This window comes from Pseudomonas sp. DR48, from assembly GCF_019823085.1.
In the GTDB taxonomy this organism is placed as follows: domain Bacteria; phylum Pseudomonadota; class Gammaproteobacteria; order Pseudomonadales; family Pseudomonadaceae; genus Aquipseudomonas.
In genome coordinates this window covers 994642-1917387 of sequence record NZ_CP081946.1, presented here as the reverse complement: position 1 = coordinate 1917387, position 922746 = coordinate 994642, and the positions used below count along the sequence as shown (strand labels likewise).

Below are 922746 nucleotides of genomic sequence, written 5' to 3'. Positions count from 1 at the left end.
TTTGGCTTCCAGCCCAGTACGCGCTGGGCTTTGGCCGGGTTGCCGAGCAGCACTTCGACCTCGGCCGGGCGGAAGAACGCCGGGTCGATTTTCACGAAGTCGCGGTAGTTGAGGCCAACGTGGTCGAAGGCAATGCGGCACATTTCGCGCACGGTGGTGGTTACGCCCGTGGCGACCACGAAGTCGTCAGGCTTGTCCTGTTGCAGCATCAACCACATGGCTTCGACGTAGTCGCCGGCAAAACCCCAGTCACGTTTGGCGTCGATGTTGCCCAGGCTTAATTCCTGTTGTTTGCCTTGCTTGATGCGGGCAGCGGCGTCGGTCACTTTGCGGGTGACGAACTCGATGCCGCGCAGCGGTGATTCATGGTTGAACAAGATCCCGCTGCTGGCGTGGAGGTTGAAGCTTTCGCGGTAGTTGACGGTGATCCAGTGGCCGTACAACTTGGCCACGCCGTAAGGGCTGCGCGGGTAGAACGGGGTGTTTTCGTCTTGTTGCTCGGCCTGGATCAAGCCGAACATTTCGCTGGTCGAGGCTTGGTAAAAACGCGTGTGCGGGCTGAACTGGCGGATGGCTTCGAGCAAGTGGGTCACGCCCAGCCCGTCGACAATACCGGTGGTGACCGGTTGATCCCAGGAGGCGGCGACAAAGCTTTGTGCGGCCAGGTTGTAGATTTCGTCCGGGGCGGATTTGATCACCGCGCGTTGCACGGAGCAGGCGTCGGCCATGTCACCGTCCAGATAAACGATGTCGCCCTCGACGCCCATTTCTCGCAAGCGCCAGCGCGCATCGCTGCTGCGACGAGCGACTAGACCGTGGACTTTGTAGCCCTTGTCGAGCAGTAGTTTGGCCAGATAGGCGCCGTCTTGGCCGGTGATCCCTGTGATCAGTGCACTTTTAGTCATTCTTGTCGTACTCGCTTCTCCCAGTCGGACAGGATCGCCCGCAGGGATTGTTGTGTTGTGATTTCAGGCGTCCATCCTGTGGTCTGGGTCAGCTTGGCAGAGCTGCCACAAACGCGACGCTGATCCGCGCGGCGAAGACGCGCAGGATCCTGAATCAGTTGCATGTCGACCTGGGCGAGGTCGCCTAGTTGTTCGATCAAACTGCGAATGCTCTGCTCGCGCCCCGAGCAGATGTTGTAGACCTGTCCCGCCACGCCCTTTTCCAGCAACACCAGGTAAGCCGAAATAACGTCGCCCACGTCCAGGAAATCGCGGGTGACATCGATGTCACCGACTTCCAGTTGTGGCGCTTGCAGGCCTAGCTTGATGCGGCTGATCTGCCGCGCGGCGCTAGCGATGACGAAGCTGTCTTTCTGGCCCGTGCCGATGTGATTGAACGGGCGCGCGACCATTACCGGCCAGCCTTCGCTCAAGCCCCATTGCAGGCTCAGGAATTCGGCCGAAAGTTTACTCACGGCATAAGGATTGCGCGGGCAGGGTGGCTGGCGTTCGGTGATCGGCAGCTCTGATTCGGCAACCTGACCGTAGACGTCGCCGGAGCTGACATAGAGAAAGGTGCCATTGAAACCGCGTGCCTTGAGCGCTTGAAGCAGGTTCAAGGTGCCGAGCAGGTTGATGTTCAGCGTGCGTGCCGGATCACGAAAGGCTTCGGGGACAAAGGTCTGGCCGGCCAGGTGAATGACCGCGTCGGGCATCTCGGGCCACAGCCCTTCGAGGCTGTTTGGCTGGCTCAGGTCGTACCGCGATGCAACAGTCAGAAGTTCCCATTCCGAGGCATCAGCCTTCAGGCGAGATTGGAGGTGTTGTCCTACGAATCCACTCAGACCCGTAACGAACAGACGCTTTTTCAAACAGTCGCCCCTTGGTCATAAAACTTCGTCCATTCCCCACAGGCTATGTGGAGATGTCTGACAGACCGGGTGGATTGCTTGGTCGAAAGACAGGCGAAATATGTTGTTGTAGTTGTTTGGTAGCCAATCTGTGCCAATTGCTCGGCAATTTCAACAGGTCCCACCGTGACCGGTCAGTTCTCGTTAGCGTAGCCCGATTTATTCTCGTCGGGCGGTTCACGAATCCTCGATGGATGTGTTTAGAATGCCCCTCGTCACGATTACCCAGGGTTCGGTCGGGTTGTTTTCAAACCCCGCGAAACGGGCCATTAAAACAAGAACGTAGACGGGCAAGAAGACGATGGACGACGACCGGTAAACGCCGGGTCGATCCGTGGTTTTGCCGTCATAGAGTGAGGCTGCCGGGATGGCGGTTTCATCGTGGGGTGCCATGAATTTCATTCTTTACTCGGACGTCAACGACAGCTCGATCAGCCAGAGCCTCGGTCGTCCCGAATACAGTTACTACTTCGTGCTTAAGGCCTATCGCCCTGTGCTGGAAAGCCTTGGGCGGGTGCATGTGGTGTCCTCCACCGCCGAGGTCGATCCCCTCTATCGACAATTGCTGGCCGCCGGCGAAGACAGCCTGTTCCTGTCATTCACCCCACCGCAGAAAACCCCGAACGACCTTGAGTGCCCGACGATCTGCGTGGTGGCCTGGGAGTTTGACTCGATTCCCGATGAGCAATGGGACAACGACCCGCGCCAGGACTGGACGCAAATGCTGGCGCGCCAGGGGCGCGTCATCACGCTTTCCAGCCACACGGCCCGGGCGATTCGTCGGGCCATGGGCGACGATTTCCCTGTGTTGGTTTTGCCGACCCCGTTGTGGGAAAACTTCGCGGGCATTCGTAGCCGTCACACCAGTCATCCGGTGAATGCCGGCTCGACCCTGGACATCAAGGGCTGCATTTTCGACACACGCGCGCTCGCGCTGTCTGCCGATGCGCTGATTCCCGTACCCCCGACCGCCGAGGAACTGGCGGCGCTGGAGGCTTTGAAGCCGCCACCGCTGACGCTCAAACGCCGTTTTGTCATTGCCCGTCACTACTTGCACATGTGGCGCCTGGACAAGGGCAAAACGCTGCCGACCCCGGTGCATCGCACGCAGCTCTTGAGCAATTGGTATTGGGAGGGTATTCGCGACTTGCTGTCGGACGCCGCTCATGCGCGCCTTGCCCAATACCTGCCGGCCATCGCTGGCCCGCAGACAATCGCAGCGCACGAGCCGCAACCACGCCAGTGGCCGGACACGACTTCCCAGGTCGAAACCCGGGTTGATGGCGTGGTCTACGCCACCGTGTTCAACCCTCGTGACGGTCGTAAAAACTGGCATCAATTGATCACCGCTTTCTGCTGGGCCTTCCGCGAAACGGACGACGCCACGCTGGTGCTGAAGATCACCCAAAGCGACCTTTCGTCCTACTACGACGAGCTGATGACCTTGCTCGCGCAACTCTCGCCGTTCGCGTGCCGTGTGGTGGTGATGCACGGTTACCTGGATGATCCGCAATACGCCCGGCTCTATGAAGCCACCAGTTATTACGTCAACGCATCGCGCTGTGAAGGCCTGTGCCTGCCGCTGATGGAATTCATGGCCAGCGGCAAACCGGTGATCGCCCCGGACCACACCGCCATGGAGGATTACATCGATGAGCGCGTGGCGTTTGTGGTCAAGTCCAGCGAGGAGCTGACTATCTGGCCGCAAGACACCCGGATCATTTATCGCACGCTGCGTTATCGACCGGATTGGGGCTCGTTGAAAACGGCTTATGAAGCCAGCTACCGAATAGCCAAGGAGCAACCGCTTGAATACCAGCGGATGTCTCGCGATGCGGTCGAGCGCATGCACGATTACTGCGCCTTCGCCCCGGTGCAGGAACGCCTGGCGAATTTTTTCGGGCTGACGCCGCAGGCTCTGCCGAAAGCGACCGTGACGGATAACGCCTCATGCTGATCATCATTCATTCGGAAACCAACCAGTACACCATTACTCAAAACCTGGGTCGTTCGGAGTACAGCTATTACTTCGTGCTCAAGGAATATCGGCCCGTGCTGGAACGGCTGGGGCGAGTCGTGGAAGTCAGTGACCCGCAGACCGAAGTCGATGCCTTGTACCTCGACGCGCTGTCGCGTGGTGAAGACTGCGTGTTCCTGTCTTTTTCGCCGCCGCATCGCACACCCGTGCACCTCGCCTGTCCGACCTTGCCGGTGTTCGCGTGGGAATTCAGCACCATTCCCAACGAGCCCTTCGTCGGCGAGCCGCGCAATGACTGGCGCACCGTTTTGCGGGCGTGCGGCGCGGCGATTACTCATTCGAGCTACACCGTGAATGCCGTGCACGAGGCGATGGGTGCCGAGTATCCGATCGTCGCGGTGCCGGCACCGGTGTGGGATCGTTTCTCGGCGCGTGGCGCCCAGTTGCAGCGCCAGCCAACGGCGCATCAGGTTCGATTGACGATCAAAGGCCTGGTGGCGGACAGCCGCACCCTCGATTTGCGGGCCTTTGGGCCGGCGCAGCTGCGCGAGGGCGAAGGTATCGATTTTACGGCGCCACCGCTCGAGCATGAGGTGCTGCTCGACGGCGTGATCTACACCTCTGTGTTCAACCCGGGTGACGGGCGCAAGAACTGGGAAGACATGCTTAGCGCGTTCTGCGTGACCTTCCGTGAGGTCGAGGATGCAACGCTGGTGCTCAAACTGACCCACCATGATGCCGAAGAAGCGCTGTCCGACATCCTTCATCACTTGTACAAAAACCAGTCATATCGCTGCCGCATCGTGCTGATTCACGGCTACCTCGCGGATGCGGACTACGAGCAACTGGTGCAGGCGACCAGCTACGTGGTCAACACGTCCTACGGCGAAGGCCAATGCCTGCCGCTGATGGAATTCATGTCGTGTGGCAAACCGGCGGTGGCGCCCCGTACTACGGCAATGATCGACTACCTGGACGCCGACAATGCGTTCCTGATCGACTCGACCGAGGAGCTGACGGCCTGGCCTCACGATCCGCGCCGGGCGTTCCGTACCCTGCGCTACGTCACCGACTGGGCGTCGTTGTGCCGCGCTTATCGGGCGAGCTATGACGTTGCCAAAAACGATGCCGGGCGCTACGCACGGATGTCCGGGCATGCGGTGTCCAGCCTCGAAAAATTCTGCAGCCAGGCGACCGCCGAGCAACGTCTGAAAGGCTTTTTGTCCAAACTGTTCGAAACCCGCGCCGTGGAAACCCCTGAAGCATGATCCGCGCCCTGGCGAGACGTCTGTTTCCAGCGGCGAAACCCGAGCTGGAATCGGTGCCGGTGCCAGTGGAGCAGAGCCGTGTGTCGCCACGGGACGTGGGTTTGCACGACGCGGTGCTCGACGGTTGGTTTTTGGGCGACAGCGGTGAATTGCTCAAAGGTTTTGCCATCACCGCCGACGACACCCTGCTGGATGTCGGTTGCGGCGAAGGGGTTGCGACTTTGTTTGCGGTGCGTCAGGGCGCGTCGGTGATTTTCACCGACAGCGAGCACGACAAGGTCCGCGACCTGGCCCGGCAAGTGGATGCGCAGTCGGACAAGGGCAATCTCGGTCTGGTCAGCAACAGTTTGCCGCTGCCATTGGCCGACGGTTGCGCGAGCAAAGTGGTGTGCATGGAGGTGCTGGAGCACATCGATCAACCCGAGCCGTTCATGGCCGAACTGGTGCGCATGGGCCGACCGGGGGCGTTGTATCTGCTCAGCGTTCCAGCGCCGGTGGGCGAGCATCTGCAGAAGGGCATCGCCCCCGCGAGCTACTTTCAATCGCCCAATCACGTACAGATCTTTACTCCGGAACGCTTTGCCGCACTGGTCGAGGACGCCGGCCTGGTGATTGAGCATCGACAGGCCACCGGGTTTTTCTGGGTGATGGGCATGATTTTCTTCTGGGCCAGTGAACGGGCCGCCGGAAGGGATCTGGGTGGCGCGGTGCGCGACCGGATCCAGGCGCCGTATCCGCCACTGATGGAGAGCTGGGCGAAAACCTGGCAAGACCTGCTGGCGCAACCGAACGGTTTGGCGATCAAGCAGATGCTCGATCAGTTCATGCCCAAGAGCCAGGTGATCATTGCGCGCAAGCCTTTGGATGCCGGGAGGACGTCATGAGCAACGACAGACGGATCATGGACATCGAGTTGTTGCGCGGCATTGCGGTGCTCGGCGTGCTGTTCCATCACTTGCAAGACAGCCTGTTCGCGGCCCCGGTGCCTCTGTTGCAAGCGATCACCGCGCTGGGCCAGCCGTGGTGGGGCGTTGATCTGTTTTTCGCCATCTCCGGGTTCGTCATCGCACGCAGCCTGATCCCAGCGTTGCAAGGGTGCAGCACGCGCCAGGAATACTGGCAGCAAACACGCAATTTCTGGTTGCGACGGGCGTTTCGATTGTTGCCGTCGGCCTGGTTGTGGCTGGCGCTGATGTTGCTGGCCTGTCTGTTTCTCAATCGCTCCGGGGCGTTCGGTACGTTGCACGCCAACCTGCAAGCGACCCTGGCCGGGGTCGCGCAGTACGCCAACTTCCGCTTCGCCGACAGTTTCTTTCACTATGAGTACGGCACCAGTTTCGTCTACTGGAGCCTGTCGCTGGAGGAGCAGTTCTACCTGCTGTTTCCGCTGCTGATTCTGCTGTGCCGCAAGCATCTGGTCTGGGCCTTGCTGGCGCTGGTCGCGGTGCAGATATTCACCTTACGCACGCCGATCCTGATGGTGGTTCGCACCGATGCGCTGGCACTTGGCATCCTGTTGGCGATGTGGAGTGCGCAACCTTCATATCTGCGCTGGGAGCCTACTTTTTTACGCCGTCCCTTGGCCGGTCTTTCGGCGCTTATCGCGTTGTCGTTGGCGCTCAGTTTCATGGCGACGGACCGTTTCACCTTTACTAATTACCGCATCGGCGCGATTGCCTTGCTGTGCGCGGCGCTGGTCTGGATCGCTTCCTACAACCGTGATTATTTGATGCCGCGCGGTGTGTTCAAGAACGTGATGACCTGGGTGGGCAGTCGCTCCTACGGGATTTATCTGATCCACATTCCTGCGTATTTGCTGGTGCGAGAATTCACCTTTCGCTTGCAGGCTGTTGGTCTGCCCAGCCCGGGCGGTCACCCGATCCTGACGTTGCTGGTGGCTGGCGGGCTGATCGCCTTGCTCAGTGAACTCAACTACCGCTTTATCGAAATGCCCATGCGCAACCGCGGCGCGTCGCTGGTCAAACGCCTGGGCACGTCCCGAACAGCCGCCCAAACCTCTGGAGCTACCTCATGCTGAGCCTTTTGAAGAAACTCACGGCGGGTACGCCCGCTCCCGCACCTGCGGCGGACAAGGTCGAGAAGGTCGACCCTTACATGCTCGGCCTGCACGATGCGATGCTCAGCGGCTGGTTCAATCAGGAAACCGGTGAGCTGTTCACCGGGTTCCCGGTGAGGGCTGAGGACACGCTGCTGGACGTTGGCTGCGGTGACGGCGGTAACGTGCATTTCTGTGGCATGCGCGGGGCCAAAATCATCATCGCCGACATCGATGCGGCCAAGGTTGAAGCCACCCGCCAGCGTTTGAGCGACACGCCGGCGCGTGACATCGAATGCCATGTCACCGACTGCAACCCGCTGCCGATTGCCGATGCGACCGCTACCCGCGTGGTGTCCACCGAAGTCATCGAGCATGTCGACGATCCGGCGCAGTTCCTCGCCGAACTGGTCCGCGTTGGCAAACCGGGCGCGTTGTACTTGCTTAGCGTCCCGCACCCAAGCTCCGAAGACCTGCAAAAAGACATCGCCGCCCCGGAGTATTTCCAGAAGCCCAACCACATTCGCATCATCAGCGAAGAGCAGTTCAAGGCGATGGTCAGCGACGCCGGCCTGGAAGTGCTCAGCCATAGCCAGTACGGCTTTTACTGGTCGATGTGGATGCTGTTGTTCTGGGAAGCCAAGGTCGATTTCAGCAATGCCGATCACCCGTTGCTCAACCACTGGGCCGACACCTGGCAGGCTGTTCTGGCATCGCCCCGTGGCGCGCAGATCAAGCAGGCGCTGGACGCGGTCGTGGCGAAAAGTCAGGTGATCATCGCCCGCAAGCCCTAGCCCCCACGGGTTTTGTGTACCCTGCGACTTTGCGTTGGCAGGGACCCGGCATTTCATGTGTTTAATTCGTTTGGCGGTGGTGTTTGCCGCGTTGATGTGGCTCAACGGTTGCGAGCAAAAAACCGCACCGCCGCTCGATCAGCAACTCTACGTCTGGCAACGGCAATGGACGCCGGCCCATGACGCCGCGCTAAAGGACAGTCGCGCGGATTTTTCGACGTTGCGCGTGCTGGCGTTGCAGGCGTTTCCTGGGGCCGGTTGGAGCAGGGCGCGGATCAATCCGGCGCTGCTCAAACGCGATGGCCGACCGCTGATTGCGGTGATTCGCCTCGATGGCCAACTCAAGGCGCTGGATCAGGACGAGGTTACGGCGCAAATCCAGCAAGTGCTCGGCGATTGGCAAGGGCAGGGGCTGATTCTCTCTGGCGTGGAAATCGACCATGACGCGGGTAGCGCTCGGCTGCCGGCTTATCGGGAATTTCTGACGCATTTACGCGCGGTTATACCCGCCTCTGTACCGTTGAGTATTACCGCGCTGCCGGCCTGGATCGACAGCCCTGAGTTGCCGGCACTTCTGGCGACCGTCGACAGCAGCGTGTTGCAGGTGCATGCGGTCAGCGATCCGCGTCGTGGCTTGTTTGACGCGGTTCAGGCCGGGAAATGGGCCAAAGCCTGGAGCCGCATTACTTCGAAACCTTTTTATCTGGCGCTACCGGCCTATGGCGTGGCGTTGTTGCCCGGGGCCAGCGGTGCGCCGGTGGTGGAAAGTGAAGTGCCGGTCGAACGAGTCGGTAAACGCCGGGAATTGCTCGCGGACCCTGTGCAGCTGAGCAAGCTTGCCGCCGAGTTGCGCGCCGATCCACCCGCGCGTCTGGCCGGTTTGATCTGGTTTCGCCTGCCGCTGGCGGGGGATCGTCGTGCCTGGAGCCTGAACACGCTGGGTGCCGTTGCGCGCGGTGATGTGCTCGACAGTCACTTGAGTTTGAAACTCAGCGCACAGGATGGTCTCTATGACATCAGCGTCAGCAATCCAGGCAACCTCGACAGTGCCTGGCCCGAACGTGTGACGCTGGCGGTTCAGGGCTGTGATGGCGCTGATGCGCTGGCCGGTTATGCATTGCAACAAAGCCCGGATCTGCTTACCTTCACCCGCCAGCGCGAGGGCCGGCTACCGGCCGGCGGGCAACGCGGCATCGGTTGGGCACGCTGCACACACATTGATCAAGGAGGTTCGAATGTTCACCCGTAACTGGCCCCGCCATCTGCTTTGCCTGAGCCTCAGTCTGCCGCTGGGTTCGGCGCTGGCCTGTGGGCCGGACTTCCCGATGCGTTTGCTGGACAACCGCGCCCAGTCGCTGGCAGAGCTGCCGGAAGGCAACTTCCAGTTCGAGATCAATCGCCTCGGACATGCGATCGCCGGGCTGAAGAATGTCACGGCCGCCACCAACAATCCGTCCTCCGGCTACGGCGATGAGCCCAACTACGCCGATCAACGGGACCAGGCCGAGCAAGTCGCCTTGACGGTTGAACAGCAGGCGCTGGTCAAACAGTTGCGCACGCTGACCGATGCACATCAAGTCGAGGCTCAAGGCGCGAGCCTGCCGCCTGAGCACATGCTCTACCTGGCGGGCGCTGTGGCGTTTGGCGCGGGTGATCATGGGTTGGCCGCCGAGTACTTCCAGAAGGTGCTGGCATTGCCAGCGGATCAACGCCCGTTGCGCAGCACGTGGGCGGCCTACTCGCTGGGCCGTGCGCTGTTTGCCATGAGCGCCGAGACGGACGCAACGCCTGACCTGCTGGCGCAGTCGCGAAAGGCCTTCGAGCAGACCCGTCAACTGAGCATTGACGGCTTCAGCGACCCGCTGGAACTGGGTGTCGCCAGCCTCGGCGAGGAGGCCCGCGTGGCCCGGACGGCGGGCGACTGGAACAGCGCCGTCGAACTCTACGCCACACAAAACCTCCACGGTTCGGCGGTGGGCTACACCTCGCTCAAATTGTTGATGGCTGATCTGCTGGCATTGCCTGACGATCAACTGACCGAGCTGCTCAAAGGCAAACCGGTGCAGCAGATGGTCACGGCATCACTGATCAGCCGCTTGGGCTGGTCATTCGGTGATCAACCGCCAAATGAACAAAAATTGATCAAACTTCTGCAAAGCAGCACGCGCGGCAGCCTGGATAACGCTGACCGACTGGCGGCGATGAATTATCAACAGGGCGATTACGCCAGCGCCAAAGCGTTCCTTGAGCATGCCGGGGACGGCGGTCTGGCGTGGTGGCTGCGGGCGAAACTGGCGTTGCGCGAGGGCGATAAAAACGCGGCGGCTGCGGCGTATGCCAAGGCGGCCCAAGCCTTCCCGCAGAATGAGTCCTGGGGTGAGCGGCGCACGCCGGACTACGACTTTGAAAGCCTCCAACCCAAATGCCGGGTCGAGGGTGAAAGCGCAATTCTGTCGCTGCAACGCGGCGATTACCTGCAAGCGTTCGATCAGCTCTATCGTAGCCAAAGCATCTACTGGCTCGATGCCGCGACCGTTGCCGAGCGCGTGTTGACCGTCGATGAACTCAAGCACTACGTCGACACCCAGGTGCCAGCACCGCCACCGCTCAGCCAGCAGGACCGTGATAACTACGTGCCGTTGCCGGTGGCGGCGAAACTGCGCAATTTGCTTGGGCGGCGGTTGCTGCGTGAAGAGCGGTATGACGAGGCGCCGAAGTACTTCGACAGCGTGGAGTTACAACAAAAGGCGACGTGGTATGGGCAATTGCGCCACGATGCCGAATCGAAATGGTGGCCAACCAAGCGTGCATTTGCTTATTACTATGCTGCGACAGTGGCCCGTTTTGACGGAATGGAGCTGTTGGGTTACGAAATGTCACCGGATTACGCCACCTTTGGCGGCAATTACAGTCTGGAAACTCCCGAACTCAAGGTCGGCCCGCTGATGGCCCCGGGTGAAGTGCAGCGCCAGCAAGCCTCGTTGGCGCAACCAGATGAGCGTTTTCATTACCGCTTTGTAGCCACGGCCCTGGCGAGCAAAGCCGCTGATCACTTGCCCCATGGCAGCCAGGCGTTTGCTTCGGTGCTGTGCAAGGCTTCGTCGTGGGGCACCAGCCTGCAAGAGCAAAGCGCCTTCTACCGTCGCTATGTTGAGGAGGGCCCTTATGTGGTTTGGGCAGGTGATTTCGGGCATCAATGCCAAGAGCCGGACTTTCAAAGGGCCGATAAACGGTACGTGACCCAGGTTACCGACGCCGCGCGCTCGGCGTTGCGCCCCTACAAAAAGCCATTGCAGATTGGCGGTGTGATAGCGGTAACGGCAGCGGCGCTGGTGGTGATCAGTCGGCGCCGCCGTCGTAAAGCGCAGTAAGGATCAAGCCTGTTGAACAAAGGTCAGCCGCACGGCGAAACCAATCAACAGGCTGCCGAACAACCACTGTTGCAGGCGCTGAGCCGACGGGCTGCGTTGCAGCCAGCGCCCCAGTGCGGCTCCGGCCAAGGCGTAGGCGCTGTCGAACAGCAAACCGACGCTGACCAGGATCACGCCCAACACCGCAAATTGTGCGAGTACCGGCCCGGCACTGGGGTTGATGAACTGCGGCAGCAATACCGAGCAGAACAGCAGCGCTTTAGGGTTGAGCAGGTTGGTCAGCAAACCTCTTTGGATCGCGTCACGCCAACGTGATTTCTCGGTGGTTGTGTCTGCACTGTTCAGGCTCGGCAGCATCGTGGTTCGCAGACATTGGATGCCGATCCACAGTAAATACGCAGCCCCCGCCAGACGCACCACATCGAAGGTCCACGGCGCGGCTTTGAACAACGCCGCCAACCCCAAGGCAGCCAACGCCACATGACAACCACGGGCAATGCCCAGGCCCACCGCCGTCGCCAACGCCGCGCCTTTACCCTGCCGGGCGCCGGTCTGTAGCAGCAGAATCATGTCGGGCCCCGGCAACAAATACACCACCACCAGCGCCATGAAAAACAGCCAGAGCCCCGCCATGTTGCACCCCATTCGTTGTCGATTTGGTAGCGCCAGTCTAGGGCTCAAGGGTGGGGCAGGTGCTTGCGTTGTGCGCTTCTAAAGCCTCGATATTTGGCATAACCTGCCACTTTGAGGTGTGCAAGCCATCAGGATCTGCCAAACAGTGAAACTAGACGCCTACGACCGCAAAATTCTCGCCGCGCTGCAACGGGACGGCCGCTTGAGCAATGTGCAACTGGCGGAGGAGATCGGTTTGTCTGCCTCGCCGTGTTTGCGTCGGGTGCGAATGCTGGAAGAAGCCGGGGTGATTCGCGGCTATCAGGCCAATCTGGATCGTGACGAGGTGGGGCTTGGGCTGACGGTGTTTGTCGGGGTCAAGGTCGAACGCCACAACGATGAGCAGGCAGAAGCCTTTCGCCTGGCGGTGACGGCGCTGCCTGAGGTGATTTCGGCGTTTCTGGTGTCAGGAGAATCGGATTTTCTGCTGCAAGTGGTGGTGCCGGATTTGCGCGGGTATGACCGGTTTCTCACCGAGCGACTGCTGAAGTTGCCGGGGGTGAGTGACATCCGCAGCAACTTTGCGATTCATACGGTGAAGACGCCAGGGGCGTTGCCGTTGGGGCATTTGCCAACTTAAAATTGCGTTGCCGCTATATCCGATCGTTCCCACGCTCTGCGTGGGAATGCAGCCCGTGACGCTCCGCGTCACATCAAGAGCCGAACGCAGAGCGTCCGTAGAGGCATTCCCACGCAGAGCGTGGGAACGATCATCTGCAGGCTTCTTACATCTGCGTCGCCATCCCCTCCACATTCATCGCTGCCTGACGCAACGCCTCGGACCGTGTCGGATGCGGATGGCAGGTCAGCGCAATGTCTTCAGCTGACGCGCTGAACTCCATCGCCACGCAATACTCGCCGATCATTTCACTGACACTCGGTCCCACCAGATGCACGCCGAGAATCTCATCCGTGCGCTCATCGGCCAGCACTTTGGCGAAGCCTTCGGTCTCGTGGTTGATCTTTGCCCGGCTGTTGGCGGTGAAGGGGAACTTGCCGACCTTGTACGCGCGACCTTCAGCCTTGAGCTGCTCTTCCGTCTTGCCGACGCTCGCCAGCTCAGGCCTGGTGTAGATGACGTTGGGAATCAGGTCGTAGTTGACCTCGCCAGCCTTGCCGACGATCTGCTCGACGCAGGCCATGGCTTCATCCTCGGCCTTGTGGGCAAGCATCGGCCCGGAAGTGACATCGCCGATCACCCACACGCCCGCCGCTTCGGTGCGATGGCCCTTGTTGGCCAACATGCCGCGCTTGTCAGTGGTGAGACCGACGTTTTCCAGCCCGAGGCCTTCGGTGTAAGGCCGCCGGCCGATGGCTACCAGCACGTAATCGGCCTCAATCGTTTCGGCTGCACCGCCGGCAGCGGGTTCGACATTGAGTTGAACGCCGCTTGCCGATGGGGTGGCGCGGGTGACTTTCGAGCTCAGCTTGAAACTGATGCCCTGTTTGCTCAGCGAGCGCTGCAGGGTTTTGCCCGCCTCTGCATCCACGCCAGGGCAGATACGATCGAGAAATTCGACTACGGTCACTTGGGCACCCAGGCGCCGCCACACCGAACCCAGTTCCAGGCCAATCACGCCGGCACCGATCACCACCAGGTGCTTCGGCACTTCAGCCAGAGACAGCGCACCGGTGGAATCGAGGATACGCTTGTTATCGATCTCGACGCCGGGCAGGGGAGTGGGCTCGGAACCGGTGGCGATGATGATGTCCTTGGCGCTCAGCTCGGTCTTGGCGCCCTGGTTGTCAGTCACGGTCACTTTGCCTGGCCCGTCGATATGGCCCCAGCCTTTGATCCAGTCAACCTTGTTTTTGCGAAACAGAAATTCGATGCCCTTGGTCAGCCCGGCGACGCTTTCATCCTTCTGCTTCATCATCTGGGCGAGGTTGAGGGTCGGTTTGACCTCAATCCCCAGGTTGGCGAATTCACTGCCCATGGCCGCGTCATAGAGCTCCGAGGCATGCAAAAGCGCCTTGGAGGGCATGCAGCCGACGTTCAGGCAGGTGCCGCCGAGGGTCGCGCGGCCTTCGACGCACGCCGCCTTCAATCCCAACTGACCGGCACGAATCGCTGCGTTATAACCACCGGGACCACCGCCCAGAATCACGACGTCGTAGGTGTTCATGGATGCACTCCTGGAAGGGGAATCGGGCTGGATAAAATAGTCTTTGAATAAAATTACGAGCGTAATATGTGCGTTTCCGGCTATTTCGGTCAAGGCTTCAGGCAAGCGACAGGTCGTGCGTTTTTAGATAAAGCGATTTAGCACATAAATTTCACCACTTTCGTTATATCGTAACGAATTGCGATGTGATCAATGATAAGCAATGGGGTGGTATGCAAGTCGATCTCGAAGTCGATGGGACGCCGGTAGCAGGGCTGCCGCGCTTTCAGCAGGCGGTTTTTCAAGGACGGCGATTGCGCCAGTTCGCCATTGGCCTGAGTGCCTTGGCGGCAGTTGGTTTAGCGTTGGCGTTTTTTGTCGGGCTGTTTGCACCGTTGTCGCTGTGGGCCGCATTGCTGGTCAGTCAGAGCGCTGGCTTGCTGGTGCTGATCGCCGGTCTGCAATCGGCCTGGTGGGTGACGCAGTGGCGGGCGTGGGCCATGAACCCAACATTGCCGGTCGTGGTGGAGGTTGACGACGCCGTTGCCCCTGAAGGCTGGTATGAGCGGCTGCTGGACGGCCTCGGTCAGCGTTCGGCGCGCCTGCTGAGTCAGGTCGGTGCGCCGACACTCTGGCTCGGCGGCTGGGCGTTGTTGACGTTGTACAGCCTCAGCCAGTTCTGGAACCTGGCATTGCCTCCCGGCCCGCTGGATGTATCGGCGAGCATTGGCGCCGCGCTGTCTTTGTTGCTGGCGTTTGGTTTGCTGGTGTTGGAGCGCCAACTGGCTCAGGAAAATGTGGCTGAGTGGCCCGAGGCAGCGCCGTTGGCGCAGATGAGCCGGGTCGCGATCATTTGCCTGGTGCTCGGCGCCTTGTGTTTGTTGTTCGCCAGCGAAGCATCGGTTTGGCCAGTGCGTCTGGCCGTTTTGATCGGCTTGCTGCCGGGACTGGTCGCGGTCGAGTTGCTGCTGCGCGCGGTGCTGTCGTTGTTCAGTCCTCGTCGTGAATCCCTTGAGCCGGGTTTATTGGCGCGAAGTTTTGTCGCCGACCTGCTGCGTTGGCCGCCGCAACCCTTGCTGGCGTTGCAACACGAACTGCACAACCGCTTTGGCATCGACCTGCGGCAGATTTGGGCTTTCACCTACATGCGCCGGGCGTTTCTTCCGGTGTTGGCAGTGGTGGCAATCGTGGGCTGGTTGCTGACCGGTATTCACGAAATTCCCCTCCAAGGACGAGGTATTTACGAGCGCTTCGGCAAACCGGTAGACGTGTTCGGCCCCGGTTTGCACGCCGGTTTACCGTGGCCGTTGGGTCGAGTGCTGAGCGTTGAAAATGGCGTGGTTCACGAACTGGCGACCAGCGTTGGCGATGCCTCGGCACCGCTGGTGACCGATCCTGCTGAAGGTCCGCCGCCAGCAACAGCCAATCGGTTGTGGGACGCCAGCCATGTGAACGATAAATCCCAGGTCATTGCCAGCAGCCGTGGCGACAAGCAGAGCTTTCAGATCGTCAATATGGACGTGCGCTTCGTCTATCGCATCGGCCTGACTGACCAAGCCGCGTTGGCCGCGACCTACAAAAGCACCGATGTGCCGACACTGATCCGCAGTACCGCCAGCCGCATTCTGGTTCATGACTTCGCCTCACGAACCCTCGACGGTTTGCTCGGTGAGGACCGGGTAGGGCTGGCCGAGGAGATTGGTCGGGCGGTACAGGCGGACCTGCAAAAACTCGACAGCGGTGTGGAAATTCTGGCCACCGTAGTCGAAGCGATTCATCCGCCAGCGGGCGCCGCCAACGCCTATCACGGTGTTCAGGCGGCGCAGATTGGCGCTCAGGCATTGATCTCCCGCGAGCGCGGTGCGGCAGCAGAGGCGACCAATCAGGCGCAACTGCAAGCCAGTATCGCTCGCGATCAAGCGACCGCCAGTGCGCGCGAAATCAATTCCACCGCTCAGGCGGCGGATTTGAAATTCACTGCCGAGCAGAAGGCGTATGCCAGTGCGGGCCAGGCTTTTGTGCTGGAGCAGTATTTCAGCCAGCTGACTCAGGGCCTGGCCAATGCCAGGTTGCTGGTGCTCGATCATCGTCTGGGCGGCAGCAGCAATGCGCCGACCATCGACCTACGTACTTTCACGCTGCCGGCTGATCCTGCGTCGCCGCGTTCCAGCGTTCAACCAGGAGCTGCCCATTGAGCCCGTCGCACACCCACGATCACGATGACCACGCCGGCCACGATCAAGGCCATGGCGGGCATCACCACGGCCACCATCATCACCATCACGGTGATCCCGAAGAAGCGGGGCCATTCCCATGGCGGCGCATGGGGTGGGCGGCGTTGCTGGTGGCGTTCGCCATCGCCGCCGCGAGCCTCGTCCAAGTTCGGTCAGGTGAGGCGACGGTGATCACACGCTTCGGCAATCCTTCGCGGGTGTTGCTGGAACCAGGACTCGGCTGGCGCTGGCCTGCACCTTTTGAAGCCGCCATTCCTGTCGATCTGCGGCTGCGCACGACTTCCAGCGGTTTGCAGGATGTCGGCACGCGCGACGGCTTGCGCATCATTGTTCAGGCTTATGTGGCGTGGCAGGTTCAGGGCGATCCCGATAACGTGCAGCGTTTTATGCGCGCAGTGCAAAATCAGCCGGACGAAGCGGCGCGGCAGATTCGTACCTTTGTAGGCTCCGCTCTGGAAACTACAGCGAGCAGTTTCGATCTGGCGAACCTGGTGAATACCGACGCCAACCAGGTCCACATCGCCGATTTCGAGGCGCAGTTGCGTCAACAGATCGATCAACAATTACTCACCACTTATGGCGTTCGGGTGCTGCAAGTGGGTATCGAACGCTTGACCTTGCCGTCGGTGACGCTCACCGCCACCGTTGACCGCATGCGCGCCGAGCGTGAAACAATTGCGACCGAACGGACTGCCATCGGCAAACGTGAAGCGGCGCAAATTCGCTCCGCCGCCGAGCGTGACGCGCGAATCGTACAAGCAGATGCAACGGTGAAAGCGGCTGACATCGAAGCCCAATCCCGCGTCGAAGCGGCGCAGATTTACGGGCGCGCCTACGCCGGCTCACCTCAGCTTTACAACTTGCTGCGCTCGCTCGACACGTTAGGCACGATCGTTACGCCGGGGACCAAACTGATTTTGCGCACCGATGCCGCGCCTTTTCGGGTGTTGGTTGATGGGCCGCCGACCCTCGATATCAAACCCGGGTCGCAGCCATGAAATTAGTTCCACGTGGAACACATGAGTTAAGTAGCCCATGGATTCAGGCTGGACGATTGGCTTTTCTCGCGCTTTATGCGGTGACTGTTCTGGCTGCGTTGGCGTGGGCGTTTTCCAATGTGCGGCAAATCGATCCGCAAAATCGCGCAGCGGTTCTGCATTTTGGCGCCCTGGATCGCATCCAGAACGCCGGCCTGCTGTTGGCTTGGCCGCGACCTTTTGAGCAAGTGATTCTGTTGCCGGCAGCAGATCGGGTGATCGAACGACGGGTGGAAAATCTTCTTCGCAGCGATGCAGCGTTGCAGGGAGATCGAGTGGCGTCGTTCGCGACCCCCTTGAGCGATGCGCTCGCAGGCTCTGGTTATTTGCTGACTGGAGACGCCGGCGTGGTGCAACTCGATGTACGGGTTTTCTACAAGGTCACTGAACCTTACGCCTTTGTGCTTCAAGGTGAGCATGTGCTGCCGGCACTCGATCGACTGGTCACTCGCAGCGCCGTTGCGCTGACGGCTGCCCGGGACCTGGACACGATCCTGGTGGCTCGCCCGGAACTGATCGGCACGGATACTCAATCGGCCGAACGCCGCGAACGTCTGCGGGGTGATTTGGTGCAGGGCATCAATCAACGCCTGGCCGAGCTTAAAGCGACAGGGCAGGGCATCGGCATCGAAGTTGCGCGCGTGGACGTGCAGTCGAGCCTGCCAGGCCCTGCGGTAAACGCCTTCAACGCCGTGCTGACCGCCAGCCAACAGGCCGACAAAGCCGTTGCCAATGCGCGTACCGAAGCCGAGAAGCTGACTCAGACCGCCAATGAGCAAGGTGATCGAACGCTGCAAGTCGCCCATGCCCAAGCGAGCGAACGACTGGCAAAAGCCTCTGCCGATACCGCCACTGTGTTGAGCCTGGCCAAGGCGCAACAACAGGGCACCGACCCGCAAATGTTGCTACGAATTTACCGTGAGCGCATGCCGAAAATTCTCGGCCAGGCCGGCTCGGTGACAACGGTCAATCCGAAAGACGATTCGCGCCTGATCATTCAGGGAGCCGCACAATGACTGCCCAAACCACCGCGCCGAGCCTGTTGTCCTCGGCTGAACAACGCAGCGCCGCGCGTCAATTGACCTTGGCCATGCTTGCACTGGGCTTGCTCAGTCTCGGGCTGATCTGGCGTTGGTTGTCGCCACAGCAGACCGGTGTCAGCCAATTGTTGTTGGGCTTCGCTTCGCTACTGGTGGCTGTGCCGGTGATGCGCTCGGCGTGGTACAGCTTGCGTTATCCAAGCCTGCACGGAATCACCGATCAACTGATCGCTCTCGCCATGTTGGGTGCCTGGGCCACGGGAGATTTGCTGACCGCCGCCTTACTGCCAATCATCATGATCTTTGGCCACGTGTTGGAGGAGCGCAGCGTCATCGGTTCTCAGGAAGCGATCCGTGCCCTCGGCAAACTGACCCGCAGCCATGCCCGCAAGATTCAGGCAGACGGTTCGATACTCGAAGTCGACAACGGCACACTCAAGGCCGGCGACATCGTGGAAGTGCGTGCGGGCGATCGAGTGCCGGCCGACGGTCGAGTGTTGTCGGGACAGGCGAGCCTCGACACCGCATCGATTACCGGTGAGTCCGTTCCGATAGAGGCGGGTGTCGGCATGCAGGTCTTCGGCGGAGCGATCAATCTCGACGGCCTGTTGCGGATCGAAGTGACGCGCACCGGCAACGAATCGACCTTGGGCAAAGTCATCGCGCTGATGCAAAGCGCCGAGCGGTCCAAGCCACCGATCACCCGTCTGCTCGAACGCTATGCCGGCAGCTACATGGTGTTGGTGTTGTTGTTAGCGGCAGTGACCTGGTTTGTCACCAACGATGCCCAGGCGATGCTCGCGGTGTTGGTGGCGGCGTGTCCTTGTGCATTGGTGTTGTCGGCGCCCGCCACGGCGATTGCTGGTGTCGCGGTCGCGGCACGTCACGGGATACTGATCCGCAGTTCGGCGTTCCTTGAGGAGTTGGCTGACCTCACCTCACTGGTGGTCGACAAGACCGGAACGCTGACGTTTGGCACGTTGCGGTTGCAGTCCATCGACAGTCCTTTGGTGGACCGCAGCCATGTCATGAAGCTCGCCGCGAGCCTTGGTTCGGCCAGCAGTCATCCAGTCAGTCGCGCGCTTGCCGGGTTGGTCACGCAGGAACATTTTCTGCTGCTGTCGGACATTCACGAACGTCAGGGTTTGGGCGTAGTGGCGATGACAGAGCAGGGCGAAGCGGCACTCGGTCGCCCGGAGTTGTTTGCGCAATTGGGCATCGTCACGTCGGCGGTTCCCGAACACGATGGCCCGATTGCCGGCTTGGCGCTCAACGGTGAATTCCTTGCCTGGCTGTTGCTCGCCGACAGTGTCAAACCTGAGGCTCGATTTGCCTTGAGCGAGTTGCGAGAGTTGGGCTTGGGTCGTCAGTTGTTGCTCACCGGTGATCGGCAAAGTGTCGCGCACACGCTGGCTCGTGATGTCGGCATCAGCGATGTCGAAGCGCAAGCCTTGCCTGAGGACAAACTCAATCGTGTGCTGACGGAAATCGAAAACGGTTTCCGGCCTATGGTGGTGGGCGATGGCATCAACGACTCGCTGGCACTCAAGGCCGGTGTCGTCGGTGTGGCCATGGGTGCTGGCGGTGCGGACATCGCGCTGGCCTCTGCCGATATCGTGCTGATCGGCAGCGACCTGCGTCGGCTCGGCACTTGTGTGCGGTTGAGTCGCCAGTGTCGGCAGACGTTGCAGGTCAACGTCATCATCGGTCTGGGCTGGACCCTGGCGATTGTTGCCTTCGCGGCATTCGGCTGGCTCGGTGCCGCCGGCGCCATGATCGCCGCATTGCTGCATAACCTCAGCACGTTGCTGGTGCTCGGTAATGCCGGACGATTGCTGCGTTTTCAAGAGCCACTGCTGAAGTTGGAGGAGGCGCCTTAGGCGCCCCGAAAACTTTTTTCGTTCCTCTGTAACGCCGTTGGGGGCACCGCGCTCTAGTGCTGTGTCGGGACTGAACAAACCGTCCAGCCGACCACCCTGACGATTACCGAGGATATAAATATGAACTTCAAAAACGCCACTGCCGGTGCCGCTCTCGCTTTCGCCGCAGCGACTTTGTTTGCCGGTGTGGCCACGCAGGCACAGGCTGCTGACGCTGTTCAGGTGCACTGCTACGGCGTGACGTCGTGCGCAGGCATGAACGATTGCAAGACTGCGGAAAATGCCTGCAAAGGTCAGGGCGTTTGCAAAGGTCACGGCTTCAAGGCAATGACTCAGACGGAATGCATGAAAGCAGGTGGCAAGGTCGGCGAATAACCGACCACCCGTGCCGCCGCAGTGGTGTGCGCCACTGCGGCCACTTTGCGAGGAGCCCGCAAATGTCTGCTTCCCTTCCTTGCCTGGGCTACGGCCTGGGTTTACGCAGTGCCTACTATCAACAGATTCTCGAGCAGTCACCCGCCGTGGACTGGTTCGAGGTCGTCTCCGAAAATTTCATGGTTCAGGGCGGAAAAGCCTTGTACTACCTCGATGCAATTGCCGAGCGTTATCCGGTAGTGATGCATGGCGTTTCGATGTCCATCGGCGGTCCCCATCCCCTGGATCTCGCGTATTTGAATCAACTCAAGCTTCTGGCTGAACGAGTAAAGCCAGCGTGGATTTCAGATCACCTGTGTTGGAGCCGCGGCAACGCTCATCAGCTGCATGACCTGCTGCCGTTGCCCTACACCGAAGAAAGCCTTTACTACGTGGCTGAGCGGGTTCGGCAGGTTCAGGATGTGTTGCAACGGCCGTTGGTGCTGGAGAACGTCTCCAGTTATGTGCGCAGCGCCGACGATGACTTCAGCGAATGGCAATTTCTTGAGGCACTCAGCCGGCTGAGCGGCTGCGAGCTGTTGCTGGACGTTAACAATGTGTACGTGAGCTCGCGCAATCACGGTTTCGATCCGTGGACTTTCATTCAAGGGCTGCCGGCAAACAAAGTTCGGCAGCTTCACCTGGCGGGTCACAGCGATTATGGCGATTACGTGATCGACACCCATGATCATCCCGTGAGCGATTCGGTCTGGGCGCTTTATGAGCGTACGCTTGAGCATCTCGGCCCGGTGGCCACATTGCTGGAACGCGATGACCATCTACCGCCCTTTGAAGAGCTGCTTGGGGAACTGCAAAAGGCTCGAGAGCTGGGCGATAGCGTGCTGGCCCGGAGACTGAAATGCGCCTGATCGATTGGCAACTGGCCTTTGAAAGTTATCTGTTGGGTGAGCAGTCCGCAGCCTGTCCGGCATTGAGCACCGGCCTGATTGGTGGCCCGACGCTGGACGTGAATACGGGTCTGGCGATTTATCACAGCGCCTATCAGGCTCGGCTTTTGGAAGTGTTGCGTGGCGACTATCCGGTTATCTGGCATTGGTTGGGTGACGTTGAATTCGAACAGCTCGCCGCTGCCTACATTCGTCAATCACCCTCGGTGCATTTCAGTTTGAGATGGTTAGGCGAAGGTTTTGAGTATTTCATTCGCCAGCATCTGGTGCCTGAGCAAAGCGCGGCGCTCGCCGAGTTGGCAGCGCTTGAATGGGCATTCACCCTGGCGTTCGATGCACCTGAATGCAAGCCGTTGACGCTGCAAGACATGGCCATTTTGCCGCCGCAGGACTGGTCGACGCTGCAGGTCTGTCCGAGTACCACCGTGCAATGGCGAGAATGTGCGTACAACAGTGTTGCGCTATGGCGCTCGGTAAAAGACGAAAGCGGTTTCCCCGGTAGCGCAGCGTTGAAAGCCCCTCATGTGGTGGTGATCTGGCGCAGCGAGCTGGTTTGTCATTACCGAAGCGTCGAATCTGGTGAGGCGAGGGCTCTAAAAGGCATGTTTCAGGAGCACTGGAATTTTGCTGAACTGTGTTCCGATTTAGCAGTCAGCTATGGTGAGGGCGCGCCACTTCAAGCTGTTACATGGCTGAAACAGTGGATTCAGGACGGTTGGTTGAAGCGCCGCGAACCATAGAAAATGGCTATTCATTCGATAGGCAGCTAATTTTCTAAGATGGTCTACCCTCACATCAGACGTCTGAAACAAGGGGGATTATCCATGCTCGCGCAACTTCCACCGGCCTTACAGAATCTGCAGCTACCGTTACGCCTGCGACTCTGGGACGGCCATGAATTCAATCTGGGGCCGGCGCCCAGCGTCACAATTGTGGTCAAGGACCCACATATGGTTTCCCAGTTCACTCATCCAAGCCTGGACGCGCTCGGAGCGGCGTTTGTCGAAGGCAAACTCGAACTGGAAGGCTCGATCAGCGACGTGATTCGCGTCTGTGATGAATGGAGCCAGGCGTTACTCAGCGAGGACGGGGACAGCCAGCCTGTGCGCACTGTTCACGACAAGGAAACTGACGCCAAGGCCATTTCCTACCATTACGACCTCTCCAATGCGTTTTATCAGTTGTGGCTCGACAGCGACATGGCGTATTCCTGCGCGTACTTCGAGACCGGCAGTGAAAGCCTGGAGCAAGCCCAGCAAGCGAAATTCCGTCATCTGTGCCGCAAGCTACGGCTGCAGCCAGGCGACTACTTGCTGGATGTCGGTTGCGGTTGGGGCGGACTGGCACGGTACGCGGCCCGTGAGTTCGGCGCGAAGGTGTTCGGGATAACCCTCAGTAAAGAGCAACTGGCCCTCGCCCGTGAAAGGGTGACCGCCGAAGGCCTGGACGATCTGGTGGAACTGCAGCTGCTTGATTACCGTGATCTGCCTCAGGATGGTCGCTTCGACAAAGTGGTGAGCGTCGGCATGTTTGAACACGTCGGTCATGCAAACCTGGCCGAGTATTGCAAAACGTTGTTCGGAGCGGTGAAAGAGGGCGGGCTGGTGATGAACCACGGGATCACCGCCAAGCACACTGACGGGCGTCCGGTAGGACGTGGTGCCGGTGAATTCATCGAGAAGTATGTGTTCCCCAACGGCGAGCTGCCGCATTTGGCGATGATCTCCGCAGAGATCAGCGAAGCGGGGCTGGAAATTGTCGATGTCGAGAGTCTGCGTCTGCATTACGCGCGCACCCTGGACCACTGGAGCGAACGTCTGGAAGACAACCTGGAAGCAGCTTCCAAACTGGTCCCTGAACAGGCATTGCGGATCTGGCGGTTGTACTTGGCGGGATGCGCCTATGCGTTCGCCAGGGGCTGGATCAATTTGCACCAGATTCTCGCGGTGAAAGCTCATCCGGATGGCAGTCATGAACTGCCATGGACTCGCGACGACATCTACCTTTAGAGAATCGGTGAAATAAGCCGGGCGATCCGCATGCCAATGTGTTGCAGGCGATGGGTCTCCCGGCTTTCTTCTTTGGCGATTTCATGGGCCTGGGCGAAGTCGTCGTTAAGCATCTGTTCCACTTCGGCGGCAAACGCGCTGTCAACTGTCAGCAGCATCACTTCGAAATTCAGGCGGAACGATCGGTTGTCCAGATTGGCACTGCCGATGGCGCTGATTTCGCTGTCGATCAACACCACCTTCTGATGCAAAAAGCCCGGCTGGTAGCGAAAAACCCGTACACCTGCACGCACGGCTTCGAAGGCATACAGGCTGGAGGCCGCATAGACGATGCGGTGATCCGGCCGAGACGGCAGCAACAATCGCACATCCACACCTCGCAAAACCGCCAGTCTCAAGGCTGCGAACACGGCTTCGTCGGGAATGAAATACGGGCTGGTAATCCATATCCGCTCTGTCGCCGCATGGATGGCTTCGACGAAGAACAATGAACAGGTTTCGTAGGAATCGGCCGGACCACTTGCCAGTAATTGGCAGAGCACGCCGTCGTCCGGGTAGGCGTCCGGCAGGATCAGCTGTGGCAACGAGCGCGCCGCCCAGAACCAATCTTCAGCGAACGACTCCTGCATGCAGGCCACCACCGGCCCGCGCACGCGTACGTGGGTGTCGCGCCAAGGCGCCAGCGGTGGTTTCTCGCCCATGTACTCGTCGCCGACGTTATGCCCGCCAACGAACCCCAGCACACCATCGACCACCACGATCTTGCGATGGTTACGGAAGTTGACCTGGAAGCGGTTGAGCCAGCCACTGCGGGTGGCGAAGGCTTTGACCTCGACGCCCGCATCGCGCAACGGTTGCACGTAACTGTGGGGCAAGGAATGGCTGCCGATGCGGTCGTACAACAGATAAACCGCCACGCCTTCAGCCGCTTTCTTGATCAGCAGATTTTGCAGGCGTTGGCCGAGGCGGTCGTCGTGAATAATGAAGAACTGAATCAGCACCGCTTCCTTTGCGTTCTCGATGGCTGCGAAAATCCCGTCAAAGGTGGCTTGGCCATTGATCAGCAATTGCACTTCGTTGTTTGCCAGGCACGGCATGCGCCCTAATTTCGGCATGGCTCTCAACGATGCGTAGGCACTTGAAGCACGGGCGGTCAGCGCTTCTTCCACCCACGGACGCCAGTTGAGCTCGGAGATGGCTTTGCGCATTTCCTCGTTGGCCTGGCGCCGGGCCTTGATGTAACCATCGAAGGTGCTGCGGCCGAATACCAGATACGGAACCAGCGTGAGGTAAGGAATGAATATCAAAGACAGGGCCCAGGCGATAGATCCCTGGGCGGTCCGGACGGTGAGCACGGCGTGTATGGCAGCGATCAGGCCCAGCGTATGAAGCAGTGCAATCATGTAGCCGAAAATGTGCGGTCCAAAGTAATCCATGGGGCAGCCTTGCTCCTGAAGATTCAGTGCTTAACAGACCATGTTCCGTGCAGAATGTCGCTATTTAATTGGTCCATGAACCGAAGCCAATGGCTGACGTCTAACGGCCACTACTGATCAGGAGTTACTCGATGAACGTTCGTCTGCTGGGCTTGGCCTTGGCTTTTGGTTTAGCACTCCCCGTGGCCGCTCAGGCACAGATGCTGCAGCCAGGTTTGTGGGAGCTGACCACGAGCAACATGAAGGTCGATGACCAGAATCTGCCGGACTTGCAGCTGATCCTCGGCCAATTGCAGGGCCAGATGACCCCGCAACAGCGCGCGCAGTTGGAGAAGCAGGGCATCACCATGGGTGGCAAGGGGATTCGCGCTTGCCTGACGCCAGAGCAGGTGAAATCAGACAATATTCCGTTGACTGATCCCCAATCGGGCTGCAAACAGGAAATCACTGACCGCAACGGCAATCAGTGGAAATTCCGTTTCAGTTGCCCGAAAGCGCAGGGTGCCGGTGTAGCGACTTTCCTCAGTGACCGTGAGTTCACCACCAAGGTCAACGGCACATTCAACGCGACGGGCATCCAGCAAAAGGGCAGTCTCGATACCCGTGCTGTCTGGTTGGGGCAGGACTGCGGAACGGTTAAGCCTAGAGCTTAATAGCATCGCGAGCAGGCTCGCTCCCACAGAGACGGTATGTATCTGAAGGGGGCGAGCCGGTTCATGTGCCCGCAATGCCTGTCGACCTCAGCCAGTCACACACCACCTCAACAGCCATCGTGCCGAAATCTTCCCCCGTTCGGCTGCGCACACTGACAAACCCGCCTGTTTTTTCTTTTTCCCCGATCACCACCAGATACGGCACCTGCTGACTGTGCTCGCGTATCTTGTGGCGGACCTTTTCATTGCGTAAGTCCGCACGAGCGCGCACACCGTTTCGACGCAGGGCCTCGGTCACCGATTGCGCATAATCGGCCTGACGATCATCCATGTTGACGATAATGACGTGTGGCGGCGCCAACCAGTCTTCGAGCTCCTGTTGGCAGGACCAGCAAGTGCCATAGATCCGCTGCGGCGCAGTTCCGCTGATGTGGTCGAGGGCGAATGCCTCCAACACTCGGGTTGCTGGCACATGCGGGCCCACTGACACGCACTCGAAGTCCCCAATAAGGTAGGCGGACAACGTCTGAGTGAGCATACGGCACCGGATTGAATGATTGGTTGCTGCCAGGATCTTCATGCGCGTTTCGATGCACGCCAGGTCAAACAGGTCTAAGGGGCGCTCAAACGTAAACTCATAAAAAAAGCCGTCACCCAGTGCCGCTCCGGTCTGCAATTGCGCCTTTGGATAGAGTTGTCTGATGGACATCGCGAGCATCAGCGCGCACGAGCGCCTCAAGATCTCCAGCCCGTCAGGCTCTTGAGGCGTGACAATGCTCACGCGGGCGTCAGCCTCGATCATGAACCTGCAGTCCACCAACACCCCGTCGACCCGACCGGCCACAGCTGCTTTAGCCAAGCCCGCACCGATGCTCGCGGCGAATTCATACACCGACAAGGGTTGGTCGTACTCACGCAATGAACCGTCGCTCAGGGTGATGTGGATCATGTCGGTGCACTCGAGGACAAAAGAAACGCGTGTTAGCGCATGAACCGTAGGGGATAACCCTGACAGCTGTCATTTAGACGTTTGTCGGGCCAGGCAATTCGTCCCGATACGAACGTGGTGCTGACGCTGTTACGGCAAAACTGTCCGGCGAAGGGTGTCCAGTTGCATTGAGACAGGACCGGTTGTCTGCAAACGGAAAAAGCCGCGTGGCTCTGGTTTGATCAGAATAACGTCGGCCCGGTAGCTTTCTCGAAGATAACCCCGGTCGGAAATGGCGAACAGATCTGCCACGCGGTGACTGGTCTTGGCCACGAGGGTGGTTATCGGATTTCATCTTCCACCAGTTCCAAGAGCGCGGGCAAGGCAAATCCCCCTCAGACTCACAGTCTTCGGGCAACTGACGGCCATCGACCGCCGAGTTGTGTCCACGTGAGCCGACTCGGTAATCAGCGGTAAATCACCCGATGGATTCTTGCGGATCATGGCTTGCTCAACGCGTCGTACAGGGTATTGAGGTTGTATTGGAACAGGCCGGCGAAGGTGCTGGCCGGGCCGGTTGCCGCCAAGGCATCGGAGTACAACGTGCCACCGATGTGCGCACCGCTTTCGTCGGCTATTTGTTTGAGCAGGCGCGCGTCCTTGATGTTCTCCATAAACACGGCTTTGACCTTGGCCTGGCGAATTTGAGTGATCAGCGCAGCGACTTCGGTGGCCGAAGGTTCACGTTCGGTGGACAAACCTTGCGGCGCCATGAAGTCGATGCCGTAAGCCTGACCGAGGTAGCCGAAGGCGTCATGGGAGGTGACGATCTTGCGGTTGCCCGGTGGCAGTGAACCGAGCTTGGCCTTGGCTTGGGCAAGCAGCGCGTAGATCTGTTTCAAGTAAGCCTGGCTGTTGCGCTCGTAGTCGGCTTTGTTCGCCGGGTCAGCCGCGATCAGCGCCTTGGAGATGTTGCTGATATAAAGCTCGGTATTGGCCAGGTTGTGCCAGGCATGAGGGTCCGGCACGGTCTCGCCGTCCTCGTCCAGTGAGCGTGGGATAACGCCGTGGCTTGCGCTGATCACAGGCGCTTTGGTCTCGGTGCTGGTCACCAGCCGGTCCAGCCAGGGCTCGAAACCCAAACCGTTCTTGATGATCAGTCTGGCGTTGAGCAGTGCCTTGGCGTCGTCCGGAGTCGGCTCGTACGTGTGGGCATCGGCATCGGGGCCAACCATGTTGGTGATCTGAATATGGTCGCCGCCGACCTGATGCGTCATGTCGGCGAGGATGCTGAAGCTGGTAACCACCTGTAGTTTTTCCGCCGCCGACAATGACATCGACAGCATCAAACTGAACAGCACGAGTAGAGCGCGCATCGGGAAACACCTCATTGGGATGTGAGCAAAGGCGGGCGCCGCAGCAAGCCGTGTACCGGTCCGAACACCACGCAGAGCACATATAAACTGCCTGCGACCAAGACAATGGCAGGTCCGCTGGGCAGCGAGTAATAGAACGACAGCAGTAATCCGAGCCACACCGAGAGGCAGCCGAGGAGAGCAGCAATCGCCATCAACACCGGCAATCGACGGCTGCAGAAACGCGATGCAGCGGCGGGCAACATCATCAAACCGACGACCATCAGTGCGCCGATGGCTTGGAATCCGATCACCAGGTTGAGCACCACCAAGGTCAGAAATACGCCGTGTGCCAATGGACCGAGACGGCTGACGGTTTGTAGGAAGAGCGGGTCGAGGGTGTCCAGCAACAGGGGTTTGTAGATGCAGGCCATGGCAATCAGGCTGAAGCCGGAGACCCAGAGCATCCCCGTCAGCGTTGGGCCGTCGACCGCCAGTGCCGAGCCAAATAGCAGGTGGAGCAGGTCCAGGCGCTTGCCGGCGATACCAAGTATCAACACGCCGCCGGCGAGGGAAATCGGGTAGATCGCGGCAAGGCTCGCGTCTTCGCGCAAACCTGTACGGCGGGTAATCCACGCCGCGATGCCGGCCATGCTCAGACCTGCACCAAGACCGCCGAGGGTCAGTGCCGGCAGACTCAATCCGGCGAACCAGAAGCCGAGTGCTGCGCCAGGCAGGATGCCGTGAGCGACTGCATCGCCGATTAGGCTCATGCGTCGCAGGATCAGGAATACGCCAAGCGGTGCCGTGCTGCAGGCTAAAACCAATCCCCCGAGCAACGCCCGGCGCATGAACACGAATTCGTGGAACGGTTGCCAGAGTTGAGCGACAGCGAGCATCAGGCCACCTGCGTATGCGGTTGCTGGAGAATCAGCTCAGTGCTCGGACCAAGAACGCAACCGCTGCTTTTGATCAATAACGTCTGGGGAATGTGTTGGCGAACGGCACCGAGGTCATGACACACAACCACCAGCGTTCGCCCTTCGGCGTGCCAAGCGTGGATGTGTTTCCAGAGCAACGACTGACCCAGTTCATCAAGCGCGGCATGGGGCTCATCGAGTAATAGAACTGGCGCTGCGGCGAGGCTCAGACGGGCGAGCAGGGCGCGTTGCAATTCGCCGCCGGAGAGTGCCATCAGCGGGCGTTGCTCCAATCCTGTGAGGCACCAATCCTCCAGTACGGCTTTAAGGCGATCGCGGCGTATCTCTGGCGATTGCTTGCTGCCCCAAAAACCGGCGGCCACCAACGCTTGCAGGCTGATCGGAAATTGCCGGTCCAGATGTTGTTGCTGGGGGAGAAAGGAGAGTGAGCCCTTGCGTGGAACATCGAGGATGACCTTTCCGTTCAGCGGTTTTTGCAGCCCCGCGATGACTTTCAACAAACTGCTTTTACCCGAACCGTTAGCGCCGATCACGGCGGTGAGGCTGCCCTTCGGCAACTCAAAATCCACGGCGGGCGTCAGTGGTTGGCCGGGTGCGCCCCAACGCAGCGCTTGGCAATGGATCATGCTGCCTCCCAGTTCCATCGGCTTTCGGCGACGGCATCGTGCGCATGCAGGCTCTCGGCGTGCACGACGCGCAGGTGGAAAGCATTGAGTCCTGGAGAGCGTTTCATCGCCAGATTCAAACGCCGAACGGCGTCTTCGCAGAACATCAGATTCTGCCCATTCGCCAAGGCAAAGGCCTGCTCGTCGGCGCGTTTCACTGCGGTTTGCACGGCGGTCCCGAGTGCTGCCTCGGCGTCGTTGATGAACGCGATTAGCGGAAATTCATCCAGATAATCATCCAGACGCAAGCACAAATGAGCGGTGCTCCGCTGGCTATGAGGCGTCGCAACGATGCCTTTTGTGGAACCAAGCCAGGCCAATACTTCAGCGTGCTGCAGGGCTTTGTTGGCAAAGTCTTCGACGAATTGTTGCTGAATCAACTGCCGCGACAGGGCTGCGGAACATGGGCAAGTCGAGGAATATGAAACATCGATTTTTAGTTCCACGTGGAACATCGCGTTTTTCAAACGCGCTTCAATGCTCACGGGATAAGTTTTCCAGCCAGCCAATGGGCTGATCAGCGCCGGCCTTTTGAGCAGCAAGTCGGTGTGAATTTTCAGGTACGCGCTGCGCGACAGTCCTTCATGGCTGTCTAGAAAACGTTGCAAGACTCGCCGCAACAAAGCGGGAGTCAGGGTTTCGTGCTCCAGCATTTCCAGTGCCACATACAGGCGCGACATATGGATGCCGCGCGCCTCGCCGTCGTCAAGACTCACGCCAGCGTCAGCTTTTGCACTCAGCCTTTGGCCATCGAACAAAACAGGAAGAGCAATGCCGCACATGCCCACCCAATCGAGCGGCAGGGCTTGGCGTGAGGCCTGCGCGGCGATATCCGGCAGAGTCAGCGCATTCATGAGCAGGTCCATCGTGGAAGTTGAACTTGCATGTTATGTTATTACATTAAATTCCACTACGCCTTTTTCATGAACGAGTCTTCAGCATGCACAGACGTCACTTGCTCAACTGGATTCTGGCCAGTGCGGCCTTCGCCTTGCCGTTTGGCGTTTCGGCCACGCAGATTCGCAACGCGCGACTCTGGCGTTCGGATGACAAACTGCGATTGGTGTTTGATCTGAGTGGGCCGGTGCATTACAAAACGTTTTCCCTGAGTGCGCCTGAGCGGCTGATCATCGACTTGAGCGGGGCCACTCTCAGCGGCGACATCAGTCAGTTAGCGGTCGACAACACGGTAATTCGCTCGATCCGCTCCGGGCATTTTGGCCAAGGAGATACGCGGATCGTGCTCGACCTTGGCGGCCCGGTGCAGCTCGACAGTTTTCTTCTGCCGCCACAGGATGGGCAGGGCCACCGGTTGGTGCTCGATCTGAAGACGGTTGCGCCGTTACAAATCGCCGCGGCGCCACAGCAGATCCTCGACAAGGCTCACCGCAAACGCGACATTATCGTGGTGGTCGATCCTGGCCACGGTGGCAAAGACCCTGGCGCGGTCGGCGCCAAAGGTGAGCGCGAGAAAGACGTGGTGCTGTCCATCGCTCAGCTCCTGGCCAAAAGGCTCAAACGCGAGAAAGGTTTCGACGTGAAGCTGGTGCGCAATGACGATTTCTTCGTTCCGTTGCGCAAACGTGTAGAGATTGCCCGCAAGCACAATGCCGATATGTTTATCTCGGTACACGCGGACGCGGCGCCGCGTCTTACCGCTTCAGGCGCTTCGGTGTATTGCTTATCTGAAGGCGGTGCCACCTCGGCCACTGCACGTTTCATGGCGCAGCGAGAGAACGGCGCAGACCTGCTGGGTGCCACCCGTTTGCTCAATCTCAAGGACAAGGACCCGATGCTGGCCGGGGTGATTCTCGACATGTCGATGAACGCAACCATTGCTGCGAGCTTGCAGCTGGGCAGCACCGTCCTCGACAGTTTGGCGGGCATCACCACGCTGCATCAGAAACGTGTGGAGCAGGCGGGATTCGCCGTATTGAAGTCGCCGGATGTGCCGTCGATCCTGGTGGAGACCGGCTTCATTTCAAACTCTCGCGACAGCCAGCGACTGGTTACCGCACGTCATCAGCAGGCCGTGGCGGACGGCCTGTTCGAAGGCTTGCAGCGCTACTTCCAGAAAAATCCGCCGACCGACAGCTACATCGCCTGGCAACAATCGCAGAAAAAACTGCAGGCCTAACAACCGGCAATCCGGCTACATGTGAATTTGGCGCTGCTGCCGCCGGAACTGGAGAAGCGATTGATCGTGGTCCAGCCAACCCGGCGGTTGTAGCCGACCCAGGCTTCGCCGTCGGAAGCGATACCGGTGAAGAATGTCAGTTGCCCGTAGCGGCTGTTGGTCTGCGCCCAATAGCGTTTACCGGTTTTTTCGAAGCCTCGCAGATAGATCGTGCTGCCAACCGTGTTGACGCTATAAGCGTTGCCATCGGCATCTGCGCAGACGAGCAAGTTGGCGCTTCGGGTGCATTTGGCCAGGCTCGGGATTTGCGCCCAGGCATTCATAGTCAGCAGCGGCACAACGCTCAGCAGCGCCAGTTTCAGGGCGATATGCATGGGATTTCCCTCGGGCCAAACGGGCTTCAGCATCGGTCCCTTTATCGTCGTGAGCAAGAGGAAAGTGGCTAGATTGCGTTGTTATACTATAACATCCAATCAAGCCCGACACTGCGACCGGGCATCCCTTGTGAGGAATCCCTGATGCCCAATCGTCTCCCCGTCACCGTCCTTTCGGGCTTTCTCGGTGCCGGTAAAAGCACGCTGCTCAATTACGTACTGCGTAACCGCGAAAACTTGCGCGTTGCCGTGATCGTCAACGATATGAGCGAGATCAACATCGATGGCAGCGAAGTCCAGCGCGATGTCAGCCTGAACCGCGCCGAGGAAAAACTCGTCGAGATGAGCAATGGCTGTATTTGCTGCACCTTGCGCGAGGACTTGCTCGAAGAAGTCAGCAAGCTCGCCCGGGACGGCCGCTTCGATTACCTGTTGATCGAATCCACCGGCATTTCCGAGCCGCTGCCCGTGGCGGAAACCTTCACGTTTCGGGATGAGGAGGGGCAAAGCCTCGCCGACATCGCGCGCCTGGACACCATGGTCACCGTGGTCGACGGCATGAACTTCCTGCTCGACTATCAGGCCGCTGAAAGCCTCGCTTCCCGTGGTGAAACGTTGGGCGAAGAAGATGACAGGTCGATCACAGACTTGCTGATCGAGCAGATCGAATTTGCCGATGTGATCCTCATCAGCAAGATCGATTTGATCAGCAGCAGCGAGCGTCAGGAGTTGGTCGCAATCCTTGAGCGTCTCAATGCCCAGGCTGAAATCATTCCGATGGTCATGGGTGAGATTCCTCTTGAAAAGATCCTCGACACCGGCCGCTTCGACTTCGACAAGGCTGCTCAGGCACCCGGCTGGCTGCAAGAGTTGCGGGGCGAACATGTACCGGAAACCGAGGAATATGGCATCGCTTCGACGGCCTATCGCGCGCGCCGGCCGTTTCATCCGCAGCGTTTTTTCAGCTTCATCGACCGTCCGTGGGTGAATGGTAAGTTGCTGCGCTCCAAAGGTTTCTTCTGGCTGGCCAGCAAGCACATGGATGCCGGCAGTTGGTCTCAGGCCGGCGGGTTGATGCGCCATGGTTTCGCTGGGCGCTGGTGGCGCTTCGTGCCGAAAAACCAGTGGCCGCAGGACGAAGAAAGCACCGCCGCGATCATGCAAAACTGGACCGGCGTCACCGGCGATTGCCGTCAGGAATTGGTTTTCATCGGCCAGAACATCGACTTCGCACAACTTGCCGTCGAGCTCGATAACTGCCTGCTGACTGACGATGAAATGGCCTTGGGCGTCGAAGGCTGGCGTTTACTGGCCGATCCGTTCGGCCCGTGGCACGAAGAGGCTGCAGCCTGATGTTGGCACCCAGTTCGAAGCGGCAAACGATTGTTCAACAGGTTCAGGGTGAAACGCCGCAAACACTGACCCGAATTCTTGAGGACGGCGTCAATCTCGCCGTCTGGAAACGCCAGCTTCCCGTGCACATTGGCGATTTTGCGCGCTTGCTGCTGTCCTTGAACGAGCCGCTGGCCGAGTCGCTGGTGCTGGAAATGCCCAACGATGACACCGAGCCCAATCTGCTTGGCCTGGCCTCATGTTTCAGCGATCTCGAGGGGTATGAGGGTTTTATTGCCGACGTGTCCTGGCTGGTCAGCGCGTTCTCTTGCCTGTTGGGCGCCAAGCGCGTTGGCTTGCGTGTACGGATTCTGGACAAGGCCATGTGCCCGCGTTTCCACGTCGATCATGTGCTGGTGCGGTTGATCAGCACCTACGCTGGCGTGGGCAGTCAGTGGCTGAAAGAAGGGGTGATGGATCGACGGTTTTTAGGCACACCAGACGCTGAACCCCTTCAAGATTCGCTGATCGAACACATCGGCAGCGGTGAAGTCGCGCTGCTCAAAGGGGAGAAGTGGCATGGCAACGAAGGGTTTGGTTTGATCCACCGCTCGCCGCAACTGCCACCAGGAGCACGGCGGTTGATGCTGACCCTGGATTGGTTAGCCTAGTGCCTCAGGGCTTGATCCAGGTGCCCTGGCTCTGGGCTTCGCAAAACGGCTTCAAATACGCTGTGTCGGTGGCCACGCCGTAATAGTGAATATCCTGCCGGTAAGGCATATTGGCGACTTGGGCGTTGCTGCACACACCAAAAGCGCCGGTGGGGCATTGGTCGACGTACTGCACCTCGACTTTCTGACCCGGGAGATTCGGCTGGCAGAAACCGTCGGCGAAGAGCTTTTCCGGGATGTTGCGGTTCTGCTGGCAGACTTTCACGTCGAGTCGCTCGGCTGTGCTATGTACTACACAAGCCTGCGCCAGTGCCTCGCCGGAACAGAGCACCAAGAGCAACGATAATCCCGTCAACCGCATCCATTACCTCCCAAGAAAATATCGATCATGTTGCAGAACATTCCCACTCACGTCATTGCTGGCCCTTTGGGTGCCGGCAAGACCAGCCTGATCAAGCACCTGCTGCTACAGCGGCCGATCGGCGAGCGCTGGGCAGTGTTGATCAATGAGTTCGGCCAGATCGGCCTCGACGCTGCGCTCCTGACCCAGGACGCCGATGGTATCGCACTGGGTGAAGTGGCCGGCGGCTGTTTGTGTTGCGTGAACGGTGCGCCGTTTCAGATCGGACTCGGGCGGTTGTTGCGCAAGGCTCGGCCGGATCGGCTGTTCATCGAACCCTCAGGCCTGGGCCATCCGGCGCAGTTGCTTCGCCAGTTGAGTGAAGCTCCGTGGGCAGGCGTGTTGGCGGTTCAGCCGAGTGTTCTGGTGCTGGATGCCCAAGCCCTTGCCGTTGGCAAGCCGCTGCCGGAATCACAGCAGGCCGCGCTAAGTAGCGCTGGTTTGCTGTTGCTGAACAAGTCTGAAGGCCTGGACGGCAATGATCGTCAGCGAGTCGCCGAGCAGTTGCCTGATCGCAATTTGTATTGGACGCAATTGGCTCAATTGCCCTTGAACGAATTGCCGGGTTACAGGGTTCAGGCGGTGGCGGGTGTGGATAATTTCATCGTCCCCAAAGGATTGGCGCAGATGCCTGCGATCTGGACCGATCCAACGCTGCCGATATGCTTGAGCCAGCAACAGGAAGGTATCTGGAGCATTGGTTGGCGTTGGCATCCGAGCCAGACGTTCGATGCCTCGCTCGTTGGGAAATGGCTCGACAGCCTTGCCTGGCGGCGCGCCAAGCTGATTATCCACAGCGTCGATGGCTGGGTGTCGGCGAATGCGTTGGATAACTCGCCATTGCAATGGCAGCCCAGCGAATGGCGTCAGGATTCGCGCATCGAATTGATTTTCAGTGAGCAGCAGGACATTGATTCACTGCAAAGCGCCCTGGCCGACTGTCGGTCGGGTTAAGGACGCCATTTGGTGTGTTCCTGGCGCCACTGGCTTAGTTCGATTACTTCAGCGCGCGGCTTCACGACGTCGACCACCGCTGGGGTGTCATCAAAGGGCATCGGGTAGGGCGCCAGTTCGATCTGTGCACTGTGGGCGCCGAATTGGGTGATGGTGCCGTTGTGGCGGGTTTCACCGGTCACGGTGAACTCAAAGTTATACACACGGGCCAGACGTCGACGGCCGTTGGCGTCTTTGATGAACGCGATTTTTTTCAAGGCGACGTTGCCGTCCAGCAGCTCGATACCGAGCTTGGCGCAATGCTGCTTGACCCGCTCCAACGCGCGCTCGCGCAAGCCGTGGTTGTGCCACAGCCAAGCGCCACCGGTGGCGAGCAGCATCAGCACGAAGATATTTCCGAGGGTCAGCATCAACGGGTTGCTCCAACAAGGTAGTGCCAGCTTAACTGTGTCGCCGGTCTGTCGTACAGGCTGCGTTTAGTCGCATACTGCGCAGCTCGAATTTCAATCGTTTGACGGAAAAATCACCGCATGAAACGTACGCCCCATCTGCTCGCCATTCAGTCCCACGTGGTGTTTGGTCACGCTGGCAACAGCGCTGCGGTCTTCCCGATGCAGCGGGTCGGGGTAAACGTCTGGCCGCTCAACACGGTGCAGTTCTCCAACCACACCCAGTATGGGCAATGGACCGGAGAAGTGCTGGCACCGCACCAGATTCCCGATTTGATCGAAGGCATCGCGGCGATTGGCGAGCTGGGCAATTGCGATGCGGTGCTGTCCGGTTACCTCGGCAGTGCCGCCCAGGGCCGGGCAATCCTGACCGGCGTGGCGCGGATCAAGTCGATGAACCCCAAGGCGCTGTATATGTGCGACCCGGTCATGGGCCATCCGGAGAAGGGTTGCAGTGTGCCGGCCGAGGTCAGTGATTTTCTGCTGGAGGAAGCGGCGTCGGTGGCGGACTTCATGTGCCCGAACCAGCTGGAGCTGGACAGCTTCTCGGGACGCAAGCCGCAGTCACTGTTCGATTGCCTGGCAATGGCGCGAGCGCTCCTGGCACGCGGACCGAAAGCTATCTTGGTCAAGCATCTGGACTATCCCGGTAAACCGGCGGATGGCTTTGAGATGTTGCTGGTGACGGCAGAAGGCAGCTGGCACCTACGCCGCCCGCTGCTGGCGTTTCCGCGACAGCCGGTGGGCGTTGGCGATCTGACGTCCGGGCTATTCCTGGCCCGGGTGCTGTTGGGCGACAGTCTGGTGGCGGCCTTCGAATTCACCGCGGCGGCAGTGCATGAAGTGCTGCTGGAAACCCAGGCCTGCGCCAGCTACGAGCTGGAACTGGTGCGAGCGCAGGACCGGATAGCGCATCCACGGGTCAAGTTCGAAGCGACCGCGATCAGCCTTTGATCTGCGTTGACCGCCATCGCGAGCAAGCTCGCTCCCACATTGATCGGGTTGTTCACAAACCCCTGTGGGAGCGAGCTTGCTCGCGATGGCTATCTGATGTTAACCGCAAGCCTCAAGCATCGCCCTTGATTTCCTGATAGCGCTTTTCCAGCTCCTGGCGAATCTGCCGGCGCTGCTGGGCCTGGATGAAGCGGCGCTTGTCTTCGCTATTCTGTGGCTGCAGCGGCGGCACTGAAGCCGGTTTACGGTCGTCATCCACCGCCACCATGGTGAAGAAACAGCTGTTGGTGTGGCGCACCGAACGCTCGCGAATGTTCTCCGTCACCACCTTGATGCCCACTTCCATGGACGTGTTGCCGGTGTAGTTGACCGATGCCAGAAAGGTCACCAATTCGCCGACATGAATCGGCTCGCGGAAAATCACCTGATCCACCGACAAGGTCACCACGTAGCGGCCGGCATAACGGCTGGCGCAGGCGTAGGCCACTTCGTCGAGGTATTTGAGCAGGGTGCCGCCGTGGACATTGCCAGAGAAGTTGGCCATGTCGGGGGTCATCAATACCGTCATCGACAGCTGGGCGTTTCCGGGTTCCATAGCGTTCTCACGATTCAAGGCAGAATTTCGGAAGGGCGGCGCCTCTATGGGGGCCTGGTAGGTTTTTTCAAACCACAGTTATCGGGACGCCGGGCGGGTGATTGCCGTCACGCCGGATCGATCTGTTTCCATATATTGCACCGCCTTTCTGGCGGAAGTCGCGGTGTTACCCTCCAAAAGTCCACCTCAAGGAGCCCACACCATGCATGCCATCAGTTTTATTCAGGATCTGGCAGTGATCATGTTGGTCGCGGGCGTGGTGACCGTGCTGTTCCATCGGTTCAAACAGCCGGTGGTGTTGGGCTACATCGTTGCCGGCTTCATCATAGGCCCGCACACACCGCCGTTTGGCCTGATTCACGACGAAGAAACCATCAAGACCGTCGCCGAACTCGGGGTGATTTTCCTGATGTTTTGCCTGGGCCTGGAGTTCAGTCTGCGAAAGCTGTTCAAGGTCGGCGCCACGGCATTTATCGCAGCGTTCCTGGAAATCGTGCTGATGATCTGGATCGGTTACGAAATCGGCCGTTGGTTCGACTGGAACACCATGGATTCATTGTTCCTTGGCGCGATTCTGGCGATTTCCTCGACCACCATCATCGTCAAGGCGCTCAATGACCTGAAGATGAAAAACGAGCGTTTTGCGCAGTTGATTTTCGGCGTGCTGATCGTCGAGGACATCCTCGGCATTGGCATCATTGCCTTGCTGTCGAGCATCGCCGTCAGCGGCACGGTCAGCTCCGGCGAAGTGTTCTCCACGGTGGGCAAGCTCTCGCTGTTCATGATCGTTGCGCTGGTGATCGGCATCCTGCTGGTGCCTCGGCTGCTGGCTTATGTGGCGAAATTCGACAGTAACGAAATGCTGCTGATCACGGTTCTCGGGCTGTGTTTCGGCTTCTGCCTGCTGGTGGTGAAGCTCGAATACAGCATGGTCCTTGGCGCGTTCCTGATTGGTGCAATCATGGCCGAGTCCCGCCAATTACTGAAGATTGAGCGCTTGATCGAGCCGGTTCGCGACTTGTTCAGCGCGATTTTCTTTGTCGCCATCGGACTGATGCTTGATCCGATGATCTTGCTGCAATACGCCTGGCCGATCGCCGTGATCACTGTGGCGGTGGTACTGGGCAAGATGCTGTCCTGTGGCCTTGGCGCCTTTATCGCCGGCAATGACGGACGCACCTCTCTACGGGTCGGGATGGGTCTTTCGCAGATTGGCGAATTCTCCTTCATCATCGCTGCGCTGGGCATGACCCTGCAGGTCACCAGCAACTTCCTTTACCCGGTCGCCGTGGCGGTGTCGGTGATTACAACGTTGCTGACGCCGTATCTGATCCGCGCGGCGGATCCGCTGTCGATCAGGCTTGCGGCAGTGATGCCGCAGCGCCTGGGCCGAGTGTTGGGAATGTATGGCGAGTGGTTACGCAGCATCCAGCCTCAGGGCGAGGGCGCGCTGCTGGCGTCGATGATTCGGCGGATTCTGTTGCAGGTGGGGGTCAATCTGGCGCTGGTAATTGCGATCTTCTTTTCGGGCGCGTTCTTCGCCGAACGCATGTCCACTTACCTGCAAGACTGGATCAGCGATTCGAGCTGGCAGAAGGCGTTGATCTGGGGTGGGGCGTTGCTGCTGTCGCTGCCGTTCCTGATCGCCGCCTATCGCAAGCTCAAGGCGCTGTCGATGTTGTTGGCGGAGATGGGCGTGAAGCCGGACATGGCTGGCCGCCATACGCAGCGAGTGCGTCGGGTGATCGCCGAAGTGATCCCGATCCTTTCGCTGCTGGTGATCTTCCTGCTGCTGGCAGCCTTGTCGGCCAGTATTCTGCCGACCAACAAGTTGCTGGTATTGATCGCCGTGGTCGCGGCCGCCGTGGCGGCCTTGCTCTGGCGCTGGTTCATTCGCGTGCACACGCGCATGCAGGTGGCCTTGCTCGAAACCCTGGACAACCACAAGGATTCATCCGGGCATTGACCCTGTGCCGCTTGTTACTCAGCTTTCCAGCCAGACGTCCCGCGCCCAGTGCCACACCGATTCCCAGGTTTCTTCGGCGAGCAGCTCTTCTTCGGCGAGCCACAGCACCACGGTGCCGTCTTCTTCGACGAGGTAATAATCGTCACCGTCCTGGCAGATCGGGATCATGCTGCGGTCAACACCTGCGTCCCAGGCGTTGGCGGCAACGTCCGGCAGGTAGGTGTGGGATTGTGGATCGGTGACTGTCACCGGTTCCAGGCTGCCGTAGACCACATCGCTGACGGTCAGCAAGAATTCTCTGAAGACAAACGGGATGTCGATGAACAATTGTTCCTCGATTTCCACGATCTGGTCTTCGTCTGGCAATTCCAAGGGGACCGGTACCGGTTCGTTGGCTTCACGCAGTTGTTCGATGATTTCTTCCACGTCCGGGATCCTCTTGCTTGATGGCGCGGTGTTTATATGGGGCGGTTTATACAGTAGCTCGCTATAGATGCAACTGCGAAATAGAAAACCCCGGACAAGTCCGGGGTTTTTATTACTGCCTGTTTAACGCAGAGGTGATCAGCCGTTCTGGCGGATACCAGCGACCAGCCAAGGCTGGTTCTCGCCTTGCGGACGTTCCATGTTCCAGCTTTCGCTGAACACTTCGCCCTGGTCGAAGCGCGAAGTCTTCGACACACCGCTGAAGGTCAGGGTGGCGATGGTCTTGTCCGCACGGTCATCCACGCCGTCCAGTTGTACATGGAGGTTGTCGATGTAGGTCGACTGGAAACCGTCGCCCAGGTCCGCACGTTCGCGTTTGAGGAACTCCAGCATTTGCGGGGTCACGAACTCGGCGATCTTATCCATTTCGTTGGCGTCCCAGTGCTGTTGCAGGGACTGGAAGTGGTTGCGGGCCGCTTCAATGAAGTTCTGCTCATTGAACCAGGCTGGCGCGTTGATTACCGGACGAGCGGCGGCTGGCGCCGGCGAGCCACCGAAGATCGAACCGCCGGCAGGCTTGTTCTCGAACACTTCACGTTGCATCGGCGCGTGGCCAGCCGGAGCCATGTGCTCCTGTTGCTTGCGACGACGGGCGGCGATGAAGCGGAAGATCAGGAAGGCGATGACCGCCATGATCAGGATGTCGAAGATCTGCATGCCCTGGAAGCCGCCGCCCATGAACATGGAGGCCAGCAGGCCGCCGGCTGCGATACCGGCCAGAGGGCCGAGCCAGCGCGAAGCACCGCCAGCCTTGGCTGCAGCGCCAGCGGCACCGGCAGCACCCGCGGTCGCGGCAGCGCCACCGCCACCGGCAGCAGAAGAAGGCGCCATTTGGCTGGTTTGGTGGGTCGGCGCGGCGCCGACGCTTTTGCCGCCACCAAAGCGCTTGGCGTTGGCGTCGAGGCTCATCGTCAGGCCGATGCACAACGCCATGGCGATGCTAAGAAAACGTTTCATAAAGGGAATTCCCATTTGTGGATGGCACGCGCGCCATGTTGCACAGCGAATGTGTAACTGGCTAGCGGCAGAGTGTTTCGGGCTTTTGCCTGACAGCTTGTGTTCAGCTTCGGTCAGCGCAATAAGGCCTGTTAACTTTAGTTCGTAGGATGAGTGGATAGTTTCTGTAGGACCAATGCCTAGCGTCGCAGCGCCAGCATGACCACACCGGCTGTAATCAAGCCGATACCGCCCCATTGGCGCAGGTCGAGTTTTTCGCCCAGCAGGACCACGCTGAGCACCGCCACCAGCACCACGCTGAGTTTGTCCACCGGGGCGACCAATGAGGCTGGTCCCACTTTCAGTGCGCGGAAATAGCAAATCCACGAGGCGCCGGTGGCCAATCCCGACAGCAGCAGAAAAAGGTAGCTCCTGGCCGAGATCGATCCTAATGATTGATATTGGCCCGTGGCGTACAAAATCAAGGCCAGGCTGATGAGAACTACCACGGTGCGCAGCAGGGTGGCGAAGTCGGAATTGACGTTTTCGATGCCAATCTTGGCGAACAGCGCGGTCATCGCGGCGAATGCCGCCGACAGCAGGGCCCAAAATGTCCAAGAAGAAAAGAAACCTGAGCCCATGTTGTCGCGCCTTTGTAGATAGATCGTTCCCACGCTCTGCGTGGTAACGCCGCCATGGACGCTCTGCGTCCCACTGTGACGCGGAGCGTCACGGGATGCATTCCCACGCAGAGCGTGGGAACGATCAGCTAGTAGAGAACCTTAAATAGCTTCCAGCTTCGCGTAACCCAACATCAGCCACTTGCTGCCTTCACTGAAGTTCACCTGCACCCGAGCCTGAGCCCCTGCGCCTTCGAAATTCAGGATCACGCCGTCGCCAAACACCGAATGCCGTACGGCCTGACCGAGGCTGAACCCGGTGTCCGGGATTTCGCTACCGCCAAACAGGCTGCTGGAACTCTGTTGCTGACCGCCACCGAACGGACGGCTGACGCTGTTGGACAGCCGCACTTCCTGGATCAGGCCCTTGGGCACTTCACGGACGAAACGCGAGACTTTGTTGTAGGTCTCGCTGCCGTACAGGCGTCGGGTTTCAGCATAGGTCATCACCAGGTTCTGCATTGCCCGGGTGATGCCGACGTAGGCCAAACGACGTTCTTCTTCAAGGCGGCCGGGCTCTTCCAGGCTCATCTTGTGCGGGAACAGGCCTTCTTCCATGCCTACCAGGAACACGTAAGGGAATTCCAGCCCTTTGGCACTGTGCAAGGTCATCAGCTGAATACTGTCTTCATGCTCGTCGGCCTGAGTGTCTCCGGCCTCCAGCGACGCATGACCGAGGAACGCCGCCAATGGCGACAAGTCTTCGTCTTCTTCAGCGTTTTCGAAGTTGCGAGCGGCACTGACCAGCTCCTCAAGGTTTTCTACCCGGGCCTGGCCTTTCTCGCCTTTTTCCGCTTCGTGGTAGGCAATCAACCCGGACTGCTCGATGACCGTCTGGGTCATCAAGTGCAGCGGCATGTCCATGCATTTGGCGGCGAGGTTCTCGATCAGCTCGATAAACGCCCCAAGCGCGCCTGCTGCTCGCCCGGTCAGGCCTTTATTGGCGACCAGCAAGCGCATGGCTTCCCACATCGACACATCGCTATGGCGCGCATGATCGCGAATCGCTTCAACGGTTTTCTCACCGATGCCGCGAGCCGGAACGTTAATCACCCGCTCCAGCGCCGCATCGTTGCCACGGCCTTCGAGCAAACGCAGGTAAGCCATGGCGTTCTTGATTTCCGCGCGTTCGAAGAAGCGCTGACCGCCATAGATGCGGTACGGAATGCGCTCGCGCAACAAGGCTTCTTCCAAAACGCGCGATTGGGCGTTGGAGCGGTACAAAATCGCAATATCGCTGCGGGCCAAGCCGGTTTTCAGCGCGCTTTCAATGGTTTCCACCACATAACGTGCTTCGTCATGCTCGTTGAACGCGGCGTACAAATTGATCGCTTCGCCTTCACCGCCATCGGTCCACAGTTCTTTGCCCATGCGCCCGGTGTTATTGGCGATCAGGGCGTTGGCAGCCTTGAGGATGCCGGCGGTGGAGCGGTAGTTCTGCTCCAGACGAATGGTCTCGGCGTCCGGGAAGTCGTCGGAATACTGATAGATATTCTCGATCTTCGCGCCACGCCAGCCGTAGATCGACTGATCATCGTCGCCCACTACCATGAGGCTGTCGCCACCCTTGGCCAGCAGGCGCAACCAGGCGTACTGCACGGCGTTGGTGTCCTGGAACTCGTCCACCAGAATGTGCCGGAAGCGCTTCTGATAATGGGCCAGCAACCCTGGATTATCGCGCCACAGGTCGAGTGCGCGCAGCAGCAGTTCGGAGAAATCGATCACGCCCGCGCGCAGGCACGCGGCCTCATAGGCCTCATAGATGCTGCGCATGGTCGCCAGGAACAGATCGCCGCTGGCTTGAATATGTTGTGGGCGCAGACCTTCGTCTTTCTGCCCGTTGATGAACCACTGGGCCTGGCGGGCCGGCCAGCGTTGTTCGTCCAGGCCCAGCTCGCGGATCACCCGCTTGACCAGCCGTTGCTGGTCGTCGCTGTCCAGAATCTGGAACGTCTGGCTCAGGCCGGCTTCCTGCCAATGCGCCCGCAACAAGCGGTGCGCCAGGCCGTGGAAGGTGCCGACCCACATGCCGGCCGGGTTGATACCCATCAGCTGCTCGATGCGATGACGCATCTCGGCAGCGGCCTTATTGGTGAAGGTCACCGACAGGATCGAGTGGGGCGAGGCGTTCTCGACCTGGATCAACCAGGCGATACGGTGCACCAGCACTCGGGTTTTACCGGAGCCAGCACCGGCCAGGACCAACTGACGACCCACGGAGGCAGCTACGGCCTGGCGTTGGGCATCGTTGAGGGAGTTCAGCAGAAGGGAGAGATCATCGCGCATCGGGGCATTCTAGGGTGCGCCGCCACACGCGGCAAACCGAGCTTTGCATTAGCCGATGAAAGAAGCACGGATGACGACCGGTCGGTCACTCGCTGCAAGCGTTGGCGGGGCTCGCTTCAAGGGTTTTCAGGGGGCGACGGGGGGCTGAAGTTTTGTTGAATTTATGATCTGGAGCAGTTTGGTAAGGGCATTGGCTTGTGTATGCTCCGTCCACGTTTCGGGCTCATGCTCATCATTATAAGAACAAGAACATTGCCTATGACCCTCAGCTCCGACCTGTCGGGCCCTTCTGTGGAGCCCCGGGTTATCCGTAAACAGTACGCCATGGAAATGGCGGTCGAGCGCACACGCCTGCTTTACCAGGGTTCCCTGCTGCCTACGCTGTTCATGCTGATCAACGGTCTGGTCTGCGCCGGCTTGCTCTGGAGTCCGCAGCGCTACTTCCTGGTCAGTGTCTGGTTGGTCTGGCTGTTGTCGCTGGTAGCCTTGCGCGTGATTCAAGTCGCAGCCTTCGATTCGGCCATTCCCAACCGTCAGGCGCATCCGGTCTGGCGTCGCATGTTCCTGCTGGGTTCTGCCATGACTGGTCTGACCCTGGCGGGCGCCGGTATCGCTCTGGTGCCCGCTGACAACTTCATTCAGCAAGCCTGGGTATTCGGCCTGATCGGCGCCGCCGCGCTGTCGGCCAGCGTTGCCTATGCGGTCAGCCTTCCGGCGTTCCTGTCCTTTACCTTGCCTTGTCTGTTGCCGGCCATTGCCTACCTGTTCTGGGGCGGCGATGAGCAGGAGCACGGATGGGGCTGGTTCGGATTGATATTGTTGGGCGCGCTGAGCGTGGTTGCCTGGCAGGTCAATCGACTGATCGACAACGGTTTGCTGCGACGCTTCCAGAATCAAGCCTTGATCGAACACTTGCAGCAGGCCCGGAGCTGCGGAGATCAGCTCAATCACGAATTGGCCAAGGAGATTGATCAGCGCCGGTGTGCCGAGGATAAATTGCGCGAAGCCCAGGTCGAGCTGGAAAACCGCGTTGCCCAGCGCAGCCTTGAGCTGGACGCTGCCAACCAGGCGTTGAGCAAGAGCGAAGCACGACTGGCGCTGGCGCTGAAGGCCAGTGAGTTGGGGTTGTGGGACTGGAACCTGCAAACCGATGAAGTCCATCACACCCAGCTTCAGGAGTTGTTTGGCCTGGCACCGGAATTCGTCACCGCGATGCTCAGCCACCTCAAGCCGCGCCTTCATCCTGAAGACTTGCCGGCGCTTCGACGTGCGCTGGTCGAGCATTTGAAAGGCCGCAGCGAGGATTACCAGATCGAATACCGCGTTCGGCATGGCGACGGCCACTGGGTCTGGATCGAGGACCGTGGCCGTGCGGTTGAGCGCAGCGAAAACGGTCGGGTGATCCGCATGGTCGGCACCCGCCGCGACATCAGCGCGAGCAAGGGCCAGGAAGAACAACGCCAGCTGGCGGCGACGGTGTTCGAGGCAGCCAGCGAAGGCATCGTGATTTTCGACCCCAATTACGCATTGATCGCGATTAACCAGGCTTTCAGCCGTGTCACCGGTTACGACATCGAAGACATGCTGGGGCGTAACGTGGTCGAGTTGCCGTGCAGCCGGGATGCCCGCCGGCACTATGGCGCTATCCATCAGGCGCTGGAGCAGCACGGCACCTGGCAGGGTGAGTTGGTAGAGACGCGCAAGAACGGCGAGCTCTACCCGCAGTGGCTGCAACTGAACGCCGTGCGCGATGCTCGGGGAAATGTGAGTCATATTGTCGGCTTCTTCGCTGATTTGTCTGCTCGGCGTGAATCCGAAGAGCGCATGCGCTACCTGACTCACTACGACGAACTGACCGGCCTGGCCAACCGTTCGCTGTTCCGTGAACGGCTGCGAGACGCTCATCAGCGGGTGCGTCAGGGCGGACGTCGAAGTCTGGCGCTGCTGCACATCAACCTGGATCGTTTCAAACTGCTCAATGCCAGTCTCGGCCATGAAGTCGCCGACCAGCTTCTGCAAAAAATGGCTCGTCGATTGGTCAATGCACTGCCAGAAGCGGACACCATCGCCCGGCTGTCCGGTGACGAGTTTGCGGTGCTATTCGATGCTTACGGCAACCTGTCGAGCCTGGCGCGAGTGGCGACCCGCTTGTGCGCCAAACTGCGTTTGCCGATCACCGTCGATGGTCATGAACTGGTGGTCAGCGCGTCCATGGGCATCAGCATGCTGCCGGACAACGCTCGGGAAATTTCCGCGCTGGTGAGCCAATCCAACATTGCCATGCAACATGCCAAGCACTTGGGCGGCAACAACTTCCAGTTCTATACCGAGAGCCTGCAGGCCAGCACACTTGAACGCCTGCAGCTGGAAAACCAGCTGCGCAAAGCCATCGAGGAAAAGCAGCTGCAAGTCTTTTACCAGCCCAAACTGTGCCTCGCCACAGGCCGCCTGAATGCAGCGGAAGCGTTGGTGCGTTGGGATCACCCGACCATGGGGCGGGTACCGCCGGGGGAATTCATCGGTCTGGCCGAGGAAACCGGTTTGATCGGCCCGATTGGCGAGTTCGTCTTGCGCCAGGCCTGTTGGCAGGCCTGCGAATGGCAGCGCCAGGGGCTTGAGCCGATTCGGGTGTCGGTCAATTTGTCGGTGCATCAGTTGCGCCAGGGCAAGCTGGTCAGCCTGGTGCGGCAGGTGCTGGAAGAGACCGGTCTGGCGCCGCACTGCCTGGAACTCGAACTGACCGAAAGCCAGTTGCTCGACAGCGTCGAACACATCATCGCGACGTTCCAGCAGTTGCGTGACCTGGGCGTGAAATTGGCGATCGACGATTTCGGCACCGGGTATTCGTCCCTGAGCTACCTCAAGCGCATTCCGGTGGATTACGTGAAGATCGATCAGGCGTTCATTCGCGGTCTGGGGCAGGGCAGCGAAGATGCGGCGATCACTCGGGCAATCATCGCCATGGCGCATGGCTTGTCACTGAAGGTCGTGGCCGAGGGCGTGGAGCGGGCAGAGCAGCTGGAATTTTTGAAAGCCGAGCACTGTGATGAAGTGCAGGGCTATTTGATCAGCCGCCCGGTGGAGGCTGATGACTTGGCCGCCCTGTTGCGCCACGACACGGCACTGTAAGAGCTTGCGGCAACTGCCAAAGGGTCCCGGAGGGCTACATGGAGCGCATGTGGCGTGGAATGGGGATATCGAGTTACGCATTGAGCAGGCAAAAAGCCGATTCATGTAGTATAACTACAAGCTTGCTACATCCCCGACACCTGCCAATAACAAAGAGTCCAGCCCTTTGAATCTGCTGCAACACATCGCCCAGTCACGCCACCTCTTACGCAAGTCGGAGCTCAAGGTCGCCGACCACGTGCTGCTTGATCCTGCGGCGGTGATGCACAGCTCCATGGCCGACCTGGCCCACAGCGTGGGCATCAGCGAGCCGACCATCGTGCGCTTCTGCCGTGCCATCGGTTGCTCGGGTTTCCAGGACCTGAAACTGAAGCTGGCGCAAAGCCTTGCGGCGGGCGCGAGCTTCGGTCAGTTCGCCATCCATGAAGACGATTCGGTCGCCGACTACAGCCTGAAAATCTTCGACACCACCCTGCATACCCTGATGGAGGTTCGCGAGAAGCTCGACCCGGTGGAATTGCAACGGGCCGTGTCGCTGATGTCCCAGGCCCAGCGCGTCGAGTTCTATGGCTTTGGCGCTTCGGGTGCGGTGGCGGCGGATGCCCAGCACAAATTCTTCCGCTTGCTGCTGACGGCGGCGGCGTACTCCGATCCGCACATGCAGGCGATGTCGGCCGTGACGTTGAAGCCGACCGACGTGGCGATCTGCATTTCCCAGTCCGGTCGTTCCAAGGATCTGTTAATCACCGCCAACCTGGTGCGCGAAAGCGGCGCCTCGCTGATCACTTTATGCCCAAGCCAGACACCGTTGGCCGAACTGTCTACCGTCAACCTGGCGATCGATGTGCACGAAGACACCGAAATCTACACACCGCTGACGTCGCGCATTGCCCACCTGGTGGTGATCGACGTGTTGGCGATGGGCGTGGCCATGGCGCGCGGGCCGAGCCTGGTCAATCACCTCAAGAGCGTCAAGCGCAGCCTTCGCAGCCTGCGGCTGTCGCCCAAGTCAGTGAAGGCGCTGGACGACTGATGTCGTCGTAAGGTCGTTCCGACCTTAATCGCGAGCGGGCTCACTCCCACATTTGACCGCGTTCTCCTGCCGGACGCTGTTCTCCTGTGGGAGCGAGCCTGCTCGCGATGGCGTCTTCGAGAGCGCCGAAGATTCACATCCCTGTAATCCCTTCGCCGCCAAACCGTCATCCCTCGCGCCTATCTTGAAACTCCCGTAATCGCCTTGGGAGACTCGAAATGGCCCAGCCCTACGAAGAACGCAACAGCGCTGTCAGAACCCGTCGTCAGCAGGAAGATCAGCGCCGCATGGAGTTCCGCCGCGCCATCGAAGATCGCTGCGAGCGCCGCCAATTGCTGGCCGAGATTGGCGATTTTCCTGCCGATCTGGAACTCAACTACTGGCAGGCAGCTCCCGCAACTTCCCGTCGAAGCGCTCAACCAACGCGCTGATCTGCACCCGTTCGCTGCGGATAAACGCAAGGAATGCGTGGGCCACCGGTGACAGCCGTTTGGCCTTGGCCTGCACCAGGCACCAGCTGCGATACAGGGGCAGTTCTTCGACCGGCAGCTCGATCAATCCACCGGTCGCCAACTCAAGGTTCAGGGCGTGGCGCGTCAACAGCGCGACGCCCAGACCCGCCAGCACACATTCACGCTGGGCTTCAGCCGAGGAAACCTCCTGCGTCTGGTTGAAGTGCACGCGTTTTTCCTTGAAATACTCTTCGCACGCCAATCGCGTTCCGGAGCCGGGTTCGCGCAGCAACAACGTGTAAGGCTCAAGGTCCTGCAAGCGCAGAGGTCCCATGTGGCACAGCGGATGATCCGGTGGTGCCACGGCCACGATCGGGTTGTTGAGGAACGGCAGAAACTCCAGCCCCATGTCTTGCGGCACCATGGACATGATCACCAGGTCGTCGCGGTTATCCGACAGTCGACGGATCACCTGTCCTCGATTGACCACCGTCAGTTGCAGATTCACTTCCGGATGCTGGCGCTTGAACGCGGCGAACAGGTGCGGCACGAAATACTTGGCGCTGGATTCGATCGCCAGTTTTAACTGGCCCTGCAGCGAACCCTGCATATCCGAAAGCTGCATGTCGAGGTTTTCCAGGCGTCCGAAAATGTCCCGACTGGCTCGCTGTAGTGCTTCTGCCGCCTCCGTCATGTAGAGTTTTTTGCCAACATAGTCGAACAGAGGCTGGCCAATCAGCTCTTCGAGTTGACGAATCTGTAGGCTGACGGCCGGTTGTGTGAGGGACATTTCGTCGGCCGCACGGCTGTAGGACCTCAAATCACAGACTTCATTGAAAATCTGCAATTGACGCAATGTCATACGCATCAAGGACTTACGCATTTTTTGTAGTCTCTGCTCGCAGGCTGATGACTCAACTATAAGTCTTTACTTATGCCTAACCCAATTATTAATCATTTTTGTTAATCCCTTGTGGGGGCTAGTGTGGGGCTGCGACTAAATTGAAACATTTAGTCACGCGTCGACCTGGTCTAGCAGGTCGTGGGTACCACCGGCTCAAGGGAACCTCCAAGTGATAAAAAAGATCCTGATCGCCAACCGTGGTGAGATTGCCGTACGAATCGTGCGTGCCTGCGCCGAGATGGGCATTCGCTCGGTCGCGATCTATTCCGACGCCGACCGCCATGCCTTGCATGTGAAGCGCGCGGATGAGGCCCACAGCATTGGTGCCGAGCCATTGGCCGGTTACCTGAATGCGCGCAAGCTGGTCAATCTGGCGGTAGAAACCGGTTGCGATGCGCTGCACCCCGGCTACGGATTCCTTTCGGAAAACGCCGAGCTGGCAGACATCTGCGCCGAGCGCGGCATCAAATTCATTGGTCCATCGGCTGAAGTGATTCGCCGCATGGGCGACAAGACCGAAGCACGCCGCAGCATGATCAAGGCGGGCGTACCGGTCACTCCAGGCACCGAAGGCAACGTCGCGGATATCGAGGAGGCCTTGGTCGAAGGCGACCGTATCGGTTACCCGGTGATGCTCAAGGCGACTTCCGGTGGCGGTGGGCGTGGTATCCGTCGCTGCGACAGCCGTGAAGAACTCGAACAAGCCTTCCCGCGAGTCATTTCCGAAGCCACCAAGGCCTTCGGTTCCGCGGAAGTGTTCCTGGAAAAGTGCATCGTCAATCCGAAACACATTGAAGCGCAGATCCTCGGCGACAGCTTTGGCAACGTGGTGCACCTGTTCGAACGTGATTGCTCGATCCAGCGCCGCAACCAGAAGCTCATCGAAATCGCCCCGAGCCCGCAACTGACCCCGGAACAGCGCGCCTATATCGGTGACCTGTCGGTGCGTGCAGCCAAGGCCGTGGGTTATGAGAACGCCGGCACCGTGGAGTTCCTGCTCGCCGAGGGCGAGGTGTACTTCATGGAGATGAACACCCGGGTGCAGGTGGAACACACCATCACCGAAGAAATCACCGGCATCGACATTGTGCGTGAGCAGATCCGCATTGCGTCCGGCCTGCCGCTTTCGGTGAAACAGGAAGACATTCAGCACCGCGGTTTCGCGCTGCAATTCCGGATCAACGCCGAAGACCCGAAAAACAACTTCCTGCCGAGCTTCGGCAAGATCACCCGTTACTACGCCCCCGGCGGCCCCGGCGTACGTACCGACACGGCGATCTACACCGGCTACACCATTCCGCCGTTCTACGATTCGATGTGCCTGAAACTGGTGGTGTGGGCGTTGACCTGGGAAGAAGCGATGGACCGTGGCTTGCGCGCCCTCGACGACATGCGTCTGCAAGGGGTCAAGACCACCGCCGCGTACTACCAGGAAATCCTGCGTAACCCGGAATTCCGTAGCGGCCAGTTCAATACCAGCTTCGTTGAAAGTCACCCTGAACTGACCAACTACTCGATCAAGCGCAAACCCGAAGAGCTGGCCCTGGCCATCGCCGCCGCCATCGCCGCCCACGCAGGCCTGTGAGGAAAAGAACAATGAGCAACTCTCAACCTACAAAGCGTATCCACGTAACCGACACGGTCCTGCGCGACGCCCATCAATCGCTGCTCGCTACCCGCATGCGCACCGAAGACATGCTGCCGATCTGCGACAAGCTCGATAAAGTCGGCTACTGGTCGCTGGAATGCTGGGGCGGCGCGACCTTCGACGCCTGCGTACGCTTCCTGAAAGAAGATCCGTGGGAGCGCCTGCGCCAACTGCGCGCGGCGTTGCCTAACACGCGCTTGCAAATGCTCCTGCGTGGCCAGAACCTGCTGGGCTACCGCCACTACAGCGATGATGTGGTCAGAGCCTTCGTCGCCAAAGCGGCGGTCAACGGCATCGACGTGTTCCGCATCTTCGACGCGATGAACGACGTGCGTAACCTGCGCGTGGCCATCGAAGCCGTGAAAGCTGCTGGCAAACATGCCCAAGGCACCATCGCCTACACCACCAGCCCGGTGCACACCATTGAGGCCTTTGTGGCCCAAGCCAAGCAAATGGAAGCCATGGGTTGCGACTCGGTCGCGATCAAGGACATGGCTGGTTTGCTGACGCCGTATGCCACCGGCGAACTGGTCAAGGCATTGAAGTCCGAGCAATCGCTGCCGGTCTTCATCCACTCCCACGACACTGCTGGCCTGGCCACAATGTGCCAACTCAAGGCCATCGAGAACGGTGCTGATCATATCGACACCGCTATTTCCAGCATGGCCTCGGGCACCAGCCACCCCGGCACCGAGTCGATGGTTGCCGCCCTTAAAGGCACCGAGTTCGACACCGGCCTGAATCTGGAACTGCTCCAGGAGATCGGCCTGTACTTCTACGCCGTGCGTAAGAAATACCACCAGTTCGAAAGCGAATTCACCGCCGTCGACACCCGCGTTCAAGTCAACCAGGTACCGGGCGGGATGATTTCCAACCTGGCCAACCAATTGAAAGAGCAGGGCGCCCTGAACCGTATGGGCGAAGTGCTGGCTGAAATCCCGCGCGTTCGTGAAGACCTCGGCTTCCCGCCGCTGGTGACCCCGACCTCGCAGATCGTCGGCACCCAGGCGTTCTTCAACGTGCTGGCCGGCGAGCGCTACAAGACCATCACCAACGAAGTGAAGCTCTACCTGCAAGGCGGCTACGGTAAAGCGCCGGGCACCGTGAACGAAAAACTGCGTCGCCAGGCAATAGGCAGCGAAGAGGTGATCGACGTCCGTCCAGCTGACCTGCTGAAGCCTGAAATGGCCAAGCTGCGTGCCGAAATCGGTGCCGTGGCCAAGTCTGAAGAAGACGTGCTGACCTACGCCATGTTCCCGGACATCGGCCGCAAGTTCCTTGAAGAACGCGCAGCCGGCACCCTGACTCCAGAAGTGCTGCTGCCGATTCCTGAAGTAGGCGGCGTGGCCTCGGCCGGCGGCGAAGGCGTACCGACCGAGTTCGTCATCGACGTCCACGGCGAAACCTATCGCGTCGACATCACCGGTGTTGGCGTGAAGGCCGAAGGCAAGCGTCACTTCTACCTGTCCATCGACGGCATGCCGGAAGAAGTGGTGTTCGAGCCACTCAACGAATTCGTCAGCGGCGGCAGCAGCAAGCGCAAGCAAGCCACTGCACCGGGCCACGTCAGCACCACCATGCCGGGCAACATCGTCGACGTGCTGGTCAAGGAAGGCGACACCGTGAAAGCCGGGCAAGCCGTGCTGATCACCGAAGCGATGAAGATGGAAACTGAAGTCCAATCGGCCATCGCCGGCAAAGTCACCGCCATCCACGTGGCCAAGGGCGACCGGGTGAATCCGGGCGAAATCCTGATCGAGATCGAAGGCTGAATTAACAGCCTCGATTGACCGCTTTAACCTCGGGGGGGCATGTGCTCCCCTTTTTTTTCGCCCGGGATTTGTGGTTTAGAAATTCATCCGCCATTGACCCGTTACGCCATGGTTTCGGCTGTCGGTGCCGAACTCACCATTAAGGCCGACACCAAGCGTATGGTTCGCCGACAGCCCAAGGTCCAGACCTGCATCGACCAGCAAACTGTCCCGATCCAGCGGTGCACCGTAAACGCGGTAGTTTTTCCCGCCTGTTACCAATCGCTGACGGGTATCGCTGTAGACATCCCCGTAGGTGTGCTTCCAGCCGGCGCTGAATCGTGGGGTCAGTTGCATGCCGTTATCCAGGGTGTTGAGCTTCGCCAGCCGCAAGCCGAATGTGCTGTTCAGGTTGTTTTGAGTCTGGCTCTGGACCTTCAATGCCGCGGCGCCACCTTTTTCGGTGTAGCCGTCACGCTGATAGCGCTGGTAACCCAGGCTGGCGAACGGTTCGATGCTGACGTTGGCACGGCCCAGGTTGTAGCCCACTTCAGCGAAAGCCTGTTGGGTGCTGGCATCGTAGCGACCTTGCGGACGGTCGCTGAAACCGTTGAAGGCAACACGGCGTTTGGTGCTGCCATCGTGATTGCTGTAGATCGCGCCCAAGCGTAGCGCCACAGGACCGCTCTGGCGCTGGGCGTAGGCGCCCACATGCCAGCTGTCGAGATCGCCGTCGAGGTCACGGCTGTCCAGGCGAGTGTCGGATTTGCCGGCCATCACGCCGATACGCCATTGCTCATCGATGCGCCAATCGGCGCCCAGCACCAAGCCATGGGTGGAATGTTTCAGAGGGTCGTAGTCGCGATCCAGCGTTCCGCCGTGACCTAGCGCCTGCAGCCAGACTCTGCTGCTGTGTTCACTGCCTGCTGCTACACGCGGCGAATTCTTCTGACTGCCGAAGCCTGCCGCGCTGTCCATTTGGCGTATGGCCGAGAGCAGGGTTGTGCTGATCGGGCTGTCGCTGTTGAGGGTTGCCTTCGCGAGGTTGGCGTTGTTGCTGCCGGCCAGTTGCTCGATTGCAACAGAGGCGGTTTGTATATCGGCGCCGATCAGCGCGATGACAGCGGCATTGGTGGGCGTGGGCGTGGGAGTGGGATTTGCTGCTGTCGCAGGAACTGAAGCGGTGACAGGCGTATCAGCGACTATGGGTAGCGTCAGCGCATCAGCGACGAGGGGAGCATTCTCAGGTGCAGTCTGGGTTTGCGGTATGTCGATCGGCTCTTCAACACTTTGGGCGAATTCCTCCCCGTTCTCGGTAATTGCGAAAGCCTCGATAGGCACGTCGTTACGGGTAAGGATCAGATCGACTTTCTTCTCTTCGTATTCAACCTTGGGCGTTAAAAACGCAAGGTTATTGAGGACCTTTCCAAATTCCCCTTCGACTCTATTGGCTAAAAGAATGGTGTTTGTGCTGACGTATGGATAGTCGCCCGATGACGCAACAATGTTCAGCGTGGCGTCCCCCAGACTGGCGGTGCCGCCGACTACAACCGTTGCACTTTTGCGGTCGGCGTCGACCTCGTAGGTCAGTTCGGCCGTTTTGGAAAGCCTCAAATCGCCCGACACGGTCGGCGCTCCGTGTACCTTATCGACAGAGAAACGGCCGTTGACCTGCAATGCCCCGACTCGACCATTACCGGCGAATACACTTTTCTCATCAACCAGCACCTCGCCCATGACAATCCCAGAGTTGGTCAGGGTGCCACCTGATTGAACCGTTACGCCGCCGCCGATCTCGCCTGTGTTGACAAGAGAACCCTGGACCAACGCTCCTCCTTCGATACCCCCGTCATTGATGAGTGTTGCCCGGGAGCGCACCCATACACCCGTTTTGAAGTCATTTGGACTGTTGACGGTCCACGTGCTTCGTTTCAGTTCCAGGCCTTCGAAGTTGCGACTCTCGCCCAGCGTGCCGCCACTTGCCGTATCAAGCTGCAGGAAATTGGTCCCGCCACGACCGTCTACCGTGCCGGTGAGGGCTCCCCGGCCAGTGACTATGACAAGGTCATTTCCTTCGCTGAAAGCCCGATTACTTCCATCGACTGCTCTGGTGATGGAGGTCTTGATGGTGTCGGCGTGACTGATAAAAGCCTCGAGCTGCCCGATGAGCTGCTCCGGTGTTTCAGAAGAAGGAGTGCCGGCATCGATGGACGTCTGCTGGGCAAACGAAAAATCAACGCAACCCACCGCCAGCGCGATGGCCAGCGCCAAGTGGTGTGGACGGAATCTGTGTTGAACAAGCATTGAATTAAGCCTCTATTGAGAAGAGGCCAAACTCTAAGGAGAACGCTTCGTTGCCGATGTCAGGCGGTTCTGGCGGGTGTGCAGGTGTTGTCAAATCGTGGTGTCGAAAATGACGACTCGCCGGGTAACAGCGGTTTTTTAGCCAGTCGAATCGGCGACCTTTCTCACAACTCATCGAGACATTGCCGGCTTTCGCAAAATCAGAAACTCATGTCCAGAGTCGAAATCGACGATATCTGCATTATTTTGCGTTTCAGACGAACAATAAGTGCCATAAATGCATTTTATTGCATTTTTTGGTTCGCTAGTGTTGAGAAAAATGCACTATATTGCATCTGAAGACCAAAATAGCTCTTGAATATGCATTCAAATGCAGGTGATGACGGTATGTACACCCTGACGTTACAGATATTCGCCGCAGGGATCTGGCGCGACGCAATGGACTTAAACTTCGACAGCCCGGAAAAAGGTTTCGAAAGTCGATGTAATTTCGGCTACGAAACACCCTATCTCGTCGAAAGCATTGAAGATATTGGGTCACCCTTTGCCAAGGCAGTGAGTGCCAGGTTTCCTTTGGACTTCGAGGGTAAGCGGTCTAACGCGCCAGCCTTTCTGCATGACATTGCTCCTGCCGGTGCAGCCAAGAGGTTTCTTCTGGCACACCTAGGTCGCGACAAACCTGCTGACGTCAGTGCCGACCTTTATTTACTGGCCAGAAGCACTCCGGCACCGATTGGCAATATGCGCATAAAGGAATCCGCCGAGGCAGTAGATCAGCGCGAGCCTATAGGGTTTAAACGCCAGGACGTCATTAGTCGTGATAACCGGTTTCTCGAATATGCCTATGAGCAGGGCGCAGCAATTGGGGGGGCTACGGGGGCTGGTGGCGAGGCTCCAAAACTTTTGTTGGCTCAGGGTAAGGATGGAAATTTATATCCCGACGCAGTATTGGACGACGCAGCGGTCACCCAGCACTGGTTCGTGAAGTTTTCTCGTGGCAAAGGAACCCGCAACGATCAGGACATCCTCAGGAGTGAGTACCACTACTACAAGGCACTACAAAAGCTGGGCATCGAAACGGTGGCAGAACAGGGCTTGGCCTTGGAGGAGGCAACCAAACCTAGCTTGTGGATGCATCGTTTTGATCGACAAGTGACCCCTCAGGGTGTCGAGCGTTTTGCCGTGGAGTCGATCTACTCTCTGGCGCAAATAACCACGCCCGGTAGCCCGATGGACCACATGGAAGTTATCCGGCTGCTTGCGGGGCTATGGCGTGATGCGGGGCAGGCTGACCAAATCCCGAATCTCGTTGCTGACTACCTGCGTCGGGATCTGCTCAATAAAATCCTCGGCAACTCAGATAACCACGGGCGCAATACCGCGATCATCCGCGATACGGCCTCGTTTCGCCTGGCACCGATCTACGACTTGGCGCCAATGGTGATGGACGACGAAGGCGTCACAAGAACCACCAAGTGGCCAAAAGAATTGGAGAGGGCTGGGGATGTAAATTGGCGTGGTGTGTGCCAGGCATTGGCCGACATCGCTGATCCGAATGATCCGCTGGCAGCGCTAATTGATTTACCGGGTTCTTTTGAACGCTTGCGGGAAGATGCCAGACACTTGTTGGCACTCCCGGACATTCTGACTGACAGCGGATTGCCCGACGCCACAATGAATCACCCGCGAATTGCATTGAAAAATCTGGAGCAGCGCTTGAAAGAGTGGGACCTGAAATGAGCATGACGGTAGCCGAGCGCACAGTGCTCATAGAAAGCATTCAAGAGGCGCTGGCCCAAGGCACTCTTGAGATTGGTGAGGCAGTCCGTCGCTTGCGGGTGGAAGTCACAGGCCTGCACCAGACCCAGTTTGCAAAGATGTGCAAAGTCTCGGTGCGCACGCTGGTGCATATCGAACATGGGGAAGGGAATCAGACGCTGAAATCGCTGAATTCGGTGTTCCGACCATTTGGATTAAAGATGGGCGTGGTGCGGGTTCGACGTGATCTCAGTTGAATCGACACTGTTTGCACGCAATGTCGACGGCGCTTGCTCAAGTCGGACCACCCTATACTCCGGAACTTGAGCTTGCCCGGTGACATTCAATACGGCATCTACAGCATTCGACGGCTGCGACATTTTGCTAACTACGACTCAAATACGCCTTCCCGTAATGCCGCTCCATCCTTGCCTGAATCAGCTCCAGCCCAATCGACATCACCCAATAAATCACCGCCGCGGTCGTCAGCATCTCGATGTACCGATAGCTCGACCGTCCATACGATTGCGCCAAAAACATCACTTCCCAGACGCCCATCACCGAGATCAGTGACGAATCCTTGAGCATGGAGATGAATTGGTTGGTGGTCGGCGGAATGATGGTGCGCATGGCCTGGGGGAGGGTAACGCGCCAGAAAATCACGGTTTCGCGCATGCCCAGCGCCAGAGACGCTTCGCGTTGGCCGTGGGGAACGCCGAGGATGCCGGCGCGGAAGATTTCGCTGAGGTAGGCGCCGTAGTTCAGGGACAGGGCGATGATGCCGGCGGCGATGGCACCCGGGACGATGCCGAGTTGCGGCAGGCCCAGGTAGATCAGCAGGATCTGGATCAGCAGCGGCGTGCCGCGAAAGAACGAGGCGTAGAAACTTGCGATCCCGAAGGCCACGGCGCTTTTCGAAAGTCGCGCCAGAGCGGTAATGAAACCCAGTAGCGACGACGTCACGATTGAGCACAGGCACAAAAACAGTGTCAGCGCCGCGCCTTGCAGGAAGCCGTTTGGCGCCAGGTGCAGGCCAATCAGGTTGGGCAGTTTGTCGAGGATGATCGAGAACTTCAGATCGAAGCTCAGGAAGAAACTGGCGAACAAACCGAACATCGCCGCCCACGTCAGGTATAGCCGCGTGCGAAAGCCGAAGATTCGTCGCAGCCTGGATTCAGCCACCGGTTGCGGTGGCTGAGGGGGTGTCGGGAAAGAAGTCATTTGCTGATGTCGGCACCGATCCATTTTTGCGAGAGCTTGCTCAGGGTGCCGTCCTGTTTCAGTTGCGCAAAGACTTCACGCACCTTGGCGTCCCACTGTGCATCGCCCTTTTCGATGGCGACCGAGTTGGGTTCCGAGTACAGCGGCTCACCGGCCAGTTTGAAGCGTTTGTCTTCGGTCAGACGTGGTTGCGCGGTGACGAGATTGGTGAGGATCGCATCGAGCCGCACACCAGCGCCCAGCCCCAAGTCCTGGAACGCTACGTTGTCGGTGTCATAGGGCGCGATCTGCACATCTTCAAACGGATACTGCAATTGGGTGTCTTCGGCGCCTTCGATCACCAGGTTTTTGTTCAGATAGCTTTCGTAGCTGGAGGCGCTGGTGAGGCCGACTTTCTTGCCACTCAGGTCTTTGGCGCTATGGATGCTGTCATCCTTGGCGTTGACCACGATCACCGCTGGCGAGGCGTAATACTCGACCGGGAAATCGAAGACCTCGGCGCGGGCCTTGCTCGGGGTCATCGAGCAGACGCAGATGTCATAGCGCCCGCTCCAGCGGCCGGCGGCGATCACATCCCACGAAGGGGTTTCGAGGCGCAGTTTGACGCCCAGTTTATCCGCCACGGCTTTGGCGACATCAACGTCGAAACCGGCGAGCTGGTTCTGCTCATTCAGAAACGAGAAGGGTGGATAGCTCTCCATCAACACGCCCACCAGTTCCTTCTTTTGCTCGATGCGATCCAGCGTGGCGCCGCCAAAGGCTTGGGTGGAGGCAGCCAGAATTGTCAGGCCCAGGGCCAGTAGTGGTTGGAATTTCACAGTCGATCCCTGATAAAAAAATGGTTGTTATTAACCGGATGGTGCGTATTAAATAGTTATAAGGGTGACTCGGGTAGTGAGTTATTTTCATAAGCATATGAGTAAAAGGCATATGGACGCAGCGAATACGGTAATTCTGGATGGCGGCATGGGGCGTGAGTTGCAACGCCGAGGAGCACCGTTCAGACAGCCGGAATGGTCGGCACTGGCCTTGAGTGAAGCGCCGCAAGCAGTGGAAGCGGTGCATGCGGCTTATATCGAATCTGGCGCGGACGTGATCACCAGCAACAGCTATGCGGTGGTGCCGTTTCACATTGGCGAAGAGCGTTTTGCCGCTGAAGGTCAGGCCCTGGCGGCACTCGCCGGTGAGTTGGCCCGACGTGCCGTGAATGCCGCGGGCAAGCCTGTGCGGGTAGCAGGTTCATTACCGCCGCTGTTCGGTTCTTACCGCCCGGACCTGTTCAACGCTGCCCGGGTGACTGAATTGCTGGCCCCCCTGGTGACCGGGCTGGCACCGCATGTCGACCTGTGGCTGGCTGAAACCCAGAGCTCGATTGTCGAGGCGCGGGCGATTCACGCGGGTCTGCCGAAGGACGGCAAGCCGTTCTGGCTATCGTTTACCTTGAAGGATGAAGACACGGACGAAGTGCCGCGTTTACGTTCCGGAGAACCGGTCGCTGAAGCGGCTGAAGTGGCGGCTGAGTTGGGCGTCGAGACATTGCTGTTCAACTGCAGCCAGCCAGAAGTCATCGGGGCTGCAATTGATGCGGCGAGGAAAACCTTCGAGCGTTTGGGGGTGAAGATTCACATTGGCGCGTACGCCAACGCCTTCCCGCCGCAACCGAAGGAGGCCACGGCCAACGACGGTCTTGATCCGTTGCGCGAAGACCTTGATCCGCCAGGTTATCTGCAATGGGCGGCGGACTGGAAGGAACGCGGCGCCAGCCATTTGGGAGGCTGCTGCGGGATAGGGCCGGAGCACATCGCAGTGTTGGCCCAGAAACTCGCCTGAAAGATCTCCCGCGTCGGCCCCGGAAGGCGACGCGGGATGCATTCCCATGCAGAGCGTGGGAATGCTCGTCAGGCGCGGCACTCCGCCAGGGTTTTCACCTGGCCCGAATCCGTCTGGTTCTCGTCGGATAGCCACCGCTCGAACCCGGCGCCAATCGCCGGCCATTCCGAATCCAGGATCGAGTACCACGCCGTGTCCCGGTTCTGCCCCTTGACCACCATGTGCTGGCGAAACACACCTTCAAAACTGAACCCCAAGCGCTCCGCTGCGTACTTGGAGCGGGCGTTGCCGTTGTTGCACTTCCACTCCAGGCGCCGGTAACCCAGTGCGAACGACTCCTTGGCCAGCAAGTAAATCGCTTCGGTGCTTTTTGGCGAGCGCTGCATCGGCGCGCCGAAGGTTACATGGCCGATTTCGATGCGACCCTGGGCAGGAACAATCGACATCAGACTGAGGATTCCCTGCACGTCACCGCTGGCCCGGTCGATCACGCTGAAGAAATACGGGTCGCTGTTGGCCGCATGATTGTTCAGCCAGTCATTGAACGCGCTGCGCTCAGGAAAAGGCCCGTACGGCAAATAGTCCCAGAGTTTTGGGTCTGAGCCCGGGCCTTGCAGGGCTTTCCACAATCCATCGGCGTGACGCGCCGGGTCGAGTTTCTCCAGACGGATGAAACGCCCTTCGAGGGTTTGAACCGATGGCGCCGGGACGCCTTTCCAGTTGGCGAGTGAAGTCGACATGTTGTTCTCCTTGAACGTTAAAGGGCTTTGCGAAACTGGATGAAACCGGGGCGTTCGGCGATGCGCTCGTAGAGCTGGATCGCGGTGGCGTTGGTTTCGTGGGTCAACCAATGGACTTTGCAGCAGCCATCCTCTTTGGCGGTGGCGTAAACGAATTCGATCAACTTTCGGCCGACGCCAGTGCCGCGGGTTTGCGGCACTACCAACAAGTCTTGAAGGTAGCAGGAATTTTCAATGCTCCAGTTCGAGCGATGGTAGATGAAGTTCACCATGCCGACCGCTTTGCCATCGAGCCAGGCCAAAGCGGAATGAGTCGGCTCGTTGTGGTCGAGCATGCGCTGCCAGGTGCTGTGCGTAACCGCCTCCGGCAACTCGGTGTTGTAGAAGTGCAGGTAGGCTTGCCACAGCGGCAACCAGGCGGCGTGATCGTCGGCGCTGACCTGGCGAATTTCAATCTGACTCATGTTCATTTCCTTAACGCATCAAGTGGGCGAGGGCCTGGTCGTGGACGTCAGGGCTGGCGGCGAGGCCTTCGCGCACGCCGGCGATGTCTGCGGTGCTGCGGTTCTGGCTGAGCTTGCGTTTGCCTTCCAGGCGCTGGATTGGCAGGGCAAACCCGACGATGGCTTTGAGCATGCCGTCGATGTAGTCGGCGGGCGCGTCCGCCACTTTCCACGGCTGAGCGCGGCCGGCCTCGTGGCGATCGGTCAGCGCGCTGACCAGGCCAAGCAGGCGATCGGCATCGCTGAACACTTCGGCCGTGCCGTAAGCGTGGACGGCAACGTAGTTCCAGGTGGGTACGACTTTGCCGTGCTCGGCTTTGCTCGGATAAAACCCCGGGCTGACGTAGGCATCGGCACCGGCAAAAATCACCAGCGCCTCGGCACCCTCCTGCAATTCTTTCCACTGCGGATTGGCACGGGCGAAGTGACCGTAGAGGGTGCCGTTGGGGCCTTCGTCAGAGCGAAAGAGCAACGGCAGATGACTGGCCTGCAAGCCTTGCGCGCCATGCGTAATTACCATGGCGAGGCGGGTGCCGAGGATCTGCTGGTGCAGTTCATCCACATCTTTGATGGCAAAGCCGTTTGGGTTGTACATAGAAAAAATTCCTTGGCGAATGTCTGCATCCTAGGCAGGCTATTGGTCTGTTGTAAGAGCCATTAATGACCAATTTCATAGGTCCATTGCCATGAGTCAGGCGCCGCTTTCTCTTTCATTCAACCCCGCCGGTATCGAACTCGATCGTCGCCAGGGCTTGAGTCGCCAGCTCTATCAGGCGTTGCGCCTGCGGGTGCTGGACGGACGACTGGCCAGCGGCACGCGATTGCCGGCCAGCCGGGATCTGGCGGAGGCGCTGGCGATTTCCCGCAACAGTGTGGTCCGTGCCTACGATCAGCTTTACGCCGAAGGGTTTATCGAAGGGCGTGTCGGCGATGGAACTTACGTGGCGCAATTGCCGCAAACCGCGCTCCCGGTGAAAAAATTATCCACAAAAGTATCCACAGGGTTGTCAACAGGGTTACCCACAGCCTTATCCACAAATTGGCTGGATTTGCCTGTGGTTCCATCCAGTAAAGTTATCCACAGTGGTGCTTTGGGGCGCGTCGAGAAGAACCATTTGGCGCTGCCGCCGAGTGGTCCTCCCCGGGCATTTCGGGTTGGCGTTCCGGCGTTCGATCTGTTTCCTTTCGAGGTCTGGGCCAAGCTGAATGCGGCTTTCTGGCGAAAACCGGATCTGCAGCAGCTGTGTTACGGCGATCCGGCAGGGGATGAGCGTTTGCGCGGCATGATCGCCGCGTACTTGCGCAGTTCCCGGGGCATGCAATGTTCGGCTGAGCAAATAGTGATCACCAGTGGCGCGCAGCAGGGGATTAGCCTTTGTGCACAGCTGCTGGTAGAGCCTGGCGATGGCGTCGCGATTGAAAATCCGGGGTATCGGGCGGCGGGGCATGCGTTCGCGGTGGCAGGGGCGCGTTTGCACGGTGTGGCAGTGGACGCCGAGGGCATCGATTGCACCGAATTGAACGGGCTCAATGATTGTCGTCTGGCCTATGTCACGCCGTCGCATCAATACCCGACCGGTGTGGTGATGAGCCTGGCGCGACGCCTTGAATTGCTGGCGTGGGCCGAACGTACCCAGGGCTGGATCGTCGAGGACGACTACGACGGCGAATACCGTTACAGCGGCGCGCCGCTGGCACCGTTGGCGGCTCTCGATCGGCAGGGGCGGGTGCTGTATGTCGGGACCTTTGGCAAGGTTGCATTCCCGGCGTTGAGACTGGGTTATCTGGTGCTGCCGCCCGGCCTGGTTCAGGCCTTCTCGCAACGCCGGGCGGTGGATGTTCGACATTCGGAAGTGAGCACACAAGCGGTAATGGCCGAGTTCATGGGCGCAGGGCATTTTCAGCGGCACATCCGCCGCATGCGCCGTGCGGCCCTAGGTCGGCGCAATACCTTGTTGGCCGGTTGGCCGCAAAATATCCCCGGCATCGGCAGCCTGCCGAGTGTCGCGGCAGGCTTGCACCTGACGGTGGCGGTCGACTCACAGGCCCGTGAACGCGAACTGATCGAGCAAGCCGCCAGCGTCGATGTCGAGATCAATGCACTGAGCAGCTACTGGCTGCCCGATACACAAATACCGGTGGACCAGCGCGCAGGCCTGGTCCTGGGATTTGCCGCGGTGCCCGAAGCGTCGATCAACGCAGCACTCGCGCGTCTGGAAAAGGTCTGGCGTTAATCACGCGGTACCTCAGGTTTCGGTCTGTGGTTCCAGACTCAGAAACAGTTGGCGCAGGTCGGGATCGAGCAGTTTGCGCAGGACACCATCAATCGGCTCGACGCTGCTCAAGACCTGCTGCTGTTCAGGGGCGAGGTTCTTGAGAAAGTCATCCGAGACTTTCAAGTGTGCCGCGGTGGGGTTATCCGCTGGGCTGTCGAGCGCTTCATAGTGAAAATGCGCCAGCCAAAATACCTGGTTGGTTGCCTTGTCGAGAATCCGGTATTCCTGGAAGACGTCGCCTAAGCCTTTGGTCTGGATGCGTCCTCGTTCGTCGCGACGGATCTCAACCTGTCGGTTCTCATGCAGCCATTTGAAAGCGCTTTGTGTCGGTTTGCGCTTTTGGTACAGGCGCGCTCGCACTTTAATTCCTTCTTGACGCATCCGGCGGGCCGTCTCACGCAATTCCAGGCTGAGCGTGGCGATTGGCGGGGGCGTTCCCCCTGCTTTGCTGATCCGGATCATGGCCTGATCCACCTGGCTGGCACCGTGCTCCAGTTTGACTGCCTGTTGGTCAAACACATCCTGCATGTCGGCGGGGATGCGCCTCGGACGCAGGGCATCTTTACGCGTCTGGGTGATGAACTCACGAGTATTGAGGTTCAGTTCAATGCCGGCCTCGATAACCCCGTTGTCATCGAGGGCCGAGGATGGCAATTGGCGGGTCAATGCGATGGGCTTGATGGGTTCGTCTGTGGTGTTCTCGACGTCAGTGCGGCTGGAGTCGCGTGGTCGGCTCTTGCGCACTTTGGCCGGTTGCCGTGAAGGGCCCTGCTGTCCTCGCTCTGCCGGTTTTCGCACAATCTGCGGCTCTGGCAGCAATGCCTGAAGTCGGTCCTGTGCCAGTTGTTCGAACTCGGCAACAAGCGCTCGCAGATGATTAAGCCGGGGTTGCCTGACCAGGCCAGGGTAGGAGACGGGCAGTTCCTGAATACGCTGATCGGCGTCGGCGAACGCCTCCACCAAACGGCTCATCACTTCGACAGGCGGCTGCAAAGGGTGGGGGGCATCAGCCGCTTTTATCAGGTCCACCAGCTGATTGGCGGCATGGGCGGCACTTACGACGATCTTGCCGACGGCGTCTCGCGCCTGGGACATCATCGGGCTGGCTTGCTCTTGAATGCACAGCTCCTGGGCCATGCCGATTTCATTGGCTTTGAGATCCAGCGCAGTGAACGAAGGCGTGAGCTTCCTTATTTCGACTGATCGCTCGATACCGGCTCGTCCCGCCGCGCGCATACCCTCAAGCGTTGAGCTCGACAGGGCCAGTTTATCGACCATTTCGTGGCTCAAGTCGGTCGCCTGCTGGATCCTGCTGATGTAGCTCTCCAGCGGCAGCGGATCTGCCTGGCCTGAGTTGCTCAGCATATGGGTGGCCTCGGCATACTGGTTTTTTTTGATCACAAACCACAACGCGAGATTCTTTTGCAGCAAGGTGCTCATGCGTAGCAGGTCGTAGACATAGTTCTTCGATCCACCCAACGTGCGCCATTCCTGCAGTTGTTCCAACGCCTTGTGATACCCGCCGATGATCGTGTCCAGTTTTTGCGCATAGGCCATGCATAAGCGGTCGTAGTCTTGGCTATCGGCTTTCTGAATATCGGTATGCATCGCCGTCAGCTCGGTTTCGCTCTGCGCTTCCTGGCTTTTGAAGGTTTCCAGAACCTTGTCCAATTCATGTTTGCGCAGCTCGCCGGCAGCGACCTGGGGTTTACTGAACACATTCCCGGCTCCCCCGCGCAGGCGTAACCGCAGATCGATAAACCATTGCCCTGTGCTGTTATGAACCAGTGGCGGACCGGTTCGGCTGAGGTGGCCGGGGTCAACAATACAAGCCTGTCCGTCCCCGTTGACCAGGACCTGGAACCATCGATCGCCGACCTGGGCAAACTGTTTGTCGTCGAGCTGGTAGAGATGGGGAGGCGCTTCGTTCACCTTCGTCACGTTCTCGGCCGCGATATCGATTGCCGGGACTTTGAATGTATCCAGCCAGGTGCCCAGCGCCGCAGGTGTGCGACGTGGCACTGCACCCGCGACTTCAAGCGAGGTGTAGTGCTCCGGCGCAAGTTCCGAGGGCAGCGGCACGGGGTTGAAGGTGATGGCGCCAGGCTCGATTTTCGGCGGGACTTCCTTCTCCGCCGAACGCCGTGTTTTGCCTGATAGCGTCTTGCGCCGCAGCACGGCGTGATGGCTGAGAATAATGCCCAGGGTCAGGAGAATGTCCGAGACGGAAGTCCACACGATAACGCTGTCGCCCTTGTCACTGGCGTCGAGAGCTTCTTGGATTTCGTTGATGCTCTGCCATACCCAGACGGCCGTTCCAACGGCGCCGCTGAGGACATTCGAAGCTGCGTTGAACAAAGCCCAGCTGCTGTCTTTGAGCAGGCTCCAGCGTCGCTCCGCATTCGATTGCGACTGGCGGTCAGCCAGATCAACCAATGCCTGCGCATTGCTCTTGAACAGCACCGACAGGATGTTGCCGGTGATTTCTTCACTCTCGAACACCACGCGCCCGAAGCGGTCCGCGCGCTGCAATGGATTGACCAACTGTTCGGCCACCAGCCAAGGGGAAGGCAGGCCCACCGGGAAAACAGACTGAGCGTATTCAAAGCTCAGGGTTTTGTCGGGCAGCCATGCCAGTAGCGAGTCCCTGAGTTCGCCGGGTTGGTGCAGCGCGTACAGCAGGTTTTGCCTGGAGGGAAACTGCAACAAGGGCTGATCCAGCATCGGGCGATAAAGCAGACAAGGGCCGCTGCGGGCATTTCGAGGGCTGATGATGAACATGTTTGCGACCGTGTCGCTGGCGCTGATCAAGCGATGTTGCGGTGTCAGCGTGAGTGGGTAGATGGCAATGGACCGGGTTGTTTCGTTGTCGGGATCAAACAACTCCCTGACGTATCGATAGCAGTATTCATCGATCCCTGCCTCTTGTTTGACCTTGCCCTCCAGCGCCAGAAGCGGCAGCAGCAACCGCAACTGATCGCAGTAGAAAGATTCCTGGCGACGGGATTCGACGGGGTCATCGATCAGTTTGCGCTTGATCAGTGTGGGGTACGCTTCGCCGACGTTGACCTGCGCCGCCAGGCTGGAGAGAAACGCAGGCGTCAGCCATTGCGGCAGCGGATGGTCGGGGATGAAAAAAACCGTCGCCATGTAAGGCGCCTCGTTTTCCAGCGCGAAGTCGGCCAGGGTTTCGATGCGCTGATCGAGGGGATTGGGCAGCGTCAGATTATCGGCAGTGAAGCTGCTGGTGACGCGGATTCGCAGGTCATCCAGCGGTAGGCTCGCAGCGCCGATGGCGCGAGGATCAGCGATGATCGCTTCACGCATCAGGCGTTGTGCATAGTCGGTAATGGAAGGTATCTCGGCTCTGGCGGCTTTGTTTTGCGGTTCCCGATAGAGCATGCCCAGCGCGCTGATGTAACGACCATAGTCTTGAATATCGGTGGTCGATGCGTCGCGCAACCAGTCGGGAATGGCCGAATCCAGATGCTGGAAGCGAGCGTATTCGAGGGTGTCCGGTCCGGTCTCGGGCAAAGCGGCGTCACCGACAGGCGCATCAATGGACCTCATCGAGTCTATGGCATCGAGTTGTGACGTCACCAAGGCCCAGGCCATGTGGTCAAAGACGTTGCCGTCAGGCTCGAACAACTGCCACCTGAGGGCCCGCCCTGTGGGTTGATCGTCCAGGCGAGCGGGCAGCGAGTCGCCCAGTTGTTCCATTGAAGCGAAGGACTCATAACCACGCTCGATCGTGTACATCATCAGCAATTCGCGTTTACCGCGGGTGGCCCTGAGCACCAGGGCGCCACCGATCAACAGATGGCTGTCGACATCGTTTTCAACGGTATCGATATCAATCAGGCAGGCCTGGATCGCCGACAGCCCGCTGATTGAATGTTGGCGGGTGGCTCGATCCGGATCGTTGAACACTGCACGCGCCATGGCGCATTCATCGGCGTCCCAGCCTTTGACCGATTGCACGTTCAGTGTTTTGCGCAATGAGTCGGAGAGCTCCAGCCAGCGAGCCATTTTCCTGCCTTTGTGGTTCCAGAATTCCAGTTGCTGACGTTGCAGCTCGATGAACAGCTGCGGCGCGGTGTCGTTCAGTACCTTGGCAATTTCCTCGATGCTGACCGCAAGGTGAACCGGGTTCTTGACGTCGGGTTCCAGTGTCAGGAAATGCTGCCCTTCAAGGAAATTGGCTTTTGTTCCGAACAGGCTATTGCGCAAGAGTGTGAAGGTCAGTGACTGGAATTCGATCGGGCCTGCTTCGACCTGATCGTTCACGACGTTCCATTGTGGTGTAGCGATGGTCGTTTGGTCCGGGTCGATGTTCAGTTGCGGATAGAGCGTTCCCAATGCCTGGCGCAACAGCTGTGAGGCCACATCTTTTGGCAAAGGACCGTGACTGATCTGCCCGATCAGCTCGCTTTTTTCTACTAAAAGCGTGGCGTCATCCAGGGACTCGGATGGAATGATATTGCTCATGACGGCTACCTTGGAGCAGGGAGGAGGACAAGAAGGACCTCTTGATTGCACCAACGGTAATGGGGCGCCAGGAGCCCGGGGTGGTAACTATTTATGCCTTCAAAAAAAGACCCGCTATCGCGCGGGCCTTTGATCTTGAGGGGGAATCAGGTCCCGGACTTGATTTTGGTCCAGGCCCGGGTCCGTGCGCGTTCGGCATCGCGCGGCAGCGGTTGCAGGGTGTAGAGCGTGCCCATCGCTGTTTCGGTCGGGTACAGGTTCGGGTTGTTGCGAATGGCCGGGTCGACCATTTCCGTGGCGTCCTTGTTCGGGTTCGGGTAGCCGACGAAATCGCTGACCGGGGCGATCACCTGCGGTTGCAGCAGGTAGTTGATGAAGGTGTAGGCATCGTCCGGATTCTTCGCGCCTTTAGGGATGGCGAGCATGTCGAACCAGATCGGCGCACCCTCTTTTGGCAGGCGCATGTCGACGATGACGCCGTTCTTGGCTTCCTTGGCGCGGTTGGCGGCCTGGGAGAAGCTGCCGGAATAACCGACCGCGACGCAGATGTCACCGTTGGCGATATCGGCCATGTACTTGGAGGAATGGAAGTAGGTGACGTACGGACGAATCTTCATCAACAGCGCTTCAGCCTTGTCGTAGTCCGCCGGCTTCTTGCTGTTGGGGTCCAGGCCAAGGTGTTGCAGGGCCAGCGGCAGGATCTCCGATGGCGAGTCGAGCAGGGCGACGCCGCACTGCTTGAGTTTGCTGATGTTCTCTTCCTTGAAGATCAGGTCCCAGCTGTCCACTGGCGCGTTGTCACCCAGGGCGGCTTTGACTTTGTCCGGGTTGAAGCCGATCAGGATGGTGCCGTACATGTACGGCACGGCGAATTTGTTGCTCGGGTCGTTGGCTTCGATCAGCTTCATCAGCTTGGGATCGAGGTGGTTCCAGTTCGGCAGTTTGCTGCGGTCCAGTGGCTGGAACACCCCGGCTTCGATCTGCTTGGCGAGGAACACGTTGGACGGCACCACCACGTCGTAGCCGGAGTTGCCGGTCAGCAGCTTGGCTTCCAGCGCTTCGTTGGTGTCAAAGATGTCATAGACCAGTTTGGTCTGGGTGTTCTGCGCCTTGAAATCTTCCAGGGCCTTGGGCGTGATGTAGTCGAACCAGTTGTAGACGCGCAACGTTCGCTCTTCAGCATGGACGGCGCCACTGAGCACTGTGGCGCACAGTGCCGGGGCGATAAAACGCTTGAGTCTGTTCATTGTTTTAATTCCTCATTGGGCGCTTTCAAAACCTTCGAGAACATTCACGGCGTTGATGCCGATTTCTTCCACCGCGTAGCCGCCTTCCATCACAAACAGCGTCGGCTTGCCGAGACCCGCGATGCGCTCGCCCATCGCCAGGTAATCCGGGCTGTCGAGCTTGAATTGGGAGATGGGGTCGTCCTTGAACGTGTCGACGCCCAGGGACACGACGACGATGTCGGCGCCGTATTTTTCGATTTCCTTGCAGGCGTGTTCCAGCGCTGCGCTCCAGCTGTCCCACCCGCTGCCGGCGGGCAAAGGGTAGTTGAAGTTGAAGCCTTCACCGGCGCCTTCGCCCAGTTCGTCTTCATAGCCGAGGAAGAACGGGAACTCGGCTTCGGGATGGCCGTGGATCGAAGTGAAGAGCACATCGCTGCGCTCATAGAAAATCGATTGCGTGCCATTGCCGTGGTGGTAATCGACGTCGAGAATCGCGACCTTTTTATGGCCTTGGTCGAGGAAGGCCTGAGCGGCGATGGCGGCGTTGTTGAGGTAGCAATAACCGCCCATCAAATCGCTGGCGGCATGGTGTCCCGGCGGACGGCACAGGGCGAAGGCACTGCGGGCGCCATTCTGAATGGCGGCTTGTGCGGTGAGGGCGACCTGGGCTGCGCTGTACGCCGCTTGCCAGGTGCCGGCGGTGATCGGAGCACCGCCGTCGAAGCTGTAATAACCGAGCTGGCCGTGCAGGCTGGTCGGCAGAATCCGGCGCAAGGTGCGGGCCGGCCAGGTGTAGGGCAGCAAGTCGCCGTCGGTGTTGAATTCGGTCCAGCGTGCCCAGGCACCTTTGAAGAAATCGAGGTAGTCGCGGCTGTGGATGCGCGCGATCGGATCGAGGCCGAAATCCTGTGGCGCCTGGACCGGGCCCAGGTTCTGGTTTTGCACACGTTGCAATACGTGGTCGGCACGTGAGGGCATCTCGAAGCAGGGCATCAATTGCCCGTCCATCAATTCGCAACGGCCGTGGTGCAGGTGGTGATCGTCCGAGTAGATCGTCAGCATTTTCTTGTTCTCCGCAGGCTGATTCGGTTGAACACAGTCTTGCGGCGCGGCGCGATTCGGAGAACGGCAGGAAAGGCCAAAAGGGGATAAATATGGCCAAAATACATGACCGAAATTCGCCCCTTATTGGCGCGATGGTGCCCCGGTTCAGAGCATGTGCTGTTGAACCTGTGGGAGCGGGCTTGCTCGCGAAGGCGTTCTTTCGGTCAATGGAAATGTGTCGAATGTGCTGGCCTCTTCGCGAGCAAGCCCGCTCCCACAAGGGTTATCCGTGTGGCCTGAACTGACTCGGCGCCACACCGCTCCAGCGCACAAAGGCATGGCGGAAACTGGCGGTCTCGCTGAAGCCCAGCGCCTCGGCGATCCGGTAGATCGGCATCTGGTCTTCACACAGCATATGTTTGGCTTGTTCAAACCGGAGTTCATCAAGCAATTCCTGGTAACTGCAGCCCAGGTCCTTGAGGTGCCGACGCAAGGTTCGCGCTGAACAATTCATCTGCTCGGCCAATCCTTCAAGACCGGGCGCCGCATTGAGTTGGGCGCTGAGCAGTTGGCGAATCCGTCCCAGCCACGCCTGACGCCCGGTGAACTCGGTGTTTTGTTTGCGGCAGCGTTCGGCCATGGCCTGGTGGGTGATGACGTCGGCGAGCGGCAGGGGGAGGTCGAGCCAGCATTTATCGAAGGCAAAGGCGTTGTCCCGTGCCTCAAAGTGCAGCGGACAGTCGAAGTGCTCCGCGTAGGTCGCCTCGTAGTCAGGGGCGGCATGTTCGAAGCGGGCCGCCAGCAATGGCAGCGGATGCCCGATCAAGTCGTCGCAGATGACTTTCAAGGACACCAGGCAAAATTCGGCATTGAATACGGCCATCGCCGGACTTTCCCGGTAATCGGCGGCCACGAACCAGACGCGCTCGCCATCGCTTTCCAGGCTCAACTCGAAAAGTGTTCCCAACAGCGCCGGATAACGCATCGCCAGCCGTAACGCGTCACCGAAGGTGGCACTGGTGAGCAGCGCATAACCGAGCATGCCGTAGGAGGAAACGTGCATGCGCCGCCCCAGTTCCAGGCCGATGTCACGCTTGAGCGCGACCGCATTGGCGCAGACCTGCATCTCCTGGTTGGTGGTGATGCGCGTGTCCGCCCGGCTCAGATCCGCCGCGCTGATGCCGCTTCCCGCGAGCAGCGCTTCGCTGGACAGGCCTTCGGCCTTGAAGGTGTTGAGCACCAGTGAGACAGCGTTGAGGGTGGTGAGGTGGGAGTGGAGCATGGGTGGTTCCAGCCATTGGATGCTGGAACCGCAGCAAGTTATATGCCGAGCGCAAAACCCTGTGGGAGCGGGCTTGCTCGCGAAGGCGGTGTGGCAGTCACGTCGATGCTGAATGTGGCGCCGTCTTCGCGAGCAAGCCCGCTCCCACAGGTTTTGTGGTGTTTCAGATGAGTTCGCCGCAGAGGTCGAGCTCGATGAGTCGGCGTACTTCGGCGGTGTCGAGCCCGGTACCCAGCAACCCATGCAACTTGCCAAACGCTGCCTCACGGGTCATGCCGCCACCCGACAACACGCCAGCACCGCGCAAGCGACTGCCGGCCTCATACACATCCAGCTCAACGCCGCCTTCGTGGCACTGCGTTACCGCGACCACCACAACGCCTTTGTCCCGCGCCCGCTCCAGGCTGGCGAGAAACTCGGGGTTATCGCTCGGCCCCGTGCCACTGCCGTAACACTCCAGCACCAGGCCTTGAATGCCACTGTTCAACACACCGTCCAGCTGTTCGGCACCAATCCCGGGGAACAGCGGCAGCACGGCGACTTTGGCCAGTTGTTTCGGTTGGTTGTAGGTTAATTGCGTCGGCAGCGAAGTGGCCTTCACACCGCCGCCCTGACGCTCAAGACGCTTGAATGGATGGCGCCCGAAACTGCGCACTTTCGCGCAGCGGGTCGGGGCCAGCAGTTCACCGTGGAAGTACAGATGAACGCCCGATGGCAAGCCTTGGCCCAGCGCAACCAGCGCGCCGCTGAGGTTTTCCCAGGCATCGCTGTCGGTCACGCCGGCAGGCAGCATTGAGCCGGTAAACACTACGCGGGCATGCAGGCCGAGCAACTGAAAGCTCATCGCCGCTGCGCTGTAAGCCAAGGTGTCGGTGCCATGCAAAATCAGCACGCTGTCGCAGCCTTGAACATCAACGGCGTCGACCACCGCTTCACGCAGTTGCTGCCAATAGGTGGGAGACATGTTGGCGCTGTCGATCAGCGGCGACATTTCACGAAAGCGCCACTGCGGCACAACCAGGTCAGGCTGGCTGTGCAGGTAGTCACGCATCCGCGCTTCAAAACCGGACGCCGGGGCCAGGCCGTTGGCGCTGGCCTGCATGCCGATGGTGCCACCGGTGTAGAGCACCATGACGTGCTGGGCGGCAGGAAAGGAATTGGCAACCATGGGGAAGTCTCCACAAGAGATGACATGTGGGAGCGAGCAGGCTCGCTCACACAAGTTGTGCACTTTAACTGACGGGCGCAGGGGATGCGCCCGTCATTCACCGATCAGCGTTGCGCTGCGGGTACGCCTTGCGGCTGTGCTGCGGCCTTGGGAGTGGCAGCGGGCGGATTGGCAGGCCAGGCTTTCAAGTCCAGGTCCAGATCCGGGAACTTGCTCGAATCGAACACAGGCGTCTTGATGCCGGCCGAGCGCTGGTCATCGTAGTCACGCAGGATGCGCATGCCGACCTTGAACAGCAGGAACAGCGCGATAAGGTTCACGAACGCCAGCAGGGTCATGGTGATGTCGGCGAAGGCGAACACCGTGCCGAGGTTTTCGATCGCACCCCAGAAGATCAGCACCAGCACCAGTGCGCGATAGCCGATCAACGCCTTGCGGTTTTCACCGATCAGGAAGCGCAGGTTGCTCTCGCCCAGGTAGTAGTTGTAGAGGATCGAGGTGAACACGAACAACGACAAGGCCACGGAGATGAAACTACGGCCCCAGTCACCGACCACGGCGGCCAGCGAGTTCTGGGTCAGGGCAATGCCATCGCCTTCAAAGCCTGGGGTATAGAAACCCGACAAAAGAATCAGCAACGCGGTGCAGGTGCAAATCACGAAGGTGTCGAGGAACACGCTGAAAGCCTGAACCACACCTTGTGCCACCGGGTGTTCTACCGAGGCTACGGCGGCCACGTTCGGCGCACTGCCCAAACCGGCTTCGTTGGCAAACACGCCGCGTTTCACGCCCATGACGATGGCACTGCCGATCAGGCCGCCGAAGGCTTGATCCAGACCGAAGGCGCTTTTGACGATGGTCATCAACATGCCAGGAACGTGATCGAATTGCAGCACGATCACGTAGAGGGTCACGCCGATGTACACCAGGGTTTTCACCGGCACCAGCAGGTCAGCGACCTTGGCGATACGCTTGATCCCGCCCACGAACACCAGGCCCAGCAATACCGCCAGAGCCAGGCCGGTCCAGGTGGTGTCGAGGCCGAACGCGTTGTTCAGCGAGTGCGTCACGGCGTGGGATTGCAGCCCATTGAAGGCAAACCCGAAAGTCACCAGCAACAGGAAGGCCATGATCATGCCCAACCAGCGCTTCTGCAGACCGTGCTGAATGTAGTAGGACGGACCGCCACGGTAGGTGCCATCGGCATCGGCGCGTTTATAGAGCTGACCAAGGGAGCATTCGAAGAAGCTGCTGGACATGCCGACCAGTGCGGTCACCCACATCCAGAAGACTGCACCCGGACCACCCAGGGTTACGGCGATGCCGACACCGGCGATGTTGCCCGCACCAACGCGGCCGGCGAGGCTGAGCATCAAGGCCTGGAACGAACTGAGTTGCCCGGCGCTGCTTTTGAGGCTGTCGCGGAACACCGAGAACATGTGGAAGAAGTGACGCAGTTGAACGAAACGCGAGCGGATCGTGAAGTAGCTACCGAGCCCGACAATGAGCACGATCAGTACTTTCCCTGAGAGGAAGTCGTTAATGACTTCGAGCATGGATTATTCCTCGCTGTTTTTTGTTTAGGCAAATGCTGGACGAGTCGAAACATCGCGTTACACCGGTTTGCACTTGGCAAGACAGGTGAGGCGAACATTCGTCCCGGTTTCATATTGCGGGTTTGTTATTAGTTCGGGTTTCGCATGGGTTTGAGCCTCGTTACCGACGACCGCTCACGCGAAGAGGGGCGGCACTATACCTACCAGAGTGACGTCCGTCTGCACGATTGTGGTGCAAGCGATGAATCGAAGCCTTGAAGCACCTGACGTTACCGGCGCCAGGCTTATGCAGAAGCTGCTCTTACATTTCAGCTTCCAGACATTCTGTCTTACTGCCAAAGAGTTAAAAAAAAGGGCTTGGGGAATAAATCCCCAAGCCCTCAAAAGGTGAGAGGTGTCTAGTCCCTCGACCTGGTGAGCGTGGCTCCCGTTGCTCTTGGTTAAAAGAGCAAGAGCCGGCGTTGCGTTCGGTTAGGCCTTCAGAGGCACCAGACGCGGAGCAATCATGTTTTCCGGGCGCAGGATGTCGGCGAGCATGTCTTCGTCGAGCAAGCCTTCTTCGCGCACAAGTTCCAGCACGCCGCGGCCGCTTTCAAGAGCGATACGGGCGATGCGGGTGGCGTTTTCATAGCCGATGTACGGGTTCAGCGCGGTGACCAGGCCGATCGAGTGCTCGACCAGTTCGCGGCAGCGCTCTTCGTTGGCGGTGATGCCGACGATGCAATGCTCGCGCAGCATGTCCATGGCGCGTTGCAGCAGGCGGATCGAGTCGAAGATCTTGAACGCGATCAGCGGCTCCATCACGTTCAGTTGCAGCTGGCCGCCTTCGGCCGCGATGGTCAGCGCCAGGTCGTTGCCGATGATCTGGAACGCCACTTGGTTCACGGCCTCCGGGATGACCGGGTTGACCTTGCCGGGCATGATCGAGCTGCCTGGCTGACGCGCTGGCAGGTTGATTTCATTGATGCCGGTGCGTGGGCCGCTGGACAACAGGCGCAGGTCGTTACAGATCTTCGACAGCTTGACCGCGGTGCGCTTGAGCATGCCGGAGAACAGCACGAAGGCGCCCATGTCGGAGGTGGCTTCGATCAGGTCGGCGGCTGGAACCAGCGGTTGACCGCTGATCACGGCCAGGCGCTGAACGGCCAGGTGCTGGTAACGCGGGTCGGCGTTGATGCCGGTACCGATTGCGGTGCCGCCCAGGTTCACTTCGGTCAGCAGTTCGGGGGCCAGCGTCTTCAGACGGGCCAAGTCTTCGCCCAGTGTGGTGGCGAAGGCGCGGAATTCCTGGCCGAGGGTCATCGGCACGGCGTCTTGCAGTTGGGTACGGCCCATTTTCAGGACGTGAGCGAATTCCTGACCTTTGGCGGCGAACGCCTGGATCAGGCTGTCGAGGCTGGCCAGCAGCGCGTCATGACCCAGCAGCAAACCCAGACGGATTGCTGTCGGATAGGCGTCGTTGGTCGACTGCGCCATGTTCACGTCGTTGTTCGGGTGCAGGTATTGGTACTCGCCTTTCTGGTGACCCATGGCCTCCAGCGCGATGTTGGCGATCACTTCGTTGGCATTCATGTTGGTCGAAGTGCCGGCGCCGCCTTGAATCATGTCCACCACGAACTCTTCGTGGAAATCGCCGCGGATCAATCGTGCACAGGCTTCGCTGATGGCAGCGTGCTTGGCTTCGCTCAGGTGACCCAACTCGCGGTTGGCGTCAGCGGCGGCCTGTTTGACCATCGCCAGGCCGACAACCAGTTTCGGGTAATGCGAAATCGGAACGCCGGAGAGACGGAAGTTGTTCACCGCTCGCAGGGTCTGGATGCCGTAATACGCTTGAGCCGGTACTTCGAGTACGCCAAGCAAGTCTTTTTCTGTGCGGAAAGATGCAGCGGAGGACATGATAGAAATCATCTCGATATGGACCCGGTCTGTGCCGGAACGCTGCAAATGCTAGGCTTGTGGATAATTTTCGGCCAATGCTGTTAAACACTGGCCTATGCACATTCGGCATAATGCCCATGTGACGCCACGTGTGTGGCGAGCGTGTGACCTAAATTGGTGCGTGTCCGGGAGGGCGTGATGAATCTGGAAAGTAAATGGCTTGAGGACTTCAGTGCCTTGGCCGCCACCCGCAGCTTCTCCCAGGCTGCCGAACGACGTTTTGTGACCCAGCCGGCCTTCAGTCGGCGAATCCGCAGCCTTGAAGCGGCGCTGGGGCTGCAACTGGTCAACCGTTCGCGTACGCCGATCGAACTGACGGCGGCGGGACAGCTCTTTCTGGTCACGGCGCGCACCGTGGTCGAGCAGCTCGGTGAAGTGCTGCGCCATCTCCATCACCTGGAAGGCGGGCAGGGCGAGGTCATGCAGGTGGCCGCCGCTCACTCGCTGGCGTTGGGTTTCTTTCCGCGCTGGATCGCCCAATTACGCAACGAGGGGCTGAACATTGCGACGCGCCTTGTGGCGACCAACGTCGGCGATGCGGTGCATGCCTTGCGCGAAGGCGGTTGCGATTTGATGCTGGCGTTCTATGACCCGGACGCGGCGTTGCAGATGGACTCGGAAATTTTCCCGTCGCTGCACTTGGGCGATACCGAGATGCTGCCGGTTTGCGCCGCCGATGCAGACGGTAAACCGCTGTTCGATCTGGAGGGCGAAGGCAGCGTGCCATTGCTCGCCTACAGTGCCGGCGCGTTTCTTGGACGCTCGGTGAACATGTTGCTGCGCCAACGGGCGCTACGCTTCACCACCATTTACGAGACCGCCATGGCGGACAGCCTGAAAAGCATGGCGCTGGAAGGGCTGGGCATCGCCTGGGTGCCGCAACTCAGCGTACGCGCCGAGCTGGCTCGCGGTGAACTGGTCGTCTGCGGCGGCCCGCAATGGCATGTGCCGCTGGAGATTCGCCTGTATCGCTGCGCATTGGTGCGCAAGGCGAATGTGCGGTTGTTGTGGCGCAAACTGGAAGGTGGCGCGGCAGCGAGCGCATAAAGAGCCACAGGCGCGAGAGTCATCTCGCGCCTCTGGCTAGTTTTAATACCGGCTGTCGACATAGGCCTTGATGCGTTTCCTGTTGCCTTCGCTAAAGACGAAACAATTCGATCGAAGGGGCAAGGGTTCGAACATGAACGTCTCGCACCACCAGCCGTTATAAAGCACTTCTCCTTCTTCATGGATGGCATTGAAAGAATGTCCCAATTCATGCCCAATCGCCTGTTTGAAGTCGAGCGAAGCAATAGCGGCAGATCCGGGCTGATTTGCGATACCACCCACACCGCCAAATATAGGGCCGCCGTTAATGAAGTCGTTGGTGATCAACAGGACTCGGTCATTACTTGAGATTGGGAATTCATTGCTCTCATGCCGTAGCCTTCGATACTCCCACGCCAGCTTTTGCCAACCCTGAAACATATCGCTTTGATTTTCGGATTTATAGTTGAAGTTGGTGTAGGGAGGTCTGTTTCGATCAAAGATAACGTGAATTTTTCGACCGGTAATGTTCTCGAATTCAACGGTGAAAGGGCGAATATGATCAGCGTAGGTCGCGCTTCGTTTCGCTGCCGGGACATCATCGTGGAAAATCGCAAAAAGCCGGATGGGATTCGCAGGGTCATCGTTAAGCTTGTCTGGAGAGTCGACAGCGTGTGCGTTCATGTTAATCATGAGTGCGGCGATAAATGTAAGAATCGGTTTTAATAGTGAGTGCATAAGTTTGTCTCATAGGGGTATCGCTCTCGGTAAAATTTAAGAGGACGATGTCTGTTTGTTGTTAGTGATGCTGAAACAGGCTTGGCATTACTTGGTATTTTTTTTGCGAAGGCTTTATGTGCTTTACCTTCGAATCAATAACTTGATTTATAACAGCGGGCGACCTGTCGTTTCTGCCCATAGTAAAGGGCTGGATCCAGGCGGCCGTCGCTCGTCCCGTCGCGAACTCGAGGGCGACACGGCTGGCCTTGCTACTGAGATGGGTGAAAGGCAAGTCCATCCCTATCACCTGGGATAAATGATTTTGCGGATGTCAGTCGAATTGACTGAGATAGTTGCGAATATTGTCGCGGTTCTTTTCGCTGAAATGGTAGTAATTACCTCGAACGGGAGAATTAGCGTCATATTTCATAATTGTGTCATGCCACCAGCCGTTGTAGACGATATCCGAATCTTCATGGGTGGCACCGAACATATGACCTATTTCGTGAGCAGGCGTCAGGTAGGAATCGATCGTCGCCATTGCGCTCTGACCTCTATTGGAAGCGATTCCCGCGACGCGGCTGTTCATCCCGTTACGAGTGAGTAACAGAAATTTGTCCAGATTAGGATTGAAAGGGAATGTTGTATCCGCTTTCGCTTTCAATTCTTTAACCTTGTTTTCCCAGCCCCGAAGGGCCTCTGCAGCGTTTTCATTTCTGTAGTTGTAATTGGTCATTTTCGGAGTGGTGGATTGAGAGTTGAAAATAACCGTAACTGCGCGACCGGAGATGTCTTCAAGCTCGGTCTCCAGCCAAGAAAAGTAGTTGTCGTAGAGCTTGCCTTTATCGTGGTCATCAAGATCGTCGTGGATAAAAACGAGTAAAAGAATGGGCTTTTTGAGGCGCTCAGGTTGCCCGTCATTTATCGGCGAACGTCTGTGTCGCACGCTGTCATTGTTTTCAATTGTGTTGTCTTTCAGATTGTCGATGATCTGACTTGCTTTGCCTTTGTTCATGTCATAGTCCTTTATGTACTTCCCGCTGGGCGGGATTGGTGTTGTTTGGTGTCGACGATGTTTATAGTTGTGGTGATGCGGGGTGTATAGTTTGTGTGGCGTTTATATTTGAAGTTGTAAGTTAAGTTTGGTTGCTTGCCGTGGCAAGTTTCAAGTTGTTCTGTAATGTGTCTTGGGTGTTAATGGCGTAAGAACTCAGAGCTCAAAATAGTTATGGGCTTTTGCACTATAGAGGCCAGTACGACTGCCACGACAAAGCGCTTTTTTGGTTGACTTTCGAGTCAGTAACCTGGGCTTTTAGTGATCTATGACAGATGGTCGGCCAAGGGGCTGTTTATCTGCTTCATTGAGGTATACTGCGCGGCCTTCGGCCGGTTCGTCCGGCCATTTTTCGTACAATCAAGCCACGCATTTCTGCGTGGCTTGTTGTTTTTGACGCGCCTGCGGGCGCCCAGAGAGAAGAGGCACGACGATGAGTGCACTGGTTGGCGTGATCATGGGCTCCAAGTCCGATTGGTCCACCCTTAGCCACACCGCCGATATGCTGGAAAAGCTCGGCATTCCTTACGAGGTGAAAGTGGTCTCTGCCCACCGCACCCCGGACCTGCTGTTCCAGTACGCCGAAGAGGCTGAAGCGCGGGGCATCGAGGTGATCATCGCCGGTGCCGGTGGCGCGGCCCACTTGCCTGGCATGTGTGCGGCCAAGACCCACCTGCCAGTGCTGGGCGTCCCGGTGCAGTCGTCGATGCTGTCGGGCGTCGATTCGCTGCTCTCTATCGTGCAGATGCCCGCGGGCATTCCGGTTGCGACCCTGGCCATCGGCAAGGCTGGCGCGATCAACGCCGCCCTGCTGTCGGCGAGCATCCTGGGCGCCAAGCACCCGCAGTTCCATGCGGTGCTGAAAACTTTCCGTGCTGAGCAGACAGACAGCGTCCTGGACAATCCAGACCCACGCATCGCCTGAGGTTGTTGACGATGAAGATCGGTGTAATCGGTGGCGGCCAGTTGGGTCGCATGTTGGCACTGGCGGGCACTCCGCTGGGCATGAACTTCGCTTTCCTGGACCCGGCGCCGGATGCTTGCGCAGCCGCATTGGGCGAACACCTGCGAGCCGATTACGGCGATCAGGATCACCTGCGTCAGCTGGCTGATGAAGTCGATCTGGTGACCTTTGAATTCGAAAGCGTCCCGGCCGAAACCGTGGCGTTCCTGTCGCAATTCGTCCCGGTCTACCCGAGTGCCGAAGCGCTGCGCATCGCTCGTGATCGCTGGTTCGAGAAGAGCATGTTCAAGGACCTGGGGATTCCCACCCCGGCGTTCGCCGACATTCAGTCGCAAGCCGACCTCGATGCTGCCGTGGCGTCCATCGGCCTGCCGGCGGTACTGAAAACCCGCACGCTGGGTTACGACGGCAAAGGCCAGAAAGTCCTGCGCACACCGGAAGATGTCGTTGGCACCTTCGCTGAGCTGGGCAGTGTTGCTTGCCTGCTGGAAGGCTTCGTGCCGTTCACCGGCGAAGTTTCGCTGATCGCCGTGCGTGCTCGCGATGGCGAAACCAAGTTTTACCCGTTGGTTCACAACACTCACGAAAACGGCATCCTCAAGCTGTCCGTGGCCAGCACCGACCACCCGCTACAAGCGCTCGCTGAGGATTATTCCAGCCGCGTGCTCAAGCAGTTGAATTACGTCGGCGTGATGGCGTTCGAGTTCTTTGAAGTCGACGGTGGTCTGAAGGCCAACGAAATCGCCCCGCGTGTGCACAACTCCGGGCACTGGACTACCGAAGGCGCTGAGTGCAGCCAGTTCGAAAACCACCTGCGGGCCGTCGCCGGTCTGCCGTTGGGTTCGACGGCCAAGGTTGGCGAGAGCGCGATGCTCAACTTCATCGGCAAAGTGCCTGAGACGGAAAAAGTCCTGGCCATCGCCGATTGCCATCTGCATCACTACGGCAAGGCGTTCAAGGTCGGCCGTAAAGTCGGTCACGCCAACCTGCGTTGTGCAGACCGCGAGACGCTGGCGGCACAGATCCTCAAGGTCGAAGCACTGATCGCCGAATAAATAGTTTCATGTGGCAGCGGCGGAACCATTCAGGGGATGCCGTTCTCTCATGGCAGGATGCGAAAGTCTGACTAGGCTTTCGCAAGGTGTCCAAATCAGAGGGAAATGTCATGGGAATTATCGGAACCATCTTTATCGGCTTGATCGTCGGCCTACTGGCCCGGTTCCTGAAACCGGGCGATGACAGCATGGGCTGGATCATGACCATCCTGCTCGGTATCGGCGGTTCGCTGGCGGCCACGTATGGCGGTCAGGCTCTGGGCATCTACCAGGCCGGTCAAGGCGCAGGCTTCATCGGTGCGCTGGTCGGTGCGGTGGTATTGCTGGTGATCTACGGCTTGATCAGAAAGAACTGATTTAAGCGACAAAGTCCTCTCTGCGCGGCGCGCGGGGAGGGCTAGAATGCCCGGCGTTACACAGTCCTTTCATTACCGAGCACTTCCATGCGCCGTCTTTTGTTGACTCTCCTCTTACTGGGCAGTGGTTTGGCCCACGCTGGCGAACTGCCGGAAACCGACTGGCTCGAACTGATGCCAAAGTCGGATCAGAAAGCTCTTGAGGCCATGCCCGAGATCGATCACAACTCCCCCGAAAGCAATGGCACCTTTACCCAAAAGGGTGGCATGAAGCAGAGCAAAGGCCTGCCGGCGGTGATGTACTCGACCAAAACCGTGCCGTCGATGAACGACAAGAACATCCGCATCGGCGGGTATCCGGTGCCGCTGGAGTCCGATGCCAAGGGCCGCAGCACGCTGTTCTTCCTCGTGCCTTATCCGGGCGCTTGCATCCACGTGCCGCCACCGCCGCCTAACCAGTTGGTGCTGGTGCGGTATCCGAAAGGGTTGAAGCTGAACGATATCTACACCCCGCTGTGGGTCACCGGCACGTTGAAGATCGAGAAGGTCAACAACGATCTGGCTGATGCGGCGTATGCGCTGGATGCGGAGAAGGTCAGAGTGGTGAAAGAGTCGGATTTGTAAACAACGCCAGTGGGCCTGGCATAACAACTGTGGGAGCGAGCTTGCTCGCGATGTGGCCATAACATTCAGCATCTATGTTGACTGTTATACCGCCATCGCGAGCAGGCTCGCTCCCACATTGGTTTTACGGTGTTAGAGCGATTTGCTGGCGATGCTCACGCCAAGGGTGTGGCTGGCACCCGGCGCCAATGTCACCACGTCATCCATCACGTTCGCCGTCTCGATGCACAGCATGCGCTGCCAGCCATCGTTGGCCATGTCGCTGAACGCCGCGGCGCGATCAATCCACGGGTTCCAGATCACCGCCGAGCGCGATCCGCTGCTGGTCAGTTCGATGCGCCGTTCCCAGGCCGGGTCAACGATGCTCAGTGTCGCCGGGACATTTTGATAGATGCGATCGGTCTCGCCGGCAAACCGCAGATCGCCGTGCTGAGTGACGGTTTTCCAGTCGTCCAGCGTCTCGATGTAGCTCAAGCCATCCAGCCCTTCAACGTGCACGTTGCGAACATCGCTGACGGCGAAATAGCTGTGCAGCGCCTGGCTGATGGTGACGCTGTCCGTGCCCTGATTATGGCTGGTCAGGTTGATGTGCAACTGCTCATCCAGGCGGATGCTCAGCTTCAAATCCACTTGATGTGGCCAGCCCGGGAAGCCGCCTTCGGGGTAGGGCAGGATGAATTCCACTTTCAGGCTCTCGCCCTCGGCTTCGATGCCACCCAGCTCCCAATTCATCGCCCGTACAAAACCGTGGGCCGTCGGCGGTTCCTGACTGACGCGCATGGCCTGGACGCTTGGCGGGTTGCGCGAAAAATTGCCGAACCACGGCCAGCACACCGGCACACCGGCGCGGATGCTCTTGCCGTTCTGGAACACCGCCTCGTCATTGAGCCAGATCAGCGGCGGCTGGCCGGCCAACTGATAACTGAGGATGTGCGCGCCTTGCTGGGCGACCAGCAATTCGGCCTGCCCGTGGCGGATGCGCCAGCAGTTCAGTTCATCCAGTTTCACGGCTTCAACGTTGGGCGTGCTCATGGGGGCAACTCTCGATCTCTAACAGGACTGCAATGGACCGCAAAACAGTCGCAGCGTTTAACGCGCTCGTGGTGGAACAGAGCGAGTGCGGCCGCTGCCGTCGATGGCGACGAACACAAACACGGCTTCTGTCACTTTGCGCCACTCGCTGGACAGCGGATCGTCGCTCCACACTTCGACCATCATCTGAATCGAGCTGCGGCCGATTTCCAGGGCCTGTGTATAGAAGGAGAGCTGTGCGCCCACTGCGACAGGGACCAGGAACGCCATGCGATCGATCGCAACGGTCGCAACGCGCCCGCCAGCGACTTTGCTCGCCATTGCGGTGCCGGCCAAATCCATCTGCGCTACCAGCCAGCCGCCGAAAATATCGCCAAAGCCGTTGGTTTCGCGAGGGAGCGCGGTGATTTGCAGGGCGAGGTCGCCTTGCGGAATTGGATCTTCTTGTTCGAGCTCTATCATGCCGGGGGTGCCTCTGACCCGTGACTCTTCATAAGTACTTCAGGTGAATAGCCGTCTCCAGGAAAAACGATTCAACCCCGAACATGCTCTGTTCGTCACGTTTTTCGTAAGGCGCCTAAAGGGAAACTCTGCGAAATCGGCTGACAGTTACCAACGACGTTTTCGCACAGCAACCCCTTACAAGCAGGTCCAGGATTGCGAGTATATCGGTCGGTAGACTCCGAGACGACCGTCCGGTTCTCATTTTGACCGTCAAATACGCTCATCTATGTGCTTTTTCGAACAATTTGCTATCGTGCCGGACCTGCCCAAGCCTCCGCCAGCGTTGTTGGGGTTGCAGATCCGACTATAAGAGAAGCCCTTGCCATGACCACAGCGCCCTCGAGCATCGCGCAGCCAGCTCAACCCGCACGTCCGCTGACCCGCAACGACTACAAGACTTTGTCGCTGTCTGCCCTTGGCGGCGCGCTGGAGTTTTACGACTTCATCATCTTCGTGTTCTTCGCCACGGTGGTGGGCAAGCTGTTCTTCCCCGCCGACATGCCCGAGTGGCTGCGCCTGATGCAGACCTTCGGCATCTTCGCCGCCGGCTATCTCGCCCGCCCGTTGGGGGGCATCGTGATGGCCCACTTCGGCGACTTGCTGGGTCGCAAGAAGATGTTCACGTTGAGTATCTTCATGATGGCGGTGCCGACCCTGATCATGGGTTTGCTGCCGACGTATGCACAAATCGGCATGTGGGCTCCGATCCTGTTGTTGCTGATGCGGGTGATTCAGGGCGCGGCCATTGGCGGTGAAGTGCCGGGTGCGTGGGTATTCGTTTCCGAACACGTTCCGCAGCGGCACATCGGCTATGCCTGCGGCACGCTGACGAGCGGTCTGACTGCGGGCATCCTGCTGGGCTCGCTGGTTGCCACTGCGATCAACAGCATTTATACCCCGGTGGAAGTGGCGGATTACGCTTGGCGGATCCCGTTCCTGCTGGGCGGCGTATTCGGCCTGTTCTCGGTTTACCTGCGCCGCTGGCTCCACGAAACGCCAGTGTTCGCCGAACTGCAACTGCGCAAAGCGCTGGCCGAAGAAGTGCCGCTGCGTGCGGTGTTGCGCGACCATCGTGGGGCGATCCTGATTTCCATGCTGCTGACCTGGCTGCTGTCTGCCGCTATCGTGGTGTTGATCCTGATGACGCCGACCGTGCTGCAGACGGTGTACCACTTCTCACCAACCACGGCGCTGCAAGCCAATAGCCTGGCGATCGTATTCCTGAGTTTTGGCTGCATCATTGCCGGCGCACTGTCGGATCGGTTCGGCGCAGGACGGGTCTTCGTGTTTGGCTGTGCGGCGTTGTTGCTCAGCTCCTGGACCTTCTATCACAGCCTGGCAGCGCATCCCGACTGGCTGTTCCCGCTATATGCCCTGACCGGCCTGCTGGTCGGCACCATCGGCGCCGTGCCGTACGTGATGGTCAAAGCCTTCCCGCCTGTGGTCCGTTTCAGTGGCCTGTCGTTTTCCTACAACGTCGCCTACGCCATCTTCGGCGGCCTGACGCCGATGATCGTCAGCCTGTTGCTTAAGGAAAGTCCGATGGGGCCGTCATATTACGTGGCGGTTCTTTGCGGTGTCGGGATTCTGGTGGGTGGGTATCTTTGGAAGAAGGGCCGCTGATCCCGAAATTGTCTGTAGCTGTATCGGCCCCAATCGCCAGCAGGCTAGCTCCCACATTGAAACGCATTCCAATGTGGGGGCTAGCCTGCTGGCGATTGGGGCGCAGGAATTATTCGGTAAAAACCCGAATGCTGGCCTTTCATCCAATTGTCATATTTCAGCCATAGAGTGTTCACACGGCCTGCTAATACTTGGCCCCGACTTAACACACCCTATCTGCTAGGAGTAAGGCATGAAACTGAAGCGTTTGATGGCGGCAATGACTTTTGTCGCTGCTGGCGTTGCGACCGCCAACGCGTTCGCCGCTGTTGACCCGTCGATCCCGAGCTACACCAAGACCACTGGTGTGTCGGGCAACCTGTCCAGCGTCGGCTCCGATACCCTGGCCAACCTCATGACCCTGTGGGCTGAGAACTACAAAAAAGAATACCCGAACGTAAACATCCAGATTCAGGCCGCTGGCTCCGCCACTGCGCCACCTGCGTTGACTGAAGGCACCTCTAACCTGGGCCCGATGAGCCGCAAAATGAAGGACACCGAACTGGCTGCCTTCGAACAGAAGTACGGCTACAAGCCAACCGCTATCCCGGTTGCCGTGGACGCCTTGGCCGTCTTCGTACACAAAGACAACCCGATCCAGCACCTGACCATGGAACAAGTCGACGCGATCTTCTCGTCCACTCGTCTGTGCGGCGCTAAAACCGAAGTCAAAACCTGGGGTGACCTGGGTGTGACCGGCGACCTGGCCAACAAGCCGGTTCAACTGTTCGGTCGTAACTCGGTATCCGGCACCTATGGCTACTTCAAAGAAGAAGCCCTGTGCAAAGGCGACTACAAGCCAAACGTCAACGAACAACCAGGTTCGGCTTCGGTCGTGCAGTCGATCAGCTCCTCGCTGAACGGCATCGGTTACTCGGGCATCGGCTACAAAACCGCTAGCGTGAAAACCGTTGCTCTGTCGAAGAAAGGCAGCACCGAGTTCATCGAAGACAGCGAAGAAAACGCACTGAACGGCAAATACCCGCTGTCGCGCTTCCTCTACGTTTACGTCAACAAAGCCCCGAACAAGCCTCTGGCCCCGCTGGAAGCCGAGTTCGTGAAACTGGTTCTGTCCAAACAGGGCCAGGAAGTTGTAGTGAAAGACGGCTACATCCCACTGCCAGCCAAGGTTGCTGCAAAAGCACTGGCTGACCTGGGTCTGGCGGAAGGCGGCGCTGAAGTCGCAAAAAAGTAAAGCCCTGAACCCGGGGTAGTCCCCGGGTTCAATGTGGGAGCGGGCTTGCTCGCGAATGCGGTGGTTCAGTCAGCATTAATGTTGAAAGTGACGGCCCCCTTCGCGAGCAAGCCCGCTCCCACACCCCAAATTTCCGATCCTCTGCCAGTTCCCGCTGGCGGCGGATTTGTTGCGTCACTGCACTGTCATCTTTCTGTCATACAGGATCGCTAGGGTGTGCGCATGAATGATCTGGCCAATTCCACCATGACTACGAATCCCCCCAAGCGAATTGACTTCAATACGCCTGAGCTGCAACGCAAGCGCCGCATCCGCGCGCTCAAGGATCGCCTGACCCGCTGGTATGTCCTCGTGGGCGGCCTCGCCGTTCTCGGTGCGATCACGCTGATCTTCTTTTTCCTCGCTTACGTTGTCGCGCCGCTGTTCCAGGGTGCCAGTTTGACCGCCAAAGACGCCATCACGCCCGCCTGGATGCAAGACGCCGGCAAGCCGTTGATGATCTCGCTGGAAGAGCAGAACCAGGTCGCCATGCGGGTTTCCGAAAAGGGCCAGGCCTTATTCTTCGACATCGACAGTGGCGCCGAACTCAAGCGCGTCGATCTGCCGATCCCGGCCGGCACCACGGTCACCTCCATCGCTGAAGACCAGCCAGGTCATCCATTGGTGGCGGTCGGCTTGTCCAACGGCCAGGCCCTGGTGTTCCGCCACACTTATAAAGTCAGCTATCCAGACGGCAAGAAGACTATCTCGCCGGCCATTGAATACCCGTACGGCGAAACCCCGATTGCGTTGAACGAGGCGGGTGGTGCGCTGGAGCACGTCAGCCTCAATGCCACCGATACGACGCTGATGCTGGTCGGTTCCACTGGTGCGCAACTCAATGTGCTGTCGCTGACCAGCGAAGAAAACATGATGACCGGCGAAGTCACCAACGAGCAGAAGCGTATCGATCTGCCGCAGATGACTGAAACGGTGAAAAACATCTTCGTAGACCCGCGCCAGCAGTGGCTGTATGTAATCAACGGTCGCGCCCAAGCCGACGTATTCAGCCTGCGCGACAAGAGCCTCAATGGTCGCTACAAGCTACTCGAAGATGGTGAAGCGCAAATCACCGCCAGTACTCAACTGGTGGGCGGTATCTCGTTGATCCTTGGCGACTCCAAGGGTGGCCTGGCCCAGTGGTTCATGGCCCGCGACCACGACGGCGAATTGCGTTTGAAGCAGATCCGCACCTTCCAGATGGGCACCACACCAATCGTTGAAATCACAGCCGAAGAGCGCCGCAAAGGCTTCATCGCCCTCGATGCGTCCGGCAAGCTCGGCGTATTCCACAGCACCGCTCACCGCACCCTGCTGGTGGATCAGGTGGTCGACGGCCAAGGCATCTTCGGTCTGTCGCCACGGGCCAACCGCGTGATCGTGGAAGCGGGCGGCAAGATTCAACCGCTGTTGCTCGACAACCCGCACCCGGAAGTGTCCTGGAGCGCGTTGTGGAGCAAGGTCTGGTACGAAAACTACGACGAGCCTAAATACGTCTGGCAATCGACCGCCGCCAACACCGACTTCGAACCCAAGCTGAGCCTGTCGCCGCTGACCTTCGGTACGCTGAAAGCCGCGTTCTACGCGATGCTGCTGGCCGCGCCTTTGGCTGTTGCTGCGGCGATCTACACCGCTTACTTCATGGCTCCGGGCATGCGCCGCAAGGTAAAGCCAGTGATCGAGCTGATGGAAGCAATGCCAACAGTGATCCTCGGTTTCTTCGCCGGCCTGTTCCTCGCGCCGTATGTAGAAGGGCATTTGCCGGGCATCTTCAGCCTGTTGATGCTGGTGCCGATCGGCATTCTGGTGGCCGGTTTCATCTTCAGCCGCTTGCCTGAATCCGTCCGTCTGAAGGTGCCGGATGGCTGGGAAAGCGCGATCCTGATCCCGGTGATTCTGTTCGTGGGCTGGCTCTCGCTGTACATGAGCCCGTACATGGAGACCTGGTTCTTCGGTGGCGACATGCGCATGTGGATCTCCCACGACCTGGGCATCACCTACGACCAGCGCAACGCTCTGGTAGTGGGCCTGGCCATGGGCTTCGCGGTGATCCCGAACATCTACTCCATCGCCGAAGACGCCGTGTTCAGCGTGCCTCGTGGCCTGACGCTGGGCTCCCTGGCACTCGGCGCCACGCCGTGGCAGACCATGACTCGCGTGGTGATCCTCACCGCCAGCCCGGGGATCTTCTCGGCACTGATGATCGGCATGGGCCGTGCGGTCGGGGAAACCATGATCGTGCTGATGGCCACCGGTAACACCCCGGTCATGGAAATGAACCTGTTTGAAGGCCTGCGCACCCTGGCGGCCAACGTAGCGGTGGAAATGCCGGAGTCGGAAGTCGGCGGCAGCCATTACCGCGTGCTGTTCCTCTCGGCGCTGGTGCTGCTGTTGTTCACCTTCGTCATGAACACCCTCGCGGAACTGATTCGTCAGCGTCTGCGCAAGAAATACTCGTCGCTTTAAGAAAGGTAGAAGTCTGTGAAACAGAACTCCCTGAAAGGATGGTTCAAGAGCGGCGCCCCCGGCGTCTGGATCAGCGGTGGCGCGGTGTCCATCGCGGTCATCATGACCATTGGCTTGCTGGCGGTGATTGCCGTGCGCGGTCTGGGCCACTTCTGGCCGGCAGACCTGGTGCACGCCAATTACGACGTGCCGGGCCAGGCCAATCACCTGGTGATCGGCGAAGTGGTGCAGAAGGAAGAAGTGCCACGCGAGCGCCTGAAAACCGCTGGCCTGCCGGTGCCCGATCAGGGCCCGGAGTTCATGACCCGCGAGCTGATCAAGGTCGGCAACCGTGACCTGAACGGCAACGACTTCACCTGGATCGTCGGCGAGTGGCTGACGAACCAGAAGACGCCACCCGAGCTGATGACCATCGAGCGTCGCGAGTGGGGCAACTTCTACGGCTACCTGGTCAACGTCAAACAGGACGGCAAGGTCATCGCTGAAGGCGAAGCCGCATGGCCTGAGTTGCAGGCCCGTGTCGATCGCGTGAACAAGCTGGCCGCACAGCTCAAGAGCCTGGAAAAAACCGATATCGGTGCGATCAACGCCGGTCTGGAGCGGGTCCGCCTGCACGGTCGCAAACTGGAACTGGCCGGCCATCTCGACGCCACGGCTCAAGCAGACATGGAGTCCGAGCGCGCCGAGCTGAATGCTCGTTATCAAGACATCGAAGCACGCCTGAATGACCTGCATGCCCAGTTCAACCGCGACAGCCTCACGGCCCGCGATGCGAACGGCAAAGAGATCGAGATCGGCATCGGCAAAGTGGTTCACGCCTACCAGCCGAACGCCATGAGCACCTTCACCAAAGTCGGCTTCTACTTCAGCAAGGTCTGGGAATTCCTCAGCGACGATCCGCGTGAAGCGAACACCGAAGGCGGGATCTTCCCGGCGATTTTCGGCACCGTGATGATGACCCTGATCATGGCGATGATCGTGACCCCGTTCGGCGTGCTGGCGGCGGTTTACCTGCGTGAATACGCCAAGCAGAACGTGCTGACCCGGATCATCCGTATCGCGGTGAACAACCTGGCGGGCGTTCCGGCCATTGTTTACGGCGTGTTCGGCCTGGGCTTCTTCGTCTATGTACTGGGCGGCTCGGTTGACCGGATGTTCTTCCCTGAAGCCTTGCCGGCGCCGACCTTTGGTACGCCGGGCCTGCTCTGGGCGTCCTTGACCCTGGCGCTGCTGGCGGTGCCGGTGGTGATCGTGGCCACTGAAGAAGGCCTGGCGCGAATTCCCCGCACTGTGCGCGAAGGCTCGTTGGCCCTCGGCGCGACCAAGGCTGAAACCTTGTGGAAGATTGTGCTGCCGATGGCCAGCCCGGCGATGATGACCGGCATGATCCTCGCCGTGGCGCGCGCCGCGGGTGAAGTGGCGCCGCTGATGCTGGTCGGTGTGGTGAAACTGGCGCCGTCGCTGCCGGTGGACGGCAACTACCCGTACCTGCACCTGGACCAGAAGATCATGCACTTGGGCTTCCATATTTATGACGTCGGCTTCCAGAGCCCGAACGTCGAAGCCGCGCGACCGCTGGTTTACGCCACGGCGTTGTTGCTGGTGCTGGTGATCGCCACGCTTAACTTGTCGGCCGTCTACATCCGTAACCACCTGCGCGAGAAGTACAAAGCGTTGGATAGCTGATTGATAAGCCACGAGCGGCAAGCTACAAGCGGCAAGAAAATGCTGCTCGCCGCCTTTGCTCAAAACTTGCAGCTTGCAGCTTGAAGCTTGCAGCTACGAACGGAGTGAGACCCCATGCAGCACGAAACACATACCCACGGCATCAACATGTCTGCCCTGGGCCGCGACAAACAGAGCCTGAGCCTTGAACAGGAAACCGTGGCCATCGAAGTGCCGGGCCTGAGCCTGTTCTATGGCGAGAAGCAAGCGCTGTACGACGTCAGCATGAACATCCCGAAGCAGCGCGTGACCGCCTTCATCGGCCCGTCCGGGTGCGGCAAGTCCACGCTGCTGCGCACCTTCAACCGCATGAACGACCTGGTCGACGGCTGCCGTGTCGAAGGCGCGATCAACCTCTACGGCAACAACATCTACCGTAAAGGCGAGGACGTGGCTGAACTGCGTCGTCGCGTCGGCATGGTGTTCCAGAAGCCGAACCCGTTTCCGAAAACCATCTACGAAAACGTGGTGTATGGCCTGCGCATCCAGGGCATCAACAAGAAACGCATCCTCGATGAAGCCGTCGAGTGGGCGTTGAAAGGCGCAGCATTGTGGGACGAGGTCAAAGACCGTCTGCACGAGTCGGCACTGGGCCTGTCCGGTGGTCAGCAGCAACGTCTGGTGATCGCCCGCACCATCGCCGTGGAGCCGGAAGTCTTGCTGCTCGACGAACCGTGCTCGGCACTCGACCCGATCTCCACGCTGAAAGTCGAAGAGCTGATCTACGAATTGAAATCGAAGTTCACCATCGTCATCGTGACCCACAACATGCAACAGGCCGCGCGGGTGTCTGACTACACGGCGTTCATGTACATGGGCAAACTGGTGGAATTCGGCGACACCGACACCCTGTTCACCAATCCGGCGAAGAAGCAGACCGAAGACTACATCACGGGGCGGTACGGCTAGCCGTACAGCTGCAAGCCGCAAGTTTCAAGCGGCAAGAAAGAAGCGGTGCGATATCAGGACTTACATAACTGCTTGAAGCTTGCAGCTTGAAGCTTGCAACTTTCGCGGAGCGAAACAGATGATTAGTAAAGAAGGCCTTACCCATCACATTTCTGCGCAGTTCAACGCCGAGCTTGAGGAAGTGCGCAGCCATCTCCTGGCCATGGGCGGGCTGGTGGAAAAACAAGTCAACGACGCGGTGACCGCGCTGATTGAGGCCGACTCCGGCCTGGCGCAGCAAGTGCGTGATATCGATGACCAGATCAACCAGATGGAACGCAACATCGACGAAGAATGCCTGCGCATTCTGGCCCGTCGTCAGCCTGCGGCGTCTGACTTGCGCCTGATCATCAGCATCTCCAAATCGGTGATCGACCTGGAGCGTATCGGTGACGAAGCGACCAAAATCGCCCGCCGTGCCATCCAGTTGTGCGAAGAAGGCGAAGCGCCGCGCGGTTACGTCGAGGTGCGCCACATCGGCGACCAGGTGCGCAACATGGTGCGCGACGCGCTGGACGCCTTTGCCCGCTTCGACGCCGACCTGGCGTTGTCGGTGGCGCAGTACGACAAAATCATCGACCGCGAATACAAGACCGCGCTGCGCGAGCTCGCCACTTACATGATGGAAGACCCGCGCTCTATCTCGCGGGTCTTGAGCATTATCTGGGTGCTGCGTTCGCTGGAACGCATCGGCGACCACGCGCGCAACATCTCGGAATTGGTGATCTACCTGGTACGCGGCACCGACGTGCGTCACCTGGGCCTCAAGCGCATGAAAGAAGAAGTTGAAGGCACAAGTGGCGAAACCGCTAATGTTCCGGGCAAAGCTGACGATAAGTAAGACTGCCCAAGAAAAACGCCCGGTCCTTTGGCCGGGCGTTTTTGTATGGGGTTGACGACTTTAAACGCAGCACCCGCGAACGAAAAGTCCCGGCGTGACTGAAGGTTTTTGGCAATGTGCCATCAGTAAGACGGTATGCTTGCCGGGATTTTTTCGAGGGGTGGTGGATGAGCAAGATCAGTGTGTTGGTGGTGGACGATGCGGCATTCATTCGCGACCTGGTAAAGAAGTGCCTGCGTAACTACTTCCCCGGTATCCGGACCGAAGATGCCATCAACGGCAAAAAAGCTCAGGCCCTGCTGGCCAAGGAAGCGTTCGACCTGGTCCTGTGCGACTGGGAAATGCCCGAAATGTCTGGCCTGGAACTGCTGACCTGGTGCCGCGAGCAGGACAACCTCAAGACCATGCCTTTCGTGATGGTGACCAGCCGTGGCGACAAGGAGAACGTGGTTCAGGCGATTCAGGCCGGCGTTTCCGGCTACGTCAGCAAGCCGTTCACCAATGAGCAACTGCTGACCAAGGTCAAGCAGGCGCTGAACAAGGTCGGCAAGCTGGACGCCTTGATGAGCGGCGCGCCGACCAAAATGAACTCGGCGTTCGGCAACGATTCCCTGAGCGCGTTGACTGGCGGCAAGGCTGCCGTGGTCGCGCCTGCAGCGGCACCGGCCAACCCGTTCGCCAAACCTGCGGCCGCCGCCGCGCCAGCCCCAGCCCCGGCTGCTGCATCCCGCGGCCTGCTCAACAGCCCGCCGATCAAGCCTGCAGCGTCCTCCGCAGCGCCAGCTAGCGGTCGTGGCCAGGGTCAGTTGCGCCTGCCGAACGGCATTCAACAGTGCGTGATCAAGGCCTTGAGTCTCAAGGAAGCACTGCTGGTCGTGAAGCGCACCGACACCCTGCCGCAAGTGCTCGACAGCGCCGTGCTCGACCTCGAGCAGGGCGATAACGCCGAAACCGCCCGCCTTAACGGCTACTTGCACGCCATCGTCGCTCACGAGCAGAAACCCGACAGCGAATGGCTACAACTGACCTTCCGCTTCGTCGATCAGGATGCGCAGAAGCTCGATTACATCTCCCGCTTGATAGCACGTGGTACGGCACAGAAGCATTTCGTACCGGGCGCGTAATCCGTACCGCTGATCGTTCCCACGCTCTGCGTGGGAATGCCTCCCGGGACGCTCCGCGTCTGCTTCGGTGGGACGCGGAGCGTCCCTTGCTGCATTCCCACGCAGAGCGTGGGAACGATCATTTGAAACATCTGCCGACGACTCGGGTCCATTGCAGCTGCTAGGCTCCTCCCAGGCCTTACTCGACAGACTCTTTGCCCATGCTCGCGCGCCTGCTGTTTTTCTGTGGTCTTTTCATGGCCTCCACCTCGGCTGTGGCCATGACGATCTACAAGTCCAAAGACGCCAATGGCGTGGTCTCCTACAGCGACCGCCCCAGCAAGGGCTCCCAGGTGTTCGTTTTTCGAGATCGGATGGACGAGCACCTCGAGCGCCAGGTGTATCTGGACATCAAAAAGCAGAAGGGCGCGGACAGCGTGTTCGTGCGCAACGATCTGTATGCGCCCGTCGAGATCGAGTTGAGTTTCGCCGGGCTGAGTAATGTCAGTGGCGCACCGAGCCGGCCGATCCGTCGGGTGATGCCGGCCCGCAGCAACCTTCGTCTGGCGCTGCTCACGGCGACGCAGCCTGGAAGACCGCTGGCGTATACCCCAAGGTTCGAATATTCCCTGGGCGATCCCTCAGGCGCCGCCATGGCCTATCGATACCCATTGCCCTGGCGCGGCGGACCGTTTCGCCTGAGCCAGGGCGCGAACGGCCAATACAGCCATTTCGGCGCCAAGAATCGTTACGCCATGGACATCGCCATGCCCGAAGGCACGCCGATCATTGCGGCGCGGGGCGGAGTGGTGGTGAAAACCGAGAATGCCCAGACCGGGCGCGGCACCGATCCATCAGGCAACTTCGTGCGAGTGCTGCACGATGACGGAACCATGGGCGTGTACCTGCACCTCAAGCAAGGTTCGGTCAGCGTTCGCGAAGGGCAACGAGTATCGGTGGGCAGTGCGCTGGCGCTGTCGGGCAATACCGGCAACAGCAGCGGGCCGCACCTGCATTTTGTGGTGCAGCGCAATACGGGACTGGGGCTGGTATCGATTCCGTACCAGTTCAATCAACCGGTCGGGTCGTTGCCCAACTTTGCGTTGGGCAAGCAATGATGGGTTGCCTGTCCTGACGCCATCGCGGGCAAGCCCGCTCCCACAGGGTTTACGTCGTCCTTGTGGGAGCGGGCTTGCTCGCGATGGGATCGACCCGGTTGCGGATCAGCGCATCAATCGAGCATCAACACCTTGGCCAGAATGATCTTCGGCCCTTTCATCTTCTTGATGATGATCCGCAGTCCTTCGACTTCCAGCACTTCTTCCTCTTCCGGCACCCGTTTCAGGGTTTCGTAGACCAGCCCGGCGAGGGTTTCGGCTTCGACGTGGTCCAGGTCGATACCCAGCAGGCGTTCAACCTTGAACAAGGGCGTGTCGCCGCGTACCAGCAATTTGCCCGGCTGGTAGGCGAGGATCCCGCGCTCCGCCTTGCGGTGTTCGTCCTGAATATCGCCGACCAGCACTTCCAGCACGTCTTCCATGGTCAGGTAGCCGATGATGTTGCCATCGGCCTCTTCAACCAGCGCGAAGTGCGAGCCGCCCTTGCGGAACTGCTCCAGCAGCTGCGACAGCGGCATGTGCCGAGACACGCGCTCCAGCGGGCGGGTCAGCTCGGCGAGGTTGAACGATTCGGGAATGTGGTCCAGGGCCGCCAGTTCCAGCAGCAGATCCTTGATGTGCAGCAGGCCGACGAACTCCTGACGGTCGCTGTCGTACACCGGATAACGGCTGAATTTGTGGCGACGGAACATCGCCAGGATTTCCTTGAGCGGTGCGTTGAATTCCAGCGTCACCAGGTCTTCCCGGGAGTTGGCCCAGTCGACCACTTCCAGCTCGCCCATTTCCACGGCGGACGCCAGCACACGCATGCCTTGGTCGCTCGGGTCCTGGCCACGGCTGGAGTGCAGGATCAGTTTCAGTTCTTCACGGCTGTAATGGTGCTCGTGATGGGGCCCGGGTTCACCCTGGCCAGCGATCCGCAGGATGGTGTTGGCGCTGGCGTTGAGCAGGTAAATCGCCGGGTACATGGCCCAGTAGAACAGGTACAGCGGCACGGCAGTCCACAGGGACAGCAACTCGGGTTTGCGGATGGCCCAGGATTTCGGAGCGAGTTCGCCGACGACGATGTGCAGGTACGAGATGACAAAGAACGCCGCAAAGAACGACACGCCTTTGACCACTTCGGCCGACTGCACGCCGACAGCTTCAAGCATCGGTTCCAGAATATGTGCGAACGCGGGTTCACCGACCCAGCCAAGACCCAGCGAGGCGAGGGTAATACCCAGCTGGCACGCCGACAGGTAGGCATCGAGCTGACTGTGAACGGTGCGCAGGATGTGTCCGCGCCAGCCGTTTTTCTCAGCGATGGCCTCGACCCGGGTCGAGCGCAATTTGACCATGGCAAATTCCGCCGCAACGAAAAATCCGTTGAGCAAAACCAGGATCAGAGCAAAAAGAATCATGCCGAAGTCGGCAAAGAGTGTCGCGAGGGTCAAGCCAGGGGAAGGGTCCATGATGGAGTTTTGCGGTTTCCGTGTATTCGAAAGGAAAGAAAAAAGTGCACCTGAAAGGCAGGCACAAGTCAGCCAATGTAGCGGCTGACCGGGCGATTGCCTAGGGGGGAGTGCTGGCCGGTATCAGTCGGCAGCACTGATGACCCGGGATTTGGTGACCTGGGCCGGCGCAAAATGGCAGGTAAACGTGCTGCCATGCCCCGGCACGCTGCTGATTTCCATCCGCGCACGATGTCGTAACAATACGTGTTTGACGATCGCCAGGCCGAGACCGGTGCCGCCGGTATTGGAATTGCGACTGGAATCGACGCGGTAGAAACGTTCGGTCAGGCGCGGCAGGTGCTTACTGTCGATACCGATCCCCGAATCCTGGACGCTCAGGTGCGCACCTTGCTCGTCACCCCACCAGCGAATGCGGATGTTGCCATCGGCCGGCGTGTATTTCACCGCGTTGAACACCAGATTGGAAAACGCGCTGCGCAACTCAGCCTCGCTGCCCTTGAGCAGAATCGTCGGATCGGCTTCCAGGGTGATGCGCTGGTTTTTCTGGCCGGACAACTGCTGGGCGTCTCCCTTGATCGATTGCAGCAAGCCTTCGATGGCCACGGGCTGGTTGTCCGAGGGGTAATCGGTGGCTTCCAGTTTGGCCAATAGCAGCAAGTCGTTGAGCAAGGTCTGCATGCGTCCCCCTTGCTGCTGCATTTGCTGCAGGGCACGGGTCCAGCGCGGGTTCACTTCCTCGACGTTGTCGAGCAAGGTTTCCAGGTAACCGCAGATGACCGTCAATGGCGTACGCAACTCGTGGGAAACGTTGGCGATGAAGTCTTTGCGCATCTGTTCCAGCTGATGGATGCGCGTCACGTCGCGCACCAGCATCAAGTGTTCGTTGTTGCCGTAACGGGTGATGTACAACTGAATGCGCAGGCGATCGTTGGTCGGTGAAGGGATTTCCAGCGGCTCGGCGTAGGTGTCCTGCTCGAAATATTCCTTGAAGCGCGGATGGCGCACCAGGTTGGTGACCGGCTGGCCACTGTCTTGCGGTGTCTTGAGGCCGAGCAGGGTTTCGGCGGCGCGGTTCCACCATTCCAGGTTGCCGTCGCTGTCGAGCATGATCACCGCGTCTTTCAGCGCAGCCGTGGATTCCTGGACGCGGTCGATCACCGCTTGCAGGCGCCCGCGTACCCGTTGGTCACGGCGTTGCAGGTGATAGATGCTGTCGAACACTTCGCCCCACAAGCCATAACCGTCGGGCGGTGCCTCATCGGGTTTGTGCAGGCGCAGCCATTCGTGCAAGCGCAGCAGTTGCTTGAGGGTCCAGCCCAGGTAAATGCCCAATCCTGCCGCCAGGCTCCAGCCGTAGTAGCCGGTCATCAAACCGATGACCAGGCAGCCGGTGACCAGCAACAGCATGTGACGGATCAGGGTGCCATGCCAGTTTTGGTTCACGGGGCGTCCTTAACGCAGCTTCCAGTTTCAAGATGCAAGCCGCAAGTTAGAGCGGCTGTGCTTGCCGCTTATAGCTTAAAGCTTGCCGCTGCTTCTATGCTTTGGTGGAAAAGCGATAACCGGTGCCGCGCACGGTTTGTACCAGATTTTCGTAGGCATCGCCGAGGGCTTTGCGCAGGCGACGGATGTGCACGTCGACGGTGCGTTCTTCGACGTAGACGTTGCCGCCCCAGACCTGATCCAGCAACTGGCCACGGGTGTAGGCGCGTTCCTGGTGAGTCATGAAAAATTGCAGCAAGCGGTATTCGGTCGGGCCCATCTCGGCGGGTTTGCCGTCGATGGTCACGCGGTGGCTGATCGGGTCCAGCAGCAGGCCACCGACTTCGATCGGTGCTTCGCCGTCAGTCGGGCCAGCGCGGCGCAGTACGGCTTTGAGACGCGCTACCAGCTCACGCGGTGAAAACGGTTTGGTGATGTAATCGTCGGCGCCGACTTCCAGGCCCTGAATCTTGTTGTCCTCTTCGCCCTTGGCCGTGAGCATGATGATCGGGATGTCCCCGGTCAGCTCATCGCGCTTGAGGCGGCGGGCCAGTTCGATACCGGACGTGCCCGGCAGCATCCAGTCGAGCAGGATCAGGTCCGGCTTGCGGTCGACGATGATGGCATGGGCCTGCTGCGAGTTTTCCGCCTCCAGGCAGTCATAGCCGGCCATTTCCAACGCAACGGCGATCATTTCGCGGATGGGCGCTTCGTCGTCGACGATCAGAATGCTCCTGCCAACCATGCCTTTAATCCTCTTGTCATTTAACTGTCTTGCGCCGCATTAGATAACGGAATTATTGCAGTCGTGTGACAACAATTTAGCAGCCCGGCGATTGTCATGATCCTGAACTAAGCTCTAAGTCCGAATCCTGACAACCACAAAAGGAAGGTTTCCATGAGTCAATACACGTTCTCCCTTAAGGCTTTGATGTTGGCCGCTGTCCTTGCTTTGCCAACAATGGCCTTCGCTGCCGAACCCGCCATGATGAAAGACGGGATGATGGTGGATCACAAAGGCATGACCGTTTATACGTTCGACAAGGACGCTGGCGGCAAGTCAATGTGTAACGGTGATTGCGCTAAAAACTGGCCGCCAATGATGGCTCCGGCGGGTGCCAAGGCCGAGGGCAAATGGACCGTCATCAAGCGTGATGACGGCACGATGCAATACGCTTACGACGGCAAGCCGCTGTACACCTTTGTGAAGGACGAAAAGCCTGGAGAAATGAAAGGTGATGGCATGAAAGACGTGTGGCATGTGATGCGCGAGCATAAGTAAATGATTCGCTGATGCTATGAAAAGATCGCAGGCTTGGGCAGCGCCCACAATCGCGTAGGAGCCGCCCAAGACTGCGATCTTTTGCAAACGTCAACGCAACCCGTAATCCAGCACAATCCCCACGAAAATCGCCAGCCCGGCCCAATGGTTGTGCAAAAACGCCTTGAAGCAACGCATCCGGTCCTTGCCTCGGGTGTACCAGAACTCCCAGGCAAAACAGCCCGCCGCCGCTAGCAAGCCAAGGTGGAACCAGCCGCCGAGCTGGAATTTCGACCCGGCCAGCAGCAGGCAACCCAGCGCCAACCCTTGCAACGTCAGGATGATCACCCGGTCCGCATCGCCAAAGAGAATCGCGGTGGATTTCACCCCGATCTTCAGGTCATCGTCGCGGTCGGTCATGGCGTAATAAGTGTCATAGCCGACCGTCCACAACAGGTTGGCGATCCACAGCAGCCACGCCGCAGCTGGCAGCTCACCGGTTTCAGCGGTGAACGCCATCGGCATGCCCCAAGAGAACGCCGCGCCCAATACCACTTGCGGGTAATAGGTGTAGCGCTTCATGAACGGGTAAGTGAAGGCCAGCGCCAGGCCACCGAACGACAACCAGACCGTTTTCGCATTGGTGCACAGCACCAGCAGGAAGGCCACGCCCATCAACAACGCGAAGAACACCAAGGCTTCTTTGGAGCTGATCTTGCCACTCACCAGTGGCCGTTGTTCGGTGCGTTTCACGTGGCCGTCGACCTTGCGGTCCGCCCAATCGTTGATCACGCAGCCGCCGGCCCGGGTCAGCACCACGCCCAGCACGAAAATCACGAGGTTGGCCAAGGACGGCGAACCTTTGCCGGCAATCCACAGCGCCCACAATGTCGGCCACAGCAGCAGATAGATGCCGATCGGCTTGTCCATGCGGGTCAGTTGAATGAAATCCCAGGCCCGTGGATTCAAGCGATTCAGGGACTTGAGCAGGCTCTGATACATCAGCAATTCTCCGGATGGGCGCGGGTGGCGAGCCACAAGGTCGGCAAGAAAATCTCGGCTACCAGCACGCTCAAGGCACCGCGGTCGAACCGCGAGCGGCGGCCCCACAGCTCAGGTGCCCGGGCCTCCATCGGCAGCCATTCCTGAGGATAGTGGCAAACCTCGATAGCCCGACGCTGGAACGCTTGATCGCAAAACAGCAACTCACCCAGCGAGCGACTGCCCAATTCGTCCATGTGCAAGCCATCGCCCTGCAGCGCACTGCGCGCCGCCACGCTGCGGGCAAACACCCACGCTTCGCCATGGCCACGCAAATACACCTCGCGCACCCAGCCTTCACTGCCTTCATCAAGTTCCAGCGCGGCACATTCGTCGGCGCGCAGTGGTTGCCAGCCTTCAAACAGCGGCGTGACACTGAAAGCATTATTCGACAAACGGATCAGCCGGCGGGTCAGCGAGCCTTGGTCAAACAACCAGTCGAGGGTAGACGTGTCGGGGCGGGGCGTCAGTTGGCTTTGAGGGAGCCATAACGGGGTCGCGGAGGGGGATTTTGAGTGCGGCACAGTGAGTCATTATTGGCAGCAAATGAGGCGGCGAGCTTAACATGTCAGCCAGCGATTTTGATTGATCCGGGCCGCCGTTGCGCCGAACACGCTTGCATCTGCCGAGCCCGATCAGTACAAAACGCCCCTGAGCCGAACGGCAACGCTGCATCTATCGACCGTTTGCGCCGGCATCAAGCCTGAATCCTGAGGAAGTACCTGAATGAAAAAGTGGCAATGTGTGGTCTGCGGCCTGATTTATAACGAAGCCGACGGCTGGCCGGACGACGGCATTTTGCCGGGCACTCCGTGGCAAGACGTGCCGGAAGACTGGCTTTGCCCGGACTGCGGCGTGGGCAAGATGGATTTCGAAATGATCGAAATCAACTAAGACATTTAAAGGAGTAAGGAATGAACGCACCTGTCGTGATCGTCGGCACCGGGCTGGCCGGCTACAACCTGGCCCGGGAGTTTCGCAAACTCGATGGTGAAACACCGCTGCTGCTGATTACCGCCGATGACGGGCGTTCCTACTCCAAGCCGATGCTCTCCACCGGTTTCGGCAAGAACAAAGACGCCGATGGCCTGAGCATGGCCGAACCTGGCGCGATGGCCGAGCAACTGAAGGCCGAAGTGCGTACCCACACGCGCATCAGCGGTATCGATCCTGGACACAAACGCTTGTGGATCGGCGAGGAATCGGTGATTTACCGCGACTTGATCCTGGCCTGGGGCGCGGAAACCGTGCGAGTGCCGATCGAAGGCGACGCCGCCGACGCCGTTTTCCCGATCAACGATCTGGAAGATTACGCGCGCTTTCGCGCGGCAGCGGCCGGCAAACGTCGGGTGCTGTTGCTGGGCGCCGGGCTGATTGGTTGTGAATTCGCCAATGACTTGATCCTGGGCGGTTACGAGGTGCAACTGGTTGCACCGTGCGAACAAGTCATGCCGACCTTGCTGCACCCGGCGGCGGCCGCAGCGGTGCAGGCCGGGCTGGAAAGCCTGGGCGCGCGCTTCCACCTTGGCCCCGTGCTCAATCGCTTGCAGCGTGTGGATGATGGCTTGGAGGCGCATTTGTCCGATGGTCAGGTGATTCCTTGCGATGTGGTGGTGTCGGCCATTGGCCTGCGTCCGCGTATCGACCTGGCGGCGGCAGCCGGTGTGCAGGTCAACCGTGGTGTGGTGGTCGACCGTCACCTGAAAACGTCCCACGCCAATATCTACGCCCTGGGCGATTGTGCCGAGGTCGATGGGCTGAATCTGCTGTACGTCATGCCCCTGATGAGCTGTGCGAGAGCGCTGGCGCAAACCCTCGCCGGAAACCCTACCGCTGTCACCTATGGCCCAATGCCGATCACGGTGAAAACACCCGTCTGCCCATTGGTGGTTTCGCCGCCGCCACGGGGTATGGAGGGCGTCTGGACAGTCGAAGGGCAGGGTGCTGACGTCAAGGTTTTGTGCCGCGATTCCGGCGGAAAACTGCTCGGTTATGCTCTGACAGGCGCGGCGGTGATGGAAAAACTGGCCCTCAACAAAGAGCTTCCGGCACTGCTGGCGTAAATACCGGTCGTTCTGTCGGAATCACCCCTCTTTTGCCCCTACAAAGGTCGCGCCGAGACTGGCGCGGCTCTTCCGTGCGTGCCATTCTCACTCCCGTCTGCCGCAGAGTAGAGCACCTGCGGCGCTTTGGGCGCTGTTCCAACGAGAACAGCACGGACATAACAACAAAAAACCGTCAAAGGGGCTTCACTAATGCGTAAACCAGAACTCGCCGCTGCAATCGCTGAAAAAGCAGATCTCACCAAAGAGCAGGCAAACCGCGTTCTCAACGCCGTTCTCGAAGAAATCACCGGCGCACTTCACCGCAAAGACAGCGTCACGCTGGTGGGCTTCGGTACCTTCCTGCAACGCCACCGCGGTGCCCGTACCGGCAAAAACCCGCAAACCGGTGAGCCCGTCAAAATCAAGGCCAGCAACACTGTTGCGTTCAAGCCAGGCAAATCGTTGAAAGACAGCGTTAATCCGTAATTGCGGCGAACTCCCTGAATAAAGGGGAGAACCGTATTGAAAAATGGGCATGCCGATTAAATCGGGTGCCCATTTTTTATGGTCGATTGCAATACAACATTAGCCCGCGACCGGGGACCGCCAGTCATCGGAACCCGAGGTGCCGGCGACTTCGTGGGTCCAGGTGATCTTGCGGTAGGTGAATTGCACGTCTTCCAGGTGCGTGAAGTGCGAGTTCGATGGGTCCTGGCAGTTGTGCATTGTGTTGGTGATGGCGACGATGATCGCGTCTTCCAGTTTGGTGGTGTAGTAGTGCTCTTGGGTACCTTGAGCCGAAGTGCGATACCACTGGATAACGATTTCGCTCAAGCGCTCGCCAGAAGTCAGGGCCGCTTGTAGCAGGGGCGAGGACTTATCGTAGACCTTGGTGATCACAACTGGCTTGTGAACGCGCTGACCGGTTGGCTGGCCGGACTGTGGGTCACGCGGGATGATCACGTCGTGGCTGAAGGCCTGAACCATGACCTGGTCTTCGTGACCTTCCTGGTAGGTGTTGCCAACCGAGTCGGCGGTGAAGGCGCCGGCAGTGATCAGACCTTGTTTCTCGCCGGTGACGGACATGTACGCGGGTGTTGCCATGGGTTTGCTCCTTGCTCAATAAGTGAAAGTGCCCGTGAAGCGATGTCGCCTGCCGGGTGCCTTACACATGTCAAGCTTCGTACCATGTCGGGGAAACTACTTATGAATCAAGACTGAGTAATTTTGATCTGTAGGATATTTATCTGGTTATTCGAAGGAGCCGCTTCGAGGGTGCGCAAGAAGTTGCACACTGCTGCGCAACTTCTTGCGCAATGGGTTGCAGGCCTTTAATTTCAGGGCCTCTAGCGTTCTTTGGATCGGCGTTTAAGTATTTGACTGCGCAACTTTTTGCGCATGGTGGCAGCGCCTCAACTAGAGGGCATATGAAAAAAAGGGCACGCCAACGAGGTTGGGTGCCCTTTTTTTTATGGATTGCGGATCAACTGGATCGGGTGTGTTTTCTGGCGAGAAGCGCCGCCATTTCCGGCTCGTCGAGGTCATCCAGCGCTCGTTCTACCAACAAATGCACGCCATCAGCCATGCGGCTAAGCGCCAAGGCTATGGAGCGTTGTGGGCCGCTCACATCGTCGGCGAGTTCGGCGGCGATGGCGCTGATGGACCGTGAGTCTTCCGAAGCGTTGGCAAGCAGTGCATCAGTATTGATGTCCGGGCAGACGCTGAAGAGTTGGCCGTTGCGTTTCGGTGGTTTCTGTTCGGCTGGCGGGAAGTGATGGTCGAGGGCGCGCTCGGCTGCATCGTTGAGTTTTTTTGAATCAGGGTTTTCGTAAGGGGAGACCGGATCGGTGTCCGGTGGATTTGGAGTTACCTTGAACATGATCTTCAATTCCATAAGTGATGCTGACACCACTTCGCCGACTAAACGAAGGGGTGGCGGCTGTACGCAGGTTAGTCGGACCGGGGAATTGAAGAAGCCGGCGCACCCGAAGGTGCCCTGCGCACAGCCACCATCAAATGCAGGTAGGAGATACCTGTCTGACGGAAGCTTGTGCAACTTCAATTACCAGCGGGCGACTAAACCCGTCCACTGACGATCAGTGACAGGAACCAAGTTACCGACCGGCCGAAAGGCGCACAAGCCGGCGGATTCTGGCGTAGCCGTAGGCAACGGCGCAAGGTGTTGTAGCTTGCAGGACGTAACCTTGAGGCGTTTTAAACAAGCGCTGTAGCGCGGTGTTTAACCATCGAAATTGTTGGCATTCCTACCAACTGCCATAGGGAATGCCAAATTTGTCGATGTAGGCTTTTGATTCTTCTGAAAGCGGGCGATGTTTCCCGTTGGATGTGCCCTCGTAGGGGCCTTTGGGATTTATCGTGCCTTGAACGCGGGTGACCTCAGTCGACAATAAGCATTGGCCGCCCAGCCAAACCTTCGCGACTCCTCCAGGCGCCAAGCCTACTATCAGCATGTCTCGGTAATCCGTTATCCATTTACCGTCTGCGCGACAGAAGGTTTTTTCACCCTCAACCATGGTGTGTCGCGCCGATTCGGGGATCTCGATGTACGCCTCATAAGTCTGCGGTTCGGCCATGGACTGCCAGCGTACGTAGACTAAACGTGGTAGATCGGCTCCCCTTACAACTCGACCTTTTCCTTTCGGATGCTCATACCAACCCTTCGCATCGCCCTTGAAGTGAGCCGGCACCCCTTTACTTCCCCCACGGGGATAACCAGTCGAGGGGATTCCGCGACCTGCACCTCGAAACACACGGTCATTGATATCAACGATATCCGCCGTTTCGACCCAGACCTCCATGTAATCGGGCGAAAAAAACCTTAGGTCCCAGCCGTCATAGGGTAATGATCTGCGATGGTCTTTGGCGCATCCACTCAAAAAGAGCGCAAGCGCTACTGCACAGCCTGCTTTAAACAGAGAGGCGGACTTATGGATTGAGAGTTCCTCCGGTCGAGTTTTTTGGTGATTGTTCATGGGTTACCAGGAGCCATAGGGAATGCCGAACTCGTCGATGTAGGCTTTTGCTTCTTCTGAAAGCGGGCGGTGTTTCCCGTTGGATGTGCCCCCGTAGGGGCCTTTGGGGCTGATCGTGCCTTGGACTCGGGTGACTTCGGTCGCCGAGAGGCAAGGGCCCTTCACCCATACTTTGGCGATACCTCCAGGGGCCAAGCCAACCACAAGCAGTTGTCGATAGTCCGTTATGACCTTGCCGTCAAATGCGCAAAATACGTCCTCGCGTTTACGCATTAACTGTCTGACTGATTCAGTAATCTCGATGTAGGCTTCATAGGTCTGTGGTTCGGCCATGGACTGCCAGCGCACATAGACCAAACGAGGCAGGTTAGCCCCCGTTACATATCGACCCTTTCCTGCTGGATGTTTAAACCACCCCTTTGCATCGCCCTTGAAGAGAGCTGGAATGCCTTTACTTAGCCCCCGGGGATAACCAGTCGCCGGGATTCCGCTACCTGCACCTCGAAACACGTGCTCATTTATATCTACGACATCCGCCGTTTCGATCCAGACCTCCATATAGTCGGGGGCAAAAAAATCGAGGCTCCAAGCGTCGTAAGGTAATGATCTGCTCTCGTAAGAGACACATCCTCCCAACAACACAAATAGCAGCGCAAAGCCGGTCTTAAGCAGGGATGAGCGCTTACGCATCGGGATGCACCACGCGCTTATAGTTTTCGGCAGGTCGATTAATAAACACGATGTTCAGATCGCTGTTGTTCCAGCCTTTGGCGGCATTCCAGTTGGCAGACAGATGGATGTAGCGGCGGTAGAGCAACTCCTCTTCGTCGAGGCTCAGGCTCGTCCGGCGAGTGGTGCCTAACGCGTAAGCCATGAGTTTTTCGGCAATCGATTTCAGCTCTGTCGGTAATGCGTACGTTTGATCATCTTCGTCAATAACCTTGAACGGGACTTCGTGCCTGGCCCCTAAATCGCGCATGATTCGCAGGTAAACCAACGCCAGATCGTTGCGCACCGTTCGCTGGCTGCGCACTGCTGCATACACATTTTTCGACTTGGATCTGTCGCCTTTTGCGTTGTTGATTACCTCCACGTCCCAGGTTTTCACCTCCAGTGCAAGCCCATACAGGTTAAGTTGATCCTGAAGGCGACCTAGTTCCTGCTCAGCCCAACGATAGGCGGGCGACGCTGTGGAAGGCATGTGAAGGTCCATGTCGCGGCTGCACCGCGGCTTGCTAAGCAGTACTCGTTCAATGAAGTTGGGTACGTACCCCCCACCCAAGTCGGAGTGGACCCCGGGCAGCTCGATATCAGCAGCGCCGGCGCTGTTGAGTGAGAAGTTATGGCGTCGTTCGTCCCGCGCCACCAGATGCACGACCTTTTTTGCCACTTCGGGCGCCAGATGCAAGTTAACACCGGGGTTGTTGGCGTCGTGCACGCTAAAGTCACCGTCAGTCATGCTGGCTACTGCGGCAGCGGTGTCGAAAATGCCGATAAAGTTGATGGAGACATCGATGTTGGTGCGCCAGGAAAACTCCTCAGTGAACATTGATGAGTTGGCTGGCCATAACGCTGCCAGCGAGCTTTTTTCTCCTTTCAAGACTTCATTGGCAAAATGCCGTGCGGCAGCGGCGCCGCGACTGAAGCCGAAGATATCAAACACGATAGACTCAACTTTTCGGTCGGGGTTTGCCAACTCGAAAAGTCGGACTTCTTTAAGGATATTTGTTGGACTTTGCTTGACCCTTGCCAATACACCCTGTGCACCTACGCCGGTCATTGGTGAATAAAGTGAATCCTCTTTACCACTGCTCGTGCCGATGCCCTCCAGATAAACGGGGATGTACCCGATGGTTTCCTCAGCAGCCAACAGCCGCTCACTGTCATTGGTGTACAGCTCATACAGCTTCGCCACATTACTCGTGTCATTCCCATAACTATCATCCGGCGTATTCCCCAAACCGTCATACCCATACGCCTTACAAAACCGCTGAATATCCTCAGCCTCCTCCAGCAGATTTACATCCCGCGCATAACATCCAGCCGCCATCTCACTGTTGGACCGGTTATTCCCGGTCCCATCGAAGAACACCCCAATCCGCAAAGTAATCCCTTCCTCTTCGACTTCTTCCTCCTCTTCTTCCAGCTCATCGGATTCATTCACTTCCGATGGCGAAGGTTCAGGCGCAACGGACACCAACAAGCCCGCCGCAGCCCCCTGCAGTAATGTATATGCAGCTGTACCCGGCGTTGGAGAACCGCCGACCTCAATCGCGCTACTACTGAAAATACCGTCGGAGTTGAGCACGATGTGTTGATCGCCGACCTTCATGGAAAGGCTCTCACCCGCATCTAACACAAGGTGTGTGCCGGCCTTGATGTGCACGTACTGACCGGCTTCGATAACCAGCGTTTCATCAGATCTTGTGTGGCTGTCGCCAGAGACATGCAGGTAGTCGTTGCCGCTTACCTGGATTTTTCGATCCGACGTGATAGTGAGGTGCTCTTCAGATCCCAGCACCGTAATACGGTTGCCCTTGATGGTGACTCGACTCTCATTGCCCACTTCCAGCCGGCTGTCGTTCCCGACCTTCTGCTCCATATCCCGCTGAGCACGCAGGTGGATCAATTCATCGCCAGCGCGATCTTCCATCGACAGTTCGTTGTAGCCACCCGTAGCGGGGGAGCTGTGGGTTCGAAGCACGGTTTTGGTTTTGTTCTCGGGCAAGGGATAGGGCGCTGGCGTGACCTTGTTGATCAGGCAACCGGTTATCAACGGATTGTCGGGATTGCCTTCGAGGTAGGTGACGAGTACTTCCATCCCGATGCGCGGAATGATCACTGTGCCAAAGTTGTCCCCCGCCGAACTGGACGCTAGTCGCAGCCAGCAACTGCTGTTTTCAGTGTTACGTTCAGATCGGTCCCAGTGAAACTTGACTTTGACGCGACCAAATTCGTCGCAGTAAATCTCTTCACCGGCAGGTCCGGTGACGCGAGCGGTCTGGCAATTCAGCATGGGTCTTGGTTCAGGCATCGGTGGCCGATAAAACACATCCCAGGGAATCACGCTGAAGCTGTTGCGGTAGCCCTGGGTAAAGCCGTCCTCAGGTTCGGTCGCGTTGGTGACTGACTCTTCGAGCACCTGAGGTTGCTTTCCAGAGTGGGTGACACTGAGCAGCAGCCATAGATCGTTGTACGTATCGCGTGGGTGATCCGTCAGACTGAAAAAGTGGCCGCAGCGCAGACTGGGCTGATCGCTTTCGCCCTCGGCCAATTGGTAATCGGCACGGTGTCGTTCCAGCGCGTGCCGGGCGAGTTGCTGGCCGAGTTTTTCACTCTTGAAAAATAGTGGGTAACGATAGTCTTCATGCTCAGGGCTGAACTCAGCAGTGAAGCCACTTTCCAGTAAAAGGCTCGGGCGTTCCGGGTCGTAATGTCGCCGGGTAACCCTGCTGGGGCGGGTGCTGAAACCCATGGATAACTGGCTGACGACGGGATGCTCCGCCACCATTCCGGAGTCTTGCTGATAGGGGGTTTCGCCCAGTTTTGGGAAGAAAGTCTGGTCGTCGGTGAACACCAGCACATGGCCTTCCCGCGAATGCTGGTGATGCCAGGAAATACCGTCCTCGGCGCATAACCGCTGGACGAACTCAAAATCATTTTCGCGGTACTGCGTGCAGTATTCGCGCTCGGGACTCGTTTTGACGTGGAAGGTAAACGCATCAGCCTGGATGCCATGTCCCTTGAGTACCTTTTCGATGATTTGCGGCACTGTCTTGTGCTGGAAAATCCGTTGATCGTGGCTGAACTGCAAGAAGTGCAGGGCCGGTACCAGGTTTATGCGATAGCGGGTCAGGCGCTTACCGACATCGCCTGTGGACACCCCAGCGATATGGCCATGAATGCCTTCGCCTTTGAAGCCGAATTGAAGAAATGCAGGCTGGTTGAGCAGACTTTCCAGATCGAACTCGGGGTACTCACTAACCAGATCGACGCTGATTGAGTACAACGCGCAGATGGTTTCAGTGCCATTGAAGGCCAGCACTTTGAAGTCGTTGCGAACGGTCGGGATCACAAGGGTGAATTGAGGGGCATTAGCCGGTGCGAACATGCGCTGGTCCTTTTGCTTCATGGCTGCTCGTCCTTGAGCACAGAAAACTGAAGATCGCGACGCGGGCCTGCCTTGGCCTTTGCACGCGATGATGCTCTGCACGCTAACAAGGCAAGAAGAAGCTAGATGTAAGACCGAGCCGGAAACTCTGTGAGATATTTCTGGATGTCAGAATGTTGCATCAACATCAGCGAAGTTCATGCAGGCACGCGGCGTATTGCCGAACTTGAGTATTTGTTCAAATGAAAAGTGCCATCACTTCGATGGCACTTTTTTGCGTCTCAATTGTCTTTCCCTTGTTTTTTTAAATTCACGAAACATTTTCGGAGGTTTCCTACATTCTTCCTTGGTAATTATTGGCATGCTGCGCACCTATCGCGGGGGGGTATGGAACCCGATATCCGTGACAGATTAGACAAACCGCTCTGCGTCAATGGTTTCAGGGAGATCTGATGATGAGATGAATATTAATGCGACACCAGGGAATCCCCTTACACATATAGGGAGATCTCCTACGTGCAATAAAGATCACTTCGTCTTGTTGTTTAATCGGATGCTTGCTAGTGGCCATCATAGTGATTACGATGCGCGCACTTGAAAGAGCACGAACTCAATTGGATGAGACTCATCGTAGCTCTTTGATACTGTCCTGGCCCCTTGAAATCTTCATGGGGGCGTATGACCGTAATCCTAAATAAAGGCCATGGATGTCCTACTCAAGCAAACTTTCTGCTCATTACCTTGATCTCGCAAAAGCCTCTGTTTCCAAAGAGAATTTCGCGGGCGAGGACGTTCGTTTTTCGAGCGAATATGAGGCATTGGAAAGCGAGCTGGGCAAAGCCTCCTCGATGCATGAAAGCGGTCAGATTGACTGGCTGAAAATCCGTGAAAACAGCGAAAGCCTGCTGCGTACCCAGTCCAAGGACTTGCGGGTCGGTGCCTGGCTGACTTGGGCGTTGTACCAGCGCGAATCCTTTCAAGGACTGCTGGCGGGCCTTGGTTTGTTGCATTACCTGTGCGAAAGCCACTGGGCCGAAGTCCACCCGAACAAGGCTCGCACCCGCTCCGCTGCGATCAGTTGGCTGGTGCCGCGTCTTGAGCAGGTGTTGACCGAAAACATCGCGATCAAAGAGCAGTTGCCGATGTTCCGGCGCCTGGTCGAACACCTTGAAGGCCTCGACGCCGCCTGCACCGAGCACTTGGGTGACGATGCGCCACTGCTGCTGCCGATCTCTCGCCGCCTGAAAAACATGGTGCAACGCGCTGCTGACAACCAGCCGGAACCCGGTGTGGTCGGCGCCGCAGTCGCCCAGGTCAAGCAAGCCGCCACGCAGTTGTTCACCCCTGGCGCACCGATCGATAACGAAAAAGAAGCCCACAAAGCCCTGCGCGCCCAACAGGAAAGCGCGCGGCCGTTATGTGCCTGGTGGCTCAAGCAGAAAGCCACCGACCTGCGCGCCCTGCGCCTCAATCGCACGCTCCTGTGGCTGCCGATTGATGCGGTTCCCGAGCGCAACGCCGAACAAATCACCGTTCTGCGCGGCTTGCCCGCGGACAAGCTCAAGTCTTATCAGGATCGTTACGACCAGGCCAAGTACGCCGACCTGTTGGTGGAACTGGAGGCGAGCCTGGCGAAGGCGCCGTTCTGGTTTGATGGCCAGCGCATCGTCTGGGAATGCCTGCAGGGCTTGAACGCCGAATTGGCCATGCGCGAAGTGGAAATCCACTTCGCGCTGTTGATTCAGCGCCTGCCCGGCATCATCGAATTACGTTTCCATGACGGCGCACCATTCGCTGATCCGGCCACCCGCGCCTGGATCAGCGCCCACGTCATGCCACACCTGCAAAGCGCCACTGCGCCCCGCAAGGTCGAGGTCGCCGACTCCCAGCCGGCTTGGGAAGTGGCCCTGGAAGAAGTTCTGCCGATTTTGCGCAAGGACGGCCTCAAGGCCGCCGTGCAGATCCTCAAGCAGGGCCTGCAGAGTGCCCACGGCGGACGCGTACGGTTTTTCTGGCAGTTCGCCCTCGCGCGACTGTGCTTCATGGCCAAGAAATACGAACTGGCCAAGACCCAACTCGAAACCCTCGACCAAACATTACAGGACTCAGGCCTGAACGCCTGGGAGCCCGATCTTGCGCTGGAAGTGCTGCATTTACTGCATAGCTGCTGCGAGTTGTTGCCGCAGAACCACGCCGTACGTGAACGCAAGGAAGAGATTTATCGCAGGCTGTGCCACCTCGATCTCGAAGTGGTACTCGAATAGGCCCCCGGGCCACAACCGCAAGGAGAAAAGCCATGGCCAAAGAAGGCTCGGTAGCCCCCAAGGAACGCATCAACGTCACGTTCAAACCTGCCACCGGTGGTGCACAGGAAGAGATCGAACTGCCGTTGAAACTACTGGCAATCGGTGACTACACCCACCGCAAGGACGAACGCAAAGTCGAAGATCGCAAGCCGATCAGCATCGACAAGACGACCTTCGACGAAGTGCTGGCCAAGCAAGAGCTGAGCCTGACGTTGAGCGTGCCTAACCGTCTTCAGGAAGAGGGCAGCACTGAAGAGCTGGGCGTGCAACTGCGCGTCAACTCGATGAAGGACTTCAACCCGGCCAGCCTGGTCGAGCAAGTGCCTGAGCTGAAAAAACTGATGGAACTGCGCGACGCGCTGGTGGCCCTCAAAGGCCCGTTGGGTAACGCGCCTGCGTTCCGCAAAGCCATCGAAGGCGTTCTCGCCGACGACGAATCCCGCGGTCGCGTACTGGGTGAGCTGGGCCTGAACGCCGCAGCCCAGGACGCCTGAGTCTCTATCAGCCAAGGAAGCCAACACCATGAGCACTAGCGCAGCACAGCAAAAGAGCAAAGAGAACGGCGAATACAGCATTCTCGACAGCATCATCGCCGAAACCCGCCTGACGCCGGACGACGAAGCCTACGACATCGCCAAGCGCGGTGTGTCGGCCTTCATCGAAGAGCTGCTCAAGCCGCAGAACAACGGTGAGCCGGTCAAGAAGGCAATGGTTGATCGCATGATCGCCGAGATCGATGCCAAGCTCAGCCGCCAGATGGACGAAATCCTTCACCACCCGGACTTCCAGTCCCTGGAATCGTCGTGGCGCGGCCTGCAGTTGCTGGTCGATCGCACCAACTTCCGCGAAAACATCAAGATCGAAATCCTCAACGTCTCCAAAGACGATCTGTTGGACGACTTCGAAGATTCGCCGGAAGTGATGCAGTCGGGCCTGTACAAGCACATCTACACCGCTGAATACGGTCAGTTCGGTGGTCAGCCTGTGGGCGCGATCATCGCCAACTACTTCATGTCCCCAAGCTCGCCGGACGTGAAACTGATGCAGTACGTGTCCAGCGTCGCCTGCATGTCTCACGCGCCGTTCATCGCGGCTGCCGGTCCGAAGTTCTTCGGCCTGGAAAGCTTCACCGGCCTGCCAGACCTGAAGGATCTGAAAGATCACTTCGAAGGCCCGCAGTTCGCTAAATGGCAGACTTTCCGCCAGTCGGAAGACTCCCGTTACGTTGGCCTGACCGTGCCGCGTTTCCTGCTGCGCAACCCGTACGACCCGGAAGAAAACCCGGTCAAATCGTTCGTGTACAAAGAAACCGTCGCCAACAGCCACGAGCACTACCTGTGGGGCAACACGGCCTACGCGTTCGGCACCAAGCTGACCGACAGCTTCGCCAAATTCCGCTGGTGCCCGAACATCATCGGCCCGCAGAGCGGTGGCGCGGTTGAAGATCTGCCGTTGCACCACTTCGAAAGCATGGGCGAAATCGAAACCAAGATCCCTACCGAGGTTCTGGTCAGCGACCGTCGTGAATACGAACTGGCCGAGGAAGGCTTCATTTCCCTGACCATGCGCAAAGGCTCCGACAACGCGGCGTTCTTCTCCGCGAGCTCGGTGCAGAAGCCGAAGTTCTTCGGTATCAGCGCAGAAGGCAAGGCCGCAGAGCTGAACTACAAGCTCGGCACGCAACTGCCATACATGATGATCGTCAACCGCCTGGCTCACTACTTGAAAGTGCTGCAGCGCGAGCAACTCGGTTCGTGGAAAGAACGTACCGACCTCGAGCTGGAACTGAACAAGTGGATCCGCCAGTACGTGGCCGACCAGGAAAACCCAAGCGCCGAAGTCCGTGGCCGTCGTCCACTGCGCGCTGCCCAGATCATCGTCAGCGATGTCGAAGGCGAGCCTGGCTGGTACCGCGTCAGCCTGAACGTGCGCCCGCACTTCAAGTACATGGGTGCTGATTTCACCCTGTCGCTGGTTGGCAAGCTGGACAAAGAGTAAGAGGAGCCTGAGTCATGACTGGATACGGCAGCCTTTTCGAACGCCTGGGTGGCGACGCGGAAAAACGCGTCGGCTGGAGCCGTGAGGTCTCCGCCATGGCGTCCGTGGCTGCCCATCTGGCCAAGATGCTCAGCACCCGTGCGGGCAGCGTGCAAACGCTGTCCGACTACGGGCTACCCGATCTCAATGACATGCGTCTGAGCCTGCACGACTCCCTGAGTCAGGCCCGTCTGGCCATCGAAAATTTCATCGAAGCCTACGAGCCACGCTTGAGTAATGTGCATGTCATCTCCCTGCCGCGTGATCACGATCAGCTTCGCCTGTCCTTCAGCATCGAAGGTTTGCTGGAAGTTGATGGTTTCAAGCGTCAGGTCAGTTTCGCCGCGCGCCTGGATGGCAGCGGTCAAGTAAAGGTCAACTAAGGAGATTCGTATGTCCGGCAAACCCGCAGCCCGCGTATCCGACCCCACCGCTTGCCCGCTCCCCGGCCACGGCACCAACCCGATCGCCGCCGGTTCCGGCGACGTCTTCTTCGACGGCCTCGCGGCCGCCCGTCAAGGCGATGCCTCGGCGTGTGGTGGTGCGATGTCGGGCGGGTTGGCGACGACGGTTTTGATCAACGGCAAACCGGCGGCAACGGTGGATTCGGTTGGTACTCATGGCAACAAGGTTACGGCGGGTTCCGGGACGGTGATTATCGGGAATTCGCATTCGCCGGCGCCGTTTGTGGCGCCGTTGCCTTTGATTTTTCCTGGATTTGATGAGCAGTTTGCTTTGACAGATGAAGCTGGTATGCCCATTGCCAATCGTAGATATCTGCTCGTTCGCCAAGACGGTACGCAGGAAGAGGGTGTTACTAATGAAAAAGGTTTCACTCACCGACTAGCTCGTCACGAAAGTGCAGAGCAAGTTGAAATCTATGTTGCAAAAGGAGATTGATAGATGGGCGCCGATGTCATCAATACTTCAAGTGGTGCTTTTACAAAAGTCGCTGCGATGCAAAGTACACCGACTAAGGATCTGACGCCTAAACCGATTGTTGTTGAACAAGGGCTGACAGTATTTTTGGGCGGCGCCGGGATGATTGGTGCTTATAACGCAGATATGGTGGCTGCGTTCAAAGAGGCTGAAATTTTAAATGCCGTTTATGGGAACTACTCATCTCTAATAACTGGATGGGATAAGCATGTGCCCGATCTGGTCGACATGCTTAGTGATGCTGCGTCTGTGGTGCTCTACAACCAAGACGAAAGTGATCCAGTCGTATTTGAGTATGGCGAAATTCAGAAGTGCAAATATGGCGGCGAATACATAGAGAAAAAGTATATCTATGGTTTGATCACTATCAAAAGCAATAGCGTAGTGGAATGTACCCCGACAAGCGATATGTTGGCGATCAAGATAGGGCGGGATATTTCAAAAATCAAAACAACGGAGTTTCCGTTGAGCGCATTGGAAATCACCAAGCCAATTCCAAAGATCGGGCAATTCAATATAGTAGGTTACTCTTGGGGCAGCGTAGTCGCGGCCCGTACTGCTATGCACTATGCCCGTTCGGGCACCAAAATAGACCACCTTGTCCTCATTGGTGCTCCGATCAATAAAAGTTTGAAAGAAGCTGTTAGTAATCATCCAAACATCGGTAGCGCAATAATTATCGACTTGAAGGATAAGGGCGACCCTATCTATGCGGGCATGACTGATAAGGAACTTGTCGACTCGGCTCTTGAACTTGGTAGGCAGATGCCAACGGCGGAAGGGCACTTTTACTATTCCGGCGACAGTGCAGAAGGAAAAGCAAGGCGTCGAGAGCTCGCCAAGCTTCTCTATTCAAAGGGGCTACGCTAGATGCTTCGTTATTTTTATTTTTTTGTGGCTGCGGTATTGCTGCTGATGTCGTGCACTGACCCGAAAACCCAATGGTCAATAGACGGATTTGATGTTTATGGGAGCTTGTTTGTTTTTTGTCTGGCTCTTTATATTCCGATGATGGCGCTCTCTTTTTATTATTTTGTAAAAGCGTTAACAAGATTTTTTAAATATAAAAACTCTCGCGATGGTTTTTTGTTATTGGCGTCCACTGTTGTGGGTGTTGTTGCTCTTTACAGTTTTAATCACTGGGTGTTCAGTGAAATTTACTAACGATTCGGCGCAGGGCATTCGGAAAAGTGAAGGCTGCCCTAATCCAAATTTTTTCAGAGTAGCGCTCTGGTCTCCGCTCCTGGTGCTGTTGGCTCTGATACTGGTCGAGCAGGGCAATGGACACGCAGCGATTCTGGACTTGCAACAAATGCTGTTGATCTACGTCCTCACATTCGGCATCCCGGCCTACATCGCCTTTGCCCTGTGGGCAACGCGAGCACTGAACGGAAAAACCGAACAGCAAATTTTGAAAAGCGTGTGGCGCGCACCGCTGACGTTCATCCCTTTTTACGCCGCTCCGTGGGTGATTTATGGGTTGGCCCATGTGCTTTTGGGGAGCCTTGCCGGGTTCCCGATGATGTTTGGCTGGCTGGCTTTTTTACCGTACCTGCTCATCGCCGGTTACGTAGTTGCCGGTCTGACAGTCGCGCTCTACAGGACGTTTTTTTCATGAGTTCCACTACCAGGAAGGTACCCCGTGTCCTTTAACCACTACTACCAAAGCGAACTCACCGCACTTCGCCAGTTAGGTCGCCGATTCGCCGAGCGTAGTCCGGCGTTGGCGCCTTTCCTGGGTCAGGCCGGGCGGGATCCGGACGTGGAGCGGTTGCTGGAAGGTTTTGCATTCCTGACCGGGCGCCTGCGCCAGAAGCTCGACGACGAGTTGCCGGAGCTCAGCCATTCGTTGATGCATCTGCTGTGGCCCAACTACATGCGGCCGCTGCCGGCATTCAGCATTTTGCAGTTCGACCCGCTGAAGCGTTCGGGTCCTGCGTTGATGGTCGAGCGCGACACTCCAGTTGAGAGCGTGCCGATCGATGACGTGCGTTGCCGCTTTCGCACCTGCTACCCGACCGAAGTGTTGCCGCTGGATCTGGCCGCGCTGAATTACTCGGTGAAGGGCGACGGTTCGTTGTTGAGCCTGCGTCTGGAGATGAGTGCTGACGGTCACCTCGGCGAACTGGAACTGAGCCGTTTACGTCTGCACTTCGCCGGTGAGCGCTACATCAGCCAGATGCTCTACCTGAGCCTGTTGCGCAATCTGGAAGGCATCGAACTGATCCCGCTGGATGGCGCCGGCAAACCCATCAACGGCGTCAACGGCACGCCGATGGCGTTCAAGATGCCCGGCGACCGTGTGCAGCCGGTGGGTTTTGCCGAAGAAGAAGCGTTGATTCCCTATCCGCTGAACACCTTCCGTGGCTATCGCTACCTGCAGGAATACTTCGCCTTCCAGGACAAATTCCTGTTCGTCGATATCAACGGCCTGGACCTGCTCAAGGCGCTGCCGGAAGACACGCTCAAGCAGGTGCGCGGCCTCGAATTGCGTTTCGATATTCGCAAGAGCGGCATCCTGCGTATGCGTCCGACGCTGGACAACGTGAAGCTCTACTGCACGCCCATCGTCAACCTGTTCAAGCACGATGCACTGCCGATCCGCCTCGACGGCAAGCAAGACGAATACCTGCTGTTGCCCGCCGAATTCGATCTGCAGAACTGCGGCGTGTTCTCGGTGGAAACCGTCACCGGCTGGAAGCCCGGCGGCCTCGGTTACCAGGAATACGTGCCGTTCGAATCCTTCGAGCACGATCCGAGTTTCGACGTGCCCAACAGCCGTCCGCATTACAGCATCCGCCAGCGTTCGTCTTCGTTGCACAACGGCCTCGACACCTACCTGAGCTTCGGCATCCGCCACACCGAAGCCCACGAAACCCTGTCGATCGAGCTGATGTGCACCAACCAGAACCTGCCCAAAAAACTCAAGCTCGGCGACATCAGCCAGGCGTGCGAAGACACGCCGGAGTTTCTGAGTTTCCGCAACATCACCCCGGCCACTCCAAGTTATGCGCCGCCGCTGAACCGTGACTTCCTCTGGAAGCTGATCAGCAACATGTCGCTCAACTACCTGTCCCTGGCCGACGTCAATGCGTTGAAGGTGATTCTCGAAACCTACGACCTGCCGCGCTACTACGACCAACACGCGGAAAAAGTCAGTAAGCGTTTGCTGGGCGGGCTCAAGTCGATCAAGCACCAGCACGTTGATCGGTTGCACCGAGGGTTGCCGGTTCGCGGGTTGCGCACCGAGCTGACCATCGACCCGGAAGGGTATATCGGCGAGGGCGACCTGTTCGTTTTTGCCTCGGTTCTTAACGAGTTTTTCGCGCTTTACGCCAGTCTCAATTCTTACCACGAGCTGCGGGTAAAAAGCACACAGGGAGAGGTGTACCAATGGACACCACGTATGGGCCTTCAGCCGCTTCTTTAAGCGGACTGACCCGAGGAATACGCGAGTACTCGCTGTTTCAGGCCGTGCTGCTGGTGGTTGACCGGCTGCGCGAGGCCCACCCGCACCTGAGCCAGGACGATTTGTACGATCAGCTGGAATTCCAGGCCAACCCGAGCCTGGGCTTCCCGGGCAGCGACGTCGATCGCGTGGAGTTTTTTCACGAGCACGGGCAGATGCGTGCGCGCCTGCGATTCAACCTGATCGGCCTGGTCGGTTCTGGCTCGCCGCTGCCAGCGTTCTATGGCGAACAGGCCCTGGGCGACAGCGAAGACGGCAACCCGACCCGCAACTTTCTCGACCTGTTTCACCATCGTCTGCAACGGCTGATGCTGCCGATCTGGCGCAAGTACCGCTACCGCGCCAGTTTCGAAAGTGGCGCCCTCGACCCGTTCTCGGCGCAGCTGTTTGCGTTGATCGGCCTGGGCGGCGAAGAGATCCGCAAGGCTCAGGAACTGAATTGGAAACGCCTGCTGCCGTACCTCGGCCTGCTCAGCTTGCGCGCGCACTCGGCGGCGTTGATCGAAGCGGTACTGCGTTACTACTTCAAGCACGCCGAACTGACCATCGAGCAGTGCATCGAGCGTCGCGTGGAGATTCTCGACGAGCAGCGCAATCGTTTGGGGCGCGCCAACAGTCTGCTCGGCGAAGACCTGGTGCTGGGTGAACACGTGCGCGACCGCAGCGGCAAATTCCGCATCCACATCCGCGAACTCGACTGGCAACGCTTCCACGAATTCCTGCCGATCGGTTTCGGCTACCAGCCGTTGTGCGCGCTGGTGCGGTTCACCCTGCGTGACCCGCTCGATTACGACATTCGCCTGGTGTTGCGCCAGGAAGAAATCCGCGAACTGCGCATCGGTGAGCAGAACGCCTGTCGCCTGGGATGGACCAGTTGGCTGGGCCGCGAAAAAGCGGACGGCGTAGTAACCCTGGGCAGCAAAATTCATTAAGGACAGATGACCAATGATCAACGTAGACCTGCAACAACTTATCCAGGCGCTGGACGCCGAAACCCGTCGTGATCTGGAAAGTTCTGCCGAGCGCTGCGTCGCCCGTGGCGGCAGCAAGATCCTTGTCGAAGACTTGCTGCTCGGCCTGCTGGAGCGCCCGCAAGGCTTGCTCGCACGCGCGCTGCAAGATGCCGAAGTGGATGCCGGTGAACTGAGCGCCGCGTTGCAATCGCGGGTCGAGCACAGCGCTTCGCGCAACCCGGTGTTCGCCCCGGAACTGGTGCAGTGGCTGCAAGATGCGTTGCTGGTGGCTAACCTGGAACTGGGCCAGAGCCAGGTCGAGCAAGCCGCGTTGATCCTCGCGCTGCTGCGCAATCCGATGCGTTACGCCGGCAGCCGCTACCAGTCGTTGCTGGCCAAGCTGAACATCGAGCGCCTGAAAGAATTTGCCCTGTCGCAGAAAGAACAACCGGCCACCGGCAAACCGGGCGTGCAGGGCGAGTCGCTGCTGGAGCGCTTCACCCACAACCTCACCCAACAGGCCCGCGACGGCAAACTCGACCCGGTGCTGTGCCGCGATGGCGCAATCCGGCAGATGGTCGACATCCTCGCCCGTCGCCGCAAGAACAACCCGATTGTGGTCGGTGAAGCCGGTGTCGGCAAAACCGCCATCGTCGAAGGCCTGGCCTCGCGCATTGCTGCTGGTGAAGTGCCGCTCGTGTTGAAAGGCGTCGAGTTGTTGTCCCTGGACATGGGCCTGTTGCAGGCCGGTGCCAGCGTCAAAGGTGAATTCGAACGTCGTCTCAAAGGCGTGATCGATGAGGTCAAAGCCTCGCCGAAACCGATCATTCTGTTCATCGACGAAGCTCACACATTGATCGGCGCAGGCGGCAATGCCGGAGGTTCCGACGCGGCCAACCTGCTCAAACCCGCCCTGGCCCGTGGCGAGCTGCGCACCATCGCCGCCACCACCTGGGCCGAGTACAAAAAATACTTCGAAAAAGACCCGGCCCTGGCCCGTCGTTTCCAACCGGTGCAACTGCACGAACCAACCGTCAGCGAAGCAGTGACCATCCTCCGTGGCCTGGCTCAGGTTTACGAGAAGAGCCACGGCATTTACCTGCGCGATGACGCCGTGGTGGCGGCGGCTGAGTTGTCTGCGCGTTACCTTGCTGGTCGCCAGCTGCCGGACAAGGCTGTCGACGTGCTCGACACGGCCTGCGCCCGCGTCCGCATCAGCCTCGCCGCCGCCCCGGAAAGCCTGGAACGCCTGCGCGGTGAACTGGCCGAAGGTGGTCGTCAGCGCCAGGCTCTGCGCCGGGATGCCGAAGCTGGTTTGCTGATCGATCACGAAGCGCTGAGCGCCTTGGAAGATCGCCTGGCCGCCGCCGAAGATGAAAGGGCCGCGCTGGAAGCCCTGTGGACCGAACAGAAAGCATTGGCCGAGCGCCTGCTGGACCTGCGTCAGCAACTGGCCAAGGCTCGCGAAGTGGCTGCCGCCCCGCCAACCCTCACAGTTGAGGAAGACGCCGAAGGCACCGTGATCGAAACGCTGCCCGTAGACGAAGCGCAGAGTGTCGAAACCCTGGAAGCGGCGCTCAACGAAACTCACAAAGCCCTGACCGAGCTGCAAGTCAAAGAGCGTCTGGTGAGCTTCGAAGTCTGCCCGCGTCTGGTCGCCGAGGTGATCAGCGCCTGGACCGGCGTGCCGCTGGCACAACTGGCCCGTGAACACAACGCCAAAGTCGCCAGTTTCGCCACCGACCTGCGTACGCGCATCCGTGGTCAGGAACAAGCCGTTCACGCCCTGGACCGCTCGATGCGCGCCACCGCTGCCGGCCTGAACAAACCGGATGCACCGGTCGGCGTGTTCCTGCTGGTCGGCCCGAGCGGCGTCGGCAAGACCGAAACCGCACTGGCCCTGGCCGACTTGCTGTACGGCGGTGATCGTTTCATCACCACCATCAACATGTCCGAGTTCCAGGAGAAGCACACGGTCTCGCGCCTGATCGGTGCGCCGCCAGGCTATGTCGGTTACGGCGAGGGCGGCATGCTCACCGAGGCCGTGCGCCAGAAGCCGTACTCCGTGGTCCTGCTCGATGAAGTGGAAAAGGCTGACCCGGACGTACTCAACCTGTTCTACCAAATCTTCGACAAAGGTGTGGCCAACGACGGCGAAGGGCGCGAGATCGATTTCCGCAACACGCTGATCCTGATGACCTCGAACCTGGGCAGCGACCGCATCAGCGAACTCTGTGAAAACGGCGCACGTCCATCGGCCGAAATCCTCGAAGAAACCATCCGCCCGGTCCTCAGCAAGCACTTCAAACCAGCGTTGCTGGCGCGGATGCGCGTGGTGCCTTACTACCCGGTCGGCGGCCCGGTGCTGCGCGAGCTGATCGAAATCAAACTCGGTCGTCTGGGCGAACGCCTGAACCGTCGTCAGCTGGACTTCACTTACTCGCAAGACCTCGTCGATCACCTGGCCGAACGCTGCACCCAAAGCGACAGCGGCGCGCGCCTGATCGACCATTTGCTCGACCTGCACGTCCTGCCGCTGGTGGCCGACCGCTTGCTCGATGCGATGGCCACCGGTGAAAGCCTCAAGCGTGTCCACGCGACGCTCGACGGTAACGCCAGCGTGAATTGCGAGTTCGCCTGAGGTGGGTGTGATGTTCACTCAAGTGCCCCAGCCGCTGGTTTATGCCGAAGCCTTGCTGGCGCAATTCGCCAGCCTGTCGCGGGCGGCGGACGGTGCTGCGCTGCTGGGTGACTTCGTGCGCGGGTTGGCCGAACTCAGCGGCTGCGAGTTGACGCAGTTGTACCTGCTGGACGCGACTCACACGTGCCTGGGGATGAACGCCGAGTGCCTGAACGGCATCCTGCAACCCCGGGAAGCGGCGAGCCTGCCGGCGGATTACAACGGTGAGCAACTGCTGCAGTTCGCCCTGTGTCAGAACCGCGTGGTGAGCCTCAGCGAACTGAGCGGCAGCCTGCACGAAACCAGTTTTCTACCGCCTCAGGCCACGCCTTGGCAGTCGCTGCTGTGCGTGCCAATGGTCAATCAGCAGAAGGCCGTCGAAGGCTTGCTGCTGTGCGCCAGTCGCCGGCACATCGACCTGCAAGGCTTCGCCGATTCCCTCGGGCAACTGGGCTCGTTCGTGCTTGGTCAACTGCATTTGCTGCAGCGTTTGCGTCAGCCGACTGGGGAGTCTCGACCGGTGAAGGCCAGCGTTCCGAACGCCAGTGGTTACGGCTTGATCGGCAAGAGCAAGGCCATGCGCGAGACTTACTCGCTGATCAGCAAAGTCCTGCACAGCCCGTACACCGTGCTGCTGCGCGGCGAGACCGGCACTGGCAAGGAAGTGGTCGCGCGCGCCATTCACGACTGCGGCCCGCGCCGTTCCCAGGCGTTCATCGTGCAGAACTGCGCGGCGTTCCCGGAGAACCTGCTGGAAAGCGAGCTGTTCGGGTACCGCAAAGGCGCCTTCACCGGCGCTGACCGCGACCGGGCCGGGCTGTTCGATGCGGCCAATGGCGGCACTTTGTTGCTCGATGAAATCGGCGACATGCCGTTGTCGCTGCAAGCCAAGTTGTTGCGCGTGTTGCAGGAAGGCGAGATCCGCCCGCTGGGTTCCAACGACACGCACAAGATCGACGTGCGCATCATCGCCGCGACTCACCGGGATTTGTCGGTGCTGGTCAGCGAAGGCAAGTTCCGCGAGGACTTGTACTACCGCCTCGCGCAATTCCCGATCGAGTTGCCGGCCTTGCGTCAGCGCGAAGGCGACATCCTCGATCTGGCCCGGCATTTCGCCGACAAGGCGTGCTCGTTTTTGCAGCGCGACGCGGTGCGTTGGTCCGATGCGGCGCTGGATCACCTGTCCGGTTACGCCTTTCCCGGCAACGTGCGCGAACTCAAAGGCCTGGTCGAGCGTGCGGTTCTGCTGTGCGAGGGCGGCGAGTTGCTGGCCGAGCATTTCTCCCTGCGCATGGAAGCCATGCCGGAAGACAACAGCCTCAACCTGCGCGAACGCCTGGAGCAGGTCGAGCGCAGTCTGCTGCTCGATTGCCTGCGCAAAAACGACGGCAACCAGACCCTCGCCGCCCGCGAACTCGGGCTGCCGCGCCGCACGCTGCTGTACCGCCTCGGCCGCTTGAATATCAACCTGGGCGACTTCGATGGGTAGGCAAATGACCGTCGATTTCACCTCAACCGCTTTTAACAGCGCCGCCCAAACGGGTCGGCGCTTTGTGCTTTGTCTATCCCTGGAGACCCTCTGATGCCTGTTCGTCACTGGCAAGCCGTCCTGCTGACCCTCGTCGTTCTATGCGGCCTCGGCGGCTGTAGCGGCAATTACAAATACAACGACAACACCTATCGCCCATTGGGTGATCCGCAGGCGGTCAATCGCGGCAAGTGACCGCAAGGAGTATCACCATGGAACTGGTTTTCGAAATGCTCAACACCAAGCAGTTCGTGCCCACGGATTTGTGCCAGAAGACCTTCAAGCAGGCCGGTGGCGTGATCGGCCGGGGCGAGGATTGCGACTGGATCATTCCCGACCGCAAGCGTCACCTGTCCAACCACCACGCGTTGATCAGCTACCGCGAAGGCACGTTTTTCCTGACCGATACCAGCAGCAACGGTATTTCGGACAGCGAAAGCGGCGCACGCCTGCGCAAGGGCGAAGCGATGCGCATCGAACACGGCAGCGTCTACGTGCTGGGTGATTTCGAGATCCGTGCGCGGCTGGTGCGCGACCCGGCGACCTTCGATGTGGAAGTCGGCCGTCCGCAAGCGGCGGGCAGCATCATTCCGGACGACGCGTTCCTCGATCTCGATCCGCTGAACGCCCTCGATCAGCAAGAGCGCGTGTATTCGGAAATCGACGAGCTGATCTCTCCAAACAACGCGCCACAGGACACCCGTCAGCGCGCCGACTATGCACGCATCGACATGGAAAGCCTGCTGGTCCCGGAGCTGATCAACGCCCCGGCCGAGCCAGCCCCCGCGCCGCCGCCGAAACCGGTCGAGCGTCAGAGCGAAGGTTTCTGGGAGCACTTCGGCGCGGCGCTGGGCGTGGACCTCAAGGGCCTCGACCACGATGCTCGCGAAGCACTGGCGCTAAACGCTGCTCGTTTGCTCAAGCAAAGCGTCGGCGGTTTGCAGCAGAGCCTGCGCACCCGCAGCGAACTGAAAAACGAACTGCGCCTGGCCCAGACCACCGTGCAAGGCACGCAAAAGAACCCGTTGAAATTCGCCGTCGATGCCGGTGAAGCGCTGGGCATCTTGTTGCAGCCGAACAAGCCGGGGCAGTTGCCGGCCGAGCAAGCGATCTCCCGGGCGTTCCGCGATTTGCAGGCGCATCAGGTGGCGTTGCTGACTGCCAGCCGCGCCGCCGTTCGCGGCACGCTGGAACACTTCTCGCCACAGCAATTGACCTTGCGTTTCGAGCGCGACAACAAGCCGTTGCTGGCCACCTCCGGCAGCCGCTGGAGAGCCTACGGTCGTTATCACCAGGCCCTGCGTCAGGACGATGACTGGAGCGAGCGCCTGCTGGCCCGCGACTTTGCTCAGGCTTACGAAGAACAGATCCGCCTGATTTCCACCCTTCACACCGACCACCAAGGATGATGCGCATGTCTCGCTGCTCGACCGCTTTTTTCAAGACGCTGACGGCGTTCGCGGCCCTGGTGCTGCTGGCCGGCTGCTCGTCGCTGTCGCCGTACTCCCACGTCACCAAGCTCAATCTGAAGCTCACCGCCAGCGATCAGTTGAACCCGGACCTCAACGGGCGTCCGTCGCCGATCGTCGTGCGTCTGTTCGAGCTCAAGCACCCGGTGACCTTCGAGAACGCCGATTTCTTCAGCCTGTACGAGCGCGCCAAGGAATCCCTGGCCCCGGACCTGGTGGCCAGCGAAGAAATCGAACTGCGCCCGGGTGAAACCGTGGAAATGAAACTCAGCGTGGAGGAGGGCAGTCGCTACGTCGGCATTCTCGCCGCCTACCGCGACCTGCCGGAAACCAAATGGCGCTACACGGTGCAAGTCACTCCGGTGGAAGTCACCGACGCTGATTTGACCCTCGACCAGGCCGGCATCCGCAACAGCAACGAAAAGCTCGCCAAGGCGGATGACTGATCATGAATTCCCATAAAGTCATTTGGCAGGAAGGCATGCTGCTGCGTCCGCAGCACTTCCAGCATAACGACCGCTATTACGAACACCAGATGAAGACCCTTACCCGGTTGCTGGGCAGCTACACCTGGGGCTTCCTCAATCTGGAAATCGATTTGCAGTTCCTCAACATGGGCAAACTGGTGATCAGCCAGGCCTCGGGGATTCTGCCGGACGGCAGCCTGTTCGAACTCGGCGGCAACACCGAGCCGCTGGCGCTGGATGTGCCGCCGAACACCGGTAACACGCCGATTTACCTGGCGCTGCCACTGGTCACCGGCAACCACATCGAAGCCCGTCGCCCGGAGCAATCCGATGTGCTGGCGCGCTACACCGCTTATGAAGTGGAAGTCGCGGACTCCAATGCCGGCGACGATTCCGCCAGCCAGGTCAGCTGCGGTCGCCCGGACTTCAAATTGTTGCTCGGCGAACAGCAAAGCGATCAGGCCTACGTGAAACTCAAGGTCTGCGAAGTGCTCGACACCACGCCCGATGGCGTGATCAGCCTCGACCCGGATTTTGTGCCGACCTACATTCAGGCGCATGCCTCCAGCTACCTGCTGTCGTGCCTGAAAGAAGTGATCAGCATGCTCGGCCACCGTGGCGACACCATTGCCGAACGGATTCGTTCCAACGGCAAGGTCGGTGGCGCCGAAGTCGGCGACTTCATGATGCTGCAACTGATCAACCGTACCGAAATGCTGCTGCGTCACTACCTCGGTCTGGAACAGGTTCACCCGGAAGAGTTGTACCGCACGCTGCTGACCATGCTGGGCGACTTGGCGACGTTCTCCAGCGACACCAAACGCCCGCGCCTGGACAGCCGTTACCAGCACAGCGACCAGGGCGCGAGTTTCCGCAAACTGATGGAAGCGATTCGTCAGGTGCTGTCGATGGTGCTCGAACAGCACGCCATCGAACTGGTCCTGCAAGCGCGCCAGTACGGGATCATCGTTTCGCCGTTGCACGACCACAAACTGCTGGGTTCGGCCTCGTTCGTGCTCGCCGCCAGTGCCAACTGCGACTCCGAAGAACTGCGCCACCGCTTGCCGGCGCACCTCAAGGTCGGCCCGGTGGAGCGCATCCGCCAACTGGTCAACCTGCACCTGCCGGGCATCAAGGTCAAACCGTTGCCGGTGGCCCCGCGGCAGATCGCGTTCCACTCCAACAAAACCTATTTCATTCTCGAACTCAGTTCCGAAGACCTGGCACAACTGGAGCGCTCCGGCGGCTTCGCGTTCCATGTGTCCGGCGAATTTGCCGAGCTTGAACTGAAATTCTGGGCCATCAGGAACTGACCGACATGATCAAGGACATGGAACATAACCAGGACGACAAAACCGTCCTGCTCGACCGCCAGGGCCACGGCCCGGCGCAGAGTCCGCTGACAGATTTCGCCGCACCGCCGCGTTTCGAACAGCTCGAAGAACGGATGATCTACGCCGCGCGCCTGCGCCCGGCCGAAGCGTTCAACATCAGCCTCAATTCGCTGGTGGCCGCCGCCTCGGACCTGTTGTCGGAAGTGGTACGGCTCAAGCACAGCGACACCCGCGAAGACATGTACGCGCTCAACGAGCGACTGACTTCCGGGCTGAAGCTGTTTGAAGTACGCGCCCTGCACAACGGCGCTGAAAGCAGCCAGGTGATGGCCGCGCGTTACGTGCTCTGCACCGTGGTCGACGAAGCTGTCGTGACCACGCCGTGGGGCAACGAAAGCGAGTGGTCGCAGATGAGCCTGCTCAGCAGCTTCCACAACGAAACCTTCGGCGGCGAGAAGTTTTTCCAGCTGCTGGATCGCCTGTCGAAAAACCCGGTCAAGCACCTGCCGATGCTGGAGCTGATGTACCTGTGCCTGTCCCTCGGTTTCGAAGGCAAGTACCGCGTGCAAGCCCGCGGCATGCTCGAACTCGAAGGCATCCGCGACGCCTTGTATCGCCAGATTCGTCAGCTGCGTGGCGACGTGCCGCGCGAGCTTTCGCCGCATTGGGAAGGCTTGAACGATCAGCGCCGCAGCCTGGTGCGTATTGTGCCGGCGTGGATGGTGGTGCTGTTCACCGTGGTCTGCCTGGTGGTGATGTATTCGGGTTTCGCCTGGGTGTTGGGCGAACAACGCGAAACCGTTCTGCAACCTTTTCAGCAGCTAGATCCGGCCGCGGTCCAGCCGCAGTCGCAGCCGTAAACAGGGACGTGTGATGAAAAAGTTTTTCAAGAAAGTCGGCGCATTCTTGCGCAAGACCTGGGTCTGGACCTTGCTGGTGGTGCTGTTTCTGGCGCTGCTGGTGTGGTTCGTCGGGCCGCTGCTGGCCGTTGATGACTACAAGTTCTGGGAAGGTTCGACCTCCCGCCTGCTGACCATCAGTGTGCTGTTCCTGATCTGGGGCCTGACTATGGTCTTCGTCAGCTGGCGCGCTGGCGTGCGTAAAAAAGCTATCGAAGACACCGAAGATGGTCGGGACCGCATCCGCCGTGAAGAACTGATCGACGAGGAGCAGAAAGAGCTTCGCGTGCGCTTCAAGGATGCGTTGAAGACCCTGAAGACTTCGAGCCTCTATCGCGGTCGCAGCGAGCGCTGGCGCAGTGACCTGCCGTGGTACTTGCTGATCGGCCCACAGGGCAGCGGCAAGACCAGTTTGCTGGACTTCTCGGGCCTTGAGTTTCCGATCAACAAGATCGACCGCAAACTGACCCGCGACACCCTCGGCACCCGGCATTGCGACTGGTATTTCGCCGATCACGGTGTGCTGATCGACACCGCTGGGCGCTACCTGACCCAGCCGGATTCCGAAGTCGATGGCAGTGCCTGGAGCACGTTGCTCGACTTGCTGCGCAAGCGTCGCCGCAACCGTCCATTGAACGGCGTGCTGGTGACCATCCCGGTGGAAATGCTGCTGGGCAACACCGAGCAGGATCTGGACACATTGGCGCGCCAGGTGCGTGCTCGCTTGCAGGACGTGCATCAGAAACTGCACGTCGATGTGCCGGTTTACCTGGTGTTGAGCAAGGCTGACAAGCTGCTCGGTTTCGACGAGTTCTTCGATCAGCTGACCCGCGAAGAAAGCGATCAGGTGCTCGGCACAAGCTTCCGCAAAGAGCAGAGCGGCACCGATGTCGCCGTTCTGCGCACCGAATTCGAAGAGCTGCTGCGTCGCTTGAACAGTCAGGTGATCATGCGCATGCACCAGGAGCGCGATACCCAGCGCCGTGGCCGCATCCTCGACTTCCCGCATCAATTGGGGCAGATCGGCGAGCGCCTGTGCCTGTTCGTCGACATGGCGTTCACCGGCAACCGCTACCAGCGTGTCAGCCAGTTGCGCGGTTTCTACCTGACCAGCGCACCGCACCTGAACCAGGAAATGGACCAGACCACCGCTGGCATCGGCGCCAGCCTGGGCATGAACGCCGGCGTGCTGCCGACCTTGCGCAGCGGCCGTTCGCGATTCATTCACCATTTGCTCAGCCGAGTGATTTTCCCCGAGGCCGATCTGGCCGGTCTGGACAAGCGCGAACGCAGCCGCATCCATTGGGGCCAACGTGCGCTGTACGTGGGCGCGCTGGCGGCATTGGCGCTGTTCGGCATGTTGTGGGCGGGCGGGTTCTCCGCCAACTACGAGCGTCTGGAAAACCTGCGCAACCTGGCCTCCAACTGGAATCAACAACGTTCGGCGCTGACTGCGCGTGATGACTCCATGGCGGTGCTCAAACCCCTCGACAGCAGCTACGCGGCGACCCAGGTTTTCCCGAACAAGGGTGACGTGTCGTATCACGAGCGCGGTGGTTTGTATCAGGGCGAAGAGGTCAATCCGGTGGTCAAGGACGCCTACGAGCGAGAGCTTGAAGCGCAACTGCTGCCGAAGGTCGCAACGCTGCTGGAAGGGCAGATCCGCGCCAACATGAATGACCGCGAACGCCTGCTCAACAGCCTGCGTGCGTACCTGATGCTGAACATGAAGGATCGCCGCGACGGTCCATGGCTCAAGGATTGGGTCGCCACCGAGTGGTCCCAGCGTTACGCCGGCAACACCGCGGTGCAGAACGGTTTGAACACGCACTTCGAACGCTTGTTGAAGCAGCCGTTTATCTACCCGCTGAACGATCAACTGGTGGCCCAAGCACGTCAGGTGCTGCGCAGCGAGTCGCTGGCCAATGTGGTTTACCGGATGCTGCGCGAGCAGGCCCGTAATCTGCCGGAATACCGTTTGAGCCAACACATCGGCCCACAGGCCTCGCTGTTTGTCGGCACCGATTATGTGATCCCGGGCTTCTACACCCAACAGGGTTACCAGCAGTATTTCTCGATCCAGGGCAGTGCGCTGGTCAGTGACATCCTGCGCGACAACTGGGTACTGGGCGAAGGCTCGGGCATCAGCGGCATGGACTTGCGTCGCTTGATGGTCGAACTCGAGCAACTGTACTTCCGCGACTACGCCAACTTCTGGAGTGAAGCGGTCGGCCAGGTGGCCTTGCCACCGATCAACGACGCGGGCGAGGGCGCCGAGCAATTGGCGGGCCTGACCTCAGCCAATTCCCCGGTGCTGCAACTGCTGGTGGAAGTGCGCGAGAACACCCGTTTCCCGGCAGAGGCCGAACCGGTTGATCAAGCGGCTGATGCCGCTGAAGCGCTGGCAGGGCAGAAAGGCAAGTTGGGCAAGCTGGGCAAACTGGCGTCTGCCGCTGCGGGCCAAGCCTCGGAAATGGCGGCGATCAAAAACCTGCCAGACACCGCGAAGAAATCCCTGCAACGTCGCTTCGAACCGCTGCACCGTTTGCTGGATGACAACAACGGCCCGGCCGCTGATTTGACCCCGGCACTCGCAGCGCTCAACGACCTGCAACTGCAACTGGCGAGCCTGGCGCGTGCCAGCTCGCCGGATCAGGCCGCGTTCGAAATGGCCAAGACCCGCATGAGCGGCCAGCGTGATGCGCTGAGCAACTTGCGCAATGCGTCGAACCGTCTGCCGCGTCCGGTCAGCGTCTGGTTCAACGTGCTGGCTGAAGACACCTGGCGTCTGGTGCTCAACGATTCCTACCAGTACCTGAACCAGCGTTACCAGAGCGAGCTGTACAGTTTCTACGGCAAGGCGATCAACAAGCGTTATCCGTTCAGCGCCCACAGCACCAGCGATGTTGCGATCAGCGACTTCCGCGAGTTCTTCAAGGCGCAGGGCATCAACGATCGCTTCTTCGAGACCTACATGCGTCCGTTCGTCAGTGGCGATCCGGGCAACTACCGCCTGCGCAGCATTGACGGTCACAGCATGCCGATCTCCAAGGTCTACCTCGACCAGATGGCCGCGGCCCAAGTGATTCGCCAGAGCTTCTTCTCGGCCAACCCGGCCGAGCCGCAAGTGCAGTTCAAACTGGAGCCGTACACCCTCGACCCCGCTGTCAGCCGCTCCGAGTTCAAGTTTGGCGACAAGACCATCGAATACCGCCACGGCCCGATCGTGCCGGTATCGTTCAAATGGCCGACCGACGCTGAAGACGGTCGCACCAGCCTGGTCCTCGACAAAATGGCCGGCCGCCCGATCGGCATCGAGAAGAACTCCGGCCCTTGGTCGCTGTTCCGCTTGTTCGATCTGATGCAGACCGAGTATCTGAACGGTCGCGACGTGATGGTGCTCAAGGCGGACGTGGGCGGCCTGCGCGCCAACTACCTGCTCAGCAGCCAACGCACGCCGAACCCGTTCGACATGGGCGTGCTGCGTACCTTCCGTATGCCGGTGCAGCTCTGATGCTGGTTGCCAGTCCTTGGCGCAGCGCTGCGCGTACCGATGCCGGCAAGGTTCGGGCGCGCAACGAAGATGCTTTTCTCGACTGTCCACAGCAGGGGCTGTGGGTGGTCGCGGACGGCATGGGCGGTCATCAGGGGGGCGACATCGCCAGCCAGTTGATCGTCGCCAGCCTGGCGGAATTGCCGGTGCAGGACGGCTTCGACGAACGACTCAAAGGCATTCGCCAGTGCCTGCACTGGCTCAACCGCCGTTTGGGTCAGGAGTTGACCGTCACCGCCGGGCGCCACGACAGCATCATGGGCAGCACCGTGGTGGCGCTGTTGGTGGAAGGCAATCGCGCGGCCTGTATCTGGGCCGGCGACAGCCGTTGCTACCTGTGGCGCGGCCAGCGTTTGTATCAGCTGTCCAAGGACCATTCGCTGCAACAGCAACTCATGGACGAGCAACAGATGAGCCTCGAAGACGCCCGTGCGCATCCTTCCGCCCATGCGCTGACCCGTGCGGTCGGCGCGGCTGATGTGTTGACGCTGGACGTGCTCGAACTCGAGGTTTATCCCGGCGATACGTTCCTGTTGTGCAGCGACGGTTTGTACCAAGGGCTCAGCAGCGATGCCCTGGGCAACGCCCTGAGCCTGACCGCGCCACACGTTGCGCTGGAGCGTCTGTTTGACGGCGCTCTACGCGGCTCGGCGCGGGACAACCTGACTGCCGTGGTGATCCGCCAATGACTGAACTCATGCCGCCGCTCGACGACCTGCTGGTGAGCGAAGAGCAAGACAGTAACCTGACTTACTTTGCGTTCGCCAAGTCTCTGAACGACAAGCCGCACAAGGCCGAACCCGCGCTGGCGCCAACCAAGGCCAGCATCGGCGAAATGCCCGACGTGCTTGCGGGCCGTTACCGCATCGAGCGTCTGCTCGGTGCTGGTGGCATGGGTGCGGTTTACCGCGCACGGGACTTGCTGAGCGAACAGTTCGGCGATCCCGACCCTTACATCGCGCTGAAAATCCTCAGCGAAGAATTTGCCGAATCGCCGGATGCCAGCGCCTTGCTCTACAGCGAGTTCGCCCTGATCCGGCGCCTGCGCCACGACAACGTGCTGCGCTTGCACAGCTTTGAAGTGGACACCGATTGCCAGCGCGCCTTCATCACCATGGAACTCATGCGTGGGCTGACCCTGGACAAACTCCTCTGCGAGCGGCCCTTGGGCCTGCCGTGGAAAGAACTGCGCGACATCGCGCTGCCGCTGCTCGACGCGCTGGCCTACGCCCACGCTCGCGGTGTGCTGCACGGTGACATGAAGCCGAGCAACGTGATGCTCAGCGAAGAAGGCGTGCGCCTGTTCGACTTTGGCCTGGGCCAGGCCGAAGAGGGCATCCTGCCCGGCCTGCCACACCTGAGCCGCGACCGTTTCAACGCCTGGACCCCGGGCTACGCCGCCCCGGAACTGCTCGAAGGCCAACCGCTGTCGGCCAGCGCTGACGTGTATGGCGTGGCCTGCGTGCTTTACGAACTGGCGGGTGGCAAACACCCATTCCGCCGCATGTCGTCGGTCGAGGCCCGCGACGGTCAACTCGACCGCGAGCTGCACGCACCGCGCAATCTTCCGAAACACTGCTGGCCAGCCCTGCGAACGGCGCTGGCTTTCGATGCGGCCAAGCGCACCATCACCGCCGCTCAATTGCGTGACGCCATGGGCGCCACTTCGTCTTTGCTGCAACGCCTTCGACTGCGGGCGTAACGGATGACTACCGAACAGGGAGCAAGCAATGTTCAACTCAGCTAACGAAACGCATTTCAGCCTCACAGTCGAAGACTATGCCGGCGACCTGCAAGTGCTGTCGTTCACCGGCACCGAAGGCATCAGCCAGCCGTATCGCTTCGACCTGGAACTGGTCAGCGAAAACCCCGACCTGGACCTGGAAAAGCTCCTGCACAAGCAAGCGTTTCTGGCGTTCGATCCGAAAGGTTCCGGCATCCACGGCCAGATCTACCGCGTCGCTCAAGGCGACGCCGGCAAACGCCTGACCCGCTACAAAATCTCCCTGGTGCCGCAGCTGCAATACCTGCATCACCGCACCAACCAGCGCATCTATCAGCAGATGTCCGCGCCGAAAATCATCGCGCTGATCCTCGATGAGCACGGCATCAAGGGCAACGCCTACAAATTCCAGTTGAGCCAGCCCTGCCCGGACCGTGACTACTGCGTGCAATACGACGAAACCGACCTGCACTTCGTCCAGCGTCTGTGCGAAGAGGAAGGCATTCACTACCACTTCCAGCACAGTTCCAAAGGTCATCTTTTGGTATTCGGCGATGACCAGACAGTGTTTCCAAAACTCGGGCAGCCCACCGCCTACGTCCAAGGCAGTGGCATGGTCGCCGACGAGCCAGTGATCAAAGGCTTCAAACTGCGCCTGGAAACCCGCACCGGCCGCGTCACCCGCCGCGACTACGACTTCGAAAAACCACGCCTGCAACTCGAAGCCGCGTACAAACCCGACGGCGAAAGCACCGAACCCGACCTTGAAGATTACGACTACCCCGGCCGCTTCCTCGACCGCGCGCGCGGCAAATTCCTCAGCCAACGCGCCCTCGAACGCCACCGCGCCGACTACCAGCAAGCCGAAGGCCGTGGCGACCAGACCACCCTCGTCAGCGGCCACTTCCTGGAAATGTCCGACCACCCGCGCACCGAGTGGAACGACCTCTGGCTGCTCACCGAAATCGTCCACGAAGGCAAACAACCGCAAGTCCTCGAAGAGTCCGTGACCAGCGACACCACCGACAACAAAGACGACTTCCACCAGGGCTACCGCAACCGCTTCCTCGCCACCCCGTGGAACGTGTTCTACCGCCCTGCGCTGCAACACCCCAAACCCCGCGTCCTCGGCAGCCAGACCGCCATGGTCACCGGGCCCAAAGGTGAAGAAATCCACTGCGACCAGTACGGCCGCATCAAAGTGCAATTCCACTGGGACCGCGAAGGCCTGGCCGACGACAAAACCAGCTGCTGGATGCGCGTCTCATCGAGCTGGGCCGGCGACCGCTACGGCGCCATCTCCATCCCGCGCATCGGCATGGAAGTCCTCGTCACCTTCCTCGAAGGCGACCCCGATCAGCCACTGGTGACCGGTTGCCTGTACCACAAGGAAAACCAGGTTCCCTACGAACTGCCAGCGAACAAGACTCGCACCGTCTTCAAAACCCTCAGCTCACCGGGGGGCGGCGGGTTCAATGAATTGCGAATTGAAGACAAGAAAGGCGCCGAGCAGATCTTCATCCATGCCCAGCGGGATTGGGATGAAAACATTGAGCATGATCAGAAGATCCGAGTAGGTAACGAACGCCACGACACAGTGGTGAAGAACACCTACACCGAGCTGAAAGCCGAAGAACACCGCACCACCATCGCCGACCGCAAGGTTGAAACGCGGTTAGATGATCACCTGACGATTGGGCAGAACCAGCATGTGAAGCTGGGGACTGCGCAGCTGACCAGCGTGGGGAAAGAGATTCATCTGAAGGCTGGGGCGAAGATTGTTATCGAGGCTGGCAGCGAACTCACCATTTTGGGTGGCGGGAGCTTTATCAAACTGGATGCCGGTGGGGTGACGGTTGTTGGGCCGGTGGTGAAGATCAATGCGGGTGGATCGGCGGGCTCGGGGACTGGGATAGGCATCAAGCCGCCAGTGTTGCCGGGGGCGGCGGATAAGGATAAGGCGGGGAGTTTGATGGATCAGGCGTTGGGGAATGTGGTGCCTGAGAAGGTTAAGCCGAAGGCTTTTTTTGTGTTTTCTGAGTAAGAAAAAATTAAATCAAGGGTTTAGAAATGAAAGCTCAGCAACGTTTCAGTTTTTTTATTTTGGCCATAGTGCTTGGTTTGTTCTCCGTCAGTGTTCAGGCGGCTAACAGTGGTGCAACTTTATGCCCCTCAAGGGAATTCACTCAATTTTTAGCTGCATTTGCTGAGAGCTCTTCAGTTCAGGAAGAGTTTACTAATTTACCGCTTAAGAAAATTATCACTGTAGATGCGGAGCCCGAACCTAAACAAGAAGCCATTCTCATTGAAAAGACAAGAGTGGTATTTCCTGTAATGCCTGACAAGAAACGCCAGGAGGAGAGTGGTCTTGAATTGAAGGTTCTAGATAGTACGAGTGAAGTGGCCACAGTAAAATTAGAAAAGCCTGATACAGACTACCAGATCATTTACGTATTTAAGCTCAGCTCGTGTTGGTTTTTGGACGAAGTCAAAGATTACTCACTTTGATTGCCATTTGAAAAGGAAGTTTTATGTCTTTCGCTGAAGTGATGCTTCGTGTTTTACCACCCGTAAATGGTCAACAGCCACATATCACGGGTCATTATGGTGAACAACGCCCAAGTGGCCCCCATGGTGGTACCGATTTTAATTATATCGGCGGGCAGGCCGGTATAAATTTGCAGTATCCGAAGGTATATGCACCAATAGCTGGTGTAGTCACATTTACAGGCGGAACATACGGCACGATAAAAATCAAGGATGCAGAGGGTAATAGCCACGAGATCCTGCATACAAGCAGCCACATAGTAAGCGTGGGCGCAACTGTTGCTGCGGGGGATGAAATTGGCGCTATGGGTGGGCAAGGACCAAATGGTGCTGCACAGTACCCTCGTCACGTTCATTATCAAATGAAAAGTCCCACCAACGCGTTGATTAGTCCTGAAATATGGTGGAATGAACAGTCGGTCCCACCGACCACCCCCACAACTGCTCCTGGACCAGTTACATTCAGCCTTTTGAATTTTCAGTTTCCAATACGAAAAACAGGCGGCGCTCAGTATAAAGATGTAGACGAAATTTTTACTGCCATCCAAGCTGAAAATTCTGGGCACTATCTACTGGGGAGTCACAAATTTTGGCACGGTGGAATACATATAAGTAATTTAAGTGCTCCCCAATGCATTAGTGATGAACCGGTTCGATGCATGGCTGATGGTGTCGTCGTGGCCTATCGTTTGAATAAAGACTATCTGGAATCGACATTCGAGGGTAGTGGCGGTGCAGAAGTGCTTAAGTATTCAAGCTCTTTTTGCTTGGTGCGACATGACTACAAATCCCCGCCCAATACTCAGGTGACTCCAAATACGAGTAATACACTGACTTTTTATAGTTTATATATGCATTTGCTGCCATTTAATCGCTACCCCCTCGAACCCGGTGGCGGAACGAAAGCTCGGTCAAAGCCTGGCTATTGGCAGGGCAAAGTACGGGCAAAAGTGACTGGTAGTGGATTAACGCTTCGAAATGCTCCAGCGAGTTTGACTCATGGAGCTAATGCAGGAACAAAAAAAGGTAGTTCTATGGTCCTGTGCACCAATAGTATTATCGAGTTCGATAGCGCGAAGGTGATCAACTTAAAGTTAAACGGAAAATTGCTCCGAATGGCGGAGTGTATATTTATTCCGAGTTCTTCAAATCCGCCAACGGGGCTCAAGAACCTAAATACGCCAGTACCATCTTCATTTTGGGCTTGCGTAGAGGATGTGAGCCCTAACCGAGTAGTTGAATGGCAAGAGTTAATACCTGCAAATTTTGATATCGTCGTCCCAATGAACATGAAGATTAAAGCGGGCGACACAGTGGGGTATTTGGGTCTAAACGAAGTCCTGGCTAGCCCCAATGGAGGAGTGGTCCGTAAGCATCAAGTGCATCTAGAGATTTTTACAGCAGATCAAAAAATCAACGAATTCCTGATAAACCATGCTGGCGTAACGAAAGGTAAGCGATATCTCTATTTAGCGAGCGGAACGCTATTGACGAAAAAAGCTCCAGAGACAGGAGAAGTGGCACTGTCGGCAGACCACAGTGTTGAATTAAGCAAAGCTCCAATATTCAAAAACCCTACTGAATGGTATGAGGTCTCTGTAAAGGAAAACAATCAGACAATCACCGGGTTGGTAAAAAAAACGGAATCTAAAATTATCAGTCAGCATGATTGGGAAAAATTGGGTTTTCGTATAGTTAAAGAAGTAAATCCTAACGCCGATGGTTTTTTAGATCCGGATGATATGCCGCCTTTCTTTAAAAAACTATATGATGATTTGGACGCGTTGGGCAACCATGATCAAACAGTAACACCTGAAGATTTTCCAGAGGCTTTGAAGGACGTAGAATTCAGAGAACACTGGTCAAAACTAATTGCGTTTCATCCTACAGAATGGAAGGAAAAATCAAATTCGACTAAATGGAGTCGACTAAGTCAAATTCTTGAGAGCTCTCCGGATGTTCTTAAGCATGAAAAAGATCGAATTGATAAGCTTGTTTTTTGGGAGGATCCTGTAATTCAAGATGCAGGGCTGGGAGACGGCAATATTTGGCACTTTCATCCAGTTGCTATGGTCGGTAATTTTTTGGCCAAGGAGTCGTCGAAAGCGGGACAAATAACTTACGACGCAGAGGGAAATGATATTCCGGGGTCACCTTATTTTAGTCGTCATATCCATTGGCCAGGAAATGACTTATCAGGTGTTACTTTAGGTCGCGGTTACGATATGGGCTCAAGAACCGAAACAGAAATATACAATCATATGATTGCCGCTGGAGTTGACTCGGCTCAGGCAACGAAGATATCCAAAGCGCATGGATTAAAGGGGTCTAGTGCCAGTAACTTTGTAACGCATAATCGTGCCGATATTGGAAATATTACGCTTGACCAGCAAGAGGCGTTATTTGACTTAATTTATCCGGACTATGTTGCTAAAGCGATTGTCAATTACAATCACTGGACAGCTTCTCTTTCTGAACGTCTGGAATGGGATGCCTTGAGTTCTATCGTTAAAGATATTTTGGTGGATTTTGTGTACCAAGGGTTCACAAAAGGCGCAAATCCCATGAAGGCTGGAATGAAGGACGATGTCGATCAGTTGATAAGCTATATCGAAAATACTCCCGCTATAAGCCAATATGAGCAGGGTAGAAAACGGGCTGCATACTTGAGAAAAAATCGCTAGGAGATAAGCATGAAAAAATTTCTATTGCTGGTTGCTCTGTTACTCCCTCTGTCAGTAGTTGCAGCACAAACTGATTGCGGAGACATTTCTACAAGTCGACAGGTGGATGCTTGCGCAAAGCTGGCAAAAGAGTCAGCAGATGCTAACCTTAATGCTAGTTATAAGAAGCTAATAAGTAGAGTGAAATCTCAGTACCAAGCCGATCCAGCTCTTGGCGAAAATTTCATGGCTAAGCTTAAAGACTCTCAGCGTGCTTGGTTGAAGTTGCGTGATGCGAACTGTGCTCTCGAAGCATTTGAGATTGACGTAGGGCAACCCGCCTATTTGACTACAGTGAATAATTGCATCGCGCGAATGAGCTTGGAGCGTTCAGGTTATTTAGATAAGACACTACCAGATCTTTAAAGAAAATGGGGCGGATTTATTTAAGGTGGATTAGGTTTTGGTAAATGAGTCTGTCCCCATTTTCTGCTCGAGTTGAAGAACGATCGCATTGAGCGCAAAGGGATAGATTTATTTATGAGACGGGTGCACTGCCGGTAAATAAATTTATCCCGTTTTACTCGTTGCGGTCCATTTTTCGTGCCGTCAGGGCCGTATTCATAAATAGGGAGGTATGTTGAAAAGACTTTTGTTGGCGACGTTGTTGCTGGTTGCTTTGCCTGCGGCCGCAGAACCGGTGTTCCCGTCACTCAAGTCCTGTAGTCAGGCCGGTAGCGATTGCGCATTGGTGTTGGACGCTAACAACTATCTGGTGGATGCCAATTCCGGTGACAAGCTATCAGACACAGCAGAGTCGGTCGGGGCCATGAATTCCTTCGAACTGTATCGCGATGGTGATCGGTACATTTTGGAGAACGAAAATTTCTCCCAAGCGAAGTCTCGTCGATGGCTGATTTTTGACTATGACAATGGAAGAGTGGCGCTCGAGGGTGCCTATGTTTTCTCGATGGATATCAACCCGAGTACGGGGCCGTACTGGCACGGTTACGACTGCCGTGCCGACACCAAGCTGTTCGCCCGCCCTTCAGATGATTCGTTCAGTGATGCCGCTTTGCGTGCATTATGCGGTGATGCGGAAGGTATGGTTGTCCCGGGGCAGAGCTCCAGCGTGACCGCGCCAGCCAAAGGACTGACCGTCAGTGTCCCCGTTTACAAAGCTCGCATCCGCGCTGGTTCCGCGACTTATCTGTTTGCTGGAAGCGAGGAACCGGATATCTCGACGTTGGCTTGTCTATCGAATTGTGTCTCCGGCACACAATGGCAGGAGCGCGTTGCAGTACAGCCTGCACTATTGACTGACGAGCAGAATGAAACGCTCTGTTCTGCAGACGAAGACATTTATTTCAGCTGCCTGTTGACGGGAGGAAAGACGGTTTCCGTTTGTGCGTGGGGAAATAACAAACCTGCGGCCGGTGCTGTTCAGTACCGTTACGGTATGCCGGGAAAAATAGAAATGCTCTACCCGCAGAACAGCGCGCCTCCCAAGGACAAGTTCTTCGTGGTCAATGCGTCGGAAGGCAGCGTTAACCTGAACATTATCAAGTTCAAAAAGGGGGCTTATAACTACCTCGTTAACCAGGCCTTTGTGAGTTCTTTGACGGTGCTCAAGGGCGACAAGGTTGTATTCCGGCAGTCCTGTGGCGCGGGTGGTCATGCCTTCGTTAGTCGGGCTGCGATGCAGGGTATGGAGTCGCTTCCTAAAAGTGCGGAAGATTTTCGCTAGTTTTGATGGCATGCAAAAGTAGTTGCAGAAAGGGGACTCAACGTCCCCTTTTTTTATCCCGTGGCTCCGCTACACCTTCGCCCGATGCTCCGCCGGATTCTGCGAATCAATGTGATCCAGCGCTCGCTCCACCAACAACCGAACCCCATCCGCCAATCGGCTTAGCGCCAAGGCTAAGGAGCGTCGTGCGCCGTCAACATCATCCGCCAGGTTAACGGCGATGGCGCTGATGAACAGCAGGTCTTCCGAGGCGTTGGCCAGGAGGGCTTCGGTGTCTATGTTGGGGGAGACGGCGAAGAGGTTGCCTTTGCGAGGCTTGGGTTTATCGCTGGATGGGGCGAAGTGGTGGTCGAGGGCGCGTTCGGCGGCTTCGTGGAATTTCTTCGAATCGCTGGATTCGTAGGGGGATGTGTCTTCGTGTTCTGGTGGGTTAGCTTTTGAAGTGGTCATAGGTGTAAATCCTCGGAGTTAATAAATACTCTCCCGGTTACGGACTTGCACATCCGTGTCACCGTTTTGCGGTGACGAACAAAAGGTTATCGGTAAAGCCAAGAATCGCCTAGTTCATGAACAGCCCTTCTTTTTGAAGGAAATGTCCGAGAGGTTTGTGGGTCGCAAGACGGAAGGGTGTAAGGCGCGTTTCGTCGGGAGCATTTGCAGTGGATGGTGTGACGCGGAGCGTCACGGGATGCATTCCCACGCGGAGTGTTGGAACGATCAGGTGAAAGTATTTCGTCAATGACTTGGTAGTCATCAGCGTCAAAAACTACGGCATCTTCCGCTATCAATGCTCAACAGTGGCGTTCTCGCTTGAAGCCGCTACACTGCGCCGGCCGTTCACTTTTCTCTTGAGGCTGTGCGCATGAAATTTCGTTTTCTTCTGTGGATGCTGGGTTTGTTGATGGGTAAGGCCAGTCGGACTAATCCTGCGTTTCAGCAGCAGTTGGGTGACAAGGAATTGGTGTTCCAGCTACAGACCCTGGACGGGAAAGTGGCGCGGCATTTCTTTGTGAAGGATCAGCGCATCACCAGCAAGTCGGGTGTGTATGCCGAGCCGGCGTTTGCGATTGCGTTCAAGGATGCGGCGTATGGCTTTGCCACGATGCAGGCGAAGAACAAGCAATTGGCGTTTATGACGGGGATTCAGGACAAGTCGATTCAGATCAAGGGAAATCCGGCGCTGGTGATCTGGTTTCAGGGGTTGACCAAGTATTTGAAGCCGCGCAAGGCTAAAGCCAAGGTATGAAGTCTTTCAGGTAGACCGGGTTGGATTCATCGCGAGCAGGCTCGCTCCCACAGGGTTTAGGTGATCCCCTGTGGAGCCTCTTCAGCCACTCGACTCAGGAGGCTTGCGGGCGCCAAGTGGCTGGCCTCGGTATGACTTGTAGATTTGCTGGACTTGCGGGTTGTCCAGGTTCTCGTACGTGATGTCTTCCTTGTCCAGGCCATCCAGGCCTCTGATACCACCGATGGTCTCTGGCCACTCGTCACGACTGGATATATCGACTACGAACGGGTTGAGGTAGTTATCGAGATGCCTCTCGCGAGGCTCTCGGATCTCGTCGCTGAGAGCCCGCAGGTAGTCGTCTTTGCTCGTCCTTGACCAGTCGATGGCGAACTCGGCGCGATAACAGAGTTCCATGAAGACTAATAGAATCGTGCGCCCATTGCCGTCCAGGAATGGGTGTGCGAAAGCCAGCTGACCCATCACCCCGCCGGGGTGGTCTCTGAAGCGTTTTTTGTCAGCGGCTAGCTTAAGCGCATAGTCGACAGACATTTTGATGGAGTCCGGGCGCTCGAAAACGGTGCTGCGGGGATCGTCGAGGGAGCCCTTGAAGACTGCCAGATGAGGGACAAGCTCGTTCCGGTCTTTTCCTGCCCAGTGATAGAAGCCGGAGAACAGGATTTCGTGAACTTTGAGTACAGTCTTGTAATCGATGGGCTTTTTCTTGGCTAAATAGGCAAGCGCTTCTTCGATACTCAATTCGAACGAAAGATGCTCTGACTCTTTTACTTCAGTGGGATCTTTCAGTTGCAGCGAGTTTTGAAGATATCCAGCAGCTTCAAAGTCGCCGAACGGATCAAAAGTCATGCGCTACGTTTCTGTGCACGCCTTTCCTGAAGATAACGCCCTTGGAGCGCCAGGATTTCAGCTTTGCTCAGAACGCCTTTTCTCTTGAGATTGACGAGCAACTGCTCGATGCCATCCAGCTCGACGACGTCGCCAGCCAAACGGGTAATGCTCACGGCCATACGACTCATGCCATCACGTTCGGCGGTGACCTTGTTTTCTTTCGCAAGCTTACGGACTTGGCTTGCAACACTGACAGCAGCTGATTGGGTCATCGGAAAGCCCTCTATTTGCCGTCAAATCATAGCAGGGCGCCTGCTTATTGTCCTCGCTGGCTCATAGCCAACGATCAGATGAAAAGTGTGCCTTCCATATCACCGAGCCGGCATTTGCGATTGCGTTCAAGGATGCGGCGTATGGCTTTGCCACGATGCAGGCGAAGAACAAGCAACTGGCGTTTATGACGGGGATTCAGGACAAGTCGATTCAGATCAAGGGGAATCCGGCGCTGGTGATCTGGTTTCAGGGGTTAACCAAGTATTTGAAGCCTAGGAAGGCTGAGGCTTAAGTTTCGTGTGATGGGGTGACGCGGAGCGTCACGGGATGCATTCCGACGCAGAGCGTGGGAACGATCGAGGTGGTCATGTAGACCGTGTTGGCTTCATTGCGGGCGGCATCCGACGATGCTTTTAGGTCTGGCTGAATTGTGAAGCGAGTTCGCGCAGCAACACTTCGTCTTCGGAGACTTTAATGACGACATCGTTGGCTTGTTTGGCTTTAAAAGTCATATTTCTGGCCTGCAAAGACTACAGAACTGTTATTTGTGACAGGTGTTGGTAGCTCTGCTTGCGTGTTCCACTGTGATCGATGTCATAAACATCTTCGCATCATCACAAGGGAGTGCGGTTATGTTACAGGTACAAAATAAATCAAAGCCGGGAACGCTTGATCCTGGCTTTGGCGTAGACGGCACGGTATCGCTGCCGCTAGCCGGTATTGTCGGCAGCATCCCCGCGGCTATTCACGCTCTTCCCGAAAATAAAACGCTTGTCGCAATTCGCGCATTGAGGCCAGAAAATACTCCGGCCCAATTGGTACGGTTGAATGTAGATGGAACGAAAGACAAAACGTTTGGTGATGGAGGCCTCGTTAAAGTGCCTCTTCAAGGCGGCGATTTATTTTTACCAGCCTCAATCCATCCTCTAGCGGATGGCAGATGGCTGCTCGCCGGTTCGGCTCTTCGAGAAACGGAGAAAGGTCAAGTGCGTGATCTGGCCGTCGTAAGGCTGGATCAGAATGGCAAAATGGACGGCACTTTCGGCCGCGGCGGGGTAGTCCAGATTAGCGTTGAAGGCCTTGTAGGGACTCAGGCTGGGAAGGATGCAAGGTTTGTATCTCGCCGCAATGATGAAAAAACAGATGAAAAATTTACAACTACTCCAGACTTTTTAGTATTCCCTGGCAGCGCCCAACTGGATGGCAAGATCGTCCTGGTCAGCACTCTCTACTTTAGTCCCGCGAGTCAGAGAGGGGTTGTATTGCGTCTTGAGATTGATGGCTCTTTCGACTTGAGCTTAGCGGGGAAAGGCTATTTGTTTGTCGATCTGCCTGGTTTCACCGGAGCCTCGAATCAGGCTGCTGGTGTGGCAGTTGAGCCGGACGGCAGCGTGTTGGTCTGTGGCGAGTTCGATCACCCCGAAAGAATGGCGGCTTATGTTATTCGCTACGATCGTTTCGGTGCTGTCGATAAGACGTTTGGCGTTAGCAAGAACGGTCTAGTGATCATTGCCGATGACACTCGTTTGCCGATGTTGTTCGCGATGGCCCTAAAGCCGGACGGTGGGATCGTCGCAGTGGGTGGTACTCTCGGATATCTAGACGTGTCGGGTGTAGGCCTGATTGTTGTTCTAACGACCGACGGAAGATTCAATTCTGACGTTAATGATGGACGGCCAGTTTTCTCTGACGTTCTGGGATATCACCGCTGGCATAGATGTTTGTTGCAGTCGGATGGAAAAATCATAGTGAGTGGACAAGGCTTCTCACCCGTTTTCAATAATACGGCAACAGTGGCTGCACGCTTTTCCCCTGATGGCCGGAAGGATCAGGCATTTGCAAATGATGGCTTGGTCGTGATCGAGGATGAAGGCGGTTATGGAAGCGACCAAGACATTACGCTTAGGGCGGATAACAGGATTGTTTTGGGTTGCACCGCGGGATCTCCCATTCGGGGAGCCGTGATGTGTTTTTTCCGATGAGACTGACTAGTTAGACTGAGATGGATTCATCGCGGGCAACCCTTGCTCCCATGGGAGTAGGGGCTTGCCCGCGATTGCTTTTAGCCCTGGCCGAATTGCGATGCCAGTTCGCGCAGCAGCACTTCAGCCTCAAGCACTTTGCTGACGACGTCGTTGGCTTTGTCGCGGCTCAGGCCGACGCGTTCCAGCAGGGCGTCGGGGATGTCTTCATCCGGCCCGGAGCCAATCCCGCGGCTACGCAACAAACGCACCGCCAGACACACGAGGTTCGGGTACTCGGCGTAGTCGCCGTCGTAGCCCGGGTCGTGCTGGAAGCGCAGCGCGGTGGCCAGTTCTTCGGGCATGTCCCAGTAGCGCATCAGCCACGAGCCGATCTGTTCGCGGCTGATGCCGAGCAGGTGTTGCTCGACGTAGCTGTGGCACAGGTGCGGGTTGACTTCCAGGTGGCGGCAGATCAGCGAGAAGTGCGGCGGGAAGACGTGGGCCAGCAGCAAGTAGCCGAAGTTGTGCAGCAGGCCGGCGAGGTAGGTCAGACCGGCTTCCGGGCGCTGGGCGCGGGGCATGGCGCGGGTCAGGCCTTCGATGACGGCGGCGGTGTAAATCGATTGCTGCCAGTACGGTGTGGTTTGTTGCGGGTGGTCTTTGGGCAGGCTCAGGGTTTTGCCCAAGGCCAGGCCCAGCGCGAGGTTGATCACCAGATCGAAACCCAGCACACGCACGATGGCGTCTTCCACTGAACGAATCTTGCCCGGCGAGGCGTAGTACGGCGACGCGGCCCAGCTGACAACTTGCGCGGCCAGCGCCGGGTCGGTTTCAACGACGCCGGTGATGTCGTCGATAGTGGCGTTGGGGTCGACGCGCAGTTTGATGATTTTCTGCGCGGTCTCGGCCAGCGGCGGAATTTCGATGGTGGCTTCCAGGCGTTGCTGGATGCGTCGTGCGGTGAACGCCTGGACGGCCTGGGTGATTTCCTCGCGGTCATCGTCGGGGCGGTCGAGGTTCGGGCGGATGCTGGTCAGGTTTTCGCCGAAGTTGGCGGCGCTGGCCTTGGTCAGCATGCTCTTGAAATCTTCGCTGGTGATTTCCAGCAGCACGCCTGGCTCGCCCGAGTTGATCAGCAACTTCGGTTCGCGCAGCAGGCTTTCTTCGTACAGGCATGGCGAGCTGGTCAGCGCCGGCAGGCCGGGCAGCATGCTCAGGTTGTGTTTGCCGAGCATTTTGACCAGGCGTTCGGTGGGCACGGCGGTGAGGCGTCGGCCCGTCAGTTCGGCGAGGCGATTGAGGTCCAGCAATTGGCTTTGTGGAAACAGCACCATCAAGGCGCCGACTGCGTCGTCCACCAGCACCGCCTGTACTTTGCGCGAGGCGTTGAGGCCGTGGTGATCGAGGACTTCTTCGTAGGCAATGCCCATCTTGCCCAGCAGCAACCGAATAACAGACGGAGCGTGCAGGGGTTCCGGGGCGAGGGCAGCTTCAGTCATAGTCTGTATCCGTATTCAAACAATTGCAGGAGTATAACCAGCTTGTTTAAAAGCATCGTCTACAAACTGCGACGGTGCTCACACTTGGCCGTATTGCTGCCCATGACGCAGCCAGCGGTCGAGCAGCGGGCTGACGTGATCCGGCCAGCGCTCCAGCAACGCCTGGGCGGCGTCGCGTACGGCGGGTAACAAGTCAGCGTCGCGCATCAGGTCGGCGACCTTGAATTGCAGCAGGCCGGTCTGGCGCGTGCCGAGCATTTCGCCGGGGCCACGCAGTTCGAGGTCTTTTTCGGCGATGACAAAACCGTCGTTGGTTTCGCGCATGATGCCCAGTCGTTGACGACCGATCTGCGACAGCGGCGGATGGTAGAGCAGCACGCAATGGCTGGCGGCGCTGCCTCGACCGACACGGCCGCGTAGCTGGTGCAATTGCGCAAGACCCAGGCGTTCGGGGTTTTCGATGATCATCAGGCTGGCGTTCGGTACATCGACGCCGACTTCGATCACCGTGGTGGCGACCAGCAGTTGCAGGTTGCCGGCCTTGAATTCAGCCATGACGGCGGCTTTTTCGGCGGGCTTCATGCGGCCGTGGATCAGGCCGACCTTCAACTCGCCGAGGGCGGCGGTGAGGTCTTCGTAAGTGGTTTCTGCCGCTTGGCAGGTCAGCTCTTCCGACTCTTCGATCAGCGTGCACACCCAGTAAGCCTGGCGCCCTTCGGCACAGGCACCGCGCACGCGTTCGATGACTTCCACGCGCCGAGTATCGGTGACCAACACAGTGTTGACCGGGGTTCGGCCGGGCGGCAGTTCGTCGAGGATCGACGTGTCGAGGTCGGCGTAGGCGCTCATGGCCAGCGTCCGTGGGATCGGCGTGGCAGTCATGATCAGCTGATGCGGACACATTCGCCCGCCGACGCCTTTCTGCCGCAACGCCAGACGCTGCTGCACGCCGAAGCGGTGTTGTTCGTCGATGATCGCCAGCGCGAGGTTCTTGAACTGCACTTCTTCCTGGAACAGCGCGTGCGTGCCGACCACCATCGGTGCGCCGTTGGCGATCTGTTCCAGCGCGGCCACGCGATTCTTGCCCTTGAGCTTGCCGGCCAGCCACGCGACTTCGATGCCCAACGGTTCGAGCCAGCGCTTGAAGGTGATGAAGTGCTGTTCGGCGAGGATTTCCGTGGGCGCCATCAGCGCCACTTGGTAACCCGCCTCGAGCGCCTGAAGCGCGGCGAGGGCGGCGACCACGGTTTTGCCCGCGCCAACGTCGCCCTGAATCAGGCGCAGCATCGGTTCATGCTGGCTGAGGTCGTAAGCGATTTCATTGCCAACCCGTTGTTGGGCGCCGGTTGGTGTGAAGCCCAGGTTGGCGAGGTATTGCGCCGGCAGCCTGGTGGCTTTCGGCATCGCTGGCGCGCGCAGGGAACGCATGCTCTCGCGCAGGCGTTGCTGGGACAGTTGATGGGTAAGCAGTTCTTCGAAGGCCAAACGGTGCTGCGCCCAGTGATGACCGAGGGCGAGTTCATCGACGTCGGCATCGGCGGGCGGGTGATGCAGGTAGCGGATCGCATCGGCCAGTGGCGCGAGTTGATAGTCGCGGGCCAGTTCTGTCGGCAACCAGTCAGGCAGGCTGGTGGGGCCGAGCAACGTCAGGGTTTGCATGCACAACTGGCGCAAGCGTTGTTGGGTCAGGCCTTCGGTGAGCGGGTAGACCGGGGTCAGGGTTTCATCCACCGGCGGCGGCTCGTCGCCAGTGATTGCGCGGTATTCCGGATGATAGATTTCCAACCCTGACGCGCCTGGCCGTGCTTCGCCGTAGCAGCGAATCCGCGTGCCGCGCTTGAGGCCTTCTTTCTGGGCGTTGCTGAAATGGTAGAAGCGCAGGCTGAGCCCGCCGGTGCCGTCCTGCAAGCGAACGACAAGACTGCGGCGCCGGCCCATGACCACGTCGGCGCCGCTGACGGTGCCTTCGATCACGGCGTCTTGCCCCGGTCGCAAATGGCCGATCGGGACGACACGCGTGCGGTCCTGATAGCGCAGGGGCAGGTGGAACAGCACGTCCTGGAGATTCTCCAGGCCGACCTTGGCCAGTTTCTCGGCCATGGCCTCGCCGACACCCTTGAGTGCCGTTACCGACACTTGCGACAACTCAGTCATCGCGACTTACGCCGCAACCACCGGCGCGGACGGCTTGGCCACCGAGCACAGGCGAATGGAGTCAGCGAGGATTTCAATCGCCTTCGGCCGCGGGAAGCTCGCGCGCCAGGCAATGGCCACGGTGCGGAACGGCACCGGCGGCGACAGTGGGCGCACTTCAATCACGCCCGGGGCGTAGTGATGGCTGTCCACGGCCGACAACGGCAGGATCGAAATGCCGAGGCCGGACGCAACCATGTGGCGGATGGTTTCCAGGGAGCTGGATTCCACCGTGGTGTGCTTGGCGCCGTCGTTGCCTTTGGCCAGGGTCGGGCAGGCTTCGAGCACTTGATCGCGGAAGCAGTGGCCTTCGCCGAGCAGCAGCAAGCTCTTGTCGTTGAGCAGGGCGGCGTCGATGGACTCTTTTTGCGTCCACGGGTGCTGGGCCGGCATCAGGACGTAGAACGGCTCGTCGTAGAGCTGCAATGTCAGGACGTCTGCTTCGTTGAACGGCAGGGCGATGATGATCGCGTCGAGCTCGCCGTTGCGCAGTTTGTCGCGCAGCACGTGGGTGAAGTTTTCTTCGATGTACAACGGCATCTGCGGGGCGACCCGGTGCAGTTGCGGAATCAGGTGCGGGAACAGGTACGGACCAACGGTGTAGATAGCGCCGACTTTCAGCGGGGCGGTCAGCTGGTTCTTGCCGGCCTGGGCCAGTTCGCGGATGCCTTGGGCTTGCTCCAGGACTTTCTGCGCCTGGGCCACGATGCCCTCGCCGACCGGGGTCAGGCGCACGGCACTCTTGCTGCGCTCGAAAATCAGCACACCGAGTTCGTCTTCAAGCTTTTTCACGCCCACCGACAGGGTCGGCTGACTGACGTGGCAACGCTCGGCCGCATGGCCAAAGTGCTGCTCTTGGGCGAGGGTAACGATGTAGCGTAATTCTGTGAGGGTCATAGCAAGCGTCCATGAAGTTGCGGGCCAAGCATACCGGCTGCAATCGATAGACGCACGTTATCAGACTGGGTGTGGTGAGTGACACTGGGTAATGCCGGTTTGCCGCTGGCAGGTATGAAAAAGGCACCTTTCGGTGCCTTTATTGGCTGGAGTCTTCCGCCTGGCAGATAACCTTGTGGGAGCGGGCTTGCCCGCGATGAGGGAAATACATCCAGCAAATTCGTTGAATTTTAACCCGCTATCGCGGGCAAGCCCGCTCCCACAGGGGTCGGTATTGCGTTTAGCGGCGGCGTCTATCCAGCGAATAAACAAACGGTGCAACGATTTCGATGGGGCCGTTTTTCAGCATGTCGGCCGGGGGCTTGGGCAGAGGCTGTGCGCGTCTGATCATTTCCAGGGTGGCCCGGTCCAGATCGGCATTGCCAGAGAGGCCCACCAGTTCGAATGACACCACATTACCTTCACCATCCACGACGAAACGCAGACGGTTCACACCTTCCTTGCCCCGCGACTGTGCGCTGGATGGATACTTTTTGTACTTGCCCAAGTGCGCAAGCAAAGTGCCTTCCCAACTGGCTTTGGCAGCCTGTTGCGCTGGCGATGGACCGGGTGCCGGTTGGGCGGATTTCTCCGTCGGCGCCTGGGTCGGTTGCGCGTCGCTAGGCTTTTCCTCGGACGGTTTCTCCTTCGGCGGCTCCGGCTTTTTCTCCACAGGCTTGGGCGGTTGCGGCTTGGGCTTGGGTTTGACCGGTTTCGGCACGGCGATCTCGGCCTTCGGCACTTCTGCCAGTTTCGGGATCGGCAGCTCTTCCACCGGGGCCGGTGGCTGTGGCGGCGTTTTGACCTTCGGCGGTGCCGGTGGTGGTGGCGCGGGAACCGGTGCCAGCTCGACCATCATCGCCTGCGGAGGCAGCTCGACGGGTGGGCGCGCAGTCCAGTTCATCGCCAGCGCAATGGCCAGCGCATGGACGCCCAGCACCACGGCCAGGCTCGCGCTATAACGCGTCAGCTTATGGCGCGTCGTGATCATTTCTTGACTGCCGTCTCGAGTCCGACCAGGCCCACCTTCAGGTAACCGGCGGAGCGCAGGTTGTCCATCACGCTCATGAGGTCGCCGTAATCCACGCCTTTATCGGCCTGGAAGAAGATCGTCGTGTCTTTCTTGCCCTGAGTCCTGGCGTCGAGAGTGGCGCCGAGTGCTTCGGCCTTCACTTCCTCTTCGCCGAGGTACAGGCGCTGGTCAGCCTTGACGCTGAGGAACACCGGTTTCTCTGGCCGAGGTGCCGGTTTGGCGCTGGAGGCCGGCAGGTCGACCTTGATGTCCACGGTGGCCAATGGCGCCGCCACCATGAAGATGATCAGCAGCACCAGCATCACGTCGATAAACGGCGTGACGTTGATTTCGTGGTTCTCGGCCAGATCGTCGTCTGCGCCTTCTTTCAAATGCAAGCCCATGGCTGATTACCCTACTTTGACCATGTGCGGTTGCGTGGAGCGCTCGGCGGTCGGCAAGTGATCGAGGTCACGGCTGACCATCAGCAGGACTTCAGCCGAGGCATCGGACACTTGCGCCTTGTAACCGGCGATCGAGCGGGCGAAGACGTTGTAGATCACTACCGCAGGAATGGCCGCGACCAGACCCAACGCAGTGGCCAGCAGGGCTTCGGCGATACCGGGGGCGACGACGGCGAGGTTGGTGGTCTGGGTTTTGGCGATGCCGATGAAGCTGTTCATGATGCCCCACACGGTACCGAACAGACCCACGAATGGCGCGGTGGAACCGATGGTGGCGAGGACGCCGGTGCCGCTGCTCATGTTGCGACCGCAGGCTGCAACCAGGCGCTCCAGACGGAAGGCAACACGTTCCTTGATGCCCTCTTTCTCGCGGCTGTTGACCGACAGGCGCATCTCTTCCAGGGCGTCATGGACCAGCAGGTTGGCGAGGGTGCCAGGCTTGGTGGCGGTCGCACTGGCTTCTCTGAGGGTGGTGGCTTTTTTCAGGTGGACGATTTCGCTGCGCAGACGACGCTTGGCGCCTATCAGCTCGAAACCCTTGGCGATCCAGATGGTCCAGGTGATGATCGAAGCGATGGCCAGGCCGATCATCACGATTTTCACAATGATGTCAGCGTTCTGGTACATGCCCCACGGCGAGAGGTCGTGGGCCATGCCCAGGCTGTTGTCGGCTTCAAGGACTTCAGGAGCGTCCTGGGCGACTACTGCCTGCGCCGGGTCGGTCGCGGCAGGCGCTACGGTTGGTGCGGTGTGATCGGCGGGCGCTGGAGCAGCAGCGCTGGTGGCCGGAGTCCCAGGCGCTTGTGCATCAGCGAAAGCGGCGATGGGCGCCAGCATCAGGCTGAGCAGCAGGGCGGCCGCAACGCTCCAGGCGCGAGGTCGTTTGGTTGGCGAAGCGGAGAATTGATTGCATGTCATGCTGGCCGGACCTGAGAGAGAAAATAGGGTAAATGTTCTTCCAGGCCTCGTGAGGCCGAGAACAAAAGTGGCGGGTATTATTGCAATTAATTCTTGTTAACAAAAGTGAAAGCGTCTCTTTTTTCTTTCATCGCTAGCCGCTCGTCCATTGCTGGCGCTAGTCTGTGGCTTTCCAAGAGGAGTTTCTTGATGTCCGCGCCTTCTGTTTTGATTGCCGGCTGTGGTGATGTCGGCAGTCGTCTGGCCACGCAATTGCTGGCCTCCGGGTGGGAGGTTCATGGCTTGAGGCGTGACATCTCGCGCCTGCCCGAGGGGGTCATTGGCGTTGCCGGCGACTTGTTCAATAAGGAATGTCCGGAAACCTGGCCCATTGGGGCGGTGGATTACCTCGTGTATTGCGCGGCCGCTACCGATCACGATGAGGCCGGTTACCGCGCCGCTTATGTCGAGGGTTTACAGCATGTGCTGGAGTGGCTGGACGACTACGGTCAGGTGCCCAATCGCCTGCTGTTCGTTTCCAGCAGCAGTGTGTATGGCCAGCAGGATGGCGAGTGGGTCGACGAAACTTCTGAGACCATCGCAGCAGGCTATTCGGGGCGATTGATGCTGGAGGCTGAACAAATTGCGCTCAACAGCGGTATCCCTGCCAGCATCGTGCGCTTGACCGGCATTTACGGCCCGGGACGCGAATGGCTGCTGACCCAGGTTCGTCGCGGTTATCGCGTGGCTGTTGATCCGCCGCTGTATGGCAATCGCATTCACGCCGATGACGCGGCGGGGCTGATGGCGTTTCTGCTTGAGGCGGATCGACGCGGCGTGGCGCTGGATGACGTCTATATCGGTGTCGACGATGCGCCTGCACCACTGGCGGAAGTGGTGGGCTGGTTGCGCGAGTATTTGGGTGTCACCGAATGGTCTGAAGATGCGAGCGTGCGCCGTACTGGCAGCAAGCAGTGCAGTAATGCCCGGGCGAAGGCCTTGGGGTGGGCTCCGAAATATTCGACTTATCGTGAAGGCTACGCTGCGATTATCGAAGGGCGCTGCTGACCCCAATACACCCTAAAACAACTGTGGGAGCGGGCTTGCCCGCGATGAGGCCATAACATTCAACATCCTGGTTGACTGTTACACCGCCATCGCGGGCAAGCCCGCTCCCACAGGGTTATCTGTTGGCTTCAGGGCCGGGTTACTGCTTTTCCAGCAACCATTTGCGCTCGCCGGGCGTGAACTGAGGCATTTCGTCTGCCTGTGCGGTATTCACCGCCTGCAGAATTTCCAGCTCTTTGCCTTTGCGCGCAAAGATCCAGGTGTTGCCCTGGCCACTGAGTTGCAGCCACATGTTGTCATTGCCACCGCTCATCGAGGCGCAATCGCCCGCCAGGCACAAGGCATAACGATCGGCACCCGGAAGACCGGCAACCTGGCCATCGGCCTGGAATTGCACGGAACTGCCTTCGCCCGGACCGCTGACGATTTTCCAGTTGCCGCCCATGTAGGCGGTGTACAGCGCGCGTTCGAAGCTGGCGCCAATCGGTGCGCCGTCCGGCACCTGAATCAGCGCACGATCAAAGACCTGCTCCGGTTCGTTGTCGTTGGCGGCCTGGTTCAGTCGCTTGCCGTCTCGCTTGAGTTCGCTTGCGGAGCTGCCATAAAAGTCGACTTTCCATCCGCCGGACTCTTCGCCCAGCAGCTTGCCTTCGACATTTTCAAAACCGTTGGTGTAGCGAGCCTGAGCGGCCTTGGTGTTGACGTTCCACTCAAGGTTCGGACCGTAGGCCTGGAGCGCTTCACGCAGGGGACCGCCTTTGGCCGCAGCGTCGATTGCCGCCTGATTGATCCAGGTGCCGCTGATATCACGATCGGCCGGATTGCTGGCACATCCGCCCAGGAACAGGGCAACCAGCGAGAGAGCTAGCGCTTTGCGCATTTTGGAATCCTTTCAGAACCCTTTTTTTACAAGATCGGCAGGCGCAACCTCAAAAGGCTGCGCCGTACGCATTTACTCGATAACCAGAATGGCATCCATCTCGACCTGCGAACCCTTTGGCAGGGCTGCAACGCCGATGGCGGCGCGGGCAGGGTAAGGTTGGTCGAAGTATTTGCCCATGATCTCGTTGACCTTGGCGAAGTGGCTCAGGTCGGTGAGGAAGATGTTCAGTTTGACGATGTCCTTGAACGAACCGCCAGCCGCTTCGGCGACCGCTTTGAGGTTCTCGAACACCTGGACGGTCTGGGCTTCGAAGCCTTCGACCAGTTCCATGGTTTTTGGGTCCAGAGGAATCTGACCCGACATGAAAACGGTGTTGCCAGCCTTGATCGCCTGGGAGTAAGTACCGATAGCGGCCGGGGCCTTGTCGCTGGTGATAACAGTCTTGGTCATGAATGACTCCTTGTAATGGGTTGGCTTACGCGCGCATGCGGGTGATGCGAATCACCCCGGTCAGTGCGCGCAGTTTCTTGATCACGCGGGCCAAGTGCACGCGGTCGTGCACGCTGACCACCAGTTGGACCACGCTGATACGACCATCGCGTTCGTCCATGCTGATTTTTTCGATATTGCCGTCGGCCGCGTTGACGCTGCTGGCCAACAGGGCGATCAGGCCGCGCTGGTGTTCCAGCTCGACACGCAGCTCGACGTTGAATTCGCCGGTGACATCCTTGGCCCACGAGAGCTGGATGCATTTTTCCGGGTTGTGGCGGATCTCGCTGATGTTGCGGCAGTTGTCGAGGTGCACAACCATGCCTTTGCCTGCCGAGAGGTGACCGACAATCGGGTCGCCCGGGATCGGCGTGCAACACTTGGCGTAGCTGAGGACCAGGCCTTCGGTGCCGCGAATCGCCAGCGGGCCTTCCGGACTTGGCAGCTGTTCGCCTTCGCCGAGCAGGCGGCGGGCGACCACATAAGCCATGCGATTGCCCAGGCCGATGTCTTCGAGCAGGTCTTCGATCAGTTCCAGGCGGTATTCGGTGAGCATTGCCTTGACGCGCTCGGCCGGGACTTTTTCCAGCGAGCTGTCGAAGCCATTCAGCACTTTGTTCAACAGGCGTTCGCCCAGGCTGATGGACTCGGAGCGGCGTTGCAGTTTCAGCGCGTGGCGGATGTGCGTGCGCGCCTTGCCGGTGACCACAAAGTTCAGCCACGCCGGGTTCGGCCGTGCGCCGGGTGCGCTGACGATCTCGACCGTGGAGCCGCTTTGCAGCGGTTCGGACAGCGGTGCGAGACGACGGTTGATCCGACAGGCGATGCAGCTGTTGCCCACGTCGGTGTGCACCGCGTAAGCGAAGTCGACCGCCGTGGAGCCCTTTGGCAGCTCCATGATCCGGCCTTTGGGCGTGAACACGTAGACTTCGTCCGGGAACAGGTCGATCTTCACGCTCTCGATGAATTCCAGCGAGTTGCCGGCGCGTTGCTGCATTTCCAGCACGCCCTTGACCCACTGCCGGGCACGAGCGTGAGTGCCTTTGGGCTGCTCGTCGCCGCTTGATTTATACAGCCAATGGGCAGCGATGCCGTTGTTGGCCATCTCTTCCATTTCACGGGTGCGGATCTGGATCTCGATCGGAACACCGTGCATGCCGAACAGCGTGGTATGCAGCGACTGGTAGCCGTTGGCCTTGGGAATCGCGATGTAGTCCTTGAAGCGTCCCGGCAACGGTTTGTACAAATTATGCACAGCACCCAGCACGCGATAGCAGGTGTCGACCTTGTCGACGATGATCCGGAACGCATACACGTCCATGATCTCGTTGAAGGCCCGACGCTTGCCGCGCATTTTCTTGTAGATGCCGTAGAGGTGTTTCTGACGACCGCTGACCTCGCCCTGAATGCCATCGATGGCCAGGCAGTGGCTGAGGGATTCCTCGATCTTGTTGACGATTTCCTTGCGATTGCCCCGGGCGCGTTTGACCGCCTGGTTGATCCGTGCGGAACGCATCGGGTGCATGGCCTTGAAGCCCAGGTCTTCGAATTCTATGCGGATGGCGTGCATGCCCAGCCGGTTGGCGATGGGCGCATAGATTTCCAGGGTTTCCTTGGCGATCCGTCGGCGTTTTTCGCCAGACAGGACTTCTAGCGTGCGCATGTTGTGCAGGCGGTCAGCCAGCTTGACCAGGATCACGCGAATGTCGCGGGCCATGGCCATGGCCATTTTCTGGAAGTTTTCGGCTTGGGCTTCGGCTTTGGTCTCGAAGTTCATCTGGGTCAGTTTGCTGACCCCATCGACCAGTTCGGCCACGGTTTCACCGAACTGCGCTTGCAGCGCTTCTTTGGCGATACCGGTGTCTTCGATCACGTCATGCAGCATCGCAGCCATCAAACTCTGATGGTCCATGTGCATGTCGGCAAGAATATTCGCCACCGCAAGAGGATGCGTGACGTACGCCTCACCGCTACGGCGGCGTTGGCCGTCGTGGGCTTGTTCGGCGTAGAAGTACGCTCGGCGGACCAGATTGACCTGGTCCTTGCCGAGGTAGGTCGATAAGCGATCGGCGAGGGCGTCTATGCTCGGCATGATGAATCCTGCCGTTCGCTGTGACCCCGCGCCGTGCTACGTCGACCAGGCATGGCTTAGACGGCCTCGTTGGACTCGTCCTCGAACGCTGCGAACAGCGGTTCGTCTTCGACGATTTCAGCATTGGCGATGAACTCGTAGCTCATCAGGCCCTCAGCGATTTCACGCAGCGCTACTACGGTAGGCTTGTCGTTTTCCCACTGAACCAGGGGCTCTTTGCCACCGGTGGCCAGTTGACGGGCACGCTTGGTAGAGAGCATGACCAGCTCAAAGCGGTTTTCCACGTGTTCTAGGCAATCTTCAACGGTTACGCGGGCCATGGTATTCCTCGGAGCGAATGCAATATGCGCGCTGCCCGGTTGGGCGAGCGGACTCAACAGTTTAAAAAATCACCAGCGTTTAGGGAAGCGCTGATTTTTTGACCAAGCTCTTCAACGCGCTGCAAGTGCCAATGTAAAGCCCTTGCAACGGTTTTGGGAAGCGCTGTTTCAGCCCAGCAATTCAGCCAGCAACATGCCGAAACGCACCTGTTGGCGCTTCTGTTGCAATTGATTGGCACGGAAAATCGCCTTCAGGTCATCCAGTGCGTGGGAGAAATCGTCATTGATGATCAGGTAGTCGTACTCGACATAGTGGCTCATTTCGTTGACGGCTTCACGCATCCGGCCGGCAATGATCTCGTCGCTGTCCTGGCCACGGTTGGTCAGGCGCTGGTGCAAGGCTTGCAGCGATGGCGGCAGAATGAAGATCGAACGCGCCTGGGGCATCAGCTTGCGCACTTGCTCGGCGCCTTGCCAGTCGATTTCCAGAATCAGGTCGTGACCTTCGTCCAGCGTTTGCTGCAGATGGCTTTGCGAGGTGCCGTAGAAGTTGCCGAATACCTCGGCGCGCTCCAGGAAATCACCGTGCTCGCCCATTTTCACAAACGCTTCGCGGCTCACGAAGTGGTAGTTCACGCCGTCCACTTCACCCGGACGCATGGCGCGGGTGGTGTGGGAAATCGATACGCGAATCTCCGGGTTGGTGTCAGTGAGGGCCTTGACCAGGCTGCTCTTGCCCGCGCCCGAAGGGGCGGAAATGATGTACAGGGTGCCGGTGCTGTGGGTCATGTCTGTTTGCCTTACTCAATATTCTGCACTTGTTCGCGCATCTGCTCGATCAACACTTTGAGGTTGACCGCCGCCTGTGTGCTGCGCGGGTCGAAGGCTTTGGAGCCCAGTGTGTTGGCTTCGCGGTTGAGTTCCTGCATCAGGAAGTCCAGGCGCCGACCGGCAGCGCCACCGGACTTGAGCACCCGGCGAACTTCGATGATGTGAGTGCTCAGGCGATCCAGTTCTTCGGCGACGTCGCTCTTTTGCGCGAGCATGACCATTTCCTGTTCGAGCCGCTGCGGGTCCATCTCGGCCTTCATGTCGGCAAAGCGGTCGAGGACTTTCTGGCGTTGGGTCGCGAGCATTTGCGGCACCAGTTCACGCAAGGTGACAACGTCTGCTTCGATGGCGGTCAACCGATCGCTGATCAGCCGAGCCAGCTCCGCGCCTTCGCGCTCGCGGCCGGCCTTGAGTTCTTTCAAGCCTTCGTTGAACAGTGCCAGTGCCTCGGCGTTCAAGGCTTGCGGGTCTGTCGCATCGCCTACCAGCACGCCAGGCCAGGCCAGGACTTCCAGTGGATTGAGCGCGGCCGCGTTCTTGATCAGGCCGGCGATCGTCTCGGCGGCGGCGACCAATTGGGCGGCGCGCTCGCGGTCCACTTGCAGTGGCTTGTCAGTGTTTTCTTCGGTAAAGCGCAGGGTGCATTCGAGTTTGCCTCGGGATATGCCCTGGCGCAGCGCTTCGCGTACGGCGCCCTCGAGGTCGCGAAACGACTCCGGCAGACGCAAGTGCGGCTCCAGGTAGCGACTGTTGACCGAGCGCAGTTCCCAGCTCAGCGTGCCTTGGGCGCCGGCTTTTTCGACACGGGCGAAGGCGGTCATGCTGTGCACCATGGAGGTACCTCGCAATGCAGGTTCATGCGTTACCAAAGGTTTCGCAGACCCGATCTAAATGAATTTAAGCCCAGAGGCAGCAAAGGCGCAGGATTGTAGCGCAGTGGGGCGGATGCGCCCAAACACACGGCGTGACAAAGGGCTGCAGGCCGTCGGTAAAGCGGTGTCCCAAGCTCTGATCAGGGCCTTCAATCGTCGGGCAGATTTTTTAGACGTGCCCAGTCTTGGCCGGCGGCTCTATAATGCTCGGCAGTTTTCCGTCCCCAGTACAGGTATTCCCTATGAAACGTCCAAGTGGTCGCGCTGCCGATCAGCTCCGCTCGATCCGCATTACCCGCAACTACACCAAACACGCCGAGGGTTCTGTGCTGGTCGAGTTCGGTGATACCAAAGTCATCTGCACCGTCAGCGTTGAAAATGGCGTGCCGCGTTTCCTCAAAGGTCAGGGCCAGGGCTGGTTGACCGCCGAATACGGCATGCTGCCGCGCGCCACCGGCGAGCGTAACCAGCGTGAGGCGAGCCGCGGCAAGCAAGGCGGCCGCACGCTGGAAATCCAGCGTCTGATCGGTCGTTCCCTGCGCGCCTCCCTGGACATGTCCAAGCTGGGCGACGTCACCCTGTACGTCGACTGCGACGTGATCCAGGCAGACGGCGGCACCCGCACTGCGTCCATCACCGGCGCCATGGTTGCGCTGGTCGATGCCTTGAAAGTGATCAAGAAGCGTGGCGGCCTGAAAGGTGGCGACCCGCTCAAGCAAATGATCGCTGCTGTTTCGGTTGGCATGTACCAGGGCGAACCGGTCCTCGACCTCGACTATCTGGAAGACTCGGCTGCCGAGACCGACCTGAACGTGGTGATGACCAGCACCGGCGGCTTCATCGAAGTCCAGGGCACAGCCGAAGGCGCACCGTTCCAGCCCGAAGAGCTGAACGCTATGCTGGAGCTGGCGAAGAAAGGCATGACCGAGATCTTCGAACTGCAAAAGGCCGCACTGGCCGACTGATCGGATGTTCCACGCAAGGAGGACACCATGAGTGACGAGCAGCAGCTACTTCCCATCCCGAGCAAAGACGTTCGGCAGTGGGCGATGTTTTGTCACCTGTCCGCCTTGCTGGGGATCTGGATTCCATTCGGCACATTGATCGGCCCGCTGATTCTCTGGCAGATGAAGCGCGAGATGGACCCGTTTGTCGATGCCCAGGGCAAGGAGGCGCTGAACTTTCAGATCACCGTCGCCATTGCCTCCGCCATCTGCTTCCTGCTGATGGTGGTGATCATCGGGTTCTTCCTGTTTGGTCTGGTGGCGATTGGCGCGTTGGTGCTGACGATCATCGCGGGCGTGAAAGCCAATGAAGGGGTGCCGTATCGGTATCCGTTCACCTGGCGGTTGATCAAATAAGCCACGACACAAATCCCTATGTGGGAGCGGGCTTGCTCGCGAAAGCGGTGGGTCAATCAACTTCAATGTTGAATGTTAAACCGCCTTCGCGAGCAAGCCCGCTCCCACAATAGAAATCAGCGCACACAAAAAAGCCGACACTGCTGTCGGCTTTTTTGTATCTGCGAAACGACGCTTAGATCGTCAGCGTCCAGTCGTAGTCCACGATCAGTGGCGCGTGCTGCGAGAACCGCGGCTGACGTGGCAGGCGTGCGCTGCGAACAAAACGGCGCAGGCCTGGGGTCAGCAGCTGATAGTCGAAACGCCAGCCCAGGTTGAGCATCTCAGCCTGTTCGTTGTCTGGCCACCAGCTGTACTGGTCGCCTTCACGGCTGACTTCGCGCAGGGCATCGACATAACCCATGTTGCCGACAATCTCGTCCATCCAGGCACGTTCAGGCGCCAGGAAGCCCGGGGATTGCTGGCTGTCGCGCCAGTTCTTGATATCCAGCTTCTGTTGCGCGACGTACAGCGAGCCACAGTAAATGTACTCGCGACGTTTGCGCCGCTGTTTATCCAGATAACGGGCGAAGTCGTCCATTAGCTTGAACTTCTGGTTCAAATCTTCATCGCCATTCTGCCCCGAAGGGAGCAGCAAGGTCGCGATGCTGACCTTATCGAAATCGGCTTGCAGGTAGCGCCCGTAGCGGTCGGCCGTCTCGAACCCGAGACCGCTGATGACTGCCTTCGGTTGCAACCGCGAATACAAAGCCACGCCACCCTGGGCGGGAACTTCGGCTTCGCAGGCATAAAGGAAGTAGCCATCCAGTTGGAAGGCTGGATCGTCCAGTTCAAAGGCGGAGGCGCGGGTGTCCTGCAGGCAGATGACGTCGGCATTCTGTGCTTGCAGCCAACTGAGCAACCCTCGCTCCACTGCAGCCTGAATACCATTGACGTTCACACTGATGATCCGCATAAATGGCCCCAAAAATCGCGTGCGTGTATGATACACGGCGTCAACCTAATTAGCTAAATCCGTGGTATTTGGGGTTTTTTTCATGCAAGCGTATCAGCGCGATTTCATTCGTTTTGCCATCGATCGCGGCGTTTTGCGCTTCGGTGAGTTCACCCTGAAGTCCGGACGCACCAGTCCTTACTTCTTCAATGCCGGCCTGTTCAACACAGGCAAGGCCCTTGCACAGCTGGGTCGTTTCTACGCGGCGGCCATCGTCGAAAGCGGTATTTCGTTCGATGTTCTGTTTGGCCCTGCGTACAAAGGCATCCCGTTGGCGGCGACCACCGCGGTGGCGTTGGCCGAGCATCACGACCGTGATTTGCCTTGGTGCTTCAACCGCAAAGAGGCCAAGGCCCACGGCGAAGGTGGCAGTCTGGTTGGCGCGCCATTGACCGGCGATGTGCTGATCATCGATGACGTGATTACTGCCGGCACCGCGATCCGTGAAGTGATGCAGATCATCGCTTCCCAGGACGGCGCCAAGGCGGCGGGCGTGCTGATCGCCCTGAACCGTCAAGAGCGTGGCAATGGCGAGCTGTCCGCGATCCAGGAAGTGGAGCGCGACTTCGGCATTCCGGTGATCAGCATTGTTTCGTTGAACCAGGTACTGGAATTCCTGGCGGACGATCCGCAGCTCAAGCAGCATTTGCCAGCCGTAGAAGCCTACCGGGCGCAGTTCGGCGTCTAAAGAAAAGGCCCTGTGAGAACAGGGCCTTTTTTCATTGGAAAACCAAACTTCGTTTTACCTGTTTGGATATGGGTCTTTCACCGCGTCGCCCTGACCGGTCAGAACTTTCCATCCGTTTCGCGTGTGCGTTGATTTAAGGCGCTGAGGGCAAGGCGGAATCGAGGTCTTTGCCTGATTCGAATACCGATGCCCGCAGTCCACACATTCAAAAGTGCCTGCTGAAACATCACTGCCGTAAGGAACGTAATCTTTTTGCATGGGTAACTCTCCTGTGGATACAGGGAAGATCCTATGCGGATTGATGCTGGCACGATGTCGGATGTTTCGCTGAGTCAGGTAGGACGCTTCCGGCGCGCATAAAAAAGACCGCAGTCTTCGCCAGCGCCTACAGAATATTCGTACTTCTGTAAGTGCCGGCGAAGGCTGCGGTCTTTTGTCGTTCTTGAATCAGGGACGCTTGCGATTGCTGATCAAAGTACCCACACCGGTATCGGTGAAGATTTCCAGCAGAATCGCATTTGGCACCCGGCCATCGATGATCAGCGAGCTGCCCACGCCGCCCTGTACCGCTTCCAGTGCGCAACGGATCTTGGGCAGCATGCCGCCGTAGATCGTACCGTCGGCAATCAGGTCGTCGACTTGCTGGGTGCTCAGGCCGGTCAGGACCGTGCCCGACTTGTCCATCAGGCCGGCGATGTTGGTCAGCAGCATCAGCTTCTCGGCTTTCAGCGCTTCGGCGACCTTGCCGGCCACCAGGTCAGCATTGATGTTGTACGACTCGCCGTTCTCGCCGACGCCGATTGGCGCGATCACCGGGATGAAGTTGCCTTTGACCAGCAAGTTCAGCAGCTCGGTGTTGATCCCGACCACTTCGCCCACCTGGCCGATGTCGATGATTTCCGGTTGGGTCATCTCCGGGGTCTGGCGGGTGACGGTCAGTTTCTTCGCACGAATCAGCCCGGCGTCTTTACCGGTCAGGCCGATGGCGCTGCCGCCGTGACGGTTGATCAGATTGACGATGCTCTTGTTGACCTGGCCGCCGAGGACCATTTCCACCACATCCATGGTTGCGGCGTCGGTGACGCGCATGCCGTCGACGAAGTGGCTTTCGATCGACAGGCGCTTGAGCAGGTCGCCGATTTGCGGGCCGCCGCCATGAACCACCACCGGGTTGATGCCCACGGCTTTCATCAGCACGATGTCACGGGCGAAGCCGGTTTTCAGCTCCTCGCTTTCCATCGCGTTGCCGCCGTATTTGATCACCAGGGTCTTGCCGACATAGCGTCGGATGTAAGGCAACGCTTCGGACAGGACCTGGGCGGTATGGGCGGCGGCTTCGCGTTCGAGGGTCATTCAGGGCTCCGGGTGCTTCGTTAAATCAGAACGGTAATTGGAGATCAGGTGCAACACGCTTCAGCTGGACTTTGAATACGTCCTTGATGCGCTGCAGTTCAGCCTCGTCATCGGCCTCGAAACGCAGCACCAGCACCGGTGTGGTGTTGGATGCGCGCACCAGGCCCCAGCCTTTGGCGTAGTCGACTCGCACGCCGTCAATGGTGGTCAGGTCGGCGCCTTCGCCCCACTTCGCATCGTGCAATGCATCAATGATGCTGAATTTGCTCTCTTCGGTCACATGGATATTGATTTCCGGCGTAGAAATATCGTTCGGGAAGGTCGCAAACAGCTCCTCCGCGGTGGATTTTTCCTTGCTGAGGATCTCCAGCAGACGCGCGGCGCTGTAAATGCCGTCGTCGAAACCGAACCAGCGCTCCTTGAAGAAGATGTGCCCGCTCATTTCGCCGGCCAACAGGGCGCCGGTTTGCTTCATTTTCTTTTTGATCAACGAGTGACCAGTCTTCCACATGAGCGGACGACCACCGTATTCCTTGATCAGCGGCGTCAGGCGGCGGGTGCATTTGACGTCGAAGATGATTTCCGCGTTGGCGTTGCGCGCCAGTACGTCGCGGGCAAACAGCATCAGCAAGCGGTCCGGATAGACGATGCTGCCAGTGTTGGTCACAACACCCACGCGGTCGCCGTCGCCATCGAACGCCAGGCCCAGGTCAGCGTTGGTTTCCTTGACCTTGGCGATCAGGTCGACGAGGTTTTCAGGCTTGCCCGGGTCCGGGTGGTGGTTGGGGAAGTTGCCGTCGACGTCGCAGAACAGCGGGATCACTTCGCAGTTCAGCGCTTCGATCAGTTGCGGGGCGATCACGCCGGCCGCGCCGTTGCCACAGTCGACCACCACTTTGAGGCGGCGAGCGAGTTTGATGTCCTGGACGATTTCGGTGTTGTAGCGATCGAGAATCTCGACCCGGGTAACGCTGCCCATGCCGCTGCTCAGATTGTTGGTCTTGAGACGGTCATGCAGGGCCTGGATCTGTTCGTTGGCCAGGGTATCGCCAGCGATCACGATCTTGAAGCCGTTGTAGTTCGACGGGTTATGGCTGCCGGTGAGCATCACCCCCGATTTGCCGGCCAGCACGTTGGCGGCGTAATACAGCGCAGGCGTTGGCACCAGGCCGACGTCGCTGACGTGACAACCACTGTCGGCCAGGCCCTTGATCAGTTGCTCGACCAGCTCCGGGCCGGACAGGCGACCGTCGCGGCCGACTGAAACGTTCGGTTCGTCCTGGGCCAGACTCTGGGCACCGATGGCGCGACCGAGCCAATAAGCGGTTTCAGCGTTCAAGAATTCCGGGACGGTGCCACGAATATCGTAGGCGCGGAAGATGCTGTCCGGAAACTTGGGTGGGACTTGGGCTGGGTTACTCATCTGTAGGAATGCTCCATCTCGAAAGTGACTGGACAGGCCTGCGAAAAATGCGTCGGCCGGCTCAAACTGAAGGGTATGACGGCGTTTTCCACTGAGAGTTCGTGGTGTGTAAAGGCCATGCCACCTGCGTTTACGAGGTAATGACCGGTCAATGCCTTGATTTTGGGCACTAAACCTTCCAGATGAACTTTGTGCGAATGTTGCCTTGGCAGACCGAAGACAAGGTTCAGGCCGGGCAGCGCGCCCAGCCTGAACACCTGGAATCAGTGGCTACCCGAATGCCCGAAACCGCCCGCACCACGTTCGGTTTCGACGAACTCTTCGACCATCTCGAAGTGTGCTTGAACCACCGGCACCAGCACCAGTTGGGCCAAACGCTCGCCCACCACCATGTTGAAATCGGTCTGGCCACGGTTCCAGCACGACACCATCAGCGGGCCCTGGTAGTCGGAGTCGATCAAGCCGACCAGATTGCCCAGCACGATGCCGTGTTTATGGCCCAGGCCGGAGCGCGGCAGGATCAGCGCCGCCAAACCGGGGTCGCCAATGTAAACGGACAGGCCGGTCGGGATCAGCACGGTTTCGCCCGGCTTGATCACGGTGTCTTTTTCCAGCATGGCGCGCAGGTCCAGGCCGGCGGAGCCTGGAGTGGCGTACTGCGGCAACGGGAATTCGGTACCGATGCGAGGGTCGAGGATCTTGGCTTGCAAAGCGTGCATGTAAATTAAACCTGGTTCAGACGTTCGGCGATAAAGGTGATCAGCTGGCGAGCAATCTTGCTCTTGCTGGTCTGGGCGAAGAGTGTGGCGTGAAGCTCACGGTCGATCACGCTGCAGGCGTTTTCTTCGCTGTTGAAGCCAATGCTCGGGTTGGCGACGTCGTTGGCGACGATCAAATCGAGGTTCTTGTCTTTCAACTTGCGGGCAGCGTAGTCGAGCAGGTGTTCGGTTTCGGCGGCGAAACCGACACTGAACGGACGGTCGGGGCGCGTGGCGATGGTGGCCAGGATGTCCGGGTTACGCACCATCTGTAGCAACAAGCCGTCGCCGTTCGTAGGGTCTTTCTTGAGTTTTTGTGGGGCGACGACTTCCGGGCGGTAGTCCGCAACCGCTGCCGAGGCGATGAACAGGTCGCAAGGGATCGCGGCTTCACAGGCGGCGAGCATGTCGCGAGCACTGACCACGTCGATGCGAGTGACGCGGTCCGGGGTCGGCAGGTGCACGGGACCGGTGATCAACGTCACACGGGCGCCGGCTTCCACCGCGGCTTCGGCCAGGGCAAAACCCATTTTTCCGGAGCTGTGGTTGGTGATGTAGCGCACCGGGTCAATGTTTTCCTGGGTCGGGCCGGCGGTGATCAGCACGTGTTTGCCGGTCAATGCCTGACGCTTGAAGCAGTCCGCCGCGCATTGGGCAAGTTCGACGGCTTCGAGCATGCGGCCAAGACCCACGTCGCCACAGGCCTGGCTGCCGGAGGCTGGGCCGAAGGCTTTGATGTCGCGGCTCTCGAGGGTTTTCAGGTTGGCCTGGGTCGCCGGGTCGCGCCACATGGCCTGGTTCATCGCCGGGGCAATGGCGACCACAGCGTCGGTGGCCAGCACCAGCGTGGTCAGCAGGTCGTCGGCGATGCCTTGGGCAAGGCGGGCGATCAGGTCCGCGGTGGCAGGGGCGATCAGCACCATGTCGGCCCATTTGGCCAGCTCGATGTGGCCCATCGCGGCTTCAGCTGCCGGGTCCAGCAGGTCGAGGTGGACCGGGTGGCCGGACAGCGCCTGCATGGTCAACGGAGTGATGAACTCGCTGCCGCCACGGGTCATGACCACGCGCACTTCGGCGCCCTGGTCGATCAGGCGGCGAACCAGGTCGGCGCTCTTGTAGGCAGCGATGCCGCCGCCGACGCCCAGAACGATGCGTTTCCGATACAGCCGCTGCATAGGTCTGCCTTTCATTTCGATGGTTGCTGCATGGCGATACCCCCTCCCCAGGGATGAAATCGCCCGCAAAAAAGATGGGCTACGATATCACAGCGACCGCTATGGAACAGCGGCGCCCACATTCCAGGGAGGTGCTATGAGTATTCGTGATTGGCCGGCGGCCGAGCGGCCGCGGGAGAGATTGCTCGAGTTGGGCTCGGGGAGCCTATCGGACGCCGAGCTGTTGGCGATTTTTTTACGAACCGGCGTATCGGGCAAAAGCGCGGTGGATCTGGCGCGACACCTGTTGAATCAGTTTGGCAGCCTGCGTTCATTACTCGAGGCCGATCAAGCAGCGTTCAGCAGTCAGTTGGGGCTCGGGCCTGCGAAATTTGCGCAGCTGCAAGCGGCCCAGGAAATGGGTCGGCGGCATTTGGCCGAGCGCGCACGTCAGAAGTCGGCGCTGGAAAATCCACAGGCCGTTCGCGATTACCTGAAATCAATGCTGCGCCACGAGCCCCATGAGGTGTTCGGCTGTCTTTTTCTGGATTCCAGGCATCAAGTCCTGGCCTTTGAGGTGCTGTTTCGCGGCTCCATCGACAACACCAGTGTTTATCCGAGGCAAGTGGTCAAACGCACGCTGGCCCACAACGCCGCGGCGTTGATCCTTTGTCACAACCATCCGTCAGGTAATACCAACCCCAGTCAAGCCGACCGAACGCTGACCAAGCGCCTGCAAGAGGCATTGGAGCTGATTGATGTGCGGGTGCTTGACCATTTCATCATCGGGGACGGGGAGCCGCTGTCGATGGCTGAGTACGGGTGGATGTAAGGGGAGGCAGGGCCAGCACGAAACTAATGTGGGAGCGGGCTTGCTCGCGAAAGCGGTGTGTCAGGCAACAGTGTTGTCGACTGACTCACCCTCTTCGCGAGCAAGCCCGCTCCCACAGGTTTTGTGGCAACCCTTTTACTTGAGGTTGACCTTGGAGTAATCCTGACGGCCAAACGGGCTCACCGAGTAACCCTCGACATCCTTGCGCGTCAGCGCGAAGGCCGTCGGGTGAGCCAACGGCAGCCACAGTGCCTGCTGCTGGATCTGCGCCTGGGCCTGTTCGTAGAGCTTGGTGCGCACACCTTGTTCGCCGGTGGTCTTGCCAGCGCTGATCAGCTTGTCCAGGTCCGGGCTGCAGTAGCGCGCGAAGTTGGTGCCGGACTTGACCGCGGCGCAGGAAAACTGCGGTGTGAGGAAGTTGTCAGGGTCTCCGTTATCGCCGGCCCAGCCCATGAACAGCAGGTCGTGCTCACCCGCCTTGGCGCGGCGAATCAGCTCGCCCCATTCGATCACGCGGATCTCAGCCTGAATGCCGATTTCCGCGAGGTCGGACTGCAGCAATTGGGCGCCCAGGCTCGGGTTCGGATTCAGCAGGCTGCCGGAAGGGCGGGTCCAGATGGTGGTCTGGAAGCCGTCCTTGAGTCCGGCCTTGGCCATCAATGCCTTGGCTTTCTTGACATCATGGGGATAGCCCGGCAAGCCTTTGGCGTAGCTCCAAGTGTTGGGCGGGTACGGGCCATTGGCGGGCTCGGCGGTGTCTTCGAAAACGGCTTTGACGTAGTTGGCCTTGTCGAACGCGAGGTTGATGGCCTGGCGCACTTCAGGTTTATCCAGCGGCGGATGTTGGCTGTTGATGCCGACGAACGCGGTCATGAAGGCGTCAGTCTTTTCGACTTTCAACGTCGGCTCTTTCAGCGCGGCATGTACGTCCAGAGGCTTGGGTGACAAGGCGATCTGGCATTCATTGCGGCGCAGTTTCTGCAGCCGCACGTTGGCATCCGGGGTAATGGCGAAGATCAGCGGGTCCACCGAAGGCTTGCCGCGGAAGTAGTCCGGGTTGGCCTTGTAGCGAATCGAAGCGTCTTTCTGGAAGCGCGTGAATACGAACGGACCGCTGCCGATCGGCTGGCTGTTAAATTTCTCCGGGGTGCCGGCCTTGAGCAGCTTGTCAGCGTATTCAGCTGAATAGATCGAAGCGAAGCCCATGCTCAGGGTCGCGAGGAAGGTCGAGTCCGGATGGTCGAGGGTGAAGCGTATGGTCAGCGGGTCCAGTGCATCGATCTTCTTGATCAACGCCGGCAACTGCATCGACTGGGCGTGCGGGAAGCCGCTTTGAGCCACTTCGTGCCAAGGATGCGCCGGGTCGAGCATGCGGTCGAAACTGAACTTCACGTCTTCGGCGGTCAGCTCACGCGTCGGACTGAAATATTCAGTGCGGTGGAATTTCACCTGCGGGTGCAGTTTGAATACGTAGGTCAGCCCATCGGGCGAGACTTCCCAGCTGTCTGCGAGGCTGGGGACCACTTTGCCGCTGGCGGTATCGAAGTCCACCAGGCGATTCATCAGTACGTCGGCCGAGGCATTGGTGGTGGTCAGCGAGTTGTATTGCACCACGTCAAACCCTTCAGGGCTGGCCTCGGTGCAGACGGTCAGGGCGGCGGCATGGGCCAGTGGGCTCAATAGAAGCGGGGCAAGCAGCAGCGGTAGGGCAGCGAGGCGCATGGTCGGATTCCTTTACAGATCGAAGGCCCATCTGCAAGTGCAGTCTGGAAAAGGCTTACCCTAGAGGGCTCTTTTGCAAATGACTATCCCCTTTTTCATTTTAAGGGGAGTATGTGCGATTGTTTTCGGTGCGTACTGACCGACGAAAACCCTGGATTGGCCTGTTGGCCGATTCTCTGCGACGAGCGGTCTTTATCGACGATAGCCTTTATTCAAGGCGCTTGGAGCCAGAAAAGTCGGGTTTTTATAAAGTCTGTGCGCACGGAAAGTTGTTGCTCTCTAGTCTTTCTGGTATAAAGCAGCGCTCTTTTCTAGGGGCCCGGTTCCTTCACTTGTAGGTGTAGCCGGTAAGACCTCTAAAGAAACGCGGCGCCTGGCGCCAAATGACTGAGAGATTAAGCGGCCAACCCATGCCGGGTTGGGCATGTGGTTTTAGAGGGCTGAGGCATGTCGAGAGTATGTCAAGTTACCGGTAAGGGTCCGGTGACTGGGAATAACATTTCCCACGCAAACAACAAAACCCGTCGTCGTTTCCTGCCGAACCTGCAGCATCACCGCTTCTGGGTTGAAGAAGAGAAACGTTTCGTGCGTCTGCGCGTATCTGCCAAAGGCATGCGTATCATCGACAAGCGCGGCATCACTGTCGTGCTGGCCGAAATCCGCGCCGCTGGCAAGATCTAAGGGAGCTAATCATGCGTGAATTGATTCGTTTGATTTCGAGCGCCGGTACTGGTCACTTCTACACTACCGACAAGAACAAGCGCACTACTCCGGACAAAATCGAGATCAAGAAATTTGATCCGGTTGTTCGTAAGCACGTGATCTACAAAGAAGGCAAAATCAAGTAATTGATTTTTCCCTCTTACGAAAAAGGCCCGTATCGCGAGATACGGGCCTTTTTTGTTGCCTGAATTTTGTCGTGCTGGTCAGGGCCTCATCGCGAGCAAGCTCGCTCCCACAGGTTTTATGATCGACACCGATCCCCTGTGGGAGCGAGCTTGCTCGCGATGAGGTCGGCCAGGGCAACGCAAATCTTCAGGCCTTCTGTTCAAACGCCACATAGATCTTGCGGCACGTTTCCAGCACTTCCCAGGTGCCCCGGAACCCGGCTGGAATCACGAAGCGATCACCCGCGCGCACGGTTTTGCTGTTGCCATCATTGTCGCGCAGCACTGAGACGCCCTGAACGATCTCGCAGTATTCGTGCTCGGTAAAATTCACCAGCCACTGGCCAACCGCACCTTCCCAAACACCCGCGTTCAACTGGCCGCAAGGGCTGTTGTAGTGGTTGTAGACCACTTGTTCCGGGTCGCCTTTGAGGATTTTCGCCTGGTCCGGTTTATAGCGTTCGGGCTCGGTTTTGGCTTGGTTGAAGTCGACGACATCCTGGATATTCATTGTTCTAATCCCCCGTGGTTGCGGCGCTATGGCTGGAAAGCGCAAAGTCTATGTTTATTAAAATGAACATCGCAAGGCCGTTTGCCGGCCTTATGTCAAATATATTGAAACATGAGGGGTGGCTGGTTTAGGGTGGCGGTTGCCTTGGGCCGAAAATGCAGGCTGGCCGGGCAGAATTCCTGAGGACGCCCGCGAAGAGCGCGGGGCGCTCGTATTCAACAAGAGGAGGACACTCGAATGACCACCCTGACTCGTGCCGATTGGGAACAACGGGCTCGCGATCTGAAGATCGAAGGCCGTGCCTACATCAATGGCGAATACACCGATGCCGTCTCCAGCGAGACCTTCGAGTGCATCAGCCCGGTCGATGGCCGTCTGCTGGGCAAGATTGCCAGCTGTGACGCCGCCGACGCCCAGCGCGCTGTTGAAAACGCCCGCGCCACCTTCAATTCCGGCGTCTGGTCGCGCCTGGCGCCGACCAAACGCAAAGCCACCATGATCCGTTTCGCCGGCCTGCTCAAGCAGCACGCCGAAGAGTTGGCGCTGCTTGAAACCCTGGACATGGGCAAGCCGATCAGCGACTCCCTGTACATCGACGTTCCCGGCGCAGCGCAAGCCCTGAGCTGGAGCGGCGAAGCCATCGACAAGATCTACGACGAAGTCGCCGCCACCCCGCACGATCAGCTGGGTCTGGTGACTCGCGAACCGGTCGGCGTGGTTGGCGCCATCGTGCCGTGGAACTTCCCGCTGATGATGGCCTGCTGGAAACTCGGCCCGGCGCTGTCCACCGGTAACTCGGTAATCCTCAAGCCATCCGAAAAATCGCCGCTGACGGCTATTCGCATCGCGGCCCTGGCCGTTGAAGCCGGCATCCCGAAAGGCGTGCTGAACGTGCTGCCGGGATACGGTCACACCGTCGGCAAGGCCCTGGCCCTGCACAACGATGTCGACACCCTGGTGTTCACCGGTTCGACCAAGATCGCCAAGCAACTGCTGATCTACTCCGGCGAATCGAACATGAAGCGCGTCTGGCTTGAAGCCGGCGGCAAGAGCCCGAACATCGTGTTCGCCGATGCCCCGGACCTGCAAGCCGCAGCCGAAGCGGCCGCAGGCGCCATTGCCTTCAACCAGGGCGAAGTCTGCACCGCCGGTTCGCGTCTGCTGGTCGAGCGTTCGATCAAGGACACTTTCCTGCCGCTGGTGATCGAAGCGCTGAAAACCTGGAAGCCGGGCAACCCACTGGACCCGGCGACCAACGTCGGCGCTCTGGTCGATACCCAGCAGATGAACACCGTGCTGTCCTACATTGAGTCCGGCCATGCCGACGGTGCCAAACTGGTGGCGGGCGGCAAGCGCACGCTTCAGGAAACCGGTGGCACTTACGTTGAACCGACGATTTTCGACGGTGTGAGCAACGCGATGAAAATCGCCCAGGAAGAGATTTTTGGTCCGGTACTGTCGGTGATCGCATTCGACACGGCCGAAGAAGCCATCGCGATTGCCAACGACACGCCGTATGGCCTGGCCGCAGCCGTGTGGACCAAGGACATCTCCAAGGCCCACCTGACCGCCCGCGCACTGCGTGCCGGTAGCGTTTGGGTCAACCAGTACGACGGTGGCGACATGACTGCCCCGTTCGGTGGCTTCAAACAGTCGGGCAACGGCCGTGACAAGTCGCTGCATGCGTTCGACAAGTACACCGAGCTGAAGGCGACCTGGATCAAGTTGTAAGTCGGTTTTCTTAACGACGTAGATCCCCTGTGGGAGCGGGCTTGCCCGCGAAGGCGCCGTAACAGCCAACGATGATGTTGGATGTGATGGCCTCTTCGCGAGCAAGCCCGCTCCCACATTTGTTTTGTGGGGGCTGTGAAAAATAATATCCACAGGAGCGTGGAACATGCGTTGGGCGACTTATTTCGCCGTGTTGGCGTCTGTCTTGAGTGTCGGCCTGGCCTTGGGTGTCAGCATGCCGCTGGTGTCGTTTCGCCTGGAAAGCTGGGGCTACGGTTCATTTGCCATTGGTGTGATGGCGGCGATGCCGGCCATTGGCGTGTTGCTGGGCGCGAAGATTTCCAGCCATCTGGCGGCGCGTCTGGGTACGGCCAATCTGATGCGTATGTGCCTGTGGGGCGGGGCGTTGTCCATCGGTTTGCTGGCGCTGTTACCGAGCTATCCGATCTGGTTGCTGTTGCGGTTGATGATCGGGGTGATCCTGACACTCGTCTTTATCCTCGGTGAAAGCTGGATCAATCAACTGGTGGTCGAGCAATGGCGCGGGCGGCTGGTGGCGTTGTACGGCAGCAGTTATGCGTTGAGCCAGTTGGCCGGGCCATTGCTGCTTGGCGTGTTGGGCACGGACCACGATTACGGATTCTGGGTCGGCGTCGGCTTGCTCACGGCCGCGCCGCTTCTGTTGCTGGGTCGTAGCGGCGCGCCCACCAGCGAAGCCTGCAGCGTGACCTTCAGCGACTTGCTGGGCTTCTGCCGTGGCTTGCCGGCGATTGCCTGGGCGGTGTCGTTGTTCGCGGCGTTTGAAGCGATGATCCTGACCTTGTTGCCGGTCTATTGCCTGCGTCAGGGCTTCAGCACGGACATCGCACTGGCGATGGTCAGCACCGTGGTGGTTGGCGATGCCTTGCTGCAATTGCCGATTGGCGCGCTGGCGGATCGCTTGTCCCGTCGCACGCTGTTCACCGGGTGCGCCGTGGTGTTGCTGGTGTCGAGCCTGGCGATTCCGCTGCTCATCGATACGTTGCTGATCTGGCCGCTGTGGGTGTTGTTCGGTGCCAGTGCTGGCGGGCTGTTCACCTTGTCACTGATCCTGATCGGCGAGCGCTATCGTGACGATGCGCTGGTCCGCGCCAATGCCCATATCGCGCAGCTATGGGGGATTGGTTGTCTGGTCGGACCGTTGGCGGCGGGGGCGGGTAGCCAGTGGATCAGCGGGCATGCCTTGCCGTTGCTGATGGCGGCGGGTGCGTTGGGCCTGGTGGTTCTATTGTCGCGACAAGGCGCGTTTGGCGCGGTGACTGAACCGGCTTGACGCTGAACCTTCAGTCAGCCAATCGCCCTGTCAGAGCATCCGCTCCAGGCCTACGGTCGTGCTCATCCAAGATTCGAACCGCCGCCACCAGCTGCCCGGCTCGGTGGTCAGGGTGTGCAGCTTGCCGTTGTCTTCGGTGACCCAGACCACCTTGCCGTTTTCCAGTTTCGCCTGATAACTCAGGGGTGGCGCCATGCCTTGCATCGCCAGTTCGCGAACACGCGCTGCCAGCTCGGGGCTGTCCACCAACACGCCGACCTCGGTGTTCCACAGCACCGAGCGCGGGTCGAAATTGAACGAACCGACAAAGGACTTCTGCTGGTCGAAGATCATCGCCTTGCTGTGCAGGCTGGAATCGGAGCCACGGTAGGCCTTGCTGTGAAACACATGCGGACCGCTGCCTCCGCCCGCCCCAGGCTGGCGCCGCAGTTCGAACAACTGCACGCCGTGTTCCAGCAACGCCTTGCGATACGGTGCATAACCGCCGTGCACAGCCGGCACGTCAGTGGCTTCCAGCGAGTTGGTCAACAGCTTCACCGACACCCCGGCATCTGCGCGGCCTGTCAGGTACACCAGCCCCGGCTGTCCGGGGACGAAGTACGCCGAGATCATGATCAGCTCTTTACTGACACCTTTAAGCTCGGGCGCCAACTGCGTGGTCAGCAGCAAATGCGGATCAGGTTCGCCCTTGGCCAATACCTTGCTCGGCGCGTCCCATAGCGCCTGGTTCCACGCCCAGATCAGCTCCCGACGCCAAATGTCCAGGCGCGGATGGGTGGTGAACCTCATGAGTTGCTGATAGAGCGCGTGATTCTGTTTGCGGGTTTCTTGCAGTGACTCTTCCAGCTGCGTGCGGGTGTTTGCCAGATCCTTTGCGGTGGGTCTGCTTGAGAGAAACTCGTCGATCGGCTTGCTCAGCGCACTGTTCCAGTATTGGTCGAAACTGTGCCCGAGCTGTTCAGCGACCGGCCCGACGCTGAGCATGTCGATGTCGGTGAAATTCAGATTGGGTTCGGCATCGAAATACTCATCCCCCAGATTGCGTCCGCCCACAATGGCCACGCTGTTGTCCGCCAGCCACAGCTTGTTGTGCATGCGTCGGTGCTGCTGCGAGAGGTTGAGCACCCGTCCGGCGGTGCGCGTCACGCCAGTGCTGCGACCAAGGTTCAGCGGGTTGAACAGACGAATCTGGATGTTCGGATGCGCCGCCAGTGTCGCGATGATCCGGTCGAGGCCATCGCTGGTGGTGTCATCGAGCAGGATCCGCACTCGTACGCCACGGTCGGCAGCCTTCAGCAACTCCTCAATCAGCATCCGCGTGCTGATGCCGTCATGAACGATGTAGTACTGCAAATCGAGGCTGCTTTGAGCGTTGCGGATCAACTCGGCGCGGGCGGTGAAGGCTTCGGTGCTGTTGGACAACAGGCGAAAGCCGGACTGCCCTTGATGAGGTGCGGCCTGGGCCTGGATCGAGCGGCCGAATGCCGAGTCGCTGGCGGGCAACGCCTGGCTCGGTTCGCGAGGAACGTCGAGGGTCGCGCAGCCACCAAGAAACGAGGTGAGTAGCAGAAGAGCGGGCAGTGGCTGTCTGAATCTCACGTGAGATCGTTCCGAGTGGCGGCAGTTATCGGCATATGGACGCTGGTTTTGCGAGAAAGGTCAGTCTGGCGTTCAGTCGTTTTGCGCCAGTAGCTTGATGGCGGCCGCGCCGACCTTGCGCACCGCGTCTTCGATCTGCGGTGTGGGCTTGGCAGCGTAGTTCATGCGCAGGCAATTGCGGTACTTGCCTGAGGCGGAAAAGATACTGCCGACTGCAATCTGTACGCCTTGATCGTGCAGGGCACGATTCAGTTTCAGGGTGTCGAAGCTTTCCGGCAGTTCAACCCACAGCATGAAGCTGCCTTGCGGACGGCTGGCGCGGGTGCCGGCGGGGAAGTAGCGGGTGACCCAGTCAATCATCAGGTCGCGATTGCGCTGGTATTGCGTGCGCATCCGCCGCAAATGCGGTTCGAAATGCCCGGCCTTGAGAAATTCGGCGATAGCGATCTGCGGCTGCGGCGCGGTCGAACCGGTGCTGATGTATTTCATGTGCAGCACCCGTTCCAGGTATCGGCCGGGTGCAACCCAGCCAATGCGCAAGCCCGGCGCCAGCGTCTTGGAAAAAGAGCTGCAGAGCAGGACGCGGCCGTCTTCGTCGAAGGATTTGATCGTACGCGGGCGTGGGTAGCTGTAGGAGAGTTCGCCATACACATCGTCTTCGATGATCGCCACGTCGAAACGCTGTGCGAGCGTCAACAATGCACGTTTTCGCGACTCCGGCATGATGTAGCCCAGTGGGTTGTTGCAGTTTGGGGTCAACTGTATGGCCTTGATCGGCCATTGTTCCAGGGCCAGTTCGAGCGCATCGAGGCTGATCCCGGTGATCGGGTCGGTCGGGATTTCCAGCGCCTTCATGCCCAGGCCCTTGAGGGTCTGCATGGCGCCGTGAAAGCTCGGCGAGTCCACCGCCACGATGTCGCCGGGCTCGCAAATGGAGCGAATGCTGGTGGACAGCGCTTCGTGGCAACCCGTGGTAATCACCAGATCGCTGGCAGTCAATTGGCAACCGGAATCGAGCAGCAGGCGGGCGATCTGCTCGCGCAGTTCGAGGGTGCCGTAGATGTTGTCGTAATACAGGCCGGGCATGTCCTGGCGGCGACTGATTCGCGCAAGGTTGCGCAGCAACGGTTTCATGGTTGGCGTGGTGATGTCCGGCATGCCCCGGCCCAATTGCACAACATCCTTGCGCGGCACGGCGCGGATCAGCTCCAGCACCTGATCCCATTGCGAAATATCCACCGGGCGCTGGGCCGGGCGGCCAATCGCCGGCAACTCGGGCAATTCGCGACCTACCGGCACGAAATAGCCGGACTTGGGTTTGGGCGTCGCCAGCCCGCTGTCTTCCAGCATGCGATAGGCCTGCTGGACCGTGCTCAGGCTGACGCCATGTTCAACACTCAATGCCCGCACCGAGGGCAGCCGGTCACCGGGGCGATAGAAGCCCTGTTCGATACGTGTGCCGAGCAATTCGGCGAGATTTACGTAAAGGGTCATGGTGCAGTCTCGGTTTAGGTGATTCGGTTAACCAGTACAGATTGGGCAAAAATACAGGATTCAGTGGTAGAAGCACCTAATCTGTATGGAGTTAATACAGTTGTGTTGAATCTGTAATGCTTTTCGTCGTCCGCGCATCATGAAAGCTCTGGCTACCCAAGTAAACAGGAGCAATCAAAATGAACGGCTTGAGCGATGTGCGGCTGACGTTACACAGTCAGGAACTGGCGGCAGGGCAACACAACGGCGCGCGCGAGGCGGTGATGCGCAACGCACCGTCCGGCCTGAGTCGCTGGGGTCTGTTCTGGCATCGCCTGCACACGCGCAAGACGTTGCTTGAGCTGACGTCGGAGCAACTCAGGGATATCGGCTTGAGTCGCGAGCAGGCGCGGGAGGAGGGCTTGAAGCCTTTCTGGCGGATCTGAGTTTTGTGGCGCTCTTAAGGGCCTCTTCGCGGGCAAGCCCGCTCCCACAGGAGATTTGTGAGCGATCTGAATCCTGTGGGAGCGGGCTTGAACTGGTCAAGTAAATCCGGACACCGGTTACGGTGTTTATGCCGCTTTTTGCTCCATGGCTATTGGCGACAAGTATTTGTTGTAGCTGTGGAGCCTGGTGCGGTTGTAGTACATGAAAAAACGGACCATGTCGGTTTGTGCTTCTTCGCTCGTGCCATAGCCGCCACGCGGCACCCATTCTGACTTCAGAGTGCCGAAAAAGCGTTCTGTTGGAGCGTTGTCCCAGCACTGCCCGCGATGACTCATGCTTTGCAAGATGCCATGACGCGTCAGCTCCTCTTGAAACTTGCGGCTGGTGTACTGACAGCCTTGATCCGAATGGAACATCAGTCCAGGTATGCACACTCGAAGCTCTGTCGCCATCCGTAGCGCTTTGCTAACCAAGTTGGCGTCATTAACCAGGGAAAATGCCCAACCAATGACACGGCGCGCAAACAAGTCGATCACGATGGCCAGGTGAACCCAGCGCTTACCCACCATCAAACTGGTAACGTCGCCACACCAGACTTGGTTGACCGCGGCTGGCTTGAAATTGCGCTTAAGCAGATTGGGCGCGACAAATGCTTCAACTCCTTTGGATCTGAATGGGTGAGGCTGGCGCTGTTTACTGACAATGTTGGCCTCCCTCATCAGTGCTTTAGCCAGGCTTCTGCCTACAGCTATGTTTTGGGCCTGAAGATGCTTGCTGATCGCTCTGGACCCCATGGCTTCCCGGCTTTCGCTGTGTAACTCGACGACTTTGCCTCTTAGTTCTTCGCGTCTGATCCTTGGCTTGGTGCACCGCTGAACCCATTCATAAAAACTACTGCGCTTAACGTCGAAAACGCGACACAAGATGGCGGTCGGGTATGACTCTCTTAGCTCCGCGATCATCGAAAACGATCGGGGTCCGACATCAAGAGAGCGGTAGCCTTTTTTAAGATCTCGGCCTCCATTTCCATGCGTTTGATTTTGGCTTTCAAATCCTGAATCTGGCGCTGATCTTCGGTAATGGCCTTGGTGCCTTGAACCGGTTGCCCCTTGTGTTCCTTGCGAACCTGATCCACCCAACGTCGTAAGGCTGTGGCACTAATGTCCAGCGACGCGCAGACTTCCTGTACCGAACAATTGTCATCAATCACCATGTTGGCCGCACGGTGTTTGAACTCGCGGGAAAAGACTCTTCTTTCTTTCATGGAACCTCCAAATTGGCGAAATCATATCGCCCTTAAGAAGTGTCCGGAATTATTAGGCCAGTTCAGCTTGCCCGCGAAGGCGTCCGCATGGGCGCAGCAAATCTCTCAGACCAACTCTTTAAGCCGATGCCACAACATCCCCAACGCTAACAGCGGCGAACGCAAATGCTTGCCCCCGGGGAAGGTGACATGGGGAACCCGGGCGAACAAATCAAACCCGCCGTTCTGCTGCCCACTGATCGCCTCAGCCAACAACTTGCCCGCCAAGTGCGTGGCATTTAGCCCATGGCCCGAATACGCCTGGGCGTAATACACATTTGGCTGATCCTTGAGCCGACCGATCTGCGGCAATCGATTCGCACCAATGCCGATCATCCCGCCCCATTGATAGTCGATCTTCACCTCGGCCAGTTGCGGGAAAACTTCCAGCATCTTCGGGCGCATGTAGGCACCGATGTCCTTCGGATCGCGACCCGAATAATGACAAGCGCCACCGAACAGCAAGCGCCGATCCGCCGAAAGCCGGTAGTAATCCAGCGCCACTCGCTGATCGCAGACCGCCATGTTCTGTGGCAGCAGCGAGTGCGCCAGTTCCTCACTCAATGGCTCGGTGGCGATGATGTAGCTACCGGCGGGCAGCACCTTGCCGCTGAGTTCGGGATTGAGTTCATTGAGGTAGGCATTGCAGCCGAGCACCAATGTTTTCGCGCGGACCGAGCCTTGGGCGGTATGGACCTTGACCTCGGGGCCGTAATCGATGCGGGTCACGGCCGATTGTTCGAACAGTTTCACCCCCAACTGCTGCGCGGCTGCCGCTTCACCCAGCGCCAGGTTCAGCGGGTGCAGATGGCCGGAGCCCATGTCGATCAAGCCGCCGACGTAGCGGTCGGACCCCACCACCGAGTGCATTTCATTGGCTTGCAACAGACGGGTCTCGTAGCGGTAACCGAGGCTGCGCAGTTCTTCGGCGTCTTCGGCAAAACCTTCAAGATCGCGAGGCTTGTTCGCCAGATCGCAATAGCCCCAGGTCAGGTCGCAGGGGATTTGAAAACTCTCGACCCGTTGTCGGACGATTTCCACTGCTTCCAGGCCCATGAGTTTCATCTGACGCACACCGTCGGCACCGATGACGTTAGTGAACTGATCGAGCCCGTGACCGACGCCGCGAATCAACTGCCCGCCATTGCGTCCGCTGGCGCCCCAGCCAATCTTGTGCGCTTCCAGCAGCACCACGCTGAAGCCGCGTTCGGCCAGTTCCAGCGCCGTGTTCAGCCCCGAAAATCCGCCGCCGACCACGCACACATCGGCCACCTGCTCTCCTTGCAACACCGGATGATCGGGTTGCGGCAGGCTGCTGGCGGCGTAATAAGAGGCAGCGTGCCGGTGGCTTGGAGCAGGTTGCTGGGCACGGGCATTCATGTGCGTCTTCCTGATTCTTGTGTCGAGAAAATTTGACGGAGCATAAGCCGGACCTTCCGGCACGGGCAACATTGGTCAGTTGCTGCTGTCTGGATCGGGGCTTTTGCGTCAGAATCCCGGTCTATCCCGCCATTGGTTAGCGCTTCGATGAGTTGCAACAGTCAGAAAATCCGCACGCTGCGTCAGCAGATTCCCTCGTTCGAGTGCGTGCCCGGCTGTCATGACTGCTGTGGCCCGGTGACCACTTCACCGGAAGAAATGTCGCGCCTGCCGCGCAAGACCCGGGCCGAGCAGGATGCGGCGATGGATGAACTCAATTGCGTGCACCTGGGGCCCGACGGCTGCACGGTGTATGACGAACGGCCGCTGATTTGCCGGCTGTTCGGCACCACAAAGACCTTGCCGTGCCCCAATGGGCGGGGGCCGGTGGAGCTGATTCATCCGCGGGTGGAGAAGCAGATTCATGAGTATATGGCGTCTACCCGACAGGTCCTCGTCTGACGAAAGACCGAGTCGCCTGTAATCGTTAGCAGGCTAGCTCCCACACTGGATCTGTGTCATGCACAGAATGTGTGTCCGCTGAAGATCAACTGTGGGAGCCAGCCTGCTAGCGATGGGGCCAGAACAGGCCGCACAAATCTTCAATCCGGAATCGGCAAGCACAAACTCTCTTTCACCTCTTCCATCACGATATAGCTCTTGGATTCGCGCACATGCGGCAGCTTGAGCAGAATGTCGCCCAGCAGCTTGCGGTACGAGGCCATCTCGGAAATCCGCGCCTTCACCAGATAGTCGAAATCCCCTGACACCAAGTGACATTCCAGCACATGGGGCAGTTTGAGCACCGCGCGGCGGAACTCCTCGAAAGTATCGCCTGATTTGTAATCCAGACTGATCTCGACGAACACCAGGAGACTGCCCTTGAGGTGCTGCGGATTTAGCCGGGCGTTGTAGCCCATGATGATCCCTTCACGTTCCAGGCGCCGCACCCGCTCGGTACACGGTGTGGTCGAGAGCCCGACCTTTTCCCCAAGCTCGGTGAAGGAGATGCGGCCGTCCGCTTGCAGGATCCGCAGGATGTTGCGGTCGATCTTGTCCAGCTCACGTTTGGTTTGAGTGTTGGTACGCATAGGGGATGCGCCTCCGTGAAAAGGGTTTTTGCCGAGAATTCTCGCCAAATATAGGCAGTTATATAGTGAAATGCACTGCCTAATCTTTTTTACACTGCGCACATCAATGCTCTACAACTACGAACGTCAGCGGCAAGCCGCGATGAGGGATATGAAAATGCGCGTTATGGTCTTGGGTAGCGGCGTCATCGGTACCACCAGTGCTTATTATCTGGCCCGTGCCGGGTTCGAAGTGGTGGTGGTGGACCGTCAGCCAGCCGCTGCCATGGAGACCAGTTTCGCCAACGCCGGGCAGGTCTCGCCGGGTTATGCCTCGCCGTGGGCCGCGCCGGGCGTGCCGCTCAAGGCCATCAAGTGGCTGCTGCAGCGCCATGCACCGCTGGCGATCAAGGCGACTGCCGACATCGATCAATACCTGTGGATGGCGCAGATGCTGCGCAACTGCACCGCCAACCGTTATGCGGTGAACAAGGAGCGCATGGTCCGTCTGTCCGAGTACAGCCGTGACTGCCTCGACGAATTGCGCGCTGAAACCGGCATTGCCTATGAAGGCCGCAGCCTGGGGACGACCCAGCTGTTCCGTACTCAGGCCCAGCTCGATGGCGCGGCGAAAGACATCTCCGTGCTGAAAGAGTCCGGCGTACCGTTCGAACTGCTCGACCGCGCCGGCATTGCCCGCGTTGAGCCGGCACTGGCCAACGTTACCGACATCCTCGCCGGTGCCCTGCGTCTGCCGAACGATCAAACGGGCGACTGCCAGATGTTCACCACTCGCCTGGCCGAAATGGCCGTCAAAATGGGCGTGGAATTCCGTTTCGGCCAGGATATCCAGAAACTCGATTTCGCCGGTGACCGCATCAACGGCGTGTGGATCGACGGCAAGCTGGAAACTGCTGACCGTTACGTGCTGGCCCTCGGCAGCTACTCGCCGCAGTTGCTCAAGCCACTGGGGATCAAGGCACCAGTTTATCCGCTCAAGGGTTACTCGCTGACCGTGCCGATCATCAACCCGGCGATGGCCCCGACATCGACCATTCTCGACGAGACCTACAAGGTCGCGATCACTCGTTTCGACAATCGCATCCGCGTCGGCGGCATGGCTGAAATCGCCGGTTTTGACCTGTCGCTGAACCCGCGTCGGCGCGAAACCCTGGAGATGATCGTCAACGACCTCTATCCTCAGGGCGGCGATCTGGCCCAGGCCAGTTTCTGGACCGGTCTGCGCCCGACTACCCCGGACGGCACGCCAATCGTTGGCGCCACACCGTTCAAGAATCTGTTCCTGAACACCGGTCACGGCACACTCGGCTGGACCATGGCTTGTGGCTCCGGTCGCTTGCTGGCTGACCTGATGGCGAAGAAAACGCCGCAGATCAGCGCCGAAGGCCTCGATATTTCCCGTTACGGTAAGAAAACCCAGGAGTCCGCAAAACATGTCAATCCAGCGCCAGCTCACCAATGAGCGCATGAGCCAGATCGTCAACCATAACGGTACCGTATATCTGGCAGGGCAAGTCGGCGACGATATGAGCGCCGGGATTGAACAGCAGACCCGTGAAACCCTCGCCAACATCGAGCGCTTGCTGGATCTGGCCGGGACCGACAAGAACCACTTGCTGTCGGTAACGATTTACTTGAAAGACATTGATGCGCACTTCGAAGGCATGAATGCGGTGTGGGACAAGTGGCTGCCAAAAGGCGTCGCCCCGGCCCGCGCGACTGTCGAGTCGAAGCTGTGTGAACCCGAGATCCTGGTTGAGCTGTCGGTTGTCGCCGCTCTGCCATAAGCCTGCAAGAAAGATCCCTCTTCCGGTGCTGGTGGCGGTTCACGCCGCCAGCCAGCGCCGGTTTTTTATTCCCATGACCGCCTAGAAGTCTGCCGCCATGCGTCCAGCCCGTGCCCTGATCGACCTTCAAGCCCTGCGTCACAACTATCAGATCGCCCGTGAAATCACCGGGGCCAAGGCCCTCGCGGTGATCAAGGCCGATGCCTACGGCCATGGCGCGGTGCGTTGCGCCCAGGCGCTGGAAGCCGAGGCAGACGGGTTCGCCGTGGCGTGTATCGAAGAGGCATTGGAGCTGCGTGCCGCGGGTATCCGTGCGCCGGTACTGTTGCTCGAAGGTTTTTTCGAAGCCGATGAACTGTCGCTGATCGTCGAGCATGATTTCTGGTGCGTGGTGCATTCGTTGTGGCAACTCGAAGCCATCGAGAAAGCCACGCTGAGCAAGCCGATCACGGTCTGGCTCAAGCTCGATTCGGGCATGCACCGTGTGGGGCTGCACCCAAAGGATTATCAGGCGGCCTATCAACGGTTGCTGGCCAGCGGCAAGGTGGCGAAGATTGTGCTGATGAGCCACTTCGCCCGGGCCGACGAGCTGCACGATCAGGCCAGCGACGAGCAAGTCGCGGTGTTTGAAGCAGCGCGTAAAGGTTTGTCGGCCGAGATCAGTCTGCGCAACTCGCCAGCGGTCCTGGGTTGGCCGCAGATTCCGAGCGACTGGGTTCGTCCCGGCATCATGCTCTACGGCGCGACGCCATTCGAGGAAGCCAACGCCGTGGCATCGCGCCTGCAACCGGTGATGACGCTGGAGTCGAAAGTGATCTGCGTGCGGGAACTGCCGGCCGGTGAACCGATTGGTTACGGTGCCAAATTCATTACGCCAAAGCCGATGCGCGTCGGTGTGGTGGCCATGGGTTACGCCGATGGTTATCCGCGCCAGGCGCCGACCGGCACGCCGGTGTTGGTCGCCGGGCAACGCAGTCAGTTGATCGGCCGGGTGTCGATGGACATGCTCTGCATCGATCTGACCGATGTACCGCAGGCCGGTCTGGGCTCGACTGTCGAGTTGTGGGGCAAAAACATCCTCGCCAGTGATGTCGCGGCGGCTGCCGGGACGATTCCTTACCAGATCTTCTGCAACCTGCGCCGGGTGCCAATGCTCTATTCCGAGGGTTAAGGCCAAACGCCGCGAACCGGAAGTCGCCTCGCTGAACAGGATTCAGGTCCAAGTGTTGTAAATACTGAACGCTCTCGCCATGATAACGCTCAATATTCAAACAACCTGAATCCCTGGAGGCGCTAGCATTGGACGTCGGTGAACGACTGCAATCCATCCGTAAGCTCAAAGGACTTTCCCAGCGTGAGCTCGCCAAGCGCGCGGGTGTGACCAACAGCACGATTTCGATGATCGAGAAGAACAGCGTCAGTCCCTCGATCAGTTCGCTGAGGAAAGTCCTGGGCGGGATTCCCATGTCCATGGTCGAGTTCTTTTCCGAAGAAATCCTGCAGGAAAAACCGACGCAGATCGTCTACAAGGCCAACGAACTGATCGATATTTCCGATGGCGCAGTGACCATGAAACTGGTCGGCCGGGCTCATCCGAGCCGGGCTATCGCATTCCTCAATGAAATCTACCCGCCTGGCGCCGACACCGGTGACGAGATGCTCACCCATGAGGGCGAGGAGACCGGGATTTTGGTAGAAGGGCGACTGGAATTGGTGGTCGGGCTCGAAACTTTTGTGCTCGAAGCCGGCGACAGCTACTACTTTGAAAGTACCAAGCCACACCGTTTCCGTAATCCGTTCGATGCGCCGGCGCGACTAATCAGCGCAGCCACGCCAGCCAATTTCTAAGGGAAGAGGCGTCCTGCCAGTATGGCGGCGGCACCCGAAGTGTTTTTCCGCCGCGTCACAAGACCCCTTCGACTTTGGGGTTGTTTCAGTGCGGCGGGCTTACCGTTATACTTGCGCCCGCCTGCGAACCGTGGCCGTGGGCGTGACTAGCCACCATTGAGGGTGAACGCGTGAATCTAATTATGAAAATGCTGGCTGCACCAGCAACCGTATTGGCCCTATGGGCTGTCAGCGCTCAAGCTGCGACGAACGACGATATTGCCAAGCGCCTTGAACCAGTCGGCCAGGTCTGTGTGACGGGTCAAGAGTGCAAAGGGATGGAAGTGGCTGCCTCTGCTGGCGGCGGCGGTGCCAAGACCCCTGATGAAGTGATTGCAAAACATTGCAACGCTTGCCACGGCACCGGCCTGTTGGGCTCGCCGAAAATCGGCGACGCGGCGGACTGGGGCAAACGTGCCAAAGAACAAGGCGGCCTTGACGGTCTGTTGGCCAAAGCCATCACCGGTATCAATTCCATGCCGCCAAAAGGCACCTGTGCCGATTGCTCCGATCCTGAGCTGAAAGGCGCGATCGAGAAGATGTCCGGCCTGAAATAAGCCTGCCTCCTCAACAAAAAGCCGCTTAAGAGCGGCTTTTTTGTGCCCGCGATTTAGCCTCGCAGGCTATTCATTGCAGCAAAGACACGGCAAGCTCGGTCCAACCCCAATTCACGGAATGTAAGGGAAGATCAGATGGTGCAGCTGTGTTCTATCGAGCAAGCGGTCGATGATGTGTTGACTCGGTTGCCGGCGCATATCCATATGGGTCTGCCACTCGGTCTGGGTAAACCCAACCATTTCGTCAATGCGCTGTTCCAGCGCGTCGCGCAATTGCCCGAGCGGCAGCTGACGATCTACACCGCCCTGTGCCTGGGTCGTCCTGCCTTGGGCGACGGTTTGCAAAAGCGCTTTCTCGAACCCTTCATCGAGCGGGTGTTTGGCGACTACCCGGAACTGGATTTTCTCGCGGGACTGCAGCACGACAGCCTGCCGAGCAACATTCATGTGCATCAATTTTTCATGCAACCGGGCAGCCTTCTGCATAGCGCCTCAGCCCAGCAGGATTACGTCAGCAGCAACTACAGTCATGCTGCGCGGGACATCAATGCCGCCGGTTTGAACCTGGTGGCGCAGTTGGTGGCCAGCCATGGCGAGCATCCCGATCGCCTGAGTCTGAGCTGCAACCCGGACATCACCCTCGACCTGTTTCCGATGATCGCCAAACGGCGGGCGGCGGGGGAGACGATCCTGCTGGTCGGCCAGGTGCACAATGATTTGCCCTATATGCCGGGGGATGCGGAAGTCGGCATCGACGCTTTCGACTTGCTGATCGACGAGAAGGACAACAGCACGTTGTTCTCGACGCCGAACATGCCCGTCGGGTTCCAGGATCACTTCATCGGCTTGCACGCCAGCACCCTGGTGCGCGATGGCGGCACGTTGCAGATCGGCATCGGTTCCATGGGCGATGCCCTGACGGCCGCCTTGTTGGCGCGTCAAGCTGACAATGATGGCTACAAGGCCTTGCTGGCAGATATCAATCTCAGCCAGTGGGCGCAATTGATTGACCGCGAAGGCGGTGTCGAGCCATTCGTCAAAGGCCTCTACGGTTGCAGCGAAATGTTCGTCAACGGTTTGCTGGTGCTGGCCGACGCCGGGATTGTGCGGCGCAAGGTTTACCCGGATGTGCCGACCCAGCAACAGGCGAATGCCGGCACCCTGGACGAGGCCGCGCAAAGCGACGGCATTTCGGTGCACGGCGGGTTCTTCCTCGGGCCGCGCAGTTACTACGAGCGCTTGCGCGAACTGCCGCAAAACAAGCGGCTTGAATTCAACATGACCCGCATCAGCTACATCAACGAGCTCTACGGTCAGGAAGAACTCAAACGCTTGCAGCGCCTCGATGCGCGCTTCATCAACTCCGCGTTCACCGTGACCCTGCTCGGCGCTGGCGTTGCCGATCAACTGGAAGACGGGCGGGTGCTCAGCGGGGTTGGCGGACAATACAACTTCGTCGCCCAAGGCCATGCGCTGGAAGGCGCGCGTTCGGTGTTGATCCTGCGCAGCTGGCGCGAGTCGGGGGGTGAAGTCAGTTCGAATATCGTCTGGGAATACGGCCACTGCACGATCCCTCGGCATTTACGCGACATCGTGGTGACCGAGTACGGCATCGCCGATTTACGCGGCAAGACCGACGCGGCGGTGATCGAGGCATTGCTCAACATCAGCGACTCTCGCTTCCAGCCGGGATTGATCGAGCAGGCGCAGAGCGTTGGCAAGTTGCCGAAGAATTTCCGTATCGATCCACGTTTTTCCGACAACAGCCCGCAGCGTTTGCAGGCGATCCAGGCACGGCACCCGAACCTGTTTCCGGAATATCCGCTGGGGTGTGATTTTACGGAGGTGGAGCGGGATCTGTTGCGGGCGCTGAACTGGCTGAAGAGCAAATTCAAGCTGACGGAGATTCTGGAACTGGGCAAGGCAGCGCTGGATGCGCCAGAGCCTGCGGCGTTTCCCGAGCATCTGGAGCGGATGCAGCTGACCAATCCGGAAGGCTTGAAAGAGGACTTGTTTCAGCGACTGTTGCTCACCGGCTTGAAGGCCACCACGCAATAACAGCCAACACAAAACAACTGTGGGAGCGGGCTTGCTCGCGAAGGCGGTGTGTCAGTCGACATCATCGGTGACTGACACGGCCCGTTCGCGAGCAAGCCCGCTCCCACAGGGGGATGTGCGTTGTGGCGGGTTATTCGATGAAGGTGACGACGCCGCCGGCCAGCGACTGAACGCGAGCCAGCGATTCAACGCGATAACCCTGCGCATCCAGTTCCGCACGGCCGCCCTGGAACGATTTCTCGATCACGATCCCCAAACCGGCAACGGTGGCGCCAGCCTGTTTGATGATCGAGATCAGCGCTTGCGATGCCTTACCGTTGGCCAGGAAGTCATCGATGATCAGCACGCGGTCGCTGCTGGTCAGGTGGCGCGGGGAGATGGCCACGGTGCTTTCGGTCTGCTTGGTGAACGAGTAGACGGTCGCCGACAGCAGGTTTTCAGTCAGGGTCAGGGACTGATGCTTGCGCGCAAAAATCACCGGGACGCCCAGGTTCAGGCCGGTCATGATCGCCGGGGCAATGCCCGAGGCTTCGATGGTGACGATCTTGGTGATCCCCGAGTCCTTGAACAGCGTGGCGAATTCGTCGCCGATCAGCTTCATCAGGGCCGGATCAATCTGGTGGTTCAAAAAGGCGTCGACTTTCAGGACCTGGTCGGAAAGCACGATGCCTTCTTCGCGAATTTTCTTGTGCAGTGCTTCCATGAAGCTTTCCTCAAAGGACGGCGGTGCGTCCAAGGCTGGTTAAAAAGTAGTCGATTCTAGCGCTTTAACATCGCGCGTATATCCGCCAATGCGGTATTGCCACGAACGGCCTTGACCTCGACGGGCGTGTCGTCGGTGCCTTCCCAGGCCAGATCGTCCGGCGGCAACTCATCGAGGAAGCGGCTCGGCGCGCAATCGATGATCTCGCCGTATTGCTTGCGCTTGGCGGCGAAGGTGAAGGCCAGGGTCTGACGTGCCCGGGTAATCCCGACGTAGGCCAGCCGGCGTTCCTCTTCGATGGTGTCGGCTTCGATGCTGGAGCGGTGCGGGAGGATTTCCTCTTCCATGCCCATGATGAACACGTACGGGAATTCCAGGCCCTTGGACGCGTGCAAGGTCATCATCTGCACACCTTCGGCGCCGTCTTCCTCTTCCTGCTGACGTTCCAGCATGTCGCGCAGCACCAGTTTGCCGATGGCGTCTTCGACGGTCATCTCGCCTTCTTCGTCCTTCTCCAGCGTGTTCTTCAACGCTTCGATCAGGAACCAGACGTTGCCCATGCGGTAATCGGCGGCCTTGTCGCTGGAGCTGTTGGTGCGCAGCCAGTTCTCGTAGTCGATGTCCATGACCATGCTGCGCAGCGCCGAGATCGGGTCTTCGCCGGCGCACTGTTCGCGCACCTTGTCCATGAAGCGCTTGAAGCGCGACAGGCGATCGGTGAAGCGCGCATCCAGGTGTTCGCCCAGGCCGATTTCGTCGGTGGCGGCGTACATCGAGATCTTGCGTTCGGTGGCGTAGTTGCCCAGTTTTTCCAGCGTGGTCGAACCGATTTCCCGGCGCGGAACGTTGATCACTCGCAGGAAGGCGTTGTCGTCATCCGGGTTCACGATCAGGCGGAAGTAGGCCATCAGGTCTTTTACTTCCTGGCGACCGAAAAAGCTGTTGCCGCCGGACAGTCGATACGGAATCTGGTGGTGTTGCAGCTTCAGCTCGATCAGCTTGGCCTGGTAGTTACCGCGATACAGGATCGCGAAATCGCTGTACGGCCGGTCCGTGCGCAAGTGCAGGGTCAGCAGTTCCACGGCCACGCGCTCGGCTTCGGCGTCTTCGTTGCGGCAGCGGATCACGCGGATCTCGTCGCCGTGGCCCATTTCGCTCCACAGCTGCTTTTCGAATTCGTGCGGGTTGTTGGAGATCAGCACGTTGGCGCAGCGCAGGATGCGGCTGGTGGAGCGATAGTTCTGCTCCAGCATGACCACTTTCAGGGACGGATAGTCGTCCTTGAGCAACATCAGGTTTTCCGGTCGCGCCCCGCGCCAGGCGTAGATCGACTGGTCATCGTCGCCGACCACGGTGAACTGGTTGCGGGTGCCGATCAGCAACTTCACCAGCAAATACTGGCTGGCGTTGGTGTCCTGGTATTCGTCCACCAGCAGGTAGCGGACTTTGTTCTGCCATTTTTCGAGAATGTCGGCGTGTTCCTGGAACAGCTTCACCGGCAGCAGGATCAGGTCGTCGAAGTCCACCGCGTTGAACGCCTTGAGCGTGCGCTGATAGTGGGTGTAGACGATGGCGGCGGTCTGCTCCTTGGGGTTGCGTGCGTTTTCCAGGGCTTCGGCCGGCAGGATCAGGTCGTTTTTCCACGAGCCGATCATGTTCTTGATCTCGTCGACGCCGTCGTCGCCGGCATATTCCTTCTGCATGATGTCGGTCATCAGGGCTTTGACGTCGGTCTCGTCGAAGATCGAGAAGCCCGGTTTATAGCCCAGCCGCACGTGTTCCTTGCGGATGATGTTCAGGCCCAGGTTGTGGAAAGTGCACACGGTCAGGCCACGGCCTTCGCCGCCCTTGAGCAGGGTGCCGACCCGTTCCTTCATCTCGCGCGCGGCCTTGTTGGTGAAGGTCATGGCGACGATGTACTGGGCGCGAATGCCGCAGTTCTGGATCAAGTGCGCAATTTTGCGAGTGATCACGCTGGTCTTGCCGGAGCCAGCACCGGCGAGCACCAAAAGAGGGCCGCCGACGTAGCTCACGGCTTCTTGCTGCCGGGGATTGAGTCGGGACATGCGTAGTCAGGGAGTCATTTGTGAAATGGGCCGGCATTTTAACAGGCTCAGCGAATTGTGCTGCTCTCTCCGACTTGTGACGTACTGCGCTATCTCTATTTGCCGGTTTTGATACTTTCAAGCAGGATGCGCGGTGAATATGCGGCTAATGTTCGTATTCCAGACACAAAGCCTCGCTTGAAAACTGATGTCAGTTGGTCATTGGTTGGCGGCGCGGCATAATGCCTGCCGCCTACATCTTTGCAGAGTCTAGGGAGCTAGCTTGTCTACGCCTGTCGAACCCTTGCGTTTGCTGCTACTGGCCGAAGAGCCAGCGTGGGCAGCGTTGTTGCGCGAGTGTCTGGCTCCGATGGGGAGCTCGGCCGTGCTCATCAGCGCTCCGAGTTGGGACTCGGTCAGCAGTCTGTTCGATGACAACCGCGGTGCGGTGTTGTTGACGGTTCCTGCTCTTCAGCCTGCGCCCGGCCGTTGCAACCTGCCGACGGTGTTGCTGCTCGAGCACGAACCGACGTCGCCGCCCGATGGCGTGAGCGACTGGTTGGTGCGCGATCATCTCGATCCCGGCATGCTGCGCCGTTGCCTGCGCCACGTGCGTGAGCGCGGTGTGCTGGAAAACACCTTGCAGCGTCTGGCCGAGCAAGACCCGCTCACCGGCATCGCCAACCGTCAGGGTTTCCAGACCTTGCTGGCAGCGCGTCTGGCGGAAAACGACGGCCGCGGCCTGGCCCTCGGGCACCTGGATCTCGACAACTTCCGTCACGCCAACGATGCCCTCGGCCATCAGGCCGGCGACCGGTTGATCCTGCAAGTGGTCGCGCGGCTGAAAAGTCAGCTTGAGGCCAGCGATCAACTGGCACGACTGGGCAGCGACGAATTCGCTCTGCTGATCGACACCCGTCGTGCGCCGCAACGCGCCGAATGGATGGCCGAACGCATCACCGAAGCCCTGGCCGAACCTTATTGGGTCGATGGCGAAAGCCTGTTGATCGGTTCCAGCCTGGGCATCGCCCATGCCCGGGCCCAGGCTGGCGCCGACCCTCTGATGTGGCACGCGCACATCGCCATGCAGCAAGCCAAAAGCACTCAGGGCTGCACCTTTCATATCTTCAATGAACGCATCAACCGTAATGCCCGCAGCATGGCCGATCTCGAAAGCGAGCTGCGCCGGGCCTTGCGTCGTGACGAACTGGAGTTGCATTACCAGCCACGCCTGAACCTTGAGGACGGCAAAATCGTCGGCCTCGAAGCCCTGGTGCGCTGGCGCCATGCCGAGCGTGGTTTGTTGGCCCCCAGCGAATTCGTGCCGCTGGCCGAGCAAAGCGGTTTGATCGTGCCGCTCGGTTACTGGGTGATTTCCCGCGCCCTGCGCGACATGCAGGCGCTGCGCGAGCGCGGTTTGCCGGCGTTGCACATGGCGATCAACCTGTCGTTCCGTCAGTTCCAGGACAGCCAATTGTTGTCGACCCTGAGCCGGCTGATTGCCGAGCGCGGCGTCGAGGCGCAATGGCTGGAGTTCGAACTGACCGAAACCGCGGTGATGCGCCGCAGCGACCTGGTGAAGCAGACCATGGATGCCCTCGGGCGGCTGGGCGTGCGCTTTTCTCTGGATGACTTTGGCACCGGGTTCTCGTCCTTCGTGCACCTCAACAGCCTGCCGATTGCCTTGCTCAAGGTCGACAAGAGCTTTGTCGGCGGCATGGAAGAGCGCGAAGAGAATCGCAAACTGGTGCACGCGATGATCAACCTGGCGCACAACCTCAATCTTGAAGTGGTCGCTGAAGGTGTGGAAACCACAGAACAACTGAATTTGCTGCGAGGGTTTGGTTGCGATCAGGTGCAGGGTTACCTGATCAGCAAGCCGCTGCCGCTGACGGAACTGGTTGAGTATTTGACATTTGACAGCGACCAGCAGCCGATGATGGAAGTGATGGTTTAAACACGGTCAAAAAAGTGGGAGCGGGCTTGCTCGCGAAAGCGGTGTGTCAGTTAACATCCCCATTGACTGGCGCACCGCTTTCGCGAGCAAGCCCGCTCCCACAGGGGATCTTCATTCGGTCTGGGGGATCTCGAAACGCTGCGACACAGGCTCGCGCCGAATCATCCGCTTCATCTTCCACTCGAACGCCAGCGTCAGACTTACCGCCGCACACGCCAGGCCCAGCGCCAACCCCCACCAGACGCCCGTTGGCCCCCCGTTCAAGTTGAACGCCATCCACCATGCGGCCGGTGCCCCGATCAGCCAATAGCAACCGAGCCCGACCAGGAAGGTGGTCTTGGCGTCCTTGAGCCCGCGAATGCAGCCCATGGCGATCGTTTGCGTACCGTCGAACAGCTCGAACCATGCGGCGACCGCCAGCAGGCTCACAGCGAGGTTGATGACGTCGCGAAATGCCGGGTCGTTGTGGTCCAGGAACAAGCCGATCAACTGATTGGGGAAGAACCAGAACACCATCGCGAACCCGAGCATCGATGCAGCCCCGAACGCAATCCCGACCCGACCCGCCAGCCGCGCATCCAGCAACTGCCCGGCGCCGTAATGCTGGCCGATGCGCATGGTGATCGCGTAGGAAATCCCCGCCGGTACCATGAACGCCACGGAAACAATCTGCAGGGCGATCTGGTGCGCGGCCAGTTGCGTGCTGCCCATGGTGCCCATGCACAGCGCCGCGAACGCAAACAACCCGACTTCGACCGCGTAGGTGCCACCGATGGGCAGGCCGAGGCGCCACAGCTCTTTCAAGTACTGACGGTTAGGCCGCGACAGGCCCTGGCGCAGCGGATAAGCGTCGTAGGCTGGATGCCGACGGATGTGCAGCGCCAGCGCCACGGCCATCAGGTTGGCGACGATGGCCGTGACCAGACCGATGCCCATCAGGCCCAGTTTTGGCAGGCCGAACATCCCGGTGATCAACGCATAGTTGAGCAGGAAGTTGGCCACGGTGCCGCCCAGGCTGATGACCATCACCGGCGTCGCCCGGCCGATGGCGCTGGTGAATCCGCGCAGGGCCATGAAGCTCAGGTAGCCGGGCAGGGCGAAAGGCAGGATCAGCAGGAACTGGCCGGCAGCGTGGACGTTGGTTTCGGTCTGGCCGAATAGCAGCAGCACTGGTTTGAGGTTCCACAGCAGCAACCCGGCCACCAGCGCCATCAGCCACGCCAGCCACAACCCGGCCTGGGTCAGTCGCGCAGCACCGACGATATCGCCGGCGCCCTGACGGATCGCCACCAGGGTGCCGACGGCGGCGATCACGCCGATGCAGAAGATCGACACAAACGAATACGTCGCCGCACCCAGGCCGCCGCCGGCCAGCGCTTCGGGACTCAGGCGCGCCATCATCAAGGTGTCGGTGAGGACCATCAGCATGTGCGCCAACTGCGAGGCAATCAGCGGCCCCGCCAGCCGCAGGATGGCCCAGAGTTCGGTACGTGCTGGATGCTGCATGATCATCACGCTCGACTATCGAGGAGAAAAAGGAAACCCCAAGGAAATCAGGAGAACGCTGATTCTCGGCGCTTCACGGGGATTGCACAAAGGGATAAAAAGGATGGGTGGCATGAGTCAAACTCATGCTGGCAAGTTTCTGCTAACGTTGTGCAACTGCGCCTCAGGAGCTTTGCCGATGTCCCGTCGTCTTCCACCCTTGTATGCCTTGCGCGCATTTGAAGCGGCGGCACGGCATAGCTCGTTTACCCGTGCGGCGGAAGAACTGTCGATCACCCAAAGTGCGGTCAGTCGGCATATTCGTACGCTCGAAGAGCATTTCGCCTGTCGTCTGTTTCACCGCAGCGGACGCAACCTGCAATTAACCGAGTCGGCGCGGCTGATTCTTCCTGGCATTCGTGAAGGTTTTACCGCCCTGGAACGTGCCTGCAATACCTTGCGCGCCGAAGACGACATCCTGCGCATGAAAGCCCCCTCGACGCTGACCATGCGCTGGCTGCTGGCGCGGCTCAGCCGTTTTCGGCACTTGCAGCCGGGCAACGAGGTGCAACTGACCAGCGCCTGGATGGACATCGACTCGGTGGACTTCAATCAAGAACCGTTCGACTGCGCCGTGATCCTCAGCAACGGGCATTTCCCGCCGGACTGGGAGGCGACGCTGTTGTTTCCCGAGGAGTTGATTCCCGTGGGCGCGCCGAATCTGTTGAAGGATCAGCCGTGGGACGTTGCGCGTCTGGCCACCACCGAACTGCTGCACCCGACGCCGGACCGCCGCGACTGGCGCACATGGCTGGTGCGCATGGGCGTGGATGATCAGGTGTCGCTCAAGGGCGGGCAGGTCTTCGACACACTGGAGCTGGGCATGATCGCCGCAGCCCGGGGTTATGGCGTATCCATGGGCGACTTGCTGATGGTGGCGGAAGATGTCGCGCAGGGTCGTCTGAGTTTGCCGTGGCCGACCGCCGTGGCCAGCGGTGAGAATTATTACCTGGTCTGGCCGAAAACCCGTCCGGGAGGTGAACGTTTGCGCCGCCTCAGCGATTTCCTGCTCGGGGAGGTCCGGGCCATGGATTTACCGGATGTCGATCACCTGAGCTGAATCGATAGAGCCCCAGTGGTAGAGGCCTTGAGCCATATCCTCGTTTTTTACTCAAGTATTAAGGTTTGCCGCCGAATATCTGCAGATGGAACCTTCGTGCAGGTTCGTCGCAATTCCCTTTGAATATTGCCGAGTGTGCATCGTGATCAGGATTATCTGGTCGCTCGGCCAGGAGCTGTCATGTCTCAACCCCGTGCCCGGATCGCCTCACAACTTGGTCTTGCGCTTGCCGTGATTCTGGCGATTGTCATCACTGGCAGTACCGTATTCGCCCTGCGCTCGCTGGACAGCGCCAACCTCGCCACCCGCGAGGAGCACCTGGCCAGCGAAGCCCGGTTGCTGGCCGACCAATTGAGCACCTTTCACGGCACGTTGCGTGAAAGTACCCAGCGCCTGGCCGGCCTGTTCGAGAAACGCTTCAGTGCGGGTCTGAGCGTGCACCCGGATGAGCCGTTGGCCGTCGCGGGTACGCAGGCACCGGGCTTGCACCTGGGCAGCGAAGTGTTGAACAACAACTTCAAGGAAGTCGACGAGTTCAAGCAAATGACGGCGGGCGTCGCGACAGTGTTCGTGCGCAGTGGCGAAGACTTTGTCCGGGTCAGTACCTCCCTGACCAAGCAGGATGGCAACCGGGCCATCGGCACCTTGCTGGATCACGCCAACCCGGCCTATGCGCGGTTGATGGCGGGGCAGAGCTACGTCGGTCGCGCCTTGCTCTTCGATCGCTCCTACATGACTCAGTACACCCCTGTACGCGACAGCAGCGGCAAGGTGATTGCCGTGTTGTTCGTAGGGTTCGATTACACCGATGCACAGAACGCGCAGTTCGAAAACCTCAAACGCTTCCGCATCGGCCAGACCGGTTCCTTGGCGCTACTGGATGAGCAGAACAAGTGGCTGGTGCCGATTGCGGGCGTGCAGGCGCTCGATAAAGCAGTCCCGGCCATCACCGGCCTGGCGAAAAACCCGGGCAAGGGCGATTTCTGGAGCGACAAGTCCGAAGACTTCTACAGCGTGGCCGTGCCGTTCGACGGCGGCCCTTGGTCGGTGGTGGCGAGCATGCCAAAAACCGAAATCAGCGCCGTGACCTGGAGCGTCGGCATTCAACTGGCGATCGGCAGTCTGCTGGCGACGTTGATTGCCGTGGGTTCGGCGGTCTGGTTGCTGCGCAGCAAACTCGCACCACTGGGCGATCTGGTGCGCCAGGCCGAAGCGCTGGGCGCCGGTGATCTGAGCGTTCGCCTGAACGTGTCGAGCAATGACGAGATTGGTCAGCTGGCCCGCGCCTTCAACCAGATGAGCCAAGCGCTGTCGACGATGGTCGAGCACATCCGCAAGGCCTCCGGCGAGGTCAACAGCCGCGCTCAGGCGTTGTCCGGCCTGTCCGGCGGTGCCTATGAAGGGATGGAGCAGCAGTCTGGCGAAATCACCAGCATGGCCGGTGCCGTGGAAGAGTTCAGTGCAACCTCGCTGAACATCGCCGACAACATGGGCAGCACCCAGCGCCTGGCCCAGGAAAACGCCCAACAAACCCAGATCGGTCGCACCTCGATGGACGAAGCGTCCTCGTCTCTGGAGCAAATCGCTGGCGCCCTGAACAGCACCGCCACCGTGATCAACACCCTGGGCCAGCGCTCCCAGGAAATCGGCGGCATCGTCGGCGTGATTACCTCGATCGCCGAACAAACCAACCTGCTGGCGCTGAACGCGGCCATCGAAGCGGCGCGTGCCGGCGAGCAAGGTCGCGGCTTTGCGGTGGTGGCCGATGAGGTGCGCAACCTGGCGTCGCGCACCCGCCAGGCCACCGATGAAATTTCCGTGATGATTCATAGCATCCAGCAGGAAACCGGTAACGCGATCAGCACCATGGAGCAAGGCAATCTGTTAATGCAGGAAGGCCTGTCGCGTAACGCCAACGTGGCCTCGGCCCTGGCGCGCATCGACGAACAAAGCCGCTCGGCCGGCGAGCAATTCGCGGCGATCACCACGGCGACTCAGGAACAGAGCAGCACCGCGACCTTGCTCAGCAGCAACCTGCAAAGCATTGCGCTGGCCAACAGCGAGCAGCGTGAAGTGGTGTCGAACCTGGCCGTTACCGCCAAAGAGCTGGAGAAGCTGGCGGCGGACTTGCGCCAAGAGGTTGACCGGTTTCGTTGAGGCGGCCGAAGCCGCTATCGCGAGCAGGCTCCACACTGGATTTGTGAACAACACATATCCTGTGGGAGCGAGCCTGCTCGCGATTGGCCTCACCTCAATCTTCAAGTCGAGCGATCAATCACACTTGGCATTACTCGACACTTCCTTCGTCGCCTGTTTCAACTGGCTACCCAGCTCAGCCGCATTGGTGCTGCTGTAAACCCGGCCACCGGTATTTTCAGCGATGCAACGTGACGGGCCACCGGTGCCGATTTTCACCACGTTGACCCGCAGGCGTGGCTGTTCCCTGGCGATGCGACGGGATACCGCGCAGGCGTCTTTATTGCAACCGTCCTCGCCGTCGACGAACATCACGATCACTGCATCGTTATTGCGCCCGTCGACCTTGCTGGCGGCGTAGGCCAGGCTGTCAGCCAGTGGTGTGCCATCGTTGGGAACCAGGCCGCGAATCCCGTTGATCAGCCGCGGGCGGTCGCCAAGCTTGAACACGCCCTGGTCCGGTGTTCTTTCGCAACCGGCGAAGGTGATCAGGCGCGTGTCGATCTTCGGGTCCAGCCCATTGATCATGCCCGCCAGCGATTCCTTGGCGACGTCCATGCGGCTGGGCTTGGCGAAGATCTGCATGGTGCGGTTCGGGTCCAGGTACTTGTTCAGCTCGTTGCCGAAGAACCAGTCCTCGTCGGCTTTCACCGACTTGATGTTCAAATCCATCGAACCCGAGGTGTCCAGTACCACGACAAATTGCGGGGGCACGGCATCAGGCGCTTTTTTGCGGCATGCGTAGTTATCCAGCGTCGGGGCTGGAGGTGGAGGTGGTGGTGGCGGTGGCGGCGGCGCGACCGGTTTTGGTGGTAGGACCGGCTTGGGCGGCGGCACTGGTTTTGGTTCGGGCACCGGTTCTGGTTCCGGAGCAGGTTCCGGTTCCACGACAGGCTCGGGAACCGGTTCAGCCGGTTTCTCTACCGGTTTCTCCACAGGCGTCACCACCGGCGCTACCGGTGGAACCACGACAACCGGTTCACGGTGCAGGAACCACCAGAGCCATAGCGCCAGAAGCAACAACAGCAGCGCCAGCAGGGCCGCCGCAATCCACCAGCCACGGCGCGACGGCGGTACGACCGGCACGACAGGAACCACCGGCGGCACGATCGGTTTGGGCGGACGCTGGTTCCAGCGCACCACCAGCGGCTCGCCATTAAGACTGTAAAGCTTGTCCAGTTCGGGCGTGCCGAGCAGGCTGCGCAGGTCTTGCGCTTCCGTCGATTGACCGCGTCTTTGCAGTTCGTCCGCCAGCTGTCCTAGGGACGTTTGACGCACTTCATAGGTTTCCAGCAAACGTCGTTGCGCGTCCTCGTTGAGGTCGGCATAGGGCGTGGGTTGACCACCCAGTTCGGTCCACCATTCCAGCACGTCACCGCTGCCCATTCGCGGAATGGCGAAGAGGCTGGCGACGGTCGGCGGAAAGTGTTTCTGGATGAGGGCGACTTTGGCTTGCAGCGCACTCATCCCCTCCGGTGTGGCTTGCGCATCCCTGATGACCCGCTGCATGACGACGATTCCTGAAAAAGGTACCGGCCTCCCTCGGGAGGCCGGCGGGGTGAAAAGTTACTCTTCGTAACCGAGGCTGAATTGCAGTTGGTTGACCTTTTTCTGCAAGACCTTCAGCTGCTCCTGCTTGGCGGCCAGCGTCGCGGGCGAGGCCTTGGTCACGGGCGCCGCCTGCGAGGCCTTGAGCTGCTGCTCAAGCCCGGCGATCTGCTTCTGCACCTGGCTTTCATTGGCATGCCGGGCTTTCAGGGAGGACAGCAACTGACTCAGCGACTGGTTCAGCGCCGCCTGGGATTTCTGCTGGCTGGCCAGGTCGGTCTTGGTGCTTAGTTGCTGGGCCTGAATGTTCTCGTAGACCTGGCGGAACATGGCGTTTTCCTGGCGAGAGGCTGACAGGGCCTGTTCTTTCTGCTTGACCTGATCGCTGTAGCCACCGGAGTAGTCGCAGTTCATTTTGGTCAGCATGCTGCTGTCGCGATTGGTCGCATCGCATTCGCCGGGCTTGGTCGCGCAACCGCTCAAAGCCAGGACGGCGGTAAGGACCGCCAGTGGTCGTAACGTCATGTGCTTAGCCCAAGGTGATCGCGGAGCGCTGGGAGTACAGACCGTCGACTTCCTTTTGCAGGGTGGCGACTTTCTGGTTCATTTTCTTAATGTTCATGTCCACCTGCTTGATCTCGGCGCCGGTGGCGCCTTGTGCACGCTCGGCGTCTGCCACCTTGGTGTACTCGGTGACTTTGACGCGCATGTTGCCGAGGTCTTTGCGCAGGCGCGCGATGTTGGAATCGATCTCGGCGATTTGCGCCTGGGCCTGGCTCTTGTTGACTTTCTTGTTGGCGATGTCCTTTTTGATCTGGGCAATTTTCGCCTGATCATCATTGATCACTTGCTGAGCAGTCGCGGTACGGGCGATCACGTTCTGGGTGTCTTGTTCGACGTCGCTGTTCATTTTTGCCAAGCGGGTTGAGGTGTCGGCGTATTCGCTGCGACGCTGATCCAGATAGTAGTTCGCGCCCATGGCCACGCCACACGCGGTAATACCGGCGGCGATGGCGCACACACCCTTGTTGTTGCTGTTGGACAGTGCGCAAGCGAGGATGCCGACACCGGCACCGACGGCGCAGGCCTGGTAGCCGGACTTGCTGAAGAACTGAGCGTCCTGGCCCTGGGTCAGGCGGGGGTCGGTTCCGTCGCTGTCGCCGAGCATGGAGCTACCGGTGTTGGCGCAACCAGTCAGCAGCAAGCTGCCGGCGACAACGAAAGCGATCTGTAGCTTGAAGCGAGTCCAAAGGCTGCGCGACATGGTGAGACTCCTTGATGACGGTGTTAACTGTTTTTGTTGAGGTGAGTTATTGAGTGACGGTTTTGCAACTGGTCAGCCAGGCGTCCGTGTCGATTTTCTGCTTTTGCAGAAAGGTCTTCTGATTGGCCCAGTGGGTGCGCAAATAGGGTTTGAGTTCTTGCAGCTGTTTGTTGCGGGTGATGATTTCTTCCATCACCGGGACCTGCGCTTCAAGCAGCGGCTGGCCGTATAAGGTCGCTGATTCCACCAGGCTGCTCGCATAGTAACGGCTGAGTTTGTGCAGGCGATCCTTCTGTTCGTCGAGCTTGCCTTTGCGCATGTCGCAACTGGCGTCCCTTTCCGCCGCTTCGCAATTGAGCTTGTAGTTTTTTTGCAGGAAGTCCAAGTACTGGCCGTCGTCGAGCATCTTGGTGCACAGGAACGCACCGAGGTTGAGGCTGGCGCGGATCGCCTGGTCGCGGGTTTCTTCCTGCTGCTGGTTGCTGGCGCGCAGTTGGTTTTCCAGGGCCTGGAGTTTTTCCTTGAGCGCCTTGTCTTCCACGCCCGAGGCCAGCGAGTTCAGGGATTGCACCGTGCCTTTGTCGGCCGATTCGGTTTCCTTGCTGCCGGTGCCGAGTTTTTTCCAGCTGCTTTCGATGCTGGCGACACGCTCGCGAGAAGTCAGGGTCGGCGAGACCAGCACCAGGCGCAGGCCGGTGGTTTTGTTTTTCACCTGGCCTTCGGCGTTGTAATACGGCTCTTCCTTGCGCAGCGCGGTGCGCAGGTCGGCCTGGGCGGTCAAGTAGTTGCCACCGCGCACCACATAGCCGCCGGCCTGACCGTGCTGGCGATCAAGTTTGTTCAGGCGAAACGGCTCGAACATCATTTCGTCGACGTTGCCGAGCATGTCATGCAGACCCAACGGATTGGGCTTTTGCAGACCGGACAACTGCACTTTGCCGTTGGACGATTGCGCCCCGGCGAACCACTCATAGGCATTGATGCCCTCAGGCATTGGGTAGTGCGTGTCGCGAAACTCTGCAGCACCGACTTCCAGCCCACCGCGCGCGGCGAACTCCCACTCCACTTCAGTCGGCAAGCGCAAGAAGCCCTGCGCGCCGTCTTCCTTGGGCAACTTGTCGGCAGCGTTTTTGCGCAGCCACAGGTTGTATTTGTCGGCGGCTTCGATGGCTTGCACCCAGCTCACGGCCGTCTGGGGCACGCGCAGTTTGGTGGCGGCGGTGGGGCAGGTGGCTTCGGTCAGCGCGGCGTATTGCAGCTGACTCATCTCGTACTTGGCCATCAGGTAATAGCGGGATTTGTCGTTCTTGCCGCCCGTAAAGCTACCGGCGATGAACGTCGGTCGAGTCTGTTCGACGTAGCCGTATTCCGCGCCGTCCTGACCAATGTTGATCGGGTAGTCGTCGAGCGGCCCGGCCACCGGGATGAACACCTTGCGAAACACCATCGAGCCTTCGCAGGGCATCGGCAGCACCACATCGGCAGCGTCCGGCATCGGGTTGTAAAGCTTCTCTTCCCAGCCCGCCGCCGAGGCGTCGAGCAAATAGCCGAGGCTCAGGGGTAACAGCAAGCCAAAACGTTTATAGCTCACGCAGACTCTCCGCAGGTTGGATGTTGATGGCTCGTAGGGCGCCGATCACGGCCACCAATGCAGCGACCAAAAAAGTCAGGAGCAGGGCGGCAAGGCCATGCCAGACAGTGATGTGGCAAACGAAGGTGCCGGTGGCCTGACTGCTGCCGAGCAAATAGTCGAACAGATGACTGCCGACGGCATAAAACCCCAGTCCGCCAACGTAGCCGGCCAGGCTCAGTGCCAGCGCTTGCAGGACCACGAAACCGCCAACAGCACGACGCTTGAAACCTAACAGACGCAGGACCGCGAGACTTTTGCGTTTGCGGTCGATGTTGGCCAGAAACGCGCCGACCATTGACGCCACGCAGCCAATCAGCGCCGCCATGGCGATCACACCGAAGATCAGCCCCAGCACATGGTTGATGGCTTTGACGTTGTCGATGTCGGCCAACCGGCTCGACGTTTCGATGTGTTGTTCGTTGAGCCAATGCTCCAGCGGTGCGACTTGATCGATGTCACGGGCATAGACGCGAGCACGGGCATACAGCGGTTGCAGATCGCCCAGAGGCTTGCCGGTTTCGATGCCGAATGCGCTGACCTGATAACCGTCGCGAAAGCGCTCCAGATCCAGCAGCAGCGGCGGGGCGACAAACCCGGCCGCGCGGCCGAAGCGGGCGCCGTCGAGCACCGCCAGTACCGTCAGGGTCATCTCTCCTCGTTCATTGACACCTTCCAGACGACGCAACGCACGCAGTTGCACACTGTCGCCGGCCTTGGCTTGTAAACGTTGCGCGGCGCTGGCGCTGAGGATCACTTGATTACCGACAGGGATGAGCGACGACAGGTTCAGCTGTGGATCGCCCGGTTCGGTGGCGATGATCTCGGCGCCTTCTACAAACCGTTGCATGCCGATCAGCAGGTCAGCCTGGGTATTGAGCGAGCGCGTCTGGCCGAGGGCAAAACCGGTTTCGGGGCGCAGGCGCAAACGCTCGATCCAGGCCGTGTCGTAGTTGCCGTTGCTGAGCATCTTCACTTCAAGGTTGCGCGGGTCGCGCAGCAGTTCGTCCTGCAACTGGCTGACCACCCCGTGCTTGAGCCCGAACAGCAGCAACAACGGCGCAATCACAGCCACCAGCGACGCGGCGATGCACAGCGAGACCTTGCGGTCGTGCCAGAGGTCTTGCAGGGCCAGTGAGACCAGCAGGCGCAGTCGTTCAGTCCATCGGTTCAAACGATGTCTCTCCCTCACGGCTGATCGCACCGAGTCGCGGCAAGCCGAAATCCTTCAGCAAGGCCCAGTCATGGGACACAACGAGCGCGCTCAAACCCATGCTCGACACCAGGCTCAGCAACAACTCGAACAAGCGCCGGGCGCTGTGGGGGTCGAGCGCAGCGGTGGGTTCGTCGGCCAACAGCAACAACGGTTCATGGGCAATTGCCCGCACGCAGGCAACGCGCTGACGCTCGCCGATCGACAAGGCCTGGGGTTGTTTATCCAGCAATCCTTGCAGGCGCAACACGTCAACCGCATGGTCGATGTGCTCGCTCTTTGCCGGCATCCCGAGCAACCGGCGCGGCAGGCTGATGTTGTCCCGCACGCTCAGGAACGGCAGCAAGCCGCCACTCTGCAAAATGAACCCCAAGTGTCGCGAGCGCACGGTCGCCAGGGCTGGCTGGTCGTCGTTGGCAAGCAGTTGGGCGATATCCTGACCCTGCGCCGCGCCCAACCGAAACCGCTCGAGCTCCATCGGCGCCAGCAATAGGCCGATGGCTTCGAGCAACGTGCTTTTGCCGCTGCCGCTCTCGCCGGTAATGGCGAGGATTTCCCCGGCACCGATCTGCAAGTGGGGCAGGCGCACGTGATGGGCCAGCGCGCCTTCACCACGGCGCACCAGCAGGTTCTTGATATCGAGCATCAGCGTCTCGTTAAGGCATCATTTCCAGTGGCACGGGGTACACGTTATCCCGCGCATCGCTGTCCTTGGCTAAAGCCACCCAACGGTCGACGTCAGCGTTGTAACGCTGGTAATGCCGAAGTTTGGTGTTCAGCGTTCGGATGAATTTCTCTTGCGCCAGACCGTCCCAGCTCTTCCAGGTTTCTTCGTCCAGGTTCAGCACTTCGCTCTGATAGGGCAGGTCCTCCAGGTACTCACCGAGCACTCCCATGTCCGCCAGTTTGGCGTTGCTGTTCTGCTTGAGCTGATTGGGGTCGGCGCCCATGGTCGCGGCTACCGAACGCAGGCGATCGAACATTTCCGTCGGCGAAATCAGGCCTTCGTTGGCAGCGTCGAGAATTTTCTTCATCACGTCGCTCAGGTCGCTGAGCTGGGACTTGGTCAGCAGCACCCGCACGTCGGTGGTGGGGATGTTCTGCTTGATCAGGTCACGGTCGGTGATCCACGCCTTGAACACTGGCGGCGCCTTGCTGTTGGTCTTCTCACCTAGATAGGCCAGTTGCATGGCGTGGCCGATCAGGGCCGCGTCCTCAAGCATTTTCTTCTCGGCCGGGTCCTGCTTGGCGTTCGCGGCGCTGCCGATGGCGTCTTCACCCATGTAGGCGGCTTTCACCTGGGAGGTGATCGCGGTGGCCAAGGCGTCGACCTTGTGCCCGAACTCCTGAACGTCACCGGCGTTCACCGGGTAATACAGCGAGGTGTTGGTGCCTGGGTAGGTCGACAGGTTCCGGTACTGCGCCTCGGCCTTGGCGTGATCCTTGACCCCGGCTGGGGTTTTCAGGTGCAGCGTGTAGATCGCCACGCCCGGATTGGCCGCTTCGAGGCGAACCTGCGAGGCGCTCAAACCGGTCTTCGACAATTTGTCGTCGCCTTCGATGGCGCCTGCGTCGGTGATCAGCACCACGTAGCGTGCGCCGAACTGGCTCCAGTCGACCTTGTCGATGCTCTCCATGACACCGGCAAAGGCGTCTTCATCGAAGCTGCTGCTGGAGACTTTGGCCTGCTTGAGGTCGGCGACCTTGGCGAGGAAGTCGGCGCTGTCTTTCACCTTGGTAGGGTCGGCGTACATCTTGGTGGTGTATTCGAGCCCCGGCACCGCTTGGGTGTTGGAGCGGAAAGCGACCATGCCGAACTTGACCTGCTTGCCGAGGTTCTGCGCTTCGATCTGCTGATAAACCTTGCGGATCGCCTCGCGGGTGCGGTCGATGTACGGGTCCATCGAAATCGTCGAGTCGATGACAAACACCACCGCCGCACTGAATTCTTTCAGTTGGTTGGACGTTTTGTCCGCTGCTGCCTTGCCGCCGGCCGCGATGTTTGCCGCACCGCCTGTGGCATTCTTGTCATCCGGCTTGCTGACTGACGCGACGTTGAGCAGGCGCGTGCGGAAACCGCTTTCGGTCATGACTTCTTCGCCACTGAGCACCGGCAGCAGGTAGAACTGCTTTTGCAGGTCGACAAAGTATTCAGGTTCTTCAGCCAGTACGCCCGGTGCTTTTTGGCCTTTTTTCAGTGTGGCCCGCAGTGGCGCGACTTTGCTGACCGGGTCCGGCGCATCAAGGATGCCTACGACGGTGGCGCGGTCCTTGAAAAACAGCAGCCGGTCGCGGTTGGCCGGGTTCGTGAAGGCCAGCGTCAGCTGCATTTTCCAGTCGGTGGTGCAGCCGGCGGGCAACCAGCCAATGGTTTTGCCATAACTGTCGGGGCCGACTTTCAGCCATTCCGCGTTGTTCGCTTGGGCGCGTTCGTACACATAAAAGCGGCTGAACACCGGCTGTTCGTCACCGGCGGCACCGCCCGCCGTCGGGCTGATCTTGCAGCCGGGGGTGGTCAGCACGCGCTGGAACAAGGTTTTTTTACCAGCCTGGATCAGCGGTTTGTCATCGGCCTGGGACAGCGGGCTGATGCACAGCGCCAACAGGGCGGCGCCGCTCAGCAGGAATCGACTCATGGGAGAGCGCATCACTTCTGCAACTCCTCGAAACGCTGCTTGGCTTCGGTGTTGTTCGGGTCCTGGGTGAGGATGGTTTCGTACCAATAGGCGGCGGTGGCGTTGTCGGCAGTCGGGAAGCACTCGCTGGCCTTCAGGTATTTAGGGTCGTATTCGCGGGCGTAAGCGTTGGCGATCAGCGCGTCACCGGCCTGGGCACGGTTGGCGTACAGCCGTTGGGCGACGCCGCAGTGTTTGCCGGCCTTGGCCTGGTTGATGATCTCCAGCAACTTGGCACTGTCGGGCGCCGCCTTGATGCAGGTCTGGACGAAGGTCAATTCAGGCAGGCTGTTCATGCTCTCCACGGTACAGGCTTGAGCATCAGCGCCGGCCGGTGCGGCGGCAGGGTTGGCGGCCACCGGGGCAGGCGCCGGGGTGCGTTTGTAGAACCAGAATCCGCCACCCGCAGCCAGCAACAACAGCACGACAATCAGCAGGCCGATCAGGCCTTTGTTGCTTTTCTTCACCGGACGGGGAGGTGGTGCGTAGTCGGGCTCGTGGGGCACTGACTCCAGCTCCACTTCGGGCTCGGCGGAGGACAGGACCAGCTCAGGCAGCTCCGGGATTTCCAGGATTTCCGGTGCCGGTGCACTCGGCGCGGTCAGTTCGGCGCCGCCATACGTCGAGCGCGTCTGGCCGCCGGCCGTGGACGGCAACACGCCAACGCCTGGGCGAACCACGCCTTTGTCGGTGTGGCCGTGGCTCTGCTCGCGCAGTTCAATCTGGAATTGCGAGTTGGCGCCACCTTCGAGCAGCGGGTCGACCACGTCCGGGCCGACCTGCGCTTCCAGGCCATCGCCGCTGGCCGTGACGTTGAAACGCGAGACCTTGAACCAGAATGGATTGTTGCTCCAGGCCTTGTGGTCCTGGAGGTAAAAACCGTCCTGGTTACGCTGAATGGAAAACTCCAGCTGTTCCTCGCCACCCTGCCATTTCTTCACAGTGAGGCGGGCCTGGCCAGGCACATTGGGTTCTAAGGCGAGCAGGTCGACACGAATTGGCATTACTTATCTCGCTGCGAAGGCTGTGAGCACTTTGCCCAGCCGTTCGTTCTGTTCAGGGGTGATTTCACGTCCGGCACCATGGCCGGCATTGTCCTGCGTGATATAGGCCAGGCCCGAGAGCCAGTCGCCGAGGTAGCGCTGCGCCTGGTTCGCCGGCTGTGCTGGCAGCACGGGCACTTGTCCCGGACCAACGTCGGTGTAGAACGAGAACAGCGGCGCCTTCGCACCGGCGCGGCTGTTCGGGCGCTCGTTCACCGGTTTCTGCAGGTAGCCGAACCAGGACACGAAATCACGCAGCACACGTTGCACTTCGAATACCTGACGCTCGACCAGTTGATCGCGCCGCGCGCCACTTTGTGCACGCTTGAGGACGGCGCGGCTCAGTTGCCCCGGCAAGTCCTGGCGATAGCCGGCGGTGATCAGTTCGTCGACCACCGCTTCGAGCAAGGCCTTTTCCAGACCGAGCAGATTGAGAAGGCTTTGGCGGGTGGTCAGTTCACGCAAATGCGCGATCCAGGCCTTGAAGGCGGCTTTGGCGAAACGGTGCTCGTTGCTTTGCAGCTCGGGCGCCAGGGCGCCGGCGTTGTTGTTGCTGACCGGTGCTGCAGGGCTTGTGTCATCACCGAAATCGAAATCAAACCCGGCGTCGTTGCCGTACAGGCTCTGGCTCGGTGTCGGGGCGACAGGTTCATCGTTCGCGGCCGGCTCGTCATCGGTTTCATACACACCGCTGAGGTACAGGTCGCGCACCTCTTCGCTCGGCATGTCGAGTTGATCGATCAGCTCGCCGAGCACTGCCGGGCGACGGCCGAGGCCGGTCAGAATCATTTGTGCCTGGGCTTTCTTCGCGGCGGCGGCACCATCGGCGTCGGCGTGGTACCAGGTGCTCAGGCCGTGAGTGGTCAGGCCTTCGAGGCATTCGCTCAATTGCTCGCGGATGCGTTGCAACTTGAATTCAATGTTGGCCACGCCCTTGAAGCTGCTGCTGAAGTGGCTGATGCCACCGTCATCGTTGCGCAGCATTTCTTTCCAGGCATTGGCGGGACTGTTGATGTGTTTGCGCACCAGTTCGTTGTCAGCAAAGCTCGCGCCCAAAGCGTCGACACGATCCTGATAGCTGGCATTGAGGCCGGTTTCGGCGCCGCTTTCATCTTGTACGATGAACGCCGCGTCCATCCGCGGTTTGCGCACCAGGAAGGTATTCTGGAACGGCGTGCCGGCCCAATCGTTCATCCAGCTCAGGCTGCCGAAACGCTCGAGCATGGTCAGCTTGACCATGCCGTTCCAGCTCTCGTCGTACTGATCAGGGGTCAGACTCAGCGAGTTGGTGATGCGCAGGTCGAGCATGGTCAGCGCCCAGATCAGGCCGGTGTCGCGTTTGCTGCGAGCGGCGGCATCGGCGCCTTGAGTCTTCTCGATCCAGCGCGTCAGCACCGGACCGACGTCATTGACGTCGCTCTGCTTGGTCGAGCCGGTGCAGACCACCAGCGCGTTCATTTCCTGATTGTCGGTGTAGCGTTCGAACAGGTAGGCGACCTTGCCACGCAGGATCAGCTGCGAGACGGAGTTGTCCTTGGTGCTGGATTCCGGGTCGCGGGAGTCGGCGATCTCGTGCAGCTTCTTGCGTCCGCGATAACCGGGGAAGTCCAGCAAGTCGACCTGATTGACGATGTCGTCCGCTGGCGCCTCGATCAGGCCGAAGGTCATCTCGGCGGTCAGTGCTGCCAGTTGCGCGACCGGGATGCCCTGACTGTTTTGCAGGCGTCCGTCGACCTGGGGCCGCACGTCGATCGGCAAGTCCTGCGGGCTGCCGAAGCGCTCGAGGATGTCGACGTTCATGATGCTGTCGCGCTGGCTGTAGGTATCGTTTTCGAAACTCACCAAGGCGTGCAGCGGGGCGAACACGGTTTCGGGCAGACCCAGCCTGTGCAGCGCACCGGCCAGTTGCTGGTACACACGCGTCAGCTCGCTTTGCTCACCCCAAAGGATCGAAAACAGCTCGGCGCGTTCCTGGAAGTTCAGGCGCGGCGCCAATTGCAACGCCGTCGGCCAATACAGGTGCTCAAGCTTTTTCACCGAGTTGCGGAAGTTATCCCGCAGGTAATCCCACAGCGACACCAGGTCGTCGGCACTGACGCCCGGTTGCAACGGTCCGGTCTCGCGTCCTTCGAACGGTTTCAGTACGCGCTGGATGCGCTCTTCGTCGATCTCGTAGGAAATCCGTTCAAGGTCGAAATCCTTGAACCAGGAGTTGGCGAGAATCTTCGCCAGCTCAATTTCCTTGAACAGCGTCAGCTCGACCGGGAACTGCGGATCCTGGCTCGGCGTGGCGCGACGACTGAAGCGCGTCACCAGGCCAGTGGCTTCCTTGCCTCCACCCACCGGGTTGATGTGCTTGATGAAGTCCAGGCGCTGGCCCCCGAAATCGGTTTCCAGTTTGCCGTTCTGACCGGCCGCCAGCGCCGAAATCAGGTAGGACTTACCGGCCTGGGACAAGCCGAAAAAGCCGATAGTCATCGGCGTGCAGGCCACGCGACCCAGGCTGTGAGCCAGGTTGCGGGCACGGTGCAGGCGGATGTTCAGGTTGTCGGCTTCGCTGTCCAGCCGCGGCGCGTTGCCGCGCGTCTGGGCAATCCAGTCCAGCGCCTGACCGGCGCCTTCATAAACAGCGGCCCAACTGGCAGAGAGCTGAGTTTGATCGGGGGTCAGGTCATTCATTTGCGTTTCACACTTCCACTGTCGAGCCAGTACTTGGTCTCGCTCAGGCCGGCGTCGAGCATGGTGTTGAGTTCCAGCTCGAGGTCGCTGCGCGGGTTGAAGTTGACGTTGTTACAGTTGGATTCGATGTTGCGAACCGAGAGGCGGTCGCTGACCAGATCCTGCTTGCGGGTGTACTTGTCCGCCGGCTTGACCTCGAACCGTACCTTGAGCAACGGCGCACTGCCGTTTTCACCGATCGCCCGGGAAAACTTCTCCCGACCGGCCTTGGTGAACCGCAAGGTGTACAGCGGTGAGGCGGCCCAGCGGTCAGCGGCCAGTTGGCGGAAACCGAGGCGCAGATCGCCGCGCATTTCCAGTTGTGGCGTGTCGGCGGCTTCACCCACGCCGATTTCCGGCAGCTTGATTTTGTAGTCTTCGGACTGGATGTCGCGGTACAGCACGTCGGCATCCTTGATCACGTTGTTCAGGTCGATCACGCCGATGTTCTTGACCGTCGAATACGGCTTGAGCGCCGACGCACGGAAGTAGAAGTTCGGCACGCTATGGTTGGCGCAGAGCAGGCAGAGCATCGCGCCGACTGACGCGGTGCTTTTCGGGTCGTCGATCCGGCCGTTCTTGTGGAACGGATACCAGCCGCCGGTGCGGTAGTTTTGCAGCGCCAGAATACGGCCCGGTGGCAGCGGCAGCACCTTGCGAATGAACGCCTGGATGCCGGGCAGGCGCGAAGGGCGGCCAGTCAGTAGCAGGACGTCGCACGGGTAATGCGCGACCACTTCACACAGCGCACCGAGAATCTTGGTGATGTTGATCTGGTCGTTGAGGAACGCGGCGTGGAGCTTCTGCAGGTCGAAGCTGATCGGCGCGGCATACAGGTCGAAACCGTTCTGACCACCGACATCGCGGCGCACGGCGGCGTTGACGTAGTCGAGCACGGTCTGGCTGATCGCGTTGTCACCGAGCAACTGGCGATAGCTTTGCGGGGTGACTTCTTGCGGGACCTGCGGATCGTAGTGCTCGTACGCCTTGAGCAGCGCCAGGCCAAGCGGGACGAACACCTGCAGGTTCAATTGCTGGCGCAGGATCATGTCCTGGGCGCTGACCGATTCGTCGCCGCACAGCCGCGACATCAGCGAATCCGGGGCTTTCACGCCGGCGTTCTGCAAGGCTTTTTCGAAGCTCGGCAGGATGAAGTCCTGAATCACGTCCAGCAGGATGTCGTCACCGGCCACTTTGAAGCCATCGCGAAAACGCTGCTCGGGCACGATGTGCACGTTGCTGCCGCTGCCGGTGTTGCCGGCGCGGTCGAGGCGGTAGTCGGTGATCACCAGGTCGGTGGTGCCGCCGCCGATGTCGATGGTCGCCAGGGTGATGCGTTCGCGGTCGGTCTTGTCCGGCCGGGCGATAGTGTCGAAAAACTCCTCCGGGTGACCGGCGAAATTCTCGTTGACCTCGGTGTACAGGTACACCAACTGGCCACACGAGGCCTCGTCCCATTCCACGCGGATGCTCGGGATCGGCGTGCGCGGGCTGACGGCCTGATCCTGATGCGGGTCTTCTTCGCCGACATGCCAGCCGAGGCTTTTCCACACCAGGCCGATGGCTTGCAGCATGCGTTCGTTGAGAATGCTGCGCTCGGCCTGGGGCATGCCCGGCGGCACGGTCAGGGTGATGCTGTTGAGCTGGCGTGGCACGCGGGTGTGACCCTGGCGCGAGCGCTGGGCCGGGCTGTTGATTTGCGACAGCGCCTGGGCCAGCACTTCGGCGAGCATGAAGGTCATCAGCGAGCTGCGTGAATAACGCGGCATGAACACCGGCAGACGATCGTCTTCTTCGAGGCTGTAAAGCGCCTCGCCGGTTTCGTTGATCAGGTGAGAGAACGGCGCGGCGGTGGCGTAGGGCTCGCTGTCGGTCTTGATGTACGAGCAGTTGAACCGCCAGCCGTGGCCGTAGGCGTTTTCATCCCACAAGTAACGTTTCGGACTGGACAGGCCGGTGGAGCCTTCGGTGCCGCGACGACGGCTGGCCAGACGGCTGGCCTCGTTGCCGACCCGGGCGATCGTCGCCCACTGGAAGGCATCGTGCCGACCGCTCTTGACCGAGCAATGGTCCTTGCCGAAATACGCCTGGGCGAATTCGACGCGGCTTTCGAACGGCAGGTTGTAGGTGTGCTCAGGGGTGATCAGGTCGCGCAGTTCCAGCACGTAATTCTGCTTCAGTCCGGAGCCGGCCTGACCATGGTTCTCGATCAGAATGCCGCAGGTGCGCGAGTTGCCGACGTCCAGCACCAGGTCCACCGGAATCGGTTTGACCAAGCCGTTGCTGTCGTTGGCGACCACTTTCAGCTCGGGTATTTCAACTTTTGCACGGACCGTCGATTGCTGGGCGGCTGACGGTGTGCTCAACAGGCTGAGCAAATTGAGGTAGTGCGCCAGGTGATAGTTGGCGCGGATATCGTTGTCCAGTTCTGCGCGCGAACGGTGGGCATTGCCCTCGTTGAAGACTTCCAGCAGCCATTCGTTGACCCACGGCTGGGCCAGGAACCAACGGGTCTCGCTGGCCTTGGTCGCCAGTTTGAAGGACACGCCAGAGCTGATGTCTTCTTCGTTTGGCGCCAAGTAAGCAGTGCCGTCACGCTTGGGCATCACACGGCTGTCGAACGCCATCGTCAGACGGTGGGTGTTGCCGTCAATGTCGGGTGTCGCCAGTTTCACCAGGCGCATGCGCGACCAGTTGGTCGGACCTTCATCGAAGCGATGGGGCGGCATGAAGCGGAAAAACGGGGTCGGCAGCCAGACACCATCGAGCAGCTCGAGGCTGCTTTTCATGTCGACGCTGAACGCAGGTTTGGCCTTCTCGACCTTTTCCGGCTCCGGCTCGTAGAAAAAGAAGTCTTTCTCTTCGTTGTACGACAGGCGGCAGATCAACCCGCTGATCATCGGCGCGAACTCGCCCGCCGGTTCTTTGCGAGGATCCAGGCGCAGGGCGAAATCCATGAACTGGATGCCGGTATCGCTGACCAGCGTGACGGTGTCTTCGAATTGAGTGACTTCAGGCAACATGTCGGGTTATTCCGTTTTTATTCGGCCACGTGCCGCATGGACATGGGGAATTGTTCTTTGCCATAACCGCCGGTGCAGTCTGCGACTGTGGTCGCCCCTTTGCGGCAGTTGACCTTGGGCATGTCGTAAGTGCTGCCGTCGGCGCACACGGCCTGACCCTGGCTGTCGATGGCCAGGCTGCCTCCCTTCATGGTAGCGCTCACTGGCCCGCTGCACTTGGTGCCGTCGGCCTGGTGCACGGTGACTTCGCCCTTGCCGTCCTTGAGCTGGTACTCCAGACGCAGGGGTTTGCCGGTTCGGCGATCCTGAATACCGGCACCGGCGCGGAACTGACCGTCGAGGAACTTGGCGGCACCGTCGGCTGCGTCTGGCGGAATGCTCAGGGGCGGGCCGGGTTTTGTGGCGGTGGATTTTTCTGCCTCGGGCGATGTGATATCCGGCGGCGCGGTTTTGTTTTCGGGTGGCGCGGTTGGCGATTCGGCGGCCGGGTCTGCTGCCGGGTCTTTGGCCGGGTCTTTGCCGGGATCTTGGGTCACGCCGGCGGGCGCTGTGTCAGCCTCGCTACCTTCGACCGCCGGCGCTTCCACGCCATGAGTTCCGGTCACGGCGGTGTCGGTTCCCGTGGTGGAGCCCACCACAGTGCCATTCACCGGAACGCCATTCAACGTCGTGACATTGCCAGTCAGTTTCGGCTCTTCCAGTTGTTTTTCCACCGGCACGATGCCCTCAGGCAGCAGGTCTACCGCCACCGACGGAATCGGCACGCAACCGCGCAGGCCGAGCAGCAGCCACAAAAGCAGCAGCAGGAGTGGCAGCAGTAACAGCCACCACCAGCGACGCCACCATGGACGGGCAACCACCGGCACGACAGGCGCTACAGCAGGCGCGGGTTCGACCTCAGGTGGAAGCGTGAACGCGGGCGGAACCTGATAGAGGCAGTGCAGGGGATCGCGAGTACCGTTACCGGCATGCTCGAAACCCCAAAAGGTTAGCACCGGTTTGCCCTGCACCAGGTAGACGAAATTCTCGTCGGGGAAATGAATGACGCGCTTGAGCAGCTTGCCGAACACGGCTTTGTCGCCTTGCTGCGGTTCGCCGGAATCAGTGACCAGGAAACGCTGGCTCAACTCTTCGAGCGCGGTTTTCAGCGCTTCAAGTTGGCGGCGGGCAGGGGCGCGTTCTTCTTCGGTCGCACTGCTCCACGGAATTACATCGCCGTCGAGGCCGCTGTACCAGTCGATCTGGTTACCGAGCTCATCGCTTTGAGGGATGGCCAGATGATCGACCAACTCAGGATTTTTGCGGCGAATGGCTTCGCGCAATTGCAAGGCAGCCCGGTAGACCGGTTGACCTGTTTCGCCCAGGGCAATGAATGACCCGCTCTTACCGCTGCGTAATAGTGCCCCGCGCATTCAAACTCCATATGTTCCGTTGCGCAAAATTGACAGACAAAGGTGTCTGCGCTTGCTCCTGCAATTAGCTGGCGACCTTAATGTCATAATGATGTCGCCGTCAATTAGCGGAGGTCCAAAACCGTATGAGACTAGCGTAAGTGTGCAGAGGTTGCATGAGGTCAATTTGAATTGACTTGGGAAGGCTCGGAGGGGGGCTTTTTTAAGCTTGCTGAAACGTTTCATCAGCGTTATAAAAAACGCACAACTCCAAGAAAGGCTTTCCCCATGAACCCGCTCAAACTCGCTATCGCCTTCGGGGCGCTCACCGCTGCCTCTCACGCCCTGGCCTGGGATTACGTGCTGCTCGACAGCGACAAGGCTCCCCAGAATTGGCAGATCACCAGCCAACAACTCGGGGTGAAGACCGACCGACCTTTTTCCGTGACCCTTCGCACCTTGCACGGCGGTCGGCAAGAGGGCGTCAGCATCGTCGACATCGATAACGGCACGATGAAACTCTCGGTGGTACCGACTCGCGGGATGAATGTCTTGCAGGCGTCGGTCGGAACTGTGCGCATGGGCTGGGATTCGCCGGTCAAGGACGTGGTCAATCCGTCCTTCATCGAACTCAACGGCCGAGGCGGACTGGGTTGGCTCGAAGGCTTCAACGAACTGGTCGCCCGCTGTGGTTACGAATGGGTCGGCCACCCCGGCATCGACAACGGCGAACTCCTGACCCTGCATGGCCGCGCCGCCAATATCCCCGCCAGCAAAGTCACCCTGCACATCGACGAAAAACCGCCTTACGCCATCAGCCTGCGTGGCGAGCTGAAAGAGCAGGCGTTCAAGAAAGTCGACTTCTCCGTCGCGACCGAGTTGGTCACTGAACCCGGCAGCGTCGCGTTCGCCCTCAGCGACACGCTGACCAACAACGGCGACTATCCGAAGGAATACCAGGCGCTGTACCACAGCAACTTCAGCACTCCTTTCCTGGAACAGGGCGCGCGGTTTGTTGCGCCGGTGAAACAAGTGTCGCCATTCAACGACAAGGCCAAAGGGGATTTGCCGGATTGGCAGACTTACCGAGCGCCGACCAAAGACTACGACGAGACGGTTTACAACGTCGTGCCTTACGGCGACGCCAAGGGCGATACGCTGACCGTGCTGCATAACAAGGCCGGGAGCCTTGGGGTGTCGGTTGGGTTTAATACTCAGCAGTTGCCAGTGTTTTCGCTGTGGAAAAACACCGATACGCAAGGGCAGGGGTATGTCACCGGATTGGAGCCTGGGACGAGCTTTTCCTACAACCGCCGGTATCAGCGGCCGCTTGGTCTGGTGCCGATGATTGGGGTTAAAGAGCAGAAGCAGTTTCAGATCCGGTATAGCTTGCTGGCGGATAAAGGGGCGGTGGATAAGGCTTTGAAGACGGTGAGCGAGATTCAGGGTGGGCGGGAGACTGAGGTAAGGCAGGCGCCGTTGGTTGATCTCTCCAAGGAATGACTTTCGTCAGTTTGTGCTTGGCCGATACTGCAATGCCTCAGCCAGATGCTCGCGGGTGATGCCATCGATCTGTTCAAGGTCTGCCAACGTGCGCGCAACCTTGAGCAGTCGATGGGCTGACCTGAGTGACAAGGTCAAACGCTCGCAAGCAGTTTCCAGCCACGCCTCGTCGGTTGTGGATAACTTGCAGTGTCGACGCAGCCCGGGCAAATCAAGGAATGCGTTGGCACAGCCTTGGCGTTTGTTTTGAAGCTCCCGGGCGTCGGCGACCAGTACCGCAGCAGTGGCGGTGTCATCACCGGGTTTTAGCGCAGGATTTAGAGCCGTGGCTTCTCGGGCGACAGTCAGGTGCAGATCGATCCGATCCAGCAGCGGCCCCGACAATTTGTTGCGATAACGCTGGACCATGTCCGGTGTACAACTGCATTTGCCGCTGGGTTCGCCAAGATATCCACAGGGACACGGGTTCATCGCGGCCACCAGTTGAAAGCGCGCCGGAAACCTCACGCGATCCTTGGCGCGGGAAATCACGATGTGCCCGGACTCCAGCGGCTCCCTTAAAACCTCCAACACCTTTCGATCGAATTCCGGAAATTTGCTGTATGACACGTGCAGTGTGCCAAGTTGTCAGGCGTTCAGATGCTTCTGAGGTTCGCTTCCAGCACTGATACCCAATCAGTATTCGTTCGGACAGGGTGTGCCTCCATGAGCCGTTCATGGGCCAGCAGCGACACTGGATGTGTAAGAGAGCGTCTGAGAGCCTCTCCACATCAGTGATGAACAGCTCCGAGATGAACGCTTGGAGATTGCTTCTCCGTGCCGCTATCGTCTATTGGTAGAGAGGATCATCAATACGAGCGTATGACCAATGAGGCAGCTTGAAGAAACGCGCAAACCTAAGGTACTACCTGCCGAGACGTTTTGGAGAGAGATGGCTTTTTACGAAAGCGGGCCAGGGCTCTGGAAGGCAATTCACGTCGGACTATCAGCCGTATTTTTCTTTCGAATGGCAAACCTTCTAGGGCTTCGGGAAGGCGCATTGGCTGAAATGCTATCGATAAAACTCAGCATGCGTCGTCGGTGGAGCAAATCAGGACAACTGAGCCGTACTGAAAGTGATCTCCTATATCGAATTGCTGAAGTTTTTCGGGACTCTCTTAGCCTTTTCGAGGGCGATGTGAGTTCCGCAATAATGTGGCTCCGTACGCCCGCGACGGCTTTGAATCAAATACAGCCAGCAGCCCTTCTGACTACCCATGTTGGCATCAACCTGGTTAAAGCCCATATCGGTCGCATCGAGCATGGAGTTGTAGGATGAACGAATGCCCTAACGACGATGATAAACGGCGTCAGGAACCGTAGATTGAACGAGGTTCCGTGAGGCGGCGAGCATTAATATCCAGAATAGGTTGCTACTCACAGGTTAATGCTCATCGGGCACTGGTGAGATCCCTTTCCACCAAGGCGAACATCTCGCTCAAACTCTCAATTCCCTCCTTTTTCATGTAGCAGCTCACCATAAGGCTGACGGCATGTACTCCAAGCACAGAAGCTAGCCCGTCCACCTTCTCAAGCGTCGGGGACTTTTTCCCATGCTCCAGCATGCTTACGTACTCACGACTCATTACCGACGCAAACTGGTCCTGAGTCTTTCCCTTGCGTATGCGCAGCTCACGCAAGGCTTCAGCGAAGGCTGGATTTAGCTCCATTACGTCGTCCCGTCAAAAGGGACGATGAAGCCCGGTTGTGATCTGTATTTCTATGAACTATAGTTCACATCCCACGTTAATGGCTGATTAAACATGTTCGAAACCTACGAGGCGGCTCGTATACCAGCGTCTCCCTTCATCCAGCGAGACACCTCTCGCTGGGCGTTTGTGATGCTGTCAGCGAATGACAGGTGGTTCTATGTAACGCTCAACTGCGTACAGAACGGAGAAACAGACGAGATCTGCCAACAACAGTATTTGATCCCCTCCATGCTTTGCCTGTTGGGGCTGATTCGATCTGATACCGCAGACACATACGTGGCGTCTATCCAACTCGTCTCACCTAGCTGGATGAACGGGTCCGATGAGTGGCGGATGCAGCCAATTCAACAGATCATGTGCTTGCCTTCTCATGCTAGTGAGCGGTACTGCTACCAACTAAAAAATGGTGACCTGTATCCCGCAGCGTTCGCACGACTAGCCGCAGAAAAAGGAACAGTGGTTTGGCCCACCAAAGGAGGCGTCAGTGAGTCCTGACCTTGATGAACAATTGTGCAAAGAAAATCCTACCCTCTTTCCTAGCGCAACTCTGATCAATGGCAAAATGTTTTGGGGGTTCGAATGCAATGACGGCTGGTTTAACCTCCTCCGGCATGCCTTTGCACTGGTTACAGTACGAAGTGAAATCTCACCTGGATGTGGCTCCGTGATCATTGAGGAGGTGAAAGAAAAAAATGGAACGCTACGGATATATTATCGTGGAGGAGACGACTTTGTTCATGGTGCAATAAATTTGGCGGAAGCCATATCTGTTCATGTATGCGAGATATGCGGTAGAAACGTAAAAAATCGTCGAATGCACTATCATTTCCCAAGATGCGATGAGCACATAGATCTATGACGTATGTGTCGGCTGATCACCCCTACCTGTTAGATTATTTATATTCTGAGCTTTCTTACGAAAGAAAACTTGGCTTGATCGATTTCGATCTTGTTAGAAACTTCGTTTCATCGCCCCGAATCATGGATATCTATGTCCGCGAAGCCGTGATTGAAACTCCAAGTTTTGTTGGTGACAGCTATCTAGATCAAATAACAATGCTGGCAGATAAGCGTCAAAAAACGGTCGGTATATCTCTAAAAGCATGGGCAGTATTAGAGAAGACAGCTGGCCGAGTCGAAAAATATCATTTCGACGACGCGAGTATTTCAGTGCTTCAGATATGGCCGTTTGATCCGATGAGTTTAAGTGATGAGCACTTAAAAATCGCAATAGCACTGTCTTATACCACCGGAGAACTCCGGGCTGAATCACGCATAGTAGGGGCCCTGAACGAGGTGCTCGAAGGGTTAGGTTTTGGAATTGTCAGCGAACGCTATTAAGTGGACGAACAGCGGCAGGCGACTAGAGAGTAGTGTCTGTACATCGACGGACCAGATCGACTGCTTTGGTCGATTTCCGTCAGTCGTGACAAACGAGTGGGCCCAAAACCAGCGTTAGTGTCAGGCAGAAATCGGCCATAAGAAGACTGTCGCAGAAGAGTGTTTTCGTCCGAAATTTTTCACTCCGTGCGACCGGCGTGGAGGTGTAGGTAGTCTGAAAGTGGTCGGCTTACTGGATTACAAACCGTAAATCCTCTCGCGTCCTATCTGTCATGCGACCGGCTAAGCTGCATTAAATTGCGACCTCAGAACAATAAAATATTTCGACAACGTCTATTCACGCTCTCGTTAATATTGACGAAAGTTTTTCTTTTAATGCTCTCGCTCTGCCTTTAGGTATATATGAAACATTTAATCTTTGACACATCTCTTCGACTTCTGGCTTGTCGTGAACCGAGTAAACTATTATTTTGTTGCCGTTAATCCCTTTAGTTCGAGCTTGCTGCGCTACAAAAAGCCCTCTGAACTCTTGAAACAGTTTGCCCCTCTGCTCCAATACGCTTTCAAACTCAGAAGAGGCCGGCACATTGAGATCAAAAATCAGTGCTGCATAGTCATCTACGCTGGCGTCCAATAGCTTTTTATTTGCTTCATCTATCGAGGTTGAAAAATCCACGCTGAAACCTAGTGACTCGACATAGTCCTCTAGCCAATCCAAAAACATAGGTTCATCATCAAGAATTAGAATTTTTGCGCTCATTTTAAAAACCCATTTGGAATTCTGATTTCAAATTTCGTAACTCCAGAAGATGAATGACTCCCCTCAATCGTCCCCTGAAATGCATTCTCGACGATTAGCTTACAAATATGAAGACCCAAGCCGGACCCTGAAGATGTTCTTTCTTTTGCACTTTTTGCTCTATACCCGATTGCAAAAATATCGTCTTGGTTAGAAAATGGTTCGCTTTGTCCTTCAAATGTAATGATCAGGTTATCAGTTTTTTTCTGTATCCAATTTTTTATTGTCAAAGTCGAGCCGGCCTTGCCGTATTTAACTCCATTATCGATGAGATTCATGAAAACCTGCTTAAGTAAATTCGGATCACCCTTCACGCAGTTTTGAGTGTTTCTATCCTCTAGCTCTACCTTTACCTTACTACTCGTCCCTTGCTCTTGAAAGAATTGCGCAGACTCGATAATGGCCTGCGGTATGACGGTAGTTTTGATAGAGGAGTTCGAAATTGACTCAGTATTTCCCGATGCGTACTCTGCAAAATATGAAAGGTTTCTTATCAACGAAACCGTATACTCTAATTGCGCCCTAGCGCGTGCTAATCGCTGAGCCTTTTTATTGTCTGGGATTACGTCATTTATTAAATTGTCGAGTGTTCCAATTACACCACTCATTGGGTTAATTGCTTGATGAGTAATATTTTGAATAAGGAATAAAGTTTCTTTGTTATCCATTTATACGGCCCTTTTAATTATAGACAACCTAATACTTTCAGTTCCCAACTGAACGCTAAAATTTGACAGGCCTGAAAGCGCTTGGATGTGATTTTCTTCCGACTCAATTAACGCTCTCGGCAACTCAATTGCCAAGTTAAGTTCTTGGCCTTGCGTGATAACTGGAGCTTTCTTAAAAATAAAGAATAAGTACGCAAATAGCGCTCGAATAGAGAACCGATCAAAATATTTAACGCACAACCCTGAATATTCTATCCATTCGAATTGATCTTCAATCTTGTGAGTTCGAAAATAGAATTCATCTGAAACTTTTATGTCTGACATCCTAGTCGATACCAGTTCGCTGACAGAATGAGCTAGCCATAGTTTGACTTCAGGTATCGGTCCGGTGTCCGGCGAAAGAGTATTAGATATTTTAATAAGGAGCAATATGGAAGGGTAAAATAGATCGAGTTTAGATGCCGCTTCTGATCTCAGCCCATACTTCCTCGCAAGCTGGGGATAAAGATTTAATTTCGTAGTAACCTCAACTGCTCCCCAGAATCTAATAATTGGTTTTTTTCTTGATTCATTCCAAGCTCTAACTTGATCCACTGCTTGCGGCGTGAGGGAAGAGCTTGTTACAAATAAAAGCATATCAGCGCTTTGCGCTTCTGCATACGATATTTTATTCCACACTGTAGGCCAGTCAACAGAACCTGTATACCTCTTGCATTCAACATACCACCTTTGGCGTTGATACTGACCGGATAAATCCGAAATAAAATAATCTCCTTCAATGTCTCTTCCGACATCGCTCCCAGGAGTTCTCCATACTGTATTCCTCAACCCAAGAGCATTAACAATATCAAATGTCATACTTTCAAATTGTTCTGGGGAAAGGCTTAATAGATTCAATTTTCCTCCTTGTTGAAAAGTCTAGCAGTTCTTGACAAATGAAGTAATGACAGTGATTTCAGCCACTCCAGATAGGCTGTTAAGGCTCCAAGGATATTGATAGCACTTTAAGACCTATGACAAGACATTTAGTTAAGCATAAAAGGTTATGCTGGCAAATCCATAGTATATTCATCTCCGTTTTTTATCTTCTCAAGTAACTGTCGCAATAAGTTAGAGTATCTATGCGCCTGAACTTCATTGCCGTTCATTACAGCGCAATGATACTTATTGTCGAACGATTTTATATCTACACCAGTAGTATTCTTCAAAATTTCAAGCAGCTTATTCGCGTCGTGCCATCCTTTGAAACCTAAGCTTACTCCTAAAGTGGATGGCGTATGTGGAAAATTGACGTTGAAAGCTAGGCCGTCAGAGGCGTCAGCTATTCCGTAAAGTTTAGCTAATGCCCCCTCTGACTCAGAAACGTTTGCAAGTACAGTGTAATCAACCTGAATGGGATTTTTAGGGATGTCAGAACGCACTAGTTCATAGGTTCTTGCCAGTAGCGCACGCAGCAGCTTTGGGTTGACATTGTCCAATGCTTGGTTAGCACCAAAAGCCTTGTATACCCAGCTATAGTCATGGGCGACGATACTTTTAATACGTATGCTTTTATTCTCTGATACCGATATCAGGCGTTCACGCCTAGGATATTCGGTGACTTCCTTACTTGACCACTCCAAATGATAAATATTTGGAATTAACGCGCCATTTTCGGAAAGAATCTCATCAATGTCTGACAGTATAGCTCTAATGTTTGGATCTTCGGCGCTGTAGCCAACAAAAATAAGAGGATGCTCCGCAAAAAAAGCAAGCATTTTGGCACTTAGATACTTTTTCTTTTTCAGAAAGTTATCATAGTCCTCTCGTGTGATGACTACGCTCCTAGAATCCGAAGCACATCCATGTATCTTGAATATTTCACCTATGCTTGAATGATTCGCATAGAGAATTTGCTGCCCAATGATCGGGGCGTAGTCAGGAAAAATGCTCTCTAGTAAACAATCATAGTTGGTAGTGATTATCGAATGAGGGTGAATCTTTTTCAGGAGTTCAATTTCATCGTTGTCCGTGGCAACTGTTTCACTCAATAAATTCTTAAAAATTTCACATACTGCATGTTTGAAATAAATATCGGACTCATTACCTGAGCCAAATAATTCACCGGGAAACTCGTCTTCGCCGCCACTCCAAGCCCAGTCATTGAATTTTTCTGCGAAGACGGTTCCGATGTCGACGAGATTAGGATAACGCTGCAAATAATATGCAAATTTTTTATCGATCTCGGGACACATTTCACTAAGTGAGTGCAGTAACTCCTCCCAATTAGGGCCGTTAAGGTACCTTTTAGTTAGGCCTGATCCCACGAAAAGTATAGGCTGGCAGCCCATCGCCTCAATACATGTTTTGATATCATCCGTCACATCGTCTTTATACTTATCATAATCGCTCATATGCGCTCCCTAGTGTTTTTATGCCTGCTGAGCGAGGGGCGGGCACATGACGGGTTCGTCAAGGATCTCAGTCTCCCCCAATGAGCAATCTCAGAATAGCCACTAGCCATCTCTGGTGGCTAGTGGATTGACCAAGATTGACGAATTTCATTTCTTTGATAACGATTACAGAGTCCTGGCAAGCAGGATCCGGCGCATCCAGCTCAATGATTCGGATGACAGCTTGTGGCCGATCTCTGACTATGGCCACCGTTTATATTGGGTCGTTTTCTGCCCCGTCATGTACGCGAATCATTCTAGTCAAATCTGATGCAAAAGATTGGTCAGGTCGAATACAAACGGGTGGGCAAATCTGTGCAATTACCCAAGGCTCTCAGGACTGGCACCGCGCCCGTCTAGGTCCGGTTTTGAGCAGGGGTGCCGCATGCTTCTATTGGTAAGGCCACTGATACGTGGCCTCCTTAAATTTACTCATTAGCCGATCAAATTGCTCTCAACCATTCCAAGCAGGCCTTCAGCAACGGCGCCCTCGCCTCAGTTGATGCACCATCAGCACCACGTAGAAAATCCTCTTGTTCAAGAATGGCTTCTTCGCCTTTTTCGTGAATACCGAATACATCCTCGATACAGCCGATAGGCCATACCCACGTAGTTCGGGCCAGAAGCTCTTGGTGAACTGCCTCCGCTAATTTGAGGCCCTCCGCGTCCTGTGCGAAAAGCGCCCAGGTATCCGCCGCTCTCAATCCATCAGCATTAACGGGCAGACCGTTCCCACCCAGCGGCACACCTTGCTCTGCTCCAATTCTGGCCAACACGTTTCTTGCTTTGGCCATATCCTCTCCGTCTTTTGATAACCAAGACTCGGCACCACTCCTGGCGTGTGTGAAAGCAAAATCCAAGTCTGCTATCACTCCACAGGTGATACCCATAGCTGAGAGCACCGAAACGCCTTTAGGGATGCTGGAGCAACTGCCAAGCGCCACAAAGCAGATGCGATCAAGTTCTGGCCTCGATCCATAAAGCCTTTCGTACACTAACGGCAGCAGACGCTGATCGGTTTTACCTTCACAAAGAATTACCTTCTCTGCGAAGTAGATGTCAGCAACGTTGCCTAACTCGAAAAGAGTTCGCGATTGAGCCTGAGCCTCCTCCATTGCAGCAGCTACAGCTTCGCGTAACTGCGCGCGGACGACAGAGCCATCAACGGGATGCCTACGAACGATGACTGTATCTGGAGCGTTATCCCTGCTGAGCATTAGGGGAGAGTGGGTAGTGAACACAACCTGAAAGCCCACCACCGAAAGTTGTTTAAGCGCTTCTCGAAGCTTGCGGACTCCTTGTGGGTGTAAGAACAGTTCCGGCTCATCAATCAGCAGCATCCGCCTAGAAATTCCCTGGGCGGTGGCTTGGCGCAAATCCGCCAGCAACCGGATGAGCGCCATCTGAATTGCTCGTTGTGCGCCACTTCCCACCTGATCAAATCGTCGACGGTCACCGGACGCCTCGTCGGTAACGTGTAGGTCTCCCGATTTAAAGAATTCTTTTACATCGATTGAGGGGACATCTAAATCCAAGCGCAATCCCGGGAAGAACTCTCCGAGGGCAGCGGTAGCGCTACTGTCAAAGCCTGCCAATACAGGAGATCTCTGATCGCCATCAACCGTCAATATGCGTCGAACTGCTTCCAAGGCTTGTGTGACTTCGACATGTGCTGTGAGGATTGGCGTCATGATTTCATCGAGCAGCCCGCGAATAGTGCTGCCAGCTTTTCCTTTTCCTAAATCCTCCGGCACATCGTCCATGGCTTGAATATGAAGAGCTTCAGGAAGCAGAGCAGAAACAACTGACGGCAGTCCTGTCGGGTATGCGCGCCAGGTTGTAGGAATGCCATTGGCATCCTTCTCATCAGGTTGCCAAACCTCCTGAACTGGCTTGGAGGTGCCAGTGCCGGTGGTGCGGATCCATAGCTCTCCATTAACGCAATAGGGTTCAATAGCTAGGCGGTGTCTTGGCTCTGGAATTAACGCGATCAATTCCGGAGTTATTCCAGAAATACAGGCGCTGAGGACTATTGGCAACGCCGGGTCAGAAGCATCATTTTTTGCGAACGCTTTCGGCGCCAGAACTATACGGATTGCGTCTAGTACCGTGGATTTGCCAACGTTATTTTGTCCCACCAGAGGGGTGAAGCTGCCTAGGGATAAAGAAACGTTTTTACACGCCCGAAAATTCTGAATGTGGATCTGGGTCAGTCCATGCATTTCACTTTCTCCTGATTTGCCCTAACTCTGGGGGGGCGGGGCTTAGGAGGTGGAGCGTAGAACCCATTTCTCTCGGCTGCCTTATAGAAGAGGGATTTTCCAGTCGAAAAGTCGTCGATGAACACGGAAGGATCTTGAAATATCATTCACGCGCCAGGGCATGACACTCCGGCGTACCAACCCGTGATGGAAACTCCTAGAGTTCCGGAGGTTCCCAGCCCTCAAAATGCTTGAGCGCGTCCAAGTCACCGATCAGATCCTTCGCTTTTTCCAACCGATCTAAGACGCTTTGCCGCTGCTCCGGACCAAGACGGTCGGCGCTGAGTGCTATGTCGTCGAAGAAAGAACGAATGCTGTTCACCTTCGCCCAGGTCTGAATGACCACTTCAAGACTATCTCGGCTGTCCTGAATCGCCTTCAGCCGACGCTTCTCGGCTTCCTTTCTTCTCCATTCTTCCATCTGCAACTCATGCCGATGGCGTTCCTGTTCGCTCCGCACTCGCTCGATCTCAACCTTACCGGCGAGAATGGGAGCTTCGGCTTTCAGTGACTTCACTACACTTGGAATTTTGCTGACCAAGTCTACAGGCTTGTTCTCAGTCCAGCGTTGAATCCAGTCCACGCCGTAGTACGGTGAATACACCTGCAAGCAAAGTCTGCCCGTCGGCATATCCGCGCTCATCATCCAACCATCTCGGTAATCGGAACGCCGTTTAGTCACCGGCAGATCCGCCACCCTGATGTATTTTTTATCCGGTCGCTTAACGTGAACGTATTCGCTGATCTCATAGATGGACAGGCCAAAGACGACGGTCCCTATGTGAACCACCGTAGGCCGTTGGGGTCGCCATAGGGCAGGGTGCACGTACCTCTTAGACTCTTGCTCTCGATGGTCTACGGAAGCGCGACCCATATGCGAGGTTGGATCGGACAGCGCAACCGCGAAGCCTTTTCCCATGAACGCCAAGTACAGCTGATTAGCAAAGTCGACGGCATGGCTTACTCCAGAGCGGCTTACTATCAGGTCTGCCATGGAGCGTTTCGATGGACGAAGGTAACCTTCATCTGTTTCGTGGGCTTTCTTAAAATGCTCCTCGATGTCTATCAATAGCGGATGCCGACGAGGAAGTAGTTCAAGGCGATCAGCCAGCTTCCCGCGGCTCCTTATAGGGGCTTTTGGAAGAGATCGGGAGATTTGCTCAGGCGCTCCATTCCTGCTCCAGGCAACGAGCGCGCCTGGTTGGGCCTCAGGGAGTGCCGGCGGCGTTTTACGCTTCCCTACAGCCACTTGGGCCCAATATCCCACCGGAGGGCGGGGTATATTAAGGTTTGTAAAAATGCGTGCTAGGTAACTGGAGGAAACGCCATACCGCTCAGCTATTTTGGTCATGGGTGCAGACCAAGCCTGTTCGTAAAGAGACTCCCGAGTAATGGTGTCCTCCAACGAATCAGCAGTGGTGGCTAAGGAGTTTGGAATGTCTTCCATGCATGAGCTTCTTGAGGGTGATTGGCAAATTCAGTAGTGACCACATCAGCCTAGCTCAAGGCTTATGACGATTATGGGATTGAACCCCGCACGCATACCAACACCCATAGCGCCCCCGATGATGAAGCTCCGGTATCGCCGGGGGCCAGGAGCACCTTTTTAGAATAATCCATCATGTCTCCAAGGTGCAGAGTCATACACACCCATGGATCATTCTCCCGAAGTACATCGTTTTGGTCACGTGAGTGGATAAGACTCGGGTTGGCCGTTTTCTGCTCTCATGGCAGGCAAGAACCGGCCGATCCTGTTGAAAAAGTCGGTTTGCCCAAAACGCTCAAATATTGATGGGTACAAACACCTCTTTTGCGTGCTGCTAAGTGAAATCCAAGTCGTGAACCTTCTGCCCAAAGCACAGATTTCATTCTCAGGCGCGAACTTTTCTGCCGTGGAAACCGAAGCCGACTTTTTCAACAGAATCGGCCAAAAGCAGCCACTCATGACCTGTGCCTTTATAGACACGCTGACCTCGCCTGGATCATGCTGACACTGCAACTCGCACCTACAGTACCGCTGAATCAATCACCAAGGCTGCTCCATGACACGTTCGACAAGATCAAAAAAAATCGACGAGGCCACAGATTTAATTTCCTATCTGGATTTAATTTATGGTTTCCCAAACAGCAACTCCGCTTTAAGCTGCTATCGTGGACAAGATGACAAATCTTGGATTGTGAAACCTTCGGTGATGCGTAGTCTAAAGGCGGACGCAGAAAATAATATCTTAAGCGAACTTTTGGTCGAAGCACCGAGCGAGTTTGGCTCTGATAGAAACATGTTCGACAAGCTTGTGCGCGCACAACACTACAGCCTACCTACACGGTTGCTAGATGTAACTTTAAACCCGCTCGTAGGTTTATATTTTGCCTGTAGCGATGAGAAAATGTTTTCTGTCGACGGTGTAGTGCACGTTTTCAACTTTCCTAAGAACAATGTGAAATTTGCCGATAGTGATACTATAAGTATTATCTGCAACCTAGCCAGGTTGTCCGACGAAGAGCGGACAGAAATATCAGACAACTACCGAAAAGTCGGGACAAAAATCTCTGACTGGACAAAGGGAAAGATAAGCGCTTTTCAATCCACCCCGGAAGTTAAACGCCTTATGCAATTCGTCAGAGTCGAAAAGCCTTATTTTCTGGACGCCGTTAGGCCATCTGACTTATTCAGGTATTATTTCGTATATCCATTAAAAAATAATAAGCGCGTCATTGCGCAATCCGGAGCCTTCATTGCTGGAGGGCTTTTGCAGTATCGAGCAATACAGCGCGCCTTGGGTCTGACGCATAACAAAATTATTATTCCAGCCGCAAGCAAACCTAAAATTATTAAGCAGTTAGATACGTTAAATATTAATTCGCGCTCCTTATTTCCAGAAATAGAATTTGCATCTACTTACATTAAGCGCAAATGGTCAGACAAGATATAGCCACTTGCAGGAGGCCTGGTGGATTCCGACCTGACTATAGAGAAAATGCGTTATTCTTTACCCATCCAACAGAATGAAGGCAGTTCACGGGGCCCAACCAGCTTATAATCGCGCTAACGCTTAGCGACCAGGCTGGTACGATGTGATGCCGCAGCATTCGGATTGATACCGGAAATATGCCAACCCACTGTTTAATTCAAGGAAGTATTGTGAGCAAACTCAATCAAGTATGGACACTAGCGCTCGCATGGGCTTCTAAGAGAATTCGAAGCCCATTTTCAAATTTTGCCACAAAATTTGTGCTATTTTTAGGATCTGGAATAGTCGCCACCCCACTTTTAGAGCACCTGATCTTCAATGCTGTGTTAAAACATTTTTTCGGAATAGATCTGGGAATTGAAGTTCCTGACACTCAAGCCTACATCGCGGGAGTGGTGCTGATAGCACTTTCTTTAGCGCATAATCTGCTTTTCAATAAGCTAGATCACAGTTATCAAGTCAATATCAAAAATGTAGAGACTTCAATATATAAGTCCTTATGGAAAAATCTAGATGCGGTCTTGGATGACACTGCTAGACTCAGTAATTTATACTCTACCTACTACTCCGCCCAAGACGATGACTTAGCGCTTAAGGCGGAAGAGTCTATTATTTCCTGCGCGGATCATCTGAGAAAAAACCGACCATTTTATTTTTCGGATGCTTTCTACGAAAAGTGTATATCAATATGTAATGATGCATATGTTGAAGCACGAGCATTTCGAGCTTGTATACAAGCTAAAAAAGAAGAGGAGCTGGCTATCGGTAGGGACGCTTCGTTATCAGAGAAAATTGACTATTACGAGAAGCACTATAATTACGACAAAGCTCGCAAAGAAGCGAAAAAGAACCTGGCTGTCATTAAATCTCAATCGGAGAAAGTTTGCGTAGATATCAGGGCGCATATCGGGTTTATTTAACCACTGGAAGGTGCTCAATGGGTGCCTGAGGATGCTCCAATCACACTCCATATCTTCCGACACTTCGTTAGAGGCGCATTGCTGGGTTGGTGGGATCATATGGCCGAATCTCAGAGTAAGTGAATAGCCCGTCTGTACTGGCCGAAAGCTGCTGGACGTGAACGGCAGCAATTGGCCGTTCAATGCCGGTCATGATTGCTAAGTGCGCTGGTCAATTCCGATTCAAATGGGTGGTCAAGTCAGTGCAAGTACCCAGGTGTCAGCGGATCTGGAAAAGTGGTCCCCAACCAGCGGCGAGATGATCTAGGCTTCCCGCACCATCACTCAAGGACGTTAGCCATGTCAGATAATTCAGAGGCCCACATCGCCACAGCGGACGCACTGACATTGCTCCTGCACAACCAGCACGCCTTAGCTGCTGCCATCGAAGAGGTTACTAAGTGGCTCTCAGAGAGCGGAGTAGGGAGTGTCGCCGATAATGCAATGACTGCCATGGAAACGCTGGACACGAATGCACAAGCGATCACAGATGCCATCATGCGGATACGCAAGTCGTAGGCATATCTAACTTCCCTGCCCCTCCTTGAAGAGCGAATCCCGATTTAATGCGAGAGTAATGGAATTCTGGGCTGCCCAACCGTTTGCATTCGACTTGGCCAACAAGCGCCGTAGTGACGACCGAAAGAGAACGGCCAGATAGAGACAGTCAGCACGTCACTCCACTGACGAGCCCCAAGCGCAGCAGGCATTTATCGTGCCTGCAATACTGGAGGCGCCGTCAATAGACGTACTGATTAATTAGTACTGAATAATCATCTTCCTATAGAAGTGAGGGTCATTTATCGTGGGGCTAAACAGACAGTCAATGAATTCACCGTCAGTCCCTCCAAAACCATCATCCATACCGCTTAGTACAAAGCAGCTTCTATAATTTTCATAGATTTCATAGTGCAGGGTTTGAAAGAAGTCTATAAAGTCCACATCATAAAAACATTCAGAAACTGATTTTGACTCATGGAATCTTTTTCTTTTGGTCGTGCCATCGCTATATCTGTAGCGATCTTCTAAGCGAGCCAATATATCGCTCTCTACCATTTTCAGTTCGCTTATTGATAGGTCATGCCTGCATTTGAATGCACAAAACAAATAATAATTCGGATTGCCTGAGCTGTAGGATCTAGATGATAGATCCCCCATAGTCAGTCCTACTTTCGCGAAAGTAGGATTGCTGGCGTCAGCACCTAAATACAGCCACCCTTCCCTCGACTCCATATCTAGCTTCGTTCTTTCCCAGACATACTCCATCTTGTAGTCGTCAAAAGTTTCAATATCCTCGATGGTTATTTTGTCTTTTCTCAATTTGTCATTCCTTAGCAAAAAAAGATTAGAATTGGAAACATAAGATAAATTGTTTTTGATGGATTCATCCCTGCCCATGAGTATTATGACAGGCATGTTCACCTTGAGGCTAGGTGACACGTTTTCCTGCTTCGTAGTCAGCCGAAATAGTACACACCTGGTAATTGCCGATGATGAACGGCTGCTTCGGGTCGTTTTCAGCCCTTCGCAACGGATAACAATCGGCCAAGCGGACTGTCACGGGCGCTAAGACGGATAGCTGCTCGCCTTGCGGATAGGTTGTGCGTCATACCAATCTGCACTTGCGTACGGGTTGCTCACGGTGTGCTCTCGGCGACCTGGAGCACAGTGCTTGTTCTCTAATGTGCTTCAACTTCGTCTTCACCCTCATCGTAGTAGTCAACCAAGTTCCCCGTCACTTCACCAACCTCAAACTCGCCCAAAGCTTTGGTGCCGAGCAACAAGGTGTTTTTTATTTCGACGCTAAACTCAATATCACGACCGGGTACATCGTGTTCCTTTCGATGATCGCCGCTTGCTGAACCGGCAAAAAGAACCTTTAAGCCATTATCAAACGTAATAGAGTCTAAATCGCCAATCTCGACTTCATCGTATATAGTATCTGATTCTGTGATGGGGCCTGATAGCTCTTCACCTTGCAGTAAGTCATACTTGTGCTTTTCGCAGATGTCTCTGCACACTTCTTCTACTTGATCCTTGGTGATCAATTTATATTCTAAGTTTTCGAAGGCTGAAATGACATGGTCGAATAATAGGTCGGACCCTAATTCCTCGTTGTCTGACCCTTCAGCTTGTACAATATTGTCAAGGCTTGAGGCAAGATCTGTAGGGTCATAGTAAATATATATAACTTGTGATAGTTTTTCGTTATTGAAATTTTCATCGAGTATCAACGACTGGAAGTCTTTATACCCAAATGTCGTTGCTACGACCTCACCTAGTCCGGCCAGGGATAGCTGAATACCGTCTGCTTTCAGGCTTTCTTCGATAGCCAGCATGAAGCTATACGACGAGGGAAAACGATTTGATGCCTGTGCCGACTTTAATCTAGCATTTGCCACAGTAAATCGTTGTCTTTCGATTGTGGCATTCTGCTGTTTTTTCTCTTCTTCTAATTGAGCTTGATTCGCTCGGCTTTTAGCTTCTGTCGCTGCGGCTATCGCCGCTTCCGATGCAGCTGCTGCCGCTTCGGCTTTTTCTTTGAATTTTGCACTCCTTAGCTTTAACTGTTCAGCTATTTCTTTTCGGCGATCAATATCTAATTGGACGTTCTGCTCCAGAAATTTCTTGTCTGGATCCGCAAGCAGCTTTTGTCTATTCAAGGCTTCTTGTTGCTTAGTTTTGCTCAATTCAATTGATATTGCTTGCTGGTGTAGTCGATCATTTGCAAATTTCTGTATCGATTTCAGCAATAATGAAACCCAAGGGAAAGCGAACAAAAAGAGAGTCGTCATTAATAAAGGGATGACAATTATTGTATTGAACGCTACTACGTCGGTTTCTTTTATGTATTTACTGAGCGTGTTAATCCTTTCTGTAGTGGTTCCGTCGCCCCATATTAGTATTGCCAAGTGACTCCAATTACAGACAATCCATGACCCTATGAACGCGCCAATGAAAGGATCGTCGACCTTTGTTTTCGTGTTTCCGGAGATTGACTGCAATATATCGTCAAGAAATTTCATTCCGTATGACCTGCGTTCCCATGTTCAAAATGAGGTATGACTTGCCCTCAAGGCGCTGACGAGTATGGCGATATTGGGGACCTATCGATACCATCTGATGGCTGCGAGGCTTCACAAATTCCATAACGGTCGAGTCCGCACCAGCCATGGTTCGCCCGCCCACCTTGACTCTCCTCGTTAATGAGGGAGTAGTAACCGTCGAGGATGTCGACGCAGCGGTTAAACTTTGGGCCAGGCGTTCGATGGTGCGTGATGAGCCACTGCATGCTTACCAGCGCCACTAGTTGGTTCGCCTACGAGAGGACGGCAAGCTGAAGGCACAGATGCACCCGCGCCATGTCCCTAGCGAGGTGCCTCTCGCTCAGTTCACAAGCGGAGTGACTCGTACCGCCTGGGGCGTACGTTCTTGAGCGTTTTACAAAGCTCTCGGCCGATATGTGTCTATCTGATAACTTTGTACGCTATGGCCAAATTACCTAGAAAACTAAAAGATCAAACAGCTCGCTTTGGAATCGGAGAGTGGTATGGGTACAACCTGACCCAGCTATCGAGTACAGAAAGACAGCTCCTCGCGGCTGAAACACTGAAACCGAAGAAAGCTAGAGCCAAGCAGCTGTGCCCATTTCAAGCGCGCAAGCAAGATGCTCTTTGCTCAAAAGATGGAGGCGTCTGCTCATTACGTCTCTACTCATATGCAGCGCATCCAGGAACTGGGCGGGCCATGGGTGTCCCGGTTGACGGTAAACAGGGCGATCTTAGGGCTACGTGCCCAAATCGCTTCCATGAAGACCTAGAAATTTTTAAGTGGGTAGGTGAAACCATCCTCGGCGACTCTGACCCGAAACTTGTTGCTGAGGTAGGTTTTTTAGAGGCCGGCGCGACAACCGACAATGAAGGCGGTGAAGACGTTGGCCGAATTGATATGGTTCTTGTCAGCACGAAGACACCGCCAGGAGCGCCTATGGAGTGGGCGGCGCTGGAAATTCAAGCGGTGTATTTCTCTGGTGACGCAATGCGAGGCGAGTTCGAGGCTTTTAGCGACACTGCGGTAGATTGGGTAGTATTTCCAGCAGGGCGTCGTCGCCCAGATTACCGAAGTAGCGGGCCGAAACGTCTCATGCCTCAGCTCCAAATCAAAGTTCCAACGCTTCGGCGGTGGGGGAAGAAGATGGCCGTCGTTGTAGATCGCGCCTTCTTTGACTCTATCGGTGAAATGGACAACGTAAAAGACATCTCGAATGCTGATATCGCATGGTTTGTCGTGCGATTCGAGGAAGTCGAAGGCCAAAACCGTACACGAATTGTGCCTGACGAAGTCCGATACACGACCCTTGAGCGCTCAGTAGAAGGTTTAACAGGTGGAAAGGCGGTGCCCCTTTCGACTTTTGAAGGTCGGATCAGTGATAAATTTGTCTGGCCTGTGCCAATAGAGCAGGTCAGTGGATCTGACCTGCTTGCTTTTGGTGATTTCGAAGCACCTTTACCTGAGTCGGATTAAGACCGTCAGGCGCAGATTTCTTCTTGCGCCTGTACTACTTCAATAAACATGTCTTTTTGGTCAGCCAGGTGATTTACCAGTTGATCAGCAATGGCTTTTGCCATCAACACCGGTACTGCATTTCCGACCTGCTCGTACTGTGATACGCGAGAACCTACAAAACGATAGGTGTCAGGAAAAGACTGGAAACGTGCTGCTTCGCGCACTGTCAGAGTTCGGTCTTGATCTGGCAGAAAAACTGTTCCCCAGTGTGGGTCGCACTTGGTCAACATAGTCCCAGACAAACCATCGTTATGGAGTCGACCATAACGTTTTGTATGATCAGACTTGCGGGCGCGCTGCATACCTTTAGGCAGAAGATCGTGGGGGATATCACGCCATGATCCACCGGGCTTTACATGCTTCATACGCTCAGCATTCTGCTTAGAAAGCTTGGCGGCAATGTGGTTAAAAGTTTCTTGCGCACCATTACGCATTGTTTGAGCGTAGGCGCTGTGAGCGGCTGCCTGATATTGGACAATTTCAGCCCCTTCCCCCATCTCTAAGCGTGGGAGATCGCCAATGGCTTCGTTAACGTTCACCCATGGGTTGAGGCGGGAACGGTCACTCTCAGATAGCTGGAATGTCATCGTGCTACCGCCACGGAAATTGGCGCGGCCAACTGCGTAATGTGTAGGTTCAGGATGCTGAACTTCACTGAAGCGGGAGCCGAGAAGAATTAGCCGCCAGCGTTCTTGCGGAACACCGTAATGAGCTGCGAACAGAATCTTGGCCGTTACGTGGTATCCCAGATTGGTAAAAATATCGATGATCTGACGGAACACTTTTCCGTCATCTAGAGATAGCAAGCCAGGAACGTTCTCGAATACGAACGCCTTGGGCAGGAACTCTTCTAGGAAACGCTCATAGTGCCTGAACAAAGCATTCCGGGGATCACTGAGAAAACGCTCTGGGGCGTTAATCGAGAAACCTTGGCAGGGTGGGCCTCCGACTAGAACGTCTAGCTCACCAGGCTCCAGGCCGAGAAGATTTCTAACCTCTGCTGGATCCACCTCTTCGATAGTCCGGCAGTCTGCAATGGCTTCTGGATGATTGAGCTTAAACGTCTCGATGGCCTCTGGCATCACATCGTTGCCATAGAGGCTGACATAACCAGCTTGTCTAAAGCCCTCGGTGATTCCACCTGCACCACAAAACAAATCGATTGTGCGCAGCGGCTTTTTTTTCTTCCGCGATCCACGAGCTTTTTTGGGCACAGGAGTGTCGATGGAGCTGCCGCCTGTACCTACGTAGATTTCGCTGTTTGCTTCGATTGTCATACCATACTCATTAGCCATTGCTTCTACTCCTTTCAGTAGACATTGGTCAGGTGTGGCCAGGGTCGCAATCCCTGGTCGCACCGTTATCTTCTGTTCAGCTCAGCGGCGTGGCGCTGCTGGCCACAACCTATCAAACCTTGTTGGTTTAGCTGCCGTGTATTGCACGGTGTGCTGAATGTTCTTGTGCCCTAAATAGTCCTGGATTAACCGTGTATCTGCACCTTGGTTGGCCAGTTCGTACCCGCAAGCGTGGCGCAGCATGTGCGGATGGGTAGCCAGAGGTAAATGAGCCTTCTCGCCATATCGACGAATGGCATCCCAAGCGGTACGCCGATTCAAAGGATTCAGTCTCTCTGAAATGAAAAAAGCATCATTTTCAGGTTTCATTTGAGCCCTAACCCGAAGCCAGGCTTTTATATACTTCAGCTCATCTGTACGTAGCGGATGCGTTGTAGAAAGGCCTTTTTTCAAGCGAAAAACGTGTAGAACACGAGACTCAAGGTCAACTTGCGCCAATGTCATGCCACAGGCTTCAGAGACGCGTAGGCCATGACGGAACATGAGCAGCAGTAGACAGCGATCACGCATTTCGTGGCGACTCTCTTTGGTCGCCGCAATCAATCGATCGACTTCGATCTGCGTCAGGTGTTTTCGGGGCTCGATCATTTTGTCCAATCTTCGATGCAAAACAAACGGCGCAATCCCGCGCCGTACCGCAAAAGGATAACACCACATTGGACAAAATGAATCTTTTTGTCCTTAGTTATCCAAGCTATTTCGACCGCCCTCGGCGCGTTTTGACTCCCGCGACTCGTGGCGTCACCAGTGATGCTTCTATGGGCTCCACTGCGCTAGGATTGATTAAGCCGGAATAGATGATCTAACTGTGTTTTTATACAGTATGATTCAAGTTTTTGCTATTGCCATCTGCTGCGTCAAAAATTTACGGGAGCAATGATTCAGAGATTCAGAGGGAACTTTACGCAGTTAGCTGCCTGTTGCGAAGGGCCGGAATCGTACAGATATGGCGCAGCATGTGGTGTTCATCGGTGGTCCGGAGCCGGTAGTAGCGCGCCGTATCGGCGACAGGCGCTACCTTGAGTTGAAGACTGGTCTAGGCGGACGGAGGGGCTGCTGTCGATGTTAGCCGAGCTGGAACATTCAGGATGTGGTCAGCGCTCAAGCTGCCTGATTAAAGTACTAACTCCACCGTCACCAGCAGGGCATCACGCCCGGCGATGGGAACCGCAGCCGTACCTGCGTCATGACTCGATCAGGGTTGGTGTGACGTCTCAGGTCGACGCGTAAAAAACATCAATGGCATCGGCAGATCATCAAATGTAGCGCTATTGCGGAGTGCGCCAGGCCTCCGTTTGATAAGCGGGACGTAGTGCTGCCGGTCGCAGCTGACCTAGTCTCGATCATTGAGTCGTTTGTGACTGGCAATCATCGTTTCATCGGTAATGACCACCACCAAAGAGGGATACAGGCGGCTGCTGACCCACTGGCCGACCCGCTCGCAAGGTACCGAGTGACGATTTCGGTCCACGCTGATCAAGCAGGTAGTGGAGGCCCTCACCGTGCATTCGACCTAACCATCAAAGGCGGTCAGCATTGACATCATTTCAGCTCGTTCAAGCTCCGGAGCCACCACCGTTAGCCCGTTGTACTGCGGGTGCACCAGGTCGCTCCGAAGAGCACGGCGGTGTTAGCCTAGGCAGGCATTCAGTTCGTCGAAGGGGTGGAACATGCAGATTTGAGCATCGAGCCAAATGCGCCGTCGGCTGTCGTGGAGATTCTTTACAACGATGCCTTTTCCTAATCCGAGGGCGCGTTGCAAAAATCTGGGTCGAACAGGTAGTGGGCTCAAATTACGGCAAACCGGGTATGACCGTGCGCCCCTAGCCCCTGTTGCCCCTTATCGACAGCGGTCTTCATGTTGTCGTAGATACCGCGACGCGGCATTCCACCTAACGCACCAACTGAGCGGGTATAGGCATCGACCAGCATCTCGTGGCCTTGGCTGGGATATGCAACTGGTGAAACTCATCCACCTGTGGTTAATAACTTGTTTAGAAAAAAATACTTAGATGCCTCATTCATCGGTCGTTACTAATGGGGGTGGCAGAAACGGAAAATTTTTGGATAGTTCTAAGAGGCCGTCAACGATATGCCTTGGACCACCACGTGCTTGTAATTCTGCCGAATAATTTATAATTGCTCGCTTTGCTGCATCAACTTCTTTAAATTTATTTAGAGCATCTAGCGTCTCTTTTAATTTTAAATGCTCTGCGTATGCTAGTTTTATATATGGTTCTATAGATTTTGGAGATTTATGCCCCGTAAAATCTAAAACCTGGACCTTGAAAAACTCTAGATCTAAAAGTTTGTTGCGGAAGTCGGACTCGTTAGCAAATTTGAAACTTTCAATTAAAGCGATCAAGTGCTTGGTGACGTAGCGGTGTCTGAACATGTGTGGATGAGCACGACCTAGAACTCCTGCTAGGTTTCGTAGATAATGTATCTCTTGAGTTATGGTGTTAGGTCTTACCGATTGACCAGTCCGTTCACTTACAAAAACATAATCATGACTAGCTTTTTTAATAGAAAGCAAAGGCTCCAAATTCATCTCAATAAAATCTTTAAGAAAGCGAAGGTCACTGTGCGAAATACGAATTCTCCGCGTCACATAGGTATTACCGCCTTTCTTCAAGTTCCGCATTTCAAGCACCGGTTGCGTCATTGCTAGCGCTTTATAAACTGCGCTACGCTGTAATTCCGCTACCTCTGAACGCCGTCCACCGGTAACTTCTAATACCAGTAACATAGCTAGCCTGCGTTTCATAAGGAAAAAATTGGTGTCGCCGTTCGCTGCTGCTGTCCTCAGTTTATCTATCGCAATAGCAGAAATTGAATCCCTAGTTGTCGTCTCACTCTCAATCGGCATCTCAGAATGATCCCAGTACCACCTAGGCGCTGCATCATGTGAATGGTGGACCTGTTTTGATAGTTCAATTTTCTTTTTGAACCCCTTGATGTCTCCATCAATTGCAACATAGTCTGATCGATGCCGGGATCTACCTACGAAGTCAAGAAACTCTAGAGTTCTGCGCAGAATAGAAACAGAAGTCTTAGTTGTTATAATTTTCCCATTAGGGCGGGGGGTGCTTTGTAGTTTTATAAATTCTATAAAATCTGAATCTACTAGTTGGTCTAGGTTTCGTTTCTTGTCGAAGCAAAACCTTATGATGTGTGACAGTTGCGTGGCGTATTGTTTAAGAGTGCCTCCGTCAGAGTGCGTCGATGCACGATTAAAAAATTTAGAAATTAAGTATTGGTTTGCATCGTAACACCAAACGCCGTTGGGCCAGCGCATCGAAACCAAATTTGGAGCGTTTACCAGTTGAGGCTTTTTGTCGAAGCTGAGAGAATGAAATAGCTGAAATTCAGCGGAAGTCAGGAAATATAACTTTGCCATTTTTATCAATTCCTAATTCTATGTTTTTCAGAGGGGAGAGCATTTGATAAATTTCATGATGATGCTCTCTGCAAAGATCAATTAAGTCAGCGCGGCCAGACTCGGTTATGAGTTTCCAGCTTTTATTCAGTGATAGGGTCAGCGCGTAGCTTAAAACAATGAGGTCTTCACGTTGCGTTTCACTTAAATGCTCGACTTCTTTAAGTCTGACTTCGAGGCCACTTTTCGACTGCTTGCGTGGTCGTTTTTGACTAGGCGTTGTATTGACTTTTTTTTGCGCTGCCTTTCGCAATTTATCGAGGTAGCTGTAACCTCCTTTGAGGTAGAGATCTGCTGAGCGTTTGAGGCTATTTATAGTAGTTTGAATAATTTCTAATTCAGGATTAACGTAGCTCGAAAGCGATTTTTGGCTTGCCAAATAAATGCTTGGTTTTGCTCCTCCCCAATGTATGTAGTTTCCTTCGATTGTATCGAGAAGTAATTGTTTAAGTTTTAAAATCGATGTCTGCTTAATTCTCTCGCTCTCAAGCATGCTTCACCGCCGTAATGATCGTAAAGTTTTCATTGTTATTTGACATACTAAAAACGGGTTCGGTTGTTATCTGGTTTCTGGAAATTAAATAGTTTAAGTATGGCCGCAATTCAGCCTCTTGAATCACCCTGATATTGGACGTGCAAAATCTTTTCTCTATAAGTCTAGCGAGAGGAAGGTATGTTAGGTCTCCGCGTCGTGTAATCTCGGAAAGTACTTCGGCTTTTACGCTATTAATAGTGTCCCCTGATACTGTATCCGTGATGTAGTGAAACAAATGGCGGTAGTTGCTATGGCCTAGGAATTGTCGAAGAGCTTCCATGTCGCCAAAACCTCCCCAAAAAAACATCTGCGCAAAGAACCGCCTGAATTGATGTTCCCGGAAAAGGTAGATTTGTCCTTCGTTGTTGGTGTAATTGAATTTAAGGCAAAGCTTGTCTAGTGCATCATTATAAACAACGCTACCAAAATATTTTTTTATCCCCAGTGTTTTAGTGTATGGAGGGGATAATAATGACCTATTCTTACAACAAAATCCCAACGTCTCAATGTTGGAATGAAATTTTATCAGCTTTGCGAAGATGTCTACGCATATCTTTGGGATTGGGCAGGGAAGAGGTTGTCTTATATCACCCTCTCCAGACTTACCGTTCTGGAAAATAATCTGTCCTGACAAAATATCTATATCTTTGCGAGTTATTCTTATTAATTCTTCTTGGCGTCTTGCTGTAAGCGCCCCAAGAATTAGTTCGAACGATCCATAGAGAATCTTTATATGCCAATATAGCTCGCTTTTTTCCTGCGCATTCTGGGCCTCTCGGGACTCCCAATTAGGTGTCTTCCAGCGTGTAATTCCTAATTCGGATAGAGATGCTGGTATGCAGGTTGGCAATCGCTGCTGGCAAGTCAAATCTATCGGCGTTAAATCGCCGCATTCTTGGTAGTATTCCAAACAGGCTTCAAAGAGGCCGTCGGCGTACCTTGAGACATAACTGATCGCTTCCTTTAGGGCACTTATTACGAGAGGGTACGGAATGCTAGAGAAATTCCCTGTAATTGTTGATTCATCCGAGATGAGTTGTGCTCTATCAGTTTCAAACGTTTCAATTGGCGTAGGTAAATCAAAGCGACCTAGTTCGAGAATATCCTTAAAGCAGGAAAGGTGCCTGGAGATAGTCTGTGTTGAGGGCGTGTTGCGGTTTGTTCTCGTTGGTACTCTATTTATAGACTTCTTTTTTTTGAGCGGTTGTATGTCAATTTCTGGCGGGCAAGAAAATTTCGAACCTTTGAATAGGCAGTTCAGAAATATTGACCGCGACAACTCTCTTGCCGAATAGTTTGGGAAGGACCTTTTTGTACTTGAAAGTTGTCGGCGTTCATGGTGGAAAAAAATTCGAGCCGATCTAGCTTGGCTTTTGGTGAGATCGCAAGTATACGATGCTAGATCGAGGTCGGACTGTTCTACGCAAACAGGATATAGGCCGCCATTATCCAGCTCTTTAGTATTTTCCTCAATTTTGCATTTCACTAATGTCGAGAAACGCTCGGTCCAATTGTAGTAAATGTCATCATCTGAATTGTAATTGTTAACTCTATATACGAGCATGCTATAGAAGCTTTCTGAAATTGCTGCAAACCCGTCTCTGCGAAGGCGCGAAATAGGTATGTGCTGAAGAATAAAGTCAGCCTGTTTTAAGACTAAAGTTAATCTGCGCGTTCTCACATTGGTTTTATAGGGGATATTCGTAGCACAATCCGCACCTTGCATCAAAAGCCATGTTTTAATGCTGCTCAAAATTTTTGAATTACGGTAATCGGTTAATTTTGACCCGTCCGAAAGCAACACATTGAAATCAATTGGCGTTGCTAACCCTTCGATTATCCATAGCGTTGAGCCAACATCAGAGGTCAAGCCTTTCAGTAACGGGTTGGTTTTTGATGGTTCATAGCCATCGTCTAGAAAGCTTAATGACGGGATGGTTGAATTACTTACGCGGCGAGTGTCAATCATGTGCTCACCACTGGTGTTATCAGTCGTGCGGATGCGAGCATCGCCTTAATGTCTGGTCGGTTGAAATTTTCATCTCCAATATGATCAATTAATAGCCTACTTATTCTTATCCAATATGAGTCCGTCGAGTCGTTGTTTTCTCTATTTAAATCGCGATTGCTAAAGTCTAGCAGCAGTCTTAAGGAGCTAATGCCCACCGAAATAATGATCTCAGTATCGTTGTCATTAGCCTGTATAGAACCTGCATTCTCGCATTCAGTATTGAAGTGTTTTCTGAAGTTCACGACATGATTTTTGATGAACTGATTAGCCTGATCAATCGTCATTCCCGTTGCTGGCGATAAGTAATCCGTATCGCTAACCGCTTCGAATATAATTAGGTGTTGTACAATTCGAATCCAGCGTACCGCAAAGAAGCGAATGAGTGCGCTAGGAACGTACCTTTTAAGGAGCTTTATAGAAAACTCATCGTGCCCTAATCGCTTGGAAACCCCAGCAAGATCTCTATCTTCTATATAAAGTTTGATTGCAGAAGTAGCCCTGATCGCCGTGAGTGTTATCCGTTTTGCAAGAGTTCTCGCGTAATTTGAACTTATATTAGTTGATTCAATAAGTTCTTTTTCTAGGGTGGATCTATATTGGCTGCCCATTTCGAATTTGACGGGGCTAGGGTATGAGAAAAGTCGACCGCGACTAAGAAATAAAAGTCTCCAGTTATCATCCCCGTTTCTTCGTAGAAACTCTCTAAGTGGCCGAGCCATTTCAATGAGCTTTTTCACGGCGTCATTAGTTTCAGGCGTTAGAAATACAATCTGTTCAGCTTTCTTTTTTCCTTTTCTACGCTTGTAGCCTTTTAGATAAACTACATTATCCACTTCAATATAGCCGGAGTATCTACCGTGTACATCGTATAGCTCCAGGGTCGATAGAAACGATGGGGTCACCTCCGGATGGACGACAATAAGGTATGCTGCATAAGCGGTCAGGATCTCTCGATTCGGTAGCCCTAAGATTTCAGCCGCCGCTGTGAGGGGGACCCTGAAGTGTTGCGTTCCAGCAAGTGAGTCTGGGTAGGTTTGGTAGCCAAACTCGCGAAATTTATGAACTACATATTGTATCTGCTGTGGCGATAACTCTGCCATGCTGTCTACTTTCTTTACAATGTTCGCTACTGGCGTGATGCTGCCTATTTGGCCGTGTTTAAGTGCCGTGTCGAATGTTTTATAGTGTCTTGCTATTGAATATTTCGCCCAGCTAGTAATTGTGGTAATGTCTTTGCTAACTTGGCCGAATATAAGTTCGATGGCTTCGTCGTCAGTGACTTCCAGCGGAACGTCAAAAGTAAGCTTGCTACTTATATTTTTGCCGTCTTCGTTCTTCCCCATATGTGTTTCAGCCAAGTGTTTTGGCGGGGTGTTTGTAGGCAAGCCACGTCGTGGTTTAGCTATCAGACCTGAAGGAAATAATTTATTCTCCAGAAAGAATGAGATAGGTCCGCGCCAATGTTTGCATAATGTACGAAATCGTGTCGGACTGTTCTCGTCATGATTTTCCAAAAAGTACTTTTTTCGCATATCCGAAAACAGTCTTTCGGTAAAATCTGGGTCGTTAAGTTCCAGTGCCGTAGAGTCTTTATATTCGTTGGTTAGGAGGTTTATAAGAGGCCTAATTGCATAGATGTAGCATGAAGCTCTTGTGGCCAAATAACTTTGGCAAACATTATAAATGCCGATGGTGAACTCTGCGCCATGAGATGCGTATAACTCGTAGAGTTCGATGCTTACGGTTTTACCTTTGGCGTTTCTACATTTCCAGCCATTCAGATATAGTTTTACTTCTGGTCGAATTGATAGTTTTTCAAAGTTATTAACTAAAGCGTTTAGATCTTCGCTATTAAGATAAAATCCGATGTCCGGTAGTTTATAATCCAGGCGATGATGGTCATAGATTAGCTGGATCAAAACTTTACATTGTTCAGTTACTGAATATCGGTGTCGATTGGTCCAGCCTGCAAATTTTTTGGATGCAAGTGCTCCTATGAGTAGATTCATAATTTTCATAAACTCAGGTGAATCTATTTTTTCGCGTGATAGATCTATGCTGGCTATCAGCAAAACACACTCAAGGAGCTTAAAAAATTTCCCTAATGATAAATCATCCTTGCAGACGTACTTATTGGAGTCAGCGATGTACATCACATGAGCGACGAAGCACGGACTCACCCGCGTAAGCGGCATTTTGTTCAAGTAGCTCGTCGGTGATGGGATTAGATGCGGCATGTAGAGTATCTGATAGAGATGAGGTTCTTTCAGATTACATAAGTTTCAGCGGCCTGCAACAGTAAAAAAATATTGCTCATGGTGTCGTGTTCTTTATTTTTTGTTAAATGAAAAAAGTGTATCAATCAAAATTTTGTGCAGGTTTGTATCTCTATGTATTTTAAAAGATTTTATATTTTTGTTTATTATGTGCTTTACAAGTTTTGCAAATAATAAATGATAAAGTTCAATAAGATTTTTTTCTGCTGGTGGTCGTGTTGAGTTCGGTTTTGGGGTGGGCCGCGCCGCAACTGCCTGGGATGTAGCTAGTGTCATACATGAGTAAGGATATTCAAAGGTAGTGATTTCTGAGATTCAACTTTGAGATTCCGTTTGCTTCTGGGGGCTATAAGGTACTGCACCTCACGACCTTCGATGTGGTGCGTAGATACTGTAACGATTGTGATGCAGCCAATTAGCATGCGCCCGTTGGGGTATGGAGGTCTTGAGGTGTTCAGCTGGTTGGTCCGATTTAGAATTGGAAACGGCGAGCTTGGGTGGTGGTCACTCCGTGGGCCGTATCACACGGCTCAACACTGTTTATTTGGTGCGCTGGACTTGGTTTGTCAAGGACTGCGTTGGAGCGATAGTTGTCAGATAATTCGATTGCGAAATATCATAAAAAAACAGATATAAATCAATTAGATATGCATGCTTGACAATATGTGTATCACAGCAAAACTTGAAGTTCGTCGAGGAACAGCACGCCATGATGGGCGAGGGTGATCTCGCCGGGTTGCGGCTTCGAACCGCCGCCCACTAACGCCGGGCCCGAGGCGGAGTGATGGGGTTGGCGGAAGGGTCTTTGCGGCCAGTGGCTCAAGGGCACGCAACTGGTGACGGATTGAATGGCTGCGACTTCCAGCGCCTCATTTTCTGCTAACGGGGGAAGCAGCCCCGGTAACCGACTCGCCAACAGTGTTTTCCCGGTTCCTGGCGGTCCGCTAAACAGCAAGTTGTGAGCCCCAGCCGCCGCAATCAGCAAGGCGCGCTTGGCCGAGATTTGCCCCTGCACTTCATTCAAGTCCGGATAGGGTTTGCTGGCGTAGAGCAAGCCATTGGAAACGTAGGGCTCAACCGGCGTATGTCCGTTGAAGTGCGCAACGGCTTCCAGCAGGTGGTCCACGGCAAACACCTTCAACCCGGACGCCAGGCACGCCTCCTCGGCGTTCGCCCGCGGCACCATCAACGAACGCCCGGCTTTGCGTGCAGCCAGTGCAGCCGGCAACACACCTCTGACGGCACGTACCGCGCCGGACAACGCCAACTCTCCCAGGCATTCAATGTCATCCAGCGTCAACGTCGGCACCTGCACACTGGCTGACAGAATCCCCAAGGCAATCGCCAGATCGAAACGTCCGCCGTCCTTCGGTAAGTCCGCAGGCGCGAGATTCAGCGTGATGCGCCGCGCCGGGAATTGCAGACCCGAGTTGATGATCGCGCTGCGTACCCGATCCTTACTTTCCTTCACCGCCGCTTCGGGCAAACCGACCATCGTCAGCGATGGCAAGCCGTTGGCCAGATGGACTTCGACGGTAACGGCGGGCGCATCCACGCCAATCTGGGCGCGGCTGTGGACGATGGATAGGGACATGGTCGTTCCTTGAGCTTTACGGGAACCGCTTCCTGCGGTTTTTTGAAGGGTAGTCGGGGGCGCGTGATGGCGCAGGTGCCAAATCTTCGCAGGATGTTGCGAGTGTCTTTCTGATGGGTGAAGCGTAAGGGAGTGGGGATTTGCGACGTAATCAGTCGCGGGATGAGGTTGTTGTAGGACGTTGCCTGGATCTATGAAGGACGGCGGCGAAAGCTAAATTGAAGGCGAAAAAAACCGCCTTGAGTAGGCGGTTTTTTATTTGCAGGCTTCGGTGAGGCCGAGGCCTGCGCTTCCTCAACGAAAACACTCACGATGGGAAGCCTATTCAAATTTGATCTTCCAGGCAAGCGTCAATAGCGATCTGCTTATGGTAGGAACCAATAACAGCGAGGAGATGGAAAGGACGTTCGCCACTTCATGATTTGATACAACTCGTTAGCAGATTTGAAAGGTAAGCATTGAAAGAACTGCGATAGCATTCGCCGCGATGAGGCTCGATGAGTGAGTGATTTCGAAGTGTGGCTGGGGGCGTAAAGATTTTCATGTTCCTCAACACGATGTGAGAGTCGTGCCGGCGCAGGTTTTGAGGAACCCACACCCGGCCGCCTCAGCGAACACACTCACATGTATTCCCAAAGGTGTGCGTACACCGGAAAGTGCACTGGAGGTTTGGCCTCACGCAAGGAGGGCCAAAGTATGTCTAAGTTTCTTAAACATATGTGGAGCCTCGTTAGAAACGCGCTATGGGCTTTTCGCCTGTACGAGTTTCTGCGGGACCGCTGGGATGATCCGCGGTAAGGATTGACTCGGCGGAAACCGCTCCAGCTTCGGCTGGGGCGGTTTTTTGATCTGTACGAAATTTAAGAACTTCGCGTTTCGAGTAGGCACCGCTGCTCAACGCTGAGTATTCATTCTCGGGGCAGGAGGCAATGGGGCGTAATGATTAAGAAAGGTATGCGTCCGGTTCACCCCGGCGAGATCCTCAAAGAGGAATACCTGGAGCCTCTGAGCCTTACGGCGGCAGCCCTGGCTAGAGCATTGAGCGTTTCGACACCAACGGTGAACGATATCGTGCTCCAGCGCCGGGGTGTCAGCGCTGATATGGCTTTAAGGCTATCTATCTGTCTGGACACGACCCCGGAATTTTGGCTGAACCTGCAATCGACTTACGATTTGCGCAAAGCTGAGATTGAGCGAGGGGCAGTTATCCGGGATCAGGTTGAGCGGCTTCCGCACTGCGCCTGATCCTCAATTGCTGGACGAACCCCACGCTATAACGTGGGGTTTTTTTATCGTTCAGAATGCCTGGAGTATTCGCGAAGCACGCTTCCACCACGGTGCATTGATCGAGCGCTGCGGCCGTTCACTATCCGCCAGCATCTGCGGAACATCCTGCAGCCGTATCCACGGTTGGTTATTCCAGTGCAGCAAACTCAACGACATCTCGGGCCAGTTCAGCAGGCTCAGGATCGGGCGTTCGGTTGCGGTGGGTTGTTGGGCGTCTCTGAGGGCTGGTACTACGTCGTGGGTCAGCCATTCGCGCAGGCCTCGGTATTCGGGGCAGTAGTGGTAGACGAGCAGGGCGTAGACGCCGGATTCGCTGATCAGCAGGGTGTTTTCGAGGGTGCCGTGGATGAGAACTCGCGCGGATTGATGTTGATCGGGATCGAGTTTTCGGACGGCACGTTCGTCGAGGAAGAGGCGAAGCAGGCGACCCAGGTCTCGGGCGCTGAACCAAGGCTGGTTTTCGATCAAAAGCGCGTGAAGGTGGAGTTTGTGGCGGGTGAAGACGTGAGGGATTAGATAGTTTTCATTCATGGTGCAGCTCCCGGATGCGAATTAAGGAAACTGCCTCTGATCGTCGCCAAACGAAAAGGGTGGCAGCTATGCGCGGGTTGGCGAACCGGTGCATCCGGAAACCGGCAGACCCGAAGGTCTCCCACGCACAGCCGCCATAATTCGAGATGGGAATAATTCCCTGATTCGAACGTGGTCGCGATGCGTTTAGATGCTATCCAGGTCGCCAAACCCAGTGCTGAATATTCAGCTGGGATGAGCTTAGGAACCTGGGCTTCGCGGCGCTATCGGACGGCGGTGTGATCTTTGTAGGACGTTGCCGAGATGGTGGCGGGGCGGAAGATCAAAAGATCGCAGCCTGCGGCAGCTCCTACAGGGTTTGGTCTATCCAGTGTGGGAGGGCTTGTAGACCGAGGTGACGCTATTCGCGGGCAAGCCCGCTCCCACAGGGATTTGCAGTGTTACTCGGCAGGCGGATTAAGCTTCGCTTCAAGCTCCGCCACCTTCGCCTCAAGACTCTCTAACCGTGCCCGGGTCCGCGCCAGCACGACCATCTGGCTATCGAACTCTTCGCGGCTCACCAGATCCAGCTTGCTGAAGCCACTCTGCAACAAAGCCTTGAACTGGCTTTCGATTTCGCTTTTCGGCAATGGGGTTTCGCCGCTGAAAAGGCGTGAGGCGGTGCCGGTCAGGGCGTCGAGGAAGTCTTTGGGTGCGAGCATGGCAAATGTCCTGTCAACAATGGCGGGCAGTGTATCACGCAGTGTCTATAGTCAATTCCAGCGGCAGGGATGCACGCTTTTCGCGCATGCGGACGGACGGCATCGCACCGTTGTTGTGCGTAACGCGTCAGGTGTTGCGGTGATGTGGTGGGTATCTGCGGCCAAAGGCTTGAAAACAGTAGGTTTTGTGGAGATGGCAAGCTTTCTGCTTAGTCAGTAGTAACCCATGCACTGATGCAGTCGCTGTGACGAATGCAGTGCGCCAAGCGGAACGGGGAGTTGTTTCGTGAGGAGCGGTTAGCTGGCGTCGGACGGGCAGGTAAGGTCGACGATGCGTTACAAAGCCAGGCACTGCGCTTAGACTTGAGTCGGGTTTGTTTTCCTGGGGCAAGTCCACCAATTCGGGAGAGAGTTTTCATGAAGCTAGTCACTGCCATCATCAAGCCGTTCAAACTGGACGACGTGCGCGAATCGCTGTCCGAGATCGGCGTGCAGGGCATTACCGTTACTGAAGTCAAAGGCTTCGGTCGGCAGAAGGGTCACACCGAGCTGTACCGCGGCGCGGAGTACGTGGTCGATTTTCTGCCCAAGGTGAAGATCGATGTCGCCATTGACGACAAGGATCTGGACCGGGTTATCGAGGCGATAACCAAGGCTGCCAACACCGGCAAGATCGGTGACGGCAAGATCTTCGTGGTCAATCTGGAACAGGCGATTCGCATCCGTACCGGCGAAACCGATACCGACGCGATTTAAAAGCCGCCACAAACCCAACGCCCCAGGAGAAAACAATATGACTCTGCGTAAATTCGCAGGGCTAGGAGCCCTGTTGTCCCTCGTAATGCCCGGCCTGGCTATGGCGGCAGATCCGGCGGCGCCTCCAGTCCTCAATTCCGGCGATACCGCCTGGATGATGACCTCGACAGCCCTTGTGCTGTTCATGACCATTCCCGGCCTCGCGCTGTTCTACGGCGGCATGGTTCGTTCCAAAAACGTTCTTTCGTTGATGATGCAATGCTTCGCCATTACCGGCCTGGTCACCATCTTGTGGTTCATTTATGGCTACAGCATGGCGTTCGATACCACGGGGATGGAAGCCAACGTCGTCAACCTCAACTCCTTTGTCGGCAGCTTTGCCAAGGCCTTCCTCGCGGGCATCACGCCTGCCAGCATTACTGGCCCGGCGGCGCTGTTTCCTGAGGCGGTGTTTGTCACCTACCAGATGACGTTTGCCATCATCACTCCGGCGCTGATCGTCGGTGCGTTTGCAGAACGGATGAAGTTCTCCGCGATGCTGGTGTTCATGGGGATCTGGTTCACCGTGGTTTACGCGCCGATTGCGCACATGGTCTGGAGCGGTCCGGGTTCGCTGTTGGGCGACTGGGGCGTGCTCGATTTCGCCGGCGGCACCGTGGTGCATATCAACGCCGGTGTGGCCGGCCTGGTTGCCTGCCTGGTGTTGGGCAAGCGTAAAGGTTTCCCGACCACCCCGATGGCTCCGCACAACCTCGGCTATACGCTGATGGGCGCCGCGATGTTGTGGGTCGGCTGGTTCGGTTTCAACGCAGGTTCTGCTGCCGCTGCCAACGGCACTGCCGGCATGGCGATGCTGGTGACTCAGATCGCTACCGCAGCAGCAGCCTTGGGCTGGATGTTTGCCGAGTGGCTGACCCACGGTAAACCTAGCGCACTGGGTATCGCTTCGGGCGTGGTTGCCGGTCTGGTTGCGATCACTCCGGCGGCAGGTACCGTTGGCCCAATGGGCTCGATGATCATCGGTCTGGCAGCGGGCGTGGTGTGCTTCTTCTGCGCCACCACCCTGAAACGCAAACTCGGTTATGACGATTCCCTGGACGCCTTCGGTGTGCACGGTATCGGCGGTATCCTCGGCGCGATCCTGACCGGTGTCTTCGCTGCACCGTCCCTGGGTGGCTTCGGCACCGTGACCGACATCGCCGCACAAGTCTGGATTCAGTGCAAAGGCGTGGGCTTCACGGTGATCTACACCGCGATCGTCACCTTCATCATTCTCAAGGTCCTGGACGCTGTCATGGGCCTGCGTATCACGGAAGAAGAAGAGGCTGTCGGCATCGACCTGGCGCTGCACAACGAACGCGGCTACAACTTGTAAGCACGCGCATAAAAAACTTGCCCGGCTTGCCGGGCATTTTTTTGTCCGGGATTTGTCCATGAAGGAACTGCTGAAAGGTTTTTTCCTACATGTTTAGTGGTGTTTACGGCGGGCGTTTTTCTGCGGCCAATGGCTTACATGATTGAAGGAATATTAGGGCCTTTGTTTTTTCCCAGAGCGCGCTAGAATGCGCCCCGAACGTGCGGAGAACTGTATGTGGCAACAGACTCTGATAACCCTGCGGGCAAGGCCCCGGGGCTTTCATCTGGTAACGGACGAGTTACTCGCCGGCTTGCCTGAAATAAAGGCGTGCCGGGTCGGCCTGTTGCATTTGTGGCTGCAGCATACCTCGGCGTCGTTGACCATCAACGAGAACGCCGATCCGGCGGTACGTCGCGACTTCGAACGATTCTTCAATCGTCTGATCCCACAAGGAACAGACGGCTATGAGCATAACGACGAAGGCCTGGACGACCTCCCGGCGCACTTCAAGGCCAGTGTGCTTGGCTGTCAGCTCAGTTTGCCGATTTCGGCGGGCCGACTGGCGCTGGGGACCTGGCAAGGCGTTTATCTGGGCGAGCACCGTGATTTTGGCGGTGCCCGTAAAGTCCTCGCCACCGTGCACGGTGAAGAGGCATGAGCCGCTGGTCACCAACGGCTATTGAATTTTTCCGGCGGCCTTCGACAGATGGCGAAGCTGGGCTATAACTAATCTGCTTTTCGCAAGTCATGAGGTAGAACATGAGCGACGATGATCTGGAAAACGACGACCTCGAAGTAGGCGACGACGACGAAACCGAAGAAGGTCTGGAAGCAGCGGCCGAAGACGTCGCTGAAGACGACGGCGGTGATACGCCCGTTCCGACCGCCAAAGGCAAAGCCAAGGCAGCGGTCTCGGTCGATGAGCTGCCGAGCGTTGAAGCCAAGAACAAGGAACGCGACGCCCTGGCCAAGGCCATGGAAGAGTTTCTGGCGCGGGGCGGCAAGGTGCAGGAAGTGGAGGCCAATGTGGTCGCCGATCCTCCCAAGAAGCCTGACAACAAGTACGGCAGCCGGCCTATCTAAGCGCCTGCTACCTGCTTGCTGAAAAAGCCCGCCGTCGCTGCGGGCTTTTTCATGACTGAAACAAAATTCTTCGGTTTGGCACTATCCCCTGTGGGAGCGGGCTTGCTCGCGAAGGGGCCGTGTCAGTCAGCATTGATGTGACTGACACTGCGCTTTCGCGAGCAAGCCCGCTCCCACATTGGGTGTGCGTAATCTCAGGATGAGTGTTGGGAATTCCAGTGGGCCAACAACGCCGGCAACTCGGTCAAGCTGCGAATCTCGGCATCCGGTGCCTTCTCGGCTTCCCAGGCCTTGCCCGCCGGGTTGAACCAGATCGCCCGCAATCCCGCCTGCTGTGCTCCGGCAATGTCATCTCCAGGATGATCACCGATATGCACCGCGGTCTCCGGCGTCGCCCCGCCACGCTGCAATGCCTCATGAAACAGTCGCGCATCGGGTTTGGCGATGCCGATGTCTTCGGCGCACAACGCAAACTTGAAGTAGTCCGCCAGCCCGAGCCGGCGCACATCGGCGTTGCCGTTGGTGACCACGCCGAGGGCGTAGTGCTTGGCCAGCGTACCCAGCGTCGGCTCGACGTCGGGGAACACCTCGATCTGGTGCCGTGCGTGCAGAAACACTTCAAAACTTTTGTCGGCCAGATCAGAAGCCTGGTCATGGTCGTAGCCGGCTTCTTCCAGCGCATGGAACAGCACCCGGCGGCGTAGCGCGCTGATGCGGTGTTTGAGGCCCGGTTCGCTCTCCAGGATACGCTCGCGAATCGTCCACAGATGCTCCACCGGCACCGCGCCCAGGTTGGGTGCATGCTCGGTCAGCCATTCACGCAGTACGGCTTCGGCGCTGACGATCACCGGAGCGGTGTCCCAAAGGGTGTCGTCGAGGTCGAAGGTGATCAATTGGATGGTCATGAATCATCGCCCTTAATGCGTTTGGCCCGTGGATGGGCGCTGTCGTAGACCGTTGCCAGGTGCTGGAAGTCCAGGTGGGTATAGATCTGAGTAGTCTTGATGTCCGAGTGGCCCAGCAGTTCCTGCACCGCTCGCAAGTCCTGAGAGGACTCCAGCAAGTGGCTGGCGAAGGAATGTCGCAGCATGTGCGGGTGCAGGTTTTGCCCCAGCTCGCGCTCACCGGCTGCCTTGACCCGTACCTGAATGGCCCGTGGGCCAAGGCGCCGGCCTTGCTGGCTGACAAACACTGCATCATCCGCCGGGTTGGTCATGGCTCGCAACGGCAGCCACAGCTCCAGCGCTTCGCGAGCCTTTTTACCCACCGGAAGCAGTCGGGTCTTGCTGCCCTTGCCGAGCACTTGAACCATGCCGTCGGCCAGATCCAGCTGATCCAGATTGAGTCCGGTCAGTTCCGATAGCCGCAAGCCCGAGGAATAGAACAGCTCCAGAATGGCCTGATCCCGGCGCGCGAGGAAATCATCCTCCACGGCGCCTTCGAGCAGTTGCAGTGCGCGGTCGGTATCGAGGGTTTTAGGCAGCCGGCGTTCGCCTTTGGGCGGTGCCAGGCCATTGGCCGGGTCGTGATCGCACAGGCCTTCGCGGTTCAGATAGTGATAGAGCCCGCGCACTGCCGAGAGCAGGCGCGCAAGGCTGCGGGACGATTGACCCTGTGAATGCAGGCGTGCGATCAGGCTGCGCAAGCGTTGAATGTCCAGGGCGGCCCAACTGCTGATGTTCTGTTTGACGCACCAGCCAAGCACTTTGTCGAGGTCGCGGCGGTAGGCGTACAGCGTGTGGGGCGACACCTGGCGCTCACTGCGCAGGTGTTCGCAGTAAGCGTCCAGTTGCCGTTCCACGATCAGCGTACCGAGCGCAGGGAACTGTTGACCCGTGGCAGCACTCGGCCCATGACTTCGGCGATGTAGCTCAGGAACAGCGTGCCGACCGAGCTTTTATAGTGCTGCGGATCGCGACTGGCGATGGCCAGGACGCCGTGGATGCCTTGATGGCTGATGGCGACGACGGCGGTCGAGCCGATCTGCTTGCGCTGTTCTTCGCCGAACAGGAAGTCCAGTTCGTGATCGCGCAGGCTGCCGCTGACGCTTTTATCTTCCGAGAGCAAACCGCCAATGGCCGTTTGTGCTTCGGCATGGGTCGCCCAGCGGCCGACCGGCATGGGATTGTCACCCAGCAGGATCAGGCTGACAAAGGGCACCTGGAAGTCCTGGCGCAAGCTGTCTTCGACGCTGATCACCACGTCTTCCAGGCTGTTGGCGTCCATCAGCGCGAGAATCAGGCGGCGGGTCTTGTCGAACAGGCGGTCGTTGTCGCGGGCCACGTCCATCAAGTGCGAGAGGCGATGACGCAACTCGATGTTGCGGTCGCGAAGGATCTTCATCTGGCGTTCGACCAGCGAGACGGTATCGCCACGCTGGTGCGGAATGCGCAAGGCCGGGAGCAGTTCTTCGTGCTCGACGAAGAAATCCGGATGAGCCTCCAGGTACGCGGCAACTGCCGCCGCCTCAAGGCTTTCGGAAGGGGATTCGTCGGGCTGTAGGGCGGGAACCTGGGGCTTATCTTTCATGGATTCGACTCTCTCAAAGACGCACTTGTCCTTCATAAACGCGCACTGCCGGGCCGGTCATCATGACCGGTTGGCCTGGGCCTGCCCATTCAATGGACAGACGCCCGCCGGGCAGGTCGATCAATAGCGGCGAATCCATCCACCCCTGGCTGATCGCGGCCACTGCAGCTGCGCAAGCGCCGGTGCCGCAGGCCTGGGTTTCCCCGGCGCCACGTTCCCAGACGCGCAACTGCGCGCGGTTGCGGTCGATGACCTGGAGAAAACCGACATTGACCCGTGCCGGGAAGCGCGGGTGGTGTTCGATTTTCGGCCCCAGTTCATGCACCGGTGCGTTATTGATGTCGCTGACCCGGAGCACGGCATGGGGGTTGCCCATGGACACGGCGGCCAGTTCGACCGTGGTGCCATCGACATCGAGTTTATAACTCAGCGCCTGTTCTGGCGCGTCGAATGGAATCTCGGCCGGCACCAGGCGTGGCGCGCCCATGTTGACACCGATCTGGCCGTCGCTGCGGATATCCAGCTCGATGATGCCGCTTTTGGTCTCGACGCGAATCTGCCGCTTGGCGGTCAGGCGCTTGTCGAGCACGAAGCGGGCAAAACAGCGCGCACCGTTGCCGCACTGTTCCACTTCGGAGCCGTCGGAGTTGAAGATCCGGTAACGGAAATCAACGTCCGGGTTGCTCGGCGCTTCGACGATCAGCAACTGGTCGAAACCGATGCCCGTGTGCCGATCGCCCCAAAGCTTCGCGTGCTTGGGCAGGATATGCGCGTGCTGGCTGACCAGGTCGAGGACCATGAAGTCGTTGCCCAGGCCGTGCATCTTGGTAAAACGCAGCAGCATGGGGTTACTCCGGCAGCAGGCTTTCGCCAGCAAACAACTCGGCTACCGTCTCACGGCGACGCACTTCGATTGCCTGATCACCGTCCACCAACACTTCAGCGGCGCGGCCGCGGGTGTTGTAGTTGGAACTCATGACAAACCCATAGGCGCCGGCCGAATGCACGGCCAACAGGTCGCCTTCTTCCAGGGCCAGTTCACGGTCCTTGGCCAGGAAATCGCCGGTCTCGCAGATCGGGCCGACGATGTCATAGGCACGCGCGGCAGTAGTGCGCGGACGCACGGCGGTGACGTCCATCCAGGCTTGGTACAGCGCCGGGCGGATCAAGTCGTTCATGGCCGCATCGACGATGGCGAAGTCTTTGTGTTCGGTGTGCTTGAGGTACTCGACCTGAGTCAGCAGCACGCCGGCGTTGGCGACGATAAAGCGGCCCGGCTCGAACACCAGTGCCAGGTCGCGACCGTCGAGACGCTCGCGCACGGCTTTGATGTAGTCGGCAGCCAGCGGCGGCTCTTCATCGCGATAACGCACGCCCAAGCCGCCACCGAGATCGATGTGGCGCAGGTAAATGCCGCAATCGCCGAGGCGATCGACCAGGCCCAGCAGGCGGTCGAGGGCATCGATGAACGGAGGCAGGGTGGTCAGTTGCGAACCGATGTGGCAATCGACGCCGACCACTTCCAGGTTCGGCAGCTGCGCGGCGCGGACGTACACGTCTTCGGCGTCGGCGATGGCGATGCCGAACTTGTTCTCTTTGAGACCGGTGGAAATGTACGGGTGGGTACCGGCATCGACGTCCGGATTCACACGCAGCGAGATTGGCGCGCGAACACCCAGCTCGGCGGCGACCACTTGCAGGCGTTCCAACTCGTCGGTGGATTCGACGTTGAAGCAATGCACGCCGACTTCCAGGGCGCGACGCATGTCGTCACGGGTCTTGCCGACGCCGGAGAACACGATCTTGTCGGGGCTGCCGCCAGCGGCCAGGACGCGTTCCAGCTCACCACGGGAGACGATGTCGAAACCGGCGCCCAATCGCGCCAGGACATTCAGCACACCCAGGTTGGAGTTGGCCTTGACCGCGAAGCAGACGAGGTGCGGCATGCCGACCAGCGCATCGGCATACGCCAGGTACTGGGCTTCGATGTGGGCACGGGAGTAGACATAAGTCGGCGTGCCAAAGCGCTCGGCGATGGCCGACAGGGCAACACCTTCCGCGAACAGCTCGCCGTCACGGTAGTTAAAAGCGTCCATGGCGTTCCCTTATTGGTAGACGTCGTGCTTGTGTGCTTTCGACGGGCTCTTTTGCGAGGATTGGGCTTGCTCGGCTGGATCCTGGGAATCGTCAGGCAGGTACAGCGGGCCTTTTTGACCACAGGCCGACACAAGGCAAGCAACCGCGACGAGCGCAGCAAGGGAAGAGATCAGGCGCTTCATGGCGAAATCCTTGAAAATGCGTTAATTGCGCCGGAGTATACCGGCCACCCGTCAGCTTGCCTATGTAACGGAGCTCCCGTCCGGCGGGGCTTGGAAGATGTCCATCAGTTATGTGCAATCCATTGTGGGAGCGAGCCTGCTCGCGATGACGGAGTGTCAGTCAACAAAGATGTTGAAACTGCTGACCCCTTCGCGGGCAAGCCCGCTCCCACATTTACTGTGTTTGATGTACCTATATCGGTGCTTGATCGTTATCCTTTGCAATCGTCGGGGCTCGCCCGTATCTTGCGGCGCTTGAGCGTGAACAGACATTTTTTGAGGTTGCCGCAATGAGTTTGACCGAAGCCCGTTTCCACGATCTGGTCGATACCACCCAGCAAATGCTGGAAGATATTTTCGACGAGAGTGATCTGGATATCGATCTGGAGAGCTCGGCCGGTGTTCTCACCGTCAAGTTCGAAAATGGCAGTCAGTTGATCTTTAGCCGCCAGGAGCCGTTGCGCCAGCTGTGGCTCGCGGCGGTGTCCGGTGGCTTCCACTTCGACTATGACGAAGAGAGCGAGCGTTGGATGTGCGACAAGAGCGAAGAGCAACTGGGCGAGATGCTCGAGCGCATCGTCAAGCAGCAGGCTGATGTCGATCTCGATTTCGAAGGTCTGTGAGATCGTGACCCAGCCCGTTCGTCCGCCCAAGCCGCTTTACAGCAATGTCAGCCCGGCAGTGCCGTCTCCTTGCAGCGGTGTCTGTCGGCTGGACGAGCAAAAGGTCTGCCTCGGCTGTTTTCGCCATGTCGAAGACATCCGCGAATGGCGCTCGGCGGATGACGATCGCCGGCGAGCGATTTGCGCCCAGGCGACCCAGCGCAAATCCTGCGCCTGACCCTGCTGCAGGGCCTCCTTTGACTCAGCTTGCAAAGGACAAATCGGGGCTTGGTCGCCCTGACTTGTATATTTATTGAGCTGTGATAGTGTCCAGAAACGCCTCAACCCATCGAGGCTCGTGAAAACCCCGCCTTTTTCTGGCGGGGTTTTGCTTTTTCTGCGCAGAAGAAAGGAGTCTGCCTTTATCATGACTGAACCTTCCATCACCCTTACTCGTCTGGACGTACAACGTCTGGAGCGCCTGATCGACAGCCTGGATGACACGCTGCCGGGCGTTATCGCGCTGCAAACCGAACTGGACCGTGCCGATAACCTGGTCAGTCACGAAGAAGTGCCTGCCGATGTCGTGACCATGAATTCACGTGTGCATTGCCGTGAAGAAATCAGTGGCAAGGACTATCACCTGACGCTGGTTTATCCCAAGGATGCCAATGCCGATGAAGGCAAGATTTCCATTCTGGCGCCGGTTGGCAGCGCGCTGCTGGGTCTCAAGGTCGGGCAGCACATCGACTGGCCGGCACCGGGGGGCAAAACCCTGAAACTGACCCTGCTGGAAGTTGAATCACAGCCTGCCAATGGCGGCCACTTCCCGGAATGACCCTGTCCTAGACCTGCTCGAGCGCCTCGTTCAGTGCGCGCTCCAGATCAGCCTTGTAGCGCAGATACAAATTGCTTGAGCCATGCCCATCACCGATCAGGCCCGAGAGGTCCAGGTCGGTGATGTAGCAGCGATAGCGCTCGAATTCACGGCGCTGCTCGACGATCTCCTGGGCGACCACGCTGAACAGTTGGTCGCCATATTCAAGCTCCGAAAACTCCCGCTGATTGCAATACAACGTGACCTGCACCTGCCCCGGTGCGGCTTTGCCGACGATGGCCTGTACGTCATAGAACGGCTTGTCGATCGGGGTTTGCGGTGCGGGTCGGGCCTCGACCCGGCGAGCGCGTCCGGGGCCTGACGGCAATAGCTGGTAGTACAGCGTGTCCAGGCTCAGGGGCTGGGTGCTGTTCATGGGTAGCAGCGCATCGCGTCGGTATTGAATCGATTGCAGGAACCGTTGCAGCGGCACCAGCAGGCTTTGTTCGTCGTGATAAGGCAAACGCTGTTGCCACAACGCATTGAACTCATCCAGGACGTAGACATCGGCGTGCTGTTCATAGACGCGGTAGAACACCTGAATGCACTCAGGCTGGCCCATGGGCAGAAGCAACGCCAGGTCGTGATCCTCCAGCGCCATCGGGTCCAGCTGCAGCGGGCTGTAGCTCGCCAGTTCTTCGCCAAGGTAATCCAGCAGCGCTGGCAGCGTGGCGAGGGCAACGTGATTGACCTGGCCGGGTACCAGCTCCAGCACGTGATAATGCTGCTGGACCTGAATCAGGTAGCGATGATTGAGGTTGCTCAGCAGCAGGTTCTGCGCGGTGTCGAGGACCTCTTCGACCCGGCGTGCGATGAATTGCGCGCGGTTGTGGCAAAAGCAGCGAACCCGCAACTTGGGTTGTTGTGCTCCGCCAGGGAGATTGTTGAGGTAGTCGCGCAGGCAGTCGAGCAGCGCATGAGGCCCGTCGTAGCGGCTGACCAGCACTTCGTTCCAGCTATTAAGCGTGACCTGGTCAAGGGTCAGTACCAGATTCTCGCGGACCCCGGCGTAGCTCAAGGAGTCGGTGCGCTCGGTGGTCATCAGGATGTTCAGGTCGCGGTGATGCTTGAGCGGATCGACGCCGACGTTCACCAGAATCAGCACTTCACTTGGCACGCTGGGGCGCAGCAACGGCTCTTCGGCAACCGTTACCAAGGGCAGGGCGATGGTCTGTTGCAGGCTGCCGAGCAGGTTGAACAGTTCAAACTCACTCAAGTCGCTGGTGCCGGGGTGCAAGGCGAGACGGGTGCTGCTGTCGATCACACCGTTACGATGGCACCAGGTCAGCAACTCCAGCAATTGGCGGCTGCGCTTGATCGGCGCGAAATGTTCCCACTCATGGGCGGCCAGGCTGCCGTTGTACAAACACCACTGAACGTTCCCCGGCTCTTTTTTGTTGGGTGCCTGAACCAGCGTCAGGGTGTCTTCGGCCAGATCCGGGGCGATGCCCGGGTTGATGAACTCGACTTTGTCGGCTTTGCGCTCAAAAGCCGCGTACAGCCGTCGACCCAGCACATTGAGGTCGCGTTTGTTGATCAGGCTGACGGTTTGTTCGTTGCGAGCAAACTGGGTCAGGAAGCGGTAGCTGTAGTTCAGCTCGTTGACCAGGGCGCGGCGTTCTGCGCTGACCTGGCGGACCTTCCATTGGCTGCGGCTGTCGAGCAGCGCCAGTTGCCGCTGATCCCAATTCCATTCATGAGCCAGCCGCTCAAGCAGTGAGCGCTGCCAACTCTGGGTGCGACTGCTGCCGGTGAGCTTGCGGTTGACCTTCAGGTACAGCGCGCGGCGCACCAGTTCAAGCCGTTCAGGCTCGCCACGGGCGGTGAGGTATTCCTCGATGCGCCGATAAACCACGATGTAGGGATCAAGCTCATCGAGGTCCAGCTGATTGGCGAACACCGCTTGCTTGAAGCGCAGGCTCAGGCAATGCACTTTAGGATGTTCGCTGGCGTAGACCTCGGTCAGCAACAGCTTGAGCACGGACTTGTACGGCGACTCGATGCCCTTGAACAACTGCCAGAGCCCGGCACCGATGAATTCGCCGGGTGGGATGTAGGCCAGGTGGCCCAGATCCAGTGACTCGTCAGCCCGAATGAAACGCTTGGACAGCAGTGTGTGGGTGTAACGGTCGTAGGCCGCTTCCTCGTAGACCGGCACCAGCCACCAGATGGGCGTGCGTCCGGCCAGCCAGATGGCGGTGCGGTAGAACTCGTCCAGCAACAGGTAGTGCTGAGTGGTGCCGCAGTCTTCCGAGCTCAACTGCGTGTCGCGCTCGCCGAGCACGAAGCGCGCCGGGTCGATCAGAAAGAAATGCGCCTCGGCGCCTTGGCTGGCGGCCCAGACTTCAAGCAACTGGCACTTTTTACGCAGCTCGCCGAGTTCATTTTCGCTCAGGTCCGGCGCGTGACAGACCCACACATCCATGTCGCTCTGATCGGCCTGGGCCAGGGTGCCCAGGCTGCCCATCAGGAACAGGCCGTGAATCGGTCGCGGCGGATTGCTGCCGTGGCGCGGCTTATAGGAAAACGATCGGGTCAGGCGTTGGGCTTCAGCGAGTGCGTTGGCGTCAGGCTCGAAATTCGCCAGTCCCGCCGGCGTGCTGCCCGACACGTAACCTGGCAACAGCGGATGATTGACGTGGAAAAACAGTGGCAGCAGCGTCAGCACTGTTTGTTGGCGCGTCGACAGCCCTTCCATGGCGCGGGCCATGCGACCTTCGTTGAGTTTCAGAAATCGTGCGCGCAGTTGACTCAGAACCTTGCGGTCGATTCCCTCGTCCAGATCGGGGCGGATTTCGTGGGTGCGGGTCATGTCAGCTCAAACCGGCTCGCGTGGCTCGGACGCAGGGTCTGCGGATGAGGGGCAGTTTAGCGCCTCGTGCCCGGGACTTTTAAGCTGATTTTGTGTTTTTGACGTCAGATTTTTATCGTACGGCGACAGCAGGAAGCCAAGTGTGCCCGCGGAAATCCCGTGGCAGGGGTTTCCGTGGGCGATGCGTTGATGTTCAGGCTGTTTCCTGGACGCTCAGAATCGTCAGAACGGTTTGTATGCTTTGTGCGGCGTCACGACCCAGACTGGTCAGATAACCGCCATCGGGCTGGTCGATCAGTTCTTTTTCGTACAGGCGTTGAGCGGCAGCAATGGCTTTCGGGGCAGCGGTCTGATGAATTTTCAAACCTTCCTGGGAACTGTCCAGGTTGAAGAGGGCAAGGATTTCCAGTTCGGCAACCAACTCAGGGGTAAGCGACATAAGGACTCCAGACTTTCTAGGAATTGGACGACAGCGCCCCTAAGGTGAGCCCACTCGTGCGGCATGTCCAGTGCCTGCATCAGGGTTTTTTCGCCTCGGGAAGCATTCCCCGGCGGGTGGTGCGGCAGCGGGGTGCATACCAGTGTAGTCAGGGGCTGGGGGAAGGCAGGAATGTTTCGTGACAATCTGTGTTGGGAGCGCGTTGCACGCTCCCAACGGTGTCCGATTTACTTCTTTTCCGGCGGCAATTCCGGCAGCGCACGCAGCGCTGTTTCGTACCATTCGGTGTTGAACGCGCGGTCTTCTTCCAGGATCGCGTCGATTTCTACCGCTAACACGTGAGCCATCAGGTTGAGGATTTCTTCACGCTCGTAACCCACCAGGGTCAGCTTGTTGAAGGTGGCCTTGGCCGCTGGCGGGTTGTCGCTTTCAATCTGGTTTTCGATGGCTTCGATCAGGGTGTTTTCGGCGAACTCTTCTTCGTCGATCTCGATATCAGTTGGCTCGCTCATGGCAGGCTCCTCAAGTTAAGGCGGCCAGTTTACCTGCATTCAGCGCTGTGATGCTGCTGGCAAGAATCGCCATGGCGTTCTATAAACAGGCACTGCCAACCCCGCACGGCCTGGAGGCTATGTGATGCTCAAGCTTTATGGTTTTCCCGTCAGTAACTACTACAACATGGTGAAGCTGGCGCTGCTGGAGAAGGGACTGCCGTATGAAGAAGTGCCTTTTTATGCCGGCAATAGCCCCGAGGCGCTTGCCATCAGCCCGCGCGGAAAAGTGCCGGTGCTGGGCGTCGAGCAAGGTTTTATCAACGAAACCGCCGTGATTCTTGAATACATCGAGCAAAGCCAGGCCGGCACGCCGCTGTTGCCAAGCGATCCGTTCGAGCGTGCGCAAGTGCTGGCGCTGGCCAAGGAAATCGAGCTGTACATCGAGTTGCCTGCTCGGGCCTGTTTTCCCCAGGCGTTTTTCGGCATGCAGGTGCCGGACGCGATCAAGGACAAGACCAAGGCGGAGCTGTTGCTGGGGTTTGCGGCCTTGGGCAGGCACGGCAAATTCGCTCCTTATGTGGCGGGGGAACGTCTGAGCCTTGCCGATTTGTATTTCGTGTACAGCGTGCCGCTGGCCTGTGCGGTGGGGCAGAAGCTGTTCGATATCGATCTGCTGGCCGATATGCCGGGAGCCAAGGCGCTGCTGGAGCGTCTGGAGCAGAATCCGAACGTGAAGAAAATTGCAGCGGACAAGGAAGCGGCGATGCCAGCGTTTATGGCGATGGTCGCGTCCAAAAAGTGAGTTTTGTAAGCTTCTGAAGTCAGTCATCGCGAGCAGGCTCGCTCCCACAAGGATCACGCTGAACCTGTGGGAGCGAGCCTGCTCGCGATGTTCTTGGCTTTTGCCTTAACGGCTGGCGAGCAGCGCCTGGCCGCGCGCCACCGCCTTCTTGACCTGCGCCGGCGCAGTGCCGCCGATATGGTCACGGGCATTGACCGAGCCTTCCAGGGTCAACACGGCAAATACATCCTGATCGATCTGGTCGCTGAACTTGCGCAGCTCTTCCAGGCTCATTTCCGCCAGGTCTTTACCGCTTTCCACGCCGTACTTCACGGCATGACCAACGATTTCGTGGCAGTCACGGAACGGCAGGCCACGACGCACCAGATAATCGGCCAGGTCGGTGGCGGTGGAGAAACCGCGCAGGGCCGCTTCGCGCATCATCGCGTGCTTGGGCTTGATCGCCGGGATCATGTCGGCAAAGGCCCGCAGCGAGTCGCGCAAGGTGTCGGCGGCGTCGAACAGGGGTTCCTTGTCTTCCTGGTTGTCCTTGTTGTAGGCCAGTGGCTGGCCTTTCATCAAGGTCAAGAGGCCCATCAAGGCGCCGAACACACGGCCGGTCTTGCCGCGAACCAGCTCTGGCACGTCCGGGTTTTTCTTTTGCGGCATGATCGAGCTGCCGGTGCAGAAACGGTCCGGCAGATCGATGAACTGGAATTGCGCGCTGGTCCACAGCACCAGCTCTTCGGAGAAGCGCGACAGGTGCATCATCGCGATGCTCGCGGCCGAGCAGAACTCGATGGCGAAGTCGCGATCGGACACGTTGTCCAGCGAGTTGCCGCCGACGGCGTCGAAGCCCAACAGCTGAGCGGTGTATTCACGGTCGATCGGGTAGGTGGTGCCGGCCAGCGCCGCGCTGCCCAATGGCATGCGATTGGTGCGCTTGCGGCAGTCGACCAGGCGTTCGTAGTCGCGGCTGAGCATTTCGAACCAGGCCAACATGTGGTGCCCGAAGGTCACCGGCTGTGCGGTTTGCAGGTGAGTGAAGCCCGGCATGATGCTGCCCGCTTCGCGCTCGGCCTGTTCCAGCAAGCCTTTTTGCAGGCGGGTGATTTCGCTCAGGATCAGGTCGATCTCGTCACGCAGCCACAGGCGGATGTCGGTGGCCACCTGGTCGTTACGGCTACGGCCGGTGTGCAGCTTTTTACCGGTAACGCCGATGCGGTCGGTCAGGCGCGCCTCGATGTTCATGTGCACGTCTTCGAGGTCGATGCGCCAGTCGAACTGGCCGGCCTCGATTTCACCCTGGATGGTCTTCAGGCCATCGGTGATGCTGTCGCGCTCGGCATCGGTCAGCACGCCGACCTTGGCCAGCATGGTGGCGTGGGCGATCGAACCCATGATGTCGTGGCGATACAGGCGCTGGTCGAAAGTGACGGAGGCGGTGAAGCGGGCGACGAAGGCGTCGACGGGTTCACTGAAGCGGCCGCCCCAGGACTGATTGGTCTTGTCAGTGCTCATGAATTCGCTCGTATCGGCTGGAGAAAAATGTCGTTGGAAGCTGTCGCGGATAATAACAGGGTTGCCAATCCTGTCGCTGACACTGGTCGACACGTTTTTTTCTCATCCCCCGGTCCATACTCAGGACAGGCCTTGTGGGAAATTGCACAACGATATTTTTCAATTGAGCAATATCGTCTCGGCAACCGTCTACAGTTGGACAGTAGGATCAGCGCACTTCTGGGCGCTGCCGCTGACTATAAGAAGAGGGGTGTTCATATTGTGTATCGGCAATCCCTACGGCGATACCTCGCTAACGCGGGCCAGAGCCTCCAATTATTCGGCAGTTGAAAATTTAGCCGCCGGTCTCGCGGCACTTTTTGGCCCTCGCGCCAGTCTTAGCGTGGATCGCGGTGACGGACGTCACTTCCCCTGTCTACGCTATCCTTGTGCGAGACTCACGCAGGAATCCAGCGCAATATGAATGTCCTGATCGTTGATGACGAACCCCTAGCCCGCGAGCGCCTGAGCCGAATGGTTGGCGAACTTGAGGGATACAGTGTCCTGGAGCCCAGCGCCACGAACGGCGAAGAGGCGTTGGCACTGATCGACAGCCACAAGCCGGATATCGTGCTGCTCGATATCCGTATGCCGGGCCTTGATGGCCTGCAAGTGGCTGCCCGGTTGTGCGAACGCGAAACCCCGCCCGCCGTGGTGTTTTGCACCGGGCCCGATGAATTTGCCGTGGAAGCCCTGCAGGCCAGCGCCGTGGGCTATCTGGTGAAGCCTGTGCGAACTGAACATTTGCAAGAAGCATTGAAAAAAGCCGAGCGGCCCAATCGCGTCCAGCTCGCAGCCCTGACCCGTCCCGCCGCCGAAACCGGCAGCGGTCCGCGTAGCCATATCAGTGCCCGTACCCGTAAAGGCATTGAGCTGATCCCCTTGGGTCAGGTGGTGTACTTCATTGCCGACCATAAGTACGTGACCTTGCGCCACGAAGGCGGCGAAGTACTGCTGGATGAGCCGCTCAAGGCCCTTGAAGATGAGTTCGGCGATCGATTCGTGCGAATCCACCGTAATGCACTGGTCGCTCGCGAGCGTATCGAGCGCCTGCAACGCACGCCTCTGGGGCATTTTCAGCTGTTCCTCAAAGGCCTGAACGGTGACGCCCTGATCGTCAGCCGTCGCCATGTGGCCGGCGTGCGAAAAATGATGCAACAGCTTTAATACGCTGTTCGCAGGCGGATTTCATACCCGATTGCTGGACATTTCAGGCCAGGGAGGCCGCGCAGTGTCTGATACAAGTCAAAGTGGATTTGGCTGAGCTGTTATTATCCGCCGTATCTATTCAGTACGGATTGATCCATGTCCTCTCGCGAAATCCGCATCGCCACCCGCAAAAGTGCTCTCGCCCTGTGGCAGGCCGAATACGTCAAAGCCCGTCTGATCGAGGCCCATCCGGGTCTGCTCGTGACGCTGGTGCCCATGGTCAGTCGCGGCGACAAGCTGCTCGACTCGCCGCTGTCGAAAATCGGTGGCAAGGGCCTGTTCGTCAAGGAACTGGAAACCGCGCTGTTGGAAAACGAAGCCGACATCGCGGTGCACTCCATGAAAGACGTGCCGATGGACTTCCCTGAAGGCCTCGGTCTGTTTTGCATCTGCGAGCGCGAAGACCCGCGTGATGCCTTCGTCTCCAACACGTTTGCCAGCCTGGATGCGTTACCACCGGGCAGCATCGTCGGTACGTCGAGCCTGCGTCGCCAGGCCCAATTGTTGACCCGTCGCCCGGACCTGGAAATCCGTTTCCTGCGCGGCAACGTCAACACGCGTCTGGCCAAGCTCGATGCCGGTGAATACGACGCCATCATCCTGGCGGCAGCCGGCCTGATTCGCCTCGGCTTTGAAGATCGCATTACCTCGGCGATCAGCGTCGACGATAGCCTGCCAGCCGGTGGCCAAGGCGCAGTCGGTATTGAATGCCGCAGCGCCGACAGCGAAATCCACGCGTTGCTGGCGCCGCTGCATCACCAGGACACCGCCACTCGGGTGATCGCTGAACGCGCTCTCAACAAACATTTGAATGGCGGCTGCCAAGTGCCGATCGCCTGTTACGCCGTGCTTGAAGGCGAGCAACTCTGGTTGCGCGGCCTGGTGGGCGATCCGAGCGGCGGCCTGCTGCTCAGCGCCGAGGCCCGTGCGCCGCGCGGTGACGCAGAAGCCTTGGGCGTACAAGTCGCCGAAGACTTGCTGAGCCAGGGTGCCAACGACATCCTCAAAGCGGTCTACGGCGAGGCAGGTCACGAGTGACGGGTTGGCGCCTGCTGCTGACACGCCCTGCGGATGAGTCAGCGGCGTTGAGTGGCGCGTTGGCGCAAGTGGGGATTTTCAGCAGCAGCTTGCCGCTTTTGGAAATAGCCCCGATCCCGGTCTCTGACACAATGCGCGACGTCATTCAGGGGCTGAACCGGTTTGACGCGGTGATCGTGGTCAGCAAGCCGGCCGCTCGAATCGGCGTTGACTTGCTGAATCTATATGGGCCGCAGCCACCCCGTCCACGCTGGTTCAGCGTGGGCGCGGCGACCGCGCAGGTCCTCGCGGATAACGGGTTGATTGTGAGTTTTCCTGCCGAGGGCGATGACAGTGAAGCCTTGCTTGAACTTCCCTCGTTGCGCGAGGCTGTCGCTCGAGCCTTTTCACGCGTGTTGATCATGCGCGGGGAGGGTGGTCGTGAGTTGCTGGCTGAGCGTTTGCGCGAGCTTGGTGCTAGTGTCGAGTATCTGGAGTTGTACCGTCGGGGGCTGCCTCAGTACCCGCCGACGGCGTTGCCTGACCGGATTGAAGCGGAACGCTTGAACGGGCTGGTGGTCAGCAGTGGACAGGGTTTTGAGCACCTGCGCCAATTGGCGGGTGATGCCTGGCCTGCGCTGGCGCGGTTGCCGTTGTTTGTTCCAAGCCCCAGGGTCGCCGAGCTGGCACGTGCCGCCGGGGCCCTGACAGTTGTGGATTGTCGTGGCGCCAGTGCCGCGGCTTTGCTGACGGCGTTGCGGGAGCATCCCGAACCCGTTTTTTAATGCAAAGGATGGATACGTGAGCGAAACAGCCTTGCCTAAAGATGACGTCCAGCCGGTGCTTGATACGCCGGTTGATGCACCGGTTCAAACACCACCACCCGCTGCTGTGCAGCGCCGGGGCAATGGGCTGGCAATCGTCGCGCTGCTGTTGGGCGCTGCCGGTGTTGCCGTAGGCGGTTGGGGTGTCTGGCAGGTGCGTCACCTGCAAGCCAATACCCAGCAGCAATTGAGCCAGGTCCAGGCGTTGAGCGATCAGGCGCAAAGTCTGAAACTTAACGAGCAGCGACTGAGTGCGCGCCTTGAGCAACTGCCCGCGGCCGAGGAACTGGACGCTCGCAGCCGTCTGGTGATTCAGCTTCAAGCGGATCAGCAACGCCTGAACCAGCGTCTGGAAACCGTCCTCGGTGCCAGTCGCAAGGATTGGCGTCTGGCCGAAGCGGAACACTTGTTGCGTCTGGCCAGCCTGCGCCTTTCCGCGCTGCAGGACATCAGCAGCGCTCAGGCCCTGGTGCAGGGCGCCGATGAAATTCTTCGTGAACAGAATGACCCGGGTTCCTTTGCCGCTCGCGAGCAAGTGGCCAAAACCCTGGTGGCTCTGCGCAGCACCGAACAACCGGATCGCACCGGACTGTTCCTGCGACTGGGCGCTTTGCGTGATCAGGTCATTAACCTCACTGAGCTGGCGCCCGAGTACAAGGATCGCGGTGAGTCGCTGTTGGGCCTGACAGCCGATGGCGATGGCGCCAGTCGTTGGGCGCAGTGGTGGGATCAGATTTCGCGCTACATCCGTATCGACTTCAATGCCGACAAGAACATCCGTCCGCTACTGGCAGGGCAGAGCCTGAGTCAGGTGCGTCTGGCCTTGAGCCTGGCGCTTGAGCAAGCGCAATGGGCCGCGCTCAACGGTCAGGCTGCGGTTTATACCCAGGCGCTGGCCGAGGCGCGTGACGTACTGAAAGGCAATTTCAACCCGGACAACCCGCAAAGCAAAGTCATGCTTGAGCAGGTGGGCGAGTTGAGCAAGCAGCCGGTCACCGTCATAACGCCAGACCTGACCGCAACGTTGAGCACGGTGCAGGGTTATCTGGAGCGCCGCAATGTGAACGCCGAAGATTCGATCAAGCCAATGGCCAAACCTGCTGCGAACGCTGCGCAGGAGGCCACGCCATGAAGCGTCTCTATGTGATCGTGTTCCTGGTCATCGCGGCGGCCGCCGCGCTGGGCCTGGCGATCGCCGAGCATTCCGGTTACGTGTTGATCGCCTACAAAACCTTTCGCTATGAAGCGAGCCTGTGGGCAACCCTGGCGCTGGTCGCGGTGCTCTGGCTGGTGTTCTGGGGTATCAAGGCGTTGATCGGCCTGGTGACGACGTCCAGCGGCGTGGTCAATCCCTGGTCCCGACGCAATCGCAGTCGTCGGGTGCAAGTGGCGATCGAGCACGGCCAGCTGGACCTGGCCGAGGGGCGCTGGGCCAGTGCGCAGCGTCATCTGCATCGCGCCGCCGAAGCCGAGCGCCAACCGCTGCTCTACTACCTCGGCGCGGCGCGTGCCGCCAATGAACAAGGTCTTTACGAGGAAAGCGACAACTTGCTGGAGCGCGCCCTTGAGCGTCAGCCCCAGGCCGAACTGGCCATCGCGTTGAACCATGCCCAGCTGCAGACCGATCGAGGCGACACCGAAGGCGCCCTGACGACCCTGCAAGCGATGCACGAGCGCCATCCTCATAACGTCCAGACCCTGCGCCAGTTGCAGCGCCTGCACCAGCAGCGCGGCGATTGGTCGGCAGTGATTCGTCTGCTGCCGGAGCTACGCAAGGATAAAGTCTTGCCACCCGCCGAACTGACCGAGCTGGAGCGCCGGGCCTGGGGCGAAAACCTTACGCTGGCGGCGCGTCAGGAAGAGGACGGTACGGTCGGACTGCAATCGCTTAACCGCGCCTGGCAGCAGCTCACTTCCGCTCAGCGCCAGGAGCCACAGCTGGTGCTGGCCTACGCAGAGCAATTGCGGCAACTGGGCGCACAAGTCGAAGCTGAAGAGGTTCTGCGCACGGCCCTCAAGCGTGAGTACAACAGTCACCTGGCGCGTCTCTACGGCCTGGTTCGCGGCAGCGATCCGGCGCGTCAGTTGCACACTGCCGAAGGTTGGCTCAAGGATCACCCGGCAGACCCGAGCCTGTTACTGACACTCGGCCGCTTGTGTCTGCAGAGCAGTCTGTGGGGTAAAGCGCGGGACTATCTGGAAAGCAGTTTGCGGGTGCAGCGCAATCCCGAGGCGTGTGCCGAACTGGCACGGTTGCTCGCGCAACTGGGCGACACGGAACGCAGCAACCAGTTGTTTCAGGAAGGTCTGGGGCTGCTGGATGAGCGTTTGTTGGCGGCACCGCTGCCGGCTCCCGTTTACGCCTGAAGCCGGTGCCCCGTAGCTGTAGCATTGCGCAGCTACTACCGGGACGAGAGCTGATTTTTGAGCCTGTTCTTCGACCTGAAACGGCTTGAATGTTTGGTGCTGTAGTCCCTGATAGGCATCGTCCTACAGGGGACTACACCAAGTCCTCTAGCTCCTGTCGGGAATTCCCTACACTTTTGGTGAAGTGTCCGTGCTGGCCTGCCTTGAAAGGCTGGCGCGCTTTCCTCTACCGTAACAGCCTGTCTCTACTGTTACGGATAAGCCATGTTTTTGGCCTGCTCACGCTCCTTGTTTTTCATGGCTTTCATTGCAGGTGCCCTGGCCTTGGGTGTTTCCTATTACCTGGAATATGCGGTCGGTCTCAAGCCTTGCGGATTGTGCCTTTTGCAGCGACTTTGCCTGGCATTGTTCGCTGGTGTCTGCCTGGTGGGTTCGGTACATGGCCCCGGTCGCTTCGGGAACTTCCTCTATTGGCTACTCGGTCTGTTCTGCAGTCTTGCGGGTACGGTCACCGCGTGGCGACAGGTTTTACTGCAGAGCGATCCGTCGCAGCTCTCGGCTTGTCCGGTCAATCCCGGGGCGTTTTATGAGGACTTACCGTGGTTGTGCCAAGTGACGAAAATGTTCAACGGAGACGCGGATTGCGCAGAAATCTCCTGGACGCTGTTCGATTTGAGCCTGCCGGAATGGAGTCTGCTGCTGTTCATGGCGATGACGATCCTGGGGATCTATCAGCTGCTGCGCATTGTCTGGCTTGCCTGCAAACGACCGCTCAGCGGCACGTCGTCGCACCGGGCGCCGGCGGGAGATTAAACACTTGTATGAACTTTATCTCCTGCGTACCTTGAAGCCATTGTCGCGCGGGCATAATCTGGCCCGCACGTGTCATTGGAATTATGTTGCTCGATGACGCTCTGCCTGATCGTTTCTTGATTTCAAGTCTGCGACAGGTGTAGGGCAGCATGACCCACAAGGGAAGAGAGATCACCATGCTCGAAAGTTGTCAGAATGCTCAGGAACGCTGGGGTGGAGTGCATCTGCTGATCGATCGCTGGTTGCAGGAGCGTCACGAACTGGTTCGAGCCTACGATGCTCTCGGTGCCAAGCCAGAGGCTTTGGGCGAAAATCGAAAACCTTTGCAGGAATTTTGCGGAGTGCTGGTTGACTACGTGTCTGCCGGGCACTTCGAGATCTACGAACAGCTGACCGGGGAGGCCAAAGCCTTCAACGACAAGCGTGGTCTGGAACTCGCAGAGACCATTTACCCGCGCATCGATGTCATTACCGAGAAGCTGCTCGCGTTCAACGATCTGTGTGATGCAGGCAAATGCGTCGCGGAGAAATTCAAGGAGCTGGGTGGGCTGCTGCACGAGCGCTTCGAGCTGGAAGATTGTCTGATCGAAGTGCTGCACACCGCTCACAAGGAAGAGGACTCGGTTCAGGCCTGAGCCTTCCCTGCAAGATCCTCCCTCCCAAAGGGAAGCTGAAAAACGGTGCGCGATGCGCGCCGTTTTTCGTTTCTGGCTATCAGCTCGTGACGCCGCGCAATTCGACTTCAAACACCAGCGGCGTAAACGGCGCGATCAGGTCGCCGGCACCGTCCGCGCCATAGGCTTGAGACGATGGAATCACCAGTCGCCATTTCGCGCCGACCGGCATGTTTTGCAAGGCGCTGCGCCAGCCGCTGATTACGCTGTCGAGACTGAACCATTGCGGCTTGCTGTTCTGGTCGAACACGGTGCCGTCCGGAAGGCGTCCGATATACACCACTTCGACCTTGCCGTTAGGGCCAGCCTTCGCTCCAGTGCCCGGCGCCAACTCCGTCAGTAAAATTCCATCCGCCAGTTCGCGAACACCGGGCCTGGCTTTTTCCTCGGCGAGAAAATGCTGCTCTTTTTCAAGCGCAACTTCACTTTGCGGGACGGAGGACTGCTCGGCGACTTGCGCTTCATGCTGGGCAAGAATCTGTTCAATCTGCTCGTCTTTCAACGCCAGCGGTTTGCCTTGGTAAGCTTGCTGCAAGCCGTCGAGCAGTGCCTGGATTTGCAGGTCCGGAACCTCTTGGCGCAAGCGTTCGCCCAAGCTCGCACCCAGGCTGTAAGCGAGATCGTGAGCGTCATTTGCAGTGGTTTTTTCCGCGGCCTGGGCAACGGAAAAAAACACGCACAGCGATAAAAAAAGGTAGCGCGACATGGGCACTCTCCGACCTGAGATGCGGTGGATTATGCCAGTGTGAAAGCGCTCGAAGGTAAACTGGTTTTGCGCAAGTGCAGAAGATTTTCGATTCGTTGCAACGCAGCGCTTTCGATACTGTCAACATGCCCTAGCGGCGGTGTCTGCAGAGGTCTAGTATGAGCCGCACCCACGTCAGCCAGGAGGTAAACCATGTCGGCCACCAAGAAGCCAGTAAATACCCCGTTGCACTTACTCCAACAACTCTCGGGCAGTCTGCTCGAGCATTTGGAAACCGCTTGTTCGCAAGCCTTGGCTGATGCTGAAAAACTGCTCGCCAAACTGGAAAAGCAGCGCGGAAAAGCGCAGGAGAAATTGCACAAGTCCCGTACCAAATTGCAGGACGCCGCAGCAGCTGGAAAAGCCAAGGCGCAAACCAAAGCCAAGGATGCGGTGAAAGAACTTGAGGACTTGCTCGATGCCCTCAAAGATCGTCAATCCGAAACGCGCAGCTACATTCTGCAACTCAAGCGCGATGCTCAAGAAAGCCTGAAATTGGCCCAGGGCGTCGGTCGTGTACAAGAGGCTGTCGTCAAGGCGTTGTCCCTGCGTTCGGCCAAGCCAGCTGCGGCACCGGCCAAGAAAGCTGCTGCCAAACCGGCTGCTGCAAAAGCACCGGCCAAGCCTGCTGCCAAGGCACCGGTGAAAGCTGCCGCAAAACCGGCGGCGAAAAAACCAGTCGCTGCCAGCGCTGCCAAACCAGCTGCTAAAGCGACGGCTGCCAAACCTGCCGCCAAGCCAGTTGCTGCAAAAACAGCTGCCGCTAAACCTGCTGCAAAAACTGCTGCTGCCAAACCGGCTGTGGCGAAAACCGCAGCGGCAAAACCAGCTGCTAGATCGGCCGCAAAACCAGCCGCGAAAACTGCTGCTGCCAAACCTGCTGCCAAGCCAGCCGTTAAAGCAGCCGCTGCCAAACCGGCTGCTAAAACTGCAGTTGCAAAACCGGCTGCCAGAACTGCTGCTGCCAAACCTGCTGCCAAGCCAGCCGCGGCAAAAACCGCTGCAGCCAAACCGGCTACAAAAGCTGCGGTAAAACCCGCCGCCGCAAAACCAGCTGCAGCTAAACCCGCCGCTGCGAAGCCAGCTGCAAAACCTGCAGCCAAACCAGCCGTGAAAAAGCCGGTCGCTACTGCCAAGCCAGCCACTGCGCCAGTTACAAAGCCAGCGACTTCGACTCCGGCACCTGCTGCATCGGCTGCTCCGGCGCCAGCAACAACCTCGACAACTACGCCTGCGCCAACGCCAGCCGCCGCGTCGAGCACCAGCACCACCCCAACCAGCGCTTCCTAAGTGCCGGTTGCCGCGACGCGCAGCTGATGCAGCGCGTCGCGGTCCAGGTGTGCGGCGCCTGCCGCCACACCTTCCAGCCAGGCCGTTAGATCGGTCGCCTCATACTGCGGCCAACGCAGCGCCAAACGCTCCAGCCGCGACAACAAATGCCGTTCGGCTTCCATCTCCAGTGACTTCACTTTCTCGCGCAATTCATCCAGCCCGGCGTCCTCGCTCGCGGCGGCTTTCCATTGCCGGCGTAAAGCGCGCAACGGTTGCACGACATCCGCGTCCCAAGGCCCCGCTACATCGCGAAGCTGCTGCAAGCGTTGTTCGTTACAGGTCACGCCACGTTCTTCCAGCCACAACCCGCACAGCAGAAGGCACACGTTCACGCCCGCCGACTGCAAGTGCAGGCACGAACGTTCTACCCCAGGACGGGCGTAGGTGGTCAGGGAAAAGCTCCACAGGTCAGAGGACATAGTGCTACTCGCGCCAGTTGCGAGCGAAGCTGGTAGACTCCGCCGCCATTATGATTCGACTTCAGAACCTGACTTTACAGCGTGGCCCTCAACGTCTGCTAGAAGACGCTGAGCTGACCCTGCACGCCGGCCACAAAGCCGGCCTCATCGGTGCCAACGGCGCCGGCAAATCGAGCCTGTTCGCCTTGATCCGGGGCGAACTGCACCCGGACTCGGGTGACTGCTTCCTGCCGGCCGACTGGCGTATCGCCCACATGCGCCAGGAAATCGAGACGCTCGAACGCCTGGCGGTCGACTACGTGCTCGATGGCGACCTGCGCCTGCGTGAGGTGCAACGAGACCTCGCCGCGGCCGAAGCCGCGCATGACGGCGCGGCTCAGGCCCGCCTGCACTCGGAACTCGACAGCGCCGACGGTTACACCGCCGATGCCCGAGCCCGCAAACTGCTGGCAGGCCTCGGGTTCACCAATGAACAGATGGATCGCCCGGTAGGAGATTTCTCTGGTGGCTGGAGGATGCGTCTGAACCTGGCGCAGGCTTTGATGTGCCCATCGGACTTGCTGCTGCTCGACGAACCGACCAACCACTTGGACCTCGACGCCATCATCTGGCTCGAAGAGTGGCTCAAAAGCTACCCCGGCACCTTACTGTTGATTTCCCACGACCGGGATTTCCTCGATGCCGTGGTCGATCACGTCGCCCATGTCGATCAACGCAAAATCACCCTGTATCGCGGTGGTTACAGCGCCTTTGAACGCGCCCGTGCCGAACGTCTGGCGCAGCAACAGCAAGCCTACGAGAAGCAACAGGCGCAACGTGCGCACATGGAAAGCTACATCGCCCGCTTCAAGGCCCAGGCCACCAAGGCCCGTCAGGCGCAGAGCCGGATCAAGGCGCTGGAGCGGATGGAAGAACTGTCCGCCGCCCACGTCGATTCGCCGTTCGACTTCGTCTTCCGCGAATCGCAGAAGATCTCTAGCCCATTGATTGATTTGTCGGATGCTCGTCTGGGTTACGGCGACAAAGCGGTGCTGGAGAAGGTCAAGCTGCAACTGACTCCGGGGGCGCGGATCGGTTTGCTCGGGCCAAACGGCGCCGGTAAGTCGACCTTGATCAAAAACCTCGCCGGTGAACTCGAACCGTTGTCCGGTCGCCTGACGCGCGGCGAGAACACCGTCGTGGGCTACTTTGCCCAGCATCAACTGGATTCTCTGGACTCCAAGGCCAGCCCGTTGCTGCACTTGCAGCGCCTGGCGCCGACCGAACGCGAGCAGACCTTGCGCGACTTCCTCGGTGGTTTCGACTTCCGTGGCGCGCGTATCGATGAACCGGTGCTAAATTTCTCCGGTGGTGAAAAGGCCCGCCTGGCCCTGGCCTTGATTGCCTGGGATCGACCGAACCTGTTGCTGCTCGACGAACCGACCAACCACCTGGACCTGGAAATGCGCCTGGCGCTGACCATGGCCCTGCAGGAATTCAGTGGCGCGGTATTGGTGGTCTCCCACGATCGTCATCTGCTCAAAAGCACCACTGACAATTTCTACCTGGTGGCCGACGGCAAGGTCGAGGAGTTCGACGGTGACCTGGAAGACTACGCCCGTTGGCTGGTCGACTACCGTCAGCGCAATGCCCCGGTCAGCAATACCCCGGTCAATCCGGACAAGACTGACAAGAAAGCCCAGCGCCAGGCCGCTGCTGCGTTGCGTCAGCAACTGGCGCCGCACAAGCGCGAAGCTGACAAGTTTGAAGCCGAGCTGGGCAAGCTGCACGAGAAGCTGGCGAAGATCGACACGAGTCTTGGCGACAGCGACATTTACGAACCGGCACGCAAGAACGATTTGCGTGACCTGCTGGCGGAACAGGCCAAGCTGAAGGTGCGTGAAGCCGAGCTGGAAGAAGCCTGGATGGAAGCCCTGGAACTGCTGGAAAGCATGCAGGCGGAGCTGGAGGCGCTGTCCTGATGGAGGCCTTCAAGCTGCCACTGCCGGCGGTGTGGATCGAGCCGATCTGGCTCGTCGCGCAAATCCTGTTGATCCTGCTGGCCGGCTACTTCGCCCAGCGCTTTGTCGCCAAATGCCTGACCCGTCTTGGCGATCGCTACCCGTTTCCGCCGCAGTTGCTCATGCCGCTGCGCGGCGGGTTGCGCTGGCTGATCATGGGCAGCGCGCTGATTTTCGTGCTGGAACGCCTTGGCGTGTCGGCGACGGTGCTCTGGACGGCGTTGTCCGGGTTTGTGGCCGTCGCGGCGGTGGCGTTCTTCGCCATGTGGAGCGTGCTCTCCAATCTGCTGTGTGCCGTTTTGATCTTCACAGTTGGCCCGTTCCGCCTCGGCGATGTGGTCGAACTGGTGGACACCACCGACAAGCCTGGCGTCAAAGGTCGGGTCGTGGCGATCAATCTGCTTTACACCACGCTGATCGAAGCGCAAGAGCTCGGCACTGGTAGCGCCATGGTGCAAGTGCCCAACAGCCTGTTCTTCCAGCGCTCGGTTCGACGCTGGCGCGGCAGTGATGTGATTCCTTCGAGCGGGTTTGAGAAGTAGGTCTTCTGATAGACCGCATTTGCGAGCCTGAAGCCGTAAACGCTGGTCGGCAGCCGCAACATCCTGCAAAAAATCGGTGGTCATCGGCCCAAAGCCGCATTAGCTTAGACGTCTGATACGAGTCTGAGTCGAGGTGTGCGATGGAGCTTCAAACATGGCTGGCGTTTTTTGCTGCCTGCTGGGTGATCAGTTTGTCTCCCGGTGCCGGCGCCATTGCGTCGATGTCCAGCGGTCTGCAATACGGTTTCTGGCGTGGTTACTGGAATGCCCTGGGCCTGCAAATAGGTCTGGCGGTACAGATCGCGATTGTTGGCGCCGGTGTTGGCGCGATTCTCACGGCGTCTGCTTCAGCTTTTTACGCGATCAAATGGTTTGGCGTGGCGTACCTCGTGTACCTCGCGGTCAAGCAATGGCGCGCGCTGCCCAGCGACATGAGCGACGACGCGGCCGTGCGCCAGATTGGCAAGCCGATGGCGTTGGTGTTCCGGGGATTCCTGGTCAACATCAGCAACCCCAAGGCGCTGGTGTTCATGCTGGCGGTGTTGCCGCAGTTCATTGATCCGCATGCGCCGCTGCTGGCTCAGTACCTGATCATCGGCGTGACCATGGTCTGCGTTGACCTGATCGTCATGGCCGGTTACACCGGGCTGGCGTCGAAGGTATTGCGCTTGTTGCGTACGCCCAAACAGCAAAAACGCATGAACCGCACGTTTGCCGGATTGTTTATCGGCGCTGCGGCGTTTATGGCGACTCTGCGCAAAGCCGCGGTGTAAAACCATCAGCCATACAAAAGGCGACCCGAGAGGTCGCCTTTTTCGTTCCAGGGTTCAGCGCAGAATGACTGGCGCGGTATCCGGCGGCAGGTCATTGCGTGGTTCTGGTTGCCCCGACGGCACATACTTGCCATCCCCGAGCTGTTCGATCAATTGGCGAGCCACGTCCTCGCCCAAGGACCTGGACACGTCCCGCACCACTCGCGGGCGGTTCACCGATACGTGGATATCACGATCATTCACCAGTTTAGTGTCCTGGGCTTCACCCATGGCGGTGAACGCCGAGGTGATCTCGTACGTCCTGGTGTTGATCAGGCTGAAATCCGCGACGAGGGTGAGTGCCAGCACCGCCGAGTAGCTGTCGGTGTTGGCCAGTTCATTCATGTCCTCGGTGAAATCGATGTCCGACAGTGTGCCGAACAACACGTATTCGGCCCCTTCGAATTGGCCAGCCTTGATGCGATTGATCACGTCGTACACATCGCTTTTGGCGCTGGCGGTGTAGGGCGTGCCTTGAATCAACTGGAACCTGCCGGTCTTGAGCATCTGGCCTTTGATGTCGCCACTGAAACGACGGATTTCGGTCTGTTCCAGATAGCTGTTCTGCGTCGTGTACTCGTCATAGCTGGACGAGCCGCTGGCGCCGTAATAATCCTGCTGATGGTTGTCCCGGGCCGAGATCACGTGGACGTATTGATCCACGCTGGCTTCGTAGGCAAGGTCGGTAACGGCGATTTTCGGGGCTGCCTGGGCGCTAACGGCGCAGGCCAGGGCCATGATGCCAATCCATGCACGCATTGCTTAGCGCTCCGTGGTTTTGCGGATTTCTTTCTCGTCCATCCACTCGGCCAGCCCGCTTTCGACGTCGACCAATTGCAGGCTGAATTTGTAGAAGACGTCCTTGTAGTCGTTGCTGCGCTTGATGATCGAACTGATCGAGCCTTCCAGGCGGTAGCGGGCGGCGATCATGTTGCCGGTTTTGGCCACCGTGCTTTTTTTGTACAAACCGCTCTGGTTCTGCAATTTGAGGTGGTCGACCTGGCTCTGCATGTCCGTGTTGTCGCTGGCAAAGCGCGCGGTGCCGGAGCGCATCAGTTGGGTCTTGATCGACGTGGTGATTTCGCGGGTATCGATGTACTCGCTGGTCTTGTTCATCACGTCGTAGACCTGAACCACCGGCCGCCCTTTCAGCACGCCCGACTGCGCGAGCGAGCGGGTCATGCTTTCAGCGATCATCTGCAGGTCAGTCGAGCCGAATTCGTTGGTCACCAGTTCAACAGCTTTCGGGTCGCCGTAGCTGATGTTGCCACTGCCTAGCACAGGCGAGCGATTCTCAGCGCAGCCACCGATCAGCAGCGCGGCCAGGGTCAGCAACGAAACGCGTAAAAACATGGGCAAGGTCTCAAGGGGGCGGTTCACGGCGTATTGATCTCCAGGCGGAAATCCACGGCTTGTGGCACGGGGGCGATAGCCGGCACAAAACTGGTTTGTCCGGCGTACAGGGTCAAGCTTTTCCACGTGTCGGCTTCGGCCACGGGAAAACCTTCCGGTCCCATCCACAAATAGCGGTAATAGAGCGTTCGATTGTGGGTGTCGGTGTTGCTCAGCTGCGCGCTGACTGTCAGGAAACCGTTCTCCCTGGCCATGCGCATGGGACCGATTGCCACGTCCTCAATCGGTCCAGTGGCCAGCACTTTGCTGGCGGCACTGCCCGGCTCCGGTGGCGGTGGGGTAGCGCAACCAGCCAACAGGGCCAGCGCGACAATGGCGAAGCGTTTCAATCCCATGAAATTCTCCGTTCAGGGGCGGGCAGGGCTGGCTGCAGCCTGCGGTGCGGGAAGGGGGGCGAGTTGCAAGGCAACATCAGCGGCGAATCTGCGGCGACCCACCGCGCGCAAGCTGAAGGCTTGATGTGTCTGTTCCACCTTGAAGCTGACCGGTGTTGCGTCCGGCGCATTGGGCACGGTCAGTTGATGCACGCCTTTCTTGAGTCGCAGGCGGGCGACCAGCGTCTTGTCCGGCAGTGTGCGCCAGACGCGGGTGTCGGCATCCTCACGTTGCGTCTGCAGCAGGAGTGTTTCCTCAAGCTTCTCGGGCCTGTGTTTTTTCAGATAAGCCAGGTATTCGACATTGGACCGGGCGCGATGGAGCGTGCGTTGAATAATGCCCGGCATGTCGTCACGCAAGGTGCGCCGTGACATGTCGCCGAAGCTGTTGAGCAGCGTCAGCCTGTGTTTTTTGCCGTCCACCATAACGAAGTCCACGGGGGGCGTGGAGGTGTCGGGGACGATGATCGGGAACGACATGTTAGTGATGTAGGTTTCACCCTCGACATCTACCGAAATTGGCACGCGCACCGAACTGCGAGCCGGCGCCAGCCCGGTTTGCACAATCAGCAGGACATCACTTTCACCCGCCTTCAGCGGGGATTTGGCCAGGTTACGCAATGATTGTTCGAGCAGCGGCGTATCGGGGCGCAGTTCAATGGCTTGGCGATAGCCCGGCGCGGCGAGGTCTTTCTCGTCCAGCGTTTCATAGATGAAACCGGCGAGGTAATGGCTGAACGCACTCTGGTAGCTGTTTTTCAGTGCGATCACTTCTGGGGCATCGAGGGTCGCTACCGGGTAGCCCTGAAGGTCCTGGAATTTCATCGCGACCCCTTGCTCTTTCGCCTGGGTTTCCAGTTCCAGATATTGCTTGTCACGTTTGTCGGCAATGGTTGCTTCGCGCTCGTGGGTTTTCTTGATCATGACGCGCGCCAGTTCCGTTTCGGAGCCGGAGAGCAGCATCAGGGCCATTTGCGTGGTCAGGGCGACTCTCTCGAAATCGTAGCCATCGTATAAGCGCACCTTGTCGTTGGCGCTGTAACTGTTGAACTCGGTGAATTTTTTGAAGGGGACGAACATGGGCGAATTGTCCCACCCTTCGATCAACCGGTCGGCGTAGTCCCAATGTTGATAACTGTCGGGGAAATTACCGCTGAGGCGCAGCAATTCGCCTTTTTCGAAGTGATAAAGCAGGTCGCCCGGAGGAGTGGGGTTGTTGCGGTCGAGTACGGCAACCGCATCGTCGAGCTGACCGGCCTTGAAATAATCGAGGGTCTCGTTCAGTTCGGCGTTGTAGTCACGCATGGTAGGACAGCCACTCAGTAGCAGGCACGCACTGAGTACAAACATGAAGCGCAGGCGGGTGGCCATTTGCGGTGTGTCTTCCTTGAAAATAAGCCGCCATGAGGCGGCAAATTATAGACTTGGATGATGGCACTTTGTTCCTGCACTTCAGCGGCGGCCGCAGACAAAGCTTGAGTGAATGACATTGGGAGTGAACAATGTATTACTTCGTATTTCCAATTGAGATTCATTCATGACTGCCCCGTCCCGATTTCTGGCCTGGCTGGTGTTTCCGCTGTTTGCCTTGTGCAGCTTCAATCTGCTGGCCGACACCGTAGAAGGCGCGCCGCAAGCGCTGCATTTGCTCGATTACATCGGTGCGGATTACCCGGACACGGTGCAAGCGGGCAAGGTCATTGATGAGGGTGAATACCGCGAGCAGCTGGAATTCATCAAAGTGTTGCAAGGCTTGATCGCCGCGATGCCGGCCAAGCCGGAAAAAGACGGGCTGGAGCAGGGCATCAGCACGCTGCGTAACGCCATTTCTGCGCGTCAGGACGGTGCGGACGTCGCCCGCCAGGCCCGCCAGCTCGGTGCGAAACTGGCCGTGGCTTATGAAGTCAGCCAGGCGCCGATCATTACCCCGGATCCGACACGGGGTGCGCCACTGTACGCCCAGCATTGTTCGGTTTGTCATGGTGATACGGGGGGCGGTGATGGCCCGGCCGGTGTCGGCCTGACGCCGCCACCGGCCAATCTGCGTGATGCCTCGCGACTGGATCGCCTGAGCTTGTATGCGATCTACAACACCTTGGGGATGGGCGTCGAAGGCACCGACATGCCCGCCTTCGCCGATCAGCTGGATGATCGGCAGCGCTGGGACCTGGCGACCTACATTGCCAGCTTCAGTGCCGCCCCGGCCGTAACCAAAGCCGAAAAAACCTACAACATTGCCGACCTGGCCCGTCAGACCCCGGCCGAAGTGCTGGCCGCTGACGGCCCACAAGCTGCGGCGACCTTCCGTGCACAGCGCGCACAACCGGCGCAGGTCAAGCGTGGCCCGGCACAATTGCTCGATTACACCGCCGCCACGTTGGACAAGAGCATCGCCGCCTACCGTGCCGGCGATCACGATCAAGCCTATGACCTGTCGGTAGCGGCGTATCTGGAGGGCTTCGAGCTGGTTGAAAGCTCGTTGGACAACGTCGATGCCAACGTGCGCAAGGACACCGAGAAATCGCTGATGGCTTACCGTCAGTCGTTGCAGGACGGTTTGCCGGCGGCCGAGGCGCAGCTGCGTCTGGACGCGGCCAAGGCCAAGTTGAAGCAGTCGGCGGGTTTGTTGGGCAGTGATGGCTTGAGCTGGTCCCTGAGCTATATCTCCGGCTTGCTGATTCTGCTGCGTGAAGGGCTGGAAGCGATTCTGGTGCTGGCGGCGATCCTCGCATTCCTGCGCAATACCGGCCAGCAATCGGCGGTGCGCAGTGTCAACATCGGTTGGGGCCTGGCGCTGTTGGCGGGCCTGGGGACCTGGGCGGTGGCGGCCTATGCGATCGATGTCAGCGGATCGCAACGGGAATTGCTGGAAGGTGCGACAGCGTTGTTTGCCGCCGTCATGGTGCTCTGGCTCGGCGTGTGGATGCACGACCGTCGCCACGCGGCGGCCTGGCAGGATTACATCAAGAGCAGTCTGGTGGGCGGTGGCGGACGTTTCGGGTTTGCGACGCTGGCGTTCTTCTCGGTGTATCGCGAGTTGTTCGAAGTGATTTTGTTCTACGAGACCTTGTGGTTGCAGGCTGGGCCTGCGGGGCATAACGCGGTGCTCGCCGGTGGTGCGACGGCGCTGGTGCTGCTGGTCGGCCTGGCCTGGGTGATCTTGCGGGGTTCGGCGAAGTTGCCGCTGGCGTTGTTCTTCAGCATCAACGCCGGTTTGCTCTGTGCATTGTCGGTGGTGTTTGCCGGACATGGCGTGAAGGCATTGCAGGAAGCCGGCATCTTTGGCACTCGGCCGGTGGCGTTCTTCGACTTCGATTGGCTGGGGATCCACGCGGATGCGTACTCGCTGAGTGCTCAGGCGGTGGCGATCATTGCGATCATCGTGTTGTATGGGCGTAGCTGGATGGCGGAGAAGCGGCGGGTGCCTGCTTCTTAAGAGCATTCGCTGCGCTCATATTCGCGGGCAAGCCCGCTCCCACAGGTTTAGCGTTAACCTTGCGGGAGCGGGCTTGCCCGCGATGCTTTTCAAAAGAGGAAAACACAATGCGTGTCTGGATCGATGCAGACGCCTGTCCACGGGCGGCCAAGGATCTGGTGGTGAAGTTTGCGCTCAAGCGTCAGTTCGAAGTGGTGCTGGTGGCGGGACAGCCGCAGATCAAGCCGGGCCTGGCCCTGGTCAAGCTGATCGTGGTGCCGAGTGGCCCGGATGCAGCGGACGATTATCTGGTGGAGCACGCGGTGCCGGGTGAACTGGTGATTTGCAGCGATGTACCGCTGGCGGATCGGCTGGTGAAGAAGGGCGTCGCAGCGCTGGACCCGCGAGGCAAGGAGTTCGATGCGCAAAACATGGGCGACCGGCTAGCGGTGCGCAACCTGTTCACCGATTTGCGTGAACAAGGTCAAATGAGTGGCGGGCCAGCGCCGTTTGGCGAACGGGAGAAGCAAGCGTTCGCCAATGCGCTGGACCGGATCCTGACACGGCTCACACGCAAAACCTGAGCCTTGCAAAGAGCCCTGTGGGAGCGGGCTTGCTCGCGAATGCGGTGTATCAGTCGACATCAATGCTGAATGACGCACCGCATTCGCGAGCAAGCCCGCTCCCACTTAGTCCGTGTTACACATCATTCTCGTGGGTCAGTTCAAGGACGCGGTCGATCAGTTTGTTGATCCCCGACGCCGCTTCGCTGATCGATTGCGCCAGCATATACGCCGGGGTGCTGACCAGTTTGCGTGCCTTGTCTTCAACAATGTCGGTCACCGCGCAATCAGCGTGGGTCGCGCCCATCTTGTTCATGGCGGCGGCGGTATCGGCGTCATTGCCGATGGTGCAGGTCACGCCCGGCCCATAGATCTTGGCCGCCAGCGCTGGCGAGATGCAGATCAGGCCGACCGGTTTCCCCGCTTCGGCGAACGCTTCGGTCAAGGCCAGGACATCCGGCTGCACCGTGCAGCCAGCGCCTTCGATGGCGAAGTTCGACAGGTTCTTGGCCGCGCCAAAACCGCCAGGCACGATCAGCGCGTCGAAGTCTTCGACGTTGGCCTCACGAATATCCTTGATGTTGCCCCGGGCAATCCGCGCCGACTCCACCAGCACATTACGCGACTCGGGCATTTCGTCGCCGGTCAGGTGATTGATCACATGCAACTGCGAGATATTGGGGGCAAAGCACTGCACCTGAGCGCCGCGCTGGTCCAGGCGCAGCAAGGTAATCACGCTTTCGTGGATCTCGGCGCCGTCGTACACGCCACAGCCGGAAAGGATCACTGCAACTTTTTTGCTCATGGGTTTTTCTCCAGATTCATGGCGTTAAATGTCCACTAATTTGTCACTCGTTGCCATAGGGTTAATTCGCGGCTACACCTAGCATCTGTCCTCAAGATTCCGATCAGGGCGCGTCATGGACTTCATTCTGTATGCGGTGCCGTTCTTCTTTGTGTTGATTGCCGTCGAGCTGCTCGCTGATCGTTGGCGCGGGGTGAGCAACTATCGGGTGGCGGACGCGATCAACAGCATCAGCACCGGCGTGTTGTCGACCACCACCGGCCTGCTGACCAAGGGTGTCGGCCTGGTCACCTACGCTTTTGCCCTCAAGCATCTGGCGCTGTTCGAACTCTCTGCCGACAGCGTCTGGGTCTGGGTGTTTGCCTTTGTTCTCTATGACTTCTGTTACTACTGGCTGCACCGCATGGGCCATGAGCGCAACATCCTCTGGGCCGCGCACTCGGTGCATCACCAGAGCGAGGACTACAACCTCTCCACAGCCTTGCGCCAGACCAGTACCGGTTTCCTGTTGAGTTGGATTTTCTACTTGCCGATGGCGGTGGTCGGGGTGCCGCTGCTGGTGTTTGTCAGCGTTGCGGCGTTGAACCTGCGGTATCAGTTCTGGGTGCATACGCGGCACATTCCCAAGCTTGGCTGGTTCGAGTGGTTCTTCGTGACGCCGTCCAATCATCGGGCCCACCATGCGCAGAACGCTCTCTACATGGATCGCAACTACGGCGGGGTGTTCATTATTTGGGACCGCCTATTTGGCTCGTTCCAGGAAGAGGATGAAAACGAACCGGTCATCTTCGGCGTGACCACGCCCCTGGCGAGCTGGAATCCGTTGTGGGCCAACGTGCAGTTTTACGCGCAGCTCTGGGACGATGCGCGGCGGGCCGAAAGCAAATGGGACAAGGTGCGGATCTGGTTCATGCGCACCGGTTGGCGGCCGGCGGATGTGGCGGCCAGGTACCCGATGAGCAAGCCGGACTTGAGCCAGTTCCGTAAATTCGAGGTGCCAGTGGACGGGCGTCAGCAGCTGTACGTGGCGGTGCAGTTCTGTGTCTACATCGCGCTGGGCAGCTACCTGATGAATCTGGAACCGAGTTTGCCGACCGCGGCGCTGGTGCTCGGCTGGAGTGCCGTGGCGCTGGGTCTGTTTACCTTGGGCATGGCCCTGGAGAATCGCCCGCATGCGCTGAAGCTGGAACTGCTGCGGCTGGCATCGAACGTGCCGCTGGTGTGGCTGGCGCCGCTGGTCGGGTTGTGGCCGGCCAGCGCGGTGGGTTGGGTCGGCTTGCTCAGTTACAGCCTGCTCAGCGGGATCGGTCTCTACTGTTGCAGAAACCGCTTCACTCGACTGGCGTCTTAGTCTCGGCGGCCTTGGCCAGTTTAGCCTGCTCGTCGGCGTAGATCTTCTTCGCCAGGCGGGCATTCTTGAAGCGTCGGCGCAGCCACAGGCACAGCCCCAGCAGGAGCAGGGCACCGAGCACCCACAGCTCGTACTTCTTGACGCTGCCCAGCATGCCTTCAAGCACCGCGCCGAAGTGATAGGCCGCAGCAGCCAGCGCGGCGGCCCAGACTGCAGCACCAATCCCGTTGAGCAGCAAATAACGTCCTGGCGGATAACCCGACAGGCCGATGGCCACCGGCATCACCGTACGCAGGCCATAGACGAAGCGGAAGCTCAGCACCCAGATGTCCGGGTGTTTACGAATATGTTCCAGCGCGCGGTCACCCATCAATTGCCAGCGCGGTTTGCGCGCGAGCAATTTGCGGCCGTGCTTACGCCCGAGGAAATACCACAGCTGATCACCGGCATAACTGCCACAGAACGCCACAATCGTGACGATCTGGATGTCCATGTATCCGCGGAACGCGAGGAAGCCTGCGAGAACCAGAATGGTTTCGCCTTCGAAGAACGTACCGAGAAAAAGGGCGAAGTAGCCGAATTCCTGAAGAAATTGTTGGAGCATTGTCTGGATGCTGGCGAAATGAACGCGCAGCCTAACCCTTCGTGCACATTCATGAAAGTGTCCAAATGTGTCTCGACGTGAACATTTCCTACAAGGACAATGGAATGCGACTACCTGCCACAGGGGTGCACATAACTGTAATACGACGGTCATAATGGTCGCTTATAACTGTCACGCTCGCCCCCAGCGGGCTCAGGAGTCTGCCGTGAGCTTTACCCCCGCCAACCGTTTGTTTCCTGCAACCCGCCTGCGCCGCAACCGTCGTGATGATTTTTCGCGTCGACTGGTTCGTGAAAACGTGTTGACCGTCGATGACCTGATCCTGCCGGTATTTGTGCTGGACGGTGAAAACCGTCGCGAAGCGGTAGCGTCGATGCCGGGCGTCGAACGCCTGACCATTGATCTGTTGCTTGAAGAAGCAGCCAAGTGGGTCGAGCTGGGGATTCCCGCGCTGGCCCTGTTCCCGGTGACGCCGCCGGAACTCAAGTCCCTGGACGCCGCTGAAGCCTGGAACCCCGACGGTATCGCCCAGCGCGCCACTCGCGCCTTGCGTGCGCAGTTCCCTGAGCTCGGTGTGATCACTGACGTCGCTCTGGATCCGTTCACCACCCACGGTCAGGACGGCATTCTCGACGAGGAAGGCTACGTGCAGAACGACATCACCGTCGACGCACTGGTCAAGCAGGCCTTGTCCCATGCCGAAGCCGGTGCTCAGGTGGTGGCCCCATCGGACATGATGGACGGTCGCATCCAGGCGATTCGCGAAGCGCTGGAGCTGGCCGATCACGTTAACGTGCGGATCATGGCTTACTCGGCCAAGTACGCCAGCGCCTATTACGGCCCGTTCCGCGATGCGGTGGGTTCGGCGCTGAACCTGGGCAAGGCCAACAAGGCGTCTTATCAGATGGACCCGGCCAACAGCAATGAAGCCCTGCATGAAGTGGCTGCGGACTTGTCAGAAGGCGCGGACATGGTCATGGTCAAGCCTGGCATGCCGTACCTGGATATCCTTTACCGGGTCAAAGAAGAATTTAAAGTGCCGACCTTTGTTTATCAGGTCAGCGGTGAATACGCCATGCACATGGCGGCGATACAGAATGGCTGGTTGAGTGAAGGGGTTATCCTCGAATCCCTGACCGCTTTTAAACGAGCAGGGGCTGATGGCATCCTGACTTACTTTGCCGTGCGTGCCGCTCAATTGTTACGAGAGCAAAAATAGCCCTCACAGGAACATTCCATGAATACCGAAGGACTCACTGAAGTTGCCGTAAAAGACGCTCAACCCCTGGTGGAGCAAATCACCGAGACCCCGCCGGAGCTGGAACCAGCTCCCGTCGTGGTGGTGGCCGATGGCGCAGCCGCAGCGGCGGCCCCGGCGATTGCCATTCCCGGTCTGGATGACAGTAGCCTGTATATCCACCGCGAGCTGTCGCAACTGCAGTTCAATATCCGCGTGCTGGAACAGGCGCTGGACGAGTCCTATCCCTTGCTGGAACGGCTGAAGTTTTTGCTGATCTTCTCCAGCAACCTGGACGAGTTCTTCGAAATTCGCGTGGCCGGCCTGAAGAAGCAGATCACCTTCGCCCGTGAACAGGCGGGCGCCGATGGCCTGCAACCGCATCAGGCCCTGGCCCGCATCAGCGAGCTGGTACATGGTCACGTCGACCGCCAATACGCGATCCTCAACGACATCCTGTTGCCTGAACTGGAAAAACATCAGGTCCGCTTCATCCGTCGTCGTCACTGGAACACCAAGATCAAAACCTGGGTGCGCCGCTATTTCCGCGACGAGATCGCTCCGATCATCACCCCGATCGGCCTCGACCCGACGCACCCGTTCCCGTTGCTGGTGAACAAGAGCCTGAACTTCATCGTCGAGCTCGAAGGTATCGACGCCTTTGGTCGCGATTCCGGGCTGGCGATCATTCCGGCACCGCGCCTGTTGCCGCGTATTATCAAACTGCCGGAAGAAGTGGGCGGGGCTGGCGACAACTATGTGTTCCTGTCGTCAATGATCCACGCGCACGCCGATGACCTGTTCCAGGGCATGAAGGTCAAGGGCTGCTACCAGTTCCGCCTGACCCGAAACGCCGATCTCGCGGTCGACACCGAAGATGTCGAAGACCTGGCCCGCGCGCTGCGCGGTGAGTTGTTCTCCCGTCGCTACGGTGATGCGGTGCGCCTGGAAGTGGCCGACACGTGCCCGAAACAACTTTCCGACTACTTGCTCAAGCAGTTCAACCTGCACGAAACCGAGCTGTATCAGGTCAACGGTCCGGTCAACCTGACCCGGCTGTTCAGCATTACCGGCCTGGACAGCCAGCGCGCGCTGCAATACATGCCGTTCACGCCGCAGATCCCGAAACTGCTGCAAAACAGCGAGAACATTTTCAGCGTGATCAGCAAGCAGGACATTCTGCTGCTGCACCCGTTCGAGTCGTTTACCCCGGTGGTCGACCTGCTGCGTCAGGCTGCCAAGGACCCGCATGTGTTGGCGGTCCGTCAAACCCTTTACCGTTCCGGTGCCAACTCGGAAATCGTTGATGCGTTGGTGGATGCGGCGCGCAACGGCAAGGAAGTCACCGCGGTGATTGAATTGCGCGCACGGTTCGATGAAGAGTCCAACCTGCAACTGGCCAGCCGTCTGCAAGCGGCCGGTGCGGTGGTGATTTACGGTGTGGTCGGCTTCAAGACTCACGCCAAGATGATGCTGATCCTGCGTCGCGAGGCTGGCGAAATCGTGCGCTACGCCCACTTGGGGACTGGCAACTACCACGCGGCCAACGCCCGTCTGTACACCGACTACAGCCTGCTGACGTCCGATGACGCCTTGTGCGAGGACGTCGGCAAACTGTTCAGCCAGCTGATCGGCATGGGCAAAACCCTGCGCATGAAGAAGCTGTTGCACGCGCCGTTCACGCTGAAGAAGGGCATGCTCGACATGATTGCCCGCGAAACCCAGTTCGCCCTCGACGGCAAACCGGCGCACATCATCGCCAAGTTCAACTCGCTGACCGATCCTAAGATCATCCGCGCGTTGTACAAGGCCAGCCAGTCCGGGGTGCGTATCGATCTGGTGGTGCGCGGCATGTGCTGCCTGCGTCCGGGCATCGCCGGGGTCTCGCACAACATCCACGTACGCTCGATCATCGGTCGTTTCCTGGAGCACACCCGGGTCTTCTACTTCCTCAATGGCGGTGAAGAACAGATGTTCCTCTCCAGCGCCGACTGGATGGAGCGCAACCTCGACAAGCGCGTCGAGACTTGCTTCCCGGTGGAAGGCAAGAAATTGATCATGCGGGTCAAGAAGGAGCTGGAGCTTTACCTGACCGACAACACCCACAGCTGGAGCTTGCAGGCTGACGGTCGTTACATCCGCAACACACCGACCGGCAACCAGAACCCGCGCAGTGCGCAGGCGACATTGCTGGAGCGTCTGGGCAGCCCGATCCTGGCCGTGCGTTAACGCATAAAACCTGTGGGAGCGGGCTTGCTCGCGAAGGCGTCGTTTCAGTCAATATCGTTGTTGCCTGACACACCGCTTTCGCGGGCAAGCCCGCTCTCACATGAGGTTTATGGTGTTTGCTGGACACAAAAAAGGCCTTCCGAAGAAGGCCTTTTTTTATTTCAGCGAACGTTTTTAGCGAACGTTCAGGATGAACCCTACGCGGGTCAGCCATTCCGCTTCCAGGGCGAAGTCGGCCTGGGTCAGCTGGTTTTCGTCCAGCCAGTTTTCCGGGAACAGCACATCGAGGTTCTCGCCGTTGGCTTGCAGCATCACCTGAGGCATTTCCTGGGTGCCGCGGATGTGATGGAACAGGATCGCAAAGCGCAGCAGCACGCACAGGCGAATCAGCTTGATGCCTTCATCGCCGAACTCGGCAAACTTGTCCTTGGGAATATTGCGACGGTGGCCCCGTACCAGTAGCGCGAGCATCAACTGGTCTTCGCGGGAGAACCCGGCCAGGTCCGAGTGCTCGATCAAGTAGGCGCCGTGCTTGTGGTACTGATAGTGGGCGATGTCCAGGCCCACTTCATGCACCTTGGCCGCCCAGCCCAGCAATTCACGCCAGACGCCGTCGTCCAGATCCCAGTCTTCGGCGACCTGATCAAAGGCATGCAGCGCTTTGCGCTCAACGCGTGCCGCTTGTTCCAGATCGACGTGATAACGCTCCATCAAGGAGCTGAGCGTGCGCTCACGGACGTCTTCGTGATGATGACGGCCTAGCAGGTCGTAGAGCACGCCTTCGCGCAGGGCGCCTTCACAGTGGTCCATGCGTTGCAGCTCGAGGGCGTCGAAGATCGCTTCGAGAATCGCCAGACCAGCGGGGAAAATCGCCCGACGGTCGGGCTTGATGCCTTCAAAGTCGATCTTCTCGACGTCGCCGAGTTTGAACAGTTTGCGCTTGAGCCAGGCCAGGCCTTCGGCATTGACCTCGCCGGCACCGTGGCCGCCGGCCTTCAGCGCCAGGCCAATGGCGCGAATGGTGCCCGAGGAGCCGATGGCTTCATCCCAGGTCAGGCGGTGCAGGGCGTGCTCGATGCTCATGATCTCCAGCCGCGCCGCGGTGTACGCCTGGGCGTAACGGGCCGGGGTGATCTTGCCGTCCTTGAAATAACGCTGGGTATAACTGACGCAGCCCATTTGCAGGCTTTCACGCAGCAGCGGTTCGAAGCGCTGGCCGATGATGAACTCGGTACTGCCGCCGCCGATGTCGGCGACCAGGCGTTTGCCCGGGGTGTCGGCAAGGGTGTGGGACACGCCGAGGTAGATCAGGCGCGCTTCTTCACGGCCGGAGATGACTTCCACCGGGTGACCGAGGATTTCTTCGGCGCGGCGGATGAATTCGTTACGGTTACGGGCTTCACGCAGGGCGTTGGTGCCGACGATCCGCACGGCGCCTGGAGGCATACCGTTGATCAGTTGGGCAAAACGCTTGAGGCAATCGAGCCCGCGTTGCATGGATTCTTCGCTGAGCTGACGCTCTTCGTCGATGCCGGCGGCCAGCTGAACCTTCTCCCCGAGACGTTCGAGAATACGGATTTCGCCATTCTGGGCCTTGGCCACGACCATGTGAAAGCTGTTGGAGCCCAGGTCGATCGCGGCGATCAGGGACAGATTCTTGGCTTGGGATTGCGGCATGATCAGGGGGTCTCGGTCGATTACCTCGACATCGTGCCACGATCAAACGCTGGCGCCAACGCGTAGCGTTCAATGCCTTGATCCAGCGCAGTCATACCGGTGACCGCTGGGTGGCCAATCGCGAGCAGGCTCGCTCCCACAGGTTTTCTGTGCAGTCATCCATCTCGCGTACGACACAGAACCAATGTGGGAGCGGGCTTGCTCGCGATGGCGCCCTTCAGACCGCCGCCTCAACCGTTCCGATGAAGTTCGCCAGCTCCGCCGTCTGCGGATTGGCGAACAACACCTTTGGATCCCCCACCTCGTGCACCTTGCCCTGATGCATGAACACCAACTTATCCCCAACCTCGCGGGCAAAACGCATCTCATGGGTGACCATAATCAATGTCATCCCCTCCCTGGCCAGTTGGCGAACCACGCTGAGCACCTCGTTGACCAGTTCCGGGTCCAGCGCCGAGGTGATCTCGTCGCACAGCAACACTTTTGGCGACATCGCCAGGGCCCGGGCAATCGCCACTCGCTGCTGCTGTCCACCTGACAGCCGATCCGGGAAAGCGTCAAACTTCTCCCCCAGCCCGACCCGCTCCAGCATCTCCCGGGCCAGCACGGCCGCTTTGGCTTTAGGCACTTTCTGCACCACTTGCGGCGCGAGCATGACGTTCTCGCCCACGGTCAGGTGCGGGAACAGGTTGAACTGCTGAAACACCATCCCGACTTTCTGCCGCAAGCTGCGCAGGTCGGCGCGAGCGGCATCCAGGTATTCACCGTCGACTTCAATCACGCCATCGTTGATCGACTCCAGGCCATTGAGCGTGCGCAATAACGTCGATTTGCCCGAGCCGCTACGGCCGATGATCGCCACGACCTGGCCTTCCTCGACGCTCAGGTCGATGCCTTTGAGCACATGGTGGTCGCCGTAATATTTATGCAGGGCCGAAATTCTAAGCAGAGGCATGCAGTCTCCTTTCCAGGTAGCGCGCGCTGAGGGACAAGGGGTAGCAGAGCAGGAAATAGCCAAGGGCCACGAGGCCGTAGACCATGAACGGTTCGAAAGTCGCGTTGGCGAGCATGCCGCCGGTCTTGGTCAGTTCTGTGAAGCCGATGATCGAGGTCACGGCGGTGCCTTTGACCACTTGCACCGAAAATCCCACCGTCGGCGCCACGGCCACGCGCAGGGCTTGCGGCAGGATCACGTAGCGCAATTGCTCCAGCGGGTTGAGCGCCAGGCTCGACGAGGCTTCCCATTGGCCGTTGGGAATCGACTCGACGCAGCCGCGCCAGATCTCCGCCAGGTAAGCACTGGTAAACAGCGTCAGGGCCAGCGCCGCCGCCATCCACGGTGAAATCTCCACGCCGGCCAGGGCCACACCGAAGAACACCAGAAACAGCTGCATCAACAACGGCGTGCCCTGAAACAGTTCGATGTAGGTGCGGGCGACGTTGCGTGGCAGGGACTTTTTCGAAATGCGCATGACCATGATCAGCAAACCGATCAAGCCGCCGCCAATAAACGCCACCAGCGACAGTGCCAGCGTCCATTGCAGGCCGGTGAGCAGGTTGCGCACGACGTCCCAGAAGGTGAAATCGCTCATTGGCTGCTCCTTGCGATGTAGCGCCGGCCGATCCAGTTCAGCAGTTGGCGGATCAGCAAGGCCATGCACAGATAAAGCAGCGTGGTCAGGGCGTAGGTTTCAAACGCGCGGAAGTTGCGCGATTGAATGAAGTTGGCGGCGAAGCTCAGTTCTTCGGTGGCGATCTGCGAACAGACCGCCGAGCCGAGCATGACGATGATGATCTGGCTGCTCAGCGCCGGCCAGACCTTGCCCAGCGCCGGCAGCAAGATCACGTGGCGAAAGGCTTCGAAGCGGGTCATCGCCAGCGCGGCAGCAGCTTCGAGCTGTCCACGGGGAATCGCCTGAATGCCCGCGCGAATGATCTCGGTTGAATAAGCCCCCAGGTTGATCACCATCGCCAGCACCGCCGCCTGCCATTCTGAAATCTGCAGGCCCAGCGACGGCAAGCCGAAGAAGATGAAAAACAACTGCACCAGAAACGGCGTGTTGCGGATCAACTCGACGTAAATCCCGAAAATCACCGAGAACGGGCGAATGTTCCACGCCCGCACCAACGCCCCGACGATGCCCAGCCCTACGCCCAGCACCGCGCCGATGGCCGTCAACTCAAGGGTGAACAGCGCACCGCGCAGCAGCAGGTCGGTGTTTTGCACCACCGGTATGAAGTCGAACTGATAGGCCATATCAAATCTCCCGAGCGACGATCAGAGATCGGCCGGCAGCGGCTCTTTGAGCCAGGTTCGGGAGTTTTTCTCCAGCGCACCGTCAGACTTGGCGGTCGCGAGGATCTGGTTGACCTTGCCCAGCAGCGCCGGCTCGTTCTTGTTCACGCCGACATAGACCGGCGAATCCTTGAGCTTCACTTTCAACGCAGGCACACGCTTCGGACTTTTTTCGCTGATCGCGACCATCACCACGTTGCCGCTGGCGATCAGGTCGACTTGCCCGGCGAGGTACGCGGCGATGGTCGAGTTATTGTCTTCGAAGCGCTTGATGGTCACGCCTTCGGGGGCGACTTTGGTCAGTTCGATGTCTTCGATGGCGCCACGGGTGACGCTGATGGTCTTGCCCTTGAGGTCGTCGAGGCTTTTGATGTCGGCGTCTGGCGGGCCGAATACGGCGAGGTAGAACGGCGCGTAGGCACTTGAGAAGTCGATGACTTTCTCGCGCTCCGGGTTTTTACCGAGGCTTGAAATCACCAGGTCGACCTTGCCGGTGGTCAGGAACGGGATGCGGTTGGTGCTGTTGACTGGGGTCAGTTCGAGTTTGACCTTGAGTTGGTCGGCCAGCAGCTTGGCGGTGTCGATATCGAGGCCGCGCGGTTTCATGTCGGGGCCAACCGAGCCGAATGGCGGGAAGTCCTGTGGCACGGCCACCTTGAGGACGCCGCGTTTGACCACGTCCTCCAGTCCGTCGGCATGGGCGGGCACCTGGCTCAGCATCAGGCTGGCAAACAGGGAGGCGAGGAGGGCGCTGTAACGCAGGGTCATGGCAAATCTCCGGATCGGCGAGAAGTAATTTCTGCGGATCGACAGAGCACGGGCCATGCCAAGAATCGGTTTTGGGGGTTGCAGGCCACGGTTTTGCTGGGTTGGTTCGGTCTTACTGGTCTGAACAGTTGCGCCGCGATTCGCACCCCGATGGCGCATCGGCCTGAACCTTCGAACCCCCATGGGGCACGACTTGCCGGGCGTCGCGAATAGCTTTAAAACTAGCGGCACATTCGCCTGGTCCGTCTGAAAAAACATGAACTCGATCTCACGAGCCGTACCTGAAGTGGCGCTGCAAGCCATCCGCAAACTCATCACCGAGCAGGGTTTTGGGCCAGGCGATGCCTTGCCCTCGCAGCGGGACCTGGCGGTGCAGTTGGGGGTCAGCCGTGCGTCGTTGCGCGAGGCGCTGTCGTCATTGAGTGCCTTGGGCGTGATCAGCATTCAGCCCGGTAAAGGCGTGTTCGTGCAGTCGCCGGTGGACCTGTCACGGTCAGAAGCCGCGTTGAGCTGGCCGTTCGCGGCCCAGGCCTCGCCGCTGGATATCTTCCAGCTGCGCTATGCCCTGGAGGGTTTCGCCGCCGGTTTGGCCGCCGGGACCCTGAGTACGCAGGAGCTTGATGCGCTCGAAGACAACGTGGCTGCCATGCGCAACGATTTGAAGGCCGGCGATTTCGAGGCGGCAGCGCGATTGGACTTCGAATTCCACCGGCGGATCCTGCTCGCCAGCGGTAATCAGGCGATGCTGAGCATCCTGACGGCCAGCGCCGAGATCTTTCTGGAGAGCCAGAAGCTACCGTTCATCCGGGCCGAAAGAGCCCTGGAAACCTGGCAGGAGCACCGCAAAATCCTTCGTGCGCTGGCTCGGCGCTCGTCCTCCGCGGCGCAGAAGGCCATGCATGAGCATGTGCGCAACGCAGCACTGCGCACAGGAATTGCCTTCGTCGCTCCCGCCACCTCCTGACTTGAGCTATACCCAAACTCATGCGCCACCATAGCGAGACTCAATCATCTGCACCTTCCTGAACGAGGGAAGGGCGGCTATGATGGGCCACGTTTTTTTGCTTACAACCTGGAGACTTCCATGAGCAGCGATCTTATCAAACACGTTAGCGACGCTAGCTTCGAGGCCGACGTACTCAAGGCCGAAGGCGCTGTACTGGTCGACTACTGGGCTGAATGGTGCGGCCCTTGCAAAATGATCGCTCCTGTTCTGGACGAAATTGCTGAAACCTACAAAGGCAAGCTGACCGTTGCCAAGCTGAACATCGATGAAAACCAGGAAACCCCGGCCAAGCATGGCGTACGTGGCATCCCGACCCTGATGCTGTTCAAGAACGGCAACGTTGAAGCGACCAAGGTCGGCGCACTGTCGAAGTCGCAACTGGCTGCTTTCCTCGACGCCAACATCTAAGCGTCGTTGTAAAGTGTCCGAAAAAAAGGCCCCGCACATTGCGGGGCCTTTTCGTTATTCAGGGCTAGACGCTCTGAAACTCAGGTGGTACATTCGGCCCCGCACTGGTTTCTCCATTGCCCCCTGCTAGCCGTCGCCGACGCACTCCTTTTCGAATAAGTACGCGATCCTGTCGCCTTCTCTGCGGCGCGGCCTCATTAAGCCAAAAGCTTAATTTCCCCCCCTCCATAAATGATTACGTCATTCCTATATGAATCTGACTGAACTCAAGCAAAAGCCGATTACCGAACTGCTCGAATTGGCCGAACAGATGGGCATAGAAAATATGGCCCGTTCGCGCAAGCAGGACGTGATTTTCTCCCTGCTCAAAAAGCACGCGAAAAGCGGCGAGGAAATCTCCGGTGATGGCGTGCTGGAGATTCTCCAGGACGGCTTCGGCTTCCTGCGCTCCGCTGACGCTTCCTATCTCGCCGGCCCAGACGATATTTACGTCTCGCCGAGCCAGATCCGCCGTTTCAACTTGCGCACCGGTGACACCATCGTTGGCAAGATCCGCCCTCCAAAGGAAGGCGAGCGTTATTTCGCACTGCTCAAGGTCGACACGATCAACTACGATCGTCCCGAGAACGCGAAAAACAAGATTCTCTTCGAGAACCTGACCCCGCTGTTCCCGACCGTTCGCATGAAGATGGAAGCCGGCAACGGTTCGACCGAAGACTTGACCGGTCGTGTCATCGACCTGTGCGCCCCGATCGGCAAAGGCCAGCGCGGTCTGATCGTTGCACCGCCCAAAGCGGGCAAGACGATCATGCTGCAGAACATCGCGGCGAACATCGCACGTAACAACCCTGAAGTTCATCTGATCGTGTTGCTGATCGATGAGCGTCCGGAAGAAGTAACCGAAATGCAGCGCACCGTGCGCGGCGAAGTGGTTGCCTCGACGTTCGACGAACCGCCAACCCGCCACGTGCAGGTTGCCGAAATGGTGATCGAGAAGGCCAAGCGCCTGGTCGAACACAAGAAAGACGTGGTGATCCTGCTCGACTCCATCACCCGTCTGGCCCGCGCCTACAACACCGTGATCCCGAGCTCCGGCAAAGTGCTCACCGGTGGTGTCGATGCTCACGCGCTGGAGAAACCGAAACGTTTCTTCGGCGCTGCACGGAACATCGAAGAAGGCGGCTCGCTGACCATCATCGCCACCGCGCTGGTTGAAACCGGCTCGAAGATGGATGAAGTGATCTACGAAGAATTCAAAGGCACCGGCAACATGGAACTGCCTCTGGATCGTCGTATCGCTGAAAAACGCGTCTTCCCGGCCATCAACATCAACCGTTCCGGCACCCGCCGCGAAGAGTTGCTGACCGCCGACGACGAGTTGCAGCGTATGTGGATCCTGCGCAAGCTGCTGCACCCGATGGACGAAATCGCTGCCATCGAGTTCCTGGTCGACAAGCTGAAGACGACCAAGACCAACGACGAGTTCTTCTTGTCGATGAAACGCAAGTAAGACGGTTTTCAGCCGTCAGGAATGGCGCCCTTCGGGGCGCCATTTTTTTTGCCTGAAACATTTGATGACGCAGGACTTTGCCGCGTCGAGCTCGATGTTCACTCGCTGTATACCGATGACAATCAGCTGTCTGAGGTCGGTGCCCGCTTCATCGCGCCGGTGCTTGAGCCCCTGTTCAAGCGCTTGCAAACCCTGGCAGCTCTGAGCAACGGCAACGTGAATGCGGCCAAGTAAGCAGCGATAAGCTGCCAGCGGGCGGCAGAGCAGGTAGGATGTACGCCTATTTTAGGGGTGCCATCGTCAATGAAATTCAAGGACCTTCGGGATTTCGTGCAGCAGCTTGAGCAGCGCGGAGAGTTGAAACGCATCAAGATCCCCGTCTCTCCAGTGCTGGAGATGACCGAAGTCTGTGATCGCACGTTACGGGCAAAAGGCCCGGCGCTGCTGTTCGAAAACCCGACCGGGTACGACATCCCGGTCCTCGGCAACCTGTTCGGCACCCCCGAGCGGGTGGCCATGGGCATGGGCGCCGAGGCGGTCAGCGAGCTGCGCGAAATCGGCAAGTTGCTGGCGTTCCTCAAAGAGCCCGAGCCACCGAAGGGCTTGAAGGATGCCTGGTCCAAATTGCCGATCTTCCGCAAGATCATCGCCATGGCGCCGAAAGTCGTCAAAGACGCGGTGTGCCAGGAAGTGGTGATCGAAGGCGACGACGTCGACCTCGCGATGCTGCCGGTGCAGACCTGCTGGCCAGGCGACGTCGGTCCGCTGATCACTTGGGGCCTGACCGTCACCAAAGGTCCGAACAAGGATCGCCAGAATCTCGGCATTTATCGCCAGCAAGTGATTGGTCGCAACAAGGTGATCATGCGCTGGCTGAGCCACCGTGGCGGCGCGCTGGATTACCGTGAGTGGTGCGAAAAGCATCCCGGCCAGCCATTTCCGGTGTCCGTGGCACTGGGTGCTGACCCTGCGACCATTCTTGGCGCCGTGACGCCGGTGCCGGACAGCCTCTCCGAATATGCATTCGCCGGTCTGCTGCGCGGCAACCGCACCGAACTGGTGAAGTGCCGCGGCAACGACCTGCAAGTGCCGGCCACCGCCGAGATCATCCTGGAAGGCGTGATCCATCCGGGCGAGATGGCTGATGAAGGTCCTTACGGCGATCACACCGGTTACTACAATGAAGTCGACAGCTTCCCGGTGTTCACCGTCGAGCGCATCACCCACCGGATCAAACCGATTTATCACAGCACCTACACTGGCCGTCCGCCGGATGAGCCGGCGATTCTGGGTGTGGCGCTGAACGAAGTGTTCGTGCCGATCCTTCAGAAACAGTTCCCCGAAATCACCGACTTCTACCTGCCGCCCGAAGGCTGCTCCTACCGCATGGCCATCGTGACCATGAAGAAGTCGTATCCGGGTCACGCCAAGCGGGTAATGCTCGGTGTCTGGTCGTTTTTGCGACAGTTCATGTACACCAAGTTCGTTATCGTCACAGACGACGACATTAACGCGCGAGACTGGAACGACGTGGTCTGGGCCATCACTACGCGCATGGACCCCAAGCGCGACACGGTGATGATCGACAACACGCCGATCGACTACCTCGACTTCGCCTCGCCGGTCTCCGGCCTGGGGTCGAAGATGGGGCTCGATGCCACGCATAAATGGCCGGGCGAAACCACTCGCGAGTGGGGCCGGGTCATCGTCAAGGACGAAGCCGTGACCCAACGGATCGATGCCATCTGGAATCAGTTAGGAATAGATTGATGCGTGTAACCTTGCAGCCCTCCGGAGCAGTGCTTGAGATATTGCCCGGCGAGCGGATTCTCGATGGCGCGCGGCGCCTGGGCTATGAATGCCCGCAAAGCTGCCGCAACGGCAATTGCCATGTGTGCGCGGCCTTGCTGGTGGAAGGGCGGGTCGAACAGGCCGGCGGTGTGCGCGATCATGGCGAGTTCTACACTTGCATAGCAGAGCCGCTGGAAGACTGCATCGTGCTGTGGGATGGCGTGCTTGCGCTGGGAGAACTGCCGGTGCGCAGCTTGTCGTGTCAGGTCATTGAATGCAGGGACGTCGGCGGAGATACCTTTCGCGTGCACCTGCGAGCGCCGGCCGGCAAGCCGCCACGCTATCACGCCGGTCAGTATTTGATGATCGAGCGCGAGAACGGCGAGAAATCCGCCTTCTCCCTGGCCTCGGCACCGCACTCGGGGCGCGACCTGGAAATCCATGTGCTGGCGCGCGAAAGCAGTGCGCTGAATCTGATCGAGCAACTTCGGCGCAATCCGATGGTGCGCATCGAGATGCCGTTCGGCGACACCCACCTGGCGGAATTGCCCGACGGTCCGCTGGTGCTGATCGCCGCCGGCACTGGCATGGGACAGATCCACAGCCTGATCGAGCACTGTCGCGCCACCGGCTTCAAGCACCCCGTCCATCTGTATTGGGGCGTGCGTCGACCTGAAGACTTTTATGCCATCGAACATTGGGATGAGTGGCTGAAGCTGCCCAACCTGTTCCTGCATAAAGTTGTCAGCGATCAGTGCGGCTGGCAGGGGCGCTGCGGGATGCTGCATGAGGCGGTGTGTGAAGACTTTACGGACCTGAAAGCCTTGCATGTCTACGCCAGTGGCTCACCGGCCATGGTCTATGGGACGCTGGATGCGCTAGTTGAAGCCGGGATGGATGCTCACCAGATGCGCGCAGACGTTTTTGCATATGCGCCACGATCTTGATCCTCGATCTTGATCCTCGATGTGGATCCGCGATCTGATCCGCGATTTTAAATCGTTATAACTCTCCATATAGCCGATCGGTATTTATAGATTTATATAAATGCCGGTAGGTTATAACTCGTTCAGGTAATTATTCAAAAACAGTGCATGGCACTTAAATTGCCTTAAAACATATGTGCCTTATTGTTACAGCGGTGCGTTCTATTAAGTAATTCTTTATTCGCGGGGAGCTGAACGCTATTCGCCATGAGTGCCATTGAATCTGGGTTTTTGAATCCGGCTTACCCTCCGCGGCTCGATCTGGGGCCGCAGCTTACGCACGAACAATTGCTCAGCTCGATGCAATCGACCATGGCGCGCCACAAGGGCGGGCCGGTCTGGCTGTTTGCTTATGGTTCGCTGATCTGGCGTCCCGAATGCCCGGCGGTTGAACGTGTCCGCGGCCGAGTGCATGGCTACCATCGCGGTTTGTACCTGTGGTCCCACGAACATCGCGGCACCCCCGAAGTGCCAGGGCTGGTGTTTGGTCTGGATCGGGGTGGTTCCTGCAGCGGCTTCGCTTATCGCTTGCCTGAAGAACAACTTGAAGCGTCGCTCTATGCCTTGTGGCAACGCGAAATGCCATTCCCGTCCTATCGCCCACACTGGCTCAACTGCCGTCTCGAAGATGGAAGCCAGGTTCAGGCGTTGGGGTTTGTATTGGAACGACACCTGCCCAGCTATGCCGGCAACTTGCCGGATCACGTGCTGAGTCATGTGTTCGAAAATGCTTGCGGGCGTTACGGCACCACTCGCGATTATGTCGAGCAGACCGCCAACGCCCTGCGTAGCCACGCCATGCCAGACCGGAATCTGGAGGCGCGGCTCAAGCGCTGCAAGTCAAAAGCCGATCAGGCGATCGCTTCGCGAGTCTGACTGGCGACGTTCTGCTACCGTTGGAAATTCCCGGGTTGCTCTGACCCCGGAAAATAAAAAAGCGGCCTGGACCAACCAGACCGCTTTTTTTTTTTGCTCAACGAACCTGAACCACCACTTTGCCGACCGCCTTGCGCTGGCCAAGATCATTGATCGCCTGTGCCGCATTGCTCAGCGGATACACCTGAGACACCAACGGCTTCAACTTGCCTTCGGCAAACCAGTCAAACAGTTGCTGGAAGTTGGCCGCGTTGTCCTGCGGCTGGCGCTGGGCAAACGAGCCCCAGAACACACCGACCACGGCGGCACCCTTGAGCAGCGCCAGATTCACCGGGAATTCCGGGATCCGGCCGCTGGCGAAGCCGACCACCAGCAGGCGGCCGTTCCAGGCGATGGCGCGCACGGCCTGGTCAAACAGATCGCCGCCGACCGGATCGTAAATAACATCGGCGCCTTGGCCGTCGGTCAGGCGTTTGATTTCGTCCTTGAGGCTGGTTTCGCTGTAGTTGATCAGTTCATCGGCGCCGGCAGCCTTGGCCACGGCCAGTTTCTCGGCGCTGCTGGCGGCGGCGATCACGCGGGCGCCCATGGCCTTGCCGATTTCCACCGCGGCCAGGCCGACACCGCCGGAAGCACCGAGCACCAGCAGGGTTTCGCCCGGTTGCAGGTTGGCGCGTTGCTTGAGCGCGTGCATCGACGTGCCGTAGGTCATGCTGAAGGCGGCGGCGGTGTTGAAGTCCATCGACGGTGGAATCGGCAGGACGTTGTAGCCTGGCACCGCGACCTGTTCGGCGAAGCTGCCCCAACCGGTCAGGGCCATGACCCGGTCACCGACCTTGAGGTGGCTGACCTTTTCACCCACCGCACTGACCACGCCCGCCGCCTCGCCACCCGGCGAGAACGGGAAGGGCGGCTTGAACTGGTATTTGCCCTCAATGATCAGCGTGTCCGGGAAATTCACCCCGGCGGCGTGCACGTCCAGCAGGATTTCGTTCTTCTTCGCGACAGGGCTGGCGACCTCTTCCAGCACCAGCGATTCGGCAGGGCCGAAGGCTTTGCACAGCACGGCTTTCATCAGGGCTATTCCTTTGGGAGTGATGGCCGATAAGTGTAGGTGTGTGAGTCGATGGGTCAACGAGCATGCCCGACCCTGATAGTCAGCCATAAGCTTGTGCTTGAGCGGCGGGTCGTTATGCTAGGCCGCAAACCGGATAAGGAGCGAATTGTGAAAGCGTGGATCATGTTGTTGCTGGCCCTGTCTCTGCCTGTGGCAGCGATGGCCGAAGAAGCCAAAGAAGGTGAAGCTCCGAAGGTCAATTACATCACCTTGAGCCCGCCGTTCGTGGGCAATTACGGGTTGGACGGTACGCCGAAGCTTAAGGTCTACAAGGCCGACGTGGCGTTGCGCGTGACCGGTGAGGATGCCACCAAAGCGGTGAAGGCCAACGAGCCGTTGATTCGCAATCAGTTGGTCGCGTTGTTCGCACAGCAGACTACCGAGACGATGAACAACGTTGAGGCCAAGGAGAAGCTGCGTCAGGAAGCCCTGAAGCAGACTCAGCAAGTGATGAACGATGAAACGGGTAAGCCGGTGGTTGAGGATTTGCTGTTCAACAATCTGATCATTCAGTAAGCACCCCCGTTTGCGAGTAGTGCTGGTCACTTAAGATGGTTTTGGGGTTTGGGATTGGGATTGGGATTGGGGGCATATCCGTTTCTGCGGTAACGGCGGCTTAGGGTTCCGCCCTGACGGCGGGTCACTTGGAGAAGCGCCAAGTAACCAAGCGCTCTTGCCCCTGACGTTCGGTGCCTCGCTAAGGCTCGGCATGCCCTCGCTCCGGTCCTGCTCCGTGGGCCCGCCGCCATCGGCCATCCATGGCCGGGGGCGGCTACCGCGGCATCCCTGCCGCGGTGCCCACTGCGCAGAACCTCCACTCGGCCTCACGAGGGGGCGTGCACCGCCAAAGCCAAAGCGAGGCGGCCTGCGGGCCGACCTGGTTCTTCAACGCTTGCGCGTCGTGATCCTGACCCTGATCGTTCCCACGCTCTGCGTGGGAATGCATCCCGTGACGCTCCGCGTCACCCTTGCGCAAGACTCAAGCCTGGTGTCGACAGCGGAACGCAGAGCGTCCCCGGCGGCATTCCCACGCGGAGCGTGGGAACGATCAACAGCATCGCGAGCAGGCTCACTCCCACATAAAGCAGAGCAGGCCGGCGCAGAGCTTTTGCTCCTCACCACTCATCAGGCCGAGCGTTAGCTCGCCTTGCGCTTTTGATCTTGATCTTGATCTGCTCCGTCGGGAGGCCGAACGCAGGTTCTGCGTAGTGGGCAACCCGGCATGGATGCCGGGTTAGCCGCCCCCGGCCATGGATGGCCGATGGCGGCGGGCCCACGGAGCAGGACCGGAGTGAGGGAATGCCGAGCCTAAGCGAGGCACCGTACGTCAGGGGCGCAAGCGCTTGGTTACTTGGCGCTCTTCCAAGTAACCCGCCGTCAGGGCGGAACCAATAGCCGCCGTTACGCCAAAAACGGATATGTACCCACCCTCAACCCCAACCCCAACCCCAAAACCGCCGCCATTCAAGACGCCAGACTCTTGCGAAACCGCATCAACGCAATCGCAAAGAACAGCAGCCCGATGACGGCCAATGCCAACAGATCCGGCCAGACCACGCTCAGCCCTGCGTCGCGAAACAGAATGGCGGCGCCAAGGCTGACAAAATGCGTCGATGGCGAACCCTGCATCACCCATTGCAGCCATTGCGGCATGCTGTCCAGCGGCGTGCTGCCACCGGACAGCAACAACATCGGAATGATCACCGGAATGGCCAACAGGCCAAATTGCGGTGTCGAGCGGGCCAGGGTCGCGAGGAAAATCCCCAGCGCCGTACTGGCGAACAGATAAACCGCGGTGACCATCAAAAACAGACTCATGGAGCCCGCCAAGGGCACGCCCAGTGCGCCTTTGACGATCACTTCCAGCGAAATCCAGGTGCACACCACCACCACCAGCATGTTGCTCCAGATTTTCGCCAGCATGATCTCCAGCGCGGTCAACGGCAGCACCAGCAAGTGATCGAGGGTGCCATGTTCACGCTCGCGCAGCAGTGCCGTGCCGGTCAGGATTATGGCCAGAATGGTGATGTTGTTGACGATCTGTATCACCGCCAGGAACCAGCCACCTTCCAGATTGGTATTGAACAGCGAGCGGGTGGTCAGCAGGACCGGTGCCTGATTGGCCGGATCGTTTTGCCCGCCGTAATTGAGCAGTTCGCGCTGGAAGATCCGCCCGATGTAACCCGCGCCCATGAACGCCTGGCTCATGGCCGTGGCATCCACGTTCACTTGCACCGCCGGTTGGCGACCGGCTAACAGATCCGCCTGGAAATTCACCGGCACATTGATAACGAAGGTGTATTTCCCGCTGTCCATGACCTGATCGAGTTGCCCGTAAGGCAACAGCACCGGTCGCTGGAACTCCGGCGGTTGCAGGGCTTGCGCCAGTTGGCGTGACAGGTGGCTGTGATCTTCGTCCACCATCGCGACGCTGGCGTTGTGCACGCCAATCACCGAGCCGGCGGCCGGCATATAGATCGCCACGGTAAAGGCGTAGAACAGGAACACCAGCAACACGCTGTCGTGCCGCAGGCTGGTCAGCTCCTTGAGGCCCAGCCGAAAAATATGCGCAAGCTTGTGCATCAGGCCTCCTGCTTTTTCAGCATCACCAGGCTCAGCCCGGTAAAGGCGAGAAAGAACCCGAAAAGCGCCAGGCATTGGGGCCATAACTGTCGCAGGTCGAGCGCTTTGGTGAAGGTGCCGACGGCGATATCGAGAAAGTAACCGGCCGGAAATAGCATTCCCATGACTGCAGCGGCGCCTTCCAGGGAAGAGCGCGGCACGATCAGCCCGGAAAACTGGATAGTCGGCAGGCTGGTGATGATCATCGTGCCGAGGATGGCGGCGATCTGGGTGCGAGTGAATGCCGAGATCAACAGGCCCATGCTGGTCGTTGCCAGCACATACAGCAGCCCGCCGAAGGCCAGGGTCAGGCCGCTGCCCTTGAACGGTACGCCGAACAACCAGCGGTTCATGGCCGTCAGCACCGCCAGGTTGATCAGGCTGACCGCCAGGTAGGGCGCTTGTTTACCGAGCAGGAATTCCAGACGTGTCAGCGGTGTGGCGTAGAAGTTGGTGATCGACCCCAGCTCTTTTTCCCGCACGATCCCCAATGCCGTGAGCATGGCCGGAATGAAGGCGAGAATCAGCGCCATCACCCCGGGGCCAATGGCGTTGACGCTGACCACATCCTGGTTGTAGCGGAATCGGGTTTGCAGTGTGGCCGCGGCTTGTCGATTCAGCGCGGGGCTACTCTGTTCGGCCAGCTGTTCAATGTTGGCCTGATGCACCGCCTCCACGTAATTGCGGCTGGTCTCCGCCCGAAACGGCATGCCGCCATCGAGCCAGGCTGCCACGGCCGGTTGACGTCCGGCGTACAAATCCCGGCCGAAACCTGGCGGCACTTCCAGCGCCAATTTGATTTCCGAGCGTTGAAGGCGTCGATGCAGCTCTTTCGTGTCACGAATCGGCGCTTGTTCGGCGAAGTATCGCGAGCTGCGGAACGCTTCCAGATAGGTGCGGCTTTGCGGCGTCTGGTCCTGATCGAACACGGCGAACGCGAGTTTTTCCACGTCCAGGGAAATCCCGTAGCCGAAGATCACCATCATGAAGATCGCCCCGAGCAAGGCGAACGCCATCCGCACTTTATCGCGCAGCAACTCCTTGGCTTCGCGGCTGGCCACTGCCACCAGCCGTGCGAAACTGAAACCACGTTGCTTCATCGGAGGGGGCGGTGCGACGGCTACTTCTGAAGGCGCTGCAGGCGTCGGTGTTTCGCTGGAGCCTTGGGCCTGTTCCAGGCAAGTGACAAAAGCTGCTTCCAGCGTTTCGCCCTTGAACTGTTGTTGCAAGGCCGCCGGGGTGTCACAGGCCAGCACCTTGCCGGCGTGCATGAACGAGATGCGGTCGCAGCGTTGGGCTTCATTCATGAAATGCGTGGAGAGAAAAATGGTCACGCCTTGCTCGCGGGACAGTTCGATCAACAAACGCCAAAAGTCGTCTCGCGCGGACGGATCCACGCCGGAGGTGGGTTCGTCGAGGATCAGCACTTCCGGGCGATGCAACACCGCCAAGGCCAGCGACAGTCGCTGCCGCAAACCCAAGGGCAGGGCGCCGGACGGCTGATCGGCGACGTTGTCCAGATTGAAGCGTTGGATAAGTTCGTCGATACGACGGGCGCTGTCGACCTTGGGCAAATCGAACAGTCGCGCATGCAAGTCCAGGTTCTGTCGCACGCTGAGTTCGCCATACAGCGAGAAACTCTGGGACATGAAACCGACCCGTTTGCGGGTGGCCAGGTCCTTGGCGTTTACCGGATTGCCCAGCAGGGTGGCGCTGCCTTCAGTGGCGGGCATCAATCCGGTGAGGACTTTCATGGTGGTGGTCTTGCCGCAGCCGTTGGAGCCGAGAAAGCCGAAAATCTCACTGCGACCGATGGCGAAGCTGACGTTATCCACCGCAGTAAAATCGCCGAAGCGCAAGGTCAGGCCGTGGGCCTCGATGGCGATGTCCGTGCTGGCGGTGGTTCTGGGTGGTATCACCAGCGGCAGGTTGTCGTGGCCGCTGGCGCCCTGAAAGTGGGTGAACGCTTCGTCGAGTTTGCCGCTGGGCGTCGCGGCAGCCAATTCGCTGGTCAGTCCCGTGGCAATCAGTTTGCCGCCGTCGAGCATCAGGCAGTGTTCGAATTGCTCGGCTTCTTCCATATAGGCGGTGGCGACCAGCAACGTCAGTTGCGGGCGTTGGCGGCGAACGTCGTCGACCAACTCCCAGAAACGTCGGCGGGATAACGGGTCTACGCCGGTCGTTGGTTCATCGAGGATCAGCAGGTCCGGTTCATGGATCAACGCACAACACAGCCCGAGTTTCTGTTTCATGCCACCCGAGAGTTTGCCCGCCGGGCGGTCGGCGAACCGCAGCAGGTCGGTGGCCAGCAACAGGCTGTGCATGCGCTCATCGAATTCGGCTTTCGACAGGCCGAACAGGGTGGCGAAAAAGTGGATGTTCTCGCTGATCGACAAATCAGGGTATAGGTTGCCGCCCAGGCCTTGGGGCATGAAGGCGATTCGGGGATAGAGACTCGTGCGGTGGCGGCGATCCTGGATCGAGCCGCCCAGTACTTCCAGTTGACCGTCCTGCAGGGTTTTCACGCCTGCGATCAGTCCCAGCAAGCTCGACTTGCCGGCACCATCGGGGCCGATCAACCCGCAGCGGGTGCCTGCCGGCAGGCTGAACAGGATGTCACTGAGTGCGTGCTGCTTGCCGTAACGGTGGTTGATGCCGGTCGCTTGCAGCGCCAGGACGGTCATTGCAGGTTGGCCGGCCAGTTGATCGGCGCCGTGCGCACGTAACCGGCGCCCGGCATGCCCGGTTTAGCCTGAGGCAGGGCGCTCGGGTCGGTCAGGCGCAACTTGACGCGGAACACCAGTTTTTGCCGCTCGTCGCGCGTCTCGACTTCCTTGGGGGTGAATTGCGACTTGGCCGCGACGAAGCTGATTTTTGCCGGCAATGGATGGTCGGGCAGGGCGTCGAGGAGGATCCGCGCTTCTTCGCCGACTGCCAGGCGTCCGGTGATGGAGGCCGAGAGGTAAAGGTTCATGTATTGGTCGCTGGGGTCGATCAGTAACAGCACTCGTCCGCCAGCGCCGAGCACTTCGCCGGGTTCGGCCATGCGCAACTGGATCACTCCGTCGATGGGCGCGCGCAGGCTGCTGTCATCGATTTCGCTGGTCAACATGGCGACCTGGGCCTGCGCCGCGCCGATCGCTGCGCCGACTGCCGAGACTTGTGCTCGGGCCGCTGCGACCGCAGCACCGCCGGTGTCCAGGCGGGCTTGCTGCTGATCAATGATCTGGCCGCTCACGAAACCGTGTTTGAACAGTTCCTGAGACCGTTTGAGTTCCTGTTGCGCGAGCAGTTGTTCGCTCTGGCGCAGTTGCACGTTGGCCTGGGCAGCGGAAAGGTTTTCCCGCGCACGCAACACCTCGGCTTGCGCCTGTTCGCGCTGGGCTTCGAGGGTACGCGTGTCCATCCGGGCCAGCAGTTGGCCTTTGCTGACCTTGTCGCCTTCATTGACCAGCACTTCGGCCAGTCGGCCAGGTGTTTTGCTGGCGATCTGCACTTCAGTGGCCTCGAGCCGGCCGTTGCCGACGTACAAGCCTTCGGGCAACCGGTCATGCATCGACTTCCAGTAACCAAAGCCCCCGGCGGCCAGCAGTAAAACCAGCAAGGCGCTGGCGAAAAGTATCGAAGAGCGGCTGTGAGTCGACATGCTGGCATCCTGCGGCTATTGCGTCCTAGTCTGGCAGAGCAAACGCCGGGGCGAGTTGATGCCAGTCAACTGGGACACAGGCTAACCCGGTTCCGCGCGAAAAAGTGATGGCGAAGTGGTTTTGATTTTTTAGCGTAGATCGAGAACGGCCGCCCACTGCTCGGGGGTCACCGGCATGACCGACAATCTCGAGCCTTTCTGCACCAGCGGCATCTGCTCCAACGCCGTCTGCTGCTTCAGATAATCGAGCTTCAACACCTTGGCAAACGTCTCGACATGCGCGACATCAATGGCGCTCCAGGCGTTTTTTTCTGCGTTGGCCTTCGGGTCGTAGTAATGGCTTTCAGGCTCCAGTGCCGTCGGGTCCGGGTACGCGGCTTCGACAATCTTGCCGATTCCGGCAATCCCGGGCTCGGGGCAGCTGGAGTGATAGAAGAAAAACTCGTCGCCCACCGCCATCGCACGCAAAAAGTTGCGCGCCTGATAGTTGCGAACCCCGTCCCAGCGCGCTCGACCCAGCTTCTCGAGGTCTTTGATCGAGAGCTCGTCGGGCTCGGATTTCATCAGCCAGTAGGCCATCGTTTTTGCTCCTTGCGAGGTGGTTGGGCAAGTTGTCGGGCGATTTTATGACAAACCGACGGTCGGTTGACGCCAGCGTTTGCGTGTCAGTTCACGTTGTCGCAAAATGCCGGCCTTCTAAGCTTGACGCTGCTGCACGGCCTACAACGGAAACCGCTGCTGTCATCGTGTTGATGTGCCTTTGGGGGGCAATCGATGAAACGCAAACCGGATTTACTATGGATTTTGGTTATTTTGTTCGGCCTCGGCGTCGTAACCACTGGCTATGCCCAAAGCTTGTGGAGCAACAAGACCGACGCGCCAATCGAAATCGCCCAGCAACAACCCTCGGCTTTCAAACGCTGAACCCGTCTTCGGACGCCGCTGATACCAGTGGCGTCTAGCCTGCGAAATACCACGCCCTGTCTGTCACCGTTCCTTGTAACGGCACATCCCAGCTCGCTTGAGCCAAACGTTCGACTTTCTGACATTCATGGGCCAGTCCCAGCAGCGTTGGCTTGCGCCAGGTTTGGCGGCGCGCCATATAGGCCAGGCTTCGATCATAGAAACCACCGCCCATGCCGAGGCGTCCGCCGACATCGTCAAACCCTACCAATGGCAGCAACACCAGGTCTAGCGCCCATACCTTGCGTTGCCGGGCGATATTGGCCCGGGGTTCGAGAATGCGAAAACGGTTGGGTTTGAGTGTCTCGCCGGGACGGATTCGCTGGAAAACCATTTTGGTCCGCGGCCAGGCACTGAGCACCGGCAGATACGTCGCCTTGCCCCGGCGTTGCGCGGCGCGCAGCAACAGGCGCGGATCGATTTCACCGTCGGTGGGCAGGTACAGGGAGATGTGTTTTGCGCGGCGAAACAATGGCTGCTGGGCCAATTGCTTGTACAACCCGCGAGCTGCCTGGCGCTGCTGACTGGGCGTCAGTGCGCGGCGGGCCTTGCGCAGCATGCGTCGAAGTTGCGGGCGGGGTAGCAGCGCAGGTTCGTTCATGGATTCAGGCTTCGGCAGGACGAGTACATAAAGCGTACCCGTAAAAAAGCCGATGCCGGTAATTAAACCGGCATCGGACACAAATCAGGCTCCCCGGATGAACCGCTGCTGACTTAGCCCTTGAACCCGAAAGTTCAAGGTGGAAGATGCAGTAGGCTTTAAGGCTTTCCGTCTAGCGGACATGCACACCAGCCCAACGTGCAACTTCCAGGGTAGTGCGAATCGGCTCAGGGACGTGGTCAACTGGCAAGCACCCCAGGGAGTGATGCGAGTATAACCCAAGCTGTCCGCCGAATCAGCCCTTGGTGACATCCGGATCAGTGGCGAGCACCAGATCGACGCGATCGAGCAGGTCGCGAACCTGCTCGCGGGTCGAGCCGCTGGCCTGCACATCCGGGCGTTCTTCCTTGTGCAGAAGATCGTGGGTGATGTTCAGTGCGGCCATCACGGCAATACGATCGGCGCCGATGACTTTGCCGCTGCTGCGGATTTCGCGCATCTTGCCGTCCAGGTAACGGGCGGCGCTCACCAGGTTGCTGCGCTCCTCTTGCGGGCAGATGATCGAATATTCTTTATCGAGGATCTGCACGGTAACGCTATTGCTTGAACTCATGAGTCTTGCTCCAGGGCCTTGAGGCGCGAAATCATTGATTCGACCTTACGCCGGGCGATTTCGTTCTTTTCAATGAGGTGAGCGCGTTCCTCGCGCCAGGTTTTTTCCTGAGCTAATAGGAGTCCGTTTTGACTCTTTAGTTGCTCGACCCGATTAATTAGCAGTTCGAGTCTTGCCATCAGCGCTTGCAGGTCGGTGTCTTCCATTGTGTCCACTGAATTCGGTCTGATGGATGGTAGATGGCGGACAGCCTTTAATAGTCTTGGCGAGTCTGTCGATGTAGGATACAAGGCCTTCATTCTAGACATAGCGCCGTCTGGCGCCTAGCTACCATGCCCATTCAGAATTCCCCGTACCAAGCCTTCGCCACCCTGCTGACTTCCAGCGGTCATAACGTCTCGCCTGCCGAACTGCACGGCCTGTTGCTCGGCCGCAGTTGCGCCGGTGCAGGTTTCGACGCCGAAGGCTGGCTGGTCGATGCTGCCGAACTGCTCGAAAACGAGCCACAGGACAATGTCCGCAACGCCCTGATCGGCTTGCAGGAGATGGTCAAGGGCGAGCTCACCGGCGACGACGTGACCGTCGTTCTGTTGCTGCCGACCGATGACGAACCGCTGGCTGACCGTGCCGTGGCACTGGGCCAATGGTGCCAGGGTTTCCTCAGCGGTTTCGGCCTGAACTGCCGTGACAGCAGCATGCTGAGCACCGAGGCCACCGAAGTGTTGCAGGACCTGGCGGCGATTTCCCAGGTGCAAGATGCCCTGGAAGAGTCCGAAGACGGTGAAACCGACTACATGGAAGTGATGGAATACCTGCGGGTCGCGCCATTGCTGCTGTTCTCCGAAACCAAAAAAGCAGATGCGCCGGCCGCGGCCAAACCGTCGCTGCATTAATCGTTTGCCAGGGAAAGCCATCTGCCCATGATTCATATCCCGAAATCGGAATACAGCCGTCGCCGCAAGGCCTTGATGGCGCAGATGGAACCCAACAGCATTGCCATCCTGCCCGCCGCCGCGGTGGCTATCCGCAACCGCGACGTCGAGCATGTCTATCGCCAGGACAGCGACTTCCAGTACCTCAGCGGTTTCCCCGAGCCTCAAGCCGTCATCGTCCTGATGCCGGGCCGAGAGCACGGCGAATACGTGCTGTTCTGCCGTGAGCGCAACGCCGAGCGCGAATTGTGGGATGGTCTGCGTGCCGGCCAGGAAGGCGCGATCCGCGATTTCGGCGCTGACGACGCGTTCCCGATCACCGACATCGACGACATCCTGCCGGGCCTTATCGAAGGCCGTGACAGAGTCTATTCGGCCATGGGCAGCAACCCGGAATTCGACCGTCACCTGATGGACTGGATCAACGTGATCCGCTCCAAGGCGCACCTCGGCGCGCAGCCACCGAACGAATTCGTTGCCCTGGATCATCTGCTTCACGACATGCGCCTGTATAAATCGGCGGCAGAAGTGAAGGTAATGCGCGAAGCCGCGCGGATATCGGCCCAGGCGCACATCCGCGCCATGCAGGCCAGCCGGGCCGGGCTGCACGAGTTCAGCCTCGAAGCGGAACTCGATTACGAGTTCCGCAAGGGCGGGGCGAAGATGCCGGCGTACGGTTCGATCGTCGCGTCGGGGCGCAACAGCTGCATCCTGCATTACCAGGAGAATGACGCGGTGCTCAAGGATGGCGATCTGGTGCTGATCGATGCCGGTTGCGAGATCGACTGCTATGCCAGCGACATCACCCGCACCTGGCCGGTCAATGGCAAGTATTCACCTGAGCAAAAGGCGATCTACGAGTTGGTGCTGGCGTCCCAGGAAGCCGCATTCGCCGAGATCGCCCCGAACAAACACTGGAATCAGGCGCACGAAGCCACGGTCCGGGTGATTACCGCGGGACTGGTGAAGTTGGGCCTGTTGCAAGGCGACGTCGACGAGCTGATCGCCAGCGAAGCCTATAAAGCCTTTTATATGCACCGCGCCGGCCACTGGCTGGGCATGGATGTGCATGACGTCGGCGATTACAAGGTCGGCGGCGAATGGCGCGTGCTGGAAGTCGGCATGGCGCTGACCGTTGAACCGGGGATCTACATCTCCCCTGACAACCAGAACGTAGCGAAGAAATGGCGCGGCATCGGCGTGCGCATCGAGGATGACGTGGTAGTGACCAAAACCGGTTGTGAGATCCTGACCAACGGCGTGCCAAAAACTGTCGCCGAGATCGAGGCCTTGATGGCTGCTGCACGGACACACGCGGCATGAGTCGAGTCAATCTGGCGATTATCGGTGGTGGCCTGGTGGGCGCCAGTCTGGCGTTGGCCCTGCAGGCCGGGGCCAAGGCGCGCGGCTGGAAGATCGTACTGATCGAGCCGTTTGCTCCCGGCCACACTTATCAGCCGAGCTATGACGCCCGTTCTTCGGCGTTGTCCTACGGTGCCAAGCAGATTTATCAACGGTTGGGCGTGTGGCAGGAAATCTCCCGTCGCGCCGAGCCGATCAAGCAGATTCATGTCTCCGACCGTGGGCGTTTTTCCACCGCGCGCTTGTCCGCGATGGAAGAAGGCGTTCCGGCGCTGGGTTATGTAGTGGAAAACGCCTGGCTGGGCCAATGCCTCTGGCAAGGCCTGGACAAGGACGTGGTCACTTGGCGTTGCCCGGCAGAAGTGACACGCATGGAGCCGTTGACCGACGGCTATCGCCTGACCCTCGACGACGAAACCATCCTCGAATGCGACCTTGCGGTGCTGGCCGATGGCGGCCGTTCCGGCCTGCGTGAGCAGCTGGGGATCGGCATCAGGAAGCGCCCGTACAACCAGAGCGCCCTGATCGCCAACATCACCCCGAGTGAAGCCCACAACGGCATGGCATTCGAGCGCTTTACCGACGACGGTCCGATGGCGTTGCTGCCGCTGCCGGAAAACCGCTGCGCCCTGGTCTGGACCCGCCTGGGGATGGACGCGCAACGGTTGGCGGCGCTCGATGAGCGCAGCTTTCTCAGTGAATTGCAGGGCGTGTTCGGTTATCGCCTCGGTACCCTGAAACAGGTGGGCGCGCGGCATCTTTACCCGCTGACATTGATCGAGGCCGAAGAGCAGGTGCGCCCGCACCTGGCAATCCTTGGCAACGCCGCCCACAGCCTGCACCCGATTGCCGGCCAGGGCTTCAACCTGTCCTTGCGTGATGCGCAGGCGTTGGCCGATGCCTTGTTGGCCAGCGAGAAAGGGCCCGGCGACTTTGCGACCTTGCAGGCTTACCGCGAGCGCCAGCGCCTGGATCAGAACCTCACCGTGGGTTTCTCCGATCAGGTCACCCGATTGTTTGGCAGCACCCAGCCGCTGGTTTCACTGGGCCGGAATATCGGCTTGCTCGGCCTCGATCTGCTGCCTCCGGCCAAGCGCTGGTTCGCCCGGCAAGCCATGGGGCTGGGTACGCGTCCCGATGCTTAAGTGGCTGACCGACACGTTCGGCAAAGCGCGGTTGATGCGCTGGTTCATGACCTTTTACCCGCCTTACTTGGGCGCCGGGGTTCGGGTTCAGCACATCAGTGATGACTTTCGGGACATCAAGGTGTCCATGGGCTTGAGCTGGTACAACCGCAATTACGTCGGCACCCAGTTTGGCGGCAGCCTGTATTCGATGGTCGACCCGTTTTTCATGCTGATGCTGATGGAAAACCTCGGTCATCGCTACATCGTCTGGGACAAGGCCGCCGACATCGATTTCATCACGCCGGGCAAAGGCCCGGTGTTCGCCCGTTTCACGATCGACGACACCTTGCTCGACGAGATCCGCCGGCAGACGGCCAATGGCGAAAAATACCTGCCGCAGTTGCAGGTCGATATTCATGACGGCGCCGGTCACTTGGTGGCACGGGTCGGAAAAACCCTTTACGTGCGGCGCAAGCCGCAAGCGAGACAGGCTTAAAGCATGGAAATGCGCGCAGATCTGTTGATTGTCGGGGCCGGAATGGTCGGCAGCGCCTTGGCGCTGGCGTTGCAGGACAGCGGGCTGGAAGTCCTGCTGCTCGACGGCAGCCCGATGAGCGTCAAACCCTTCGACGGGCAAGCGCCGTTCGAGCCACGGGTGAGCGCCTTGTCGGCCGCCAGCCAACGGATTCTCGAACGCCTCGGCGTGTGGGACGGCATCGCCAGCCGGCGCAGCAGCCCTTACACCGACATGCATGTCTGGGATGGCAGCGGCACCGGGCAAATCCACTTCTCGGCCGCCAGCGTGCATGCCGATGTGCTCGGGCATATCGTCGAAAATCGCGTGGTTCAGGACGCCTTGCTCGATCGTTTGCACGACTGCGACCTGGGCATGCTGGCGAATGCCCGCCTTGAGCAGATGCGTCGTTCCGGCGACGACTGGCTGCTGACCCTGGCTGATGGCCGCACCTTGCGTGCGCCGCTGGTCATTGCGGCCGATGGCGCCAACTCAGCCGTGCGGCGCCTGACCGGCGTGGCAACGCGCGAGTGGGATTATCTGCATCACGCGATTGTCACTAGCGTGCGCAGCTCCAGACCGCATCAAATGACTGCGTGGCAGCGCTTCACGGACAACGGTCCGCTGGCGTTTCTACCGTTGGACCGCGACGGACAACAGGATTGGTGTTCGATCGTCTGGTCGACCACGCCGAGCGAAGCCGAGCGCTTGATGGCGCTGGGCGATGATGCGTTCTGCCGTGAGCTGGAGCGAGCCTTCGAAGGCCGGCTCGGCACGGTTCAAAGCGCCGATCCGCGTCTGTGCGTGCCGCTGCGCCAGCGTCATGCCAAGCGATACGTGGCCGAGGGCCTGGCATTGATCGGCGACGCCGCCCACACCATCCATCCGCTGGCCGGGCAGGGCGTCAACCTGGGCTTCCTCGATGCCGCGGTCCTGGCCGAAGTGCTGTTGCAGGCGGCAGAACGTGGCGAGCGGTTGGCGGATGTGAAAGTACTCAGTCGCTATGAGCGTCGGCGCATGCCGCACAACCTGGCCTTGATGGCGGCGATGGAAGGCTTCGAGCGCTTGTTCCAGGCCGATCCGTTGCCGGTGCGCTGGTTGCGTAACGCAGGCTTGAAGATGGTCGATCAGATGCCCGAGGCCAAGGCACTGTTTGTGCGCGAGGCGTTGGGGTTGATCGGGGACCTGCCGGCACTGGCCAAGGCCTGATCACTTCATCGCGGTTGATGGTCCCATCGCGAGCAGGCTCGCTCCCACATTGGTTTTGTGAACACTGAAGATCACTTGTGAGAGCGAGCCTGCTCGCGATGGGGCCGGAACATTCCACCGCCAATTTCCAGCGGTGCAACATCTGGTAACTCCTCCGCGAACTGTTCGATTGAGAAGCTAAATGTGAGTCCTTATCATTTGGCCTCATTTTTTCAATCGTGAGATCGCTCCCATGTTGGCACCGAAGCGTCTACTGACCGCACTCGCCCTGACCCTGATTGGCAGCACTGCCACACAGGCCGCTGACGAGGTGGTGGTTTACTCCTCGCGTATCGACGAGCTGATCAAACCGGTCTTCGATGCCTATACCGCGAAAACCGGTGTGCAGGTGAAGTTCATCACCGACAAGGAAGCGCCGCTGATGCAGCGCATCAAGGCCGAGGGCGAGAACGCCACCGCCGACCTGTTGCTCACCGTCGATGCCGGTAACCTCTGGCAGGCCGAGCAGATGGGCATCCTGCAACCGTTCACCTCCAAGGTGATCGACGCCAACATCCCGCTGCAATACCGCTCTTCCGCCCATGCCTGGACCGGCCTGAGCCTGCGCGCGCGGACCATCGCTTATTCCACTGATCGGGTGAAGCCGGGCGAGCTCGCCACCTATGAAGGTCTGGCCGACAAGAACTGGGAAGGACGCCTGTGCCTGCGCACGGCGAAGAAGGTCTACAACCAGTCCCTGACCGCCACCATGATCGAAGTGCACGGTGCCGACAAAACCGAGAAGATCCTCAAAGGCTGGGTCAACAACCTGTCTACCGACGTCTTCTCCGACGACATCGCGGTACTGGAAGCCATCAACGCGGGCCAGTGCGACGTCGGCATCGTCAACACGTACTACTACGGCCGCCTGCACAAGCAGAAACCTGACCTGGCGGTGAAGCTGTTCTGGCCGAACCAGGGGGATCGTGGTGTGCACGTCAACCTGTCAGGCATCGGCCTGACCAAGCATGCACCGCATCCAGAAGCCGCCAAAGCCTTGGTGGAGTGGATGACCACACCTGAAGCGCAGCGGATCTTCGCTGACGTGAACCAGGAATTCCCGGCCAACCCTGAGGTTCAGCCCTCCGCGGAAGTCGCGAGCTGGGGCAAGTTTGTCGCCGATACCCTGCCAGTGGAAATTGCCGGCAAGCGCCAGGCCGAAGCGATTCGCATGATGGATCGCGCAGGCTGGAACTGACACTACTGCTGATCGTTCCCACGCTCTGCGTGGGAATGCATCCCCCGACGCTCCGCGTCGAAGCGTGACGCAGAGCGTCACAAGATGTGTGCCCACGCAGAGCGTGGGCACAATCATTTAACAATTCTAGAGAACCCCCGTGGCCCACCCCGCCCAACGCCGCTGGTATCCCCTGGTCTTCGCCATCGCCGCGCTGGTCCTGCTGCCACTAAGCGTTCTGCTTTTGTCCTGGCAAACCATCGATCATCAAATCTGGTCCCACCTCTGGGACACCCAGATGCCGCGCTTGCTGGGAAACACGCTGACCCTGGTGCTTGGCGTCGGTGTCGGCGTGACGCTGTTGGGCGTCAGTCTCGCCTGGCTCACAAGTCTCTGCGAATTCCCCGGCCGGCGCTGGCTGGATTGGGCGCTGATGCTGCCCTTTGCCATTCCTGCCTACGTGCTGGCGTTTGTCTTTGTCGGCCTGCTGGATTTCGCCGGCCCCGTGCAAACCCTGATGCGCGAATGGCTCGGCAGCGGCCTGCGGCTACCGCGAGTGCGCTCCACCGGCGGAGTGATCATCGTTTTGGTGCTGGTGTTCTATCCCTACGTTTACCTGTTGGCGCGCAGCGCATTCCTGGCCCAGGGCAAAGGCTTGATGGAAGCGGCGCGGGTCTTGGGACAGTCCCCGTGGCAGGCCTTCTGGCGAGTCGCCTTGCCGATGGCGCGCCCAGCCATCGGTGCCGGTGTAGCACTGGCGTTGATGGAAACCCTGGCGGATTTCGGTGCCGTATCGGTGTTCAACTTCGACACGTTCACGACCGCGATCTACAAAACCTGGTACGGGTTCTTCAGCCTCTCCAGCGCCGCACAACTGGCCAGCCTGTTGCTCTTGGTGGTGATGCTGGTGCTGTATGGCGAGCGCAGGGCGCGCGGGGCGAATCGGGCGAGTAACGAACGGCCACGGGTCAAGGCGCTGTATCACCTGCGCGGTTTTAAAGCTGTGGTTGCCATGAGCTGGTGCGGTCTGGTGTTCGCCTGTGCCTTTGTCATTCCGATGCTGCAACTGATGGTGTGGTTCTGGCAGCGTGGGCGCTTCGATCTGGATGAGCGCTACGCCGCACTGATCGTTCACACCCTGTACCTGGGTGGCATGGCGGCGTTGATCACCGTCAGCGTTGCCTTGGTGCTGGCGTTTGCCCGACGCCTGGCGCCGACCCGGTCGATCCGTATCGGGGTCAGCCTGGCCAATCTCGGCTATGCGCTGCCGGGTTCGGTGCTGGCGGTGTCGATCATGCTGGCGTTCAGTTATCTGGACCGGGAGCTGGTGATTCCTCTATCAGGTTGGCTCGGCGGAGCAGGCAAGCCGCTGTTGCTGGGCAGTCTGTCGGCATTATTGCTGGCCTATCTGGTGCGTTTCATTGCCGTGGCTTATGGGCCGCTGGAAAACAGTCTGGCGCGAATACGGCCATCTTTGCCCGAAGCAGCACGTAGTCTTGGGGTCAGTGGGCCACGACTGTTTTTCAAAGTGTATCTGCCGTTATTGCTGCCCGGCACGTTGAGTGCGGCGCTTCTGGTATTCGTCGATGTGCTCAAGGAAATGCCCGCAACCCTGCTGATGCGCCCGTTTGGCTGGGACACGCTGGCCGTACGGATATTTGAAATGACCAGCGAAGGGGAGTGGGCGAGGGCCTCGCTCCCGGCCTTGACGCTGGTTTTGGTCGGGCTTCTACCGGTCATCGGATTGATTCGACGTTCGGCGCATCGAAACGCCTAGGTGCCAGTCCTACACCTTGAGGCTACAATGCGCGGCATTCGGTGCGGTCCGTCCTTCGGACCCGGTAGCTGAGATCGGCTGGAAGCCTTGTATTTCAAGGCTTTCAATGGTCAAGCACCTGCCCGCACCTTCGCCACGCCCGGAAGGAGAAACCCATGGGACAGCGTACGCCTCTGTATGACCTTCATCTCGCCCTCGGCGCGAAGATGGTCGATTTTGGCGGTTGGGATATGCCTTTGCATTACGGCTCGCAGGTCGAGGAACACCATCAGGTGCGCCGCGATTGCGGGGTATTCGATGTATCCCACATGACCGTGATCGACGTCAGCGGTGCCCAGGCCAAAGCCTGGCTCCAGCATTTGCTGGCCAATGATGTCGCGCGCCTGCACAGCCCCGGCCGTGCCCTGTACAGCACCATGCTCAATGAGCGTGGCGGAATCGTCGACGACATGATCGTCTATCGACTCGAGGACGGTTATCGGTTGGTGGTCAACGCCTCCACCCGCAATCAGGACCTCGCCTGGATGCAGGCTCATCTCGACGGTTTCGATGTGCAGCTCAACGAGCGCTCCGAATTGGCAATGCTGGCCATTCAGGGGCCCCATGCCCGGCATAAAATCTCCGAACTGGTGACTCAGTCCCGCAGCAACCTGATCCAGATGCTCAAGCCCTTCGAAGGGCTGGCCGACGGTGACTGGTTCATTGCGCGCACCGGTTACACCGGCGAAGACGGGCTCGAAATCGTTCTGCCGGCCAATCAGGCACCGGGTTTCTTCAACGATCTGGTGGGCGCCGGGATCTCGCCAATCGGCTTGGGCGCGCGCGACACCTTGCGCGTGGAAGCCGGCATGAACCTGTACGGCCAGGACATTCATCAAGACGTTTCACCACTGGCCTCGAACATGGCGTGGAGCATTGCCTGGGAACCGGCCACGCGCCAGTTCATCGGTCGCACTGCCCTGGAAGCCGAGCGGGCGGGTGGCGTTCAGCACAAACTGGTCGGTCTGGTCCTTGAGGAGCGTGGTGTTTTGCGCGCTCATCAAGTGGTCCGCATCGCCAATGTTGGCGAAGGAGAGATCACCAGTGGTAGTTTCTCTCCTACGCTTAGCAAGTCGATTGCACTGGCGCGCGTGCCGATGGCAACTGCCGACCGCGCAGAAGTGGAAATCCGTGGCAAATGGTACCCGGTCCGAGTGGTCAAACCGACCTTCGTACGCCACGGCAAAACCTTGATCTAACCTTTTTTGGCGGGCAACGACCGCTGACAATTTTCTTGAGGATACAGAACATGAGCGATATCCCTGCCGACCTGCGTTTTGCCGAAAGTCACGAATGGGCCCGTCTGGAAGCCGACGGCACCGTCACCGTGGGCATTAGCGATCACGCTCAGGAAGCCTTGGGCGATGTGGTATTCGTTGAACTGACCGAAGTCGGCAAAGTGTTTGCTGCCGAAGATCAGGCCGGCGTGGTGGAGTCGGTTAAAGCCGCCTCTGACATCTACTCACCGATTGCCGGTGAAGTGATCGCGGTCAACGAAGAACTGAGCGGGTCGCCTGAATTGCTCAACTCCGACCCGTACGGCGCCTGGATCTTCAAACTCAAGCCAAGCAACGCCGCCGATCTGGACAAGCTGCTCGATGCCGCAGGCTATAAAGCCGCCATCGGCGAGTAAGCCCCGGACAAGCAAAAGCCTCGATCACTCGAGGCTTTTTTTTGGGCTTTTTTCAGGCCGCTCGCAAAACCGTCTTCACCGCTGCCACCGATCGCTCGACATCCGCTTTGCTCATGGCCGTAAACATCGGCAGCGAAACAATCAGGCGTCCGACCCGTTCTGCTACCGGGAACATGCCTTCCTTGAATCCGCGCTCGCGGTAAAGGCTCAGCAGATGAATCGGCGGGTAGTGATAGCCAATACCGACACCCAATGCCTGCATCTGCTCCATGAACGTGGCCCGTGCCGCGAGGCCATCCTTGCGTTCCGGCAGCACCAGCTGGAATAAATGCCAATTGCTGTTCTCGAAATCCGCCGGGGGCAGTTGAGCGCCGTATTGGGCTTCGAAGTCCTCGCCAAAGCAGGCGAAATAGTGCTTGGCCAGCTCACGGCGATGAGCCGTAATCGCCTCGATGTGAGCAAATTGCCCCAGGCCAATAGCCGCCGCGACATCGGTCATGTTGAATTTGCCGCCCAACACATCCACGTCCAGCCCATCGAAACCGGTGCGGGTTACACCCTGTAATCGGTACTTTTCCGCCAGTCGGGTTTCTTCGGCCGTGTTCAGCACCAGGCAACCGCCCTCCGAGGAGGTGACGTTTTTGTTGGCCTGAAAACTGAAGGACACGAAGTCGCCGGTTGCGCCGATGCGCTGTCCGTTCCAGCTCGAGCCCAGCGCCTGGGCCGCGTCTTCCACTACCCGTAAACCGTGCTTTTTCGCCAGTGCGTAAAGGCGCGTCATGTCCACCGGCAGCCCGGCGAGGTACACCGGGATAATGGCTTTGGTGCGCGGGGTAATGGCGGCTTCAAGCTGATCCAGGTCGATGTTGCGAGTGACCGGGTCGATGTCGGCAAACACTGGCGTGGCGCCGACCTCCAGAATCACGTTGGCGGTGGCTACCCAGGAGATCGGCGTGGTGATCACTTCATCGCCCGGTCCGATCCCGGCGATGCGCAAGGCGATTTCCATGGTGCAGGTGCCGGAGTTGAAGGTGCGCACTGTGCGCCCTCCGAAATATTCCGAGAGTTGCGCTTCAAAGGCCTGAACCTTGGGACCGCTGGTAATCCAGCCTGAACGCAAGACATCGCCGACAGCGGCGATTGTGGCCTCGTCAATGGTGGGTTTGGAAAAGGGCAGAAAAGGCAGTTGGCTCATAAGTATGGACACCGATCAGCGGACGTAAGGCATACGCCGAACATGATGATGCGAATTGGCCAACCGCGCTACGCCCCTCCGCATGATTATCGACTGCTATGCTGCTTTGACCGTGTTGCATCGACGTTGAGCGCCAGTCAAGAGAGAGCCCGTCATGTCCCAGTTGCCATCCTTGAGCCAGTTACGCGATCCCAATGCCTTTCTTCGCCGCCACCTGGGGCCCGATGCCGCCGAACAGCAGGCGATGCTCGACAGTCTCGGTCTGGGCAGTCGAGTGGAGCTGATCGAGCAAACAGTTCCGCCGGGAATCCGCCTGAACCGGATGCTCGACTTGCCGCCCGCCCTCGACGAAGAAGCCGCGCTGGCCAAGCTGCGCGGCTACGCCGAACAGAACCAGGTCTGGACCAGCCTGATCGGCATGGGCTACCACGGCACGCTCACGCCGAATGTCATTGCGCGCAACGTGCTGGAAAATCCTGGTTGGTACACTGCCTATACGCCTTACCAACCGGAAATCGCGCAAGGCCGGCTTGAAGCGCTGCTCAATTTCCAGCAATTGACCATCGACCTCACGGGCCTCGAACTGGCCAATGCTTCGTTGCTCGATGAGGCCACGGCCGCCGCTGAAGCCATGGCCTTGGCCAAACGTGTCGCCAAGTCCAAGAGCAATGTGTTCTTCGTTGACGAGAATTGCCACCCGCAGACTATTTCCGTGGTGCAGACCCGCGCCGAAGGCTTCGGTTTCGAGTTGATCATCGATGCACTGGATAACCTGAAAGCGCATCAGGTATTCGGCGCGTTGCTGCAATATCCCGACACCCACGGCGAGATTCGCGACCTGCGTCCATTGATCGATCACCTGCATGCCCAGCAAGCCCTGGCGTGCGTCGCCACAGACTTGCTGAGCCTGCTGTTGCTGACGCCTCCGGGAGAACTGGGGGCCGATGTGGTGTTCGGTTCATCCCAGCGTTTCGGCGTGCCCATGGGGTACGGCGGTCCTCACGCGGCTTTTTTCGCCAGTCGCGATGAATACAAACGAGCCATTCCCGGGCGCATCATCGGCGTCTCGAAGGACGCGCGCGGCAACACCGCGTTGCGTATGGCCCTGCAAACCCGCGAGCAGCATATTCGTCGGGAGAAGGCCAATTCGAACATCTGTACCGCGCAAGTGCTGCTGGCCAATATCGCCAGCTTCTACGCGGTTTATCACGGCCCCGAAGGCTTGAAGCGGATTGCCCAGCGGGTGCACCGGCTGACCTGCATCCTCGCGACCGGTCTCGAACGCCACGGCATCACCCGGCTCAACAAACACTTCTTCGACACCTTGACCCTGGAGGTTGGAGGTACGCAGACCGCTATCATCGAAAGCGCCCAGGCCGCGCAGATCAACCTGCGGATTCTGGGGCGCGGGCAATTAGCGCTGAGCCTCGACGAAACCTGCGACGAAACCACGGTCGCCAAGTTGTTCGATGTTTTCCTTGGCTCCGATCATGGACTCAACGTCGACGAACTGGACGCCGAAACCGTGGTTTGCGGCATTCCCGTCGAGCTGCTGCGCACCTCGCCTTATCTGCGCCATCCGGTGTTCAGCACCCATCACAGCGAAACCGAGATGCTGCGCTATCTCAAGCAACTGGAGAACAAAGACCTGGCGTTGAACCAGTCGATGATTCCACTCGGTTCTTGCACCATGAAACTCAATGCCACCAGCGAGATGATTCCCATCACCTGGCCGAAATTTGCCAACCTGCACCCGTTTGCACCGAGGGAGCAAGCGGTGGGTTATGCGCTGATGATCGAAGAACTGGAGCGTTGGTTGTGCGCGATTACCGGTTTCGATGCGATCTGCATGCAGCCCAACTCCGGCGCTCAAGGCGAGTACGCGGGGTTGCTGGCAATTCGCAAATACCACGAGAGTCGTCAACAGGGGGCACGGGATATCTGCCTGATCCCGTCGTCGGCTCACGGCACCAACCCGGCTTCGGCACAAATGGCCGGGATGCGCGTGGTGATCGTCGAGTGCGATGAGGCGGGCAACGTCGATCTGGATGACCTCAAAGGCAAAGCCGCGGAGGCGGGCGACAAACTCGGCTGCCTGATGGCCACCTATCCTTCGACCCATGGCGTGTACGAGGAAGGCATCAGCGAGATATGTGAAGTTATCCACAGTCACGGCGGCCAGGTGTACATGGATGGCGCCAACCTCAATGCCCAGGTCGGCTTGGCGCGTCCGGCGGACATTGGCGCCGACGTGTCGCACATGAACCTGCATAAAACCTTCTGCATTCCCCACGGCGGCGGCGGGCCAGGCATGGGACCGATCGGGGTGCGCGCGCACTTGGCGCCGTTTGTCGCCAATCACCCGGTGGTGCCCATCGATGGACCGCTGGCGCAGAACGGCGCGGTCAGTGCGGCGCCTTGGGGCAGTGCGAGCATTCTGCCGATCAGCTGGATGTACATTGCGATGATGGGGCCGCAACTGGCGGATGCGAGCGAGGTGGCGATCCTTTCCGCAAATTACCTGGCGCAGCATTTGTCCGGCGCGTTTCCAGTGCTCTACACCGGGCGCAACGAACGAGTGGCTCACGAATGCATTCTGGATTTGCGGCCGATGAAGGCGCTGACCGGTATCAGCGAAGAGGACGTCGCCAAGCGTTTGATGGATTACGGCTTCCATGCGCCGACCATGTCGTTCCCGGTACCGGGGACGTTGATGGTCGAGCCGACCGAGAGTGAATCGAAGGCCGAGCTGGACCGGTTTATCGGCGCGATGCTGAGTATCCGCGCCGAGATCACCGAAGTGCAGAATGGCAACTGGTCAGCCGAAGACAACCCGCTCAAGCGTGCGCCGCATACCTTGGCCGATATCACCGGGGTGTGGGAGCGGCCTTACAGCATTGAGCAAGCGGTGACGCCGGATGCACACACCAAGGCGCACAAATATTGGCCGGCGGTGAATCGGGTGGATAACGTTTATGGCGATCGCAATTTGTTCTGTGCCTGCGTGCCGGTAGACGATTACCGCTAACCTCACGGGAGATATAAATCCCATGTGGGAGCGGGCTTGCTCGCTAAAGCGGACTGACAGTCGACATCAATGTTGAATGTTATGGCCCCTTCGCGAGCAAGCCCGCTCCCACATTTGATCGCGCTCAGGCATAAAAAATGCCGCTCATATGAGCGGCATTTTTGTTCAGCTGGAACGCTTACTCGGAAGCAACGGCGTTCTTCGCCAGGATCGCGTTCGCCAGTTCCATGTCCGTGGCCTGCAGGCCTGGGTTGTCGGCGCGGACTTTCTGCATCGCGGCTTCCAGATAAGGACCGCGAATGCCGCCATCACTGGCAACAAAGCTGCCGGCATCGTCCTGGGCTGCGACGATCAGCTTGTGATCCTTGAAAGTCAGGTAGGTCGAACCGGTGGTTGCGCCGGACGAAATGACGTTACGCCAAAAGCTATCGGCCATCGCCGAACCGACTGGAAGGGACAACAAGGCGAGGGTAGCGACAGCAAGTTTGAGACGCATAGGGGTACTCCACTGGGTTAACTACGGGATTTGATTGCCATTCCCTCAATCGAGTTCCGTGACGCCCAGCCTACTTCTGCTCGCTCTGTGGTGTCACCCGTAGAACCTCCTCGACCGTGGTCAATCCTGCCGCCACTTTCTGTGCCCCCGACAAACGCAAACTGCGCATGCCTTCCTTGAACGCCTGTCGCCGCACCGCGAGCAAATCGGTATCGGGATTGATCAGCGCTTTGACGCCGTCAGTCAGTTGCATGATTTCGTAGACCCCGGCGCGACCGCGATAGCCGGTGTCGCGGCATTCCAGGCAACCGATGGCGCGCTGGGCATTGGTGGGCAGTGGCGCTTGCCAGGGTTTGGTCAGGGTTTGCCAGTCTTCTTCGCCCAAGGTCAGCGGGGCCTTGCAATCGGGGCACAAGGTTCGCACCAGTCGCTGGGCCATGACGCCGAGCACCGTGGCCTTGATCAGGTAATGCGGCACGCCGAGTTCGAGCAGGCGACTGATGGCGCTCGGTGCATCGTTGGTGTGCAGCGTCGAGAGCACCAAGTGACCGGTGAGCGCGGCCTGGATCGCCATTTCAGCGGTTTCGAGGTCGCGGATCTCGCCGATCATGATGATGTCCGGGTCCTGTCGCATCAGCGCGCGCACACCGGCGGCGAAGGTCAGGTCGATGTTGTGCTGGACCTGCATCTGATTGAAGGCAGGCTCGACCATCTCGATCGGGTCTTCGATGGTGCAGAGGTTGACCTCCGGTGTCGCCAGTTTCTTGAGCGTGGTGTACAGCGTCGTGGTTTTGCCTGAACCGGTCGGCCCGGTGACCAGAATGATGCCGTTGGGCTGGCGGGTCATGTCCTGCCAGCGGCGCAGGTCTTCGGCGGAAAACCCCAATTGGTCGAAATTCTTGAGCAGCACTTCCGGGTCAAAGATCCGCATGACCATTTTTTCGCCAAACGCGGTCGGCAATGTCGACAGCCGCAACTCGACTTCGCCGCCATCCGGCGTCTTGGTTTTCACCCGTCCGTCCTGGGGTTTGCGCTTTTCCGCGACGTTCATCCGGCCGAGGCTTTTCAGGCGACTGACGATCGCCATCGTTACCTGCGGCGGGAATTGGTAGACGTTGTGCAGCACGCCGTCGATGCGAAAACGCACGGTGCCTTGCTCGCGCCGGGGTTCGATGTGGATATCGCTGGCGCGTTGCTGGAATGCGTATTGGAACAACCAGTCGACGATGTTGACGATGTGCGCGTCGTTGGCGTCCGGTTCCTGGTCGCTGGCACCGAGATTGAGCAGTTGTTCGAAGTTGCCCAGGTTGCTCGTTTTTTGATCGGTGGTGGTCGCGCCGCTGACCGATTTGGCCAGACGGAAAAACTCGACGCTGAAGCGCTGGATGTCCACCGGGTTGGCCACCACGCGTTTGATCGGCAGCTTCAACACGTGGGTCAGGTCGGCTTCCCAGCCGTTGACGTACGGTTGGGCGCTGGCCACGGTCACTGCGTCGCGGTCGACGGACACCGCCAGAATCTTGTGACGCTGGGCGAAGGCATAGGACATCAGTGGTGTGATGGCCGCGACGTTGATCTTCAGCGGGTCGATGCGCAGGTAAGGCTGACCGGCCTGTTGTGACAGCCACAGGGTCAGGCTTTCCAGGTCCAGGTGTTTACCGGGACGGCTGAGGTCGTCCAGGTGCTGGCTGGCGATGAATTCCAGTGGATGCATCTGGCCACTGGTGGCGTGGCGACGGCGGGCATTGAGCGCTTGCTCGGCCGAGTCCTGGCTGATGAAGCCTTGGGCGACCAGTTCGCGCAGCAAATCATTGAGATCCAGCCAGCGGTCCTGAATGGTGAGTTGAACGGACATGCGGGCACCTCATGAACAACGGTGCGCAAAGGATAGTCGCGCAGCCACCTACCGTTGGGCCACTACTCGACGAAGCCGTGTCGAGGTTTGTCAGCCAGCCGCTTGAACCGGTTCATTCCAGGCCGCATCAGCGGTTTGCAGGTCTACCGAAAACACACTGATCAAGTTACGTAGTTTTTCCGCAATCACTTCGGCCCGATGCCAGCTCAGGCCGTCCATGACGATATCGATCGCCAGCCGACCGTCCGTGCGCTGCACATTGACCTGTTGCGGCGTCAGGCACTGCAACGCAAAAAAGTTGAGGGCTCTGCACAGCAGGTCCGGCTCGGCCTCGGCCAGCAATTGATAGTGGACGCGGCAGTGGGCGTTGCTGACGTTCCAGACATCGGCGCGAGTGGGCAGGGTGTTGACGGCTTCCAAAGGGGGCATGGTCGATCTCCAAATTCTCTGGAGGAATTTTTACATTCGTTGCCGGGCATTTCTTATCTATGATTGGTCGTATTGGCGATTTATCGAATCGTTTAATTCAATAATGCGTTGATTGAAGGTTTTATTATGCACAGCGAGCTGGATGGCTACGACCGCAAAATTCTGGCGTTACTGCAGGAGGACGCTTCGCTCTCCAGCGCGCAGATCGCCGAACAGGTGGGGCTCTCGCAGTCGCCGTGCTGGCGGCGGATTCAGCGCATGAAAGAGGAGGGCATCATTCGCGGTCAGGTGACGCTGCTTGATCGCAAGAAGATCGGGCTTAACACGCAGATCTTTGCCGAGATCAAACTCAACGCGCACGGGCGTTCGAACTTCACGGAGTTCACCGAAGCGATTCGCGGTTTTCCCGAAGTGCTGGAGTGTTACGTGCTGATGGGGTCGGTGGATTTCTTGCTGCGGATCGTGACGGCGGACATCGAGGCGTATGAGCGCTTTTTCTTCGAGAAGCTGTCGATGGTGCCGGGGATACAGGAGGTGAACTCGATTGTGGCGTTGTCGGAGATCAAGTCGACGACGAGTTTGCCGGTCTGAAGCTTTGCGGTGGATGGGCCGGCCTCTTCGCGAGCAAGCCCGCTCCCACATGAGATCTTCAGTGGACACAAAATTTGTGTACGACCGAGATCAAATGTGGGAGCGGGCTTGCTCGCGAAGGCGGTATCACATGCGCAGCAGCATCTTCCACGCACGATTCTGATACACCGCAATTGCCTGCTGCTTGCGCGCATCCAGCGATTCATCGGTGATTGGCTCGTTGGCCAGTTGCGCCAACAGTTTCAGCTCACCGTACAGGCGATCCATTTCCGGGATGTCCAGCACGTTACGGGCGTGATGCAGCCAAGCCTGGATGCGCTCGATGCGCGGCAATTGCTCAGCCAGGTCTTCTGGCTGCTGCTGATAACGCTGCAATTGCAGGGACGTGGCTTCTTCACCCAGCAGGCGCGGCAACCAGCTGCCCAGTTGCGCAGCGCCCTGGCGGTTGCCACGCACGTTACGGTCGGCAGTCCAGGTGCGGGCCAGCAACCAGCGCGAGGTGTTCAGCGAGAACAAACCCCAGCGCGGGTCTTCGAGTTCCTCAAGGAACTGCTCCGGCGCGGCTTTGCGCACGTCTTCGTCGTCGATACCGGCTTGCACCAGTGGACGCCAGTCTTCGAGCAAGGCATCCAGCGCGACACGCAGATCGTGAGTCGACTGACGCGGTGCGGCCTGGCCCAGGCTGCTCAACAGTGCACGCAATTCCGCCAGGTTTTCGACCCAGTCCAGCAACAGGCGCCAATGGCCATTGAATCGATACTGTTCGGCCAGGCGCTGGCTGCTGCTCAGCAAGTGCCAGGCCAACGCCGCGAAGGCGTCGTCCAGCGGAGTTTCGGCGGTGATCTGCGGCGCGGGCAGGCTAAGCGAGTAGCTGTTGGCGTCGTACAAGCGATAACCGCGCTCGGCCTTGCTGATGTCACACGGCATCAGGGCCAGGGTTGCAGCCAGTTCCGCGGCCAGTTCCAGCAACGCGGCCGGTTCGCCTTCGCGCAGTTCCAGTTCCAGCTCGCAGATTTCTTCTTTCTGCTTGCCTACCACCACGTGGCCCAGATCCAGCGCGGCTTCGATGACCACTTTGGTCTTGCCACGGCCCCAGGCGATTTCGGCGCGTTCGCGCACGAAGTCGGTGGTGAAAATCGGCTTCAGGGTTTTCTTGTCCAGTTCGGCCAGCTCGACCGGCCAGCATTCGCCGTCGAGTTTCTTCACGTCGAGCTTGGCTTTGGGCAGGTTCCAGTCGTATTCGTTACGCTCGGACAGACCGGCGACGCTCTGGCCACGGGTCTTGAGCGTTTGAATCACTTCATCCCCATCCTTGCGCAGGCGCAGGGCAACCTTGGCGCGGGCCAGGTCGCGCTCAGGCGTGTCGAAGTATTGGTTCATCAACTCACGGCGTTCCCAGCCATTTTTGTTGCGTTTTTTCAGGAGCGGGTGCTCGCGCAGTGCAGCGAGGGTTTCGCGGCTGACGCGGAGTTTGATTTCGGTTTCTTTCTGCATGGCCGGAAAATCCAGGATCGGGAGCGCAGCCGGGGGGAATGTGTGGCTGCCAAGGTCGTGCAGTGTACAGGACTCGATCATCCTCCGCGCCGCGGCGGTTTATTCCTGTCGCCAGATGGCTCTATGATGGACTTCAATTCGGGAGTGGGAGTCAGCGATGCCTTTGCCGTCCATGAAAGATCAGTTCGCTGCGCTGATCGCCGCACCGTCCGTCAGTTGTACACAGCCCAGCCTCGATCAGACCAACCGTCCTGTCATCGATTTGCTGGCCACGTGGCTTGGCGACCTGGGTTTTGCCTGCGACATCCAGCAGGTCAGCCCCGGCAAATTCAACTTGCTCGCCACTTTCGGTTCCGGCCCCGGCGGCCTGGTGCTGGCGGGCCACAGTGACACCGTGCCCTTTGATGGCGCCCTGTGGCAGACCGATCCGCTCAAACTCACCGAAGTCGATGGCCGCTGGGTTGGATTGGGCAGTTGCGACATGAAGGGTTTTTTTGCCCTGGCGATCGAAGCCGTCATTCCGCTGCTCGACCAGCCGTTCAAGCAGCCGCTGCTGATCCTCGCCACTTGCGATGAGGAAAGCTCCATGTCCGGCGCCCGCGCGTTGGCCGAAGCCGGGCGTCCATTGGGGCGCGCAGCGGTGATTGGCGAGCCGACCGGGCTCAAGCCGATCCGCATGCACAAAGGCATCATGATGGAGCGTATCGACATCCTCGGGCAGAGCGGCCATTCCTCGGACCCACGCCTGGGTCACAGCGCCCTCGAAGCCATGCACGATGCCATCGGCGAACTGCGTGGCCTGCGTCTGTTGTGGCAGCGCGAGTTCCGCAATCCGCAGTTCGGGGTGCCGACGCCGACCCTGAATCTCGGCTGCATCCATGGCGGCGACAATCCCAACCGTATTTGCGGCCAGTGCTCGCTGGAGTTCGACCTGCGGCCGTTGCCAGGCATGGACCCCAAAGCGTTACGGGCGGAGATTTTGCAGCGGCTCAAGCCGGTTGCCGAACGCCATCAGGTGAAGATCGACTACGCGCCGCTGTTCCCCGAAGTGCCGCCGTTCGAGCAGGCCGAAGACGCCGAATTGGTCCGGGTCGCGGAAAAGCTCACCGGCCATCGGGCCGAAGCAGTGGCGTTCGGCACCGAAGCGCCTTATCTTCAGCGCCTTGGCTGTGAAACGCTGGTGCTGGGCCCGGGTGATATCGCTTGTGCGCACCAACCGGGGGAATACCTCGAAATGTCACGTTTGCAGCCTACGGTGCATCTATTACGTTCATTGATTGAACATTACTGTCTGATACCGGCCAAAACGCCGATGCCAGTCAGTTGAATGAAACCCCTGTGTCATGGCTGGCAATCCTTGTAAATTGCCAGTGTCCCAACCCGTATTCATGAGGAGAGCGCGCGTGTCGCCAAGCCTGTTCCGACGATAACCATCAGCCCGCTGTGCATGTCAGTTTCACCCATTTTTTGGCTGCTATTTATTACAGGCCCAGGTTCATGCCCGAATACGTTAATTGGCTTCGCCACGCTTCGCCTTACATCAATGCCCACCGGGATTGCACCTTCGTTGTCATGCTGCCCGGCGACGGCGTCGAGCATCCCAACTTCGGCAACATCGTCCACGACCTGGTGCTGCTGCACAGCCTGGGTGTGCGGCTGGTGCTGGTCCACGGCTCACGTCCGCAAATCGAAACCCGTCTTGCCGCACGCGGCCTGATCCCGCATTACCACCACGGCATGCGCATCACCGATGCCGCAACGCTTGAGTGCGTGATCGATGCGGTAGGCCAACTGCGGATCGCCATCGAAGCGCGGCTGTCGATGGACATGGCCTCGTCGCCAATGCAGGGCTCGCGTCTGCGGGTGGCCAGCGGCAACCTGGTGACCGCACGGCCGATCGGTGTGCTCGAAGGCGTCGATTATCATCACACCGGCGAAGTGCGTCGTGTCGACCGCAAGGGCATCAATCGTCTGCTGGACGAGCGCTCCATCGTGCTGCTCTCGCCGTTGGGCTACTCGCCAACCGGTGAGATCTTCAACCTGGCGTGTGAAGACGTCGCCACCCGCGCGGCCATCGATCTGGGGGCGGATAAATTGCTGCTGTTCGGTGCGGACCTGGGGCTGATCGATGAAAACGGTCGTCTGGTTCGCGAATTGCGCCCGCAACAAGTGCCGGCGCATTTGCAGCGCCTGGGTAGCAACTATCAGGCTGAACTGCTGGATGCTGCGGCAGAGGCTTGCCGGGGCGGCGTGGCGCGCAGCCATATCGTCAGCTACGCCGAAGACGGTGCGCTGCTGACCGAACTGTTCACCCGCGACGGTGGCGGTACGCTGGTCGCCCAGGAGCAATTCGAGGTTGTTCGCGAAGCGGCGATTGAAGACGTCGGCGGTTTGCTGGACTTGATCAGTCCGCTCGAAGAGCAAGGCATTCTGGTGCGCCGCTCTCGCGAGGTCCTGGAGCGTGAGATCGAACAGTTCAGCGTGGTCGAGCGCGAAGGCATGATCATCGCGTGTGCGGCGCTGTATCAGATTGCCGATTCGGATGCCGGGGAGTTGGCCTGCCTGGCGGTGAACCCGGAGTATCGCCATGGCGGTCGCGGTGATGAGCTACTGGAACGCATCGAAACCCGTGCCCGGGCCCAGGGGTTGAAAACCTTGTTCGTGTTGACGACCCGCACCGCTCACTGGTTCCGCGAACGTGGTTTCGAGCCGAGCAGCGTCGAGCGCCTGCCATCGGCGCGGGCTTCGCTGTACAACTATCAGCGTAATTCGAAGATCTTCGAAAAGTCCCTGTGACCTGCTCGTTCCCACGTCGACGCCTCGGCGTGGGAACGATCATTACGTGTGTTATTCAGCAACGAACTTCGCGCTGACATACGCCGAATAATCCGGCAGCACCGTCTCGACCTTCCCTTGCTCCTTCAAAAATTTCGCCGTCTCGCCAATGGCCTTGGCTGTTCCACCGTCCAGCAACGCGGTGGTCTGTTGCGCCTTGGCATCCGGGAACGCGGAACCGGCCAGCAGCTCCGGCACATCAGCGGCATTGGCACCGGTCAGTTTGGCGATTTTCTGCACGGGCACCGAGTCCGCCGTCCAGCTGTCTTTATGCGCGGCATAGTCGGCGAAAGAGTCCAGCGTGACCTTGGCGAACTTGGCCACTACGTCTGGATGCTTCTGCGCGTAATCCTTGCGTGCCACCCATACCTCGAACGTCGGTGCACCCCATTGGCCGACTTGTGCTGCGTCGGTCAAGGTCTTGCCAGTCTTGCGGATTTCCCCCAGCGCCGGCGACCAGACAAACGCGCCATCAATGTCGCCTCGCTTCCACGCCGCCGCTATTTCCGCCGGTTGCAGGTTCACCACTTTGACTTTCGAGGCATCCAGCCCCCAATGCTTCAACGCGCCGAGCAAGCTGTAGTGGGAGGTTGAAACGAATGGCGTAGCGATGGTCTTGCCGATCAGATCCTGCGGTTTCTCGATGCCGCTGCCGTTGCGCACCACCAGTGCTTCCGCCGCGTTGATCTGGGCGGAAACGATAAACGCCACGATCGGTAAATTGCGCGAAGCGGCTGCCGCCAGCGGACTTGAACCGAGGTTGCCGATCTGTACGTCACCCGAAGCAATCGCCGTGACCACTTCCGGGCCGCTATTAAACCGGCGCCAGTCGATTTTCTGGCCTATGGTTTGCTCGTAAGTGCCGTCAGCCTGGGCGACTTTGCTGGGGTCGATGCCGGTTTGATAGCCCACGGTGAGGTTCTCCGCGTGAGCGCTCGAAGAAACCACTAGCAATACATAAACTGTAACAATTAAGCTGGATAGTGCGCGTTTGGTCGTCATGGCGCTGCCTTTCGATTGGGTTTGATTACGGGGTTTCATCAAAGCTAATCGATCTAAAAAAAGGCTAATAAATACCATTTAGGAATTAGCTTATGAGCCGGTGCCGCGCCCTGGTTCAAGGGGAAAGCGCGGAGCTAAATTCCTAAAGGGTATTAAAAAGAATTGGGTGATTTCTTTTTGGGCTGACGTCCCGGCAGGAGCGAATTTAATGGGGGTTAGACGATGGTCGTAGACACACATAGTTACGATTGACTTGTGAGTCACGGTCTGGCGCTAATCGCGCATCTTAGGATCCCGGGCATTCGACTCAGGGCCAGGAACACAAGAATTAGAAACGAGAGGAGCTGAACAATGAACAAGTCCACCTTGGCCCTGGCCGTGGCAGTAGGGGTTATGGCGCAGCAGGCAGGCGCCGCGGGTTTCCTGGAAGACAGCAAGGCTTCCGTTAGCTCTCGCACCATGTATTACGACGCTGATATGCGTGAAGGCGCGGGCACAGCTGCTAACAGACAGCGCGAAACCGCTGAAGGGCTCAAGTTCGATTACCTGTCCGGTTTTACCCAAGGTACCGTTGGTTTTGGTATCGACGCCCAGGCGCTGGTTGGTATCCATCTGGATGGTGGCAAGGGGCATCACCCGGTGGGTAACGCCAACTCCTTCTTCCCTAGCGACGGCAATGCTTCGGCGGATGAGTGGAGCCGTTTGGATGGCAACGTCAAGGCGCGCTTCTCGAAGACCGAAGCCCACCTGGGTGGCGCTCTGGCACCTAACTTGCCGATCCTGATCGCGAACGACAGCCGTGTGCTGCCTCAGACCTTTGACGGTGGCACCATCACCTCGAAGGAAATCGACAATGTGACCTTCAACGTCGGTCAACTGGAGCACGCCTCGGGTCGCGCCTCCTCCAACAGAACTGGCTTGGCGGTAGCAGGCGGTACGCAGGACAGCAACCAGTTCCGTTACGCGGGCGCTGACTGGAAAGTGACCAAAGACCTGTTGCTGCAGTACTACTACGCGAACCTGGAAGACTACTACAAGCAGAACTTCCTCGGCCTGGTGCACGTTTACCCGATCGCTCCCAACCAATCCTTCAAGACCGACATTCGCTATTTCGATAGCCGCTCTGACGGTAAGAACGGCGACGTCGGCTACCGCTTCAACAACAACAACGGTTTTGCCAAGACCCCAGGCGAGGTTGATAACAAGACCTGGAGCGCCATGTTCACGTACACCCTGGGCGGTAACGCGTTCCTGCTCGGGCACCAACGTGTCAACGATGACGGCGGCTTCGTTTTCCTGAACCAGGGCAGTCTTGTTGATGACAAGGGTCGTCAAGAAGGTGCCGGCGGCGCCAGCTTCTACTCGTTTACCGATGCCACGGTTGGCAGCTTTATCCGTGCCGGTGAAAACACCACGTTCGGTCAGTACTCCTATGACTTCGCCTCACTGGGCGTGCCAGGTCTGAAAGCTTCGATCGCTTACCTGAATGGCCAGGACATCAAGGCTACCAACGGTATCGGTAAAGACCTGAGTGAGCACGAGACCGACGCGCGTATCGACTACGTGATTCAAACAGGCTTGCTGAAAGGGTTTGGTACAACGCTGCGTCACGGTACCTACCGTGGCAACACCAGCACCCTGGATCAAGACCAGACTCGCTTGATCTTCAACTACACCTACAGCTTCCTGTAAGTACCATCCAAAAAAAGAGCCTCGCCTTCGGGCGAGGCTTTTTTTTGTCCTGGCATATTCCAAATAGATATCACTTAGTAATTTTATATTCTTTTTGGCTTTTAGCGTAAACGCCTAAAGTGGGCGGCAGTCGGGCCGATAGCCTGTGTCACGGCGCCTATCTATATTCCTGAATGGCATGAAAAATAATTAAATAGATATTTTTAGGTTTAACATGCCGGCCCGAATCACGTGGGACAGACCACGACACTAGATACACGCAGTCCGGTGGACGTGCGATCTGGCGCTAAACGCGCACTTCAGGATCCGGGGCATTCGACCCAGGACCTAAAAATTAGAAACGATAGGAGCGAAACAATGAACAAGTCCACCTTGGCCCTGGCTGTGGCCGTAGGGGTTTTGGCGCAGCAGGCGAGCGCCGCCGGTTTCATCGAAGACAGCAAGGCTACTTTGGGGCTGCGCAACTTCTACATCAACACCGATAACCGTGACAGCGCTGCCGGCACTGCGGCCAACAAGGCTGCCGGTGTCCAGAGCAAGAACGAAGAATGGGGCCAGGGTTTCGACCTGCGCTTCATCTCCGGTTACACCCAAGGCACCGTCGGCTTCGGTATCGATGCCATCGGCCTGCTGGGCGTACGTCTGGATTCGGGCGGCGGCACCAACGGCGCCACTGCCACCTCTTACGGCGGCACGGTTTTCCCAAGCAAGTCCAACGGTGAAGCGGTTGATAACTTCTCCAGCCTGGGCCTGACTGCCAAAGCCAAGATCTCCCAGACCGAACTGAAGCTGGGCACCCTGCAGCCAAAACTGCCGGTAATCGTGACCAACGATGGTCGTCTGCTGCCGCAAACCTTTCAGGGTGGCCAGATCACCTCGAACGAGATCAAGGACCTGACACTGGTCGGCGGTCAGATCGAGCACGTCAAGGGTCGTAACTCCAGCAACAACGAAGAGTTGTCGATTGCCGGTGCGAACTCTCCTACCTCTTCTGGCCGTCACAGCAACAAGTTCATCTACGGCGGTGGCGACTATAAACTCACCAAAGACCTGACGGCCCAGTACTACTACGGCAACCTGGAAGACTTCTACAAGCAGCACTTCCTGGGTCTGGTTCACAACTGGGCCATCGGCCCGGGCGTGTTGAAGTCTGACTTGCGTTACTTCAACAGCTCCGATGACGGTGCCAACGGTCACGACTCGGCTTACTTCAGCAGCGGTAACTATCAAAGCTTCCGTGCCGGTAAGGGCAAGGTCGACAACAACCTGTACAGCGGCCTGTTCCTGTACTCCGTTGCCGGTCACACCTTCGGTGGCGGTTACCAGGTCAGCAACGGTAGCAGCGACTTTCCTTGGCTGAACCAGGGCGACGGCTCGTCGGCTTACATCATTACCGACTCGCAGATCGCCAAGTTCGCCCGCGCCGGTGAACGTACCTGGCAAGCTCGCTACTCGTATGACTTCGCCAAGGTTGGCCTGCCAGGCGCGACTGCCGGCATTGTCTACCTGCGTGGTGACAACATCGACACCATCAGCAGCACCAGCACCGCTGTGGCCGGCTCCGGCCGTTCCGAGTGGGAACGCGACCTGACCCTGGCGTACGTCGTCCAGGCTGGTCCACTGAAAAACCTGGGCCTGACGTGGAAAAACGCCATGTGGCGTAACGATGTTCCAGGCCAGCGCGACCAGGACGAAAACCGTCTGATCGTCAGCTACTCGATCCCGCTGTTGTAATAGCGTGTGGGAGCGAGCCTGCTCGCGAAAACGGTATGTCATTCAGCAAAATTTGTGACTGACACGGCGCCTTCGCGAGCAGGCTCGCTCCCACAGTGGATAATCGAGGTAAAAAAAAGCCCCGCCCGGCATCTCGCCGGGCGGGGCTTTTACGTTTCAAGGCGAGCTCACCCCCGTAATCCCGCCTTGAATTTTCCCTCTTTGCAGCAACTCAAGGCCTTCTCGAACCTTGTGAACGATAGTCGTCTCGATGTTCACCAAGGTCCAGTGAACAGATCTTTAATATTCATTTATGATCTAAATAAATTGATATTTATTCTTTTTAATCCATAAAAAACTTAGGCACAGTTGAGCTCAACAAGCACTCACCAGGAGCAGCACCATGAGCCTCAGACTGGGCGACATTGCCCCCGACTTCGAACAGGATTCCAGCGCCGGCACCCTCCGTTTTCACGAATGGCTGGGCGATAGCTGGGGCGTGCTGTTTTCCCATCCGGCGGACTTCACTCCGGTGTGCACCACCGAATTGGGTTTCACTGCAAAGCTCAAGGATGAGTTTGCCAATCGCGGCGTCAAAGCCATTGCCCTGTCCGTGGACCCCGTGGATTCGCACCACAAGTGGATCGAGGACATCAACGAAACCCAGAACACGCTGGTCAATTTCCCGATCCTTGCCGATGCCGATCGCAAGGTCTCGGACCTCTACGACCTGATTCATCCGAATGCCAACGACACCCTGACCGTGCGCTCGCTGTTCGTGATCGACCCGAACAAAAAGGTTCGGCTGACGATTACCTACCCGGCAAGCACCGGGCGCAACTTTCACGAGATCCTGCGGGTGATCGACTCGCTGCAACTCACCGACAACTACAAGGTGGCCACACCGGCCAACTGGCAGGACGGTGATGAAGTGGTGATCGTGCCGTCGCTCAAGGATGAAGACGAAATCAACAAACGCTTTCCCAAGGGGTATCGCGCGGTGAAGCCGTACCTGCGCCTGACGCCACAACCCAATCGATAACTCAGCTAACTATCGTTCCCACGCTCTGCGTGGGAATGCCTCAAGGGACGCTCCGCGTCCAGTGACGCGGAGCGTCACGGGCTGCATTCCCACGCGGAGCGTGGGAACGATCACCATAAAGCAGGGAATTTCGGGCCGTTTTTTACGGCCTTTTTTTTGCCTGGAAAAAGTCTGTCTGCATAGATCTACAACGAATAACCAAATGAATAAATATGATTTATGGATATAACAATCACCTGTTAAGGTCACTTCCATCCAAGCGAGATCGCAAACTGCGAATCGCCACCACCCTTCAAGGAATCGTCTGAATGCTGGTCGTCTCACTCGGTGGCAGTCCGAGCCAACGCTCCCGTTCCGGGGTGCTACTGGAGCGCTCCCAACGCTGGTTGCAGGAGCAAGGTGTGGAAGTGGTGAGTTATCAGGTACGGGACTTCCCGGCCGAAGACTTGCTGCACGCACGCTTCGACAGCCCGAAGGTGATCGACCTGCTGCAACAGATCGAAAACGCGGATGGCCTGCTGATCGCCACGCCGGTTTACAAGGCATCGTTCTCCGGCGCTCTGAAAACCGTGCTGGACCTGCTGCCCGAACGCGCCCTGGCGCACAAGGTGGTCTTGCCGATGGCCACCGGCGGCAGCATCGCCCACATGCTGGCGGTTGATTACGCGCTCAAACCGGTGCTGTCGGCGCTGAAAGCACAGGAAATGCTCCACGGGATTTTCGCCGTAGACAGCCAGATCGCGTATGGCGAAGGCAGCGCCCAGGCGCAGTTGGCGCCAGAGCTGGAACAACGACTGAATGAATCGCTGGAGCTGTTTTTCAGCGCCATGGCCCGACGGCCCAAGCCGCTCGATCCGAACCTGTTGAATGAACGTTTGTTGAGTGCTCGCTGGAGCATTTGACGCTTTTTAATTTTTTAGTTTGAAAAGTCGCCGAGCGAGTGCAGGCACTTTTCGAACAAAAAATCACCTTACTCAGCCGCTAACGGCTTAGCAGGTGCAGCCAAAACCCTACTGCAAAAAGGAGAGCGCTATGCGCACTGTCATTTTGCGTCGTGGTCTGGTCGCTCTGTTTATTGCGGCTGTGTCCTTCGGCGCCATCACTCAAGCTCAAGCCGAGACGTTGCGAATCGGCTATCAGAAATACGGCACGCTGGTGCTGCTCAAAGCCAAAGGCACCCTCGAAAAGCGCCTCGCCGCTCAAGGCGTGGACGTGCAATGGACTGAATTTCCCGGTGGCCCGCAATTGCTCGAAGGCCTGAACGTCGGCTCCATCGACTTCGGTGTGACTGGCGAAACCCCACCGGTATTCGCTCAAGCGGCAGGCGCCGATCTGCTCTACGTCGCCTACGAACCACCCGCACCCCACAGCGAAGCGATCCTGGTGCCAAAGGACTCGCCGATCAAATCGGTGCAGGACCTCAAGGGCAAGAAAGTCGTCCTGAACAAAGGCTCCAACGTTCACTACCTGTTGGTTCGTGCGCTTGAAGACGCCGGCCTCAAATACACCGACATCCAGACCGTTTTCCTGCCGCCGGCCGATGCCCGTGCCGCGTTCGAACGCGGCAGCGTCGACGCCTGGGTGATCTGGGATCCGTACCAGGCGGCCGCCGAAAAACAACTGCAAGCGCGCACCCTGCGCGATGGCCAGGGCATCGTCGACAACCACCAGTTCTACCTGGCAACCAAGCCTTACGCACAGAAAAACCCTGAGGTGATCAAGACCCTCGTGGAAGAAGTGCGCGCGGTCGGCGAGTGGTCCAAGGCCAATCCTGAAGACGTGACCCAACAGGTTTCGCCTCTGCTCGGCCTGCCAGCGGACATCACCCTGACCTCGGTGAAACGCCAGGGCTACGGCGCGCTGTTCCTCACGCCTGAAGTGGTCGCCGCCCAACAGAAAATCGCCGACAGCTTCTACCAGCTCAAGCTGATTCCGAAGCCGCTGAGCATCAAAGACGTGATCTGGACGCCCCCGGCAGCCGTTGCCAAAGCTCAGTAACCAAAAGCCCGGCAACCAAAAGCCCAGTCACTCGATTCCCTAAGGAGACCACTCCATGAGCCTTAATATCTTCTGGTTCCTGCCTACCCACGGCGACGGCCATTACCTTGGCACCGCCGAAGGCGCTCGCGCCGTCGACCACGGTTACCTGCAACAGGTCGCGCAAGCGGCGGATCGCCTGGGCTTCGGCGGGGTGCTGATTCCCACCGGTCGCTCGTGCGAAGACTCGTGGCTGGTGGCCGCGTCGTTGATCCCGGTGACCCAGCGTTTGAAGTTTCTTGTCGCACTGCGCCCCGGGATCATTTCCCCGACGGTGGCCGCGCGTCAGGCTGCGACCCTGGATCGTTTGTCGGGAGGCCGTGCGCTGTTCAACCTGGTTACCGGCGGTGATCCGGAAGAATTGGCCGGCGACGGTTTGTTTCTGACTCACGAAGAACGCTATCAGGCCTCGGTGGAATTCACCCGCATCTGGCGCCGTGTGCTGGAAGGCGAAACCGTTGATTACGACGGTCAGCACATCAGCGTGAAGGGCGCCAAGTTGCTCTATCCGCCGATTCAGCAACCGCGTCCGCCACTGTATTTCGGCGGCTCGTCGGAAGCGGCGCAAGACTTGGCGGCAGAGCAGGTGGAAATGGTCCTGACGTGGGGCGAACCGCCAGCCGCCGTTGCCGAGAAGATCGAACAAGTGCGCGCCAAAGCCGCGAAACTGGGGCGCACCGTGCGCTTCGGCATTCGTCTGCATGTGATCGTGCGCGAAACCAACGCCGAGGCGTGGCAAGCGGCGGATCGTCTGATCTCGCATCTGGACGACGACACCATCGCTCGCGCCCAGGCTTCTCTGGCGCGCTTCGACTCGGTCGGCCAGCAACGCATGGCCGCGCTGCATGGCGGTAGCCGCGACAACCTGGAAGTCAGCCCCAACCTGTGGGCCGGTGTCGGCCTGGTACGTGGCGGGGCGGGTACGGCGCTGGTGGGCGATGGTCCGACCGTGGCCGCTCGCGTGAAGGAATACGCAGACCTGGGCATCGACACCTTCATCTTCTCCGGTTATCCACACCTGGAAGAGTCCTATCGCGTCGCCGAATTGCTGTTCCCGCATTTGGACATCGAACGCCCAGAGCTGCCGAAAAGCGCCGGTTACGTCAGCCCGTTCGGCGAGATGGTCGCCAACGACATTCTTCCCAAAGCCGCGTCCCAGAGCTGAGGCGCACCATGAAGAAAATCATTCATAACCTCGCGCCCTGGGCGTTGCCGGTGTTGCTGCTGGCGGTGTGGCAGTTGTCGGTGTCGGCGGGCTGGTTGTCGACACGGATTCTGCCGGCACCCATCGCGGTCATCGAAGCCGGCGTGAGCCTGGTGCGCAGCGGCGAAATCTGGACGCACCTGGCAATCAGCGGCTGGCGCGCGGCGCTGGGTTTCACCATCGGTGGCAGCATCGGCCTGGCGCTGGGTTTTATCACCGGCCTGTCGAAATGGGGCGAACGCCTGCTCGACAGTTCGGTGCAGATGATCCGCAACGTGCCGCACCTGGCGTTGATACCGCTGGTGATCCTGTGGTTCGGCATCGACGAGTCAGCAAAGATTTTTCTGGTGGCGCTGGGTACGTTGTTTCCGATTTACCTGAACACCTATCACGGCATCCGCAACGTTGATCCGGCGTTGGTGGAAATGTCGCGCAGTTATGGCTTGTCCGGTTTCAGCCTGTTCCGTCAGGTGATTTTGCCGGGTGCGCTGCCGTCGATTCTGGTCGGCGTGCGCTTCGCCCTTGGCTTCATGTGGCTGACGCTGATCGTGGCAGAAACCATCTCCGCCAGCTCTGGCATCGGCTACCTGGCGATGAATGCGCGGGAGTTCTTGCAGACTGATGTGGTGGTGCTGGCGATTCTTTTGTACGCGGTGCTCGGCAAACTCGCCGACCTCGCGGCCCGCGGCCTTGAGCGCGTCTGGCTACGCTGGCATCCGGCTTATCAGGTTGCCAAGGGAGGTGCGGCATGACGGCTCAACAACCTCCACGCCTGCTGCGCGGTATTCCGCTGGTGGTGCGCAAACTGCAGAAGACGTTTGGTTCGCGGCAAGTGCTGCGCGAGATCGATCTGCACATCCCGGCGGGTCAGTTTGTCGCCGTGGTCGGTCGCAGCGGTTGCGGCAAAAGCACCTTGTTGCGCTTGCTCGCCGGTCTGGACAAACCCACCGGCGGCGAACTGCTGGCCGGTTCCGCGCCGCTGAGCGATGCGCGGGAAGACACCCGATTGATGTTCCAGGAAGCACGCCTGCTGCCATGGAAAAAAGTCATCGACAACGTCGGTCTCGGGCTCAAGGGCAACTGGCGGCCACAAGCGCTGGAAGCGTTGGAGTCGGTCGGCCTGGCGGACCGCGCCAACGAGTGGCCGGCGGCCCTGTCCGGTGGCCAGAAGCAACGCGTGGCCCTGGCCCGCGCGCTGATCCATCAACCGCGCTTGCTGTTGCTCGACGAGCCACTAGGCGCACTGGATGCGCTGACCCGAATTGAAATGCAGCAACTGATCGAACGGCTCTGGCAGAAGCACGGCTTCACCGTGTTGCTGGTGACCCATGACGTCAGTGAAGCGGTAGCGATTGCCGATCGGGTGATCCTGATCGAAGAGGGCGAAGTCGGCCTCGACCTGCACGTTGAGCTGCCGCGCCCTCGTGTGCGCGGCTCTCATCGGCTGGCGGCGCTGGAAACCGAAGTACTCAATCGCGTGCTGTCGCTACCCGGACAGCCGCCGGAACCTGAACCTGTTTCACCCTTGCCTACGCAACTGCGATGGGCGCAATAGAAGCAGCGGCAAGTTGCAAGCTTCAAGCGGCAAGAGGAAGCAAAGCGCTTTTACTTGCAGCTTGTCGCTTGGAGCTTGCAGCTCATTTCGACTCGAGGAGAAATCGCATGACTATCAAAGCCATCAACGTTCGTAACCAGTTCAAAGGCTCGATCAAGGAAATCGTGCTGGGTGACGTGCTGTCGGAAATCGACGTGCAGACCGCTTCCGGCATCGTCACTTCGGTGATTACTACCCGCTCGGTCAAAGAGCTGGAACTGGTGGTCGGCAGCGAAGTGATCGCCTTCGTGAAATCCACCGAGGTGTCGATCGCCAAGTTGTAAGTCAGTCAGTGAGGTTGGCGACCAGATCGTTCCCACGCTCTGCGTGGGAATGCCTCTTCGGACGCTCCGCGTTCGGTTTTTGGGACGCAGAGCGTCCCGGGCTGCATTCCCACGCGGAGCGAGGGAACGATCATTACGAGGGGAAGGTGCGCTTGAGCAGATACGGCGGTAGATACAGCCCCAGATAGGCGTCGAACACTCGCATCCCTTCTTCCGCCATGCGCGGCGTGATCTGCCCGTGCTGCTGCACCGAGCGCGCATACACCCGATCACCCAATTCCATCGCCAGTGCAAACACGTCAACCTCGGTCGGCAGCTTCGGCAATTCGAAGTGGTGATCGAACAGCTTGTGCATCAGGTCGCCCAGCTCGATGTCGTGCTGACGGTCGGCCTGGGTGACTTCAGTCAGCCCGTGCTGGGCGAGAATGAGTTGGCGGGCGGCGGCGTCCTGATCGTAGATGTCGAGCATGCGTTGTTCCACGAGACGCGACAGGTCGCGCCAGCCTTTGAGCGCGCTGTGATCGATGGGCGCTTGCAGGCAGGCGCGAAACGCGGCGTGGACGTCGGCGGTCAGTGCTTCGAGCAGAGCCGGGACGCTAGCGAAGAAGTGGTAGACGGAGGAGGGCGGGATCTGCGCGCGTTCGGCGACGCTGTAGATCGACAGACTCGCCACGCCTTCGGCTGCCAGCAGCGTGCGGGCGGCATCGAGTATCGAGTCGATCCGGGCCTGACTGCGTGCGCGGGGTTTGCGAATGGTGGCGGGGCGGGTCATTGAAGTCCTCCTGCGGGGCAGCGGGCATTGTACGAGCAGGCATCCGTGTTGTCTGCCAGGACGCCATCGCTAGCAGGCTAGCTCCCACAGGGATTTGCGGTGTATACAGAATTTATGTTCACTGGAGATCAACTGTGGGAGCTAGCCTGCTAGCGATCCGCCGCAGGCGGCAAAAAAAACGCCGCAAGCTGTAAGGCTTGCGGCGTTGTTTTTACTGCAACCGCTTACACGGTATGCAGGTACCAGTTGTACTCAAGGTCGGAGATGGAGTGTTCGAACTCCTCCAGCTCACTTTCCTTGCAGGCCACGAAGATATCGATGTATTTCGGATCGATGTACTTGGCCATGACTTCGCTGTCGTCCAGCTCACGCAACGCATCGCGCAGGTTGTTCGGCAGGCTTTGCTCGTTCTGCTCGTAGGAGTTGCCTTCCACGGGCGCGCCCGGCTCGATCTTGTTGGTCAGGCCGTGGTGCACGCCTGCCAGGACCGAAGCCATCAGCAGGTACGGGTTGGCGTCGGCGCCGGCCACACGGTGCTCGATGCGCACGGCATCGGAGGAACCGGTCGGCACGCGGATCGCCACGGTGCGGTTGTCCAGGCCCCAGCACGGCGAGTTCGGCACGTAGAACTGTGCGCCGAAACGACGGTAGGAGTTGACGTTCGGGCAGAGGAAAGCCATCTGTGCGGGTAGGGTCTCGAGCACACCGCCGATCGCGTGACGCAGTGCGGCGTTCTGCTCGGGATCCTCGCTGGCAAAAATGTTTTTGCCGTCTTTATCAAGAATCGAGATGTGGACATGCAGACCGTTGCCCGCTTGGCCCGGGTAAGGCTTGGCCATGAACGTGGTGTCCATTTCATGGTCGTAGGCGATGTTCTTGATCAGGCGCTTGAGCAGGACCGCGTAGTCGCAGGCCTTGATCGGGTCAGCCACGTGGTGCAGGTTCACTTCGAACTGCGCCGGGGCACTTTCCTTGACGATGGCGTCGGCCGGGATGCCTTGCTCTTTCGCACCTTCCAGAATGTCCTGGAGGCAGTCGACGTATTCGTCGAGGTCGTCGATCAGGTAGACCTGTGTCGAGTGCGGGCGTTTGCCGGACACTGGCGAGCGTGGTGGTTGCGGGCGACCGTTCACGTTCTCCTGGTCGATCAGGTAGAACTCCAGTTCGAACGCAGCGCAGATGGTCAGGCCCATCTCGTCGAACTTGCGCACGACATTGGCCAGCACTTCTCGCGGGTCGGCAAAGAATGGCTGACCTTCGAGTTCGTGCATGGTCATTAACAGCTGCGCGGTAGGGCGCTTCTGCCAAGGCTCATTGCAGAGGGTGTCAGGGATTGGATAGCAGATTCGGTCAGCATCGCCGATGTCCAGACCCAGACCGGTGCTTTCGACCGTCGAGCCATTGATATCCAGAGCAAATAGAGAGGCCGGCAGGTTGATGCCTTTCTCGTAAACCTTGTGGAGGCTGGTGCGTTCTATGCGCTTGCCGCGCACCACACCATTCATATCCGCAATCAGAAGGTCAACGTACAGAACCTCAGGATGTTCCTTAAGGAACGCGTTCGCTTCGTTAAGCTGAACGGCACGCGGGGGTACCGACATGATGCAACACCTTTGTTGTTAAAAATATCAATCATTGATCTCTTCGGATTCCAGTCAACCCGAACGGCATGCCGAAGTCAAGCGAGGCCTTTTTTGCCCCAAAAAAGCGCTCGTAGGGCTTTTTTGAGGCAGTTTGGGGCGTTTTTATGCTGTTCAGTGCTTTGGCGGCCGCAGGCTTGAGCGGGCCGTGTTGTATTTTTTACGGGGGTGTTGTGTAAAAAAATGAACAAGGCTAAGCTCGAATCAAACCCATAACAGCAATAATACCGGGGTGTTTCATGTCTCGCCTGCCGTTAATCGGCGTCGCCATCTGCTCTAGGCAGATCGGTCTGCATGCTTATCACATCAGTGGCGACACTTGCGCCCATGCCGTGGCCTCAGCGGCCCCGGGCTTTCCGGCAATCCTCCCGATGCTGATCGATGACGTATCCCCGTCCGATATTCTGGACAGGCGCGATGACACCCCCATTACGGTTACTTCATTCAATATAGAACCGATTCACAATAGCGGCTCGGCGATTGCGCAGGGCACCGCTCGTGATTCTGCACGCCTGGCATTTGCCGAGCGGTCCGAAAAAAAACACGATAGCTTGTCGTAGACACCCGATTCAACGCGACGCCCATGCGTCAAACATCGCCTGACTTGCGAGAGTCAGGAAACTCAAAGCCTAGAGGCATTTATGAGTCACAACCTCGACCAGCTCACCGATTGGTTGAAAGACCACAAGATCACAGAAGTCGAATGCATGATCGCCGATCTGACCGGGATCACCCGGGGCAAGATTTCGCCGACCAACAAGTTCATCGCCGAAAAAGGCATGCGTCTGCCCGAGAGCGTTCTGTTGCAGACCGTGACCGGCGACTACGTCGAAGACGACATCTATTACGAACTGCTCGATCCGGCCGACATCGACATGATCTGCCGCCCGGATGCCAACGCCGTGTTCATGGTGCCGTGGGCCATCGAGCCGACCGCCCAGGTGATCCACGACACCTATGACAAGCAAGGCAACCCGATCGAGCTGTCGCCGCGCAACGTGCTCAAAAAGGTGCTCAAGCTCTATGCCGATAGAGGCTGGCAGCCAATCGTGGCGCCGGAAATGGAGTTCTACCTGACCAAGCGCAGTGACGATCCGGACTACCCGCTGCAACCGCCGATTGGCCGTTCCGGTCGCCCGGAAACCGGTCGTCAATCGTTCTCCATTGAAGCGGCGAACGAATTTGATCCGCTGTTCGAAGACGTCTACGACTGGTGCGAATTGCAGGAGCTGGACCTCGATACGCTGATCCACGAGGACGGCACGGCGCAGATGGAAATCAACTTCCGTCACGGCGACGCCCTGTCCCTGGCCGACCAGATCCTGGTGTTCAAGCGCACGATGCGTGAAGCCGCGCTCAAGCACGACGTTGCCGCCACCTTCATGGCCAAGCCCATGACCGGCGAGCCGGGCAGCGCCATGCACTTGCACCAGAGCATCATCGATATCGAGACCGGCAAGAACGTTTTCTCCAATGAAGACGGGACCATGAGCCAACTGTTCCTGCACCACATCGGTGGCCTGCAGAAACTCATCCCCGAGCTGTTGCCGCTGTTCGCACCAAACGTCAATTCGTTCCGCCGCTTCCTGCCGGACACTTCGGCGCCAGTGAACGTGGAATGGGGCGAAGAGAACCGTACCGTGGGCCTGCGGGTTCCGGATGCCGGGCCGCAAAACCGTCGGGTGGAAAACCGCCTGCCGGGCGCCGATGCCAACCCGTACCTGGCGATTGCCGCGAGCCTGCTATGCGGTTACATCGGCATGGTCGAAGGCCTGGAGCCGAGTGCGCCGGTGGTAGGTCGTGGCTATGAACGCCGCAACCTGCGCCTGCCACTGACCATCGAAGACGCGCTGGAACGCATGGAAAACAGCGCGACCGTCGAGAAATACCTGGGCAAGAAATTCATCACTGGCTACGTCGCGGTCAAGCGGGCCGAGCATGAAAACTTCAAGCGCGTGATCAGCTCCTGGGAGCGGGAATTCCTGCTATTCGCCGTCTGATACGCCGGGCGCCGTGCTGTCGACGGCGCTTTCACCTGATTTTTTAAGGAGATTCGTATGACCAGCAACAATCCGCAAACCCGTGAATGGCAGGCCCTGAGCAACGATCACCACCTGGCCCCGTTCAGCGACTTTAAACAGTTGAAAGAGAAAGGCCCGCGCATCATCACCAATGCCAAAGGGGTTTACCTCTGGGACAGCGAAGGCAACAAGATCCTCGACGGCATGGCTGGCCTGTGGTGTGTCGCTATCGGCTACGGTCGCGATGAACTGGCGGACGCTGCCAGCAAACAGATGCGCGAGCTGCCTTACTACAACCTGTTTTTCCAGACCGCTCACCCGCCTGTGCTGGAACTGGCCAAGGCCATCGCCGACATCGCGCCGGAAGGCATGAACCACGTGTTCTTCACCGGTTCCGGCTCCGAAGGCAACGACACCATGCTGCGTATGGTTCGTCACTACTGGGCGATCAAGGGCCAGCCGAAGAAGAAAGTCATCATCAGCCGCAAGAACGGTTATCACGGTTCCACCGTGGCCGGCGCGAGCCTGGGTGGCATGACCTACATGCACGAACAAGGCGACTTGCCGATCCCGGGCATCGTCCATATCGCCCAGCCTTACTGGTTCGCTGAAGGCGGCGACATGACACCGGAAGAGTTCGGTGTGTGGGCAGCCAACCAGTTGGAAGAAAAAATTCTCGAGATCGGCGTCGACAACGTCGGTGCCTTTATTGCCGAGCCGATCCAGGGTGCCGGCGGCGTGATCATTCCGCCTGACACCTACTGGCCGCGCATCAAGGAAATCCTCGCCAAGTACGACATTCTGTTCGTGGCTGACGAAGTGATCTGTGGTTTTGGCCGCACCGGTGAGTGGTTCGGTACCGATTTCTACGACCTCAAGCCCGACATGATGACCATCGCCAAAGGCCTGACGTCCGGCTACATCCCAATGGGTGGCCTGATCGTGCGTGACGAAGTGGTCGCGGTGCTCAATGAAGGCGGCGATTTCAACCACGGTTTCACTTATTCGGGGCACCCGGTGGCCGCTGCGGTCGCACTGGAAAACATCCGCATTCTGCGCGAAGAAAAAATTATCGAGCGCGTTCATGCTGAAACGGCACCCTATTTGCAAAAGCGTCTACGGGAACTGAACGATCACCCGTTGGTGGGAGAAGTGCGTGGAGTGGGCTTGTTGGGGGCCATCGAGCTGGTTCAGGACAAAGCCACGCGCAAGCGTTACGAAGGCAAGGGTGTCGGCATGATTTGCCGTCAGTTCTGCTTCGACAACGGCCTGATCATGCGCGCGGTGGGCGACACCATGATCATTGCTCCGCCGCTGGTGATTACACCGGCAGAAATCGATGAGTTGGTGACCAAGGCACGCAAGTGTCTGGACCTGACCCTGAGTGCGTTGCAGGGCTAAGTGCTAGGCTCTGAGCGGAACACATGAAACTTTCGCTCAGAGCAGTCTTGAAGGGCGGGCTTTCCTTGAAAGACCGCCTCGGATCTTGCCAGACTAGTCGCGGTTCCAGTTGTCCGGGTTCGGCCGCTGAACAAAGTGGTTCAAAAAAGAAAAATTTGGAGCATTACGAATGAAGGCATTAGGCAAAAAGTTTGCTGGCAAGACTCTCCTCGCCATGTCCCTGATGGGCATGATGGCGGGCGCGGTGCAGGCGGACGACAAGGTCCTGCACGTGTACAACTGGTCCGACTATATTGCACCGGACACCATCGCGAACTTTGAAAAAGAGTCCGGGATCAAGGTGGTGTACGACGTTTTTGACAGCAACGAAACTCTGGAAGCCAAGTTGCTGGCAGGCAAGTCCGGTTACGACATCGTCGTACCGTCGAACAACTTCCTGGCCAAGCAGATCAAGGCCGGCGTTTACCAGAAGCTGGACAAGTCCAAACTGCCTAACTGGAAGAACCTGAACCCTGACCTGCTCAAAGCGGTATCGGTGAGCGACCCGGGCAACGAACACGCCTTCCCTTACATGTGGGGTTCGATCGGTATCGGCTTCAACGCCGAGAAGGTCAAGGCTGCATTGGGTGCCGATGCTCCAACCAACTCCTGGGACCTGATCTTCAAGCCTGAAAACGCCGCCAAACTGAAGTCTTGCGGTATCAGCCTGCTGGATTCGCCAACCGAGATGATCCCGGCGGCGCTGCACTACCTGGGCCTGCCAACCGACACCCAGAAGAAAGAAGACATCGACAAGGCTGAAGCGCTGCTGCTGAAAGTCCGTCCTTCGATCGCTTACTTCCACTCCTCCAAGTACATCTCCGACCTGGCCAACGGCAACATTTGCGTCGCAGTCGGTTATTCGGGTGACGTCTATCAGGCCAAATCCCGTGCCGCTGAAGCCGGTGACAAGGTGAAAGTCAGCTACAACATTCCGAAAGAAGGTGCAGGCAGCTTCTACGACATGGTCGCCATCCCTAAAGATGCCGAAAACGTCGAAGGCGCCTACAAGTTCATGACCTACCTGCAGAAGCCGGAAGTCATGGCTGCGATCACCAACGCCGTGCGCTTCCCGAACGGTAACGCCGCCGCCACCGCACTGGTCAATAAAGACATCACCAGCGACCCGGGCATCTACCCGCCGGCGGACGTGCAGGCCAAGCTGTACGCGATTGCCGACTTGCCGGCCGCGACCCAGCGGATCCTGACGCGCAGCTGGACCAAGATCAAATCGGGTAAATAAGCCGGTTTGAGGCAATAACCTGCTGTCTTCGCCTGCGCGGTGACGGCAGCAGGTGTAATTAAATGACAGAAAGTTTTGCTGGAACGGTTTTTCGAGGGTAAGTTGCGCGCCGGTTTTGTTGCTGGGCAGCCATGACTGTCATGTAACGCGGGGCAACTTGGGCCCAACTAATTTTAGAGGACCTCCACTTGCCTGTTTTTTCTTTGTTGCGCAATGCCGTGCTGGTCGGCGCCGGACTGACACTGGCTGTCAGCGTCCAGGCCGCAAGTACCGTGCATATTTATAATTGGTCGGACTACATCGGTTCGACGACCCTGGCCGACTTCCAGAAAGAATCCGGCATCAAGCCGGTTTATGACGTTTTCGACTCTAACGAAACCCTGGAAGGCAAGTTGCTGGCCGGGCGCACTGGTTACGACGTGGTCGTGCCGTCCAATCACTTCCTTGGCAAGCAGATCAAGGCTGGCGCGTTCCAGAAGCTCGACAAGTCGAAGCTGAGCAACTATGCCAATCTCGACCCGGTGCTGCTCAAGCGACTGGAGCAAAACGACCCGGGTAACCAGTACGCCGTGCCATATCTGTGGGGCACCAACGGCATCGGTTACAACGTCGACAAGATCAAGGCGGTATTGGGCGTCGACAAGATCGACTCCTGGAGCGCGGTGTTCGAACCGGAAAACATCAAGAAACTGCAAAGCTGTGGCGTGGCGTTCCTCGACTCGGCCGATGAAATGATGCCCACGGTCCTCAACTACATGGGCCTCAACGCCAACAGCACCAACCCCGAAGACTACAAAAAGGCCGAAGCCAAGTTGCTGGCGGTGCGGCCTTACGTGACGTACTTCCACTCGTCCAAGTACATCGCGGACCTGGCCAATGGCGATATCTGCATCGCGATCGGCTTCTCGGGTGACATGTTTCAGGCCAAGGCCCGGGCGACTGAGGCCGGCAAAGGCATGAACATCGCCTACTCCATTCCCAAAGAGGGCGGCGCGCTCTGGTTCGACATGCTGGCGATCCCCAAGGATGCGGCCAACGTCAAGGAAGCCCACGCCTTCATCAACTACTTGTTGAAACCCGAGGTGATCGCACAGGTCAGTGATTCTGTTGGCTATGCGAACCCCAACCCCGGCTCGGACAAATTGATGGAACAGTCCATCCGCACTGACGAGTCGGTTTATCCACCGCAAGCAATCCTCGACAAGACCTACGTGTCAGTCGAGTTACCACCAAACATTCAACGTTTGATGACCCGCAGCTGGACCAAGGTCAAGTCGGGTAAATAGCTGCAAGGCTCAAATTATCCAAGGTTGGCTCACCTTGAGCGAACTGCAAATTTGTTGGGAGTTTCGTAAATGGCAGTTGCCTCCGGCGCCTATAAGAAAGCCCTCGAGGGCGACCAGACACCTAAACAGGTGTTGGTCAAAATCGACCGGGTCACGAAGAAGTTCGACGAGACGATTGCCGTGGACGATGTGTCCCTGGAAATCAAGAAAGGCGAGATTTTCGCCCTGCTCGGCGGTTCGGGATCGGGCAAATCCACGTTGCTGCGCATGCTCGCAGGCTTCGAACGGCCTACGGAGGGGCGTATTTTCCTCGATGGCGTAGACATCACCGACATGCCGCCCTACGAGCGGCCGATCAACATGATGTTTCAGTCCTATGCGTTGTTCCCGCACATGACCGTGGCGCAGAACATCGCCTTCGGCCTCAAGCAGGACAAAATCCCCGCCGCTGAAGTCGATGCCCGTGTCGCGGACATGCTCAAGCTGGTTCAGATGACGCAATACGCCAAGCGCAAGCCGCACCAGCTTTCCGGTGGCCAGCGTCAGCGTGTCGCCCTGGCGCGCTCCCTGGCCAAGCGTCCGAAGCTGTTGCTGCTCGACGAACCGATGGGTGCACTGGACAAGAAGCTGCGTTCGCAAATGCAGCTCGAACTGGTCGAGATCATCGAGCGCGTCGGCGTAACCTGCGTCATGGTGACCCACGACCAGGAAGAGGCCATGACCATGGCCGAGCGCATCGCGATCATGCACCTGGGCTGGATCGCGCAGATCGGCAGCCCGATCGACATCTACGAAACCCCGACCAGCCGCCTGGTCTGTGAATTCATCGGCAACGTCAACATCTTCGACGGTGAAGTGATTGACGACGCCGAAGGCCACGCGACCATCACTTGCAAGGACCTGGATCGCCAGATCTACGTCGGCCACGGCATCAGCACCTCGGTGCAGGACAAATCCGTGACCTACGCGATCCGTCCGGAAAAACTGCTGGTGACGCCGACCATGCCGACTTGCGAATACAACTGGTCCAGCGGCAAGGTGCATGACATCGCCTACCTCGGTGGCCACTCGGTGTTCTACGTCGAACTGCCGAGCGGCAAGATCGTCCAGTCTTTCGTCGCCAACGCCGAGCGCCGTGGCCAGCGCCCAACCTGGGGTGACCAGGTGTACGTGTATTGGGAAGACGATAGCGGGGTGGTACTTCGCTCATGAACATGCGCAAATTGAAACGCCGTTTCAATCGAATAATTCCCGGTGGCCGTCAGATGGTCATCGGGGTTCCATTCCTGTGGCTGTTCATGTTCTTCATGTTGCCGTTCTTCATCGTTCTGAAGATCAGCTTCGCCGAAGCCGACGTGGCCATTCCGCCGTATACCGAAATCTACAGCTATGCCGAACAGAAGCTGCAGTTGCTGCTCAACCTGAGCAACTACGCGATGCTGGCCGGCGACGAGTTGTACATCGCCGCTTACCTTGGCTCGTTGAAGATGGCGCTGATCAGCACCGTCCTCTGTTTGCTGATCGGCTACCCGATGGCCTACGCCATCGCCAGTGCCCGTAAAGAGCTGCAAACGGTGCTGGTGCTGCTGATCATGATGCCGACCTGGACCGCGATCCTGATCCGCGTCTATGCGTGGATGGGCATCCTCAGCAACAACGGTCTGCTCAATGGTTTCCTGATGAGCATGGGCTGGATCAACGAGCCGCTGCAGATCCTCAACACCAACCTTGCGGTGTACATCGGCGTCGTTTATTCGTACCTGCCATTCATGATCCTGCCGCTCTACGCCAACCTGGTGAAACACGATGCCAGCTTGCTGGAAGCCGCGTCGGACCTGGGTTCGAGTACGTTCAACAGCTTCTGGAAAATCACCATTCCGCTGTCCAAGAACGGCATCGTCGCCGGTTGCATGCTGGTGTTCATTCCGGTCGTGGGTGAGTTCGTGATCCCGGAACTGCTGGGCGGTCCGGAAACCCTGATGATCGGTAAAGTGCTCTGGCAAGAGTTCTTCAACAACCGTGACTGGCCGGTGGCGTCTGCCCTGGCGGTGGTAATGCTGGCGATCCTGATTGTGCCGATCATCCTGTTCAACCGTAGTCAGGCCAAAGAAATGGAGGGCAAAGAATGAAGCGCTTTCGTTTCTCAAGCTTGATGCTGGTGTTGGGTCTGCTGTTCATCTACGCACCGATGCTGATCCTGGTGATCTACTCGTTCAACGCCTCCAAACTGGTAACGGTATGGGGCGGCTGGTCGATCAAGTGGTACGTCGGCTTGATGGACAACACCCAGCTGATGGGCTCGGTGGTGCGCTCGCTGGAAATCGCCTGCTACACGGCGGTAGCAGCGGTGGTGCTGGGTACCTTGGCGGCGTTTGTCCTGACGCGAATCACTCGCTTCAAGGGTCGCACGCTGTTCGGTGGACTGGTGACAGCGCCATTGGTGATGCCCGAAGTGATCACCGGTCTGTCGCTGTTGCTGTTGTTTGTGGCCATGGCGCAGATGATCGGTTGGCCGCAGGAACGCGGCATCGTCACCATCTGGATCGCCCACACCACCTTCTGTGCGGCGTATGTCGCGGTGGTGGTATCGGCGCGCTTGCGTGAGCTGGACCTGTCCATCGAAGAAGCGGCCATGGACCTCGGTGCGCGGCCGTGGAAGGTGTTCTTCCTGATCACCATCCCGATGATCGCGCCATCCCTGGGCGCCGGCGGCATGATGTCTTTTGCCCTGTCGCTGGATGACCTGGTGTTGGCCAGCTTCGTGTCGGGCCCTGGCTCGACGACCTTGCCGATGGAAGTGTTCTCGGCGGTGCGCCTGGGCGTGAAACCCGAGATCAACGCCGTGGCCAGCCTGATTCTGCTGGCGGTTTCGATGATGACGTTCCTGGTCTGGTTCTTCAGCCGCCGTGCCGAAGAAAGTCGCAAGCGTGCAATCCAGCAAGCGATCGAAGAAGGCGCTGCCGACTCCTGGAAACAACCGGACGTGCGCCGCGCCCCGGCACCAGAAGCGGCATAAAGGTTGGCCACAATTACGTGGCCAACCCGATCCAATGTGGGAGCGAGCCTGCTCGCGATAGCGGTCTATCAGTCAACATCTTTGTCGACTGACATGGCCTCATCGCGAGCAAGCTCGCTCCCACATTTGTTTTAGGAAACCCAAGGCGATTTGCGGATGATCTCGACGAAGTTCATCGGCTTGAACCCCGGCTCGCTGTCCACCAGCACGTCGGCATTCACGGTGCCGAACGTGGTGTCCGGTTTGTGCTTGAAGCCGTTGGCGAACGCACACAGGATGCATTCCTTGAAACCCTCTCCCCGTGGATGCGCATGCACCACCGCCTCACGCTGTGCAGTGGGGAACGCCGCGTAGTCGATGCCCAACACATCCATCTCGACGCCGGCAGTCACCAGCGCAACGTTAGGCCGCAAGTGCTGCGGCACGCCCGGTGTCGTGTGCAGCGCGATCGACAGCCACACCTGCTCGATATCGTCGTCGGACAAACCATACGGCTTGAGAAATGCCTTGGCGGCGTTGGCGCTGTCGACTTCGAAACGCTCGTCGTCAGTGCGATGGCCTTCCACCAGGCCCAGGTCATGGAACATCGCGCCGACGTACAACAACTCCGGATCGTAGGCCAATTGCTTGCGCTCGCCGCTCAAGGCGCCGAACAGAAACACCCGGCGTGAATGGTGGTAAAGCAGGTCAGGCTCTGCGTCGCGAATGTATTCAGTGGTGGCCCTGGCTAAGGCGCTGTCGGGGATTTGGATACCGGCGATGGTGCTGCTCATAGGTGCTTTCCTCGTGGGGAACGCCGTGGCGGCGCTGATGGAACAAGTCTGTTCCGGGCCCCCGGACCGGACAATCGATCCATGGCTGCGATCCCGGCCAATGAGCATGCATATCGCGCCAACCTCGCTTGTTGCGCACGGATTGGCTAGGGTTGGAAAGTAATTGCGGTCCCTGTGGGAGCGAGCTTGCTCGCGAAAGCGCTGTATCAGTCGACATCTCTTTCGACTGACGCGGCCTCTTCGCGAGCAGGCTCGCTCCCACAGGTTTTGTGTTTGCCGTCATTGCGGCATCCACCCTTGAGGACGTTTCCTGCCATGAGTAAAACGGTTGCCATCGTGGTGTTCGCGGGCGTCCAGTCGCTGGACGTCACCGGTCCCATGGATGTGTTTAGCGAGGCCAATCGCTTCCTTGAGCCGCAAGACCATTACCGGTTGGAGGTGATCGGTGTCGAGCACGGAGTGATGCCGTGTTCCAACGGTCTGTCGCTCAATGCCCATCGACATTTCAGCGAAGCGCTGCAGGCTTATGACTTGCTGCTGGTGGCCGGCGGCCCGCAGTTACCGTTCACGAATTTCGGCGTGGCGTTCGATGTCTGGTTGCGCGATGCGTGTGGGGCTGCGCGGCGCTTTGGTTCGATCTGCAACGGTGCGTTCTTGCTTGCCCGCGCCGGGTTGCTTGAGGGGCGAACCGTCACCACGCATTGGAATGATGCGCCAGCATTGGCCGCGTTATGCCCGTCGACGCAGGTGGACGCCGATCGGCTGTACGTGCAGGACGGCGAGCTGTACACATCGGCCGGGGTCACGGCCGGGATCGATTTGTCGTTGTATCTGCTGGCTCAAGACTACGGACCGGAAGTGGCCTTGAGCGTGGCCAAGCGCCTGGTGGTGTTTACCCAGCGTTCGGGTGGGCAATCGCAGTTCAGCCCGTTTCTCACGCCGCACGCCGAGCCGACCTCGGCGGTGGCGCTGGTTCAGCTTTATGTGCTGGCCAACCTCACTGGCGACCTGACCATCGCCGATCTGGCGAACGCGGCCAACATGAGCGCCCGCAACTTTTCCAGGGTGTTCGCCAAGGAAGCGAAAGTCACCCCGGCGGAGTTCGTCGAGCGGGCGAGGGTGGATGCGGCGCGGGTGCTGCTTGAAAGCACCCGCTCACCGCTGAAAACCGTGGCGTACCAATGCGGATTTCGCGACGCCCAGCACATGCGCAGCGTGTTCAATCGCAGGCTTGGGGTGACGCCGCAGCAGTTCAGGCAGAACTTTGCGGCGATGGTTTGAGCAGGTATTTGCGTTGTTCTTGAGTCCCTCATCGCGAGCAAGCCCGCTCCCACAGTTGCAACGCAATCCCTGTGGGAGCGGGCTTGCCCGCGATGGGGTCAGCCCAGTCAACAAAAATCTAAGGTGCCGCCCGCGCCGGCAAAAACTTCAACGTACTGCGCGTATTGGCCGTGACTTCTTCTTCATTGAAATGCGCCTGGTAGTAAATCCCTTCGACATACGCCTCGGCCTGATCCTCATAGTGGCTGTCGAACGGTACGCCGCTCTGGCCGACCGGGTTGATGGTCAGGCTGTGGGCCGGATCGGCAAAGTCGACCAGGCGCCGTGTTGACGGTCCGTACGTCACCGGCCATGGCGCCGGTCCGATCTTGGCCGATAGGTTGTTCGGCACTTCGTGGGTGCCGGGCGCCGCGAACGGGCCGACGTTGAAAATCCGCTCCAGCGGCTTTTGCGTCCCCAGCGGGTGACCATGGGTCAGGGTGTGCGCCTTGCCCCATTGCCATTGCGTGAAGTCAGGTCCCAGGACGGTCTTGAGATGGGCAATGCTCGCTTGCCACGCGACCTTGACCGTATCAGCACGGGTTTCCTTGCCGAGGGTGTTGCGGTTGTCCCACCACGGTGAATCGGGGTTGGCCGCCAGCCGCGGCAACGCGGCATCAATCACTCGGGTCGAGAGCAGGGTTTCGAAAAAATCGTTGCCCAGTTCGTCGTGCATCGTCGCATCGGCCAGATTGAACAGGAACTGGTTGAACAGCGTGGCGCTGGTGGACTCCAGCGGGTAATCGCCTTGCCACCGGGCCAGTTGCTCGACCAGTTTGAGTTCGGCCGGATCGCTCACCACTTCACGCAGTACCGGCAACAACGGCGCCAACAAGCGAGGGCCATAGGCGGTGGTGGTGCCCAGTTGCAGTTTCTGGTTGGCGTCGTTGTCCCACTTCACGTTCTTGTCGCCGAGCTGGCGATTGAGTTGCTGGCCGCGATCGGCGAGGTTGTAGTAACCGGGAATCTCCATGCCGGTCGGCGACACAGGCTGGAAGTTGGCCGAAACGATATAGCCACGCGCCGGATTCTCTTCCTGAGGGTTGGCGCTGAACGGGTAGAAACCTTCCTTGTCAGCCTGACTGGTGCTGCCGTCGAGAATGAACCCGGGCTTCACTCCGGCTGCACGTTTGGGCAGCAGCGCCGAGGCCCACCAGCCAATATCGCCCTTGGCGTTGGCATAGACGATGTTCAACCCCGGCGCCTGAACCTTGGCCGCTGCGGCGCGCGCCTTGGCCAGGGTGTCGGCGCGGTTGAGCTGGTAGAAGCCGTCGAGGATCGGATTGGGTGTTTCAAGGAACGCCCACCACATGGCGATCGGTGTCTTGCCAGCGGCAGTGCCGAGCACGTCATTGATGATCGGGCCGTGGGGTGACTGGCGCAGTGTCAGCGTGACCGGTGCCTGGCCTTTCACCGCGATCTGTTGCTCGGTGTTGACCATGTCCACCCAATTGCCGCGATACCAGACCTGGTTCGGGTTGTCCGGGTTGATCTTCTCGGCGATCAGGTCGAGGTCATCGTTCTGGAACATGGTCAGGCTCCAGCCGAAATCCAGGTTGTGGCCGAGAAAAGCGAACGGCACCAGCGCCTGATGATGACCGTATAGCTCAAAGCCCGGCGCCGACAATTGAGCTTCGTACCACACCGACGGCACCGAGAAGCGAATGTGCGGATCCCCGGCCAGCAGCGGTTTGCCGCTTTTGCTGCGATTGCCGGAAATCACCCAGGCGTTGCTGCCTTCGAATTGCGGCAAGCCGTTCTCGGCCAATGCCTGTTCACTCAGGCGGGCGAGGGCGTTCAGGTCTTTCCAGTCATTGGCGGCAAGCGCCGGGGCGGCAGCTGGGCGGGTCTTGGCCAGCACGCCTTTGGGCTGCCAGTCGAGGTCAAAAATGTTCAGGTACTCGGCGCCCAGTTGATCGCGCACGTAGGTCAGCAACGGTTCGGTGCGAAACGCAGCGGCAAAGCTGTACGCCATGTAGCCGGCAACACTGATGCTGTCTTGCGCCGTGAAAGGACGCTTGTGGATGCCCAGCACGTCGAACTCGATGGGCGCCGTGTGAGTGTCCTGATATTGATTGATGCCATCCAGATAGGCTTCCAGCGCCTTCCACGCCGGTGACTGACGATCCAGGGCGGCCACATAGCTTTCGGCGCGTTCACGAATGCGCAGGCTGCGGAACAGTTTGTCGGTGTCCAGCAGTTTCGGGCCGAGCACTTCGGCCAGTTCGCCCCGGGCGAGGCGGCGCATGGCTTCCATCTGGAACAACCGGTCCTGGGCCTGCACGTAGCCGAGGGTGCGGTAAAGATCGGTTTCGTTTTCGGCACGGATGTGCGGCACGCCGCGCTCGTCGTAGCGCACCGTCACCGAACCTTGCAGGCGTTGAAGTTCCACTTGGCCCTGGCGCGTCGGCTGCTTGATGTACACGTACCCGCCAACTCCGATGGCGAGCGTGACGATCAGCAATACAAGTACGGTCAGGACGCGTTTCATGGAGACTCCTTGTTCTTCGGGATTGCCGCCGTCGTGGGCTGCAACATGTAGCACAGACCTCCTGTGCCGGGCATCGCGGTCCTGGAAAAGTCAGGAATGCCTTACTTCACATCCGCTTGCCAAGGGCAGTAGCAGCCGACGGCCAGCGTATGGGTCGCGCCTACCGTGCGACCTTCGCTCAGTGCTTGCAGAATGGGTTCGATAAAGCTGTTGTTCGAATTGCAGGTCAGGCCTTCGCTGTACGGGCCGAAATACGCCAGTTTGCCGCTGCGGTCCCAGATCGCCACCGCAGGGCTTGCGGGGATCTGTTCGGAACCCGGGAGTACGCTGATGGTTTTCAGGCGGCTCAGGGTGCTGGGCAACTGACCATGGCTGCCGGGCTTTTGTACCGAATAAAACTCGACGCCGCGCGACGCATACTGCTCAACCAGTTCGGTCAGGTGTTGCTGGTTGCCGACATTGCACGGGCAGGCAGGATCCCAAAAATGCACCAGGCGGATGGGGCCGGGGCCGGCGAGCTCGTCGGGCAGGCGCAGCGGATCGCCTGAAAACACGGCGGTGTGTGAACTGAACGCGCGCAGGTAGCGACCCTGAAACCAGTCATACGCAGCCCACAACACGCCAGCACACACGAGGGCGAGCAGGCTGGCAAGCAGTGTGGTGCGATAGGCCGGACGCATGGGTTTCAATCCTCGAAGGTCGGCTAGCTTGCCATGCTTGCCGCGACAGATGAATATCGCAGGCCCATAAAGTCTGTTTAGCGTCTGGAATCGTACATGCCTGCCACTTTCGACCCCGATCATCTGCGCGCCAGCTTGCGGCCATTGGCCGAGTGGCAGCCGCTTTCGGCAGAAGCCCTGGCGTACCAGCGGTTTTACGGGCTGGAATTCGCCGGGCGAACGCTGCGTCGCGGGCTTGGGCGTTTCGAGGTCGATGGCTATCAAGTGGTCAGCCAGGTCTGGTGGCCCGAGCAAGCGAAGGCGACGCTGTTTCTGTTCCACGGCTTCTACGATCACACCGGACTCTATCGGCATGTGATCGAGTGGGCACTGGATCAAGGCTTTGCGGTGATTGCCTGCGACTTGCCCGGCCATGGTTTGTCCAGTGGCGAGCGAGCCAGCATCAAGGATTTCGCCGAGTATCAGCACACCCTGCAAGGGTTGTTTACCGACGCCGTGGCCCTCGATTTGCCGCAGCCGTGGCACTTGTGCGGGCAAAGTACCGGCGGGGCGATCGTGATCGATCATGTGCTGAATCAGGGGGCAAGCAGCCCGGCCCAAGGGCAGTTGATTTTGCTCTCGCCGCTGGTTCGGCCGCGCGCCTGGGGCTGGTCGCAGCTCAGCTATTACCTGCTCAAACCCTTCGTCAAAGCGATCGCCCGACGCTTCAGCGAGAACTCCAACGACCCTGACTTCTTGCCGTTCCTGCAAGCCGATCCGTTGCAGCCGTTACGACTGCCGACTGCCTGGGTCGGTGCACTGGCGCGGTGGATCAAACGCATCGAAGCCGCACCAAACAGTCCGCGACGTCCATTGATCGTGCAGGGGCAATCGGACATGACGGTGGACTGGGAGCATAACCTTGAGGTGTTGAAGGCCAAGTTCGATCGGCCGCAGGTGCTGATGCTGCCGCAGGCGCGGCATCATCTGGCGAATGAGACGCTGGCGTTGCGGGAGGAGTATTTCGGGTTTTTGAGCAAGCGGATCAAAGGGCGAAATATTTAGCGACTGTCAGGGCCTCATCGCGAGCAAGCTCGCTCCCACATTAGACCGAGTACGTCTGGATAACTCGGTCAACTGTGGGAGCGGGCTTGCTCGCGATAGCGATCTATCAGGCACCGAAGATTACTGGGAAAGACTCGAAGTCTCCTGTCCCACCGCCAGCCCTGCCCGAATCGCCGCCAACGCTGCCTGATAATAAGCCTTGCCCTCGGCGGACTCGGCAAACGTGGCGAACTCTTCCAGTTCTTCATCCGACAGATCGCGATAGACATACAGCAGCGTGTTGTTCAGGTCTGCGCCGATCTGGTCCATCAAGCGCTGGCGCTGACCATTGAGCATGCCTTGCGCCTGACCATTGCCGAGCAAACCGGGAATCATCGAGCTGAGGCTGTCCGCCGCAACGCCGGCGATCGCCAGGCTGACCTCGGCACCGGCCTCGCGGGCGGGCAGGGCCTGGGCCAGATGGCCGATGATCAGTGTGCGGCTGTCACTGGCTTGAATCTTGGGTAACCCCTTGGCATTTTTCGCCAGCTGATCGCGGCGCGTCGCCAGCAGTTCGGCGGCGACGATTTTTTTGCCCAAGGGGGATTGAAAGAAGGTCAGCGCGGGTTTCGGATCGGTGAGGCTTTTGCGCAATTGTGCTTCGGCGCGTTGATCCACAGCCTGAGGAGCGAAACGCTGATTGCTGTTGTTGACCAGGGCCTGAAACACCGCCGGTGGCAGGCTGTTCTGGTAGCGCTGCTGCGCCGCCGAGAGCGCGTCGTTGAAATGCGCGCGCTGATCTGGCCAACCGGCGACCTTGTACAACTGGTCGTGGCCGTCTGCCCATGCGGGCAAAACACAGAGTATCAGCAGTGAAAAAAGCAAACGGCGCATAGGGACTCCTGTCAGCAGGCGACTATTCTCCGTGCGGCTTTCGTACTTGTCGAGAATTCGTATCAGTAATCCGACAAATCCTCCGCTGCGCGGCTCTGTCGGATTTGCAGGCACAGGAATACTATGCGCGCCATGCAAATATCCTCTGATCACCCGCTGCTGTTACGTATCGTCGACGACCTGGCCGAACGCGGCTGGTCGCAGCAGAATATCTTCCTGCCTCTGGATCTGACCCGAGTGTTGGCGGCTGAGTGCCATAAACGTGCAGCCGAAGGCGAATTGGCCCCGGCGGCCGTCGGGCGCGGGCCGACGTCGGAGATTCGCGAGGGGATTCGCGGCGACCATATTCAGTGGCTTGAACCCGGTGAGAATGAGGCTTGCGACCGTTATCTGAGCTTGATGGACAGTCTGCGCGAGGCGATGAATCGCGGGTTGTTCCTGGGACTGGAAGACTTCGAAAGCCATTTCGCGCTGTACCCGCCCGGCGCCTTCTACCTCAAGCATGTCGACCGTTTCCGCGATGACGATCGGCGCATGGTGTCAGCGGTGATCTACCTTAATGACGCCTGGTTGCCCGAGCACGGTGGCCAGTTGCGCATGTACCTCGAGGGAGGCGTCGAACACGATGTGGTGCCCACCGGCGGATGCCTGGTGGTGTTTCTGTCGGGCGAGGTGCCCCATGAAGTCCTGCCCGCGACCCGGGATCGCCTGTCATTGACGGGCTGGTTCCGGCGCCGTGGTAACGAGCCGTTCTGAGCATGCAGAAAATTCTGGTAAGCCGCTGCCTGTTGGGCCACCGCGTACGTTACGACGGCGGGGCGAGCGGGCCGTTTGATCAGCTTCAACAGTGGCTCGACGAAGGTCGCGTCGTGCCGTTGTGCCCGGAAGTCGCGGGAGGCTTGCCGACCCCCAGAGCGGCAGCGGAAATCCCCGGCGGGCAGGGCGCCGAAGTGCTCGATGGCCATGCGTCGGTGATCACGACCGCGGGCGAGGATGTCAGTGCGGCGTTTCTATCCGGGGCTTATCAGGCGCTGGAGCTGGTGCAAAAGCACGGCATCCGCATCGCGGTGCTCAAGGCCAACAGCCCGTCCTGCGGGAATCTGTTCACGTATGACGGGACGTTCAGCGGCGTGAAAGTCAGTGGCGAAGGGGTGACGGCAGCGTTGCTCAAGCGCAATGGCGTTCAAGTGTTCAGTGAACTGGAGCTGGCCGAAGCGGCGGATGCCCTGGCAGCCCTGACCTGACGTCCTGCATAGAACCCCTGTGGGAGCGGGCTTGCTCGCGAATGCGGTGTGTCAGTCGACATCTCTATCAACTGACACACCGCATTCGCGAGCAAGCCCGCTCCCACATTAGATTTACAGCGTCTTATGGTTTGGACTCCTCGCCCGCCTCGGCTCCAAACCATTTCTGCTCCAGCTTCTGCAGTCGCCCATCCGTCTTGATCCGCTGCAAGGCGTTTTCCAGGCTGGCGTGGAACGCCGGGTTACCCTTCTGAAACGGAATCGCCAGGCTCACGGCCGGGGCGGCTTTGGGCTTTTCTTCCGTCAGCGACTGCACCAGCAGAATTGAACGCGGTGTGTCGTCTTTCTGCGCGATCAATTGCGCATGGGTGCGAATGTAAGGTTCGGTGAAGTCGAAACGATCCTTCAAATCCGGGGTCATTTCTATGTGGTTGATGGCGATGTCGTACTTGCCGGTTTCAACACCGGACAACAGGTCGCTGGAGTCAGTCACGACGAAGTCGGTTCGCACATCGAGCTCGCTGGCCAGTAGTTGGCCCAGTTCGACTTCGAAGCCCGTGAGTTTGCCGTCGTCCTTGAAATTGAACGGCGGTGTATTAGCCTCAAGGGCAATGCGCAGTTCGCCACGGTCGTTTACATCGTCAATCAGTTCGGCATGAGCCAAAGGGCTCAAGAGGGGTAGCAGGCAGATCAGGCCAGGCAAAAAGCGCATGGTCACTCCTTTGAATACATTTATTGCGATGCTCTGAGTCAGGCTCGCTTTGCTATGGTTGTCGAGTGCCTTCGACAACAAATGGCCGTGAAGTTGTCATGGCCACGCCGATTTTACGGAAAAACTGGAGAAGAGAATGAAAACGTTTATGTCACGAGCAGCATTGGCTGGCCTGTTGATGGGTGTGTCGGTGCTGGCCAGCGCTGCGACTCCGGCGCCGAAAGGTGCGGAAGTGTTCATCGTATCTCCCGAAGACGGCGCCACTGTCCCGGAAAACTTCACCGTCAAATTCGGTGTCAAGGATGTCTCGCTGGCTCCGGCCGGTGATGTGACCAAGAACACCGGTCACCACCATCTGCTGATCGATGTCGACAAAATGCCTGCCGCCGGCGCGCCGATTCCGAATGATGCCAACCACATGCACTTCGGCAAGGCGCAGACCCAGGCTGAAATCAAATTGGCCCCGGGCAAGCACACCTTGCAGCTGGAGTTGGGCGACAGCGGCCACATGCCGTTCGATCCGCCAATCGTGTCGAAGCAGATCACCGTCAACGTAAAGTGACAGTGTAGCGCCTATGAAAAAGGAGCCCCGAAGGGCTCCTTTTTTTTTCGCTCAAGTCGCTATCAGAACAACACACGGCAACGGATGGTGCCGTTGATGTGCTGCAGCTTCTCTTGTGCCATTTCCGAGTACTCGGCGTCGACGTCGATTACCACGTAGCCGACTTTCTCGTTGGTCTGCAGAATCCACCAAAGAATTTCTGCCGGAAATCGGATTTTTTGATGTAAGACTTTTTACCATAGATAGTAGTTGTATTGAATTTTACGTAATTTTTAATCACGGAATATGCAGTAAAAATTTTACTGTTGATAGGGTGCCGTTGTTGCGGCATAACTTAGGTGTTTTTACCAAAGGGAATTCAATTTATTGCAAGGGATGCTGCATGCAAAAATCTATCGCTTTTCCTCCGCCTTTGAAATCGTCGAGCGGTCTGCTCAACGAACACAAGAAATATCCAGAATATATTTCAGGTTTAGACAGTGCTCTAAGCTGGGACGGAACTCTCCCTGAAGTCGCTGTGGCTTACCGTATTGAAACTATCGATAGAGAGCGCGACACATACTCAAAGTTGGTAGCCATAGGGCATTCGGTGCAAGATCAGATAGGAAGCGTTTTTTCGAATAGCACGGCGAGTGTGCGAAGTGAAATAGAGGAGCGCTTAAGTTCAGCTGTTGACACCCATCCATTTAATGATCTGGAGGGCACTTTAAAAAAGAAAGTGGTTATTGTCGAGCTTCTGCAACAAATCAAGATGAATAGAAGCTGGTATGAGGCGAATATATTTGCTGGCATAGATTTATTGTCATTGGACAGTATGGAAAATGCCGAGGCATTCGCCGCTAGTTTGGATACGGCAGAAGACGAGGAAGAACGCCGAGGCTATTACGAAAATTTTCTGAGATCGCTGACAGCCGCCTACGTTAAACGAATCCTTGCCGAAGCTGTTTCAATTTTAGAGGACGCTTCGCCAGCAATAGATGCTGCGATCCATTCTGCCTTGGCTAGAGGTGAAACTGCCTACAGCTTCAATTTAACCTTTAGTCAATCCGCACAGGTGGTAACTGTGGCGGGGGCCGCCACTCTCCAAAACGCGGAAGGTTGGACCTTCGAGGCAGCGATCCGTAAAGGCACTCTGTTGTTGACCGGTTTGGGAGAAGCACTTCTCAGTCGAGCGACGGCGATCGGGATCGGCACTTTGCTCTATTCACCCGCTCTGGGTAACGGCGAGCGATATCCTCAAACGGTTCTCAAATTATCGGGTAGTGCAGTCTTGCCAGGTGCACCGACTAACCTGAATGAAATCGCCGCTGTCGAAGGAACCATCGATCTTCCCTATCGGATTTATGGTGACCTTGGCCAATACACGCTCGTTGCAACACCGAAGGGAGGAAGCGTTTCGCCAGCGGTACCAGTTCGTGCGCTGGAGTTCGACCAGAAGACGAACAGCTACAGTTTCACCTCCGCCGACACACCGCCCATCACCCTCAGTTTTCCAATTATCCACTGGGGTAACAGTTCGACAACTTCACCTGCCAGACCCGTGGAAGTGCCGCGTTACAGTGGCGTTGAGCTGTTGCCACTACTCGTGCAGCCCGAACCATTGCCTGCGTCCGAGTTACCGGATTTCAGGGATTGTATTTACTGCTTTCCGATCAGCAGCGGCCTAGCGCCGATTTACATTGTTTTCAATAGCCCTTATGAAGGGGCTACCACTAGAGGGAAGTACAGCGGCCGATTGTTTAATCCTGCCCAGGCTGGAGGCCCAATCCTGGTTCTGGATTGGACCAATACTAGCGTCACGAAAGCGGGTATTGATCTTGTCAAATTGCATACGGGCCGCTTCGAACCTTCTGATGCCAATGCAATCATGGTTGATCGCTTGGAAAGGATACTTGAGGGTAAATTAGTAGTCACGGCTACCGACAAACGTTTCTATACTCATGAGTTGAGAGAGCTTGAGCGTTTCAGAATATTAGGTGTGGTGGATGGCGTAAGGCCGAATGATGAAGGTGCTACTTGGAATAATACCCACGCGGCGACTTTGGAAGACTACAAACTCAAGGATGCTTCTGAATTGCTCTACACACCTGATGCTTTAGAGGCGGATGAAAAGCAGCGGGAAAAAATGTACAAACAACTGGGCGGAGTAAAATAATGGGTGTCATAAAAGAAATTGTGCTCAACGAAGAGCCCGAAGAGGTGATTCTATTTTTCACGAAGCCTGAGTTAGGTATCTCGCTTCCTCAACTGGACAGATTTTACAATATGGCTGGATGGGCGCATGTGGGAGACAATATGGGGCTGTTGAACCTCGTGAGAAATATGCGTGATGCTGGTTATGTAGAATTTAGTGGGGGCGGAATTGTGAGGGGGGCTAATTGGAGAGAACCTATATTCATGGTCGAGGGAAAATATACTTTTGATTGATGTTACTAAACATTATTAACCTTTCGGGGGGCGATAAATAACATCTATTATTTGGGAAATTTCCAGTTTTCTGATGCTGGTGATTAGATTCTGCCTAGTTTAGATAAATTTACGATTGTTCCGAACAAGAACATGAAAAAGGGAGCCCTAAGGCTCCCTTTTTTTGTCGCTCAAGTCGCTATCAGAACAACACACGGCAACGGATGGTGCCGTTGATGTGCTGCAGCTTCTCTTGCGCCATTTCCGAGTACTCGGCGTCGACGTCGATTACCACGTAGCCGACTTTCTCGTTGGTCTGCAGGAACTGACCGGAGATGTTGATACCGTTTTCGGCGAAGACCTTGTTGATCTCGCTCATCACACCCGGGATGTTCTCGTGGATGTGCAGCAGACGGTGCTTGCCAGGGTGAGCCGGCAGGGCCACTTCCGGGAAGTTTACCGACGATACCGAGGTACCGTTGTCGCTGTACTTGACCAGCTTTTCCGCCACTTCCAGACCGATGTTGGCTTGCGCCTCAGCGGTGGAGCCGCCGATGTGCGGGGTCAGGATCACGTTGTCCAGGCCACGCAGCGGGCTTTCGAACTCTTCGTCGTTGGAGCGAGGCTCCACCGGGAACACGTCGATGGCCGCGCCGATCAGGTGCTTGTCCTTGATCGCGTCCGCCAGGGCGTCCAGTTCGACCACGGTGCCGCGCGCGGCGTTGATCAGGATGCCGCCCTTCTTGATGGCGCGGATTTCCTTCTCGCCGATCATCCACTGGGTCGCAGCGGTTTCCGGAACGTGCAGGGTGACGATGTCGGACATGCCCAGCAGTTCGTGCAGGTTGCCGACCTGGGTGGCGTTACCCAGTGGCAGCTTGGTCACGGTGTCGTAGAAATACACCTGCATGCCCAGGCCTTCAGCCAGGACCGACAATTGAGTACCGATCGAACCGTAACCGACGATGCCCAGCTTCTTGCCGCGGATTTCGAAGGAGTTGGCAGCGCTCTTGATCCAGCCGCCACGGTGGCAGGAAGCGTTCTTCTCAGGGATGCCGCGCAGCAACAGGATCGCTTCGGCCAGCACCAGCTCGGCAACGGAGCGAGTGTTGGAGTACGGCGCGTTGAACACCGCGATACCGCGTTCGCGAGCAGCGTTCAGGTCGACCTGGTTGGTGCCGATGCAGAAACAGCCGACAGCGACCAGTTTCTTCGCGTGATCGAAGATTTCTTCGGTCAGTTGAGTGCGGGAGCGAATGCCGATGAAGTGCGCATCAGCGATCTTTTCCTTGAGCTGGGCTTCCGGCAGAGAACCTGTAAGGTACTCGATGCTGGTGTAGCCCGCCGCCTTGAGGACGTCGACAGCCGATTGGTGGACGCCTTCGAGAAGAAGGAACTTGATCTTGCTCTTATCGAGAGAAGTCTTGCTCATCTGCGTAAACCTGTATCCCGGAGAAAAATGGCAGGAAGCCAGCAGACGCTGACCCGGACGGCAAGAATGCCGTCGCCGCAGAAGGCCGTTGGGCACTATGCTGCGGGGTCGGTATGCTAGCATATGCACCCCGCTAAACACTCATTCCTGCGACGTGAAGCGTTCTCAGGATGACCATGAATTGTTCGAGAGTTCTGTCGATGACCAATCCTGCCTTGATTGAAGAGCTGAAGACCCTGGTTGAGCCTGGCAAGGTGCTGACCGATGCCGACTCCCTGAATGCTTACGGTAAGGATTGGACCAAGCATTTCGCCCCGGCCCCGACTGCCATTGTGTTCCCCAAGACCACCGAGCAGGTCCAGGCCATTGTGCGCTGGGCCAATGAACACAAGGTGGCGCTGGTGCCATCCGGTGGTCGCACCGGGCTTTCCGCCGCGGCGGTCGCCGCCAATGGCGAAGTCGTTGTGTCCTTCGACTACATGAACCAGATTCTCGAAGTGAACATGACCGACCGCACCGCGGTCTGCCAGCCAGGCGTGGTCACCGAACACTTGCAGAACGTCGCCGAAGAGAAAGGCCTGTATTACCCGGTGGACTTCGCTTCGGCGGGTTCCAGCCAGATTGGCGGCAATATCGGCACCAATGCCGGCGGGATCAAGGTGATTCGCTACGGCATGACCCGCAACTGGGTGGCAGGCATGAAGGTCGTCACCGGCAAGGGCGATCTGCTCGAACTGAACCGCGACCTGATCAAGAACGCCACCGGCTACGACATGCGTCAGCTGTTCATCGGCGCTGAAGGCACCCTCGGTTTTGTGGTCGAAGCGACCATGCGCCTGGACCGTGCCCCGAAAAATCTCACCGCGATGGTGCTTGGCACCACTGATTTCGACTCGATCATGCCGGTACTGCACGCCTTCCAGAGCAAGCTCGACCTGACCGCCTTCGAATTCTTCTCCGATAAAGCCCTGGCCAAGGTCATGGCGCGCGGTGATGTGCCGGCGCCATTCGAAACCGATTGCCCGTTCTACGCGCTGCTGGAATTCGAAGCGACCACCGAAGAAGTGGCCAACCACGCCCTGGAAACCTTCGAACACTGCGTTGAGCAGGGCTGGGTGCTGGACGGCGTGATGAGCCAGAGCGAAACCCAACTGCAGAACCTGTGGAAGCTGCGCGAATACATCTCCGAAACCATTTCCCATTGGACGCCGTACAAGAACGACATTTCGGTCACCGTATCGAAAGTCCCGGCGTTCCTGAAGGAAATCGACGCGATCGTCGGTGAACACTATCCGGATTTCGAAATCGTCTGGTTCGGTCACATCGGCGACGGCAACCTGCACTTGAACATCCTCAAGCCGGATAACCTGAGCAAGGACGAGTTCTTCGCCAAGTGCGCCACCGTGAACAAGTGGGTGTTCGAAACCGTCGAGAAGTACAACGGTTCGATATCCGCCGAACACGGCGTGGGCATGACCAAGCGGGATTACCTGACCTACAGCCGCTCGCCGGTCGAGATCGAGTACATGAAAGCGGTCAAGGCGGTGTTCGACCCGAATGGCATCATGAACCCGGGCAAGATTTTCGCTGTTTGACTTTCGAACTTAAGCGCTACGAACCAGGAGTCGGTCAATGAGCTATCAGCACCAGTATGTCGACGGCACGCGTATTCATTTCCCGCTAGGGAAAGTGGTTTGTATCGGCCGCAACTACGCCGAACACGCCAAGGAACTGGACAACCCAGTGCCTACCGAGCCGTTGCTGTTCATCAAGCCGGGCAGTTGCGTGGTGCCGCTGGAAGGCAGTTTCAGCATTCCGACCGAGCGCGGTTCGGTGCATTACGAAGCGGAAATTGCCGTGTTGATCGGCAAGCCTCTGTCGACCAAGCCAAGCCGTGAAGAAGTGCTGGATGCGATTTCCGGTTTTGCCCCGGCCCTGGACCTGACCCTGCGCGACAAGCAGGCCGAGCTGAAATCCAAAGGCTTGCCATGGGAAATCGCCAAGTCCTTCGACGGTGCGGCAGTGATTGCGCCGTTCGTGGCCGGCAGCACCTTTGCCGACCTGACCGACATCGGCATCCGCCTGACCATCAATGGTGAAGTGCGCCAGGATGGCAACAGCAAAGACATGCTCAATCCGATCGTTCCGATGATCCAGTACATGGCCGGCTGCTTCTCGCTGCAGGCCGGTGATGTGATCCTGACGGGCACCCCGGTGGGCGTCGGTCCGCTGAATGTTGGTGATGACATCGTGCTGGAATTGCCGGGCGCCAGCCGCTTCACCAGCAGCGTGCGCTAACCGAAACACCGCAAACCCTGTGTGGGAGCGGGCTCGCTCCCACATTGTTTCTTGTGGTCTCAGGTCTGGCAGCGGAAGGGTCATCCGCCATTTGCCGTTTTTTTCACGTCGTCTCTGGATAATTCCGCGGATCCGGGCCTCCCAGCCGGCCCACTTGTGCTATTACCTTTAGCCTGAATTTCTGGAACGGACCCCGAATGGCCACCCAACCGCTGCCCACTTTCAAAACTTCCCGTCGCTCACGGTTCGCCTTGCGTTGGTATATCTGGCTGCTGGTGGCGGCCGTCGCATACGGCGTCGCCTTTGCAATGCATTGGGATGATCGCGGCGTACTCTGGGTTAAAGAGCAATTCAAGAGCCCGGCCGAGCGTCAGGCCAGTGTCTGGCTACCGGATTACCGAGCGGTGATCGACGGCAAATTGCTGCCGGGTATGGAAAAGGACGAAGCCTCGGACCTGGCCTACGACCCACAGACCAAGACACTGTTTTCGGTCATGGGCAAAAATCCGTTCCTCGTCGAGCTGAACTTGCAAGGCGACGTGCTGCGCAAAATGCCCTTGGTGGGCTGGAGCAACCCGGAAGGCGTCACCGTGCTGGGCAATGGCCTGCTGGCGATTGTCGATGAGCGCTCGCACTTGATCACCATCGTCAAGGTCGATGCCGACACCCGTGAATTGAACATCGATAATTTTACGAAGTACGATCTTGGGCCTTCGAAAGACCAGAACAAGGCCTTTGAAGGTGTCACCTGGGATTCGCAAAACCAGCAGCTGCTGCTGGGCGAAGAGCGTCCGCCGGCATTGTTTGCCTGGAAAGGTGACGGCCGAGTCCTTACCGGTGACAAGCTGAAGCTGGCCAGCCATGCGCTGGACATGCGCAACCTGTCGGCCCTGGCCATCGACCCGCGCACCGGCCACATGCTGGTGCTGTCCGCCGACTCTCACTTGTTGATGGAACTGGATAAAAAGGGCGAACAAGTCAGTTTCATCGCCCTGCTGGGTGGCTTCAACGGCCTGAAGAACACCATTCCACGTGCCGAAGGCGTGACCATGGACGAGGCGGGTAACCTGTACATGGTGAGTGAGCCGAACCTGTTCTACCGCTTCGAAAAGAAGAAGTAATCGCCACACACCCGCTGTTGTGGTCGCAAGCCACTGGCCATTAAGCTTGAGTTCATACGGGCGTGATATTTCATCCGCCCGTTTTGTTTTCGAGCTCGCCTGAATGCGTCGACTTGCGCGTCCCAAACTCCTCATTTTGATCCTGTCAGTGATTGCGCTGATCGCTCTGATTGCGGTCGGCCAATACATGCGTCTGTTCGAGCGTGCGTGGTTCAACCTGAATACGCTTTGGCAGCCGCAGAGCAGCGAATCCATCGGTCTGGATCAATTCCGAGTGGACATCGATGCACGGGTGATCGACGGGCTGGACGATAATGTCTCCGCGCTGACGTTTGATCCGGTGCGCAAAAGCCTGTTCACGGTTACCAACAAAAATTCAGAGCTGGTCGAGCTGTCCCTTGAAGGCAAAATCATGAAACGCGTGGCGTTGATTGGTTTTGGCGACCCGGAGGCGGTGGAGTTCATCAGCGCCGACACCTACGTGATCACCGACGAGAGCCAGCAACGGCTGATCAAGATTCACCTTGAGAAAGACACGGCGTTTCTCGATGCCGCGGATGCCGAGCAGATGACCCTCGGCGTGCATATGGGCAGCAACAAGGGCTTCGAAGGCCTGGCTTACGATTCAGTGGGCAAGCGCCTGTTTGTGGCCAAGGAGCGCGACCCGATGCTGATCTACGAGGTGCAGGGCTTCCCGCATTACAACCCGGAGAAATCCTACGCTGTGCACGTGGTCAACAACCCCAAGCGTGATGCAGGAATGTTCGTGCGAGATCTTTCCAGTCTGCAATACGACGAGCGCAGCGGCCATTTGCTGGCGCTATCCGACGAGTCTCGATTGATTCTGGAGCTGGATGTCGATGGGCGACCGCTCAGCACCCTGTCCCTGAGCAAGGGGCGTCAGGGGCTGCAAAAGTCAGTGCCACAAGCGGAAGGCATCGCCATGGATGACGACGGCAACCTGTACCTGGTGAGCGAGCCAAACCTGTTTTACGTCTTCAAAAAACCAGCACAGCCCTGACCTGCACCACAAAACCACTGTGGGAGCGGGCTTGCTCGCGAATGCGGTGTGTCAGTCAATAAAGATGTCGACTGACCCACCGCATTCGCGAGCAAGCCCGCTCCCACAAGTTTTTTTTGCGTTGGGATTACTTGGCGCGCAGGGTTTTGACGCCTTCGCTGGTGCCCAGCAGCAGCAGATCCGCCGGACGTGCCGCGAACAAGCCGTTGGTGACCACGCCAACAATGGCGTTGATCTGCTTTTCCAGCTCTACCGGGTTGGTGATCTGCATGTTGAAGACGTCGAGGATGATGTTGCCGTTGTCGGTCAGCACGCCTTCACGGTAAACCGGGTCGCCGCCGAGCTTCACCAGTTCGCGGGCCACGTGACTGCGGGCCATCGGGATCACTTCGACCGGCAGCGGGAACGCGCCGAGTACCGGCACCAGTTTGCTGGCGTCGGCGATGCAGATGAAGGTCTTGGCCACGGCGGCCACAATCTTTTCGCGGGTCAGGGCTGCGCCGCCGCCCTTGATCAGGTGCAAATGCTCGTCGCTTTCGTCGGCACCGTCGACGTAGAACTCCAGGTCGCTGACGGTGTTCAGTTCATACACCGGAATGCCGTGGCCCTTGAGGCGGGCGGCGGTGGCTTCGGAACTGGCGACGGCGCCATCGAACGCGCCCTTGTGCTGGGCCAGTGCATCGATGAAGCAGTTGGCGGTGGAGCCGGTGCCGACCCCGACGATGCTCTTGTCGTCGAGTTTCGGGAGGATGAAGTCGACGGCGGCCTGAGCCACTGCCTGTTTGAGTTGATCCTGGGTCATGCGGGCTCCGAAGCGGGCAAGGGGAACGGAAAGGCCGGCATTATAGCCCCTTGCCCGGCTAAAACCTCTGGATTCGTGTGGTCGCCCGCCTAAAAGCCGGGTTAGACTCGTTGGCCCTGCCCAACCCGCTCAGTGATGCTTTCCGATGCTCGAACAGTACGTCAAAAAGATCCTCACCTCGCGCGTTTATGACGTTGCCGTAGAAACCCCATTGCAGACTGCCCGTCAGCTCTCCGAGCGGCTGGGCAACAGTGTCTGGCTCAAGCGCGAAGACTTGCAGCCGGTGTTCTCGTTCAAGATTCGCGGCGCCTACAACAAGCTCACCCAGCTGAGCGATGAAGAGCGCGCACGCGGCGTGGTCACCGCCTCGGCGGGCAATCACGCGCAAGGCCTGGCCCTGGCGGCGAAAGTGTTGGGCGTGAAAGCCACCATCGTGATGCCCAAGACCACCCCGGAAATCAAAGTCGAAGGCGTGCGCTCCCGTGGCGGCAAAGTGGTGCTGCACGGGGATTCGTTCCCCGAAGCCCTGGCTTACTCGCTGAAACTGGTCGATGAAAAAGGCTACGTCTACATCCACCCGTATGACGATCCGCACACCATTGCCGGGCAGGGCACGGTGGCGATGGAAATTCTGCGTCAGCACCCGGGGCGTCTCGATGCGATTTTCGTTCCGGTCGGTGGCGGCGGGCTGATCGCCGGCATCGCGGCGTATGTGAAATACCTGCGCCCGGACATCAAGATCATCGGCGTCGAGCCGGACGACTCCAACTGCCTGCAAGCCGCCATGGCGGCCGGCGAGCGCGTGATTTTGCCGACCGTGGGTATCTTCGCCGATGGTGTTGCAGTGGCCCAGATCGGTCAGCACACCTTCGAAATATGCAAAGACTATGTCGACGATGTCATCACCGTCAGCACTGACGAAATTTGCGCGGCAATCAAGGATATCTACGACGATACCCGCTCGATCACCGAACCTGCTGGCGCGTTGGGCGTGGCGGGGATCAAGAAGTACGTCGAACTCAATGGTGTCACCGGGCAGACCTTCGTCGCCATCGACTCGGGCGCCAACGTCAACTTCGACCGCTTGCGCCATGTCGCCGAGCGAGCGGAGCTGGGCGAGGGGCGAGAAGCCATCATCGCCGTGACCATCCCCGAGAAGCCGGGCAGCTTCAAGGCGTTCTGCGAAGCCATCGGCAAGCGCCAGATCACCGAATTCAACTACCGCTACAACACCGGCAGCGAAGCGCACATCTTTGTTGGCGTGCAGACGCACCCGGAAACCGACCCGCGCAGTGCGCTGATCGCCAGCCTCGGCGAGCAGGGTTTCCCGGTGCTGGACCTGACCGACAACGAACTGGCCAAACTGCACATTCGCCATATGGTGGGCGGTCGTGCGGCCCATGTGGTCGATGAAGTGATTCTGCGCTTCGAATTCCCGGAGCGTCCGGGCGCGCTGTTCAACTTCCTCAACAAGCTGGGCGGGCGCTGGAACATCTCGATGTTCCACTACCGCAACCATGGCGCGGCGGATGGCCGTGTGGTCGCGGGTCTGCAAGTGCCGCACGATGAGCGTCACCTGGTGCCGGCAGCGCTTGAGGAAATTGGCTACCCGTACTGGGACGAAAGCGACAACCCGGCCTATCAGCTGTTTCTCGGCTGAGCGGCTACGCTGATGGGCAGCCCATAAGGAAATCGAACAATGGAAACGTTAACCGCCCTGAAAGTGGCTCACGTCGTGTCGACGGTCGTGTTGCTGCTGTGTGCGTTGGGCATGGGGATCTGGGTCTGGCGCACGCGGCGTAATGGCGATCCGACGGCGCCCGCGCGCACATTGCAGCGGCCGCGAGGGCTTGTCTGGCTGCTGATGGGGCTGGCATTGCTGAGCATGCCGGTCACGGGATGGTGGATGGTGCATCTGGTGGGCTGGCCGTTGGGGCAGACCTGGTTGCTGGCGTCCAGCGTGCTCTACACCGTGGCGGCGTTGGCATGGTTCTGGATGCTGGTGCGGCTTAACAAGCTGCGCAAGGCGCAGGGCGGTAATGGCAAGTTCACTTTCGCCCTCGCGCTGCTCAGCTTTGTCTGCTTTATCGCTATTGCCGGGTTGATGGGTGCCAAGCCGGTTTAAGGCTTTAAACCGCATCGACCCAATCTCGAGCAGGCTCGCTCCCACATTGGAATGCGTTCCCCTGTAGGAGTGAGCCTGCTCGCGATAGCAGTTTTAGTCGCGCAACGAAATCACCGGCCAGCCACGTTTCTCGGCTTCGGCACGCAGATTAGGATCAGGATCGACTGCAACCGGATTCGCCACTTCCTCCAGAAGTGACAAATCATTCATCGAGTCGCTGTAGAAGTAGCTGTCTTCCAGCGAATGCCCGGTCTCTTCCAGCCAGCGATTGAGTCGCGTCACCTTGCCTTCGCGAAAGCACGGAACGTCGGTGCTGCGCCCGGTATAACGGCCGTCGATCATTTCGCATTCCGTGGCGATCAAGGTTTCGACCCCGAGTCGCTGGGCAATCGGCCCGGTTACAAAACGGTTGGTGGCCGTGATGATCACCAGTTTGTCGCCGGCCTCACGGTGTTTACCCAGCAGCTCGATAGCTTTGGGCAGCACGATCGGTTCGATGCAATCGCGCATGTAATCCAGGTGCCATTGGTCCAGGGTGGCCATCTCGGTGCGGCCGAGGACCTCCAGGCAGAAGTTCAGGTAAGCGTCGTTGTCCAGCTTGCCGGCCAGGTAATCCTGGTAGAACTCGTCATTGCGAGCCTTGTAGGCCACGGCGTCTAGAAGGCCGCGCTCGCACAGGTAATCGCCCCAGGCGTGGTCGCTGTCGCCGCCCAGGAGGGTGTTGTCCAAGTCGAATAAAGCCAGGCGCATTGCAGTTACTCGCTGAAAAGTCTGTAGAAAGGTGCCCAGAATACGGACTTTTCACAAGAGTGCACATAAGCTCGGTCGGCTCGTTGCTGCCTTCACAACCTTTGTGGAACAATGCGGCGACATGCGTTTGCGAGGTTGTTGCCGTGATCGACCCCGATGGTTTCCGCCCCAATGTCGGGATCATTCTCACGAATGATGCCGGACAGGTGCTATGGGCTCGCCGTATCAATCAAGATGCCTGGCAGTTTCCACAGGGGGGGATCAACCCTCAGGAGACGCCGGAAGACGCCTTGTACCGCGAGTTGAACGAAGAAGTGGGGCTTGAGCGCGAAGATGTTGAAATTCTCGCCTGCACCCGGGGCTGGTTGCGCTATCGTTTGCCGCAACGTCTGGTCAGGACGCACAGCCAACCGCTGTGCATCGGCCAGAAACAGAAATGGTTTCTCCTGCGCCTGATCTCCAACGAGCAGCGGGTGCGGATGGATTTGACCGGTAAACCGGAATTCGATGGCTGGCGCTGGGTCAGCTATTGGTATCCGTTGGGCCAGGTGGTGACATTCAAGCGCGAGGTGTATCGACGCGCTCTCAAAGAGCTTGCCCCGCGCCTTTTAACGCGCGACTGACGACGGAGTTCGACCCCGAGCCATGCTCAATACGCTGCGCAAGATCGTCCAGGAAGTTAACTCCGCCAAGGATCTCAAGGCGGCGTTGGGCATTATTGTATTGCGCGTCAAAGAGGCCATGGGCAGCCAGGTCTGCTCGGTCTACCTGCTTGACCCTGAGACCAACCGCTTCGTGCTGATGGCTACCGAGGGCTTGAACAAGCGCTCGATCGGCAAAGTCAGCATGGCACCCAACGAAGGTCTGGTCGGCCTGGTCGGCACGCGTGAAGAACCCCTGAACCTCGAAAATGCCGCGGATCACCCGCGCTACCGTTACTTCGCCGAGACGGGTGAAGAGCGCTATGCCTCTTTCCTCGGGGCGCCGATCATTCACCACCGCCGCGTCGTCGGCGTGTTGGTCATTCAGCAAAAGGAACGCCGCCAGTTCGATGAAGGTGAAGAAGCCTTCCTCGTGACCATGAGCGCGCAGCTCGCCGGCGTTATCGCCCACGCCGAGGCCACCGGTTCGATCCGTGGCCTGGGCCGTCAGGGCAAAGGCATCCAGGAAGCCAAGTTCATCGGCGTACCGGGTTCGCCGGGTGCGGCGGTCGGTACCGCGGTGGTCATGCTGCCGCCGGCCGATCTGGACGTGGTGCCGGACAAGACCATTTCCGACATCGACGCCGAACTGGCGTTGTTCAAGACCGCCATCGAAGGCGTGCGCGCCGACATGCGAGCGTTGTCGGCCAAATTGGCCTCGCAGCTGCGTCCCGAAGAGCGGGCCTTGTTCGACGTCTATTTGATGATGCTCGACGATGCCGCACTGGGCAACGAAGTCACGACCGTGATCAGGACTGGCCAGTGGGCCCAGGGTGCGTTGCGCCAAGTGGTCACTGAGCACGTCAACCGTTTCGAATTGATGGACGACGCCTACCTGCGTGAGCGCGCCTCGGACGTCAAGGACCTTGGCCGGCGTTTGCTGGCGTATCTGCAGGAAGAGCGTCAGCAGAATCTGGTTTACCCGGAAAAAACCATTCTGGTCAGCGAAGAGCTGACGCCGGCAATGCTCGGCGAGGTGCCGGAAGGCACGCTGGTCGGTCTGGTCTCGGTCCTCGGCTCGGGTAACTCCCACGTCGCGATACTCGCCCGGGCGATGGGCATACCGACGGTGATGGGTCTGGTCGACCTGCCGTACGCCAAGGTCGACGGCATCGAATTGATCGTCGATGGCACCCGCGGCGAGGTCTATACCAACCCAAGCGAAGTGTTGCGCAAGCAATTCGCCGAGGTGGTGGAAGAAGAGAAACAACTGGCGCTCGGTCTCGACACCCTGCGCGACCTGCCGTGCGTGACCCTCGATGGCCACCGCATGCCGCTGTGGGTCAACACCGGCCTGCTGGCGGACGTGGCGCGGGCGCAGAAACGCGGCGCTGAAGGCGTCGGTCTGTACCGCACCGAAGTGCCGTTCATGATCAACCAGAGGTTCCCCAGCGAAAAGGAGCAGTTGGCGATCTACCGCGAGCAACTCGCCGCGTTCCACCCGCAACCGGTAACCATGCGCAGCCTGGACATCGGCGGTGACAAGGCGCTGTCGTATTTCCCGATCAAGGAAGACAACCCGTTCCTCGGCTGGCGCGGCATTCGCGTCACCCTCGACCACCCGGAAATCTTCCTGGTCCAGACCCGCGCCATGCTCAAGGCCAGCGAAGGCCTGAACAACCTGCGGATTCTGCTGCCGATGATCTCCGGTACTCACGAACTCGAAGAAGCCCTGCACCTGATTCACCGGGCCTGGGGCGAAGTCCGCGACGAAGGCACCGACGTGCCGATGCCGCCGATTGGGGTAATGATCGAGATTCCGGCGGCGGTGTACCAGACCAAGGAATTGGCGCGGCAAGTGGACTTCCTGTCCGTGGGTTCGAACGACCTTACCCAGTATCTGCTGGCCGTGGATCGCAACAACCCGCGAGTGGCCGACCTCTACGATTACCTGCACCCGGCAGTGCTTCAAGCCTTGCAGAACGTGGTGCGCGATGCCCACGCCGAAGGCAAGCCGGTGAGTATCTGCGGTGAGATGGCCGGTGACCCGGCGGCTGCCGTGCTGTTGATGGCGATGGGTTTCGACAGCCTGTCGATGAACGCCACCAACTTGCCGAAAGTGAAGTGGATGCTGCGTCAGATCAACCTGAGCAAGGCCAAGGAATTGCTCGCCGAGCTGATGACCATCGACAACCCGCAGGTTATCCACAGCTCGCTGCAACTGGCGCTGAAGAACCTCGGGTTGGCACGGATGATCAATCCGGCTTCGGTCAAAACCCTTTAAACGGCTGATGGCCCCATCGCGAGCAAGCTCGCTCCCACCATTGAAATGCATTCCAATGGTGGGAGCGAGCTTGCTCGCGATGGGGCCAGTCCAGTCAACAATGAACTAAACCCTGATCTCCACTTCCCCCAAGTGCCCGCCATACGGCCCGAAACTTCTTTCGACCATATGCCGCGTCCCGTCCGCGTGAACAATCAACGCCGTACTTGCTCGCGTCCCATAAGTCGGACTGGCAATAAACACGCTCGACAACAATGTCTCAGTCGCCAAACCCACTCCGGTATCTGGCAGCTCGGCAAAGGGCGCTGTCTGCGGATCATTCAGCAAGGCCAGCAAAGCCTGGGGCTGTGGATCTTCCAGCACGGTCTCCAGTGCCGCTCGCGCCTTGAGCAGTTTTGGCCACGGCGTATCCAGCCCGGCGTTCGACAACCCATAGACACCCGGTGGCAGCATCACCGCCTCAGGCTCCCGGGCATTGAAGTGCCACAACTCATTGGCGTTGCCGATCAGCAGGTTAAACCCGGCGTATTCGAGTGAACGTCTGACAACATCGTCTAAGTAGTCGTCAATCGACATCTCGCCCAACAGAAAACCCGCCACCAGCTCACCCCGTGATTTGCGCGAGGGCGGTTGATGCGGATCGCGAATATTGGTCAGCGCCGCGAAGCGTCCATTGGCGCCGATACCGAGCCAAGTACCGCCAGCTTCCAGGTCGCGCCCGGCATAGACGTGGGGCGTGTGCGGCCATTGCGCCAGCGGCTGGCTGGGCCGGGCATAGAATTCGTCGCGGTTGGCCGCGACGATCAGCGGTTGGGCGTGACCCGGCCGCCAGGCGAAAACAATCAGGCACATAAGGTGGTCCTTGTGTGTTTTTTGCTCACTTTACGCAGACATCTTGCTTCTATCCATCGCCATCCAGTGGAGCCTTGGCCCCTGCATCCGTTACCATGCCGCAGCTTTTTTTGAGAAGCACATAGGGAAGGTCATGGAATTTCTGCTCTATCTGGCGCTGGGCGCCTGCGCAGGCGTGCTGGCCGGGCTGTTCGGGGTTGGCGGCGGGATCATTATTGTCCCGGTGCTGGTGTTCAGTTTTACCCTGCAAGGCTTCGATCCATCGATCCTGACCCACCTGGCGGTCGGTACCTCCCTGGCCACGATTATCTTTACGTCGGTCAACGCGGTGCGCGAACACCATCGTCGCGGCGCTGTGCGCTGGCCGATATTTGTCTGGCTGACCGTCGGTATTCTGATCGGTGCCGGTTTCGGCGCGTTGACGGCGGAAGCTATCTCCGGCCCGAACCTGCAAAAGATCATCGGCGTGTTCGCGCTGGTCATCGCCGCGCAACTGGCGCTGGATGTCAAACCCAAGGCCAGCCGAACGGTGCCGGGTAAAGTGGGTCTGACCGTGGCCGGCAGTGTGATTGGCTGGGCTTCGGCGATTTTCGGCATTGGCGGCGGCTCGCTGACCGTGCCGTTCCTGACCTGGCGCAGCGTGCCGATGCAGCAGGCCGTGGCGACATCATCGGCCTGCGGGCTGCCAATTGCCCTGGCCAGTGCGTTAAGTTTCATGATTCTGGGGTGGCACGATCCATTGCTGCCGGCCCATAGTCTCGGTTTCATTTATTTGCCGGCGTTGTTGGGGATTGCCCTGACCAGCATGTTCTTTGCCCGCATTGGCGCGCGACTGGCCCACAGGCTGTCGCCGAAGTTGCTGAAAAGACTGTTCGCCGCTTTGCTGTTCTGCGTGGGCCTGAATTTTCTGCTCTGACCCTTTCCGCAATCCTGGCTTAATCCTGGCGTGACAGCGTCGCCCGGGAATTTTGAAGGTTTCAACTCTAACAAGGAGTCGCAATGCTGCCTTACCCGCAGATCGACCCGGTGGCCCTGGCCATCGGTCCGCTGAAAATCCACTGGTACGGTTTGATGTACCTGATCGGCATTGGCGGTGCGTGGCTGCTGGCATCACGCCGGCTTAACCGCTTCGACCCGACCTGGACCAAGGAAAAGCTTTCCGACATGGTCTTCTGGATGTCGATGGGCGTCATTGTCGGCGGCCGTCTCGGTTATGTGCTGTTCTACGATCTGCACGCTTATCTCGCCAACCCGACGCTGATTTTTGAAGTGTGGAAGGGCGGCATGTCGTTCCACGGCGGGTTTATCGGCGTGATGCTGGCGGCGTTGTGGTTCGGGAGAAAGAACGGCAAGTCCTTCTTCCAGCTGATGGACTTTGTGGCGCCGATGGTGCCGATTGGCCTGGGCGCCGGGCGTATCGGCAACTTCATCAATGCCGAGTTGTGGGGCAAGCCGACCGACGTGCCGTGGGCGATGATCTTCCCGCCGTTCAGCGATCCGGCGCAGTTGCCGCGTCACCCGTCGCAGCTGTATCAATTCGCACTGGAAGGTGTGGCGCTGTTCCTGATTCTCTGGCTGTTCTCGCGCAAGCCGCGGCCAACCATGGCCGTGTCCGGGATGTTCGCGCTGTTTTACGGCATCTTCCGTTTCATCGTCGAATTCGTCCGCGTGCCGGACGCGCAACTGGGCTATCTGGCCTGGAACTGGCTGACCATGGGCCAGGTGCTCTGCGTTCCGATGATCGTCGCCGGGCTGTTCCTGATCTGGCTGGCCTATCACCGCGCCCCGGCGGCCCCAGCGGCGGCAGTATAAATTCGATCCCGGGGCGTTGGCCCCGGGTTCAAGGACACAGGTAACTCATGAAGCAATATCTCGAACTGGTCGCCCACGTCATCAAGAACGGCACCAAGCAGGCCAACCGCACTGGCGTAAACACCATCAGCTTCCCCGGCGCGATGCTGCGCTATGACCTGAAGGAAGGTTTCCCGGCGATCACCACCCGCAAGATGGCCTTCAAGTCGGCCATCGGCGAGATGTGTGGTTTCCTGCGTGGGGTGAACAACGCCGCCGAATTCCGTGCACTGGGCTGCAAGGTCTGGGATCAGAACGCCAACGAAAACGCCCAGTGGCTGGCCAACCCGTTCCGTCAGGGCGAGGATGACCTCGGCGAGATCTACGGCGTGCAATGGCGCAAATGGCCGGCGTACAAACAGATCCCGGTCAGCAATAAAGCCGCCATCGAGCAGACGCTGAGCCAGGGTTATCGGCAGATCGCTGAAGGCGAAGAAAACGGTCAGGCCTATGTGGTGCTGTACAAGGCCATCGACCAGATCCGCCAGTGCGTCGACACCATCATCAAGGACCCGGGCAGCCGGCGCATCCTGTTCCACGGCTGGAACGTTGCGCAGCTCGACGAAATGGCTTTGCCGCCGTGCCACTTGCTCTACCAGTTCCACCCGAATGTGGAGACCAAAGAGATTTCTCTGACGCTCTACATCCGCTCCAACGACCTGGGCCTTGGCACGCCGTTCAACCTCACCGAAGGCGCGGCGCTGTTGAGCCTGATCGGTCGCCTGACCGGTTACACGCCGCGCTGGTTCACCTATTTCATCGGTGATGCCCACGTCTACGAAAACCACCTGGACATGCTCAACGAACAGCTCAAGCGTGAGCCGTTCCCGATGCCGAAACTGGTGATCAGTGATCGTGTGCCGGAATTCGCCAAGACCGGTGTTTATCAGCCGGAGTGGCTGGAGTTGATCGAACCGGGCGATTTCTCGCTTGAGGGTTATCAGCACCACGCCCCAATGACCGCGCCGATGGCGGTCTAAGCCTTAACGCCGACCAAGTGTGGGAGCGGGCTTGCTCGCGAATGCGTCGTGTCAGTCAACGATGATGTCGACTGGCATACCGCTGTCGCGAGCAAGCCCGCTCCCACATTTGATTTTCGGTGGCCTTAATGGCCGTGGCTGCGGCCCACATGGGAATGCTCCACCTCCGTCGCCACAACCCCGCCACTTACCTCCAGCCGCTGCAAAATCCCGCACTGATCAATATCCGGCCCTTCGCTACAGCGTTGGCGCAGGTCGAGCAATTGCGTCTGCAATGCCAACAACCCATCGATCCGCGCCTTCACGTGATGAATGTGTTCGTCGATCAACGCATTGACGTTTTCGCACTGATCCTGCGGGCTGTCGCGCAGGGCCAGCAGGCTGCGGATTTCCTCGAGCGTCATGTCGAGGGTGCGGCAATTGCGGATAAAGGTCAGGCGCTCGGCGTGGGCCTGGGTGTAGACGCGGTAGTTGCCATCGCTGCGGGCGGGCTCCGGCAGCAGGTTTTCGCGCTCGTAATAGCGGATGGTTTCGACAGCGCAATCGGTCAGTTTGGCCAGTTCTCCGATCTTCATTGCGACAATCTCCAAATGGTTGCTTGACCCTATAGTGGCTACAGGGTCTTTACTTGGCAACAGGCACCTTTATGGACGCGACCAATGAGCGATTCCCTTCACACCCACAAACCCGAGGCTGATCACGATCACGATCACGATCACGATCACAGCCACAAGCTGCAGCCAGTGCAAAAGCACGAGCATGGCGGCCACGGGGATTCCTGCTGTTCGGCCAAAGTGGCAGCACCGTCGCGGGTGTTGCTGAGCGAAACTCCGACCGCCGGCGCGCGGCTGAGCAGTTTTCGCATCGACGCGATGGACTGCCCGACCGAGCAGACGCTGATCCAGAACAAACTGGGCAAGCTTGCGGGTGTGCAGCAGCTGGAATTCAACCTGATCAACCGCGTATTGGGCGTCACCCACGACTTGCCGAACACGGCGCCGATCATCGAGGCGATCAAGTCGCTGGGCATGGTCGCCGAGCCGATGGATCAAGGCACCGAAACGCCGGCCCCCGTTCCCGAGAAAAAACACTGGTGGCCCCTGGCGCTGTCCGGTGTCGCTGCGCTTGCCGCTGAAGTCATCCACTTCACCAATGCGGCGCCGACCTGGGTCGTGGCAATCATCGCGCTGGTCTCGATCCTCAGCGGCGGCCTGACCACTTACAAAAAGGGTTGGATCGCGCTCAAGAACCTCAACCTGAACATCAACGCACTGATGAGCATCGCGGTGACGGGTGCGATCCTGATCGGCCAATGGCCGGAAGCGGCGATGGTGATGTTCCTGTTCACGGTTGCCGAGTTGATCGAAGCCAAGTCGCTGGACCGGGCCCGCAACGCCATTGGCGGTCTGATGCAAATGGCGCCGGAGCAGGCCACGGTGCTGCAGGCCGACGGGAATTGGGTCGAGCAAGACGTCAAAACCATCGAACTGGGCGCGCGGGTGCGAGTGCGTCCCGGCGAGCGGGTCGGCCTGGACGGCGAAGTGGTGTCGGGCAGTTCGACCATCGATCAGGCGCCGATCACCGGCGAAAGCCTGCCGGTGGAGAAAACCGTCGGTGACAAAGTCTTCGCCGGCACCATCAACCAGTCGGGCTCATTGGAATACACCGTGACCGCTGCGGCCAATAACTCGACCCTGGCGCGGATCATCCACGCGGTGGAGCAGGCCCAAGGCGCGCGGGCACCGACCCAGCGCTTCGTTGATCAGTTCTCGAAAATCTACACCCCGTCGGTGTTCATCCTGGCCTTGGCTGTCGCGGTCATCCCGCCGTTGTTCATGGGCGCCGTGTGGTTTGACTGGATCTACCGGGCGCTGGTGTTGCTGGTAGTCGCCTGCCCTTGTGCACTGGTGATTTCCACCCCGGTGACCATTGTCAGCGGCCTCGCCGCGGCGGCGCGCAAAGGCATTCTGGTCAAGGGCGGCGTCTATCTGGAGGGCGGTTACAAGCTCGATTACCTGGCTTTGGACAAGACCGGCACGATCACACATGGCAAACCGGTGCAGACCGATTACCTGTCACTCGATCCGACCGCCGAGGAAACCGCCCCGGCGATTGCCGCAGTGTTAGCCGGTCGCTCGGATCACCCGGTGTCGCTGGCCATCGCCAACGCGGCTGTGGATAAACAATCCATGCCGCTCGTTGTGGATAACTTCGAGGCTCTGGCCGGGCGTGGTGTACGGGGCGAGATCAACGGTCAGGTCTACCACCTCGGTAACCACCGCTTGGTAGAAGAGTTGAACCTGTGTTCGCCTGCGCTGGAAGAAAAGCTGTTTGCGCTGGAGAAACAGGGCAAGTCAGTGGTGCTGCTGCTCGACAAGTCTGGCCCGCTGGCGCTGTTCGCCGTGGCCGACACCGTGAAGGAGTCCAGTCGCGAGGCGATTCGGCAGCTGCATGAACTGGGCATCAAAACCCTGATGCTGACCGGCGACAACGTCCACACTGCGCAGGCGATTGCCGAGCAAGTGGGCATCGATGTGGCCAGAGGCGATCTGCTGCCGGCTGAAAAACTGCAAGCCATCGAAGCGCTTTATGCACAAGGTCACCACGTCGGCATGGTCGGCGATGGCATCAACGATGCGCCAGCGTTGGCGCGGGCCGAGATCGGTTTCGCCATGGCTGCAGCCGGCACCGATACCGCCATCGAGACTGCTGATGTCGCCCTGATGGACGATGATCTGCGCAAGATTCCGACGTTCATCCGACTGTCGCGGCAAACCTCGAGCATCCTCAAACAGAACATTGCCCTCGCGTTGATCATCAAGGTGATCTTTCTTGGGGTAACCTTCGCCGGGATCGCCACCATGTGGATGGCGGTGTTCGCCGACATGGGCGTGAGCCTGTTGGTGGTGTTCAACGGTTTGCGCCTGTTGCGCAAATAAACGATGGGGGACGGGTGTGCTGAGTGCCGAGCTGAAGGCGTTTTATATGGTGGCCCGTCTGGGCAGCATCACTTTGGCGGCGAAAAAGCTTGGTCTGAGCCAACCCACCGTGACAACGCAGATCCGTAACCTGGAAAGTCAGTACTCGGTTGAGCTGTTCTACCGGGGCGGACGCCGCCTCAGCGTCAGCGATGAAGGCGCGCGCCTGCTGCCGATGGTCAAGGCGCTGTTGCAACAGGAAGCCGACATCGAGTTTTTCCTGCGCAACAGCGGCCAGGTCCAGGGCACGCTACGCATCGCTGCCACCGCGCCGTATTACATCCTCGATCTGGTGAAAACCTTCCGCGAGCGTTTGCCGCACGTTGAAGTGTCGGTGGAAATCGGCAACTCCCAGCAAGTGCTCGAAGCGCTGGAGGAATACCGGGTGGACGTCGCGGCGTCGTCACAGTTGCTGGACGATGCGCGCTTGATTCGCCGGGTGCTCGGCAGTGATCCGCTGGTGCTGGCGGTGCACCGCAATCATCCGCTGGCGGTGCATGACCATGTGCCACTCAGTGCGTTGGCCGGGCACACGTTGTTGATGAGGGAACCGGGCTCCACCACCCGGCGCCTGACCGAGGAATTGCTGGCCAATGCAGGTGTGAGTTTCGGGCCGCTGCTGGAGATTGGCAGCCGTGAATCGATTCGTGAAGCGGTGCTGCGCAACATCGGCATCAGCATCATTGCCCGGCAGGAAGTGCCACACGACCCACAACTTCGCGTGCTGACCCTCGAGAATGCGCCGCAGATTCCCGAGTATCTGTATTGCCTCAAGGAACGAAAAAGCGCGCGGTTGCCGGCGGCGTTTCTCGGCCTGGCGCAGGAAATGGCCCCTGCCTAAGCATTGTGGTGAATCGGAGGGCCTCATCGCGAGCAGGCTCGCTCCCACAGGGGAATGCGGTCAACTGTGGGAGTGAGCCTGCTCGCGATGGCTCCAGTCCAGGCAATCCCTGCCTTGAAGGCCCAACCCAAATCCTTGAATACCACTATCAGCCGTTTTTGCCTTACTGCCACATGACGGACGCATTACATCCCTAGGATGGCCTTCATCTGCTTGATGAGGCCTGTCCATGAACCATTCGATCGCAACTGCCTTGACCAACCCCGGCGCACCGATGAAGGTGCGTGGCGTGCAGAAACGCTTTGGCGCCTTCACCGCGCTGGATAACGTTTCCCTCGACGTGGCGGCCGGTGAACTGGTGTGCCTGCTCGGCCCGTCGGGCTGCGGCAAAACCACGTTGCTGCGGTGCATCGCCGGTCTGGAAAAACAGGACAGTGGCGAGTTGTACCTCGGTGATCGCGACGTTTCCCACCTGGCGCCGCAAGCCCGGGACTACGGCATTCTGTTCCAGTCCTACGCGCTGTTCCCCAATCTCACCGTCGAAGCGAACATTGCCTACGGCCTTGCCGGCAGTGGTCGCGATGAAGTGCGTCAGCGTGTCGGTCAAATGCTGGAACTGGTCGGCCTGATCGGCAGTGAGAAAAAATACCCGGGCCAATTGTCCGGCGGCCAACAGCAGCGAGTTGCACTGGCCCGCGCCTTGGCGCCGGCACCGTCCTTGTTGCTGCTGGACGAACCGATGTCCGCCCTCGACGCCCGGGTCCGCGAGCACCTGTGCACCGAACTGCGCCAACTGCAACGCAACCTCGGCGTCACCACCCTGATGGTCACGCACAATCAGGACGAGGCCATGCTGATGGCCGACCGCATCGCCGTGATGAACAACGGCAAGGTCGAGCAATACGCTACGCCACAGGAAATCTATGATCGCCCGGCCACTCCGTTTGTGGCTGAGTTCGTCGGGCAGGGCAACTGGCTGCCATTCCAGCGCAGCAGCGACAGCCATGCCCAGGTCGGCGGGATGAACATGCGCCTGGCCGAAGGCAGCGCCAAAACCGCGTCGGGCCGTTTGTTTTGCCGTCCGGAAGCCATCAGCGTCAACCCGCCAGTGCATGAAGAAAACCTGTTCCCGGCCAAGGTTCGCGAAATCACCTTCCTCGGCAACCGCTGCCGCATGAGCTTCGAGCTCGATCAATTGCCAGGCCATGCACTGCTGGCGGAATTGGCACCGCAAGACATGCCACGTCTCGGCGCGCAGCAGATCATGGTCGCCTTGCCGCCACGTAGCCTGCAGGTATTTGCCTGATGAGCGCGAACGTCGCGCTGCCGATACCGCACAAGCAGGTTCGGCAGACTTCCCGTGCCGAGATTGGCGACCGGCTGTTCGTGGTCGGCGGCAAGGTGCTGTTGCTGGTGCTGCTGGGCGTTGCGGTGTTGATGCCATTGCTGGCGATCTTCTGGCGCGGCTTCAGTTCCGAAGCCGGGCAGGGCGGAGGCCTGGTCGCCGCCCGTGAACTGGTGACCAGTGCGAACTTCCACTGGTTGCTCGGCAACAGCCTGAAAGTTTCCCTCAGCGTCGCGGCCATCGTCGTACCGTTGGCTTACCTGTTTGCCTACGCGCTGCAACGCACATTGATCCCCGGCAAGGGCATCTGGCGCGGTATGTCGCTATTGCCGTTGATGGCGCCGTCGATGTTGCCGGGCATTGCGCTGGTGTATCTGTTCGGCAATCAGGGCCTGTTGCGCGGTTTGCTCTCGGACAACATCTACGGGTTCTGGGGCATTGTGCTCGGTGAAGTGATCTACACCTTCCCACACGCCTTGATGATTTTGCTGTCAGCGTTGTCCCTGGCGGATGCGCGGCTGTTCGATGCCGCCTCAAGCATGGGCGCGAGCCCGTCGAAAGCCTTTCGCAGCATCACTTGGCCGGCCACCCGTCAGGCGGTGTTCGCGGCGTTTTGTCTGGTGTTCACCCTGACCATCACCGACTTCGGCGTGCCCGTGGTGGTCGGTGGTGACTATCAAGTCCTGGCGCTGGAAGCCTACAAAGCCGTGGTCGGCCAACAGCAGTTTGGGCGCGGCGCGTTGATCGGCATGGTCTTGTTGCTGCCGGCATTGTTCAGTTTCGGTGTCGACGCCTGGTTGCGCCGGCGTCACGGCGACGCCATGAGCGGCCGGGCGCAAGTCTTCCAGCCGGCACCGTCGAAGCTGCGTGACGGTTGTTACCTGGCCATCGTGCTGCTGATCTGCGCGGTGTTGCTGCTGGTGTTCGGCATGGCGGTGTTTTCATCGCTGGTGAAATTCTGGCCGTACAACCTGTCGCTGTCGCTCAACCATTACCAGTTCAACGACACGGCGGGCGGCGGTTGGCTGGCCTACGGCAACAGCGTGAAGATGGCGATGTGCACGGCGTTGATCGGCAGCGTGCTGATCTTCACCGGCGCCTACCTGATGGAGAAAACCCGTAGCCAGCGCGGGCTGAATCTGACGCTGCGCATGCTCAGTTTCGTACCGATGGCGGTGCCGGGTCTGGTGCTGGGCCTGGGTTACGTCTTCTTCTTCAACCTCAACGGCAACCCACTGCATGTGCTCTACGGGACCATGACCCTGCTGGTGGTCTGCACCATTGCGCATTATTTGACCACCGCGCAAATGACGGCCACCACTGCGCTGCGCCAACTCGATGCCGAGTTCGAAGCTGCCGCGCTGTCGCTCAAGGCGCCTTTGTATCGGCATTACTTGCGCGTCACGGTGCCGATCTGCCTGCCGGCGCTGCTGGACATCGTGCGCTACCTGTTCGTCTCGGCCATGACCACTGTCTCGGCGGCGATCTTCCTCTACAGCCCCGACACCATCCTCGCGGCGGTGGCGGTGCTGAACATGGACGACGCCGGCAACGTCGGCGGCGCGGCGGCGATGTCGACCCTGATTCTCTTCACCTCGGCGGGCGTGTCCCTGCTGCTGGCCTGGGCCTCGCGCGGTTTGCTGCGCCGCTCCCAGGCCTGGCGGCAGACCGCGCCCGGTCATTGATTCCGTACAACCCCTCAACTCAAAAACAGGAAAAGATCATGTTCAAGCCCCTGGCCCTGGCCGCTGCTGTCCTCACCGCTTTCAGCCTGAACGCCTTCGCGGCGAAAACCGAGTTGACGGTGTACACCGCCCTCGAAGCCGAGCAATTGAAGACCTACAAGGATGCCTTCGAAAAGGCCAACCCGGACGTCGAGATCAAGTGGGTACGCGATTCCACAGGGATCATCACCGCCAAGCTGCTGGCCGAAAAAGCCCGCCCGCAGGCTGACGCCGTGTGGGGTCTGGCCGCCTCCAGCCTGGCGATCCTCGACCAGCAAGGCATGCTGCAAAGCTACGCTCCGAAGGACCTCGGCAAGATCGGCGGCAACTACCGCGATGCCGCCAATCCGCCGGCCTGGGTCGGCATGGACGTCTGGGCCGCCACCATCTGCTTCAACACGGTCGAAGCCGAGAAGCAGGGCCTGAGCAAACCGGTGAGTTGGCAGGACCTGACCAAGCCTGAGTACAAAGGCAAGATCGTCATGCCCAACCCGGCCTCGTCCGGCACCGGTTTCCTCGACGTCAGCGCCTGGCTGCAAACCTTCGGCGAGAAGCAGGGCTGGGCGTACATGGATGCTCTGCACCAGAACATCGGCCAGTATGTTCATTCCGGTTCCAAGCCTTGCAAACTGGCAGCGGCGGGTGAATTCCCGATTGGCATTTCCTTCGAATATCCGGCCGTTCAGCTGAAGCGCCAAGGCGCGCCGCTGGACATCATCCTGCCGAAAGAAGGCCTGGGTTGGGAGATCGAAGCGACGGCTGTGATCAAGGGCACTCCCCATGAAGACGCCGCGAAAAAACTCGCTGACTTCTCTGCCAGCCCGGCGGCGATGGAGCTTTACAAAGAGAACTTCGCCGTCCTCGCGCAGCCGGGCATTGCCAAGCCGCAGACCGAATTGCCGGCGGATTATGAGCAGCGCTTGATCAAGAACGACTTTGCCTGGGCCTCGAAAAACCGCGACGAGATCCTGACCGAGTGGCGCAAGCGCTATGACGGCAAGTCCGAGAAAGTGGTCGCCAAGTAAGCTCTCTATTGGCTGACAGGGCCTCTTCGCGAGCAAGCCCGCTCCCACATTTGGAATGCGTTCCCCTGTGGGAGCGGGCTTGCTCGCGAATGCGGTCTGTCATTCAGGACAAAACCCAATGACACAACACAACGACATGCTGATCGTAGGCGCTGGCATCCTCGGCCTGTCCCACGCCTATGCCGCCGCCAGACGCGGCCTCAAGGTCACCGTCTTCGAACGCAGCGAAACGCCTTTGGGCGCCTCGGTGCGCAACTTCGGCCAGGCACTCGTCACCGGCCAACCTCCGGGCGTTATGCTCGAACTGGCCAATGCCAGCCGTGAGATCTGGGGCCAGTGGGCACAACTCGCCGGCCTGCAACTCAAGCGCAACGGCTCATACCTGTTCGCCCGCACCGAAGCCGAAGAACATCTGCTGCAAGCCTTTTGCAACGGCCGCGCAGTGGAACACAACTACAACGTCGAGCTTCTGCGCGGTGCCGCGCTGCGGGATTTGTACGGTGGCCAGTTCAGCCATCACCGCGCCGCGTTGCACGGCATGGACGATCAGCAGCTGTATTCGCGCGAAGCAATTCCTGCACTGATCGATTTCCTGCGCCGCGAACTCGGCGTCGAGTTTCACTTTTCCACACTGGTGCGCGACATCGAGCCCGGCCGTCTGCACAGTACCGCCGGCAGCTTCAGCGCCGAGCAGATCATTGTCTGCTCCGGCCACGATTATCAGACCTTGCTGGCTGAGCCGATCGCCGAACTCAATCCGCAAATCTGCCGCCTGCAAATGCTCCGGGCCCGTCCGCACATCAACCTCAATCTGCAACACGCGTTGCTCACCGGTTTGAGTTGCGTGCACTACGGCGCCTTCGCCGATCTGCCGGAAGCGGCGGCCGTGCAGGCAAACATCTTGCGAGACGAACCGCACCTGCATGAAAACGGCATCCACCTGCTGATCAGTCCGACGCCTTACGGTGAACTGATCATCGGCGATTCCCACCACTACGGCAGCGACCCGTCACCGTTCAATGCCGAGCAAGTGGACAACTGGATGCTTGAACTGGCTGAGCAGACCTTGGGCTGCAAAGTGCAAGTGATCGAGCGCTGGCAGGGCGTCTATGGTTCACGAGGGCCGGGACCGTTCTCGTTCCTGCGTCCGCTGCCGGGTGTGAGCGTGGCGCTGATGCACACCGGCGTCGGCATGAGTGTCGGGCCGGCGATGGCTGATCGCAACATTGCACAGTTGTTGGGGGAAGGTTGATGGAGCGTCATCAGCAAGTGATCGCCGAAGTCTTCGGACTGTATGAGCGCTTTGGCGACAGTGATTACATCGGTGAACCGGTGTCGCAGATCGAGCACATGTCCCAGGCCGCCGAACTGGCGATGGCCGAAGGTTTCGATGATGAAGTGGTGCTGGCCGCTTTTTTCCACGACATCGGGCATATCTGCGCCGAGAACGGGGAGAACATGGAAGGCTTTGGCGTGGTCAGTCACGAGCGTCTGGGCGCCGATTACCTGCGTCGGGCAGGGTTCGGTGAACGCCTGGCGCGACTGGTGGAATATCACGTGCAGGCCAAGCGTTATCTGACACTCAAGGAGCCTGGGTACTACGAGCGCTTGAGTGAAGCCAGTCGCCGCACGCTGGCATATCAGGGTGGAGTGATGACCGAATCCGAGGCCGAGGCGTTCGAGAAAGATCCGTTGTGCGAAGTCAGTCTGCGGATGCGCCAGTGGGATGAACGGGCCAAGGAGATGTGGGTGCCGGTGATTGATCTTGAGATCTTGAAGCGCAAGGCCGTCACGCTGTTGTCTGGCGAGGCGCGCTGAGTTGTCTCACACCGGATAGGGAAACGGTTGATGGAGCCGCCTGCAACAAAGGCTCAGTCTGGACGTTTCGAACAGGAGCGCATGGATGCGTTATTTGAAAGTGATTGCACAGGATGTGAGCGGGAAGGGTCAGGCAGACACGCTTCATTTTCGGTTTCACGAAGATGAACACGGGCTGCGCGAGGCCACGGAGACTGAGCGTCACCGGCTCAAGACCTTCGGCAAAACGTATTTGAAATGTGCCTGGTTCAACGGCGGGGAGAGTGAAGAGCGGCATTTGCGGATCTTTGCTGAAAATACGACCGGCGACGGTTCGCCGGAAGCTGTACGACTGCATTTTCATGAGGGACCGACGATTGCCTACAAGGCAGCGGCTCGTGATCTTGATAACGATGGGAATTTCGAGCTGATGTTGAGCTCGGATGTCGACAATGACGGGCGTGCGAATCGCACCGATCGCAATCGGGTCAGGGCGTTGGCGCGGGAATATCTGAAGCTCGACTGGTAACGTTCCTCTCGATACCGAGTCACGGCCATCGCGAGCAGGCTCGCTCCCACAAGGTCACGGGTGAGGCCGCAAATGTATGAACAACAAAGATCCCTGTGGGAGCGGGCTTGCCCGCGAAGGGGCCAGAGCGGACACCACAGATTGCGGGCCTTTAAAGTTGTTGCGCCAACACCTCGATTTGCTCCTGCCGTTCAGCCTGGCTCAACCTGGGCTGCTTGTTCAGCGAAGACCACTGCGGATGTGCCCGAGCCTTGTTCAGCGCTTCGGGCAACTTGCCTTCGCGCCAGGTCTTGTCCTGGGGCGTGGCGAGCTTGATGCTGTCCATCGCGGCATGGCCGCGCGCGTTCAATGCCTGCAAAAGCTGTCGCTGACGCAACGCCAACAGGCGCAACACGCTGTCGTCAACGGTCAGCTCCCGCTGGCCCTTGATCTTGCCCATCAATCGACTGCCATAACTGCGTGCGGTTTGCAGGGCGCCGCCGGCAATCGCGCCGGCCAAGGCTGCCGCGCCGAGGGTCAGACCACCCACCAGCAAATCGACGCCAGCGCCGGCTGCCGCACCGGCCGCGATGCCGCCGCCGACCCGAACGCCCAGTTGTTTGAGGGTTTCGGGGTTGAACAAGTCATCGCCCCAACGGCCATCGAGCAATGGCAGGTCACTGGCTGCGGCGTCCTGTGGACGAAAGGCGTACAGCTTGAGCAGCGCTTCGACGCAGCGTTGTTCCCGTTGTCGAACGGCTTTGCGCAATTCGCTGATGGCGTGCTGTTCTTGCGCGGCATCGCTGACCACGCTACGCCGGCAGGCTGCGCAATCGATCAATAATTCGGCAATCAGTCGCGCCGCACTTTGCTGCCGGGCCAGGCGCTGGGCCTGTTGGTCGGCGATCAAGCGTTCCAGTTGTTCCCGTGAGCCTTCCAGCAGTAGCGCGAGGCTTTCATAGAGGCGACGTTCGCCATCTTCTGGCGGCGCCACGCTGTCAAAACGCACCAAGGCGTGCAGGCCCAGGCGCGCCAGCGCTTCACGCCAGTCCGGCTCGCGGTGGTTGGCGCTGCTGACGAAATTGAGCACCGGCAGCAGCGGTTTGCCGCAACTGGCTAACACTTCCAATTCGTCGCGGTACTTGGCCAGCACCGGCTCCCGGGCATCGATCACGTAGAGACCGGCGTCGCAGGTGAGCAGTTGTCGCAGCACCTTGGCTTCCTGCTCGAACCGTTGGCGCGCTTCGCTGCCGTCAAGAAATCGCGCCAAACGTGCCGGGCCGTCGAGGCGTTCGCCGGGACGTTCCAGGCGTTCGAGATAGTCGAGCAGGGCGATGGCGTCTTCCAGGCCCGGCGTATCGAAAAGGTCAAGCAACGGCTCGCCGTCCACCGACAACCGTGCGCCTTCGACATGGCGTGTGGTGCTGGGGCGATGGGACACTTCGCCGAAACCGACATCCCGGGTCAACGTCCGCAGCAATGAGGTTTTACCGACATTGGTGTGGCCGACCACGGCGAGCTTCAACGGCGCTTTCCACGGATTAGTCATGGCCGCTCTCCAACCAGTTCATCGGCGCGCAGTCGGCGAAAGGCAGGTTCAGTTGTTGCAGTGCCACGTGCCAGTCGCCCAAACGTTCGGAGTCCAGCGCTTCACCGTTGGGCGCTTGCAATAACCAGACTCGCGTCGCGGCCGCGTTACGCGCCAGCTCGGCAATCAGTGCAAGACTGCCACGGTCCGGCGAACGCCGTGGATCACAGGCGATGGCCAACCGCTCGGGCGGGAAGCGACTCAGCTGTTCGAGGAGTTTGTGGCGAGATTCCCGGCTGTCGAGAATGCCGGCGTTGTTCACGTTCTTGGGCAGTTTCGGCGGCCACGGGCGTTGATCGTCCAGCTCGATGGCCACCAATAGCGCGCCGTCGCTTTGCAATTCGCTGGTGCTGCTTTCGATCTGATGAAGGTTGTCCGGCGCCGCATCACTGATGCCCAGGCGTTCGCTGGTGGGCATCAGGCGTTCACGCAATTGAGCGTAGCCAGGCAGGTTCAGGTCCAGGCGCAAGGCGGCTTGCCCGGTGTTCCAGCGCCACAGGCAAAACAGCGCGAGCAGCAAGCGCGGCAACACACCGTAAACCACCAACACACCGACCAGCCATGTAGCCCAGGCCTGGCGGGCGCTTTCGATATTGAGCGCGGTGTCGCCGCTGGCGCGGATCATTTCCACCGTCGGGACGTTGAAACCGAGTATGGAAGGCAGAGTGCCGAGGGCTTGGGTCATCGCCACGAAGGTGTCGGCGCTGAGCAGGGTAGTTTCCCAGACGAAGCCGTAGCGCCGGGTCGCCATCAACGTCAGCAGAATCGCCAGGGCACTGAGCATCGCCAGCAACCACAGGCTGTTGACCAGCACGCCGATTGCCCAGCGATTGAGTTTCTGACGTTGCAATAACAAGAGCAGGGCCGGCGCCAGTTGCGCTGCTTTGGCGTCGCGGGCGAGTTTCTCGCTGAGCCATAACCACAAGCGCCCAAGGGTGTCGCCGTGTTCGCCGACGAACATCAGGCCCAGCGCCCAGCTCAGTAAAAGAATCAGGTTCAGCACGAGCAGACTGCCCAAGGCCCAGAACACATTGACCGGCGTCTGCCCGTCCCCCAAAGCGGCAAACCCCAGGCCGGCGCCGCTGACCATGGCCAGCACCGCCAGGACGATCAGCGCCAGTCGCGCGCCTTGCAGCCAATGCTTGAGGGCTGCGGCCAGGCCGTCGCGTTCAGCCAGCCACAGGGCCCGATGCTGAATCCGCGTCGGCAGATCGCCACCGGCGCTGCGGGCCAGTCGGTTGGCTTCCAGATCCTCCAGGGGCCCGGCGTGTTCTTCACGCAGGCGCACGGTTTCGGTCAACCAGAGGTTTTGCAGTGGCGTCAGTTCAGTCACGCGACATTCCGTTGCTCAATTGAGCTGTGAGCATAACCGCTGTGGTGCTTATCGGGGTACGGGAGGCTCTGGTATCCTCGCCGACATGACTAAATCACTCCCCCTCAGCCTGATCGCAGCCCTCGGTGAAAACCGTGTGATCGGTGTCGACAACAGCATGCCCTGGCACTTGCCGGGGGACTTCAAATACTTCAAGGCCACCACCCTGGGCAAGCCGATCATCATGGGTCGCAAGACCTGGGATTCCCTCGGTCGTCCGTTGCCGGGCCGATTGAACATCGTGGTCAGCCGTCAGGCCGATCTGGTGCTGGAAGGCGCGGAGGTTTATCCGTCGCTGGAAGCTGCGGTGATTCGCGCCCAAGCATGGGCGAAAGAGCAGGGCGTCGACGAGTTGATGCTCATTGGCGGGGCGCAGTTGTATGCGCAGGGATTGGCTCAGGCGGATCGGCTTTATTTGACGCGCGTCGCGCTCAGCCCTGAGGGGGATGCGTGGTTTCCGGAGTTTGATTTGAAGGAATGGAAGCTGGTGTCGAATGTTCCGAATCCGGCAGAGGGTGATAAGCCGGCATACAACTTTGAGGCGTGGGAACGCACTTGAGATCGTTCCCACGCTCTGCGTGGGAATGCAGCCCGTGACGCTCCGCGTCACTGGACGCGGAGCGTCCCTTGAGGCATTCCCACGCGGGAGCGTGGGAACGATCAGTACCGGTCAAGCGTGAGCCAACTCCGCATGCTCATCCGCATCCAGCAAGTCTTTATCGGTCTGCTGCATGATCTGACTGGTAATCGCCCCGGCCGTGATCGAACCGCTCACGTTCAACGCCGTACGACCCATATCAATCAGCGGCTCTACCGAAATCAGCAACGCCACCAATGACACCGGCAAGCCCATTGCCGGCAGCACGATCAGCGCCGCAAAGGTCGCGCCACCGCCCACGCCCGCCACGCCCGCCGAACTCAGCGTCACAATCGCCACCAGCGTCGCGATCCACAGCGGGTCCAGCGGATTGATGCCCACGGTCGGCGCCACCATCACCGCCAACATGGCCGGGTACAAGCCGGCGCAGCCGTTCTGGCCAATGGTCGCACCAAACGAAGCGGCGAAACTGGCGATGGACTGCGGGATGCCCAAACGACTTGTCTGCGCTTCGATGCTCAGCGGGATCGTCGCCGCACTTGAGCGGCTGGTGAAGGCAAAGGTCAGCACCGGCCAGATCTTGCGGAAGAAGCGCAGCGGATTGATCCCGGCCGCCGACACCAGCAGGCCATGGACCACGAACATCAGGCCCAGGCCGATGTAAGAAACCACCACGAAACTGCCAAGCTTGATGATGTCTTGCAGGTTGGAACCGGCGACCACTTTGGTCATCAGCGCTAATACGCCGTAAGGCGTCAGCTTCATCACCAGACGCACCAGGCGCATCACCCAAGCTTGCAGGGTGTCGATGGCGTTGATCACTTTCTGACCTTTTTTCACGTCATCTTTCAACAGCTGCAAGGCGGCGACACCGAGGAACGCCGCGAAGATCACCACGCTGATGATCGAGGTCGGCTTGGCGCGAGCCAGGTCGGCAAACGGGTTTTGCGGAATGAACGACAGCAGCAGCTGCGGCACATTCAGGTCGGCCACCTTGCCCGCGTAGTCGGTCTGAATGGTTTGCAGGCGGGCCATTTCCTGAGTGCCGGCGACCAGGCCTTCAGCGGTCAGGCCGAACAGGTTGGTCAAGCCGATGCCGATCAGCGCCGCGATGGCGGTGGTGAACAGCAAGGTGCCAATGGTCAGGAAACTGATCTTGCCCAGCGACGACGCGTTGTGCAGCCGCGCCACAGCGCTGAGGATCGAGGCGAACACCAGCGGGATCACGATCATTTGCAGCAACTGCACGTAACCGTTGCCCACCAGATCGAACCAGCCGATCGAGGCTTTCAGCACCGGGTTGCCCGCGCCGTAAACGCCGTGCAGGGCAACGCCGAACACCACACCCAACGCCAGTGCGAGCAGGACTTTTTTCGCCAGGCTCCAGTTCGTGTGACGGGTTTGCGCCAGGCCAAAGAGCAGGGCGAGGAACACCAGCAGATTGAGGATCAGCGGCAGATTCATGGGAAAGCTCCGATAAGGCATGTGCCAGTCACCTTCCGGGGTGACTGCGACCGGCAAGCCTAACAGCTTGATTTCCAATGAATTAATATCAAAAACGTATGGAATCCGTCGTTTTTGGAATAAGCACGCGTCGCTCTCAGGGATGCAGCTGGCGCAATAGGGACGTGAGCAGTCGCTGACAGACGAGGACTGTCACACTTATTTGTTAGCGTCGATGCCTCTACATCAGGATCTTTTATAAGGGAATCATGCCGATGAAGTTCGCACCGAAATTTCTGGCTGCTGCGTTGGGATTGAGTTTTGGCCTTGGCCTGGCCGGTCAGGCCTTCGCTACGGATTTGAAGCATTGGCCTGCCGATCAGGCCAAGGCACTGGACGCGATGATTGCGGCCAACGCCAACAAAGGTAATTTCGCGGTGTTCGACATGGACAACACCAGTTACCGCTACGACCTTGAAGAGTCGTTGTTGCCGTTCATGGAAAACAAGGGCCTGATCACCCGCGAGACACTCGATCCCTCCCTGAAACTGATTCCGTTCAAAGACACCGCCGACCACAAGGAAAGCCTGTTCAGCTACTACTATCGCCTCTGCGAAATCGACGACATGGTCTGCTACCCATGGGTCGCCCAGGTGTTCTCCGGCTTCACCCTCACCGAGCTCAAAGGGTATGTCGATGAGTTGATGGCCTCCGGCAAACCGGTACCGACCACGTACTACGACGGCGATGTGGTCAAGACCCTCGACGTCAACCCGCCGAAAGTCTTTACCGGCCAGGCTGAGCTCTACAACAAGTTGATGGAGAACGGCATCGAGGTCTACGTGATGACCGCCGCCTCCGAAGAACTGGTGCGCATGGTCGCTGCCGATCCGAAGTACGGCTACAACGTCAAACCGCAGAACGTCATCGGCGTGACCACGATGCTCAAGGACCGCAAGACCGGCGAGCTGACCACCGCACGCAAGCAAATCACGGCGGGCAAGTATGACGAGAAGGCCAACCTGGGTCTGGAACTGACGCCGTACTTGTGGACACCGGCTACCTGGATGGCGGGCAAGCAAGCCGCAATCCTGACTTACATCGACGAGTGGAAAAAACCGGTATTGGTTGGCGGCGACACCCCGAGCAGCGACGGTTACATGCTGTTCCACAGCGTTGACGTGGCCAAGGGCGGCATCCACTTGTGGGTCAACCGCAAAGACAAATACATGACCCAGATGAACGGCATGATGGCCAAAAACGCGGCAGCCCAGGCCAAGGAAGGGTTGCCAGTGACGGCGGACAAGAACTGGGTGATCGTCAAGCCGGAAGAGATTCAGTAAAGGCCACGATAATCGCCCCTGCACAGTGTGTGGACGCGACAGGCCCCGCCAATGCGGGGCTTTTTATTGTTCGCAATAACGACGCGCAGTGGCTGTCTGCTGCCTATATTCATTGGTTAGTCACTGGGTGATTGGCGCTGGGGCAGTTGGTTCGGGCGACGACCGAAGGAACGGGGGCATGCGACGATTACATCGGGTCTTTATCGCGTGGGTTATCGCCACGTTGAGCGGATATGGCTGGCTTTGCACTAGTGCAGCGGCTGAGTTGATGCCGGGAAATGATCACGTCATTTCACCAGGCGTGCCTCAAGGGGCCGCGCCCCTGAACTTGAGTAAGCTGGTGGGCAAACTAAAGGCCTCGCGCAATACGTCGATCAGTATCGTGCAACTGGGCGACTCTCACACGGCTGCCGATTTGTTCACCGGCGAAATGCGCCGCCTGTTCCAGCAACAATACGGCGCCGGCGGCATAGGCTTTATCGCGGCGATGCCTGTACCAGGCACTCGTTACGATCAAATTGTTCTGTCGACGGTAGATGGGCAATGGCGTCTGGTTTCCAGTCGCAATCAGTACAGCGGCGAGTTTCCATTGGGGGGGTATCTGTCGCTACCCATGGGCCAGAAGGCAGGGGTACATATCGAATCACGAACGTCGAACGAAGGCGTATATAGAATTTCGGCGCTGTACCGTGCGCTCTCCAATAGCCAACTGATCGCCAGTGCTGGAGGGAGCTCGACCAGTGTCGAGTTGTTGCCGACATCCGGAAAGTGGCGTTTCAGCCCGGCTATCCAACCCGTAAGTCTGCCAGTGGATCTGGTGATAGCCTCGAGTCAGGACGTAGAACTGGGAGGTTGGAACATCGAGTCTTTGACGGAGAATGGGGTCACGTACTCCGCATTAGGTGTCAATGGTGCGATGTTGAAGATTCTCGACAAGTGGCAAGACGGCTGGCTAAGCACACTGCAAGCCTTGCGTCCGGACTTGCTGGTACTCGCGTACGGGGGTAATGAAGCATTTGATGACGATCTGGACCTGACACTTTATGAGGCTGACCTGAGCGAAAAGCTTGCCCTGTTGCGACGCGCCTTGCCTGATACCGTGATCTTGCTGGTCGGGCCAGCAGACTCGATAAAACAACGGTCCGCTGACTCATGCGCCGGGCGCCAACCGGCAAAGCTGGCTCAGATCATTCAAATTCAAAGACAAGCAGCACTGAAGGCCGCGGCCTTGTTCTGGGACTGGCAAGGTTACATGGGCGGCGCCTGTTCAATTGAGCGCTGGCAGGCAGCGCATTTGGCTCAAAATGATCTGATTCATCTGAATGGTGAAGGTTATAAAAAAAGCGCCGGCGAACTTTACGAGTATCTGCAATCCCTGCTGGTGGGGCCTTAAAGCGAGATCTCATCACCATAAAAAAGCCCCGCACTTGGCGGGGCATGATGATCGTTCCCACGCTCCCGCGTGGGAATGCCTCAAGGGACGCTCCGCGTCCAGTGACGCGGAGCGTCACGGGCTGCATGCCCACGCAGAGCGTGGGAACGATCGGCAAAAAAATACCCCGCCAAGTGCGGGGTATTTTTTTGTTCGACGGTTAAGGGTTACAGCCCGTCGAGCATCGCCTTGTTACGCACAGCACCCTTGTCGGCGCTGGTCGCCAGCAGGGCGTAGGCTTTCAGGGCCGTAGTCACTTTACGCGGACGTTTTTCCACTGGCTTCCAGCCTTTCTGATCCTGCTCGGCACGGCGTCCGGCCATCTCTTCGTCGCTGATCAACAGGTTGATCGAGCGGTTCGGAATGTCGATCAGCACTTTATCGCCGTCCTGCACCAGACCAATCGCGCCGCCCGCTGCCGCTTCCGGAGAAGCGTGGCCGATGGACAGGCCCGAGGTGCCGCCGGAGAAACGGCCGTCGGTGAGCAGGGCGCAAGCTTTGCCCAGGCCTTTGGATTTCAGGTAAGACGTCGGGTACAGCATTTCCTGCATGCCCGGGCCGCCTTTCGGGCCTTCGTAACGAATGATCACGATGTCGCCGGCCTTCACTTCGTCAGCGAGGATGCCGCGTACGGCGCTGTCCTGGCTTTCGAAGATCTTCGCGTTGCCTTCGAAGACGTGGATCGACTCGTCGACGCCGGCGGTTTTCACCACGCAGCCGTCCAGCGCGATGTTGCCGTAGAGAACAGCCAGGCCGCCTTCTTTCGAATAAGCATGTTCGACACTGCGGATGCAGCCGTTTTCACGGTCGTCATCCAGGGTTTCCCAACGGGTCGACTGGCTGAACGCGGTCTGCGTCGGAGTGCCCGCAGGACCGGCCTTGAAGAAGTGATGCACGGCTTCGTCGTCGGTCTGGGTGATGTCCCACTTGGCGATGCCTTCAGCCAGAGTCTTGCTGTGTACGGTCGGCAGTTCGGTGTGCAGCAGGCCGCCACGGGCCAGCGAGCCGAGGATGCTGAAGATCCCGCCGGCACGGTGCACGTCTTCCATGTGGTACTTCTGGATGTTCGGCGCGACTTTGCACAGTTGCGGCACGTGACGGGAGAGACGGTCGATGTCGCGCAGGTCGAAATCGATCTCGGCTTCCTGGGCCGCAGCCAGCAAGTGCAGGATGGTGTTGGTGGAACCGCCCATGGCGATGTCCAGGGTCATGGCGTTTTCGAACGCCTTGAAGTTGGCGATGTTGCGCGGCAAGACCGACTCGTCGTTCTCGCCGTAGTAACGCTTGCACAGCTCGACGATGGTGCGGCCGGCCTGCAGGAACAGCTGTTCGCGGTCACTGTGGGTGGCGAGGGTCGAACCGTTGCCCGGCAATGCCAGGCCCAGGGCTTCAACCAGGCAGTTCATCGAGTTGGCGGTGAACATGCCGGAGCACGAGCCGCACGTCGGGCAGGCGCTACGCTCGTACTCGGCGACTTTCTCGTCAGAAGCGCTGGAGTCGGCGGCGATCACCATGGCGTCGACCAGGTCGAGGCCGTGGGAGGCGAGTTTGGTCTTGCCGGCTTCCATCGGGCCGCCGGAAACGAAGATCACCGGGATGTTCAGGCGCAGGGCGGCCATCAGCATGCCGGGGGTGATCTTGTCGCAGTTGGAGATGCAGACGATGGCGTCGGCGCAGTGGGCGTTGACCATGTACTCGACGGAGTCGGCGATGATCTCGCGGCTCGGCAGCGAATACAGCATGCCGTCGTGGCCCATGGCGATGCCGTCATCCACGGCGATGGTGTTGAATTCCTTGGCGACACCGCCCGCGCGTTCGATCTCGCGGGCGACCAGTTGACCGAGGTCCTTGAGGTGGACATGGCCCGGTACGAACTGGGTGAAGGAGTTGGCAATGGCGATGATCGGCTTTTTGAAGTCGTCATCTTTCATCCCCGTGGCGCGCCACAGTGCGCGGGCACCGGCCATGTTGCGGCCGTGGGTGGATGTTTTCGAGCGGTAATCAGGCATGAAGCACTCCGGGCGGCTAATCAGGTATCAAAAGGGAAGTGAGCTTCTATTGACGTCTGGAACACCCAGAAATGGCCGTGTGTCCGGAAGTTGCCGATAACTTTGCGGGATCGCCGCGCGCTTCAGCTTGAGCTCATAAACCCGCCGGGGGATGACTGGCGATGAATGTCGCGATTCTACACGGCTGGCGTCAGGAGGGAATGCCGGGAAGCGTTGATCTGGCGGTGACGGGGCGTGCGGGATGACGACTGGCAGGCATCAGCCGGTACTCATTGCCTGATGCCGTCGGCTGATCAGCGCATTGAGGCCTATTCCCACGGCGCTCAATGCCAGGAAACTGAAGGCAAGCGTCACCGGCAGATGACTGGTGCTCAAGTTGATCAGCGCGCTGACCATTCCACCGAAGACAAATACCAGGGTGTTGCCGGCCGAGGCCGAAGTGCCGGCGTTGCCGGGGAATATGTCCATGGCTTTGGACGTCGCGATCGGACGGGCGATGGTTGTGCCAGCGGTGCAGACGATCATCGGGATCAGTATTGTCTGGATCGAAAGCCCCAACGTTGCCGATAGCCAGAGCATCAAGATGCCCGAAAGGAAGATCAGGCAAAGACCCACAATAATTTGCGTGTTCGGTGCGATCCGGTTGGCAAGCACCCGAGCGACGACTCCGCCGAACAGGTAGGCCACGCCGTAGAACAGCAGGGTCAGGGAGAATTCGTACGGCGAAAGCTGAAGCTGCTCCATGAAGATCAGCGGCGAGATGACAATGAAGGAAAAGTGGCAGGTGAAAGCGATGGCGGCGATCAGCCAATAACCGAGGAAACCTGCGTCGGCACAGATCATTCGGTACGACTGGAGCATGCCGTGGCTGGGTGCGGTAGCGGGGCGCAGGTTTTCAAGAAAGAAACAGGCCTTGAGGAACACCGCCGCGGCCAACGCGATAAAGGCTATAAAGCTCCCCGGCCAGTCCATGGCGTGTTGCAGCACGGTGCCTGCCAGTGGCGAAACTGAAATGAAGATACCGCTGGCGGTGACCATGAGAATCCGTAGTTGATCGCGTTCCTTGCCGTCGAACAGGTCCTGAACCAGCGCCTGCGCGAGAACGAAACAACCGCAGCCGATGGCCTGGACTAACCGGAACATCAGGAACCAGGCGTACTCGTTCGACATCACGCAACCCAGCGCGCCAATGATGGAGACCACCATGCCCGCCAGCAGCAAGCCCTTGCGCCCGATGACATCCGAGAGCGGTCCGATCAGCAGTTGAGACAGCGAGATGCCGATCGCGAACAAGCTGATGGAAAGGGCGATGTCGGATGGCGTGGTCCGGAAATGTTCAGCCAGCGCGGGGAAGGAAGGCAGCAATACGTCGAGGGGAAATACACCGAGCAATACCATCGTCAGCAACAGAATGACCGCCGCTCGACGTTTTTTTATACCAACGGTCCCTTTCGCTTCACTCATCGAAAAGCCCTGCCCTGGAGAACAGCTGGCGATTGGCGGGCAGGTCGAAGAATCCCGCTTTGTTCAATGCGCTCAATGTCGCGCCAGCACCTGATCGAGCACGGCGCTGGCAGGCGGACGGAGACGTCAGCTCGCACAGTATCTCTACGACAAACGCCTCACCAACGCCGGCGCTGCGCAGGCTTTCGCCAAGCCAGCGTTCATCCGCTTCAAAGAAAACCAGCAGGATTTCCAGGAGCAACCTGGCGGTGAACGTGCGTTGACCGCTACTGAGCTGCAACCACAGGAAGTGGAACACCTCAGAAAAATAACGGCTGTGTCGCGCCTCGTCGGTGAGGTGGTCTCTGAGCATTGCCTGAACGCTGCACACCAGTTCGTCGCGACAAACGTCGAGCAATTCCTTGGCAATGATCGTCTCCGAGACGAACCCGACGAGAAACCAGGCCAGCGCTTTGTGTTTGTCCGGCGCGCCATTGATCAAGGCGTTCAGCCGGACTATCCGTTGAGGCATGACCGGACGCTCGGTGATGCCGTAGCAGTCGGCAATCTGTTCGGCGAGTTGATGGGAGAACAGTGCGTGGTAACCCTCGTCCGTGTAGAGCTGAAGCGCGGCCGTTTTCATTTTTGAAGGAATGCAGACGCCGAGCTCATTGTGGATGATGGTTTCAACGGATCGGTTGACGATCCGGTGCTCAAGCAGGGTGGTGTAGTCGAGGAAATACACCAAATGGTTGGCGGACAGGCGATGAGCAAGCGTTTTACCGGCTGCCTTGATCTCCGGGTGGTTCAGGTAAGGCAGAAACGCCGGTGGAAACCAGTGGCGTGTTTCCAGTTGTTGCGCCAGATCCAGAGGTAGCCGGTAGTTGTGCTCGCTGGTTCTTACCGAGGCTCGGGTATTCCAGTCGCCGAGGGTGAAGCGCTGGGCCCACGAGGCGGGGGCGTAGGCGGGCGCGGTATTGGAGCCGGTCATTGTTCCTGCCCCTGAGCGTACAACAGCGCTTTTAACTCCATGCACATCACCTGCCCGTCGCTCTGACCACAGCCAACAAAAAACAGTGGCTGCTCCGCGCTGTCTTCAAGTCCCAGCAGTGCTTCGACCTGATTGTCGGTCAATGCGCCCGTTAACCAGGTGTGCAACCCCAGCACGGTGGCCACCAATTGAAACGTCTGGGAAATATGACCGGCCTCGACGTAGGACATTCGGTAGGCGCGCGAGTGTTCGTATTTCCACCACAGCTTGTCGAAGCGGCTGGTGATGAACAGCCCGACGGGCAAGTTGTTGATGAAATGCTGCCCGCAAAGCAGCTGCCCCAACGGCTGAACAGGCAATGGTCTGATGAAACTCAGCGCATGTTCGGCGGGGCGATAGGCGTAAAGGCCGGGTTCGAGGCCAATGACGTTTTGCACCAGAAGAAAACCTTCGCATGCATTCAGCCCGCCACCCGAGGGGCTGCTTCGACGCGCGCCGAGGCCTTCGACGACGCCGTCGTCGATGCCGTTTTCACGTTCATGTAGATAGCCAAGAGACAGGTATAAAAGCGTGCTGACGGACTCCAGGGAAACGGCTTCACCGGTGAAGGCGCGACAGGTTTTTCGCTTGATCAGAGCCTCTGCCAGCGAGCCTTGCGGCAGCCTGCAAGGTTTTGGCAGGACCGTCAGCGCGTCTGCCGAGCGTTCGCAGGCTCGTGCTTGCGGGGCGGGTGTGGTCAACACCTCGGTGCAATGGTCGAGATACTGTTTCGACCATTCATGAATATCGTGTGGAACATGGTCGCAAGGGATGTTCTTGGTGCCGATATGAAATATCTTCGACAGTTCATCCCAGCCCCATTCAACTGTGACGGGCGTTGTCGTTGATACGATGCCCGCACTTAGAAGTTGTGCGTCAATAGTATGTTGGTTATTGAAGTTGTTCGGATTGTCGATAAGTTCGGCGAGTCGGGTTGAATACTTCAGGTTGAGTTCAAATTGTTTGTGATTCTTGTAATCCCAGACAATTTGACCGGGCGTGCGCGGAAGTATGAATAGATGCGGGTTTATATGCATGTGGATCGCGCTCTCTCTGGACACTGCGTCGGAAACGCTGGGTAGCCGGCACTCCCCAGCGTTTTATCTACTTAGCGGGCTTTTGGAGCAACCAGAAAAGCCAGGTTGGCGATTTTGTTAGCTTCCAGAGTAATTGCTTTCATGTTGGAACTCCTTGTAATTGAAAGTGAGCGCCACCTCGTGGTGACAACTCAATCATAGATAGTAATGGAGGCTTATCAAGGAGATATTAGGTAAGAGGCTTCTAGTAATTGTGTCGGATCGGTCCTACAGAACAATTAATTTTGTAAGTTCTATCCGGTAAAACAAGAAGTACAGGGAAACTTCCTGCAAGCCAGTAGGCTGCCAAGGTAGGACGCCAGGAATTAAATAACAGATAACAGAAGGGGAGCCGATTGGCTCCCCCCTTCAAAACCGGCTTGATCAGCTGTTTGGCAGCAGACGGCAGGTGATGCTTTTGATGTAGCGGGTTTCGGCGATGGCCGGGTGAACCGGATGATCCGGGCCCTGACCGCCACGCTCGAGCATCTGGATGTTGCGATCCAGGTGACGGGCACTGGTCAGCAGGATGTTCTGCAGGTCATCTTCCGGCAAGTGCATCGAGCACGAAGCGCTGACCAGGATGCCGTCCTTGCTCAGCAGGCGCATGGCTTGCTCGTTCAGGCGACGATAAGCGCCTTCACCGTTCTTCATGTCTTTCTTGCGTTTGATGAACGCAGGAGGATCGGCCACGATCACGTCGAAACGTTCTTCGCTGGCTTTCAGCTCTTTCAGGGCTTCGAACACGTCGCCTTCGATGCAGGTCATTTTCTCGGCGAAACCGTTCAGCGCGGCGTTGCGCTCGACGCCGTCGAGGGCGAAGGCGGAGGCGTCGACGCAGAACACTTCACTGGCGCCGAAGGCCGCCGCTTGCACGCCCCAGCCGCCGATGTAGCTGTACAGGTCCAGTACGCGTTTGCCTTTGGCATAAGGGGCCAGGCGCGCGCGGTTCATGCGGTGATCGTAGAACCAACCGGTTTTCTGGCCCTGGATGACCGGCGCTTCGAATTTCACGCCGTTCTCTTCCAGCGCCACCCACTCCGGCACCAGGCCGAACACGGTTTCGACGTAACGGTTGAGGCCTTCGGCGTCACGGGCCGCGGAGTCATTCTTGAACAGAATGCCGCTTGGCTTGAGCACTTGGGTCAGCGCCGCGATCACGTCTTCTTTATGGGCTTCCATGGTCGCCGAAGCGATCTGCACCACCAGGATGTCGCCGAAACGGTCGACTACCAGGCCTGGCAGCAGGTCCGAGTCACCGTAGACCAGACGATAGAACGGCTTGTCGAACAGACGGTCGCGCAGGGACAGGGCGACGTTCAGGCGATGCACCAGCAGCGATTTGTCCAATGGCAGCTTGATGTCGCGCGACAGCAGACGTGCGCAGATCAGGTTGTTCGGGCTCATGGCAACGATGCCCAGCGTCTTGCCGCCGGCCGCTTCGAGGATCGCCTGGTCACCGGCCTTGAAGGCGTGTAACGGGGTGGCGGCTACATCGATTTCATTGCTGTAGACCCACAGGTGGCCGTTTCGCAGGCGACGGTCGGCGTTGGCTTTGAGGCGCAGGCTAGGCAGGGACATGACGTCGCTCCGGAAAAAAGAGCGGGAGTATAGCGTGTTGCGCAAGGCCACGGTTTGGCGGATGGACATGCGGTGAGGCCGCCGGGCATTTGATTAAACTGCGGGCGATGTCGCCGCCAAGGTGTCGGATCCAACTTTATAAGGGTTAGAATCGCCGCCTGACCCAGAGTGTGTACTTATGTCCCAAGAGCTGACGACCGAACAGATCCAACAGTCCCTGCAAGGCATCAGCGTGCCGGCCCAACCGCAGATCATGGTGGATTTGCAGATGGAGCAGTACATGCCCGACCCGGACCTGGAGGTGATCGCCAAGCTGATCTCCCAGGACCCGGGACTCTCTGGGGCTTTGCTGAAGATCATCAACTCGCCGTATTACGGCTTGAGCAACAAGATTGCCTCGATCCAGCGTGCGGTGAATCTGCTGGGTAGCCGCTCGGTCATCAACCTGATCAACGCGCAGTCGATCAAGGGCGAGATGAACGACGACACCATCGTCACCTTGAACCGGTTCTGGGATACGTCCCAGGACGTGGCAATGACGTGCCTGACCCTGGCCAAGCGTATCGGCGCCCAGGCAGGTGACGAGGCGTATGCGTTGGGTCTGTTCCACGACTGCGGCGTGCCGCTGATGTTGCAGCGCTTCCCCAATTACATGAGCGTGGTGGAGGAGGCTTACGCCAACGCCAGTGCCGAGTGCCGAGTGGTCGACACCGAAAATCGGGTGTTCAATACCAACCACGCCGTCGTCGGGTACTACACCGCCAAATCCTGGCGCCTGCCGGAGCATGTGAGTGCGGCCATCGCCAATCACCACAATGCGTTGGCGATTTTCAGCGACGAGTCTTCGCGTAACGCCCAGCTCAAGAACCTGCTGGCGATCTTGAAAATGGCCGAACACATTTGTGCGTCGTACCGGGTGCTGGGTAGTCAGACCGAAGACCATGAATGGAATAGCATCGCACCTCTGGTGCTCGATTATGTCGGTCTCTCGGACTACGACTTCGACACCCTCAAACAAACGATCCGCGACCTTGGCACTCACCGCTGAGGGTCGGACAGCCTGATTCGAGAACAGCATGCCTGAACTGCCAGAAGTCGAAACCACTCGCCGCGGAATTGCACCCCACCTGGAGGGCCAGCGCGTCAGCCGGGTGATCGTGCGTGACCGCCGTTTGCGCTGGCCGATTCCTGAGGACCTCGATGTGCGGTTGTCCGGCCAGCGCATCGTGCTGGTGGAACGACGCGCCAAGTACCTGTTGATCAATGCCGAGGTCGGTACGCTGATCAGCCATTTGGGCATGTCGGGGAATTTGCGGCTGGTGGAAGTCGGCATGCCGGCGGCCAAGCATGAGCATGTGGACATCGAACTGGAGTCGGGCCTGGCCCTGCGTTACACCGATCCGAGACGGTTTGGCGCGATGCTCTGGAGCCTCGATCCGCTCAATCACGAACTGCTGATTCGCCTGGGGCCGGAGCCGTTGACCGACCTGTTCGATGGCGAACGCTTGTTCCAGCAATCGCGCGGACGCTCCATGGCGGTCAAGCCGTTCATCATGGATAACGCGGTAGTGGTCGGGGTCGGCAATATCTATGCGACCGAAGCCTTGTTCGCCGCAGGCATCGATCCGCGCCGCGAGGCCAAGAGCATTTCCCGGGCACGCTATTTGAAGCTGGCGATCGAGATCAAGCGCATTCTGGCCGCCGCTATCGAGCGCGGTGGCACCACGCTGCGCGACTTCATTGGCGGCGACGGGCAGCCGGGTTATTTCCAGCAGGAATTGTTTGTCTACGGCCGTGGCGGCGCACAGTGCAAAGTCTGTGGCACAGAGCTTCGGGAAGTGAAACTGGGGCAGCGCGCCAGCGTCTTTTGCCCGCGTTGCCAGAGCTGATACGTCCCAGGGTCTATAGTCAGTGTTCTCACTGCCTAGCCGAAGGACCGTGCCATGAATTCGTTTCGAACCCTTGTCGTTGCGCTGCTGCTGAGCATCGGTGCACCCGCGCTGGCGGCCAGCAACGGCAGCGGTGACCCGCGCTACACCATCCAGAATCCCCCGGCGTACGCCATGATCGGTGACTTGCTGATCGCCCGACCTTTGCTGGTCGTAGCGACGGTGATCGGTGCCGGGGTGTTTGTCGTGTCGTTGCCGTTCACCGCACTGGGCGGTGGCATCGGCGATGCCGGGCAGGCGCTGGTGGTGGATCCGGCCAAAGCCGCGTTTGTGCGGTGCCTGGGGTGTATCGGGGAGGGGTTTGAGCAGCGGGAGTGAAGTCAGCTGGATTTTTTTTGTGTGGCTGATGGCCTCATCGCGAGCAAGCTCGCTCCCACAGTTGATCGCGGTCTAATGTGGGAGCGGGCTTGCTCGCGAAGAGGCCCGAACAAACGCTACAAAACCATCGGGCTCAAGCCTTGCCGGTAAGCTTGCGATACTTCTCCATCAACTGCTCTTCAGTCTCCGGATGCGCCTCGTCCAGTGGAATGCAATCCACCGGGCAGACCTGCTGGCACTGAGGTTCGTCGTAGTGACCGACGCACTGCGTGCACAGGTTCGGGTCGATCACGTAGATCTCTTCGCCTTGGGAAATGGCGGCGTTCGGGCACTCGGGTTCGCAGACGTCGCAGTTGATGCAATCGTCGGTGATGATCAGGGACATGCTAACTCCAGCCGGGGCGCAGAGCCCTGGCGCAATAAACCAATGCGCGCAATTGTGCCGCATTGGCGCCCGCAGTGCACGCGGGCGCCGCTTGAGCGGTCGTTACTTCTTGAAGCGCTCGGTGAGGGCATCCGCCACCGCAGGGTGGACGAACTTGGTGATATCACCACCCAGCGCGGCGATTTCACGGACCAGCGTCGAGGAAATGAACGAATAACGTTCGGACGGAGTAAGAAACAGACTTTCCACATCCGGCGCCAGTTGACGGTTCATGTTGGCCAGCTGGAATTCGTATTCGAAGTCCGACACCGCGCGCAAACCACGCAGGAACACGTTGGCGTTCTTCTCTTTGGCGAAGTGTGCGAGCAGCGTCGAGAAACCGACGACTTCAACGTTCGGCAAATGTTTAGTGACCTCGCGGGCCAGCTCCACACGCTGTTCCAGGGGAAACAACGGGTTTTTCTTCGGGCTGGCAGCGACGGCGATGATCACATGATCGAACAGGCGCGCGGCGCGTTCGACCAAGTCGCCATGGCCCTTGGTAATAGGGTCGAAGGTACCTGGGTACAACACTCGGTTCATCGCGTCGTCCTGGCGGGAGTCCGTTGGGGAGTCGGATGGTATCGCAGCCTTCCCGGTCGGCCAAGTCGCCTGTTGGGTAACAAAGCACTATAGACGATGGGAATATTCGCTCTTTTCATGGGTTTTTCAAACGTTCGGCGAGGGAAGTCGCCAGTTGCGCCGTCAGTCCGTAGACCGACAATTGCGGGTTTGCGCCAATGCTGGTGGGGAATAGCGAGCCATCGTGGATCGACAGATTGCTCAGTTGATGATGACGACCGAGGCTGTCGGTCACCGCGTTTTTCGGGTCTTCGCCCATCGCGCAACCGCCCATCACATGAGCGCTGCCCAAGCGAGTGCGATACAACTCCAGGCTCAAACCGTCGATCAGCGTGCGCGCTTCGGCCAGGGTTTTAACATAGCGAGCGTCGGCGTGCATCGGCATGACGGCGCTGGCGCCGCCGGCGAACTGGATCTCGGCCATGCTGTGGAAGGCCCGGCGCAAACCGTCCCAGGCATACGCTGAAACCTGATAATCGAGCACCGGCGTGTTGTCACCGCGCAACTCGACGCTGCCGCCGGGGCTGTCTGGGTGGAAACCGTCGCGCAACAACGCCAGCATGGCGTGGGTATGGGGCAGGTTTTCCATGTGCCGGGCGTTTTCCTCGCCGAAACCGCCGAGCAACGTGGTCGCCAGCGCCGGGTGCAGCGGCGGCACTTCAAGTTTGTAGGACATCTTGCCGGTGGTGCCGTCCTGCCATTGGAAATGGTCGGAATAGATCGACTGCGGAGCGCCATAGAACGGGTTGATGACGTCGTCGAACAGCCCGGCGGACATGTTCACCAGGTGCAGGAACGTGCGCTTGCCCAAGCGTTTGTGCGGATCGGGTGCGTCTGAGCGCAGAAGCAGCGCCGGGCTGTTGATTCCGCCGCCTGCCAGTACGTAATGCCGTGCCTTGACCGTGATTGTCTTGCCGGTGGGCGCAACGCAGCGTTCATCCATCGCGACACATTTAAGCCCGGAGACCTTGCCGTCCTTGATCGAGAGCGTTTCAGCACGGGCCAGATAAAGCAGCTCGCCGCCGTTTTCCAGGGTCGCCGGAATGGTCGTGACCATCATGGATTGCTTGGCGTTGGTCGGGCAGCCCATGCCGCAATATCCGAGGTTCCAGCAACCGCGCACGTTGCGCGGAATTACATGCCAGCTGTATCCAAGCTTTTCGCAGCCTTTGCGAATTACGTCATTGTTGGCATTGGGCGGCACCCTCCACGGTGCGACGCCCAGGCGTTGTTCCATTTTTTCGAACCAGGGGGCCATCTCGACGGAGCTGTGGCCTTTGACGTCATGTTCCCTGGCCCAGTGTTCGAGGGTCGGGTCCGGGGTGCGAAAGCTCGATGTCCAATTGATCAGCGTGGTTCCGCCCACCGCGCGGCCCTGGAGGATGGTGATCGCGCCGTCCTTGCTCATGCGCCCGATGCCTTCCTGATAGAGGCTGGTGTAGGCCTGGTCCTCAAGCATCTTGAAGTCGCTGCTGGTCTTGAGCGGGCCTTCTTCGATCAGCAGCACCTTGTAGCCCGCGGCGCTGAGGATTTCCGCGGTGGTCCCGCCACCGGCGCCGCTGCCGATGATCGCCACGTCCGCTTCGAGGGTCAGGTCCTGGGTCAGTTGCGAGCCGTTGTGGGTTTTCCAGCCACGGGCCATGCCTTCGCGGAACGGATCGGGTACGGGCATTCTCAGGTTCTCTTATTGTTTTGGATTCGGTTGTGACGCATCTGACGCCTTCGCGGGCAAGCCACACTCCCACAGGTTTTGAGGTGGGCCACCCTTTTGTGAACGATTCAAACCCTGCGGGAGCGTGGCTTGCCCGCGATGGTGTCGACTCGGTTTCAGACCGTAGGCGGCCCCGGATACCCGCAGTGCACCCACGATTGCGCACGGCTGTACCACGCCATCATCACCAGTTGCAGCAACGAGCTATGCCCCATGCGCAACAGGCTCAACGAACTGTTTTCCCAGCGATCGAGGAAGTGCCGGATCTCATCGGCACTGGCATTTTCCCAACTGCCCCAGATCCCGGTCAGCGGTCCGCGCGTCACGGCCATCCCCAGCACATCGAACAATTGTTGAGTCAGCTTGAGCATTTCCGGCGACAAGTGATTCAGGGAGTTGTCCAGGCTGTGCAGGGTGTCAGCGACGGCATTCGGCATTTTCTCGACGGCCACCGCGCCGTCGAGCATCACCGGCACCAGCGCCCGAAGAAACATCAGGTCGGCGCGGCGCAGGATCGCAAAACCGTCGGCAGGAATACTGGACGAGCAGCCGCTGAGGCTTGCGCCCAATCCAGCCGTAGCCAGAAAAGCGCTCGCACCGAGGCTGAATTTAAGCAGGCCGCGCCGGGACAGCGCGGGTGTTGCAGGCAGGCTGGGGCTCATTATTTTTATTACCCGGCAGTGGTGAGCGTTAGCGGATAAACAGCTTCTGGATCAGTTTCTGAATCGCTTTGCCGTACGGCGGATAAATCAGTTTCGCCGCGTTGAAGCGCTGTTTGATCAGCACACCCTTGGCCTTGCTAAAGGTCAGGAAACCTTCGTGACCGTGGTAATGGCCCATGCCCGAGGCGCCAATGCCGCCGAACGGCATATCGTCCTGGGCGACATGCAGCAGCGTGTCGTTGAGGCAAACACCCCCGGAATGGGTCTCGTGGAGCACACGCTGTTGTTCGCGTTTGTCGTAGCCGAAGTAATACAACGCCAGCGGGCGAGGGCGCTGGTTGATGTAGGCAAATGCCTGATCCAGATCCGCGTACGGCACGATGGGCAGCACCGGGCCGAAGATTTCGTCCTGCATCACAGTCATGTCGTCACTGACATTGAGCAACACGCTGTGGCTCATGCGTCGGCCCTGGCCTTGATCGAACAGCGGAATCAGCAACGCGCCCTTGCTGGTGGCATCGCTGATATAGCCGTTGAGCCGCGTCAGTTGCCGGTCGTTGATGATGGCGGTGTAGTCCGGGTTGTCGGCCAGTATCGGATAAAACCCGCGCACCGCCTGACGATAGGCGTCGACGAATCCGCCGACGCGATCCTCAGGCACCAGCACGTAGTCCGGGGCAACACAGGTTTGCCCGGCGTTCAGGGTTTTGCCGAAAGCGATGCGTTCGGCTGCGTCCTTGAGCGGCACATCGCGCGAAACAATGGCTGGGGATTTGCCGCCGAGTTCGAGGGTCACGGGGGTCAGGTTCTCGGCCGCCGCGCGCATCACGTGTTTACCGACGCTGGTGGCGCCGGTGAACAGCAGGTGATCGAAACGCAATCTGGAGAAGGCCACACCGACATCGGCTTCGCCCAGCACCACGCAAACCAGGTCTTCGGGGAAGATCCGAGCGAATAAATCCTTGAGCAGCAAACCGGTGGCGGGGGTCGACTCGCTGAGTTTGAGCATCACCCGATTGCCTGCCGACAGCGCACCCACCAACGGGCCGATGGCCAGATACAGCGGGTAGTTCCACGGCACAATTACGCCGACCACGCCCAGCGGCTGGTAGACAACTTTGGCCGACGCCGGCTGAAAAGCGATGCCGACCTTGCGCCGCGAAGGTTTCATCCAGCTTTTGAGGTGCTGACTGGCGTAATGAATGCCGTGCAGGCTGGGCATCAGTTCGGCGAGCAGGGTTTCATCGGCACTGCGGTGGCTGAAGTCCTGGCTGATGGCATCGATCAGCACCTCGCGTTCATTGCTCAACATATCCCGTAGGGCCTTGAGCCATTGCTGGCGCTGGGCAGCTGGCGGCATCGGGTTGGCGGCGTAGGCTGCGCGTTGCGCGTCGAACAGGGTTTGGAGAGCCTCCAGGGGCTGCTGCGGATTCTGCAGGTAGGCAATGTCAGCAGTCATGATCGGCTCCGGATTTATTGTAATCAGCACTTTCTAGAGTCTATGCTCTAGAAAGTCAAATGACATCCTGGTGCAGCTTTGTTTATCCACCCGCGGATAGGTCGTAAGATGCCCGTCAACGCACTCTTAATTAAAGCTCAAGCCATGGCCCCTCGGATCAAAACCAGCGAGCGCATCGTGCAGAACAGCCTGGAGCTGTTCAATCAGCAGGGTGAGCGCAGCATCAGCACCAACCACATTGCTGCCCACATGGAAATTTCCCCGGGCAACCTGTACTACCACTTCCCTAACAAGCAGGCGATCATCGCCGTGTTGTTCAGTGAGTACGAAAGCCTTGTGGACAGCTTCCTGCGCCCGCCCCAGGGTCGTGCGGCCACGGTCGAGGACAAGCGCTTCTACCTTCAGGAACTGCTGGCCGCGATGTGGCGCTACCGCTTCCTGCACCGAGACCTTGAGCACCTGCTCGACAGCGATCCGGAACTGGCTGCCCGTTATCGGCGTTTTTCCCAGCGCTGTCTGATCCATGGCACGCATATCTACGCGGGCTTCGTCGAGGCTGGCATCCTGCAAATGGACAAGGTTCAGATCGAATCCCTGACGCTCAATGCCTGGATCATCCTGACGTCCTGGGTGCGTTTCCTGTGCACCACGCGGGAAAACTCCAATCACCTGAGCGAGCAGGCGATCAAGCGTGGCGTTTATCAGGTGCTGGTGCTTGAAGCCGGCTTCGTCACGGACCAGTCTCGTGATGCCGTGAATGCGCTGTATGAAGAGTTTTACGTGCCGTTGGCCCAGGCCCTGGAAGAAGTGCAGTAGGATTTGAAACCGACTTAGTCACAGGAGCCCGTTATGCCCATTGCGCAACTGATCAGCCCGCAAGCACTGGACCTGAAAAAGGACCAGCCTGGGCTGGTGATTCTGGATTGTCGTTTTGCCCTCGAAGACCCGGACTACGGTCAGCGCAGCTATGCCGAAGGGCATATCGCCGGGGCCAGGTTCGCCGATCTGGAGCGTGACTTGAGCGGGGCGGTGGTCAAGGGTGTGACCGGGCGCCATCCGTTACCGAAGCCTGAAGAGTTGATCGAGCGTCTGCAGGCCTGGGGCATCAACGCCGACAGCGAAGTGGTTTTGTACGACGACGGCCCCGGTGCCTTTGCGGCGCGGGCGTGGTGGTTGCTGGCCTGGCTGGGCAAGCGTGAGGGCGTGTTTATCCTCGATGGCGGGCTCAAGGCCTGGCATGCGGCGGGTTTGCCACTGAGTCTGGATGCGTGCGACACCCGGCGCGGCACTTTCACCGGAACGCCGGACAGTGCGCTGGTCTTGAGCGCCGAGCAGCTTCAACAGCGTCTCGGCCAACCCGCGCTGACTTTGCTTGATGCTCGCGCCTTGCCGCGCTTCAAAGGCGAAGTCGAACCGATCGACCCGATTGCCGGGCACATCCCCGGCGCACAATGTGCGGCGTTCACCGACAACCTGGGCAGTGACGGGCGTTTTCTGCCGGCCGAGCAGCTCAAACAACGGTTTGCCGCGAAACTGGGCAATCGATCACCCAGCGATCTGGTGGCGTACTGCGGTTCAGGCGTGACGGCTTGCCACAACCTGTTTGCCCTGTGCCTGGCGGGATATCCGCTGGCCCCGTTGTATGCCGGGTCGTGGAGCGAATGGATCAACGATCCCGCGCACGGCATCGCTACCGGGGAGTAGCCAACAATCAAAATGTGGGAGCGAGCCTGCTCGCGATAGCGGTGGATCAGTCCGCAGATATGCTGAATGTTAAACCGCTATCGCGAGCAGGCTCGCTCCCACAGGAGGCATTGAGGCTTGGGCTATCACCGCAGCCGGGCACTGCGATATGCCCCCGGCCCAACCCCGTAGACCTGCTTGAATTGTCGACTCAAGTGACTCTGGTCGGCAAACCCCAATTGCATCGCCACCTCCAGCGGCAAACAACCACCCTGTAATAACCCCCTCGCCCGGGCGATGCGTTGCTGCATCAGCCAGGTGTGCGGCGGCATGCCCGTGGCGCGGCGAAATACCCGGGCGAAGTGGAACGGCGAGAGGTTGACTGCCGCTGCCAGTTCTTCCAGCGAAGGCGGTGCCGCCAACTGCGCTTGCAGCAGATCCTTGGCCTGCGTCACCGCCCGATGTTCCTTGCCCGGTTTGCCCGCAATCGGTACTGCTGCGTGACGTTGCAGCAGCAACAGCATCATTTCTCGCCAGACCGTCTGCTGTTGCAGCGCTGTGGACGGACTTTCCAGCAAGCGATGCAATTGGCAGAAGCCCTTCACCAAGTCTGGATCGCGGTACAACGTGGCGCCAAAGGCCGGCAGGTTGTTGCTCGGCAATTCCAGCTCATCCAGCAGCGAGAGAATCTGAGTACTGTCGGGATAAAACGCCCGGTACAGCCAGCCGTCCTCTGTGCCTTTGTGGCCGGTGTGCAGTTCGTCGGGGTTGATCAGCACCAGCGTGCCGCTGCCCGCCAGGTGTTCGGCGCCGCGATAGCGATAACGCTGGGCCCCGGCCATGATCATGCCGATCACATAGCCGTCGTGCACATGGGGCGCGAAGCGATGCTCGATGTAGCGCGCGGACAACAGCTCGACCCCGGCCAAAGGCGCCGTTTGCCAGAAGTGGATCGACTCGCCCTGATCGGTTTCCATGACCTACTCGCGGCCCACGGCACTCAGCCACTGCGGGATGCGCCGTTCGAGGTAATAACCCGGATGCCGGAATGAGCCATCGACAAAGCCGACATGTCCGCCCTTGGTCTGCAATTCGAATTGCGTGCAATCGGACAATTCTTGCGGTTGCGGCAGGCTATGTGGAAAGACAAAGGGGTCGTCAGCCGCGTGGATGATCAAGGTCGGCGTGCGAATTTCGCCAAGGAAATAGCGGCTCGAAGCGCGGCGATAGTAATCATGGGCATCGACGAAACCATTCAGCGGAGCCGTGACCCGGCCATCGAAATCCCAGAAGGTGCGCATGTTTTCCAGCGAGCCCAGCGCCTCGAGGGCCGCCAGTCCCTCTTCGTGTCCGTCATGCTGGAACTGGCGCTGCTTGTTCTTGATGTAAGCCACCATCTCGCGCATGAAATGCGCCTGATAGATCTTCGAAAAACCCTGGCCGATCCGATCGGCACATTGATCCAGGCGAAACGGCACCGACACCGCCACTGCGCCAAGCACGCCGCTGTCACTGCCGGTTTCGCCCAGGTGCTTGAGCAGGACGTTGCCGCCCAGGGAATAGCCGACCGCATACAACGGAGCGAGAGGGCGCTTGGCCCGCAGGTGTTTGATGGCTTCGGCCAGGTCTTCGCTGGCGCCGGAATGGTAGCTGCGTGGCAACAGATTGGGTTCGCCGGAGCAGCCACGCCAGTTCAGCGCGACGCTGGCCCAGCCTTGGGCACCGAGCGCTTTCTGCACACCGGCCACGTAAGGCGAATTCGAAGAGCCGGTCAGGCCGTGCAACACCAGCACCAGCGGCGCATTGGCGGTGTGCGGGCCGTGCCAGTCCATATCGAGAAAGTCGCCATCCTCAAGCCACAAGCGTTCGCGCTCGCGTTCGATGTGCGTGGTTTTGCGCCACAGCGGTCCCCACAAGGTTTGCAAGTGCGGATTGCCGAGGCCGAAGGCGGGCGTGAAACGTTCAGGCGGATGGGGCACGTTTATTCTCGATGCAGCGGTGCGCAACCGGTGCGCACCTTTTTCAGGCCGATTGGTTAACCGGCGATCTCTGCCATACGTTGCCACAGCGCGTAATACACCCGCCCGGATTTCTGCTCCCGGTGCAGGCGCCAGTTGCCTGGCAAGCCAAGGCTCGATGGCGCGTTCTCGCTTTCAGTGTAGATCCAGGCCTCGTTGGCCAGCCACTGACGCTCCTCCAGCAGCGCACAAACGCCGGGCAGCAGGTTCTGGTTGAACGGCGGGTCGAGGAACACCAGGTCGTAGGCCGTTGCGGCCTGGGTTTCCAGGTAGCGCAAGGCATCGGCGGTCTGGATCTGGCCGGTGGTGCAGCGCAACGTGCCCAGATGCTCCTTGATGCTGGCGACCGCAATGTTGCTGGCGTCCAGCGCCTGGCCCATGGCCGCGCCACGGGACAAGGCTTCGAGGAACAACGCGCCGCTGCCGGCGAACGGGTCGAACACTTTGGCCCCGGCCACGTACGGCGCGAGCCAGTTGAACAGGGTTTCACGCACCCGGTCCGGGGTCGGGCGCAAGCCCGGTGCATCGGGGAAGCTCAGTTTCCGGCTGCCCCATTCGCCGCCGATGATGCGCAGTTGGTTCACGCCGTTATGTACGTTGTGAACAGGTTTTTTTGGACGAGTGGCCATTAATGCTCCGGAACCCCGAGCGGCTGCTCGGCAGGTTTATCAGATGGGGCCGGTAACGGCTTTTGCGGCACGGTCGGGCCAGCGCTGACGACGACCATTTTGTCCGTGCTCAGGTGTTTGTTCAGTGCGGCTTTGACCTGCTCGACAGTCAGGCTCTGGGACTCGCGCATAAAGTCATCCAGATAGCTCAGCGGCAGGTTGTAGAAACCCATGGCGCCGATTTGGCCGACAATGTCGGCGTTGCTGGCGGTGGACAGCGGGAAGCTGCCGGCCAGTTCACGCTTGGCGTCGTCGAGTTCTTTCTCGGTCGGTCCGGTTTTAAGGTAGTCGGCGAGCACGTCCTGCACCAGCTTGAGCGTACCTTCGCTCATCTCGGCGCGGGTTTGCAGGTTGATCATGAACGGGCCGCGCGCCTGCATCGGAGTGAAACCCGAATACACGCCGTACGCCAAGCCGCGCTTCTCGCGCACTTCACTCATCAATCGCGTGCCGAAACCACCGCCGCCGAGGATCTGGTTGCCCAAGGACAGCGCGGCGTAGTCCGGATCGTCACGGTCGATGCCCAGTTGCGCGAGCATCAGGTTGGTCTGCTTGGACGGGAACTCGATGTGGCTGACGCTGGCTTTCGGTTCTTGCGGTTGTGCGATTTTCGCCAGCGCCGGACCTTTCGGCAGTGCACTGGAGACCTGGGCGGCGATGGTCTCGGCCTCGGCGCGGGACAGGTCACCGACCAACGCAATCACCACGTTGCCAGCGGCGTAGGCTTTTTGGTGGAACGCCTTGAGTTGCGCCACGGTAATCGCCGGAATGGATTTCGCCGTGCCGTCACTGGAATGCGCGTACGGATGGTCGCCGTACAAGCGATTCATCAGTTCCAGGCTCGCCAGTTTGCCCGGGTTCTGCTTCTGGTACTCGAAGCCGGCCAGCATCTGGTTCTTGATGCGCGCGAAGGAGTCGGCGGGGAAGGTCGGTTTGCCGATGACTTCGGAGAACAGCTTCAGCGCAGGCTCGCGTTTGTCGGCGGCGCTGAGGCTGCGCAACGAAGCCAGCGCCATGTCCTTGAATGCGCCGTTGCCGAAGTCGGCACCCAGGCCTTCAAAGCCCTGGGCAATTGCGCCGACATCCTTGCCGGCCACGCCTTCGTTGAGCATGCCGTTAGTCAACACGGCCAAGCCTGGGGCTTCACCGTCCTGGCTGCTGCCGGCGGCAAAGATCAGGCGCAGGTCGAACATTGGCAATTCGCGGGCTTCGACGAACAGCACCTTGGCGCCTTCGGCGGTGTTCCAGGTTTGTACGTCGAGGGAGCGGTGGCTGGGGGCCTTGCCGTCCAGTTCGGCCAGCGATTGCAACTTCTGGCTGGACTTGGCCTTGTCGAGGGCTTCGCTGGCCTTGGGGTCCTGGCTTTTCGAGAAATAAAATGCCGTGGACCCGATCAGGGCGACAGCGATCAGGCCGATCAGGGCCAAACGTGATTTCTTACGCTCACTCATGAGTCGTCTCCGGTGGCAGGACATGGGCGACGCTGAGACGTTCGCGGGTGAAATACAGCTTGGCGGCTTTCTGAATATCTTCCGGGGTCACGCCTTCGAGGTCGGCGAGTTCGGTGTCCATCAGTTTCCAGGACAGGCCGACAGTTTCCAGTTGGCCAATCGAAGTGGCCTGACTGGTGATCGAATCACGCTCGTAAACCAGGCCCGCGATGACTTGAGCCCTTACGCGCTCCAGTTCTTCAGCAGACGGCGCGGTGGTTTTCAGCTGTTCGAGCAGTTTCCACAGGCCCGCTTCGGCCTGAGCCATGGTTTTCTTTTTCTGGGTATTGGGCGTCGCCGACAACGTGAACAGGCTGTCGCCACGGGTGTAGGCGTCGTAACTCGACGAACCGCCGGACACCAGCTCTTCGCCGCGCTCCAGTTGCGTCGGGATGCGTCCGCTGTAGCCGCCGTCGAGCAGGGCCGAGATCAGGCGCAAGGCATTCACCAGGCGTTTGTCTTGAGCGGTGGCGATGCTTGGCACGTTGAAGCCCAGCATCAGGCTCGGCAATTGGGTCTGCACGTGCAGGGTGATCTGGCGCTCACCCGGCTCGGCCAGCTCCACCGGGATTTTCGCAGGGGGCACGTCGCGTTTGGCGATCGGGCCGAAATAGCGCTGGGCCAGGGCTTTGACTTCGTCCGGGGTCACGTCGCCCACGACCACCAGCGTGGCGTTGTTGGGCACATACCAGGATTGATACCAGTGGCGCAGCTCCTCGACCTTCATGCGGTCCAGATCAGCCATCCAGCCGATGGTCGGCGTGTGATAGCCGCTGGCCGGGTACGCCATGGCCTTGAAGCGTTCGTAGGCCTTTGACATCGGCTTGTCGTCAGTGCGCAGACGACGTTCTTCTTTAATGACTTCGATTTCGCGGGCGAACTCGTCGGCCGGCAGGCGCAAATTGGCCATGCGGTCGGCTTCCAGTTCAAAGGCCACGCCCAGGCGGTCGCGGGCCAATACTTGATAGTACGCAGTGAAGTCGTCACTGGTGAAGGCGTTCTCTTCGGCGCCCAGGTCGCGCAGGATCAGCGACGCTTCACCGGGACCGACTTTCTCAGTGCCCTTGAACATCATGTGTTCCAGGGCGTGGGACAGGCCGGTCTGGCCTGGCGTTTCGTAGCTTGAGCCGACCTTGTACCAGACTTGGGAAACCACCACGGGCGCACGATGGTCTTCGCGCACAACCACCTTCAAACCGTTGTCGAGGGTGAATTCATGGGTGGGTTGCGGGTCGGCGGCCAGGGCAGAGAGGGGCAGACAAACTGTGCTGAGCAGCAGGCCTGCAGCGCGGCGGGCTAGAGCATTCATTCGTTTTTAAACCTGTTGGGCTGCCCGCTTGGTCTTAGCGTCGGCGGGCGAGAGGGTGCTAGGATACTGGTCCGTTTTACTGGCGGCCACGCCTATCAGGCCTTTGATCGGCCGGAAGGTTGCATGGGTTACCTGCGGAAGCTTTGAATTTGTCAGCTAAACTCAGCGTTTTCGCCGACGATGCCGTTCCAGTCCTTCGTATTAGTCGACCTTTGAAGTGCCGTGGGCACTTCGACAAAATGTTGCGCGTGAACAAGCTGGGTCAATCGCAGTCTGTTCTGCATCGAATATTTATTTGCCGGGGCGCCCTTTGGCGCGTCGCTACCGTGAGATAGCCGTCCTCCATGTTTGGTTCCAACGACGACAAGAAGACCCCAGCTACGGCTGGCGAGAAGAAAAGCCTGTTCGGATGGCTGCGCAAAAAGCCGCAGGAACCCGTCGTCGAACAGCCACAACCACTTCCTGAGCCAACTCCCGCGCCGGTTCCGGTTATAGAAGAAGAGCTCGCACCAATAGTCCTGCCGATCACCGAGCCTGTGTTGCCGCCGGTGGCCGAGGCCGAGGCCGAGCCTGATCGGGTCGCCGAAGTCGTGACCCAGGCGCCGCTGGCGCCCATCGCCGAGCCATGGCTGACATTGCCTGTGGCCGAAGAGCCGGTGGCGTTGGTTGCAGACGAGTTGGCGCCACACGTTACCCCGCCGATTCCGGCGCCGACTGCTTTTTCTCCCGAACCTGTTCAGGTTCCGGTGGTTGAACCGGTTGAAACGCCGGTCGTGGTGGCTGAGCCCGCGCCGGTTGTGCCGCCGCCTGCTCCGCAGCCTGTTGCGCCTGTATTTGTTGCTCCGGCTCCGGCTCCGGCTTCGGCTCCTGCACCTGTGGTCGTTCCCGCAGTCGCTGCGCCTGTTGCCCCTGTTGAAACGCCGGCCGAAACCAAAGCCGGCTTCTTCGCCCGCCTCAAGCAAGGTCTGTCCAAGACCAGCGCCACCATTGGCGAAGGCATGGCCGCCCTGTTCCTGGGCAAGAAGATCATCGATGACGAGCTGCTCGAAGACATCGAAACCCGCCTGTTGACCGCTGATGTCGGCGTCGAAGCCACCTCGGTGATCATCCAGCGCCTGACCCAGAAAGTCGCGCGCAAAGAACTGGCCGATGCCGATGCGCTGTACAAATCCCTGCAGGCTGAACTCGCGGCGATGCTCAAGCCTGTCGAGCAACCGCTGAAAATCACCTCGCAAAACAAGCCGTTCGTGATTCTGGTGGTTGGCGTCAACGGTGCCGGCAAGACCACCACCATCGGCAAGCTGGCGAAGAAGCTGCAGCTCGAAGGCAAGAAAGTCATGCTGGCGGCCGGCGATACCTTCCGCGCCGCAGCGGTCGAGCAATTGCAGGTCTGGGGCGAGCGCAACAAGATCCCGGTCATCGCCCAGCACACCGGCGCCGACTCGGCTTCGGTTATCTTCGATGCCGTGCAAGCCGCCAAGGCCCGAGGCATTGATGTGCTGATCGCCGACACCGCCGGTCGCCTGCACACTAAAGACAATTTGATGGAAGAGTTGAAGAAGGTTCGCCGGGTCATCAGCAAACTCGACGCCGATGCGCCGCACGAAGTGCTACTGGTGCTCGACGCCGGGACCGGGCAGAACGCGATCAGCCAGGCCAAGCAATTCAACCAGACCGTCGAACTGACCGGCCTGGCGCTGACCAAGCTCGATGGCACGGCCAAGGGTGGGGTGATTTTCGCCCTGGCCAAGCAATTTGGCCTGCCGATTCGCTATATCGGCGTCGGTGAAGGCATCGATGATTTGCGAACTTTTGAAGCAGAACCCTTTGTCCAGGCACTGTTTGCCGAGCGGGAGCGTTCATGATTCGTTTCGAACAGGTCGGTAAACGCTACCCGAACGGTCACGTCGGCTTGCATGAGCTGAGCTTTCGAGTCCGACGGGGCGAATTCTTGTTTGTGACCGGCCATTCCGGTGCCGGTAAAAGCACGTTGTTGCGCCTGCTACTGGCGATGGAGCGTCCGACCACCGGCAAATTGCTTCTGGCCGGCCAGGACCTCGCCACCATCAGTAATGCGCAGATTCCTTACCTGCGCCGGCAGATCGGCGTGGTGTTCCAGAACCACCAATTGCTGTTCGATCGCACGGTGTTCAACAACGTTGCGTTGCCATTGCAGATCCTTGGCCTGTCGAAGGCCGAGATCGTCAAGCGCGTGGATTCGGCGCTTGAGCGCGTGGCGCTGTCGGATAAAACCGATCTGTACCCCGGCGACCTGTCGACCGGCCAGCAGCAGCGCGTCGGCATTGCCCGCGCCATCGTTCACCGCCCGGCCTTGCTGCTGGCGGACGAACCGACCGGTAACCTCGACCCGCGTCTGGCGGCCGAGATCATGGGCGTGTTCGAAGACATCAACCGCTTGGGCACCAGCGTGCTGATCGCCAGTCACGACCTGGCACTTATCGCCCGTATGCGTCATCGCATGTTGACCCTGCAGCGCGGGCGATTGATCGGCGACGGGGAGGCTGGCGTATGAGTGCGACACGCAGCCCCAAGGTTTCCGAACGAGTGGCCCCGAAGGCCGCCGATCCGCAGCCGCAGAAGAAAAAGCGCGACGATGACGACGGCCCGGACTTCGCCACGCTGTTTCGTGCCTGGGTCGAAAGCCATCGCGCCAGTCTTATGGACAGCCTGCGCCGTCTGGGCAAGCAGCCCATTGGCAGCTTTTTCACCTGCATGGTGATGGCGGTTGCCCTGAGCTTGCCGATGGGCCTGTCACTTTTGCTAAGCAACGTCGAGCGCCTGGGCGGATCCTGGCAGCGTGCGGCGCAGATTTCGTTGTACCTGAAAATCGACGCCAGCCCTGCCGAGGGCGAGTCGTTGCGAGAGCAGATCAAAGGCATGCCCGGTGTGGCGGACGCTGAATATGTCGGTCGCGATCAGGCGCTGGAAGAATTCCAGCAACAGTCCGGTCTTGGCGAGGCGCTCAAGGAGCTGCCGGAAAACCCCTTGCCCGGCGTGGTTCTGGTGACCCCTAAAGAGGTCGACAAGCCAGCGCTTGAAGCATTACGACAAAAACTTTCCGAGCTGCCGAAGGTACAACAGGCGCAACTTGATCTAGTCTGGGTCGAGCGTCTGGCGGCAATTCTCAAGCTGGGTGACCGTTTTGTCTTCGGTCTGACCGTGCTTCTGGTTTCTGCATTACTTTTGGTGATAGGCAATACCATTCGTCTTCATATTGAAAACCGCCGCACAGAGATAGAAGTGATTAAACTCGTGGGCGGCACTGACAGCTATGTGCGCAGGCCCTTTCTGTATATGGGTGCGTTGTATGGCTTCGGTGCGGGGATACTTTCCTGGGGCGTATTGGCGTTTGGGCTGAACTGGCTCAACGAGGCGGTAGTCGGGCTGGCCGGTTTGTATGGCAGTAATTTTGCGCTGGCCGGCGTGCCGGTTGCCGACGGTCTGTCTCTCTTGCTTGGCGCGGTGCTGTTGGGGTATATCGGTGCATGGATTGCAGTCGCACGCCACCTGAGGGAGCTTGCGCCTAAGTAGTATCATTTTGCTCGTATTGACCTTTCAGCGTTTATGGGAACTTGTCTTTCGGTTTCCGGTCAATTTTCGCAGTGCTGAACTGCACGAGTTTGTAAGTCGGAGGTTTTTTCGTATGACCAATTCTTTGCAACCTGCATATGCTCTGGTCCCGGGTGCGAACCTGGAGGCCTACGTGCACACCGTCAACAGCATTCCATTGCTGACGCCGGAGCAGGAGCGTGAACTGGCCGAGAGTCTCTATTATGAGCAGGATTTGGGGGCGGCTCGGCAGATGGTGCTCGCCCACCTGCGTTTTGTTGTACATATCGCCCGTAGCTATTCCGGCTACGGCCTGGCTCAGGCTGACCTGATCCAGGAAGGCAACGTCGGCCTGATGAAGGCCGTGAAGCGTTTCAACCCGGAAATGGGTGTGCGCCTGGTGTCGTTCGCTGTGCACTGGATCAAGGCGGAAATTCACGAGTTCATCCTGCGCAACTGGCGCATTGTGAAAGTCGCGACCACCAAGGCCCAGCGCAAGCTGTTCTTCAACCTGCGCAGCCAGAAGAAGCGTCTGGCGTGGCTGAATAACGAGGAAGTCCACCGCGTGGCGGAAAGCCTCGGTGTGGAGCCTCGGGAAGTGCGCGAGATGGAAAGTCGCCTGACCGGCCATGACATGGCCTTCGATCCGGCTGCGGAAGCAGACGATGACAGCGCTTTCCAGTCGCCGGCCAACTATCTGGAAGACCACCGGTACGACCCGGCCCGTCAACTGGAAGATGCCGACTGGAGCGACAACTCCAATCACAACCTGCACGAAGCGCTCGAAGTGCTGGACGACCGCAGCCGTGACATCCTCTACCAGCGCTGGTTAGCTGAAGAGAAAGCCACGCTGCACGACCTGGCGCAGAAGTACAACGTGTCGGCCGAGCGTATTCGTCAGCTTGAGAAAAGCGCGATGAACAAGCTCAAGTTGTCGATCGCGGCCTGACCTGCGAACCAGCAATAAAAAACGCCCCGATCATTGATCGGGGCGTTTTTGTTTCAGCCCGTTTTTCCTGCACCACCACAAAACCAATGTGGGAGCGGGCTTGCTCGCGAATGCGGTGTGTCATTCAGCATTAATGATGCCTAACGCACCGCATTCGCGAGCAAGCCCGCTCCCACTAGGGGATTTTCGGTGTTATTGATCCCAAGGCGCCCGCCGCGAATTGTTGAGCTCCAGCAGATAGCTTTCGCCACCCAACTGACTCATCTGCTGCCGAATCCATCCGGCCCGACGTGCAACATAGTTGGTCGGATGGCTGGCGCTCCACACTCGCGGGTTTGGCAGTACGGCGGCCAGCAAGCTTGATTGTTGACGGCTGAGACCTTTAGCGCTGACACCAAAGTGATGCCGGGCCGCTGCTTCGGCGCCGAACACTCCGTCGTCCCACTCGACGCTGTTCAGATACACCTCAAGAATTCGCTGCTTGGGCCAGAACACTTCGATCAGCCCGGTAAACCAGGCTTCCAGGCCTTTACGCAGCCAGCTGCGTCCGGACCACAGAAACAGGTTCTTCGACACTTGCTGGCTCAAGGTGCTGGCGCCACGAATCGATCCGCCGAGTTCGTTGTGGGCCAGCGCCGCCTGGATCGCGCCGAAGTCAAAACCCCAATGCTCCGGGAATTTCTGATCCTCGCCGGCAATCACCGCGACTTTCAGGTCATCGGAGATTTCATCCCAAGGCTGCCAGGTCCGTTGCAGGTCGATGGGTTCGCCGTCGAACCAGGATTCGACCTTGCGTTCGACCATCAGCGCCGTTCCCGGCGGTGGCACCACGCGAAAAATCAGGACCAGCAATATGCTGCCGCCCGCGAACCACAGCAGGGCTTTGATGAATCGTTGCAAAAATAAACGCAGCATAGAGATGGCTTGGCCGAACCCGTTGAGCGGGCCATTATACAGACCCTGTTGATCGAGTCTGACTGGAGTTCTTCATGCTGCGTGGCTTTTTGATGCTGGCCGCTTTCTTCGGCTTCACCGGCGTTGCCCTTGGCGCGTTCGCCGCCCACGGCCTGAAAAACCGTCTGACCCCTGAATACCTGACGATTTTCCATACAGGCGTCACCTACCAACTGGTGCACACCCTGGCATTGCTGGGCGTCGCGCTGCTGGCCACGCAGATGCCGGGGCGCCTGATCACTTGGGCTGGTGCGTCCTTTGCCATCGGCATCCTGTTGTTCTCCGGCAGCTTGTATCTGCTGACGATCACTGGCGTGAGCAAGCTTGGCATCATCACGCCTTTTGGCGGCCTGGCATTCCTGGTTGGCTGGTTTTGCCTGGGCCTTGCCGCCTGGCGCTTGCAGCTTACCGCTTGACGCTTGTTGCTGACCTTTAGGTCATGATCGGGCTAGAATGCCACCCCCTAAAAATGATGGCGGCATTCGGTATGCGCATTCAGTTGAACGGCGAATCCCTTGAACTGCCCGACGGTGAAACCGTTGCGGCCCTGCTGACCCGTCTGGAACTGACCGGACGCCGGGTGGCGGTCGAACTCAATCTGGATATCGTCCCGCGCAGCCAGCATGCCGACACCGTTCTCAACGACGGCGACAACGTCGAAGTCGTGCACGCCATCGGCGGCGGCTAGTAGCCCGGCCCGCAAGGGCACAGAATTCTGCAAGAACCTCACCCCTACAGAGGATTTCCCATGAGCATCGTTCGTAGCGACAAGCCTTTCGTCCTGGCCGGTCGTACTTACCAGTCGCGTTTGCTGGTGGGTACCGGCAAATACCGCGACATGGAAGAAACCCGCCTGGCCATCGAGGCCTCGGGTGCCGAGATCGTCACATTCGCCGTGCGCCGCACCAACCTTGGCCAGAACGCGGGCGAACCGAATCTGCTTGAAGTCCTGTCGCCGGATCGCTACACCTTCCTGCCGAACACCGCAGGTTGCTTCGACGCTATCGAAGCCGTGCGCACCTGCCGCCTGGCCCGCGAACTGCTCGGCGGCCACAACCTGGTGAAGCTGGAAGTGCTGGCTGACCAGAAAACCCTGTTCCCCAACGTGATCGAAACCCTCAAGGCCGCCGAAGTGCTGGTCAAGGAAGGTTTCGACGTGATGGTTTACACCAGCGATGACCCGATCATTGCCCGTCAACTGGCGGAAATCGGCGTTATCGCGGTGATGCCGCTGGCCGGTCTGATCGGTACAGGCCTGGGGATCTGCAACCCGTACAACCTGCAGATCATCCTTGAAGAAGCCAAGATTCCCGTGCTGGTCGACGCCGGTGTCGGTACAGCTTCCGACGCGACCATCGCCATGGAACTGGGTTGCGAAGCGGTGCTGATGAACTCGGCCATCGCCCACGCCCAGCAGCCAATCATGATGGCCGAAGCCATGAAACACGCCATCGTCGCGGGCCGCCTGGCCTACCTCGCCGGCCGCATGCCGAAAAAACTTTATGCCAGCGCCTCTTCGCCGCTGGATGGTCTGATCAAGTAAGAGCCATTGATGACTGAATCAAACGACACGCCAATCCAGACGGAAGAAGGCGACGAGCGCCAACACCGCCGCATCAAGAGTTTCGTGATGCGCGCCGGGCGCATGACCGAAGGCCAGCAAAAAGGCCTGGAGCAGGGCACGCCGCTGTTTGTCCTGCCATTGGCCGACGCGCCGGTGGACTTCGACCAGGTGTTCGGCCGTTCGGCGCCACGTTCCCTGGAAATCGGTTTCGGCATGGGCCATTCGCTGCTTGAAATGGCCGCGGCTTCGCCGGAACAGGATTTCATTGGTGTTGAAGTCCACCGTCCGGGTGTTGGCGCGCTGCTCAATGGTGTGCTGACCCAGGGCCTGACCAACCTGCGAGTCTACGATTGCGACGCGATCGAAGTGCTCAACCGTTGCATCGCCGACAACAGCCTTGATCGCCTGATGCTGTTTTTCCCGGATCCGTGGCACAAGAGCCGTCACCACAAGCGTCGTATCGTTCAGGCGTCGTTCGCTGAACTGGTGCGCAGCAAGTTGAAAGTGGGCGGCATTCTGCACATGGCCACCGACTGGGAACCGTACGCCGAGTACATGCTGGAAGTGATGAACGTTGCGCCGGGTTATCGCAACCTGGCCGAAGACGGCAAGTGCGTCCCGCGCCCAACCGAACGCCCGATCACCAAGTTCGAACGCCGCGGCGAACGTCTTGGGCATGGCGTGTGGGATTTGAAGTTCGAAAAGCAGTCTTAAGTAGTCCAACGCTGTAAAAACTGTGGGAGCGAGCTTGCTCGCGATGAGGCCATATCATTCAACATCCAAGTTGACTGTCAGGCCGCCATCGCGAGCAAGCTCGCTCCCACATTTGTTTTATGCAGTATTCAAGATCAGCGGTGATCCGCCGAAAACTCTAGGTCCCTACTTGTAAAGGAAGACGGGTTTTGAAAGTCATCTTCGCCTGCACGCTGTTTTTAAGTCTGCTGTTTTCCGCCGCATGCGAACGCGTCGTCACGCCCGATGAATACTTTGCAAGCGCCCAGCGAGTGGCCGACAAAATCAAGCGTGACGCCGATGAACGGTTAAGGCTGGAAGCCGCCGGGGAACCTGCTTTCAAGTACAGTCCAGAGCAGCTGCGCAATGCGGAAGGTGATTTGGAAGCGCTCGTAGACAATCTGAAACGAGCGTCTGATGGCGGACACACTGGAGCAACGTATTTTCTGGCGAACCTGCAGGACAATCCGATGTTCTCCGAGCGGACGCGCAAAGAGACGTGTGGTCTTTACCAAAAAGCCATGGACCAAGGTTTGCTGGCAGCTGCGGTTGGCTATTACCACTTGTGTGATAAGGCATACGAGAGGTTTGATCTGCACAACGCGGATCACCTGAAGTACTTGCAGTCGCTGGAGCAATTGCTGCAAAAGCCTGACGCCCATGGTGACGCCTATCCGTTACCAGCCAAGCATTCCCTATGCTTCGTGGACGAAGCGGCGCCCTTGCCGCAGCAGGGTGTGCTAGCGGCCATGCATGCTCGCGCCGTTGCGCTAGTCCTGACCGAAGATCAATATCGTGCCGAGGCCAAATACATTCTGGCGCTGACGCGGGTAAACGAAAATGACCGGCCTGACCGTCAGAATATTGCCTATCTGGATGAAGCTGAAGCGCTGGGCTGCAACGACTTCCATGGGCTAAGCGCCATGATGCGCAACGCAGTGAAGGTCGCCGACAAGCAATAAAGAGTATTCGTAATACAAAAACTGTGGGAGCGGGCTTGCCCGCGATAGCGGTCTAACACTCAACATCGATGTTGAATGTGATGGCCTCATCGCGGGCAAGCCCGCTCCCACATTTGTTTTGTGTGTGACGCAGATTCAGCGGCGGTCGGCGACTACGCCGATGAGCACCAGTACGACCAACAACACTGGCGCCAGGCTGTAGTTGTTGAACTGGCTCAGGCCTCTGATGATCCATGGCGTGGCGTAGATCAGCGCCAAGCCGCTGCCGACCATGCACACCAGAGCCATCAGCGGGACGCGCAAGGCGCCGGCGATGCTGCCCAGGCGTTGGTCGACCCAGCCTTTGATGTCGGCGCCGAACAGCACTAGCAGGCAGCCCACCAGCGCCAGGGCGATTTCCGACAGGTTGCTACGGCTCCAGCGGGATGCGGTGGCGAGCAGGTCGAGTATCAAATCCATTCGTTTTCCCTTAAGGCTGAAATCAGCTCAGAAATGTCTGCAGCAAGTCATTGAGAAAGAGTTGTCCGCGCATCGTGGCCGCCAGACGTGACGGTTCGACCTGCAACAAGCCACTTTGTTCGGCTTCGCGGCGGCCTTCGGCGAGGCTGTCCAGGCTCAGCCCGGTGCGCTGCGGATACAACTGCGACTCGACGCCCTCGGTCAGGCGCAAGGCGTTCATCAGGAACTCGAACGGCAGTTCGTCATTGGTCAGCGCTTTCTCGCCAGCCTTGAAGCTTTTGGCCGGGTTGAGGTAATCCTTCGGCAGTCGCGTCTTCCAGGTGCGCACAATGCGTCCGTCCGGATGGCTGAGTTTGCCGTGGGCGCCGGCGCCGATGCCGATGAAGTCGCCGAAGCTCCAGTAATTGAGGTTGTGCCGCGCCGCACGACCGGGCAGGGCATAGGCGGAGACTTCGTATTGCGCGTAACCGTGTTCAGCGAGCAGGGCCTGGCCGGCTTCCTGAATGTCCCACAGCGTGTCGTCTTCCGGCAGCGTCGGCGGTTGGTTCCAGAACACCGTGTTCGGCTCCAGCGTCAGCTGATACCAGGATAGGTGCGTCGGCTTCAGGGCGATGGCCTGGCGCAGGTCGCTCAGGGCGTCCTCCAGCGACTGATCGGGCAAGCCGTGCATCAAGTCCAGATTGAAGTTATCGAACCCGGCCTGGCGCGCCATGCCGGCGGCACGCACCGCTTCGTCGCCGTTGTGAATGCGGCCCAGGGCCTTGAGTTTTTCTTCCTGGAAACTCTGGATCCCGATCGACAGGCGATTGATGCCCAGCGCGCGGTAGGCGAGAAACTTCTCTTGCTCGAACGTTCCCGGATTGGCTTCCAGAGTGATTTCGATGTCGCTGGCAAACGGAATGCGCTGCTCGACGCCCTTGAGTAAACGCCCCAAGGCATCGGCGCTGAACAGGCTCGGCGTGCCGCCGCCAAAGAAAATCGAGCTCAGTTCGCGACCGTAAACGGCATGAAGGTCCTGATCGAGGTCGGCCAGCAACGCGTCGACATACTCTTCTTCCGGCAGCACGGGGCTCGCGGTGTGGGAGTTGAAGTCGCAATAAGGGCATTTGCGCACACACCACGGGATGTGGATGTACAACGCCAGGGGCGGCAGCACGGGGAGCGCGGCCCGAGGCGATTGGGCGGCACCGCCGAAGATCAGCGGCGACGCAGAGGAATCGTGGGTCATTTCAAGCCCAGACGCTGGCGCAGCAGATCCATTGCACGGGCGCGGTGGCTGATGAGGTTCTTGTCGCTCGGGCTCAACTCGGCGCTGGAGCAATCGCGCTCAGGCACCCAGAACAGCGGATCGTAACCAAAGCCGTGTTCGCCACTGGCTTGGGTCAGGATGCGCCCGTGCCACAAGCCTTCGCAGAGGATCGGCAGCGGGTCATCGGCGTGACGCACCAGCGCCAGCACACAGACGAACTGCGCGCCGCGCTCGGCTTGCGGGACGTCTTTCAACGCGTCGAGCAATTTGGCGTTGTTCGCCGCATCGCCTTTGCCATCGGCATAACGAGCGGAATAGATGCCCGGCGCACCACCAAGGAAATCCACCGCCAGCCCCGAATCGTCGGCCAATGCCGGCAACCCGGAAATGCGCGCGGCGTTGCGGGCCTTGAGGATGGCGTTCTCGACAAACGACAGGCCGGTTTCTTCAGGCTCGACGCTGCTGAACTCGCCGATCGAGCGCAGTTGCACCGATTCGCCGAGCATGGCCTGGAGTTCCTTGAGTTTGCCGGCGTTGTGGCTGGCCAATACGAGTTGCGTGAAGTTGATCATTCGCCGGGGAAAAGCTCTTGGTTGAAATTGATGGTGTTGATTTTATCGCCGTTCTGCACCTTGATCTCGAAGGTGCGGATTTCCTGCTGATCCACCGGGTATTGAGCGATGTAGTAAATCGCGCCCTGTTCGGTGATCTGTTTGAAGTTCAATGGCACGCTCTGGCTGGTCAGGTCTTTCACCGAACCACTCACCTGCGCCATCTGCGGTTTGCCGTCCTTGATCACCGACACGTTGATCACGCCCTGGTTCTTGCTGCGGATCAGCTCGGCGGCCTTGGCGATGTCCGGTGTCAGATAAGTCGAGTTGAAGGTGTTGTAGTGCACTGTCACATCGCCAAATGTTTCCTGGCGTTCGCTTTTGATGACGTCGGCGGCCATGGCGGTGACGCTCAGGCAGGCAGTGAGTAAAAACAGCGCTAGACGACCCATGTTCGTTCTCCTTGGAATGTCGTGGTTCAGACAGCGACCTTGTGATCCTGCAGCCCGGGGCTGCTGACACGGTAAATACCGATCTCACCTAACAGATTAGGCCATAGCTTACTGGCCCACCCGTGGCGGTGCTGTTGATCCACGGCAAGCCGATCAATGACCTTGGCTTCACGTTCGCGGCATAACGCTTCAAAGTCTTCGAAGGTGCAAAAGTGGATGTTCGGCGTGTTGTACCAGGTGTACGGCAGGAACTCGGACACCGGCATCCGGCCCTTGCTCGCCAGGTACCAGCGGCAGCGCCAGTGACCGAAGTTGGGGAAGGTGATGATGCACTGGCGACCGACGCGCAGCATTTCGTCGAGGATCTTGTCCGGGTAATGCACGGCTTGCAGCGCCTGGGTCATGACCACGATGTCAAAGCTGTTGCTGGCGAAGTTGCCCAGGCCCTTGTCCAGGTCCTGCTCGATCACGTTGATGCCCTTGGCCACGCACTCGGCAATGTTGTCCGGGTCGTTTTCCAGGCCATAGCCGGTGACTTGCTTGTGGTCGCGCAACCAGGTCAGCAACTCGCCGTCACCGCAACCGAGGTCGAGCACGCGGCTGCCGGCGGGGATCCATTCCTGGATGATTTCCAGATCGGCTCTCATGTCTTCCTCAAAGCGAAATTCGGTTCATGTAATTGCTGAAGGCCTGCAAGTAGCGCGGGATCGGAATCAGGAAGGCGTCGTGGCCTTGCGGAGCGTCGATCTCGAGGTAGCAGACGTCTTTCTTGGCCGCCATCAGCGCGTCCACCAGTTCCCGCGAGCGGGCAGGGGAGAAGCGCCAGTCGGTGGTGAAGGACATCACGCAGAACTTGGCCTGGGCGTTGGCGAAGGTTTTCGCCAGGTCGTCGTCGAAATTTGCCGCCGGGTCGAAATAGTCCAGGGCCTTGGTCATCAACAAGTACGTGTTGGCGTCGAAACGCCCGGAGAACTCTTCGCCCTGATAGCGCAGGTAGCTTTCGACCTGGAACTCGACGCTGTGGAAGTCGTAGTTGAGCTTCTCGCTTTTGAGCCCACGGCCGAATTTCTCGCCCATCGAGTCATCCGACAGGTACGTGATGTGGCCGACCATCCGCGCAAGCATCAAGCCGCGCTTGGGGATCACGCCCGCTTCCTGGAACGAACCGCCGTGAAAGTCGGGGTCGGTGAGGATTGCCTGGCGTGCGACTTCGTTGAAGGCGATGTTCTGCGCCGACAACTTGGGTGCCGAGGCAATGGCCAGGCAATGGCGAATGCGATCGGGGTAAGTGATGCTCCATTGCATCGCCTGCATTCCGCCGAGACTGCCGCCAATCACCGCGGCCCATTGTCGGATGCCGATGCGATCGGCCAGGCGCGCCTGGCTGTGCACCCAGTCTTCCACGGTCAGCACCGGGAAATCGGCGCCGAAGGGCTTGCCGGTTTCTGGATTGATGCTGCTCGGGCCAGTGGAACCGTTGCAGCCGCCGAGGTTGTTCAGGCTGACCACGAAGAATTTGTTGGTGTCGATCGGCTTGCCGGGGCCGATGCAGCTGTCCCACCAGCCGGGTTTGCGGTCGTCGGGGCTGTGGAAGCCAGCCGCGTGATGGTGACCCGACAAGGCGTGGCAAATCAGCACGGCGTTGCTCGCCGAGGCGTTCAGCGTGCCGTAGGTCTCGTAAATCAGGTCGTAGGCTGGAAGTGAACGGCCACAGGCCAAGGCCAGGGGCTCGCTGAAGTGCGCCACTTGCGGCGTCACCAGACCAACAGAATCGGCGGGAAAGGCAGTTGGCATCGACCCTGCTCTCGTTGAAATGAGGCGTAAGTCTAAAGACCGCTGCCCCGAGCAGCAAGCAAAGGGCGGGCCTGATTTCATTCAGTCAGATCGTGGTGTTGCAATCGCGAGCAGGCTCACTCCCACATGGACTGAATCAATCCTGTGGGAGCGAGCCTGCTCGCGATGAACGATGACGCGGTGGGCCTGCCGATCAGATCAGGCCGAGCAACCCCTGTGGCATGAAGGCAAAGTAGGCCAGGCGTGGGATCAGCCAGCTTTGCAGCAACTGGATCGCGATGAACGCAAAGATCGGCGAAATATCGAGGCCGCCCAGGTTCGGAATGATCCGACGGAACGGGGCAAGCACCGGTTCAGTAATCTGCGCGACCAGCTCAGCACCCGGATTGTGGCTGCCCGGGGCGACCCAGGACAGGATCACGCTGATGATCATGGCGTAGAAAATAATGTTCAGGAACAGCGAGAACAGCGCGATCAGTGCCCAAGGTATCAGCAGCACCCAGTCGACCAAGAAGCCCTTGAGGAACAGGATGACCGCGATCAACAGCATTTGAATGATCAGCGCCAGCACCAGCGACGACATGTCCAGCCCGAACATGCTCGGGATAACCCGGCGCAGAGGCTTGAGCAGCGGTTGAGTGGCCTTGACGATGAACTGGCAGAGCGGGTTGTAGAAGTTCGCCCGAACCAGTTGCAGGATGAAGCGCATCAGCACGATCAGCAGGTACAGGCTGCCTAAGGTTTTAATGATGAAAACGGCAGCGTCATTGAGTCCGAGCATCTTTGATTCCTTTATAAGAGCTGATTAGCGACCGAGTTGCTCAGCCATTTCGGCCGAACGATGTGCGGCGGCGCCGAGTGCTTTTTCAACCAGCGCTTCGAAGCCGCCGGCCTGGAATGACTTGATTGCAGCTTCCGTGGTGCCTGCTGGCGACGTCACGCGACGGCGCAGTTCGGCTGCATCGACATCGCTGGCGACGGCCATGTGAGCGGCGCCCAGCGCGGTTTGCAGGGTCAGTTGGGCGGCAATGTCCGCTGGCAGACCGAGTTTCACGCCCGCAGCGGTCATGGCTTCGATCAGCAGGAAAAAGTACGCAGGGCCCGAGCCGGACACTGCGGTGACTGCGTCCAGTTGCTGCTCTTCGTCCAGCCACAGGGCAACGCCCACGGCCGACAGCAGCTCTTGAGCCTGCTGGCGTTGTTGCGCGTTGACTTGGGCGGTGGCAAACAAACCGCTCACGCCTTGGCGCAGCAGCGCCGGGGTGTTGGGCATGCAGCGTACGATCGGCTGGGCGCCGAGCCAGGTGTTCATGCTGGCGCAGGTGATGCCCGCGGCAATCGAGACCACCAGTTGATTCGGCTTGAGGTGTGGACGAATCGCTTCGCACACTGCCTTCATTGCCTGCGGTTTGACCGCCAGCACGACCACGTCCGCGCCTTGAATGGCATCGGCGTTGTCGGCGAATACTTCGATGCCGTGTTCGGCGTTCACTTTGGCGCGGGTTTCGGCGCTCGGATCGCTGGCGCGGATCTGCGCGGCGTCCAGACCCTTGGCGCGCAGGCCGCCGATCAGGCTGGCGGCCATGTTGCCGGCACCGATAAAGGCAATACGTGTCTTGCTCATGTCAGGTCCTTATAGAGAAGTGTGTCGGCCATGGTTCAAGGCTGACTGTAGTCGCGGGCGCCAAACAAGGCTGTTCCGATGCGGACCCAGGTGGCGCCCATGGCGATGGCCGACTCAAGGTCGTGGCTCATGCCCATGGAAAGTGTGTCGAGCGGCAGGTTCAGGCTGACTTGCGTGCTTTTCATCAAGTCGCGCACGGCAGCAAACGCGGCATCCTGGGCGGCGCGATCGTCGCTCGGCTCGGGGATTGCCATCAATCCGCGCAACGTGATGCGCGGCAGTTCGCTGATGGCCTTGGCCAGCGCGGGCAGATCGGCCGGCGTGCAGCCGGATTTGCTGGCTTCACCGCTGACGTTGACCTGGATGCAGATGTTCAGTGGTGGCAAATCGGCAGGACGTTGTTCGGACAGGCGTTGTGCGATTTTCAAACGATCCACGGAGTGCACCCAGGCGAAGTGCTCGGCGATAGCACGAGTCTTGTTCGATTGAATGGGGCCGATGAAGTGCCAGATCAAGGGCAGGTCGGCCAGTTCGAGCTGTTTGCCCAAGGCTTCCTGCAGGTAATTCTCGCCAAAGTCGCGCAGGCCGGCGGCATACGCCTCGCGCAGGGCCTCGGCGGGCTTGGTCTTGCTTACGGCCAGCAACTGGACGCTGTGCTCGTCGCGGTGGGCGGCGAGGGCGGCGGCACGGATGCGTGAACTAACCAGGGCTATGTTGTCTGCTATCGTGGACATTCGATCCTGCCTGAAAAGTGCCTGCACTCGATCATGCGGCGTTAAAACTCGACTCAGAATGCTCATTGACTGACGTCAACATCGCTTCTTCGCCGACTTTTGCCTTGCCTGATCATCGCTCGGCGACTTTTCAGACTGGGATCAAGGCGCCAGCGGGTCTGAGGTTGGCGGCATTCTACTGGAATTGAGGAGCGCTATGGATATCACTGAGCTGCTGGCCTTCAGCGCTAAACAGGGCGCGTCCGACTTGCACCTGTCCGCCGGCCTGCCACCGATGATTCGCGTCGACGGCGATGTGCGGCGCATCAACCTGCCGGCCCTGGACCACAAACAGGTGCACGAGCTGATCTACGACATCATGAACGACACCCAGCGGGTGGACTTCGAGAAACACCTGGAAACCGACTTTTCCTTTGAAGTGCCTGGCGTCGCACGGTTTCGGGTTAACGCCTTCAACCAGAATCGCGGTGCCGGCGCAGTGTTCCGGACCATTCCGTCGAAGGTCCTGAGCATGGACGAGCTGGGCATGGGCGAAGTGTTTCGCAAGATTACCGAGGCGCCTCGGGGGCTGGTGCTGGTCACCGGCCCGACCGGCTCAGGCAAATCCACCACCCTGGCGGCGATGATCGATTACCTGAACAACCATCGGCACCACCATATCCTCACCATTGAGGACCCGATCGAGTTCGTCCATGAATCACGCAAATGCCTGATCAACCAGCGCGAAGTTCATCGCGACACCCGCAGCTTCGCCACGGCCCTGCGCTCGGCATTGCGCGAGGATCCGGACGTAATTCTGGTGGGGGAGATGCGTGACCTGGAAACCATCCGCCTGGCGCTGACGGCTGCCGAGACTGGTCACCTGGTGTTCGGTACGCTGCACACCACATCGGCGGCGAAAACCATCGACCGGGTCGTGGATGTATTTCCGGGCGATGAGAAGTCGATGGTGCGTTCGATGCTGTCCGAGTCGTTGCTGGCGGTGGTGTCGCAGACACTGATCAAGAAAATCGGCGGCGGGCGAGTAGCGGCGCACGAAATCATGCTCGGTACGTCGGCGATCCGTAACCTGATCCGCGAAGACAAGGTGGCGCAGATGTATTCGTCGATTCAGACGGGTGGGTCGCTAGGCATGCAAACGCTGGATATGTGCCTGAAGGATCTGGTGACCAAGGGCGTGATCAGCCGCGAGCATGCGCGGGAGAAGGCGCGGTCGCCGGATAATTTTTAGGATGAGAGATTGATCGTTCCCACGCTCTGCGTGGGAATGCAGCCCGGGACGCTCCGCGTCCCTTTCAGAGCCGAACGCGGAGCGTCCGTTGAGGCATTCCCACGCAGAGCGTGGGAACGATCATCCCGGGACAGGCCCGGGATTTCAATTCAGCGCTGAACGACGCGCATCTGATTCGGCTCTTTTGGCAGAACCCGCTTGGCAACCACGTAGTGGCTTTCCCAGTACGGCTTCTTCAAGGTGTCGATAGTGACCGACTTGCCACGACGGGGTGCGTGGATGAAGCGGTCGTTGCCCAGGTAAATGGCGACGTGATTGACCCGACGGCTCTTGATGTTGAAGAAGATCAGGTCGCCCGGCTTCAAATCGTTACGATTGACCTTCTCGCCATGACCACTGGCCATTGCGTTGGATGTACGCGGCAGGTCAAACGTGGCGTCGTTAAACGCGTATTTCACCAAACCACTGCAATCGAACCCTTTACTTGGGGTGCTGCCGCCCCAACGATAAGGTGTGCCGAGGACATTCACGGCGCGGCTCAACACATTGCTGCTTGTCTTGGTCGCCATTGGCGGAACAAGTTTGCCGTTGGCTTTGCTCAACTGCGTTGAGAATTTTGCATTGTGTTTGTTTTTGCTCGAAGGAGCAGAAACGTGTGATTTTGGGGTGTAACCATTAACGTTTGGAAGACGTTGCTCACGATTGGTGGCGTGGGCGGCCAGTGGCATCAAAAGGCAAATGGTTAGCCATGTCTTGAAAAATGGACGCATTAGGCAGGGCTCATATGGGGAAGCGCGCAACTTTATAACAGCTTTTTTGTCCGTTCCGAGGCCGTTGGTCGATTCAACCTAGGGGGTAACGGAACCAAATAAGCGGTAAATGGACGCAATTGTCTGACAGAAGTCAGGTGCTACAAGGCTTTGACGGGAGACACAGTAGCATTTGCCATACGTCGGCAACCTGTAAAAAAGTCACAAAGAATTAAAGAATATTTATCTATCGCGTGATTCGAGGTCCTTCATGAACACCTATCAACAGGCTGGCCCGCATCAAGATACGCACAGCAAGGTGATCGGTTACCTGCTGTGGATTTTCGGTTTCACCGGGGCTCATCGGTTCTACTACGGCAAGCCGGTCACAGGGACAATCTGGTTCTTCACGTTCGGTTTGTTGGGTATCGGCTGGTTGATTGACGTATTTCTGATCCCTGCCATGGACCGCGAAGCGGACCTGCGGTTCACTGCCGGGCCCATCGAATACAACGTGGCGTGGATTCTGCTGACGTTTCTGGGGGTGTTCGGCGTGCATCGGATGTATCAGGGGAAGTGGATCAGCGGTCTGCTGTACCTGGTGACGGGCGGGTTGTTCTTCGTCGGGGTGCTGTATGACTTCTGGACGTTGAATGACCAGGTATCTGTGCGCAACGCGCAGAACAGAGGCACTTTCCAGTAAGCCATCTTGAGCAGGCTCGCTCCCACAGCGATTAGATCCATGTGGGAGCGAGCCTGCTCGCGATTGAGTACAACGCGGTCTTACGCCTGGTGGCTGATCCGCCCATCCACCAGGGTGTAACGCACCACGCCCGGCAGGGTATGGCCAATGAACGGGCAGTTCTCGCCCTTGGACAGCCAGGTTTCACCGGCAATGGTCGACGCCGCAGGGTCGAATAGCACGATGTCCGCCGGCCCACCTACCGCCAACTTGCCCGCAGGCAGGCGCAACGCCTCGGCAGGCCCGGCGCTCAAGCGTGCGAGCAACGTCGGCAAGTCCAGCAAACCATCCTCCACCAACGTCATCGCCAGCGGCAGCAACAGTTCAACACTGCTGATGCCCGGCTCGGTCGCGCCGAACGGGGCCAGCTTGGCATCCCGTTCGTGCGGCTGGTGATGGCTGGATATCGCGGACACAACCCCGGACTTCACGGCTGCACGCAGGCCGTCGCGGTCGGCGCGAGTGCGCAGCGGCGGCTGGACGTGATAGAGGCTGCTGAAGTCGATCAGTGCTTCGTCGGTCAGGATCAGCTGATACAGCGCCACATCGGCAGTCACCGGCAAACCGCGAGCCTGAGCCTGAGCAATCAGCGCCACACCGCGCGCGCTGGTGAGCTGGCTGAAGTGCGCGCGCACGCCGCTTTGCTCGACAAGCAGCAGGTCCCGGGCCAGGGCCACGGTTTCCGCCGTTTCCGGAATGCCCGGCAAACCTAGGAAGCTGGCGGTCGGGCCTTCGTGAGCCAAACCGCCTTCGGCCAGGTCATGGTCCTGCGAATTGAAAATCACCGTGAGGTCAAACGTCGCTGCGTATTCCAGCGCCCGGCATAGCGTGCGGGTATTGCGGAAGCTCTCCAGACCGTTGCCGAAAGCCACGCAACCGGCATCGCGCAAGGCGACCAGCTCGGCCAGTTGCTCGCCGTCCAGGCCTTTGCTCAGTGCGCCAACCGGGAAGACTTTGGTGTTGCCGGCTTCGCGAGCGCGGTCGAGGATCAGTTCGGCCACCGCCGAGGTGTCCAGCACAGGCTTGGTTTTCGGCGGGCAGCACAGGCTGGTCACGCCACCGGCTGCGGCGGCGCGGGTTTCGCTGACAATCGAGCCTTTGCGGCTGTAGCCCGGCTCACGCAGGGCGACGTTCAGGTCAACCAGGCCCGGGGCTGCTACCAGACCTTTGGCATCAATGGTGTCGACGGGGACAAAACCGGCCGGAGCGGCGCCCAGGGCGACAATCTTGCAGGCTTCAACATGGATATCAGTCACTTGATCCAGGCCACTGGCCGGATCGATAACACGGGCGCCGAGAATGCTGAGCTTCACTGGGCGTTCTCCTGCTCGAATTGACGCTGGGCGGTTTGCCCGCTCATGGCCATGGACAGCACGGCCATACGAATGGCGATGCCGTAGGTCACCTGGTTGAGGATCACCGAATGCGGACCGTCGGCCACCGCCGACTCAATCTCCACCCCTCGGTTGATCGGTCCCGGGTGCATGACGATGCAATCCGGCTTGGCCCCGGCCAGGCGTGCGGTAGTGAGGCCGAACAAGCGGTAGAACTCACCTTCGCTCGGCAGCAGGCCGCCGGCCATGCGCTCACGTTGCAGGCGCAACATGATCACCACGTCGACATCTTTCAGGCCTTCGGTCATGTCGGTGTAAACCTTCACGCCGTATTGCTCGATGCCGATCGGCAGCAGGGTTTTTGGCGCGATCACGCGGATGTCCGGGCAACCGAGGGTTTTCAGCGCAAGCATGTTCGAGCGTGCGACGCGTGAGTGCAGGATGTCGCCGACGATGGCCACCGAGAGGTTTTCGAAGCCGCCCTTGTGTCGGCGGATGGTCAGCATGTCGAGCATGCCTTGGGTCGGGTGCGCGTGACGGCCATCGCCGCCGTTGATGATCGCCACTTGCGGGCAGACATGCTCGGCAATGAAGTGCGCCGCGCCGGAGTCACCGTGACGCACGACGAACATGTCGGCAGCCATCGCTTCGAGGTTGCGCAAGGTGTCGAGCAGGGTTTCGCCCTTGCTCGCCGACGATGTCGACACGTTCAGGGTGATCACGTCGGCCGAGAGCCGTTGGGCTGCCAGCTCGAAGGTGGTGCGGGTGCGGGTGGAGTTTTCGAAAAACACGTTGCACACGGTCTTGCCGCGCAGCAAAGGGACCTTCTTCACTGCCCGGGCGCCAACTTCGAGGAACGAGTCGGCAGTGTCGAGGATTTCCGTCAGCAGCTCGCGGCGCAAACCGTCGAGCGAGAGGAAGTGGCGCAGCTGGCCCTGATCATTGAGCTGCAGCGGGCGCTTGGTATGTAGAGGCGTCATCGCGAGGGGGACTCTCAATAGGGCGAATTAAAGGGCGAGGTCTTGCAGTTCGAGCTTCAGTTCCGGGCCGGACAGCTTCACCCGTTCGTGAGCTGCCAGCGACAAACTCGCGCCGACCACGTTGGGACGGATCGGCAGTTCGCCAGCGTCCAGATCCAGCAGGCACACCAGCGTCACGCTGGCCGGGCGGCCGTAGTCAAACAGTTCATTCATCGCGGCGCGGATGGTGCGACCGCTCATCAACACGTCGTCGATCAGCACCAGGTGCTGGCCTTCGATCTCGAACGGCAACGCCGAGGGGCGCACTTGCGGGTGCAGGCCGTTCTGGCTGAAGTCGTCACGATAGAAGGACACGTCCAGGGTGCCGAGCGGCGCATCGCTGCCCAGTTCATCGAGCAATGCCTGGGCGACCCAGACGCCACCGGTGCGAATACCGATGTAACGCGGTGCGCTGATGCCACGGTGTTCCAGGTATGCCTTGAGACGGATCGCCATCTGGCTGATCAGTTCGGCGGGATTGGGCAGGCTCATGGTTGCTCCTTCTTGGGTCCGAGCCGGATGTTGCTTGAGTGATGGCTCGGGTTGTCGCTATAGAGAGTCGCTTGCGGCGGCCCTTCAGAATTAGATGCGGTCAGGACTCGAACAGCGCGCTGTTTTCGTCGAGCCAGCCTTGCAGCAGCAGGGCCGCGGCGATGGCATCGACCGGGTTGTCGCGGTAACTGCCCTTTTGCCCGCCGCGATCACGGCGCTCGCCCTTGGCTTCGAACGTGGTCAGGCGCTCATCGTGGGTATAGAAGGGCAGGTTGTAGCGGCCGTTCAAACGGCGGGCGAACTTCTCGGCGCGCAGGCACATGTCGCTGGACGTGCCGTCCATGTTCAGCGGCAGGCCGACCACCACGGCATCGGGTTTCCATTCCTTGATCAGCGCTTCGACCTGATTCCAGTCGGGAATCCCGTTTTGCGCCTTCAAGGTGCACAGTTCGCGGGCCTGGCCGGTAATCACCTGGCCGACCGCCACGCCGATCTGTTTGGTGCCGTAGTCGAAACCCAGAATCAGGCGCAGGGCCATCAGGCGTGCCCCGCCTGACTGGTGAGCAGGCTGAGGTTGACGCCGAGGCGCTTGGCCGCTGCTTCCAGGCGAAGTTCGCTGCTGGTGTTGAACAGGATGGCGGCATCGAACGGGCAAGTCAGCCAGGCGTTCTGTGCCAGCTCGGCCTCCAGTTGTCCGGCTTCCCAGCCGGCATAACCGAGGGCAATCAGGCTTTTCGGCGGGCCGACGCCATCGGCAATGGCGAACAGCACGTCCTGGGAGGTCGACAAGGAAAGATCGCCCTCCAGATCAACGGTCGCCTGAAACGTCTTGCCAGAGGGGTGCAGGACAAAACCGCGATCGGTCTGCACCGGGCCGCCGATGAAGATCGGCACATGCTGGCAGAGCGTCGGCGGTTCGATATCGGGGCGCAGTTGCTCGAGGATGTCGGCCAGATTCAAGTCTTGCGGACGGTTGACCACCAGCCCCATGGCGCCATTGGCCGTGTGCTCGACGATGTAGGTCAAGGTGTGCGCAAAGTTCGGGTCGGCCATGTGAGGCATGGCGATCAGGAAGTGATGCTTGAGGTAGCTGGGGCTGACGTTCTTCATGTGCGCTAGTGTGGCGTTGGAGGGGCAAACTGACAAGCTGGGGATGGCGCAATTTGGCAGTCGACGCAGATCAAATGTGGGAGCGGGCTTGCTCGCGAAGGCGGTGTGTCATTAGACATTATTGCTCAATGACACACCGCCTTCGCGAGCAAGCCCGCTCCCACAAGGGGTTTTGCGGTGGTCAGTTACTGGAAAGCCTGTCCCCAGGGGCAAACTTCCAGGTGCGGATGATTTCCAGGCGGTCGATATCCGACAAATCCCCGGTAAACGGTGAAAACGGTGCCGCCAGTCGCACAATACGCTGGGCCGCCTGATCCAGCAGCGGTTGCCCGGAGGATTCGAGCACCAACACTTCATACAGCGAGCCGTCGCGGTTGATCGAGACCATCAGTCGCAAATTGCCATAGATCTGCTTGCGCCGCGCCTCGTCGGGGTAGTTCAGGTTGCCGATGCGCTCGACCTTCTTGCGCCATTCGTCTTTATACCAGGCGCCCTTGTCACGCATGGTCGAGGCCGCGCTCAGGCGGTGAATGCGCGGGCGCTTGGCGTATAGCTGCTGTTCGTTGGCCAGTTCCGCTTCCAGGCTGGCGATGTCGCTGGACAGCTGTTCACTGTCGAACGTCGGCGCGGCCACGGCGGGTTTGGTCTGGGGTTTGACCTCTTCGGTCTTGGCAGCGGCTTTTTTCGGCTTCGGCGCGACGGTCGTCACGGCTGCCTTGGGCGGCGCTTCCTGCACTTCAGGCTTGGCGGCTGGCGGTGGGGTGACTTTTTGCACCTTGTTGTCCTGGAAAGGCGCGACCTCGGTGGTCTTGGGAATGGCCTTTTTATCCAGGGTGCCGCTGCCTTCCTGATTTTCCTGGGCAAGGAAATCGGCTTTCGCAGGCTTCTTTTCGCTTTTGAAGGTGGCGAGGGTGATTTCCAGGGTTTTGCTGATCTGCTTGGGTTCGACCATCGTAAAGCCGACGCCCAACAGCAAGGCCAAGTGAATCAGCGCCGCGAGAAAAAGGGTAAATCCGAGGCGATCGGCCGGGCGCACGCCACGATGGGCGAGTTCAACGGGAAGATCGGACGGGAGTGTCATCAGAAAAAAACCAACATCGCGTTTTTACAAGCCCGGCATGATAACGCAATGTTGGTTTTTAGCTTCAAGCTACACGTTTGAAGCGACAAGCTGTATGTCGCGTATTTCAAGTTTGCGGCTTGAGGCTTGCAGCTTGCAGCTTCTTCTCGATCGCATCCATCAGCAGCCCACCGATGTCGGTGCCGAAGGCATTATCAATCTCGCGAATGCAGGTCGGGCTGGTGACGTTGATCTCCGTCAGGTGCTCACCGATCACGTCCAGACCGACGAACAGCAGGCCTTTTTCACGCAGGGTCGGGCCGACTTGCGCGGCGATCCAGCGATCCTTCTCGGTCAGTGGGCGGGCTTCGCCACGGCCACCGGCTGCGAGGTTGCCACGGGTTTCACCCGCCGCCGGAATCCGCGCCAGGCAGTAATCCACCGGCTCGCCGTCGATCATCAGGATGCGTTTGTCGCCGTCGACGATCGCCGGCAGGTAACCCTGGATCATGATCTGCTGCTTGCCATGCAAGGTCAGGGTTTCAAGGATCACCGACAGGTTCGGGTGACCGGCGGTGTGACGGAAGATCGACGAACCGCCCATGCCGTCCAGCGGTTTGAGGATCACATCACCGTGGTGATCGGCGAACTCGCGCAGTACGTCCGGGCGACGGCTGACGATGGTCGGCGGCGTGCACTGCGGGAACAACGTGGCGAACAGCTTTTCGTTGCAGTCGCGCAGGCTCTGCGGCTTGTTGACCACCAGTACGCCTGCGCGCTCTGCTTGTTCGAGCAGATAAGTGGAGTAGACGAATTCCATGTCGAACGGCGGATCCTTGCGCATCAGGATCACGTCCAGATCGCTCAACAGGGCGTCGGTCTCGGCTTCCAGTTCGAACCATTTTTGCGGATCGGCGAACACTTTCAGCGGGCGCATCCGCGCCCGGGCTTCGCCCTCGGCCTGGTACAAATCGGCCTGTTCCATATAGAACAGTTCCCAGCCGCGCTTCTGCGCGGCCAGCAGCATGGCCAGCGAGCTATCCTTTTTATAGGAAATGCTGGCGATAGGGTCCATGACAATCCCGACGCGAACGCTCATGGGTGTTTCCTCGAAATAGGGTGGTCCGAATGGACACGAAAAAGTGGCGTCAGATTGGCGCCCACGGTGTTCCCGGTCAAGGAAAAACCACGGTGCCGGTCCCCCGATAGATTGGAGTGGGAGACTGTGCTAAAAAGGCTGCCATGTCATGCTGGCCCTTGAGTATCAAGGGTTTCGAGCCACCGAAGATCCGTAAACGGACAAATTGATTCGCAAAGGCGACGGTAGAGCATTTATGGAACAGCATTCCAGCGCCTTGAAGGTCATGGTGATCGACGATTCGAAAACGATTCGCCGTACCGCCGAAACGCTGTTGAAGAATGTGGGTTGTGAAGTCATCACGGCCATCGACGGTTTCGATGCCCTGGCCAAGATTGCCGACAATCACCCCGGCATTATCTTTGTCGACATCATGATGCCGCGTCTGGATGGCTATCAGACCTGCGCTTTAATCAAGAACAACAGTGCGTTCAAGTCCACGCCAGTGATTATGCTGTCGTCCAAGGACGGGCTGTTCGACAAGGCCAAGGGGCGCATTGTCGGCTCCGACCAGTTTTTGACCAAGCCTTTCAGCAAGGAAGAACTGCTGAACGCGATCCAGGCCCATGTTCCGGGCTTTGCCGCCGTTTTGCCGCAGTAGGACACTCACAGTGACGTTCGGCCAGCGGGCTCGGCGTCGACAAGAATGGGGAAGACCATGGCACGTATTCTGATCGTCGATGACTCGCCGACCGAAATGTACAAACTGACCGGCATGCTGGAAAAGCACGGTCATGAAGTGTTGAAAGCCGAAAACGGCGCAGACGGCGTGGCCCTGGCTCGTCAGGAAAAACCGGACGCGGTCCTGATGGACATCGTCATGCCTGGCCTCAATGGCTTCCAGGCGACCCGCCAGCTGACCAAAGACCCGGAAACCGGGCATATTCCGGTGATCATCATCACCACCAAGGATCAGGAAACCGACAAGGTCTGGGGCACGCGCCAAGGCGCCAGGGACTACCTGACCAAACCGGTCGACGAAGACACCCTGATCAAAACCCTGAACAACGTATTGCCCGATTGATCGCCCCGTCATGACCGAGTCGCTGACGGCGTTCGAACGGCTGCTGCAGATTGATCAGCGCTGTCGCCTGCTGGCGGCGGATTTGCCGTCGCAGCCGACCCGACAGGACCGCTGGAGCGGTATCGGGTTTCGCCTGGGCGAGGCCTGGTACGTGGCGCCGATGGGCGAAGTCAGCGAGGTCCTGCATGAACCGCGTTTCACTCAGCTTCCTGGGGTGAAACCCTGGGTCAGGGGCGTGGCCAACTTGCGCGGGCGATTACTGCCGATCATGGACTTGTGTGGTTTCTTCGCGGGTAATGACGCCAGCCATGAACTGTCAGCGGTGCGCAAACAACGTCGCGTGTTGGTGGTAGAACATAACGAGGTGTTTGCCGGGTTGCTGGTCGATGAAGTCTTCGGCTTGCAGCACTTTGACCAGGACAGCCTGGCGCCGGCAGCGAACTTGAGCGGCCCGATAGCTCCGTTCATTAAAGGCCGGTTTCAGCGTGAGCAGGATTGGCAGGTGTTCAGCCCGTTTGCGTTGGCGCAATCGCAGAGCTTTATGCATGTGGCGGTGTAACTGGCTCGACACCAACCCAATGTGGGAGCGGGCTTGCTCGCGAAGGTGTCGTGTCAGTCTACTTCAATGCTGAATGACACACCGCTTTCGCGAGCAAGCCCGCTCCCACAGGGGTTCTTTGGTGGGGTCTAAACGTTGGTTAACAGGCGAGGACCGATGATCAAAACAACAACAGGCAAGCCGGAAGCATCGCGCAGCCGCTCGCAGATCATCGTGCTGTTTATCGCGCTGATCATCTTCATCATGCTGCTGTTCGCCAACTTCGCTTACCTCAATACGCAAGCCTCGTACGACAAACAGTACATCGGCCACGCCGGCGAGTTGCGCGTGCTGTCCCAGCGCATTGCCAAGAACGCCACTGAAGCCGCCGCCGGCAAGGCGGCGGCGTTCAAGTTGCTGAGCGATGCGCGCAACGATTTTGCCCAGCGCTGGGGTTACCTGAAGAAGGGCGACCCGGCCACCGGCCTGCCGCCAGCACCGTCCACCGTGCGCCCGGAAATGCGCGCCGTGCAGCAGGACTGGGAGCGCCTGCTGAAAAACACCGATGCGATTCTCTCCAGTGAGCAGACCGTGCTGTCGCTGCATCAGGTCGCCGCGACGCTGGCCGAAACCGTGCCGCAGTTGCAGGTCGAGTACGAAAAAGTCGTCGAAATCCTCCTGCAACGGGGCGCGCCGGCGGCTCAGGTGGCCATGGCCCAGCGTCAGTCGTTGCTCGCCGAACGTATTCTCGGCGCGGTCAACACCGTGCTGTCCGGCGATGAAAACTCGCAGCAAGCCGCTGACGCGTTCGGTCGTGACGCCGCGCGATTCGGTCAAGTGCTAAACGGCATGCTCCAGGGCAATGCGGCATTGCGGGTCAGCCAGGTCGAAGACCGCGATGCGCGCGCTCGCCTGACCGAGATTTCCGAGCTGTTCGAGTTTGTCTCCGGCTCTGTGGATGAAATCCTCGAAACCTCGCCGGAGCTGTTCAAGGTTCGTGAATCGGCGACCAATATCTTCACCCTGTCGCAAACCCTGCTCGACGAAGCCTCGCACCTGGCCACCGGGTTCGAGAACCTGGCCGGCGGGCGCGACACCGATACCCTCGGCGGCTACGTGCTGGGTCTACTGGCGCTGATGTCGATCATCCTCATCGGCCTGGTGATGGTGCGCGAAACCAATCGCCAGCTGCGTGAAACCGCCGAAAAGAACGAGCGCAACCAGACCGCGATCATGCGCCTGCTCGACGAGATCGAGGATCTGGCTGACGGCGACCTGACCGTCACCGCCTCGGTGACCGAAGACTTCACCGGGACCATCGCCGACTCGATCAACTATTCCGTCGATCAACTGCGCGATCTGGTCGCGACCATCAACCTCACCGCCGGCCAGGTGGCCGCCGCCGTGCAGGAAACCCAGGCCACCGCCATGCACCTGGCCCAGGCGTCGGAGCATCAGGCGCAACAGATCAGCGAAGCGTCCACCGCGATCAACGACATGGCCCAGTCCATCGATCAAGTGTCGGCCAACGCCGCCGAATCCTCGGCGGTGGCCGAGCGCTCGGTGGAAATTGCCAACAAGGGTAACGAGGTGGTGCACAACACCATCCACGGCATGGACAACATTCGCGAGCAGATCCAGGACACCGCCAAACGCATCAAGCGCCTTGGCGAGTCTTCTCAGGAAATTGGCGATATTGTCAGCCTGATTGACGACATCGCCGACCAGACCAACATCCTTGCGCTCAACGCGGCCATTCAGGCTTCCATGGCCGGTGACGCCGGGCGCGGTTTTGCGGTAGTGGCCGACGAAGTGCAACGCCTGGCCGAGCGCTCGTCCGCCGCGACCCGGCAGATCGAAACCCTGGTGCGGGCGATTCAGGCTGACACCAACGAAGCGGTCATTTCGATGGAGCAAACCACCACCGAAGTGGTGCGTGGCGCGCGTCTGGCGCACGATGCCGGCGTGGCCCTGGAAGAAATCGAAGGCGTGTCCAAGACCCTGGCGGCGCTGATCCAGAGTATTTCCAACGCCGCGCAGCAGCAGACGTCTTCGGCGGGGCAGATTTCCCTGACGATGAATGTCATCCAGCAGATCACCACGCAGACCTCGTCGGGTTCTACCGCCACCGCCGAAAGCATCGGTAATCTGGCGAAAATGGCCAGCCAGCTGCGGCGTTCGGTGTCCGGTTTCACCTTGCCGGCCGCCAAGGTGCAGGCTGCGGATAAAGTGTGAAGCGCCGCTGGGCGAATGCTTTTTTTTGAGTAGAGCAGTGATTTGGAGTGGTTATGGGTGATCGGCACGACTATGTGGCCCTTGAATGGGTCAAAGGCGAGATTGCCGAAACGCTGAAAGTGGCTCATCAGGCTATCGAAAACCTGCTGGATGACCCTCAGGCGACGCACATGCTGAGCGATTGCCTGGCGTGCATCCACCAGGTTCACGGCAGTTTGCAGATGGTCGAGTTCTACGGCGCGGCCTTGCTCGCCGAAGAGATGGAGCAACTGACGAGCGCCTTGCTGAACAAACGCGTCAGCCATCGCGACGAGGCGATCCATCTGTTGATGCAAGCACTCGGACAACTGCCGATCTACCTCGACCGGGTACAAGGCGCGCGCCGCGATTTGCCCTTGGTCGTGCTGCCGTTGATCAATGACCTGCGCAGCGCCCGGGGCGAAAGCCTGTTATCGGAAACCAGTCTGTTCAGCCCGCAGTTGCCGGACCTGCCGCCGCTCGGCGAAGAATCGCTGGCACTGCTGGAACCGGCGGATTTGCCAAATGTGCTGCGCAAGTTGCGACAAATGTTGCAGATGGCCCTGGTTGGATTGCTGCGTGAGCAGGATGGCGAGACCAACCTCGATTACCTGGCCAAGGTTTTTTCACGCCTGGAAGGGCTGTGCGCCGATGCGCCGCTGAGCCCGTTATGGCACGTTGCCTCGGCGCTGGTCGAAGGCATGCGCGCCGGCGCGATCGCCAACAGTCCGGCCTTGCGCAGCCTGTTCAAGGACGCCGACAAAGAACTCAAGCGCCTGCTTGAACAAGGCATGAGCGCAATCAATCAGCCGGCACCGCCGGAGCTGCTTAAAAGTTTGCTGTTCTACATTGCCAAAGCCGAACACCCCACCGGGCAGATGCTGACCATGAAAGATCGCTACGGACTGGACGACGCGCTGCCTGACAGTGCAATGGTCGACGAAGAACGCGCACGTCTGGCCGGCCCCGACCGCGATGCCATGCGCTCGGTCCTGGCCGCGCTCTGTGAAGAACTGGTGCGGGTCAAGGAACACCTGGACCTGTTCGTGCGCAGCGATCGCCAGCACACCTCCGACCTTGGCAACCTGCTGGCGCCGCTGCGACAAATCGCCGACACCCTGGCGGTGCTGGGCTTCGGCCAGCCGCGCAAAGTGATCATCGATCAACTGGCGGTGGTGCTGAGCCTCGCTCAGGGCCAACGCGAACCCAACGACGCCATCCTCATGGACGTTGCCGGCGCCTTGCTCTACGTCGAAGCAACGCTGGCCGGCATGGTCGGCACCGTCGAGCCGGAAAGCCAGGAAGACAGTCATCTGCCGACCATCGACCTGACGCAGATCCATCAGATCGTGATCAAGGAAGCCCGCATCTGCCTGCAACAGGCCAAGGACATGATCGTCGACTACATCGACGCCGACTGGGACCGCCAGCAGTTGCAGGCATTGCCTGCTTTGCTGACCCAAGTGCGTGGCGCGCTGTCGATGATTCCGCTGGGCCGTGCGGCGAGCCTGATCGAAACCTGCAATCACTTCATCCGCGAGCATCTGCTGCTGGAACCGGGCCAGCCCGGTTGGCAGGAACTGGACAGCCTCGCTGACGTCATCACCAGCATCGAGTATTACCTTGAGCGTCTGAGTGACGACCCCGAAGCACCCGGCGAACAACTGCTCGACGTGGCGGAAAAAAGCCTGGCTTCACTCGGGTTTTTCCCAAGCGAACAGCACGTGCCGATGCTCGAAGATGTACTCAGCCCGAGCGAAGCCCAAGTCATGCAGGACCTGCAGGCGCTGGATGATCCCGACACCGTCAAGTCGCTCGCCGATGTCCTGGCCAGCCCGGTGTCGTCGGTCAATCCGCCCGCCCTGAACATTCCTGGCAGCCTGTTGCCGCCGCCCGCCGGTGAAGAACCGGTGGACGATGAGCTGCGGGAAGTGTTCCTCGAAGAAACCGACGAGGTTCTGGAAGTCCTCCGTGATTATCTGCCGCGCTGGCTGGCCAATCCCGACGATCAGGCCGCCTTGAGTGAATTGCGCCGGGCGTTCCACACCTTGAAAGGCAGTGGCCGGATGGTGCGTGCGCTGGTGCTCGGCGAGCTGGCCTGGGCGATGGAAAACCTGCTCAACCGTGTGCTGGAGCGCAGCGTCGCGCCTGGCCCTGCTGTCCAGCAACTGCTCGGCGATGCATTGAAACTGCTGCCGCAACTAGTGGCCGAATTCGCCGCCAACGCCCAGCGCCAATGCAACGAAGTCGACCATCTGGCTGCTCGCGCCCACGCCCTCGCCAAGGGCGAGACGCCTGCCAGCGATGAAGATACCCAGGACGTTGCAGCCCTCGATCCACTATTGCTGGAGATCTTCCGCAAGGAAGCCGAAACCCATCTCGCCAGCCTCAACCGCTTCCTCGACCAGGCTGCCGAGCATGTGCCGCTGCAGGCCAGCGACGAGTTGCAGCGGGCGTTACACACCTTGAAGGGCAGCGCCTCGATGGCCGGCGTATTGCCGATCGCCGAACTGGCGACCCCGTTGGATCAACTGGCCCGTGAATACAAAGCCCACCTGATCGCCCTCGATCTGGATGAAGTCGAGTTGCTGCTGGAGGCCGAAGGGTTGTTCCGCCTCGGGCTGCGGCAACTCAAGGATGATCCGCTGGCCGAGATTGCGGGTGCTCCTTCGTTGATCGAACGCACCAAATCACTGCTCGCCGAGCGCCTGGACGCGCTACAGAAGGCGCCGACCACGGCACAACGCACCAAGCGTGATCCGCAGTTGATCAATAACTTCCTGGCCCAGGGCATGGACATCCTGCTGGACGCCGAAAGCCTGTTGCAGCGCTGGCAACAGCACCCCGGCGAGCGTCAGGAACTCAGCGCGTTGCTCGACGAATTGACCACCCTGGGCGAAGGCGCGCACCTGGCCGATCTGCATCCGGTGGACGAACTCTGCGAAGCCTTGCTCGACCTCTATGGTGCGGTGGAAGAGAGCAGCCTGGCAGTCAGCGAGCGGTTTTTCCACGAGGCGCAAAGTGCCCATGAAGCGCTGATCAACATGCTCGACGAACTGGCCGCCGGCCAGGAAGTCAGCCCGCAACCGGAACGCATCCGGGCCTTGCGTGGCTTGCTCGATGAAAGCCTTGATCCTTCGTCCATGGGCCTGATCCGCAGTGATGGCAGCCGCAGCCTGAGCATTCGCGAACTCGGCAGTGCCACCGCCGAACTGCAACAGACGGCGACTCAGGTCGAGCTGGACGATGAAATTGTTTCGATCTTCCTCGAAGAAGCGGTGGATATCCTTGAGAGTGCCGGCCAGGCCTTGCAGCGCTGGCTGAGTGATCCGGATAACGCCGCGCCGTTGTCATCCTTGCAGCGTGATTTGCACACCCTCAAGGGCGGCGCGCGGATGGCCGAGGTCGAGCCAGTCGGCGATCTGGCCCATGAGCTGGAAAGTCTTTACGAAGGCCTGGTGGACCGCCGTTACAGCCACAGCGAAACCCTTGCGCAGCTGCTGCAACAGAGCCATGACCGGCTCGCAGTGCAGCTTGATCAACTGCAGAACCAACACACGCTGGATGCCCCGGACGATCTGATCGAGGCGATTCGCAAGTTCCGACAAGGCAATGTCATCGGCGCTGACGCGGCGCATCCAGCGCCCGCCAACGACTCGCCTGGCCATGACCCCGAGCTGCTGGAGATCTTCCTCGAGGAAGGTTTCGACATCATCGAAAACTCCGGTGCGGCACTCGTGCGCTGGCAAGCCGAACCGAATAACCGTCAGGAAGTGGAAACCCTGCTGCGCGACCTGCACACGCTCAAGGGCGGCGCGCGGATGGTGGAAATTGCCCCTATCGGCGACCTGGCCCATGAACTCGAATTTCTTTACGAAGGCCTGTCCGCTGGCGTGCTGCAACCGACCCCGGCGCTGTTTTCCCTCCTGCAAAGCAGTCACGACCGACTGGCACAAATGCTCGATGCCACGCGCGCCGGACAACCTCTGCCACCGGCCGAGCAGTTGATCGATGCGATCAAGAACTTCAGTCATCCCGCTGTTCTCGATACGCCAGTGGTGACGCCCGCCGCCATGCCCAAGGCCGAGACTGCCTCGCCACTGAGCGAGGCGGGCGCGGACATGGTCAAGGTCTCGGCAGAACTGCTCGACGACCTGGTCAACCTGGCGGGTGAAACATCGATCTTCCGTGGCCGTATCGAACAGCAGGTCAACGATGCGCGGGTGGCCCTGAACGAGATGGAAACCACCATCGAGCGCATGCGCGATCAACTGCGCCGGCTCGATACCGAAACCCAGGGACGAATTCTCAGTCGTCAGCAAGTCGATGCCGAACGCCTGGGCTACGAAGAATTCGACCCGCTGGAAATGGACCGTCACTCGCAGTTGCAGCAACTGTCGCGGGCGTTGTTCGAGTCTGCTTCCGACCTGCTCGACCTCAAGGAAACCCTCGATCGACGCAATCAGGACGCGGAAAACCTGTTGCAACAGCAGGGCCGCATCAACACCGAATTGCAGGAAGGCCTGATGCGCACGCGCATGGTGCCGTTCGAACGCATGCTGCCGCGCCTGAAACGCATCGTGCGCCAGGTCTCCAGTGAACTGGGCAAAGACGTCGAGTTTGTGGTCGGCAACGCCGAAGGCGAGATGGACCGCAACGTGCTTGAGCGCATGGCCGCGCCGCTGGAACACATGCTGCGTAACGCAGTGGACCACGGCCTGGAATCGACCGAGGCGCGGATTGCGGCCGGCAAACCGGCTCAGGGCCGCATCACCCTCGACCTGTCCCGAGAAGGCGGCGACATCATTTTCGACATCCGCGACGACGGCGCCGGCGTGCCGCTGGAAGCTGTGCGGCGCAAGGCAATCAAACGCGGGTTGCTGGCGCCGGACGCCGATCTCAGCGACCACGACGTGCTGCAATTCATCCTGCAGCCGGGGTTCTCCACCGCCGAGAAAATCACCCAGATCTCCGGGCGTGGCGTGGGCATGGACGTGGTTCACGAAGAAGTCCGGCAGCTCGGCGGCACCATGAGCATCGATTCGGTGCCTGGCCAGGGCGTGCACTTTCGCATCCGTCTGCCGTTCACCGTCTCGGTCAACCGGGCCCTGATGGTGCAGTGCCTGGATGACCTGTACGCGATTCCACTCAACACCATCGACGGCATTGTTCGCGTGCTGCCCAACGAACTCGAAGGCCATTACCGGCTCGATCCGCCGACCTACCAATACGCCGGGCAAACGTATGAGCTGTGCTACCTGGGTGAATTGCTGAAAACCAGTACGCGCCCGAAATTGCTGGGCCAGAGCCTGCCGCTGCCGGTATTGCTGGTGCAATGCAACGAACGGCACATCGCCGTGCATGTCGACGCCATGGCCGGCACCCGCGAGATCGTGGTGAAAAGTCTCGGTCCGCAGTTTGCCGCGGTACAGGGTTTGTCCGGGGCAACGATTCTGGGGGACGGGCGGGTGGTGCTGATTCTCGACTTGTTGGCGCCAATCCGCGCCATGCAGGCGCGCGTGCCACAACGGCCGATGTCGGAAGATGTCGAGGTAGAACCGCACAAACCGCTGCTGGTGCTGGTGGTCGACGATTCGGTCACGGTGCGCAAGGTCACCAGCCGTCTGCTCGAACGTCACGGCATGAACGTATTGACGGCCAAGGACGGTGTCGACGCCATGCTGCTGCTCCAGGAGCACATGCCCGACGTGATGCTGCTGGACATCGAAATGCCGCGCATGGACGGCTTCGAAGTGGCGACTCAGGTGCGCGCTGATGAACGATTGCAACACCTGCCGATCATCATGATCACCTCGCGCACCGGGCAGAAACACCGCGATCGCGCCATGGCCATCGGCGTCAACGACTACCTCGGCAAGCCGTACCAGGAATCGGTGCTGCTCGAAAGCATTGCCCTATGGAGCAAAACCCATGCATGAACAACGCACCAGCAACCTCACCGGTCTGCTGTTGCCTCTGGCCGACCGCAACCTGATCCTGCCCAACGTTGCGGTGGCGGAGTTGATCGACTATCAGCCGGGGGCGTTCGATCTGGATACGCCGCCGTGGTACCTGGGGCTGGTGCAGTGGCGGGACCGGCAGATTCCGCTGCTCAGTTTCGAGTCGGCATGCGGCCAGAAAATCGTCATCGGCGAACGGGCACGAATCGTCATTCTCAATGCCCTCGGTGGTCGACCAGAGCTGAAATTCATCGCGCTGCTGGTGCAAGGGATTCCGCGCTCCTACAAACTCGACAGCCAATTGAGCTATGTGGACGTGCCGTTGTGTCCACTGGAACAGGCGGCGGTGCAGGTCGGGGAGCAAGTGGCCAAGGTGCCGGATTTGCTGGCGTTGGAGGAATTGCTCGTTAAAGCGGGGTTAGCCCACTGATCGTTCCCACGCTCTGCGTGGGAATGCCTCAACGGACGCTCCGCGTTCGGCTCTGGATGGGACGCAGAGCGTCCCAGGCTGCATTCCCACGCAGAGCGTGGGAACGATCATGAGTTCACCGCAGCCCCGTCTGTTAAGCGCCGGCCTGAACCTTCAGTACGATTCCTCATGGTGGTCCAGCGCCCGTCGCCCATTGCCTTTTTTCAAACAATCGAATCGATATCGAGGGTATGCGGTGCCCCGATGGTATGTCCGTAGATCGACGCCAGTAACGCCTCATCATTCCCGCTGCTTGGCGCCATGGCCAACTGCTCCTTGACTTGATTTTCGGCATGGGCAAGCCAGCGTTGAAGGTTTTCTGCCAGCCGCTCGGGCTGAGTCGAAAGCGATCCGTAGACCTCTTTTTCGCCGATACGCTGGTCCCGCAAGGTTTTCAGTCGAGCGAGCGTGACGTGCACTTTGTCGACCTCAAGACTGAAGGCTTCGACTCCCGGCCTGTAAGTTTCTTGATGTTTCGGGGTGGAGTTCGGCATTTGACTTCGCTTGGCACGCAACTGCTCGGTGATGCGTTTGAGTGCCTGCTCTACCAATCCAAACTCCCCGTCGGTAACGAGGGAGTGTTTTTTCTTTAGAGCCTCCTGTGAACGCTTGAGTGATGCCCAGCACGCGGGAATGTAGCTGCCGACCATCGAGTGGTGTCCGGCGTTAAAGAGTTGGGTCAGTAACGTCGGTCTGTCCGGTAGCCCGTTTTTTTGCTGGATGGCTACCGAGCACGCGGCATGCTGGGTGATGGTGTCGCAGCCGGGCTCCCACAGGATCATGGACACTTCCTTGCGGCTGAACTGCACCGGCATCGCATGACGCAGGGTGCCGTGATGGTCGTAGGGTTCGCCTGTCCAGTTAGTGATGCCGGCAACAAATACCGAGAGGCCAGCCGGCACGTTGACGAAGGTCAGTGCCGCGCCCGTTCCGAAAACACCCGCCTTGGTGTTCATCCAGGTGCCGGGCACGCTCGGCACCGGGTCGTTGTGGTTGACCATTCGGTAATGCACCAGCTGTTTTGCACTTTTTGTGAAATTGGAATCGCCTGCGCGAGGTGCGCCGTAGGTGTAGAGCTGGATGTTGTAGCCTTCCGGTCTGCGGCGCAGCATTTCCGAGAGTAGCAATGCCACCGCTCCACCGAGGCTGTGGCCACAGATCAGCAGTTTTTGACCGGCATAAAACCTGTCGAGGTATTTGACGACAAAGTCGTAGGTTTTCTGCGCTGCCTCGTAAAAACCACGGTGTACTTTGCTGTCAGTGTCTTCAAACGGCACTTGAAGCGCATCGGCATCGCGCAGGCCATCCGCCATGATTTCGAAGGTACCACGCACTGAAATCAGGATCATCTCGTCGTGGTGAGTGATGAAGGCCTGGGTATCGGTGGATTCTGCACCAACCTTCCCGTCGTCGAAAAAATGCACTACAGCGGGATGTTCCTGATCATCTTTCAGTTCAGGGCTGTTTACGGCATAGAGGGCTGGGTCGAAGGGCACGATTTCCAGTCGTTTGGAGTACGGCACGTCCTCATACAGCGGGTAGTAAGCGGTTGGTTGCGCCGAATCGACTTTCCCGAGTTCTTCAAACTTGGCCAGTGCGTCTCCGAACCAGTTGCCCACGCTGGGTTGCAGGGGAAAGCTCACTGTGATGGTCTCGACGGGGTGCGTATCGGGTTTTTGGCCAAAGGGGCAATAACTCAAAGTGGCCATCAGTGCCAGTTGATACAGGTTTAGCGCGCAGAACTCCGTGTCGGTCGACAGCATGGGGCGCAAGGCCCGCAGCGGCCGCACTTCCAGCACGGTGTGCTGCATCGGCAACAGCGTCACGCCAAGCGCGCCATGCTTGCCCATGATTTTCGCCGGTCCGGCACTGTGCGGGTAATGGCGATAAACCTCAGGGGGCAAATGCGAGACATGCCTGACCAGATGACGCACCTCGACCTGAACGTATTGATCCGCGCAGGTTTGTGCGGGGTTGTCTCGGGTGCGGGTGGAGTTTTGGTTCAGAAAGCGGGTTTGCTCGGCGCGTACCTGGAGTTCGGTGATTTCGAGGGGGTAATGGGGTCTGGTTTGTAAGTCTTTATATAGCTCTTCTGACCCTTGGTACTTTTGATCGACGATGAGCGCAATCGGTCCTGCAAAGTGATTAACAACCTTGCCTGTGCCGGTAACATCGAGGCTGCCGTGGTAGGTTTTCCTTCTGAATCGGTTACCACGTAAGCCAACCCTGCGTAGGGTTCGCCAGAGCCGAACTCGTCGACCAGTTGGAAGCTGCTCGATCGACCCTGTGCAGGACATGCCAATACGCGGCTGCTCAGCGGCGATTCCAGTTCCTTTTCCAATGACGTCATGTCGTGAATTCCTTATTCGGTGCAGCCTGGGTAAATGGTGCATTGCCGTCCGTCGGGCATCAGAAAGCCGCTGAAGTCTTTGTAATTGCCGTTGCAGTAAGCACGTTGATCCTCATAGCCTTTGCCCATGCAGCGCTTCCAGCCATTCGGAACTTTGACCCACGTGTCTCCCCAGCCAGGCTTTTCCTCGTCAGCCAACTTGATGTGCATCTTCACGGTTTTGCCCGGCAACTGGTCCGGGGTGAACGCCGCGAAAGGCTGGCCACGTCCCCGCTCGCCTTGGGCATCGATTGTTTTGCAGTTGAGGATTTTCCTGAGGACGCGAGGCTTGCCTGAGGTGCGAAACAGCCATTGGCATTCACCGTAGAAGTTACTTTCGCCTGCCTCGTTAACGACACTTTTGTACTGTTCTTCCACCTCGTCGCGAATGAACACACTGGCGATATCCCCGCCAAAATCTCCCCGGGTTTTGCCGTAGGTCGCGTTGATATCCAGCTTGATGCGGCTGATGACCAGCGGGCAGCCGCTGACCGTCCGGCGAAGGAGGATTTCAGCGGTCGGCTGGTAGTTTTCACGCCATTTCATGTTGTACCCAACTTCGGTATTTCGCCCGCCCGGCACGGTGCAGGTTTCACCTTTTGCGGGCACATAGACGGCAATGGCCTGATATGCAAAGTCAGGCGGTAAATCGGCGGTGAAGGTAAAGGTGTTCGGCTGATTGGCGGCGCAGCCTGCAGTGAAGGCGATGCCCAAACCCATAGCCGCGCTTTTAAACAGCCACTTCACCCGCTGATACAACGTTGTCATTGGTATGTCCTTATTCCGTGCAGCCTGGATAAATGGTGCATTGCCGTCCGTCGGGCATCAGAAAGCCGCTGAAGTCTTCGTAGTTGCCATTGCAGTAAGCACGTTGGTCTTCATAGCCTTTGCCCATGCAGCGCTTCCAGCCATTCGGAACTTTGACCCATGTGTCTCCCCAGCCAGGCTTTTCCTCGTCAGCCAACTTGATGTGCATCTTCACGGTTTTACCCGGCAACTGGTCCGGGGTAAACGCCGCGAAAGGCTGGCCACGTCCCCGCTCGCCTTGGGTATCGATTGTTTTGCAGTTGAGGATTTTCGCGATGCGTCGTTTTGGCCCCACGGTGCGAAACAGCCATTGGCATTCACCACGGAAGGTGGTTTCGCCCAATTCGTTAACGACACTTTTGTACTGTTCTTCCACCTCGTCGCGAATGAACACACTGGCGATATCCCCGTCAAAATCTCCCCGGGTTTTGCCGTAGGTCGCGTTGATATCCAGCTTGATGCGACTGATGACCAGCGGGCAGCCGCTGACCGTCCGGCGAAGGAGGATTTCAGCGGTTGGCTGGTAGTTTTCACGCCACTTCAAGTTGTACCCGACTTCGGTATTTCGCCCGCCCGGTACGGAGCAGGTTTCACCTTTGACGGGCACATACACGGCAATGGCCTGATATACGAAGTCGGGCGGTAAATCGGCGGTAAAGGTGAACGTGTTCGGCTGACTGGTGGCGCAGCCTGCGGTGAAGGCGATGCAACAGCCCAGACTTGCGATTCGTAATGCACCTCTCACAGCGGGGCTTCTCCTTGCCAAAATGCCGTTGCCTGTTGCACCCGTTCGAAGTGCTCGGTCGGGGTTTCATTAGGCCGCACTTGCCAGTGCGGGGCCAGTGTATAGGCTGGCGCCTGCAAGCTTTGGGACAGCAAAAGCTCCAATTGCTCCGGGGCCAGCCAGCCCCATGCCTCGGCCTGCGCCAGCCTGCCGCGCAGCCACGCATCGGGGTCATGTTGCTCGGCAAGTTGGGCGTAGGCCCGGACATGTTCCGCCAGCAGGTAACGATGGGCATTGGTCAGGCGAGTCTGATCAGACTGCTCATTGGTTGAAGGGACTTGGTGCCAGAGCGGCTGATCTGGCACAGGGTACGTGCCGGGGGCTGGATTGCCGGTGCTTTCCCAGCGCTCCCCCTGCCAATGGCACACACTGATCGCCGGCCCGAGATAGGCCGGATAGGCCTCGACAGGTAGATGCGCAAGGGCTCGGTCCAATACCCGATTATCGTGAAAGCGATACAGCGACTGATGAGGGCGTACGCCGACAATCAGCCGCTCCTGCCAATGTTTGACAAGTTCGGGCAGGTCGCCCTGTTGAATGCTGGCGAACCAGCCCCAGTTACGCTCCGGATGCGTGAGCAGTTCGTCGATGTGTACGTCGTCGGCGGGATCAAGGGTGAAGACAAACGGACCAGCGTCAGCCAGATCAGCTAACGGCGTTTTGCCGTACACGCTCAGGTATTGGTCGAATTGGCAGGTCTTCAAAAGAGCCTGGCGTATATCGCGCTCGTTCTGTGAATCCAAAACGATACACAGGGCATGGCCATTGCGTCGTTGCCCGGTTATCCATTGGCGCAGTAATGAATCACTCATGCGGCGACTCCTTGCGTCAGGCAGACACCGTCGCGGCAAGCCTCGCAAATCGGGCAGAAATCCGATCCCATCGCGCTGCTGGCTACCATCAGCGCACGTTGGCTTGGCGCGATGATCGGGGGCAGCTTCGGTGGCGCCACCAACCCGTCCATTGACCCTGGCAGGGATAACGAGGCGGCTGCGCTCGCGACCGGGGCACCTCCGCGCTGTATGTCGCTGCTGCTGAAAATCCCGCCATGGCCAATCACGATGTGCTCACCACCCGCACTCAAACTGATGCTCGCCCCGGCATCCAGAACAAGATGTGCCCCGGCCTTGATGTGGACTTGCTGGCCCGCTTCGACGACCAGTGTTTGCTCTGCCCGGGTTTGGCTGTTGCTGGCGACGTGCAGGTAGTCGTTTGCCTTGAGCTGAACTCTACGGTCGGCGGTGATGGTTCGATGCTCTTCGGCCTCCAGAACGCTGATGCTGTTGCCCTTGATGGTTTCCCTGCGTTCGTTGCCGACCTCCAGACGGCTATCGTTTTCGACCTTCTGCTCCATGTCGCGTTGGGCGCGAAGGTAAATCAACTCCTGGCCGGTGCGGTCTTCAAGGTGCAATTCGTTGAATCCGCTGCTGTCCGGCGAACTGCGGGAGCGAAACACGCTACGGGTTTTGTGTTCGGGCAGTTCGTAAGGCACCGGGTTGGCGCTGTTGACCAGACACGCACTTATCAGAGGTTGATCGGGGTCACCTTCGAGGAAGCTGACCAGCACTTCCATGCCCACTCTCGGGATGGTGACGCTGCCATGGGCGTTGCCGGCCCAATTGGAGGCCACCCGTAACCAGCAACTGCTTTTGTCGTCGTGGCGACCTTCGCGGTCCCAGAAAAACTGGACCTTGACCCGACCATATCGGTCGCAGTGGATTTCCTCGCCTTTGGGGCCGGTGACCATGGCGGTCTGACTGCCCTGCATCCGCGGCTTTTCGTAATCGTGTGGCGGACGGTAGAAAACATCCCACGGCGCGGCGACAAACTGGTTTCGATAACCTTGAACAAAGTCATTCTCATGATCTGAAACACCGCTGGTGGTGGTCTCTTCAAGCACTTGCGGCTGTTTACATTCGTGTCGAACTTCTGTCAGCAGCCAAAGACCGTTCCACTCCGTGCATGGATGTTCCGACATTTGCAGAAAGTGGCCGGATACCAACATCGGCTGATCGCTTTTGCCCTCCACTTGCAGGTAGTCGGCACGATGGCGCTCCAGCGCTCGCTTACTGAGCAGTTTTCCCCGCTCTTGCAGGATAAAACGGCCAGGATAGTCGTAGTCTTCCAAGTCTGGCTGTGCGAGATGGGCGTCAGGTTGGTAGTCAGACTCCAGCAGGATGCGGGACTTTTCAAAATCGTAGTCACGGCGGGTGGTTCGACTGGGACGTGCTTCGAACCGGTCTTGAAAATGCTTGATCACCGGCCCGTGGGCCACCATGCCGCTGTCCTGTTTGTAGGGCGTTGGCCGGTCAAGTTTGAGGAACACTGTTTGGTCATCGCCAAAGACCATCAAATGTTTATCGCGACTGTGCCTGAAGTGGTAATGGATACCTTCCTCTTGGCAGAGGCGTTGAATGAAGTGCAGATCTGACTCGTCGTACTGCACGCAGTATTCACGTTTCGGGTAGGTGGTACCCAACTGAAACAGGTGAAGATCACGATGGATGCCGTGTTCCTCCAGCACCTGCGCAATGATCTGCGGAACGGTCAATTGCTGAAAAATACGTTGATTGATGCGATGAACCAGATACGCCACCCGAGGAACGAGCGTGATGCTGTAACGGGTCAGGCGCCTACCGGCATCGCCTTTGGCAACGCGATGTATTTGCCCGTGAATACCGTTGCCATCGCTGAAGGAAAGAAACGCTTGTTTATGCAGCAGGCTTTCTCGATCAATGTTCGGTCTGTCGCTGACCAGAACCACATCGAAGGCATAAGGCGTGCTAATCGCCTCCCGGCCTGTGAACTCAAGAACTTGAAGATCCTTCTCCATGTCCTGGATTGTCAGATTGAAACGTGCGAGGTGGCTGTGGTTAAACATCCTTTGTTCCTTCGACGGCCGCTGAGGTGCTCACATCCTCATTTGTGAGGCGGATGCGAGTGACCGAAAAACTAACAATCGTGCCGAAGAAAAAATGTAAGACGGTTCTTTGAGCGTCGTAGGACGGGGCTCTGAATGTTTAGTCCATTAAGTTTTTACTTACGCGAGCATAAGCAGATTCGCACCCACACAGAGCCCAGTCATTTACACACATTGTGTTCGCTGAGGCTCAACTGTGAGAGCGAGTCTGCTCGCGAAGGCGGCCTTTAATTCACCACAGACCGGACTGCTAAGCGTCGGCCTGAACCTTCAGCTGCGATACCTCATGGTGATCCAGCGCCCGCTCCACCAACAGGTGCACACCATCCGCCATTCGGCTGAGCGCCAGGGCTACCGACCGGCGTGATCCTTCCACATCGTCCGCCAGATCGGCCGCAATGGCGCTGATGGAGAGCAAATCTTCGGAGGCATTGGCCAGCAAGGCTTCGGTGTCGATATCGGGGGAAACGGTGAATAAGTGGTGTTTGCGGCGCTTGCCCGGTTTTTCGTGAGCGGGCGGGAAGTAGTGAGCGAAGGCGCGGTCGTCGGCTTCCTTGAGTTTTTCGGTTTCGAGGGATGCGTCGGAACCGGTGTCGGTTTCCGGGGGATTGGGAGTGGCTTTGAACATTGTGAATCTCCAGTAATGTGTTTCAGCTGCTCCTTCGGTTCCAGCCGAAGGGGTGGCAGCTGTACGCGGGCTGGAACCCGAGGTGGAGAAAACCCGGTAGACCCGAAGGTCTCCCGCGCACAGCCGCCATAACTGAGCGCACACATTAAAGGTGCGCAAGCATACGTCATGAGGGGGCGCTATTGCGCCTTCTACACCTCGGGATTCCAGACCCGGTCGCTGAGTTGTCAGCGACCCACAAACGATAAAGCTCAACACAAAACCCCACCAGTCAGCGGCTTCCGGCATTGCTGTAGGTGGCGACGTCACGCTGTGTAGCCTCCCACCCTTCCGGCGGACAAACTTTTAAACACAAACCTCCAATCGACCGGCAAAGGTTGATCGTTCCCACGTCGAGGCGTCGAACCGTCCGCGTGGGAACGATCATGACAAAGCCTCAATCCACTGGCGAAAGTTGAAGATTCCCAAAAAGGGACCTATCGTTCCCTTTTTGGGACTCATCGGTTGCCACTGTGAAAAACCTTTCTCTCAGCGAAGCTCTGTTCACCACCACTCAGCAAAAAGTGCTGGGCTTGTTGTTCGGCAAACCCGATCGAAGTTTTTACGCCAACGAAATCGCCCGCTGGGCTCAAGTGGGTAAAGGCAGCCTCATGCGCGAGCTGGACCGGTTGCAACAGGCAGGCGTGTTGACCCTGAGCCGCCAGGGCAACCAGACCCACTATCAGGCCAATCCGCAATGCCCGATCTATGCCGAGCTGTTGGGCATCGCCCGCAAAACTTTTGGCATCGCCGAGCCTCTGCGCCAGGCGCTTCAACCCTTTGCAGAACAGATCACCTGGGCATTTGTGTACGGTTCAATCGCCAAGGATTCGGCAAACGCATCCAGTGACATTGATCTCATGCTGATCGGCGAAGGCCTGCACTACAGTGAAGTGATGGAGCGGCTTATGCCTCTGGAGGAGCAACTAGGCCGCGTCCTCAACCCGACGCTCTACACCCCCGATGACTGGGCCGCAAAACTGGCGGCTGAAAACAGCTTCGTCGTGCGGGTAGCGCAGCAGGACAAGATCAACCTGATGGGGGAAAACCCTTTGGAGTCCAAGGATGGGCAGCAACGAGAATCTGGAGAACCTGTTACGTAGCGGCGGATTGAAAGCCGAGCCATCGGATCGCAAGGAATGTGAAGGGCTGATGCGTTCCGCTGTGGATCGATTGAAAGCATCGCGGACCTGATCGTTCCCACGCTCCGCGTGGGAATGCCTCTACGGACGCTCCGCGTTCGGCTCTGGATGGGACGCAGAGCGTCCCGGGCTGCATTCCCACGCAGAGCGTGGGAACGATCGTTACGGTGATCGTAACGATCCGTCTCTGTGCTTGATTGATGCCGCCGACCCAACGCTCCTAAGGTGACACCCACGACAGCGAACCCGTGGAGTGGTCATGACAACAACAATATCCCCCGACTCGCGATGGACGCGGCGGCGCAGCGAAAAGCAGCGGCGTCTGGCGCTTGTGCGGGATCTGGCCGACGGTGTGGTGTTGCCCACCGACAAAATAGTCGCCGCGCTGGAGGCATTGATCCTGCCCGGCGACCGTGTGGTGCTGGAGGGCAATAACCAGAAGCAGGCGGATTTCCTTTCCCGCTCCCTGGTCAAGGCCGATCCGGCCAAGCTGCATGACCTGCACATGATCATGCCCAGCGTCGGTCGCTCAGAGCACCTTGACCTGTTCGAACGCGGCATTGCCCGCAAGCTCGATTTCTCCTTCGCCGGCACCCAGAGCCTGCGCATCAGCCAGTTGCTGGAAGACGGCCTGCTGGAAATCGGCGCGATTCACACGTACATCGAACTCTATGCGCGGCTGGTGGTGGACCTGATCCCCAACGTCGTGCTTTCGGCCGGTTTCATGGCCGACCGCGCCGGCAACATCTACACAGGCCCCAGCACCGAAGACACCCCGGCATTGATTGAACCGGCGGCCTTCAGCGACGGCATCGTCATCGTTCAGGTCAACCAATTGGTGGACGATGTCAGCGACCTGCCTCGCGTCGACATCCCCGCATCCTGGGTCGATTTCGTGGTGGTGGCCGACAAGCCGTTCTACATCGAGCCGCTGTTCACCCGCGACCCGCGCCACATCAAGCCAGTGCACGTGTTGATGGCGATGATGGCGATCCGTGGGATCTACGAAAAACACAACGTCCAGTCGTTGAACCATGGCATCGGCTTCAACACCGCCGCCATCGAATTGATCCTGCCGACCTACGGCGAATCCCTGGGCCTCAAAGGCAAGATCTGCCGCAACTGGACCCTCAATCCGCACCCGACCCTGATCCCGGCTATCGAAAGCGGCTGGGTCGAAAGTGTGCATTGCTTCGGCACCGAACTGGGGATGGAAAACTACATCGCGGCGCGGCCGGATGTGTTCTTCACCGGGCGCGATGGCTCGCTGCGCTCCAACCGGATGTTCAGTCAGCTCGCCGGGCAATACGCGGTGGACCTGTTCATCGGTGCGACCCTGCAAGTCGATGGCGATGGCCATTCCTCCACCGTGACACGCGGGCGCCTGGCTGGTTTCGGCGGGGCGCCGAACATGGGCCACGACCCGCGCGGTCGCCGTCACAGCACCCCGGCCTGGCTCGACATGCGCCACACCGACGTGGCCGAACCGATGCTCGAGCGCGGTAAAAAACTCGTGGTGCAAATGGTCGAGACCTTTCAGGAGGGCGGCAAACCGACCTTCGTCGAAACCCTCGATGCCATCGACGTGGCGAAAAAAAGCGGCATGCCGCTGGCGCCGATCATGGTCTACGGCGACGACGTCACTCACCTGCTGACCGAAGAAGGCATCGCCTACCTGTACAAGGCGCGTTCGCTGGAAGAGCGCCAGGCGATGATCGCCGCGGTCGCCGGTGTGACGGTCATCGGCCTGCGCCATAACCCCAAAGACACCGCGCGCATGCGCCGCGAAGGCCTGATCGCCTTGCCCGAAGACCTCGGCATCCGCCGTACCGATGCCACCCGCGAACTGCTCGCCGCCAAGAGCGTGGCCGATCTGGTCGAGTGGTCCGGCGGTCTCTACAACCCGCCCGCCAAGTTCAGGAGCTGGTAATGCACGCATTCAACCTGCAACCGAAAACCCTCACCCTGGCTGAACGGCTGGCGGACATGGCCGTGGACGCGCTGATAGACGAAGCAGACCTGTCGCCGAAACCGGCGCTGGTCGACCGTCGCGGCAATGGCGCGCATACCGATTTGCACTTGGGACTGATGCACGCCTCGGCGCTGTCCTTGTGGCCAGCGTTCAAGGAAATGGCCGAAGCAGCCATCGAATTTGGCGAGGTCGGTCTGCCATTGCGCGAAGCCATTGGACAGATCGGTCGTGACGGGGAGCAAGAGATGCTCGCCACCACCCGCGACGTGAACACCCATCGCGGAGCAATCTGGGCGTTGGGTCTTTTGGTCACTGGCGCCGCGCTGGAACCTCAATCCAGTGACGCGAGCGCAGTCGCTTTGCGCGCCGCACGCCTGGCCTTGCTCGACGACCGTTACGCACCACGTCCTTTGAGCCACGGCGCCCAGGTCGCCCAACGTTACGGTGCACGCGGTGCCCGTGAAGAAGCACAACTGGGTTTCCCTGCGGTGATTCAGCGCGCGCTGCCACAACTCAAACGCAGCCGCGCCGCCGGCCACGGCGAACAGAACGCCCGGCTCGATGCCTTGCTGGCGATCATGACCCGACTGGCCGACACCTGCGTGCTCTACCGCGCAGGCGAACTGGGCCTGCACACCATGCAACTCGGTGCTCAAGCCGTGCTCGACGCAGGCGGCAGTGCCAGCCTCGCCGGTCGCCGCCGACTGCATGAGCTGGACCAACAATTAATCGCATTGAATGCCTCGCCCGGCGGCGCTGCCGACTTGCTCGCAGCCTGCCTGTTCATCGACCGTATCGAGTCCTGCGACGGCGTTATCCAGGGAGCTTTTTGATGGAAACCTTATCCTTTGAATTTCCTGCCGGTCAGCCATCACGGGGCCGCACGCTGGTGGGCTGCGTCGGCTCGGGCGATCTGGAAGTGATGATCGAACCGGGTCAGTCCGGCACACTGACGATCAAGGTGCAGACCTCGGTCAATGGCGCCGAACAACGCTGGCAGCAGCTGTTTGCGCGGATGTTCGACGGTCAGACACCGCCGGCGATGGCCATCGATATCCACGATTTCGGCGCGACGCCTGGCGTGGTGCGTTTGCGTCTGGAACAAGGCTTCGAGGAGATCAGCCATGACTGACAATGCAGAACTCCTCAACAAACACAGCTTCGTCGAACTCGGTGCCCGGCAACGGGCCAAGGCCTTGCTCGACGCCGGCACCTACCGCGAGTTGCTCGACCCGTTTCAACGGGTCATGTCGCCGTGGCTGTCACGTCAGGGCGTGGTGCCGCAGGCCGATGACGGCGTGGTAATTGCCAAGGGCAGCATCGATGGTTTGCCGGTGGTCATCGCCGCCATTGAAGGCGCCTTCCAGGGCGGCAGCCTCGGCGAAGTCGGCGGGGCGAAGATGGCCGGCGCCTTGGAACTGGCCGCCGAAGACAACCGCAACGGCATCCCGACCCGCGCCGTGTTGCTGCTGGAAACCGGTGGTGTGCGCTTGCAGGAAGCCAATCTCGGGCTGGCGGCGATTGCCGATATTCATGCGGCGATTGTCGATCTGCGCCAGTACCAACCGGTGGTTGGCGTGGTCGCCGGCAGCGTCGGTTGCTTTGGCGGGATGTCGATTGCTGCCGGGCTGTGCAGCTATTTGCTGGTGACCCAGGAAGCGCGTCTGGGCCTGAACGGTCCGCAAGTGATCGAACAGGAAGCCGGGCTTGAGGAATACGACTCCCGGGATCGTCCTTTCATCTGGAGCCTGACCGGTGGCGAGCAACGTTTCGCCAGCGGTTTGGTGGATGGTTTTGTTGCCGACGATGTGGCGCAGGTTCAGCAACAGGTCAGCCAATTGCTCAAGCGCGGTTTGCCAGCGCAGCAGCGCAGTCGTCAGGCCGAGTTGTACCTGCAACGCCTGGCCCGTCTGGACGCCGCACCGCAAATCGAGCCGTCAGTGGTTCGCGATCTGTATCAAGGAGAGCGCTCATGAGCACGTATTCCCTGAGGGGCCTGAACTGGTTTAACGCCTTGAGTGCGGGCGCGAAACCGGTGGAGGGTTTGCCGGCTTCGTTGAAGGTGGCTGACGGCGTGTTGGGTGACCAGCCTGTTCGCTTCATCGCCGTGGTGGCTGATCCTGACAACCGGTTCGTCCGTGCGCGCAATGGCGAGGTCGGGCTGCTGGAAGGCTGGGGGTTGGCCAAAGCGGTGGATGACGTCATCAGCGCTGATGCTGACAAAGCGCACAAGCGCGCCTTGATCGCCATCGTCGATGTGCCGAGCCAGGCCTACGGTCGGCGCGAAGAAGCACTCGGCATTCATCAGGCATTGGCCGGTGCGGCGGACAGTTATGCCCGCGCCCGACTGGCCGGCCATGCGGTTATCGGTTTGCTGGTGGGCAAGGCGATGTCCGGCGCGTTTCTGGCGCACGGGTATCAGGCCAATCGGTTGATCGCGCTGCGTGATCCGGGCGTGATGGTGCATGCCATGGGCAAGGCGTCGGCGGCGCGGGTGACGCTGCGCAGCGTCGAGGAACTTGAAGTGTTGGCCGCCAGCGTGCCGCCGATGGCCTATGACATCGACAGCTACGCCAGCCTTGGACTGCTGTGGGAAACCTTGTCGGTGGAGCAGATCGAACAACCGACATCAGCCGATCTGGCACGGGTTTCTGAATGCCTGAGCCTGGCGATTGACGATGTTGCCGCCAGCGGTCGCGACTTGAGCAGCCGCTTGGGCGCCACCAATCGTGCAGCGTCAAGCACGGTTCGCCAATTGCTGAGAGCGCAGTGGTGAACACGCTTCTGGCCCACGACCTGCTCTGGGGCATGACTCCGGAGCAGTTGCCTGCGCACGCGCCTTCATGGGTGATCGACTCGCTCGGTGCGGGTCAGCCGGTGGTGGTTCGGCGCGCGTTGAGCGCGCAGGGGCAAGTGGCGGTCGGGGTGCGTGGGCGGTTGCGTGAGCAGCGCCATGCAACGGTGATGTCAGTCGATGTGATTTCCCGCTGCGTGAAACCGGAAGCGCTTTGCCATGTTTTGATTGATCGGGATTTGCCAGCCGTACACGCCCTCCATCAACTGCGGCCGCTGCTCGATGGCTGCGGTTGGGTGTGGGGCGTCAGCGGCAGCGCCGGTTTTGAGCTGGCCAGTGGTATTCAAGCCTTGCACGAGGGCAGTGATCTGGACTTGATCCTGCGCACGCCGCAACCGCTGGCGCGTTCTCAGGCGCAGGACCTGTTGAACATGCTTGAGGCGGCTGTGTGCCCGGTGGACATGCAGTTGCAGACGCCTTTCGGCGCCATTGCGCTGCGGGAATGGGCCGGTTCTGCGCAGCGTGTATTGCTGAAAAAGGCCGGCGAAGCCTGTCTGGTGATCGATCCGTGGAACCCGCAGGAGCAAGCAGCGTGAGCAGTTTGCTGGTGTTCCCCGGCCAAGGCGCGCAGCAGCCGGGCATGCTCCACGGTTTGCCTCGTGAAACGTTGATCGAGGCGAGCGAGGTGCTCGGCGAAGATGCGTTGCTGCTGGATTCTGCCGAAGCGTTGAAGTCGACACGGGCGGTTCAACTCTGCTTGTTGATTGCCGGTGTTGCGGCGTCGCGCCAGTTATCGATGGCGCCGGATTACGTTGCGGGCTTGTCCATCGGCGCCTATCCGGCGGCAGTGGTGGCGGGGGCCTTGAGCTTCAGCGATGCGTTGCTGCTGGTGCGCCTGCGCGGCGAGTTGATGCAGCAGGCGTATCCTCAGGGCTATGGCATGACCGCGATCATCGGCCTGGATCTGGCGACTGTGGAAGGTTTACTGGCGCAGGTTCACAGCGTTGATAAGCCGGTGTACCTGGCCAATATCAACGCCGATAACCAAGTGGTCATTGCCGGCAGCGATGGGGCGATGGCAGCCGTCGCGCAGTTGGCGAAAAGTCGCGGTGCAGGCCTGGCCAAGCGCCTGGCTGTGAGTGTGCCGTCGCACTGCCCTTTGTTGGATGCCCCGGCCAAAACCCTGGCCGAAGCCTTCGCCAACGTGCAGTTGAAAACACCGACTCTGGGTTACCTGAGCGGCAGTCGCGCCCGGCCCGTCATCAACATTGACGCCTTGCGCGACGACCTGGCGTTCAACATGTGCCGCGTGGTGGATTGGCGCGGCACCGTACAGAGCGCCTACGAGCGCGGCGTACGTCTACAGATCGAACTGCCGCCCGGTGCGGTGTTGACCGGGCTGGCGCGCCGGGTGTTCGAGCAGGGCACCGTGATTGCCTTCGACGGTGCGCGCCTCGATACCTTGCAAGCGCTGTTGCGTGAGGAGGGAAGCCGCCAACTTTAAACACCGACTCAGGCCTTCGAACAACAAAAACAACATTCGACGATGCACTTTGAGGACTACAACAATGATTATTTACGGTGTGGCGCTGTTGGCGATCTGTACGCTGGCAGGGGTGATATTGGGTGACCTGCTCGGTGTGTTGCTCGGCGTGAAATCAAACGTCGGTGGCGTCGGGATCGCGATGATCCTGCTGATCTGCGCGCGGTTGTGGATGCAAAAACGCGGCGGCATGACCAAGGATTGCGAGATGGGCGTCGGTTTCTGGGGCGCGATGTACATTCCGGTGGTGGTCGCGATGGCTGCGCAACAGAACGTCGTCGCGGCCCTTCACGGTGGCCCGGTGGCGGTGTTGGCGGCAATCGGCTCGGTCGTGATTTGCGGCTGCACCATTGCCTTGATCAGCCGGACTCACAAAGGTGAACCTTTGCCCGATGAACCGGTGGACATCACGCCGGTCGGCACCCCAGTAGGAGGCCGCTGATATGTGGGAGCTCATCCAGAAGGGCCTGGTCAATAACAGTCTGATCACTGCGTTTGCCTTTGTCGGCGTGATCATGTGGGTGTCGGTGGTGTTGTCCAAGCGCCTGACGTTCGGACGGATTCACGGTTCAGCAATTGCCATTGTGATTGGCCTGGTATTGGCCTGGGTCGGCGGCACCATGAGCGGTGGGCAAAAAGGCCTGGCGGACCTGTCGCTGTTTTCCGGCATCGGCCTGATGGGCGGCGCCATGCTGCGAGACTTTGCCATCGTTGCGACGGCGTTCGAAGTGCAGGCCACCGAAGCGAAAAAGGCTGGTTTGATCGGCGCGATTGCGCTGTTGCTGGGCACGATCCTGCCGTTCATTGTCGGGGCGAGCATTGCCTGGGCCTTCGGTTACCGCGATGCGATCAGCATGACCACCATCGGCGCGGGCGCGGTGACTTACATCGTCGGGCCAGTGACCGGCGCGGCGATTGGCGCGAGCTCGGATGTGGTGGCGTTGTCGATTGCCACCGGGCTGATCAAGGCGATTTTCGTGATGGTCGGCACGCCGATGGCGGCGAAATGGATGGGGCTGGATAACCCGCGCTCGGCGATGGTCTTTGGCGGTCTGGCCGGGACGGTGAGTGGCGTGACAGCCGGGTTGGCGGCAACGGATCGGCGGCTGGTGCCTTATGGCGCGTTGACGGCGACCTTCCACACCGGGCTTGGGTGCCTGCTGGGGCCATCGTTGTTGTACTTCATTGTTCGCGGGATTGTTGGTTAAGCCGGTAGATCATCACTGAGTGTTCCGACGCCTTCGCGAGCAAGCCCGCTCCCACATTGGAATGCATTCTCCTGTGGGAGCGGGCTTGCTCGCGAAGGGGGCGCCGCGGTCTTAAGCATGCCGGTTGGCATACATCCGACACTCCGCCAGCAGCGCCAGCAAGTTCGGATCGCGCTCCTTGGCCTTCAAGAACACCACGCCGATGTGTTGCTGCAATCGATACTTTTCCTGCAACGGAATCAGCTTGACCCGATTCTCGTACACCGCCGCGATCCTCCCCGGCAGCAACGCATAACCGACCCCGGAGCTGACCATGCTCAGCAGGGTAAAGATGTCGTTGACCTGCATCGCCACCTTCGGCTCGAACCCCGCCTGCTTGAACACCCGATTGCCGTCCTGATGCGTGGCAAAACCCTGGGTCAGGGTAATGAACGTCTCGTCGCGGACTTCGGCGAGGTCGACTTCCGTGCGTTGGGCGAATTTCGAATCCGCCGGCGTGGCGAGGAAAATGTCATCGGAAAACAGCTGAATCTGCTCGCAGTCCGGGTCGTTGACGCTGTCGTCCAGGGACACCAGAATCGCATCGACTTCCATGTTCTTGAGCTTGTACAACAGGTCGAAATTCGAGCCGAGGATCAGGTCGATATTGAGCTCGCTGCGACGGATCTTCAGGCCCATGATCAGTTGCGGCACGGTTTTCACGGTCAGCGAATACAGCGAGCCAAGCTTGAAGCGTTCAGCGGAGAACCCGGCGGCTTCGCGGGTCAGGCGCACGGTTTCGACCACGTCCTGAATCAGCTTTTGCGCCCGTTCTTCCAGGACATAGGCGCTTTCCAGCGGTGTGAGGTTGCGCCCTTCGTGTTTGAACAGTGGGCAGCGCAGGGCGCTTTCCAGGGAATGGATGGCTCGGTGCACGCTGACGTTGCTGGTCTGCAACTCGGCGGCGGCCCGGGCCAGATTGCCGGTGCGCATGAAGGCCAGGAACACCTCGAGTTTTTTCAGGGTCAACTCTTCGTCAATCAGCATGGGCATCGCTCTTATTCGAATAGCTCGATTGTGCACGCATGCGGCTTCTTGTAGGAGCTGTCGAGTGAAACGAGGCTGCGATCTTTTGACTTTGATTTTTTAGAAACAAGGTCAAAAGATCGCAGCCTCGTTTCACTCGACAGCTCCTACAGGGGATTTGTGTTTGAAACATTGCGCTTTTACGCTCAAGGCTTGAGCCTTGCGCAATGTTGTAGCGAATTCAGAGGTGAGCAATACATGTATCACGGGGAAAGATTGAATGCCTGGACGCATCTGGTCGGGGCGGTGGCGGCGACGGTCGGAGTGGTGTGGATGCTGGTGATTGCCAGCATGGACGGCAGCCCATGGAAGATCGTCAGCGTGGCGATTTACGGGTTTACCTTGATGGTGCTCTACAGCGCGTCGACCGTGTATCACAGCGTGCGCGGGCGCAAGAAAGCGATCATGCAGAAGGTCGATCACTTTTCGATCTACCTGCTGATTGCCGGCAGCTACACACCTTTCTGCCTGGTCACCCTGCGCGGGCCGTGGGGCTGGACGTTGTTCGGGATTGTCTGGGGCCTGGCGCTGATTGGCATCCTGCAAGAGATCAAGCCGCGCTCGGAAGCGCGGATTCTGTCGATCGTTATTTACGCCGTGATGGGCTGGATCGTGCTGGTGGCGGTCAAGCCGCTGATGGCCGCGCTGGGCACTGCGGGGTTCGCCTGGCTGGCGTCGGGCGGCATCTTGTACACCGTGGGGATTATCTTTTTTGCCCTGGATCATCGCCTGCGGCATGCCCACGGGATCTGGCATCTGTTCGTGATCGCCGGGAGTTTGCTGCACTTTGTGGCGATTCTGTTTTATGTCTTGTAGACCGAGGTGCGGCCATCGCGGGCAAGCCCGCTCCCACAGGTACGGCGGCGTCCTTGTGGGAGCGGGCTTGCCCGCGATAGCGTCTTAGAAGTCGCCCCAAAGCTGCTGGGCAACCGCAAGCGCCACTACTGGCGCAGTCTCAGTGCGCAACACCCGAGGGCCGAGGCGGGCGGCGTGAAAGCCTGCAGACTGAGCCTGATCCACTTCAGCATCCGACAACCCACCCTCGGGGCCAATCAGGAACGCCAAGGTCGCGGGCTTCGCATGACTCACCAACGGCTCAGCCACTGGATGCAGCACCAACTTCAGTTCAGCCTCGGTCTGCTTCAACCAGTCCGCCAGCAGCAGTGGTGGGTGAATGACCGGCACTCTTGAACGCCCGCATTGTTCACATGCGCTGATTGCCACCTGGCGCCAATGCATCAGGCGTTTGTCGGCGCGTTCGTCCTTGAGCCGGACTTCGCAACGGTCGCTGAAGATCGGGGTGATTTCAGTGACGCCCAGTTCGGTCGCCTTCTGAATCGCCCAGTCCATGCGCTCGCCACGGGACAAGCCCTGGCCAAGATGGATCTGCAAGGGCGACTCGACCTGACCGGCAAAGCTTTCATCGATTTGCACCACGACGCGCTTCTTGCCGACCTCCACCAGTGTGGCGCGAAACTCTTGGCCCGAGCCGTCGAACAGCTGCAGCGCATCACCCTCGGCCATGCGCAGCACGCGACTGATGTAATGGGCCTGGGCCTCGGGCAACTCGTGTTCGCCAGTGCTCAAGGGGGCGTCGATAAAGAAGCGGGACAGTCTCATGCGGGTTCTCTTTGAATTGATCGTTCCCACGCTCTGCGTGGGAATGCCTCACCGGACGCTCTGCGTCCGCTTCTGGGACGCAGAGCGTCCCGGGCTGCATTCCCACGCAGAGCGTGGGAACGAGCGTTGCTCAATTAGCCCGGATCGCGGAAGCCCGGGTGAAAGTCTTTCGGCACCGAAACGCTGACGCTGTTACGGGTCGCGATGTCGATGCCTTCGCTGGCCACTTCGGCCAGAAAGTCGATCTGCTCGGGTGTAATCACGTACGGCGGCAGGAAATACACCACGCTGCCCAATGGACGAAGTAAAGCACCGCGCTCCAATGCATGCTGGAACACCTTCAAGCCGCGACGCTCCTGCCACGGATAAGCTTCTTTCGTTGCTTTGTCCTTGACCATCTCGATGGCCAGCACCATGCCGGTCTGGCGCACTTCCGACACGTTCGGGTGATCGACCAGATGCGCGGTGGAGGAGGCCATGCGCTGCGCCAGGGCTTTGTTGTTTTCGATGACGTTGTCTTCTTCGAAGATATCCAGCGTCGCCAGGGCTGCGGCGCACGCCAGCGGATTGCCGGTGTAGCTGTGCGAATGCAGGAAGGCGCGCAGGGTCGGGTAGTCGTCGTAGAAAGCGCTGTAGACATCGTCGGTCGTCACGCACGCCGCCAGCGGAAGATAACCGCCGGTAAGGGCTTTGGACAGGCAGAGGAAGTCCGGACGGATGCCTGCCTGTTCACAGGCGAACATCGTCCCGGTGCGACCGAAGCCAACGGCGATTTCGTCGTGGATCAGGTGCACGCCGTAGAGGTCGCAGGCTTCGCGCAGCAGTTTGAGGTACACCGGGTGATACATGCGCATGCCGCCGGCGCCCTGGATCAGCGGCTCGACGATCACCGCGGCGACGGTGTCGTGATGCTCGGCCAGGGTCTGTTCCATGGCGGCGAACATGTTGCGCGAGTGTTCTTCCCAGCTCATGCCTTCGGGGCGCAGGTAGCAATCGGGGCTCGGCACCTTGATGGTATCGAGCAGCAGCGCCTTGTAAGTCTCGGTGAACAGCGGCACGTCGCCCACCGACATCGCCGCCATGGTTTCACCGTGGTAGCTGTTGGTCAGGGTGACGAAGCGCTTCTTGTTCGGCTGGCCGCGGTTGAGCCAGTAGTGAAAGCTCATTTTCAGCGCGACTTCGATGCAGGACGAACCGTTATCGGCGTAGAAGCATCGGGTCAGGCCTTCCGGGGTCATCTTCACCAGGCGCTCGGACAGCTCAATCACTGGCTGATGGCTGAAACCGGCCAGAATCACGTGTTCCAGTTGGTCGACCTGATCCTTGATGCGCTGGTTGATGCGCGGGTTGGCGTGGCCAAACACGTTGACCCACCAGGAACTGACTGCGTCGAGGTAGCGTTTGCCTTCGAAGTCTTCCAGCCAGACGCCTTCACCGCGCTTGATCGGGATCAGCGGCAGCTGTTCGTGGTCTTTCATCTGGGTGCAGGGATGCCACAACACGGCGAGATCGCGTTGCATCCACTGATTATTCAGGCCCATTTTCAGTCTCCTCGAGGCGGCTCGCGACAGGCGCGGGCAAACAATCGCGCAAGCCTATGCAATGCGTCGCCTGGGGACAACCTATTGTGTGGTTTGAACTACTTTGTATAGGGAGTAAAGACGTCGCTGGCGGCCTTTTGATGGCTGACGTATTCTTCGCGGTTCTTTGAGTCGTCTGGCTCCTAAAACCGCTATTTCCTCGTGTATTTCCGGAGTTCGCTGAATGTCTGCTGGTTGGCTGCGCGCCTGTGCGCTGGTGATGTTGGGGCTGTTCAGCGTGTCTGCGCTGGCCAAGGATAAAACCGCGATCGTGATCGGCGGCGGGCTCTCGGGCCTCACCGCAGCTTACGAACTGCAGAACAAAGGCTGGCAGGTGACCCTGCTGGAAGCCAAGCCGAGCCTGGGCGGTCGCTCCGGCATGGCCACCAGTGAATGGATCGGCAACGACAAGACCCAGCCGGTCCTGAACAAATACGTATCGACCTTCAAGCTGAGCACCACGCCAGCCCCTGAATTCGTGCGGACGCCGGGCTACCTGATCGACGGCGTGTATTACACCGCTGCCGACCTGGCGACCAAGGAACCGGCCACCAGCGATGCGCTCAAGCGCTACGAAAAAACCCTGGATGACTTGGCACGCTCGATTGAAGACCCACAGAATCCGGCGGCCAACAACACCTTGTTCGCTCTGGATCAGATCAACGTGGCCAACTGGCTCGATCGTCTGAGCCTGCCCGCCACTGCACGTCAGCTGGTGAATCAGCAGATCCGTACCCGTTATGACGAGCCTTCGCGCCTGTCGCTGCTGTACTTCGCACAGCAAAACCGTGTCTACCTTGGCGTCTCCGACCGTGACCTGCGCGCTTCGCGCTTGCTCGGTGGTAGCCCGGTGTTGGCCCAGGCCTTCGTCAAGCAGCTGAAAACCATCAAGACCAGTTCCCCGGTGTCGAGCATCACGCAGGACAAGGACGGCGTGACCGTCAAAGTCGGCAGCGTTGGCTATCAGGCGGATTACGTCGTGGTTGCAGTGCCATTGCGTGCCCTGAGCAAGATCCAGATGACCCCGTCCCTGGATGCTCAGCACATGGGCGCCATCAGCGGCACCAACTACGGCTGGCGTGACCAGATCATGCTGAAATTCAAGACGCCAGTTTGGGAAAGCAAGGCGCGCATGTCCGGCGAGATCTACAGCAACACCGGCCTGGGCATGTTGTGGGTCGAGCCGGCCCTGAAGGGCGGCGCCAACGTAGTGATCAACATTTCCGGCGACAACGCGCGGGTGATGCAGGCCTTCGGTGACAAGCAGATGGCCGATCAGGTGCTGATTCGTCTTCACGCGTTTTATCCACAGGCACGCGGTTCGTTCACCGGTTATGAAATCCGCCGCTACAGCACCGACCCGTCGATGGGCGGCGCTTACCTGGCCTTCGGTCCTGGCCAGATCAGCAAATACTGGCGCTTGTGGGAACGTCCGCTGCAACGCGTAGCGTTCGCCGGTGAGCACACCGACACCTTGTACCCGGGCACTCTGGAAGGCGCATTGCGCACCGGTCAGCGTGCAGCCAGCCAGGTTGAAGACCTGGCCGCCGGCAAGTCGTTTGAGCCAGCGAAGGTGGTTCCGGCAGCGACGGCTGTTGCAGCCGGCGCGGTGGCGGCGAAGAAAGGCAACTTCTTCACCAACCTGTTCAGTGGTTCGTCGAGTGATGACAAGAAACCGGAACCGGTCAAGGCGCCAGAGCCTGTAACTCCGCCAGCACCGACGCCTGCTCCAGTGCCAACACCGGCCCCTGCGCCCGTGGAAGCACCGAAGCCTGTGGAGCCGACCAAAGCCGAGCCCGCTAAAAAAGCCGCAACCAAACATGGTGCGAAGAAGCCTGCGGCCAAAACCGAGACTAAAAAGGCAGCGGCTAAACCAGCGGCCAAGAAACCCGCGGCTAAACCTGCTGCGACTGCCCCGGCAGCGACTGAAACCAAAGCGCAGTAAGGCTTTGGGGTGAAGAAAAGCGCGGCACAGATGCCGCGCTTTTTTTATGCCCGAAGAAAACCAGGTTCAAAGAATCGAATAAACCAAGTGACGGAAGTGTTCATTAGGTGGACTTCGATTTTTTCCGCACACTGGGTCTTTAATCTTTCCTTAACAGATGCCTTACAGACTCTTGATCGTATTTCTCGATATTTCAAAGCGAAATTTTCCGCTTTAATTCGATAAGTAAATCGATAGTCTTGGGCCAGCACTTACAGGGACTCGGCAATGCAACTACGAAACTCTACTTCTCGCTACGGCTGGGTCAGCATCTTCATGCACTGGGGCGTAGCGCTGGCAGTCTTCGGTTTGTTCGGCCTGGGTTTGTGGATGGTCGGTCTCGGCTACTACGATCCATGGCGCAAGGCAGGACCTGATCTGCACAAGAGCATCGGTTTGATCCTGCTGGCTGTCATGGTATTGCGCGTATTGTGGCGCTTCATCAGCCCACCGCCGCCTACGCTGAGCAGTTACAGCCGCATGACGCGCCTTGGCGCCAAGTTCGGGCATGCCTTTCTGTATCTCTGTTTGTTCGCTGTGATGATTGCCGGTTACCTGATTTCCACCGCCGAAGGTGTCGGGATTCCGGTGTTTGACTGGTTTGAAGTGCCTGCACTGGTTTCCGGGCTACCGGACCAGGCAGATAACGCCGGTGCGATTCATCTCTACCTGGCCTGGTTGCTGGTGATTTTTTCCGGTCTCCATGCGTTGGCAGCTTTGAAGCACCACTTCATCGATCGTGATGTGACACTGAAACGAATGCTGGGTCGTAAAGCCTGACGTTCAACTTAGCCCCTCAAGGAATACAAGACATGTTGAAAAAGACTCTCGCCGCTCTGGCAATCGGTTCTGCACTGTTGTCCGCCAACGTGATGGCGGCTGACTATGTTGTCGACAAAACCGGGCAGCACGCCTTCGTCGACTTCAAGATCAGCCACCTGGGCTACAGCTACATCACCGGTACCTTCAAGGACATCGACGGCAAGTTCAGCTTCGACGCAGCCAAGCCTGAAGACAGCAAGATCGAGTTCAACGTGAACACCGCCAGCGTGTTTACCAACAACGCTGAACGCGACAAGCACATCTCCAGCAAAGACTTCCTGAAAGTGGCTGATTTCCCTAAAGCCACGTTCGTGTCCACCAGCGTTAAAACCACCGGCAAAAACGCCGACGGTAAAGTCACTGCCGACGTGGCCGGCGACCTGACCATTGCGGGTGTCACCAAGCCAGTCGTGGTCAAGGCCACTTTCCTGGGTGAAGGCAAGGATCCATGGGGCGGCTACCGTGCCGGTTTTGAAGGCACTACCAGCATCAAGCGTTCTGATTTCGGCAAGATGATGGACCTGGGTCCACAGTCCGATGCTGTTGATCTGTACGTCACCTTTGAAGGTGTCAAAGCGAAGTAACTTTCTCGCCTGACACAAAAACGCCCCCGGCCTCACGGTCAGGGGCGTTTTTTATTGCCCACCAAAACCTGTTCAGACAATGCGAAACATTGTGGGAGCGGGCTTGCCCGCGATTGCGGTGGATCAGGCAATATAGGTGTTGGCTGGATTGACGCCTTCGCGGGCAAGCCCGCTCCCACAGGGTTTTTCATCAGGCTAAAAAAATGCCCCGGATCTTGCGATCAGGGGCATTTTTCATTGCGGCGATAACTTAGCGATTGCGGGTCAGCAAGGCTGGTTTTTCACCGCGAGGACGGCCTGGCAGTTGATCAAGTTGCTCAGGGGTCGGGAAACGATCGGTTTTCGACTCCTTGTGAATGATCTTCGGTGCCGGGCCGCGCGGGTTTTGCACGGCTGGTTCCGAACGCGGCTGATCGTCACGAGCCGGACGACGGTTGCGCGACTCTTCGCGACGGGCTTGACCGTCACGTGGAGCGCCGTTGCGTGGGCCGCTGCGCTTGGCCGGCGGAGTGCCGGTGGTCGCGCCATCGCTGCTGCGTGGACCGCTTTGGCGACCCTGAGGCTTGCCGCCGGTGCGTGGAGCACCTGTGCCAGCTGCCGCGCCTTGTGCCGGAGCACCCGGACGGCGGCCACGGCCCTGGGCCGGTTTGGCCTGAGGCACGTAATCAACGCGGTTACCGAAGTTATCCACGTCGTCGTCCAGGAACTCGTCCGGAGCACGGTCAGCGGCAGCGCGAGGCGCTGGACGCTGTTGTTCGCGAGCCGGCGTGCCTTCGCGTGGCTTGTGTTCACGGGCCGGACGATCGCCGCGACCAGTGGCCGCCGGTTTTTCCTTGCCGCCCTTGTCCTTGCCTTTGTCTTTACGACCGCCGCCACCGCCTGTGCCGGTCGGACCGTCGCCGCGCGGGCCACGTGGGTTGCGCGGGTTACGCACATCCGGACGCTCGCGGACTTCAGGTTTCTCGGCTTCTACAGCGCTGGAGTCGAAGCCCATCAGATTGCCGTCGGCAATCTTCTGCTTGGTCATGCGCTCGATGCTTTTGAGCAGCTTTTCTTCGTCGGGAGCGACCAGCGAGATCGCCTCGCCCGAACGACCGGCACGGCCAGTACGGCCGATACGGTGGACGTAATCTTCATCGACGTTCGGCAGTTCGAAGTTGACCACGTGTGGCAACTGGTCGATGTCCAGACCGCGAGCGGCGATGTCGGTGGCAACCAGGATGCGCACTTCGCCAGCCTTGAAGTCGGCCAGGGCTTTGGTGCGCGCGTTCTGGCTCTTGTTGCCGTGGATCGCGACGGCGGAGAGGCCGTGTTTGTCCAGGTACTCGGCCAGGCGGTTGGCGCCGTGCTTGGTGCGGGTGAACACCAGCACCTGTTCCCAGGCGCCTGCGGTGATCAAATGCGCCAGCAGCGAACGCTTGTGGTTGGCCGGCAGACGGAATACGCGCTGTTCGATGCGCTCGACCGTGGTGTTCGGCGGCGTGACTTCGATGCGTTCCGGGTTGTGCAGCAGCTTGCCGGCAAGGTCGGTGATGTCTTTGGAGAACGTCGCCGAGAACAGCAGGTTCTGACGTTTGCTCGGCAGACGGGCCAGGACCTTCTTCACGTCATGGACAAAGCCCATGTCGAGCATGCGGTCGGCTTCGTCCAGCACGAGGATTTCCACGTGGGACAAATCGACGCTGCCTTGACCGGCGAGGTCGAGCAGGCGGCCAGGGCAGGCCACCAGCACGTCGACACCACGGGACATGGCCTGAACCTGTGGGTTCATGCCGACGCCGCCGAAGATGCAGGCGCTGACGAACTTCAGGTCACGGGCATAGACCTTGAAGCTCTCGTGCACTTGAGCCGCGAGTTCGCGGGTAGGGGTCAGGACCAGTACGCGTGGTTGGCGCGGGCCGTGACGCTGGGATTTGTCCGGGTGACCATTGGGGAACAACCGCTCCAGAATCGGAAGGGCGAAGCCGCCGGTTTTACCAGTACCTGTCTGTGCCGCGACCATCAGGTCGCGACCTTGCAACACGGCGGGAATGGCCCGCTGTTGCACCGGAGTAGGCTCGGTATAGCCCGCTGCCTCGATGGCGCGGACTAAAGCCTCGGAGAGACCGAGGGAAGCAAAGGACATGAGTAATCCTGTTTTAGTTAGGGCTTGGCCCAATGGGAGTCTTGCCTGGCGCGAATGGCGTTTAAGAGGAACGCAATCCCGTCCGGTCCTGCTGGGTTTCGAAGGCTCGTCTGGAGCGCTCGCGCGGGCTGAAAAGCTGCGCTGTAGCGGGGTCGAGATGCCTTGAACGATTCCGAGCGTCCGGGCGTGAGCCTGGCGGGAAGGCCGGAGTATAACAGAGCAATCACTGCGCGCCGCTTTCCTGCTGCTCAACGGTTTTTACGAGGGTCGAGGAGGCGCTGGCCGCTTTCACATTGTTGACTGGATCGGCGCCGTAACGGGCGCTCAGCTCGGCATAGGCGGGCTCGCGCTTGAAGCGCTTGAGTTCGGCACCGAAGCGCTGCACCAGCAAATCCATGCCGGCATTGCGGCGTACTGCCAAAAACTGGCTCTGGTGGCTGATGACGGTAGGGTTTTCAGTGATCTTGTCGCGGATGCCCAGCTCATCGAGCAAATGCTGACCGACCCGGCGATCGGTGATCAGCAAGTCGATGCGCCCGCGCACCAGTTTGCCGAAGTTGGCCTCATGAGTCGGCGCCGGTTCCCGTGTGAACAAGGTCGATTCCCTGAAGTCCTGGCTGTACAGATAACCGGGCGAGGTGCCGATGGTCAGGCCTTTGAGGTCGTCCAGGGTGCGGAAGGGGTGAGGGCGCTCGTTGGCGTAGAACATCACGAACTCGACTTCCGACAGCGGTTCGCTGGGGTAGAGCAGCGTCGCGTCGCGTTCGTCGCTGTGGAAAATATCCAGCGCACCGTCCGCTTGACCCGTTTCAAGCATCGAAAGGCAGCGTTTCCATGGCAGGAACTGCCAGTCCACCTCGATCCCCAGGCGTTTGAAGACGATGGCCGTGGTTTCGTAATCCAGGCCCAGGGATTTACCGTTTTCCTCGTACACGTACGGCGCCCACGGTTCCGTGACAATGCGCAGCTTCTCGCCCCGGGCGGCAAAGCTCAGGCAAGTAAAAAGAAACACGGTGAGTAACTGCGCGATCAGAGGCATGGCTTGAGATTACGACGAGAAATCATAAAGAGCCAGAAACTGGATCCAGAAGCTCTGGTTCGGGCGTTAAACGCAAAAGATCGCAGCCTCGTTTCACTCGACAGCTCCTACAGGGATTTGTGCAGGAGCTGTCGAGTGAAACGAGGCTGCGATCTCTTGATCCTGCTTTTAGCGCGGCAACTTCAGGTTGTTCCACACCGCCAGACTCGCTTCAGCCTGATTCAATGTGTAGAAGTGCAGCCCCGGTGCGCCACCTTGCAACAGGCGTTCGCACATTTCGGTGATGACTTGTTCGCCAAAGGCTTGAATGCTCTGGGTGTCGTCGCCGTAGGCTTCCAGTTGCTTGCGGATCCAGCGCGGGATTTCCGCACCGCAGGCGTCGGAGAAGCGCGCGAGCTTGCTGTAGTTGGTGATCGGCATGATGCCTGGCACGATCGGGATGTTCACGCCCTTCGCCCGTACACGCTCGACGAAGTAGAAGTAGCTGTCGGCGTTGAAGAAGTACTGGGTGATGGCGCTGTTGGCGCCAGCGTTGGCCTTGCGCACGAAGTTGTTCAGATCGTCTTCGAAATTGCGCGCTTGCGGATGCATTTCCGGGTAAGCGGCGACTTCGATATGGAAATGATCGCCGGTCTCTTCACGAATGAATTCAACCAGGTCGTTGGCGTGGCGCAATTCGCCGCTGGCCATGCCCATGCCCGACGGCAGGTCACCGCGCAGGGCGACGATACGCTTGATGCCGGCGGTCTTGTATTGAGCCAGCAGGCCGCGCAGGTCGGCCTTGCTGTCGCCAACGCAGGACAGGTGCGGTGCGGCAGGGACTTTGACTTCGCTTTCGAGTTGCAACACGGTATTGAGGGTTCGATCACGGGTCGAACCGCCAGCGCCATAGGTGCAGGAGAAGAAATCGGGGTTGTACGTAGCCAGCTGACGAGCAGTGGCGAGCAGCTTTTCATGCCCAGCGTCGGTCTTCGTAGGGAAGAACTCGAAGCTGTAGCGACGGTCTTGGGACATGGAGGGGGCCTCCAGCTGCAAGTTGCAAGCTTCAAGCTGCAAGAGAACGGCGCACCGACTCTTGTTGTTGAAGCCCGCAACTCACGGCTGCAAAAAAGCGATGAAGAAGCAAGCGCCTGCCTCAAGCCACAAGTAAACGAACCGCTTTTACTTGCAGCTTGAAGCTTGCCACTTGCAGCTGCTGTCAGTACCGGTAAGCGTGCGGCTTGAACGGGCCTTCGACGGTCACGCCGATGTAGTCGGCCTGGGTCTTGGTCAGTCGAGTCACTACGCCGCCGAAACCGCGAACCATTTCCAGGGCCACTTCTTCGTCGAGTTTCTTCGGCAGTACTTCAACGGTCAGGCGCTCGGCTTTCTGGGCTGGCGACAGGTCGGCGTACTTTTGACCGAACAGGAAGATCTGAGCCAGCACCTGGTTGGCGAACGAACCGTCCATGATGCGGCTTGGGTGACCGGTAGCGTTACCCAGGTTAACCAGACGGCCTTCGGCCAGCAGGATCAGGTAGTCGTCGTTCTGGGCGTCGAACGCGCCAGGACCGGTACGGTGGATCTTGTGAACCTGAGGCTTCACTTCTTCCCATGCCCAGTTCTTGCGCATGAAAGCGGTGTCGATTTCGTTGTCGAAGTGGCCGATGTTGCAGACAACAGCGCGCTTCTTCAGGGCTTTGAGCATGTTCGCGTCGCAAACATTGACGTTGCCGGTGGTGGTCACGATCAGGTCGATCTTGCCCAGCAAGGCTTTGTCGATGCTGGCTTCGGTGCCGTCGTTGATGCCGTCGATGAACGGCGAAACCAGCTCGTAGCCGTCCATGCAGGCTTGCATTGCGCAGATAGGGTCGACTTCGGAAACCTTGACGATCATGCCTTCCTGACGCAGGGACTGAGCGGAGCCCTTGCCCACGTCGCCGTAACCGATGACCAGCGCTTGCTTGCCGGACAGCAGGTGGTCGGTGCCGCGCTTGATCGCATCGTTCAGGCTATGACGGCAGCCGTACTTGTTGTCGTTCTTGGACTTGGTCACCGAGTCGTTGACGTTGATGGCCGGGATTTTCAGCTCGCCCTTGGCCAGCATGTCCAGCAGGCGGTGAACGCCGGTGGTGGTTTCTTCGGTCACACCGTGAACGCGATCAAGGATCGCCGGGTATTTCTTGTGCAGCAGCTCGGTCAGGTCGCCGCCGTCGTCGAGGATCATGTTGGCATCCCAAGGCGCGCCATCTTTGAGGATGGTTTGCTCCAGGCACCACTCGTACTCAGCTTCAGTCTCGCCTTTCCAGGCGAAAACCGGGATGCCGGCAGCGGCGATAGCGGCTGCGGCCTGGTCTTGAGTCGAGAAAATGTTGCAGGACGACCAGCGTACTTCGGCACCCAGGGCAACCAGGGTTTCGATCAGCACGGCAGTCTGAATGGTCATGTGGATGCAGCCGAGGATTTTTGCGCCTTTGAGCGGCTGCTCGCTGGCGTACTTGCGACGCAGACCCATCAGGGCAGGCATTTCGGATTCGGCGATGATGGTCTCGCGACGGCCCCAGGCAGCCAGGGACATGTCAGCTACTTTGTAATCGTTAAAATCTGCAGGCGTGATAACAGCGCTCATGAAGAGCCTCCATTCGTAATGTATGCGAATGGGCGCCGTTGTGCGTTTAGTGTCCGGCCGATCATGGCCAGTCAACGCCCCATCCGAGCCTGACAGGTCGAACCTGCTGCAGCGCCCCTCGGACAGGTGGCGGGAAAACGGCAGTAGCCGTTCTAAAACGGTGGCGATTATAGCTTTCTTTATCCGGCTAGTGGCAAGCGACAAGCTACAAGCGGCAAGTAAAAGCGAATCTGCTTTTAACTTGCAGCTTGTCGCTTAAAACTTGAAGCTGGGGGGCATCACCTGTTGCCCAAGCACCTCAAGCCCGGAGCCCCCCATGAATTTCCACACCCGCAAATGGGTAAAACCCGAAGACCTGAACCCCAACGGTACCCTGTTCGGCGGCAGCCTGCTGCGCTGGATCGACGAAGAGGCGGCGATCTACGCCATCGTCCAGTTGGGCAATCAACGCGTGGTGACCAAGTACATTTCCGAAATCAACTTCGTCAGCGCCTCGCGCCAGGGCGACATCATTGAGCTGGGGATCACCGCTACCGAATTTGGCCGCACCTCGATTACCCTGACCTGCGAAGTGCGCAACAAGATCACCCGCAAGAGCATCCTGACCGTCGAGAGGATGGTCTTCGTCAACCTCGGCGAAGACGGACTGCCGGCACCGCACGGGCGCACCGAGATCAAGTACGTCAAAGACCAGTTCAAGGAAGATGAATTGGTCACCAAGTAACCTCGGCGGCGGCTGATCGCTGATCGTTCCCACGCTCTGCGTGGGAATGCAGCCCGGGACGCTCCGCGTCCCAAGAGCGGACGCAGAGCGTCCATTGAGGCATTCCCGCGCAGAGTATGAGAACGATCTGTTGAGGGCAGTGAACAGCTCCGAACCCAGCGTGTCGTACCTTCATGACACACCACTGGTTCCGGAGCTTTATGGACACGCAAAAAGACGGCAAGACCCCGAACCTCTCGCCTGAAGAGCAGAAAGACGTCGACAAGAACCAGCCACCGCGCGCGGCGGTGCTGCACGAGATCATTCGCACCCAGGGCGATCAGGAGCTGGAACGCAGTGTCGCTGCCTTGTGGTGGTCGGCGTTGGCCGCCGGCCTGACCATGGGGTTGTCGTTGATGGCCATGGGGCTGCTCAACTCTCGGTTGCCTGACGGCGAAGCGTTTAAAGTGATCGCCAGTTTCGGCTACTGCGCAGGGTTTCTCGCGGTCATCCTCGCCCGCCAGCAATTGTTCACCGAAAACACCCTGACGGCCGTGCTGCCGATCATGACCAAGCCCACATTGAGCAATGTCGGCCGGTTGCTGCGTTTGTGGAGCGTCGTGCTGGTCGGCAACCTCTGCGGCACCTTGCTGGTGGCCTACGTGATGTTGCATTTGCCGATTTTCGACAGCAAGACCGACCTGGCCTTTCTCGAGATCGGACGCAAGATCATGGAAAACAGCGCCAGCCAGATGTTCGCCAAGGGCATCGTCTCCGGCTGGATGATTGCCACCATGGTCTGGATGATTCCGTCCATGGAAAGCGCAAAGATGTGGATCATCATCCTCATCACCTACCTCATGGCGCTGGGGGATTTCACCCATATCGTGGTCGGGTCCGCCGAGGTTTCTTACCTGGTGTTTGCCGGCGAGTTGCCGTGGAAGGATTTCTGGCTGGTGTTTGCCGGACCGACACTGGCGGGCAACATCATCGGCGGCAGCTTCATCTTCGCGCTGATCAGCCATGCGCAGATCCGCAGCGAAAGCGGACCGCCGAAGAACACTGCGAATCAGGGCGCGGCCCCCGATCCGCAGAAACGCAAAGACTGATCAGTGATGCTCGGCCTGTGCCGCTGGCGCAGGCTCATCCCGGGTCACGAACTTGACCAGTTTGCCAATGCTCAGACCCTGCAACAGGATCGATGACAGCACCACGATGTAGGTGATGCTCAGCAGCAAGTCACGCTCCGGCCCCAGCGGCAGGGCCAGGGCGAGCGCAACCGAAACACCACCGCGCAAGCCACCCCAGGTCAGAATCCGGATCGTTCCGCGCGGCACCGTGCGCCAGCGCCGCAGCAGCAGGATGGCCGGTGCGACTGTCAGCAGGCGCGACAGCAGAATCGCCAGCGCCAGCAATCCCGCCGCCAGCGCATGCAGCCAACTGAACGGCAGCAGCAACAATTCCATGCCGATCAGGGCGAACAGCAGGGCGTTGAGCATGTCGTCGAGCAGTTCCCAGAAACCGTCCAGGTACTTTCGCGTCATGTCGTTCATCGCCAGGTTGCGGCCCAGGTTACCGATGATCAGTCCGGCGACCACCATCGCGATCGGTGCGGACACATGCAGCTCCGACGCCATGGCCGAACCGCCGATCACCAGCGCCAGGGTCAGCATGACTTCGATCTGATGCTGCTCGATGCTGTTGATCATCAGGTACACCAGATAGCCGATCAGCCCACCGAACAGAACGCCGCCAATCGCCTCATGAGCGAACAGCATCGCCGTGGCGCCGACGGTCGGGGTTTCGCCGAGTTGAGCAATGCCCAGCAGCACGGTGAAAACCACCACGGCGGTGCCATCGTTGAACAGCGACTCACCGACGATGGTGGTTTTCAGTGGCTTGGACGCATTGGCGGTCCGTAGCACGCCGAGCACCGCGATCGGGTCGGTGGGAGAAATCAACGCGCCGAACAGCAGGCAATAGAGAAAGCTCACGTGCCAGCCGAACAGGGCAAAAATGTAATAGGCGAGGCTGCCGATCACTGCGGTGGCGATCAATACGCCGAACGTCGCCAGCAAGCCGATGGGCCAGCGATAGTTGCGCAGGTCATTGAGGTTGACGTGCAGGGCGCCGGCGAACAGCAGGAAGGACAGCATCCAGTTCATCAACAGATCGCCAAAGTCGATCTGGCTGATCAACTGCTGGACCCGATCTTCGAGGCCGGGGTAGCCGAGCAGACTCAGGCCTTGCAGCAGCAGGGAAAACATCAGGGCCGTGACCATCACGCCAATGGTCGGGGGCAGGCCGATGAAACGGAAGTTTACGTAGGTGAGGAGCGTGGTGAGGCAAATGAATGCAGCGACAAGTTCAAGCATCCGGGGTCCTTGGATGTGAGGTAGGAAATAGCGATTGCGTAAATCGGCAGGTTTACCGCGTCAGCTTCATCGCGAGCAGGCTCGCTCCCACAGGGATCTACGCTGTCCAAGCGGGAACGAGCTTGCAGGACGCAATGATTCAGCCGGACACATTGACCGCAGCCGCGCTGCGACGTTGCAGGTAAATAAAGAAAAGCGCGGTCAGCACGGTCAAGCCACTCACAAAGGCGCCGGTCCATGGCAGGTCTGCCAGGTCCGCGCCGCTGGCCACCACTAGCCCGCCGATCCACGCACCAGCCGCGTTACCGAGATTGAAGGCGCTTTGGTTCAGCGTTGATCCCAGGTTCGGTGCTTCATGCGCTTGGTCGATGATCAGCAATTGCAGGATCGGGCACAGGGCAAAAGCGAAGATGCCCCACAACACTAGCGTGATCGCCGCCGGAATGACCGAGTGACTGGTCTGGCTGAAAGCAGCCAACACAACCGCTACGGCCAGCGCCATGCCCACCAGGGACGGCAACAATCGGCTGTCCGCCAAGCGACCGCCCAGCATGCTGCCCGCGGTCAGGCCGACGCCAAACAACAGCAGCATGATGGTCACGCCATGCGGGCTGACGCCGGTGATGTCCTGCAGGATCGGCGCGATATAAGTGAACACGCTGAACAGACTGGTCGACGCCAGCACGCTCATGCCCAGTGCCAACAACACATTGACCTTGCCCAGCACTTTGAACTCGCTGGCGAGGTTAGCCTTGTCCATTGCGATGTGCTTTGGCAACCAGGCCCATTGCGCGATGGCGGCAATCACACCGATCACCGAGACCGCCCAGAACGTCGAGCGCCAGCCGGCATATTGACCGAGCGCGGTGCCCAGCGGCACGCCGAGCACATTGGCCAGCGTCAGGCCGGTGAACATCATGGCAATCGCCTGCGCCCGCTTGTTCGGGGCGACCAAGCCCGCCGCAACCACCGAACCGATGCCGAAGAACGCACCGTGGCACAACGCAGTGACCACTCGCGCGGCCATCAGCGTGGCGTAGTTCGGCGCCAGCGCGCACAGCACGTTGCCGAGGATGAACATCAGCGTCATGCCCAGCAGCGTGGCTTTGCGCGGCATGTTGGCGGTGCCGATCGCGAGGATCGGTGCGCCGAATACCACGCCCAGGGCGTAGCCGGTAATCAGCAAGCCTGCATGGGGAATGCTCACGGCGAGGTCGCGGGCGACATCGGGGAGCAAACCCATGATGACGAATTCAGTGGTGCCGATGCCGAAAGCGGCAACAGCGAGGGCAAGCAAAGCGAGTGGCATGCGCAAGGTCTCTGTCGGTAGTCTTGACGCTCTGATCAGGCATACGCATGCCGATGACCGTTCTCGAGGAGAGCGGGCAGTGGCAGAAATTATTGGAATTGGTCTGTGCGCAACTGAGTGCGGCGTGGTCGCTTGCAGTATAAACAGCTGCGAGCCTATGGCGAATCAATAATCCGGGTGCGTCTGGCAGGGAACAACAACAAAATAAGGAGTGTGCCGTGCTTGCGACGGTGTTGGTGTTGGTGGCGGCGCTGTTGCACGCGGCGTGGAATACCCTGATCAAATTCAGCGCCGAACGGTTGCTGGTGGTGGCCTGCATGGACAGCGTGGCGCTGCTGTTCGTCGCTCTGATGCTGCCCTTTGTGGCATTACCGCCGATTGAGATTTGGCCATGGATTCTGGCGTCGGCGGCGTTCGAATTGCTGTATCGCTATTTGCTGATCCAGGCGTACCGGGTCGGCGACCTCGGGTTGGTCTACCCGCTGATGCGCGGTTTGTCACCGCTGGTGGTGCTGGCACTGACACTGATCTTCGCTGGCGAAGTACTGACGAACCAGCAGGTCTTCGGGATTCTGTTGATCCCGTTCGGCATGCTTTGCCTGTTGTGGCAGGGCGGTGGCGGGGCTCGGTTGCCTTGGTCGATGTTGCCGGTGGTGGCGCTGATCGGCCTGTGCATCGGCTGCTACACCTACATCGATGGCCAGGCGCTGCGTCGCTGGTCGCACCCTCTGGATTACCTGGTCTGGGTCACGCTGCTCAGCGCCTGGCCGTTCCCGTTGCTGGCGCTGGTGAGCAAGCGACCGGCGTTCATGCTGTTCTGGCGCGAACAGTGGCGGCTGGGGCTGGCGGTCGGGTTTTGCGTGTTGTTCAGCTACGCTTTGGTGCTGTGGGCGATGCAGCTTGGGTCAATTGCCGAAGCGGCGGCATTGCGCGAGATCAGCGTGATACTGGTGGTGCTGTTCGGCATGCGTTACCTGAAAGAACCTTTCGGCCGGCCACGGCTCTTAGCCTGTGGGCTGGTGCTGATCGGCATGCTGGTCATGAAGTTTTGACGGCCCTCGAATTTTGAAACCTGAAGAAAGGACTGCTTATGACGGCTGCTCTGTGGTGCATTTTGATCGCAATCTTCCTGCCTTATCTCTGCACTGCTATTGCCAAGGTCAGTGGCAGGTACACGTTGAAAGACAACCATGACCCCCGGGACTTTCTCGAATCGCTCAATGGTGTGGGCCGACGCGCGCATGCGGCGCAACTGAACGGCTTTGAGGTGACTCCCGCCTTTGCGGCGGCAGTGATCGTGGCGCATCTGGCCGGCAATGCCGAACTGGTGACGATCAATGTGTTGTCGGTGTTGTTCATCACCAGCCGGTTGCTCTACATCATTTGCTACCTGGCGGACTGGGCGATCTTGCGGTCGCTGATGTGGTTTGTGGGGATGGGGTTGATCGCCAGTTTCTTTGTGGTGTCGATCTGAGAATATTGAGGTGATTTTACTGGCCTCATCGCGGGCAAGCCCGCTCCCACATTGGTCGGCGTTGAACACAAAGTTTGTGTCTGGCACCTATCCCTGTGGGAGCGGGCTTGCCCGCGATTGCTATTGACCAGTCGCCGCAGAATTCAGGGGCTCGTTTTGACCGCATCGGCAACTTGAGGCACTTGCGGCAGCGGCGCACCTTTTGGCCATAGCATCCAGATTTGTCCCTGCTGCTTCATGTCCCCGGCCAGTTGCCCGGCCGCCTCGCCAGTGCCCCAGAACAAGTCCGCACGCACTTCGCCAGCAATCGCGCCACCGGTGTCCTGAGCCGCAACCGGCCTTACCAGTGCGGTGCCATCCGGTTTAGTGGTCGACAACCACAACAGGCTGCCCAGCGGAATCACCTTGCGGTCCACAGCTGCGCTGTAACCGGCAGTCAGTGGAACGTTCAGCGAGCCTCGCGGGCCTTCGTTGCTGTCGGGATTACGGGTGAAAAATACGTAGCTTGGGTTACTGCCCAGCAATTGGGGAATGCGCGACGGGTTGGCCTTGGCCCAGGTGCTGATCGCACCCATGGTCACGTCTTCTTTTTTCAGTTCGCCTTGCTCCACCAGCCAACGGCCGATGGGACGATACGGATGGCCATTCTGGTCGGCATACGCAATGCGCAGTTGGCGCCCGTCGTCGAGCTGAATGCGGCCCGAACCCTGGATTTGCAGGAATTGCAGGTTCATCGGATCGGTCAGCCAGGCCACGACCGGTGCCTTGACCCCTTTGGTTTCAATCGTTGCCGCATCGTCGTAAGGCTTGAGTACGCGACCTTCGAGTCGTCCGCGCAGGCGTTTGCCCTTGAGTTCCGGGTAGATGCTGTCCAGCGAGACGATGATCATGTCGTCAGGTACGCCGTACACCGGAATGTTCGCTGTCTCGGTCTGGGTCAGGCTGCCGGGGTAGACCGGTTCGTAATAGCCAGTGATCAAACCGTTGGCGTTGTCATTGGCGGCGCGCAGGCCGTAGACGTCGAGGTTCTGCTTGAGGAAAGCACGGATGTCATTGGCGGTTTGCGGCACATTGGCGGACGCCGCGCAGGTCGAACCCCAGACCGGATCGGCCTTGAGTCGCGTGCAGGCGCTGCGCCACGAGCCGAAGCCGGCGACGAGGTCGTTGTCGGTCACCGCCGGCAGTGCTTCCCAGGTGGCGCTGGAATAGGTGGCCAGCGCGTGGGTCTTGGGCGCTTTGTTGTCGCCGCCGGTGCAGCCCGCGAGCACGGCCACCATCGGAAGTGTCCAGGCCAGATTGTGACGCCACGCCTTGAAAAGGCTATTCATGGAGTATTTCCTTTGCCGGTTGCCTGAGTGCTCCATGCGCTCAAGCAACCCGTATTGATAATAGGGCTATTGGTCTTTGCCGGCGACGCGAGGATACTGGCGGCCGTTTCCCGTGATCTGAAGCCAACATGACTCTTAAAAGACTTTCTGTTGTATTGCTGGCATGCCTGGCCTTGTCCGCTTGCGGTGGTGTTGACCCGAATTCGCCGCTGGGTCAGCGCAAGGCGATCTTCAAGCAGATGCTCAAGACCGGTGAAGACCTGGGCGGCATGTTGCGTGGTCGCATTCCGTTCGACGGTCCGAAGTTCGCCGACGGCGCCGTGAAACTCGATACGTTGTCCCATGAGCCCTGGAAGCATTTCCCGCAGGTGCGTGAAGAAGATCACACCAGCGCCAAGGACAACGTGTGGCAACAGCAGGCACGTTTCCAGGAAATGGCCCGCACCCTTGAAAGCGCCACCGGTGAGCTGGTGATTGCGAGCAAGGTTCAGCCTTACAAGGCCAGTAACCTGGGCCCGGCCGTGCAAAAAGTCGAAGATGCCTGCAGCGCGTGTCATAAAGAATTTCGGAATCATTGATTCTCGTGTGAGGCTCTGAGTTGATCGTTCCCATGCTCCGCGTGGGAATGCCTCAAGGGACGCTCCGCGTCCAGTGACGCGGAGCGTCACGGGCTGCATTCCCACGCAGAGCGTGGGAACGATCAATCAACACTTTCCTATTTATCCAGTTCATCGAGCGCGTCCTGCAATTCCTTGCGGGACTCGGCGAGTTTGTCTTTACGTTTGTTGATCTTGTCGGGATCGCCATTCTTCATGGCTTTGTCGAGGTCGGCCTGACGCTTGCTGACTTCATGCTTCGCGTCGAGCACCTTGTTTTCCCGTTCCTTCTTCAACGAGGCGTCGGTGCAATGGGCGGTGACTTCGCTCAGGGCCGTCTCGAGGCCGGCCTGCTGATCAGCGTTTCCGTGGGATTTGGCCAGCTCTATCTGATTGATGATCCCCTGTTTCTTGGCCGCGCAACCGGTCAGCTCCGGGGCTTCTTCGGCGGCCATCAGTGGTGCGGCCAACACGCTGCAAAGGGTCAACAAGGCGAGCGGTGAAAGAAATTTCATAAAAGCTCCATGAGCAAAGGCGATCGTGTCGATGTGGCGATGGGCGTTGGAGCCCATTGGCACCTTTGGGTTCCCGGCTGGCGAGACGTCTGCGTTCAGAATCCGTTAATACCGGCCATGTGTAATGTTTCACTCAGTGCCAGAACTTGCGGATCGCGGAAAAAGGCGCTCAATTGCGCCGCGCGTCCCGGGCCGATACCAGGTTCTGCCTGCCATTGTTCGGTATTTCGTTGCGCCAGGTCCTTCCATGAATCGCCAAGCCGTGCCTGACCTGTCGGCGGTAACCCCAAGGCTTTGAGCCAGCGAGTAAATGGACGTTGGCGGGCGCTGCTGAAACTGTCTAAAAGTCGAGCGCTGCTACGCTCACCGAAGCCGTCAATGTTAGCAAGCTCTTGAGCGTCGAGGGTCAACCAATCCAGAAGGCCGTTCAGGTGGCCTGTGTCCAAAAGTTTCTCCCAGGTGCCGCGTCCGACGTGAGGCAACGCCAGCCCCTGCTTGCTGCCGAGCCAGGTCAGGCGCGCGAGGAATTGGCTCTCGCAGCCTGATGTGGGTTGCCAACAACTCAAATGATGAAAGTCTGACGCTGACGGCACATTCAGTTCGGCGCGCTCGGTACTGCGCAGCACAACGCCCTCGAGTCTTGGAATGGTCAGTCCTGCGAGGCTGATGGACACCTGATCGCCGGGGCGAATGTCCATGTCCGTCCAGCGTTGCAGAGAACTGACGCTGACGCGCTTGATCTGTCGGTCATCGAGCTTGACCGGCGTCAGATCCAGCACCGGCGTAATCCGCCCCGTTCGACCAATGTTGAAGTGGACCCTGCGCACTTCGGCCAGCGCCTGGGCGAACGGATACTTCCAGGCAACACTCCAGAAGGACGGCCGCGCCTGCCAGCGTTCGGCCGGTGGACGCTGGCTTTGACGCAACACGATGCCATCGCTGGCGAACGGCAGCGGCGCGCGATACCAGTGATCGCGCCAACGCTCGGCCTCGGCAAATGTCTTGATCGGCTGACTGTAGGGCGCCGTACTCGGGAAACCCAACACATCCAGGGCCGCCACGCGTGCCGGCAACGTGGCCGGGCCCTGCGGCCAGTCCCAGACAAACAACCCGATCCCTTCGGCCTGTTCGGTGTCCAGATGTTTGCGCGCCATCAACCCGGCCACCGTGGAGCGAGCATTGAGGCTGCCGGCCTGGGCTTGAATGTGGTCGGCCAGGCGCCAATAAAGTTCGCCTTGCACCAGCACGTCCAGCGGTTGTGGCAACGTTTGAGGAATCTGCGCGATCTGTCGCGCCGAAGTGGTCCAGTCCTGTCCGTTTACCCCGTCGCCGCGACTGATCGCTTGATGCAGAACACCGTTGCGATAGATCAGCGTCACCGCCACGCCATCGATCTTGGGTTGGGCCCAGATATCGCTTCGATCACGCAGCCAGTGTTCCACCGCCTGAGCATCACGCAACTTGTCCAGCCCTGTGTGGGCGACCGGGTGGGCGATCTTGCCGCCAGCGGTGCGCAACGGTTCCGGCGCCAGTCCCAGGTCAAAACAATCTCGCCATTCGTTCAGTTGTGCGCGGGACTGATCATAGATTTCGTCGGCGACCAATGAGCGCCCGCCCCGGTGATAGTGGTCGTCCCAGAGGTCGATCTGCTTTTGCAGCGCGGTGATTTCGTCCAGGGCACGGGCCGGTGACCAGCCGGGGCAGTCGGCGGCATTAGAGTTCAGGCAAAGCAAGGTCAGGAAGGTAACGGTAAACAGGCGCAGAAGCATCGTGAGCGTCCTTGCTCAAGGGGGAATGCTTGAAGGGTAGTCAGCTTTCGCGTGTTGTTATCGAGGATGTTTTTCGGTGTGTTTCGAGATGGGTAAACCAAAAGATCGCAGCCTCGTTGCACTCGACAGCTCCTACAGAGAATGGTGTAGGAGCTGTCGAGTGCAACGAGGCTGCGATTTCTTGATCTTCGGCCAATAAAAAGCCCCGCACGGCGAACCGTGCAGGGCTTTTGGTACCGCGGGGAAAGTCTTACAGGCCGGCAGCCAGACGCAGGTCGTCGGCGCGGTCGGTTTTTTCCCAGGTGAAAGTGGTGAAAGTGTCTTCGCCCACAGTCTTGGTCGCCGGGGTGCGACCGAAGTGGCCGTACGCAGCGGTTTCCTGGTACATCGGGTGCAGCAGGTCAAGCATGGTGGTGATTGCGTATGGACGCAGGTCGAACACTTCGCGAACCAGTTTGACGATTTTGTCGTCGCTGATTTTGCCGGTGCCGAAGGTGTTCAACGAGATCGATGTAGGCTGGGCAACACCGATAGCGTAGGAAACCTGAATCTCGCATCGCTCGGCCAGGCCGGCAGCGACGATGTTCTTGGCCACGTAACGACCGGCGTAGGCCGCCGAACGGTCAACCTTCGATGGATCCTTGCCGGAGAACGCGCCGCCACCATGGCGAGCCATGCCGCCGTAGCTGTCGACGATGATCTTGCGACCGGTCAGGCCGCAGTCGCCCACCGGGCCGCCGATGATGAACTGGCCGGTCGGGTTGATGTGGAACTGGGTGTCTTTGCTCAGCAGTTCGGCAGGCAGCACGTGCTTGACGATCAGCTCCATCACGCCTTCGCGCAGGTCTTTGTAGGACACGTCAGGGTTGTGCTGGGTCGACAGAACCACGGCGTCGATACCCACAACCTTGCCGCCTTCGTAACGGCAAGTCACTTGCGACTTGGCGTCCGGGCGCAGCCAAGGCAGCAGGCCGGATTTACGGGCTTCGGCCTGGCGCTTGACCAGTTGGTGCGAGAAGGTGATCGGTGCTGGCATCAGCACGTCGGTTTCGTTGCTGGCGTAGCCGAACATCAGGCCCTGGTCGCCAGCGCCCTGATCTTCAGGCTTGGCACGGTCAACGCCCTGGTTGATGTCAGGGGATTGCTTGCCGATGATGTTCATCACGCCGCAAGTAGCGCCGTCGAAGCCGACATCGGAGCTGTTGTAGCCGATGTCCAGAATGACGTTACGCACGATTTCTTCCAGGTCGACCCAGGCCGACGTGGTGACCTCACCTGCGATGATTGCCACACCGGTCTTGACCAGCGTTTCGCACGCCACACGGGCGAACTTGTCTTCAGCAATGATGGCGTCCAGCACCGCATCGGAAATCTGGTCGGCGATTTTATCCGGATGCCCTTCGGACACGGACTCGGAGGTGAAGAGGGAGTATTCGCTCATCTCGATTTTTTCCTGAATTTACCGATGGTGAGTGTCGCCAGCCGGTCGCTGAAAATGGCGGACCTGGATCTGGAAACCATTACGTAAGCCTACATAGAGGCTTTCCCCGGGAACGAGTCCCGCAGCGGTGGCCCAACGGGCCAAATCGTCCTGTTCAAACCCCAACCAGAGATCACCGCAGGCCTCCCTGGCCCAACTCTGGTTGTGGCTACATAACTCTGTCACGAGCAGGCTACCGCCCGGTTGCAGCAAGTCGGCCATGTGCTTGAGCGCATCCGCCGGCGCGGCGAAATGGTGCAGCACCATGTTCAGTACAACGCAATCGGCCTTGAGACTGACGCCATTCAATGCATCGGCCAGTTGCAGGCTGACGTTAGCCAACATTTCACGTTCGCAGACCTGGCGCGCCAGTTCGAGCATCGCCGGGCTGTTGTCCAGCGCGGTGACCTGGCTGAAGCGGCGCGCCAGTTCCGGCAGGAATCCGCCGTCGCCGGGGCCGACTTCGATGGCCGTGGCGCCCTCGCTGAAACTCAACTTGTCGAGCAATGCCACCACGCTTTCGCGGTACTGCGGCAGGCCGGCGATCAAGTCTTGCTGGGCGCGAAACTTCTCCGCCACCCGCGAGAAAAAATCCTGGCTGGCCGCTGCTCGTTGCCCGTGGACTTGAGCGATCCGCGCCTGCACATCGGCGGGAAGGGTCAGGTTGTCCGCTTCTTCCAGCAAGGCAGTGTGCAGCTTGCCGCCCAGCAGATCGGTGTGGGGCAGGGCGCGACGATAGAAAATCGCGTTACCTTCGCGGCGAGTCGCCACCAGGTCGGCCTGGGCCAGGACCTTGAGGTGGTGACTCATGCCGGACTGGCCGATGCCGAAGATCTGCGCCAGTTCCAGCACGCCGAACGAATCGTTGGCCAGCGCGCGCAATACATTCAGGCGCAGAGGATCACCGCCGGCCTTGCACAGGGCCGCCAGCTCATCGCAATCGTCATGTTGAATGGAAGGCGCACGTAAATTCATAAGGCCAGCAGTCTAGTGACGGGCAGAAATCATCGCAAGAGCAATATCAAAAAGTTTTGATATTGCTCGATAGATGGCACTTCTCGGCGTTAGCTTCAGTCAACAAACGGATAGCGGAAAGGTTTCATCAGTCGAAACAGTCGTTATCCTTTGGAAAAACGCCTCTGGATGACTATCTGTCATTGCCCCGAGGCGTGTGGGTGAGGGAAAATGCTCGCCTTTTTTCCGTTTCGTTTTATTCACTCTCGATACAGAACCCGCAGGAGAACAGCGATGCCCAGCCGTCGTGAGCGTGCCAACGCCATTCGTGCCCTCAGCATGGATGCCGTGCAAAAAGCCAACAGCGGCCATCCCGGTGCCCCGATGGGTATGGCGGATATCGCCGAAGTACTTTGGCGTGACTACCTGAAGCACAACCCGAGCAATCCATCGTTCGCCGACCGTGACCGCTTCGTGCTGTCCAACGGTCACGGCTCGATGTTGATCTACTCGCTGCTGCACCTGACCGGCTACGACCTGTCGATCGATGACCTGAAAAACTTCCGCCAGCTGCACAGCCGCACCCCGGGTCACCCGGAATTCGGCTACACCCCGGGCGTTGAAACCACCACCGGTCCACTGGGCCAAGGCCTGGCCAACGCCGTGGGTTTCGCCCTGGCTGAAAAAGTCCTGGCGGCGCAGTTCAACCGTCCTGGCCACAACGTTGTCGATCACCACACCTACGTGTTCCTGGGTGATGGCTGCATGATGGAAGGCATTTCCCACGAAGTCGGCTCCCTGGCCGGTACTTTGGGTCTGGGCAAACTGATCGCCTTCTACGATGACAACGGCATTTCCATCGACGGCGAAGTCGAAGGCTGGTTCACCGATGACACCCCTAAGCGCTTCGAAGCCTACAACTGGCAAGTGATCCGCAACGTCGACGGTCACGATCCGGAAGAGATCAAGATCGCGATCGAAACCGCGCGTAAAAGCGATCAGCCAACCCTGATCTGCTGCAAGACCACCATCGGTTTCGGTTCGCCGAACAAGCAAGGCAAAGAAGACTGCCACGGCGCCCCATTGGGTGACGCGGAAATCGCTCTGACCCGTGCTGCACTGAAATGGAACTACGGCCCGTTCGAAATCCCGGCTGACATTTATGCCGAGTGGGACGCCAAGGAAGCCGGCCGCGCAGCCGAAGCCGAGTGGGACCAGCGTTTCGCTGCCTACTCCGCCGCTTTCCCTGAGCTGGCCAACGAACTGGTTCGTCGCCTGGGTGGCGATCTGCCGGAAGACTTCGCTGAAAAAGCTTCGGCTTACATTGCTGAAGTCGCGGCCAAGGGCGAAACCATCGCCAGCCGTAAAGCCAGCCAGAACGCACTCAATGCCTATGGCCCGCTGTTGCCTGAACTGCTGGGCGGCTCCGCTGACCTGGCCGGTTCCAACCTGACCCTGTGGAAAGGTTGCAAAGGTGTTTCGGCTGAAGACGCCAGCGGCAACTACATGTACTACGGCGTTCGCGAATTCGGCATGAGCGCGATCATGAACGGCGTGGCTTTGCATGGTGGTCTGGTGCCTTACGGCGCGACCTTCCTGATGTTCATGGAATACGCCCGCAACGCTGTGCGCATGGCTTCGCTGATGAAAAAGCGCGTGGTGTTCGTTTACACCCACGACTCCATCGGCCTGGGCGAAGACGGCCCGACTCACCAACCGGTCGAGCAACTGACCAGCCTGCGCAGCACGCCGAACCTCGACACCTGGCGTCCAGCCGATGCCGTTGAATCGGCCGTTTGCTGGAAAGCAGCCATCGAGCGCAAGGACGGCCCTTCGGCGCTGATCTTCTCGCGTCAGAACCTGCAGCATCAGGAACGCAGCGCGCTGCAGATCGCCGACATCGCCCGTGGCGGTTACGTGTTGAAGGACTGCGCAGGCGAGCCTGAGCTGATCCTGATCTCTACCGGTTCGGAAGTGGGCCTGGCGGTTCAGGCTTACGACAAGCTCACCGAGCAAGGCCGCAAGGTTCGCGTCGTTTCGATGCCGTGCACCAGCGTGTTCGATGCCCAGGATGCCGGCTACAAGCAAGCCGTTCTGCCGTTGCAAGTCAGCGCCCGTATCGCCATCGAAGCCGCTCACGCGGACTACTGGTACAAATACGTGGGCCTGGAAGGCCGCGTGATCGGCATGACCACCTACGGCGAGTCGGCGCCAGCGCCAGCCTTGTTCGAAGAGTTCGGCTTCACCCTGGAAAACATCCTGGGTCAGGCTGAAGAGCTGCTGGAAGACTAAGTCCGACAGCTGCGTTGTCCGGGCTGACGCCATCGCGAGCAAGCTCGCTCCCACAGGGGATTTGTTGTGTGACACGAGCAGTGTTCACAACACAAACCCAATGTGGGAGCGGGCTTGCTCGCGATAGCGTTGGTCCAGTCAGCACAACACTGACAGATTCACCACGGTAATCGAGAACCCCATGCCTCAACCGCGTCCCTACAAAGTTGCACTCAACGGCTACGGCCGGATCGGTCGTTGTGTCTTGCGTGCTTTGTTCGAGCGAGGAGCGAAGGCCGGGTTTGAAATTGTCGCGATCAACGATCTGGCTGACATGGCCAGCATCGAATACCTGACACGCTTCGACTCCACTCACGGGCGTTTTCCCGGTGAAGTGAGGGTTGAGGGCGATTGTCTGCATATTAATGGCGACTGCGTGAAGGTCCTGCGCAGTGCCACCCCCGAAGGTATCGATTGGGCGTCTCTGGGCGTCGATCTGGTGCTGGAGTGCTCCGGCGCCTACCACACGCGGGCCGATGGCCAGCGCTTCCTCGATGCCGGTGCGCCACGTGTATTGTTTTCCCAGCCGATGGCCAGCGAGGCGGATGTCGACGCCACCATCGTCTTCGGCGTGAACCAGGATTGCCTGACCGGCGACGAGCTGCTGGTGTCCAACGCGTCCTGCACCACCAACTGCGGCGTGCCGCTGTTGCGCCTGCTGGATCAGGCCATTGGTCTGGAATACGTGTCGATCACCACCATTCACTCGGCAATGAACGATCAGCCGGTCATCGATGCCTATCATCATGAAGACCTGCGCCGCACGCGTTCAGCGTTCCAGTCGGTGATTCCGGTGTCCACTGGTCTGGCGCGAGGCATTGAGCGCCTGCTGCCGGAACTTGCCGGACGAATTCAGGCCAAAGCCGTGCGGGTGCCGACCGTTAACGTGTCTTGCCTCGACATCACGATGCAGACCGTAAGCGACACCGACGCCACCGAGGTCAACCGGATTCTGCGCGAGGCCGCCACCAGCGGCCCGCTCAAAGGCCTTCTGGCCTATACCGAGCTTCCCCATGCAAGCTGTGATTTTAATCATGACCCACATTCGGCGATTGTCGATGCCAGTCAGACCCGAGTTTCCGGCCCACGGCTGGTGAACATCCTGGCCTGGTTCGACAACGAATGGGGTTTTGCCAACCGAATGCTGGACGTAGCAGAACACTATCTGCAAATAGCCTCTCCACTCCCTGTTTCTCAGAAACTGTAACTCAGGAAATGCGACCCATGACCGTGTTGAAGATGTCCGACCTCGATCTGCAAGGTAAGCGCGTACTGATTCGCGAAGACCTCAACGTCCCAGTCAAGGACGGTGTTGTCACCAGCGATGCGCGAATCCTGGCCTCGCTGCCGACCATCAAGCTGGCCCTGGAAAAAGGCGCGGCCGTGATGGTCTGCTCGCACCTTGGCCGTCCGACCGAAGGCGAGTTCTCGGCCGAGAACAGCCTCAAGCCTGTTGCTGACTACCTGAGCAAGGCCCTGGGCCGCGAAGTGCCGCTGGTGGCTGACTACCTGGGCGGCGTCGACGTCAAGGCCGGCGACATCGTGCTGTTCGAAAACGTGCGCTTCAACAAGGGCGAGAAAAAGAACGCCGACGAACTGGCCCAGCAATACGCCGCCCTGTGCGACGTGTTCGTGATGGACGCCTTCGGCACCGCTCACCGCGCCGAGGGTTCGACCCACGGCGTGGCCAAGTTCGCCAAAGTCGCCGCCGCAGGTCCGCTGCTGGCCGCTGAACTGGACGCCTTGGGCAAAGCCCTGGGTTCGCCGGCCCAGCCGATGGCTGCAATCGTTGCCGGTTCCAAGGTGTCGACCAAACTCGACGTGCTGAACAGCCTGAGCCAGATCTGCAACCAGCTGATCGTCGGTGGCGGCATTGCCAACACCTTCCTCGCCGCTGCCGGTCACCCGGTCGGCAAGTCCCTGTACGAACCGGACCTGCTGGACACCGCTCGCGAAATCGCCGCCAAAGTCAGCGTGCCGTTGCCGGTGGACGTGGTGGTTGCCAAGGAATTCGCTGAAAGCGCGACGGCCACCGTCAAGCTGATCGCCGACGTGGCTGCCGACGACATGATCCTGGACATCGGCCCACAGACCGCGGCGAATTTCGCCGAGCTGCTGAAGTCGTCCAAGACCATCCTGTGGAACGGCCCGGTGGGCGTGTTCGAATTCGACCAGTTCGGTAACGGCACCAAAGTCCTGGCCGAGGCCATCGCACAAAGTTCGGCATTCTCCATCGCTGGCGGCGGCGACACCCTGGCGGCCATCGATAAGTATGGCGTTGCTGATCAGATCTCCTACATTTCTACCGGTGGCGGCGCATTCCTCGAATTCGTCGAGGGCAAAGTGTTGCCAGCCGTTGAAGTCCTGGAAAGCCGGGCCAAGGCCTGAGGCCGCCCATTTGACCAGGCAAGGGAGTGTTCACATGGTCAAGACCTTAGCGCTGTTGATCGCTGCGGGTATGCTGGCGGCTTGCGGGAGTAACCCCAAAGCCACGCCGGAACCCGCGCCGCAATCGGTGGAAAAAGGCTGCTACCAGGCTGACTGGCAAGCGGAAACCAACCCGGTGATCAATAAGCGTGCGGGGCCTGATGGCCTGGATAAATACGAGACACAGACACCCTCCAAGGAACATGGTTGCCCTTGACGGGTCTGACTCATTACTCAGGGCTGGCGGCGTGCGCCGTCAGTCGAGGAACATGGATGAAAGGTTTTATCGCCGTTACGGCGTTGGCATTGCTGGCAGGTTGTGCAAATTTCAACCTGTTCAAGCCTGCCGAATCGACGGACAACTGGACCACCTGGACCTGTGACAGCCAGGCCAAAGTGCTCTGGCGCTACACCGACGACAGCCGCAAGGAAGTCGACGTGCGCCTGGGTGGAGCCGATCAGGTCTACCGCTTGAAGCAGGAGCCGGGCGCGTCGGGTTCGCTGTACAGCAACGACATGCTGGCGTTTCACCAAAAAGGTGAGGAAGGCCTGGTTTACTGGGTCGCCACCAATGATTTGATCGGCCGCGGTTGTAAAGCGCAGTAATTGACACACCACAGGCCTAATGTGGAAACAGATCCAAATGTGGGAGCGGGCTTGCTCGCGAAAGCTGTAGGTCAGCTTGCAGCAATATTGAATGTAAGACCGCATTCGCGAGCAAGCCCGCTCCCACAATGGATCTGTGTAGGTACTCAAGATTCAGGCAACACCGAATTCGCAGCCCGGGCCAACCCCCGATCTGCAATAACTTGAATAGCCGCCGCCGCTACGGCAGGCTGGCACGATTAACGACCCAAACCGGGAGAGACATACACAATGGCACTTATCAGCATGCGCCAGATGTTGGACCACGCAGCCGAGTTCGGCTACGGCGTTCCAGCCTTCAACGTCAACAACCTTGAGCAGATGCGCGCCATCATGGAAGCCGCTGACAAGACTGACTCCCCGGTGATCGTCCAGGCCTCGGCCGGTGCTCGCAAATACGCCGGCGCTCCGTTCCTGCGTCACCTGATCCTGGCGGCAATCGAAGAATTCCCGCACATCCCGGTGTGCATGCACCAGGACCACGGCACCAGCCCTGACGTCTGCCAGCGCTCCATCCAACTGGGCTTCAGCTCGGTGATGATGGACGGTTCCCTGGGCGAAGACGGCAAGACCCCGACCGACTACGACTACAACATCCGCGTCACCCAACAAACCGTGGCCATGGCTCACGCCTGCGGCGTATCGGTAGAAGGCGAGCTGGGCTGCCTGGGTTCGCTGGAAACCGGCATGGCCGGTGAAGAAGACGGCATCGGCGCCGAAGGCGTTCTGGACCACAGCCAAATGCTGACCGACCCGGAAGAAGCCGCTGACTTCGTCAAACGCACCCAGGTCGATGCCCTGGCCATCGCCATCGGCACCAGCCACGGCGCCTACAAGTTCACCAAGCCACCTACCGGCGACGTGCTGGCCATCGACCGCATCAAAGAAATCCACAAACGCATCCCGAACACCCACCTGGTGATGCACGGTTCGTCTTCGGTTCCACAAGACTGGCTGGCGATCATCAACCAGTACGGCGGCGACATCAAAGAAACCTACGGCGTGCCGGTTGAAGAAATCGTCGAAGGCATCAAGCACGGTGTGCGTAAGGTCAATATTGACACTGACCTGCGTCTGGCATCCACCGGTGCAATGCGTCGCCTGATGGCCACCAACCCAAGCGAGTTCGATCCGCGTAAGTTCTTCGGCGCGACTGTGACGGCGATGCGTGATGTGTGTATCGCTCGTTATGAAGCGTTTGGTACGGCGGGTAATGCTTCGAAGATCAAACCGATCTCGTTGGAAGGGATGTATCAGCGGTATTTGAAGGGTGAGTTGAACGCTAAGGTTAACTAAGCCCTCCGCGTTTTAGTCGCATAAAAAACCCGCCGTGAGGCGGGTTTTTTATGCCGAAAAACCACGCTGGCCTTAATTAGGTGTCACTTATTTTTATTGGTTTAACTAGAAGATGTAGACTTCCTTTGGGACGCTCCAATAGGAATAGTTTTTATTGTCAATTGTTTCGCGGACTCGAACGCGAATTGTTTGACCTTTAAACTCTCTAAGAATAATTTCTTGCGTGTTTAGTTGGTAGTTTCCCTGCGAGTCAACATCGATATTTCCAAGCATTTCTCCTGTGTCATCCTTGTGTAAGTCTATCCTGTAACCTTCAGTGCCTCGTCCATATACAATAAGAATCCCTGGGCCACTTTTGAGGTGGTCAATATATGCAGCCATGATTTTAATTCCTTTTTAATGAGGATAATTTTTGTGTTGTAAAAAGAGCAGGGTGGGTTATTTGTCCTGTCTATTTTTTTATATTTCATAGGTAAGTTAGCTGTGCGTCGGCATGTGGTCACCTGTAAAAAATGACAGTTTTTAATATTTTTTTGCTATAGGTCGCTACGATTAAGTTCGACTAAGAAGGTGGATGTGTACTGGGTTGCCATTACCTATAGGGAAAGGGGACAGATTTATTTAATTGTCCCCTCGCTTTGGTGCCTCTATTCGGTTTGCTTCGTAGGCCTGCCTCGCGCGCGACGTGATATTCGCGTTCCAGTGATACTTTCTATCTCGTCTGTGAATCGAGGGTTGCCCGTCAATTGTCCGCGCTGAAGGGCGCCTCTGATCAATTGCAACTCCGAGGGAGGAATCGTCTGTTCCATAAAAGAGGTGTAGCGGGCAAGGCGATCGGTATGGGTTACGCCGAGTTCGGTGAAGCAAAGATCCTCATCCAGCCAATGATTTTCAGCCGTTTCATTGAGCCGCAGGTGCAGGCTCGACCAAGGGTAATCCTGTGCATCCTGAACCATTTGCGCTCGCACCGGGTTCAGTTCGATGTATCGACTACAAGCCAGCAAATAGGTGTCGGTTTGAACCACGCTGGATTTGTACCGACTTTCCCACAAGGTGCCGGAGCGTCCCTCCAGCTTGTTGCGATAGCGTGTCATTCGGCCTGCCAGGCCTTTCATCAATTGTCCGAGGCTGCTGCGGAATTTCCTGGTGCGAGCAGTAGATGGACATGATTGGTCATCAAGCAGAATGCATAAACTTTAACGTTGTATAGCGCTTTGAGCTCTCGCAGGTCCTCGAGGTAGCGCTGGAAGTCCCCCGGCTCGGCGAACACAACCTGCTTATTGTGGCCTCGTTGCACGACATGATGCGGATAATTAGGTAACACAACACGTCCCATTCTGGGCATATAGCCTCCTACGTCTTTGTAGTGATGGTTGAAGCATAGCAGCAGACAATCGATTAAATAATAAATCTGTCCCCTTTGTTATTGTTATTGTCCCCTTTGTTATTCCTTTGTTATTCCTTTGTTGTTATCTCTGTTATCGCAAAAACGCATTAAAAACTGTCATTTATTACAGATGATTTAATGCTGGTCGCTGGCTATTCTTTAATGCGTAACCCGAGAGGAAAGGAAGGGGGTTAAACGATCTGTCCCCTTTGTTGCCTTTGTTATTTACTTTTGTATATGGAGATAAATGTTATGGCGACTCCAGACGGAATCTACGCTGGAACGATGACTAGGGAGGGTGTCTCCAAAGAAATCGTCTTGACTATTAAAGGGGCAGATGACAGTTTGCCGGCAAATAATATAGGCCAAACAAAACTGTTACGTGGTGGGACGGAATTCGACGTTTCGGGGACGTTCATCTTTGGAACGTTGGAAGACACCGGCCCAGTTGTGTTCAGGCTAACGGCAAGTCCTGTAATTGGGTTTGAACCAATGTATTTTATTTCGCTTCGTTCAATCGATAGGAGCTACTCGGTCTTGGAAGGGGAACTGGAAATCGATCGGGGGGTCGGTCAAGGTGAACAATATAAGATGGTTTTTAACAAAAATATTGTAGTAAAAATCTAAAGTGTGGAGAGGGGACGCCAATTAACCCGAAGGTCTCCCACACACAGCCACCATAAAGAAGGGGAGCGAGTGTTGACGCGCCCCTTTTTTCGAGGCGCTAGGTTACTACACGTATCGTTAGGGCTGCGAAACCCTGTCGCCAACAATGGTCAGCGACGGGCCAACTTTAGGCAGCGATTCGGGTAGCCGCAACCGGGCTGTAGGACCTGTATGCGGTCATTGTGGCGAGGGAGCTTGCTCCCGTTCGGCGGCGCAGGCGCCGTAAATCGGGGGCGTGGCGTGTCTGTGGGAATCAGGTGGCAGGGTTTGGGGCTGCTTCGCCGCTCAGCGGAAGCAAGCTCCCTCGCCACAGTCGGAGACGTCCTGCGCGTTTTTCGGACGCTGTAGCAGCCGCTCGGCAGCTGCTACAGGGATTGCGAGCTGCGGGGCTTACTTATCGTGATCAATATCCAGCTTGCTGAACGTCACTTGCGCGCCTTCGCTGGTGTAACCGGTGTGGTCCTGCACATAAACCCCAGCCTTGAAATACAGCGGTTTTACGCTCCAGGTCTTGCTGATGTCGGTGTCCCATTGATTGCCCGCAGCGCTGATGCCGAGCGCGCCGCGACGGCTCAAGTGAATGAGGTAGGAGAACTCCTGATCCAGCTTCACGCCGGTAGCGATGGTGATCACCCGGCCTTCGCCGTCATCCGGGTGCATGCGCACTTTGGCGACGATGTTGCCGGTCGAGGTGCTGGTCTTGTACTGATACTCGAGCTTCACCAAAGGCTTCTGGCTTTCATAGGCATGGATCTGGCCGATGACGACTTTGCCTGAACTCGGCACCTGGTTCACCGCCAGGGTGGCGTGCAGTAGGTTGTCGGCGTCCGGGTAGAGCCAGTTTTTCAGGGTGCCATTACTGTAGGTTTCGCGAAGTTCGGTACGGGGGTACTTGGCGTTTTCGGTCTTGGAGCCGGTGACGGGGGCCCAGAAAAACAGTGTGCCGGTGTTCGAGTGGAAGTATTGATCCTTGAAGCCTTTAACCAGTTTCGGCGTGTCAACGGTGTACGGCGGGTTGCCGACAGGAACGCTGAGGTTCCAGGTTGCGAGATCGATCATAGGAAAAGCTTCCACAAATTTTACTGCACGCGCGTACTAGAAGCTCTAGCACAAGCATTGGGGGGGGTCTTTATAATCGTAGAAGTTCAATTTGTTAACAGCGGATCGACAGGTGGCTGACGCCAAAATCCTGTCAAAAGGCCATCTTTCCCGGTTTCAGGGGCTTTTAGCGGTGACCGTTAGTCGGCAAATGAACCTGATGGTTAAATGATGGCGCACTGACAGCTTCTGCTTTTGCGGATCCCGGTCTAGAGTGAAGTCTCAGTATTTGTCCGGTTTTCACGAGAAACCGGCCTGACGCCCCGAACAAGAGAAGCAGCATGGAATGCGCGCACCCCACGCCAGCTGAAGGCAACTCGATCCTTTTAATTGTCGATGACTACCCTGAAAACCTGATCAGCATGCGGGCGTTACTTCAACGCCAGGATTGGCAGGTCATCACCGCGGCTTCTGGCTTTGAAGCCCTGAGTCTTTTACTCGAACATGACGTCGACCTGGTGCTGCTGGATGTGCAGATGCCGGGCATGGACGGTTTTGAAGTCGCGCGTCTGATGCGCGGCAGTCAGCGAACCCGCCTCACTCCGATTATTTTTCTCACCGCCAACGAACAGTCTCAGGACGCCGTGATCAAGGGCTATGCCAGTGGTGCGGTGGATTACCTGTTCAAACCGTTTGACCCGCAAATTCTCAAGCCCAAAGTCCAGGCGTTGCTCGAGCACCAGCGCAACCGCCGTGCGTTGCAGCGCTTGAGCCGCGATCTTGAGGTCGCTCGCGCGTTTAATGCTTCAGTGCTGGACAACGCCGCCGAGGGCATCCTGGTGGTGGGGGAAGACGGTTTGATCCGCTTTGCCAATCCGGCGATGTCGCGGCTGCTTAACGCCACCGTGCAGGATCTGCAAGGCAAGGAATTCCTCGATTTCCTGCAGAAACCACACATCCCGGTGTGGGCCGATTCTGAGCTTTATACCGGTTACAAGCGCGGTGAAACCTTGCGCCTGCACGACGCGCTGTTGCGCACCGCGCCTGGCCAGCAGGTGCCGGTGGCGCTGTCTTGCGCGCCGTTGCCCAGCGAACAGCATGCGATGGTCGTCACGGTGCTGGACATGTCGGTGGTGCGCCATCTGCATCAGCAGCTGGAATTCCAGGCGGTGACCGATCCATTGACCGGGCTGCTCAATCGTCGCGGCTTCTATCAGACCGTCGAAAACCTGCTGTTGCGTGGCGAACGGTCCGACAGCGCATGGGTGCTGTTGTACCTGGACCTCGACGGCTTCAAGCGCGTCAACGACTCCCTCGGCCACGATGCCGGTGACCGGGTGTTGCGCTGGGTGTCCGAGCAATTGAAGGCGTGTCTGCGGCCCTTCGACATTCTGGCGCGCATGGGCGGCGACGAGTTCACCGCGTTGCTGGACCTGGAATTCCCGGAACAAGCGGCGAAGATTGCCGAGAAGCTCATCGAGCGGGTGTCGATCTGTCAGCAGATCGATGGGCTGGATATCGCCTTGGGCGCCAGCATCGGCATCGCTACTTTTCCGGATTGCGGGGCCAATCTCGATGGCTTGTTGCGTGCGTCGGACATCGCGATGTATGAGGCCAAGCGCGCTGGCCGCCAGCAATACCGGTTTTACGATCACGAAATGAATGGACGGGCGCGCTCGCGATTGATGCTTGAAGAGAGTGTGCGCACGGCCATCGAAAACCGTGATTTCAATCTGGTGTATCAGCCGCAAGTGGCCATCGATGGCGGGCAGATTCGCGGGTTTGAGGCCTTGTTGCGCTGGCAGCATCCAAGCGTGGGCGACGTACCGCCGGGGCTGTTTTTGCCGTTGCTGGAAGAGGCGCGCCTTATCAGTCGTCTGGGCAGCTGGATCTATCATCGCGGTGCCGGACAGCGCAAAGCCTGGGAAACCCTGTTTGCCGAGGATCTGGTGCTGGGCGTCAGTTTGAGCAGCACCCAGTTCGGCATGCCCAACCTGGTCACCGAATTGCGCCAGGTGATTGAGCGTCATGGCTTGCAGCCTCGGTGTCTGGAAGTCGAAGTGACGGAAGACGCGTTGATGCAAAATCCCGAGGAAACCCGCAAAACGCTGCGTCTGCTGCGCAATCTTGGGGTGCGGGTGGCACTGGACGACTTCGGCTCCGGGCCGTGCTCGCTGGCTCATCTGCGCGACCTGGAACTGGACACGCTCAAGTTCGACCGGCATTTGATTGCCCGGCTGCCGGAGTCCGAGCGGGACGCGGCGTTGGTGCGCAATGTGATCGACCTGTGTAAGCAATACGGGATGCTGGTGATTGCCGAAGGGGTTGAAACCGTTACGCAATATGAATGGCTGCAAGCCAATGGTTGCCAGTATGTGCAGGGTTTTCTGGTGGGGCGGCCGATGATGGCCGAGGACGCCGGCGACTTTGTGCAGCCGTTTGACTGGAGCGCGCTGCCCCGTTGAATTCGCTACACTGGCGATCTTTTCGTGATCGTGTGTTGCCGACCTCAATGACTGCGTTGAAATACCTCCAGGCCTATCCCGCTGCGTTGCAGGATCAGGTGCGCCAGCTGATCGCCGAAGGTCGGCTGGGCGATTACCTGAGCAATCGCTACCCGGAACAACACGCTGTACAGAGCGACAAGGCGCTGTACACCTATGCGCTGGAGCTCAAGCAGGAATACCTGCGTAACGCGCCGGCCATCGATAAGGTGTTGTTCGACAACCGCCTGGACCTGACCCATCGCGCCCTCGGCTTGCACACCACGATTTCGAGGGTGCAGGGCGGCAAGCTCAAGGCCAAGAAGGAAATCCGGGTGGCCTCGTTGTTCAAGGAAGCGCCCTCCGAATTTCTGAAAATGATCGTGGTGCATGAACTGGCGCACTTCAAAGAGTCGGATCACAACAAGGCGTTCTACAAACTCTGCGAACACATGTTGCCGGGGTATCACCAGGTGGAGTTCGATCTGCGGGTGTACCTGACGTGGCGGGATATGCAGTAAAAGATCAAAAGATCGCAGCCTGGAGTGTTTGAATGGATGTCAGCAAGACCAAGAGCAGCTTCTACCGCCGTTTATACGTGGCGTACCTGATCGACAGCGGGCTGGCGAGCAGCGTCCCGGCGCTGACCGAAGTGACCGGCATGCCCCGGCGCACGGCGCAGGACACCATCGCCGCATTGGCGGACCTGGACATCATTTGCGAATTTGAACAGGAAGAGGGCGCACGCAATCATGCGGGGCGCTATCGGATTCGCGAGTGGGGGGCGATTGATCGCGGATGGATCGAGCGCAATCTTCGGCAGATCAAAGCAGTGCTCGAGTATCCCTGAAATTTTCAGTGTTGCGGCTGACACTATCGCGGGCAAGCCCGCTCCCACAGGGATTTCGCTGTACCTGTGGGAGCGGGCTTGCCCGCGAAGAGGCCCTCAAGGACGGCGCATCCCGATATGCGGAATATCATCCTCAAGAAACTCCTCGCCCGACACCACAAACCCGTACCGCCCGTAATACCCCTGTAAATGCGCCTGGGCCGAGAGATAGATCGGCACGTCAGGCCAATGTTTTTCGGCCTGCTTCAGCGCCTGCTCCATCAATGCATGCCCAAGCCCGGTGCCACGCGCCTGAGGTGCAATGATCACGCGGCCGATCACCACGTCGCCACCCTGGGTTTGCGGATCGAGCAATCGCAGATACCCCACCAGTTGATCCTCGTCCCACGCCATCAAATGGCAGGTGTCACCTTCCAGATCCTGGCCATCGACATCCTGATAAGCGCATCGCTGTTCGACGACGAACACTTGCGCACGCAACTGCAAAATCGCATACAGCTGTTCCTTGCCCAGATCGCTGTGGTGTTTGCAGACACAATCAATTGTCATCTTCACATTCCTTGAACAACGTCGCTTCGATACTAAGCGTCCTGTCGATGGATGTCTTTATGGCGGCTAAATCTGTGATGAAGGCCAAAATGCCATCATTCATTTCGCGCGGCGTTGTCTTCTTTGTGTAATCTGAGATTGAGCGCTGTGCAGTGGCTCCAATGAGCTAACGTAGAGTACCTGGCTTGTCGGTACATGGATCTTGGAGTTTGGCTGAAAAATACGCCGGGCAATCCGCCCGCTAAGGATTTTCAAGCATGCCGCGATTGCATCGAGCGTTTGCTTTGATCGGATTGCTGTTGCTGGCACAGAGCGCGGCAGCGGAAAAATTGCGCCTGGTGGCCGACGCCTGGCCGCCCTTTACCGATGCCACGCTGGTCAATGGCGGCTTGGCCACGGATATCGTCAGCACTGCGCTGGCCCGGGCTGGCTATGCCAGTGATTTCGAGCAGGTGCCCTGGGCGCGAGCCTTGTTGGGCCTTGGTGAAGGACGTTACGACGTGTTGGTCAACGCCTGGTACACCGAGGATCGCACCAAGCTGGGGCAGTTTTCGGGAGAGTACCTGCTCAACCGCGTGCGCTTCCTGAAGCGCAAGGATGCACCGATCGAGTTCAACAACCTGCAGCAACTGCACACCTATCCGATTGCGGTGGTGCGCGGTTATGCCTACTCGGCGGCATTCGATGAAGACGTGTCGCTGCAGAAAGTCCCGGTGCATAACTTCGCTATGGCCGTGCGCATGGTGGCGGCGGACCGGGTCAAGTTGACGCTGGAAGACGAATACGTCGCCCGTTATTACCTGGCTCGGGAATCATCCAAGGTGCGCAATGCCGTGGAATTCCTGCCCAAGCCATTGAGCGAGAACAGCCTGCACATACTGGTCAGCCTGAAAAATCCGCAGCATGAACAGATTGTCGCCAACTTCGACCGCGAGATTGCCGAGATGAAGGCGGATGGGAGTTATGAGCGGTTGATCAAGCAGCACGGGATGTGAGATCTTAGGTTTCGCTGGTGTCCTTGATCAGGTGCGCCGCCAGCGTGCGCAATGGTCCCAACTGTCGGCAAATCAACGCCAACTGCGTCTGCACCAATCGCTGGCCTTCATCGATTTCATCCGGCATCTGTTCCAGTTCATTGGCCAGCGCTTCTTCCGCATCACTCTGAATCGCTATCGGTAGTTTGTTTGTCAGGCCCTGGGCGATCTCGTCGATGCTGGCGGCCAGGCTCACGCCCGCACCGTCGATCAGGTGCTCGCGCACATCTGCCGGCAGTTGGGTTTCGCGGTGTGCACCCAAGCCCGACAAGTAACTGAGCAATGTGTGCGACAGCACCAGGAAGCGAAACCCGACATCCGCTTCCTTACGAAAATGCCCCGGCTCCATCAACATGTTCGCCAGCGTCGTCGACAGCGCCGCGTCTGCGTTGTGCGCGTTGCGTCGGGCCAGGCGATACGCCAGGTCATCGCTCTTGCCGGCGGCGTATTGCTGCATGATCTGGCGCAGGTAAATGCTGTTGCAGGTCAGGGTGTTGGCCAGCACTTTGTTCAGGCGCCGGCCCTGCCAGTCCGGCAGGAACAGGAACACCGAGAGCCCGGCGATCAGGCTGCCGAGCAGGGTGTCGAACAGTCGTGGCAGGAACAGCCCGTAGCCGTCCCCGACCTGGTTGAAGCAGAACAGCACCATCAGGGTGATTGCGGCCGTGGCCAGGGTATAGCGGGTAGTACGGTTGATAAAGAACACCACCCCGGCGGCAATCGCGAAGCACGACTGAATCAACGGGTTGGGGAACAGATCGAACAGTGCCCAGGCCAAGGTCAGGCCAATCGCCGTGCCGATGATCCGCTGCCCGAGCTTGCGTCGGGTCGCGCCGTAGTTCGGCTGACAGACAAACAGCGTGGTGAGGATGATCCAGTAACCCTGCGACGGGTGAATCAAATGCACCATGCCGTAGCCGATGCTCAAGGCCAGGGGCAGGCGCAGTGCATGGCGAAACAGCAGCGACGTTGGCGTCAGCTGCGTGCGCAAGCGAATCCACACATCCTTGAGGTTGCGTGGCGAACGGTCGAGCAGGCTGCTATCGGTGGCGTCGGCCAAGGCGTCGGGGTTGCTGGCATCGCTGAGCAAACGGTCGAGAGTGCCAAGGTTGGCGGCCAGTGCGCGCAATGAACGCAGCAGACCTCGCCAGGCCGGGTTGCTCTGGATGCGCAGGTGTTCGAGCGAGGCGTGCAGGTCGCTCAGGGCTTCGGCGAAGCTGGCGTCATAGATGAAGGGCTGGCGCATCTGGATCGATTCGGCCAAGGCGCGGCAGGCTTTGCCTTGCTGGCGCAGCAGGCGCTGACAGCGGAACAGCACGTCGCTGTGGAAGAACGCCTCGGCCAGCGCGTTGTAAGGATAGTGCGAGGAACTGGCGCGCTCATGGATGTCTTGAGCGAGGAAGTACAGCTTGAGGTAGCGGCTGACCTTCGACCCCGGCCGACCATTGCCGACCCGATGCAGGATGATTTCCTTGGCCGCATTGAGCGCCGCCACCACCCGGCCGTTTTGCTGGGCCAGTTCCAGCCGACGCGCCTCCACGTCCAGTTGCCGGATCGGCTCGAACAATGAAGCCTTGAGCTTCAGGTAATAGCCCAATTCGCGGAACAGCCGCGCCAGGCTTTGCTGCACCGGCTGATTGGAGAACAGCGCCTGCCACAGCACTGACAGCAAACCGTACCAGGCCGCGCCGGCCACCAGCAGCACCGGCTCGTGCCAGAAATCGGTGACCGCGCCGCCGCGTTGGTCCACGCCGATCATGGTGTAGACCGACAGAATCAACGTTGCCGAAGCAATCGCGCCATAACGTTCACCGAGGGCGCCGAGCATGGTCAAGCCGAAACTGGCCAGCGCCAGGGCGATGACGAAAATGATCGGGTAGGGGAACAGCAATTCGACGGAGAGGGCGGCAACGCTGAAACACACCAGCGTCACGGCCAACGCGTTGAGGCGGCCCTGCCAACTGTCGTCGGTCTCGGCAAGGGCGCTGGCGATGATCCCCAGGAACAACGGGATCAGCAGCCCCATTTCATCCTGATACCAACAGACAGCCATGCTGCCGGTCAGGGCGATGAACACCCGCACGCTGTAGCTGAATTTATCCAACGCCCAGAGGCGGCGCAGAGACTGACTAAAAGGGGTCGATGACATGAAGTGCGAGGGCCTTCCGAGGCGATGACGCTAAATTGAGCCAGTAATGACGCTGACGCAATGGCGCCGATCACATCTGACAGCAAAATCTGTTCCTTACCTATCAGTGCATAACAAATGTGGGAGCGAGCCTGCTCGCGATGAGGCCAGCACATGCAGCATCGATGTTGCCTGGCAGACCGCTATCGCGAGCAGGCTCGCTCCCACAGTTTTGTTTTTTGCAGGTCAGACGAATTGCGCGGCGGCGTAGCCCGAGGCCCAGGCCCATTGGAAGTTGAACCCGCCCAGATGCCCGGTGACGTCGAGCACTTCGCCGATGAAATACAGGCCGGGGCTTTTCAGCGATTCCATGGTCTTGGACGAGACTTCGCGGGTATCCACGCCGCCCAGGGTCACTTCGGCCGTGCGATAACCTTCGGTGCCGGCCGGCACCACTTTCCAGCTCGCCAGTTTTTCGCCGATGTCGGCAATTTCCGCGTGGGTGTATTGCTTCATCGGTTTGGACACGAACCAGTTGTCCGCCAGCAGGTTGGCCATTTTCTTGGTGAAGATTTCACCGAGCAAGGTCTTCAACTCGCTGTTCGGGCGTTCGGCTTGCTGCTGTTGCAGCCAGCTCGGCACGTCGTGGTCCGGCATAAGGTTGATTTCGACCGTGTCGCCGGATTCCCAGAACGAGGAAATCTGCAAAATCGCCGGACCGCTGAGGCCGCGGTGGGTGAACAGGATGTTCTCGCGAAAGCTCTGGTCATTGCAGCTGACCAGGCAATCCACTGATGTACCGGACAACTCGGTGCACAGCTCTTTGAGCTGATCGGTGATGGTGAACGGCACCAGGCCAGCGCGGGTCGGCAGCAGATCGTGACCGAACTGCTTGGCCACCTGATAACCGAAACCGGTCGCACCCAGCGTCGGGATCGACAGTCCGCCCGTGGCGATGACCAACGATTCACAGGTGATCTGGCCCAGCGTGGTGTCCAGCAGATAACCGCTTTCGAGCTTCTCGATGGTCTGGATCGAGGTGTCCAGGTGCAAGCTCACGCCGACCTGATCGCACTCATTGAGCAGCATCTCGAGGATGTCGCTGGATTTGTTATCGCAGAACAGCTGGCCGAGTTTTTTCTCGTGGTACGGCACGCCGTGTTTGGCGACCATGCCGATGAAATCCCACTGGGTGTAGCGCGCCAGTGCGGATTTGCAGAAGTGTTCGTTCTGCGAGAGAAAATTGCTGGGTTCGGTGTACATGTTGGTGAAATTGCAGCGGCCACCGCCCGACATCAGGATTTTTTTGCCGGCCTTGTTCGCATGGTCGAGCAACAACACCTTGCGCCCACGCCCGGCGGCGGTCAGCGCGCACATCAACCCTGCGGCGCCAGCGCCAATGATCACGACTTCGGTAGAGCGCAAAACGGTGTCCTCATACAAAATTCAGATTCACCGACAAACCAATGTGGGAGCGGGCTTGCTCGCGAAGAGGCCAGTACATTCAACATAGAGGTTGTCTGTCAGTCCGTCTTCGCGAGCAAGCCCGCTCCCACATGTGATCTCTGTCAGCCAGAAGATCTTTTACAAAATACGCACGCGCAGCGAGCGGCCTTTGATCTTGCCATCGTTCAGGCGCTGCAAGGCCTGCTTGGCGATCCCGCGTTCCACGGCCACATAGGCCTGGAAATCGAAAATCGCGATCTTGCCGACCTGGGCACCGGGAATGCCGGCATCGCCCGTCAATGCACCCAGAATGTCGCCCGGACGCACTTTGTCTTTACGACCTGCGCCAATTACCAGCGTGCTCATCACCGGAAGCAGCGGTGCGCCGCCCTGGGATTTGAGGTTGTCCAGCTGATCCCAGCTCAACGGCGACTTCTGCAGTTGCTCGATGGCCTGGGCGCGGTGTGCTTCGGACGGCGCGACCAGGCTGATCGCAATGCCTTTCTCGCCAGCACGACCGGTACGGCCGACGCGGTGAATGTGGATTTCCGAATCACGCGCCAGCTCAACGTTGATCACCATGTCCAGCGCGTCGATGTCCAGGCCGCGAGCCGCGACATCGGTGGCGACCAGTACCGAGGTGCTGCGGTTGGCGAACATGGCCAATACCTGGTCACGGTCACGCTGTTCCAGATCGCCATGCAGGCCGACGGCAGAAATGCCTTTGGAGGTCAGGTGATCGACGGTTTCCTGAACCTGCTGCTTGGTGAAGCAGAACGCAACGCAGGAGGCCGGACGGTGATGCGCGAGGACTTTGACCACCGCGTCCATGCGCTCATCCGGGGAGATCTCGTAGAAGCGCTGCTCGATCTGCGTGTCGTCGTGGAACGCCTCGGCCTTCACTTGCTGCGGGTTACGCATGAACTTCGACGCCAGCTGCTTGATGCCCACCGGGTAAGTGGCGGAGAACAGCAGGGTCTGGCGGCGCTCCGGGCACTGAGCGATGATTTCTTCGATGGAGTCGTAGAAGCCCATGTCGAGCATGCGGTCGGCTTCGTCGAGGATCAGCGTGTTCAGGCCATGAAGTACCAGTGAACCCTTGCGCAGGTGCTGCTGGATCCGGCCCGGGGTGCCGACGATGATGTGCGCGCCGTGCTCAAGCGAACCGATCTGCGGGCCGAACGACACGCCGCCACACAGGGTCAGGACCTTGATGTTGTCTTCTGAGCGGGCCAGGCGACGGATTTCCTTGGCGACCTGGTCAGCCAGTTCACGGGTCGGGCAAATGACCAGCGCCTGGCAACCGAAGAAGCGCGGATTGATCGGGTTCAGCAGGCCGATACCGAAGGCGGCGGTCTTGCCGCTGCCGGTCTTGGCCTGGGCGATCAGATCCATCCCCTTGAGGATCACCGGCAAGCTTTGCGCCTGGATCGGCGTCATCTGGGTATAACCGAGCGAGTCGAGGTTAGCCAGCATGGCGGCGGACAGCGGCAAAGTATTAAAAGCGGTGGCGATGGTGGTCACGGGACTGGCCTGCAAAACAAAATGTCGCGCAGTGTATCAGTCCCGTGGCCATTGGCCCTAAGGTTCGATGTGTTCTTCCGGACGTTTGACGCGCCGTCCGTCTTCCTTTGACAGCTGGGAGAAGATGGTGGCGGCCAACATTGCCATGATTCCGACGGTCACAAAAGTCAGCTGGAATGCGCCCAGCACGGTGTCGACGCCATCGTTGCCGATTTCTGCGGTGAAGCCACCGAGCAGCGCACCGGCGCAAGCAACCCCCAGGCTTAGGGACAATTGTGCGACCACCGACAGCAGGCTGTTGCCGCTGCTGGCGCTGGCATCGTCGAGGTCGATCAGGGTCACGGTGTTCATCGCGGTGAACTGCAACGAGTTGATCGCGCCGAGAATGGCCAGCATCCCCAGCAATAACCAGTACGGCGTGTGCTCACTGACCAGGCCCATGCTCGCCAGCATCAGCCCCAGTGCCAAAGTGTTGCCGGTCAGCACGATACGATAGCCCAAGCGTTCGATCAGCGGTCGTGCCACCGACTTGGCGAACATCGCCGCAGCGGCCAGCGGCAGCATGCTCATCCCCGCCTGTGACGGCGAGTAACCCAGCGCCACTTGCAGCAACAACGGCACCAGAAACGGCAACGCGCCGCTGCCCAGGCGGGCGAACAGGTTGCCGAGGATGCCCACGGCAAAGGTCCGGGTCTTGAACAGTGACGGCGCGAACAGCGGATTCTCGGTGTGCCCGGCCCGCAGCCAATACGCCGCCAGGCACGCCATGCCGCCGAACAGCAGCAACATCACGCGCAAGTGCGGCAGGTGCAGTTCTCCCAGGCCTTCCATGGCGATGGTGATGAGCACCATTGCCGCGCCAAACAGCAAAAATCCCAGGCTGTCGAAACGCGTACGTTCACTGCCGCGCAGGTCAGGGATGAATTTCCATACGGCGTAGCAGCCGACGGCACCCACTGGCAGGTTGATCAGGAAGATCCAGTGCCAGGTCAGGTATTCCACCATCCAGCCGCCCATGGTCGGGCCGATCAGCGGGCCGAGCAGTCCGGGAATAGTGATGAATCCCATGATCCGCACCAGTTCCGAGCGCGGGTAGGCGCGCAGGACCACCAGTCGCCCGACCGGCAGCATCAGCGCACCGCCCAGACCTTGAATCACCCGGGCGCCGATCAGCGTGCTCAAGGTGCTCGACAATGCGCAGAGCAGTGAGCCGAGGCTGAACAACAGGATGGCGCCGAAGAAGATTTTCTTGGTGCCGAAGCGGTCAGCGATCCAGCCGGAGGCGGGGATCAGCAAGGCGACGGTGAGCATGTAGGCGATGATCACGCCTTGCATGCGCAGCGGATCCTCGGCCAGATCGCGAGCCATGGCGGGTAGGGCGGTGTTGAGAATGGTCCCGTCGAGGGACTGCATGAAGAAAGCAATGGCGACGACCCACGGCACCCAGCGGGCGGTGATAGCGTCGAGAGGTTGGCGGTTGGGCATGGGGCCTCATTTGATTTGAACGTTGATCGTTCCCACGCTCTGTGTGGGAATGCCTCAATGGACGCTCCGCGTCCGCTTCGGCAGGGACGCAAAGCGTCCCGGGCTGCATTCCCACGCGGAGCGTGGGAACGATCGGTATCAGAGGGTCAAGGTCAACCGGCTGACCAGCGCACCCGGCAACAACGACGAGGCCGTGGCTCGCTGGCTGTAAGTACTGGCCGATAACATCAGCTCCCGCTCCTCGGTCAACGCTTCCAGGTGCGAACCGAGCAAGCTGTAGGCACTGTCATCAAAGCGCATCGTGCTCACCGGCGCCTGGATCTCTCCGTTCTCGACCCAGAAGGTCGCAAAACGCGTCATGCCGGTCAGGCGCGCCGCCGGTTGGTCGGAGTAGTTCAGATACCAGAGATTGCTGATGTACAGCCCGGTGCCCAGTTGCTTGAGAATCTCGGCGTCAGGCAATGTGCCGGCCGCCATGTTCAATGCACTCGGCATTTCACCGCCACCGGCGCCATTGGCCGTCAGGCCGTACTCGGCTGCGCTGCGTGAATTGACCATCTGCGCCCCAGCCTTGCCTTCGACAATCAAGCCAAGATCGCTGCGCGGATAACCTTCGCCGGAAAACGCCGGGCTCAACGAGCCGCTGACCTTTTCATCGACCGACACCAGCGGGCTGAACGAACTGTCTCCCGCGTACAGTTTCTGCAGCGGACTGTGTTTGCTGGCAATCGACTGCGCCGAGAAACCGCCCCAGCCGAGCATGTCCATGATTTCTCCCAGGGCAGCGGGCGCCAGGTAGGCGCGATACTGACCGGGCGCGAGGGTGCGTTGCGGCCTGCCCAGAAACGTCAACTGCTCGCGCGCCTGGGCAAAGCGCCTGGCAAACCCTTCGCTGCTCCAGTCGTGCCCGGCGTAGCTGGCTTTCACCGCTTGGCCATTGTCATGGAACAGGCTGAAGTCAAAGTTGAAGCTGTTAGCCTGATGCCAGCCGAACGCACCTGCCGAACTGGCGAAGCCACGACTGATCGGCCCGGCGGCATAGAAACCCACCAGGTCCAGCCCTTCGGCCGCCCGGGTGATTTCAGCGACCACGTGTTCAGTGTCCGGCAGCGGGCGCTCCTGCACGTTCTTGCTCTGCCAGCCGTTGTGATTGAGCAGCAGGTACGGATCCTTCGGCAGCAGCGGCAGTGTTTCACGTAACTGTTGCAACCCTTCCGCCAGTCGCTGACGGTCGACTTCAGCGTCGCCGGCCAGGGTGATGTGGAGGTCGGCATGCCGGCCTTCGTTGATCAGTTTGAAACCGACGCTCGCTTGCTGCACCTGTCCGGCCTGACGCACCTTGGCGTGGTTGAAGCGCACGAAGGCCGAGGATTCGGCGGCGTAGCTGAGGGTGAATTGCTCCGGCTCGCGAATCGCATCGCGCAGCCAGGTCACCAAGGCCTTGAACGAGGCGGCCTGATTATTGGACGTACTCATCAGGCGTCTCCCCCAAACACATCAACGTTGCTGAACACGCAGGCCGGCGAGGCATGACCGACGCGGATCACCTGGTTCGGTTCACCCTTGCCGCAGTTCGGCGTGCCCAGAACCTTGAAGGTGCTGGCGTCGCCGACGGCGCTGAGACTCTTCCAGAATTGCGCGGAAATCGCCCGATAGTTCGGGTTCTTCACCACGCCTTTGAGCTCGCCGTTTTCGATCAACTGCGCCCATTCGCAACCGAACTGGAATTTATTGCGTGCATCGTCGATCGACCATGAGCGGTTGGTCGACATCATGATGCCGTGCTCGATGTTGCCGATCAGTTGCTCCAGCGGTTGATCGCCGGGCTCGATGTTCAGGTTGGCCATGCGGTCGATGGGCGGGCGATTCCACCCGCAGGCGCGGCTGTTGGCGACGCCGTCCATGCCGGCACGGAATTGCGAAAGCGCGCCGCCCAATGGACGCAGCAGCAAGCCTTCCTTGATCAGAAACTGTTTGCTCGCGGCGGTGCCGTCGTCGTCATGGCCGTAGCTGGCGAGCTGTTCGGGAATGTCCGGATCGAAGGTCACATTGAGCAGCTTCGAGCCGTATTGCAGATGACCGAAATCTTCTGCCTTGACGAAACTTGTGCCGGCGTAATTGCGTTCATCGCCGAGGATGCGATCCAACTCCAGCGGATGGCCGATGGATTCGTGGATCTGCAGCATCATCTGGTCGGGCATCAGCAGCAGGTCTCGCGGACCTTGCGGGGTGTTGGGCGCCAGCAGCAATTGCAACGCTTGGTCGGCGACTTTCGGGCCGGCACCGATCAGCCCGCAACGGCTGATCACATCAGCGCTGCCTTGCTGGCCGAAGTTCTCGCGGCCCAGGCTTCGAGTCTGGCTGTCGCTGCCGTCGTAGGCGGTGACATCCAGGCCCGGGTAGACGAACCGTTGCGCCTGGCGCAGCTCGGCGCCAGCGCTGTTGAGGTAGATCTGCTCGACGTGGGTGATGCCGATGCTCACCTGCCAGTTCACCAGTCGCTCGTCCTTGGGCACGGACGCGGATTCGGCGCCGAGCAATTGGTAGCAATCGCTCAGGGACGGGAAGGGCTGGTCGAGGTTCGGCGAGAAATAGTCGGCGCGGTCGCTGGAAACGGTTTGTTCGCGCAAGTCCAGCAAGGCGTGGGGCTTGAGGCGTCGCGCTTGTTGCTCGGCCTTCTCCAGCGCGGCTTGCAGGCCTTGTTGCGACAGGTCGTTGGTCGCGGCGTAGGCTTCGACACCGTTGACGCGTACGGTCAGCATCGCGCCTTCGTCACGGCTCAGGCTCGGAGGTTCGGCGACATTCTTGCGCACCGACAGATACCGGCCGGATTCGCGCACATAACGCAGCGAAAAGAATTCAGCGCCCGTGCGCAAGGCAGCGAAACGCTGCTTGAGCTGGGGGTGGAAATCGAACATTCGGCAACCTCCTTGGTATGGAGTGGCGGTGTAGCGGTGTTGCGAAGGGGGGTGAAACGTTTGCGTGGCGCTAGATTAGGCCTGTGCGGGGAGCGATATCAAGAGTGGAGCGGTGTAGGAAAGGATTACCTGGGGGTGTCGGATGGGGATGTGTTGTTTGGTAGGGCCCCTTCGCGAGCAAGCCCGCTCCCACACTGGATTTTCAGTGAACACAAAATTTGTGCTCACCCGAGATCCAGTGTGGGAGCGGGCTTGCTCGCGAAGGCAGCACAGCGGTGTTACGAATTACTGAGCAGTCGGGCTCACATCACGCAACGGCTTGCCACGCACTGGCGCATCGCCGGCCACGAAGTAAGCTGCCTTGCTACGCGGCAACGGCTTGCGACCACGGATCTTGTCGGCGATTTTCTCGGCGATCATGATCGTTGGCGCGTTCAGGTTGCCGGTGGTGATGATCGGCATGATCGAAGCATCGACCACGCGCAGGGCTTGCATGCCATGCACACGACCTTCGCCATCGACCACAGCCATTTCGTCGGTGCCCATCTTGCACGAGCAGGACGGGTGGAACGCGGTTTCGGCGTGTTCGCGGATGAACTTGTCGAGCTGCTCATCGGTTTGCACGTCGATGCCCGGGCTGATTTCGCGGCCACGGAATGCGTCCAGTGCAGGCTGCTGCATGATTTCACGGGTCAGGCGGATGCCGTCACGGAACTCCTGCCAGTCCTGCTCGGTGGCCATGTAGTTGAACAGGATGCTCGGGTACTCGCGCGGATCCTTGGACTTGGCCTGGATACGACCCCGGCTTGGCGAACGCATGGAGCCCATGTGCGCCTGGAAGCCGTGTTCTTTCACGCCGTTGCTGCCGTTGTAGTTAATTGCGACCGGCAGGAAGTGGTACTGGATGTTCGGCCAATCGAATTCCGGACGGGTGCGGATGAAACCGCCGGCTTCGAACTGGTTGCTGGCGCCGATGCCGGTGCCGTTGAACAGCCACTCGGCACCGATGGCTGGCTGGTTGTACCAGAGCAGCGACGGGTACAGCGAGACCGGTTGGGTGCAGGCGTATTGCAGGTACAGCTCGAGGTGATCCTGCAGGTTTTCGCCGACGCCCGGCAGATCGTGGACCACCGGGATGTCGAGTTTTTTCAGCAGTTCGGCCGGGCCGACACCGGAGCGTTGCAGGATCTGCGGCGAAGCGATGGCGCCGGAGCACAGCAGTACTTCTTTGCGGGCGCGGGCTTCAACACGCTCTTCAGCCGCACCGATCAGGTAACGCACGCCGACGGCACGCTTGCCTTCGAACAGGATCTTGTCGGTCAGGGCGTGGGTGATGATGGTCAGCGTCGAACGCTTTTTGGCGATGTCCAGGTAACCGCGAGCGGTGCTGGCGCGACGGCCGTTCGGCGTCACGGTGCGGTCCATCGGACCGAAGCCTTCCTGCTGGTAACCGTTGAGGTCTTCGGTGCGCGGGTAACCGGCCTGCACCCCTGCTTCAACCATCGCGTGGAACAGCGGGTTGTTGCCGGCTTTTGGTGTGGTCACGCTGACCGGGCCGTCGCCACCGTGGTAGTCGTTCGGACCGATGTCACGGGTCTCAGCCTTGCGGAAATACGGCAGGCAATCGAGGTACGACCAGTCTTCCAGACCCGGCAGTTTCGACCAGTTGTCGTAGTCCATCGCGTTGCCGCGGATGTAGCACATGCCGTTGATCAGCGAAGAGCCACCCAGGCCCTTGCCGCGACCGCATTCCATCCGGCGACCGTCCATGTGTGGCTCTGGATCGGTTTCATAGGCCCAGTTGTAGCGACGGCCTTGCAACGGGAACGCCAGGGCCGCCGGCATTTGCGTGCGAAAATCCATGCGGTAGTCCGGGCCGCCCGCTTCGAGCAGCAGGACGGTGACGCCTTCGTCTTCAGTCAGACGGGTGGCAAGGGTGTTACCCGCAGAACCGGCCCCTATGATGATGTAGTCGTATTCTGTAGTCATGTGTTCTCCTGGGGGAGCTGCAAGCCACAAGCTTCAAGCTGCGAGGAAAAGCAGCGAGCGGTGTCTTTGAAATCGGGTAGTGCGGCAAACCAAACTGCTTTTACTTGCAGCTTGAAGCTTGCCGCTTGTAGCTGGATCAGCTAATCAAAATACCGAAACGTACTCACCCAGTTCGACTTGCACGGACTTGATGCGCGTGAAGTTGTTGAGAGAGCTGATCCCGTTTTCACGGCCCACGCCCGACTGCTTGTAGCCACCGACCGGCATCTTGGCGTCGGATTCGCCCCAGGCGTTGATCCAGCAGATACCGGCTTCCAGTTGATGAATCACGCGGTGGGCGCGGTTCAGGTCCTTGGTGACGATACCGGCGGCCAGACCGAAGTCGGTGTCGTTGGCACGACGGATCACTTCTTCTTCGGTTTCGTAAGTCAGGATGCTCATCACCGGGCCGAAGATTTCTTCGCGAACGATGGTCATCTCATCGGTGCAGTCGGTGAACACGGTCGGTGCCACGAACGCGCCTTTGGCGAACTCGCCTTCGGTCAGACGGTCGCCGCCGCACAGTACGCGAGCGCCTTCTTCCTTACCTTTGGCGATATAACCCAGCACGCTTTCCATGTGGGCGAAGCTCACCAGCGGACCGAAGTTGGTGTTCTCGTCTTCCGGGTTGCCGACGCGGATGCGCGCAACGCGCTCAGCGATCTTGGCTTCGAACGCAGCTTTAAGGTGAGTCGGTACGAACACGCGAGTGCCGTTGGTGCAGACCTGGCCCGAGCTGTAGAAGTTGGCCATCATCGCGGTGTCGGCGGCGCGGTCGAGGTCGGCGTCGTCGAAAATGATCAGCGGGGATTTGCCGCCCAGCTCCATGGTCACGTCTTTGAGCGACGAGGCAGAAGCGCTGGCCATGACTTTCTTGCCGGTGTCGGTGCCGCCGGTGAAGGAGATTTTTTCGATGCGTGGGTGCTCGGTCAGCCAGGTGCCGACTTCACGACCGCTGCCGGTCAAGACGTTGAACACGCCAGCCGGAAGGCCTGCTTCGGTGTAGATCTCGGCCAGTTTCAGCGTGGTCAGCGAGGTGACTTCGCTTGGCTTGAAGATCATTGCGTTACCGGCTGCCAGGGCAGGCGCGGATTTCCACAGGGCGATCTGGATCGGGTAGTTCCACGCGCCGATACCGGCGACGACGCCCAGCGGCTCGCGACGGGTGTAGACGAACGAAGTGGTGCGCAGCGGGATCTGCTCGCCTTCGATGGCGGGCACCAGGCCTGCGTAGTATTCCAGCACGTCGGCACCGGTAACGATGTCGACATACTTGGTTTCGGAGAACGATTTGCCGGTGTCCAGGGTTTCCAGGGCGGCCAGTTCATCGTTGCGCTCGCGCAGGATGTCGACGGCACGGCGCAGGATGCGCGAACGCTCCATGGCGGTCATCGCAGCCCAGATTTTCTGGCCCTTTTCGGCGCTGACCACAGCGCGCTCGACGTCTGCCTTGGTCGCACGCTGAACGATTGCGAGGACTTCACCGTTAGCCGGGTTGATGGCTTCGAAGGTGGCGTCGCTGCTGGCGTCACTGTAGCCGCCATCGATGTAGAGTTTTTGCAGTTCGAAACGGGCCATAAAGTCCTCGCAAGTGCATAAGTGGTTGGCGTTGACCACTGGGCGTGCCGTGTAGCCTGGGCATCGCTGATCAGTGGCGGTTCAGGTGGTTGAGCGTTTTATGTGTGCTCTAACTCACCTGCTTGGCCAATTGGATATCCATGTATTCGTAAGCGATCCGTTGCGCCTGCTCGGTGTCGAAAGCATCTCCCGACAGCGCGCCGCGCAACCACAAACCGTCAATGAGGGCTGCCAGGCCCCGGGCGGCGCCGCGCGCTTGATCAAGCGGCAACGCACGGCGGAACTGGCAGCACAGGTTGGAATACAGACGGTGATCGTTGATCCGCTGCAACCTGTGCAAAGACGGCTGGTGCATGCTGGTGGCCCAGAAGGCCAACCAGGTTTTCATTGCCGGGCCATTGACCTGGCTGGCGTCGAAGTTGCCTTCGATAATCACCTGCAGATGCGCCCGCGGGCTGTCATCTGTCAGCGCCTGACGGCGCGCGGTGACGTTCTCGCTGAGGACACTCATCAGATACCGCATCGTGGCGGCGATCAGGCCATTCTTGTCCTGAAAATAGTGACTGATGATGCCGTTCGAGACACCGGCCAAACGGGCGATCAGCGCAATGCTGGCGTCCCCCATGCCGACCTGATCGACGGCCAGTAGCGTGGCTTCGATCAATTGCTGGCGACGGATGGGTTGCATACCGACCTTGGGCATCTTGCACATCTCCTTAGGCCTCTCGGTGGACGAATACGCCTACCGGATTGAGGGCCAGTCTATTTTGTTTTGATTGAACGTTCAATCAACAAAGAATAAGATCTGCGACAATTCGTCGCTGCCTACAGATTTTTCCTGCTCGTAGTTAGCGGAAAACCGACATCACAAAATGCTCGAAACCCGTGCGCACTGGCGCTCACGGGCTTCGGGCTTTTTTCGGGGTGTCTTTATATCACCCGCCGGTCGGCTGCCAACTAACCGATTGGTCGGGTAACGCGTTGCCTTGTGTTCTTCTCTCGCACTGCCTGGAGCATCTGTGCCATGAGTTCTGCCTCTCTTATAAAGACCCCGCCCGAGAAGGTGACGGTCAACGGTTGGGTGTTCTACACCTCTACCGCGCTGATCCTGTTGTTGACCGCCATTCTGATCATCGCCCCGCAAGAGGCTGGCAGATTGCTCGGTATTGCCCAGGCCTGGTTGTCCCGCAGCTTCGGCTGGTACTACATGGTGGTGATTGCCGCTTATCTGGTATTCGTCGTCGGCCTGGCGTTTTCGTCCTACGGCAAACTCAAACTGGGCAGCAAGGACGACACCCCGGACTTCAGCTACGGCGCCTGGGCGGGGATGCTGTTCTCGTCGGGTATTGGCATCTCGCTGTTGTACTTCGGCGCTTCGGAGCCGCTGGATCACTACTTCAATCCGCCGGAAGGCGTTTCGGCCAGCAACATGGCCGCGCGTCAGGCCGTGCAGCTGACGTTCCTGCACTGGGGCCTGCATGGCTGGGCGATTTACGCCCTGGTCGGTTTGGCCGTGGCGTACTTTGCTTACCGTCACAACCAGCCGCTGGCGTTGCGTTCGGCGCTGTATCCGCTGGTGGGCGAGCGCTGGGTCAAAGGCGCGGCCGGCCATGCCGTGGACGGCTTCGGCATGTTCGTGACCCTGCTGGGGCTGGTGACGAACCTGGGGATTGGTTCGCTGCAAGTGTCCTCGGGCCTGGAAAACCTGTTCGGCATGGCACACAGCAACACCAACCTGCTGATCGTGATCATCGTGATGAGCACCGTGGCGACCATCGCTGCCGTGTCGGGCGTGGAAAACGGCATTCGCCGCCTGTCCAACCTGAACATCGTGCTGTTCAGTGGTTTGCTGATTTTCGTGCTGCTGTTCGGCCCGACCCTGCACCTGCTCAATGGCTTCGTGCAAAACATCGGTGACTACCTGAACGGCGTGGTGCTGAAAACCTTCGATCTCTACGTGTACGAAGGCGACAGTGAGAAGTCCGACCGCTGGTTGGGTCTGTGGACCTTGTTCTACTGGGCCTGGTGGATTTCCTGGGCCCCATTCGTTGGCATGTTCATCGCGCGTATTTCCCGTGGTCGTACGGTGCGTGAGCTGGTGGCTGGCGTACTGCTGATCCCGCTGGGTTTCACCTTGGCGTGGCTGTCGATCTTCGGTAACTCGGCCCTGGACCTGGTGATGAACCATGGGGCGGTGGAGCTCGGGAAGACGGCGCTCGAACAGCCGTCCATGGCGATCTACCAACTGCTTGAGCATTACCCTGCGTCGAAGATTGTGATCGGTGTGTCGATCTTTGTCGGTTTCGTGCTGTTCCTGACCCCGGCGGATTCCGGCGCGGTGATGATGGCCAACCTTTCCTGCAAGGGCGGCAATGTCGATGAAGATGCGCCGCACTGGCTGCGGATTTTCTGGTCGGCGGTAATTACTCTGGTGACCATCGGCCTGTTGTTCGCCGGTAACTTCGAAGCCATGCAAACCATGGTGGTGCTGGCCGGTCTGCCGTTCTCGGTGGTGCTGGTGTTCTTCATGTTCGGCTTGCACAAGGCGATGCGCCAGGACGTGCAGATCGAACAGGAGCAAGCGGAACTGGCTGCACGCGGTCGTCGTGGTTTCAGCGAGCGTTTGACCCAATTGGATCTGCAACCGAACCAGTCGATCGTTCAGCGCTTCATGGATAAGCAGGTCAGCCCGGCGCTGGAAGATGCGGCGGTGCAATTGCGTGCCCAAGGGCTGGATGTGCAAACGCTGTTGGGCAAGTCCAAGCGTTGCATGGGCGTGCGGATCGAGATGGAAGAAGGCAACCCTTTTGTCTACGAAGTAAGCCTGGATGGCTATCTGGCAGCGGCGAGCGACACGGTGTCGGCGGAAAGTGCCGATGAACCGCGTGCGCGCTATTACCGCGCCGAGGTGTACCTGCACAACGGCAGCCAGGACTATGACCTGATGGGCTTTACTGCGGATCAAATCACCCGTGACGTGCTCGATCAGTTTGAAAGCCATCGGCAGCTCCTTGGCCGGGTTTATAGCTGAGTTTCGATAGGGTGCGGTGATTCAGTCTGAAGCACCGCGTCGGCATCATCGCCAGCAGGCTGGCTCCCACATTGGAACGCATTCCCTTGTGGGAGCCAGCCTGCTGGCGATGGCGTCTTCAACTTCAACACGGCATCGCCCGATATCCCATAAACAAAAACGCCGCGATCCTCTCGCGGCGTTTTTGTGTCTGCTGCCTTACCCCAGGTTCTTGCCGAGCAGCGCGTGATACAGCTCGCTGTCGCCGAGAATCCCGACCACTTTGTTGTTGTCGTGCAGCACCAGTTTGTTGCCGGTCTGATAACGAATCTGCAATGCATCACGCATGCCGATGTTGGAGTCCACCAGCGTTGGGCGACGGCCCAGGCCTTCAACTGCTTGCCCTGGAATCCAGTTCTGCAGATCCAGGCTCGCACCGTTCTGGCGGGCGCCTTTGATGGTGTTGCCTTCGGCCAGGTCCAGCCACGAATCGCCGCCCGGATCGAGGCAGACTGAGCCGTTGATGCGTTTGCAGTTGTCCAGGGTGCGCATCAGGCTGCGACCGCACAGAACGTTCAGCGGGTTGGTGTGGGCCACGAAGGTCCGCACGTAGTCGTCCGCCGGGTTCAAGACGATTTCTTCCGGCTTGCTGTACTGGATGATCCGGCCGTCTTTCATGATTGCGATACGGCTGCCCAGCTTCAGGGCTTCATCAAGGTCGTGACTTACGAAAACGATGGTCTTGCTCAGCTTGCGTTGCAGTTCCAGCAGTTCGTCTTGCAGACCTTGGCGAATCAGTGGGTCGAGTGCCGAAAACGGTTCGTCCATCAGCAGGATGTCGGCGTCCATCGCCAGGGCGCGGGCCAGGCCCACACGTTGCTGCATACCACCGGAGAGCTCGTTGGGTTTCTTGTTGCGCCATTGGGTCAGGCCCACCAGCTCAAGCTTGTCATCCACCAGTTTGCGGCGTTCTTTCTCGGGACGGCCCTGCATTTCCAGGCCGAAGCTGATGTTCTCGCGAACGGTCAACCAAGGCATCAGGGCGAACTTCTGAAACACCATCGCAATGCGCTTGGTGCGCATCATTTTCAGTTCTGCCGGGGTGCAGGAGGCAATGTCTATCTGCCTGCCTTCGTGCTCGACGAACAGCTTGCCACGGCTGACCGTGTTGAGGCCGTTGATGCAGCGCAGCAAACTGGACTTGCCGGAGCCGGACAGGCCCATCAGTACGCAGATTTCACCTTTTTCGACATCCAGGCTGGCTTTTTCCACGCCAACGATCTGCCCGGTCTTTTTCAGGATCTCGTTACGGGTCATGCCTTGATCCAGCAGCTTGAGAGCCTCGCGCGGATCCTTGGAGAAGATAACGTCGACGTTATCGAAGCGAATAATGCTCATGCGTCACCCCCTACTTTGGCGTCGGGTTGTTTGCAGATACGGTCGAGCATGATCGCCAGCAGTACGATCGCCAGGCCTGCTTCGAAGCCCAGGGCGATATCAGCAGTGTTCAGTGCGTTGACCACGGGTTTGCCCAGGCCGTCGGCGCCCACCAGTGCCGCGATCACCACCATCGACAACGACAGCATGATGCACTGGGTGATACCGGCCGCGATGCTTGGCATGGCGTGGGGCAGTTCGATTCGCGAGAGCAGCTGACGTCGCGAGCAGCCAAAGGCCTTGCCGGCGTCCATCAGTTCTTCCGGAACATCGCGAATACCCAGGTAAGTCAGGCGGATAGGCGCGGCAATCGCGAACACTACCGTTGAGATCAGGCCCGGGACCACACCCAGACCGAAGAGGGTCAGGGTAGGAATGAGGTACACGAAGGTCGGGACGGTCTGCATGAGATCGAGCACCGGACGCATCAATGTGTAGAACATCGGTTTATGCGCAGCGACGATGCCCAACGGCACGCCGATGACTACGCAGACCAGGGTCGCGAAGAGCACCTGGGCGAGGGTTTCCATGGTTTCCTGCCAGTACCCCAGATTGAGGATCAGCAAGAAGGAGGCGATGACGAAAACAGTCAGCCCCCACTTTCGTTGAATGAAGTGTGCCAGTAGCGCGATGAGGCCGATCAATGCCAGCGGGTTGAACCAGGTCAGCGCAAAAGTCACGCCGTGGATCATCGTTTCCAGTGACACGGCGATTGCGTCGAACGTGCTGGCGCCGTGTTGCGTCAACCATTCAACGAAGCCCGCGATGTACTGGCCTAAAGGGATTTTCTGATCAATCAGCATGGTAGTGAACGTCCGCATGCAAGGAAATAAACAGCCCGGGCGAGCGAACCCGCCCGGCGTAAGCGATTACTGCGCGAGCTTGGCTTTCACGGCCTCCAGGCCTGGTTTACCGTCAATGGTGGTCACGCCAGCGAGCCAGGTATCGAGGACCTGTGGGTTCTTTTTCAGCCAGGCCTTGGCGGCCGCGTCAGGCTTCATTTTGTCATCCAGGATGTTGCCCATCAGCGAGCTCTCCATGTCGACGGTGAATTCCAGGTTTTTCAGCAACTGTCCAACGTTGCTGCATTCCTGGACGTACCCCTTGCGGGTGTTGGTCGCCACGGTGGCGGCACCGAAGTCCGGTCCGAAGAAATCGTCACCACCGGTGAGGTATTGGATTTTGAAACGTTTGTTCATCGGGTGCGGCGCCCAGCCGAGGAACACCACGGCGGTGTCGCGTTTTTGGGCGCGGTCAACCTGCGACAACATGCCGGCTTCACTGGACTCGACCACTTTGAAACCAGCGTCTTTAAGGCCGAAGGCGTTCTTGTCGATCATACTCTGGATCAGGCGGTTACCGTCGTTACCAGGTTCGATGCCATAGATTTTGCCGTCGAGCTCTTTCTTGAATTTGGCGATGTCGGCGAAGTCATGCAGCCCTTTGTCGTACAGCGCTTGCGGCACGGCGAGGGTGTACTTGGCGCCGGTCAGGTTGGTGCGCACGACGTCGACGGTGCCGGCATCACGATAAGCCTTGATGTCGTTTTCCATGGTCGGCATCCAGTTCCCCAGGAATACGTCCATGTTCTTGCCGTCGGCCAGGGACTTATAGGTCACCGGCACGGAAATCATCGTGGTTTTGGTCTTGTAGCCGAGGGCGTCGAGCACGACGCTGGTGGTGGCGGTTGTTGCGGTGATGTCCGTCCAGCCGACATCAGAGAAGTTTACGGTACTGCACTGAGCCGGTTCTGCGGCTTGAGCCAGAAACGGCAGACTCAGCATGGCGGCCAACAACAACGACGGGGAACCTTTCATGGATGGACTCCTTGGTGTTTTTTTTGGCAGTGTTCCGACTGGACCACCGCACTTATAGGTTGCGGTTGGATGGCGTTTTGGAGACAGCTCTACCACGGCGCCTTGCAATCGAGTCGATACGATCATGTACCAGTGAAAATCTGACGCCTACAGGGGGCGTCGTAACCAGTACAGGGATGGTCGCATCCAGTGTCGGTGACGTCGTTTACAGCTTTTTTCAGCCCTTTTTCCCCCTCTGATCCGTTAAAAAACGGCGAAAACATTGCGTCGCCGCCTCGCGGCGTTAGTGGGCATGAGTGCGTCGGTGTGAGACGTCGAACGACATGACAAAAGCCTGATGATGCGGCCATCTCGGCGGATTGCAGCTTGAGCGTAGCAGCTCCGCCACTGGGCGCCTTTGCGTCTGGAGTCGGCACATCCAGGAGTTCGGCAGTAATGGCTATCAGTGTTTTCGACCTGTTCAAAATCGGCATCGGCCCTTCCAGTTCGCACACCGTGGGGCCTATGCGGGCCGCCGCGCTGTTCGTGCAAGGTTTGCGTGAGCAGGGTCTTTTGGAACAAGTACGGCGCGTCGAAGTTCAGCTTTACGGGTCGTTGTCGGCTACCGGCATCGGTCACGGCAGCGACAACGCGGTGATCATGGGCCTGATGGGCGAGTGGCCGGATGCGATCGATCCGTCGCAAATCGGCATTCGTATCGAAACCTTGCGCGAAACCCACACCTTGTTGCTAGACGGTCGCTTGTCGGTCCCGTTCATCTGGGCCCGGGACATGCGCCTGATCGACGAAAACCTGCCATTCCATCCCAACGCCATGACCCTGATTGTCGAAGGCGATGACGGCGAACTGCATCGCGACACCTACTATTCCATCGGCGGCGGTTTTGTTGTCGATGAAGCGCAGGCTTCCAGCGGCGTGGTCGATCTGGACAGCACGGTGTTGCCGTACGATTTCTCCAGCGCCGTCGAACTGCTCAGTCTCTGCAAGCAGCACAACCTGCGCGTGGCTGAATTGATGATGGCCAACGAAAAGGTCTGGCGCAGCGAAGAAGAAATCCGCAGCGGCCTGATGAAACTCTGGCGCGCCATGCAGGATTGCGTCGACCAGGGCCTCAAGCACGAAGGCATCCTGCCCGGCGGATTGAATGTGCGCCGTCGTGCGGCCAAATTGCATCGCAGCCTTCAAGAGTTGGGTAAACCCAATGTCATCGGTTCGACCTTGAGCGCCATGGAGTGGGTCAACCTGTTCGCCCTCGCGGTCAACGAAGAAAACGCCGCTGGCGGACGCATGGTGACAGCACCGACCAACGGCGCGGCGGGGATTATTCCGGCGGTTCTGCATTACTTCATGAAGTTCAGTGAAGCGGTGACGGACGCCAACGTTGTCGACTATTTTCTCAGTGCCGCTGCGGTGGGGATTCTATGCAAGAAAAACGCTTCGATCTCTGGTGCCGAAGTCGGTTGCCAGGGTGAAGTCGGTTCGGCTTGTGCGATGGCGGCGGCGGGGTTGGCGGAGATTCTCGGCGCCACGCCGGAGCAGCTGTGCAACGCGGCGGAAATCGGCCTGGAACATAACCTTGGTTTGACCTGCGATCCGGTGGGCGGGCTGGTTCAGGTGCCGTGCATCGAGCGCAATGCGATTGCGGCCGTAAAAGCGATCAACGCGGCGCAGATGGCGTTGCGCGGTGATGGTCAGCACTTTATCTCGCTGGATCGGGTGATCCGGACCATGCGTGATACCGGTGCGGACATGCATGACAAATACAAAGAGACATCGCGTGGTGGATTGGCGGTCAGCGCGGTTGAGTGTTGAGATTGAGTTGACCCCATCGCGAGCAAGCCCGCTCCCACAGGATTTGTTGTGTGGCCGTGAACTAAGGCACACCAAAAATCCTTGTGGGAGCGGGCTTGCCCGCGATAGCGCCAGACCAGTCAAAACTGCGCGCTAAGTGAACACCGAATTCAAAACGCGCCACGTTTTGGCGCGTCGCTTACAGATAAGTGACTCATCCATGGCCAGGGATCCAAAATGGCCATTACCGCCTGTCACCTGTGCTTGCGGTGACACTCTCCCTCAGGTCGCTGTAGCCCTGTTCCCACAAGTGCTACCGATTTGCTCAAGCCCAACGGGGCAGAGCGCTTCCCGCCGATAATGGCACTTATAACCCCCACTCTGCGCACGGCTTATATAGACACGCCGCGACGTCGTTTTCAGGAGTTATTGAATGCCCATTCAACTTTAGGCATGGCAATTGCTCTGTCATTACAAAGCCCGTCTCCCACGCGAGAACGATGGCAATAACAAGAGCCTCCGCCTGAGGCCATCACCCGCTTTGTGTGAGGAGATACCGCGATGACGACGTTCAACTCAGGGGCCCAACCCCAGAACCGTGCGCCTCAATCCATCGGCTTTCTGCTGCTGGACAATTTCACGCTTATTTCTCTGGCCTCCGCAGTAGAACCACTGCGCATGGCCAACCAATTGTCCGGTCGCGAGTTGTATCGCTGGTCGACGCTCACCGTCGATGGCGGTCAGGTCTGGGCCAGTGACGGTCTGCAGATCACCCCCGATTGCTCCATGCACAAAGCGCCACCCCTGGACACCATCATTGTCTGCGGCGGTATCGGCATTCAGCGCACCGTGACCCGCGAACATGTGTCATGGCTGCAAAGCCAGGCTCGCCAGTCGCGCCGTCTTGGTGCGGTCTGCACCGGCAGCTGGGCCCTGGCCTGCGCCGGCCTGCTGGACGGCTTCGATTGCAGCGTGCACTGGGAATGCCTGGCCTCGATGCAGGAAGCCTTCCCCCGTGTGGCCATGAGCACCCGCTTGTTCACCCTCGACCGTAACCGTTTCACCAGTTCCGGCGGCACCGCGCCACTGGACATGATGCTGCACCTGATCAGCCGCGATCACGGTCGTGAACTGTCCGCCGCGATCTCGGAAATGTTCGTCTACGAGCGCATCCGCAACGAGCAGGATCATCAGCGCGTGCCGCTCAAGCACATGCTGGGCACCAATCAGCCAAAACTGCAGGAAATCGTCGCGCTGATGGAAGCCAATCTGGAAGAGCCGATCGACCTCGATGAACTGGCGGTGTATGTCGCTGTTTCGCGTCGTCAGCTGGAGCGTCTGTTCCAGAAATACCTGCACTGCTCGCCATCGCGCTACTACCTGAAACTGCGCCTGATCCGGGCTCGGCAACTGCTCAAGCAAACGCCGATGTCGATCATCGAAGTGGCGTCGGTCTGTGGCTTCGTGTCAACGCCGCACTTCTCCAAGTGCTACCGCGAATACTTCGGCATTCCGCCACGTGACGAGCGTGTAGGTTCGAACACCACGCAACAGGTGGCGATGATGCCGCTGCCGCAAGCCTTGGTACTGTCGCCGTTGTCCGGGCCGTTGTCGGCGTTGAGTCAGGCGCGCAATGAGTCGACGTTCGCCAGCGTAAGGCTCTAATGCTCTGATCGTTCCCACGCTCTGCGTGGGAATGCCTCAATGGACGCTCTGCGTCCGCTTCGGCAGGGACGCGGAGCGTCCCGGGCTGCATTCCCACGCAGAGCGTGGGAACGATCAGTGGGAGGAAGTATTCAGGCGCTACGGCTCTGCTGGTAGGCCGCCAACGCTGGCAACAACTGCTTGTCGATCGCCTGGCGCACGGCGGGCAGGATGGTCGCGCTGCTGGTGTACATCTGCTTGACCATCGTACGCAGCGTCATCGCCCGTTCATCATTCAAGCCTCGCACTGCGCACTCGCAAGCCTGCTCGGCCGTGGCCCCGCTCGGCACTTGAAAACCCAATGACTTCAGCTGGCCCAACAGGTCTTCCTGGTCTATCAAATCGGCGTGCATCATGACGCAATCCTTCTTTAGGGAACGGTGTCTTGGTTCGATTCTCATAGGGGTGCGAAGTGGCGGCAAGGACGATTTGTCGCAATGGCCGCAATACCTATGAACAGGTCGTTTTCGGCTAACTTGCCAGAGAGGAGAGTGGGCACACTGGATTCAGCTGGCTACACGAAGGTTTGGTCACCCTCGCGCAACGGCTCCTCAACAGTACCCTCCTCAGCTCCGATCTTGTCACGGCTTGATCGGGGTTTTTTTTGCCTGTGAATCAGGGAGATATGGTGTATGGACTAACGCCATCGCGAGCAAGCTCGCTCCCACATTGGAACTGTGTCGTGCACAAATACTGTGTCCGATGCAAATCCCTGTGGGAGCGAGCTTGCTCGCGATGAACGGTGACGCGGTCTAGCGCTGCAACACCAATATCCGCGACAACAACTCGTCACGATCGATGTAGCAACCCTGGAAATGCCGGGCGCCGGTAGCGGGGTCGAAGGCGTTGCGGGCGTGCAGCGTGCGGCGGTTATCGAAGCACCACAATTCGCCGGGGTTGAGCCGCGTCATCACCCGGAAACGCGCTTCGCGGGTCATGGCAATAAAGCGCCGATAAGCGCGATAGAGCTTGGGCATGTCTTCCATCGACGCATCAAACGGCCCGCGCAAAAAGTTCGCCATGCGGATCTCCGAAACCTGCCCCAATGCATCCAGAGCGATGATCGGCGCCAGGCAGCGATAGTCGCTGTGGCGGTCCTTGTTGCGAAACTCCACGGGGATTTCACACAAGGCGTTGAACGACTCGGGATCTTCCTCGCGCAAGGCGTGGGCAATGGCGAAACCGTCGACGAAAATGCTCTCGCCGCCCTCGGCGTCATTGACCAGGCAATGCAGAAATTGCAGCCCCGGTTGCAACTCACGGGTCGGCAAGTCGCTGTGCAATGGCAGGTTGAAAGCGGTGTAGGCGTTACTGTCGGCATCGGCCTTGGATTGCACGTTGAACAGCACGCCGAAATTGCTTTCGCGGATGAAGGAAATCCGCTGGGCGATCAGCTTCAACGAGCCGGGTTCGGTGGGCACGCCGCGCACTTGGGTCAGGCCGATGTCGCGCACCGCCAACAGCCATTGCAGCAAGGCGTCGTTGTCGTTCATCAGCGCCTGGTAGTCGAATACCGGCAGCTTCAGGTTGCTGTTCCACAGCTGGCTTTTGGGCTTGGCGGCGCGACGTTCGGCGCGGGACTCATCGTCATAGGCGTGGGCGCGTAACCAGCCGGGATCGAAGCGGCTGAGGTGGCCGTCTTGCCACTCGAGGTTGAGGCAACCTTCGGCATCGACATCAGCCTTTGAAGGCGTCAGGTCCTGCGCGACGTCGACGATTTCCAGCACCTGCTCGCGCGTCACGGTGTAGACGCACAGCGGGCAAGGGCAGTTGTCGCGCAACCATTGATGATGGAAAGGGCTGAGACGACCATCAGCCCATCGCACGTGAATACGGTCCGCCAGGGTTTGCACGGCGGTCAACGCGCTGATCAACGGGTAAGTACGGAAGTCGGCAAAAGCGGCGGCGGTGTTCAATGGCGATCTCCTTGTTATTTTTTAGGCGGTAACGCGATCACTCGGCCGATGTAGTCGGGGGCGGGAAGGTCGGCTTGCTCGGCGACGATGGCTTGCAGCTTGCTTAATGTCGCTTCGCTGAACGGCGCAGAGCGCGGGCCGGCGAGGTCGACGTGGAGCAGCATTTGCTCGTTGCCGGCCAGTTCCTTGTCATCTCCCACCAGATGCAGGCTGTGATAGAGGTGCAGGCGTTTGCTGTCGTGGCCAATGATCTGTGTTCGTACTTCGACGTCGGCATCGAGCTTCACTTCGTGCAGGTAGTTGAGGTGCAGTTCGAGGGTGAACAGCGAGTTGCCGCTGGCTTCGCGATTGTTGCTGTCCATGCCCAGCCGATCCATCAGGGCATCGGTGGCGTAGCTGAAAATCAGCAGGTAGAAGGCGTCGCGCAGGTGGCCGTTGTAGTCGACCCAGTCGGGGATGATTTTGGTTTGGTAGGTGGTGAGGGTGGGCATGTGTGAGGTTCCGATATTGGTGGTGACTGAGCTGCCGCTTTCGTGAGCAAGCCCGCTCCCACAGGGGGATTTGTGGTGTGAACACTGTCGATGTCACAACGCAGAACCCATGTGGGAGCGGGCTTGCTCGCGAAGAGGCCAGGCTTGCTGACGCGTCACTCGCTAAACGCCATCCCGTGCTTCTCTTTGGTGGTCTTCACCGCTTCGAGCACCGCCAGCAAGCAATCATCACGATAGCGCTCCAGCGCCGAAATGCTGTGTTTGCCTAACTGATCGCTGGTGCCGTCGACCACGTCATCAATCAACTTGTCGGTCAGTTCCGGTGCGGGCAGATACGTCCATGGCAACTGCAATGCCGGACCGAATTGCGCCATGAAGTGCCGCATGCCTGCATCGCCACCGGCCAGGGTGTAGGTCAGGAAGGTGCCCATGAACGACCAGCGCAGGCCCGCGCCAAAGCGGATCGCGTCGTCGATTTCACCGGTGGTCGCGACACCGTCGTTGACCAGGTGCAGCGCCTCGCGCCAGAGCGCTTCGAGCAAGCGGTCGGCGATAAAGCCGGGCACTTCCTTGCGTACATGCAGCGGGCGCATACCTAAGGATTCATAGACTTTCATCGCCGCTTGAACGGCTTCCGGCGCAGTGTTTTTACCGCCGACCACTTCCACCAGCGGCAGCAGGTAAACCGGGTTGAACGGGTGACCGACCACGCAGCGTTCCGGGTGCGTGGAGCTCTCGTAAAACTCGCTCGGCAACAGGCCCGAAGTACTCGAACCGATCAGGGCATTGGGCTTGGCCGCCGCGCTGATTTTGCTGTGCAGTTCCAGTTTCAGGTCCAGACGCTCGGGGGCGCTTTCCTGAATGAAATCCGCATCGCGAACACACTCTTCGATGGTCGCGACAAAGCGCAGACGATCCTGCGAGGCGCCGGGTGCCAGGCCTTGTTTCTCCAGCGCGCCCCACGCATTGGCGACGCGTTTGCGCAGTGCGGCTTCGGCACCGGGCGCCGGGTCCCAAGCCACTACGTCGAGGCCGTGGGCGAGGGCACGGGATACCCAGCCGCTGCCGATGACACCGCTGCCCAAGGCGGCGAAGGTTTTGATTTCGGTGATGAAGGTCATGGCGACGTCCTAAAAAATTCGGTGATCCAATGTGGGAGCGAGCTTGCTCGCGAAAGCGGAGTGTCAGTCGACAGAGATGTCGGATGTAACGGCCTCTTCGCGAGCAAGCCCGCTCCCACAGTTGGAAAGAGTTGTCAGCAGTTAGCCGCGCTTGGTCAGGCCCATTTTTGCCCGGCCTTCAGCCGGTGTCAGAACACGGGCGCCGAGACGGCTGAGGATTTCCGAGGCGCGTTCGACCAGTTGGCCATTGGTCGCCAGTACGCCCTTGTCCAGCCAGATGTTGTCTTCCAGCCCGACTCGCACGTTGCCACCGAGCAGCACCGCTTGCGCCGCCATCGGCATCTGCATGCGGCCAATGCCGAAGCCGGCCCACACCGCGTTGGCGGGCAGGTTGTCGACCATGGCTTTCATGGTGGTGGTGTCGGCCGGCGCGCCCCACGGGATGCCCAGGCAGAGCTGGAACAGCGGGTCGTCGAGCAGGCCTTCCTTGATCAACTGTTTGGCGAACCACAGGTGACCGGTGTCGAAAATTTCCAGCTCGGCTTTCACGCCCAGCTCTTGAATGCGTTTGGCGCCAGCACGCAGCTGGGCAGGGGTGGACACGTAGATGGTGTCGCCGTCGCCGAAGTTCAGGGTGCCGCAGTCCAGGGTGCAGATTTCCGGCAGCAATTCTTCGACGTGCGCCAGACGGGTCAGCGGGCCGACCAGATCGGTGTTCGGGCCGAACTCCATCGGGTTCTCGCCAGCGCCGATTTCCAAGTCGCCGCCCATGCCGGCGGTGAGATTGACGATGATGTCGACGTCCGCCTCGCGGATACGCTCCATCACTTCACGGTACAGCGCCACGTCACGGCTGAATTTGCCGGTTTCGGGGTTGCGTACGTGGCAGTGGACCACCGTGGCGCCGGCCTTGGCCGCTTCAACGGCGGCAGCGGCGATTTGTTTCGGAGTGACCGGCACGTGTGGGCTCTTGCTGGTCGTGTCGCCAGCACCGGTGAGTGCGCAGGTGATGATGACGTCGTGGTTCATTTGATGGTTCCTTGCAGGCGTGGTGGTCCCGTTCGCAGCCCGGTCGGGCTGCGAATCGGTGGTTCGGTTCGGTTTATTTGCTGGTCAGTTGCAGGTTTTCAGCCGCTGGTTTGCCATCGAAGGTGGTCACACCTTCCAGCCAGCGTTGCTTGTCTTGCGGATGATCCTTGAGCCATTGCTTGGCCGATTCGAAGGCGTCCTTGTGATCCAGCAATGGCTGCATCATCCGGCTCTCGTCTTCGGCGGTGTACGTCAGGTTGCTCAGCAACTTGCCGATGTTCGGGCATTGCTGCGCGTAGTTCGGCGAGGTGACGGTCCAGACGGTGGCCATGCCTTCGTTCGGGCCCAGGGCATCTTCGCTGCCGGTGAGGTAGGTCATCTTCACGTTGACGTTCATCGGGTGCGGCGCCCAGCCGAAGAACACAATGGCTTCATTGCGTTTGGTGGCGCGGGTGACCGCCGACAGCATCCCGGCTTCACTGGATTCGACGAGTTGGAACTTGCCGAGGCCGAACTGGTTCTTGGCGATCATTTCCTTGATCTGGGTGTTGGCGCCCGAACCTGGCTCGATACCGTAGATCTTGCCGCCCAGTTCTTTCTCGAACTTGGCGATGTCGGCGAAGGTTTTCAGGCCCTTGTCGGCAAGGTAAGTCGGTACGGCGAGGGTCGCGCGGGCGTCTTTGAGGCTAGGTGCTTCAAGCACTTTGACCTGCTTGCCATCGACGAACGGGGAGATGGTCTGGGTCATCAGCGGGTTCCAGTAGCCCAGGAACAGATCCAGGCGCTGGTCGCGGATCCCGGCGAAGATGATTTGCTGGGAGGCGCTGGTTTGTTTGGTGTTGTAGCCGAGGCCGTCGAGCAGTACCTGGGTCATGGCGCTGGTGGCGATCACATCGGTCCAGTTCACGACGCCCATGCGTACGTTCTGGCATGAAGCAGGTTCGGCCGCCATGACACTGGCGCTCAGGAAAGCGGTACCGCTGAGTGCAAGAACACAGCTGCTGATCAGTCGTTTCATCTCAGGTTTCCTCGGCAGTCGTTATTGTGGGTCCCGGCATCTTCGTGCGCCGGTGATGCCAAGTTACGCAGCTACGCCCCCGTGAAAGCGCACTGCGGCGACCAGCTCTTGCACTGCAGCGACCTGTGCTCTTGATTGCCGCTTGCAAGTGGCGTATCAACGTCAACACGCTACCCGCCCTGACATTACCCGCCTATCGAGTGCGCTCCATGTCCCAGGATTTCTACTTCTTGTTGATGCCGGGTTTCTCGGCGATTGGATTTATCTCGGCCATCGAGCCGCTGCGGGTCGCCAATCGCTTTCGCGGCGAGCTGTATCGCTGGCATGTATTGAGCGCGGACGGCGGGGCGGTGCTGGCCAGCAACGGCATGTCGGTCAACGCCGACGCGGCGCTGGAACCGCTAAAGAAAGGTGCGACGCTCTTGGTGGTCGCCGGTTTCGAACCCTTGAAGTTCGCCACCCCGGCGCTGGAGCACTGGTTGCGTCGGCTGGACAACGAAGGCGTGACGCTTGGCGCCATCGACACCGGCAGTTTCATCCTCGCCGAAGCAGGGCTGCTCGACGGCCATCGCCTGACCCTGCACTGGGAAGCCATCGACGCCTTCAAGGAATCCTATCCACAGCTCAGCGTCACCCAGGAGCTGTTCGAGATCGATCGCCGGCGCATCACCTCGGCGGGCGGCACCGCGTCCATCGACCTGATGCTTGACCTCATCGCCCAGGCCCATGGCCCGCAACTGGCGATCCAGGTCAGCGAACAATTCGTACTCGGGCGCATCCGCCCGCGCAAAGACCACCAGCGCATGGAAGTCGCCACGCGCTATGGCATCAGCAACAAGAAGCTGGTGCATGTGATTGGCGAGATGGAACAGCACAGCGAACCGCCGCTGAGCACGCTTGAGCTGGCCGAATCGATCAAGGTGACGCGCCGGCAACTGGAGCGCCTGTTTCGGCTGCACTTGAACGACACGCCGAGCAATTTCTACCTGCGGTTGAGGCTGGAGAAGGCGCGGCAGTTGCTGCGCCAGACCGACATGAGCGTGCTGGAGGTGAGTATTGCCTGCGGGTTTGAATCGCCGTCGTATTTCACCCGCAGTTATCGGGCGAAGTTTGAACGGTGCCCGCGGGAGGATCGCCGACGGTTGGGGGATGGGCGAGAGCTGGTTTGAGCCAAGCGCAAAACGAAATGTGGGAGCGGGCTTGCTCGCGAAAGCAGTCCGTCATCCAACATTGATGTTGGCTGGTACACCGTCTTCGCGAGCAAGCCCGCTCCCACATTTGATTTGCGTTTATCTTACTTCTTCATTAAGGCCGAACACGCGGCCTTGTAAGCTTCATGCTGATACTTGTTCAGCGTCGCCGGCAGTTCGAAATTGTGTTTTTTTGCCTGCGCATTGATCGTCTGCGGCGACAGCAGCGTCACCTCGCAACTCTCCAGCAACTGGAAAATGCCCTCGATCTTGAACGTGGTCGGCCCACCGGCGAACTCGCCTTTCTTGCTGCGCTTCTTGATCGCAATCCGATCAATGGAATTCTCACGTACAAACGACGCCACCTGAGCGGCAAAGACTTTGACGTTGGCGGCTTCATCATCATCGTCGAGGGCGATTTTCTTGGTAGCCAAGGCGACGTGGCTCAGTGCCTGACCGTCGAGGGAGGCCACGGCGATGATCGCTTCGCTGCCTTTGATTTCGATGCCGCAGATTTTCATTTCAATCCCTTTCACAAATGGTGGTTTGCAGCCTACAGCTCAAGTTGATTGGCCGTAATGCCAAGCGCCACGGCAATCTTCTCGCGGGTGGCCTTGCGCGGCTTCGCAACCGTCTCTTGCTGGGCGAAGGCCGGTTGGGAAATACCCATGCGTTTGGCAACTTCGTCCTGTGTAAGGTTCAGGTGTTCACGCCAGGCGCGAATCGGCGTCGCGCCATCGACGATGCGGCTGACCACTTCATGGGGAATCAGATCGGGCTCAATCTTCTGCGCCACATATTGCGCGTAGGGAATGACCACAAACGCAGGATTCCCCTCTGCGTCATTGATGATTTGAACGTCAGTAGGTGCGTTCATCGCGTTTTTTGACCTCTTGAATACTGACCACTTTGATTGCGCCTTCCCAGTCGAACATGACTCGATAGTTACCCACTCGAAGTCGATAGGCATAGTCATGACCGACCAGTGCTTTCACATTGCCTATATCAGGCATGTCAGTCAGCACCGTGACGGCATCACGAACCTGGATCTGGTGAGCGGAATGCAATTTCAGAAGCTGCTTAACGGCCTTTCGAGTCCAGTGAATGCTGTTCATAGGAGAATATAAGTCTTTTATAAGATTTCCAATCTTTACTTATAATTCTCAATCGGCCAATTAACGAAGCATGTCGGGATGTTGCCCGGGGAACAGGGTCTGCTTCGTGGTGCTGGGAGTGCTGTTGGCCAAATTGGCGATGTTTGTAGGAAGCATCATTCTTGAGTATCGAAAGCCGGCGACGGTGCCAGCTTCCGACGGAAATTCAGGATCACTCCTGCCCAATCGACTCCAAAAATTCCGACCGCTCATCACTCATCCGCGCCACGCAATCATTTTGCGCGATGGTAAATGCCTTGCTACCGCTGGTCGCCGGGAACGCTTCAACTGCGCAGTCTGCGTCCCGGGTCTTGATCCATTGCTGTTGTGCGGTCTTGAGCTTGGCGGTGATGTCGGCCAGTTGCGCCGGGTTCTTGCTGTAGGTCGTTTGCATGCGTTCGTTCAGGCTTTTGTAGTTGTCTTTCAGCAGATCTTCCGCGGTGGTTCTGCTGTAGGCCGAGCATTCCAGGGTCTGGACGTCGTTTTCGACCGCATCGCACGGGTTAATGTCGGACTCTTCAGCCGCCTGTACGCCGGTCGCTATCAGTGCCAAAGCCAGGAAGATTGATTTCATTGCGCCGCCGCCCCTTTTTCCAATGCATATTCAGTGATGCGGCGAATTCTGGCCCATGCGCAGGCCCTTGAACAGGTGCGTGATCATGCCCGGCGACGACCCTTTGTCGCGGATTGACGCTTTCGGCAAACCCCCTGTCGTTTTTGCACCCGGCTGCCCCGTCCCTCAGGCATATGCTGGCCCCAAAGCGCCGGCACACGATTCGGCGCATGAATCGCTAATAGGGGACAGCCTGATGAGCCCAGCCGAATTGCACGCCGACAGCATCGTTATCGACGGGCTGATTATTGCCAAGTGGAACCGCGAGCTGTTTGAAGACATGCGCAAGGGCGGTCTGACTGCTGCCAACTGCACCGTGTCGGTGTGGGAGGGCTTCCAGGCCACCGTCAACAACATCGCCGCCAGCCAGAAGCTGATCCGCGAGAACAGCGACCTGGTGATTCCGGTGCGCACCACCGCCGATATTCGCAAGGCCAAAGAGCAGGGCAAGACCGGCATCCTGTTCGGCTTCCAGAATGCTCACGCCTTCGAAGACCAGATCGGCTATGTCGAGGTGTTCAAGCAGCTGGGCGTCGGCATCGTGCAGATGTGCTACAACACCCAGAACCTGGTCGGCACCGGCTGCTACGAGCGCGATGGCGGCCTGTCGGGCTTCGGTCGTGAGATCGTTGCCGAGATGAACCGCGTTGGCGTCATGTGCGACCTGTCCCACGTCGGTTCGAAAACCTCCGAAGAAGTCATCCTCGAATCCAAGAAGCCGGTCTGCTACTCCCATTGCCTGCCGTCGGGTCTGAAAATCCACCCGCGCAACAAATCCGATGAAGAACTGAAGTTCATCGCCGACCACGGCGGTTTCGTCGGTGTGACCATGTTTGCGCCGTTCCTGGCCAAAGGCATCGATTCGACCATCGACGACTACGCCGAAGCGATCGAATACACCATGAACATCGTCGGCGAAGACGCCATCGGCATCGGCACCGACTTCACCCAGGGCCATGGCCAGGACTTCTTCGAATACCTGACCCATGACAAGGGCTACGCCCGCCGTCTGACCAGTTTCGGCAAGATCATCAACCCGCTGGGCATCCGCACCGTCGGCGAGTTCCCGAACCTGACCGAAACCCTGCTCAAGCGCGGCCATTCCGAGCGCGTGGTCCGCAAGATCATGGGCGAGAACTGGGTCAACGTCTTGAAAGATGTCTGGGGCGAATAAGCCACCGCCCCCCCTCTGAATCCTTTCCCCCGGCCGTCCGCGCCGGGGGCAACACCAAAATTTTTCTGGAGTTAAGTTTCCATGGCCAAGATCGCCCCGCAATTGCCAATCGAAGTCGACAGCGAAACCGGTGTCTGGACCTCCGACGCCCTGCCAATGCTGTACGTACCGCGTCACTTCTTCGTCAACAACCACATGGGCATCGAGGAAGTGCTGGGCGCCGACGCCTACGCCGAAATCCTTTACAAGGCCGGCTACAAGTCCGCCTGGCACTGGTGTGAAAAAGAAGCTGAATGCCACGGCCTGGAAGGCGTCGCGGTGTTCGAGCACTACATGAAGCGCCTGTCGCAACGCGGTTGGGGCCTGTTCAAAATCCAGGACATCGACCTCGACAAAGGCACCGCCAGCGTCAAGCTCGAACACTCGGCATTTGTCTACGTGTACGGCAAGGTCGGACGCAAGGTCGACTACATGTTCACTGGCTGGTTTGCCGGTGCCATGGACCAGATCCTGCAGGCCCGCGGCAGCAAGATCCGCACCGTTGCCGAACAGGTTTACGGTGGCTCCGAAGAAGGCCACGACGACGGCCTGTTCACCGTCAAGCCGTTGTAAGTCGAGGAACCCGCCATGGCTTTCGAAGCAATGTTCCAGCCGATCCAGATCGGCAAACTGACCATCCGCAACCGCGTGCTCAGCACCGCGCACGCCGAGGTTTATGCCACCGACGGCGGCATGACCACCGACCGGTACGTCAAGTATTACGAAGAGAAAGCCAAGGGCGGGATCGGCCTGGCGATTTGCGGCGGTTCTTCCAGTGTGGCCATCGACAGCCCGCAAGGCTGGTGGAAGTCGGTCAACCTGGCCGACGACCGGATCATCCCGCACTTCCAGAACCTGGCCGATGCCATGCACAAGCATGGCGCCAAGATCATGATCCAGATTACCCACATGGGCCGACGCTCGCGTTGGGATGGCGAGCATTGGCCAACCCTGCTGTCGCCGTCGGGCATCCGTGAACCGGTGCACCGTGCGACCTGCAAAACCATCGAGCCGGAAGAAATCTGGCGGGTGATCGGCAACTACGCCAGCGCTGCGGCGCGGGCCAAGGCCGGTGGCCTGGACGGCGTCGAACTGTCTGCTGTGCACCAGCACATGATCGACCAGTTCTGGAGCCCGCGAGTCAACAAGCGTACCGACGAATGGGGCGGCAGCTTCGAGAACCGCATGCGTTTTGGCCTGGAAGTCCTGAAGGCTGTTCGCAAGGAAGTCGGTCCGGATTTCTGTGTCGGCATCCGTCTGTGTGGTGACGAGTTCCACCCGGACGGCTTGTCCCACGAAGACATGAAGCAGATCGCCAAGTATTACGACGACACCGGCATGATCGACTTCATCGGCGTGGTGGGTTCGGGTTGCGACACCCACAACACCCTGGCCAACGTTATTCCGAACATGAGTTATCCGCCGGAGCCGTTCCTGCACTTGGCGGCCGGTATCAAGGAAGTGGTGAAGGCTCCGGTGCTGCACGCGCAGAACATCAAGGACCCGAACCAGGCGACCCGTATTCTGGAAGGCGGTTACGTGGACATGGTCGGCATGACTCGTGCTCACATCGCCGACCCGCACCTGATCGCCAAGATCAAGATGGGTCAGGTCGACCAGATCAAGCAATGTGTCGGCGCCAACTACTGCATCGACCGTCAATACCAGGGCCTGGACGTGCTGTGCATCCAGAACGCCGCGACCTCCCGTGAATACATGGGCGTGCCGCACATCATCGAGAAGTCGACCGGTGTGAAGCGCAAGGTTGTGGTGGTCGGTGCCGGTCCTGCCGGTATGGAAGCGGCGCGCGTCTCCGCTGAACGTGGCCACGACGTGACCCTGTTCGAGAAGAAAGAATTCATCGGCGGGCAGATCACCACTGCCTCGAAAGCCCCGCAACGGGACCAGATCGCCGGCATCACTCGCTGGTTCCAGCTGGAGTTGGCGCGTTTGAAAGTCGACCTGCGCCTGGGCGTAGCCGCCGATGCGGCGACCATTCTCGACCTGCGTCCTGACGTGGTGGTGCTCGCCGTTGGCGGTCATCCATTCCTGGAGCAGAACGAGCATTGGGGCGCGGCCGAAGGCCTGGTGGTCAGCAGCTGGGACATCCTCGATGGCAAGGTTGCACCGGGCAAGAACGTGCTGGTCTACGACACCATTTGCGAGTTCACCGGGATGTCGACTGCCGACTTCCTCGCCGACAAGGGCAGCCAGGTCGAGATCGTCACTGACGACATCAAGCCGGGCGTAGCGATTGGCGGCACCTCGTTCCCGACTTACTACCGCAGCATGTACCCCAAAGAAGTGATCATGACCGGGGACATGATGCTGGAGAAGGTCTACCGCGAAGGCGACAAGCTGGTAGCGGTGCTGGAAAACGAATACACCGGCGCCAAAGAGGAGCGGGTGGTGGACCAGGTTGTCGTCGAAAACGGCGTGCGCCCGGACGAAGAAATCTACTACGCGCTGAAGGAAGGCTCGCGCAACAAAGGCCAGATGGACATCGAAGCCCTGTTCGCGATCAAGCCACAACCTTCGCTGAGCCAGGCGGGCGACGGCTACTTGCTGTTCCGCATCGGCGACTGCGTGGCGCAGCGCAACACTCACGCGGCGATCTATGACGCGCTGCGGTTGTGCAAGGATTTCTAAGCCACGAACTGATCGTTCCCACGCTCTGCGTGGGAATGCCTCAATGGTCGCTCTGCGTCCGCTCTTGGGACGCAGAGCGTCCCGGGCTGCATTCCCACGCAGAGCGTGGGAACGATCATTGACCCTGCGGTCTTTGGGAGCTCCACCATGTTGAACACCCTTCTTCCAATCCTGTTGTTCGCTGCCCTGGGCCTTGCGGTTCTGGGCGCGTTGCGGCGGGTGGCTATGTGGCGCCGAGGCCGGGCTTCGAAAGTCGACCTGATCGGCGGCCTGTTCGCCATGCCCAAGCGCTACATGGTCGACTTGCACCATGTCGTCGCGCGGGACAAATACATCGCCAACACCCACGTCGCCACGGCTGGTGGTGCGGTGGCATCCATCGTGCTGGCGCTTCTGGTGCACGGTTTTGGCCTGCATAACCGCATCCTCGGTTATGCCCTGTTGCTGATGACGGCCGTGATGTTCGTCGGTGCGATCTTCGTCTACCTGCGTCGACGCAACCCGCCGGCCCGCCTGTCCAAAGGCCCGTGGATGCGCCTGCCGAAAAGCCTGCTGGCGTTCTCGGCGAGCTTCTTCCTGTTGACGCTGCCGGTTGCTGGCATCCTCCCGGAAAACTTCGGTGGCTGGGTGCTCGCTGCGATCCTCGGTGTCGGTGTGCTGTGGGGCGTTAGTGAACTGTTCTTCGGCATGACCTGGGGCGGGCCGATGAAGCACGCCTTCGCCGGCGCGCTGCACCTGGCTTGGCACCGTCGCGCTGAACGCTTTGGCGGCGGCCGCTCCACCGGTTTGAGACCGCTGGACCTCAACGATCCGAACGCGCCGCTGGGTGTGGAAAAACCCAAGGATTTCACCTGGAACCAACTGCTCGGCTTCGACGCCTGCGTACAGTGCGGCAAGTGTGAAGCCGCGTGCCCGGCGTTCGCCGCCGGCCAGCCGCTGAACCCGAAAAAACTGATTCAGGACATGGTCGTCGGCCTGGCCGGTGGCACCGACGCCAAGTTCGCTGGCAGTCCGTATCCTGGTAAAGCGATTGGCGAGCACGCCGGCAATCCGCATCAACCGATCGTCAACGGCCTGGTGGACGCTGAAACCCTGTGGTCCTGCACCACCTGCCGCGCTTGCGTCGAGGAATGCCCGATGATGATCGAGCACGTCGATGCCATCGTCGACATGCGCCGCCATCTGACCCTGGAAAAAGGCGCGACCCCGAACAAGGGTGCCGAAGTCCTGGAAAACCTGATCGCCACCGACAACCCGGGCGGTTTCGCTCCGGGCGGGCGGATGAACTGGGCGGCGGACCTGAACCTCAATCTGATGAGCGAGAAGAAATCCGTCGACGTGCTGTTCTGGGTCGGCGACGGTGCGTTCGACATGCGCAACCAGCGCACCCTGCGTGCCTTCGTCAAAGTGCTGAAAGCGGCCAAGGTCGACTTCGCGGTGCTCGGTCTTGAAGAACGCGACAGCGGTGACGTAGCCCGACGTCTGGGCGACGAAGCGACCTTCCAGTTGCTGGCCAAGCGCAACATCCAGACCCTGGCCAAGTACAACTTCAACCGCATCGTCACCTGCGACCCGCACAGCTTCCACGTGCTGAAAAACGAGTACGGCGCCTTCGATGGCAACTACCTCGTGCAGCACCACAGCACCTACATGGCCGAAATCATCGGCGCTGGCGCCCTGAACCTCGGCCAGCACAAAAGCAGCAGCGTCACCTATCACGACCCGTGCTACCTCGGCCGCTACAACGGTGAATACGAGGCGCCGCGTGAAGTGCTGCGCGCCCTCGGGATTGAAGTCAAAGAGATGCAACGCTCCGGTTTCCGTTCGCGCTGCTGCGGCGGTGGCGGCGGTGCGCCGATCACTGACATCCCGGGCAAGCAACGGATCCCCGACATGCGCATGGAAGACATCCGCGAGACGGGCGCTGAGCTGGTGGCCGTGGGTTGCCCACAGTGCACCGCAATGCTTGAAGGTGTGGTCGAACCGCGACCGCTGATCAAGGACATTGCTGAACTGGTCGCCGATGCGCTGCTCGAAGACGCAGCGCCGGGAAAGCCTTCGGCACCGGCCAAACGTGAACCTGCGGAGGTGCATTGATGAGCGACATTATCCGCCGCGATCCTCGCGCTGAATGGATCGCCCGCAACCGTCTGCACCCGCTGCACGCGGCCATGCAACCGGCGCAACACAGCTGGATGGGCCCTAACGGAGTCATCCGTAAAAATCTGCATGGCATCGGGTTTATCGGCCCCAATGGCATCAAGCGCATCGACCGCAGTGGCGCACAACAGGGCGGGGCGACCAAACGCTCGGCCGCCGTTGAGGTGCAACTGCCGCTGCATCAAGTGTCTGCGCCCGCGTTCTACATCAGCGTGGTGCCGGACATGGTCGGTGGTCGCTTGAGCAGCCACGACCGCGACTTGCTCGGCCTGGCGCATCAACTGGCCGGCAAGGACGGCGCGGTGTTGGCCGTGGTCTTCGGTGAACACAAAGAAAGTGCTTTTGCCACGGCTGGCGTCGATCGCTTGCTGGTACTGGAAGGTGACGAATTCAGCGGTTATGCACCGGAACAACGGGTCCAGGGTCTGCGGGCTGTGGATAACCAGTTCAGTCCGCGTCACTGGTTGCTGCCGGACAGCCGCAGCGGTGGTGGTGAGTTGGGCCGACGCTTTGCCGCGGCACTGGGCGAGCGCCCGGCCACGCGGGTCTGGCAGGTCAAGGATCAGGAATGCATCGGCCGCGCCGGTGCTGGCTTGCAGGACCTTGCGCGCCCGGTGGCACGCTTGATTCTGGCGGCTGCCGAATGCGCCGAACCGGTCAGTGAAACCCGTCATGAAGCGTTGCCGGTGGAGTTATCCACAGCCGTCGCACGCAGCCTGTCGCGCATCGAAGATCTGGGCGCGGTGGCGGTGGATCCGGCGGCGATTCCGATGGCCGAAGCCGAGTTCATCTTCTCCGGCGGCAACGGGGTCAAGGACTGGGGACTTTTCCACAGGACTGCCCAAGCCTTGGGCGCCACCGAAGGCGCCTCCCGCGTGGCGGTGGACGATGGCTTCATGGCGCGAGACCGTCAGGTCGGCGCGTCGGGCACCTGGGTGACCGCGCGGGTCTACGTGGCGGTGGGGATTTCCGGGGCGATCCAGCACCTGCAAGGCATCGGTGCCTGCGACAAGGTGGTGGCGATCAACCTCGACCCTGGCTGCGACATGATCAAACGGGCCGACCTGTCGGTGATCGGCGAAAGTGCCGAGATTCTTCAAGCCTTGATCGCGGCGGTAGAGGCTTACCGCAACGAAGCCAAGCGCGATGCGGCTTAAGGAAAGGAAAGGGTTATGAGCACGAAAATCATCAGCCTGGTGTCCATCGGCGCCCACCCGACCTCCGGCCGGCCGCGCCGCGCCGAGCAGGACGCCCGCGCCGTGGAACTGGGTCTGCAACTGGCTGGGGATAACTTGCAAGTGCTGCATGCCGGCGACGTTGCCGAGCCTGCATTGCGTGCGTACCTGGGCATGGGACTGGAGCAGTTGCATGTGCTTGAACAACCTGCTGGCGCCGATGCATTGCCGGCCTTGACCGCGTATTTACGCGACGCCGGGGCGCAGGTGGTGCTGACCGGCAGTCAGGCGGAAACCGGTGAAGGCTCGGGCATGCTGCCGTTCCTGCTCGCGGAAAGCCTCGGCTGGCCGTTGGTGGTGGGGTTGGCGCAAGTGGAATCCATCGACGGCAGTTCGGCCCTGGTGCTGCAAGCCTTGCCCCGTGGTCAGCGCCGTCGCTTGAAAGTGCGCCTGCCGTTTCTGGCCACTGTGGATAACGCCGCGCCGAAGCCTCGGCAGAGCGCCTATGGGCCGGCCCGGCGTGGTGTGTTGCAGGCGGACGAAGTGGAAGTCATCGACGATGAACTGCTCGCGGTCGCAACGCTGCAACCGGCCAAGCCACGGCCAAAGCGCTTGAAGGTGATCAAGGCCAAGAGCGGCGCGGACCGGATGAAAGCGGCAACGGCCAAGGCCAGTGGCGGCGGCGGTCAAGTGCTCAAAGGGTTGAGTGCCGAGGCGGGGGCCGAGGCGATTCTCAAGTTGCTGATCGAAGAAGGCGTGGTTCGCTAGCGGTCTTGTTGGGGGCAGGAAAATGGCAGTTGAGTTTCGTTCGGCGCGGCGCAGCGATGCGCGCGAGATTGCGCGTTTGTTCCAGATTTCATCAGAAGGCGCTGCGGATTACATCTGGAGCCAGATAGCAGAGCCGGGCCAGGATCTGCTTGACGTCGGTGCTCTGCGTTATGCCCGTGACGACGTGGACTTTTCTTATCAGAACTGCCTGATTGCCGAAGCCAACGGGCAGGTCATCGGCATGATGCACAGCTACATCATGCGTCACGATCCGATGGCGGCTCCCGTGACCGATCCGGTCCTGGCGCCCTACGCCACGATGGAGATTCCCGACACCCTCTACATTTCCAGCCTGGCGCTGCATGAAGAGTGGCGCAATCAGGGCCTGGGCAAGCAATTCCTCGCTTACGCTTACGACCGCGCCAACCAGTTGGGGCTCAATGGCTTGAGCCTGATCGACTACGCCGCAAACACCGGCGCCCGACGCTTTTACGAGCGGCATGGCTTTCGTGTCGTTGATACCTGCCAGATCACACCGCATCCGATGATTCGGGTCACGGGTGAGGCCTATCTGATGTATCGGCCGTAGTGAGCTACATTTCACTATGAGCTGCCCGGGTTCGCAGCAGCGCTAATTCATAAAACTCGTTTTCAAGAATGGGTTGACGATGGCAGCGGTCGGTCGGCGTCAGACAGGTCGGATCGGCGGCATCTCCCTAACGTCGTCTCTGCTGCTGTTTGCGTTTTGCCTGTGCGCAGCGCCTTGTTCGATGGCGCAGGCCGGCAAGGCATCGGTAGATTTCTACACCTGGCTGGCGTCTGAGCAGGGAAAAAAAGCTTCGCTGGCGCAAATGAGGCAGCAATGCGACGACGTGTCGGATGCTGGAAAAAACCTCGATTGCTCAGTGTCGGTTTTCGCCCGCATGTTCGAGGCGAAAGCGGCAAACCAGATTCCCGACTACTACCTGGCGATCAAGCGACGTCACGCCCAGACCATCGCTAAAGATCCCGAGCTCAATGCCCTGTTTTCCATGTTTGGTAACGAGTCCATCGCGGCGCTGCGCTCGGTCGGTGATTTTTCGGTGACCAGGTCCAGGCATCGCGAAGAGCTGGCGATTCATCCTTATCCCCGTGACGGTGATGTGACCGATGAGGTGTTTCCCTACATTGATGTCAGCGCGGCCAATGGCGCCTCGTCACGCTTCATTGTGGACACGGGAGCGCCGCAAACCCGCGTCAATATCGACACCGCGAAGCGGATGGGGATCACCTTGTTGGGCGACTCCCATTATGGCTACAGCACCTTTTACGGAGAGCATGGCCTGTCTGCCAAGCTTGGGATCTTCAAGTCCCTGAAGATCGGCGGAAGCGAGTTCAGGAATGTGCTGGTGTTCGTCAGCGACCGGGACAACTTATTAGGGCTCGATTTGATCGGTAAGCTGGGGCGCCTGAAAGTCACGAAAAAGACCTTGGTGCTCAATGCCGAGCCGCCAGAACGCTGTGACTCGAACATTACGTATGAGCGTATGGATATCAACCAGTGGCTGACCATCGCGGCACGCCTGGACCGCAAGGCCACATTGGCAATTATTGACACTGGCAACGTTGATTACCTGACGTCGGCCGCTCCGGGCAACAAGCCCATCAGCGTCGTCAATAACCCGCTCTATCAAACCTACAGGGGCGAATTGAGCCTGTCAGGGCACACCCGGCTGATCACTTACAAATTCTACCCGGACTTCACGATTCCGCCGTCCATGCTGCGCGGCAAGTACGTACCGTCGATTTTGTTCGGGTGGCGCGCATTCGATGACTATGAGTTGAATCTGGATCTCGACGCGGGTCGGTCATGTTTCAACAGGATCTGATCGCGCTTACCCACAATCCCTGTTAGCGCTTCTGTGGATAACATGTTTGCCCCTTGCTGCACCCCAGGTAAATAGGGGCGTGCAAGCCTTCGTACAAAAAATAACCAGGCTAACTTACGGTTTTTACTGGTTTTTTCCTGAGGATAAGTGTGTTCGCGCAAGCATAGTTGCCCCCAAAGTCTGTTGGCGCTTCTGTGGATAAGATGTTCGCTAACCGCTACAGGCCTTACAAACCGGGCCTGTCAGGGTTCTGATTAAAAAACGATCAAATCATCGGTTTGCACCGGTAAACACCACGCAAACCCCGATTTATCGCGGGTTTCAACGGTTTTCCACAGCAATGGTGAAGTTGCCCCCAAAGTCTGTTGGCGCTTCTGTGGATAAGGTGTTCGCCATCCTCTACAAGCCACGTATAACGTGCCTTTCAAGCTTTAGATCAAAAAACAACCAATGGCTGTTGAAAACCCTGCTTCTGGATAAGTCACGGATTTTCTTCGGTTTCTGTGGGAAAAATTTGCGCTGGAAACACACTTGTCCCCAATTGCTGTGGGTGGAGGTGTGGATAAGTTGTTTGCGGAAGGCTGGGAGCCACGTGCGGTATAGGCCTGAACGGAATAGATCATATTTCGTACAGTTCTAAATCAGGAAAGGGGGGGGTTGCAGGAGAGAAGGTGTGACAGGGAAGCCGCCATCGCGAGCAGGCTCGCTCCCACATGGGACTGATGGTGTTCACCTATTTAGTGAACGACATCAAACCTGTGGGAGCGGGCTTGCCCGCGATGCTGTTGAGGTTTTAGCCTTGAACCGGAACGCCTTTGAGGTACGGCGCAGGCTCAGCACCGAGGTTGTTCAGCAGGCGCTCGCTGTACCAGTCCACAAAGTTCACCACGCCAAATTCATAGGTCTTGGAGTAAGGCCCTGGCTGGTAAGCGGTGGAGTTGATGCCGCGCTGGTTCTCTTCGGCCAGGCGACGGTCCTCGTTGTTGGTTTCATCCCAAACCTTACGCATGCGTTCTACATCGTAATCCACGCCTTCGACCGCGTCCTTGTGCACGATCCACTTGGTGGTGACCATGGTTTCCTGCGCACTGATCGGCCACACGGTAAAGACGATGATGTGGTCGCCCATGCAATGGTTCCACGAGTGCGGCAGGTGCAGGATGCGCATCGAGCCCAGGTCAGGGTTCTGGATCCGGCCCATCAGTTTGTTGCAGGCTTGCTTGCCGTCCAGGGTCATCGACACGGTGCCCTTTAGCAGCGGCATGCGCACGATGCGGTTACGCAGGCCGAAGCTGGCGTGAGCGTATGGAATCTTCTCGGCTTCCCAGGCAGCGGCGGAGGCCGCGACGTGGTCCTTGAAGGCCTGATCGGCACGCGGGTCGGTGACGTCGTCCCATTCAAGCAGGGTTTTCAGCAGTGCCGGGTGCGACGCGTTGCAGTGGTAGCACTCGCGGTTGTTTTCCAGCACCAGTTTCCAGTTGGCTTTTTCGAACAAGGTGGTCTGGATGGCCACCTTGGTGTTTTCCATGTCGTACGGTTCCATGTAATGGCTCAGCGTCGACAGGAAGTCATCAATGGCGGGTGGGTTCTCCGACAGGCTGATGAAGATGTAGCCACCGGCAGTCTTTACGTTGACCGGTTTGAGGCCGTACTGCTTCATGTCGAAGTCGTCGCCCATTTCGGTGCCGGCGAACAGCAGGCGACCGTCCAGTTCGTATGTCCACTGGTGGTAGTGGCAAACCAGTTTGGCGACCTTGCCTTTTTCAGTGGTGCACAGCCGCGAACCGCGATGGCGGCAGACGTTGTGGAATGCGTGCACCACGCCGTCGGCGCCACGAATCACGATGATCGGGTTCTTGCCGACTTCCAGGGTCAGGAAGTTGCCCTTGGTCGGGATCTCGCAGGTCATGCCGGCGATCAACCACTCTTTCTGGAAGATTTCCTGCATGTCGATATCAAACAGCCGCTCGTCAGAGTAGAACGGTTGCGGCAGGGAAAAAGTACGCTCGCGCTCTTGCAGCATCTGCGCGGTGGCCTTGCGTGCGGGTTCCAGTGGATCGCCCAGGCTCAGGGTAGTGGTGACGTCCATCGTGTATTTCCTCAAGGCCATCTGCGTGGCCGCGAAAGTGGCTGATCAGGGTTGCTACGCAAGGTGTAAAGGTTGTGTCTTGGTATGGGGCGAGTGTGGGGCCGGCGCCGGGCAGAACCTTATCCACGAGCGACATGGCCCACTCTGTTCCCGACGCGCAACCCCCGGTAGTTGGGGGCTGGTCGCGATAAGTATGTGAATGTCGCAGATAGGTAAATGGGTGATTCGCGCTATACGCAGAATCGCCAACATAAGGCCGACCATCGGCGGTGGAGAACAGCATGTCCAACAGCTTCCTGAATCCGGTAACTACCCAGACCTGGGCCAATGGCCGCCACATTGTCCGTTGCGTCAAAGTCATCCAGGAAACCTGGGATGTGCGCACCTTCTGCTTTATGGCCGACCAACCGATCCTGTTCTTCTTCAAGCCGGGGCAGTTTGTCACCCTGGAGCTGGAAATCGAAGGCGTGCCGATCATGCGCTCCTACACCATTTCCAGTTCGCCATCGGTGCCGTACAGCTTTTCGGTAACGATCAAGCGCGTGCCGGGCGGCAAGGTTTCGAACTGGCTGCACGACACCCTGCATGAAGGCCAGGAGCTGGCCGTGCACGGACCGGTCGGGCTGTTCAACGCCATGGATTTCACCGCGCCGAAGGTTTTGTACCTCAGCGGCGGTGTCGGCATCACGCCGGTCATGTCGATGGCGCGCTGGTTCTATGACACCAACGGCAACGTCGACATGGTGTTTATCCACAGCGCCCGTTCGCCCAAAGACATCATTTATCACCGCGAACTGGAACACATGGCGTCGCGGATCGACAACTTCAGCCTGCACCTGATCTGCGAGAAGCATGGTCTGGGCGAACCGTGGGCCGGTTATCGCGGTTACCTGAACCATAAGATGCTCGAGTTGATGGCGCCGGACTTCATGGAGCGCGAAGTGTTCTGCTGCGGCCCGACGCCGTACATGAACGCGGTCAAGCGCATGCTCGAAGCGGCTGGCTTCGACATGAAGCGCTATCACGAGGAATCTTTCGGCGCGACGCCCCCGGAAGCCCGTGCCGATGCGGTGGAGCAAGCCGAACAAGCGGCGGATGCACCGGAAGTCGATTTGGCGGACCTGCATCAGGTCGAATTTATCTCCTCTGGCAAGAGCATTCGCGTGGCCCCGGGTGAAACCGTGCATGCGGCGGCGGCCAAGCTCGGCCTGCTGATTCCGAAGGCCTGCGGGATGGGTATCTGTGGCACATGCAAGGTGCTGAAGCTGGGGGGCGAGGTCGAAATGGACCACAACGGCGGGATTACCGAGGAAGACGAAGCCGAGGGTTACATCCTGTCGTGCTGCAGCGTGCCGAAGGGCGATGTGCGCATCGAGTTTTAAGCAACACCCTCTATCCTCTTGTGGGAGCGGGCTTGCTCGCGAAGGCGTCATTTCAGTCGACAAATATGTTGAATGAATAACCGCTTTCGCGAGCAAGCCCGCTCCCACAGAGGTGGTGTTTTCAGTCGACAAACAGGTCTGGCATCAGCGTGTCCGTCGAGTCCGGCTCAAACCGATACCCCTCAAACTCCGTCACTCCATGTTCCCGCAAAATCTCTTCATCTATCAGCAACCGCCCGGTAATGCTGCGATTGCTGCTGTCCAGAATGACGTGCGCCGCATCCGCCATGATTGCCGGCGACCGCGCATGCTTGAAGGATTCGCGTGAACCCAGCTGGAATTCGATGGCGGCGGTCGCAATCATCGTTTGCGGCCACAGCGAATTGACGCTGATGCCGTAGTTCTCGAACTCCTCGCTCATGCCTAGCGTCAGCATGCTCATGCCATATTTGGTCACGGTATAAGGGCTGTACTGGGCGAACCATTTGCTGGCCAGGTTCAGCGGCGGGGAGATGCTGAGGATGTGCCCGTGGCTTTTCTTCAAGTAGGGCAGGGCGGCCTGGCTGCACAGCAGCACGGCGCGGGTGTTGATCTGGTGCATCAGGTCGAAACGCTTGAGTTCGATGTGTTGAACTCCGGTCAGCTTGATCGCGCCGGCGTTGTTGATCAGCGCATCAATGCCGCCGAAATGTTCGTTGGCCTTGGCCAGGGCTTCACGCACCGCGATTTCATCGCGTACATCCACTTGCAGGGCCAACGCCTTGCCACCGGCTGCTTCGACTTCCTTGGCCACGCTGAAAATCGTGCCCGGCAATTTCGGATGCGGTTCGGCGCTCTTGGCAGCAATCACAATGTTGGCCCCGTCCCGCGCGGCCCGCAGCGCAATCTCACGACCAATCCCGCGACTGGCGCCGGTAATGAACAGGGTTTTGCCTTTCAATGACATGCGTACGCTCCTGATTATTGTTATCTGAGCGGATTAATGTAGACCAAGGCGTACGCCACGACTGATCGTTCCCACGCTCCGCGTGGGAATGCAGCCCGTGACGCTCTGCGTCACAACGTTATCCGGCATTGCATCAGCGGTGAGGCTGGAACGCGGAGCGTCCCGAGAGGCATTCCCACGCGGAGCGTGGGAACGATCAGGAGGTCTTAATACCACCGTTGAATCTCGATTAACCCTTCCATTCCTGCATAGTTCCTCGCGCTGGAATAACGCCATTGCTCCGGCAAGTCCACATACCCACGCTTCACCGGGTTGTAGTGAATGTAATCCAGCTTTTGTCGCATCACCGTTTCGCTGTACAGCATCTCTGCGTGTGAGCCTTCCTGCCAAAGCTGATAAACGCGATCCTTTTTGTGCGCTCGTTTACTGAAACGCAGGCGCTGCAGCGCACGCTCGGCACCTTTGCTTTGCAAATCATCGAGGATTTGTCGGGCAGTAAAGGACTTGAATTGGCTGAGGCATTTGTTGAGGTCTGGAGCTTCGGCAACGAAGTGGAGATGGTTCTCCAGGACCACATAGCCGTACAGCTTTAGACCTTGATGGGTTTGTTGATAGCGCCAGCAATTGAGCAGGTGGTCGACGATGTAGGGGCGGATGAACAGCGGCAGCCATTCCATTAGGGTGCAGGTGAGGAAGTGGGGTTTGTCGGGTTCGGTGATGGTGTAGCGGCTTCGGCCCATGAGTGCATTCCTTTGCAGGGGGAATGGCTAGGGTGAGCGCCTTGGTGTGATGGGTCTAGCAGACAGCGACGCGAAGCAAGTGGGAAATTGCGACACGCCCGTAATGATCGTTCCCACGCTCTGCGTGGGAATGCAGCCCGTGACGCTCTGCGTCACAACGTTATCCGGCATTGCATCAGCGGTGAGGCTGGAACGCGGAGCGTCCCAAGAGGCATTCCCACGCGGAGCGTGGGAACGATCAGGTGTGGAGTTAGTGGGACATCACTTCCCGGATGTCGGCCGCCAATTCGCGCACGCGTTCTTCTTCGGTGTCCCAGGAGCACATGAAGCGTGCGCCGCCGTTGCCGATGAAGGTGTAGAAGCGCCAGCCCTTGGCGGTCAGTGCGGCGATGGCCGGTTCCGAGAGTTGCAGGAACACGCCGTTGGCCTGCACCGGGAACATCAGTTCCACGCCGGGAATGTCGCTGACCAGTTCCGCCAGCAGTTGCGCGCAATGGTTGGCGTGGCGGGCGTATTTGAGCCAGGCGTCGTTTTCCAGAATCCCGACCCACGGCGCCGAGAGGAAGCGCATCTTCGAGGCCAGTTGCCCGGCCTGTTTGCAGCGGTAGTCAAAGTCTTCGGCCAGTTTGTGGTTGAAGAACAGAATCGCCTCACCCACCGCCATGCCGTTTTTCGTGCCGCCGAAGCACAACACGTCGACGCCGGCCTTCCAGGTCAGGTCCGCTGGCGAACAACCGAGGAAGGCGCAGGCGTTGGAGAAGCGCGCGCCGTCCATGTGCAGGTTCAGGCCCAGTTCTTTGCAGGTCGCGCTGATGGCGCGGATTTCTTCCGGGGTATAGACGCTGCCGACTTCGGTGGCCTGGGTCAGGGTCACTACGCGGGGTTTGGGGTAGTGAATGTCCTGGCGCTTGAGGGCGACCTCGCGGATCGATTCCGGGGTCAGCTTGCCGTTTTCGGTGCGGGCGATAAGCAGCTTGGAGCCGTTGGAGAAGAATTCCGGTGCGCCGCATTCGTCGGTTTCGACGTGGGCGGTTTCCGAGCAGATCACGCTGTGGTAACTCTGGCACAGCGACGACAGGGCCAGGGAGTTGGCGGCGGTGCCGTTGAAGGCGAAGAACACTTCGCAGTCGGTTTCGAACAATTTGCGGAAATCATCGGACGCGCGAGCGGTCCATTCATCGTCGCCGTAAGCGCGCTGGTGGCCGTGGTTGGCCTGTTCCATGGCAGCCCAGGCTTCAGGGCAGATACCGGAATAGTTGTCGCTGGCGAATTGTTGGCTCTTATCGGTCATGGCCCTGCTTTCCGTGATCGAGACGCTTATGGTGAAGCGTGTCGTGGTCAATGATGGTGCGCACTTTACCGAAGATCATCCGGCGAGCACACGGGATGCGTCTGACAGAACAATACAAAGACGACGGGCAATTATGCACATGACGCAAAGGGATAGGGCACTGGATCTTCTCAAGTGGATGGCGCTGTTGTGCATGGTGCTCGATCACCTGCGATATGTCGGTTATTCCGTCGATATCCTGTATGTGCCGGGCAGGTTGGCATTTCCGTGGTTTTGCCTGGCGATGGCGGCCAATCTGTCCCGTGCCCGGAGCCAGGCAACTGAAGGCCAGTGGCGTTATCTGGGTTGGTTGCTGCTGTTTAGTGCTATCAGCGAAATTCCCTACCGGATGTTCATACCTGATCCCGACACGTTGAACGTGATGCCTACCTTGGCGCTTGGTTTGTTAGTGGCACGTGGCTGGCAGGACCGAACCCTGCAAGCGCGTCTGTTTGCGGCAGGTGCGTTACTGCTGGCGGCGCTGTTTTCCGAGCACCTGATGTTTGGTCTGTTCGGCGTGCTGTTGCCGTTGGCGATGTTATGGGTGATCAAGCAGCCCTGGTATTTCAGCCTGTTGCCCGGGCTGGTGTGTCTGGCGGCTAATCAATGGGAGGTGTTGTATCAGGCCGCCCTGTTCGGTAACACGGCCGCCGCTCTCGGGATTGTCGCTTGTCTGATTGCGCCATTGCTGGGATTGGTCGTGTTGCGACATGCCAAGCATCTCAAGCCGCCACCGATGCGTCGTTGGGCGTATGTGCTCTATCCGCTGCATTTTCTACTGCTGTTACTCGTCCGCAATATCGCCGCCTAACCCTTGTGGGAGCGGGCTTGCCCGCGATAGCGGTGGGTCAGCCGACATCAATGGTGGATGTGACGCCGCCATCGCGGGCAAGCCCGTTCCCACAGGGGATCTTCGCTGAATCGAAGATTGAGTCCGGTCAGCCATTTCCTGCCATGTCGTAAACGCACCTTTGCGTGGCGTCCGTAGGCATTTGGCCTGTCTGCGCCGGTCATACCATCGCATTCAAAGGGCACTGTCGAAACACCGGTGCCTTACCGAGACGAATGGCGCATAGATGCCGCTGGGAGAGACGCGATGTTCAGCAAGCAAGACCAGATCCAGGGTTACGACGATGCACTGCTGGCGGCGATGAATGCCGAGGAGCAACGCCAGGAAGATCACATCGAGCTGATCGCGTCAGAGAACTACACCAGCAAACGCGTGATGGAAGCGCAAGGCAGCGGCCTGACCAACAAATATGCCGAAGGTTATCCGGGCAAGCGCTACTACGGTGGCTGCGAGCACGTCGACAAAGTAGAAGCCCTGGCCATCGAACGCGCCAAGCAACTGTTCGGCGCCGACTACGCCAACGTGCAGCCGCACTCCGGCTCTTCGGCCAACAGCGCTGTGTATCTGGCCCTGATCCAGCCAGGCGATACCATTCTCGGCATGAGCCTGGCCCACGGTGGTCACCTGACCCACGGCGCCAAAGTGTCGTCCTCGGGCAAACTGTACAACGCCGTTCAGTACGGCATCGACACCAAGACCGGCTTGATCGATTACGACGAAGTCGAGCGTCTGGCGGTTGAATGCAAGCCGAAGATGATCGTTGCCGGCTTTTCTGCTTACTCCAAGACCCTCGACTTCCCACGTTTCCGTCAGATCGCCGATAAGGTCGGTGCGCTGCTGTTCGTCGACATGGCTCACGTTGCCGGTCTGGTTGCTGCCGGTCTGTACCCGAACCCGCTGCCGTACGCCGATGTGGTCACCACCACTACCCACAAGACCCTGCGCGGTCCACGTGGCGGCCTGATCCTGTGCAAGGCCAACGAAGAAATCGAGAAAAAGCTCAACGCCGCCGTATTCCCGGGTGCCCAGGGTGGCCCGCTGATGCACGTCATCGCTGGTAAAGCGGTGTGCTTCAAGGAAGCGCTGGAGCCGAGCTTCAAGGCTTACCAGCAACAAGTGATCGACAACGCCCAGGCCATGGCCGGCGTGTTTATGAAACGCGGCTACGATGTAGTGTCCGGCGGCACCGATAACCACCTGTTCCTGGTCAGCCTGATCCGTCAGGGCCTCACCGGCAAAGAGGCGGATGCAGCACTCGGTCGCGCCCACATCACTGTGAACAAGAACGCTGTCCCGAACGATCCACAGTCACCGTTCGTGACCTCCGGCCTGCGTATCGGCACCCCGGCTGTGACCACTCGCGGCTTCAAGGTGACCCAGTGCGTTCAACTGGCCGGCTGGATCTGCGACATCCTCGACAACCTCGGCGACGCCGACGTGGAAGCGAATGTCGCGCAGCAAGTGTCGGCCCTGTGCGCAGACTTCCCGGTTTATCGCTGAGCGCGGTTTTGGAGTAAATGACTATGCAACGCTACTCGGGCTTCGGCCTCTTCAAACACTCCCTCAGCCATCACGAAAACTGGCAGAAGATGTGGCGCACGCCGACCCCTAAAAAGGTCTATGACGTGGTCATCGTCGGCGGTGGCGGGCATGGTCTGGCGACCGCCTACTACCTGGCCAAGGAACACGGCATCACCAACGTGGCCGTGGTCGAGAAAGGCTGGCTGGGCGGCGGTAACACCGCGCGCAACACCACCATCGTTCGCTCCAACTACCTGTGGGACGAGTCGGCGCACCTGTACGAACACGCGATGAAACTGTGGGAAGGCCTGTCCCAGGACCTGAACTACAACGTGATGTTCTCCCAGCGTGGCGTTTACAACCTGTGCCACACCCTGCAAGACATTCGTGATTCCGAGCGTCGGGTCAGCGCCAACCGCCTCAACGGCGTTGACGGCGAGCTGCTCGATGCCAAGCAAGTGGCCGACGAGATTCCGTACCTCGACTGCTCCAAGAACACTCGCTACCCGGTGATGGGCGCAACCGTCCAGCGTCGCGGCGGCGTGGCCCGTCACGATGCCGTGGCGTGGGGCTTTGCCCGTGCCGCCGACGCCTTGGGCGTGGACCTGATCCAGCAGACCGAAGTGATCGGTTTCCGTAAGGAAAACGGCGTGTGCATCGGTGTTGAAACCAACAAGGGCTTCATCGGCGCCAAGCGCGTCGGAGTGGTGACTGCCGGTAACTCCGGGCACATGGCCAAACTCGCCGGTTTCCGCCTGCCGATCGAATCCCATCCGCTGCAAGCGCTGGTGTCCGAGCCGATCAAGCCGATTATCGACAGCGTGATCATGTCCAACGCCGTACACGGTTACATCAGCCAGTCCGACAAGGGCGACCTGGTGATCGGCGCCGGTATCGACGGCTACAACGGCTACGGCCAGCGTGGTTCGTACCCGGTGATCGAACACACCATCCAGGCCATCGTCGAGATGTTCCCCGTACTGTCTCGCGTACGCATGAACCGTCAGTGGGGCGGCATCGTCGACACCACGCCGGATGCGTGCCCGATCATTTCGAAAACCCCGGTACCGAACATGTTCTTCAACTGCGGTTGGGGCACCGGTGGCTTCAAGGCAACACCTGGCTCGGGCAACGTATTTGCCGCGAGTCTGGCCAAGGGTGAAATGCACCCATTGGCTGCACCTTTCTCCATCGACCGTTTCCACAACGGTGCGTTGATCGATGAACACGGCGCTGCTGCGGTTGCCCACTAACAGGAGAAATCCCCATGTTGCATATCTTCTGTCCTCACTGCGGCGAGCTGCGCTCCGAAGAGGAATTCCACGCATCCGGCCAGGCGCACATCCCGCGTCCACTGGATCCGAACAGCTGCACCGACGAGGAGTGGGGCAACTACATGTTCTTCCGCGACAACCCTCGCGGTCTGCACCACGAACTGTGGGACCACGTTGCCGGTTGCCGTCAGTACTTCAACGCCACCCGTGACACCGTGACCTACGAGATTCTGGAAACTTACAAAATCGGCGCCAAGCCACAGTTCACCGACAAGACCGATAGCCCGAAAGCGGCCGCCACGGCTCTGGGAGAGAAGGTATGAGCCAGATCAATCGCCTGTCCAATGGCGGACGGATCGACCGCAACAAAGTGCTGAGCTTCACCTTCAACGGCCAGGTCTACAAAGGCTTTGAAGGCGACTCGCTGGCCGCTGCACTGCTGGCCAACGGCGTCGACATTATCGGTCGCAGCTTCAAGTACTCCCGTCCGCGCGGCATTTTCGCTGCAGGCGCCGAAGAGCCGAACGCCGTGTTGCAGATCGGCGCGACCGAAGCCACGCAGATCCCTAACGTACGCGCCACGCAACAAGCGCTGTATCAAGGCCTGGTTGCCACCAGCACCAACGGCTGGCCGAGCGTGAACAACGACATGATGGGGATTCTCGGCAAGGTCGGCGGCAAGCTGATGCCACCGGGCTTCTACTACAAAACCTTCATGTACCCGCAATCGTTCTGGATGACTTACGAGAAGTACATTCGTAAGGCCGCAGGTCTTGGCCGTTCGCCGACCGAAAACGATCCGGACACCTACGACTACATGAACCAGCACTGCGACGTGCTGATCGTCGGCGCTGGCCCTGCGGGTCTGGCGGCTGCACTGGCGGCTGCGCGCAGCGGTGCCCGTGTGATCCTGGCCGATGAGCAGGAAGAGTTCGGCGGCAGCCTGCTCGACTCCCGCGAAAGCCTCGACGGCAAGCCGGCTACCGAATGGGTCGCCAGCGTCATCGCCGAGCTGAAGAACACCCCGGACGTGCTGCTGTTGCCGCGCGCCACGGTCAACGGTTACCACGATCACAACTTCCTGACCATTCACGAGCGCCTGACCGATCACCTCGGCGACCGCGCTCCGATTGGCCAGGTGCGTCAGCGCATCCACCGTGTTCGCGCCAAGCGCGTGGTGCTGGCGACCGGCGCTCACGAGCGTCCACTGGTCTACGGCAACAACGACGTGCCGGGCAACATGCTCGCCGGCGCTGTGTCGACTTATGTGCGTCGTTACGGCGTGGCGCCAGGCAAGAAGCTGGTGCTGTCGACCAACAACGATCACGCCTATCGCGTGGCCCTGGATTGGCTCGACGCCAGCCTGCAAGTCGTGGCCATCGCCGATGCACGCAGCAACCCGCGCGGTGCGCTGGTTGAAGAAGCGCGCGCCAAAGGCATCCGCATCCTGACCGGCAGCGCCGTGATCGAGGCCCGTGGCAGCAAGCACGTGACCGCCGCTCGCGTGGCCGCCATCGATGTCAAAGGACACAAAGTCACCAGCCCCGGCGAATGGCTCGAATGCGACCTGGTGGCCAGCTCCGGCGGCTACAGCCCGGTGGTTCACCTGGCTTCGCACTTGGGTGGCAAGCCGATCTGGCGCGAAGACATCCTCGGTTTCGTACCGGGCGAAGCACCGCAAAAACGCGTGTGCGTCGGTGGCATCAACGGCGTCTATGGTCTGGGCGATTCCCTGGCCGATGGTTTTGAAGGCGGCGCTCGCGCAGCCAGCGAAGCCGGCTTCAGTGTGGTCGAAGGCACCTTGCCAAAAGCCCTGAGCCGTCTGGAAGAGCCGACCCTGGCGCTGTTCCAGGTGCCGCATGAAAAGAACACCGCACGTGCACCGAAGCAATTCGTCGACCTGCAAAACGACGTCACCGCCGCCGCCATCGAACTGGCGACCCGGGAAGGCTTCGAGTCGGTCGAGCACGTTAAGCGCTATACCGCACTGGGCTTCGGTACTGACCAGGGCAAACTCGGCAACGTCAACGGCCTGGCCATCGCCGCCCGTTCGTTGAACGTGACCATCCCGCAGATGGGCACCACCATGTTCCGTCCGAACTACACGCCGGTGACTTTCGGTGCTGTGGCCGGCCGTCACTGTGGGCACATTTTCGAACCCGTCCGTCACACCGCGCTGCATCACTGGCACGTGAAGAACGGCGCCGAGTTCGAAGACGTCGGTCAATGGAAACGTCCTTGGTACTTCCCGAAAAACGGCGAAGACATTCATGCGGCGGTGAAACGCGAATGCAAAGCCGTGCGCGACAGCGTCGGCCTGCTGGACGCTTCGACCCTGGGCAAGATCGACATCCAGGGCCCGGACACCCGCGAGTTCCTCAATCGCATCTACACCAACGCCTGGACCAAGCTCGATGTGGGCAAGGCGCGTTACGGCCTGATGTGTAAAGAAGACGGCATGGTGTTCGACGACGGCGTGACTGCATGTCTTGCCGACAACCATTTCGTGATGACCACCACCACCGGCGGCGCTGCACGCGTGCTGCAATGGCTGGAAATCTACCACCAGACCGAATGGCCGGACCTGAAGGTGTACTTCACTTCCGTGACGGATCACTGGGCAACCATGACCCTGTCCGGGCCGAACAGCCGCAAGCTGCTCAGCGAAGTGACCGACGCCGATCTGAGCAACGAAGCCTTCCCGTTCATGACCTGGAAAGAAGCACTGGTCGGCGGTGTGCCGGCGCGGATTTTCCGGATTTCGTTTACCGGTGAGCTGTCGTACGAAGTCAACGTGCAGGCCGACTACGCCATGGGCGTGCTCGAGAAAATCGTCGAGGCTGGCAAGAAGTACAACCTGACCCCGTACGGCACAGAGACGATGCACATTCTGCGGGCCGAGAAGGGCTTCATCATCGTCGGTCAGGACACTGACGGCTCGATGACCCCGGACGACCTGAACATGGGCTGGTGTGTCGGTCGCACCAAACCGTTCTCGTGGATCGGCCAGCGTGGCATGAACCGCGAAGACTGCGTACGTGATCAGCGCAAACAGTTGGTGGGGCTGAAGCCGATCGATCCGAACGTATGGCTGCCGGAAGGTGCGCAACTGGTGTTCAACGCCAAGCAGGCGATCCCGATGACGATGGTTGGTCACGTGACTTCCAGCTATCTGCACAACTCCCTGGGCTATTCGTTTGCCATGGGCGTGGTCAAGGGCGGCTTGAAGCGCATCGGTGAGCGTGTGTTCGCACCGCTGGCCGACGGCAGCGTGATCGAGGCGGAAATCGTTTCTTCGGTGTTCTTCGATCCAAAAGGTGATCGCCAGAACGTGTAAGTCGATCGTTCCCACGCTCTGCGTGGGAATGCATCCCGGGACGCTCCGCGTCCCAAGAGCGGACGCAGAGCGTCCATGGCGGCATTCCCACGCAGAGCGTGGGAACGATCAACAAAAGAAAGGTGCTTTATGACCGCAGCCAATGTTTACCAACAACGCCCAACCAACGGGGCCAAGGCCGAGTCGTCGCTGCATCACGCAGGCCTGCAAAGCCTGGTGGGCAAGGGCCGCAAGAACGCCGGCGTGATCGTGCGTGAGAAAAAACTCCTCGGCCACCTGACCATTCGTGGCGATGGCCACGATGCGGCTTTTGCAGCAGGCGTGCACAAAGCCCTCGGCATCGAACTGCCCGCTGCGCTGACCGTCGTCGTCAAAGGCGAAACCAGCCTGCAATGGATGGGGCCGGATGAATGGCTGCTGATCGTGCCGACCGGTGAAGAGTTCGCCGCCGAGAAAAAGCTGCGTGAAGCGCTGGGCGACCTGCACATCGCAATCACCAACGTCAGCGGTGGTCAGCAGATCCTCGAACTGAGCGGACCGAACGTGCGCCAGGTGCTGATGAAGTCCACCAGCTACGACGTGCACCCCAACAGTTTCCCGGTCGGCAAGGCTGTGGGCACCGTGTTTGCCAAGTCGCAACTGGTGATCCGCCATACCGCCGAAGACACCTGGGAACTGCTGATTCGTCGCAGCTTCTCGGACTACTGGTGGTTGTGGTTGCAGGACGCTGCCGCCGAATACGGGCTTAGCGTTCAGGCCTGATCAGAGTCAGTCATGGAGGCGATCAACTGTGGGAGCGAGCCTGCTCGCGATGGACTTGAGGGCAACGCGTCGATTCAGGAAGTACGCGTTATCGTTAACCTCCATCGCGAGCAGGCTTGCTCCCACAAGATGCAGCTTTCGTTTATCGATGCCTCAGGAGTCACCGCACTATGAGCCGCGCCCCAGACACATGGATTCTGACCGCCGACTGCCCAAGCGTTCTCGGCACCGTGGACGCGGTGACGCGCTTTCTGTTCGAGCAGGGCTGCTACGTCACCGAGCACCACTCTTTTGATGACCGGCTCTCGGGCCGTTTCTTCATTCGCGTGGAATTCCGCCAGCCCGACGGCTTTGATGAACAGGCATTTCGTCTCGGGTTGGAAGAACGTGGCAAAGCCTTCGGCATGGTCTTCGAACTGACTCCGCCGAATTACCGGCCAAAAGTGGTGATCATGGTCTCCAAGGCCGACCACTGCCTCAACGACTTGCTCTACCGTCAGCGCATCGGCCAGTTGTCGATGGACGTGGCCGCCGTGGTCTCCAACCACCCCGACCTCAAGCCGCTGGCCGACTGGCACCAGATTCCGTATTACCACTTCCCCCTGGACCCGAACGACAAGCCGTCGCAAGAGCGCCAGGTGTGGCAGGTCATCGAAGAGTCCGGCGCGGAACTGGTGATCCTTGCCCGCTACATGCAAGTGCTGTCGCCCGAGCTGTGCCGCAAACTCGACGGCAAGGCGATCAACATCCACCACTCCCTGCTGCCCGGTTTCAAAGGCGCCAAGCCTTATCACCAGGCCTACAACAAGGGCGTGAAACTGGTTGGCGCCACGGCGCATTACATCAATAACGACCTGGACGAAGGCCCGATCATCGCCCAGGGCGTAGAGGCCGTGGACCACAGTCATTACCCGGAAGATCTGATCGCCAAGGGGCGGGATATCGAAGGGCTGACCTTGGCGCGGGCCGTTGGGTATCACATTGAGCGGAGGGTGTTCCTCAACGCCAATCGTACCGTCGTTCTTTAGATTGCCATCGCGAGCAGGCTCGCTCCCACAGGGGGTTGTGACAGTGCACAGATCCCGGGCACAACAAAGATCCACTGTGGGAGCGAGCCTGCTCGCGATGAGGCCCTAAAGGACAACGCAAGACACAGGCAACAAACCAGAGCAATCAACGCGCCGCCGTTTCATGGCGACGCGACCGCTACATAAAAACAACAGCGAGGTGAAAGCATGTCTGGCAATCGTGGTGTGGTGTATCTCGGCAGTGGCAAAGTCGAAGTACAGAAAATCGACTATCCAAAAATGCAGGACCCGCGCGGCAGGAAGATCAACCATGCTGTCGTCCTGCGTGTGGTTTCCACCAACATCTGTGGTTCCGACCAGCACATGGTGCGCGGTCGTACCACCGCTCAGACCGGTCTGGTGCTGGGTCACGAGATCACCGGTGAAGTGATCGAGAAGGGCAGCGACGTCGAGAACCTGCAGATCGGCGACCTGGTTTCCGTACCGTTCAACGTGGCTTGCGGGCGCTGCCGTTCCTGCAAGGAAATGCATACCGGTGTATGCCTCAGCGTTAACCCGGCGCGTCCGGGCGGTGCCTACGGTTATGTCGACATGGGCGACTGGACCGGTGGCCAGGCGGAGTACGCGATGGTGCCGTACGCCGACTTCAACCTGCTGAAACTGCCTGATCGTGATCGCGCGATGGAAAAAATCCGCGACCTGACCTGCCTCTCCGACATCCTGCCGACCGGTTACCACGGCGCAGTGACCGCCGGCGTTGGCCCAGGCAGCACCGTATACATCGCCGGTGCCGGTCCAGTCGGTCTCGCCGCAGCCGCTTCCGCTCGCCTGCTGGGCGCGGCGGTAGTGATCATCGGTGACGTCAATACCGTTCGCCTGGCACACGCCAAGGCGCAGGGTTTCGAAATCGCTGACCTGTCGCTGGACACCCCGCTGCACGAGCAAATCGCTGCACTGTTGGGCGAGCCAGAAGTGGATTGCGCCGTCGACGCCGTAGGCTTCGAAGCGCGCGGTCACGGCCATGACGGCGTGAAACACGAGGCTCCGGCCACCGTGCTCAACTCGTTGATGGGCGTGGTGCGTGTGGCTGGCAAAATCGGTATCCCGGGCCTGTACGTAACCGAAGATCCAGGCGCAGTGGATGCCGCCGCGAAAATGGGCAGCCTGAGCATTCGCTTCGGTCTGGGCTGGGCAAAATCCCACAGCTTCCACACCGGCCAGACGCCTGTGATGAAGTACAACCGTCAGCTGATGCAGGCGATCATGTGGGACCGCATTCACATCGCCGACATCGTTGGCGTGGAAGTCATCAGCCTGGATGACGCGCCACGTGGTTACGGTGAGTTCGATGCGGGCGTGCCGAAGAAGTTTGTGATCGATCCACACAAACTGTTCAGCGCGGCGTAAGACTTCACGCTATACAAAACGGCGACCCTCGGGTCGCCGTTTTTTTGTTCGATAATGATCGTTCCCACGCTCTGCGCGGTAACGCCTCCTGTGACGCTCTGCGTCACGATTTGGGACGCAGAGCGTCCCGGGCTGCATTCCCACGCAGAGCGTGGGAACGATCATTAGAGGACCACCAACGCTCCTTGATATAGAACGGGTCCTGTCGGTTGCCCCGTCGGCGAACCCCCTTTGGGCTCAAGACTCACCGCCAACGTAATCGGCTTGGCGATCAACGCTTTCTGCGCATCGCTGAGCTCTACGCGACCTTTGCCGTCAGCCGGAATCACGCCGAGGGAAACGGGTTTTCCATCCGCAATTGCCCACAGCTCCAGACTGCGCCCCGGTTCGACGGCGGCGAGGGTGAGCGGTTCGACGTTCAGGTAGTTCTTGTGGGCTTCGACCTTCAGCGCAGGCTGTGCGTCGGCTGTCAGCAACGTGGCGCTGTAACGCGCGCTGTCACGGTTGTAGATCACGCCCAGCGTCACGGCAATCACCAGCGAACACACTGTCGCCGTCACCCGCAACCAGTTCCAGAACGGACGCTTTTGCGGCACATGAAGCACCTGCGGTTCGATTCTCGCGGTGATGCCTTTCCAAACGCGATCTGGCACCGGCTGCTCGGGTAACGCGTCGGTCAGACTGGCGAGGCTTTCCTGCCATTGCGCCAGTTCCACGCGCAATGCCGCATCCTCCAGCAATAACTGCTCGAAACGCCGACGAGCGGCGGCAGGCATCAAGCCGATGGCGTAATCGGCGGCGAGGGCGCGGCGCAGGGTCGGGGTTTGATAGTTCATGATTCAAGGCACCTGCGCAGTCGCTCCATACCGCGGCGGATCCAGGATTTCACCGAGCCCAGCGGCGCGGCCAGATGTTCGGCGAGCTCAGAGCAGGACAATCCCTGGAAGTAAGCGACAGTGATCGATTGGCGCTGCATGCCTTCGAGGCTTTCCAGGCAGCGCTTCAAAGCCCCGGCTTCGCGTGCGCTGGCTAACTGTTCGTGGGCCGACGGGCTTTCATCCACCAGCGCTTGTTCTTCGAGTTCGCTCAATGGCCGGTCACGGTGTTTGCGTAACTGGTCGATGGCCTGGTTGCGGGTGATGTTGATCATCCAGGTCAACGGCGCGGACAGGTGCGCCTCATAGCGCGAGGCATTGTTCCAGATGCGCACGAAGCTTTCCTGCAGCACTTCTTCGGCCAGATCCGCACGCCCCATGAAACGCAGGGCAACACCGTGCAAGCGTGGGCCGACGCTACGGTAAAGCGTCTCGAACGCACGGCGGTCACCCAGTGAACACTGGGCCAGGAGTTGCCTGAGTTGATCGGTGTCGGCGGTGGAAATAGTGGTTCTCCGGACAATCGGCGCGGACTGCGCGTGGTTCTTGTTGCAGGCAGAGGTTAGTTGACGGCGCGCAGTTGTTCCATTCACGGCAGACACCTCGGGAAACCGCCGACCCTGATGTTCAGGATCGGCGGCACGGCTCAGCTTTTTGGCATCAGAACTTTGTCGATGACCTGAATCACGCCGTTGGATTGATACACGTCATAGGTGGTGATGTCGGCGACGTCACCTTTTTCATCCTTGATGGTGATGTTGTGCGGACCGTTCATCATCGCCCACAGTTTGCCGCCAGCGACGGTGGTCAGCTCGGCTTTGCCGCCACCGGCCTTGATCTTCTCGGCGAGGGTCATCATGTCCAGTTTTCCGGCGACGACGTGATAGGTGAGAACGTGAGTCAGGGTCGCTTTGTTGGCGGGCTTGAGCAGAGTGTCGACGGTGCCGGCAGGCAGCGCTGCGAACGCCGAGTTGACCGGCGCGAATACGGTGAACGGGCCTTTGCCCTTGAGGGTATCGACCAGGCCTGCGGCTTTGACGGCGGCCACCAGCGTGGTGTGGTCGGCGGAGTTGACGGCATTATCGATGATGTCCTTGCCCGGCATCATGCTCTGGCCACCGACGATGACTGAATCGTGGCTCATGTCTGCGGCTTGCACGGTGTTCAGTGCGAGTGCCCCGCCAAGGGCGAAGGTCAGCAGGCTGGCAATCAGGGGTGTTTTGATCGAAGTGCGTTTCATGGTGATGATCCTTTGTGGGGAGAATCGGCCAGGAGTGTCTGTCCGTGCTTGATATACGTGGGCAGGGTCATACTGGATGCAGCGACGAAACATTCTTTTTTAACGGTTCGTCAGACGCTCGCAAGGACTGGGAACAATCCCCCGGGATGCCAGTCAAACAGGCAGTTTTTCGCCGCCCGCTTGCCGGGCGGTTTTCATGGCACAAGAGGATGTCTGGATGAAGATTTCACGCGGTTTTGCATTGGTTTCGCTGATGACTCTGGCCGCCAGCCCGGTCTTTGCTCAGTTCAACCTAAGTGATGCGGCCAGTGCCATTTCCGGTATGAAGGGTGATAACACCGCAGCCTCAGCCGCGCAGACTCCACAAACGGCTGACCTGCTGAGTGCACTCAGCGAATTGAATGTCACGCCAGAACAAGCCATTGGGGGCGCCGGGGCAATGCTGGGGCTGGCCAAAAATCAACTGAGCTCCACCGATTACTCGCAGCTGGCCAAAAGCGTTCCGGGGATCGACATATTGTCCGGCGGCGGTGAGCTGGGTGCGCTGGCAGGCTTGCTCGGGTCTTCCGGCAACGCGGCCGGTCTGGGCAACGCCTTGGGCGCCGTGAAGAACACCACCGATTTGAGCAGCGCGTTCAGCGCATTGGGAATGGACGCCGGCATGATCGGCCAGTTTGCCCCGGTGCTGTTGCAATACTTCGGTCAGCAGGGCGTTGGCGGTTCGCTGCTGAACAGTCTGGGCGGGATCTGGGGCGCCGGCTCGGGTATCTGATCTAACGGTTTTCGGCGCGCAAGGCGTCGATGCGCCGGTCCTTTTCGATCCAGAGGTGGTTGACCCAATTCTGGATCGTCTGGCGAAACACCGGGTCGTTCTCGTAATCGCCCTGCCACAATGCCGGGTCGAGTTCGCGGGTCTTGATATCGATGATGACCCGCGGCACGTTGCCACTGATCAAGTCCCAGAACCCCGGAATCTTCTGCTGCGGATACACCACCGTCACATCAAGAATGGCGTCCAGCTGTTCGCCCATCGCTGCCAGCACAAACGCCACGCCGCCCGCCTTGGGCTTGAGCAAATGGGTGAACGGTGATTGCTGCTGGGTGCTTTTTGCCGCGGTGTAGCGGGTGCCTTCCAGGTAATTGACCACCGTCACTGGCTGGCGCTTGTACAGCTCGCAGGCTTGTTTGGTGATCTCCAGGTCCTTGCCGGCCAGCTCCGGGTTTTTCGCCAGAAACGCCTTGCTGTAGCGCTTCATGAACGGATAATCCAGCGCCCACCACGCCAGCCCCAGGAACGGTACCCAGATCAACTCTTTCTTGAGGAAGAACTTGAAGAACGGCGTGCGCCGGTTGAGGGTCTGGATCAGCGCCGGGATATCGACCCAGGATTGATGGTTACTGATCACCAGATACGACGTGTCGCGGCGCAGCTCATCGCCGCCCCTGATGTCCCATTGGGTGGGGATGCACAGGCGGAAGATCAGCTTGTCGATTTCGGCCCAGGTCTCGGCGATCCACATCACTGCCCATGAGGCATAGTCGCGAAAGCGCCCGGGCAGGACCAGTTTGAGCAGTGCGAACACCATCAGCGGTCCGAACAGGACCAGGGTGTTGAGCAACAGCAGCAAGGTAACGAAACAGCCGGTGAGCAGGCGGCGCATAAGAGACTCTTGTAAGCATTTGGGCGCGCCATGATATGCAGCTTCGGGCGTCAGGCCAAATCGGCGGTGACGAATGTTTCACCTTTGAACCTTTAGTCTCGCTACACAAATCATTCCCCGCAGCGCGTGGGAACGATCTATCCAATCAAGGTCTAAAATCCCGCTGCCCACTCCTTATGGATGCCCAATACGTGAAATCCCTCCTAGCAATGCTTTCCCTCGTGGCCCTGCCAGTCCTGGCCGCTGAGCCGACCCTGTACGGGCGCTACGAATACATTGCGCTGCCGGAAATCGGTGGCCAGGTCCTCAAGGCCAAGATGGACACCGGCGCCCTGACCGCCTCGCTGTCGGCCAAGGACATCGAAACCTTCACTCGCGACGGCGAAGAGTGGGTGCGTTTTCGCCTCGCCACCAAAGACGCGAGCAACAAGGTCTACGAACACAAGGTCGCGCGGATCAGCAAGATCAAGACCCGCTCCGAAGAAGAAGACGATGACGCGAACGTGAGCGCACCGACCAAGCGTCCAGTGGTCGATCTCGAACTTTGCCTGGGCAACGTCAAGCGCACCGTCGAGGTCAACCTCACCGACCGCAGCAGCTTCAATTATCCGCTGTTGATCGGTGCCAAGGCGTTGCGTGAATTCGGCGCAGCGGTGAATCCGGCACGACGTTTCACGGCCGACAAACCCGACTGCTGAGGCAGGACAGCCAGCAAAGCTCTAGACCTTCGGCATCGTCGCCAACATCGAAGGCCGCTGACTCACCTCAAAATACCAGGCCGCCAACTGCGGATTCGTCTCGCGCCACCTCAGGTCCGGGTGGCGCAAGTCGAGGTAACCCAACGCACACGCCACGCTGATCGCCGCCACATCGAAATGGCTGGTCAGTTCGGCAATCGCATCTTTCTCCAACAATGCCAAGGCACGCCTGATCTTGTCGCGCTGGCCATCGAGCCACGCATCCCAGTGTTTCTCCGGCGGGCGCAGGGCGACTTCGTAACGAACCATCACCGAAGCATCCATGATCCCGTCGGCCAAGGAGGCCAAGGTCAGACGCCGCCAGCGGGCCGATCCGTCGCGAGGAATCAGCGGATTGCCGACGTGTTGATGATCGAGGTAATCGAGAATGACCCGGCTGTCATGGATGACGTTGCCGTCGGCCAGACGCAGGGCCGGAATCTTGCCCAGCGGGTTGTCTTCATTCAGGGCCGGGTCCGGGTTCACCGGTGTCAACACGCAGTCTTGCAACGCCACGCGGTCGGTCTGACCGGTTTCGTGCAGCAGCACCATGACTTTGCGAACGAAGGGCGATAAAGAATTGTGGAACAGGGTCATGCTGGGGGCGGACATGGCAGCATCTCGGTGTGGGGCAGTGCCGGGCAGCATAGCGCGTTGAAGCGATAGCTCAAGATGAGCAGCGAACACAAAATCCCTGTGGGAGTGAGCCTGCTCGCGATGGCGGTATGACAGGCAACAGAAATGTCGACTGATACACCGCTATCGCCAGCAGGCTTGCTCCCACACAGGGTTATGTTCAGGTTGCCGGTTGCAAGGTGGCTTGTGGACCCGAAGCAGTCTGCTGTGGCTTCAGTTCGCGGGCGACGGTCCAGACGATGAACGCGGCCACGATGTCGAAAATCGCCAGCACCACGAACAGCGGGCTGTAACCGATCTTGGTCACCATCACGCCGAACACCATGGTGAAGGCCGCAGCGCCCAGGTAGCCGAACATCCCGCCCATGCCGGTGGCCGTGGCCACTTCATTCTTGCCGAACGAGTCGGAGGTGATCGCATACAGCGCACCGGACAATGTCTGGTGAGCGAAGCCGCCGACGCACAGCAGCGCGATCGCGGTGTAGGGGCTGGCCACCAGGCCGATGCAGGCCGGGCCGATCATGCACGAGGCACCGAACAGCAGGACCATTTTGCGCGAGGTGAACAACGATACTTTGCAGTGCTTGTGGAACAACGGGCTCAGGTAACCGCCCAGGACGCAGCCAAGGTCGGCGGCCAGAAACGGCAGCCAGGCGAACATCGCGATCTCTTTGATGTTCATGTGCCGTTCGGTCATCAGGTACAGCGGGATCCAGGCGTTGAACGTCTGCCAGGCGGGCTCGGAGAGCATCCGCGCACTGGCGATGGCGTAGAAGTTGCGGCTGCCGATGATCTTCTTCCAGCTGCCCTTTTTCGTGGTGGGGTCTTTGAAGTGATCTTCCTGGCCGCTGAGGATGTAATCGCGTTCTTCATCGCTCAGGCGTTTTTGATCGCGTGGATGTTTGTAGAGGATCAGCCAGAGGAAGCTCCAGACAATGCCCAGCCCCCCGACGATCAGGAATGCCAGTTCCCAGCCACTGTGCAGAATCGCCCAGACCACCAGCGGCGGCGCCAGCAGTGCGCCGATCGAGGAGCCGATGTTGAACCAGCCAATCGCGACCGAACGCTCCTTCGCCGGAAACCATTCGGTCGAGGCTTTGACCGCTGCCGGCAAACCGGCCGCTTCCGTCAGGCCCAACAGGCCCCGAACGAACGCCAGCCCTTGCCAGCCTGACGCCATTGCCGCTGCAGCACAGGCAATCGACCAGGCGAAGGCGAAGATCGCAAAGCCCATTTTGGTGCCGATGGCATCGATGATGTAGCCCGCCACCGGTTGCATCAGCGCATAGCAAACCTGCCATGCAACCACGATGTGCGAGTACTGCTCGGTGGAGATGTTCATTTCGCTCATCAGGGTCGGAGCGGCCACTGAGAGGGTATTGCGAGCCAGGTAGTTGACCATCAGGCCGGCTGTCACCAGGCCGACCATCCACCAGCGGATGCCTTTGACTTTCATTGCTTCACCATGATTATTTTTGGATTTTGGTGTTAAACAAGGTTTGTTGTAGGTTGTCGTACAACATGCGCCTTTATAGAAGTGCAAGGGCGAAACTGTCAATAAATATGTCAAAGAATTTGCGGGTTCAGGCGACAGGCGGGGGAATGATGTCGTCGTATGACCGAAGGGTTTATACCGACTGTGGGAGCGAGCTTGCTCGCGATGGCGGACTTCCATTCAACATCGATGCTGAATGTGATGGCCTCATCGCGAGCAAGCTCGCTCCCACAAGGATCAGCGGCGTTGCAGCAAACCGCGCAGGGCGAGGACCGCGGGGACACCCAGGCCAAGCCAGCTCAAGGCGTCCCACACGCCATCCCCCAGCAGCGCGGCGAATAACCCCGCGGCGCTGAGCAGGGCAATGACGGTAGGCGTGGCAAACACCTTCCAGAAGTTCGACTGCCTTGGCCTCATGATTGAGCCTGCGCGTATTTCACCACCGGCTTCGCCGCCTTGCGCCGCACCACCCACAGATAAACCCCGCTGCCCAGGACAATAATTGTCAGTACATCCAGGGTCGCCCAGAGGATTTTCATCGGCATGCCGCCGTAATCACCGAAGTGCAGCGGTTGCGACATGCCCATGGCGTCCATGTACCACGGTCGTTCGGCTACCGCTGTGACTTGCAGGGTACTGGCGTCGATCAGCACTGGTGTCAGCAGGTGCGATGTCAGGTGGGTGCTGCCTTTCATGAACACCGCGTAATGGTGCTCGCTGGAAAATCGGGTGCCGGGGAAGGCGATGAAATCAGGCGTCATGCCCGGTGCGACTTCCTTGGCGATGTCGAGCAAACGGGTCGCGGGGGCCAATTGCGTCAGCGGCGGTGCGTCCCGATACGGCGCGACCATCGCACTCAGGCTGTCGTTGCGCCAGGCGGCGATCAGCAGGTCGGCGCAGGCACTGATCACCCCGGTCACACCCACGACCAACGCCCACGTCAGGGTGACCACGCCGATCAGGTTGTGCAGGTCGAGCCAGCGCAGGCGAGTCGATTTGTCCTGGCGCACGGTGGCGAATTTCAAGCGGCGCATGAACGGCAGGTACAGCACCGTTCCGGAAACAATGGCCGCGACAAACATCAATCCCATGAACGCCAGCAGTAACTTGCCCGGCAGCCCGGCAAACATGTCCACGTGCAGGCGCAACATCACCATCATGAAACCGCCGTTGGCCGACGGCATCTCCAGCGCTTCACCGGTACGGGCGTCGAGCATGAAGGTGTGCGACGAGTTCGGCTCGGTGCCGGCAGTGGCTGCCATGATGGTGATTGCAGCGTTGGGCTCGTCTTCGTCAAAGCCGAAATATTGCAGGACGTCGCCAGGGCGATGTTTTTCAGCCGCCAGCACCAACTGCTGCAAATTCAGCTGCGGCGTGTCTGCCGGCATCTGCTTCAACTCCGCGGCATCGCCCAGCAGGTGGTCGATCTCATGGTGAAAAATCAGCGGCAGGCCGGTCAGCGCCAGCATCAGCAGAAATACCGTGCAGATCAGGCTGGTCCAGGTGTGGACGCAGGACCAGCGTCGAATCGTTTTGCTTTTCATCTCATAGCCTTCAGAAATACCAAAGCCGTCCCTGTTGGACGGCTCGGTCTTGGGCGTGACAAATCAGGCCATTACCACTTGTAAGTCGCACTGGCGACGACACTGCGCTGGTCGCCGTAGTAGCAGTAGAAACTGTCACAGGTGGAGATGTAGTCCTTGTCCAACAGGTTGGTCGCGTTGAGGGCCAGCGATGCGCCTTTCAAGCTGTTGTCCAGACGACCGAGGTCGTAATGCACCGCCGCGTCGAACACGGTGTAGGCGTCGGCCTTGCCCAGAAAGGTGTTGGCCTGGTCGCCATAGGTGTTGCCGGTATAGCGGGCGCCGGCGCCGAGGCCGAAGCCGTCGAGCACGCCGTTGTGCCAGGTGTAATCGGCCCACAGCGAAGCTTGCTGGTTAGGTATCAGTTGCAGGCGATTGCCTTTGAAATCGCCTTTTTGCACTTCGGACTTGGCCAGGGTGTAGGCGGCGATGATTTTCAGGTTGTCGCTGACATCAGACACTGCTTCCAGCTCCAGGCCCTTGACCTTTACTTCACCGGTCTGGCTGGTGATCGGCGTGGAGCCGACGGTGGTGGTGACGGAAACGTTTTGCTGGGTCAGGTCATACACCGCCGCGGTGAGCAGGGTTTTGCTGCCCGGTGGCTGGTATTTCACGCCCAGCTCCCACTGCTTGCCTTCGGTAGGCTTGAACGATTCGGTGGCCGAGGCCAGGGCGCCGGTGGTTGGCTGGAAGGATTCGGCATAGGACAGGTACGGCACGAAGCCCGAATCAAACACATAGCTGATCGCCGCGTTGCCGCTGAAGGCCTTGTCGCGCTCGGTGTTGGTGGCGTCGCCCTTGTTGAAGAATGTTGTGCCGGTGTGCACCCAGTCCTCACGGCCGCCGAGGGTCAGGCGCCATTGATCGAGGGCCATCTGGTCCTGCACGTACACGCCGGTCTGGTGGGTTTTTTGGTCGTAGTCGTAGAACGCGGAGGAGCGCGGTGGACGAACGATGGGCTGGCCATAGATCGGGTTGTTGACGTTGGTGGTCAGCCCGTCACCGAAAATCGAGGTGTAGTTGGTGTTGCTGCGCTGGTGGTCGAGACCGAGCAGCAGGGTGTGGCGCACATCGCCGGTGGCGAAGTCAGCCTGGAAGTTGTTATCCACAGCGAACTGGCTGATGTCTTCGTCGACGGTGGTGCTGGTGCGCCCGACGTTTCCTTGGTTATCCACCTGCGTAAACGGGTAAGAGCCGACCGTGAGAGCCTGGAACGACAGGTCCGATTTGGTGTAACGCAGGTTCTGACTGAATTGCCAGACATCGTTCAGGCGATGCTCAAACGCGTAACCCAGCGCGTAGTAAGTGCGGTCGTAGAATTCCCAATCCGGATCGCCCAGGTTCTTGTGATGGGACACCTTGCCAAACGGCATGTCGATCTTGGTGCCCTGCACCGGCAGGAACTGGCTGGTGATACCGGTATCGTCGCGGGTGAATTGCGTGAGCAGGGTGAACGAGGTGTCGTCGTCGATGTTCCAGGTCAGGCTTGGCGCAATGTTGTAGCGCTTGTTGTCGACGTGGTCGATCTGTGTGCCGCTGTCGCGCACCACACCGTTCAGGCTGTAGAGAAACTGGCCTGCGTCATCGATCTTGCCGGTGCTGGCGAAGTTGATCTGGCGCTGGTTGTCGCTGCCGTATTGCAGCTCGATCTCATGGCTGTCTTGCGCAGTGGGACGGCGACTGACCATGTCCAGCAAGCCGCCCGGCGGGGTCTGGCCGTACACCGACGAAGCCGGGCCGCGCAGCAGGGCGAGGCGCTCGAGGTTCCAGGTTTCCTGTTTCGGGTTGGCATACACGCCTTTGGGCAGCGGCAAGCCGTCCAGGAACTGGGTCGGTTCGAAACCGCGCACGCGCAACCAGTCGGCGCGGGTGTCACTGCCGTAGCTGCTGGCGACGATGCCGGGCATGTAGCGCACGGCATCATCGAGGTTCTGCACGTTGCGATCGTCCATCTGCTGGCGGGTGGCAATCGAAATCGAGCGCGGCGCTTCGACCAGCGCGGTGTCGGTCTTGGTGCCAGCGGCGGTGCGGGTCGCCAGGTAGCCGTCGACCGGCCCCCAGGCACTTTCGGTATTTTCGACGCCGATGACGGCGGTTTCCGGCAGGGCCAGCACACCCTCGGGAATGGCGACCAGACTGAAGGTGCCAGCGCTGCTTTGTTCCAGTTGCAGACCGCTGCCACGCAAGGCTTCACGCAGCGCGCCGGCAGCGTCGAACTGACCCTTCACCGGTGACGAGGTCTTGCCTGCTGCCAATGATGGATTCAATGACAGCGCCAGGCCGGCCTGGCTGGCGATCTGATTCAGGGTGCTGGCCAATGGCGCGGCCGGCAGGTCGTAGGCGCGAACGCTGGACGCCTGTTCTGCGGCGATCAGCGGGCTGCTGGCCAGAGGGGCACAAAAGGCAATGGCGACTGCCAGCAAGCTGGGACGCAACAGGGTGTCGAGCGAACGGGACATACAGCGGCTCCTGAATGGAAATATTTCTCAATTGCCTAGGTGCCGCACGAGATTCCAAAAGTGATAGGGCTGGATGAAAATAATTTTTATTCAGATAGCGAGCCGTTACACATATCGGGATCGTTCCCACGCTCTGCGTGGGAATGCATCCATGGACGCTCTGCGTCCGCTTCGGCATGTGACGCGGAGCGTCACGGGCTGCATTCCCACGCAGAGCGTGGGAACGATCATCAGGGGTTGGTTTGAGCCTTCGCCACCGTCACCCACCACGGCGTGTGCTGTTCGATCTGCACCGGCAAGGTCGGCAGCAGCGCGTTGAGGGCCTTGTCGGTGTCGTGCAGCGGGAAGCTGCCGGTGATGCGCAGGTCGGCGATTTCTGGCGCAACGCCAAGATGCCCGTGTCGATAACGAGCGAGTTCATGCACCAAATCTTCCAGTCGCGCGTTGTCCACCACCAGCATGCCGCGGGTCCAGGCATCGGCGCCGAGGTTGAGCGTGGTGATCGGTCCCAGGCCATTGCCGCGCATCAGCACTTGCTGGCCTTCATGCAGAATCTGTTCTTCAGGACTTGATTGCGGATGCGCGGCCACCGCTGACTGCAACACGCTCAGGCGCGTGCCGTCGTCTTCGCGCCGGACGAGGAAGCGGGTGCCGAGTGCGCGCAGGCTGCCTTCGCGGGTCTCGACGATAAATGGCCGGGCATCGCCATGACCGGTCTCGACGAGAATTTCCCCTTCCTGAAGGACGATCAGCCGCTGCTTTTCATCGAAGCGCACGTCGATGGCGCTGTGGGTGTTGAGGTTGATCAGCGTGCCGTCAATCAGGCGCAGGGTGCGTTGCTCGCCGGTGGCGGTGCGTTGGTCGGCCAGCCAATAGTCGATGGGCAGATAACGATCACCGGCGAATAGCGCCAATCCGATCACTGCAACCAGGCTGGCCACGCCGCTGCCCAGTTTGCGCACCCGGCGGCGAATGCTTTCGCGCGACTGCAACAGTGCCGTGCGGGCCGGGCCGCTGGCGACGCTGAAACGCTGGTCGAGCATGCCCAGTTGGCGCCAGGCACGAGCATGTTCTTCGTGGGCAGCGTGCCACTTGGCGAACTCTTCGCGTTCCACCGGGTTGCCGGAATCGAGGGACAATTGCCAGGCAATCGCCGCGTCCAGCACGTGGGCGGACACCGGTTTGGAACTGGCCGGGCTCATACCGGCTCTCCATACAGCGCGATGTAGCACTGACGAATACCTTGGGCCAGGTACTGGCGAACCCGAGGCACCGACACGCCCAGGCGTTCGGCGATGTCGGCATGGCCAAGGCCGTCGAGACGGCTAAACAGAAACGCTGCCCGCGCCTTGCTCGACAGTTTGCCGAGCAGGCGGTCGATGTTTTTCAGGTCTTCGAGAATCAACAGCTGTTCTTCCACTGACGGTTGTTCGCCTTCGGGGATCAGCATCAATTCGGTGAGGTAGGCCTGTTCCAGCGCTGCACGGCGGAAATAGTCGAACAGCAAACCTTTGGCGATCGCCACCAGAAACGCACGCGGTTCGCGAGGTTCCTTCAGCTCGTCGCGGCCCAGCAACCGCACGAAGGTGTCCTGACTCAGGTCTTCGGCCCGTTGCGGACAGGCCACGTTGCGTCGTAGCCAGGCCAAGAGCCAACCGCGATGGTCGCGATATAACGCACCAACGAGCTCACTCTGAGGGCTTTGGACTGACGACACGCGGCATCACCGATTGGGAAGTATTAACTAACGAGAATTGTTCGCGATTGTGGCAGAGGCGGGGGATGTAAGCAATTGGCCACTGGTCAGGTCAGGTGGGAGAAGCCCGTAGGATTTGTGCAGGAGCTGTGTAGGAGCTGTCGAGTGAAACGAGGCTGCGATCTTTTGACTTTGTTTTTTAAAAGACAAGATCAAAAGATCGCAGCCTCGTTTCACTCGACAGCTCCTACCGGGGGACGGGATATCAGAACGACGGTGCGCGCTGCCGGCGTTTCCACTGATTCACCCGCTGCTGCAAATTCAGCGGGCTATGAATCTGCTGCTGTCGTGCGCGGCTGAACAGAATCAACGCCAGCTCGGCAGTGGCCAGCGCATCGGCACTGGCGTTGTGGCGTTCGAAGACTTCAAGTTTGAACCAGTCGATCCAGTCATCCAGCCCGGCGTCGCGAATGTGCGCCTGAGGACACAGTAGCGGTGCGATGTCCGCCACATCCAGAAACGGATGTTGCAGCTTGTAGCCCAAATGATCTTTGAGCGCGCGCCCGAGCATGTGTTGATCGAACGGTGCATGAAACGCCAGCACCGGACTGTCACCGACAAACTCCATGAATTCGAGCAGCGCCTGCGCCGGATCGCTGCCAGCGGCAATCGCGCTGGGCCCCAGGCCATGAATCAACACGCTGGGGGCCAGTTTCAGATCGGCGCATTGCAGCGTGCGTTCGAACTGCTGGCTGAAATCAATCGCCCCGTCCTCAATCACCACCGCACCGATGGACAGCACTCGATCCTTGTTCAGGTTCAACCCGGTGGTTTCCAGATCCAGCACCACCCAGCGTTGTTCGCGCAGGCTGCATTCACTCAGCTCCGGGACCGAAGGCAGCCGTTGCAGGCGTTGCTGGAGTTCTCCGGGAAGGCTTGGACCCGCCGGACGCAGCCATGAAAACAGGCTCATAGCTGATACCGCAGGGCCAGGCTGCTTTGCAGGCGTTGAGCCTGACGCAGGGATTCACGCAAGATCCGCCGATCCAGATGATTGAGGCTGTCCGGGTCGACCCGGTTGGAGTAGGGCAAGTTCTCCCGGGTTTGCAGCTGATGCTGTTGCATACGGGTTTGCTGGATAAAGTGGTAGGCCTCTTCATAGGCTGCGCCGTCCAGTCGTTCGATGACTTCCCTGGCGACCAATTGGCGAAAACGCTCCAGGGTATTGTTCGCTTCGATTCCGTGGGCCAATGCCAGCAGTCGGGCGGCATCAACGAAGGGCGTCAGCCCCTGGACTTTCAAATCCAGCGTGGCTTTTTCGCCATTCTTGCGCGCCAGCACAAACTCGCGGAAACGTCCTACCGGCGGCCGGTTGCGCAACGCATTCTCGGCCATCATTCGCTGGAACAATCGGTTGTCGCCGACCTGGTCGAGAATCCCTTTGCGCAACTGCTCGCAACCTTGCTCATCGCCCCAGACCACGCGCAGGTCGAAATAAATGCTCGATCCCAGCAGGTTCTCCGGTGTCGCCTCGCGGATAAAGGCTGCAAAACGCCGCGCCCATTCAGCACGCGACAAACACAGCTCGGGGTTGCCGGCCATGATGTTGCCTTTGCACAGCGTGAAGCCACACAGCGCCAGGCTTTGGTTGATCTGCTGGGCGATGGGCAGCAACTTGCCACGAATCTCCGCCGCGTGAGCCGCGTCCTTGGCTTCGAACAGGATGCCGTTGTCCTGGTCGGTGTGTAGCGTTTGTTCGCGGCGGCCTTCACTGCCAAAGCACAGCCAACTGAACGGCACGCCCGGGTCGCCTTTTTCGGCGAGGGTCAGTTCGATCACCCGGCACACGGTGTGGTCGTTGAGCAGGGTAATGATATGGGTGATCTGAGTTGACGAGGCGCCGTGCGCCAGCATGCGCTCGACCAGTTGGCCGATCTCGCCGCGCAGCGCCACCAGGTTTTCCACTTTCTGCGCACTGCGAATGGTCCGCGCCAAGTGCACGAGGTCCACCCGTTGCAGGGAAAACAGGTCCCGCTCGGACACCACGCCGCACAGACGATGGTCCTTCACCAGGCAGACGTGGGCGATGTGCCGTTCGGTCATGGCAATCGCCGCATCGAAGGCGCTGTGGTCCGGCGTCAGAAAAAACGGCGCGCGGGTCATGTGGCGCTCGATGGCTTCGTTGAAATCATTGATGCCGTCGGCCACTACATGACGCAAGTCGCGCAGGGTGAAAATGCCCAACGGCGCTTTATGCTCGTCGACGATCACGATGCTGCCGACCTGTTGCTCGTGCATCAGGCTCACGGCCTCACGCAACGGGGTGGCGCAACTGCAGGTTACCGGGTGACGCATGGCCAATTCGCCAAGGCGTGTGTTCAGCGAGTATTGAGTGCCAAGGGTTTCCACGGCCTTTTGCTGGACTTGCTGGTTGACCTGATCGAGCAGGCTGCTGACGCCGCGCAGGGCAAAGTCGCGGAAGGCGTTGGACAGCGCGAACAGTTTGATGAACGCCAGCTTGTTCAGCTGCAGGCAAAAGGTGTCTTCGGCGGCCAGGTGTTCGGTGCGGGTCGCACGCTCACCCAGCAGCGCCGCGAGGGGGAAGCACTCTCCGGTGGTGATTTCAAACGTAGTCTCAGTCCCACCCTTGGCCGTGTGCGGGCGTTCACCCACGACCCGGCCTTGCTTGACGATGTAGAAATGCTCGACCGGCCCGTCGGCGGGTTTGATGATGCTTTCGCCCGGGGCATAAAAACGTAGCTGACATTGTTCAACCAGGTACGCCAGGTGAGCGTGTTCCATTTGATTGAAGGGCGGGAAGCGCTGGAGAAATTGCAAGGTGCCCTGGATGTTCTGCAACACCGCGGTTTTCCCTGCCTGGGTGAAGGCGTCCGCTTTACTCATAACCTATTACCGCAGTCTTTTTTTTGAATTGTTGTGGTCGGGTGACTCCGTCATGGTCGGCCCCTGCGCGCAGAGTGCCCATTGGACGTAAGTCTAGGTAGGGCGTGCGAGTGTCGGAAGTTAGGAAATGTCTGACGCAAATACGGGAAAAACCCCCTACATTGGCTATAGGAAAAGTTTCCGACGAAGTACACATTGAAGGTCTGCTTAGCGATGTCTGACGATTGTGCTAGGGGATTGAATTGAAACTGTAGAGAAAGCCATGTCCGACCACGATATTTTGAGTGACGCCGAGCGCGAGGCGCTGAGTGCAGTCATGCTCGAACCCGATTTGCCGCCACAGCGAGTGTTGATCGTCGATGACGACAAGGACGCGCGAGAGTTGCTTTCGGAGATTCTCGGACTGGATGGCATCCGCTGCCTGACCGCTGCCAGTGGCGAAACCGCCCTCAAGATGTTGAGCGAGAAACCATCGATTGGTCTGGTCATCACTGACTTGCGCATGGGGCATATCGATGGCCTGGACCTGATCCGCCATGTTCGTGAGTCAGTTCGGGCGGCCATGCCGTTCATCATTGTTTCCGGTGACGCTGACGTCAAAGATGCAATCGCCGCGATGCATTTGAGCGTGGTCGACTTCCTGCTCAAACCTGTCGATACCGGCAAGCTGTTGGCGCTGGTCAAGCATGAGTTGGGATTAGGAATGGATGTGCAGGACCCGATTTGAAATAAAAAAGCCCTGATCTTTCGATCAGGGCTTTTTTTTGTCCGGCGTCAGCGCTCAGTTACAGGCCATTGGCAGCCTTGAACTCGCGACGACGACGGTGCAGGACCGGCTCGGTGTAGCCGTTCGGCTGTTTGGTGCCCTCAACCACCAGTTCGACCGCTGCCTGGAAGGCGATGTTGCTGTCGAAGTTCGGTGCCAGCGGACGGTACAGCGCGTCATTGGCGTTCTGACGGTCAACCACCGGCGCCATGCGCTTGAGGCTTTCCATCACTTGCGCTTCGGTGACGATGCCGTGACGCAGCCAGTTGGCGATGTGCTGGCTGGAAATACGCAGCGTCGCACGGTCTTCCATCAGGCCGACGTCGTTGATGTCTGGCACTTTCGAGCAACCCACGCCCTGATCGATCCAGCGCACCACGTAACCGAGAATGCCCTGGGCGTTGTTGTCCAGTTCGTTCTTGATCTGCTCTGGCGTCCAGTTCGGGTTGACGGCCAGCGGGATGGTCAGGATGTCGTCCACCGAAGCGCGCGCACGTTTGGCCAGTTCGGCCTGACGCGCGAACACGTCGACCTTGTGGTAATGCAGAGCGTGCAACGCAGCGGCGGTTGGCGATGGAACCCATGCAGTGTTGGCGCCGGCCAGCGGGTGAGCGATTTTCTGTTCGAGCATCGCGGCCATCAGGTCGGGCATTGCCCACATGCCTTTACCGATCTGGGCGCGACCTTGCAGGCCGGTGCTCAAGCCGATATCGACGTTCCAGTTCTCGTAGGCACCGATCCACTTCTCGGCCTTCATGTCGGCCTTGCGCACCATCGGGCCGGCTTCCATGGAGGTGTGGATTTCATCGCCCGTGCGGTCGAGGAAACCGGTGTTGATGAACACCACACGCTCGCTCGCTGCCTTGATGCACGCCTTGAGGTTGACCGTGGTGCGGCGCTCCTCGTCCATGATCCCGACTTTCAGCGTGTTGCGTGCCAGGCCCAGGACTTCTTCGATGCGACCGAACAGCTCGTTGGTGAACGCGGCTTCTTCCGGACCGTGCATCTTCGGTTTCACGATGTAGACCGAGCCGGTACGGCTGTTCTTGCGCGAGCTGTTGCCATTGAGGCTGTGAATCGCCGCGAGGCTGGTGATCAGGCCGTCGAGAATGCCTTCCGGCACTTCGTTGCCGTCTTTATCGAGAATCGCGTCGATGGTCATCAGGTGACCGACGTTGCGCACGAACAGCAGCGAACGACCGTGCAGGCTCAGTTCCTTGCCGTCGACACCGGTGTAGGTGCGGTCGGCGTTCATGGTGCGAGTAAAGGTCTGGCCGCCCTTGGAGACTTCTTCCGCCAGGTCGCCCTTCATCAGGCCGAGCCAGTTGCGGTAGATCACCACTTTGTCATCGGCATCGACAGCGGCAACGGAGTCTTCGCAGTCCATGATGGTGGTCAGCGCGGCTTCCATCAGGATGTCTTTGACGCCGGCAGCGTCGGTCTGGCCGACCGGGGTGCTGGCATCGATCTGGATTTCGAAGTGCAGACCATTGTTTTTCAGCAGGATCGCGGTCGGTGCCGAAGCATCGCCGTGGAAACCGATCAGTTGGGCATCGTTGCGCAGGCCACTGTTGCTGCCGCCTTTAAGGGCGACGACCAGTTTGCCGTCAACGATCTTGTAGCCGGTGGAGTCGACATGGGAGCCGGCCGCCAAGGGCGCCGCTTCGTCGAGGAAGGCGCGGGCGAAGGCGATAACCTTGTCGCCGCGAACCTTGTTGTAGCCTTTGCCTTTTTCCGCGCCGTTGGCTTCGCTGATGGCGTCGGTGCCGTAGAGCGCGTCATACAGCGAACCCCAGCGGGCGTTCGAGGCATTGAGTGCGAAACGGGCATTCATGACTGGCACCACGAGTTGCGGGCCGGCCATACGGGCGATTTCGTCGTCGACGTTTTGCGTCGTGACCTGGAAATCGGCCGCTTCTGGCAGCAGATAACCGATGTCTTGCAAGAAGGCTTTATAGGCCACGGCATCATGCGCTTGACCGGCACGCGCTTGGTGCCAGCCATCGATACGAGCCTGGATATCATCGCGTTTGGCGAGTAGGGCTTTGTTCTTCGGTGCCAGGTCATGAATGACCTTGTCGGCACCGGCCCAGAACTTATCGGCGGTGAGGCCGGTACCGGGAATGGCTTCGTTGTTCACGAAGTCGAACAGGACTTTGGCGACCTGCAGGCCACCGACTTGAACGTGTTCAGTCATTGCTTGCCTCACTCTGCTCAGCTATTTCGCTTTTCAGCTCTTCAAATTAACAATGAAGCCTCGGGCTATTTAAACCACAAACCCCTTCCACCAGTACATGCCATTTCGGGCGGCTGGGATGGAACCGATCAACGGCGTTGAGGCCTTGCTGATAGGGCTTTCAGGGATGCGACTGTGCCTGTGGCAGACATCGATCCAACGTTATGTAGTGCGCGCTGCGGCATACTACATGATGAATTGCGGTTGTGAAAATTAGACTAATTACGTCGTTCTGCGACCCCATGACGCATTGCAGTCACGACGGGGCACGGGATGTTCTCAAAAAACTATCGGATTGTTCCAGTTAAATATAAAAACTTGTACACGATTTGTGGTCGGCAGGTTTGTCGGCGGCGCTCCAATCGCGAGCAAGCTCGCTCCCACAGGTACAGCGCAGAACCTGTAGGAGTGAGCCTGCTCGCGATGGCGTCAGTTGATTCAGCGCAGGATCAAGCCTTGCCTATACTTCTGTTTCTATAACAAAAGAGGGCTGCGCCATGGACCACCTCGTACTCACTGTTTTCGCTCCGGACAAGCCTGGGCAGGTCGAGCGCATTGCCCAATGCATTGCCGAGCACGGCGGTAACTGGCTGGAGAGCCGCATGTCGCGCATGGCCGGCCAGTTCGCCGGAATTCTTCGCGTGGGCGTGCCGGCCGAGGCCTACGATGAATTGGTCGATGCCCTGAAGGCGCTGTCAGCTCAAGGCATTCGCGTAATGATCGCCGAAAGCAGCATCGAGCAATCCTGCACCTGGAAACCGATCGCCATGGAACTGGTGGGCAATGATCGTCCGGGGATTGTCCGTGACATTACCCGTCTATTGAGCGAGCAAGGGGTGAACCTGGAGCGTCTGGTGACTGAAGTCCGCCCGGCGCCGATGAGCAGCGAGCCGCTGTTCCACGCCGAAGCGATTCTTGCGGTGCCGCTGACCTTGTCTCTGGACGTATTGCAGTCGCGTCTGGAAACCCTGGCCGACGATCTGATGGTGGAATTGGTGCTACGTAGCGAAGTTTGAGCAGGTTATCCAAGTTATACGTGCACCTGCCTGTGGATAACCTGTAGAGACAGCCCGCCAGGCCACACGGGCCGGGACTCTTCAGGAATTGATCAAAAAACCAGCAGTTTCAATAAGTTGCACACAAACGCCGGGGATCACGTTGTGGATAACCTTGGGAAGGAATGATGCAGGCCACGGACAACGTGGCCTGCAGAGGTTTGTACGTTTTCTGATCAGCTACGGCGGCGCATGCTGATCACGGCATCGACGGTGTAAACCGCCAGGCCGGTCCAGATAAAGATGAACGTCACCAAGGTGCTCGGCGACATTTGTTCACCAAACAGCAAGACGGCCAGCAGCAGCACCAATGTCGGCGCCACATACTGGAGAAATCCCAGCGTGGTGTAGGGCAAATGCCGTGCAGCGGCGTTGAAACACACCAGCGGCACCAGCGTCACGGGACCTGCCGCCACCAGCCACCAGGCTTGGGAGGTAGTCCAGAACTCAGGCTGCGCGCTGGTAGCTGTCTGATTGAACAGCAACCAGGCGATGGCAATCGGCACCAGCATCCAGGTTTCCACCACCAGCCCCGGCAACGCCTTGACCGGTGCTTGCTTGCGGATCAATCCGTAGAAACCAAAGGTCAGAGCCAACACCAGTGACACCCACGGCAGAGTGCCGACCTGCCACACCTGTTGCGCCACGCCAATGGCGGCGAGGGCTACCGCCAGCCACTGCATGCGCCGTAGCCGTTCACCGAGAATCAACATCCCCAGCAGCACGTTCACCAGCGGGTTGATGTAGTAACCGAGGCTGGCTTCGAGCATCCGTCCGTTGTTCACCGACCAGACGTAAGTCAGCCAGTTGGCGGCGATCAGCGTGCCGCTCAGGGCCAGGATCGCCAGGCGTTTCGGGTTCTCGCGCAGCTCGCGCCACCAGCCGGGGTGTTTCCAGACCATCAGCAACAAGGTGCCGAACAGCGCGGACCAGAGTACGCGGTGGATGATGATTTCTACGGCCGGCACCGAGGCGATGGCTTTGAAGTAGATCGGGAAAAGTCCCCAGATGATGTAGGCACTCAGGCCCAGGATGTACCCGCGACGCGGGTTGGCAGCTTGCATGCAGAATCCTTGCTTAGGCAGCTAACAAAGGGGGGATTGTAAGGAGATTTGTCGGCGAATGTCCTGCCTGAATAGGTTGGGCAATTGTGAACACAATACCTGTAGGAGTGAGCCTGCTCGCGATAGCGTCGAGTCAGTCGACATCGATGTTGATTGATCAACCGCTATCGCGAGCAGGCTCGCTCCCACAGGGGGGCAGGGTGAATCAGAAGAGTTTAAGTGGCTCTTCATTCAGTGCAGCGAGTTGCTCGCGCAACGCCAACACCTGATCGCCCCAATACCGTTCACTGCCGAACCACGGGAAACTGTGCGGGAACGCCGGGTCATCCCAGCGGCGGGCGAGCCAGGCGCTGTAATGCATCAGGCGCAACGCCCGCAGCGGCTCGATCAGTGCCAATTCACGCGGGTCGAAGTCATGAAACTCGTTGTAGCCGTCCATCAATTCCGACAACTGACCGAGACATTCCTGACGGTCGCCCGCCAGCATCATCCAGATGTCCTGTACCGCCGGGCCCATGCGGCAGTCATCGAGATCGACGATGTGGAACATCTCGTCGCGGCACATCATGTTGCCGGGATGGCAGTCGCCGTGCATGCGGATGTTCTGGTGCGGCGTGGCCTTGTAGACCTCTTCGACTCGCTTGAGCAGGTCGCGGGCTACGGACTCGTAGGCCGGCAGCAGGCTTTTGGGGATGAAATTGCCTTCGAGCAAGGTGGTCAGGGAATCATGACCGAAGTTTTTTACCCCTAGCGCCTCACGGTGCTCGAACGGCTTGGTCGCACCGACCGCGTGCAGTCGTCCGAGCAATTGACCCAGGCGATACAGCTGATCGAGATTGCCCGGCTCCGGCGCGCGGCCGCCACGGCGAGGGAACAGGGTGAAGCGGAAACCGGCGTGTTCGTGCAGGCTGGCACCGTTGTGAATCATCGGCGCGACCACCGGCACATCGCACTCGGCGAGTTCGAAGGTGAACTGGTGCTCTTCGAGAATCGCTTCGTTGGTCCAGCGTTGCGGACGGTAAAACTTGGCGATCAGCGGCTCGGAGTCTTCGATGCCGACTTGATAGACGCGGTTCTCATAGCTGTTGAGCGCCAAAATGCGCGCGTCGCTGAGAAAGCCGATGCTTTCGACGGCATCGAGCACGAGGTCTGGGGTGAGGGTTGCAAACGGGTGGGCCATGCTGACTCCTGCGCGCAGCAGGCTGCCGCGTCCGGCCAAGCATGGTAGCGCAGACGGGGCTTCTTTAGGGGGTGGGTTGAGATGTGCGGTGTTTGGACTGACGCCATCGCGGGCAAGCCCGCTCCCACATGGGCCTGTGTTGTGCACACGACTTGTGACACAAAGCAGATCCTGTGGGAGCGGGCTTGCCCGCGATGAGGCCTGATCAGGCGCCGACGACTCCGCCATCTTCACGCGTAATCGCCATCACCGACGACCGCGGCTTGCCGTCAGGCAGATGCTCAGGGAATGTCGATCCGCCGTTTTCCCCCGGATGCTGAATCCCGACGAACAGCGTTTTCTGATCCGGCGAAAAACTGATCCCCGTGACCTCGCAGCCGATCGGCCCGACCATGAAGCGACGTATTTCCCCGGTTACCGGGTCGGCACACAGCATCTGATTGTTACCCATGCCGGCAAAGTCACCGGCGTTGCTCGAATCGCCATCGGTGAGAATCCACAAACGTCCGGCCTTGTCGAAGCCCAGCCCGTCCGGGCTGTTGAACATGTTCTGCGGTGTGATATTCGACGAACCGCCCTTCGGCGTACCTGCGTGGACGCTCGGGTTGCCGGCGACCACAAACAGGTCCCAGGCAAAGCTCTTCGAGCCGTGATCGTCCCGGTCAGTGCGCCAGCGCAGAATCTGCCCGTAAACGTTCTTCTCACGAGGGTTCGGCCCGCCCACCGGCTGGCCGTCCTCGCCACGTTTGGCGTTGTTGGTCAGCGTGCAATAGACCTGGCCATCCTTGGGGCTGACGACGATCCATTCCGGGCGATCCATGCGCGTGGCTTTCACCACGCTGGCAGCGAGGCGCGCGTGAATCAGTACTTGAGCCTGATCGGCAAAGCCAGTGGTGGCGTCAATGCCGTTTTTGCCATGGCTCAGTTCAATCCACTCGCCCTGGCCTTTCGGATGGTCGGCGTTGCCGTCGCCCGCGTCGAAGCGCGCAACGTACAAGGTGCCGTGGTCCAGCAGGTCGCGGTTGGCCTTGGGGTTTTTGTGGTTGATCTTGTCGCGGCTGACGAATTTGTAGATGAACTCGCCACGTTCGTCGTCGCCCATGTACACCACGGCACGGCCGTCATGGGTTTCGGCCAGGGCCGCGTTTTCATGTTTGAAGCGACCCAGGGCGGTGCGTTTGACCGGGGTGGATTGCGGATCGAACGGGTCGATTTCCACGACCCAGCCGTGACGGTTGAGTTCGTTGGGATTTTTCGCCAGGTCGAAGCGATCGTCGTGTTGATGCCAGTTGATCTCTTTGCTGGCGGCCACTGCGCCGTAGCGCTTTTGCGCGGCGTCAAATTTCTGCTCGGCATTGCTGCTGCCGAAGCAGTCGGTGAAGTTCTCTTCGCAAGTCAGGTAAGTGCCCCATGGCGTCTTGCCGTTGGCGCAGTTCTGGAACGTGCCGAGGACATTCTTGCCCTGAGGGTCGGCGCTGGTTTTAAGCAGCTCGTGGCCGGCGGCCGGGCCGCTGAGGCTGATCGGCGCGTTGCCGTGAATGCGCCGGTTGAAACGCGAGCCTTGGACGAATTGCCACTGACCGTTCTTGCGCTGCACTTCAATCACCGACACGCCTTCGCAGGCCAGCGCCTTGCGCACTTCTTCGGCCGATTGCGGCATGCCACCGTGCGGGTAGAGGTAGCGGTAGTTGGTGTATTCGTTGTTGATCGCCATTAGCGCCCGGTTTTTATCTTCGGGAAACTCGAACAGGCTCATGCCGTCGTTGTTATCGCCGAACTGGACTTCCTGCTGCTCGGCGGTGCCGTTGCCGCTGGGGTCGAACGCCGGACCGTCTTTTTGTAGCGGCTGGCCCCAACTGATCAGCACCGAAGACTTGTAACCCGGTGGCAGGCTGATGGCGTCGCTGGTGGCGGCGGGGATGCTGTCAAAGCCCAACAGTTTGCTTGTGCCGGCACTGACGCTCGCGGCCAGTACGCTGCGGCTCAGCAGGTTGCCACCCAAAAACATGGCCGCACCGCAGAGGGCGCCGGCGCTGATGAAGCCGCGGCGGCTGAGACCGACCATTTTTTCGAGGTCGGTGGACTGGTCTTCTTCTAATAGGCTCACATCAGGCTCCCTGCTGGTTTTTGCAGCCACCTTAAAGAGCCTTAATGAAGCTTTTGTTTCAGAGCGGTGTCCCGAGCAACACGTTGGAGGGCGCGAACTGCACCAGCACCGGCTTGTCAGCGGCCAGCCCAAGTGCCTTCAAGTGCAGCGGTGCCGCCAGCGCGCAGAGTGTCTGGCCATTGGGCAGGCCGATGCGCACTTCGCTGGGTCCGTCCTGGGCATCGAGAATGGCTTCAATGGTGCCGTGCAGAATATTGTTGCCAGGTGTTGCCTGGTGATCAATAGCCAGCAACTCCAGCCATCCCGCCTTGATCAATGCGACGACTTCGGTGCCGGTTTCCAGCTCCAGACGCACCGTGCTGTCGTGTGTGATCTGCGCATCGAGGGTCAAGCCTTCGGCCAGTTCAAGACGGATACGATCGTTGTGCCCCTGGCTTTCAATCGCCAGGACCTTGCCATGCAACTGATTGCGCGCGCTGGTCCTGAGCATCAGCCGACCGAGGAGATCCAGATCGCTGGCTTCTTCGGCGGCTTCCAGCACCTGAGCCTGCAAGGCTTGGAGCTTTTGATACAGGCGCAATACGCGCTCACCTTCGCTGGAAAGTCTGGCGCCACCGCCGCCCTTGCCGCCGACGCTGCGCTCCACCAGCGGTTTTTGTGCGAGGTTGTTCAGCTCGTCGATGGCATCCCACGCCGCCTTGTAACTCAGCCCCGCGCTTTTCGCCGCGCGGGTGATCGAACCCTGTTCGGCAATGTGTTGCAGCAACGCGATGCGCTGGGGACGGCGGACAATGTGTTGGGACAACAACGTAGGCAGGGACATGGTGAGGTGCTTCGGGTCATGGCGATGAGAGGACGTTCGCCGCTTGGGGGCCGGTAGTCAAGTCAGGCCGCACTCCTTGTGGGAGCGAGCCTGCTCGCGATGGCGTCGATGTAGCCGACATCAATGTTGAGTTTTATGGCCGCATCGTGAGCAGGCTTGCTCCCACAAGCCTCGGTGTTCGTTACTCAAGCTGTGTCACCGGGTTTGGGTGTGCGGGCCAGGCAATAGACATCAACTCGTGCCGCGCCAGCATCCATTAGCAATCGGGCCAGAGCCTGCGCTGTGGCACCGGTGGTCAGCACGTCATCGACCAATGCCAGATGCCGGCCCTTGATTGACGCATCCGGCACCAAGGCAAAGGCATTGCGCAGGTTCTTTTTGCGAGCGTCGGCAGTCAGGTCCTGTTGCGCACTGGTGTCCTGGACTCTCAGCAGCAGCCGTTCGTCACACGGTAGGTCAAGGCGGGTGCCAAGCCAGCGTGCGAGCATCGCCGCTTGATTGAAACCACGCTGGCGCAGGCGCCTGGAGGCCAGCGGCACTGGGACCAGCGCATCTGGCCGGTTCAGGTCCTCATCGAAGCGATGTTGCAGGAATTGGGCAAGAAGTTCGGCCAGCAGGTGGCCAAGTGGCCACTTCGCTGAGTGTTTGAAACGGGTAATCAAGGTGTCCACCGGAAAGCTGTAAGTCCACGGCACGGCGACTTGCTCGAAGGCGGGCGGTTGATTCAGGCACTGGCCACAGGTCAGGCCGGCGGAGGGTAACGGCAGCGCGCAGGTTCGGCACTGATCACCCAGCCAGGGCAACTCGGTTTCACAGGCGATGCAGATGGGCGTTGCCTCATCGGCCTCTTCCGAGCAAAGCAAACAGAATTGTTTGTTTTTTAACCAGATGTAAACCGGTCCTTCGTATCGTGGTTGACAGCGCATCGCTCTTCCTTAAATATGCCGAACATCCGTGTCGCGTCTGTGGGTATTCCATCCCTCAGCCGCTTGCCAAGCATAAAACAAAGGAAGCACCCATGAGCGCCAGCACCACTGCAACCCTGCGTCATGACTGGTCTTTGGCCGAAGTCAAAGCACTCTTCGTCCAGCCATTCAACGACCTGTTGTTCCAGGCGCAGACGGTGCACCGCGCGCACTTCGACGCCAACCGCGTGCAGGTGTCGACGCTGCTGTCGATCAAAACCGGCGCATGCCCGGAAGATTGCAAATATTGCCCACAGTCCGGTCACTACAACACCGGTCTTGAAAAAGAAAAACTGATGGAAGTGCAGAAGGTCCTCGAAGAGGCCGCTCGTGCCAAGGCCATCGGTTCGACCCGTTTCTGCATGGGTGCGGCGTGGAAACACCCGTCGGCCAAAGACATGCCGTACGTGCTGGAGATGGTCAAGGGCGTGAAGGCCATGGGCCTGGAAACCTGCATGACCCTCGGTCGCCTGGATCAGGACCAGACCGCAGCGCTGGCCCAGGCCGGCCTCGACTACTACAACCACAACCTCGACACCTCGCCTGAGTTCTACGGCAGCATCATCACCACCCGCACCTACAGCGAGCGCCTGCAAACCCTGGCCTACGTGCGTGAATCGGGGATGAAGATCTGCTCCGGCGGCATCCTTGGCATGGGCGAGTCGCTTGATGACCGCGCCAACCTGCTGATCCAGCTGGCCAACCTGCCAGAGCATCCGGAGTCGGTGCCGATCAACATGCTGGTGAAAGTCGCGGGTACACCCCTGGAAAATGCCGACGATATCGACCCGTTCGACTTCATCCGCATGCTCGCTGTCGCACGCATCCTGATGCCGCAATCCCACGTGCGCCTGTCCGCCGGCCGCGAAGCGATGAACGAGCAGATGCAAGCCCTGGCTTTCTTTGCTGGCGCCAACTCGATTTTCTACGGCGACAAACTGCTGACCACCGCCAACCCGCAGGCCGACAAGGACATGCAACTGTTCGGTCGCCTGGGCATCCTGCCGGAAGCACGCGAAGAGCACGCAGACGAGGTGCATCAGGCCGCGATCGAACAGGCACTGGTTGAGCAGAAGAGCAGCGAGCAGTTCTATAACGCGGCTGTTTGAAGCTTTCCCGACCTTTCTGAACAAATGCAAAACCCTGTGGGAGCGGGCTTGCCCGCGATGACGGCGTCACTATCACCATAAATATCGGCTGATAGATCGCTATCGCGGGCAAGCCCGCTCCCACATTGAGTTTGTGATCTGACCGCCGAGGCCTGCATGTCATTTGATCTCGCCGCACGCCTTGCTGCCCGTCGTGCCGAAAACCTTTATCGCCAGCGCCCGCTGCTCGAAAGCCCCCAAGGCCCGGAAGTGGTGGTTGACGGCCAGCCGTTGCTGGCGTTCTGCAACAACGATTACCTGGGCCTGGCCAATCACCCGCAAGTGATTGAGGCGTGGCGCGCCGGTGCGTCTCGTTGGGGTGTTGGCGGAGGGGCTTCGCACCTGGTCATCGGTCATAGCAGCCCGCATCACGCGCTGGAAGAAGCCTTGGCCGATCTGACCGGTCGACCGCGTGCGTTGCTGTTCACCACCGGCTACATGGCCAATCTCGGTGCGGTCACTGCGCTGGTCGGGCAGGGCGATACGGTGCTGGAAGACCGTCTCAATCATGCGTCTTTGCTCGATGCCGGTTTGTTGTCGGGTGCGCGTTTCAATCGCTATCTGCACAACGACGCGGCGAGCCTGGCCAAACGTCTTGAGAAAGCGACCGGCAATACGCTGGTGGTCACCGACGGCGTGTTCAGCATGGACGGCGATATCGCCGACCTGCCGGCGCTGGCCCGGGAAGCCAAGGCCAAGGGGGCGTGGCTGATGGTCGATGACGCTCACGGGTTTGGTCCGCTGGGCGCCAATGGCGGCGGGATCGTCGAGCATTTCGGTTTGAGCCAGGAAGACGTGCCGGTGCTGGTCGGGACCCTCGGCAAGGCTTTCGGTACGGCCGGGGCGTTTGTCGCCGGCAGCGAAGAGCTGATCGAAAGCCTGATCCAGTTTGCCCGTCCCTACATCTACACCACCAGCCAACCGCCGGCGCTGGCTTGCGCGACGCTCAAGAGTCTCGAGTTGCTGCGCACAGAGCACTGGCGGCGTGAGCATCTGAAAACGCTGATCCGCCAGTTCCGCCATGGCGCCGAGCAGATTGGCCTGGAACTCATGGACAGCTTCACGCCGATCCAGCCAATCATGATCGGCGACGCCGGGCGTGCGGTTCGGTTGTCGCAGATGCTGCGTGAGCGCGGTCTGATGGTAACGGCGATACGTCCGCCCACCGTGCCTGCCGGCAGCGCCCGTCTTCGTGTGACGCTGACCGCCGCCCACAGCGAGGCGCAGGTACAGCTATTGTTGAATGGACTGGCCGATTGTTTTCAACAACTTGGACCGGAGCCAAGCCATGCGTGATCGACTGATTCTGCTTCCCGGCTGGGGTCTCGGCATTTCGCCGCTGGAGCCTTTGGCGGCAGCGCTGCAAGGGCTGGATGAACACCTGCGGGTCGAGATCGAGCCGTTGCCGGAACTGCAATCAAGCGATCTTGAAGAATGGCTCGATGAACTCGATTCAACGGTGCCGCAGGATACGTGGCTCGGCGGCTGGTCGCTTGGCGGCATGCTCGCGTCCGAGTTGGCGGCGCGGCGTGGTGATCGTTGCTGCGGTTTGCTGACGCTGGCGAGCAACCCTTCTTTTGTCGCCCATGAGCAATGGCCGAGCGCGATGGCCGGCGAGACTTTCGATGCGTTTCTGGCCGGCTGCAAGGCTGATCCGCGCCTGACGTTGAAACGCTTTTCACTGCTTTGCGCTCAGGGTTCGGAAGATCCTCGCGGACTGTCGCGATTGTTGCTCGGTGGTGCGCCGAATACGTCCGCATCGATTCTCATGAGCGGTCTGGAGCTGCTTGCACAACTGGATACGCGCCAGGCGTTGCAGGCGTTCCGCGGCCCACAACTGCATTTGTTCGCCGGCCTCGACGGGCTGGTCCCGGCTGAAGCAGCGGGGGACTTGCTGGCGTTGCTGCCGGATGTCGAAATCGGCCTGATCGAACAGGCCAGCCATGCGTTTCTTCTGGAAGACCCCCACGGCGTGGCCGGGGCGATCCAGGCCTTTTTGCACGAGTCCGGTGATGACTGATTTATCTTTTCCCCATCTGCCCGGCGGCTTGCCCGACAAGCGCCAGGTAGCGGCCTCCTTTTCCCGTGCGGCGGCGAGCTACGACAGCGTGGCGCAATTGCAGCGCGATGTCGGCAACCAATTGTTGAGCCTTTTGCCGGGCGAGTTTGTTCCGCGTGTCTGGCTGGATCTGGGCTGCGGCACCGGGTATTTCAGTCGGGCCCTGGGCGAGCGATTCCCCTCGGGTAACGGCTTGGCGATGGACATTGCCGAAGGCATGCTCAACCACGCCCGACCATTGGGTGGTGCCAGTCATTTCATTGCCGGCGATGCGGAGCGTTTGCCACTGCGGGATTCGACCTGCGACTTGATCTTCTCCAGCCTTGCGGTGCAGTGGTGTGCGGACTTCGAATCGGTGCTGAGCGAGGCGTTCCGGGTACTCAAACCGGGCGGGATTTTCGCGTTTGCTAGTCTTTGTGTAGGGACGTTGTTCGAGTTGCGTGACAGCTGGCGTGTGGTGGATGGCATGGTGCATGTCAATCGCTTCCGCGAGTTGGACGTTTATCAACAGCTGTGTGCGGCCAGTGGCCTGGGCATTACAAGTCTGCAGGCCCTTCCTCACGTGTTGTATTACCCGGACGTGCGCAGCCTGACCCATGAGCTCAAGGCGTTGGGTGCGCACAACCTGAACCCCGGTCGACCGGGTGGTTTGACCGGTCGGGCGCGTATCCTCGGCTTGATCGAGGCTTATGAGCAGTTTCGTGAGGCCAAAGGACTGCCAGCGACTTATCAGGTGGTCTACGCCGTGTTGGAGAAACCCGTATGAGCGCAGCCTATTTCATCACCGGCACTGACACTGATGTCGGCAAGACCACCGTTGCTGCAGGCTTGTTACATGCTGCGCGATCGGCGGGCATGAGTACGGCGGCGGGCAAGCCGGTCGCCTCGGGCTGCGACGTGACGCCCAAGGGATTGCGCAACGCCGATGCGCTGGCGCTGCTGGCCGAGTGCTCATTGCCTTTGACTTATGCACAGGTCAATCCGGTGGCATTCGAGCCAGCGATCGCTCCGCATCTGGCGGCGCGGGAGGCCGGGGTGGCACTGACGGTGCAATCACTGTTGACCCCCATGCTCGAGATTCTCGACATGCAGGCCGATTTCACCTTGATCGAAGGCGCTGGCGGCTGGCGCGTGCCGTTGGCCGATCAGGACAATCTGTCCGACCTTGCGAAGGCGCTGGGCTTGCCGGTGATTCTGGTGGTCGGCGTGCGATTGGGTTGCATCAATCATGCGCTGCTGACGGCCGAAGCGATTGCCCAGGACGGTTTGCAGCTGGCAGGTTGGGTGGCGAATATCATCGATCCGAAGACCTCGCGGCTGGAGGAGAACCTCGCGACCCTCGCCGAGCGGATTCCTGCGCCTTGTCTTGGGCGCGTGCCGAAACTCAAATCGGTGACGGCCGAAGCGGTGGCGGAGCATCTTCAGCTGGATTTGCTCGACTGACGTCGGTTCTCTCTATGACAAGGCACTGTGCCATTAGTGTTTTTGTCGGGTCTTTTGTCAGTGGGTCTGTTTCAATGGCCACTGTTGATCCTTTGCAGGACGAGGTCCTTTATGGAAATCTCAGGAAACAGCGCTTTTTATGCCGGTCTGAACGCTATTCAGGCAGGGCAGAACCGTGTCGATCAGGCCTCGAGCCAGATCGCCGGCAATACCGTCGAACGTTCGGTGACGAGCCAGTCTTCCGAAGCTCAGGTCGATCGTTTGCGTTCGGTAGACCGCAGTCAGCAATCGGACCTGGCCAGCAACATGGTCGAGATGGCACAAGGCAAGTTCCAGGTCGAGGCCGGTGCAAAGGTCGCCAAGGCTTCCGATGAAATGCTGGGAACGTTGATCGATACCTTCGCTTGATCCCTCGCTGAATCCGTCTCTCAAAACGCCGCGACTATTCGCGGCGTTTTTGTGCGTAAGTCCTTCTCTCTCAACTAATCTTCCCTACATAACGTGTTGCTCGTTCAACGGCGGTGCGCGGTCGCGCGCCGAGCATTTGTCTGGCGTGATGACGAACGGCAAAAGATCGGCGCTTGACAAGATTTGGGCGTAAACGTATGTTTCAAACAACTGTTTGACCGTCACAACAAATCAACACGGTCGTTCATTCCCGGTTACATCAGCAGAGGTTTATCGCTATGCCTGACTACAAGGCCCCCTTGCGTGATATTCGCTTCGTTCGTGACGAACTGCTCGGCTACGAAGCGCACTATCAGAGCCTTCCGGCTTGTGCAGACGCAACTCCAGACATGGTTAGCGCCATTCTCGAAGAAGGCGCCAAGTTTTGTGAGCAGGTGCTGGCTCCGCTGAACCGCGTGGGTGACACCGAAGGCTGCACCTGGAGCGAGTCCGGCGTTAAAACCCCGACGGGCTTCAAAGAAGCCTACAAGCAATTCGTTGAAGGCGGCTGGCCAAGCCTGGCTCACGACGTAGAGCACGGCGGCCAAGGCCTGCCGGAATCCCTGGGTCTGGCTGTCAGCGAAATGGTTGGCGAAGCCAACTGGTCGTGGGGCATGTACCCAGGCCTGTCGCATGGCGCGATGAACACCATTTCCGAACACGGCACGCCTGAGCAGCAAGAGGCTTACCTGACCAAGCTGGTGTCCGGCGAATGGACCGGCACCATGTGCCTGACCGAACCGCACTGCGGCACTGACCTGGGCATGCTGCGTACCAAGGCTGAACCTCAAGCCGACGGTTCCTACAAAGTCTCCGGCACCAAGATCTTCATCTCGGCCGGTGAACACGACATGGCCGACAACATCGTCCACATCGTGCTGGCACGTCTGCCGGATGCACCGGCTGGCACCAAAGGCATCTCGCTGTTCATCGTTCCCAAGTTCATGCCAAACGCAGACGGTTCGATCGGCGCTCGCAACGCTGTGACCTGCGGTTCCCTGGAACACAAGATGGGCATCCACGGCAACGCCACCTGCGTGATGAACTTCGACGCGGCTACCGGTTTCCTGATCGGCCCGGCGAACAAAGGCCTGAACTGCATGTTCACCTTTATGAACACCGCACGTCTGGGCACCGCGCTGCAAGGTCTGGCTCACGCCGAGATCGGCTTCCAGGGCGGCCTGAAATACGCTCGCGATCGTCTGCAAATGCGTTCCCTGACTGGCCCGAAAGCGCCGGAAAAAGCCGCTGACCCGATCATCGTGCACCCTGATGTACGTCGCATGCTGTTGACCATGAAGGCGTTCGCCGAAGGCAACCGTGCAATGGTTTACTTCACTGCCAAACAAGTCGATATCGTCAAATACGGCGTGGACGAAGAAGAGAAGAAGAAAGCCGACGCACTGCTGGCCTTCATGACGCCAATCGCCAAAGCCTTCATGACCGAAGTCGGCTTCGAATCCGCCAACCACGGCGTGCAAATCTACGGCGGTCACGGCTTCATCGCCGAGTGGGGCATGGAGCAGAACGTTCGCGACAGCCGCATTTCGATGCTGTACGAAGGCACCACCGGTATCCAGGCACTCGACCTGCTGGGCCGTAAAGTGCTGATGACTCAAGGCGAAGCTCTGAAAGGCTTCACCAAGATCGTCCACAAGTTCTGCCAGACCAACGAAGGCAATGAAGCCGTCAAAGAGTTCGTCGAGCCCTTGGCAGCGCTGAACAAAGAGTGGGGCGAGCTGACCATGAAGGTCGGTATGGCTGCCATGAAAGATCGCGAAGAAGTCGGCGCGGCATCGGTGGATTACCTGATGTACTCCGGTTACGCCTGCCTGGCCTACTTCTGGGCTGACATGGCGCGCCTGGCTGCCGAGAAACTGGCTGCCGGCACTTCCGAAGAGGCGTTCTACACCGCCAAGCTGCAGACTGCGCGCTTCTACTTCCAGCGCATCCTGCCGCGTACCCGCACTCACGTTGCAACCATGCTGTCGGGCGCCAACAACCTGATGGACATGAAAGAAGAAGACTTCGCGCTGGGCTACTAAGCCTTAACGCGGTCCTTCAAAAAAACCGCCGCTTCCTCCGGGAGCGGCGGTTTTTTTTTGCGCCGAGGTCAGGCCTTGATCACCATGGCGTCGGATCCAGCGGGCCGACGCCAGTCGGGGTGCTCACGCCTTCGCCATTACGTATGAACGGCAGATGCCAGAAGTCGTTAGGCACTACAGGATCGCCAGGCTTGACGCCTTCCGGAAAGATGAACTCAAACACCGGTGCCACATACTGTCCGGCAATCAGTCCATTGGCGACGGTCAGCCTGCCCGCATTCTGGAGGCAACTGTCCACGGCGGTCTGGGATAAGCTTTGCTGTGGCACGCAAAGTGATCGTGCAACGACGCGCAAGGTACGTGTCGGCTGGCTAAGAAGCCCGGCTGGCGCTTTGGTCGCACGTAATCTGGCACGTTGTGGCTGAGGGCCCGTGTTCTGTGTGGTAATGCCCCCCGAGGCTCCCAGGCAACCGGTCGCAAGGCCCAGCGCAGGGTTGCATTCACCCGTCATCTCATAGGGTGTAACCCAGCGATTGGTTTGCACACCTGTCGATGGATTGACATCTATCAGATAGATGTCGACCGGGGTCTTGATGTCGGTGGTCGAGGCTTCAAGGAAAATCCGGTCCTGCGTCTCTTGGGCTACCCCGTTGATGGCCGTTGCGGCGGGGTCGGCCGTACCGATGCCAAATTCCCCGATAGCCAGGTAGCTGGGCTGCGAACCAGGCTGAGTGTAGATCCCGACATTCGCCTCGATCGTGTGTGCAGAAATGAAGTCCGGGGCCCCCGATGTTGCGGACTTGAACAGCGTACCGGACCAGCTGATGAAGTCGCCGACTTCAAAGGGTGCCTGTTGTGTCGGGTCGGGGTCCGTCGCCGTGCGTGTAGCATCGCTGAATCTCTTCATGACGTACTGGCTGCAATAGACCTGCCCCACCACTGGCGCCGAGAGTTCCCCACTGGCCGGAGGCGTGACGCCGGCCTGGCTGAAATTGCGGCAGTTGTTGGTCGTGGTCGGGGTGACCACTTTTGGGCGGTTTTTCTGTGGGCAGAGCGCATCGTCTCCGGAAATAGTGCGTGGCACGCACATCGGGTAGCCGGTGGCGGCATGGATGGTCGGGTTGGCATCATCGACGGAGAAGCGTGGGTCGGGGCTTTGGGGGCGACCAAAACGTCCGCTAGGGTCGTTGATCTGAATAATCGTGGGTTGCGTCGGGTTCCCGCTGTCAACTTCAAGGTTGCCGTTGGTGTAGTCGATCCGGGTAATGAAACCGCTTCCCGCGTTGACTGATTGCTGGGAGACAAAGATCAGCCCGGCAATCTGCTTGTTGGAGACGCTATTGCCCACCACATGAATCTCGAACGAGGGGTAGGCCGCCGCAGATTTTCCGAGCGCCAGGGTTCCACCCCTGACGAAGTCGGCCCAGGTCAGGGTGTTGGCCGGCATCTGTATAACGGTGTTGCAAGGAACAGTAATCGTGACGCCGTTTAATTGAACGGTCCCCCCATAGCGGCCCGGGTCGCTGGTATTGGGGCAATTCGCATTAGAGGTGTCCAGCGTCATGTTCTGGATAAAGCCTGTAACGTCAAACCCATGTATCGCAGTCGGGTTTGTAAAAAGCGGGTCTGGCAGTGTGGGAGTCGTGAACGGCGAGGGCGTTCCCGGGGGCTTGGCAGTCCCGCCGCCACCACCGCCGCCAGCTCCGTTTTTGGCAAATGCAACTCCGCCACCACCCATGGTCAGTGCGACAGCGACGGCACTGGCGAGCAATGCTCGGCGACTGAAGATGCCGTTGAGTCGTTTGTTGGGCAGCAGCGGTATGCCGAGCGTTTTTTCGTACAAAGATAAGCTCATGGCTCACTCCAGTATCTTGCAAGACCAATTGCCGGCCAATCGAGCCCTTGGATTTGCTGATGCGCTGAATCCTGCGCAGGAAAAACGCAAAGCCGTGAGTGTCGAATTTTGGCCCGATCCAGCGGTGTAAGTGCCTGCGTGAGGTTGACACTTGCCGTTCGGATGCTTTCACCTGCGTTGCGTCGGCCGGTTATGGACGCAAACGCGAGAGACATTTCCTTGAGCCTGAAACGTACAAAGCAGTTGTCGTGCCTGTTTTGAAACAATTAGACACAAACAACCGCCGACACACTCAAATTGCGGGCTGCGCGGCCAGGGATGATGTTGCGCATGACGCTATCGAATTAATACCCACCAACATAGGGGGGGATATATGCCCAGGATTGGGAGTGTGCGAAGTGAGATTTAGGTATTCGCTGTATCAGTCTGGCACTAAGTAGTGAATGAGAAAGGTTGTCTATATCTACTCCGGGCGGAATGATATTTCAAGAAAAATGTATTGGCGGATTAACCAAAAATTTTTGTCGTGATGTTAAATAAAAGCCATAGCTCGCGCAGTGCAACTAGTGCACGCGCGGAGTGTTTGATTCTTATAAAAGGCTATCCCCCTGATAACCAGGCTTACATACAGTTCGGTAAATTAATTTAGTTTCCATTAAGAGTGATTGAGCATTTGCTATGCCAAACCGTAAAAATAAATCTTAAAAAATATTTTCCTTTAAAATCATATAGTTTTGGTTCCTATGCAATCCGGTGTTTGCTTGCATTGGGGGTTGTTACCCAGTATTGGGGGGAAGTTCACCAAATTTGAGGGGGAGGCGTTTGTAGTTTTTTTGTTATGTGTGTGGGGTGTGTTTGCAAGGCATTTTTATTTGAATCGATTCAGAAAAAAATTTTGATTTTTTTCGGTTGAAATCTTTTGTTACAGCTAAAGTTCGGTTAAGCGCACCGTCGGTGTGACAGAGCAGTGTCTTAATCAAGCCTGAGCCAAGAGAGTACTTTGCCAGTTATGCGTTGCCTTGCCCGAGCCATTTCGAGTGGTGTAACTACTGGTGCAAGCGGCAAGCATTGTGGCGATGAGTTCATCTCGCAACAGGACAATCCCGGAGCCTGGCTACTCCGTACTGAATAGAGAATGTCATGATGTTTAAGTACTTGGACCTCTATCGAATTACCCGTTTAGCCTGTGCGATGGCGGGCGTTCTACTGACCATCGGTCTACCGGCCGCGAGTGCCTGGGCTGCCGACCCGGTAGCGGTCGATCCTCCTGTACCGGACGTGCCCACTCTGCAATCGCTGCGTGGGATGGTACCGCCCGACCCGTCGGGAACCGAAGGCGGGCGCAAAGTCGATCTCATGACCGACTACGTGCTTAATCGCTCTGCGGCGGTTCTCTTGGGCAAAGCACTGTTCTGGGACATGGAGATCGGCAGTGACGGTTCGACGGCTTGCGCCTCCTGCCACTTCCACGCGGGTGTTGATCACCGCACCACCAACCAGATCAATCCAGGTCAGGCGAACACCAACGCGAACGTCTCGTCGATCTTCAACAAGCCGTTCACCGCCTCGGACATTCCAGGCGACGTGCCGAGCTACACCACTAAATCAGGAGGCAAGGGCGGCCCAAACTACCTGCTGAAGAAAGATGACTTTCCGACGCATGTGTTGGCTGATCCGATGGATCGCAATTCGGCGATTGTCTATTCGAGCGACGATGTGATTGGGTCCCAAGGCGTATTCGACGCTAACTTCGTCAAACCTCATCAGGCTCGTTTCGACAAGTGCATTCAGCAACCGGACGGCATCTTCCAGGTCGGTGGCATCAATGTTCGCCGCAGCACCGGGCGCAACGCACCCACGGTGATCAATGCCGCGTTCAACGTGCGTAATTTTTGGGATGGCCGCGCCAATAACGTCTTCAACGGCTTCTCTCCATTTGGTAATCGCGATCCTGACGCCGGGATTTTCGTGACCAGCGATCGCAGTGGCGTGGCGACCAAAGTCAGGTTGGCGCTCAAGGATGCTTCCGCCGCTTCACAAGCGGTAGGGCCTCCCGGGAGTCCGGTGGAAATGTCCTGCGGCGGTCGTACCTTCGCCGACATTGGCCGGCGCATGCTCGACACCTTGATGCTCAAGCAGCAGCGGATTTCGTCTACCGATTCGGTACTGGGCCCAGTGTCCGGCGCCCGCCGGCCGACCTACCGTGAGCTGATCAAGAACGCGTTCCAGCCGCGCTTGTGGAATGCCACGCAGCAGGTCTCGCTGGGTGGTGCGCCCTACACCCAGATGGAAGCGAATTTCCCGCTGTTCTTCGGGCTGGCGATTCAGATGTATGAATCCACGCTGATCTCGGATCAGGCGCCGTTGGATGCCTATTTGCAGGGCGATCATACGGCCATGAACGACCAGCAGGTCAAGGGCATGAATCTGTTCCTGGGCAAGGGCAAGTGCATCAGTTGCCACGGCGGTGCGGAGTTGACCAACGCCGGCAGCCGGTTGCTGTTCCATCCCCGGGAACGGATCGAGCGCATGGTTATGGCCGACAACCTGACCACGCTGTATGACAACGGCTTCTACAACACCGGGGTGCGTCCAACGTCGGAAGACCTGGCCCTCGGTGGCTCGGATGCCTGGGGCAATCCATTGTCCTTCACTCGCGAGTACAACACCCTACTCCAGGGCGGCCAGATCCCTGACCCGCTGGAGGTCGATGTATGCACCTTCGAAGCGCGTTTGAGCTCGGCGATCCCTTGTGATGCGACGCTCAAGCCGAATGTCGGTTTCCGCGACGCGGTCGATGGCGCCTTCAAGACGCCGACCCTGCGTAACATCGCGTTGACCGGACCGTATTTCCACAACGGCAGTCGCGCGACGCTGCGTCAGGTCATGGAGTTCTATAACCGTGGCGGCGACCGGCGTGGTGAAGATGCCAGCAATACCAGTGGCTTTGACCACCCTACGGTTAATCAGCACAACGGCTCAAACCTCGATCCGGACATGACTCGGCTGAACCTCACCCCGGATGAAGTGGATGCACTGGTCAAATTCATGGAAGTCGGACTGACCGATCCACGGGTCGCATGGGAACGGGCACCGTTTGATCATCCTTCGCTGGTGCTGCCACAGGGCGAAAAGGGTGATGAAAACTCCGTCGGGCAAAAGCCGGCGAGTCCGAAGATCACTACCCGGCAAGCGCAGGATGCCGAAATCCAGCTCAAACCGGTCGGTGCTGAAGGTCGCCCAAGTCTGGAGGGGCCACTGCAACCGTTCAACAACGACCTGTAATCCTGATTCCCTTTGCGTCACTGGCGGTTGATGGACGCCAGTGACGCCCTTTGTAAATTCCGCAGTATTTCACTCAGCAAATCGGGGGTTCTGCCGTTACAGTGCGTGGGCACAATGCCATCTATTGCTATGACGGTCGGAGCTTTACCCTTGCCGCGTTCTTCAGCTGTACGTTTCAGCCATTTTTTACCGTCTTTGCTGCTATTGCTTGCGGGGCTGGCGGCTGCCTACGTCAAGGATCTCAACGTCTTCTTCACCTCGCTGTTCAACGTTTTGCCCACGTTGGTGCTGTTGCTTGGCGGTGCGTATTGCGCGGTTTACCGACGTCAGCGAGAGCTGTTTCTGATGGTCACGGTGTACATCGCCTACTTCCTGCTCGATACGCAGACCGACTATTACCGCGACAACGGCAAAGTCCGCGATGACGCCGCCGTGGTGTTTCACCTGTGTTGCCTGTTGTTACCGTTGATGTTCGGTGTGTTCGGTGCCTGGCAGGAACGCACCCACTTGTTTCAGGACATGGTGGCGCGCTTCGCTGTCTTGCTGGCCGTCGGCAGTATCGCGTTGGGCCTGGAGCAAAGTTACCCACAGGCTCTGCTGCTGTGGCTGTCGGAAATTCGCTGGCCAGCCCTGCATGGTGCGTGGATGAGCCTGATCCAGCTGTCCTATCCGGTGTTCATCGCATCGTTCCTGCTGCTGAGCTGGCAATACTGGCGCAACCCGAGACCCTTGCACGCCGCGCAATTGGTGGGTTTGCTGGGTTTGTTCTGGGCGCTGCCGAAAACGTTCATCCTGCCGTTCACCCTGAACATCATGTGCAGTCAGGTGATGCTGATGATTGCGGCAGCGGTCGCCCACGAGGCCTATCAAATGGCCTTTCGCGATGAACTGACCGGTTTGCCGGGGCGTCGAGCCCTGAACGAACGGATGCAGCGGTTGGGACGCAATTATGTGCTGGCCATGAGCGACGTCGATCACTTCAAGAAATTCAACGACACCCACGGTCACGACGTCGGCGACCAGGTATTGCGACTTGTCGCCAGCAAGCTGTCGAAAATCGGCGGGGGCGGTAGGGCATATCGCTATGGCGGTGAGGAATTTGCGCTGGTGTTCGCGGGCAAGACGCTTGAAGAGTGCATGCCGCACCTGGAAGTCATTCGCGAATCCATCGCCACGTACAACATTCAGCTGCGCAACCAGGACAGTCGGCCTCAGGACGATCAGCAAGGTCGTCAGCGGCGCGCGGGCCCGGGTGCTGCCAGTGTTTCGGTCACCGTCAGCATTGGCGTCGCCGAACGAGTGGATCAGCGCACCCCTGAAAAAGTGCTCAAGTCCGCGGATGAAGCGCTCTACAGCGCCAAGGGCGCCGGGCGAAACTGTGTGGTGGCGTTCGGTCAGAGCCGCCGTGGCGCGGTACGCATGGACACCGCTGCGGGTTGAGTGATGATGGCGCATTCAGCGTCTGGACTGTGATTGTGAGGCGTGGTGGGCGGCAGTAGGTTTGAATGATCTGCTGACGGAGAAATGACCATGCCCGAGTACAAAGCCCCCTTGCGCGACATGCGCTTTCTGATCGACCACGTCTTCGACTTCCACACCAACTACGCAGCGCTGGGCGCCACCGACGCCAGTCCGGACATGGTCAATGCGATCCTCGAAGAAGGCGCGAAGTTTTGCGAGAACGTTCTTGCGCCGCTCAATCGCAGCGGCGACGAAGAAGGCTGCCATTTCGACAATGGCGTGGTAACGACGCCTACAGGCTTCAAGCAGGCATTCGCACAATACGTGGAAGGCGGCTGGCATGGACTGGCGGCTGATCCGGCGTATGGCGGTCAGGGTCTGCCGAGTTCGCTGGGGCTGGTTATCAGCGAGATGGTCGGCTCCAGCAACACCTCCTGGGGCATGTACCCCGGCCTGACCCACGGCGCGATGTCAGCCATCCACGCCCACGGCACCGAAGAACAGAAAAACACTTACCTGAGCAAACTCACCGCAGGCCAGTGGACCGGCACCATGTGCCTGACCGAAGCCCACTGCGGCACCGACCTGGGCATCATCAAGACCCGTGCGGTGCCCGCGGCCGACGGCAGCTATGCGATCTCCGGCAGCAAGATTTTCATTTCTGCCGGCGAGCACGACATGAGCGACAACATTATTCATCTGGTGTTGGCGAAACTGCCGGACGCTCCGGCGGGCACCAAGGGTATTTCGTTGTTTATCGTTCCCAAATTCCTGCCCGATGCCGAGGGTGAAGCGGGCGAGCGCAATGGTGTTTCCTGCGGGTCTATCGAGCACAAAATGGGCATCAAGGCGTCGGCCACGTGTGTGCTGAACTTCGATGAGGCCAAGGGCTTCTTGATCGGTGAGCCGAACAAAGGCCTCAACTGCATGTTCACCATGATGAACCATGCGCGGCTTGGCACCGGAATGCAGGGCTTGTGTCTGGGCGAGGCCAGCTTCCAGGGGGCGATCAAGTACGCCAACGATCGCCTGCAAATGCGTTCGCTCACCGGTCCGAAAGCCCCCGAAAAAGCCGCCGACCCGATCATCGTTCATCCCGATGTGCGGCGGATGCTGCTGACCATGAAAGCCTTCAACGAAGGCAACCGCGCGCTGACGTACTTCACCGCGCAGCTGCTGGACGCGGCGCACCTGAGCCCGGATGAATCCGCGCGCCAGTATGCCGAAGACCTGCTGGCGTTCCTCACGCCAATCTGCAAAGCCTTCATGACCGACACTGGGCTGGAGGTGACCAACCACGGCATGCAGGTTTTCGGCGGTCACGGCTTCATTCGCGAATGGGGCATGGAGCAGTTGGTTCGCGACTGCCGGATTGCGCCGATCTATGAAGGCACCAACGGCATTCAGGCGCTGGATTTGCTCGGGCGCAAAGTGCTTGGCAGCCAGGGCAAACTGCTGCGCGGCTTCACCAAAATCGTCCACAAATTCTGCGCAGCGAACGCTGAACATCCGCAGCTGGCCAGCTACGTGGCACAGCTCAACGAGCTGAACCAGCAGTGGGGCGAGTTGACCACCAAGGTCGGCATGGCCGCGATGAAAAATCCGGACGAAGTCGGTGCTGCGTCGGTGGATTACCTGATGTACAGCGGTTACATCATCCTCGGCTATCTGTGGCTGCGCATGGCGCTGGTGGCCCAGACCCAACTCGATGCTGGCAGCGGCGATGCCGATTACTGCGAGGGCAAACTGGCGACCAGCGAGTTTTACTTCAAGCGATTGCTGCCGCGCACCGCCGCTCATCGTGCCGCCATTGAGGCGGGCAGTGATTGCCTGATGAAGCTGCCGGCGGAGTTGTTTGCGCTTTAATCTTTAAAACCAGTGACAAAGGAAGCCCGCGCTAATGCGGGCTTTTTCATGACTGTTTAGTCAGTGACTAAACATTACAAAACGGTCACTGGCTGACCCTATGTGTCGCAAAAGTTGTTGGGGTACACTCCGACCCAACGAAAGCACTATTCCTACGAATCACCTGTAAAGATCTTGCGAGGTTTGCCATGGCTGACTACACAGCGCCCCTGCGCGATATGCGCTTCGTCCTCAATGAAGTATTCGAGGTCGCCAAACTCTGGGCCGAACTGCCTGCGCTGGCCGATACCGTCGATGCGGAAACCGTCGAGGCCATTCTCGAAGAAGCCGGCAAAGTCACCAGCAAAAGCATCGCGCCGCTGAGCCGTGCGGCTGACGAAGAAGGTTGCCATTGGGCGGACGGTGCCGTCACCACGCCGGCAGGTTTCCCACAGGCTTATCAGACTTACGCTGAAGGCGGCTGGGTCGGTGTCGGTGGCGATCCGACCTACGGCGGCATGGGCATGCCCAAGGCGGTTTCGGCGCAAGTCGAAGAGATGGTCAACTCCGCGAGTCTGTCGTTCGGTCTATACCCGATGTTGACCGCCGGCGCCTGCCTGTCGATCAACGCCCACGCCAGCGACGAGCTGAAAGCCGCTTACCTGCCGAACATGTACGCGGGCGTCTGGGCCGGTTCCATGTGCCTGACCGAACCGCACGCCGGCACGGACCTTGGGATCATCCGCACCAAGGCCGAACCTCAGGCCGACGGTTCCTACAAAGTCAGCGGCACCAAGATCTTCATCACCGGTGGTGAACACGACCTCACCGAAAACATCATCCACCTGGTGCTGGCCAAGCTGCCGGATGCACCGGCTGGGCCGAAAGGCATTTCGCTGTTCCTGGTGCCGAAGTTCATGGTCAATGCCGATGGCAGCCTGGGCGCGCGCAACCCGGCGAACTGCGGTTCGATCGAACACAAGATGGGCATCCAGGCGTCTGCGACCTGTGTGATGAACTTCGACGAAGCCGTGGGCTATCTGGTCGGTGAGCCGAACAAAGGCCTGGCGGCCATGTTCACCATGATGAACTACGAGCGTCTGGGCGTCGGTATCCAGGGCCTGGCCACGGGCGAGCGCTCCTACCAGAACGCCATCGAGTACGCCCGCGACCGTCTGCAAAGTCGTTCGCCAACCGGCGCGCAGAACAAGGACAAAGTCGCTGACCCGATCATCGTCCACCCGGACGTGCGTCGCATGTTGCTGACCATGAAAGCCTCGAACGAAGGCGGCCGTGCCTTTTCGACTTACGTGGCGATGCAACTGGACACCGCCAAGTTCAGCGAAGACGCGACCACCCGCAAGCGTGCTGAAGACCTGGTGGCATTGCTGACCCCGGTGGCCAAGGCGTTCCTCACCGATCTGGGCCTGGAAACCACGGTTCATGGCCAACAGATCTTTGGCGGCCACGGTTACATCCGTGAGTGGGGCCAGGAGCAACTGGTGCGCGACGTGCGTATCACCCAGATCTACGAAGGCACCAACGGCATTCAGGCGCTGGACCTCGTCGGACGCAAGATCGTCGGCACCGGCGGTGCGTTCTACAACCTGTTTGCCGACGAGATTCGTCATTTCACCGCCACGGCCAGCGCTGACCTGGCGGAGTTCACCAAGCCGCTGAACGATGCCGTGACCACCCTCGACGAACTGACCGCCTGGCTGCTGGACCGCGCGAAAAGCAACCCGAACGAAATCGGCGCTGCGTCGGTCGAGTACCTGCAAACCTTCGGTTACGTAGCCTACGCCTATATGTGGGCATTGATGGCCAAGGCAGCCTTGGGCAAAGAAGCGCAGGACGATTTCTACGCGAGCAAGTTGGGCACGGCGCGGTTCTATTTCGCCCGCCTGCTGCCGCGCATTCACTCGTTGAGCGCGTCGGTGAAGGCCGGCAGCGAATCGCTGTTCCTGCTGGACGCCGCACAGTTCTGACTATGTAGCGTCATGTAAGCATTCTCTTACATGACGTACTGCTGTTTTCCCATATGCGAAGATTGGATCCAGAGCTAATCTACTTCACATGGACGTCGCGCAGGAAGCGCAAAGCAACAACACGGACACGTAGGATTCTGCCAGGACGGCGGAGTGAAATGGATGTCAGGGAAACAGTCTGCAAAGCCCCGCTTCGGCGGGGTTTTCTTTTGCCTGCAGAAAAGTATTCAGCTCAGTGCGTCGAGAGTTGGCGCGCTGTTCAAGCGGTCATCCGGCCCATTCATGACTTCCTCCAGCAATGTCCGCAATAAGGCCAGCGAAGCTTGTTGCCGTTGCACATCGCGGCACACCAACCCGACCTTCAGCGGCACCCGCGGCTCGGTCAGCGGTTTCCAAAGCAGTTCATTATTGTCGAGGGCCTTTTGCGAGCGCCCCGGCAGGACCGTTGCCAGCCGCGTGTGGGGCAAGCTGTCGAGTATCCCCGCCATGTTGTTCAGCTCCGCCTGCACCTGCGGACGCCGTCCCAGATTGGCCAGCTGTGTCTGCCAGATCTGCCGTACCTGAAACTCTTCCCCCAGCAACAGCATCGGCAATTCGGCGGCCTGACTCATCGAGACTTTCTTGAATTCACGCAACGGGTGGTCCGCCGGGATCACCAGCGTCAGTTCATCTTCGTACAACATCACGCCGTGCAGACCCGGCTGACGAGGCGGCAGGTAGCTGATACCGATATCGAGTGAGCCATTGAGCAGCCGGCGTTCGATCTCCAGCCCGGTCAATTCATAAATCTGCACAACCAGGTGCGGCTGCGCCTTGCGCACGCGTTCAAGCATCTGGGGCACCAGGCTGCTGTGAACCGTTTGCAGCACGCCGATGGCCAAGGTACGTAACGCCTGGCCCTTGAAATTGCCCAACGCCTCGCGCGCCCTTTGCAAGCCATCGAGCAAGGGCAGGGCATGGTTGTACAGCGTGTGTGCGGCCAATGTGGGCAACAGGCGTTTGCTGCTGCGCTCGAACAGGCTCACATCGAGGTTTTGTTCCAGCTGACGGATCTGCTGGGACAGTGCCGGCTGGGAGATGGAAAGTCGCTCGGCGGCCCGGCCCACGTGGCCTTCTTCGTAGACCGCGACGAAATAACGCAGTTGCTTGAAATCCATAAGGTGTACTTATCGAAAATGCTGGGAAATCGAAATGGCTCAACGCCTCGCCTGGGCCTAGTCTAACCGCATTCACAAGGCTTACAGGGCCATAGAACGCGATGAATACCGTTTACCTCGATGGTGTTTGCATAGGTAAGACAAAAAACCTCTCGCGAGGCTTTTTTGCATGAATTTGTTCAGTTTGCGGCGCAATCCGCCGAGTCTTGATGACCTGGCCGTCGATACTTTCCGGCCATCGCGTAGCGACAACCTCTCCAGTGAGTTCCTGATGCCCAGTGTCGAGCGGCCGAGCCAGATTTTCGTCCGGGGCCAGGGCTCATGGTTGTGGGACAGCGATGACCGCGCGTACCTGGATTTCTCACAGGGCGGCGGCGCCAATAGCCTGGGGCACAGCCCGTCGGTGCTGGTCAACGCGATTTCGGAGCAGGCCCGGTCGCTGATCAATCCGGGATTCGGCTTGCATAACCGCGGCATGCTCAGCCTTGCCGAGCAGCTTTGCGCCCATACCGGCAGTGATCAGGCCTACCTGCTCAACAGCGGCAGCGAGGCGTGTGACGCAGCGATTCAACTGGCGCGTAAATGGGGTCAACGTCATCGCGGTGGAGCTTCTCGGATTATTGTGGCCAGTAATGGCCAACGTCCGGGGATGACTTCCGCTGGAGACTTTCACCACGTTCCTTTCAATGACCTTATGGCGATGCACGCGGCGGTCGATGCCCGGACCGTGGCAATCATGCTCGAACCGATCCAGAACGAAGCCGGAGTGATTCCAGCCACCGAGTCTTACCTCAAAGGTGTCGAACACCTGTGCCGGGAACTGGGTATTTTGTTGATCCTCGACGAAGTGCAAACCGGTATCGGTCGCTGTGGCACCTTGCTTGCCGAACAGTCCTACGGCGTTCGGGCAGACATCATCGTCCTCGGTGGCGGGCTCGGTGGTGGCGTGCCATTGGCGGCGTTGCTGGCGCGAGGCAAGGCGTGCTGTTTCGACATCGGCGACCTTGCGGGCACCCATCACGGCAACGCGCTGATGACGGTCGCCGGGCTGGTGGTCCTCGACAGTGTGCAAGACCAGGGCTTTCTCGATCATGTCGGGCAAACCGGCCAGCACCTGCGCGAAGGCTTGCAGCGTTTGTCCCATCGTTATGGTCACGGCGAGTTACGCGGGCAAGGATTACTCTGGGGGCTAAGCCTGTCCGACGATTCTGCTGATGCCGTCGTCAAGTCAGCGTTGTACGAAGGCTTGCTGCTCACCGCCCCGCAACCTGACTGCCTGCGCTTTACCCCGGCGCTCACCGTCAGCAAAGCCAACATCGACGAAATGCTCCTGCGACTGGCCCGTGCCTTCTCCCGAGTACGCACCGCGCAATTGCAGTGCCGCAAAGGTATCGCGGTCTGATCAGACCCGACCTGCACGAATTTCCGAACCGTCTCGCGGTAATAACGCATCGCCCCACGTTGGATCTTTTCGCGTGGGGCGTTTTTTTGTCTCTGCGTTTTGCCAAATGCAATAAGCGGTTGAGCAACCGCTCGATAAATGGCTTTTTGAGACAGTTGGTCGACTTGAGCGAGTTAGCCGAGTCATACGCAGGGCTGACCGAGATGGATATCGGGCGCCTGCTGGATATGAAGGAGTTTGTGGAGATATCTCATGAGTAAAAAATTCAAAAGTGAAGTGTCTGAATCGATACACGAATCGGCCAGTGCCCTGTTTGCTGTCGGAGCAATCAGCAAGGCAACCATGCGCGAATTCGACGAGTCGTGCCTTGCAACGGTGCCAGAGTCAATTGATGCAGAGCAGATTAAAGCGCTGCGCGAGCGCAACAATGTCAGCCAACCCGTGTTCGCTCGTTATTTGAACACCAGTGCTTCGACAGTAAAGAAATGGGAGGCAGGGGATAAACACCCCAGTGGCATGGCGCTGAAGTTGTTGAGCATCGTGCAGAAACACGGTCTTGAGATATTGGCCTGATGGTCCGCACTGAACCCTGACGAATGACGCTGGTCGATTGACTGTGTGGCTCACACGAGCCAACTTCAATCAGGAGCTACCCCATGGACTTTATTCGAATCATCATTGCCATTCTGTTGCCGCCATTGGGTGTGTTTCTGCAAGTCGGTTTCGCCGGCGCGTTCTGGCTGAACATTCTGCTGACGTTGTGCGGTTACATTCCGGGGATCGTGCATGCGGTGTATATCATCGCCAAGCGCTGAGTTTAGCGACCTTAGATAGACCGCTATCGCGAGCAGGCTCACTCCTACAGGGATTTCTGCAACACCGCAGATCCAATGTGGGAGCGAGCCTGCTCGCGATGGCCGCGCCGCTAATCAGGCATTGCCCCCAAGCGCCATCACCCGCCGATAAAACGACCCTTCCTGCTCGAGCGCATGGGCCTGGTTCCGCGCCTTGCGAAAACCGTGGCGTTCATCGGCGTAGTAATGCGCTTCCACCAGAATCCCGTTGTCCTGCAGCGCGGTGACCATGTCACGGGTCTGTTGCGGCACCACCACGGCGTCCAGTTCGCCCTGAAAGAAAATCACGGGTACGCTGATGTTCTGCGCATGCAGCAGCGGCGTTCGCGCAGCGTAGCGTTCGGCATCCAGCAGTGGATCGCCGATCAGCCAATCCAGATAATCGCCTTCGAATTTGTGAGTCGCGCGCCCCAATGCAACCGGATCGCTGACCCCGTAGAGGCTGGCGCCAGCGCGGAAAACCTTGTGAAAGGCCAGTGCGCAAAGAGTGGTGTAGCCGCCGGCACTGCCACCGCGAATAAATGCCTTGTCGCCGTCGATCAATCCGCGTCCGGCGAGATGGGCGACGACAGCGCAGGCGTCCTCTACATCTACCTCACCCCAACTTAAATGCAGGGCCTGGCGATACTCCCGGCCATAGCCGCTGCTGCCACGGTAGTTGAGGTCGGCCACGGCGAAGCCGCGTTGCGTCCAGTACTGGATGCGTGGATCAAGCATCGGGTAGCAGGCCGAAGTCGGGCCGCCGTGGATGAACACCACCAGCGGCGGCTTTGCGTCTGCGGTCATCGCCGGATAGAAGAAACCATGAGCTTCTCCCGCGCCGCTGGGGTAGCGCAGGGTTTGAGGGACGCTGATCTGTTCGGCGGGCAACGGGGCAATGCCTCCGGCCAATACGTTGACCTGCCGGGTAGTGCGGTCGATAGCAATGACCGCTGCAGGGCTGACCGGCGATGCGGCGATGCAGTAAATGAATTGCTCATCCAGGGCGAGATGGCGAAAGCGGCTGTAGTCACCAGTGAAATCCTCACTGACGTCGCCGCATAAACCCAAGCGACCAAACCCGCCTTCCGTCCAGCTTGCCAGGTAGTTGCTGTCGCCCAGCGGCAACCAAGTGCTGCCACCCAACTGCCACGGCGCCGGTCCATGATCGGCGGTGGCGCTCGGCAGTGGGCTCAGGCCGTCCGCCGACTCCACCCAAGGCTGCCAATAACCGCCGCGATCAGTCAGGCAAAACAGACGGCCGTCGCTATCGAAACGGGGTTGTTGCAACGACTCCTGAACGCCATCGCCCGCTACGCAACGCGATTGAGCGAAACCACCCTCGCTTTTACGTTCGGCAACCATCAGGCGGGTCGCGGTCCATGGCTGATCCGGACGGCTCCATTCGATCCACGCCAATCGTTGCGCGTCGGGACTCAGTGTCGGCGCGGCGTAGAAGTCAGCGCTTTCGGCCAGCAGATGTCGCCGGCCGTCTGCCACATCGATCGCCACCAGTCGATGCCGATCGCGATGCTCTTCAACCGCCAGCACCTGACCGCTGGCGAACTGTAGGTCACCATAACGGCACTCCCCCGACGTCAGCACTTCAGGTGCCTCGCCAGCCATTGATTGTAGATACAGCTGCTGGTCGGCCTCGTTGACGAAAACAATCCCGTCATCGGTCAGGCAAAACGCGCCACCGCCGTATTCGTACACGCGACTGCGCACGCTGAAGCCTGTCGGCGTCAGGCACTGCGCCTGGCCATCGCGCCAATGCCAGATCCGGCAGGCGGCATCCTGGGGACGGTACTCGTTCCAGAACAGGCCATGCTTGCCGACCTGCAACTCGGCGAAGTCGATACCGGCCGCGACGGCCCGGGCTGCGCTGAAGGGTTCAGCTCTTGGCGATGAGTCGTGAGTTTCGTTCATTGCGAAAGGCCAGTTGTTCGATGGTCTGAGTCGCGTGCTCGGCTTCTTCGCGGGCCTTGAGGATCACGCCGTGATGTTCGGACTTGCTGCATACCGGGTCGGCATTGCTTGCGTCACCCGTGAGCATGAACGCCTGGCAGCGACAGCCGCCGAAGTCCTTTTCTTTCTCGTCGCAGGAGCGGCACGGCTCGGGCATCCAGTCGTAACCGCGAAAGCGGTTGAAGCCGAACGAGTCGTACCAGATGTGTTGCATGGTGTGGTCGCGCACATTGGGAAACTGCACCGGCATCTGCCGCGCGCCGTGACAGGGCAGTGCGGTGCCATCTGGCGTGACTGTCAGAAAGATGCTGCCCCAGCCGTTCATGCAGGCTTTCGGGCGCTCTTCGTAATAGTCCGGCGTGACGAAAATCAGCTTGCACGGATGCCCTTCGGCTTCGAGTTTGGCGCGGTATTCGTTGGTGATGCGTTCGGCGCGGACCAGCTGTTCTCTGGTGGGCAACAGGCCGACCCGATTGAGCTGTGCCCAACCGTAGAACTGGCACGTGGCGAGTTCGACGAAGTCGGCCTCAAGGGCGATGCACAGCTCGATGATCCGGTCGATCTTGTCGATATTGTGCCGATGGGTCACGAAGTTCAGCACCATCGGATAGCCGTGGGCTTTCACCGCACGGGCAATTTCCAGTTTCTGTGCGAAGGCTTTTTTCGAGCCGGCCAACAAGTTGTTCACTTGTTCGTCGCTGGCCTGGAAGCTGATCTGGATATGGTCCAGGCCGGCCTTCTTGAAGTCGCTGATTTTCTGCTCGGTGAGGCCGATGCCGGAGGTGATCAGGTTGGTGTAGAAACCCAAGTTGCGCGCCTCGGCGATCAGTTCGGCGAGGTCTTGGCGCACCAGCGGTTCGCCGCCGGAAAAGCCCAGTTGCGCGGCGCCCATCTCCCGCGCTTCGCGGAACACCTTGATCCACTGCTCGGTGCTCAACTCTTTGCCTTGCTCGGCGAAGTCCAGCGGATTGGAGCAGTAGGGACATTGCAGCGGGCAACGATATGTCAGTTCGGCGAGCAGCCAGAGCGGCAAGCCGATTTCAGGTTTAGGCGGTAACGTGTCTGACACGGAATCAGACAAGTTCGATCCAGTGCTGAGCACGGGCGACCTCCATGAATTGCTCGATGTCTTCACCGAGTTCGGGCACGCCGGGGAACTGCTCGTCGAGTTTGGCGATGATCGCCGCAACATCGCGTTCACCGTCGATCAAGCCGCCGATCAGCGCGGCGCTCTCGTTGAGTTTGATCATGCCTTCCGGGTAGAGAAGGACATGGCCTTTCTGCGCCGGTTCGTATTGATAGCGGTAACCCTGGCGCCAGGTCGGGATCTTGCTGCGATCGAAACTCATAAGGTGATTCCTTTATGCCAGACCCGCTGGTCGGTCACGCTGTGATACGGCGGACGGTTCAGTTCGTAAGCCATGCTCATGGCATCGAGCATGCTCCAAAGAATGTCCAGTTTGAACTGGAGAATTTCCAGCATGCGTTCCTGGCCTTCGCGCGTGGTGTAGTGCTGCAAGGTGATTGCCAGACCGTGCTCGACATCGCGGCGCGCCTGGCCCAGGCGGGTGCGGAAATACTCGTAGCCGGCCGGATCGATCCACGGGTAGTGCTGCGGCCAGCTGTCCAGACGCGATTGGTGAATCTGCGGGGCGAACAGCTCGGTCAGCGAACTGCTGGCGGCTTCCTGCCAGCAGGCCCGGCGGGCGAAGTTGACGTAGGCGTCCACGGCGAAACGCACGCCGGGCAGGACCAGTTCCTGGGAGCGCAACTGGTCCGGGTCGAGGCCGACGGCCTGGCCCAGGCGCAGCCAGGCTTCGATGCCGCCGTCTTCGCCGGGCGCGCCGTCATGATCGAGCAGACGCTGAATCCACTCGCGACGGATCTCGCGATCCGGGCAATTGGCAAGGATGGCAGCGTCTTTCAGGGGGATGTTCACCTGATAGTAGAACCGGTTGGCGACCCAGCCCTGGATCTGCTCGCGGGTCGCCCGGCCTTCATACATCGCCACGTGATACGGGTGATAGATGTGGTAATACGCGCCCTTGGCGCGCAGGGCCGCTTCGAACTCGGCGGGGGACATCGGGGTGTCAGTCATTTCAGTTCTCCGGGTACGACCGGTGGATTCTTTGGTGTCAGGACCGGCCTTATCGCCAGCAGGCTGGCTCCCACAGTTGATCGCATTCCCCTGTGGGAGCCTGCGCCGCGGTCTTGATGTCCTACAACACAATACTCATGCCGTCATACGCCACTTCAACCTTGCGCCGAGCCAACTCCGCGCGCTCCGGCGAATCCTCATCGAGAATCGGGTTGGTGTTGTTGATGTGGATAAGCACCTTGCGCTGCTTGGGCAATTGCTCCAGCACTTCGAGCATGCCGCCAGGGCCGTTCTGTGCCAGGTGACCCATTTCCCGACCGGTGCGAGTGCCGACGCCACGGCGTTGCATTTCGTCGTCATCCCACATCGTGCCGTCCACCAGCAGGCAATCGCTGGCGGCCATGATCTCCAGCAGTGGCGCGTCGACCTTGCCCAGACCCGGGGCGTAGAACAGTTTGCCGCCGGTGTTCAGGTCTTCGACGATCAGGCCGATGTTGTCGCCCGGGTGCGGATCGAAGCGATGCGGCGAATAGGGTGGCGCAGCACTGCGCAAGGGCAGCGGGGTGAAGCGTAAACTCGGGCAGGCCGGGATGGTGAAACTGTGATCGAGTTCGATGCGGTTCCAGTCCAGCCCGCCATTCCAGTGGGTCAGCATGGTGAACAGCGGGAAACCGGTGCTCAGGTCTTCGTGGACCATGTCGGTGCACCAGACCTGGTGCGGGCAACCTTCGCGCAGGCTGAGCAGGCCGGTGGTGTGGTCGATCTGGCTGTCCATCAGAATGATCGCGCCGATGCCGGTATCGCGCAGGGCGCGGCCCGGTTGCATCGGGGTGAAGCTTTGAAGCTGGGCGCGGATGTCCGGTGATGCGTTGCACAGGATCCAGTTCACGCCGTCATCGGAAATCGCGATGGACGACTGGGTTCGCGCCTTGGCCCTGAGGGTGCCGTTGCGAAAACCTGCACAGTTCACGCAGTTGCAGTTCCACTGCGGGAAACCACCGCCAGCGGCGGAACCTAGAATCTGGACAAACATGGCCGCTCCATCATTTCAACACTGAAAATAAAAACGCCTCGGCAATACCGAGGCGCTGAACCACACGACAATCTTAGCGGCTTGCGAAGTACATGGTGACTTCAAAGCCGATACGCAGGTCGGTGTAAGCAGGTTTGGACCAGGACATGGGAGCGCTCCTCAGGGTGATGGGACGGTTGAGATCTATACATATAGTCCACCTCCAGCTGGAGATGTTCAGATAGTTAGGTGGCTATGTTACTCAAAATTACCGAGTGATTGGCCTGCTATCTCGGAAAAAGCTAATTGCGCCAGCGGTAATGATCATTTTGTCACTTGCCAAGGCGCTTGCGGTTCCGAGCTGCTGGCCAGGCAGCGCCAGCCACCTTCGGCGTTGCTCAGTCGATGCGCGGCGGCGACCAAGGCGTCGCGATCGATGGCCAGAATCGACAAGGGCAGCTGCGTCAGGTAATCCGACGAACGGCCAGCCTGCTTGCCCTGCCAGAGCAGTTCGGCGGCTTGGGTCAAGGGTAATGCAGTCGCCTTGAATTGATCGGACAACGCCTGACGTTGTGCGATGAACGTAGCCTCCTCGATTCCGTCGATCATGGCAGGCAAGTCGCGCAGGAAGCGTTCCATGTGCTCCAGCAACGTCAATGGTGCGGTGCCCGGAGATTGCACACCAAACACAATACCGGTATGCCCATGGATCTGGCGCAGTGCGCTGAACACCGCGTAACCCAGTTGCAGTTCCACGCGCAGGCGCTGATAGATCGGGGTCTGACAGACGAGCGCCAACAAGCGCCAGACGGCTTCTTCGCAGATGTCCTGCGTTGCCGCCGGGCAGAAGAGCAGCAATGCATGTTCGCTGGAACCGGTGTCGAGCGTTGTCCACAGACGCTGCGAGTTGATCGATGGTGGCGTAGGCGGTTGGGTGTCGGCAACGCCGGGTACGCGGCTCAGGGGTAAAGCCAAGGCCGCTTGAGTGTGTGCTGACAAGCCGACCGCCAGGCCTTCCCAGCGCGCACTCGACCACAGTTGTTGCAAGTCGCCAGAGCTTGCCGAAGGTTCGAGGCAAAGATCGGGCAGTGCCTTGAGCAGGTGTTTAATCGGTATGAGTGCAGGGCTTTTCGGCTCTTCCTGTGAGAAATCCCTGTCAGGCGTTGTCAGTGCTTTCAGCGCATGTTCGAGGACAGTCGGCATCGGCGCTTGCAGCCCCGTCATCTTCAGCAACCATTCATTGCCTGAGACGCTGAAAGACACGTCAACGCCAGCCTGACGTGCATCTTCGCGCAACGACTGCAGGCCATTTTCCAGATGGTATTGAAGGCGGGTGTGCGGTTTGGACTCGAGGCGCCAGCGCAGATAAATCGCACCTTGTGCCGTGTTGTCCGGCAAGGCCTGGCTGAACTGCATCGGGGAGTTTTCCCGGCGACTACGCGAGCGGTCCTGGGCAAACGTCCTCAGGCCCCGGTGTTTACTGGTTTGCCCGCGAATCAGCCCGGCATTTTGCGCCGGTGCCTCGACGTGTAAAAACGGGTTGGGCGCTGGCAGTTGCCAGTCGCCGATGAAGTTATCCACAGCGCCGATTTTCTTCAGGATGTCCTTGAGTGCTACAACGCCTTGCTCGGTTAACCCGTCTTCAAGCTGTTCGCTGTCGCGCCGGGCCAATTCCAGAGCACTACTGACTTGTTGCTGGCGCTCAAGCACCGTGGCGTACTCTTCGCGCATACGAGCCCAGTCTTGCTGCGAGGCAAAAAAGCCCAGCCAATCCAGGAGTTTCTCGCGAATCGCGCTCGCCGGCGCAGCCTGTGTCAACTCGATGTGCAGTACGGCTTGTCCGGCAAACTGATACAGCAGTGTGGCGTTCAAATGTTCAGTCAAACCGCGCGAGCGCAATTCAGCCAGCAACCCACCGGGTTTCGCGGCGTTCAACCAATGGCACAGGAACGCCAACGCTTGGGCCGATGAAGGCAGTAGCGATTCGAAAGCAAACAGCAGATCGAGCCTGGGTCCGTTGACCTGTTGATAACTTGTCTGTGAAGACTCCATCAGCCGCACAGGTGCCACTTGCGGGACGTTTGCTCCCCCGGGAATCGCCGCGCCGAAGCTCTGCGCCATTTGCTTGAGCTCTTCAATACTTTGCGGGCCGGCCAAGCTCAACGTCATCTGCCCGGCTCGATAGAACTTCTGATGGAAATCCTTCAGCGCTTGTTGAAAGGTTGATTGCTGCACGGGAAGGCTGTCGCGGTTACCGGCATGAAAACCACGCAACGGGTGACTCGGCGACAATCCGTCGAATAGCGCCAATTGCTGTTGCGCTTTCTCATCCTGCGACCAGGCAACAAACTCTGCATGCAGCACTTCCCGTTCTCGCTGCTGATCGTCCAGATTCATACGCGGGTGAGCGAGCATGTCTGACAGACGCTCAAGGCCAGCGGCAAATGCGTGCGGTGGCAATTCGAAAAAGAAGTCGGTGGTGCGCTCGCTGGTCCGAGCATTCACCTGCCCGCCATGACCCTGGACGTAGGCCATCAGCCCTTGTTCCGCAGGAAAACGCTCGGTGCCAAGAAACAACAGGTGCTCGAGAAAGTGTGCCAGGCCTGGCCATGCCAATGGCACGTCGTGACTGCCCGCAGAAACCCGCAACGCAGCAGCGCAGCGCTTCAAATCTGGAGCATGACGCAGCGTCACCCGCAGGCCGTTGGCCAGGGTTTCAGTGTGGGGGCGAGGGGGATTCAGCGCAGGCATGAGCACTTCCAGAACAGAGAAGCGCTAATGCTAGCGGATAACGCTGACTCAGCGCTTGTTCAGTGCACCGTAAAGCTCCGGACGACGATCGATCAAATAGCGGTTGGCCGCGCGGGAATCGATCATTAACTGCCGGTCCAGCTCGCCGACAATCAGCGCTTCATCCAGGCCCGCCTGGGCGATACGGCTGCCATCCGGCGCGGCGATGCTGCTCTGGCCGCAGTAGTGGATCTCGCCTTCCTGCCCGCAATAGTTGGCATACGCCACATAACACTGGTTTTCGAAGGCGCGGGAACGCACGGTGACGTCGGCCACGAAGTCGAAGGGGATCATGTTCGCCGTCGGCACCAGAATCAGCTCGGCGCCGGCCAGGGCCAGGCGTCGGGCGTTTTCCGGGAACTCCAGGTCGTAGCAGATCAGAAAGCCGAGCTTCCAGCCATTGAGTTCCACCAGCGGAAACTCATCCTGTCCGGCGCTGAACATCGAGTGATCGAGGTCGCCGAACAGGTGAGTCTTGCGGTAGTTGCACAGGCGCTCGCCGTTGGCGTCGATCAGCTGCACGGCGTTGTAGATCTGCCCGTCTTCGGTGCGCTCGGGGTAGCCATACAAAATGGCGATGCCCGCCGTCTTGGCAATGCGCGCGATCTGCTGGGCCGATTCACCGTTGTGCACTTCCGCCAGCACGCTGACCGCATCGAGGCCGATGTTGTAGCCGGTCAGGAACATCTCCGGCAGCACCAGCAAGTCTGCGCCCTTTGCCTCCAGCGCCAGTTGATGCAAACGTTGCAGATTACCGGCGACATCCAGGGGTAACGGTGGACATTGGTACAGGGCTACGCGCATTTCTCGATTCCTTTTACTCGGGCAGGGCGATCGGACCGATCTCGTTGAACACATCACCTGGACCCGGGTTCTCGGCGTGAGTTTCACCGCCGAAGTGTTTCATGATGCCCCACACCGCGTTGAGCGAGGTCTGCACCGCGCCTTCGACCCACGCCGGCGTCCACGAAACATCGTCACCGGCAATGAAAATCCCGCGCTGCTCGGCCGGCATGTCGTCCTGCATGAAGTGCGCATACATGCGCTGGTTGTAGCGGTAGTGACCGGGCAGGGCGCCTTTGAAAGCCCCGAGGAAATGCGGGTCGGCTTCCCACGACACGGTGATCGGATCGCCGATGATGCGCGCGGCGATGTCGACTTTCGGGTAGATCTTCTTCAACGCGTCCAGCGCCAGTTTCACGCGCTTCTCAACCGGGTGCGGGAGCATTTTCAGCGCATCGCTCATCCACGAATACGACAGGCAAATTACCCCCGGCTTGTCGTCGCCGTTGTCAAACAGGTACGTGCCGCGGGTCAGGCGATCGGTCAGGGTCATGCTCATCAGGTCGCGGCCGGTTTCCGGATCCTTGTCCTTCCAGAACGGGCGGTCGACCATGACGAAGGTTTTCGACGATTGCATGTAGCGGGTGCGGTCCAGGGCCATCCACATTTTTTGCGAAAACAGCGTTTCATCGCATTCGATCTGCGTGGTCAGCAGCCAGCTCTGGCAGGTGGTCAGCACCGCTGCGTATTCGCGGGTGTCGCCATAAGTGTCGGTGACGGCAAAACGGCCGCCCGGCGCGTGGGCAATTTTCTTCACCCCGGAACGCGGCGCGCCCCGGTGCAACGAACTGAGGCTGGTGCCTTCAGGCCAGTGCACGCAACGCTCCGGCACATGGCGCCAGATGCCCAGCGGCACTTGTTCCACGCCGCCGACCACCAAGTGCTGGTGATCGTCGCAGTTGGTCATCACCACACGGAAGATTTCCAGCATCGAGTTCGGGAAATCGGAGTCCCAGCCGCCGGTGCCGAAGCCGACCTGACCGAACACTTCGCGGTGATGGAACGACAGCTTGGCAAAGGCTTTGGAGGTGGCGACGAAGTCGTAGAAGGTGCGGTCGTCCCACAGCGGAACCAGGGTGTTCCACAACTCTTTGAGGCGCGGCACATCGCGGTCGCGGATGGCTTGCTGGATATCGGAGAACTGCGAGCCGGCTTCCAGCGCGTCCGCCCAAGCATCAGCCACTTCCTGGAACAGTGCAGGAAGATCCGCCAGTTTCTGCGCGTAATGGGTTTTGCCTTCGATGTCGATCACCGTGCTGCCCGACGCGGGCGTCAGCGGGTTCGGGAAGGGCTTGGTTTGCAGGCCGAGCTTGTCGACATAGTGATAAAATGCGGTGGACGATACCGGGAAACGCATGCCGCCCAGTTCGGCGATGATGCCTTCTGCGCCATTGAATGCCTGCGAGCGCAGGCGGCCGCCCATTTTCGAGGCTTCGTAGACGACGGGTTTGAGACCCAGCTTCATCAACTCGTAAGCCGCTACCAGGCCGGCGATACCGGCGCCGACAATCGCCACTTCGGCGCCGTGGTTGTGCGCAGGAATAGTGCCCAGGCCAGCCGGGTGTTCGATCCAGTCGTCAAAGCCGAACGGAAAGTCCGGGCCGAAAATAGTGACTGGTTTTTTACCGTCTGCAGGATGGCGATTGTTCTTGTTCATGGCTGACCTTGCTGGCGACCCGACGCGGAATGCGCATCTGAGTATAGGAAAAGATGGCAGCCATTCTAGAGAGCGTAGAACACGTTAATAAGACGCAATGTGTCGTCGTTTTGCCAAATAACTGATCAATATGACGATCAACTGCTACACACCGACCAATGTGGGAGCGAGCCTGCTCGCGATGAGGCCCTCAAAGACGCTGCAGATCAAACCGGTTGCCCCCGATCAATCTTGCTGCTCAGGATGATCGAAGTCGTCGTCTTCTCCACCCCGTCCACACTGCCGATCTGATCGAGCAACTGATCAAGCTGCTCTGGCGAATCGGTGCGCAACCACGCCACATAATCAAATTCGCCGCTCACCGCACACAGTTGCTGCACCTGTGCCATGGCGCTGAGCCGGCGCAGCACTTCCTTGCCCGAGCGCGGTTGCACCGTGATCCCGACATACGCCTGCAAGCCGCCATCCACCACCCGCTGACCTAAACGCACGCCATAACCGGTGATGACTCTGGTTTTCTCCAGTCGCGCCAGGCGCGAGGTCACCGTGGTGCGGGCGATGCCCAATTGGCGAGCGAGCATGGCCACGCTTTCGCGAGCGTTGATCTGCAAGGCCGCGATCAATTGGCGGTCGATTTCGTCAAGAACAGGCGGGCGGGTGTCAGGCAAGGGTCGTCTCCAGCAACACAAAACATTGATTTGGCATGTTACAGCACGGCTCGCACAACGCAGGTTTGATCTGGCCTCAGTACCGTTCGGGACATTTTTATCTGCGACAAATTGCCATAAGTAACTAGGTAGTACATCATTTCGCGCTTGTCACAAATGGGGATAATTTCCGACATGAATAATTCTGGGGCTGCCGGCGGCGGCAAATGGTTGCTGTTGGGGCTGGGTATCCTGATCGCGTTGATCGGACTCGGCCTGGCCGGCGGCGGTGTTTATCTGATGTCGCTCGGCGGGAGCGCGTACTTCTTGCTGATGGGCCTGGCGATGCTGGTTTCGGGCCTGATGATCGCCCGTTGCAAGCCGCAAGGCGCGTGGCTGTATGGCGTGGCGTTGATCCTGACAGCGATCTGGGCGGTCTGGGACGGCGGTTTTGAATACTGGCCGCTGGTCTCGCGCGTGCTGACCTTTGCCGTGATCGGCCTGGTCGTGGCGCTGGTCTATCCGACGCTGGTACGTGCTTCGGGCGCGACGGCGGGCCGTGGTGCTTATGGTTTGGCCGGTATCCTCGGCGTCGGCGTTGTTGCAACGATGGCGTACATGTTCGTGCCGACTCACGTCGTCAAAGCCAGCACGGAACCGGCTGTAACGCCGGTCACACCCGGCTCCGAACAGAAGGATTGGGCCCACTGGGGCAACACCACGGCCGGTAACCGTTTTGCCGCGCTGGATCAGATCAACAAAGGCAATATCGACAAGTTGCAGGTCGCATGGACCTTCCGCACCGGCGACATCCCGCAAAGCACCGGGGCCGGTGCCGAAGACCAGAACACGCCGCTGCAAATCGGCGACACGGTCTACACCTGCACTGCCTATGGCAAAGTCTTCGCCCTGGACGCCGACACCGGCACTCAGCGCTGGAAATTCGACCCGCAAGGCACCGCGCCTAACTGGCAACGCTGCCGGGGCCTGGGCTATTCCGAAACCCCTGCATCGTCGGACATCCAGCCCACTGCCTGTACGAAACGTCTGTTTCTGCCGACCGGCGATGCGCGTCTGATCGCGATCAATGCCGACACCGGCAAGCCCTGCGAAGAGTTCGGCAACAAAGGCACGGTCGATCTGACCACCGACATGGGCGAAGTAAAGCCCGGTTACTACCAGCAAACCTCGACCCCATTGGTAGCGGGTGATGTGGTGATTGTCGGCGGTCGTGTTGCCGATAACTATTCCACCGGCGAACCGCCAGGCGTTGTTCGCGCATACGACGTGCGCAGTGGTGAACTGGTGTGGGCGTGGGATCCGGGTAACCCGAACACAACCAAACGTCCGCCAGCCGGTGAGACCTACACCCGTGGCACGCCGAACGTCTGGTCAGCAATGTCCTACGACGCCAAACTTGGTCTCGTGTACCTGCCAACCGGCAACGCCACACCGGACTTTTTCGGCGGCCAGCGCACGGCATTCGATGACAAGTGGAACTCGTCCATCGTTGCCATCGACGTGAAGACCGGTCAGGTGCGTTGGCACTTCCAGACCACTCACCACGATTTGTGGGACTTTGACCTGCCGGCGCAGCCACTGCTGTACGACGTGCCGGACGAAAAAGGCGGCATGCAGCCTGCCTTGGCGCAAGTCACCAAGCAGGGCGAGATTTTCCTGCTCAACCGCGAAACCGGCGTGCCAATCGCCCGTGTCGAGGAGCGTCCGGTGCCACAGGGTAATGTGCCCGGCGAACGCTATTCGCCGACCCAGCCGTTCTCGGTGGACATGCCGTCAATCGGCAACAAAACCCTGACCGAGTCCGACATGTGGGGGGCCACGCCGTTTGACCAGTTGATGTGCCGCATCCAGTTCAAAGGCATGCGCCACGAAGGCGTCTACACCCCGCCGGGCCTTGATCGAGCGTTGCAATTCCCGGGCTCGCTGGGAGGCATGAACTGGGGCAGCGTTTCGGTGGATCCGAACACGAACTACATGTTCGTCAATGACATGCGCCTGGGCCTGGCCAACTACATGATCCCGCGCAACAAGATTGCCGCCGGGGCCAGTGGTATTGAAATGGGCGTGGTGCCGCAGGAAGGCACGCCGTTTGGTGCCATGCGCGAACGCTTTCTGTCGGCGGCCGGCATTCCGTGCCAGAAACCGCCGTTCGGCACGATGTCCGCCATCGACCTCAAGACCCACAAACTGATGTGGCAAGTGCCGGTCGGCACCGTGCAAGACACCGGTCCGTTGGGCATCCGCATGCACCTGCCGATCCCGATCGGCATGCCGACCCTCGGCGCTTCGCTGGCCACCCAGTCGGGCCTGTTGTTCTTCGCCGGTACTCAGGATTTCTACCTGCGTGCTTTCGATACCGGCAACGGTAATGAGATCTGGAAGTCGCGTTTGCCGGTCGGTAGCCAGTCGGGGCCGATGACCTACGTTTCACCTAAAACCGGCAAGCAGTACATCCTGCTCACCGTCGGTGGCGCTCGTCAGTCGCCGGATCGCGGCGACTACGTGATTGCCTACGCGTTGCCCAAGTAAGGTCTGAATCGCAGGTACGAAAAAGCCGCGCCTTTGCGCGGCTTTTTCTATTGTGGAGTTCACCCGGGTGGGGCAAGGATGCCGGGATGGACACGAACAGACAGTCATAGTCGAATGCGACATCGAGGGATGCGAGGTGATGAACATGACGCAGAAAATGCCTTCCGCTGTACGGGATCATGCGATGCAGATTGCCCATCACGAAATGGGGCACTACGTCGTCGCCCGCGCCTTGGGTTTTGAAACGGGCGGCGTGACCCTGACAGTCACCATGGACTTGAGGCATCAAGCAGGCGCGTCCATTACCCTGGCGCGGTCAATGTCGTCGATAGACGCCATCAAGGACTATCTGGAAGCCCGGATGATGGTGCTCTTTGCTGGCGCGATGGGGCAGTCATTGGCGTCGGAACACTCGCACGGCAAACGTGTCGATAAGCGCAAGGCGGCCACAATCCTGAAAGGGGAGCAGGGGGCGGAACAGGATTACGCAAAAATAAGAGAGCTGGGGCACTTACTGCGCAACATCACTTACCCCGATACGAATGCGGCTTCATATGAACGTACAGCGATCGAGCTGAAAGCGATAACGGATCGCCTGTGGTTTCGGACTCAAACCATCGTCGAAGAACTGGCCGATACGATTACCGAATTGGCGCGGATGCTGGTAGACGGCATGGTCATTGTCGAGCAATGGGGCAGGGCGTCGGATACGTATGAGGGGGTGTTGACGAGGGAAGTGCTTGATGGGCTGCGGTTAGTGCATGCAATCCCTGCGTCAGGTGTCAGAACTTATTAACCCCGGCATTTCTGCCGGGGCTGTCAGCAACGTAGTCAGGCTCATGCGCATACTTTCGCCTGATTGTGCCATTCGCCTTCGAACTCCAGATTCAGTTTATAAAGGTCATGGTCCAGTTTGTTGATTGTATTGATAGCAGCCATCAGATCCGCTTCGCCAGTTTTGGCTTCAAGATAAAGACCACGCAAATACCGGTCATTTACCATTGGGATTTTGTCGGTTTTTTCCCAAATCGCTACGGCTTGACTCGTCAAACCGACGATCTCGGCGAGGCTTTCCTGAGACAGCCCAAGCTCTTTTCTTGAAAATCTAAACTCAGCCCCCGTCAGCACTGAAGGCTTCTCAGCGATGGCCTTGCCGATAACGTCATGCAGTCCCTTCACATCCGTGATGGCGACAGACTCGCCATATGCGGTCTGTTTCACCACGAAGCCATTGCTAAGCCATACGTTTGGTAGGCCGCTTTCTACGTAGTGGTACATAAAATCCACCTTTTATCTTGACCCTCGACTTTAGTTTGCTGGCATGTCGAGGTGAACTCGTTTTGGGTAATTCAGATGCTTCTGACGGAAAAAGCGCTTGGAAACTTGAACGCTAGAAACGGAAAAGCCGCGCATTTGCGCGGCGCCGGATAAGCGGGGAACCGTGAAAGGAAGGCAGATATACAGATTTGCTAGAAGCCTCTAGCAGCCATCCCAATCGTGATGACCCGCTCAAATATTGGGGAGCCCCATCAGAGATGGCTCGTTACTGTTCTTCGGATTCCGTTTCGGTCCGGGGAGGCCGAGGTGTCAACACCTTCACCACATCATCAATAACCGCCTTACCCATCGCTGTCAGATAGTGCGCGGCCCATGCGTGGCGGTCGGTGTCTTTTGCGTAGGCTGCGTCCTCGGCAAAAGATTTGGCGAGGAACAGCAAATCGGAGGCTTGTGACAACGCTTCGACGATGGGGACACCAGCGCGGACGTTGAACAACGCCTGATCCGAGCAGTAGATGAGTGGGGTGAAACCGATGGTTTTTAGGTCTGAGGATGTGGACGGATTTGTTTTGCTCATTGTTTCGCTCCTTAAAACGAGGAGCTGCCGCATTCGTTACCACACGAATGGGTGGCAGCTGTACGCAGGGTGGTAAACCGGAGAGCAAAGGAACCGGCAGACCCGAAGGTCTCCCACGCACAGCCGCCATAACGAAGGATTACAGGCGTAAAAACGCATGAAATCGTGATGGGAGCACTGTTGCACTTTGCCTAGCCGGGTTACCACACCCGATCACTGCATTTGCAGCGACGTCCGGAGAGTATCCCGTCGAAGAGAACGCCAACAAGGCGGCAAAGTGCCCAAACGCACCCATTACGCAATTCTCGGAGTTTGCCTACAACCTTAGAGGACGTCATCCGATAACCCGACGATTGCGTAAAATATAACCTAAGGGCAGAAAGGAAAATGACTCACGTTCCGCCGCGGAGCAGCGCACAGGACGCGACCCGAGCCCCGATAGGATGACTGATGTTGCAAAATGACCGCGATAATCTGGAGCTCGATAAGCTTCAAGTCGAAATCCGGAAATTCATGGCCGAAACCCGCAAGTTTATGGCAGAAGAAAGCAAACTTAGGCAGGAGGCTTTTTGGTATCCGTTCGCAGTGGGCGCTGGTCTGGTGACCGCCGTTGTCGCCGCCGTCGGACTGTGGTCCAAACTTTAAAATTCCAACGCATGGAAGCGACCAATCATCGGGGATGCTTGAGTTTTACCGCTTAGCAGCCCACCTTACCTAACAAGGGTTAGCGTATTAGGCGCGACCCGTGATCTCTGCAGGAAGACGCAGTATGTCCACACCTCCAACGACTCAGGCCAGCATTGAACAGTTACACCGTGACGTGGCCGCTTTGGCTGAAGACATGCGTAGCCCAACCCCAACCGCAACCCGAGCGATCCTTCTGCCGTTTGGCCTCGGTGCCGCGTTGGCTCTTGTAACTTTTGTTGCTGTCGCCTTTTTGGCTCGACTGGTCTGATCTCCTAGGCCAATCGTTAATCTCAGAAAAGCAAAAAGCCGCGCATTTGCGCGGCTTTCGTGTTTGGTGGGCCCACACGGACTTGAACCGTGGACCAAAGGATTATGAGTCCTCTGCTCTAACCAACTGAGCTATAGGCCCTCAGTAGGCCGCGGATTATAGCGATGGTTTCTCGGCTGTGCTATCCGAAAAATCCGATACGGCTATACGAAGAAACGTCGCGGCGAATTCATCCGGGGGCAGAGGCAGGCTGACGATGTAGCCCTGGATCTGTTCACAGCCTTCCTCGGCAAGGAATTGCTGTTGCGCGAGGGTTTCGACACCCTCAGCGATGACCGTGAATTGCATGCTGCGCCCCAAGGCAATAATGGCCCGAACAATCGCCGCATCGTGCGGATCGTCAGGCAGGCCGCGGACGAAGGACTGGTCGATCTTGAGGATGTCCAGTGGCAGGCGCTTGAGGTAGCTCAGGGACGAGTAGCCCGTACCGAAGTCATCGATCGCCAATTGCACGCCCAGATGTTTGAGTTGGTGCAGCACTGCCAGCGCTTCTTCGGCCTGGCTCATGATGAAGTTTTCGGTAATCTCCAGTTGCAGAAAACCTGGCGCCAGGCCGTGGTCATTGAGCAGTTGTTCGATTCGTCCAAGCAGGTTCGGCTGACGTAGTTGAGCGCCGGCGAGGTTGACCGACAGTGGCCCGACGCTTTCATACACCTGGTTCCATTCGTACATCTGTCGGCAGGCGGTTTCCAAGACCCAGTCGCCGATTTGCAGGATCATGCCGTTTTCTTCCGCCAACGGAATGAAGTGCTCCGGCGGCACCGCACCGAAGGTCGGGTGATGCCAGCGTATGAGCGCTTCGGCGCCGACCAGTCGATGGTCCTCGAGGCTGATTTTCGGTTGGTAGTAGAGAACCAGCTCATTGCGTTCCATGGCGCGCCGTAATTCATGTTCCAGCGCCACGCGTTCGCTGGCCTGGGCCGTGAGGTCGCGGGTGTAGCTCTCGACCCGGTTACGCCCCTTGGCCTTGGAGCGATACATGGCGGCATCGGCGTTCTTGACCAGCGTGGCGACATCGCAGCCGTCCCTGGGGTACAGGCTGGTGCCAATGCTGGCGCTGATGAAAAATTCGTGTTCGCCGGCCTGGAAAGGGGCGGAGAAGCAATTAAGCAGCTTGGTCGCAATATTGTCTGCGTCGCTGGACTGCTGCAGGCCGGGCAGCAGAATGATGAATTCGTCGCCGCCCAGCCGCGCAACGGTATCGATATCGCGCAACTGCTCCTTGAGGCGAACGGCGATGCCCTTGAGCAACAGGTCGCCGACCGGATGGCCAAGGCTGTCGTTGATGTGTTTGAAACGGTCGAGGTCGAGAAACAGCACTGCGCCCTGACCGCCATTCTCCTGTTGGGTGTTGAGCGCGGTCAGCAGGCGGCTCTCGAACAGCGTGCGGTTAGGCAGGCCGGTCAGCGGATCGTGGTGCGCCTGGTAATCGAGTTTGGCTTGAGCGTGCTTGAGGCTGGAAATGTCCGCAAACACCGCTACGAAGTGGGTGATGAACTTTTCCCGGTTGCGCACGGCGCTGATGGTCAGCCAGCTTGGGTAGAGCTCGCCATTTTTGCGCCGGTTGGAAATCTCGCCTTGCCAGTGACCTTCGGCCGTCAACTGATGCCACATTGCCGCATAGAACGCGCTGTCGTGCAGGCCGGAGGCGAGCAGGCGGGGGGTGTGGCCCAGTGCTTCGCTCTCGCTGTAGCCGGTAATCTCGGTAAAGGCGCGGTTGACCGCGCTGATGTGCTGCTGGGTGTCGGTGATCAACACGCCTTCGGCGGTGCTCTCGAACACCGTGGCCGCCTGCTGCAGTTTTTCCTGCATCAGGTGCCGCTCGGTGATGTCCCGGGCAATGGTCAGCATGCAGTCTTCATCGCCGATGGGCAAGGGACGGCTGGACACTTCGCAGAGACGAATCTGCCCGTCGCTGCGGCGGATGTGGCAGGTGAAGTCGCGAACGAAACCATCGCGATGCAGCAAGTCGAGCATCTGTTTGCGTTCGTTCAGATTGACCCAAATCCCCAATTCCAGGGCTGAGCGGTCCACAGACATGGCGCTGTTGAAGCCTGTGATGCGGCTGAAGCCTTCGTTAACCTCCAGCAGCAACCCGTCGCTCTGCCGGGACAGTAACAATCCGTCCGGGGAGGCGTGGAAGGCCTTGGCGAATTTTTCTTCGGAGGTTTGCAGTTGTTGCTGGGTTTCCTTGAGCTGGCTGATATCGCGCACCACGACGACCAGGGCAGGCGTCGTATCGAGGTCGAAAGGCTCGGCGGAAATCAGGCCGGTAAACACCTGGCCGTTGTTGCGGCGAAAGGGCATTTCCAGGTTGCGGATGCTGCCAGCCTGCAGGCGCTGCAACAAACCCGGGCCGACACCGGGTATGCCCCAGATATTGAGGTCGGTAGCGGTCTGGCCGATGACGTCTTCGGCCTTGAGGCCTATCTGCTCCTCGAACGCTTTGTTGACCTCCAGCAGACAGCCGTCGGACAGCCGTGCAATCACCAGGATGTCCGGGCATTGCTTGAACACGGAAGCAAATTTTTGCTCGGAAAGGCGTAATGCCTCTTCAGTGCGCTTGGCTTCGCTGATGTCGATCATCAAGCCGCGCAACACCGGTTCGTGACCATGCTCGATCAGGCTGACGATATCGCGCACCCAAAGGCACCGGCCATCGGCCGTGATGACCCGGTAATCGACGCTGTAATCGCGTCCGGCCAACACTTCGTGATCGCAGAACGTCTGGGCTCGGGTCAGGTCTGCCGGGTGAATGATGTTGCGCCAGAAGCCTGGAATCAGCCAATGGGAAAGGGGATAACCGAGTAGGGCTTCGGCATGGGGCGACACGTAGCTGTAGGTGTAATCGCTCATCCGTGCTTCCCAGGCGATGGCCGAAAGGCTCTCTACCAGGCCACGATAGTGGTATTCGCTGCTGCGCAGTTCCTGTTCGAGGTCGACTCGCCGGGCAATTTCCGAACTCAGCCGGCGATTAATCCGAATGACGATCGCCAGCATGATGATCAGAAACAGCAGCCCAGGCAGGCCATAAACCAGCAAGTCCGACCAGAAGGTTCGATGATCCAGGACATTACCAACCCAGTGTTCCTGAATGGCATTGACCTCACTGGAGGACATATCTGCCAGGACTTTATCGAGGATGCCGACCAGTAGCTTATTGTCGGGGGGCACGGCCATCGCCAACTGATAGCGATAGGGCGTTTCGCCGCTGACATACAGGCCCTCGAGCTTGAGTTGACGCAGGCTCCAGACGCTGGAGGCGAGATCGCCTACCACGGCGTCCACCTTATCAGTAGCCAGCGCCTGCAAGGCCGAGCTGACATTGGGCATCGCCACCAGATTCAGGTCGGGGTGGTGCGTGCGCAACAGTTCATGGGGCGCATAGTTTTCCACCACGGCGATCTTCAACCCGTAAAGATCTTCGAGTTTGCGCGGTTGCGGGCCGCCGACATGAGCGAGGATGACAATCGGAAAGTCCAGGTAAGGACGGGTGAACGACAGGTAGGACTGGCGCTCCGGGGTCGACATGATGCCCGGAAGTACGTCGAGTTTGCCCTGTTTGGCCTGCTGCAAGACTTCGGTCCAGCTGACTGGCTCGATGGGTGTCAGCTTGATGGCCAGCCGTTGACGGATTGCGTCGATGTAATCGGCTGCCAGGCCTTGGTAGCGGCCTTGGTCGTCACGGAACTCAAACGGCGGCCAGGATGCATCGACACCCAGGCGCAGGTCCGGGTGAGCCTTCAGCCAGCCACGTTCTTCGTCGGTTAGAGTCAGCGCGCCAGCCGTTGCGGTCCAGGTCATTAGCGACAGCAAAAAAAGCACGGACGGCAGTATGGGCATAACCGGTCTCGTTATGGCTCGGGGGTATGTTTCGAGTGTAGACGGGCAATTCGGCGGGGGAGAGGTGCGGGGGATTTAATCTGCATAAAGCAAAACCCCCGGCCTGGGCCGGGGGTTTTGTGATCACTCGTCGAGGAAGGAGCGCAAATGCTCGCTTCTCGTCGGGTGGCGTAGCTTGCGCAACGCCTTGGCTTCGATCTGACGAATCCGTTCACGGGTCACGTCGAACTGTTTACCAACCTCCTCGAGGGTGTGGTCGGTATTCATGTCGATACCGAAGCGCATGCGCAGCACCTTGGCTTCACGGGCAGTGAGGCCGGACAGCACTTCGCGAGTCGCTTCTTTAAGGCTCTCAACGGTGGCGACATCGATTGGCGACTGCATGGTCGAGTCTTCGATGAAGTCACCCAAGTGGGAGTCTTCGTCATCACCGATCGGGGTTTCCATGGAGATCGGCTCTTTAGCGATCTTCAATACCTTGCGGATCTTGTCCTCAGGCATTTCCATCCGTTCGCCCAGCTCTTCCGGGGTCGGTTCGCGACCCATTTCCTGCAACATCTGCCGGGAAATGCGGTTGAGCTTGTTGATCGTCTCGATCATGTGCACCGGAATACGGATGGTGCGGGCCTGGTCGGCGATCGAGCGAGTGATCGCCTGACGGATCCACCAGGTGGCATAAGTCGAGAATTTGTAGCCGCGGCGGTATTCGAACTTGTCTACCGCTTTCATCAAACCAATGTTGCCTTCCTGGATCAGATCGAGGAATTGCAAGCCACGGTTGGTGTACTTCTTGGCGATGGAGATCACCAGACGCAAGTTCGCTTCAACCATCTCTTTCTTCGCGCGGCGGGCCTTGGCCTCACCGATCGACATGCGACGGTTGATGTCCTTGATCTCGGCGATCGTCAAACCGGTTTCGGTTTCCAGTGCTTTCAGCTTCTGCTGGCAACGAATGATGTCCGGTTGCAGGCGACCAATGGCTTCAGCATATTTGCTTTTGCCTTTGGCCAGTGCATCCGTCCAGCTTTCGTCGACTTCGTGGCCCGGGAACTGGCGCAGGAAGTCGGCACGCGGCATGCGGGCATCACGAACACAAAGCTGCATGATCGCGCGCTCTTGCTGACGCAGACGATCAAGGGCACTGCGAACACGCTCGACCAGGCCTTCGAATTGCTTCGGAACCAGTTTGATCGGCATGAACAGCTCAGCCAGAAGCACCAGCTCGGCAATTGCCAGCTTGTTGCCACGACCATGCTTTTTCAGGGCCTTGCGGGTGATTTCCATCTGATCGGAGACAGCGCCAAAGCGCTGGGCTGCGATGATCGGATCCGGACCGCTTTCGGCTTCTTCTTCGTCATCCGTCGCTTCAGCGTCGTCGTCATCGGTGTCGTCGTCCGTTTTCACGGCTTTCGGATCGATTGGCGGCGGCACTTCTGCAGCAGGCGGCGCAATGCCGTCGTCCGGGTCGATATAACCGCTCAGGACGTCGGACAGGCGGCCACCTTCGGTGGTGACGCGAGTGTATTCGGAGAGAATATGGTCAACCGTGCCAGGGAAGTGCGCAATTGCGCCCATCACTTCGCGGATACCCTCTTCAATACGCTTGGCGATTTCGATTTCGCCTTCACGCGTGAGGAGCTCTACCGTACCCATTTCACGCATGTACATGCGCACTGGGTCAGTGGTGCGACCAATGTCGGTCTCGACCGCTGCCAACGCTGCTGCTGCCTCTTCGGCCGCGGCTTCGTCGGTATCGGCGTCGGCCAGCATAAGGGAATCCTTATCTGGCGCAACCTCGAATACGTTGATCCCCATGTCATTGATCATGCGGATGATGTCTTCCACCTGTTCCGGATCTGAAATATCCTCCGGCAGGTGGTCGTTGACCTCCGCGTAAGTCAGGTAGCCCTGCTCACGACCAAGTGTGATCAACTCTTTGATACGAGACTGCTGTTGCGCTTTTCCGGACATAACACCCTATCCACTGAAGGTCTTGGCGGGCAAAAAACAAGCCGAGGATTATACCTGAGCTATGACCTCACGCGCCAGTTGAGGTCGGGGTTGATACAGCCATATTGCGTTTTAATAGGTCGCGCATCTGATTTGCTATCTGATTTGCTTCCTCCGCGGTCAGTCCTGGCTGCCTTGCTTTTCTGATTAGTGCTTCCAGGCTATCCGTGTGTTGAGAGGCCGATAGCCTAGTAATGGTGTCTAAAAACTGTTGTTCAAGGTTGTCGCCTGCAATCAGCCATTCCTTTTCCGCCAATGCCTTGAGCAAACGCCCCTGTTCCGTCCCGTGCCAGCGGGCCATTAACTGGATTGAGTTTAGCTTAGGATTTTTTTGCACCGCCTCGATCAGCGCGACCAGCAGCTGAGCGTAGGTGTTGCTTTCGTTGGCGAAGTGGTTGGCGGTTTCGACCTTGCCAGCCAGGTCCGGATGATGGATCAGGGTGCGTAGTGCAATCAGGGTCGGGGCTTCTACTGCAATCGGCGTGCGTGGGGCGCTCGGTTGATCGCGATCACCGCCGCGCTTGCCATTCTTGTCCCATGGCTTCTTGTCCCACTTCTTGCCGCCGGCACCGGGTTTTTTCGGTGTCCATTCCTGCTGTGGCACATACATCTCTTGTGCCTGCGGCTGATGGTAGTCGCTGTAATCCGGCATGGCGTCGTAATCGACGCCCGGGTCGTAGGTCGGCGGTGCATCCTGAGGCGCGCTTTGCACCAGCTGGCTCACGGCTTCACCGCTGAGCCCGGTAATCTCGGTCAGGCGCTGACGCATGAGGATGCGCAGGTTCGCGCCCGGGACCTTGTCGATAAGCGGTGCGGCTAGGGTGGCCATATGGGCCTTGCCTTCGAGCGAGCGCGGATCGGATTCTTCCGTCAGCTGCTGAAAGAAATAATCCGCCAATGGCTGGGCGTGCTGGTTGATTCGCGCGCGGAAAGCGTCAGTGCCTTCGGAGCGGACCAGCGTGTCCGGGTCTTCGCCTTCGGGCAGGAACAGAAAGCGTGCGCGCCGTCCGTCTTGCAGGCACGGCAGTGTGGCCTCCAGTGCTCGCCATGCGGCGTTGCGGCCCGCCTGGTCGCCATCGAAGCAGAACAGTACGTTGGGCACGACACGAAACAGTCGTTTCATGTGTTCTTCGCTGGTGGCGGTACCCAGGGTCGCGACAGCATTGCGCAGGCCTTGCTGGGCGAGGGCGATGACATCCATATAGCCTTCGACAACGATGATTTCGTCGAGGTTGCGATTATTTTTTCGCGCTTCATACAGGCCGTAGAGCTCCTGGCCTTTATGGAATACCGGCGTTTCCGGCGAGTTCAGGTATTTCGGCTTGTCGTCGCCCAGCACTCGGCCGCCGAAAGCGATGATGCGCCCGCGGCTGTCACGGATCGGGAACATTACCCGATCGCGGAAGCGGTCATAGCGTTTGCCGGTTTCGGCGTTCTCGATCAGCAGGCCGGCATCGACCATGGCTTTCTGTTGCAGGGTGTCACTGCTCAGATGCTTGAACAGATTGTCCCAGCCGGGCGGGGCAAAGCCGAGGCCGAAGTCCCGGGCGATTTCGCCGGTCAATCCGCGACCTTTCAGGTAATCCACGGCGGCTTTGCGCGATGGATGACTTTTCAGCGCTTGACGGTAAAAGTCGGCAGCGGCGGTGAGCAGCGGATACAGCGGCGAATCGGTCGGCTGGCGCGGTTTGTGCGGCCGGCCGCTTTCTTCGCGGGGTATTTCCATGCCGGCGGCTTTGGCCAGTTCTTCGACAGCCTGGACGAAATCCAGGTTGTCGTGGTCCATCATGAAGCCGAGGGCGTTGCCGCCAGCGCCGCAGCCGAAGCAGTAGTAGAACTGCTTGTCGGGGCTGACGCTGAAGGACGGGGTTTTCTCTTTGTGAAACGGGCAGCAGGCGGTGTAGTTCTTGCCGGCCTTTTTCATTTGCAGGCGAGAGCTGACCACATCGACGATGTCGGTGCGGTTCAGAAGGTCGTCAATGAAGCTCTGGGGAATTAGCCCGGCCATGGCGTTCTCGTCAACTGCGCTGAAATGGACCCGAAACGAAGGGCGGCCGAACGCGGGTCGTTGTTTGAGGCGCGCAAAATGTGCGGCTCGACCGGTGTCGTCTGCGTAATCGCTGTCGGGAAGTGTATCTGCCGAAAATCCACTGACGTTAGTACCAATCAGTATTCGACTATGTGAAAGTATTGCGCTGAACTCCGCTGCGGCCAGTCGATAGCCTCGGATAGCTCATAAGCGGGCACACAAGAAGGTGCCTTGGGCTGATCGTCGTGAGAGGAATCAGTGGGTGTGCTCGTCAGTAGCCTTGGAAGGCTCGTCAGAAAAGACGTGCACCGCTGGCAAAAGAGCCAGGTCTGACGCTGTGAAGCAGTTTGTCTCGGTCGCGTCTGCGGCTTTGACGGTGAAGCATCAAGCGTACTCCGCAAATGCCATTAGCCCGGCTGAGGGCCGGGCTTGGCAGAAGCTTGCTACGAACGTCTGTGTATTAGTACAGACGAACGGCGCGGCGCTGTTCGCGCTGTACTTTCTTGGCGTGACGCTTAACAGCGGCTGCTGCTTTACGTTTACGCTCAGAAGTAGGCTTCTCGTAGAATTCGCGGCTACGAACTTCAGCCAGTACACCGGCTTTTTCGCAGGAGCGCTTGAAACGACGCAGAGCTACGTCGAAGGGTTCGTTCTCTTTTACTTTGACGGCTGGCATCCAGAGCTACCTTCATTCATTACCGGGGTCAACATCCTCGTGGCAAAAGAGCACTTGAAGACGTCGGTTTTTAAGGGTTGCGGATGTTAACCCCTCATCGCTCGGAATGCAAAGCCTCTGATCGAAAACCGCTAGTCGGGGCATCACGCGGCGACTATTATGCGCGCCTTCGAATTCAGCCTAAACAAGGCGTAAACCCATGCTAGTACTGGGATTGGAAACCTCTTGCGACGAAACCGGTGTCGCACTTTACGACAGTGAACGTGGCCTGTTGGCCGACGCGCTGTTCAGTCAGATCGACCTGCACCGTGCCTATGGCGGTGTGGTGCCGGAGCTGGCTTCTCGCGACCACGTCAAGCGCATGCTGCCCTTGATCCGTCAGGTGTTGGCCGAGGCCGACTGTGTTCCGACCGAGATCGACGCCATTGCTTATACCGCAGGTCCCGGTCTGGTCGGTGCATTGCTGGTGGGGGCGTCCTGTGCCCAGGCGCTGGCGTTTGCCTGGGGCATTCCGGCCCTCGGCGTCCATCATATGGAGGGTCACTTGCTGGCGCCGATGCTGGAGCCGCAACCGCCCGAATTCCCGTTCGTCGCTTTGTTGGTGTCGGGTGGTCATACACAGCTTGTTCAGGTCGATGGTATCGGCCACTACACGTTGTTGGGCGAGACCCTCGACGATGCCGCCGGTGAAGCGTTCGACAAGACTGCGAAGATGATGGGGCTCAATTATCCGGGTGGTCCGGAGATCGCCAAGCTGGCACAGCAGGGCGTTGCCGGACGTTTCACTTTTCCGCGTCCGATGTGCGACCGTCCGGGGCTGGCGTTCAGCTTCAGCGGCTTGAAAACCTTTGCCCTGAACACCTGGCAGCAGAGCGTCAGCGCCGGGGACGACAGCGAGCAAGCCCGTTGCGACATCTCGCTGGCGTTCCAGGAGGCCGTGGTGGAGACTTTGACCATCAAGTGCAAGCGAGCCCTGAAACAGGCGGGTATGAAGCGTCTGGTGATCGCTGGGGGCGTCAGCGCCAACAAGGCACTGCGCGTGTCCCTGGAGAAAATGCTCGGGGACATGAAGGGCGATGTGTTTTATGCCCGTCCGGAATTCTGTACCGACAATGGCGCAATGATTGCGTTTGCCGGTTGCCAGCGCCTACAGGCCGGTCAGCACGAAAGCCTGGCAATCAGCGTGCAGGCGCGCTGGCCGATGGAGCAGTTGTCGGCGCTGTGATGAGCGGCGCTCACGTGCAGGAGTCAAAAATGCCGTTCGCGCCCGGCAAACAGGTCGCGTAGATTGCCGCGATGGCGCCATACAATCAGCCCCGTAAGTGCGGTCATGGGCAGCAGCGCTGCCGGTTCCTGCCAAGCCAGCAGCGGCAGGGTCAGGGGCGTTGCGATCAGAGCGGCCAGTGAGCTGGTGCGGGTCAGGTAAAACGTCAGCAGCCAGGCACAGACCGCCAGCAGGGCTGCGGGCGGATAGAGTCCCAGCAACATGCCGGCCGCGGTGGCGACACCCTTGCCGCCGCGAAAGCGGAAGTACAGTGGAAACAGGTGGCCGATGACGGCGCAGATGCCGATCCAGGCCTGCTCCTGCAGCGAAAGCCCGGCAAGACCTGCGATCAGCACCGGCAAAAGGCCTTTGAACAGGTCGCCGAGTAAAGTCAGGGCGGCGAGTTTTTTGCCGACCAGGCGCAACATATTGGTGGCGCCGGCATTGCCCGAGCCACTCATTCGCGGATCGGAGTTACCGGTCAGGCGGCTGAGCAAAATGGCGAAGGACAGCGAGCCGAGCAGGTAGGCGAGAGTCGCCAATAACCAAAACATGCTAACTATTCCGGGCGAGGACGCCCTGATTCTAACGGCGCATTGCGCCCTTGTCGTGCAGCGGAGAAAAGTGCTTGGACAGAGTGTTTATCGAGGGCCTGGAAGTCGACACCGTAATTGGTGCCTACGACTGGGAACGAGGCATCCGACAGTGCTTGCGACTTGATCTGAGTTTCGCCTGGGACAATCGCCCGGCCGCCGCCGGTGATGACCTGACTCTGGCGCTCGATTACGCGAGCGTTTCGTCGCGCATCCAGGCCTTTGCCGAGCAGGCACAGTTCCAGTTGGTCGAAACCTTCGCCGAACGACTGGTGGAAGTGTTGATGAGCGAATTCAAGATCACCTGGATGCGCCTCAAACTGACCAAGCCAGGCGCTGTCCCGGCGGCCACCGGTGGTGTGGGCGTGGAGATCGAGCGCGGATGCCGCTGACTCAGGTGTACCTAGGGCTCGGTAGCAATATCGAGCGCGAAACCCATTTACAGGCGGGCCTGGAAGCCTTGGCGGCTTTTTTGGTGGATATACGCTGTTCGGCGGTGTTCGAAAGCCAACCGGTGGGGATCAAGAGCGGACCGTTCTTCAATTTCGTGGTCTCGGCTTACACCGATCTTCCGCTGATGGAGCTGGATCGCCGCCTGAAATTCATTGAGGCGGATAACGGTCGTTATGCCCCTGATCGCAAGGGTTTGCCGCTGGACATCGACGTGCTGCTGTTCGGCGATCTTGTAGGCAATTTCGATGGCCTGACCTTACCGCGAGCGGAGATTCTGAAAAATGCCTTTGTGCTGTGGCCGTTGTCGCTGATTGCGCCGGATCGGGTTCATCCAGGCGTAGGCAAAAGCTTTGCGGCGTTGTGGCGCGAGGCGCAGATCGATCAGGTGTTGGCGCCGGTGGCGTTCGAGTGGCGTGGCCAGCAGTTGACCCCTGCGAATTTACTGAGATCTGGCTGACGCAATCACGGCAAGACCGCTCCCACAGGGATTTACATAGACCCTGTGGGGAGAGGTCTTGCTGCGATGCTTTTCAGGCGGACGCCGCCTCTTTGTAGGCTTTCAGTGCCTTGAGTCGTTCACGTTTGATCGCCTCTCCCAACTCCGGCCCTTTAAATCCCTTCTCAAGCAGCGGCTGAACCGCCACGCTGTGGGCGGCAATCGCTGCGCCGCGCAAGTAATCCGCCTGTGGGTAACTTCGCTGCTCGAGCCCTTTGCGCCCACGCGCATCCATTTCGCAAGCCGCAACGAACTCTTCAAATCGCTGGGGGCGACGGTACACGTCAAAACTCTGCAATAACTCCAGCAAAGTCGAAGGCTTCAGCTCCAGGGCGCGATGGCCATGGGTGTGATATTGGCCCACCAGCAATGCCAGTTCCTGGCAATCCTTGGGCGCCTTGAAGCGTTCATTGACCGCTTTGATCAACTTCAGGCCCGTGTGTTCGTGGGCAATGTGACGTGGCCATTCTTCTTCGGGCGTCAATCCTTTGCCCAGATCATGCAACAGGCACGCCCAGCGCACGGTCAGCGGTTGTTTGTGCAGCGCCGCTTGTTCAAGCACGCTCAGGGTGTGCACGCCGGTATCGATTTCCGGGTGATGGGTTTCGGGCTGTGGCACGCCGAACAGGGCATCCACTTCCGGCATCAGCACCTTGAGCGCGCCACATTCGCGCAACACCTCGATAAATACCTGAGGCTGATCTTCCATCAGCGCCCGGGAAATTTCTTTCCAGCTACGTTCGGCGGTCAAGGCTTGCAGTTCGCCGGATTGGCTAAGTTGGCGCATCAGCTCCAGGGTTTCAGGTGCGACGGTAAATCCCATGCCGTAATAGCGAGCGGCAAAGCGGGCAACGCGCAGGACTCGGAGTGGATCTTCTGCAAATGCGGGGGAAACGTGGCGGAGTATGCGCGCCTCAAGATCACGCTGACCGTGGTAAGGGTCAGTCAGGTTTTGCTGATCGTCTTCGGCCATGGCGTTGATTGTCAGGTCGCGACGGATCAGGTCCTCTTCGAGGGTGACTTCAGGGCTGGCGTGAAAGGTGAAACCGCCATAACCGCGACCGCTTTTGCGTTCGGTGCGGGCGAGGGCGTACTCCTCACCACTTTTGGGGTGAAGAAAGACCGGGAAATCCGCGCCTACCGGGCGATAGCCCTTGGCGAGCATTTCTTCAGTGGTGGCGCCGACCACGACCCAGTCGATATCGGTGACAGGCTTGCCCAGCAGGCGATCGCGTACCGCACCGCCGACTTTATAAATCCGCATAAAAAACCTCCGTTAGCCCGACAGAATAACCGTTGCATCGAGCTTTCGGAGGCACAAAGACGCTTAAAGGTGAATGACAGCCAGGTCCAGCCGGCCGTAATCGCCCTCGCCGTGCTCGCTTCTGGGGGGAACATGATGGGTTTTCATCACCTGATCCCCTTGCAGGGTTTCCAGGTGAATATCGAAACCCCAGAGCCGGTGGAGGTGCTTGAGCACTTCCTCGGTGGACTCGCCCAGCGGTTTGCGGTCGTGTTGCTGGTGGCGCAGGGTCAGTGAGCGATCACCACGCCGGTCGATGCTGTAGATCTGCACATTGGGCTCGCGGTTACCCAGGTTGTACTGCGCGGCCAGGGTTTCGCGGATGATGCGATAGCCACCCTCATCGTGAATCGCCGGAACCAGCAAGTCGTCCTTCTGATCGTCATCGAGAATGCTGAACAGTTTCAGGTCACGAATCACCTTTGGTGACAGGTACTGCAGGATAAAACTTTCATCCTTGAAACTGCTCATCGCGAACTTGATGCTCGATAGCCAGTCGGTGCCTGCTATTTCCGGGAACCAGCGGTAATCCTCCTCGGTAGGGTTTTCACACATGCGGCGGATGTCCCGGTACATGGCAAAGCCCAGGGTGTAGGGGTTGATGCCGTTGTAATAGGGGCTGTCGAAGCCGGGTTGATAGACGACACTGGTGTGGGACGTCAGGAACTCCATCATGAAGCCGTCAGTCACCAGTCCTTCGTCATACAGGTCATTCATCAATGTGTAGTGCCAGAACGTGGCCCAGCCCTCGTTCATCACCTGAGTCTGGCGTTGTGGGTAGAAGTACTGGGCAATCTTGCGCACGATCCGCACGATCTCCCGCTGCCAGGGTTCCAGTAGCGGCGCGTGTTTTTCGATGAAGTACAGGATGTTTTCCTGAGGTTCGGCGGGGAAGCGTGCGTTGTCCTTGTCACTGAACTTGTCCGCACCTTTAGGAATGGTGCGCCACAGATCGTTGATCTGTTTCTGCAGGTGCTCCTCCCGATCTTTCTGACGACGACGTTCCTCTTCCGCCGAGATCGGATATGGACGTTTATACCGGTCGACCCCGTAGTTCATCAGCGCGTGGCAGGAGTCGAGGAGATCCTCCACCGCGTCGATGCCGTGGCGTTCTTCGCACTGCATGATGTACTGCTTGGCGAAGACCAGGTAATCGATGATCGAGCTGGCATCGGTCCAGGTGCGGAACAGGTAATTGCCTTTGAAAAAGCTGTTGTGCCCGTAGCAGGCGTGGGCGACGACCAGAGCCTGCATGCAGATGGTGTTTTCTTCCATCAAATAGGCGATGCACGGGTCAGAGTTGATCACGATCTCATAGGCCAGTCCCATCTGCCCGCGGCTGTAGGATTTTTCGGTGCTGAGAAAGTGTTTGCCGTAGGACCAATGGTGATAACCCAGCGGCATCCCGACGGAGGCGTAGGCATCCATCATTTGCTCGGCAGTAATCACCTCAATCTGGTTGGGGTAGGTATCGAGTGCGTAGCGAGCCGCCAGGCGACTGATTTCTTTGTCGTAGGCCTGGATCAGCTCGAACGTCCATTCGGAGCCGGTGGAAATGGGTTGGCGCTTCTGCTCTTTGGCGGTCATGTCACTAACCTGCGCTGGAAGAGTTCACGAAAGACCGGATAGATATCCCCGGCCGAGACCAGTTGCTGTTGGGCAAAAGTGTCAGAGAAGGCTTCGGCGATGCGTTCGTACTCGAACCACAACGCCTGATGTTCGCGCGGGGTAATCTCAACGTAAGTGTAGTACTGCACGAACGGCATGATCTGATTGATCAGAATGTCGCGGCAGATCGGTGAGTCGTCGTTCCAGTTATCGCCGTCGGAGGCCTGGGCGGCGTAGATGTTCCACTCGTTGCTCGGATAGCGCTCGGCCATGATCTCCTGCATCAGTTTCAGGGCGCTGGAGACGATGGTGCCGCCGGTTTCCCGGGAGTAGAAGAACTCTTCCTCATCCACTTCGCGCGCGCTGGTGTGGTGGCGGATGAACACGACATCAATCTTGTCGTAGTTACGCTTCAAAAACAGATACAGCAGGATGAAGAAGCGCTTGGCGATGTCCTTGGTCGCCTGGGTCATGGAGCCGGACACGTCCATCAGGCAGAACATCACGGCCTTGGAGCTCGGGTTCGGCTGTTTGATGAGCAGGTTGTACTTGAGGTCAAAGGTGTCGAGAAACGGCACGCGATGGATACGCGCACTGAGTTTTTCGATTTCCGCTTCGATTTCCTGAATATCGCCAAAGTTGTCCGGTTCATCGCGCTTGAGTCGCAACAACTCCTCTTTGGCTTCGCGCAATTTTGCCCGGCTGCTGCCAGACAGGGCGATACGCCGGGCATGGGCCGAACGCAGCGTGCGGATGATGTTGATGCGTGACGGGTTGCCTTCGTTGCTGATGCCCGCGCGCACGGTCTTGAAGGTGTCGGTGCCGGTCAGGTTGCGCTTGACCAGGTTTGGCAGCTCAAGGTCCTCGAACATGAACTCGAGAAATTCCTCCTGGGTGATCTGGAAGACAAACTCGTCCATCCCTTCGCCCGAGTTGCCGGCCTTGCCAGGGCCCCTGCCGCCGCCCCCTCCAGGTGGACGGGCAATGTGCTCGCCGCTGGTGAATTCCTTGTTGCCGGGGTGCACGACAGTCTGCTTGCCACCGCGGCCATGGTGAAGCACCGGCTCGTCGATATCACGTCCGGGAATACTGATTTGCTCGCCGTGCTCCATATCGGTAATGGAACGCCGGCTAACGGCCTCTTCGACGGCCTTTTTGATGTGATCACGGTAACGCCGCAGAAACCGCTGGCGGTTCACCGTGCTCTTGTTCTTGCCATTGAGACGTCGGTCGATCACATAGCTCATAGGGCCCTCCGGGCAGCTTCAAGTTGTGAGCTACAAGCTGCAAGTAGAAGCTACCCGGATATCAGGACTACGCGCTTTTTCTTGCCGCTTGTAGCTTATGGCTTGCCGCTGCGTCATTGCGATTTCCGGACCCGTAGGTACCATTCGGAAAGAAGCCGTACCTGTTTGTCGGTGTAACCCCGCTCGACCATCCGTGTGACGAAGTCGTTGTGCTTCTGCTGGTCCTCTTTGCTGGCCTTGGCATTGAAGCTGATGACCGGCAGGAGGTCCTCGGTGTTGGAGAACATTTTCTTCTCGATGACCACCCGTAGTTTTTCGTAGCTGAGCCAGGTCGGGTTCTTGCCATTGTTGTTGGCCCGCGCGCGCAATACGAAGTTGACGATTTCGTTGCGGAAATCCTTCGGATTGCTGATGCCGGCCGGTTTTTCGATTTTCTCCAGCTCTTCGTTCAGGGCGACGCGGTTGAGAATCTCGCCGGTCTCCGGATCGCGGTATTCCTGATCCTGAATCCAGAAGTCGGCGTACAGCACGTAGCGATCGAAGATGTTCTGGCCGTACTCGCTGTAAGACTCGAGGTAGGCAGTCTGGATCTCCTTGCCGATGAATTCGATATAACGCGGTGCCAGGTATTCCTTGAGGAAGCGCAGATACCGTTCACGAGTCTCGGCCTGGAATTGTTCCTGTTCTATCTGTTGTTCCAGCACATAGAGCAAATGCACCGGGTTAGCGGCAATTTCGTGCGGATCAAAGTTGAATACCTTGGACAGGATCTTGAACGCAAACCGGGTCGACAGACCGTTCATGCCCTCGTCTACGCCGGCGTTGTCGCGGTATTCCTGGATCGACTTGGCTTTCGGATCGGTGTCTTTGAGGTTCTCGCCGTCATATACCCGCATCTTGGAGTAGATGTTGGAGTTTTCCGGCTCCTTGAGGCGCGAGAGCACGGTGAACTGGGCGAGCATCTTCAAGGTATCGGGCGCGCAATGAGCCTTGGCCAGGGAGCTGTTGAACAGCAACTTGTCGTAGATCTTCACTTCGTCGCTGACGCGCAGGCAATACGGTACTTTGACGATATAGATCCGGTCGATGAAGGCTTCGTTGTTCTTGTTGTTACGGAAAGTATGCCATTCCGATTCGTTGGAGTGCGCCAGCAGGATCCCGGTGAACGGAATCGCCCCGAGGCCTTCGGTACTGTTGTAGTTGCCTTCCTGAGTGGCGGTCAGCAATGGGTGCAGCACCTTGATTGGCGCCTTGAACATTTCGACGAATTCCATCAGGCCCTGGTTGGCCCGGCACAGCGCGCCCGAGTAGCTGTAAGCGTCGGCGTCGTTCTGTGGGTATTCCTCCAGTTTGCGGATGTCGACCTTGCCCACCAGCGCCGAGATGTCCTGGTTGTTTTCGTCTCCCGGCTCGGTTTTGGCCACCGCGATCTGATTGAGGATCGATGGATAGAGCTTCACCACGCGGAACTGGCTGATGTCGCCGCCGAATTCGGCCAAGCGCTTGGTCGCCCATGGCGACATGATGGTGTTGAGGTAGCGCCGTGGAATGCCGAAATCTTCCTCGAGGATCGCGCCATCTTCGGTGGCGTTGAACAGACCCAGAGGCGACTCGAATACCGGCGAGCCCTTGATCGCGTAGAAGGGCACTTTCTCGATCAGCTGTTTCAGCTTCTCGGCCAGGGACGATTTACCGCCACCGACGGGGCCCAAGAGATAGAGGATTTGTTTCTTCTCTTCCAGTCCCTGAGCGGCATGGCGGAAATACGACACGATCTGGTCAATGCATTCTTCCATCCCGTGGAAGTCTTCAAAGGCCGGATAGCGGCGGATTACCTTGTTGGAGAAGATTCGCGACAGTCTCGAGTTGGTCGAGGTGTCGAGCAGCTCCGGTTCTCCGATGGCCAGCAATAGACGCTCGGCGGCGGAGGCGTAGGCGCTGCGGTCCTGTTTGCACAGTTCAAGATACTCTTGCAGCGTGAGTTCTTCCTGGCGTGTGGACTCGAATCGTTGTTGGAAGTGGCTAAAGATACTCATGACGTCACCTCGCTCGATACGTGGAGCCGACGCCGGATCATTCAGTCGATGCTGGCAGCAACCGGATATGCAGTCGCTGTTTACCCCCCAGAACTCTTTCAGAGCTTACTACCCCGAAAGCTACTCCCGATGACCCGCGCGCCGGTGTACCGGCTCTCCCCTGTTTTGGATGGCCTGCGCTTAAGGATAGTTGGGAATTCGTGAGGTAAAGGCAAGATGCGTAATTAGTTGTGGCAGACCGTTCGTCTGCCACCGCGCTAAGCCACCGGGGCCGGGGCTTACGCGTTACAAAAAAATTATTCTGAGGTGCCTTGCGCCGTTTCCGCTGGATAAGTCGTACGCCACAGCTCAAAACCGCCATCCATGCTGTAGACGTCAGAGAAGCCCTGGCTGATCAGGTAAGCGGCGGCGCCCTGGCTGGAGTTACCGTGGTAGCAAACCACGACCGTCGGTGCATCCAGATCGGCAGCCTGAATAAAGGCGTGCAGAGAATGATTGTCCAGATGCTTCGAGCCGCTGATGTGCAGCGCGGCAAAAGTAGCAGGATCGCGGACATCGACCACCACTGCGCCTTGTTCGCGCAGGGCTTGGGCCTGTTCCGGGGGAATACGTTTGAATTCGCTCATGGCGGGCTCCTGTGGCTCGGCTGAAAGCGCAGTCTAGCGCGGCGCGCTGGCTGGCGTTGGTTCGCTGGTTTGTGGGGCGACTGGTGGCTCGGCGGCATGGCCATGCTCATCGCACTTGCAGGACAGGCGTTCCCCGCTATCGACATCCATTAGGGTCAAGGCTCCGCCCCAGACGCAACCTGTGTCGAGGGCTGAAACGCCCGGCTCGTCGCACTGGCCCTCAAGCGCGGCCCAGTGCCCGAAAATGATTTTCACACCCTTGGTCTTGCGTTCCTTGTGCTGGAACCAGGGTTTGTAGCCAGGTGGTGCAGTGTCCGCGCCTTCCTTGGTCTTGAGATCCAGCTTGCCTTCGGCGGTACAGAAACGCATACGGGTGAAATAGTTGGTGATCACCCGAAGGCGCGTGACACCTTTGAGGTCGCTGTCCCATTTCGCCGGATCATTGCCGTACATACCGTCGAGGTAGGGTGGCAGCAGATTATCGTCGCGCAGGGCCGTCTCGACCTCGGCGGCGCACTTGAGGGCTTTGCGCAGCGACCATTGCGGTGGAATACCGGCATGCACCAGCACGACGTTACGTTGCTCGTCGTAGTGCATGAGCTTTTGCTGGCGCAGCCATTCCAACAGCTCGGCACAATCGGGGGCTTCAATAATCTCGCGAAGGGTGTCGGACTTCTTCAGGCGTTCGATGTTTTTCCCGGCGGCCAACAAGTGCAGGTCATGGTTGCCAAGCACGCATACCAGCGATTCGCGGATGCTATAGAGGAAGCGCAAGGTGGCCAGCGACTGCGGACCACGGTTGACCAGATCTCCCACCAGCCACAGACGATCCTTTGTCGGATCGAAGGCTACTTTTTTGAGCAGGCATTGCAGGGCTTCAAGGCAGCCTTGCAAATCGCCGACCGCATACGTCGCCATCAGTGCAAGGCTCCGGGCACCGCCAGCCGGAAGGGCGCAATGACAGCATCGAAATGCTTACCGTCGTCGGCAAGCATTTGATAAGTGCCTTGCATCGTACCGACCTTGGTGGTCATCACGGTGCCACTGCTGTAGGTGTGTTCTTCACCGGACTGGATCAAAGGTTGCAAACCCACGACGCCGGCACCGCGAACCTCCTCGACATGTCCGTCGCCGTCGGTGATCACCCAGTGCCGTGACAATAGTTTGGCCGGTAGCTCGCCATTGTTGTGCACGGTGATGGTATAGGCGAAGGCAAAGCGGTTGTGCTCGGGTTGCGATTGTTCTGCCAGATAGCGGGTGACGACGCTGACGTCGACCTGATAACGAGGATCGGACATGCAAGAGGCCTTAAATCAAAGCGGGACGCGGGGCGTAGCTGATACAAATCAGTCTAGGCCAAGTACCGGGTAGTAAACCAGACATCGCGTCTGGCGTCCCACCCGATAACGCTCATCGCCTGTCAGTCGGCGGCAGGCGCCAGCGAGACTTGTTCGCTGAGCTTGTCGGCCAGGCGCACGAAAGCGGCGAGGTCGAGCTGCTCCGGGCGCAGGCTGCCGTCGACACCGGCGGCGGTGATCTCGTCGTTGCTCAGCAGCAGCTTGAGGGTGTTGCGCAGGGTCTTGCGGCGCTGGTTGAAGGCTTCGCGCACCACACGCTCCAGCAGTTTGTGATCCTTGGCCGGGTGCGGCAGCACGGTGTGAGGCACAAGGCGCACGATGGCCGAATCGACTTTCGGTGGTGGATTGAACGCACCGGGGCCGACGTTGAACAGGTGCTCGACCCGGCAGTGGTACTGAACCATGATCGACAGGCGACCCCAGTCACCGCCGCCAGGTCCCGCCGCCATGCGCTCGACCACTTCCTTTTGCAGCATGAAGTGCATGTCGCGAATCAGGCTGGCGTTATGCAGCAGGTGAAAAATCAGTGGCGTCGAGATGTTGTATGGCAGGTTGCCGACGACCCGAAGGCTGCCCGGTGCCGCATTCAGGCTGTTGAAGTCGAACTTCAGTGCGTCGCCTTGATGCAGGTTGAAATTGCTCTTGCTGGCGAACTGTTGGTTCAGGATCGGGATCAGGTCCTTGTCCAGCTCGACTACGTCCAGTTGCGCGCCGCTGCCCAGCAGGCCTTGGGTCAACGCACCCTGGCCCGGGCCGATTTCCAGCAGGCGGTCTTCCGGTTTGGCGTGGATGGATCGCAGGATGCGGTCGATAACGCCTGCATCGTGCAGGAAATTCTGGCCGAAACGCTTGCGCGCCCGGTGTTGGTAATGCTCGGTCATAAACGGGTCTCGGCCATCTGGTAGGCGGTTTCCAGGGCGACTTGCAGGCTGCCGGTATCGATTTTACCGCTGCCGGCCAAGTCCAGGGCGGTGCCGTGGTCGACTGACGTGCGGATGATCGGCAAGCCGAGGGTCACGTTGACTGCCGCGCCGAAACCTTTGTATTTCAGTACGGGCAGGCCCTGGTCGTGGTACATCGCCAGCACCGCGTCGCAGTGCTCCAGATATTTGGGGGTAAACAGAGTGTCGGCGGGCAGGGGGCCGCGAAGGTCCATGCCCTCACCGCGCAGGCGCTCTAATGTAGGTTCGATGATATCGATTTCTTCATGGCCCAGGTGTCCGCCTTCACCGGCATGCGGGTTGAGTCCGCAGACCAGGATGCGTGGCTGGGCGATGCCGAACTTTTCTCGCAGGTCGCTGTGCAGGATCCGCGTGACCCGTTCCAGGCGCTCCGGCGTGATCGCATCGGCAATCTCGCGAAGGGGCAGGTGAGTCGTTACCAGCGCTACACGCAAGCCGCGCGTGGCGAGCATCATCACCACTTGTGCGGTATGGGTCAGATCAGCAAGAAACTCGGTGTGCCCGGAAAAGGCTATCCCGGACTCATTGATCACGCCTTTGTGCACTGGGGCAGTAATCATGCCAGCGAAATGCCCATCGAGGCAGCCTTGGCCTGCACGGGTCAAGGTTTCCAGGACGAAAGCGGCATTGGCTTTGTCCAGTTGCCCGGCAGTGACTGGAGCACTGAGCGGGGTATCCCAGACATACAGGCTATTGGCGGGCGCCGGAGCGTCCGGCCAGCTGTCCGGTGTGACGGGGAGCAAGTCGACAACCACGCCCAGCTGCGCGGCCCGCTCAAGGAGCAGGTCACGGCTGGTTATGGCAATCAGGGGGTGGGGCTGGGCTTGCGCGGCGAGCAGCAGGCACAGGTCGGGACCTATGCCGGCCGGTTCGCCGGGCGTCAGCGCGAAACGCTTGGGTTTCACTGCGCTGCCTGGTCTGCACCAGGGAGTTTGATCTCTACATAAGCTTCGTCGCGGATCTGACGCAGCCAGGTTTGCAGCTCTTCGTCGTATTTGCGGTTGCGCAGTACGGTCATTGCTTGCTGCTCACGGGCCTGGGTAGTGCTGTCAGTGGCGCGACGGCCAAGGACTTCCAGAACGTGCCAGCCGTATTGGGTCTGGAACGGCTTGGACAGCTGACCTTGCGGGGTCTTGGCCATTACTTCGCGGAACTCGGGCACCAGCGCGTTCGGGTCGACCCAGTTCAGGTCGCCGCCATTGAGGGCTGAACCCGGATCTTCCGAGAAGCTTTTCGCCAACTCGCCGAAGTCTTCGCCGGCTTCGATACGGGCGTAGAGCGATTGGGCCAGTGCCTTGGTTTTTGCTTCGTCGCGAATCGGACTCGGTTTGACCAGGATATGACGCACGTGCACTTCATCGCGTGTCTGGGTTGCACCGCCACGCTTTTCGAGGATCTTCAGGATGATGAAGCCGCCCGGTGTGCGCATGGGTTTGGTGATATCACCGACTGCCATGGTGCTCAGCATGCGATCGAATGGCGGTGGCAATTGAGCAGCTTTACGCCAGCCCATATCGCCGCCTTCCAGTGCAGTTTCGCTGGCGGATTTGGCAATGGCCAACTGACTGAAGTCAGCGCCTTGCTTAAGCTGCTGGTAGACAGCATCCGCTTGTTTGGCGGCATTCTGAATCGCATCGGAGTTGGCGCTTTCCGGTGTAGGAATCAGGATGTTCGCCAGACGAAATTCTTCGGAGAGCTGCATCTTGCCGAGGTCGGAAGCGAGGAAGTTCTTCACTTCCTGCTCGGACACCTGGATGCGTTCGGCCACACGACGCTGGCGCACACGGCTGATGATCATTTCGCGGCGAATCTGTTCACGGGCGTCGTCGTAAGACAGACCGTCGTGAGTCAGGGCGGCACGGAACTGATCAATCGACATGTTATTGCGCTGGGCAATGGTGCCGACGGCCTGGTTCAGCTCTTCATCGGTAATGCGGATGCCGGAACGTTCGCCAATCTGCAGCTGCAGGTTTTCGACAATAAGGCGTTCCAGCACTTGCTGATCCAGCACGCTGGCAGGCGGTGCCGCAGCACCGCGTTTGGCGATGGTTTGCTGAACTTCGTGGACACGCTGGTCCAGTTGGCTCTGCATGACCACGTCGTTATCGACAATGGCCACCACTTTATCGATGGACTGCACTGCGGCGTTGGCCGCAGTACCCAGGAACATCGCGCCCAGCAATAGCGGGCGCAGACAATCAGAAAGCTTGGTCTTCACGTTCACGATAACCTTGGATGCCTTTGTCGAGGAAGCTCTCTACTTTAGCGCCGGTGAGGCCGCCGAGACCTTTCAGAACGATTTGTAGGAAGACGCCGTGGTCGCCTTTTTGGTTTTGTGGCGCTTGTTGGCTGAACTCGTCGAAATTAATGAAGTAACGGTTGATCACGCGCAGCTTCCAGCAGCAGTTGTCGTATTCGAAACCACCGAAGGCGTCAAGGGTCCGGTTTTGGTTGTAGTCATATTGCCAGCGGCTGATGAGATTCCATTGCGGTACGATCGGCCAGATCACCGAGAAGTCATGCTGTTCGATCTTGTAGTAGTCCTTCACGAAGCCAGGCGTGCCAGGGGTGCCGTAGTCACCGCCGAATTGCCATTGACCGGTGTTCTGGTTGTAGATCACCTGGTCGTTACGATAGCGATAGCCGGCGTTGATGACCTTGTTAGGGTTGTCTTCAGGCTGGTAGTGGAACATCGTGCTGCCCGAGCGAGTGCTGCGGCTGTTCGGGTCCCAGTTGAAGTCGGCGGTGGTATACCAGTCGCGGTTCCAGTGATATTCGTATTCCAGTGCATAAGGCGAATTGCTGGTTTTCGCGTCGGCGCGGGTATTTGGATTGACACCGGGCAACTGGACTGCGCGGTCCTTGAAGTACAAGGCCTGACCTATAGAGAAGCGTTGACGCTCAAAGCCATCTTCTTCGATCCAGCGGTTGGTGATGCCCAGAGACAGTTTGTTCTCGTCGCCGACACGGTCGGAGCCAGAGAAACGGTTGTCCCGGAACAGCGATGCATAGTTGAAGGTGTATTCACTGGTGTCGAACACAGGAATGTCTGTCTGGTCTACCTCTGGTACATAGAGGTAGTACAGGCGCGGCTCCAGTGTCTGGCGGTAGTTCTTGCCAAACCATTGGGTGTTGCGATCGAAGTACAGGCCACTGTCAATGCTGGCAATCGGCACGCCACGGTTCTGGTTGCTGCCGAAATTGCCGTTGAAGTTTTTAGTCCCGGCGGCAGCGGCGGCTTGATCCTGAGCCACGATCTGGCCCTTGCCGATGCTGTCGAGGTCCAGTTGGTACTGGGTGTATTGGTACTTGAGCTTCGGCTTCAAGAAGCCATAAGTCCAGTCCAGCGGCAGGCTGACGGCTGGCGCCAGGTTGAGGCGATCGCCGTTGGCACGTGCCAGGCCTTGAACGTTGGTGTCCAGACGTGGGGATACGTTGCCGTCTTCATCGGTGTACGTACCGTTTAGCAGGTCTCGATCGAACCGCACGATTTCGGTGTCGTAGGTGAAATCCAGACCGCCTGGATGATCCGGCAGCTCACCGTTGAAGGTGATCTGCGGCAAGCGATCATACGGCGTGATGGAGGCAACAGTCGCCAGTTGAAACGCCTGGGCGTTGACGCGAGCGGTGTAGTTGTCACCGCGGTAGCTGACGGAACCCTGCTGGTTCACGAAGTCAGCGCTTTTCACACCAATCTGGTCGGTCTGTAGATCCTGGAAATAGTAAGGGTCGCTGAGCTTGGTGTAGTCGACTTGCGTGAAGACGCGCTCATCGAGACCACCCTTGTGCTGCCAGTTATACATGTAGCGTTCTTTCTGGAAGTCGGACTGCTTGTCGCGCTGGGTGTCCTCATCATTGAGGAACGCCGCACCGAACTGGCCTTCACTTGACTTGGTCAGGTAGCGGAATTCGCCTTCCATCAACAAGCCATGCTTTTCCATGTAACGCGGGTACAACGTGGCATCGTAGTTCGGTGCCAGGTTGAAGTAATACGGTGTGACCAGCATGAAGCCGGTATCGGTGCCCGTGCCGAAGCTCGGCGGCAGGAAGCCGGACTGGCGACGGTCGTCGATCGGGAAATAGATGTAGGGCGTGTACAGGACTGGAATGTCCTTGACGCGCAATGTCACGTTGGTTGCGGTACCGAAGCCGGTCGCCGGGTTCAAGGTGATGTTGTTGCCCTTGAGCTGCCAGGCGTTGCTGTTCGGTTCGCACGTGGTGTACGTACCGTCCTTGAGGCGGATGATCGCGTTTTCTGCCCGTTTGGCGTACAGCGCGTTACCGCGGATGCGGGATTTATGCATCACGTATTCGGCGTTATCGACCTTGGCTTCACCGGTGTCGAGCTGCACGTCAGCATGGTCGCCGACAAGTAGCGCGCCGTTGTCGCGAATACGGACGTTGCCGCTCAGTTCGCCACGGCTCTCGGCCTGGTAGAGGTTCGCTTCGTCGGCTTCGACCTGCATGCTGCCTTGGCGCATGACGACATCACCGGCAAGCGTGCCGACCTGATCTTCGGTGTTATAGCGCGAAGCCTTGGCGCCGATAAAGGTCGGTGCGTCACTTTTATTCGTCTTGTCATTCATGCCAGGACGAATCGGTTCGATATAGGAACCAGAGCAGTAAGGACCGGTCTCGGCCAATTGCGCAGCAGTAAGGTTCTCGCGCGGAACCCAGTCGAGGTGACTGTAGTCTGCACTACGCGACTTCAGGCCACGGCCTTTGGCCTCGGTAACCAGCACAGGCTTGGCGCCGGTGTCTTCACGGGTGCCGCCTTCGGGCGAGGCTTCGCCCGTGGCGGAAACTGCGCTGCCCTCATGGACGGGACGCGGAGGCAAGGCCGCCGCTGGCGATTTTGGCGCACAGGCCCAGGCACCCGAAGCAGAGACTGAGCAGTCATACTGTTCCGCGGCGACCACGAATGAAGTGGCTAGGGGTTGCAGGGCCAGCAGACTGCCGGTAACCAACAACGGAAATTTTTTACGAAACGCGGGGGATTTCAATGCCATCTTATTAGTCCGGGCTTCCTGCGTGCCATCTGCCCGCGGTGTGGGCCGCACGCCTCTCGATGGTCTGAAAAAGATGCTGGATAATAAAGCATGACCCGCTTGACGGCTAGCGCCGTCGGAGACCCTTGCAATGCCTGACCAAGATGTACGTTTGCAACACCTGAAAGTTTGGCTCGATGAGCAGTTGGCAGTCCTTTTTGCAGAACAGGATTGGGGCGCCGTACCCCCGGCCACGTTGACCGCAGCCAGTAGTGATGCGAGTTTTCGGCGCTATTTTCGTTGGGAAGGCGCAGGCAGAAGTTTCGTCGTGATGGACGCGCCACCGCCCCAGGAAAACTGCAAACCCTTCGTGGATATCGCTTTTTTGCTGGCGAAATCCGGAATAAATGTGCCGAAAATTTACGCCGAAGACCTCGAACGCGGTTTTCTTTTGCTCAATGACCTGGGCAACAAGACGTATCTGGACGTGATCGACAGCGAAAACGCCGACGATTTGTTCAAGGATGCCCTGGATGCGTTGCTGGCTTTCCAGCAGTTGCCGATGGTTGCGCCGCTGCCAAGTTATGACGTGGCGCTGTTGCGTCGTGAGCTGGAGTTGTTCCCCGAGTGGTACGTGAAGCGCGAGCTGGGCATCGAATTCGATGCTGCGCAACAAATGCTCTGGCAGAACGTCACCGATCTGTTGATCGACAGCGCCCTGGCTCAGCCTAAAGTGTTGGTGCACCGCGACTACATGCCGCGCAACCTGATGCTCAGCGAGCCGAACCCTGGCGTGCTGGATTTCCAGGACGCGGTCTATGGCCCGGTGACCTACGACGTGACCTGCCTGTTCAAGGATGCCTTCCTGAGCTGGCCCGAAGAACGTGTCCGCGGCTGGCTGGAAAACTACTGGCAGCAAGCGGGCGAGCTCGGAATTCCAGTGCAGCCTGACTTTGAAGACTTCCTGCGGGCCAGCGACCTGATGGGCGTGCAGCGCCACCTGAAAGTGATCGGCATTTTCGCGCGCATCTGTCATCGCGACGGCAAACCCCGCTACCTGGCTGATGTGCCACGCTTCTTTGCCTATATAGATGCAGTGATTGCCCGCCGCCCTGAATTGGCCGAGCTGGATGTGTTGCTATTGAGTCTGCGCGCTGGAGTCCCGGCATGAAGGCGATGATTCTGGCGGCCGGCAAAGGCGAGCGCATGCGCCCGTTGACCCTGTCCACGCCAAAGCCGCTGGTTCGTGCCGGCGGCGTGCCCCTGATCGAGTATCACTTGAAGGCCCTGGCGACTGCCGGGTTCACCGAGGTCGTGATCAATCACGCCTGGCTGGGTCAACAACTCGAAAGCTACCTGGGTGACGGTTCGCAATACGGCATGCGCATTGAGTACTCGCGAGAAGGTGAGCCTCTGGAAACCGGCGGCGGGATTTTCCGCGCGTTGCCATTGTTGGGTGACGAGGCTTTTGTGGTGGTCAACGGTGACATCTGGACCGACTACGACTTCAGCGTGTTGCATCAACCCATTGCCGGGCTCGCCCACCTGGTGTTGGCGGATAACCCGGCCCATCATCCAGCCGGCGACTTCACGCTGGTTGACGGGCAAGTGCACGACGCTCAACCGGGCGCCGCGACCCTGACCTACAGCGGCATTGCCGTGCTGCATCCGCAGTTGTTCAACGGTTGCTCGGCGGGGGCCTTCAAACTCGCACCGCTGCTGCGCAAGGCCATGGCCGAAGGGCAAGTCACGGGCGAACACCTGCGAGGGCATTGGGTGGATGTCGGCACGCACGAGCGTCTGGCCGAAGTTGAAACCTTGATAGAAGCGAGACGCTGAGATGCTGTGGCCAGGGACTCTGATTGGAGCCGGAGCGGGCTTTGCCATAGCCAGTATTCCGGGGGCCATGCTCGGCGCTTTGTTGGGGCAGGCACTGGATCGGCGCCTGCACTTGCAGAGCTGGGGACAGTTGCGTGAAAAGCTCGGCGGTCGTCCGATGCTGCGCAACGATGAGCTGTTATTCGTGTTGCTGGGGCGCTTGGCCAAGAGCGATGGGCGTGTGGTGGACGGCCATATCCAGCAGGCCCGTCAGGAAATGCGTTCGCTGGAGATGACTGAATCGGCGCAGCGACGTGCCATTGCCGCGTTCAATCGTGGCAAGTCGGGCAATGACCGGTTACGCGGGTATCTGCGCCGCTTGAGTGCGCAGCCCCATGCAGCGGAAGGTGTATTGCGTGCCTGTTGGCGGATGGTCTGGGCCGATGGCCGTGCCGGTAGCCGCGAGCGTGAGCTGATTGCGCAGTGGGGGAAATGGCTAGGCTGGACACCCCATCAGGTTCAGGCACTGGCGGCCGACTATGAACAGCACAAGCGGCCGTTAGTCAGCGGCACCCTGACTTATCAGGATGCGCTGCGGCTATTGGGTGTGTCAGCGACCAGTGAGCCGGCGCAGATCAAGCGTGCCTATCGGCGCCTGCTCAGTCGCCATCACCCGGACAAGATTGCCGGCAGCGGTGCCACCGCGTTGCAGGTGCGTGAAGCGACTGACAAGACACGTGAACTGCATAGCGCCTACACGTTGATTCGTCAGCGACGGGATTTTCGGTAGCAGGGTAGAAATGTGTCGCCAGTGATACCGCCATCGCGAGCAAGCCCGCTCCCACAGGTTAAATGTCGATAGCAAATATTGCGTGCGACTCAAATCATGTGGGAGCGGGCTTGCTCGCGATGGCGGCGACGCGGTCTTTCAGTCCGACGCTTTTTGCGGATTCAACCAGCCGCGCACTCGACGCACCAATTGCTCTTGCTCCGCCGCGGCATTACCGGGCAGCGCCTTGAGCGAGACCTGGCTGAACGCCGAAGTTTTCAACCGCTTGCTGGCCTGCATCCGCTCCAGCGCCGCGTTGCGATCCAGTGGTTTATCCACATAAAAAATGTCTGCCGTCGGCAGCTTCAGCGTCGGCGTCAACTCAACCAACTCGGGTTTCGCCGCCACCGGCGTCTGCACCGCGATCATCACGAACTTCTCCACTTGCGCAGGTTGCTTTTCGCTCAGATATCGCGCGGCCCAGTAAGCGCCGGTGCCATGTCCCAACACCACAATGCGTCGAGCACTTTGTTGCTCGGCATAGGCAACGGCGGCATCAATACGGGCGAAGATGCGTTCGGCGTCAGCCTTGGCTTGCTCCTCGGTGGTTTCGGCAATGGCCTTGTCGGCCACCTCCGATTCGCCGCCGGCTGCTTGCTCGATGGGGGCTGCCGTGGTCGAGTCCTTGCTACCGGTTTGCGGCGCCTTGAGCGTTGGCGGCATTTCCACGACGCGTGGCGCAATGGCATCGCTTTGCAGGTCCGGTAGGGTGATACTCAGGCTGCTCCACTGGGCGTCAGGTAATTTGCGCCGCAATGGACCGATTACTTGCGGCCAGTCAACGGTTTCGCCGGCGCCCGGGATGATAATCACCGCACCTTTGGGCTCGGCGGTATTGGCCGGTTTCCACAGTGCCAGGAAAGTGTCGGCACCGGCTTGCAGTTGTTGCTGTTCCTGAGCAGGGATTTTTCGCTCTAGTGCTGTTGCTTCCTCCTGACTACGCTCAAGCAGCGGCTGGCGTTCGACCGGTTTTTCTTCTGCGGGTTTTTCCGCCGCGGCAGGTGCCGGATCGGCCGCTTCGACGGAAAAGGCACAAGGCAGGATCAGCGACAGGCACAATGCTGGCAGTGCCAGGCGGTAGACAGGGGGCATCGGATATTCCAGGCCAGAAGTTATTCCGGCAGCCTAAAGGGTTGGTCAGTATTTGTCAGTGTGTGGAACTTCAATGATGCGTTTTCGCTGCCTGTGGGTTATCGGCTGTTTGTGGTTTCCCTTGATCAGTTGGGCGGCCTCCGCGCCAGCGGCGCACGTCGCGCCTTTGTCGGCCTGGCAACAACAGTGGCTGGCAGAGCATGGCGAATTACGTGTGGGGCTGGTGTTGCAGGCGCCTTATGCGCAATACGATCGCCGTTTGCAGCGGTTGTCCGGGGTTAACGTCGAGTTGATGAAATGGCTGGCCAAGGCCCTAAAGGTCGAGCTGAGCTGGCGCAATTTCCCCGACCTTGAACAATTGGAAGCTGCCGCGCGCGAGGGTGAAATCGACATCGCCCCCGGGTTGACCCAAACCCCCGCCAGCCTGAGGCTTTGGCAATTCACCGATCCCTATATGCGCGTGCCGCAACTGGTGGTCAGTGACCAGAAAAGCGCCGGCGTGGTGGAATTGGAAAAACTCGACAGCCATATCCGCGTTGCCGTACGCATGCCAAGTCCTACGGCGGATTACCTGCGCAGCAACTACCCGCATCTGAACCTGCAAGGCGTACCGATCGAGCGTCAGGCGTTGCAGCTGTTACTGAGTCAGCAGGCCGGTTACGCGATCGTCGATGAAGCGCAGTTGGGGCGTTTGTCCATTGAGCCGGAGTTCGCCGGGCTGGTCGTGGTGGGGGACATCGGTTTGCCGCAATTGCTGCGCGTGGCCACGCGCAGGGACTTGCCGGAGTTGGCCGGCATCGTCGAAAGCGCGCTACGGGCGATTCCGGCCAAAGACCTGGAGCAACTGCATAACCAATGGCTGCAACCCAAGTACCCGCGTCTGACCGAATCACCGGGATTCTGGCAAAACCTCTGCCTGCTGATGGCAGTGTTGATGCTGACCAGCATGGCCATCGTGATCTGGCAGCGTCGCCAGCAGCACAGCCTGGAGCAGCGCCTGTTGGCGGCGCGCGAAGACATTGCCCTGCGCGAGGCCAGTGAAGAAGCGTTGCGCCTGACGCAGTTTTCCATCGACCAGAGCACCGTCGGCATCCTCTGGGTCAATTGGGACAGCCACGTGCGCTACGCCAACCGTGCCGCCGAAACCATGCTCGGCTACCCGGCGGGCGGGATCATTGATCGGCCGCTGATCGACTTCGAACCCGGTTTGCATATGGATCGTTGGCTGAACCTGTGGAAGCGTGCGCGGGCCAGCGAAGAAGGGCCGCAAAGTTTCGAAACCAACTGCGTGCGGGCCGATGGCAGCATTCTGCCGACCGATGTTTCGTTGAGTTTCCTGCGCTTTCGCGACGGCGAATACCTGGTGGTCTACCTCAATGACGTCACCGAGCGGCGTCGCGCCCTGGCCGCCTTGCAGGAAAGCGAGGCACGGTTGCAGGGGATTGCCGCCAACGTTCCGGGACTGGTCTTCCGCCTGGAGCGGGCACCGGTGACAGGGCAGATCGACTTTGCCTACATCAGTGAGGGCAGCGAGAGCCTGGTCGGTTATTCGCCGGCCACCCTGGCGCATCGCGACAAAGGCCTGCGCAGCCTGGTGCATCCGGACGACAAGGCCAGCTACCACCAGACCCAGGATCATGCGCTGGACACTGACAGTGACTGGTCATGGCAGGGGCGGATTCTCACGCGTTCCGGCGAACAGCGTTGGGCCGAGATCAAGGCCATTACGCGCAGGCTTGAGGATGGCGCCTATGTCTGGGACGGGATTGTCTGGGACATCACCGAGAGCAAGCGCATCGAACTGGAACTGGCCAGCTCCCGCGAGCAACTGCGTGAATTGTCGGCTCACCTGGAGAGCGTGCGGGAGGAGGAAAAGGGCCGCATCGCTAGGGAAGTTCACGACGAATTGGGTCAGATGTTGACGGTACTCAAACTGGAAACGTCGATGTGCGAGCTGGCCTACGCGCAGCTCGACCCAGGTCTGAATGAACGATTGAACAGCATGAAACGCTTGATCGCTCAGCTGTTTCAGTTGGTGCGTGATGTGGCGACTGCGCTACGGCCACCGATTCTCGATGCCGGTATCGCTTCGGCCATTGAGTGGCAGGCCCGGCGATTCGAGGCGCGCACACAGATTCCGTGCCTGGTGCAGGTGCCGGAAAACTTGCCGGTGCTCAGTGATGCCAAGGCGATTGGCCTGTTCCGGATCCTTCAGGAAGCGCTGACCAATGTCATGCGCCATGCCCAGGCGCATACTGTTGAGCTGACCCTGACCCTTGAAGGCGATGAGTTGTGCCTGACCGTCAGCGATGATGGCGTAGGATTTGTTCCGGCTACTGGCCGGCCAACGTCCTTTGGCGTGGTAGGCATGCGCGAACGGGTGTTGATCATGGGCGGGCAGTTGTCGCTTGAAAGTGAGCCGGGGGAGGGCACGACGTTGAGCGTGCGTGTTCCGGTGGATAACACCTGATGGTTTTGTGTTGATTGAGCTGACGCGATAGGTCTTGAACCTGGAGAAGAACGTGATCCGTGTACTGGTAGCCGAAGACCACACCATCGTCCGTGAGGGCATCAAGCAGCTGATTGGCCTGGCCAAGGATTTGCTGGTGGTGGGGGAGGCGAGCAATGGTGAACAATTGCTCGAAACCTTGCGTCATGTGCCCTGCGAGGTGGTGTTGCTGGACATCTCGATGCCCGGGGTCAATGGCCTGGAGGCGATTCCACGGATTCGCGCGCTGAACAATCCTCCGGCGATCCTGGTGCTGTCGATGCACGATGAAGCGCAAATGGCCGCCCGGGCGCTGAAGGTCGGCGCTGCGGGTTATGCGACCAAGGACAGCGATCCGGCACTGCTGCTGACCGCGATCCGCAAAGTCGCGGCGGGCGGGCGTTACATCGACCCGGACCTGGCGGACCGGATGGTCTTCGAAGTCGGCCTGACCGATTCGCGACCGTTGCACTCCTTATTGTCGGAGCGCGAGTTTTCAGTATTCGAGCGCCTGGCCCAGGGCGCCAACGTCAACGACATCGCCCAGCAACTGGCCCTGAGCAGCAAGACCATCAGCACCCACAAGGCGCGCCTGATGCAAAAGCTCAACATCACCTCCCTGGCGGAACTGGTGAAATACGCGATGGAACACAAACTTCTCTAAGGTTTCCCTCCGTCCACTGTGGGAGCGGGCTTGCCCGCGATGACGGATGAACATTCAAGGTATGTATCTCTGGCACACCGCAATCGCGAGCAAGCTCGCCCCCCACAGGACAGCGGTGGCATATCCATTTGCGACAGCCTGCAAACCCGCTTTTGCCGGTCCTTGCGGCCTGCAGCTGACCACTTGCCGCTGCGTTTGCCAAAACGCGCCATCCTTGTAGGGCAATCCCTACCCCCAACCTTCCATATGGCTGAGGCGATTCTCTCCTGCGCCCCGATTTGCGTGCTCCCCAGCGTCCACTAGGCTTAGTCCACAGCAGTCATCAATAACAAAGGTGTGGGTATGAGCCAGGTCGATTCAAGTACAGGGGCCAATGACATTCTGGTCAGCTTTCGTGGAGTGCAGAAGAGCTACGACGGCGAGAACCTGATCGTCAAAGACCTCAACCTGGATATTCGCAAAGGCGAATTCCTCACCTTGCTCGGGCCATCCGGTTCCGGCAAGACCACCAGCCTGATGATGCTCGCCGGTTTTGAAACACCGACCGCCGGCGAAATCCTGCTGGCCGGACGCGCCATCAACAATGTGCCGCCGCACAAACGTGATATCGGCATGGTGTTCCAGAACTACGCCTTGTTCCCCCACATGACCGTGGCCGAGAACCTGGCCTTCCCGCTGACCGTGCGCGGCTTGAACAAGAGCGATGTCAGTGACCGGGTCAAGCGTGTCTTGAGCATGGTGCAGCTGGACACCTTCGCCCAGCGTTATCCGGCCCAACTGTCCGGCGGTCAGCAACAGCGTGTGGCGCTGGCCCGTGCGTTGGTGTTCGAACCGCAACTGGTTCTGATGGACGAACCGCTCGGCGCACTCGACAAACAACTGCGCGAACACATGCAGATGGAGATCAAGCACCTGCACCAGCGTCTCGGCGTGACCGTGGTCTACGTGACCCACGACCAGGGTGAAGCCTTGACCATGTCCGACCGTGTGGCGGTGTTTCATCAGGGCGAAATCCAGCAGATCGCTCCGCCGCGCACCCTCTATGAAGAGCCAAAGAACACCTTCGTCGCCAACTTCATCGGCGAGAACAACCGTCTCAACGGGCGCTTGCACAGCCAGACGGGCGACCGTTGCATCGTTGAGCTCGGTCGCGGTGAAAAAGTTGAAGCGCTGGCGGTCAATGTCGGCAAGACCGGCGAACCGGTCACGCTGTCGATCCGCCCGGAACGCGTGAGCCTCAATGGTTCGAGCGAGTCCTGCGTCAATCGCTTCTCCGGGCGGGTGGCGGAATTCATCTATCTGGGCGACCACGTCCGGGTTCGTCTGGAAGTCTGCGGCAAGACCGACTTCTTTGTGAAACAACCGATTGCCGAGCTCGATCCCGCGCTCGCCGTCGGCGACGTGGTACCGCTTGGCTGGCAGGTCGAACACGTTCGCGCGCTCGACCCACTTCTAGAGGCGCATTAATCGCCCCGGCTACACCAACACCAACCTGCACGTGGAGAGAACAATAAATGTTGAGATCCCTGAAATTAACCGCTTTGGTCATGGGCATGATCGGTGCGGCGCACGCGATGGCGGCGGGCCCGGACCTGACCGTGGTGTCCTTTGGCGGGGCGAACAAGGCCGCGCAGGCCAAAGCGTTCTACGCACCGTGGGAAGCGGCAGGCAACGGCAAGATCGTGGCGGGCGAATACAACGGCGAGATGGCCAAGGTCAAAGCCATGGTCGACACCAAGAGCGTGTCCTGGGACCTGGTAGAAGTTGAATCGCCAGAACTGTCCCGTGGTTGCGACGAAGACATGTTCGAGCAGCTCGATCCGAAGCTGTTCGGCAAATCCGAAGACTATGTCAAAGGCGCTATTCAGCCTTGCGGCGTGGGTTTCTTCGTGTGGTCGACCGTGTTGGCCTACAACGCCGACAAACTGGCCTCCGCACCGACCAGCTGGGTAGATTTCTGGGACACCAAGAAATTCCCCGGTAAACGTGGCCTGCGCAAAGGCGCCAAGTACACCCTGGAATTCGCTTTGATGGCCGACGGCGTCGCGCCTAAAGACGTCTACAAAGTGCTGGCTGGCAAAGACGGCCAGGACCGCGCGTTCAAGAAACTCGATGAACTCAAGCCAAACATCCAGTGGTGGGAAGCCGGCGCACAACCGCCGCAATACCTCGCTTCCGGTGACGTGGTCATGAGCTCGGCCTACAACGGCCGGATCGCTGCCGTGCAGAAAGAAAGCAACCTGAAAGTCGTGTGGAATGGCGGCATCTACGACTTCGACGCATGGGCAATCCCGAAAGGTCTGGACAAGGCACGCGCTGAAGCGGCGAAGAAATTCATCGCCTTCTCGGTGGCGCCGCAGCAGCAGAAGACCTACTCGGAAAACATCGCCTACGGCCCGGCCAACACCCAAGCCGTACCGTTGCTGGCCAAGGATGTCCTGAAAGACATGCCGACCACCCCGGAAAACATCGCCAACCAGGTGCAGATCGACGTCAGCTTCTGGGCTGACAACGGCGAGCAACTGGAGCAGCGCTTCAATTCCTGGGCTGCGAAGTAAGCACGACCCACAGGACGACGGTTCACCGGTTGATCGTTCCCACGCTCTGCGTGGGAATGCTGCCCGGGACGCTCCGCGTCCCTGTGACGCAGAGCGTCACTGGATGCGTTCCCACGCAGAGCGTGGGAACGATCAGTACCAAAAGTTCGAGGCGGCGTTTGCTGCCTCAGTAACGATCAAAGATTTCCGGAGTACGCCATGGCCACCGCCATTCCCCTGAACGCGGGCACTGACCCCACCTTGAAGCAGCGGCTCAAGCACGCCGAGCGGATCAACCGCTGGAAGGCACAGGCCTTGATTGCGCCCTTGGTGCTGTTTCTGTTGCTGGTGTTCCTGGTGCCCATCGTGGCGCTGCTCTACAAAAGCGTTGGTAACCCGGAAGTGGTCGGCGGCATGCCGCGCACCGTGGCGGCCATCGCCAGCTGGGACGGCCGCGGCCTGCCCGCTGAACCGGTTTACAAAGCGGCCAGCGAAGACCTCGCTGAAGCCCGCAAGAATCAAACCCTGGGCGATCTGTCCAAGCGCTTGAACATGGAGTTGGCCGGCTACCGCAGCCTGCTGACCAAAACCGCACGCGCCTTGCCGTTCGCTACTGAGCCGGCCTCTTATAAAGAAGCGCTCGAAGGTCTCGACGAGCGTTGGGGTGACCCGGCCTATTGGCAAGCGGTGCGCCGCAACACCAGCAGCATCACGCCGTACTACTTGCTGGCGGCGGTCGATCACCGCATCGACGACCTCGGCGAACTCGCCCCGGCCACGCCGGATCAAGCGATCTACCTCGACATCTTCGCCCGCACTTTCTGGATGGGCCTGGTCATCACTGTGATCTGCCTGTTCCTGGCCTATCCGCTGGCCTACCTGCTGGCGAACCTGCCATCGCGCCAAAGCAACCTGCTGATGATTCTGGTGCTGTTGCCGTTCTGGACTTCGATCCTGGTGCGGGTAGCCGCGTGGATCGTGTTGCTGCAATCGGGGGGCTTGATCAACAGCGGCCTGATGGCGATGGGCATCATCGATAAACCGCTGGAGCTGGTGTTCAACCGCACCGGGGTCTACATCTCCATGGTGCACATCCTGCTGCCGTTCATGATTCTGCCAATCTACAGCGTGATGAAAGGCATCTCGCCGACCTACATGCGCGCCGCGATTTCCCTCGGTTGCCACCCGTTCGCCAGCTTCTGGCGGGTGTACTTCCCGCAGACCTATGCCGGTGTCGGCGCCGGTTGCCTGTTGGTGTTCATCCTCGCGATTGGCTACTACATCACCCCGGCGTTGCTGGGCAGCCCGAACGATCAGATGGTCAGTTACTTCGTCGCCTTCTACACCAACACCAGTATCAACTGGGGCATGGCGACCGCGCTCGGTGGACTGCTGCTGTTGGCGACCGTGGTGCTTTATCTGATTTACAGCTGGCTGGTGGGCGCCAGTCGCCTGCGCCTGAGCTAAGGGGAGAATGAAATGCTGAGTCCTTATATGTCGCCCATCGAACGGGTGTGGTTCTACGGCTTGCGGATTCTCTGCGGCCTGGTTCTGCTGTTCCTGATTCTGCCGGTGTTGGTGATCATTCCGCTGTCGTTCAACTCCGGCAGCTTCCTGGTGTACCCGCTGCAAGGTTTTTCGCTGCACTGGTATCAGGACTTCTTCGCTTCGGCCGAATGGATGCGTTCGCTGAAGAACAGCATCATCGTCGCCCCGGCGGCAACGGTGCTGGCGATGTTCTTTGGCACATTGGCGGCGATCGGCCTGACCCGCGGCGACTTTCCCGGCAAGGCGCTGGTCATGGCGCTGGTGATTTCGCCGATGGTGGTGCCAGTGGTGATCATCGGTGTGGCGAGTTATCTGTTTTTTGCCCCGCTGGGATTGGGTAACAGCTTCTTCTCGCTGATCGTGGTGCATGCGGTGTTGGGTGTGCCGTTCGTGATCATCACTGTTTCGGCCACGTTGCAGGGCTTTAACCAAAACCTGGTGCGCGCCGCTGCCAGCCTCGGTGCTTCGCCCCTGACGGCGTTCCGCCGGGTGACGTTGCCGCTGATCGCGCCAGGTGTGATCTCGGGTGCGCTGTTTGCCTTCGCGACGTCGTTCGATGAAGTGGTGGTGACGCTGTTCCTCGCAGGTCCCGAACAAGCGACCTTGCCTCGGCAGATGTTCAGCGGCATCCGCGAAAACCTCAGCCCGACCATCGCAGCCGCCGCAACGCTGCTGATCGCTTTCTCGGTGATCCTGCTGCTGACCCTGGAATGGCTGCGTGGCCGCAGCGAGAAATTGCGCACCGCCCAGGTCTGACGGATCACACTATCTCCTGTGGGAGCGAGCTTGCTCGCGATAACGCACTGACATTCAACATTGATGTTGACTGACCCGCCGCTATCGCGAGCAAGCTCGCTCCCACAGTTGTTTTGGTTGTTTTCGGCATCTCTGTTCATTCATGACCTGAATAGCAGACAAACCCCAATCCCCAGCTACTCTTGTGCCCAGCTCCCCTATTTATAAGAGGCTGCGCGCATGAGTCTTTCCTCTTTCAAAATCGCTCACAAACTGATCACCGGCGCTGGCGCCATCGAACAACTGGCCGCTGAACTGAACCGCCTGGACATCGACAACCCGCTGATCGTCACCGACGCCGCCCTGGTGAAGTCCGGTACGGTCGAGCTGGCGTTGGCGCAGTTGGGAGATCGAACCTACGAAATCTTCGATCGTGTATTGCCGGACCCGGAAATTGCCATCGTCGAAGACTGCATGCGGGTTTACCGCGAAGGCGGGCACGACGGTCTGATTGGCCTGGGCGGCGGCAGCGCCATCGACATTGCCAAAAGTGTCGCGGCCTACGCCGGTTACCACGGCGCGCTAGAGGATTTGTTCGGCGTCGATCAGGTGCCGCGCAAAGGCCCACCGCTGATCGCCATCCCGACCACGGCCGGTACCGGATCGGAAGTGACCAACGTTGCCATCCTCTCCGACAAGGTCGCGCAGCTGAAGAAAGGCATCGTCAGCGACTATCTATTACCGGACGTCGCGCTGGTCAGTCCGCAAATGACCCTGACTTGCCCGCGCAGCGTCACCGCCGCCAGTGGCGTCGATGCGCTGGTGCATGCCATCGAATCCTACCTGTCACTCAACGCCTCGCCGATTACCGACGCGCTGGCCATCGGCGCGATCAAGCTGATCGTCAAGGCGCTGCCCAAGGCGTACGCCAACCCGTCCAACCTGCAAGCCCGCGAAGACATGGCCACCGCCAGCCTGATGGCCGGCATGGCATTCGGCAATGCCGGTGTTGGCGCGGTGCATGCGCTGGCGTATCCGCTAGGCGGGCGGTTCAACATCGCCCACGGCGTGAGCAACGCCTTGCTCCTGCCATACGTCATGACATGGAACAAGATGGCCTGCGTCGAGCGCATGCAGGATATTGCCGAGGCCATGGGCGTGAAGACCGCTCATCTGAGCGCCACTGACGCGGCCGACAAAGCCGTGGAGGCGATGACCGGACTGTGCGCCGCAGTGGAAATCCCGTTGGGCTTGCGCAGCTTCGGCGTTCCCGAGGATGCGATTCCGGCGATGGCCGTGGAAGCGGCGGGGATTGAGCGCTTGATGCGCAACAATCCACGCAAATTGAGCGCGATTGATATCGAGAAGATCTACCGCGCGGCTTACTAGGGCCTGGCCCAATCATCGCGGTCACGGTGCGCGCGCCAAAGCATGAGGTATACAATGCGCGCCATCGTGATTCTGTTCAAAAAAGGTGCGTCATGCAGCCCTTCGTCATTGCTCCATCGATCCTCTCCGCCGACTTCGCCCGCCTGGGTGAAGAAGTGGACAACGTCCTGGCCGCTGGCGCCGACTTCGTGCACTTCGATGTCATGGACAACCACTACGTGCCGAACCTGACCATCGGCCCGATGGTCTGCGCTGCGCTGCGCAAGTACGGCGTGACCGCGCCCATCGATGCACACTTGATGGTCAGCCCGGTGGATCGCATCGTTGGCGACTTCATCGAAGCTGGCGCGACCTACATTACCTTCCACCCGGAAGCCACTCAGCACGTCGACCGTTCCCTGCAGTTGATCCGCGAAGGCGGTTGCAAGTCGGGCCTGGTGTTCAACCCGGCGACGCCGCTGGACGTGCTCAAATACGTGATGGACAAGGTCGACATGATCTTGCTGATGAGCGTCAACCCGGGTTTCGGCGGGCAGAAGTTCATTCCCGGCACCCTCGACAAACTGCGTGAAGCACGCGCGCTGATCGATGCTTCCGGCCGTGATATTCGCCTGGAAATCGACGGCGGCGTCAACGTGAACAACATTCGTGAAATCGCAGCGGCGGGCGCGGACACCTTCGTCGCCGGCTCGGCGATCTTCAATGCACCGAATTACCAAGAGGTAATTGAAAAGATGCGTTCCGAACTGGCGTTGGCTCGTCCATGAGTGGCTTTGAGCAGCTGTTCCCGGGGCGTCTGCCGCGGCTGGTGATGTTCGATCTGGATGGCACGCTGATCGATTCGGTCCCTGACCTCGCGGCGGCTGTGGATTACATGTTGCTCAAACTGGGGCGTGAGCCGGCCGGCATCGAATCGGTGCGTGAGTGGGTCGGCAACGGCGCGCCGGTGCTGGTTCGCCGTGCGCTGGCCGGTGGCATCGACCATTCGACCGTCGATGACGGTGAGGCCGAGGCCGCGCTGGAGATTTTCATGGAGGCTTACAGCCAAAGCCATGATCTGACGGTGGTGTACCCCGGTGTGCGCGACACCCTGAAGTGGCTGAACAAGCAGGGCGTGGAGATGGCGCTGATCACCAACAAGCCGGAGCGCTTCGTTGCGCCGCTGCTGGATCAGATGAAAATCGGCCGCTACTTCAAATGGATCATCGGCGGCGATACCTTGCCGCAGCAGAAACCCGACCCGGCTGCGCTGTTCTTTGTGATGAAAATGGCCAACATCCCGGCCTCGCAATCATTGTTTGTCGGCGACTCACGCAGCGACGTGCAGGCGGCGAAAGCCGCGGGCGTCAAGTGCGTGGCCCTCAGTTATGGCTACAACCATGGCCGGCCGATTGCCGAAGAATCGCCAGCGCTGGTGATCGACGATCTGCGCAAACTAATTCCCGGTTGCCTGGATCCAGCCGCTGAGATAACGTTGCCCGACGTTGCTCAATCCCCTTCTGGAAACGCCATCGTGGTGGTCACTCGCAAACTCTGGATGAAAGTCATCAAGGCCCTGGCCCGCTGGCGTTGGCGCGCCTGACTCGATTCTGGCCGGCTCGCCGGCGCGTTTGCATACCTGACTGTTAGCACCTCAAGCCACGAGGCTACCCCATGATCCGCGAAGAATTCCTGCGTTTGGCCGCTGCCGGCTATAACCGTATCCCGATGGCCTGTGAAACCCTGGCCGACTTCGACACGCCACTGTCGATCTACTTGAAACTGGCCGACGAGCCCAACTCTTACTTGCTGGAATCGGTGCAGGGCGGGGAGAAGTGGGGCCGTTATTCGATCATCGGCCTGCCATGCCGCACCGTGCTGCGGGTTCACGATCACCACGTGAGCGTGACCCACGATGGTGTCGAGATCGAAAGCCATGATGTCGAAGACCCACTGGCATTCGTCGAAGCCTTCAAGGCCCGCTATAACGTGCCGACGATCCCGGGCCTGCCACGCTTCAACGGCGGGCTGGTGGGTTACTTCGGTTATGACTGTGTGCGTTATGTGGAGAAGCGTCTGGGCAAATGCCCGAACCCGGATCCACTGGGCGTGCCGGACATTCTGCTGATGGTGTCCGACGCGGTGGTGGTGTTCGACAACCTCGCCGGCAAGATGCACGCCATCGTTCTGGCCGACCCGTCGCAGGCCGAGGTTTTCGAGCAAGGTCAGGCGCGTCTCGAAGCGCTGCTGGAAAAACTCCGTCAACCGATCACTCCTCGCCGTGGCCTGGATTTCAGCAAGCAACAATCGGCTGATCCGGTGTTTCGCTCCAGCTTCACCCAGGACGATTACGAAAAAGCCGTCGATACCATCAAGGAATACATCCTGGCCGGTGACTGCATGCAGGTCGTCCCGTCCCAGCGCATGTCGATCGACTTCAAGGCTGCGCCGATCGATCTGTACCGGGCGCTGCGTTGCTTCAACCCGACGCCGTATATGTACTTCTTCAACTTCGGCGACTTCCATGTCGTCGGCAGTTCGCCGGAAGTGCTGGTGCGGGTCGAAGACAACCTGATCACCGTACGCCCGATCGCCGGCACCCGCCCACGCGGGGCTAACGAAGAGGCCGACCTGGCGCTGGAAAAAGACCTGCTGTCGGACGACAAGGAAATCGCCGAGCACTTGATGCTGATCGACCTGGGCCGTAACGATACCGGTCGGGTGTCGGAAATCGGTTCGGTGAAGCTCACCGAGAAAATGGTCATCGAGCGTTATTCCAACGTGATGCACATCGTGTCCAATGTCACCGGCCAATTGAAGGCTGGGCTGACGGCGATGGACGCACTGCGGGCCATTCTGCCGGCGGGCACGTTGTCGGGCGCGCCGAAAATTCGTGCGATGGAAATCATCGACGAACTGGAACCGGTAAAGCGTGGCGTCTACGGCGGCGCGGTCGGTTACTTCGCGTGGAACGGCAACATGGACACCGCGATTGCGATCCGCACCGCGGTGATCAAGGACGGCGAACTGCACGTTCAGGCCGGTGGTGGAATCGTCGCCGACTCGGTGCCGGCGCTGGAATGGGAAGAAACCCTGAACAAGCGCCGCGCGATGTTCCGTGCCGTGGCCCTGGCTGAACAGACCCCGGACGCTTGAGTTCACGCCAAACTACCTGTGGGAGCGAGCCTGCTCGCGATGGCGATCTTTCAGTCAACATAGATGTTGAATGTTCCAGCCTCATCGCGAGCAAGCTCGCTCCCACATGGACTTTCATCAGCAAGAAAAAAAACGCGGCGTCTGTGAGGGCACCGCGTTTTTTCTTGCCTGCGATCTAGAAGTCCAACGCAACCCCGACATTGATGCCTTGTTGAGTGAAGTCATCATCCTTGCGAATGTCGTAGCTAGCGCGCAATGACAGGTCCTTGGTGAGGTTATGGCTGACGCCCAGGTTCAAGCGGTTCAGGTTGGACTGCGGGGTATAACCGGCCAGGGTGTAGCGGATGTTTGGCAGGCTGTTGAGGTTCATCGTCACATTCTGGGTGTCGTCGTTGTACTCGCGCTCGTGGGCCAGTTCGCCAAACACTTGGGTTTGCGTGGTGATCTGGTACTTGCCCTGGAGCCCGAGGCCAAGACGCCGGGAATTGCGTGACTGGTCGTCATAGGTCAGCGCGGTGGAGTCGGCGCCATTTTCCGAGTAACCATTCACTTCAACTTTGGAGAAGTCCGCGCTCACGAATGGCGACAAGTGCCACGGGCTGCTCGCTTCTGGCGCGATGTCATAACCCAGGCGGCCGCTGATGGCGACCAGGTAACCGTCGGTGTCGCCTTTCTCCCCGCGTTCGTTGACCCCCAACTGGAATTTGCGTTTGAGACTGTCGTAGTCCAGATGCCCGGCCGTCAGCGCCGCGTCACCCCAAATGCGATTCTGTTGGTATTGGGCGAAAGCGGTGCCCATGTAGGTGTTGAGCTTGTAATCCGAATCTTTATCGCCGGCTTCGAGTTTCTGGTTATAGAAGCCCGCCGCCAAGCCAACGCGCCATGCGTCGTTGAGTCGATAACTGCCACCGATGTTCACGTTGGCGCCATTACCGTCAGCGCTCGCACCACTGCGCTGGCTGTCGAAATCCTGGTGTTGGCCGCCGGCGGCGACAATCGCCCGCCATTGACCCACGCCTTGCCAATTTTCCCAATCGGCCAGCCACTGGTTGCGCAACTCATCCTGATGAGAACGCAACGTGCCCTGGGCCATTTGTGGCAGCAGGCTTGCTTCCCATGGCGCGGACAGCAGCGAGTAAGCGTAATCGGCAATCAAGCGTTGCCCGGCTTCGGTCGGGTGCACCGAGTCGTTGTAGATCAGTTTGATCGGGTCCGGGGTAGCACTGTTGATGCCGTATCGGGCGTTCTCGGAGCAACTGTCGCCGCTGAAGCAGGTGGCGCTGAGGTTCTGGTCGGTGGCCAGGCCGAACTGGCCAGGGTTGGCAAACGTCTCTTTGAGCAGTACCGGAATGTTCAGCGGGATGATGTTGGCGTTGATGCCTTGCAGTCGGCTGACCAGTTCAGTGTTGAACTGGGAACTGAGCTGGGACGTGAAGGCCTGCAAGGGTGTGCCGTTGAAAGCCGGGGTAAAGCCAATGTCCGGCAGCAACCAGACCATGATGTAGCGGGCCCCGGCCTGTTGCAGGGTCTGCACGCTGCTGGCCAGGCGATCGGCGGCGGCGCTGGCTTGAGGCAGGCTGGTCACGCGCCCCTGCAGGAAGTCATTGCCGCCTCCCGAGAGGTAATACAGTGCATTCGGGTCGGCGCGGAAATTGTTCGACGGCAGATAGCCCGCACGGGTGCGTTCGCCGGTGTCGGCGGTGCTGGTGATCGAGTCGAGAATCTGGTCGGTGCGATAACCGCCGACGGCCCAGTTGTTGCCATCGGGCAGGCCTTCGCTGGCGCGTACCGCCGAGGATGATGACGCCGTCTGATCCGGCGAGAACCCCAGTTTCCCCCCAAGGACCTGCGTGGCGTTGAGCGAACGGACTTCGCCGCTGCCATCCAGATAAACCGGCCCCGTACGGTTGGTAAAGCGCTCTGTCGCCCCGGCAGGTCCGCCGGTATCGGCAAATGTGCCGGCGTCATTGAGGCTGTCGCCGAAAACGATGAAATTGGTGTAGGGATTAGGCGAGGCATTCGCCTGGGCGCAGGCCATCGCGAGCAGGCATCCTGCGAGTGGTACAAACAACGTCTGTTTGATCATGAGCAAGTCCGTTTTATTTATTGTTTTAGTAAACGAAACGACAGTACCAAAAACTTCCGGCGTTTTGCCATCGGTCGCGAACCCTTCGATTGTTTCGCGAGCTGTCACTCCGGCCATATTGCACGCTCTGCCCAGCTAAGTTACTGTGCCGAGACGTATGAATGAGACCTTCCCCGTGTTGATCATCAGCAAACTCCTGGATCAAGTCATCAAGGCACATGCCCGCTGGCGTTGGCGCGCCTGAATCTTTTCTGCCGGCCTGGCCGGACCTGTACCGCTTTGCCTTCTTCACCCGTTAGACATACCGCTTTGCTGGCGCATCCTGCGACAGACAAAGTGCAGGACGCTGCGGGTAATCGTTCGAAGGCTGTCTTAAAAGTCAGTGAATTCAAGAGGTTCTGAACGCCATGTTGCTGATGATCGATAACTACGACTCTTTTACCTACAACGTTGTGCAGTACCTTGGTGAGCTCGGCTCCCAAGTCAAAGTAGTGCGCAACGATGAACTCACCATTGCCGAAATCGAAGCCCTCAACCCTGAGCGCATCGTCGTGTCCCCCGGTCCGTGCACCCCGACCGAAGCCGGCATCTCGATCGAAGCGATCAAACATTTCGCCGGCAAGCTGCCGATTCTGGGCGTCTGCCTCGGCCACCAGTCCATCGGCCAGGCGTTTGGCGGTGATGTGGTCCGCGCCCGTCAAGTCATGCACGGTAAGACTAGCCCGGTATTCCATGAGGACAAGGGCGTATTCGAAGGCCTGAATCGTCCGCTGACGGTAACGCGCTACCACTCGCTGATCGTCAAGCGCGAAACCTTGCCCGATTGCCTGGAGCTGACCGCCTGGACTCAGCTCGAAGACGGCTCGATCGACGAGATCATGGGCCTGCGCCACAAGACATTGAACATTGAGGGCGTGCAGTTCCACCCTGAGTCTATCCTCACTGAACAGGGCCACGAACTGTTCGCCAACTTCCTCAAACAAACCGGCGGCACGCGCTAAGGACTTTCCATGAATATCAAGACAGCCCTGAGCCGTATCGTCGATCAGCTCGACCTCAGCACCGATGAGATGCGCGATGTGATGCGCGAAATCATGACCGGGCAATGCACGGATGCGCAGATCGGCGCGTTCATGATGGCCATGCGCATGAAGAGCGAGAGCATCGACGAAATCGTTGGCGCCGTATCGGTCATGCGCGAACTGGCAGACAAGGTAGAACTCAAGACCCTCGACGGTGTAGTTGATGTCGTCGGCACTGGCGGCGATGGTGCGAACATCTTCAACGTGTCGACAGCTTCCTCTTTCGTCGTGGCGGCTGCCGGTTGCACCGTGGCCAAGCACGGTAACCGTGCGGTATCAGGCAAAAGTGGCAGCGCTGATTTACTGGAGGCGGCCGGTATCTACCTGAACCTGACGCCGGTCCAGGTGGCGCGTTGCATCGACAACGTCGGCATCGGTTTCATGTTCGCTCAGACCCATCACAGTGCCATGAAGTACGCTGCCGGTCCGCGCAAGGAGCTTGGCCTGCGTACCCTGTTCAACATGCTCGGCCCGCTTACGAATCCGGCCGGCGTGAAACATCAGGTGGTAGGCGTATTCAGTCAGGCGCTGTGCCGGCCATTGGCCGAAGTCTTGCAGCGTTTGGGCAGCAAGCACGTGCTGGTGGTGCACTCGAAGGATGGCCTGGACGAGTTCAGTCTGGCGGCACCGACGTATGTGGCAGAACTGAAGAATGACCAGATCACCGAATATTGGGTCGAACCTGAAGACCTGGGCATGAAGAGCCAGAGCCTGCATGGCCTGGCAGTAGAAAGCCCGGCTGCCTCCCTTGAGCTGATCCGCGATGCCTTGGGCAAACGCAAGACCGAATTTGGCCAGAAAGCCGCCGAAATGATCGTGCTCAATGCCGGTGCCGCACTGTATGCCGCCGACCTGGCGACTAGTTTGAAAGAAGGCGTTGCCCTGGCGCACGATGCGCTGCACACAGGCCTCGCCCGGGAAAAACTCGAGGAATTGGGTGCATTTACCGCGGTATTCAAAGTGGAGAATGAGGGATGAGTGTACCGACGGTTCTGGAAAGCATTCTGGCTCGCAAAGTCCAGGAAGTTGCCGAGCGTAGCGCCCGTGTGAGTCTGGCGGAGCTGGAAAGCCTGGCCAAGGCGGCCGATGCACCCCGTGGTTTTGCCAAGGCATTGATTGCTCAGGCCAAGCTGAAACAGCCGGCAGTCATTGCCGAGATCAAAAAAGCGTCACCGAGCAAAGGTGTGATTCGTGCGAATTTCGATCCCGCCAGCATTGCCAAGAGTTACGAGAAGGGCGGCGCAACCTGCCTGTCAGTGCTCACCGATGTCGATTTTTTCCAGGGCGCCGATGCTTATCTGCAACAGGCTCGGGCGGCGTGCAAACTGCCAGTGATCCGCAAGGACTTCATGATCGATCCGTACCAGATCGTCGAAGCCCGTGCCCTTGGCGCTGATTGCGTGTTGTTGATCGTCTCTGCACTGGACGATGTGAAGATGGCCGAATTGGCGGCCGTGGCTAAAAGTGTCGGCCTCGACGTGCTGGTGGAAGTGCACGACGGCGGCGAGCTGGAGCGGGCCTTGAAAACCCTCGACACGCCGCTGGTCGGCGTGAACAACCGTAACCTGCACACCTTCGAGGTCAATCTGGAAACCACCCTCGATCTGTTGCCGCGCATCCCTCGTGATCGTCTGGTGATTACCGAAAGTGGCATTCTCAACCGGGCCGATGTCGAGTTGATGGAAATCAGTGATGTGTATGCGTTCCTGGTCGGCGAGGCGTTCATGCGCGCCGAAAGCCCGGGCACCGAATTGCAGCGCCTGTTCTTTCCTGAACGTGGTACTGCGGTGAGTGGTTCTACACTCGACTGACAACATCTTCGCAGGCAAACCCGATTCACTGTGGGAGCGGGCTTGCCCGCGAAGAGGTCATCAAGCCCCCCAAAAGACTTCATGTCTTACGGAATCGTCCATGCTCCAGCCAATCTCTCTGACTGTCGAAGCCGGCCTGCAAGCCGAGCAAGATCTGTTGGCCCATGTCTGCACCGGCGACTCGGACTTTGGCCTGCTGTTCTGGCAACCCAATGATCGGGCGCTGGTGATGCCGCGCCGCTTGAATCGTCTGCCAGGTTTCGAGGCCGCCTGTGAAGTCTCGGCAGCGGCCGGTTGGCCAGTGTTGCTGCGCGAAACCGGTGGTGAGCCGGTGCCGCAATCGGCATCGACCATCAATATCGCACTGGTCTACGCACCGCCACGTCGTGAAGGCGATCAGAACCGGATCGAAACCGCTTATCGTCGACTCTGCGATCCGATTTGTCAGTTGCTCGATGAACTGGGCGGCGTTTCGTCCCTGGGCGAAGTGGACGGCGCGTTCTGCGATGGTCGTTTCAACGTCAACCTCGACGGTCGCAAGATGGTCGGCACCGCTCAGCGCTGGCGCCAGAGCAAGGGTGGGCAGCGTCCGGTGGGGTTGGTGCACGGCGCTTTGTTGCTCGATAACGAGCGAGAGTCGATGGTCGCAGCGGTCAATCGCTTCAATCAAGCGTGCGGTCTGGAGCAGCGGGTTCGCGCCGAAAGCCACATTGCCCTGCATGAGAAGTTCGCCGCGCCTGACGCATTGGAGCGGCTTGATGCGCTGTATCGCCAGTTGCTGGCAGACATGCTTGAGGCATAAGTTTTCGAGCTAGCGTGTACCGAAGACCACCATGGTCTTGCCTTTGACGTCCACCAGGTTGCGCTCTTCGAGATCCTTGAGTACGCGACCGACCATTTCACGTGAGCAGCCGACAATCCGGCCGATTTCCTGACGGGTCACTTTGATCTGCATGCCGTCCGGGTGAGTCATTGCGTCTGGTTGCTTGCACAACTCCAGCAGGCAGCGTGCGACGCGACCGGTCACATCGAAGAATGCCAGGTCGCCGACCTTGCGCGTGGTATTGCGCAAACGTTGTGCGATTTGTCCGCTGAGTACGTAAAGAATGTCTGGATCTTGCTGGGACAGCTCGCGGAATTTCGCGTAGCTGATTTCCGCCACTTCACATTCGATCTTGGCCCGCACCCAGGCGCTGCGTTCCTGTTCAAGCCCCGCTTGTTCAAACAGCCCCAACTCGCCGAAAAAGTCCCCGGAGTTCAGGTAGGCGATGATCATCTCGCGGCCGTCATCGTCCTCGATCAGGATCGTCACCGAGCCTTTGATGATGAAGAACAGCGTGTCCGAGCGATCGCCTGCACAAATGATGTTGCTCTTGGCCGCATAGCGACGGCGCTGGCAATGCATCAACAGCTTGTCGAGGTTCTTGATCTTGGGGGTTGGGGCAATAGCAACCATGGTTGTATCCCGAAAGGCTTCACGGTGTGTTTGGTTTTTTTATGAGTCGTAGGTTGCTGCAAAGCTGGCTATGCGCCAGCGAATTGGCGCCAGCTTAACAGACACTTCTGGCATTTTTCGAGAAATTACCTACTGCCCGGAAGGTTATGCCCTACAAACCCAGGGCGCTGTCAATCACGGGCCCTGTGCTAAGCTGGCGACCCTTTTTTATACAGTGGAGTCTTGGCGATGAAGGCACGCATCCAATGGGCTGGCGAAGCCATGTTCCTCGGTGAATCCGGTAGCGGTCATGTCGTGGTCATGGACGGTCCGCCCGATGCCGGCGGTCGCAACCTGGGTGTCCGGCCAATGGAAATGCTCCTGCTGGGTGTCGGCGGTTGCAGTAATTTCGACGTGGTCAGCATCCTCAAGAAGTCCCGTCAGGCAGTCGAAAGCTGTGAAGCCTTCCTCGAAGCCGAGCGTGCGACCGAAGATCCGAAGGTCTTCACCAAGATCCACATGCACTTTGTGCTCAAGGGGCGCGGGCTCAAGGAAGCTCAGGTCAAGCGCGCGATCGAGTTGTCTGCGGAGAAGTATTGCTCGGCCTCGATCATGCTCGGCGCGGCCGGCGTAGCCATCACCCACGACTACGAGATCATCGAACTCGGTTGATGTGACATTCAACTATCATAAAGGCAGTGCAGAATCTGACGGTCTCAGTTTGACGTCTGCACGATGCGCCACTTTTTTCTGGGGCGTGGCCCGTCATCCGACAGGCCGCGCACCCGAACAGACAACCAAAATCGCCATCGCGAAGAGGTGTTAACCGTCCTACGCAGCTGCGTTGTTCGCATCTGACGGGCATGCTTGATCACGCGGCCCGGGCCGCAATACATAGAGAGTTTTTAACGGTGAAAAGCAAACTCAAGCTCCACGGGTTCAATAACCTGACAAAGACCTTGAGCTTCAATATCTATGACATCTGCTACGCGGAAACCCCGCAAGATCAACAGGCTTACGTCGAGTACATCAATGAAGAGTACAACGCGAAGCGCCTGACGCAGATCCTCACGGAAGTTGTCGATATCATTGGTGCCAACATCCTGAACATTGCCAGTCAGGACTACGACCCACAGGGCGCCAGTGTCACGATCCTGATATCGGAAGAGCCGGTGACCCCGACTGAAAGCCAGATCGAAGAGTCCCCGGGCCCGTTGCCCGAAATCATCCTGGCCCACCTCGACAAGAGCCACATCACAGTGCACACCTACCCGGAAATCCATCCGGTCGACGGTATTGCGACCTTCCGTGTGGACATTGATGTGTCGACCTGTGGCGTCATTTCACCGCTTAAAGCCCTCAACTTCCTGATTCACCAGTTCGATTCGGACATCGTGACTGTGGATTATCGCGTGCGCGGTTTCACCCGTGACGTTGAAGGCAAAAAGCACTTCATCGACCACGAGATCAATTCGATCCAGAACTACCTCTCCAAAGACACCCGCGACGCGTACCAGATGACCGACGTGAACGTGTATCAGGAAAACCTGTTCCATACCAAAATGCTGCTGAAGAACTTCGAACTGGACAACTACCTGTTCGGCGACGCGACCAGCAGCCTGTCCTCTGAGCAGCGCGCTCAGGTGACCGACCGTGTGAAACACGAGATGTTGGAAATCTTCTACGCGCGCAACATGTCGAGCTAAGATTTTCGAGCACAAAAAAAGGCGACTACCTCACGGCAGTCGCCTTTTTCATGGTCGGAATACAGGTCAGATTCGATAAGTGCTCTTGGTCATTACTTTGGCCAACAGACTCATCCCGAATTTCACCGGTGCCGGAAAGCGAAACCCTCCCGCATCCAGTGCGCTTTCTGCGTGATGTTCTTCATCGATACGCATCTGCTCAAGAATGGCCCGGGACTTCTCGTCCTCGGCCGGCAGTTGCTCAAGGTGTTCGTTCAGGTGCTTGCACACCTGATGCTCGGTCGCGGCCACGAAACCCAGGCTGACCTTATCGCTGATCAACCCGGCCACCGCGCCAATCCCGAATGACATGCCATAGAACAGCGGGTTGAGAATACTGGTGTGGCTGCCCAGTTGGTGGATGCGTTGCTCGCACCAGACCAGGTGATCGATTTCTTCTTCGGCAGCATGTTCCATCGCTGCACGCACGTGCGGCAGCTTGGCGGTCAGGGCCTGCCCCTGGTACAGCGCCTGGGCGCAGACTTCGCCGGTATGGTTGATGCGCATCAGACCGGCCACGTGCCGGGTGTCTTCGTCGCTCATTTGCGCATCCGGCTGCACAATGGCAGGCGACGGACGGTACGGCTGGCCACTGAAGGGCAGCAAGGTACGCATCGCGGCATCGGCTTGCAGCAGAAGACGGTCAATCGGCGAGTAGTGACGTTGGGTAGTCATGCTGACCTCCGGGAAGAATCTCGGCGGCCAGTTTAACCCAATCGGCCGGGGAAGGTTTGCGCTGGGTCATTGTGAAGCAGGCGCGTTGCGTTGAACCCCTGTGGGAGCGGGGTTGCTCCCACAGGATGATTGCAATCAGCCCGGCGGCCAGTGCATCTGGCGCTGGCCGAGCACATGCATATGAATGTGATAGACGGTCTGCCCACCCAATTCATTGCAGTTCATGACCACGCGGAAACCATCATCGCAACCCAGTTCCTTTGCCAGGCGCTGGGCGGTGAACAGAATGTGCCCGGCCAATGCCTTGTCGTCCTCGGTGAGGTCGTTAAGGGTGCGCACCGGCTTTTTCGGAATGACCAGAAAATGCACCGGCGCCTGTGGGGCGATGTCGTGGAAGGCCAGTACCTGGTCGTCCTCGTAAATGATCTTGGCCGGGATTTCCCGGTTGATGATCTTGGTGAACAGAGTATCCACAGCTGTTTTCTCCGTTGTTTGGGCTGGCCTGAGTGTACTCATGGGTTATCCCCGAGCCCAGCCCAGCCTTTTATCAGCGCGGGCAGTAGGCCTTATTGACCATGCCGGCAATTGTGCGGTTCAACCAGCGAGAGCCGAGCCGTGGCAGAAAAGCGCGCCAGCGGTTGCCTCGACCTGGAATGATGATCGCGCGATCTTTCTCCAGGGCCCGTACGGTATACAACGCTACCTCTTCCGGGCTCATCAGCATTTTACTGTCGGCCAGTTTGCCGGTATCCAGTTGCGCCGTACGGAAGAACCCGGTGCGAGTCGGGCCGGGGCAGAGCACCGAGACCTTCACCGCACATTTCTTCAACTCGACGCGCAAGCCTTCGGAAAAGTGCAGCACATAGGCTTTGCTGGCGTAGTAAGTGCTCATCCACGGGCCGGGTTGGAATGCTGCCATTGAAGCGACGTTCAGAATCTGCCCGCCACCCTGCAAGGCCATGCTGTTGCCGATCGCATGGCACAAGCGGGTCAGCGCCAGGATGTTCACTTCGATCAGGTCCTGTTCGGTCATCCAGTCCTGTGCCAGGAATGGACCGCAAGTGCCGATGCCGGCGCAGTTGACCAGCAAATCGATCTGCCGGTCACCTTCTTCCAACTCCAGCAGAAACCCCGACAACCGCAAGGGTTCGCCGAGATCGCAGGCGCGAAACAACACTTCCACGCCAAACCGTTGAGTCAGTTCAATCGCAATACTTTCCAGCTGATCACGCTGTCGGGCCACCAGAATCAGGCTGCGGCCGCGCCGGGCCAGCGCTTCGGCCATCGCCAGGCCGATGCCGCTGGAAGCGCCAGTGATCAGAGCGTAACGGGTCATGCAGTTCTCCATCGCAACAGCTCCGCGCCGGCGACGCAGGTGTCACGGGCGGGGAGCGCTGTTCATTCTTTTGCAGAGTCTACAGGGGCCGGGGCTTCTTCGGCTTCATCGTCTGCGGAATCGGGTACTTGTTCAGCCTCTGCGGCGGGCTCGACTTCAACGTCTTCGGTGGTGACCGAGCTGCTGTCATAGCTGGTTTGGGCGGCGTTTTCGTACTCGTTCTGAATGGCGGTGATGCCGCCGGCCAATGCGCCAATCAGAATGAGCGCGATAAACACGACCCAAAGCGAAGACAGGACCTTGACCGCCGTGCTGTTAGGCGGAGGCGGTGCGCCGTAGCGATTGGCGATGTTGGTGCCTGGCACGACCATGATGACCAGCGGAAAGAAGCTGCCCACGAACGGTACAAGGTTCAACAGCCAGAGCCAGCCGGACCAGCCGATGTCATGCAAGCGCTGAACACTGAACTGAACGCTGACGACCGCCAAGGCGATGAACAGGATAAAAGCAACCAGGCCACCAAGAATAAGGCCTGCGGTGGAATCGGCGCTGATGATGGCAAAGGCGAAAATTGCCAATACCGAGCCGACGGCCAGCGTCACCAGCGTCAGGGCCATCGTCCAGGCGAGATAACGCAAGCGGCCGATGCGGCCTTCGATGCTGAAAGGCTTGAGCGTCGCGAAAGCGGGCAGGCTTTCGCCGACAGTGGACCGAGGCGGGGCGTACGGGGAGGCCGGGTCGGTGAAGACCGGCTGGCTGTTCACAGGCGGGTGTTCATGAGCGTCAGCCAGGTTCAGCTCGATGGACGGCTCGCTTTCGATCCGGGCATCAATGCCGGTTTTCTTCAGGGCCTGCAGGTAAGTTTGCGCGTCGGTGTTCGACAGGCCTTGTTTGAGCGTAACCGATTTGCCGGTGAACAGCCGTTCGACGGCAGCGACCTCGCTTTTGTACAGCGCGGCCAGATTCAGTTTGGCGGTTGTGACGTCAACACCTGGCAGCAAAGCGCCGTCGAATACGATCTTGAAACGGTTGTCGCTCATTGCGAGGCATCCTTGTCGCGAATAATTGAGTGTTAAGACGTTGCAGGTGTTAAGTGTAAGGCCAGCCAGGGCGGGCTGGCCAAGCTTTCATTTCAGCGCGGCCAGCGTTTTGGCAACTGTGCTGCCAGTTCCAGTGCCTTGCGGTATTCGGCGTCCAGCCGTGCGACCAATTCATCGACACTGGGCAAATCGTCGATTTCGCCGACACCCTGGCCTGCGGACCATACGGTTTTCCAGGCTTTGGCTTCATCGTTCAACGGTTTGAGCTTGGAGCCGAAATCCACTTCACCTTTGGCCTGCAGCGCCTTCATGTCGAAACCGGCAGCTTCCAGGCTTTGGCGCATGAAGCTCGCCGGTACGCCCGACACCGCTGGAGTATGAATGATGTCAGCGGCTCTGGATGTCAGCAGCATCTCCTTGTAGGCGTCAGGGGCATGACTTTCAGTGGTGCCGATAAATCGCGTACCGAAGTAGGCCAAATCCGCACCGAGCAATTGTGCCGCGAGAATCTCGTGGCCGTGGTTGAGGCAGCCGGCCAGCAGCAAGGTCTTGTCGAAGAACTGGCGGATCTCGGCAATCAATGAGAACGGGCTCCAGGTCCCGGCGTGCCCACCGGCACCGGCGGCCACGGCGATCAAACCGTCGACCCCGGCCTCGGCCGCTTTCTCGGCATGACGACGGGTCGTTACGTCGTGAAACACCAGGCCGCCGCAGCCGTGGACGGCATCGACCAGTTCTTTCACGGCGCCGAGGCTGGTGATCACGATCGGTACTTTGTGCTCGATACAGATCGCCAGGTCGGCTTGCAGTCGAGGATTGCTGTTGTGAACGATCAGGTTCACAGCGTAAGGCGCCGGGTTCTCCAGAGTCGCCAAGCCTGCTTCGATCTCTTCCAGCCAGGCCTTGAAGCCGCTGCTCTCGCGCTGGTTCAGCGCGGGAAAGCTGCCAACCACGCCATTACGACAGCAGGCAAGGACCAGTTGCGGGTTCGAAATCAGGAACATCGGCGCTGCCACCACGGGCAATCGCAAACGTTGTTCGAGCAAAGCGGGCAGCGACATTGGAAGTACCCCGGTAGTTGTGCTTATTAGAATGGCCGAACGACGACCAGAATGACGATAGCCAGCAATATCAGAACCGGTACTTCATTGAACCAGCGATAAAAGACATGGCTGCGGGTGTTCTCGCCACGGGCAAAGCGTTTTACCTGTGCGCCGCACATGTGGTGGTAGCCGATCAGGATGACCACCAGGGTCAGTTTGGCGTGAATCCACGCACCCGAACTGAAGATGCTTGGGTTAAGCCAGATCAACGCAATGCCGAATATCAGGGTGGCGATCATCGCCGGTCCCATGATGGCGCGGTACAACTTGCGTTCCATGAGGCTGAAGCGTTCCTTGCTGACGCTGTCCTCGCTTTGTGCGTGATAAACAAACAGGCGCGGTAGATAAAACAGGCCGGCAAACCAGCAGACCATGCTGACGATGTGAAGCGCTTTGAGCCACAGATAAAGCATTTTTGGTTATTCCCTAGTTCACGGTAGTCCGGATAGTAGAGGCTTGTTCGGCCGCACGTCACCTAAGCGGTTGTCGCAGGGCCGCGCGGCCCCTATTATCGACGGCTTTCCAGTGGGTTCGTTGAGGGCAGGTTTATGGTCAAGGTCGGTATCGTCGGCGGCACGGGTTACACCGGTGTCGAACTGCTGCGTCTGTTGGCACAGCATCCGCAAGCAGAAGTGGTCGTGATCACTTCCCGATCCGAGGCCGGTCTGGCCGTGGCTGATATGTATCCGAACCTGCGAGGCCATTACGACGGCCTGGCATTCAGTGTTCCGGACATCAAGACGCTGGGCGCTTGCGACGTGGTGTTCTTCGCCACGCCACACGGTGTTGCCCATGCGCTGGCCGGCGAGTTGCTGGCGGCCGGCACCAAGGTCATCGACCTGTCGGCGGACTTCCGTCTACAAGACTCTGCGGAGTGGGCCAAGTGGTACGGCCAGCCTCACGGTGCGCCGGAGCTGCTGGAAGAAGCCGTCTACGGCCTGCCGGAAGTCAATCGTGAGCAGATCAAGGACGCTCGCCTGATTGCCGTGCCGGGTTGCTACCCGACCGCAACGCAATTGGGTTTCCTGCCATTGCTCGAAGCGGGTCTGGCCGACACCACGCGTTTGATCGCTGATTGCAAATCCGGTGTGAGCGGTGCAGGGCGTGGTGCTTCGGTGGGATCGCTGTACTCCGAAACATCGGAAAGCATGAAGGCCTATTCCGTGAAAGGTCATCGTCACTTGCCGGAAATCCGCCAGGGTCTGCGTCGCGCAGCGGGTAAGGACGTGGGGCTGACCTTCGTTCCGCACCTGACGCCGATGATTCGCGGTATTCACTCGACGCTCTACGCCACTGTTGTGGACCGCTCGGTGGATCTGCAGGCGTTGTTCGAGAAACGCTATGCCAATGAACCGTTCGTCGACGTTATGCCGGCTGGCAGCCACCCGGAAACCCGCAGCGTGCGCGGTGCCAACGTTTGCCGTATTGCCGTGCATCGTCCACAGGATGGTGATCTGGTGGTGGTGTTGTCGGTGATCGATAACCTGGTCAAAGGCGCGTCGGGTCAGGCGGTGCAGAACATGAACATCCTGTTTGGCCTGGATGAGCGTCTGGGCTTGTCCCATGCGGGCATGCTGCCGTAAGGCGTTTCTTGCGCAGCAAAAAGGCCCGTCTGACGGGCCTTTTTGTATTTCGGGCTGACAAATGTGTTGATTGATATACCGTAACAATAGTTGACCAATTTTCTAGGAGAAGCGGATAATGCGCGTCATCACGCATTATGGCGGCGTAACGCCGGGAGATAGTTAGCATGAGCGTCGAATCCTTCACCCCCACGGCTTTGCAATTCACCCACGGTGCCGCGCACAAGGTGAAGAGCCTGGTCGATGAAGAGGGGAATGATCGCTTGAAGCTGCGCGTATTCGTTACGGGCGGTGGTTGTTCAGGTTTTCAATACGGCTTTACCTTCGATGAAGAAGTGGCCGATGACGACACCATCGTCGAGCGCGAAGGTGTGAGCCTGGTGGTCGATCCGATGAGCTTCCAGTACCTGGCGGGTGCCGAGGTGGATTATCAGGAAGGTCTGGAAGGTTCGCGTTTCGTGATCAAGAACCCGAACGCCAGCACTACCTGTGGCTGCGGCTCTTCGTTCTCGATCTGATTGCGTTTCACGGCTTTATCAAGCGCCGCATGGCCTCGGGCTTTGCGGCGTTTTGCTGTGTGGCGTTTATGCCGGGTAAATGGCGCCGAGTACCCGCAGGCCTCGGGCGCCAGTGACGCTTGGGCGATTGGCGGCAATGCCTTCCAGGCAGCAATGCGCCAGCCAGGCGAAGGCCATGGCTTCGACCCAATCCGGGTCCACCCCGTGCGTTGCGGTGCTGCTGACCTTCGCGTTTGGCAACAGGGTGGCCAAACGCTTCATCAGCGTAGCGTTGTGCGCACCACCGCCACAGACCAGCAGTTCCTGAGTGTCCGACTGCGCGTGTTGCAGTGATTCGATGATGGTCAGTGCGGTCAGTTCAAGCAGTGTTGCTTGCACGTTTTCGGCGGCGAAAGTTGGCAGTTTCGAAAGATGCTGCGTCAACCATGGCAAATTGAACACTTCGCGACCGGTGCTCTTTGGGCCTTTGGTTACGAAAAATGGATCACTCAGCAACTCATTCAGCAGGATCGGTTCGACCTTGCCGCTGGCAGCCCATTGACCGTCGCGATCAAAGTTGTCGCCCCGCTGTTGGTGAATCCAGGCGTCCATCAGGACATTACCCGGGCCGCAGTCGAAACCGGCTACTGGTTTGCCGGGGTCGATCAGGCTGAGGTTGCTGAACCCGCCTACGTTCAATACCGCGCGGTTGCCTGCGTGCTCTTCAAACAATGCTTCGTGAAAGGCTGGGACCAATGGGGCGCCTTGTCCGCCTGCCGCAACATCACGGCTGCGGAAGTCGCTGACCACCGTAATACCAGTCAATTCGGTCAGCAGGGCAGGGTTGCCGATCTGTACGGTGAAGCCGCGCGCCGGCTCGTGGCGGATGGTCTGCCCATGACTGCCAATCGCGCGAATCTGTTCAGGCTTCAGGTTCTGTTGGTCGAGGAGAGCATGAATGCCCTGTGCTGCCAGTTTCACCCAGTTCTGTTGGGCAATGGCAGAGCGGGCGATCTCGTCCGGGCCGCTGGCGCACAAGCCAAGCAGCTCGGCTCGCAGGGAATCGGGCATAGGGGTGTAGTGCGTGGCGATCAGATTGATCGCCGGAGTCAGCTCGATCAGTGCAATGTCCAGGCCGTCGAGGCTGGTCCCGGACATCACACCTATATAGAGCGTCATGGCTTAGCGCTTGCTCGAAGCCAGCATGGTGGCCTTCTCTTGGTCCATGCGTGCCATCAGTGGTTGACTCTGAGCCAGGAAACGCGCGCGTTCAGCTTTGGCGATCGGATCGGCCATCGGCAGCTTCTGGCCCAGCGGGTCTACGTGCACGCCGTTGACCTGGAACTCGTAGTGCAAGTGCGGACCGGTGGAGAGGCCTGTTGTACCGATGTAGCCAATCACTTGGCCTTGCTTGACGTTGCCGCCAGTCTGCACGCCTTTGGCGAAGCCCTGCATGTGGCCGTACAGCGTACGGTAGGTGTTGCCGTGCTGGATGATCACGGTATTGCCGTAGCCGCCACGGCGACCGGCCAACAACACTTTGCCGTCGCCTGCCGCCTTGATCGGCGTGCCGCGCGGCGCAGCGTAGTCAACGCCTTTGTGGGCGCGGATTTTGTTCAGGATGGGGTGTTTGCGGCCCATGGAAAACTTCGAGCTGATGCGGGCGAAGTCTACCGGGGTGCGGATGAATGCCTTGCGCATGCTGTTGCCATCAGCGGTGTAGTAGCTGCTGTTGCCTTGTTTGTTGGTGTAACGCACGGCGGTGTACGTCTTGCCGCGGTTGGTGAAGCGTGCGGAGAGGATCGGGCCGTTGCCAACAGCTTTGCCGTTGACGACTTTCTGCTCGTAGATCACGTCGAACTCGTCACCCTGGCGAATATCCTGGGCGAAGTCGACGTCATAGCCAAACACGCTGGCCATGTCCATGGTCAGGCTGTGCGACAGACCGGCGCGCGCGGCAGACTGCGACAGCGAGCTGTTGATCACGCCATGAACGTAGGCAGAGCGTACGGTGGGCTTGGCGGTAATTCGATTGAACGTGTAGCCCTTGTCGTTCTTGGTCAAGGTGATGCTTTCGAGGTCGCTGACCTTGCTATGCAAGTTGGTCAATTGGCCATCGGGGTTGAGTTCGAATTCGAGCTTCTGGCCGTGTTTGAGCTGGCTGAACTGCTTGGCTTGCTTGTCGCTGGCCAGGATTTCATGCACAGAGGCGGCAGGGAGCCCGACTTTCTCAAACAATGTGGAAAGCGTATCGCCTTTGCCAACGATCACTTCCCTGTGGTTTGGCGCCTTCTTTGTTTCGGCGGCGTGTGCCGGTGCCGGGGCAGGTGCGGCCTGGGCGGTTTCCTGAGTGTCTTCGGCGCTGTTTTCGATCTGCGCGAATGGGGAGACTGCTGGCTCATTTGTGGCTTGAACGGCTTCAGCAGCGTCTTGATCTTGTGTCAGTTGTTCAGCAGGGCTTTCCAGTTCAAGACTCAGGGTCGTCTTTTTGGCTTCTACATCACTGGAAGGGAATACCAGAAGCGCCAGGCTCAATAGAGCGGCGATACCACTTGCGGCTAGCAGGTGGGTCTTCGGGTAAAGCGGGGGCGCTTTAGACGATTCTTTGGTCATAAGTAATTTTTGACTTTGAAAAAGATGAATTGGAAAAGATGAATGACATGATGAAGATGAAATAACTGTATAAAATATAACCAAATCATCTCTGAAGCAAGTCCGCGGACGCTCTGTCATCGGATTGGCGCCATTGCGCCGGTCAAACTTTGTATTTGACGCGTGATCTTGTATGGTTGGTTCCCTTTGAATTCGAGCCTTGCGGGTCTGTTATGAAGTCGGTTGAAGAGCAGCTAGCGCTGATTAAACGTGGTGCGGAAGAACTGTTGGTCGAGTCCGAGCTGATCGAAAAGCTCAAGCGTGGCCAGCCACTGCGTATTAAGGCAGGCTTCGATCCGACTGCGCCGGATTTGCACCTGGGTCATACCGTGCTTATTAATAAGCTGCGTCAGTTCCAGGAACTGGGGCATCAGGTGATCTTTCTTATAGGTGACTTCACCGGGATGATCGGCGATCCGAGCGGCAAGAGTGCTACGCGGCCTCCGCTCACTCGCGAGCAGGTTCTCGAGAATGCCGAGACCTACAAGACTCAAGTCTTCAAGATTCTTGATCCGGCCAAGACCGAGGTGGCGTTCAACTCCACCTGGATGGATCAGATGGGGCCGGCGGACTTCATTCGTCTGACCTCGCAATACACCGTGGCTCGGATGCTGGAGCGCGACGACTTCGACAAGCGCTACACCACCAATCAGCCAATCGCCATTCACGAATTTCTCTATCCGCTGGTTCAGGGCTATGACTCGGTCGCATTGCGCGCGGATGTCGAGCTGGGCGGTACCGATCAGAAGTTCAACCTGCTGATGGGACGTGAATTGCAGCGCGGCTATGGTCAGGAAGCTCAATGCATTCTGACCATGCCGCTGCTCGAAGGTCTGGATGGCGTGAAGAAGATGTCCAAGTCCTTGGGCAACTACGTCGGGATCCAGGAAGCGCCGGGTGTCATGTACGGCAAGCTGGTTTCTATTCCGGATGCTTTGATGTGGCGTTACTTCGAGTTGCTTAGCTTCCGGTCCATGGACGAGATCAATGCGTTCCGTGCCGATGTAGAGGCGGGCGCCAATCCGCGCGATATCAAGATCAAGCTGGCTGAAGAGATCGTTGCGCGTTTCCATGGTGAAGAGGCTGCGGCCAATGCGCATCGTGCGGCGGGTAACCGTATGAAGGAAGGTGAGTTGCCGGATGATCTGCCGGAGATTGAATTGACTGCGGCGGAAGACATGCCGATCGCTGCGGTCCTTAATAAGGCAGGCCTGGTCAAGAACTCGGCTGTGGCGCGAGATCTTCTGGGTTCTGGTGGTGTGCGTATAGATGGCGAGGTTGTCGATCGCTCCTTTATATACGTACTGGGCGCGACCCATGTTTGTCAGGCCGGAAAGAAGGCATTTGCGCGTATTACGCTCAAACTTGAATAAAGCTGAAAATAGGTGTTGACGGCAGATTCTGGAAGTCTATAATTCGCCCCACTTCCGGCGCAGTCGAAACGGAAAACTCCTTGGTAAACAAAGAGTTACGCAGTTTTCGACAGCGAGTTGCTTCAGGTCATCGAAGCCCAGAAGGAGTCGGTAAGGCAGGCGGGTTTGGCCTTATGGACGTTTCGATCTTCTCGGTCGAAAGCGGAGAAAAAGAGGTGTTGACAGCAGCGAGTAACGCTGTAGAATTCGCCTCCCGCTAACGAGAGATCGGAAGCGCAAGTGGTTGAAGTTGCAAAGGAAACTTTGAAAACTTCTGAAAATAACCGCTTGACAGCAACAGAGGCTGCTGTAGAATGCGCGCCTCGGTTGAGACGAAAGATCTTAACCAACCGCTCTTTAACAACTGAATCAAGCAATTCGTGTGGGTGCTTGTGGAGTCAGACTGATAGTCAACAAGATTATCAGCATCACAAGTTACTCCGCGAGAAATCAAAGATGTAACCAACGATTGCTGAGCCAAGTTTAGGGTTTCTTAAAAACCCAAAGATGTTTGAACTGAAGAGTTTGATCATGGCTCAGATTGAACGCTGGCGGCAGGCCTAACACATGCAAGTCGAGCGGTAGAGAGAAGCTTGCTTCTCTTGAGAGCGGCGGACGGGTGAGTAATGCCTAGGAATCTGCCTGGTAGTGGGGGATAACGCTCGGAAACGGACGCTAATACCGCATACGTCCTACGGGAGAAAGCAGGGGACCTTCGGGCCTTGCGCTATCAGATGAGCCTAGGTCGGATTAGCTAGTTGGTGAGGTAATGGCTCACCAAGGCGACGATCCGTAACTGGTCTGAGAGGATGATCAGTCACACTGGAACTGAGACACGGTCCAGACTCCTACGGGAGGCAGCAGTGGGGAATATTGGACAATGGGCGAAAGCCTGATCCAGCCATGCCGCGTGTGTGAAGAAGGTCTTCGGATTGTAAAGCACTTTAAGTTGGGAGGAAGGGCAGTTACCTAATACGTATCTGTTTTGACGTTACCGACAGAATAAGCACCGGCTAACTCTGTGCCAGCAGCCGCGGTAATACAGAGGGTGCAAGCGTTAATCGGAATTACTGGGCGTAAAGCGCGCGTAGGTGGTTTGTTAAGTTGGATGTGAAATCCCCGGGCTCAACCTGGGAACTGCATTCAAAACTGACAAGCTAGAGTATGGTAGAGGGTGGTGGAATTTCCTGTGTAGCGGTGAAATGCGTAGATATAGGAAGGAACACCAGTGGCGAAGGCGACCACCTGGACTGATACTGACACTGAGGTGCGAAAGCGTGGGGAGCAAACAGGATTAGATACCCTGGTAGTCCACGCCGTAAACGATGTCAACTAGCCGTTGGGAGCCTTGAGCTCTTAGTGGCGCAGCTAACGCATTAAGTTGACCGCCTGGGGAGTACGGCCGCAAGGTTAAAACTCAAATGAATTGACGGGGGCCCGCACAAGCGGTGGAGCATGTGGTTTAATTCGAAGCAACGCGAAGAACCTTACCAGGCCTTGACATCCAATGAACTTTCCAGAGATGGATGGGTGCCTTCGGGAACATTGAGACAGGTGCTGCATGGCTGTCGTCAGCTCGTGTCGTGAGATGTTGGGTTAAGTCCCGTAACGAGCGCAACCCTTGTCCTTAGTTACCAGCACGTCATGGTGGGCACTCTAAGGAGACTGCCGGTGACAAACCGGAGGAAGGTGGGGATGACGTCAAGTCATCATGGCCCTTACGGCCTGGGCTACACACGTGCTACAATGGTCGGTACAGAGGGTTGCCAAGCCGCGAGGTGGAGCTAATCCCAGAAAACCGATCGTAGTCCGGATCGCAGTCTGCAACTCGACTGCGTGAAGTCGGAATCGCTAGTAATCGCGAATCAGAATGTCGCGGTGAATACGTTCCCGGGCCTTGTACACACCGCCCGTCACACCATGGGAGTGGGTTGCACCAGAAGTAGCTAGTCTAACCCTCGGGAGGACGGTTACCACGGTGTGATTCATGACTGGGGTGAAGTCGTAACAAGGTAGCCGTAGGGGAACCTGCGGCTGGATCACCTCCTTAATCGACGACATCAGCTGCTCCATAAGTTCCCACACGAATTGCTTGATTCATTGAAGAAGACGATAAGAAGCAGCCCGAAATTGGGTCTGTAGCTCAGTTGGTTAGAGCGCACCCCTGATAAGGGTGAGGTCGGCAGTTCGAATCTGCCCAGACCCACCAATTTTTGTGTGGGAACCTGTAGCAATACGGGGCCATAGCTCAGCTGGGAGAGCGCCTGCCTTGCACGCAGGAGGTCAACGGTTCGATCCCGTTTGGCTCCACCACTCACTGCTTCTGTTTGTTGAAAGCTTAGAAATGAGCATTCCATCGTGATGATGGTGAATGTTGATTTCTAGTCTTTGGCTAGATCGTTCTTTAAAAATTTGGGTATGTGATAGAAAGATAGACTGAACGTTACTTTCACTGGTAACGGCTCAGGCTAAGGTAAAATTTGTGAGTTGCTCTTAATTGAGTATTATCGAATTTTCGGCGAATGTCGTCTTCACAGTATAACCAGATTGCTTGGGGTTATATGGTCAAGTGAAGAAGCGCATACGGTGGATGCCTTGGCAGTCAGAGGCGATGAAAGACGTGGTAGCCTGCGAAAAGCTTCGGGGAGTCGGCAAACAGACTTTGATCCGGAGATGTCTGAATGGGGGAACCCACCTAACATAAGTTAGGTATCTTAAGCTGAATACATAGGCTTAAGAAGCGAACCAGGGGAACTGAAACATCTAAGTACCCTGAGGAAAAGAAATCAACCGAGATTCCCTTAGTAGTGGCGAGCGAACGGGGACTAGCCCTTAAGTGGCTTTGAGATTAGCGGAACGTTCTGGAAAGTACGGCCATAGTGGGTGATAGCCCTGTACGCGAAAATCTCTTAGTCATGAAATCGAGTAGGACGGAGCACGAGAAACTTTGTCTGAATATGGGGGGACCATCCTCCAAGGCTAAATACTACTGACTGACCGATAGTGAACTAGTACCGTGAGGGAAAGGCGAAAAGAACCCCGGAGAGGGGAGTGAAATAGATCCTGAAACCGTATGCGTACAAGCAGTGGGAGCCCACTTTGTTGGGTGACTGCGTACCTTTTGTATAATGGGTCAGCGACTTATTTTCAGTGGCGAGCTTAACCGAATAGGGGAGGCGTAGCGAAAGCGAGTCTTAATAGGGCGTCTAGTCGCTGGGAATAGACCCGAAACCGGGCGATCTATCCATGGGCAGGTTGAAGGTTGGGTAACACTAACTGGAGGACCGAACCGACTACCGTTGAAAAGTTAGCGGATGACCTGTGGATCGGAGTGAAAGGCTAATCAAGCTCGGAGATAGCTGGTTCTCCTCGAAAGCTATTTAGGTAGCGCCTCATGTATCACTGTAGGGGGTAGAGCACTGTTTCGGCTAGGGGTCATCCCGACTTACCAAACCGATGCAAACTCCGAATACCTACAAGTGCCGAGCATGGGAGACACACGGCGGGTGCTAACGTCCGTCGTGAAAAGGGAAACAACCCAGACCGTCAGCTAAGGTCCCAAAGTTATGGTTAAGTGGGAAACGATGTGGGAAGGCTTAGACAGCTAGGAGGTTGGCTTAGAAGCAGCCACCCTTTAAAGAAAGCGTAATAGCTCACTAGTCGAGTCGGCCTGCGCGGAAGATGTAACGGGGCTCAAACCATACACCGAAGCTACGGGTATCACTTAGGTGATGCGGTAGAGGAGCGTTCTGTAAGCCTGTGAAGGTGAGTTGAGAAGCTTGCTGGAGGTATCAGAAGTGCGAATGCTGACATGAGTAACGACAATGGGTGTGAAAAACACCCACGCCGAAAGACCAAGGTTTCCTGCGCAACGTTAATCGACGCAGGGTTAGTCGGTCCCTAAGGCGAGGCTGAAAAGCGTAGTCGATGGAAAACAGGTTAATATTCCTGTACTTCTGGTTATTGCGATGGAGGGACGGAGAAGGCTAGGCCAGCTTGGCGTTGGTTGTCCAAGTTTAAGGTGGTAGGCTGGAATCTTAGGTAAATCCGGGATTCTAAGGCCGAGAGCTGATGACGAGTGTTCTTTTAGAACACGAAGTGGTTGATGCCATGCTTCCAAGAAAAGCTTCTAAGCTTCAGGTAACCAGGAACCGTACCCCAAACCGACACAGGTGGTTGGGTAGAGAATACCAAGGCGCTTGAGAGAACTCGGGTGAAGGAACTAGGCAAAATGGCACCGTAACTTCGGGAGAAGGTGCGCCGGTGAGGGTGAAGCATTTACTGCGTAAGCCCATGCCGGTCGAAGATACCAGGCCGCTGCGACTGTTTATTAAAAACACAGCACTCTGCAAACACGAAAGTGGACGTATAGGGTGTGACGCCTGCCCGGTGCCGGAAGGTTAATTGATGGGGTTAGCTAACGCGAAGCTCTTGATCGAAGCCCCGGTAAACGGCGGCCGTAACTATAACGGTCCTAAGGTAGCGAAATTCCTTGTCGGGTAAGTTCCGACCTGCACGAATGGCGTAACGATGGCGGCGCTGTCTCCACCCGAGACTCAGTGAAATTGAAATCGCTGTGAAGATGCAGTGTATCCGCGGCTAGACGGAAAGACCCCGTGAACCTTTACTATAGCTTTGCACTGGACTTTGAATTTGCTTGTGTAGGATAGGTGGGAGGCTTTGAAGCGTGGACGCCAGTTCGCGTGGAGCCAACCTTGAAATACCACCCTGGCAACTTTGAGGTTCTAACTCAGGTCCGTTATCCGGATCGAGGACAGTGTATGGTGGGTAGTTTGACTGGGGCGGTCTCCTCCTAAAGAGTAACGGAGGAGTACGAAGGTGCGCTCAGACCGGTCGGAAATCGGTCGTAGAGTATAAAGGCAAAAGCGCGCTTGACTGCGAGACAGACACGTCGAGCAGGTACGAAAGTAGGTCTTAGTGATCCGGTGGTTCTGTATGGAAGGGCCATCGCTCAACGGATAAAAGGTACTCCGGGGATAACAGGCTGATACCGCCCAAGAGTTCATATCGACGGCGGTGTTTGGCACCTCGATGTCGGCTCATCACATCCTGGGGCTGAAGCCGGTCCCAAGGGTATGGCTGTTCGCCATTTAAAGTGGTACGCGAGCTGGGTTTAGAACGTCGTGAGACAGTTCGGTCCCTATCTGCCGTGGACGTTTGAGATTTGAGAGGGGCTGCTCCTAGTACGAGAGGACCGGAGTGGACGAACCTCTGGTGTTCCGGTTGTCACGCCAGTGGCATTGCCGGGTAGCTATGTTCGGAATAGATAACCGCTGAAAGCATCTAAGCGGGAAACTAGCCTCAAGATGAGATCTCACTGGGACCTTGAGTCCCCTGAAGGGCCGTCGAAGACTACGACGTTGATAGGTTGGGTGTGTAAGCGCTGTGAGGCGTTGAGCTAACCAATACTAATTGCCCGTGAGGCTTGACCATATAACACCCAAGCAATTTGACTACTCGAAAGAGCATCAGATTGCGGTGTGTGAAGACGAAACGAACCGAAAGTTCGAGAAGGCTCGCAAAACACCGACAGCTATCACATACCCATTCGCTGGAGCGTGACCTCGCAAGAGAGCACGACCTGGCTACCGAATTTCTTGACGACCATAGAGCATTGGAACCACCTGATCCCATCCCGAACTCAGCAGTGAAACGATGCATCGCCGATGGTAGTGTGGGGTTTCCCCATGTGAGAGTAGGTCATCGTCAAGATTAAATTCCGAAACCCCTATCTGCGTATGCAGGTAGGGGTTTTGTTTTGCCCGCAGGAAAATCAGTTCTCCAGGGTTTCTATGCAACGGCTCAGGGCATGGCTATCATGCGGGCCTCATTCTGAGGCGAGACTTGCATGCTGACGTTGTTAAAGCTTCTTAAAGATGGCCGATTCCATTCAGGTCAGGACCTCGGCGTCGCCTTGGGTGTTAGTCGCAGTGCCGTCTGGAAGCAGCTTCAGCATCTCGAGGCTGAGCTTGGATTATCTATCCATAAGGTGCGTGGTCGCGGGTATCAGTTGGCTGCTCCACTGACACTGCTCGATTCGGCCGATATAAAAGCGCACGCGGCCGAATGTGATTGGCCAATACTCATCCTTGATTCGGTTGACTCCACGAATGCCGAGGCGTTGCGTGCTGTTGAGCGTGGCCAGGCTGCACCATTTTTAGTGCTTGCCGAGAGGCAAACTGCAGGTCGGGGTAGGCGTGGACGCAAGTGGGCAAGTCCTTTCGCGGAAAACATCTACTACAGCCTGGTATTGCGCATTGAGGGTGGAATGCGGCAGCTGGAAGGTTTGAGCCTTGTTGTCGGTCTTGCTGTAATGCAAGCGCTACGGGCGCTTGGCGTTTCGGGTGCAGGCCTGAAATGGCCTAACGATGTTTTGGTTGGTCAGAAAAAAATCGCCGGAGTATTGCTCGAGTTAGTGGGTGATCCTGCTGATGTGTGTCATGTGGTGTTAGGTGTCGGAATTAATGTGAATATGCAGATGACCGATGAGGTTGATCAGCAATGGACATCCATGCGGCTTGAGACGGGCAAGGTGTTCAATCGCAATCACCTGGTCGCAGAGTTGGGGGTGATGCTCAGGGCATATTTGAATCGCCATCAGCAGGCCGGTTTTTCAGCGATTCATGCTGAGTGGGAGCAAGGTCATATTTGGCAGGGGCGAGCGGTGTCATTGATTGCCGGCGTGAACCGGATAGATGGTGAGGTGCTGGGTATCGACAGTCGGGGTGCCCTGCGCCTGAAGGTGGATGGTGTGGAAAAAGTCTTTAGTGGTGGCGAGCTCAGTCTGAGGTTGCGTGATGATTCTTGAGCTTGACTGCGGTAACAGTTTTATTAAATGGCGTGTGCTCAGTGCAGATGCCAGGCAGGTGATTGGCGAAGGTATTGTCGACTCCGATCTTGCATTGCTCAAAGGCCTGAAGGGGCTTGAGGGGCTTGCTCTCGCGCATTGTCGACTGGTCAGCGTGAGAACTGCAGAAGAAACCGAAGCCTTGATATCGCTGCTGGAAGGCGCTTTTGGTGTTTCCGTGATGTGCGCCGCGCCGGCTAGAGAGATAGCGGGGGTGCGCAATGGTTATGAGGATTTTGAGCGACTGGGGCTGGATCGCTGGCTTGCGATGCTTGGTGGCTTTCATTTGGCCTCGGGTCCATGTCTTGTGCTCGATTTTGGCACGGCTGTTACAGCTGACTTTATAGATGGGGATGGCGGGCATCTTGGAGGATTTATCTGTCCGGGGATGTCATTGATGCGTAACCAGCTCCGTACACACACGCGGCGGATTCGCTATGGTGATCTTGCCGCCGAGCGCGCGCTGGAAAGTCTCGTTCCTGGTCGTACGACCGTCGAGGCTGTCGAGAGGGGATGCTCACTTATGCTGAGAGGGTTTGTCCTGACTCAGTTGGAGTTGGCAAGTCGTTATTGGGGTGAGAATTATTCTGTGTTTCTCACGGGGGGAGATGCGGGACTGGTCTCCGAGATTGTGCCTGAGGCCAAGGTGGTTCCGGATCTGGTGTTTGTAGGGTTGGCTATGGCGTGTCCCTTGTCCTGAGGTTTCTATGCGTTGGTTGTTTCTGCTGCTGCTCGTACTAAATGTCTTCTATTACATCTGGCACCAACAAGAGGCTCCGCTGCGTGCGAAGGACGTGACGCCTTTGAGCTTGTACAAGGGGGCGCAGCAGGACATTCGACTGCTGAGCGAGGCGAATGATACGACGCGTGAGAAGGCCAAATCAGCGGTTATAGACGGCAGCTGTCTCTATTTAGGAGGTTTTGCTCGCCAGGAAACTGCTCAGCTTGCAGAAAAGCGTTTGGCTGGTATGGATGTAAAGTTTCAGTCCTTGCCGAAAGACTCCGCCGACTCTGCCGGTTATTGGGTGCGGATAGCCCCTGAAAGCCGGCGTTTTCTGGAAGACTCGCAGCTACAAAACCTTTCCAAAGAATTCAATGAGTTAAAACATAAAATAATGCCTTGCGAGGGGGTTGCACCCGCTGAATAGTTTGCATAGAATGGCGCCCGCTTCGCAGTGAAGACCTTTAACGGTAAGCAGTGTGAAACGAGGTCAACGCAGCTAACCTCAGGTTTTTAATGAGAAAATGCTTGACAGAAGGCTGGCATGATATAGAATGCCGGCTCGCTTAGGAGGGGTTCCCGAGCGGCCAAAGGGATCAGACTGTAAATCTGACGTCTACGACTTCGAAGGTTCGAATCCTTCCCCCTCCACCATTTTTAGCGAGAGCTGCAAGCCTCGCGGGTATAGTTTAGTGGTAGAACCTCAGCCTTCCAAGCTGATGATGCGGGTTCGATTCCCGCTACCCGCTCCAAGTTTGCAGGTTTTGCACAGTGTTACGCTCTTGTAGCTCAGTTGGTAGAGCACACCCTTGGTAAGGGTGAGGTCAGCGGTTCAAATCCGCTCAAGAGCTCCATATAACAAGGCAGATATGAAAATATCTGCCTTTGTTTTAATGGTAGCGTTCGCGCCATTGTTGTTTTTTGCAGGGCGATCGAGCGGGTGGTTTTGGTGTTGAAGTCAAAGCTGCTGAGTAAATTGTTGTAATGTCTTTTTCGGGCCGGCATAATGGTCGGCCTGATTTTGTTTTAGGTCAGTAGCTCAATTGGCAGAGCGACGGTCTCCAAAACCGTAGGTTGGGGGTTCGATTCCCTCCTGACCTGCCAGATTCACTTGGTGTGTCTGGCTTTCTTTTCACAGGATCTTCATAGATGACTCCTAAAGCTGAAGTTCAAGGCTCTCGCTTCGATCTGCTCAAGTGGCTTGTGGTAGTCGCTTTGGTGGTTGTTGGCGTTGTCGGTAATCAGTATTACTCTGCTTCGCCGATCCTGTATCGCGTACTTGCATTGCTCGCCATTGCTGCTGTAGCTGCCTTTGTAGGCCTGCAGACAGTCAAGGGCAAGTCTTTCTTTGTACTGGTTAAGGAAGCTCGCACTGAAATTCGTAAAGTCGTATGGCCAACTCGCCAAGAAACCACGCAGACCACGCTGATTGTTGTGGCTGTCGTTCTGGTTATGGCGTTGCTGTTGTGGGGGCTTGATTCCCTGCTCGGCTGGCTTGTTTCCTTGATTGTCGGCTAAGGGTGTCCCGTGGCTAAGCGTTGGTACGTTGTGCATGCTTACTCCGGTTACGAGAAGCATGTAATGCGCTCGTTGGTAGAGCGCGTAAAGCTGGCTGGCATGGAAGATGGCTTTGGCGAAATTCTGGTTCCCACTGAAGAAGTGGTTGAAATGCGTAATGGCCAGAAACGCAAAAGCGAGCGCAAGTTCTTCCCAGGTTACGTGCTGGTTCAGATGGACATGAATGAGGGTACTTGGCACTTGGTCAAGGACACTCCTCGGGTGATGGGTTTCATCGGCGGTACCGCTGATAAGCCTGCGCCGATCACAGATAAAGAGGCAGAAGCGATTCTGCGTCGCGTTGCTGATGGTAGCGACAAGCCGAAGCCCAAGACGTTGTTCGAGCCGGGTGAGTCGGTACGTGTCAATGACGGTCCGTTTGCCGATTTTACCGGTACGGTCGAAGAAGTTAACTACGAAAAGAGCCGGATCCAAGTGGCAGTGCTCATTTTCGGTCGCTCTACTCCGGTAGAGTTAGAGTTCAGTCAGGTCGAAAAGGTCTAGCTGAGCAAGCATCCCAACCCCGCAGCCCTAGGCTGTGGGGTTTTGTCGTCACTGGGATAAACGCGCAAGTAACCGGGGAGCCTTTCGAGGCGTTCGAACCCGTAATTGGAGTGCCTCATGGCCAAGAAAATTACCGCTTACATCAAGCTGCAAGTGAAGGCCGCTCAGGCTAACCCAAGCCCACCTGTTGGTCCTGCTTTGGGTCAGCACGGCGTGAACATCATGGAATTCTGCAAGGCTTTCAACGCCCGTACTCAGGGTATTGAACCAGGTCTGCCGACTCCAGTGATCATCACTGTTTATAGCGACCGTAGCTTCACTTTCGAAACCAAGTCCACGCCTGCTTCGGTTCTGCTGAAGAAGGCTGCTGGTCTGACTAGCGGTTCCGCTCGTCCGAACACCGTTAAGGTTGGCACCGTGACCCGTGCTCAGCTGGAAGAAATCGCGAAAACCAAAAACGCGGATCTGACTGCAGCTGATATGGATGCAGCCGTGCGTACTATCGCCGGTTCTGCTCGTAGCATGGGCCTTAACGTGGAGAGTGTGTAATGGCTAAGTTGACCAAGCGTCAAAAGGCTATCGCCGGCAAAATCGAAGCAGGCAAGTCCTACAATTTTGTAGATGCTGCTGCTCTGCTGGCTGAGCTGTCGACTGTCAAGTTCAGCGAGTCGTTCGACGTTGCTGTGAACCTGGGTGTTGACCCGCGTAAATCTGACCAGGTTGTTCGTAGCGCTACTGTGCTGCCACACGGCACTGGCAAGACCGTTCGCGTTGCAGTGTTCACCCAGGGTCCAGCTGCTGAGGCCGCTCTGGCTGCCGGCGCTGACCGTGTAGGTATGGACGACCTAGCTGCCGAAATGAAAGGCGGCGACCTGAACTATGACGTAGTTATCGCATCCCCGGATGCCATGCGCGTTGTGGGTCAGTTGGGTCAGATCCTCGGTCCTCGCGGCCTGATGCCTAACCCTAAAGTCGGCACCGTAACTCCAGACGTAGCTACCGCGGTTAAAAACGCCAAGGCTGGTCAGGTTCGTTATCGCACCGACAAAAACGGCATCATTCACACCTCCGTTGGCAAAGTCGGCTTTGATGCCGTCAAGCTGAAGGAAAACGTTGAAGCCCTGATCGCTGATCTGAAGCGTATCAAGCCAGCTTCCTCGAAAGGTATTTACGTCAAGCGCGTTACCCTGAGCACCACCATGGGTCCAGGTCTGGTCATCGACCAAGGCTCGCTCGACGCGTAAGACACAGATTGGCGCAAGCAATTGCGCCAGTTGAAAGATTGGGGTCCCTGCCTGGCGGGGGCTATCCAAGACCGTAGGCGACGCAAGTCTTAAACCTCAAGCCTACGCAGATGGTGCTCCCGGTTCCTTACCGAATCAGACACCAAAACGACATCCGGCTCAGGCCAGATGAAACGGTAACAAGCAGGAGTTAAACCCGTGGCAATTAATCTCGAAGACAAGAAGGCCATCGTCGCTGAAGTCAACGAGGCTGCCAAAGTTGCCCTGTCCGCTGTTGTGGCTGATGCCCGCGGTGTGACAGTAGGCGCAATGACCGGACTCCGTAAAGAGGCTCGTGAAGCTGGCGTATACGTACGTGTTGTACGTAACACCCTGCTCAAGCGCGCTGTTGCTGACACTGAATACAGTGTCCTCAACGACGTGTTCACCGGCCCGACTCTGATCGCGTTCTCCAAAGATCATCCAGGCGCTGCTGCCCGTTTGTTCAAGGAATTCGCCAAGAGTCAGGATAAGTTCGAGATCAAGGCAGCTGCGTTCGAGGGCAAGTTCCTCGCAGCTAACCAAATCGACGTACTGGCAACACTGCCGACCCGTAACGAAGCTATTTCTCAGCTGATGAGCGTGATTCAAGGCGCTACCAGCAAGTTGGCTCGTACTCTGGCTGCAGTTCGCGAGCAAAAAGAAGCTGCTGCAGCCTAAGGCTGAGCAACTCCTTTCGCGTATTTTTGTTTATTTCGATGGCCGCGTAGGCCGTCCCCCAATTCAGGAAATACAGTAATGTCTATCTCCCAAGAAGATATCCTCAACGCCGTAGCTGAAATGTCGGTTCTGCAGGTTGTTGAGCTGATCAAAGCTTTCGAAGAAAAATTCGGCGTTTCCGCTGCCGCTGCTTCCGCCGGTCCAGCTGCTGCTGCCGCCGTTGTTGAAGAGCAAACTGAATTCAACGTCATGCTGACCGAAGCTGGCGAGAAGAAAGTTAACGTGATCAAGGCAGTACGTGAACTGACCGGTCTGGGCCTGAAAGAAGCCAAGGCAGTAGTTGACGGCGCTCCTGGCATCGTTCTGGAAGCTGTTTCGAAAGACGCAGCTGACAAAGCAAAAGCCACTCTGGAAGAAGCAGGCGCTAAAGTCGAGCTGAAGTAAGCATCGACTTTGCTCCTCCAGCCCGAGCGTTAAGCGAAAGGCTGATGGCTGGTGGCTCTTGCCACCGGCCTTTTTCCGTTATTGGCAGCCGACTGGGTCGGTGTTGATAGCGAGCTGTAACCACCCGATGCGGTGGCGCAAACCATGGGGTTTGCACGATTTTCTGGCTGCTCCCGTCGGGAGGGGCCAAACAAGCAGGTGACCAAGCTGGGGAACGCTGATGGCTTACTCATATACTGAGAAAAAACGTATCCGCAAGGACTTTAGCAAGTTGCCGGACGTCATGGATGTGCCGTACCTCCTGGCCATCCAGCTGGATTCGTATCGTGAATTCTTGCAAGCGGGAGCGACTAAAGATCAGTTCCGCGACGTGGGCCTGCATGCGGCCTTCAAATCCGTTTTCCCGATCATCAGCTACTCCGGCAATGCTGCGCTGGAGTACGTCGGTTATCGCCTGGGCGAGCCGGCATTTGATGTCAAAGAATGCGTATTGCGCGGTGTAACTTACGCCGTACCTTTGCGGGTAAAAGTGCGCCTGATCATTTTCGACAAAGAATCGTCGAACAAAGCGATCAAGGACATTAAAGAGCAAGAAGTCTACATGGGTGAAATCCCCCTGATGACTGAGAACGGTACCTTCGTAATCAACGGTACCGAGCGTGTAATCGTTTCCCAGCTGCACCGTTCCCCGGGCGTGTTCTTCGACCACGACCGTGGCAAGACGCACAGCTCCGGCAAACTGCTGTACTCCGCGCGCATCATTCCTTACCGCGGTTCGTGGCTGGACTTCGAGTTCGACCCGAAAGACTGCGTATTCGTGCGTATCGACCGTCGTCGCAAGCTGCCTGCATCGGTACTGCTGCGCGCGCTCGGCTATACCACTGAAGAAGTGCTCGACGCGTTCTACACCACCAACGTTTTCCACCTGAGCGGCGAAACCCTCAGTCTGGAACTGATTGCTTCGCGTCTGCGTGGTGAAATCGCTGTACTTGATATTCAGGACGAGAAAGGCAAGGTCATCGTTGAGGCTGGTCGCCGTATTACTGCGCGCCACATCAACCAGATCGAAAAAGCCGGTCTCAAGACCCTGGAAGTGCCTCTGGACTACGTCCTGGGTCGCACTACCGCCAAGGCCATCGTGCATCCGGCAACCGGCGAAATCCTGGCAGAGTGCAACACCGAGCTGAACACCGAGATCCTGGCGAAAATCGCCAAGGCCCAGGTTGTTCGTATCGAAACTCTGTACACCAACGATATCGACTGCGGTCCGTTCGTCTCCGACACCCTGAAGATCGACTCCACCAGCAACCAATTGGAAGCGCTGGTCGAGATCTATCGCATGATGCGTCCAGGCGAGCCGCCAACCAAAGACGCTGCCGAGACTCTGTTCAACAACCTGTTCTTCAGCCCTGAGCGCTATGACCTGTCTGCGGTCGGCCGGATGAAGTTCAACCGTCGTATCGGTCGTACCGAGATCGAAGGTTCGGGCGTGTTGTGCAAAGAAGACATCGTCGCGGTTCTGAAGACTCTGGTCGACATCCGTAACGGCAAAGGCATCGTCGATGACATCGACCACCTGGGTAACCGTCGTGTTCGCTGCGTAGGCGAAATGGCCGAGAACCAGTTCCGCGTTGGCCTGGTACGTGTTGAGCGTGCGGTCAAAGAGCGTCTGTCGATGGCTGAAAGCGAAGGCCTGATGCCGCAAGACCTGATCAACGCCAAGCCAGTGGCTGCGGCGGTGAAAGAGTTCTTCGGTTCCAGCCAGCTTTCCCAGTTCATGGACCAGAACAACCCGCTGTCCGAGATCACCCACAAGCGTCGTGTGTCTGCACTCGGCCCTGGCGGTTTGACTCGTGAGCGTGCCGGCTTTGAAGTCCGTGACGTACACCCGACTCACTACGGTCGTGTATGCCCGATTGAAACGCCGGAAGGTCCGAACATCGGTCTGATCAACTCCCTGGCTGCCTATGCGCGCACCAACCAGTACGGCTTCCTCGAGAGCCCGTACCGTGTGGTGAAAGACGCTCTGGTCACCGACGAGATCGTATTCCTGTCCGCTATCGAAGAAGCTGATCACGTGATCGCTCAGGCTTCGGCCACGATGAACGACAAGAAAGTCCTGATCGACGAGCTGGTAGCTGTTCGTCACTTGAACGAGTTCACCGTCAAGGCGCCGGAAGACGTCACCTTGATGGACGTGTCGCCGAAGCAGGTAGTTTCGGTTGCAGCGTCGCTGATCCCGTTCCTCGAGCACGATGACGCCAACCGTGCGTTGATGGGTTCGAACATGCAGCGTCAAGCTGTACCGACCCTGCGCGCTGACAAGCCGCTGGTCGGTACCGGCATGGAGCGTAACGTAGCCCGTGACTCCGGCGTTTGCGTCGTGGCTCGTCGTGGTGGCGTTATCGATTCCGTCGACGCTAGCCGTATCGTGGTTCGTGTTGCAGATGACGAAGTTGAAACCGGCGAAGCTGGTGTCGACATCTACAACCTGACCAAGTACACCCGCTCCAACCAGAACACTTGCATCAACCAGCGTCCGCTGGTGCGTAAAGGTGATCGGGTTCAGCGCAGCGACATCATGGCTGACGGTCCGTCCACCGATATGGGTGAACTGGCTCTGGGTCAGAACATGCGCATCGCGTTCATGGCATGGAACGGCTTCAACTTCGAAGACTCCATCTGCCTGTCCGAGCGTGTGGTTCAGGAAGATCGTTTCACCACGATCCACATTCAGGAACTGACCTGTGTGGCGCGTGACACCAAGCTTGGGCCAGAGGAAATCACTGCAGACATCCCGAACGTGGGTGAAGCTGCACTGAACAAGCTGGACGAAGCCGGTATCGTTTATGTAGGTGCTGAAGTAGGCGCAGGCGACATTCTGGTAGGTAAGGTCACTCCGAAAGGCGAGACCCAGCTGACTCCAGAAGAAAAACTGCTGCGTGCCATCTTCGGTGAAAAAGCCAGCGACGTTAAAGACACCTCCCTGCGTGTGCCTACCGGCACCAAGGGTACCGTCATCGACGTACAGGTCTTCACCCGCGACGGTGTTGAGCGTGATGCTCGTGCTCTGTCGATCGAGAAGACTCAACTCGACGAGATCCGCAAGGACCTGAACGAAGAGTTCCGTATCGTTGAAGGCGCAACTTTCGAACGTCTGCGTTCCGCTCTGGTCGGCCACAAAGCCGAAGGCGGCGCCGGTCTGAAGAAAGGTCAGGACATCACCGACGAAGTTCTCGACGGTCTTGAGCATGGTCAGTGGTTCAAACTGCGCATGGCTGAAGATGCTCTGAACGAGCAACTCGAGAAGGCCCAGGCCTACATCGTTGATCGCCGCCGTCTGCTGGACGACAAGTTCGAAGACAAGAAGCGCAAACTGCAGCAGGGCGATGACCTGGCTCCAGGCGTGCTGAAAATCGTCAAGGTTTACCTGGCAATCCGTCGCCGCATCCAGCCGGGCGACAAGATGGCCGGTCGTCACGGTAACAAAGGTGTGGTCTCCGTGATCATGCCGGTTGAAGACATGCCGCACGATGCCAATGGCACCCCGGTCGACGTCGTCCTCAACCCGTTGGGCGTACCTTCGCGTATGAACGTTGGTCAGATCCTTGAAACCCACCTCGGCCTCGCGGCTAAAGGTCTGGGCGAGAAGATCAACCGGATGATCGAAGAGCAGCGCAAAGTGGCTGAACTTCGTAAATTCCTCGACGAGATCTACAACCAGATCGGCGGTCGTAACGAAGATCTGGATAGCTTCTCCGACCAGGAAATCCTGGATCTGGCGAAGAACCTGCGTGGCGGTGTTCCAATGGCCACTCCAGTGTTCGACGGCGCGAAGGAAAGCGAAATCAAGGCCATGCTGAAACTGGCAGACCTGCCGGAAAGCGGCCAGATGCAGCTGACTGACGGTCGTACCGGCAACAAGTTCGAGCGCCCGGTTACTGTTGGCTACATGTACATGCTGAAGCTGAACCACTTGGTAGACGACAAGATGCACGCTCGTTCTACCGGTTCGTACAGCCTGGTTACCCAGCAGCCGCTGGGTGGTAAGGCGCAGTTCGGTGGTCAGCGTTTCGGGGAGATGGAGGTCTGGGCACTGGAAGCATACGGTGCTGCTTACACTCTGCAAGAAATGCTCACAGTGAAGTCGGACGATGTGAACGGCCGTACCAAGATGTACAAAAACATCGTGGATGGCGATCACCGTATGGAGCCGGGCATGCCCGAGTCCTTCAACGTGTTGATCAAGGAAATTCGTTCCCTCGGCATCGATATCGATCTGGAAACCGAATAACACGTGACGCGAATCGAGAGCGGGGCAGGATTGCCCGCTCTCTGCTCCGCCAGGAGGAAAGGCCTTGAAAGACCTACTGAATTTGCTGAAAAACCAGGGTCAAGTCGAAGAGTTCGACGCCATCCGTATTGGATTGGCCTCGCCAGAGATGATCCGTTCGTGGTCGTTCGGTGAAGTTAAAAAGCCGGAAACCATTAACTACCGTACGTTCAAACCAGAACGTGACGGCCTGTTCTGCGCCAAGATCTTTGGCCCGGTAAAGGATTACGAGTGCCTGTGCGGTAAGTACAAGCGCTTGAAGCACCGTGGTGTCATCTGCGAGAAGTGCGGCGTTGAAGTCGCGCTGGCTAAAGTTCGTCGTGAGCGCATGGCGCACATCGAGCTGGCCTCGCCAGTTGCCCACATCTGGTTTCTGAAATCGCTGCCGTCGCGTATCGGCTTGCTGATGGACATGACCCTGCGTGATATCGAACGCGTTCTCTACTTCGAGAGCTATGTCGTTATCGATCCAGGCATGACCACCCTTGAAAAAGGTCAGCTGCTCAATGACGAGCAGTACTTCGAAGCGCTGGAAGAGTTCGGCGACGATTTCGATGCCCGTATGGGTGCAGAAGCTGTCCGCGAACTGCTGCACGCTATCGACCTGGAACACGAGATTGGTCGTCTGCGTGAAGAAATTCCGCAAACCAACTCCGAAACCAAAATCAAGAAGCTGTCCAAGCGTCTGAAGTTGATGGAAGCCTTCCAGGGTTCTGGCAACCTTCCAGAATGGATGGTGCTGACCGTTCTGCCGGTTCTGCCGCCAGATCTGCGTCCACTGGTCCCGCTGGATGGTGGTCGCTTCGCGACTTCCGACCTCAACGATCTGTATCGTCGAGTGATCAACCGTAACAACCGTTTGAAGCGCCTGCTTGATCTGTCCGCTCCGGACATCATCGTGCGCAACGAAAAGCGTATGTTGCAGGAAGCCGTCGACGCACTGCTCGACAACGGTCGTCGTGGCCGCGCTATCACCGGTTCCAACAAGCGTCCTCTGAAATCCCTGGCTGACATGATCAAGGGTAAACAAGGTCGTTTCCGTCAGAACTTGCTCGGTAAGCGTGTTGACTACTCCGGTCGTTCGGTAATTACCGTAGGTCCGACCCTGCGTCTGCACCAGTGCGGTCTGCCGAAGAAGATGGCTCTCGAGCTGTTCAAACCGTTCATTTTCGGCAAGCTGGAAATGCGTGGTCTCGCGACCACCATCAAAGCAGCCAAGAAAATGGTTGAGCGCGAACTGCCAGAGGTTTGGGACGTTCTCGCTGAAGTGATCCGTGAACACCCGGTTCTCCTCAACCGTGCACCGACCCTTCACCGTCTGGGTATCCAGGCGTTTGAGCCGGTACTGATCGAAGGTAAGGCTATCCAGCTGCACCCTCTGGTCTGTGCTGCGTACAACGCCGACTTCGACGGCGACCAAATGGCCGTGCACGTACCGCTGACACTGGAAGCCCAGTTGGAAGCGCGTGCGTTGATGATGTCGACCAACAACATTCTGTCGCCAGCCAACGGTGAGCCAATCATCGTTCCGTCGCAGGACGTTGTATTGGGTCTGTACTACATGACTCGTGAAGCGATCAACGCCAAAGGCGAAGGTCGTGTATTCGCGGATCTGCAAGAAGTTGACCGTGTGTTCCGTGCCGGCGAAGCCGCACTGCACGCCAAGGTTAAAGTGCGGATCAACGAAACCGTAAACGATCGTGATGGCGGCAGCGTCAAGAACACCCGTATCGTCGACACCACTGTCGGCCGTGCGCTGTTGTTCCAGGTTGTTCCACCTGGCCTGTCGTACGACGTCGTCAACCAGCCGATGAAGAAAAAGGCGATCTCCAAGCTGATCAACCAGTGCTACCGCGTGGTTGGTTTGAAAGAGACCGTTATCTTCGCTGACCAGTTGATGTACACCGGTTTTGCCTATTCGACCATTTCCGGCGTTTCCATCGGTGTTAACGACTTCGTTATCCCGGATGAAAAAGCCCGCATCATCGGTGCTGCTACCGATGAAGTGAAAGAGATCGAAAGTCAGTACGCCTCCGGCCTGGTAACCCAGGGCGAGAAGTACAACAAAGTGATCGACCTTTGGTCCAAGGCGAACGACGAAGTTTCCAAGGCGATGATGGCCAACCTCTCGAAAGAGAAAGTCATCGACCGTCATGGTGTCGAAGTCGACCAAGAGTCCTTTAACTCGATGTACATGATGGCCGACTCGGGCGCACGGGGTTCTGCTGCGCAGATCCGTCAGCTCGCCGGTATGCGTGGCCTGATGGCCAAGCCGGACGGTTCCATCATCGAAACGCCGATTACTGCGAACTTCCGTGAAGGTTTGAGCGTACTTCAGTACTTCATCTCCACTCACGGTGCTCGTAAAGGTTTGGCGGATACCGCGTTGAAAACTGCGAACTCCGGTTACCTGACTCGTCGTCTGGTAGACGTGGCGCAGGATCTGGTTGTGACCGAGATCGATTGCGGCACCGAACATGGCCTGGTAATGACTCCGCACATTGAAGGCGGTGACGTTGTTGAGCCGTTGGGTGAGCGCGTATTGGGTCGTGTCATTGCCCGTGACGTGTTCAGGCCGGGTACCGAAGAAATCATCGTTCCTGCCGGTACTCTGGTAGACGAGAAGTGGGTCGAGTTCATCGAGCTGAACAGCATCGACGAAGTGATCGTGCGTTCGCCGATCAGCTGCGAAACCCGCTACGGTATTTGCGCCAAGTGCTACGGCCGTGACTTGGCTCGTGGTCACCAGGTGAACATCGGTGAAGCGGTCGGCGTTATCGCCGCCCAGTCCATCGGTGAGCCGGGTACCCAGCTGACCATGCGTACGTTCCACATCGGTGGTGCGGCAAGCCGGACCTCCGCAGCCGACAGCGTTCAGGTGAAGAATGGCGGTACCGTCCGTCTGCATAACCTGAAGCACGTTGAGCGAGTGGATGGTTGCCTGGTTGCCGTGTCTCGTTCCGGTGAGCTGGCAATCGCTGATGACTTCGGTCGTGAGCGTGAGCGTTACAAGCTGCCGTACGGTGCTGTGATTTCGGTTAAAGAAGGTGACAAGGTCGACGCTGGCGCAATCGTGGCCAAGTGGGATCCGCACACTCACCCAATCGTTACCGAAATGAAAGGTACCGTGACCTACGTGGGCATGGAAGAAGGCATCACGATCAAGCGTCAGACTGACGAATTGACCGGTATGACCAACATTGAAGTACTCGACGCCAAAGACCGTCCAGCTGCCGGTAAAGATATCCGTCCTGCTGTGAAGATGGTTGATGACAACGGCAAGGATCTCTTGCTGCCGGGTACTGACGTAATTGCTCAGTACTTCCTGCCTGCCAACGCCCTGGTCGGCGTGGCGGACGGTGCGAAAATCGCGATCGGTGATGTTATCGCTCGTATTCCGCAAGAGACTTCGAAGACCCGTGACATCACCGGTGGTCTGCCGCGTGTTGCCGACTTGTTCGAAGCTCGTCGTCCGAAAGAAGCCTCGATTCTGGCTGAAGTCAGCGGCACCATCGCGTTCGGTAAAGAGACCAAAGGCAAGCGCCGTCTGGTTATCACCCCGAACGACGGTAGCGATCCGTACGAAGAGCTGATTCCGAAGTGGCGTCACCTGAACGTCTTCGAAGGCGAACAGGTAAACCGCGGCGAAGTTATCTCCGACGGTCCGAGCGATCCACACGACATCCTGCGTCTGCTGGGTGTAAGTGCGCTGGCCAAGTACATCGTGAACGAGATCCAGGACGTTTATCGTCTGCAAGGCGTGAAGATCAACGATAAGCACATCGAGACCATCTTGCGTCAGATGCTGCGTAAAGTTGAAATCGCTGAATCCGGCGATTCCAGTTTCATCAAGGGCGACCAGATGGAATTGACTCACGTTCTGGTAGAGAACGAGCGTCTGGCTGGCGACGAGAAATTCGTTTCCAAGTTCACTCGTGTATTGCTGGGTATCACCAAGGCGTCGTTGTCCACCGAATCGTTCATCTCGGCGGCTTCCTTCCAGGAAACCACTCGTGTACTGACCGAAGCGGCGGTAACCGGCAAGCGCGATTATCTGCGCGGCCTGAAAGAAAACGTGGTCGTGGGTCGTTTGATCCCGGCCGGTACCGGTCTGGCTTATCACAGCGAGCGCAAGCGTCGCCGTGATGCTGACAAACCGTTGCGCGTAAGCGCCAGTGAAGTGGAAGCTGCACTGACCGAAGCGCTGAACTCGAGCGGTAACTGAGTTCTGCGGTAAATGAGTGTGAGGCCCTGATCATTCCGTTCATCGAATCGCGACAATTTGTCGAGGTTGGATGAGCGGGGAGTTCGGGGCCTTGCCTTGACTGGGGACAAGATCCTCTTTAGACTCTTGTACCCCTAAATTTGGCGGGAATTCGTTCCTGCCATTTTGCTTTTCTTGCAAGACAATAGCGTCGCAAGACAACAGTGGAGCTAGTAGATGGCAACTATCAACCAGCTGGTACGTCAGCCGCGTAAGCGTATCGTCGAGAAATCCGACGTGCCTGCGCTGCAGAACTGCCCGCAACGTCGTGGCGTATGCACCCGTGTGTATACCACCACGCCGAAAAAACCTAACTCGGCACTGCGTAAAGTATGCCGTGTGCGTCTGACCAACGGTTTCGAGGTTTCCTCGTACATCGGCGGTGAAGGCCACAACCTGCAAGAGCACAGCGTGGTACTGATCCGCGGCGGTCGTGTAAAAGACTTGCCAGGTGTTCGTTACCACACCGTACGCGGTTCTTTGGATACTTCCGGCGTTAAAGGTCGTAACCAGGGTCGTTCGAAGTACGGTACCAAGAAGCCTAAGTAGTAGCGGCTTTTTGTAAAAACTGATTTTCTATTTTTCTGAGTCGATAAGAGTAAGGTCGGAGGCGTCCCGAAAGGGCACCGATTCCGAGCGAACCTGAAGACCGTTTGAGGGCTTATCCATGCCAAGAAGACGCGTAGCAGCCAAGCGCGAAGTGCTTGACGATCCAAAGTACGGAAGCCAAATCCTGGCCAAGTTCATGAACCACGTGATGGAAAGCGGCAAGAAAGCCGTTGCCGAGCGTATCGTTTATGGCGCGCTGGAAAAGGTTAAAGAACGCAAGAACAGCGACCCCCTGGAAATCTTCGAGAAAGCTCTCGACGCCATCGCTCCGCTGGTCGAAGTAAAGTCGCGCCGTGTAGGCGGTGCTACTTACCAGGTTCCGGTTGAAGTTCGTCCGTCCCGTCGTAACGCTCTGGCAATGCGCTGGTTGGTAGACTTCGCCCGCAAGCGCGGCGAGAAGTCTATGGCTCTGCGTTTGGCTGGCGAACTGTTGGACGCTGCCGAAGGTAAAGGTGCTGCAGTTAAGAAGCGTGAAGACGTGCACCGTATGGCTGAAGCCAACAAGGCTTTCTCGCACTACCGCTTCTAATTTTAGCGTCACTAATTTTGCGAGGGCTTTATGGCTCGTACAACACCGATTAATCGCTACCGTAACATCGGTATCGTTGCTCACGTGGATGCTGGTAAAACCACCACCACCGAGCGCGTCCTTTTTTACACCGGCAAAAGTCACAAAATGGGCGAGGTGCATGACGGCGCCGCGACCACAGACTGGATGGTGCAGGAGCAGGAGCGTGGTATTACCATTACTTCTGCTGCTATTACCGCCTTCTGGCAGGGTTCCGAGAAGCAGCACAAAGACCAATACCGTTTCAACGTCATCGACACCCCGGGCCACGTTGACTTCACTATTGAAGTTGAACGTTCCCTGCGTGTTCTCGACGGCGCGGTCGTTGTGTTCTGCGGTACCTCGGGCGTTGAGCCTCAGTCGGAAACCGTATGGCGTCAGGCCAACAAGTACGGCGTTCCACGTCTTGTTTACGTAAACAAGATGGACCGTGCTGGTGCGAACTTCCTGCGCGTGATCGGTCAGATCAAGCAGCGTCTGGGTCACACTCCGGTGCCAATCCAGTTGGCTATCGGTTCCGAAGACAACTTCCAGGGTCAGATCGATCTGATGGCTATGGAAGCTGTTTACTGGAATGACTCCGACAAAGGCATGGTTCCAGTTCGTAAGCCTATCCCTGCTGAGCTGCAGGAACTGGCTAACGAATGGCGCGGCAACATGATTGAAGCTGCGGCCGAAGCCAGCGAAGAGCTGATGAACAAGTACCTCGAAGGTGAAGAACTCACCAACGCGGAAATCAAGGCCGCTCTGCGTCAGCGTACTATCGCTGGTGAGATCGTTCTGGCTGTTTGCGGTTCTTCCTTCAAGAACAAGGGTGTTCCCCTGGTTCTCGACGCCGTTATCGACTACCTGCCTGCTCCTACCGACATTCCTGCCATCAAGGGTACTGACCCGGATGACGAGACCAAGGAAATGGAGCGTCACGCAGACGACAGCGAGCCGTTCTCGGCTCTGGCGTTCAAGATCGCTACCGACCCATTCGTGGGTACCTTGACCTTTGTTCGAGTTTACTCGGGCGTGTTGGCCTCCGGCGACGGCGTGATCAACTCGGTTAAAGGCAAGAAAGAGCGTGTGGGTCGTATGGTGCAAATGCACGCAAACGCCCGTGAAGAAATCAAGGAAGTGCGCGCTGGTGACATCGCGGCCTTGATCGGCATGAAGGACGTCACCACTGGTGAGACTTTGTGCAACGCTGACAAGCCAATCATCCTGGTTCGCATGGACTTCCCGGAGCCGGTTATTTCGGTTGCCGTAGAGCCTAAGACCAAGGACGACCAGGAAAAAATGGGTATTGCTCTGGGCAAACTTGCTCAGGAAGATCCATCTTTCCGCGTCAAGACTGATGAAGAGACTGGTCAAACGATCATCTCCGGCATGGGCGAGTTGCACCTGGACATCCTGGTTGACCGGATGCGCCGTGAGTTCAACGTCGAAGCCAACATCGGTAAGCCTCAGGTTTCGTACCGTGAGCGCATCACGAAGAGCTGCGAAATCGAAGGTAAGTTCGTTCGTCAGTCCGGTGGTCGTGGCCAGTTCGGCCATTGCTGGATTCGTTTTGCTCCTGCTGACGAAGGTCAGGAAGGTCTGCAATTCCTGAACGAAGTAGTGGGTGGTGTGGTTCCTAAGGAATACATCCCGGCTATCCAGAAGGGTATCGAAGAGCAGATGAAGAACGGCGTTGTTGCCGGCTATCCGCTGATCGGCCTGAAGGCTACCGTGTTTGATGGTTCCTACCATGACGTCGACTCCAACGAGATGGCGTTTAAGGTGGCTGCTTCCATGGCGACCAAGCAACTGGCCCAGAAGGGCGGTGGTGAGTTGCTCGAGCCGATCATGGCGGTAGAGGTTGTTACACCTGAAGACTATATGGGTGACGTGATGGGCGACCTTAACCGTCGTCGCGGCATGATCCTGGGTATGGAAGATACGGTTTCCGGTAAAGTAATTCGTGCCGAGGTTCCGTTGGGCGAGATGTTCGGTTATGCGACCGACGTTCGTTCCATGTCCCAAGGTCGCGCAAGCTACTCTATGGAATTCAAAAAATACAATACGGCTCCGTCGCACATCGTCGAAACCGTTACCAAAAAACAAGGCTGATTCAGCCCCTTTAGGCTAGGAGTTAATTGTCGTGGCTAAAGAAAAATTTGATCGTTCCCTTCCGCACGTCAACGTTGGCACCATCGGTCACGTTGACCACGGTAAAACCACTCTGACCGCTGCTCTGACTCGCGTCTGCTCCGAAGTTTTCGGTTCGGCAAAAGTTGAATTCGACAAGATCGACAGCGCGCCAGAAGAAAAGGCTCGTGGTATCACCATCAACACCGCGCACGTTGAGTACAACTCTTCGATTCGTCACTACGCTCACGTTGACTGCCCAGGTCACGCTGACTATGTGAAGAACATGATCACTGGTGCTGCGCAGATGGACGGCGCGATCCTGGTTTGCTCGGCTGCCGATGGTCCGATGCCTCAGACTCGTGAGCACATCCTGCTGTCCCGTCAGGTAGGCGTTCCGTACATCGTGGTTTTCCTGAACAAGGCTGACCTGGTAGACGACGCTGAGCTGCTGGAACTGGTTGAGATGGAAGTGCGCGATCTGCTGAGCACTTACGACTTCCCGGGCGATGACACTCCAATCATCATCGGTTCCGCGCGTATGGCGCTGGAAGGTAACGACGAAAACGAAATGGGCACCACTGCCGTTCGTAAACTGGTTGAGACTCTGGACAGCTACATCCCAGAACCAGTTCGTCTGACCGACAAGCCATTCCTGATGCCAATCGAAGACGTATTCTCGATCTCGGGTCGTGGTACTGTTGTGACTGGTCGTATCGAGCGCGGTATCGTTCGCGTTCAGGATCCACTGGAAATCGTTGGTCTGCGTGACACCACCGTCACCACCTGCACCGGTGTTGAGATGTTCCGTAAGCTGCTCGACGAAGGTCGTGCTGGTGAGAACTGCGGCGTTCTGCTGCGTGGCACCAAGCGTGATGACGTTGAACGTGGTCAGGTTCTGGTTAAGCCGGGTTCGGTTAAGCCGCACACCAAGTTCACCGCAGAAGTTTACGTTCTGAGCAAGGAAGAAGGCGGCCGTCATACTCCGTTCTTCAAAGGCTACCGTCCACAGTTCTACTTCCGTACTACTGACGTGACTGGTAACTGCGAGCTGCCAGAAGGCGTTGAAATGGTAATGCCAGGTGACAACATCCAGATGACTGTCACTCTGATCAAAACCATCGCGATGGAAGATGGTCTGCGTTTCGCTATTCGTGAAGGCGGTCGTACCGTCGGCGCTGGCGTCGTAGCCAAAATCATCGAGTAAGCTCTTTTTGAGTAAGCTTTGATGATTTGAAAGAGCCCCCGCTTAGCGGGGGCTTTTTTATTGGGTTGACACCTATATGGGGCGTCTATAGAATTGCGCCTCCTTTTAACGGGCGTATTGCGCTCGGTGGGAATAGCAGCCGGAGTCTGAAATCCAATGCAAAATCAGCAAATCCGTATCAGGTTGAAGGCTTTTGACCATCGCCTGATCGACCAATCCACCCAGGAAATCGTGGAAACCGCGAAACGTACTGGTGCTCAAGTGCGTGGTCCAATTCCACTGCCTACCCGTAAAGAGCGGTTCACCGTTCTGGTCTCCCCGCACGTCAACAAAGACGCGCGTGACCAGTACGAGATCCGTACTCATAAGCGCGTTCTGGACATCGTCCAGCCAACGGATAAAACCGTTGATGCTCTTATGAAGCTTGATCTTGCGGCCGGTGTGGAAGTGCAGATCAGCCTCGGCTAAGACTCGGTCTTAGTCGTGTAACGCTCTGAAATGGGCGGCCATAGCGGGTGAAAGCCCCGTACACTCATGAGGTTTACAACATGACTATTGGTGTAGTCGGTCGTAAATGCGGTATGACCCGTATTTTCACCGAAGAAGGTGTCTCCATTCCGGTCACGGTCATTGAGATCGAGCCGAATCGCGTCACCCAGTTCAAAACTGAAGAGACCGATGGCTATCGTGCAGTGCAAGTCACTGTAGGCGAGCGTCGTGCTTCGCGTGTTACAGCTGCTCAGGCTGGCCACTTCGCTAAAGCGAACGTTGCCGCTGGTCGTACCGTAATGGAATTCCGTCTTGAAGAAGGCGAGTACCAGGCCGGCGATCTGATCAACGCTGAAATCTTCGCCGCTGGTCAACTGGTTGATGTAACCGGTCAGTCCAAAGGTAAAGGCTTCCAGGGTACGATCAAGCGTTGGAACTTCCGCGGGCAAGATAATACCCACGGTAACTCCGTGTCCCACCGCGTTCCAGGCTCTATCGGCCAGTGCCAGACTCCTGGTCGTGTATTCAAGGGCAAAAAAATGTCCGGTCATATGGGCGCTGAGCGCGTGACCGTGCAGTCCCTGGAAGTAGTGCGCGTGGACGCTGAACGCAATCTGTTGTTGGTCAAGGGTGCTGTTCCTGGCGCTACTGGCGGCAACTTGGTTGTACGTCCAGCAGCCAAGGCTCGCGGTTAAGGGGAAGCTGACATGCAATTAAATGTAAATGACGCTCAAGCGATCGAAGTTTCCGAACTGACATTTGGCGGCGAATTCAACGAGACGCTGGTTCACCAAGCAGTCGTGGCCTACATGGCCGGCGGCCGTCAAGGTAGCAAGCAGCAAAAGACCCGTTCCGACGTTCGTGGTGGCGGTAAGCGCCCATGGCGTCAGAAAGGTACTGGCCGTGCTCGTGCCGGTACTATCCGTAGCCCAATCTGGCGTGGCGGCGGTACCACTTTCGCAGCTCGTCCTCAGGATCACACCCAGAAGCTGAACAAGAAGATGTATCGCGCAGCAATGCGTTCCATCCTTGCTGAGCTGGTGCGTACTGATCGTCTGGTTGTGGTTCAGGACTTCGCTGTTGATGCACCGAAGACCAAAGATCTGCTGAACAAACTGACCGGCATGGGCCTGACTGACGTCTTGATCGTGTCTGAAGTAGTTGATCAGAACCTGTACCTGGCTGCTCGCAACCTGCCACACGTTGATGTACGTGACGTGCAAGGTTCCGATCCAGTTAGTCTGATCGCATACGACAAGGTGTTGATCACCGTGTCGGCCGTGAAGAAATTCGAGGAGCTGCTGGGATGAACCAGGAACGCGTATTTAAAGTTCTGCTTGGCCCGCACGTTTCCGAGAAGGCTACGGTTCTGGCTGACAAGAAAGGCCAGTTCGTTTTCAAGGTTGCAACTGATGCAACCAAGCTGGAAATCAAGAAGGCCGTCGAAAGCCTGTTCAGCGTGAAAGTAGAGCGTGTTACTACCCTGAATGTTCTGGGTAAGAGCAAGCGCACTGCTCGCGGTCTGGGCAAGCGTAATGACTGGAAGAAGGCAGTTATCTCCCTTCAGCCAGGCCAAGATCTCGATTTCAGCAGCAGTGCTGAGTAAGGAAGGGGTGCATCATGGCAATCGTTAAATGCAAACCGACTTCCCCTGGCCGCCGTTTTGTGGTCAAGGTGGTCAACCAGGAGCTGCATAAAGGCGCTCCTCACGCACCGCTGCTCGAGAAAAAATCGAAGACTGGTGGTCGTAACAACAATGGTCGTATTACCACTCGTCACATTGGTGGTGGCCATAAGCAGCATTATCGTCTGGTCGATTTCCGTCGCAACGACAAAGATGGCATTTCTGCCACTGTCGAGCGTATTGAATACGATCCAAACCGTACTGCTCACATCGCTCTGCTGCTGTACGCAGATGGCGAGCGTCGCTACATCATCGCCCCTAAAGGCGTGAGTGCTGGCGACCAGCTGATCGCAGGTGCTTTGGCGCCGATCAAGCCGGGCAACGCTCTGCAACTGCGTAACATTCCAGTTGGTAGCACCGTACACGGCATCGAATTGAAGCCAGGTAAAGGCGCGCAAATCGCTCGTTCCGCTGGTGCTTCGGCTCAGCTGATCGCTCGTGAAGGTGTCTACGTGACCCTGCGTCTGCGTTCTGGTGAGATGCGTAAAGTGCTGGCTGAATGCCGCGCGACCCTGGGTGAAGTCTCGAACTCCGAGCACAGCCTGCGTTCGCTGGGTAAAGCTGGTGCCAAACGCTGGCGTGGCGTTCGCCCAACCGTTCGTGGTGTTGCCATGAACCCGGTTGACCACCCACATGGTGGTGGTGAAGGTCGTACCTCTGGTGGTCGTCATCCGGTATCGCCATGGGGCTTCCCGACTAAGGGCGCGAAGACTCGTGGTAATAAGCGTACCGACAAAATGATCGTCCGTCGTCGCAAGTAAATAGAGGGATACGACAGTGCCACGTTCTCTGAAAAAAGGTCCTTTTATTGATCTTCACCTACTGAAGAAGATCGAAGTGGCGGCGGAAAAGAACGATCGCAAACCAGTTAAGACCTGGTCGCGCCGTTCCATGATCCTGCCACAAATGGTCGGTTTGACCATTGCTGTGCATAACGGTCGTCAACATGTTCCAGTTCTCGTGAACGAAGACATGGTCGGCCACAAACTAGGCGAGTTTGCCGGTACCCGCACATATCGTGGGCACGTGGCAGACAAGAAAGCCAAGCGTTAAGGGGTAAGGAACGATGGAAGTAGCCGCTAAGTTGTCGGGCGCTCGAATCTCCGCCCAGAAAGCCCGCTTGGTCGCCGACCAGATCCGCGGGAAGAAGGTGGGCGAAGCGCTCAACCTGTTGGCTTTCAGCAGTAAGAAAGCCGCCGAGATCATGAAGAAAGTGCTGGAGTCGGCCGTAGCCAACGCCGAGCATAACGAAGGCGCAGACGTTGATGACCTTAAAGTCAGCACCGTTTTCGTCAACGAAGGGCGTTCGCTGAAGCGAATCATGCCACGTGCCAAAGGCCGTGCTGATCGCATCGTCAAGCGGTCTTGCCATATCACTGTCAAGGTTGCTGACAAGTAACGGAGTCGAAGAGATGGGTCAGAAAGTACATCCCATTGGCATTCGCCTGGGAATCGTCAAGGAGCACACCTCCGTCTGGTACGCAGACGGTCGGACTTATGCGGACTATTTGTTCGCTGATCTGAAGGTGCGTGAGTATCTCCAAGACAAACTAAAAAGCGCGTCCGTAAGCCGTATCGATATCCATCGTCCGGCTCAAACAGCACGTATCACCATCCACACCGCTCGTCCAGGTATCGTTATCGGGAAGAAAGGTGAAGATGTTGAGAAACTGCGTCAGGACCTGACCAAGCAAATGGGTGTGCCTGTGCACATCAATATCGAAGAAATCCGCAAGCCGGAGCTCGACGGTATGTTGGTTGCGCAGAGCGTAGCTCAGCAGCTGGAGCGTCGCGTAATGTTCCGTCGCGCTATGAAGCGCGCTGTACAGAACGCCATGCGCATTGGTGCCAAAGGCATCAAAATCCAAGTGAGCGGTCGTCTCGGCGGTGCTGAAATCGCACGTACTGAATGGTATCGCGAAGGTCGTGTGCCACTGCACACCCTGCGTGCCGACATCGACTATGCCAACTACGAAGCTCACACCACTTACGGTGTGATCGGTGTAAAGGTTTGGATCTTCAAAGGCGAAGTAATTGGTGGTCGCCAAGAAGAACTGAAACCACAAGCACCAGCGCCTCGTAAAAAAGCTGCTAAGTAAGGGGTACGCCAAATGTTGCAACCAAAGCGTACGAAGTTCCGCAAGCAGATGACAGGCCACAACCGTGGTCTGGCTCAGCGCGGTAGCAAAGTCAGCTTCGGCGAGTTCGCGCTGAAGTCTGTAGCTCGTGGTCGTCTCACCGCTCGTCAGATCGAGTCAGCGCGTCGTGCTCTGACCCGTCACGTTAAACGTGGCGGCAAGATCTGGATCCGTGTATTCCCGGACAAGCCTATTTCCAAAAAGCCACTCGAAGTTCGGATGGGTAAAGGTAAGGGTAGTGTGGAGTACTGGGTTGCCCAGATTCAGCCAGGCAAAGTCCTGTATGAAATCGAGGGCGTTACTGAAGAGCTGGCGCGTGAGGCTTTTGCCCTGGCTGCTGCAAAGCTGCCGCTCGCCACTGCCTTCGTTAAACGGACGGTGATGTGATGAAAGCGAACGAACTTCGTGAAAAAGACGCGCCGCAGCTTAACGAGCAACTGCTCGGCCTGCTGCGCGACCAGTTCAATCTGCGCATGCAGAAAGCAACTGGCCAGTTGGGGCAGTCTCACCTGCTCCGGCAAGTTAAGCGTGACATCGCTCGCGTGAAGACTGTGCTCAAACAGCAGGCAGGTAAGTAATCATGGCTGAAGCCGAAAAAACCGTCCGTACGCTGACTGGCCGTGTTGTCAGCGACAAAATGGACAAGACCATCACCGTTCTGATTGAGCGTCGCGTTAAGCACCCGATCTACGGTAAATACGTTAAGCGTTCGACTAAGCTGCACGCGCACGACGAAACCAATCAGTGCCACATCGGCGACAAAGTCACTATTCGTGAAACTCGTCCGCTGGCCAAGACCAAGTCTTGGGCATTGGTTGATGTTCTCGAACGCGCTGTGGAAGTCTAAGGACTAGGGGTCGGAGAAATTATATGATTCAGACTCAATCCATGCTCGATGTGGCCGATAACAGCGGCGCTCGCCGCGTTATGTGCATCAAGGTGCTGGGTGGCTCCCATCGTCGTTACGCTGGTATCGGTGACATCATCAAAGTTACCGTGAAGGAAGCAATTCCTCGCGGTAAAGTGAAAAAAGGCCAAGTGATGACTGCTGTTGTAGTCCGCACTCGTCACGGCGTACGTCGTGCTGATGGCTCCATTATCCGCTTTGATGGCAACGCTGCTGTTCTTCTGAACAACAAGCAAGAGCCGATCGGCACCCGTATCTTTGGGCCAGTGACCCGTGAACTTCGTACTGAGAAGTTCATGAAGATCGTCTCGCTCGCCCCAGAAGTGCTGTAAGGAGATCCGACATGCAAAAGATTCGTCGTGACGACGAGATCATCGTGATCGCCGGCAAAGACAAAGGTAAGCGCGGTAAGGTGCTTAAGGTTCTCGCTAATAACCGTCTGGTTATTGGTGGTCTGAACCTGGTTAAGCGTCATACCAAGCCTAACCCGATGTCGGGCGTACAAGGCGGTATCGTCGAAAAAGAAGCTCCACTGGACGCTTCTAACGTCGCCATTTTCAACGGCGAAACCAACAAGGCTGACCGCGTTGGTTTCAAAGTAGAAGACGGCAAGAAAATTCGTGTCTTCAAGTCGACCCAAAAAGCGGTTGATGCTTGAACACTGCTAGGTAGAAGACCATGGCACGACTAAAAGAGATTTACTGGAAGGAAATCGCACCGAAGCTTAAGGAAGAACTTAAGCTCTCGAACGTGATGGAAGTTCCACGCGTTACCAAAATCACCCTGAACATGGGTCTGGGCGAAGCTGTCGGCGACAAAAAAGTCATCGAACACGCTGTTGCTGACCTGGAAAAGATCACCGGTCAGAAAGTCGTTGTGACTTACGCTCGGAAATCCATCGCTGGCTTTAAAGTCCGTGAAGGTTGGCCGATCGGCGTCAAAGTGACTCTGCGCCGTGAGCGTATGTATGAATTCCTGGATCGTCTGCTGTCGATCTCCCTGCCTCGGGTTCGCGACTTCCGCGGCCTGAATGCCAAGTCCTTCGATGGTCGTGGTAACTACAGCATGGGCGTTAAAGAGCAGATCATCTTCCCGGAAATCGACTACGACAAGATCGATGCTCTCCGCGGTCTGGACATTACCCTGACCACCACTGCCAAGAACGATGATGAAGGTCGCGCGCTGCTGCGTGCTTTCAAATTCCCGTTCCGCAACTGATTGGAGTAGGAAAATGGCCAAGATGAGCATGAAAAACCGCGAGCTGAAGCGTCAGCTCACGGTTGCCAAGTACGCCAAGAAGCGTGCAGCACTGAAAGCTATCATCGTTGATCTGAACGCAAGTCCAGAAGCACGTTGGGAAGCTACAGTAGCTCTGCAGAAGCAGCCACGTGACGCAAGCGCTTCGCGCATGCGTAACCGCTGCCGCCTGACCGGTCGTCCACACGGCGTTTACCGCAAGTTCGGCCTCGGCCGTAACAAACTGCGTGAAGCCGCAATGCGTGGTGACGTACCTGGTCTGGTTAAAGCCAGCTGGTAAGCAATATCGAAGTCTCGACGGTCGGGATCGCAAGATCCTGACCATCGGTGACCTTGAACTTGAATCAAGCCCCTATTGGGGCTTGATTCATTTGTGGGGTGTGTCTAGAATACCCGGCTCGCCTGAGCCCGTGCTTTTTTCGCATGGATGAGCTCGGCGACAAGTAGTAGCCGCAAGGCTAATTTTTTTGTATTAGGAGCGTCTAGCCCATGAGTATGCAGGACCCGTTAGCGGACATGCTAACTCGAATCCGTAATGCCCAGATGGCTGAAAAGTCCGTCGTAAGCATGCCATCTTCTACTTTGAAGGTAGCTGTTGCCAAAGTCCTGAAGGACGAAGGTTACATTGCGGGTTATCAGATCAGCAGCGAAATCAAACCACTGCTGTCCATCGAGCTGAAGTACTTCGAAGGCCGTCCGGTCATCGAGGAAGTGAAGCGCGTTAGCCGTCCAGGCCTGCGTCAGTACAAGTCCGTCGATGATCTGCCAAAAGTTCGTGGCGGTCTCGGTGTGTCTATCGTCTCCACCAACAAAGGTGTGATGACGGATCGTGCTGCGCGCGCTGCCGGTGTCGGCGGCGAAGTTCTTTGCACTGTGTTCTAAGGGGGGATAAGCATGTCACGCGTCGCTAAGAACCCCGTTAAGCTGCCAGCCGGTGTCGAAGTAAAATTCGCAGGCCAACAGCTTTCGGTGAAGGGTGCCAAGGGCACTCTCGAACTGAACATCCATTCGTCCGTTGAGATCGTTGAAGAAGCTGGTGAGCTGCGTTTCGCTGCTCGCAATGGCGATCAACAAACTCGCGCAATGGCTGGTACCACTCGTGCGTTGGTAAACAACATGGTCCAAGGCGTTAGCCAAGGCTTCGAGCGTAAGCTCCAGCTGGTCGGTGTTGGTTACAAAGCGCAAGCAAAAGGCACAGTGCTGAACCTGGCTCTTGGCTTCTCGCACCCAGTGGATTATGAACTGCCGGAAGGCATCACCGCTGAGACTCCTAGCCAAACCGACATCCTGATCCGGGGTATCGATAAGCAGCTGGTAGGTCAAGTGGCCGCCGAGATCCGCGACTTCCGTCCACCAGAGCCGTACAAAGGCAAAGGTGTGCGCTACGCGGACGAAGTCGTCCGTCGTAAAGAAGCCAAGAAGAAGTAGGGCATAGCAAATGACCGACAAAAAAGTTACTCGACTGCGTCGCGCTCGCAAAGCACGCCTGAAAATGCACGAACTCGAAGTCGTGCGTCTCTGCGTGTTCCGCTCGTCGCAGCACATCTACGCCCAGGTCATTTCGGCCGACGGCAACAAAGTCCTGGCATCTGCCTCGACTTTGGATAAAGAACTGCGTGATGGCGCCACTGGCAACATCGACGCGGCCACTAAGGTTGGCCAGCTGGTCGCTACGCGTGCTAAAGCCGCTGGCGTCTCGCAGGTGGCTTTCGACCGCTCTGGCTTCAAGTACCACGGCCGCGTCAAGGCGCTGGCTGATGCTGCTCGTGAAGCTGGGCTGGAGTTCTAAGTTATGTCAAATAACGACCAAAAGCGCGACGAAGGCTACATTGAGAAGCTGGTTCAAGTTAACCGCGTAGCCAAAACCGTAAAAGGCGGCCGTATCTTCACTTTCACCGCGTTGACCGTGGTTGGTGATGGTAAAGGGCGTGTTGGCTTCGGCCGTGGCAAGTCACGTGAAGTGCCTGCTGCGATCCAGAAGGCAATGGAAGCTGCTCGCCGCAACATGATCCAAGTTGATCTGAACGGCACCACTCTGCAGTACGCAATGAAGTCCGGTCACGGCGCTTCGAAGGTGTACATGCAGCCTGCTTCTGAAGGTACCGGTATCATCGCTGGCGGCGCTATGCGTGCTGTCCTCGAAGTTGCTGGCGTTCAGAACGTTCTGGCCAAGTGCTACGGCTCGACTAACCCGGTAAACGTGGTTCACGCCACTTTCAAAGGTTTGAAAGCTATGCAGTCTCCTGAATCCATTGCCGCCAAGCGTGGCAAAAGCGTCAAGGAGATCTTCTGATCATGGCTACCGTTAAAGTTACGCTGATCAAAAGCATGACCGGCCGCATCCCTAACCACAAACTGTGCGTTAAGGGTCTGGGTCTGCGTCGCATCGGTCACACTGTAGAAGTACTTGATACTCCCGAGAATCGCGGGATGATCAACAAGGCTTACTACATGCTGCGTGTCGAGGGTTAATCGATGAAACTCAATGATCTGAGTCCAGCGCCGGGTTCCCGTCGCGAAAAGCATCGTCCGGGCCGTGGTATCGGTAGTGGTTTGGGCAAGACCGGTGGCCGTGGCCACAAAGGTCAGTCCTCCCGCTCCGGTGGCACCATTGCTCCAGGCTTTGAAGGCGGTCAACAGCCGCTGCATCGTCGCCTGCCGAAATTCGGTTTCGTTTCCCTGAAAGCCATGGATCGCGCAGAAGTGCGTTTGTCCGAGCTGGCTAAAGTGGAAGGCGACATCGTCACCGTGCAGTCCCTGAAAGATGCCAACGTGATCAACGTCAACGTACAGCGTGTGAAAATCATGCTGTCCGGCGAAGTTACTCGCGCTGTCACCATCGGAAAGGGAATCGGCGCCACCAAAGGTGCGCGTGCGGCTATCGAAGCAGCTGGCGGCAAGTTCGAGGAATAAATGGCTAAGCAAGGTGCTCTCTCTGCGCTCGGCAAAGGCGGTATGTCTGAACTCTGGGCTCGTCTGCGTTTTCTGTTCCTGGCGATTATCGTCTACCGAATAGGCGCACACATCCCGGTTCCAGGTATCAACCCGGACCGACTCGCGGACCTGTTTCGACAGAATGAGGGGACCATTCTTAGCTTGTTCAACATGTTTTCCGGCGGCGCGCTGGAACGGATGAGTATCTTTGCACTGGGGATCATGCCGTACATTTCGGCATCGATCATCATGCAACTGATGACCGCCGTCAGCCCGCAACTGGAACAGTTGAAGAAGGAAGGTGAAGCTGGCCGTCGCAAGATCAGCCAGTACACCCGCTACGGCACTGTCGTCCTCGCTCTCGTCCAGGCAATTGGCATGTCCATTGGCTTGGCAGGGCAGGGCGTTGCGTTCACTGGTGACTTTGGCTTCCATTTCGTCGCGGTATCCACTTTTGTGGCTGGTGCGATGTTCATGATGTGGCTGGGTGAGCAGATTACTGAGCGTGGTGTTGGCAACGGTATCTCGATGTTGATTTTTTCGGGTATCGTCGCCGGTCTTCCGAGAGCGATCGGGCAGTCTTTCGAGTCTGCACGTCAGGGTGATATCAACATCTTCGCCCTGGTTGCCATCGGTTTGCTGGCAGTAGCGATTATCGGTTTCGTGGTGTTCATTGAGCGTGGTCAGCGTCGTATTGCTGTTCACTACGCCAAGCGTCAGCAGGGCCGCAAGGTTTTCGCTGCGCAGACTAGCCACTTGCCGCTGAAGGTGAACATGGCCGGTGTTATTCCGGCCATTTTCGCGAGCAGCATTTTGCTGTTCCCGGCTTCGTTGGGTGCCTGGTTCGGTCAGTCTGAAGGTATGGGCTGGTTGCAGGACATCTCGCAGTCGATCGCTCCTGGTCAGCCGTTGAATATTCTGCTGTTTAGTGCAGGGATTATTTTCTTCTGCTTCTTCTATACGGCGTTGATGTTCAATCCGAAAGACGTAGCGGAAAACCTGAAGAAGTCCGGTGCCTTTATTCCGGGCATCCGTCCAGGTGAGCAGTCTGCGCGCTACATTGATGGCGTTCTGACTCGCTTGACCATGTTCGGTGCTCTTTACATGACGGCCGTGTGTCTGTTGCCCCAGTTCCTTGTGGTTGCGGCAAACGTACCGTTCTACCTTGGCGGGACCTCGTTGCTGATCGTCGTCGTGGTTGTGATGGACTTCATGTCCCAAGTACAATCGCACCTCGTTTCGCACCAGTACGAATCCCTGATGAAGAAAGCCAACCTGAAGGGTTACGGCAGCGGCATGTTGCGCTGAGTACCCATAAGGTTCGAGGAGTTGGTGATGAAAGTTCGTGCATCGGTGAAAAAGCTGTGCCGTAACTGCAAGATTATTCGCCGCGAAGGTGTTGTTCGAGTAATTTGCAGCGCGGAACCGCGTCACAAACAGCGCCAAGGCTGAGTGTGATTGTGCTTCAAGCCCGGTAGCTAGTGCGCTACCGGGTTGATTATTTGTTATTACAGCGATATTATCTCGCGCCCTATTTCTTGGCTTCCGGGGCGTAGGTAGCTGTCAATTGGAGTCCCACTGAATGGCCCGTATTGCAGGCGTTAACATTCCAGATAACAAGCATACTGTTATCTCGCTGACCTACATCTATGGTGTTGGTCGCACTACTGCACAGAAGATTTGTGCAGTGACTGGGGTAAACCCAGCCGCAAAGATCAAAGATCTGAGCGACGAGCAGATTGAACAGCTGCGTGGCGAAGTGGCGAAGTTCACCACTGAAGGTGACCTGCGTCGCGAAATCAACATGAAAATCAAGCGTTTGATGGACCTCGGTTGCTATCGCGGTCTGCGTCATCGTCGTGGTCTTCCAGTGCGCGGTCAGCGTACCAAGACTAACGCGCGTACCCGTAAAGGTCCGCGTAAGCCGATCCGCAAGTAATCGCCCCAGCGAATCGACAGGAAATTAATCATGGCTAAACCTGCTGCTCGTCCTCGTAAAAAAGTCAAAAAGACAGTGGTTGATGGCATCGCCCACATCCACGCGTCTTTTAACAACACAATCGTGACCATCACCGACCGTCAAGGCAACGCTCTTTCCTGGGCTACCTCCGGTGGTTCGGGTTTCCGCGGTTCCCGCAAGTCCACCCCGTTTGCTGCTCAAGTAGCTGCTGAACGTGCTGGTCAAGCTGCGCTGGAATACGGTCTGAAAAACCTCGACGTTAACGTCAAAGGTCCAGGCCCAGGTCGTGAATCTGCAGTCCGCGCTTTGAACGGCTGTGGCTACAAGATCGCCAGCATCACCGACGTGACGCCAATCCCGCACAACGGGTGCCGTCCGCCGAAGAAGCGCCGCGTGTAATCCAGGAGATTGTAAAGAATGGCTCGTTACATTGGTCCAAAATGCAAACTCGCTCGTCGCGAAGGCACCGATCTCTTTCTGAAGAGCGGCGTGCGCGCGATCGAATCGAAGTGCAACATCGAAGCAGCACCTGGTATCCACGGCCAACGCCGCGGTCGCCAGTCCGATTACGGCACCCAACTGCGTGAAAAGCAGAAGGTCCGTCGTATCTACGGCGTTCTCGAGCGTCAATTCAGCGGCTACTACAAAGAAGCTGCTGGCAAGAAAGGTGCAACCGGTGAAAACCTGCTGCAACTGCTCGAATGCCGTCTGGACAACGTTGTATACCGTATGGGTTTTGGCTCTACTCGTGCCGAATCCCGTCAGCTGGTATCGCACAAATCCGTCAGCGTTAACGGTCAGACCGTAAACGTGCCGTCTTACCAGGTTCGTGCTGGTGACGTGGTCGCGATTCGCGAGAAAGCAAAGAACCAACTTCGCATTGTCCAAGCTCTCGATCTGTGTGCCCAACGTGGCCGCGTAGAATGGGTAGAAGTAGACACTGAGAAGAAGTCGGGCGTTTTCAAGAACGTTCCTGCTCGCAGTGATCTGTCCGCCGACATCAACGAAAGCCTGATTGTCGAGCTCTACTCCAAGTAAGGGCTAGAAAATAGGTGCATCCATGCAGATTTCGGTAAATGAGTTCCTGACACCCCGCCATATTGATGTGCAGGTTGTCAGTCCAACCCGCGCCAAGATCACTCTCGAGCCTCTCGAGCGTGGTTTCGGCCACACCCTGGGCAACGCGCTGCGCCGCATCCTGTTGTCCTCAATGCCCGGCTGTGCAGTAGTCGAGGCCGAGATTGACGGTGTACTCCATGAGTACAGCGCCATCGAAGGCGTACAGGAAGACGTAATTGAAATCCTGTTGAACCTTAAAGGTCTGGCTATCAAGCTGCACGGTCGTGACGAAGTTACGCTGACCTTGTCGAAGAAGGGTTCGGGGGTGGTTACCGCTGCCGATATTCAGCTGGATCATGATGTCGAGATCGTTAACCCCGATCACGTAATCGCTAACCTGGCGTCTAACGGCGCCCTGAACATGAAGCTCACCGTAGCTCGTGGTCGTGGTTATGAACCGGCAGACTCGCGTCAGAGCGATGAAGACGAAAGCCGCAGCATCGGTCGCTTGCAGCTTGACTCTTCGTTCAGCCCGGTTCGCCGTATCGCATACGTGGTGGAAAACGCCCGTGTCGAGCAGCGTACTAACCTGGACAAGCTGGTTATTGATCTGGAAACCAACGGTACCCTGGATCCTGAAGAGGCTATCCGCCGCGCTGCAACCATTCTGCAACAGCAGTTGGCTGCGTTCGTCGACCTCAAAGGTGACAGTGAGCCAGTGGTTGTTGAGCAGGAAGACGAGATCGATCCGATCCTGCTTCGCCCGGTTGACGATCTGGAACTGACTGTACGTTCGGCTAACTGCCTTAAGGCGGAAAACATCTACTACATCGGTGACCTGATTCAGCGTACCGAAGTAGAGCTGTTGAAGACTCCGAACCTTGGCAAGAAATCCTTGACTGAAATCAAGGACGTTCTGGCCTCCCGCGGTCTGTCCCTCGGCATGCGCCTCGACAACTGGCCGCCTGCAAGTCTTAAGAAGGACGACAAGGCGACTGCCTGATCGTCGTAATCACCGAACGTCGTGTTTGGTAAGGAATGAACCATGCGTCATCGTAAAAGTGGTCGTCACCTGAGCCGCACTAGCTCGCACCGCAAGGCCATGTTTCAAAACATGGCAGTGTCGCTGTTCGAGCACGAGCTGATCAAAACTACACTGCCGAAAGCTAAAGAACTGCGTCGCGTTGCTGAGCCGCTGATCACTTTGGCCAAGACAGACAGCCTGGCTAACCGCCGTCTGGCTTTCGACCGTACTCGTTCGAAAGCTATCGTTGGTAAGCTCTTCAACGACCTGGGCAAGCGTTACGCTACCCGTGAGGGTGGCTACCTGCGCATCCTCAAGTGCGGTTTCCGCACTGGCGACAACGCGCCTATGGCGTACGTCGAGTTGGTTGATCGTGCTACCGGCGGTGAAGCTGTATCCGCTGAGTAAGGCGTCAGTCTGAAACGAAGAACCGGGCCTAGTGCCCGGTTTTTTGTGCCTGATCGAAAAGCATCGCGGTCGACATACATTCCTGAATGTAATTAGTAATTATCTATCGATAGTCGAAAGTTAATGAATTTGTGGCTGTAACGTTCTTGATCAATACTCCCTCTCAGCCGATTAGCCGGCAGTTCAAGACTGACAGAGGAAGAGATTGCATGAGCCAAAATAAAACGCTTACCACCGCCAGTGGCGCTCCTGTCGCCGACAACCAGAATTCCCGTTCCGCCGGCCCTCGCGGCCCGCTGCTGCTCGACGACTTCCACCTGATCGAGAAGCTTGCCCACTTCAACCGTGAAAACATCCCTGAGCGTCGTGTGCACGCCAAAGGCTCGGGAGCTTACGGTACGTTCACCGTGACTCGGGATATCACCGAGTACACCAGCGCCAAACTGTTTGAATCGGTCGGTAAGCAAACGCCGACATTCTTGCGCTTCTCTACCGTCGGCGGTGAGCGCGGTTCGGCCGACACCGAGCGCGATCCACGTGGCTTTGCTTTGAAGTTTTATACCGAGGAAGGCAACTGGGACATTGTTGGCAACAACACGCCCGTATTTTTTATCCGCGATCCACTCAAATTTCCGGACTTTATCCACACCCAAAAACGTCTGCCGCAAAGCAATCTGAAAAGTGCGCAGATGATGTGGGACTTCTGGTCGCACTCGCCTGAGGCGCTGCACCAGGTCACCATCTTGTTTTCGGACCGTGGCATTCCTGACGGATACCGCCACATGCATGGCTTTGGCAGCCACACCTACAGCCTGATCAGCGCCAAAGGCGAGCGGCATTGGGTGAAGTGGCACTACAAAACCAAGCAAGGCATCAAGAACCTCGCGCCGGCAGAGGCTGCACGCCTGGCCGGTACCGATCCGGATTACGCGCAGCGTGACCTGTTCGAGGCGATTGAGCGTGGTGACTTCCCGAAATGGCGTGTGTGCATCCAGATCATGTCTGAAGCACAGGCTGCGGCTCACTACGAGAATCCGTTCGACGTGACCAAAACCTGGTCGCAGAAAGAATTTCCGCTGATCGAAGTGGGCGAACTCGAGCTCAATCGTAATCCGCTGAACTACTTCGCTGAAGTGGAGCAGGCGGCGTTCGGTCCGAGCAACATGGTCCCCGGTGTTGGTCTGTCCCCCGATCGTATGCTCCAGGGGCGCGTGTTCGCTTATGCCGATGCCCACCGCTACCGTATCGGCACCAATCATCAACAACTGCCGGTGAATGCACCTCGTAGCCCGGTGAACAGCTACCAGCGCGATGGTTCGATGGCGTTTGGCAGCAATGGCGGGGCGGCACCGAACTACGAGCCGAACAGCTACGTCGAGTCGCCAAAGCAGGCTCCTCGCTACGCCGAGCCGCCTCTTGCGCTCAGCGGTGCGGCTGAGCGATATGATCATCGCGAAGACACTGACTACTACAGCCATGCCGGCGCGCTATTCCGACTCATGAGCGATGAGCAGAGGGCCTTGTTGGTCAGGAACATTGCCGGTGCAATGGCCGGGGTTTCCGATGACGTGGTCGATCGTCAGTTGCAGCACTTCTACAGTGCCGACCCGGCGTATGGAGAAGCAATCGCGAAGGCGTTGGGCGTACAGCTTAACGAAGTCTAAACGAGAAGTAGAACCGCCCTCATTAGGGCGGTTTTGGCGTTATTTAAGCCACTTATCCCAGAATATCTTCGCTTTTATAGCGCAAACGAAGTGACCAAACAGTCGTCGTAGTTCAAACTACAGCCTTTCAAGCAGGGAGATGTAGGGCATGCAAGGGCACCCGGACGTAATCGATTACCTCAACACGTTGCTGACCGGCGAACTGGCCGCGCGTGATCAATATTTCGTTCACTCGCGGATGTATGAGGACTGGGGATTCACCAAGCTCTACGAACGAATCAACCACGAGATGGAAGAAGAAGCAGGGCATGCCGATGCCCTGATGCGCCGTATTCTGATGCTTGAAGGCACGCCGCGCATGCGTCCGGATGACCTCGATGTCGGCACCACCGTGCCGGACATGCTTGCCGCCGACTTGCGACTGGAATACAAAGTCCGCGCCGCCCTGTGCAAAGGGATTGAGCTTTGCGAATTGCACAAAGACTACGTTAGCCGCGAGATGCTGCGTATTCAGCTGAACGACACCGAAGAAGATCACACCTACTGGCTCGAGAAGCAGTTGGGTCTGATCAAGCTGATCGGTCTTGAGAACTACCTGCAATCGCACACCTGATTGCACCGGCTACAAAAAAGCCCCTGTCACTGATGAAGTGACAGGGGCTTTTTCATGGGCCGGATTCAGGCTTTGTCGCGAGCCAGCAGCGGCTTGAGGTAGAAACCGGTGTGAGACTGCTTCATCTCGGACACTTCTTCCGGTGTCCCGACCGCAATGATCTGTCCGCCCTTGGAGCCGCCTTCCGGCCCCAGGTCGACCAGCCAGTCGGCAGTCTTGATGACATCGAGGTTATGCTCGATCACCACCACCGTGTTGCCGTGGTCGCGCAAACGATGCAATACGTCGAGCAGTTGCTGAATATCCGCGAAGTGCAGGCCAGTGGTTGGCTCGTCGAGGATGTACAGCGTCTTGCCGGTATCTCGCTTGGACAGTTCCCGGGACAGCTTCACCCGCTGGGCTTCACCGCCTGACAACGTGGTCGCCGATTGTCCCAGCTTGATGTACGACAGACCGACATCCATCAACGTCTGAAGCTTGCGCGCCAGCGCCGGAACTGCATCGAAGAACACCCGGGCTTCCTCGATGGTCATCTCGAGGGTTTCGTGGATGCTCTTGCCCTTGTACTTGATCTCAAGGGTTTCGCGGTTGTAGCGCTTGCTCTTGCAGACGTCGCACGGGACATAGATGTCCGGCAGGAAGTGCATCTCGACCTTGATCAGACCGTCGCCCTGACACGCCTCGCAACGTCCACCCTTCACGTTGAAGGAGAAGCGTCCCGGGCCATAACCGCGCGAACGGGACTCCGGCACACCCGCAAACAATTCGCGGATCGGCGTGAACAGACCGGTATAGGTCGCCGGGTTGGAGCGCGGCGTGCGCCCGATCGGGCTCTGGTCGATGTCGACCACCTTATCCAGGTGCTCCAGACCTTTGATGCTGTCGTGAGCAGCGGCCTCAAGTGTCGTTGCGCCGTTGAGTGCGGTAGCGCTCAAGGGGAACAGCGTGTTGTTGATCAGTGTCGACTTGCCCGAGCCGGACACGCCGGTCACACAGGTCAACAGACCAATCGGAATGTCCAGGTCGACATTGCGCAAGTTGTTGCCGCGAGCGCCCTTGAGGGACAGCGACAGCTTCTTGTTACGCGGTGTGCGCTTGGCCGGAACGGCGATCTTGACCCGGCCCGACAAATACTTGCCGGTCAAGGAGTCGGGGTGAGCCATGACCTCGGCCGGGGTGCCTTCGGCGACGATGTGCCCACCGTGGACGCCCGCACCCGGACCAATATCGACGACATAGTCCGCCAGGCGAATGGCATCTTCATCGTGCTCGACCACAATCACCGTATTGCCGATGTCGCGCAGGTGCTTGAGCGTTCCCAGCAATCGATCATTGTCTCGTTGGTGCAGACCGATGGACGGTTCGTCGAGGATGTACAGGACGCCCACAAGGCCAGCGCCAATCTGGCTGGCCAGGCGAATCCGCTGGGCTTCACCGCCAGACAACGTATCCGCGCTGCGATCCAGGGACAGATAATCCAGGCCGACGTTGACCAGAAACTGCAGGCGCTCGCGGATTTCCTTGAGAATCTTGTCGGCAATTTCGCCGCGACGGCCCGTGAGTTTCAGTACGCCAAAGTATTCACAGGCGTCGCCAATCGGCAGATTCGTCACCGCTGGAAGCGTCTTCTCACCCACCCATACGTGTCGCGCTTCGCGACGCAGACGAGTCCCGCGGCAATCCGGGCAAGGCTGGGTGCTGAGGAACTTGGCCAGCTCTTCACGCACCGATGCCGACTCGGTTTCGCGGTAGCGGCGTTCCAGATTCGGCACGATGCCTTCGAACGGGTGCGAGCGTTTGACGATATCGCCACGGTCGTTCAGGTACTTGAAGTCGACGTTCTGCGAACCGCTGCCGTGCAGGATGGATTTCTGCTGATCGGCCGACAGATCGTTGAACGGCACCTCCAGGCTGAACTTGTAGTGCGAGGCCAGCGAGCCGAGCATCTGGAAGTAATAGACGTTACGCCTGTCCCAGCCGCGAATCGCCCCTTCGGCCAGCGTCAACTCGCCATTCACCAGTCGCTTGATGTCGAAGAACTGCTTCACGCCCAGGCCATCGCATGTCGGGCAGGCGCCGGCCGGGTTGTTGAAGGAGAACAGCTTGGGTTCCAGCTCGCTGATGGCATGACCGCAGATCGGGCAAGCGAAGCGCGCGGAGAAGATGATCTCTTCGCCAGGCTCGTCGTCCATTGGCGCAACCAGGGCAATGCCATCCGCCAGCTTCAAGGCGGTCTCGAACGACTCGGCCAGACGCTGTTGCAGATCGGCGCGAACCTTGAAGCGGTCGACCACGACATCGATCGAGTGCTTCTTCTGTTTGTCCAGCTTGGGCAGCTCGTCGAGTTCGCAAAGCCGTCCGTTGACTCGCGCGCGCACAAAACCCTGGGCGCGCAGTTCTTCGAAGACCGAAAGGTGTTCGCCTTTGCGCTCGCGAATCACCGGGGCCAGCAGCATGAGTTTGCTGCCCTCCGGTTGGGCGAGGACCAGGTCGACCATCTGACTGACGGTCTGCGCTTCCAGTGGAATGTCATGGTCCGGGCAGCGCGGAATACCCACGCGAGCGTAAAGCAGGCGCAGGTAGTCGTAGATTTCGGTGATGGTGCCGACCGTCGAACGCGGGTTGTGCGAGGTCGATTTCTGTTCGATGGAAATGGCTGGCGACAGACCTTCGATGGTGTCGACGTCAGGCTTTTCCATCATCGACAAAAACTGCCGGGCATAGGCCGACAGCGATTCGACGTAGCGGCGTTGGCCTTCGGCATACAGCGTGTCGAACGCCAGGGACGATTTGCCGGATCCGGACAGGCCGGTGATGACGATCAGTTTGTCCCGTGGCAGGGTCAGGTCGATGTTCTTCAGGTTGTGGGTTCGGGCCCCACGAATCAGGATCTTGTCCAAAGTGGCCTCGCTTGGCGGGCGTCGAAAACGTAGGAGTATACGGCCAAATACTGGATGGATGCACACTATCAAACGAGCGGGTTGATGTCTTACATGAAGAGTCTGTCAGCAGAGCGCGTCAAAGCGTCGCGATATACCCTGTCAATCGATGGGACTGGTAGAATCGCCGCCGGTTCACATGAGGTTTTTCCATGCACGATCCCCACAGCGAACGCATGAGTGGCAGTGAGACCCGCGCAGCAAGCGGTCTGGCCCTGGTGTTCGCCTTCCGTATGCTTGGCATGTTCATGGTGTTGCCGGTATTGGCGACCTATGGGATGGATCTGGCAGGCGCGACCCCGGCCCTCATCGGGCTGGCGATTGGCGCTTACGGCCTGACCCAGGCGATTTTCCAGATTCCTTTCGGCTTCATTTCCGATCGCATCGGACGACGTCCAGTGATTTACCTGGGCTTGATCGTCTTTGCCTTGGGCAGCGTGCTGGCGGCCAATGCCGATTCGATCTGGGGCGTGATCGCCGGACGAATCCTGCAAGGCGCCGGGGCGATTTCCGCCGCCGTGATGGCGCTGCTGTCTGACCTGACCCGGGAACAGCATCGGACCAAAGCCATGGCCATGATCGGCATGACGATTGGTCTGTCGTTTGCTGTCGCCATGGTTGTAGGACCGTTGCTGACCCGTGCGTTCGGCCTTTCCGGCCTGTTCCTCGCCACCGGCGGCATGGCCCTGTTCGGCATCGTGATCGTGATGTTCATGGTGCCGCGTTCGACCGGGCCGTTGCAGCACCGCGAATCCGGCGTCGCGCGCCAGGCGCTGATACCGACGCTCAAGCATCCGGACCTGTTGCGTCTGGACCTGGGTATTTTTGTGTTGCACGCGATGTTGATGTCGAGCTTCGTTGCACTGCCTTTGGCGCTGGTCGAAAAAGCCGGGCTGCCTAAAGAGCAGCACTGGTGGGTCTACCTTACTGCGCTGTTGATCTCTTTCTTCGCCATGATCCCGTTCATCATCTACGGCGAGAAGAAACGCAAAATGAAACGAGTTTTATTGGGCGCGGTGCTGACGCTGATGCTCACTGAGCTATTCTTCTGGCAGTTCGGCGACAGCCTGCGAGCTCTGGTGATTGGTACGGTGGTGTTCTTCACCGCGTTCAATCTGCTGGAAGCTTCATTGCCATCGCTGATCAGCAAGGTTTCACCAGCAGGCGGCAAAGGCACGGCGATGGGGGTTTATTCCACCAGTCAGTTCCTCGGTTCGGCGTTGGGCGGGATCCTCGGCGGCTGGCTGTTCCAGCATGGCGGTCTGTCGGTTGTGTTCCTCGGATGCGCCGGCCTGGCTGCCCTCTGGCTGGCCTTTGCTGTTACCATGCGCGAACCACCTTATGTCACGAGCCTGCGCTTGCCGTTGTCGCCCGAGGCGATCCGCGAAGCGGGTCTGGTTGAGCGCTTGAAGGCCGTCGTAGGGGTAACAGATGCGGTGATCGTTGCTGATGAGGCGGCGATTTACATCAAATTGGACACAGAACTATTGGATCGCACGACCCTTGAGCGCCTGGTGAACAACCCGGCCGAGGCAGCGTGCGTAGCCTAGGAGAACGTTATGGCCCGTGGGGTTAACAAAGTCATATTGGTCGGCACTTGCGGCCAGGATCCCGAAGTTCGCTACTTGCCTAACGGTAATGCCGTGACCAACCTGAGTCTGGCGACGAGCGAACAGTGGACCGACAAGCAAACCGGTCAGAAGGTCGAGAAGACCGAATGGCACCGTGTTTCGATGTTCGGCAAAGTGGCCGAGATCGCCGGCGAATACCTGCGTAAAGGTTCGCAGGTGTACATCGAAGGCAAGCTGCAGACCCGCGAGTGGGAAAAAGACGGTATCAAGCGTTACACCACAGAAATCGTGGTCGACATGCAAGGCACCATGCAGCTGCTGGGCGGCCGTCCACAGCAGGGCGACCAACAAGGCGGGGGCAATAACTACCAGCAGTCCGCTCCGGCCCCACGCCAGCAGGCTCCGCGTCCGCAGCAATCGGCACCGCAACAGTCGCGTCAGGCTCCGCCTCCACAGCAGGCAGCGCCGCAACCGGCTCCGGATTTCGACAGCTTTGATGACGATATTCCGTTCTAAAAAGCAGCGATCCCAGTCAGTAAAAAAAAACGAAGCCATCTGGCTTCGCTTTTTTTGTGGGCGCCGTTAACGGGATAACGTCGTTACGTTGGTCCGTGCGGTATGCAGTTTTTTGTAGCTCTCGATCAAGCGCAAATGCCTGTCGAGCCCCTCCAGTTTCATGCTGGTCGGCGTCAAGCCATGGAACCGCACGGTGCCATCTACCGAGCCGATCGCTGCATCCATCCGCTCGTTGCCAAACATCCGGCGGAAGTTGGCTTCGTAGTCTTCCAGTTCCAGGTCTTCGTCCAGCTTCATCTCCAGCACGGCATTGATCGCCTGATAGAACAAGCCGCGCTCAACGGTGTTGTCGTTGTACTGCAGGAACTGTTCTACCGCCTCTTTCGCTTCTTCGAATTGCTGCAAGGCGAGATAAATCAGCAGCTTCAACTCCAGGATCGTCAGCTGACCCCAGGCGGTATTGTCGTCAAATTCGATGCCGATCAAGGAGGTGATGTCGGTGTAGTCGTCCAGCTCACTTTCCACCAGACGCTCAACCAGCGCCTGCAGCTCTTCTTCGTCCAGGCGATGCAGGTTGAGGATGTCGGCGCGGAAGAACAGCGCTTTGTTGGTGTTATCCCAGATCAGATCGTCCGCGGGATAGATTTCCGAATAGTCCGGTACCAGGATTCGGCACGCCGTGGCGCCGATATGCTCGTAGACGGCCATGTACGCTTCTTTGCCCATGCCTTTGAGAATGCCGAACAAGGTCGCGGCTTCCTCGGCATTCGAGTTTTCACCCTGGCCGGAGAAATCCCACTCCACGAATTCGTAATCCGACTTTGAGCTGAAGAAGCGCCACGACACCACGCCGCTGGAGTCGATAAAGTGCTCGACGAAGTTGTTCGGCTCGGTCACCGCATGACCTTCGAACGTTGGCTGCGGCAAATCGTTGAGGCCTTCGAAACTGCGGCCCTGAAGCAACTCGGTCAGGCTGCGTTCCAATGCCACTTCCAGGCTCGGGTGCGCGCCGAAGGAGGCGAACACACCGCCGGTACGCGGGTTCATCAGCGTGACGCACATCACCGGGAATTCACCGCCCAGAGACGCATCCTTCACTAACACCGGGAAACCTTGCTCTTCCAGCGCCTGAATGCCGGCCAGTATTCCCGGGTACTTCGCCAGCACGCTGGCCGGCACATCCGGCAGGGCGAATTCACCTTCGATGATTTCGCGTTTTACCGCGCGCTCGAAGATTTCCGACAGGCACTGCACCTGGGCTTCGGCCAAGGTATTGCCGGCACTCATGCCGTTGCTCAGGAAAAGGTTTTCAATCAGGTTGGACGGGAAATACACCACCTCGCCGTCCGACTGGCGCACGAATGGCAGCGAGCAGATGCCGCGCTCTTCATTGCCCGAGTTGGTGTCGATCAGATGGGAGCCACGCAGCTCGCCGTCGCGGTTGTAAATCTTCAGGCAGTACTCGTCGAGGATTTCGGTCGGCAGCGCGTCTTTACGGCCAGGCTTGAACCAGCGTTCGTCCGGGTAGTGCACAAACGCTGCGTTGGCGATGTCCTCGCCCCAGAACTGGTCGTTGTAGAAGAAGTTGCAGTTGAGTCGCTCGATAAACTCGCCCAACGCCGACGCCAACGCGCCTTCCTTGGTTGCACCCTTGCCGTTGGTAAAGCACATCGGCGAGTGCGCGTCGCGGATATGCAGTGACCATACGTTGGGCACGATATTGCGCCACGAAGCGATTTCGATCTTCATGCCCAGGTCCGCCAGAATGGCCGACATGTTGGCGATGGTTTGCTCCAGCGGCAGATCCTTGCCGGCAATGTAAGTGCCCGCCTCGGAAGTTGAGTTAGAAGCAGGCATCAGCAACGCCTGGGCATCGGCGTCGAGGTTTTCCACTTCTTCGATCACAAACTCAGGCCCGGCCTGCACCACTTTTTTCACGGTGCAACGGTCGATGGAACGCAGGATGCCCTGGCGATCCTTGTCGGAGATGTCCGCCGGCAACTCGACCTGGATCTTGAAAATCTGGTTGTAGCGGTTTTCCGGGTCAACAATATTGTTCTGCGACAGGCGGATGTTGTCCGTGGGGATATTGCGCGTGCTGCAATACAACTTCACAAAATACGCCGCGCACAACGCCGACGACGCCAGGAAGTAGTCGAACGGTCCCGGTGCCGAGCCATCGCCCTTGTAGCGGATAGGTTGGTCGGCCACCACCGTGAAGTCGTCGAACCTGGCTTCAAGTCGAAGGTTGTCGAGAAAGTTGACCTTGATTTCCATGGGGGATTACCAGAATAACGGCTAAACGAATGGCCGCCATTATCCGGCATTTCAGCCATAAGTCTTGTGGGCGTCTGACTATCTGTCCGTTCCCGGTCTTTTTTATGGGCGCAGGATGGATCAGTCGAGTATCAGATGCGGCAAGAACCGGCTTGAATCCTTGGTAATCAAACTATTGTCCTCGCGCACGCCGATGCCGGCCGCCTGATCCCCGATCACCCAGGCACCGATCAAGGTAAAGCTGTCACCAAACTGCGGCAGCGGAGCGAACTCCTGAAGGATAAACGGCGCGTCGGTGTAGGGGCCGTCCTCTTTTACGATCAGACCTTCGGCTGTTTGCAGTTCGATGTTGGCGCCTTCCCGGGAGAAGAACGGTTTACGCACCCAGCCTTTGGGCACCGCTTTGTTCGGCTCGGTATCCAGGTGCGCCGCCAGCAGGTTCGGGTGACCTTTGTTGAATTCCCACAGCAGCGGCAGGATGCCTTTGTTGGAAATGATGGATTTCCAGGCCGGCTCGAAAAACTGCGTGTCGCTCTGGGCGATGGCTGCGCCGAAAGGCTCGTGGAAGATGAATTCCCAGGCGTGCAGCTTGAACAGATGCGGGATCCAGCGATCTTCGAGGTCGACGAAACGACCGTCGCTCGTCAGGCCGATGTCTTCGATGTCGATGTGGCGTGATTCGATGCCCACCTTTTCCGCGATCAGGCGCAAGTAATCGGTGGTGCCTTTGTCTTCGACCGAGTCTTTCATCGAGGCGAAATAGAAAGGCTGTTTGAGCTGCAGTTGGGCGAAAGCCTGATGCAGTTTGGTGTCGATGCTGTTGAACTGGTCGGCATGCTTGGGCAGCAAACCGCGCTCGATGCACTGTTCCAGCCAGCCCCATTGAAACGCTGCGGCCTCATACAAGCTGGTCGGCGTGTCGTAGTTGAGTTCCAGCAACTTCGCCGGGCCGTTGCCGTTGTAGGAAAAATCCATGCGCCCGTACAGATGCGGGTGGCCTTCGAGCCAAGAGGTGCGAATCAGGTCGAAGTACGGCGCGGGAATGCTCAGGCGCTCCAGCAATTGCTCGCTCTGCACCACCCGGGCCACCAGGTCCATGCACATCTCGTGGATCTCGGTGGTCGGGTCTTCGAGATCGTTCTCGATTTGCTTGAGCGTGAACTGGTAATACGCGCTCTCGTCCCAATAGGGTTCGTTGTCGATGGTATGGAACAGAAAGCCGAGACTCTCGGCCGTCTGTTTCCAGTCATGACGCTCTGCGCAGAGGATTCTCTTCATGGTCCGGTTCCTTAACTGCTCGACCCGCCGCCGCCCCAGCCGCTGCGTGCGCTGGCCTTGCTGCCAAAGCCACCACGGGAGGTGGACGAAGCAACGGAAACCGGCTTGCTGGTGGAGGAACGGACCGAGTCGGCGTAGTTGCTGCTGCCGTACCTGGCCTGATTGGACCTGGTAAACGTCGAGCCTTTGGAAATCCGCTGGTTGAGCGTTGAGGAACCGTAATTACCGCGATCATCGCGATAACGGTACACCGGCTCGGAGTAGTAGCTGTTGCGGTTGCTGCTCAGCATGTTGCCGATCAGCAGGCCGGTCAGCAGGCTGCTGGTGGAGAAACCCGAGCCACCCGTGTTCGCCGTTTCCGAGGCGGGTAATTGAGCCTTGGCCGCGTCGACCTGGGATTGCGTGACCTGGCCGTCGGCGGTCAGTTCGAAACCGCCCAGCTTGGGGATGAACTTGCCAGCGGAATCCTGCTGGCACCAGTCGGCGACAAAGTCGGCATTACAATCGGCCTGGTTGTCGTACACCGGCGCAATACGGCGATGCTCGGCCATGGCGGTCATGTAGGCGTCGGAGCAGACATCCACCGGCAATTTTTCATCAGCGCACTGCTGCACGGACTGGAAGTTGTACTTCTTCTGCACCGCGTAGGTTTTTTCTGTCGGCCCGCAACCGGATATCGCCATGGCGACCGATGCGGCCAGCGAGAGCTGAACGTACTTGCTTCGTTTCATCGGGATCTCCGTTGCGCAATCAGTTCTGGGTAGGGGTCATGCAGGCGGCGTTGAGCATGCCGACGCTGATGGCCACTGCTGCGACGTAGATGCCGGCCGCGATTTCACCTTTCCTGATGCGTTCAGAGGTGCCTTTGAGCACCAGGCTGGTCACCAGGAATGCCAGCAATTGAACGAGGGCTGCAATCACCGCCCAGACAGCGAAGTCCAGAATGCTGATGGAGTAGGCAATCACGTTGCTGGCCGGAATGGCGAAGCCGACGATTGCACCGCCCAAGGCGATAGCGGCGGCCACGTTGCCCGAACGGATCAGCTCGAACTCCTTGTGCGGAGTGATGCGGGTGTAGATGAACTGGAACAGGGCGAACAACACGGCGGCGCCGAGCAGGTAGGAAACAAACCCGAATACGGCGGCTTTGTTCAGGGAGATGGAGAGCGCTTCTAGCATGGACTTGTTCCTTTTTAGAACGTGTTCAGGTCGGTTGTGTACAGCGAGATGCCCAAGGACGTGCTCAAGCTGATGGTGCCTTCAGCGTCTTCTTCAACGGAAAACAGCAGGAATTCCCGGCGATCGGTCAGGCCGGTTTCGCGGGCGTACAGCATCGATCGGTGCTCGATGCTGTAGGACTCGTCCGGGTTTTTCAGTTGTTCGCTCAGTGCCACCAGCTCTGTCTGGCCATTCTCGGTGCCCCATTCGCGGGTGTATTCCACGCCGTTGTGGGTGTAGGTCGGCAGCCCGATCAGGCTTTGCGGGCCGGCCAGCCGACGCAGTTCCGCTTCACTGCTGATGGTGATGTAGCTGAGGTAATTGAACAGGATCACCGACTCGACCTGCCCGGCGATGTCGCCGGTGGTGTGCACCTGCAGCCAGTAGTCTTCGTCGTTCATGTAATAGCGCGACAGCCAGGTCGACTGCCCGAGGTCGATGGTGCCGTTGCTCCAGATCTGCTGGGAGCCCGGGATGGTCACCGTGGTGTTGCCGTCGAGCAACAATCTCAGGGACGTGTCGAACATCACGCCCTTGCCCAAGGCCAGTCCCAACGGGCCGTTGGCGGGTGACGCGGTTTCGCTGGCCGTCCATTTCGAATCGGTATTCGCGTTCGGGGCCTCAAGCCCCATCAATTGTTTAAACCATCCCATTGGAGATTTCCTTGAGGCGAGTGGAGGCGATTTCACTGTCATTGAAGTGGGCGAGGACGTGCCCGAACGGGCTCAGTGGATTGACCGCCAGCACGGTGGCCGGAGTCAGATCGTCTGATGGGGTTTGCACCAGGCCTGCCCAGCCGAATCGGTGGAATTGGGACGAGGCGTACAAGCGCAATAAAAGGAAAATCGACATTTTGTCCCTGACTCCGTGGGTACTGATTCCTGGCGACGTTATCGCCATGGCATCTGAAAGCCTGATAGCGGTTAACGGGCCGCATTAAACCTGCTGCGCGGCGCAGAAAAAAGTACCTTGGCTGCAATAAACCCGGCGAATGCGCCAAAGAGGTGACCTTCGAAGGAAACCCCTTGGCGAGGCAGGAAGCCAAAAATCAAACCGCCATAGAGCAGCGCCACGACGCTGGCCGTCACCAGGTTGCCCCAGCTTCTCTGGAACCAGGCACGCGCCAGAAGGTAAGCCCACAGCCCGAACACCCAGCCGCTGGCGCCGATGTGCACGCCTTTGAAACCGAACAGCCAGACCAGCGAGCCGCCCAGCACAATGATGATGGCGCTGACCGCCAGAAACCGGTTGAGCCCTTCGATAATTACGAGCGTGCCCAGAATTAAAAAAGGGATCAGGTTGGCGCTCAGGTGCGCAAATGAGGCGTGGAGAAAAGGCGAGGTGAGGATGCCGGGCAGCCCGAAGAGCGTTCTCGGGACCAGGCCAAATGACAAAAGGCTGTAGCCGGTCATGGCGTTGAGCACCTGCAGCGCGACCATGAAAATTGCCACGCCGGCGATTGTCTTGAAACCCTTCAGGGCATCCATCCTTGACCTCGACGTAAAAAAGAAGGGCAATGAATCAGCACCGATCCATGTGGGCGCGAGCTTGCTCGCGATGGCGATGTGTCTGTCAGCATTAATGTCGACTGGCAAACCGCAATCGCGAGCAAGCTCGCTCCCACAGGTTATGCGTCCGGTAAAGTTACTCGGCCGACTTCTGCTTCAGGCGTTCCAGGATCGCATTGGCGCTGCCCGAATCCGGTGTGATGCCGGCTTCGCGCAATTTGCGCTCCAGGTCAGTACCAGTCGACGCATCCGCCAGTTCGTCCTGAGCTTGCAGTTCAGCGGCACGTTGCTGCTGCTTGGCTTGCAGACGGTTCAGTGTACCGACGGCGGTTTCCAGCTTGCCGTTGGCGCCGCCACTGGCGATGGACGCGCTGACCTGGGCCTTTTGTACGCTTTCACGTGCCTTGGCCATGTCCACTTGCTGGCGCAGGCTCTTGATGCGGTTTTCGGCCTTGGTGATGTCTTTGCGCATGTTGTCCGCGTATCCACCGAACTCGGTGGCCTGCTTTTGCTCGACGTCCAGTTCGTTGGTCAAAGTCGAAATGGCTTCAGCCACTTCCATCGCCAGGTCTTCACGGTTGGCCTGGATGGCGGCCAGGGCCTTGGATTCCAGGTCCTTGATCTTGGCGTTGTATTCGCTCACGCGATCAGCCGACAGTTTGTGCTTGGCCATGATGGTGACCAGCTCACGCTTGGCGTTGGCCAGGGCGCTGTCAGCATCACGAATTTCCTGGTCGAGGATACGCAGGGCCTGTTGGTCGACGATCGATTCGCCGACTTCATTGGCACCGCCGCGCAGCGCGGTGAACAATTTGCTCCAGATGGACTGAGTCATTGGATAATCCCTATTCCTGAAAAATTAATGGAAAAAACGTTCAAAGGCTTCGCTGGCGCGTTGCACATTGTCGACCAGGGTTTTGACCTCGGTCACGACGTTGGTCAGGCTGGAATCGGAGCTCAGTGCGCCGAACATGTTGTAGACGATCTGGCCGTTCGGCATCGACTCGATACCGATCGAGGACAGCGGGAACAGTTCGCGACTGCGCAGTACGGCATCGTTGAAAGCCGGCACATCCTTGATCGACTCGACGTCTACCAGAACCGTGTCGACGATGATCTGCTCGCCCACCACCGCGATGTAAATCGGCAGGCCACCGAAATCGTTCATTTCCAGCTTGATGCTGGACTCGGAGCCTTGAACCAGAGAAAGCGTGATGTCGTTAGAAACCACTTCGTCCAGTGCCTGAAGGGCGCTGAACAGACGATCGATGTTCCAGTTAGTACCTGCGCTCATGTAATTCTCCGACATGAATGAGCCAGCCAGAATCGGTTGGCGTAGCTGTTTCTCCATCTGCTTGAGCAGGCTTCGGTTTTCGGGAAGCACCCAAGTCTCGTGTTTCACATAACCGGCACCCGCCAGGCCCGCGCGCATCTGCTTCATATAGAAACTCGATGGCTTTTTCGCGGACGGTTTCGAGCGCTCTCCCTTCTGGCTCGCTGAATCGGTTACAGGCTCGGCAGGCGGACCTGATGGAGAGCGACTTTTCATACTGGTGACTCCGTTGTGAAAATCTCACGCGTGAGAAACACTACAGGCAAATTCTGTCGCTCTCAATAGCTCACGCGTGAGATTTTTTGTCTCACTTTTTTCTTGGCAAAAAAAGACCCGCGGCGCTCCAGCGCGGCGGGTTCATTTCGGAATTCGATCAAACAGTTGAGGCGTTAGTGGCTGGCCGCCAGGAATTCGTCAGTGGAAATCACGTTGGCGTAAGCGAATCCGAGGGCCGACATGAAGGCGGCGTGAACCTGGGCGGCTGGCACGGTGATGCCGTTGAATTCCAGATCACGCGAGGCACAGGCGTCATGGATCACGGTGACGGTGTAGCCGAAGTCGGCAGCGGCGCGGGTAATGCCGTCGACGCACATGTGGCTCATGCTGCCAACGATCACCAGTTCCTTGATGCCTTGCTCGTCAAGGATCGATTTGAGCTCGGTTTCGCGGAACGAGTTGACGAAGTGCTTGAGCACCACCGGCTCATCGGCGCGGTTGAGAATCTTGGGATGCAGCTTCGCGCCTTCGGAGCCCGGGGTAAAAAATGGCGCCTCGCTGGAGGTGAATTCGTGGCGGATGTACACCACCGAATCACCGGCTTCGCGAAAGGCTTTGAGCAAGCGGACGGCGTTGTCCGCGGCGGCGTCGGCTCCGACCAGCGGCCACTTGCCTTGGGGGAAGTAGTCGTTTTGGATATCGACTAGGATGAGTGCTTGCTTGGCCATGACTGTTTCCTCGGCGTGTACGTTGGTGTGGAATGGAGTATCGGGGCTGGCAGGCCGTCCCGGGATTGGCCGCACCGACAATAGAAGGGGTAAAACTGACAATGGATGCACAAAGGGCAATCGTCGAACTGGGCGTGTTGATGTACCCCGGTGCGCAGATGGCGGCGGTGCATGGGCTGACAGATTTGTTCGGGGTGGCGAACCGGATTGCTGCCGAGCATCAGACGGCGCAGTTGCCACTGTTGCGGGTCAGCCATTGGCAGGTCGAGGGCGATCAGCCCCCTGCGCGGGTGTACGACAGCCATCCGGGGCCCGACAACGCCTTGGTGGCAGTGTTGATTCCGCCGTCGATTGGCGGATTTTCCAAAGGCCAGGTATCGCAGGCGCTGATTCATTGGCTTCATCAGCAACATGCTGGCGGGGCAACCCTGGGCGGCGTCTGTGTTGGCTCGATCCTGCTGGCCGAAAGCGGCCTGCTCGATGGCCGCAGCGCGACCACTCATTGGACCTCGGCCAAGTCTTTCGCCGAACGTTACCCGGCGATCAAACTCAAGGCCGACACCCCCATCGTCGATGACGGCGACCTGATCACCACCGCCGGGTTGATGGCCTGGTCGGAGTTGGGTCTGCGTCTGGTTGACCGCCTGCTCGGCCCGAGCATCGCCACCGGCACTGCGCGTTTTCTGGTGGTGGAACACAGCGACAGCGCCAGTGAATGTGGCAGCAATTTTTCACCGATCCTGAGCCATGGCGATGCCTCGATTCTCAAGGTTCAGCATTGGCTGCAAAGCACCGGGGCTACCGATGTTTCGCTGACGGCGATGGCGGAACGGGCGGGGCTGGAGGAGCGCACTTTCCTTCGGCGTTTCCGTTCGGCGACCGGGCTCAAACCCACCGAATACTGCCAGCATCTGCGGGTGGGCAAGGCGCGGGAGATGCTTGAGTTCAGCAACGGCACCATCGATCACATTGCCTGGACAGTGGGGTATCAGGACCCCGGTGCGTTTCGTGCGACCTTCAAGAAAATTACCGGGCTGGCGCCGAGCGATTACCGGGCTCGATTTGGGGTTACGCCGACTGCCTCCATCGCGCGGTAGCCTGCATCGACACCGGATAAGTTGTGGGAGCGGGCTTGCTCGCGAATGCGGTCTATCAGTCGACATTGATGCAAATTGATACACCGCCTTCGCGAGCAAGCCCGCTCCCACAGTGGATCTGTGTCTGTCGTGCAAAATGCAGGAGTTAGAGCCTCCGTCGTGCAGAATAAAGCAGGCCTGGTGCTATCAGTGTTTTCGCAACTGACTGATTTCAAAATCGTTTCCATCCATCGCCCCTTGGCCTGATCTCTGCACCCTTCAAACTACATTCATCGAACGCAGATTGAAGGGGGACGCATGACCCCAACAAACCGCAAGAAGCTGGTGGTGGCCCATTCAGTCCGCCCCGAAGCGCCCCAGCATGAAGTCGAGACCAATCGCGCCCTGGCCCGCTGGCTGGCGCAAATCCTGGGGCTCAAGTACGGCGGCAGCTACGATCCAGAGCTTCATAAAGGTCAAGACCTTTACCTGTTGCCAACCCAGACCCTGGTGGGCGTTGCGGTAGCCCGGCAACTGGGCGTCAAGGGGCCGGAGGATTTGTGGGGCGGTTACGTCGACCATGATTTCATCTGCACCAAAGCCATCAGCCACGGCCTGCTCAACAAGAATGCCCACGCCCCGCAAGGCTGGTCATCGCAGTTTTGCGAGCGCGTACGCAGCGTGGTGCTCGATGGGCTGAGCGTGTTTGCTCTCGACGACGCACGCCCGGCGGCGAAGCAATTGCTCGACAGCGGTCCCATCCGCGTCAAGCCGGTTCATGCCTGCGCCGGACGTGGCCAGGAAGTGATCAAACGCCTTGACCAGTTCGATGCCGTGCTGGCTCGTCCCGATGCCTATGAGCTGTTCACCCAGGGCGTGGTGCTTGAGCAGGACCTCGACAACGTGGTCACCCACAGCGTCGGCCAGAGTTTTATCGGCGACAAGGTGCTGACTTATTGCGGTGATCAATACTTGACCGAAGACGGTCAGGGCGAGCAGGTTTATGGAGGGTCCAACCTGCTGGTGGTTCAAGGCGATTACGACGATCTGCTGGCGCTGCCTCTACCAGAGGATGTGCGACTGGCTATCCGCCAGGCCCAAGTGTTTGACCGCGCCGCGAACGAAGCCTATCCCGGTTTCTTTGCCTCGCGGCGCAATTACGACATTGCCCAAGGCCTGGACAATGCCGGCAAACAACGCAGCGGCGTGCTGGAACAATCCTGGCGCATGGGCGGTGCCAGCAGCGCTGAAGTGGCCGCGCTGCAGAGCTTCATCAACGACCCGGGGATGCGTGCGATCCACGTCTCTTCGGTGGAAACCTATATCGATCAACCGCTGCCGGCGGACGCCATCGAGGTGTATCGCGGCCCTGCGGAAAACACCGACTTTCTTCTCAAGTACGTGACGGTTAAATCCTATGACGGCTAGAAGTGAAACCATTCAGATCGACATCGACGATGAACAAATGAGCGGGACGTTTCTGAGCCCCAAATCGAAAGTCCCCGGTGTGTTGTTCGTCCATGGTTGGGGCGGCAGTCAGGAGCGGGACCTGGAGCGGGCCAAAGGCATCGCCGGTCTGGGCTGCGTATGCCTGACGTTCGACCTGCGCGGTCACACGGGCGGCACCGGCATTCCGCTGACCCGGGTGACGCGTGAAGACAACCTGCGAGACCTGCTGGCGGCGTACGATCGCCTACTGGCCCATCCGGCGCTCGACACGTCCGCCATCGCGGTGGTCGGCACCAGTTATGGCGGTTATCTGGCGTCGATCCTGACGTCGCTGCGACCTGTGCGCTGGCTGGCGCTGCGGGTGCCGGCGCTGTATCGCGACGATCACTGGCACACGCCCAAACGTGATCTGGACAAGGCTGACTTGCGCGATTACCGCAACACGCTGGTGCGCGCCGACAGCAACCGCGCGCTGCACGCCTGCTCGCAATTCACCGGCGATGTGCTGCTGGTCGAATCGGAGGCGGACGACTATGTGCCTCACGCAACCATCATGAGCTACCGCGCCGCGTGTCAGCAGACGCATTCGCTGACCCACCGAATCATCGATGGCGCGGATCACGCGTTGAGCGAGCCGGTGTCGCAACAGGCGTACACCTCGATTCTGGTGGACTGGATTACCGAGATGGTGGTGGGTGAGCGGTTGAGCATTATTCAGTCCAGCTGAGATTTGCAGTGCTTGTGAGTACGCCATCGCGGGCAAGCCCGCTCCCACATTTGAACGGGTACTTCAGGAGAATACGATCCATTGTGGGAGCGGGCTTGCCCGCGATGGCGTCCTCACAAACACCCTGTCACTTTGGTTTTTTCGAGATCCGCAACGACTTCGCCTTGGCCTCCACAACCAGGTACATCACCAACGTAATCAACAGCGGCAAAATAAAGTAAATCGCCCGATACGCCAGCAATCCCGCCACCAGACTTCCCCGCGAAGCCTCGTGTTGCAGCAACGCCACAAACACCGCCTCCAGCACCCCGAGCCCTGCAGGAATGTGCGTGATCACCCCGGCAATCGCGCTGATCAACAACACCCCCAGGACTAACGGATAGTCGAGCTTGCTCGGCAGCAGCGTGAAAATCACCGCAGCCATCAACGACCAGTTCAGCGCCCCGAGTGCCAGTTGCAGCATCGCCATGCGCAGCGACGGCAGGTTGATTTCCACCCCGCGTATTGCCCATTCCCGACGCTTGGAAAACCGGCACGCCGCCAGATACCCCGCGCTCACCAGCAGCAACAACACGTCCACACCCTGCAACGCGTCGCTGCTCAGCTTCCAGCCAGGCGGCATTCGAACCAGCCCGCTGCTGAACACTGCGCCGGCAATCACCATGTAGCCGAACCAGTTCGTCGCCAGACTCAACCCGAGGATTTTCGCGATGTTGCCTTTGCTCACGCCGAGCCGTGAATACAGCCGATAACGCATGGCAATGCCGCCGACCCATGCGCTCAGGTTGAGGTTGAAGGCGTAGCTGATAATGCCCACCGGCAGGATCTGCTTCCAGGTCAGGTCCTGGCGGATGTAGGTGCGGCCGATCAGGTCGAAGCAGGCGTAGACCAGAAAACTCACCAGTGTCAGGCCGGACGCGATGATCAGTGTGCGCACCTTGAAATCGGCCAGGGTGTCGAACACTTCGTTCCATTCGATGCGCTGGGCGAGCATTGTGAACAGCACAATCAGCGCCAGGAAAAACAGCATCGTCAGCGGCTTTTTCCAGCGGCTTAGACGTGATTTCCCTGGCGCGGTGGCGTGGCTGGTCGAGGAGGCTTCAGCGCGGCTCATGGCGTTTCGCTCCCTGAATGGGTAAAACGCTTCAAGCGCGGCTTATGCGCTGGCAGCCAACCGGCCCACGCGGGGAAGTGGCGCAAAAAGTGAAACACCAGAAAGCCGACGGTCATATGCCAGACCCGTCCACGCGGCGCCTTGTCCGGTGACATGGCTTTGCAGTGGTGTTTGCTCAGGATATCGAGGCGTTCGAACAGTTCGCGGTTGAAGGCGCGATCGCGGATCAACACGTTGGCCTCAAGGTTCATCGACAGGCTCAACGGGTCGAGGTTGCTGGAGCCGACCGTGCTCCAGTCTTCGTCAACCAGCGCAACCTTGCCGTGCAGCGGTCGCTCGCAATATTCGTGAATCTGCACGCCGGATTTGAGCAGATAGTCGTAGGTCATGCGCGCGGCGAGTTTGGCCACCAACAAATCCGGCTGGCCTTGCAGGATCAGCCGCACATCAACACCACGGCGCGCGGCGTTGCGGATCTCGCGCAGCAGGCGATAACCCGGAAAGAAGTAGGCGTTGGCGATCACCACGCGGCGCTGGGCGCTACGCAACGCCAGGCGATAAACCTCTTCGATGTCGGTTCGATGGTCACCATTGTCGCGGTACACCAGCCTGACCTGGCCGTCGTGCTCGCTGAACGCCAGTTCCGAGCGTCGTTGACGGCGCCGCTGCCACCAGTATTTGGCGCGCCCCGGGCGGCCACTCTGCATCAGGGCGAAATGATGAATATCGGTCACCGCCGGGCCTTGCACTTCAACGGAGTAATCCTGTTTCGCCTCGGGACCGAAGTCGGCCAGGTGGTCGGCGGAAAAGTTGATCCCGCCGATGAACGCAATTGTGCCGTCCACCACCACAATCTTGCGGTGCAGGCGGCGGAACCAATTAGTGCGAATGCCCAGGCGTTTGGGTGCCGGATCGAATATTTGCAGGTGCACACCGGCCTGGCTCAACGCCGCCAGATACTCGGTGCTCAACTCGCCAGAGCCGAAGCCGTCAAGACTGGCAGTAACCCGCACCCCGCGTTGAGCTGCGTCGATCAACACTTGCTGCAGCTCTTTGCCGACCTTGTCCTCGAACACAATGAAGGTTTCCAGGAGGATTTCGCTCTTGGCCTGGCGCATGGCCTCGAATACCCGGGGGAAATACGCTTCGCCGTTCTCCAGCAGTTGCACCAGGTTGTTGCCCTGCCAGCCGTATTCAACGTCAACCACGCCGGGCTCACGCACCGGCGGGGTGCTGGGTACGTGTTCAATGGTGGCTGGCTCTATTGGCGCGCTGCTCATAACTCGATCTCCACCGATAGCGGTGCGTGGTCGGAAAGGTGTGACCAGGGGCGCGCTGTCAGGACTTGCGGGCGGCTGGCCTTGAGGTTGCGCACATAGATGCGGTCCAGACGTAGCGTTGGCAGCCGCGCCGGAAAACTGCGCGCCGGTTTGCCGTGGTGCTCGGCGAAAACCTCTCGCAGACCAGAGGGCTTGAGCAGCGCGTCGGCACGCTGGCGCCAATCGTTGAAGTCGCCGGCGACAATCACCGGCGCGTCGGCCGGAAGCTCTTCGAGGCGTTGTTCCAGCAATTTGAGTTGTGCCGTTCGGTGGGTTTCGCGTAGCCCCAGGTGGACGCAAATCGCATGCACCTCAGGCCCGTCGCCGGGCAGGCGCAATACGCAATGCAGGAGACCACGGTTTTCATGGCCGCTGATGGACACGTCGAGGTTGTCGTGACGCACGATCTGGAATTTCGACAGCAGCGCATTACCGTGATCGCCCTCCGGGTAGACCGCGTTGCGGCCATAGGCAAACTGCGGCCACAACGTGTCGGCGAGGAATTCGTACTGAGGCTTTGTCGGCCAGTTGCTGTAGCGCTGCGGATGATGCTCGTGGGTGCCATGCACTTCCTGCAAAAACACCACATCGGCTGAAACGCTGCGCACCGCTTCGCGCAATTCGGGCAGGATGAAACGCCGGTTGAGTGCAGTAAAACCCTTGTGCGTGTTGACAGTCAGCACGGTAAATCGCCGCACGGCGCTGAGGATTTCCGGCTGATTATCGGCATGGCCCAGCGGCTCGGAAATGTTCATGGCAGCACTCCTTCGGCAACCGGTTCACCGGGGGCGGTGGCGAGGCCTTGATCGAGGTGGAAATGCTCAAGCAAGCGCCGCGCATCGAAGGGCGCGCGGACCTTGATGTCGTTGTCGAAATAGCAGAACACTTCGCGGGACTTGCGCGCCTTGGGTTTTTGCTTTGGCGCGATCAGCTGTGGATCCGCTGGTTGCTGCCCGTGGTTCCAGGCCTCGATTCGTTCACCCCAACGCTCCAGCGCCTCAGGGGTGTAACCGCTGGCGTAGAGCTCTTCGGCTCCGTGCAGGCGCAGGTAAACGAAATCACTGGTGAGGTCTTCGCGGTACGGCCATTTACCGGCGGTGTCGGCGATGACCAAGGCAACGTTGTAGCGCTTGAGCAGGCGCACGAACGCCGGATCGACAAAGGTTTCGTTCCTGATTTCAACGGCGTGGCGTAACGGCTTTTTCTTGTAAGCCTTCATGCTGGCGTGACCGTGCAGGTGCGAATCGTGCTGGCGGGCGAGGGCGGCAGCCTGTTGTGTGTCCTGGGGTAATTGCTTCAAAAAACTTTCGAACAGCTCGGCATCGAATTTGAAATTGGGTGGAAACTGCCAGAGTATTGGGCCGAGTTTTTCTTTCAGCTCCAGGATCCCGGAAGCAAAAAAATTCGCCAGCGGCTTATGAATGTCGCGCAGACGTTTGATGTGGGTGATGAAGCGTGGTGCTTTGACGCTGAAGACGAAATCGGCCGGGGTTTCGGCGTACCACTGGGTATAACGTTCTGGCCGTTGCAGGGCGTAAAACGATCCATTGATTTCAATGCTGTTGACCGCCCGGGACGCAAATTGCAATTCACGCTTCTGGGTCAGCCCCTTTGGGTAGAAACCACCTCGCCAAGGTGTGTAGCGCCAGCCTGAAATACCGATATGAATCGCCGCCATGTCGCCTCCGTCAAATGGTCTTTGGGCTGCCCCGCTGTCTTTTGATGACTTCTGGGCAGTCGAGAAAGTTTCGACGGGTTTACGGATGGCTTGTACTTTGCCGAACACCACAATCAACTGTGGGAGCGAGCTTGCTCGCGAAAGCGGTGTGTCATTCAGCATTGATGTCGGCTGATAGACCGCATTCGCGAGCAAGCCCGCTCCCACAGGGATTATCAGTGGCTGGTGACGACGCGGGTTGATCCCTCGGCATACACCGGGCCGAGACGATCCAGGCGACCACTCCAGGCCGTCAGCGCCAGCGCCACCAACACCACCAGACCACCGATCCAGGCCGTGTGAATCAGGCCCATGTGAGCCACGATCAGACCACCGCCCCACGCACCACCGGCAATGCCGAGGTTGAACGCGGCGATGTTCAGCCCCGAAGCCACGTCGACCGCGTGCGGGGTGTGATGCTCGGCCTGGCGCACCACATACACTTGCAGCCCCGGCACGTTACCGAACGCGACGGCACCCCAGACCAGCACCGTGGCCAGCGCCAGCCAGGGATTGCCAGCGGTAAAGGTCAGCACGAACAACACGGCCGCCAGCAAGGCGAAGATGATTTTCAGCGCGCTGATCGGACCGCGTTTGTCCGCCAGTTTGCCGCCCCAGATATTGCCTACCGCCACTGACACGCCGTAGACCAGCAACACCAGGCTGACGGTGCTGGCGCTGAAACCGGAAATGTCCTGAAGAATCGGCGCCAGGAACGTGAAGGCAATGAACGAGCCGCCGTAACCGATCGCGGTCATGGCGTACACCAGCAGCAGGCGCGGTTGCTTGAGCACCTGCAATTGCTGCAACAGCGAAGCGGGTTTGCTGTGGGCGATGTTTTTCGGCACGTAGAGCAGGCTGCCGATAAAGGCGATCACACCCAATGCGGACACGGCGAGGAAGGTTTCACGCCAGCCGAAATGCTGGCCGATGAAGGTCCCCAGCGGCACGCCGGTGACCAGCGCCACCGTCAGGCCGGTGAACATGATGGCGATCGCGCTGGCGGCTTTTTCTTTCGGCACCAGACTGGTGGCGATGGTCGAGCCAATCGAGAAAAACACTCCGTGGGCCAGGCCGGTGACGATCCGCGCAATGACCAGCGATTCGTAGCTCGGCGCTTTCCACGCCAGCAGGTTGCCGAGGGTGAACAGCACCATCAGCGACAACAGCAGCAATTTGCGCGGGACTTTGCCGGTGAGGGCGGTCAGCACCGGGGCGCCGACGGCAACGCCCAGGGCGTAAAGGCTGACCAGCAGGCCGGCGGACGGCAGGCTGACGCCGAGGTCGGCGCCAATGGTGGGTAACAGGCCAACGATGACGAACTCGGTCGTCCCGATGGCGAAGGCGCTGAGGGTCAGCGCGAGCAAGGCAATGGGCATGACTGCAACTCCGGTGGGTTTGATTGATGGAGCGCAGTGTCGGGGTTTGGGTTGTGCGGAAAAATACAGGGACGGGCATTTGATATTTGCGCTTATGTCAAATATCGACAAAACACCACAAAACCCTGTGGGAGCGGGCTTGCTCGCGAAAGTGGTGGTTCAGGCACATCGATGCTGGATTTGCTGCCGCTTTCGCGAGCAAGCCCGCTCCCACAGGGAACTGCGGTGTTTGTTATATCGGGCGTTAAACCGAACTTGCCCGGCATTTACCGATCAGTTCCTTACAGACCCTTTCGGAGGAGCTCCCCGTTTTGCTCAAGTTCAAGACCGCAATACTACTGGGGGCGTTGCTGTTCCTTGGCAGCAACGAGCTGGAAGCCGTGACGCTGCCGGGTGTTCCCGCCGCCGCTTCTACCGAGGAGCCGGCAGCGCCTGAACCGTTGGTCCAGGGCGGCCTGCTCGGAGCCATCAGCTCCAGCATCGACGATGTCCAGGAAAAGCTCGACCTCAACGAAAACCTCGTCGATGCCTGGCGCCTGCGGGCCGATCGAGCCGCTAATGAGGTCGACAAACTGGTCAATCGACCCTCGAGCCGTTCTGGCTGGAGCGTGATCGGCGACTTCATGATGTTGTCCGGGGTCTGGCTTGGCAGCTTTGCCTTGCTCACCGTGCTCGGTGGCATCCTGGCCAAGCGCCTGAACCAGGGCCGTTGGTTGCGTACCCGCCAACGCAGCCAGGACCTGCTCAATTATGTGATGCCTTACACGTTACCGGCCGTGATCTGCCTGCCGTTGACCCTCTATGTCAGCCATTTCCTGCCCGCCTCGGTGGGCCGTGCGCTGGCGTTATGTTTCGCCTACGCCACCAGCAGCGGCATTTTTTCGACCTCGATGTTGCTGTGTGTGATCGTCATGTTCAACACGGGCCACAAACGCACAGCGGTGCGGATCATCCGCGATTATTGTCCCAAGCCGTTGTTCCTGATCGGCTTCCTCGCGGCGCTCAGCGATGCGTTGACCAGCCCGCAAATCGCCCGTCAACTGGGCGGCAACATCACCAGCAGCGCTGCCGTGCTCACCGGCTTTTTCGTCTCGATCATCTTCGGGCTATTGGTGATTCGTCTAAGGCGTCCGGTGGCGCATCTGATTCGCAACCGGCCTCTGGCTCAACGCCTCAAACAACCTTCGCTGCAAGAATCCCTGCGGATCTTTTCCGGGCTCTGGTACTGGCCGATCCTGCTGATGGTCATGGTCTCGGCGATCAACCTGATTGGCGTCGGCGATGACAATCAGAAGGCCCTGCGTTGTGCACTGTTTACTACCATTCTGCTGATCGCCACGGTGTTTCTCAGCACGATTTTCCAGCACATGTTCAAGTCCCGTCAGGTCGAAGCGATCCAGCACAGCAGCGCTTACAAGGAGCGTTTCCTCAGTTTGCTGCACGCGTTGCTGCGGATCGTCATGGCCGTGGCCTTCATCGAAATCCTCGGGCGAATCTGGGGCATTTCGCTGTTCAAGTTCGCCGAGCAAAACTCGGTGGGCCGGGCGATCAGTGATTCATTGAGCAGCATGGGTCTGATCTTTCTTGTGACCTGGTTGCTGTGGGTGGTACTCGACACGGCGATCCAGGAAGCGCTGAAACCGCCAGTCAACAAACGTACGACGCAGCCGAGTACGCGAGTCAAAACCATCCTGCCGCTGCTGCGCAATGCGATCAAAATCATCCTGGTGGTGATCTGCGCGATCACCACCATGGCCAACCTTGGGATCAACGTCGCGCCGTTGCTGGCCGGTGCCGGGGTTGTCGGCCTGGCGATTGGTTTCGGCTCGCAGCAATTGGTGCAGGACGTGATCACCGGGCTGTTCATCATCATCGAAGACACCCTGTCGATTGGCGACTGGGTCGTGCTCGACTCCGGCCACGCCGGCACCGTCGAAGGCCTGACCATTCGCACCTTGCGCTTGCGCGACGGCAAGGGCTTTGTGCACTCGGTGCCGTTCGGGCAGATCAAGGCCGTGACCAACCAATCGCGGCAGTTCGCGTATGCGTTTTTCTCGGTGCAGTTCACCTATGACACTGATGTCGACAAGGCCATCGAGTTGATCCGCGAGGCGGGGGATTCGATCCGTGATGACGACTTTCTCAAGTACAACCTGCAAGGGCCGCTCGATGTCTTCGGCGTCGACAAGATGGACCTCAACGGCGTGGTCCTGACCGCGCAATTCCGCACGGTGTCCGGTGGGCAATATGCAGTGAGTCGGGCGTTTAACCAGCGTTTGAAAAAGCTTGTGGATAACAGCCCGTGGGTGCATTTCGCGCAGACTTATCCACAGCAGGTTTTGATGCCACATCGGGTGATGGACGAAGAGGGTGGGTCTGTTGCGGAGAATTCACCGGTGTTGTTGCCGGATCAGCCGCGTCCCCAGTGATTTGAGTTGTTGCTGATGGCCTCATCGCGAGCAGGCTCACTCCCACAGGGGATCTGCGGCGTTACACAAATCCAATGTGGGAGCGGGCTTGCTCGCGAAGAGGCCCGCCCGGACACCATCAATGCCGGATCAGCTTGTTGTGAAGCTCGGCAGTCGATTGCTGATCCAGCTCGAGCCAGAACACCTGCTTGCCGGCAATCTCCGCAGCCGCCGGCAACCCGTCGCGATACACCAATCGATTGCTCGCCAACGCCGGCACCTTGGCGCCGGGCAATAACGTCCCGGCAAGGTTCAGTGGATCAACTCCGCACACCGCGATCAAACTTCCGTCCTGCGGCCGTCGACGCACTTCACGCAGCAGGGGAATTGCCTCTGGCAACGCAAATTGTTCACCGGCCAAACCACTGACGAATCGCCCACCCCGAATCTCGCCGCGAGCTTCCAGCCGATGGAACGTGCGCAGCAATTCCCGCCAGCTCGGCAGCCAGTCCGCTTCACGCTCAAGCAAACGCCAGAACACTACGCCGTAGCGGCGCAGCAAGGTCATGGCGATATGTTCCACCGTGTCGCTCGGCGTAGCGGAAGGACGTTTGTTATCCACAACCGGCGGCGTTGGTCCGCGACGCAACAAGGCCCAGCGACCGGCATCGTCCATCCCCCCGACAAACGCCCCGCGTCCGCGCCGGCTGCTGCGATTCTGCCGTTTGCTGGCCGGGGTAATCAGCGCCCGCAGGCCGGCGAAGCTGTCGGCATTCACCAGCCCGGCGCCGACCAGTTCCTGCAAGGCTATTTCCAGTTCCGCGCGCAGCAGGCGCGCTTCGTGAATCAGCTCATCGAAAAACAGCGCGCCGTGCTGGCTCAGCGCCTCATGGACTTTTTGCGTTTTGGGCGAGAGTTCGCTGATCGGCGTCTGCTCGGTCAGGCTGCTCCAGAGCCCGACCTGGCTGCGCGGCAGCAACACAATCGGGGTGCTGCGCAGCGCCGTGCTGGCGGCCTTGTTGCGCGCGGTCAGGCGCGTCCAGACCAGTTTGCCGCTGCGGCACAGGTCATCCAGCCAACTCGCCGAATAGCCTTTGATCCGCGTCGGCAGGATGTCGCTGTCCCAGGCGGATGCGGCAGCGGGGTAGCCTTCGAACTGCGCGACGATGGCGGGCAACACCGCGTTGCCCTGGCCTTGGGTGGCGGCGGACAGGTGCTGCCAGTCGAACAGAAACCGCATGAAATCCTGCAGCGCCACCGGCTCGATTTCCCGCCGCAGTCGCTTGACCGTGTAGCGGTGAATCCGTGCCAGCAGATGCCGTTCGCACCATTCTTCCCCAGCGGCTCCCGGTGTGAATTGGCCACGCAGTACATAACCTTCGCGCTCCAGGTGCGCGAGCGCTTGGGTGACTTGCGACGTGAGCAGCCCCAACGGTTCGGCAATTGCTTCCAGCGGCAGCGGACCAAAGGCGCTGAGTCGCGCACGGATCACTTCCAGCACCGCTTCATCCGGCTCCCAGGCTTCATCGAACCCCGGCAACGCCTCAATCGGTGGCAGCAAATCGGCTTGTGGATAAATCGCGCGCAGGCAAGTCAGTCGTTCCAGCGCCAGCCATAGCGATTGCCCGGCGTTGATCTGCAAACGGCTGGCGCGTCCACTGTGTGCAAGTGCATTCAGCCATTCGTGCCAATGCGCATTGCCCTGCGCCTCAACCTCGCTGATGCACGCCAGGCTCATCAACGCTTCATGCATTTCATCGACGCTGGTGGGCGTTGGCCAGGCTTCGTCGCGTACGGCCTGGATCGCTTCGCCATCCAGCGCACCGAGGTCGTCAGTGGACTGAGGGTCGGTCCAGCGCCGGTTGAGCACCGCTTGAGTGCGGCGTTCTTCCAGCGGCGCATCGTCGAGAAAGGTGTAGGGGCGGGCGCTGAGGATTTCTGCCGCCAGTGGCGAGGGCGCCGGCAAATCGCGGCTGATCAGCCGCACCTCGCCACGCTCCATGCGCCGTAATAATGCGAGCCAACCTTCGCTGTCCATGGCCTCGTGCAGGCAATCGTCGAGGGTTTGTTCGATCAGTGGATGCTCGGGGATTTCACGTTCGCCGGCGAGGTTCTCCACGCAGGCAATCTGATCGGGGAACACGCTGGCGACCAGGTCTTCACTCTTCATGCGCTGAATCTGCGGCGCGACTTTACGCCCGCCGGTATAGCGTGGCAGCGCCAGTGCGACCCCGGCGTTCCAGCGCCAACGCACACCGAACAGTGGCGCATCCAGCACCGCTTGAATCAGCAGGTGTTCGGCGGTGTTGCTGTGCAGGTAGCGCCAGACATCATCGAGCTCGAAACTGTGGCTGGTGGATAGCGACAACACGATGGCGTCTTCACTGGCGGCGGCTTGCAGTTCGAAGTTGAAGGTGCGGCAAAAACGCTTGCGCAGGGCCAGGCCCCAGGCGCGGTTGATGCGACTGCCAAACGGCGTGTGGATGATCAGTTGCGTGCCGCCGGACTCGTCGAAAAAACGCTCCATCAGCAGCGTGTCTTGCGAGGGCAGCGCGCCGAGGGTCAGGCGCGCACGGGCCAGGTAATCCACCAGTTGTTCGGCACTGGCGAGGTTCAGGCCGAGGGTGTCGGTCAGCCAGTCGATGGCGGGCTGCAAATCACCCGGCGTGGCGCCGAGCAATTCGTCGAGTTGCGCTTGCAGGCGTGCCACGGCAAACGACAGTTCCGCGCTGCGCCCCGGCGCTTCACCGAGCCAGAACGGAATGGTCGGCGGCTGACCCTGAGCATCCTCGACCCGGACCTTGCCGGTTTCGACGCGCAGGATTCGATACGAGGTATTGCCCAGCTGGAAGACATCTCCGGCGATGCTTTCCACGGCAAAGTCTTCGTTGACGCTGCCGATGTTCAGGCCTTGTGGCTCCAGCAACACGCTGTAATCAGCGTTGTCGGGAATGGTCCCGCCACTGGTCACGGCCGTCAGTTTGGCGCCCCGGCGACCGCGCAGGGTTCGGGTCAGCGCATCGCGATGCAGATAAGCGCTACGCAAACCCTGGCGACCGTTGTAGCCCTCGGCGAGCATCTGCAGCAGCGCCTGGTAATGTTTTTCGTCGAGCTCGGCGTAGGGCGAAGCCTTGCGTAACATCTCCAGCAGCGCTTGCTCCTGCCATTCCTGGCAACTCACCTCGGCGATGATTTGCTGGGCCAGGACATCCAGCGGCGCCTTGGGAATCTGCAAGGTGTCGAGTTCACCACGGCGCACGCAGTCGAGCAGGGCGGCGCATTCGATCAAATCATCGCGGGTGGTGGCAAACAACCGGCCCTTGGGCGTGCCGCCGACCTGGTGCCCGGAACGGCCGACCCGTTGCAGAAACCCGGCGATCGAGCGCGGCGAAGCGATCTGGCACACCAGGTCGACGTCGCCAATGTCGATCCCCAGCTCTAGCGAGGCCGTGGCGATCAGCACTTGCAAGTCGCCGCGCTTGAGCCGTTGCTCGGCGTCCAGGCGAAATTCCTTGGCCAGGCTGCCGTGGTGCGCGGCGACGGCGTCTTTGCCCAGGCGCTCGCTCAAGTGCCGGCTCAAGCGTTCGGCCAGGCGCCGGGTGTTGACGAAAATCAGGGTGGTGCGGTGTTCGCGGGCCAGGACGGCGAGGCGGTCGTACACCAGTTCCCAGACATCATTGGCCATCACCGCCGACAGAGGCACGGGCGGCACTTCGATGCCCAGGTCCCGTGGACGGGCATGGCCGATGTCGATGATTTCGCACTCGCGATCACGGCCAACGAGAAAGCGCGAGACCGCTTCGATGGGTTTTTGCGTGGCCGACAGGCCGATGCGCATCAACGGTTCTGCACACAAGGCCTGCAAGCGTTCGAGGCTCAGGGCCAGATGGCTGCCGCGCTTGCTGGCGGCGATGGCGTGGATTTCATCGACGATCACCGTGCGCGTGGTGCCGAGCATCTTGCGGCCGGAATCGGAGCCGAGCAGCACGTAAAGGGATTCTGGAGTGGTCACCAGAATGTGCGGTGCGGTTTTGCGCATCGCCGAGCGGTCTTTTTGCGGGGTGTCGCCGGTGCGCACGGCGGTGTTGATCTGCAGTTCGGGCAGGCCCATCACCCGCAATTGCTCGGTGATCCCTGCCAGCGGGTTTTGCAGGTTGATCTGAATGTCGTTGGACAGGGCTTTGAGCGGCGAGACGTAGACCACCAGGGTTTGATCGGGCAATCCGTCTTCGCTTTCCAGGCCGCGGTGAACCAGATCATCGATAACGGCGAGAAACGCGGTGAGGGTTTTGCCGGAGCCGGTGGGCGCGGCGATCAGCGTCGAGCGGTGCTGGCGAATGATCGGCCACGCCCGGCCCTGGGCGGCGGTGACCGTCGGAAAGGTACTGCGGAACCAGGCGCTGACGGCGGGGTGAAAGCCAGCCATTGCAGCGTCTGGAGGGATAGGCAGATTCATGGGGTAATTTATGCGGGCGAGGTGGGGAAGATGCAAGTACCACTCAAGACCTTCGCCGATCTCCAGGGCCTCTTCGCGAGCAAGCCCGCTCCCAAAGGGGATTTGTGTGCGCCCTAGACCAATGTGGGAGCGGGCTTGCTCGCGATGAGGCCATCACAGGCACCGCAAATCCAGCGGATCTACACTTTACGGATGACGGTTGCGCACTAAACCCGCAAAATGCAACGATTCCGGTAACTATCGATGGCATTGCCTGCGGGTGGTGTCGATAAACCATTTGTTCCAATCAGACTGGGCCTGCTGACTCTATGCGAATGCGCCTTATGTTACTGGGCGGCGGAAATGCCCTTGGGCAGGCGCTGATTCGCCTCGGTGCAGAGGAAGACATCGGCTTCCTCGCCCCCCGCCCACCGCAAGACGGCTGGGACGCCGCGAGCCTGACGCAGCTGCTCGACGACACCCGTCCAGACGCGCTGATCAACCTCGCCTACTATTTCGACTGGTTCCAGGCGGAGACGGTCAGCGAGCAGCGTCTGGCCGGGCAGGAGCGCGCGATCGAACGTCTGGCCGAACTGTGCCAGCACCACAACATCGTGCTGCTGCAACCTTCGAGCTATCGCGTGTTCGACGGCTCCCGGGCGACTGCTTACAGCGAAAAAGACGAACCGGTTCCCTTGGGTCAGCGGGGGCAGGCGCTGTGGCGGATCGAACAAAGCGTGCGCGCCACTTGCCCGCAACACGTGCTGCTGCGATTCGGCTGGCTGCTCGATGACAGCCCCGAAGGCACCCTCGGCCGATTCCTCGCCCGTGCGGAATTGCCGGAAGAATTGCTCATGGCCGATGACCGCCGGGGTAACCCGACACCGGTCGACGACGCGGCGCGGGTGATCATTTCGGTGCTCAAGCAACTCGATTGCGCGGCGCCGTTATGGGGCACCTATCATTACGCCGGACATGAGGCGACGACGCCGCTGGCATTGGGACAGGCCATCCTGACCGAAGCGCGCAGCCTGCACCCGCTGGCCATCGAAGCACCGACGGCTCAGGCTCACGCCGCGCGCCCGGATGCCGCCGAAGAGCCGCAACACGCGGTGCTGGCCTGCAAGAAAATTCTGCACACGTTCGGGATCAAGCCTCGCGCCTGGCGCGCAGCGCTCCCGGGTTTACTGGATAGGTTCTATCGCCATGGCTGACGGCCCTGTTCTGATCACCGGCGGCGCCGGATTCATTGGCTCGCACCTGACCGATGCCTTGCTTGCCAAGGGACATTCGGTCCGTATTCTCGATGACTTGTCCACGGGCAAACGCAGCAACCTGCCGCTGGACAATCCGAAGGTCGAGCTGATCGTGGGCGATGTCGCCAATGCCGCGCTGGTGGCTCAGGCCATGGCCGGTTGCAGCGCGGTGGCGCACTTGGCTGCGGTGGCATCGGTGCAGGCTTCGGTGGATGATCCGGTGAAAACGCACCAGAGCAATTTCATCGGCACGCTGAATGTCTGCGAAGCCATGCGCCAGACTAGTGTCAAACGGGTGTTGTACGCGTCCAGCGCAGCGGTCTACGGCAACAATGGCGAAGGTCAGTCAATCGACGAAGACACACCCAAGGCGCCTCTGACGCCCTACGCTTCGGACAAATTGGCCGGCGAGTATTACTTCGATTTCTACCGCCGCGAGCATGGCCTCGAACCGGTGATATTCCGCTTTTTCAATATTTTCGGTCCGCGTCAGGACCCGTCTTCGCCGTATTCCGGCGTGATCAGTATTTTCAGCGAGCGTGCGCAGAAAGGCCTGCCGATCACCGTGTTCGGCGATGGCGAGCAGACTCGTGATTTCGTGTACGTCGAGGATCTGGTCGACCTGCTGGTGCAAGCCATCGAGAAACCGCAGGTCGAAGTCGGTGCAGTGAATGTCGGCTGGAACCAGGCGACCTCGCTCAAGCAGATGCTTGAAGCGCTGGCGGCGGTGGTCGGTGAATTGCCGCCGGTGACCTACGGTCCGGCGCGCTCCGGCGATATCCGCCATTCGCGGGCGAACAACCAGCGATTGCTGGAACGCTTTACCTACCCGGAGCAGACACCGATGAGTGTCGGGCTGGCGCGGTTGTTGGGGCGCTAAGGTTTGATGATCGTTCCCACGCTCTGCGTGGGAATGCCTCAATGGACGCTCCGCGTCAGCTCTCGAGACGCAGAGCGTCTCTGGCTGCATTCCCACGCAGAGCGTGGAAACGATCAGCTCCAGTCAGGTTGTCAGAACTTGTAACCCAAGCCGACCATGTAGATGAACGGGTCGACATCCACGTCGACCTTGGCCCGAGTGCCCGGAGCCACGGCGTCGTTTTCCACGGTCGCCGTGGTGTCGATGTCGATGTAGCGCACCTGGGCGTTGAGCATGATGTTGTCGGTGATCATGTAGTCAGCACCGACCTGAAACGCCATGCCCCAGGAGTTATCCGCCTTGAAATTGCTGAAGCCGTTGGCCTGGGCTTCGCTGCTGACGTGTTCGTCGTAGATCCAGGTGTAGTTGATACCCGCACCGACATACGGCTGGAACGGGGACTTCGCAGCCAGCGGGTAGTACACCACGCTCAAGGTCGGCGGCAGGTGTTTGAGGGTGCCGAGTTTGCCGTTGGCTGCGCCCAGGGCGGTGCCTTTGAGCTTCACGTCATGCTCGAATGGCGAAGCCGCCAGCAGCTCGATTCCCCAGTGGCTGTCGATCATGTAAGCGAAGTTCAAGCCCAGTTGCGTGTCGCTGTTCATGGTGGCCTTGCCACCCAGATTGGTGCCGGCCAACGGGCCTTGATCGACCTTGACGCTGGAGCTGTCGGCTTTGGGGTTGACGGTGATTGCACCGGCACGAACGATGATGTCGCCTGCTTCGTGGGCGTAGGCGAGCGGGGCTGCGAGCGCGAGGGCAAGTAGCGACGCGCAGAGCTTGGACTTGTGCATGGAGGGCTCCAAAGGACGTTAAAAATATTCGATGTCCAATGGTACGGAGGCGTCTGATCCGGTCTTTTGATGCAGCTCAATGAAACAGTGATGGTCCGTTTTTTGTGGTGCGGCAGATTGCCACTTCGCGAGCAAGCCCGCTCCCACAGGGATCGCCTAATCCCCGTGGGAGCGAGCTAGCTCGCGAAGGCTATCTAGTGGGCAATACAGAGCGACCGGATTCACTCCGGCAGCTCATACACAAAAATCTTGTCAGCCTCCATCTGATACCCCGCATCGGCCAACTCGCTGGTGGACGCCTTGACCTGCAACGCACCCTCGATCCAGTACGGCTGATACAGCTCATCGAGCTTCACGCCGACGGCGCTTTTCACATGCACGATCTGATTCGACGGCGGTGGCGGCACATGGATGCAGGCGCCGAAATACGGCACGAGCAGGAACTCCGTGGTGCGACCTTCCTCACTCACTTCCAGCGGCACGATGTAGCCCGGCAAGCGAATGTTCTGACCATCAAGGCTCTTCACCACTGGCGCGTTGGGCATGTCTTGTTTGGCGGCCGGCGCCGATTCAGCGGCCAGCGCATTGCCCATCTGCGACAGGTCGTGCAGCGGCGTCATGTTCGGCACTTCCGGCATGGCGTCCGGTGGAATCATTTCCGACCAGGTCAGTTCTTTCGGCTCGGCCGCCCACAGCGGCAGGGCGACCAGCATCAACAGCGTAAGCAAGGCGCGGGGCATCGTTAACGTCCTCATAGTCGGATCGACAGGCCATCGGCCAGAGATTGGCGATACGCGCGCCAGGCCGGCACGCTGCCCATCAGCAGCGCGGCGATCAGGATGCCACCGAGCAGCGTCCATTCATATTCGCTGGGCCAGGCCAGCGGCAAATACAAACCATAATTGGCCTGCACATACCCCTGCGCCGCAGCGATGCACACGTACAGCAGCGCCACGCCGGCAATCACTCCTGACAGCGCCAGGGCAAAGGCTTCGAGCACCAGCAAGGTTGCGATGTGCCACGGCCGCGCGCCCACCGAACGCAGAATCGCCATCTCGCGGCGACGTTCATTAAGGCTCGTGAGAATCGCCGTGAGCATTCCGATCAGCCCGGTCAGCACCACGAACAGCGAGACCACGAACAAGGCTTTTTCCGCCGTGCTCATCAGGCTCCAGAGTTCTTGCAGCGCCACGCCCGGCAGGATCGCCAGCATCGGTTCGCCGCGAAATTCGTTGATTTCACGCTGCACGGCGAAGGTGGAAATCTTGTTGTTGAGGCCGAGCATGAACGCGGTGATCGCTTGCGGCGTCAGGTCCATGTTGCGCGCCTGATCAGCACTGATCCGACCGTTGCCGCGCGCGGGCACACCGTTGTGCCAGTCGATGTGAATGGCTTCCATGCCACCGAGGCTGATGTGCAGCGTGCGATCCACCGGGGTGCCGGTGCGTTTGAGAATGCCGACCACGGTGAATGGCTTGTCGTCGTGCTTGACCAGGCTGATCGCTGCCACACCGTGGGACAGCACCAGTTTGTCGCCGAGCTTGTAGTGCAACGCATCCGCCACTTCGGCCCCGAGCACCACCTCGAACGGATCGGTGGCGAAGGCGCGGCCGTCGGCCAGTTCCAGGTACTGTTGATGGCCGTACTGGTAATGCTCGAAGTACGCCTCGGTGGTGCCCATCACGCGATAACCGCGATGGGAATCACCGAGAGACATCGGGATTGCCCATTTCACTTTCGGGTCGTTGGCGAAGTGCTCGAAGCTGTCCCAACGAATGTTGTTGGTGGCGTTGCCAATGCGAAACACCGAGTACAGCAGCAGGTTCACCGAACCGGACCGTGCACCGACAATCAAGTCAGTGCCGCTGATGGTGCTGGCGAAACTGGCCTTGGCTTCGGTGCGCACCCGTTCCACGGCCAACAACAGGCAGACCGACAGGGCGATGGCGAACGCGGTAAGAATCGCGGTGAAGCGGCGGTTAGCCAGGCTGGCCAGGGCTAGACGAAACAAATACATCTCAAACCTCGGACGGGGTGGCGGCGCGATTGAGATCGGCCAGCGACAAATGGCGATCGAACAGTGGCGCGAGGCTCTGGTCATGGCTGACAAACAACAGGCTCGATCCGGCTTCGCGACACTCGGCGAACAGCAAGCGAATAAAGTTTTCGCGCGCGTCGTAATCCAGGGCTGAGGTCGGTTCGTCGGCAATCACCAGTTCCGGCTGACCGATCAATGCGCGAGCAGCGGCGACCCGTTGCTGTTGGCCGATGGACAGTGAATCGGCGCGGCGGTTGAGCAGGCTTTCATCCTTCAGGCCCAAATGCGCGAGCAGGGTGGCTGCGGCCTGATCGACGCTGCCGTGACGCTGTTTCGCCCGTTCGGCACGCAGTCTGGAGAAGTGGCAGGGCAACTCGACGTTTTCGCGCACCGAGAGAAACGGCAGCAAGTTGAACTGCTGGAAGATGTAGCCGGTGTGATCGACGCGAAAACGGTCACGTGCGCCGGCACCGAGTTCAGTCAGTTCCTGGCCCAGCAGGCGAATGCTGCCGCGTTCGGGCTTCTGCACGCCGCCGAGCAGGCCGAGCAGGGTGGTTTTGCCACTGCCGCTGGGGCCCTTGAGGAACAGGGTTTCACCGGGCTCCAGGCGGAACGCCGGGATATCCAGCAGCGGCGGGTGACCGGGCCAGCTGAAGCTCAGGTCGGACAGTTCGATGAGTGCTTGGGTCATGTGAAACCGGTCAGGTTGGTGGTGAACCTTGCGGGAGCGGGCTTGCTCGCGAAAGCGTCATGTCAGTCAACGTCTCTGTTGAATGTGACGGCCCCTTCGCGAGCAAGCCCGCTCCCACATTGGATTTGCGGTGGATTTAGAATTTGAGGGCAGCAGCCTTCGCGGTCACGTCAACCCCTTGCTGGCCGCTCGGGCTGATCAGTTGTACCTGAATCTTCTTAGTCGCCGGGAACGTGTTGAAAATATTCGCCAGGTCCAGGTTTTTCAGAGCACCCGGGGCCGCGCAGGTGAATTGATAGTGCGCGTGGATTTCGCTGTGGTCGTGGTGGTGTTCGTCCTTGGCGTCTTCATCGTGATCGGCATCTGGCTTGTCACCGAACAGCGGGCTTTCCAGTTCCTGAGTCGCCACTGTGCAGCCGGCGGCTTTGGGCAGGTTGAATAGCGTCAGCGGTTTTTCCAGCTGCGCACGGACGGCGGCGACCTTGGCTTTATCGGCATCGGTGGTGGCGGCGTGTTCGAATCCGACCAGGTTCATCGCCGGGCTTTCCAGCTCCAGTTCCAGAGTCTGGCCATCCAGCGCCGCGTTCAGGCGACCGACGCCATGTTCGTGCGCACCGAGACTGCCGTGCTCATGGTCATGTTCATCCGCGGCGTGGGCTACGGCCAGCGGCAGCAGGGCAAACGGCAAAGCGAGAAGCAGACGGCGCATGACGGGTCTCCGGAAAGCAAAATGAATAATTTGTTATGTAATCTTATAACGTAAGTGCGAGGAGTTTGACTGTCTGCTTGGCGTTGCGCAAGTCACATGGGAGCATGCACGTCAGAAATGTGCAGGAGCAGACTCATGTTGCGAATTCGCGGAAGCATCGGCGACTGGCCGGTGGATTTGACGCTGGAGATGGATGACAGCGACTGGGCGCGACTCGGCGCGCAGCTGCAAGTGACCCAACCTGAGGCCGTTGCGGCTTCGGCCAAACCGGTGAATCAGGATGATGCGCTGTGGCAGATCGCCAAAGACCTGCTGCGCAAGGCCGGGCAATTGAGCGGGCCGGACTTGCTTGATCAACTGGAAGGACTGACCGGCAGCGCAGCCTCGGGCAAACGCCTGTTGGTGCGCCTGCGTCACTGCGCCGATGTGAAGGTGACAAGCGGCGGCGATACGCCGCTCTATAGCTGGATCGAGTAAACCGCAAAAGATCGCAGCCTCGCTGCACTCGACAGCTCCTATATGGGATTTAGCTTTCCTGTAGGAGCTGTCGAGTGCAACGAGGCTGCGATCTTTTGATTTTTTAATAAAGCGCAGCAAACAACTTGCGGCGGTAAGTGGTCACCAACGGATGATCATTGCCCAGCAATTCGAACACCTGCAGCAAGGTCTTGTGCGGCAAGCCTTCACTGTAGCTGCGGTTGCGGATGAACAGCTTGAGCAACGCATCCAGCGCGGCGTCGTATTGCTGGCGGGCCAACTGCTGGATCGCCAGTTGATACACCGCCTCATCGTCCTGCGGATTTTTCGCCAGGCGCGCTTTCAGGTCCGCCGCATCCGGCAAGTCCTTGGCCTGACCGAGGAACTGGATCTGTGCCTTGGCGCCGGCCAGCGCTGCTTTGTGCTCATCGCTTTTCACCGCATCCAGCACGGTTTGCGCTTCGCCCAACTCACCACGTTCAGTCAGGCAGCGGGCATAGAGAATCAGTGCGCGAGCGTTGGTGTTGTCTTCGCCCAGCAGCACTTTGAGCACGGCTTCGGCGTCGGCGAAACGGCTGTCGTCGAACAAGGCCTGAGCCTGCTCGATGGGGTCGGTCGCTGCCGGTGGTGGCATTTGAACGTGAGGCTCGAGCATTGCCCGCACCGCCGATTCCGGTTGCGCGCCGGCAAAACCGTCCACCGGTTGACCGTCCTTGAACAGCACCACGGTCGGCAGGCTGCGAATGCCGAAACGGGCGACGATGTCCTGTTCGAGATCGCAATTGACCTTGGCCAGCAGCAACTCGCCCTGATAGCTCTCGGCAATGGTCTGCAGCATCGGCATCAGCACTTTGCAGGGCGCACACCATTCGGCCCAGAAATCCACCAGCACCGGTTTATGGAAGGAGTTCTCGATCACCGACTGGTCGAAATCGGCAGTCGTGGCGTCGAAGATGTACGGCGTTTCCTGACTCATGGGGGATCTCTTGGAAGCGTGAATAAGGCCACTATACGGCTTGGTGGTGGGCGGCCGGAAGTCGGAGCAATGATCGTTCCCACGCTCCGCGTGGGAATGCCTCCTGTGACGCTCTGCGTCACGCTGTACGAATGGACGCGGAGCGTCCAGGGCTGCATTCCCACGCGGAGCGTGGGAACGATCATGTCCGGGTGGCGTGGTAGAGGCTTACATAGCGAAACTCTTCAGGCTCGGCCAGATCCGGCAGGGTCATCGCCTCCAGCATTTCGATGCGTTGATACAGCGGATGACGAAAGTCCCTCACCCGCGAATCCGCCACCAGCGCCTGCTGGCCACGGCTCAAAAACTCATCGAGCAACGGCAGGTTCGCCCGGTCGTAGAGCACATCGGCCACCAGAATCAGATCGAAGCGGTCCGCTTCGGCGAAAAAATCCGTCGAGTAGTTGAGCTGTACGTCATTGAGTTCGGCATTCGCCCGACACGCCGCAATCGCCAGCGGGTCCATGTCACAGGCCACCACTTCCAGCGCGCCAGCCTTGACCGCGGCAATCCCCGCGACCCCGGAGCCAGCGCCGAAATCCAGCACGCGTTTGCCTTTGACCCACTGCGGAAATTCGGCGAGATAACGGGCAACCGCCAGGCCGCTGGCCCAGCAGAAACTCCAGTACGGTGGTTCGTGCAGAATTCGCCGGGTTTCTTCCGGGCTGAAGGCGCGGTCCATATTGTCGCCGTCGATCAGCCAGAGTTTCAGCTCGCAGTCCGGCAGGGCGACAGGCACAAGTTGCGCATCACCGAGTAATTGCCCCAACGCCTGTTGCAGGTCGAACGGTGCAATCATGGCGCTTTGACGAATTGCAGCTGACCCAGTGCTTGCGTCGTTGGCTGGGTAATGATCTGCGACGGCAGATGCAAAATCAGCTGGCCGGACTGGCTGGCGCGGCCGCGCAGTTCAACGCGGGCACCCACCGGAAACGAGTCCGGGTTGAAACGCAGGTGAAACGGCAACACTTGATTGGTGCCGATCAGGCTGGAGCTGGCGAGCAATTGTTGCGGACGGGCCTTGTCATCGATCACCAGCAACGCCAATTCGACTTCGGCACCCGCCGGCACGCCTAGCAGGGTGCCACTCAATTCGCGCTGATAAGCGGGCAGTGGGCCGAGGTTGGCGGACTCTTGGGCTTTCTTCTGCGCCGCCTGCGGGGCGGGCCCCGGCGTTGGCGGCTGGGGCTTGGGCGCATCGCTGCCGCAGGCCACCAGCAGGCTGAAAAGACTGAGCATAACGAGCGGTCTTAGGGACATTTGCGGCTCCAGCGAGGTGAAATCCATGGATCAAGCTCTATAACCCGTCTGTATACCGCAAACCCTATGGCTTGTCTTGCCACGGGGATGCGCTACCATGGCCCTCCCTTTTTTTGTTGCCTGCCACCATGCACTGTCCCTTCTGCGGTGCCAACGACACCAAGGTCATCGACTCGCGTCTGGTCGCCGAGGGCGAACAGGTGCGCCGCCGGCGTGAATGCCTGGCCTGCGGCGAGCGTTTCACGACGTTCGAGACTGCTGAACTGGTGTTGCCGCGCCTGATAAAAACCGACGGCAGCCGCCAGCCGTTCGACGAAGAAAAACTTCGTGCCGGCATGCAGCGAGCGCTCGAGAAGCGCCCGGTGAGTGTCGAACGCCTGGAATCGTCGCTGGTGCACATCAAACACAAGCTGCGCGCCACCGGCGAGCGCGAGGTCAAATCCCTCGTGGTCGGTGAACTGGTGATGGCCGAGCTGCAAAAGCTCGACGAAGTCGCCTACATTCGTTTCGCCTCCGTGTATCGCCGCTTCCAGGACCTCAATGAGTTCCGTGAAGAGATCGATCGCCTGGCCCGTGAGCCGGTGAAAGAATGACCACCACCCCGGAACAAGCCATCCTCGACGCCCATTACATGGCCCGCGCCCTGGAACTGGCGCGCAAAGGTCATTACACGACGCACCCCAACCCTCGGGTCGGCTGCGTGATCGTGCGTGACGGCCAAATCGTCGGCGAAGGCTGGCATGTGCGCGCTGGCGAACCGCATGCCGAAGTCCACGCCTTGCGCGCCGCCGGTGACAAGGCCCGAGGTGCGACGGCGTACGTGACCCTCGAACCTTGCAGCCACCACGGCCGCACGCCGCCCTGCGCCGATGCGCTGGTGAACGCCGGTGTCGCGCGGGTAGTGGCCGGCATGCAGGACCCTAATCCTGCGGTCGCCGGTCGCGGCATGCAGCGTTTGGCCCAGGCCGGTATCGCCATTGAAAGCGGTGTGCTGGAAGGCGAGGCGCGCAAGCTCAACGAAGGCTTCCTCAAGCGCATGGAACACGGCTTGCCGTTCGTGCGGGTGAAGTTGGCCATGAGCCTGGACGGTCGCACGGCGATGGAAAGCGGCGAAAGCCAATGGATCACCGGTCCGGCCGCACGTTCGGCGGTTCAACGCCTGCGCGCGCAAGCCAGTGTGGTGCTGACCGGCGCCGACACGGTGCTGGCCGATAATGCCCGTTTGACCGTACGTGCCGATGAGCTGGGGCTGGACGCCGAGCAGACCGCACTCGTCATGAGCCGTCCGCCACTGCGGGTGTTGATCGATGGCCGTTTGCGCGTGCCGCTGGACGCGCCGTTCTTCAAGGCCGGCCCGGCCCTGGTCGCCACCTGCATGGCGGTCGAAGAGCAATATGCAAATGGCCCGGAATGCCTGATCGTGACGGGCGAGGACGGTTTGGTCGACCTGCGCAAGTTGCTGGTTGAGCTGGCCCATCGCGACGTCAACGAAGTGTTGGTCGAGGCCGGCCCACGCCTGGCAGGGGCTTTTGCCCAGCAAGGTCTGGTGGATGAGTTCCAGATTTTTATCGCTGGCAAGTTTCTCGGCTCATCGGCACGGCCTCTGCTGGATTGGCCGCTGGCGCACATGAAAGACGCACCCGAGTTGAAAATTACCGAAATCCGCGCGGTTGGCGATGACTGGCGAGTCATCGCCATTCCTGTGCCAGCGGCGAGCGTATAATTCCCGGCCTGCGTCACGCGTCGGCCCTGTTCTCGAGGAGGACTCCATGTTTACCGGCATCATCGAATCCATCGGCAGTATTCGTGCATTGACCCCAAAAGGCGGAGATGTGCGGGTACACGTAGAAACCGGCAAGCTCGACTTGAGCGACGTCAAACTGGGCGACAGCATCGCGGTCAACGGCGTGTGCCTGACGGCGGTTGAATTGCCAGGCAACGGCTTTGCGGCGGACGTGAGTCGCGAAACCCTCGACTGCACGGCAATGAATGACCTGAAAAGCGGCAGTCCGGTGAACCTGGAAAAAGCCCTGACCCCGACCACTCGCCTGGGCGGACATCTGGTCAGCGGTCACGTCGACGGCGTGGGCGAAGTCGTTGCCCGCACCGAGAACGCGCGCGCTGTGGAGTTCCGCATCCGTGCGCCCAAGGAACTGGCCAAGTACATCGCCCATAAAGGCTCGATCACCGTCGACGGCACCAGCCTGACCGTGAACGCGGTCGATGGCGCCGAGTTCCTGCTGACCATCATTCCACACACCCTGAGCGAAACCATCATGGCGTCGTACCAGCCAGGTCGCCGGGTGAACCTTGAAGTTGACTTGCTTGCCCGTTATCTGGAACGCCTGTTGTTGGGCGACAAGGCCGCAGAGCCTGCAAAATCCGGAAACATCACTGAAAGCTTTCTGGCCGCCAACGGCTACCTCAAATCCTGACTCAAGGGGGTGCCTTGTGGCGCTCAATAGCATCGAAGAACTGGTTGAAGACATCCGCCAAGGCAAGATGGTCATCCTCATGGATGACGAAGATCGCGAGAACGAAGGCGACCTGATCATGGCCGCCGAGTGCTGCAAGGCCGAACACATCAACTTCATGGCCAAGCACGCCCGTGGCCTGATCTGCATGCCGATGAGCCGTGAGCGCTGCGAACTGCTCAAGCTGCCCCTGATGGCGCCACGCAACGGTTCCGGTTTCGGCACCAAGTTCACCGTCTCCATCGAAGCGGCCGAAGGCGTGACCACCGGCATCTCCGCTGCCGACCGTGCGCGCACCGTGCAAGCGGCTGCGGCGAAAGACGCCAAGGCTGAAGACATCGTCAGCCCAGGCCACATTTTTCCGCTGATGGCCCAGGCCGGCGGCACACTCGCTCGCGCCGGTCACACCGAAGCGGCTTGCGATCTTGCGCGCATGGCCGGTTTCGAGCCGAGCGGCGTGATCTGCGAAGTGATGAACGACGACGGCACGATGTCCCGCCGCACCGAACTCGAAGCCTTTGCGGCTGAACACAACATCAAGATCGGCACCATCGCCGACCTGATCCACTACCGGATGATCCACGAACGTACCGTTCAGCGGATTGCCGAGCAGCCTTTGGACAGCGAACTGGGCCAGTTCAACCTGGTGACCTATCGTGATTCCGTGGAAGGCGACGTACACATGGCCCTGACCCTGGGCACCGTGTGCGCTGATGAACCGACCCTTGTTCGGGTGCATAACATGGACCCGTTGCGCGACCTGTTGATGGTCAAGCAACCGGGGCGCTGGAGCCTGCGCGCCGCGATGGCTGCGGTGGCCGAGGCTGGCAGCGGTGTGGTGCTGTTGCTGGGTCATCCGCTCGATGGCGACGTGTTGCTGGCGCACATCCGCGAAACCGCCGATCAGACCGCGGTGAAAAAACCGACCACCTACAGCATTGTCGGTGCCGGTTCGCAGATCCTTCGGGACCTGGGCGTACGCAAAATGCGCCTGATGAGTGCGCCAATGAAATTTAATGCGATATCCGGTTTTGATCTGGAAGTTGTAGAATACGTGCCCTCCGAATAATGACCGGTTGTTCCCGGCCCTGTATTCGCGGTTCAAATATCACTGAGGGATGCGTAGAAAGCGCGTCCCGGCTCTTTAAGAGATCTAACGAATGACCCTGAAGACCATCGAAGGTACCTTCATCGCCCCTAAAGGCCGCTACGCTTTGGTAGTGGGCCGTTTCAACAGCTTCGTCGTTGAAAGCCTGGTCAGCGGTGCAGTTGATGCCCTGGTTCGCCATGGCGTGAGCGAAAGCGACATCACCATCATCCGTGCGCCTGGCGCCTTCGAAATTCCCCTGGTTGCGCAGAAAGTCGCTCAAAAGGGTGAATACGCGGCAATCATCGCCTTGGGCGCGGTCATTCGTGGCGGTACTCCGCACTTCGAATACGTGGCGGGCGAATGCACCAAGGGCCTGGCCCAGGTGTCCATGGAGTTCGGCGTTCCGGTCGCTTTCGGCGTCCTGACCGTTGATTCCATCGAACAAGCCATCGAACGTTCCGGCACCAAGGCCGGCAACAAAGGTGCTGAAGCTGCCCTGTCCGCTCTGGAAATGGTCAGCCTGCTGGCGCAGTTGGAGGCCAAGTGATTAGCGACGAAAGTGATCGTTTCAACCCGCGCGATCCAAAGCCTGCGGATGCCGGCAAGCCATCGAAAAGCGTCAAGCGTCGCGAAGCCCGTCAGCTCGCGACTCAAGCGCTATACCAATGGCACATGGCCAAGCAGTCGTTGAACGAGATCGAAGCGCAGTTTCGGGTCGATAACGATTTCAGCGATGTCGACGGTGCCTACTTCCGCGAAATCCTGCACGGGGTTCCAGCGCAGAAGGACAAGATCGACGCCGCACTCAAGCCTTGCCTGGACTTGACCATCGAAGAGCTGGACCCGGTTGAACTGGCGGTGTTGCGCCTGTCCACCTGGGAACTGCTTGAGCGTGTCGATGTGCCGTACCGCGTTGTGATCAACGAAGGTATCGAACTGGCCAAGGTCTTCGGTTCCACCGACGGTCACAAGTTCGTCAACGGTGTGCTCGACAAGCTGGCCCCGCGTCTGCGTGAAGCTGAAGTGAAGGCGTACAAGCGCTAATCGGCGCTTGCAGTGTCCTGTCTCGCCGATACGTTCGTTTTTTAGCGAGTGGCTGGTGTTGCCAGACAAGGCGCCGCGACGAGTCATAGCGTGCTATGGCGAGGAGCGGCAACGCAGTATGGCGACACCAGACGCCGCTTAAAAATGAACAGTATTGGTGAGAGAGGACACCCCTATGGGTGAGTTTGAGCTGATCCGCAATTTCTTCGCCGCCGCGCCTTGTGCGCAGGGCGGCGAGGGCGTTGCTCTCGGAATCGGCGATGACTGCGCCTTGCTGACCGTTCCCCCCGGGGAGCAGTTGGCCATTTCCACCGACACGCTGGTTGCCGGCGTGCATTTCGCAGATCCCTGCGATCCTTTCCTGCTCGGTCAGCGCTCGCTGGCCGTCGCGGTCAGTGATCTGGCCGCCATGGGCGCCACCCCCATTGCCTTTACCCTTGCCCTGACCTTGCCGACGGTGACCGCCGATTGGCTGCAGGCCTACGCCCTTGGTTTGACCGTCATGGCCCAGGGCTGCGGTGTGGCTTTGGTGGGCGGCGATACCACTCGCGGCCCGTTAAGCATCACGATGACGGTGTTTGGGCGCGTGCCGACAGGTCAGGCGTTGACTCGCAGCGGAGCGCAACCAGGCGATTTGCTCTGTGTGGGCGGCGAGTTGGGAAATGGGGCCGGCGCCTTGCCACTGGTCCTCGGGCAGCGAACCGCCGATGTGGCCATCGCCGACCCGCTGCTGCGTCATTACTGGTCGCCGCAACCGCAACTGGCTCTCGGTCAGGCGCTACGCGGCAAAGCCACCTCGGCGCTGGATATCTCCGACGGTCTGCTGGCTGATTGCGGGCATATCGCCCTGGCGTCGAGAGTCGGCATTCAGGTTGAACGGGACCGATTGCCGCTGTCCAACGCTTTAGTGGCTTTCCTTGGCCAATCGGGTGCCGAAAGCGCAGCCTTGAGTGGCGGTGACGATTACGTGCTGGCCTTCACCCTGCCGCCCGTCGAGTTATCCTCGTTGCTGGCCGACGGCTGGCCGATCCATGTGGTCGGGCGTGTCGTGGCAGGGCAGGGCGTCGTGCTGCTGGATGCCGATGGACAAGACATCACCCCGCAAACCCGCGGCTATCAACATTTTCGGGAGACACCGTGACAGATCATCCCAAACAGGTCCCGGCGGAATTCGTACCGCCGTCGGTCTGGCGCAATCCCTGGCATTTCCTGGCGTTCGGCTTCGGCTCGGGCACCTTGCCAAAGGCACCGGGCACCTGGGGGTCGTTAGTTGCGCTACCCTTTATCCCGTTATGGCAGATGCTGCCCGATTGGGGTTACTGGCTGATGCTGGGCGTCACCATGCTGTTCGGCTTCTGGCTGTGCGGCAAGGTTGCCGACGATTTGCGGGTACACGACCACGAAGGCATCGTCTGGGACGAAATGGTCGGGATGTGGATCACCCTTTGGCTGGTGCCGGAAGGTTGGTATTGGTTGCTGGCGGGATTCCTGATGTTCCGCTTCTTCGACATTCTCAAGCCCTGGCCGATTCACTGGATCGACCGGCATGTGCACGGTGGCGTCGGGATCATGCTCGACGATGTATTGGCAGGCGTGTTTGCGTGGCTGGCGATGCAGGGGTTGGTATGGATTTTCGCCTGACAGGCGAAACAGGGGACTAAGGATGGCTCTGCGCTGGTTGGCTATGATGGTGTTCACCACGTTTTGCTCGCTTGCCAGCGCGGGCGATGCCGCGACGACACCGTCGGTGATTCATCTGGCCAGCGAAGACTGGGAAGACTACACCGCCGCTGACGGTCATGGCCTGGGTTGGGACGTGCTGCGGGAGGTGTTCGAGCCGGCCGGCGTCAAACTGGACATCCGCACAGAACCTTACCTGCGCGCGATCGGCCTGGCACAACGTGGCGACGTCGACGCCTGTGTCGGCTCCTATCGTGATGAGACCCACGACCTGCTCTATCCGCGCTGGAATTTCGATACCGATCACATCTATGCCTTGGGGCTGGCGAGCAATCCGGCGCCGACCCCGCAAACCCTGGGCAACTATCGGCTGGCCTGGGTCCGTGGCTACAGCTTCGAGAATTACCTGCCCAACGTGACCCGCTATAACGAAGTCGTTCGGCGCACCGGTATTCTGTCGATGCTGACCCACAATCGAGCCGACTACTACATCGACGCACTCGCCGAGGTCGACTATGTCCTCAAGCGGGCCAAGGATCCGGCGCAGTTTCGTCGCACGCACATCGCGGATTTGCCGCTGTACCTGTGCTTCGCCGATACGCCCACGGCTCGCACGTTGATGGCGCTGTTCGATGAACGCATGGAACTGCTGGTGAAAAGCGGTCGGCTGAAACCGATATTCGAGCGCTGGAAACAGCCGTATCCATTCGATTCGAACTGAATACACAGCTTCCTCTGGGGGCTGGGGTGGGCCTGAGATCAAACTTTTTGATCGTTATGCCCCATAATTCAGCCTAAGCGTCCACGGGAGCGTGCTGTTACAATGCCGCGTCTGCGAATCTCCAGTACTTTTGATCAGGAGCACACCGGTGCCTGTCGTTTTTGTCGCCGCTTCCAAGCTGCCAACGCCTTTTGCGCAATTCACCATGCACGGCTTTCTCGATGAAGAAAACGGGCGCGAGCACGTTGTGTTGAGCCTGGGTGAGTTCGACGATGGTGCCCCGGTACTCGGCCGGTTGCACTCCGAATGCCTGACTGGCGATGCCTTGTTCAGCCAGCGTTGCGACTGCGGCTCGCAACTTGAGGCCGCGTTGCAGGCCATCGCCCGTGAAGGGCGCGGCGTTCTGCTTTACCTGCGTCAGGAAGGCCGGGGCATTGGCCTGTTGAACAAGATCCGTGCCTATGAATTGCAGGACGGCGGCGCCGACACCGTTGAAGCCAACGAGCGTCTGGGCTTTGCCGCCGACCAGCGCGATTACGCCATGTGCCTGCCGATGCTGGAGCACCTGGGCGTGAAATCCCTGCGCCTGATGACCAACAACCCACGCAAGGTCAAAGCATTGACCGACATGGGTATCGTCGTCGCCGAGCGCGTGCCGCTGCACACCGGCCATAATCCGCACAACAAACTCTACCTGGCCACCAAGGCCAGCAAGCTCGACCACATGATGGGCAACGAGCATCAGGGCGAGGCAGACCGGGCGTGACGCGCGGGCAGGTTCGGCGGCGGCTGTCTTTCAACTGGTGGCAGTATCTGGCCCTGGCCTTGCTGCCGCTGTTCGTGATCAATGGCGTATTCGGTCAAAGCGAGGCGATCCTGCCGGTGCTGGCGATGCCATTGTTCATTGCTGGCGTGGCCTCGATGTTCGTCAGCCTGAAGTTTTTCGGTGGCTACAAACACGCCCTGATCGCCACCCAGAAAGCCCTCGACACCCCTGAAGAACCCGCAGCCTGGATCGCCCTGGCGGCCAAGCGCCGCGTTGCGTTCCTGGCGGCTGCGCTGCCGGCCTGGATCGGCGCGCTGGCGGTGTTCGTCGGCCTCGAAGCGGTGCCATTGGTGCTGCTCGCGTTGTCGACCACGGTGTTGTTCTACCTCTACCGTATCCCGCGTCAACTCGGCTGATGGTTCGTGTCTGGCTGGCGGTGTTGCTGCTGGCCGTCAGCGGCTCGGCATTCGCGGCCTTGCGGGTTGTCAGTCTTGCGCCGTCACTTTCTGAAATCGTTGTCGAATTGAACTCGGCGGACCTTCTGGTCGGCGTATTGGATGCCGGTGAGCGTCCTGCCGAACTCGACGGTCTTCCATCCGTTGGCCGCTACGGCCAGTTGGACATGGAGCGGTTGCTCAGCCTAAAGCCCGATTTATTGCTGCTATGGCCGGGCAGTGTGGGTCCGGCCCAGCGTGACCAGCTCAAGCGACTGAATATCCCCACCTATATCGCCGAACCGCACAACCTCGGGCAACTGACCGCGCAGATTGAAGCGATTGCCGCGCAGCTCGGCCGGCCTGAGCGTGGCGTTTCATTGGCCACAGCGTTGCGTCAGCGACTGGCCGCCTTGCGCCAGCGCTATCGTCGGGACGAGCCGTTACGGGTGTTTTATCAGGTGTGGGATCGGCCGCTGTATACCGTTGGCGGCGGGCAGATCATCAGCGATGCGCTTGACGTGTGTGGCGCGCGTAATGTGTTCTCGGACCTGACGTTGCCGGCGCCACAAGTCAGTGTCGAAGCGGTATTGCAGCGCAATCCCGAGGTGATTCTGGCCAGCGACCAGGCGCAGCTGAATGCGTGGAAGGCCTGGCCGCAGGTCGCGGCGGTGGTGCAGGGGCAATTGCTGTTAGTCGCGGACAAGGGCCTTGAACGACCGAGTGGGCAGATGATCGAAGCGACCGCCAAACTCTGCCAGTTGATCGCGCCGGACCGCTGAGACCGAGGCGTATTCATCGCGGGCAAGCCCGCTCCCACAGGGATCACGCAAACCCTGTGGGAGCGGGCTTGCCCGCGATGAGGTCAGTGCAGCCGCTACACATTCCAGATCAGATTTCGGGCGTCCAGGTCACCCCGAACATCCACGCCCGTCCTTCCTCGCGATACCCATACTGACTGCCCTCATGGCTGTACAGCGCCCGGCTGTAACCCTTGTCCAGCAGGTTATCGACCTTCAGCTCAAGTTTGATTGCGCGATTGAGTTCCCAGCTACTGCGCAACCCGAGCAATGCGTACCCGCCCAGGGCTTGCTGATTGTCCTGGTCGTCATAACTGCTGCTCACCGCCTGCCAAGTGGCGCCGAGCCCGAGCCGGTCAAACTGCCGATCCAGATCCAGGCTCAACGTGCGCCGCGCGCGACGAGCCAGGGTGTGACCGCTGTCGCGATCTCGCGGGTCGATGATCGCCACGCCAAGGCTGCTCTGCCAGCCGAACAGGTCTTGTTTCAGCGCCGCTTCAAAACCGTTGATCCGCGCCGAAGCCACGTTCTGCGGGCGAGAATTGCTGCCAAAAATAATCGCGTCTTCGAGGTTTGTGCGGTACAGCGAGGTTTCCAGTCGGCTGCTGTCGGTCAACTGGCTGCGCCATTGCAGCTCATAGCTCTTCGAGGTTTCGGGCTTGAGCTCCGGGTTACTGAAATCCGGGTAATACAGGTCATTGAAGGTTGGTGCGCGAAAGCCTTCGCTGTAGGTCAACAGCACGTCGTTGTCCGGGTTCAGCGGCAGGGTAAAAGTGCCACTCCAGCTGTTCTGCCCACCGAACTGCTGGTTCTGGTCCCGGCGCAGGCCCAGTTCCGTGGAGAAACTGTCCGACTGGTAGCGATGCTGGATAAACACCGCACGGTTCCAGCGGCTGTCCTCGTCGAAAGGTGTGCTGCTGTTGATCCGGTCTTCGTACCAGTCGCCGCCGAGGATCAGGCTGTTGCGCTCGTCGAGCGTCAGGTCGTTCTGCCAGTTCACCGAATCACGGTAGGTGTTGAACACGCTGCGCTCGTCGCTAAGCTTGTCGAAGGTCTTTTCGCGGTTTTCGCTGTGGCCGAATTCGACGCGGGTTTTCCAGCGGTCGTTAACCCGGGCATCGACGTAACTGCTGATGCTGCTGACGTCAAAATCGCTGTAAGGCTGCTGTTGCACCGATTCGAAGGTATTCGTGTCGAAGCGCCCGAACGGATTGTCGAACTCGCTTTTACCGCGGTTATCGAGGATGTTGGCGCCGATTTCGATGTCATCGGTTAGGGCGTGGCTCAGGCTCAGGCTGAGCGACTTATTGCGGTACTCGTCGTGATCGCCGTCGCTGGGATACGACTCGTGAGTGCGATTGATCCCGGCGCTTTCATCGAGACTGGTGCCAAGGTTGAAACGGGTTTTGTCATCGCCGCCTGACACGCCGAGGCTACGTTCCCACGTTTGATGGCTACCAAATCCGACGTGCATTCGTGGCTGCAAGCCCGGTTCGCCGCCACGGCGGGTGAAAATCTGAATCACCCCGCCAATCGCATCGCTGCCGTAAATCACCGAGCGCGAGCCACGCAACACTTCCACGCGCTCGACCTGTTCGATATTGATGTGTTGCAGGTTGCTGTCGCCAGACGTCGAGTTGCCAATCCGTTGGCCGTCCACCAACACCAGGCTTTGCGCCGAGTTTGTGCCGCGAATGTAAATCCCCGGCAGACTGCCGCGCCCGCCGGTTTGTGCGACTTGCACGCCAGGCACGCGACTGAGCAAGTCAGTGACGCTGACCGGTTGCAGGCGGTCGATGTCCTCGCGGGTGAACACGGTATTGGCGGCGCTGCTGTCGTTGCGCGCTTCGACCTGACGGTTGGCGCTGATCAGAATGTCGGGCAGCTTCAGGGCCTCGTCACGTTCGAACGTGTCGGCCAGCAGTGGGCCGGCCGGCAGAAGCGTCAGCGTCAGGGCGAGGGGGGAGAGTTTCATTGGGCAGTCCGTTGGCGCTTTAAAGCGAACACAAATTTTGAAAGGTATAGAAACCACTGTGGGAGCGGGCTTGCTCGCGATGGCGGTGTGTCAGTCAACAAATGTGTCGACTGTCAGTCCGTCATCGCGAGCAAGCTCGCTCCCACAGGGTGATGCGTTTAAATATTTAGCAGATGCAGGCGCTGACGAATGGACGCTTCGATCCCTGCCTCATCCAGTCCGCACTCAGCCAGCATTTGCGCAGGCTTGGCGTGTTCGACGTAGCTGTCCGGCAAGCCCAGATGCAGCATCGACTTGAGGATGTTTTCCCGGGCGAGGAACTCGCTGACCGCGCCACCGGCGCCGCCCATGATCGCGTTCTCTTCGACGGTGACCAGCAATTCATGGCTGCCGGCCATTTCACGAACCAGTGCTTCGTCCAGCGGTTTGACAAAACGCATGTCGACCACGGTTGCATCCAGCGTCTCAGCGACTTTCAGCGCTTCGGCCAATTGCACGCCAAACACCAGCAGGGCGACTTTGCTGCCCTGACGACGAACCACGCCTTTGCCGATCTCGATCGGCTCAAGGTTTTTCTCGATCGTTGCATTCGGACCGGATCCACGTGGGTAACGCACCGCCGCCGGGCCATTGAACAGGTGGCCGGTGGTGAGCATTTTGCGCAGTTCGTTTTCGTCGCTCGGGGTCATCACCAGCATGCCGGGGATGCAGCGCAGGAACGACAGGTCGAAGCTGCCCGCGTGCGTCGGTCCGTCTTCGCCCACCAGACCGGCGCGGTCGATGGCGAACAATACGTCGAGGTTTTGCACGGCGACGTCATGGATCAGTTGGTCGTAACCGCGTTGCAGGAATGTCGAATAGATCGCCACCACCGGTTTTGCGCCTTCACAGGCCATGCCGGCGGCGAAGGTCACCGCGTGCTGCTCGGCAATCGCCACGTCGAAGTAGCGCAGCGGGAAACGCTCGCTGAAGGCCACCAGATCGGAACCTTCCTTCATCGCCGGGGTGATGCCCACCAGGCGCGGGTCGGCGGCAGCCATGTCGCACAGCCATTCGCCGAACACACCGGAATACTTCGGCCCGCTGGCTTTTTTCGGTGCGGCCGCCGGAGCGTCCAAAGGTTCGAGCTTGGTGATGGCGTGGTAACCGATCGGATCGACTTCCGCCGGGGCGAAGCCTTTGCCTTTCTTGGTGACCACGTGCAGGAACTGCGGGCCTTTGAGATCGCGCATGTTGCGCAGGGTGGCGATCAGGGTCGGCAGGTCGTGACCATCGATCGGGCCGATGTAGTTCCAGCCCAGCTCTTCGAACAGCGTGCCGGGGACCAGCATGCCTTTTGCGTATTCTTCTGTGCGACGGGCGATTTCCCAGGCGCCGGGCAGGCGTGAGAGGACCTTTTTACTGCCCTCGCGCATGCTTGCGTAAGTGCGGCTGGAAAGAATCTTCGCCAGATAGTTCGACAAGCCGCCGACATTGCGCGAGATCGACATGTCGTTGTCGTTGAGGATCACCAGCATGTTGGCGTTCACTTCCGGCGCATGGTTCAGCGCCTCGAAGGCCATGCCGGCAGTCAACGCACCGTCGCCGATCACGGCGATGGCCTTGCGATCACTGTTCTGCAGGCGGGCGGCAATGGCCATGCCCAACGCTGCACTGATCGAGGTGCTGGAATGGCCGACGCCAAAGGTGTCGTACTCGCTCTCGGAGCGGCGCGGGAAGGCGGCGACGCCGTCCTTCTGGCGCAGGGTGCTCATGCGCTCGCGACGGCCAGTGAGGATCTTGTGCGGATAGGCCTGATGACCCACGTCCCACACCAGCCGGTCGTCGGGGGTGTCGAAGACGTAATGCAACGCAATGGTCAGTTCGATGACGCCCAGGCCTGCACCGAAATGCCCACCGGTCTGACCGACCGTGTAGAGCAATTCCAGGCGCAACTCATCGGCCAGGGTTTCCAGCTCGGCTTCGCCTAACCGGCGCAGGCCGTCCGGCGTGTTGGCACGGTCGAGCAGGGGCGTGGTCGGGCGCTTGCGGGGAATCTCATGAAACGTCGTGGGCATCAGGCGAATCGTTATAGGTATAAAAGATGCGGCAGTTTACCTGATGCATCGCCCCCTGCCCACGCGTTGGTTTTAACTTGGCGGATACGCCGTCAGCTGCGACGCTCGACGATGTACCTGGCCAGGTCGCGCAGTGGCTCGGCGGCCGCGTCAAACGGTCGCAGCGCGTGCAGGGCCTGATCGCGCAGTTCCAGGGCGTAGGCCTTGGCCGCGTCGAGGCCGAGCAAGGCCGGGTAGGTCGGTTTGTCACGCGCAATGTCGGCGCCCTGGCGCTTGCCGAGGGTTTCGGTATCGCTTTCGACGTCGAGTATGTCGTCCTGCACCTGAAAAGCCAGACCGATGGCCTGTGCATAAGTCTGCAGGGACTTCAGTTCGTCTTTCTCGGCACGACCGCTGGCCAGGGCGCCGAGCTTGACGCTGACCTCGATCAGCGCGCCGGTCTTGTGCCGATGCATGTATTCGAGGGCTTTCTGATCGAGTTTCAGACCGACCGAACCAAGGTCGATGGCTTGACCGCCGACCATGCCCGCTGGGCCTGCTGCCAACGCCAGCGCGCTGACCATTTGCAGTCGAATTTCAGCATCCGAAGCGTTCAGGCGCGGGTCGAGCAGGGCGCTGAACGCCAGGCTCTGCAAGCCGTCACCGGCCAGAATCGCGCAGGCTTCATCGAATTTCTTGTGCGTAGTCGGCTGGCCGCGGCGCAGATCGTCGTCGTCCATCGCCGGCAAATCGTCGTGCACTAGGGAATAGGCGTGGATCAGCTCCACTGCACACGCCGCGCCATTGGCTTGCTCAGCCTTGCCGCCCAGCGCCTCGCAGGCGGCATAGGCCAGCAGCGGACGCACGCGTTTGCCGCCGTTCATCACGCTGTAGCGCATGGCTTCGTAAAGCCGCGCCAGCTCAGGGCCTGGCGGATTGAACAGGGTTTCCAGTGCTGCGTTGACGCGGGCCTGGCTGGTCGCCGAATACGCTGCAATCATTCTGGCTGATCCGCGTCGAAGGGTTCCTCAGCCAACTCGCCATCACGCTCGAGCAGCACTTGAACCTTTTGCTCGGCCTGGGCCAGCGCCGCCTGGCAATCGCGGGTCAGACCGATGCCTTGCTCGAAAGCCGTCAGCGAGTCTTCCAGCGACAGTTCGCCGTTCTCCAGACGCTCCACCAGCGTTTGCAGGTCAGCGAGAGATTGTTCGAAATCCAGTGCAGCTTTTTTGCGGGCCATGGCGGCTATTTCCGGTTGACGTTAAACCGGCGCGACACTAGCAGACATGGGGGTTATGGGCAAATGAGCGGGGCATTTCAGCCACTGCTTTCGGGATAGCTGATCTGGTATCGAGTATTACGCCCACCCCCCGCAAGCCGCTTCACATAGCCTTTCTCCAGCAATTCAGCCAGATGACGAGTGGCAGTGGCCTTGGACACCTTTGCCACCGCCTGATACTGCGCAGCGCTGATGCCTTCCTCGAAACCGCGCTCCCCGCCATCCAGCAAGCGATTCAGCACTTTGGTTTGCTCCGCCGTCAAAACGGACTCGCGGTGGGCCTGCCAGAAACGCGCCTTGCCTAGCACTGATTCAATCCGGGTCATGGCCTGTTGCAGGCTGCGTAACAGGGTTTGCAGGAACCACTCCAGCCAATCCGTGATATCCACGGTAGCTTTTTGGCTGGCCTCAAGCACCCGGTAATAGCCGGAGCGGTCCTCAAGGATGCTCGCTGACATTGCATAAAAACGGATCGCCTGCGCTTCGCCCTGAGCCAACGCCAGATCGGTGATGGTGCGCGTCAGTCGTCCATTTCCATCATCGAAGGGGTGCAGGGTGACGAACCAGAAGTGTGCGATGCCTGCCCGCAACAAAGGATCGAGCCCCACCTGACTCCGGCTGGCTTCAAACCAGTTGAGGAAGGTGTCCAGCTGCTGCTCCAGTCCTTTGCGCGGTGGTGCTTGAAAGTGAATGGTGGGTCTGTCGATACGCCCGGACACCACTTGCATCGGCTCATCGCCGCGTAAAGCACCGACATGGATAGAGCGAGTGGCAAAGTTTGTGTCCTGATCCGGGAACAGCCATTCATGCCATGCCAAAAGTCGCTCCAATGTCAGGGGAGAGGCGAAGTGTTGAGTGGCATCGAGCATCAATTGCGCCAGCCCTTCGCTGCGTTGGCTGACTTGACCGCCATCGACTGCTTCCAGGCCCAGACGCCGTGCCAGTGAAGAACGCACCGAGCCAACATTCAGTTGTTCACCCTCGATAGCCGAAGACGTCACGATGTTCTGCAACAACGCATCCAGTTCGGTCTGTGCGCTGAGTGAGCGGCCCACAGAACTGGCCATGCCCATCAACTGACCTTGGGCCTGCACGCACTCGCGCAACAACGGCGTCAGGCGCTCGGCGTGCCAGTTGAAATTGGGCCAATCGGGCTGTTGCCAGATCCAGTGAGGTGCCATTAACCGGGTGCTCCAGGGTGAATGAGCCGAATAATAGTCCTATTCGGCTCATTTGGTGAGCCGAATAACTCCGCTATTCGGCTCATGCCTCGCTTTCACCGTGATTCCCGCCACAAATAAAGATGTATCCGATTGTTAAAAAACCACCAAATCGTTAACCTTCGCGCCTTCTACGACCCGATAGTCATGGGTCTTTCTGACGAAACGCAGTTTTTAGATCTGTAACGCGCCGAGGATCGGGCGCAAGGTTTCGTTATGCATGGCAGGAGGCGTCTCATGCGTTCATTTCTTTTGCTGGTGATGGGGCTGGTCTGCGCGAGCGCGGCCTGGGCCGAACCGACGGCCGAGGTGTCGGAACCGGTGGGCGGCTGGCGCTATTCCGGCCTGCTCGATCGCAGTGAAAATCCTCAAGTCGCTTATCCCACACCGCCCATCGACCGGGGCGTGCAGCGCAATCGCACGATGATCGAAGGCCAGCTCAAAGCCATCGGCACTCAACGCGGGCCCCACACCCTGGCGGTCAATGGCAATCCACTGAATCTGTACACCGACGACGAAGGGCGTTTCGCCCGGCCGTATGCGTTCGGCGCGGGTTCCAACAGCGTCGAAGTGCGCAGCGCCGAAGGCAAGTCGCTCAAGCGTGTTCAATTCTATGAAGCCAACAGCCTGCGCACCCCGGCACGAATTCGCGTGGTGCTGGGTTGGGACGATCCGAAAGCCGAACTCGACCTGCACATCATTACCCCCGACGGCCAACACGCGTTTTTCGCCCACACGGCGCTGACCAATGGCGGCGGTCTGGACCCGGATGGCGTCGATGGCCCCGGTCCGGAGATGTTCACCATGACCGCGCCGCTGCATGGCACTTATCTGGTTTACGTGAACTATTGGGGCAACTTCGGCAGCGAAGGCTATAACTTCGATGAGACCAGCAACCAGAACGAGGTCATCACCTCGCAAATCAATCTGGTGCTGAACGAAAACACCGTCGACGAAAAACGCGAGACCTTCATCGTGCCCCTGCGCGCGATCGGTGACCTGCTGCTGGTCAAGACTTTCAACTATTAAGCATCCCGCTCCACGGATGAAATGGGCTTTGTGAACATGAGCGATAACACTGTGACTCCTGCCGCTGACGCACCGGCCGCCAAACCTTCCCGCCGCTGGCCGGCCGTGCTGGTCGGGCTGGTCCTGGTCGCTGGCGTGGCAGGCGGATTGGGCTGGTTCATGCACAAGCCCAAGGCACCACCGGCCGAGCTGGCCAGCGACAAACTGGGCATGAGCCGCCCGGACGGCCTGCTCGAAACCCACTCCTTGAGCCAATTGCCCAAGGACTTGCTGGCGGTGCCGTTCCTCAAGGAAACCCTGACCGAAGATTTCGTCTTCTATTACGAAGCGCACGCCGATCGCCTCGGCTTGATCGGCAGTCTGCGGCGGATCATTTACGAACATGACCTGAAATTGCAGGACAGCCTGATCGAGCAGCTCTTCGATCAACCGGCGGATGTAGCGCTGTGGCGTGGGGCGGACGGTCGTCTGAAAGACTTTTTGTTGGTGATGGATCGCGGCGGACTGGCCAAGGTGCTGGAACCGTTGGCCAAAGTGGCGCTGGATGATTCGCAACTGACCAAACTGAGTGACGTGAAAGTCGGCACCGACGACGTGGCGCTTTATCAACTCACCTACAACGCCAGCAAGGCGCTGGTGTTCGCCTCCCACGGCGACAAACTGGTGGTGCTGTCCAATCCGACCAAGCTCTACGACCCCGAAAGCGGCACCTCCGAAGAACCGGGCAGCGTCTCGACCAAGGCGATTGCCGCGTTGCTCAACGGCGACAAACTGTTCCCCGAAGCGTTTGGCCTGCCACCCCGCGCGCCTGAGGTGAAACAACGTCTTTCGGTCAACGCCAGTGTGTTGGCCATGGGTTACCAGCGTTTCATCCCGAACTTCGCCGGTCTGCGTTTCGACATGGATGACAAAGGCTGGCACAGCTTCCTCGCCATGGATGAACTGGACAAGCAGCCAGACTTCGATTTCAAACCCATCTGGAAAGCCATGCCGATGGGCGCCAGCGCCTGCGTCGCGTTGCCTCTGGCCGCCGAACAACAGAAACCGCTGCTGGTGAAACTCGGCGCCGACGAAACCGTGGCTCAGGCGCTGACCGAACACATGGCCGGTGCTGCCGGCCTGTGCTGGTACGCCGATTCGCGGTTGTACACGCCGCTGCTGGTGGCCAGCCTGAATGATGATGACAGCGCCAAGCTCGACGGCGATCTGGGCAATCTGTTCAGTTCGATGGTCGGCGCTTACGAGGGCAATGTTGCAGACCACGCCTTCCCAGTGGTCGAGAAGCAGGAAGGCACCACTCACCAATGGCAGCGCCAGGTCAGCTCCAACTTCGGCCCTTACGCGGCCAAGGACGCCGAGCAACCGGACGCGATCACCGGCAAGGCATTCATGCGCGTGAGCCTGGCCCGTCACGGTTCGACGTTGCTGTTCTCCCTTGACGACAAGCTGGTCGACAAAGCCCTCGGCACCCTCGACAAACGCTTCCCGCCGATGGCCGACGTTGTGCCCAAGGATTTGCTGATGCCGGTCTACTTCGGCCCGGATTCGATGGCGCAGCTGATGCAACAGGAAACCCTCGACAGCTTGCCGCAGGATATGGAACCGGTGTTCTACAACGCCGCGCAAACCTACCTGATCCCGAAACTGCGCAAGCTCGGCGGATACGGCAAATATGCCCTGACCTTGCCCGAAGGCAGCGAACCCGATGGCCACTGGCAATGGCTGTCGCTGGAATGGAAAGCCCTGTGACCGCACTCATCCGAGGCCTCGGCCTGCTGGCGATGTTGCTGGGCAGCCGTGCATTTGCCGGTGACGCACCCGCGCTGGATCCGCAGCAATCCCAGGTGTTCCGGGCCTGGTTCGTGCGCATCGCCCAGGAGCAACTGACCCAAGGCCCGAGCCCGCGCTGGTATCAGCAGGACTGCGCCGGCCTTGTGCGTTTCGCCGCCAACGAAGCGCTGAAAGTCCATGACGACAAATGGCTGCGCAGCAACGGGCTGTCCAACCGCTACCTGCCGCCCGAATTGCAGTTGAGCGAAGCCCAGCGCGGCCTCGCCCAGCAATGGCAACAGGGCGGCGGCAAGGTCGGGGCATACGTCAATGCGATCAAACTGATTCAGTTCAACAGCCATCTGGTCGGTCGGGATGTGGCGCAAGCCCGGCCCGGCGACCTGATGTTTTTCGATCAGGGCGACGACCAGCACCTGATGATCTGGATGGGCCGCTACATCGCCTATCACACCGGCACCACCACCCCCACTGACAACGGCATGCGATCCGCGAGCCTGCAGCAACTCATGACATGGAAGGACACCCGATGGATACCCGACGCAGCCAACCCCAACTTCATCGGCGTCTATCGACTGAACTTTCTCTCCCAATGATCGGTGCCCGCATGCTGCGTATCTGTTCGAAACTGCCGTTGTTGCTGGCGCTGATTCTGCCGCTGACGCCGGTCAACGCCGAAGACACCGTCGAGCCCAGCGGCTACACGCCGGTGGCCGGTGAAAGTTTCTTCCTGCTGGCCGACAGCAGCTTCGCCAGCGACGAACAGGCGATGGTGCGGCTCGAAGCGCCGGGCCGTGACTATCGTCGTTTCCGCATGGAGCCTTACGGTGGCGCGGATATTCGCGTGTACCGGATCGACAAGCCGCTGGATTTTCTCAAGCGTCAGAAGAACCTGCACCGTGTGGTCAGCGACGGCCAGTTCAAGGGCGAAGGCCTGTCGAACACCCTCGCGTACCTGTGGGACAACTGGTACCGCAAATCCCGCCGGGTGATGCAGCGCGCGTTTTCCTATGAGTCGCGTAAACAAGTCACTGAAGAAGTGCCGGAACTGAAGATGGGCAACGCGATTGCCGCGCCAACGCCTTACGATGCGCAGCCGCAATTCGCCTTGATCCCGGGCCTGCCGGTGGTCACCCAGTTCCGTTATCCACTGTGGCAAGCCAAGCCGATCCAGCCGCCTGAGGGCGTGAACCTGGCCGGCTCGTCCAGCGAGTTCGTCAGCGTCGCGCCGGGCAACGTGTACATCCCATTGGGCAACCTGAAACCGGGCCTGTATCTGGTGGAAGCGCTGATCGGCAAGTATCGCGCAACAACGATGGTGTTCGTTTCCAATACCGTGGCCGTGAGCAAGATTGCCGGTGATGAATTGCTGGTGTGGGCCGCGCGCAAACACGAAGGCAGTTCGGTGCCCAAGGTCAATGTGCTGTGGACCGATGGCCTGGGCGTCATGAGCAGCGGCGCTACCGATGCCGATGGTCTGCTGCGTCTGAAACACGTCAGCCCCGAGCGTTCGTTCGTGATCGGCGAGGACGAAGAGGGCGGGGTGTTTGTCTCCGAAAACTTCTACTACGACAGCGAAATCTACGACACCAAACTCTATGCCTTTACTGATCGGCCGCTGTATCGGCCGGGGGATTGGGTGTCGCTGAAAATCGTCGGTCGCGAGTTCAAGAACGCCCGGGATTCCGTGGCGCCGACGGCTGCCGACGTCAACGTGACCGTGCTCGACGCCACCGGCACCGCCCTGCAATCGCTGGCGCTGAAACTCGATTCCAAGGCCGGCACCCAAGGTCGCTTCCAGTTGCCGGACAACGCTGTGGCCGGCGGTTACGAACTGCGTTTCAGCTACAAGGACCAGGCCTATAGCAGCGCCTTCCGTGTCGCCGAATACATCAAGCCGCACTTCGAAATTTCCTTGAACCTGGCCAAGCAGGATTACCGCACTGGCGAGCCGGTGAAAGGCAGCCTGGTGCTGCTGTACCCGGACGGCAAACCGGTGGCCAACGCCAAGTTGAGCCTGAGCCTGCGCGCTCAACAACTGTCGATGGTCGACAACGAACTGCAATACCTCGGGCAATTCCCGGTAGAGCTGACCAGCACCGAACTGACCACCGACGCCAAGGGCAACGCGACCCTCGAGCTACCCGCCGCTGAAAAACCAAGCCGCTACATGCTCACGGTTTTTGCCAGCGATGGCGCGGCGTATCGGGTCAAGACCACCAAGGAAATCCTCATCGACCGTGGCGCGGCGAGTTTCAGTCTGCGTGCGCCGCAACGCTTCAGTGCGGTGGGCGACAAGGTCACGTTCAGCTATCTGAATGAAGGCGGCAGCGAACAAGGCAAAGCGGTGAAACCGGCCAGCTACGCTTGGGTGCGTCTTGAAGACCAGAGCACCGGCGAAGGCAAACTGGCCGCAGCGGATAAAGGCTTCACGCTGGCCTTCGAACGTCCGGGTACCTACAACCTGACGCTGAAGGATGACCATGGCCGCGTGGTCGGTGCGACCGGTCATTCAGTCACTGGCGACGGCGTCAAAGCCGTGCCGGGCACGGTGGAAATCGTCCTCGATAAACCCGAATACACGTCGGGCGATGAAGCCCTGGCGCTGATCACCTTCCCCGAGCCTGTCAGCGATGCATTGCTGTCGCTGGAGCGGGACAAGGTTGAGGCCACGGCGCTGCTGTCCAAGGGCGGCGACTGGCTGAAGATGGAAAAACTCAGCGACACCCAATACCGCGCGCGCATCCCGGTGAAGAGCACCTTCGCACCGAACCTGACGTTCTCGGTGCTGTACACCAAGGGCGGTCAATACAGCTTCCAGAACGCCGGCATCAAGGTGATCGCACCGCAGATCGACGTGGCCATCGCCACCGATAAAGAGACGTATCAGCCGGGCGATACGGTGTCGGTTGACCTGACCACGCAGTTCGCCGGCAAGCCGATTCCGGCGCACCTGACGGTCAGTGTCGTCGACGAAATGATCTACGCGCTGCAACCGGAAGTCGCACCGACCATCGACCAGTTCTTCTACCACCCGCGCCGCAACAACGTGCGCACCAGTGCCAGTTTGTCGTTCATCAGCTACGACGTTGCGCTGCCGGGTAGCCCGGGTGCGCCGGGCAAAGCCAATCGCAGCGAGCGCGGCGTGAAAGTGCTGGAGCGGCCGCGTCGCGAAGACGTCGACACTGCCGCGTGGCAGCCTGAATTGGTGACCGACGCCAGTGGTAAAACCCGTTTCACCTTCAAGATGCCGGACTCGTTGACCCGCTGGCGCATCACCGCGCGAGCCATCGCCGATGACGGCCAGGTCGGGCAGAAGAAGCAATTCGTGCGCTCGGAAAAACCGCTGTACCTGAAGTGGAGCGGCCCAAGCAAATTCCGTACGGGCGACAAGCCGGATCTCGGTGTGTTCGCGTTTAGCCAGGCTGAAAAACCGGTCAAGGCCGAGCTGGTCATCCATTACGGTGGCGCCGATCAACGTGTGCCGGTAACCCTGAACAACGGCATCAACTACATCGCACTGCCAGCGTTTGCATTGGCCTCGGGTGAGTGGACCGCTGAACTGGTGCAGGACGGCAAAACCGCCGATGCGCTGGCTGTGCGACTGACCGCGACCGGTGAAGGCTGGCAGGTCACGCAAAGCCAAAGCCTGGACGTGGCCAGCGGTGATACGCCGCTGACGCTGCCGGCGGACGCTACGGATATTCGCCTGCGTCTGGATGACAGTCCGCAAGCGCTGTTCCGCTCGGCGCTCGACGATTTGCTGAGCTATCCGTATGGCGGCGTCGAGCAGACGGCCAGCCGTTTGTTGCCCTTGAGCATCGCGTATCCGGCCTTGTCCTCGAACCCGCAGATCCGTGATCGCTTGCGCCTGATCATGCAAAACAGCCGTCTGCGCCTGGTGCAAATGGCCGGGCCATCGGCGAGCTTCACCTGGTGGGGCATGGACGGTGAGCCGGATGCGTTCCTCACCGCGTACGCCTATTACGCCGATTGGCACGCCAGCAAAGCGCTGGAGTTGAGCCTGCCACCGGAGCATTGGCAGCGGGTGCTGGAGGTGTATGCCAAGCAGGCGAAAAATACCCCGCTGTTGCAGCGTGCACTGATTCTGTCGTTCGCCAAGCAGATGCAATTGCCGGTCAACACGTTGCTCAGTGGGTTGATGGATGACCTGTCGAAAGCCGGCGAGGGTAATGCGGCGAACCTGATGGAGGACGGCGAAGACAGCATTGTCATGAGCGATCCGGATTCGGCACTGGGGCTGGCGGCAGCGCGTGCGTTGACGGCCTCTCTGGCGCGCCAGTCCAAGGTGACGCTGCCTGATGCCTTCAATCGTCAACTGCCTGATGCGCAGCAGCGTCTGGCTGTCAGTTCTCAACCGTTTGCCGAGGCGCTGAACCTGTCGCTGCAAACCTTCGATCAGGCTCACGCGAAAGCGCTGTTGCAACGTTTGCTGCCGCAGCAATCGACACTCGAGCGTGCGTTGGCGCTGACCTGGTTGCAACGCGGTATCGAACAGGCTTCGCCGACCATCGCACTGGCGCCCGGCGAGGGCTGGAAGAAACAGTACGGCGCTACCGGTGAGATGTATTGGACGTGGCAGGGTGCTACGCCTGTGCCTGCGGTGCTAACGTTGGTGGGAACGCAAGAGCGTCCGCTGGGGGCGGCATTGAGCTTCCAGACCAAACAGCCGCCGGTTGACCCGATGGCGGTGAGCATCACCCGTCGCCTGTCGCGTCTGGTGCCGGGCGACGAAGCCTTCAACTTCAAACTTGAAGCGGTAGGTGGCAAACCGTTGTCCAGCGACAGCCTTTATCTGGACGAAGTGATCATCACCAGCAAGGCCGCGAAACCGCTGCGCTACGGCATGATCGAAGTGCCGCTGCCACCTGGTGCAGATGTCGAGCGCACCACTTGGGGTATCAAGTTGATGGGCAAGGCCGGCACCGAACCGACCGCGCTGGAGAAGGCACGTTTCGAGCCGGGGCAGATGGCTTACGCGATTCCTGTGGATGCCTTGAGCGGCGAGTTGCGCCTGCGTCATCTGGTGCGCTTCTCGCAGAAAGGCCAGTTCAACCTGCCGCCGGTGCGCTTCACACAGGTCTATGCGCCACAGCATCAGGCCCAGGAACAGCAACCGGCGCTTGGCCAGATCACGGTCAACTGATGTGATCCGTCCTCTGGTCTGGTGGCTGCTGTGTTTGCTCCCTGCGCTGGCGACAGCGCAGGACGAACCGCTGCGCCTGGGCTTCAAGGGTGAATTGATTTCGTTGAGCCGCACGCAGGTGATTTCACGCGAGCCGCTGCCTGATGATTTACAGACCCCGTTGGGCAGTGTGTGGAAGTTGTTTGTGTACGGCTGGCTGGTGGATAGCGGCGCTGATGAATCGCCCTATGAATGTCGCGGCCAGTCGAAGGAAGAGGTTTATTGCTGTTCCGCGGGCGGCAAGATTGAACGCGATCAGGCGTTGGTGAAGTCGTGCGGGTTGTATTTCGAGCCGGCACGCTTGGGCATCACTGCCGCTGACTGGCGCACGTACTGGCAGGCGCGACAGGCGCCGGAGTGGCTGCTGAACTTGCCGTCGCTGCAGCCTTCGACACGAGTGCCGGTGGCTGAATTGCTCAAAGCGCTGGCGGTTATGCCCGCGCAGGATCAGGCGCGGCGGGTGTTGCTGGATGTGGTATTGAACGCCGCTGACGGCAACGTCGTGGGTGAACTCGGTGGTCGGTTGCGGGTGAAAACCTGGAGCTGGTTGGGAGATCAGGATCCGTCGTCGCGTCAGGGCGGGTTTGCCGGTTGGACGGTGGATGGCACGCCCGTCTGGGCTGGAGGGCGCGGAACCAGCCAGATGGTGCTGCGTCATTACGGAGCGGCGTTGGCTTCGGTGTTGCCGGTGGATTGGCCCTCGGAGGCAGGACGCTGCGTCGAGGTCGGGCTATTTTCCCGTTATCCGGTCGGGCGTGTACTGGCCGGGGATCGGGTTGTTACTGCCGGGCCGTTGCAAGGCGATTACCGCGTTGAATTCACCAGCGGCAATCAACTCGATATCCACAGCGACGGCGAACTGTTTCTGCTCAAGGACAAGCTCATCGCCCGTCTGGACCGCGAAGAATACGTCGCCCGAGTCCTGCAACGGGAAGCCAAATCCGAACCTGCCGAAGCCGCCAAAGCCCTGGCCATCGCCATCCGCACCTACCTGCTGCAAAACGCCACCCGCCACGGCGACTGCCTGAGCATCGACGACAGCAGCAGCCGACAACGTGTTGCCCCACGTCCGGCCACTGCCGAGTCACGCTACATCGCAGCCTGGACCAGCGACCTGGTTCTCGCCGGCAGCACCGTCACCTACCACTCCGACCAACCGGGCCCGGACAAACTCTCCTGGCAGCAAGCCGTCGAACAAGCCAACGCCGGCCAACGCTACGACGCCATCCTCCTGCACGCCTACCCGCGTGCCAGCCTCAGCCGCTGGGACAACCCCGTCGCCTCCTGCGAAGCGCTCCCCGCCGCCCAGGACTGGCTGCAAACCCAACGTCGCGGCTGGCGCCAACGTCTGGAAAGCGAAGTCGGCTACAACGAAGTCAGCACCTTCGCCGTCTGCCGCCTGGCCTTCGGCCGCCCCTACGTCGACCGCGAACGCCAACGCATCTACGTGCGCGGCGTGCTGTCACTGCAAGACCGCCTCGACCTGACCCATGAATACCTGCACCTGGCCTTCGAAGCACATCCCAACGGCCAGGATGAAACCTACATCGAAGGGCTTGCCCGCCACCTCTTGCTGGAATAGGCCATGAAACTCCGTTACCCACAGGTCTTCCTGTTCCTTTGCTCTTTTTGCGTATTGCCGACGGTGTTCGCCTCCGATAGCGCCGTAAAACTTGATACGCCTGTCGGCGGTTGGCGTACGGGCGCTGTTGAGGGGGAAGGTGAAAACTTCCGTCAGACAGTCAACTACCCGGCGTCGTCAGTGAACACGCCGGTGGGCCAAGCCAACACCGCGCGCATCACCGGCCAGATCAAAGCCACGCCCAAGTCCGGTGAACCCGGCCGGTTGATCGTCAACGGCGTCAGCATGCCGCTGAAGATTGATCCCGCCGGACGCTTTGATCGCCCGTTCTCGTTTCCCAATGGCAGCAACAGCGTCGAAGTCCGCAGCCCCGATGGCCAACAGCGCCATCGCACGCAGTTTCTAAACGCCAGCGGCGGCGCAACCCCGGCCAAGTTGCGGGTGTTGTTGTCCTGGGACAGCGACAACACGGATCTGGACTTACACCTGATTACGCCCGACGGCGCACACATCTGGTACGGCGATCGTGTCGCACCCAACGGCGCGGCGCTGGATGTCGACGTGACCACTGGGTACGGTCCGGAAATCTTCGCCATGCCGGCGCCGATCAAAGGGCAGTATCTGGTGTACGTGAACTACTTCGGCGGCGGGTATCGCAGTGATGAAGAAGGACAGGAAGAGGCGGTTCAGCCGCTGACGACGGCGCAGGTGACGGTGATTACGGAGGAAGGGACGCCGAACGAGAAGATGGAGACGTTCCTGGTGCCGATGCGGGCGGTGGGGGAGTTGACGTTGGTTAAGGGGTTTAGTTATCCGTGAGGAATTGTGCAGCAGCTTGCTGCACTATTTACTTTTCTGCAGGCATTAAAAAGCCGGCTTGTGGCCGGCTTCTCGGGGACTGGCTTGGTTCATTTTTGGTAAACCGCGCCAGCCTTCAAAACGTACACCCGGATCTTGCGTCCGGCTGTGGGACTTGGCGAGAAAATCATCTGCCTTGTCGGTGCGATCGGGCCACGGGGCGGGTCGATGCGCAAATGTGGGGCGCAGCATACTGATTTTTTTGGGGAATTCCCAGTGTGGTGTGCGTATTAGAGCTGTCGGGGCTTGGGATCAGGTGGCATGTCCGGATTTTTTCGGGTGAATGTTGTATCGCCTTCGCGGGCAAGCCCGCTCCCACCAGGATCGTGTGATGCCGGTGGGCGTGGGCAGATGTCACAGAAACGGCACCACCGGCCGCCGCTTGTTCAGCGTCGACCACCAGAACACCCAGCCCAATACCCGGATGTTCTGCTTATCAATCTGTTCGGCATTGAAGATCTCGTCGGGGTGCTCGGCCTTGTTGTAGCTGCGCAACCGCAACGCATTGCCTGGCATCCGGTGCAAGTATTTGATTCGCAGCATTCCGTCGTGCTCGATCGCGTAAATCTCTCCGTCAATCACCTTGGTCAGGCCTCGGTCGACGGCGAGGGTGGAGCCATCCTCGATCCTTGCCCCCATGCCGTTGCCGACCATCTGCACGCAGAACACATCCGCATGGTTGATTTCCAGGGAGTCGAGGTGGCTTTTGGGCAGGCGGATTGATTGGCCAGGATCTTCGACGACATGGGTTTTGCTGGACCCCGGGTTTATGGGCCTTTCCATGTAGACGGGCAATTCGACGTCAGTGGGCTCAATGACCGTGTAGATGCCACGAATTGCCTGGGCGTCGAAGGTGTTGCCTGACTCGTCGAGCAGGTGCAGGTGTTTGGAGTCCTGTGGACCTTCGCCGGTCTTGAGCCAGTCGCTGTTGACCGAGAGTAATCTGGAGACTTCTTCCATGCGGTAGGCGGGCACACCGCGGGTGTACCAGTTGTGGATGTTTTGAGCTTCCGTGTCGAAAAAAGCAGCGAATCCTGTCGTTGTGATCTTCGCTTTTTCGAGGAGCGCCTTGAACCGTGGGCCGCTAGTGTTCTTTTTCATAAACACGAGTCTACGGGCGCAGGGCGGGGCTTTGAATAAACGAACCGTTCAAATTTGGCGGGAAATTTACGACCGGATGTAAGACGTATTTGGAACAAATTAAACAGAAAAAAACCGCGACAGCTAAACGATAAACACGCTGTTTAATGCGCTTTATGAGCGGCCACAAAAAACCCCGGATCAACCGGGGTTTTTTTCAAGTCGTCAGTGGCGCAAGGCCAATGGCGTCTCAGCCTTTATAAGCTGCAGCCGACTTGGTGATCGCTTCGCGAGCGGCATCTGCACCGGCCCAGCCTTCGATCTTGACCCATTTGCCTTTTTCGAGATCTTTGTAGTTCGCAAAGAAGTGCTCGATCTGCTGGATCAGCAGTGGTGGCAGGTCGGTGTATTCCTTCACGTCGACGTACAGCTGGGACAGCTTGTCGTGTGGGACTGCGATGACTTTGGCATCGCCGCCGCCGTCGTCGGTCATGTTCAGGATGCCGACTGGACGAGCGCGGATCACCGCACCTGGAGCAACCGGGTAAGGGGTCACGACCAGCACGTCGAGGGGATCACCGTCGTCAGCCAGGGTGTTCGGGATGTAACCGTAGTTGGCCGGGTAGAACATCGGGGTGGCCATGAAACGGTCAACGAACAGGCAATCGCTGTCTTTGTCGATTTCGTATTTGATCGGCGCGTGGTTGGCCGGAATCTCGATCGCGACGTAGATGTCGTTCGGCAGGTCTTTGCCAGCCGGAATCTTGCTGTAGCTCATTGGGCGGTGCCCCCGTTAGTTGACCAAAAACACTTGGCCGGATTGACCAAAAAGTGGCGGCGATTATAGGCATATTCCGCCACCGTTGCTATGGATCAGAGGTCGTGTAGACCTTAGTCTCGTGCCTGATAGACCGGGTCTTCGGCCAGAAGTTGCCGCAGCCGGGCCAATGGGTCCTGGCGGTAAAACAGCTTCAACTGCTCATAGACCTTGGGATAAGCCTCGAACAGCAGATCCGGGGCGCTGAAGAAGTATTCGCTGGTAACCGCAAAGAACTCGGCGGGGTTTTCCGCTGCGTAGGGGTCGATGGCTGTTTCTGCGTCCGGATTGCGGTCGAGTTGCCGATTGAGGTCGTCGTAGGCTTGCTGCATGACCTTTGCCCAGTCGCTGACGCGCATGTCGGGGTGCAATGGCGGCAGGCCGTTGGCGTCGCCGTTGAGCATGTCGAGCTTGTGCGCGAGTTCGTGGATCACCAGGTTGTAGCCTTCCCAGCCGCCACTGGCCATCACTCCGGGCCAGGCGAGGATGATCGGGCCTTGCTGCCAGGCTTCGCCGCTGTGTTCGCCGTCCCACACGTGTTCGACGCCGCTGGCGTCACGATGACGCTGGGGGCTGAGGAAGTCGTCGGGGTAGAGGACGATTTCGTGGAAGCCCTGATACCAGTTCAGATCGCCCAGGTGCAGCAGCGGTAACTGCGCCTGAGCGGCAAGCAGCAGGCGCTGTTCCTGGTGGAGTTCGACGCCCTGCAAGGCGGTGAGGTGTTTGTCCTGCAGGAACAAGACACAGGCTTCACGCAGCCACTGGTCTTCAGCGGCGCTGATGCCATCGAGAAAACTCAGGTGGTGACGCACCCGTTGCCACAGGTCGTCGGCAATCGGGTGTTTGGCCAGTGTGCGCTGGCGACGCCAGGCACTAAGCGACCACATCGTGGATCAGCGCTATTGGACTTTGGACGCGGCATTGCCGTAACGGCTGCGGATGAAACCGATGATCATCGGCAGCAGCGACAGCAGAATGATGCCCACGACCAGCAGCGAGAGGTTTTTCTTGATGAACGGGACGTTGCCGAAGAAGTAACCGAGGGTCACCAGGCCGCCCACCCAAAAAACGGTGCCGAGGACGCTGAAGGAAAAGAAACGCAGGTAAGGCATTTTGCCGACACCGGCGACGAACGGTGCAAACGTTCGGATGATCGGCAGGAAGCGCGCCAGGGTGACGGTCTTGCCACCGTGCTTGTCATAGAAGTCGTGGGTCTGTTGCAGGTAGTCGCGGCGGAAGATTTTCGAGTCTGGATTGCTGAACAGCTTCTCGCCGGCCGTTCGGCCAATGATGTAGTTGGTACTGTCACCGAGGATCGCCGCCAGCATCAACAGGCCGCCCAGCAATACCGGGTCCATGCTGCCGCCAGCGGCTACAGCGCCGGCGATGAACAACAGGGAGTCGCCCGGCAGGAACGGCATCACCACCAGACCGGTTTCGCAGAAAATCACCAGAAACAGGATGGCGTAGATCCATAACCCGTAGTTTTTTACCAGCAAGTCGAGGTAAACATCGAGATGCAGAATAAGGTCGATCGGGTTGAAATCCATGGAGGGCACCTGTCGTGATGGCCCGACTCTGCAGGCCTGTGCGGATGACTTCGCGAAAGCCTACAGACGAGTGTAGTTTTTCGTACAAGCCGGAAAGTGCGGCATTATACGATTTGATTCGTGAAAAACCTGTCGAGTTTGTAGCGGGGAATGTCAGAGGTCCGACAGGCTGCACACCAACCCTGTGGCGAGCGGGGGCAGGCCCGTCGCCACACAGGAGCAACCTTAAAGTTCGTCGCTGATCGGCAACACGTAGTTCTTGAATTCGGTGTCTTCCTTGAATCCGATGGACTCGTAGGTTTTCTGCGCCACTTCATTGTTGCTACTGGTGGAAACACGCATGCGCACAGCATTGGTTTCCTTGGCCATTTTCTTCGCGGTGCGGATGAGATTGTCGGCCACCAGTTGGCGGCGGGCTTCTTCGGCGACGTAAATGTCGTTGAGGATCCACACGCGTTTAAGCGAAAGGGACGAAAAGCTCGGATACAACTGACAGAAACCCATCAGTTTATTGCTGTCGTCATCGGCCAGTGCCAGGTAGATCACCGATTCCTTGCGTCGCAGGCGTTTCTCAAGGAACGCCCGGGACGAGTCCGGATACGCCAGGGCGCCATAAAACTCGCGATATTTGACGAACAACGGGGTCAGCAGGTCCAGGTGTTCGAGGGTCGCTTGAATAATCCGCATCGATAGGTCTCGTCTTCAAGTGGCTGTCATCACGTGCTCTGACGGCGAACGGTTCTTCACTCGGGCAGCCGTGCATCGATCCTGCCTGAAATCAAAGCACAAACGCAATGCGGAAACGGTTCAGGCATCAGGTGGACTGAGCAGGAAATTACCTTTCATGTCCGCACCTGCGTCCGACTCCAGAGTGTGAATCTGCGCTTCGTCCTTCAAGTTGACGCCCGACAGTTGGCGCCGGCAAGCCTCACGCATCAGGTACAGCAAACGGTGTGCCGCCATGCCGTAACTCAGGCCCTCAAGTCGAACATTGGAGATGCAATTGCGGTAGGCGTCCGTCAGCCCGACCTTGGGACCGTAGGTGAAATATAACCCCAGGCTGTCCGGCGAACTGAGGCCCGGACGCTCGCCAATCAGGATGACCACCATTTTTGCGCCCAACAGCTCGCCAATCTCGTCGGCCACGGCGACCCGGCCTTGGGCTACCAGTATGACCGGCGACACCGACCAGCCTTCCGCCTTGATCTGTTCTTCCATTCGCGCCAGAAACGGCAGCGTATGACGATGAACGGCCAGCGCCGACAGTCCATCGGCCACGACAATCGCCAGATCCACGCCGCCAGGATGAGCCAGGGCGTAATCGCGCAAGGTCTGCGCCGACTCATCACTCAATTTTCGCCCCAGATCGGGGCGTTGCAAGTAACTGTCCCGGTTGGTTGCGGCGCTGTGCAACAACAGACTGTCGCGCCCGCATTCAGCCAGTTGCGCGCTGAGCCCGGCATGATCGAACGGCAAATGCACCGCATCCCGTGCCTGGGCGTGGGCGTACTGGAAATCCAGTTGCGCGCTGGTCGGCATGCTGGTGCCGGTGCGGCCCAGGGCAATGCGTGCTGGCGTCAGGCGACGCAATTCCAGCAGCGGATTTTCTGCATCTACAGGCGGTTTATCCATTTCAACACTCATCCCAGTTGCGCCATCGCTTGGCGGAAAGCCGGCGGTAGCCTGTCACCGAAGTGAATCTTGCCATCCGCCTGGGTGAGGATGCCCATTTTCGCCAGCCACTGTTCGAACTCCGGCGCCGGTTTCAGCCCCAGTGTCTGGCGGGCATACAAGGCGTCGTGGAACGAGGTGGTCTGGTAGTTGAGCATGATGTCGTCGGAGCCGGGGATGCCCATGATGAAGTTGATCCCGGCCACGCCCAACAGGGTCAGCAGGGTGTCCATGTCGTCCTGGTCGGCTTCGGCGTGGTTGGTGTAGCAAATGTCGCAACCCATCGGCACGCCCAGCAGCTTGCCGCAGAAGTGGTCTTCGAGGCCGGCGCGAATGATCTGTTTGCCGTTGTAGAGGTATTCCGGGCCGATGAATCCTACAACTGTATTGACCAAAAACGGCTTGAAGTGGCGGGCCACGGCGTAGGCGCGGGTTTCGCAGGTCTGTTGATCCATGCCGTGGTGGGCGTTGGCTGACAGGGCACTGCCCTGGCCTGTCTCGAAATACATCAGGTTGCGGCCCAGCGTTCCGCGATTCAGGCTCAGGCCGGCGTCGTAACCTTCCTGCAGGACATTCAGGTTGATGCCGAAACTGGCATTGGCCGCTTCAGTGCCGGCGATCGACTGGAACACCAGGTCCAGCGGAACGCCGCGATTGATCGCCTCGATGGAGGTCGTGACGTGGGTCAGCACGCAGGCCTGGGTCGGAATCTCGTAGCGCTGGATGATCGCGTCGAGCATTTCCAGCATGGCGCAGATCGAGGCGATGCTGTCGGTGGCCGGGTTGATGCCGATCATCGCGTCGCCGTTGCCGTATAGCAGGCCGTCGAGAATGCTCGCCGCGATGCCGGCCGGTTCGTCGGTGGGGTGATTGGGTTGCAGGCGGGTGGATAAACGTCCACGCAGGCCCATCGTGCCGCGAAATTTTGTGACGACACGGATTTTCTGCGCCACCAGCACCAGATCCTGCACGCGCATGATCTTTGACACGGCGGCGGCCATTTCCGGGGTCAGGCCGGGGGCGAGCGCGCGCAGGCTCTGTTCGTCAGCGGCGTCGCTCAGCAGCCAGTCGCGAAAACCGCCAACCGTGAGGTGGCTGACGGCTGAAAAAGCCTGAGTGTCGTGGGTGTCGATGATCAGCCGGGTGACTTCATCGGCCTCGTAAGGAACCAGCATTTCCTCCAGGAAGTGCGTCAGCGGGATATCGGCCAGGGCCATCTGCGCGGCCACTCGCTCGCCATCGTTGAGTGCAGCGACGCCGGCCAGAAAGTCCCCGGAACGCGCCGGACTGGCCTTGGCCATGACGTCTTTGAGGCTGGCGAAGCGATAAGTCTGGGCGCCGACGGAATGGGCAAATGTGGCCACAGTGTCCTCCTGATTCAATCAATAACTCAAATTCAGCACTAACCCCTTGTAGGAGTGAGCCTGCTCGCGATTACGGTTTTACATCCGCCACATGCGCTGAATGAAACACCGCAATCGCGAGCAGGCTCACTCCCACAAGGGAACCGCATGCACTTCTATAAAGCAGGCGCCGGCAGATTGGCCCGGCGCCGGTGCAACTCAGACGGTTTCGAGCATCGCATCCGCCGGGGCGTCGAAACGCTGCTTGGCGGTCAAATGGAAATACAAGTATCCGGCCGCCATGAAGCCGAGGAACACACAGCCGATCAGCGTGTTGAACCAGGCCATCGCCACCAGGCACACCACCGCCAGAAACAGCGCAATCCCCGGCACGATCGGATAGCCCGGCGCGCGGAAGGTGCGTTCCAGGTTCGGCTCGGTTTTACGCAATTTGAACAGGCTCAGCATACTGATGATGTACATCACGATGGCGCCGAACACCGACATGGTGATCATCGCCGCCGTCAGGGTCATGCCTTGCAGATTGACCAGGCCGTCGCTATAGATCGCCGCGATACCAATCACGCCGCCGGCCAGGATGGCCCGGTGTGGCGTCTGGAAGCGCGAAAGCTTGGCCAGCGAAGGGGGCAGGTAACCGGCCCGGGCCAGGGCAAAGAACTGCCGCGAGTAGCCGAGGATGATCCCGTGGAAACTCGCCACCAGACCGAACAGGCCGATCCAGACCAGCATGTGCATCCAGCTCGAATTGTTGCCGACCACGGCTTTCATCGCCTGCGGCAGCGGATCGTTGATGTTCGACAGTTGGCGCCAGTCGCCGACGCCGCCGGCCATCACCATCACGCCAATGGCCAGGAACACCAGGGTCAGAATGCCGCTGACATAGGCCTTGGGAATCGTGCGTTTCGGGTCCTTGGCTTCTTCGGCCGCCATGGCCGCGCCTTCAATGGCGAGGAAAAACCAGATAGCAAAGGGGATCGCCGCAAAGATGCCGGGGATCGAAGCCATGGTGAATTCGTTGGAGCCCGACCAGCCATTGAGCACGAAGTTACTGAAGCTGAAGCCGGGAGCAACGACGCCCATGAACACCAGCAGCTCGGCGACCGCCAGTACGGTGACCACCAGTTCGAATGTGGCTGCGATGCTGACGCCGAGAATATTGAGGGTCATGAAGACGAAATAGGCGCCAACGGCGGCGATCTTCGGGTCCAAGTCCGGGTATTGCACGTTCAGATAGGCGCCAATGGCCATGGCAATCGCCGGGGGCGCAAAGACGAACTCGATCAAGGTGGCGATGCCGGCGATCAAACCGCCTTTCTCGCCAAAGGCCCGCCGGCTATAGGCAAATGGCCCGCCAGCGTGGGGAATGGCGGTGGTCAATTCGGTGAAACTGAAGATGAAGCAGGTGTACATCGTCGCCACCATCAGGGCGGTGACGAGAAAGCCCAGGGTGCCTGCGGTGCCCCAGCCGTAACTCCAGCCGAAATACTCGCCGGAAATCACCAGGCCGACGGCAATACCCCATAAATGCAGGGTGCCGAGTGTGGGTTTGAGCTGTGTGGAAGAAGTCATAAGTCCTCGCTGTATTTTTATTGTTTGATCTTTTGGACTTTCGGATACGACGTTTGGGTGTGGAGCGGGCACGCAAGGCCCGTGCCAGAGCGGCAGGGCAATGTTTTTATGTTGTCGTTAAGGACGCCATCGCGGGCAAGCCCGCTCCCACAGGGTTTTGGGGTGAACCAAAATGTTGGGAATAACCACAAATCCCTGTGGGAGCGAGCCTGCTCGCGATAGCCATTTGAAGGGCGACACAGAAACTTCTGTGTCGCCCCCGGTTTTTAGAAGAAGCCCAGCGGATTGATGTCGTAGCTCACCAGCAGGTTTTTGGTCTGCTGATAGTGATCGAGCATCATTTTGTGGGTTTCACGCCCGACGCCAGACTTTTTGTAGCCACCGAACGCGGCATGCGCCGGGTACAGGTGGTAGCAGTTGGTCCACACACGACCGGCCTTGATGGCGCGGCCCATGCGATAGGCGCGGTTGATGTCGCGGGTCCAGAGGCCGGCGCCCAGGCCGAACTCGGTGTCGTTGGCGATGGCCAGGGCTTCGGCTTCGTCCTTGAACGTGGTGATGCTCACCACCGGGCCAAAGATTTCTTCCTGGAACACGCGCATTTTGTTGGTGCCCTTGAGCAGGGTCGGCTGGATGTAATACCCGGTCGCCAGGTTGCCCTCAAGTTTTTCTATCTTGCCGCCAGTCAGCAGTTCGGCGCCTTCGCCCTTGGCGATTTCCAGGTACGAAAGGATTTTGTCGAATTGCTGCTCGGACGCCTGGGCGCCGACCATGGTGTCGGTGTCCAGCGGGTCGCCACGTTTGATTTGCAGGACTTTGTTCATGACCACTTTCATGAACTCGTCGTAGATCGATTCTTGCACCAGGGCGCGCGAAGGGCAGGTGCAGACTTCGCCCTGGTTGAAGAACGCCAGCACCAGGCCTTCGGCGGCTTTTTCGATGAAGGTCGGTTCGGCCTGCATGATGTCTTCGAAGAAGATGTTCGGCGACTTGCCGCCCAGCTCCACGGTGGACGGAATGATGTTTTCAGCCGCGCATTTCATGATGTGCGAGCCGACCGGGGTCGAGCCGGTGAACGCGATCTTGGCGATGCGTTTGCTGGTGGCGAGCGCTTCGCCGGCTTCTTTGCCGAAGCCTTGCACGACGTTCAGCACGCCCGGCGGCAGCAGGTCGCCGATCAGTTCCATCAGCACGGTAATGCCCAGTGGCGTTTGCTCGGCAGGCTTGAGCACGACGCAGTTACCGGCAGCCAGGGCCGGGGCAAGTTTCCACGCGGCCATCAGGATCGGGAAGTTCCAAGGGATGATCTGCCCGACCACGCCCAGCGGTTCATGGATGTGATAAGCCACGGTGTTGCCGTCGATCTCGGCGGCGCTGCCTTCCTGAGCACGGATGCAACCGGCGAAGTAGCGGAAATGGTCCGCGGCCAGCGGGATGTCGGCATTGAGCGTTTCACGCACGGCTTTGCCGTTGTCCCAGGATTCGGTGATTGCCAGCAGTTCCAGGTTCTGTTCGATGCGGTCGGCGATTTTCAGCAGCACCAGCGAGCGCGCCTGGACGGACGTGGCGCCCCAGGCATCGGCAGCGGCGTGGGCGGCGTCCAGGGCTTTGTCGATGTCTTCGGCCGTGGAGCGCGGAAATTCGGCAATCGGTTGGCCATTCACTGGCGAGGTATTGGTGAAGTACTGACCTTTGACAGGCGCGACGAACTCGCCGCCGATGTAGTTACCGTACTTGCTCTTGAACGAAACGATAGCGCCTTCAGTACCGGGGTGAGCGTAACGCATAGTGATTTCTCCTTGGCTTTTGTACTTATAAGAGAGAGCGCATGTGCGCTTGCTATAAGCGTAGAGCAAAGGTCGGGCCACTGCCTTGCAGGTCAGGTAAATCAAGGCCTTGCGCTGTTTTTGTCGGACGGGCGGAACGCCGCTGTGACGCTTTCGGTACAGTCGCCGTGACACTTTGTACCGCTTGTGGCACAACCTGTGACCGAGCGGTCTTGCCACCATTGCAATGCCGGCTAGGCTGGAGGATGCTCGCTACAGCCGCATAACCCTTGTAGGAGCTGTCGAGTGCAACGAGGCTGCGATCTTTTGATGTTGTTTTTTAAGAGCACGATCAAAAGATCGCAGCCTCGTTGCACTCGACAGCTCCTACGGGGGCGGTGAAAACCGCTCGGGGAGAACAATAAGAAAATGCACGACAATCATTTGAGTCGCCATGCCCAGCAGGTCCTGACGGTCACTCAGGGCAAATCCCACCTGCACGGCCCGGGCAGCGATCCGTCGATTGCCCGTTCCTGGCTGCGGTGTCTTGAGGACTATCACCTCGACCCGGCCCTGACCGTAGCGCCAACGGTGCTGGAGCACGGCCGCGTACTGGAAAGCCGCGAGCGCTTGCAGCAAGTGCTGCACATCGCCGGCAACGAAATGACCAGCCTGCATCAACAACTTTCCGGCGCCGGCCACGCGGTGCTGCTGACCGACGCCCGTGGCGTGATCCTCAATTGCGTCACAGCGCCCGCCGAACGCAAGATTTTCGAGCGTGCCGGGCTCTGGCTCGGCGCTGACTGGAGCGAAGCCTGCGAAGGCACCAACGGCATCGGCACCTGCCTGGTGGAGCGTCAGTCGTTGACCATCCATCAGGACGAACACTTTCGCGGTCGCCACACTGGCCTGACCTGCTCGGCGAGCCCGGTGTTCGACCCGCATGGCGAATTGCTGGCGGTGCTCGACGTGTCTTCGGCGCGTCACGAGGTTTCGCGTCAGAGCCAGTTTCACACCATGGCGCTGGTCAATCTGTCGGCGAAGATGATCGAGAGCTGCTATTTCCTGCGCTACTTCGACAACCAATGGCTGTTGCGTTTTCACCTGCAGGCCGAGTCCGTCGGGCTGTTCAGCGAAGGGTTGCTGGCGTTTGACGGAGAAGGGCGGATCAGTGCCGTCAATCAAAGTGCCCTGAACCTGCTGGGGCATGGTCGCTGCGGATTATTGGGGCAGCCGGTCGAGGCGTTTTTCGATTGCTCGCTGGATGAGTTGCTCGGCCGCGCGAGCGTGAACGCCAGCGCCAGTTGGCCGCTGCGCACCCGAGACGGGCGGAGTCTGTTTGCGCTGTTGCGTGGGCAGCCACGCAGCATTCCGGTGCCGGTGGTGCAACGTCCGGTGATTGCCGAGCCGGCGCGCCTGTCGGGGATTTGTATTGGCGATATCGCGTTGCAGGAAGAATTCCGCAAGTCCCTGCGCGTGTTCGAACGGGACGTGCCGCTGTTGATCAACGGCGAAACCGGTTCTGGCAAAGAAGCGTTCGCCAAAGCCGTGCACCAGGCCAGTCAACGGGCCGAAAAAGCCTTCGTTGCCCTCAATTGTGCGGCCATTCCCGAAAGCCTGATCGAGAGCGAACTGTTCGGTTATCGCGGCGGCAGCTTCACCGGCGCGCGCAAGGAGGGTATGCGCGGCAAGTTGCAGCAGGCCGACGGCGGGACCTTGTTCCTCGATGAAATCGGCGACATGCCGTTGGCATTGCAGACCCGGCTATTAAGAGTGCTGGAAGATCGCCAGGTGGTGCCGATCGGTGGTGAGCCGGAGCCGGTCAATGTGCGGATCATCAGCGCCACGCACCGTAATTTGCTGGAGCGCGTGCAGGACGGCAGTTTCCGTGAGGATCTGTATTACCGGCTCAATGGGTTGGAAGTGGCGTTGCCGGCGTTGCGCGATCGCAGTGATAAATCGCAACTGCTCGACTTTTTGCTGGCTGAAGAGGCGGGCGGTGAGACGGTGGTGATCGATGAGCCGGCACGGCAGGCGTTGCTGGGCTTCGCATGGCCGGGAAACGTGCGGCAATTACGCAATGTGCTGCGCACCTTGGCGGCGCTGTGTGACGGTGGACGGATCGGGCTGGAGGATCTGCCGGCGATGATTCGTCAGGTTCGGCCATTGCCGGTAGTGGCCGTGGAAGAGCCGTCCGAGTATCCGCTGGACGATGCCGAGCGATTGGCCTTGCTCAATGCGCTGGAGCAGACGCGCTGGCATATGACGAATACAGCGGAACAGCTTGGTGTAAGCCGCAATACGCTTTATCGAAAACTGCGCAAGCACGGGATTGCCAGGTAAACCGCGTTGCGGCCAATCGCGAGCAAGCCCGCTCCCACATGAGTTGCGGTGGCTGATCGTTCCCATCACCTAAAGAGTGCGATTTCCCCCTCCCTACGCTAACCTGCGGCCATGTTTTACGAGGTCGACTAATGCACATTCATATTCTTGGTATCTGCGGCACTTTCATGGGTTCGATGGCGGTTCTGGCCAAAGAGCTGGGTCATCACGTGACGGGCTCCGATGCCAACGTCTATCCGCCGATGAGCACTCAGCTTGAAGCGCAGGGCATTGAGTTGACCCAAGGCTACGATCCCGCTCAACTCGATCCGGCTCCGGATCTGGTGGTGATCGGCAACGCCATGTCCCGCGGCAACCCGGCCGTGGAATACGTGTTGAACAAAGGCCTGTCTTACGTCTCCGGCCCGCAATGGCTGGCGGACCACGTGCTGCAAGGTCGCTGGGTCCTGGCCGTCGCCGGCACCCATGGCAAAACCACTACCAGCAGCATGCTTGCCTGGGTCCTGGAGCACGCGGGCATGAGCCCGGGCTTTCTGATTGGCGGCGTGCCGCAGAATTTCTCGGTGTCGGCCCGCTTGGGCGAGACGCCGTTCTTCGTCATCGAAGCCGACGAGTACGACAGCGCGTTTTTCGACAAGCGCTCAAAATTTGTTCACTACCGCCCACGCACAGCGATCCTGAACAACCTCGAATACGATCATGCCGACATCTTCCCCGATCTGCCGGCCATCGAGCGCCAGTTCCACCATTTGGTGCGGACCATCCCGAGCGAAGGCCTGGTGATCCACCCGACGACGGAACCCGCCTTGCAGCGTGTCATCGAGATGGGCTGCTGGACACCGGTGCAAACCACCGGCGCCGGCGGTCAGTGGCAAGTCAAACTGCTCAGCGAAGACGGCTCGAAGTTTGAAGTGATGTTCGAAGGCGTCGCCCAAGGCATGGTCGAGTGGGACATGACTGGCCAGCACAACGTCGCCAATGCCTTGGCCACGCTGGCTGCGGCCCGCCACGTCGGCGTCGTGCCGTCGATGGGCATTGCTGCATTGAGCGCCTTCAAAAGCGTGAAGCGCCGGATGGAAAAAGTCGCGGAAGTTCGCGGCATCACCATCTATGACGACTTCGCTCACCACCCGACGGCCATCGCCACAACCCTTGATGGCCTGCGCAAGCGCATCGGTGATGCGCCGTTGATTGCGATCATCGAGCCGCGCTCCAATTCCATGAAACTTGGCGCCCACCGCGATGGCTTGCCGGAAAGCGTGGTCGATGCCGATCAGGTGATCTGGTACGCCCCGGCCAACCTCGGCTGGGACTTGGGCGCGACCGCTGCGTTGTGCACCGTGCCATCGATCGTCAGTGATTCGCTGGAAGGCATCATTGAGCGCGTGAAGTCCCAGGCTCAACCGGGCACCCATGTGGTCATCATGAGCAACGGCGGCTTCGGCGGCCTGCACGGCAAGCTCGCCGAGGCGCTCAAATGAACAGCGGCCCGGAACGCATCACCCTGGCGATGACGGGCGCTTCGGGCGCCCAGTACGGCTTGCGTCTGCTCGACTGTCTGATCCGCGAAGACCGCGAGGTGCATTTCCTGATCTCCAAGGCAGCGCAACTGGTGATGGCCACCGAAACCGACGTCACGCTGCCCGCCAAACCGCAGACGATGCAGGCTTTCCTGACCGAATACACCGGCGCCGCCGCCGGGCAGATCAAGGTGTACGGCAAGGAAGACTGGATGTCGCCGGTAGCCTCGGGCTCCGGTGCTCCAGCGGCGATGGTGGTGGTGCCGTGCTCGACCGGGACGCTGTCGGCGATTGCGACCGGCGCCTGCAACAACTTGATCGAGCGGGCGGCCGACGTCACGCTGAAGGAGCGTCGCCAGCTGATTCTGGTGCCGCGTGAGGCACCGTATTCGAGCATCCATCTGGAGCACATGCTCAAGTTGTCGAACATGGGCGTGACGATTTTGCCGGCCTCGCCAGGTTTCTATCATCAGCCGCAGACCATCGATGACTTGATCGACTTTGTGGTGGCGAGGATTCTCAATCTGCTGAACATCCCGCAAGACATGCTTCCGCGCTGGGGGGAACACCATTTGAGCAGCGATGAATAAGCTGCTGATCATGGTGCTGGTGTTGCAGCTGACGGGTTGCGCCACGGCGCGCACCCTCGATGCGGCCAAACCCGGGGCGCCCGTGGTGTACTCGGGCACGCGTCTGGATTTGTATGCGATGAACGGCGGTTGCTGCGCGAAGGACCGGTTCGGGGCCGAAGCCCCGAGCTATCCCGGTGTCGACCTGCCGGCCAGCGCATTGCTCGATACGCTGCTGCTGCCGTTGTCGGTGCTGACGGTGATCGGCGTCAGCTTCCAGGCAACTGGCGGGATGTAGCGTTGGGCATTAATTCGGTGTCGCGTCCTTCGCGAGCAGGCTCGCTCCCACATTAACCGAATTGTCCGAGCGACCACGGTCAAATGTGGGAGCGGGCTTGCCCGCGAAGGTGTCGGTACAGTCGATGAAGAGTTATTTGCCGAGTTTGCGCAACTCATCCGACTCGACAATCCGCACTCCATCCTGCTCTTCCAACGCCAATCGCCACATCGCACGCGCCAATTGGCAGGCCTCGATGCCACGGTATTTGCCGGGAATCAGTCGCGACAACGGTCCGGCGATTTGTTCCGCCATACGCGGTTCCACGCGATCGCCCAGCAGCAATGACGGCCGACAAATGGTCAGTTGCGGCCAATTCTGTGCGATCAACGCGTGTTCCATCTCACCTTTGACCCGATTGTAGAAAACAGGCGACCTGCGATCGGCTCCCAAGGCACTGATCACGATCAGGTGCCGTGCGCCCATTTCCCGAGCACGCTTGGCGAACGCCACCACCATGTCCAGGTCGACCGCGCGGAAGGCTTGTTCGGAACCAGCCTGCTTGATCGTGGTGCCAAGGCAGCAGTAGGCAATGTCGACGCGACCGTTGAGTTGCGGCAAAAACACCGCCGGGTCGCCGACCGGGTTTTCCAGATGAGGATGCTCGGCCAGTGGCCGGCGTGAGGGGGCCAGTACCCTTGAAATCGTTGGCTCATTGAGCAAGCGATCAAGCAAATGTTCACCGGTCAGCCCGGTAGCACCGGCAAGCAATACATGCTGAGGCGTCAAGTACATAGTGTTTCCCCCTTGATACTGTTCAGCTTAGTTGCTGTTTGCATCCCTGCTGCTTATAGAGACACTTTGCAAAGCTTTTCGTGCCTGCTGCTTGCGCAAGAGCTGCCAGTGGGAGAGGACGGTTTTCGGTGCCCAGATCTGCGGTTCAGAGGCTTCGAAGCTGTCAGCCAGTTCACGTTCAGCCACCGTGGCCTTGGCCAGTTTGAAGGCTTGCTCGAGGTCGTCGGTCTGGTTCAACGCCTGGGCGAACAGCGCGTCGCCGAAGTAGGTGAAGTTGGCTTCTTCCGAGCAGCCGAAAGACACTCGGTCGGCCCGCGAGGCGGTCATGATCAGCGTGCGTTCGTCCTTGAGAGCAGGGAGGAAACCGCCGGAGTAGCAGGCCGAGATGACGATGATCTTGTCGCGATTCTTCAGGGGCGCGAGCACCGCGGCCAGTTCGTCGGCCGGCAAGTCGGCCAGCTCCATACGCGGCTGGTCGAGTACCAGTTCATGTTCGCTGGTGCCGTGGCTGGTCAGGTAGATGAAGATCAAATCTTCCGGTCCGCTGCGTTCGGCGAGGGTCAGTGCCGCGCGGCGCAGGTTTTCCCGGGTGGCCATCGGCCGGTCTACAAGGTGATCGCGATGGTTGACCAGGCGGATCTGGCCGTAGGCACCAAAGCGGCTGTTGAGCATGTTGCTGACGTAATCGGATTCGCGCAGGAATACGCTCTGTTTGCCGTCACCGCCCACGGTCAAGGTGTAGAGCTCAACCGCTGGCGTAGAGGCTGGCACCTTGGTCAGTGCATCGTCGAGCAAGCGGCCCTGGGCCAGCAAGCCGAGTTCCAGGCTGTCGGGCAACAATTTGCCATCGGCATCGCGCACACGCTGACCATTGGCCCACGTACCGCTTTGTACCGTGCCGTCCGTCAGCACCAGCGTGCCGCGACCCGAATAGGCGTCTGCATCGAACTGGCCGACGTAGAAGCTGCCGTCGGGCAGGTTCAAACGGCCCTCGCCGCTGAAGCGCCAGTCGCTGAACTGGCCGACGTAATGACTGCCATCGGCGCCGATCAACTCGCCCTTGCCGTTCAACGAGCCGTCCTTGAACTGACCCAGCCAGACATCGCCGTCGGCATTTTCGTAGCGGCCCTTGCCGTTCAGTTGATTGTTCTTGAAACCGCCGACGTAGATATCGCCGTCAGCGCTGTTGAAGGTGCCGTTGCCTTCCAGTTGTCCGTTGACGAAGTGCCCGGTGAACTGATTGCCGCTGGCATCGCCGCGCTGGCCTTCGCCGTTGGGTTTGCCGTTGGTGAATTGGCCCTGATAGGAGCTGCCGTCTTCGAGTTCGAGACGACCGAGCCCTGAATACTGATCGGCCTTGAATTCACCGCGGTAGGTCATGCCGTTTTCTTTGAGCGTGCCTTCACCGTCGCGGCGCCCGAGCTTGAATCCGCCGGTGTAGCTGCTGCCGTTGGTGGTCAGCGTGCCTTGGCCGTCGAACAACCCCTGGTTGAATTGCCCGCGATAGACTTCGCCGTTGCTGCCATGCCATTCGCCCTGGCCATGCCATTGGCCCTTGTCGAATTCGCCGGCATACCAGCTGCCGTTCGGGTAGTCGACCCGGCCCTGGCCTTGCAGCAGGCCATTGACCAGATCACCGCGATAGCGCCCACCGTCCGGCAAGCGGGCATCGGGGGGCAACAGCGATTCGCCATCGCCGCAAGCGGTAAGCAAAAGGGTCAAAGCAAGGAGGGCGAGTGAGCGCATAGCGGGATCCGGGCAATTAGGCGACCGAGTATGCCGCAGCTATGTGTCGTATATATAGAGACGCGGCGCGAAACAGCGTTAGCTGTTTCGCAATCAGGCATGTATCAGACGAAACAGAGGGACAGCGGCTCGGCAATATACGCCGGTTTGTCCGAACCTTCGATCTCAAGTGTGGCGGTGGCTTTGAGCAGCCATTGGCCGGGTTTTTTCTCGGTGACCTCGTTCATGTCGACTTTGAGTCGAACTCTGGAGTTGACCTTCACCGGCTGGATGAAACGTACGCTGTCCAGTCCGTAGTTGACGACCATCTTGACCCCTTCAGGCAGGACCAGAATGTCTTCCATCAGCTTCGGCATCAGCGACAGGGACAGGAATCCATGGGCGATCGTGCTGCCAAAGGGCGTTTGCGCGGCTTTGACCGGGTCGACGTGGATGAACTGATAATCGCCTGTGGCTTCTGCGAACAGGTTGATGCGCTCCTGGTCGATGGTGAGCCATTCGGAACGTCCAAGTTCCTTGCCGACATAATCTTTGAGCTCTGCAACGGGAACATAGGGCATTGAGACTCTCCTTGGGTTTCATCGGATTTATAGTTTTTCGGGTGGGGGGATTTGACCTCCCTGCGAACCACTTTAGATCAACATGGCAATTTGCTCCGGTCAACTGACCATGCTTTTGGCGAATGCCGGTCCATAGCGTTGACGTGCTTATAATGCCCGGCCCCTGATTTGTGGGGAGAGCGTGGGGAGATGCGGGATGTTGTTACGTGGCCTGACCTGGCTGGTGCTGTTCCAATTGCTGGGCACAGCCCTCAATCATTTGTTTTTACCGGTACTGCCCGGGCCGATTGTCGGCCTGCTGCTGTTGCTGGTGTACCTGATTTCACGCGGGCAAGTCGGTGAGCCTTTGAACCTGGCGGCCAGCAGTCTGCTGCGCTATTTGCCGTTGCTGCTGGTGCCGCCCGCCGTGGGCGTCATGGTGTACGCCAAGGACATTGCCGCGGACTTCTGGGCCATCGTTGGCGCGCTGGTGTTGTCGCTGGTGCTGTCCATGGCATTTGCCGGGGTGCTGATGCAGCGCATGGTCAAGCGTCATGCCCGTCGCGGAGATCACTCATGATCCTCGACTGGCACGGCGCGCTGGACTCGGTGATTCATCACCCGTTGTTCGGCATTGGCGTTACGTTGGGCGCCTATCAGCTGGTGCTGGCGGCGTTCGAGAAAACCCGCTGGATCTTTCTGCAGCCGGTGCTGGTGTCCATGCTGTTGGTGATTGGCGTACTGACGGTGTCTGGCATCACCTTCGTTGAATACCGCAAGAGCACCGAGATCCTCAGTATCCTGCTCGGGCCGGCGACGGTGGCGCTGGCGGTGCCGCTTTACCTTAATCTGCGGCGGATTCGGCAGTTGTTCTGGCCGATATTTACTACGCTGGTGATAGGTGGCGTGGTCGCCACGGGCATGGGAGTGTTGCTGGGCTGGTGGTTTGGCGCTGAACACATGATCCTCATGACCATGGCGCCCAAGTCAGTGACCTCGCCCATTGCGATGCTGGTGGCCGAGCAAATCGGTGGCGTCGCGGCGCTGGCAGCGGTGTTCGTGTTGATCACCGGCGTGATCGGTGCGATCTTCGGGCCGAGCCTGTTGACCCGGCTCGGGGTGCACAGCCCTGAAGCGCGCGGCATGGCACTGGGCATGACCGCCCACGCCGTCGGCACGTCGGTGGCCTTGCAGGAAAGTGAAGAATGCGGCGCCTTCGCGGCGCTGGCGATGAGTCTGATGGGCGTGGCCACGGCGGTGTTCCTGCCGTTGGCGGTGTCGATGGTGGTGTAAGGAATTGTCTATGAGCTTGCCGCTTTTTCCGCTGAACACGGTGTTGTTTCCTGGTTGCATCCTCGACTTGCAGATCTTCGAGGCGCGCTACCTGGACATGATCAGTCGCTGCATGAAACAGGGCAGTGGCTTCGGTGTGGTGTGCATCCTCGACGGCGAAGAGGTCGGCATTGCGCCGGCGGGTTACGCGTTGGTGGGGTGTGAAGCGCTGATCACCGATTTCAAGCAACAGGACAATGGCCTGCTGGGTATCCGGGTGCAGGGCGGACGGCGTTTTCACGTGTTGCGCTCCGAGGTGCAGCGCGATCATTTGACCATCGCTGACGTCGAGTGGCTGGAAGATGAGCCTGAGCAACCATTGCAGGACGAAGACGCCGACCTGGTGGCGTTGCTCAAGGCTCTGGCCGAACACCCGATGGTCGAGGCGCTGAACATGGGCACTGAAGCGACCGGACAACAGTCGCTGGCCAATCAACTGGCGTATCTGCTGCCGTTTGCCGAAGTGGACAAGATCGATCTGCTGCAACTCGATGACCCGCAGCAGCGACTGGATGCGATCCAGGCGCTGCTCGATGAGTTGCAGGGTGAGTTGTTTGCCTGATCAATAGGCATACCGCAACATCGCAGACGGCAAATACCGCAGTGCGAAGAACCCGAACAGTGCCACCATTGGAGGCAATACCAGCCACCAGACCTTGCGTGGCATCGGGTTGAGCGGCGTCTGGCGTTGGCTCAGCCACAGGCTCGCCGCGCACACGCACGCCGCCAGCATTGCGCCGGCCAGCACATCCGTTGGCCAATGCGCGCCCAGATACACCCGGGACAGGGAAATCGCCAGCGCCGGCAAGCAAGCGAGCAGCAACCACGTCAGGCGCATGCGCGGCGGTTGGCCGCGACCGGCCAGCACGGCCAGGGTCAGGAACAAGGCGAATGACCCCGAGGCGTGACCGCTGGGCATGCTGTAGCTGGTGAACGGATCGCTCAGCACTTCCGGGCGGATGCGGGCGAAAAACTGCTTGGTGAATGTGTTGCCCAGGGCGGTGAAGAGCAGGGTGCCGCCAGCGAAGATAGCCTGGCGCCATTGCCGGGTGAGCAGCAGCAAACCGGTCAGCAGGGCGCTAAACACCAGCATGTTGCGGAACTCGCCGATCAGCGTGAAGGTGACGGCGACTTCATCGAGCATCGGGCTGCGGTGTTCCTGCACCAGGGTCATCACGCCTTGATCGAGGGCGGTCAGGTGTGGGTAGCCGATGAACAGTCCCAGCAGAATCAGAAAGCTCATGCCGCTAATCAGCACCGTTGCCTTGCGATGGCGACGCATGCTGCTGGTAATGCTCAAGCCCACCATGACGGCGATGCTGCCTGCGACGATACCCGCCTCGGGCCAGAACCCGTCAGGCAATGGCAGGCGGATGGCCGCGCCCGTGGCCCAACCGGGCAGCAGGTAGGCAACGCTCCAGCCTGCGGCTGCCAGCAGACTGACAGCGGCGAAGCGTGGGAAGGGCATGTCGAACATCCCGGCGACCATCGGCAGCATTGGCCGTAGCGGGCCGATAAAGCGCCCGACCAGCAGACTGGCAATGCCGTAGCGCTGGAAATACGATTCGGCGCCGGCGATCCATTCCGGGTGATGACGCAACCCTGGCAGGCGCCGGATGTTCTGGTGGAAATGTCGACCGATGAAATAGGAGACGACATCGCCCAGCACCCCGGCGACGAACCCCAGCAATAGCGTTTCGCTCAATGACAGCGCACCACTACCAGCCAGTACCGCTACGGCAAACAGCAAAACCGTGCCGGGCACGATCAGCCCGGCAATCGCCAGGCACTCCACAAAGGCCACTATGAATATCGCCGCTGCCAGCCATTGCGGGTTAGCCGCCAACCAACCGGTCACGCTATCGAGCCATGGGCCCATAAAAACAACTCCATCGAATGTTCAGTTGGCCGCAAAAGGGCAAACGTAGCTTCCAAATACTGCAAAACCCTGTGGGATCGTTTCCAGCATCAAGTCAGTAAAAAATAATCGCGACCTTCAACCTGCCCCCGTCGCAACGGGTTGCGCGTGCAATACGGCGCGTAAGCCGCATCGACGAAGCGGTACATCAAATGCTCATCGCGTCCCTGGGGGATGCCCAGGCGCGTGGTCTGGATGATGTGAACCGGTGCCGGGCCGACATTTTCCACCAGCAGCACTTCATGATCGAAGCGTTTGGCGTCCCAGACCGGCACCTTCAGGCCCAGCGACTTGCAAAGCAATGTCTGTCCAGCGCACAGCTTTTGCGAGGGACGAGGCCGTCCTTGAGCATCAGGATTGTTCACCAGCATCTGCGCCAGACTCGCCGGCCCGCTCAATTCGTCGACCCATGGATAGGCGGATTTGATCAATACCGCGTTGCCGGGACCTTTGGCGCTGAAGTTCAGGGAGTCGCCACCACGGGCGTAATACATATAGATGTGGCCGCCATCCAGAAACAAAGCCTTACGCTTTTCTGTGTAGCCAAGGGACGCGTGGCTGCCTTTTTCTTCGCAGTAATAGGCTTCGGTCTCGATGATGCGAGCACTGAGCCACAGGTCGCCGACCCGGTGGCGGATGATTTTGCCCAGTAAATCCCGGGCCAGCGTTTGGGCGTCTCTGTCGAAAAAGGCGTCCGGGAGCCCTGTGGGAGGGGGCGCGGCGGACGTGTTAACAGTCAGGTTTGACATAATGAACGGCATTATTCAGGGCTGATTGAGCGGCGATGATAACAATTTGCAGCTTAATCACGGCTGAACGTCGGCAAATCGCCCTCCATTTCGACCATCCGCCCGTCACTGCTGTTAGTCGGGGGGCGCGACAGCTATAATCTGCCGCTTTACTTTACCAAGACCTTAGCAAAGACCACTCCAGACCATGACTGAGTCCGTTCTTGACTACATGACCCGCCTGGGTCGCGCTGCCCGCGAGGCTTCTCGCGTGATTGGCTGTGCCAGCACTGCGCAGAAGAACCGCGCGCTGCAGGCGGCTGCCAATGCGCTGGATGCTGCACGCGCCGAGCTGACGGCTGCCAATGAACTGGATTTGGCCGCTGGTCGTGCCAATGGTCTTGAGCCGGCATTGCTTGAGCGTCTGGCGCTGACCCCGGAGCGCATCGACGGCATGATCGTCGGCTTGCGTCAGGTGGCGGCATTGCCTGACCCGGTTGGTGCGATCCGCGACATGAGCTTCCGTCCGTCGGGCATTCAGGTCGGCAAGATGCGCGTACCGTTGGGCGTGATCGGGATCATCTACGAATCCCGGCCGAATGTGACGATTGACGCTGCCAGCCTGTGCCTGAAGTCCGGTAACGCAACCATTCTGCGTGGCGGCTCCGAGGCGATTCATTCCAACCGTGCCATCGCCGCCTGCATCCAGCGTGGCCTGGCCGAGGCCGAGCTGCCGGCCGCCGTGGTGCAAGTGGTCGAAACCACCGATCGCGCCGCCGTCGGCGCGCTGATCACCATGCCCGAATACGTCGACGTCATCGTGCCCCGTGGCGGCCGAGGCCTGATCGAGCGGGTCAGTCGCGATGCCCGTGTGCCAGTGATCAAACACCTGGACGGCATTTGCCACGTGTATGTCAGTGCCCACGCCGATCTGCCCAAAGCCCAGCGCATCGCCTTCAACGCCAAGACTTACCGTTATGGCATCTGCGGCGCGATGGAAACGCTGCTGGTGGATCAGGCCGTTGCCAAGGATTTCCTGCCGTCGATGGCTGCACAGTTCCGCGAAAAAGGCGTCGAGCTGCGCGGTTGCGAACGTACGCGAGCGATCATCGACGCAGCGCTGGCCAGTGAAGAAGACTGGACCACCGAATACCTGGCGCCGATCCTGTCGATCCGCGTGGTCGACGGACTGGACCAGGCCATCGAGCACATTAACAAGTACGGCTCCCATCACACCGACTCGATTGTCAGCGAAAACCTCGCAGACACCCGGCGTTTTGTGGCGCAAGTCGATTCTTCGTCGGTGATGATCAATACGCCGACCTGTTTTGCCGATGGCTTTGAATACGGATTGGGTGCCGAGATTGGCATTTCTACTGATAAGCTGCACGCCCGCGGCCCGGTGGGCCTCGAAGGGCTGACCTGCCAGAAGTACATCGTGGTCGGTGATGGTCAGTTACGCGGTCAGGCGTCGGTCTGAGTTGGGCGACCTTGACCCGACAGCCCAAGTGACCGCCAGCGAGCCACAACCTCGTCGCATTGGCGTACTGGGCGGGACTTTCGACCCGGTGCACATCGGCCATTTGCGCGGTGCGCTGGAAGTCGCCGAGTCGCTGGCGCTGGATGAATTGCGCCTGACGCCAAGTGCCAGGCCGCCTCATCGCGGCACGCCGCAGGTGTCGGCGCAGGACCGGCTGGCAATGGTCGAGTGCGCGGTGGCCGGTGTGGCGCCGTTGGTGGTGGACGCGCGGGAGTTACAGCGCGACAAACCGTCCTACACTATCGATACCCTGGAACTGATGCGTGCCGAACTGGCCGTCTCTGACCAGGTTTTTCTACTTTTGGGCTGGGACGCATTTTGCGGCCTGCCCACTTGGCATCGCTGGGAAGAGTTGCTCCAGCATTGCCACATCCTGGTGCTGCAACGCCCGGATGCCGACAGCGAACCGCCGGATGCCTTGCGCAATCTGTTGGCGGCACGCTCGGTGAGCGACCCGCTGGCCCTCAAAGGGCCGAGCGGACAGATTGCATTCGTCTGGCAGACACCGCTCGCGGTATCCGCCACCCAGATCCGTCAACTGCTGGCCAGCGGTAAGTCGGTACGTTTCCTGGTGCCCGACGCGGTCCTGGCCTACATCGATGCGCACGGTCTCTACCGTGCGTCGAACTGAAAAGAGGCATGCTTCCAGGCACGCAATGACGTGCAGTGAAGCGCCCGAACATACGAGCAAAACGAGTTTTATATGACTGACAAAGACGTAACTAAAGTAAAGCGCAAAGGCACATTCAAGAGCGCTCCGCTGCCAGTAGAGGCTCCAACCGGGCCGGAGCTGCGCGGTGAAGAACTGGTCAAGGTTGCCGTGGCGGCCCTGGAAGACGTCAAGGCCCAGGACATCCAGGTCATCGACGTTCGTGAAAAGCAGAGCATCACTGACTTCATGATCATCGCTACCGGTACCTCCAACCGCCAGATCGGCGCGATGCTGGACAAGGTTCGCGAAGCCGTCAAAGCCCAAGGCGTCAAGCCGCTGGGTGAAGAAGGCAAGGGCGACAGTGACTGGGTCCTGCTGGATATGGACGATGTCATCGTGCACATGATGACCGCTTCGGCCCGTCAGTTTTACGACCTGGAGCGCCTGTGGTCCGGTGCTGAGCAGAGCCGTGCTCTGAACGCTGCTCACCACAGCCCGGAAAACACCCATGAGCACTTCATCAAGCTCAACAAAGACCAGCAATAAGGGACCGCTGTGCGACTGCGACTGATCGCCGTCGGTTCCCGCATGCCCAAATGGGTGGAAGAAGGCTGGCATGAGTATGCCAAGCGCCTTCCGTCCGAGCTGGCGCTGGAACTGGTGGAAATACCGCTCAATACCCGTGGCAAGAACGCCGACGTGGCGCGCTTTATCCGTCAGGAAGGCGAAGCCATGCTGGCAAAGGTCGGGCCGAACGAGCGCGTTGTGACCCTCGAAGTCCACGGCAAGCCCTGGAGCACCGAGCAACTGGCGGTCGAGCTCGATCGCTGGCGGCTGGACTCGCGCACGGTCAACTTCATGGTCGGCGGCCCCGAAGGGCTGGCGCCGGAAGTCTGTGCGCGGGCTGATCAGCGCTGGTCGTTATCGCCGTTGACGTTGCCGCACCCGCTGGTGCGGATTCTGATCGGCGAACAGCTGTATCGTGCCTGGACAGTGCTGTCCGGCCACCCTTACCACAAGTAGTTCTGCCCTCATGTCCCAGCCGATCCGCATCAAGGACCACGAAAAAGACGCCCGTCTGGTGCGTGGTCGCGTCGTGTTCGGGGCAATTGCGGTGGTAACGCTGATCTGTGTGCTGATCGCGCGGCTGTATTTCCTCCAGGTGATTCAGTACGAGTACCACTCGACTCTGTCGGAAAACAACCGTGTCCATGTGCAGCCAATTCCGCCGACGCGGGGGCTGATTTACGACCGCAATGGCGTGGTGGTTGCCGACAACCGGCCCAGCTTCAGCCTGAGCATGACCCGCGAGCGTTCCGGCGACTGGCAGCAAGTGCTCGATGTAATTGTCGAAGTGCTGGAACTGACGCCCGAGGACCGGGTTATCTTCGAGAAACGCATGCGTCAGGGGCGTCGGCCGTTCGAGCCGGTGCCGATCCTGTTCGAGCTGACCGAAGAGCAGATTGCCCGGATTGCGGTCAATCAGTTCCGTCTGCCTGGCGTGGAAGTGGTTGCACAGCTGGTTCGGCACTATCCGCAGGGCGCGCACTTTGCGCACTCGGTTGGGTACATGGGCCGGATCAACGAGAAAGAGCTGAAGTCGCTCGATCCGGTAAGTTACAGCGGCACCCATCAAATTGGTAAAACCGGCATCGAGCGTTTCTACGAGCCCGAGCTGCACGGTCAGGTCGGTTACGAAGAAGTCGAGACCAACGCCCGTGGCCGTGTGCTGCGGGTGCTCAAGCGCACCGAGCCGATTTCCGGCAAGGACATTGTCCTGAGCCTGGACATCAAATTGCAGGAGGCTGCCGAAGCCGCGCTCGGCGGGCGTCGAGGCGCTGTCGTCGCGCTGGACCCGAAAACCGGCGAAGTGTTGGCGATGGTCAGCCAGCCAAGCTTCGATCCGAACCTGTTTGTTACCGGCATCAGCTTCAAAGCCTATTCCGAGCTGCGCGATTCCATCGACCGCCCGCTGTTCAACCGCGTATTGCGTGGTCTGTACCCGCCGGGTTCGACCATCAAGCCAGCGGTGGCCATCGCCGGTCTGGATTCGGGTGTGGTGACGGCATCGACCCGGGTGTTCGACCCCGGTTACTACATGCTGCCCAACTACGATCACAAGTACCGCAACTGGAACCGTACCGGCGACGGCTACGTCGACCTGGACACGGCAATCATGCGTTCCAATGACACCTACTTCTATGACCTGGCCCACAAACTGGGGATCGATCGCTTGTCGTCGTACCTGGGTAAATTCGGTATCGGCCAGAAGGTGTCTTTGGACATGTTCGAAGAATCGCCGGGGTTGATGCCGTCTCGCGAGTGGAAACGCGCGACCCGCCGTCAAGCCTGGTTCCCGGGTGAAACGCTGATTCTGGGGATTGGTCAGGGCTACATGCAGTCGACGCCGCTACAACTGGCCCAGGCGACGGCGTTGGTCGCCAACAAAGGTGTCTGGAACCGTCCGCACCTGGCCAAGACTGTCGAAGGCGTGAAGCCCAAGGATGAAAATCCGATGCCGGACATCATTTTGCGTGACCCGTCCGACTGGACCAAGGTCAACCACGGCATGCAGCAAGTGATGCATGGCGCCCGGGGGACCGCGCGCAAGGCATCGATCGGCGCGCAATACCGCATCGCCGGTAAAAGTGGTACGGCCCAGGTGGTCGCGATCAAGCAGGGCGAGAAGTACGACCGTTCCAAGGTTCAGGAGCGCCACCGCGACCACGCCTTGTTCGTCGGATTCGCACCGGCCGATAACCCGCAAATCGTGGTGTCAGTGATGGTCGAGAACGGCGAGTCCGGTTCTGGCGTCGCGGCGCCTGTGGTGCGTCAAGTCATGGACGCCTGGCTCCTGGACCAGGACGGCCGACTGAAAGCCGAATACGCCAGCCCTACCAGTGCGGAGGCTACAGCCAGTGATGAATAATTTTGATCGCATGCTCTCCAGTGAGGATGTGATGCGTCGTCGTGCCACGCTGTTGCAGCGTCTGCACATCGATGGCCCGTTGTTGATTCTGCTGCTGACCCTCGCGGCCGGCAGCCTGTTCGTGCTGTATTCGGCCAGCGGCAAGAGCTGGGATTTGCTGGCCAAGCAAGCCACCTCGTTCGGCATCGGGCTGGTGTCGATGATCGTCATCGCCCAGTTCGAACCGCGCTTCATGGCTCGCTGGGTGCCGATCGGCTATGTACTCGGCGTGCTGTTGCTGGTGGTGGTGGATGTCATGGGCCACAACGCCATGGGGGCCACGCGCTGGATCAACATCCCCGGGGTGATCCGCTTTCAGCCTTCGGAATTCATGAAGATCCTGATGCCGGCGACCATTGCCTGGTATCTGTCCAAGCGCACGCTGCCGCCGCAGCTCAAGCATGTCGCCGTCAGCCTGTTTCTGATTGGCCTGCCTTTTATTCTCATCGTGCGTCAGCCCGACCTCGGCACCTCGCTGCTGATCCTGGCCGGCGGCGCTTTCGTATTGTTCATGGGTGGCCTGCGCTGGCGCTGGATCCTCAGCGTGATTGCCGCTGCGGTGCCGGTGGCCGTGGCGATGTGGTTCTTCATCATGCACGACTACCAGAAGCAGCGAATCCTGACGTTCCTCGACCCGGAAAGTGATCCGTTGGGCACTGGCTGGAACATCATTCAGTCCAAGGCTGCCATCGGTTCCGGCGGTGTGTTCGGCAAGGGCTGGCTGCTCGGCACCCAGTCGCACCTGGACTTCCTGCCTGAAAGCCACACCGACTTCATTATTGCGGTGTTGGGCGAAGAGTTCGGCCTGGTGGGCATTTGCGCACTGTTGCTGATTTATCTGTTGTTGATCGGTCGCGGGCTGGTCATTACCGCCCAGGCCCAGACATTGTTCGGCAAATTGCTCGCGGGCAGCCTGACCATGACGTTTTTTGTTTACGTTTTCGTCAACATCGGTATGGTCAGTGGCCTGTTGCCGGTTGTGGGGGTTCCGTTGCCGTTCATTAGCTACGGAGGAACTTCGTTGGTGACGCTACTGTCAGCGTTTGGGGTTTTGATGTCGATCCATACCCATCGTAAGTGGATCGCACAGGTTTGAATAAGGTGAAATTTTCAATGCAAGTAGTGCATGGCTGGGCGACTCGATACGCGCCGTGGGTCGGCCTGGTAAGCATCCTTGGCACAGCGCAGGACGCGCTGGCCGGCGATTACGAAGGCTCACCCCAGGTGGCCGAATTCGTCGGTGAAATGACCCGCGACTACGGTTTTGCCGGTGAACAGCTGATGGGGGTGTTCCGCGAAGCCGAGCGCAAGCAGTCGATTCTTGACGCGATCTCGAAACCCGCCGAACGCGTCAAGCAGTGGAACGAATACCGCCCGATGTTCATCACCGATGCGCGCATCGCCCGTGGCGTGGACTTCTGGCGTCAACACGAGGCCGTGCTGGCGCGTGCCGAGAAAGAATACGGTGTGCCGGCTCAGGTCATCGTCTCGATTATCGGCGTTGAGACCTTTTTCGGTCGCAATACCGGAAATTTCCGGGTGATCGACGCCTTGTCGACCCTGGGTTTCGACTATCCTCCTCGTGCCGAATTCTTCCGCAAGGAATTGCGTGAGTTCCTGTTGCTGGCGCGGGAAGAACAGGTCGATCCGTTGACACTCAAAGGCTCCTACGCCGGGGCAATGGGCTTGCCGCAGTTCATGCCGAGCAGCTTCCGCGCTTATGCAGTGGACTTCGACGGTGATGGGCACATTAATATCTGGACCAATCCGGACGATGCCATCGGCAGCGTCGCCAGTTACTTCAAGCTTCATGGCTGGGTCGCCGGCGAACCGGTGGTCAGTCGCGCCGATGTTCGTGGCGAGCAGGTCGACGAAGGTTTGACGACGGGCATCGAGCCGACTAAAACGGTCGGGGAGTTGCGAGCCTTGGGCTGGTCGAGTCATGATGCGCTGCGCGATGATATGCCGGTTACGGCTTTCCGCCTGGAAGGCGATAATGGCTCCGAATACTGGATGGGCCTGAAGAATTTTTACGCAATCACGCGTTATAACCGCAGCGTGATGTACGCCATGGCTGTACATCAACTGTCTGAACAGCTTGTCCAAGCACGGGGCGTCAAGTAATGCGGGCATTGCCTATGAATAAACCCCTGAAGCTGATGGCGTTCGCCGCATTGGCGGTGCTGCTCGCCAGTTGTTCGACCAGTCGCGCGCCGACGCAAAAGTCTTCGACCGCCGTCCGTGCCATGCCAGGCCTGGATATCAACCGGGCTCACAAGGACGGCGCGCCGTGGTGGGACGTCGACGTGTCGCGCATCCCGGACGCCACACCGACCCTGCACTCCGGCCCTTACAAGGCCAACCCGTATACGGTACTGGGCAAGACCTACTTCCCGCTGCAAGACTCCAAGACCTATGTCGCCTCGGGCACGGCGTCGTGGTACGGCACCAAGTTTCACGGCCAGAACACCGCCAATGGCGAAGTGTATGACCTGTACGGCATGAGCGCCGCGCACAAGACTTTGCCACTGCCGAGTTACGTCCGGGTGACCAACCTGGACAACAACAAGAGCGTGATCCTGCGGGTCAATGACCGTGGGCCGTTCTACTCGGACCGGATCATCGACTTGTCCTACGCTGCCGCCAAGAAGCTTGGTTATGCCGAAATCGGTACGGCGCGGGTCAAGGTTGAAGGCATCGATCCACAACAGTGGTGGGCACAGAAAGGCCGTCCGGCGCCTTTGATGCTCAACGAGCCGCAAGTAGCGCAAAATGCCGCGCCGACGATTACCGCATCGGCCGGCACCGTCGAGCAATGGACGCCACCGCCGCAGCAACACGCTGCGGCCGTTGTGCCCGTTCAGCTTGATGCAAAAAAAAACGCTTCTGTACCAGCCTCTGGCCAGTATCTGCAGGTGGGCGCGTTCGCCAACCCGGACGCTGCAGAACTCCTGAGATCGAAGCTCAGCGGGATGGTGAGCGCTCCGGTGTTCATCAGTTCGATCGTGCGCAATCAACAGACGCTGCATCGGGTGCGTCTGGGGCCGATCGGTTCGCCGGGTGAAATCCAGCAGGTGCAGAACAGCGTGCGTCTGGCCAATCTCGGTTCGCCGAGCCTGGTCACCGCCGAGTAAGACGTAGTACTTGATTGATGGTTCGCTTGCGGTTTGGGGGGCGAACCGGGTTGTTGGCTCGTTGAAGAACAAAAGCCCGGCAAGGGTTACTGAGTTGAGCAACTGAACACGCGATGGCCCGTTAGAAGGTCATCTGATTAGTTTTGCCCTTGGGCAGTTTCCATTAGCGATTTCGAGAGACGGATGAACATCACCACCTTTGCCAAACGCCTGTTCCTGCTAGTCCCGCTACTCCTCTCGCCCGCGGCTTTCGCGGTCGAGATGATGCCATCGCCACCACAATTGGCCGCTAAAGCCTATGTGCTCATGGATGCCAGCAGCGGCAACGTGCTGGTCGAGAACAATGGTGATCAGCGTCTGCCTCCGGCCAGCCTGACCAAGCTGATGACCGCGTACATCGCGACGCTGGAAATCCGTCGTGGCCAGATCGGCGAAAACGATCCGGTGACTGTCAGCGAAAACGCCTGGCGTACCGGCGGTTCGCGGATGTTCATCAAGGTCGGCTCGCAGGTCACTGTCAGCGACCTGCTGCACGGCATCATCATTCAGTCGGGTAACGACGCCAGCGTTGCGCTCTCCGAGCACATCGCCGGCAGCGAAGATGCGTTCGCCGACCTGATGAACAAAACCGTCGCCGACCTGGGCATGACCAACACCCACTTCATGAACCCGACCGGTCTGCCGAACCCTGAGCACTACTCGTCGGCTCACGACATGGCTGTGCTGGCTCGCGCGATCATCCACGAAGACCCGGCTCACTATGCGATCTACTCGCAGAAAGAGTTCTTCTGGAACGGCATCAAGCAACCTAACCGCAACCTGCTGCTGTGGCGCGACAAGACTGTCGATGGTCTGAAGACCGGTCACACCGACGAAGCGGGCTATTGCATGGTGTCTTCGGCTGTACGTGACGGCATGCGCCTGATCGCCGTGGTGTTCGGCACCAACAGCGAAGTGGCTCGCGCCTCCGAGACCCAGAAGTTGCTGACCTACGGTTTCCGTTTCTTCGAAACCCAGACCTTCTATCAGAAAGGCGCCGAGCTGGCTCAGGCACCTGTCTGGAAGGGCAGCACCAATCAAGTCAAGGCCGGCCTGGCTGAAGACCTGACCATGACCCTGCCAAAAGGCCAGCTGAAAAAGCTCGCCGCCAGCATGACCATGAACCCGCAACTGGTTGCGCCAATCGCCAAGGGCGACGTGATCGGTAAAGTCGAAGTGAAACTGGACGACAAGGTGGTGCACAGCGCTGACCTGATCGCCCTGGACGCTGTCGAGGAGGGTGGTATCTTCCGCCGCATGTGGGATAGCATCCGTCTATTCTTCTACGGCTTGTTCAACTGATAGTGTGCACCTGCAAAGCCCCTCGCCGATCCGGCCAGGGGCTTTGCCCGTCGCCACGGCTTACGCTTACGAGGCCGTTACGCCATGACCGATACCGAAGTAAAGGCGCCTAAGATCGAATTCCCCAATGTTGATTACCCGGTTAAGGTGATCAGCGATACGGGTGTAGGCAACAAAGACAGGATCATCGAGATCGTCAAGAAACACGCGACGGTCAACGATGAGCGCGTTGATGAGCGTCAAAGCACCAACGGCAAGTACACCACGATTCAGTTGCACATCGTCGCCACCGATCAGGACCAGCTGTACAACATCAACAGCGAACTGCGGGCTACCGGCTTCGTGCACATGGTGTTGTGATGCCCGGCACGCTGGGCTTTCGCGAGCTGGGTCAGATGGCTTACGAGCCGGTCTGGCATGCCATGCAGCGCTTCACCAACGAACGCGGCAGCAATGCCGCGGACGAGATCTGGCTGGTTGAACACCCTCCGGTGTTCACCCAGGGCCAGGCCGGCAAGGCCGAGCACTTGTTGCTGCCAGGGGATATCCCGGTGGTGCAGGTCGATCGCGGTGGTCAGGTGACTTATCACGGTCCCGGCCAATTGGTGGCCTACCTGTTGCTCGACGTTCGCAAGCTGGGTTTCGGCGTGCGTGACCTGGTCACGCGCATGGAACACTGCCTGATCGAGTTGCTGGCCAGCTATGGCGTTGCCGCCAACGCCAAGCCAGACGCGCCAGGTGTCTACGTCGAGGGGGCGAAAATTGCCTCCCTGGGCCTGCGGATCCGCCACGGTTGTTCTTTTCATGGCCTGGCCCTGAACGTGGATATGGACCTGGAACCGTTTCGACGGATTAATCCCTGCGGTTACGCCGGGCTGGCAATGACCCAGCTAAGCGATCACGCAGGATCGATTGAATTTGCCGAGGTAAGTGCCCGGCTGCGCGCGCAGCTCGTCAAACACCTCGACTATGCTGAGCAGACGACCCTAACGGGCGGAATCGACTGATATGACTACTGATGCAGTGCAAACCATGATCCCGACGCTTGATGTCACCGAGCGTCCGGCCCCGCGTGCCAAGGTTGAAGCCGGCGTCAAGCTGCGCGGCGCCGAGAAGGTTGCACGTATCCCGGTGAAGATCATTCCGACCACCGAACTGCCGAAGAAACCCGACTGGATTCGCGTGCGCATCCCGATTTCCCCGGAGGTCGATCGCATCAAGGCGCTGCTGCGCAAACACAAGCTGCACAGTGTGTGCGAAGAGGCGTCCTGCCCGAACCTGGGTGAGTGCTTCTCCGGTGGCACCGCGACCTTCATGATCATGGGCGATATCTGCACCCGCCGCTGCCCGTTCTGCGACGTTGGCCACGGTCGTCCGAAGCCACTGGACGTCAACGAGCCCGAAAGCCTGGCCATCGCCATCGCCGACCTCAAGCTCAAGTACGTGGTGATTACCTCGGTTGACCGCGACGACCTGCGCGACGGCGGTGCCCAGCACTTTGCCGACTGCATCCGCGAGATCCGCAAGCTGTCGCCGAATGTGCAGCTCGAAACCCTGGTCCCGGACTACCGTGGCCGTATGGACGTCGCGCTGGAAATCACCGCTGCCGAGCCGCCGGATGTGTTCAACCACAACCTGGAAACCGTGCCGCGCCTGTACAAGGCCGCGCGTCCGGGTTCGGACTACCAGTGGTCACTGACCCTGCTGCAACGCTTCAAGCAGATGATGCCGCACATTCCGACCAAATCCGGCCTGATGCTGGGCCTGGGCGAAACCGACGAAGAAGTCATCGAAGTCATGAAGCGCATGCGCGAGCACGACATCGACATGCTGACCCTGGGCCAATACCTGCAACCGTCCCGCAGCCACTTGCCGGTTCAGCGTTTCGTGCACCCGGATACCTTCGCCTGGTTCGCCGAGGAAGGTTACAAGATGGGCTTCAAGAACGTCGCTTCCGGTCCGCTGGTACGTTCTTCGTACCACGCCGACGAACAGGCGAAACTGGTCAAGGCCGAGCTGATGTCGTCCTGATCCACGGCGAGCAAGCAAAAGCGCCTGCGAGGTTTCTGACCTTGCGGGCGTTTTTTTGTCTTGTTCACGGCAACTTAACCTCTTCTGTTTGTCCCCGTTCCTGACTACTGTGTGCTGAAGCTTTTTGCGCAGGGAGATTCATGGATGACCGTTCGACCGACTCACACGCTTTATCCCCACAAACCCGTCCCTGCGTTGCCTTCCCAAGGCTTGATCGGTGTGATTGCGCCTGCGGGGCCCGCCGGGCTGGATACCGACAAGGCCGTTGCGTGGATGCGTGCCCGCGGATATGCGCTGCGTGTGTTCCCCGGCGTATACGAGCAGGATGGCTACCTGGCTGGAGGCGACGATGTACGGCTCAATGACTTGCATGCGGCGTTCGCTGACACCGAGGTCGACGCCATCATTTGCCTGCGCGGTGGGTACGGTACGCCGCGTTTACTCGATTGTATCGATTTCGAATTGCTGCAAAACAACGCGAAACCATTCATCGGCTACAGCGACATCACCGCGCTGCACGTCGCGATCAGCCGTTACGCCGGTTTTGTGACCTTTCACGGGCCGCTGCTCAATGCCGATTTGTTGGGCGCAAAGCAAAAGCCGACCGAGTCTTCGTTTTTCAACATGCTCAGAGGGCAGGTGAAGGCCGGCAGCGTGCTGTCGCATCCGTCGGCCTACCCGCTGACCACAATCGAGCCGGGCATTGCTCACGGGCGTTTGCTGGGGGGCAATCTGTCGATGCTGGCCGCGACGATGGGCACGCCGTTCGAAATGGAGGCCGAGGGCGTCATCCTGTTCATTGAGGACGTCAACGAGCCGCTGTATCGGATTGACCGTCTGCTGACCCATCTGCGCCTGGCGGGCACCTTGGGCAAGTTGCGCGGCGTTCTGGTGGGGGATGTGGCCGGGGTTGATACGCTGGCGCTGGAGCGTTTGCTCAAGCAGACCTTCGAACCGTTGCGGATACCGGTGCTGTCCGGGTGGCGCAGCGGGCATTGCGATCCGAACCTGACATTGCCCATGGGGGCACTGGTTCGATTGGATGCGGGGAAGAAGGAATTGGTGCTGGAGCAGGATGTGGTGGTCAAGCTGTAGGCATTTGTCGCCTGACAGTCAGTCTTCGCGAGCAAGCCCGCTCCCACAGTTGACCTGGTCCTTCCATAGGAATGCGGTCGAATGTGGGAGCGGGCTTGCTCGCGAAGGCGGCATCAGCCATTCGGCCGACTATCGGTTACGCAGTCCTTCCAGCAACTTGTGCGTCGGATAGCCATCTGCTGGCCAGCCAAACGACTGCTGTGCGCTGCGGATCGCTTTGCGGGTGTTGGCACCAATGATGCCATCCGGCGTGCCTGCATCGTAGTTCTGCGCGCTCAACAAGCTTTGCAGTTCGATCCGTTCGGTACGGCTCAGCGGCAAATCATCTTTTGGCCAAGTGCCGCTGATCAAACCTCCACCCGTGAAGCGCTCGGATAACAGGCTCACGGCCAGCGCATAGGACGAGGAGTTGTTGTACTTGAGGATCGCGCGGAAGTTGTCGAGCACCAGGAACGCCGGGCCACGATAGCCGGCCGGCAGCAACAGGGCGGCCGACAGGTGTTCGGAGCCCGCCGGAACCTTGGCACCATTGGGTAGCGAGACGCCCAGTTGCAGCCATTCAGCAACGCTTTTGCGCAGAATGCCATCGGCCAGCACATAGTTGAAGGAGCCTGGCAGCTGCACTTCAAAACCCCACGGCTGGCCTTTCTGCCAGCCGGAGCTTTGCAGGTAATGCGCGGTCGAGGCCAATGCATCGGCGGGGCTGCCCCAGATGTCGCGGCGACCGTCGCCATCGAAATCCACGGCGTGGGTGTTGTAGGTGGTCGGGATGAACTGGGTCTGGCCCATGGCGCCGGCCCAGGAGCCGAGCATTTTCTCCGGAGTGATGTCGCCTTGTTGCAGGATCTGCAAGGCGGCGATCAATTGCGCCTGAGCAAAGCCTGGGCGCCGGCCTTCATAAGCCAGGGTCGCCAGGGAATTGATCACCGACTTGGTGCCCTGGAACTGCCCGAAATTGCTCTCCATGCCCCACACCGACACCAGCGCCTGGCGGTCGACGCCGTAGCGCTGTTCGATGCTTTGCAGAATGTCGGCGTATTGGTTGACCAGCGTCTGACCTTTGCGTACCCGAAGCGGCGAAAGGGCGCCATCAAGGTATTCCCACACGGGGCGCGCGAATTCCGGTTGGCTGCGGTCGGCGCGAATCACGCTCTCGTCGAAGCTGACATTGGCGAAAGCGCGGTCGAACACGTCGGCGCGAATCCCGGCGGCCAGCGCCTCTTTGCGAAAACCCGCCTGCCATTCAGCGAAGGTCTGGGTGGGCTGGATGTCGAGGTTTTCATCGGCCGGCACTACAGGCGGAATGACCGCAGGGGCTGTCGCGACGGGAAGGGTCTGAAGCGGTTGAGCGTCCGCGGCGGTCGGTTTTTCCGCGCAGGCGACAAGTAGAATGAGGCTGGAGGCAGCGATCAGTTGGCGTAGGGGCCAGCGACGGGAAAGACGAAGGGGCATGCACAGTTCCAGGGAATACGAATCAGGTGAAGACCTTACCATGTTGAGCGGTCGCTTGCCTTTCAGGCCGCCAGAAAGTAAAAAGCCTCCCAGCTATTAGACTGGAAGGCTTCGCGGCGGTAGCTGCCTTTGCCCTTGCCGGCTCGTTCCTGACGGCTGCGGAACAGTGGCTGGGCGATGATTGATTTGGCCTTGTTGGGGCCACTTTTAGATGGCTTTTGGCTCATGATGAGTACTCTCAGTCAGTGGGTTTTGCGGTGCAAATCATCTGCCGAAGTTGGGGGGCTGTCTAGAGGGGAAATACGGATTTGATTTGTAGGAAGCATGATCAAAAGATCGCAGCTTCGTTGCACTCGACAGCGCCTACATTGAAATGCGTTCTCTTGTAGGAGTTGTCGAGTGCAACGAGGCTACGATCTTTTGACCTTACTCAGCAGGCAAGGACAATCGTTGGCCCGCCATCAACAACGACAACCGACTCAGACTCATCCACGGTGATCCGGCAGCCTGGCCTTTGATCTGTGCATCGATGCGCTGCGCTTCCAGCAACAACTGCGCCCAGCGTGGCGCCGAGTAGCGTTGCAGGGCTTTGCTCATCAGTGGTTTGCGTTTGTCCCAGACCGGCGGTCGGGCCTGGCTGAAGGCCTTGTCCAGCGGCACACCCTGGCTGTATTGCAACGACAGGTTGGCCAGCAGGCGCAGTTCCCGGGCCAGCGCCCAGAGAATCACCGGCGGCTCGACGCCTTCACCACGCAACCCTTCGAGGATGCGCAGCGCATGGGCGGCTTCGCCATTGAGAATTGCATCGGTCAGGCCGAAGACATCGAAACGGGCACTGTCGGCCACCGCGGCTTGCACGGTTTCTACGGTGATCTGGCCACCTTCGGCCATCAGTTTGAGCTTTTCGATTTCCTGGGCGGCGGCCAGCAAGTTGCCTTCGACCCGCGCGGCGATCAGTTCGACCGCGTCCTGACTGGCCGAAAGGCCGGCCTGGGACAGCCGTTGACGGATCCAGCTCGGTAACTGGTTGGCATCCACCGGCCAGATCTGCACGAACTGCGTCTGTTGACCTTCTACCAGCGCCTTGCCCCACTTGGTTTTCTGCGCGCTGCCATCCAGCTTGGGCAGACTGATCAGCAACACCGTGTCTTCGGCCGGGCGCGCGCAGTACTCGATAAACGCGGCGGCGCCTTTGTCACCGGGTTTGCCGGATGGCAAGCGCAGTTCCAATAGACGCTTTTCGGCAAACAACGACATGCTGGCACCGGCCTGCAGCAGCGTACCCCAGTCGAAACTGGCGTCGGCGGCGAAGACCTGGCGTTCATCGAAGCCTTGCTGGCGAGCGGCGGCGCGGATGGCGTCGGCGGCTTCCTGGCACAACAACGGGTCATCGCCGCTGATGATATAGATGGGTGCAAGGGGACCTTGCAGGTGTTTAGCGAGTTGGGCGGGGGCAAGTTTCATAAGAAAGGGCGAACGGGGCGCCTGAGCACCCCGTAAGTCTTATTGCTGCGGAATTTCGACGGGCGACTGACGCGGGGTTTCCGCTTCAGCCTTCTGTGCCGCTTCCAGTGCCTGAGCTTCGGCCTTGGCCCTGGCATCGGCAGTCTGTTGCATCTTCTCCAGTTGGGTTGGAGTCAGCTGTGCCAGACGCAGCATCATGCGCTGAATCAGTTCGCGCCGGGTTTCTAAGCGAGCAGTACTGGCTTCCTGATCGGAACCCATCAGGTTGTTGCCGTCGTGCATAAAGATTTTTTGCACTACAAGCTTGTCGCTCATCAATGGCAGGTCGTGTGCGCCACGGATGTCATAGTTCAGCACGGTATTCACCTGATACTCGCCAGTACCACCGGCACCGGCGTAGCTGAGGATGCGCTGGGTTTCCTGCTCATCGGTCAGCACCAGTTTGTACGGTGCACCGGAGTAGACCTTGACGCCGCTGCTTTGCAGGGCCTGGCGCAGTTGCGTCACAGTTTCGCCGTAAGCGTTGCGTGCGCTCAGGTCGAGTTCCCTGATCGCCAGTTCGGTGGTGCCAGTGCCGCGCAGCTGGAAACCGCAGGCGCTCAACAGGACTGCGAGGCCCATCACCAGCAAATTGCGTTTGATCATCTTGTTGCTCCCCTTGAAACCAGGTGGGCCGACCGTGCGGCCCGAAAGGTTTTACGCGGCGCCAGGCTGACCTGGCGCCTGATCCAATTTAGCTGGCGACGATATTGACCAGTTTCCCGGGCACTACGATCACTTTACGAATAGTCAGGCCGTCGACGAAGCGCAACACGTTCTCGTTGACACGGGCTGCGGCTTCGACTTCTTCGCGCGACGCGGTGGCCGGCATTTCAATCTGGCCACGCAACTTGCCGTTGACCTGGATAACCAGCGTCAGGCTGTCCTGCACCAGCGCGCTCTCGTCCAGTACCGGCCAGCCCGCGTCGATCACCGGGTCTGCGTGGCCCAGTCGATGCCACAGTTCATGGCAGATGTGCGGGGTGATCGGAGCCAGCAGCAGGGTCACGGCTTCCAGGCCTTCATGAACCAGTGCGCGATCCTGTTCGGTGCCTTGCGCGGCTTTTTCCAGCACGTTCATCAACGTCATCACCTGGGCGATGGCGGTGTTGAATTTGTGGTTCTGGCCGACGTCGTGGCTGGCTTGCTTGATTGCCAGGTGGATCGAACGGCGAACGGCTTTCTGCTCGTCGTTCAGGCTGGCGATGTCCAGTTTGCCTGGCAGGCCTTGCGTAACGTGTGCTTGCGCCAGGCGCCAGACGCGCTTGAGGAAACGGTGCGAACCTTCTACGCCGGAATCGGACCATTCCGCGCTCATGTCGGGCGGCGAGGCGAACATCATGAACAGGCGGCAGGTGTCTGCGCCGAACTGGTCAATCATCGACTGTGGATCGACGCCGTTGTTCTTCGACTTGGCCATCTTCTCGGTGCCGCCGATTTCCACCGGCAGGCCGTCTGCGATCAGTTTGGCGCTGATAACCTTGGCTTTGCTGTCGCGTTCGAGTTCGACATCTGCCGGGTTGAACCAGGTGTAGGCACCATTGGCTTCGCGACGATAGTAAGTCTCGGCGATCACCATGCCTTGGGTCAGCAGGTTCTTGAACGGCTCGTTGGAGCTCACCAGGCCTTCGTCACGCATCAGCTTGTGGAAGAAGCGCGCATACAGCAGGTGAAGAATGGCGTGTTCGATACCGCCGATGTATTGATCCACCGGCAACCAATGGTCGGCCGCCGATTTTTCCACCAGGCCGCCTTCATAGTGCGGCGAGGCGTAACGGGCGTAATACCACGAGGACTCGACGAAGGTGTCCATGGTGTCGGTTTCACGCTTGGCCGGTGCGCCGCATTTCGGGCAAGCGCACTCGTAGAACTCAGGCATGCGTGCCAGTGGCGAACCGGCGCCATCCGGCACCACGTCTTCCGGCAGCACGACGGGCAGTTGATCTTCCGGGACCGGCACATCACCGCAGCTAGTGCAGTGGATGATCGGGATCGGGCAGCCCCAGTAGCGCTGACGGCTGATGCCCCAGTCGCGCAGGCGGAACTGGGTACGCGAGGCGCCGAGGTTTTTCTTGATCAGCGCCACTTCAATGGCGTCGAACGCACCAGCGAAATCTAGGCCGTCGAACTCGCCGGAGTTGATCAGCGTGCCGTGTTCGCCGTAGGCGTCCTGCCAAGGAGCCGGATTGGTGTCACCTGCGCTGGTGCGCACCACGGACTTGATCGGCAGGTTGTACTTGTGGGCGAATTCAAAATCACGTTCGTCATGAGCCGGTACAGCCATGACCGCGCCGTCGCCGTAGTGCATCAGCACATAGTTGGCGACCCATACCGGGAGTTTCTCACCGGTCAGTGGGTGCTCGACGAACAGCGAGGTCGGCAGGCCTTTTTTCTCTTGAGTGGCGACGTCGGCTTCAGCGACGCTGCCGCCCTTGCATTCAGCGATGAACGCTTGCAGCTCAGGGTTGTTCTGCGCTGCCAGGGCGGCGAGGGGGTGCTCGGCGGCCACGGCAACGTAGGTCGCGCCCATCAGGGTGTCCGGACGGGTAGTGAAGACTTTCAGCGCACCGGTTTCGCCGATGGAATCGACGTCGTACGGGAACTGCACTTCCATACCGCGGGATTTGCCGATCCAGTTGCGCTGCATGGTCTTGACCTGTTCAGGCCAGCCAGTCAGTTCGTCGAGGCTCTCCAGCAGCTCATCCGCGTAGGCGGTGATCTTGAAGTAGTACATCGGGATTTCGCGCTTTTCGATCAGCGCGCCGGAACGCCAGCCGCGACCGTCGATCACCTGTTCGTTGGCCAGGACGGTCTGGTCGACCGGGTCCCAGTTCACGGTGCCGCTTTTTTTGTAGATCACGCCTTTTTCGAACAGGCGAGTGAACAGCCATTGTTCCCAGCGGTAGTAATCGGGTTTGCAGGTGGTCACCTCGCGTGACCAGTCCACCGCCAGGCCCAGGCTGCGCAGCTGGGTTTTCATGTAGGCAATGTTTTCGTAGGTCCACTTGGCCGGCGCTACGTTGTTCTTCATTGCGGCGTTTTCCGCCGGCATGCCGAAGGCGTCCCAACCCATCGGTTGCAGAACGTTTTTGCCTTGCATGCGCTGGTAGCGGGAGATCACGTCGCCGATGGTGTAGTTGCGCACGTGCCCCATGTGTAGCTTGCCGCTGGGGTAAGGGAACATCGACAGGCAGTAGAAAGTCTCCTTGCCTGGCTGTTCACTGACTTCAAAGGACTTTTGCTCGTCCCAGAACGACTGGGCGGCGGCTTCGATTTCACGGGGCTGATATTGTTCGTGCATGGCTACTTTTGAACTGAATAGGGGTGGCCTAATCCTCTTCAATGCAACGCTGGACGGTGACGACGCCAAATCGGCGTTTCGGTGCCCAGGCGAGCTGGAAGTGGAGTTACAGGAAGCGCCGTAGCATACATGACCGCGCTCTACCGAGGGAAACCCTGATTGCACGCAGGCGTTGCCCGATTTGCCCTGCGAGGGCCGTTGGTCGCGGCACTCAGCCGGTTTGTTCATGGAAGCTAAGCTCTAAATGGGGAGTGAGTCTTATCTTCAATGAGGTGAGGGATGGTTGAGTCACAGCAAAAAGTCACAAAGCCGGAGCTGTACGAAAGACTGATTGATCGTCTTGGGATGGCTCTGGAGGCTGCAAAAACCGCTGGTCGGCTACGCGATGAGCGTCCCCTTGAGCTGGAACTGCGTGGATTGAGTCCCGCAGAGTTTGCATTGGTCAAAGCCTATTTGGACCGCAGTGAACGTGAGACGCACGGATGCCTGTCAGCCGCAGTGAAGCAACTTGATGCACCGCGTTCGGCCAAGATCGTCTGGCTTAAGGACAAGGCAACTGGTAGTGGCTCGGAAAAGGTCCGGTCGCTGCAATTCAAATAACGGCTCCACGTCATTAAACACGTTTTGTTGAAGCATAATCCTTCCGCATTTGTTGTCGCTTTGCGTCAACCAACTTAGGCTTCGGGCATCTTATGGAGATGCCCGATGCCTTTTCGCTATTTCGTGAAACAACTTCTATTACCTCCCGGGATTCTGTTGCTGCTGCTGGTTCTTGCCTGGTGGTTGCGCCGCTCAAGGCCGCGCCTTGCGACGGTGTGTTTTGTCTTGGGGGCGGGCGGCTTCTGGCTGATGAGTCTGCCGGTGGTCGTGCAGTGGGGGGCGAAAGCCCTGGAGAGTCAGCCGCCGTTGGCGCGTGACGAATGGTCAACCCTGGGCCAGCGCGCTGATGCAATTGTGTTGCTGGGTTCCGGGCGTGAGCGGGGTGATATTGCCTGGGGCGCCGATCAACCGACAGGGATCGGTCTGGAGCGTGAACGGTATGCCGCACGTTTGGCGAAGGCGTCCGGGTTGCCCATTCTCACCAGTGGCGGCCTGCATTACGGCACGCCACCCACCGAAGCAAAACTGATGGCGGACTCGTTGCTCGACGATTTCGGCGTGGCCGTGCGTTGGCAGGAGGGGCAAAGCCGCACGACGTGGGAGAACGCGCAGTTCAGCGCTCATGTGCTGTTGCCGGAGGGGATCAAGCGGGTGGTAGTGGTCACGCAGGCCTGGCACATGCCGCGATCGGTCTGGAGTTTCCGGCAAGCCGGATTTGAAGTGGTGCCCGCGCCGGTGGGGTTTTTAGGCGTGGACAATGCCCGGCCGCTGGGCGGCTGGATGCCGGAATTCAAATCGATCTGGCAGAGCGGGCAGTTGTTGAATGAGGCCGTAGGGCAGCTCGGGTATTCGCTTTTCTATCGCTGATCGTTCCCACGCTCCGCGTGGGAATGCCGCCATGGACGCTCTGCGTCCGCTTCTGATGCTGTGACGCAGAGCGTCACGGGATGCATTCCCACGCAGAGCGTGGGAACGATCAAGCTCAGCAGTTTCAGACAGTCTTGGCCATCCGGCTCGCCACCAGTGCCCAGCCAAACAACAGCAAACACAGGATGATCAGCGGCCACGAACGCCATTGCAGGTAAGGCGTCAGGTTGTGCATCGGCACCACTTCGCCGTACAGGATGCCGCGTTCGAACTGCGGGATCCGGGCAGTGATCTGACCGAACGGGTTGATCAGGCCGGTAACGCCGTTGTTGGTGGCGCGGATCATCCAGCGGCCCGCTTCCAGCGCGCGCATCTGCGCCATCTGCAAATGTTGCAGCGGACCGATGGAGGTGCCGAACCAGGTGTCGTTGCTGATGGTCAGCAGCAAGTCACTGCGAGCGGCAAGGCTTGCGGCGAACTCCGGGTAGACCACTTCGTAGCAGATGAACGGCGCAATCTGGTAACCCTTGGCTTGCAGCATCGGCTGGTCAGACGGACCACGGGCAAAATCGGACATTGGCAGGTCGAAGAAGGCGATCAGCCCGCGCAGCACGTCCTGCAACGGTACGTATTCGCCGAACGGCACCAGTTTCTGCTTGAGGTAAGTGCCATCGCCTTCGCCAACGACGGTGATGCCGTTGAAGAAGCGCTTCTCGTGACGCACTTCCTGGCGAATCGGTACACCGGTAATCAGCGCAGTTTTACGGTCCGCGGCGAAACTCCCCATCATGTTCAGGTAGCCCTCGGCGGACTCCTTGAGCACAGGAACAGCGGTTTCCGGCCAGATCAGCAGGTCGACCCGCTTGGAGCTGAAGCTCATGTCGCGGTACAGCGCCAGCTGCGCGTTGAGCTGTGCCGGGTCCCACTTCATGCTCTGTTCGATATTGCCCTGAATAGCGGCGACGCTCAGCGCCGGCCCTGCCGGGCTGGTCCAGGCGTGTTCTTTCAATGCCATGCCGGCGACCCAGGGGCCAAGCAGCAACAACACGCCCGCGGCGATGAAACCTTTACGCCCCGCACGAACCAGGCGCATGGCGTTGCAGATCAGCGCGGCTGTCAGGGCCAGGGTGAAGGAAATCAGCCACATTCCGCCGATTGGCGCGAGCCCGGCGAGCGGGCCGTCGAGCTGGCTGTAACCGGAGTAGAGCCACGGAAAACCGGTGAGGAACCAGCCACGAAAGGCTTCCTGGGCGACCCACAGCGCGGCAAATGCCAAGGCATCGGCCAGTGGCGCTTCGTTGCGGCGCAGCCAGCGCGCCCAGATCCAGGCGGGCAGGGCGAAGAACCAGGCAATCGCTGCGGTGAAGGCGAGCATCAGCATTCCGGCCAGCAGCATCGAGGCGCCACCGAAGTTGTGAATGCTGTAGTAGATCCAGCTGGTGCCGGCGCCAAACAGGCCGAAACCGAAACACCAGCCACGACCCAGGGCCTGACGGGGGCTCAGTTCTCGCAAACCGGCATAGAAAAAACCGACCGCCAGCAAAGCCAGCGGCCAGATATCGTACGGCGCCAACGCCAGGGTAGTGAGTGCACCGGCCACCACGGCCAGCAGATTACCGGGCCAGCCGGGGCGGGTTACGCGGAGCATGTCAGTCCTTAGCGTGCAATAGGAGTCAGGCGCAGCAAGTGAATTCGACGGCTGTCGGCGTTCAGGATGCGAAAGCGATAAGGGCCGATTTCAGTGATTTCATTACGTTTTGGCAAGTGCCCGAACGCGCTCATCACCAGGCCGCCAACTGTGTCGAACTCATCGTCGGAGAACTCGCTGTCGAAGAACTCGTTGAAGTTCTCGATCGGCGTCAGCGCCTTGATCAGGAAATCACCGCTGGGCAATGGCTTGATGTAGCTGTCTTCTTCGACGTCGTGCTCGTCTTCGATGTCGCCGACGATCTGTTCCAGCACGTCTTCGATGGTCACCAGGCCGGCCACGCCGCCGTATTCGTCAATGACGATGGCCATGTGGTTGTGGTTGGCGCGAAATTCACGCAGCAGCACATTCAGGCGCTTGGACTCCGGCACGAAGGTGGCCGGGCGCAGCAGGTCCTTGATGTTAAAGCTGTCGCCGTTCTCCTTGAGGATCAACGGCAGCAAGTCCTTGGCCAGCAACACGCCCATCACGTCATCGTGGCTTTCGCCGATGACCGGGTAACGGGAGTGGGCCGAGTCGACCACGGCAGGCAAAAACTCGCGAGGTGTCTGGGTCGCCTTGATGCTGACCATCTGCGAACGCGGGACCATGATGTCCCGCACTTGCAGGTCAGCGACCTGGATGGCGCCTTCGACGATGGCCAGCGCTTCGCTGTCCAGCAGTTTGTTTTGGTGTGCATCGCGCAGCAGCTCCAGCAGCTCCTGGCGGTTCTTCGGCTCGTGGGCAAAAGCCTGGGTCAGTTTACCCAGCCAAGACTTCTGCCCGTTGCTCGATCGATCTTCGCTCATAGCGATTACTCTGAATCCTTTGTTGTAACGATAGGGGATGTGTCGGTTTCGTCGTCCGCGTACGGGTCGGGATAGCCCAACTCTGCAAGCAACGTTCGTTCCAGTGCTTCCATTTCCTCGGCTTCGTCGTCATCTATATGGTCGTAACCCAGTAGATGCAAGCAGCCGTGAATCACCAGATGGGCCCAGTGGGCCTTTAGTTCCTTTCCTTGTTCGGCGGCTTCACGTTCGACCACCGCCACGCAGACGACCAGGTCGCCCAGTAACGGGATGTCGAGAAACTCATCCGGCACATCGGCAGGAAATGACAAGACGTTGGTGGCGTAGTCCTTTTGCCGCCAGGTCTTGTTCAGCTCGCGGCCTTCGGCTTCGTCGACCAGGCGAATGGTCATCTCGGAGTCGGCCGTGCGCTGGCGCAGAGCCAGTTCGCACCATTGGCGGAACTCGGCTTCGCTTGGGGCCGGCGCTTGGGTAGCCAGTTGCAGATCAAGCTCAAGCATCGTGGCGAGTGTCCTTGGGCGAGAACTTCGCCGGTTCATCAGCTACGCGATTCTCGAAGCGCTCGTAGGCTTCGACGATCCGCTGCACCAACGGATGGCGCACGACGTCTTTGGGCATGAAATGGGTGAAGCTGATACCCGGCACGTCCTTGAGCACCTCGATCACATGGTGCAGCCCGGACTTGGTGCCTTTCGGCAAGTCGACCTGGGTGATGTCACCGGTGATGACCGCGGTGGAGCCGAAGCCGATTCGGGTCAGGAACATCTTCATCTGTTCGACGGTGGTGTTCTGGCTTTCGTCGAGGATGATGAAACTGTTGTTCAGCGTACGACCGCGCATGTACGCCAGTGGCGCAACTTCGATGACTTGACGCTCGATCAGCTTGGCGACGTATTCGAAGCCGAGCATTTCGTAGAGTGCGTCGTACAGCGGGCGCAGGTACGGGTCGATCTTCTGCGACAGGTCGCCAGGCAGGAAGCCGAGCTTTTCGCCCGCCTCAACCGCCGGACGCACCAGCAGGATGCGCCGGATCTGTTCACGCTCCAGCGCGTCTACCGCGCAGGCAACGGCAAGGTAGGTCTTGCCGGTGCCGGCCGGGCCGATGCCGAAGTTGATGTCGTTACCGAGGATTTCCTTCACGTAGCGCAGCTGATTCAAGCCGCGAGGGCGAATCATGCCTTTTTTGGTGCGCAGGGCGACGGAGGGTTCGGCGGGGGAGACGTTGTCCAGCTCTTCGACGGCCGATTCCTGCAGGAACAGGTGAACCATGTCCGGCGACAGCTCGGTACCCTTGGTTTCCCGGTACAGACGGCGCAGGAGGTTTTCCGCGGAGGTGGTGTGTTTGGGCTCGCCGATCAGTTCGAACTGGTTTCCGCGGTTGCGGATCTCGATGGTCAGGCGCTGTTCGATCAAGCGCAAATGCTCGTCGAATTGCCCGCACAGATTGGCGAAGCGGCGAGCCTCAAAGGGCTCGAGGATAAAACGATGTGGTTCTATGGGTGCGTTCAAGGTCGTATTTAGCCGCCCTGGGGCAATTAAGATGAAATCAAGGATAACGCCAGAGGGCTGGGTGCGAAAGCTCTTAAATAGATGAACCTGTTCTCAGGAACAACGCAGGTCCAGTGTGGGAGCTGACTTGCCTGCGATGACGGGCTCACATCCAAAAGAGATGTTGCCTGTTACACCGCTATCGCAGGCAAGCCAGCTCCCACATTTGATCTCCATTGATCTGAAAATCGGTGTCACTGAATCAACGAGCCCCGCAGCGAGTGAGGCTGTGCGGCGTCGATGTGCACGTCGGCGAACTGGCCGATCAGCGTGGGATTGTCGCAGCGGAAGTTGACGATCCGGTTATTCTCGGTCCGGCCTTGCAGCTCGCCGGGGTCCTTTTTCGAGTAATCGGTAACCAGAATCCGCTGGATCGAACCGACCATTTGTCGGCTGATCTCGAAACCTTGCTGGTTCAGGCGATGTTGCAGGGCATTCAGGCGTTCTTTTTTCAGCGCTTCCGGGGTTTCGTCAGCCAGGTCTGCGGCCGGAGTGCCCGGGCGCTGGCTATAAACGAACGAGTAGGAGAAGTCGAAGCCGACGTCTTCAATCAGCTTCATGGTCTGCTCGAAATCTTTTTCGGTCTCGCCCGGGAAGCCAACGATGAAGTCCGAGCTGATGCAGATGCCTGGCACAGCGGCCCGCAGCTTGCGCAGTTTGGATTTGTATTCCAGCGCGGTGTGGTTGCGTTTCATTGCCGCGAGGATCCGGTCCGAACCCGATTGCACCGGCAAGTGCAGGTGTTTGACCAGCTCCGGCACATCGGCGTGGGCCTGGATCAGGCTGTCGGAAAACTCCAGCGGGTGCGAGGTGGTGTAGCGAATCCGGTCGATGCCATCGACGGCTGCCACGACGCGGATCAACTCGGCGAGATCCGCCAGGCGTCCGTCGTGCGTAGTGCCACGGTAACCGTTGACGTTCTGACCCAGCAGGGTCACTTCCCGCACGCCGTTTTCCGCCAGATGCATGATCTCGGCAATCACGTCGTCGAACGGGCGGCTGACTTCTTCGCCGCGGGTGTAAGGCACCACGCAGAACGTGCAGTACTTGCTGCACCCTTCCATGACCGACACATAAGCACTCGGGCCATCGATGCGCGGCTCTGGCAGGTGATCGAATTTTTCGATTTCCGGGAACGAGACGTCGACTTGCGGCAGCTTGGTGGCGCGTGCTGCGTCGATCATTTCCGGCAGGCGATGCAGGGTTTGCGGGCCGAAGACCACGTCGACATACGGTGCGCGATCACGGATGGCCGCGCCTTCCTGGCTGGCCACGCAACCGCCGACGGCGATCACCATGTCCGGGTTGGCCAGTTTCAGTTCGCGCCAGCGGCCGAGCTGGGAATACACCCGGTCCTGCGCGCGTTCGCGAATGGAGCAGGTGTTGAGCAGGATCACGTCGGCGTCTTCAGCGCGAGCGGTCACTTCCAGGGCCTGATGTTCGCCCAACAGATCGACCATGCGCGAGCTGTCGTACTCGTTCATCTGGCAACCGTGGGTTTCGATGTAAAGCTTCTTGGCCATGGATACAGTCATCACGTGATTCAAAGAACCGCGCATTATAGGGAACATGTCCCAAGGTTCCTACCGCTGTGCGTCCGGCGGCTATGCTATAGTTCGCGCCCTCATTTTTATCCCCCGATGTGTTGCTCGCCCACCATGACCAAACGTGAAGCTCCAATCTACAAGGTGATTTTCCTCAATCAGGGCCAGGTGTACGAAATGTATGCCAAGCAGATCTATCAAAGTGATCTGTGGGGCTTCCTGGAAGTGGAAGAGTTCGTCTTTGGCGAGCGCACACAAGTGGTCGTCGACCCGAGCGAAGAGAAGCTCAAGGCTCAATTTGAAGGCGTTGTGCGCAGTTTTGTGCCGATGCATTCGATTGTGCGCATCGATGAAGTCGAGCGTCTGGGCACACCAAAAATCAGCGAAGCCCGCGGCGCGGTCGGCAATGTCATGCCGTTCCCGATGCCGATGCCTGAGAAGTAAGTCTCAAGACCGAGTCGCCCCCATCGCGGGCAAGCCCGCTCCCACAGGGAATGCGTTTTTTAATGAGAATGCGATCACATGTGGGAGCGGGCTTGCCCGCGATGGGGCCAGAAAGATCGAAACAGAATTAAGGCAGTGGCGAAAACGGCGTACGCCCATCGGCGCTCTGCAATTCCATCAGGTATTTACGAAAGATTTGCCCCAGCACCTGGGTCGCCACTTCAAGTTCTTCTCGAGGCATTTTCTCAGCCACTTCGTCCGCCGTATCCAGCGCATCTTCAGCGCCATTGACCGCGGCCATTTTCAGCACGATATACGCCTGAACGTTATTGGCTGGTACGCCTTCGCCGTGGAAAAACATGGTGCCAAGTTTGAACTGCGCCTGGGCGTGGCCCTGCAATGAGGCCTTCTCGAAGTAGTCCAGGGCTTTTTTGAGGTCGCGCGGCGTGTTTTTGCCGTCGTAGTAGAACGCACCCAACTCGTATTGCGCTTGTGCATCCCCTTCATCCGACGCTTTCTGACAGGCGGCCAGCGCTTGCGTCAGGTCTTGCGGCTGAGTATTGAGGGTGCAACGACCCATCGCTGGGATTAACAACGAGTTGCCGCCTGCTTGTGCGAGCGCGAGCAGGGGCTGAAGGAGCAACAGGCAGCCCAGTGCAAGGGCGCGGCCGGTGCGGTTCATGGGAATCGACTTACCTCTGAAGGGCGCGCGGACCCATCGAGGGGATCCAATAAGCGCGCATTATGAAATAAGCAGGGCCAACCTTACAAAGTCTTTACTCGTTTTTCTGCTGCGCGGGGAATATATCGCCCAATTTGTCGGGAATTCTTGGCACAAGCGTCGGAATAAGGGCGTAAATGCAGGCGAAAGCTGACGCCGGCATTGGCCGACGTCAGCGACACAGGGTTATTTCAATACAGCGAAAGCTCGTTCGGCGGCATCCAGTGTCAGTTTCAACTCGGTCTCGCCGTGGGCGATCGAGGTGAAGCCTGCTTCGAATGCGCTCGGCGCCAGATACACGCCGCCTTCGAGCATCAAGTGGAAGAAGCGACCGAACAAGGCTGCATCGCTGGCCATCACGTCATCGAAGGTCACGATGTCGTCGGCACCGCTGAAGTACAGGCCGAACATCCCACCGGCCTGGGTGGTCACGAAAGGAATGCCAGCGGCATCGGCACGCTGTTGCAGGCCATCGAGCAGACGGCTGGTGTAGTCGCTCAGCTCGTCGTGGAAACCAGGACGGCTGATCAAGCGCAAGGTGGTCAGGCCGGCGGCCATCGCCAGCGGATTACCCGACAAGGTGCCGGCCTGATAGACCGGGCCCAACGGTGCGATGCACGACATGATTTCACGCTTGCCGCCGAAGCAGCCTACCGGCATGCCGCCACCGATGATCTTGCCGAACGTGCTCAGGTCCGGCGTCACACCGAAGTGAGCTTGGGCACCGCCGAGTGCGACGCGGAAACCGGTCATCACTTCGTCGAAAATCAGCACCACGCCATGTTTGTCGCACAGGGTGCGCAGGCCTTCGAGAAAACCTGGCGCCGGCGGTACGCAGTTCATGTTGCCGGCCACCGGCTCGACGATGATGCAGGCCACGTCCTGACCGACTTCGGCGAGCATGGTCTCCACTGCGTCGATGTCATTGAATGGCAGGGTCAGGGTGTGCTTGGCGAAGTCCGCCGGCACGCCGGCCGAGCTCGGTACGCCTTGGGTCAACGCGCCGGAACCGGCCTTGACCAGCAGGCTGTCGGAGTGACCGTGGTAGCAGCCTTCGAACTTGATGATGTTGTCTCGACCAGTGAACCCACGCGCAAGGCGGATCGCACTCATGGTCGCTTCGGTGCCGGAGCTGACCATGCGCACCATTTCCATCGACGGCACGATCGAGCAGACCAGGTCGGCCATCTCGGTTTCCATCGCGGTCGGGGCGCCGTAGGACAGACCGTGTTCCAGCTGTTTACGCACCGCGTCCAGCACGTCCGGGTGGCTGTGGCCGAGAATCATCGGACCCCAGGAGCCGACGTAGTCAACGTAGCGCTTGTCGTCTTCGTCGGTGACGTAGGCACCTTCAGCGTGTTTGAAGAACAGCGGGGTGCCGCCAACGCTTTTGAATGCGCGAACAGGCGAGTTCACGCCTCCGGGAATGTGTTTCTGGGCATTGGCAAACAGGGTTTCGGAACGAGACATGATCGGGCTCTCAAAAATCAGGATTTGAACAATTCGTTAAAGGCGTGGGCGCGGCGGGTGACTTCAGCCGTGCTCTCGGCGCCAAACAGGCCGTGGACGACCGCCAGCAGATCGACCCCGTGTGCCACCAGCGGCGCGGCGTTTTCCAGGGTGATGCCGCCAATCGCGCAGATCGGCAGGTGCAGTTTGCTGCGCGCCTGATCGAGCAACTCAAGGCTGCAGGTCGGTGCGCCGGGTTTGGTATTGGAGTTGAAGAAGCGACCGAAGGCGACGTAACTGGCGCCTTCCTTGGCGGCTTGTTCGGCGAGTTCGAGTTGTGCGTGGCAGGTTGAACCGATGATCGCCTGACGACCGAGCAATGCGCGGGCCGGGGTCAGCGGGCCGTCGGTCTGGCCCAGGTGCACGCCGACGTTCAGGCGCGCAGCCAGCTCGGCGTCGTCATTGATGATCAGCTTGGTTTTGTAGCGCTCGCACAGATCGCGCAGGGCTTGGGCCTCGCGCAGACGCCTGGCCTCGTCGCTGCTCTTGTCGCGGTATTGCAGCAAGGTGACGCCGCCTTCGAGCGCCGCCTCCACGTACGAAAGAAATTTACCGGCCAGCAACTGGCTGTCGGTAATGGCGTACAGGCCACGTAGTTTCATCGGACAAGCCTCTGCGCTTTACGCATCAAAAGTTACGAACAGAAATCCAGCGGCAGGCGGCGCGGCACGAACTGGCCTTTGCCCAACTGCTCCGCATCGCGCAGGGTACGCCAAGTGTAGTCAAGCGCGGTCTGCACGGCGCTGGTGAGGTGTTCACCCAAGGCCAGGCGACCAGCCAGCGCGCTGGCCAAAGTGCAACCGGAACCGTGATAACTGCCGGGCAGGCGCTGGCAGGTAAACGTCTGGCGGTGTCCGTCGCGGCTGTACAAGCGATTATGGATTTCGTGTTCGTCGCCATGACCGCCAGTGATCAGCAAGTGCTTGACGAACGGCAGGAGTTTTTCAGCGCATTCGTCCGCGGTGCCTTCGGGCAGTTCGGCGAGGATGCGGGCTTCAGGAAGGTTGGGGGTGGCGATGATTGATAGCGGCAACAGGCGTTCGCGCATGGCATAGCCGACTTCGTCCTTGCCCAGTCGTCCGCCGCCACCGGCGCGCAGCACCGGGTCACAGACCACCGGCAAATGCGGGTGCGCCGAGAGCAGTTCGACAACGGTGTCGACCATTTCCAGGGAACCGAGCATGCCCAGTTTGACTGCGGCGACTTCGGAATCGTTAAGCACGGCGTTGGCCTGGGCCAACACCCACTCGCGATCGAGGACGCGGAAGTCAGTGACATTGACTGTGTCTTGCACGGTCAGGGCGGTGACGGCCGGAGCCGCATGACAACCCTGAGCGAGCAGGGCTTCGATATCTGCCTGCAAGCCGGCGCCACCACTTGGGTCGTGGCCGGAGAGACAGAGGACAACGGGGCGAGAGCTGTAGATATTCATGGTGCGCGAGCTTACCACCAGTCGACCAGCGAGTCATGACGGTCCCTGTGGCGGCCTTCGCCTGAATGCCATCGGAATGTGCCAATCGTCGATCCATTTTCACCTTCAGACGAGGCTAACGGCTCTAGCTCAATACGCAGCGCTGGAACGCCCGTCGTAGAGCCTTTGTAGGAAAAATTTCAATGGTGTTCAATGGCCATCAACCGCTATGCTAGAGTGGATCCAAACCAATAACAGGTAATACCGGTTTTACGTCTACTCAAAAGGAATGAGGGGCTTCCTGAGATAACCGGACAGGCCACGCTGGGGCTTAAATGCGCTATTTGTTGATGTTGCTGTTGTGCTTGCCCCTCATGGCAAGTGCCGTTGAATTTGATGAATTTACCCGAAGCCTTCCCTTGGGCCGAACCCTGCAAGTGTATGAAGACGCGGGTGGTCAAGCGACCATCGCCGATGTTCGTGCGCAAGCCGCTGCCGGTAACTTCAAGGCCCACGATAAAGACACCCTTAACGCCGGTTATTCGCGTTCAGCGTTCTGGCTGAAAATCGACCTGCATTACCGACCTGCCGACCCTGCGGCACAACGCACCTGGTTGCTGGAACTGGCCTATCCGCCCCTCGATCACCTTGATCTTTATCTGCCCGATGCTGGCGGGGACTATCAATTGGTCCGGCAAACCGGCGATGCATTGCCCTTCGCCACTCGCGAGATCCGCCAGAACAACTACCTGTTCGATCTGAACTTCGCCCCTGACCAGGCGCAAACCGTTTACCTGCGCCTGCAAAGTGAAGGGTCGGTCCAGGCGCCCGTGACGTTGTGGTCGAGCACGGCTTACCTCGAAGACCAACCGGTGCGCCTCTATGTGTTGGGGCTGATCTATGGCGTGCTGCTGGGAATGCTGGTCTACAACCTGTTCATTTACCTCAGCGTGCGTGACACCAGTTACCTCTATTACATTTTCTACATCGCCTCGTTCGGCCTGTATCAGCTATCGGTGAACGGCGCGGCAGTGCAGTATTTCTGGCCGGACAATCCCTGGTGGGCGAATGCCGCGACACCGTTTTTCATCGGTTGCGCAGGTCTGTTCGGCAGCCAGTTCGCCCGTAGCTTCTTGCAGACGGCCAGCCACAGTCGCTGGCTCGATCGCCTGCTGCTGGCACTGGTAGCGTTCAGTGCGGTGGTGGTCGGCTTGTCATTGATGACCAGCTACGCCTTGGCCTTGCGTCTGGCGACGGCCCTGGCTTTGGTTTTCACCGTGGTGATTTTCGTCGCCGGGCTGTGCGCCTGGTTGCGGGGGCTGCGCGTGGCGCGGTATTTCATCATTGCCTGGTCGGCCTTCCTGCTCGGCGGCATCGTCAACACGATGATGGTGTTGGGTTACCTGCCCAACGTGTTCCTGACCATGTACTCCAGCCAGATCGGTTCCGCCATCGAAGTCGCATTGTTGTCCCTGGCGCTGGCCGATCGAATCAACGCCATGCGCGAACAGCAGGCGCAGACGCTGTTCGATGCCGGTCAAAAGCTCGAAGTGCTGAACCAGCAACTGGCCCACAGTAACAAGCTCAAGGACGAATTCCTCGCGACCCTGACCCATGAACTGCGCACGCCCATGAACGGTGTGATCGGTTCGCTGGAGTTGATGCAGACCGTGGAGATGGATCCGGAGCTTGCGCAATACCAGCAAACCGCCGCCGGTTCTGCGCGAGACATGATGCGCATGGTCAACGGCATCCTCACCCTGACCGAGTTGCAGGCGGGCAAACTCAAGGCCAGTTCGGCAACGTTCAGTTTGCGCGGTGTGGTCGAAGCCTTGCGGATGCAGTTCGAAGGCAATGCCTTGAGCAAGTCGCTGGATTTCAAAGTCGATGTGACACCGGGCCTGCCGGATCGCTTGAATGGCGACAGCGCCAAGCTGTCGCAATGCCTGGAATGCCTGCTCGATAATGCGATCAAGTTCACCCGCGTCGGAGGGCTGGCGCTGCGGGTGACGGGCAAGCCGGTGGACAACGGTCGACTGGCGTTGTCGTTTGCGGTGATCGACACCGGCATCGGTTTCACTGATCTGGGGGAGGCGACGCTGTACCAGCACTTCTTCCAGCTCGATGGCTCCATGACCCGTGAATACGGTGGACTGGGCGTGGGCCTGGCGATCTGTCGGCAACTGGTCGAACTGCTCGGCGGGCGTCTGACCCATCGATCCGAACCCGGCAGTGGCAGCCGCTTCCAGCTGGACGTCGAGTTCGAGCTGCCAGTGGTGGAGCGGCCGCCAGTGCCGTTGGTGAATCGCGAATTCTCCGGTTTGCGCCTGCCGCAGGATTGCTCGGTGTTGTTGGTGGATGACAACAGCATCAATCAATTGGTGATGCGCGGCATGCTGCTCAAACTCGGGTTCCGGGTGCGTGCTACCGACAGTGGCGCTGCCGCACTCGATCAATTACAGCGTGAACATTTCGATGCGGTGTTGCTCGATTGCCAGATGCCCGCACTGGACGGCACCTCTCTTTGCTGCCAGATCCGCGCCTTGCCGGGGTGTGCCGAGTTGCCGGTGTTCGTGGTTGCCATGAGCGGTGAGCGGGAGCGCTGTCCGAACGGCGCCTTGATCGACTATCTGAGCAAACCGGTTAAATTCGAGGATTTGCAAGCAGCGCTCTATCGGCGCGTGCTCTGTCCGGGGCAAGGCGAAAGCGCCGACATTTAGGCAGATATGACACTTTGTTCGGTCAAGGGGCGGTGCTTAACTGAATCCCTTGGCTGATCAAAGGAGCCCCGTCATGAACCTGCATCAGTTCGCCGAAACCCACGAAGTCACCAACCAGCCACCGTCACTGGACGGCACCAACCTCTATCGCATCGACCTGCCGTTGCAAGAGTGGTCACGGCGTTTCGGGGCCGGGTGGGCCGAGTCGCGGATTGACGCTTACGGCGCATTGGCCGGCGGGCCACTGATGGAAGCCGGGTTCCTGGCCAATCAAAACAAACCGGTGTTCGTCAGCCATGACCGTTACGGCCATCGTATCGATCTGGTGGAGTTTCATCCCGCGTATCACCAATTGATGCGCACGGCGATCGAGCACGGGTTGACCTCGTTGCCCTGGGCGCATCCGCAGCCCGGCGCGCATGTCGCGCGCGCGTCCATGTCGTATCTGCACAGCCAGGCCGAAGCCGGTAGCGGTTGCCCCTTGACCATGACCTTCGCCAGCGTGCCGGCGATGCGATTGCAGCCGGATCTGGCCGAGCAGTGGCTGCCGAAAATCCTGTCTACCGAATACGACCCGCGCAATGTCGGCATGGCCCACAAGGCCGGTGTCACCATCGGCATGGCGATGACCGAAAAACAAGGGGGCACCGACGTTCGGGCCAACACCACCAAGGCCTATCCGGTGGGCGCGAGCGGTCCTGGCCAGGCCTATGAACTGGTGGGGCACAAGTGGTTCTGTTCCGCGCCGATGTGCGATGCCTTCCTGACCCTGGCGCAGACGGACAAGGGGCTGACCTGCTTCCTGCTGCCGCGCCACCGCCCGGACGACACGCGCAATCAGTTCTACATCCAGCGCCTGAAAAACAAACTGGGCAATTGCTCCAATGCGTCCAGCGAAGTCGAGTTCCGGGGTGCGCTGGCTTGGATGGTCGGCGAAGAAGGGCGCGGCGTTCCGACCATCATCGAAATGGTCGCGATGACGCGTTTTGATTGCATGGTCGGCTCCAGTTCGCTGATGCGCCAGGCGCTGACTCAGGCCAGCCATCACTGCGCGCACCGTATGGTCGGCGGCAAGCTGCTGAGCGAACAACCATTGATGCAGAACGTGCTGGCCGATCTGGCACTGGAAAGCGAAGCGGCTTTGGCGTTGAGCCTGCGCATGGGCAAGGCGCTGGATCATCTGGATGACAGCCATGAAGCCAAATTCGCCCGCCTGGTGACGGCGGTGGGCAAATACTGGATCTGCAAGCGCGCGCCGGCAATGATCAACGAAGCCGCCGAATGCATGGGCGGTGCCGGGTATGTCGAAGAAAGTATCCTGCCGCGCCTTTACCGCGAGGCACCCGTCAACTCGACGTGGGAAGGCTCCGGCAACGTGCAATGCCTTGACGTATTGCGCGCGCTGTCGAAAGAGCCGGGCGTGCTGGATGTGTTGTTCGGTGAACTGGGCGATGGTCATGGCGATAAACGCTTGGCCGCGCACATCAGCCAATTGCAGGCAGCGTTCAAGGACACCAGCGACATTCAATACCGTGCGCGGCAACTCACCGAAGATATTGCATTGGGGCTCCAGGCCAAATTGTTGCTGGAGGCCGGCAATTCAGCGGTCAGTGATGCGTTTATAGCCAGTCGGCTAGGCTCGGCCGGGCGGGTGTATGGCGCGTTGCCGCGAGGGCTGGAAGTGGAAGCGATTGTCGCCCGCTCAACCCCGCTTGTGTGAACGACATATAACCCCTTGTGGGAGCGGGCTTGCTCGCGAAGGCGGACTGTCAGCCAACATCACTGTTGAATGTTGAACCGCTTTCGCGAGCAAGCCCGCTCCCACATTGGATTTACGGTGGACTTGGGATTTGTGTAGCAGCCACTGTTCCCGTGAAGCGATGATGCAGGCAAGATGAAGCACTGCAAGTCAGAACACAGGATGCTGATCGTGACCGAAGCTTTTATTGTCGTTCAAACCGCCGAGCAAGCCGTGGATCGGCTTGCGCTCTTGCACAATCGTGCAACCACCGCGCTGAACCAGGCGCTCAAGCGTTACCTCAAGGATCGTGTCGAGCCCGACGCCGAGCAGCGTGCGATGTTTCGTTATCCCGAGCTGCGTCTGACCTATCACTGCCAGGGTGAGGTCCCACAGACCACTCGCGCCTATGCCAAGGTTCAGTTGCCTGGGACCTACAGCGTGACCGTCACCCATCCGGCGGCTTTCCGAAAATACTTGCTGGAACAACTCGTGCCGTTGATGCACGACTTCACCGTGACCGTGGAAGTCGGCGTCAGCCAGCAAAACATTCCGTATCCGTACGTGGTCGAGCAGGGCGATGAGCTGGCTGGCTCCGGCGTCACCGCCGCCGTATTGGCGCGGGTGTTTCCGAGTACGGATTTGTCGGCCGCCACCGACGGTATTGCCGACGGTTTGTACGATTGGGAAAACACCGATCCGCTGCCTTTGGCGCTGTTCGACGCCGCGCGGGTGGACTTTTCCTTGCGCCGACTGGTGCATTACACCGGCAGCGATTGGCGCCATGTGCAGCCGTGGATTCTGCTGACCAACTACCATCGCTATGTCGACCAGTTCATCGTCCATGGCCTGGAGCAGTTGCGCAGCGACCCGCGTTTTGTGCGCATGGTCTTGCCGGGCAACGTGATCATCGAAAAGACCATGGACCACGGCGAAGCCTCGGCGATTGCCGCTGGCGTGGTCTGGCACCGTTATCAGATGCCGGCCTATCACCTGATTGCCAGCGACGGTCATGGCGTGACGCTGGTGAACATCGGCGTCGGCCCGTCCAACGCCAAGAACATCACTGACCACCTGGCGGTGCTGCGTCCGCATTGCTGGCTGATGATCGGCCACTGCGGCGGTTTGCGTCAGTCGCAGACCATTGGCGACTACGTGCTGGCTCACGCTTATATGCGTCGCGACGGGATTCTTGACCGGGTGGTGCCGCCCAATATTCCGATTCCAGCGCTTGCCGAAGTACAGATGGCGTTGCAGCAAGCAGCGGCCAACATCACCGGCGAGAAGGGCGACGAGCTGAAAAAACGCCTGCGCACCGGCACCGTCCTGACCTACGACGACCGTAACTGGGAACTGCGCTGGGCGCAGGAACGTCCGCTGATCAACCTGTCTCGCGCCGTGGCGGTGGACATGGAAAGCGGTACCATCGCGGCCCAGGGTTATCGCTTGCGGGTGCCGTATGGCACGTTGCTTTGCGTGTCGGACAAACCGCTGCACAGCGAAATCAAGCTGCCAGGTTCGGCCAACGCCTTTTATGAGCGCGCGGTCAGCCAGCACTTGAAGATCGGCATCGAGGCTGTTGACCTGTTGCGCACTGAGCTCAACTCGCTGCACTCGCGCAAACTGCGCAGCTTCGACGAGCCACCATTCCGCTGATTGCGAGATGGTCATTTAGCGGTCAGGGCACTAGCATTAGCAGCCCTGACCGTTAGATGTTGTTTTCCCCATGTCCCGTCCGCCGCGTCCTCCTTCTCGCCGTCCAGGTGCGAAGCCAGCTTCTTCAGCCCCGCGCCGTGTCGCCAAAGCGCCGCCGGCCGAGCCGAAACTGATTCTGTTCAACAAACCATTCGATGTGCTGACGCAGTTCAGCGACGGTGAAGGGCGCGCGACACTCAAGGACTACATCGACATTCCGGGGATTTACCCGGCAGGACGGCTTGACCGCGACAGTGAAGGTTTGCTGCTGCTGACTAACGACGGGCAACTCCAGGCGCGGATCGCTGATCCGAAACACAAACTGGCCAAGACGTATTGGGTGCAAGTGGAAGGCGAGCCGAGCGCCGAGCAATTGCAGCGCCTGCGCGAGGGTGTCGAGTTGAACGACGGCATGACCTTGCCGGCCGAGGCGCGGCAACTGGATGAACCCGAGTTGTGGCCACGCAACCCGCCGGTACGCTTTCGCAAAAGCGTGCCGACAAGCTGGCTGGAATTGGTGATTCGCGAGGGACGCAACCGTCAGGTCCGGCGCATGACCGCGGCAGTCGGCTTGCCGACGTTGCGTCTGGTACGGGTCAGAATCGGCGACTGGACGATCGAAGGGCTCGATCAGGGCCAGTGGAAGGAAGTGCCGGCGCGTTTATAACGTGCCGGATTCGATCAGGCCGATGACCACGCTTTTGATCACGAATGCAGCGACACCCAAGCCCAGTACGAAGAACAGGATGAAAGAACCGAAGCGTCCGGCTTTGGATTTCTTCGCCAGATCCCAGACGATGAAACCCATGAAAATGATCAGGATGCTGACCAGTCCAGTCATCATCCACTCTTCGAATACTGCAGGATCCATCGGACATCTCCAGCGCGGGCGTGGCTAAAAGGCGCTGAAGTATACGGTATGGGGGATTGGCGAAGTATTGACCTGCGGCAGTGTGTCGCAGCTATTCGTCGCCTAGGTCGGCCCCATCGCGGGCAAGCCCGCTCCCACAGAAGATCTTGGGTGTTCAGGAGATCCCCTGTGGGAGCGGGCTTGCCCGCGATGGCGTACTTAGCTTCGCAGATGAGTCAACGGCAACTCAGTGCTGTTAAGCACCTGGTTCAACACAAAACTCGACCGCACGCTCGTCACCCCTTCAATCCGGGTCAGATGTCCCAGCAGCAGTTTCTGATAGTGATCCATGTCGGGCACCACCACCTTGAGCTGATAATCCGCATCCATCCCGGTCACCAGGCTGCATTCCAGCACCTGCGGTAATGTACGAATCGCCGCTTCGAAGTTCTCGAATCGCTCCGGCGTATGGCGGTCCATGCCGATCAGCACATAAGCCGTCAGGCTCAGGCCGAGCATTTTGCGGTCCAGCAAGGCGACTTGGCGGGAGATGTAGCCATCGTCTTCCAGCTGCTTGACCCGGCGCGAGCACGGCGAAGGCGACAGGCCGATGCGTTCGGCCAGTTCCTGGTTGGAGATGCGCGCGTCACGCTGCAATTCCGCCAAAATACTCAAGTCGTATCGGTCGAGTTTGCTCATCAATCAGGCCTTTGTCATAACTATTGCGGCAGATTATCTATCCAGGGTTAAAAATTGCGCAAGTGATGTTTATTTGAGCAATCTTCGCAATCCTCTGCCGGCGCCTCCGGCCTATTCTTATCACCAGAATCACTGCTCGGACAAACAGTCCACAGCGGCTCGCCCAATCAGGCCAGTCGCGGTCGCCACCCCCACAGGGGATGTGTCGGCCCCCGAGCTACACACTGTCCAGAAGACGGCGTGAGGTGAGCCGGCGCCACAAGCGTCGAGCACGGACGAAGTTCTCTAAAGGGAGGCCGACGGGTCTCCCTTTTCTTTTGCCCTGAATTTGACGATGGCGCTCAATAAATAAGTTTCGCGACTGATAACCTGTTGCAGAACCGGCCTGTGCTTTTCCAGTCTTACGTACAGGCCCTAACCCGCAGTGAGGAAAAGCATGAAGTCGCGCATCTGGCGTTTGGCCGGTGTTGGTTTGCTGTGTATCAGTGTCACTGCGCAATCGCTGGCCGATGATCAGCAGAACCGTGGCCCCGAAGGCGGGCAACGTGGATCGGATGGCCATGAGGGCAACAATAGGGGTCATGGCGGCGAGAATCAGCCGCGTCCGCAAAATCAGCCGCAGCAAAATCAGCCGCGCCCGCAGAACAACGACATCATTCGTGGCGACAACAGCCGCCAGTTCGAGCACAACGGGCAGAACCAAAACAACGGCCAATGGCAGAACCGTCAACAGCCCAACTACAACAACCCTGTTCGATCGGCGCCACCACCGCCTCAGTTGCCGGCCAATGACCTGCCGATCCAGGGGCGACCTGACACCGTGCGCCAGACCCAGCAGCCACAGCGTGGTTACTATGAGGACATTCCGCGGCGCTACGATAACAACCCGCATTGGCAGAACAACGGCACACGTCCCGATGATCATCACTGGGCCGGTCGTCCGGACGGACATGGTAATGGATGGGGTGCAGGCCCGCAGTATCGTCCCGGCCAGGTGATCGATCGCTTCCCGGACCGTGAATACCGCGTGCCTTATGGCGGCCGTGATTACTTCTATTCCGGCGGCTATTGGTATCGCCCGCAAGGCCCGCGTTACGTCGTGGTCCAACCGCCTCGCGGAATTCGGGTCGGCTACTTGCCCGATTACGCCCGTGAAGTGTGGATTGGCGGTGCGTTGTTATTCCTGGCCGCCGGTTCGTATTACGCCTATCAGGAAAGCACGCAGGATTACGTCGTGGTCGAGCCACCGGTGCAGCAGCCACCGCAACCGCAACCGGCCAGCAATGGCTATGACGTCGTGGCGTATCCGGCCAACGGCCAGTCGCCGGAGCAGGTCAATCAGGACGGTTACGAGTGTTATCAATACGCGGTGCAGCAGAGTGGTTTCAATCCGCGCACGGCCACTTACCAGCCAGACCCGTCGGTGGTGCAAGCCTACCGCCAGGCCCAAGGCAACTGCCTGAGCAGTCGCGGTTATCAGGTTTCCTACTGAGCCCTGGCGGCCATCACCACTTCCTGCGGGTCGGCGTGCACCAGCACTTCGGCTCGCGGGTAAGCGGCGTGAATCGCGTCCGCCGCCTGATCGCTGATCCCGTGGGCGACTGACAGCGTCAGGTCTCCCGGCAATTCCAGATGCAACTGCACGAACCACTGATTGCCGGAAATCCGCGTGCGCAAGTCGTGCGCGCCCAATACCCCCGGTACGCTGCAGGCAAGCTCGAGCATGTGTTGGCTGACATCGGGCGGCAATTCTTCATCCATCAGCACCGTAAAACTTTCCTTGGCGATCTGGATGGCGCTCCAGAAAATGTACGCGGCGATTGCCATCCCGAACCACGGGTCGACCTGATGCCAGCCAAACCCGGCCAGAATCAGCGCGACCAGAATGCTGCCATTGAGCATCATGTCCGAGCGGTAGTGCAGTGAGTCGGCGCGCACGGCATTGGAACCGGTGGCTTTGACGACCCGATGTTGAAGTATCAGCAACGCCAGGGTCAGCGCCAGGGAGAACAAGATCACCCCGATGCTGATCCACGGCGCGCCCACCGGCTCCGGGTGTTTCAACCGATCGATTGCCTGCAAGGCAATCAACACTGCACTGCCACCAATGAACAGCGCCTGAGCCATGCCGGCCAGGGACTCGGCCTTGCCGTGCCCGTAACGGTGGTCATCGTCGGCGGGACGCAAGGCGTAATGCACCGCCAGCAGGTTGAGCAAAGAGGTGACGCCGTCGAGTGTCGAATCGGTCAACCCGGCAAGCATGCTCACCGAACCGCTCATCCACCAGGCGATGGCTTTGGCGACGATCAGCGTACAAGCGACCGCCACTGAGGCACGAGTCGCCAGCCGCAACAGGCGGGCGTGTTCGGAGCTGGAAATCATAAGTGCGGCGGTTCCTTTGAATGCTCGAATTACGCGGCGGGTTGCAGGCCGAACAGGGCCAGTTGCTGGGCGCTGCCCTTGTGCTGGATCAGGCGTGGGTCATCCAGCGGGAAGCTGCGGCCCAGTTCAGTTTCCAGAATAGTCTGCAACTTGTGGTTATCGACTTTGCCGTCGGCGCCGATGGCTTCCTTGAGTTTTTCCGGAGCCACCTGAGCGGTGTGGCCTGGCTCGAAATAAATCGCGCCGGTGGCGAAGTCCACTGCAAACGCGATCAGGCCCGGGATGATGTAGAACAGCAGGCCCACGGCATCGAGCGCCGCGATCGCCGGGTCGATCTTGCCGTCGATCTGCCCACGACGGTCAGGGTAGAAAATCGATCCGCAAGCGGTCACTTGGGTCAACAAGGTCGCGACCAATACACCGCCAATCAAGCGAAAGGGAACACGCATATTAAATCTCCTGAGTCATTTGGAAAACGAAGGGGCGTCTATATGAATAGGACCGTGATTAACGCCGGGCAGTTCGCCGTTATACTCGCCGCTCTGTTTTGGAGCCAGCATGATTTCTTTGCCGATTGATGAAGTTTTACCCGCACTGCGTGAAGCCTTGGCGACACGCCATGAAGCTGTGCTCGAAGCACCGCCCGGTGCCGGTAAAACTACCCGTGTTCCGCTGGCCTTGCTCAACGAGAGCTGGCTGGCCGGGCAGACCATTCTGATGCTTGAACCGCGTCGTTTGGCCGCGCGTGCGGCGGCGGAGCGTCTGGCCAGTGAGTTGGGTGAGAAGGTCGGTGAAACCGTCGGCTACCGAATTCGGCTGGACAGCAAAGTCGGGCCCAGGACCCGTATCGAGGTGGTCACCGAAGGCATCCTTACCCGACGCTTGCAGGACGACCCGGCGCTGGAGGGCGTGGGCCTGCTGATCTTCGATGAATTCCATGAACGCAGTCTCGATGCCGACCTGGCGTTGGCCCTGAGCCTGAATGGCCGGGAGCTGTTTCGTGACGACCAGCCGCTGAAAATCCTCTTGATGTCGGCAACGCTCGAAGGCGAACGCCTGGCCGGGTTGCTGGACGACGCGCCGATCCTGCGCAGTGAAGGTCGCATGTACCCGGTAGCGATGCGCTGGGGGCGGCCGTTTCAGCCTGGCGAATTCATCGAGCCGCGGCTGGTGCAGACCATCCTCGAAGCGTTGAACGATGAAACCGGCAGTGTGTTGGTATTCCTGCCGGGGCAGGCGGAAATCCGTCGTGTTCATCAGCAATTGGCCGATGCGCTGGGCGACAATCCGCAGGTTCTGCTCTGCCCGTTGCACGGTGAACTGGACCTCGCCGCACAGCGCGCCGCCATCGATCCGGCGCCTGCCGGCAAACGCAAAGTGGTGCTGGCGACCAACATCGCCGAGACCAGTCTGACCATTGACGGCGTGCGCGTGGTGATCGACGCGGGGCTTGCGCGGGTGCCGCGATTCGATCCGGGCAGCGGCATGACTCGCCTCGACACCCAACGGATTTCCAAGGCCAGCGCTACGCAGCGCGCGGGTCGGGCCGGACGCCTGGAGCCGGGCGTGTGTTATCGCTTGTGGTCGCAGGATCAGCACGAGCAACTGGCGGCGTATGCCAGTGCCGAAATTCTCTCGGCAGACCTTGCCGGTCTGGCGTTGCAGTTGGGTCGTTGGGGCGTGACGCCGACGCAATTGGTGTGGCTCGACGTGCCGCCCGCCGCCGCTTATGCACAGGCTCAGGATCTGCTTGAGCGCCTGGGTGCTTTGGACGGCGAAGCGCTGACCCGTCACGGTCAGGCCATGGCCGAACTGCCGGCGCATCCGCGCATCGCCCATTTGCTGTTGCGCGGGCAGGCGCTCGGCCTGGCAGACATGGCGTGCGATGTCGCGGCCTTGCTCGGCGAGCGGGACATCTTGCGCGGCGCGGGCGCCGATCTGCACAGTCGATTGACGCTGTTGTCCGGCGAAGAGCGGGCCGCGCGCGGTGCCCAGGGTGGCGTCCAGCGTGCCCGGCAACTGGCGCGGCAATATCGCGGTTATCTGCGCGGCAAAGCATCGGAACCGGTCAGCGACCCGGATCATCCGCGCTGGCTCGGCGCGCTGCTGGCGTTGGCGTATCCCGACCGCGTCGCTCAACAACGACGTGCCGGTGGCGCGGAATATCGCTTGGCCAACGGTCGTGCGGCGTTGTTCGCCGAAGCCGACAGCTTGATGAAACAACCCTGGCTGGTGATCGCTGACCTCGGCAGTCGTCAGGGCCAGCGTGAGGAACGGATTTATCTGGCGGCGGATTTCGATCCGGCGCTGTTCGATTCCGTGCTGGCCGAGCAAGTGCGCGTGGTCGATCAACTGGATTGGGATGAGCGCGAAGGCGTGTTGCGCGCCGAGCGTCAGCGCAAGGTCGGTGAATTGATCCTCAGCCGTGAACCCTTGACCGGTCTCGATGAAACCGCCCGCAGCCAAGCGCTGGTGAACCTGGTGCGGCGCAAAGGCCTGGAGCTGCTGCCGTGGACCCCGGAGCTGCGTCAGTGGCAGGCACGGGTGGCCTTGTTGCGGCAGTTGGACCTTGGCAACAAAAGCGACAGTGAGTGGCCGGATGTCAGCGACGCCGCGTTGCTCAAAAACCTCGAACACTGGTTGATGCCGTATCTGGGGAAAGTCTCGCGGTTGAGTCACTTCGCCAACCTGGACCTGTCGAGCATCGTTCACAACCTGCTGCCGTGGCCATTGCCGCAACGGCTCGATGAGCTGGCGCCGCATCATCTGAGCGTGCCGTCGGGCTCCTCGATTCGTCTGGACTACAGCGAGCAGCCGCCGATTCTGGCGGTGCGCTTGCAGGAGTTGTTCGGCCTGGCCGAAACCCCGCGTATTGCCGGGGGCCGGCAGGTGGTGAAGCTGCATCTGTTGTCTCCGGCGCGGCGGCCGGTGCAGGTGACCCAGGATTTGGCCAACTTCTGGCGCAGCACGTACGCCGAGGTGAAGAAGGATTTGAAGGGGCGGTATCCGAAGCACTACTGGCCGGATGATCCATTGGTGGCCGAAGCAACGGCGCGGATCAAACCCCGCAAAAGCTGAGGAATCTGATCGTTCCGATCGTTCCCACGCTCTGCGTGGGAATGCCTCAAGGGACGCTCCGCGTCACCATTGCGCAGGACTCAAGCCTTGCGATAACAGCGGGACGCGGAGCGTCCCCGGCGGCATTCCCACGCGGAGCGTGGGAACGATCAAAGCCTGGCTTCAGCCTTCGCGGTGAGCTGCTCCCGACAATAGTCGGCAAACAACTGCGCCGGTTTGGTCAGTTGCCCACGCTTGAGCCACGCCGCTACCAGCCCCGAGCCGGTGACGTCTTCGACGATGTCCACGCACACCACTTTCTGGCCGTCATAGGTGCATTCCGAATGCGGTCGGGTGACCAGGATCGAAAAGCCGAAACCTTGCCCGACCATGCCCCGGACCATTTCAATCGACGGCGAGCTGAAGGCAATGTTCGGCGACAGGCCCAATTCCTCGAACAGGCTGACGAAGTAGGTCCGGCTCGGTTGCACGTCCAGCAGAATCATCGGTTCCAGGCACAAATCACGCAGCGACACTTGCTTGAGCTGGGCGAAGCGATGGTCCGCCGGCAGCAACGCGTACGGTCGCTGCGCTGGCATCAGGGGTTCGGTCTGGATGGTGGCGTCGAGGTCATGTTCATACAGGATTGCCAGGTCGAAGGTGCCGGAGGTCAGGCCTTGCACCAGCTCTTGCTGCTCGCCGTCACGGATGCGGATTTTCACCCCCGGATATAACGCCGAGAACCCGGCAATCAATTGCGGCAGGTACAGCGGCGCGACCGTTTCGAAACAGCCGATATCGATTTGCCCGGACACCACATCGTTGTCGGCCAGGGCGTTCTGTTCGAACTCCTTGGCCATGCGCAGCAGTTCCTGGGCCTTGCGGTAGAAACGTGCGCCGCTGGGAGTCAGGGAGACGCCTTGAGCGTGATGGCGGATCAGCAGTTGCACGCCGAAGCTGTCTTCCAGGCCTTTGATCGCCGTGGAGATGGCCGGTTGCGCGATGTACAGCTTGCGCGACGCCTCGGCGACGCTGCCGCATTCGACGGTGGTGATGAAGTATTTCAGTTGACGCAGGTTGTAGGCAGCCACGGCAAACCTCGGGGTGGATGATCTCGACATCCAAGCAAATTGCGAGCCGCCCGCGTCCGTTCGTTCGACGGTGTTGTTGTGCCTGAACAATAACCACATCGCACGCGACGGGGGAGATTCGCTGCCCAGTTTTTTCATGGTCTGCGAAGACATTTTTACTATTTTTCCTGGACAGGGGCCTGAGCGACCATCCAATTCACAAGAAAAGCCCATGGAGCATCTGAACGTGTTCGAGCTTGCATACTGGCAAAACAAGGCCGCTGCACTGCGGTTTCCCGACCTGGCCGTGATCGACGGCAAATCCCGTTCGGCGCTATCGGGGCAGACCTTCGCGGCGATCAATCCTGCCACCGGCCAGTGCCTGGCCAACGTCACCGCGTGTGGTGAAGAAGACGTGGACCTAGCGGTGCACAATGCGCGGCAGGTGTTCGAGGCTGGCACCTGGTCGGCGCGCTCGCCGGCTGAGCGCAAGCAAGTGCTGCTGCGTCTGGCTGATCTGATCATGACTCACCGTGAAGAACTGGCGCTGCTCGATTCGCTGAACATGGGCAAACCGGTGATGGATGCCTACAACATTGATGTGCCGGGTGCGGCCGGGGTGTTTCGCTGGTACGCCGAAAGCCTCGACAAACTCTACGACCAGATCGCCCCGAGCGCGCAGAACGTGCTGGCGACCATCACGCGTGAAGCGCTGGGCGTGGTCGCTGCCGTGGTGCCATGGAATTTCCCCCTCGACATGGCGGCGTGGAAGCTCGCGCCAGCGCTGGCGGCGGGCAATTCGGTGATCCTCAAGCCCGCCGAGCAATCACCGTTTTCCGCCTTGCGTCTGGCTGAGCTGGCACTGGAAGCGGGCCTGCCAGCGGGTGTGCTGAACGTGTTGCCGGGCCTCGGCGAACAGACCGGCAAGGCCCTCGGTTTGCACCCGGATGTCGATTGCCTGGTGTTCACTGGGTCCACCGAAGTCGGCAAATATTTCATGCAGTATTCCGCGCAGTCGAACCTCAAACAGGTGTGGCTGGAGTGTGGCGGCAAGAGCGCCAATCTGGTGTTCGCCGATTGCCAGGACCTGGACCTTGCCGCCGAGAAAGCCGCGTTCGGGATCTTCTTCAATCAGGGTGAAGTCTGCTCGGCCAATTCGCGGTTGCTGGTGCAACGTTCGATTCATGATGAGTTTGTCGAGCGCCTCAAGGCACAGGCACAACGCTGGCAGCCGGGTGATCCGCTGGACCCCTCGAGCAGCGCCGGGGCGATTGTCGATAGCCGCCAGACCGCGCGCATCATGAAGTTCATCGAGCAGGCAGAGCGCCAGGGCGCGACCAGGGTGTGTGGCGGTCGGCAGTCGATATTCAATGGCTCCGACAATTTCATTCAGCCCACGATTTTCACCAACGTAACAGCGGACATGCCGCTGTTTCGCGATGAAGTGTTCGGTCCGGTGCTGGCCGTCACGGCGTTCGAGGACGAGGCACACGCCTTGCAACTGGCCAACGACAGCGTTTACGGTCTGGCTGCCTCACTGTGGACCGACGATCTCAATCGCGCCCACCGCGTGGCGCGGCAATTGCGCGCGGGCACCGTGTCGGTCAACAGCGTCGATGCGCTGGACGTGACCGTGCCGTTCGGCGGCGGCAAGCAGTCCGGTTTTGGCCGCGACCTGTCGCTGCATTCATTCGATAAATACACCCAGTTGAAAACCACCTGGTTTCAGCTGCGCTCATAACAGTTGCTAAAAACAAAAACGGAGAACTGGCGATGACCACACCACGTGAAACCCGCGACTACCAGGCCGCCGATGCTGCGCACCACATCCACGCATTCGTCGATCAAAAAGCGCTCAACGATGAAGGGCCACGGGTGATGGTCCGTGGCGAGCGCCTGCACCTGTGGGACAACGATGGGCGGCGTTACCTCGATGGCATGTCCGGGCTGTGGTGCACCAACCTCGGTTATGGGCGCAAGGACCTGGCTGCGGCTGCGACCAGACAGCTTGAGCAATTGCCGTACTACAACATGTTTTTCCACACCACCCACCCGCAGGTCATCGAGCTCTCGGAGCTGCTGTTCAGCCTGTTGCCGGGGCACTACAGCCACGCGATCTACACCAACTCCGGCTCCGAAGCCAACGAGGTGCTGATCCGCACGGTGCGTCGTTACTGGACGATTCTCGGCAAGCCCGAGAAGAAAGTCATGATCGGACGCTGGAACGGCTACCACGGCTCGACCCTGGCGGCGACGGCGCTCGGGGGCATGAAGTTCATGCACGAAATGGGCGGCATGCTGCCCGACATTGAACACATCGACGAGCCGTACTTCTTCGCTCATGAGGGCAACCTGACCCCGGCCGAATTCGGCCTGCGGGCGGCGCAGCAACTGGAAGCGAAGATTCTCGAACTGGGCGCGGACAAGGTCGCCGGGTTTATCGCCGAACCGTTCCAGGGAGCGGGCGGGATGATCTTTCCGCCCGAGAGTTACTGGCCGGAAATCCAGCGCATCTGCCGCAAGTACGACGTGCTGTTGTGTGCCGACGAAGTGATCGGCGGCTTCGGTCGTACCGGCGAATGGTTTGCCCACGAGTACTTCGGTTTTGAGCCGGATACGCTGTCGATTGCCAAGGGTTTGACCTCCGGTTACATCCCCATGGGCGGGCTGATTCTGTCGAAGAAAATGGCCCAGGTGCTGGTGGAGCAGGGCGGTGTATTCGCCCACGGGTTGACCTACTCCGGGCACCCGGTGGCAGCGGCCGTGGCCATCGCCAACCTCAAGGCCTTGCGCGATGAAGGCGTGGTAACCCGGGTCAAGGATGACATCGGGCCGTACCTGCAACAGTGCTTGCGCGAGGTGTTCGGCAATCACCCTTTAGTGGGCGATATCCAGGGTGTCGGCATGGTCGCGGCGTTGCAGTTGGCCGAGGACAAGAGCAGTCGCAAGCGCTTTGCCAACGAGAATGATATTGCCTGGCGCTGCCGCACGATCGGCTTTGAGGAAGGCGTGATCATTCGCTCCACCCTGGGGCGGATGATCATGGCGCCAGCGTTGATTGCCAGTCGTGAAGAGGTTGATGAACTGGTCGGTAAAACCCTGAAAGCGGTTGATCGAACAGCGCAGGAATACGGCCGTCTCTAATATCCACTGATCGTTCCCACGCTCCCGCGTGGGAATGCAGCCCGGGACGCTCCGCGTCCCTGTGATGTGACGCAGAGCGTCACTGGAGGCATTCCCACGCAGAGCGTGGGAACGATCATTTGCGCAAATAACTTCCTTCCTGTCTGTTTTGCACCCACCCCGTGCACCCCGCAAACAGTGCTCATTTGCAGTGCGCACTACCCAGTTTTTTCATCATTCCCAACGACATATTTCCTGATTTTCCTATTCCCGGCCTTGGTCCAACATCGACTTCGCCAGTCAGCCGAACGCTGCCCACTCGAAGGTCCATCAGAGACCACCAGTGACAGCTCACCCAAGGCTCCTGGCCGTACTGCCCATGACAAAACTAAATCAACAGCTTTGGGAGTGCTCCATGATCAAGTCCTTGTTTACCCGTTTCGCTCATCCACTGGCGGTCACCGCCATCGCCGCGACGGTCGCCACCAGCGCCCAGGCCGGCACCTTGTCCATCGGCCATACCACGTGGGTCGGCTACGGCACGCTCTACCTGGCTCAGGACCTGGGCTACTTCAAGGAAAACGGATTGACCGTCGAATTGCCCGTGGTCGAAGAGGCGTCGATGTACATGGCCGCCCAAGCCTCGGGTGAATTGTCGGGCTCGGCGTCGACCATCGACGAGGTGCTCAAATACCGTCCGCAATTCTGCTTCAAGGCGGTAGCGGCACTGGATGACAGCCATGGTGGCGACGGTGTTCTGGTGGGCAAGGACGTCAAGAGTCTGCAGGAACTCAAAGGCAAAGCCGTCGCGGTGAACGAAGGGTCGACCTCGCAGTTCTGGCTGTCGTACCTGCTGAAAAAGCACGGCATGAGCATGAGTGACATTACCGTGCAAAACATGACGGCAGACGATGCCGCCACCGCGTTCATCGCCGGTCGCGTACCCGCCGCCGTGACGTGGGAGCCGCACCTGTCAATGGTGCGCAGCAAACAGCAAGGCAAGGTGCTGATCGACAGCAGCAGCACGCCGGGTGTGATTGTCGACGTGGTTGCACTCAACTGCACGGTCATCGAAAAGCAGCCGGAAGACGTCAAGGCACTGGTTGCCGGTCTCTACAAAGCGGTGAAATACACCCAGGAACATCCACAGGAAGCCTACAAAATCATGGCCAAAGGCGTTGGCGGTTACCTCGCCGATCCGAAAGAGCTGGAAGCCGCCGCGCATGGCGTGCGCTTCTACGATCAGGCCATGAGCGAGAAACTCCTGGGCTCGCCAGGCAAACCGGGCGACAGCGAACCGCTGATCAAACTGGCCAACGAAACCGCCAGCGAATTGCAGGGCAAACCCTACAACGTCAGCAATGACGACCTGATCGACAACCGTTTCGTCAGCCCGCTGTAGGAGGTTCGCATGTTCAAGCGCAATTCATGGCTGAGCCGCTGCATCACGCCCAAGACCGGTCTGCCAGTGCAGGTGATCTGGAGTGCGAGCGGTCTGGCCTGGGTGTTGTTGATTGGTCTGTGGGCCGGTTTGTCTTACGGCGGCGTGGTGCCGGGCATGTTCCTGCCGACACCGGGCGCGGTGGTCGAGGCGGCCGTGCGCCTGAGCCGCGATGGCACGCTCGGCCAGCACGTGTGGGCCAGCGTCGAAGTGGTGATGGTCGGCTTCATCGTCTCGTCCCTGGTGGCGGTGCCGTTGGGACTGTTGATGGGCAGCTTTCGTATCGTCCAGGCGTTCCTCGAACCGATGGTGAATTTCATCCGCTACCTGCCGGTGACCTCGTTCGTGCCGCTGTTCATCCTGTGGATCGGTATCGGTCTGGAGCAGCGGGTCTCGGTGATTATTTTCGGCGTGTTCTTCCAGCAGCTGGTGATGATCGCGGACGTGTCCAAGGGCATCTCCAAAGACTTGATCAACGCGTCTTACACCCTGGGTTCGAATCGTCGCGATGCGGTGCTGCATGTGATCGCCCCAGCGTCGTTGCCCGGCGTGCTCGACACCTTGCGCGTGACCATGGGCTGGGCCTGGACGTACCTGGTGGTCGCCGAGCTGGTCGCCGCTTCCAGCGGTCTGGGTTACCTGAGCCTCAAAGCCATGCGCGGCTTTCAAGTGGATGTGATTTTCCTGGCTATCGCGATCATCGGCCTGCTGGGCCTGGTCACCGATCAACTGTTCCGTTTCCTTCGTCTGAGGATCGCCGCATGGGCTCAGTAAGCGCCGTAAACCCACGTTTCGTCACACCGACGGCCGCCCCGGTGCAGGCGGCGCCCCGACTGCAAGTGGACAAGGTCAGCCTGCGTTATCAGAAACCTGACGGCGGCATGTTCACCGCGCTGGAGCAGGTGTCGTTTGAAGTGCCGGATCAACAGTTCGCCGTGCTGGCCGGCCCCTCGGGCTGCGGCAAGTCGAGTTTGCTGTACCTCACAGCGGGCCTGAATGAGCCGACCGAAGGCGAGATCTATGTCGGTGGCCAGCAGGTGCAGGGGCCGGGTGCGGATCGCGGCATGGTGTTCCAGAGCTACACGCTGTTCCCGTGGCTGACCGTGCGCCAGAACGTCGAGTTCGGTCTCAAGCGGCGCGGCATGGCAGCGGCCCAGCGCAAGGAAATCGTCGACTATTACGTCAATGAAGTTGGCCTGACGGGATTCGCCGACAACTACGCCAAGCAATTGTCCGGCGGCATGATGCAGCGTGTGGCGATTGCCCGAGCGCTGGCCAATGACCCGCAAATCCTGCTGATGGACGAACCGTTCGGTGCGCTCGACAGCCAGACGCGCCTGCAAATGCAACAGCTGCTGCTAAGGGTCTGGGGCAACAGTAAAAAGACCGTTTTGTTCGTAACCCACGACATCGACGAGGCGATTCTGTTGGGCGATCGGGTCTACGTGATGGGTGCCAGACCGGGGCGGATCAAGCAGATTCTGGACGTGCCGATCGAACGCCCACGAACGCTGGATATGGTCATGGAGCGCTCGTTCATCGACATGAAGCGCAGGATTTTCGGGTTGCTGCATGACGATTTGGAGGAGGTGCATTGATCCGGTTCTACGGGGCCGGCGGCAACAGGAACCGTGCAATCACCGGCAAGTGATCGGAGATGCGCAACGTATCGTCCTGCCTCACCATCGCCTCGACCCGTTTGATCCGCGGACTGTAGAACAGGTAGTCGACCGTCCGGTCGGGGCCGTTCAAGCCCGGATCATTCGGGTAATGGGTTAGCCAGTGCGCCCGGTCGACACCGCTGGCTTCGTTGTTGGTCGGGATCATCGGGTATTTGTCCCACAGCACATGCAAGGCGCTGTCGGCGGAGTAGGGCGTGCGTTGGTCATCGGGCAGGCGTCGATACTGGCCTAGCGGCAACAGGTTGAAATCACCACCGATCAGCCACGGCGTGCCGCGGCTTTCGTACTTGTCGAGCACCTTGGCCACGGCGGTCACTTGCGCTTGCAAGGTGTCGTCGGGCTGGACGACGCGGTCCAGATGAGTGTTGAGCAGCGCCATCTGCCCGCCGTCGCTTAACGGCATATAGGCCACCAGCAAGGCGTTTTTCGGTTTGAACTGACGACTGATGAAGTTGGCCGGCGCGACCGGCAATTGCAGGCGTTCGGCGTGTTCGATCTGGAAGCGGCTGAGGGTGGCGAGTTGCCGGCCGACGCTGCCGAAGATATGCGGCTCAGGCACGAAGTCGGCTTTCCAGTCGAAGGCGCGGGCGCTGCACGGATAAAGGTCGGCGAGGCGTTCCTGGAGCAACTTGAACTGGTTCTGGTAATCGCTGGCCTTGGCGTCGTCATCCAGTTCCTGCAAAAGGACGACATCGGGTTGCTCGTCGCGAATCACCCGTGCCACTTCATCGAGGCTGAACGCCATGTCTTCGAGAGTAGGTTTTTCGTCGTCGCCAGCGGCCAGGTCATTCCAGAAAACATAGCGTTTACCCGCCAGGTACTGGACATTCCAGGTCATCACTTTCAGCGCCTGGCCGGGCACCAGCGTCGGTGCCTGAGCGTTGCAGCTCACCGGTAAAACTTCCCTGGCCTCCGGGCGCCAGGTCAGGCTGTAGATCAGCAGGGCAATCAGGCCGGTCACGATCAACAGGGCCAGCAGGGTGTAGCGCAGTAGACGGGTCATGGCTCGGCTTATAGCGTTACAAAAGATGGCTCCGAGCATAACCGACAGTCGGGTTTAAGCCCACGGTCAGCGCGGTCCGTCAATTTTCTCGGGCACATCACTGATGAGCATGAACAGGCGAAACAGCACCACGCTGGTGAACAATTGCAGGAAGCTGTGAGCGCTGTCGATCAGCAGTGAAATCACCGGGTTCTGCGGGTCGGGATAGACCGCCAGGGTTGCGCCCTTGAGCACCCACAACGGACCCATTACACACAATATGCACACCAGGATCCGCATGAAGTGGCCGCGGGTCAGGCGCAGGCTTTCTTTCATTGCGGCCAGCGGGGACAGGCCCCTGAGCACCAGCAGGTATTCGCCGAAGGCCAGCGTCACCATCAGCCAGATACCCGGCAGGAAATACAGCGACAGACCCACCAGGATCAGCAAGGTATTGAGGCCAGTGAGCAGAGCGAAGCGCGGCCACAGGTAGGCCGACCTCGACAGCAGCTCGCGGGTGGTCGGCGATTCGCCACGACTGCGGGCATCGAGAAACAGGATCAGCGCGGCGGTGTACAGCGGATACACCAGCAGACCGACCAGCACGCTCATACCTGGGAAGCCGTCCGGCTGGCTGGAGTGGTCGACCACTTGCTGCAGCAATGCCTCGATGATCACCAGCGGCAGGCACAGCTGCACAATCTGACCCAGATTGCGCTTGAAGAAATACAAAGAGTCACGCAGTACGTCGAACGGATTCATCAGTCGGTATCGCAATTGAAAGCAGTGGCCCACTTTAACCGATGATGCGCTGTCGCAAGCAAACGTAAACGTTCTGTAAAGGCTATTGAAACAACTTGTTTCAGCCTCCATTAAGGTTGAGCACCTTATCCTCTTTGGAAAAGAGCAACGATTTCTCCGGCAATCTACGAGGTCGCCATGAACAGCGAAGAACAAACCCTGATCGATGGACTGTTTTCCCGGCTGCAACAGGCCGAAACGGACTCAGCCCCGCGCGACGCCCAGGCCGAGGCGCGGATCAAGGAACACCTGACTCGCCAACCCGCGGCAGGCTATTTCATGACCCAGGCGATTCTGGTTCAAGAGGCAGCCATCAAAAGCCTCAACGAACAGAACAAGCAGTTGACCCAGCAAGTGCAGCAATTGCAGGCCGAACTGCAAGCGGCCAAGGCACAGGCACCAACGCCGGCGCCTGCCAGTGGTGGCTTTTTATCGAGCATCTTTGGTGGAAGCTCCCGCGAGCCGCAACCCGTGCCCGCCCAGAGCGCTCCGGCCTCCACCGGCGGATGGCGTGAACCGGCGCGGCCGTCATTCAACTCGCAGCCGCCACAGCAGAACTACGGTGCAGCACCGCCACCGCAGAACTACGGACAACCGCAACAACCGATTGGCAGCGGTTTCCTCGGCGGCGCCTTGAAAACCGCGGCCGGTGTGGCCGGCGGTGTCATGCTGGCAGAAGGCATCAGCAGCCTGTTTCACCACAACCAGCAGCCGGAAGTGGTTGAAATCATCAAGGAAGAGCCGGCCCAGGTCGCCGATAAAAGCGCTGACAATAGCTGGGGCGACGACCAGCGCGTGGCCGATAACGGCAACGACCAGGGCGGCTTCAGCGACGCCGACTACAGCGATGACAGCTCATCGTTCTTTGACAACGACGACGATTCCTTCGTCTGATGTGCCATTCGTCCGGAGCGCTACGGCGCTTCGGGCCGATTATTCGCGGAACAATCCTTCAGGCTGGCATACTGGGCAACTTTTCGGGCCTTGCGCCTGATCCTGCCCGCGCTTTGGCGCGCAAATGAGGATGACCGGTGAAAAAAATCGCAGTGTTCGCCGATGTTCAGAACCTCTATTACACCGTGCGCCAGGCCTATGGTTGCCACTTCAACTACGCCGCTTTGTGGGCTGATATCAGCAAACAGGGCGAGATCGTCGAAGCGTATGCCTACGCCATCGATCGTGGCGACAGCAAACAACAGCAATTCCAGCAGATCCTGCGCAACCTCGGTTTCATCGTGAAACTCAAACCCTACATCCAGCGCAGCGACGGTTCGGCCAAGGGCGACTGGGACGTGGGCATCACCCTCGACATCATGGACGCGGCCGATCACGTCGACGAAGTGGTGCTGGCTTCCGGCGACGGCGATTTCGACATGCTGCTGGAGCGCATCATCAACAAGCACGGCGTGCAAGCGGTGGCCTACGGCGTACCGGGCCTGACCGCCAACTCGCTGATCCGCGCCGCCAGCCGCTACGTGCCGATCGAAGGCGCGCTGCTGCTCAAGAATTGATTTTTACGGAGCTGAAACAGGTTTGGAACGCATAGCAGTCATCGACTTTGAAACCACCGGGATCTCCCCGAGCAGTAGTTGCCGGGCCACGGAAATTGCCGTGGTGATCCTTGAACAGGGGCGCATCGTCGACCGTTACCAAAGCCTGATGAACGCTGGCGTGCGCGTGCCGGGTTTCATCGAACAACTCACCGGCATCAGCAACGCCATGCTGCGCACCGCGCCGTCGGCCGAGCAGGTGATGAACGAGGTCAACGAGTTCGTTGGCATCACGCCACTGCTGGCGCACAACGCGGCATTCGACCAGAAGTTCTGGGACTTCGAGCTGGGCCGGATCAAACGCACCCGCTTGCAGAACTTTGCCTGCTCGCTGCTGCTCGCCCGACGCCTGATGCCCGGCGCACCGAACCACAAACTCGGCACCCTCACCACCTTCGCCAGCCTGCCCGACACCGGCAAGGCTCACCGGGCGATGGCCGACGCCGAGATGGCAGCCAACCTGACCGCGCACCTGGCGCAAGAGCTACGGCAAAAGCATGGCTTGCGCGAGTTGTCCCATGATTTGCTGGTCAGTTTGCAGAAAGTGCCGGCGGCGAAGATCAATGAACACCTAAAGCGCCATCGCGGGTTCTGAAAACACTGCAAATCCCCTGTGGGAGCGGGCTTGCTCGCGAAAGCGATTCATCATTCAGTATTGATGTTGACTGACACTCCGCTTTCGCGAGCAAGCCCGCTCCCACAGGGTATGTGGCGTATCAGAGCTTTCCATTCCCTTCCAGCTGCCCCAGCGGCACGCGCTTTTCGATGGCGCTCGACAACACAATCGACGTCTTGCTGAAGCCGAATTTGGCGATCCGGTTAATCAGCTCTTCCAGCTCCGGCATCGAGCCCACCGCCGCTTGCATGATTACGCACGGATCACCGGTCACCCGGTGGCATTCCGTCAGCTGCGGGATTTTGATCAGGTCGTCGTAGGCCTTTTGGTTGCCGTGCTGGTTCAGGCGCAGTTCGATTACGCACTGAATCGGCAATCCCAGCTTGGCCATGTCGACTTTTGCCTGGTATCCAGTAATCACCCCGCTGGCTTCGAGCTTGGCCACGCGCTCGGCCACGGCCGGGGCGGAGAGATTCACTTTGCGCGCCAGGTCGGCGTAGGACGCACGACCGTTTTCCAGCAGGGCGCCGAGCAGCATGCGGTCGTATTTGTCCATGGTCGTATTCCTGAAAATGCCTGACTTTCGAAAACACGGTTTATAGCGCTGATCTCCGTGTTTTGAAAAGTGTACCGACGCTATAAACAGGTTTTGTAGCTTATTTTTCGCCGTTGGCCTTTCTAGAATAGCTGTTCACATTGTCTTGTCATCGAGCTGCCCATGCCTGGCTTACGTCGTTTTCCCTTACCGCTGATCGCTGCCTTTTTCGCGTTGTACGTGATTTGGGGCTCGACTTACCTGGTGATTCGCATTGGTGTCGAATATTGGCCGCCGTTGCTGCTCGCCGGTATCCGCTTTGTGCTTGCCGGGACGCTGATGTACGCATTCCTGCGCTGGCGCGGGGCGCCGGCGCCGACTTGGGCGCAGTGGAAGGCTGCCGGGATTATCGGGATCTTGCTGCTCGCTTGCGGTAATGGCGGGGTCAGTGTGGCGGAGCACATGGGCGTCGCGTCGGGCGTGGCGGCTTTGGCGGTGGCGACGGTGCCGCTGTTTACCTTGCTCTGCGGCTATTTCTGGGGCGCGCGCAATACCCGTCTTGAGTGGGCCGGGATAGTGCTGGGACTGATCGGCATCGCCATGCTCAATCTGGGTTCGAACCTGCAATCGAGCCCGCTGGGTGCGCTGTTGCTGGTGTTCGCGGCGGCTTCCTGGGCGTTCGGTTCGGTCTGGAGCAAACACTTGCCGTTGCCCCAGGGCGCGATGGCCAGTGCCGTGGAAATGCTGGTCGGCGGCGTGGTGCTGCTGATCGGCAGTGCGCTGAGCGGTGAGCAACTGCAAGCCATGCCGCCGATTGAAGGCTGGGCAGCCCTGGCCTACCTGACCTTCTTTGGTTCGATCATCGCTTTCAACGCCTACATGTACCTGTTGAAAAACGTGCGTCCGGCGGCGGCCACCAGTTATGCCTACGTCAATCCGGCGGTGGCGGTGTTGCTGGGTATCGTGTTTGTCGGTGAGACCATCGGCATCGAAGAAGGGCTGGCGATGCTGGTGATCATCAGTGCCGTGGTGTTGATCGGATTGCCGCAATGGCGGCGGGCGCCGGTTCAGCCCGCTGTAGCCGTGCCGACAGAATCCCGCGTGAATTAGGGTAAACTGCGCGCCATTGCATGCCCGCGCTGAATTTTCCTACGGTACTCCCATGACTTTCGCCTCCCTTGGCCTGATCGAACCCTTGCTGCGCTCTCTCGAGACGCTCGGCTACCAGACCCCGACGCCGGTTCAGGCGCAAGCCATTCCGGCGGTGCTGGCCGGTCGCGACCTGATGGCCGCCGCCCAGACCGGCACCGGCAAGACCGCCGGTTTCGCGTTGCCGCTGCTGCAATTGCTGGCCATGGAAGGGCCGAAAGTCACTGCCAACTCGGTACGCGCGTTGATCCTCGTGCCAACCCGCGAGCTGGCCGAACAGGTCCACGAAGCCGTGCGTCAGTACGCCGAGAACCTGCCGCTGAGCACTTACGCGGTGTACGGCGGCGTCAGCATCAACCCGCAAATGATGAAGCTGCGCAAAGGCGTCGATCTGCTGGTGGCGACCCCGGGCCGCTTGCTCGATCTGTTCCGTCAGAACGCGCTCAAGTTCAACCAGTTGCAAACCCTGGTGCTGGATGAAGCGGATCGCATGCTCGATCTGGGCTTCTCCGAGGAGCTGGGGAATATTTACAAGGCGCTGCCGAAGAAACGTCAGACGCTATTGTTCTCGGCGACCTTCTCCGATGCGATCCGCACCCTCGCCGGACAAATGCTCAACGACCCGCTGAGCATTGAAGTCAGCCCGCGCAACGTGGCGGCCAATACCGTCAAGCAGTGGGTGGTGACGGTGGACAAGAAGCGCAAGCCGGAGCTTTTCGTACACTTGATGCGCAAGGGCAAGTGGAAGCAGGTGCTGGTGTTCGCCAAGACCCGCAATGGCGTGGATGCGCTGGTGGAAAAACTCCAGGGCCTGGGGATCAATGCCGACGGTATCCACGGCGACAAACCGCAGGCAACTCGCCAACGTGCGCTGGACCGTTTCAAGGCCAGTGAAGTGCAGATTCTGGTGGCGACCGACGTCGCCGCCCGTGGTCTGGATATTGAAGATTTGCCGTTGGTGGTCAACTTCGACCTGCCGATCGTGGCTGAAGACTACATCCACCGCATCGGTCGCACCGGCCGTGCGGGCGCAACCGGGCAGGCTATTTCGCTGGTCTGCGCCGATGAAGTGAATCTGCTGTCGGCCATCGAGACGTTGACCCGTCAGACGTTGCCTCGGCAGATGGAACACGACTTCGAACCCGAGCACCGGGTGCCGGACACCGATGCCAGCGGCCAGGTAGTCAAAAAGCCGAAAAAACCGAAGAAGCCAAAGACGTCCAGTGGCGGTAAACGCAATCTGGGCAAGTGGGTCGAGAGTGGCGACGCTTCGGCGCCGGAACCTTCGATCAAGCCAGTGCGCAAAGTGCCGGTGTTCAACACCGGACCGCGTAAGCGCAAACCTTGATCGCTTAAGGATCGTTCCCACGCTCTGCGTGGGAATGCAGCCCGGGACGCTCTGCGTCCCTTCAAAGCCGAACGCAGAGCGTCCGAAGAGGTATTCCCACGCAGAGCGTGGGAACGATCAGTCGATCAGGTTCGGTGTTTCAACCATTCGAGCATCCCCAACCCCGCCGCGCGCCCACTGGCGAAACACGCGGTCAACAGATAGCCGCCCGTCGGCGCTTCCCAATCGAGCATTTCCCCTGCGCAGAACACGCCGGGCAGTTGCTTGAGCATCAAGCGTTCATCCATCGCCTCGAACATCACGCCACCCGCGCTGCTGATGGCCTCGTCCAGTGGGCGGGTTTTCACCAGGGTCAGTGGTAAAAACTTGATCGCTTTGGCCAGCAGTGCCGGATCGGTGAAGCAATCGGCCGGCGTCAGCTCTCGCAATAGCGCTGCTTTCACGCCATCGATTCCAAGCTGACTGTGCAGGTGTTTGGACATCGACCGCGAGCCACGCGGTTTGCTCAGTGCTGCCTGAACTTTATCCACAGGTCGGCCCGGCAACAGGTCGAGATGGATTGTCGCCGAACCGTGCAGGTTGATCGCTTCGCGGATCGGTGCTGACAGGGCGTAGATCAAACTGCCTTCGATGCCCGTTGCCGTGATTACACATTCCCCGAGTCGTGGCACGTCGTCATTGAGGCCGATGGCGATGTTTTTCAGCGGTGCTCCGGCGAATTTGCTGACCATCAGTTCGCTCCAGGCCTGCACCTCGAAACCGCAATTACTCGGTTGCAGAGGCATCAGTCCTACACCGCGTTGTTCCAGTGGCAGCATCCATGCGCCGTCTGAACCGAGGCGCGACCAACTGCCGCCACCGAGGGCCAGCAACGTGGCGTCCGGCTGGACGACTTTTTCGCCTTCGGGACTGTCGATGCGCAATCCACCGCTGTCACTCCAGCCGAGCCAACGGTGACGGGTGTGGATAACTACGCCAGCATCGCGCAGGCGTTTAAGCCAGGCGCGCAACAGCGGCGCGGCTTTCATGTCGGTTGGAAACACTCGGCCGGAGCTGCCGACAAAGGTTTCGATGCCCAGGTCATGAATCCATTGGCACAGCGCGTCGGCGCCGAAGGATCGCAGCAGCGGCGCAATCTGTGGCGCACGTTCGGCGTAGCGCGAGAGAAAGGCCGGGTAGGCTTCGGAGTGGGTGATGTTCATGCCGCCAACACCGGCCAGGAGGAATTTTCGCCCCACTGAAGGCATGCCGTCGTACAGGTCGACGTGGATTCCCGCCTGGCTCAACACTTCGGCCGCCATCAAACCGGCGGGGCCGCCGCCGATGATGGCGGCGCGAGGGGAGAGGGGAGTCGAAGGCTGGGTCATGGAATGCGCTGCGGTATGGCTGGATAAGCGGCGCATTCTATCAGCACCATTCCCTGTGGGAGCGGGCTTGCTCGCGAAGAGGGTGGGTCAGTCGATATTAATGTTGTCTGATACACCGCATTCGCGAGCGAGCCCGCTCCCACAGGAGGTTTTTGTGTTTGTAAAAGTGTGATCAAAAAACAACCAGTATTCTGAGAGCTATACAAAGCCTGGGCTGCAGAGCCTTTCACTCAGGTTATCCACAGGCAGTTCCACAGGCATTGTGGGTAAAGCGCCCACAGATCAATGACAGCCTGATGACGTCCAGACCCGTTGCGCGCTGTGATGCAGAATCCCGTGACGGCGCGCCAGTGCCTGGCGGTCCTTGCTGTAGCCGCCGCCGATCACCCCGACCACTGGAATATCGCGCCCCAGGCAATGGCGCATCACGCTTTCATCGCGGGCGGCCACGCCTTCGTCGGTCAGCTTCAGGTAACCGAGCGCGTCGTCCTTATGCACATCGACGCCCGCGTCATACATCACCAGATCCGGTTGGTAGAGCGGCAGCAGATAGTTGAGCGCATCGTCCACCACCTTCAGGTATTCGGCATCGCCCATGCCCTTGGGCAACGGGATGTCCCAGTCGCTTTCGGCTTTGCGTGCAGGAAAATTCTTTTCGCAGTGCAGGGAAACCGTTATCGCGTCCGGGGTGTTGTGCAGAATCCGTGCAGTCCCGTCGCCCTGATGCACGTCGCAATCGAAGATCAGCACCCGATTCACCCGGCCACTTTCCAGCAGGTAATGGCTGATCACGGCCAGGTCATTGAATATGCAGAAACCGGCCGGGTAATCGTAATGCGCGTGATGCGTGCCGCCGGCCAAGTGACAGGCCAGGCCATGTTCCAGTGCCTGCTCGGCCGCCAGCAGTGAACCGCCCACTGCTCGCACCGTACGCCGGGCCAGCGCTTCGCTCCAGGGCAGGCCGAGTCGCCGTTGGTCCTCGCGGGACAACTCACCGCTCATGTAGCGTTCGATATACGCAGCGTCATGGGCCAGGGCGAGAATTTCCGCTGGGCAGAGTTCCGGTCGCAGCAGATCGGCATCCCGGGTCAGGCCGCTGTCCACCAGGTGATCGCGCAGCAGGCGAAACTTGTCCATGGGGAAGCGGTGGTCCGCCGGAAATTCGGGGCTGTAGTCTTCGTGGTAAATCAGCGGCAGGGACATGGCGGGCTTTTATTAAGTACGGCGGCAGGAATGAAGGAACGATCCTACCAGCGATGTAGACTTGCGGCATGGAAAGGGGAGGACATGATGGAGCCGATACAGGAACTCGAGAGCGCGCGGCTGCTGTTGCGACAGTGGCGCGATGAAGATTTGCCTGAGTTTGCGGCGATGTGCGCCGATCCACAGGTGATGCGCTATTTTCCGGCGCCGTTGAGTCGTATGGAAAGTGCTTCGCTGATCGGACGGATTCGCGGGCATTTTGCCGAGCATGGTTTCGGCCTTTGGGCATTGGAGCGCAAAGATACGGGCGCCTTTATCGGTTTTACCGGCCTCGGCGTGGTTGGCTTCGACGCGCCCTTCACCCCGGCGACCGAAATCGGCTGGCGCCTGGCGCGCGAGCATTGGGGCCTGGGGTATGCCAGTGAAGCGGCATGGACGGCTCTGCGCTGCGGGTTTGACCGTCTGGCACTGGACGAGGTCGTGTCCTTTACCGCCAAAGACAACCTGCCTTCGGAAAAGGTCATGCAGGCCATCGGCATGCATCATGATTCAGCCGATGATTTCGAACACCCCAGGCTCGCGGCCGATCATCCCCTGCGTCACCATGTGCTCTACCGCATTACCCGCGAACAATGGCTGCAAACCTTGCATGGATAAGCGAGCGCGGACGTTTACAATGGCTCCCAAGTGGCCCGGGCCAGAATCTGAATTGACCGCCGCAGCCAAGACTGCGCGGCATTGCGTTGTGTGAGGAGAGTCTGAATGAGCCAAGTGTTGGATGATCTGGTCGACTTGCTGACCCTGGAATCAATCGAAGAAAACCTGTTTCGTGGCCGCAGCCAGGACCTGGGTTTTCGTCAATTGTTCGGTGGTCAGGTAATCGGTCAGTCCCTGTCGGCCGCCAGTCAGACGGTCGAAGAAACGCGCCATGTGCATTCGATGCACGGTTATTTCCTGCGTCCCGGCGATTCCGCGTTGCCCGTGGTCTATCAGGTTGATCGGGTGCGTGACGGCGGCAGTTTCAGCACGCGTCGAGTGACGGCGATCCAGAAGGGCAACCCGATCTTCACCTGCAGCGCCTCGTTCCAGTACGACGAAAAAGGCTTCGAGCACCAGGCCGAGATGCCGATTGTGGTCGGCCCGGAAAACCTGCCATCGGAGCTTGAACTGACTCAGCAGCGTGCGCACCTGATTCCCGAGCACATGCGCGAAAAGCTGCTGTGCCCCAAACCGATCGAGTTCCGACCGATCACCGAGAAAGACCCCTACAACCCGCAACCGTCCGATCCGGTCAAGTACGTCTGGTTTCGCGCCGACGGTGCCTTGGCCGATACCCCGGCGCTGCACAAATACCTGCTGGCTTACGCCTCGGACTTCGGTCTGCTGACCACCTCGATGCAACCCCACGGCAAATCGGTCTGGCAGAAAGACATGCAGGTCGCCAGCCTCGATCACGCGCTGTGGTTCCATGCGGACCTGCGCGCCGATGACTGGTTGCTGTATGCGATGGACAGCCCGTGGGCCGGCAATTCGCGCGGCTTCACCCGTGGCAGCGTGTTCAATCGGGCTGGACAACTGGTGGCTTCGGTCACTCAGGAAGGCCTGATCCGTCATCGCAAGGATTGGGCATGAGCCTGGCCGAGGTGCGGCACTGGGTGTTCGACATGGACGGCACCCTGACGGTGGCTGTGCATGACTTCGCGGCCATTCGCGTGGCGCTGGCCATTCCGGCCGAAGACGACATCCTGACTCACCTCGCGGCGTTGCCGGCCGATGAAGCCGCCGCCAAACACGCGTGGCTGCTGGAGCATGAACGGGATCTGGCGCTGGGTTCGAAACCGGCGCCCGGCGCGGTGGAGCTGGTGCGGGAATTGGCTGGGCGCGGTTATCGCCTGGGCATTCTTACGCGCAATGCCCGGGAGCTGGCGCATGTGACGCTGGAGGCGATCGGCCTGGCCGACTGCTTTGCGGTGGAAGATGTGCTGGGCCGTGATGAAGCGCCGCCGAAACCGCATCCCGGTGGTCTGCTGAAATTGGCCAAGGCCTGGAACGTGCCGGCGAGCGAGATGGTGATGGTCGGTGATTACCGGTTTGATCTGGATTGCGGTCGGGCGGCGGGTGCGCGGACAGTGTTGGTTAACCTGCCGGATAATCCGTGGCCTGAGCTGACGGATTGGCATGCGGCGGATTGTGTGGCGTTGCGGCAAATGCTTTCGGCTTGATGCAATTGTTGCCTGATCCGATGCCTTCGCGGGCAAGCCCGCTCACACAATTATGTGCCATGCCTGAGTTATCCGGCCGGCACACAACCTGTGGGAGCGGGCTTGCCCGCGATGACGTCGGATCAGCCGATACAAAACTCACTGCCCAAACAACACCTTCTGCCCCTCCGGCGACGTAAACATCCCATCTCCGTTGTGCCCAACCCCGGGCACTTCGACCAGTCGCTGATTCACCCCTTGCGGGTTGCGACGCAGCAGGTAGTTGAAATAATTCTGTCCGCGAACCAATCGGTAAGCGCCTTGGGCTTCGGCCTCGCAACCTTTATCCAGCGCCGGATGCTGCGGGTCGATGTCTTGCTGCCCGAGCAGATACGTCACGTCGCGTTTGACGTAATTGCCTTCAATTTGCGGAGCCGTTTGCCCACTGGCGTAAATAGGCAGATCCGTCAGTCCATACTTCCAGCGATTGAACCCCGGACAACCGGCATGATTGAACGCAACGGGCCGCTGCTCATTGAAGTATGCGTAGGACGAAGGGTTGGCGACCACATAACGAAGTTTCACACCTGCAGCCGTCAATGCCGGCAGGTCGTGAGCCAACAGCGCATAGCGCTGAACGACCTGGGCGCCACCGGAGTGACCGGCAATGATGATTTCCTTCACGTCGGGAAACTGCCGACGATCGCTGATTCTCTCGATGATCTGATCCAGCGCCGCATAGGAACTCACCCGAAACGGAGCGGTGGATAAACCACCGGCCATCCAGTCATTGCCCTGCCAGCGCAACACGGTGTCCGCCACCGGATGTTGGGCAATGTCGGTTTCGTTGAGAAACTGCGGGGCAATCACCAGGGTGTTGGCACTTTGCCCGGCCAGCTGAGCCGCACGTTCGGCGCTCTGAAGATAGGTTTCGGCGTTGCGCAGACGGCCATGGATGATGATCAGCACCCGTTCGATTTTTGCCGGCGCCGGGCTGATGCCCACCGCCATTTCACCTTCTTTCAACAACAAGCGCCCGGGGCTGATCTCTTTGACCGCATGTTCGGCAGCCTCGGCGCACATGCAGGTGAACAGCAACATCAACAGCCAATTTTTCATTTACAGGTTTTTCGCCGCAAAGGTATCGCACTGGCCCACCTGGCCTTGCGCAAATCCGGTTTTAAACCAGCGCACCCTTTGCGCCGACGTGCCATGGGTAAACGAGTCCGGTACCACGCGACCCTGGCCTTGCTGCTGCAAACGGTCGTCACCGATAGCGTTGGCGGCGTTCAAGGCTTCTTCGATGTCACCCGGTTCCAGCCAGTTCAGACGCTTCTGTGCATTGTTGGCCCAGACGCCGGCCAGGCAATCGGCCTGCAATTCCTGACGCACCAGCAAACCTCCGTCGCCCTCCATCTGCCGGCCTTGCTGGCGGGCTGTCTGCATTTTCGCCGAAACACCGAGCAAGGTCTGAACGTGGTGTCCGACTTCGTGAGCGATCACGTAGGCCTGCGCAAAATCTCCTGCCGCGGAAAAGCGTTGCGACATTTCCTGGAAGAAACTCATGTCCAGGTAGACCTTCTGGTCTGCCGGGCAATAGAACGGGCCGGTCGCCGACGTCGCCAGGCCACAGGCCGAATTGACGCGATTGCTGAACAGCACCAGCGTCGGGTTTTTGTACTGATGACCGGCCTGCTGGAAAATCTGGCCCCAGGTGTCTTCGGTGTCGCCGAGGATTGATCGCACGAACTCGGCGCCTTCATCATTGGCCGGCGGCGCTTTGCGGCTCTGGTTGGTGGCCGGTGCCGATTGCTCGCTCATTTGTCCGGTCAGTTGTCCGAGGATCTGCATCGGGTCCTGGCCAGTAATCCAGCCGATTCCGACAATCAGGATGATCGCGGTCAGGCTCAGGCCCTTGCCACCGCCAAAACGCATCCCACCGCCGCCACTGCCGACATCGTCACCGCGGGCATCGACCACGTTGTCGCTGCGTCGGCCTTTTTTCCATAGCATGTGGGAATCCTCTGATTGTCCGTGGGGATGAGTGTCGCTGGTGAGTGGGAGTGGCGCCAGTCCGGCCGTCCGGCTTTTATCGCGCACGGCAGCATTCCCGGCAATCAGTGGCGGTCGCCGGGAACCTCTCAGGTCTGTATTGAACGTGGGTAACCCATCTAATTCCGTCAGGCGATGGGTTTTTATCGAGCAGGCGACGGCCTGTACCGCAAATTACTGGTCGAACGCGTCCCACGCCGGCGCGAAATCGGGATTGACCTGACGCTCGCGCTTGGACAGACCGGCAATCAATGCCCGGTCTTCGTCGTCCAGATTCACTTGCAGCGATGCAAGGTTGGCCAGTTGATTGGCCTCGCTGCTGGCTTTGGGAATCGCCGCCACATTGGCTTGGTCGAGCAGCCATTTGAGCGCGACCTGAGTCGGCAGCACCCCGTGTTTGGCCGCAATCTGCTGGAGCGCCGCAAGGTCCGAGACCTTGTTGCGGGCCAAGGGTGAATAGGCCGTCAGCGCCATGTCATGTCGACGGGCATAGTCCAGCAGCGCATTTTGTCCGAGCAGCACGTGGTATTCGACCTGGATGGCGGACAGCGGCGCGCCCAGTTCTTCCACGACTTTGCGCAGCAGCGGCAACGGAAAATTCGCCACGCCGATGTGGCGTGCCAGGCCTTGTTCCTTGAGCGACACCAGGGTTTTGATGGTCTGTGGCAAGTCCCAATCGGTCGTCGGCCAATGGATCATGAACAGGTCGACGTAATCGCTGCGCAAGGCTTTCAGGCTGCGGTCCATGGAGTGGCGCATGGCGTCCGGTTGCAGTTGGTCCCACCAGGCTTTGGTGGTGACGTGGATCTGATCGCGAGGGGTAGGACTGTTCGCCAATGCTTGGCCGACTGCGTCTTCATTGTTGTAGGCCGCGGCGGTGTCGATGTGTCGATAGCCTGAGATCAACGCCTGTTCGACCGCACGGGTGCATTCTTCACCCAGCATCGGCCAGGTGCCGAGACCGAGTTTGGGCATGTTCATTCCTTGGGCATTAACGATTCGCTGCATGATCGATCTCCTGTTCGTAAGCGGTGATACCGGCGATATGGCGCGCGGCGATGTAGCCGAACGTCAGCGCCGGACCCAGATTGATGCCGCCGGCGGGGTAGTGCCCGCCCATGATGCTGGCCATGTCACCGCCCGCCGCGTACAGCCCGGGGATGGCCTGAGCCGATTCGCCCAGCACCTGAGCGTGTTGGTTGACCTTGAGCCCGGCAAAGGTGCCGAAACAACCGGGCTGGACCTTCACCGCATAAAACGGCCCCTGTTCAATGGGGGCGACGCAGGGGTTCGGTTGCTGCAAGGCATCACCCTGTTTGCGGTTGTAAGGCGTCGAACCACGACCGAACTGCGGGTCTTCGCCGTTGCGCGCGTGCTGGTTGTAATGCGACACAGTGCGGCGTAATCCGTTCGGGTCGATCCCACAGGCGGCTGCCAATTCCTCAAGCGTATTACCGGTTTTCAGATAGCCGCTGCGGATAAAGCCTGACAACGGAAGCGGAAACGGCCGGGAGATCCCCAAGCCGTAACGTCGCTGGAAAGCATGGCTGCAGATCAGCCACGAAGCGACTTCTTCGCTCGTAGGCGCGGCGTTGACCATGGCGGTGACGTAGTCGTAGTAACCGTTGGCTTCATTGACAAAACGCTGGCCGTTGCTCAGCACACCGATGATTCCCGGCTTGCCACGCTCGATGATGTGCGGGAAGTGCCCGACGCTGCCGTCCTTGTGAGGCACTCGCGAAACCGGTGCCCAGGCCACTGCAGAAGCCATTTCAGTATTGACTCGCGCACCCACGCTTTCGCCCAGGCGCAAGCCATCGCCGCAAACTCCGAGGGGCGGCAACGCCAAGTGTTCATGGCCGGTCGGGGTGCGTGGGAACAAGGATTTACGCCGTTCGATGTCATGGGCAAAACCACCGGCGGCCAGTACCACAGCCTTGCGCGTATGGATGCGGATGTTGCCCTTGGCTGTGCTGACCTGCGCGCCTCGGACCTGCCCGTTCTCGCGCAGCAATTCGGTGACCGGCGCTGACTCCCAGAGCAACACACCGAGGTCTTCGGCGGATTTTGCCAGGCGAGCGACCAGCGCCACGCCGTTGACCAATTGCATTGCCCGACCATGAACGGCGAGGTCCAGCAGGTGCCGGGTAAAGCGTCGGGTCACGTGCCAGGCGGCCGACAGTGAACGCGTCAGATTGAGAAACGCCGCCAGGTCCGCGCCCGCCATGATCGGCATGCCCATGAACGACGTTTCCCGCAGGGTTCGGCGAAGACGCTTGAGCAGCTTGCCGACTTTTCGCCCGTCATATGGTGCAGCGATCACTGATCGCCCGCCGGTGCCGGCGCCTGGCGTGTCGCCGTGGATGTCGGCAATCGCGTTGCCGTCGGCGAATTGCAGTGAGGTGTGTTGCTCGAAGAACGCCACCATCCGTGGGCCGGCCTCCAGGAACGCGTCGATCATTGCCGGTTGGTAATGCTCGCCCAATTCGTGTTTCAGGTAAGTGCGCGGTTGCTCGACATCTTCGACAATACCGGCACGTCGAGCCAAAGGATTGCACGGCACCCAGGCCCAACCGCCGGACCATGCCGTGGCGCCACCGAACACCGGGTCTTTCTCGACCACGATCACCTTCAACCCGTGCCACGCCGCCGTGACGGCTGCCGATAATCCGGCAGCCCCAGAGCCGACAATCAGCACATCGCAATCGATGTCCGGGAGTGAACGGGGTTCGGCAGGCATGGTGTGGCACTCCAGCGGTTTGTATGTTTTTGGAATTTGATTCCAGAAAATATAGGAGGCGGTTCCTGCTCGGCAACCGCGAGAGGCGCAAAGCGGGCGGTTATCGGACGGTGGGTTCCAGATTTCGCATTCGATCGATTGTCTTCTAGAATCGGCCAAAATTTGCGTGGAACCCCTCATGGCCGGCAGTCAGATCGAACGTGTTTTCAGCGTGCTGGAAAGCCTCACCAGTGACCCTCGCGGTCTGCCGATGCAGACGCTGGCGGAGCAACTGGACATTCCCAAAAGCGCGACCCACCGTCTGCTCGCCGAGTTGATACGGCTCGGTTATGTGCGCCAGAACCCGGAGACCTTGCGCTATCACTTGTCGACCAAACTGGTTGCGATGGGCTTTCGTTACCTGTCGAGCAGCGGTGCCGATATCGTTCAGCCGGTGCTCGATCGCCTGGCCCAGGAGACGGGCGAGCTGGTGCGTCTTGGCGTGATCGAAGGCGAGCGGCAGGTCTGGATCGCCAAGTCGCAAGGCGCTCGGTCCGGGCTGCGTTATGACCCGGACATGGGCCGCGATGCGCCTTTGTTCTATACCGCGTCGGGCCATGCCTGGCTGGCGTGCATGAGTGATGCCGAGGCCTTGTCGCTGGTGGAGCGCCAAGGCGGGGAGCGACCCAAAGACCTGGGGCCGAATGCGCCACGATCCAATATCGAATTGCTCGAACGCCTGCGCCTGGCGCGCGAGCAGGGTTATGCCTGGGTCGAGGAGAGCTCGGCGGTAGGCACTTCGGCAATCGCGGCAGTAGTGCGTCATCCGGGTGATGGCCGAGTGATCGGGGTGTTGAGTATTGCCGGGCCCAGCGCTCGGATGCCGGGGGCGCGGCTGCATGAATTGGCTCCGCTGTTGTTGAAATTTACCGAAGAATTGTCAGCGGCAAGCCTGGCGTCGGATCTGTTCATATAAGTGAACGTGTGCGCTGTTCGCACACTTTTGCGGTTTACGTGTGTAAGAATCTGGAACTAGGTTCTAGATTGTTGGAATGGCCGCCTTCCAACAATAATCACCAGAGGACCGTACGATGAATTCGCCGCTTCGTATCGCGTTGATTGGCGCTGGCAATAGGGGCCAGCAGCATTACCCCCCTCTCAAATCCCTGACGCAAGTGACGCTGTGCGCCGTCGTCGATCCGGGGGGTATTTCGCCGACTGGCTTCGGATGCAGGAATAAACATGAGTGAACGGATCTTTTCCCTGGCCAGTCTGACGGTACTGGAGCTGTCTCCGCCGCAGATGGTCGAAGTGGCTGCACGCGCCGGTTACAGCCATGTCGGATTGCGCCTCGAACCGGCGACAGCCGAAGAGCATCACTTTGCGTTGGTTGCCGATGCCGGCTTGCGGCGCAAGACCCTGGACCGTCTGCGCGATACCGGCATACGGGTGCTGGATGTTGAAATCCTGCGGCTCAAACCGGACACGGTCGTCGCCGATTTCGAGAAAATTCTGGCGGTCGGTGCCGAATTCGGGGCCAGTGAATTGCTGGTGGCCGGTAACGATCCTGACGAACAACGGCTCACCGAGAACTTTGCGCAGTTGTGTGACTTGGCGGCACCGTACGGGCTTCATCCGCATCTGGAGTTCATGCCGTGGACCGATGCACGCAATCTTGAGCAAGCGGTGCGCATCGTCGACAACGCGGGGCGCGGAAATGGTGCGGTATTGGTCGATGCTTTTCACTTCGACCGTTCGGCTTCACGGCTGGAAGATCTGGCCAGGGTGGCTGCGTCGCGGTTACGGTATGCACAGTTGTGTGATGTCGCAGGACCGAGACCGACGGACATGGCGGAGATTTTGCGTCAGGCCCGTCACGAGCGACGTTTTCCCGGCGATGGCGAGTGTGACCTGGCAGGGTTGTTGCGGTGTTTGCCGAGCGATATTGCGCTGAGCCTCGAGATTCCCACCGTGAAGTTGCTGGAGCAGGGTGTGAGCGGGTTGCAGCGGGCGCAGATGGCGCTGGATAAAACCCGGGAATTGTTGGCACGGCTTGCCCGTGATGTTTTTGATTTCACGACTTAAGGAATGCCTATGACTGTCAGCACCCCGCTTTCTGGCGTTAACCAACCCTTCAAGGGGATCTTGCTGATTGTTGTTGCCACCTTTCTCTTCTCCAGCCATGACGCCTTTTCCAAGTATTTGTCGGGGTTCTACCCGATCGTCATGGTGGTCTGGGCCCGTTATGTAGTTCACACGTTGCTGATGGCCGGGATCTTCCTGCCGCAATCCGGGTTGCGCGTCCTGCGTACCAAACGGCCATTGCTGCAGTTTGCGAGGGCGTTGTGCCTGCTGGGCACCAGCCTGTTTTTTACCACGGGTTTGCAATACATCCCGTTGGCCGAAGCCACGGCGGTCAACTTTCTTGCGCCGGTGCTGGTGACCGCGCTGTCGGTGCCGCTGCTGGGTGAGCGTGTCACCCGGGGCCAATGGATCGCGGTGATTTGCGGGTTTGTCGGTGTGTTGATCATCGTCCACCCCGGCGGTGAGTTGTTCACTCCGGCCGTGCTGTTGCCGCTCTGCTCGGCGCTGTTTTTCTGCTTTTATCAATTGCTCACCCGCAAGCTCAGCAGCATCGACAGCCCTACGACCAGCAACTTTTTCGCCGGCCTGTGCAACACCCTGGTGATGAGCGCTCTGGTGCCATTCTTCTGGCAAGTACCGACCCTGGGGCATGGCTTCATGATGGTGGCGCTGGGCGCCTGCGGGATGACGGCGCATTTGTTTCTGACTCAGGCTTTCCGCTACGCCGCCCCTGCGCTGCTGGCGCCCTTTGGCTACTGCCAGATTGTGTTTGCCGGGTTGTTGGGCTGGCTGCTGTTTTCCCACACGCCGACCCTGACCACCGTGGTCGGGATCGCGGTGATTTGCTGCAGCGGGTTGGCCGCGGCGTGGCAGCAGAGTCGTCGGTAGGAGAAACAAAAAGGCAGGCCTGGAATCAGGCCTGCCGGGGGAGGGGATTGTTACTCGGTGACGGTAGGAATCTTGCGCGGCGCCATGAAGTACATCCAGATCAGCGCGATGAAATACATCGCCGGAATCAGGGTAAACAGCACCGTGTAGTTGTTGTTGGTCACCGTCAGAATGTGCCCGACCAACTGGGTCATGAACATCCCGCCAATGGCCGCGCACATGCCGCCGAAGCCGAACACCGTACTCATCATGTGCTTGGGCGTGTAGTCCATCACCAGGCTCCAGATGTTCGCGGTCCAGGCCTGGTGCGCGCCGATGGCCAGGGAGATGGCGAACACCGCGACCCACAGGCTGCTCGAACCGGCCGCCATGATCACGCCGACGATGCAGCAGGCGAACAGGAACATGGACATCAGACGCGCCTTGATCGGGTTGATCCCGCGACCGATCAGGAACGAAGAGAGGATGCCGCCGCCGACGCTGCCGAAGTCTGCCGTCAGGTAGATGATGATCAGCGGGATACCCATCTGGGTCACGTTGATCCCCAGGTTGTATTGCTGATTGAGGAACGGCGGCAGCCAATAGAGGTAGAACCAGAACACCGGCGCGGTCATCGAGTAGGCCAGGGCGAAGGCCCAGGTGCCACGCATGCGCAGGATTTTCGAGAACGGCACGCGGGCCTGTTCCGGTTCGACTTCTTTCTGGATGTAGTCCAGTTCCGATTGTTTGACGCTTGGGTGATCTTCCGGGTTGAAGTACTTCAAGCCCCAGAACAGCAACCAGATACCGCCCAGTGCCGACATGCACAGGAACGCGGCTTGCCAGCCCCACACGTGCAGGATCAGCGGCAGCAGCATCGGCGTGAACATCGCACCGACATTGGTCCCGGCGTTGAAGATGCCAGTGGCCACGGCCCGCTCACCAGCCGGGAACCACAGTCGCGTGGTTTTCACGCAGGCCGGGTAGTTGGCGGCTTCGGTCAGACCGAGAATGAACCTGCAAACCATGAAGCCGACTGCCGAAGTGGCCAGGCCGTGGGCACCGGTGGCGATGCTCCAGAGCAGCACCGCGCAGAAAAACACGCGCTTGACGCCGACCCGATCGATCAATCGACCTTGCAGCACGAAACCGATGGCGTAGCCGACCTGAAACCAGAAGTTGATGTTGGCGTAGTCCATCGCCGTCCAGCTCATTTCCTTGGCCAGGATCGGCTGCATGACGCCTAGCGCGGCGCGGTCGATGTAGTTGAGCGTGGTGGCGAAAAATACCAGCGCCAGCATGCCCCAGCGGGTTTTGCCGACCGCCATGGCACCGCGAATCTTGGCACCGACGCCGCCGGTGGCAGAAATCATGGAGGAGCGCTCCACGGGAGAGCTTTGAGAAGGAGTCATTTAGGCCACCGATTATTTTTATGTGGTGTTCTGGTTTTTTGGTCACCAAGACCGATGTGTGACCGGGCTCAATGTGGAGTCGATGTTGGGCAGTGGACGAAAAATCGTCAATTCGCCAAGGGCCATTGTGTTCGATTATCGAACGGAAAACTAACCGGGTAGTACACTTTGAATTGCTGTGTAGAGTCACCCGGCCAATAATTCCATCCAGAAAAACGCGATCCCTGTAGGAGCTGTCGAGTGAAACGAGGCTGCGATCTTTTGATCTTAAAAAATCAAAAGATCGCAGCCTCGTTTCACTCGACAGCTCCTACATAAAAGCGAAAGCGTGCGATGTCGATAAGAAGATATCCTCCACCGGGAGTCGAAAACATGCAGCGTTCCATTGCCACCGTGTCCTTGAGCGGTACCCTGCCAGAAAAACTCGAAGCCATTGCCGCCGCCGGTTTTGACGGGGTGGAGATTTTCGAGAACGACCTTCTCTACTACGACGGCAGCCCGCGGGAAATTAAACAGATGTGCGCCGATCTCGGGATCGCGATCACCCTGTTTCAACCGTTCCGCGACTTCGAAGGCTGCCGCCGCGACCGTTTGCAGCGCAACCTGGAACGGGCCGAGCGCAAGTTCGACCTGATGCAGGAACTGGGCACCGACCTGGTGCTGGTGTGCAGCAACGCGTCCGCCGACTCCGTCGGTGATGAGCAAATCCTCATTAATGACTTGCGCTTGCTGGCCGAACGCGCGGGCGCACGGGGCCTGCGAATCGGCTACGAAGCGTTGGCCTGGGGCCGGCATGTGAACACCTGGCAACAGGTGTGGAACATCGTGCGCCAGGCGGATCATCCAAGCCTTGGTGTGTTGCTGGACAGCTTTCACACGCTGTCGCTCAAGGGTGATCCGAGTGCGATCGCGGAGATTCCCGGGGACAAGATTTTCTTCGTGCAAATGGCCGATGCGCCGATCCTTGCCATGGACGTGCTGGAGTGGAGCCGGCATTTCCGCTGCTTCCCGGGCCAGGGCGAATTCGATTTGCCGGGGTTCCTTGCACCGATCATCAAGAGTGGTTACACCGGGCCGCTATCGCTGGAAATCTTCAACGATGGCTTTCGCGCCGCGCCGCCTCGGGCCAACGCGGCCGACGGTTTGCGTTCGTTGCTGTACCTCGAAGAGAAAACCCGTCAGCGTCTGGCGCAGGAAACCATGCCTGCGCCCCATCTCGACATTTTGTTCGAGACGCCCAAGGCCAGCGAATACAACGGCATCGAATTTCTTGAGTTCGCGGTAGACGAAAGCCTTGGCGCCAAGCTGTCCCATTGGCTGGAGCGGCTGGGTTTCGTCAAGGCCGGGCAACATCGTTCCAAGAACGTGAGCCTGCTGCGTCAGGGTGATATCAACCTGATCCTCAACTCAGAGCCGTACTCCTTCGCCCACAGTTTTTTCGAGGCTCACGGCCCATCGCTGTGCGCCACGGCCGTGCGGGTCAAGGACAGCGCCAGTGCGCTGGCCCGGGCCGTGGCTTATAAAGGTCAGCCCTATCGCGGACTGGTCGGGCCAAACGAACTGGAACTGGCGGCGGTGCGCGCGCCGGATGGCAGCCTGATCTATCTGGTGGATCAGGAGGCCGATGTCTACGGCACTGACTTCAATCTGCAACCGGCTGCCGTGGTCAGTGGCGGCCTCAAGCGCATCGACCACATGGCCATGGCGTTGCCAGCTGACAGTCTCGACAGTTGGGTGCTGTTCTACAAAAGCCTGCTGGATTTTGAAGCCGACGATGAAGTGGTGCTGCCCGATCCGTATGGCTTGGTGAAGAGCCGTGCCTTGCGCAGTCGTGACAGTTCGATCCGATTGCCGCTGAACATTTCCGAGAACCGCAACACTGCGATCTCGCACGCGTTGTCGAGTTATCGCGGTTCGGGTGTGCATCACATTGCGTTTGATTGCGATGACATCTTTGCCGAAGTCAGCCGTGCGAAAGAAGCGGGAGTGCCGCTGCTGGATATTCCGCTCAATTACTACGATGACCTGGCGGCGCGGTTTGATTTCGACGATGAATTTCTCAGTGAACTGGCCTACTTCAACGTGCTGTATGACCGCGATGCCCAGGGCGGCGAGCTGTTCCATGTCTACACCGAACCGTTCGAGGGGCGGTTCTTCTTCGAGATCATCCAGCGCAAGAACGGCTATGCTGGTTACGGCGCGGCTAACGTCGCGGTCCGACTGGCGGCGATGGCCAAGTCGCGAAGTGGGGCTGTACGTCAGGCAAAGTTGTAGGAAAATCGTAAACACGGAGACAAACCGCTGCCGCGCGGCTTCCTTCACTGTGCGGCGCGGCCCATAATCGCCCACCTGTGCAGTGATGGCCGTGAGCCCGCAATGACGATAATTTCAGAACTTTCCGCAGCGCCCGACGTACCCGTTGCCGAGCCGCGCAAGAGTCGCAAGAACAACCCTGAAAAAACCCGCGAGAACATCCTTCAAGAGGCGATCGTCGAGTTCGTCCAGCAAGGACTTTCCGGGGCTCGCGTCGATGCGATCGCCGAGCGTATCCACACCTCGAAACGCATGATCTATTACTACTTCGGCAGTAAGGAACAGCTCTATGTCGAGGTGCTGGAGAAACTCTACGGCGATATCCGCAGCACTGAAAACCGTCTGCACCTGACCGAACTGGCGCCCATCGAGGCAATTCGGCGGCTGGTGGAGTTCACCTTCGATCACCATGATCGCAACGTCGATTTCGTGCGTATCGTCAGTATCGAAAACATCCACAACGCCGAATACATTAAGCGTTCCGACGCGATCAAGGCGATGAATAACACCATCCTTGATTCACTGGGCGAGATTTTGCGTCGCGGTGCCGAGGAAGGTGTCTTCCGTTCCGGGCTGGAGCCGCTGGATGTGCATCTGCTGATCAGCTCGTTCTGCTTCTATCGCGTGTCGAACCGCCATACCTTCGGCGAGATCTTTCAGGTCGACTTGCCTGACGAGAGCATCAAGCAGCGTCATCGAGAGATGATTTGCGAGTCGGTTCTGCGGTATTTGCAAGCCTGACACTTAAAAGATCGCAGCCTCGTTTAACTCGACAGCCCCTACGCAACCTGTAGGAGCTGTCGAGTGAAACGAGGCTGCGATCTTTCGCTTTTCAACCCGTCATGCTCTGAAAATGCGCGAGCATTCGCTGCGCATCCGGCACCACGCCACTGAACAACTCAAACGCTTTCACTGCCTGAAACACCGCCATATTGCCGCCATCCAGCGTTCGGCAACCCAAGGCGCGGGCGTTGCGCAGCAGTTCGGTTTCCAGCGGGAAGTAAACGATTTCCGCCACCCACAACGCAGATCGGAGCAACTCCACCGGGACTGGCATGCCGGGCAGTTTTTTCATGCCCATGGGCGTGGTGTTCACTAATCCGTCTGCCTTGGCCAGTGTGCTTGGCAGATCATGACCGGCCACCGCACGACCTGCACCGAAGTGTTCATTGAGATTGTCCGCCAAGGCCTGCGCACGGCTGATCTCCACATCGAAAATGCTCAGAAGCTGTACGCCTTCACTCAATAGCGCGTGGGCCACGGCTGCGCCTGCGCCGCCGGCACCCATTTGGACCACACGCTCACGGGCAACGTCCTTCAAGCCACGGCGAAAACCTTCGGCAAAGCCCAGGCAATCAGTGTTGTGGCCGATGCGTTTGCCGTCTTTGAACACCACCGTGTTGACGGCGCCGATGCCACTGGCTTCCGGCGACAACTCGTCGAGCAGCGGGATGATCGCCTGCTTGCACGGGAAGGTAATGTTCAGGCCGGTGAAGTTCATGCGTTCGGCAGCCATCAACAAGTCGGGCAGGGCGCTGCTGTCGAGCTTCAGATAATCCAGGTCGATCAGGCGATACACGTAGCGCATGCCTTGCGCGTCGCCTTCATGCTCGTGCAGCGCGGGGGTGCGCGAGGCCTGAATGCCAGCGCCGATCAGGCCGGCCAATACCACGGTGTTCTGTTTCATGGCGCTCACCCTTTCAGACGCTGGCTGAGATAATCCAGCGCCAGGCGATAGCCGTGGCTGCCGAAACCGGCCATCACCGCAGTGGCGATGGCTGAGACGAAGGAGTGGTGCCGGAAGGGTTCGCGGGCGTGAACGTTGGACAGGTGGACTTCGATTACCGGCAGTTCACTGGCGACGAGTGCATCGCGGATCGCGACCGAGGTATGAGTCCAGGCCGCCGGGTTGATGACGATCCCGGCGCAACGACCGCGAGCGGCGTGAATCCAGTCAAGCAATTCACCTTCGTGGTTGGTCTGGCGAAATTCCACCGCCAAACCAAATTCTTCGGCGGAACGGGCGCACAAGGTGGAAATATCGGCCAGGGTTTCGTGGCCGTAGGTGGCTGGTTCGCGGGTGCCAAGCAGGTTCAGATTCGGGCCGTTGAGCACCAGAACGAGAGGGGACATCGGGGTCTCTCCACTTATTATTTTTGGAATCGGCTGGGGTCTCAGCCTGTGGAGATAAATTGTACTAGCTGGTTAATTTGGTCAATTGAACAGACGTTTCCTAAGGCATTTGTGTGCGGTAATCGGACGGTTTTGATGTTTGTCGGGGCAGATGCTCCACCAGGAAATCGATAAAGGCCCGCAACTTCAGGGGCACATGACGGCTTTGCGGGTAAAGCAGAGTGAATGGTCGCGAACGCCCGCCGTAAGGCTTGAGCACTTCCACCAGCGAGCCATCGGCCAGTTCGTTTTCGACGATAAAGCGATAGGTCTGAAACAGGCCGGCCCCGTGTTTGGCCAAGGTCACACCACCGAGCACGTCATCGGAACAACTGAGACTGCCTTCGGCGAGAATCTCCCGCTGGACGCCGTTATCGGTGAACAGCCAGGCAATGCGCCGGCCGCTGCTGGGCAACTCGTACTGAATGCATTCGTGCTGCGCCAGGTCGTCCAGGGTTTGCGGGACGCCGGCGCGCTTCAGGTAATCGGGGCTGGCAATCATCACCAGCGCGGCGTCTTCCAGGTGCCGGGCAATGAGGCCGGAATCCGGAATCGCGCGCACGCGAATGGCCATGTCATAGCCTTCACCGACGAAATCGATATTGCGATTACTGATATGCGACTCGACTTTCACGTCTGGAAAGCGCTCCCGAAACGCTGGCAATAGCGGCAAGATCCGATGGTGCGCATACGTCGTGGGAATGCTGATGCGCAGCGTGCCGGCGGGTTGCTGTTGCTGGCCCATGACTTCGCGCTGAGCCTCGACCAGTTGCGCCAGTGCCTGACGGCATTCCTCGTAATAACGACGACCACTGTCGGTCAACTTGACGCTGCGGGTGGTGCGCGCAAACAGGCGCACACCCAGGCGTTCTTCCATGCGCGACACCGAGCGGCTCACCGCCGCAGGCGTCACGCCTGCCACCAGTGCCGCGGCAGTAAAACTGCCAGCCTCGGCGGCCAGGCAAAACAGTTCGATGCTGCCCAGCTGAAGATCGTCGAAGAGTCGCTGCATGATTAATTACACCGGGGATCGAATAAGGGACTGGATTTCGCCACTGTAGATGAAATCGACCCGACGGTGCTTTACTTGACCGGCGTCTTCTTCGACTACCAGACAGGAGCAGCATCATGCCTTTCGTCAGCGTGCGTATTACCCGTGATGGCGTCACCCGAGAGCAGAAAGCCCAGGTCATTGCCGAAATCACCGACACCTTGCAACGAGTCCTCGGCAAGGATCCAAAACTGACCCACATCGTCATTGAAGAAGTCGACACTGATAATTGGGGGTATGCCGGAATGACCACCACCGAGTATCGAAAAAATCAGCCGGGGTGATTTTTGACCCGACAAGACAGCCGTCCATGTGACGGCTTTTTTGTGAGCGCGAGGAAAGGATTGCTTACGATTCAGCGCCGCTATCCGCCGGTACGAGGCATGTCTTGACGCTAGTCTCTGAGGTGTAAAGGCGATTTGGCGTATGGCCAATTGTCGGGTTTCCAGGGAATGTCGGGTCTTTGGACTCATTAACCTAACGGATGGGTTAGTATGCGGTTATTCAGCTACAAAGGATTTTCGATGGTGATCATGTTGCGCGATGAGCACTGTCCGCCGCACGCACATGTTGACGCTGGAAGCTGGAGTGCACGCTTTAAATTCTGCTTTTGGCACAACGGTGTCGAGCTGTGGGATGTGGTTCCTCATTCAAAACGGCCACCTGCGGCAGTCCTGGAAGGATTGCGTCACGCGCTCAGACAACCCGCTCACTTGCGCCGCGCCCGGGCCATCTGGTGGGACAAGCTGCACACGGTCTGTCTTGATCATCAGATATGGGATTGGCAGACCAGCGAAGTCGTGGTGATGAAAAGGATTGCGAGTACGACCTGGATGATTGGTTCGGCTTGTTATGAACCCGAGACGAACAAGACCCTGCTGGCGCTGATCGGCATTACGGAGGGGGTGGAGATCCAACTATGAAAACGATACAGGCGGGAGTGCTGGCCGATCGGCCCGTAACCGAGACAGTGCTGGATGAAGCCATCCAACGAGGACAAGTCCGTCAAAAAAGCGGATTACATGCAACTTCGGTGAGGTTTGTGGAACCTTGTCTGGCGGTCAGTTTCATTGATGGCAGTGGCGTGTTGCTGCCCGTGCAGCACTATCCGGAATTCGATGATTTTGACGTCGAAGATTTCGAGGACCTGAAAGTAGGCTTTTCCGGAACCGCCCTGTGCCACGAAGGCAAGGATCTGCATGTGTCCATCTCCGGGATGATTTCGGCGAGCAAGCCGTTGATGGAGATGGCTGCCTCGGTCATCGCCTCGCGCAATGGACGCCAAAGCAGCGCCGCCAAAGCTGAGGCTGCGCGGGCTAATGGCCGTAAAGGCGGGCGTCCGCGCAAGGCAGATGTCACCGATTGAGCACAAAAAAGCCGTCGTGATGACGGCTTATTTGAAGGGGTTGCAACGACTCAACGACGCGTCAACAACACCCCGGACTCCATGTGATGCGTCCATGGAAACTGGTCGAACATCGCGCACTGTGTGACGCGATGGGTGTCGTGCAACTGGGCGATGTTGGCCGCCAGTGTTTCTGGATTGCAGGAGATGTAGAGGATGTTGTCGAAGCGCCGGGTCAGCTCGCAAGTGTCCGGGTCCATGCCGGCGCGGGGCGGGTCGACGAAGACGCTGCCGAACTCATAGCTCTTGAGGTCGATGCCGTGCAGGCGACGGAACGGGCGAACTTCGTTCAGTGCTTCGGTCAATTCTTCGGCAGACAGGCGCACCAGCGTGACGTTATCCACAGCGTTTTCGCTGAGATTGCTCAGTGCCGCGTTGACCGACGTCTTGCTGATTTCGGTGGCCAACACTTTACGTACACGGGTCGCGAGCGGCAGGGTGAAGTTGCCGTTGCCGCAATACAGCTCCAGCAGATCATCGGAACGATCACCGAGGGCCTCGTAAGCCCAGTTGAGCATCTTCTGGTTCACGGTGCCGTTGGGCTGGGTAAACGCGCCTTCCGGTTGACGGTAGCTGAAGGTGCGACCGCCGACTTCCAGTTGCTCGACCACATAGTCGTGGCCGATCACTTCGCGCTTGCCCTTGGAGCGGCCGATCACGCTGACGTTCAGCTCGGCGGCCAGTTTCGACGCCGCCGCGTGCCAATGTTCATCCAGCGGACGGTGATAGCACAGCGTGATCATTGCATCGCCGGCCAGGGTGGTCAGGAACTCCACCTGAAACAACTTGTGGCTCAGCGCCGCACTGGCTTTCCACGCAGCCTTGAGCTGCGGCATCAATTGATTGATACGCAGGCTGGCGATCGGGAACTCTTCGATCAGGATCGGCGTGCGTTTGTCTTCCTGGGAAAACATTGCGTAGTGACGCTCGCCGCCTTCGCGCCACAAGCGGAATTCGGCACGCAGGCGGAAGTTCTGCAGCGGTGAGTCGAACACAGTCGGCTCGGGTGCATCGAACGGGGCCAGCAGGTCACGCAAGCGTGTGACCTTTTCTTCGAGCTGAACGGCGTAGGCCTGGGAATCAAAAGTCATGCGTTGAACCAACCCAACTTGATCACGAACAGAATCGACAGAATCACCAGCGCCGGGTTCAGCTCACGGCCTCGACCGGACAGCAGTTTGATTGCAGTCCAGGAGATGAAACCGAAGGCGATGCCGTTGGCGATGGAATAAGTGAATGGCATGGCCAGGGCGGTGACCACGACCGGTGCGGCAACGGTGATGTCGTCCCAGTCTATTTCGGCCAGCCCGGATGTCATCAATACCGCGACGAACAGCAGCGCAGGCGCGGTAGCAAAAGGCGGAACGCTGGCGGCCAGTGGCGAGAAGAACAGCGCCAGCAGGAACAGGATTGCCACGACCACGGCCGTAAGGCCGGTGCGGCCACCGGCACTCACGCCGGCGGCGGATTCGATGTAGCTGGTGGTGGTCGAGGTGCCCAGCAAGGAGCCGGCCATGGCGGCGGTGCTGTCGGCGATCAGGGCGCGGCCCATTTTCGGCATGTGGCCGTCCTTGCCCATAAGGCCGGCGCGCTTGGCGACGCCGATCAGGGTGCCGGAGTTGTCGAACAGGTCGACAAACAGGAAGGCAAAAATCACGCTGACCAGACCGATGTCCAGTGCTCCTTTGATGTCCAGTTGCAGGAAGGTCGGAGCCAGTGAAGGTGGCATCGACATCACGCCGCCGAACGGGGTAAAGCCCAAGGCGATGGAAGCGATGGTCACCACCAGGATGCCGATCAGCACCGCGCCGCGCACGGCGAGCGCTTCCAGTGCAACGATCAGGGCAAAGCCGAGGGTGGCGAGGATCGGTGCCGGTTGCTTCAAGTCACCGAGGCCAACCATGGTAGCCGGGTTGCTGACCACGATACCGGCGTTGTGCAGGGCGATCAGTGCCAGGAACAGGCCGATACCGGCGGCAATCGCCGAGCGCAGAGGCAGGGGGATGCTGTTGATGATCCATTCACGGATGCGGAAGATCGACAGCAGGAAGAAGCACACGGCGGAGATGAACACTGCCCCCAGCGCCACTTGCCACGTGTGCCCCATGTGCAGGACCACGGTGTAGGTAAAGAATGCGTTCAAGCCCATGCCCGGCGCGAGTGCGATCGGGTAGTTGGCGATCAGGCCCATCACCGTGGAGCCGATTGCCGCCGCCAGACAGGTCGCGACAAACACCGCACCCTTGTCCATGCCGGTCTCGCCGAGAATGCTCGGGTTGACGAACAGAATGTAGGCCATGGCCAGGAAGGTCGTGACGCCCGCAAGAATCTCGGTGCGCACGTTGGTGTTGTGTGCCTTGAGTTGAAACAGCCTTTCCAGCATGTCTGCTCCCCGTGGCGCGCAGTGCGCCGTGAATGTATCGACCTCAACAGCAAAGCACAGACCGCTGATCGCGCCTGGTAATTTTCTGTGGGCCGGAAAAAGCCGCGCATCATACCAGCAGCGTGGGGTAATGGCTGCGATCGTCGGCGATGTTTTGCGGTTCGCTGAACTGAGCCATACTGCGCGCCTGTCTTGGGGAGTGGTCATGGTGGGCATCAAGCGCAATATCGTTCGGGCGTCGGGGCTTTTTTTCGCATTGCTGGCCAGTGTGCCCGCCGTCATGGCGGAGTCGGCACCACCGTTGAGCAACGTCCAGGTGCTCAAGGTCCAGTCGGCGGCGTGCGGGATTGAAAACATCTCGGCGGGGCAGGAGCGCACGACCTGCGATCACGGCGGCGCGAATATCAAGGTCTACGTACTGGAGATGGGCTACGGCCGAGCGCCGACCGTGCAACTCGACGGTTTCAACCTCGATGGCATGCAAACCAAGGTCTGCGCCTACGATAACGGCAACCCGACCGAATGCACCGGTGCCTCGATGAAGATTGTCGGCACGCTGTACATCTTTGACCTGGGCGGCAAACAGGAAGGGACCTTCAGCTTCAGTAACCGCTCGATCAACGCGCCGGGCAATACCGTTTCGACGCAGCTTTACATCAAGTAACGCCTGCGCTCGAACAAGGGTCAGGAAAGCTGACTACGCTTTAAAGATCACTCAGTGGACTGTGCCCATGACCTTTAGAGCTCTGATTACCCTCGCCGAGGGAATCGATGATTTGCAAACCGTGACCCTGATCGATGTACTGCGCCGCGCCAAGGTTGAAGTGGTGGTCGCAAGTATCGAGGGACGGCGCATGCTCACCTGCGCCCGCGGCACTCGCTTGACCGCCGATGCCATGCTGGTGGATTTGCTCGCCCAGCCGTTTGACCTGATTGCTCTGCCTGGAGGTGAGGTGGGCTCGCAACACCTCGCCGCGCATCAACCCCTGCAACAACTGGTCAAGGACCAGGCCGCTGCCGGACGCCTGTTCGCGGGCATCGCCGAATCTCCGGCGCTGGCGTTGCAAGCCTTTGGCGTTTTGCGTCAGCGGCGCATGACCTGCCTTCCATCAGCCAGCCATCAACTGTCGGGCTGCACCTTTGTTGACCAACCCGTGGTGGTGGACGGCAACTGCGTTACCGCACAGGGATCGGGTGGGGCGATGGAGTTTGCGTTGACTCTGGTCGAACAACTCTGTGGTAAAGCCACGCGAACGGTGGTGGCGGGGGAGTTGAAGGCTTGACGAATGTCAGGCGTGGGCAGCAATAGGTTCGATAGCCGGTTGCTCACGATGCTCAGCTTGCCAAAGATCGTAGTCGGTCTGTACACCGAGCCACATCCGGGCTTTACCAATCCCGGCCCGCTCCAGGCGTACCGCCAGGTCAGGGCTGATTGGCGCGTGACCATGCAGGACTCGCGAAAGATGCGGGCGTGCAAACCCAAGGTGGCGAGCCAACTCAGCGACACTGATGCCAAGCTCGGGCAAAACATCCGTCAACAGTGTTTCGCCAGGGTGTGGCGGGTTGTGCAAGGGCATATCCTGCCTCCTGTCAGTGGTAGTCCAGATAGTCGACCAGTTCGATATCCGAGCCGATAAAACGAAAAATAACCCGCCAGTTTCCTGAAACACTCAGCGACCAATAGTCGGCCAACTCACCCTTGAGTGGGTGCAATCGCCATCCCGGCAGGTCGAGGTCGCCTGGCAGTACCGCCCGGTCCATGAACTGAAGCATTCGAGACAGGCGCTTCGCATGGTCTGCGCGGATCCCACGAGTCGAACCTGTTTCATAGAAGCCACGCAGGCCTTTGTGTTGAAAGGATCTGATCATGGGACGAGTGTAAGGCGATACATTACACCTTGTGCGCTATCTATGTATTGCACGTGGTCGGCAAATGTATGCGTTGTCCTTTATTTCAGCCTTTTTTCACGCCCATCAATTCCCTTGAACGCTCATCCCACCCCGAAGTCGTACCCCTTAAGACGGCGGTTTACCAAGCGCCGCGAACGTACGACCAACCGTGAGGTGTTTATGAGCGCGACCACTCCCGAGGCGGCGCAGCCGACCTTTGCACGTCATCCTTTACGCCTGACCCTGAACGGTCAGGATCGTCAGCTTGAGGTCTTGCCCTGGACCACGTTGCTGGATTTGCTGCGCGAGCAACTGGACCTGATCGGTACCAAAAAAGGCTGCGATCACGGGCAGTGCGGTGCCTGTACGGTGTTGCTCAACGGCAAGCGGGTGAACGCCTGCCTGACGCTGGCGGTGATGTGCGACGGCAGTGAGTTGACCACCATCGAGGGGTTGGCAACCGGTGATGAACTGCATCCGATGCAGCAAACCTTCATCAAGCACGACGCCTTTCAATGCGGCTATTGCACGCCAGGGCAGATCTGTTCGGCGGTGGGTTTGGTCAACGAAGATCGGGCACATACGACGGACGAGATCCGCGAGCTGATGAGCGGCAACCTGTGCCGCTGCGGCGCGTACAGCAACATCCGCGATGCCATCGAAGAGGCGCTTCCAGCCTGCCGCCAGCCTGGGCAAGGAGGTGGCCGATGAATCCTTTCCAGTACAGCAAACCCGATTCGGTGCAAGACGCTGTTCATCTCGCCGGGCCGGCATCGCGTTTCATCGCCGGGGGGACGAACCTGCTGGATTTGATGAAAGAAAATGTCACCCGCCCCGAGCACCTGATCGACATCACCGGTCTGCCGTTGCGTGAGGTCACCGAAACGGCAGACGGTGGATTGTTGATCGGCGCGCTGGTCAGCAATGCCGATCTGGCGTGGCACCCGTTGATCGAGCAGCGCTACCCATTGTTATCGCAAGCCATTCTGGCCGGTGCATCACCGCAGTTGCGCAACATGGCCAGCACCGGCGGCAATCTGCTGCAACGCACGCGCTGCTATTACTTCTACGATGCCAGCGTGCCGTGCAACAAACGCGAACCCGGCAGCGGTTGCCCGGCGCGTGAGGGGCTGAATCGCATCCACGCGATCCTCGGCGCCAGCGCCCAGTGTGTGGCCACCCATCCGTCCGACATGTGCGTCGCCTTGGCCGCGCTGGATGCCGTGGTCCACGTGCAAGGTCGCGACGGTGCGCGGACCATTGAGTTCGCTGATTTTCACCGGCTGCCGGGGGAGACTCCTGAACGAGACAACCAATTGGCCGACGATGAACTGATCACTGCCGTTGAATTGCCAGCCGCCGGTTTCGCCAACCACAGCCATTACCTGAAGGTTCGGGATCGTGCTTCGTACGCCTTTGCGCTGGTCTCGGTCGCGGCGGCGCTCGACATGAACGGGCCAGTCATTCGCCAGGCGCGGCTGGTGCTCGGTGGTGTGGCGCACAAACCCTGGCGCGACCAGGGCGTTGAAGAATGGCTGGTGGGCAAAGCGCCGAGCCGTGAAACCTTCAGCGCTGCCGCCGATGCGCTCTTGCATGACGCGAAACCACTCGAACACAACGCCTTTAAAGTCAAACTGGCGCACCGGGCCATTGTCCGCGCCCTTGGCGATGCAGCGCAGGGAGGGCAAACCCGATGAATACGATTACCAAACCCATGGGGCAACCGCTGGACCGGGTCGATGGTCTGCTCAAAGTCACTGGCCAGGCGCGCTATGCCGCAGAGTTCCCCGAGGCAGGCTTGCTGCATGGCAGCGTTGTTTCAAGCAGCATCGCCAGCGGGCGTGTGGTCAGCATCGATGCATCCAGAGCGCTGGCGCTGCCCGGCGTCATAGCGGTGATTGATCATACAAATCGACCGAAAATCGCCAGTTACGACGATGACTATGAAGACGCCGACTCGGCCGACGGTTCGCCATTTCGTCCGTTATACAACGACCGCGTTCTGTACAGCGGTCAACCGCTGGCGCTGGTGGTCGCGGACAACCTTGAGCTGGCGCGCCATGCCGGCTCGTTGATCAGGATTGAATACGCTACCGACAGCCATCAGACCGATCTGTTAAGCCTGCAGGACGAGGCGCATCCGGCGCCCGCCGAACTGCCCAAGCCCCGTGGGAATTTTCAGGCCGAATTCGCTGGTGCGGCCATGAGCCTGGACCTGAACTACAGCACGCCGATCGAACACCACAATCCCATGGAACCGCACGCCAGCACAGTGCTGTATCAGGCCGACGGCAGCTTGCACATCCATGACAAGAACCAGGGGCCGCAGAACTGCCAATCCTATGTGCAAAAGGTCTTCGGACTTGAGAAAGAACAGGTCAGAATTTTTGCGGCCTTTGTCGGCGGCGCATTTGGGTCCGGCTTGCGTCCGCAATATCAGCTGCCACTGGCGGTGATGGCGGCGTTACACCTCAAGCGTTCAGTGCGCGTCACCCTCACACGTCAGCAGATGTTCACCTTTGGCTATCGCCCCCGCACCTTGCAGCGCCTGCAATTGGGCGCGGCGGCCAATGGTCGCTTGCTCGCGGTCGCGCACACGGCCATTGGCCAGACTTCGCGGTTCGAAGATTTCACCGAGCACGTCGTGGAATGGAGCGGCATGCTCTATCACTGCGACAACGTTCAACTGACCTACAAACTGGTGCCGCTGGACGTGTTCACACCGTTGGACATGCGCGCACCGGGCGCGGCGCTGGGATTGATCGGCCTGGAGTGCGCGATGGATGAACTGGCCTGCGCGCTGGCGATTGATCCGGTGCAACTGCGCCTGAGCAACTTTTCCGAGCGCAATCAGAACGAAGACAAGCCGTATTCCAGCAAAGAACTGCGTGAATGCTACGCCCAGGGCGCCCAACGTTTTGGTTGGGATCAACGCAACCCCGAACCGCGCAGCATGCGCCGGGACCGGCAATTGGTCGGTTGGGGCATGGCTGGCGGTGTCTGGGAGGCAATGCAGCAGAAAGCCAGCGCCAAGGCTTGCCTTGATCAGCACGGCAAACTGACGGTCAGCAGCGCGACGACAGACATCGGTACCGGAACCTACACGGTGATGACGCAAATCGCCGCGCAGTCGGCAGGCGTTGCGCTCAAGGACGTCACGTTTGTCCTTGGCGACTCTTCCTTGCCCACCGCGCCGTTGCAGGGCGGATCGTTCACCGTTTCGTCGGTCGGCACTGCGGTGCAACAAGCCTGTGAAGCCCTGCAGGAAAAACTACTCGCCGTGGCACGGCAAACGTCTCCTGCATTCAGTGGCGTGACCTCGCAGCAAGCGGTGTTCGAAGACGGGCAGCTGTCGTACGGTGAGGCACGTATAAAGCTGTCCGATCTGGTCCGCGACAGTGGCGAAGACACCCTCGAGGTTCAGGTCGACGCTGCGCCGGACAAGAAACGCGATGCCTACGCTACCGCCACCCACTCAGCGGTGTTCGTCGAAGTCCTGGTGGATGAGGATTTGGGCTCGGTGAAAGTGAGCCGGGTGGTCAGCGCTATCGCCGCCGGCCGGGTGATCAACCCGAAAATGGCCCGCAGCCAGATTCTCGGTGGCGTGGTCTGGGGCATCGGCATGGCGTTGCATGAGGAAACGCAAACCGATCATGCGCTGGGGCGTCACATGAACCACAGCCTGGCCGAATATCACATCCCGGTAAACGCCGACATCGGCGACATTGATGTGCTGTTCGTCGAAGAACAGGACGAGATCGTCAATGCCTTGGGTTCCAAGGGCGTGGGGGAAATCGGCATCGTCGGAGTCGCGGCGGCAGTGGCCAATGCCATCTACCACGCCACGGGCAAGCGGGTGCGGGACTTCCCCATAACCCTCGACAAGCTGCTCTAGACTTTGGCTTCTTCGACCGGCACGTGCATGCGGTCGCGGTTGGCCAGGGTCGGGAACAGTTTGATCCACGCCCCGGTGACCACCAATGTGCCGATGCCGCCCATGACCACCGCCGGCACGGTGCCGAACCAGTGGGCGGTGAGGCCGGATTCGAATTCGCCCAACTGGTTCGAAGCGCCGATGAACAGACCGTTCACGGCGCTGACCCGTCCACGCATTTCATCCGGGGTTTCCAATTGTACGAAGGAGGCGCGGATCACCATGCTGATCATGTCCGCCGCGCCCAGTACCACCAGTACGGCAAGAGAAAACCAGAACGAGGTGGAGAGGCCGAACGCAATGGTCGCAACGCCGAACACACCGACGGCAGTGAACATAACCCGCCCGACGTTGCGCTCCACGGCAAATCGCGCCAGGAACAGCGACATCAGCAACGCACCGACGGCCGGCGCCGAGCGCAGCAATCCCAGGCCCCACGGCCCGGTCAACAGAATGTCTTTGGCAAACACCGGCAGAAGCGCCGTCGCGCCACCGAGCAATACCGCAAACAGATCCAGGGAAATGGCCCCGAGAATGTCCGGACGACTGCGAATGAAGCGGATACCGGCCAGCAGCGAATCCAGGGTCGCCTTGCCCTTGTTCAGCGGCGTTTGCCGGGCGGGCAGGTTGAGCATCAGCAGGCAGGCAATGATGTACAGGATCACCGTCGGGCCATAGACCCAGACGCTGCCGAACGCATAGAGCAAACCGCCCAGGGCCGGCGCGACGATGGTGGCTGATTGTTGGGCTGATTGAGCGGCGGCGACGGCGCGAGGGAACAGCGCGCTGGGCACAATGCTCGGCAGCAGGGCCTGGGTGGTCGGCATCTCGAAGGAGCGCGCGGCACCGAGCAGGAACGCGAGAATAAAGATCATTTCCCGGGTGACATTATCGGTCGCACTGCCGATGGCCAGCGACAGGGCGATCAGTGCTTGCAGGGACTGACAGATTGCCGCGACCTTGCGCCGGTCATAGCGGTCCGCGACATGCCCGGTGTGGAGCATGAACAGCACCCGAGGGGCGAACTCCACCAACCCCACCAAACCCAGGTCCAGCACGTTGCCGGTCAACTGATACAGGTTCCAGCCGATGGCCACGGTGAGCATCTGAAAGCCGCTGGCGGTAAACACCCGAGCCAGCCAGAACGCGATAAAGGGGCGATGGTGACGTAACAGCAAAGGCGCTTGGCTGGGCATCTGAAGGCAGGTCTTGGGCGAGGGAAGGCTCGAGATTATCACCAAGCTGTAACCAGAAGTTGCAGGTTTTGAAAATTTAGTTAGCTAAACACCGATCTCAAAAACATCGAAATCCCTTTGTGGCAGCGCCTTCTCGCGATGGCACCGGCACATACAACATAAAGGTGACAGGCCGATCGTGTTCGCGAGCAGGCTCGATCCCAAAGGGATGTGTTGCGACTGATTACCAGCGCCGTGAGGCAACCTGTCACGCGGCAAAAGACCACACCGTCCATCGTCAAAAATGGGACTACTCTTTTAACCATTGCTTGATCCAGATCAAGACCTTTTGTGGAATTGATCCGGCGGCCACGTGGCCAGACTCCCTACGTTGTGATGTTTGTAAAAAAAGAACGAATTGAAATTCGCCACACTCCATATCCGTGGGGGCAGTGGGTGCAGGCCGCGAGCCTTCAGCCGGTATTACTGACAGAGGAAGACTTATGTTCGGTTTGGAGGCGCTTGATCTCGCCCGGATGCAGTTTGCGTTCACCATCTCATTCCACATCCTGTTCCCGGCCATCACCATCGGCCTGGCGAGTTACCTGGCGGTGCTCGAAGGGCTGTGGCTGAAGACGCATAACGACACCTACCGCGATCTGTACCATTTCTGGTCGAAGATCTTTGCCGTCAACTTCGGCATGGGGGTGGTGTCCGGTTTGGTCATGGCCTATCAGTTCGGCACCAACTGGAGCCGCTTCTCGGACTTTGCCGGTTCCGTCACCGGGCCGCTGTTGACCTATGAAGTGCTGACCGCGTTCTTCCTGGAAGCCGGTTTCCTCGGCGTCATGCTGTTCGGCTGGAACAAGGTCGGGCGCAATCTGCACTTCTTCGCCACGGTCATGGTCGCCATCGGCACGCTCATTTCGACCTTCTGGATTCTCGCCTCCAACAGCTGGATGCAGACGCCGCAGGGTTACGAAATCGTCAATGGTCAAGTCATTCCGGTGGACTGGCTGGCGGTGATCTTCAACCCGTCGTTCCCGTACCGCCTGATGCACATGGCGACGGCCGCGTTCGTGGCGACGGCATTCTTCGTCGGATCCTCCGCAGCCTGGCACTTGCTGCGCGGCAAGGACAACCCGGCCATCCGCACCATGCTCTCGATGGCCATGTGGATGGCGTTGATCGTGGCGCCGATTCAGGCGGTCATCGGTGACTTCCACGGGTTGAATACCCTTGAGCATCAACCGGCAAAAATCGCCGCGATCGAAGGTCACTGGGAAAACGTGGGCGATGAACCGACCCCGCTGATTCTGTTCGGCTGGCCGGACATGAAAGCCGAAAAGACCAAGTTCGCGGTGGAGATCCCTTACCTCGGCAGCCTGATCCTGACCCACTCCCTGGACAAACAGGTGCCGGCGCTCAAAGAGTTCCCGCCTGAAGACCGGCCTAATTCGACCATTGTTTTCTGGTCGTTCCGCGTCATGGTCGGCTTGGGTTTCCTGATGATCTTCACCGGTCTGTGGAGCCTGTGGCTGCGCAAACGCGACAAGCTGTACACCTCGCGACCATTCCTGTACCTGGCGTTGTGGATGGGGCCGTCCGGCCTGATCGCGATTCTGGCGGGCTGGTTTACCACTGAAATCGGCCGTCAACCGTGGGTGGTGTACGGGCTGATGCGCACGGCGGATGCCTCCTCCAACCACAGTTTCATGCAGATGAGCATCACGTTGATCATGTTCGTGGTGGTGTATTTCGCGCTGTTCGGTGCCGGTCTGGGCTACATGATGCGCCTGGTGCGCAAAGGGCCGAAAATCGACGAAGGCAAGGAAACCAACGAAGGTGGCCCTGGCAAGAAACGCACGCCGGCCCGTCCGCTGTCTGCCGCTGATGACAATGGCGATGACAACCGCAGCCACAGCCTGACCAAGGAGATTTGAGTCATGGGTATTGATCTTCCGCTGATCTGGGCCGTGATTATCATCTTCGGCATCATGATGTACGTGGTCATGGACGGTTTCGACCTGGGAATCGGGATTCTTTTCCCGTTCATCCCCGGCAAGACCGACCGTGACGTGATGATGAACACCGTCGCCCCGGTCTGGGACGGCAACGAAACCTGGCTGGTACTGGGCGGCGCGGCGTTGTTCGGCGCTTTCCCTCTGGCCTATTCCGTGGTGCTCTCGGCCTTGTACCTGCCGCTGATTTTCATGCTGATCGGGCTGATTTTTCGCGGCGTGGCATTCGAGTTCCGCTTCAAGGCCAAGGACGACAAGCGACACCTGTGGGACAAGGCGTTCATCGGTGGTTCGATTGCCGCGACGTTCTTCCAGGGGGTGGCGTTGGGCGCGTTCATCGATGGGTTGCCGGTGGTGAATCGGCAGTTTGCCGGTGGTTCACTCGACTGGCTGACGCCGTTCACCCTGTTCTGCGGTGTGGCGTTGGTGGTGGCATATGCGCTGCTCGGTTGCACCTGGCTGATCATGAAGACCGAAGGCAAGTTGCAGCAACAGATGCATGATCTGGCGCGGCCGTTGGCGTTCGTGGTGTTGGCGGTGATTGGCATCGTCAGCATCTGGACCCCGCTGGCTCATGCCGAGATTGCGGCTCGCTGGTTCACCTTGCCCAACCTGTTCTGGTTCCTGCCGGTGCCGCTCCTGGTGTTGGTGACCATGTACGGTCTGTTTCGCGCGGTGGCCCGCAACGCGCACTACACGCCGTTCCTGCTGACCCTGGTGCTGATCTTCCTCGGTTACAGCGGCCTGGGCATCAGCCTGTGGCCGAACATCGTACCGCCGTCGATCTCGATCTGGGACGCCGCCGCACCGCCGCAGAGTCAGGGTTTCATGCTGGTCGGCACGCTGTTCATCATCCCGTTCATCCTGGGTTATACCTTCTGGAGCTACTACGTGTTCCGCGGCAAGGTCACCCACGAAGATGGTTATCACTAGAGCACACGACAATGGCGCAGGGTCAATGACTGCGCCGTTTCAGAGGAGGTTACGATGATGGCTGGCAAACATTCCCTGCAGGAAATCAAAGCGGCGGAGAGCAAACCGCTGTGGCAGCGGCTTGGCTGGCTGGCACTGATCTGGGTCGGTAGTGTCGGGGCTCTGTTTATTGTGGCGAGCCTGATGCGCATGTTCATGAACGCTGCCGGTCTGACTACGCACTGATTTCGCAAGATCCCATCCCGTCGCCTCGCGGCACGGATTTATCAACCCTCCAGTGCGGAGGGTTTTTTTGCCTGCGATTATTTGCGAGCTTTGAGAATCACGAACTTGGGCGTGGCCGCCACTTGTTCAACGCCACGGAACAACCGCGCCAGCTTGCTGTGATAACCCAGATGGCGATTGCCGACGATGTACAGCGCACCGCCTACCACCAGGGCTTCGCGTGCCTGCTGAAACATGCGCCAGGCGAGAAAATCGCCGACGACCTGTTGTTGATGAAACGGCGGGTTGCACAGCACCACGTCCAGCGATTGCGGTTCTTGCCCGGCCAGGCCATCGCCGGCACGCACGATCACATCGCGATCACCCAGCGCCGCGCGCCAGTTTTCGGTTGCCGACTGCACCGCCATGAACGACTCGTCCACCAAGGTGTAATGAGCTTCAGGGTTTTGCAGGGCGTTGGCGATTGCCAGCACGCCGTTGCCGCAACCGAGGTCGGCAACCCTCGCTGAACCGAGGTTCCTTGGCAAGTGCGGGAGAAATGCCCGTGTGCCGATGTCGAGCCCTTCGCGGCAGAACACGTTGGCGTGGTTCAGCAGTTCGATTGCCGGAATGTCGAGTTGATAGCGTGAAGGGTAAGGGGAGGTGGCCACTGGCTTGGCTTCAGGTGTTGCGATCAGCAGCCGGGCTTTTTTCACCGCCAGCGATGCTTGTACCGGGCCAATGTAACGTTCCAGCAGATCGCCTGCAGCGCGGGGCAGGTGCTTGACCATCGCCGCAGCGATCACCTGAGCGCCTGGCGCCAGATGGCCTTGCAGGCGAATCAGTTGTTCTTCCAGCAGCGCCAGGGTCTTTGGCACCCGGATCAATACACGGTCAAACGGGCCGGCGAACAGCTCATTGGCCGGAACAACCGGCACCGCATCAAATGCCTGGCCGTTGCGGATCAGATTTTTTTCCAGCCCCTGAAAGGCCAAAAACGAATCGCCGCTGCTGGTCACCTGAACCTTGCCCGCGAGGCTGGCGGCTATGGCGCCAAAGCTGTCATTGAGCACCAGCACCCGGGTCTGAACTGCCGGTTGCTGCTCTGCCAAATGATTGAGCAGGTATTCGTCCGCCGCATCGAAAGCTTGCAGCGGTTCATTCTGCTGTTCTGGCTGGCGGATCAGATCGAGTTGGGCGAAGGGGGTGTCGAGCAGGGGCATGAGGCAGGGGGCTCTGGGTAGTCAACGGGTGTGGTATCCCGCTGCTTGAGGCGCCTAGCGGGCGGGGCCGTCCGAGTGCACTGCGTCGTGAAGTTTCGCACGTCATCACTCTGGAGGAACCGCAAATGGTACGTTTTTTTCTTTCGCAATACCCGTAGGTTTTTCAGCATCGGTTATTTGCACGCACTGCTCAGATCATGCAAGCCCTGGCCGCCGCTATGACTGCCGCGATCTTGTTGTTGACCCCCAGCTTCTGGATTGCACTGTGCACATGGAAGTTGATGGTGCGTTCAGCGAGGCTGAGGATTCTGGCGATTTCATAGGCCGTCTTGCCATCTGCCGACAGTCTCAGGACCTCAATTTCCCGTACCGTCAGTCGAGGCTTGCACGAATGAGGAACGGGCTCAGGCAAATTTTGAGCGACCAGCCCATGCAGGTGATGGCTTATAAACAGCGCGTACCCAAGGTTTTCGTACAATTCATAAGGTGTAATGGGATGACTGCTTCCGGCCACACTCAACATGCTGTGAAGCCCCTTGTCATCGTGCAACGAGTGCGACCAGCCATGTTCCAGGCCTTGTTTTTTTTGCGCTTGCCACAGCCTTTCGCAATTCGAGTAGAGCTTTTTATCCCAGATAATTGGGAAGGTGGATTGATTGCAATGCGCCAGTATTGGATCTACTTCGCTAAATTGGCTCTCTTCATATTTCGCATTCCAGTCTATTGGGTAGTTGTTGAGATTCACTCTGTTGAAGTGTGGACCTCGTGGGTGTGATGTAATTGAAAACGCACAGAAATTAAAGCCAAGGTTTTGAACCAGACCGAGTGACGTTGCGTATGCAGACTCGACATCCCTCGCGGTGGATATCTGTCTCAATTGTGATTCCTTCCACGCTTCCATTGCGGTAGCTCCATAGTACGTGAATCTTGGGGGTGCAGATTGGATCCGAAATCCAGCACGAGTCGGAGTGTAGGACTATTCCCACACACATGCTGCAATTTTTTTGCTCTTGAAAAAGTCTAAAACTCTATATCTGGTTCTTAACTGGCAATTAAAAAGTTGTAGGATTTGTACAATAATATGATTAGCGAAGTTGGGATGTACGATCTGGTTAAAAGGGTAAGAAAGATTCATTTTTAGAGGCATTGGTGCAGGCGAAATAATGGCACTCTCTAAAGACACTACAAATAACCGGTGTTTACATCGCCTGCTTTGCGGGACACTGGGTTATCTGTTGAAGGGAGTGCCTCATGACCGCCAGTGCAGAAAAATTCACTCGCCAGACCCTGACCGACGTTCAGCCATTGACCCCCAACCTGTTCACCTTGCGGGCCACCAGGGATCCCGGGTTTCGATTTCGGGCAGGGCAATTCGCTCGGCTGGGCGTGTCCCGGGCCGACGGCAGCACGGTGTGGCGCGCCTATTCAATGGTTTCGTCACCTTTTGACGAGTTTCTTGAATTCTTCTCTATTGTCGTGCCGGGTGGGGAGTTCACCAGCGAACTCAGTCGCCTGGAGGTTGGCGATACGCTGCTGGTGGACCGTCAGGCCTTTGGTTACCTGACACTAGACCGCTTCATCGATGGCCGGGATCTGTGGTTGCTGTCCACCGGCACAGGCGTGGCGCCGTTCCTGTCGATCCTGCAGGACTTCGAGGTGTGGGAGAAGTTTGAGCGGATCATCCTTGTCTACAGCGTGCGCGAAGCCCGTGAACTGGCGTATCAGGACCTGATCGCGGGATTGGCGCAGCGCGATTATCTGGCCGAGCACACCCACAAATTGCAATTCATCACGACCGTTACCCGCGAGCAGCACCCCGGTGCCTTGAACGGGCGAATCACCACACTGATAGAAAATGGCGAGCTGGAGCGGGTGGCCGGCGTGGCGCTGACGCCGGAGCATTCGCGGGTGATGCTCTGCGGCAACCCCCAGATGATCGATGACACGCGCAAGTTGCTCAAACAGCGCGACATGCACTTGAGCCTCAGCCGTCGTCCAGGACAGGTGGCGGTGGAAAATTTCTGGTAAAAAAACGGCGCCCGCAAGGCGCCGTTTCTTGTTGCAAGCCGCTATCAGGGCCGATTGTTCTGAGCCTTGAGCAGGTCGCGGATTTCGCTCAACAGCTCTTCCTCCTTGGTCGGAACGGGCGGCAAGGTCGGCGCGACGGCCTCCTCGCGTTTCAGGCGGTTGATCGCTTTGACACCCATGAAGATCGCGAAAGCGACGATGATGAAGTCGATCATGCTCTGGATGAACTTGCCGTACGCCAGCACCACGGCCGGGACATTACCGTTGGCAGCCTTGAGCGTAATGGCCAGGTCACTGAAGTCCACCCCGCCGATCAGCAAGCCAATGGGCGGCATCACCACATCGCCGACAAACGACGAAACGATCTTGCCGAACGCCGCGCCGATGATAATACCGACAGCCATGTCGACCACGTTCCCTTTGACCGCGAAGGCCTTGAACTCACTTATCACGCCCATAGGTTATTTCCTTGTTACAGATGAGGTTGGTGAACGCAGTGTAAATCAGTGAGACGCGTTCTGCTTGAAACACCCGGTTTTGATGCGTGCCAGCGATTGGCCCGGTCCATGGAAAAAAGTTTACGAAACGTCATCGTTGCTGCGAAAACGGCGGGCTTTGTGAACTCGTTTTTTTGCTATGGACGGGGTGTTTGTTTCTTTTGCGTGATTAGCTTTATTGTCACTAACTGTTGGTAAGAGGAGAGGGTCTATAGGGGGCGTTTTTTTGCAGTAAGCTATGGCGTGATTGAGAATAGATGCCAATCTTTATTAGAAGTTGAGCTCCGTTGTTTGAAAATCGGTAGTGGGAAATTAAGTTTAACAACGAAGTTGTACATTCGAGTTTGGATTATTAATGGTGTGTACAGTTTTTAAGGGGCGTATATCGAGTGGGGCCTCATTATTGTTGAACGCAGTTGTACAAATCTTCATCCTTTGCACTATGGCTTATGTGTTACGGCGATGGAAAGTTCTGCACAGGAAATACGGGTTCACTTCGCTGCGCATTCATCCCGGCTGAGCTATCATCGCGTTTTTTGCCGGGAGTTCAGATGGCCAAGGCCAAGCGCATGTACGGCTGCACCGAGTGCGGCTCAACCTTCCCCAAGTGGGCTGGCCAGTGCGGCGAGTGCGGGGCCTGGAACACCCTGACGGAAACCATGGTGGAAAGTGGTGGTGCCGCAGCCCCAAGCGGTCGCACCGGCTGGACCGGTCAACAGGCACAGATCAAGACCCTGGCCGAAGTCAGCGTCGAAGAAATCCCGCGTTTTTCCACCGCGTCCGGTGAACTGGATCGGGTATTGGGCGGTGGTCTGGTCGATGGTTCGGTGGTGTTGATTGGTGGCGACCCCGGCATCGGCAAGTCGACCATCCTGCTGCAAACCTTGTGCAACCTCGCCAAAGTCATGCCGGCGCTGTATGTCACCGGCGAAGAATCCCAGCAGCAAGTGGCCATGCGCGCCCGTCGCCTGGGCTTGCCTCAGGATCAACTGCGGGTCATGACCGAAACCTGCATCGAAACCATCATTGCCACCGCCCGGGTCGAGAAGCCCAAGGTGATGGTGATCGACTCGATTCAGACCATTTTCACCGAGCAGCTACAGTCGGCTCCGGGCGGCGTGTCGCAGGTGCGGGAAAGTGCTGCATTGTTGGTGCGGTACGCCAAGCAAAGTGGCACGGCGATTTTCCTGGTGGGCCACGTGACTAAAGAAGGCGCGCTGGCCGGGCCGCGGGTGCTGGAGCACATGGTCGATACGGTGTTGTATTTCGAAGGCGAGTCCGATGGACGTTTGCGCCTGCTGCGGGCGGTGAAAAACCGTTTCGGTGCCGTCAACGAGTTGGGCGTATTCGGCATGACCGACAAAGGCCTGAAAGAAGTCTCCAATCCGTCTGCAATTTTCCTCACCCGCGCTCAGGAAGAAGTGCCGGGCAGCGTGGTCATGGCGACGTGGGAAGGGACGCGGCCGATGTTGGTGGAAGTCCAGGCGCTGGTAGATGACAGCCACCTGGCGAACCCGCGGCGGGTAACCCTGGGGCTGGACCAAAATCGCCTCGCGATGTTGCTGGCAGTGTTGCACCGTCATGGCGGTATTCCGACCCATGATCAGGACGTGTTTCTCAACGTGGTCGGCGGCGTGAAGGTGTTGGAGACCGCTTCCGACCTGGCGTTGATGGCCGCGGTCATGTCCAGTTTGCGCAACCGGCCGCTGCCCCATGATTTGTTGGTGTTTGGCGAAGTCGGCTTGTCTGGGGAAGTCCGCCCGGTGCCGAGCGGTCAGGAGCGCTTGAAAGAAGCAGCCAAACACGGGTTCAAGCGCGCCATTGTGCCCAAGGGCAATGCACCGAAAGAGGCGCCGCCGGGTCTGCAGATTATTGCCGTGACCCGTCTGGAACAGGCTCTCGACGCGCTGTTCGAATAACCTGCCGGATTGAATACCCCCCCTGTGGGAGCGGGCTTGCCCGCGAAGGCGGACCATCAGTCAACATCATCGTTGAATGCTAAACCGCTATCGCGAGCAAGCTCGCTCCCACATTTGAATAATGCTGGTCTTTAGGTTTCGATCAGGGCGCCCAATTCGCGCTCAAGTTCTTCGGGGTCGCCCAGGTTGAATTCGATCAATCGGCGCAGGCGCTCGATGGATTCCAGGCTGATGTGCTTGCAGACGAAGCCGAGCTGGCCATGATCGTCATGGGCCAACATCACATCCATCTTGATCTCGACGTCCTCGTTCAGATGAATATCCACCAGGAAATGCCAGTCTGGATTACCTGGCCACGGCTCGGGCTTCTCGATCAGCAATCCTTTGAGCGACAGGTCGATCAGCTTCACCGGCCAGGTGAATTCCCCTTGGCTCAACTCGGTTCGGGCATCGAACGCAATACGTTTGAAGCGGCGACGATCGTTAGGGTGCTCGCTCATGGCGCAATCCTCTGGATGTGCGCTGACTATAGACCCGCATTGATAGAGCCCGCCAGCGCATGCAAGCCGCTAGACCAATGTCGGGGTATGGCCTTTGCCGTCAGGAGAGCTAAACTCGGGGTGGCTGTCTTTCTTGTCCACTCTGGCTGGAATCTAAAATGAAAAATAATAATAGCCTGCTACGCCATTTACCCTGGCTTCTGCTGGCAATCGTGGGAGCGTGCGCCCTGGGTGTCGTGGCATTGCGCCGAGGCGAGGCGATCAACGCCTTGTGGATCGTGGTCGCTGCCGTGGCCATTTATCTGGTTGCATACCGCTATTACAGTCTGTTCATCGCTACCAATGTGATGCAACTCGATCCGCGACGGGCGACCCCCGCCGTGCTCAACAATGATGGTCTGGACTATGTGCCGACCAACAAACACATCCTTTTCGGTCACCACTTCGCTGCCATCGCCGGCGCGGGGCCGCTGGTCGGTCCGGTCTTGGCCGCACAAATGGGTTACTTGCCCGGTACGCTGTGGCTGATTGCCGGGGTGGTGCTGGCCGGTGCTGTTCAGGACTTCATGGTCCTGTTCATGTCCACCCGCCGCAACGGTCGCTCTTTGGGCGACATGGTCCGTGAAGAAATGGGCCGCATCCCCGGGACCATTGCGCTGTTTGGCTGCTTCCTGATCATGATCATCATCCTCGCGGTGCTGGCACTGATCGTGGTCAAGGCCCTGGCGGAGAGCCCATGGGGCATTTTCACGGTGATGGCGACCATTCCGATTGCGATGTTCATGGGCATCTACATGCGCTACATCCGCCCGGGTCGCATCGGTGAAATCTCCGTGGTCGGCGTGCTATTGCTGCTCGGTTCGATCTGGCTGGGCGGGCAAATTGCTGCCGATCCGTTCTGGGCCAAGGCCTTCAGCTTCACGGGTATCCAGATCACCTGGATGCTGGTCGGTTACGGTTTCGTGGCCGCCTCGTTACCGGTCTGGCTGATTCTGGCGCCGCGCGACTACCTGTCTACCTTCCTCAAAATCGGCACCATCGTGGCGCTGGCGATTGGCATTCTGGTCACGATGCCCGAGCTGAAAATGCCGGCCTTGACCCAGTTCATCGACGGCACCGGTCCGGTGTGGAAGGGCGGTCTGTTCCCGTTCCTGTTCATCACCATCGCCTGTGGCGCGGTCTCGGGTTTCCATGCGCTGATTTCTTCGGGCACCACGCCGAAACTGCTGGATAACGAGGTGAACGCCCGGTACATCGGTTACGGCGCGATGTTGATGGAATCCTTCGTCGCCATCATGGCCATGGTCGCCGCGTCGGTGATCGAGCCGGGCGTGTATTTCGCCATGAACAGCCCGGCAGCGGTCGTCGGCGGTGACGTGGTGGCTGTGGCGCAAACCGTCAGCAGCTGGGGCTTTGCCATTACCCCTGACGCGTTGCTAGCGGTGGCCAAGGACATCGGTGAAACCACCGTTCTGGCCCGTGCTGGCGGTGCGCCGACCCTGGCGGTCGGTATCGCGCAGATCCTGCACAGTGTCCTGCCAGGTGAAAACACCATGGCGTTCTGGTACCACTTCGCGATCCTGTTCGAAGCGCTGTTCATCCTGACCGCGGTGGACGCCGGCACGCGTGCCGGGCGCTTCATGCTGCAGGACTTGCTCGGCTCCTTCGTGCCGTCGCTGAAACGCACCGAATCCTGGACCGCCAACCTGATCGCCACCGCCGGTTGTGTGGCGATGTGGGGTTGGTTGCTGTATCAGGGCGTGATCGATCCACTGGGCGGCATCAACACCTTGTGGCCACTGTTCGGTATCTCCAACCAGATGCTGGCCGGTATCGCGCTGATGTTGGCTACCGTTGTGCTGATCAAAATGAAACGCCAGCGCTATGTGTGGGTGACCATGCTGCCCGCCGCGTGGCTGCTGATCTGCACCGTCACCGCCGGCTTCATCAAGCTGTTTGACGCCAACCCGGCGATCGGCTTCCTGTCACTGGCGAAAAAATACAGCGATGCGCTGGCCAACGGTCAGATCCTCGCCCCGGCCAAGGACATTACGCAGATGCAGCACGTGATCTTCAACGCCTATACCAACGCCACACTGACGGCACTGTTCCTGTTCGTGGTCTTCAGCATCCTGTTCTATGCGCTCAAGGTCGGTATTTCCGCCTGGGGCAGCAAAGAGCGTACGGATAAAGAAGCGCCATTCCAGGCTGTTCCAGACGCGTAATCGAGGATTGCAAACATGTTCAATGACCTGAGTCGCCTCGGTAAATACCTCGGTCAGGCCGCGCGCCTGATGGTCGGCATGCCCGACTACGACAACTACGTCGAGCATATGCAAACCAAACACCCGGACAAGCCGGTGATGAGCTACGAGATGTTCTTCCGGGAACGCCAAGAGGCTCGTTACGGCGGCAAGGGTGGGCCGAAATGCTGTTGATGCAACAGCCGGTTTGATGCAATACCCCTGTGGGAGCGGGCTTGCTCGCGAAGGCGGTGTGTCAGTCAATGTTGATGTCGACTGACACACCGCCTTCGCGAGCAAGCCCGCTCCCACATTTGTTTCGTGTTGTTTTCTAATTTTGTGAAACAGGAGACTCCAGTTGTCCTCTCCCATCCCCGTGACGATCCTCAGCGGCTTCCTCGGCGCCGGTAAAACCACGCTGTTGCGCCACCTGCTCAAAGCCGAGCACGGCCTGAAAATCGCCGTGATCGAGAACGAATTCAGTGACGCCGGTATCGACACCCAATTGCTGGGTGAAGAGCCGGTGCAAGTGATGACACTGTCCAATGGTTGCGTGTGCTGCACCATCCACACCGACCTGACCAAAGCCCTGTACCTGTTGCTCGAGCGGCTGGACAGCGGCGAAATCGCCTTCGATCGCCTGGTGATCGAATGCACCGGCCTGGCCGATCCAGCACCGGTCGCACAAACATTTTTTATCGATGAAGAGCTGCGCGAGCGCTACATCCTTGATGGCATCATCACGCTGGTGGACGCGGCCCACGCCGACACTCACCTGACCCAGACCATCGCCCAGGCGCAGATCGGATTCGCCGACCGCCTGCTGGTGAGCAAGCGGGATCTGGTGGACGAGGCCACGTTCACGGCCCTCAGCGAACGCCTCACGCGCATCAACCGTCGTGCGCCGATCCGCGTGGTCGACCACGGCAAGATCGATCTGGCCGAACTGCTCGACGTGCGCGGTTTCAATCTCAACGCCGATCTCGGTGGCGGTGTGAGCTTGCGCCCGGTTAGCAAAGCGCCGTCCATCGACCGGATTTCCAGCCTGGTGCTGCGCACTGACAAGCCGCTGGATATCGACAAGCTCAGTGAGTTCATGAATGAGTTGCTGGAAGAGCATGGCAAGCAATTGCTGCGTTACAAAGGGGTGTTGAGCATTCTGGGCGAGCCACGGCGGATGGTGTTCCAGGGGGTTCTGAAGTTGTACGGCTTCGATTGGGACACGGAATGGGCTGACGACGAAGCGCGCGAAAGCGTGATCGTGTTCATTGCCGATGATTTGCCGGAAGAGAAGATTCGGGAAGGGTTTGCGCGAGTTGCGGCGGAGTAAGGCTCTGCATCAAGCTTGAGACGCTCATCGCGAGCAAGTTCGCTCCCCACATTTGGACTGCATTCCTGTGGGAGCGAACCGGCTCCGGGCGGCGATCCGACGATGGCGATTTAACCTGCAACGCGATTCAGACTTGATGTAAGCACCGTGTTCAGCAACATCTCTTCCAGATGATCCAGATGATGGCTGAGTAGAGTCTGGGCCTTCTGCCCATCCCTTTTCTCCACGGCATCAACCAGTGCTTCGTGCACCTGCCAGACGCAATAGCCTCGCGCCTGTGCATCAAAATGCGCAATTGCCAGCGAAGTCAGTGGCACCAGGCTGCCAAGGAAATGCGCCAACGGTGCATTCCCGGCCATTTCTGCCAAGCGCAAATGAAACTCCCCTGATAAGCGAATGGCCGGACCGCGTGCGGTGCAGTCGCGCTCGCTGTCGATCAAGGCTCGTAGCGGCTTGAAATCTTGCGGGTGGGATTGCTGGCAGGCCAGGCGCACTAGCGTGGTCTCGGTCAGCCGCCGGGCATGCAGCATCTGCCGGGTTTGCTCGTGGTCGAGCGCGGCGACACGGGGACGGTGGTTCGTGCGAAGAACGATGACGTGCTGATGGGACAGGCGGGTCAGCACACCACGAATTTCACTGCGCCGAGCGCCGAACATCTGCGCCAGGCTTTCTTCGGTAAAGCGACTGGTCGCATCGATGCGCTGTTCAAGAATGGCATCGAAAACCCGCGAATAAAGAGTGTCCGCCGGCGAGGGGAAGGGCAGGGCGGCAAGCGTCTGCGGTGAGGCGAAGCTGTTCATGGCCTGTCTCCAGTTCGAAGAGGGTTCAACTGCCGAGGTTGTCGTCCGGGATGTTCAATTCAATGCCCATGCGTTGGCCTTCGCGAAGGATGTGTCGACGCATTTCGGCACTGGCCTGGGCGCTGTTCTTGCTGCGGATGGCGCGCACCACGGCTTCGTTTTCTTCCAGGCGTTCTGCCAGATGCTCCGGCGAATTGCGCAGCACCTCGGCGCTTTGCTTGAGGGCGTTGCTGGTTTGCTGCACCACGCTCTGGAAGATCGGGTTCGAGGTCAGGGTGAACAGCTCCTCGTGGAACGCGATGTAGGCGTTGACCCCAGCCTCGCTGTCGTTGGCGTCCAACGCCTCGCGCATGTCCATCAGGGTCAAGCGCAATTGCCCGACTTCCTTGCTGCTGATCGACTGCGCGACCAGGCCGACAATGAACGGCTCCAGGGTGTAGCGCAGTTGCAGCACATCTTCCAGGCTGGCGCCGGCCACCGCGCTGTCATGGCTTTGACTGTCGCTGAGGTTGGCTTCCAGCACCACCACGCCTTTGCCCGGCATTGAGCGCACCAGGCCGAGGGTTTCCAGCACGATCACCGCTTCACGCAGGCTCGGACGGCTGATGCCCAGTTGTTCGGCCAGTTCACGTTGCCCTGGCAACATGTCACCGGAACGCCACTGACCACGGGCCAAAGCGGCCCGGAGTTTTTCCACGACTGAATTCACAACGGTCGACGAGGTAATCACTGTTCGCTCCATGAGCATCCAAAACGGTTGATGGCCGTGCCTGCCCGCGGGCAGACACGGCGATTATTCAAAATTCCTGCTGATGCGCCGGCGCCACCGGTTTTCTCGGCTGGAAGGTATAACCCACCTGACCGGAAAGCACCTTGTTCGCTCGCTGGATATCGATGTCCTTCTCCCAACGGGCGATCGCCACGGTGGCGACGCAGTTGCCGATCAGGTTGGTCAGCGCCCGGCCGATCCCCATGAACCAGTCCACCGCCAGCACCAGTACCAGGCCAACCACCGGAATCGCCGGGATCGCCGTCAGGGTCGCCGCCAGAATCACCAGCGCCGAGCCGGGAATCCCGTGGGCACCTTTGGAGGTGATCAGCGACACCAGCAGAATGGTCAGCAAGTCGGTCATCGCCAGCGGCGTACCGGTGGCGTTGGCGATGAAGACGATGGCAAGCGTCAGGTAGATCGAGAATCCATCGAGGTTGAAGGAGTAGCCCGTAGGAATCACCAACCCCACGGTGGAACTGCCGATGCCCAGATGCTCAAGCTTGCGCATGATCTGTGGCAGCACAGCGTCGGAAGAAGCGGTGCCCATGACGATCAGCAGTTCTTCGCGCAGGTATTTGAGCAGTGGCCACATCCGCAGGCCGGACAGGCGCATCACCAGGCCGAGAATCAGCGACACGAACGCCACGCAGGTCAGGTAAAACAGGCCGACCAGGCTGCCCAGATGCTGCAACGAGTCCAGACCATATTTGCTGGTGGTAAAGGCGATGGCGCCGAACACGCCGATCGGCGCCAGACGCACAATCATGCCCATGATGCGGAAGATCACGTGGCTGAGTTCGTTGATCAGCCGGGAAATTCCGGAGGCCGCTTCACCGACAAGGTTCAGCGCGCTGCCGAACAGCACTGAAAACAGCAGCACTTGCAGAATATTGTTGTCCGCGAAGGCGCCGATCACCGAGGTTGGGATCAGGTCCATCAGAAACTGCGTGGTGGTGTGCATGTGTTGGCCGCGCTGAGCGATGTCGCCCATGTCGGCGGCCGAAAGCTGATCCAGATGAATGTTCGCGCCGCTGCCGATCCCGGTACTGAAGGCGAACACCAGGCCAATCACCAGCGCGATGGTGGTCAGGATTTCGAAGTAGATCACTGATTTCAGGCCGATGCGTCCGACCTTCTTCAAGTCGCCCGCGCCGCTGATACCACTGACCACCACACAGAACACGATCAGGCCGATGAGCATCTTGATCAGTTTGATGAAGCCGTCGCCGAGCGGTTTGAGCTGGGCAGAGTATTCAGGAAGGGTCAGCCCGCAGACGATGCCGAGCACCAGTCCGAGAACCACTTGGAGGAAGATTGAACGCGAGCACCATCTGAGCATGGGAGGAATCCTGGTCGGTGTCCTGGCTGCCGTGCGCTTGAACGCATCAGATTCAGGACTTAATTATTGTGGTCTTACCGGTATGTCCAGTGCAGGCGCAGTCTAGACGCAGGTTTTAAGGGTTCGCAAGTGGAAAAAGCAAAATTGGCATGACCGGTCTTACCAGTTCGACGTCAAGGCCCGTGCTTGAGCGGTTTTGCAGGTGAAAAAAAACCGGTCATCACTGTCCGGTTTTTTGGGGGGCGGCGACTTTGCATTGACCGAGCGTCAGGCAAATGCCTGCCGTCGTCGCTGTTATCCCAACGACTTGCTTTGATTAGTTTATGTTTCTAAGTGTGCCTGCGCTTATCAAGCCTTTAATCTTCATCCGGTGTGCTGAGGTCGGGTGCGTTTCTTTCTTGAATGATTAAGTTGAAAAGCAACGGGGCTCCACGCCGGTCGCCGATATAAATATACTTGGAGTCGTGAAGTTTGTATTTATGCAGAAGGCCAGAGCCTTTGGCTTGAATATAAATTTCCGGGTAGTCTTGTTTTATATTATCCAGCGTCAGAATGTTATGACGCCGGTCGACCAGATTGAATGTAGTTGATCCTGCAACAGGGTATGCACCCACAAGCCCCGTGTCACTGATACTCAGGCATTTGCCGAAATACGGTCCCGGCGTGCGGATGTAGAGCCTGTAATCACTGCCGGTGTACCTGAAGTACAGGAGGAGACGGGGTTTGGCGTTTACCGGGACCTCGGGGCGCAGACCTAGAAAATTCGAGTCGTCTCGCTGTTGCCGTTTTCCGGTAAAGAACCCGCCACTGCCAAATGAATAAGTGACAAGGGCTCGAGGTGCGTGCAGCAAGTTTAGAAAGTGCAAAAGTGTATCGTGGGTGCCAAGGGTTGCCGTAAAGGATTTTTGTCGATTGGAACTCATGGTCAGTCTCTCTATTCGGGGGATTAGCGCTCTTCCGTTATTGAAAGCAAGAAGTCTGGCTAGAAGTTTTCTGAGTGTTCGAATAGTAAGAGTTTTACGTGCGACGTGTGTGTGGAGTAACTTTGCAAGCTGTTTCTGTGGTGGGGTGTGTACGGTCGTATAGTTGCTATGGGATTTTTAGGGGGGCTGTTAATGCGCGGATATATCGAATTGAAGATATAAAAAAACCGGCCATCACTGGCCGGTTTTTGTGCTGCGGTTCAGCGGTGCAGTTAAGCGCCGTACACCGGCAGCTTCTTGCAGATGGCCTTGACCTTCTCACGAACGGCGTCGATCACCGCTTCGTTGTTCAGGTCAGCCAGGATGTCGCAGATCCAGCCCGCCAGCTCTTTGCACTCGGCTTCCTTGAAGCCACGAGTGGTCACAGCCGGAGTGCCGAAGCGCAGGCCGGAGGTGACGAACGGGGAGCGTGGATCGTTTGGCACGGAGTTCTTGTTCACGGTGATGAACGCTTTGCCCAGAGCGGCGTCGGCGTCTTTACCGGAGATTTCCTGCTTGATCAGCGAGAGCAGGAACAGGTGGTTTTCAGTACCGCCGGAGACCACGTCAAAACCGCGCTCGATGAACACGCCGGCCATGGCCTTGGCGTTCTTCACTACTTGTTGCTGGTAAGCCTTGAACTCAGGCTGCAGCGCTTCCTTGAAGCAGATTGCCTTGGCGGCGATCACGTGCTCCAGCGGGCCACCCTGGGCGCCCGGGAATACTGCGGAGTTCAGCTTCTTCTCGATGTCGGCGTTGGCGCGAGCCAGGATCAGGCCGCCACGTGGACCGCGCAGGGTCTTGTGCGTGGTGGTGGTCACGACGTCAGCGAATGGCACCGGGTTCGGGTAGACGCCAGCGGCGACCAGACCGGCCACGTGAGCCATGTCGACGAACAGGTAGGCGCCGACCTTGTCAGCGATAGCGCGGAAGCGTGGGAAGTCGAGGATCTGCGAGTAGGCAGAGAAACCAGCCACGATCATTTTCGGTTTGTGCTCAACGGCCAGGCGCTCGACTTCGTCGTAGTCGATCAGGCCATTGGCGTCGATGCCGTACTGAACGGCGTTGTACAGCTTGCCGGAGGACGAAACGCTGGCGCCGTGGGTCAGGTGACCGCCGTGGGCCAGGCTCATGCCCAGGATGGTGTCGCCCGCTTGCAGCAGTGCCAGGTAGACGGCGCTGTTGGCTTGGGAGCCGGCGTGTGGCTGAACGTTGGCGTAATCGGCGCCGAACAGTTCTTTTGCACGGTCGATGGCCAGTTGCTCAACCACGTCGACGAACTCGCAACCACCGTAGTAGCGCTTGCCCGGATAGCCTTCGGCGTATTTGTTGGTCAATACCGAGCCTTGAGCTTCCATCACCGCTGGGCTGGTGTA

At 58.9% G+C, this 922746-nt stretch carries 838 protein-coding genes, 7 tRNA genes, 3 rRNA genes, 1 other RNA gene, 13 pseudogenes and 1 riboswitch (2 of these 863 cut by a window edge); of the genes and pseudogenes, 462 read left to right on the top strand and 400 right to left on the bottom strand.

The features are described from left to right. The 3 genes from gmd to K5K95_RS08795 all read right to left on the bottom strand — a co-directional run. Positions 1 to 905, bottom strand: partial view of a GDP-mannose 4,6-dehydratase gene (gmd, locus tag K5K95_RS08805; protein ID WP_109626923.1) — the 5' portion only. It extends 67 nt beyond the left edge of the window; 905 of the gene's 972 nt are visible here — the first part of the coding sequence; its start codon is at positions 903 to 905; the stop codon falls past the left edge of the window. Continuing rightward, on the bottom strand, positions 902 to 1816 hold the full coding sequence (locus K5K95_RS08800) for a GDP-mannose 4,6-dehydratase (RefSeq protein WP_222589130.1): 915 nt from the start codon (positions 1814 to 1816) through the stop codon (positions 902 to 904). Before K5K95_RS08800 ends, gmd begins: the two co-directional genes overlap by 4 nt. Before the next feature lie 216 nt (positions 1817 to 2032). Beyond that, positions 2033 to 2248, bottom strand: a complete 216-nt coding sequence (locus K5K95_RS08795; protein ID WP_222590505.1) for a hypothetical protein — start codon at positions 2246 to 2248, stop codon at positions 2033 to 2035. Here K5K95_RS08795 and K5K95_RS08790 point away from each other — a divergent pair. Genes K5K95_RS08790 through K5K95_RS08760 form a run of 7 tightly spaced genes read left to right on the top strand, consistent with a single transcriptional unit; the run spans position 2247 to position 11322 of the window. Then, positions 2247 to 3812 (top strand): glycosyltransferase, encoded by a 1566-nt coding sequence (locus K5K95_RS08790; protein WP_261398141.1) that lies wholly within the window; start codon positions 2247 to 2249, stop codon positions 3810 to 3812. The two genes, K5K95_RS08795 and K5K95_RS08790, sit on opposite strands and share 2 nt — an antisense overlap. Next, positions 3806 to 5101, top strand: coding sequence for a glycosyltransferase (locus K5K95_RS08785; protein WP_222589128.1), 1296 nt, complete (start codon positions 3806 to 3808; stop codon positions 5099 to 5101). The genes K5K95_RS08790 and K5K95_RS08785 overlap by 7 nt, the downstream gene beginning before the upstream one ends. Next, positions 5098 to 5985 (top strand): class I SAM-dependent methyltransferase, encoded by an 888-nt coding sequence (locus tag K5K95_RS08780; protein ID WP_222589127.1) that lies wholly within the window; start codon positions 5098 to 5100, stop codon positions 5983 to 5985. Before K5K95_RS08785 ends, K5K95_RS08780 begins: the two co-directional genes overlap by 4 nt. Further along, the gene (locus K5K95_RS08775; RefSeq protein ID WP_222589126.1) at positions 5982 to 7139 is read left to right on the top strand and encodes an acyltransferase family protein; all 1158 of its coding nucleotides are present in this window, start codon (positions 5982 to 5984) and stop codon (positions 7137 to 7139) included. Before K5K95_RS08780 ends, K5K95_RS08775 begins: the two co-directional genes overlap by 4 nt. Then, positions 7133 to 7951, top strand: coding sequence for a class I SAM-dependent methyltransferase (locus K5K95_RS08770; RefSeq protein ID WP_222589125.1), 819 nt, complete (start codon positions 7133 to 7135; stop codon positions 7949 to 7951). The genes K5K95_RS08775 and K5K95_RS08770 overlap by 7 nt, the downstream gene beginning before the upstream one ends. A 55-nt stretch (positions 7952 to 8006) precedes the next feature. Next, positions 8007 to 9200, top strand: a complete 1194-nt coding sequence (locus K5K95_RS08765) for a DUF3142 domain-containing protein (protein ID WP_222589124.1) — start codon at positions 8007 to 8009, stop codon at positions 9198 to 9200. Continuing rightward, positions 9187 to 11322: a hypothetical protein gene (locus K5K95_RS08760; RefSeq protein ID WP_222589123.1), complete on the top strand. Its 2136-nt coding sequence runs from the start codon at positions 9187 to 9189 to the stop codon at positions 11320 to 11322. The genes K5K95_RS08765 and K5K95_RS08760 overlap by 14 nt, the downstream gene beginning before the upstream one ends. A gap of 3 nt (positions 11323 to 11325) precedes the next feature. Here the strand turns inward: K5K95_RS08760 and K5K95_RS08755 are convergent, their stop codons facing one another. After that, positions 11326 to 11955, bottom strand: a complete 630-nt coding sequence (locus tag K5K95_RS08755) for a LysE family translocator (RefSeq protein WP_222589122.1) — start codon at positions 11953 to 11955, stop codon at positions 11326 to 11328. 145 nt (positions 11956 to 12100) lie between these two features. Here K5K95_RS08755 and K5K95_RS08750 point away from each other — a divergent pair, with 145 nt between their 5' ends. Further along, positions 12101 to 12574, top strand: coding sequence for an Lrp/AsnC family transcriptional regulator (locus K5K95_RS08750; protein WP_208670780.1), 474 nt, complete (start codon positions 12101 to 12103; stop codon positions 12572 to 12574). A 145-nt stretch (positions 12575 to 12719) separates the two neighbouring features. Here the strand turns inward: K5K95_RS08750 and lpdA are convergent, their stop codons facing one another. Next, positions 12720 to 14120 carry a dihydrolipoyl dehydrogenase gene (lpdA, locus tag K5K95_RS08745; protein ID WP_222589121.1) on the bottom strand — a complete coding sequence of 467 codons (1401 nt, stop codon included), beginning with the start codon at positions 14118 to 14120 and terminating at the stop codon, positions 12720 to 12722. Positions 14121 to 14332: 212 nt separating this feature from the next. Between lpdA and hflK (K5K95_RS08740) the strand changes: the two genes are divergently transcribed. From hflK (K5K95_RS08740) to cfaB, 8 genes are all read left to right on the top strand, one after another. Beyond that, on the top strand, positions 14333 to 16294 hold the full coding sequence (gene hflK / locus K5K95_RS08740) for a protease modulator HflK (RefSeq protein ID WP_222589120.1): 1962 nt from the start codon (positions 14333 to 14335) through the stop codon (positions 16292 to 16294). Beyond that, positions 16291 to 17331, top strand: a complete 1041-nt coding sequence (hflC, locus tag K5K95_RS08735) for a protease modulator HflC (RefSeq protein ID WP_222589119.1) — start codon at positions 16291 to 16293, stop codon at positions 17329 to 17331. The genes hflK (K5K95_RS08740) and hflC overlap by 4 nt, the downstream gene beginning before the upstream one ends. After that, positions 17328 to 18386, top strand: coding sequence for a protease modulator HflK (hflK, locus tag K5K95_RS08730; protein ID WP_222589118.1), 1059 nt, complete (start codon positions 17328 to 17330; stop codon positions 18384 to 18386). The genes hflC and hflK (K5K95_RS08730) overlap by 4 nt, the downstream gene beginning before the upstream one ends. Then, positions 18383 to 20290, top strand: a complete 1908-nt coding sequence (locus tag K5K95_RS08725; RefSeq protein ID WP_222589117.1) for a cation-translocating P-type ATPase — start codon at positions 18383 to 18385, stop codon at positions 20288 to 20290. Before hflK (K5K95_RS08730) ends, K5K95_RS08725 begins: the two co-directional genes overlap by 4 nt. Positions 20291 to 20410: 120 nt before the next feature. Next, a complete protein-coding gene (locus tag K5K95_RS08720) occupies positions 20411 to 20665 on the top strand; it encodes a hypothetical protein (protein ID WP_090177703.1) in 255 nt (84 codons plus the stop codon). A gap of 62 nt (positions 20666 to 20727) precedes the next feature. Then, complete coding sequence (locus K5K95_RS08715) at positions 20728 to 21573, top strand: DUF692 domain-containing protein (protein WP_222589116.1); 846 nt, start codon at positions 20728 to 20730, stop codon at positions 21571 to 21573. Then, a complete protein-coding gene (locus K5K95_RS08710) occupies positions 21564 to 22352 on the top strand; it encodes a DNA-binding domain-containing protein (protein ID WP_222589115.1) in 789 nt (262 codons plus the stop codon). The genes K5K95_RS08715 and K5K95_RS08710 overlap by 10 nt, the downstream gene beginning before the upstream one ends. 84 nt (positions 22353 to 22436) lie before the next feature. After that, positions 22437 to 23621: a C17 cyclopropane fatty acid synthase CfaB gene (gene cfaB / locus K5K95_RS08705; protein ID WP_222589114.1), complete on the top strand. Its 1185-nt coding sequence runs from the start codon at positions 22437 to 22439 to the stop codon at positions 23619 to 23621. Here the strand turns inward: cfaB and cls are convergent. Next, positions 23618 to 25057 (bottom strand): cardiolipin synthase, encoded by a 1440-nt coding sequence (gene cls, locus K5K95_RS08700; protein WP_222589113.1) that lies wholly within the window; start codon positions 25055 to 25057, stop codon positions 23618 to 23620. The genes cfaB and cls overlap by 4 nt on opposite strands. 131 nt (positions 25058 to 25188) lie before the next feature. Between cls and K5K95_RS08695 the strand changes: the two genes are divergently transcribed. Continuing rightward, positions 25189 to 25710, top strand: coding sequence for a DUF3617 domain-containing protein (locus K5K95_RS08695; RefSeq protein ID WP_222589112.1), 522 nt, complete (start codon positions 25189 to 25191; stop codon positions 25708 to 25710). 61 nt (positions 25711 to 25771) lie between these two features. Here K5K95_RS08695 and K5K95_RS08690 read toward each other — a convergent pair whose 3' ends face one another. From K5K95_RS08690 to folE2, 7 genes and pseudogenes are all read right to left on the bottom strand, one after another. Next, positions 25772 to 26659, bottom strand: coding sequence for a His/Gly/Thr/Pro-type tRNA ligase C-terminal domain-containing protein (locus K5K95_RS08690; RefSeq protein ID WP_222589111.1), 888 nt, complete (start codon positions 26657 to 26659; stop codon positions 25772 to 25774). 32 nt (positions 26660 to 26691) lie between these two features. Further along, a pseudogene (locus K5K95_RS33015) lies at positions 26692 to 27024 on the bottom strand (dihydroorotase); the annotation flags it as partial. A 16-nt stretch (positions 27025 to 27040) separates the two neighbouring features. After that, positions 27041 to 27142: pseudogene (locus tag K5K95_RS33530) on the bottom strand (hypothetical protein); the annotation flags it as partial. Further along, on the bottom strand, positions 27139 to 28014 hold the full coding sequence (locus tag K5K95_RS08685) for a metal ABC transporter substrate-binding protein (protein ID WP_222589110.1): 876 nt from the start codon (positions 28012 to 28014) through the stop codon (positions 27139 to 27141). The gene K5K95_RS08685 and the pseudogene K5K95_RS33530, both read right to left, overlap by 4 nt. Positions 28015 to 28025: 11 nt before the next feature. Continuing rightward, entirely contained in the window at positions 28026 to 28892 is an 867-nt protein-coding gene (locus tag K5K95_RS08680; RefSeq protein WP_222589109.1) for a metal ABC transporter permease, read from the bottom strand. Next, positions 28892 to 29560, bottom strand: a complete 669-nt coding sequence (locus K5K95_RS08675; RefSeq protein ID WP_222589108.1) for a metal ABC transporter ATP-binding protein — start codon at positions 29558 to 29560, stop codon at positions 28892 to 28894. The genes K5K95_RS08680 and K5K95_RS08675 overlap by 1 nt, the downstream gene beginning before the upstream one ends. After that, on the bottom strand, positions 29557 to 30453 hold the full coding sequence (folE2, locus tag K5K95_RS08670) for a GTP cyclohydrolase FolE2 (protein WP_222590313.1): 897 nt from the start codon (positions 30451 to 30453) through the stop codon (positions 29557 to 29559). The genes K5K95_RS08675 and folE2 overlap by 4 nt, the downstream gene beginning before the upstream one ends. 86 nt (positions 30454 to 30539) lie before the next feature. Between folE2 and K5K95_RS08665 the strand changes: the two genes are divergently transcribed. Continuing rightward, positions 30540 to 31736 carry an N-acetylmuramoyl-L-alanine amidase gene (locus K5K95_RS08665; RefSeq protein WP_222589107.1) on the top strand — a complete coding sequence of 399 codons (1197 nt, stop codon included), beginning with the start codon at positions 30540 to 30542 and terminating at the stop codon, positions 31734 to 31736. Here K5K95_RS08665 and K5K95_RS08660 read toward each other — a convergent pair. After that, positions 31733 to 32110, bottom strand: coding sequence for a glutamine synthetase (locus K5K95_RS08660; protein ID WP_222589106.1), 378 nt, complete (start codon positions 32108 to 32110; stop codon positions 31733 to 31735). The two genes, K5K95_RS08665 and K5K95_RS08660, sit on opposite strands and share 4 nt — an antisense overlap. Positions 32111 to 32254: 144 nt before the next feature. On the opposite strand from K5K95_RS08660, the gene zigA reads away from it, so the two are divergent. Both zigA and K5K95_RS08650 read left to right on the top strand, forming a co-directional pair. Beyond that, the gene (gene zigA, locus K5K95_RS08655) at positions 32255 to 33463 is read left to right on the top strand and encodes a zinc metallochaperone GTPase ZigA (RefSeq protein ID WP_222589105.1); all 1209 of its coding nucleotides are present in this window, start codon (positions 32255 to 32257) and stop codon (positions 33461 to 33463) included. Further along, positions 33463 to 34113, top strand: a complete 651-nt coding sequence (locus K5K95_RS08650; protein WP_222589104.1) for a DUF1826 domain-containing protein — start codon at positions 33463 to 33465, stop codon at positions 34111 to 34113. Before zigA ends, K5K95_RS08650 begins: the two co-directional genes overlap by 1 nt. Positions 34114 to 34117: 4 nt before the next feature. Here the strand turns inward: K5K95_RS08650 and K5K95_RS08645 are convergent, their stop codons facing one another. Further along, entirely contained in the window at positions 34118 to 34474 is a 357-nt protein-coding gene (locus K5K95_RS08645; RefSeq protein ID WP_222589103.1) for an NADH:ubiquinone oxidoreductase, read from the bottom strand. A gap of 27 nt (positions 34475 to 34501) precedes the next feature. Here K5K95_RS08645 and K5K95_RS08640 point away from each other — a divergent pair, with 27 nt between their 5' ends. Beyond that, positions 34502 to 35467: a CobW family GTP-binding protein gene (locus K5K95_RS08640; RefSeq protein ID WP_222589102.1), complete on the top strand. Its 966-nt coding sequence runs from the start codon at positions 34502 to 34504 to the stop codon at positions 35465 to 35467. Here the strand turns inward: K5K95_RS08640 and K5K95_RS08635 are convergent. Further along, positions 35464 to 35877 (bottom strand): DUF3301 domain-containing protein, encoded by a 414-nt coding sequence (locus K5K95_RS08635; protein WP_123433186.1) that lies wholly within the window; start codon positions 35875 to 35877, stop codon positions 35464 to 35466. The genes K5K95_RS08640 and K5K95_RS08635 overlap by 4 nt on opposite strands. Before the next feature lie 120 nt (positions 35878 to 35997). Between K5K95_RS08635 and pdxY the strand changes: the two genes are divergently transcribed. Then, complete coding sequence (pdxY, locus tag K5K95_RS08630; protein WP_222589101.1) at positions 35998 to 36870, top strand: pyridoxal kinase PdxY; 873 nt, start codon at positions 35998 to 36000, stop codon at positions 36868 to 36870. 112 nt (positions 36871 to 36982) lie between these two features. Here the strand turns inward: pdxY and K5K95_RS08625 are convergent, their stop codons facing one another. Continuing rightward, complete coding sequence (locus K5K95_RS08625) at positions 36983 to 37465, bottom strand: acyl-CoA thioesterase (protein WP_208670802.1); 483 nt, start codon at positions 37463 to 37465, stop codon at positions 36983 to 36985. Between the two features lie 202 nt (positions 37466 to 37667). Between K5K95_RS08625 and K5K95_RS08620 the strand changes: the two genes are divergently transcribed. Next, the gene (locus K5K95_RS08620; RefSeq protein WP_222589100.1) at positions 37668 to 39431 is read left to right on the top strand and encodes a cation:proton antiporter; all 1764 of its coding nucleotides are present in this window, start codon (positions 37668 to 37670) and stop codon (positions 39429 to 39431) included. Between the two features lie 18 nt (positions 39432 to 39449). On the opposite strand, the gene K5K95_RS08615 is transcribed toward K5K95_RS08620, so the two are convergent. From K5K95_RS08615 to uvrD, 4 genes are all read right to left on the bottom strand, one after another. Continuing rightward, the gene (locus K5K95_RS08615; protein ID WP_222589099.1) at positions 39450 to 39857 is read right to left on the bottom strand and encodes an SMI1/KNR4 family protein; all 408 of its coding nucleotides are present in this window, start codon (positions 39855 to 39857) and stop codon (positions 39450 to 39452) included. 138 nt (positions 39858 to 39995) lie between these two features. Further along, a complete protein-coding gene (locus K5K95_RS08610; protein WP_222589098.1) occupies positions 39996 to 40874 on the bottom strand; it encodes a Tim44 domain-containing protein in 879 nt (292 codons plus the stop codon). Between the two features lie 179 nt (positions 40875 to 41053). Then, positions 41054 to 41494: an EamA family transporter gene (locus tag K5K95_RS08605; RefSeq protein WP_222589097.1), complete on the bottom strand. Its 441-nt coding sequence runs from the start codon at positions 41492 to 41494 to the stop codon at positions 41054 to 41056. Positions 41495 to 41635: 141 nt separating this feature from the next. Continuing rightward, positions 41636 to 43819 (bottom strand): DNA helicase II, encoded by a 2184-nt coding sequence (gene uvrD, locus K5K95_RS08600; protein ID WP_222589096.1) that lies wholly within the window; start codon positions 43817 to 43819, stop codon positions 41636 to 41638. 258 nt (positions 43820 to 44077) lie between these two features. Between uvrD and K5K95_RS08595 the strand changes: the two genes are divergently transcribed. The 3 genes from K5K95_RS08595 (at position 44078) to K5K95_RS08585 (ending at position 48412) form a co-directional block, all read left to right on the top strand. Further along, the gene (locus K5K95_RS08595; protein WP_222589095.1) at positions 44078 to 46948 is read left to right on the top strand and encodes an EAL domain-containing protein; all 2871 of its coding nucleotides are present in this window, start codon (positions 44078 to 44080) and stop codon (positions 46946 to 46948) included. Between the two features lie 166 nt (positions 46949 to 47114). Next, on the top strand, positions 47115 to 47981 hold the full coding sequence (gene hexR / locus K5K95_RS08590; protein WP_008027445.1) for a transcriptional regulator HexR: 867 nt from the start codon (positions 47115 to 47117) through the stop codon (positions 47979 to 47981). 218 nt (positions 47982 to 48199) lie between these two features. Next, entirely contained in the window at positions 48200 to 48412 is a 213-nt protein-coding gene (locus K5K95_RS08585) for a PA3496 family putative envelope integrity protein (protein WP_222589094.1), read from the top strand. Here the strand turns inward: K5K95_RS08585 and K5K95_RS08580 are convergent. Continuing rightward, complete coding sequence (locus K5K95_RS08580) at positions 48354 to 49316, bottom strand: LysR family transcriptional regulator (RefSeq protein ID WP_090177777.1); 963 nt, start codon at positions 49314 to 49316, stop codon at positions 48354 to 48356. The two genes, K5K95_RS08585 and K5K95_RS08580, sit on opposite strands and share 59 nt — an antisense overlap. A gap of 190 nt (positions 49317 to 49506) precedes the next feature. Here K5K95_RS08580 and K5K95_RS08575 point away from each other — a divergent pair, with 190 nt between their 5' ends. After that, positions 49507 to 50922, top strand: a complete 1416-nt coding sequence (locus K5K95_RS08575; protein ID WP_033059614.1) for an acetyl-CoA carboxylase biotin carboxylase subunit — start codon at positions 49507 to 49509, stop codon at positions 50920 to 50922. 11 nt (positions 50923 to 50933) lie between these two features. Then, positions 50934 to 52757 carry a sodium-extruding oxaloacetate decarboxylase subunit alpha gene (gene oadA / locus K5K95_RS08570; protein ID WP_222589093.1) on the top strand — a complete coding sequence of 608 codons (1824 nt, stop codon included), beginning with the start codon at positions 50934 to 50936 and terminating at the stop codon, positions 52755 to 52757. Positions 52758 to 52832: 75 nt separating this feature from the next. Here oadA and K5K95_RS08565 read toward each other — a convergent pair whose 3' ends face one another. Next, positions 52833 to 55040: an autotransporter domain-containing protein gene (locus K5K95_RS08565; protein WP_222589092.1), complete on the bottom strand. Its 2208-nt coding sequence runs from the start codon at positions 55038 to 55040 to the stop codon at positions 52833 to 52835. 387 nt (positions 55041 to 55427) lie between these two features. Between K5K95_RS08565 and K5K95_RS08560 the strand changes: the two genes are divergently transcribed. Next, positions 55428 to 56780 carry a HipA domain-containing protein gene (locus K5K95_RS08560; protein ID WP_222589091.1) on the top strand — a complete coding sequence of 451 codons (1353 nt, stop codon included), beginning with the start codon at positions 55428 to 55430 and terminating at the stop codon, positions 56778 to 56780. After that, the gene (locus K5K95_RS08555; protein ID WP_222589090.1) at positions 56777 to 57055 is read left to right on the top strand and encodes a helix-turn-helix domain-containing protein; all 279 of its coding nucleotides are present in this window, start codon (positions 56777 to 56779) and stop codon (positions 57053 to 57055) included. The genes K5K95_RS08560 and K5K95_RS08555 overlap by 4 nt, the downstream gene beginning before the upstream one ends. Positions 57056 to 57182: 127 nt before the next feature. On the opposite strand, the gene K5K95_RS08550 is transcribed toward K5K95_RS08555, so the two are convergent. Then, positions 57183 to 58019: an amino acid ABC transporter permease gene (locus K5K95_RS08550; RefSeq protein WP_222589089.1), complete on the bottom strand. Its 837-nt coding sequence runs from the start codon at positions 58017 to 58019 to the stop codon at positions 57183 to 57185. Continuing rightward, a complete protein-coding gene (locus K5K95_RS08545; RefSeq protein WP_222589088.1) occupies positions 58016 to 58837 on the bottom strand; it encodes an ABC transporter substrate-binding protein in 822 nt (273 codons plus the stop codon). Before K5K95_RS08545 ends, K5K95_RS08550 begins: the two co-directional genes overlap by 4 nt. Positions 58838 to 58949: 112 nt before the next feature. On the opposite strand from K5K95_RS08545, the gene K5K95_RS08540 reads away from it, so the two are divergent. After that, on the top strand, positions 58950 to 59849 hold the full coding sequence (locus tag K5K95_RS08540) for a homocysteine S-methyltransferase family protein (RefSeq protein ID WP_222589087.1): 900 nt from the start codon (positions 58950 to 58952) through the stop codon (positions 59847 to 59849). Positions 59850 to 59917: 68 nt separating this feature from the next. On the opposite strand, the gene K5K95_RS08535 is transcribed toward K5K95_RS08540, so the two are convergent. Genes K5K95_RS08535 through K5K95_RS08525 form a run of 3 tightly spaced genes read right to left on the bottom strand, consistent with a single transcriptional unit; the run spans position 59918 to position 61687 of the window. Further along, entirely contained in the window at positions 59918 to 60589 is a 672-nt protein-coding gene (locus tag K5K95_RS08535; RefSeq protein WP_222589086.1) for a GNAT family N-acetyltransferase, read from the bottom strand. Positions 60590 to 60606: 17 nt separating this feature from the next. Next, positions 60607 to 61053 (bottom strand): GNAT family N-acetyltransferase, encoded by a 447-nt coding sequence (locus K5K95_RS08530; RefSeq protein ID WP_222589085.1) that lies wholly within the window; start codon positions 61051 to 61053, stop codon positions 60607 to 60609. A gap of 10 nt (positions 61054 to 61063) precedes the next feature. Beyond that, complete coding sequence (locus K5K95_RS08525; protein ID WP_222589084.1) at positions 61064 to 61687, bottom strand: FMN-binding negative transcriptional regulator; 624 nt, start codon at positions 61685 to 61687, stop codon at positions 61064 to 61066. Between the two features lie 91 nt (positions 61688 to 61778). On the opposite strand from K5K95_RS08525, the gene K5K95_RS08520 reads away from it, so the two are divergent. After that, complete coding sequence (locus K5K95_RS08520; protein ID WP_222589083.1) at positions 61779 to 63326, top strand: PLP-dependent aminotransferase family protein; 1548 nt, start codon at positions 61779 to 61781, stop codon at positions 63324 to 63326. 12 nt (positions 63327 to 63338) lie between these two features. Here K5K95_RS08520 and K5K95_RS08515 read toward each other — a convergent pair whose 3' ends face one another. From K5K95_RS08515 to aspA, 7 genes are all read right to left on the bottom strand, one after another. After that, the gene (locus tag K5K95_RS08515) at positions 63339 to 67856 is read right to left on the bottom strand and encodes a dermonecrotic toxin domain-containing protein (protein ID WP_222589082.1); all 4518 of its coding nucleotides are present in this window, start codon (positions 67854 to 67856) and stop codon (positions 63339 to 63341) included. A 146-nt stretch (positions 67857 to 68002) separates the two neighbouring features. Beyond that, positions 68003 to 69103 carry a polyamine ABC transporter substrate-binding protein gene (locus K5K95_RS08510; RefSeq protein ID WP_222589081.1) on the bottom strand — a complete coding sequence of 367 codons (1101 nt, stop codon included), beginning with the start codon at positions 69101 to 69103 and terminating at the stop codon, positions 68003 to 68005. 12 nt (positions 69104 to 69115) lie between these two features. After that, positions 69116 to 70147 carry a histone deacetylase family protein gene (locus K5K95_RS08505; RefSeq protein ID WP_222589080.1) on the bottom strand — a complete coding sequence of 344 codons (1032 nt, stop codon included), beginning with the start codon at positions 70145 to 70147 and terminating at the stop codon, positions 69116 to 69118. Positions 70148 to 70412: 265 nt separating this feature from the next. Beyond that, positions 70413 to 71411: an AraC family transcriptional regulator gene (locus tag K5K95_RS08500; RefSeq protein WP_222589079.1), complete on the bottom strand. Its 999-nt coding sequence runs from the start codon at positions 71409 to 71411 to the stop codon at positions 70413 to 70415. Positions 71412 to 71574: 163 nt separating this feature from the next. Then, a complete protein-coding gene (locus K5K95_RS08495; protein WP_222589078.1) occupies positions 71575 to 72579 on the bottom strand; it encodes an asparaginase in 1005 nt (334 codons plus the stop codon). 104 nt (positions 72580 to 72683) lie between these two features. After that, on the bottom strand, positions 72684 to 74135 hold the full coding sequence (locus tag K5K95_RS08490; protein ID WP_222589077.1) for an alanine/glycine:cation symporter family protein: 1452 nt from the start codon (positions 74133 to 74135) through the stop codon (positions 72684 to 72686). Between the two features lie 471 nt (positions 74136 to 74606). After that, a complete protein-coding gene (gene aspA / locus K5K95_RS08485) occupies positions 74607 to 76031 on the bottom strand; it encodes an aspartate ammonia-lyase (RefSeq protein ID WP_222589076.1) in 1425 nt (474 codons plus the stop codon). Between the two features lie 180 nt (positions 76032 to 76211). Between aspA and K5K95_RS08480 the strand changes: the two genes are divergently transcribed. Continuing rightward, positions 76212 to 77120 carry a LysR substrate-binding domain-containing protein gene (locus K5K95_RS08480; RefSeq protein ID WP_090177832.1) on the top strand — a complete coding sequence of 303 codons (909 nt, stop codon included), beginning with the start codon at positions 76212 to 76214 and terminating at the stop codon, positions 77118 to 77120. A gap of 42 nt (positions 77121 to 77162) precedes the next feature. On the opposite strand, the gene K5K95_RS08475 is transcribed toward K5K95_RS08480, so the two are convergent. Both K5K95_RS08475 and K5K95_RS08470 read right to left on the bottom strand, forming a co-directional pair. Then, positions 77163 to 77837 (bottom strand): hypothetical protein, encoded by a 675-nt coding sequence (locus tag K5K95_RS08475; RefSeq protein ID WP_222589075.1) that lies wholly within the window; start codon positions 77835 to 77837, stop codon positions 77163 to 77165. A gap of 313 nt (positions 77838 to 78150) precedes the next feature. Beyond that, positions 78151 to 78834 (bottom strand): reprolysin-like metallopeptidase, encoded by a 684-nt coding sequence (locus K5K95_RS08470; protein ID WP_222589074.1) that lies wholly within the window; start codon positions 78832 to 78834, stop codon positions 78151 to 78153. Between the two features lie 472 nt (positions 78835 to 79306). On the opposite strand from K5K95_RS08470, the gene purE reads away from it, so the two are divergent. From purE to K5K95_RS08450, 4 genes are all read left to right on the top strand, one after another. Beyond that, positions 79307 to 79798 carry a 5-(carboxyamino)imidazole ribonucleotide mutase gene (gene purE, locus K5K95_RS08465; protein WP_019694319.1) on the top strand — a complete coding sequence of 164 codons (492 nt, stop codon included), beginning with the start codon at positions 79307 to 79309 and terminating at the stop codon, positions 79796 to 79798. A gap of 11 nt (positions 79799 to 79809) precedes the next feature. Then, positions 79810 to 80892: a 5-(carboxyamino)imidazole ribonucleotide synthase gene (locus tag K5K95_RS08460; protein WP_222589073.1), complete on the top strand. Its 1083-nt coding sequence runs from the start codon at positions 79810 to 79812 to the stop codon at positions 80890 to 80892. A 110-nt stretch (positions 80893 to 81002) separates the two neighbouring features. Beyond that, entirely contained in the window at positions 81003 to 81248 is a 246-nt protein-coding gene (locus K5K95_RS08455; protein ID WP_090177848.1) for a GlsB/YeaQ/YmgE family stress response membrane protein, read from the top strand. Between the two features lie 87 nt (positions 81249 to 81335). Continuing rightward, a complete protein-coding gene (locus tag K5K95_RS08450; protein ID WP_222589072.1) occupies positions 81336 to 81872 on the top strand; it encodes a DUF3299 domain-containing protein in 537 nt (178 codons plus the stop codon). 132 nt (positions 81873 to 82004) lie between these two features. Here the strand turns inward: K5K95_RS08450 and K5K95_RS08445 are convergent, their stop codons facing one another. Together K5K95_RS08445 and K5K95_RS08440 are read right to left on the bottom strand one after the other, a co-directional pair. Next, positions 82005 to 82904 carry a D-hexose-6-phosphate mutarotase gene (locus K5K95_RS08445; RefSeq protein WP_222589071.1) on the bottom strand — a complete coding sequence of 300 codons (900 nt, stop codon included), beginning with the start codon at positions 82902 to 82904 and terminating at the stop codon, positions 82005 to 82007. Between the two features lie 57 nt (positions 82905 to 82961). After that, complete coding sequence (locus K5K95_RS08440) at positions 82962 to 83366, bottom strand: acyl-CoA thioesterase (protein ID WP_007896491.1); 405 nt, start codon at positions 83364 to 83366, stop codon at positions 82962 to 82964. Between the two features lie 366 nt (positions 83367 to 83732). On the opposite strand from K5K95_RS08440, the gene K5K95_RS08435 reads away from it, so the two are divergent. The 8 genes from K5K95_RS08435 (at position 83733) to K5K95_RS08400 (ending at position 94505) form a co-directional block, all read left to right on the top strand. Next, positions 83733 to 85031, top strand: a complete 1299-nt coding sequence (locus tag K5K95_RS08435; RefSeq protein ID WP_222589070.1) for an MFS transporter — start codon at positions 83733 to 83735, stop codon at positions 85029 to 85031. A 232-nt stretch (positions 85032 to 85263) separates the two neighbouring features. After that, positions 85264 to 86265, top strand: coding sequence for a phosphate ABC transporter substrate-binding protein PstS (locus K5K95_RS08430; RefSeq protein WP_222589069.1), 1002 nt, complete (start codon positions 85264 to 85266; stop codon positions 86263 to 86265). Between the two features lie 471 nt (positions 86266 to 86736). Next, entirely contained in the window at positions 86737 to 88770 is a 2034-nt protein-coding gene (locus K5K95_RS08425) for an ABC transporter permease subunit (RefSeq protein ID WP_222590312.1), read from the top strand. Positions 88771 to 88785: 15 nt separating this feature from the next. Continuing rightward, on the top strand, positions 88786 to 90456 hold the full coding sequence (gene pstA / locus K5K95_RS08420) for a phosphate ABC transporter permease PstA (protein WP_222589068.1): 1671 nt from the start codon (positions 88786 to 88788) through the stop codon (positions 90454 to 90456). A gap of 114 nt (positions 90457 to 90570) precedes the next feature. Further along, the gene (gene pstB / locus K5K95_RS08415; protein ID WP_027926300.1) at positions 90571 to 91404 is read left to right on the top strand and encodes a phosphate ABC transporter ATP-binding protein PstB; all 834 of its coding nucleotides are present in this window, start codon (positions 90571 to 90573) and stop codon (positions 91402 to 91404) included. Between the two features lie 118 nt (positions 91405 to 91522). After that, on the top strand, positions 91523 to 92284 hold the full coding sequence (gene phoU, locus K5K95_RS08410; RefSeq protein ID WP_090177873.1) for a phosphate signaling complex protein PhoU: 762 nt from the start codon (positions 91523 to 91525) through the stop codon (positions 92282 to 92284). Between the two features lie 167 nt (positions 92285 to 92451). After that, complete coding sequence (locus K5K95_RS08405) at positions 92452 to 93408, top strand: response regulator (RefSeq protein ID WP_222589067.1); 957 nt, start codon at positions 92452 to 92454, stop codon at positions 93406 to 93408. A 200-nt stretch (positions 93409 to 93608) separates the two neighbouring features. Beyond that, positions 93609 to 94505, top strand: coding sequence for a peptidoglycan DD-metalloendopeptidase family protein (locus K5K95_RS08400; RefSeq protein WP_222589066.1), 897 nt, complete (start codon positions 93609 to 93611; stop codon positions 94503 to 94505). 113 nt (positions 94506 to 94618) lie between these two features. Here the strand turns inward: K5K95_RS08400 and K5K95_RS08395 are convergent, their stop codons facing one another. The 3 genes from K5K95_RS08395 to phoB form a co-directional block, all read right to left on the bottom strand. Next, a complete protein-coding gene (locus K5K95_RS08395; protein ID WP_222589065.1) occupies positions 94619 to 95959 on the bottom strand; it encodes a hemolysin family protein in 1341 nt (446 codons plus the stop codon). Between the two features lie 123 nt (positions 95960 to 96082). Continuing rightward, complete coding sequence (gene phoR / locus K5K95_RS08390) at positions 96083 to 97369, bottom strand: phosphate regulon sensor histidine kinase PhoR (protein ID WP_261398173.1); 1287 nt, start codon at positions 97367 to 97369, stop codon at positions 96083 to 96085. A 130-nt stretch (positions 97370 to 97499) separates the two neighbouring features. Continuing rightward, positions 97500 to 98189 carry a phosphate regulon transcriptional regulator PhoB gene (gene phoB, locus K5K95_RS08385; RefSeq protein WP_007896474.1) on the bottom strand — a complete coding sequence of 230 codons (690 nt, stop codon included), beginning with the start codon at positions 98187 to 98189 and terminating at the stop codon, positions 97500 to 97502. A 153-nt stretch (positions 98190 to 98342) separates the two neighbouring features. On the opposite strand from phoB, the gene K5K95_RS08380 reads away from it, so the two are divergent. Continuing rightward, on the top strand, positions 98343 to 98726 hold the full coding sequence (locus K5K95_RS08380) for a hypothetical protein (RefSeq protein WP_222589063.1): 384 nt from the start codon (positions 98343 to 98345) through the stop codon (positions 98724 to 98726). A gap of 90 nt (positions 98727 to 98816) precedes the next feature. Here K5K95_RS08380 and ubiA read toward each other — a convergent pair whose 3' ends face one another. Beyond that, positions 98817 to 99707: a 4-hydroxybenzoate octaprenyltransferase gene (ubiA, locus tag K5K95_RS08375; protein WP_222589062.1), complete on the bottom strand. Its 891-nt coding sequence runs from the start codon at positions 99705 to 99707 to the stop codon at positions 98817 to 98819. Then, a complete protein-coding gene (locus K5K95_RS08370) occupies positions 99707 to 100270 on the bottom strand; it encodes a chorismate--pyruvate lyase family protein (protein ID WP_222589061.1) in 564 nt (187 codons plus the stop codon). The genes ubiA and K5K95_RS08370 overlap by 1 nt, the downstream gene beginning before the upstream one ends. A gap of 202 nt (positions 100271 to 100472) precedes the next feature. On the opposite strand from K5K95_RS08370, the gene K5K95_RS08365 reads away from it, so the two are divergent. The 3 genes from K5K95_RS08365 to K5K95_RS08355 all read left to right on the top strand — a co-directional run bounded on the left by K5K95_RS08365 (position 100473) and on the right by K5K95_RS08355 (position 102277). Beyond that, positions 100473 to 100640: a rubredoxin gene (locus tag K5K95_RS08365; protein ID WP_222589060.1), complete on the top strand. Its 168-nt coding sequence runs from the start codon at positions 100473 to 100475 to the stop codon at positions 100638 to 100640. Between the two features lie 20 nt (positions 100641 to 100660). Then, positions 100661 to 101809 carry an NAD(P)/FAD-dependent oxidoreductase gene (locus tag K5K95_RS08360; RefSeq protein ID WP_222589059.1) on the top strand — a complete coding sequence of 383 codons (1149 nt, stop codon included), beginning with the start codon at positions 100661 to 100663 and terminating at the stop codon, positions 101807 to 101809. 192 nt (positions 101810 to 102001) lie between these two features. Continuing rightward, a complete protein-coding gene (locus K5K95_RS08355) occupies positions 102002 to 102277 on the top strand; it encodes an HU family DNA-binding protein (RefSeq protein ID WP_003213368.1) in 276 nt (91 codons plus the stop codon). Between the two features lie 99 nt (positions 102278 to 102376). On the opposite strand, the gene K5K95_RS08350 is transcribed toward K5K95_RS08355, so the two are convergent. The 5 genes from K5K95_RS08350 to tssI form a co-directional block, all read right to left on the bottom strand. Beyond that, positions 102377 to 102895: an Hcp family type VI secretion system effector gene (locus K5K95_RS08350; RefSeq protein WP_222589058.1), complete on the bottom strand. Its 519-nt coding sequence runs from the start codon at positions 102893 to 102895 to the stop codon at positions 102377 to 102379. Between the two features lie 379 nt (positions 102896 to 103274). Next, positions 103275 to 103670, bottom strand: coding sequence for a DUF6124 family protein (locus K5K95_RS08345; RefSeq protein WP_222589057.1), 396 nt, complete (start codon positions 103668 to 103670; stop codon positions 103275 to 103277). Between the two features lie 385 nt (positions 103671 to 104055). Then, positions 104056 to 104784, bottom strand: coding sequence for a DUF2931 family protein (locus K5K95_RS08340; RefSeq protein WP_222589056.1), 729 nt, complete (start codon positions 104782 to 104784; stop codon positions 104056 to 104058). Between the two features lie 3 nt (positions 104785 to 104787). Further along, positions 104788 to 105474, bottom strand: a complete 687-nt coding sequence (locus K5K95_RS08335; RefSeq protein ID WP_222589055.1) for a DUF2931 family protein — start codon at positions 105472 to 105474, stop codon at positions 104788 to 104790. Next, the gene (gene tssI, locus K5K95_RS08330) at positions 105467 to 108895 is read right to left on the bottom strand and encodes a type VI secretion system tip protein TssI/VgrG (protein WP_222590311.1); all 3429 of its coding nucleotides are present in this window, start codon (positions 108893 to 108895) and stop codon (positions 105467 to 105469) included. Before tssI ends, K5K95_RS08335 begins: the two co-directional genes overlap by 8 nt. 707 nt (positions 108896 to 109602) lie before the next feature. On the opposite strand from tssI, the gene tssA reads away from it, so the two are divergent. The 25 genes from tssA (at position 109603) to K5K95_RS08205 (ending at position 139209) form a co-directional block, all read left to right on the top strand. Beyond that, positions 109603 to 111159: a type VI secretion system protein TssA gene (gene tssA, locus K5K95_RS08325; protein WP_222589054.1), complete on the top strand. Its 1557-nt coding sequence runs from the start codon at positions 109603 to 109605 to the stop codon at positions 111157 to 111159. A gap of 32 nt (positions 111160 to 111191) precedes the next feature. Then, the gene (gene tssB, locus K5K95_RS08320; RefSeq protein WP_222589053.1) at positions 111192 to 111695 is read left to right on the top strand and encodes a type VI secretion system contractile sheath small subunit; all 504 of its coding nucleotides are present in this window, start codon (positions 111192 to 111194) and stop codon (positions 111693 to 111695) included. 28 nt (positions 111696 to 111723) lie between these two features. Further along, positions 111724 to 113199, top strand: a complete 1476-nt coding sequence (gene tssC, locus K5K95_RS08315) for a type VI secretion system contractile sheath large subunit (protein ID WP_222589052.1) — start codon at positions 111724 to 111726, stop codon at positions 113197 to 113199. Positions 113200 to 113213: 14 nt separating this feature from the next. Continuing rightward, the gene (tssE, locus tag K5K95_RS08310) at positions 113214 to 113621 is read left to right on the top strand and encodes a type VI secretion system baseplate subunit TssE (protein WP_090177913.1); all 408 of its coding nucleotides are present in this window, start codon (positions 113214 to 113216) and stop codon (positions 113619 to 113621) included. Positions 113622 to 113631: 10 nt separating this feature from the next. Next, positions 113632 to 114138 (top strand): PAAR domain-containing protein, encoded by a 507-nt coding sequence (locus tag K5K95_RS08305; RefSeq protein WP_222589051.1) that lies wholly within the window; start codon positions 113632 to 113634, stop codon positions 114136 to 114138. A 3-nt stretch (positions 114139 to 114141) separates the two neighbouring features. Beyond that, on the top strand, positions 114142 to 115047 hold the full coding sequence (locus K5K95_RS08300; RefSeq protein ID WP_222589050.1) for an alpha/beta hydrolase: 906 nt from the start codon (positions 114142 to 114144) through the stop codon (positions 115045 to 115047). Further along, positions 115048 to 115341: a hypothetical protein gene (locus K5K95_RS08295; protein WP_222589049.1), complete on the top strand. Its 294-nt coding sequence runs from the start codon at positions 115048 to 115050 to the stop codon at positions 115339 to 115341. Continuing rightward, positions 115328 to 115795 (top strand): hypothetical protein, encoded by a 468-nt coding sequence (locus K5K95_RS08290; protein WP_261398140.1) that lies wholly within the window; start codon positions 115328 to 115330, stop codon positions 115793 to 115795. Before K5K95_RS08295 ends, K5K95_RS08290 begins: the two co-directional genes overlap by 14 nt. 24 nt (positions 115796 to 115819) lie before the next feature. Continuing rightward, the gene (tssF, locus tag K5K95_RS08285) at positions 115820 to 117607 is read left to right on the top strand and encodes a type VI secretion system baseplate subunit TssF (protein WP_222589048.1); all 1788 of its coding nucleotides are present in this window, start codon (positions 115820 to 115822) and stop codon (positions 117605 to 117607) included. Continuing rightward, a complete protein-coding gene (tssG, locus tag K5K95_RS08280; protein ID WP_222589047.1) occupies positions 117571 to 118578 on the top strand; it encodes a type VI secretion system baseplate subunit TssG in 1008 nt (335 codons plus the stop codon). The genes tssF and tssG overlap by 37 nt, the downstream gene beginning before the upstream one ends. 13 nt (positions 118579 to 118591) lie before the next feature. After that, the gene (gene tssH, locus K5K95_RS08275) at positions 118592 to 121240 is read left to right on the top strand and encodes a type VI secretion system ATPase TssH (RefSeq protein ID WP_222589046.1); all 2649 of its coding nucleotides are present in this window, start codon (positions 118592 to 118594) and stop codon (positions 121238 to 121240) included. 10 nt (positions 121241 to 121250) lie between these two features. Then, positions 121251 to 122768 carry a sigma-54 interaction domain-containing protein gene (locus K5K95_RS08270; RefSeq protein WP_222589045.1) on the top strand — a complete coding sequence of 506 codons (1518 nt, stop codon included), beginning with the start codon at positions 121251 to 121253 and terminating at the stop codon, positions 122766 to 122768. Positions 122769 to 122861: 93 nt separating this feature from the next. Then, the gene (locus tag K5K95_RS08265) at positions 122862 to 123002 is read left to right on the top strand and encodes a hypothetical protein (RefSeq protein ID WP_007894589.1); all 141 of its coding nucleotides are present in this window, start codon (positions 122862 to 122864) and stop codon (positions 123000 to 123002) included. Between the two features lie 17 nt (positions 123003 to 123019). Beyond that, positions 123020 to 124216 (top strand): type VI secretion system-associated FHA domain protein TagH, encoded by a 1197-nt coding sequence (gene tagH, locus K5K95_RS08260; protein ID WP_090177936.1) that lies wholly within the window; start codon positions 123020 to 123022, stop codon positions 124214 to 124216. Positions 124217 to 124221: 5 nt separating this feature from the next. Further along, entirely contained in the window at positions 124222 to 124722 is a 501-nt protein-coding gene (gene tssJ, locus K5K95_RS08255) for a type VI secretion system lipoprotein TssJ (protein WP_090177940.1), read from the top strand. A 2-nt stretch (positions 124723 to 124724) separates the two neighbouring features. Further along, positions 124725 to 126056: a type VI secretion system baseplate subunit TssK gene (gene tssK / locus K5K95_RS08250; protein ID WP_222589044.1), complete on the top strand. Its 1332-nt coding sequence runs from the start codon at positions 124725 to 124727 to the stop codon at positions 126054 to 126056. Between the two features lie 5 nt (positions 126057 to 126061). After that, a complete protein-coding gene (icmH, locus tag K5K95_RS08245; RefSeq protein WP_208670851.1) occupies positions 126062 to 126937 on the top strand; it encodes a type IVB secretion system protein IcmH/DotU in 876 nt (291 codons plus the stop codon). Between the two features lie 13 nt (positions 126938 to 126950). After that, positions 126951 to 130490, top strand: a complete 3540-nt coding sequence (tssM, locus tag K5K95_RS08240; protein WP_222589043.1) for a type VI secretion system membrane subunit TssM — start codon at positions 126951 to 126953, stop codon at positions 130488 to 130490. Further along, a complete protein-coding gene (locus K5K95_RS08235; protein ID WP_222589042.1) occupies positions 130490 to 131218 on the top strand; it encodes a PP2C family protein-serine/threonine phosphatase in 729 nt (242 codons plus the stop codon). The genes tssM and K5K95_RS08235 overlap by 1 nt, the downstream gene beginning before the upstream one ends. Beyond that, positions 131215 to 132231, top strand: coding sequence for a serine/threonine-protein kinase (locus K5K95_RS08230; RefSeq protein ID WP_222589041.1), 1017 nt, complete (start codon positions 131215 to 131217; stop codon positions 132229 to 132231). The genes K5K95_RS08235 and K5K95_RS08230 overlap by 4 nt, the downstream gene beginning before the upstream one ends. A 28-nt stretch (positions 132232 to 132259) precedes the next feature. Continuing rightward, positions 132260 to 134296, top strand: a complete 2037-nt coding sequence (locus K5K95_RS08225; RefSeq protein ID WP_222589040.1) for a type VI secretion system tip protein VgrG — start codon at positions 132260 to 132262, stop codon at positions 134294 to 134296. Positions 134297 to 134322: 26 nt separating this feature from the next. Next, complete coding sequence (locus tag K5K95_RS08220) at positions 134323 to 134760, top strand: hypothetical protein (protein WP_222589039.1); 438 nt, start codon at positions 134323 to 134325, stop codon at positions 134758 to 134760. A gap of 23 nt (positions 134761 to 134783) precedes the next feature. Beyond that, positions 134784 to 137483 carry a peptidoglycan DD-metalloendopeptidase family protein gene (locus K5K95_RS08215; RefSeq protein WP_222589038.1) on the top strand — a complete coding sequence of 900 codons (2700 nt, stop codon included), beginning with the start codon at positions 134784 to 134786 and terminating at the stop codon, positions 137481 to 137483. Between the two features lie 9 nt (positions 137484 to 137492). Then, on the top strand, positions 137493 to 137888 hold the full coding sequence (locus tag K5K95_RS08210) for a lysozyme inhibitor LprI family protein (RefSeq protein WP_222589037.1): 396 nt from the start codon (positions 137493 to 137495) through the stop codon (positions 137886 to 137888). Between the two features lie 211 nt (positions 137889 to 138099). Next, positions 138100 to 139209 carry a hypothetical protein gene (locus tag K5K95_RS08205; protein ID WP_261398139.1) on the top strand — a complete coding sequence of 370 codons (1110 nt, stop codon included), beginning with the start codon at positions 138100 to 138102 and terminating at the stop codon, positions 139207 to 139209. Between the two features lie 69 nt (positions 139210 to 139278). On the opposite strand, the gene K5K95_RS08200 is transcribed toward K5K95_RS08205, so the two are convergent. Then, complete coding sequence (locus K5K95_RS08200; protein ID WP_222589036.1) at positions 139279 to 139659, bottom strand: DUF6124 family protein; 381 nt, start codon at positions 139657 to 139659, stop codon at positions 139279 to 139281. Between the two features lie 412 nt (positions 139660 to 140071). Here K5K95_RS08200 and K5K95_RS08195 point away from each other — a divergent pair, with 412 nt between their 5' ends. Further along, positions 140072 to 140455: a helicase gene (locus K5K95_RS08195; RefSeq protein WP_222589035.1), complete on the top strand. Its 384-nt coding sequence runs from the start codon at positions 140072 to 140074 to the stop codon at positions 140453 to 140455. An 81-nt stretch (positions 140456 to 140536) separates the two neighbouring features. Here the strand turns inward: K5K95_RS08195 and K5K95_RS08190 are convergent, their stop codons facing one another. Together K5K95_RS08190 and K5K95_RS08185 are read right to left on the bottom strand one after the other, a co-directional pair. After that, a complete protein-coding gene (locus K5K95_RS08190; protein WP_222589034.1) occupies positions 140537 to 141301 on the bottom strand; it encodes a Fic/DOC family protein in 765 nt (254 codons plus the stop codon). Continuing rightward, a complete protein-coding gene (locus K5K95_RS08185; protein WP_222589033.1) occupies positions 141298 to 141555 on the bottom strand; it encodes a hypothetical protein in 258 nt (85 codons plus the stop codon). Before K5K95_RS08185 ends, K5K95_RS08190 begins: the two co-directional genes overlap by 4 nt. A 104-nt stretch (positions 141556 to 141659) precedes the next feature. Here K5K95_RS08185 and K5K95_RS08180 point away from each other — a divergent pair. Both K5K95_RS08180 and K5K95_RS08175 read left to right on the top strand, forming a co-directional pair. Further along, positions 141660 to 141848, top strand: a pseudogene (locus tag K5K95_RS08180) (helicase); the annotation flags it as partial. 340 nt (positions 141849 to 142188) lie between these two features. Next, positions 142189 to 143538: a hypothetical protein gene (locus K5K95_RS08175; protein ID WP_222589032.1), complete on the top strand. Its 1350-nt coding sequence runs from the start codon at positions 142189 to 142191 to the stop codon at positions 143536 to 143538. Between the two features lie 80 nt (positions 143539 to 143618). Here the strand turns inward: K5K95_RS08175 and K5K95_RS08170 are convergent, their stop codons facing one another. The 6 genes from K5K95_RS08170 to exbB form a co-directional block, all read right to left on the bottom strand. Then, entirely contained in the window at positions 143619 to 145019 is a 1401-nt protein-coding gene (locus K5K95_RS08170) for an aminoacyl-tRNA deacylase and HDOD domain-containing protein (RefSeq protein ID WP_222589031.1), read from the bottom strand. A gap of 78 nt (positions 145020 to 145097) precedes the next feature. Further along, positions 145098 to 147173: an ATP-dependent DNA helicase RecG gene (recG, locus tag K5K95_RS08165; protein WP_090177972.1), complete on the bottom strand. Its 2076-nt coding sequence runs from the start codon at positions 147171 to 147173 to the stop codon at positions 145098 to 145100. Between the two features lie 6 nt (positions 147174 to 147179). Beyond that, on the bottom strand, positions 147180 to 148109 hold the full coding sequence (locus tag K5K95_RS08160) for a hydrogen peroxide-inducible genes activator (RefSeq protein ID WP_090177974.1): 930 nt from the start codon (positions 148107 to 148109) through the stop codon (positions 147180 to 147182). Positions 148110 to 148389: 280 nt separating this feature from the next. Continuing rightward, positions 148390 to 149139 carry an energy transducer TonB gene (locus tag K5K95_RS08155; RefSeq protein ID WP_222589030.1) on the bottom strand — a complete coding sequence of 250 codons (750 nt, stop codon included), beginning with the start codon at positions 149137 to 149139 and terminating at the stop codon, positions 148390 to 148392. Then, positions 149136 to 149564 (bottom strand): TonB system transport protein ExbD, encoded by a 429-nt coding sequence (exbD, locus tag K5K95_RS08150; RefSeq protein WP_109626740.1) that lies wholly within the window; start codon positions 149562 to 149564, stop codon positions 149136 to 149138. Before exbD ends, K5K95_RS08155 begins: the two co-directional genes overlap by 4 nt. Positions 149565 to 149570: 6 nt before the next feature. Beyond that, positions 149571 to 150542, bottom strand: coding sequence for a tonB-system energizer ExbB (gene exbB, locus K5K95_RS08145; RefSeq protein WP_222589029.1), 972 nt, complete (start codon positions 150540 to 150542; stop codon positions 149571 to 149573). Between the two features lie 189 nt (positions 150543 to 150731). On the opposite strand from exbB, the gene K5K95_RS08140 reads away from it, so the two are divergent. Further along, on the top strand, positions 150732 to 151589 hold the full coding sequence (locus tag K5K95_RS08140; protein ID WP_222589028.1) for an SDR family oxidoreductase: 858 nt from the start codon (positions 150732 to 150734) through the stop codon (positions 151587 to 151589). A 139-nt stretch (positions 151590 to 151728) separates the two neighbouring features. Here the strand turns inward: K5K95_RS08140 and K5K95_RS08135 are convergent, their stop codons facing one another. The 6 genes from K5K95_RS08135 to K5K95_RS08110 all read right to left on the bottom strand — a co-directional run bounded on the left by K5K95_RS08135 (position 151729) and on the right by K5K95_RS08110 (position 157037). Then, entirely contained in the window at positions 151729 to 152469 is a 741-nt protein-coding gene (locus K5K95_RS08135; RefSeq protein WP_222589027.1) for a hypothetical protein, read from the bottom strand. Positions 152470 to 152541: 72 nt separating this feature from the next. Next, positions 152542 to 152922 (bottom strand): RidA family protein, encoded by a 381-nt coding sequence (locus K5K95_RS08130; RefSeq protein WP_222589026.1) that lies wholly within the window; start codon positions 152920 to 152922, stop codon positions 152542 to 152544. Positions 152923 to 152947: 25 nt separating this feature from the next. Then, the gene (spoT, locus tag K5K95_RS08125; RefSeq protein WP_090177991.1) at positions 152948 to 155053 is read right to left on the bottom strand and encodes a bifunctional GTP diphosphokinase/guanosine-3',5'-bis pyrophosphate 3'-pyrophosphohydrolase; all 2106 of its coding nucleotides are present in this window, start codon (positions 155051 to 155053) and stop codon (positions 152948 to 152950) included. 56 nt (positions 155054 to 155109) lie between these two features. Further along, positions 155110 to 155373 carry a DNA-directed RNA polymerase subunit omega gene (rpoZ, locus tag K5K95_RS08120; RefSeq protein WP_003177259.1) on the bottom strand — a complete coding sequence of 88 codons (264 nt, stop codon included), beginning with the start codon at positions 155371 to 155373 and terminating at the stop codon, positions 155110 to 155112. Positions 155374 to 155541: 168 nt separating this feature from the next. Next, a complete protein-coding gene (gene gmk / locus K5K95_RS08115) occupies positions 155542 to 156162 on the bottom strand; it encodes a guanylate kinase (RefSeq protein WP_208670868.1) in 621 nt (206 codons plus the stop codon). 11 nt (positions 156163 to 156173) lie between these two features. Continuing rightward, positions 156174 to 157037 carry a YicC/YloC family endoribonuclease gene (locus K5K95_RS08110; protein ID WP_222589025.1) on the bottom strand — a complete coding sequence of 288 codons (864 nt, stop codon included), beginning with the start codon at positions 157035 to 157037 and terminating at the stop codon, positions 156174 to 156176. Positions 157038 to 157318: 281 nt separating this feature from the next. Between K5K95_RS08110 and rph the strand changes: the two genes are divergently transcribed. Together rph and K5K95_RS08100 are read left to right on the top strand one after the other, a co-directional pair. Beyond that, the gene (gene rph / locus K5K95_RS08105; RefSeq protein WP_010465211.1) at positions 157319 to 158041 is read left to right on the top strand and encodes a ribonuclease PH; all 723 of its coding nucleotides are present in this window, start codon (positions 157319 to 157321) and stop codon (positions 158039 to 158041) included. A 27-nt stretch (positions 158042 to 158068) separates the two neighbouring features. Further along, on the top strand, positions 158069 to 158437 hold the full coding sequence (locus K5K95_RS08100) for a DUF4870 domain-containing protein (protein WP_090178001.1): 369 nt from the start codon (positions 158069 to 158071) through the stop codon (positions 158435 to 158437). A 175-nt stretch (positions 158438 to 158612) separates the two neighbouring features. Here K5K95_RS08100 and K5K95_RS08095 read toward each other — a convergent pair whose 3' ends face one another. Then, positions 158613 to 159392 carry an exodeoxyribonuclease III gene (locus tag K5K95_RS08095; protein ID WP_007934608.1) on the bottom strand — a complete coding sequence of 260 codons (780 nt, stop codon included), beginning with the start codon at positions 159390 to 159392 and terminating at the stop codon, positions 158613 to 158615. A gap of 82 nt (positions 159393 to 159474) precedes the next feature. Here K5K95_RS08095 and pyrE point away from each other — a divergent pair, with 82 nt between their 5' ends. After that, positions 159475 to 160119: an orotate phosphoribosyltransferase gene (gene pyrE / locus K5K95_RS08090; protein ID WP_222589024.1), complete on the top strand. Its 645-nt coding sequence runs from the start codon at positions 159475 to 159477 to the stop codon at positions 160117 to 160119. Positions 160120 to 160173: 54 nt separating this feature from the next. Here the strand turns inward: pyrE and K5K95_RS33375 are convergent, their stop codons facing one another. The 5 genes and pseudogenes from K5K95_RS33375 to coaBC all read right to left on the bottom strand — a co-directional run bounded on the left by K5K95_RS33375 (position 160174) and on the right by coaBC (position 164828). Next, complete coding sequence (locus K5K95_RS33375; protein WP_259154033.1) at positions 160174 to 160377, bottom strand: zinc ribbon-containing protein; 204 nt, start codon at positions 160375 to 160377, stop codon at positions 160174 to 160176. Positions 160378 to 160566: 189 nt separating this feature from the next. Next, the gene (gene argB / locus K5K95_RS08085) at positions 160567 to 161472 is read right to left on the bottom strand and encodes an acetylglutamate kinase (protein WP_003229488.1); all 906 of its coding nucleotides are present in this window, start codon (positions 161470 to 161472) and stop codon (positions 160567 to 160569) included. A gap of 25 nt (positions 161473 to 161497) precedes the next feature. Next, a pseudogene (locus tag K5K95_RS08080) lies at positions 161498 to 162871 on the bottom strand (phosphomannomutase/phosphoglucomutase); the annotation flags it as partial. A gap of 287 nt (positions 162872 to 163158) precedes the next feature. Next, a complete protein-coding gene (gene dut, locus K5K95_RS08075) occupies positions 163159 to 163614 on the bottom strand; it encodes a dUTP diphosphatase (protein WP_059403885.1) in 456 nt (151 codons plus the stop codon). A 5-nt stretch (positions 163615 to 163619) separates the two neighbouring features. Continuing rightward, complete coding sequence (gene coaBC / locus K5K95_RS08070; protein WP_090178016.1) at positions 163620 to 164828, bottom strand: bifunctional phosphopantothenoylcysteine decarboxylase/phosphopantothenate--cysteine ligase CoaBC; 1209 nt, start codon at positions 164826 to 164828, stop codon at positions 163620 to 163622. 136 nt (positions 164829 to 164964) lie between these two features. Between coaBC and radC the strand changes: the two genes are divergently transcribed. Then, positions 164965 to 165639, top strand: coding sequence for a RadC family protein (gene radC / locus K5K95_RS08065; protein WP_090178019.1), 675 nt, complete (start codon positions 164965 to 164967; stop codon positions 165637 to 165639). 135 nt (positions 165640 to 165774) lie between these two features. On the opposite strand, the gene K5K95_RS08060 is transcribed toward radC, so the two are convergent. Beyond that, a complete protein-coding gene (locus K5K95_RS08060; RefSeq protein WP_222589022.1) occupies positions 165775 to 167361 on the bottom strand; it encodes an ABC transporter substrate-binding protein in 1587 nt (528 codons plus the stop codon). Positions 167362 to 167808: 447 nt separating this feature from the next. Here K5K95_RS08060 and rpmB point away from each other — a divergent pair, with 447 nt between their 5' ends. Both rpmB and rpmG read left to right on the top strand, forming a co-directional pair. Continuing rightward, a complete protein-coding gene (gene rpmB / locus K5K95_RS08055) occupies positions 167809 to 168042 on the top strand; it encodes a 50S ribosomal protein L28 (protein ID WP_003176907.1) in 234 nt (77 codons plus the stop codon). An 11-nt stretch (positions 168043 to 168053) separates the two neighbouring features. Then, positions 168054 to 168209 carry a 50S ribosomal protein L33 gene (rpmG, locus tag K5K95_RS08050; protein ID WP_007894709.1) on the top strand — a complete coding sequence of 52 codons (156 nt, stop codon included), beginning with the start codon at positions 168054 to 168056 and terminating at the stop codon, positions 168207 to 168209. 187 nt (positions 168210 to 168396) lie between these two features. On the opposite strand, the gene K5K95_RS08045 is transcribed toward rpmG, so the two are convergent. After that, complete coding sequence (locus K5K95_RS08045; RefSeq protein WP_222589021.1) at positions 168397 to 168759, bottom strand: cupin domain-containing protein; 363 nt, start codon at positions 168757 to 168759, stop codon at positions 168397 to 168399. A 237-nt stretch (positions 168760 to 168996) separates the two neighbouring features. Between K5K95_RS08045 and K5K95_RS08040 the strand changes: the two genes are divergently transcribed. Then, positions 168997 to 170490: an aldehyde dehydrogenase gene (locus K5K95_RS08040; protein WP_084317776.1), complete on the top strand. Its 1494-nt coding sequence runs from the start codon at positions 168997 to 168999 to the stop codon at positions 170488 to 170490. Positions 170491 to 170656: 166 nt separating this feature from the next. After that, complete coding sequence (locus tag K5K95_RS08035; RefSeq protein WP_222589020.1) at positions 170657 to 171802, top strand: MFS transporter; 1146 nt, start codon at positions 170657 to 170659, stop codon at positions 171800 to 171802. Positions 171803 to 171832: 30 nt separating this feature from the next. On the opposite strand, the gene K5K95_RS08030 is transcribed toward K5K95_RS08035, so the two are convergent. Together K5K95_RS08030 and K5K95_RS08025 are read right to left on the bottom strand one after the other, a co-directional pair. Next, the gene (locus K5K95_RS08030; RefSeq protein ID WP_222589019.1) at positions 171833 to 173401 is read right to left on the bottom strand and encodes a phospholipase D family protein; all 1569 of its coding nucleotides are present in this window, start codon (positions 173399 to 173401) and stop codon (positions 171833 to 171835) included. A 72-nt stretch (positions 173402 to 173473) separates the two neighbouring features. Further along, positions 173474 to 174895 carry a PLP-dependent aminotransferase family protein gene (locus K5K95_RS08025; protein ID WP_222589018.1) on the bottom strand — a complete coding sequence of 474 codons (1422 nt, stop codon included), beginning with the start codon at positions 174893 to 174895 and terminating at the stop codon, positions 173474 to 173476. Between the two features lie 179 nt (positions 174896 to 175074). Here K5K95_RS08025 and K5K95_RS08020 point away from each other — a divergent pair, with 179 nt between their 5' ends. Continuing rightward, the gene (locus K5K95_RS08020; protein WP_222589017.1) at positions 175075 to 175320 is read left to right on the top strand and encodes a DUF1127 domain-containing protein; all 246 of its coding nucleotides are present in this window, start codon (positions 175075 to 175077) and stop codon (positions 175318 to 175320) included. Positions 175321 to 175446: 126 nt separating this feature from the next. On the opposite strand, the gene K5K95_RS08015 is transcribed toward K5K95_RS08020, so the two are convergent. From K5K95_RS08015 to K5K95_RS08010, 3 genes are all read right to left on the bottom strand, one after another. Next, positions 175447 to 176283, bottom strand: coding sequence for an IS3 family transposase (locus tag K5K95_RS08015; protein WP_261398054.1), 837 nt, complete (start codon positions 176281 to 176283; stop codon positions 175447 to 175449). Beyond that, positions 176280 to 176585 carry a transposase gene (locus K5K95_RS33010; protein WP_261398055.1) on the bottom strand — a complete coding sequence of 102 codons (306 nt, stop codon included), beginning with the start codon at positions 176583 to 176585 and terminating at the stop codon, positions 176280 to 176282. The genes K5K95_RS08015 and K5K95_RS33010 overlap by 4 nt, the downstream gene beginning before the upstream one ends. Positions 176586 to 176690: 105 nt before the next feature. Then, a complete protein-coding gene (locus K5K95_RS08010) occupies positions 176691 to 178004 on the bottom strand; it encodes an NAD(P)/FAD-dependent oxidoreductase (protein ID WP_222589016.1) in 1314 nt (437 codons plus the stop codon). Positions 178005 to 178151: 147 nt separating this feature from the next. On the opposite strand from K5K95_RS08010, the gene K5K95_RS08005 reads away from it, so the two are divergent. Continuing rightward, positions 178152 to 178505, top strand: coding sequence for a YkgJ family cysteine cluster protein (locus tag K5K95_RS08005; protein WP_064680422.1), 354 nt, complete (start codon positions 178152 to 178154; stop codon positions 178503 to 178505). Positions 178506 to 178645: 140 nt separating this feature from the next. Here K5K95_RS08005 and K5K95_RS08000 read toward each other — a convergent pair whose 3' ends face one another. Then, positions 178646 to 179134, bottom strand: coding sequence for an Lrp/AsnC ligand binding domain-containing protein (locus K5K95_RS08000; RefSeq protein WP_010465173.1), 489 nt, complete (start codon positions 179132 to 179134; stop codon positions 178646 to 178648). A 157-nt stretch (positions 179135 to 179291) separates the two neighbouring features. Here K5K95_RS08000 and dadA point away from each other — a divergent pair, with 157 nt between their 5' ends. From dadA to K5K95_RS07970, 6 genes are all read left to right on the top strand, one after another. Then, the gene (dadA, locus tag K5K95_RS07995) at positions 179292 to 180596 is read left to right on the top strand and encodes a D-amino acid dehydrogenase (protein WP_222589015.1); all 1305 of its coding nucleotides are present in this window, start codon (positions 179292 to 179294) and stop codon (positions 180594 to 180596) included. Further along, the gene (locus K5K95_RS07990; protein WP_090178046.1) at positions 180568 to 180921 is read left to right on the top strand and encodes a RidA family protein; all 354 of its coding nucleotides are present in this window, start codon (positions 180568 to 180570) and stop codon (positions 180919 to 180921) included. Before dadA ends, K5K95_RS07990 begins: the two co-directional genes overlap by 29 nt. A gap of 97 nt (positions 180922 to 181018) precedes the next feature. Then, on the top strand, positions 181019 to 182092 hold the full coding sequence (gene alr / locus K5K95_RS07985) for an alanine racemase (RefSeq protein WP_222589014.1): 1074 nt from the start codon (positions 181019 to 181021) through the stop codon (positions 182090 to 182092). 128 nt (positions 182093 to 182220) lie between these two features. Further along, the gene (locus K5K95_RS07980; RefSeq protein WP_007947433.1) at positions 182221 to 182769 is read left to right on the top strand and encodes a cupin domain-containing protein; all 549 of its coding nucleotides are present in this window, start codon (positions 182221 to 182223) and stop codon (positions 182767 to 182769) included. 182 nt (positions 182770 to 182951) lie between these two features. After that, a complete protein-coding gene (locus K5K95_RS07975) occupies positions 182952 to 183365 on the top strand; it encodes a c-type cytochrome (RefSeq protein ID WP_315903125.1) in 414 nt (137 codons plus the stop codon). A gap of 135 nt (positions 183366 to 183500) precedes the next feature. Next, entirely contained in the window at positions 183501 to 185423 is a 1923-nt protein-coding gene (locus K5K95_RS07970; protein ID WP_222589013.1) for an acetyl-CoA hydrolase/transferase C-terminal domain-containing protein, read from the top strand. Between the two features lie 130 nt (positions 185424 to 185553). Here the strand turns inward: K5K95_RS07970 and K5K95_RS07965 are convergent, their stop codons facing one another. Both K5K95_RS07965 and rep read right to left on the bottom strand, forming a co-directional pair. Further along, the gene (locus tag K5K95_RS07965) at positions 185554 to 186126 is read right to left on the bottom strand and encodes a xanthine phosphoribosyltransferase (protein ID WP_020799401.1); all 573 of its coding nucleotides are present in this window, start codon (positions 186124 to 186126) and stop codon (positions 185554 to 185556) included. A 56-nt stretch (positions 186127 to 186182) separates the two neighbouring features. Continuing rightward, positions 186183 to 188192, bottom strand: a complete 2010-nt coding sequence (rep, locus tag K5K95_RS07960) for a DNA helicase Rep (protein WP_208670888.1) — start codon at positions 188190 to 188192, stop codon at positions 186183 to 186185. Positions 188193 to 188454: 262 nt separating this feature from the next. On the opposite strand from rep, the gene K5K95_RS07955 reads away from it, so the two are divergent. Then, the gene (locus tag K5K95_RS07955; RefSeq protein WP_222589012.1) at positions 188455 to 190128 is read left to right on the top strand and encodes a putative bifunctional diguanylate cyclase/phosphodiesterase; all 1674 of its coding nucleotides are present in this window, start codon (positions 188455 to 188457) and stop codon (positions 190126 to 190128) included. Between the two features lie 111 nt (positions 190129 to 190239). Here K5K95_RS07955 and K5K95_RS07950 read toward each other — a convergent pair whose 3' ends face one another. Further along, positions 190240 to 191634, bottom strand: a complete 1395-nt coding sequence (locus tag K5K95_RS07950; RefSeq protein ID WP_222589011.1) for a NorM family multidrug efflux MATE transporter — start codon at positions 191632 to 191634, stop codon at positions 190240 to 190242. A 178-nt stretch (positions 191635 to 191812) separates the two neighbouring features. Between K5K95_RS07950 and K5K95_RS07945 the strand changes: the two genes are divergently transcribed. Both K5K95_RS07945 and K5K95_RS07940 read left to right on the top strand, forming a co-directional pair. After that, the gene (locus K5K95_RS07945; RefSeq protein ID WP_222589010.1) at positions 191813 to 192733 is read left to right on the top strand and encodes a LysR substrate-binding domain-containing protein; all 921 of its coding nucleotides are present in this window, start codon (positions 191813 to 191815) and stop codon (positions 192731 to 192733) included. A 180-nt stretch (positions 192734 to 192913) separates the two neighbouring features. Beyond that, complete coding sequence (locus K5K95_RS07940) at positions 192914 to 194890, top strand: methyl-accepting chemotaxis protein (RefSeq protein WP_222589009.1); 1977 nt, start codon at positions 192914 to 192916, stop codon at positions 194888 to 194890. 114 nt (positions 194891 to 195004) lie between these two features. Here the strand turns inward: K5K95_RS07940 and K5K95_RS07935 are convergent, their stop codons facing one another. The 11 genes from K5K95_RS07935 to K5K95_RS07885 are packed head-to-tail and all read right to left on the bottom strand — an operon-like array spanning position 195005 to position 211455. Further along, complete coding sequence (locus K5K95_RS07935) at positions 195005 to 196438, bottom strand: vWA domain-containing protein (RefSeq protein WP_222589008.1); 1434 nt, start codon at positions 196436 to 196438, stop codon at positions 195005 to 195007. A 57-nt stretch (positions 196439 to 196495) separates the two neighbouring features. After that, on the bottom strand, positions 196496 to 197002 hold the full coding sequence (locus K5K95_RS07930) for a hypothetical protein (protein WP_222589007.1): 507 nt from the start codon (positions 197000 to 197002) through the stop codon (positions 196496 to 196498). Between the two features lie 4 nt (positions 197003 to 197006). Further along, positions 197007 to 197741, bottom strand: a complete 735-nt coding sequence (locus tag K5K95_RS07925) for a hypothetical protein (RefSeq protein WP_222589006.1) — start codon at positions 197739 to 197741, stop codon at positions 197007 to 197009. A gap of 46 nt (positions 197742 to 197787) precedes the next feature. Then, positions 197788 to 199332 (bottom strand): SUMF1/EgtB/PvdO family nonheme iron enzyme, encoded by a 1545-nt coding sequence (locus tag K5K95_RS07920; RefSeq protein ID WP_222589005.1) that lies wholly within the window; start codon positions 199330 to 199332, stop codon positions 197788 to 197790. After that, positions 199322 to 200545, bottom strand: a complete 1224-nt coding sequence (locus K5K95_RS07915; RefSeq protein WP_222589004.1) for an ABC transporter permease — start codon at positions 200543 to 200545, stop codon at positions 199322 to 199324. Before K5K95_RS07915 ends, K5K95_RS07920 begins: the two co-directional genes overlap by 11 nt. Further along, a complete protein-coding gene (locus tag K5K95_RS07910; protein WP_208670897.1) occupies positions 200529 to 201230 on the bottom strand; it encodes an ABC transporter ATP-binding protein in 702 nt (233 codons plus the stop codon). The genes K5K95_RS07915 and K5K95_RS07910 overlap by 17 nt, the downstream gene beginning before the upstream one ends. A 10-nt stretch (positions 201231 to 201240) precedes the next feature. Next, entirely contained in the window at positions 201241 to 203220 is a 1980-nt protein-coding gene (locus tag K5K95_RS07905) for a vWA domain-containing protein (protein ID WP_409999715.1), read from the bottom strand. Between the two features lie 11 nt (positions 203221 to 203231). Then, a complete protein-coding gene (locus K5K95_RS07900; RefSeq protein WP_222589003.1) occupies positions 203232 to 204263 on the bottom strand; it encodes a hypothetical protein in 1032 nt (343 codons plus the stop codon). Positions 204264 to 204266: 3 nt separating this feature from the next. Continuing rightward, positions 204267 to 206981: a putative virulence factor gene (locus K5K95_RS07895; protein WP_222589002.1), complete on the bottom strand. Its 2715-nt coding sequence runs from the start codon at positions 206979 to 206981 to the stop codon at positions 204267 to 204269. Further along, positions 206978 to 210043 (bottom strand): virulence factor SrfB, encoded by a 3066-nt coding sequence (locus tag K5K95_RS07890; protein WP_222589001.1) that lies wholly within the window; start codon positions 210041 to 210043, stop codon positions 206978 to 206980. The genes K5K95_RS07895 and K5K95_RS07890 overlap by 4 nt, the downstream gene beginning before the upstream one ends. A gap of 17 nt (positions 210044 to 210060) precedes the next feature. Beyond that, a complete protein-coding gene (locus tag K5K95_RS07885; RefSeq protein WP_222589000.1) occupies positions 210061 to 211455 on the bottom strand; it encodes an SrfA family protein in 1395 nt (464 codons plus the stop codon). Between the two features lie 267 nt (positions 211456 to 211722). Between K5K95_RS07885 and K5K95_RS07880 the strand changes: the two genes are divergently transcribed. After that, positions 211723 to 212937, top strand: coding sequence for an aldose 1-epimerase family protein (locus K5K95_RS07880; protein ID WP_222588999.1), 1215 nt, complete (start codon positions 211723 to 211725; stop codon positions 212935 to 212937). Between the two features lie 6 nt (positions 212938 to 212943). On the opposite strand, the pseudogene K5K95_RS07875 reads toward K5K95_RS07880, so the two are convergent. Then, positions 212944 to 213534, bottom strand: a pseudogene (locus K5K95_RS07875) (ATP-binding protein); the annotation flags it as partial. 271 nt (positions 213535 to 213805) lie between these two features. On the opposite strand from K5K95_RS07875, the gene K5K95_RS33525 reads away from it, so the two are divergent. Then, complete coding sequence (locus K5K95_RS33525; RefSeq protein WP_222588998.1) at positions 213806 to 214255, top strand: antitoxin Xre/MbcA/ParS toxin-binding domain-containing protein; 450 nt, start codon at positions 213806 to 213808, stop codon at positions 214253 to 214255. Between the two features lie 112 nt (positions 214256 to 214367). On the opposite strand, the gene K5K95_RS07865 is transcribed toward K5K95_RS33525, so the two are convergent. Further along, a complete protein-coding gene (locus tag K5K95_RS07865; RefSeq protein WP_109635877.1) occupies positions 214368 to 214646 on the bottom strand; it encodes a helix-turn-helix domain-containing protein in 279 nt (92 codons plus the stop codon). A gap of 975 nt (positions 214647 to 215621) precedes the next feature. Between K5K95_RS07865 and K5K95_RS07860 the strand changes: the two genes are divergently transcribed. Continuing rightward, positions 215622 to 216029, top strand: a complete 408-nt coding sequence (locus K5K95_RS07860) for a hypothetical protein (protein ID WP_222588997.1) — start codon at positions 215622 to 215624, stop codon at positions 216027 to 216029. A gap of 337 nt (positions 216030 to 216366) precedes the next feature. Here the strand turns inward: K5K95_RS07860 and K5K95_RS07855 are convergent, their stop codons facing one another. The 6 genes from K5K95_RS07855 to K5K95_RS07830 all read right to left on the bottom strand — a co-directional run bounded on the left by K5K95_RS07855 (position 216367) and on the right by K5K95_RS07830 (position 223636). Beyond that, the gene (locus K5K95_RS07855; protein ID WP_222588996.1) at positions 216367 to 216789 is read right to left on the bottom strand and encodes a response regulator; all 423 of its coding nucleotides are present in this window, start codon (positions 216787 to 216789) and stop codon (positions 216367 to 216369) included. After that, on the bottom strand, positions 216786 to 217496 hold the full coding sequence (locus K5K95_RS07850; protein WP_222588995.1) for a sensor histidine kinase: 711 nt from the start codon (positions 217494 to 217496) through the stop codon (positions 216786 to 216788). The genes K5K95_RS07855 and K5K95_RS07850 overlap by 4 nt, the downstream gene beginning before the upstream one ends. Then, entirely contained in the window at positions 217497 to 218393 is an 897-nt protein-coding gene (locus K5K95_RS07845) for a restriction endonuclease (RefSeq protein ID WP_222588994.1), read from the bottom strand. It abuts the gene before it with no gap. Positions 218394 to 218539: 146 nt separating this feature from the next. Beyond that, positions 218540 to 219889, bottom strand: coding sequence for an SIR2 family protein (locus K5K95_RS07840; RefSeq protein ID WP_222588993.1), 1350 nt, complete (start codon positions 219887 to 219889; stop codon positions 218540 to 218542). A gap of 482 nt (positions 219890 to 220371) precedes the next feature. Continuing rightward, the gene (locus K5K95_RS07835) at positions 220372 to 222150 is read right to left on the bottom strand and encodes an ATP-dependent nuclease (RefSeq protein WP_222588992.1); all 1779 of its coding nucleotides are present in this window, start codon (positions 222148 to 222150) and stop codon (positions 220372 to 220374) included. A gap of 196 nt (positions 222151 to 222346) precedes the next feature. After that, positions 222347 to 223636 (bottom strand): hypothetical protein, encoded by a 1290-nt coding sequence (locus K5K95_RS07830; RefSeq protein ID WP_222588991.1) that lies wholly within the window; start codon positions 223634 to 223636, stop codon positions 222347 to 222349. Between the two features lie 595 nt (positions 223637 to 224231). Here K5K95_RS07830 and K5K95_RS07825 point away from each other — a divergent pair. The 3 genes from K5K95_RS07825 to K5K95_RS07815 all read left to right on the top strand — a co-directional run bounded on the left by K5K95_RS07825 (position 224232) and on the right by K5K95_RS07815 (position 226639). After that, positions 224232 to 225122, top strand: coding sequence for an FRG domain-containing protein (locus K5K95_RS07825; protein ID WP_222588990.1), 891 nt, complete (start codon positions 224232 to 224234; stop codon positions 225120 to 225122). A 209-nt stretch (positions 225123 to 225331) separates the two neighbouring features. Next, entirely contained in the window at positions 225332 to 226081 is a 750-nt protein-coding gene (locus K5K95_RS07820) for a hypothetical protein (protein WP_222588989.1), read from the top strand. Between the two features lie 339 nt (positions 226082 to 226420). Then, the gene (locus K5K95_RS07815; protein WP_222588988.1) at positions 226421 to 226639 is read left to right on the top strand and encodes a hypothetical protein; all 219 of its coding nucleotides are present in this window, start codon (positions 226421 to 226423) and stop codon (positions 226637 to 226639) included. Between the two features lie 240 nt (positions 226640 to 226879). On the opposite strand, the gene K5K95_RS07810 is transcribed toward K5K95_RS07815, so the two are convergent. After that, positions 226880 to 227440, bottom strand: coding sequence for a hypothetical protein (locus K5K95_RS07810; RefSeq protein WP_222588987.1), 561 nt, complete (start codon positions 227438 to 227440; stop codon positions 226880 to 226882). A 359-nt stretch (positions 227441 to 227799) separates the two neighbouring features. After that, positions 227800 to 229146, bottom strand: coding sequence for a hypothetical protein (locus K5K95_RS07805; protein WP_222588986.1), 1347 nt, complete (start codon positions 229144 to 229146; stop codon positions 227800 to 227802). 406 nt (positions 229147 to 229552) lie between these two features. Between K5K95_RS07805 and K5K95_RS07800 the strand changes: the two genes are divergently transcribed. Further along, positions 229553 to 230644, top strand: a complete 1092-nt coding sequence (locus K5K95_RS07800; RefSeq protein ID WP_222588985.1) for a NotI family restriction endonuclease — start codon at positions 229553 to 229555, stop codon at positions 230642 to 230644. Positions 230645 to 230649: 5 nt separating this feature from the next. Here K5K95_RS07800 and K5K95_RS07795 read toward each other — a convergent pair whose 3' ends face one another. The 8 genes and pseudogenes from K5K95_RS07795 to K5K95_RS07760 form a co-directional block, all read right to left on the bottom strand. After that, positions 230650 to 231981: a DNA cytosine methyltransferase gene (locus tag K5K95_RS07795; protein ID WP_222588984.1), complete on the bottom strand. Its 1332-nt coding sequence runs from the start codon at positions 231979 to 231981 to the stop codon at positions 230650 to 230652. An 81-nt stretch (positions 231982 to 232062) separates the two neighbouring features. Beyond that, the gene (locus K5K95_RS07790; protein WP_222588983.1) at positions 232063 to 232629 is read right to left on the bottom strand and encodes a tyrosine-type recombinase/integrase; all 567 of its coding nucleotides are present in this window, start codon (positions 232627 to 232629) and stop codon (positions 232063 to 232065) included. Positions 232630 to 232942: 313 nt separating this feature from the next. Then, positions 232943 to 234000: pseudogene (locus tag K5K95_RS07785) on the bottom strand (Mu transposase domain-containing protein); the annotation flags it as partial. A 58-nt stretch (positions 234001 to 234058) separates the two neighbouring features. Next, the gene (locus K5K95_RS07780) at positions 234059 to 235441 is read right to left on the bottom strand and encodes a site-specific integrase (RefSeq protein ID WP_222588982.1); all 1383 of its coding nucleotides are present in this window, start codon (positions 235439 to 235441) and stop codon (positions 234059 to 234061) included. Then, on the bottom strand, positions 235410 to 235973 hold the full coding sequence (locus K5K95_RS07775) for a hypothetical protein (RefSeq protein ID WP_222588981.1): 564 nt from the start codon (positions 235971 to 235973) through the stop codon (positions 235410 to 235412). The genes K5K95_RS07780 and K5K95_RS07775 overlap by 32 nt, the downstream gene beginning before the upstream one ends. After that, positions 235966 to 237984: a site-specific integrase gene (locus K5K95_RS07770; protein WP_222588980.1), complete on the bottom strand. Its 2019-nt coding sequence runs from the start codon at positions 237982 to 237984 to the stop codon at positions 235966 to 235968. The genes K5K95_RS07775 and K5K95_RS07770 overlap by 8 nt, the downstream gene beginning before the upstream one ends. Further along, positions 237981 to 240179: a hypothetical protein gene (locus K5K95_RS07765; RefSeq protein ID WP_222588979.1), complete on the bottom strand. Its 2199-nt coding sequence runs from the start codon at positions 240177 to 240179 to the stop codon at positions 237981 to 237983. Before K5K95_RS07765 ends, K5K95_RS07770 begins: the two co-directional genes overlap by 4 nt. An 808-nt stretch (positions 240180 to 240987) precedes the next feature. Continuing rightward, a pseudogene (locus K5K95_RS07760) lies at positions 240988 to 241896 on the bottom strand (YifB family Mg chelatase-like AAA ATPase); the annotation flags it as partial. A gap of 939 nt (positions 241897 to 242835) precedes the next feature. On the opposite strand from K5K95_RS07760, the gene K5K95_RS07755 reads away from it, so the two are divergent. Continuing rightward, entirely contained in the window at positions 242836 to 243141 is a 306-nt protein-coding gene (locus tag K5K95_RS07755; RefSeq protein ID WP_222588978.1) for a HigA family addiction module antitoxin, read from the top strand. Positions 243142 to 243192: 51 nt separating this feature from the next. Here K5K95_RS07755 and K5K95_RS07750 read toward each other — a convergent pair whose 3' ends face one another. Both K5K95_RS07750 and K5K95_RS07745 read right to left on the bottom strand, forming a co-directional pair. After that, the gene (locus tag K5K95_RS07750) at positions 243193 to 243714 is read right to left on the bottom strand and encodes a Bro-N domain-containing protein (protein ID WP_222588977.1); all 522 of its coding nucleotides are present in this window, start codon (positions 243712 to 243714) and stop codon (positions 243193 to 243195) included. Positions 243715 to 244154: 440 nt separating this feature from the next. After that, positions 244155 to 244415 (bottom strand): accessory factor UbiK family protein, encoded by a 261-nt coding sequence (locus K5K95_RS07745; RefSeq protein WP_046032213.1) that lies wholly within the window; start codon positions 244413 to 244415, stop codon positions 244155 to 244157. Positions 244416 to 244832: 417 nt separating this feature from the next. Between K5K95_RS07745 and glnK the strand changes: the two genes are divergently transcribed. From glnK to sutA, 4 genes are all read left to right on the top strand, one after another. Beyond that, a complete protein-coding gene (gene glnK / locus K5K95_RS07740) occupies positions 244833 to 245171 on the top strand; it encodes a P-II family nitrogen regulator (RefSeq protein WP_002555808.1) in 339 nt (112 codons plus the stop codon). Positions 245172 to 245208: 37 nt separating this feature from the next. Next, entirely contained in the window at positions 245209 to 246546 is a 1338-nt protein-coding gene (locus K5K95_RS07735) for an ammonium transporter (protein ID WP_222588976.1), read from the top strand. 214 nt (positions 246547 to 246760) lie between these two features. Further along, positions 246761 to 247186, top strand: coding sequence for a secondary thiamine-phosphate synthase enzyme YjbQ (locus K5K95_RS07730; protein ID WP_222588975.1), 426 nt, complete (start codon positions 246761 to 246763; stop codon positions 247184 to 247186). Between the two features lie 101 nt (positions 247187 to 247287). Then, positions 247288 to 247611, top strand: a complete 324-nt coding sequence (gene sutA / locus K5K95_RS07725) for a transcriptional regulator SutA (RefSeq protein ID WP_090178135.1) — start codon at positions 247288 to 247290, stop codon at positions 247609 to 247611. A gap of 194 nt (positions 247612 to 247805) precedes the next feature. Here sutA and K5K95_RS07720 read toward each other — a convergent pair whose 3' ends face one another. Genes K5K95_RS07720 through lptM form a run of 6 tightly spaced genes read right to left on the bottom strand, consistent with a single transcriptional unit; the run spans position 247806 to position 252419 of the window. Next, positions 247806 to 248516 carry an HAD family hydrolase gene (locus K5K95_RS07720; RefSeq protein WP_222588974.1) on the bottom strand — a complete coding sequence of 237 codons (711 nt, stop codon included), beginning with the start codon at positions 248514 to 248516 and terminating at the stop codon, positions 247806 to 247808. Next, positions 248513 to 249412, bottom strand: a complete 900-nt coding sequence (gene xerC / locus K5K95_RS07715; RefSeq protein ID WP_090178141.1) for a tyrosine recombinase XerC — start codon at positions 249410 to 249412, stop codon at positions 248513 to 248515. Before xerC ends, K5K95_RS07720 begins: the two co-directional genes overlap by 4 nt. Before the next feature lie 2 nt (positions 249413 to 249414). After that, positions 249415 to 250140, bottom strand: a complete 726-nt coding sequence (locus tag K5K95_RS07710; RefSeq protein ID WP_222588973.1) for a DUF484 family protein — start codon at positions 250138 to 250140, stop codon at positions 249415 to 249417. Positions 250141 to 250153: 13 nt separating this feature from the next. Further along, positions 250154 to 250984, bottom strand: a complete 831-nt coding sequence (dapF, locus tag K5K95_RS07705) for a diaminopimelate epimerase (RefSeq protein ID WP_222588972.1) — start codon at positions 250982 to 250984, stop codon at positions 250154 to 250156. 4 nt (positions 250985 to 250988) lie between these two features. Further along, positions 250989 to 252236 carry a diaminopimelate decarboxylase gene (lysA, locus tag K5K95_RS07700; protein WP_222588971.1) on the bottom strand — a complete coding sequence of 416 codons (1248 nt, stop codon included), beginning with the start codon at positions 252234 to 252236 and terminating at the stop codon, positions 250989 to 250991. A 9-nt stretch (positions 252237 to 252245) separates the two neighbouring features. Continuing rightward, on the bottom strand, positions 252246 to 252419 hold the full coding sequence (lptM, locus tag K5K95_RS07695; RefSeq protein WP_033060682.1) for an LPS translocon maturation chaperone LptM: 174 nt from the start codon (positions 252417 to 252419) through the stop codon (positions 252246 to 252248). Positions 252420 to 252748: 329 nt separating this feature from the next. On the opposite strand from lptM, the gene cyaY reads away from it, so the two are divergent. From cyaY to rnk, 3 genes are all read left to right on the top strand, one after another. Beyond that, complete coding sequence (cyaY, locus tag K5K95_RS07690) at positions 252749 to 253081, top strand: iron donor protein CyaY (protein WP_222588970.1); 333 nt, start codon at positions 252749 to 252751, stop codon at positions 253079 to 253081. 4 nt (positions 253082 to 253085) lie between these two features. Further along, entirely contained in the window at positions 253086 to 253298 is a 213-nt protein-coding gene (locus K5K95_RS07685; RefSeq protein ID WP_222588969.1) for a DUF1289 domain-containing protein, read from the top strand. Between the two features lie 189 nt (positions 253299 to 253487). Continuing rightward, entirely contained in the window at positions 253488 to 253898 is a 411-nt protein-coding gene (gene rnk / locus K5K95_RS07680; protein WP_222588968.1) for a nucleoside diphosphate kinase regulator, read from the top strand. A gap of 7 nt (positions 253899 to 253905) precedes the next feature. Here rnk and K5K95_RS07675 read toward each other — a convergent pair whose 3' ends face one another. The 3 genes from K5K95_RS07675 to K5K95_RS07665 all read right to left on the bottom strand — a co-directional run bounded on the left by K5K95_RS07675 (position 253906) and on the right by K5K95_RS07665 (position 257700). Further along, positions 253906 to 256749: a class I adenylate cyclase gene (locus tag K5K95_RS07675; RefSeq protein WP_222588967.1), complete on the bottom strand. Its 2844-nt coding sequence runs from the start codon at positions 256747 to 256749 to the stop codon at positions 253906 to 253908. 193 nt (positions 256750 to 256942) lie between these two features. Next, positions 256943 to 257188, bottom strand: coding sequence for a TIGR02647 family protein (locus tag K5K95_RS07670; RefSeq protein WP_222588966.1), 246 nt, complete (start codon positions 257186 to 257188; stop codon positions 256943 to 256945). 227 nt (positions 257189 to 257415) lie between these two features. Then, a complete protein-coding gene (locus K5K95_RS07665; protein ID WP_007894899.1) occupies positions 257416 to 257700 on the bottom strand; it encodes a hypothetical protein in 285 nt (94 codons plus the stop codon). A 124-nt stretch (positions 257701 to 257824) separates the two neighbouring features. Between K5K95_RS07665 and K5K95_RS07660 the strand changes: the two genes are divergently transcribed. Further along, entirely contained in the window at positions 257825 to 258484 is a 660-nt protein-coding gene (locus K5K95_RS07660; protein ID WP_222588965.1) for a glutathione S-transferase family protein, read from the top strand. 105 nt (positions 258485 to 258589) lie between these two features. Here the strand turns inward: K5K95_RS07660 and argH are convergent, their stop codons facing one another. Next, the gene (gene argH, locus K5K95_RS07655; protein WP_033060676.1) at positions 258590 to 259984 is read right to left on the bottom strand and encodes an argininosuccinate lyase; all 1395 of its coding nucleotides are present in this window, start codon (positions 259982 to 259984) and stop codon (positions 258590 to 258592) included. Positions 259985 to 260443: 459 nt separating this feature from the next. Between argH and K5K95_RS07650 the strand changes: the two genes are divergently transcribed. From K5K95_RS07650 to K5K95_RS07620, 7 genes are all read left to right on the top strand, one after another. Beyond that, a complete protein-coding gene (locus K5K95_RS07650; RefSeq protein WP_090178171.1) occupies positions 260444 to 261190 on the top strand; it encodes a LytR/AlgR family response regulator transcription factor in 747 nt (248 codons plus the stop codon). A gap of 138 nt (positions 261191 to 261328) precedes the next feature. After that, positions 261329 to 262270, top strand: a complete 942-nt coding sequence (gene hemC / locus K5K95_RS07645) for a hydroxymethylbilane synthase (protein WP_222588964.1) — start codon at positions 261329 to 261331, stop codon at positions 262268 to 262270. Further along, positions 262267 to 263034 (top strand): uroporphyrinogen-III synthase, encoded by a 768-nt coding sequence (locus K5K95_RS07640; protein WP_222588963.1) that lies wholly within the window; start codon positions 262267 to 262269, stop codon positions 263032 to 263034. Before hemC ends, K5K95_RS07640 begins: the two co-directional genes overlap by 4 nt. A 16-nt stretch (positions 263035 to 263050) precedes the next feature. Continuing rightward, positions 263051 to 264205: a uroporphyrinogen-III C-methyltransferase gene (locus tag K5K95_RS07635; protein ID WP_222588962.1), complete on the top strand. Its 1155-nt coding sequence runs from the start codon at positions 263051 to 263053 to the stop codon at positions 264203 to 264205. Continuing rightward, entirely contained in the window at positions 264202 to 265440 is a 1239-nt protein-coding gene (locus K5K95_RS07630; RefSeq protein WP_222588961.1) for a heme biosynthesis protein HemY, read from the top strand. The genes K5K95_RS07635 and K5K95_RS07630 overlap by 4 nt, the downstream gene beginning before the upstream one ends. A 264-nt stretch (positions 265441 to 265704) precedes the next feature. After that, positions 265705 to 266253, top strand: coding sequence for a disulfide bond formation protein B (locus K5K95_RS07625; RefSeq protein ID WP_222588960.1), 549 nt, complete (start codon positions 265705 to 265707; stop codon positions 266251 to 266253). A 176-nt stretch (positions 266254 to 266429) separates the two neighbouring features. Beyond that, positions 266430 to 266888 (top strand): Rsd/AlgQ family anti-sigma factor, encoded by a 459-nt coding sequence (locus K5K95_RS07620; protein ID WP_064680385.1) that lies wholly within the window; start codon positions 266430 to 266432, stop codon positions 266886 to 266888. 79 nt (positions 266889 to 266967) lie between these two features. Here K5K95_RS07620 and K5K95_RS07615 read toward each other — a convergent pair whose 3' ends face one another. Continuing rightward, positions 266968 to 267633: an FKBP-type peptidyl-prolyl cis-trans isomerase gene (locus K5K95_RS07615; RefSeq protein WP_222588959.1), complete on the bottom strand. Its 666-nt coding sequence runs from the start codon at positions 267631 to 267633 to the stop codon at positions 266968 to 266970. A 192-nt stretch (positions 267634 to 267825) separates the two neighbouring features. Between K5K95_RS07615 and K5K95_RS07610 the strand changes: the two genes are divergently transcribed. Next, positions 267826 to 268962, top strand: a complete 1137-nt coding sequence (locus K5K95_RS07610) for an AlgP family protein (RefSeq protein WP_222588958.1) — start codon at positions 267826 to 267828, stop codon at positions 268960 to 268962. On the opposite strand, the gene K5K95_RS07605 is transcribed toward K5K95_RS07610, so the two are convergent. Continuing rightward, complete coding sequence (locus tag K5K95_RS07605; protein ID WP_222588957.1) at positions 268959 to 269423, bottom strand: TIGR02444 family protein; 465 nt, start codon at positions 269421 to 269423, stop codon at positions 268959 to 268961. The two genes, K5K95_RS07610 and K5K95_RS07605, sit on opposite strands and share 4 nt — an antisense overlap. A gap of 50 nt (positions 269424 to 269473) precedes the next feature. On the opposite strand from K5K95_RS07605, the gene K5K95_RS07600 reads away from it, so the two are divergent. The 3 genes from K5K95_RS07600 (at position 269474) to rhtB (ending at position 272738) form a co-directional block, all read left to right on the top strand. Continuing rightward, complete coding sequence (locus K5K95_RS07600; RefSeq protein ID WP_222588956.1) at positions 269474 to 271384, top strand: ATP-binding cassette domain-containing protein; 1911 nt, start codon at positions 269474 to 269476, stop codon at positions 271382 to 271384. Further along, positions 271384 to 271965 (top strand): mechanosensitive ion channel family protein, encoded by a 582-nt coding sequence (locus K5K95_RS07595; RefSeq protein WP_222588955.1) that lies wholly within the window; start codon positions 271384 to 271386, stop codon positions 271963 to 271965. Before K5K95_RS07600 ends, K5K95_RS07595 begins: the two co-directional genes overlap by 1 nt. A 140-nt stretch (positions 271966 to 272105) precedes the next feature. Then, on the top strand, positions 272106 to 272738 hold the full coding sequence (rhtB, locus tag K5K95_RS07590) for a homoserine/homoserine lactone efflux protein (RefSeq protein WP_208670933.1): 633 nt from the start codon (positions 272106 to 272108) through the stop codon (positions 272736 to 272738). A 54-nt stretch (positions 272739 to 272792) separates the two neighbouring features. On the opposite strand, the gene K5K95_RS07585 is transcribed toward rhtB, so the two are convergent. From K5K95_RS07585 to K5K95_RS07570, 4 genes are read right to left on the bottom strand one after another with little or no spacing between them, the layout of a single operon-like run. Continuing rightward, the gene (locus K5K95_RS07585) at positions 272793 to 273536 is read right to left on the bottom strand and encodes a penicillin-binding protein activator LpoB (protein WP_222588954.1); all 744 of its coding nucleotides are present in this window, start codon (positions 273534 to 273536) and stop codon (positions 272793 to 272795) included. Positions 273537 to 273539: 3 nt separating this feature from the next. After that, complete coding sequence (gene lpoB, locus K5K95_RS07580) at positions 273540 to 274130, bottom strand: penicillin-binding protein activator LpoB (RefSeq protein WP_222590306.1); 591 nt, start codon at positions 274128 to 274130, stop codon at positions 273540 to 273542. Between the two features lie 23 nt (positions 274131 to 274153). After that, positions 274154 to 274525 (bottom strand): YcfL family protein, encoded by a 372-nt coding sequence (locus K5K95_RS07575; protein WP_222588953.1) that lies wholly within the window; start codon positions 274523 to 274525, stop codon positions 274154 to 274156. Positions 274526 to 274537: 12 nt separating this feature from the next. Continuing rightward, on the bottom strand, positions 274538 to 275935 hold the full coding sequence (locus tag K5K95_RS07570; RefSeq protein ID WP_222588952.1) for a COG3014 family protein: 1398 nt from the start codon (positions 275933 to 275935) through the stop codon (positions 274538 to 274540). Positions 275936 to 276101: 166 nt separating this feature from the next. Here K5K95_RS07570 and K5K95_RS07565 point away from each other — a divergent pair, with 166 nt between their 5' ends. Then, the gene (locus K5K95_RS07565) at positions 276102 to 278000 is read left to right on the top strand and encodes an FTR1 family protein (RefSeq protein WP_222588951.1); all 1899 of its coding nucleotides are present in this window, start codon (positions 276102 to 276104) and stop codon (positions 277998 to 278000) included. Between the two features lie 107 nt (positions 278001 to 278107). Beyond that, positions 278108 to 278563 carry a YaiI/YqxD family protein gene (locus K5K95_RS07560; protein ID WP_222588950.1) on the top strand — a complete coding sequence of 152 codons (456 nt, stop codon included), beginning with the start codon at positions 278108 to 278110 and terminating at the stop codon, positions 278561 to 278563. A 115-nt stretch (positions 278564 to 278678) separates the two neighbouring features. Here the strand turns inward: K5K95_RS07560 and elbB are convergent, their stop codons facing one another. Further along, on the bottom strand, positions 278679 to 279347 hold the full coding sequence (gene elbB, locus K5K95_RS07555; RefSeq protein ID WP_222588949.1) for an isoprenoid biosynthesis glyoxalase ElbB: 669 nt from the start codon (positions 279345 to 279347) through the stop codon (positions 278679 to 278681). Between the two features lie 115 nt (positions 279348 to 279462). Between elbB and K5K95_RS07550 the strand changes: the two genes are divergently transcribed. Next, positions 279463 to 280698 carry a sterol desaturase family protein gene (locus K5K95_RS07550; protein ID WP_222588948.1) on the top strand — a complete coding sequence of 412 codons (1236 nt, stop codon included), beginning with the start codon at positions 279463 to 279465 and terminating at the stop codon, positions 280696 to 280698. Here the strand turns inward: K5K95_RS07550 and K5K95_RS07545 are convergent. Then, positions 280679 to 281302, bottom strand: a complete 624-nt coding sequence (locus K5K95_RS07545; RefSeq protein ID WP_222588947.1) for a DedA family protein — start codon at positions 281300 to 281302, stop codon at positions 280679 to 280681. The genes K5K95_RS07550 and K5K95_RS07545 overlap by 20 nt on opposite strands. Before the next feature lie 205 nt (positions 281303 to 281507). Here K5K95_RS07545 and hemB point away from each other — a divergent pair, with 205 nt between their 5' ends. Then, a complete protein-coding gene (gene hemB / locus K5K95_RS07540; RefSeq protein WP_222588946.1) occupies positions 281508 to 282521 on the top strand; it encodes a porphobilinogen synthase in 1014 nt (337 codons plus the stop codon). An 18-nt stretch (positions 282522 to 282539) separates the two neighbouring features. Then, entirely contained in the window at positions 282540 to 284768 is a 2229-nt protein-coding gene (gene ppk1 / locus K5K95_RS07535) for a polyphosphate kinase 1 (protein WP_222588945.1), read from the top strand. Positions 284769 to 284942: 174 nt separating this feature from the next. Here the strand turns inward: ppk1 and ppx are convergent, their stop codons facing one another. The 5 genes from ppx to K5K95_RS07510 all read right to left on the bottom strand — a co-directional run bounded on the left by ppx (position 284943) and on the right by K5K95_RS07510 (position 289509). After that, positions 284943 to 286445 (bottom strand): exopolyphosphatase, encoded by a 1503-nt coding sequence (gene ppx, locus K5K95_RS07530; RefSeq protein ID WP_222588944.1) that lies wholly within the window; start codon positions 286443 to 286445, stop codon positions 284943 to 284945. Between the two features lie 217 nt (positions 286446 to 286662). Then, positions 286663 to 287400, bottom strand: a complete 738-nt coding sequence (locus tag K5K95_RS07525; RefSeq protein WP_090178234.1) for an amino acid ABC transporter ATP-binding protein — start codon at positions 287398 to 287400, stop codon at positions 286663 to 286665. Then, positions 287387 to 288037 (bottom strand): amino acid ABC transporter permease, encoded by a 651-nt coding sequence (locus tag K5K95_RS07520; RefSeq protein ID WP_222588943.1) that lies wholly within the window; start codon positions 288035 to 288037, stop codon positions 287387 to 287389. Before K5K95_RS07520 ends, K5K95_RS07525 begins: the two co-directional genes overlap by 14 nt. Further along, complete coding sequence (locus K5K95_RS07515) at positions 288034 to 288702, bottom strand: amino acid ABC transporter permease (protein WP_222588942.1); 669 nt, start codon at positions 288700 to 288702, stop codon at positions 288034 to 288036. The genes K5K95_RS07520 and K5K95_RS07515 overlap by 4 nt, the downstream gene beginning before the upstream one ends. A 21-nt stretch (positions 288703 to 288723) precedes the next feature. Continuing rightward, positions 288724 to 289509 carry a transporter substrate-binding domain-containing protein gene (locus K5K95_RS07510; RefSeq protein ID WP_222588941.1) on the bottom strand — a complete coding sequence of 262 codons (786 nt, stop codon included), beginning with the start codon at positions 289507 to 289509 and terminating at the stop codon, positions 288724 to 288726. Positions 289510 to 289765: 256 nt separating this feature from the next. On the opposite strand from K5K95_RS07510, the gene K5K95_RS07505 reads away from it, so the two are divergent. The 7 genes and pseudogenes from K5K95_RS07505 (at position 289766) to K5K95_RS07475 (ending at position 296086) form a co-directional block, all read left to right on the top strand. Further along, on the top strand, positions 289766 to 290473 hold the full coding sequence (locus tag K5K95_RS07505) for a FadR/GntR family transcriptional regulator (protein ID WP_222588940.1): 708 nt from the start codon (positions 289766 to 289768) through the stop codon (positions 290471 to 290473). A gap of 120 nt (positions 290474 to 290593) precedes the next feature. Next, a complete protein-coding gene (gene trxA, locus K5K95_RS07500; protein WP_003206727.1) occupies positions 290594 to 290923 on the top strand; it encodes a thioredoxin TrxA in 330 nt (109 codons plus the stop codon). 250 nt (positions 290924 to 291173) lie between these two features. Beyond that, the gene (rho, locus tag K5K95_RS07495; RefSeq protein ID WP_007942421.1) at positions 291174 to 292433 is read left to right on the top strand and encodes a transcription termination factor Rho; all 1260 of its coding nucleotides are present in this window, start codon (positions 291174 to 291176) and stop codon (positions 292431 to 292433) included. A 51-nt stretch (positions 292434 to 292484) separates the two neighbouring features. Beyond that, positions 292485 to 292667, top strand: a pseudogene (locus K5K95_RS07490) (hypothetical protein); the annotation flags it as partial. A gap of 69 nt (positions 292668 to 292736) precedes the next feature. Beyond that, positions 292737 to 294203, top strand: a complete 1467-nt coding sequence (gene ubiD / locus K5K95_RS07485) for a 4-hydroxy-3-polyprenylbenzoate decarboxylase (protein ID WP_222588939.1) — start codon at positions 292737 to 292739, stop codon at positions 294201 to 294203. Then, the gene (locus tag K5K95_RS07480; RefSeq protein WP_222588938.1) at positions 294203 to 295171 is read left to right on the top strand and encodes a CDP-6-deoxy-delta-3,4-glucoseen reductase; all 969 of its coding nucleotides are present in this window, start codon (positions 294203 to 294205) and stop codon (positions 295169 to 295171) included. Before ubiD ends, K5K95_RS07480 begins: the two co-directional genes overlap by 1 nt. A gap of 246 nt (positions 295172 to 295417) precedes the next feature. Then, positions 295418 to 296086, top strand: coding sequence for a gamma-glutamylcyclotransferase (locus K5K95_RS07475; protein WP_222588937.1), 669 nt, complete (start codon positions 295418 to 295420; stop codon positions 296084 to 296086). 97 nt (positions 296087 to 296183) lie between these two features. Here the strand turns inward: K5K95_RS07475 and K5K95_RS07470 are convergent, their stop codons facing one another. Then, the gene (locus K5K95_RS07470; protein WP_222588936.1) at positions 296184 to 297161 is read right to left on the bottom strand and encodes an NADPH:quinone oxidoreductase family protein; all 978 of its coding nucleotides are present in this window, start codon (positions 297159 to 297161) and stop codon (positions 296184 to 296186) included. A 150-nt stretch (positions 297162 to 297311) separates the two neighbouring features. Between K5K95_RS07470 and K5K95_RS07465 the strand changes: the two genes are divergently transcribed. Further along, positions 297312 to 297719 (top strand): flagellar basal body-associated protein FliL, encoded by a 408-nt coding sequence (locus tag K5K95_RS07465; protein WP_046032257.1) that lies wholly within the window; start codon positions 297312 to 297314, stop codon positions 297717 to 297719. Positions 297720 to 298667: 948 nt separating this feature from the next. Here the strand turns inward: K5K95_RS07465 and K5K95_RS07460 are convergent. The 4 genes from K5K95_RS07460 to K5K95_RS07445 all read right to left on the bottom strand — a co-directional run bounded on the left by K5K95_RS07460 (position 298668) and on the right by K5K95_RS07445 (position 304050). Next, the gene (locus K5K95_RS07460) at positions 298668 to 299786 is read right to left on the bottom strand and encodes an ABC transporter permease (RefSeq protein ID WP_222588935.1); all 1119 of its coding nucleotides are present in this window, start codon (positions 299784 to 299786) and stop codon (positions 298668 to 298670) included. After that, positions 299786 to 302509, bottom strand: coding sequence for a ribosome-associated ATPase/putative transporter RbbA (rbbA, locus tag K5K95_RS07455; RefSeq protein WP_222588934.1), 2724 nt, complete (start codon positions 302507 to 302509; stop codon positions 299786 to 299788). Before rbbA ends, K5K95_RS07460 begins: the two co-directional genes overlap by 1 nt. Continuing rightward, entirely contained in the window at positions 302506 to 303471 is a 966-nt protein-coding gene (locus K5K95_RS07450; RefSeq protein WP_222588933.1) for an HlyD family secretion protein, read from the bottom strand. Before K5K95_RS07450 ends, rbbA begins: the two co-directional genes overlap by 4 nt. A 129-nt stretch (positions 303472 to 303600) precedes the next feature. Next, positions 303601 to 304050: an EVE domain-containing protein gene (locus tag K5K95_RS07445; RefSeq protein WP_222588932.1), complete on the bottom strand. Its 450-nt coding sequence runs from the start codon at positions 304048 to 304050 to the stop codon at positions 303601 to 303603. Positions 304051 to 304245: 195 nt separating this feature from the next. On the opposite strand from K5K95_RS07445, the gene K5K95_RS07440 reads away from it, so the two are divergent. Beyond that, positions 304246 to 304395, top strand: a complete 150-nt coding sequence (locus tag K5K95_RS07440) for a hypothetical protein (protein ID WP_166655959.1) — start codon at positions 304246 to 304248, stop codon at positions 304393 to 304395. 34 nt (positions 304396 to 304429) lie between these two features. Here the strand turns inward: K5K95_RS07440 and K5K95_RS07435 are convergent, their stop codons facing one another. The 4 genes from K5K95_RS07435 to K5K95_RS07420 form a co-directional block, all read right to left on the bottom strand. Then, positions 304430 to 305035, bottom strand: a complete 606-nt coding sequence (locus tag K5K95_RS07435; RefSeq protein WP_208672222.1) for a 5-formyltetrahydrofolate cyclo-ligase — start codon at positions 305033 to 305035, stop codon at positions 304430 to 304432. 86 nt (positions 305036 to 305121) lie between these two features. Further along, a non-coding RNA gene (gene ssrS, locus K5K95_RS07430) (6S RNA) lies at positions 305122 to 305300 on the bottom strand. Between the two features lie 30 nt (positions 305301 to 305330). Beyond that, complete coding sequence (locus K5K95_RS07425; protein WP_007942435.1) at positions 305331 to 305648, bottom strand: cell division protein ZapA; 318 nt, start codon at positions 305646 to 305648, stop codon at positions 305331 to 305333. Further along, the gene (locus K5K95_RS07420; RefSeq protein WP_003213954.1) at positions 305645 to 305854 is read right to left on the bottom strand and encodes a TIGR02449 family protein; all 210 of its coding nucleotides are present in this window, start codon (positions 305852 to 305854) and stop codon (positions 305645 to 305647) included. The genes K5K95_RS07425 and K5K95_RS07420 overlap by 4 nt, the downstream gene beginning before the upstream one ends. A 126-nt stretch (positions 305855 to 305980) precedes the next feature. On the opposite strand from K5K95_RS07420, the gene K5K95_RS07415 reads away from it, so the two are divergent. The 9 genes from K5K95_RS07415 to gcvH all read left to right on the top strand — a co-directional run bounded on the left by K5K95_RS07415 (position 305981) and on the right by gcvH (position 315457). Further along, the gene (locus K5K95_RS07415) at positions 305981 to 306541 is read left to right on the top strand and encodes a YecA family protein (protein WP_222588931.1); all 561 of its coding nucleotides are present in this window, start codon (positions 305981 to 305983) and stop codon (positions 306539 to 306541) included. 27 nt (positions 306542 to 306568) lie between these two features. Beyond that, the gene (gene pepP / locus K5K95_RS07410; RefSeq protein WP_222588930.1) at positions 306569 to 307903 is read left to right on the top strand and encodes a Xaa-Pro aminopeptidase; all 1335 of its coding nucleotides are present in this window, start codon (positions 306569 to 306571) and stop codon (positions 307901 to 307903) included. Then, positions 307900 to 309087, top strand: coding sequence for a 2-octaprenyl-6-methoxyphenyl hydroxylase (ubiH, locus tag K5K95_RS07405; protein ID WP_222588929.1), 1188 nt, complete (start codon positions 307900 to 307902; stop codon positions 309085 to 309087). Before pepP ends, ubiH begins: the two co-directional genes overlap by 4 nt. Then, positions 309080 to 309565 (top strand): DUF4442 domain-containing protein, encoded by a 486-nt coding sequence (locus K5K95_RS07400; RefSeq protein ID WP_208670957.1) that lies wholly within the window; start codon positions 309080 to 309082, stop codon positions 309563 to 309565. Before ubiH ends, K5K95_RS07400 begins: the two co-directional genes overlap by 8 nt. A gap of 9 nt (positions 309566 to 309574) precedes the next feature. Further along, on the top strand, positions 309575 to 310792 hold the full coding sequence (locus K5K95_RS07395; RefSeq protein ID WP_222590305.1) for a 2-octaprenyl-3-methyl-6-methoxy-1,4-benzoquinol hydroxylase: 1218 nt from the start codon (positions 309575 to 309577) through the stop codon (positions 310790 to 310792). A gap of 232 nt (positions 310793 to 311024) precedes the next feature. Then, entirely contained in the window at positions 311025 to 312029 is a 1005-nt protein-coding gene (locus K5K95_RS07390) for an extracellular solute-binding protein (RefSeq protein WP_222588928.1), read from the top strand. 139 nt (positions 312030 to 312168) lie between these two features. Further along, a complete protein-coding gene (locus K5K95_RS07385; protein ID WP_222588927.1) occupies positions 312169 to 313785 on the top strand; it encodes an ABC transporter permease in 1617 nt (538 codons plus the stop codon). A gap of 155 nt (positions 313786 to 313940) precedes the next feature. After that, complete coding sequence (gene gcvT, locus K5K95_RS07380) at positions 313941 to 315023, top strand: glycine cleavage system aminomethyltransferase GcvT (RefSeq protein WP_090178305.1); 1083 nt, start codon at positions 313941 to 313943, stop codon at positions 315021 to 315023. A 50-nt stretch (positions 315024 to 315073) separates the two neighbouring features. Further along, a complete protein-coding gene (gene gcvH, locus K5K95_RS07375) occupies positions 315074 to 315457 on the top strand; it encodes a glycine cleavage system protein GcvH (RefSeq protein WP_222588926.1) in 384 nt (127 codons plus the stop codon). 52 nt (positions 315458 to 315509) lie between these two features. Here gcvH and K5K95_RS07370 read toward each other — a convergent pair whose 3' ends face one another. Beyond that, complete coding sequence (locus K5K95_RS07370) at positions 315510 to 316652, bottom strand: DegT/DnrJ/EryC1/StrS family aminotransferase (RefSeq protein WP_208670962.1); 1143 nt, start codon at positions 316650 to 316652, stop codon at positions 315510 to 315512. 154 nt (positions 316653 to 316806) lie between these two features. Between K5K95_RS07370 and gcvP the strand changes: the two genes are divergently transcribed. Next, on the top strand, positions 316807 to 319680 hold the full coding sequence (gene gcvP, locus K5K95_RS07365; protein ID WP_222588925.1) for an aminomethyl-transferring glycine dehydrogenase: 2874 nt from the start codon (positions 316807 to 316809) through the stop codon (positions 319678 to 319680). Positions 319681 to 319858: 178 nt separating this feature from the next. Here the strand turns inward: gcvP and K5K95_RS07360 are convergent, their stop codons facing one another. The 3 genes from K5K95_RS07360 to K5K95_RS07350 all read right to left on the bottom strand — a co-directional run bounded on the left by K5K95_RS07360 (position 319859) and on the right by K5K95_RS07350 (position 322460). Further along, complete coding sequence (locus K5K95_RS07360; protein WP_007951791.1) at positions 319859 to 320176, bottom strand: DUF2388 domain-containing protein; 318 nt, start codon at positions 320174 to 320176, stop codon at positions 319859 to 319861. Between the two features lie 70 nt (positions 320177 to 320246). Beyond that, entirely contained in the window at positions 320247 to 322031 is a 1785-nt protein-coding gene (locus K5K95_RS07355; protein WP_222588924.1) for a GspE/PulE family protein, read from the bottom strand. Between the two features lie 90 nt (positions 322032 to 322121). Further along, positions 322122 to 322460 carry a hypothetical protein gene (locus K5K95_RS07350; protein WP_222588923.1) on the bottom strand — a complete coding sequence of 113 codons (339 nt, stop codon included), beginning with the start codon at positions 322458 to 322460 and terminating at the stop codon, positions 322122 to 322124. Positions 322461 to 322586: 126 nt separating this feature from the next. Here K5K95_RS07350 and K5K95_RS07345 point away from each other — a divergent pair, with 126 nt between their 5' ends. Then, positions 322587 to 323051, top strand: a complete 465-nt coding sequence (locus tag K5K95_RS07345; protein WP_046045137.1) for an Lrp/AsnC family transcriptional regulator — start codon at positions 322587 to 322589, stop codon at positions 323049 to 323051. 126 nt (positions 323052 to 323177) lie between these two features. On the opposite strand, the gene K5K95_RS07340 is transcribed toward K5K95_RS07345, so the two are convergent. Then, positions 323178 to 324545 (bottom strand): inorganic triphosphatase, encoded by a 1368-nt coding sequence (locus K5K95_RS07340; RefSeq protein ID WP_222588922.1) that lies wholly within the window; start codon positions 324543 to 324545, stop codon positions 323178 to 323180. A 157-nt stretch (positions 324546 to 324702) separates the two neighbouring features. Between K5K95_RS07340 and argE the strand changes: the two genes are divergently transcribed. Continuing rightward, positions 324703 to 325872, top strand: a complete 1170-nt coding sequence (gene argE / locus K5K95_RS07335) for an acetylornithine deacetylase (protein ID WP_222588921.1) — start codon at positions 324703 to 324705, stop codon at positions 325870 to 325872. A 170-nt stretch (positions 325873 to 326042) separates the two neighbouring features. Beyond that, positions 326043 to 327341: an amino-acid N-acetyltransferase gene (gene argA, locus K5K95_RS07330; protein WP_222588920.1), complete on the top strand. Its 1299-nt coding sequence runs from the start codon at positions 326043 to 326045 to the stop codon at positions 327339 to 327341. Between the two features lie 51 nt (positions 327342 to 327392). Here the strand turns inward: argA and tauA are convergent, their stop codons facing one another. After that, a complete protein-coding gene (tauA, locus tag K5K95_RS07325) occupies positions 327393 to 328382 on the bottom strand; it encodes a taurine ABC transporter substrate-binding protein (RefSeq protein ID WP_222588919.1) in 990 nt (329 codons plus the stop codon). Between the two features lie 351 nt (positions 328383 to 328733). On the opposite strand from tauA, the gene K5K95_RS07320 reads away from it, so the two are divergent. From K5K95_RS07320 to K5K95_RS07280, 9 genes are all read left to right on the top strand, one after another. After that, positions 328734 to 330074, top strand: a complete 1341-nt coding sequence (locus K5K95_RS07320; protein ID WP_222588918.1) for an OprD family outer membrane porin — start codon at positions 328734 to 328736, stop codon at positions 330072 to 330074. Positions 330075 to 330431: 357 nt separating this feature from the next. Then, positions 330432 to 331808 (top strand): OprD family porin, encoded by a 1377-nt coding sequence (locus K5K95_RS07315; RefSeq protein WP_222588917.1) that lies wholly within the window; start codon positions 330432 to 330434, stop codon positions 331806 to 331808. 382 nt (positions 331809 to 332190) lie between these two features. Continuing rightward, on the top strand, positions 332191 to 332829 hold the full coding sequence (locus K5K95_RS07310; protein WP_222588916.1) for a peroxiredoxin: 639 nt from the start codon (positions 332191 to 332193) through the stop codon (positions 332827 to 332829). A gap of 308 nt (positions 332830 to 333137) precedes the next feature. Beyond that, the gene (gene ssuE, locus K5K95_RS07305) at positions 333138 to 333731 is read left to right on the top strand and encodes an NADPH-dependent FMN reductase (protein ID WP_090178348.1); all 594 of its coding nucleotides are present in this window, start codon (positions 333138 to 333140) and stop codon (positions 333729 to 333731) included. Between the two features lie 130 nt (positions 333732 to 333861). After that, entirely contained in the window at positions 333862 to 334827 is a 966-nt protein-coding gene (locus K5K95_RS07300) for a sulfonate ABC transporter substrate-binding protein (protein WP_222588915.1), read from the top strand. A 55-nt stretch (positions 334828 to 334882) separates the two neighbouring features. Then, positions 334883 to 336031, top strand: a complete 1149-nt coding sequence (gene ssuD, locus K5K95_RS07295; protein ID WP_008026018.1) for an FMNH2-dependent alkanesulfonate monooxygenase — start codon at positions 334883 to 334885, stop codon at positions 336029 to 336031. Positions 336032 to 336039: 8 nt separating this feature from the next. Next, on the top strand, positions 336040 to 336822 hold the full coding sequence (gene ssuC, locus K5K95_RS07290) for an aliphatic sulfonate ABC transporter permease SsuC (RefSeq protein WP_222588914.1): 783 nt from the start codon (positions 336040 to 336042) through the stop codon (positions 336820 to 336822). After that, positions 336819 to 337625 carry an aliphatic sulfonates ABC transporter ATP-binding protein gene (gene ssuB, locus K5K95_RS07285; protein WP_090178360.1) on the top strand — a complete coding sequence of 269 codons (807 nt, stop codon included), beginning with the start codon at positions 336819 to 336821 and terminating at the stop codon, positions 337623 to 337625. The genes ssuC and ssuB overlap by 4 nt, the downstream gene beginning before the upstream one ends. 107 nt (positions 337626 to 337732) lie before the next feature. Further along, on the top strand, positions 337733 to 337948 hold the full coding sequence (locus K5K95_RS07280) for a molybdopterin-binding protein (RefSeq protein ID WP_003229256.1): 216 nt from the start codon (positions 337733 to 337735) through the stop codon (positions 337946 to 337948). 133 nt (positions 337949 to 338081) lie between these two features. Here K5K95_RS07280 and K5K95_RS07275 read toward each other — a convergent pair whose 3' ends face one another. Then, positions 338082 to 338720, bottom strand: coding sequence for a TetR/AcrR family transcriptional regulator (locus K5K95_RS07275; RefSeq protein WP_222588913.1), 639 nt, complete (start codon positions 338718 to 338720; stop codon positions 338082 to 338084). A gap of 224 nt (positions 338721 to 338944) precedes the next feature. Continuing rightward, positions 338945 to 340321 (bottom strand): glutamine synthetase family protein, encoded by a 1377-nt coding sequence (locus K5K95_RS07270; RefSeq protein ID WP_038980872.1) that lies wholly within the window; start codon positions 340319 to 340321, stop codon positions 338945 to 338947. A gap of 278 nt (positions 340322 to 340599) precedes the next feature. Between K5K95_RS07270 and K5K95_RS07265 the strand changes: the two genes are divergently transcribed. The 8 genes from K5K95_RS07265 to K5K95_RS07230 all read left to right on the top strand — a co-directional run bounded on the left by K5K95_RS07265 (position 340600) and on the right by K5K95_RS07230 (position 349366). Continuing rightward, positions 340600 to 340920 carry a gamma-glutamyl-gamma-aminobutyrate hydrolase family protein gene (locus K5K95_RS07265; RefSeq protein ID WP_222588912.1) on the top strand — a complete coding sequence of 107 codons (321 nt, stop codon included), beginning with the start codon at positions 340600 to 340602 and terminating at the stop codon, positions 340918 to 340920. 81 nt (positions 340921 to 341001) lie between these two features. Beyond that, positions 341002 to 342360 (top strand): glutamine synthetase family protein, encoded by a 1359-nt coding sequence (locus K5K95_RS07260; RefSeq protein WP_222588911.1) that lies wholly within the window; start codon positions 341002 to 341004, stop codon positions 342358 to 342360. Positions 342361 to 342417: 57 nt separating this feature from the next. Then, positions 342418 to 343782, top strand: coding sequence for an aspartate aminotransferase family protein (locus K5K95_RS07255; RefSeq protein ID WP_222588910.1), 1365 nt, complete (start codon positions 342418 to 342420; stop codon positions 343780 to 343782). Positions 343783 to 343951: 169 nt separating this feature from the next. Next, entirely contained in the window at positions 343952 to 345064 is a 1113-nt protein-coding gene (locus K5K95_RS07250; RefSeq protein ID WP_222588909.1) for a polyamine ABC transporter substrate-binding protein, read from the top strand. A 188-nt stretch (positions 345065 to 345252) separates the two neighbouring features. Further along, positions 345253 to 346350, top strand: a complete 1098-nt coding sequence (locus K5K95_RS07245) for a polyamine ABC transporter substrate-binding protein (protein WP_222588908.1) — start codon at positions 345253 to 345255, stop codon at positions 346348 to 346350. 69 nt (positions 346351 to 346419) lie between these two features. After that, on the top strand, positions 346420 to 347562 hold the full coding sequence (locus tag K5K95_RS07240) for an ABC transporter ATP-binding protein (protein ID WP_208670983.1): 1143 nt from the start codon (positions 346420 to 346422) through the stop codon (positions 347560 to 347562). A gap of 35 nt (positions 347563 to 347597) precedes the next feature. Next, on the top strand, positions 347598 to 348479 hold the full coding sequence (locus K5K95_RS07235) for an ABC transporter permease subunit (protein ID WP_222590304.1): 882 nt from the start codon (positions 347598 to 347600) through the stop codon (positions 348477 to 348479). Continuing rightward, positions 348476 to 349366: an ABC transporter permease subunit gene (locus K5K95_RS07230; RefSeq protein ID WP_222588907.1), complete on the top strand. Its 891-nt coding sequence runs from the start codon at positions 348476 to 348478 to the stop codon at positions 349364 to 349366. Before K5K95_RS07235 ends, K5K95_RS07230 begins: the two co-directional genes overlap by 4 nt. 131 nt (positions 349367 to 349497) lie before the next feature. Here the strand turns inward: K5K95_RS07230 and K5K95_RS07225 are convergent, their stop codons facing one another. Next, positions 349498 to 350139, bottom strand: coding sequence for an HD domain-containing protein (locus K5K95_RS07225; protein WP_222588906.1), 642 nt, complete (start codon positions 350137 to 350139; stop codon positions 349498 to 349500). A 315-nt stretch (positions 350140 to 350454) separates the two neighbouring features. On the opposite strand from K5K95_RS07225, the gene K5K95_RS07220 reads away from it, so the two are divergent. Then, entirely contained in the window at positions 350455 to 351420 is a 966-nt protein-coding gene (locus K5K95_RS07220) for a GlxA family transcriptional regulator (RefSeq protein ID WP_222588905.1), read from the top strand. Between the two features lie 118 nt (positions 351421 to 351538). Here K5K95_RS07220 and K5K95_RS07215 read toward each other — a convergent pair whose 3' ends face one another. After that, positions 351539 to 353950, bottom strand: a complete 2412-nt coding sequence (locus K5K95_RS07215; RefSeq protein ID WP_222588904.1) for a penicillin acylase family protein — start codon at positions 353948 to 353950, stop codon at positions 351539 to 351541. Between the two features lie 101 nt (positions 353951 to 354051). Beyond that, positions 354052 to 354630 carry a DUF6436 domain-containing protein gene (locus tag K5K95_RS07210; RefSeq protein WP_222588903.1) on the bottom strand — a complete coding sequence of 193 codons (579 nt, stop codon included), beginning with the start codon at positions 354628 to 354630 and terminating at the stop codon, positions 354052 to 354054. Between the two features lie 96 nt (positions 354631 to 354726). Between K5K95_RS07210 and K5K95_RS07205 the strand changes: the two genes are divergently transcribed. Then, positions 354727 to 355674: an alpha/beta hydrolase gene (locus tag K5K95_RS07205; RefSeq protein ID WP_222588902.1), complete on the top strand. Its 948-nt coding sequence runs from the start codon at positions 354727 to 354729 to the stop codon at positions 355672 to 355674. A 120-nt stretch (positions 355675 to 355794) separates the two neighbouring features. On the opposite strand, the gene K5K95_RS07200 is transcribed toward K5K95_RS07205, so the two are convergent. Continuing rightward, complete coding sequence (locus K5K95_RS07200; protein WP_222588901.1) at positions 355795 to 356547, bottom strand: DUF2059 domain-containing protein; 753 nt, start codon at positions 356545 to 356547, stop codon at positions 355795 to 355797. Positions 356548 to 356670: 123 nt separating this feature from the next. Between K5K95_RS07200 and K5K95_RS07195 the strand changes: the two genes are divergently transcribed. Continuing rightward, positions 356671 to 357303 (top strand): 2OG-Fe(II) oxygenase, encoded by a 633-nt coding sequence (locus K5K95_RS07195; protein ID WP_222588900.1) that lies wholly within the window; start codon positions 356671 to 356673, stop codon positions 357301 to 357303. Positions 357304 to 357305: 2 nt separating this feature from the next. Then, entirely contained in the window at positions 357306 to 357791 is a 486-nt protein-coding gene (locus K5K95_RS07190) for a DUF523 domain-containing protein (RefSeq protein WP_222588899.1), read from the top strand. 124 nt (positions 357792 to 357915) lie between these two features. Here the strand turns inward: K5K95_RS07190 and K5K95_RS07185 are convergent, their stop codons facing one another. After that, positions 357916 to 358503: a transporter substrate-binding domain-containing protein gene (locus K5K95_RS07185; RefSeq protein WP_222588898.1), complete on the bottom strand. Its 588-nt coding sequence runs from the start codon at positions 358501 to 358503 to the stop codon at positions 357916 to 357918. Positions 358504 to 358639: 136 nt separating this feature from the next. Between K5K95_RS07185 and K5K95_RS07180 the strand changes: the two genes are divergently transcribed. Further along, positions 358640 to 359065: a DUF4399 domain-containing protein gene (locus tag K5K95_RS07180; protein ID WP_222588897.1), complete on the top strand. Its 426-nt coding sequence runs from the start codon at positions 358640 to 358642 to the stop codon at positions 359063 to 359065. A 62-nt stretch (positions 359066 to 359127) separates the two neighbouring features. Here the strand turns inward: K5K95_RS07180 and K5K95_RS33520 are convergent. After that, positions 359128 to 359247: pseudogene (locus tag K5K95_RS33520) on the bottom strand (hypothetical protein); the annotation flags it as partial. Between the two features lie 200 nt (positions 359248 to 359447). Between K5K95_RS33520 and K5K95_RS07175 the strand changes: the two are divergent. Both K5K95_RS07175 and K5K95_RS07170 read left to right on the top strand, forming a co-directional pair. Further along, entirely contained in the window at positions 359448 to 361220 is a 1773-nt protein-coding gene (locus K5K95_RS07175; protein WP_222588896.1) for an S-type pyocin domain-containing protein, read from the top strand. After that, a complete protein-coding gene (locus K5K95_RS07170; RefSeq protein ID WP_222588895.1) occupies positions 361220 to 361492 on the top strand; it encodes a hypothetical protein in 273 nt (90 codons plus the stop codon). The genes K5K95_RS07175 and K5K95_RS07170 overlap by 1 nt, the downstream gene beginning before the upstream one ends. Before the next feature lie 181 nt (positions 361493 to 361673). Here the strand turns inward: K5K95_RS07170 and serA are convergent, their stop codons facing one another. Beyond that, complete coding sequence (serA, locus tag K5K95_RS07165) at positions 361674 to 362903, bottom strand: phosphoglycerate dehydrogenase (RefSeq protein ID WP_222588894.1); 1230 nt, start codon at positions 362901 to 362903, stop codon at positions 361674 to 361676. A gap of 200 nt (positions 362904 to 363103) precedes the next feature. On the opposite strand from serA, the gene K5K95_RS07160 reads away from it, so the two are divergent. From K5K95_RS07160 to K5K95_RS07145, 4 genes are all read left to right on the top strand, one after another. Beyond that, positions 363104 to 364498 (top strand): FAD-binding oxidoreductase, encoded by a 1395-nt coding sequence (locus K5K95_RS07160; protein ID WP_090178428.1) that lies wholly within the window; start codon positions 363104 to 363106, stop codon positions 364496 to 364498. Positions 364499 to 364535: 37 nt separating this feature from the next. Further along, positions 364536 to 365201 (top strand): fumarylacetoacetate hydrolase family protein, encoded by a 666-nt coding sequence (locus K5K95_RS07155; RefSeq protein ID WP_222588893.1) that lies wholly within the window; start codon positions 364536 to 364538, stop codon positions 365199 to 365201. Positions 365202 to 365398: 197 nt separating this feature from the next. After that, on the top strand, positions 365399 to 366322 hold the full coding sequence (locus K5K95_RS07150; protein ID WP_222588892.1) for an SdiA-regulated domain-containing protein: 924 nt from the start codon (positions 365399 to 365401) through the stop codon (positions 366320 to 366322). Positions 366323 to 366425: 103 nt separating this feature from the next. Further along, entirely contained in the window at positions 366426 to 367343 is a 918-nt protein-coding gene (locus K5K95_RS07145) for an SdiA-regulated domain-containing protein (RefSeq protein ID WP_222588891.1), read from the top strand. A 127-nt stretch (positions 367344 to 367470) separates the two neighbouring features. Here the strand turns inward: K5K95_RS07145 and rpiA are convergent, their stop codons facing one another. Next, positions 367471 to 368145, bottom strand: a complete 675-nt coding sequence (rpiA, locus tag K5K95_RS07140) for a ribose-5-phosphate isomerase RpiA (protein ID WP_090188399.1) — start codon at positions 368143 to 368145, stop codon at positions 367471 to 367473. Positions 368146 to 368290: 145 nt separating this feature from the next. Between rpiA and ilvA the strand changes: the two genes are divergently transcribed. After that, on the top strand, positions 368291 to 369805 hold the full coding sequence (gene ilvA / locus K5K95_RS07135; RefSeq protein WP_222588890.1) for a threonine ammonia-lyase, biosynthetic: 1515 nt from the start codon (positions 368291 to 368293) through the stop codon (positions 369803 to 369805). A gap of 39 nt (positions 369806 to 369844) precedes the next feature. Further along, positions 369845 to 370270: a DUF2269 domain-containing protein gene (locus tag K5K95_RS07130; protein ID WP_222588889.1), complete on the top strand. Its 426-nt coding sequence runs from the start codon at positions 369845 to 369847 to the stop codon at positions 370268 to 370270. Positions 370271 to 370363: 93 nt separating this feature from the next. Here K5K95_RS07130 and K5K95_RS07125 read toward each other — a convergent pair whose 3' ends face one another. After that, complete coding sequence (locus K5K95_RS07125; protein WP_222588888.1) at positions 370364 to 371020, bottom strand: HAD family hydrolase; 657 nt, start codon at positions 371018 to 371020, stop codon at positions 370364 to 370366. A 143-nt stretch (positions 371021 to 371163) separates the two neighbouring features. Here K5K95_RS07125 and K5K95_RS07120 point away from each other — a divergent pair, with 143 nt between their 5' ends. After that, complete coding sequence (locus K5K95_RS07120; RefSeq protein ID WP_007945562.1) at positions 371164 to 371643, top strand: RNA pyrophosphohydrolase; 480 nt, start codon at positions 371164 to 371166, stop codon at positions 371641 to 371643. A 22-nt stretch (positions 371644 to 371665) separates the two neighbouring features. Next, a complete protein-coding gene (gene ptsP / locus K5K95_RS07115) occupies positions 371666 to 373945 on the top strand; it encodes a phosphoenolpyruvate--protein phosphotransferase (protein ID WP_222588887.1) in 2280 nt (759 codons plus the stop codon). A gap of 105 nt (positions 373946 to 374050) precedes the next feature. Here the strand turns inward: ptsP and K5K95_RS07110 are convergent, their stop codons facing one another. Next, positions 374051 to 374797 (bottom strand): NRDE family protein, encoded by a 747-nt coding sequence (locus K5K95_RS07110; protein ID WP_222588886.1) that lies wholly within the window; start codon positions 374795 to 374797, stop codon positions 374051 to 374053. 133 nt (positions 374798 to 374930) lie between these two features. On the opposite strand from K5K95_RS07110, the gene K5K95_RS07105 reads away from it, so the two are divergent. The 3 genes from K5K95_RS07105 to K5K95_RS07095 all read left to right on the top strand — a co-directional run bounded on the left by K5K95_RS07105 (position 374931) and on the right by K5K95_RS07095 (position 377628). After that, positions 374931 to 375713 carry a sulfite exporter TauE/SafE family protein gene (locus K5K95_RS07105; protein ID WP_222588885.1) on the top strand — a complete coding sequence of 261 codons (783 nt, stop codon included), beginning with the start codon at positions 374931 to 374933 and terminating at the stop codon, positions 375711 to 375713. Positions 375714 to 375796: 83 nt separating this feature from the next. Then, entirely contained in the window at positions 375797 to 376609 is an 813-nt protein-coding gene (lgt, locus tag K5K95_RS07100) for a prolipoprotein diacylglyceryl transferase (RefSeq protein WP_090178463.1), read from the top strand. Positions 376610 to 376656: 47 nt separating this feature from the next. Then, a complete protein-coding gene (locus K5K95_RS07095; protein ID WP_222588884.1) occupies positions 376657 to 377628 on the top strand; it encodes a thymidylate synthase in 972 nt (323 codons plus the stop codon). A 125-nt stretch (positions 377629 to 377753) separates the two neighbouring features. On the opposite strand, the gene cadR is transcribed toward K5K95_RS07095, so the two are convergent. Continuing rightward, positions 377754 to 378203 carry a Cd(II)/Pb(II)-responsive transcriptional regulator gene (cadR, locus tag K5K95_RS07090; RefSeq protein WP_007897786.1) on the bottom strand — a complete coding sequence of 150 codons (450 nt, stop codon included), beginning with the start codon at positions 378201 to 378203 and terminating at the stop codon, positions 377754 to 377756. 84 nt (positions 378204 to 378287) lie between these two features. Between cadR and K5K95_RS07085 the strand changes: the two genes are divergently transcribed. From K5K95_RS07085 to K5K95_RS07050, 8 genes are all read left to right on the top strand, one after another. Next, on the top strand, positions 378288 to 380567 hold the full coding sequence (locus K5K95_RS07085; RefSeq protein WP_222588883.1) for a heavy metal translocating P-type ATPase: 2280 nt from the start codon (positions 378288 to 378290) through the stop codon (positions 380565 to 380567). A 16-nt stretch (positions 380568 to 380583) separates the two neighbouring features. Next, complete coding sequence (locus K5K95_RS07080) at positions 380584 to 381447, top strand: LysR family transcriptional regulator (protein WP_222588882.1); 864 nt, start codon at positions 380584 to 380586, stop codon at positions 381445 to 381447. 229 nt (positions 381448 to 381676) lie between these two features. Then, complete coding sequence (locus K5K95_RS07075; protein ID WP_222588881.1) at positions 381677 to 382753, top strand: putative 2-aminoethylphosphonate ABC transporter ATP-binding protein; 1077 nt, start codon at positions 381677 to 381679, stop codon at positions 382751 to 382753. Beyond that, on the top strand, positions 382753 to 384477 hold the full coding sequence (locus K5K95_RS07070) for a putative 2-aminoethylphosphonate ABC transporter permease subunit (RefSeq protein WP_222588880.1): 1725 nt from the start codon (positions 382753 to 382755) through the stop codon (positions 384475 to 384477). The genes K5K95_RS07075 and K5K95_RS07070 overlap by 1 nt, the downstream gene beginning before the upstream one ends. 38 nt (positions 384478 to 384515) lie before the next feature. Further along, positions 384516 to 385541 carry a putative 2-aminoethylphosphonate ABC transporter substrate-binding protein gene (locus K5K95_RS07065; RefSeq protein WP_222588879.1) on the top strand — a complete coding sequence of 342 codons (1026 nt, stop codon included), beginning with the start codon at positions 384516 to 384518 and terminating at the stop codon, positions 385539 to 385541. 118 nt (positions 385542 to 385659) lie between these two features. After that, positions 385660 to 386793, top strand: coding sequence for a TIGR03364 family FAD-dependent oxidoreductase (locus K5K95_RS07060; protein WP_222588878.1), 1134 nt, complete (start codon positions 385660 to 385662; stop codon positions 386791 to 386793). Then, entirely contained in the window at positions 386793 to 387359 is a 567-nt protein-coding gene (locus tag K5K95_RS07055; RefSeq protein WP_222588877.1) for a phosphonate degradation HD-domain oxygenase, read from the top strand. Before K5K95_RS07060 ends, K5K95_RS07055 begins: the two co-directional genes overlap by 1 nt. 85 nt (positions 387360 to 387444) lie before the next feature. Next, complete coding sequence (locus K5K95_RS07050; protein ID WP_222588876.1) at positions 387445 to 387867, top strand: hypothetical protein; 423 nt, start codon at positions 387445 to 387447, stop codon at positions 387865 to 387867. 151 nt (positions 387868 to 388018) lie between these two features. On the opposite strand, the gene K5K95_RS07045 is transcribed toward K5K95_RS07050, so the two are convergent. Both K5K95_RS07045 and K5K95_RS07040 read right to left on the bottom strand, forming a co-directional pair. Continuing rightward, complete coding sequence (locus K5K95_RS07045) at positions 388019 to 389395, bottom strand: GTPase/DUF3482 domain-containing protein (protein WP_222588875.1); 1377 nt, start codon at positions 389393 to 389395, stop codon at positions 388019 to 388021. Beyond that, entirely contained in the window at positions 389388 to 390767 is a 1380-nt protein-coding gene (locus K5K95_RS07040; RefSeq protein ID WP_222588874.1) for a DUF2868 domain-containing protein, read from the bottom strand. Before K5K95_RS07040 ends, K5K95_RS07045 begins: the two co-directional genes overlap by 8 nt. Positions 390768 to 390852: 85 nt before the next feature. Between K5K95_RS07040 and K5K95_RS07035 the strand changes: the two genes are divergently transcribed. Further along, complete coding sequence (locus K5K95_RS07035; RefSeq protein ID WP_222588873.1) at positions 390853 to 391365, top strand: dihydrofolate reductase; 513 nt, start codon at positions 390853 to 390855, stop codon at positions 391363 to 391365. 111 nt (positions 391366 to 391476) lie between these two features. Here the strand turns inward: K5K95_RS07035 and K5K95_RS07030 are convergent, their stop codons facing one another. After that, positions 391477 to 392868 (bottom strand): L-cystine transporter, encoded by a 1392-nt coding sequence (locus K5K95_RS07030; protein ID WP_222588872.1) that lies wholly within the window; start codon positions 392866 to 392868, stop codon positions 391477 to 391479. A gap of 254 nt (positions 392869 to 393122) precedes the next feature. Here K5K95_RS07030 and K5K95_RS07025 point away from each other — a divergent pair, with 254 nt between their 5' ends. After that, positions 393123 to 394190 (top strand): phosphorylcholine phosphatase, encoded by a 1068-nt coding sequence (locus tag K5K95_RS07025; RefSeq protein ID WP_090178505.1) that lies wholly within the window; start codon positions 393123 to 393125, stop codon positions 394188 to 394190. A gap of 178 nt (positions 394191 to 394368) precedes the next feature. After that, complete coding sequence (locus tag K5K95_RS07020; RefSeq protein ID WP_222588871.1) at positions 394369 to 395583, top strand: SGNH/GDSL hydrolase family protein; 1215 nt, start codon at positions 394369 to 394371, stop codon at positions 395581 to 395583. 206 nt (positions 395584 to 395789) lie between these two features. Here K5K95_RS07020 and ilvD read toward each other — a convergent pair whose 3' ends face one another. The 5 genes from ilvD to K5K95_RS06995 form a co-directional block, all read right to left on the bottom strand. Beyond that, positions 395790 to 397631: a dihydroxy-acid dehydratase gene (gene ilvD, locus K5K95_RS07015; protein WP_222588870.1), complete on the bottom strand. Its 1842-nt coding sequence runs from the start codon at positions 397629 to 397631 to the stop codon at positions 395790 to 395792. A 258-nt stretch (positions 397632 to 397889) separates the two neighbouring features. Beyond that, positions 397890 to 399095 (bottom strand): MFS transporter, encoded by a 1206-nt coding sequence (locus K5K95_RS07010; RefSeq protein WP_222588869.1) that lies wholly within the window; start codon positions 399093 to 399095, stop codon positions 397890 to 397892. Further along, entirely contained in the window at positions 399088 to 400065 is a 978-nt protein-coding gene (locus tag K5K95_RS07005; RefSeq protein ID WP_222588868.1) for a diiron oxygenase, read from the bottom strand. The genes K5K95_RS07010 and K5K95_RS07005 overlap by 8 nt, the downstream gene beginning before the upstream one ends. After that, positions 400062 to 401141 (bottom strand): SagB family peptide dehydrogenase, encoded by a 1080-nt coding sequence (locus tag K5K95_RS07000; RefSeq protein WP_222588867.1) that lies wholly within the window; start codon positions 401139 to 401141, stop codon positions 400062 to 400064. Before K5K95_RS07000 ends, K5K95_RS07005 begins: the two co-directional genes overlap by 4 nt. Before the next feature lie 423 nt (positions 401142 to 401564). Next, positions 401565 to 402761 carry a class I SAM-dependent rRNA methyltransferase gene (locus K5K95_RS06995; protein ID WP_222588866.1) on the bottom strand — a complete coding sequence of 399 codons (1197 nt, stop codon included), beginning with the start codon at positions 402759 to 402761 and terminating at the stop codon, positions 401565 to 401567. 232 nt (positions 402762 to 402993) lie between these two features. On the opposite strand from K5K95_RS06995, the gene K5K95_RS06990 reads away from it, so the two are divergent. From K5K95_RS06990 to K5K95_RS06980, 3 genes are read left to right on the top strand one after another with little or no spacing between them, the layout of a single operon-like run. After that, positions 402994 to 403809, top strand: coding sequence for an HDOD domain-containing protein (locus K5K95_RS06990; RefSeq protein WP_222590303.1), 816 nt, complete (start codon positions 402994 to 402996; stop codon positions 403807 to 403809). 28 nt (positions 403810 to 403837) lie between these two features. Continuing rightward, a complete protein-coding gene (mutM, locus tag K5K95_RS06985; protein ID WP_090178527.1) occupies positions 403838 to 404650 on the top strand; it encodes a bifunctional DNA-formamidopyrimidine glycosylase/DNA-(apurinic or apyrimidinic site) lyase in 813 nt (270 codons plus the stop codon). Between the two features lie 54 nt (positions 404651 to 404704). After that, on the top strand, positions 404705 to 405028 hold the full coding sequence (locus K5K95_RS06980; protein ID WP_222588865.1) for a multidrug transporter: 324 nt from the start codon (positions 404705 to 404707) through the stop codon (positions 405026 to 405028). Positions 405029 to 405161: 133 nt separating this feature from the next. Here K5K95_RS06980 and K5K95_RS06975 read toward each other — a convergent pair whose 3' ends face one another. From K5K95_RS06975 to K5K95_RS06955, 5 genes are all read right to left on the bottom strand, one after another. Continuing rightward, entirely contained in the window at positions 405162 to 405413 is a 252-nt protein-coding gene (locus K5K95_RS06975; RefSeq protein WP_008150569.1) for a YfhL family 4Fe-4S dicluster ferredoxin, read from the bottom strand. A 102-nt stretch (positions 405414 to 405515) separates the two neighbouring features. Then, a complete protein-coding gene (coaD, locus tag K5K95_RS06970; protein ID WP_007945531.1) occupies positions 405516 to 405995 on the bottom strand; it encodes a pantetheine-phosphate adenylyltransferase in 480 nt (159 codons plus the stop codon). Between the two features lie 115 nt (positions 405996 to 406110). Next, the gene (locus tag K5K95_RS06965) at positions 406111 to 407706 is read right to left on the bottom strand and encodes a GMC family oxidoreductase (protein ID WP_222588864.1); all 1596 of its coding nucleotides are present in this window, start codon (positions 407704 to 407706) and stop codon (positions 406111 to 406113) included. 155 nt (positions 407707 to 407861) lie between these two features. Continuing rightward, positions 407862 to 408407 carry a twin-arginine translocation pathway signal protein gene (locus K5K95_RS06960; RefSeq protein ID WP_222588863.1) on the bottom strand — a complete coding sequence of 182 codons (546 nt, stop codon included), beginning with the start codon at positions 408405 to 408407 and terminating at the stop codon, positions 407862 to 407864. Between the two features lie 28 nt (positions 408408 to 408435). Then, complete coding sequence (locus K5K95_RS06955) at positions 408436 to 409866, bottom strand: coniferyl aldehyde dehydrogenase (RefSeq protein WP_222588862.1); 1431 nt, start codon at positions 409864 to 409866, stop codon at positions 408436 to 408438. 144 nt (positions 409867 to 410010) lie between these two features. Between K5K95_RS06955 and K5K95_RS06950 the strand changes: the two genes are divergently transcribed. Both K5K95_RS06950 and K5K95_RS06945 read left to right on the top strand, forming a co-directional pair. Continuing rightward, complete coding sequence (locus tag K5K95_RS06950) at positions 410011 to 410682, top strand: TetR/AcrR family transcriptional regulator (protein ID WP_222588861.1); 672 nt, start codon at positions 410011 to 410013, stop codon at positions 410680 to 410682. A 33-nt stretch (positions 410683 to 410715) separates the two neighbouring features. Further along, positions 410716 to 411570: a sulfurtransferase gene (locus K5K95_RS06945; RefSeq protein ID WP_222588860.1), complete on the top strand. Its 855-nt coding sequence runs from the start codon at positions 410716 to 410718 to the stop codon at positions 411568 to 411570. 125 nt (positions 411571 to 411695) lie between these two features. On the opposite strand, the gene K5K95_RS06940 is transcribed toward K5K95_RS06945, so the two are convergent. The 5 genes from K5K95_RS06940 to K5K95_RS06920 are packed head-to-tail and all read right to left on the bottom strand — an operon-like array spanning position 411696 to position 417034. Then, positions 411696 to 412526, bottom strand: coding sequence for an AraC family transcriptional regulator (locus tag K5K95_RS06940; RefSeq protein WP_222588859.1), 831 nt, complete (start codon positions 412524 to 412526; stop codon positions 411696 to 411698). 3 nt (positions 412527 to 412529) lie between these two features. Next, positions 412530 to 413528, bottom strand: coding sequence for a hydrolase (locus K5K95_RS06935; RefSeq protein ID WP_222588858.1), 999 nt, complete (start codon positions 413526 to 413528; stop codon positions 412530 to 412532). 56 nt (positions 413529 to 413584) lie between these two features. Beyond that, the gene (gene rsmD, locus K5K95_RS06930; protein ID WP_222588857.1) at positions 413585 to 414196 is read right to left on the bottom strand and encodes a 16S rRNA (guanine(966)-N(2))-methyltransferase RsmD; all 612 of its coding nucleotides are present in this window, start codon (positions 414194 to 414196) and stop codon (positions 413585 to 413587) included. Beyond that, positions 414196 to 415686, bottom strand: a complete 1491-nt coding sequence (locus K5K95_RS06925) for a M16 family metallopeptidase (RefSeq protein ID WP_222588856.1) — start codon at positions 415684 to 415686, stop codon at positions 414196 to 414198. The genes rsmD and K5K95_RS06925 overlap by 1 nt, the downstream gene beginning before the upstream one ends. Continuing rightward, the gene (locus tag K5K95_RS06920) at positions 415679 to 417034 is read right to left on the bottom strand and encodes a M16 family metallopeptidase (protein WP_222588855.1); all 1356 of its coding nucleotides are present in this window, start codon (positions 417032 to 417034) and stop codon (positions 415679 to 415681) included. Before K5K95_RS06920 ends, K5K95_RS06925 begins: the two co-directional genes overlap by 8 nt. Positions 417035 to 417378: 344 nt before the next feature. On the opposite strand from K5K95_RS06920, the gene ftsY reads away from it, so the two are divergent. The 4 genes from ftsY to rpoH all read left to right on the top strand — a co-directional run bounded on the left by ftsY (position 417379) and on the right by rpoH (position 421553). Beyond that, the gene (ftsY, locus tag K5K95_RS06915; RefSeq protein ID WP_222588854.1) at positions 417379 to 418899 is read left to right on the top strand and encodes a signal recognition particle-docking protein FtsY; all 1521 of its coding nucleotides are present in this window, start codon (positions 417379 to 417381) and stop codon (positions 418897 to 418899) included. Further along, the gene (ftsE, locus tag K5K95_RS06910; protein ID WP_010466809.1) at positions 418896 to 419567 is read left to right on the top strand and encodes a cell division ATP-binding protein FtsE; all 672 of its coding nucleotides are present in this window, start codon (positions 418896 to 418898) and stop codon (positions 419565 to 419567) included. Before ftsY ends, ftsE begins: the two co-directional genes overlap by 4 nt. Continuing rightward, positions 419564 to 420586 carry a permease-like cell division protein FtsX gene (gene ftsX, locus K5K95_RS06905; RefSeq protein ID WP_222588853.1) on the top strand — a complete coding sequence of 341 codons (1023 nt, stop codon included), beginning with the start codon at positions 419564 to 419566 and terminating at the stop codon, positions 420584 to 420586. The genes ftsE and ftsX overlap by 4 nt, the downstream gene beginning before the upstream one ends. 112 nt (positions 420587 to 420698) lie before the next feature. Continuing rightward, positions 420699 to 421553 carry an RNA polymerase sigma factor RpoH gene (gene rpoH, locus K5K95_RS06900; protein WP_007897890.1) on the top strand — a complete coding sequence of 285 codons (855 nt, stop codon included), beginning with the start codon at positions 420699 to 420701 and terminating at the stop codon, positions 421551 to 421553. Positions 421554 to 421745: 192 nt separating this feature from the next. On the opposite strand, the gene mtgA is transcribed toward rpoH, so the two are convergent. Then, complete coding sequence (gene mtgA, locus K5K95_RS06895; protein ID WP_222588852.1) at positions 421746 to 422468, bottom strand: monofunctional biosynthetic peptidoglycan transglycosylase; 723 nt, start codon at positions 422466 to 422468, stop codon at positions 421746 to 421748. Positions 422469 to 422542: 74 nt separating this feature from the next. On the opposite strand from mtgA, the gene K5K95_RS06890 reads away from it, so the two are divergent. The 5 genes from K5K95_RS06890 (at position 422543) to K5K95_RS06870 (ending at position 425765) form a co-directional block, all read left to right on the top strand. Further along, a complete protein-coding gene (locus K5K95_RS06890; RefSeq protein WP_222588851.1) occupies positions 422543 to 422923 on the top strand; it encodes a DUF423 domain-containing protein in 381 nt (126 codons plus the stop codon). Between the two features lie 71 nt (positions 422924 to 422994). Next, positions 422995 to 423195: a sulfur carrier protein ThiS gene (thiS, locus tag K5K95_RS06885; protein ID WP_222588850.1), complete on the top strand. Its 201-nt coding sequence runs from the start codon at positions 422995 to 422997 to the stop codon at positions 423193 to 423195. Between the two features lie 60 nt (positions 423196 to 423255). Further along, positions 423256 to 424050: a thiazole synthase gene (locus tag K5K95_RS06880; protein ID WP_222588849.1), complete on the top strand. Its 795-nt coding sequence runs from the start codon at positions 423256 to 423258 to the stop codon at positions 424048 to 424050. A 9-nt stretch (positions 424051 to 424059) separates the two neighbouring features. Further along, a complete protein-coding gene (gene trmB, locus K5K95_RS06875) occupies positions 424060 to 424785 on the top strand; it encodes a tRNA (guanosine(46)-N7)-methyltransferase TrmB (protein ID WP_208671036.1) in 726 nt (241 codons plus the stop codon). 188 nt (positions 424786 to 424973) lie between these two features. Next, positions 424974 to 425765: a hypothetical protein gene (locus K5K95_RS06870; RefSeq protein WP_222588848.1), complete on the top strand. Its 792-nt coding sequence runs from the start codon at positions 424974 to 424976 to the stop codon at positions 425763 to 425765. A gap of 135 nt (positions 425766 to 425900) precedes the next feature. On the opposite strand, the gene K5K95_RS06865 is transcribed toward K5K95_RS06870, so the two are convergent. The 9 genes from K5K95_RS06865 to K5K95_RS06825 form a co-directional block, all read right to left on the bottom strand. Then, positions 425901 to 426224 (bottom strand): DUF3392 domain-containing protein, encoded by a 324-nt coding sequence (locus K5K95_RS06865; RefSeq protein WP_222588847.1) that lies wholly within the window; start codon positions 426222 to 426224, stop codon positions 425901 to 425903. A 22-nt stretch (positions 426225 to 426246) separates the two neighbouring features. Beyond that, positions 426247 to 427452: a radical SAM family heme chaperone HemW gene (gene hemW, locus K5K95_RS06860; RefSeq protein ID WP_261398138.1), complete on the bottom strand. Its 1206-nt coding sequence runs from the start codon at positions 427450 to 427452 to the stop codon at positions 426247 to 426249. Continuing rightward, entirely contained in the window at positions 427449 to 428045 is a 597-nt protein-coding gene (gene rdgB, locus K5K95_RS06855) for an RdgB/HAM1 family non-canonical purine NTP pyrophosphatase (protein ID WP_090178590.1), read from the bottom strand. Before rdgB ends, hemW begins: the two co-directional genes overlap by 4 nt. Then, the gene (locus K5K95_RS06850; protein ID WP_222588846.1) at positions 428042 to 428476 is read right to left on the bottom strand and encodes a DUF4426 domain-containing protein; all 435 of its coding nucleotides are present in this window, start codon (positions 428474 to 428476) and stop codon (positions 428042 to 428044) included. The genes rdgB and K5K95_RS06850 overlap by 4 nt, the downstream gene beginning before the upstream one ends. Before the next feature lie 26 nt (positions 428477 to 428502). Beyond that, positions 428503 to 429123 (bottom strand): methionine biosynthesis protein MetW, encoded by a 621-nt coding sequence (gene metW / locus K5K95_RS06845; RefSeq protein WP_046029734.1) that lies wholly within the window; start codon positions 429121 to 429123, stop codon positions 428503 to 428505. Positions 429124 to 429130: 7 nt separating this feature from the next. After that, positions 429131 to 430270, bottom strand: a complete 1140-nt coding sequence (locus K5K95_RS06840) for a homoserine O-acetyltransferase (RefSeq protein WP_222588845.1) — start codon at positions 430268 to 430270, stop codon at positions 429131 to 429133. A gap of 193 nt (positions 430271 to 430463) precedes the next feature. Further along, the gene (locus K5K95_RS06835) at positions 430464 to 431051 is read right to left on the bottom strand and encodes a YggT family protein (RefSeq protein ID WP_208671040.1); all 588 of its coding nucleotides are present in this window, start codon (positions 431049 to 431051) and stop codon (positions 430464 to 430466) included. 24 nt (positions 431052 to 431075) lie between these two features. Next, positions 431076 to 431894 (bottom strand): pyrroline-5-carboxylate reductase, encoded by an 819-nt coding sequence (gene proC / locus K5K95_RS06830; RefSeq protein ID WP_222588844.1) that lies wholly within the window; start codon positions 431892 to 431894, stop codon positions 431076 to 431078. Between the two features lie 35 nt (positions 431895 to 431929). After that, on the bottom strand, positions 431930 to 432628 hold the full coding sequence (locus K5K95_RS06825; RefSeq protein WP_222588843.1) for a YggS family pyridoxal phosphate-dependent enzyme: 699 nt from the start codon (positions 432626 to 432628) through the stop codon (positions 431930 to 431932). Between the two features lie 196 nt (positions 432629 to 432824). Here K5K95_RS06825 and K5K95_RS06820 point away from each other — a divergent pair, with 196 nt between their 5' ends. Beyond that, the gene (locus K5K95_RS06820) at positions 432825 to 433859 is read left to right on the top strand and encodes a type IV pilus twitching motility protein PilT (RefSeq protein WP_222588842.1); all 1035 of its coding nucleotides are present in this window, start codon (positions 432825 to 432827) and stop codon (positions 433857 to 433859) included. 149 nt (positions 433860 to 434008) lie between these two features. Here the strand turns inward: K5K95_RS06820 and K5K95_RS06815 are convergent, their stop codons facing one another. Continuing rightward, entirely contained in the window at positions 434009 to 434629 is a 621-nt protein-coding gene (locus K5K95_RS06815) for a C40 family peptidase (protein ID WP_222588841.1), read from the bottom strand. 250 nt (positions 434630 to 434879) lie between these two features. Here K5K95_RS06815 and K5K95_RS06810 point away from each other — a divergent pair, with 250 nt between their 5' ends. Beyond that, positions 434880 to 435311, top strand: coding sequence for an NINE protein (locus tag K5K95_RS06810; RefSeq protein WP_090178619.1), 432 nt, complete (start codon positions 434880 to 434882; stop codon positions 435309 to 435311). Between the two features lie 80 nt (positions 435312 to 435391). Here the strand turns inward: K5K95_RS06810 and K5K95_RS06805 are convergent, their stop codons facing one another. The 7 genes from K5K95_RS06805 to gshB all read right to left on the bottom strand — a co-directional run bounded on the left by K5K95_RS06805 (position 435392) and on the right by gshB (position 441464). After that, a complete protein-coding gene (locus K5K95_RS06805) occupies positions 435392 to 436663 on the bottom strand; it encodes a dihydroorotase (protein WP_222588840.1) in 1272 nt (423 codons plus the stop codon). After that, positions 436660 to 437664, bottom strand: a complete 1005-nt coding sequence (locus tag K5K95_RS06800) for an aspartate carbamoyltransferase catalytic subunit (protein ID WP_222588839.1) — start codon at positions 437662 to 437664, stop codon at positions 436660 to 436662. Before K5K95_RS06800 ends, K5K95_RS06805 begins: the two co-directional genes overlap by 4 nt. 27 nt (positions 437665 to 437691) lie before the next feature. Next, a complete protein-coding gene (gene pyrR, locus K5K95_RS06795) occupies positions 437692 to 438195 on the bottom strand; it encodes a bifunctional pyr operon transcriptional regulator/uracil phosphoribosyltransferase PyrR (protein ID WP_222588838.1) in 504 nt (167 codons plus the stop codon). 100 nt (positions 438196 to 438295) lie between these two features. Beyond that, positions 438296 to 438733: a Holliday junction resolvase RuvX gene (ruvX, locus tag K5K95_RS06790; RefSeq protein WP_222588837.1), complete on the bottom strand. Its 438-nt coding sequence runs from the start codon at positions 438731 to 438733 to the stop codon at positions 438296 to 438298. Further along, on the bottom strand, positions 438733 to 439305 hold the full coding sequence (locus K5K95_RS06785) for a YqgE/AlgH family protein (RefSeq protein WP_090178629.1): 573 nt from the start codon (positions 439303 to 439305) through the stop codon (positions 438733 to 438735). The genes ruvX and K5K95_RS06785 overlap by 1 nt, the downstream gene beginning before the upstream one ends. A gap of 181 nt (positions 439306 to 439486) precedes the next feature. Continuing rightward, positions 439487 to 440386: an energy transducer TonB gene (locus tag K5K95_RS06780; protein ID WP_222588836.1), complete on the bottom strand. Its 900-nt coding sequence runs from the start codon at positions 440384 to 440386 to the stop codon at positions 439487 to 439489. Positions 440387 to 440492: 106 nt separating this feature from the next. Next, positions 440493 to 441464 (bottom strand): glutathione synthase, encoded by a 972-nt coding sequence (gene gshB / locus K5K95_RS06775; RefSeq protein WP_222588835.1) that lies wholly within the window; start codon positions 441462 to 441464, stop codon positions 440493 to 440495. A gap of 235 nt (positions 441465 to 441699) precedes the next feature. On the opposite strand from gshB, the gene pilG reads away from it, so the two are divergent. From pilG to K5K95_RS06745, 6 genes are all read left to right on the top strand, one after another. Further along, the gene (gene pilG, locus K5K95_RS06770; protein WP_008152601.1) at positions 441700 to 442104 is read left to right on the top strand and encodes a twitching motility response regulator PilG; all 405 of its coding nucleotides are present in this window, start codon (positions 441700 to 441702) and stop codon (positions 442102 to 442104) included. A 57-nt stretch (positions 442105 to 442161) separates the two neighbouring features. Then, entirely contained in the window at positions 442162 to 442527 is a 366-nt protein-coding gene (pilH, locus tag K5K95_RS06765) for a twitching motility response regulator PilH (protein WP_222588834.1), read from the top strand. 10 nt (positions 442528 to 442537) lie between these two features. Continuing rightward, complete coding sequence (locus tag K5K95_RS06760; protein ID WP_222588833.1) at positions 442538 to 443086, top strand: chemotaxis protein CheW; 549 nt, start codon at positions 442538 to 442540, stop codon at positions 443084 to 443086. A 156-nt stretch (positions 443087 to 443242) separates the two neighbouring features. After that, a complete protein-coding gene (locus tag K5K95_RS06755; RefSeq protein WP_222588832.1) occupies positions 443243 to 445300 on the top strand; it encodes a methyl-accepting chemotaxis protein in 2058 nt (685 codons plus the stop codon). A 53-nt stretch (positions 445301 to 445353) separates the two neighbouring features. Further along, positions 445354 to 451257, top strand: coding sequence for an Hpt domain-containing protein (locus K5K95_RS06750; RefSeq protein ID WP_222588831.1), 5904 nt, complete (start codon positions 445354 to 445356; stop codon positions 451255 to 451257). After that, entirely contained in the window at positions 451250 to 451708 is a 459-nt protein-coding gene (locus K5K95_RS06745) for a chemotaxis protein CheW (protein WP_222588830.1), read from the top strand. The genes K5K95_RS06750 and K5K95_RS06745 overlap by 8 nt, the downstream gene beginning before the upstream one ends. A 203-nt stretch (positions 451709 to 451911) precedes the next feature. Here the strand turns inward: K5K95_RS06745 and K5K95_RS06740 are convergent. From K5K95_RS06740 to K5K95_RS06715, 6 genes and pseudogenes are all read right to left on the bottom strand, one after another. Beyond that, positions 451912 to 454097: pseudogene (locus K5K95_RS06740) on the bottom strand (lipase family protein). Positions 454098 to 454109: 12 nt separating this feature from the next. After that, positions 454110 to 454904, bottom strand: coding sequence for a hypothetical protein (locus K5K95_RS06735; protein ID WP_409999714.1), 795 nt, complete (start codon positions 454902 to 454904; stop codon positions 454110 to 454112). A gap of 10 nt (positions 454905 to 454914) precedes the next feature. Further along, on the bottom strand, positions 454915 to 455688 hold the full coding sequence (locus K5K95_RS06730; RefSeq protein WP_222588829.1) for a hypothetical protein: 774 nt from the start codon (positions 455686 to 455688) through the stop codon (positions 454915 to 454917). Continuing rightward, positions 455685 to 456539, bottom strand: a complete 855-nt coding sequence (locus K5K95_RS06725; protein WP_222588828.1) for a DUF4123 domain-containing protein — start codon at positions 456537 to 456539, stop codon at positions 455685 to 455687. The genes K5K95_RS06730 and K5K95_RS06725 overlap by 4 nt, the downstream gene beginning before the upstream one ends. After that, positions 456536 to 458608, bottom strand: a complete 2073-nt coding sequence (locus K5K95_RS06720) for a type VI secretion system tip protein VgrG (RefSeq protein ID WP_222588827.1) — start codon at positions 458606 to 458608, stop codon at positions 456536 to 456538. The genes K5K95_RS06725 and K5K95_RS06720 overlap by 4 nt, the downstream gene beginning before the upstream one ends. Before the next feature lie 289 nt (positions 458609 to 458897). Further along, positions 458898 to 459275, bottom strand: coding sequence for a DUF6124 family protein (locus tag K5K95_RS06715; RefSeq protein ID WP_222588826.1), 378 nt, complete (start codon positions 459273 to 459275; stop codon positions 458898 to 458900). A 512-nt stretch (positions 459276 to 459787) separates the two neighbouring features. Here K5K95_RS06715 and K5K95_RS06710 point away from each other — a divergent pair. The 10 genes from K5K95_RS06710 to madM all read left to right on the top strand — a co-directional run bounded on the left by K5K95_RS06710 (position 459788) and on the right by madM (position 467973). Next, entirely contained in the window at positions 459788 to 460417 is a 630-nt protein-coding gene (locus K5K95_RS06710) for a nucleotidyltransferase domain-containing protein (RefSeq protein ID WP_109635569.1), read from the top strand. Positions 460418 to 460715: 298 nt separating this feature from the next. After that, positions 460716 to 462386: a malonate decarboxylase subunit alpha gene (gene mdcA, locus K5K95_RS06705; protein ID WP_222588825.1), complete on the top strand. Its 1671-nt coding sequence runs from the start codon at positions 460716 to 460718 to the stop codon at positions 462384 to 462386. Beyond that, complete coding sequence (locus K5K95_RS06700; protein WP_222588824.1) at positions 462386 to 463261, top strand: triphosphoribosyl-dephospho-CoA synthase; 876 nt, start codon at positions 462386 to 462388, stop codon at positions 463259 to 463261. Before mdcA ends, K5K95_RS06700 begins: the two co-directional genes overlap by 1 nt. Then, positions 463261 to 463560 (top strand): malonate decarboxylase subunit delta, encoded by a 300-nt coding sequence (locus K5K95_RS06695; protein ID WP_222588823.1) that lies wholly within the window; start codon positions 463261 to 463263, stop codon positions 463558 to 463560. The genes K5K95_RS06700 and K5K95_RS06695 overlap by 1 nt, the downstream gene beginning before the upstream one ends. Beyond that, a complete protein-coding gene (locus K5K95_RS06690) occupies positions 463553 to 464404 on the top strand; it encodes a biotin-independent malonate decarboxylase subunit beta (RefSeq protein WP_222588822.1) in 852 nt (283 codons plus the stop codon). The genes K5K95_RS06695 and K5K95_RS06690 overlap by 8 nt, the downstream gene beginning before the upstream one ends. Beyond that, the gene (mdcE, locus tag K5K95_RS06685) at positions 464401 to 465204 is read left to right on the top strand and encodes a biotin-independent malonate decarboxylase subunit gamma (protein WP_222588821.1); all 804 of its coding nucleotides are present in this window, start codon (positions 464401 to 464403) and stop codon (positions 465202 to 465204) included. Before K5K95_RS06690 ends, mdcE begins: the two co-directional genes overlap by 4 nt. Continuing rightward, entirely contained in the window at positions 465198 to 465818 is a 621-nt protein-coding gene (locus K5K95_RS06680) for a malonate decarboxylase holo-ACP synthase (protein WP_222588820.1), read from the top strand. Before mdcE ends, K5K95_RS06680 begins: the two co-directional genes overlap by 7 nt. Further along, entirely contained in the window at positions 465815 to 466726 is a 912-nt protein-coding gene (gene mdcH / locus K5K95_RS06675; RefSeq protein WP_222588819.1) for a malonate decarboxylase subunit epsilon, read from the top strand. Before K5K95_RS06680 ends, mdcH begins: the two co-directional genes overlap by 4 nt. Before the next feature lie 64 nt (positions 466727 to 466790). After that, a complete protein-coding gene (madL, locus tag K5K95_RS06670; RefSeq protein ID WP_208671061.1) occupies positions 466791 to 467207 on the top strand; it encodes a malonate transporter subunit MadL in 417 nt (138 codons plus the stop codon). A 1-nt stretch (position 467208) separates the two neighbouring features. Continuing rightward, positions 467209 to 467973 (top strand): malonate transporter subunit MadM, encoded by a 765-nt coding sequence (madM, locus tag K5K95_RS06665; protein WP_222588818.1) that lies wholly within the window; start codon positions 467209 to 467211, stop codon positions 467971 to 467973. A gap of 111 nt (positions 467974 to 468084) precedes the next feature. On the opposite strand, the gene K5K95_RS06660 is transcribed toward madM, so the two are convergent. Further along, positions 468085 to 468999, bottom strand: a complete 915-nt coding sequence (locus K5K95_RS06660; RefSeq protein WP_222588817.1) for a LysR substrate-binding domain-containing protein — start codon at positions 468997 to 468999, stop codon at positions 468085 to 468087. 237 nt (positions 469000 to 469236) lie between these two features. On the opposite strand from K5K95_RS06660, the gene trhA reads away from it, so the two are divergent. After that, the gene (gene trhA, locus K5K95_RS06655; protein ID WP_208671064.1) at positions 469237 to 469854 is read left to right on the top strand and encodes a PAQR family membrane homeostasis protein TrhA; all 618 of its coding nucleotides are present in this window, start codon (positions 469237 to 469239) and stop codon (positions 469852 to 469854) included. Positions 469855 to 469938: 84 nt separating this feature from the next. On the opposite strand, the gene K5K95_RS06650 is transcribed toward trhA, so the two are convergent. Together K5K95_RS06650 and K5K95_RS06645 are read right to left on the bottom strand one after the other, a co-directional pair. Beyond that, positions 469939 to 470658, bottom strand: coding sequence for a 16S rRNA (uracil(1498)-N(3))-methyltransferase (locus K5K95_RS06650; RefSeq protein WP_222588816.1), 720 nt, complete (start codon positions 470656 to 470658; stop codon positions 469939 to 469941). 134 nt (positions 470659 to 470792) lie between these two features. Further along, positions 470793 to 472199, bottom strand: a complete 1407-nt coding sequence (locus K5K95_RS06645) for an adenosylmethionine--8-amino-7-oxononanoate transaminase (RefSeq protein ID WP_222588815.1) — start codon at positions 472197 to 472199, stop codon at positions 470793 to 470795. Between the two features lie 223 nt (positions 472200 to 472422). Between K5K95_RS06645 and K5K95_RS06640 the strand changes: the two genes are divergently transcribed. The 3 genes from K5K95_RS06640 to K5K95_RS06630 all read left to right on the top strand — a co-directional run bounded on the left by K5K95_RS06640 (position 472423) and on the right by K5K95_RS06630 (position 475628). Beyond that, complete coding sequence (locus tag K5K95_RS06640) at positions 472423 to 474183, top strand: flavin monoamine oxidase family protein (RefSeq protein WP_222588814.1); 1761 nt, start codon at positions 472423 to 472425, stop codon at positions 474181 to 474183. Between the two features lie 267 nt (positions 474184 to 474450). After that, a complete protein-coding gene (locus K5K95_RS06635) occupies positions 474451 to 475002 on the top strand; it encodes a cytochrome b (RefSeq protein ID WP_222588813.1) in 552 nt (183 codons plus the stop codon). 32 nt (positions 475003 to 475034) lie between these two features. Then, positions 475035 to 475628 (top strand): YceI family protein, encoded by a 594-nt coding sequence (locus K5K95_RS06630; protein WP_027926598.1) that lies wholly within the window; start codon positions 475035 to 475037, stop codon positions 475626 to 475628. A 250-nt stretch (positions 475629 to 475878) separates the two neighbouring features. On the opposite strand, the gene K5K95_RS06625 is transcribed toward K5K95_RS06630, so the two are convergent. The 4 genes from K5K95_RS06625 to ahcY form a co-directional block, all read right to left on the bottom strand. Beyond that, a complete protein-coding gene (locus K5K95_RS06625) occupies positions 475879 to 477753 on the bottom strand; it encodes a DEAD/DEAH box helicase (protein ID WP_222588812.1) in 1875 nt (624 codons plus the stop codon). A gap of 223 nt (positions 477754 to 477976) precedes the next feature. Then, positions 477977 to 478792 carry a substrate-binding periplasmic protein gene (locus K5K95_RS06620; RefSeq protein WP_222588811.1) on the bottom strand — a complete coding sequence of 272 codons (816 nt, stop codon included), beginning with the start codon at positions 478790 to 478792 and terminating at the stop codon, positions 477977 to 477979. Between the two features lie 168 nt (positions 478793 to 478960). Beyond that, positions 478961 to 479806 (bottom strand): methylenetetrahydrofolate reductase [NAD(P)H], encoded by an 846-nt coding sequence (gene metF, locus K5K95_RS06615; protein ID WP_222588810.1) that lies wholly within the window; start codon positions 479804 to 479806, stop codon positions 478961 to 478963. Positions 479807 to 479990: 184 nt separating this feature from the next. Further along, positions 479991 to 481400 (bottom strand): adenosylhomocysteinase, encoded by a 1410-nt coding sequence (ahcY, locus tag K5K95_RS06610; protein ID WP_090178709.1) that lies wholly within the window; start codon positions 481398 to 481400, stop codon positions 479991 to 479993. Between the two features lie 23 nt (positions 481401 to 481423). Next, positions 481424 to 481526: riboswitch (S-adenosyl-L-homocysteine riboswitch) on the bottom strand. Between the two features lie 190 nt (positions 481527 to 481716). On the opposite strand from ahcY, the gene K5K95_RS06605 reads away from it, so the two are divergent. Both K5K95_RS06605 and K5K95_RS06600 read left to right on the top strand, forming a co-directional pair. Continuing rightward, positions 481717 to 482124, top strand: coding sequence for an acyl-CoA thioesterase (locus K5K95_RS06605; protein WP_090178712.1), 408 nt, complete (start codon positions 481717 to 481719; stop codon positions 482122 to 482124). Positions 482125 to 482324: 200 nt separating this feature from the next. After that, the gene (locus K5K95_RS06600) at positions 482325 to 483212 is read left to right on the top strand and encodes a formate/nitrite transporter family protein (RefSeq protein ID WP_222588809.1); all 888 of its coding nucleotides are present in this window, start codon (positions 482325 to 482327) and stop codon (positions 483210 to 483212) included. Here the strand turns inward: K5K95_RS06600 and K5K95_RS06595 are convergent, their stop codons facing one another. Continuing rightward, entirely contained in the window at positions 483213 to 484478 is a 1266-nt protein-coding gene (locus tag K5K95_RS06595; RefSeq protein ID WP_222588808.1) for a cation:proton antiporter, read from the bottom strand. A 139-nt stretch (positions 484479 to 484617) separates the two neighbouring features. Continuing rightward, a complete protein-coding gene (locus tag K5K95_RS06590; RefSeq protein ID WP_222588807.1) occupies positions 484618 to 485787 on the bottom strand; it encodes an MFS transporter in 1170 nt (389 codons plus the stop codon). A gap of 218 nt (positions 485788 to 486005) precedes the next feature. Between K5K95_RS06590 and K5K95_RS06585 the strand changes: the two genes are divergently transcribed. Together K5K95_RS06585 and K5K95_RS06580 are read left to right on the top strand one after the other, a co-directional pair. Next, entirely contained in the window at positions 486006 to 486839 is an 834-nt protein-coding gene (locus tag K5K95_RS06585; protein WP_090178729.1) for an EamA family transporter, read from the top strand. 38 nt (positions 486840 to 486877) lie between these two features. Continuing rightward, positions 486878 to 487261: an MAPEG family protein gene (locus K5K95_RS06580; protein ID WP_222588806.1), complete on the top strand. Its 384-nt coding sequence runs from the start codon at positions 486878 to 486880 to the stop codon at positions 487259 to 487261. A 143-nt stretch (positions 487262 to 487404) separates the two neighbouring features. Here the strand turns inward: K5K95_RS06580 and K5K95_RS06575 are convergent, their stop codons facing one another. Further along, on the bottom strand, positions 487405 to 488589 hold the full coding sequence (locus K5K95_RS06575) for a murein transglycosylase A (RefSeq protein ID WP_222588805.1): 1185 nt from the start codon (positions 488587 to 488589) through the stop codon (positions 487405 to 487407). Positions 488590 to 488717: 128 nt separating this feature from the next. On the opposite strand from K5K95_RS06575, the gene K5K95_RS06570 reads away from it, so the two are divergent. After that, positions 488718 to 489167: a c-type cytochrome gene (locus K5K95_RS06570; protein ID WP_222588804.1), complete on the top strand. Its 450-nt coding sequence runs from the start codon at positions 488718 to 488720 to the stop codon at positions 489165 to 489167. Between the two features lie 137 nt (positions 489168 to 489304). Here the strand turns inward: K5K95_RS06570 and K5K95_RS06565 are convergent, their stop codons facing one another. The 4 genes from K5K95_RS06565 to K5K95_RS06550 form a co-directional block, all read right to left on the bottom strand. Next, a complete protein-coding gene (locus K5K95_RS06565; RefSeq protein ID WP_222588803.1) occupies positions 489305 to 489700 on the bottom strand; it encodes a DUF1090 domain-containing protein in 396 nt (131 codons plus the stop codon). A gap of 95 nt (positions 489701 to 489795) precedes the next feature. Beyond that, a complete protein-coding gene (gene ligB, locus K5K95_RS06560) occupies positions 489796 to 491469 on the bottom strand; it encodes an NAD-dependent DNA ligase LigB (protein WP_222588802.1) in 1674 nt (557 codons plus the stop codon). A gap of 250 nt (positions 491470 to 491719) precedes the next feature. Then, complete coding sequence (metK, locus tag K5K95_RS06555; protein WP_222588801.1) at positions 491720 to 492910, bottom strand: methionine adenosyltransferase; 1191 nt, start codon at positions 492908 to 492910, stop codon at positions 491720 to 491722. Between the two features lie 18 nt (positions 492911 to 492928). Continuing rightward, a complete protein-coding gene (locus tag K5K95_RS06550) occupies positions 492929 to 493924 on the bottom strand; it encodes an ArsR/SmtB family transcription factor (RefSeq protein ID WP_222588800.1) in 996 nt (331 codons plus the stop codon). Between the two features lie 273 nt (positions 493925 to 494197). Between K5K95_RS06550 and tkt the strand changes: the two genes are divergently transcribed. The 6 genes from tkt to fba all read left to right on the top strand — a co-directional run bounded on the left by tkt (position 494198) and on the right by fba (position 500602). Further along, a complete protein-coding gene (tkt, locus tag K5K95_RS06545) occupies positions 494198 to 496195 on the top strand; it encodes a transketolase (RefSeq protein ID WP_222588799.1) in 1998 nt (665 codons plus the stop codon). Between the two features lie 181 nt (positions 496196 to 496376). Further along, positions 496377 to 497441 carry an erythrose-4-phosphate dehydrogenase gene (epd, locus tag K5K95_RS06540; RefSeq protein WP_222588798.1) on the top strand — a complete coding sequence of 355 codons (1065 nt, stop codon included), beginning with the start codon at positions 496377 to 496379 and terminating at the stop codon, positions 497439 to 497441. A 17-nt stretch (positions 497442 to 497458) separates the two neighbouring features. Then, positions 497459 to 498622 carry a phosphoglycerate kinase gene (locus tag K5K95_RS06535; protein WP_208671083.1) on the top strand — a complete coding sequence of 388 codons (1164 nt, stop codon included), beginning with the start codon at positions 497459 to 497461 and terminating at the stop codon, positions 498620 to 498622. A gap of 34 nt (positions 498623 to 498656) precedes the next feature. Next, complete coding sequence (locus tag K5K95_RS06530; protein WP_222588797.1) at positions 498657 to 498878, top strand: hypothetical protein; 222 nt, start codon at positions 498657 to 498659, stop codon at positions 498876 to 498878. Between the two features lie 56 nt (positions 498879 to 498934). Next, positions 498935 to 499267, top strand: coding sequence for an MliC family protein (locus K5K95_RS06525; RefSeq protein ID WP_222588796.1), 333 nt, complete (start codon positions 498935 to 498937; stop codon positions 499265 to 499267). A 270-nt stretch (positions 499268 to 499537) separates the two neighbouring features. Beyond that, a complete protein-coding gene (gene fba, locus K5K95_RS06520; protein ID WP_008151974.1) occupies positions 499538 to 500602 on the top strand; it encodes a class II fructose-bisphosphate aldolase in 1065 nt (354 codons plus the stop codon). Positions 500603 to 500707: 105 nt separating this feature from the next. Here the strand turns inward: fba and K5K95_RS06515 are convergent, their stop codons facing one another. Together K5K95_RS06515 and K5K95_RS06510 are read right to left on the bottom strand one after the other, a co-directional pair. Further along, positions 500708 to 500983, bottom strand: coding sequence for a hypothetical protein (locus tag K5K95_RS06515; protein ID WP_222588795.1), 276 nt, complete (start codon positions 500981 to 500983; stop codon positions 500708 to 500710). A gap of 266 nt (positions 500984 to 501249) precedes the next feature. Then, positions 501250 to 501947, bottom strand: a pseudogene (locus K5K95_RS06510) (transposase). Between the two features lie 294 nt (positions 501948 to 502241). Between K5K95_RS06510 and K5K95_RS06505 the strand changes: the two are divergent. Next, positions 502242 to 502616, top strand: a complete 375-nt coding sequence (locus K5K95_RS06505; RefSeq protein ID WP_222588794.1) for a hypothetical protein — start codon at positions 502242 to 502244, stop codon at positions 502614 to 502616. Between the two features lie 429 nt (positions 502617 to 503045). Here K5K95_RS06505 and K5K95_RS06500 read toward each other — a convergent pair whose 3' ends face one another. Then, complete coding sequence (locus tag K5K95_RS06500; protein ID WP_222588793.1) at positions 503046 to 503714, bottom strand: polysaccharide lyase family 7 protein; 669 nt, start codon at positions 503712 to 503714, stop codon at positions 503046 to 503048. A 320-nt stretch (positions 503715 to 504034) separates the two neighbouring features. On the opposite strand from K5K95_RS06500, the gene K5K95_RS06495 reads away from it, so the two are divergent. From K5K95_RS06495 to K5K95_RS06485, 3 genes are read left to right on the top strand one after another with little or no spacing between them, the layout of a single operon-like run. Continuing rightward, complete coding sequence (locus K5K95_RS06495) at positions 504035 to 506158, top strand: putative bifunctional diguanylate cyclase/phosphodiesterase (protein ID WP_222588792.1); 2124 nt, start codon at positions 504035 to 504037, stop codon at positions 506156 to 506158. A gap of 47 nt (positions 506159 to 506205) precedes the next feature. Then, the gene (locus K5K95_RS06490; RefSeq protein ID WP_222588791.1) at positions 506206 to 506697 is read left to right on the top strand and encodes a M48 family metallopeptidase; all 492 of its coding nucleotides are present in this window, start codon (positions 506206 to 506208) and stop codon (positions 506695 to 506697) included. Positions 506698 to 506729: 32 nt separating this feature from the next. Further along, complete coding sequence (locus K5K95_RS06485; protein WP_090178776.1) at positions 506730 to 507026, top strand: helix-turn-helix domain-containing protein; 297 nt, start codon at positions 506730 to 506732, stop codon at positions 507024 to 507026. A 96-nt stretch (positions 507027 to 507122) separates the two neighbouring features. On the opposite strand, the gene K5K95_RS06480 is transcribed toward K5K95_RS06485, so the two are convergent. Beyond that, positions 507123 to 507575: a GNAT family N-acetyltransferase gene (locus tag K5K95_RS06480; protein WP_222588790.1), complete on the bottom strand. Its 453-nt coding sequence runs from the start codon at positions 507573 to 507575 to the stop codon at positions 507123 to 507125. Positions 507576 to 507832: 257 nt separating this feature from the next. On the opposite strand from K5K95_RS06480, the gene K5K95_RS06475 reads away from it, so the two are divergent. Beyond that, on the top strand, positions 507833 to 508570 hold the full coding sequence (locus K5K95_RS06475) for a substrate-binding periplasmic protein (protein ID WP_222588789.1): 738 nt from the start codon (positions 507833 to 507835) through the stop codon (positions 508568 to 508570). Between the two features lie 4 nt (positions 508571 to 508574). Here K5K95_RS06475 and yccS read toward each other — a convergent pair whose 3' ends face one another. The 9 genes from yccS to betI form a co-directional block, all read right to left on the bottom strand. Then, on the bottom strand, positions 508575 to 510758 hold the full coding sequence (gene yccS / locus K5K95_RS06470) for a YccS family putative transporter (RefSeq protein ID WP_222588788.1): 2184 nt from the start codon (positions 510756 to 510758) through the stop codon (positions 508575 to 508577). A gap of 225 nt (positions 510759 to 510983) precedes the next feature. Next, positions 510984 to 512162 carry an NAD(P)/FAD-dependent oxidoreductase gene (locus K5K95_RS06465; RefSeq protein WP_222588787.1) on the bottom strand — a complete coding sequence of 393 codons (1179 nt, stop codon included), beginning with the start codon at positions 512160 to 512162 and terminating at the stop codon, positions 510984 to 510986. Positions 512163 to 512321: 159 nt separating this feature from the next. Then, on the bottom strand, positions 512322 to 513659 hold the full coding sequence (gene dbpA / locus K5K95_RS06460; protein WP_231997110.1) for an ATP-dependent RNA helicase DbpA: 1338 nt from the start codon (positions 513657 to 513659) through the stop codon (positions 512322 to 512324). A 105-nt stretch (positions 513660 to 513764) separates the two neighbouring features. After that, positions 513765 to 515192 carry a multidrug transporter subunit MdtD gene (gene mdtD, locus K5K95_RS06455; RefSeq protein ID WP_222588786.1) on the bottom strand — a complete coding sequence of 476 codons (1428 nt, stop codon included), beginning with the start codon at positions 515190 to 515192 and terminating at the stop codon, positions 513765 to 513767. Positions 515193 to 515330: 138 nt separating this feature from the next. Then, positions 515331 to 516668, bottom strand: coding sequence for a TldD/PmbA family protein (locus K5K95_RS06450; protein ID WP_222588785.1), 1338 nt, complete (start codon positions 516666 to 516668; stop codon positions 515331 to 515333). Continuing rightward, the gene (locus tag K5K95_RS06445; RefSeq protein ID WP_222588784.1) at positions 516668 to 518110 is read right to left on the bottom strand and encodes a TldD/PmbA family protein; all 1443 of its coding nucleotides are present in this window, start codon (positions 518108 to 518110) and stop codon (positions 516668 to 516670) included. Before K5K95_RS06445 ends, K5K95_RS06450 begins: the two co-directional genes overlap by 1 nt. Positions 518111 to 518395: 285 nt before the next feature. After that, positions 518396 to 520099, bottom strand: a complete 1704-nt coding sequence (gene betA / locus K5K95_RS06440; RefSeq protein ID WP_222588783.1) for a choline dehydrogenase — start codon at positions 520097 to 520099, stop codon at positions 518396 to 518398. 144 nt (positions 520100 to 520243) lie between these two features. Further along, positions 520244 to 521716 (bottom strand): betaine-aldehyde dehydrogenase, encoded by a 1473-nt coding sequence (betB, locus tag K5K95_RS06435; RefSeq protein WP_222588782.1) that lies wholly within the window; start codon positions 521714 to 521716, stop codon positions 520244 to 520246. 109 nt (positions 521717 to 521825) lie between these two features. Continuing rightward, a complete protein-coding gene (gene betI / locus K5K95_RS06430; RefSeq protein WP_222588781.1) occupies positions 521826 to 522419 on the bottom strand; it encodes a transcriptional regulator BetI in 594 nt (197 codons plus the stop codon). 378 nt (positions 522420 to 522797) lie between these two features. Between betI and K5K95_RS06425 the strand changes: the two genes are divergently transcribed. After that, a complete protein-coding gene (locus K5K95_RS06425; protein WP_259154163.1) occupies positions 522798 to 524747 on the top strand; it encodes a BCCT family transporter in 1950 nt (649 codons plus the stop codon). Positions 524748 to 524945: 198 nt separating this feature from the next. On the opposite strand, the gene choV is transcribed toward K5K95_RS06425, so the two are convergent. The 3 genes from choV to K5K95_RS06410 all read right to left on the bottom strand — a co-directional run bounded on the left by choV (position 524946) and on the right by K5K95_RS06410 (position 527980). Then, positions 524946 to 526124 carry a choline ABC transporter ATP-binding protein gene (choV, locus tag K5K95_RS06420; RefSeq protein ID WP_222588779.1) on the bottom strand — a complete coding sequence of 393 codons (1179 nt, stop codon included), beginning with the start codon at positions 526122 to 526124 and terminating at the stop codon, positions 524946 to 524948. After that, positions 526121 to 526966: a choline ABC transporter permease subunit gene (gene choW / locus K5K95_RS06415; protein WP_090178816.1), complete on the bottom strand. Its 846-nt coding sequence runs from the start codon at positions 526964 to 526966 to the stop codon at positions 526121 to 526123. The genes choV and choW overlap by 4 nt, the downstream gene beginning before the upstream one ends. 66 nt (positions 526967 to 527032) lie before the next feature. Then, positions 527033 to 527980 carry a choline ABC transporter substrate-binding protein gene (locus K5K95_RS06410; protein WP_222588778.1) on the bottom strand — a complete coding sequence of 316 codons (948 nt, stop codon included), beginning with the start codon at positions 527978 to 527980 and terminating at the stop codon, positions 527033 to 527035. A gap of 435 nt (positions 527981 to 528415) precedes the next feature. Between K5K95_RS06410 and K5K95_RS06405 the strand changes: the two genes are divergently transcribed. Together K5K95_RS06405 and K5K95_RS06400 are read left to right on the top strand one after the other, a co-directional pair. Beyond that, complete coding sequence (locus tag K5K95_RS06405; protein ID WP_222588777.1) at positions 528416 to 529792, top strand: L-serine ammonia-lyase; 1377 nt, start codon at positions 528416 to 528418, stop codon at positions 529790 to 529792. A 540-nt stretch (positions 529793 to 530332) separates the two neighbouring features. Beyond that, positions 530333 to 531436 carry a GlxA family transcriptional regulator gene (locus tag K5K95_RS06400; protein WP_090178827.1) on the top strand — a complete coding sequence of 368 codons (1104 nt, stop codon included), beginning with the start codon at positions 530333 to 530335 and terminating at the stop codon, positions 531434 to 531436. Between the two features lie 131 nt (positions 531437 to 531567). Here K5K95_RS06400 and K5K95_RS06395 read toward each other — a convergent pair whose 3' ends face one another. The 6 genes from K5K95_RS06395 to K5K95_RS06370 all read right to left on the bottom strand — a co-directional run bounded on the left by K5K95_RS06395 (position 531568) and on the right by K5K95_RS06370 (position 537050). Beyond that, positions 531568 to 531831, bottom strand: a complete 264-nt coding sequence (locus K5K95_RS06395; RefSeq protein ID WP_090178830.1) for a hypothetical protein — start codon at positions 531829 to 531831, stop codon at positions 531568 to 531570. 396 nt (positions 531832 to 532227) lie between these two features. Then, the gene (locus tag K5K95_RS06390) at positions 532228 to 533391 is read right to left on the bottom strand and encodes a gamma-butyrobetaine dioxygenase (protein ID WP_222588776.1); all 1164 of its coding nucleotides are present in this window, start codon (positions 533389 to 533391) and stop codon (positions 532228 to 532230) included. Positions 533392 to 533405: 14 nt separating this feature from the next. Then, positions 533406 to 533882: a thioesterase family protein gene (locus K5K95_RS06385; RefSeq protein ID WP_222588775.1), complete on the bottom strand. Its 477-nt coding sequence runs from the start codon at positions 533880 to 533882 to the stop codon at positions 533406 to 533408. Positions 533883 to 534037: 155 nt separating this feature from the next. Beyond that, entirely contained in the window at positions 534038 to 535003 is a 966-nt protein-coding gene (locus K5K95_RS06380; RefSeq protein WP_222588774.1) for an L-carnitine dehydrogenase, read from the bottom strand. A 141-nt stretch (positions 535004 to 535144) separates the two neighbouring features. Beyond that, the gene (locus K5K95_RS06375; RefSeq protein ID WP_017341199.1) at positions 535145 to 536032 is read right to left on the bottom strand and encodes a 3-keto-5-aminohexanoate cleavage protein; all 888 of its coding nucleotides are present in this window, start codon (positions 536030 to 536032) and stop codon (positions 535145 to 535147) included. A 73-nt stretch (positions 536033 to 536105) separates the two neighbouring features. Then, positions 536106 to 537050, bottom strand: coding sequence for a choline ABC transporter substrate-binding protein (locus tag K5K95_RS06370; protein ID WP_090178843.1), 945 nt, complete (start codon positions 537048 to 537050; stop codon positions 536106 to 536108). A 209-nt stretch (positions 537051 to 537259) separates the two neighbouring features. On the opposite strand from K5K95_RS06370, the gene K5K95_RS06365 reads away from it, so the two are divergent. Next, complete coding sequence (locus K5K95_RS06365; protein WP_222588773.1) at positions 537260 to 538219, top strand: GlxA family transcriptional regulator; 960 nt, start codon at positions 537260 to 537262, stop codon at positions 538217 to 538219. Between the two features lie 125 nt (positions 538220 to 538344). Here K5K95_RS06365 and K5K95_RS06360 read toward each other — a convergent pair whose 3' ends face one another. From K5K95_RS06360 to K5K95_RS06345, 4 genes are all read right to left on the bottom strand, one after another. Next, entirely contained in the window at positions 538345 to 538761 is a 417-nt protein-coding gene (locus tag K5K95_RS06360) for a DUF3010 family protein (protein ID WP_222588772.1), read from the bottom strand. Positions 538762 to 538793: 32 nt separating this feature from the next. Further along, positions 538794 to 539117, bottom strand: coding sequence for a helix-turn-helix domain-containing protein (locus tag K5K95_RS06355; protein WP_222588771.1), 324 nt, complete (start codon positions 539115 to 539117; stop codon positions 538794 to 538796). After that, the gene (locus tag K5K95_RS06350) at positions 539101 to 539355 is read right to left on the bottom strand and encodes a type II toxin-antitoxin system RelE family toxin (protein WP_222588770.1); all 255 of its coding nucleotides are present in this window, start codon (positions 539353 to 539355) and stop codon (positions 539101 to 539103) included. The genes K5K95_RS06355 and K5K95_RS06350 overlap by 17 nt, the downstream gene beginning before the upstream one ends. Before the next feature lie 211 nt (positions 539356 to 539566). Beyond that, positions 539567 to 539968: a lysozyme inhibitor LprI family protein gene (locus K5K95_RS06345; RefSeq protein ID WP_222588769.1), complete on the bottom strand. Its 402-nt coding sequence runs from the start codon at positions 539966 to 539968 to the stop codon at positions 539567 to 539569. A 235-nt stretch (positions 539969 to 540203) separates the two neighbouring features. Between K5K95_RS06345 and K5K95_RS06340 the strand changes: the two genes are divergently transcribed. The 8 genes from K5K95_RS06340 (at position 540204) to K5K95_RS06305 (ending at position 549840) form a co-directional block, all read left to right on the top strand. Beyond that, positions 540204 to 541181: a dipeptidase gene (locus K5K95_RS06340; RefSeq protein WP_008033250.1), complete on the top strand. Its 978-nt coding sequence runs from the start codon at positions 540204 to 540206 to the stop codon at positions 541179 to 541181. An 81-nt stretch (positions 541182 to 541262) separates the two neighbouring features. Beyond that, positions 541263 to 541793: a DUF5943 domain-containing protein gene (locus tag K5K95_RS06335; protein WP_008033249.1), complete on the top strand. Its 531-nt coding sequence runs from the start codon at positions 541263 to 541265 to the stop codon at positions 541791 to 541793. Positions 541794 to 541808: 15 nt separating this feature from the next. Beyond that, positions 541809 to 543869, top strand: coding sequence for a dimethylglycine demethylation protein DgcA (gene dgcA, locus K5K95_RS06330; protein WP_090178865.1), 2061 nt, complete (start codon positions 541809 to 541811; stop codon positions 543867 to 543869). 147 nt (positions 543870 to 544016) lie between these two features. After that, entirely contained in the window at positions 544017 to 545966 is a 1950-nt protein-coding gene (gene dgcB, locus K5K95_RS06325) for a dimethylglycine demethylation protein DgcB (protein WP_222588768.1), read from the top strand. Continuing rightward, positions 545966 to 547186 carry an electron transfer flavoprotein subunit alpha/FixB family protein gene (locus tag K5K95_RS06320; RefSeq protein WP_222588767.1) on the top strand — a complete coding sequence of 407 codons (1221 nt, stop codon included), beginning with the start codon at positions 545966 to 545968 and terminating at the stop codon, positions 547184 to 547186. The genes dgcB and K5K95_RS06320 overlap by 1 nt, the downstream gene beginning before the upstream one ends. 15 nt (positions 547187 to 547201) lie before the next feature. Then, the gene (locus K5K95_RS06315; protein ID WP_208671112.1) at positions 547202 to 547972 is read left to right on the top strand and encodes an electron transfer flavoprotein subunit beta; all 771 of its coding nucleotides are present in this window, start codon (positions 547202 to 547204) and stop codon (positions 547970 to 547972) included. Positions 547973 to 547994: 22 nt separating this feature from the next. Continuing rightward, the gene (locus K5K95_RS06310) at positions 547995 to 548561 is read left to right on the top strand and encodes a GNAT family N-acetyltransferase (RefSeq protein ID WP_222588766.1); all 567 of its coding nucleotides are present in this window, start codon (positions 547995 to 547997) and stop codon (positions 548559 to 548561) included. Positions 548562 to 548640: 79 nt separating this feature from the next. Then, positions 548641 to 549840 carry a retropepsin-like aspartic protease gene (locus tag K5K95_RS06305; RefSeq protein ID WP_222588765.1) on the top strand — a complete coding sequence of 400 codons (1200 nt, stop codon included), beginning with the start codon at positions 548641 to 548643 and terminating at the stop codon, positions 549838 to 549840. A gap of 793 nt (positions 549841 to 550633) precedes the next feature. On the opposite strand, the gene gbcA is transcribed toward K5K95_RS06305, so the two are convergent. Next, on the bottom strand, positions 550634 to 551929 hold the full coding sequence (gene gbcA, locus K5K95_RS06300; protein ID WP_222588764.1) for a glycine-betaine demethylase subunit GbcA: 1296 nt from the start codon (positions 551927 to 551929) through the stop codon (positions 550634 to 550636). Between the two features lie 281 nt (positions 551930 to 552210). Between gbcA and gbcB the strand changes: the two genes are divergently transcribed. Then, positions 552211 to 553311, top strand: a complete 1101-nt coding sequence (gbcB, locus tag K5K95_RS06295; protein ID WP_222588763.1) for a glycine-betaine demethylase subunit GbcB — start codon at positions 552211 to 552213, stop codon at positions 553309 to 553311. Between the two features lie 121 nt (positions 553312 to 553432). Here gbcB and K5K95_RS06290 read toward each other — a convergent pair whose 3' ends face one another. From K5K95_RS06290 to K5K95_RS06280, 3 genes are all read right to left on the bottom strand, one after another. After that, complete coding sequence (locus K5K95_RS06290) at positions 553433 to 554257, bottom strand: SDR family oxidoreductase (RefSeq protein WP_222588762.1); 825 nt, start codon at positions 554255 to 554257, stop codon at positions 553433 to 553435. 206 nt (positions 554258 to 554463) lie between these two features. Further along, positions 554464 to 554997, bottom strand: coding sequence for an REP-associated tyrosine transposase (locus K5K95_RS06285; RefSeq protein WP_222588761.1), 534 nt, complete (start codon positions 554995 to 554997; stop codon positions 554464 to 554466). Between the two features lie 250 nt (positions 554998 to 555247). Beyond that, positions 555248 to 556288 (bottom strand): low specificity L-threonine aldolase, encoded by a 1041-nt coding sequence (locus K5K95_RS06280; protein WP_010467030.1) that lies wholly within the window; start codon positions 556286 to 556288, stop codon positions 555248 to 555250. Between the two features lie 133 nt (positions 556289 to 556421). Between K5K95_RS06280 and K5K95_RS06275 the strand changes: the two genes are divergently transcribed. The 8 genes from K5K95_RS06275 to fdhA all read left to right on the top strand — a co-directional run bounded on the left by K5K95_RS06275 (position 556422) and on the right by fdhA (position 566506). Then, complete coding sequence (locus K5K95_RS06275; RefSeq protein ID WP_222588760.1) at positions 556422 to 557138, top strand: TraX family protein; 717 nt, start codon at positions 556422 to 556424, stop codon at positions 557136 to 557138. Positions 557139 to 557423: 285 nt separating this feature from the next. Further along, positions 557424 to 558677, top strand: a complete 1254-nt coding sequence (glyA, locus tag K5K95_RS06270) for a serine hydroxymethyltransferase (RefSeq protein ID WP_222588759.1) — start codon at positions 557424 to 557426, stop codon at positions 558675 to 558677. 23 nt (positions 558678 to 558700) lie between these two features. Further along, positions 558701 to 559951, top strand: a complete 1251-nt coding sequence (locus tag K5K95_RS06265; protein ID WP_007947735.1) for a sarcosine oxidase subunit beta — start codon at positions 558701 to 558703, stop codon at positions 559949 to 559951. Positions 559952 to 559965: 14 nt separating this feature from the next. Beyond that, complete coding sequence (locus K5K95_RS06260; protein WP_222588758.1) at positions 559966 to 560295, top strand: sarcosine oxidase subunit delta; 330 nt, start codon at positions 559966 to 559968, stop codon at positions 560293 to 560295. After that, complete coding sequence (locus K5K95_RS06255) at positions 560292 to 563309, top strand: sarcosine oxidase subunit alpha (protein WP_222588757.1); 3018 nt, start codon at positions 560292 to 560294, stop codon at positions 563307 to 563309. Before K5K95_RS06260 ends, K5K95_RS06255 begins: the two co-directional genes overlap by 4 nt. Before the next feature lie 129 nt (positions 563310 to 563438). Continuing rightward, positions 563439 to 564071, top strand: coding sequence for a sarcosine oxidase subunit gamma (locus K5K95_RS06250; RefSeq protein ID WP_222588756.1), 633 nt, complete (start codon positions 563439 to 563441; stop codon positions 564069 to 564071). A 170-nt stretch (positions 564072 to 564241) separates the two neighbouring features. Further along, positions 564242 to 565099, top strand: a complete 858-nt coding sequence (gene purU / locus K5K95_RS06245; protein WP_222588755.1) for a formyltetrahydrofolate deformylase — start codon at positions 564242 to 564244, stop codon at positions 565097 to 565099. 207 nt (positions 565100 to 565306) lie between these two features. Further along, entirely contained in the window at positions 565307 to 566506 is a 1200-nt protein-coding gene (fdhA, locus tag K5K95_RS06240; protein ID WP_222588754.1) for a formaldehyde dehydrogenase, glutathione-independent, read from the top strand. A 164-nt stretch (positions 566507 to 566670) separates the two neighbouring features. On the opposite strand, the gene K5K95_RS06235 is transcribed toward fdhA, so the two are convergent. From K5K95_RS06235 to K5K95_RS06225, 3 genes are read right to left on the bottom strand one after another with little or no spacing between them, the layout of a single operon-like run. After that, positions 566671 to 567342, bottom strand: coding sequence for an anti-sigma factor domain-containing protein (locus K5K95_RS06235; protein WP_222588753.1), 672 nt, complete (start codon positions 567340 to 567342; stop codon positions 566671 to 566673). Beyond that, a complete protein-coding gene (locus K5K95_RS06230; protein WP_222588752.1) occupies positions 567339 to 567974 on the bottom strand; it encodes a sigma-70 family RNA polymerase sigma factor in 636 nt (211 codons plus the stop codon). Before K5K95_RS06230 ends, K5K95_RS06235 begins: the two co-directional genes overlap by 4 nt. Positions 567975 to 568027: 53 nt before the next feature. Beyond that, complete coding sequence (locus K5K95_RS06225; protein WP_222588751.1) at positions 568028 to 568621, bottom strand: fasciclin domain-containing protein; 594 nt, start codon at positions 568619 to 568621, stop codon at positions 568028 to 568030. Between the two features lie 217 nt (positions 568622 to 568838). On the opposite strand from K5K95_RS06225, the gene K5K95_RS06220 reads away from it, so the two are divergent. Further along, positions 568839 to 569393, top strand: coding sequence for a DUF2780 domain-containing protein (locus tag K5K95_RS06220; protein WP_222588750.1), 555 nt, complete (start codon positions 568839 to 568841; stop codon positions 569391 to 569393). Position 569394: 1 nt separating this feature from the next. Here the strand turns inward: K5K95_RS06220 and K5K95_RS06215 are convergent, their stop codons facing one another. After that, positions 569395 to 570282 carry an acyltransferase gene (locus tag K5K95_RS06215; protein ID WP_222588749.1) on the bottom strand — a complete coding sequence of 296 codons (888 nt, stop codon included), beginning with the start codon at positions 570280 to 570282 and terminating at the stop codon, positions 569395 to 569397. A 191-nt stretch (positions 570283 to 570473) separates the two neighbouring features. Between K5K95_RS06215 and K5K95_RS06210 the strand changes: the two genes are divergently transcribed. Continuing rightward, entirely contained in the window at positions 570474 to 570980 is a 507-nt protein-coding gene (locus tag K5K95_RS06210) for an ATP-dependent zinc protease (RefSeq protein WP_222588748.1), read from the top strand. A 21-nt stretch (positions 570981 to 571001) separates the two neighbouring features. Here the strand turns inward: K5K95_RS06210 and K5K95_RS06205 are convergent, their stop codons facing one another. From K5K95_RS06205 to K5K95_RS06165, 9 genes are all read right to left on the bottom strand, one after another. Further along, positions 571002 to 571631 (bottom strand): glutathione S-transferase, encoded by a 630-nt coding sequence (locus tag K5K95_RS06205; RefSeq protein ID WP_222588747.1) that lies wholly within the window; start codon positions 571629 to 571631, stop codon positions 571002 to 571004. Positions 571632 to 571815: 184 nt separating this feature from the next. Further along, positions 571816 to 573111 carry an MFS transporter gene (locus K5K95_RS06200; protein ID WP_222588746.1) on the bottom strand — a complete coding sequence of 432 codons (1296 nt, stop codon included), beginning with the start codon at positions 573109 to 573111 and terminating at the stop codon, positions 571816 to 571818. A 276-nt stretch (positions 573112 to 573387) separates the two neighbouring features. Then, the gene (locus tag K5K95_RS06195; protein WP_010467072.1) at positions 573388 to 573567 is read right to left on the bottom strand and encodes a hypothetical protein; all 180 of its coding nucleotides are present in this window, start codon (positions 573565 to 573567) and stop codon (positions 573388 to 573390) included. Continuing rightward, entirely contained in the window at positions 573564 to 574694 is a 1131-nt protein-coding gene (locus tag K5K95_RS06190; protein WP_222588745.1) for a PepSY-associated TM helix domain-containing protein, read from the bottom strand. The genes K5K95_RS06195 and K5K95_RS06190 overlap by 4 nt, the downstream gene beginning before the upstream one ends. Before the next feature lie 71 nt (positions 574695 to 574765). Beyond that, positions 574766 to 577192: a TonB-dependent siderophore receptor gene (locus tag K5K95_RS06185; protein WP_222588744.1), complete on the bottom strand. Its 2427-nt coding sequence runs from the start codon at positions 577190 to 577192 to the stop codon at positions 574766 to 574768. Between the two features lie 230 nt (positions 577193 to 577422). Continuing rightward, positions 577423 to 578394, bottom strand: coding sequence for a FecR domain-containing protein (locus K5K95_RS06180; RefSeq protein WP_222588743.1), 972 nt, complete (start codon positions 578392 to 578394; stop codon positions 577423 to 577425). After that, positions 578391 to 578909 carry an RNA polymerase sigma factor gene (locus tag K5K95_RS06175; protein ID WP_222588742.1) on the bottom strand — a complete coding sequence of 173 codons (519 nt, stop codon included), beginning with the start codon at positions 578907 to 578909 and terminating at the stop codon, positions 578391 to 578393. The genes K5K95_RS06180 and K5K95_RS06175 overlap by 4 nt, the downstream gene beginning before the upstream one ends. A gap of 244 nt (positions 578910 to 579153) precedes the next feature. Continuing rightward, positions 579154 to 579861: a PolC-type DNA polymerase III gene (locus tag K5K95_RS06170; protein WP_222588741.1), complete on the bottom strand. Its 708-nt coding sequence runs from the start codon at positions 579859 to 579861 to the stop codon at positions 579154 to 579156. After that, positions 579858 to 581792, bottom strand: coding sequence for a putative nucleotidyltransferase substrate binding domain-containing protein (locus K5K95_RS06165; RefSeq protein WP_222588740.1), 1935 nt, complete (start codon positions 581790 to 581792; stop codon positions 579858 to 579860). The genes K5K95_RS06170 and K5K95_RS06165 overlap by 4 nt, the downstream gene beginning before the upstream one ends. Positions 581793 to 582054: 262 nt before the next feature. Here K5K95_RS06165 and K5K95_RS06160 point away from each other — a divergent pair, with 262 nt between their 5' ends. Next, complete coding sequence (locus K5K95_RS06160) at positions 582055 to 582519, top strand: response regulator (protein WP_222588739.1); 465 nt, start codon at positions 582055 to 582057, stop codon at positions 582517 to 582519. A 58-nt stretch (positions 582520 to 582577) separates the two neighbouring features. Here the strand turns inward: K5K95_RS06160 and K5K95_RS06155 are convergent, their stop codons facing one another. Continuing rightward, on the bottom strand, positions 582578 to 584755 hold the full coding sequence (locus K5K95_RS06155) for a malate synthase G (RefSeq protein ID WP_222588738.1): 2178 nt from the start codon (positions 584753 to 584755) through the stop codon (positions 582578 to 582580). 536 nt (positions 584756 to 585291) lie between these two features. Here K5K95_RS06155 and K5K95_RS06150 point away from each other — a divergent pair. Continuing rightward, complete coding sequence (locus K5K95_RS06150) at positions 585292 to 585810, top strand: glycine cleavage system protein R (RefSeq protein ID WP_222588737.1); 519 nt, start codon at positions 585292 to 585294, stop codon at positions 585808 to 585810. A 215-nt stretch (positions 585811 to 586025) separates the two neighbouring features. Here K5K95_RS06150 and rarD read toward each other — a convergent pair whose 3' ends face one another. From rarD to K5K95_RS06125, 5 genes are all read right to left on the bottom strand, one after another. Continuing rightward, entirely contained in the window at positions 586026 to 586913 is an 888-nt protein-coding gene (gene rarD, locus K5K95_RS06145; protein WP_222588736.1) for an EamA family transporter RarD, read from the bottom strand. Positions 586914 to 587118: 205 nt separating this feature from the next. Beyond that, entirely contained in the window at positions 587119 to 588093 is a 975-nt protein-coding gene (locus K5K95_RS06140) for a serine/threonine protein kinase (protein WP_222588735.1), read from the bottom strand. A 205-nt stretch (positions 588094 to 588298) separates the two neighbouring features. Next, positions 588299 to 590200 carry a PhoX family protein gene (locus K5K95_RS06135; protein ID WP_222588734.1) on the bottom strand — a complete coding sequence of 634 codons (1902 nt, stop codon included), beginning with the start codon at positions 590198 to 590200 and terminating at the stop codon, positions 588299 to 588301. A gap of 58 nt (positions 590201 to 590258) precedes the next feature. Beyond that, entirely contained in the window at positions 590259 to 591023 is a 765-nt protein-coding gene (locus K5K95_RS06130; RefSeq protein WP_222588733.1) for a TOBE domain-containing protein, read from the bottom strand. A gap of 185 nt (positions 591024 to 591208) precedes the next feature. Next, positions 591209 to 591949, bottom strand: coding sequence for a ComF family protein (locus K5K95_RS06125; RefSeq protein ID WP_222588732.1), 741 nt, complete (start codon positions 591947 to 591949; stop codon positions 591209 to 591211). 92 nt (positions 591950 to 592041) lie between these two features. Between K5K95_RS06125 and bioB the strand changes: the two genes are divergently transcribed. The 7 genes from bioB to K5K95_RS06090 all read left to right on the top strand — a co-directional run bounded on the left by bioB (position 592042) and on the right by K5K95_RS06090 (position 599130). Next, the gene (gene bioB, locus K5K95_RS06120; RefSeq protein ID WP_090178993.1) at positions 592042 to 593097 is read left to right on the top strand and encodes a biotin synthase BioB; all 1056 of its coding nucleotides are present in this window, start codon (positions 592042 to 592044) and stop codon (positions 593095 to 593097) included. A 156-nt stretch (positions 593098 to 593253) separates the two neighbouring features. Next, entirely contained in the window at positions 593254 to 594432 is a 1179-nt protein-coding gene (bioF, locus tag K5K95_RS06115) for an 8-amino-7-oxononanoate synthase (protein ID WP_222588731.1), read from the top strand. Then, positions 594425 to 595156: an alpha/beta fold hydrolase gene (locus tag K5K95_RS06110; RefSeq protein WP_222588730.1), complete on the top strand. Its 732-nt coding sequence runs from the start codon at positions 594425 to 594427 to the stop codon at positions 595154 to 595156. Before bioF ends, K5K95_RS06110 begins: the two co-directional genes overlap by 8 nt. Continuing rightward, the gene (bioC, locus tag K5K95_RS06105; RefSeq protein WP_222588729.1) at positions 595149 to 595961 is read left to right on the top strand and encodes a malonyl-ACP O-methyltransferase BioC; all 813 of its coding nucleotides are present in this window, start codon (positions 595149 to 595151) and stop codon (positions 595959 to 595961) included. Before K5K95_RS06110 ends, bioC begins: the two co-directional genes overlap by 8 nt. Further along, positions 595958 to 596638, top strand: coding sequence for a dethiobiotin synthase (gene bioD, locus K5K95_RS06100; protein ID WP_222588728.1), 681 nt, complete (start codon positions 595958 to 595960; stop codon positions 596636 to 596638). The genes bioC and bioD overlap by 4 nt, the downstream gene beginning before the upstream one ends. Positions 596639 to 596749: 111 nt before the next feature. Beyond that, positions 596750 to 597046, top strand: coding sequence for a pyrroloquinoline quinone biosynthesis protein PqqE (locus K5K95_RS06095; protein ID WP_222588727.1), 297 nt, complete (start codon positions 596750 to 596752; stop codon positions 597044 to 597046). A 278-nt stretch (positions 597047 to 597324) separates the two neighbouring features. Continuing rightward, the gene (locus K5K95_RS06090) at positions 597325 to 599130 is read left to right on the top strand and encodes a phenylacyl-CoA dehydrogenase (RefSeq protein ID WP_090179015.1); all 1806 of its coding nucleotides are present in this window, start codon (positions 597325 to 597327) and stop codon (positions 599128 to 599130) included. A gap of 79 nt (positions 599131 to 599209) precedes the next feature. On the opposite strand, the gene K5K95_RS06085 is transcribed toward K5K95_RS06090, so the two are convergent. After that, positions 599210 to 600985: a hypothetical protein gene (locus K5K95_RS06085; RefSeq protein ID WP_222588726.1), complete on the bottom strand. Its 1776-nt coding sequence runs from the start codon at positions 600983 to 600985 to the stop codon at positions 599210 to 599212. Here K5K95_RS06085 and K5K95_RS32995 point away from each other — a divergent pair. From K5K95_RS32995 to K5K95_RS06065, 5 genes are all read left to right on the top strand, one after another. Then, a complete protein-coding gene (locus K5K95_RS32995) occupies positions 600984 to 601115 on the top strand; it encodes a hypothetical protein (RefSeq protein ID WP_261398136.1) in 132 nt (43 codons plus the stop codon). The genes K5K95_RS06085 and K5K95_RS32995 overlap by 2 nt on opposite strands. Positions 601116 to 602128: 1013 nt before the next feature. Further along, the gene (locus K5K95_RS06080) at positions 602129 to 604270 is read left to right on the top strand and encodes a cytochrome-c peroxidase (RefSeq protein WP_222590300.1); all 2142 of its coding nucleotides are present in this window, start codon (positions 602129 to 602131) and stop codon (positions 604268 to 604270) included. Between the two features lie 150 nt (positions 604271 to 604420). Beyond that, on the top strand, positions 604421 to 605710 hold the full coding sequence (locus K5K95_RS06075) for a GGDEF domain-containing protein (RefSeq protein ID WP_090179019.1): 1290 nt from the start codon (positions 604421 to 604423) through the stop codon (positions 605708 to 605710). A 90-nt stretch (positions 605711 to 605800) separates the two neighbouring features. Next, a complete protein-coding gene (locus tag K5K95_RS06070; protein WP_222588725.1) occupies positions 605801 to 607597 on the top strand; it encodes an acyl-CoA dehydrogenase C-terminal domain-containing protein in 1797 nt (598 codons plus the stop codon). 188 nt (positions 607598 to 607785) lie between these two features. After that, positions 607786 to 609564, top strand: coding sequence for an acyl-CoA dehydrogenase C-terminal domain-containing protein (locus K5K95_RS06065; RefSeq protein WP_222588724.1), 1779 nt, complete (start codon positions 607786 to 607788; stop codon positions 609562 to 609564). Positions 609565 to 609791: 227 nt separating this feature from the next. Here K5K95_RS06065 and K5K95_RS06060 read toward each other — a convergent pair whose 3' ends face one another. Further along, positions 609792 to 610721 (bottom strand): LysR family transcriptional regulator, encoded by a 930-nt coding sequence (locus K5K95_RS06060; protein ID WP_222588723.1) that lies wholly within the window; start codon positions 610719 to 610721, stop codon positions 609792 to 609794. A gap of 169 nt (positions 610722 to 610890) precedes the next feature. Between K5K95_RS06060 and K5K95_RS06055 the strand changes: the two genes are divergently transcribed. The 3 genes from K5K95_RS06055 (at position 610891) to K5K95_RS06045 (ending at position 612938) form a co-directional block, all read left to right on the top strand. Then, entirely contained in the window at positions 610891 to 612123 is a 1233-nt protein-coding gene (locus tag K5K95_RS06055; RefSeq protein ID WP_222588722.1) for an aspartate aminotransferase family protein, read from the top strand. Positions 612124 to 612375: 252 nt separating this feature from the next. After that, positions 612376 to 612696 (top strand): helix-turn-helix domain-containing protein, encoded by a 321-nt coding sequence (locus K5K95_RS06050; protein WP_222588721.1) that lies wholly within the window; start codon positions 612376 to 612378, stop codon positions 612694 to 612696. An 83-nt stretch (positions 612697 to 612779) separates the two neighbouring features. After that, a complete protein-coding gene (locus tag K5K95_RS06045; protein WP_007904205.1) occupies positions 612780 to 612938 on the top strand; it encodes a YqaE/Pmp3 family membrane protein in 159 nt (52 codons plus the stop codon). A gap of 114 nt (positions 612939 to 613052) precedes the next feature. Here K5K95_RS06045 and K5K95_RS06040 read toward each other — a convergent pair whose 3' ends face one another. The 10 genes from K5K95_RS06040 to K5K95_RS05995 all read right to left on the bottom strand — a co-directional run bounded on the left by K5K95_RS06040 (position 613053) and on the right by K5K95_RS05995 (position 623992). Beyond that, complete coding sequence (locus K5K95_RS06040) at positions 613053 to 614885, bottom strand: S9 family peptidase (RefSeq protein WP_222588720.1); 1833 nt, start codon at positions 614883 to 614885, stop codon at positions 613053 to 613055. After that, positions 614851 to 615993, bottom strand: coding sequence for a pyrroloquinoline quinone biosynthesis protein PqqE (gene pqqE, locus K5K95_RS06035; protein WP_222590299.1), 1143 nt, complete (start codon positions 615991 to 615993; stop codon positions 614851 to 614853). The genes K5K95_RS06040 and pqqE overlap by 35 nt, the downstream gene beginning before the upstream one ends. Before the next feature lie 4 nt (positions 615994 to 615997). Then, positions 615998 to 616273: a pyrroloquinoline quinone biosynthesis peptide chaperone PqqD gene (pqqD, locus tag K5K95_RS06030; protein ID WP_090179045.1), complete on the bottom strand. Its 276-nt coding sequence runs from the start codon at positions 616271 to 616273 to the stop codon at positions 615998 to 616000. Then, on the bottom strand, positions 616270 to 617022 hold the full coding sequence (pqqC, locus tag K5K95_RS06025) for a pyrroloquinoline-quinone synthase PqqC (protein WP_222588719.1): 753 nt from the start codon (positions 617020 to 617022) through the stop codon (positions 616270 to 616272). Before pqqC ends, pqqD begins: the two co-directional genes overlap by 4 nt. A gap of 121 nt (positions 617023 to 617143) precedes the next feature. Then, the gene (gene pqqB, locus K5K95_RS06020; RefSeq protein ID WP_222588718.1) at positions 617144 to 618055 is read right to left on the bottom strand and encodes a pyrroloquinoline quinone biosynthesis protein PqqB; all 912 of its coding nucleotides are present in this window, start codon (positions 618053 to 618055) and stop codon (positions 617144 to 617146) included. A gap of 73 nt (positions 618056 to 618128) precedes the next feature. Beyond that, positions 618129 to 618203 (bottom strand): pyrroloquinoline quinone precursor peptide PqqA, encoded by a 75-nt coding sequence (gene pqqA, locus K5K95_RS06015; protein WP_009045898.1) that lies wholly within the window; start codon positions 618201 to 618203, stop codon positions 618129 to 618131. A gap of 155 nt (positions 618204 to 618358) precedes the next feature. Further along, positions 618359 to 620785 (bottom strand): pyrroloquinoline quinone biosynthesis protein PqqF, encoded by a 2427-nt coding sequence (gene pqqF, locus K5K95_RS06010; protein ID WP_222588717.1) that lies wholly within the window; start codon positions 620783 to 620785, stop codon positions 618359 to 618361. Positions 620786 to 620833: 48 nt separating this feature from the next. Continuing rightward, positions 620834 to 621628 (bottom strand): carbon-nitrogen hydrolase family protein, encoded by a 795-nt coding sequence (locus K5K95_RS06005; protein WP_090179056.1) that lies wholly within the window; start codon positions 621626 to 621628, stop codon positions 620834 to 620836. A 13-nt stretch (positions 621629 to 621641) separates the two neighbouring features. After that, entirely contained in the window at positions 621642 to 623324 is a 1683-nt protein-coding gene (locus K5K95_RS06000) for a flavin monoamine oxidase family protein (protein ID WP_222588716.1), read from the bottom strand. Between the two features lie 206 nt (positions 623325 to 623530). Beyond that, complete coding sequence (locus K5K95_RS05995; RefSeq protein WP_027926714.1) at positions 623531 to 623992, bottom strand: Lrp/AsnC family transcriptional regulator; 462 nt, start codon at positions 623990 to 623992, stop codon at positions 623531 to 623533. Positions 623993 to 624166: 174 nt separating this feature from the next. Between K5K95_RS05995 and K5K95_RS05990 the strand changes: the two genes are divergently transcribed. Both K5K95_RS05990 and K5K95_RS05985 read left to right on the top strand, forming a co-directional pair. Continuing rightward, positions 624167 to 626521 (top strand): glucose/quinate/shikimate family membrane-bound PQQ-dependent dehydrogenase, encoded by a 2355-nt coding sequence (locus K5K95_RS05990; RefSeq protein ID WP_222588715.1) that lies wholly within the window; start codon positions 624167 to 624169, stop codon positions 626519 to 626521. A 145-nt stretch (positions 626522 to 626666) separates the two neighbouring features. Beyond that, positions 626667 to 627317, top strand: coding sequence for a peptidase M41 (locus tag K5K95_RS05985; protein ID WP_222590298.1), 651 nt, complete (start codon positions 626667 to 626669; stop codon positions 627315 to 627317). Between the two features lie 41 nt (positions 627318 to 627358). On the opposite strand, the gene K5K95_RS05980 is transcribed toward K5K95_RS05985, so the two are convergent. Both K5K95_RS05980 and K5K95_RS05975 read right to left on the bottom strand, forming a co-directional pair. Further along, the gene (locus K5K95_RS05980) at positions 627359 to 627799 is read right to left on the bottom strand and encodes a transcriptional regulator (RefSeq protein ID WP_222588714.1); all 441 of its coding nucleotides are present in this window, start codon (positions 627797 to 627799) and stop codon (positions 627359 to 627361) included. 265 nt (positions 627800 to 628064) lie between these two features. Further along, a complete protein-coding gene (locus K5K95_RS05975) occupies positions 628065 to 628376 on the bottom strand; it encodes a DUF3077 domain-containing protein (RefSeq protein WP_222588713.1) in 312 nt (103 codons plus the stop codon). 450 nt (positions 628377 to 628826) lie between these two features. Between K5K95_RS05975 and K5K95_RS05970 the strand changes: the two genes are divergently transcribed. After that, positions 628827 to 629021 (top strand): hypothetical protein, encoded by a 195-nt coding sequence (locus tag K5K95_RS05970; RefSeq protein ID WP_222588712.1) that lies wholly within the window; start codon positions 628827 to 628829, stop codon positions 629019 to 629021. Positions 629022 to 629395: 374 nt separating this feature from the next. Here K5K95_RS05970 and K5K95_RS05965 read toward each other — a convergent pair. The 5 genes from K5K95_RS05965 to rpsU all read right to left on the bottom strand — a co-directional run bounded on the left by K5K95_RS05965 (position 629396) and on the right by rpsU (position 637949). Continuing rightward, positions 629396 to 629472: transfer RNA gene (locus K5K95_RS05965), tRNA-Ile, on the bottom strand. 15 nt (positions 629473 to 629487) lie between these two features. Continuing rightward, positions 629488 to 633234, bottom strand: coding sequence for a bifunctional diguanylate cyclase/phosphodiesterase (locus K5K95_RS05960; RefSeq protein WP_222588711.1), 3747 nt, complete (start codon positions 633232 to 633234; stop codon positions 629488 to 629490). Between the two features lie 123 nt (positions 633235 to 633357). Next, positions 633358 to 635205 carry an RNA polymerase sigma factor RpoD gene (gene rpoD / locus K5K95_RS05955; protein WP_222588710.1) on the bottom strand — a complete coding sequence of 616 codons (1848 nt, stop codon included), beginning with the start codon at positions 635203 to 635205 and terminating at the stop codon, positions 633358 to 633360. A 67-nt stretch (positions 635206 to 635272) separates the two neighbouring features. Continuing rightward, positions 635273 to 637252, bottom strand: coding sequence for a DNA primase (dnaG, locus tag K5K95_RS05950; protein ID WP_222588709.1), 1980 nt, complete (start codon positions 637250 to 637252; stop codon positions 635273 to 635275). 481 nt (positions 637253 to 637733) lie between these two features. Beyond that, positions 637734 to 637949, bottom strand: a complete 216-nt coding sequence (rpsU, locus tag K5K95_RS05945; RefSeq protein ID WP_002551877.1) for a 30S ribosomal protein S21 — start codon at positions 637947 to 637949, stop codon at positions 637734 to 637736. A gap of 199 nt (positions 637950 to 638148) precedes the next feature. On the opposite strand from rpsU, the gene tsaD reads away from it, so the two are divergent. Further along, positions 638149 to 639174, top strand: a complete 1026-nt coding sequence (tsaD, locus tag K5K95_RS05940; protein ID WP_222588708.1) for a tRNA (adenosine(37)-N6)-threonylcarbamoyltransferase complex transferase subunit TsaD — start codon at positions 638149 to 638151, stop codon at positions 639172 to 639174. 23 nt (positions 639175 to 639197) lie between these two features. Here the strand turns inward: tsaD and plsY are convergent, their stop codons facing one another. Then, positions 639198 to 639767, bottom strand: coding sequence for a glycerol-3-phosphate 1-O-acyltransferase PlsY (gene plsY / locus K5K95_RS05935; RefSeq protein WP_222588707.1), 570 nt, complete (start codon positions 639765 to 639767; stop codon positions 639198 to 639200). A 74-nt stretch (positions 639768 to 639841) separates the two neighbouring features. Here plsY and folB point away from each other — a divergent pair, with 74 nt between their 5' ends. Both folB and folK read left to right on the top strand, forming a co-directional pair. Continuing rightward, positions 639842 to 640198: a dihydroneopterin aldolase gene (gene folB / locus K5K95_RS05930; protein ID WP_008051601.1), complete on the top strand. Its 357-nt coding sequence runs from the start codon at positions 639842 to 639844 to the stop codon at positions 640196 to 640198. Then, complete coding sequence (gene folK / locus K5K95_RS05925; RefSeq protein ID WP_222588706.1) at positions 640189 to 640716, top strand: 2-amino-4-hydroxy-6-hydroxymethyldihydropteridine diphosphokinase; 528 nt, start codon at positions 640189 to 640191, stop codon at positions 640714 to 640716. The genes folB and folK overlap by 10 nt, the downstream gene beginning before the upstream one ends. 73 nt (positions 640717 to 640789) lie before the next feature. Here folK and K5K95_RS05920 read toward each other — a convergent pair whose 3' ends face one another. The 11 genes from K5K95_RS05920 to K5K95_RS05870 all read right to left on the bottom strand — a co-directional run bounded on the left by K5K95_RS05920 (position 640790) and on the right by K5K95_RS05870 (position 654904). After that, positions 640790 to 642019: a multifunctional CCA addition/repair protein gene (locus K5K95_RS05920; protein ID WP_222588705.1), complete on the bottom strand. Its 1230-nt coding sequence runs from the start codon at positions 642017 to 642019 to the stop codon at positions 640790 to 640792. Positions 642020 to 642082: 63 nt separating this feature from the next. Then, on the bottom strand, positions 642083 to 643645 hold the full coding sequence (locus K5K95_RS05915) for a SpoVR family protein (RefSeq protein WP_222588704.1): 1563 nt from the start codon (positions 643643 to 643645) through the stop codon (positions 642083 to 642085). Next, the gene (locus tag K5K95_RS05910; RefSeq protein WP_010467159.1) at positions 643642 to 644913 is read right to left on the bottom strand and encodes a YeaH/YhbH family protein; all 1272 of its coding nucleotides are present in this window, start codon (positions 644911 to 644913) and stop codon (positions 643642 to 643644) included. The genes K5K95_RS05915 and K5K95_RS05910 overlap by 4 nt, the downstream gene beginning before the upstream one ends. A 113-nt stretch (positions 644914 to 645026) precedes the next feature. Beyond that, positions 645027 to 646949 carry a PrkA family serine protein kinase gene (locus K5K95_RS05905; RefSeq protein ID WP_084318392.1) on the bottom strand — a complete coding sequence of 641 codons (1923 nt, stop codon included), beginning with the start codon at positions 646947 to 646949 and terminating at the stop codon, positions 645027 to 645029. A gap of 296 nt (positions 646950 to 647245) precedes the next feature. Continuing rightward, positions 647246 to 647575, bottom strand: a complete 330-nt coding sequence (gene glpE / locus K5K95_RS05900) for a thiosulfate sulfurtransferase GlpE (RefSeq protein WP_109635326.1) — start codon at positions 647573 to 647575, stop codon at positions 647246 to 647248. Between the two features lie 33 nt (positions 647576 to 647608). Next, positions 647609 to 648493 carry a symmetrical bis(5'-nucleosyl)-tetraphosphatase gene (locus tag K5K95_RS05895; protein ID WP_222588703.1) on the bottom strand — a complete coding sequence of 295 codons (885 nt, stop codon included), beginning with the start codon at positions 648491 to 648493 and terminating at the stop codon, positions 647609 to 647611. Continuing rightward, positions 648493 to 648873, bottom strand: coding sequence for a Co2+/Mg2+ efflux protein ApaG (apaG, locus tag K5K95_RS05890; RefSeq protein WP_222588702.1), 381 nt, complete (start codon positions 648871 to 648873; stop codon positions 648493 to 648495). The genes K5K95_RS05895 and apaG overlap by 1 nt, the downstream gene beginning before the upstream one ends. Before the next feature lie 122 nt (positions 648874 to 648995). After that, positions 648996 to 649814 carry a 16S rRNA (adenine(1518)-N(6)/adenine(1519)-N(6))-dimethyltransferase RsmA gene (gene rsmA / locus K5K95_RS05885; RefSeq protein WP_222588701.1) on the bottom strand — a complete coding sequence of 273 codons (819 nt, stop codon included), beginning with the start codon at positions 649812 to 649814 and terminating at the stop codon, positions 648996 to 648998. Next, on the bottom strand, positions 649811 to 650800 hold the full coding sequence (gene pdxA / locus K5K95_RS05880) for a 4-hydroxythreonine-4-phosphate dehydrogenase PdxA (protein ID WP_222588700.1): 990 nt from the start codon (positions 650798 to 650800) through the stop codon (positions 649811 to 649813). The genes rsmA and pdxA overlap by 4 nt, the downstream gene beginning before the upstream one ends. Continuing rightward, a complete protein-coding gene (gene surA, locus K5K95_RS05875) occupies positions 650797 to 652113 on the bottom strand; it encodes a peptidylprolyl isomerase SurA (RefSeq protein ID WP_222588699.1) in 1317 nt (438 codons plus the stop codon). Before surA ends, pdxA begins: the two co-directional genes overlap by 4 nt. After that, positions 652094 to 654904 carry an LPS-assembly protein LptD gene (locus tag K5K95_RS05870; RefSeq protein WP_222588698.1) on the bottom strand — a complete coding sequence of 937 codons (2811 nt, stop codon included), beginning with the start codon at positions 654902 to 654904 and terminating at the stop codon, positions 652094 to 652096. The genes surA and K5K95_RS05870 overlap by 20 nt, the downstream gene beginning before the upstream one ends. 130 nt (positions 654905 to 655034) lie before the next feature. Between K5K95_RS05870 and K5K95_RS05865 the strand changes: the two genes are divergently transcribed. The 3 genes from K5K95_RS05865 to K5K95_RS05855 are packed head-to-tail and all read left to right on the top strand — an operon-like array spanning position 655035 to position 657491. After that, on the top strand, positions 655035 to 656054 hold the full coding sequence (locus tag K5K95_RS05865; protein WP_090179122.1) for an aminoglycoside phosphotransferase family protein: 1020 nt from the start codon (positions 655035 to 655037) through the stop codon (positions 656052 to 656054). Beyond that, the gene (gene murU / locus K5K95_RS05860) at positions 656051 to 656722 is read left to right on the top strand and encodes an N-acetylmuramate alpha-1-phosphate uridylyltransferase MurU (RefSeq protein ID WP_222588697.1); all 672 of its coding nucleotides are present in this window, start codon (positions 656051 to 656053) and stop codon (positions 656720 to 656722) included. Before K5K95_RS05865 ends, murU begins: the two co-directional genes overlap by 4 nt. A gap of 1 nt (position 656723) precedes the next feature. Further along, complete coding sequence (locus tag K5K95_RS05855) at positions 656724 to 657491, top strand: TerB family tellurite resistance protein (RefSeq protein ID WP_222588696.1); 768 nt, start codon at positions 656724 to 656726, stop codon at positions 657489 to 657491. A 138-nt stretch (positions 657492 to 657629) separates the two neighbouring features. Here K5K95_RS05855 and K5K95_RS05850 read toward each other — a convergent pair whose 3' ends face one another. Then, positions 657630 to 658622 (bottom strand): alpha/beta hydrolase family protein, encoded by a 993-nt coding sequence (locus K5K95_RS05850; protein ID WP_222588695.1) that lies wholly within the window; start codon positions 658620 to 658622, stop codon positions 657630 to 657632. A gap of 73 nt (positions 658623 to 658695) precedes the next feature. On the opposite strand from K5K95_RS05850, the gene K5K95_RS05845 reads away from it, so the two are divergent. From K5K95_RS05845 to trpE, 10 genes are all read left to right on the top strand, one after another. Beyond that, positions 658696 to 661092, top strand: a complete 2397-nt coding sequence (locus tag K5K95_RS05845) for a PAS domain S-box protein (protein WP_222588694.1) — start codon at positions 658696 to 658698, stop codon at positions 661090 to 661092. A 52-nt stretch (positions 661093 to 661144) separates the two neighbouring features. Further along, the gene (locus K5K95_RS05840; protein ID WP_003210977.1) at positions 661145 to 661774 is read left to right on the top strand and encodes a response regulator transcription factor; all 630 of its coding nucleotides are present in this window, start codon (positions 661145 to 661147) and stop codon (positions 661772 to 661774) included. A gap of 342 nt (positions 661775 to 662116) precedes the next feature. Then, on the top strand, positions 662117 to 663241 hold the full coding sequence (locus K5K95_RS05835; RefSeq protein ID WP_090179135.1) for an ABC transporter ATP-binding protein: 1125 nt from the start codon (positions 662117 to 662119) through the stop codon (positions 663239 to 663241). Between the two features lie 47 nt (positions 663242 to 663288). Beyond that, positions 663289 to 664332: an ABC transporter substrate-binding protein gene (locus K5K95_RS05830; RefSeq protein WP_222588693.1), complete on the top strand. Its 1044-nt coding sequence runs from the start codon at positions 663289 to 663291 to the stop codon at positions 664330 to 664332. A 198-nt stretch (positions 664333 to 664530) separates the two neighbouring features. Continuing rightward, positions 664531 to 665778: an ABC transporter permease gene (locus tag K5K95_RS05825; protein WP_222588692.1), complete on the top strand. Its 1248-nt coding sequence runs from the start codon at positions 664531 to 664533 to the stop codon at positions 665776 to 665778. Positions 665779 to 665790: 12 nt separating this feature from the next. Further along, the gene (locus K5K95_RS05820; protein ID WP_222588691.1) at positions 665791 to 666615 is read left to right on the top strand and encodes an ABC transporter permease; all 825 of its coding nucleotides are present in this window, start codon (positions 665791 to 665793) and stop codon (positions 666613 to 666615) included. Positions 666616 to 666834: 219 nt separating this feature from the next. Next, the gene (locus K5K95_RS05815) at positions 666835 to 667983 is read left to right on the top strand and encodes an iron-containing alcohol dehydrogenase (RefSeq protein WP_222588690.1); all 1149 of its coding nucleotides are present in this window, start codon (positions 666835 to 666837) and stop codon (positions 667981 to 667983) included. 92 nt (positions 667984 to 668075) lie between these two features. Then, positions 668076 to 668750 carry a ribulose-phosphate 3-epimerase gene (gene rpe, locus K5K95_RS05810; protein ID WP_008035979.1) on the top strand — a complete coding sequence of 225 codons (675 nt, stop codon included), beginning with the start codon at positions 668076 to 668078 and terminating at the stop codon, positions 668748 to 668750. Further along, positions 668747 to 669565, top strand: coding sequence for a phosphoglycolate phosphatase (locus K5K95_RS05805; protein ID WP_222588689.1), 819 nt, complete (start codon positions 668747 to 668749; stop codon positions 669563 to 669565). Before rpe ends, K5K95_RS05805 begins: the two co-directional genes overlap by 4 nt. 71 nt (positions 669566 to 669636) lie before the next feature. Beyond that, a complete protein-coding gene (gene trpE / locus K5K95_RS05800; protein ID WP_222588688.1) occupies positions 669637 to 671118 on the top strand; it encodes an anthranilate synthase component I in 1482 nt (493 codons plus the stop codon). Between the two features lie 175 nt (positions 671119 to 671293). Here the strand turns inward: trpE and estP are convergent, their stop codons facing one another. Then, positions 671294 to 673204 (bottom strand): esterase EstP, encoded by a 1911-nt coding sequence (estP, locus tag K5K95_RS05795; protein ID WP_222588687.1) that lies wholly within the window; start codon positions 673202 to 673204, stop codon positions 671294 to 671296. A 407-nt stretch (positions 673205 to 673611) separates the two neighbouring features. Between estP and K5K95_RS05790 the strand changes: the two genes are divergently transcribed. From K5K95_RS05790 to K5K95_RS05775, 4 genes are all read left to right on the top strand, one after another. Further along, the gene (locus K5K95_RS05790; protein ID WP_090179158.1) at positions 673612 to 674205 is read left to right on the top strand and encodes an aminodeoxychorismate/anthranilate synthase component II; all 594 of its coding nucleotides are present in this window, start codon (positions 673612 to 673614) and stop codon (positions 674203 to 674205) included. A gap of 9 nt (positions 674206 to 674214) precedes the next feature. Continuing rightward, entirely contained in the window at positions 674215 to 675264 is a 1050-nt protein-coding gene (gene trpD / locus K5K95_RS05785) for an anthranilate phosphoribosyltransferase (protein WP_222588686.1), read from the top strand. Continuing rightward, positions 675261 to 676097: an indole-3-glycerol phosphate synthase TrpC gene (trpC, locus tag K5K95_RS05780; protein WP_222588685.1), complete on the top strand. Its 837-nt coding sequence runs from the start codon at positions 675261 to 675263 to the stop codon at positions 676095 to 676097. The genes trpD and trpC overlap by 4 nt, the downstream gene beginning before the upstream one ends. 100 nt (positions 676098 to 676197) lie before the next feature. Continuing rightward, entirely contained in the window at positions 676198 to 676899 is a 702-nt protein-coding gene (locus K5K95_RS05775; RefSeq protein WP_222588684.1) for a biotin/lipoate A/B protein ligase family protein, read from the top strand. A gap of 9 nt (positions 676900 to 676908) precedes the next feature. Here K5K95_RS05775 and crp read toward each other — a convergent pair whose 3' ends face one another. Further along, on the bottom strand, positions 676909 to 677553 hold the full coding sequence (gene crp, locus K5K95_RS05770) for a cAMP-activated global transcriptional regulator CRP (protein WP_201116036.1): 645 nt from the start codon (positions 677551 to 677553) through the stop codon (positions 676909 to 676911). 228 nt (positions 677554 to 677781) lie between these two features. Here crp and K5K95_RS05765 point away from each other — a divergent pair, with 228 nt between their 5' ends. Together K5K95_RS05765 and speD are read left to right on the top strand one after the other, a co-directional pair. Then, entirely contained in the window at positions 677782 to 678204 is a 423-nt protein-coding gene (locus K5K95_RS05765) for an OsmC family protein (protein ID WP_222588683.1), read from the top strand. A 239-nt stretch (positions 678205 to 678443) separates the two neighbouring features. Further along, the gene (gene speD / locus K5K95_RS05760) at positions 678444 to 679238 is read left to right on the top strand and encodes an adenosylmethionine decarboxylase (protein WP_222588682.1); all 795 of its coding nucleotides are present in this window, start codon (positions 678444 to 678446) and stop codon (positions 679236 to 679238) included. A gap of 66 nt (positions 679239 to 679304) precedes the next feature. Here speD and coq7 read toward each other — a convergent pair whose 3' ends face one another. The 6 genes from coq7 to hemJ form a co-directional block, all read right to left on the bottom strand. Beyond that, positions 679305 to 679952 (bottom strand): 2-polyprenyl-3-methyl-6-methoxy-1,4-benzoquinone monooxygenase, encoded by a 648-nt coding sequence (gene coq7 / locus K5K95_RS05755; protein WP_090179176.1) that lies wholly within the window; start codon positions 679950 to 679952, stop codon positions 679305 to 679307. 135 nt (positions 679953 to 680087) lie between these two features. Further along, a complete protein-coding gene (locus K5K95_RS05750) occupies positions 680088 to 680426 on the bottom strand; it encodes a histidine triad nucleotide-binding protein (protein ID WP_090179179.1) in 339 nt (112 codons plus the stop codon). Between the two features lie 73 nt (positions 680427 to 680499). Next, a complete protein-coding gene (locus K5K95_RS05745; RefSeq protein WP_090179182.1) occupies positions 680500 to 681288 on the bottom strand; it encodes an SDR family NAD(P)-dependent oxidoreductase in 789 nt (262 codons plus the stop codon). A gap of 62 nt (positions 681289 to 681350) precedes the next feature. After that, entirely contained in the window at positions 681351 to 682328 is a 978-nt protein-coding gene (locus K5K95_RS05740) for a DUF805 domain-containing protein (protein WP_222588681.1), read from the bottom strand. Positions 682329 to 682420: 92 nt separating this feature from the next. After that, positions 682421 to 683389 carry an NAD(P)H-dependent flavin oxidoreductase gene (locus K5K95_RS05735; protein ID WP_222588680.1) on the bottom strand — a complete coding sequence of 323 codons (969 nt, stop codon included), beginning with the start codon at positions 683387 to 683389 and terminating at the stop codon, positions 682421 to 682423. Between the two features lie 26 nt (positions 683390 to 683415). Continuing rightward, positions 683416 to 683844 carry a protoporphyrinogen oxidase HemJ gene (gene hemJ, locus K5K95_RS05730; protein WP_090179192.1) on the bottom strand — a complete coding sequence of 143 codons (429 nt, stop codon included), beginning with the start codon at positions 683842 to 683844 and terminating at the stop codon, positions 683416 to 683418. A 135-nt stretch (positions 683845 to 683979) separates the two neighbouring features. Between hemJ and argC the strand changes: the two genes are divergently transcribed. Further along, positions 683980 to 685014 (top strand): N-acetyl-gamma-glutamyl-phosphate reductase, encoded by a 1035-nt coding sequence (gene argC / locus K5K95_RS05725; protein ID WP_222588679.1) that lies wholly within the window; start codon positions 683980 to 683982, stop codon positions 685012 to 685014. Between the two features lie 167 nt (positions 685015 to 685181). Then, positions 685182 to 685532, top strand: coding sequence for an iron-sulfur cluster insertion protein ErpA (erpA, locus tag K5K95_RS05720; protein ID WP_007947969.1), 351 nt, complete (start codon positions 685182 to 685184; stop codon positions 685530 to 685532). A gap of 66 nt (positions 685533 to 685598) precedes the next feature. Here the strand turns inward: erpA and K5K95_RS05715 are convergent, their stop codons facing one another. Next, positions 685599 to 686690 (bottom strand): anhydro-N-acetylmuramic acid kinase, encoded by a 1092-nt coding sequence (locus tag K5K95_RS05715; protein WP_222588678.1) that lies wholly within the window; start codon positions 686688 to 686690, stop codon positions 685599 to 685601. Between the two features lie 3 nt (positions 686691 to 686693). After that, a complete protein-coding gene (locus tag K5K95_RS05710; RefSeq protein WP_222588677.1) occupies positions 686694 to 688124 on the bottom strand; it encodes a peptidoglycan DD-metalloendopeptidase family protein in 1431 nt (476 codons plus the stop codon). Between the two features lie 212 nt (positions 688125 to 688336). Here K5K95_RS05710 and tyrS point away from each other — a divergent pair, with 212 nt between their 5' ends. The 55 genes from tyrS to bfr all read left to right on the top strand — a co-directional run bounded on the left by tyrS (position 688337) and on the right by bfr (position 730845). Continuing rightward, positions 688337 to 689536 carry a tyrosine--tRNA ligase gene (gene tyrS, locus K5K95_RS05705; RefSeq protein WP_222588676.1) on the top strand — a complete coding sequence of 400 codons (1200 nt, stop codon included), beginning with the start codon at positions 688337 to 688339 and terminating at the stop codon, positions 689534 to 689536. A gap of 552 nt (positions 689537 to 690088) precedes the next feature. Further along, positions 690089 to 691625 (top strand): 16S ribosomal RNA (locus tag K5K95_RS05700). 82 nt (positions 691626 to 691707) lie between these two features. Then, positions 691708 to 691784, top strand: a tRNA-Ile gene (locus tag K5K95_RS05695). 28 nt (positions 691785 to 691812) lie between these two features. Beyond that, positions 691813 to 691888, top strand: a tRNA-Ala gene (locus K5K95_RS05690). Positions 691889 to 692138: 250 nt separating this feature from the next. Further along, positions 692139 to 695029, top strand: a 23S ribosomal RNA gene (locus K5K95_RS05685). Between the two features lie 163 nt (positions 695030 to 695192). Further along, positions 695193 to 695308, top strand: a 5S ribosomal RNA gene (rrf, locus tag K5K95_RS05680). Together the 16S, 23S and 5S rRNA genes with 2 tRNA genes alongside form the textbook arrangement of a ribosomal RNA operon. 136 nt (positions 695309 to 695444) lie before the next feature. Further along, complete coding sequence (gene birA, locus K5K95_RS05675) at positions 695445 to 696404, top strand: bifunctional biotin--[acetyl-CoA-carboxylase] ligase/biotin operon repressor BirA (RefSeq protein WP_222588675.1); 960 nt, start codon at positions 695445 to 695447, stop codon at positions 696402 to 696404. After that, positions 696394 to 697143, top strand: a complete 750-nt coding sequence (locus tag K5K95_RS05670) for a pantothenate kinase (RefSeq protein WP_222588674.1) — start codon at positions 696394 to 696396, stop codon at positions 697141 to 697143. Before birA ends, K5K95_RS05670 begins: the two co-directional genes overlap by 11 nt. A gap of 7 nt (positions 697144 to 697150) precedes the next feature. After that, positions 697151 to 697591 carry a hypothetical protein gene (locus K5K95_RS05665; RefSeq protein WP_222588673.1) on the top strand — a complete coding sequence of 147 codons (441 nt, stop codon included), beginning with the start codon at positions 697151 to 697153 and terminating at the stop codon, positions 697589 to 697591. Positions 697592 to 697733: 142 nt separating this feature from the next. Continuing rightward, a tRNA-Tyr gene (locus tag K5K95_RS05660) sits at positions 697734 to 697818 on the top strand. Between the two features lie 24 nt (positions 697819 to 697842). Further along, a tRNA-Gly gene (locus K5K95_RS05655) sits at positions 697843 to 697916 on the top strand. Between the two features lie 26 nt (positions 697917 to 697942). Then, positions 697943 to 698018: transfer RNA gene (locus tag K5K95_RS05650), tRNA-Thr, on the top strand. Positions 698019 to 698192: 174 nt separating this feature from the next. Further along, a tRNA-Trp gene (locus tag K5K95_RS05645) sits at positions 698193 to 698268 on the top strand. A 45-nt stretch (positions 698269 to 698313) separates the two neighbouring features. Then, positions 698314 to 698682, top strand: coding sequence for a preprotein translocase subunit SecE (gene secE / locus K5K95_RS05640; protein WP_090179217.1), 369 nt, complete (start codon positions 698314 to 698316; stop codon positions 698680 to 698682). Positions 698683 to 698691: 9 nt separating this feature from the next. Next, positions 698692 to 699225 (top strand): transcription termination/antitermination protein NusG, encoded by a 534-nt coding sequence (gene nusG, locus K5K95_RS05635; RefSeq protein WP_007896622.1) that lies wholly within the window; start codon positions 698692 to 698694, stop codon positions 699223 to 699225. 117 nt (positions 699226 to 699342) lie between these two features. Beyond that, positions 699343 to 699774, top strand: a complete 432-nt coding sequence (gene rplK / locus K5K95_RS05630; protein ID WP_222588672.1) for a 50S ribosomal protein L11 — start codon at positions 699343 to 699345, stop codon at positions 699772 to 699774. Then, positions 699774 to 700469 (top strand): 50S ribosomal protein L1, encoded by a 696-nt coding sequence (gene rplA / locus K5K95_RS05625; RefSeq protein ID WP_007896626.1) that lies wholly within the window; start codon positions 699774 to 699776, stop codon positions 700467 to 700469. Before rplK ends, rplA begins: the two co-directional genes overlap by 1 nt. Before the next feature lie 198 nt (positions 700470 to 700667). Continuing rightward, the gene (rplJ, locus tag K5K95_RS05620; RefSeq protein WP_025215759.1) at positions 700668 to 701168 is read left to right on the top strand and encodes a 50S ribosomal protein L10; all 501 of its coding nucleotides are present in this window, start codon (positions 700668 to 700670) and stop codon (positions 701166 to 701168) included. A gap of 78 nt (positions 701169 to 701246) precedes the next feature. Further along, positions 701247 to 701612 carry a 50S ribosomal protein L7/L12 gene (gene rplL, locus K5K95_RS05615; protein WP_123404361.1) on the top strand — a complete coding sequence of 122 codons (366 nt, stop codon included), beginning with the start codon at positions 701247 to 701249 and terminating at the stop codon, positions 701610 to 701612. A 220-nt stretch (positions 701613 to 701832) separates the two neighbouring features. After that, positions 701833 to 705906, top strand: a complete 4074-nt coding sequence (gene rpoB, locus K5K95_RS05610; protein WP_010467260.1) for a DNA-directed RNA polymerase subunit beta — start codon at positions 701833 to 701835, stop codon at positions 705904 to 705906. Between the two features lie 64 nt (positions 705907 to 705970). Beyond that, positions 705971 to 710170, top strand: a complete 4200-nt coding sequence (gene rpoC, locus K5K95_RS05605) for a DNA-directed RNA polymerase subunit beta' (RefSeq protein ID WP_222588671.1) — start codon at positions 705971 to 705973, stop codon at positions 710168 to 710170. Between the two features lie 216 nt (positions 710171 to 710386). Next, positions 710387 to 710758 (top strand): 30S ribosomal protein S12, encoded by a 372-nt coding sequence (rpsL, locus tag K5K95_RS05600; protein WP_002555494.1) that lies wholly within the window; start codon positions 710387 to 710389, stop codon positions 710756 to 710758. Positions 710759 to 710876: 118 nt separating this feature from the next. Continuing rightward, positions 710877 to 711347, top strand: a complete 471-nt coding sequence (gene rpsG / locus K5K95_RS05595) for a 30S ribosomal protein S7 (RefSeq protein ID WP_002555493.1) — start codon at positions 710877 to 710879, stop codon at positions 711345 to 711347. 30 nt (positions 711348 to 711377) lie between these two features. Beyond that, the gene (fusA, locus tag K5K95_RS05590) at positions 711378 to 713483 is read left to right on the top strand and encodes an elongation factor G (RefSeq protein WP_090179220.1); all 2106 of its coding nucleotides are present in this window, start codon (positions 711378 to 711380) and stop codon (positions 713481 to 713483) included. Positions 713484 to 713514: 31 nt separating this feature from the next. Next, complete coding sequence (tuf, locus tag K5K95_RS05585; protein WP_222588670.1) at positions 713515 to 714708, top strand: elongation factor Tu; 1194 nt, start codon at positions 713515 to 713517, stop codon at positions 714706 to 714708. 156 nt (positions 714709 to 714864) lie between these two features. Further along, positions 714865 to 715176 (top strand): 30S ribosomal protein S10, encoded by a 312-nt coding sequence (rpsJ, locus tag K5K95_RS05580; RefSeq protein ID WP_003186070.1) that lies wholly within the window; start codon positions 714865 to 714867, stop codon positions 715174 to 715176. Between the two features lie 80 nt (positions 715177 to 715256). Continuing rightward, positions 715257 to 715892, top strand: a complete 636-nt coding sequence (rplC, locus tag K5K95_RS05575; RefSeq protein ID WP_003186059.1) for a 50S ribosomal protein L3 — start codon at positions 715257 to 715259, stop codon at positions 715890 to 715892. Positions 715893 to 715904: 12 nt separating this feature from the next. After that, positions 715905 to 716507 (top strand): 50S ribosomal protein L4, encoded by a 603-nt coding sequence (gene rplD, locus K5K95_RS05570; protein WP_007896707.1) that lies wholly within the window; start codon positions 715905 to 715907, stop codon positions 716505 to 716507. Further along, entirely contained in the window at positions 716504 to 716803 is a 300-nt protein-coding gene (rplW, locus tag K5K95_RS05565; RefSeq protein WP_002555488.1) for a 50S ribosomal protein L23, read from the top strand. The genes rplD and rplW overlap by 4 nt, the downstream gene beginning before the upstream one ends. 14 nt (positions 716804 to 716817) lie before the next feature. After that, on the top strand, positions 716818 to 717642 hold the full coding sequence (gene rplB / locus K5K95_RS05560; RefSeq protein ID WP_003176423.1) for a 50S ribosomal protein L2: 825 nt from the start codon (positions 716818 to 716820) through the stop codon (positions 717640 to 717642). Positions 717643 to 717658: 16 nt separating this feature from the next. Beyond that, positions 717659 to 717934: a 30S ribosomal protein S19 gene (rpsS, locus tag K5K95_RS05555; protein WP_002555486.1), complete on the top strand. Its 276-nt coding sequence runs from the start codon at positions 717659 to 717661 to the stop codon at positions 717932 to 717934. A 13-nt stretch (positions 717935 to 717947) separates the two neighbouring features. Continuing rightward, positions 717948 to 718280, top strand: coding sequence for a 50S ribosomal protein L22 (gene rplV, locus K5K95_RS05550; protein ID WP_003103908.1), 333 nt, complete (start codon positions 717948 to 717950; stop codon positions 718278 to 718280). Between the two features lie 13 nt (positions 718281 to 718293). Next, on the top strand, positions 718294 to 718980 hold the full coding sequence (gene rpsC, locus K5K95_RS05545) for a 30S ribosomal protein S3 (protein ID WP_003176422.1): 687 nt from the start codon (positions 718294 to 718296) through the stop codon (positions 718978 to 718980). A gap of 12 nt (positions 718981 to 718992) precedes the next feature. Then, on the top strand, positions 718993 to 719406 hold the full coding sequence (rplP, locus tag K5K95_RS05540) for a 50S ribosomal protein L16 (protein ID WP_008145497.1): 414 nt from the start codon (positions 718993 to 718995) through the stop codon (positions 719404 to 719406). Next, entirely contained in the window at positions 719406 to 719597 is a 192-nt protein-coding gene (rpmC, locus tag K5K95_RS05535) for a 50S ribosomal protein L29 (protein WP_008030901.1), read from the top strand. The genes rplP and rpmC overlap by 1 nt, the downstream gene beginning before the upstream one ends. Before the next feature lie 2 nt (positions 719598 to 719599). Continuing rightward, on the top strand, positions 719600 to 719866 hold the full coding sequence (rpsQ, locus tag K5K95_RS05530; protein WP_003176419.1) for a 30S ribosomal protein S17: 267 nt from the start codon (positions 719600 to 719602) through the stop codon (positions 719864 to 719866). 23 nt (positions 719867 to 719889) lie between these two features. Beyond that, positions 719890 to 720258 carry a 50S ribosomal protein L14 gene (gene rplN, locus K5K95_RS05525; RefSeq protein WP_002555479.1) on the top strand — a complete coding sequence of 123 codons (369 nt, stop codon included), beginning with the start codon at positions 719890 to 719892 and terminating at the stop codon, positions 720256 to 720258. Between the two features lie 11 nt (positions 720259 to 720269). After that, a complete protein-coding gene (rplX, locus tag K5K95_RS05520) occupies positions 720270 to 720584 on the top strand; it encodes a 50S ribosomal protein L24 (protein ID WP_003176416.1) in 315 nt (104 codons plus the stop codon). A 20-nt stretch (positions 720585 to 720604) separates the two neighbouring features. Continuing rightward, the gene (rplE, locus tag K5K95_RS05515; RefSeq protein ID WP_003176415.1) at positions 720605 to 721144 is read left to right on the top strand and encodes a 50S ribosomal protein L5; all 540 of its coding nucleotides are present in this window, start codon (positions 720605 to 720607) and stop codon (positions 721142 to 721144) included. A 13-nt stretch (positions 721145 to 721157) separates the two neighbouring features. Then, positions 721158 to 721463 carry a 30S ribosomal protein S14 gene (gene rpsN, locus K5K95_RS05510; protein ID WP_003176414.1) on the top strand — a complete coding sequence of 102 codons (306 nt, stop codon included), beginning with the start codon at positions 721158 to 721160 and terminating at the stop codon, positions 721461 to 721463. A gap of 209 nt (positions 721464 to 721672) precedes the next feature. Further along, complete coding sequence (gene rpsH, locus K5K95_RS05505; RefSeq protein ID WP_003186040.1) at positions 721673 to 722065, top strand: 30S ribosomal protein S8; 393 nt, start codon at positions 721673 to 721675, stop codon at positions 722063 to 722065. A gap of 12 nt (positions 722066 to 722077) precedes the next feature. Next, positions 722078 to 722611 carry a 50S ribosomal protein L6 gene (gene rplF / locus K5K95_RS05500; RefSeq protein WP_007896774.1) on the top strand — a complete coding sequence of 178 codons (534 nt, stop codon included), beginning with the start codon at positions 722078 to 722080 and terminating at the stop codon, positions 722609 to 722611. Between the two features lie 10 nt (positions 722612 to 722621). Further along, entirely contained in the window at positions 722622 to 722972 is a 351-nt protein-coding gene (gene rplR, locus K5K95_RS05495; protein ID WP_003186037.1) for a 50S ribosomal protein L18, read from the top strand. Positions 722973 to 722975: 3 nt separating this feature from the next. Continuing rightward, on the top strand, positions 722976 to 723476 hold the full coding sequence (rpsE, locus tag K5K95_RS05490; protein WP_007943782.1) for a 30S ribosomal protein S5: 501 nt from the start codon (positions 722976 to 722978) through the stop codon (positions 723474 to 723476). A gap of 2 nt (positions 723477 to 723478) precedes the next feature. Then, positions 723479 to 723655: a 50S ribosomal protein L30 gene (rpmD, locus tag K5K95_RS05485; RefSeq protein WP_003186033.1), complete on the top strand. Its 177-nt coding sequence runs from the start codon at positions 723479 to 723481 to the stop codon at positions 723653 to 723655. Between the two features lie 3 nt (positions 723656 to 723658). Continuing rightward, positions 723659 to 724096, top strand: coding sequence for a 50S ribosomal protein L15 (gene rplO, locus K5K95_RS05480; protein WP_007896782.1), 438 nt, complete (start codon positions 723659 to 723661; stop codon positions 724094 to 724096). Beyond that, entirely contained in the window at positions 724097 to 725425 is a 1329-nt protein-coding gene (secY, locus tag K5K95_RS05475) for a preprotein translocase subunit SecY (RefSeq protein ID WP_003228718.1), read from the top strand. A 27-nt stretch (positions 725426 to 725452) separates the two neighbouring features. After that, a complete protein-coding gene (gene rpmJ / locus K5K95_RS05470; RefSeq protein ID WP_002555468.1) occupies positions 725453 to 725569 on the top strand; it encodes a 50S ribosomal protein L36 in 117 nt (38 codons plus the stop codon). Positions 725570 to 725699: 130 nt separating this feature from the next. Then, complete coding sequence (gene rpsM, locus K5K95_RS05465) at positions 725700 to 726056, top strand: 30S ribosomal protein S13 (RefSeq protein ID WP_003186020.1); 357 nt, start codon at positions 725700 to 725702, stop codon at positions 726054 to 726056. Between the two features lie 30 nt (positions 726057 to 726086). Then, entirely contained in the window at positions 726087 to 726476 is a 390-nt protein-coding gene (gene rpsK / locus K5K95_RS05460; protein WP_002555466.1) for a 30S ribosomal protein S11, read from the top strand. A gap of 18 nt (positions 726477 to 726494) precedes the next feature. Further along, a complete protein-coding gene (gene rpsD / locus K5K95_RS05455) occupies positions 726495 to 727115 on the top strand; it encodes a 30S ribosomal protein S4 (RefSeq protein WP_003210056.1) in 621 nt (206 codons plus the stop codon). A 22-nt stretch (positions 727116 to 727137) separates the two neighbouring features. Further along, a complete protein-coding gene (locus K5K95_RS05450; RefSeq protein ID WP_003186012.1) occupies positions 727138 to 728139 on the top strand; it encodes a DNA-directed RNA polymerase subunit alpha in 1002 nt (333 codons plus the stop codon). 42 nt (positions 728140 to 728181) lie between these two features. Then, positions 728182 to 728568, top strand: coding sequence for a 50S ribosomal protein L17 (gene rplQ / locus K5K95_RS05445; RefSeq protein WP_007943777.1), 387 nt, complete (start codon positions 728182 to 728184; stop codon positions 728566 to 728568). A 209-nt stretch (positions 728569 to 728777) separates the two neighbouring features. After that, positions 728778 to 730232, top strand: a complete 1455-nt coding sequence (locus tag K5K95_RS05440; RefSeq protein ID WP_222588669.1) for a catalase — start codon at positions 728778 to 728780, stop codon at positions 730230 to 730232. A gap of 148 nt (positions 730233 to 730380) precedes the next feature. Beyond that, the gene (gene bfr / locus K5K95_RS05435; RefSeq protein WP_090179226.1) at positions 730381 to 730845 is read left to right on the top strand and encodes a bacterioferritin; all 465 of its coding nucleotides are present in this window, start codon (positions 730381 to 730383) and stop codon (positions 730843 to 730845) included. 65 nt (positions 730846 to 730910) lie between these two features. Here bfr and uvrA read toward each other — a convergent pair whose 3' ends face one another. Then, a complete protein-coding gene (gene uvrA, locus K5K95_RS05430) occupies positions 730911 to 733745 on the bottom strand; it encodes an excinuclease ABC subunit UvrA (protein ID WP_222588668.1) in 2835 nt (944 codons plus the stop codon). A 191-nt stretch (positions 733746 to 733936) separates the two neighbouring features. Between uvrA and K5K95_RS05425 the strand changes: the two genes are divergently transcribed. After that, positions 733937 to 735334 carry an MFS transporter gene (locus tag K5K95_RS05425; protein WP_046053254.1) on the top strand — a complete coding sequence of 466 codons (1398 nt, stop codon included), beginning with the start codon at positions 733937 to 733939 and terminating at the stop codon, positions 735332 to 735334. Between the two features lie 9 nt (positions 735335 to 735343). After that, the gene (locus K5K95_RS05420) at positions 735344 to 735871 is read left to right on the top strand and encodes a single-stranded DNA-binding protein (protein ID WP_010467282.1); all 528 of its coding nucleotides are present in this window, start codon (positions 735344 to 735346) and stop codon (positions 735869 to 735871) included. Between the two features lie 66 nt (positions 735872 to 735937). Here K5K95_RS05420 and K5K95_RS05415 read toward each other — a convergent pair whose 3' ends face one another. The 10 genes and pseudogenes from K5K95_RS05415 to K5K95_RS05370 all read right to left on the bottom strand — a co-directional run bounded on the left by K5K95_RS05415 (position 735938) and on the right by K5K95_RS05370 (position 744429). Further along, positions 735938 to 738148 (bottom strand): OsmC domain/YcaO domain-containing protein, encoded by a 2211-nt coding sequence (locus K5K95_RS05415; RefSeq protein WP_222588667.1) that lies wholly within the window; start codon positions 738146 to 738148, stop codon positions 735938 to 735940. A 120-nt stretch (positions 738149 to 738268) separates the two neighbouring features. Beyond that, a complete protein-coding gene (locus K5K95_RS05410) occupies positions 738269 to 739426 on the bottom strand; it encodes a glutathionylspermidine synthase family protein (RefSeq protein ID WP_222588666.1) in 1158 nt (385 codons plus the stop codon). 11 nt (positions 739427 to 739437) lie between these two features. After that, complete coding sequence (locus K5K95_RS05405) at positions 739438 to 740157, bottom strand: DUF1190 domain-containing protein (protein ID WP_222588665.1); 720 nt, start codon at positions 740155 to 740157, stop codon at positions 739438 to 739440. A 19-nt stretch (positions 740158 to 740176) separates the two neighbouring features. Then, entirely contained in the window at positions 740177 to 740605 is a 429-nt protein-coding gene (locus K5K95_RS05400) for a DUF350 domain-containing protein (protein ID WP_222588664.1), read from the bottom strand. 14 nt (positions 740606 to 740619) lie between these two features. Then, the gene (locus K5K95_RS05395) at positions 740620 to 741297 is read right to left on the bottom strand and encodes a DUF2491 family protein (protein WP_222588663.1); all 678 of its coding nucleotides are present in this window, start codon (positions 741295 to 741297) and stop codon (positions 740620 to 740622) included. 22 nt (positions 741298 to 741319) lie between these two features. After that, positions 741320 to 741430: pseudogene (locus tag K5K95_RS05390) on the bottom strand (potassium channel protein); the annotation flags it as partial. 137 nt (positions 741431 to 741567) lie between these two features. Then, on the bottom strand, positions 741568 to 742131 hold the full coding sequence (locus tag K5K95_RS05385) for a rhomboid family intramembrane serine protease (protein ID WP_222588662.1): 564 nt from the start codon (positions 742129 to 742131) through the stop codon (positions 741568 to 741570). Positions 742132 to 742288: 157 nt separating this feature from the next. After that, positions 742289 to 742987: a PspA/IM30 family protein gene (locus K5K95_RS05380; RefSeq protein ID WP_208671235.1), complete on the bottom strand. Its 699-nt coding sequence runs from the start codon at positions 742985 to 742987 to the stop codon at positions 742289 to 742291. 24 nt (positions 742988 to 743011) lie between these two features. Further along, positions 743012 to 743701, bottom strand: coding sequence for a YjfI family protein (locus K5K95_RS05375; RefSeq protein ID WP_090179257.1), 690 nt, complete (start codon positions 743699 to 743701; stop codon positions 743012 to 743014). A 173-nt stretch (positions 743702 to 743874) separates the two neighbouring features. Then, the gene (locus tag K5K95_RS05370; RefSeq protein ID WP_222588661.1) at positions 743875 to 744429 is read right to left on the bottom strand and encodes a cysteine hydrolase family protein; all 555 of its coding nucleotides are present in this window, start codon (positions 744427 to 744429) and stop codon (positions 743875 to 743877) included. A gap of 101 nt (positions 744430 to 744530) precedes the next feature. On the opposite strand from K5K95_RS05370, the gene K5K95_RS05365 reads away from it, so the two are divergent. The 3 genes from K5K95_RS05365 (at position 744531) to K5K95_RS05355 (ending at position 747681) form a co-directional block, all read left to right on the top strand. After that, positions 744531 to 745526 (top strand): GlxA family transcriptional regulator, encoded by a 996-nt coding sequence (locus K5K95_RS05365; RefSeq protein ID WP_222588660.1) that lies wholly within the window; start codon positions 744531 to 744533, stop codon positions 745524 to 745526. A gap of 297 nt (positions 745527 to 745823) precedes the next feature. Beyond that, the gene (locus tag K5K95_RS05360) at positions 745824 to 746933 is read left to right on the top strand and encodes a DUF3182 family protein (RefSeq protein WP_222588659.1); all 1110 of its coding nucleotides are present in this window, start codon (positions 745824 to 745826) and stop codon (positions 746931 to 746933) included. After that, positions 746923 to 747681, top strand: a complete 759-nt coding sequence (locus K5K95_RS05355) for an alpha/beta hydrolase family protein (RefSeq protein ID WP_222588658.1) — start codon at positions 746923 to 746925, stop codon at positions 747679 to 747681. The genes K5K95_RS05360 and K5K95_RS05355 overlap by 11 nt, the downstream gene beginning before the upstream one ends. A 127-nt stretch (positions 747682 to 747808) precedes the next feature. Here the strand turns inward: K5K95_RS05355 and K5K95_RS05350 are convergent, their stop codons facing one another. The 5 genes from K5K95_RS05350 to K5K95_RS05330 form a co-directional block, all read right to left on the bottom strand. Next, the gene (locus K5K95_RS05350) at positions 747809 to 748795 is read right to left on the bottom strand and encodes a lysylphosphatidylglycerol synthase domain-containing protein (RefSeq protein WP_222588657.1); all 987 of its coding nucleotides are present in this window, start codon (positions 748793 to 748795) and stop codon (positions 747809 to 747811) included. Further along, positions 748792 to 750075, bottom strand: a complete 1284-nt coding sequence (gene clsB, locus K5K95_RS05345) for a cardiolipin synthase ClsB (protein ID WP_222588656.1) — start codon at positions 750073 to 750075, stop codon at positions 748792 to 748794. Before clsB ends, K5K95_RS05350 begins: the two co-directional genes overlap by 4 nt. Continuing rightward, positions 750072 to 750869, bottom strand: coding sequence for an endonuclease/exonuclease/phosphatase family protein (locus tag K5K95_RS05340; RefSeq protein ID WP_222588655.1), 798 nt, complete (start codon positions 750867 to 750869; stop codon positions 750072 to 750074). Before K5K95_RS05340 ends, clsB begins: the two co-directional genes overlap by 4 nt. After that, entirely contained in the window at positions 750866 to 751792 is a 927-nt protein-coding gene (locus K5K95_RS05335) for a DUF72 domain-containing protein (protein WP_222588654.1), read from the bottom strand. Before K5K95_RS05335 ends, K5K95_RS05340 begins: the two co-directional genes overlap by 4 nt. Before the next feature lie 215 nt (positions 751793 to 752007). After that, positions 752008 to 753210: an MFS transporter gene (locus K5K95_RS05330; RefSeq protein ID WP_222588653.1), complete on the bottom strand. Its 1203-nt coding sequence runs from the start codon at positions 753208 to 753210 to the stop codon at positions 752008 to 752010. A 311-nt stretch (positions 753211 to 753521) separates the two neighbouring features. On the opposite strand from K5K95_RS05330, the gene K5K95_RS05325 reads away from it, so the two are divergent. Next, a complete protein-coding gene (locus K5K95_RS05325) occupies positions 753522 to 755639 on the top strand; it encodes a mechanosensitive ion channel domain-containing protein (protein WP_222588652.1) in 2118 nt (705 codons plus the stop codon). Positions 755640 to 755757: 118 nt separating this feature from the next. Here K5K95_RS05325 and K5K95_RS05320 read toward each other — a convergent pair whose 3' ends face one another. After that, positions 755758 to 760074, bottom strand: a complete 4317-nt coding sequence (locus K5K95_RS05320; protein ID WP_222588651.1) for a DEAD/DEAH box helicase — start codon at positions 760072 to 760074, stop codon at positions 755758 to 755760. Between the two features lie 308 nt (positions 760075 to 760382). Between K5K95_RS05320 and K5K95_RS05315 the strand changes: the two genes are divergently transcribed. After that, on the top strand, positions 760383 to 761267 hold the full coding sequence (locus K5K95_RS05315; protein WP_222588650.1) for a sugar nucleotide-binding protein: 885 nt from the start codon (positions 760383 to 760385) through the stop codon (positions 761265 to 761267). Then, entirely contained in the window at positions 761260 to 762189 is a 930-nt protein-coding gene (locus K5K95_RS05310) for an NAD-dependent epimerase/dehydratase family protein (protein ID WP_222588649.1), read from the top strand. The genes K5K95_RS05315 and K5K95_RS05310 overlap by 8 nt, the downstream gene beginning before the upstream one ends. 131 nt (positions 762190 to 762320) lie before the next feature. Here K5K95_RS05310 and K5K95_RS05305 read toward each other — a convergent pair whose 3' ends face one another. From K5K95_RS05305 to K5K95_RS05285, 5 genes are all read right to left on the bottom strand, one after another. Next, entirely contained in the window at positions 762321 to 763019 is a 699-nt protein-coding gene (locus K5K95_RS05305) for an OmpW/AlkL family protein (RefSeq protein WP_222588648.1), read from the bottom strand. A gap of 221 nt (positions 763020 to 763240) precedes the next feature. Beyond that, positions 763241 to 763759 carry a DUF3299 domain-containing protein gene (locus K5K95_RS05300; protein ID WP_222588647.1) on the bottom strand — a complete coding sequence of 173 codons (519 nt, stop codon included), beginning with the start codon at positions 763757 to 763759 and terminating at the stop codon, positions 763241 to 763243. A gap of 11 nt (positions 763760 to 763770) precedes the next feature. Then, positions 763771 to 765036: an ABC transporter permease gene (locus K5K95_RS05295; protein ID WP_222588646.1), complete on the bottom strand. Its 1266-nt coding sequence runs from the start codon at positions 765034 to 765036 to the stop codon at positions 763771 to 763773. 1 nt (position 765037) lies between these two features. Beyond that, positions 765038 to 765748, bottom strand: a complete 711-nt coding sequence (locus tag K5K95_RS05290; protein ID WP_222588645.1) for an ABC transporter ATP-binding protein — start codon at positions 765746 to 765748, stop codon at positions 765038 to 765040. A 136-nt stretch (positions 765749 to 765884) separates the two neighbouring features. Next, positions 765885 to 766457 (bottom strand): DUF2796 domain-containing protein, encoded by a 573-nt coding sequence (locus tag K5K95_RS05285; protein ID WP_222588644.1) that lies wholly within the window; start codon positions 766455 to 766457, stop codon positions 765885 to 765887. Positions 766458 to 766592: 135 nt separating this feature from the next. Here K5K95_RS05285 and K5K95_RS05280 point away from each other — a divergent pair, with 135 nt between their 5' ends. Further along, positions 766593 to 766934: a hypothetical protein gene (locus K5K95_RS05280; protein ID WP_222588643.1), complete on the top strand. Its 342-nt coding sequence runs from the start codon at positions 766593 to 766595 to the stop codon at positions 766932 to 766934. Between the two features lie 103 nt (positions 766935 to 767037). Here K5K95_RS05280 and trxA (K5K95_RS05275) read toward each other — a convergent pair whose 3' ends face one another. From trxA (K5K95_RS05275) to K5K95_RS05265, 3 genes are all read right to left on the bottom strand, one after another. After that, positions 767038 to 767910, bottom strand: coding sequence for a thioredoxin (trxA, locus tag K5K95_RS05275; protein ID WP_208671254.1), 873 nt, complete (start codon positions 767908 to 767910; stop codon positions 767038 to 767040). A 181-nt stretch (positions 767911 to 768091) separates the two neighbouring features. After that, positions 768092 to 768748 carry a class I SAM-dependent methyltransferase gene (locus K5K95_RS05270; protein ID WP_222588642.1) on the bottom strand — a complete coding sequence of 219 codons (657 nt, stop codon included), beginning with the start codon at positions 768746 to 768748 and terminating at the stop codon, positions 768092 to 768094. Next, complete coding sequence (locus K5K95_RS05265; RefSeq protein ID WP_222588641.1) at positions 768745 to 769209, bottom strand: hypothetical protein; 465 nt, start codon at positions 769207 to 769209, stop codon at positions 768745 to 768747. The genes K5K95_RS05270 and K5K95_RS05265 overlap by 4 nt, the downstream gene beginning before the upstream one ends. A 128-nt stretch (positions 769210 to 769337) precedes the next feature. Between K5K95_RS05265 and nrdR the strand changes: the two genes are divergently transcribed. From nrdR to K5K95_RS05205, 12 genes are all read left to right on the top strand, one after another. Beyond that, positions 769338 to 769802: a transcriptional regulator NrdR gene (gene nrdR / locus K5K95_RS05260; protein WP_003228656.1), complete on the top strand. Its 465-nt coding sequence runs from the start codon at positions 769338 to 769340 to the stop codon at positions 769800 to 769802. Then, entirely contained in the window at positions 769799 to 770932 is a 1134-nt protein-coding gene (gene ribD / locus K5K95_RS05255; protein ID WP_222588640.1) for a bifunctional diaminohydroxyphosphoribosylaminopyrimidine deaminase/5-amino-6-(5-phosphoribosylamino)uracil reductase RibD, read from the top strand. Before nrdR ends, ribD begins: the two co-directional genes overlap by 4 nt. A gap of 46 nt (positions 770933 to 770978) precedes the next feature. Further along, on the top strand, positions 770979 to 771644 hold the full coding sequence (locus tag K5K95_RS05250; protein WP_008000433.1) for a riboflavin synthase: 666 nt from the start codon (positions 770979 to 770981) through the stop codon (positions 771642 to 771644). Positions 771645 to 771660: 16 nt separating this feature from the next. Then, on the top strand, positions 771661 to 772752 hold the full coding sequence (ribBA, locus tag K5K95_RS05245; protein ID WP_090179339.1) for a bifunctional 3,4-dihydroxy-2-butanone-4-phosphate synthase/GTP cyclohydrolase II: 1092 nt from the start codon (positions 771661 to 771663) through the stop codon (positions 772750 to 772752). 91 nt (positions 772753 to 772843) lie between these two features. Further along, positions 772844 to 773320, top strand: coding sequence for a 6,7-dimethyl-8-ribityllumazine synthase (gene ribE, locus K5K95_RS05240; protein ID WP_003185938.1), 477 nt, complete (start codon positions 772844 to 772846; stop codon positions 773318 to 773320). Further along, positions 773317 to 773817: a transcription antitermination factor NusB gene (gene nusB / locus K5K95_RS05235; RefSeq protein WP_208671258.1), complete on the top strand. Its 501-nt coding sequence runs from the start codon at positions 773317 to 773319 to the stop codon at positions 773815 to 773817. The genes ribE and nusB overlap by 4 nt, the downstream gene beginning before the upstream one ends. A 175-nt stretch (positions 773818 to 773992) precedes the next feature. Continuing rightward, positions 773993 to 774958 carry a thiamine-phosphate kinase gene (thiL, locus tag K5K95_RS05230; protein WP_222588639.1) on the top strand — a complete coding sequence of 322 codons (966 nt, stop codon included), beginning with the start codon at positions 773993 to 773995 and terminating at the stop codon, positions 774956 to 774958. After that, positions 774955 to 775458: a phosphatidylglycerophosphatase A gene (locus tag K5K95_RS05225; RefSeq protein ID WP_090179347.1), complete on the top strand. Its 504-nt coding sequence runs from the start codon at positions 774955 to 774957 to the stop codon at positions 775456 to 775458. Before thiL ends, K5K95_RS05225 begins: the two co-directional genes overlap by 4 nt. 22 nt (positions 775459 to 775480) lie before the next feature. Then, a complete protein-coding gene (locus tag K5K95_RS05220; protein WP_222588638.1) occupies positions 775481 to 776218 on the top strand; it encodes a substrate-binding periplasmic protein in 738 nt (245 codons plus the stop codon). A 148-nt stretch (positions 776219 to 776366) separates the two neighbouring features. After that, positions 776367 to 776984, top strand: coding sequence for a GTP cyclohydrolase II (gene ribA / locus K5K95_RS05215; protein ID WP_045057501.1), 618 nt, complete (start codon positions 776367 to 776369; stop codon positions 776982 to 776984). Continuing rightward, the gene (locus K5K95_RS05210) at positions 776981 to 777400 is read left to right on the top strand and encodes an MFS transporter (RefSeq protein WP_090179353.1); all 420 of its coding nucleotides are present in this window, start codon (positions 776981 to 776983) and stop codon (positions 777398 to 777400) included. The genes ribA and K5K95_RS05210 overlap by 4 nt, the downstream gene beginning before the upstream one ends. Next, positions 777400 to 778200 (top strand): cobalamin-binding protein, encoded by an 801-nt coding sequence (locus K5K95_RS05205; protein WP_222588637.1) that lies wholly within the window; start codon positions 777400 to 777402, stop codon positions 778198 to 778200. The genes K5K95_RS05210 and K5K95_RS05205 overlap by 1 nt, the downstream gene beginning before the upstream one ends. A 109-nt stretch (positions 778201 to 778309) precedes the next feature. Here K5K95_RS05205 and K5K95_RS05200 read toward each other — a convergent pair whose 3' ends face one another. The 5 genes from K5K95_RS05200 to K5K95_RS05180 form a co-directional block, all read right to left on the bottom strand. Further along, complete coding sequence (locus K5K95_RS05200; protein WP_222588636.1) at positions 778310 to 780193, bottom strand: TonB-dependent receptor domain-containing protein; 1884 nt, start codon at positions 780191 to 780193, stop codon at positions 778310 to 778312. Positions 780194 to 780351: 158 nt separating this feature from the next. After that, the gene (gene dxs / locus K5K95_RS05195; RefSeq protein ID WP_222588635.1) at positions 780352 to 782250 is read right to left on the bottom strand and encodes a 1-deoxy-D-xylulose-5-phosphate synthase; all 1899 of its coding nucleotides are present in this window, start codon (positions 782248 to 782250) and stop codon (positions 780352 to 780354) included. Between the two features lie 92 nt (positions 782251 to 782342). Then, positions 782343 to 783230, bottom strand: a complete 888-nt coding sequence (gene ispA / locus K5K95_RS05190; protein WP_222588634.1) for a (2E,6E)-farnesyl diphosphate synthase — start codon at positions 783228 to 783230, stop codon at positions 782343 to 782345. After that, positions 783227 to 783469, bottom strand: coding sequence for an exodeoxyribonuclease VII small subunit (locus tag K5K95_RS05185; protein WP_007894317.1), 243 nt, complete (start codon positions 783467 to 783469; stop codon positions 783227 to 783229). Before K5K95_RS05185 ends, ispA begins: the two co-directional genes overlap by 4 nt. Positions 783470 to 783546: 77 nt before the next feature. Next, a complete protein-coding gene (locus K5K95_RS05180; protein WP_222588633.1) occupies positions 783547 to 784689 on the bottom strand; it encodes a Fic family protein in 1143 nt (380 codons plus the stop codon). A gap of 276 nt (positions 784690 to 784965) precedes the next feature. On the opposite strand from K5K95_RS05180, the gene K5K95_RS05175 reads away from it, so the two are divergent. The 6 genes from K5K95_RS05175 to K5K95_RS05150 are packed head-to-tail and all read left to right on the top strand — an operon-like array spanning position 784966 to position 795152. Then, complete coding sequence (locus tag K5K95_RS05175) at positions 784966 to 785757, top strand: YfaP family protein (protein ID WP_222588632.1); 792 nt, start codon at positions 784966 to 784968, stop codon at positions 785755 to 785757. A gap of 36 nt (positions 785758 to 785793) precedes the next feature. Next, positions 785794 to 787506: a DUF2138 domain-containing protein gene (locus tag K5K95_RS05170; RefSeq protein ID WP_222588631.1), complete on the top strand. Its 1713-nt coding sequence runs from the start codon at positions 785794 to 785796 to the stop codon at positions 787504 to 787506. Next, positions 787491 to 788141, top strand: a complete 651-nt coding sequence (locus tag K5K95_RS05165; protein WP_222588630.1) for a DUF1175 domain-containing protein — start codon at positions 787491 to 787493, stop codon at positions 788139 to 788141. Before K5K95_RS05170 ends, K5K95_RS05165 begins: the two co-directional genes overlap by 16 nt. Then, a complete protein-coding gene (locus tag K5K95_RS05160) occupies positions 788138 to 792712 on the top strand; it encodes an alpha-2-macroglobulin family protein (RefSeq protein ID WP_222588629.1) in 4575 nt (1524 codons plus the stop codon). Before K5K95_RS05165 ends, K5K95_RS05160 begins: the two co-directional genes overlap by 4 nt. A 1-nt stretch (position 792713) precedes the next feature. Beyond that, a complete protein-coding gene (locus K5K95_RS05155; RefSeq protein WP_222588628.1) occupies positions 792714 to 794333 on the top strand; it encodes a DUF2300 domain-containing protein in 1620 nt (539 codons plus the stop codon). A 3-nt stretch (positions 794334 to 794336) separates the two neighbouring features. After that, the gene (locus K5K95_RS05150; RefSeq protein WP_222588627.1) at positions 794337 to 795152 is read left to right on the top strand and encodes a YfaP family protein; all 816 of its coding nucleotides are present in this window, start codon (positions 794337 to 794339) and stop codon (positions 795150 to 795152) included. 393 nt (positions 795153 to 795545) lie between these two features. On the opposite strand, the gene K5K95_RS05145 is transcribed toward K5K95_RS05150, so the two are convergent. From K5K95_RS05145 to K5K95_RS05105, 9 genes are all read right to left on the bottom strand, one after another. Beyond that, on the bottom strand, positions 795546 to 796292 hold the full coding sequence (locus tag K5K95_RS05145; protein WP_222588626.1) for a helix-turn-helix transcriptional regulator: 747 nt from the start codon (positions 796290 to 796292) through the stop codon (positions 795546 to 795548). A gap of 229 nt (positions 796293 to 796521) precedes the next feature. Further along, positions 796522 to 797049, bottom strand: coding sequence for an inorganic diphosphatase (gene ppa, locus K5K95_RS05140; protein ID WP_222588625.1), 528 nt, complete (start codon positions 797047 to 797049; stop codon positions 796522 to 796524). A 113-nt stretch (positions 797050 to 797162) separates the two neighbouring features. Beyond that, positions 797163 to 797975, bottom strand: coding sequence for a zinc-dependent peptidase (locus K5K95_RS05135; protein WP_222588624.1), 813 nt, complete (start codon positions 797973 to 797975; stop codon positions 797163 to 797165). Between the two features lie 12 nt (positions 797976 to 797987). After that, positions 797988 to 798638 carry a DedA family protein gene (locus K5K95_RS05130; RefSeq protein WP_222588623.1) on the bottom strand — a complete coding sequence of 217 codons (651 nt, stop codon included), beginning with the start codon at positions 798636 to 798638 and terminating at the stop codon, positions 797988 to 797990. 225 nt (positions 798639 to 798863) lie between these two features. Continuing rightward, the gene (locus K5K95_RS05125; protein ID WP_222588622.1) at positions 798864 to 799325 is read right to left on the bottom strand and encodes a GNAT family N-acetyltransferase; all 462 of its coding nucleotides are present in this window, start codon (positions 799323 to 799325) and stop codon (positions 798864 to 798866) included. Between the two features lie 120 nt (positions 799326 to 799445). Further along, positions 799446 to 800270, bottom strand: a complete 825-nt coding sequence (gene eutC, locus K5K95_RS05120; protein ID WP_222588621.1) for an ethanolamine ammonia-lyase subunit EutC — start codon at positions 800268 to 800270, stop codon at positions 799446 to 799448. Positions 800271 to 800278: 8 nt separating this feature from the next. After that, a complete protein-coding gene (locus K5K95_RS05115; protein WP_222588620.1) occupies positions 800279 to 801673 on the bottom strand; it encodes an ethanolamine ammonia-lyase subunit EutB in 1395 nt (464 codons plus the stop codon). A 198-nt stretch (positions 801674 to 801871) separates the two neighbouring features. Then, complete coding sequence (gene eat / locus K5K95_RS05110; protein WP_222588619.1) at positions 801872 to 803242, bottom strand: ethanolamine permease; 1371 nt, start codon at positions 803240 to 803242, stop codon at positions 801872 to 801874. Positions 803243 to 803508: 266 nt separating this feature from the next. Next, positions 803509 to 805029, bottom strand: a complete 1521-nt coding sequence (locus K5K95_RS05105) for an aldehyde dehydrogenase family protein (protein WP_222588618.1) — start codon at positions 805027 to 805029, stop codon at positions 803509 to 803511. Between the two features lie 408 nt (positions 805030 to 805437). Here K5K95_RS05105 and K5K95_RS05100 point away from each other — a divergent pair, with 408 nt between their 5' ends. From K5K95_RS05100 to K5K95_RS05085, 4 genes are all read left to right on the top strand, one after another. Continuing rightward, positions 805438 to 807351, top strand: coding sequence for a sigma-54-dependent Fis family transcriptional regulator (locus tag K5K95_RS05100; RefSeq protein WP_222588617.1), 1914 nt, complete (start codon positions 805438 to 805440; stop codon positions 807349 to 807351). Positions 807352 to 807482: 131 nt separating this feature from the next. After that, positions 807483 to 808832: a UDP-N-acetylmuramate:L-alanyl-gamma-D-glutamyl-meso-diaminopimelate ligase gene (mpl, locus tag K5K95_RS05095; protein WP_222588616.1), complete on the top strand. Its 1350-nt coding sequence runs from the start codon at positions 807483 to 807485 to the stop codon at positions 808830 to 808832. Next, the gene (gene ubiX, locus K5K95_RS05090) at positions 808829 to 809461 is read left to right on the top strand and encodes a flavin prenyltransferase UbiX (protein WP_222588615.1); all 633 of its coding nucleotides are present in this window, start codon (positions 808829 to 808831) and stop codon (positions 809459 to 809461) included. Before mpl ends, ubiX begins: the two co-directional genes overlap by 4 nt. Next, positions 809454 to 809738: a YceK/YidQ family lipoprotein gene (locus K5K95_RS05085; protein ID WP_222588614.1), complete on the top strand. Its 285-nt coding sequence runs from the start codon at positions 809454 to 809456 to the stop codon at positions 809736 to 809738. The genes ubiX and K5K95_RS05085 overlap by 8 nt, the downstream gene beginning before the upstream one ends. 132 nt (positions 809739 to 809870) lie before the next feature. On the opposite strand, the gene K5K95_RS05080 is transcribed toward K5K95_RS05085, so the two are convergent. From K5K95_RS05080 to K5K95_RS05070, 3 genes are all read right to left on the bottom strand, one after another. Then, complete coding sequence (locus K5K95_RS05080; RefSeq protein ID WP_222588613.1) at positions 809871 to 810512, bottom strand: oxidoreductase; 642 nt, start codon at positions 810510 to 810512, stop codon at positions 809871 to 809873. A gap of 27 nt (positions 810513 to 810539) precedes the next feature. Beyond that, positions 810540 to 812258, bottom strand: a complete 1719-nt coding sequence (locus K5K95_RS05075) for a C13 family peptidase (protein WP_222588612.1) — start codon at positions 812256 to 812258, stop codon at positions 810540 to 810542. Positions 812259 to 812362: 104 nt separating this feature from the next. Continuing rightward, positions 812363 to 812818, bottom strand: coding sequence for a MaoC family dehydratase (locus K5K95_RS05070; RefSeq protein WP_090179426.1), 456 nt, complete (start codon positions 812816 to 812818; stop codon positions 812363 to 812365). A 196-nt stretch (positions 812819 to 813014) separates the two neighbouring features. On the opposite strand from K5K95_RS05070, the gene K5K95_RS05065 reads away from it, so the two are divergent. From K5K95_RS05065 to K5K95_RS05055, 3 genes are read left to right on the top strand one after another with little or no spacing between them, the layout of a single operon-like run. After that, entirely contained in the window at positions 813015 to 813377 is a 363-nt protein-coding gene (locus K5K95_RS05065) for a CidA/LrgA family protein (RefSeq protein ID WP_090179429.1), read from the top strand. Next, on the top strand, positions 813374 to 814090 hold the full coding sequence (locus K5K95_RS05060) for an LrgB family protein (RefSeq protein WP_222588611.1): 717 nt from the start codon (positions 813374 to 813376) through the stop codon (positions 814088 to 814090). Before K5K95_RS05065 ends, K5K95_RS05060 begins: the two co-directional genes overlap by 4 nt. A gap of 10 nt (positions 814091 to 814100) precedes the next feature. Further along, the gene (locus K5K95_RS05055) at positions 814101 to 814691 is read left to right on the top strand and encodes an LON peptidase substrate-binding domain-containing protein (protein WP_054616727.1); all 591 of its coding nucleotides are present in this window, start codon (positions 814101 to 814103) and stop codon (positions 814689 to 814691) included. Here K5K95_RS05055 and K5K95_RS05050 read toward each other — a convergent pair whose 3' ends face one another. Beyond that, positions 814692 to 816008, bottom strand: coding sequence for a bifunctional DedA family/phosphatase PAP2 family protein (locus K5K95_RS05050; RefSeq protein WP_222588610.1), 1317 nt, complete (start codon positions 816006 to 816008; stop codon positions 814692 to 814694). 89 nt (positions 816009 to 816097) lie between these two features. Continuing rightward, entirely contained in the window at positions 816098 to 816796 is a 699-nt protein-coding gene (locus K5K95_RS05045; RefSeq protein WP_222588609.1) for a DNA-3-methyladenine glycosylase, read from the bottom strand. 187 nt (positions 816797 to 816983) lie between these two features. On the opposite strand from K5K95_RS05045, the gene K5K95_RS05040 reads away from it, so the two are divergent. The 13 genes from K5K95_RS05040 to K5K95_RS04980 all read left to right on the top strand — a co-directional run bounded on the left by K5K95_RS05040 (position 816984) and on the right by K5K95_RS04980 (position 829536). After that, positions 816984 to 818255 (top strand): glutamate-5-semialdehyde dehydrogenase, encoded by a 1272-nt coding sequence (locus K5K95_RS05040; protein ID WP_222588608.1) that lies wholly within the window; start codon positions 816984 to 816986, stop codon positions 818253 to 818255. Position 818256: 1 nt separating this feature from the next. After that, positions 818257 to 818946, top strand: a complete 690-nt coding sequence (gene nadD / locus K5K95_RS05035) for a nicotinate-nucleotide adenylyltransferase (RefSeq protein ID WP_222588607.1) — start codon at positions 818257 to 818259, stop codon at positions 818944 to 818946. A gap of 72 nt (positions 818947 to 819018) precedes the next feature. Next, complete coding sequence (gene rsfS, locus K5K95_RS05030; RefSeq protein WP_090179458.1) at positions 819019 to 819513, top strand: ribosome silencing factor; 495 nt, start codon at positions 819019 to 819021, stop codon at positions 819511 to 819513. 9 nt (positions 819514 to 819522) lie between these two features. Continuing rightward, the gene (gene rlmH, locus K5K95_RS05025; protein ID WP_007937439.1) at positions 819523 to 819990 is read left to right on the top strand and encodes a 23S rRNA (pseudouridine(1915)-N(3))-methyltransferase RlmH; all 468 of its coding nucleotides are present in this window, start codon (positions 819523 to 819525) and stop codon (positions 819988 to 819990) included. A 10-nt stretch (positions 819991 to 820000) separates the two neighbouring features. Continuing rightward, positions 820001 to 821896 (top strand): penicillin-binding protein 2, encoded by a 1896-nt coding sequence (gene mrdA / locus K5K95_RS05020; protein WP_222588606.1) that lies wholly within the window; start codon positions 820001 to 820003, stop codon positions 821894 to 821896. A 31-nt stretch (positions 821897 to 821927) separates the two neighbouring features. Continuing rightward, positions 821928 to 823031: a rod shape-determining protein RodA gene (gene rodA, locus K5K95_RS05015; RefSeq protein ID WP_222590297.1), complete on the top strand. Its 1104-nt coding sequence runs from the start codon at positions 821928 to 821930 to the stop codon at positions 823029 to 823031. Between the two features lie 17 nt (positions 823032 to 823048). Beyond that, entirely contained in the window at positions 823049 to 824059 is a 1011-nt protein-coding gene (mltB, locus tag K5K95_RS05010; RefSeq protein ID WP_090179465.1) for a lytic murein transglycosylase B, read from the top strand. After that, a complete protein-coding gene (locus tag K5K95_RS05005; RefSeq protein ID WP_222588605.1) occupies positions 824059 to 825069 on the top strand; it encodes a septal ring lytic transglycosylase RlpA family protein in 1011 nt (336 codons plus the stop codon). The genes mltB and K5K95_RS05005 overlap by 1 nt, the downstream gene beginning before the upstream one ends. 183 nt (positions 825070 to 825252) lie before the next feature. Next, positions 825253 to 826410 (top strand): D-alanyl-D-alanine carboxypeptidase family protein, encoded by a 1158-nt coding sequence (locus K5K95_RS05000; RefSeq protein ID WP_090179469.1) that lies wholly within the window; start codon positions 825253 to 825255, stop codon positions 826408 to 826410. Positions 826411 to 826494: 84 nt separating this feature from the next. Then, positions 826495 to 826770, top strand: coding sequence for a DUF493 domain-containing protein (locus K5K95_RS04995; protein ID WP_222588604.1), 276 nt, complete (start codon positions 826495 to 826497; stop codon positions 826768 to 826770). After that, entirely contained in the window at positions 826770 to 827417 is a 648-nt protein-coding gene (lipB, locus tag K5K95_RS04990; protein WP_222588603.1) for a lipoyl(octanoyl) transferase LipB, read from the top strand. The genes K5K95_RS04995 and lipB overlap by 1 nt, the downstream gene beginning before the upstream one ends. A 1-nt stretch (position 827418) precedes the next feature. Further along, the gene (lipA, locus tag K5K95_RS04985) at positions 827419 to 828441 is read left to right on the top strand and encodes a lipoyl synthase (protein ID WP_090179476.1); all 1023 of its coding nucleotides are present in this window, start codon (positions 827419 to 827421) and stop codon (positions 828439 to 828441) included. 144 nt (positions 828442 to 828585) lie between these two features. After that, positions 828586 to 829536, top strand: coding sequence for an LD-carboxypeptidase (locus K5K95_RS04980; RefSeq protein WP_222588602.1), 951 nt, complete (start codon positions 828586 to 828588; stop codon positions 829534 to 829536). A gap of 129 nt (positions 829537 to 829665) precedes the next feature. Here K5K95_RS04980 and K5K95_RS04975 read toward each other — a convergent pair whose 3' ends face one another. The 5 genes from K5K95_RS04975 to leuS all read right to left on the bottom strand — a co-directional run bounded on the left by K5K95_RS04975 (position 829666) and on the right by leuS (position 835792). Beyond that, positions 829666 to 830988: a lytic murein transglycosylase gene (locus K5K95_RS04975; protein ID WP_222588601.1), complete on the bottom strand. Its 1323-nt coding sequence runs from the start codon at positions 830986 to 830988 to the stop codon at positions 829666 to 829668. Positions 830989 to 831050: 62 nt separating this feature from the next. Further along, positions 831051 to 831215, bottom strand: a complete 165-nt coding sequence (arfA, locus tag K5K95_RS04970; RefSeq protein ID WP_222588600.1) for an alternative ribosome rescue factor ArfA — start codon at positions 831213 to 831215, stop codon at positions 831051 to 831053. Positions 831216 to 831414: 199 nt separating this feature from the next. Next, positions 831415 to 832452, bottom strand: coding sequence for a DNA polymerase III subunit delta (holA, locus tag K5K95_RS04965; RefSeq protein ID WP_222588599.1), 1038 nt, complete (start codon positions 832450 to 832452; stop codon positions 831415 to 831417). A 39-nt stretch (positions 832453 to 832491) separates the two neighbouring features. Beyond that, positions 832492 to 833097: an LPS assembly lipoprotein LptE gene (gene lptE, locus K5K95_RS04960; RefSeq protein ID WP_222588598.1), complete on the bottom strand. Its 606-nt coding sequence runs from the start codon at positions 833095 to 833097 to the stop codon at positions 832492 to 832494. Positions 833098 to 833185: 88 nt separating this feature from the next. Further along, positions 833186 to 835792 carry a leucine--tRNA ligase gene (gene leuS / locus K5K95_RS04955; RefSeq protein ID WP_222588597.1) on the bottom strand — a complete coding sequence of 869 codons (2607 nt, stop codon included), beginning with the start codon at positions 835790 to 835792 and terminating at the stop codon, positions 833186 to 833188. 279 nt (positions 835793 to 836071) lie between these two features. Between leuS and K5K95_RS04950 the strand changes: the two genes are divergently transcribed. Together K5K95_RS04950 and K5K95_RS04945 are read left to right on the top strand one after the other, a co-directional pair. Beyond that, a complete protein-coding gene (locus tag K5K95_RS04950; RefSeq protein ID WP_222588596.1) occupies positions 836072 to 836392 on the top strand; it encodes a hypothetical protein in 321 nt (106 codons plus the stop codon). A 105-nt stretch (positions 836393 to 836497) separates the two neighbouring features. After that, entirely contained in the window at positions 836498 to 837259 is a 762-nt protein-coding gene (locus tag K5K95_RS04945) for a YdcF family protein (RefSeq protein WP_222588595.1), read from the top strand. Between the two features lie 124 nt (positions 837260 to 837383). Here the strand turns inward: K5K95_RS04945 and lnt are convergent, their stop codons facing one another. The 5 genes from lnt to miaB all read right to left on the bottom strand — a co-directional run bounded on the left by lnt (position 837384) and on the right by miaB (position 842826). Next, positions 837384 to 838907, bottom strand: coding sequence for an apolipoprotein N-acyltransferase (gene lnt / locus K5K95_RS04940; protein WP_222588594.1), 1524 nt, complete (start codon positions 838905 to 838907; stop codon positions 837384 to 837386). Between the two features lie 8 nt (positions 838908 to 838915). Further along, positions 838916 to 839755, bottom strand: a complete 840-nt coding sequence (locus K5K95_RS04935) for an HlyC/CorC family transporter (protein WP_027924283.1) — start codon at positions 839753 to 839755, stop codon at positions 838916 to 838918. A gap of 5 nt (positions 839756 to 839760) precedes the next feature. Continuing rightward, positions 839761 to 840255 (bottom strand): rRNA maturation RNase YbeY, encoded by a 495-nt coding sequence (ybeY, locus tag K5K95_RS04930; protein WP_222588593.1) that lies wholly within the window; start codon positions 840253 to 840255, stop codon positions 839761 to 839763. Next, complete coding sequence (locus K5K95_RS04925; RefSeq protein WP_090179503.1) at positions 840248 to 841264, bottom strand: PhoH family protein; 1017 nt, start codon at positions 841262 to 841264, stop codon at positions 840248 to 840250. The genes ybeY and K5K95_RS04925 overlap by 8 nt, the downstream gene beginning before the upstream one ends. Before the next feature lie 233 nt (positions 841265 to 841497). Continuing rightward, entirely contained in the window at positions 841498 to 842826 is a 1329-nt protein-coding gene (gene miaB, locus K5K95_RS04920; RefSeq protein ID WP_222588592.1) for a tRNA (N6-isopentenyl adenosine(37)-C2)-methylthiotransferase MiaB, read from the bottom strand. Between the two features lie 135 nt (positions 842827 to 842961). Here miaB and K5K95_RS04915 point away from each other — a divergent pair, with 135 nt between their 5' ends. Beyond that, entirely contained in the window at positions 842962 to 843291 is a 330-nt protein-coding gene (locus tag K5K95_RS04915) for a DUF1820 family protein (protein WP_007894425.1), read from the top strand. Positions 843292 to 843418: 127 nt separating this feature from the next. Here K5K95_RS04915 and K5K95_RS04910 read toward each other — a convergent pair whose 3' ends face one another. The 4 genes from K5K95_RS04910 to K5K95_RS04895 all read right to left on the bottom strand — a co-directional run bounded on the left by K5K95_RS04910 (position 843419) and on the right by K5K95_RS04895 (position 846953). Then, positions 843419 to 843973, bottom strand: a complete 555-nt coding sequence (locus tag K5K95_RS04910; protein ID WP_222588591.1) for a tetratricopeptide repeat protein — start codon at positions 843971 to 843973, stop codon at positions 843419 to 843421. Positions 843974 to 844198: 225 nt separating this feature from the next. After that, positions 844199 to 845482 carry a glutamate-1-semialdehyde 2,1-aminomutase gene (gene hemL / locus K5K95_RS04905; protein WP_222588590.1) on the bottom strand — a complete coding sequence of 428 codons (1284 nt, stop codon included), beginning with the start codon at positions 845480 to 845482 and terminating at the stop codon, positions 844199 to 844201. Between the two features lie 17 nt (positions 845483 to 845499). Beyond that, positions 845500 to 846123: a thiamine phosphate synthase gene (gene thiE / locus K5K95_RS04900; RefSeq protein WP_222588589.1), complete on the bottom strand. Its 624-nt coding sequence runs from the start codon at positions 846121 to 846123 to the stop codon at positions 845500 to 845502. A 32-nt stretch (positions 846124 to 846155) separates the two neighbouring features. Then, positions 846156 to 846953 (bottom strand): hydroxymethylpyrimidine/phosphomethylpyrimidine kinase, encoded by a 798-nt coding sequence (locus K5K95_RS04895; protein ID WP_222588588.1) that lies wholly within the window; start codon positions 846951 to 846953, stop codon positions 846156 to 846158. Positions 846954 to 847267: 314 nt separating this feature from the next. On the opposite strand from K5K95_RS04895, the gene K5K95_RS04890 reads away from it, so the two are divergent. The 4 genes from K5K95_RS04890 to K5K95_RS04875 all read left to right on the top strand — a co-directional run bounded on the left by K5K95_RS04890 (position 847268) and on the right by K5K95_RS04875 (position 853752). Further along, entirely contained in the window at positions 847268 to 849652 is a 2385-nt protein-coding gene (locus tag K5K95_RS04890) for a hybrid sensor histidine kinase/response regulator (protein WP_222588587.1), read from the top strand. A 73-nt stretch (positions 849653 to 849725) separates the two neighbouring features. Continuing rightward, positions 849726 to 851372, top strand: coding sequence for an acyl-CoA dehydrogenase family protein (locus K5K95_RS04885; RefSeq protein ID WP_222588586.1), 1647 nt, complete (start codon positions 849726 to 849728; stop codon positions 851370 to 851372). Positions 851373 to 851546: 174 nt separating this feature from the next. Next, positions 851547 to 853046: an AMP nucleosidase gene (gene amn / locus K5K95_RS04880; protein WP_222588585.1), complete on the top strand. Its 1500-nt coding sequence runs from the start codon at positions 851547 to 851549 to the stop codon at positions 853044 to 853046. A 70-nt stretch (positions 853047 to 853116) separates the two neighbouring features. After that, positions 853117 to 853752 (top strand): pseudouridine synthase, encoded by a 636-nt coding sequence (locus tag K5K95_RS04875; RefSeq protein ID WP_261398135.1) that lies wholly within the window; start codon positions 853117 to 853119, stop codon positions 853750 to 853752. Here K5K95_RS04875 and K5K95_RS04870 read toward each other — a convergent pair. Both K5K95_RS04870 and K5K95_RS04865 read right to left on the bottom strand, forming a co-directional pair. Beyond that, positions 853747 to 853956, bottom strand: a complete 210-nt coding sequence (locus K5K95_RS04870; protein WP_007937369.1) for a DUF2788 domain-containing protein — start codon at positions 853954 to 853956, stop codon at positions 853747 to 853749. The genes K5K95_RS04875 and K5K95_RS04870 overlap by 6 nt on opposite strands. A 198-nt stretch (positions 853957 to 854154) precedes the next feature. Further along, positions 854155 to 854634 (bottom strand): Lrp/AsnC family transcriptional regulator, encoded by a 480-nt coding sequence (locus K5K95_RS04865; RefSeq protein WP_007937367.1) that lies wholly within the window; start codon positions 854632 to 854634, stop codon positions 854155 to 854157. Between the two features lie 436 nt (positions 854635 to 855070). On the opposite strand from K5K95_RS04865, the gene K5K95_RS04860 reads away from it, so the two are divergent. Further along, complete coding sequence (locus K5K95_RS04860; RefSeq protein ID WP_222588584.1) at positions 855071 to 856126, top strand: DUF6515 family protein; 1056 nt, start codon at positions 855071 to 855073, stop codon at positions 856124 to 856126. Here the strand turns inward: K5K95_RS04860 and K5K95_RS04855 are convergent. Together K5K95_RS04855 and K5K95_RS04850 are read right to left on the bottom strand one after the other, a co-directional pair. Continuing rightward, positions 856120 to 857016, bottom strand: a complete 897-nt coding sequence (locus K5K95_RS04855; RefSeq protein ID WP_222588583.1) for a cation diffusion facilitator family transporter — start codon at positions 857014 to 857016, stop codon at positions 856120 to 856122. The genes K5K95_RS04860 and K5K95_RS04855 overlap by 7 nt on opposite strands. 29 nt (positions 857017 to 857045) lie before the next feature. Beyond that, positions 857046 to 857465 carry a polyribonucleotide nucleotidyltransferase gene (locus K5K95_RS04850; RefSeq protein ID WP_208671324.1) on the bottom strand — a complete coding sequence of 140 codons (420 nt, stop codon included), beginning with the start codon at positions 857463 to 857465 and terminating at the stop codon, positions 857046 to 857048. A gap of 109 nt (positions 857466 to 857574) precedes the next feature. Between K5K95_RS04850 and hrpB the strand changes: the two genes are divergently transcribed. Continuing rightward, positions 857575 to 860094 (top strand): ATP-dependent helicase HrpB, encoded by a 2520-nt coding sequence (gene hrpB / locus K5K95_RS04845; protein ID WP_222588582.1) that lies wholly within the window; start codon positions 857575 to 857577, stop codon positions 860092 to 860094. Positions 860095 to 860243: 149 nt separating this feature from the next. Here hrpB and K5K95_RS04840 read toward each other — a convergent pair whose 3' ends face one another. Further along, positions 860244 to 861164 carry a LysR substrate-binding domain-containing protein gene (locus tag K5K95_RS04840; RefSeq protein ID WP_222590296.1) on the bottom strand — a complete coding sequence of 307 codons (921 nt, stop codon included), beginning with the start codon at positions 861162 to 861164 and terminating at the stop codon, positions 860244 to 860246. A 226-nt stretch (positions 861165 to 861390) separates the two neighbouring features. Between K5K95_RS04840 and K5K95_RS04835 the strand changes: the two genes are divergently transcribed. The 5 genes from K5K95_RS04835 to K5K95_RS04815 all read left to right on the top strand — a co-directional run bounded on the left by K5K95_RS04835 (position 861391) and on the right by K5K95_RS04815 (position 867305). After that, positions 861391 to 862884: an aldehyde dehydrogenase gene (locus tag K5K95_RS04835; protein WP_222590295.1), complete on the top strand. Its 1494-nt coding sequence runs from the start codon at positions 861391 to 861393 to the stop codon at positions 862882 to 862884. 32 nt (positions 862885 to 862916) lie between these two features. Further along, positions 862917 to 864287, top strand: coding sequence for an aspartate aminotransferase family protein (locus K5K95_RS04830; RefSeq protein WP_222588581.1), 1371 nt, complete (start codon positions 862917 to 862919; stop codon positions 864285 to 864287). 394 nt (positions 864288 to 864681) lie between these two features. Next, complete coding sequence (locus K5K95_RS04825; RefSeq protein WP_222588580.1) at positions 864682 to 865668, top strand: ABC transporter substrate-binding protein; 987 nt, start codon at positions 864682 to 864684, stop codon at positions 865666 to 865668. Positions 865669 to 865677: 9 nt separating this feature from the next. Further along, on the top strand, positions 865678 to 866481 hold the full coding sequence (locus K5K95_RS04820; RefSeq protein ID WP_208671336.1) for an ABC transporter permease: 804 nt from the start codon (positions 865678 to 865680) through the stop codon (positions 866479 to 866481). Further along, a complete protein-coding gene (locus K5K95_RS04815; protein WP_222588579.1) occupies positions 866469 to 867305 on the top strand; it encodes an ABC transporter ATP-binding protein in 837 nt (278 codons plus the stop codon). The genes K5K95_RS04820 and K5K95_RS04815 overlap by 13 nt, the downstream gene beginning before the upstream one ends. A gap of 7 nt (positions 867306 to 867312) precedes the next feature. Here the strand turns inward: K5K95_RS04815 and K5K95_RS04810 are convergent, their stop codons facing one another. Continuing rightward, a complete protein-coding gene (locus tag K5K95_RS04810) occupies positions 867313 to 868392 on the bottom strand; it encodes an endonuclease/exonuclease/phosphatase family protein (protein ID WP_222588578.1) in 1080 nt (359 codons plus the stop codon). A 66-nt stretch (positions 868393 to 868458) separates the two neighbouring features. Further along, positions 868459 to 869133 (bottom strand): YciC family protein, encoded by a 675-nt coding sequence (locus K5K95_RS04805; RefSeq protein WP_222588577.1) that lies wholly within the window; start codon positions 869131 to 869133, stop codon positions 868459 to 868461. Between the two features lie 177 nt (positions 869134 to 869310). Here K5K95_RS04805 and K5K95_RS04800 point away from each other — a divergent pair, with 177 nt between their 5' ends. The 3 genes from K5K95_RS04800 (at position 869311) to K5K95_RS04790 (ending at position 871317) form a co-directional block, all read left to right on the top strand. After that, complete coding sequence (locus K5K95_RS04800; protein WP_222588576.1) at positions 869311 to 870066, top strand: DUF2076 domain-containing protein; 756 nt, start codon at positions 869311 to 869313, stop codon at positions 870064 to 870066. Positions 870067 to 870203: 137 nt separating this feature from the next. After that, positions 870204 to 870683: an NYN domain-containing protein gene (locus tag K5K95_RS04795; protein WP_090179562.1), complete on the top strand. Its 480-nt coding sequence runs from the start codon at positions 870204 to 870206 to the stop codon at positions 870681 to 870683. A gap of 22 nt (positions 870684 to 870705) precedes the next feature. Continuing rightward, positions 870706 to 871317 (top strand): PolC-type DNA polymerase III, encoded by a 612-nt coding sequence (locus K5K95_RS04790; RefSeq protein WP_222588575.1) that lies wholly within the window; start codon positions 870706 to 870708, stop codon positions 871315 to 871317. A 121-nt stretch (positions 871318 to 871438) separates the two neighbouring features. On the opposite strand, the gene K5K95_RS04785 is transcribed toward K5K95_RS04790, so the two are convergent. Further along, entirely contained in the window at positions 871439 to 871894 is a 456-nt protein-coding gene (locus K5K95_RS04785) for an Lrp/AsnC family transcriptional regulator (protein ID WP_222588574.1), read from the bottom strand. A 162-nt stretch (positions 871895 to 872056) separates the two neighbouring features. On the opposite strand from K5K95_RS04785, the gene yedA reads away from it, so the two are divergent. Together yedA and K5K95_RS04775 are read left to right on the top strand one after the other, a co-directional pair. Continuing rightward, positions 872057 to 872983 carry a drug/metabolite exporter YedA gene (gene yedA / locus K5K95_RS04780; RefSeq protein ID WP_222588573.1) on the top strand — a complete coding sequence of 309 codons (927 nt, stop codon included), beginning with the start codon at positions 872057 to 872059 and terminating at the stop codon, positions 872981 to 872983. Positions 872984 to 873035: 52 nt separating this feature from the next. Beyond that, positions 873036 to 874370 carry a DEAD/DEAH box helicase gene (locus tag K5K95_RS04775; RefSeq protein ID WP_222588572.1) on the top strand — a complete coding sequence of 445 codons (1335 nt, stop codon included), beginning with the start codon at positions 873036 to 873038 and terminating at the stop codon, positions 874368 to 874370. Positions 874371 to 874495: 125 nt separating this feature from the next. On the opposite strand, the gene K5K95_RS04770 is transcribed toward K5K95_RS04775, so the two are convergent. Together K5K95_RS04770 and K5K95_RS04765 are read right to left on the bottom strand one after the other, a co-directional pair. Then, the gene (locus K5K95_RS04770; protein WP_222590294.1) at positions 874496 to 875737 is read right to left on the bottom strand and encodes a TIGR03862 family flavoprotein; all 1242 of its coding nucleotides are present in this window, start codon (positions 875735 to 875737) and stop codon (positions 874496 to 874498) included. A 282-nt stretch (positions 875738 to 876019) separates the two neighbouring features. Further along, a complete protein-coding gene (locus tag K5K95_RS04765; RefSeq protein WP_222588571.1) occupies positions 876020 to 876940 on the bottom strand; it encodes a histone deacetylase in 921 nt (306 codons plus the stop codon). An 87-nt stretch (positions 876941 to 877027) separates the two neighbouring features. Here K5K95_RS04765 and K5K95_RS04760 point away from each other — a divergent pair, with 87 nt between their 5' ends. From K5K95_RS04760 to K5K95_RS04750, 3 genes are all read left to right on the top strand, one after another. Further along, positions 877028 to 877597, top strand: a complete 570-nt coding sequence (locus K5K95_RS04760; RefSeq protein ID WP_222590293.1) for a GNAT family N-acetyltransferase — start codon at positions 877028 to 877030, stop codon at positions 877595 to 877597. A gap of 105 nt (positions 877598 to 877702) precedes the next feature. Then, positions 877703 to 878572, top strand: coding sequence for an acyl-CoA thioesterase II (gene tesB / locus K5K95_RS04755; protein ID WP_222588570.1), 870 nt, complete (start codon positions 877703 to 877705; stop codon positions 878570 to 878572). After that, a complete protein-coding gene (locus tag K5K95_RS04750) occupies positions 878569 to 879162 on the top strand; it encodes an HAD family hydrolase (RefSeq protein ID WP_222588569.1) in 594 nt (197 codons plus the stop codon). Before tesB ends, K5K95_RS04750 begins: the two co-directional genes overlap by 4 nt. A gap of 138 nt (positions 879163 to 879300) precedes the next feature. Here K5K95_RS04750 and K5K95_RS04745 read toward each other — a convergent pair whose 3' ends face one another. From K5K95_RS04745 to K5K95_RS04730, 4 genes are all read right to left on the bottom strand, one after another. After that, entirely contained in the window at positions 879301 to 880260 is a 960-nt protein-coding gene (locus K5K95_RS04745; protein ID WP_222588568.1) for an alpha/beta hydrolase, read from the bottom strand. Further along, positions 880261 to 881154, bottom strand: coding sequence for a neutral zinc metallopeptidase (locus tag K5K95_RS04740; protein WP_222588567.1), 894 nt, complete (start codon positions 881152 to 881154; stop codon positions 880261 to 880263). A 213-nt stretch (positions 881155 to 881367) separates the two neighbouring features. After that, positions 881368 to 882201, bottom strand: coding sequence for an aldo/keto reductase (locus K5K95_RS04735; protein WP_222588566.1), 834 nt, complete (start codon positions 882199 to 882201; stop codon positions 881368 to 881370). Next, positions 882185 to 883933: an FAD-dependent oxidoreductase gene (locus K5K95_RS04730; protein ID WP_222588565.1), complete on the bottom strand. Its 1749-nt coding sequence runs from the start codon at positions 883931 to 883933 to the stop codon at positions 882185 to 882187. Before K5K95_RS04730 ends, K5K95_RS04735 begins: the two co-directional genes overlap by 17 nt. 178 nt (positions 883934 to 884111) lie before the next feature. Here K5K95_RS04730 and K5K95_RS04725 point away from each other — a divergent pair, with 178 nt between their 5' ends. From K5K95_RS04725 to K5K95_RS04715, 4 genes and pseudogenes are all read left to right on the top strand, one after another. Then, positions 884112 to 884888: an IclR family transcriptional regulator gene (locus K5K95_RS04725; RefSeq protein ID WP_222588564.1), complete on the top strand. Its 777-nt coding sequence runs from the start codon at positions 884112 to 884114 to the stop codon at positions 884886 to 884888. A gap of 115 nt (positions 884889 to 885003) precedes the next feature. Further along, positions 885004 to 885117, top strand: a pseudogene (locus K5K95_RS32990) (gfo/Idh/MocA family oxidoreductase); the annotation flags it as partial. A gap of 37 nt (positions 885118 to 885154) precedes the next feature. Beyond that, positions 885155 to 885997: a sugar phosphate isomerase/epimerase family protein gene (locus tag K5K95_RS04720; RefSeq protein ID WP_222588563.1), complete on the top strand. Its 843-nt coding sequence runs from the start codon at positions 885155 to 885157 to the stop codon at positions 885995 to 885997. Positions 885998 to 886006: 9 nt separating this feature from the next. Beyond that, complete coding sequence (locus tag K5K95_RS04715; RefSeq protein ID WP_222588562.1) at positions 886007 to 886885, top strand: DMT family transporter; 879 nt, start codon at positions 886007 to 886009, stop codon at positions 886883 to 886885. 50 nt (positions 886886 to 886935) lie between these two features. Here the strand turns inward: K5K95_RS04715 and K5K95_RS04710 are convergent, their stop codons facing one another. Then, positions 886936 to 888237: an MFS transporter gene (locus K5K95_RS04710; RefSeq protein WP_259156014.1), complete on the bottom strand. Its 1302-nt coding sequence runs from the start codon at positions 888235 to 888237 to the stop codon at positions 886936 to 886938. 411 nt (positions 888238 to 888648) lie between these two features. On the opposite strand from K5K95_RS04710, the gene quiC reads away from it, so the two are divergent. Both quiC and K5K95_RS04700 read left to right on the top strand, forming a co-directional pair. Beyond that, a complete protein-coding gene (quiC, locus tag K5K95_RS04705) occupies positions 888649 to 890550 on the top strand; it encodes a 3-dehydroshikimate dehydratase QuiC (RefSeq protein WP_222588560.1) in 1902 nt (633 codons plus the stop codon). Positions 890551 to 890652: 102 nt separating this feature from the next. Then, entirely contained in the window at positions 890653 to 891330 is a 678-nt protein-coding gene (locus tag K5K95_RS04700) for a TetR family transcriptional regulator (RefSeq protein ID WP_222588559.1), read from the top strand. A gap of 91 nt (positions 891331 to 891421) precedes the next feature. Here K5K95_RS04700 and K5K95_RS04695 read toward each other — a convergent pair whose 3' ends face one another. From K5K95_RS04695 to K5K95_RS04685, 3 genes are all read right to left on the bottom strand, one after another. Continuing rightward, positions 891422 to 892276 carry a shikimate dehydrogenase gene (locus K5K95_RS04695; protein ID WP_222588558.1) on the bottom strand — a complete coding sequence of 285 codons (855 nt, stop codon included), beginning with the start codon at positions 892274 to 892276 and terminating at the stop codon, positions 891422 to 891424. A gap of 5 nt (positions 892277 to 892281) precedes the next feature. Next, positions 892282 to 892722: a type II 3-dehydroquinate dehydratase gene (aroQ, locus tag K5K95_RS04690; RefSeq protein WP_222588557.1), complete on the bottom strand. Its 441-nt coding sequence runs from the start codon at positions 892720 to 892722 to the stop codon at positions 892282 to 892284. Positions 892723 to 892822: 100 nt separating this feature from the next. Next, on the bottom strand, positions 892823 to 893773 hold the full coding sequence (locus tag K5K95_RS04685; RefSeq protein ID WP_222588556.1) for a LysR family transcriptional regulator: 951 nt from the start codon (positions 893771 to 893773) through the stop codon (positions 892823 to 892825). Positions 893774 to 893889: 116 nt separating this feature from the next. Between K5K95_RS04685 and K5K95_RS04680 the strand changes: the two genes are divergently transcribed. The 3 genes from K5K95_RS04680 (at position 893890) to K5K95_RS04670 (ending at position 895178) form a co-directional block, all read left to right on the top strand. Further along, positions 893890 to 894096, top strand: a complete 207-nt coding sequence (locus K5K95_RS04680) for a tautomerase family protein (RefSeq protein ID WP_208671354.1) — start codon at positions 893890 to 893892, stop codon at positions 894094 to 894096. Between the two features lie 210 nt (positions 894097 to 894306). Further along, a complete protein-coding gene (locus K5K95_RS04675) occupies positions 894307 to 894735 on the top strand; it encodes a DUF4160 domain-containing protein (RefSeq protein WP_222588555.1) in 429 nt (142 codons plus the stop codon). After that, positions 894732 to 895178: a DUF2442 domain-containing protein gene (locus tag K5K95_RS04670; protein ID WP_222588554.1), complete on the top strand. Its 447-nt coding sequence runs from the start codon at positions 894732 to 894734 to the stop codon at positions 895176 to 895178. Before K5K95_RS04675 ends, K5K95_RS04670 begins: the two co-directional genes overlap by 4 nt. A gap of 50 nt (positions 895179 to 895228) precedes the next feature. Here K5K95_RS04670 and trmA read toward each other — a convergent pair whose 3' ends face one another. Further along, entirely contained in the window at positions 895229 to 896308 is a 1080-nt protein-coding gene (gene trmA, locus K5K95_RS04665) for a tRNA (uridine(54)-C5)-methyltransferase TrmA (RefSeq protein ID WP_222588553.1), read from the bottom strand. Beyond that, positions 896305 to 897600, bottom strand: coding sequence for an NCS2 family permease (locus K5K95_RS04660; protein ID WP_222588552.1), 1296 nt, complete (start codon positions 897598 to 897600; stop codon positions 896305 to 896307). Before K5K95_RS04660 ends, trmA begins: the two co-directional genes overlap by 4 nt. 205 nt (positions 897601 to 897805) lie before the next feature. Between K5K95_RS04660 and K5K95_RS04655 the strand changes: the two genes are divergently transcribed. Beyond that, complete coding sequence (locus K5K95_RS04655; protein ID WP_222590292.1) at positions 897806 to 898264, top strand: DUF4879 domain-containing protein; 459 nt, start codon at positions 897806 to 897808, stop codon at positions 898262 to 898264. Positions 898265 to 898331: 67 nt separating this feature from the next. Then, entirely contained in the window at positions 898332 to 898883 is a 552-nt protein-coding gene (locus tag K5K95_RS04650; RefSeq protein WP_222588551.1) for a DJ-1 family glyoxalase III, read from the top strand. A gap of 6 nt (positions 898884 to 898889) precedes the next feature. On the opposite strand, the gene K5K95_RS04645 is transcribed toward K5K95_RS04650, so the two are convergent. Together K5K95_RS04645 and K5K95_RS04640 are read right to left on the bottom strand one after the other, a co-directional pair. Next, the gene (locus K5K95_RS04645; protein WP_222588550.1) at positions 898890 to 899177 is read right to left on the bottom strand and encodes a HigA family addiction module antitoxin; all 288 of its coding nucleotides are present in this window, start codon (positions 899175 to 899177) and stop codon (positions 898890 to 898892) included. A 13-nt stretch (positions 899178 to 899190) separates the two neighbouring features. Then, positions 899191 to 899469 (bottom strand): type II toxin-antitoxin system RelE/ParE family toxin, encoded by a 279-nt coding sequence (locus tag K5K95_RS04640; RefSeq protein WP_222588549.1) that lies wholly within the window; start codon positions 899467 to 899469, stop codon positions 899191 to 899193. 201 nt (positions 899470 to 899670) lie between these two features. On the opposite strand from K5K95_RS04640, the gene K5K95_RS04635 reads away from it, so the two are divergent. From K5K95_RS04635 to K5K95_RS04625, 3 genes are read left to right on the top strand one after another with little or no spacing between them, the layout of a single operon-like run. Then, complete coding sequence (locus K5K95_RS04635) at positions 899671 to 900201, top strand: (2Fe-2S)-binding protein (RefSeq protein ID WP_222588548.1); 531 nt, start codon at positions 899671 to 899673, stop codon at positions 900199 to 900201. Next, complete coding sequence (locus tag K5K95_RS04630) at positions 900198 to 901187, top strand: FAD binding domain-containing protein (protein ID WP_222588547.1); 990 nt, start codon at positions 900198 to 900200, stop codon at positions 901185 to 901187. Before K5K95_RS04635 ends, K5K95_RS04630 begins: the two co-directional genes overlap by 4 nt. Then, positions 901184 to 903385: a xanthine dehydrogenase family protein molybdopterin-binding subunit gene (locus K5K95_RS04625; protein ID WP_222588546.1), complete on the top strand. Its 2202-nt coding sequence runs from the start codon at positions 901184 to 901186 to the stop codon at positions 903383 to 903385. Before K5K95_RS04630 ends, K5K95_RS04625 begins: the two co-directional genes overlap by 4 nt. On the opposite strand, the gene K5K95_RS04620 is transcribed toward K5K95_RS04625, so the two are convergent. Further along, entirely contained in the window at positions 903382 to 904620 is a 1239-nt protein-coding gene (locus K5K95_RS04620; protein ID WP_222588545.1) for an MFS transporter, read from the bottom strand. The two genes, K5K95_RS04625 and K5K95_RS04620, sit on opposite strands and share 4 nt — an antisense overlap. 482 nt (positions 904621 to 905102) lie before the next feature. Between K5K95_RS04620 and K5K95_RS04615 the strand changes: the two genes are divergently transcribed. Genes K5K95_RS04615 through K5K95_RS04605 form a run of 3 tightly spaced genes read left to right on the top strand, consistent with a single transcriptional unit; the run spans position 905103 to position 907778 of the window. Further along, positions 905103 to 906542, top strand: a complete 1440-nt coding sequence (locus tag K5K95_RS04615) for a cytochrome ubiquinol oxidase subunit I (RefSeq protein ID WP_222588544.1) — start codon at positions 905103 to 905105, stop codon at positions 906540 to 906542. 3 nt (positions 906543 to 906545) lie between these two features. Then, a complete protein-coding gene (gene cydB / locus K5K95_RS04610) occupies positions 906546 to 907553 on the top strand; it encodes a cytochrome d ubiquinol oxidase subunit II (RefSeq protein WP_222588543.1) in 1008 nt (335 codons plus the stop codon). A gap of 57 nt (positions 907554 to 907610) precedes the next feature. Further along, positions 907611 to 907778, top strand: coding sequence for a DUF2474 domain-containing protein (locus K5K95_RS04605; protein WP_222590291.1), 168 nt, complete (start codon positions 907611 to 907613; stop codon positions 907776 to 907778). 77 nt (positions 907779 to 907855) lie between these two features. Here K5K95_RS04605 and K5K95_RS04600 read toward each other — a convergent pair whose 3' ends face one another. Together K5K95_RS04600 and K5K95_RS04595 are read right to left on the bottom strand one after the other, a co-directional pair. Beyond that, positions 907856 to 908980 (bottom strand): methyltransferase, encoded by a 1125-nt coding sequence (locus K5K95_RS04600; protein ID WP_222588542.1) that lies wholly within the window; start codon positions 908978 to 908980, stop codon positions 907856 to 907858. A 190-nt stretch (positions 908981 to 909170) separates the two neighbouring features. Beyond that, positions 909171 to 909881, bottom strand: a complete 711-nt coding sequence (locus tag K5K95_RS04595; protein WP_222588541.1) for a LuxR family transcriptional regulator — start codon at positions 909879 to 909881, stop codon at positions 909171 to 909173. A 350-nt stretch (positions 909882 to 910231) separates the two neighbouring features. Here K5K95_RS04595 and K5K95_RS04590 point away from each other — a divergent pair, with 350 nt between their 5' ends. Next, positions 910232 to 911008, top strand: coding sequence for a ferredoxin--NADP reductase (locus tag K5K95_RS04590; protein WP_222588540.1), 777 nt, complete (start codon positions 910232 to 910234; stop codon positions 911006 to 911008). A gap of 44 nt (positions 911009 to 911052) precedes the next feature. Here K5K95_RS04590 and mscL read toward each other — a convergent pair whose 3' ends face one another. Next, positions 911053 to 911466, bottom strand: a complete 414-nt coding sequence (gene mscL / locus K5K95_RS04585; protein ID WP_019581290.1) for a large-conductance mechanosensitive channel protein MscL — start codon at positions 911464 to 911466, stop codon at positions 911053 to 911055. Between the two features lie 590 nt (positions 911467 to 912056). On the opposite strand from mscL, the gene radA reads away from it, so the two are divergent. Continuing rightward, positions 912057 to 913424, top strand: coding sequence for a DNA repair protein RadA (gene radA / locus K5K95_RS04580; RefSeq protein ID WP_222588539.1), 1368 nt, complete (start codon positions 912057 to 912059; stop codon positions 913422 to 913424). A gap of 131 nt (positions 913425 to 913555) precedes the next feature. Here radA and K5K95_RS04575 read toward each other — a convergent pair whose 3' ends face one another. Continuing rightward, positions 913556 to 913924, bottom strand: a complete 369-nt coding sequence (locus K5K95_RS04575; RefSeq protein ID WP_222588538.1) for a PilZ domain-containing protein — start codon at positions 913922 to 913924, stop codon at positions 913556 to 913558. 158 nt (positions 913925 to 914082) lie between these two features. Between K5K95_RS04575 and K5K95_RS04570 the strand changes: the two genes are divergently transcribed. From K5K95_RS04570 to yjiA, 3 genes are all read left to right on the top strand, one after another. Continuing rightward, a complete protein-coding gene (locus tag K5K95_RS04570) occupies positions 914083 to 916149 on the top strand; it encodes a carbon starvation CstA family protein (RefSeq protein ID WP_222588537.1) in 2067 nt (688 codons plus the stop codon). A 15-nt stretch (positions 916150 to 916164) separates the two neighbouring features. Further along, complete coding sequence (locus tag K5K95_RS04565; protein ID WP_007895266.1) at positions 916165 to 916362, top strand: YbdD/YjiX family protein; 198 nt, start codon at positions 916165 to 916167, stop codon at positions 916360 to 916362. 163 nt (positions 916363 to 916525) lie between these two features. Next, a complete protein-coding gene (yjiA, locus tag K5K95_RS04560; RefSeq protein ID WP_222588536.1) occupies positions 916526 to 917497 on the top strand; it encodes a GTPase in 972 nt (323 codons plus the stop codon). Positions 917498 to 917607: 110 nt separating this feature from the next. On the opposite strand, the gene K5K95_RS04555 is transcribed toward yjiA, so the two are convergent. From K5K95_RS04555 to glyA (K5K95_RS04535), 5 genes are all read right to left on the bottom strand, one after another. After that, positions 917608 to 918297 (bottom strand): GntR family transcriptional regulator, encoded by a 690-nt coding sequence (locus tag K5K95_RS04555; RefSeq protein ID WP_222588535.1) that lies wholly within the window; start codon positions 918295 to 918297, stop codon positions 917608 to 917610. Between the two features lie 25 nt (positions 918298 to 918322). Beyond that, the gene (locus K5K95_RS04550) at positions 918323 to 919027 is read right to left on the bottom strand and encodes a FadR/GntR family transcriptional regulator (protein WP_222588534.1); all 705 of its coding nucleotides are present in this window, start codon (positions 919025 to 919027) and stop codon (positions 918323 to 918325) included. A 67-nt stretch (positions 919028 to 919094) separates the two neighbouring features. Continuing rightward, positions 919095 to 920408 carry a C4-dicarboxylate transporter DctA gene (locus K5K95_RS04545; protein WP_222588533.1) on the bottom strand — a complete coding sequence of 438 codons (1314 nt, stop codon included), beginning with the start codon at positions 920406 to 920408 and terminating at the stop codon, positions 919095 to 919097. A 356-nt stretch (positions 920409 to 920764) separates the two neighbouring features. Further along, a complete protein-coding gene (locus K5K95_RS04540) occupies positions 920765 to 921331 on the bottom strand; it encodes a hypothetical protein (protein WP_222588532.1) in 567 nt (188 codons plus the stop codon). A 272-nt stretch (positions 921332 to 921603) separates the two neighbouring features. Further along, a protein-coding gene (gene glyA / locus K5K95_RS04535) for a serine hydroxymethyltransferase (protein ID WP_222588531.1) crosses the window boundary here: on the bottom strand, positions 921604 to 922746 show its 3' portion. It continues 111 nt past the right edge of the window; 1143 of the gene's 1254 nt are visible here — the last part of the coding sequence; its start codon lies off the right edge, out of view — the gene reads right to left on this strand; it ends in the stop codon at positions 921604 to 921606.

Coding starts and splice junctions, on each gene's coding strand:
- K5K95_RS08790 (WP_261398141.1), top strand. CDS start 2,247: ATGAATTTCATTCTTTACTCGGACGTCAACGACAGCTCGATCAGCCAG.
- K5K95_RS08795 (WP_222590505.1), bottom strand. CDS start 2,248: ATGGCACCCCACGATGAAACCGCCATCCCGGCAGCCTCACTCTATGAC.
- K5K95_RS08785 (WP_222589128.1), top strand. CDS start 3,806: ATGCTGATCATCATTCATTCGGAAACCAACCAGTACACCATTACTCAA.
- K5K95_RS08780 (WP_222589127.1), top strand. CDS start 5,098: ATGATCCGCGCCCTGGCGAGACGTCTGTTTCCAGCGGCGAAACCCGAG.
- K5K95_RS08775 (WP_222589126.1), top strand. CDS start 5,982: ATGAGCAACGACAGACGGATCATGGACATCGAGTTGTTGCGCGGCATT.
- K5K95_RS08770 (WP_222589125.1), top strand. CDS start 7,133: ATGCTGAGCCTTTTGAAGAAACTCACGGCGGGTACGCCCGCTCCCGCA.
- K5K95_RS08765 (WP_222589124.1), top strand. CDS start 8,007: ATGTGTTTAATTCGTTTGGCGGTGGTGTTTGCCGCGTTGATGTGGCTC.
- K5K95_RS08760 (WP_222589123.1), top strand. CDS start 9,187: ATGTTCACCCGTAACTGGCCCCGCCATCTGCTTTGCCTGAGCCTCAGT.
- K5K95_RS08755 (WP_222589122.1), bottom strand. CDS start 11,955: ATGGCGGGGCTCTGGCTGTTTTTCATGGCGCTGGTGGTGGTGTATTTG.
- lpdA (WP_222589121.1), bottom strand. CDS start 14,120: ATGAACACCTACGACGTCGTGATTCTGGGCGGTGGTCCCGGTGGTTAT.
- hflK (WP_222589120.1), top strand. CDS start 14,333: ATGCAAGTCGATCTCGAAGTCGATGGGACGCCGGTAGCAGGGCTGCCG.
- hflK (WP_222589118.1), top strand. CDS start 17,328: ATGAAATTAGTTCCACGTGGAACACATGAGTTAAGTAGCCCATGGATT.
- K5K95_RS08725 (WP_222589117.1), top strand. CDS start 18,383: ATGACTGCCCAAACCACCGCGCCGAGCCTGTTGTCCTCGGCTGAACAA.
- K5K95_RS08720 (WP_090177703.1), top strand. CDS start 20,411: ATGAACTTCAAAAACGCCACTGCCGGTGCCGCTCTCGCTTTCGCCGCA.
- K5K95_RS08715 (WP_222589116.1), top strand. CDS start 20,728: ATGTCTGCTTCCCTTCCTTGCCTGGGCTACGGCCTGGGTTTACGCAGT.
- K5K95_RS08710 (WP_222589115.1), top strand. CDS start 21,564: ATGCGCCTGATCGATTGGCAACTGGCCTTTGAAAGTTATCTGTTGGGT.
- cfaB (WP_222589114.1), top strand. CDS start 22,437: ATGCTCGCGCAACTTCCACCGGCCTTACAGAATCTGCAGCTACCGTTA.
- cls (WP_222589113.1), bottom strand. CDS start 25,057: ATGGATTACTTTGGACCGCACATTTTCGGCTACATGATTGCACTGCTT.
- K5K95_RS08695 (WP_222589112.1), top strand. CDS start 25,189: ATGAACGTTCGTCTGCTGGGCTTGGCCTTGGCTTTTGGTTTAGCACTC.
- K5K95_RS08690 (WP_222589111.1), bottom strand. CDS start 26,659: ATGATCCACATCACCCTGAGCGACGGTTCATTGCGTGAGTACGACCAA.
- K5K95_RS08685 (WP_222589110.1), bottom strand. CDS start 28,014: ATGCGCGCTCTACTCGTGCTGTTCAGTTTGATGCTGTCGATGTCATTG.
- K5K95_RS08680 (WP_222589109.1), bottom strand. CDS start 28,892: ATGCTCGCTGTCGCTCAACTCTGGCAACCGTTCCACGAATTCGTGTTC.
- K5K95_RS08675 (WP_222589108.1), bottom strand. CDS start 29,560: ATGATCCATTGCCAAGCGCTGCGTTGGGGCGCACCCGGCCAACCACTG.
- folE2 (WP_222590313.1), bottom strand. CDS start 30,453: ATGAATGCGCTGACTCTGCCGGATATCGCCGCGCAGGCCTCACGCCAA.
- K5K95_RS08665 (WP_222589107.1), top strand. CDS start 30,540: ATGCACAGACGTCACTTGCTCAACTGGATTCTGGCCAGTGCGGCCTTC.
- K5K95_RS08660 (WP_222589106.1), bottom strand. CDS start 32,110: ATGCATATCGCCCTGAAACTGGCGCTGCTGAGCGTTGTGCCGCTGCTG.
- zigA (WP_222589105.1), top strand. CDS start 32,255: ATGCCCAATCGTCTCCCCGTCACCGTCCTTTCGGGCTTTCTCGGTGCC.
- K5K95_RS08650 (WP_222589104.1), top strand. CDS start 33,463: ATGTTGGCACCCAGTTCGAAGCGGCAAACGATTGTTCAACAGGTTCAG.
- K5K95_RS08645 (WP_222589103.1), bottom strand. CDS start 34,474: ATGCGGTTGACGGGATTATCGTTGCTCTTGGTGCTCTGTTCCGGCGAG.
- K5K95_RS08640 (WP_222589102.1), top strand. CDS start 34,502: ATGTTGCAGAACATTCCCACTCACGTCATTGCTGGCCCTTTGGGTGCC.
- K5K95_RS08635 (WP_123433186.1), bottom strand. CDS start 35,877: ATGCTGACCCTCGGAAATATCTTCGTGCTGATGCTGCTCGCCACCGGT.
- pdxY (WP_222589101.1), top strand. CDS start 35,998: ATGAAACGTACGCCCCATCTGCTCGCCATTCAGTCCCACGTGGTGTTT.
- K5K95_RS08625 (WP_208670802.1), bottom strand. CDS start 37,465: ATGGAACCCGGAAACGCCCAGCTGTCGATGACGGTATTGATGACCCCC.
- K5K95_RS08620 (WP_222589100.1), top strand. CDS start 37,668: ATGCATGCCATCAGTTTTATTCAGGATCTGGCAGTGATCATGTTGGTC.
- K5K95_RS08610 (WP_222589098.1), bottom strand. CDS start 40,874: ATGAAACGTTTTCTTAGCATCGCCATGGCGTTGTGCATCGGCCTGACG.
- K5K95_RS08605 (WP_222589097.1), bottom strand. CDS start 41,494: ATGGGCTCAGGTTTCTTTTCTTCTTGGACATTTTGGGCCCTGCTGTCG.
- uvrD (WP_222589096.1), bottom strand. CDS start 43,819: ATGCGCGATGATCTCTCCCTTCTGCTGAACTCCCTCAACGATGCCCAA.
- K5K95_RS08595 (WP_222589095.1), top strand. CDS start 44,078: ATGACCCTCAGCTCCGACCTGTCGGGCCCTTCTGTGGAGCCCCGGGTT.
- K5K95_RS08585 (WP_222589094.1), top strand. CDS start 48,200: ATGGCCCAGCCCTACGAAGAACGCAACAGCGCTGTCAGAACCCGTCGT.
- K5K95_RS08580 (WP_090177777.1), bottom strand. CDS start 49,316: ATGCGTAAGTCCTTGATGCGTATGACATTGCGTCAATTGCAGATTTTC.
- oadA (WP_222589093.1), top strand. CDS start 50,934: ATGAGCAACTCTCAACCTACAAAGCGTATCCACGTAACCGACACGGTC.
- K5K95_RS08565 (WP_222589092.1), bottom strand. CDS start 55,040: ATGCTTGTTCAACACAGATTCCGTCCACACCACTTGGCGCTGGCCATC.
- K5K95_RS08560 (WP_222589091.1), top strand. CDS start 55,428: ATGTACACCCTGACGTTACAGATATTCGCCGCAGGGATCTGGCGCGAC.
- K5K95_RS08555 (WP_222589090.1), top strand. CDS start 56,777: ATGAGCATGACGGTAGCCGAGCGCACAGTGCTCATAGAAAGCATTCAA.
- K5K95_RS08550 (WP_222589089.1), bottom strand. CDS start 58,019: ATGACTTCTTTCCCGACACCCCCTCAGCCACCGCAACCGGTGGCTGAA.
- K5K95_RS08540 (WP_222589087.1), top strand. CDS start 58,950: ATGGACGCAGCGAATACGGTAATTCTGGATGGCGGCATGGGGCGTGAG.
- K5K95_RS08535 (WP_222589086.1), bottom strand. CDS start 60,589: ATGTCGACTTCACTCGCCAACTGGAAAGGCGTCCCGGCGCCATCGGTT.
- K5K95_RS08530 (WP_222589085.1), bottom strand. CDS start 61,053: ATGAGTCAGATTGAAATTCGCCAGGTCAGCGCCGACGATCACGCCGCC.
- K5K95_RS08525 (WP_222589084.1), bottom strand. CDS start 61,687: ATGTACAACCCAAACGGCTTTGCCATCAAAGATGTGGATGAACTGCAC.
- K5K95_RS08520 (WP_222589083.1), top strand. CDS start 61,779: ATGAGTCAGGCGCCGCTTTCTCTTTCATTCAACCCCGCCGGTATCGAA.
- K5K95_RS08515 (WP_222589082.1), bottom strand. CDS start 67,856: ATGAGCAATATCATTCCATCCGAGTCCCTGGATGACGCCACGCTTTTA.
- K5K95_RS08510 (WP_222589081.1), bottom strand. CDS start 69,103: ATGAACAGACTCAAGCGTTTTATCGCCCCGGCACTGTGCGCCACAGTG.
- K5K95_RS08505 (WP_222589080.1), bottom strand. CDS start 70,147: ATGCTGACGATCTACTCGGACGATCACCACCTGCACCACGGCCGTTGC.
- K5K95_RS08500 (WP_222589079.1), bottom strand. CDS start 71,411: ATGCTCCACTCCCACCTCACCACCCTCAACGCTGTCTCACTGGTGCTC.
- K5K95_RS08495 (WP_222589078.1), bottom strand. CDS start 72,579: ATGGTTGCCAATTCCTTTCCTGCCGCCCAGCACGTCATGGTGCTCTAC.
- K5K95_RS08490 (WP_222589077.1), bottom strand. CDS start 74,135: ATGCTCGAAGTCATTAACGACTTCCTCTCAGGGAAAGTACTGATCGTG.
- aspA (WP_222589076.1), bottom strand. CDS start 76,031: ATGTCCTCCGCTGCATCTTTCCGCACAGAAAAAGACTTGCTTGGCGTA.
- K5K95_RS08480 (WP_090177832.1), top strand. CDS start 76,212: ATGAATCTGGAAAGTAAATGGCTTGAGGACTTCAGTGCCTTGGCCGCC.
- K5K95_RS08475 (WP_222589075.1), bottom strand. CDS start 77,837: ATGCACTCACTATTAAAACCGATTCTTACATTTATCGCCGCACTCATG.
- K5K95_RS08470 (WP_222589074.1), bottom strand. CDS start 78,834: ATGAACAAAGGCAAAGCAAGTCAGATCATCGACAATCTGAAAGACAAC.
- purE (WP_019694319.1), top strand. CDS start 79,307: ATGAGTGCACTGGTTGGCGTGATCATGGGCTCCAAGTCCGATTGGTCC.
- K5K95_RS08460 (WP_222589073.1), top strand. CDS start 79,810: ATGAAGATCGGTGTAATCGGTGGCGGCCAGTTGGGTCGCATGTTGGCA.
- K5K95_RS08455 (WP_090177848.1), top strand. CDS start 81,003: ATGGGAATTATCGGAACCATCTTTATCGGCTTGATCGTCGGCCTACTG.
- K5K95_RS08450 (WP_222589072.1), top strand. CDS start 81,336: ATGCGCCGTCTTTTGTTGACTCTCCTCTTACTGGGCAGTGGTTTGGCC.
- K5K95_RS08445 (WP_222589071.1), bottom strand. CDS start 82,904: ATGAGCACGCCCAACGTTGAAGCCGTGAAACTGGATGAACTGAACTGC.
- K5K95_RS08440 (WP_007896491.1), bottom strand. CDS start 83,366: ATGATAGAGCTCGAACAAGAAGATCCAATTCCGCAAGGCGACCTCGCC.
- K5K95_RS08435 (WP_222589070.1), top strand. CDS start 83,733: ATGACCACAGCGCCCTCGAGCATCGCGCAGCCAGCTCAACCCGCACGT.
- K5K95_RS08430 (WP_222589069.1), top strand. CDS start 85,264: ATGAAACTGAAGCGTTTGATGGCGGCAATGACTTTTGTCGCTGCTGGC.
- K5K95_RS08425 (WP_222590312.1), top strand. CDS start 86,737: ATGCAAGACGCCGGCAAGCCGTTGATGATCTCGCTGGAAGAGCAGAAC.
- pstB (WP_027926300.1), top strand. CDS start 90,571: ATGCAGCACGAAACACATACCCACGGCATCAACATGTCTGCCCTGGGC.
- phoU (WP_090177873.1), top strand. CDS start 91,523: ATGATTAGTAAAGAAGGCCTTACCCATCACATTTCTGCGCAGTTCAAC.
- K5K95_RS08405 (WP_222589067.1), top strand. CDS start 92,452: ATGAGCAAGATCAGTGTGTTGGTGGTGGACGATGCGGCATTCATTCGC.
- K5K95_RS08400 (WP_222589066.1), top strand. CDS start 93,609: ATGCTCGCGCGCCTGCTGTTTTTCTGTGGTCTTTTCATGGCCTCCACC.
- K5K95_RS08395 (WP_222589065.1), bottom strand. CDS start 95,959: ATGGACCCTTCCCCTGGCTTGACCCTCGCGACACTCTTTGCCGACTTC.
- phoR (WP_261398173.1), bottom strand. CDS start 97,369: ATGCTGTTGCTGGTCACCGGCTGCCTGGTCATCGGTTTGATGACCGGC.
- phoB (WP_007896474.1), bottom strand. CDS start 98,189: ATGGTTGGCAGGAGCATTCTGATCGTCGACGACGAAGCGCCCATCCGC.
- K5K95_RS08380 (WP_222589063.1), top strand. CDS start 98,343: ATGAGTCAATACACGTTCTCCCTTAAGGCTTTGATGTTGGCCGCTGTC.
- ubiA (WP_222589062.1), bottom strand. CDS start 99,707: ATGTATCAGAGCCTGCTCAAGTCCCTGAATCGCTTGAATCCACGGGCC.
- K5K95_RS08365 (WP_222589060.1), top strand. CDS start 100,473: ATGAAAAAGTGGCAATGTGTGGTCTGCGGCCTGATTTATAACGAAGCC.
- K5K95_RS08360 (WP_222589059.1), top strand. CDS start 100,661: ATGAACGCACCTGTCGTGATCGTCGGCACCGGGCTGGCCGGCTACAAC.
- K5K95_RS08355 (WP_003213368.1), top strand. CDS start 102,002: ATGCGTAAACCAGAACTCGCCGCTGCAATCGCTGAAAAAGCAGATCTC.
- K5K95_RS08350 (WP_222589058.1), bottom strand. CDS start 102,895: ATGGCAACACCCGCGTACATGTCCGTCACCGGCGAGAAACAAGGTCTG.
- K5K95_RS08345 (WP_222589057.1), bottom strand. CDS start 103,670: ATGTTCAAGGTAACTCCAAATCCACCGGACACCGATCCGGTCTCCCCT.
- K5K95_RS08340 (WP_222589056.1), bottom strand. CDS start 104,784: ATGAACAATCACCAAAAAACTCGACCGGAGGAACTCTCAATCCATAAG.
- K5K95_RS08335 (WP_222589055.1), bottom strand. CDS start 105,474: ATGCGTAAGCGCTCATCCCTGCTTAAGACCGGCTTTGCGCTGCTATTT.
- tssI (WP_222590311.1), bottom strand. CDS start 108,895: ATGTTCGCACCGGCTAATGCCCCTCAATTCACCCTTGTGATCCCGACC.
- tssA (WP_222589054.1), top strand. CDS start 109,603: ATGTCCTACTCAAGCAAACTTTCTGCTCATTACCTTGATCTCGCAAAA.
- tssB (WP_222589053.1), top strand. CDS start 111,192: ATGGCCAAAGAAGGCTCGGTAGCCCCCAAGGAACGCATCAACGTCACG.
- tssC (WP_222589052.1), top strand. CDS start 111,724: ATGAGCACTAGCGCAGCACAGCAAAAGAGCAAAGAGAACGGCGAATAC.
- tssE (WP_090177913.1), top strand. CDS start 113,214: ATGACTGGATACGGCAGCCTTTTCGAACGCCTGGGTGGCGACGCGGAA.
- K5K95_RS08305 (WP_222589051.1), top strand. CDS start 113,632: ATGTCCGGCAAACCCGCAGCCCGCGTATCCGACCCCACCGCTTGCCCG.
- K5K95_RS08300 (WP_222589050.1), top strand. CDS start 114,142: ATGGGCGCCGATGTCATCAATACTTCAAGTGGTGCTTTTACAAAAGTC.
- K5K95_RS08295 (WP_222589049.1), top strand. CDS start 115,048: ATGCTTCGTTATTTTTATTTTTTTGTGGCTGCGGTATTGCTGCTGATG.
- tssG (WP_222589047.1), top strand. CDS start 117,571: ATGGACACCACGTATGGGCCTTCAGCCGCTTCTTTAAGCGGACTGACC.
- tssH (WP_222589046.1), top strand. CDS start 118,592: ATGATCAACGTAGACCTGCAACAACTTATCCAGGCGCTGGACGCCGAA.
- K5K95_RS08270 (WP_222589045.1), top strand. CDS start 121,251: ATGTTCACTCAAGTGCCCCAGCCGCTGGTTTATGCCGAAGCCTTGCTG.
- K5K95_RS08265 (WP_007894589.1), top strand. CDS start 122,862: ATGCCTGTTCGTCACTGGCAAGCCGTCCTGCTGACCCTCGTCGTTCTA.
- tagH (WP_090177936.1), top strand. CDS start 123,020: ATGGAACTGGTTTTCGAAATGCTCAACACCAAGCAGTTCGTGCCCACG.
- tssJ (WP_090177940.1), top strand. CDS start 124,222: ATGTCTCGCTGCTCGACCGCTTTTTTCAAGACGCTGACGGCGTTCGCG.
- tssK (WP_222589044.1), top strand. CDS start 124,725: ATGAATTCCCATAAAGTCATTTGGCAGGAAGGCATGCTGCTGCGTCCG.
- icmH (WP_208670851.1), top strand. CDS start 126,062: ATGATCAAGGACATGGAACATAACCAGGACGACAAAACCGTCCTGCTC.
- tssM (WP_222589043.1), top strand. CDS start 126,951: ATGAAAAAGTTTTTCAAGAAAGTCGGCGCATTCTTGCGCAAGACCTGG.
- K5K95_RS08235 (WP_222589042.1), top strand. CDS start 130,490: ATGCTGGTTGCCAGTCCTTGGCGCAGCGCTGCGCGTACCGATGCCGGC.
- K5K95_RS08230 (WP_222589041.1), top strand. CDS start 131,215: ATGACTGAACTCATGCCGCCGCTCGACGACCTGCTGGTGAGCGAAGAG.
- K5K95_RS08225 (WP_222589040.1), top strand. CDS start 132,260: ATGTTCAACTCAGCTAACGAAACGCATTTCAGCCTCACAGTCGAAGAC.
- K5K95_RS08220 (WP_222589039.1), top strand. CDS start 134,323: ATGAAAGCTCAGCAACGTTTCAGTTTTTTTATTTTGGCCATAGTGCTT.
- K5K95_RS08215 (WP_222589038.1), top strand. CDS start 134,784: ATGTCTTTCGCTGAAGTGATGCTTCGTGTTTTACCACCCGTAAATGGT.
- K5K95_RS08210 (WP_222589037.1), top strand. CDS start 137,493: ATGAAAAAATTTCTATTGCTGGTTGCTCTGTTACTCCCTCTGTCAGTA.
- K5K95_RS08205 (WP_261398139.1), top strand. CDS start 138,100: ATGTTGAAAAGACTTTTGTTGGCGACGTTGTTGCTGGTTGCTTTGCCT.
- K5K95_RS08200 (WP_222589036.1), bottom strand. CDS start 139,659: ATGACCACTTCAAAAGCTAACCCACCAGAACACGAAGACACATCCCCC.
- K5K95_RS08195 (WP_222589035.1), top strand. CDS start 140,072: ATGAAATTTCGTTTTCTTCTGTGGATGCTGGGTTTGTTGATGGGTAAG.
- K5K95_RS08190 (WP_222589034.1), bottom strand. CDS start 141,301: ATGACTTTTGATCCGTTCGGCGACTTTGAAGCTGCTGGATATCTTCAA.
- K5K95_RS08185 (WP_222589033.1), bottom strand. CDS start 141,555: ATGACCCAATCAGCTGCTGTCAGTGTTGCAAGCCAAGTCCGTAAGCTT.
- K5K95_RS08175 (WP_222589032.1), top strand. CDS start 142,189: ATGTTACAGGTACAAAATAAATCAAAGCCGGGAACGCTTGATCCTGGC.
- K5K95_RS08170 (WP_222589031.1), bottom strand. CDS start 145,019: ATGACTGAAGCTGCCCTCGCCCCGGAACCCCTGCACGCTCCGTCTGTT.
- recG (WP_090177972.1), bottom strand. CDS start 147,173: ATGACTGAGTTGTCGCAAGTGTCGGTAACGGCACTCAAGGGTGTCGGC.
- K5K95_RS08160 (WP_090177974.1), bottom strand. CDS start 148,109: ATGACCCTCACAGAATTACGCTACATCGTTACCCTCGCCCAAGAGCAG.
- K5K95_RS08155 (WP_222589030.1), bottom strand. CDS start 149,139: ATGATCACGACGCGCCATAAGCTGACGCGTTATAGCGCGAGCCTGGCC.
- exbD (WP_109626740.1), bottom strand. CDS start 149,564: ATGGGCTTGCATTTGAAAGAAGGCGCAGACGACGATCTGGCCGAGAAC.
- exbB (WP_222589029.1), bottom strand. CDS start 150,542: ATGACATGCAATCAATTCTCCGCTTCGCCAACCAAACGACCTCGCGCC.
- K5K95_RS08140 (WP_222589028.1), top strand. CDS start 150,732: ATGTCCGCGCCTTCTGTTTTGATTGCCGGCTGTGGTGATGTCGGCAGT.
- K5K95_RS08135 (WP_222589027.1), bottom strand. CDS start 152,469: ATGCGCAAAGCGCTAGCTCTCTCGCTGGTTGCCCTGTTCCTGGGCGGA.
- K5K95_RS08130 (WP_222589026.1), bottom strand. CDS start 152,922: ATGACCAAGACTGTTATCACCAGCGACAAGGCCCCGGCCGCTATCGGT.
- spoT (WP_090177991.1), bottom strand. CDS start 155,053: ATGCCGAGCATAGACGCCCTCGCCGATCGCTTATCGACCTACCTCGGC.
- rpoZ (WP_003177259.1), bottom strand. CDS start 155,373: ATGGCCCGCGTAACCGTTGAAGATTGCCTAGAACACGTGGAAAACCGC.
- gmk (WP_208670868.1), bottom strand. CDS start 156,162: ATGACCCACAGCACCGGCACCCTGTACATCATTTCCGCCCCTTCGGGC.
- K5K95_RS08110 (WP_222589025.1), bottom strand. CDS start 157,037: ATGGTGCACAGCATGACCGCCTTCGCCCGTGTCGAAAAAGCCGGCGCC.
- rph (WP_010465211.1), top strand. CDS start 157,319: ATGAAACGTCCAAGTGGTCGCGCTGCCGATCAGCTCCGCTCGATCCGC.
- K5K95_RS08100 (WP_090178001.1), top strand. CDS start 158,069: ATGAGTGACGAGCAGCAGCTACTTCCCATCCCGAGCAAAGACGTTCGG.
- K5K95_RS08095 (WP_007934608.1), bottom strand. CDS start 159,392: ATGCGGATCATCAGTGTGAACGTCAATGGTATTCAGGCTGCAGTGGAG.
- pyrE (WP_222589024.1), top strand. CDS start 159,475: ATGCAAGCGTATCAGCGCGATTTCATTCGTTTTGCCATCGATCGCGGC.
- K5K95_RS33375 (WP_259154033.1), bottom strand. CDS start 160,377: ATGCAAAAAGATTACGTTCCTTACGGCAGTGATGTTTCAGCAGGCACT.
- argB (WP_003229488.1), bottom strand. CDS start 161,472: ATGACCCTCGAACGCGAAGCCGCCGCCCATACCGCCCAGGTCCTGTCC.
- dut (WP_059403885.1), bottom strand. CDS start 163,614: ATGCACGCTTTGCAAGCCAAGATCCTCGACCCTCGCATCGGTACCGAA.
- coaBC (WP_090178016.1), bottom strand. CDS start 164,828: ATGCAGCGGCTGTATCGGAAACGCATCGTTCTGGGCGTCGGCGGCGGC.
- radC (WP_090178019.1), top strand. CDS start 164,965: ATGAGTATTCGTGATTGGCCGGCGGCCGAGCGGCCGCGGGAGAGATTG.
- K5K95_RS08060 (WP_222589022.1), bottom strand. CDS start 167,361: ATGCGCCTCGCTGCCCTACCGCTGCTGCTTGCCCCGCTTCTATTGAGC.
- rpmB (WP_003176907.1), top strand. CDS start 167,809: ATGTCGAGAGTATGTCAAGTTACCGGTAAGGGTCCGGTGACTGGGAAT.
- rpmG (WP_007894709.1), top strand. CDS start 168,054: ATGCGTGAATTGATTCGTTTGATTTCGAGCGCCGGTACTGGTCACTTC.
- K5K95_RS08045 (WP_222589021.1), bottom strand. CDS start 168,759: ATGAATATCCAGGATGTCGTCGACTTCAACCAAGCCAAAACCGAGCCC.
- K5K95_RS08040 (WP_084317776.1), top strand. CDS start 168,997: ATGACCACCCTGACTCGTGCCGATTGGGAACAACGGGCTCGCGATCTG.
- K5K95_RS08035 (WP_222589020.1), top strand. CDS start 170,657: ATGCGTTGGGCGACTTATTTCGCCGTGTTGGCGTCTGTCTTGAGTGTC.
- K5K95_RS08025 (WP_222589018.1), bottom strand. CDS start 174,895: ATGACCCTTTACGTAAATCTCGCCGAATTGCTCGGCACACGTATCGAA.
- K5K95_RS08020 (WP_222589017.1), top strand. CDS start 175,075: ATGAACGGCTTGAGCGATGTGCGGCTGACGTTACACAGTCAGGAACTG.
- K5K95_RS08015 (WP_261398054.1), bottom strand. CDS start 176,283: ATGATCGCGGAGCTAAGAGAGTCATACCCGACCGCCATCTTGTGTCGC.
- K5K95_RS33010 (WP_261398055.1), bottom strand. CDS start 176,585: ATGAAAGAAAGAAGAGTCTTTTCCCGCGAGTTCAAACACCGTGCGGCC.
- K5K95_RS08010 (WP_222589016.1), bottom strand. CDS start 178,004: ATGAATGCCCGTGCCCAGCAACCTGCTCCAAGCCACCGGCACGCTGCC.
- K5K95_RS08005 (WP_064680422.1), top strand. CDS start 178,152: ATGAGTTGCAACAGTCAGAAAATCCGCACGCTGCGTCAGCAGATTCCC.
- K5K95_RS08000 (WP_010465173.1), bottom strand. CDS start 179,134: ATGCGTACCAACACTCAAACCAAACGTGAGCTGGACAAGATCGACCGC.
- dadA (WP_222589015.1), top strand. CDS start 179,292: ATGCGCGTTATGGTCTTGGGTAGCGGCGTCATCGGTACCACCAGTGCT.
- K5K95_RS07990 (WP_090178046.1), top strand. CDS start 180,568: ATGTCAATCCAGCGCCAGCTCACCAATGAGCGCATGAGCCAGATCGTC.
- alr (WP_222589014.1), top strand. CDS start 181,019: ATGCGTCCAGCCCGTGCCCTGATCGACCTTCAAGCCCTGCGTCACAAC.
- K5K95_RS07975 (WP_315903125.1), top strand. CDS start 182,952: ATGAAAATGCTGGCTGCACCAGCAACCGTATTGGCCCTATGGGCTGTC.
- K5K95_RS07970 (WP_222589013.1), top strand. CDS start 183,501: ATGGTGCAGCTGTGTTCTATCGAGCAAGCGGTCGATGATGTGTTGACT.
- K5K95_RS07965 (WP_020799401.1), bottom strand. CDS start 186,126: ATGGAAGCACTGCACAAGAAAATTCGCGAAGAAGGCATCGTGCTTTCC.
- rep (WP_208670888.1), bottom strand. CDS start 188,192: ATGTCCCGACTCAATCCCCGGCAGCAAGAAGCCGTGAGCTACGTCGGC.
- K5K95_RS07950 (WP_222589011.1), bottom strand. CDS start 191,634: ATGCAGCATCCAGCACGTACCGAACTCTGGGCCATCCTGCGGCTGGCG.
- K5K95_RS07945 (WP_222589010.1), top strand. CDS start 191,813: ATGTCCCGTCGTCTTCCACCCTTGTATGCCTTGCGCGCATTTGAAGCG.
- K5K95_RS07940 (WP_222589009.1), top strand. CDS start 192,914: ATGTCTCAACCCCGTGCCCGGATCGCCTCACAACTTGGTCTTGCGCTT.
- K5K95_RS07935 (WP_222589008.1), bottom strand. CDS start 196,438: ATGCAGCGGGTCATCAGGGATGCGCAAGCCACACCGGAGGGGATGAGT.
- K5K95_RS07930 (WP_222589007.1), bottom strand. CDS start 197,002: ATGACGTTACGACCACTGGCGGTCCTTACCGCCGTCCTGGCTTTGAGC.
- K5K95_RS07925 (WP_222589006.1), bottom strand. CDS start 197,741: ATGTCGCGCAGCCTTTGGACTCGCTTCAAGCTACAGATCGCTTTCGTT.
- K5K95_RS07910 (WP_208670897.1), bottom strand. CDS start 201,230: ATGCTCGATATCAAGAACCTGCTGGTGCGCCGTGGTGAAGGCGCGCTG.
- K5K95_RS07905 (WP_409999715.1), bottom strand. CDS start 203,220: ATGAGTCGATTCCTGCTGAGCGGCGCCGCCCTGTTGGCGCTGTGCATC.
- K5K95_RS07900 (WP_222589003.1), bottom strand. CDS start 204,263: ATGCCAATTCGTGTCGACCTGCTCGCCTTAGAACCCAATGTGCCTGGC.
- K5K95_RS07895 (WP_222589002.1), bottom strand. CDS start 206,981: ATGAATGACCTGACCCCCGATCAAACTCAGCTCTCTGCCAGTTGGGCC.
- K5K95_RS07890 (WP_222589001.1), bottom strand. CDS start 210,043: ATGTTGCCTGAAGTCACTCAATTCGAAGACACCGTCACGCTGGTCAGC.
- K5K95_RS07885 (WP_222589000.1), bottom strand. CDS start 211,455: ATGCGCGGGGCACTATTACGCAGCGGTAAGAGCGGGTCATTCATTGCC.
- K5K95_RS07880 (WP_222588999.1), top strand. CDS start 211,723: ATGAACCCGCTCAAACTCGCTATCGCCTTCGGGGCGCTCACCGCTGCC.
- K5K95_RS33525 (WP_222588998.1), top strand. CDS start 213,806: ATGAGGCAGCTTGAAGAAACGCGCAAACCTAAGGTACTACCTGCCGAG.
- K5K95_RS07865 (WP_109635877.1), bottom strand. CDS start 214,646: ATGGAGCTAAATCCAGCCTTCGCTGAAGCCTTGCGTGAGCTGCGCATA.
- K5K95_RS07855 (WP_222588996.1), bottom strand. CDS start 216,789: ATGAGCGCAAAAATTCTAATTCTTGATGATGAACCTATGTTTTTGGAT.
- K5K95_RS07850 (WP_222588995.1), bottom strand. CDS start 217,496: ATGGATAACAAAGAAACTTTATTCCTTATTCAAAATATTACTCATCAA.
- K5K95_RS07840 (WP_222588993.1), bottom strand. CDS start 219,889: ATGAGCGATTATGATAAGTATAAAGACGATGTGACGGATGATATCAAA.
- K5K95_RS07835 (WP_222588992.1), bottom strand. CDS start 222,150: ATGCATGGACTGACCCAGATCCACATTCAGAATTTTCGGGCGTGTAAA.
- K5K95_RS07830 (WP_222588991.1), bottom strand. CDS start 223,636: ATGGAAGACATTCCAAACTCCTTAGCCACCACTGCTGATTCGTTGGAG.
- K5K95_RS07825 (WP_222588990.1), top strand. CDS start 224,232: ATGACACGTTCGACAAGATCAAAAAAAATCGACGAGGCCACAGATTTA.
- K5K95_RS07815 (WP_222588988.1), top strand. CDS start 226,421: ATGTCAGATAATTCAGAGGCCCACATCGCCACAGCGGACGCACTGACA.
- K5K95_RS07805 (WP_222588986.1), bottom strand. CDS start 229,146: ATGAAATTTCTTGACGATATATTGCAGTCAATCTCCGGAAACACGAAA.
- K5K95_RS07795 (WP_222588984.1), bottom strand. CDS start 231,981: ATGGCTAATGAGTATGGTATGACAATCGAAGCAAACAGCGAAATCTAC.
- K5K95_RS07790 (WP_222588983.1), bottom strand. CDS start 232,629: ATGATCGAGCCCCGAAAACACCTGACGCAGATCGAAGTCGATCGATTG.
- K5K95_RS07780 (WP_222588982.1), bottom strand. CDS start 235,441: ATGGCAAAGTTATATTTCCTGACTTCCGCTGAATTTCAGCTATTTCAT.
- K5K95_RS07775 (WP_222588981.1), bottom strand. CDS start 235,973: ATGCTTGAGAGCGAGAGAATTAAGCAGACATCGATTTTAAAACTTAAA.
- K5K95_RS07770 (WP_222588980.1), bottom strand. CDS start 237,984: ATGATTGACACTCGCCGCGTAAGTAATTCAACCATCCCGTCATTAAGC.
- K5K95_RS07765 (WP_222588979.1), bottom strand. CDS start 240,179: ATGTACATCGCTGACTCCAATAAGTACGTCTGCAAGGATGATTTATCA.
- K5K95_RS07755 (WP_222588978.1), top strand. CDS start 242,836: ATGATTAAGAAAGGTATGCGTCCGGTTCACCCCGGCGAGATCCTCAAA.
- K5K95_RS07750 (WP_222588977.1), bottom strand. CDS start 243,714: ATGAATGAAAACTATCTAATCCCTCACGTCTTCACCCGCCACAAACTC.
- K5K95_RS07745 (WP_046032213.1), bottom strand. CDS start 244,415: ATGCTCGCACCCAAAGACTTCCTCGACGCCCTGACCGGCACCGCCTCA.
- glnK (WP_002555808.1), top strand. CDS start 244,833: ATGAAGCTAGTCACTGCCATCATCAAGCCGTTCAAACTGGACGACGTG.
- K5K95_RS07735 (WP_222588976.1), top strand. CDS start 245,209: ATGACTCTGCGTAAATTCGCAGGGCTAGGAGCCCTGTTGTCCCTCGTA.
- K5K95_RS07730 (WP_222588975.1), top strand. CDS start 246,761: ATGTGGCAACAGACTCTGATAACCCTGCGGGCAAGGCCCCGGGGCTTT.
- sutA (WP_090178135.1), top strand. CDS start 247,288: ATGAGCGACGATGATCTGGAAAACGACGACCTCGAAGTAGGCGACGAC.
- K5K95_RS07720 (WP_222588974.1), bottom strand. CDS start 248,516: ATGACCATCCAATTGATCACCTTCGACCTCGACGACACCCTTTGGGAC.
- K5K95_RS07710 (WP_222588973.1), bottom strand. CDS start 250,140: ATGAAAGATAAGCCCCAGGTTCCCGCCCTACAGCCCGACGAATCCCCT.
- dapF (WP_222588972.1), bottom strand. CDS start 250,984: ATGCTGCTGCGTTTTACCAAGATGCACGGCCTGGGCAACGACTTCATG.
- lysA (WP_222588971.1), bottom strand. CDS start 252,236: ATGGACGCTTTTAACTACCGTGACGGCGAGCTGTTCGCGGAAGGTGTT.
- lptM (WP_033060682.1), bottom strand. CDS start 252,419: ATGAAGCGCCTGATCTCTTCCCTTGCTGCGCTCGTCGCGGTTGCTTGC.
- cyaY (WP_222588970.1), top strand. CDS start 252,749: ATGAGTTTGACCGAAGCCCGTTTCCACGATCTGGTCGATACCACCCAG.
- rnk (WP_222588968.1), top strand. CDS start 253,488: ATGACTGAACCTTCCATCACCCTTACTCGTCTGGACGTACAACGTCTG.
- K5K95_RS07675 (WP_222588967.1), bottom strand. CDS start 256,749: ATGACCCGCACCCACGAAATCCGCCCCGATCTGGACGAGGGAATCGAC.
- K5K95_RS07670 (WP_222588966.1), bottom strand. CDS start 257,188: ATGTCGCTTACCCCTGAGTTGGTTGCCGAACTGGAAATCCTTGCCCTC.
- K5K95_RS07665 (WP_007894899.1), bottom strand. CDS start 257,700: ATGAGCGAGCCAACTGATATCGAGATCGACGAAGAAGAGTTCGCCGAA.
- K5K95_RS07660 (WP_222588965.1), top strand. CDS start 257,825: ATGCTCAAGCTTTATGGTTTTCCCGTCAGTAACTACTACAACATGGTG.
- argH (WP_033060676.1), bottom strand. CDS start 259,984: ATGAGCACTGACAAGACCAATCAGTCCTGGGGCGGCCGCTTCAGTGAA.
- K5K95_RS07650 (WP_090178171.1), top strand. CDS start 260,444: ATGAATGTCCTGATCGTTGATGACGAACCCCTAGCCCGCGAGCGCCTG.
- hemC (WP_222588964.1), top strand. CDS start 261,329: ATGTCCTCTCGCGAAATCCGCATCGCCACCCGCAAAAGTGCTCTCGCC.
- K5K95_RS07630 (WP_222588961.1), top strand. CDS start 264,202: ATGAAGCGTCTCTATGTGATCGTGTTCCTGGTCATCGCGGCGGCCGCC.
- K5K95_RS07625 (WP_222588960.1), top strand. CDS start 265,705: ATGTTTTTGGCCTGCTCACGCTCCTTGTTTTTCATGGCTTTCATTGCA.
- K5K95_RS07620 (WP_064680385.1), top strand. CDS start 266,430: ATGCTCGAAAGTTGTCAGAATGCTCAGGAACGCTGGGGTGGAGTGCAT.
- K5K95_RS07615 (WP_222588959.1), bottom strand. CDS start 267,633: ATGTCGCGCTACCTTTTTTTATCGCTGTGCGTGTTTTTTTCCGTTGCC.
- K5K95_RS07610 (WP_222588958.1), top strand. CDS start 267,826: ATGTCGGCCACCAAGAAGCCAGTAAATACCCCGTTGCACTTACTCCAA.
- K5K95_RS07605 (WP_222588957.1), bottom strand. CDS start 269,423: ATGTCCTCTGACCTGTGGAGCTTTTCCCTGACCACCTACGCCCGTCCT.
- K5K95_RS07600 (WP_222588956.1), top strand. CDS start 269,474: ATGATTCGACTTCAGAACCTGACTTTACAGCGTGGCCCTCAACGTCTG.
- K5K95_RS07595 (WP_222588955.1), top strand. CDS start 271,384: ATGGAGGCCTTCAAGCTGCCACTGCCGGCGGTGTGGATCGAGCCGATC.
- rhtB (WP_208670933.1), top strand. CDS start 272,106: ATGGAGCTTCAAACATGGCTGGCGTTTTTTGCTGCCTGCTGGGTGATC.
- K5K95_RS07585 (WP_222588954.1), bottom strand. CDS start 273,536: ATGCGTGCATGGATTGGCATCATGGCCCTGGCCTGCGCCGTTAGCGCC.
- lpoB (WP_222590306.1), bottom strand. CDS start 274,130: ATGTTTTTACGCGTTTCGTTGCTGACCCTGGCCGCGCTGCTGATCGGT.
- K5K95_RS07575 (WP_222588953.1), bottom strand. CDS start 274,525: ATGGGATTGAAACGCTTCGCCATTGTCGCGCTGGCCCTGTTGGCTGGT.
- K5K95_RS07570 (WP_222588952.1), bottom strand. CDS start 275,935: ATGGCCACCCGCCTGCGCTTCATGTTTGTACTCAGTGCGTGCCTGCTA.
- K5K95_RS07565 (WP_222588951.1), top strand. CDS start 276,102: ATGACTGCCCCGTCCCGATTTCTGGCCTGGCTGGTGTTTCCGCTGTTT.
- K5K95_RS07560 (WP_222588950.1), top strand. CDS start 278,108: ATGCGTGTCTGGATCGATGCAGACGCCTGTCCACGGGCGGCCAAGGAT.
- elbB (WP_222588949.1), bottom strand. CDS start 279,347: ATGAGCAAAAAAGTTGCAGTGATCCTTTCCGGCTGTGGCGTGTACGAC.
- K5K95_RS07550 (WP_222588948.1), top strand. CDS start 279,463: ATGGACTTCATTCTGTATGCGGTGCCGTTCTTCTTTGTGTTGATTGCC.
- K5K95_RS07545 (WP_222588947.1), bottom strand. CDS start 281,302: ATGCTCCAACAATTTCTTCAGGAATTCGGCTACTTCGCCCTTTTTCTC.
- ppk1 (WP_222588945.1), top strand. CDS start 282,540: ATGAATACCGAAGGACTCACTGAAGTTGCCGTAAAAGACGCTCAACCC.
- ppx (WP_222588944.1), bottom strand. CDS start 286,445: ATGCCGCAATCCCAAGCCAAGAATCTGTCCCTGATCGCCGCGATCGAC.
- K5K95_RS07525 (WP_090178234.1), bottom strand. CDS start 287,400: ATGCCTCTGCTTAGAATTTCGGCCCTGCATAAATATTACGGCGACCAC.
- K5K95_RS07520 (WP_222588943.1), bottom strand. CDS start 288,037: ATGAGCGATTTCACCTTCTGGGACGTCGTGCGCAACCTGCTCACCGGC.
- K5K95_RS07515 (WP_222588942.1), bottom strand. CDS start 288,702: ATGGCCTATCAGTTCGACTTCATACCGGTGGTGCAAAACACCGACCTG.
- K5K95_RS07510 (WP_222588941.1), bottom strand. CDS start 289,509: ATGACCCTGCGTTACAGCGCCCTCCTCGCCTCCCTGTTTGCCAGCCTG.
- K5K95_RS07505 (WP_222588940.1), top strand. CDS start 289,766: ATGAACTCGATCTCACGAGCCGTACCTGAAGTGGCGCTGCAAGCCATC.
- trxA (WP_003206727.1), top strand. CDS start 290,594: ATGAGCAGCGATCTTATCAAACACGTTAGCGACGCTAGCTTCGAGGCC.
- rho (WP_007942421.1), top strand. CDS start 291,174: ATGAATCTGACTGAACTCAAGCAAAAGCCGATTACCGAACTGCTCGAA.
- ubiD (WP_222588939.1), top strand. CDS start 292,737: ATGAAATTCAAGGACCTTCGGGATTTCGTGCAGCAGCTTGAGCAGCGC.
- K5K95_RS07480 (WP_222588938.1), top strand. CDS start 294,203: ATGCGTGTAACCTTGCAGCCCTCCGGAGCAGTGCTTGAGATATTGCCC.
- K5K95_RS07475 (WP_222588937.1), top strand. CDS start 295,418: ATGAGTGCCATTGAATCTGGGTTTTTGAATCCGGCTTACCCTCCGCGG.
- K5K95_RS07470 (WP_222588936.1), bottom strand. CDS start 297,161: ATGAAAGCCGTGCTGTGCAAAGCCTTCGGCCCTGCCGAATCGCTGGTG.
- K5K95_RS07460 (WP_222588935.1), bottom strand. CDS start 299,786: ATGCACAAGCTTGCGCATATTTTTCGGCTGGGCCTCAAGGAGCTGACC.
- rbbA (WP_222588934.1), bottom strand. CDS start 302,509: ATGACCGTCCTGGCGCTGCAAGCGACCGGCATCAACCACCGTTACGGC.
- K5K95_RS07450 (WP_222588933.1), bottom strand. CDS start 303,471: ATGTCGACTCACAGCCGCTCTTCGATACTTTTCGCCAGCGCCTTGCTG.
- K5K95_RS07445 (WP_222588932.1), bottom strand. CDS start 304,050: ATGGCCTACTGGCTGATGAAATCCGAGCCCGACGAGCTCTCGATCAAA.
- K5K95_RS07440 (WP_166655959.1), top strand. CDS start 304,246: ATGAAACGCAAACCGGATTTACTATGGATTTTGGTTATTTTGTTCGGC.
- K5K95_RS07435 (WP_208672222.1), bottom strand. CDS start 305,035: ATGAACGAACCTGCGCTGCTACCCCGCCCGCAACTTCGACGCATGCTG.
- K5K95_RS07425 (WP_007942435.1), bottom strand. CDS start 305,648: ATGAGTTCAAGCAATAGCGTTACCGTGCAGATCCTCGATAAAGAATAT.
- K5K95_RS07420 (WP_003213954.1), bottom strand. CDS start 305,854: ATGGAAGACACCGACCTGCAAGCGCTGATGGCAAGACTCGAACTGCTA.
- K5K95_RS07415 (WP_222588931.1), top strand. CDS start 305,981: ATGCCCATTCAGAATTCCCCGTACCAAGCCTTCGCCACCCTGCTGACT.
- pepP (WP_222588930.1), top strand. CDS start 306,569: ATGATTCATATCCCGAAATCGGAATACAGCCGTCGCCGCAAGGCCTTG.
- ubiH (WP_222588929.1), top strand. CDS start 307,900: ATGAGTCGAGTCAATCTGGCGATTATCGGTGGTGGCCTGGTGGGCGCC.
- K5K95_RS07400 (WP_208670957.1), top strand. CDS start 309,080: ATGCTTAAGTGGCTGACCGACACGTTCGGCAAAGCGCGGTTGATGCGC.
- K5K95_RS07395 (WP_222590305.1), top strand. CDS start 309,575: ATGCGCGCAGATCTGTTGATTGTCGGGGCCGGAATGGTCGGCAGCGCC.
- K5K95_RS07390 (WP_222588928.1), top strand. CDS start 311,025: ATGTTGGCACCGAAGCGTCTACTGACCGCACTCGCCCTGACCCTGATT.
- gcvT (WP_090178305.1), top strand. CDS start 313,941: ATGGGACAGCGTACGCCTCTGTATGACCTTCATCTCGCCCTCGGCGCG.
- gcvH (WP_222588926.1), top strand. CDS start 315,074: ATGAGCGATATCCCTGCCGACCTGCGTTTTGCCGAAAGTCACGAATGG.
- K5K95_RS07370 (WP_208670962.1), bottom strand. CDS start 316,652: ATGAGCCAACTGCCTTTTCTGCCCTTTTCCAAACCCACCATTGACGAG.
- gcvP (WP_222588925.1), top strand. CDS start 316,807: ATGTCCCAGTTGCCATCCTTGAGCCAGTTACGCGATCCCAATGCCTTT.
- K5K95_RS07360 (WP_007951791.1), bottom strand. CDS start 320,176: ATGCGTCTCAAACTTGCTGTCGCTACCCTCGCCTTGTTGTCCCTTCCA.
- K5K95_RS07355 (WP_222588924.1), bottom strand. CDS start 322,031: ATGTCCGTTCAACTCACCATTCAGGACCGCTGGCTGGATCTCAATGAT.
- K5K95_RS07350 (WP_222588923.1), bottom strand. CDS start 322,460: ATGCCCCCTTTGGAAGCCGTCAACACCCTGCCCACTCGCGCCGATGTC.
- K5K95_RS07345 (WP_046045137.1), top strand. CDS start 322,587: ATGCACAGCGAGCTGGATGGCTACGACCGCAAAATTCTGGCGTTACTG.
- K5K95_RS07340 (WP_222588922.1), bottom strand. CDS start 324,545: ATGCAGAAAGAAACCGAAATCAAACTCCGCGTCAGCCGCGAAACCCTC.
- argE (WP_222588921.1), top strand. CDS start 324,703: ATGCCTTTGCCGTCCATGAAAGATCAGTTCGCTGCGCTGATCGCCGCA.
- argA (WP_222588920.1), top strand. CDS start 326,043: ATGCCCGAATACGTTAATTGGCTTCGCCACGCTTCGCCTTACATCAAT.
- tauA (WP_222588919.1), bottom strand. CDS start 328,382: ATGACGACCAAACGCGCACTATCCAGCTTAATTGTTACAGTTTATGTA.
- K5K95_RS07320 (WP_222588918.1), top strand. CDS start 328,734: ATGAACAAGTCCACCTTGGCCCTGGCCGTGGCAGTAGGGGTTATGGCG.
- K5K95_RS07315 (WP_222588917.1), top strand. CDS start 330,432: ATGAACAAGTCCACCTTGGCCCTGGCTGTGGCCGTAGGGGTTTTGGCG.
- K5K95_RS07310 (WP_222588916.1), top strand. CDS start 332,191: ATGAGCCTCAGACTGGGCGACATTGCCCCCGACTTCGAACAGGATTCC.
- ssuE (WP_090178348.1), top strand. CDS start 333,138: ATGCTGGTCGTCTCACTCGGTGGCAGTCCGAGCCAACGCTCCCGTTCC.
- K5K95_RS07300 (WP_222588915.1), top strand. CDS start 333,862: ATGCGCACTGTCATTTTGCGTCGTGGTCTGGTCGCTCTGTTTATTGCG.
- ssuD (WP_008026018.1), top strand. CDS start 334,883: ATGAGCCTTAATATCTTCTGGTTCCTGCCTACCCACGGCGACGGCCAT.
- ssuC (WP_222588914.1), top strand. CDS start 336,040: ATGAAGAAAATCATTCATAACCTCGCGCCCTGGGCGTTGCCGGTGTTG.
- ssuB (WP_090178360.1), top strand. CDS start 336,819: ATGACGGCTCAACAACCTCCACGCCTGCTGCGCGGTATTCCGCTGGTG.
- K5K95_RS07280 (WP_003229256.1), top strand. CDS start 337,733: ATGACTATCAAAGCCATCAACGTTCGTAACCAGTTCAAAGGCTCGATC.
- K5K95_RS07275 (WP_222588913.1), bottom strand. CDS start 338,720: ATGACCCGCCCCGCCACCATTCGCAAACCCCGCGCACGCAGTCAGGCC.
- K5K95_RS07270 (WP_038980872.1), bottom strand. CDS start 340,321: ATGTCGGTACCCCCGCGTGCCGTTCAGCTTAACGAAGCGAACGCGTTC.
- K5K95_RS07265 (WP_222588912.1), top strand. CDS start 340,600: ATGTCTCGCCTGCCGTTAATCGGCGTCGCCATCTGCTCTAGGCAGATC.
- K5K95_RS07260 (WP_222588911.1), top strand. CDS start 341,002: ATGAGTCACAACCTCGACCAGCTCACCGATTGGTTGAAAGACCACAAG.
- K5K95_RS07255 (WP_222588910.1), top strand. CDS start 342,418: ATGACCAGCAACAATCCGCAAACCCGTGAATGGCAGGCCCTGAGCAAC.
- K5K95_RS07250 (WP_222588909.1), top strand. CDS start 343,952: ATGAAGGCATTAGGCAAAAAGTTTGCTGGCAAGACTCTCCTCGCCATG.
- K5K95_RS07240 (WP_208670983.1), top strand. CDS start 346,420: ATGGCAGTTGCCTCCGGCGCCTATAAGAAAGCCCTCGAGGGCGACCAG.
- K5K95_RS07230 (WP_222588907.1), top strand. CDS start 348,476: ATGAAGCGCTTTCGTTTCTCAAGCTTGATGCTGGTGTTGGGTCTGCTG.
- K5K95_RS07225 (WP_222588906.1), bottom strand. CDS start 350,139: ATGAGCAGCACCATCGCCGGTATCCAAATCCCCGACAGCGCCTTAGCC.
- K5K95_RS07220 (WP_222588905.1), top strand. CDS start 350,455: ATGAGTAAAACGGTTGCCATCGTGGTGTTCGCGGGCGTCCAGTCGCTG.
- K5K95_RS07215 (WP_222588904.1), bottom strand. CDS start 353,950: ATGAAACGCGTCCTGACCGTACTTGTATTGCTGATCGTCACGCTCGCC.
- K5K95_RS07210 (WP_222588903.1), bottom strand. CDS start 354,630: ATGCGTCCGGCCTATCGCACCACACTGCTTGCCAGCCTGCTCGCCCTC.
- K5K95_RS07205 (WP_222588902.1), top strand. CDS start 354,727: ATGCCTGCCACTTTCGACCCCGATCATCTGCGCGCCAGCTTGCGGCCA.
- K5K95_RS07200 (WP_222588901.1), bottom strand. CDS start 356,547: ATGCGCCGTTTGCTTTTTTCACTGCTGATACTCTGTGTTTTGCCCGCA.
- K5K95_RS07195 (WP_222588900.1), top strand. CDS start 356,671: ATGCGCGCCATGCAAATATCCTCTGATCACCCGCTGCTGTTACGTATC.
- K5K95_RS07190 (WP_222588899.1), top strand. CDS start 357,306: ATGCAGAAAATTCTGGTAAGCCGCTGCCTGTTGGGCCACCGCGTACGT.
- K5K95_RS07185 (WP_222588898.1), bottom strand. CDS start 358,503: ATGCGCTTTTTGCCTGGCCTGATCTGCCTGCTACCCCTCTTGAGCCCT.
- K5K95_RS07180 (WP_222588897.1), top strand. CDS start 358,640: ATGAAAACGTTTATGTCACGAGCAGCATTGGCTGGCCTGTTGATGGGT.
- K5K95_RS07175 (WP_222588896.1), top strand. CDS start 359,448: ATGCAAAAATCTATCGCTTTTCCTCCGCCTTTGAAATCGTCGAGCGGT.
- K5K95_RS07170 (WP_222588895.1), top strand. CDS start 361,220: ATGGGTGTCATAAAAGAAATTGTGCTCAACGAAGAGCCCGAAGAGGTG.
- serA (WP_222588894.1), bottom strand. CDS start 362,903: ATGAGCAAGACTTCTCTCGATAAGAGCAAGATCAAGTTCCTTCTTCTC.
- K5K95_RS07160 (WP_090178428.1), top strand. CDS start 363,104: ATGACCAATCCTGCCTTGATTGAAGAGCTGAAGACCCTGGTTGAGCCT.
- K5K95_RS07155 (WP_222588893.1), top strand. CDS start 364,536: ATGAGCTATCAGCACCAGTATGTCGACGGCACGCGTATTCATTTCCCG.
- K5K95_RS07150 (WP_222588892.1), top strand. CDS start 365,399: ATGGCCACCCAACCGCTGCCCACTTTCAAAACTTCCCGTCGCTCACGG.
- K5K95_RS07145 (WP_222588891.1), top strand. CDS start 366,426: ATGCGTCGACTTGCGCGTCCCAAACTCCTCATTTTGATCCTGTCAGTG.
- rpiA (WP_090188399.1), bottom strand. CDS start 368,145: ATGACCCAGGATCAACTCAAACAGGCAGTGGCTCAGGCCGCCGTCGAC.
- ilvA (WP_222588890.1), top strand. CDS start 368,291: ATGCTCGAACAGTACGTCAAAAAGATCCTCACCTCGCGCGTTTATGAC.
- K5K95_RS07130 (WP_222588889.1), top strand. CDS start 369,845: ATGGAAACGTTAACCGCCCTGAAAGTGGCTCACGTCGTGTCGACGGTC.
- K5K95_RS07125 (WP_222588888.1), bottom strand. CDS start 371,020: ATGCGCCTGGCTTTATTCGACTTGGACAACACCCTCCTGGGCGGCGAC.
- ptsP (WP_222588887.1), top strand. CDS start 371,666: ATGCTCAATACGCTGCGCAAGATCGTCCAGGAAGTTAACTCCGCCAAG.
- K5K95_RS07110 (WP_222588886.1), bottom strand. CDS start 374,797: ATGTGCCTGATTGTTTTCGCCTGGCGGCCGGGTCACGCCCAACCGCTG.
- K5K95_RS07105 (WP_222588885.1), top strand. CDS start 374,931: ATGGAATTTCTGCTCTATCTGGCGCTGGGCGCCTGCGCAGGCGTGCTG.
- lgt (WP_090178463.1), top strand. CDS start 375,797: ATGCTGCCTTACCCGCAGATCGACCCGGTGGCCCTGGCCATCGGTCCG.
- K5K95_RS07095 (WP_222588884.1), top strand. CDS start 376,657: ATGAAGCAATATCTCGAACTGGTCGCCCACGTCATCAAGAACGGCACC.
- cadR (WP_007897786.1), bottom strand. CDS start 378,203: ATGAAGATCGGAGAACTGGCCAAACTGACCGATTGCGCTGTCGAAACC.
- K5K95_RS07085 (WP_222588883.1), top strand. CDS start 378,288: ATGAGCGATTCCCTTCACACCCACAAACCCGAGGCTGATCACGATCAC.
- K5K95_RS07075 (WP_222588881.1), top strand. CDS start 381,677: ATGAACCATTCGATCGCAACTGCCTTGACCAACCCCGGCGCACCGATG.
- K5K95_RS07070 (WP_222588880.1), top strand. CDS start 382,753: ATGAGCGCGAACGTCGCGCTGCCGATACCGCACAAGCAGGTTCGGCAG.
- K5K95_RS07065 (WP_222588879.1), top strand. CDS start 384,516: ATGTTCAAGCCCCTGGCCCTGGCCGCTGCTGTCCTCACCGCTTTCAGC.
- K5K95_RS07060 (WP_222588878.1), top strand. CDS start 385,660: ATGACACAACACAACGACATGCTGATCGTAGGCGCTGGCATCCTCGGC.
- K5K95_RS07055 (WP_222588877.1), top strand. CDS start 386,793: ATGGAGCGTCATCAGCAAGTGATCGCCGAAGTCTTCGGACTGTATGAG.
- K5K95_RS07050 (WP_222588876.1), top strand. CDS start 387,445: ATGCGTTATTTGAAAGTGATTGCACAGGATGTGAGCGGGAAGGGTCAG.
- K5K95_RS07045 (WP_222588875.1), bottom strand. CDS start 389,395: ATGACTAATCCGTGGAAAGCGCCGTTGAAGCTCGCCGTGGTCGGCCAC.
- K5K95_RS07035 (WP_222588873.1), top strand. CDS start 390,853: ATGACTAAATCACTCCCCCTCAGCCTGATCGCAGCCCTCGGTGAAAAC.
- K5K95_RS07030 (WP_222588872.1), bottom strand. CDS start 392,868: ATGAATCTGCCGCTGATCCTCAATCTGCTGGTGTTCCTCGCCCTGCTC.
- K5K95_RS07025 (WP_090178505.1), top strand. CDS start 393,123: ATGAAGTTCGCACCGAAATTTCTGGCTGCTGCGTTGGGATTGAGTTTT.
- K5K95_RS07020 (WP_222588871.1), top strand. CDS start 394,369: ATGCGACGATTACATCGGGTCTTTATCGCGTGGGTTATCGCCACGTTG.
- ilvD (WP_222588870.1), bottom strand. CDS start 397,631: ATGCCTGATTACCGCTCGAAAACATCCACCCACGGCCGCAACATGGCC.
- K5K95_RS07010 (WP_222588869.1), bottom strand. CDS start 399,095: ATGAGTGAAGCGAAAGGGACCGTTGGTATAAAAAAACGTCGAGCGGCG.
- K5K95_RS07005 (WP_222588868.1), bottom strand. CDS start 400,065: ATGACCGGCTCCAATACCGCGCCCGCCTACGCCCCCGCCTCGTGGGCC.
- K5K95_RS07000 (WP_222588867.1), bottom strand. CDS start 401,141: ATGCATATAAACCCGCATCTATTCATACTTCCGCGCACGCCCGGTCAA.
- K5K95_RS06995 (WP_222588866.1), bottom strand. CDS start 402,761: ATGTCCCTGCCTAGCCTGCGCCTCAAAGCCAACGCCGACCGTCGCCTG.
- mutM (WP_090178527.1), top strand. CDS start 403,838: ATGCCTGAACTGCCAGAAGTCGAAACCACTCGCCGCGGAATTGCACCC.
- K5K95_RS06980 (WP_222588865.1), top strand. CDS start 404,705: ATGAATTCGTTTCGAACCCTTGTCGTTGCGCTGCTGCTGAGCATCGGT.
- K5K95_RS06975 (WP_008150569.1), bottom strand. CDS start 405,413: ATGTCCCTGATCATCACCGACGATTGCATCAACTGCGACGTCTGCGAA.
- coaD (WP_007945531.1), bottom strand. CDS start 405,995: ATGAACCGAGTGTTGTACCCAGGTACCTTCGACCCTATTACCAAGGGC.
- K5K95_RS06965 (WP_222588864.1), bottom strand. CDS start 407,706: ATGCCCGTACCCGATCCGTTCCGCGAAGGCATGGCCCGTGGCTGGAAA.
- K5K95_RS06960 (WP_222588863.1), bottom strand. CDS start 408,407: ATGAGCCCCAGCCTGCCTGCAACACCCGCGCTGTCCCGGCGCGGCCTG.
- K5K95_RS06955 (WP_222588862.1), bottom strand. CDS start 409,866: ATGACTGCTGACATTGCCTACCTGCAGAATCCGCAGCAGCCCCTGGAG.
- K5K95_RS06950 (WP_222588861.1), top strand. CDS start 410,011: ATGGCCCCTCGGATCAAAACCAGCGAGCGCATCGTGCAGAACAGCCTG.
- K5K95_RS06945 (WP_222588860.1), top strand. CDS start 410,716: ATGCCCATTGCGCAACTGATCAGCCCGCAAGCACTGGACCTGAAAAAG.
- K5K95_RS06940 (WP_222588859.1), bottom strand. CDS start 412,526: ATGGAAACCGATCAGGGCGAGTCGATCCACTTCTGGCAAACGGCGCCT.
- rsmD (WP_222588857.1), bottom strand. CDS start 414,196: ATGGCCACTCGTCCAAAAAAACCTGTTCACAACGTACATAACGGCGTG.
- K5K95_RS06925 (WP_222588856.1), bottom strand. CDS start 415,686: ATGAGTGAGCGTAAGAAATCACGTTTGGCCCTGATCGGCCTGATCGCT.
- K5K95_RS06920 (WP_222588855.1), bottom strand. CDS start 417,034: ATGAATGCTCTAGCCCGCCGCGCTGCAGGCCTGCTGCTCAGCACAGTT.
- ftsY (WP_222588854.1), top strand. CDS start 417,379: ATGTTTGGTTCCAACGACGACAAGAAGACCCCAGCTACGGCTGGCGAG.
- ftsE (WP_010466809.1), top strand. CDS start 418,896: ATGATTCGTTTCGAACAGGTCGGTAAACGCTACCCGAACGGTCACGTC.
- ftsX (WP_222588853.1), top strand. CDS start 419,564: ATGAGTGCGACACGCAGCCCCAAGGTTTCCGAACGAGTGGCCCCGAAG.
- rpoH (WP_007897890.1), top strand. CDS start 420,699: ATGACCAATTCTTTGCAACCTGCATATGCTCTGGTCCCGGGTGCGAAC.
- mtgA (WP_222588852.1), bottom strand. CDS start 422,468: ATGCTGCGTTTATTTTTGCAACGATTCATCAAAGCCCTGCTGTGGTTC.
- K5K95_RS06890 (WP_222588851.1), top strand. CDS start 422,543: ATGCTGCGTGGCTTTTTGATGCTGGCCGCTTTCTTCGGCTTCACCGGC.
- thiS (WP_222588850.1), top strand. CDS start 422,995: ATGCGCATTCAGTTGAACGGCGAATCCCTTGAACTGCCCGACGGTGAA.
- K5K95_RS06880 (WP_222588849.1), top strand. CDS start 423,256: ATGAGCATCGTTCGTAGCGACAAGCCTTTCGTCCTGGCCGGTCGTACT.
- trmB (WP_208671036.1), top strand. CDS start 424,060: ATGACTGAATCAAACGACACGCCAATCCAGACGGAAGAAGGCGACGAG.
- K5K95_RS06865 (WP_222588847.1), bottom strand. CDS start 426,224: ATGGATTTGATACTCGACCTGCTCGCCACCGCATCCCGCTGGAGCCGT.
- hemW (WP_261398138.1), bottom strand. CDS start 427,452: ATGACCCACGATTCCTCTGCGTCGCCGCTGATCTTCGGCGGTGCCGCC.
- rdgB (WP_090178590.1), bottom strand. CDS start 428,045: ATGATCAACTTCACGCAACTCGTATTGGCCAGCCACAACGCCGGCAAA.
- K5K95_RS06850 (WP_222588846.1), bottom strand. CDS start 428,476: ATGGGTCGTCTAGCGCTGTTTTTACTCACTGCCTGCCTGAGCGTCACC.
- metW (WP_046029734.1), bottom strand. CDS start 429,123: ATGAGAGCCGATCTGGAAATCATCCAGGAATGGATCCCCGCCGGCAGC.
- K5K95_RS06840 (WP_222588845.1), bottom strand. CDS start 430,270: ATGCCAACTGCCTTTCCCGCCGATTCTGTTGGTCTGGTGACGCCGCAA.
- K5K95_RS06835 (WP_208671040.1), bottom strand. CDS start 431,051: ATGCTCGGACTCAATGACGCTGCCGTTTTCATCATTAAAACCTTAGGC.
- proC (WP_222588844.1), bottom strand. CDS start 431,894: ATGAGCAAGACACGTATTGCCTTTATCGGTGCCGGCAACATGGCCGCC.
- K5K95_RS06825 (WP_222588843.1), bottom strand. CDS start 432,628: ATGTCCACGATAGCAGACAACATAGCCCTGGTTAGTTCACGCATCCGT.
- K5K95_RS06820 (WP_222588842.1), top strand. CDS start 432,825: ATGGATATCACTGAGCTGCTGGCCTTCAGCGCTAAACAGGGCGCGTCC.
- K5K95_RS06815 (WP_222588841.1), bottom strand. CDS start 434,629: ATGCGTCCATTTTTCAAGACATGGCTAACCATTTGCCTTTTGATGCCA.
- K5K95_RS06810 (WP_090178619.1), top strand. CDS start 434,880: ATGAACACCTATCAACAGGCTGGCCCGCATCAAGATACGCACAGCAAG.
- K5K95_RS06800 (WP_222588839.1), bottom strand. CDS start 437,664: ATGACGCCTCTACATACCAAGCGCCCGCTGCAGCTCAATGATCAGGGC.
- pyrR (WP_222588838.1), bottom strand. CDS start 438,195: ATGAGCCTGCCCAATCCCGCCGAACTGATCAGCCAGATGGCGATCCGT.
- ruvX (WP_222588837.1), bottom strand. CDS start 438,733: ATGGCCCTGCGCCTGATTCTGGGTTTCGACTACGGCACCAAACAGATC.
- K5K95_RS06785 (WP_090178629.1), bottom strand. CDS start 439,305: ATGAAGAACGTCAGCCCCAGCTACCTCAAGCATCACTTCCTGATCGCC.
- K5K95_RS06780 (WP_222588836.1), bottom strand. CDS start 440,386: ATGACACTCCCGTCCGATCTTCCCGTTGAACTCGCCCATCGTGGCGTG.
- gshB (WP_222588835.1), bottom strand. CDS start 441,464: ATGAGCGTTCGCGTCGGGATTGTCATGGACCCTATCGCCAGCATTTCC.
- pilG (WP_008152601.1), top strand. CDS start 441,700: ATGGAACAGCATTCCAGCGCCTTGAAGGTCATGGTGATCGACGATTCG.
- pilH (WP_222588834.1), top strand. CDS start 442,162: ATGGCACGTATTCTGATCGTCGATGACTCGCCGACCGAAATGTACAAA.
- K5K95_RS06760 (WP_222588833.1), top strand. CDS start 442,538: ATGACCGAGTCGCTGACGGCGTTCGAACGGCTGCTGCAGATTGATCAG.
- K5K95_RS06755 (WP_222588832.1), top strand. CDS start 443,243: ATGATCAAAACAACAACAGGCAAGCCGGAAGCATCGCGCAGCCGCTCG.
- K5K95_RS06750 (WP_222588831.1), top strand. CDS start 445,354: ATGGGTGATCGGCACGACTATGTGGCCCTTGAATGGGTCAAAGGCGAG.
- K5K95_RS06745 (WP_222588830.1), top strand. CDS start 451,250: ATGCATGAACAACGCACCAGCAACCTCACCGGTCTGCTGTTGCCTCTG.
- K5K95_RS06735 (WP_409999714.1), bottom strand. CDS start 454,904: ATGACAACGTTGTATCAGCGGGTGAAGTGGCTGTTTAAAAGCGCGGCT.
- K5K95_RS06725 (WP_222588828.1), bottom strand. CDS start 456,539: ATGAGTGATTCATTACTGCGCCAATGGATAACCGGGCAACGACGCAAT.
- K5K95_RS06720 (WP_222588827.1), bottom strand. CDS start 458,608: ATGTTTAACCACAGCCACCTCGCACGTTTCAATCTGACAATCCAGGAC.
- K5K95_RS06715 (WP_222588826.1), bottom strand. CDS start 459,275: ATGTTCAAAGCCACTCCCAATCCCCCGGAAACCGACACCGGTTCCGAC.
- mdcA (WP_222588825.1), top strand. CDS start 460,716: ATGACAACAACAATATCCCCCGACTCGCGATGGACGCGGCGGCGCAGC.
- K5K95_RS06700 (WP_222588824.1), top strand. CDS start 462,386: ATGCACGCATTCAACCTGCAACCGAAAACCCTCACCCTGGCTGAACGG.
- K5K95_RS06695 (WP_222588823.1), top strand. CDS start 463,261: ATGGAAACCTTATCCTTTGAATTTCCTGCCGGTCAGCCATCACGGGGC.
- K5K95_RS06690 (WP_222588822.1), top strand. CDS start 463,553: ATGACTGACAATGCAGAACTCCTCAACAAACACAGCTTCGTCGAACTC.
- mdcE (WP_222588821.1), top strand. CDS start 464,401: ATGAGCACGTATTCCCTGAGGGGCCTGAACTGGTTTAACGCCTTGAGT.
- madL (WP_208671061.1), top strand. CDS start 466,791: ATGATTATTTACGGTGTGGCGCTGTTGGCGATCTGTACGCTGGCAGGG.
- madM (WP_222588818.1), top strand. CDS start 467,209: ATGTGGGAGCTCATCCAGAAGGGCCTGGTCAATAACAGTCTGATCACT.
- K5K95_RS06660 (WP_222588817.1), bottom strand. CDS start 468,999: ATGCTGATTGACGAAGAGTTGACCCTGAAAAAACTCGAGGTGTTCCTG.
- trhA (WP_208671064.1), top strand. CDS start 469,237: ATGTATCACGGGGAAAGATTGAATGCCTGGACGCATCTGGTCGGGGCG.
- K5K95_RS06650 (WP_222588816.1), bottom strand. CDS start 470,658: ATGAGACTGTCCCGCTTCTTTATCGACGCCCCCTTGAGCACTGGCGAA.
- K5K95_RS06645 (WP_222588815.1), bottom strand. CDS start 472,199: ATGGGCCTGAATAATCAGTGGATGCAACGCGATCTCGCCGTGTTGTGG.
- K5K95_RS06640 (WP_222588814.1), top strand. CDS start 472,423: ATGTCTGCTGGTTGGCTGCGCGCCTGTGCGCTGGTGATGTTGGGGCTG.
- K5K95_RS06635 (WP_222588813.1), top strand. CDS start 474,451: ATGCAACTACGAAACTCTACTTCTCGCTACGGCTGGGTCAGCATCTTC.
- K5K95_RS06630 (WP_027926598.1), top strand. CDS start 475,035: ATGTTGAAAAAGACTCTCGCCGCTCTGGCAATCGGTTCTGCACTGTTG.
- K5K95_RS06625 (WP_222588812.1), bottom strand. CDS start 477,753: ATGTCCTTTGCTTCCCTCGGTCTCTCCGAGGCTTTAGTCCGCGCCATC.
- K5K95_RS06620 (WP_222588811.1), bottom strand. CDS start 478,792: ATGCCTCTGATCGCGCAGTTACTCACCGTGTTTCTTTTTACTTGCCTG.
- metF (WP_222588810.1), bottom strand. CDS start 479,806: ATGTCCCAAGACCGTCGCTACAGCTTCGAGTTCTTCCCTACGAAGACC.
- ahcY (WP_090178709.1), bottom strand. CDS start 481,400: ATGAGCGCTGTTATCACGCCTGCAGATTTTAACGATTACAAAGTAGCT.
- K5K95_RS06605 (WP_090178712.1), top strand. CDS start 481,717: ATGAATTTCCACACCCGCAAATGGGTAAAACCCGAAGACCTGAACCCC.
- K5K95_RS06600 (WP_222588809.1), top strand. CDS start 482,325: ATGGACACGCAAAAAGACGGCAAGACCCCGAACCTCTCGCCTGAAGAG.
- K5K95_RS06595 (WP_222588808.1), bottom strand. CDS start 484,478: ATGCTTGAACTTGTCGCTGCATTCATTTGCCTCACCACGCTCCTCACC.
- K5K95_RS06590 (WP_222588807.1), bottom strand. CDS start 485,787: ATGCCACTCGCTTTGCTTGCCCTCGCTGTTGCCGCTTTCGGCATCGGC.
- K5K95_RS06580 (WP_222588806.1), top strand. CDS start 486,878: ATGACGGCTGCTCTGTGGTGCATTTTGATCGCAATCTTCCTGCCTTAT.
- K5K95_RS06575 (WP_222588805.1), bottom strand. CDS start 488,589: ATGAATAGCCTTTTCAAGGCGTGGCGTCACAATCTGGCCTGGACACTT.
- K5K95_RS06570 (WP_222588804.1), top strand. CDS start 488,718: ATGACTCTTAAAAGACTTTCTGTTGTATTGCTGGCATGCCTGGCCTTG.
- K5K95_RS06565 (WP_222588803.1), bottom strand. CDS start 489,700: ATGAAATTTCTTTCACCGCTCGCCTTGTTGACCCTTTGCAGCGTGTTG.
- ligB (WP_222588802.1), bottom strand. CDS start 491,469: ATGCTTCTGCGCCTGTTTACCGTTACCTTCCTGACCTTGCTTTGCCTG.
- metK (WP_222588801.1), bottom strand. CDS start 492,910: ATGAGCGAATACTCCCTCTTCACCTCCGAGTCCGTGTCCGAAGGGCAT.
- K5K95_RS06550 (WP_222588800.1), bottom strand. CDS start 493,924: ATGAATTTACGTGCGCCTTCCATTCAACATGACGATTGCGATGAGCTG.
- tkt (WP_222588799.1), top strand. CDS start 494,198: ATGCCCAGCCGTCGTGAGCGTGCCAACGCCATTCGTGCCCTCAGCATG.
- epd (WP_222588798.1), top strand. CDS start 496,377: ATGCCTCAACCGCGTCCCTACAAAGTTGCACTCAACGGCTACGGCCGG.
- K5K95_RS06535 (WP_208671083.1), top strand. CDS start 497,459: ATGACCGTGTTGAAGATGTCCGACCTCGATCTGCAAGGTAAGCGCGTA.
- K5K95_RS06530 (WP_222588797.1), top strand. CDS start 498,657: ATGGTCAAGACCTTAGCGCTGTTGATCGCTGCGGGTATGCTGGCGGCT.
- K5K95_RS06525 (WP_222588796.1), top strand. CDS start 498,935: ATGAAAGGTTTTATCGCCGTTACGGCGTTGGCATTGCTGGCAGGTTGT.
- fba (WP_008151974.1), top strand. CDS start 499,538: ATGGCACTTATCAGCATGCGCCAGATGTTGGACCACGCAGCCGAGTTC.
- K5K95_RS06515 (WP_222588795.1), bottom strand. CDS start 500,983: ATGGCTGCATATATTGACCACCTCAAAAGTGGCCCAGGGATTCTTATT.
- K5K95_RS06505 (WP_222588794.1), top strand. CDS start 502,242: ATGGCGACTCCAGACGGAATCTACGCTGGAACGATGACTAGGGAGGGT.
- K5K95_RS06500 (WP_222588793.1), bottom strand. CDS start 503,714: ATGATCGATCTCGCAACCTGGAACCTCAGCGTTCCTGTCGGCAACCCG.
- K5K95_RS06495 (WP_222588792.1), top strand. CDS start 504,035: ATGGAATGCGCGCACCCCACGCCAGCTGAAGGCAACTCGATCCTTTTA.
- K5K95_RS06490 (WP_222588791.1), top strand. CDS start 506,206: ATGACTGCGTTGAAATACCTCCAGGCCTATCCCGCTGCGTTGCAGGAT.
- K5K95_RS06485 (WP_090178776.1), top strand. CDS start 506,730: ATGGATGTCAGCAAGACCAAGAGCAGCTTCTACCGCCGTTTATACGTG.
- K5K95_RS06480 (WP_222588790.1), bottom strand. CDS start 507,575: ATGACAATTGATTGTGTCTGCAAACACCACAGCGATCTGGGCAAGGAA.
- K5K95_RS06475 (WP_222588789.1), top strand. CDS start 507,833: ATGCCGCGATTGCATCGAGCGTTTGCTTTGATCGGATTGCTGTTGCTG.
- yccS (WP_222588788.1), bottom strand. CDS start 510,758: ATGTCATCGACCCCTTTTAGTCAGTCTCTGCGCCGCCTCTGGGCGTTG.
- dbpA (WP_231997110.1), bottom strand. CDS start 513,659: ATGCTGGCTAACCTCGACTCGCTCGGTTATACCCAGATGACGCCGATC.
- mdtD (WP_222588786.1), bottom strand. CDS start 515,192: ATGCCCAACCGCCAACCTCTCGACGCTATCACCGCCCGCTGGGTGCCG.
- K5K95_RS06450 (WP_222588785.1), bottom strand. CDS start 516,668: ATGAGTACGTCCAATAATCAGGCCGCCTCGTTCAAGGCCTTGGTGACC.
- K5K95_RS06445 (WP_222588784.1), bottom strand. CDS start 518,110: ATGTTCGATTTCCACCCCCAGCTCAAGCAGCGTTTCGCTGCCTTGCGC.
- betA (WP_222588783.1), bottom strand. CDS start 520,099: ATGACTACAGAATACGACTACATCATCATAGGGGCCGGTTCTGCGGGT.
- betB (WP_222588782.1), bottom strand. CDS start 521,716: ATGGCCCGTTTCGAACTGCAAAAACTCTACATCGATGGCGGCTACAGT.
- betI (WP_222588781.1), bottom strand. CDS start 522,419: ATGCCCAAGGTCGGTATGCAACCCATCCGTCGCCAGCAATTGATCGAA.
- choV (WP_222588779.1), bottom strand. CDS start 526,124: ATGAGCATTATTCGCTTCGATAACGTCGACGTTATCTTCTCCAAGGAT.
- choW (WP_090178816.1), bottom strand. CDS start 526,966: ATGCTGATTGATCAGAAAATCCCTTTAGGCCAGTACATCGCGGGCTTC.
- K5K95_RS06410 (WP_222588778.1), bottom strand. CDS start 527,980: ATGAAAGGTTCCCCGTCGTTGTTGTTGGCCGCCATGCTGAGTCTGCCG.
- K5K95_RS06405 (WP_222588777.1), top strand. CDS start 528,416: ATGGCTATCAGTGTTTTCGACCTGTTCAAAATCGGCATCGGCCCTTCC.
- K5K95_RS06400 (WP_090178827.1), top strand. CDS start 530,333: ATGACGACGTTCAACTCAGGGGCCCAACCCCAGAACCGTGCGCCTCAA.
- K5K95_RS06395 (WP_090178830.1), bottom strand. CDS start 531,831: ATGATGCACGCCGATTTGATAGACCAGGAAGACCTGTTGGGCCAGCTG.
- K5K95_RS06385 (WP_222588775.1), bottom strand. CDS start 533,882: ATGCCCACCCTCACCACCTACCAAACCAAAATCATCCCCGACTGGGTC.
- K5K95_RS06380 (WP_222588774.1), bottom strand. CDS start 535,003: ATGACCTTCATCACCGAAATCAAAACCTTCGCCGCCTTGGGCAGCGGT.
- K5K95_RS06375 (WP_017341199.1), bottom strand. CDS start 536,032: ATGAACCACGACGTCATCATCACCTGCGCACTCACCGGTGCTGGCGAC.
- K5K95_RS06370 (WP_090178843.1), bottom strand. CDS start 537,050: ATGAAACGACTGATCAGCAGCTGTGTTCTTGCACTCAGCGGTACCGCT.
- K5K95_RS06365 (WP_222588773.1), top strand. CDS start 537,260: ATGTCCCAGGATTTCTACTTCTTGTTGATGCCGGGTTTCTCGGCGATT.
- K5K95_RS06360 (WP_222588772.1), bottom strand. CDS start 538,761: ATGAAAATCTGCGGCATCGAAATCAAAGGCAGCGAAGCGATCATCGCC.
- K5K95_RS06355 (WP_222588771.1), bottom strand. CDS start 539,117: ATGAACGCACCTACTGACGTTCAAATCATCAATGACGCAGAGGGGAAT.
- K5K95_RS06350 (WP_222588770.1), bottom strand. CDS start 539,355: ATGAACAGCATTCACTGGACTCGAAAGGCCGTTAAGCAGCTTCTGAAA.
- K5K95_RS06345 (WP_222588769.1), bottom strand. CDS start 539,968: ATGAAATCAATCTTCCTGGCTTTGGCACTGATAGCGACCGGCGTACAG.
- K5K95_RS06340 (WP_008033250.1), top strand. CDS start 540,204: ATGAGCCCAGCCGAATTGCACGCCGACAGCATCGTTATCGACGGGCTG.
- K5K95_RS06335 (WP_008033249.1), top strand. CDS start 541,263: ATGGCCAAGATCGCCCCGCAATTGCCAATCGAAGTCGACAGCGAAACC.
- dgcA (WP_090178865.1), top strand. CDS start 541,809: ATGGCTTTCGAAGCAATGTTCCAGCCGATCCAGATCGGCAAACTGACC.
- dgcB (WP_222588768.1), top strand. CDS start 544,017: ATGTTGAACACCCTTCTTCCAATCCTGTTGTTCGCTGCCCTGGGCCTT.
- K5K95_RS06320 (WP_222588767.1), top strand. CDS start 545,966: ATGAGCGACATTATCCGCCGCGATCCTCGCGCTGAATGGATCGCCCGC.
- K5K95_RS06315 (WP_208671112.1), top strand. CDS start 547,202: ATGAGCACGAAAATCATCAGCCTGGTGTCCATCGGCGCCCACCCGACC.
- K5K95_RS06310 (WP_222588766.1), top strand. CDS start 547,995: ATGGCAGTTGAGTTTCGTTCGGCGCGGCGCAGCGATGCGCGCGAGATT.
- K5K95_RS06305 (WP_222588765.1), top strand. CDS start 548,641: ATGGCAGCGGTCGGTCGGCGTCAGACAGGTCGGATCGGCGGCATCTCC.
- gbcA (WP_222588764.1), bottom strand. CDS start 551,929: ATGGACGTCACCACTACCCTGAGCCTGGGCGATCCACTGGAACCCGCA.
- gbcB (WP_222588763.1), top strand. CDS start 552,211: ATGTCCAACAGCTTCCTGAATCCGGTAACTACCCAGACCTGGGCCAAT.
- K5K95_RS06290 (WP_222588762.1), bottom strand. CDS start 554,257: ATGTCATTGAAAGGCAAAACCCTGTTCATTACCGGCGCCAGTCGCGGG.
- K5K95_RS06285 (WP_222588761.1), bottom strand. CDS start 554,997: ATGGGCCGAAGCCGCTACACCATCACCGAACCCGACAAACCCCACTTC.
- K5K95_RS06280 (WP_010467030.1), bottom strand. CDS start 556,288: ATGACCGATAAGAGCCAACAATTCGCCAGCGACAACTATTCCGGTATC.
- K5K95_RS06275 (WP_222588760.1), top strand. CDS start 556,422: ATGCACATGACGCAAAGGGATAGGGCACTGGATCTTCTCAAGTGGATG.
- glyA (WP_222588759.1), top strand. CDS start 557,424: ATGTTCAGCAAGCAAGACCAGATCCAGGGTTACGACGATGCACTGCTG.
- K5K95_RS06265 (WP_007947735.1), top strand. CDS start 558,701: ATGCAACGCTACTCGGGCTTCGGCCTCTTCAAACACTCCCTCAGCCAT.
- K5K95_RS06260 (WP_222588758.1), top strand. CDS start 559,966: ATGTTGCATATCTTCTGTCCTCACTGCGGCGAGCTGCGCTCCGAAGAG.
- K5K95_RS06255 (WP_222588757.1), top strand. CDS start 560,292: ATGAGCCAGATCAATCGCCTGTCCAATGGCGGACGGATCGACCGCAAC.
- K5K95_RS06250 (WP_222588756.1), top strand. CDS start 563,439: ATGACCGCAGCCAATGTTTACCAACAACGCCCAACCAACGGGGCCAAG.
- purU (WP_222588755.1), top strand. CDS start 564,242: ATGAGCCGCGCCCCAGACACATGGATTCTGACCGCCGACTGCCCAAGC.
- fdhA (WP_222588754.1), top strand. CDS start 565,307: ATGTCTGGCAATCGTGGTGTGGTGTATCTCGGCAGTGGCAAAGTCGAA.
- K5K95_RS06235 (WP_222588753.1), bottom strand. CDS start 567,342: ATGAACTATCAAACCCCGACCCTGCGCCGCGCCCTCGCCGCCGATTAC.
- K5K95_RS06225 (WP_222588751.1), bottom strand. CDS start 568,621: ATGAAACGCACTTCGATCAAAACACCCCTGATTGCCAGCCTGCTGACC.
- K5K95_RS06220 (WP_222588750.1), top strand. CDS start 568,839: ATGAAGATTTCACGCGGTTTTGCATTGGTTTCGCTGATGACTCTGGCC.
- K5K95_RS06215 (WP_222588749.1), bottom strand. CDS start 570,282: ATGCGCCGCCTGCTCACCGGCTGTTTCGTTACCTTGCTGCTGTTGCTC.
- K5K95_RS06205 (WP_222588747.1), bottom strand. CDS start 571,631: ATGTCCGCCCCCAGCATGACCCTGTTCCACAATTCTTTATCGCCCTTC.
- K5K95_RS06200 (WP_222588746.1), bottom strand. CDS start 573,111: ATGAAAGTCAAAGGCATCCGCTGGTGGATGGTCGGCCTGGTGACAGCC.
- K5K95_RS06195 (WP_010467072.1), bottom strand. CDS start 573,567: ATGAGGCCAAGGCAGTCGAACTTCTGGAAGGTGTTTGCCACGCCTACC.
- K5K95_RS06190 (WP_222588745.1), bottom strand. CDS start 574,694: ATGAAAAGCAAAACGATTCGACGCTGGTCCTGCGTCCACACCTGGACC.
- K5K95_RS06185 (WP_222588744.1), bottom strand. CDS start 577,192: ATGTCCCGTTCGCTCGACACCCTGTTGCGTCCCAGCTTGCTGGCAGTC.
- K5K95_RS06180 (WP_222588743.1), bottom strand. CDS start 578,394: ATGAGCCCGGCCAGTTCCAAACCGGTGTCCGCCCACGTGCTGGACGCG.
- K5K95_RS06170 (WP_222588741.1), bottom strand. CDS start 579,861: ATGAGCCTGTTTTCATGGCTGCGTCCGGCGGGTCCAAGCCTTCCCGGA.
- K5K95_RS06165 (WP_222588740.1), bottom strand. CDS start 581,792: ATGAGTAAAGCGGACGCCTTCACCCAGGCAGGGAAAACCGCGGTGTTG.
- K5K95_RS06160 (WP_222588739.1), top strand. CDS start 582,055: ATGTCCGACCACGATATTTTGAGTGACGCCGAGCGCGAGGCGCTGAGT.
- K5K95_RS06155 (WP_222588738.1), bottom strand. CDS start 584,755: ATGACTGAACACGTTCAAGTCGGTGGCCTGCAGGTCGCCAAAGTCCTG.
- K5K95_RS06150 (WP_222588737.1), top strand. CDS start 585,292: ATGGACCACCTCGTACTCACTGTTTTCGCTCCGGACAAGCCTGGGCAG.
- rarD (WP_222588736.1), bottom strand. CDS start 586,913: ATGCAAGCTGCCAACCCGCGTCGCGGGTACATCCTGGGCCTGAGTGCC.
- K5K95_RS06140 (WP_222588735.1), bottom strand. CDS start 588,093: ATGGCCCACCCGTTTGCAACCCTCACCCCAGACCTCGTGCTCGATGCC.
- K5K95_RS06130 (WP_222588733.1), bottom strand. CDS start 591,023: ATGTCCCTGCCTACGTTGTTGTCCCAACACATTGTCCGCCGTCCCCAG.
- K5K95_RS06125 (WP_222588732.1), bottom strand. CDS start 591,949: ATGCGCTGTCAACCACGATACGAAGGACCGGTTTACATCTGGTTAAAA.
- bioB (WP_090178993.1), top strand. CDS start 592,042: ATGAGCGCCAGCACCACTGCAACCCTGCGTCATGACTGGTCTTTGGCC.
- bioF (WP_222588731.1), top strand. CDS start 593,254: ATGTCATTTGATCTCGCCGCACGCCTTGCTGCCCGTCGTGCCGAAAAC.
- K5K95_RS06110 (WP_222588730.1), top strand. CDS start 594,425: ATGCGTGATCGACTGATTCTGCTTCCCGGCTGGGGTCTCGGCATTTCG.
- bioC (WP_222588729.1), top strand. CDS start 595,149: ATGACTGATTTATCTTTTCCCCATCTGCCCGGCGGCTTGCCCGACAAG.
- bioD (WP_222588728.1), top strand. CDS start 595,958: ATGAGCGCAGCCTATTTCATCACCGGCACTGACACTGATGTCGGCAAG.
- K5K95_RS06095 (WP_222588727.1), top strand. CDS start 596,750: ATGGAAATCTCAGGAAACAGCGCTTTTTATGCCGGTCTGAACGCTATT.
- K5K95_RS06090 (WP_090179015.1), top strand. CDS start 597,325: ATGCCTGACTACAAGGCCCCCTTGCGTGATATTCGCTTCGTTCGTGAC.
- K5K95_RS32995 (WP_261398136.1), top strand. CDS start 600,984: ATGGCTCACTCCAGTATCTTGCAAGACCAATTGCCGGCCAATCGAGCC.
- K5K95_RS06085 (WP_222588726.1), bottom strand. CDS start 600,985: ATGAGCTTATCTTTGTACGAAAAAACGCTCGGCATACCGCTGCTGCCC.
- K5K95_RS06080 (WP_222590300.1), top strand. CDS start 602,129: ATGTTTAAGTACTTGGACCTCTATCGAATTACCCGTTTAGCCTGTGCG.
- K5K95_RS06070 (WP_222588725.1), top strand. CDS start 605,801: ATGCCCGAGTACAAAGCCCCCTTGCGCGACATGCGCTTTCTGATCGAC.
- K5K95_RS06065 (WP_222588724.1), top strand. CDS start 607,786: ATGGCTGACTACACAGCGCCCCTGCGCGATATGCGCTTCGTCCTCAAT.
- K5K95_RS06060 (WP_222588723.1), bottom strand. CDS start 610,721: ATGGATTTCAAGCAACTGCGTTATTTCGTCGCGGTCTACGAAGAAGGC.
- K5K95_RS06055 (WP_222588722.1), top strand. CDS start 610,891: ATGAATTTGTTCAGTTTGCGGCGCAATCCGCCGAGTCTTGATGACCTG.
- K5K95_RS06050 (WP_222588721.1), top strand. CDS start 612,376: ATGAGTAAAAAATTCAAAAGTGAAGTGTCTGAATCGATACACGAATCG.
- K5K95_RS06045 (WP_007904205.1), top strand. CDS start 612,780: ATGGACTTTATTCGAATCATCATTGCCATTCTGTTGCCGCCATTGGGT.
- K5K95_RS06040 (WP_222588720.1), bottom strand. CDS start 614,885: ATGAACGAAACTCACGACTCATCGCCAAGAGCTGAACCCTTCAGCGCA.
- pqqD (WP_090179045.1), bottom strand. CDS start 616,273: ATGAGTTTCGATCGCAGCAAGATCCCGACCTGGCGCCAGGGTTACCGC.
- pqqC (WP_222588719.1), bottom strand. CDS start 617,022: ATGACTGACACCCCGATGTCCCCCGCCGAGTTCGAAGCGGCCCTGCGC.
- pqqB (WP_222588718.1), bottom strand. CDS start 618,055: ATGTTTGTCCAGATTCTAGGTTCCGCCGCTGGCGGTGGTTTCCCGCAG.
- pqqF (WP_222588717.1), bottom strand. CDS start 620,785: ATGCCTGCGCTGAATCCCCCTCGCCCCCACACTGAAACCCTGGCCAAC.
- K5K95_RS06005 (WP_090179056.1), bottom strand. CDS start 621,628: ATGCGCGTAGCCCTGTACCAATGTCCACCGTTACCCCTGGATGTCGCC.
- K5K95_RS06000 (WP_222588716.1), bottom strand. CDS start 623,324: ATGAACAAGAACAATCGCCATCCTGCAGACGGTAAAAAACCAGTCACT.
- K5K95_RS05990 (WP_222588715.1), top strand. CDS start 624,167: ATGAATAATTCTGGGGCTGCCGGCGGCGGCAAATGGTTGCTGTTGGGG.
- K5K95_RS05985 (WP_222590298.1), top strand. CDS start 626,667: ATGACGCAGAAAATGCCTTCCGCTGTACGGGATCATGCGATGCAGATT.
- K5K95_RS05980 (WP_222588714.1), bottom strand. CDS start 627,799: ATGTACCACTACGTAGAAAGCGGCCTACCAAACGTATGGCTTAGCAAT.
- K5K95_RS05975 (WP_222588713.1), bottom strand. CDS start 628,376: ATGAGCAAAACAAATCCGTCCACATCCTCAGACCTAAAAACCATCGGT.
- K5K95_RS05970 (WP_222588712.1), top strand. CDS start 628,827: ATGTTGCAAAATGACCGCGATAATCTGGAGCTCGATAAGCTTCAAGTC.
- K5K95_RS05960 (WP_222588711.1), bottom strand. CDS start 633,234: ATGCCCATACTGCCGTCCGTGCTTTTTTTGCTGTCGCTAATGACCTGG.
- rpoD (WP_222588710.1), bottom strand. CDS start 635,205: ATGTCCGGAAAAGCGCAACAGCAGTCTCGTATCAAAGAGTTGATCACA.
- dnaG (WP_222588709.1), bottom strand. CDS start 637,252: ATGGCCGGGCTAATTCCCCAGAGCTTCATTGACGACCTTCTGAACCGC.
- rpsU (WP_002551877.1), bottom strand. CDS start 637,949: ATGCCAGCCGTCAAAGTAAAAGAGAACGAACCCTTCGACGTAGCTCTG.
- tsaD (WP_222588708.1), top strand. CDS start 638,149: ATGCTAGTACTGGGATTGGAAACCTCTTGCGACGAAACCGGTGTCGCA.
- plsY (WP_222588707.1), bottom strand. CDS start 639,767: ATGTTTTGGTTATTGGCGACTCTCGCCTACCTGCTCGGCTCGCTGTCC.
- folK (WP_222588706.1), top strand. CDS start 640,189: ATGCCGCTGACTCAGGTGTACCTAGGGCTCGGTAGCAATATCGAGCGC.
- K5K95_RS05920 (WP_222588705.1), bottom strand. CDS start 642,019: ATGCGGATTTATAAAGTCGGCGGTGCGGTACGCGATCGCCTGCTGGGC.
- K5K95_RS05915 (WP_222588704.1), bottom strand. CDS start 643,645: ATGACCGCCAAAGAGCAGAAGCGCCAACCCATTTCCACCGGCTCCGAA.
- K5K95_RS05910 (WP_010467159.1), bottom strand. CDS start 644,913: ATGAGCTATGTGATCGACCGACGTCTCAATGGCAAGAACAAGAGCACG.
- K5K95_RS05905 (WP_084318392.1), bottom strand. CDS start 646,949: ATGAGTATCTTTAGCCACTTCCAACAACGATTCGAGTCCACACGCCAG.
- glpE (WP_109635326.1), bottom strand. CDS start 647,575: ATGAGCGAATTCAAACGTATTCCCCCGGAACAGGCCCAAGCCCTGCGC.
- K5K95_RS05895 (WP_222588703.1), bottom strand. CDS start 648,493: ATGGCGACGTATGCGGTCGGCGATTTGCAAGGCTGCCTTGAAGCCCTG.
- apaG (WP_222588702.1), bottom strand. CDS start 648,873: ATGTCCGATCCTCGTTATCAGGTCGACGTCAGCGTCGTCACCCGCTAT.
- rsmA (WP_222588701.1), bottom strand. CDS start 649,814: ATGACCGAGCATTACCAACACCGGGCGCGCAAGCGTTTCGGCCAGAAT.
- K5K95_RS05870 (WP_222588698.1), bottom strand. CDS start 654,904: ATGGCATTGAAATCCCCCGCGTTTCGTAAAAAATTTCCGTTGTTGGTT.
- K5K95_RS05865 (WP_090179122.1), top strand. CDS start 655,035: ATGCCTGACCAAGATGTACGTTTGCAACACCTGAAAGTTTGGCTCGAT.
- murU (WP_222588697.1), top strand. CDS start 656,051: ATGAAGGCGATGATTCTGGCGGCCGGCAAAGGCGAGCGCATGCGCCCG.
- K5K95_RS05855 (WP_222588696.1), top strand. CDS start 656,724: ATGCTGTGGCCAGGGACTCTGATTGGAGCCGGAGCGGGCTTTGCCATA.
- K5K95_RS05850 (WP_222588695.1), bottom strand. CDS start 658,622: ATGCCCCCTGTCTACCGCCTGGCACTGCCAGCATTGTGCCTGTCGCTG.
- K5K95_RS05845 (WP_222588694.1), top strand. CDS start 658,696: ATGATGCGTTTTCGCTGCCTGTGGGTTATCGGCTGTTTGTGGTTTCCC.
- K5K95_RS05835 (WP_090179135.1), top strand. CDS start 662,117: ATGAGCCAGGTCGATTCAAGTACAGGGGCCAATGACATTCTGGTCAGC.
- K5K95_RS05830 (WP_222588693.1), top strand. CDS start 663,289: ATGTTGAGATCCCTGAAATTAACCGCTTTGGTCATGGGCATGATCGGT.
- K5K95_RS05825 (WP_222588692.1), top strand. CDS start 664,531: ATGGCCACCGCCATTCCCCTGAACGCGGGCACTGACCCCACCTTGAAG.
- K5K95_RS05820 (WP_222588691.1), top strand. CDS start 665,791: ATGCTGAGTCCTTATATGTCGCCCATCGAACGGGTGTGGTTCTACGGC.
- K5K95_RS05815 (WP_222588690.1), top strand. CDS start 666,835: ATGAGTCTTTCCTCTTTCAAAATCGCTCACAAACTGATCACCGGCGCT.
- rpe (WP_008035979.1), top strand. CDS start 668,076: ATGCAGCCCTTCGTCATTGCTCCATCGATCCTCTCCGCCGACTTCGCC.
- K5K95_RS05805 (WP_222588689.1), top strand. CDS start 668,747: ATGAGTGGCTTTGAGCAGCTGTTCCCGGGGCGTCTGCCGCGGCTGGTG.
- trpE (WP_222588688.1), top strand. CDS start 669,637: ATGATCCGCGAAGAATTCCTGCGTTTGGCCGCTGCCGGCTATAACCGT.
- estP (WP_222588687.1), bottom strand. CDS start 673,204: ATGATCAAACAGACGTTGTTTGTACCACTCGCAGGATGCCTGCTCGCG.
- K5K95_RS05790 (WP_090179158.1), top strand. CDS start 673,612: ATGTTGCTGATGATCGATAACTACGACTCTTTTACCTACAACGTTGTG.
- trpD (WP_222588686.1), top strand. CDS start 674,215: ATGAATATCAAGACAGCCCTGAGCCGTATCGTCGATCAGCTCGACCTC.
- trpC (WP_222588685.1), top strand. CDS start 675,261: ATGAGTGTACCGACGGTTCTGGAAAGCATTCTGGCTCGCAAAGTCCAG.
- K5K95_RS05775 (WP_222588684.1), top strand. CDS start 676,198: ATGCTCCAGCCAATCTCTCTGACTGTCGAAGCCGGCCTGCAAGCCGAG.
- crp (WP_201116036.1), bottom strand. CDS start 677,553: ATGGTTGCTATTGCCCCAACCCCCAAGATCAAGAACCTCGACAAGCTG.
- K5K95_RS05765 (WP_222588683.1), top strand. CDS start 677,782: ATGAAGGCACGCATCCAATGGGCTGGCGAAGCCATGTTCCTCGGTGAA.
- coq7 (WP_090179176.1), bottom strand. CDS start 679,952: ATGACTACCCAACGTCACTACTCGCCGATTGACCGTCTTCTGCTGCAA.
- K5K95_RS05745 (WP_090179182.1), bottom strand. CDS start 681,288: ATGACCCGTTACGCTCTGATCACTGGCGCTTCCAGCGGCATCGGCCTG.
- K5K95_RS05740 (WP_222588681.1), bottom strand. CDS start 682,328: ATGAGCGACAACCGTTTCAAGATCGTATTCGACGGCGCTTTGCTGCCA.
- K5K95_RS05735 (WP_222588680.1), bottom strand. CDS start 683,389: ATGTCGCTGCCCGCTTTGCTCGAACAACGTTTGCGATTGCCCGTGGTG.
- hemJ (WP_090179192.1), bottom strand. CDS start 683,844: ATGCTTTATCTGTGGCTCAAAGCGCTTCACATCGTCAGCATGGTCTGC.
- argC (WP_222588679.1), top strand. CDS start 683,980: ATGGTCAAGGTCGGTATCGTCGGCGGCACGGGTTACACCGGTGTCGAA.
- erpA (WP_007947969.1), top strand. CDS start 685,182: ATGAGCGTCGAATCCTTCACCCCCACGGCTTTGCAATTCACCCACGGT.
- K5K95_RS05715 (WP_222588678.1), bottom strand. CDS start 686,690: ATGACGCTCTATATAGGTGTGATGTCCGGGACCAGCCTCGACGGCCTG.
- K5K95_RS05710 (WP_222588677.1), bottom strand. CDS start 688,124: ATGACCAAAGAATCGTCTAAAGCGCCCCCGCTTTACCCGAAGACCCAC.
- tyrS (WP_222588676.1), top strand. CDS start 688,337: ATGAAGTCGGTTGAAGAGCAGCTAGCGCTGATTAAACGTGGTGCGGAA.
- birA (WP_222588675.1), top strand. CDS start 695,445: ATGCTGACGTTGTTAAAGCTTCTTAAAGATGGCCGATTCCATTCAGGT.
- K5K95_RS05670 (WP_222588674.1), top strand. CDS start 696,394: ATGATTCTTGAGCTTGACTGCGGTAACAGTTTTATTAAATGGCGTGTG.
- K5K95_RS05665 (WP_222588673.1), top strand. CDS start 697,151: ATGCGTTGGTTGTTTCTGCTGCTGCTCGTACTAAATGTCTTCTATTAC.
- secE (WP_090179217.1), top strand. CDS start 698,314: ATGACTCCTAAAGCTGAAGTTCAAGGCTCTCGCTTCGATCTGCTCAAG.
- rplK (WP_222588672.1), top strand. CDS start 699,343: ATGGCCAAGAAAATTACCGCTTACATCAAGCTGCAAGTGAAGGCCGCT.
- rplA (WP_007896626.1), top strand. CDS start 699,774: ATGGCTAAGTTGACCAAGCGTCAAAAGGCTATCGCCGGCAAAATCGAA.
- rplL (WP_123404361.1), top strand. CDS start 701,247: ATGTCTATCTCCCAAGAAGATATCCTCAACGCCGTAGCTGAAATGTCG.
- rpoB (WP_010467260.1), top strand. CDS start 701,833: ATGGCTTACTCATATACTGAGAAAAAACGTATCCGCAAGGACTTTAGC.
- rpsL (WP_002555494.1), top strand. CDS start 710,387: ATGGCAACTATCAACCAGCTGGTACGTCAGCCGCGTAAGCGTATCGTC.
- rpsG (WP_002555493.1), top strand. CDS start 710,877: ATGCCAAGAAGACGCGTAGCAGCCAAGCGCGAAGTGCTTGACGATCCA.
- fusA (WP_090179220.1), top strand. CDS start 711,378: ATGGCTCGTACAACACCGATTAATCGCTACCGTAACATCGGTATCGTT.
- rpsJ (WP_003186070.1), top strand. CDS start 714,865: ATGCAAAATCAGCAAATCCGTATCAGGTTGAAGGCTTTTGACCATCGC.
- rplC (WP_003186059.1), top strand. CDS start 715,257: ATGACTATTGGTGTAGTCGGTCGTAAATGCGGTATGACCCGTATTTTC.
- rplD (WP_007896707.1), top strand. CDS start 715,905: ATGCAATTAAATGTAAATGACGCTCAAGCGATCGAAGTTTCCGAACTG.
- rplW (WP_002555488.1), top strand. CDS start 716,504: ATGAACCAGGAACGCGTATTTAAAGTTCTGCTTGGCCCGCACGTTTCC.
- rplB (WP_003176423.1), top strand. CDS start 716,818: ATGGCAATCGTTAAATGCAAACCGACTTCCCCTGGCCGCCGTTTTGTG.
- rplV (WP_003103908.1), top strand. CDS start 717,948: ATGGAAGTAGCCGCTAAGTTGTCGGGCGCTCGAATCTCCGCCCAGAAA.
- rpsC (WP_003176422.1), top strand. CDS start 718,294: ATGGGTCAGAAAGTACATCCCATTGGCATTCGCCTGGGAATCGTCAAG.
- rplP (WP_008145497.1), top strand. CDS start 718,993: ATGTTGCAACCAAAGCGTACGAAGTTCCGCAAGCAGATGACAGGCCAC.
- rpmC (WP_008030901.1), top strand. CDS start 719,406: ATGAAAGCGAACGAACTTCGTGAAAAAGACGCGCCGCAGCTTAACGAG.
- rpsQ (WP_003176419.1), top strand. CDS start 719,600: ATGGCTGAAGCCGAAAAAACCGTCCGTACGCTGACTGGCCGTGTTGTC.
- rplN (WP_002555479.1), top strand. CDS start 719,890: ATGATTCAGACTCAATCCATGCTCGATGTGGCCGATAACAGCGGCGCT.
- rplX (WP_003176416.1), top strand. CDS start 720,270: ATGCAAAAGATTCGTCGTGACGACGAGATCATCGTGATCGCCGGCAAA.
- rplE (WP_003176415.1), top strand. CDS start 720,605: ATGGCACGACTAAAAGAGATTTACTGGAAGGAAATCGCACCGAAGCTT.
- rpsN (WP_003176414.1), top strand. CDS start 721,158: ATGGCCAAGATGAGCATGAAAAACCGCGAGCTGAAGCGTCAGCTCACG.
- rpsH (WP_003186040.1), top strand. CDS start 721,673: ATGAGTATGCAGGACCCGTTAGCGGACATGCTAACTCGAATCCGTAAT.
- rplF (WP_007896774.1), top strand. CDS start 722,078: ATGTCACGCGTCGCTAAGAACCCCGTTAAGCTGCCAGCCGGTGTCGAA.
- rplR (WP_003186037.1), top strand. CDS start 722,622: ATGACCGACAAAAAAGTTACTCGACTGCGTCGCGCTCGCAAAGCACGC.
- rpsE (WP_007943782.1), top strand. CDS start 722,976: ATGTCAAATAACGACCAAAAGCGCGACGAAGGCTACATTGAGAAGCTG.
- rpmD (WP_003186033.1), top strand. CDS start 723,479: ATGGCTACCGTTAAAGTTACGCTGATCAAAAGCATGACCGGCCGCATC.
- rplO (WP_007896782.1), top strand. CDS start 723,659: ATGAAACTCAATGATCTGAGTCCAGCGCCGGGTTCCCGTCGCGAAAAG.
- secY (WP_003228718.1), top strand. CDS start 724,097: ATGGCTAAGCAAGGTGCTCTCTCTGCGCTCGGCAAAGGCGGTATGTCT.
- rpmJ (WP_002555468.1), top strand. CDS start 725,453: ATGAAAGTTCGTGCATCGGTGAAAAAGCTGTGCCGTAACTGCAAGATT.
- rpsM (WP_003186020.1), top strand. CDS start 725,700: ATGGCCCGTATTGCAGGCGTTAACATTCCAGATAACAAGCATACTGTT.
- rpsK (WP_002555466.1), top strand. CDS start 726,087: ATGGCTAAACCTGCTGCTCGTCCTCGTAAAAAAGTCAAAAAGACAGTG.
- rpsD (WP_003210056.1), top strand. CDS start 726,495: ATGGCTCGTTACATTGGTCCAAAATGCAAACTCGCTCGTCGCGAAGGC.
- K5K95_RS05450 (WP_003186012.1), top strand. CDS start 727,138: ATGCAGATTTCGGTAAATGAGTTCCTGACACCCCGCCATATTGATGTG.
- rplQ (WP_007943777.1), top strand. CDS start 728,182: ATGCGTCATCGTAAAAGTGGTCGTCACCTGAGCCGCACTAGCTCGCAC.
- K5K95_RS05440 (WP_222588669.1), top strand. CDS start 728,778: ATGAGCCAAAATAAAACGCTTACCACCGCCAGTGGCGCTCCTGTCGCC.
- bfr (WP_090179226.1), top strand. CDS start 730,381: ATGCAAGGGCACCCGGACGTAATCGATTACCTCAACACGTTGCTGACC.
- K5K95_RS05425 (WP_046053254.1), top strand. CDS start 733,937: ATGCACGATCCCCACAGCGAACGCATGAGTGGCAGTGAGACCCGCGCA.
- K5K95_RS05420 (WP_010467282.1), top strand. CDS start 735,344: ATGGCCCGTGGGGTTAACAAAGTCATATTGGTCGGCACTTGCGGCCAG.
- K5K95_RS05415 (WP_222588667.1), bottom strand. CDS start 738,148: ATGGAAATCAAGGTCAACTTTCTCGACAACCTTCGACTTGAAGCCAGG.
- K5K95_RS05410 (WP_222588666.1), bottom strand. CDS start 739,426: ATGAAGAGAATCCTCTGCGCAGAGCGTCATGACTGGAAACAGACGGCC.
- K5K95_RS05405 (WP_222588665.1), bottom strand. CDS start 740,157: ATGAAACGAAGCAAGTACGTTCAGCTCTCGCTGGCCGCATCGGTCGCC.
- K5K95_RS05400 (WP_222588664.1), bottom strand. CDS start 740,605: ATGCTAGAAGCGCTCTCCATCTCCCTGAACAAAGCCGCCGTATTCGGG.
- K5K95_RS05395 (WP_222588663.1), bottom strand. CDS start 741,297: ATGGGATGGTTTAAACAATTGATGGGGCTTGAGGCCCCGAACGCGAAT.
- K5K95_RS05385 (WP_222588662.1), bottom strand. CDS start 742,131: ATGGATGCCCTGAAGGGTTTCAAGACAATCGCCGGCGTGGCAATTTTC.
- K5K95_RS05380 (WP_208671235.1), bottom strand. CDS start 742,987: ATGACTCAGTCCATCTGGAGCAAATTGTTCACCGCGCTGCGCGGCGGT.
- K5K95_RS05375 (WP_090179257.1), bottom strand. CDS start 743,701: ATGAAAAGTCGCTCTCCATCAGGTCCGCCTGCCGAGCCTGTAACCGAT.
- K5K95_RS05370 (WP_222588661.1), bottom strand. CDS start 744,429: ATGGCCAAGCAAGCACTCATCCTAGTCGATATCCAAAACGACTACTTC.
- K5K95_RS05365 (WP_222588660.1), top strand. CDS start 744,531: ATGGATGCACAAAGGGCAATCGTCGAACTGGGCGTGTTGATGTACCCC.
- K5K95_RS05360 (WP_222588659.1), top strand. CDS start 745,824: ATGACCCCAACAAACCGCAAGAAGCTGGTGGTGGCCCATTCAGTCCGC.
- K5K95_RS05355 (WP_222588658.1), top strand. CDS start 746,923: ATGACGGCTAGAAGTGAAACCATTCAGATCGACATCGACGATGAACAA.
- K5K95_RS05350 (WP_222588657.1), bottom strand. CDS start 748,795: ATGAGCCGCGCTGAAGCCTCCTCGACCAGCCACGCCACCGCGCCAGGG.
- clsB (WP_222588656.1), bottom strand. CDS start 750,075: ATGAGCAGCGCGCCAATAGAGCCAGCCACCATTGAACACGTACCCAGC.
- K5K95_RS05340 (WP_222588655.1), bottom strand. CDS start 750,869: ATGAACATTTCCGAGCCGCTGGGCCATGCCGATAATCAGCCGGAAATC.
- K5K95_RS05335 (WP_222588654.1), bottom strand. CDS start 751,792: ATGGCGGCGATTCATATCGGTATTTCAGGCTGGCGCTACACACCTTGG.
- K5K95_RS05330 (WP_222588653.1), bottom strand. CDS start 753,210: ATGCCCATTGCCTTGCTCGCGCTGACCCTCAGCGCCTTCGCCATCGGG.
- K5K95_RS05320 (WP_222588651.1), bottom strand. CDS start 760,074: ATGAATCTGCCTATCCCTCCAGACGCTGCAATGGCTGGCTTTCACCCC.
- K5K95_RS05315 (WP_222588650.1), top strand. CDS start 760,383: ATGCGAATGCGCCTTATGTTACTGGGCGGCGGAAATGCCCTTGGGCAG.
- K5K95_RS05310 (WP_222588649.1), top strand. CDS start 761,260: ATGGCTGACGGCCCTGTTCTGATCACCGGCGGCGCCGGATTCATTGGC.
- K5K95_RS05305 (WP_222588648.1), bottom strand. CDS start 763,019: ATGCACAAGTCCAAGCTCTGCGCGTCGCTACTTGCCCTCGCGCTCGCA.
- K5K95_RS05300 (WP_222588647.1), bottom strand. CDS start 763,759: ATGCCCCGCGCCTTGCTTACGCTGTTGATGCTGGTCGCCCTGCCGCTG.
- K5K95_RS05295 (WP_222588646.1), bottom strand. CDS start 765,036: ATGTATTTGTTTCGTCTAGCCCTGGCCAGCCTGGCTAACCGCCGCTTC.
- K5K95_RS05290 (WP_222588645.1), bottom strand. CDS start 765,748: ATGACCCAAGCACTCATCGAACTGTCCGACCTGAGCTTCAGCTGGCCC.
- K5K95_RS05285 (WP_222588644.1), bottom strand. CDS start 766,457: ATGCGCCGTCTGCTTCTCGCTTTGCCGTTTGCCCTGCTGCCGCTGGCC.
- K5K95_RS05280 (WP_222588643.1), top strand. CDS start 766,593: ATGTTGCGAATTCGCGGAAGCATCGGCGACTGGCCGGTGGATTTGACG.
- trxA (WP_208671254.1), bottom strand. CDS start 767,910: ATGAGTCAGGAAACGCCGTACATCTTCGACGCCACGACTGCCGATTTC.
- K5K95_RS05270 (WP_222588642.1), bottom strand. CDS start 768,748: ATGATTGCACCGTTCGACCTGCAACAGGCGTTGGGGCAATTACTCGGT.
- K5K95_RS05265 (WP_222588641.1), bottom strand. CDS start 769,209: ATGTCCCTAAGACCGCTCGTTATGCTCAGTCTTTTCAGCCTGCTGGTG.
- nrdR (WP_003228656.1), top strand. CDS start 769,338: ATGCACTGTCCCTTCTGCGGTGCCAACGACACCAAGGTCATCGACTCG.
- ribD (WP_222588640.1), top strand. CDS start 769,799: ATGACCACCACCCCGGAACAAGCCATCCTCGACGCCCATTACATGGCC.
- K5K95_RS05250 (WP_008000433.1), top strand. CDS start 770,979: ATGTTTACCGGCATCATCGAATCCATCGGCAGTATTCGTGCATTGACC.
- ribE (WP_003185938.1), top strand. CDS start 772,844: ATGACCCTGAAGACCATCGAAGGTACCTTCATCGCCCCTAAAGGCCGC.
- thiL (WP_222588639.1), top strand. CDS start 773,993: ATGGGTGAGTTTGAGCTGATCCGCAATTTCTTCGCCGCCGCGCCTTGT.
- K5K95_RS05220 (WP_222588638.1), top strand. CDS start 775,481: ATGGCTCTGCGCTGGTTGGCTATGATGGTGTTCACCACGTTTTGCTCG.
- K5K95_RS05205 (WP_222588637.1), top strand. CDS start 777,400: ATGGTTCGTGTCTGGCTGGCGGTGTTGCTGCTGGCCGTCAGCGGCTCG.
- K5K95_RS05200 (WP_222588636.1), bottom strand. CDS start 780,193: ATGAAACTCTCCCCCCTCGCCCTGACGCTGACGCTTCTGCCGGCCGGC.
- dxs (WP_222588635.1), bottom strand. CDS start 782,250: ATGCCCACGACGTTTCATGAGATTCCCCGCAAGCGCCCGACCACGCCC.
- ispA (WP_222588634.1), bottom strand. CDS start 783,230: ATGATTGCAGCGTATTCGGCGACCAGCCAGGCCCGCGTCAACGCAGCA.
- K5K95_RS05185 (WP_007894317.1), bottom strand. CDS start 783,469: ATGGCCCGCAAAAAAGCTGCACTGGATTTCGAACAATCTCTCGCTGAC.
- K5K95_RS05180 (WP_222588633.1), bottom strand. CDS start 784,689: ATGGCACCTCACTGGATCTGGCAACAGCCCGATTGGCCCAATTTCAAC.
- K5K95_RS05175 (WP_222588632.1), top strand. CDS start 784,966: ATGCGTTCATTTCTTTTGCTGGTGATGGGGCTGGTCTGCGCGAGCGCG.
- K5K95_RS05170 (WP_222588631.1), top strand. CDS start 785,794: ATGAGCGATAACACTGTGACTCCTGCCGCTGACGCACCGGCCGCCAAA.
- K5K95_RS05165 (WP_222588630.1), top strand. CDS start 787,491: ATGGAAAGCCCTGTGACCGCACTCATCCGAGGCCTCGGCCTGCTGGCG.
- K5K95_RS05160 (WP_222588629.1), top strand. CDS start 788,138: ATGATCGGTGCCCGCATGCTGCGTATCTGTTCGAAACTGCCGTTGTTG.
- K5K95_RS05150 (WP_222588627.1), top strand. CDS start 794,337: ATGAAACTCCGTTACCCACAGGTCTTCCTGTTCCTTTGCTCTTTTTGC.
- K5K95_RS05145 (WP_222588626.1), bottom strand. CDS start 796,292: ATGAAAAAGAACACTAGCGGCCCACGGTTCAAGGCGCTCCTCGAAAAA.
- ppa (WP_222588625.1), bottom strand. CDS start 797,049: ATGAGCTACAGCAAGATTCCGGCTGGCAAAGACCTGCCGAACGACATC.
- K5K95_RS05135 (WP_222588624.1), bottom strand. CDS start 797,975: ATGTGGTCGCTTAGTGCCTGGCGTCGCCAGCGCACACTGGCCAAACAC.
- K5K95_RS05130 (WP_222588623.1), bottom strand. CDS start 798,638: ATGGATTTCAACCCGATCGACCTTATTCTGCATCTCGATGTTTACCTC.
- K5K95_RS05125 (WP_222588622.1), bottom strand. CDS start 799,325: ATGCGGATTATTCAAGCGACCCTCGAACACCTGGACCTGCTGACCCCG.
- eutC (WP_222588621.1), bottom strand. CDS start 800,270: ATGGATAAACCGCCTGTAGATGCAGAAAATCCGCTGCTGGAATTGCGT.
- eat (WP_222588619.1), bottom strand. CDS start 803,242: ATGACTTCTTCCACACAGCTCAAACCCACACTCGGCACCCTGCATTTA.
- K5K95_RS05105 (WP_222588618.1), bottom strand. CDS start 805,029: ATGCGTTACGCTCACCCCGGTACTGAAGGCGCTATCGTTTCGTTCAAG.
- K5K95_RS05100 (WP_222588617.1), top strand. CDS start 805,438: ATGCACGACAATCATTTGAGTCGCCATGCCCAGCAGGTCCTGACGGTC.
- mpl (WP_222588616.1), top strand. CDS start 807,483: ATGCACATTCATATTCTTGGTATCTGCGGCACTTTCATGGGTTCGATG.
- ubiX (WP_222588615.1), top strand. CDS start 808,829: ATGAACAGCGGCCCGGAACGCATCACCCTGGCGATGACGGGCGCTTCG.
- K5K95_RS05085 (WP_222588614.1), top strand. CDS start 809,454: ATGAATAAGCTGCTGATCATGGTGCTGGTGTTGCAGCTGACGGGTTGC.
- K5K95_RS05080 (WP_222588613.1), bottom strand. CDS start 810,512: ATGTACTTGACGCCTCAGCATGTATTGCTTGCCGGTGCTACCGGGCTG.
- K5K95_RS05075 (WP_222588612.1), bottom strand. CDS start 812,258: ATGCGCTCACTCGCCCTCCTTGCTTTGACCCTTTTGCTTACCGCTTGC.
- K5K95_RS05070 (WP_090179426.1), bottom strand. CDS start 812,818: ATGCCCTATGTTCCCGTTGCAGAGCTCAAAGATTATGTCGGCAAGGAA.
- K5K95_RS05065 (WP_090179429.1), top strand. CDS start 813,015: ATGTTGTTACGTGGCCTGACCTGGCTGGTGCTGTTCCAATTGCTGGGC.
- K5K95_RS05060 (WP_222588611.1), top strand. CDS start 813,374: ATGATCCTCGACTGGCACGGCGCGCTGGACTCGGTGATTCATCACCCG.
- K5K95_RS05055 (WP_054616727.1), top strand. CDS start 814,101: ATGAGCTTGCCGCTTTTTCCGCTGAACACGGTGTTGTTTCCTGGTTGC.
- K5K95_RS05050 (WP_222588610.1), bottom strand. CDS start 816,008: ATGGGCCCATGGCTCGATAGCGTGACCGGTTGGTTGGCGGCTAACCCG.
- K5K95_RS05045 (WP_222588609.1), bottom strand. CDS start 816,796: ATGTCAAACCTGACTGTTAACACGTCCGCCGCGCCCCCTCCCACAGGG.
- K5K95_RS05040 (WP_222588608.1), top strand. CDS start 816,984: ATGACTGAGTCCGTTCTTGACTACATGACCCGCCTGGGTCGCGCTGCC.
- rsfS (WP_090179458.1), top strand. CDS start 819,019: ATGACTGACAAAGACGTAACTAAAGTAAAGCGCAAAGGCACATTCAAG.
- mrdA (WP_222588606.1), top strand. CDS start 820,001: ATGTCCCAGCCGATCCGCATCAAGGACCACGAAAAAGACGCCCGTCTG.
- rodA (WP_222590297.1), top strand. CDS start 821,928: ATGCGTCGTCGTGCCACGCTGTTGCAGCGTCTGCACATCGATGGCCCG.
- mltB (WP_090179465.1), top strand. CDS start 823,049: ATGCAAGTAGTGCATGGCTGGGCGACTCGATACGCGCCGTGGGTCGGC.
- K5K95_RS05005 (WP_222588605.1), top strand. CDS start 824,059: ATGCGGGCATTGCCTATGAATAAACCCCTGAAGCTGATGGCGTTCGCC.
- K5K95_RS05000 (WP_090179469.1), top strand. CDS start 825,253: ATGAACATCACCACCTTTGCCAAACGCCTGTTCCTGCTAGTCCCGCTA.
- K5K95_RS04995 (WP_222588604.1), top strand. CDS start 826,495: ATGACCGATACCGAAGTAAAGGCGCCTAAGATCGAATTCCCCAATGTT.
- lipB (WP_222588603.1), top strand. CDS start 826,770: ATGCCCGGCACGCTGGGCTTTCGCGAGCTGGGTCAGATGGCTTACGAG.
- lipA (WP_090179476.1), top strand. CDS start 827,419: ATGACTACTGATGCAGTGCAAACCATGATCCCGACGCTTGATGTCACC.
- K5K95_RS04980 (WP_222588602.1), top strand. CDS start 828,586: ATGACCGTTCGACCGACTCACACGCTTTATCCCCACAAACCCGTCCCT.
- K5K95_RS04975 (WP_222588601.1), bottom strand. CDS start 830,988: ATGCCCCTTCGTCTTTCCCGTCGCTGGCCCCTACGCCAACTGATCGCT.
- arfA (WP_222588600.1), bottom strand. CDS start 831,215: ATGAGCCAAAAGCCATCTAAAAGTGGCCCCAACAAGGCCAAATCAATC.
- holA (WP_222588599.1), bottom strand. CDS start 832,452: ATGAAACTTGCCCCCGCCCAACTCGCTAAACACCTGCAAGGTCCCCTT.
- lptE (WP_222588598.1), bottom strand. CDS start 833,097: ATGATCAAACGCAATTTGCTGGTGATGGGCCTCGCAGTCCTGTTGAGC.
- leuS (WP_222588597.1), bottom strand. CDS start 835,792: ATGCACGAACAATATCAGCCCCGTGAAATCGAAGCCGCCGCCCAGTCG.
- K5K95_RS04950 (WP_222588596.1), top strand. CDS start 836,072: ATGGTTGAGTCACAGCAAAAAGTCACAAAGCCGGAGCTGTACGAAAGA.
- K5K95_RS04945 (WP_222588595.1), top strand. CDS start 836,498: ATGCCTTTTCGCTATTTCGTGAAACAACTTCTATTACCTCCCGGGATT.
- lnt (WP_222588594.1), bottom strand. CDS start 838,907: ATGCTCCGCGTAACCCGCCCCGGCTGGCCCGGTAATCTGCTGGCCGTG.
- K5K95_RS04935 (WP_027924283.1), bottom strand. CDS start 839,755: ATGAGCGAAGATCGATCGAGCAACGGGCAGAAGTCTTGGCTGGGTAAA.
- ybeY (WP_222588593.1), bottom strand. CDS start 840,255: ATGCTTGAGCTTGATCTGCAACTGGCTACCCAAGCGCCGGCCCCAAGC.
- miaB (WP_222588592.1), bottom strand. CDS start 842,826: ATGGCCAAGAAGCTTTACATCGAAACCCACGGTTGCCAGATGAACGAG.
- K5K95_RS04915 (WP_007894425.1), top strand. CDS start 842,962: ATGACCAAACGTGAAGCTCCAATCTACAAGGTGATTTTCCTCAATCAG.
- K5K95_RS04910 (WP_222588591.1), bottom strand. CDS start 843,973: ATGAACCGCACCGGCCGCGCCCTTGCACTGGGCTGCCTGTTGCTCCTT.
- hemL (WP_222588590.1), bottom strand. CDS start 845,482: ATGTCTCGTTCCGAAACCCTGTTTGCCAATGCCCAGAAACACATTCCC.
- thiE (WP_222588589.1), bottom strand. CDS start 846,123: ATGAAACTACGTGGCCTGTACGCCATTACCGACAGCCAGTTGCTGGCC.
- K5K95_RS04895 (WP_222588588.1), bottom strand. CDS start 846,953: ATGAATATCTACAGCTCTCGCCCCGTTGTCCTCTGTCTCTCCGGCCAC.
- K5K95_RS04890 (WP_222588587.1), top strand. CDS start 847,268: ATGCGCTATTTGTTGATGTTGCTGTTGTGCTTGCCCCTCATGGCAAGT.
- K5K95_RS04885 (WP_222588586.1), top strand. CDS start 849,726: ATGAACCTGCATCAGTTCGCCGAAACCCACGAAGTCACCAACCAGCCA.
- amn (WP_222588585.1), top strand. CDS start 851,547: ATGAAGCACTGCAAGTCAGAACACAGGATGCTGATCGTGACCGAAGCT.
- K5K95_RS04875 (WP_261398135.1), top strand. CDS start 853,117: ATGTCCCGTCCGCCGCGTCCTCCTTCTCGCCGTCCAGGTGCGAAGCCA.
- K5K95_RS04870 (WP_007937369.1), bottom strand. CDS start 853,956: ATGGATCCTGCAGTATTCGAAGAGTGGATGATGACTGGACTGGTCAGC.
- K5K95_RS04865 (WP_007937367.1), bottom strand. CDS start 854,634: ATGAGCAAACTCGACCGATACGACTTGAGTATTTTGGCGGAATTGCAG.
- K5K95_RS04860 (WP_222588584.1), top strand. CDS start 855,071: ATGAAGTCGCGCATCTGGCGTTTGGCCGGTGTTGGTTTGCTGTGTATC.
- K5K95_RS04855 (WP_222588583.1), bottom strand. CDS start 857,016: ATGATTTCCAGCTCCGAACACGCCCGCCTGTTGCGGCTGGCGACTCGT.
- K5K95_RS04850 (WP_208671324.1), bottom strand. CDS start 857,465: ATGCGTGTTCCCTTTCGCTTGATTGGCGGTGTATTGGTCGCGACCTTG.
- hrpB (WP_222588582.1), top strand. CDS start 857,575: ATGATTTCTTTGCCGATTGATGAAGTTTTACCCGCACTGCGTGAAGCC.
- K5K95_RS04830 (WP_222588581.1), top strand. CDS start 862,917: ATGACCACACCACGTGAAACCCGCGACTACCAGGCCGCCGATGCTGCG.
- K5K95_RS04825 (WP_222588580.1), top strand. CDS start 864,682: ATGATCAAGTCCTTGTTTACCCGTTTCGCTCATCCACTGGCGGTCACC.
- K5K95_RS04820 (WP_208671336.1), top strand. CDS start 865,678: ATGTTCAAGCGCAATTCATGGCTGAGCCGCTGCATCACGCCCAAGACC.
- K5K95_RS04815 (WP_222588579.1), top strand. CDS start 866,469: ATGGGCTCAGTAAGCGCCGTAAACCCACGTTTCGTCACACCGACGGCC.
- K5K95_RS04810 (WP_222588578.1), bottom strand. CDS start 868,392: ATGACCCGTCTACTGCGCTACACCCTGCTGGCCCTGTTGATCGTGACC.
- K5K95_RS04805 (WP_222588577.1), bottom strand. CDS start 869,133: ATGAATCCGTTCGACGTACTGCGTGACTCTTTGTATTTCTTCAAGCGC.
- K5K95_RS04800 (WP_222588576.1), top strand. CDS start 869,311: ATGAACAGCGAAGAACAAACCCTGATCGATGGACTGTTTTCCCGGCTG.
- K5K95_RS04785 (WP_222588574.1), bottom strand. CDS start 871,894: ATGGACAAATACGACCGCATGCTGCTCGGCGCCCTGCTGGAAAACGGT.
- yedA (WP_222588573.1), top strand. CDS start 872,057: ATGCCTGGCTTACGTCGTTTTCCCTTACCGCTGATCGCTGCCTTTTTC.
- K5K95_RS04775 (WP_222588572.1), top strand. CDS start 873,036: ATGACTTTCGCCTCCCTTGGCCTGATCGAACCCTTGCTGCGCTCTCTC.
- K5K95_RS04770 (WP_222590294.1), bottom strand. CDS start 875,737: ATGACCCAGCCTTCGACTCCCCTCTCCCCTCGCGCCGCCATCATCGGC.
- K5K95_RS04765 (WP_222588571.1), bottom strand. CDS start 876,940: ATGTCCCTGCCGCTGATTTACCACGAAGACTACAGCCCCGAATTTCCG.
- K5K95_RS04760 (WP_222590293.1), top strand. CDS start 877,028: ATGGAGCCGATACAGGAACTCGAGAGCGCGCGGCTGCTGTTGCGACAG.
- tesB (WP_222588570.1), top strand. CDS start 877,703: ATGAGCCAAGTGTTGGATGATCTGGTCGACTTGCTGACCCTGGAATCA.
- K5K95_RS04750 (WP_222588569.1), top strand. CDS start 878,569: ATGAGCCTGGCCGAGGTGCGGCACTGGGTGTTCGACATGGACGGCACC.
- K5K95_RS04745 (WP_222588568.1), bottom strand. CDS start 880,260: ATGAAAAATTGGCTGTTGATGTTGCTGTTCACCTGCATGTGCGCCGAG.
- K5K95_RS04740 (WP_222588567.1), bottom strand. CDS start 881,154: ATGCTATGGAAAAAAGGCCGACGCAGCGACAACGTGGTCGATGCCCGC.
- K5K95_RS04735 (WP_222588566.1), bottom strand. CDS start 882,201: ATGCAGCGAATCGTTAATGCCCAAGGAATGAACATGCCCAAACTCGGT.
- K5K95_RS04730 (WP_222588565.1), bottom strand. CDS start 883,933: ATGCCTGCCGAACCCCGTTCACTCCCGGACATCGATTGCGATGTGCTG.
- K5K95_RS04725 (WP_222588564.1), top strand. CDS start 884,112: ATGGCCGGCAGTCAGATCGAACGTGTTTTCAGCGTGCTGGAAAGCCTC.
- K5K95_RS04720 (WP_222588563.1), top strand. CDS start 885,155: ATGAGTGAACGGATCTTTTCCCTGGCCAGTCTGACGGTACTGGAGCTG.
- K5K95_RS04715 (WP_222588562.1), top strand. CDS start 886,007: ATGACTGTCAGCACCCCGCTTTCTGGCGTTAACCAACCCTTCAAGGGG.
- K5K95_RS04710 (WP_259156014.1), bottom strand. CDS start 888,237: ATGATTTCTGCCACCGGCGGCGTCGGTGCCAAGATTCGCGGTGCCATG.
- quiC (WP_222588560.1), top strand. CDS start 888,649: ATGCAGCGTTCCATTGCCACCGTGTCCTTGAGCGGTACCCTGCCAGAA.
- K5K95_RS04700 (WP_222588559.1), top strand. CDS start 890,653: ATGACGATAATTTCAGAACTTTCCGCAGCGCCCGACGTACCCGTTGCC.
- K5K95_RS04695 (WP_222588558.1), bottom strand. CDS start 892,276: ATGAAACAGAACACCGTGGTATTGGCCGGCCTGATCGGCGCTGGCATT.
- aroQ (WP_222588557.1), bottom strand. CDS start 892,722: ATGTCCCCTCTCGTTCTGGTGCTCAACGGCCCGAATCTGAACCTGCTT.
- K5K95_RS04685 (WP_222588556.1), bottom strand. CDS start 893,773: ATGCAGCGACTCTTCGACGATCTTCAGCTGGGCAGCATCGAACTGTTT.
- K5K95_RS04680 (WP_208671354.1), top strand. CDS start 893,890: ATGCCTTTCGTCAGCGTGCGTATTACCCGTGATGGCGTCACCCGAGAG.
- K5K95_RS04675 (WP_222588555.1), top strand. CDS start 894,307: ATGCGGTTATTCAGCTACAAAGGATTTTCGATGGTGATCATGTTGCGC.
- K5K95_RS04670 (WP_222588554.1), top strand. CDS start 894,732: ATGAAAACGATACAGGCGGGAGTGCTGGCCGATCGGCCCGTAACCGAG.
- trmA (WP_222588553.1), bottom strand. CDS start 896,308: ATGACTTTTGATTCCCAGGCCTACGCCGTTCAGCTCGAAGAAAAGGTC.
- K5K95_RS04660 (WP_222588552.1), bottom strand. CDS start 897,600: ATGCTGGAAAGGCTGTTTCAACTCAAGGCACACAACACCAACGTGCGC.
- K5K95_RS04655 (WP_222590292.1), top strand. CDS start 897,806: ATGGTGGGCATCAAGCGCAATATCGTTCGGGCGTCGGGGCTTTTTTTC.
- K5K95_RS04650 (WP_222588551.1), top strand. CDS start 898,332: ATGACCTTTAGAGCTCTGATTACCCTCGCCGAGGGAATCGATGATTTG.
- K5K95_RS04645 (WP_222588550.1), bottom strand. CDS start 899,177: ATGCCCTTGCACAACCCGCCACACCCTGGCGAAACACTGTTGACGGAT.
- K5K95_RS04640 (WP_222588549.1), bottom strand. CDS start 899,469: ATGATCAGATCCTTTCAACACAAAGGCCTGCGTGGCTTCTATGAAACA.
- K5K95_RS04635 (WP_222588548.1), top strand. CDS start 899,671: ATGAGCGCGACCACTCCCGAGGCGGCGCAGCCGACCTTTGCACGTCAT.
- K5K95_RS04630 (WP_222588547.1), top strand. CDS start 900,198: ATGAATCCTTTCCAGTACAGCAAACCCGATTCGGTGCAAGACGCTGTT.
- K5K95_RS04625 (WP_222588546.1), top strand. CDS start 901,184: ATGAATACGATTACCAAACCCATGGGGCAACCGCTGGACCGGGTCGAT.
- K5K95_RS04620 (WP_222588545.1), bottom strand. CDS start 904,620: ATGCCCAGCCAAGCGCCTTTGCTGTTACGTCACCATCGCCCCTTTATC.
- K5K95_RS04615 (WP_222588544.1), top strand. CDS start 905,103: ATGTTCGGTTTGGAGGCGCTTGATCTCGCCCGGATGCAGTTTGCGTTC.
- cydB (WP_222588543.1), top strand. CDS start 906,546: ATGGGTATTGATCTTCCGCTGATCTGGGCCGTGATTATCATCTTCGGC.
- K5K95_RS04605 (WP_222590291.1), top strand. CDS start 907,611: ATGGCTGGCAAACATTCCCTGCAGGAAATCAAAGCGGCGGAGAGCAAA.
- K5K95_RS04600 (WP_222588542.1), bottom strand. CDS start 908,980: ATGCCCCTGCTCGACACCCCCTTCGCCCAACTCGATCTGATCCGCCAG.
- K5K95_RS04595 (WP_222588541.1), bottom strand. CDS start 909,881: ATGGAAGCGTGGAAGGAATCACAATTGAGACAGATATCCACCGCGAGG.
- K5K95_RS04590 (WP_222588540.1), top strand. CDS start 910,232: ATGACCGCCAGTGCAGAAAAATTCACTCGCCAGACCCTGACCGACGTT.
- mscL (WP_019581290.1), bottom strand. CDS start 911,466: ATGGGCGTGATAAGTGAGTTCAAGGCCTTCGCGGTCAAAGGGAACGTG.
- radA (WP_222588539.1), top strand. CDS start 912,057: ATGGCCAAGGCCAAGCGCATGTACGGCTGCACCGAGTGCGGCTCAACC.
- K5K95_RS04575 (WP_222588538.1), bottom strand. CDS start 913,924: ATGAGCGAGCACCCTAACGATCGTCGCCGCTTCAAACGTATTGCGTTC.
- K5K95_RS04570 (WP_222588537.1), top strand. CDS start 914,083: ATGAAAAATAATAATAGCCTGCTACGCCATTTACCCTGGCTTCTGCTG.
- K5K95_RS04565 (WP_007895266.1), top strand. CDS start 916,165: ATGTTCAATGACCTGAGTCGCCTCGGTAAATACCTCGGTCAGGCCGCG.
- K5K95_RS04555 (WP_222588535.1), bottom strand. CDS start 918,297: ATGAACAGCTTCGCCTCACCGCAGACGCTTGCCGCCCTGCCCTTCCCC.
- K5K95_RS04545 (WP_222588533.1), bottom strand. CDS start 920,408: ATGCTCAGATGGTGCTCGCGTTCAATCTTCCTCCAAGTGGTTCTCGGA.
- K5K95_RS04540 (WP_222588532.1), bottom strand. CDS start 921,331: ATGAGTTCCAATCGACAAAAATCCTTTACGGCAACCCTTGGCACCCAC.